Annotated in this window: 780 protein-coding genes, 19 tRNA genes, 1 other RNA gene, 3 pseudogenes and 1 riboswitch (1 of these 804 running past the window's edge); of the genes and pseudogenes, 405 read left to right on the top strand and 398 right to left on the bottom strand. The window is 67.0% G+C overall.

From position 1 onward, the window contains the following. The 4 genes in view from IRG63_RS02415 to IRG63_RS14000 are tightly spaced (at most 34 nt apart) and all read left to right on the top strand, a layout consistent with a single transcriptional unit that may run on beyond the window. Nucleotides 1-170 carry the final stretch of a VWA domain-containing protein gene (locus IRG63_RS02415; RefSeq protein WP_193509113.1) on the top strand. 2,596 nt of this gene lie to the left of the window's left edge, so the window shows 170 of its 2,766 coding nt (coding positions 2,597-2,766); its start codon lies off the left edge, out of view; it ends in the stop codon at nt 168-170. 30 nt (nt 171-200) lie between these two features. Further along, nucleotides 201-3,527, top strand: coding sequence for a tubulin-like doman-containing protein (locus IRG63_RS02420; protein ID WP_193509114.1), 3,327 nt, complete (start codon nt 201-203; stop codon nt 3,525-3,527). A gap of 11 nt (nt 3,528-3,538) precedes the next feature. After that, nucleotides 3,539-6,373: a hypothetical protein gene (locus tag IRG63_RS02425; RefSeq protein WP_193509115.1), complete on the top strand. Its 2,835-nt coding sequence runs from the start codon at nt 3,539-3,541 to the stop codon at nt 6,371-6,373. A 34-nt stretch (nt 6,374-6,407) separates the two neighbouring features. Continuing rightward, complete coding sequence (locus IRG63_RS14000; protein WP_370566157.1) at nt 6,408-7,346, top strand: HNH endonuclease family protein; 939 nt, start codon at nt 6,408-6,410, stop codon at nt 7,344-7,346. A gap of 41 nt (nt 7,347-7,387) precedes the next feature. On the opposite strand, the gene IRG63_RS14005 is transcribed toward IRG63_RS14000, so the two are convergent. Continuing rightward, nucleotides 7,388-8,182, bottom strand: a complete 795-nt coding sequence (locus IRG63_RS14005) for an HNH endonuclease signature motif containing protein (RefSeq protein WP_193509549.1) — start codon at nt 8,180-8,182, stop codon at nt 7,388-7,390. Between the two features lie 256 nt (nt 8,183-8,438). Continuing rightward, nucleotides 8,439-8,846 carry a very short patch repair endonuclease gene (locus IRG63_RS02440; RefSeq protein ID WP_193509117.1) on the bottom strand — a complete coding sequence of 136 codons (408 nt, stop codon included), beginning with the start codon at nt 8,844-8,846 and terminating at the stop codon, nt 8,439-8,441. A gap of 100 nt (nt 8,847-8,946) precedes the next feature. Between IRG63_RS02440 and IRG63_RS02445 the strand changes: the two genes are divergently transcribed. From IRG63_RS02445 to IRG63_RS02460, 4 genes are all read left to right on the top strand, one after another. After that, nucleotides 8,947-10,344, top strand: coding sequence for a DNA cytosine methyltransferase (locus IRG63_RS02445; protein ID WP_193509118.1), 1,398 nt, complete (start codon nt 8,947-8,949; stop codon nt 10,342-10,344). Nucleotides 10,345-10,745: 401 nt separating this feature from the next. Beyond that, nucleotides 10,746-12,794: a hypothetical protein gene (locus IRG63_RS02450; RefSeq protein ID WP_193509119.1), complete on the top strand. Its 2,049-nt coding sequence runs from the start codon at nt 10,746-10,748 to the stop codon at nt 12,792-12,794. 167 nt (nt 12,795-12,961) lie between these two features. After that, nucleotides 12,962-14,203, top strand: coding sequence for a hypothetical protein (locus IRG63_RS02455; protein ID WP_193509120.1), 1,242 nt, complete (start codon nt 12,962-12,964; stop codon nt 14,201-14,203). Nucleotides 14,204-14,637: 434 nt separating this feature from the next. Next, the gene (locus tag IRG63_RS02460) at nt 14,638-19,713 is read left to right on the top strand and encodes a hypothetical protein (RefSeq protein ID WP_193509121.1); all 5,076 of its coding nucleotides are present in this window, start codon (nt 14,638-14,640) and stop codon (nt 19,711-19,713) included. Between the two features lie 164 nt (nt 19,714-19,877). On the opposite strand, the gene IRG63_RS02465 is transcribed toward IRG63_RS02460, so the two are convergent. Continuing rightward, entirely contained in the window at nt 19,878-20,675 is a 798-nt protein-coding gene (locus IRG63_RS02465) for a nuclease-related domain-containing protein (protein WP_193509122.1), read from the bottom strand. A 191-nt stretch (nt 20,676-20,866) separates the two neighbouring features. Between IRG63_RS02465 and IRG63_RS02470 the strand changes: the two genes are divergently transcribed. Beyond that, on the top strand, nt 20,867-21,445 hold the full coding sequence (locus IRG63_RS02470; RefSeq protein WP_193509123.1) for a vWA domain-containing protein: 579 nt from the start codon (nt 20,867-20,869) through the stop codon (nt 21,443-21,445). A gap of 140 nt (nt 21,446-21,585) precedes the next feature. Here IRG63_RS02470 and IRG63_RS02475 read toward each other — a convergent pair whose 3' ends face one another. Together IRG63_RS02475 and IRG63_RS02480 are read right to left on the bottom strand one after the other, a co-directional pair. Next, nucleotides 21,586-23,082, bottom strand: coding sequence for a multicopper oxidase family protein (locus IRG63_RS02475; RefSeq protein ID WP_193509124.1), 1,497 nt, complete (start codon nt 23,080-23,082; stop codon nt 21,586-21,588). Then, nucleotides 23,066-23,545: a hypothetical protein gene (locus IRG63_RS02480; protein WP_193509125.1), complete on the bottom strand. Its 480-nt coding sequence runs from the start codon at nt 23,543-23,545 to the stop codon at nt 23,066-23,068. The genes IRG63_RS02475 and IRG63_RS02480 overlap by 17 nt, the downstream gene beginning before the upstream one ends. A gap of 202 nt (nt 23,546-23,747) precedes the next feature. Between IRG63_RS02480 and IRG63_RS14010 the strand changes: the two genes are divergently transcribed. From IRG63_RS14010 to IRG63_RS02510, 6 genes are all read left to right on the top strand, one after another. Beyond that, on the top strand, nt 23,748-25,820 hold the full coding sequence (locus IRG63_RS14010) for an ATP-binding protein (protein ID WP_193509126.1): 2,073 nt from the start codon (nt 23,748-23,750) through the stop codon (nt 25,818-25,820). Beyond that, nucleotides 25,813-26,490, top strand: a complete 678-nt coding sequence (locus IRG63_RS02490; protein WP_227411700.1) for a response regulator transcription factor — start codon at nt 25,813-25,815, stop codon at nt 26,488-26,490. The genes IRG63_RS14010 and IRG63_RS02490 overlap by 8 nt, the downstream gene beginning before the upstream one ends. 199 nt (nt 26,491-26,689) lie before the next feature. After that, nucleotides 26,690-27,241 (top strand): carboxymuconolactone decarboxylase family protein, encoded by a 552-nt coding sequence (locus tag IRG63_RS02495; protein ID WP_193509128.1) that lies wholly within the window; start codon nt 26,690-26,692, stop codon nt 27,239-27,241. Continuing rightward, nucleotides 27,220-28,125, top strand: coding sequence for an RNA polymerase sigma factor SigJ (gene sigJ / locus IRG63_RS02500; RefSeq protein ID WP_210422568.1), 906 nt, complete (start codon nt 27,220-27,222; stop codon nt 28,123-28,125). Before IRG63_RS02495 ends, sigJ begins: the two co-directional genes overlap by 22 nt. Before the next feature lie 23 nt (nt 28,126-28,148). Beyond that, nucleotides 28,149-29,930, top strand: coding sequence for a gamma-glutamyltransferase (locus IRG63_RS02505; RefSeq protein WP_193509129.1), 1,782 nt, complete (start codon nt 28,149-28,151; stop codon nt 29,928-29,930). Between the two features lie 85 nt (nt 29,931-30,015). After that, nucleotides 30,016-30,342: a hypothetical protein gene (locus tag IRG63_RS02510; protein ID WP_193509131.1), complete on the top strand. Its 327-nt coding sequence runs from the start codon at nt 30,016-30,018 to the stop codon at nt 30,340-30,342. Nucleotides 30,343-30,403: 61 nt separating this feature from the next. Here IRG63_RS02510 and IRG63_RS02515 read toward each other — a convergent pair whose 3' ends face one another. Continuing rightward, a complete protein-coding gene (locus IRG63_RS02515) occupies nt 30,404-30,715 on the bottom strand; it encodes an SHOCT domain-containing protein (protein ID WP_193509132.1) in 312 nt (103 codons plus the stop codon). 238 nt (nt 30,716-30,953) lie between these two features. On the opposite strand from IRG63_RS02515, the gene IRG63_RS02520 reads away from it, so the two are divergent. After that, entirely contained in the window at nt 30,954-32,333 is a 1,380-nt protein-coding gene (locus tag IRG63_RS02520) for an HNH endonuclease signature motif containing protein (protein ID WP_193509133.1), read from the top strand. Between the two features lie 118 nt (nt 32,334-32,451). Here IRG63_RS02520 and IRG63_RS02525 read toward each other — a convergent pair whose 3' ends face one another. Then, complete coding sequence (locus tag IRG63_RS02525; protein ID WP_193509134.1) at nt 32,452-32,925, bottom strand: hypothetical protein; 474 nt, start codon at nt 32,923-32,925, stop codon at nt 32,452-32,454. Nucleotides 32,926-33,047: 122 nt separating this feature from the next. Next, the gene (locus IRG63_RS02530; protein WP_193509135.1) at nt 33,048-33,650 is read right to left on the bottom strand and encodes a TetR/AcrR family transcriptional regulator C-terminal domain-containing protein; all 603 of its coding nucleotides are present in this window, start codon (nt 33,648-33,650) and stop codon (nt 33,048-33,050) included. Nucleotides 33,651-33,753: 103 nt separating this feature from the next. Here IRG63_RS02530 and IRG63_RS02535 point away from each other — a divergent pair, with 103 nt between their 5' ends. Together IRG63_RS02535 and IRG63_RS02540 are read left to right on the top strand one after the other, a co-directional pair. Then, nucleotides 33,754-35,418, top strand: a complete 1,665-nt coding sequence (locus IRG63_RS02535) for an amidohydrolase (RefSeq protein WP_193509136.1) — start codon at nt 33,754-33,756, stop codon at nt 35,416-35,418. A gap of 11 nt (nt 35,419-35,429) precedes the next feature. Next, the gene (locus tag IRG63_RS02540) at nt 35,430-36,785 is read left to right on the top strand and encodes an APC family permease (protein WP_370566158.1); all 1,356 of its coding nucleotides are present in this window, start codon (nt 35,430-35,432) and stop codon (nt 36,783-36,785) included. Nucleotides 36,786-36,935: 150 nt separating this feature from the next. On the opposite strand, the gene IRG63_RS02545 is transcribed toward IRG63_RS02540, so the two are convergent. Beyond that, complete coding sequence (locus tag IRG63_RS02545) at nt 36,936-37,286, bottom strand: MmcQ/YjbR family DNA-binding protein (protein ID WP_193509137.1); 351 nt, start codon at nt 37,284-37,286, stop codon at nt 36,936-36,938. A 104-nt stretch (nt 37,287-37,390) separates the two neighbouring features. After that, entirely contained in the window at nt 37,391-38,053 is a 663-nt protein-coding gene (locus IRG63_RS02550; protein WP_193509138.1) for a TetR/AcrR family transcriptional regulator, read from the bottom strand. A 73-nt stretch (nt 38,054-38,126) separates the two neighbouring features. Between IRG63_RS02550 and IRG63_RS02555 the strand changes: the two genes are divergently transcribed. After that, nucleotides 38,127-38,975: an alpha/beta fold hydrolase gene (locus IRG63_RS02555; protein WP_193509139.1), complete on the top strand. Its 849-nt coding sequence runs from the start codon at nt 38,127-38,129 to the stop codon at nt 38,973-38,975. Between the two features lies 1 nt (nt 38,976). Here IRG63_RS02555 and IRG63_RS02560 read toward each other — a convergent pair whose 3' ends face one another. Then, nucleotides 38,977-39,399: a hypothetical protein gene (locus IRG63_RS02560; RefSeq protein ID WP_193509140.1), complete on the bottom strand. Its 423-nt coding sequence runs from the start codon at nt 39,397-39,399 to the stop codon at nt 38,977-38,979. Nucleotides 39,400-39,446: 47 nt separating this feature from the next. Between IRG63_RS02560 and IRG63_RS02565 the strand changes: the two genes are divergently transcribed. The 5 genes from IRG63_RS02565 to IRG63_RS02585 all read left to right on the top strand — a co-directional run bounded on the left by IRG63_RS02565 (nt 39,447) and on the right by IRG63_RS02585 (nt 45,126). After that, nucleotides 39,447-39,647 (top strand): hypothetical protein, encoded by a 201-nt coding sequence (locus tag IRG63_RS02565; RefSeq protein WP_168625685.1) that lies wholly within the window; start codon nt 39,447-39,449, stop codon nt 39,645-39,647. Beyond that, entirely contained in the window at nt 39,644-40,150 is a 507-nt protein-coding gene (locus IRG63_RS02570; RefSeq protein ID WP_168625686.1) for a DUF1697 domain-containing protein, read from the top strand. The genes IRG63_RS02565 and IRG63_RS02570 overlap by 4 nt, the downstream gene beginning before the upstream one ends. Before the next feature lie 154 nt (nt 40,151-40,304). Continuing rightward, nucleotides 40,305-41,060, top strand: a complete 756-nt coding sequence (aqpZ, locus tag IRG63_RS02575; RefSeq protein ID WP_168625687.1) for an aquaporin Z — start codon at nt 40,305-40,307, stop codon at nt 41,058-41,060. A gap of 163 nt (nt 41,061-41,223) precedes the next feature. Further along, nucleotides 41,224-41,577: a hypothetical protein gene (locus IRG63_RS02580; protein WP_193509142.1), complete on the top strand. Its 354-nt coding sequence runs from the start codon at nt 41,224-41,226 to the stop codon at nt 41,575-41,577. A gap of 69 nt (nt 41,578-41,646) precedes the next feature. Continuing rightward, entirely contained in the window at nt 41,647-45,126 is a 3,480-nt protein-coding gene (locus IRG63_RS02585) for a bifunctional RecB family nuclease/DEAD/DEAH box helicase (RefSeq protein ID WP_193509144.1), read from the top strand. 45 nt (nt 45,127-45,171) lie between these two features. Here the strand turns inward: IRG63_RS02585 and IRG63_RS02590 are convergent, their stop codons facing one another. Together IRG63_RS02590 and IRG63_RS02595 are read right to left on the bottom strand one after the other, a co-directional pair. Next, nucleotides 45,172-45,774, bottom strand: a complete 603-nt coding sequence (locus tag IRG63_RS02590) for an isochorismatase family protein (RefSeq protein ID WP_168625690.1) — start codon at nt 45,772-45,774, stop codon at nt 45,172-45,174. A gap of 14 nt (nt 45,775-45,788) precedes the next feature. Continuing rightward, entirely contained in the window at nt 45,789-47,393 is a 1,605-nt protein-coding gene (locus IRG63_RS02595) for a D-alanyl-D-alanine carboxypeptidase (protein WP_168625691.1), read from the bottom strand. 86 nt (nt 47,394-47,479) lie between these two features. On the opposite strand from IRG63_RS02595, the gene IRG63_RS02600 reads away from it, so the two are divergent. Next, on the top strand, nt 47,480-47,758 hold the full coding sequence (locus IRG63_RS02600) for a DUF2277 domain-containing protein (protein ID WP_168625692.1): 279 nt from the start codon (nt 47,480-47,482) through the stop codon (nt 47,756-47,758). Nucleotides 47,759-47,765: 7 nt separating this feature from the next. On the opposite strand, the gene IRG63_RS02605 is transcribed toward IRG63_RS02600, so the two are convergent. Together IRG63_RS02605 and IRG63_RS02610 are read right to left on the bottom strand one after the other, a co-directional pair. After that, the gene (locus IRG63_RS02605) at nt 47,766-48,158 is read right to left on the bottom strand and encodes a VOC family protein (protein WP_168625693.1); all 393 of its coding nucleotides are present in this window, start codon (nt 48,156-48,158) and stop codon (nt 47,766-47,768) included. 9 nt (nt 48,159-48,167) lie between these two features. Continuing rightward, nucleotides 48,168-48,437 carry a metalloregulator ArsR/SmtB family transcription factor gene (locus IRG63_RS02610; RefSeq protein ID WP_193509145.1) on the bottom strand — a complete coding sequence of 90 codons (270 nt, stop codon included), beginning with the start codon at nt 48,435-48,437 and terminating at the stop codon, nt 48,168-48,170. Between the two features lie 112 nt (nt 48,438-48,549). On the opposite strand from IRG63_RS02610, the gene IRG63_RS02615 reads away from it, so the two are divergent. Further along, nucleotides 48,550-48,622, top strand: a tRNA-Thr gene (locus IRG63_RS02615). A gap of 29 nt (nt 48,623-48,651) precedes the next feature. On the opposite strand, the gene IRG63_RS02620 is transcribed toward IRG63_RS02615, so the two are convergent. From IRG63_RS02620 to IRG63_RS02665, 10 genes are all read right to left on the bottom strand, one after another. Beyond that, nucleotides 48,652-50,544, bottom strand: a complete 1,893-nt coding sequence (locus IRG63_RS02620; protein ID WP_193509146.1) for a heavy metal translocating P-type ATPase — start codon at nt 50,542-50,544, stop codon at nt 48,652-48,654. 40 nt (nt 50,545-50,584) lie between these two features. Then, nucleotides 50,585-52,126 (bottom strand): alpha/beta hydrolase, encoded by a 1,542-nt coding sequence (locus IRG63_RS02625; protein WP_193509147.1) that lies wholly within the window; start codon nt 52,124-52,126, stop codon nt 50,585-50,587. After that, nucleotides 52,123-53,274 (bottom strand): DNA polymerase III subunit delta', encoded by a 1,152-nt coding sequence (locus IRG63_RS02630; protein ID WP_193509148.1) that lies wholly within the window; start codon nt 53,272-53,274, stop codon nt 52,123-52,125. The genes IRG63_RS02625 and IRG63_RS02630 overlap by 4 nt, the downstream gene beginning before the upstream one ends. A gap of 125 nt (nt 53,275-53,399) precedes the next feature. Continuing rightward, complete coding sequence (tmk, locus tag IRG63_RS02635; RefSeq protein WP_193509149.1) at nt 53,400-54,026, bottom strand: dTMP kinase; 627 nt, start codon at nt 54,024-54,026, stop codon at nt 53,400-53,402. A gap of 1 nt (nt 54,027) precedes the next feature. Then, the gene (topA, locus tag IRG63_RS02640; protein WP_193509150.1) at nt 54,028-56,790 is read right to left on the bottom strand and encodes a type I DNA topoisomerase; all 2,763 of its coding nucleotides are present in this window, start codon (nt 56,788-56,790) and stop codon (nt 54,028-54,030) included. A gap of 61 nt (nt 56,791-56,851) precedes the next feature. Next, nucleotides 56,852-57,196 (bottom strand): Rv3654c family TadE-like protein, encoded by a 345-nt coding sequence (locus tag IRG63_RS02645; protein WP_168625700.1) that lies wholly within the window; start codon nt 57,194-57,196, stop codon nt 56,852-56,854. After that, nucleotides 57,196-57,489 (bottom strand): TadE family type IV pilus minor pilin, encoded by a 294-nt coding sequence (locus IRG63_RS02650; protein WP_370566159.1) that lies wholly within the window; start codon nt 57,487-57,489, stop codon nt 57,196-57,198. The genes IRG63_RS02645 and IRG63_RS02650 overlap by 1 nt, the downstream gene beginning before the upstream one ends. Before the next feature lie 16 nt (nt 57,490-57,505). Further along, complete coding sequence (locus IRG63_RS02655) at nt 57,506-57,685, bottom strand: DUF4244 domain-containing protein (RefSeq protein ID WP_193509151.1); 180 nt, start codon at nt 57,683-57,685, stop codon at nt 57,506-57,508. Nucleotides 57,686-57,767: 82 nt separating this feature from the next. Further along, nucleotides 57,768-58,661, bottom strand: coding sequence for a type II secretion system F family protein (locus IRG63_RS02660; RefSeq protein WP_370566160.1), 894 nt, complete (start codon nt 58,659-58,661; stop codon nt 57,768-57,770). An 8-nt stretch (nt 58,662-58,669) separates the two neighbouring features. Further along, nucleotides 58,670-59,668, bottom strand: a complete 999-nt coding sequence (locus IRG63_RS02665) for a TadA family conjugal transfer-associated ATPase (protein ID WP_193509153.1) — start codon at nt 59,666-59,668, stop codon at nt 58,670-58,672. 427 nt (nt 59,669-60,095) lie between these two features. Between IRG63_RS02665 and acs the strand changes: the two genes are divergently transcribed. Beyond that, the gene (acs, locus tag IRG63_RS02670; protein WP_193509154.1) at nt 60,096-62,063 is read left to right on the top strand and encodes an acetate--CoA ligase; all 1,968 of its coding nucleotides are present in this window, start codon (nt 60,096-60,098) and stop codon (nt 62,061-62,063) included. An 11-nt stretch (nt 62,064-62,074) separates the two neighbouring features. Here the strand turns inward: acs and IRG63_RS02675 are convergent, their stop codons facing one another. Together IRG63_RS02675 and IRG63_RS02680 are read right to left on the bottom strand one after the other, a co-directional pair. Beyond that, complete coding sequence (locus tag IRG63_RS02675) at nt 62,075-62,542, bottom strand: RidA family protein (protein ID WP_193509155.1); 468 nt, start codon at nt 62,540-62,542, stop codon at nt 62,075-62,077. 14 nt (nt 62,543-62,556) lie between these two features. Continuing rightward, nucleotides 62,557-62,697, bottom strand: a pseudogene (locus IRG63_RS02680) (DUF4177 domain-containing protein); the annotation flags it as partial. 51 nt (nt 62,698-62,748) lie between these two features. Here IRG63_RS02680 and IRG63_RS02685 point away from each other — a divergent pair. From IRG63_RS02685 to IRG63_RS02695, 3 genes are all read left to right on the top strand, one after another. Then, nucleotides 62,749-65,298 (top strand): transglycosylase domain-containing protein, encoded by a 2,550-nt coding sequence (locus tag IRG63_RS02685; RefSeq protein ID WP_193509157.1) that lies wholly within the window; start codon nt 62,749-62,751, stop codon nt 65,296-65,298. Then, nucleotides 65,298-66,263 carry a metallophosphoesterase gene (locus IRG63_RS02690; RefSeq protein ID WP_193509158.1) on the top strand — a complete coding sequence of 322 codons (966 nt, stop codon included), beginning with the start codon at nt 65,298-65,300 and terminating at the stop codon, nt 66,261-66,263. Before IRG63_RS02685 ends, IRG63_RS02690 begins: the two co-directional genes overlap by 1 nt. Nucleotides 66,264-66,271: 8 nt before the next feature. Next, a tRNA-Pro gene (locus tag IRG63_RS02695) sits at nt 66,272-66,345 on the top strand. Nucleotides 66,346-66,404: 59 nt separating this feature from the next. Here the strand turns inward: IRG63_RS02695 and IRG63_RS02700 are convergent. The 8 genes from IRG63_RS02700 to IRG63_RS02730 form a co-directional block, all read right to left on the bottom strand. Then, the gene (locus tag IRG63_RS02700) at nt 66,405-67,076 is read right to left on the bottom strand and encodes a thymidine kinase (RefSeq protein ID WP_193509159.1); all 672 of its coding nucleotides are present in this window, start codon (nt 67,074-67,076) and stop codon (nt 66,405-66,407) included. Further along, complete coding sequence (locus IRG63_RS02705; RefSeq protein ID WP_193509160.1) at nt 67,076-67,762, bottom strand: response regulator; 687 nt, start codon at nt 67,760-67,762, stop codon at nt 67,076-67,078. The genes IRG63_RS02700 and IRG63_RS02705 overlap by 1 nt, the downstream gene beginning before the upstream one ends. Next, nucleotides 67,749-68,888: a hypothetical protein gene (locus IRG63_RS02710; protein WP_193509161.1), complete on the bottom strand. Its 1,140-nt coding sequence runs from the start codon at nt 68,886-68,888 to the stop codon at nt 67,749-67,751. The genes IRG63_RS02705 and IRG63_RS02710 overlap by 14 nt, the downstream gene beginning before the upstream one ends. Then, nucleotides 68,885-70,096 carry a sensor histidine kinase gene (locus IRG63_RS02715; protein WP_193509162.1) on the bottom strand — a complete coding sequence of 404 codons (1,212 nt, stop codon included), beginning with the start codon at nt 70,094-70,096 and terminating at the stop codon, nt 68,885-68,887. Before IRG63_RS02715 ends, IRG63_RS02710 begins: the two co-directional genes overlap by 4 nt. 143 nt (nt 70,097-70,239) lie before the next feature. Then, nucleotides 70,240-71,664 (bottom strand): ATP-binding cassette domain-containing protein, encoded by a 1,425-nt coding sequence (locus IRG63_RS02720; protein WP_370566161.1) that lies wholly within the window; start codon nt 71,662-71,664, stop codon nt 70,240-70,242. A gap of 3 nt (nt 71,665-71,667) precedes the next feature. Further along, nucleotides 71,668-71,907 (bottom strand): ATP-binding cassette domain-containing protein, encoded by a 240-nt coding sequence (locus IRG63_RS13690; RefSeq protein ID WP_227411703.1) that lies wholly within the window; start codon nt 71,905-71,907, stop codon nt 71,668-71,670. A 127-nt stretch (nt 71,908-72,034) separates the two neighbouring features. Then, nucleotides 72,035-73,513 (bottom strand): malate:quinone oxidoreductase, encoded by a 1,479-nt coding sequence (locus IRG63_RS02725; RefSeq protein WP_193509163.1) that lies wholly within the window; start codon nt 73,511-73,513, stop codon nt 72,035-72,037. A gap of 163 nt (nt 73,514-73,676) precedes the next feature. Continuing rightward, nucleotides 73,677-74,099, bottom strand: coding sequence for a hypothetical protein (locus IRG63_RS02730; RefSeq protein ID WP_193509164.1), 423 nt, complete (start codon nt 74,097-74,099; stop codon nt 73,677-73,679). 44 nt (nt 74,100-74,143) lie between these two features. Between IRG63_RS02730 and IRG63_RS02735 the strand changes: the two genes are divergently transcribed. Continuing rightward, entirely contained in the window at nt 74,144-74,758 is a 615-nt protein-coding gene (locus tag IRG63_RS02735) for a MerR family transcriptional regulator (protein ID WP_168625717.1), read from the top strand. An 81-nt stretch (nt 74,759-74,839) separates the two neighbouring features. On the opposite strand, the gene IRG63_RS02740 is transcribed toward IRG63_RS02735, so the two are convergent. Further along, nucleotides 74,840-75,892: an aspartate-semialdehyde dehydrogenase gene (locus IRG63_RS02740; RefSeq protein WP_193509165.1), complete on the bottom strand. Its 1,053-nt coding sequence runs from the start codon at nt 75,890-75,892 to the stop codon at nt 74,840-74,842. A 1-nt stretch (nt 75,893) separates the two neighbouring features. Further along, the gene (locus IRG63_RS02745; protein WP_168625719.1) at nt 75,894-77,159 is read right to left on the bottom strand and encodes an aspartate kinase; all 1,266 of its coding nucleotides are present in this window, start codon (nt 77,157-77,159) and stop codon (nt 75,894-75,896) included. Nucleotides 77,160-77,408: 249 nt separating this feature from the next. Here IRG63_RS02745 and IRG63_RS02750 point away from each other — a divergent pair, with 249 nt between their 5' ends. Beyond that, the gene (locus IRG63_RS02750; RefSeq protein WP_193509167.1) at nt 77,409-78,176 is read left to right on the top strand and encodes a PRC and DUF2382 domain-containing protein; all 768 of its coding nucleotides are present in this window, start codon (nt 77,409-77,411) and stop codon (nt 78,174-78,176) included. A gap of 96 nt (nt 78,177-78,272) precedes the next feature. Here IRG63_RS02750 and recR read toward each other — a convergent pair whose 3' ends face one another. The 9 genes from recR to pdhA (IRG63_RS02795) form a co-directional block, all read right to left on the bottom strand. Further along, on the bottom strand, nt 78,273-78,872 hold the full coding sequence (recR, locus tag IRG63_RS02755) for a recombination mediator RecR (RefSeq protein WP_168625721.1): 600 nt from the start codon (nt 78,870-78,872) through the stop codon (nt 78,273-78,275). After that, on the bottom strand, nt 78,873-80,831 hold the full coding sequence (locus IRG63_RS02760) for a DNA polymerase III subunit gamma and tau (protein ID WP_193509168.1): 1,959 nt from the start codon (nt 80,829-80,831) through the stop codon (nt 78,873-78,875). An 82-nt stretch (nt 80,832-80,913) separates the two neighbouring features. After that, the gene (locus tag IRG63_RS02765) at nt 80,914-82,053 is read right to left on the bottom strand and encodes an acetate/propionate family kinase (protein ID WP_193509169.1); all 1,140 of its coding nucleotides are present in this window, start codon (nt 82,051-82,053) and stop codon (nt 80,914-80,916) included. Next, the gene (gene pta, locus IRG63_RS02770) at nt 82,050-84,179 is read right to left on the bottom strand and encodes a phosphate acetyltransferase (protein WP_370566162.1); all 2,130 of its coding nucleotides are present in this window, start codon (nt 84,177-84,179) and stop codon (nt 82,050-82,052) included. The genes IRG63_RS02765 and pta overlap by 4 nt, the downstream gene beginning before the upstream one ends. A 38-nt stretch (nt 84,180-84,217) precedes the next feature. Then, complete coding sequence (locus IRG63_RS02775) at nt 84,218-86,653, bottom strand: phosphoketolase (protein ID WP_193509170.1); 2,436 nt, start codon at nt 86,651-86,653, stop codon at nt 84,218-84,220. Nucleotides 86,654-86,817: 164 nt separating this feature from the next. After that, nucleotides 86,818-86,914, bottom strand: an RNA gene (ffs, locus tag IRG63_RS02780) — signal recognition particle sRNA small type. A 40-nt stretch (nt 86,915-86,954) separates the two neighbouring features. Further along, entirely contained in the window at nt 86,955-88,295 is a 1,341-nt protein-coding gene (locus IRG63_RS02785; RefSeq protein ID WP_193509171.1) for a dihydrolipoamide acetyltransferase family protein, read from the bottom strand. Between the two features lie 9 nt (nt 88,296-88,304). Beyond that, nucleotides 88,305-89,306, bottom strand: coding sequence for an alpha-ketoacid dehydrogenase subunit beta (locus IRG63_RS02790; RefSeq protein WP_193509173.1), 1,002 nt, complete (start codon nt 89,304-89,306; stop codon nt 88,305-88,307). Continuing rightward, a complete protein-coding gene (gene pdhA, locus IRG63_RS02795; protein ID WP_193509174.1) occupies nt 89,303-90,421 on the bottom strand; it encodes a pyruvate dehydrogenase (acetyl-transferring) E1 component subunit alpha in 1,119 nt (372 codons plus the stop codon). The genes IRG63_RS02790 and pdhA (IRG63_RS02795) overlap by 4 nt, the downstream gene beginning before the upstream one ends. A gap of 167 nt (nt 90,422-90,588) precedes the next feature. Between pdhA (IRG63_RS02795) and IRG63_RS02800 the strand changes: the two genes are divergently transcribed. Further along, a tRNA-Ser gene (locus tag IRG63_RS02800) sits at nt 90,589-90,673 on the top strand. A 92-nt stretch (nt 90,674-90,765) separates the two neighbouring features. On the opposite strand, the gene IRG63_RS02805 is transcribed toward IRG63_RS02800, so the two are convergent. Then, nucleotides 90,766-91,830: a 2,3-butanediol dehydrogenase gene (locus IRG63_RS02805; protein ID WP_193509175.1), complete on the bottom strand. Its 1,065-nt coding sequence runs from the start codon at nt 91,828-91,830 to the stop codon at nt 90,766-90,768. Between the two features lie 347 nt (nt 91,831-92,177). On the opposite strand from IRG63_RS02805, the gene IRG63_RS02810 reads away from it, so the two are divergent. Further along, nucleotides 92,178-93,053 (top strand): trypsin-like serine protease, encoded by an 876-nt coding sequence (locus tag IRG63_RS02810; protein ID WP_193509176.1) that lies wholly within the window; start codon nt 92,178-92,180, stop codon nt 93,051-93,053. A gap of 193 nt (nt 93,054-93,246) precedes the next feature. On the opposite strand, the gene IRG63_RS02815 is transcribed toward IRG63_RS02810, so the two are convergent. The 6 genes from IRG63_RS02815 to IRG63_RS02840 form a co-directional block, all read right to left on the bottom strand. Beyond that, nucleotides 93,247-93,588 (bottom strand): hypothetical protein, encoded by a 342-nt coding sequence (locus IRG63_RS02815; RefSeq protein WP_168625730.1) that lies wholly within the window; start codon nt 93,586-93,588, stop codon nt 93,247-93,249. 37 nt (nt 93,589-93,625) lie between these two features. Next, nucleotides 93,626-95,329, bottom strand: a complete 1,704-nt coding sequence (locus tag IRG63_RS02820; protein ID WP_193509177.1) for a helicase HerA-like domain-containing protein — start codon at nt 95,327-95,329, stop codon at nt 93,626-93,628. A gap of 55 nt (nt 95,330-95,384) precedes the next feature. Continuing rightward, on the bottom strand, nt 95,385-97,442 hold the full coding sequence (locus IRG63_RS02825; RefSeq protein WP_193509178.1) for an amylo-alpha-1,6-glucosidase: 2,058 nt from the start codon (nt 97,440-97,442) through the stop codon (nt 95,385-95,387). Continuing rightward, the gene (locus IRG63_RS02830) at nt 97,439-97,834 is read right to left on the bottom strand and encodes an SCP2 sterol-binding domain-containing protein (protein ID WP_168625733.1); all 396 of its coding nucleotides are present in this window, start codon (nt 97,832-97,834) and stop codon (nt 97,439-97,441) included. Before IRG63_RS02830 ends, IRG63_RS02825 begins: the two co-directional genes overlap by 4 nt. 80 nt (nt 97,835-97,914) lie before the next feature. Next, nucleotides 97,915-99,183, bottom strand: coding sequence for a saccharopine dehydrogenase family protein (locus tag IRG63_RS02835; RefSeq protein WP_193509179.1), 1,269 nt, complete (start codon nt 99,181-99,183; stop codon nt 97,915-97,917). Nucleotides 99,184-99,204: 21 nt separating this feature from the next. Next, nucleotides 99,205-99,885, bottom strand: a complete 681-nt coding sequence (locus tag IRG63_RS02840; protein WP_193509180.1) for a phosphatase PAP2 family protein — start codon at nt 99,883-99,885, stop codon at nt 99,205-99,207. Between the two features lie 93 nt (nt 99,886-99,978). On the opposite strand from IRG63_RS02840, the gene xylB reads away from it, so the two are divergent. Next, nucleotides 99,979-101,439, top strand: a complete 1,461-nt coding sequence (xylB, locus tag IRG63_RS02845; protein ID WP_193509181.1) for a xylulokinase — start codon at nt 99,979-99,981, stop codon at nt 101,437-101,439. Here the strand turns inward: xylB and IRG63_RS02850 are convergent. Next, complete coding sequence (locus IRG63_RS02850) at nt 101,390-102,697, bottom strand: APC family permease (RefSeq protein WP_193509182.1); 1,308 nt, start codon at nt 102,695-102,697, stop codon at nt 101,390-101,392. The two genes, xylB and IRG63_RS02850, sit on opposite strands and share 50 nt — an antisense overlap. A gap of 140 nt (nt 102,698-102,837) precedes the next feature. Here IRG63_RS02850 and IRG63_RS02855 point away from each other — a divergent pair, with 140 nt between their 5' ends. Next, nucleotides 102,838-103,722, top strand: coding sequence for a DMT family transporter (locus IRG63_RS02855; protein ID WP_370566163.1), 885 nt, complete (start codon nt 102,838-102,840; stop codon nt 103,720-103,722). On the opposite strand, the gene IRG63_RS02860 is transcribed toward IRG63_RS02855, so the two are convergent. Together IRG63_RS02860 and IRG63_RS02865 are read right to left on the bottom strand one after the other, a co-directional pair. Continuing rightward, on the bottom strand, nt 103,719-104,369 hold the full coding sequence (locus IRG63_RS02860) for a response regulator transcription factor (RefSeq protein ID WP_168625738.1): 651 nt from the start codon (nt 104,367-104,369) through the stop codon (nt 103,719-103,721). The two genes, IRG63_RS02855 and IRG63_RS02860, sit on opposite strands and share 4 nt — an antisense overlap. Beyond that, nucleotides 104,362-106,392 (bottom strand): ATP-binding protein, encoded by a 2,031-nt coding sequence (locus IRG63_RS02865; RefSeq protein ID WP_193509183.1) that lies wholly within the window; start codon nt 106,390-106,392, stop codon nt 104,362-104,364. The genes IRG63_RS02860 and IRG63_RS02865 overlap by 8 nt, the downstream gene beginning before the upstream one ends. A gap of 174 nt (nt 106,393-106,566) precedes the next feature. Here IRG63_RS02865 and IRG63_RS02870 point away from each other — a divergent pair, with 174 nt between their 5' ends. Next, nucleotides 106,567-107,199: a hypothetical protein gene (locus IRG63_RS02870; RefSeq protein ID WP_193509184.1), complete on the top strand. Its 633-nt coding sequence runs from the start codon at nt 106,567-106,569 to the stop codon at nt 107,197-107,199. Here IRG63_RS02870 and IRG63_RS02875 read toward each other — a convergent pair. Together IRG63_RS02875 and IRG63_RS02880 are read right to left on the bottom strand one after the other, a co-directional pair. After that, nucleotides 107,196-108,344, bottom strand: coding sequence for a cystathionine gamma-synthase (locus IRG63_RS02875; RefSeq protein ID WP_193509185.1), 1,149 nt, complete (start codon nt 108,342-108,344; stop codon nt 107,196-107,198). The genes IRG63_RS02870 and IRG63_RS02875 overlap by 4 nt on opposite strands. An 8-nt stretch (nt 108,345-108,352) precedes the next feature. Next, nucleotides 108,353-109,717: a cystathionine beta-synthase gene (locus IRG63_RS02880; protein ID WP_193509186.1), complete on the bottom strand. Its 1,365-nt coding sequence runs from the start codon at nt 109,715-109,717 to the stop codon at nt 108,353-108,355. Nucleotides 109,718-109,877: 160 nt separating this feature from the next. Here IRG63_RS02880 and IRG63_RS14015 point away from each other — a divergent pair, with 160 nt between their 5' ends. Both IRG63_RS14015 and IRG63_RS02890 read left to right on the top strand, forming a co-directional pair. Next, entirely contained in the window at nt 109,878-110,582 is a 705-nt protein-coding gene (locus IRG63_RS14015) for a DUF3105 domain-containing protein (RefSeq protein WP_168625743.1), read from the top strand. Then, nucleotides 110,575-111,252: a DUF305 domain-containing protein gene (locus IRG63_RS02890; RefSeq protein WP_227411705.1), complete on the top strand. Its 678-nt coding sequence runs from the start codon at nt 110,575-110,577 to the stop codon at nt 111,250-111,252. The genes IRG63_RS14015 and IRG63_RS02890 overlap by 8 nt, the downstream gene beginning before the upstream one ends. Before the next feature lie 81 nt (nt 111,253-111,333). On the opposite strand, the gene IRG63_RS02895 is transcribed toward IRG63_RS02890, so the two are convergent. The 4 genes from IRG63_RS02895 to IRG63_RS02910 form a co-directional block, all read right to left on the bottom strand. After that, entirely contained in the window at nt 111,334-113,184 is a 1,851-nt protein-coding gene (locus IRG63_RS02895) for an ABC transporter ATP-binding protein (RefSeq protein WP_193509187.1), read from the bottom strand. A 48-nt stretch (nt 113,185-113,232) separates the two neighbouring features. After that, entirely contained in the window at nt 113,233-114,117 is an 885-nt protein-coding gene (locus IRG63_RS02900) for a carbohydrate ABC transporter permease (RefSeq protein ID WP_349236091.1), read from the bottom strand. Then, the gene (locus IRG63_RS02905) at nt 114,114-115,391 is read right to left on the bottom strand and encodes an ABC transporter permease subunit (protein ID WP_227411706.1); all 1,278 of its coding nucleotides are present in this window, start codon (nt 115,389-115,391) and stop codon (nt 114,114-114,116) included. The genes IRG63_RS02900 and IRG63_RS02905 overlap by 4 nt, the downstream gene beginning before the upstream one ends. A 122-nt stretch (nt 115,392-115,513) precedes the next feature. Further along, entirely contained in the window at nt 115,514-116,821 is a 1,308-nt protein-coding gene (locus IRG63_RS02910; RefSeq protein ID WP_193509188.1) for an ABC transporter substrate-binding protein, read from the bottom strand. A gap of 253 nt (nt 116,822-117,074) precedes the next feature. Between IRG63_RS02910 and IRG63_RS02915 the strand changes: the two genes are divergently transcribed. Continuing rightward, complete coding sequence (locus IRG63_RS02915; RefSeq protein WP_168625747.1) at nt 117,075-118,100, top strand: LacI family DNA-binding transcriptional regulator; 1,026 nt, start codon at nt 117,075-117,077, stop codon at nt 118,098-118,100. 131 nt (nt 118,101-118,231) lie between these two features. Beyond that, complete coding sequence (locus IRG63_RS02920; protein WP_168625748.1) at nt 118,232-119,866, top strand: LuxR family transcriptional regulator; 1,635 nt, start codon at nt 118,232-118,234, stop codon at nt 119,864-119,866. A gap of 400 nt (nt 119,867-120,266) precedes the next feature. Here the strand turns inward: IRG63_RS02920 and rplL are convergent, their stop codons facing one another. The 9 genes from rplL to IRG63_RS02965 form a co-directional block, all read right to left on the bottom strand. Continuing rightward, on the bottom strand, nt 120,267-120,656 hold the full coding sequence (gene rplL, locus IRG63_RS02925; protein WP_168625749.1) for a 50S ribosomal protein L7/L12: 390 nt from the start codon (nt 120,654-120,656) through the stop codon (nt 120,267-120,269). A 54-nt stretch (nt 120,657-120,710) separates the two neighbouring features. Further along, entirely contained in the window at nt 120,711-121,226 is a 516-nt protein-coding gene (rplJ, locus tag IRG63_RS02930) for a 50S ribosomal protein L10 (RefSeq protein WP_168625750.1), read from the bottom strand. Between the two features lie 231 nt (nt 121,227-121,457). After that, nucleotides 121,458-122,465: a sugar phosphate isomerase/epimerase gene (locus IRG63_RS02935; protein WP_168625751.1), complete on the bottom strand. Its 1,008-nt coding sequence runs from the start codon at nt 122,463-122,465 to the stop codon at nt 121,458-121,460. Further along, nucleotides 122,462-123,331, bottom strand: coding sequence for a sugar phosphate isomerase/epimerase (locus IRG63_RS02940; RefSeq protein WP_168625752.1), 870 nt, complete (start codon nt 123,329-123,331; stop codon nt 122,462-122,464). Before IRG63_RS02940 ends, IRG63_RS02935 begins: the two co-directional genes overlap by 4 nt. A gap of 69 nt (nt 123,332-123,400) precedes the next feature. Further along, a complete protein-coding gene (locus IRG63_RS02945; RefSeq protein ID WP_168625753.1) occupies nt 123,401-124,600 on the bottom strand; it encodes a substrate-binding domain-containing protein in 1,200 nt (399 codons plus the stop codon). Further along, nucleotides 124,590-125,729, bottom strand: a complete 1,140-nt coding sequence (locus tag IRG63_RS02950) for an ABC transporter permease (protein ID WP_168625754.1) — start codon at nt 125,727-125,729, stop codon at nt 124,590-124,592. Before IRG63_RS02950 ends, IRG63_RS02945 begins: the two co-directional genes overlap by 11 nt. Then, nucleotides 125,726-126,766, bottom strand: coding sequence for an ABC transporter permease (locus IRG63_RS02955; RefSeq protein WP_168625755.1), 1,041 nt, complete (start codon nt 126,764-126,766; stop codon nt 125,726-125,728). Before IRG63_RS02955 ends, IRG63_RS02950 begins: the two co-directional genes overlap by 4 nt. Continuing rightward, entirely contained in the window at nt 126,763-128,256 is a 1,494-nt protein-coding gene (locus IRG63_RS02960; protein WP_168625756.1) for a sugar ABC transporter ATP-binding protein, read from the bottom strand. The genes IRG63_RS02955 and IRG63_RS02960 overlap by 4 nt, the downstream gene beginning before the upstream one ends. Next, nucleotides 128,253-129,389, bottom strand: coding sequence for a Gfo/Idh/MocA family protein (locus IRG63_RS02965; RefSeq protein WP_227411707.1), 1,137 nt, complete (start codon nt 129,387-129,389; stop codon nt 128,253-128,255). Before IRG63_RS02965 ends, IRG63_RS02960 begins: the two co-directional genes overlap by 4 nt. A gap of 117 nt (nt 129,390-129,506) precedes the next feature. Here IRG63_RS02965 and IRG63_RS02970 point away from each other — a divergent pair, with 117 nt between their 5' ends. Both IRG63_RS02970 and IRG63_RS02975 read left to right on the top strand, forming a co-directional pair. Further along, nucleotides 129,507-130,688 carry an ROK family transcriptional regulator gene (locus IRG63_RS02970; protein ID WP_168625757.1) on the top strand — a complete coding sequence of 394 codons (1,182 nt, stop codon included), beginning with the start codon at nt 129,507-129,509 and terminating at the stop codon, nt 130,686-130,688. 55 nt (nt 130,689-130,743) lie between these two features. Beyond that, nucleotides 130,744-131,349, top strand: coding sequence for a YqaJ viral recombinase family protein (locus IRG63_RS02975; RefSeq protein ID WP_168625758.1), 606 nt, complete (start codon nt 130,744-130,746; stop codon nt 131,347-131,349). A gap of 78 nt (nt 131,350-131,427) precedes the next feature. On the opposite strand, the pseudogene IRG63_RS13700 reads toward IRG63_RS02975, so the two are convergent. Then, nucleotides 131,428-131,976 (bottom strand): annotated as a pseudogene (locus tag IRG63_RS13700) (DUF998 domain-containing protein); the annotation flags it as partial. A 35-nt stretch (nt 131,977-132,011) separates the two neighbouring features. Between IRG63_RS13700 and IRG63_RS02980 the strand changes: the two are divergent. Beyond that, entirely contained in the window at nt 132,012-132,968 is a 957-nt protein-coding gene (locus IRG63_RS02980) for an NADP-dependent oxidoreductase (protein WP_227411708.1), read from the top strand. 71 nt (nt 132,969-133,039) lie between these two features. Here the strand turns inward: IRG63_RS02980 and IRG63_RS02985 are convergent, their stop codons facing one another. The 8 genes from IRG63_RS02985 to IRG63_RS03020 form a co-directional block, all read right to left on the bottom strand. After that, the gene (locus tag IRG63_RS02985; RefSeq protein WP_349236092.1) at nt 133,040-133,558 is read right to left on the bottom strand and encodes a GNAT family N-acetyltransferase; all 519 of its coding nucleotides are present in this window, start codon (nt 133,556-133,558) and stop codon (nt 133,040-133,042) included. Nucleotides 133,559-133,646: 88 nt separating this feature from the next. Further along, nucleotides 133,647-133,997, bottom strand: coding sequence for a hypothetical protein (locus tag IRG63_RS02990; protein ID WP_168625760.1), 351 nt, complete (start codon nt 133,995-133,997; stop codon nt 133,647-133,649). Nucleotides 133,998-134,077: 80 nt separating this feature from the next. Continuing rightward, nucleotides 134,078-135,727, bottom strand: a complete 1,650-nt coding sequence (locus IRG63_RS02995) for a response regulator transcription factor (protein WP_168625761.1) — start codon at nt 135,725-135,727, stop codon at nt 134,078-134,080. A gap of 199 nt (nt 135,728-135,926) precedes the next feature. Continuing rightward, a complete protein-coding gene (gene rplA / locus IRG63_RS03000) occupies nt 135,927-136,616 on the bottom strand; it encodes a 50S ribosomal protein L1 (protein WP_168625762.1) in 690 nt (229 codons plus the stop codon). Between the two features lie 102 nt (nt 136,617-136,718). Continuing rightward, nucleotides 136,719-137,150, bottom strand: coding sequence for a 50S ribosomal protein L11 (gene rplK, locus IRG63_RS03005; protein WP_168625763.1), 432 nt, complete (start codon nt 137,148-137,150; stop codon nt 136,719-136,721). Between the two features lie 100 nt (nt 137,151-137,250). Beyond that, nucleotides 137,251-138,183, bottom strand: a complete 933-nt coding sequence (gene nusG / locus IRG63_RS03010; RefSeq protein ID WP_168625764.1) for a transcription termination/antitermination protein NusG — start codon at nt 138,181-138,183, stop codon at nt 137,251-137,253. A gap of 63 nt (nt 138,184-138,246) precedes the next feature. Then, the gene (secE, locus tag IRG63_RS03015; protein WP_168625765.1) at nt 138,247-138,525 is read right to left on the bottom strand and encodes a preprotein translocase subunit SecE; all 279 of its coding nucleotides are present in this window, start codon (nt 138,523-138,525) and stop codon (nt 138,247-138,249) included. Nucleotides 138,526-138,603: 78 nt separating this feature from the next. Then, nucleotides 138,604-138,676, bottom strand: a tRNA-Trp gene (locus IRG63_RS03020). A gap of 284 nt (nt 138,677-138,960) precedes the next feature. Here IRG63_RS03020 and IRG63_RS03025 point away from each other — a divergent pair. The 3 genes from IRG63_RS03025 to IRG63_RS03035 all read left to right on the top strand — a co-directional run bounded on the left by IRG63_RS03025 (nt 138,961) and on the right by IRG63_RS03035 (nt 143,740). Further along, nucleotides 138,961-140,925 carry a choice-of-anchor G family protein gene (locus tag IRG63_RS03025; protein WP_370566164.1) on the top strand — a complete coding sequence of 655 codons (1,965 nt, stop codon included), beginning with the start codon at nt 138,961-138,963 and terminating at the stop codon, nt 140,923-140,925. A gap of 162 nt (nt 140,926-141,087) precedes the next feature. After that, nucleotides 141,088-142,302 (top strand): pyridoxal phosphate-dependent aminotransferase, encoded by a 1,215-nt coding sequence (locus IRG63_RS03030; RefSeq protein ID WP_168625767.1) that lies wholly within the window; start codon nt 141,088-141,090, stop codon nt 142,300-142,302. A 67-nt stretch (nt 142,303-142,369) separates the two neighbouring features. Next, entirely contained in the window at nt 142,370-143,740 is a 1,371-nt protein-coding gene (locus tag IRG63_RS03035) for an MFS transporter (protein WP_168625768.1), read from the top strand. A gap of 83 nt (nt 143,741-143,823) precedes the next feature. Here IRG63_RS03035 and IRG63_RS03040 read toward each other — a convergent pair whose 3' ends face one another. After that, a complete protein-coding gene (locus IRG63_RS03040; RefSeq protein WP_193509191.1) occupies nt 143,824-144,282 on the bottom strand; it encodes an NUDIX domain-containing protein in 459 nt (152 codons plus the stop codon). A gap of 216 nt (nt 144,283-144,498) precedes the next feature. Here IRG63_RS03040 and IRG63_RS03045 point away from each other — a divergent pair, with 216 nt between their 5' ends. After that, nucleotides 144,499-145,356 (top strand): DUF559 domain-containing protein, encoded by an 858-nt coding sequence (locus IRG63_RS03045; protein ID WP_193509192.1) that lies wholly within the window; start codon nt 144,499-144,501, stop codon nt 145,354-145,356. Between the two features lie 116 nt (nt 145,357-145,472). On the opposite strand, the gene IRG63_RS03050 is transcribed toward IRG63_RS03045, so the two are convergent. After that, the gene (locus tag IRG63_RS03050) at nt 145,473-146,120 is read right to left on the bottom strand and encodes a response regulator transcription factor (RefSeq protein WP_227411710.1); all 648 of its coding nucleotides are present in this window, start codon (nt 146,118-146,120) and stop codon (nt 145,473-145,475) included. Further along, nucleotides 146,113-147,264 carry a PspC domain-containing protein gene (locus tag IRG63_RS03055; RefSeq protein ID WP_349236093.1) on the bottom strand — a complete coding sequence of 384 codons (1,152 nt, stop codon included), beginning with the start codon at nt 147,262-147,264 and terminating at the stop codon, nt 146,113-146,115. Before IRG63_RS03055 ends, IRG63_RS03050 begins: the two co-directional genes overlap by 8 nt. Nucleotides 147,265-147,378: 114 nt before the next feature. On the opposite strand from IRG63_RS03055, the gene IRG63_RS03060 reads away from it, so the two are divergent. From IRG63_RS03060 to IRG63_RS03085, 6 genes are all read left to right on the top strand, one after another. Continuing rightward, the gene (locus tag IRG63_RS03060; protein WP_193509194.1) at nt 147,379-148,770 is read left to right on the top strand and encodes a PspC domain-containing protein; all 1,392 of its coding nucleotides are present in this window, start codon (nt 147,379-147,381) and stop codon (nt 148,768-148,770) included. A gap of 11 nt (nt 148,771-148,781) precedes the next feature. Continuing rightward, nucleotides 148,782-149,018: a hypothetical protein gene (locus tag IRG63_RS03065; RefSeq protein ID WP_193509195.1), complete on the top strand. Its 237-nt coding sequence runs from the start codon at nt 148,782-148,784 to the stop codon at nt 149,016-149,018. An 87-nt stretch (nt 149,019-149,105) separates the two neighbouring features. After that, on the top strand, nt 149,106-149,990 hold the full coding sequence (locus tag IRG63_RS03070; protein ID WP_193509196.1) for an ABC transporter ATP-binding protein: 885 nt from the start codon (nt 149,106-149,108) through the stop codon (nt 149,988-149,990). Then, complete coding sequence (locus tag IRG63_RS03075; protein ID WP_193509197.1) at nt 149,987-150,820, top strand: ABC transporter permease; 834 nt, start codon at nt 149,987-149,989, stop codon at nt 150,818-150,820. The genes IRG63_RS03070 and IRG63_RS03075 overlap by 4 nt, the downstream gene beginning before the upstream one ends. 27 nt (nt 150,821-150,847) lie before the next feature. Next, nucleotides 150,848-151,993, top strand: coding sequence for a sensor histidine kinase (locus IRG63_RS03080; protein ID WP_193509198.1), 1,146 nt, complete (start codon nt 150,848-150,850; stop codon nt 151,991-151,993). Beyond that, a complete protein-coding gene (locus IRG63_RS03085) occupies nt 151,990-152,607 on the top strand; it encodes a response regulator transcription factor (RefSeq protein ID WP_168625777.1) in 618 nt (205 codons plus the stop codon). The genes IRG63_RS03080 and IRG63_RS03085 overlap by 4 nt, the downstream gene beginning before the upstream one ends. Here the strand turns inward: IRG63_RS03085 and IRG63_RS03090 are convergent. From IRG63_RS03090 to IRG63_RS03110, 5 genes are all read right to left on the bottom strand, one after another. Further along, on the bottom strand, nt 152,604-153,701 hold the full coding sequence (locus tag IRG63_RS03090; RefSeq protein WP_193509199.1) for a UDP-N-acetylmuramate dehydrogenase: 1,098 nt from the start codon (nt 153,699-153,701) through the stop codon (nt 152,604-152,606). The two genes, IRG63_RS03085 and IRG63_RS03090, sit on opposite strands and share 4 nt — an antisense overlap. Continuing rightward, nucleotides 153,701-154,114, bottom strand: coding sequence for a MaoC/PaaZ C-terminal domain-containing protein (locus IRG63_RS03095; protein ID WP_168625779.1), 414 nt, complete (start codon nt 154,112-154,114; stop codon nt 153,701-153,703). The genes IRG63_RS03090 and IRG63_RS03095 overlap by 1 nt, the downstream gene beginning before the upstream one ends. Further along, nucleotides 154,111-154,557 (bottom strand): MaoC family dehydratase N-terminal domain-containing protein, encoded by a 447-nt coding sequence (locus tag IRG63_RS03100; RefSeq protein ID WP_193509200.1) that lies wholly within the window; start codon nt 154,555-154,557, stop codon nt 154,111-154,113. The genes IRG63_RS03095 and IRG63_RS03100 overlap by 4 nt, the downstream gene beginning before the upstream one ends. A 415-nt stretch (nt 154,558-154,972) precedes the next feature. Then, nucleotides 154,973-158,404: a bifunctional proline dehydrogenase/L-glutamate gamma-semialdehyde dehydrogenase gene (locus tag IRG63_RS03105; RefSeq protein ID WP_193509201.1), complete on the bottom strand. Its 3,432-nt coding sequence runs from the start codon at nt 158,402-158,404 to the stop codon at nt 154,973-154,975. A gap of 40 nt (nt 158,405-158,444) precedes the next feature. Then, the gene (locus IRG63_RS03110; protein WP_168625782.1) at nt 158,445-159,107 is read right to left on the bottom strand and encodes a TetR/AcrR family transcriptional regulator; all 663 of its coding nucleotides are present in this window, start codon (nt 159,105-159,107) and stop codon (nt 158,445-158,447) included. A gap of 134 nt (nt 159,108-159,241) precedes the next feature. On the opposite strand from IRG63_RS03110, the gene IRG63_RS03115 reads away from it, so the two are divergent. Further along, nucleotides 159,242-159,736, top strand: coding sequence for a bifunctional nuclease family protein (locus tag IRG63_RS03115; RefSeq protein ID WP_168625783.1), 495 nt, complete (start codon nt 159,242-159,244; stop codon nt 159,734-159,736). 6 nt (nt 159,737-159,742) lie between these two features. On the opposite strand, the gene IRG63_RS03120 is transcribed toward IRG63_RS03115, so the two are convergent. Beyond that, nucleotides 159,743-160,120 (bottom strand): DUF2255 family protein, encoded by a 378-nt coding sequence (locus IRG63_RS03120; protein WP_193509203.1) that lies wholly within the window; start codon nt 160,118-160,120, stop codon nt 159,743-159,745. A gap of 50 nt (nt 160,121-160,170) precedes the next feature. Between IRG63_RS03120 and IRG63_RS03125 the strand changes: the two genes are divergently transcribed. After that, nucleotides 160,171-160,560 (top strand): MmcQ/YjbR family DNA-binding protein, encoded by a 390-nt coding sequence (locus IRG63_RS03125; RefSeq protein WP_193509204.1) that lies wholly within the window; start codon nt 160,171-160,173, stop codon nt 160,558-160,560. On the opposite strand, the gene IRG63_RS03130 is transcribed toward IRG63_RS03125, so the two are convergent. The 5 genes from IRG63_RS03130 to IRG63_RS03150 form a co-directional block, all read right to left on the bottom strand. Then, nucleotides 160,551-161,180, bottom strand: a complete 630-nt coding sequence (locus tag IRG63_RS03130; protein WP_168625786.1) for a hypothetical protein — start codon at nt 161,178-161,180, stop codon at nt 160,551-160,553. The genes IRG63_RS03125 and IRG63_RS03130 overlap by 10 nt on opposite strands. A gap of 52 nt (nt 161,181-161,232) precedes the next feature. Further along, the gene (locus tag IRG63_RS14020) at nt 161,233-162,042 is read right to left on the bottom strand and encodes a GNAT family N-acetyltransferase (RefSeq protein ID WP_193509205.1); all 810 of its coding nucleotides are present in this window, start codon (nt 162,040-162,042) and stop codon (nt 161,233-161,235) included. A gap of 89 nt (nt 162,043-162,131) precedes the next feature. Next, nucleotides 162,132-163,388 (bottom strand): glycosyltransferase, encoded by a 1,257-nt coding sequence (locus tag IRG63_RS03140; protein WP_168625788.1) that lies wholly within the window; start codon nt 163,386-163,388, stop codon nt 162,132-162,134. 90 nt (nt 163,389-163,478) lie between these two features. Beyond that, entirely contained in the window at nt 163,479-165,629 is a 2,151-nt protein-coding gene (locus IRG63_RS03145; protein WP_193509206.1) for a glycogen debranching N-terminal domain-containing protein, read from the bottom strand. Beyond that, nucleotides 165,626-166,627, bottom strand: coding sequence for an SDR family oxidoreductase (locus IRG63_RS03150; RefSeq protein WP_168625790.1), 1,002 nt, complete (start codon nt 166,625-166,627; stop codon nt 165,626-165,628). Before IRG63_RS03150 ends, IRG63_RS03145 begins: the two co-directional genes overlap by 4 nt. An 87-nt stretch (nt 166,628-166,714) precedes the next feature. Between IRG63_RS03150 and IRG63_RS03155 the strand changes: the two genes are divergently transcribed. Further along, entirely contained in the window at nt 166,715-167,056 is a 342-nt protein-coding gene (locus IRG63_RS03155; RefSeq protein ID WP_168625791.1) for a helix-turn-helix transcriptional regulator, read from the top strand. A gap of 206 nt (nt 167,057-167,262) precedes the next feature. On the opposite strand, the gene IRG63_RS03160 is transcribed toward IRG63_RS03155, so the two are convergent. The 10 genes from IRG63_RS03160 to IRG63_RS03205 form a co-directional block, all read right to left on the bottom strand. After that, on the bottom strand, nt 167,263-168,159 hold the full coding sequence (locus IRG63_RS03160; protein ID WP_168625792.1) for a DNA-3-methyladenine glycosylase: 897 nt from the start codon (nt 168,157-168,159) through the stop codon (nt 167,263-167,265). 118 nt (nt 168,160-168,277) lie between these two features. Further along, entirely contained in the window at nt 168,278-169,240 is a 963-nt protein-coding gene (trxB, locus tag IRG63_RS03165; RefSeq protein ID WP_168625793.1) for a thioredoxin-disulfide reductase, read from the bottom strand. After that, complete coding sequence (locus IRG63_RS03170; protein ID WP_168625794.1) at nt 169,237-169,659, bottom strand: arsenate reductase ArsC; 423 nt, start codon at nt 169,657-169,659, stop codon at nt 169,237-169,239. Before IRG63_RS03170 ends, trxB (IRG63_RS03165) begins: the two co-directional genes overlap by 4 nt. Nucleotides 169,660-169,747: 88 nt before the next feature. Then, nucleotides 169,748-170,644 (bottom strand): metalloregulator ArsR/SmtB family transcription factor, encoded by an 897-nt coding sequence (locus IRG63_RS03175; protein WP_193509207.1) that lies wholly within the window; start codon nt 170,642-170,644, stop codon nt 169,748-169,750. A gap of 87 nt (nt 170,645-170,731) precedes the next feature. Further along, nucleotides 170,732-171,358, bottom strand: a complete 627-nt coding sequence (locus tag IRG63_RS03180; protein ID WP_193509208.1) for a hypothetical protein — start codon at nt 171,356-171,358, stop codon at nt 170,732-170,734. Nucleotides 171,359-171,515: 157 nt separating this feature from the next. Next, a tRNA-Met gene (locus IRG63_RS03185) sits at nt 171,516-171,592 on the bottom strand. 25 nt (nt 171,593-171,617) lie between these two features. Next, a tRNA-Thr gene (locus tag IRG63_RS03190) sits at nt 171,618-171,689 on the bottom strand. A 55-nt stretch (nt 171,690-171,744) separates the two neighbouring features. Beyond that, the gene (locus IRG63_RS03195) at nt 171,745-172,698 is read right to left on the bottom strand and encodes a M23 family metallopeptidase (RefSeq protein WP_193509209.1); all 954 of its coding nucleotides are present in this window, start codon (nt 172,696-172,698) and stop codon (nt 171,745-171,747) included. 224 nt (nt 172,699-172,922) lie between these two features. Then, nucleotides 172,923-173,726 (bottom strand): inositol monophosphatase family protein, encoded by an 804-nt coding sequence (locus IRG63_RS03200; protein WP_193509210.1) that lies wholly within the window; start codon nt 173,724-173,726, stop codon nt 172,923-172,925. Between the two features lie 61 nt (nt 173,727-173,787). Then, nucleotides 173,788-173,869, bottom strand: a tRNA-Tyr gene (locus IRG63_RS03205). 130 nt (nt 173,870-173,999) lie between these two features. On the opposite strand from IRG63_RS03205, the gene IRG63_RS03210 reads away from it, so the two are divergent. Next, the gene (locus IRG63_RS03210) at nt 174,000-175,016 is read left to right on the top strand and encodes a LacI family DNA-binding transcriptional regulator (protein WP_168625798.1); all 1,017 of its coding nucleotides are present in this window, start codon (nt 174,000-174,002) and stop codon (nt 175,014-175,016) included. Here IRG63_RS03210 and IRG63_RS03215 read toward each other — a convergent pair. After that, nucleotides 175,013-175,768 carry a lytic transglycosylase domain-containing protein gene (locus IRG63_RS03215; RefSeq protein ID WP_227411817.1) on the bottom strand — a complete coding sequence of 252 codons (756 nt, stop codon included), beginning with the start codon at nt 175,766-175,768 and terminating at the stop codon, nt 175,013-175,015. The genes IRG63_RS03210 and IRG63_RS03215 overlap by 4 nt on opposite strands. A gap of 65 nt (nt 175,769-175,833) precedes the next feature. Between IRG63_RS03215 and IRG63_RS03220 the strand changes: the two genes are divergently transcribed. Both IRG63_RS03220 and cls read left to right on the top strand, forming a co-directional pair. Beyond that, nucleotides 175,834-176,322 (top strand): YajQ family cyclic di-GMP-binding protein, encoded by a 489-nt coding sequence (locus tag IRG63_RS03220; RefSeq protein WP_168625800.1) that lies wholly within the window; start codon nt 175,834-175,836, stop codon nt 176,320-176,322. Between the two features lie 21 nt (nt 176,323-176,343). Further along, complete coding sequence (cls, locus tag IRG63_RS03225) at nt 176,344-177,810, top strand: cardiolipin synthase (RefSeq protein WP_168625801.1); 1,467 nt, start codon at nt 176,344-176,346, stop codon at nt 177,808-177,810. A gap of 41 nt (nt 177,811-177,851) precedes the next feature. On the opposite strand, the gene IRG63_RS03230 is transcribed toward cls, so the two are convergent. Genes IRG63_RS03230 through ubiE form a run of 3 tightly spaced genes read right to left on the bottom strand, consistent with a single transcriptional unit; the run spans nt 177,852 to nt 181,043 of the window. Further along, the gene (locus IRG63_RS03230; RefSeq protein ID WP_168625802.1) at nt 177,852-179,210 is read right to left on the bottom strand and encodes an FAD-dependent oxidoreductase; all 1,359 of its coding nucleotides are present in this window, start codon (nt 179,208-179,210) and stop codon (nt 177,852-177,854) included. A 25-nt stretch (nt 179,211-179,235) separates the two neighbouring features. Then, nucleotides 179,236-180,297: a polyprenyl synthetase family protein gene (locus IRG63_RS03235; RefSeq protein WP_168626831.1), complete on the bottom strand. Its 1,062-nt coding sequence runs from the start codon at nt 180,295-180,297 to the stop codon at nt 179,236-179,238. A 2-nt stretch (nt 180,298-180,299) separates the two neighbouring features. Beyond that, complete coding sequence (gene ubiE / locus IRG63_RS03240) at nt 180,300-181,043, bottom strand: bifunctional demethylmenaquinone methyltransferase/2-methoxy-6-polyprenyl-1,4-benzoquinol methylase UbiE (protein ID WP_193509213.1); 744 nt, start codon at nt 181,041-181,043, stop codon at nt 180,300-180,302. Nucleotides 181,044-181,129: 86 nt separating this feature from the next. Here ubiE and IRG63_RS03245 point away from each other — a divergent pair, with 86 nt between their 5' ends. Continuing rightward, a complete protein-coding gene (locus tag IRG63_RS03245; RefSeq protein WP_349236094.1) occupies nt 181,130-182,350 on the top strand; it encodes an isochorismate synthase in 1,221 nt (406 codons plus the stop codon). Here IRG63_RS03245 and IRG63_RS03250 read toward each other — a convergent pair. From IRG63_RS03250 to IRG63_RS03260, 3 genes are all read right to left on the bottom strand, one after another. Continuing rightward, nucleotides 182,343-183,203 (bottom strand): polyphosphate kinase 2 family protein, encoded by an 861-nt coding sequence (locus IRG63_RS03250; protein ID WP_193509214.1) that lies wholly within the window; start codon nt 183,201-183,203, stop codon nt 182,343-182,345. The two genes, IRG63_RS03245 and IRG63_RS03250, sit on opposite strands and share 8 nt — an antisense overlap. Nucleotides 183,204-183,313: 110 nt before the next feature. Then, on the bottom strand, nt 183,314-184,987 hold the full coding sequence (gene menD / locus IRG63_RS03255; RefSeq protein ID WP_193509215.1) for a 2-succinyl-5-enolpyruvyl-6-hydroxy-3-cyclohexene-1-carboxylic-acid synthase: 1,674 nt from the start codon (nt 184,985-184,987) through the stop codon (nt 183,314-183,316). After that, nucleotides 184,984-185,319 carry a PLD nuclease N-terminal domain-containing protein gene (locus IRG63_RS03260; RefSeq protein WP_168625806.1) on the bottom strand — a complete coding sequence of 112 codons (336 nt, stop codon included), beginning with the start codon at nt 185,317-185,319 and terminating at the stop codon, nt 184,984-184,986. The genes menD and IRG63_RS03260 overlap by 4 nt, the downstream gene beginning before the upstream one ends. 81 nt (nt 185,320-185,400) lie before the next feature. Here IRG63_RS03260 and IRG63_RS03265 point away from each other — a divergent pair, with 81 nt between their 5' ends. Next, nucleotides 185,401-185,667 carry a DUF4229 domain-containing protein gene (locus IRG63_RS03265; protein ID WP_193509216.1) on the top strand — a complete coding sequence of 89 codons (267 nt, stop codon included), beginning with the start codon at nt 185,401-185,403 and terminating at the stop codon, nt 185,665-185,667. A 10-nt stretch (nt 185,668-185,677) separates the two neighbouring features. Here IRG63_RS03265 and IRG63_RS03270 read toward each other — a convergent pair whose 3' ends face one another. The 3 genes from IRG63_RS03270 to IRG63_RS03280 are packed head-to-tail and all read right to left on the bottom strand — an operon-like array spanning nt 185,678 to nt 186,322. Further along, entirely contained in the window at nt 185,678-185,845 is a 168-nt protein-coding gene (locus tag IRG63_RS03270; protein ID WP_168625808.1) for a hypothetical protein, read from the bottom strand. A gap of 13 nt (nt 185,846-185,858) precedes the next feature. Continuing rightward, entirely contained in the window at nt 185,859-186,143 is a 285-nt protein-coding gene (locus IRG63_RS03275) for a hypothetical protein (protein WP_168625809.1), read from the bottom strand. A gap of 11 nt (nt 186,144-186,154) precedes the next feature. Further along, entirely contained in the window at nt 186,155-186,322 is a 168-nt protein-coding gene (locus IRG63_RS03280; protein WP_168625810.1) for a DUF4175 domain-containing protein, read from the bottom strand. A 285-nt stretch (nt 186,323-186,607) separates the two neighbouring features. Here IRG63_RS03280 and IRG63_RS03285 point away from each other — a divergent pair, with 285 nt between their 5' ends. Further along, the gene (locus tag IRG63_RS03285; RefSeq protein ID WP_168625811.1) at nt 186,608-187,210 is read left to right on the top strand and encodes a TetR/AcrR family transcriptional regulator; all 603 of its coding nucleotides are present in this window, start codon (nt 186,608-186,610) and stop codon (nt 187,208-187,210) included. 15 nt (nt 187,211-187,225) lie between these two features. On the opposite strand, the gene IRG63_RS03290 is transcribed toward IRG63_RS03285, so the two are convergent. The 4 genes from IRG63_RS03290 to IRG63_RS03305 all read right to left on the bottom strand — a co-directional run bounded on the left by IRG63_RS03290 (nt 187,226) and on the right by IRG63_RS03305 (nt 190,767). Further along, a complete protein-coding gene (locus IRG63_RS03290) occupies nt 187,226-188,209 on the bottom strand; it encodes a 1,4-dihydroxy-2-naphthoate polyprenyltransferase (RefSeq protein WP_168625812.1) in 984 nt (327 codons plus the stop codon). Between the two features lie 10 nt (nt 188,210-188,219). Then, entirely contained in the window at nt 188,220-189,335 is a 1,116-nt protein-coding gene (locus IRG63_RS03295) for an AMP-binding protein (protein WP_168625813.1), read from the bottom strand. An 8-nt stretch (nt 189,336-189,343) separates the two neighbouring features. Continuing rightward, nucleotides 189,344-190,267, bottom strand: coding sequence for a 1,4-dihydroxy-2-naphthoyl-CoA synthase (locus IRG63_RS03300; protein ID WP_193509217.1), 924 nt, complete (start codon nt 190,265-190,267; stop codon nt 189,344-189,346). A 113-nt stretch (nt 190,268-190,380) separates the two neighbouring features. Next, complete coding sequence (locus tag IRG63_RS03305; protein WP_168625815.1) at nt 190,381-190,767, bottom strand: hypothetical protein; 387 nt, start codon at nt 190,765-190,767, stop codon at nt 190,381-190,383. Nucleotides 190,768-190,803: 36 nt separating this feature from the next. On the opposite strand from IRG63_RS03305, the gene IRG63_RS03310 reads away from it, so the two are divergent. Beyond that, on the top strand, nt 190,804-191,793 hold the full coding sequence (locus IRG63_RS03310; protein ID WP_168625816.1) for an o-succinylbenzoate synthase: 990 nt from the start codon (nt 190,804-190,806) through the stop codon (nt 191,791-191,793). Here IRG63_RS03310 and IRG63_RS03315 read toward each other — a convergent pair. The 6 genes from IRG63_RS03315 to IRG63_RS03340 all read right to left on the bottom strand — a co-directional run bounded on the left by IRG63_RS03315 (nt 191,790) and on the right by IRG63_RS03340 (nt 196,989). Beyond that, a complete protein-coding gene (locus tag IRG63_RS03315) occupies nt 191,790-192,353 on the bottom strand; it encodes a GNAT family N-acetyltransferase (protein WP_168625817.1) in 564 nt (187 codons plus the stop codon). The genes IRG63_RS03310 and IRG63_RS03315 overlap by 4 nt on opposite strands. A gap of 74 nt (nt 192,354-192,427) precedes the next feature. Next, complete coding sequence (gene ccsB / locus IRG63_RS03320) at nt 192,428-193,336, bottom strand: c-type cytochrome biogenesis protein CcsB (protein WP_193509554.1); 909 nt, start codon at nt 193,334-193,336, stop codon at nt 192,428-192,430. Nucleotides 193,337-193,395: 59 nt separating this feature from the next. Continuing rightward, complete coding sequence (locus IRG63_RS03325) at nt 193,396-195,036, bottom strand: cytochrome c biogenesis protein ResB (protein WP_193509218.1); 1,641 nt, start codon at nt 195,034-195,036, stop codon at nt 193,396-193,398. Beyond that, nucleotides 195,020-195,760, bottom strand: coding sequence for a cytochrome c biogenesis CcdA family protein (locus tag IRG63_RS03330; RefSeq protein WP_370566165.1), 741 nt, complete (start codon nt 195,758-195,760; stop codon nt 195,020-195,022). The genes IRG63_RS03325 and IRG63_RS03330 overlap by 17 nt, the downstream gene beginning before the upstream one ends. Beyond that, nucleotides 195,761-196,342, bottom strand: a complete 582-nt coding sequence (locus tag IRG63_RS03335) for a TlpA disulfide reductase family protein (protein ID WP_168625819.1) — start codon at nt 196,340-196,342, stop codon at nt 195,761-195,763. Nucleotides 196,343-196,350: 8 nt separating this feature from the next. Continuing rightward, a complete protein-coding gene (locus IRG63_RS03340; protein WP_193509219.1) occupies nt 196,351-196,989 on the bottom strand; it encodes a histidine phosphatase family protein in 639 nt (212 codons plus the stop codon). Between the two features lie 45 nt (nt 196,990-197,034). Between IRG63_RS03340 and aspS the strand changes: the two genes are divergently transcribed. Next, the gene (aspS, locus tag IRG63_RS03345; RefSeq protein WP_193509220.1) at nt 197,035-198,345 is read left to right on the top strand and encodes an aspartate--tRNA(Asn) ligase; all 1,311 of its coding nucleotides are present in this window, start codon (nt 197,035-197,037) and stop codon (nt 198,343-198,345) included. Between the two features lie 86 nt (nt 198,346-198,431). Here aspS and IRG63_RS03350 read toward each other — a convergent pair whose 3' ends face one another. Then, nucleotides 198,432-198,695 (bottom strand): glutaredoxin family protein, encoded by a 264-nt coding sequence (locus tag IRG63_RS03350; RefSeq protein ID WP_193509221.1) that lies wholly within the window; start codon nt 198,693-198,695, stop codon nt 198,432-198,434. 43 nt (nt 198,696-198,738) lie between these two features. Between IRG63_RS03350 and IRG63_RS03355 the strand changes: the two genes are divergently transcribed. Next, nucleotides 198,739-199,485, top strand: coding sequence for an HAD family phosphatase (locus IRG63_RS03355; RefSeq protein WP_227411711.1), 747 nt, complete (start codon nt 198,739-198,741; stop codon nt 199,483-199,485). Between the two features lie 51 nt (nt 199,486-199,536). On the opposite strand, the gene IRG63_RS03360 is transcribed toward IRG63_RS03355, so the two are convergent. From IRG63_RS03360 to IRG63_RS03370, 3 genes are all read right to left on the bottom strand, one after another. After that, the gene (locus IRG63_RS03360; protein ID WP_003792170.1) at nt 199,537-199,635 is read right to left on the bottom strand and encodes a 30S ribosomal protein bS22; all 99 of its coding nucleotides are present in this window, start codon (nt 199,633-199,635) and stop codon (nt 199,537-199,539) included. 114 nt (nt 199,636-199,749) lie between these two features. Further along, the gene (locus IRG63_RS03365) at nt 199,750-199,956 is read right to left on the bottom strand and encodes a helix-turn-helix domain-containing protein (RefSeq protein WP_168626836.1); all 207 of its coding nucleotides are present in this window, start codon (nt 199,954-199,956) and stop codon (nt 199,750-199,752) included. A 129-nt stretch (nt 199,957-200,085) separates the two neighbouring features. After that, nucleotides 200,086-200,622, bottom strand: a complete 537-nt coding sequence (locus IRG63_RS03370; RefSeq protein WP_168625823.1) for a metalloregulator ArsR/SmtB family transcription factor — start codon at nt 200,620-200,622, stop codon at nt 200,086-200,088. An 83-nt stretch (nt 200,623-200,705) separates the two neighbouring features. Here IRG63_RS03370 and IRG63_RS03375 point away from each other — a divergent pair, with 83 nt between their 5' ends. Continuing rightward, on the top strand, nt 200,706-202,130 hold the full coding sequence (locus IRG63_RS03375; protein ID WP_193509222.1) for a TrkH family potassium uptake protein: 1,425 nt from the start codon (nt 200,706-200,708) through the stop codon (nt 202,128-202,130). Next, a complete protein-coding gene (locus tag IRG63_RS03380; protein ID WP_168625825.1) occupies nt 202,123-202,794 on the top strand; it encodes a TrkA family potassium uptake protein in 672 nt (223 codons plus the stop codon). Before IRG63_RS03375 ends, IRG63_RS03380 begins: the two co-directional genes overlap by 8 nt. Before the next feature lie 6 nt (nt 202,795-202,800). Here the strand turns inward: IRG63_RS03380 and proC are convergent, their stop codons facing one another. After that, on the bottom strand, nt 202,801-203,637 hold the full coding sequence (gene proC / locus IRG63_RS03385; RefSeq protein WP_193509223.1) for a pyrroline-5-carboxylate reductase: 837 nt from the start codon (nt 203,635-203,637) through the stop codon (nt 202,801-202,803). A 46-nt stretch (nt 203,638-203,683) separates the two neighbouring features. On the opposite strand from proC, the gene IRG63_RS03390 reads away from it, so the two are divergent. Next, entirely contained in the window at nt 203,684-204,646 is a 963-nt protein-coding gene (locus IRG63_RS03390) for a cation diffusion facilitator family transporter (RefSeq protein ID WP_168625827.1), read from the top strand. Further along, on the top strand, nt 204,643-205,362 hold the full coding sequence (locus IRG63_RS03395) for a gamma-glutamyl-gamma-aminobutyrate hydrolase family protein (protein ID WP_168625828.1): 720 nt from the start codon (nt 204,643-204,645) through the stop codon (nt 205,360-205,362). The genes IRG63_RS03390 and IRG63_RS03395 overlap by 4 nt, the downstream gene beginning before the upstream one ends. On the opposite strand, the gene IRG63_RS03400 is transcribed toward IRG63_RS03395, so the two are convergent. Then, nucleotides 205,334-205,765, bottom strand: a complete 432-nt coding sequence (locus IRG63_RS03400) for a nucleoside deaminase (RefSeq protein ID WP_193509557.1) — start codon at nt 205,763-205,765, stop codon at nt 205,334-205,336. The genes IRG63_RS03395 and IRG63_RS03400 overlap by 29 nt on opposite strands. Before the next feature lie 87 nt (nt 205,766-205,852). Here IRG63_RS03400 and upp point away from each other — a divergent pair, with 87 nt between their 5' ends. The 3 genes from upp to IRG63_RS03415 all read left to right on the top strand — a co-directional run bounded on the left by upp (nt 205,853) and on the right by IRG63_RS03415 (nt 208,237). Continuing rightward, nucleotides 205,853-206,488, top strand: a complete 636-nt coding sequence (upp, locus tag IRG63_RS03405) for a uracil phosphoribosyltransferase (protein ID WP_168625830.1) — start codon at nt 205,853-205,855, stop codon at nt 206,486-206,488. A 312-nt stretch (nt 206,489-206,800) separates the two neighbouring features. Next, entirely contained in the window at nt 206,801-207,505 is a 705-nt protein-coding gene (locus tag IRG63_RS03410) for a winged helix-turn-helix domain-containing protein (protein WP_193509224.1), read from the top strand. A 267-nt stretch (nt 207,506-207,772) separates the two neighbouring features. After that, nucleotides 207,773-208,237, top strand: coding sequence for a MarR family winged helix-turn-helix transcriptional regulator (locus tag IRG63_RS03415; protein ID WP_168625832.1), 465 nt, complete (start codon nt 207,773-207,775; stop codon nt 208,235-208,237). Here IRG63_RS03415 and IRG63_RS03420 read toward each other — a convergent pair. Together IRG63_RS03420 and IRG63_RS03425 are read right to left on the bottom strand one after the other, a co-directional pair. Next, nucleotides 208,234-209,118 (bottom strand): PfkB family carbohydrate kinase, encoded by an 885-nt coding sequence (locus IRG63_RS03420; protein ID WP_168625833.1) that lies wholly within the window; start codon nt 209,116-209,118, stop codon nt 208,234-208,236. The genes IRG63_RS03415 and IRG63_RS03420 overlap by 4 nt on opposite strands. Before the next feature lie 5 nt (nt 209,119-209,123). Beyond that, complete coding sequence (locus IRG63_RS03425; protein WP_193509225.1) at nt 209,124-210,041, bottom strand: pseudouridine-5'-phosphate glycosidase; 918 nt, start codon at nt 210,039-210,041, stop codon at nt 209,124-209,126. Between the two features lie 97 nt (nt 210,042-210,138). On the opposite strand from IRG63_RS03425, the gene IRG63_RS03430 reads away from it, so the two are divergent. From IRG63_RS03430 to IRG63_RS03440, 3 genes are all read left to right on the top strand, one after another. Beyond that, nucleotides 210,139-210,459 (top strand): hypothetical protein, encoded by a 321-nt coding sequence (locus tag IRG63_RS03430; protein WP_193509226.1) that lies wholly within the window; start codon nt 210,139-210,141, stop codon nt 210,457-210,459. A gap of 180 nt (nt 210,460-210,639) precedes the next feature. Further along, nucleotides 210,640-211,938 carry a DUF1524 domain-containing protein gene (locus IRG63_RS03435; RefSeq protein WP_227411712.1) on the top strand — a complete coding sequence of 433 codons (1,299 nt, stop codon included), beginning with the start codon at nt 210,640-210,642 and terminating at the stop codon, nt 211,936-211,938. A gap of 192 nt (nt 211,939-212,130) precedes the next feature. Beyond that, the gene (locus IRG63_RS03440; RefSeq protein ID WP_193509227.1) at nt 212,131-213,507 is read left to right on the top strand and encodes an NAD(P)/FAD-dependent oxidoreductase; all 1,377 of its coding nucleotides are present in this window, start codon (nt 212,131-212,133) and stop codon (nt 213,505-213,507) included. A 154-nt stretch (nt 213,508-213,661) separates the two neighbouring features. On the opposite strand, the gene IRG63_RS03445 is transcribed toward IRG63_RS03440, so the two are convergent. Further along, a tRNA-Arg gene (locus IRG63_RS03445) sits at nt 213,662-213,734 on the bottom strand. A 135-nt stretch (nt 213,735-213,869) separates the two neighbouring features. Here IRG63_RS03445 and IRG63_RS03450 point away from each other — a divergent pair. Next, on the top strand, nt 213,870-214,529 hold the full coding sequence (locus tag IRG63_RS03450) for an O-methyltransferase (RefSeq protein WP_193509228.1): 660 nt from the start codon (nt 213,870-213,872) through the stop codon (nt 214,527-214,529). Nucleotides 214,530-214,535: 6 nt separating this feature from the next. Here IRG63_RS03450 and IRG63_RS03455 read toward each other — a convergent pair whose 3' ends face one another. Beyond that, nucleotides 214,536-214,883, bottom strand: coding sequence for a metalloregulator ArsR/SmtB family transcription factor (locus tag IRG63_RS03455; RefSeq protein ID WP_193509229.1), 348 nt, complete (start codon nt 214,881-214,883; stop codon nt 214,536-214,538). A gap of 252 nt (nt 214,884-215,135) precedes the next feature. On the opposite strand from IRG63_RS03455, the gene IRG63_RS03460 reads away from it, so the two are divergent. Next, on the top strand, nt 215,136-215,591 hold the full coding sequence (locus IRG63_RS03460) for a VOC family protein (protein WP_168626839.1): 456 nt from the start codon (nt 215,136-215,138) through the stop codon (nt 215,589-215,591). A gap of 179 nt (nt 215,592-215,770) precedes the next feature. After that, on the top strand, nt 215,771-216,250 hold the full coding sequence (locus IRG63_RS03465) for a hypothetical protein (protein WP_168625838.1): 480 nt from the start codon (nt 215,771-215,773) through the stop codon (nt 216,248-216,250). Nucleotides 216,251-216,267: 17 nt separating this feature from the next. Here IRG63_RS03465 and IRG63_RS03470 read toward each other — a convergent pair whose 3' ends face one another. Genes IRG63_RS03470 through IRG63_RS03485 form a run of 4 tightly spaced genes read right to left on the bottom strand, consistent with a single transcriptional unit; the run spans nt 216,268 to nt 217,796 of the window. Further along, the gene (locus IRG63_RS03470) at nt 216,268-216,618 is read right to left on the bottom strand and encodes an SHOCT domain-containing protein (protein ID WP_193509231.1); all 351 of its coding nucleotides are present in this window, start codon (nt 216,616-216,618) and stop codon (nt 216,268-216,270) included. 13 nt (nt 216,619-216,631) lie between these two features. Further along, the gene (locus IRG63_RS03475) at nt 216,632-217,051 is read right to left on the bottom strand and encodes a DUF6325 family protein (protein WP_168625840.1); all 420 of its coding nucleotides are present in this window, start codon (nt 217,049-217,051) and stop codon (nt 216,632-216,634) included. A gap of 27 nt (nt 217,052-217,078) precedes the next feature. Beyond that, a complete protein-coding gene (locus IRG63_RS03480; protein WP_168625841.1) occupies nt 217,079-217,489 on the bottom strand; it encodes an SHOCT domain-containing protein in 411 nt (136 codons plus the stop codon). 49 nt (nt 217,490-217,538) lie between these two features. Continuing rightward, nucleotides 217,539-217,796, bottom strand: a complete 258-nt coding sequence (locus IRG63_RS03485) for a hypothetical protein (protein WP_168625842.1) — start codon at nt 217,794-217,796, stop codon at nt 217,539-217,541. A 125-nt stretch (nt 217,797-217,921) separates the two neighbouring features. Between IRG63_RS03485 and IRG63_RS03490 the strand changes: the two genes are divergently transcribed. Continuing rightward, nucleotides 217,922-220,507, top strand: a complete 2,586-nt coding sequence (locus IRG63_RS03490) for a LuxR C-terminal-related transcriptional regulator (RefSeq protein ID WP_168625843.1) — start codon at nt 217,922-217,924, stop codon at nt 220,505-220,507. 127 nt (nt 220,508-220,634) lie between these two features. Next, on the top strand, nt 220,635-221,063 hold the full coding sequence (locus IRG63_RS03495; RefSeq protein ID WP_227411713.1) for a hypothetical protein: 429 nt from the start codon (nt 220,635-220,637) through the stop codon (nt 221,061-221,063). Nucleotides 221,064-221,079: 16 nt separating this feature from the next. Here IRG63_RS03495 and IRG63_RS03500 read toward each other — a convergent pair whose 3' ends face one another. The 4 genes from IRG63_RS03500 to IRG63_RS03515 all read right to left on the bottom strand — a co-directional run bounded on the left by IRG63_RS03500 (nt 221,080) and on the right by IRG63_RS03515 (nt 224,305). Continuing rightward, nucleotides 221,080-222,636, bottom strand: a complete 1,557-nt coding sequence (locus tag IRG63_RS03500; RefSeq protein WP_349236096.1) for an FAD-binding dehydrogenase — start codon at nt 222,634-222,636, stop codon at nt 221,080-221,082. 163 nt (nt 222,637-222,799) lie between these two features. Further along, nucleotides 222,800-222,891, bottom strand: a tRNA-Ser gene (locus tag IRG63_RS03505). Nucleotides 222,892-222,941: 50 nt separating this feature from the next. Continuing rightward, nucleotides 222,942-224,195 (bottom strand): LCP family protein, encoded by a 1,254-nt coding sequence (locus IRG63_RS03510; RefSeq protein WP_168625845.1) that lies wholly within the window; start codon nt 224,193-224,195, stop codon nt 222,942-222,944. A 25-nt stretch (nt 224,196-224,220) separates the two neighbouring features. Further along, nucleotides 224,221-224,305, bottom strand: a tRNA-Ser gene (locus IRG63_RS03515). A gap of 179 nt (nt 224,306-224,484) precedes the next feature. Between IRG63_RS03515 and IRG63_RS03520 the strand changes: the two genes are divergently transcribed. Then, on the top strand, nt 224,485-225,573 hold the full coding sequence (locus tag IRG63_RS03520; RefSeq protein ID WP_193509232.1) for an HNH endonuclease signature motif containing protein: 1,089 nt from the start codon (nt 224,485-224,487) through the stop codon (nt 225,571-225,573). 14 nt (nt 225,574-225,587) lie between these two features. On the opposite strand, the gene IRG63_RS03525 is transcribed toward IRG63_RS03520, so the two are convergent. Together IRG63_RS03525 and serS are read right to left on the bottom strand one after the other, a co-directional pair. Beyond that, nucleotides 225,588-226,400: an HAD hydrolase family protein gene (locus tag IRG63_RS03525; protein ID WP_168625847.1), complete on the bottom strand. Its 813-nt coding sequence runs from the start codon at nt 226,398-226,400 to the stop codon at nt 225,588-225,590. A 3-nt stretch (nt 226,401-226,403) separates the two neighbouring features. Further along, the gene (gene serS, locus IRG63_RS03530) at nt 226,404-227,666 is read right to left on the bottom strand and encodes a serine--tRNA ligase (protein ID WP_193509233.1); all 1,263 of its coding nucleotides are present in this window, start codon (nt 227,664-227,666) and stop codon (nt 226,404-226,406) included. 42 nt (nt 227,667-227,708) lie between these two features. On the opposite strand from serS, the gene IRG63_RS03535 reads away from it, so the two are divergent. Next, nucleotides 227,709-228,695 carry a diacylglycerol kinase family protein gene (locus IRG63_RS03535; protein ID WP_168625849.1) on the top strand — a complete coding sequence of 329 codons (987 nt, stop codon included), beginning with the start codon at nt 227,709-227,711 and terminating at the stop codon, nt 228,693-228,695. A gap of 8 nt (nt 228,696-228,703) precedes the next feature. Here the strand turns inward: IRG63_RS03535 and pheA are convergent, their stop codons facing one another. Then, entirely contained in the window at nt 228,704-229,651 is a 948-nt protein-coding gene (pheA, locus tag IRG63_RS03540) for a prephenate dehydratase (protein WP_193509234.1), read from the bottom strand. Between the two features lie 100 nt (nt 229,652-229,751). On the opposite strand from pheA, the gene IRG63_RS03545 reads away from it, so the two are divergent. From IRG63_RS03545 to IRG63_RS03570, 6 genes are all read left to right on the top strand, one after another. Then, on the top strand, nt 229,752-230,159 hold the full coding sequence (locus tag IRG63_RS03545) for a RidA family protein (protein ID WP_193509235.1): 408 nt from the start codon (nt 229,752-229,754) through the stop codon (nt 230,157-230,159). Between the two features lie 436 nt (nt 230,160-230,595). Next, entirely contained in the window at nt 230,596-232,155 is a 1,560-nt protein-coding gene (locus IRG63_RS03550; RefSeq protein ID WP_193509236.1) for an adenine deaminase C-terminal domain-containing protein, read from the top strand. Then, nucleotides 232,152-233,708: an ABC transporter ATP-binding protein gene (locus IRG63_RS03555; RefSeq protein WP_193509237.1), complete on the top strand. Its 1,557-nt coding sequence runs from the start codon at nt 232,152-232,154 to the stop codon at nt 233,706-233,708. Before IRG63_RS03550 ends, IRG63_RS03555 begins: the two co-directional genes overlap by 4 nt. After that, complete coding sequence (locus IRG63_RS03560) at nt 233,705-234,739, top strand: ABC transporter permease (RefSeq protein WP_193509238.1); 1,035 nt, start codon at nt 233,705-233,707, stop codon at nt 234,737-234,739. Before IRG63_RS03555 ends, IRG63_RS03560 begins: the two co-directional genes overlap by 4 nt. A 2-nt stretch (nt 234,740-234,741) precedes the next feature. Beyond that, the gene (locus IRG63_RS03565) at nt 234,742-235,662 is read left to right on the top strand and encodes an ABC transporter permease (RefSeq protein WP_193509239.1); all 921 of its coding nucleotides are present in this window, start codon (nt 234,742-234,744) and stop codon (nt 235,660-235,662) included. A 52-nt stretch (nt 235,663-235,714) separates the two neighbouring features. Continuing rightward, entirely contained in the window at nt 235,715-236,788 is a 1,074-nt protein-coding gene (locus IRG63_RS03570) for a BMP family protein (RefSeq protein WP_193509240.1), read from the top strand. A gap of 36 nt (nt 236,789-236,824) precedes the next feature. On the opposite strand, the gene IRG63_RS03575 is transcribed toward IRG63_RS03570, so the two are convergent. Beyond that, complete coding sequence (locus IRG63_RS03575; RefSeq protein ID WP_193509241.1) at nt 236,825-237,676, bottom strand: site-specific DNA-methyltransferase; 852 nt, start codon at nt 237,674-237,676, stop codon at nt 236,825-236,827. 55 nt (nt 237,677-237,731) lie between these two features. Here IRG63_RS03575 and IRG63_RS03580 point away from each other — a divergent pair, with 55 nt between their 5' ends. Continuing rightward, on the top strand, nt 237,732-238,016 hold the full coding sequence (locus IRG63_RS03580; RefSeq protein WP_168625852.1) for a GNAT family N-acetyltransferase: 285 nt from the start codon (nt 237,732-237,734) through the stop codon (nt 238,014-238,016). On the opposite strand, the gene IRG63_RS03585 is transcribed toward IRG63_RS03580, so the two are convergent. The 6 genes from IRG63_RS03585 to IRG63_RS03610 are packed head-to-tail and all read right to left on the bottom strand — an operon-like array spanning nt 238,017 to nt 242,412. Further along, a complete protein-coding gene (locus IRG63_RS03585) occupies nt 238,017-238,202 on the bottom strand; it encodes a hypothetical protein (RefSeq protein WP_168625853.1) in 186 nt (61 codons plus the stop codon). It lies immediately after the preceding gene. Between the two features lie 10 nt (nt 238,203-238,212). Beyond that, nucleotides 238,213-239,007 (bottom strand): heme ABC transporter ATP-binding protein, encoded by a 795-nt coding sequence (locus IRG63_RS03590; protein ID WP_168625854.1) that lies wholly within the window; start codon nt 239,005-239,007, stop codon nt 238,213-238,215. After that, the gene (locus IRG63_RS03595) at nt 239,004-240,050 is read right to left on the bottom strand and encodes an iron ABC transporter permease (RefSeq protein WP_168625855.1); all 1,047 of its coding nucleotides are present in this window, start codon (nt 240,048-240,050) and stop codon (nt 239,004-239,006) included. Before IRG63_RS03595 ends, IRG63_RS03590 begins: the two co-directional genes overlap by 4 nt. Continuing rightward, nucleotides 240,029-241,078: a lipoate--protein ligase family protein gene (locus tag IRG63_RS03600; protein WP_168625856.1), complete on the bottom strand. Its 1,050-nt coding sequence runs from the start codon at nt 241,076-241,078 to the stop codon at nt 240,029-240,031. The genes IRG63_RS03595 and IRG63_RS03600 overlap by 22 nt, the downstream gene beginning before the upstream one ends. A gap of 36 nt (nt 241,079-241,114) precedes the next feature. Then, nucleotides 241,115-241,546, bottom strand: a complete 432-nt coding sequence (locus tag IRG63_RS03605; protein WP_193509242.1) for an HIT family protein — start codon at nt 241,544-241,546, stop codon at nt 241,115-241,117. Then, entirely contained in the window at nt 241,543-242,412 is an 870-nt protein-coding gene (locus tag IRG63_RS03610) for an alpha/beta hydrolase (RefSeq protein ID WP_168625858.1), read from the bottom strand. The genes IRG63_RS03605 and IRG63_RS03610 overlap by 4 nt, the downstream gene beginning before the upstream one ends. Nucleotides 242,413-242,508: 96 nt before the next feature. Here IRG63_RS03610 and IRG63_RS03615 point away from each other — a divergent pair, with 96 nt between their 5' ends. Both IRG63_RS03615 and IRG63_RS03620 read left to right on the top strand, forming a co-directional pair. Then, entirely contained in the window at nt 242,509-242,925 is a 417-nt protein-coding gene (locus IRG63_RS03615) for a MarR family winged helix-turn-helix transcriptional regulator (protein WP_168625859.1), read from the top strand. Between the two features lie 5 nt (nt 242,926-242,930). After that, nucleotides 242,931-244,244, top strand: a complete 1,314-nt coding sequence (locus IRG63_RS03620) for an MFS transporter (protein WP_227411714.1) — start codon at nt 242,931-242,933, stop codon at nt 244,242-244,244. 10 nt (nt 244,245-244,254) lie between these two features. Here IRG63_RS03620 and IRG63_RS03625 read toward each other — a convergent pair whose 3' ends face one another. Together IRG63_RS03625 and IRG63_RS03630 are read right to left on the bottom strand one after the other, a co-directional pair. Beyond that, nucleotides 244,255-244,842, bottom strand: a complete 588-nt coding sequence (locus IRG63_RS03625; protein ID WP_227411715.1) for an NADPH-dependent FMN reductase — start codon at nt 244,840-244,842, stop codon at nt 244,255-244,257. 118 nt (nt 244,843-244,960) lie between these two features. After that, a complete protein-coding gene (locus IRG63_RS03630; RefSeq protein WP_193509243.1) occupies nt 244,961-246,256 on the bottom strand; it encodes an MFS transporter in 1,296 nt (431 codons plus the stop codon). Between the two features lie 98 nt (nt 246,257-246,354). On the opposite strand from IRG63_RS03630, the gene IRG63_RS03635 reads away from it, so the two are divergent. Continuing rightward, nucleotides 246,355-247,167, top strand: a complete 813-nt coding sequence (locus tag IRG63_RS03635; protein WP_193509244.1) for an MBL fold metallo-hydrolase — start codon at nt 246,355-246,357, stop codon at nt 247,165-247,167. Here IRG63_RS03635 and IRG63_RS03640 read toward each other — a convergent pair. The 3 genes from IRG63_RS03640 to ddaH (IRG63_RS03650) are packed head-to-tail and all read right to left on the bottom strand — an operon-like array spanning nt 247,151 to nt 250,845. Then, nucleotides 247,151-248,755: an acyl-CoA dehydrogenase family protein gene (locus tag IRG63_RS03640; RefSeq protein WP_193509245.1), complete on the bottom strand. Its 1,605-nt coding sequence runs from the start codon at nt 248,753-248,755 to the stop codon at nt 247,151-247,153. The genes IRG63_RS03635 and IRG63_RS03640 overlap by 17 nt on opposite strands. Before the next feature lie 21 nt (nt 248,756-248,776). Further along, nucleotides 248,777-250,012, bottom strand: coding sequence for an ornithine--oxo-acid transaminase (gene rocD / locus IRG63_RS03645; protein ID WP_349236097.1), 1,236 nt, complete (start codon nt 250,010-250,012; stop codon nt 248,777-248,779). Further along, a complete protein-coding gene (gene ddaH / locus IRG63_RS03650) occupies nt 249,985-250,845 on the bottom strand; it encodes a dimethylargininase (RefSeq protein ID WP_168625864.1) in 861 nt (286 codons plus the stop codon). Before ddaH (IRG63_RS03650) ends, rocD begins: the two co-directional genes overlap by 28 nt. A gap of 214 nt (nt 250,846-251,059) precedes the next feature. On the opposite strand from ddaH (IRG63_RS03650), the gene IRG63_RS03655 reads away from it, so the two are divergent. Both IRG63_RS03655 and IRG63_RS03660 read left to right on the top strand, forming a co-directional pair. Next, nucleotides 251,060-251,500 carry an Lrp/AsnC family transcriptional regulator gene (locus tag IRG63_RS03655; RefSeq protein ID WP_168625865.1) on the top strand — a complete coding sequence of 147 codons (441 nt, stop codon included), beginning with the start codon at nt 251,060-251,062 and terminating at the stop codon, nt 251,498-251,500. A 48-nt stretch (nt 251,501-251,548) separates the two neighbouring features. Then, on the top strand, nt 251,549-252,208 hold the full coding sequence (locus tag IRG63_RS03660) for a GTP pyrophosphokinase family protein (RefSeq protein WP_370566166.1): 660 nt from the start codon (nt 251,549-251,551) through the stop codon (nt 252,206-252,208). Nucleotides 252,209-252,284: 76 nt separating this feature from the next. Here the strand turns inward: IRG63_RS03660 and IRG63_RS03665 are convergent, their stop codons facing one another. Next, nucleotides 252,285-252,863 carry an NAD(P)H-dependent oxidoreductase gene (locus IRG63_RS03665; protein WP_168625866.1) on the bottom strand — a complete coding sequence of 193 codons (579 nt, stop codon included), beginning with the start codon at nt 252,861-252,863 and terminating at the stop codon, nt 252,285-252,287. Nucleotides 252,864-252,971: 108 nt separating this feature from the next. Between IRG63_RS03665 and IRG63_RS03670 the strand changes: the two genes are divergently transcribed. Continuing rightward, entirely contained in the window at nt 252,972-253,469 is a 498-nt protein-coding gene (locus tag IRG63_RS03670) for a MarR family winged helix-turn-helix transcriptional regulator (RefSeq protein ID WP_193509246.1), read from the top strand. Nucleotides 253,470-253,489: 20 nt separating this feature from the next. Here the strand turns inward: IRG63_RS03670 and IRG63_RS03675 are convergent, their stop codons facing one another. The 3 genes from IRG63_RS03675 to aceA all read right to left on the bottom strand — a co-directional run bounded on the left by IRG63_RS03675 (nt 253,490) and on the right by aceA (nt 257,127). Then, nucleotides 253,490-254,038, bottom strand: a complete 549-nt coding sequence (locus tag IRG63_RS03675; protein WP_193509247.1) for an acyl-CoA thioesterase — start codon at nt 254,036-254,038, stop codon at nt 253,490-253,492. Nucleotides 254,039-254,180: 142 nt separating this feature from the next. Further along, entirely contained in the window at nt 254,181-255,803 is a 1,623-nt protein-coding gene (gene aceB, locus IRG63_RS03680; RefSeq protein ID WP_168625869.1) for a malate synthase A, read from the bottom strand. 31 nt (nt 255,804-255,834) lie between these two features. After that, nucleotides 255,835-257,127 (bottom strand): isocitrate lyase, encoded by a 1,293-nt coding sequence (gene aceA, locus IRG63_RS03685; RefSeq protein ID WP_193509248.1) that lies wholly within the window; start codon nt 257,125-257,127, stop codon nt 255,835-255,837. A 298-nt stretch (nt 257,128-257,425) separates the two neighbouring features. Here aceA and IRG63_RS03690 point away from each other — a divergent pair, with 298 nt between their 5' ends. The 8 genes from IRG63_RS03690 (at nt 257,426) to IRG63_RS03725 (ending at nt 266,792) form a co-directional block, all read left to right on the top strand. Continuing rightward, the gene (locus IRG63_RS03690) at nt 257,426-258,655 is read left to right on the top strand and encodes an ABC transporter ATP-binding protein (protein WP_193509249.1); all 1,230 of its coding nucleotides are present in this window, start codon (nt 257,426-257,428) and stop codon (nt 258,653-258,655) included. Continuing rightward, entirely contained in the window at nt 258,655-259,833 is a 1,179-nt protein-coding gene (locus tag IRG63_RS03695) for a spermidine/putrescine ABC transporter substrate-binding protein (protein ID WP_168625872.1), read from the top strand. The genes IRG63_RS03690 and IRG63_RS03695 overlap by 1 nt, the downstream gene beginning before the upstream one ends. Nucleotides 259,834-259,851: 18 nt before the next feature. Beyond that, nucleotides 259,852-260,808, top strand: a complete 957-nt coding sequence (locus tag IRG63_RS03700) for an ABC transporter permease (RefSeq protein ID WP_168625873.1) — start codon at nt 259,852-259,854, stop codon at nt 260,806-260,808. Beyond that, nucleotides 260,805-261,650 (top strand): ABC transporter permease, encoded by an 846-nt coding sequence (locus tag IRG63_RS03705; RefSeq protein WP_168625874.1) that lies wholly within the window; start codon nt 260,805-260,807, stop codon nt 261,648-261,650. Before IRG63_RS03700 ends, IRG63_RS03705 begins: the two co-directional genes overlap by 4 nt. Before the next feature lie 42 nt (nt 261,651-261,692). Beyond that, nucleotides 261,693-263,345 (top strand): amidohydrolase, encoded by a 1,653-nt coding sequence (locus IRG63_RS03710; protein ID WP_193509250.1) that lies wholly within the window; start codon nt 261,693-261,695, stop codon nt 263,343-263,345. 28 nt (nt 263,346-263,373) lie between these two features. Further along, entirely contained in the window at nt 263,374-264,804 is a 1,431-nt protein-coding gene (locus IRG63_RS03715; protein WP_193509251.1) for an FAD-dependent oxidoreductase, read from the top strand. A 98-nt stretch (nt 264,805-264,902) separates the two neighbouring features. Next, nucleotides 264,903-266,366, top strand: coding sequence for an XRE family transcriptional regulator (locus tag IRG63_RS03720; protein ID WP_168625877.1), 1,464 nt, complete (start codon nt 264,903-264,905; stop codon nt 266,364-266,366). A 33-nt stretch (nt 266,367-266,399) separates the two neighbouring features. Further along, a complete protein-coding gene (locus IRG63_RS03725) occupies nt 266,400-266,792 on the top strand; it encodes a GntR family transcriptional regulator (RefSeq protein ID WP_227411716.1) in 393 nt (130 codons plus the stop codon). Nucleotides 266,793-266,796: 4 nt separating this feature from the next. Here IRG63_RS03725 and IRG63_RS14025 read toward each other — a convergent pair whose 3' ends face one another. Both IRG63_RS14025 and pyrE read right to left on the bottom strand, forming a co-directional pair. Beyond that, nucleotides 266,797-267,732, bottom strand: coding sequence for a septum formation family protein (locus IRG63_RS14025; protein WP_193509252.1), 936 nt, complete (start codon nt 267,730-267,732; stop codon nt 266,797-266,799). Continuing rightward, nucleotides 267,729-268,295 (bottom strand): orotate phosphoribosyltransferase, encoded by a 567-nt coding sequence (gene pyrE, locus IRG63_RS03735; RefSeq protein WP_370566167.1) that lies wholly within the window; start codon nt 268,293-268,295, stop codon nt 267,729-267,731. Before pyrE ends, IRG63_RS14025 begins: the two co-directional genes overlap by 4 nt. Nucleotides 268,296-268,320: 25 nt before the next feature. Between pyrE and IRG63_RS03740 the strand changes: the two genes are divergently transcribed. The 10 genes from IRG63_RS03740 (at nt 268,321) to IRG63_RS03785 (ending at nt 278,161) form a co-directional block, all read left to right on the top strand. After that, nucleotides 268,321-268,941 carry a hypothetical protein gene (locus tag IRG63_RS03740; protein WP_193509254.1) on the top strand — a complete coding sequence of 207 codons (621 nt, stop codon included), beginning with the start codon at nt 268,321-268,323 and terminating at the stop codon, nt 268,939-268,941. Nucleotides 268,942-268,950: 9 nt separating this feature from the next. Beyond that, a complete protein-coding gene (locus tag IRG63_RS03745) occupies nt 268,951-269,793 on the top strand; it encodes an exodeoxyribonuclease III (RefSeq protein ID WP_193509255.1) in 843 nt (280 codons plus the stop codon). Nucleotides 269,794-269,895: 102 nt separating this feature from the next. Beyond that, a complete protein-coding gene (locus IRG63_RS03750) occupies nt 269,896-270,567 on the top strand; it encodes a GntR family transcriptional regulator (RefSeq protein ID WP_193509256.1) in 672 nt (223 codons plus the stop codon). A 53-nt stretch (nt 270,568-270,620) separates the two neighbouring features. Beyond that, entirely contained in the window at nt 270,621-271,436 is an 816-nt protein-coding gene (locus IRG63_RS03755; RefSeq protein WP_168625884.1) for an alpha/beta fold hydrolase, read from the top strand. A 138-nt stretch (nt 271,437-271,574) separates the two neighbouring features. Next, nucleotides 271,575-272,972 carry a DUF6421 family protein gene (locus tag IRG63_RS03760; protein ID WP_193509257.1) on the top strand — a complete coding sequence of 466 codons (1,398 nt, stop codon included), beginning with the start codon at nt 271,575-271,577 and terminating at the stop codon, nt 272,970-272,972. Between the two features lie 74 nt (nt 272,973-273,046). Continuing rightward, a complete protein-coding gene (locus tag IRG63_RS03765) occupies nt 273,047-274,336 on the top strand; it encodes a sensor histidine kinase (RefSeq protein ID WP_193509258.1) in 1,290 nt (429 codons plus the stop codon). Further along, nucleotides 274,333-274,992 (top strand): response regulator transcription factor, encoded by a 660-nt coding sequence (locus IRG63_RS03770; RefSeq protein WP_193509259.1) that lies wholly within the window; start codon nt 274,333-274,335, stop codon nt 274,990-274,992. Before IRG63_RS03765 ends, IRG63_RS03770 begins: the two co-directional genes overlap by 4 nt. 83 nt (nt 274,993-275,075) lie before the next feature. Beyond that, on the top strand, nt 275,076-275,960 hold the full coding sequence (locus tag IRG63_RS03775; RefSeq protein ID WP_193509260.1) for an ABC transporter ATP-binding protein: 885 nt from the start codon (nt 275,076-275,078) through the stop codon (nt 275,958-275,960). Between the two features lie 62 nt (nt 275,961-276,022). After that, the gene (locus tag IRG63_RS03780; protein ID WP_193509560.1) at nt 276,023-277,048 is read left to right on the top strand and encodes an ABC transporter permease; all 1,026 of its coding nucleotides are present in this window, start codon (nt 276,023-276,025) and stop codon (nt 277,046-277,048) included. A gap of 39 nt (nt 277,049-277,087) precedes the next feature. Beyond that, nucleotides 277,088-278,161: a low specificity L-threonine aldolase gene (locus IRG63_RS03785; protein ID WP_193509261.1), complete on the top strand. Its 1,074-nt coding sequence runs from the start codon at nt 277,088-277,090 to the stop codon at nt 278,159-278,161. Nucleotides 278,162-278,203: 42 nt separating this feature from the next. Here IRG63_RS03785 and IRG63_RS03790 read toward each other — a convergent pair whose 3' ends face one another. From IRG63_RS03790 to dnaK, 8 genes are all read right to left on the bottom strand, one after another. Further along, nucleotides 278,204-279,586 (bottom strand): HNH endonuclease signature motif containing protein, encoded by a 1,383-nt coding sequence (locus IRG63_RS03790; protein ID WP_193509262.1) that lies wholly within the window; start codon nt 279,584-279,586, stop codon nt 278,204-278,206. 106 nt (nt 279,587-279,692) lie between these two features. Next, the gene (locus IRG63_RS03795; protein WP_193509263.1) at nt 279,693-281,753 is read right to left on the bottom strand and encodes an acyltransferase family protein; all 2,061 of its coding nucleotides are present in this window, start codon (nt 281,751-281,753) and stop codon (nt 279,693-279,695) included. A 16-nt stretch (nt 281,754-281,769) separates the two neighbouring features. Further along, nucleotides 281,770-283,932, bottom strand: a complete 2,163-nt coding sequence (locus IRG63_RS03800; protein ID WP_193509264.1) for an ATP-dependent Clp protease ATP-binding subunit — start codon at nt 283,930-283,932, stop codon at nt 281,770-281,772. Nucleotides 283,933-283,959: 27 nt separating this feature from the next. Then, nucleotides 283,960-284,697: a hypothetical protein gene (locus tag IRG63_RS03805; RefSeq protein ID WP_168625520.1), complete on the bottom strand. Its 738-nt coding sequence runs from the start codon at nt 284,695-284,697 to the stop codon at nt 283,960-283,962. Nucleotides 284,698-284,729: 32 nt separating this feature from the next. Next, on the bottom strand, nt 284,730-285,143 hold the full coding sequence (locus IRG63_RS03810) for a heat shock protein transcriptional repressor HspR (RefSeq protein ID WP_168625893.1): 414 nt from the start codon (nt 285,141-285,143) through the stop codon (nt 284,730-284,732). An 8-nt stretch (nt 285,144-285,151) separates the two neighbouring features. Continuing rightward, nucleotides 285,152-286,129: a DnaJ C-terminal domain-containing protein gene (locus tag IRG63_RS03815; RefSeq protein ID WP_193509265.1), complete on the bottom strand. Its 978-nt coding sequence runs from the start codon at nt 286,127-286,129 to the stop codon at nt 285,152-285,154. Nucleotide 286,130: 1 nt separating this feature from the next. Continuing rightward, nucleotides 286,131-286,751, bottom strand: coding sequence for a nucleotide exchange factor GrpE (locus tag IRG63_RS03820; protein ID WP_193509266.1), 621 nt, complete (start codon nt 286,749-286,751; stop codon nt 286,131-286,133). Nucleotides 286,752-286,753: 2 nt separating this feature from the next. Further along, nucleotides 286,754-288,622: a molecular chaperone DnaK gene (dnaK, locus tag IRG63_RS03825; RefSeq protein WP_168625896.1), complete on the bottom strand. Its 1,869-nt coding sequence runs from the start codon at nt 288,620-288,622 to the stop codon at nt 286,754-286,756. Nucleotides 288,623-288,773: 151 nt separating this feature from the next. Between dnaK and IRG63_RS03830 the strand changes: the two genes are divergently transcribed. Genes IRG63_RS03830 through idi form a run of 3 tightly spaced genes read left to right on the top strand, consistent with a single transcriptional unit; the run spans nt 288,774 to nt 291,244 of the window. After that, complete coding sequence (locus IRG63_RS03830) at nt 288,774-290,213, top strand: MFS transporter (RefSeq protein WP_193509267.1); 1,440 nt, start codon at nt 288,774-288,776, stop codon at nt 290,211-290,213. A gap of 49 nt (nt 290,214-290,262) precedes the next feature. After that, nucleotides 290,263-290,682, top strand: coding sequence for a MarR family winged helix-turn-helix transcriptional regulator (locus tag IRG63_RS03835; protein WP_168625898.1), 420 nt, complete (start codon nt 290,263-290,265; stop codon nt 290,680-290,682). A 40-nt stretch (nt 290,683-290,722) separates the two neighbouring features. After that, complete coding sequence (gene idi / locus IRG63_RS03840) at nt 290,723-291,244, top strand: isopentenyl-diphosphate Delta-isomerase (protein ID WP_193509268.1); 522 nt, start codon at nt 290,723-290,725, stop codon at nt 291,242-291,244. A 3-nt stretch (nt 291,245-291,247) separates the two neighbouring features. Here idi and dcd read toward each other — a convergent pair whose 3' ends face one another. After that, nucleotides 291,248-291,853, bottom strand: a complete 606-nt coding sequence (gene dcd / locus IRG63_RS03845) for a dCTP deaminase (RefSeq protein WP_193509269.1) — start codon at nt 291,851-291,853, stop codon at nt 291,248-291,250. 90 nt (nt 291,854-291,943) lie between these two features. Between dcd and IRG63_RS03850 the strand changes: the two genes are divergently transcribed. Together IRG63_RS03850 and IRG63_RS03855 are read left to right on the top strand one after the other, a co-directional pair. Next, nucleotides 291,944-292,017 (top strand) — tRNA-Gly (locus tag IRG63_RS03850). A gap of 1,674 nt (nt 292,018-293,691) precedes the next feature. Then, nucleotides 293,692-294,924, top strand: a complete 1,233-nt coding sequence (locus IRG63_RS03855; protein ID WP_193509270.1) for a serine hydrolase — start codon at nt 293,692-293,694, stop codon at nt 294,922-294,924. Between the two features lie 164 nt (nt 294,925-295,088). On the opposite strand, the gene IRG63_RS03860 is transcribed toward IRG63_RS03855, so the two are convergent. Then, nucleotides 295,089-295,856 (bottom strand): class I SAM-dependent methyltransferase, encoded by a 768-nt coding sequence (locus IRG63_RS03860; RefSeq protein WP_193509271.1) that lies wholly within the window; start codon nt 295,854-295,856, stop codon nt 295,089-295,091. A 59-nt stretch (nt 295,857-295,915) separates the two neighbouring features. On the opposite strand from IRG63_RS03860, the gene IRG63_RS03865 reads away from it, so the two are divergent. After that, complete coding sequence (locus tag IRG63_RS03865) at nt 295,916-296,872, top strand: isopenicillin N synthase family oxygenase (protein ID WP_168625903.1); 957 nt, start codon at nt 295,916-295,918, stop codon at nt 296,870-296,872. Nucleotides 296,873-296,951: 79 nt separating this feature from the next. After that, on the top strand, nt 296,952-297,185 hold the full coding sequence (locus IRG63_RS03870; protein ID WP_168625904.1) for a hypothetical protein: 234 nt from the start codon (nt 296,952-296,954) through the stop codon (nt 297,183-297,185). On the opposite strand, the gene IRG63_RS03875 is transcribed toward IRG63_RS03870, so the two are convergent. From IRG63_RS03875 to IRG63_RS04025, 31 genes are all read right to left on the bottom strand, one after another. Continuing rightward, nucleotides 297,175-297,534: a VOC family protein gene (locus IRG63_RS03875; RefSeq protein ID WP_193509272.1), complete on the bottom strand. Its 360-nt coding sequence runs from the start codon at nt 297,532-297,534 to the stop codon at nt 297,175-297,177. The two genes, IRG63_RS03870 and IRG63_RS03875, sit on opposite strands and share 11 nt — an antisense overlap. A 125-nt stretch (nt 297,535-297,659) precedes the next feature. Next, on the bottom strand, nt 297,660-298,907 hold the full coding sequence (locus IRG63_RS03880) for an MFS transporter (protein WP_370566168.1): 1,248 nt from the start codon (nt 298,905-298,907) through the stop codon (nt 297,660-297,662). Between the two features lie 60 nt (nt 298,908-298,967). Further along, nucleotides 298,968-299,213, bottom strand: coding sequence for a carbon storage regulator (locus IRG63_RS03885; protein WP_168625907.1), 246 nt, complete (start codon nt 299,211-299,213; stop codon nt 298,968-298,970). A gap of 4 nt (nt 299,214-299,217) precedes the next feature. Then, complete coding sequence (locus IRG63_RS03890; RefSeq protein WP_193509274.1) at nt 299,218-300,069, bottom strand: hypothetical protein; 852 nt, start codon at nt 300,067-300,069, stop codon at nt 299,218-299,220. Further along, entirely contained in the window at nt 300,059-302,083 is a 2,025-nt protein-coding gene (locus IRG63_RS03895) for a flagellar biosynthesis protein FlhA (RefSeq protein ID WP_193509561.1), read from the bottom strand. The genes IRG63_RS03890 and IRG63_RS03895 overlap by 11 nt, the downstream gene beginning before the upstream one ends. Before the next feature lie 34 nt (nt 302,084-302,117). Next, nucleotides 302,118-303,206, bottom strand: coding sequence for a flagellar biosynthesis protein FlhB (locus tag IRG63_RS03900; RefSeq protein WP_193509275.1), 1,089 nt, complete (start codon nt 303,204-303,206; stop codon nt 302,118-302,120). Then, the gene (locus IRG63_RS03905; protein WP_193509276.1) at nt 303,207-303,965 is read right to left on the bottom strand and encodes a flagellar biosynthetic protein FliR; all 759 of its coding nucleotides are present in this window, start codon (nt 303,963-303,965) and stop codon (nt 303,207-303,209) included. It abuts the gene before it with no gap. A 1-nt stretch (nt 303,966) separates the two neighbouring features. Continuing rightward, on the bottom strand, nt 303,967-304,242 hold the full coding sequence (gene fliQ / locus IRG63_RS03910; protein WP_168625911.1) for a flagellar biosynthesis protein FliQ: 276 nt from the start codon (nt 304,240-304,242) through the stop codon (nt 303,967-303,969). Next, nucleotides 304,242-305,084, bottom strand: coding sequence for a flagellar type III secretion system pore protein FliP (gene fliP, locus IRG63_RS03915; protein WP_370566169.1), 843 nt, complete (start codon nt 305,082-305,084; stop codon nt 304,242-304,244). Before fliP ends, fliQ begins: the two co-directional genes overlap by 1 nt. Then, complete coding sequence (locus IRG63_RS03920; protein WP_193509277.1) at nt 305,081-305,536, bottom strand: flagellar biosynthetic protein FliO; 456 nt, start codon at nt 305,534-305,536, stop codon at nt 305,081-305,083. The genes fliP and IRG63_RS03920 overlap by 4 nt, the downstream gene beginning before the upstream one ends. Continuing rightward, on the bottom strand, nt 305,537-306,247 hold the full coding sequence (gene fliN / locus IRG63_RS03925; protein ID WP_193509278.1) for a flagellar motor switch protein FliN: 711 nt from the start codon (nt 306,245-306,247) through the stop codon (nt 305,537-305,539). 47 nt (nt 306,248-306,294) lie between these two features. Then, nucleotides 306,295-307,194: a flagellar motor switch protein FliM gene (locus IRG63_RS03930; protein ID WP_349236103.1), complete on the bottom strand. Its 900-nt coding sequence runs from the start codon at nt 307,192-307,194 to the stop codon at nt 306,295-306,297. Between the two features lie 32 nt (nt 307,195-307,226). Beyond that, nucleotides 307,227-308,069 (bottom strand): flagellar motor protein MotB, encoded by an 843-nt coding sequence (locus IRG63_RS03935; RefSeq protein WP_349236104.1) that lies wholly within the window; start codon nt 308,067-308,069, stop codon nt 307,227-307,229. After that, entirely contained in the window at nt 308,066-308,833 is a 768-nt protein-coding gene (locus tag IRG63_RS03940; RefSeq protein WP_168625915.1) for a motility protein A, read from the bottom strand. Before IRG63_RS03940 ends, IRG63_RS03935 begins: the two co-directional genes overlap by 4 nt. Continuing rightward, entirely contained in the window at nt 308,833-309,123 is a 291-nt protein-coding gene (locus tag IRG63_RS03945) for a flagellar FlbD family protein (protein ID WP_168625916.1), read from the bottom strand. The genes IRG63_RS03940 and IRG63_RS03945 overlap by 1 nt, the downstream gene beginning before the upstream one ends. 181 nt (nt 309,124-309,304) lie before the next feature. Further along, entirely contained in the window at nt 309,305-310,477 is a 1,173-nt protein-coding gene (locus tag IRG63_RS03950; RefSeq protein WP_168625917.1) for a flagellar hook protein FlgE, read from the bottom strand. Between the two features lie 2 nt (nt 310,478-310,479). Then, complete coding sequence (locus tag IRG63_RS03955) at nt 310,480-310,932, bottom strand: flagellar hook assembly protein FlgD (RefSeq protein ID WP_370566170.1); 453 nt, start codon at nt 310,930-310,932, stop codon at nt 310,480-310,482. A gap of 15 nt (nt 310,933-310,947) precedes the next feature. Continuing rightward, nucleotides 310,948-312,105: a flagellar hook-length control protein FliK gene (locus IRG63_RS03960; protein ID WP_193509279.1), complete on the bottom strand. Its 1,158-nt coding sequence runs from the start codon at nt 312,103-312,105 to the stop codon at nt 310,948-310,950. Then, nucleotides 312,102-312,518, bottom strand: coding sequence for a flagellar FliJ family protein (locus IRG63_RS03965; RefSeq protein WP_168625920.1), 417 nt, complete (start codon nt 312,516-312,518; stop codon nt 312,102-312,104). The genes IRG63_RS03960 and IRG63_RS03965 overlap by 4 nt, the downstream gene beginning before the upstream one ends. Beyond that, nucleotides 312,518-313,837 (bottom strand): FliI/YscN family ATPase, encoded by a 1,320-nt coding sequence (locus IRG63_RS03970; RefSeq protein WP_193509563.1) that lies wholly within the window; start codon nt 313,835-313,837, stop codon nt 312,518-312,520. The genes IRG63_RS03965 and IRG63_RS03970 overlap by 1 nt, the downstream gene beginning before the upstream one ends. Before the next feature lie 2 nt (nt 313,838-313,839). After that, entirely contained in the window at nt 313,840-314,442 is a 603-nt protein-coding gene (locus tag IRG63_RS03975) for a FliH/SctL family protein (protein WP_193509280.1), read from the bottom strand. After that, nucleotides 314,432-315,457 carry a flagellar motor switch protein FliG gene (gene fliG / locus IRG63_RS03980; protein ID WP_193509281.1) on the bottom strand — a complete coding sequence of 342 codons (1,026 nt, stop codon included), beginning with the start codon at nt 315,455-315,457 and terminating at the stop codon, nt 314,432-314,434. The genes IRG63_RS03975 and fliG overlap by 11 nt, the downstream gene beginning before the upstream one ends. Further along, nucleotides 315,454-317,034, bottom strand: a complete 1,581-nt coding sequence (fliF, locus tag IRG63_RS03985) for a flagellar basal-body MS-ring/collar protein FliF (RefSeq protein ID WP_193509282.1) — start codon at nt 317,032-317,034, stop codon at nt 315,454-315,456. The genes fliG and fliF overlap by 4 nt, the downstream gene beginning before the upstream one ends. After that, the gene (fliE, locus tag IRG63_RS03990; protein WP_193509283.1) at nt 317,034-317,339 is read right to left on the bottom strand and encodes a flagellar hook-basal body complex protein FliE; all 306 of its coding nucleotides are present in this window, start codon (nt 317,337-317,339) and stop codon (nt 317,034-317,036) included. Before fliE ends, fliF begins: the two co-directional genes overlap by 1 nt. Beyond that, complete coding sequence (locus tag IRG63_RS03995) at nt 317,336-317,728, bottom strand: flagellar basal body rod protein FlgC (RefSeq protein ID WP_168625927.1); 393 nt, start codon at nt 317,726-317,728, stop codon at nt 317,336-317,338. The genes fliE and IRG63_RS03995 overlap by 4 nt, the downstream gene beginning before the upstream one ends. Beyond that, a complete protein-coding gene (locus tag IRG63_RS04000; RefSeq protein ID WP_168625928.1) occupies nt 317,725-318,069 on the bottom strand; it encodes a flagellar basal body protein in 345 nt (114 codons plus the stop codon). The genes IRG63_RS03995 and IRG63_RS04000 overlap by 4 nt, the downstream gene beginning before the upstream one ends. Nucleotides 318,070-318,178: 109 nt before the next feature. Beyond that, nucleotides 318,179-318,466, bottom strand: coding sequence for a hypothetical protein (locus IRG63_RS04005; RefSeq protein WP_168625929.1), 288 nt, complete (start codon nt 318,464-318,466; stop codon nt 318,179-318,181). Further along, nucleotides 318,459-318,890, bottom strand: a complete 432-nt coding sequence (gene fliS, locus IRG63_RS04010; RefSeq protein WP_193509284.1) for a flagellar export chaperone FliS — start codon at nt 318,888-318,890, stop codon at nt 318,459-318,461. The genes IRG63_RS04005 and fliS overlap by 8 nt, the downstream gene beginning before the upstream one ends. Next, entirely contained in the window at nt 318,887-320,227 is a 1,341-nt protein-coding gene (gene fliD / locus IRG63_RS04015) for a flagellar filament capping protein FliD (RefSeq protein ID WP_193509285.1), read from the bottom strand. Before fliD ends, fliS begins: the two co-directional genes overlap by 4 nt. 98 nt (nt 320,228-320,325) lie before the next feature. Further along, nucleotides 320,326-321,168, bottom strand: coding sequence for a flagellin (locus tag IRG63_RS04020; RefSeq protein ID WP_193509286.1), 843 nt, complete (start codon nt 321,166-321,168; stop codon nt 320,326-320,328). Between the two features lie 162 nt (nt 321,169-321,330). Next, nucleotides 321,331-322,149 (bottom strand): sigma-70 family RNA polymerase sigma factor, encoded by an 819-nt coding sequence (locus tag IRG63_RS04025; RefSeq protein ID WP_193509564.1) that lies wholly within the window; start codon nt 322,147-322,149, stop codon nt 321,331-321,333. A gap of 434 nt (nt 322,150-322,583) precedes the next feature. Here IRG63_RS04025 and IRG63_RS04030 point away from each other — a divergent pair, with 434 nt between their 5' ends. From IRG63_RS04030 to nhaA, 6 genes are all read left to right on the top strand, one after another. Next, nucleotides 322,584-323,069, top strand: coding sequence for a flagellar protein FlgN (locus IRG63_RS04030; RefSeq protein ID WP_193509287.1), 486 nt, complete (start codon nt 322,584-322,586; stop codon nt 323,067-323,069). A 10-nt stretch (nt 323,070-323,079) separates the two neighbouring features. Further along, nucleotides 323,080-324,504, top strand: a complete 1,425-nt coding sequence (gene flgK, locus IRG63_RS04035) for a flagellar hook-associated protein FlgK (protein ID WP_193509288.1) — start codon at nt 323,080-323,082, stop codon at nt 324,502-324,504. Nucleotides 324,505-324,507: 3 nt separating this feature from the next. Then, nucleotides 324,508-325,392, top strand: coding sequence for a flagellar hook-associated protein FlgL (gene flgL, locus IRG63_RS04040; RefSeq protein WP_193509289.1), 885 nt, complete (start codon nt 324,508-324,510; stop codon nt 325,390-325,392). Further along, complete coding sequence (locus IRG63_RS04045; protein ID WP_168625935.1) at nt 325,389-325,766, top strand: flagellar assembly protein FliW; 378 nt, start codon at nt 325,389-325,391, stop codon at nt 325,764-325,766. The genes flgL and IRG63_RS04045 overlap by 4 nt, the downstream gene beginning before the upstream one ends. 24 nt (nt 325,767-325,790) lie before the next feature. Further along, nucleotides 325,791-326,297: an ASCH domain-containing protein gene (locus tag IRG63_RS04050; protein ID WP_193509290.1), complete on the top strand. Its 507-nt coding sequence runs from the start codon at nt 325,791-325,793 to the stop codon at nt 326,295-326,297. Between the two features lie 206 nt (nt 326,298-326,503). Then, on the top strand, nt 326,504-327,814 hold the full coding sequence (gene nhaA, locus IRG63_RS04055; protein ID WP_370566171.1) for a Na+/H+ antiporter NhaA: 1,311 nt from the start codon (nt 326,504-326,506) through the stop codon (nt 327,812-327,814). Here the strand turns inward: nhaA and IRG63_RS04060 are convergent. After that, complete coding sequence (locus tag IRG63_RS04060) at nt 327,787-328,335, bottom strand: DinB family protein (protein WP_193509291.1); 549 nt, start codon at nt 328,333-328,335, stop codon at nt 327,787-327,789. The genes nhaA and IRG63_RS04060 overlap by 28 nt on opposite strands. Nucleotides 328,336-328,378: 43 nt before the next feature. Here IRG63_RS04060 and IRG63_RS04065 point away from each other — a divergent pair, with 43 nt between their 5' ends. Both IRG63_RS04065 and IRG63_RS04070 read left to right on the top strand, forming a co-directional pair. Beyond that, nucleotides 328,379-328,675, top strand: a complete 297-nt coding sequence (locus IRG63_RS04065; RefSeq protein ID WP_168625938.1) for a DUF2470 domain-containing protein — start codon at nt 328,379-328,381, stop codon at nt 328,673-328,675. A 166-nt stretch (nt 328,676-328,841) separates the two neighbouring features. After that, complete coding sequence (locus tag IRG63_RS04070) at nt 328,842-329,486, top strand: heme oxygenase (biliverdin-producing) (protein ID WP_168625939.1); 645 nt, start codon at nt 328,842-328,844, stop codon at nt 329,484-329,486. A 1-nt stretch (nt 329,487) separates the two neighbouring features. Here the strand turns inward: IRG63_RS04070 and IRG63_RS04075 are convergent, their stop codons facing one another. Further along, nucleotides 329,488-330,786, bottom strand: a complete 1,299-nt coding sequence (locus IRG63_RS04075; protein ID WP_193509292.1) for an ATP-dependent RecD-like DNA helicase — start codon at nt 330,784-330,786, stop codon at nt 329,488-329,490. Between the two features lie 109 nt (nt 330,787-330,895). Here IRG63_RS04075 and IRG63_RS04080 point away from each other — a divergent pair, with 109 nt between their 5' ends. Then, complete coding sequence (locus IRG63_RS04080) at nt 330,896-331,882, top strand: hypothetical protein (RefSeq protein WP_193509293.1); 987 nt, start codon at nt 330,896-330,898, stop codon at nt 331,880-331,882. On the opposite strand, the gene IRG63_RS04085 is transcribed toward IRG63_RS04080, so the two are convergent. From IRG63_RS04085 to IRG63_RS04145, 13 genes are all read right to left on the bottom strand, one after another. After that, on the bottom strand, nt 331,879-333,834 hold the full coding sequence (locus tag IRG63_RS04085) for a cytochrome c oxidase assembly protein (protein WP_370566172.1): 1,956 nt from the start codon (nt 333,832-333,834) through the stop codon (nt 331,879-331,881). The two genes, IRG63_RS04080 and IRG63_RS04085, sit on opposite strands and share 4 nt — an antisense overlap. 98 nt (nt 333,835-333,932) lie before the next feature. Then, on the bottom strand, nt 333,933-334,220 hold the full coding sequence (locus tag IRG63_RS04090) for an HU family DNA-binding protein (protein WP_168625942.1): 288 nt from the start codon (nt 334,218-334,220) through the stop codon (nt 333,933-333,935). 42 nt (nt 334,221-334,262) lie between these two features. After that, nucleotides 334,263-334,568: a 30S ribosomal protein S14 gene (rpsN, locus tag IRG63_RS04095; protein ID WP_168625943.1), complete on the bottom strand. Its 306-nt coding sequence runs from the start codon at nt 334,566-334,568 to the stop codon at nt 334,263-334,265. A 2-nt stretch (nt 334,569-334,570) separates the two neighbouring features. Next, a complete protein-coding gene (rpmG, locus tag IRG63_RS04100) occupies nt 334,571-334,738 on the bottom strand; it encodes a 50S ribosomal protein L33 (protein ID WP_168625944.1) in 168 nt (55 codons plus the stop codon). After that, nucleotides 334,738-334,974, bottom strand: a complete 237-nt coding sequence (gene rpmB / locus IRG63_RS04105) for a 50S ribosomal protein L28 (RefSeq protein ID WP_168625945.1) — start codon at nt 334,972-334,974, stop codon at nt 334,738-334,740. Before rpmB ends, rpmG begins: the two co-directional genes overlap by 1 nt. A gap of 174 nt (nt 334,975-335,148) precedes the next feature. Beyond that, a complete protein-coding gene (locus IRG63_RS04110; protein ID WP_168625946.1) occupies nt 335,149-335,532 on the bottom strand; it encodes a Fur family transcriptional regulator in 384 nt (127 codons plus the stop codon). Then, nucleotides 335,529-336,410, bottom strand: a complete 882-nt coding sequence (locus tag IRG63_RS04115; RefSeq protein ID WP_193509294.1) for a metal ABC transporter permease — start codon at nt 336,408-336,410, stop codon at nt 335,529-335,531. Before IRG63_RS04115 ends, IRG63_RS04110 begins: the two co-directional genes overlap by 4 nt. Continuing rightward, on the bottom strand, nt 336,410-337,237 hold the full coding sequence (locus tag IRG63_RS04120) for an ATP-binding cassette domain-containing protein (protein WP_168625948.1): 828 nt from the start codon (nt 337,235-337,237) through the stop codon (nt 336,410-336,412). The genes IRG63_RS04115 and IRG63_RS04120 overlap by 1 nt, the downstream gene beginning before the upstream one ends. Beyond that, nucleotides 337,234-338,157, bottom strand: coding sequence for a metal ABC transporter solute-binding protein, Zn/Mn family (locus tag IRG63_RS04125; RefSeq protein ID WP_193509296.1), 924 nt, complete (start codon nt 338,155-338,157; stop codon nt 337,234-337,236). The genes IRG63_RS04120 and IRG63_RS04125 overlap by 4 nt, the downstream gene beginning before the upstream one ends. Nucleotides 338,158-338,283: 126 nt before the next feature. Next, nucleotides 338,284-339,594 carry a dihydrolipoamide acetyltransferase family protein gene (locus IRG63_RS04130; protein ID WP_193509297.1) on the bottom strand — a complete coding sequence of 437 codons (1,311 nt, stop codon included), beginning with the start codon at nt 339,592-339,594 and terminating at the stop codon, nt 338,284-338,286. Between the two features lie 10 nt (nt 339,595-339,604). Further along, nucleotides 339,605-340,564, bottom strand: coding sequence for an alpha-ketoacid dehydrogenase subunit beta (locus tag IRG63_RS04135; RefSeq protein ID WP_227411841.1), 960 nt, complete (start codon nt 340,562-340,564; stop codon nt 339,605-339,607). 83 nt (nt 340,565-340,647) lie between these two features. Next, entirely contained in the window at nt 340,648-341,760 is a 1,113-nt protein-coding gene (pdhA, locus tag IRG63_RS04140; RefSeq protein WP_168625952.1) for a pyruvate dehydrogenase (acetyl-transferring) E1 component subunit alpha, read from the bottom strand. A 48-nt stretch (nt 341,761-341,808) separates the two neighbouring features. Beyond that, nucleotides 341,809-342,909 carry a histidinol-phosphate transaminase gene (locus tag IRG63_RS04145; protein ID WP_193509299.1) on the bottom strand — a complete coding sequence of 367 codons (1,101 nt, stop codon included), beginning with the start codon at nt 342,907-342,909 and terminating at the stop codon, nt 341,809-341,811. 58 nt (nt 342,910-342,967) lie between these two features. Between IRG63_RS04145 and IRG63_RS04150 the strand changes: the two genes are divergently transcribed. Beyond that, a complete protein-coding gene (locus tag IRG63_RS04150; protein ID WP_349236160.1) occupies nt 342,968-343,366 on the top strand; it encodes a phage holin family protein in 399 nt (132 codons plus the stop codon). Here the strand turns inward: IRG63_RS04150 and IRG63_RS04155 are convergent. Together IRG63_RS04155 and IRG63_RS04160 are read right to left on the bottom strand one after the other, a co-directional pair. Beyond that, complete coding sequence (locus tag IRG63_RS04155; protein ID WP_193509300.1) at nt 343,363-344,754, bottom strand: hypothetical protein; 1,392 nt, start codon at nt 344,752-344,754, stop codon at nt 343,363-343,365. The two genes, IRG63_RS04150 and IRG63_RS04155, sit on opposite strands and share 4 nt — an antisense overlap. Beyond that, entirely contained in the window at nt 344,744-345,016 is a 273-nt protein-coding gene (locus IRG63_RS04160; protein WP_193509302.1) for a hypothetical protein, read from the bottom strand. Before IRG63_RS04160 ends, IRG63_RS04155 begins: the two co-directional genes overlap by 11 nt. 147 nt (nt 345,017-345,163) lie before the next feature. Between IRG63_RS04160 and IRG63_RS04165 the strand changes: the two genes are divergently transcribed. Together IRG63_RS04165 and purB are read left to right on the top strand one after the other, a co-directional pair. Continuing rightward, on the top strand, nt 345,164-345,688 hold the full coding sequence (locus IRG63_RS04165; protein WP_193509303.1) for a low molecular weight protein-tyrosine-phosphatase: 525 nt from the start codon (nt 345,164-345,166) through the stop codon (nt 345,686-345,688). Beyond that, nucleotides 345,685-347,064 carry an adenylosuccinate lyase gene (purB, locus tag IRG63_RS04170; RefSeq protein WP_193509304.1) on the top strand — a complete coding sequence of 460 codons (1,380 nt, stop codon included), beginning with the start codon at nt 345,685-345,687 and terminating at the stop codon, nt 347,062-347,064. Before IRG63_RS04165 ends, purB begins: the two co-directional genes overlap by 4 nt. A gap of 89 nt (nt 347,065-347,153) precedes the next feature. Here purB and IRG63_RS04175 read toward each other — a convergent pair whose 3' ends face one another. From IRG63_RS04175 to rpsF, 7 genes are all read right to left on the bottom strand, one after another. Further along, complete coding sequence (locus tag IRG63_RS04175) at nt 347,154-347,402, bottom strand: hypothetical protein (protein ID WP_349236107.1); 249 nt, start codon at nt 347,400-347,402, stop codon at nt 347,154-347,156. 3 nt (nt 347,403-347,405) lie between these two features. Beyond that, the gene (locus tag IRG63_RS04180) at nt 347,406-347,924 is read right to left on the bottom strand and encodes a DUF308 domain-containing protein (protein ID WP_193509305.1); all 519 of its coding nucleotides are present in this window, start codon (nt 347,922-347,924) and stop codon (nt 347,406-347,408) included. A gap of 88 nt (nt 347,925-348,012) precedes the next feature. Further along, nucleotides 348,013-349,383 carry a replicative DNA helicase gene (gene dnaB / locus IRG63_RS04185; RefSeq protein ID WP_168625960.1) on the bottom strand — a complete coding sequence of 457 codons (1,371 nt, stop codon included), beginning with the start codon at nt 349,381-349,383 and terminating at the stop codon, nt 348,013-348,015. A gap of 443 nt (nt 349,384-349,826) precedes the next feature. Beyond that, the gene (rplI, locus tag IRG63_RS04190) at nt 349,827-350,279 is read right to left on the bottom strand and encodes a 50S ribosomal protein L9 (RefSeq protein ID WP_168625961.1); all 453 of its coding nucleotides are present in this window, start codon (nt 350,277-350,279) and stop codon (nt 349,827-349,829) included. A 13-nt stretch (nt 350,280-350,292) separates the two neighbouring features. Further along, entirely contained in the window at nt 350,293-350,556 is a 264-nt protein-coding gene (gene rpsR, locus IRG63_RS04195; RefSeq protein WP_168625962.1) for a 30S ribosomal protein S18, read from the bottom strand. A 33-nt stretch (nt 350,557-350,589) separates the two neighbouring features. Next, a complete protein-coding gene (locus IRG63_RS04200) occupies nt 350,590-351,075 on the bottom strand; it encodes a single-stranded DNA-binding protein (protein WP_168625963.1) in 486 nt (161 codons plus the stop codon). A 3-nt stretch (nt 351,076-351,078) separates the two neighbouring features. Next, nucleotides 351,079-351,441, bottom strand: coding sequence for a 30S ribosomal protein S6 (gene rpsF / locus IRG63_RS04205; RefSeq protein WP_168625964.1), 363 nt, complete (start codon nt 351,439-351,441; stop codon nt 351,079-351,081). A gap of 149 nt (nt 351,442-351,590) precedes the next feature. Between rpsF and IRG63_RS04210 the strand changes: the two genes are divergently transcribed. Then, complete coding sequence (locus IRG63_RS04210; RefSeq protein ID WP_193509306.1) at nt 351,591-352,673, top strand: inositol-3-phosphate synthase; 1,083 nt, start codon at nt 351,591-351,593, stop codon at nt 352,671-352,673. A gap of 83 nt (nt 352,674-352,756) precedes the next feature. On the opposite strand, the gene IRG63_RS04215 is transcribed toward IRG63_RS04210, so the two are convergent. Continuing rightward, complete coding sequence (locus IRG63_RS04215; RefSeq protein ID WP_193509307.1) at nt 352,757-354,190, bottom strand: CCA tRNA nucleotidyltransferase; 1,434 nt, start codon at nt 354,188-354,190, stop codon at nt 352,757-352,759. Between the two features lie 80 nt (nt 354,191-354,270). On the opposite strand from IRG63_RS04215, the gene IRG63_RS04220 reads away from it, so the two are divergent. The 5 genes from IRG63_RS04220 (at nt 354,271) to IRG63_RS04240 (ending at nt 360,626) form a co-directional block, all read left to right on the top strand. Then, nucleotides 354,271-356,265, top strand: coding sequence for a DUF6049 family protein (locus IRG63_RS04220; RefSeq protein WP_193509308.1), 1,995 nt, complete (start codon nt 354,271-354,273; stop codon nt 356,263-356,265). Beyond that, entirely contained in the window at nt 356,262-357,908 is a 1,647-nt protein-coding gene (gene murJ, locus IRG63_RS04225) for a murein biosynthesis integral membrane protein MurJ (RefSeq protein WP_370566173.1), read from the top strand. Before IRG63_RS04220 ends, murJ begins: the two co-directional genes overlap by 4 nt. A 66-nt stretch (nt 357,909-357,974) precedes the next feature. Then, on the top strand, nt 357,975-358,922 hold the full coding sequence (gene trxB / locus IRG63_RS04230; RefSeq protein WP_168625968.1) for a thioredoxin-disulfide reductase: 948 nt from the start codon (nt 357,975-357,977) through the stop codon (nt 358,920-358,922). A gap of 31 nt (nt 358,923-358,953) precedes the next feature. Further along, complete coding sequence (gene trxA, locus IRG63_RS04235) at nt 358,954-359,274, top strand: thioredoxin (protein WP_168625969.1); 321 nt, start codon at nt 358,954-358,956, stop codon at nt 359,272-359,274. Nucleotides 359,275-359,363: 89 nt separating this feature from the next. Continuing rightward, entirely contained in the window at nt 359,364-360,626 is a 1,263-nt protein-coding gene (locus tag IRG63_RS04240; RefSeq protein ID WP_193509309.1) for a PLP-dependent aminotransferase family protein, read from the top strand. Between the two features lie 153 nt (nt 360,627-360,779). Here IRG63_RS04240 and IRG63_RS04245 read toward each other — a convergent pair whose 3' ends face one another. The 8 genes from IRG63_RS04245 to rpmH all read right to left on the bottom strand — a co-directional run bounded on the left by IRG63_RS04245 (nt 360,780) and on the right by rpmH (nt 366,038). After that, on the bottom strand, nt 360,780-361,739 hold the full coding sequence (locus tag IRG63_RS04245; RefSeq protein ID WP_168626856.1) for a ParB/RepB/Spo0J family partition protein: 960 nt from the start codon (nt 361,737-361,739) through the stop codon (nt 360,780-360,782). Then, nucleotides 361,736-362,659 (bottom strand): ParA family protein, encoded by a 924-nt coding sequence (locus tag IRG63_RS04250; RefSeq protein WP_168626857.1) that lies wholly within the window; start codon nt 362,657-362,659, stop codon nt 361,736-361,738. Before IRG63_RS04250 ends, IRG63_RS04245 begins: the two co-directional genes overlap by 4 nt. A 457-nt stretch (nt 362,660-363,116) precedes the next feature. After that, a complete protein-coding gene (gene rsmG, locus IRG63_RS04255) occupies nt 363,117-363,743 on the bottom strand; it encodes a 16S rRNA (guanine(527)-N(7))-methyltransferase RsmG (protein ID WP_193509311.1) in 627 nt (208 codons plus the stop codon). 22 nt (nt 363,744-363,765) lie between these two features. Further along, the gene (locus tag IRG63_RS04260; RefSeq protein ID WP_168625972.1) at nt 363,766-364,287 is read right to left on the bottom strand and encodes a R3H domain-containing nucleic acid-binding protein; all 522 of its coding nucleotides are present in this window, start codon (nt 364,285-364,287) and stop codon (nt 363,766-363,768) included. 5 nt (nt 364,288-364,292) lie between these two features. Beyond that, complete coding sequence (gene yidC / locus IRG63_RS04265) at nt 364,293-365,240, bottom strand: membrane protein insertase YidC (protein ID WP_168625973.1); 948 nt, start codon at nt 365,238-365,240, stop codon at nt 364,293-364,295. 7 nt (nt 365,241-365,247) lie between these two features. Further along, entirely contained in the window at nt 365,248-365,529 is a 282-nt protein-coding gene (yidD, locus tag IRG63_RS04270) for a membrane protein insertion efficiency factor YidD (RefSeq protein WP_370566191.1), read from the bottom strand. Between the two features lie 23 nt (nt 365,530-365,552). Further along, nucleotides 365,553-365,891, bottom strand: a complete 339-nt coding sequence (gene rnpA, locus IRG63_RS04275; RefSeq protein WP_193509312.1) for a ribonuclease P protein component — start codon at nt 365,889-365,891, stop codon at nt 365,553-365,555. Nucleotides 365,892-365,900: 9 nt separating this feature from the next. Continuing rightward, nucleotides 365,901-366,038 carry a 50S ribosomal protein L34 gene (rpmH, locus tag IRG63_RS04280; RefSeq protein WP_022895130.1) on the bottom strand — a complete coding sequence of 46 codons (138 nt, stop codon included), beginning with the start codon at nt 366,036-366,038 and terminating at the stop codon, nt 365,901-365,903. 266 nt (nt 366,039-366,304) lie between these two features. Here rpmH and dnaA point away from each other — a divergent pair, with 266 nt between their 5' ends. The 8 genes from dnaA to IRG63_RS04320 all read left to right on the top strand — a co-directional run bounded on the left by dnaA (nt 366,305) and on the right by IRG63_RS04320 (nt 376,930). After that, nucleotides 366,305-367,708: a chromosomal replication initiator protein DnaA gene (gene dnaA, locus IRG63_RS04285; protein ID WP_168625976.1), complete on the top strand. Its 1,404-nt coding sequence runs from the start codon at nt 366,305-366,307 to the stop codon at nt 367,706-367,708. A 341-nt stretch (nt 367,709-368,049) separates the two neighbouring features. Next, the gene (gene dnaN, locus IRG63_RS04290; RefSeq protein ID WP_168625977.1) at nt 368,050-369,198 is read left to right on the top strand and encodes a DNA polymerase III subunit beta; all 1,149 of its coding nucleotides are present in this window, start codon (nt 368,050-368,052) and stop codon (nt 369,196-369,198) included. Between the two features lie 26 nt (nt 369,199-369,224). Beyond that, nucleotides 369,225-370,139 (top strand): phosphogluconate dehydrogenase (NAD(+)-dependent, decarboxylating), encoded by a 915-nt coding sequence (gene gnd / locus IRG63_RS04295; RefSeq protein ID WP_193509313.1) that lies wholly within the window; start codon nt 369,225-369,227, stop codon nt 370,137-370,139. Nucleotides 370,140-370,157: 18 nt separating this feature from the next. Then, nucleotides 370,158-371,324, top strand: a complete 1,167-nt coding sequence (gene recF / locus IRG63_RS04300) for a DNA replication/repair protein RecF (RefSeq protein ID WP_193509314.1) — start codon at nt 370,158-370,160, stop codon at nt 371,322-371,324. Further along, the gene (locus tag IRG63_RS04305; protein ID WP_168625980.1) at nt 371,321-371,821 is read left to right on the top strand and encodes a DciA family protein; all 501 of its coding nucleotides are present in this window, start codon (nt 371,321-371,323) and stop codon (nt 371,819-371,821) included. The genes recF and IRG63_RS04305 overlap by 4 nt, the downstream gene beginning before the upstream one ends. 158 nt (nt 371,822-371,979) lie before the next feature. Beyond that, nucleotides 371,980-373,935 carry a DNA topoisomerase (ATP-hydrolyzing) subunit B gene (gene gyrB, locus IRG63_RS04310; RefSeq protein ID WP_168625981.1) on the top strand — a complete coding sequence of 652 codons (1,956 nt, stop codon included), beginning with the start codon at nt 371,980-371,982 and terminating at the stop codon, nt 373,933-373,935. A gap of 38 nt (nt 373,936-373,973) precedes the next feature. Continuing rightward, nucleotides 373,974-376,523: a DNA gyrase subunit A gene (gyrA, locus tag IRG63_RS04315; RefSeq protein WP_193509315.1), complete on the top strand. Its 2,550-nt coding sequence runs from the start codon at nt 373,974-373,976 to the stop codon at nt 376,521-376,523. Next, a complete protein-coding gene (locus IRG63_RS04320) occupies nt 376,523-376,930 on the top strand; it encodes a DUF3566 domain-containing protein (RefSeq protein ID WP_168625983.1) in 408 nt (135 codons plus the stop codon). Before gyrA ends, IRG63_RS04320 begins: the two co-directional genes overlap by 1 nt. Here the strand turns inward: IRG63_RS04320 and IRG63_RS04325 are convergent. Beyond that, nucleotides 376,927-377,346 carry an NUDIX hydrolase gene (locus IRG63_RS04325; protein WP_193509316.1) on the bottom strand — a complete coding sequence of 140 codons (420 nt, stop codon included), beginning with the start codon at nt 377,344-377,346 and terminating at the stop codon, nt 376,927-376,929. The genes IRG63_RS04320 and IRG63_RS04325 overlap by 4 nt on opposite strands. Before the next feature lie 107 nt (nt 377,347-377,453). On the opposite strand from IRG63_RS04325, the gene IRG63_RS04330 reads away from it, so the two are divergent. Further along, on the top strand, nt 377,454-378,338 hold the full coding sequence (locus IRG63_RS04330) for a phosphotransferase enzyme family protein (RefSeq protein ID WP_193509317.1): 885 nt from the start codon (nt 377,454-377,456) through the stop codon (nt 378,336-378,338). Here IRG63_RS04330 and IRG63_RS04335 read toward each other — a convergent pair. The 3 genes from IRG63_RS04335 to IRG63_RS04345 form a co-directional block, all read right to left on the bottom strand. Continuing rightward, a tRNA-Ala gene (locus tag IRG63_RS04335) sits at nt 378,312-378,384 on the bottom strand. The genes IRG63_RS04330 and IRG63_RS04335 overlap by 27 nt on opposite strands. A gap of 27 nt (nt 378,385-378,411) precedes the next feature. Next, nucleotides 378,412-378,485: transfer RNA gene (locus IRG63_RS04340), tRNA-Ile, on the bottom strand. Nucleotides 378,486-378,534: 49 nt separating this feature from the next. Continuing rightward, nucleotides 378,535-379,050 (bottom strand): hypothetical protein, encoded by a 516-nt coding sequence (locus tag IRG63_RS04345; protein WP_168625985.1) that lies wholly within the window; start codon nt 379,048-379,050, stop codon nt 378,535-378,537. A gap of 124 nt (nt 379,051-379,174) precedes the next feature. On the opposite strand from IRG63_RS04345, the gene IRG63_RS04350 reads away from it, so the two are divergent. Both IRG63_RS04350 and IRG63_RS04355 read left to right on the top strand, forming a co-directional pair. After that, entirely contained in the window at nt 379,175-379,714 is a 540-nt protein-coding gene (locus tag IRG63_RS04350) for a peptidylprolyl isomerase (protein ID WP_168625986.1), read from the top strand. Nucleotides 379,715-379,726: 12 nt separating this feature from the next. Next, nucleotides 379,727-380,572 (top strand): rhomboid family intramembrane serine protease, encoded by an 846-nt coding sequence (locus tag IRG63_RS04355; RefSeq protein ID WP_193509318.1) that lies wholly within the window; start codon nt 379,727-379,729, stop codon nt 380,570-380,572. Between the two features lie 65 nt (nt 380,573-380,637). On the opposite strand, the gene IRG63_RS04360 is transcribed toward IRG63_RS04355, so the two are convergent. Next, nucleotides 380,638-380,877, bottom strand: coding sequence for a cell division protein CrgA (locus IRG63_RS04360; RefSeq protein WP_168625988.1), 240 nt, complete (start codon nt 380,875-380,877; stop codon nt 380,638-380,640). Nucleotides 380,878-380,943: 66 nt separating this feature from the next. On the opposite strand from IRG63_RS04360, the gene IRG63_RS04365 reads away from it, so the two are divergent. From IRG63_RS04365 to IRG63_RS04375, 3 genes are read left to right on the top strand one after another with little or no spacing between them, the layout of a single operon-like run. Next, on the top strand, nt 380,944-381,720 hold the full coding sequence (locus IRG63_RS04365) for a class E sortase (protein WP_168625989.1): 777 nt from the start codon (nt 380,944-380,946) through the stop codon (nt 381,718-381,720). Further along, a complete protein-coding gene (locus IRG63_RS04370; protein WP_168625990.1) occupies nt 381,720-381,881 on the top strand; it encodes a hypothetical protein in 162 nt (53 codons plus the stop codon). The genes IRG63_RS04365 and IRG63_RS04370 overlap by 1 nt, the downstream gene beginning before the upstream one ends. Next, nucleotides 381,878-382,516: an aminodeoxychorismate/anthranilate synthase component II gene (locus IRG63_RS04375; RefSeq protein WP_193509319.1), complete on the top strand. Its 639-nt coding sequence runs from the start codon at nt 381,878-381,880 to the stop codon at nt 382,514-382,516. Before IRG63_RS04370 ends, IRG63_RS04375 begins: the two co-directional genes overlap by 4 nt. Before the next feature lie 24 nt (nt 382,517-382,540). Here the strand turns inward: IRG63_RS04375 and pknB are convergent, their stop codons facing one another. Genes pknB through IRG63_RS04410 form a run of 7 tightly spaced genes read right to left on the bottom strand, consistent with a single transcriptional unit; the run spans nt 382,541 to nt 391,268 of the window. Next, nucleotides 382,541-384,238, bottom strand: a complete 1,698-nt coding sequence (gene pknB / locus IRG63_RS04380; RefSeq protein WP_370566174.1) for a Stk1 family PASTA domain-containing Ser/Thr kinase — start codon at nt 384,236-384,238, stop codon at nt 382,541-382,543. Between the two features lie 56 nt (nt 384,239-384,294). Beyond that, nucleotides 384,295-385,944 carry a protein kinase gene (locus tag IRG63_RS04385; RefSeq protein WP_193509320.1) on the bottom strand — a complete coding sequence of 550 codons (1,650 nt, stop codon included), beginning with the start codon at nt 385,942-385,944 and terminating at the stop codon, nt 384,295-384,297. Beyond that, entirely contained in the window at nt 385,941-387,383 is a 1,443-nt protein-coding gene (locus IRG63_RS04390; protein ID WP_193509322.1) for a penicillin-binding protein 2, read from the bottom strand. Before IRG63_RS04390 ends, IRG63_RS04385 begins: the two co-directional genes overlap by 4 nt. Then, nucleotides 387,380-388,798, bottom strand: a complete 1,419-nt coding sequence (locus IRG63_RS04395) for an FtsW/RodA/SpoVE family cell cycle protein (RefSeq protein ID WP_168625994.1) — start codon at nt 388,796-388,798, stop codon at nt 387,380-387,382. Before IRG63_RS04395 ends, IRG63_RS04390 begins: the two co-directional genes overlap by 4 nt. Further along, nucleotides 388,791-390,035: a Stp1/IreP family PP2C-type Ser/Thr phosphatase gene (locus tag IRG63_RS04400; RefSeq protein ID WP_168625995.1), complete on the bottom strand. Its 1,245-nt coding sequence runs from the start codon at nt 390,033-390,035 to the stop codon at nt 388,791-388,793. The genes IRG63_RS04395 and IRG63_RS04400 overlap by 8 nt, the downstream gene beginning before the upstream one ends. A 4-nt stretch (nt 390,036-390,039) precedes the next feature. After that, complete coding sequence (locus IRG63_RS04405; protein WP_193509323.1) at nt 390,040-390,558, bottom strand: FHA domain-containing protein; 519 nt, start codon at nt 390,556-390,558, stop codon at nt 390,040-390,042. Continuing rightward, entirely contained in the window at nt 390,555-391,268 is a 714-nt protein-coding gene (locus tag IRG63_RS04410; RefSeq protein WP_193509324.1) for a DUF3662 and FHA domain-containing protein, read from the bottom strand. Before IRG63_RS04410 ends, IRG63_RS04405 begins: the two co-directional genes overlap by 4 nt. Nucleotides 391,269-391,378: 110 nt before the next feature. Here IRG63_RS04410 and IRG63_RS04415 point away from each other — a divergent pair. Together IRG63_RS04415 and IRG63_RS04420 are read left to right on the top strand one after the other, a co-directional pair. Continuing rightward, nucleotides 391,379-391,465 (top strand) — tRNA-Leu (locus IRG63_RS04415). Between the two features lie 386 nt (nt 391,466-391,851). Further along, complete coding sequence (locus IRG63_RS04420) at nt 391,852-392,157, top strand: hypothetical protein (RefSeq protein ID WP_193509325.1); 306 nt, start codon at nt 391,852-391,854, stop codon at nt 392,155-392,157. A 25-nt stretch (nt 392,158-392,182) separates the two neighbouring features. On the opposite strand, the gene IRG63_RS04425 is transcribed toward IRG63_RS04420, so the two are convergent. Together IRG63_RS04425 and IRG63_RS04430 are read right to left on the bottom strand one after the other, a co-directional pair. Next, entirely contained in the window at nt 392,183-392,800 is a 618-nt protein-coding gene (locus IRG63_RS04425; protein WP_193509326.1) for a hypothetical protein, read from the bottom strand. Nucleotides 392,801-392,943: 143 nt separating this feature from the next. Then, nucleotides 392,944-393,699 carry a class I SAM-dependent methyltransferase gene (locus tag IRG63_RS04430; protein ID WP_370566175.1) on the bottom strand — a complete coding sequence of 252 codons (756 nt, stop codon included), beginning with the start codon at nt 393,697-393,699 and terminating at the stop codon, nt 392,944-392,946. 85 nt (nt 393,700-393,784) lie between these two features. Here IRG63_RS04430 and IRG63_RS04435 point away from each other — a divergent pair, with 85 nt between their 5' ends. Next, nucleotides 393,785-395,383, top strand: coding sequence for an FAD-dependent monooxygenase (locus IRG63_RS04435; protein ID WP_193509328.1), 1,599 nt, complete (start codon nt 393,785-393,787; stop codon nt 395,381-395,383). 12 nt (nt 395,384-395,395) lie between these two features. Here IRG63_RS04435 and IRG63_RS04440 read toward each other — a convergent pair whose 3' ends face one another. Continuing rightward, on the bottom strand, nt 395,396-396,079 hold the full coding sequence (locus IRG63_RS04440; RefSeq protein WP_193509329.1) for a hypothetical protein: 684 nt from the start codon (nt 396,077-396,079) through the stop codon (nt 395,396-395,398). Next, a complete protein-coding gene (locus IRG63_RS04445) occupies nt 396,076-396,777 on the bottom strand; it encodes a helix-turn-helix domain-containing protein (protein ID WP_370566176.1) in 702 nt (233 codons plus the stop codon). The genes IRG63_RS04440 and IRG63_RS04445 overlap by 4 nt, the downstream gene beginning before the upstream one ends. On the opposite strand from IRG63_RS04445, the gene IRG63_RS04450 reads away from it, so the two are divergent. Together IRG63_RS04450 and IRG63_RS04455 are read left to right on the top strand one after the other, a co-directional pair. Further along, nucleotides 396,703-397,143, top strand: coding sequence for a MarR family winged helix-turn-helix transcriptional regulator (locus IRG63_RS04450; RefSeq protein ID WP_193509330.1), 441 nt, complete (start codon nt 396,703-396,705; stop codon nt 397,141-397,143). The genes IRG63_RS04445 and IRG63_RS04450 overlap by 75 nt on opposite strands. Beyond that, the gene (locus IRG63_RS04455) at nt 397,140-397,943 is read left to right on the top strand and encodes an alpha/beta fold hydrolase (RefSeq protein WP_193509331.1); all 804 of its coding nucleotides are present in this window, start codon (nt 397,140-397,142) and stop codon (nt 397,941-397,943) included. The genes IRG63_RS04450 and IRG63_RS04455 overlap by 4 nt, the downstream gene beginning before the upstream one ends. Here IRG63_RS04455 and IRG63_RS04460 read toward each other — a convergent pair. Beyond that, nucleotides 397,855-400,002 carry a heavy metal translocating P-type ATPase gene (locus tag IRG63_RS04460; RefSeq protein ID WP_193509332.1) on the bottom strand — a complete coding sequence of 716 codons (2,148 nt, stop codon included), beginning with the start codon at nt 400,000-400,002 and terminating at the stop codon, nt 397,855-397,857. The two genes, IRG63_RS04455 and IRG63_RS04460, sit on opposite strands and share 89 nt — an antisense overlap. Nucleotides 400,003-400,055: 53 nt before the next feature. On the opposite strand from IRG63_RS04460, the gene IRG63_RS04465 reads away from it, so the two are divergent. Genes IRG63_RS04465 through IRG63_RS04475 form a run of 3 tightly spaced genes read left to right on the top strand, consistent with a single transcriptional unit; the run spans nt 400,056 to nt 402,955 of the window. After that, entirely contained in the window at nt 400,056-400,340 is a 285-nt protein-coding gene (locus IRG63_RS04465) for a metal-sensitive transcriptional regulator (protein ID WP_168626005.1), read from the top strand. A 33-nt stretch (nt 400,341-400,373) separates the two neighbouring features. Continuing rightward, entirely contained in the window at nt 400,374-400,748 is a 375-nt protein-coding gene (locus IRG63_RS04470; RefSeq protein ID WP_193509333.1) for a heavy-metal-associated domain-containing protein, read from the top strand. Further along, a complete protein-coding gene (locus IRG63_RS04475) occupies nt 400,748-402,955 on the top strand; it encodes a cation-translocating P-type ATPase (protein WP_193509334.1) in 2,208 nt (735 codons plus the stop codon). Before IRG63_RS04470 ends, IRG63_RS04475 begins: the two co-directional genes overlap by 1 nt. Here the strand turns inward: IRG63_RS04475 and IRG63_RS04480 are convergent. Next, nucleotides 402,952-403,320: an RNA-binding S4 domain-containing protein gene (locus IRG63_RS04480; protein WP_193509335.1), complete on the bottom strand. Its 369-nt coding sequence runs from the start codon at nt 403,318-403,320 to the stop codon at nt 402,952-402,954. The genes IRG63_RS04475 and IRG63_RS04480 overlap by 4 nt on opposite strands. A 187-nt stretch (nt 403,321-403,507) precedes the next feature. Between IRG63_RS04480 and IRG63_RS04485 the strand changes: the two genes are divergently transcribed. The 7 genes from IRG63_RS04485 (at nt 403,508) to IRG63_RS04515 (ending at nt 412,021) form a co-directional block, all read left to right on the top strand. After that, a complete protein-coding gene (locus tag IRG63_RS04485) occupies nt 403,508-405,865 on the top strand; it encodes a hypothetical protein (RefSeq protein WP_193509336.1) in 2,358 nt (785 codons plus the stop codon). Nucleotides 405,866-405,964: 99 nt separating this feature from the next. Then, a complete protein-coding gene (locus tag IRG63_RS04490; protein ID WP_168626010.1) occupies nt 405,965-406,438 on the top strand; it encodes an SRPBCC family protein in 474 nt (157 codons plus the stop codon). Nucleotides 406,439-406,496: 58 nt separating this feature from the next. Beyond that, the gene (locus IRG63_RS04495; protein ID WP_168626011.1) at nt 406,497-407,924 is read left to right on the top strand and encodes an NAD(P)/FAD-dependent oxidoreductase; all 1,428 of its coding nucleotides are present in this window, start codon (nt 406,497-406,499) and stop codon (nt 407,922-407,924) included. A 23-nt stretch (nt 407,925-407,947) separates the two neighbouring features. After that, nucleotides 407,948-409,384: a lipase maturation factor family protein gene (locus tag IRG63_RS04500; RefSeq protein ID WP_370566177.1), complete on the top strand. Its 1,437-nt coding sequence runs from the start codon at nt 407,948-407,950 to the stop codon at nt 409,382-409,384. A gap of 56 nt (nt 409,385-409,440) precedes the next feature. Then, nucleotides 409,441-410,490 (top strand): type III polyketide synthase, encoded by a 1,050-nt coding sequence (locus IRG63_RS04505; protein WP_193509337.1) that lies wholly within the window; start codon nt 409,441-409,443, stop codon nt 410,488-410,490. Then, complete coding sequence (locus tag IRG63_RS04510) at nt 410,481-411,002, top strand: isoprenylcysteine carboxyl methyltransferase family protein (protein WP_193509338.1); 522 nt, start codon at nt 410,481-410,483, stop codon at nt 411,000-411,002. The genes IRG63_RS04505 and IRG63_RS04510 overlap by 10 nt, the downstream gene beginning before the upstream one ends. After that, entirely contained in the window at nt 410,999-412,021 is a 1,023-nt protein-coding gene (locus IRG63_RS04515; RefSeq protein ID WP_193509339.1) for an NAD(P)/FAD-dependent oxidoreductase, read from the top strand. Before IRG63_RS04510 ends, IRG63_RS04515 begins: the two co-directional genes overlap by 4 nt. A gap of 3 nt (nt 412,022-412,024) precedes the next feature. On the opposite strand, the gene IRG63_RS04520 is transcribed toward IRG63_RS04515, so the two are convergent. After that, nucleotides 412,025-413,221 carry a glutamyl-tRNA reductase gene (locus IRG63_RS04520; protein WP_168626015.1) on the bottom strand — a complete coding sequence of 399 codons (1,197 nt, stop codon included), beginning with the start codon at nt 413,219-413,221 and terminating at the stop codon, nt 412,025-412,027. Between the two features lie 44 nt (nt 413,222-413,265). On the opposite strand from IRG63_RS04520, the gene hemE reads away from it, so the two are divergent. From hemE to IRG63_RS14030, 11 genes are all read left to right on the top strand, one after another. Further along, nucleotides 413,266-414,324 carry a uroporphyrinogen decarboxylase gene (gene hemE / locus IRG63_RS04525; RefSeq protein WP_168626016.1) on the top strand — a complete coding sequence of 353 codons (1,059 nt, stop codon included), beginning with the start codon at nt 413,266-413,268 and terminating at the stop codon, nt 414,322-414,324. Further along, nucleotides 414,324-415,631: an NAD(P)/FAD-dependent oxidoreductase gene (locus IRG63_RS04530; RefSeq protein ID WP_193509340.1), complete on the top strand. Its 1,308-nt coding sequence runs from the start codon at nt 414,324-414,326 to the stop codon at nt 415,629-415,631. The genes hemE and IRG63_RS04530 overlap by 1 nt, the downstream gene beginning before the upstream one ends. Next, nucleotides 415,621-416,289 (top strand): hydrogen peroxide-dependent heme synthase, encoded by a 669-nt coding sequence (gene hemQ, locus IRG63_RS04535; RefSeq protein ID WP_193509341.1) that lies wholly within the window; start codon nt 415,621-415,623, stop codon nt 416,287-416,289. The genes IRG63_RS04530 and hemQ overlap by 11 nt, the downstream gene beginning before the upstream one ends. Next, nucleotides 416,286-417,380, top strand: a complete 1,095-nt coding sequence (locus IRG63_RS04540) for a ferrochelatase (RefSeq protein WP_168626019.1) — start codon at nt 416,286-416,288, stop codon at nt 417,378-417,380. The genes hemQ and IRG63_RS04540 overlap by 4 nt, the downstream gene beginning before the upstream one ends. Continuing rightward, nucleotides 417,377-418,294 (top strand): hydroxymethylbilane synthase, encoded by a 918-nt coding sequence (gene hemC / locus IRG63_RS04545; RefSeq protein WP_168626020.1) that lies wholly within the window; start codon nt 417,377-417,379, stop codon nt 418,292-418,294. The genes IRG63_RS04540 and hemC overlap by 4 nt, the downstream gene beginning before the upstream one ends. Beyond that, on the top strand, nt 418,291-419,034 hold the full coding sequence (locus IRG63_RS04550) for a uroporphyrinogen-III synthase (RefSeq protein WP_193509342.1): 744 nt from the start codon (nt 418,291-418,293) through the stop codon (nt 419,032-419,034). Before hemC ends, IRG63_RS04550 begins: the two co-directional genes overlap by 4 nt. Continuing rightward, nucleotides 419,031-420,005 carry a porphobilinogen synthase gene (gene hemB / locus IRG63_RS04555; protein ID WP_193509343.1) on the top strand — a complete coding sequence of 325 codons (975 nt, stop codon included), beginning with the start codon at nt 419,031-419,033 and terminating at the stop codon, nt 420,003-420,005. The genes IRG63_RS04550 and hemB overlap by 4 nt, the downstream gene beginning before the upstream one ends. Further along, a complete protein-coding gene (hemL, locus tag IRG63_RS04560; protein WP_168626023.1) occupies nt 420,002-421,306 on the top strand; it encodes a glutamate-1-semialdehyde 2,1-aminomutase in 1,305 nt (434 codons plus the stop codon). The genes hemB and hemL overlap by 4 nt, the downstream gene beginning before the upstream one ends. An 80-nt stretch (nt 421,307-421,386) precedes the next feature. Beyond that, nucleotides 421,387-422,436, top strand: coding sequence for an iron ABC transporter substrate-binding protein (locus IRG63_RS04565; RefSeq protein ID WP_227411719.1), 1,050 nt, complete (start codon nt 421,387-421,389; stop codon nt 422,434-422,436). A gap of 5 nt (nt 422,437-422,441) precedes the next feature. Continuing rightward, entirely contained in the window at nt 422,442-424,004 is a 1,563-nt protein-coding gene (locus IRG63_RS04570; protein ID WP_193509344.1) for an iron ABC transporter permease, read from the top strand. Beyond that, the gene (locus IRG63_RS14030; protein WP_168626025.1) at nt 424,001-425,023 is read left to right on the top strand and encodes an ABC transporter ATP-binding protein; all 1,023 of its coding nucleotides are present in this window, start codon (nt 424,001-424,003) and stop codon (nt 425,021-425,023) included. Before IRG63_RS04570 ends, IRG63_RS14030 begins: the two co-directional genes overlap by 4 nt. A 13-nt stretch (nt 425,024-425,036) precedes the next feature. On the opposite strand, the gene IRG63_RS04580 is transcribed toward IRG63_RS14030, so the two are convergent. Together IRG63_RS04580 and IRG63_RS04585 are read right to left on the bottom strand one after the other, a co-directional pair. Continuing rightward, nucleotides 425,037-425,912: a bile acid:sodium symporter family protein gene (locus IRG63_RS04580; RefSeq protein ID WP_193509345.1), complete on the bottom strand. Its 876-nt coding sequence runs from the start codon at nt 425,910-425,912 to the stop codon at nt 425,037-425,039. A 39-nt stretch (nt 425,913-425,951) separates the two neighbouring features. Continuing rightward, on the bottom strand, nt 425,952-426,401 hold the full coding sequence (locus IRG63_RS04585) for a MarR family transcriptional regulator (RefSeq protein ID WP_168626027.1): 450 nt from the start codon (nt 426,399-426,401) through the stop codon (nt 425,952-425,954). Nucleotides 426,402-426,454: 53 nt separating this feature from the next. On the opposite strand from IRG63_RS04585, the gene IRG63_RS04590 reads away from it, so the two are divergent. Continuing rightward, a complete protein-coding gene (locus IRG63_RS04590; RefSeq protein ID WP_168626028.1) occupies nt 426,455-426,664 on the top strand; it encodes a hypothetical protein in 210 nt (69 codons plus the stop codon). 81 nt (nt 426,665-426,745) lie between these two features. On the opposite strand, the gene IRG63_RS04595 is transcribed toward IRG63_RS04590, so the two are convergent. The 3 genes from IRG63_RS04595 to nucS are packed head-to-tail and all read right to left on the bottom strand — an operon-like array spanning nt 426,746 to nt 428,583. Continuing rightward, complete coding sequence (locus IRG63_RS04595; RefSeq protein ID WP_168626029.1) at nt 426,746-427,183, bottom strand: hypothetical protein; 438 nt, start codon at nt 427,181-427,183, stop codon at nt 426,746-426,748. A 10-nt stretch (nt 427,184-427,193) separates the two neighbouring features. Further along, complete coding sequence (locus tag IRG63_RS04600) at nt 427,194-427,856, bottom strand: HAD hydrolase-like protein (protein ID WP_349236113.1); 663 nt, start codon at nt 427,854-427,856, stop codon at nt 427,194-427,196. Nucleotides 427,857-427,887: 31 nt separating this feature from the next. Further along, nucleotides 427,888-428,583, bottom strand: coding sequence for an endonuclease NucS (gene nucS, locus IRG63_RS04605; protein WP_168626030.1), 696 nt, complete (start codon nt 428,581-428,583; stop codon nt 427,888-427,890). Between the two features lie 86 nt (nt 428,584-428,669). Between nucS and IRG63_RS04610 the strand changes: the two genes are divergently transcribed. After that, nucleotides 428,670-428,876 carry a dodecin family protein gene (locus IRG63_RS04610; RefSeq protein WP_168626031.1) on the top strand — a complete coding sequence of 69 codons (207 nt, stop codon included), beginning with the start codon at nt 428,670-428,672 and terminating at the stop codon, nt 428,874-428,876. 8 nt (nt 428,877-428,884) lie between these two features. Here IRG63_RS04610 and IRG63_RS04615 read toward each other — a convergent pair whose 3' ends face one another. After that, nucleotides 428,885-430,168: an MATE family efflux transporter gene (locus tag IRG63_RS04615; protein ID WP_168626032.1), complete on the bottom strand. Its 1,284-nt coding sequence runs from the start codon at nt 430,166-430,168 to the stop codon at nt 428,885-428,887. Between the two features lie 198 nt (nt 430,169-430,366). Here IRG63_RS04615 and IRG63_RS04620 point away from each other — a divergent pair, with 198 nt between their 5' ends. The 6 genes from IRG63_RS04620 to IRG63_RS04645 all read left to right on the top strand — a co-directional run bounded on the left by IRG63_RS04620 (nt 430,367) and on the right by IRG63_RS04645 (nt 435,233). Continuing rightward, on the top strand, nt 430,367-432,319 hold the full coding sequence (locus IRG63_RS04620) for a M13 family metallopeptidase (RefSeq protein WP_168626033.1): 1,953 nt from the start codon (nt 430,367-430,369) through the stop codon (nt 432,317-432,319). Between the two features lie 14 nt (nt 432,320-432,333). Beyond that, on the top strand, nt 432,334-433,245 hold the full coding sequence (locus IRG63_RS04625) for a serine hydrolase (protein WP_227411720.1): 912 nt from the start codon (nt 432,334-432,336) through the stop codon (nt 433,243-433,245). A 129-nt stretch (nt 433,246-433,374) separates the two neighbouring features. Then, the gene (locus IRG63_RS04630) at nt 433,375-433,746 is read left to right on the top strand and encodes a YtxH domain-containing protein (RefSeq protein WP_193509346.1); all 372 of its coding nucleotides are present in this window, start codon (nt 433,375-433,377) and stop codon (nt 433,744-433,746) included. Between the two features lie 3 nt (nt 433,747-433,749). Beyond that, nucleotides 433,750-434,148 carry a phage holin family protein gene (locus IRG63_RS04635; RefSeq protein ID WP_168626036.1) on the top strand — a complete coding sequence of 133 codons (399 nt, stop codon included), beginning with the start codon at nt 433,750-433,752 and terminating at the stop codon, nt 434,146-434,148. Between the two features lie 12 nt (nt 434,149-434,160). After that, on the top strand, nt 434,161-434,388 hold the full coding sequence (locus IRG63_RS04640; protein ID WP_227411721.1) for a DUF3618 domain-containing protein: 228 nt from the start codon (nt 434,161-434,163) through the stop codon (nt 434,386-434,388). Between the two features lie 74 nt (nt 434,389-434,462). Next, complete coding sequence (locus IRG63_RS04645; RefSeq protein ID WP_168626037.1) at nt 434,463-435,233, top strand: uroporphyrinogen-III synthase; 771 nt, start codon at nt 434,463-434,465, stop codon at nt 435,231-435,233. Between the two features lie 6 nt (nt 435,234-435,239). Here IRG63_RS04645 and IRG63_RS04650 read toward each other — a convergent pair whose 3' ends face one another. The 3 genes from IRG63_RS04650 to IRG63_RS04660 all read right to left on the bottom strand — a co-directional run bounded on the left by IRG63_RS04650 (nt 435,240) and on the right by IRG63_RS04660 (nt 438,107). Continuing rightward, a complete protein-coding gene (locus IRG63_RS04650) occupies nt 435,240-436,262 on the bottom strand; it encodes a 6-phosphofructokinase (protein ID WP_168626038.1) in 1,023 nt (340 codons plus the stop codon). Nucleotides 436,263-436,276: 14 nt separating this feature from the next. Next, a complete protein-coding gene (locus IRG63_RS04655; RefSeq protein ID WP_168626039.1) occupies nt 436,277-436,492 on the bottom strand; it encodes a hypothetical protein in 216 nt (71 codons plus the stop codon). 67 nt (nt 436,493-436,559) lie between these two features. Beyond that, the gene (locus tag IRG63_RS04660) at nt 436,560-438,107 is read right to left on the bottom strand and encodes an NAD(P)/FAD-dependent oxidoreductase (RefSeq protein ID WP_168626040.1); all 1,548 of its coding nucleotides are present in this window, start codon (nt 438,105-438,107) and stop codon (nt 436,560-436,562) included. Nucleotides 438,108-438,322: 215 nt separating this feature from the next. On the opposite strand from IRG63_RS04660, the gene IRG63_RS04665 reads away from it, so the two are divergent. The 8 genes from IRG63_RS04665 to IRG63_RS04700 all read left to right on the top strand — a co-directional run bounded on the left by IRG63_RS04665 (nt 438,323) and on the right by IRG63_RS04700 (nt 449,605). Next, nucleotides 438,323-439,945 carry a DNA-3-methyladenine glycosylase 2 family protein gene (locus IRG63_RS04665; RefSeq protein WP_193509347.1) on the top strand — a complete coding sequence of 541 codons (1,623 nt, stop codon included), beginning with the start codon at nt 438,323-438,325 and terminating at the stop codon, nt 439,943-439,945. Then, nucleotides 439,942-440,514, top strand: a complete 573-nt coding sequence (locus IRG63_RS04670) for a methylated-DNA--[protein]-cysteine S-methyltransferase (protein ID WP_370566178.1) — start codon at nt 439,942-439,944, stop codon at nt 440,512-440,514. The genes IRG63_RS04665 and IRG63_RS04670 overlap by 4 nt, the downstream gene beginning before the upstream one ends. A gap of 10 nt (nt 440,515-440,524) precedes the next feature. Further along, entirely contained in the window at nt 440,525-443,902 is a 3,378-nt protein-coding gene (locus IRG63_RS04675) for a proline dehydrogenase family protein (protein WP_168626043.1), read from the top strand. Between the two features lie 2 nt (nt 443,903-443,904). Then, complete coding sequence (locus IRG63_RS04680; RefSeq protein WP_168626044.1) at nt 443,905-444,549, top strand: RNA methyltransferase; 645 nt, start codon at nt 443,905-443,907, stop codon at nt 444,547-444,549. A gap of 74 nt (nt 444,550-444,623) precedes the next feature. Continuing rightward, a complete protein-coding gene (locus IRG63_RS04685; RefSeq protein ID WP_193509348.1) occupies nt 444,624-446,948 on the top strand; it encodes a hypothetical protein in 2,325 nt (774 codons plus the stop codon). A gap of 42 nt (nt 446,949-446,990) precedes the next feature. After that, nucleotides 446,991-448,277 (top strand): adenylosuccinate synthase, encoded by a 1,287-nt coding sequence (locus IRG63_RS04690; RefSeq protein WP_193509349.1) that lies wholly within the window; start codon nt 446,991-446,993, stop codon nt 448,275-448,277. A gap of 97 nt (nt 448,278-448,374) precedes the next feature. Further along, on the top strand, nt 448,375-449,295 hold the full coding sequence (locus IRG63_RS04695; RefSeq protein ID WP_370566179.1) for a DMT family transporter: 921 nt from the start codon (nt 448,375-448,377) through the stop codon (nt 449,293-449,295). A gap of 10 nt (nt 449,296-449,305) precedes the next feature. Then, a complete protein-coding gene (locus IRG63_RS04700; protein ID WP_168626047.1) occupies nt 449,306-449,605 on the top strand; it encodes a chorismate mutase in 300 nt (99 codons plus the stop codon). A gap of 102 nt (nt 449,606-449,707) precedes the next feature. Here the strand turns inward: IRG63_RS04700 and purL are convergent, their stop codons facing one another. The 5 genes from purL to IRG63_RS04725 all read right to left on the bottom strand — a co-directional run bounded on the left by purL (nt 449,708) and on the right by IRG63_RS04725 (nt 455,030). Next, nucleotides 449,708-451,969 (bottom strand): phosphoribosylformylglycinamidine synthase subunit PurL, encoded by a 2,262-nt coding sequence (purL, locus tag IRG63_RS04705; protein ID WP_193509350.1) that lies wholly within the window; start codon nt 451,967-451,969, stop codon nt 449,708-449,710. A gap of 39 nt (nt 451,970-452,008) precedes the next feature. Then, the gene (purQ, locus tag IRG63_RS04710) at nt 452,009-452,707 is read right to left on the bottom strand and encodes a phosphoribosylformylglycinamidine synthase subunit PurQ (RefSeq protein WP_168626049.1); all 699 of its coding nucleotides are present in this window, start codon (nt 452,705-452,707) and stop codon (nt 452,009-452,011) included. After that, a complete protein-coding gene (purS, locus tag IRG63_RS04715; RefSeq protein ID WP_168626050.1) occupies nt 452,707-453,000 on the bottom strand; it encodes a phosphoribosylformylglycinamidine synthase subunit PurS in 294 nt (97 codons plus the stop codon). Before purS ends, purQ begins: the two co-directional genes overlap by 1 nt. Before the next feature lie 78 nt (nt 453,001-453,078). Further along, nucleotides 453,079-454,002, bottom strand: a complete 924-nt coding sequence (gene ctlX, locus IRG63_RS04720) for a citrulline utilization hydrolase CtlX (RefSeq protein WP_168626051.1) — start codon at nt 454,000-454,002, stop codon at nt 453,079-453,081. Further along, nucleotides 453,999-455,030 carry an ornithine cyclodeaminase gene (locus IRG63_RS04725; RefSeq protein WP_193509351.1) on the bottom strand — a complete coding sequence of 344 codons (1,032 nt, stop codon included), beginning with the start codon at nt 455,028-455,030 and terminating at the stop codon, nt 453,999-454,001. Before IRG63_RS04725 ends, ctlX begins: the two co-directional genes overlap by 4 nt. 132 nt (nt 455,031-455,162) lie before the next feature. Here IRG63_RS04725 and IRG63_RS04730 point away from each other — a divergent pair, with 132 nt between their 5' ends. Together IRG63_RS04730 and IRG63_RS04735 are read left to right on the top strand one after the other, a co-directional pair. Next, nucleotides 455,163-455,594 (top strand): Lrp/AsnC family transcriptional regulator, encoded by a 432-nt coding sequence (locus IRG63_RS04730; protein WP_168626053.1) that lies wholly within the window; start codon nt 455,163-455,165, stop codon nt 455,592-455,594. Nucleotides 455,595-455,651: 57 nt separating this feature from the next. After that, nucleotides 455,652-457,121, top strand: coding sequence for a DHA2 family efflux MFS transporter permease subunit (locus tag IRG63_RS04735; RefSeq protein WP_193509352.1), 1,470 nt, complete (start codon nt 455,652-455,654; stop codon nt 457,119-457,121). Nucleotides 457,122-457,124: 3 nt separating this feature from the next. On the opposite strand, the gene IRG63_RS04740 is transcribed toward IRG63_RS04735, so the two are convergent. After that, entirely contained in the window at nt 457,125-458,000 is an 876-nt protein-coding gene (locus IRG63_RS04740; protein WP_168626055.1) for a VOC family protein, read from the bottom strand. A 215-nt stretch (nt 458,001-458,215) separates the two neighbouring features. Beyond that, nucleotides 458,216-459,070, bottom strand: a complete 855-nt coding sequence (locus IRG63_RS04745; RefSeq protein WP_370566180.1) for a phosphoribosylaminoimidazolesuccinocarboxamide synthase — start codon at nt 459,068-459,070, stop codon at nt 458,216-458,218. 74 nt (nt 459,071-459,144) lie between these two features. On the opposite strand from IRG63_RS04745, the gene IRG63_RS04750 reads away from it, so the two are divergent. Both IRG63_RS04750 and IRG63_RS04755 read left to right on the top strand, forming a co-directional pair. After that, nucleotides 459,145-460,302, top strand: a complete 1,158-nt coding sequence (locus IRG63_RS04750) for a CoA transferase (protein WP_193509354.1) — start codon at nt 459,145-459,147, stop codon at nt 460,300-460,302. A 20-nt stretch (nt 460,303-460,322) separates the two neighbouring features. Next, the gene (locus IRG63_RS04755) at nt 460,323-461,489 is read left to right on the top strand and encodes an acyl-CoA dehydrogenase family protein (RefSeq protein ID WP_227411722.1); all 1,167 of its coding nucleotides are present in this window, start codon (nt 460,323-460,325) and stop codon (nt 461,487-461,489) included. Between the two features lie 135 nt (nt 461,490-461,624). Here IRG63_RS04755 and purD read toward each other — a convergent pair whose 3' ends face one another. After that, a complete protein-coding gene (gene purD, locus IRG63_RS04760; RefSeq protein WP_193509356.1) occupies nt 461,625-462,878 on the bottom strand; it encodes a phosphoribosylamine--glycine ligase in 1,254 nt (417 codons plus the stop codon). Between the two features lie 59 nt (nt 462,879-462,937). Between purD and IRG63_RS04765 the strand changes: the two genes are divergently transcribed. From IRG63_RS04765 to purM, 4 genes are all read left to right on the top strand, one after another. Next, entirely contained in the window at nt 462,938-463,321 is a 384-nt protein-coding gene (locus IRG63_RS04765; protein ID WP_168626060.1) for a sterol carrier family protein, read from the top strand. Nucleotides 463,322-463,414: 93 nt separating this feature from the next. Beyond that, a complete protein-coding gene (locus IRG63_RS04770) occupies nt 463,415-463,798 on the top strand; it encodes a hypothetical protein (RefSeq protein ID WP_193509357.1) in 384 nt (127 codons plus the stop codon). A gap of 48 nt (nt 463,799-463,846) precedes the next feature. Beyond that, entirely contained in the window at nt 463,847-465,382 is a 1,536-nt protein-coding gene (purF, locus tag IRG63_RS04775) for an amidophosphoribosyltransferase (protein ID WP_168626865.1), read from the top strand. After that, nucleotides 465,379-466,473, top strand: a complete 1,095-nt coding sequence (purM, locus tag IRG63_RS04780; protein ID WP_193509358.1) for a phosphoribosylformylglycinamidine cyclo-ligase — start codon at nt 465,379-465,381, stop codon at nt 466,471-466,473. The genes purF and purM overlap by 4 nt, the downstream gene beginning before the upstream one ends. 22 nt (nt 466,474-466,495) lie before the next feature. On the opposite strand, the gene IRG63_RS04785 is transcribed toward purM, so the two are convergent. After that, nucleotides 466,496-466,678, bottom strand: a complete 183-nt coding sequence (locus IRG63_RS04785) for a DUF3073 domain-containing protein (protein WP_168626063.1) — start codon at nt 466,676-466,678, stop codon at nt 466,496-466,498. Nucleotides 466,679-466,807: 129 nt separating this feature from the next. On the opposite strand from IRG63_RS04785, the gene IRG63_RS04790 reads away from it, so the two are divergent. Next, the gene (locus IRG63_RS04790; protein ID WP_168626064.1) at nt 466,808-467,902 is read left to right on the top strand and encodes an NAD(P)-binding domain-containing protein; all 1,095 of its coding nucleotides are present in this window, start codon (nt 466,808-466,810) and stop codon (nt 467,900-467,902) included. A 136-nt stretch (nt 467,903-468,038) separates the two neighbouring features. On the opposite strand, the gene IRG63_RS04795 is transcribed toward IRG63_RS04790, so the two are convergent. The 4 genes from IRG63_RS04795 to IRG63_RS04810 all read right to left on the bottom strand — a co-directional run bounded on the left by IRG63_RS04795 (nt 468,039) and on the right by IRG63_RS04810 (nt 470,762). Further along, nucleotides 468,039-469,247 (bottom strand): cysteine desulfurase-like protein, encoded by a 1,209-nt coding sequence (locus IRG63_RS04795; protein ID WP_193509359.1) that lies wholly within the window; start codon nt 469,245-469,247, stop codon nt 468,039-468,041. A gap of 203 nt (nt 469,248-469,450) precedes the next feature. Beyond that, nucleotides 469,451-469,795: a fluoride efflux transporter CrcB gene (gene crcB / locus IRG63_RS04800; RefSeq protein WP_168626066.1), complete on the bottom strand. Its 345-nt coding sequence runs from the start codon at nt 469,793-469,795 to the stop codon at nt 469,451-469,453. Beyond that, complete coding sequence (locus IRG63_RS04805; RefSeq protein ID WP_168626067.1) at nt 469,792-470,172, bottom strand: CrcB family protein; 381 nt, start codon at nt 470,170-470,172, stop codon at nt 469,792-469,794. The genes crcB and IRG63_RS04805 overlap by 4 nt, the downstream gene beginning before the upstream one ends. Before the next feature lie 32 nt (nt 470,173-470,204). After that, a complete protein-coding gene (locus IRG63_RS04810; protein WP_168626068.1) occupies nt 470,205-470,762 on the bottom strand; it encodes a hypothetical protein in 558 nt (185 codons plus the stop codon). A gap of 80 nt (nt 470,763-470,842) precedes the next feature. Here IRG63_RS04810 and IRG63_RS04815 point away from each other — a divergent pair, with 80 nt between their 5' ends. Further along, nucleotides 470,843-471,475 carry a hypothetical protein gene (locus tag IRG63_RS04815; protein ID WP_168626069.1) on the top strand — a complete coding sequence of 211 codons (633 nt, stop codon included), beginning with the start codon at nt 470,843-470,845 and terminating at the stop codon, nt 471,473-471,475. A 102-nt stretch (nt 471,476-471,577) separates the two neighbouring features. Here IRG63_RS04815 and IRG63_RS04820 read toward each other — a convergent pair whose 3' ends face one another. Continuing rightward, nucleotides 471,578-472,186 (bottom strand): PadR family transcriptional regulator, encoded by a 609-nt coding sequence (locus IRG63_RS04820; protein ID WP_193509360.1) that lies wholly within the window; start codon nt 472,184-472,186, stop codon nt 471,578-471,580. Continuing rightward, on the bottom strand, nt 472,186-472,995 hold the full coding sequence (locus IRG63_RS04825) for a DUF4097 family beta strand repeat-containing protein (protein ID WP_168626071.1): 810 nt from the start codon (nt 472,993-472,995) through the stop codon (nt 472,186-472,188). The genes IRG63_RS04820 and IRG63_RS04825 overlap by 1 nt, the downstream gene beginning before the upstream one ends. 160 nt (nt 472,996-473,155) lie before the next feature. On the opposite strand from IRG63_RS04825, the gene IRG63_RS04830 reads away from it, so the two are divergent. Next, nucleotides 473,156-473,929, top strand: coding sequence for a MerR family transcriptional regulator (locus IRG63_RS04830; RefSeq protein WP_193509361.1), 774 nt, complete (start codon nt 473,156-473,158; stop codon nt 473,927-473,929). A gap of 3 nt (nt 473,930-473,932) precedes the next feature. On the opposite strand, the gene IRG63_RS04835 is transcribed toward IRG63_RS04830, so the two are convergent. Continuing rightward, entirely contained in the window at nt 473,933-474,571 is a 639-nt protein-coding gene (locus IRG63_RS04835; RefSeq protein WP_193509362.1) for a YitT family protein, read from the bottom strand. Between the two features lie 108 nt (nt 474,572-474,679). On the opposite strand from IRG63_RS04835, the gene IRG63_RS04840 reads away from it, so the two are divergent. Together IRG63_RS04840 and IRG63_RS04845 are read left to right on the top strand one after the other, a co-directional pair. Continuing rightward, entirely contained in the window at nt 474,680-477,745 is a 3,066-nt protein-coding gene (locus IRG63_RS04840) for an efflux RND transporter permease subunit (RefSeq protein WP_193509363.1), read from the top strand. Nucleotides 477,746-477,784: 39 nt separating this feature from the next. Beyond that, nucleotides 477,785-478,492: a hypothetical protein gene (locus tag IRG63_RS04845; RefSeq protein ID WP_193509364.1), complete on the top strand. Its 708-nt coding sequence runs from the start codon at nt 477,785-477,787 to the stop codon at nt 478,490-478,492. On the opposite strand, the gene IRG63_RS04850 is transcribed toward IRG63_RS04845, so the two are convergent. Both IRG63_RS04850 and rarD (IRG63_RS04855) read right to left on the bottom strand, forming a co-directional pair. Continuing rightward, a complete protein-coding gene (locus IRG63_RS04850; RefSeq protein WP_168626074.1) occupies nt 478,493-479,233 on the bottom strand; it encodes a DUF2510 domain-containing protein in 741 nt (246 codons plus the stop codon). Nucleotides 479,234-479,309: 76 nt separating this feature from the next. Then, complete coding sequence (rarD, locus tag IRG63_RS04855) at nt 479,310-480,221, bottom strand: EamA family transporter RarD (protein WP_168626075.1); 912 nt, start codon at nt 480,219-480,221, stop codon at nt 479,310-479,312. 298 nt (nt 480,222-480,519) lie between these two features. Between rarD (IRG63_RS04855) and IRG63_RS04860 the strand changes: the two genes are divergently transcribed. From IRG63_RS04860 to IRG63_RS04870, 3 genes are all read left to right on the top strand, one after another. After that, complete coding sequence (locus tag IRG63_RS04860; RefSeq protein ID WP_193509365.1) at nt 480,520-482,493, top strand: DEAD/DEAH box helicase; 1,974 nt, start codon at nt 480,520-480,522, stop codon at nt 482,491-482,493. 300 nt (nt 482,494-482,793) lie between these two features. After that, a complete protein-coding gene (locus IRG63_RS04865; protein ID WP_193509573.1) occupies nt 482,794-483,717 on the top strand; it encodes a 5'-3' exonuclease in 924 nt (307 codons plus the stop codon). 260 nt (nt 483,718-483,977) lie between these two features. Beyond that, entirely contained in the window at nt 483,978-488,051 is a 4,074-nt protein-coding gene (locus tag IRG63_RS04870; protein ID WP_227411725.1) for an ExeM/NucH family extracellular endonuclease, read from the top strand. A 44-nt stretch (nt 488,052-488,095) separates the two neighbouring features. Here IRG63_RS04870 and IRG63_RS04875 read toward each other — a convergent pair whose 3' ends face one another. Continuing rightward, entirely contained in the window at nt 488,096-489,022 is a 927-nt protein-coding gene (locus IRG63_RS04875) for a Ppx/GppA phosphatase family protein (protein ID WP_193509366.1), read from the bottom strand. Between the two features lie 125 nt (nt 489,023-489,147). Here IRG63_RS04875 and IRG63_RS04880 point away from each other — a divergent pair, with 125 nt between their 5' ends. Then, a complete protein-coding gene (locus IRG63_RS04880) occupies nt 489,148-489,630 on the top strand; it encodes an SRPBCC domain-containing protein (protein WP_168626079.1) in 483 nt (160 codons plus the stop codon). Nucleotides 489,631-489,721: 91 nt separating this feature from the next. Here IRG63_RS04880 and IRG63_RS04885 read toward each other — a convergent pair whose 3' ends face one another. After that, nucleotides 489,722-490,921 carry a serine hydrolase gene (locus tag IRG63_RS04885; RefSeq protein ID WP_193509367.1) on the bottom strand — a complete coding sequence of 400 codons (1,200 nt, stop codon included), beginning with the start codon at nt 490,919-490,921 and terminating at the stop codon, nt 489,722-489,724. Nucleotides 490,922-491,080: 159 nt separating this feature from the next. Between IRG63_RS04885 and kynA the strand changes: the two genes are divergently transcribed. The 4 genes from kynA to IRG63_RS04905 are packed head-to-tail and all read left to right on the top strand — an operon-like array spanning nt 491,081 to nt 495,027. Next, complete coding sequence (gene kynA / locus IRG63_RS04890) at nt 491,081-491,947, top strand: tryptophan 2,3-dioxygenase (RefSeq protein WP_168626081.1); 867 nt, start codon at nt 491,081-491,083, stop codon at nt 491,945-491,947. After that, nucleotides 491,940-493,016 (top strand): amidohydrolase family protein, encoded by a 1,077-nt coding sequence (locus IRG63_RS04895; RefSeq protein WP_193509368.1) that lies wholly within the window; start codon nt 491,940-491,942, stop codon nt 493,014-493,016. The genes kynA and IRG63_RS04895 overlap by 8 nt, the downstream gene beginning before the upstream one ends. Then, the gene (locus IRG63_RS04900) at nt 493,013-494,218 is read left to right on the top strand and encodes a kynureninase (RefSeq protein ID WP_193509369.1); all 1,206 of its coding nucleotides are present in this window, start codon (nt 493,013-493,015) and stop codon (nt 494,216-494,218) included. The genes IRG63_RS04895 and IRG63_RS04900 overlap by 4 nt, the downstream gene beginning before the upstream one ends. Beyond that, complete coding sequence (locus tag IRG63_RS04905) at nt 494,215-495,027, top strand: PaaX family transcriptional regulator C-terminal domain-containing protein (protein WP_193509371.1); 813 nt, start codon at nt 494,215-494,217, stop codon at nt 495,025-495,027. Before IRG63_RS04900 ends, IRG63_RS04905 begins: the two co-directional genes overlap by 4 nt. 74 nt (nt 495,028-495,101) lie before the next feature. Here IRG63_RS04905 and IRG63_RS04910 read toward each other — a convergent pair whose 3' ends face one another. From IRG63_RS04910 to IRG63_RS04925, 4 genes are read right to left on the bottom strand one after another with little or no spacing between them, the layout of a single operon-like run. Beyond that, nucleotides 495,102-496,424 (bottom strand): MFS transporter, encoded by a 1,323-nt coding sequence (locus tag IRG63_RS04910; RefSeq protein ID WP_193509372.1) that lies wholly within the window; start codon nt 496,422-496,424, stop codon nt 495,102-495,104. A 26-nt stretch (nt 496,425-496,450) separates the two neighbouring features. Beyond that, entirely contained in the window at nt 496,451-497,197 is a 747-nt protein-coding gene (locus IRG63_RS04915; RefSeq protein ID WP_227411727.1) for an HpcH/HpaI aldolase/citrate lyase family protein, read from the bottom strand. Nucleotides 497,198-497,235: 38 nt separating this feature from the next. Continuing rightward, a complete protein-coding gene (dmpG, locus tag IRG63_RS04920) occupies nt 497,236-498,264 on the bottom strand; it encodes a 4-hydroxy-2-oxovalerate aldolase (RefSeq protein WP_193509373.1) in 1,029 nt (342 codons plus the stop codon). A gap of 2 nt (nt 498,265-498,266) precedes the next feature. After that, nucleotides 498,267-499,208, bottom strand: coding sequence for an acetaldehyde dehydrogenase (acetylating) (locus IRG63_RS04925; RefSeq protein WP_193509374.1), 942 nt, complete (start codon nt 499,206-499,208; stop codon nt 498,267-498,269). 145 nt (nt 499,209-499,353) lie between these two features. Between IRG63_RS04925 and IRG63_RS04930 the strand changes: the two genes are divergently transcribed. Beyond that, nucleotides 499,354-500,130, top strand: a complete 777-nt coding sequence (locus IRG63_RS04930) for an IclR family transcriptional regulator (protein ID WP_168626089.1) — start codon at nt 499,354-499,356, stop codon at nt 500,128-500,130. Here the strand turns inward: IRG63_RS04930 and IRG63_RS04935 are convergent. Further along, nucleotides 500,127-501,008 carry a DMT family transporter gene (locus IRG63_RS04935; RefSeq protein ID WP_193509375.1) on the bottom strand — a complete coding sequence of 294 codons (882 nt, stop codon included), beginning with the start codon at nt 501,006-501,008 and terminating at the stop codon, nt 500,127-500,129. The genes IRG63_RS04930 and IRG63_RS04935 overlap by 4 nt on opposite strands. A 243-nt stretch (nt 501,009-501,251) precedes the next feature. Between IRG63_RS04935 and IRG63_RS04940 the strand changes: the two genes are divergently transcribed. From IRG63_RS04940 to IRG63_RS04995, 12 genes are all read left to right on the top strand, one after another. Beyond that, a complete protein-coding gene (locus tag IRG63_RS04940; RefSeq protein WP_193509376.1) occupies nt 501,252-503,363 on the top strand; it encodes an acyl-CoA dehydrogenase in 2,112 nt (703 codons plus the stop codon). Between the two features lie 56 nt (nt 503,364-503,419). After that, nucleotides 503,420-505,327, top strand: a complete 1,908-nt coding sequence (locus IRG63_RS04945; protein WP_193509377.1) for a prolyl oligopeptidase family serine peptidase — start codon at nt 503,420-503,422, stop codon at nt 505,325-505,327. A 127-nt stretch (nt 505,328-505,454) separates the two neighbouring features. Further along, entirely contained in the window at nt 505,455-506,957 is a 1,503-nt protein-coding gene (locus tag IRG63_RS04950) for an Ig domain-containing protein (RefSeq protein ID WP_193509378.1), read from the top strand. Between the two features lie 621 nt (nt 506,958-507,578). After that, nucleotides 507,579-509,384, top strand: a complete 1,806-nt coding sequence (recQ, locus tag IRG63_RS04955; protein ID WP_168626094.1) for a DNA helicase RecQ — start codon at nt 507,579-507,581, stop codon at nt 509,382-509,384. Nucleotides 509,385-509,434: 50 nt separating this feature from the next. Next, nucleotides 509,435-510,013: a hypothetical protein gene (locus tag IRG63_RS04960; RefSeq protein WP_193509379.1), complete on the top strand. Its 579-nt coding sequence runs from the start codon at nt 509,435-509,437 to the stop codon at nt 510,011-510,013. A 189-nt stretch (nt 510,014-510,202) separates the two neighbouring features. Beyond that, a complete protein-coding gene (locus tag IRG63_RS04965) occupies nt 510,203-511,339 on the top strand; it encodes a hypothetical protein (RefSeq protein WP_193509380.1) in 1,137 nt (378 codons plus the stop codon). Beyond that, nucleotides 511,336-512,139, top strand: a complete 804-nt coding sequence (locus IRG63_RS04970) for a WecB/TagA/CpsF family glycosyltransferase (protein ID WP_227411728.1) — start codon at nt 511,336-511,338, stop codon at nt 512,137-512,139. Before IRG63_RS04965 ends, IRG63_RS04970 begins: the two co-directional genes overlap by 4 nt. 1 nt (nt 512,140) lies before the next feature. Continuing rightward, nucleotides 512,141-513,397 carry a UDP-N-acetyl-D-mannosamine dehydrogenase gene (gene wecC / locus IRG63_RS04975; RefSeq protein ID WP_168626097.1) on the top strand — a complete coding sequence of 419 codons (1,257 nt, stop codon included), beginning with the start codon at nt 512,141-512,143 and terminating at the stop codon, nt 513,395-513,397. A gap of 8 nt (nt 513,398-513,405) precedes the next feature. Then, nucleotides 513,406-514,620 carry a non-hydrolyzing UDP-N-acetylglucosamine 2-epimerase gene (wecB, locus tag IRG63_RS04980; protein ID WP_168626098.1) on the top strand — a complete coding sequence of 405 codons (1,215 nt, stop codon included), beginning with the start codon at nt 513,406-513,408 and terminating at the stop codon, nt 514,618-514,620. Beyond that, the gene (locus IRG63_RS04985; RefSeq protein WP_193509381.1) at nt 514,621-515,625 is read left to right on the top strand and encodes a right-handed parallel beta-helix repeat-containing protein; all 1,005 of its coding nucleotides are present in this window, start codon (nt 514,621-514,623) and stop codon (nt 515,623-515,625) included. Nucleotides 515,626-515,666: 41 nt separating this feature from the next. Further along, nucleotides 515,667-516,809 (top strand): GNAT family N-acetyltransferase, encoded by a 1,143-nt coding sequence (locus IRG63_RS14035; RefSeq protein WP_193509382.1) that lies wholly within the window; start codon nt 515,667-515,669, stop codon nt 516,807-516,809. Further along, a complete protein-coding gene (locus IRG63_RS04995) occupies nt 516,770-517,897 on the top strand; it encodes a glycosyltransferase family 4 protein (protein WP_193509383.1) in 1,128 nt (375 codons plus the stop codon). Before IRG63_RS14035 ends, IRG63_RS04995 begins: the two co-directional genes overlap by 40 nt. Here IRG63_RS04995 and IRG63_RS05000 read toward each other — a convergent pair. Further along, the gene (locus IRG63_RS05000; protein ID WP_193509384.1) at nt 517,856-518,761 is read right to left on the bottom strand and encodes a glycosyltransferase family 2 protein; all 906 of its coding nucleotides are present in this window, start codon (nt 518,759-518,761) and stop codon (nt 517,856-517,858) included. The genes IRG63_RS04995 and IRG63_RS05000 overlap by 42 nt on opposite strands. A gap of 68 nt (nt 518,762-518,829) precedes the next feature. On the opposite strand from IRG63_RS05000, the gene IRG63_RS05005 reads away from it, so the two are divergent. Together IRG63_RS05005 and IRG63_RS05010 are read left to right on the top strand one after the other, a co-directional pair. Further along, nucleotides 518,830-519,669, top strand: coding sequence for a glycosyltransferase family 2 protein (locus IRG63_RS05005; RefSeq protein WP_168626103.1), 840 nt, complete (start codon nt 518,830-518,832; stop codon nt 519,667-519,669). Then, a complete protein-coding gene (locus IRG63_RS05010; protein ID WP_168626104.1) occupies nt 519,666-520,835 on the top strand; it encodes a glycosyltransferase in 1,170 nt (389 codons plus the stop codon). Before IRG63_RS05005 ends, IRG63_RS05010 begins: the two co-directional genes overlap by 4 nt. 3 nt (nt 520,836-520,838) lie before the next feature. On the opposite strand, the gene IRG63_RS05015 is transcribed toward IRG63_RS05010, so the two are convergent. Then, nucleotides 520,839-521,480 carry a hypothetical protein gene (locus IRG63_RS05015; RefSeq protein ID WP_168626105.1) on the bottom strand — a complete coding sequence of 214 codons (642 nt, stop codon included), beginning with the start codon at nt 521,478-521,480 and terminating at the stop codon, nt 520,839-520,841. 96 nt (nt 521,481-521,576) lie between these two features. Between IRG63_RS05015 and IRG63_RS05020 the strand changes: the two genes are divergently transcribed. Both IRG63_RS05020 and IRG63_RS14040 read left to right on the top strand, forming a co-directional pair. Then, nucleotides 521,577-522,371, top strand: a complete 795-nt coding sequence (locus IRG63_RS05020) for a hypothetical protein (RefSeq protein ID WP_193509385.1) — start codon at nt 521,577-521,579, stop codon at nt 522,369-522,371. Between the two features lie 101 nt (nt 522,372-522,472). Continuing rightward, nucleotides 522,473-523,759, top strand: a complete 1,287-nt coding sequence (locus IRG63_RS14040; protein WP_168626107.1) for an O-antigen ligase family protein — start codon at nt 522,473-522,475, stop codon at nt 523,757-523,759. Here the strand turns inward: IRG63_RS14040 and IRG63_RS05030 are convergent. From IRG63_RS05030 to IRG63_RS05070, 9 genes are read right to left on the bottom strand one after another with little or no spacing between them, the layout of a single operon-like run. Continuing rightward, nucleotides 523,725-525,224 (bottom strand): lipopolysaccharide biosynthesis protein, encoded by a 1,500-nt coding sequence (locus IRG63_RS05030; RefSeq protein WP_168626108.1) that lies wholly within the window; start codon nt 525,222-525,224, stop codon nt 523,725-523,727. The genes IRG63_RS14040 and IRG63_RS05030 overlap by 35 nt on opposite strands. Nucleotide 525,225: 1 nt before the next feature. Continuing rightward, nucleotides 525,226-526,335, bottom strand: a complete 1,110-nt coding sequence (locus IRG63_RS05035; protein WP_193509386.1) for a DegT/DnrJ/EryC1/StrS family aminotransferase — start codon at nt 526,333-526,335, stop codon at nt 525,226-525,228. Continuing rightward, on the bottom strand, nt 526,332-527,576 hold the full coding sequence (locus IRG63_RS05040) for a glycosyltransferase family 4 protein (RefSeq protein ID WP_193509387.1): 1,245 nt from the start codon (nt 527,574-527,576) through the stop codon (nt 526,332-526,334). Before IRG63_RS05040 ends, IRG63_RS05035 begins: the two co-directional genes overlap by 4 nt. After that, complete coding sequence (locus tag IRG63_RS05045) at nt 527,573-528,256, bottom strand: NeuD/PglB/VioB family sugar acetyltransferase (RefSeq protein WP_168626111.1); 684 nt, start codon at nt 528,254-528,256, stop codon at nt 527,573-527,575. The genes IRG63_RS05040 and IRG63_RS05045 overlap by 4 nt, the downstream gene beginning before the upstream one ends. Next, nucleotides 528,249-529,400 (bottom strand): DegT/DnrJ/EryC1/StrS aminotransferase family protein, encoded by a 1,152-nt coding sequence (locus IRG63_RS05050; protein ID WP_193509388.1) that lies wholly within the window; start codon nt 529,398-529,400, stop codon nt 528,249-528,251. The genes IRG63_RS05045 and IRG63_RS05050 overlap by 8 nt, the downstream gene beginning before the upstream one ends. Beyond that, nucleotides 529,397-530,419, bottom strand: a complete 1,023-nt coding sequence (locus IRG63_RS05055) for a dTDP-glucose 4,6-dehydratase (protein ID WP_193509389.1) — start codon at nt 530,417-530,419, stop codon at nt 529,397-529,399. The genes IRG63_RS05050 and IRG63_RS05055 overlap by 4 nt, the downstream gene beginning before the upstream one ends. Continuing rightward, a complete protein-coding gene (locus tag IRG63_RS05060; protein WP_193509390.1) occupies nt 530,416-531,480 on the bottom strand; it encodes a Gfo/Idh/MocA family protein in 1,065 nt (354 codons plus the stop codon). The genes IRG63_RS05055 and IRG63_RS05060 overlap by 4 nt, the downstream gene beginning before the upstream one ends. Nucleotides 531,481-531,506: 26 nt before the next feature. Further along, complete coding sequence (locus IRG63_RS05065) at nt 531,507-537,371, bottom strand: DUF4082 domain-containing protein (protein WP_193509391.1); 5,865 nt, start codon at nt 537,369-537,371, stop codon at nt 531,507-531,509. A gap of 13 nt (nt 537,372-537,384) precedes the next feature. Further along, the gene (locus IRG63_RS05070) at nt 537,385-538,908 is read right to left on the bottom strand and encodes a sugar transferase (RefSeq protein WP_193509392.1); all 1,524 of its coding nucleotides are present in this window, start codon (nt 538,906-538,908) and stop codon (nt 537,385-537,387) included. Between the two features lie 334 nt (nt 538,909-539,242). Between IRG63_RS05070 and IRG63_RS05075 the strand changes: the two genes are divergently transcribed. Continuing rightward, nucleotides 539,243-540,112 (top strand): neutral zinc metallopeptidase, encoded by an 870-nt coding sequence (locus IRG63_RS05075; protein WP_168626117.1) that lies wholly within the window; start codon nt 539,243-539,245, stop codon nt 540,110-540,112. Here the strand turns inward: IRG63_RS05075 and IRG63_RS05080 are convergent. Beyond that, nucleotides 540,109-540,678, bottom strand: a complete 570-nt coding sequence (locus IRG63_RS05080; protein WP_193509393.1) for an HhH-GPD-type base excision DNA repair protein — start codon at nt 540,676-540,678, stop codon at nt 540,109-540,111. The two genes, IRG63_RS05075 and IRG63_RS05080, sit on opposite strands and share 4 nt — an antisense overlap. Before the next feature lie 118 nt (nt 540,679-540,796). On the opposite strand from IRG63_RS05080, the gene IRG63_RS05085 reads away from it, so the two are divergent. Genes IRG63_RS05085 through IRG63_RS05100 form a run of 4 tightly spaced genes read left to right on the top strand, consistent with a single transcriptional unit; the run spans nt 540,797 to nt 544,447 of the window. Continuing rightward, a complete protein-coding gene (locus tag IRG63_RS05085; RefSeq protein ID WP_193509394.1) occupies nt 540,797-541,729 on the top strand; it encodes an ABC transporter ATP-binding protein in 933 nt (310 codons plus the stop codon). Beyond that, nucleotides 541,726-542,544 carry a hypothetical protein gene (locus tag IRG63_RS05090; RefSeq protein ID WP_193509395.1) on the top strand — a complete coding sequence of 273 codons (819 nt, stop codon included), beginning with the start codon at nt 541,726-541,728 and terminating at the stop codon, nt 542,542-542,544. Before IRG63_RS05085 ends, IRG63_RS05090 begins: the two co-directional genes overlap by 4 nt. A gap of 2 nt (nt 542,545-542,546) precedes the next feature. Beyond that, the gene (locus IRG63_RS05095) at nt 542,547-543,800 is read left to right on the top strand and encodes a sensor histidine kinase (protein ID WP_193509396.1); all 1,254 of its coding nucleotides are present in this window, start codon (nt 542,547-542,549) and stop codon (nt 543,798-543,800) included. An 11-nt stretch (nt 543,801-543,811) separates the two neighbouring features. Further along, nucleotides 543,812-544,447, top strand: coding sequence for a response regulator transcription factor (locus IRG63_RS05100; RefSeq protein ID WP_193509575.1), 636 nt, complete (start codon nt 543,812-543,814; stop codon nt 544,445-544,447). Nucleotide 544,448: 1 nt separating this feature from the next. Here IRG63_RS05100 and IRG63_RS05105 read toward each other — a convergent pair whose 3' ends face one another. Then, nucleotides 544,449-544,838, bottom strand: coding sequence for a co-chaperone YbbN (locus tag IRG63_RS05105; protein ID WP_193509397.1), 390 nt, complete (start codon nt 544,836-544,838; stop codon nt 544,449-544,451). Nucleotides 544,839-544,977: 139 nt separating this feature from the next. Between IRG63_RS05105 and IRG63_RS05110 the strand changes: the two genes are divergently transcribed. Beyond that, complete coding sequence (locus tag IRG63_RS05110; protein ID WP_193509398.1) at nt 544,978-545,484, top strand: GNAT family N-acetyltransferase; 507 nt, start codon at nt 544,978-544,980, stop codon at nt 545,482-545,484. Between the two features lie 303 nt (nt 545,485-545,787). Next, nucleotides 545,788-547,122, top strand: coding sequence for an NAD(P)-binding domain-containing protein (locus IRG63_RS05115; RefSeq protein WP_370566181.1), 1,335 nt, complete (start codon nt 545,788-545,790; stop codon nt 547,120-547,122). Between the two features lie 103 nt (nt 547,123-547,225). Here IRG63_RS05115 and IRG63_RS05120 read toward each other — a convergent pair whose 3' ends face one another. From IRG63_RS05120 to IRG63_RS05130, 3 genes are all read right to left on the bottom strand, one after another. Then, entirely contained in the window at nt 547,226-547,909 is a 684-nt protein-coding gene (locus IRG63_RS05120; RefSeq protein ID WP_193509400.1) for a VOC family protein, read from the bottom strand. A 104-nt stretch (nt 547,910-548,013) separates the two neighbouring features. Continuing rightward, nucleotides 548,014-549,282, bottom strand: coding sequence for an MFS transporter (locus IRG63_RS05125; protein ID WP_349236116.1), 1,269 nt, complete (start codon nt 549,280-549,282; stop codon nt 548,014-548,016). 101 nt (nt 549,283-549,383) lie between these two features. Continuing rightward, nucleotides 549,384-550,721 carry an MFS transporter gene (locus IRG63_RS05130; RefSeq protein ID WP_168626127.1) on the bottom strand — a complete coding sequence of 446 codons (1,338 nt, stop codon included), beginning with the start codon at nt 550,719-550,721 and terminating at the stop codon, nt 549,384-549,386. A gap of 96 nt (nt 550,722-550,817) precedes the next feature. Here IRG63_RS05130 and IRG63_RS05135 point away from each other — a divergent pair, with 96 nt between their 5' ends. Both IRG63_RS05135 and IRG63_RS05140 read left to right on the top strand, forming a co-directional pair. Further along, the gene (locus IRG63_RS05135; protein WP_168626128.1) at nt 550,818-551,393 is read left to right on the top strand and encodes a nitroreductase; all 576 of its coding nucleotides are present in this window, start codon (nt 550,818-550,820) and stop codon (nt 551,391-551,393) included. A 100-nt stretch (nt 551,394-551,493) separates the two neighbouring features. Further along, nucleotides 551,494-551,874, top strand: a complete 381-nt coding sequence (locus tag IRG63_RS05140) for a nuclear transport factor 2 family protein (protein ID WP_168626129.1) — start codon at nt 551,494-551,496, stop codon at nt 551,872-551,874. 59 nt (nt 551,875-551,933) lie between these two features. Here IRG63_RS05140 and IRG63_RS05145 read toward each other — a convergent pair whose 3' ends face one another. Together IRG63_RS05145 and IRG63_RS05150 are read right to left on the bottom strand one after the other, a co-directional pair. Further along, nucleotides 551,934-552,476, bottom strand: a complete 543-nt coding sequence (locus IRG63_RS05145; protein ID WP_168626130.1) for an RNA polymerase sigma factor — start codon at nt 552,474-552,476, stop codon at nt 551,934-551,936. 44 nt (nt 552,477-552,520) lie between these two features. Beyond that, nucleotides 552,521-553,672, bottom strand: a complete 1,152-nt coding sequence (locus IRG63_RS05150; protein WP_168626131.1) for a PLP-dependent aspartate aminotransferase family protein — start codon at nt 553,670-553,672, stop codon at nt 552,521-552,523. Nucleotides 553,673-553,726: 54 nt separating this feature from the next. On the opposite strand from IRG63_RS05150, the gene IRG63_RS05155 reads away from it, so the two are divergent. Both IRG63_RS05155 and IRG63_RS05160 read left to right on the top strand, forming a co-directional pair. Continuing rightward, the gene (locus tag IRG63_RS05155) at nt 553,727-554,629 is read left to right on the top strand and encodes a dihydrodipicolinate synthase family protein (RefSeq protein ID WP_168626132.1); all 903 of its coding nucleotides are present in this window, start codon (nt 553,727-553,729) and stop codon (nt 554,627-554,629) included. Between the two features lie 525 nt (nt 554,630-555,154). Next, on the top strand, nt 555,155-555,616 hold the full coding sequence (locus IRG63_RS05160; protein ID WP_193509402.1) for a hypothetical protein: 462 nt from the start codon (nt 555,155-555,157) through the stop codon (nt 555,614-555,616). A 216-nt stretch (nt 555,617-555,832) separates the two neighbouring features. Here IRG63_RS05160 and IRG63_RS05165 read toward each other — a convergent pair. From IRG63_RS05165 to IRG63_RS05175, 3 genes are all read right to left on the bottom strand, one after another. Beyond that, nucleotides 555,833-555,908: transfer RNA gene (locus IRG63_RS05165), tRNA-Phe, on the bottom strand. 37 nt (nt 555,909-555,945) lie between these two features. Further along, nucleotides 555,946-556,019: transfer RNA gene (locus tag IRG63_RS05170), tRNA-Asp, on the bottom strand. Nucleotides 556,020-556,042: 23 nt separating this feature from the next. Continuing rightward, nucleotides 556,043-556,118, bottom strand: a tRNA-Glu gene (locus IRG63_RS05175). 257 nt (nt 556,119-556,375) lie between these two features. Here IRG63_RS05175 and IRG63_RS05180 point away from each other — a divergent pair. After that, nucleotides 556,376-557,641: a M23 family metallopeptidase gene (locus IRG63_RS05180; protein WP_227411729.1), complete on the top strand. Its 1,266-nt coding sequence runs from the start codon at nt 556,376-556,378 to the stop codon at nt 557,639-557,641. A 68-nt stretch (nt 557,642-557,709) separates the two neighbouring features. On the opposite strand, the gene ppa is transcribed toward IRG63_RS05180, so the two are convergent. After that, nucleotides 557,710-558,201 carry an inorganic diphosphatase gene (gene ppa, locus IRG63_RS05185; protein ID WP_168626134.1) on the bottom strand — a complete coding sequence of 164 codons (492 nt, stop codon included), beginning with the start codon at nt 558,199-558,201 and terminating at the stop codon, nt 557,710-557,712. Nucleotides 558,202-558,249: 48 nt separating this feature from the next. Between ppa and tilS the strand changes: the two genes are divergently transcribed. Both tilS and hpt read left to right on the top strand, forming a co-directional pair. Then, nucleotides 558,250-559,263 carry a tRNA lysidine(34) synthetase TilS gene (tilS, locus tag IRG63_RS05190; protein ID WP_168626135.1) on the top strand — a complete coding sequence of 338 codons (1,014 nt, stop codon included), beginning with the start codon at nt 558,250-558,252 and terminating at the stop codon, nt 559,261-559,263. Between the two features lie 39 nt (nt 559,264-559,302). Next, nucleotides 559,303-559,854, top strand: coding sequence for a hypoxanthine phosphoribosyltransferase (gene hpt / locus IRG63_RS05195; RefSeq protein ID WP_168626136.1), 552 nt, complete (start codon nt 559,303-559,305; stop codon nt 559,852-559,854). Between the two features lie 227 nt (nt 559,855-560,081). On the opposite strand, the gene IRG63_RS05200 is transcribed toward hpt, so the two are convergent. Continuing rightward, complete coding sequence (locus IRG63_RS05200; RefSeq protein WP_168626137.1) at nt 560,082-561,086, bottom strand: hypothetical protein; 1,005 nt, start codon at nt 561,084-561,086, stop codon at nt 560,082-560,084. Nucleotides 561,087-561,321: 235 nt separating this feature from the next. Here IRG63_RS05200 and ftsH point away from each other — a divergent pair, with 235 nt between their 5' ends. From ftsH to IRG63_RS05265, 13 genes are all read left to right on the top strand, one after another. Further along, nucleotides 561,322-563,316, top strand: coding sequence for an ATP-dependent zinc metalloprotease FtsH (gene ftsH / locus IRG63_RS05205; protein WP_168626138.1), 1,995 nt, complete (start codon nt 561,322-561,324; stop codon nt 563,314-563,316). A gap of 7 nt (nt 563,317-563,323) precedes the next feature. Next, nucleotides 563,324-563,935: a GTP cyclohydrolase I FolE gene (folE, locus tag IRG63_RS05210; protein ID WP_349236117.1), complete on the top strand. Its 612-nt coding sequence runs from the start codon at nt 563,324-563,326 to the stop codon at nt 563,933-563,935. A gap of 86 nt (nt 563,936-564,021) precedes the next feature. Continuing rightward, nucleotides 564,022-564,828 (top strand): dihydropteroate synthase, encoded by an 807-nt coding sequence (folP, locus tag IRG63_RS05215; protein WP_168626140.1) that lies wholly within the window; start codon nt 564,022-564,024, stop codon nt 564,826-564,828. Beyond that, entirely contained in the window at nt 564,825-565,187 is a 363-nt protein-coding gene (folB, locus tag IRG63_RS05220; protein WP_168626141.1) for a dihydroneopterin aldolase, read from the top strand. Before folP ends, folB begins: the two co-directional genes overlap by 4 nt. Continuing rightward, complete coding sequence (gene folK / locus IRG63_RS05225; RefSeq protein WP_168626142.1) at nt 565,187-565,720, top strand: 2-amino-4-hydroxy-6-hydroxymethyldihydropteridine diphosphokinase; 534 nt, start codon at nt 565,187-565,189, stop codon at nt 565,718-565,720. Before folB ends, folK begins: the two co-directional genes overlap by 1 nt. Then, entirely contained in the window at nt 565,717-566,205 is a 489-nt protein-coding gene (locus IRG63_RS05230) for a DUF3180 domain-containing protein (RefSeq protein WP_168626143.1), read from the top strand. Before folK ends, IRG63_RS05230 begins: the two co-directional genes overlap by 4 nt. A gap of 19 nt (nt 566,206-566,224) precedes the next feature. Continuing rightward, complete coding sequence (locus IRG63_RS05235) at nt 566,225-566,728, top strand: PH domain-containing protein (RefSeq protein WP_168626144.1); 504 nt, start codon at nt 566,225-566,227, stop codon at nt 566,726-566,728. Next, the gene (locus tag IRG63_RS05240; protein ID WP_193509403.1) at nt 566,725-568,287 is read left to right on the top strand and encodes a PH domain-containing protein; all 1,563 of its coding nucleotides are present in this window, start codon (nt 566,725-566,727) and stop codon (nt 568,285-568,287) included. The genes IRG63_RS05235 and IRG63_RS05240 overlap by 4 nt, the downstream gene beginning before the upstream one ends. Then, a complete protein-coding gene (locus IRG63_RS05245; protein ID WP_168626146.1) occupies nt 568,284-568,994 on the top strand; it encodes a Rossmann-like and DUF2520 domain-containing protein in 711 nt (236 codons plus the stop codon). Before IRG63_RS05240 ends, IRG63_RS05245 begins: the two co-directional genes overlap by 4 nt. Continuing rightward, the gene (gene panC / locus IRG63_RS05250; protein ID WP_193509405.1) at nt 568,995-569,810 is read left to right on the top strand and encodes a pantoate--beta-alanine ligase; all 816 of its coding nucleotides are present in this window, start codon (nt 568,995-568,997) and stop codon (nt 569,808-569,810) included. It begins immediately after the preceding gene. Nucleotides 569,811-569,871: 61 nt separating this feature from the next. After that, complete coding sequence (gene lysS, locus IRG63_RS05255; protein WP_193509406.1) at nt 569,872-571,374, top strand: lysine--tRNA ligase; 1,503 nt, start codon at nt 569,872-569,874, stop codon at nt 571,372-571,374. Nucleotides 571,375-571,443: 69 nt separating this feature from the next. Further along, nucleotides 571,444-572,367, top strand: coding sequence for a CHAD domain-containing protein (locus IRG63_RS05260; protein WP_193509407.1), 924 nt, complete (start codon nt 571,444-571,446; stop codon nt 572,365-572,367). Between the two features lie 122 nt (nt 572,368-572,489). Next, complete coding sequence (locus tag IRG63_RS05265; protein WP_210422792.1) at nt 572,490-572,672, top strand: hypothetical protein; 183 nt, start codon at nt 572,490-572,492, stop codon at nt 572,670-572,672. Here IRG63_RS05265 and IRG63_RS05270 read toward each other — a convergent pair. The 6 genes from IRG63_RS05270 to IRG63_RS05295 form a co-directional block, all read right to left on the bottom strand. Then, nucleotides 572,669-573,646, bottom strand: coding sequence for a pirin family protein (locus tag IRG63_RS05270; RefSeq protein WP_193509408.1), 978 nt, complete (start codon nt 573,644-573,646; stop codon nt 572,669-572,671). The genes IRG63_RS05265 and IRG63_RS05270 overlap by 4 nt on opposite strands. Nucleotides 573,647-573,699: 53 nt before the next feature. Further along, nucleotides 573,700-574,392, bottom strand: coding sequence for a hypothetical protein (locus IRG63_RS05275; protein WP_193509409.1), 693 nt, complete (start codon nt 574,390-574,392; stop codon nt 573,700-573,702). Nucleotides 574,393-574,462: 70 nt separating this feature from the next. Next, on the bottom strand, nt 574,463-574,684 hold the full coding sequence (locus tag IRG63_RS05280) for a helix-turn-helix transcriptional regulator (protein ID WP_193509410.1): 222 nt from the start codon (nt 574,682-574,684) through the stop codon (nt 574,463-574,465). After that, nucleotides 574,684-575,331: a hypothetical protein gene (locus IRG63_RS05285; RefSeq protein WP_193509411.1), complete on the bottom strand. Its 648-nt coding sequence runs from the start codon at nt 575,329-575,331 to the stop codon at nt 574,684-574,686. The genes IRG63_RS05280 and IRG63_RS05285 overlap by 1 nt, the downstream gene beginning before the upstream one ends. Beyond that, on the bottom strand, nt 575,331-575,930 hold the full coding sequence (locus tag IRG63_RS05290; protein WP_193509412.1) for a hypothetical protein: 600 nt from the start codon (nt 575,928-575,930) through the stop codon (nt 575,331-575,333). Before IRG63_RS05290 ends, IRG63_RS05285 begins: the two co-directional genes overlap by 1 nt. A 37-nt stretch (nt 575,931-575,967) precedes the next feature. Further along, entirely contained in the window at nt 575,968-576,744 is a 777-nt protein-coding gene (locus tag IRG63_RS05295; RefSeq protein ID WP_193509587.1) for a hypothetical protein, read from the bottom strand. Between the two features lie 210 nt (nt 576,745-576,954). Between IRG63_RS05295 and IRG63_RS05300 the strand changes: the two genes are divergently transcribed. The 3 genes from IRG63_RS05300 to IRG63_RS05310 all read left to right on the top strand — a co-directional run bounded on the left by IRG63_RS05300 (nt 576,955) and on the right by IRG63_RS05310 (nt 580,799). Next, complete coding sequence (locus IRG63_RS05300; RefSeq protein ID WP_193509413.1) at nt 576,955-579,471, top strand: ATP-dependent Clp protease ATP-binding subunit; 2,517 nt, start codon at nt 576,955-576,957, stop codon at nt 579,469-579,471. Between the two features lie 148 nt (nt 579,472-579,619). Beyond that, entirely contained in the window at nt 579,620-580,120 is a 501-nt protein-coding gene (locus tag IRG63_RS05305; protein ID WP_168626156.1) for an amino-acid N-acetyltransferase, read from the top strand. A 70-nt stretch (nt 580,121-580,190) separates the two neighbouring features. After that, nucleotides 580,191-580,799: a hypothetical protein gene (locus IRG63_RS05310; RefSeq protein ID WP_193509414.1), complete on the top strand. Its 609-nt coding sequence runs from the start codon at nt 580,191-580,193 to the stop codon at nt 580,797-580,799. Between the two features lie 43 nt (nt 580,800-580,842). Here IRG63_RS05310 and radA read toward each other — a convergent pair whose 3' ends face one another. Next, entirely contained in the window at nt 580,843-582,180 is a 1,338-nt protein-coding gene (radA, locus tag IRG63_RS05315) for a DNA repair protein RadA (RefSeq protein WP_193509416.1), read from the bottom strand. 10 nt (nt 582,181-582,190) lie between these two features. Beyond that, nucleotides 582,191-582,991 carry an SGNH/GDSL hydrolase family protein gene (locus IRG63_RS05320; RefSeq protein ID WP_193509417.1) on the bottom strand — a complete coding sequence of 267 codons (801 nt, stop codon included), beginning with the start codon at nt 582,989-582,991 and terminating at the stop codon, nt 582,191-582,193. Nucleotides 582,992-583,096: 105 nt separating this feature from the next. Between IRG63_RS05320 and IRG63_RS05325 the strand changes: the two genes are divergently transcribed. From IRG63_RS05325 to IRG63_RS05335, 3 genes are all read left to right on the top strand, one after another. Continuing rightward, complete coding sequence (locus IRG63_RS05325) at nt 583,097-584,302, top strand: NAD(P)/FAD-dependent oxidoreductase (protein WP_193509418.1); 1,206 nt, start codon at nt 583,097-583,099, stop codon at nt 584,300-584,302. Nucleotides 584,303-584,373: 71 nt separating this feature from the next. Then, a tRNA-Ser gene (locus IRG63_RS05330) sits at nt 584,374-584,463 on the top strand. A 150-nt stretch (nt 584,464-584,613) separates the two neighbouring features. After that, nucleotides 584,614-585,030, top strand: a complete 417-nt coding sequence (locus IRG63_RS05335) for a DUF6855 family protein (protein WP_193509419.1) — start codon at nt 584,614-584,616, stop codon at nt 585,028-585,030. A gap of 41 nt (nt 585,031-585,071) precedes the next feature. Here IRG63_RS05335 and IRG63_RS05340 read toward each other — a convergent pair whose 3' ends face one another. The 8 genes from IRG63_RS05340 to IRG63_RS05375 all read right to left on the bottom strand — a co-directional run bounded on the left by IRG63_RS05340 (nt 585,072) and on the right by IRG63_RS05375 (nt 594,121). Further along, entirely contained in the window at nt 585,072-585,839 is a 768-nt protein-coding gene (locus IRG63_RS05340; RefSeq protein WP_193509420.1) for a glycoside hydrolase family 16 protein, read from the bottom strand. 20 nt (nt 585,840-585,859) lie between these two features. After that, the gene (locus tag IRG63_RS05345) at nt 585,860-586,162 is read right to left on the bottom strand and encodes a zf-TFIIB domain-containing protein (protein ID WP_193509421.1); all 303 of its coding nucleotides are present in this window, start codon (nt 586,160-586,162) and stop codon (nt 585,860-585,862) included. Between the two features lie 151 nt (nt 586,163-586,313). Continuing rightward, on the bottom strand, nt 586,314-586,505 hold the full coding sequence (locus IRG63_RS05350) for a DUF1918 domain-containing protein (protein ID WP_193509422.1): 192 nt from the start codon (nt 586,503-586,505) through the stop codon (nt 586,314-586,316). A gap of 57 nt (nt 586,506-586,562) precedes the next feature. Further along, a complete protein-coding gene (locus IRG63_RS05355) occupies nt 586,563-587,336 on the bottom strand; it encodes an Fpg/Nei family DNA glycosylase (RefSeq protein WP_193509423.1) in 774 nt (257 codons plus the stop codon). A 2-nt stretch (nt 587,337-587,338) separates the two neighbouring features. After that, nucleotides 587,339-591,853, bottom strand: coding sequence for an ATP-dependent helicase (locus IRG63_RS05360; RefSeq protein WP_193509424.1), 4,515 nt, complete (start codon nt 591,851-591,853; stop codon nt 587,339-587,341). Between the two features lie 159 nt (nt 591,854-592,012). Then, nucleotides 592,013-592,402 carry an MmcQ/YjbR family DNA-binding protein gene (locus IRG63_RS05365; protein ID WP_193509425.1) on the bottom strand — a complete coding sequence of 130 codons (390 nt, stop codon included), beginning with the start codon at nt 592,400-592,402 and terminating at the stop codon, nt 592,013-592,015. Between the two features lie 152 nt (nt 592,403-592,554). Next, nucleotides 592,555-593,340, bottom strand: a complete 786-nt coding sequence (locus tag IRG63_RS05370; RefSeq protein WP_193509426.1) for a glucosamine-6-phosphate deaminase — start codon at nt 593,338-593,340, stop codon at nt 592,555-592,557. A gap of 4 nt (nt 593,341-593,344) precedes the next feature. Continuing rightward, nucleotides 593,345-594,121: a hypothetical protein gene (locus IRG63_RS05375; protein WP_193509427.1), complete on the bottom strand. Its 777-nt coding sequence runs from the start codon at nt 594,119-594,121 to the stop codon at nt 593,345-593,347. Between the two features lie 224 nt (nt 594,122-594,345). Here IRG63_RS05375 and IRG63_RS05380 point away from each other — a divergent pair, with 224 nt between their 5' ends. After that, entirely contained in the window at nt 594,346-594,849 is a 504-nt protein-coding gene (locus IRG63_RS05380) for a hypothetical protein (RefSeq protein ID WP_168626170.1), read from the top strand. Between the two features lie 3 nt (nt 594,850-594,852). Here the strand turns inward: IRG63_RS05380 and IRG63_RS05385 are convergent, their stop codons facing one another. Beyond that, nucleotides 594,853-595,482 (bottom strand): alpha/beta hydrolase, encoded by a 630-nt coding sequence (locus IRG63_RS05385; RefSeq protein WP_193509428.1) that lies wholly within the window; start codon nt 595,480-595,482, stop codon nt 594,853-594,855. Between the two features lie 100 nt (nt 595,483-595,582). On the opposite strand from IRG63_RS05385, the gene IRG63_RS05390 reads away from it, so the two are divergent. Continuing rightward, complete coding sequence (locus IRG63_RS05390; RefSeq protein ID WP_168626172.1) at nt 595,583-596,122, top strand: NUDIX hydrolase family protein; 540 nt, start codon at nt 595,583-595,585, stop codon at nt 596,120-596,122. 144 nt (nt 596,123-596,266) lie between these two features. Here IRG63_RS05390 and IRG63_RS05395 read toward each other — a convergent pair whose 3' ends face one another. From IRG63_RS05395 to IRG63_RS05405, 3 genes are all read right to left on the bottom strand, one after another. Beyond that, nucleotides 596,267-596,767 (bottom strand): GNAT family N-acetyltransferase, encoded by a 501-nt coding sequence (locus tag IRG63_RS05395; protein ID WP_193509429.1) that lies wholly within the window; start codon nt 596,765-596,767, stop codon nt 596,267-596,269. Between the two features lie 198 nt (nt 596,768-596,965). After that, nucleotides 596,966-598,453, bottom strand: a complete 1,488-nt coding sequence (locus IRG63_RS05400; protein WP_193509430.1) for a DEAD/DEAH box helicase — start codon at nt 598,451-598,453, stop codon at nt 596,966-596,968. Between the two features lie 208 nt (nt 598,454-598,661). After that, the gene (locus IRG63_RS05405) at nt 598,662-599,582 is read right to left on the bottom strand and encodes an ornithine cyclodeaminase family protein (RefSeq protein ID WP_193509431.1); all 921 of its coding nucleotides are present in this window, start codon (nt 599,580-599,582) and stop codon (nt 598,662-598,664) included. A gap of 59 nt (nt 599,583-599,641) precedes the next feature. Between IRG63_RS05405 and IRG63_RS05410 the strand changes: the two genes are divergently transcribed. Continuing rightward, nucleotides 599,642-600,385: a 2-phosphosulfolactate phosphatase gene (locus tag IRG63_RS05410; RefSeq protein WP_193509432.1), complete on the top strand. Its 744-nt coding sequence runs from the start codon at nt 599,642-599,644 to the stop codon at nt 600,383-600,385. A 119-nt stretch (nt 600,386-600,504) separates the two neighbouring features. Here the strand turns inward: IRG63_RS05410 and IRG63_RS05415 are convergent, their stop codons facing one another. The 7 genes from IRG63_RS05415 to IRG63_RS05445 all read right to left on the bottom strand — a co-directional run bounded on the left by IRG63_RS05415 (nt 600,505) and on the right by IRG63_RS05445 (nt 605,956). Further along, a complete protein-coding gene (locus tag IRG63_RS05415) occupies nt 600,505-600,996 on the bottom strand; it encodes a SprT-like domain-containing protein (RefSeq protein ID WP_168626177.1) in 492 nt (163 codons plus the stop codon). Between the two features lie 101 nt (nt 600,997-601,097). Next, the gene (locus IRG63_RS05420) at nt 601,098-601,604 is read right to left on the bottom strand and encodes a hypothetical protein (RefSeq protein WP_193509433.1); all 507 of its coding nucleotides are present in this window, start codon (nt 601,602-601,604) and stop codon (nt 601,098-601,100) included. Nucleotides 601,605-601,631: 27 nt separating this feature from the next. Next, nucleotides 601,632-602,753: a sorbosone dehydrogenase family protein gene (locus tag IRG63_RS05425; protein WP_227411730.1), complete on the bottom strand. Its 1,122-nt coding sequence runs from the start codon at nt 602,751-602,753 to the stop codon at nt 601,632-601,634. Nucleotides 602,754-602,867: 114 nt separating this feature from the next. Beyond that, nucleotides 602,868-603,716 carry a spermidine synthase gene (locus IRG63_RS05430; protein ID WP_168626180.1) on the bottom strand — a complete coding sequence of 283 codons (849 nt, stop codon included), beginning with the start codon at nt 603,714-603,716 and terminating at the stop codon, nt 602,868-602,870. Nucleotides 603,717-603,781: 65 nt separating this feature from the next. Beyond that, nucleotides 603,782-603,982: a CDGSH iron-sulfur domain-containing protein gene (locus IRG63_RS05435; RefSeq protein ID WP_193509434.1), complete on the bottom strand. Its 201-nt coding sequence runs from the start codon at nt 603,980-603,982 to the stop codon at nt 603,782-603,784. Further along, the gene (locus IRG63_RS05440; protein WP_193509435.1) at nt 603,975-604,940 is read right to left on the bottom strand and encodes a glycosyltransferase family 2 protein; all 966 of its coding nucleotides are present in this window, start codon (nt 604,938-604,940) and stop codon (nt 603,975-603,977) included. The genes IRG63_RS05435 and IRG63_RS05440 overlap by 8 nt, the downstream gene beginning before the upstream one ends. Beyond that, entirely contained in the window at nt 604,940-605,956 is a 1,017-nt protein-coding gene (locus IRG63_RS05445; protein ID WP_193509436.1) for an iron-containing redox enzyme family protein, read from the bottom strand. The genes IRG63_RS05440 and IRG63_RS05445 overlap by 1 nt, the downstream gene beginning before the upstream one ends. A gap of 543 nt (nt 605,957-606,499) precedes the next feature. Between IRG63_RS05445 and rpoB the strand changes: the two genes are divergently transcribed. The 3 genes from rpoB to IRG63_RS05460 all read left to right on the top strand — a co-directional run bounded on the left by rpoB (nt 606,500) and on the right by IRG63_RS05460 (nt 615,821). After that, the gene (rpoB, locus tag IRG63_RS05450) at nt 606,500-609,994 is read left to right on the top strand and encodes a DNA-directed RNA polymerase subunit beta (RefSeq protein ID WP_193509437.1); all 3,495 of its coding nucleotides are present in this window, start codon (nt 606,500-606,502) and stop codon (nt 609,992-609,994) included. Nucleotides 609,995-610,041: 47 nt separating this feature from the next. Next, entirely contained in the window at nt 610,042-613,926 is a 3,885-nt protein-coding gene (locus IRG63_RS05455; RefSeq protein ID WP_168626185.1) for a DNA-directed RNA polymerase subunit beta', read from the top strand. 257 nt (nt 613,927-614,183) lie between these two features. Beyond that, nucleotides 614,184-615,821: a GspE/PulE family protein gene (locus tag IRG63_RS05460; protein ID WP_193509438.1), complete on the top strand. Its 1,638-nt coding sequence runs from the start codon at nt 614,184-614,186 to the stop codon at nt 615,819-615,821. Nucleotides 615,822-615,950: 129 nt separating this feature from the next. Here IRG63_RS05460 and IRG63_RS05465 read toward each other — a convergent pair whose 3' ends face one another. Further along, nucleotides 615,951-616,112 (bottom strand): hypothetical protein, encoded by a 162-nt coding sequence (locus IRG63_RS05465; RefSeq protein WP_193509439.1) that lies wholly within the window; start codon nt 616,110-616,112, stop codon nt 615,951-615,953. Nucleotides 616,113-616,383: 271 nt separating this feature from the next. On the opposite strand from IRG63_RS05465, the gene IRG63_RS05470 reads away from it, so the two are divergent. The 49 genes and pseudogenes from IRG63_RS05470 to IRG63_RS05705 all read left to right on the top strand — a co-directional run bounded on the left by IRG63_RS05470 (nt 616,384) and on the right by IRG63_RS05705 (nt 651,042). Beyond that, nucleotides 616,384-617,658 (top strand): type IV pilus twitching motility protein PilT, encoded by a 1,275-nt coding sequence (locus IRG63_RS05470; RefSeq protein WP_193509440.1) that lies wholly within the window; start codon nt 616,384-616,386, stop codon nt 617,656-617,658. Beyond that, nucleotides 617,658-618,884: a type II secretion system F family protein gene (locus IRG63_RS05475; protein WP_193509441.1), complete on the top strand. Its 1,227-nt coding sequence runs from the start codon at nt 617,658-617,660 to the stop codon at nt 618,882-618,884. Before IRG63_RS05470 ends, IRG63_RS05475 begins: the two co-directional genes overlap by 1 nt. A 155-nt stretch (nt 618,885-619,039) precedes the next feature. Continuing rightward, nucleotides 619,040-619,492, top strand: coding sequence for a type IV pilin protein (locus IRG63_RS13970; RefSeq protein WP_304505263.1), 453 nt, complete (start codon nt 619,040-619,042; stop codon nt 619,490-619,492). A gap of 90 nt (nt 619,493-619,582) precedes the next feature. Beyond that, nucleotides 619,583-620,020, top strand: coding sequence for a prepilin-type N-terminal cleavage/methylation domain-containing protein (locus IRG63_RS05485; RefSeq protein ID WP_193509442.1), 438 nt, complete (start codon nt 619,583-619,585; stop codon nt 620,018-620,020). Further along, the gene (locus tag IRG63_RS05490; RefSeq protein ID WP_168626189.1) at nt 620,017-620,577 is read left to right on the top strand and encodes a type II secretion system protein J; all 561 of its coding nucleotides are present in this window, start codon (nt 620,017-620,019) and stop codon (nt 620,575-620,577) included. Before IRG63_RS05485 ends, IRG63_RS05490 begins: the two co-directional genes overlap by 4 nt. Continuing rightward, complete coding sequence (locus IRG63_RS05495; protein WP_168626190.1) at nt 620,568-621,986, top strand: hypothetical protein; 1,419 nt, start codon at nt 620,568-620,570, stop codon at nt 621,984-621,986. Before IRG63_RS05490 ends, IRG63_RS05495 begins: the two co-directional genes overlap by 10 nt. Before the next feature lie 70 nt (nt 621,987-622,056). Next, nucleotides 622,057-622,191: pseudogene (locus IRG63_RS14045) on the top strand (prepilin peptidase); the annotation flags it as partial. 21 nt (nt 622,192-622,212) lie between these two features. Further along, nucleotides 622,213-622,803: an A24 family peptidase gene (locus IRG63_RS05500; RefSeq protein WP_370566192.1), complete on the top strand. Its 591-nt coding sequence runs from the start codon at nt 622,213-622,215 to the stop codon at nt 622,801-622,803. Between the two features lie 9 nt (nt 622,804-622,812). Next, nucleotides 622,813-623,853: a type IV pilus assembly protein PilM gene (gene pilM, locus IRG63_RS05505; protein WP_168626192.1), complete on the top strand. Its 1,041-nt coding sequence runs from the start codon at nt 622,813-622,815 to the stop codon at nt 623,851-623,853. Next, nucleotides 623,850-624,545 carry a hypothetical protein gene (locus IRG63_RS05510; protein WP_168626193.1) on the top strand — a complete coding sequence of 232 codons (696 nt, stop codon included), beginning with the start codon at nt 623,850-623,852 and terminating at the stop codon, nt 624,543-624,545. The genes pilM and IRG63_RS05510 overlap by 4 nt, the downstream gene beginning before the upstream one ends. 14 nt (nt 624,546-624,559) lie before the next feature. After that, nucleotides 624,560-625,192: a type 4a pilus biogenesis protein PilO gene (locus IRG63_RS05515; RefSeq protein WP_193509444.1), complete on the top strand. Its 633-nt coding sequence runs from the start codon at nt 624,560-624,562 to the stop codon at nt 625,190-625,192. 66 nt (nt 625,193-625,258) lie between these two features. After that, on the top strand, nt 625,259-626,248 hold the full coding sequence (locus IRG63_RS05520; protein ID WP_193509445.1) for a hypothetical protein: 990 nt from the start codon (nt 625,259-625,261) through the stop codon (nt 626,246-626,248). Next, complete coding sequence (locus IRG63_RS05525; protein ID WP_168626196.1) at nt 626,226-626,693, top strand: DUF6121 family protein; 468 nt, start codon at nt 626,226-626,228, stop codon at nt 626,691-626,693. The genes IRG63_RS05520 and IRG63_RS05525 overlap by 23 nt, the downstream gene beginning before the upstream one ends. Before the next feature lie 277 nt (nt 626,694-626,970). Next, nucleotides 626,971-627,345, top strand: a complete 375-nt coding sequence (rpsL, locus tag IRG63_RS05530) for a 30S ribosomal protein S12 (RefSeq protein ID WP_168626197.1) — start codon at nt 626,971-626,973, stop codon at nt 627,343-627,345. After that, complete coding sequence (gene rpsG, locus IRG63_RS05535; RefSeq protein ID WP_168626198.1) at nt 627,345-627,815, top strand: 30S ribosomal protein S7; 471 nt, start codon at nt 627,345-627,347, stop codon at nt 627,813-627,815. Before rpsL ends, rpsG begins: the two co-directional genes overlap by 1 nt. Nucleotides 627,816-627,946: 131 nt before the next feature. After that, complete coding sequence (gene fusA / locus IRG63_RS05540; protein WP_168626199.1) at nt 627,947-630,061, top strand: elongation factor G; 2,115 nt, start codon at nt 627,947-627,949, stop codon at nt 630,059-630,061. Between the two features lie 137 nt (nt 630,062-630,198). Then, complete coding sequence (gene tuf / locus IRG63_RS05545; RefSeq protein WP_168626200.1) at nt 630,199-631,392, top strand: elongation factor Tu; 1,194 nt, start codon at nt 630,199-630,201, stop codon at nt 631,390-631,392. A gap of 246 nt (nt 631,393-631,638) precedes the next feature. Beyond that, nucleotides 631,639-632,586 (top strand): type IV toxin-antitoxin system AbiEi family antitoxin domain-containing protein, encoded by a 948-nt coding sequence (locus IRG63_RS05550; protein WP_193509446.1) that lies wholly within the window; start codon nt 631,639-631,641, stop codon nt 632,584-632,586. A 39-nt stretch (nt 632,587-632,625) separates the two neighbouring features. Continuing rightward, a complete protein-coding gene (locus IRG63_RS05555) occupies nt 632,626-633,441 on the top strand; it encodes an aspartate dehydrogenase domain-containing protein (protein ID WP_193509447.1) in 816 nt (271 codons plus the stop codon). A 578-nt stretch (nt 633,442-634,019) separates the two neighbouring features. Next, the gene (rpsJ, locus tag IRG63_RS05560) at nt 634,020-634,328 is read left to right on the top strand and encodes a 30S ribosomal protein S10 (RefSeq protein WP_168626203.1); all 309 of its coding nucleotides are present in this window, start codon (nt 634,020-634,022) and stop codon (nt 634,326-634,328) included. Nucleotides 634,329-634,351: 23 nt separating this feature from the next. Continuing rightward, entirely contained in the window at nt 634,352-635,008 is a 657-nt protein-coding gene (gene rplC, locus IRG63_RS05565) for a 50S ribosomal protein L3 (protein ID WP_193509448.1), read from the top strand. A 2-nt stretch (nt 635,009-635,010) separates the two neighbouring features. Next, the gene (gene rplD, locus IRG63_RS05570; protein ID WP_168626205.1) at nt 635,011-635,673 is read left to right on the top strand and encodes a 50S ribosomal protein L4; all 663 of its coding nucleotides are present in this window, start codon (nt 635,011-635,013) and stop codon (nt 635,671-635,673) included. Beyond that, nucleotides 635,670-635,969, top strand: a complete 300-nt coding sequence (gene rplW / locus IRG63_RS05575) for a 50S ribosomal protein L23 (protein ID WP_168626206.1) — start codon at nt 635,670-635,672, stop codon at nt 635,967-635,969. Before rplD ends, rplW begins: the two co-directional genes overlap by 4 nt. Nucleotides 635,970-635,987: 18 nt before the next feature. Further along, complete coding sequence (gene rplB / locus IRG63_RS05580) at nt 635,988-636,827, top strand: 50S ribosomal protein L2 (RefSeq protein WP_168626207.1); 840 nt, start codon at nt 635,988-635,990, stop codon at nt 636,825-636,827. 12 nt (nt 636,828-636,839) lie between these two features. Then, nucleotides 636,840-637,121 (top strand): 30S ribosomal protein S19, encoded by a 282-nt coding sequence (gene rpsS, locus IRG63_RS05585; protein WP_168626208.1) that lies wholly within the window; start codon nt 636,840-636,842, stop codon nt 637,119-637,121. Between the two features lie 26 nt (nt 637,122-637,147). Then, nucleotides 637,148-637,543: a 50S ribosomal protein L22 gene (rplV, locus tag IRG63_RS05590; protein ID WP_168626209.1), complete on the top strand. Its 396-nt coding sequence runs from the start codon at nt 637,148-637,150 to the stop codon at nt 637,541-637,543. Then, nucleotides 637,543-638,304, top strand: coding sequence for a 30S ribosomal protein S3 (rpsC, locus tag IRG63_RS05595; protein ID WP_168626210.1), 762 nt, complete (start codon nt 637,543-637,545; stop codon nt 638,302-638,304). The genes rplV and rpsC overlap by 1 nt, the downstream gene beginning before the upstream one ends. Before the next feature lie 4 nt (nt 638,305-638,308). Further along, nucleotides 638,309-638,728 carry a 50S ribosomal protein L16 gene (gene rplP / locus IRG63_RS05600; RefSeq protein ID WP_168626211.1) on the top strand — a complete coding sequence of 140 codons (420 nt, stop codon included), beginning with the start codon at nt 638,309-638,311 and terminating at the stop codon, nt 638,726-638,728. After that, entirely contained in the window at nt 638,728-639,054 is a 327-nt protein-coding gene (gene rpmC / locus IRG63_RS05605) for a 50S ribosomal protein L29 (RefSeq protein WP_227411731.1), read from the top strand. Before rplP ends, rpmC begins: the two co-directional genes overlap by 1 nt. Beyond that, nucleotides 639,054-639,350, top strand: a complete 297-nt coding sequence (gene rpsQ / locus IRG63_RS05610; RefSeq protein WP_193509449.1) for a 30S ribosomal protein S17 — start codon at nt 639,054-639,056, stop codon at nt 639,348-639,350. The genes rpmC and rpsQ overlap by 1 nt, the downstream gene beginning before the upstream one ends. 39 nt (nt 639,351-639,389) lie before the next feature. Continuing rightward, complete coding sequence (gene rplN / locus IRG63_RS05615; RefSeq protein WP_168626214.1) at nt 639,390-639,758, top strand: 50S ribosomal protein L14; 369 nt, start codon at nt 639,390-639,392, stop codon at nt 639,756-639,758. Between the two features lie 2 nt (nt 639,759-639,760). Continuing rightward, entirely contained in the window at nt 639,761-640,111 is a 351-nt protein-coding gene (rplX, locus tag IRG63_RS05620; protein ID WP_193509450.1) for a 50S ribosomal protein L24, read from the top strand. After that, complete coding sequence (gene rplE, locus IRG63_RS05625) at nt 640,111-640,704, top strand: 50S ribosomal protein L5 (protein ID WP_168626216.1); 594 nt, start codon at nt 640,111-640,113, stop codon at nt 640,702-640,704. Before rplX ends, rplE begins: the two co-directional genes overlap by 1 nt. Before the next feature lie 75 nt (nt 640,705-640,779). Next, a complete protein-coding gene (gene rpsH, locus IRG63_RS05630; protein ID WP_168626217.1) occupies nt 640,780-641,178 on the top strand; it encodes a 30S ribosomal protein S8 in 399 nt (132 codons plus the stop codon). A gap of 6 nt (nt 641,179-641,184) precedes the next feature. Then, complete coding sequence (gene rplF / locus IRG63_RS05635) at nt 641,185-641,721, top strand: 50S ribosomal protein L6 (RefSeq protein WP_193509452.1); 537 nt, start codon at nt 641,185-641,187, stop codon at nt 641,719-641,721. Between the two features lie 2 nt (nt 641,722-641,723). Continuing rightward, nucleotides 641,724-642,095, top strand: coding sequence for a 50S ribosomal protein L18 (rplR, locus tag IRG63_RS05640; RefSeq protein ID WP_168626219.1), 372 nt, complete (start codon nt 641,724-641,726; stop codon nt 642,093-642,095). A gap of 32 nt (nt 642,096-642,127) precedes the next feature. Next, the gene (gene rpsE, locus IRG63_RS05645) at nt 642,128-642,829 is read left to right on the top strand and encodes a 30S ribosomal protein S5 (RefSeq protein WP_168626220.1); all 702 of its coding nucleotides are present in this window, start codon (nt 642,128-642,130) and stop codon (nt 642,827-642,829) included. After that, entirely contained in the window at nt 642,829-643,011 is a 183-nt protein-coding gene (gene rpmD / locus IRG63_RS05650; protein WP_193509453.1) for a 50S ribosomal protein L30, read from the top strand. The genes rpsE and rpmD overlap by 1 nt, the downstream gene beginning before the upstream one ends. After that, nucleotides 643,011-643,760, top strand: a complete 750-nt coding sequence (gene rplO, locus IRG63_RS05655; protein ID WP_193509454.1) for a 50S ribosomal protein L15 — start codon at nt 643,011-643,013, stop codon at nt 643,758-643,760. Before rpmD ends, rplO begins: the two co-directional genes overlap by 1 nt. 106 nt (nt 643,761-643,866) lie before the next feature. Further along, entirely contained in the window at nt 643,867-645,192 is a 1,326-nt protein-coding gene (gene secY, locus IRG63_RS05660) for a preprotein translocase subunit SecY (RefSeq protein ID WP_168626222.1), read from the top strand. Beyond that, nucleotides 645,189-645,812, top strand: a complete 624-nt coding sequence (locus tag IRG63_RS05665; RefSeq protein ID WP_227411732.1) for an adenylate kinase — start codon at nt 645,189-645,191, stop codon at nt 645,810-645,812. The genes secY and IRG63_RS05665 overlap by 4 nt, the downstream gene beginning before the upstream one ends. Nucleotides 645,813-645,815: 3 nt before the next feature. Then, complete coding sequence (gene map, locus IRG63_RS05670) at nt 645,816-646,640, top strand: type I methionyl aminopeptidase (protein ID WP_370566182.1); 825 nt, start codon at nt 645,816-645,818, stop codon at nt 646,638-646,640. A 153-nt stretch (nt 646,641-646,793) separates the two neighbouring features. Beyond that, complete coding sequence (gene infA, locus IRG63_RS05675; RefSeq protein ID WP_021759551.1) at nt 646,794-647,015, top strand: translation initiation factor IF-1; 222 nt, start codon at nt 646,794-646,796, stop codon at nt 647,013-647,015. A gap of 61 nt (nt 647,016-647,076) precedes the next feature. After that, entirely contained in the window at nt 647,077-647,190 is a 114-nt protein-coding gene (rpmJ, locus tag IRG63_RS05680) for a 50S ribosomal protein L36 (RefSeq protein WP_168626223.1), read from the top strand. 161 nt (nt 647,191-647,351) lie between these two features. Further along, complete coding sequence (gene rpsM / locus IRG63_RS05685) at nt 647,352-647,726, top strand: 30S ribosomal protein S13 (protein ID WP_168626224.1); 375 nt, start codon at nt 647,352-647,354, stop codon at nt 647,724-647,726. A gap of 45 nt (nt 647,727-647,771) precedes the next feature. Continuing rightward, nucleotides 647,772-648,170: a 30S ribosomal protein S11 gene (gene rpsK, locus IRG63_RS05690; protein ID WP_168626225.1), complete on the top strand. Its 399-nt coding sequence runs from the start codon at nt 647,772-647,774 to the stop codon at nt 648,168-648,170. Between the two features lie 200 nt (nt 648,171-648,370). Beyond that, nucleotides 648,371-649,360, top strand: coding sequence for a DNA-directed RNA polymerase subunit alpha (locus IRG63_RS05695; protein ID WP_168626226.1), 990 nt, complete (start codon nt 648,371-648,373; stop codon nt 649,358-649,360). A 40-nt stretch (nt 649,361-649,400) separates the two neighbouring features. Beyond that, nucleotides 649,401-649,958 (top strand): 50S ribosomal protein L17, encoded by a 558-nt coding sequence (rplQ, locus tag IRG63_RS05700; protein ID WP_168626227.1) that lies wholly within the window; start codon nt 649,401-649,403, stop codon nt 649,956-649,958. 58 nt (nt 649,959-650,016) lie between these two features. Then, nucleotides 650,017-651,042 carry a GNAT family N-acetyltransferase gene (locus IRG63_RS05705; RefSeq protein ID WP_168626228.1) on the top strand — a complete coding sequence of 342 codons (1,026 nt, stop codon included), beginning with the start codon at nt 650,017-650,019 and terminating at the stop codon, nt 651,040-651,042. Nucleotides 651,043-651,048: 6 nt separating this feature from the next. On the opposite strand, the gene IRG63_RS05710 is transcribed toward IRG63_RS05705, so the two are convergent. Beyond that, nucleotides 651,049-652,914 carry an acyltransferase family protein gene (locus tag IRG63_RS05710; protein ID WP_168626229.1) on the bottom strand — a complete coding sequence of 622 codons (1,866 nt, stop codon included), beginning with the start codon at nt 652,912-652,914 and terminating at the stop codon, nt 651,049-651,051. Between the two features lie 91 nt (nt 652,915-653,005). On the opposite strand from IRG63_RS05710, the gene IRG63_RS05715 reads away from it, so the two are divergent. From IRG63_RS05715 to glmM, 4 genes are all read left to right on the top strand, one after another. Then, a complete protein-coding gene (locus IRG63_RS05715; RefSeq protein ID WP_168626875.1) occupies nt 653,006-653,935 on the top strand; it encodes a tRNA pseudouridine(38-40) synthase TruA in 930 nt (309 codons plus the stop codon). Between the two features lie 133 nt (nt 653,936-654,068). Beyond that, complete coding sequence (gene rplM / locus IRG63_RS05720) at nt 654,069-654,515, top strand: 50S ribosomal protein L13 (RefSeq protein WP_168626230.1); 447 nt, start codon at nt 654,069-654,071, stop codon at nt 654,513-654,515. A gap of 28 nt (nt 654,516-654,543) precedes the next feature. Then, nucleotides 654,544-655,041, top strand: coding sequence for a 30S ribosomal protein S9 (gene rpsI, locus IRG63_RS05725; protein ID WP_168626231.1), 498 nt, complete (start codon nt 654,544-654,546; stop codon nt 655,039-655,041). A gap of 17 nt (nt 655,042-655,058) precedes the next feature. Further along, the gene (gene glmM, locus IRG63_RS05730) at nt 655,059-656,420 is read left to right on the top strand and encodes a phosphoglucosamine mutase (RefSeq protein WP_168626232.1); all 1,362 of its coding nucleotides are present in this window, start codon (nt 655,059-655,061) and stop codon (nt 656,418-656,420) included. On the opposite strand, the gene IRG63_RS05735 is transcribed toward glmM, so the two are convergent. Further along, on the bottom strand, nt 656,409-656,894 hold the full coding sequence (locus tag IRG63_RS05735) for a DUF4383 domain-containing protein (protein ID WP_193509455.1): 486 nt from the start codon (nt 656,892-656,894) through the stop codon (nt 656,409-656,411). The two genes, glmM and IRG63_RS05735, sit on opposite strands and share 12 nt — an antisense overlap. Before the next feature lie 163 nt (nt 656,895-657,057). On the opposite strand from IRG63_RS05735, the gene IRG63_RS05740 reads away from it, so the two are divergent. After that, the gene (locus tag IRG63_RS05740) at nt 657,058-658,320 is read left to right on the top strand and encodes a cytochrome P450 (RefSeq protein ID WP_193509456.1); all 1,263 of its coding nucleotides are present in this window, start codon (nt 657,058-657,060) and stop codon (nt 658,318-658,320) included. Nucleotides 658,321-658,483: 163 nt separating this feature from the next. Here the strand turns inward: IRG63_RS05740 and coaA are convergent, their stop codons facing one another. Next, nucleotides 658,484-659,431: a type I pantothenate kinase gene (coaA, locus tag IRG63_RS05745; protein WP_168626234.1), complete on the bottom strand. Its 948-nt coding sequence runs from the start codon at nt 659,429-659,431 to the stop codon at nt 658,484-658,486. 68 nt (nt 659,432-659,499) lie between these two features. On the opposite strand from coaA, the gene glmS reads away from it, so the two are divergent. From glmS to IRG63_RS05790, 9 genes are all read left to right on the top strand, one after another. Continuing rightward, nucleotides 659,500-661,353 carry a glutamine--fructose-6-phosphate transaminase (isomerizing) gene (glmS, locus tag IRG63_RS05750; RefSeq protein ID WP_193509457.1) on the top strand — a complete coding sequence of 618 codons (1,854 nt, stop codon included), beginning with the start codon at nt 659,500-659,502 and terminating at the stop codon, nt 661,351-661,353. 3 nt (nt 661,354-661,356) lie between these two features. Then, a complete protein-coding gene (locus IRG63_RS05755) occupies nt 661,357-661,737 on the top strand; it encodes a holo-ACP synthase (RefSeq protein ID WP_193509458.1) in 381 nt (126 codons plus the stop codon). Beyond that, on the top strand, nt 661,734-662,858 hold the full coding sequence (alr, locus tag IRG63_RS05760; RefSeq protein WP_193509459.1) for an alanine racemase: 1,125 nt from the start codon (nt 661,734-661,736) through the stop codon (nt 662,856-662,858). Before IRG63_RS05755 ends, alr begins: the two co-directional genes overlap by 4 nt. A 29-nt stretch (nt 662,859-662,887) precedes the next feature. Continuing rightward, nucleotides 662,888-663,328 carry a tRNA (adenosine(37)-N6)-threonylcarbamoyltransferase complex ATPase subunit type 1 TsaE gene (gene tsaE, locus IRG63_RS05765; protein ID WP_193509579.1) on the top strand — a complete coding sequence of 147 codons (441 nt, stop codon included), beginning with the start codon at nt 662,888-662,890 and terminating at the stop codon, nt 663,326-663,328. A 29-nt stretch (nt 663,329-663,357) separates the two neighbouring features. Then, nucleotides 663,358-663,975 (top strand): tRNA (adenosine(37)-N6)-threonylcarbamoyltransferase complex dimerization subunit type 1 TsaB, encoded by a 618-nt coding sequence (gene tsaB / locus IRG63_RS05770; RefSeq protein WP_193509461.1) that lies wholly within the window; start codon nt 663,358-663,360, stop codon nt 663,973-663,975. Beyond that, the gene (rimI, locus tag IRG63_RS05775; protein WP_193509462.1) at nt 663,972-664,466 is read left to right on the top strand and encodes a ribosomal protein S18-alanine N-acetyltransferase; all 495 of its coding nucleotides are present in this window, start codon (nt 663,972-663,974) and stop codon (nt 664,464-664,466) included. The genes tsaB and rimI overlap by 4 nt, the downstream gene beginning before the upstream one ends. After that, nucleotides 664,463-665,506: a tRNA (adenosine(37)-N6)-threonylcarbamoyltransferase complex transferase subunit TsaD gene (gene tsaD, locus IRG63_RS05780; RefSeq protein WP_193509463.1), complete on the top strand. Its 1,044-nt coding sequence runs from the start codon at nt 664,463-664,465 to the stop codon at nt 665,504-665,506. The genes rimI and tsaD overlap by 4 nt, the downstream gene beginning before the upstream one ends. Nucleotides 665,507-665,641: 135 nt before the next feature. Then, entirely contained in the window at nt 665,642-665,947 is a 306-nt protein-coding gene (locus tag IRG63_RS05785; protein ID WP_168626241.1) for a DUF4190 domain-containing protein, read from the top strand. Nucleotides 665,948-666,016: 69 nt separating this feature from the next. Then, complete coding sequence (locus tag IRG63_RS05790; RefSeq protein ID WP_168626242.1) at nt 666,017-666,478, top strand: DUF4190 domain-containing protein; 462 nt, start codon at nt 666,017-666,019, stop codon at nt 666,476-666,478. Here IRG63_RS05790 and IRG63_RS05795 read toward each other — a convergent pair. Beyond that, nucleotides 666,475-667,650: a class I SAM-dependent methyltransferase gene (locus IRG63_RS05795; RefSeq protein ID WP_168626243.1), complete on the bottom strand. Its 1,176-nt coding sequence runs from the start codon at nt 667,648-667,650 to the stop codon at nt 666,475-666,477. The genes IRG63_RS05790 and IRG63_RS05795 overlap by 4 nt on opposite strands. 150 nt (nt 667,651-667,800) lie before the next feature. Between IRG63_RS05795 and groES the strand changes: the two genes are divergently transcribed. From groES to IRG63_RS05815, 4 genes are all read left to right on the top strand, one after another. Continuing rightward, the gene (gene groES, locus IRG63_RS05800) at nt 667,801-668,097 is read left to right on the top strand and encodes a co-chaperone GroES (protein ID WP_168626244.1); all 297 of its coding nucleotides are present in this window, start codon (nt 667,801-667,803) and stop codon (nt 668,095-668,097) included. An 82-nt stretch (nt 668,098-668,179) separates the two neighbouring features. Then, nucleotides 668,180-669,097 carry an EamA family transporter RarD gene (rarD, locus tag IRG63_RS05805; RefSeq protein ID WP_193509464.1) on the top strand — a complete coding sequence of 306 codons (918 nt, stop codon included), beginning with the start codon at nt 668,180-668,182 and terminating at the stop codon, nt 669,095-669,097. A gap of 46 nt (nt 669,098-669,143) precedes the next feature. Continuing rightward, entirely contained in the window at nt 669,144-670,379 is a 1,236-nt protein-coding gene (locus tag IRG63_RS05810) for an ABC transporter substrate-binding protein (protein ID WP_193509465.1), read from the top strand. Between the two features lie 182 nt (nt 670,380-670,561). Then, nucleotides 670,562-671,842 carry an ABC transporter substrate-binding protein gene (locus tag IRG63_RS05815; protein ID WP_193509466.1) on the top strand — a complete coding sequence of 427 codons (1,281 nt, stop codon included), beginning with the start codon at nt 670,562-670,564 and terminating at the stop codon, nt 671,840-671,842. A gap of 170 nt (nt 671,843-672,012) precedes the next feature. On the opposite strand, the gene IRG63_RS05820 is transcribed toward IRG63_RS05815, so the two are convergent. The 4 genes from IRG63_RS05820 to IRG63_RS05835 are packed head-to-tail and all read right to left on the bottom strand — an operon-like array spanning nt 672,013 to nt 675,973. Further along, nucleotides 672,013-672,750, bottom strand: coding sequence for an ABC transporter ATP-binding protein (locus IRG63_RS05820; protein WP_168626248.1), 738 nt, complete (start codon nt 672,748-672,750; stop codon nt 672,013-672,015). Next, nucleotides 672,747-673,727: an ABC transporter ATP-binding protein gene (locus IRG63_RS05825; protein WP_193509467.1), complete on the bottom strand. Its 981-nt coding sequence runs from the start codon at nt 673,725-673,727 to the stop codon at nt 672,747-672,749. Before IRG63_RS05825 ends, IRG63_RS05820 begins: the two co-directional genes overlap by 4 nt. Beyond that, on the bottom strand, nt 673,717-674,703 hold the full coding sequence (locus tag IRG63_RS05830) for a branched-chain amino acid ABC transporter permease (protein ID WP_193509468.1): 987 nt from the start codon (nt 674,701-674,703) through the stop codon (nt 673,717-673,719). Before IRG63_RS05830 ends, IRG63_RS05825 begins: the two co-directional genes overlap by 11 nt. A gap of 4 nt (nt 674,704-674,707) precedes the next feature. Beyond that, a complete protein-coding gene (locus IRG63_RS05835; protein WP_370566193.1) occupies nt 674,708-675,973 on the bottom strand; it encodes a branched-chain amino acid ABC transporter permease in 1,266 nt (421 codons plus the stop codon). Between the two features lie 283 nt (nt 675,974-676,256). Between IRG63_RS05835 and guaB the strand changes: the two genes are divergently transcribed. Genes guaB through IRG63_RS05850 form a run of 3 tightly spaced genes read left to right on the top strand, consistent with a single transcriptional unit; the run spans nt 676,257 to nt 680,616 of the window. Then, nucleotides 676,257-677,759, top strand: coding sequence for an IMP dehydrogenase (gene guaB / locus IRG63_RS05840; protein WP_168626252.1), 1,503 nt, complete (start codon nt 676,257-676,259; stop codon nt 677,757-677,759). Nucleotides 677,760-677,792: 33 nt separating this feature from the next. After that, nucleotides 677,793-678,911 carry a GuaB3 family IMP dehydrogenase-related protein gene (locus IRG63_RS05845; RefSeq protein WP_168626253.1) on the top strand — a complete coding sequence of 373 codons (1,119 nt, stop codon included), beginning with the start codon at nt 677,793-677,795 and terminating at the stop codon, nt 678,909-678,911. A 1-nt stretch (nt 678,912) separates the two neighbouring features. Further along, entirely contained in the window at nt 678,913-680,616 is a 1,704-nt protein-coding gene (locus IRG63_RS05850; RefSeq protein ID WP_193509469.1) for a glycerol-3-phosphate dehydrogenase/oxidase, read from the top strand. Nucleotides 680,617-680,621: 5 nt separating this feature from the next. On the opposite strand, the gene IRG63_RS05855 is transcribed toward IRG63_RS05850, so the two are convergent. Next, on the bottom strand, nt 680,622-680,933 hold the full coding sequence (locus tag IRG63_RS05855) for a rhodanese-like domain-containing protein (protein WP_193509470.1): 312 nt from the start codon (nt 680,931-680,933) through the stop codon (nt 680,622-680,624). A gap of 141 nt (nt 680,934-681,074) precedes the next feature. Here IRG63_RS05855 and IRG63_RS05860 point away from each other — a divergent pair, with 141 nt between their 5' ends. The 4 genes from IRG63_RS05860 to guaA all read left to right on the top strand — a co-directional run bounded on the left by IRG63_RS05860 (nt 681,075) and on the right by guaA (nt 685,281). After that, nucleotides 681,075-682,412, top strand: coding sequence for an LPXTG cell wall anchor domain-containing protein (locus tag IRG63_RS05860; protein WP_168626255.1), 1,338 nt, complete (start codon nt 681,075-681,077; stop codon nt 682,410-682,412). A gap of 101 nt (nt 682,413-682,513) precedes the next feature. Continuing rightward, nucleotides 682,514-683,272: an SURF1 family protein gene (locus tag IRG63_RS05865; protein WP_193509580.1), complete on the top strand. Its 759-nt coding sequence runs from the start codon at nt 682,514-682,516 to the stop codon at nt 683,270-683,272. Nucleotides 683,273-683,281: 9 nt separating this feature from the next. Further along, nucleotides 683,282-683,701 (top strand): DUF3817 domain-containing protein, encoded by a 420-nt coding sequence (locus tag IRG63_RS05870; RefSeq protein ID WP_168626256.1) that lies wholly within the window; start codon nt 683,282-683,284, stop codon nt 683,699-683,701. Next, a complete protein-coding gene (gene guaA, locus IRG63_RS05875) occupies nt 683,698-685,281 on the top strand; it encodes a glutamine-hydrolyzing GMP synthase (protein WP_193509471.1) in 1,584 nt (527 codons plus the stop codon). The genes IRG63_RS05870 and guaA overlap by 4 nt, the downstream gene beginning before the upstream one ends. 103 nt (nt 685,282-685,384) lie before the next feature. On the opposite strand, the gene IRG63_RS05880 is transcribed toward guaA, so the two are convergent. From IRG63_RS05880 to IRG63_RS05890, 3 genes are all read right to left on the bottom strand, one after another. Then, entirely contained in the window at nt 685,385-685,633 is a 249-nt protein-coding gene (locus tag IRG63_RS05880) for an SCO4226 family nickel-binding protein (protein WP_168626258.1), read from the bottom strand. A gap of 179 nt (nt 685,634-685,812) precedes the next feature. After that, nucleotides 685,813-686,613, bottom strand: a complete 801-nt coding sequence (locus IRG63_RS05885) for a Bax inhibitor-1/YccA family protein (protein WP_168626259.1) — start codon at nt 686,611-686,613, stop codon at nt 685,813-685,815. A gap of 40 nt (nt 686,614-686,653) precedes the next feature. Further along, a complete protein-coding gene (locus IRG63_RS05890) occupies nt 686,654-687,271 on the bottom strand; it encodes a zinc ribbon domain-containing protein (protein ID WP_193509472.1) in 618 nt (205 codons plus the stop codon). Between the two features lie 43 nt (nt 687,272-687,314). Between IRG63_RS05890 and IRG63_RS05895 the strand changes: the two genes are divergently transcribed. The 9 genes from IRG63_RS05895 to ddaH (IRG63_RS14050) all read left to right on the top strand — a co-directional run bounded on the left by IRG63_RS05895 (nt 687,315) and on the right by ddaH (IRG63_RS14050) (nt 699,848). Continuing rightward, on the top strand, nt 687,315-688,283 hold the full coding sequence (locus IRG63_RS05895; RefSeq protein ID WP_193509473.1) for a glycerophosphodiester phosphodiesterase family protein: 969 nt from the start codon (nt 687,315-687,317) through the stop codon (nt 688,281-688,283). 137 nt (nt 688,284-688,420) lie between these two features. Further along, nucleotides 688,421-690,058: an LPXTG cell wall anchor domain-containing protein gene (locus IRG63_RS05900; RefSeq protein ID WP_193509474.1), complete on the top strand. Its 1,638-nt coding sequence runs from the start codon at nt 688,421-688,423 to the stop codon at nt 690,056-690,058. A 160-nt stretch (nt 690,059-690,218) separates the two neighbouring features. After that, a complete protein-coding gene (locus tag IRG63_RS05905) occupies nt 690,219-692,642 on the top strand; it encodes an ATP-dependent helicase (protein ID WP_193509475.1) in 2,424 nt (807 codons plus the stop codon). Between the two features lie 282 nt (nt 692,643-692,924). Beyond that, nucleotides 692,925-694,088, top strand: coding sequence for an ADP-forming succinate--CoA ligase subunit beta (sucC, locus tag IRG63_RS05910; RefSeq protein WP_168626264.1), 1,164 nt, complete (start codon nt 692,925-692,927; stop codon nt 694,086-694,088). 32 nt (nt 694,089-694,120) lie between these two features. Further along, nucleotides 694,121-695,008, top strand: a complete 888-nt coding sequence (sucD, locus tag IRG63_RS05915; RefSeq protein WP_168626265.1) for a succinate--CoA ligase subunit alpha — start codon at nt 694,121-694,123, stop codon at nt 695,006-695,008. 194 nt (nt 695,009-695,202) lie between these two features. Next, nucleotides 695,203-696,441 carry a DUF6350 family protein gene (locus tag IRG63_RS05920; protein WP_193509476.1) on the top strand — a complete coding sequence of 413 codons (1,239 nt, stop codon included), beginning with the start codon at nt 695,203-695,205 and terminating at the stop codon, nt 696,439-696,441. 9 nt (nt 696,442-696,450) lie between these two features. After that, nucleotides 696,451-697,038 (top strand): phosphoribosylglycinamide formyltransferase, encoded by a 588-nt coding sequence (gene purN / locus IRG63_RS05925; protein WP_193509477.1) that lies wholly within the window; start codon nt 696,451-696,453, stop codon nt 697,036-697,038. Next, nucleotides 697,035-698,600: a bifunctional phosphoribosylaminoimidazolecarboxamide formyltransferase/IMP cyclohydrolase gene (gene purH / locus IRG63_RS05930; protein WP_193509479.1), complete on the top strand. Its 1,566-nt coding sequence runs from the start codon at nt 697,035-697,037 to the stop codon at nt 698,598-698,600. The genes purN and purH overlap by 4 nt, the downstream gene beginning before the upstream one ends. A gap of 21 nt (nt 698,601-698,621) precedes the next feature. Then, nucleotides 698,622-699,848 (top strand): dimethylargininase, encoded by a 1,227-nt coding sequence (gene ddaH / locus IRG63_RS14050; RefSeq protein WP_193509480.1) that lies wholly within the window; start codon nt 698,622-698,624, stop codon nt 699,846-699,848. Nucleotides 699,849-699,956: 108 nt separating this feature from the next. Here the strand turns inward: ddaH (IRG63_RS14050) and IRG63_RS05940 are convergent, their stop codons facing one another. Genes IRG63_RS05940 through IRG63_RS05955 form a run of 4 tightly spaced genes read right to left on the bottom strand, consistent with a single transcriptional unit; the run spans nt 699,957 to nt 707,413 of the window. Further along, nucleotides 699,957-700,682, bottom strand: a complete 726-nt coding sequence (locus tag IRG63_RS05940) for an ABC transporter ATP-binding protein (RefSeq protein ID WP_193509481.1) — start codon at nt 700,680-700,682, stop codon at nt 699,957-699,959. Then, the gene (locus tag IRG63_RS05945) at nt 700,679-701,638 is read right to left on the bottom strand and encodes an ABC transporter ATP-binding protein (RefSeq protein WP_193509482.1); all 960 of its coding nucleotides are present in this window, start codon (nt 701,636-701,638) and stop codon (nt 700,679-700,681) included. The genes IRG63_RS05940 and IRG63_RS05945 overlap by 4 nt, the downstream gene beginning before the upstream one ends. A 4-nt stretch (nt 701,639-701,642) precedes the next feature. Then, complete coding sequence (locus tag IRG63_RS05950; protein ID WP_193509483.1) at nt 701,643-704,423, bottom strand: FtsX-like permease family protein; 2,781 nt, start codon at nt 704,421-704,423, stop codon at nt 701,643-701,645. Next, complete coding sequence (locus IRG63_RS05955; protein WP_193509484.1) at nt 704,420-707,413, bottom strand: hypothetical protein; 2,994 nt, start codon at nt 707,411-707,413, stop codon at nt 704,420-704,422. The genes IRG63_RS05950 and IRG63_RS05955 overlap by 4 nt, the downstream gene beginning before the upstream one ends. Nucleotides 707,414-707,800: 387 nt before the next feature. Here IRG63_RS05955 and IRG63_RS05960 point away from each other — a divergent pair, with 387 nt between their 5' ends. Both IRG63_RS05960 and IRG63_RS05965 read left to right on the top strand, forming a co-directional pair. After that, the gene (locus IRG63_RS05960; RefSeq protein ID WP_168626880.1) at nt 707,801-709,621 is read left to right on the top strand and encodes an ABC transporter ATP-binding protein; all 1,821 of its coding nucleotides are present in this window, start codon (nt 707,801-707,803) and stop codon (nt 709,619-709,621) included. Further along, on the top strand, nt 709,618-711,423 hold the full coding sequence (locus IRG63_RS05965) for an ABC transporter ATP-binding protein (RefSeq protein WP_193509485.1): 1,806 nt from the start codon (nt 709,618-709,620) through the stop codon (nt 711,421-711,423). The genes IRG63_RS05960 and IRG63_RS05965 overlap by 4 nt, the downstream gene beginning before the upstream one ends. A gap of 136 nt (nt 711,424-711,559) precedes the next feature. Here the strand turns inward: IRG63_RS05965 and IRG63_RS05970 are convergent, their stop codons facing one another. The 3 genes from IRG63_RS05970 to IRG63_RS05980 form a co-directional block, all read right to left on the bottom strand. Continuing rightward, a complete protein-coding gene (locus IRG63_RS05970) occupies nt 711,560-712,993 on the bottom strand; it encodes an alpha-amylase family protein (protein ID WP_193509486.1) in 1,434 nt (477 codons plus the stop codon). Between the two features lie 104 nt (nt 712,994-713,097). Then, nucleotides 713,098-713,430 carry an MGMT family protein gene (locus IRG63_RS05975; RefSeq protein ID WP_370566183.1) on the bottom strand — a complete coding sequence of 111 codons (333 nt, stop codon included), beginning with the start codon at nt 713,428-713,430 and terminating at the stop codon, nt 713,098-713,100. After that, nucleotides 713,427-713,879 (bottom strand): GNAT family N-acetyltransferase, encoded by a 453-nt coding sequence (locus tag IRG63_RS05980; RefSeq protein WP_168626275.1) that lies wholly within the window; start codon nt 713,877-713,879, stop codon nt 713,427-713,429. The genes IRG63_RS05975 and IRG63_RS05980 overlap by 4 nt, the downstream gene beginning before the upstream one ends. 144 nt (nt 713,880-714,023) lie before the next feature. On the opposite strand from IRG63_RS05980, the gene IRG63_RS05985 reads away from it, so the two are divergent. Beyond that, nucleotides 714,024-715,238, top strand: a complete 1,215-nt coding sequence (locus tag IRG63_RS05985) for an NADP-dependent isocitrate dehydrogenase (RefSeq protein WP_370566184.1) — start codon at nt 714,024-714,026, stop codon at nt 715,236-715,238. Between the two features lie 66 nt (nt 715,239-715,304). Here the strand turns inward: IRG63_RS05985 and IRG63_RS05990 are convergent, their stop codons facing one another. After that, on the bottom strand, nt 715,305-715,748 hold the full coding sequence (locus IRG63_RS05990) for an Hsp20/alpha crystallin family protein (protein ID WP_168626276.1): 444 nt from the start codon (nt 715,746-715,748) through the stop codon (nt 715,305-715,307). Between the two features lie 303 nt (nt 715,749-716,051). Here IRG63_RS05990 and IRG63_RS05995 point away from each other — a divergent pair, with 303 nt between their 5' ends. Beyond that, nucleotides 716,052-719,315, top strand: a complete 3,264-nt coding sequence (locus IRG63_RS05995) for a S8 family serine peptidase (protein ID WP_370566185.1) — start codon at nt 716,052-716,054, stop codon at nt 719,313-719,315. Nucleotides 719,316-719,365: 50 nt separating this feature from the next. On the opposite strand, the gene nagA is transcribed toward IRG63_RS05995, so the two are convergent. The 3 genes from nagA to purU are packed head-to-tail and all read right to left on the bottom strand — an operon-like array spanning nt 719,366 to nt 721,801. Then, entirely contained in the window at nt 719,366-720,514 is a 1,149-nt protein-coding gene (gene nagA / locus IRG63_RS06000) for an N-acetylglucosamine-6-phosphate deacetylase (protein WP_193509487.1), read from the bottom strand. Beyond that, on the bottom strand, nt 720,511-720,879 hold the full coding sequence (locus IRG63_RS06005) for a YrdB family protein (RefSeq protein ID WP_193509489.1): 369 nt from the start codon (nt 720,877-720,879) through the stop codon (nt 720,511-720,513). Before IRG63_RS06005 ends, nagA begins: the two co-directional genes overlap by 4 nt. Before the next feature lie 25 nt (nt 720,880-720,904). Then, nucleotides 720,905-721,801 (bottom strand): formyltetrahydrofolate deformylase, encoded by an 897-nt coding sequence (gene purU / locus IRG63_RS06010; RefSeq protein WP_193509583.1) that lies wholly within the window; start codon nt 721,799-721,801, stop codon nt 720,905-720,907. Between the two features lie 116 nt (nt 721,802-721,917). Here purU and IRG63_RS06015 point away from each other — a divergent pair, with 116 nt between their 5' ends. The 3 genes from IRG63_RS06015 to IRG63_RS06025 all read left to right on the top strand — a co-directional run bounded on the left by IRG63_RS06015 (nt 721,918) and on the right by IRG63_RS06025 (nt 725,674). Further along, complete coding sequence (locus tag IRG63_RS06015; RefSeq protein ID WP_193509490.1) at nt 721,918-723,324, top strand: HNH endonuclease signature motif containing protein; 1,407 nt, start codon at nt 721,918-721,920, stop codon at nt 723,322-723,324. A 21-nt stretch (nt 723,325-723,345) separates the two neighbouring features. Further along, nucleotides 723,346-723,429: riboswitch (ZMP/ZTP riboswitch) on the top strand. 45 nt (nt 723,430-723,474) lie between these two features. Continuing rightward, nucleotides 723,475-724,758 carry a serine hydroxymethyltransferase gene (gene glyA, locus IRG63_RS06020; protein ID WP_370566186.1) on the top strand — a complete coding sequence of 428 codons (1,284 nt, stop codon included), beginning with the start codon at nt 723,475-723,477 and terminating at the stop codon, nt 724,756-724,758. 25 nt (nt 724,759-724,783) lie between these two features. Further along, a complete protein-coding gene (locus IRG63_RS06025) occupies nt 724,784-725,674 on the top strand; it encodes a bifunctional methylenetetrahydrofolate dehydrogenase/methenyltetrahydrofolate cyclohydrolase (RefSeq protein WP_193509492.1) in 891 nt (296 codons plus the stop codon). Here IRG63_RS06025 and IRG63_RS06030 read toward each other — a convergent pair. From IRG63_RS06030 to galT, 3 genes are read right to left on the bottom strand one after another with little or no spacing between them, the layout of a single operon-like run. Then, nucleotides 725,659-726,420: a hypothetical protein gene (locus tag IRG63_RS06030; RefSeq protein ID WP_193509493.1), complete on the bottom strand. Its 762-nt coding sequence runs from the start codon at nt 726,418-726,420 to the stop codon at nt 725,659-725,661. The two genes, IRG63_RS06025 and IRG63_RS06030, sit on opposite strands and share 16 nt — an antisense overlap. Nucleotides 726,421-726,467: 47 nt before the next feature. Beyond that, nucleotides 726,468-727,628: a galactokinase gene (gene galK, locus IRG63_RS06035; RefSeq protein ID WP_193509494.1), complete on the bottom strand. Its 1,161-nt coding sequence runs from the start codon at nt 727,626-727,628 to the stop codon at nt 726,468-726,470. Then, nucleotides 727,625-728,728 carry a galactose-1-phosphate uridylyltransferase gene (galT, locus tag IRG63_RS06040; RefSeq protein ID WP_193509495.1) on the bottom strand — a complete coding sequence of 368 codons (1,104 nt, stop codon included), beginning with the start codon at nt 728,726-728,728 and terminating at the stop codon, nt 727,625-727,627. Before galT ends, galK begins: the two co-directional genes overlap by 4 nt. Nucleotides 728,729-728,755: 27 nt before the next feature. Between galT and IRG63_RS06045 the strand changes: the two genes are divergently transcribed. Together IRG63_RS06045 and IRG63_RS06050 are read left to right on the top strand one after the other, a co-directional pair. Continuing rightward, entirely contained in the window at nt 728,756-729,685 is a 930-nt protein-coding gene (locus IRG63_RS06045; RefSeq protein WP_193509496.1) for an aldose 1-epimerase family protein, read from the top strand. Then, complete coding sequence (locus IRG63_RS06050; RefSeq protein WP_349236125.1) at nt 729,682-730,740, top strand: VIT1/CCC1 transporter family protein; 1,059 nt, start codon at nt 729,682-729,684, stop codon at nt 730,738-730,740. Before IRG63_RS06045 ends, IRG63_RS06050 begins: the two co-directional genes overlap by 4 nt. Before the next feature lie 147 nt (nt 730,741-730,887). On the opposite strand, the gene IRG63_RS06055 is transcribed toward IRG63_RS06050, so the two are convergent. Together IRG63_RS06055 and IRG63_RS06060 are read right to left on the bottom strand one after the other, a co-directional pair. Further along, entirely contained in the window at nt 730,888-731,862 is a 975-nt protein-coding gene (locus IRG63_RS06055; protein WP_193509497.1) for a calcium/sodium antiporter, read from the bottom strand. Between the two features lie 40 nt (nt 731,863-731,902). Next, nucleotides 731,903-731,975: transfer RNA gene (locus tag IRG63_RS06060), tRNA-Lys, on the bottom strand. A 78-nt stretch (nt 731,976-732,053) separates the two neighbouring features. Between IRG63_RS06060 and IRG63_RS06065 the strand changes: the two genes are divergently transcribed. Next, nucleotides 732,054-732,680, top strand: a complete 627-nt coding sequence (locus IRG63_RS06065) for a DNA-directed RNA polymerase subunit beta (protein ID WP_168626287.1) — start codon at nt 732,054-732,056, stop codon at nt 732,678-732,680. A gap of 447 nt (nt 732,681-733,127) precedes the next feature. On the opposite strand, the gene pstB is transcribed toward IRG63_RS06065, so the two are convergent. The 9 genes from pstB to IRG63_RS06110 all read right to left on the bottom strand — a co-directional run bounded on the left by pstB (nt 733,128) and on the right by IRG63_RS06110 (nt 743,077). Then, nucleotides 733,128-733,907: a phosphate ABC transporter ATP-binding protein PstB gene (gene pstB / locus IRG63_RS06070; RefSeq protein WP_168626288.1), complete on the bottom strand. Its 780-nt coding sequence runs from the start codon at nt 733,905-733,907 to the stop codon at nt 733,128-733,130. Between the two features lie 14 nt (nt 733,908-733,921). Beyond that, complete coding sequence (gene pstA / locus IRG63_RS06075; RefSeq protein ID WP_193509498.1) at nt 733,922-735,001, bottom strand: phosphate ABC transporter permease PstA; 1,080 nt, start codon at nt 734,999-735,001, stop codon at nt 733,922-733,924. Further along, nucleotides 735,001-735,951: a phosphate ABC transporter permease subunit PstC gene (pstC, locus tag IRG63_RS06080; protein ID WP_193509499.1), complete on the bottom strand. Its 951-nt coding sequence runs from the start codon at nt 735,949-735,951 to the stop codon at nt 735,001-735,003. Before pstC ends, pstA begins: the two co-directional genes overlap by 1 nt. 138 nt (nt 735,952-736,089) lie before the next feature. Further along, nucleotides 736,090-737,181 carry a phosphate ABC transporter substrate-binding protein PstS gene (locus tag IRG63_RS06085; RefSeq protein WP_193509500.1) on the bottom strand — a complete coding sequence of 364 codons (1,092 nt, stop codon included), beginning with the start codon at nt 737,179-737,181 and terminating at the stop codon, nt 736,090-736,092. Nucleotides 737,182-737,335: 154 nt separating this feature from the next. Further along, nucleotides 737,336-738,418: a phosphate ABC transporter substrate-binding protein PstS gene (locus IRG63_RS06090; RefSeq protein ID WP_370566187.1), complete on the bottom strand. Its 1,083-nt coding sequence runs from the start codon at nt 738,416-738,418 to the stop codon at nt 737,336-737,338. 35 nt (nt 738,419-738,453) lie between these two features. After that, nucleotides 738,454-739,392: an NUDIX domain-containing protein gene (locus IRG63_RS06095; protein ID WP_193509501.1), complete on the bottom strand. Its 939-nt coding sequence runs from the start codon at nt 739,390-739,392 to the stop codon at nt 738,454-738,456. Then, entirely contained in the window at nt 739,389-741,560 is a 2,172-nt protein-coding gene (locus IRG63_RS06100; RefSeq protein ID WP_168626294.1) for an RNA degradosome polyphosphate kinase, read from the bottom strand. The genes IRG63_RS06095 and IRG63_RS06100 overlap by 4 nt, the downstream gene beginning before the upstream one ends. Nucleotides 741,561-741,602: 42 nt before the next feature. Continuing rightward, nucleotides 741,603-742,403: a mycothiol synthase gene (mshD, locus tag IRG63_RS06105; RefSeq protein ID WP_193509502.1), complete on the bottom strand. Its 801-nt coding sequence runs from the start codon at nt 742,401-742,403 to the stop codon at nt 741,603-741,605. Next, nucleotides 742,403-743,077, bottom strand: coding sequence for a response regulator transcription factor (locus IRG63_RS06110; RefSeq protein WP_349236126.1), 675 nt, complete (start codon nt 743,075-743,077; stop codon nt 742,403-742,405). Before IRG63_RS06110 ends, mshD begins: the two co-directional genes overlap by 1 nt. An 81-nt stretch (nt 743,078-743,158) precedes the next feature. Between IRG63_RS06110 and IRG63_RS06115 the strand changes: the two genes are divergently transcribed. From IRG63_RS06115 to IRG63_RS06130, 4 genes are all read left to right on the top strand, one after another. Beyond that, nucleotides 743,159-743,446 carry a hypothetical protein gene (locus tag IRG63_RS06115; protein ID WP_168626296.1) on the top strand — a complete coding sequence of 96 codons (288 nt, stop codon included), beginning with the start codon at nt 743,159-743,161 and terminating at the stop codon, nt 743,444-743,446. Between the two features lie 150 nt (nt 743,447-743,596). Beyond that, nucleotides 743,597-744,196 (top strand): FABP family protein, encoded by a 600-nt coding sequence (locus IRG63_RS06120; RefSeq protein WP_168626297.1) that lies wholly within the window; start codon nt 743,597-743,599, stop codon nt 744,194-744,196. Next, nucleotides 744,189-745,274, top strand: a complete 1,086-nt coding sequence (locus IRG63_RS06125; RefSeq protein WP_227411733.1) for a folate-binding protein YgfZ — start codon at nt 744,189-744,191, stop codon at nt 745,272-745,274. The genes IRG63_RS06120 and IRG63_RS06125 overlap by 8 nt, the downstream gene beginning before the upstream one ends. Nucleotides 745,275-745,321: 47 nt before the next feature. Beyond that, nucleotides 745,322-746,065: a phosphoglyceromutase gene (locus IRG63_RS06130; RefSeq protein WP_193509503.1), complete on the top strand. Its 744-nt coding sequence runs from the start codon at nt 745,322-745,324 to the stop codon at nt 746,063-746,065. A 97-nt stretch (nt 746,066-746,162) separates the two neighbouring features. Here the strand turns inward: IRG63_RS06130 and phoU are convergent, their stop codons facing one another. Further along, the gene (gene phoU / locus IRG63_RS06135; RefSeq protein ID WP_168626299.1) at nt 746,163-746,816 is read right to left on the bottom strand and encodes a phosphate signaling complex protein PhoU; all 654 of its coding nucleotides are present in this window, start codon (nt 746,814-746,816) and stop codon (nt 746,163-746,165) included. A 153-nt stretch (nt 746,817-746,969) separates the two neighbouring features. On the opposite strand from phoU, the gene IRG63_RS06140 reads away from it, so the two are divergent. Continuing rightward, nucleotides 746,970-748,124 (top strand): cell wall metabolism sensor histidine kinase WalK, encoded by a 1,155-nt coding sequence (locus IRG63_RS06140; RefSeq protein WP_168626300.1) that lies wholly within the window; start codon nt 746,970-746,972, stop codon nt 748,122-748,124. Further along, nucleotides 748,121-748,801, top strand: coding sequence for a response regulator transcription factor (locus IRG63_RS06145; RefSeq protein ID WP_168626301.1), 681 nt, complete (start codon nt 748,121-748,123; stop codon nt 748,799-748,801). The genes IRG63_RS06140 and IRG63_RS06145 overlap by 4 nt, the downstream gene beginning before the upstream one ends. Nucleotides 748,802-748,804: 3 nt before the next feature. On the opposite strand, the gene IRG63_RS06150 is transcribed toward IRG63_RS06145, so the two are convergent. Then, nucleotides 748,805-749,287, bottom strand: a complete 483-nt coding sequence (locus IRG63_RS06150; protein ID WP_193509504.1) for a hypothetical protein — start codon at nt 749,285-749,287, stop codon at nt 748,805-748,807. A 149-nt stretch (nt 749,288-749,436) separates the two neighbouring features. On the opposite strand from IRG63_RS06150, the gene IRG63_RS06155 reads away from it, so the two are divergent. The 5 genes from IRG63_RS06155 to rlmB all read left to right on the top strand — a co-directional run bounded on the left by IRG63_RS06155 (nt 749,437) and on the right by rlmB (nt 754,100). Then, nucleotides 749,437-749,919 carry a CarD family transcriptional regulator gene (locus IRG63_RS06155; RefSeq protein ID WP_168626303.1) on the top strand — a complete coding sequence of 161 codons (483 nt, stop codon included), beginning with the start codon at nt 749,437-749,439 and terminating at the stop codon, nt 749,917-749,919. Nucleotides 749,920-749,923: 4 nt separating this feature from the next. Further along, nucleotides 749,924-751,054, top strand: a complete 1,131-nt coding sequence (ispD, locus tag IRG63_RS06160) for a 2-C-methyl-D-erythritol 4-phosphate cytidylyltransferase (RefSeq protein WP_193509505.1) — start codon at nt 749,924-749,926, stop codon at nt 751,052-751,054. A gap of 183 nt (nt 751,055-751,237) precedes the next feature. Continuing rightward, nucleotides 751,238-751,642: a cupin domain-containing protein gene (locus IRG63_RS06165; protein WP_168626305.1), complete on the top strand. Its 405-nt coding sequence runs from the start codon at nt 751,238-751,240 to the stop codon at nt 751,640-751,642. 41 nt (nt 751,643-751,683) lie between these two features. Continuing rightward, nucleotides 751,684-753,096, top strand: coding sequence for a cysteine--tRNA ligase (gene cysS / locus IRG63_RS06170; RefSeq protein WP_193509506.1), 1,413 nt, complete (start codon nt 751,684-751,686; stop codon nt 753,094-753,096). Then, nucleotides 753,093-754,100: a 23S rRNA (guanosine(2251)-2'-O)-methyltransferase RlmB gene (rlmB, locus tag IRG63_RS06175; protein ID WP_168626307.1), complete on the top strand. Its 1,008-nt coding sequence runs from the start codon at nt 753,093-753,095 to the stop codon at nt 754,098-754,100. The genes cysS and rlmB overlap by 4 nt, the downstream gene beginning before the upstream one ends. On the opposite strand, the gene IRG63_RS06180 is transcribed toward rlmB, so the two are convergent. Then, a complete protein-coding gene (locus IRG63_RS06180; protein ID WP_193509507.1) occupies nt 754,097-755,122 on the bottom strand; it encodes a ketopantoate reductase family protein in 1,026 nt (341 codons plus the stop codon). The genes rlmB and IRG63_RS06180 overlap by 4 nt on opposite strands. An 81-nt stretch (nt 755,123-755,203) precedes the next feature. Between IRG63_RS06180 and IRG63_RS06185 the strand changes: the two genes are divergently transcribed. Next, complete coding sequence (locus IRG63_RS06185) at nt 755,204-755,503, top strand: Dabb family protein (protein ID WP_168626309.1); 300 nt, start codon at nt 755,204-755,206, stop codon at nt 755,501-755,503. Here the strand turns inward: IRG63_RS06185 and IRG63_RS06190 are convergent, their stop codons facing one another. Further along, a complete protein-coding gene (locus IRG63_RS06190) occupies nt 755,504-756,541 on the bottom strand; it encodes a ketopantoate reductase family protein (protein ID WP_193509508.1) in 1,038 nt (345 codons plus the stop codon). Between the two features lie 155 nt (nt 756,542-756,696). On the opposite strand from IRG63_RS06190, the gene IRG63_RS06195 reads away from it, so the two are divergent. Continuing rightward, nucleotides 756,697-757,716 carry a ketopantoate reductase family protein gene (locus IRG63_RS06195; RefSeq protein WP_193509509.1) on the top strand — a complete coding sequence of 340 codons (1,020 nt, stop codon included), beginning with the start codon at nt 756,697-756,699 and terminating at the stop codon, nt 757,714-757,716. 48 nt (nt 757,717-757,764) lie between these two features. On the opposite strand, the gene IRG63_RS06200 is transcribed toward IRG63_RS06195, so the two are convergent. The 5 genes from IRG63_RS06200 to IRG63_RS06220 all read right to left on the bottom strand — a co-directional run bounded on the left by IRG63_RS06200 (nt 757,765) and on the right by IRG63_RS06220 (nt 761,398). Then, complete coding sequence (locus IRG63_RS06200) at nt 757,765-758,610, bottom strand: fumarylacetoacetate hydrolase family protein (protein ID WP_168626312.1); 846 nt, start codon at nt 758,608-758,610, stop codon at nt 757,765-757,767. A gap of 34 nt (nt 758,611-758,644) precedes the next feature. Then, nucleotides 758,645-759,508: an NAD(P)-dependent oxidoreductase gene (locus IRG63_RS06205; RefSeq protein ID WP_168626313.1), complete on the bottom strand. Its 864-nt coding sequence runs from the start codon at nt 759,506-759,508 to the stop codon at nt 758,645-758,647. 20 nt (nt 759,509-759,528) lie between these two features. After that, nucleotides 759,529-759,987, bottom strand: coding sequence for a cupin domain-containing protein (locus tag IRG63_RS06210; RefSeq protein WP_168626314.1), 459 nt, complete (start codon nt 759,985-759,987; stop codon nt 759,529-759,531). Nucleotides 759,988-760,010: 23 nt separating this feature from the next. Continuing rightward, nucleotides 760,011-760,619 (bottom strand): VOC family protein, encoded by a 609-nt coding sequence (locus IRG63_RS06215; RefSeq protein ID WP_168626315.1) that lies wholly within the window; start codon nt 760,617-760,619, stop codon nt 760,011-760,013. Nucleotides 760,620-760,717: 98 nt separating this feature from the next. Then, nucleotides 760,718-761,398 (bottom strand): GntR family transcriptional regulator, encoded by a 681-nt coding sequence (locus IRG63_RS06220; protein ID WP_168626316.1) that lies wholly within the window; start codon nt 761,396-761,398, stop codon nt 760,718-760,720. 368 nt (nt 761,399-761,766) lie between these two features. On the opposite strand from IRG63_RS06220, the gene IRG63_RS06225 reads away from it, so the two are divergent. The 6 genes from IRG63_RS06225 to IRG63_RS06250 are packed head-to-tail and all read left to right on the top strand — an operon-like array spanning nt 761,767 to nt 767,583. Next, nucleotides 761,767-763,017, top strand: coding sequence for an amino acid ABC transporter substrate-binding protein (locus IRG63_RS06225; protein WP_168626317.1), 1,251 nt, complete (start codon nt 761,767-761,769; stop codon nt 763,015-763,017). A gap of 32 nt (nt 763,018-763,049) precedes the next feature. Further along, nucleotides 763,050-763,790 carry an ABC transporter ATP-binding protein gene (locus IRG63_RS06230; RefSeq protein ID WP_168626318.1) on the top strand — a complete coding sequence of 247 codons (741 nt, stop codon included), beginning with the start codon at nt 763,050-763,052 and terminating at the stop codon, nt 763,788-763,790. Next, nucleotides 763,787-764,539, top strand: coding sequence for an ABC transporter ATP-binding protein (locus IRG63_RS06235; protein WP_193509510.1), 753 nt, complete (start codon nt 763,787-763,789; stop codon nt 764,537-764,539). Before IRG63_RS06230 ends, IRG63_RS06235 begins: the two co-directional genes overlap by 4 nt. A 13-nt stretch (nt 764,540-764,552) precedes the next feature. Then, a complete protein-coding gene (locus tag IRG63_RS06240) occupies nt 764,553-765,425 on the top strand; it encodes a branched-chain amino acid ABC transporter permease (protein ID WP_168626320.1) in 873 nt (290 codons plus the stop codon). Continuing rightward, nucleotides 765,425-766,489, top strand: a complete 1,065-nt coding sequence (locus IRG63_RS06245; RefSeq protein WP_168626321.1) for a branched-chain amino acid ABC transporter permease — start codon at nt 765,425-765,427, stop codon at nt 766,487-766,489. The genes IRG63_RS06240 and IRG63_RS06245 overlap by 1 nt, the downstream gene beginning before the upstream one ends. Before the next feature lie 11 nt (nt 766,490-766,500). Next, complete coding sequence (locus tag IRG63_RS06250) at nt 766,501-767,583, top strand: LacI family DNA-binding transcriptional regulator (protein WP_193509511.1); 1,083 nt, start codon at nt 766,501-766,503, stop codon at nt 767,581-767,583. Nucleotides 767,584-767,590: 7 nt separating this feature from the next. On the opposite strand, the gene IRG63_RS06255 is transcribed toward IRG63_RS06250, so the two are convergent. Beyond that, on the bottom strand, nt 767,591-768,649 hold the full coding sequence (locus tag IRG63_RS06255) for a zinc-binding dehydrogenase (protein WP_227411734.1): 1,059 nt from the start codon (nt 768,647-768,649) through the stop codon (nt 767,591-767,593). Between the two features lie 70 nt (nt 768,650-768,719). Next, nucleotides 768,720-770,165: an amidohydrolase family protein gene (locus IRG63_RS06260; RefSeq protein WP_168626323.1), complete on the bottom strand. Its 1,446-nt coding sequence runs from the start codon at nt 770,163-770,165 to the stop codon at nt 768,720-768,722. A 132-nt stretch (nt 770,166-770,297) separates the two neighbouring features. Here IRG63_RS06260 and IRG63_RS06265 point away from each other — a divergent pair, with 132 nt between their 5' ends. From IRG63_RS06265 to IRG63_RS06335, 15 genes are all read left to right on the top strand, one after another. After that, complete coding sequence (locus tag IRG63_RS06265; protein WP_168626324.1) at nt 770,298-771,317, top strand: LacI family DNA-binding transcriptional regulator; 1,020 nt, start codon at nt 770,298-770,300, stop codon at nt 771,315-771,317. 127 nt (nt 771,318-771,444) lie between these two features. Beyond that, nucleotides 771,445-772,338: a cupin domain-containing protein gene (locus tag IRG63_RS06270; protein WP_193509512.1), complete on the top strand. Its 894-nt coding sequence runs from the start codon at nt 771,445-771,447 to the stop codon at nt 772,336-772,338. Continuing rightward, nucleotides 772,335-773,039, top strand: a complete 705-nt coding sequence (locus IRG63_RS06275) for an SDR family NAD(P)-dependent oxidoreductase (RefSeq protein WP_168626326.1) — start codon at nt 772,335-772,337, stop codon at nt 773,037-773,039. The genes IRG63_RS06270 and IRG63_RS06275 overlap by 4 nt, the downstream gene beginning before the upstream one ends. A gap of 57 nt (nt 773,040-773,096) precedes the next feature. Further along, nucleotides 773,097-774,485 carry a Xaa-Pro peptidase family protein gene (locus IRG63_RS06280; protein WP_168626327.1) on the top strand — a complete coding sequence of 463 codons (1,389 nt, stop codon included), beginning with the start codon at nt 773,097-773,099 and terminating at the stop codon, nt 774,483-774,485. Between the two features lie 12 nt (nt 774,486-774,497). After that, nucleotides 774,498-775,664 (top strand): MFS transporter, encoded by a 1,167-nt coding sequence (locus IRG63_RS06285; protein ID WP_193509513.1) that lies wholly within the window; start codon nt 774,498-774,500, stop codon nt 775,662-775,664. A 136-nt stretch (nt 775,665-775,800) separates the two neighbouring features. Then, the gene (locus IRG63_RS06290) at nt 775,801-776,667 is read left to right on the top strand and encodes a branched-chain amino acid ABC transporter permease (protein WP_168626329.1); all 867 of its coding nucleotides are present in this window, start codon (nt 775,801-775,803) and stop codon (nt 776,665-776,667) included. After that, the gene (locus tag IRG63_RS06295; protein ID WP_168626330.1) at nt 776,664-777,683 is read left to right on the top strand and encodes a branched-chain amino acid ABC transporter permease; all 1,020 of its coding nucleotides are present in this window, start codon (nt 776,664-776,666) and stop codon (nt 777,681-777,683) included. The genes IRG63_RS06290 and IRG63_RS06295 overlap by 4 nt, the downstream gene beginning before the upstream one ends. A gap of 13 nt (nt 777,684-777,696) precedes the next feature. Next, nucleotides 777,697-778,980: an ABC transporter substrate-binding protein gene (locus IRG63_RS06300; RefSeq protein ID WP_227411736.1), complete on the top strand. Its 1,284-nt coding sequence runs from the start codon at nt 777,697-777,699 to the stop codon at nt 778,978-778,980. Between the two features lie 14 nt (nt 778,981-778,994). Continuing rightward, nucleotides 778,995-779,786, top strand: a complete 792-nt coding sequence (locus tag IRG63_RS06305) for an ABC transporter ATP-binding protein (RefSeq protein ID WP_193509514.1) — start codon at nt 778,995-778,997, stop codon at nt 779,784-779,786. An 8-nt stretch (nt 779,787-779,794) separates the two neighbouring features. Further along, complete coding sequence (locus tag IRG63_RS06310; protein WP_349236162.1) at nt 779,795-780,499, top strand: ABC transporter ATP-binding protein; 705 nt, start codon at nt 779,795-779,797, stop codon at nt 780,497-780,499. A gap of 20 nt (nt 780,500-780,519) precedes the next feature. Continuing rightward, entirely contained in the window at nt 780,520-782,169 is a 1,650-nt protein-coding gene (locus tag IRG63_RS06315; protein ID WP_193509515.1) for an amidohydrolase, read from the top strand. Nucleotides 782,170-782,192: 23 nt separating this feature from the next. Then, nucleotides 782,193-782,657: a RidA family protein gene (locus tag IRG63_RS06320; protein WP_168626335.1), complete on the top strand. Its 465-nt coding sequence runs from the start codon at nt 782,193-782,195 to the stop codon at nt 782,655-782,657. A 99-nt stretch (nt 782,658-782,756) separates the two neighbouring features. Then, complete coding sequence (locus IRG63_RS06325; RefSeq protein WP_168626336.1) at nt 782,757-783,692, top strand: NAD(P)-dependent oxidoreductase; 936 nt, start codon at nt 782,757-782,759, stop codon at nt 783,690-783,692. Then, nucleotides 783,692-784,999, top strand: a complete 1,308-nt coding sequence (locus tag IRG63_RS06330) for a Xaa-Pro peptidase family protein (protein ID WP_168626337.1) — start codon at nt 783,692-783,694, stop codon at nt 784,997-784,999. The genes IRG63_RS06325 and IRG63_RS06330 overlap by 1 nt, the downstream gene beginning before the upstream one ends. Nucleotides 785,000-785,004: 5 nt before the next feature. Beyond that, on the top strand, nt 785,005-785,811 hold the full coding sequence (locus IRG63_RS06335) for an alpha/beta fold hydrolase (protein WP_168626338.1): 807 nt from the start codon (nt 785,005-785,007) through the stop codon (nt 785,809-785,811). A gap of 13 nt (nt 785,812-785,824) precedes the next feature. On the opposite strand, the gene IRG63_RS06340 is transcribed toward IRG63_RS06335, so the two are convergent. After that, the gene (locus IRG63_RS06340) at nt 785,825-786,127 is read right to left on the bottom strand and encodes a Dabb family protein (protein WP_193509516.1); all 303 of its coding nucleotides are present in this window, start codon (nt 786,125-786,127) and stop codon (nt 785,825-785,827) included. A gap of 98 nt (nt 786,128-786,225) precedes the next feature. Between IRG63_RS06340 and IRG63_RS06345 the strand changes: the two genes are divergently transcribed. Together IRG63_RS06345 and IRG63_RS06350 are read left to right on the top strand one after the other, a co-directional pair. Then, nucleotides 786,226-786,891, top strand: a complete 666-nt coding sequence (locus IRG63_RS06345; protein WP_168626340.1) for a cupin domain-containing protein — start codon at nt 786,226-786,228, stop codon at nt 786,889-786,891. Next, complete coding sequence (locus IRG63_RS06350) at nt 786,888-787,508, top strand: cupin domain-containing protein (RefSeq protein WP_193509517.1); 621 nt, start codon at nt 786,888-786,890, stop codon at nt 787,506-787,508. Before IRG63_RS06345 ends, IRG63_RS06350 begins: the two co-directional genes overlap by 4 nt. Nucleotides 787,509-787,510: 2 nt before the next feature. On the opposite strand, the gene IRG63_RS06355 is transcribed toward IRG63_RS06350, so the two are convergent. Genes IRG63_RS06355 through IRG63_RS06365 form a run of 3 tightly spaced genes read right to left on the bottom strand, consistent with a single transcriptional unit; the run spans nt 787,511 to nt 790,150 of the window. Then, nucleotides 787,511-788,887, bottom strand: a complete 1,377-nt coding sequence (locus tag IRG63_RS06355) for an NADP-dependent succinic semialdehyde dehydrogenase (protein ID WP_193509518.1) — start codon at nt 788,885-788,887, stop codon at nt 787,511-787,513. 28 nt (nt 788,888-788,915) lie between these two features. Then, nucleotides 788,916-789,596 (bottom strand): GntR family transcriptional regulator, encoded by a 681-nt coding sequence (locus IRG63_RS06360; protein WP_168626343.1) that lies wholly within the window; start codon nt 789,594-789,596, stop codon nt 788,916-788,918. A gap of 14 nt (nt 789,597-789,610) precedes the next feature. Further along, nucleotides 789,611-790,150, bottom strand: coding sequence for a VOC family protein (locus IRG63_RS06365; protein ID WP_193509519.1), 540 nt, complete (start codon nt 790,148-790,150; stop codon nt 789,611-789,613). Nucleotides 790,151-790,288: 138 nt separating this feature from the next. Here IRG63_RS06365 and IRG63_RS06370 point away from each other — a divergent pair, with 138 nt between their 5' ends. Both IRG63_RS06370 and IRG63_RS06375 read left to right on the top strand, forming a co-directional pair. Further along, nucleotides 790,289-792,478, top strand: coding sequence for a thiamine pyrophosphate-dependent enzyme (locus IRG63_RS06370; protein ID WP_193509520.1), 2,190 nt, complete (start codon nt 790,289-790,291; stop codon nt 792,476-792,478). Then, nucleotides 792,478-793,761: a pyruvate dehydrogenase complex dihydrolipoamide acetyltransferase gene (locus IRG63_RS06375; protein WP_193509586.1), complete on the top strand. Its 1,284-nt coding sequence runs from the start codon at nt 792,478-792,480 to the stop codon at nt 793,759-793,761. The genes IRG63_RS06370 and IRG63_RS06375 overlap by 1 nt, the downstream gene beginning before the upstream one ends. Before the next feature lie 138 nt (nt 793,762-793,899). Here the strand turns inward: IRG63_RS06375 and IRG63_RS06380 are convergent, their stop codons facing one another. Further along, a complete protein-coding gene (locus IRG63_RS06380; RefSeq protein WP_193509521.1) occupies nt 793,900-796,029 on the bottom strand; it encodes an MMPL family transporter in 2,130 nt (709 codons plus the stop codon). Nucleotides 796,030-796,119: 90 nt separating this feature from the next. Beyond that, the gene (locus IRG63_RS06385) at nt 796,120-797,331 is read right to left on the bottom strand and encodes a PLP-dependent aspartate aminotransferase family protein (protein WP_168626347.1); all 1,212 of its coding nucleotides are present in this window, start codon (nt 797,329-797,331) and stop codon (nt 796,120-796,122) included. A gap of 132 nt (nt 797,332-797,463) precedes the next feature. Here IRG63_RS06385 and IRG63_RS06390 point away from each other — a divergent pair, with 132 nt between their 5' ends. Next, nucleotides 797,464-797,919, top strand: a complete 456-nt coding sequence (locus IRG63_RS06390) for an Lrp/AsnC family transcriptional regulator (protein ID WP_168626348.1) — start codon at nt 797,464-797,466, stop codon at nt 797,917-797,919. A gap of 18 nt (nt 797,920-797,937) precedes the next feature. On the opposite strand, the gene IRG63_RS06395 is transcribed toward IRG63_RS06390, so the two are convergent. Beyond that, entirely contained in the window at nt 797,938-799,203 is a 1,266-nt protein-coding gene (locus tag IRG63_RS06395) for a DUF4032 domain-containing protein (RefSeq protein ID WP_193509522.1), read from the bottom strand. A 17-nt stretch (nt 799,204-799,220) separates the two neighbouring features. Further along, nucleotides 799,221-800,315 (bottom strand): ABC transporter ATP-binding protein, encoded by a 1,095-nt coding sequence (locus tag IRG63_RS06400; protein WP_168626350.1) that lies wholly within the window; start codon nt 800,313-800,315, stop codon nt 799,221-799,223. A gap of 167 nt (nt 800,316-800,482) precedes the next feature. Between IRG63_RS06400 and IRG63_RS06405 the strand changes: the two genes are divergently transcribed. Then, entirely contained in the window at nt 800,483-801,409 is a 927-nt protein-coding gene (locus tag IRG63_RS06405; RefSeq protein WP_168626351.1) for a thioredoxin domain-containing protein, read from the top strand. Here the strand turns inward: IRG63_RS06405 and IRG63_RS06410 are convergent. Continuing rightward, the gene (locus tag IRG63_RS06410) at nt 801,406-801,873 is read right to left on the bottom strand and encodes an isoprenylcysteine carboxylmethyltransferase family protein (RefSeq protein WP_193509523.1); all 468 of its coding nucleotides are present in this window, start codon (nt 801,871-801,873) and stop codon (nt 801,406-801,408) included. The two genes, IRG63_RS06405 and IRG63_RS06410, sit on opposite strands and share 4 nt — an antisense overlap. Between the last annotated feature and the right edge of the window lie 806 nt (nt 801,874-802,679).

Below are 802,679 nucleotides of genomic sequence, written 5' to 3' on the forward strand. Positions count from 1 at the left end.
GGGACGATTCCGCAACTGCCCCGACCTCATTCGCCGGGTCCCAATCACATTCGCCAACGCGGGAGAAGAGTGGTGCCGACAAGCCACCTCTCGCCACTCGCACCGAGCCTTCGACCAATCAAGGAACCGACGCGCCACCGCCGTCGCCCACAAAGTTCTGGGATGACTAGTCCCAATCATTAACAAGCAAAGGAACAATCATGCTTCGTCCCTTCCTCCTCGTCGGCGTCGGCGGGTCTGGCGGCAAGACATTGCGCGTGATCCGAGAGGACCTGCTCCGTCGACTTCAGCAGGCCGGCTGGGAGGGCGGGATGCCCAAGGCATGGCAGTTCGTGCACATCGATGTGCCGACGGTCGCTGATGGCAATGACCCTGACCTGCCTGGCCAGCTACCGGAGAACGAGTATCAAGGGATGGTCGGGACGGGCATCGACTTCCGGACGATTGACTCGGCGCTGGTCCGGTCAGGTGGTACGCACATTCGGGACGCTGTCGCCGGCTGGCGACCCGATCCAAATCGCGTGAATATCCCAGCATCGAGGGGCGCCGGCCAGTTCCGAGCTCTGGGTCGCGTGATCACCCTCGCCAGCCTCAATCGCGTGCATGATGCGCTGCAGCGTGCCAGACGGCAGTTGACTGGGGCCGAAGTCATCGGCGAACTCCAGGCGATAACACGCCAGCTCGGAAGCACGCCAAACACGGTCCCGGACGAGCCTGTGGTGATTGTGATCTCTTCCATTGCCGGTGGAACTGGTTCGGGCGCAGTCATCGATGTCTGCGACGCCATTCGAGCACTCGGCGACAAATGGGCGAACGAGATAGTTGGCCTCCTTTACGCACCTGATGTGTTCGATTACCTCCCTGCGGAAGCCCGGAGAGGCGTTCGACCGAACTCGCTGGCAGCGATCACCGAGATTCTCAGCGGGTATTGGAACGAGGAAGGCGCAACTGAGGGGACCGAGCAGCTCTTCTCGAAGTACGGGGTACAACTCGCCTCCGCGCGGCGGCTTGGCCCGCGATACCCATTCTTGGTAGGCGCACGCAATGAGAACGTCACCTATCAAACGCAGAACGACATATATCTCGCCATGGGTCGCTCGGTAGCGTCGTGGGTGTCCAGCCGGAAGCTTCAGGACGGAATGTCGGCGTATACCCAAGCTCAATGGGCGAGCACCGCCGTGACGGTGCCTGATCGGTTGCCATTGCACATTAAGGGTAGCGAGACGCCATTCGTCGCGCTTGGGTCAGCTCGAGTCGGGCTCGGCAGGGATCGTTTCCGCGACTATGCGTCGGAGCATCTCGCCCGGTCGGTCATGGAGCGTTTCCTACGCCGACACGAGGAGCTTCGGCCCAGAGGCGACGACCGAACGGAACGCCAGCTTGTGCAGGACACAGCTGAAGCGGTGTTTCCTGGCTTCCTCGTGGCGTCAGGTCTTGATGAGCGCGGTGAAGACCGCAACCAGATCGTCGAAGCTCTTCGGCCAGAGGGCCTACAGAACGACCTCAAGACCGTCTTCAATGAAACGCTCCAAAAGATCAGCGAGACGATCCCGGAAAAGGGACTAAAGGCGGCAGATGTTCGACGTAGCATCCGCAACCTGGTTACTGACCGACGTTCGAGCTTTCAATCAGTCCAGCTTGCTTCCCGTGTTGACACAGCGCGAAAGTGGGTCGGTGATATCCAGGACCGGTTGACCACACTTACCGCGCAGTCCGTCTCACGAAACGGTGCCCCTGTCACAATCGAGCTCCTGCGTAAACTCGGCACTGAGATCAAACAAGTCCGCGAAGAGCTTGTATCGGAAGCTGCAACTCACCGGCGCTGGGCATCGGACATCGACCACATGGTGCGCATCGAACTCGACGACGCCGACACCGCGGTGATCCTTCGCACGACTGACAGGCTGAAGGCGGCGGTCCGGCGTGCGGTTGAAACCCTCTCGCAGGAGCAGGAAGCGGAGATCCGCGACATGGCGACTGACCTGATTCCTGACCTCGCCGCAAATGTTCTCGATCCGCTGATTGATGCGCTCCAACATGGATACGAGTCACTTGCAAGTGACTCAGCCGGAGGCAACAACGCCAACCGATCGAAAACGGCCGCATGGCCGGTGGGCGAAGACATCCCGGCGCGACTCCGCCCCGCACCTAATGAATTTCTGCTTGAAGCTTCAGACGACTACCCACGCATCCTGAAAGATCTCGTACAGCGAACCGTAGGTGTGGAGGGCCCAAGAGACGCCAGGATTCAGGCAGAACTCCAAATCATGCTCGGAACCGACGACGTCGAACGAACCCCTCAATCGTTGATCACGAGAGAGTCCAGTTGGGTTCCTCGAAATCACAACCTCCACCCCGCCGTCACCTCGGCGCCCACCAGGGCTCTGTTCCGGGTAGCTGCGGACCCGGATGATCTGCTGGAAAGGTCAAGTGACTGGTTGCTTCACGAGGGAACCGCGGTTGGGAAGTATCTGGCCGAAGGGCTCCGCGAGTTCCTCGACCCTGAAACAGTCGGGCCGGCTGATCTCGGCAAACGCCTGCAAGTCTTTGAGGGGCAACTGATCGCAGCGCTCAACGCCGGCGCGCCTCTGGTTCGCATCAACCCGGCGGTGCTCGTCCAAGTACACGATCGACACGAGGTTCGGCACACCGTCTCCTTCAGCGAGGTTCCATTACCCGACAAGTCTCAGGGGCGTGAAGCGTTCAAGAAGGTTCTCAGTGCGCGCGGCCAGTGGAGCGATGGCGTTGCGAAGGCGTTCAGCGACAACAATGGCGGATTCATCGACATCTTCACTGTTCTCAGTGAGCCGTACGAACCCGTTGTGTTCGACAGTCTGATGGGCCCGATCGCCAGCGAATGGGGCGCACTCAGCAAGACAAGCGATCAGCGCTCCGAGTTCTGGCGGTGGCGGCGCGGGCGACCTCTTACCGAAGCGCTGCCTTTCTCACCGTCCATCTTGAACGCCATGGTGCGGGGCTGGTTCACCGCCGGACTCTTGGATCAGCTCCAAGTTGACGACACGTCCGGAGCGAGCGTCTTCGTGCCGGCCGAGGTCGGTCAGGGTGGCGACTTCCTGGCATTCCCATGGCCGACCTTGACGACGGTAAAAGCGATGGGACCGGACATGCTACCTGCGGTCCTTGAGTCAATCAGCCTGGCAATGCTCGATGTGAACTCATCCGAGAGCTTGGCTCCGATGCGTCCCTACCAGCGGCTCCTCGCCCTTGGCGCGGGTGGCACAGATGAGCTTCCAGTTGAGCTCGAGCGGTGGATCCTCGAGGGTTCGAGCGTGGCAGGAACGGGCTCGCAGGTCGACTGGGAAGTGCGAAAGGCTGCCGCGGAACAACGTCTGGAAGAACTCCAACAGCGCTTCGAGGGCTATTTTCAACAGGCCGAGAAGCAGACAGACCTTCTCGACCTCCCCGGTTCGTACGAGTTGCGCGGTGTAATTCGCGCTGCTCTGGGCGATCTGCTGCGTGCCGTCCGATCTTCGCAGCCGGCCTCGGCCGTGGGCGGGTTCTTCTAGTCATGTCCACGTTGACCGCATTCATCGTCGGAAACGGGGAGACCGCTGCCGATGTGAAGGCGCTCGTTGAGTCGTGGACTCGCGCCGGCATCCTGAAGCCATCACTGTGGGTAACGCCACAACTCGTCGTAGAGAACCCGTTGGGTCCTCCAAGCGTCGGCGCGCTATTTGTTCACGAGCATGGATCAGACTCTGTCGACCTGTTCGAGCACATCGGGCGGTTCAGGCTTGACTTGGTACGGCTAGTTGCCGCGCACCTTGTCCTCCTCAACAGCGAGCCCGACCTCGAACTGGCCAACGCGGCCAACGTAGTTTCCTCTGCGATAGAGGCCGCGCTCCCCCGACGAGTGGATGCCGCAACAGCAGAGGGCAGCAGGCTGCATCGTTCACTCGTGGTCTTGCCCGTGAGTGGAGCGAACAGCGCGAGCGCGGACATCCTCAAACCCCGGTGGGAGGTCAACGCAGTGATTTCCCCCGAGGATCGTCCAGACCTCGACCGAGCAAGCATTTTCGTGAGAGAGCCGGGCAATTTCGCCGGCCATGCAGCGTCCGCCCTAGCCGCGATAGGCGGCGTCTTTCGTGGGGTGGATGTCGGCGTTCTTGATGAGCTTGGAACGGACTCCACAACAGGCGATCGGGACGTTGTGGTGGCGCGAGTATCGATCCGATCTATCGTCGGTGAGGACCTGCTCGACAAGGTCGCCGCGGACGTCTTAGCTACTGGTTCACTCGACGCGCCGGAGCCCTCCGAGTACCTGTCGTGGGCGCGACCGGCGACGGAGTCCGAGCTGCTGGTCTCATCGGCGGCAGACGCAATCCTCCACACAGATGACTGGGTCGCCTCCGTCCCGCCCGCTTCTTCATCCATTCGCACACGTCATCAGAGCTTCGGCGCCGCCCTGCGAACGGCGGCTCTATTCAACCTGCGGACGGTTGGCGCAGTCGTGTCCTGGGTGCTCACCAAGGGTCGTGCCCGCGTAGAGAAGAGGGCGACGGATGTAATTGTGGGCGCCAATGCCGGAACCCTAGTGACGTTGGGGCCACGGCCGATATCGGAGATCGCGCGCGTCTCGGCCGACCTGTTGGAACGAGAGCGAAACCGAATCGACGACGAGATGCGGCTGCAGTCAAGCCGCGTGCGTGCACCACAGCCGTCAACCTGGCAGTCGTTGCGCAAGCTGTGTTTCGGATTGGCTGACGGCGGTGAACTGGGCGATTTTCCGGAGCCGCGGCAGGCAGGCAAGCGGGAACTGCTCTCGCCGACGATGATCGTCCCCAAGCCAGGCGAGACTTGGTCGGATGCGGAAGGCCGCAAGGTTTCAGCTGAAGACTCCCGCGCCATGCATGCCCATCGAAGGCTGCTGGCCGCGGAGCTCAGCGAAGCCAAACACGGTTGGGACGCCGCCGCGACCGAACTCCGGAAGGCACAGGAGGAGCGCGAGCAGAATCCTCCACCGAAGGAGACGAAGGCTGCCTACTGGCCCAGCGACAAAGACCTCAAGAATCTCAAAGCTGCTGCCCTTAAGGCCGAGTCCGCGTACAAGCAGACGAAGAGCCACGTGGACGCGTACAACGCTTGGTTTGAACTTCAAGCGCGAACAATTCTTTGGAAGGTCGGCGACAACGTCGCGCGACGCATAGATGAGCTCCAGTCCACTCTGGACGAAATCTCCAAACGAAAGAGTGACCAAGTACCGCCTGCCCAACGCCTTCACACCGCGCAACGGGCCCTGTTGGCCTGGTGGGGATGGACCCTCGGGCTAGCGTTATTGGCAGTTGGAGTCTTTGCATACCTGACATGGGGCGCCTTGCCCGATGAGTGGGAAGACCTCCTCCGGATCACGGGCGAGACATTCCTTTATGCGGTGGCCTCAATCGGCGTGATCACGGTTGTGGTTATCGCACTCGCGAACCACGGCTTCTACAAGGAAGTACGACGTTACGAGTGGCAGGTAGAAATCCTGCTTGACCAAATGGCGAAAGACAAGACGCGATTCGTGCACGCCGGCCAAGAAAAGGCGAGGCTCGAACTTCTTTACGAAGTCCTGATGGAGTGGGCCCGGATCATTGGTCACACGCTGTACGAGCCCTGGGCGCGGTTTAAGCACGACTACGAGCCGTTGCCCGACAACGTCATTCAGGCTTTGCCGGCGGCCGCTGGGCTTGCACAGCAGCCAGGTGGGACCGATTCAGTCGACCAAGCTGTTCGCACGAGCGCATACAACGTCGTCTACCAACGCGGTTGGTCGAGCCGCAACTTCGAGGCGGCGTATGAAGCGTGGAGTGGCACCTCCAGCAGGTCTGCGAGCGAAGGCTACCGTGCCACGGATCTCGACACCCACGCCGGCGCGGTCAGCCCGCGCAAACTCCTGCTGCGGTATTGGGAGTCAGATGCTCCCCGGGAGCACCTCTCACGTCTAGCTCGCGCCAATCTCGAGAATGCCTTCCGAGACGGGACACTGGAGTTGCCATCCCGGGTCGTCTCCCGGGTTGGCAAGTACGGAGACGGAAAGGTCTTCCCCGAGCGTGACTTCTTCGAGGCGATGGCCACAGAGAGCACAACGTTCGGGATCGAGCTGTTCACCGCAACCGGCCGTCAGGCAAGGAACCACTATGTCGATCGCTCGATCGCTTGGCTCCCCGAGATGGCGAGAGGTAGCGCACGCAATGATGCCGTCACGGTGAGGACATGCTCGGGATCCACCGCCATCCGGGTCGATATCTCGAGAAGGATCCATGCCGGCGAGCTGACGACTTTCACCCGCCACGACCTCAGCGATCCGTCGACAACGCAGGCTGACGATGTCGTCCCGAACGACGAAGTGGCCTCCGAGTCCTGGTTCTAGAAGCAATGTGTATCGGCAGGGCGAGAGAACTGGCGTGAGCGAAGACTCCCGTAGGGGCTCGTCCCTCCACTGGTCGGATGGCCTCCCGGAGGAGGGTGAACGATTACGCCATGACCAGCCGTCCCCACCGGAATCGTGGTGGGCATCGGATGACGCACCAGCCGATTCGGGCGGTCGCCGACTGGGTATCGGTTCGCGCTGGTTGCGTCCCGCGCTTATCGGCACCGTCTCGGTCGCCGTCCTTATCGCCGTGACGTCATGGGCGTTGGCCGCTACGTCAGCGAACAGGTTCGAGTCACCCCCGCTGCAGCTTCTTTGGCCGACGCAGGATGCCGTTACCCCACAGTCACCGCCGGAAGCGACAACACCCTCTGAACCACCTGAGCCCGAAGAGCCAGACTTCATTTCGGCGCGGGAACTGCTCGAGACGCTGGACGTGAAGGGTCGCGCTCCGCGAACGGGCTATGACAGGGTGGCGTTGTTCGGGCAATCGTGGCTTGACCTTGACGGCGACGGATGCAGCACGCGTGAGGAAATGCTCAAGCGCGACCTAGTGGACGTCGTGATGCGAGACTCTTGCATCGTTCAGTCGGGGACGCTGCTTGATCCGTTCACCGGTCAAACCATCGAATTCGTTCGCGGCCCCGATACATCCTTCCTGGTGCAAATCGATCACGTGGTCGCGCTTTCAAACGCGTGGCAAACCGGTGCCCAGCAGTTGTCAGCGGAACAGCGGGTGCAGTTCGCTAACGACCCACTCAACTTGCTGGCCGTTGACGGCGAAGTCAATCAGCAGAAGAGCGACAGCGATGCTGCCACGTGGCTTCCTCCCGCGAAGTCGTTCCGCTGCGAATATGTAGCGCGCCAGGTATCAGTGAAGGCGAAGTATGGGCTGTGGGTGACCCCTCCCGAGCACGAGGCGATGGCGCGAATACTCGACGGCTGCTTGGGCGAACCGGCACTTCCTGACTGACCGAAACCCTTGAACGCGGCCGCGCCCGGGTTTGAAGGAGGCTATGCCAAAGCGTTGATGCCTCGATGCTGAAACCAGTGCCGAGTAAGCCACTGACTGTGACCGGCCGTCACCGGAACGCAAAGACGCCGACCGTGCAACCGCCCGTACTCCGCATAGCGTCGTAGTTCCGGATGGATGTCAATCGAGCTCGAATCTGGGTGAACACAAATGTAGCCAAGGTCGAACAGGCGGTGTAGATCGCGCCGAATCAACAGGCCCGAGTCGGGATGGTGTTTTCCCTCGGCGGCATAACTGTATAAATGGGCCGCCTCTAACGCGGAATCAGGCGCCTCACCGGTGAAGGCACATACGTTCCCAAATCGCTCGAGAAGTGCCGCACGAAAGGCGGGTTGTCCGAGACGGACGCGCACAGTCGCAAGCGCATGTCCATGTGCAAGGTCGTGACTTATGACTCGAAGCACCGCCCAATCCTGAGACGGCGCAAGCCGTGCAAAGCGTGTGTTAACAGCTGCCATGTCCAATTCGCGAATGCTTAACTGAGATTTCGGAGACTGGCAGAGCATCCGAAGATCGCGACCGCTGAGGATCCCCTTGAGATCGATCCACCCTGCGCCATAGCGGGCCCTATACGAAACCACTTCCTTAGTGTCTGATTTCGGGCTGTCGAACTCGTGTTTACACTTGTGACATCGGTACCTCGGACGGAGCGACTTGCGCGGCTTGAACGACGAGTGTTCGCATGCGGGGCAAACATAAACTGTCTTGGAAACGTGCTTGGTATCGATCCTCTGAATGACCGAGATCCCAAGTAACTGCCTCTTGTCCCAAAGCATGATGAAGTCGCCCGTCGCCACATGCGCGTGATTTGCAACGGTGCTGTCCCAGCTGTAATGAGCGCCAGATACGTCGTCATAGCCGTCGTTGCCGCCGTGAGCACGAGCAGACCCCGCTGCCAGCACTAACCACCCTCGCGACTTTGGAACGACCCAATCGCCGATCGTGAAATGACGGTCCACTCGACCATCAGTACCGCGTGTTCCGTCCACCCGGTGGCCCCAGTGCTAGGGCCACTCCTCGACTGGAGCGCAGTTAGTCGGTACGAACGACTACCGAGATAGCGTCCGCAACTGTCGCTGGCATCTCATGCGCCCAAAACCGCATGACCATCCATCCCTCAGCTTCTAGAGCCGCGGTCGTTGACGCGTCACGCAATCGGTTCTGATTTATCTTGGTTCGCCAGTATGAATCGTTCACGCGCGGCTCACGATAGTGGGCCGGACACCCGTGCCAGAAGCAGCCGTCGATGAAGACGGCGACCCTCTGCCGCGTAAAGACAATGTCAGCGGTGCGTCGTAAGTTTGGCTGCGGTCGCAAGTTCACCCGATAGCGCAACCCGCGCGCGTGCAGCAAACGGCGAACTGCGAGCTCGGGGGTTGTGTCTCGACTCTTGACACTCTGCATGATCCGACGCCGGCCCGGCGATGATGCCCAGGACATGGCATGACGATAGCAACCTGTTCTGTCAGGCTCGGTCGCGCGAACCGTGACTGGTATGCCGCGAATATACTCAGACCGCTAGTACCACTTGGGAGGCTTCTTGTTCCGCTATGTTGACTTGTTTTCCGGGTGCGGCGGACTCTCCCTTGGACTCGAGCGTGCCGGTGGGACAGGCGTGTTTGCGGTAGAAAAATCCGAGATGGCTGCGCAAACGTATTTCGCGAACTTCATTAGTCCCGGACATAGCGAAATTGAGTGGAACAGCCACCTTGCATTGCCGCTGGAGGAGCAGGCTCTGCGCGGTCTGGCAGTGGGCGAACTTCGTCAGGTTCTTGAGAATGAAGACCTAGTCCTTCACGATGATTTGGCGGACGTCGTAGTCGGGGGGCCACCATGTCAAGGATTCTCGCTCGCCGGCAGGCGCGACCCAGATGATACGAGAAACACCTTGCCCTGGGAGTTTTTGGATTTTGTTGGGAGAACGAGCCCAAGGGCAGTAGTAATCGAAAACGTAGTGGGCATGTCCCACCGGTTCGAGAAAGACGAGCATTCTCCATTCCGGCAACTTCAGCTCGCGCTCGAGGCGACGGGCGAAGGGTACGAAGTTCAGGGCGTCGCGGTCAACGCCAAGCATTACGGCGCGCCCCAACACCGCCCCCGACTCATGATCATCGGACTGCGCAGCGACGTCGCGAAGAGTCACGGGATTCGCTCAACCGGGACGCTGTGGCGCTCCAAATACGTTGACGAACTTGATAGCGATCCTCCTGCGCTGGCGCCAAGGCCGACACTAACCCGGGGAGAGGAGAGGACCGTCGAACACGCGATTGCGGATCTCCTTCTGGGCACAACACGCACAGCAATCCGGAGCGCATACGCCCAAGAATTGGGAAGCGCCGCTGACTGGAACCTTCCCGCCCGCGTCACGGAAGGGCTGAATAACCATGTGCGTCGGCGCCACAGTGATCGAGTCATCGAGCGATTCAAGCTGTATCAGTGGTTGGCCTCTGAGGGTCTGTCTCACCGAATAATCAGGGATCTGAACTTCGGCGACGTCCAACGAAGGTCCAAGGCTGCGGCCGAATTACGCAGCGTTGAGTTTCCAGCAAGGGCCCCGGATGAAACCGTGCTCGCGCAGACCTTTACCGAAATGCTCCGGCTAATTGAGTCGCTTGCAACGCGCAAGCACTCTCAAAAGGCCCTGCGATGGGACGAGCCCGCCCGCACTGTTGTCACTCTTCCCGACGACTATGTTCACCCGTCCGAACCTCGCATCTTTACGGTCAGGGAACTCGCTCGATTCCAAGGATTTCCAGACGACTTCGTGTTCAAGGCACGCGAGACAACCGGCGCGCATCGGCGCCGCGTGGACGTTCCGCAATACTCTCAAGTGGGCAATGCCGTGTCGCCACTTCTGGGACTGGCAGTGGGAGAGATGCTCGATAGTCTGCTAAGTGCGAGTCCGTCGCTTGAGCAGTTAGAGCAAGCGATTGCCTAATTGGTCTAGGAGCGTTGTCGGTGTCGGATGAGTCTGTCGAAGGTCGCCAGAGACCGGAAGGTCCTTCTGAAACGGGCGCGGTGCTTCGGCCGACCGACACCGGACTTCGAAAATGCATCATCGATGCCAATCGCGACTTCCGCGCTTTCTTACGCGCTCAAGGGATTCACGATTACGACTCGCAAGGGCGCGGACGCGAGCACCGGGTTACCCTCCCGGCCGTCCTCATCTTTCCGGATGGCTCCACCATCGAGTCCGTCGCTAGCCTCTCCCGGCCACAAAGTGGGAATGGGGATCCCCGAATTTGGTTCAAGCACTTGCCAATACTTTGTGAGGCCGGCGACGAGATCTCAATCTCATGGTCCGGCGCGTTTGAAGTACGGAATATCTCGGAGTCTCACATGAACCAACCTGCCTCTTCGCCTTCAATCGAAACCAGCGGCGGTGACATTTGGAAGGAGATGTCGCGACTATGGGAGCGAGCAACCGGTGGCGGTGAAGTTGCGGCGCGACCCACTGACGACGTTTCCAGCTGGCCCGCGGCGCCAACGACTGCGGGTGTTCAGGAAGCCGTTGATTGGCTCAAGAGCGACTCGCCCGTTCCGCGCCTGCTCTTCCTCGTAGGTGGCCCGGGCGCAGGCAAGTCCTATGCCGCTGCAATGGCAGCCCGGGGACTCGATCCGCTTGACGAACCAGACCCGACGCTCGCGGAGCGCAAGTACCGCTTCGGATTCGGCGACCGCGAGCTTGTGATCATCAATGACGCGACCATTACGAGCGAAGATGAGACGCCGACCGCTCTCGCCCGAGACATTGATGACGCGATTTCCGCGGGTTCGCTGCTTCTTGCGTGCGTCAACCGCGGCGTATTAGTCGAGGAGCGCAGTGCAAGTAGAGACGACGGTTTGGGCGGGTTCGGATCACAAGTCGTGAATTGGCTCCATGACTCCCATGCCTACTTCAGAGGTATTGACGTCGACTCTGATGACGGTCCCGTCCTAACCGACGGAGTCGACGAGGCCTACCTTCGCACGGCGACGCTTATGGACGGAGATGTTACTCACGCCGAAGCTGCGGCAGTCTTCGTCGATGCGTGCTCGTTATTAGAGGCCCGTCCGCAGGTCAATGTGGTTGAGGGACGCTTGACCCCACTTCAATACCGCGTAAGAGAGCTGACGAAGCGTGATGCGCTCCTGGATGCCGTCATGTCGTCCAGTGATCTGTTCACCAAGGTAATTGATCGAATTGCACAGCATGCTTGGCCGACGAATGAAGGGGCCGCGTTCCTCGACCCCTTTGCAGCGAACCTCGCCTCGCTGAGTCAGCACGAGGTACGACGCGGCGTTCTAACAACGTTACGAGCCTCCGAGATTGTGGCCGGGACGCGCTTAACCTTCCGAGACTTGTGGGGCGCAATTGCACGTTCCGTCGTGGGTGACGCTCCCGAACGATTTGCTTCTACCAATCCCCTCACGATTCTTCTCGAAATGCAGCCGACGTCAACCGAGCCAGTGGCCCGACTTCGTGAACTCCAGCGGCTGGCCGCCTACCGCTTCTCACAAAGCGTGTTCGGAGTCGGTGCCGACGACCTGAGTCTCCCCGACGATGCGCTGTCCAATCCAGTTACTCGATTTACAAGCGCAATCGACCCAGTGCGGGACGCTTTGCCCGGCACCCTAAAACCCAACTCGGCGGAATCTGGGTGGGCAACTCCTATCGTCGAGGCATTCTCGGGGTCGTCGTCCTCCGATTCCCCACTTGATACGCTTCGCCGTTCGCTTGATGATTCAGATCCCTTTTTCAGCGCGGTAACCGAATTCGACGACGCTATCGACGACGCATTTGTCAGCGCCATGCGGGTTGAGCGGCTCGTGGACCGTGATCGGATGTCGTTAATCGCCTGGTACGGCCGTTACCTCACACGTCTCTATGCCATAAGCAACGGAATCCCTGCCTTTAGATCTGAGATCCAGGCGTGGACGAGCGCGTGGCGAATGTCCCCGTCCTTGCCTGATGGCCTAGAAAGCAAATTGCGAACACTCCTTAGACCAAGCAACATTCCTGGGTCGCTAACTGGTAATTCGTTGATTCCCGTGCTGGACAGCCGGACGTCGCCGTTGATCGGCGAGGCGCCGGTCGCGAAGTTGGCACTCGAGTCGACTACCTACTCGCTGTCGACGTCTAGAAACGGTGACCAACTGTTCCTTGAAGTGATGGAGCAAGGCATGGCGTCACCCAAGATCCTCCTCGACTTCGCGCTCATACGACAGGCAATGAGCTGTGGCGCCGGCTGGATAGGAATTACAGAGGTTTCCGACGACACATCCCCGAGACTTGAGCGCTTTCGGTCTGCCCGGCTTTTGCCAGGTGCTCTCGGCAACAGCCCAACGTATGTCGTCGCGCAGGGAAGCACTCAACAGCGCGTTCAGGTAGGCGGGCCGGGTAAATGACGTCCGCTATGGCCCTCGGGTTGGCACTTCCCCGGCCGCAATATGTCCCCCTACCCGAGGCTTTCATATCGGCCATGGCATGGCGCGTTTACGAGACGTCCGTCTCGGACTCGAGCGGAAAAGCTGTGGGCCTTCGGTATAGAACCCCTGAAGGAGAAAAGGCGACCATGCTGCAACGTGCGACGGCGCCAACTGGGGAAAAGCTCGTAGCGTTCGGAGCGGCACTTGAGAATGCGGGTGTTGTCGGCGAGGCCGTGCCCGCGCAACTGGCTGAAGCCGTCAGTAACAGCATCGAGGGTGTGAGGGCGAAGAAGAGCGACACTCAAGCGGTGAGTCCGCTCACACCCTCAGTTGCGCTGTTGCAAAACTTACGTGGCATGCAAGGTGTCAAGAATCCACCAGATCTAGGCGAAATACTTGAGAGACTGTTCGCGCTCGGAAAGATCCACCCGAATGACCTGACAGCTTGTGGACTCTGGTCAGAAGCGGCCGAACAGCGGCTGTATATTGACCCCCTCTTGGCTGCGATCGATGCGGCCGCCGACAAGACATTGCTTGAGACGCCGCGTACGAAGCGTGATGGCGGTTTGGCGCCCCGGCAACTAACTCAGTTCCCAACAGATGCCGCCACTCCATTCGCGTGGTTCCACGATTCATGGACAACCCTGACGCGAAAGGAGTGGGTAGAGGCCTTACCGGGACGGGTATGGGTCGACTGGGCTACAACCGTGCTCCGACTTGGATTCGGGCTCGGCTATCTCTGGGAGTCCCTCTGGTACGAGACGCTCGCACGAAAACTCCTCTCACAAGGCACTGTGGATGTCGCTTGGGACGCAGTAAGAGCGGATATGTCGGATGTCATTCCGTGGAGATCCGCCCGAAGCGGTGTGCAGGCACGGGATGTCGCGCCCTTGCTTGGCCGCAGAAGCTACAGAGCGGATCAAGTTCGACACGTAATAGATGACTGGGCGGACGGCAAGACTCTTTCCGATATGACGTTCATCGATGCATGCAAATCGATCAGAAGTGATCCGAATTGCATTGCTCGATTAGAGAGTGCCCTCCGTTCCACAGCGCGCACGCAATCGGGAAAGAACCTCTGGGAAGCATCTCAGTACGCGTTGCTTACGCGAACGGTTAGCGGACCATCCGCCGACTACTACGGCTTGCTGCGACGCAATGGTCGATTTCTAACGGTGGAACCTGGCACAGAATGGATTGCGGTGGTCGCAAGCCTTGCCGCGGGGAGACCAGGGGAGTCCACGACCGTGGCTGCCGTATTGGCCTCACTGGATCGCATGGGAATCCGGCCCGAACTGTCGGATCTCATTGTCCTTCTCGAGAGAGCTGGGCTAGCAAGAGGCAGCGCCGATGCAGATCAAGCGGTATGGGTTCAAGCGGCTTTCTAACACGGACAGAAGAGACAATCGACATGAGTTCCAACATCCTGACGACCGCGTTGGCGCGGCTCCTGACGCGAAGGGAAGGACTCACCGCGGCGTACCTCCCTGAAGGTGTCGACGTTGAGTGGGCCGTCCAACTCGTAACCAACGCCAACGAGATTAGGCCGAGCACCCCGCCTCACGCCCTACTCGTGTCCGCCGTGGGTCAGAACCCTCACGAGTCCGTACTCGTTGTGTCACCACAATCGCTCCTGAAATACCGGCTGGGAAGCAGACTTGCTGTAGTGGTGGGACGTCACCCGGAGCTGGCGTCAGTTACGTCAGCATTCAGCGAGGCTCTAGGAAAGTCTTTCCCTGAGGAAAGTGGCAGTGACCGGCTAATCGACGCACTTCCCGCAGAGTTGCTTGAGGTTTTGTTGGAGCCATTCGAGAATGCGGCAATGCGTCAGGACCCCAACTTGGGCGAGTGGCGGCATGAGGCCGCGAAGCGCCTCTCGAACTGCCTGCATCAGTTGCGAGCCGTACACCTCGCAGCGGACCAGACAATTAGGCCGTGGAACGCCAATTGGATAATTCATGTTGGAAAGAGCCTCGACCGCCTGCAGTCTATTCTCGACGAAGAACGCGCCCTCCGACCTGATGCCTCGATCTCGGGGCTATTGCACGAATTTACATACCCGGCTTTCGGTTTACCCACACCGACAGATGGGTTGCGCCTACGGGGCGGAAGGGCATCCGTTGGGCGCGATGTGGTTGACGCGCTCTCCGAATGGTGGGGTAGCGAGGAACAAGTCACAAAGTCGATAGCGCTTATTCAGAAGTCCAGCGGTCGGCAGCGCATTCCCCTTCGTGACCTCAATTGGCAGCGATTCAACCAGCGCCTTGCTGCCACCAGCAGCACCCTTCAAGCCTGGCGAGAGACCGTTGCGGGTTCGGATGACGCGGTTCGCGCGCTTGCACGGCTTAGTGAAACCGAGTTTTTTTCGCCAGTTCCCGCCAGCGCAGACGCTGTAGGCTACATCGCTCTTGTCGACGATGAAGGCAATTCGCTCAGTACCGACCCGAGGCAGCCCGGGGGGACCTACAACATCGTTCGCTTGTCTGGCGAAGGACAAACACGGTCCGAACCAATCGTGGCGCATATCCCCACCGTCGGGAGCCTGTCGCCACAGGACGTAGAGACGACGACCGCTCGCCTGGTGGTGTCTGGAACCGCCTTCGAGTGGAGCGGGGAACTTCGCTTGGAGGAGGGCCGGTTGGTCGCCTCGGGGGCCATTCAGTCAGTCATTTCTTTGCCGAAAGAGCCTCAGATAATCGAACTCGCGGTCGAGGTGCTTCCGGGCGATTCGCTGTTCGGAAACATCCCAGGCGCGCGCCCCGCCAGAATAGTGATTTGTCCGTCAGGGACAGCGGGTGTTGTTGCTTTTGAGCTACAGCGGAACGGGAGCGCCAAGAGATACGTCATTGAGTATGTCGAAGAAGAACGCGAAGATTTCGGCTCCATCTCGTTGGATCTCGACAACGCCATCGCAAGATATCGAGTGGTCGCTTGGAGCCTGAACGACGGAACGGCGACTCACGATGGAAGGCGGATGCAGGAGCTCCACGGGCGTAACGGATTCTTTGTCGAAGAGTTCATTCCTCAAGGCAGTGACCTAATTTCCGTTTCCGATGCATCATTTGAGCTGCGCGCATCAGAGAATGCTGCTCCTCAATTCTCACCCCTCGCGTCCGCAATCATTGGTCAGCATCCGACTACTGATGTGTTGCCGATTTCGGAGGCACAGTCTCTCCGCGGCTCCTACGAGAACGAGGCGACCGCAAGGCGCAATACGCCTGAGTGGCTCACGACTCTTGGTCACGCGGCACTGCCTAGTTCCGACGCGGGCAGCATGAAGGACTTGGTTGACCATGCGGGGGTCCTGATGCCGTCGGGCTTGGAGTCCGCCTGGGACGAGCAAGTAGGACTGACCCTTCCCCAATCGCTAGTTGAATCAGCAGAAGCGGAGGAATTTCGTCAAGCGTTCGACGCTCTGGATGCTTTTGGACAGCAAAACGATCCTGAGGTCCCAGAACATGCCAGGTGGCCCTCACGCCTACCGCGTCGGCGACTGGCAGGCTCCGCTGAACTGGCGCGATATCTCGACTCCTATTCCGATCTGGTGAGTGCGGCCCGAGCCTCTGGGAACCCGTTTGGACTGTTCTGGGCGAGTTACCCATTTTCGATCAGCGCGTGGTCGTTTGGCCCGGATGACAGCGGCTGCAAGTCCGTGCTACTCAGCCCCCTTCACCCAATTAGATTGGCGTGGTCTGCCGCCGCGGAAGCGACTCTCTGGGAGGCAACCAATGCCGCAGAGCTTGCGGGAACGGTCCATGGTTTTGGATTCCCCATCGCCGGCCCGAGTGAACACAGCGACAACGGAATGCTTGCGGTGCCCGCCGACTCTGGTGTTCATCAGATCTTCCTTGGATGGTCGCAGTTGGTCGAGGCGTCAGTAGGGGGCTTCAAGTCCCTAAGCGCACCGGCAAGGATCGGAGCAACGTCGGCCCCCGGTTCCTCAGTCAGCGGCCTTAACGCCAATGCAGTGACCGCGGCTCTGAAAAACTACAGGCGAATGAACCCCCACGTGACGTCGCTAACAATCGATCTCGCTTCGCAGTCACAGTCGCCACGGCTAACGGAGATCGACGAAGCCGTTGTGTCCGCTCTACAGAGGTGGGAAAAGACTCGCGAGGAGCGGTTGCCTGGAGGCGCCCGGATCCTAGATTCCACGAACCGTCTGGGCATGATGCCCGTAGAACAGGCCACCACCTTGACTCGAACAAATGACGGTGTGCCGTTCTCTTGGTCTCGGTATTCGCCCAGCCCGGGCGAGACTGCAACGTGCAACGTCCGACTGTTACAGGATGCGGGCGTCAGGGTGCGCGTCAAGGATTCCAACGGCGACCCGACTAGCGTAATTGCAGACATCCCGCTCCGACGGTTCGAAGCGAGCCTTTCCAGTTCGGAGGCGGTCAAAACCGTGATCAGCCGACCAGGGGTTGAGGCCGCGGGCAACTCGTTTTCACAAGCGCTGAGGGTGATTGAGGGACAGCCTCAGATTGAGTCCCAGCTCTTTGGGGCCCTCCTCGTCGACGAGAGCGCCGACTGGACGGTCGCCGGCGAAACCATGTTGAGTCCAGGGGCGGTCTCATCGATGATCGACAGCGAGCAAATCAACAAAATGCTCTGGGAGTGGAGGCCGCCAATCTTCGAGAGCTCGGGCGGGACATCCTGGCTGGACCGGAAGCCTTACGTTTCCGTGGCACGAATCCCCATGAGTTTTAGTCGTCAGATCGGCGAGATGTTGTCCAAAGCTCGGGGTCAGCAAACCTCGGAGGCGGATGCACAGGCACTATTCTCCACACTTGGATCTCGGGGTGTCGGGCTCTCATCGCTCTTAGCGATGGGGGGAACTCATGCCTCCGGAGCTTTGGGCTTCTATCTGGGCTTTGCACTTCTGGACAGGGTTGTCGGGGATTCTCTACGATTCGTGCTTCCCATCGATGCTTGCGATTCATTCCTTATGGCTCTGGCCGGTGAAAGCTCACACGGGCCAGCGAGGCAGCGAGCGGACCTTCTTTTAATCGAGTTGGGTGAAGAAGGTGTCACCATGGCGCCGATCGAGATTAAGTTCTACGGTCTAGGGGCAGAGACGCCCTCGCACTCACTGCCCCTTCCCTCAAGCGCAGCATTTGGAGAACCACTCGGGCAGCTCGCTAACACCGTGAAGCTCCTGCGAGGGGTCGTAGACAGGGAAGAAAGCCTCCGTGCTGAGGACGATGCGGCCGGGTTACGGCTCTGGGCAAACGGCCTCGCCTCTCTCATAGAGGCTGCCTCGCGGATGACCCCAAGTAATCCGGCGAACGAGCAAGCCCTTCGTGAACGACTGAACCGAGTGGTGAATGGCAACACCGCAATCAACATTGGTCAGCCCATGGTCTTGTACTTCAACCATGACGCATCGTTCGAAAATGGAGACCACTATCGCACCTTCATCCATGAGACGGACGAGCCTCTCAACTCATTCGGCGCCTTAGTTTCGGACTCGGCGGCCGCTTTCGATGCGACCCATTCCGACGACGGTGCCTTGGTCGAAGATTGGAGATCAGTAGTCGAGTGGGCGCTGGCTCATCCCGCGATCTCACCCACCGCTGGTGCCCGAGTTTCCAGCGAAGCGCAGGAAGTAGTCGCCGTACCTAGCACCACGACAGCTCGGAGTAGCGATCGAGACAGCGAGCCGGAATCGGTTCCATCGACCGCGACACGGCCAACAGCCATTGCGCCTTCCGACACCGCTCGAATCGATCGAGGGGTGCACTTTCCAGTCGGTCGAGTCTTAGGTTCGATTGGCGATGGCTTCGCATTTCATTGGCCAAGTAACACTGAACTTAACCAGATGAATATTGGCGTGGTCGGCGATCTAGGCACAGGCAAGACTCAGCTCCTGAAGGCGCTGGTTTACCAGCTTAGGGATGGAGCGGCTGCCACGCAGGACAACCCGGTGTCCCTTTTTGTTCTGGATTACAAGCGTGATTTCCAGGATGACGCGTTCCTGGAGGCCGTCGGCGGTTCAGTTCTCCGTCCCCACCGTATCCCCCTCAACTTCTTTGCTCTGGACGGGTCGTTCACTCCGCAGAAGGCAGTGCAACGCGCCACGATGTTCTCAGACGTCATCGCCAAGATTTATGGCGGCGTGGGACCGGTTCAGCGCACGAACCTCGTAAAGGCAATCGTTGGCGGCTACAGCGGTCCGAATCACACGCCGCCGACGATCGCGGCAGTTCTTGCGCAGTACGAGGCGTTATCTTCGAAGCCTGACTCCGTGAGCTCCATCCTCACGAATTGGGTGATGGGGGAGATTTTCAGCGACAATCCCGATGAACTGTTGTCGTTCGAAGAACTCATCACGGACAAGGTACTCATCCTCGCGCTTAGCGACCTCGGCGTTGATCAGGAAGGAAAGAACGCACTCGTTGCGCTCTTCTTGAACATCTACTACGACTACATGTTGCGCTCCACCAAGTGGCCGTTCGTTGGAACCAAGCCCCAGCTAAGGCGCCTGAACTCGTATCTGCTCATCGATGAAGCAACCAACATCATGAGCTATGAGTTTCCGGTCTTGATGCAGCTGATGCTGCAAGGTCGCGAGTTTGGATTCGGAACAATTCTGGCGTCTCAGTACTTGTCCCATTTCCGCACAGCAAAGGTCAACTACGGAGAGCCTCTCCTTACGTGGTTTATTCACAAGGTTCCGAATGTGTCAAGCAAGGAGTTGTCGATGCTCGGGATCAAAGGCGTCCCAGAACAGAGAGCCTCTCAAATCGGCAGCTTGGCAGTCCATCAAGCCCTCTACTCGTCGCTCGAGTACGAGGGCGTGCTCATTGCCGGAACGCCCTTCTACAAATTGGTTGATGAACTGCCGGAAATGGAGGATGAGACCGTCCAGTTCCTCCCTCTTGACGAGCCGAAGTAGAGCATTACGACAAGATCCTGAAGCACCAAGGAAGCAACAGCGTGCAGGTCCTGCACGCAGTGCCGCGAACGCGTCCTGCTCGACGTGCTGCCTAACGAGGTCGACGCGGTACCGACCGGGCACGGCTCCAAGCCAGGCCACAGAGGGCGTCACGCTTGATCCGATTAGGTGATGGCGTCCAATAGCGGACCCACCATCGACATCGCGAGCGCTATCCCGGCGATCAGGGCAAGGCCAATCCACATCCGTCGCCGCCGATACGCCTGCGTGACCTCAGCGTTGAGGAGGTCGAACTCCTCAACCGTGTGCGTGTCAGTGTCTGCTGAGCGATGCCAGGTGCCGCGAAGATCGGCCACATCCAACAGCGAGTCCAATTCGACCGCCGAAAGGCGCGGCTTCTGACGCTTCAACCACCGAACGAGCTCTCGGTCGGTGAGCACCACCACATCAGCGGGCCTCTGCTTCACAGTGATCTGCGATGTGCCGACGAGCGCCAGAATCGCTCTCGCATCCACCGGGAAGCCAAGTCCCTGGGAGAGCAGCTTCGACGCTCGCTTCGCCTCGTACCGCGAGTTCCTGAGGTGATCGGTCTTCTGGCCGTTCACCATGAGCATCCGTGATCCGAGCCAAATGCGGCCCCGCTGGTGATGCTTCGTATTTATGGTGAAGACGCCGGGCGGTCCGATCAACACATGGTCGATGTCTGAGTCCCCGGTCCCGACCGGTACCGCGTGCAGCACCATCCATTCCGGACCGAGCTTGCCGAGTTCGCGACCGACCGCCATCTCACCGAGTGCGCCCCAGTACCAGCTGACCGAATCCGAATGCAGCGGACTAAGTCCGAAGAAGCGCGCCAGCCCCGACCGCGGCGGAACAGTCTCCTGCCGGCGCAGCACCTCCCCCATCACGGCGTAGCCGGGCGCGCGGCCGACAAGGCTCAACTCGGATGCATCTCCGGACATGGCCCTCCCTCGCTCCCGCCGAGGCTAGTGGTGGTGCCAGCAGACCGACAGCCCTCAGATGGGTGGCGTTGTCCGATGAGCACCGCGCGAACCCAATGTCAGTGGCCCACCCTCACACTGATCTCGCCCGCTTACCCAGGCATCAACATCCGCTCGACCCGACCAGAACTGCCCGACCCGAAGGAGACCACATGGCCGACGAAAACTACACCACGACACTGCTGGTGATCGACCGCAGCGGATCCATGGCCACCATCCGCGACGAGATGGTCGGCGCGCTTACAACGCTGCTGGAAAAGCAGGCGGCCGAGGAGGGCATGCTGACCGTCGACATGGTCACCTTCGACAACGTAATCGAGCGGCAAGATCACTTCGCCGACCCGCAGGATGTCGTCATCCGGCTCGAGCCGCGTGGAGGCACTGCGCTGTACGACGCGCTCGGTATCTCGATCGGCGAGTTCGGACGCGAGTTGGCTGCGTTGCCGGCGCACGCGCGCCCGGGAACCGTGCAGGTCGTCGTGGTCACCGACGGCGAAGAGAACTCCAGCCAGGAATACAGCCTCGACGCCGTGCGCGCCCTGATCACCGAGCAGAAGGAGAAGTACAGCTGGGACTTCGTATTCCTCGGCGCCAACCAGGACGCAGTGCTCACCGGTGCCAGCCTGGGCATCGACGCGGACAGCTCACTCACGTATGCCGCTGATGCGGATGGCGTGGCGGGGGCGTCGGAGACCCTGCACCGGTACATGACCAGTGTGCGGAAGAAGTAGAAGGTCGGCTTCCTGGACGAGGAGCGGGAGCGCGCGGAGGGCAGGGGTACGAGCGCCTAGATCCAGGATGGGCTTGGCCGCGCCGCTCTAGGGGTCTCGACGGGCTCGACCACCGTGGAGGGACCACCGGAGGGCGTCACTCACTCCGGCCGGTTGCCCGCCTTGCCGTTGATGGTGAACGGGGTCGTCACCCCGTCGTACATCACGTGCGCGACCAGGCCGTCGACCGCGTGCGGCAGCGTGTGGCAGTGGTCGCTCCAAATACCCGGGTTGTCGGCCACGAACGCGATGTCGTAGGACTCGCCAGGGCGCAGGTCGAGCGAGTCGACCCACCACGGGCTGCCGGACGCCGCGACCCCGTCCCGCGCCAGCACCACCACGTGATGGCCGTGCAGGTGCATCGGATGCACATCGCCCGAGTCGTTGCGGATGTGCATCGCGACGACCTCCCCTTCCCGCACATGGAACATCGGCACGTCCGGGAACATGCGCCCGTTGATGGTCCAGAAGTTCCCGGGCCGACCATCGATCACCCCGAAGCGGCGCGCGATCACGTAGTCGAACGAGCGGTCCGGCGCGGTCTGGTCAAAGGCCAGCGGCTCGGCCGTGCCATAGGAAAGCAGGTCGAGGGTGTCGTGCGGCTGCCGGGCAGGTGGGGCGGACGCCTCCGGATGCGCCGAGTCGGCGATGATCACGCTGCGCGCTCCACCGACATGCAGTCGCGCGGCGCCGCCATCGCTGGGAACCCGCACCACGACATCCGCTCGCCCGCCTGCCGGGATCAGCAACCGCTGCCCATTCACGTCGGTCGGCGCGTTCACGTCGTGCCCATCGGTCGCGAGCACGCGGAACGGCGCTGCCGACCACACCGCGGCGGTGCCCTGGTCGGTGTTGATCACGCGCACCCGCACGGTCTCGCCGGCCGACGCCTCGGTGCGTTCGTCGGCAACGCGGCCGTTCAGCGTGTGCTCGCCGCCGTAGACGTGCAGCAGCGTGGTCACGTCGACATCGGCCGCGAGGTCCGACGACCCCCTCCCGGCCGGGTCGATCACGACCGCGCCGAGCAGCCCGCCCAGCACCTGCTCGTGCGACAACTGGTGCGAGTGGTACCAGTACGTGCCGGCATCCGTCGCCACGAACCGGTAGATGTGACGCCCGCCGACCGGCACGGCGTCCTGCGTGATCCCGGCCACACCGTCGGCCGCATTCGGCACGTCGATGCCGTGCCAGTGCAGCGTCGCGCCACCCGACACCGACTCGTTGACGAGCTCGACCTCGACGAGGTCGCCCTGCGTCGCGCGGATCTCCGGGCCTGGCGACGAGCCGTTCACGGTGAACCCGTCGACGCGGCGGCCGCCCGGCACGTCGATCGGCTCCTGCCGCACGACGAGCTTCACTCGCACGTCGGCGGGCCGGTCGGGGTCGGCCGTCAGCGAGGTCACGCTCACGCCACCCCCGGCCGCCGAAGCACCGGCGTCATGCCCGGCATGGCCGACGTGCCCGCCGCTCGCCCCCATGTCCATCACCGAGTACTCGCCGAGCAGCGTGCCGCTCCACGCGAGCGCGCCGACGCCGAGCGCGATGGTCACCGCGCTGCCGACGGCGGCGTACCGCAGGATGTCACGACGTGACGGCATCGGATGTCGCCTGCTTCCGGTCCAGCATCGCGGCCGACCGAGACGAACGCCGCACCCGCACCGCGGCGACGACCGCCGCGGCCACAATGGCCAGCGCGTTCGCGCCGTGGATCAGCCCCAGGTACGGAGAACCGATGATAGAGAACCCGAGCGTCACCTGCAACGCGACAAGCGCGAAGACAATCGCCGCCAACAGCTTCGCCCCGCGAACGCGCACGAAGAACGAGACCACGAGGAGCACGACCGCGAGCAGCGGGATCAGTCCCCCACCGACGATGGCGTGCATCACGAACCCGAGTTCGCCGACGCCGCCAGCCTGTCGGCTTTCGAGCAGCGCCTTGTCGACGACGCCGCCGTTCGCGACGCTGTTGAGCAGCCCGCCGAACGCGAACGCGATGGCGGCGGCCTGCACCACCACACCGCCCGCGATGCTCCAGGCCAAGCCTGAGTAGACCTTGTACATGATGTGACTCCCTAGTTCCTGCGGGTGCGCTGTTCACGGCATCCGCTCGCCCACGAGACTCCCGGATGCGCATGGCGCACCAGAACGCGGGAGACCGGATGCCGCGGTGAGGCTCCCCGCACGGCCGATGGGGGCCAGCCGCCATGCGAGTGGTGCGGATGCCCCTCTCCCGCGAACGGCCCGACAGGAGGACGATTGAACCGTGAACCGCAGGTGGGTGTGCCTGGCGACGCTCGGCCCGATCGGGGTCGCGGCATTGGTCTACATCGTCGTCGTGCGCGGGTTCATCGAGGCCGACGCCGACCACGGCCTCGCCTGGCCGATGCTCGGTGTGCTGCCGCTGTTCGTGTTCGGGATGTGGCTGCTCACCGTGTCGTCGTCGCGCACCGCCCTGTTCATCGCGCTGGCCGCAACCGCGATGCTCGTCGGCTCTGCGTACGAGACATTCATGCAGCGGAACCTGGGGCTCATGACCGAGCCGTGGTTCCCGCTCGTCAACCTGATCGGACTGACGGCGGATGCGACGGCCACCGCGGCCTTCCTCGTCGTGTTCGCGACATTCCCCGACGGTCGGCTCGAGTCCCGCTGGCAGCGCATCGCGGTCGCCGTCCTCTGGACGCCGCTGCTCGTGGGGCCGCTGACCCTGATCACCACGCCGCACGTGGTGATGTCGCAGTACATCGGCATCAGCGGCGACGCCATCCCGAACCCGTACGCGGTGCCGTGGCTCGAATGGGCGGCACCCGCGGTGCAGTTCCTCATCGCCCAACCGTGGCCCGCGGTCATCCTAGGTCTCGTACTACTCGCATCCCGAGCGCTCTTCGGTGAACCGGAGGTGCGGGCACGAACCCGGGTGATGGCGATCACCGTGGGCGCGAGCGTCCTAGCGTTCGGTTTGTGGACCTTCGTCCCGGGCTTCTGGGGCATCGAGGTGCTCGTCTACGCGGCGCTGATCGCGATGCCGATCGCCGCGATCCACGGCATCTTCCGCTACGGCGCGTTCGACATCGCCCCCGGTGATCGCGGGCGGAACGTCGCACGATCATCGAACCTGCTCATCACGGTGATCTACGCCATCGCCGTCGCGATGCCGGCGATCCTGCTCGCGGGCCGGCTCCGGGTCGTGCCCGCGATCCTCATCACCACCCTCCTCGCCGTCTGCCTCCTCCCGGTGCGCACGTGGATGCAACGGGCGATCCACCGGGCCGTCTTCGGGGACCGCGACCGCCAACTCATGATGCTGAGCGAGCTCGGCACGGAGTTGGAGCGGGCCGGCGAGCCCCGCGAGCTGCTCTCGCGACTTGCCGAGGCGGTGCGCGACGGGCTCGGCGCGTCGTGGGTGCAGATCCGGCTGGCGTCGACGGATGGGGCGCTCGCGGCGTCGCCCGTCGGAGTCGCCGGCATCGTGTCCGGTGACCCGATACTGTCGGCCGATCTCGTGCGCGGCGACGAGACGCTCGGGCGCATCGAGGTCGGACCGCGGTACCGCGGCGAGTACAGCGACGCCGAGCGGATGCTGCTGCACACCGTCGCGGGGCAGGCGGCGGCATCCGTTGCCAACGTGCGGCTGACGGCGCAGCTCGCCGAGCAACTGGACGAACTGACCGCCTCCCGCGAACGACTCGTGGCCGCGCAGGACGACGAGCGCCGCCGCCTCGAACGGGACCTGCACGACGGGATCCAGCAGAACGTGGTGGCGCAGATCGCCGCGCTGCGCCTCGCGCGCAACCGTCTGGAGCGCGGCGAGCTGACGGCCGCCGAGCTGGCCGCGCTGCAGGATCAGACCCGCGAGACGCTCACCGACCTGCGCGAGCTGGCTCAGGGCATCCACCCGCCGGTGCTGACCGACAATGGCCTCGTGGCTGCGATCGAGTCGGGGGCCGCGCGGTATCCGATTCCGCTGGCCGTCACCGCGGACGCCGCGGTGCGCGCCGAGCGCTACCCGGACGACATCGAGACGACGGCGTACTACGTGTTGCGCGAGGCGCTGGCGAACACCGCGAAGCATGCGAACGCGTCGCACGCGGCGGTCGGACTTGCCCGGTCGAACGGCCACCTGCGGATCTCGATCACCGACGACGGATGCGGCATCGGGGAGGCGTCGCCGATGTCGGCCACGACTGGCGGGCTGGCGAACATCCGCGACCGGGTGGCGGCGCTGCGCGGCACGGTCAGCGTGTCGGCGGCCGAGCCGTCGGGCACGACGGTGCTCGTCGACCTGCCCGTTGATCGCGATGTGCCCGTGGAACGTGAGGCGGCGGGCCGTCTTGGATGACTCGGGCGCGCTGCGAGTCGTGATCGCCGAGGACAACTACCTCGTGCGCGAGGGGCTGCGCCGCCTGCTCGAGGACTCCGGCGAGATCGAGGTTGTGGCCTCGACTGGCAACGCGACAGAGCTGCTGGACGCGGTGCGCCGGCTCTCCCCGGACGCCGTGCTCACCGACATCCGGATGCCGCCGGGCCACCACATGGAGGGGATCGAGGCGGCGCACGCGATTCGGGCCTCGTCGCCGTCGACAGGCGTGGTGGTGCTGTCGCAGCATGCGGACGAGAGCTACGCGCTTGCCCTCTTCGACGACGGGTCGGCTGGGCTCGGCTACCTGTTGAAGGACCGCATCGGCGACCTCGAAGACTTGGTGCATGCGCTGCGCGAGGTGCGCGCCGGCGGCTCGGTGATCGACCCGCAGATCGTCGACGCACTGGTGCGGCGGCGTGGTGCTGAGGAGTCGAGCCCGTTGGCCGCGCTGTCGCCGCGCGAGCTGGAGGTGCTGCACGAGATGGCGCAGGGCAAGACGAATGCGGGGATCGAGCAGTCGCTGTTCCTGTCGACTTCCACCGTCGAGAAGCACGTCAACGCGATCTTCACCAAGCTGCGGCTGCCCGAGAGCGGTGTGCACCGACGGGTAGCGGCGGTGCTCGCGTTCCTGCAGAACGACGGCGGCTAGCTGCGGCCGCCAGGTGTCGGCCTCCGTCCCATCGAGTCGGGACTTGTTGCCCTTATGACTGGCTTGATAACGGCAACAAGTCCCGACTCAAGGGTTGGCTCGCGACGGCCATTTTCGGCTCACTTTCACGCGGGGTGTCACACTTTCCGCGCGCGCGGTGTCTACCCCGGTGAGACCACTCAGAAAGAAGGAGACCACCATGGCCCGCATTCCGCTCGATCACCCCCGCACGCTGAAGGTCCGCTTCATGGAGGCGTACAGCAAGCGCAAGTACGGCGGGGTGCTCGACCCCGGCCTGGTCGCGTACCACAACCCGAAAGTGCTGAGCACGATGATCCGGCACGAGTCGAGCGTCGCCAAGTGGGATGCGCTGGACCCGACACTGAAGGCCCTGGCGACGATGGCCAGCGCCTCCGAGATCGGCTGCAGCTGGTGCATGGACTTCGGCTTCTGGGAAGCGAACAACCAGGGCGTCGACCAGGCCAAGCTCCGGGCGGTGCCGAACTGGCAGGCCAGTGACGTGTACACGCCCCTGGAGCGTCGAGTGATGGAATACTCGGTCGCGATGACTCAGACCCCGCCGACAGTGACCGACGAGATGGTCGACGCCCTGCGCTCCGACCTGTCAGACCCCGAGCTCGTCGAGCTCACGGCAATCATCGCCCTGGAGAACCAGCGCTCGCGCACCAACGCGGCCATGGGGCTGACCAGCCAGGGATTCAAGGACCAGTGCGAGTTGAGGCCGATGTGACCGAGAACGCCACCGTCTTCGCCGAACACCGCCCGGCCATGATCGGCGCCGCGTACCGCGTGCTCGGCAAGATGGCCGACGCCGAGGACGCCGTCCAGGAAACCTGGCTGCGATTCGCCGACGTCGATCTTGCCCGGGTGGAACACCCGCGCGCGTACCTGCTGCAGGCGGTGACCCGCCAATCGCTCAACGCCGTGCGGCACCAGCTGCGCCAGCGGGAGAGTTACATCGGACCCTGGCTGCCGGAGCCGATCGCCGACGTGACCGAGGCGGGGGCGGATGCCGCGGCCGAACTCTCCGACTCGGTGTCGCTCGCGATGCTGGTGGTGCTGGAGTCCCTGTCTCCGACCGAACGGGCAACGTTCGTCCTGCACGACGTGTTCGGGCTCGGCTTCGACGAGATCGCCGACACTCTGGGCAAGACACCCGCCGCCGTCCGGCAGGTGGCCAGCCGGGCACGGGGACGCGTGCGCGAGCGCGCGCCGCGGCATCCGGTCGACAAGCGCACCCATCGGGAGGTCACCGAGCGGTTCCTCGCCGCCGCGGTGGGCGGATCGCTCGAGGACCTCGTCTCTATGCTCGCGCCGGACGTGGTCATGTACACCGACGGCGGCGGCTTCAAGAAAGCGGCCCTGCAGCCGATCCGCACCCCCGAGAAGGTGCTGCGGTTCGTGTTGGGCGTGCTGAGCAAACCGGATGCCCCGATCCGGCTCCAGCTCGCCGAACTGAACGGCGAAGCGGCGATCCTCGGTCTCGACGCGACCGGCGTCGACAGCGCGATCTCGTTCGTGCTCGACGGCGACAAGGTCACCGAGATCTACGTGGTGCGCAACCCCGAGAAACTCGGACGAGTGAGCGCTGCTTCGGCCGACTCAATGGATTGAGGTGAAGCGGTAGCGTCAGTTCCGTGACGTACACCCCGCCGCGCGCCTTCACCACCCGCCCTACCCTGACCGGCTCGTTCGGGATGGCGGCGTCCACGCACTGGATCGCCACCGCATCCGCCCAGGCCGTGCTCGAGCGCGGCGGCAACGCGTTCGACGCCGCCGTCGCCTGCGGCTTCGTGCTGCACGTCGTCGAACCGCACCTGAACGGACCCGGCGGCGACCTCGTCGGCATCTTCGCCACCGCCGAGCAGCCCGGCATCCCGGTTGTGCTGATGGGGCAGGGACCGGCACCGGCCGGCGCGACCATCGAGCACTACCGCGCGGAAGGGCTCCAGCTGGTGCCCGGATCCGGCGCCCTCGCCGCCGCCATCCCCGGCGCGGTCGACGCCTGGCTCCTGCTGCTGCGTGACCACGGCACCTGGGAGCTCGCCGACGTGCTCGCCTTCGCCATCGGCTACGCCCGGGACGGGCATCCGCTGCTCGAACGCGTCTCAGCCACCATCGGTCGGGTGGCCGAGCTGTTCACCGAGCATTGGCCGAGCTCGGCCGAGCAGTGGATGCCGGATGGCGCTGTCCCGGCGCCCGGCGCGCTTGTCCGCAACGAGGCGCTCGCCCGCACCTACGAGCGGCTCGCTTCCAGCGCCGGCGACACCCGGGAGGCGCGCATCGACGCCGCCCGTGCTCAGTGGCGGGAGGGCTTCGTGGCCGATGCCATCGACGCGTTCGTGCGCACACCGCACCGGCACTCCACCGGCGCGGATCACGCCGGGGTGATTCGCGCATCCGACCTCGCCGGCTGGCAGGCCTCCTACGAGCCGGCGGTGACGCTCGACTTCCGCGGGCACACCATCGCCAAGGCGGGGCCGTGGTCGCAGGGGCCGGCGCTGCTGCAGTCGCTGGCGATCCTCGACGGGTTCGGCGACGAGCGGCTGGACCCGTCCACCGGGCTCGGCGCGCACACCATCCTGGAGGCGCAGAAGCTGGCCCTCGCCGACCGGGAGGCCTACTACGGCGACACCGGCGACGTGGCGCTCGAGCGGCTGCTGTCGCCGGAGAACGCGGCCGAGCGGCGGGCGCTGATCACGGATGCCGCGTCGCACGAGCTGCGGCCGGGTCGGGTGGCGGGGCGGTCGCCGTTCGTCCCCGAGCTGCGCACGGCCGGCGCATCCGCTGCCGGGGCGGGCGAGCCGACGGTGTCCCGCACCGGCGAGACCAAGGGCGACACCTGCCACATCGACGTGATCGACCGGTGGGGGAACATTGTGGCGGTGACGCCGTCCGGCGGCTGGCTGCAGTCGAATCCAACCATCCCGGAGCTCGGCTTCTGCCTCGGCTCGCGGCTGCAGATGACCTGGCTGATCCCGGATGCTCCGTCATCGCTGGTGCCGGGGCGGCGGCCGCGGACCACGCTCACGCCGACACTGATCCTGCGCGACGGTCGTGCGGTTGGAGCGCTCGGCTCCCCCGGCGGCGACCAGCAAGATCAGTGGCAGCTGCCGTACCTGCTGCGCACCATCGTCGGCGGGTACGAGCCGCAGCAGGCGATCGACGCGGCGACCTTGCACACCACGTCGTTCCCGGACTCGTTCTGGCCGCGCACCTGGGTGCCCGGCGGCGCGGTGGTCGAGGACCGGCTGGGTGATGAGGTGATCGGTGAGCTCGAGGCGCGCGGGCACGTGGTGACGCGGGCGGGCGACTGGACGCTGGGCCGGTTGTCGACGGCCGGGCTGGATCCGGAGACCGGGCTGCTCTACGCGGCGGCGAACCCGCGCGGGAATCAGGGGTACGCGGCCGGGCGGTGAGTTCTCGCCCATTCGATGATCGAGCCTGTCGAGATCCTTCGATGCCTTTGCAACCGCCCAACCACCCCCAATAGGAGCCCACACCATGCGCGACGAGACAGAGAACACGACCGACGCCTTCGAGCCTGGCTCGCGGTGGGACGCCCAACCCATGAGCGGCTCGCACTCTGCCTACAGCGCAAGCCGCTGCGCACTCGCCCACCTCGGCGAGTCGGAGCCAGGGGCCCGCCTCGTCGGCGTCGCCTACTTCGATACAGACGGGTACTGGTTTCCAATCGCCCCCGGGCCGCGCGGCGTCTACGTCCCCCGCTCATTCAGCGACGGAACCGCTGCGATCCTGGACGGCGCAGCGGTCGCCGAGCGAGTCCCTGCGATGCGGAGCGTCCCTATCGCGGTCGAACTCCTCGGCTAGCTCCCCCGCGTGCTGGTTTCAAGACGATCGCTTCGCGATCCCGGGGCCGGCGAGTCCGTGGTCAGTCGCCGGAGAGCACTCGCAACCGGGCTTGGCCGTGCTCGTCAGTCGAGATCACGCCACGCTTCAGCAGGTCATCCAGTTCAGCCAAGCGCGCCTCGATGCTCTTTTCCGGCGCCAGCAATGCGCTGTTCAGCGCACGGACAGAGAGATCGGCATTGAGGGTGAGCGGGTTGTGCCCTACACGCTTGACCTTGCGAACATTCAGCACAATCAGGACGACCACCGCTGCTGTACCGGCCAGGATCAGGATGCCGACAATCGCGAACAATGCGGTGAACGTTGGGACGACAGATTCCATCTCGGGGAACATCTGCGGCGCCTCTCGGTGCGGGTGCGGTGTGTGGTCTCACACTAGTGAGGGGAGGAGTCAGCGGGGCCTCGACAGGCTCGACCACCGATAGGTGCAGCGGTTTCGAGACGACTGCGCTTCCCGGCATGCCTCAACATCGGAGGGCGAAGAGTCCTCCACAGACCGAGGCGTTTACGACTTGTCCCCGGCTGGCTCGAATGTAGATTCGAATGTCGGGTGGTGGTGTCACCATCGTTACATGACCAACTTCGACCCGTTCGCACCCGGCGCGGTACTCAGTATCCGGCACCTGGGTGACAACGAATTGGTCGACGCCGCCCGCACCATTGAAGAAGAGTACGGGCGGCAGCTCGACGCCGCCCGACTCGCAATCGCGGCGGAGGTAGAGCACCGCTCCTGGCGGATGTTGGGCAGCGATTCACTGGCTGCCAAGCGCGGATGCCGCAGCGGCACCGAACTGCTGGAGCGCACCACCGGTGCGGCGGTGAACACCATCCGCAAGCGGATCAGACTGGGGGAAAAGCTCAGGGACCGCAGCAACCTGGTCGGCGAGGCGTGGCCGGCGGAGTTTTCGGTGGTCGCCGCCGCAATGGCGGAAGGGAAACTGTCGCAGGACTTCGCGGCGGCGATCGTCGACGAACTCGCGCCGGCCGCTCACCGAGCGAACCCCGACCACCTGCGAGCGGCGGAGACCGCGCTGGTGGAGTCCGCGGCCACACCGACAATGACCGCCGGGGAGCTACGGATCCAGGCTGTGGTGTGGCGTGCGTACATCGACCCCGACGGTGTTGCCCCGGACGAGGAGGAGGCCCTCGCCAAGCGCGGCATCCGCCTCGGACGGGTCAACGGCGGTCTGGTGCCGATCTCCGGCAACCTCACCCCGCTGGTGGCCGGGCAGCTGGAGCGACTGTTCAACGCCTACCTGACCCCACGCCGGGAACCCGCCTTCCGACCCGACGGCGACGCGCCTGCGGAAGCTGAACCGGACGAGCTGGTGATCCGCGTCGACCGCACACCCGACCAGAAACGACACGATGTACTCGGCGGCATTCTGTCGGCCGCGGCCCGCGACCCGGAGACCCCGAAGCTGAACGGGGCGGCACCCACGGTGCTGGTCACCGTCAGCGCCGAGGATCTGCAGAACGTCACCGGCGCCGGCTGGATCGACGGGATCGACGCCCCGCTCTCCATCAAGACCGTGCGGCAGCTGGCCTGCACCGCCGACACCCAGACCGTCATCCTCGACCAGAACGGTGCGGTGATCGCTCTCGGTAGCCCCACCCGCGGGTTCACTCCCCAGCAGCGCAAAGCGATCGCCGCCCGCGATGGCTACTACTGCGCAGCACCCGGCTGCGGCGCGCCCGGCGACTGGTGCGAAATCCACCACGTCATGCCCCACGCCGAAGGCGGACCCACCGAAATCGACAACGGGGTGCTGCTGTGCTGGCACCACCACCGCACCCTCGGTCGCTCAGGCTGGGAGATCCGCATCAACGAGGGCGTCCCAGAATTCCGACCACCATCCTGGATGGACCCCAGACGGGAGTGGATCCGCGTCAGCAAATCCAAACCGCGCATCCTCGCCCAGCTCAAACGCGCCCTCAGAGACACCGGCTGATCCGCGGGGGTTGGTCCAGCTTGTCGAGACCGATCTCGACAGGCTCGATCACCGAGAAGGCTGGTTTCGAGACGATCGCTTCGCGATCCCTCAACCAGCGAGAGTCTCGATCACCGACTCAGGGGCGGACGATGATCCAATCGGAGAGAGCAATCCAGCCCTCGGGCACCTCTGCGGTACCGTGCGGAACGTACTGCACGTTCATCTTTCCGTCGGTGCCAGTTGCCAGGCCGAAGACCGTATTGCCCAAGGAGCCGCCTGCTGCCCAGCCATCAGGGACATCCGGGAGCAGGGTGATAATCCTGACCGTCGCCGTATCCACCACCCCGAGATAGATGCTCGTGTCATCCCACTCGCCCTGATAGCGGATGGACGCGCCATCAATGGTGCTGTACGGAATCTCGTCGCCAATCATGTCGACTTCCGTCTGCGGGTCATTGACGAAACCCGGGGTGGATGCCGGATCCACATCGCTGGTCACCAGCCGATCGACCTCCAGCTCTTCGAGAGTGACCGCGGCTTGCGTTAGCGCCGCACAGCCCGCAAGCATCAGGCCAACGGCCACGATGACAACTCCCCCAAGAATCCTCATGTGCCGGATGCTAGCCGCGAAGGTCATTGTTCGGCACTCCACCTTCGGGGGCGGCGCGTGTTAGTGGTGCAGCGGCGCGAGAGTCTCGACGGGCTCGACCACCGAGTAGCTCGACCACCAAGTTACGCGGGCAGGCGGGAGCGCAAGCCGTTGACCAACGCCTCGATGCCCAGCTCGAATGCGGCGTGCGCGTTCCAGCGGTCCGAGTACTTCGGGTCCAGCGAGCGCAGCAACGTCGGCAGCTCGCTCGGCACAGCATCCGGTGACAGCAGGTTGTCCGGGGCGATGATGTCCAGCGCCGAACCCAGCACGTGCGCCTCGACCGTGCGCATCACGGCGACCGCGTCGCCATCCGGCCACCCCGCGCGGGTCAGCGCACCGACCACCACCTCATACATCCGCAGTGTGCTCGGATCGGTGATCGGCGTGGTCGCGAGCAGCCGAATGCAGCTCGGATGCGCCGCAAACGCCGCCAGATAGCTCTTGCCCCAGGCGATCAGCGCCCGGTCCCACGGCTCCGACTCGAACGGCGAATTGTCGATCGACTCGACCACGATCGCGCGCATCCGCTCGATCAAATCATCGCGCCCGTCGATGTGGTTGTACAGCGACGACGGCCGCCGGTTCAGCTTCTGCGCCAGCGTCTTCATCGTCAGGTGCTCGATGCCATCGGCCTCGGCGATCTGGAACGCCGCCAGCGCGATTTTCCTTGCGGTCAACGTCATCGCGACCCTCGCAATCTGCCTCTATGCATTTTGCCCGACACTCAGTACGGTATCCGATACGAACGACGTTCGTTCGCACGAGTTCCAATGGAGGAGTTCGACGATGAACGACCCCCGACCGCGACTCTTCACGGGCGGCACGATCTGGACCGGCCACGGCCGACCGGATGCCTCTGCCGTGCTCGTCGTCGATGGCCGGATCCACGCGATCGGCCCCGAAGCCCACGACTCGGCCCCGGACGGCACCGAAACCGTCCACCTGGCCGGCGGATTCCTGATGCCCTCCTTCGGCGACGGCCACGCCCACCCGATCTTCGGCGGCCTCGAGGAGGCCGGCCCGCGGGTCCGCGGCTGCACCAGCATCGCCGAGATCGTCGAGGAGGTGCGCCGCTACGCCGACGCCCACCCCGACCGCGAGTGGATCATCGGCGCCTCCTACGACGGCAGCCTCTCGCCCGGCGGCCTGTTCGACGCGCGCTGGCTCGACGAGGCGGTGCCCGACCGCCCGGTGATCCTGCGCGCCTGGGACTACCACACCGTCTGGGTCAATTCCCGCGCGCTCGAGCTCGCCGGCATCGACGCGAACACGCCGGAGCCCGTGCTCGGCGAGATCCCGCGCCGCCCCGACGGCAGCCCGCTCGGCACCCTGCGCGAGTGGGGCGCTGTCGAGCTGGTGACCCGCGCATCCGGCGGCTTCAGCCTCGACGAGCGGGTCGATGCGCTCGCCCGCGCCACCCGCCAGTTCGCCTCCCTCGGCGTGACCTGGGTGCAGGATGCCTGGGTCGAGCCCGACGACGTCGACGTCTACCTCGAGGCAGCCCGCCGCGGGGTGCTCGCCACCCGGGTCAACCTCGCGCTGCTCGCCGACCCGCGGGTGTTCCCGGACGCGCTGCCGTCGCTGGTCGAGATCCGTCGCCGCATCGAGGCGGCCGGCTCGCCGCTGCTCACCGCGCACAGCGTCAAGTTCTTCGCCGACGGGGTGGTCGAGAACGAGACCGGCGCGCTGCTTGAGCCTTACTGCAGCGGCATGCACGACCACGGCATGCTGGTCTGGGAGCCGGAGCACCTGGCCCGGTCGGTCGCCGCGGTCGACGCCGCCGGACTCCAGCCGCACATCCACGCCATCGGCGACCGCGCGGTGCGGGTCGCCCTCGACGCGATCGAGTACGCGGCATCCGTCAACGGGCCGTCCGCCAACCGCCCGGTGATCGCCCACGCCCAGCTCGTCAGCGAGGCCGACCGGGCCCGCTTCGCCCGGCTCCGCGTCATCGCGAACATGCAGCCGCTGTGGGCGCAGCTGGACGCCCTGATGACACTGCTCACCGTCCCGCGGCTCGGCGAGGACCGCGCCGACCGGCAGTACGCGATGCGCTCCCTGCTCGACGACGGCGGCGCGCTGTCGTTCGGCTCCGACTGGCCGTGCTCGAGTGCCGCACCGCTCGACGGGATCGCCGTCGCGACCAGCCGCACAACCGCATCCGGAGACCCGGCCGGCGGCTGGACTCCGCACGAACGACTCGACATCGCGACCGCGCTGGCCGCCTACACCAGCGGCGTGGCCACCCAGGCCCTCGCCGACCGCACGGATGCGCCCTGGGGCCGGATCGAGGTTGGCGCGAGCGCCGATCTGGTCTGGCTCGAGCGCGACCCGCGCACCACCGACCGCACCACAATGCCGGACATCGCCGTACGAGCCACCTACCTCGCGGGCGAACCAGTTGTACTCAGCACCACCCCCACTGCTGCGGCAGCGTTGCCGCACCCCTGAAAGGAACTGGATTGACCACAGAGATCGCCGCTGAGAAGCCGCCGACCACCGAAGGTCTGCGCCGTGTGCTCGGCACCCCGTCGCTCGTCATGTTCGGGCTCGTCTACATGGTGCCGCTCACCGTCTTCACGACCTACGGCATCGTCGCCCAGATGACCGGCGGACGCGTTCCGCTCGCCTACATCGTCACCCTGATCGCCATGGTGTTCACCGCCCGCTCCTACGGGCTGCTGTCGAAGGCGTTCCCGTACGCCGGCTCTGCGTACACCTACACGCAGCGCAGCTTCGGCCCCGGCGTCGGCTTCCTGGCCGGCTGGGCGCTCATGCTGGACTACCTGTTCCTGCCGATGATCAACTACCTCGTCATCGGCATCTACCTGAACGCGGCGTTCCCGGCGATCGCGAACTGGGTGTTCATCCTCGCGGCGATCGCACTGGTGACGGTGCTCAACGTCATCGGCATCGTGTCGGTGGCGCGCACCAACTTCGTCATCATCGCGGTGCAGGCGATCTTCATCGCGGTGTTCGTGGCGCTCTCGGTCGGGTCGATCTCGCAGGGCACAACAGTCGACCTGATGGCCCCGTTCACCGGGACCGGTGCTCCGGATGGCTTCGGTGTCGTCGCGGCCGGCGCTGCGGTGCTGTGCCTGTCATTCCTCGGCTTCGACTCGGTGTCGACGCTGGCAGAGGAGACCAAGGATCCGACCGTGAAGGTGCCGCGGGCGATCATGCTCACGACGCTTGTCGCCGGCGCGCTGTTCATCGGCATCTCCTACGTCGGACACCTGGTGCTGCCGACGCATGCGTTCACGGATGTCGACAGCGCGGCCCTCGATGTGATGGGCGTCGCCGGTGGACAGTTCCTCGCCGCGTTCTTCACCGCCGCCTACGTTGCCGGTGCCACCGGGTCGGCGCTGGCGTCACAGGCATCCGTGTCCCGGATCCTGTTCGCGATGGGACGCGACGGCGTGCTGCCGCGCGGCTTCTTCGGACGCATCAACAAGCGCTTCGGCACCCCGGTGCTGGCGATCCTCGCGGTGTCGGTGGTGTCGCTGGTCGCGATTTGGATCGACCTCGGGCTGCTCGCCGAGATGATCAGCTTCGGCGCGCTCATCGCGTTCTCTGCCGTCAACCTGTCGGTCGTGAAGCACTACTTCATGGGCGAGAAGCAGCGCGAGGGAGTTGCGGTGCTGCACTACCTGGTGCTGCCGCTGATCGGCTTCGCGCTGACCATCTGGCTGTGGACGAGCCTGTCGCCGCGCACCCTGATCGTCGGCCTGATCTGGCTCGCGATCGGCGTGGTGTACCAGCTGGTGATCACGCGCGGCTGGCGTCGTCCGACGCCGATGATCGACCTGAAGGAGTAGCGGACGGTCGAGACCCAGACGAGGGCGCCTTCATCTTCGGGTGGTGAAGGCGCCCTTCTGCGTCCCCAGTGGTTGAGGGATCGCGAAGCGATCGTCTCGAAACCACCCTCCCCAAGCTGGTTTCGAGACGATTGCGCTGCGCGGAATCCCTCAACGAGCGGGCTTGGCTCGCGGTGTCTTGGGCTTCACCAGCGCGTGACTGCCGCGGATCAGCTGCTCGACGAGCGCATCCGGCACCCCGCCGTCGAGTTCGATGGTGATCCAGTGCTTCTTGTTCAGGTGATAGCCGGGGGTGATCTGCTCGAACTCCTGCCGGAGGGCGATCGAATCCTCCGGATCAACCTTGAGCGAGATTTTCAACGGATGCGCCGCCAAGTCGCCGAGGGCGAAGATCTTGTTGTTGCCGCTCGTCTTGAACACGCTCGTGTCGAGGTCGAACGGGAACGTCTCGATCGCCTGCGGGAGGGAGAGGCACAGCTCGCGCAACGAGTCAGCGTTCATGGGTTGAGGCTACGCGGTTACGGCGGTTGAGGGATCGCGCAGCGATCGTCTCGAAACCACCGTCCGAGAGCTGGTTTCGAGACGATTGCGCTTCGCGGAATCCCTCAACCCGCGGGAGCCGGGACCAGACCGCTCGCTTCGAGTACCGTCGGATCCGCGCCGAGCGACAGCAGCCTGTCCGTGGTCGCTCGGCGGGCACGCCGGTACGGCTCATCTCCTCCACCGCGCAGCAGCGACCGGGAGTTCGCTTGTTCCTCGAGCGCCCGCAGCTCGAACGCGAGCTGTTCGGCGTCGTCCAGCAGCGGCAGCTCGCCCTGCCGCATCGCATACCCGATCGTCGCAACCAGGTAGCCGTCCCACTCGTCCAACTGCTCGGCGATCGCGTCGCGGATGACGCCCGGCTTGGAGTCGAACTCCGTGGCCGCGGCAAGGAAGAAACAGCCACCGGTGAACACCCGGTTCTTTGAGTACGCCAGCCAGCGCATCACGAGCGCGGCAAGCCGCGGCAAGCCGCGCGGCTGTGACCGCGCCGGTTCGATCACCGTCTCCAGAAACACCTCGCGCGCCGCCTGGACAACCGCGACCTGCAGCCGCTCCTTCGATCCGAACAGTGCGGCGACGCCGCTTTTGCTCGCGCCGACGTCGGCCGCGAGGGTCCCCAGCGACAGTCCGCCCAGTCCGTGAACCGACGCGACATCCATGGCGCGCTCCAGCACGGTGCGACGAGACTCGTCCCCGCGCAGCCGGCGTCCGTCGATTACATCCATGCCACTAGTGTAAACGCACGATCGTTCGTATAGTTAGTTGCACGACCGTTCGTATTCTTTTCAGGAGCACTTCATGAACCCCATCGGCACCGCGCTCAACGCGGTCGGACGCCTCTCCCCAACACTCGCGGCAAGGATCGCGTTCCCACTCTTCATGCGGGTCGGACCTCGGCTCCCGGTCCGCGCCGATGCCGCCGCGACGCACGAGGCCGCCGTCCGCGACACCATCACGGTCAACGGCAAACGCGTGACCACCTACCAGTGGGGCCAGGGCACCGAGACGGTGCTGCTGGTACACGGTTGGCGCGGGCGCGCCGCGCAGTTCGCCCGCCTGGTGCGCGAGCTGCGCGCATCCGGATTCACGGTCGTCAGCTTCGACGCTCCCGCCAACGGCGCGTCCGGCGGGCGGCGCACCAGCATCCTCGACTACCTGGACGCGATCGAGCAGCTGCAGCGCAAGCACGGCTCCTTCCACACCGTGGTCGGCCACTCGATGGGCACACTTGCCACCCTCGTCGCCATCCACCGCGGGCTCACGGTCGGTCGCCTGGTCGGGATCTCCGGTGTCGCCGAGGCCGACAACCTCTACGACGGCTTCCGGCGCGCGCTGCGGCTGCGCCCGGAAATTGCGGCCGCGCTGCCCGAGCTGTTCCGCAGCCGGGTAGTGCGCGACGACTCCGGGGTGGAGCTCTTCTCGAGCGTTCGCGCGCCGTTGACGGCGGACATCCGGATGCTCCTCATCCACGACCGCGGCGACCGGATGGTGCCGGTCGAGCAGTCCGAGCGGCTGGCCGCCGCCCACCCGCGCGCGCAGCTCATCGTCACCGAGGGACTCGGCCACGGCCGGATCCTCGTGGCAGACGAGACCCTCGACGCAGTGATGGAGTTCGTCACCTCCGGCGAGCGGGTCGCGTCCAGCTAGCTCAGACGTTCGCCGGCAGGAATCGGGGCACGTTCTCGGTGAGCGCCAGCCCGCCCGGGTTCAGGTGCACGATCACGTTGCCGCCTACCTCTATATAGAAGACGAGCACCTGCACCGCCATGACGAGCGTCACGGCTCCGGCGAGCGCCATCCCGACCCAGACGACGGTGCGGCCGGCACGGGAGCCGCGCAGCCCGGCAAGCGCGAACAGGCCGATGATGATCGCGATCATGCCGACCCAGGACAGCGTGTAGGTGCGTGCGCCGGCGGCGTCAACCTGGCCCTGGAACTGCAGCAGCCACAGCGTCACCAGGGCGGCGCCGACGGTGAGGATCGCGCCGACCCAGCCGTAGGTCGGCCCCATCTCGACACGCGTCTCGGGTGAGCCGTAGACCCAGTTGCCGTCGTCCGATTGCCCCTGCATGCACTATTTCTACCGGATGTCGGCTGCTGGCGGCATACTGTTCGATCATGGCGAGACTGGTGGTCTGCCCAGAGTGCGGGCAGCGCGGCGGCGTGCGAATCGTCTGGGGCATGCCGGCTGGCGAGGACTTCGAGCGTGCTGAACGCGGCGAGATCATCCTTGGCGGATGCCTGCTGACCGGCAACGACCCGGACTGGTCCTGCCGCGAGTGCGGCCACCTCTGGGTCAAGGCGGCGAGGGCGGCATGACCGCCTACGTCGGGTTGTTGCGCGGCGTGAACGTGGGCGGCGTGAAGCTGCCGATGGGCCAGCTGCGCGACCTGTGCGAGAGCCTCGGCTTCGACAATGTGCGCACCTACATCGCGAGCGGCAACGTGCTGTTCGATGTCCGCGCATCCGAGTCCGACGTCAAGGCGAAGCTGGAGAAGGCGCTCGCCGAGCACATGGGACGCCCGATCGGCGTCATGGTTCGCACGGCCGCCGAGCTAGCCGGAGTGGTCGCGGACAACCCGTTCCCGGACCGCCCCGCGAGCAAGACTGTCGCGATCTTCCTCGACAAGCCGCCACCGGATGCCGCCCTCGAGCAGGTCAGGAACCGCACCAACGAGGAGGTCGCGGTGGGCACGCGCGAGCTGTACGTGTTCTACCCCGACGGTCAGGGCCGCTCGAAGCTCAGCATCGACGCCGCGGGGAACGGCACCGCACGGAACATGAACACCGTCGCGAAGCTGGCGGAGCTGGCCGCGGGCTGATCCCGACCCGCAGGCCACCAAGGCCTTTTTCTGCCCCTCGCGACCTCTACGCCCACCCGTGAGAACTGAGTGAAACCCTGCCGCGCAGCAGCAATCAGGCTTACCCTCAACACAGGTATCGCCAGCAGCATTTCACCTCAACGGGGAGGCACTCATGGCAACCAACGATTCAACCTTGGCCGCTCGGCTCGCCGCGGAGGCCTTCGGCACCTTCCTGTTGGTCCTCGGCGGTGTCGGCACCGCGGTCTTCGCAGCCAACTTCCCAGACGCCGAAGCGAACTCACTCGGCGTCGGCTACCTCGGCGTCGCACTCGCGTTCGGTCTGACCGTCCTGGTCGGCATCTACACGGTCGGGCACATCTCGGGCGGCCACTTCAACCCAGCCGTCTCATTCGGCGCCGCCTTCGCCGGGCGGCTGCCATGGCGTGACGTCGCCCCGTACTGGGCAGCCCAGCTGGTGGGCGGCATCCTCGGGTCGACTGTCGTCCTGGCTATCGCCGCCGGCGGGATCGAGGGCTTCCTGCCCAACGCCTTCGACACCGGCTTCGCGTCTAATGGTTACGACGACCGTTCCCCCGGTGAGTTCAACCTGCTGTCGGTGATCATCGCCGAGGTCGTGCTCACCGCCGTTTTCCTGTACGTGATCCTGGGCTCCACATCCGAACGGTCGAATCTGGGATTCGCAGGTCTCACTATCGGCCTCTCACTGACGTTGATCCACTTGATCAGCATCCCGATCAGCAACACCTCGGTGAACCCGGCGCGGTCGATCGCTGCGGCGATCTACGCCGGACCGGCGGCGCTCGCCCAGGTGTGGGTGTTCATCCTCGCCCCACTGCTGGGCGCCCTGATCGCCGGCGCGACCTACCGGCTGATGTTCGAGCGTCGGCTGGCCCCTCCCGGCACGTAAATCTGGGGTGCCCTAGACCCGTGCCGACGCGCCGCGCGTCAGGTCCCGCGCACCGCTGCGCGCCCGGATACTCGGGGCAAACCCTTTGGGACCCCTTCGGTGATCGAGCTTGTCGAGATCCCGCAGTGGGTCTCGACAAGCTCGACCACCGGAAAGAGGTTCCATGAACATCCGTACCCGCATCGGCCAGATCATCTTGGTGCTCCTGTTCACCATGTGCGGCGTCATCTCGGTCAGTACCGCCTTCGCCGACGACCCATTCCCGTTCGAGGCGATCGTGCTCATCGCGACCTTCGGGGTGACGCTCGCGGTGATCGGCGTGGTCGCAACGCTCACCGCGCTGGACAAGCCCGCCATCCGCCTCGCCCTGTGGGTACTGCCGCTGTTCTTCGTCTCGCACGTCGCGCTGCTCGGGACGTGGACCCCGGATGCGATCCTCGCCGTGGTTTCCGCCCTCGCTCTGGTGCTGGTGTCGCTGCCGTCGAAGGCGCCGGCCCGCGCGGAGGCCGCCGCCTAGGTCGGGCACCTCCCCCAGAACGGATGTCGCGGGTCGCCGGTACTGTCGAGGCAGGCGAAAGGAGCCCGCGTGTTCGTACTCGATGACCGTGTCGTCACCAGCCCGAGTGACCTCACCGTCGCGTCGAAGTGCGAGTTCGCGTTCCTGCGCAAGATCGACGCGAAGCTCGGCAGGGTCGAGCCGGTGGAAGACCCGGAAGACGCGATGCTCGAGCGCGCCGCGCGGCTCGGCGACCAGCACGAGGCCCGCGTGCTCGAACGCTACCGTGAGCGATTCGGCTCCGGCGTCGTCGAGATCGCCCGCCCCGACGAGCTGACCGCCGAGACGCTCGCCGCCGCCACCGCGGCCACCCACGATGCGTTTGAGAACGGCGCCGACGTGGTCTTCCAGGCCACCTTCTTCGACGGCGACCTCATCGGCTTCGCCGACTTCATCGTGCGGCAACCCGACGGCTCCTACCTGGTGCAAGACACCAAGCTGGCGCGCCGCGCCCGCGTCACCGCGCTCCTGCAGCTCGCCGCCTACGTCGAGCAGCTCGAGAAGACCGGCATCCGGGCGGCGCCGACCGTCGAACTGCTGCTCGGCGACGGCACCGTCAGCGTGCACCAGGTCGCGGACATCATGCCGGTCTACCGGCGACGCCGCGAACGACTGGTGCAACTCGTCGCCGACCGGATGCGCGCATCCGACCCTGTGGCGTGGGGCGACCCGCGCTTCACCGTCGACGGGCGCTGCCCCACTTGCGACGCCGAGGTCACCGCGCACCGCGACGTGCTGCTCGTCGCGGGCATGAGGGTGCTGCAGCGCGAGCGCCTCGCGAACGCCGGCATCACCACCATCGACCAGCTCGCAGGTGCAGACACCGTGCCAGAGACCATCGCCGCCAGCACGTTCGAGTCGCTGCGCGCGCAGGCACGGTTGCAGCTGCAGGCGACGGATGACGCGCCACCGCCGTTCGAGCTGGCCGACGGCCGCACGATCGGGTTCATCCCCGAACCGAACCCGGGCGACGTGTTCTTCGACTTCGAGGGCGACCCGCTGTACACCGAGGGCGCGGGCGAGAGCTGGGGCATCGACTACCTCTGGGGGCTGGTGGAGGCCGACGGCACCTTCCGCGCCTGGTGGGCGCACAACTTCGCTGAGGAGCGCGCCGCGCTCGAGGACTTCATGGCCTACATCGCCGACCGGCGCAAGCGCTATCCGGGGATGCACATCTACCACTACGCGAGCTACGAGCGCACCCACCTGCTGTCCATCGCGGCCAGGCACGGGGTGTGCGAGAACGCCGTCGACGGGCTGTTGCGCGACCACATGCTCGTCGACCTGTACCCGATCGTGCGCAAGGGCGTGCGCGTCGGCAGCCGCTCCTACTCGATCAAGAAGCTCGAACCGCTGTACATGCCCGACACCCGCGACGGGCAGGCGGTCACCACCGGCGCCGACTCGATCACCGAGTACGTGAGCGCACGCGAGCTGATCGACTCCGGCGACCCGCTGGCCGGCCAGCGGATGCTCGACGCCATCGCCGAGTACAACGAGTACGACTGCCAGTCGACGCTCGCCCTGCGGGACTGGCTGCTGGCCGTGGGCGCGGAGCACGGCATCCGGCCGGGGTCGCGTCCGATCGAGGAGCAGGAGGGACCGGATGTCCCCGCGTCGCCTCTCGCGGAGGCTTTGCTCGAGCGGGCCGGCGATCCACTGCACGAGCGCACCATCGACCAGACCGCTGCGGCGCTCGCGTCGGCCGCCATCGACTACCACCGGCGGGAGCAGAAGAGCTTCTGGTGGGGCCACTACGCCCGCCTGGTCGCGCCGATCGAGGAGTGGGAAGCCACCCGCGATGTGCTTCGGGCGCAAGCCGTGCGCGTCGTTGACGACTGGCACCGCGGCGACAACCACCGTGTGGACCGGCGCACCCTGCTGCTGCGCGGCGAGTGGGCGCCCGGCAGCACGGTGAAGCCGACCGAGCAGGCCGGTCCGTTCCTGGTCTACGAATCGCCCGGGCCGTTCATCATCCCCAACGCCGAGGCCGGCGCCCGCCCCGCCCGCAGCGTGCGGCTGGTCGAGGTGTACGACGACGGCGCACTTGTGGAGGAGACGCTGCCGGAGGGCATCGAGCCGTACAGGCACCTTCCGGTCGCGTTGACGCCGGCTGCACCTCCCGGTGCTGGCGCGCAACGTCCGGCGATCGAGGAGTGGGCGCAGCGGATCATCGACACCCCGCCCGACGGCGCATCCGGCGGCTGGCCGAAGGATCCGATGGTGGACATCCTGCGCCGCACCCCGCCGCGCACCCGCAGCGGAAACCTCTCGCCGGTCGTCGACGAGTCCTACCGCACGGCCGTGGTGGCGAGCCTGCTCGACCTCGACGACTCCTATCTCGCCGTGCAGGGGCCACCCGGCACCGGCAAGACCTGGCTCGCCTCGCACGTGATCGCCGACCTGGTGCGCGAGCACCACTGGAAGATCGGCGTCGTCGCGCAATCGCACGCGGTGGTGGAGCACGTGCTCGACAGGCTCGTCGGCGATGCCGGGCTCGACCCGTCGCTCGTCGCAAAGGCACCCAAGGACCGACTCAACCCGGGCGACCACGACTACACGGTCCTGGCGAAGAAGGACGACGCGTTCCGCTTCGCGTTCGAGCACGCCGACACCGGGTTCGTGTTCGGCGGCACCGCGTGGGACTTCGCCAACGTCGGCCGGGTCCCCCGTCGCTCACTCGACCTGATCGTCGTGGACGAGGCCGGGCAGTTCGCGCTGGCCTCAACCATCGCCGCGAGCGTCGCCGCGAAGAACGTGATGCTGCTCGGCGACCCGCAGCAACTTCCGCAGGTGAGCCAGGGCACGCATCCGGAACCCGTCGACACGTCCGCGCTCGGCTGGGTCGCCGACGGGCACGACGTGCTGCCGCCCGAGTACGGGTACTTCCTCGCGGAGAGCAGGCGGATGCATCCGGCCGTCGCTGCCCCGGTGTCGCGGCTGTCGTACGAGGGCGCGCTGCACTCGCACGAGTGCGCGTCGCAGCGCTCGCTCGATGGGATTGCGGCTGGACTGCATCCGGTGCCGGTGATGCACGTGGGCAACTCGACCCAGTCGCCGGAGGAGGCCGAGGTCGTGGTCGAGCTGGTGCGGGCAGCGCTCGGTCGATCGTGGGTGCCGGAGCCGGATGCCGCGGCGAGGCCGCTCACGCAGGCGGAACTGATCGTGGTGACGCCGTACAACGCGCAGCTCACACTTGTGCGGGCGCACCTCGATGCCGCAGGGTTCACCGAGGTGCCGGTCGGCACGGTGGACAAGTTCCAGGGGCAGGAGGCTGCCGTGGCGATCGTGACGCTCGCAGCGTCGTCGGCGTCGGATGTGCCGCGCGGCATGGAATTCCTCATCATGAAGAACCGCCTGAACGTGGCGATCTCGCGCGCGCAGTGGGCCGCCTACCTGATCTACTCGCCGGAGCTGACCGAGTACCTGCCGCATACCCCCGACGGTGTGACGGAACTGGCGGCGTTCATCCGCCTGGTGGAGAACCCGGCGGCGCTGCCCGTCGCTTGACTCGCCGGTGGCCGACCCCACCGGTGGTCGAGCCTGTCGAGACCCTCAACCCGCGGGGGTTGGCTCCCCCTCCGGGCTCACCAGCTCCGCCCCGGCGTGCCCCATCTCCTCCAGGGCGGCCGCTGTCGCATCCGGCGCAACCCCGGCGACCAGTCCGGTCAGCACGCGCACCCGCCGCCCGTGCTCGAGCGCGTCGAGCACCGACGCGCGTACGCAGTGGTCCGTGGCGATGCCGACGACGTCGATCTCGAGCACACCCAACTCGTCCAGCTTCTCGGACACGGTCGCACCGTCATCCGTCTTCCCCTCGAAGATCGAGTAGGCCGGCACACCCTGCCCCTTGCGCACGTGGATCGTGACCGCATCCGTGTTCAGGTCCGGGTGGTACTCGGCGCCGGGCGTTCCGGCGACGCAGTGCGCGGGCCAGGTGTCCACGAAGTTCGGTTCGGCGCCGACGGCGAAGTGCCCGCCATTGTCATTGTCGGCGTCGTGCCAGTCGCGGGACGCGAAGACGTGCTCATACCGATCCGGATGCTTCGCCAACAGCGCCGTGACCCCGGCGGCCACCGCCGCGCCACCCTGGACGCCGAGCGCACCGCCCTCGGTGAAGTCGTTCTGCACATCGATGACGAACAAAGCCCGGCTCATGGTCTTCCCCTTGCTCAAACGTTGGAAAGGTTGTTCCCACAATTGAACACTGCCGCGGTGAGAGTATCGAGGGCGGCATCCGTTGCCTCCCCGCCTGCGCCGACGGCGTGGAACGAGAACCCGAGCGCGGTGCCATCCGCGGCGATGATCAGGCCAGCGAGCGTCTGAGCCCCGTCGATCGCGCCCGGCATGGCGCGGACGTTGCCGTGCACCACCGCATTGTCGCCGCCGAACCGGCCCTCCAGCCCGCCCTTGTTGCCGGCGACCGGCAGCGAGTCGTTCATGATCGCGAGGGTCTGGTCACCGCTCGCGACCTTCGCCATCAGCCCGGCGATCGCCTGCGGCGGGACTGCGTTCGCGGCGCTGACACCGCTCGCGTCACTGAGGGCGAGTCCGCTCACGTCGATGCCGTGCTGTGCAAGGGCACCGCCGATCACGTCGGTGAGGGACGCGGCCGCACCGCCCCTGTCCACCTCGACTGAGACGACGCGCGCGAGCTGCTCGGCGAGCGTGTTGTCACCCGTGCGGAGCATGTGCCCCACCAGCTGCTTGACCGGCTGCGACTTGACCTCGCCGAGCAGCGGCCGGCTGGTCAGGGCCGATCCGTTGCTCACCTGCACCTTCGCCGGGTCGAGACCCAGCGCGCGGATGAAGGCGGTCACCGCCCGCCCGGTCGGATCGGTGCTGCGCGGGCTGACTGCCTTTTTCGGGTCGGCGCGATCGCCGTCGACCATCAGCGGGACGACCTCGGCCATGGTGCCGGTGGTCTGCTCACCGCGGGCCCAGCCCTGGTTCCAACGGTCGGCGCTGCTCCACAGGCCCACGTCGACGATCACCTTGGTGATCTGCTGCTGGGTGGTGGTGGGACGTTGGGTGGGCGCCGGGTCCGGTTCGGTCTCGTCCCCTTCCTCGTCCTCGTTCTCCTCACGCGGCGGGTCGGGAACGACGACGACCGGCGGGTTGAGGAGCTTCCACTGTGCGTTGACCTGCTCGGCGAGATCGGCAAGCTTAGGCGCATTGGGGTAGTAGCTGTCGGTGGCCGCGCTCAGGGTCGGGTCACCGCCGCCGACGAGCACGATGCTGCCCGGCTCGGTTCCCTGATACACCCGGGTGCTGAGCTGGTAGTCCGCCCCGAGCACCGACAACGCGGCGGCCGCGGTGAGCGCCTTCACGGCACTGGCTCCAGGGGCGGCGTCGGATGCACTCCGGTCGAACAGCAATTCGCCCGTGGCGGCGTTGACTACCGCGCCGGCGAAGCTGCCGAGCGCGGGATCGACCGCGGAGACCATGCACGTGCGGACGGCTTGCGCGCCGGCCAGCTGCGGCGGAACGTCTCGCGGCCCCCGCGCCGTCTCGGTTGGCAACACCACAGGCGTGGCCGCGTTCGCGGCGACCGCGGCGCCGGCGAACACGGCGCCAGTGCCGAGCATCAGGAAGGCGGCGCTCAGCGCGCCGGCCAGCCAGGCGGTTGGATGCTTGGCGATCAGCGCCCGGATGCCGGTGCCGGCGTTCCCGCTCGAGGAGGCCGGCGCATCCGGTGCCTGCTTCTTCGGCTTGATCGGCTTGCCCGTCGCCTCGCGCGCGGCGCGGCGACTCAGCGGCTCCCCCTGGTCAGTCACTCGCCTATAGTACTGGCGCGCTGAACGTAGCCTGTGCCGCGCCCGGCGGGGGTTGCCCTGACAGTGCCCCCGAGTAGCCTCGAATTATGTGCCGGAACATTCACACTCTCCACAATTTCGAGCCCGAGGCGACGAACGAAGAGGTTCACGCGGCGGCGCTGCAGTACGTGCGCAAGGTGAGCGGTTCGACGAAGCCGTCCAAGGCGAACGAGGAAGCTTTCAACCGCGCGGTCGCGGAGATCGCACACATCACCGGGCACCTGCTGCAGGACCTGGTGACAACCGCCCCGCCGAAGAACCGCGAGGTCGAGGCGGCCAAGGCGCGCGCCCGAGCGGCGGAGCGGTACGCGCGCGTGCCCGCGTAGGCGCCGCCTACGCCGGGCTCGCGATCATGATCAGGTTTCCGCAGGTGTCGTCGAGCACCGCGGTGACCACCGGTCCCATCGGTGTCGGCGGCTGGGTGAACCTGACCCCTTGCGCCTCGAGCTCTCGGTGCGCGGCGACCACGTCATCCACCGCGAACGACGTGGCCGGGATGCCGTCCTCGACTAGCGCCCTCATGTAAGCCTTCGCGGCCGGATGCTCGTCAGGTTCGAGGAGCAGCTCCACTCCATCCGGAGCATCCGCGCCGACGACGGTGAGCCACCGGTGCTCACCGACCGGAACATCCGTTTTCGGGAGGAACCCGAGCTTCTCCGTGTAGAACGCGAGCGCCTTCGCCTGGTCGTCGACGAAGACACTCGTCACGTTGATGCGTGCCTGCATGGTGCACTCCTAATCGGTTAGGGGCCAGCGCTCGGTGATCGAGCGCAGTGGCTCGGTGTTCAGGTGATGGATCTTGGTGCGGCCGGATCGGTGAGACTCGACCAGGCCCGCCTCTTCGAGAACGGCGAGGTGCTGCGAGATCGCCTGCCGGGTTGAGGTGTTGCCGTGGGCGATCAGCCGCGAGCAGATCTCGAAGAGCGTCTGCCCGTCCCGCAGCGTGAGCTCGTCGAGGATGAGCCGCCGTGTCGGATCGGCCAGCGCCCGGAAGACATCTCCCACACGACCCACAATAGGCAAGTGACTACTTGCATGTCAACGGATGCGGGGTTGTTTGAGCTTGTCAGTGATCGGCTAAGATTGCTTTTCGTGCCAGCGGCTCGCCGCGCGGTGCGCCGCCTTAGCTCAGTCGGCAGAGCGTCTCACTCGTAATGAGAAGGTCGTGGGTTCGATTCCCACAGGCGGCTCAGTTCTACTCTCGAACCGGAGATGCCTGTCACCCGGCGCCTTCCACCGTTTGCGGCGCACGCAGCCCGTACTTCGCTCCATGCGGAAGCGGCGCAGCACCCGCCCGCACCGCGCGGAGCGCGCCGAGGATCGCGATCAGGTCAACGACCTCCTGCAGGGTCGCCCCTACGATCGCGGGCAGGTAACCGAACGCGGCCACGAACATCAGCCCGACGCTGATGATGATGCCGAGCCAGATGCTCTGTAACGCGATCGCCACAGTCCGATGACCGATGGACACCGCACGCGCGACGCGGGACAGGTCATCCAGCAGGATCACCACATCAGCCGATTCGCTCGCCGCAGTGGACCCCCGCGCGCCCATAGCGATCCCGACGTCGGCGGCGGCGAGCACCGGCGCGTCGTTGACGCCGTCGCCGACCATCACCACCGGGCGCGGCGTCGCAGCACGCACGACTTCGACTTTGTCGGCCGGGAGGCACTCGGCGTGGACCTCCTCGATGCCGAGCTCATCCGCGACGGCTTGCGCGGTCTGCCGCACGTCCCCGGTCAGCATGATCGTCTTGCGCACGCCCAGTCCGGACAGCGCGTCCAGCGTCGCCGGCGCTTCCTCGCGCATCCGGTCACGCAAGGTGATCGTCCCGGCGAACCGGCCGTCGACGGCCACGTAGACGGCCGCTTCCCCGGATTCCAAAGTTAGTCGCTGGACACCGGATGCGTGGTCGGCGACCCAGCCTGGCTTGCCTGCCATGACCACGTGCCCGTCCAGTTCCGCGCGCACACCGTTGGTCGCGACCTCCCGAGCGTCGTCCGCGTCGATCAACTCGAGCCCGCGGTCACTGGTAGCGGCGATGAGCGACTGCGCCAGCACGTGTGACGAGTATCGTTCGGCCGAGCCGACCAATTGCAACAGACGATCAGAGCTGAGGGAGTCGGCGGGCTGCACCCCGACAACCTCCGGCCTGCCGTGCGTCAGCGTCCCGGTCTTGTCGAAAGCGACAGTGCGCGCGCGGGACAGCTTCTCAAGAGTCCCGGCATCCTTGATCACGATCCCGAGCTTCGCGGCGCTGGACATGCCCGCCATGAACGCAACGGGAGCCGCGATCAGCAGCGGACACGGGGTCGCGACCACGAGCACCTCGGCGAACCGGACCGGATCGCCGCTCATCCACCAGGCTGCCCCGGCGATGGCCAGCGACACGATGGTGAACGGCAGCGCGTAGCGATCAGCGAGGCGCACCAGCGGCGCCTTGCTCTGCGAGGCCTCCCGCACCAGCTCGACAATCCGCTGGTATTGGCTGTCGGATGCGACAGCGGTCGCCCGGACCTCGACTGCGGTTGCGCCGTTGATCGAGCCGCTCAGCACCTGCTCCCCGGTCGACTTTTCTACCGGCATGCTCTCCCCTGTCAGCGATGACTCGTCGAAATCGCCGGCCGGACTCAACAGTTCAGCATCGACGGGGACCAGTTCGGCGGGGCGCAGCAGCAGACGGTCGCCCACTGCGACCTCGTCGGCGCTGATGTCCTCGATCTCACCGTCGTCCGCAATCCGGTGCGCCACCTGGGGCACCCGTGTGAGCAGCGCGTTGAGTTCGCGCTGCGCCCGCACCGACGCGAGGTCCTCGAGCGCCTCACCACCCGAGAGCATGAGGACGATCACGAGGCTCGCCCAGTACTCCCCCACCGCCACGGTCGCGACAATCGCCGTGATAGCCAGCACGTCGAGCCCGACGTGGCCGCCGACGAGGCTGCGGATCATGCTCCAGCCCTCGCGAGCGGCAACGGCGAGCGCGAACAGCGACACGAACCAGGCGGTGACGGTGTCGAACCCGAGCAACGTCAGAACGAGCGCCACCGCGCCCACAGCGAAGGTCGCCACGACGAGCGGATAGCGTCGTGCGGCAGCCCGGAAGCGGTCCATTACTCCTCGCTACCCCCTCTGTGGCTCCCGTAGGGCAGCCTCAGCACATGGGGTCGGCCGACGGCACCGTCCCGTTGATCAGAAAGTCGTCGACCGCGCGGTTCACGCACGAGTTGGACTTGTTGTAGGCGGTGTGCCCCTCACCCTGATAGGTGACCAGGTGGCCCTCGTCGAGCTGGTCGGCCAGGTTCACCGACCACTGGTACGGGGTCGCCGGGTCGTTCGTCGTCCCCACCACGAGAATCGGCGCCGAACCGGATGCGTGGATCTCTTGCCGGTCCCGCTCGGCCGGGAACGGCCATCCGTCACACGACGTGCCGTACGACATCAGCGGGCCGAACACCGGCGCCACCTTCGCCAGCTCGGCAGCCTGCGCGCGCAGCGTCTCCACCGACGAGTCGATCGGGTAGTCCAGGCAGTTGATCGCGGTGAACGCCTCCGTCGAATTGTCGCGGTAGGTGCCATCCGGATTCCGCCCGTTGTAGCTGTCGGCCAGCGCGAACGCGAAGTCCGCCTCCCCGCTCATCACCCGGGCGAACAGGTCGTTCAGGTACGGCCAGTTCTCCTGGCTGTACAGGGGCAGGATGATGGCCGTGAACATGGTCGATGCCCCAAGCATCCGACCGTCGGAGGCGCGCAACGGGCTGGCCTGCAGGCTCTGCAGCAGCGCGTTCACGGTCTGCATCGCCTGCTCGGGGGCGCCGCGGAACGGGCACTCCCGGCCGGTGCTGCAGTCCTCGAGGTAGGCCATCATGGCGCTCTCGAACCCGACCGCCTGGGTCGCGGTGACGTCGAACTCGCTCGTGGCCGGGTCAATCGCGCCGTCGAGCACGAGGCGCCCGGTCTTCTCCGGGAACAGCTCGGCGTAGGTCGCCCCGAGCAGGGTGCCGTAGGAGTAGCCGAGGTAATTCAGCTTCTTGTCGCCGAGGATCGCGCGCAGCAGGTCCAGGTCGCGTGCGGCGCTGTTCGTGTCGACGAAGCCGAGCAGGTCGCCGGTGTGATCGAGGCAGGCCTGACCGAATTCAGCCGAGGATGCCTTGTTCTCGGCGATCCAGGCATCCGACGCGAACTCGTTACCCGGCAGCTCGTACAGCCAGCGGTCCATCTGGGCGGGGTCGTCGTAGCAGGAGACCGCCGACGACCGGCCGACGCCGCGGGGGTCGAAGCCGACGATGTCGAACCGGTCGATCAGGTTGCCGGACACCGCATAGTCGAGGCTGTCGTGGATGAAGTCATAGCCGGAACCACCCGGCCCGCCGGGGTTCACCAGCAGCGACCCGATCCGGTCGCTGCTCTTCGCCACCGACCGGATGAGCGCCAGTTCGATCGACTCCCGCTCGGGCTCGTTCCAGTCGAGCGGCGCTGTCGCGGTCGCACACTGGAAGCCGTCACCGCAGTTCTCCCACTGCAGCACCTGCTTGTAGAACGCCTCGAGCTCGGGCGCGACCGACTCGTCGGTGGGAACGGATGTCTTGCTCGGCTCCTCGGGGACGAAGAACGACACACATCCGCTCAGTCCGACCACCGCCGCCGCGGCCACCGCGACCGCGCTGAGGGTTCGTCGGGTGCGTCGCTCTCTCATCTGGGCTGCCTCCTGGCGGTGATCAACATGGCTTCAAGGGCGAGGGCGGGCGCAACGTTGGCGTCAATACGCTGCCGCGCGGTGGTGATGGCGTCGAGGGTCTCGAGGGTCTGCGCCGGGGTCGACTCCTCGGCGGCGCGCTGCAGCTGGTCGCTGATCTCGAGGTTGATGGGTTCGCTTGCGACGCCCAGTTGCAGCAGCAGCACATCCCGGTAGAGCGACATCAGGTCGACCATGATGCGGTCCAGTCCGTCGCGCAGGCTGCGGGTGGCGCGGCGCTTCTGGTCCTCCTCGAGCGACTTCAGCTGCGAGCGCAGGGCGGGCGGAATGGTGCCGCCTGGCTCGATGCCGAGCGAGCGCATCGCGCTCTCACGCTCCTCGGCGTCACGTTCCTCGGTGATCGCCTTGGCATCTGCGGTCGCGACCTCCAGCAGGGTGGCGGCAGCGCTGACCGCTCCGGAGACGCTCCGGATGCCGAGGGCCGCCTGCAGGGTCTGCTCGCGACGCGCGCGCGCGTCGGCGTTGGTGGCAAGCCGGTGCGCCATGCCGATGTGGCTCTGCGCCTCGCGGGCGGCGCGGATCGCAAGTTCAGCGTCGACGCCGTCGCGGCGGGTGATCAGCTCGGCGACATCCTCCACGGAGGGAACCCGCAACCGCACGCTGCGCACCCGCGACCGGACGGTGGGTATCAGGTCAGCCTCGCTCGGCGCGCATAGGATCCACACCGTGCGCGGAGGCGGCTCCTCGAGCGCCTTCAGCAGCACGTTGGAGGTGCGCTCGGTCATCCGGTCGGCGTCCTCGATGATCATGACCCGGTAGCGGCTGACGGAGGGCGAGAACTGCGAGCTCGCGACCAGCGACCGCACCTCTTCGATCGAGATGATGACGCGGTCGGTGCTGAGCACGCCGAGATCCGGATGCGTGCGCGCCGCCACCTGGCGGCGGGTCGCCTCATCGCCGTCGGGGTTGCCGGGGCTGAGCAGCGCGGTCGCGAACGCGTAGGCGAGGTTGGAGCGCCCCGACCCGGGCGGACCGGTGATGAGCCACGAGTGGGTCATCCCGTCGCGCCCAGCGGCGGCGGCCTCCGCGGCCGATCGGAACACGTCGATCGCCTCAGACTGGCCGGTCAGCTCGTCCCACACCTGCATGCGTAAAGCCTAGGGTGCACCGCTGTCGGTGGTTCCCAGTTTCCCCCGGCCCGGCGCATCCGGCCCCGCCCGGCCCGCCCGACGCATCCGCATCGATAACAATCGGGAGCAGCGCTGCGGGGCGGTCAGCGGCGCGCGAGGAGGGCTTCGACGCGAGCGCGGATCGCCGCGGCGAGCGAGGCGACGTCCCCGGATGCGTCGAGCACCAGGAACCGCGCCGGCTCGGCCGCCGCAAGTTCGAGATAAGCGGAGCGGACCGTCGCGTGGAAGGTCTGCTCCTCCGCCTCGAGCCGGTCGTAGCGGGTGCGCGCCTCGTCGAGGCGACCGCGGCCGACGGACTCGTCCAGGTCAAGCAGGATCGTCAGGTCGGGGAGCAGGTCCTCGACCGCCCACAGCGAGATCCGACGAACATCGTCTGCGCCGAGACCGCGGCCGACACCCTGGTAGGCCACCGAGGAGTCGAAGTACCGGTCCTGGATCACCACCTCGCCGCGGTCAATCGCCGGCCGCACCTTGGTCGCGATGTGATGTGCACGGTCCGCCGCGTAGATGAGCGCCTCGGCGCGCGGCGCGATGTCGCCTCGCCGATGCAGCACAATCTCCCGCAGCTCATCACCAAGGTCGGTGCCGCCCGGCTCGCGAGTGCGCACGACGGTGTGTCCGGCATCCGTCAGCCAGCTCGTGAGCAGCTCCGCCTGGGTCGACTTGCCCGAGCCGTCGCCGCCCTCGAACGTGATGAAAAGCCCGGTCACGTCACTTCTTCTTCGCGGGAGCCTTGCGGGTGGTCTTGGCCTTCGCCTTCGCCTTCGGCTTGGCCGGACCCTTCGCCCGCTTGTCGGCGAGCATCTGCACCGCCCGCTCGAAGTCGATCTCCTCCGGCACCTCACCGCGCGGGACCGTCACGTTGGTTACACCGTCGGTGACATACGGCCCGAACCGGCCGTCCTTGATCTTGATCGCCTTGCCGCTCTCGGGGTCCAGGTTCTCGAACTCCTTCAGAGCACTGGACGCACGCGTGGCACCGTACTTCGGCTGCGCGAACAGTTCCAGCGCACCGGCGAGGTCGATCTCGAGGATCTGGTCCTCGCTCGTGAGCGACCTGGTGTCGGTGCCCTTCTTCAGGTAGGGGCCGTACCGGCCGTTCTGCGCGGTGATCTCCGCCTCGGACTCCGGATCGACGCCGACGACGCGCGGCAGGTTGAGCAGGGTCAGCGCCGTGTCGAGGTCGATGGTCGCAAGGTCCATCGACTTGAACAGCGACGCGGTGCGCGGCTTGGCGGCGGCCGCCTTCTTGGTGGCCGGCTTGCGCTTCTTCGGGGTCTCGACAGGCTCGACCACCGTCGCCGTCACCTCGCCGGTCGCGGCGTCCACGGTCTCGACAGGCTCGACCGCCGAGGTCTCGGCCTCCTCGGGATCCAGCTCGGTCACGTACGGGCCGAACCGGCCGTCCTTCGCGACGATCTGCTTGCCGTTCTCCGGGTTGATGCCGATAACCCGGTCGGTCAACACGGGCGCCTCGATGAGCTCGCGGGCCTTCTCGACCGTGAGCTCGTCGGGGGCGAGGTCCTGCGGGATGTTCACGCGGCGCGGCGTGCCGTCCGCGGCATCCGGATCCTCGACCTCAAGGTACGGGCCGTACTTGCCGATGCGCAGCGTGATGTCGTCATCGATCCGGGTCGAGTTGACGCTGCGCGCGTCGATCTCGCCCAGGTTGTCGATGACGTTGCGCAGGCCGCGGTGCCGCTGGCCGCCGAAGTAGAAGCTGGTGAGCCAGCCGACCCGGTCCTCCTCGCCGTCGGCGATGCGGTCGAGGTCGTTCTCCATGTCGGCGGTGAAGTCGTACTGCACCAGCTCGCCGAAGTAGTCCTCCAGCAGACGCACCACAGAGAACGCCACCCAGTTGGGCACCAGCGCGGTGCCGCGCGGGGTCACATACCCGCGGTCGATGATCGTCGAGATGATCGACGTGAAGGTGGACGGTCGCCCGATCCCGAGCTCCTCGAGCGTCTTGATCAGGCTTGCCTCGGTGTACCGCGGCGGCGGGCTGGTCTCGTGCCCCTTGGCCTCGACCGACGCCAGCGTGAGGCTCTGCCCCTCGGTCAGCGCCGGCAGCTTCGCCTCGGTCGGCTCTGCGGTCTCGTTCTGCTCCTCGTCACGTCCCTCTTCATAGGCGGCCAGGAAGCCGCGGAAGGTGATCACGGTGCCGCTTGCAACGAATTCGGCGCGGTCTCCGGATGCCGTGGCCGCGGTGATCGTGACCGTGGCGGTCGACCCCTTGGCATCCGCCATCTGGCTGGCGACGGTGCGCTTCCAGATCAGGTCGTACAGCTTCCAGTCGTTGCCGCGCAGCGTGCCCTGCAACTCGGACGGGGTGCGGAAGGTGTCACCGGATGGGCGGATCGCCTCGTGCGCTTCCTGCGCGTTCTTCGACTTGCCGCTGTAGACGCGCGGCTTCTCGGGAACGCTGTCGGCTCCGTACAGCGCCTTCGCCTGCGTGCGGGCCGCGTTGGTGGCCTGCTGCGACAGCGACGGCGAGTCGGTTCGCATATAGGTGATGAAACCGTTCTCGTACAGGCTCTGCGCGACGCTCATCGTCTGCCGGGCGGAGAAGCGCAGCTTGCGGGCGGCCTCCTGCTGCATCGTCGACGTCGTGAACGGCGCGGCCGGCCGACGCGTGTACGGCTTCGACTCGACCGAGGTCACCGTGACAGAGGTCGACGCCTCTCGCAGTGCCGTCGCGAGCGCCTCGGCTGCCGCCTCGTCGAGGGCGACAGCATCCGTCTTCAATGCTCCACGGTCATCGAAGTCGCGGCCGGTGGCGACTCGCGAGCCGTTCAGGCGGGCGAGACGCGCGTCGAACAGGTCCTTCTGCTCGGCCGGGGTGAGACTCGCGGACAGGTCCCAGTAAGTCGCCGCGATGAAAGCCAGTCGTTCGCGCTCACGCTCGACCACCAGTCGGGTAGCGGCGGACTGCACGCGGCCGGCCGACAGCCCGGGGCCAACCTTGCGCCACAGCACCGGCGACACCTCGTAGCCGTACAGGCGGTCCAGGATGCGGCGGGTCTCCTGCGCGTCAACGAGTGCGGTGTCGATCTCGCGGGTGTTGTCGCGGGCGTGCTCGATGGCGTCCTTGGTGATCTCGTGGAACACCATGCGCCGCACGGGAACCTTGGGGTTCAGCACTTGCAGCAGGTGCCACGCGATGGCCTCGCCTTCGCGGTCCTCATCAGTTGCGAGGTAGAGCTCGTCGGCGTTCTTGAGCGCCTTCTTCAGCTCGGAGACCGTCTTGCGCTTCTGGTCGGACACGACGTAGTACGGCTCGAAGCCGTTCTCGACATCCACGGAGAACTTGCCGAGCGAGCCCTTCTTCAGCTCCGGCGGCAGGTTTTTCGGCTCGATGAGGTCACGAATGTGGCCGACGGAGGCCTGCACTTCGTAATCGTCACCGAGGTACTGCGCGATGGTCTTCGCCTTTGCAGGTGACTCGACGATGACCAGTTTCTTCGTGCCGGGCACGGAACTCCTTGAATGTCTGAATAGAACAGGGGACACCATACACACGAAAACACCGCGCGCTCTATTGGCGCGGCGGAGCGGGTCCGGCGGTGGCGAGAGCCGCCACGGGCAGTCCAAGCACGATCGTGCTGGCCCTGACGGTCACGATAGCGCCATCCTGACGGCATCCGCTGAGCGCCGCCCCGTTCGCTTCGGCGACGACGGATGCTTGCTCGCAGGGCACCCCGGGGACGATGCCGATCGCGACGTCCGCTGCGGCGAGTGCTGCGGCATCCGCTGCCCCTGCGACCCGCTGCTTCGCGACCAGCACTATATAGAGAGGTACGAACAGCATGGTCAGCGCGAGAGTGCCGGTGATGAGCGCGACCGCGAGTAGCGAGCCGGACCCGCGCTCGTCGGCGCGCATCAGCCTCCTCCGGCGAGTGCGCAGCTGCGCGCTGTCAGGGTGATGGCGCCGAATAGCCCCGGCCCGTGCACCGTCGCCGTGACGCACACGAGCTCACTGCCGCTCTCGATTGCTCCGGATGCGCCGGGCACGAGCCGGCCGACATCCACCGGGTCGCCCCTCGCCGTGGCGCGGGCAGCGACCGCGGCGGCATCCTGCAACCGCACCTGCTGGCTGGCGAGCTGCACCGAGCCGAGGCAGCACGCGAGCACGAGCATCACGGCGGGCACGGCAACCGCGAATTCTGCGGCCACCGTGCCCGCTTCGGCGTCAGCCGGCGAACGTGAGCGCACGCTGCACCAGGTCGGTGAGCATGCCGCGCACCTCATCGGAGCGCATGATCACCACCAGCAGCCCCGCGAAGCCGACCGCCGCCATCGTCGCGATGGCGTACTCGGCGGTGGCCGCGCCGGTCTCGCCTGCGAGGCGACGCCTGAGTCTGAATCTCATCTGTTCCTCCTTCTAATCGAGGACAGTGTCGAGCGGACCACTGGCAGTCCCGGGCATCCGGGCTCGCCGCCGTGTGCGAACCTCACAGCCCGGAGACCGTTGAGGAGACGACCGCGATCATCAGCGGCGCAACCCCCAGCAGCATGAACGCGGGCAGCACGCACACGCCGAGCGGGATCATCAGTGTCACCGCGAGCTTCGCCGCCCTGCGCTGCCCTTCGCTGCGCGCGTCGAGCCGCTGCTGTTCGGCTTCGCTGCGCAGCAGGGCCGCCGCGGGCACCCCGGCCCGCACGGACAGCGCGAGCACCGCATCGACCTCGGCTGCGTCGCTCGGCAGACCGCAGCTGCGGCTCGCCTCGGCAACCGCCTCGCGTGCCCGGTCAACGGATGCCCCGCCAGACAGCGCGATCGCCAGCAGCTCGAGCTGCAGGCCCGGCGTTGGGTCGGTCGGGGTTGCCGCCCGTAGCAGGCGGCGGTTCCACATCCGGGCGGCGAGCATGAGCCCTGCCCCGAGAACGAGACAGGCGAAGCCGGCCGGGGTGCCGAAGAGGATGCCCAGGGTGTCGAATCCGAGTGCCGCGCCGAACAGCAGCCCCACCAGCGGGAGCGCCAGCACCATCCGTGCGGTCGCCGCGGGCGCCGCGAGGGCGACCGAGACGTCGCGCTGGGTCTGGGCGAGATCGCGGAGGGTTTGCGCGAGCGACCTCAGTGTCGGCGCGAGCGGAGCCCCTGCATCGGTCGCAATCCGCCAGGCCGCGGCGAGGCTTCGCCAGACCGGATCGCCCTGACTGCTGGCCAGAATCGCGTCGGCGATCGGCGCATCCGTCGCAGCGATCTGCCGCACGCGCGGGTCGGCGCTCTGCTCGGCGAGGTAGCCCCAGGCGGAGCCGGGCGTGACGCCCGCGGCCAGCAGCACGGCAAGCCGTTGCACCGTCTGGGCGGCCGGGCCGACCGGGTCAGCCGCGTGCTTCGGCACCGCCCGCTTCATGGGCTCACGGGGGGCGCCTCGACGGTCGTGAGCCGGTCCCGATCATCGAGCTCGAAGGAACCGAGCTGGGCGAGCCGGCGCACGCCGCCGCGCCGCTCGAGGTGAAGCACCGCGCCAATGGCGCTCACCGTCTGGCGGGCGATCGCGGTTGGACCGAGACCGGCGAGCGCGCCGAGCGCCTCCATCCGTGCCGGGACGTCTCCGAGTGAGTTGGCGTGCAGGGTGCCTGCGCCGCCGTCGTGGCCGGTGTTGAGCGCCGCGAGCAGTTCGCGCACCTCCGCGCCGCGGCACTCCCCCACCACCAGCCGGTCGGGGCGCATCCGCAGCGCTTCGCGTACCAGTCGCTCCATGCCGACGCCGCCTGCGCCCTCCAGGTTCGCCTGCCTCGCTTCGAGTGACACGAAGTGCTGGTGCTCGACGTGGAGTTCGGCGACATCCTCGATCGCGACGATCCGGTCGCTCGGGTCGGCGCTCGCGAGCATCGCCGAAAGCAGGGTGGTCTTGCCGCTGCCGGCCGCCCCGGTGATCAGCACGTTCGCGCGCCGTTCGACCAAATGGACAACGGATGCGGCGGGCACGTCGGCGAAGAACCCCGCCCGCTCGAGGTCGTCGAGCGAGAGCCGCCTGAAGCGCGGCAGCCGGATCGAGATGAGCGTGCCGCCGGTGGAGATCGGCGGCAGCACCGCGTGCACCCGGATGCCGTCGTGCAGTCGCACGTCGACGCACGGTGTCGCCTCGTCGATGTGCCGTCCGCCGAGTGCGATCAGGCGGACGGCGAGTTCGCGGAGTCGACCCTCGTCCAGTTCAAGGGAGGGCTGGCGCAGCAGACCTGCGCCGCGGTCGACCCACAGCCCGTCCACCCCGTTGACGAAGACATCCGTCACATCCGGGTCGGCGACGAGCGCCGCCAGCTCACCGAATTCGGGCAGGTTGCGGCGGGTCGGTGTGTCCTGGCTCGCACCGGGTGGGCTGGCGACGAAACGCGGCTCGAGCATGCGGCGACGCTACGCGCCAGCCGCCGACGATCCGGTTCTGACTCGGGCCAGCAGTGCGCTCCGGCTCACCGGCCGCTATCGGGAGGAGCACCCGTCGCCCGCCCAACCTCCGGCTTCTAACCCATCTCAAGGAAAAAGCGCCGCTTCGAGACGGATGACGGGCATCCGGGGCGGAACGCGGCCGGATCTCCTTGAAACGGGTTAAAAAAGAGGGGCGGCGCCTGTTGGGGGGAACCGGCGCCGCCACGGCAGTCAGCTGATTGGGGGGAATCGTTGCGGACTGCCAGTCATCCATGACGGATTGACCACATCAGTCTAGTGCAGGGCGAGACCTTTTCAATGGGGAAACACTGTGAGGCGGGTAGTCTCGATTCTGGTGCGCCGAAACAGCCGCACCGAGACCGCAAAGAAGCGTTTCAGGAGTGTAATGAGCGAACAGATCGACAGCCTGCTGCACGAGGAACGGCGCTTCCCGCCGAGTCCCGAGTTCGCCGCTCAGGCGGTTGCGACGAGCGACTTGTATGAGCGCGCCGCCGCCGACCCGGTCGGTTTCTGGGCGGATCAGGCCCGCGAGTTGCTGCACTGGGAAACCCCGTTCACGCAGACCCTCGACTGGAACAACCCACCGTTCGCGCGCTGGTTCGCCGACGGACGCCTGAACGTCGCCTACAACTGCCTCGACCGGCACGTAGAGGCCGGAAACGGCGACCGGGTCGCGATCTACTGGGAAGGCGAGCCCGGCGACAGCCGCACCATCACCTACGCCGAGCTCACCGCCGAGGTGAAGAAGGCGGCGAACCTGCTCACCGAGCTCGGCATCCGCCAGGGCGACCGGGTCGCCATCTACCTGCCGATGATTCCGGAGGCCGTCGTCGCGATGCTCGCGGTCGCCCGTATCGGCGCGGTGCACTCGCTGGTCTTCGGCGGCTTCAGCGCCGACAGCCTCAGGTCGCGGATCGAGGATGCGACCGCCAAGCTGGTCATCACCGCCGACGGCGGATACCGCAAGGGCAAGGTCTTCCCGCTCAAGCCGACCGTCGACACCGCGCTCACCGGCGAGACCAGCGTCGAGAACGTGCTCGTCATCAAGCGCGGTGGCAACGAGGTCGACTGGACCGAGGGTCGCGACCTGTGGTGGCACGAGGAGCTCGAGAAGGTCGACGCCGAGCACGAGGCGAAGGCATTCGAGGCCGAGAACCCGCTGTTCATCCTGTACACATCCGGCACGACCGGGAAGCCCAAGGGCATCCTGCACACCTCCGCCGGGTACCTGATGCAGAACGCCTTCACGCAGCGCATCGTCTTCGACCTGAAGCCGGAGACGGATGTCTACTGGTGCACCGCCGACGTCGGCTGGGTCACCGGACACAGCTACGTCGTCTACGGCCCGCTCGCCAACGGCACCTCGGTGGTGATGTACGAGGGCACGCCGGACACCCCGCATCCGGGTCGCTGGTGGGAGATCGTCGAGAAGTACAAGGTGACGATCCTGTACACCGCGCCCACCGCCATCCGCTCGTTCATGAAGGTCGGCAGGGAGCACCCGCAGCGCTTCGACCTCAGCTCGCTGCGCGTGCTCGGCTCGGTCGGCGAACCGATCAACCCGGAAGCCTGGGTCTGGTACCGCGAGATCATCGGAGGCGGCACAACCCCGGTCGTCGACACCTGGTGGCAGACCGAGACGGGCGCGATCATGATCTCCGCGCTGCCCGGCGTCACCACCGCCAAGCCGGGTTCGGCGCAGGTGCCGATCCCCGGAATCTCGGTGGATGTGCTCGACGAGCAGGGCAATCGCGTCGGCAACGGCAACGGCGGCTACCTCGTGGTCACCGACCCGTGGCCCTCAATGCTGCGCGGCATCTGGGGCGACCCGGAGCGCTTCATCGAGACCTACTGGGAGAAGTTCGACTTCCCCGGTGCGAACAAGCGCCGCATGTACTTCGCGGGCGACGGCGCGCGGCTGGACGAAGACGGCGACATCTGGCTGCTTGGCCGGGTCGACGATGTGATGAACGTGTCCGGTCACCGTCTCTCGACGATGGAGATCGAGTCGGCGCTCGTGTCGCATCCGATCGTTGCCGAGGCGGCCGTCGTCGGGGCCTCCGATGACACCACCGGGCAAGCGGTTGTCGCGTTCGTGATCTTGCGTGCCAAGCAGGCCGAGGCGCAGACGGCCGAGGAGGCGAGCGCGATCCTGCGGGCCCACGTCGCCGAGCAGATCGGCGCGATCGCCCGGCCGCGTCAGGTATTCGTCGTCACCGAGCTGCCGAAGACCCGCTCGGGCAAGATCATGCGGCGACTGCTTCAGGATGTCGCGGAGGGGCGCCAGATCGGCGACACCACCACTCTTGCCGACACCTCAGTGATGCAGGTGATCACCGAGAAGCTGCAGTAGCGCGGAGTCGCTTACGCGAACTCGACGATGAACTCGACCTCGACGGGCGAGTCCAGCGGCAACGCCGCGACGCCAACCGCGCTGCGTGCGTGCATGCCCGCGTCGCCGAACACCTCGAAGAGGAGGTCTGACGCGCCGTTGATGACACCGGGCTGGCCGGTGAATGCGGGATCGGATGCGACGAAACCGACGACCTTGACGACTCTGGTCACGCGATCCAGCGAACCGATCACCGACTTGATGGCCGCGAGACCGTTCAACGCTGACTCGCGGGCGTAACCCTTCGCATCCGCCGGTGACACCAGAGAGTCGCCCTCGCCCACCTTGCCGGTCGCCGGAAGCTTCCCGCCAACGAACGGCAGCTGGCCGGCCGTGAAGACGTGATTGCCGCTGACGACCGCGGGCACGTAGGACCCGGCGGGAGCGGCAAGCTCGGGAAGGGCGATACCAAGTTCGGCGAGACGAGCGTCGATGCTCATGCGGATTCTTTCTCCCTCTTGAAGTAGGCCACGAGCCCACCCTCTGGGCCCTGCACGACCTGCACCAGTTCCCAGCCCTGCTCGCCCCAATTGTTGAGGATGGCCTGAGTGTTGTGGATGATCAGCGGGGTAGTGAGGTACTCCCAACGTTTCATTTCGGTTTCCGTTCAGCTTTCCCGAGTAGGCCATCCCGTACGCTGTATCCTATGCCTTCTGAAAACTCGAAGCTTCCGGGCGCCCTGAAGGGCTTCCTCGGCATGGTCGGTCTCAGTGGTCTCGCGGGTGTCCTCATCACAGCCCTCGTGACTCCCGCGCTCGCCGTCACCAGCATGACCGCGAACTCCTCGATCGGCATCTTCGAGGCGCTGCCCGATTACATCGAGATCGGTGACCAGTCGGTGAAGAACACCCTCTATGGAGTGTCGGGCGGCGAGTACGTCCCCTTCGCGACGATGTATAAGCAGAACCGTGAAGAATTGGGCTGGGACCAGGTGTCCGAGTTCATCAAGCAGGCGGTCGTCGCCGGCGAGGACCGTCGGTTCTGGGAGCACGGCGGTGTCGACATGCAGTCAATCGCCCGAGCGGCAGTCGGCAACGCCGTGTCCGGTGACATCGACAGCGGTGCGTCGACGCTGACCATGCAGTTGGTCAAGAACATCAACATGCAGGAAGCGGTGCGCATCACCGACCCCGAGGAGCGCAAGGCGGCGCTCCAGAAGGCGCAGGAGCAGAGCCTCGAGCGCAAGCTGCGAGAGGCGAAGCTCGCGATCGGACTGGAGAAGACCTACTCCAAGGAAGACATCATGCTCGCGTACCTCAACATCGCGGGCTTCGGCAACAACACCTACGGCATCGAGGCCGCGTCGAAGCAGTACTTCAGCAAGCCTGCTGCGGATGTCACGCTCGCCGAGGCGGCCAGCCTGATCGCGATCGTCCAGTATCCGAACGCGCGCAATCTCGACAGCCCTGAGAAGTACCAGGCCAACAAGAACCGTCGTGACGACATCCTCAAGATCATGCTCGAGCTCGACATGATCACCAAGGCGCAGCACGACGAGGCTGTGGCCACGCCCATCGAGTCCTACGTCAACATCAGCGCTCCCGCGAGCGGATGCATGTACGCGTCGTACTCCGCACAGAACTTCTGCGACTACGTCTCGTTCGTCGTCCCCGAGTTGGAGAGCCTCGGAGCGGACCCCAAGGAGCGTCAGGCGAACTGGGACCGCGGCGGATACGACGTCTACACGACCATCAACCTGGACCAGCAGGTCGCGGCCAAGGCGATCACCGACGAGCAAGCCCCCGCTTCTGAATCGCGCTTCTCGCTCGGCGCAGCGGTGAGTGCAGTCGAGCCCGGCACCGGCAAGATCCGCGTGATGGCGCAGAACAAGCACTTCGACAACTCCCAGGAGGGCGGCGGCCCGGAGACGACTGCGGTCAACTTCAACACCGACCGGCCCTACGGCGGTTCGTCCGGGTTCCAGGTCGGATCGACCTACAAGATCATCACGCTGGCCGCATGGCTGAAGGCGGGACACGGCCTGCAGGAGGTCGTCGACGGCACGAACGCCAAGGTATTCAAGCGGTTCCCGTCCTGTGAGGGCGACTGGGTCGGCAACCAGAAGTTCCACAACTTCGCCAACCAGAGCTTCGGCCGGATCACCGTGCAGCAGGCGACCAACTCGTCGGTCAACACGGCCTACCTCTCGATGGCCCAGCAGCTCAACCTGTGCGACATCCGGGACACCGGACTCGACATGGGCGTTCACCGCGCCGACGAGGCGAAGCTGCAGGCGAACCCGTCGGCCGTTATCGGCACCAACGAGATCGCGCCAATCAGCATCGCGACCATGATCGCCACCATCGCCGCCGGCGGAAAGTCCTGCGACCCGATCGCAGTCGAGAAGATCGTCGACCGTGATGGCGCCGAGCTTGCCGGCCAGGCACCGAAGTGCCGGCAGGCCCTGTCGCCGGAGGTCGCGGCGGGAGCCGCGCACGCGCTGCAGCAGGTGATGTCTCGCGGTACCGGTGCTGTCGCCAACCCGTTCGTCGGCATCCCGCTGGTCGGCAAGACCGGCACGAGCGACAACGCCGAGCACACCTGGATGGTTGCGGCGAGCACGAACATCGCGCTGACGGTCTGGGTGGGCAACATCATGGACCACGCCGACCTGAGCCGCATCGCCTTCGGCGGCGGAAACGGTGCCAGCGCACGTCACCGCATCTTCAAGCCGGTGATGGCGAATCTACTCGGCCTATACGGCGGCAACGGGTTCCCCGACGCGCCCGGCAACCTGATCACGGGCACCACCACCGTGCTGCCGGACTTCTCCGGCCAGTCGGTCGCCACCGTCAAGTCGGCGCTCGAAGGGCTCGGGTTCGAGTACACGGATGGCGGCACCGTGGCATCCGCCCTCCCCGCCGGCGTGGTCGCTTCGACCGACCCGCCCGCTGGCAGCCGGCTGTCGCCTGGCTTCAGCGTCACCGTGTACGTGAGCGACGGGTCGCTCGCGGGGACCGTTCCGAACGTCGTAGGGATGACCGAAGGCGAGGCCAGGGCAGCGCTCGCGGCCGAAGGACTCACCAAGGTGAAGGTGGACAAGGTCGATACGACAGATCCCTCCCAGGTGGACAGGGTCATCTCGACCAGCCCGGGTGCAGGTACTGGCGTATCCAAGTCCGACACCGTCACCATCACGGTCGGCAGGGCGCCGCGAGGCGGTCCGACTCCCGGGCCCGACCCCGACGACGACTGATGGGAGCCGCTAACCGGGTAATCGGCGGCGCGCTCGCGACGGTCGGCGCCGCAGCCCTCGGGGCGCTCGCCTGGGGCACCGTCGTGGAGCGGAATCGCTTCACGGTGCGGCGGGAGGTCGTGCAACTGCTCGACCCGAGCGCTCGACCGATCACAGTGCTGCACCTCGCCGACCTGCACCTCGCACCGTGGCAGCGCACCAAGATCGACTGGGTGCGCGAGCTCGCGGTTTTCGAACCGGACTTCATCGTGAACACCGGCGACACGCTCGGACATACGGATGCCTTGGACGCGGTCGCGTACGCACTGGAGCCGTTCCGCGGCATCCCGGGTGTCTTCGTGCACGGTTCGAACGACTACATCGGCCCCGAGGCGAAGAACCCGTTCGCCTATCTGGCCGGTGAAAGTCGCCCGGGGCGAGACGGGGGGAACCGTCTCGACACCGCCGGGTTGGAGGAGCTCTATCGCGACCTCGGCTGGTACGACCTGAACAATGCGGCACGCGCGATCGAGTTCCGGGGCTCCCGGCTCGAGCTCGTCGGAACCGGTGACGCCCACCGCGGGTGGGACCGTCTGGACCTGCTTCCCGGCATCGTCGACGACCTGCGCGAGAACGTGGGCTGGGAGGACGACCGGGTCGGGCCGGCCCCGGTGACGATCGGGGTGACACACGCTCCGTATCAGCGGGTGCTCAACTCGCTCGTGAATCACGGTGCCGACATGATCTTCGCTGGGCACACCCACGGCGGTCAGGTGCGCGTGCCCGGTTACGGTGCGCTGGTCGCCAATTGCGACATCCCGTTGGACCAGGCCAGCGGCCTGAGCACCTGGCATCACGCCGGCCGGATGGCTCATCTGAACGTGTCGGCGGGGCTCGGCACGTCGATTTATGCGCCGGTTCGCTTCGCTTGCCCTCCGGAAGCCGTTCTCGTGACACTCACTGCCGATGATTTCGGCTATTCTTGATTAGTCGACGGGGTGTGGCGCAGTTTGGTAGCGCGCTTCGTTCGGGACGAAGAGGTCGTGGGTTCAAATCCCGCTACCCCGACACAAATGAGAAGGGCCACCGAGAGGTGGCCCTTTTTGTTGCCCTAAAGGCTTAAGCGGTCAGGCGAAGTCGGGGTCCGGCGCGGAGTTGTACGCGGTGTCCATCGGCGACAGCACCCGGTTGCCTCGGTTCAGGCGCCCACCGCTCTCGTCCAGGTAGCAGGACCCGCACAGCGACTCGTAGACGACCTCACCGACCTCGATCGCGACCTGGTCCCCATCGAAGATGAACCGGTCGCCGATCTTGCGCGCGTTGAACACCGCCTTGCGGCCACAACGACAGATGGTCTTCAGCTCCTCAAGCGAGTGCGAGATCTCCAGCAGCCGCCTGCTGCCCGGGAACGCCACGGTCTGGAAGTCGGTGCGGAGACCGTAAGCCAGCACCGGCACGTCCTCCAGGATCGCGATGCGCAGCAGGTCGTCGATCTGCCCCTCTGTGAGGAACTGTGCCTCATCCACCAGCAGGCAACTCACGTCCCGGCCGGTCTCCTCCTTCACTTCCTGCCGCGCCTGCGCGAACAGCTCGAGCACGTCATCCGTCGCCGCGATCATGAAGTCCACCGGCCGGGTGACGCCCAGTCGCGAGACGATGAGGGATGCGCCCTTGGTGTCGACTTGCGGCTTGGCGAGCAGCACCTGCTGGCCGCGCTCCTCGTAGTTGTAGGCGGCCTGGAGCAGCGCGGTGCTCTTGCCGCTGTTCATCGCGCCATAGCGAAAATAAAGCTTTGCCACTACTGCAGGTATCCGTCCTCGGCGGCACGGCGGATCAGTTCCGCCTTCTTTCCCGCCGGCCTGTTGGCCTTGGCGTACTTCTCGCGCACTCGGCGCAAGTACGTTTTGGCCGTCTCATACTTCACGTTCATCCGTCGGGCCACCTCTACCGTGGTGAGCCCAGACACATAAAGCCTAAGCGCTTCCTCTTCGCCGCCGCTGAGCTTGGGACGGGTCGTCGCGGTGGCACCGACCGGCAGCGGCCGCCAGTTGCGGGTGCTGGGGCCGACCTCGACTCCCATGACCCGACGCGCAACGTCCATCACCTCGTGCATCGGCAACGACTTGGACAGGAACGCGGATGCGCCGGCATCCATAGCGCGCTCCCTCGCGTCACGTGTGTCCAGACTGCTGATCACGATCACCTTCGCGCCGGCAGCGCGGCAGGTGCGCACGCGCGCCTCGATGGAGATGGACTCCTGCAGCTGGAAGTCGAGGAAGACCAGCTCCGTCGGGAAGTTCGCGCTGTGCACGAGCTCGAGCCAGGTCTGCGCCGCGAGCACGAGGTCGAAGTCGAGCGCGTTGGCGGCGATCCAGCTGGCCAGGCTGTCGAGCAGCAACTCATGGTCGTCAAGAACTGCCAGGCGAACCGGCGCACGCTCCCCGACGGCCTCGGGAGCGACAAGCTGTGGATCATCGGTGCCCATAAGAGAACCTTATTATCAACGCGGAGCGGGACGGTTTCACCCGGAAGTCGGGGAAGACGATGCGCATCACCGCGAAGTAGGGCCGAAGCGCGGCTCTGGCCGCTTGCTCGGTGAGCGTCACCCTCATGGCGACCGAATTGACGCGCGTATCGGCGTCGCTGCCGATCCGCAGTTCGCCGCTGACGAGGTGCTCTTCGTCGTGCAACGCGACGAGGAGGGCGCGCAGCGCGGTGCGCTGGTTCGACTCCATCGCCGATGCGAGTCCCCGCGAGTCGTCGAGGGTGATCGTACGCGTCCTGCCGAACGTTCCCATCAGCTCATCGAGCCAGCTCCGGTCCGCTTCGGCGACCATGACGGTTCGGATCGCGGTCGAGATCGCCGCGGCCCGCGCCCGGTCCGCCTCGGTGACGTCCGCACGTTCCAGCAGGTCGTGGAAGAACGGCAGGACCTCTCCTTCCAGGATGCTGACCCGGTCGCGGTGCACCGCACGCGAGATGCCACCGGCGACCGCGTCGATGCGCAGGTCTGAGGTGTTCACGTTCCAGTTCCGCCACCGCTCGAGTGCGCGCAGCATCCACCCGTTGTAGGCGGCGGATGCGTAGGTCAGGGCGAGCAGACCGAGCATGCTGGCGAGCAGGTAGGTGATCGGGGGCAGCGCATCCGACAACTCGGGCAGGCGGGTCACGGTCAGGAAGCCGATGAGGATCGCGGATGTCGTGCCCAGAGCGGCGAGTTCGTCAACCGGTCGGTACGGGCCGAGCGCGAAGAGCAGGATGCCGAGCGAGATCGCGGCCCAGTCGTCCTGAATGAAGTCGTTCGACCCGGCCTGGCTCGCGTGGGACAGCCCCGCGGCGGTCAGCGCGAGCAGGTGCACACTCAGGTGCGCCCCGGAGGTGAATGGCGCACGTTGCGGGCTGGTTTCGATGAGCGCGATCGCGCACGCGAACGCGAGGGCGGAGATCGCCAGCGCGGCGAGCAGCGGGTTGGCGATGTGGTCGAGCGAGCGCACGGTGGTGAACAGTGCGTACCCGAGCGCGAGGACCGAGAAGCCGATGATCAGCGGGCGGCCATCCAGGGTGCCGACCGGGTCGAGCTGCTGGCGGGTGAGTTCGGGTTGAGCGCTCACGACGAGCCCCCGCCCCGGGCGTCCTGGCCGCTGGTCGGGACGCGGAGCATGATCGAGGTTCCCCGGCCGAGCGTCGACCACACCTGGGCCTGCCCGCCCACGGCTTCGATGCGCTGGTGCACCGAGGTGCGCAGCCCCATCCGGTCGCGTGGGGCGGATGCCTCATCGAAACCCTTCCCGGAGTCGATCACCATCACGCACACCTCGTCGCCGGCGGCGTAGACGGCGACCTCGGCGAGCATCGTGCCCGAGTGCTTGCTCACGTTCACCAGGCACTGCTTCACTGCCTGCCCCAGGGCGATGGAGGTCTGCCGATCGAGTCGACCGACCGCGCCCAGGTCGCCGGTCGTCTGCACCTCGAGCCCGAGCATCCGGCCCTCCTGGATCGCGGCGAACAGGCCGCTGTGCTGCCAGTCGGCGCGCAGCTCCCCGGCGACGCCGGGCGTCTCGTCGGAGAGCCAGTCCTCGCCGAGGAGAAGCTGCAGGTCACGCTCGATCTGGGTTCGCATCCGCGGGTCGAGCCCGCCATCCGGTGCCGAGGCGATCGCGCCAAGGTGCCCGAGCACGGTGTCGTGCATCAGCGCGGCCGCCTTCACTTCGATGCGGTGCCGCAGCGCTGACAGCTCCTCCTCGCGCGCCGCGCGGTACAGCCGCGGTTGCGCGTCCCTGAGTCCCCCGCCGGTGGCGGAGACCAGCGGGCGGAGGGCGACGCTCGCGACGGCGATCGCCAGCGTCGTCGTGTCGAAGGCCAGGAACCTGCCGGACAGAACGGATGCCGTCAGGACGGCGCCTTCGGCAACGACGTAGCCGGCGATGGTCCAGCTCACGCTCGGCCAGGCGCCGACCCTGGAGGTGCCGGCCATGACCAGCGCGGTCTTCGCGGCGACCAGGGAGTACCCGTAATCGGTGATGCCCGCATCCGGCCCCGACAGGAACGCGTGGGCGAACAGGAACAGTGCAGTCGCGCCGACCAGCAGGTAGAGGACGGTCATCGCGTCGCTGTCGGTCTGCCGCCGGATGGCGAGCACGACGATGGCGACCGCGAGAGTCAGTGCGGACAGCCATATGGTCGGTCCCAGCCGGGCACCGAGAGCCAGCGCGATGAGGAGCATGCCGCCCAGGAGCGTGAACGCGAGTGCGTGCTGACCCCGCGTGTAGGCGCGGCTGAGGACCTGCGTTGCGCGGTGCGCCGGAAGTCCGATAGCCACGGGTGCCAGGCCTCATCAGTTCGGGTAGTGGGGCACCTGAGTATCGCACCGATTGTGGCCGAGTTGTACCCCAGTTCCCGCGAACTGGGGGCGAAAATTTGCCGATCAGGACCGTTTTGTGCCCCATCGTGGCGCCATGCGCGTCAACTCGATGGGACACCGGCGACGAGGTGGAGCAGGCGTCCGGACCAGCGGCGTCGCAGCCACCTGTCGTGACTCGCCACGACAACAGCCCCCGGGTAGGCGCCCAACGCGTCCTCCAGGTCGCTCGCGAGTTGCAGCGACAGGTGGTTGGTGGGCTCGTCCAGAAGGAACACGTGCGGGGGCCGGCCGATGATGAGCGCGAGTGCCAGCCGTCGCTGCTGCCCGACCGAAAGCGATCCGACCGGGTGGTCGAGGTCACGCGGTGCGATCAGCCCAAGCGACACAAGCGGGGTCGCCTCGGCGCGGCGCTCCCCTAGCCGGCTTTCGTAGATGGAGCGTGGGGTGTCAGACGGATCGGCGAACCGTACGTCCTGCTCGAGCAGCGCCACCCGAAGCCCGCGTGCGCGCATCACCGTGCCGCGCGCTGGCTCGATGGTGCCGGCCAGCATCCCGAGGAGCGTCGACTTTCCCGCGCCATTCGCCCCGGTCACCAGCAGCCGCTCGGTCGCGGTCAGCTGCAATTGCGCCATCCGGATGCGGCCGTCAACCGTTGCTTCGCGCACGAGAATGACGGTGTCCGGGTTGTCTGGCCCCAGCACGCGCCTGCCGGCTTCGCGGGCTGGGAGCCCGGTGAACTGCAGCGGCGCCGGCGGCTTCCGCACCGCGTGCTTGCTCAGTTCGTCCAGCCGAGCCCGCGCATTGCGCACCCGGCGACTCACCTGAGCCTGCACTCGTGCACCGTGTCGGTCATACCCCATCTTGTTGTTGTCTCGGATGGCGCGATCCGGCGCGACAGCACGCGCGGTCACCGCGACGGAGTGCTCGAGCTGCTTCAGCTCGTCCTGCTCTCGTTCGAACTGCTCCTCCCAGCGGGCGCGCTCGGCCGCCTTCTCGGCGAGGTAGCCGGTGTACGCGCCGCCGGATGCCGCGCCGTACCGGGTAGTCCCGCCACGGCTCGGGTCGAGGTCGAGCAGATCGGTGGCCGTCTCATCGAGGAACGCGCGGTCGTGGCTGGCGAACACGACCGGTCCGCGCCAGCCGGTGAGTTCGCGGTGCAGGTATTCTGCCGCCTCGTCATCGAGATGGTTGGTCGGCTCGTCAAGCAGCACGAAATCGGGTCGCTCCAGCAGGAGAGCGGCGAGCGCGAGCCGCGACCGTTGGCCGCCGGACACCTCTGCGAGGGTTCGCTCGCCCGGGAGGCTGCCGACCCCGAGGCCGTCGAGGACCTCGTCCCGGCGGGCGTCGATCGACCAGAGGCCCACCCGCTCGGCCTCGGCGAGGACACGGTCGTAGCGGTCCGCAGCATCCGGTGTCCCCGACGCCAGGCCGGCGGCGGCATCCTCCAACTCCGCGCCGACGGCGCGGACCGGCGCGAGGGCATGTTCGATGAGCGCGCCGATCGCCGTGGTGGGCGCAAAAGGCACCTCCTACTGCAGCAGGCCGGCGCGCTTCGGCGCCACGACGCTGCCGGAATCGGGCTCGTCAACGCCTGCGAGAATGCGGAGCAGCGTCGACTTGCCGACGCCGTTCTCGCCGATCAGACCCAGTCGGTCGCTGGGCGCGACGACAAGGCTGAGATCGGTGAGCACCCTGCGGTCGCCGTAGCTCTTCGAGATGCTGTCCGCGCGGACATGGCCGATTGCGAGTGAATTGCTGGCTGTGCGCATCGCATGCGCCCCTTCGTACGAAGACGACTCCCGCCGGGCACAGCCTCGGACGCGGGACGAAGGGAAGTCACAGCCACATAGCGGGTACGACCCTAGCAACCGGTGCGCAGGGTCGTCAACGGCCGGATCAGACCAGTTCGAGCGCCTTTGCGGTGGTCTCGAGGGTCTTCACGGCGAGCTTCGGGTCATCCGAGAGCTTCAGCCCATAACTGGGCACCATCTGCTGGATGGTGCCCTCCCACTTGGGCAGCTGATTCGGGAAGCACCGTGAGAGCAGGTCGAGCATGATCGGCACCGCCGTCGACGCTCCCGGTGAGGCACCGAGCAGGCCGGCGATCGTGCCGTCGGCGCCGGTGACGACCTCGGTGCCGAACTGCAGGATGCCGCCCTTCTTGGTGTCCTTCTTGATCACCTGCACGCGCTGGCCCGCCGTGATCTGCCGCCACTTGCCCGGGCGCGCATCCGGCATGAACTCGCGCAGCGCCATGAATTTGGTGTGCTTGCTCGCGAGCACCTGCGTGATCAGGTACCAGGTGAGGTCGAGGTTGTCCTTGAACACCGCGAGCATCGGGATGATGTTGCCCGGGCGGATCGAGAACGGCAGGTCGAACCAGGAGCCGTACTTCAGGAACTTCGGCGTGAAGCCCGCGTACGGACCGAACATCAGGCTCGGCTTGCCGTCGACGACTCGCGTGTCGAGGTGCGGCACCGACATCGGCGGCGCGCCAACCGCGGCCTTGCCGTACACCTTGGCGAGGTGACTCGCGACGATCTCCGGGTCGTCGGTGCGCAGGAACTGGCCGCTGACCGGGAAGCCGCCGAAGCCGCGCGCTTCGGGGATTCCGGATGACTGCAGCAGCGACAGTGCGCCGCCGCCCGCGCCGACGAAGACGAAGCGCGCGTATTCGGTGGTCGGGGTGCCGCCGACGATGTGGCGGGTGTTCAGGCGCCAGACGCCGTTCTTCTGCCGCTTGAGGCCGGTGACTTTGCGCTCGGTGTGCAGCTCGGCGCCACCGGCGACCAGATTGTCGATCAGGTTACGGGTGAGGGCGCCGAAGTCGATGTCGGTGCCCTCGATCGAACGCGTCGCCGCGATCGGCTGGTCCTTCTTACGGCCGGGCAGCAGCGCGGGTGCCCACTCGTAGATGACGGCTGGGTCCTCGCTGTACTCCATGCCGTCGAACAGCGGGTGATCCTTCATCGCCTCGTAGCGGCGGCGGAGGAACTTCACGTTCTCCTCGCCCCACACGAAGCTCATGTGCGGGACCGGGTTGATGAACGCCTCCGGGTCGGGGAGAAGCCCCTTGCCCACGAGGTGCGCCCAGAACTGCCGGGAGACCTGGAACTGCTCGTTGATCTTGACGGCCTGCGAGATGTCGACGGTGCCGTCGGGCAGCTCCTTGGTGTAGTTCAGCTCGCACAGGGCAGAGTGGCCGGTGCCGGCGTTGTTCCACGCGTTCGAGCTCTCCTGCGCGACGTCCGGGAGCCGCTCGAAGATGCGGATTGTCCAGTCGGGCTCGAGTTGCTGGATGATTGCGCCGAGGGTGGCACTCATGATGCCGCCACCGATGAGCGCGACGTCGATGGGGGCGGATGCTGAACTCACGCCCTCCAGTTTAGCCGCGCCCGACGGGCCGCTTCGCCCGTCGAGGGTCGCTCAGAATCGAGCTTCTTCCCGCCTTCTGAAAATGCAGGAGATTGTGCTCGAAAACGGCGTTCCCTTGCCAGAACGCTCCAAATGGGCCGGATCTCCTTCATTTTCCGGACGGCTAGAGGGCGGCGACCGCGCCTGCGATGAGGCCGGCGCCCGCGATGATCAGGCCGGCGGTGAGGCTCGCGACACCAAGCCAGAGCAGTGCGATCAGCCGGTTGGGGCGCTGCGGCTCGCGGCCGATCACCGAAAGGAAGAAGCCGGCAGGCATCAGGATCGCCGCAATCGGCACCAGCGATCGGCCCGCCCACAGCCAGCCACCTTCGAGGGCGCTCAGGTCGATGATGGCGAGGATCGCGACGCTGAGCACGAGCAGCACCGCGGCATGTGCGTGGCCAGCGCGGAAGAACGACTTCTGCAGTCCGTTGGCCGCTACCTTGCCTCCCATCACACGCGTGAGGAAGTAGCCGCCGGACTCGACCGTGACCAGGGCGAGCAGCAGGATGCCTGCAAGCAGCAGCGATTGTGGTTGGATAGTCATGGTATCCAGTATTGGATAGCGTCACTATCTTGTCAAGGAGCATCGTGCGCATTTCCGAGCTCGTCGACCGCACCGGCGTTCCGCTCGCGACCGTGAAGTACTACCTGCGCGAGGGTCTCCTCATGCCCGGGCAGGCAACCGGCGCGACCCAGGCGGACTACGACGACGCGCACGTGGAGCGGCTGGGGCTCATCCGGGCGCTGATCGACGTGGCCGGGTTGAGCGTGAAGCGGGCCAAGGCCGTGATCGACGTGATCGAGCATCCGGAATCGGACCTGGTCCGCACCATCGGCCGGGCGCTCGAAGAGCTGCCTCCGTATGGCGGGTCGGATGCGGCGGAGTACCCGCGAGCGAAGCGGGCCATCGAGGCCCTGGGCCAGGTGTACGACCCGGACTACGCGGCGGTGGCTCAGCTTGAGCGAGCGCTCGCCGCGGCCGAGGCGGCGGGCGTGCCGATGACCGACGATCGGCTGCGGGCGTACGGCGGGGCGATCATGGAGCTGGCCGAGTTCGATATCGGCAACATGAGCACCACCGACCCGGCGGATGCGGTCAAGTACGCGGTGCTCGGCACCGCCCTGTACGAGCCGGTCATCGCGGCGATGCGCCGGCTCGCGCATCAGGACGCGGTGTACCGCGCCCTCGGCGGCTCCTCTTAACCCATCTCAAGGAGATCCGACGGCGGATGCCCGTACTCGCCCGTACGGGAGTCCCGAACGGCAGATACTCCTTGAAACGGGTCAGGCGCGGGCGGCGAGCTGGGAGGCCACCAGTTCGGCGATCTGCACCGCGTTCAGGGCAGCACCCTTGCGCAGGTTGTCGTTGCTGATGAACAGGGCGAGGCCACGACCATTCGGCACACCCTCGTCCTGCCGGATGCGACCGACGTAGCTCGGGTCATTCCCTGCCGCTTCGAGCGGGGTGGGGACATCCGAGAGCGCGACGCCCGGCGCATCCGCGAGCAACTCCTGCGCGCGTTCGGGCGTGATCGACTTCGAGAACTCGGCGTTGATCGACAGGGAGTGCCCGGTGAACACCGGCACCCGCACGCACGTGCCGCTGACCAGCAGGTCGGGCAGCTCGAGGATCTTGCGGCTTTCGTTGCGGAGCTTCTTCTCCTCGTCGGTCTCGCCCAGCCCGTCGTCGACGATCGAACCGGCCAGCGGGATGACGTCGAACGCGATCGGCTTCGGGAACTTGGCCGGCGCAGGGAAGTTCACCGAGCTGCCGTCGTTCACGAGGCCGATCAGGTCCTGGTCGACGGCCGCGCGGATCTGCTCGAGCAGTTCCTCACCGCCGGCGAGACCGGCGCCCGACACCGCTTGGTAGGTGCTCACGATGAGCCGCTCGAGCCCGGCTTCCTCGTGCAGCACCTTCAGCACCGGCATCGCGGCCATGGTCGTGCAGTTCGGGTTCGCGATGATGCCCTTGCGCGCCTCGCCGATCGCGTGCGGGTTGACCTCGCTCACCACGAGCGGGACATCCGGGTCCATCCGGAAGCCGGACGAGTTGTCGATGACCGTCACGCCCGCCGCCGCGAACCGCGGCCCCTGGGCCTTCGAGGTCGTCGCGCCGGCCGAGAAGATCGCCATGTCGAGCCCGGTCGGGTCGGCCGTCGCCGCATCCTCGACCACGATCTGCTCGCCCTTGAAAGGCAGCGTCGTGCCTGCGGAGCGAGCGGATGCGAAGAACCGGATGTTTGCGACGGGGAAGTCGCGCTCCTCCAGCAGGCGGCGCACCACCGCGCCGACCTGACCGGTAGCGCCGACCACTCCGATGTTCACGCTCGTCATGTCAGCGCCCCGTTCCCGCGTGGACGACGGCGGGTTCCTCGCCGTCGAGTTCGAATGCGGAGTGAACCGCGCGCACCGCGTCATTGATGGTGTCGGCGCGCGTGACGACCGAGATCCGGATCTCGCTGGTGGAGATCATCTCGATGTTGATGCCGGCGTCGAACAGGGCGGTGAACAGCTTGGCGGAGACACCGGAGTTGGTGCGCATGCCAGCGCCGACCAGCGCGAGCTTGCCGATCTGGTCGTCGTACTGCAGGGACTCGTAGTTGATGTCATCCTGCGCCGCGGTCAGGGCCTGCATGACCTTGACTCCCTCCGACATGGGCAGTGTGAAGGAGATGTCGGTCAGGCCGGTGTCGGCGGCCGACACGTTCTGCACGATCATGTCGATGTTCGCCTCGGTGCTGGCGACCAGGTTGAAGATCTGCGCGGCCTTGCCCGGGACATCCGGAACTCCGACGACCGTGATCTTTGCTTCGCCCAGGTCGACGGCCAGTCCGGCGATCATTGGCTCTTCCACGGTTTCTCCGTTCTCGGGGTGAAGGACGAGGGTGCCCTCGTTGTTGTTGAACGACGAGCGCACGTGAATCGTTACCCCGTGCCTCCGCGCATATTCCACTGCGCGTATATATAGGACCTTGGCGCCGGCCGCGGCGAGCTCGAGCATCTCCTCGCTCGTCAGCCGGTCGATCTTGCGGGCGCTCGGCACGACCCGCGGGTCGGCGGTGTAGATGCCGTCGACGTCGGTGTAGATTTCGCAGACCTCGGCGCCGAGCGCTGCAGCCAGGGCGACGGCGGTCGTGTCCGAGCCACCCCGCCCGAGCGTCGTGATGTCGCCCGTGCCACGGTTGAAGCCCTGGAAGCCGGCGACGATCGCAACGGCGCCGGCGTCGATGGCTGCACGGATGCGGGTCGGGTTCACCTCGACGATACGGGCGCTGCCGTGCCGGGCATCCGTCGCCATCCCGGCCTGACTGCCGGTGTAGGAGCGGGCCTCGACGCCCATCGCCTTGATCGCCATCGCCAGCAGCGACATCGAGATGCGCTCGCCCGCGGTGAGCAGCATGTCGAGTTCGCGACCGGATGGCATCGGTGCGACCTCGCTGGCCAGGTCGACCAACTCGTCGGTGGTGTCGCCCATTGCCGAGACGACGACGACAACCTCGTTGCCGGCCTTGCGGGTCTCAACGATCCGCTTCGCAACACGCTTGATGCTCTCAGCGTCGGCGACGGATGACCCGCCGTACTTCTGCACGATGAGGCTCACGCGTTCTCCGGAATTGGTCAAGGGGGTCGAAGACAAGAATTCTACCGGCATGACCTTGACGCCTCGCTCAGCGTTACGCGCCCCGCAATGCGCTGGCGTAACTGCTCGGCAAATTGCTCAACATGGGTGGCCGCACAACGTGCGCTAGACACTTCCCTTAAGTTCGTCGCGACCCCTATCGGTAACCCCCCTCACTCGGACGTTAATGGGAACCAATCCAAAAGAACGAACAACAGACTGGAGCGAGCAATGATCGCCACCGAAAAGCTGCAAACCATAGTGCGCGACCACGGAGAGGTAGTCGACACGAGCGGAAACAAGATAGGCAAGGTGGGCCAGCTTTACCTTGACGACCAGACCGGCGACCCGGAATGGGTCACCGTCATGACGGGACTCTTCGGCATGTCCGAGAGCTTCGTTCCTATCCGCGATGCCACTCTCGAGGGCGACCACGTGAGGGTGCCGTACGACAAAGACATGGTGAAGGATGCGCCACGAATCGACGCGGACGCGCACCTCGACGAACGCCAGGAGGACGAGCTCTACAACTATTACCACCTGGAAGGAACGACGGGCGATCGCACGGACATGCGCTCCGACATGCAGGAACGGTCCGACGTGCGGGGCAAGACTGACGACGCGATGACCCGATCCGAGGAGGAGTTGCGAGTCGGCAAGGAACGCCACGCCACTGGTCACGCCCACCTGCGCAAGTACGTGGTGACCGAGAACGTGCAGACGACTGTGCCGGTCAGCCACGAGGAGGTGCGGGTGGTTCGCGAGCCGATCACCGACGAGAACATCGACGAAGCGCTCAGCGGCCCGGACATCACGGAGAGCGAGCACGAAGTGACCCTGCACGCCGAGACTCCGGTGGTCGAGAAGACCACCAAGCCGGTTGAGCGGGTGAGGCTCGAGAAGGACGAGGTCACCGAGCAGGAGCAGGTGAACGAGACCGTTCGCAAGGAGAAGATCGAGTCGGACGTCGACGACACTCGCCGAGACCGGGGCATGTAACGCGCCGCCTGCGGACATCCGCGGCAGGCGCACCTGGCGCGGATGTCCGCAACGGTCGCGGTTCAGTGGAACGAGCGCGGCTGTCCGGAACGGCGCTTAGTGCTGAACGCTCCGTCGGCCCTCAAACGCGCGACCCAGCGTGACCTCGTCGGCGTACTCGAGGTCGCCGCCGACCGGGAGACCGGATGCGAGGCGCGTCACGCGCAGGTCGGGCTGGATCAGCAGGCGACTGAGGTAGCTTGCGGTGGCCTCACCCTCGAGGTTCGGGTTCGTGGCGATGATGACCTCGGTGACGGTGCCGTCGGCGAGTCGCTGCATCAGCTGCCGGATCCGGAGGTCGTCGGGGCCGACGCCGTCGATCGGGCTGATGGCACCGCCGAGCACGTGGTAGAGACCCTTGAACTCCCGGGTGCGTTCGATCGCGGCGACATCCTTCGCCTCCTCAACAACGCAGATGAGGCTCGCGTTGCGGCGCGGGTCGCGGCAGATCGGGCAACGCTCCTGCTCGGTGACGTTGCCGCACACCTCGCAGAACCGCACCTTGTCGCGCACCTCGATGAGCACCTCGGCGAGACGCGAGACATCGAACGACTCGGTCTGCAGGATGTGGAACGCGATGCGCTGCGCCGACTTCGGCCCGATGCCGGGGAGGCGGCCGAGCTCGTCGATCAGTTCCTGGACGATGCCCTCGTACAACTAGCCCTCCATCGGCGTCACGCGCTGCTCGATCGGCTGTTCCTCGATGAAGCTCGCGTTCAGCAATTCACGCACGACTGACTCACCGTAACGCTGCCGGGGCGGCGGGACGTTGGACGGCCGGGCACCGGATGCGCCCGGCGCCGCGGCAGGTCGGTTCGGCTTCGTCGGTGCCGGCGTGGCGGCAGCCGTCGGCGGCGCGGCAGCCGTCGGCGCAGCGGCCGGTGCCGGTGCTCGGCGCTCGGCCGGCGGCTCCGAGTCCGGGATCTGTGCGACCGCCCAGCCGCCGTGTTCCTCCGGTGCCGGCTCGGGCTCCTCGGCGGGTGGCGGGACGTCGTCGTGCGGCGGCTCAGTGCGCTGCGGTTTCGCGGCCGCATCGACCCGAGCGATGAACTTCACCCGGATGCCCAGCACGTCGACGATCGCCTGGCGCAGGATCTCGCTCACACTCTCGCCGGCCGCCTGCGGCTGACGGAAGCCCGCGACGTCGTTCTCACTGGGGAACGCAAGCGCGAGCACGTCGTCTTTCAGGCCCATCGGCTTCGCGGTGAAGACGACGGCCCACGCGGTGCGCTTGCGCTCACCGACTGCTTCCACGATCTGGGACCAGGCATCCTTGAGCTGGTCGAAGGTGACGTCGGTGGGGGATGCTGCGGGGGCGGGGGCCGCTGCGGGGGCTGGTTTCGAGACGACCGGCTTCGCCGATTCTGGGGCGGGCGGGGTTGCCGCGACCGGCTTCGAGACCGCCGGCTTTGCGGCTTCTTCCTCAGCCACCGGGCCGGGCGCGGCATCCCCTGCAACACCGATTCGGCGCTCGAGACGCTCCACGCGAGCCAGCGTCCCGCGCTCGGACTCGTCGGCCGCGGGCACAAGCACTCGCGCCACCATGAGCTCCAGGTGCAACCGCGGCGACGTGGCGCCGGTCATCTCGGTGAGCGCGGCGTTCACGACATCCGCAGCCCGGCTGAGCTCGGCGCCGCCGAACCGCGCTGCCTGAGCCGTCATGGACTCGAGCTCGTCCTCTGGGATTCCGCGCAGCACCGCAGCGGCCCCTGAGCCGGTTGCTGCGACGATGATGAGGTCGCGCAGACGTTCGAGCAGGTCCTCGACGAACCGGCGCGGATCCTGACCGGTCTGGATGACCCGGTCGACCGCGGCGAACGCTGCAGCGGCATCCCGAGCGCCGATCGCATCGATGACCTCGCCGAGCAGCGCCGAGTGCGTGTAGCCGAGCAATGCGACCGCGCGCTCGTAGTCGATCGAGGTGCCGTCGGAGCCAGCGATGAGCTGGTCGAGCAGCGAGAGGGTGTCGCGCACCGAACCGCCGCCGGCACGCACGACAAGCGGCAGCACGCCGGGCTCGGCGGTGACCTTCTCCTCGTCGATGAGCTGCTGCACGTACTCGAGCAGTTGTGCGGGTGGCACCAGCCGGAACGGGTAGTGGTGCGTGCGGGACCGGATGGTGCCGATCACCTTGTCGGGCTCGGTGGTCGCGAAGATGAACTTCACGTGCTCCGGCGGCTCCTCGACGATCTTCAGCAGGGCGTTGAAGCCCTGCGGCGTGACCATGTGCGCCTCGTCGAGGATGAAGATCTTGTACCGGTCGCGCGCGGGAGCGAACACCGCGCGCTCGCGCAGGTCACGAGCGTCGTCGACACCGTTGTGGCTGGCGGCGTCGATCTCGACCACGTCGAGAGAACCGCCACCGTCGCGGGACAGCTCGATGCAGCTCGGGCACTTCCCGCACGGAGTGTCGGTCGGACCCTCCACGCAGTTCAGGCAGCGGGCCAGGATGCGCGCGGACGTGGTCTTGCCGCATCCGCGTGGTCCACTGAACAGGTAGGCGTGGTTGACCCGGTTGGTACGCAGCGCCGTCTGCAGCGGCTCGGTCACCTGGGACTGGCCGATCAGCTCGGCGAACGTCTCAGGCCGGTAGCGGCGATACAGGGCGGTGACCACGTACCAAGGATAGTGGCCACCCCCGACCTGGGCGGCCGTTGGTGTGGATGACTGGTTTCGAGACGATCGCTAGCGCGATCCCTCAACCAGCGGGGAGGGCGGCGATCGCCGCGACGGTTTGGCGCGCGATCTCCAGCTCCTCGTTGGTTGGAACTACGAGCACCGCCACCGGCGCATCCTCCGGCGAGATGTACCGAGCCGACTTGGAGGCCAGCTCGTTGCGATCCTGATCGACCTCGATCCCCAAGAACTCCAGCCCGGCGAGCGCCCGCCGCCGCAGCAGTCCGTTGTTCTCGCCGATGCCCGCGGTGAAAACCAGGGCGTCCAGACCGCCGAGCTCCGCAATGTACGCGCCGATGTAGTGCCGGATGCGGTGCCGCCACACGGCGAGCGCCAACTCGGCCGCCTCATCGCCGCGTGAGCCGGCCTCTTGCACATCGCGCATGTCACCGGTGCCGGTGAGACCCAGCAGCCCGCTCCGCTTGTTGAGCAGGTCGTCGAGCTCATCGACGTTCATCCCTGCCTGCCGGCGCAGGTGGAACACGACGCCGGGGTCGATATCGCCCGACCGGGTTCCCATCACGAGACCCTCGAGCGGGGTAAGCCCCATCGACGTGTCGATCGACTTGCCGCCGCGAACCGCGGTCGCCGATGCTCCGTTGCCGAGGTGCAGCACGATGATCCGCAGCTCCTCGACCGGCCGCCCGAGGAAGCGCGCCGCCTCACCCGCGACATACTGGTGCGACGTGCCGTGGAACCCGTAGCGCCGCACCTTATAGCGCTCAGCGATCTCCCGGTCGATGGCGTAGGTGTACGCCTCCGGCGGCAGCGACTGGTGGAACGCGGTGTCGAACACCGCGACGTGCGGCACGTCCGGAAGGGCAGCACGGGCGGCACGGATGCCGAGCAGGTTCGCCGGATTGTGCAGCGGCGCGAGCGACGACACCTCCTCGATGAGCCGCTCGACCTCATCCGTGATCACCGTCGCCTCGGAGAAGTGCGGGCCACCGTGCACCACCCGATGCCCCACTCCCACGATGTCGCGGTCGGTGCCGATCGTCTCGACGAGCACGCGCTTCATGCCTGCCTCGTGGTCGGGCACCTCGCCCGGCTCACCGATGCGCTCGATGATCCCATCGACCACGGGCTTGTCAGTGTCGAGGTCGATCAGCTGGTACTTGATCGAGGAGGACCCCGAGTTGACGATGAAAACCTGGCTCATCGCTTCGCGCTCTGGGCTTGGATGGCGGTGATGGCAATGGTGTTGACGATGTCCTTCACCGTCGCGCCGCGGGACAGGTCGTTGACCGGCAGCCGCAGCCCCTGCAGCACCGGCCCGATGGCCACCGCACCGGCGCTGCGCTGCACCGCCTTGTACGTGTTGTTGCCGGTGTTGAGGTCGGGGAAGATGAACACCGTTGCCCGCCCGGCGACCTCCGACTCGGGCAGCTTCGCCTTCGCCACCGCAGCGTCCGCCGCCGCGTCGTACTGGATGGGCCCGTCGACCGGCAGGTCGGGTCGTCGCTCACGCACGATCGCCGTCGCGGCGCGCACCTTGTCGACGTCGGTGCCGGTTCCGGATGCGCCGGTCGAGTAGGACAGCATCGCGATCCGTGGATCGATACCGAACTGCACGGCCGTCTCGGCTGCGGACACCGCGATGTCGGCGAGCTGTTCGACAGATGGGTCGGGGATGACCGCGCAATCGCCGTAGACCAGAACCCGGTCGGCGAGTGCCATGAGGAACACGCTCGAGACGACCGAGACATCCGGTTTGGTCTTGATGATCTCGAATGCCGGGCGGATGGTGTGCGCTGTGGTGTGTGCGGCGCCGGAGACCATCCCGTCGGCGAGTCCCCTGTGCACCATGAGGGTGCCGAAGTAGCTGGGGTCGGTGACGGTGTCGCGCGCGCTCTCCAGGCTGACGCCCTTGTGGGCGCGCAGCTGCTGGTACTCGGCAGCGAACTTCTCCCGGAGCACGTCGTCGAACGAGCTGATCACCTGCGCCTGGCGGATGTCGAGGCCGAGCCCGATCGCGCGGGCCCGCACCTCGATCTCCTCGCCGAGGATGGTCAGGTCGGCGATGCCGCGCGAGAGCACGGTGGCGGCGGCACGCAGGATGCGGTCGTCCTCACCCTCGGGCAGCACGATGTGCTTGCGGTTGGCCCGTGCGCGCTCCACCAGCCCGTACTCGAACATCAGGGGTGTGACGACGTCGGTGCTCTCCACCTCGAGCAGTTCGAGCAGTTGCGCCGAATCGACGTGCTGCTCGAACAGCGCCCGCGCACTGTCGAGCTTGCGCTGCGAGTCGGCGGCGAGGCGCGGCCGGATGTTGGTGATCGTCACCGCGGTGTCGTAGCTGCCCAGCGGGGAGGCGATGATCGGCAGCGTCGGCCGCACGCCGTCGATGAGCTGGATGATCTGGTCGGGCACTTCGAACCCGCCGTTGAGCACGATCCCGGCCAGGGAGGGGAAGGTCGCCGACTCGTTCGCCATGATGACAGCGAGCAGCACCTCGGTGCGGTCGGCCGGGACCACGACGACGGAGCCCTCGATCAGGCGCAGCAGCACGTTGTTCATGCTCATGCCGGCGACAACAACGCCCATGGCTTCGCGGTCCAACAGCTCGTCGTCGCCGCGCACCAGCGTGCCGTCCGTCGCTTCCATGATCGAGCGCATCGTCGGGGCGACCAGCACCGGGTCCTCTGGTACCGACCACACCGGCGTGCTGGTCTGGGTGCCGACGGCGGCGGTGATCTCGTCCAGCCGTTTGGGATCGCCGCGGTTGACGATGACGGCGGCCAGATGGGCGTGCTCATGGCGCAGCTCGTCGATGGCGATCTCGGCAGCCTGGCCGACCGCCTCCGGGGTGCGCGCGAGCCCGGTGGTCTTGCTGCGTCCGCCGACCACCAACAGCACCGGCATTCCGAGGTTCGCGGCGATGCGCGCGTTGTAGCCGAACTCGGTCGGCGCGCCGACTCCTGTGTAGTCCGAGCCGAGCACGACGACCGCGTCGCATTTGGCCTCGACGGCCTTGTACCGTTCCACGATGCGGGCGAGCGCGGCATCCGGGTCATCGTGCACGTCCTCGTAGCCGACGCCGATGCACTCGTCGTAGTCGAGGTCGACACCGTCATGCTCAAGCAGCAGCGAGAGCACGTAGTCGCGCTCGGTCGAGGACCGGGAGATCGGACGGAACACTCCCACCCGATTCACCGACCGGGAGAGCGTCGCCAGCACTCCGAGAGCGATGGTCGACTTGCCGGTGTTGCCTTCCGCCGAGGTGATGTAGACGCTGCGTGTCGAGTTCAGTTTCGAGACTTCCCTTCGCCGCCGGTGGCGCGGCACCAACAATCCTACGGAACCCTCTGCGGCCGCCGGAGCGGTCAGTCGGCGCCGGTGCGAGGTCCGGCGTGCGCCCCCTGGAACACCCAGTCCGCAACCTCGGGGATGTCCTCGCCGTGATCCCGCGTGTACTGACGCGCGCGAATCCGGGCATCCTGCATCCGTTGCCGCAGCGTCGCCTGCGTCTCGGCGAGGTGCGGCACGCGGTCGATCACGTCAATGACCAGCTTGTACCGGTCGAGGTCATTGAGCATGAGCATGTCGAACGGGGTCGTGGTCGTGCCGTTCTCCTTGTAGCCGCGCACGTGCAGGTTGTCGTAACCGGCCCGACGGTAGGTGAGGCGGTGGATGAGCGTCGGGTAGCCGTGGTAGGCGAAGATGACCGGCTTGTCGACGGTGAACAGGGCGTCGAAGTCGGCGTCTGACATGCCATGCGGATGTTCGCGCTGATCCTGCAGGCGCATCAGGTCGATGACGTTCACCACCCGAACCTTCAACTGCGGCAGGTGCTCCCGGAGAATGGATGCCGCGGCGATGGTTTCCATGGTCGGCACGTCGCCTGCGCAGCCGAGCACGACATCCGGTTCCTCCCCCGCCACTTCGGTGCCGGCCCAGTCCCAGATGCCGGCGCCCTGCGTGCAGTGGGCGACGGCCTGCTCCATGGTCAGCCACTGGGGCTGCGGCTGCTTGCCCGCCACGACGACGTTGACGTAGTCGGTCGTGCGCAGGACGTGGTCGTAGGTGCTCAGCAGCGTGTTGGCGTCGACCGGGAGATAGACCCGCACGACCTCGGCCTTCTTGTTGATCACGTGGTCGATGAAGCCGGGGTCCTGGTGGCTGAATCCGTTGTGGTCCTGCCGCCAGACATGGCTGGAGAGCAGATAATTGAGGCTCGAGATGGGGCGGCGCCACGGCAGTTCCCGCGCTACCTTGAGCCACTTGGCGTGCTGGTTGAACATCGAGTCGACGATGTGGATGAACGCCTCGTACGAGTTGAAGAGGCCGTGCCGCCCGGTCAGCAGGTAGCCCTCGAGCCAACCCTCGCACAGGTGCTCGCTGAGAACCTCCATGACGCGTCCGGTGCGCGCGAGATTCTGGTCGACAGGCAGGATGTCGGCCGCCCATTGTTTGGCAGTGTGCGAGTAGACGGCGGGAGCGAGCCGGTTGGATGCTGTCTCGTCGGGGCCGAAGATGCGGAAGTTATCGGGGTTGTCGCGAATGACGTCGGCGAGCCAGGTGCCGAGCACCCGTGTCGCCTCGCCGTCAACCGCGCCCGGTCTCGGAACCTCGACCCCGTAGTCGCGGAAGTCCGGCAACTTGAGTTCGCGGCGCAGCAGCCCGCCGTTTGCGTGCGGTGTTGCGCTCATCCGCAAGTCCCCATAGGGCACGGATGCCTTCACGAGCGGGGTCGGTGCGCCGTCGGCGTCGAAGAGCTCCTCCGGTCGGTAGGAGCGCATCCACTCCTCGAGAATGACGGTGTGCTCTGCCGAGCCGCGCACATTCGAGAGCGGCACCTGGTGGGAGCGCCAGGTGTTCTCGACCGGTTCGTCGTCGATGACGGGCGGGCAGGTCCAGCCCTTCGGTGTGCGCAGGATGATCATCGGCCAGCGCGGGCGGGACGTGTCGCCGTCGGCTGCGCGTTGCCGAATCGCGGCGATCTCGTCCATCACCTCGTCCAGGGTGCGCGCCATCCGCTCGTGCACGAGCATCGGGTCTTCGCCGTCGAAACCGCCCTCGACGACGTACGGCCGGTGGCCGTGCCCGCGCATCAGGTCGAGCAGCTCGTCGTCGTCGATTCGGGCGAGCACAGTCGGATTGGCGATCTTGTAGCCGTTGAGATGCAGGATGGGCAGCACGACGCCGTCCTGCACCGGGTCTATGAACTTGTTCGACTGCCAGCTGCCGGCGAGCGGGCCGGTCTCCGCCTCGCCGTCCCCGATCACGGCGGCGACAAGCAGGTCCGGGTTGTCAAACGCGGCGCCGTAGGCGTGGCTCAGCGAGTACCCCAGTTCACCGCCCTCGTGGATGGACCCGGGCGTCTCCGGGGCGACGTGGCTGGGGATGCCGCCGGGGAAGGAGAACTGGCGGAACAGTGCGCGCATCCCGTCGGTCGTTTGCGAGATGGCCGGGTACACCTCGCAGTACGTCCCGTCCAGCCACGCGCCCGCGACCAGGCCGGGACCGCCGTGACCGGGACCCGTGATGTAGAGCGTCTTCTGGTTCCGTTCCCGGATGATGCGGTTCAGGTGGGCGTAGAGGAAGTTGAGTCCAGGGGTGGTTCCCCAGTGTCCGAGCAGCCGGGGCTTGATGTGCTCGGCGGCGAGCGGATCGGACAGCAGTGGGTTGTCGAGAAGGTAGATCTGCCCGACGCTGAGGTAGTTGGCCGCCCGCCAATACGCGTCGACCGCGGCGAGAGTGCCGGCATCCGGTTCGCCAGGAGCGGCGGTCTCGGCTCGCTCGATGGTCTTGTCCGACATTCGGTTCTCCCGCTCGGTCGCCCTCGCTTCATCCTAGGGAGCGGGTATTACCGCACACTCAGGTGCCGTTGAGGCCCGCCGCCCGCGAGACTGCGCAAACGTACTGAAACGCCCTCCCAAGCGCACTTTCCTGCAGTTTCGGCCGGTGCGTTCGCGGTGAGAAAAGAAAGGACCCCTCGCGCACCCGCCAGAGCCGGGTTGCCCTTGCTACGTTTCCGTCCTGGGGGAGTTGGCCTGGATGGCGCCACGCGAGGAGCCGCCGCTAGTCTACCGGTTCGGCACTTTCGGTCCACTCCACAGCTCAGAGCAGAATCCCGAGCGGCTTCTCGAGCACCGCGACCAGGTCGGCCAGGAACGCGGCCCCGGTCGCGCCGTCCATCACCCGGTGGTCGACGGTGAGCGTGAGCTTCAGCTTCGACACCTCGGCGAGCGCCCCGTCGCGCATGACCGGCTCCTTGGTGGCCGCGCCGACCGCGAGAATCCCCGCCTCTGGCGGGTTGAGCATGGCCGTGAACTGGTCGATGCCGAACATGCCGAGGTTGCTGACACTGAAGGTGCCGCCGCTCATCTCGTCCAGGGCGAGCTTGCCGGCGCGGGCCTTCTCCGCGAGCGCGCGCGTGCGCTGGGCCACCTCGCTGAGCGAGATCCGGTCGGCGTCCTTGATGACCGGCACAAGCAGCCCGTTGTCAGTCGCGACCGCCACCCCGATGTTGACGCGGTTGTGACTGAGCACTGCGTCCCCGTCCCAGGATGCGTTCGCTTCCGGATGCCTGCGCAGCGTCACCGCGGCGGCGCGCACGATGAGGTCGTTGACGCTCACCTTCACGCCTTGGCTCTCGAGGGTCGCGTTGATGCTTGCGCGGAACTCGAGGAAGGCGTCGAGCTCGGCGACCGCCGTGAGGAAGAAGTGCGGCACCTGCTGACTCTCGGTGAGCCGCTTCGCCGCCACCATCCGGATGCGATTGGCCGGCACCCGCTCGGACTCCTTGGCATCTGCTGCGCCGGTAGGTGTCGCTTGCTTCAGCTGCGGTGCTTCAGGGGCAGGTTCTTGCGGCTGCTGCGCTGGTGCGCCTTCGGATTCCGAAGCGGCGATCGCCGCCTCGACGTCGGCGCGGATGATCCGCCCCTGCGGCCCTGTGCCCTCGATCGTGGCGGGGTCGATGCCGTGGTCGCGGGCCAGCTTGCGTGCGAGCGGCGACATGCGCGAGACACCGCCGGTGGTGAGACCCGCAGCAGCCTTCCCGCTCGGTGCGGCCGTGGGCTCCGGGCTGGCCGGTTCGCCCGGCTCCTCTGCCTCCGGCTCCGGCGTCGCCTCCGGCTCCTCTTCCGAGGGCTCGCCAGTCTCCTTGCCGCCGGCCGCCTCCTGCTCAGCTGGCTGCGGTGCGGCATCCGGTGTCTTGGCGCTGGAACCGTCACCGATGACCGCGACCGCCTGGCCGATCGGCACGATTGTGCCTTCTGGCACGAGTTGCTGCTCGAGAACGCCGTCCTCGAACGATTCGAGCTCCATGGTCGCCTTGTCGGTCTCGATCTCGGCGATCGCGTCGCCCTTCGCGACCGGGTCGCCGACATTCTTGAGCCACTTGGCGAGTTCACCCTCCTCCATCGTGTCGGAGAGACGCGGCATGGTCACTTCGGACATCAGTGCCTCCTACTTCCTGAACCCGCTGGCGTCGAGGGTCTCCCGGATGACACGGGTGAGGTCATCGGCATCCGGCAACGCGGCCAGCTCGAGGGGTTTCGCATACGGCAGCGGCACCTCGGCGGCGGCGACCCGCCTTACCGGCGCATCCAGGTAGTCGAATACGCCCTCGCCGATCGTCGCGGCGATCTCGGCGCCGACGCCGTAACTCAGCATGTCGTCCTCGAAGATCACCGCGCGACTCGTCTTGCGCACCGAGTCGCAGAAGGTCTCCCGGTCGAGCGGTCGCAGGCTGCGCAGGTCGACGACCTCGATCGAGATGCCTTCCTCGTCGAATGCGTTGGCCACCTCGAGCGCCGTCACCATGCCGCGCGAGTAGCTGACGAGGGTGAGGTCGGTGCCCGTCTTGACGACCGCAGCGCGGCCGATCTCGGCGACCAGCTCGCCATCCGGAACCTCGCCCTTGCGGTTGTACAGGGCCAGGTTCTCGAGGAACAGCACCGGGTCGTCGTCGCGGATGGCCGCGGTGAGGAGCGCCTTGGCGTCGGCTGGGGTCGACGGCGCGACCACCTTCATCCCTGGGATGTGCGCGTACCAGACCTCGAGGTTCTGCGAGTGTGTGGCCGCGAGCTGCTGCCCGCCGCCGCCAGGGGTGCGGATGACCATGGGCACGCTGGATTGGCCGCCGAACATCCCGTAGATCTTCGCCGCGTGGTTCACGATCTGGTCGATCGCGATCAGGCTGAAGTTGAGCGTCATGATCTCGACGATCGGTCGGAGGCCGAGCATCGCCGCGCCGACCGCCGCGCCGACGAAGCCCTCCTCCGAGATCGGGGTGTCGACGATGCGCTTCGGGCCGAAGTCCTTCAGCAGGCCGGCGGTGATCTTGTACGACCCCTCGAAGACACCGATCTCCTCGCCCATGACGAAGACGTTCTCGTCGCGCTCGAGTTCGGCGCGGATGGTCTCCTGCAGCGCCTGCCGGTAGGTGATCACCCTCGGCTCGCTCATCTGGCCATCACCGGCTCTCCCGGGTATGCGTTCGGCATGTTGGCGACCTCGGTGGCGTAGCTGAACTCGAACAGCTCCTCCTCGCTGGGCAGCGGGCTGGCGTCGGCGAAGTCGACCGCCTCGGCGACGGTCTGCTCGACGTCTTTGTGCAACTGTTCTTCGGCCGCGTCGTCGAGCACTCCCTGCTCGGCGAGCCGGGCGCGGAACGCGGGGACCGGGTCGTTCTGCTTCGCCTCCTCGACGTCGTCCGGATGGCGGTACTTCGCCGGGTCGACGACCGAGTGGCCGCGCAGCCGGTAGCTCAACGTCTCCAGAATCATCGGCTGCCGTTCGACGCGCGCCCGTTCGAGTGCGGCGAGCGCCGCGCCGCGCACCACAATCGGGTCGTCGCCGTCGACGCGCTCACCGGGGATCCGGTACGCCGCACCCCTCTTATACAGATCGGGTTCAGCGGATGCCCGGTCGACGCTCGTGCCCATCCCGAGCTGATTGTTGACGATCACGTAGACGATCGGCAGCTTCCACAGGCCGGCGAGATTCAGTGACTCATGGAACGCGCCGATGTTGGTGGCGCCGTCGCCGAGGATGCACATGACCGCCTCGGCGTCCGGCGCCGGCTCGCTGCGGTAGGCGATCGCGAGTGCTGCGCCGGTCGCCGGCGGCAGCTGGCCGCCGACGATGCCGTAGCCGCCAAGCATTCGGAGCTCGCTGTCGAACATGTGCATGGAGCCGCCGCGACCGCCGACGACACCGTCGGTGCGGCCGAACAGCTCGGCCATTACACGGCGGGGTTCCATGCCGCGGACGATCGCGTAACCGTGGTCGCGGTAGGAGGTGAAGAGGTAGTCCTGCGGTTGCAGCGCGGCCATCAGCCCGACGACGGTCGCCTCCTCGCCGAGGTTGAGGTGGCAGTAGCCGCCGATCTTGGCGCGCGCATACATCTCGGCCGCCTTGAGCTCGAACTCGCGCACGAGCACCATCTGCTCGTAGTAGCCGCGCAGGGTGTCGGGGCTGTCTTCGGGTGCTTGATTGGCTCCGGATGCTGGTTTGGTCCGGGATCGTGGCTGGGCTCCGGTTTGCGGGTTTGCCTTCTCGCGCCGCTTGGGTTCCGCCATGACCGGCCTCACTCCTTCGAATGACCCTGTCTCATCACAGTAGGCACGCTTCGAGTGGTGGTGGCCGACTTGCACCGATCGCACAGGGAGCGGAGGTCTGGGGCGGCGCGCGGCATCCAGCCGATCGCGTAGGATGTGGGAGGTCATCCGGCACCGCCGGAACACCAGGAGGATTCGCCTAGTGGCCTATGGCGCACGCTTGGAAAGCGTGTTGGGTGCAAGCCCTCGGGGGTTCGAATCCCCCATCCTCCGCAGCGCGATGAGTCGGGACATAGGTATCACCTGAGTCGCGACAGCTGTCACGTAGGAAGTCCCCGGCCATCGGCCGGGGACTTCGCTGAGGCTTAGCGCATCGACACCAGGATCTTCACTTCGTTGTCCTTATTCGTGATGAGACGCTCGAAGCCCTGCTCGACAAGGTCGTCGACAATGATCTTCGACGTGATGAACGGCGCGAGGTTCACCTTGCCGCTTCGTACGAGTTCGATCGCCTCGGGGTGGTCGTTCGCGTAGCCGATCGAACTGCCGAGCACATGATCGCCGAACGTCAGCTCTGCTGCGATGTTGATCTCGACCGGTTTCGTGTGGATCGCGACGACCTCGAGACGGCCGCCAGCACCCAGCACCTCGAGAAGCTGGTGCACCACCACGCCGACGCCGGCCGCGTCGAACGCGAGATCAGCTCCCGCACCCCCGCTGTGCTCGGCCACCACGCTCCCCAGGTCTTCGGTCGAAGGGTCGACCACGGCATCCGCGACCCCCGACGAATCAGCCTTGGCGCGGCGGGCCGTAGAAACTTCACTGACGATCGTCTTCACGCCCTTTGCCCTGAGCACTGCTGCCACAAGCAGACCGATGGGACCGGCGCCGCCCACAACGGCGAGCTGACCCTCGGTTGCGCCGGCATGCTTCACTGCGTGGAGCGCCACCGCGAGCGGTTCGATCATCGCGGCCTGGTCAAGTGGGATATCGCCCACAGGGTGCACCCAGCGCTTCTCGACGACGATGTGCTCGCTGAGGCCACCACCGAGTCCTGAGATGCCGATGAATCCCATCTGCTCGCACAGGTTGTACTTGCCCGCCTTGCAGGCGGGACAGGTGCCGTCGACCATGAGCGGTTCGACGACCACGGAATCACCGACCTTAAGTCCTTCAACGCCTTCGCCAGTCTCCTCGACAACGCCGGAGAACTCGTGACCGAGCACGACGGGCAGTGTCTCGCCCGAAAGCGGGTGCGCGGCATCGGACGTCGGCGCAGGAGGCATTGGTCCGTCGTGGAACAGGTGCAAGTCGCTACCGCAGATGCCGTTGAAAGCCGGGGCGATCTTGACGGTGCCCGCTCTCAGCTGAGGCTCCTCCACCTCTTCGACTCGTATGTCTTCCTTGCCGTAGTATCGGGCGGTCTTCATGGCTCACACTCCTTCGTCGTGTCCATCCACCAGGGTTACTCGCCGGACGTGGGGGCCCCGTCGTATGACGGATGCCAGCGGTTGCCGAGACACTAACCAAGGCATCTGGACACGCACTGTGGCGTGCGACCTGGCCGCGACTCCAGCGGTCATCCGCAAGCCCTGCGGTCATCCGCGACAGGTGCGCCGGGCGCGGCTGTCCGGAGCGGGCGCATTCCGGGGCGCCGCGAAGCCTGAGTGCCAGCCGTGTGCCCGGCCGGGTGCTCTGCGGTTAACGTGACACGACCGGGACTCAACGCCCGTCAGATCAGACGCGTTCACAAGACGCCTGCTTCAAGGAGGAAGCGATGCGAAAACTACTACTCGTGCTCGTCGCGGCGTTCGCGATGATCCTCGGCTACGCGGCACCAGCATCCGCGATCACCGGGGACTTCGTGGAAGACAACGAGCACCCGTTCGTCGGCCTTGTCGTCTTCTACGACGATGCAGGCGAGTTCACTCACAGGTGTTCCGGCGCTCTCCTCACCCCGACGGTGTTCCTGACCGCAGGTCACTGCACGCAGGGCGCGTCAACCGCGCGGGTCTACTTCCAGCAGGATGCCGGCGCGAACCTCGACCCCGTCACGGGCGTCGACCCTGTGACCGGCTACCCGGAGACCTGCGCCGCCGGGACCCTCGGCGTGCTGTGCGCGACCTCGGATGAGCTCTACGACTTCGGGTTCACGAACACGCTGCCGAACACAATGGACGCCGGCATCGTCGTGCTCGATCAGCCGATCATGCTCGCCGAGTACGGTTCGCTGGCCGTGGCCGGGTCGCTGGATCAGTTCGCGACGGCGCGCGGTCAGAAGAACCTGACCGTCACCGCCAGCGGGTATGGCCTGACCGAGGTGAACCCGGTCCGGTTCACCTCCTTCCGCGAGCGGCTGATGGCTGAAGCGAAGATCACCAACCTGCGCAGCGCGCTCACCGACGGGTTCAACCTGCAGACCAACGGCAACGGTCTCGGCAAGGGCGGGACCTGCTCGGGTGACTCGGGTGGACCGGTGTTCTACGGCGGGTTCGAGTCGAACACGATTGTCGCCGTCACGTCGTTCGGCTTGAACCAATGGTGCCGCGGCGTCGACTTCGCGTACCGCACCGACCAGGCCGCGGTACTCGAGTGGATCGAGTCGGTCATCGGGCCGGAGGAGTTCGCGCAGATCGACTTCGTGACGATCTAGTACATCGACGGATGCCGGTCGCGACGGTGCGGCCGGCATCCGCCTTGCCTGCGCCTGTCCGCGCCCGTTCCGGACATACGCGCTCCGGCCGCCAACCCGCGCGGTTCCGGACATTCGCACCCGTCCGCCCAACTGCGCCCGTTGCGGACAGCCGCGACGGGTGCACGGGGCGCAGATGTCCGGAGCAGGCGCGTCAGGCGATTGCGGCCCACTGCTCCGCGTTGATGATGATGACGCACACCAGCGAGGTCAGCAGGATCAGCCCGAACAGGATCGCGAGGGTGATGAGCCGCACGCGCTGGCGCTCCACCAGCAGCCGCACGCCGATCATGGCCAGGTACAACGCCAGGACGATGGCGAACCCGGTCCAGGCGACTGCAGGGTCGAGGACCGACAGCCAGGCAAGCATGCCTGCGCAGATCGCCGCCAGGATGCCGCCGACGACAAGCCAGATGGCCCCGGATGACGTCCGCAGCGCAGGCTGGTTTCCGACCTTGGTTGGGTCGTAGTCACCCGACATGCTGCTCACCTCCACCTGAGAGCGAGGCTAGGAGCGTCACCTGTGAGCCGTGTCAGCGCCGCTTCAACGTGCCGAAGATGCCCTTGATGACGTTGTTCACGATCGACTTGCCCTGTCTGGAGGAGAGGAAATCGGTCACTGGGTCGCGCTCCTTGGCCGGCTTGCTGGTGCTGCGAGGCGCCTTGGGCGTCTTCGGCAGCGACTTCTCCCACTCGCGCTGCATCCGCTCGTACTCCGCCTGGGCATCCGGCGTCTTCTCCTTCGCCGCCTCGGCCGCCGTCTCGAGCTTCCGGGCGAGGATCTCGCGAGCCGACTCGGGGTCGAGCGCGGTTCCGTACTTCGCCTGGAGCGGTGACGCGGCGACCAGTGCACCCATCGCATCCGGCGAAGACGGGTCCATCTGCCCTTGCGGGGCACGCAACCTGGTCCACGCGACCGGTGTCGGCGCCCCCTTCTCGCTCATCACGGTCACGATGGCCTCGCCGGTCCCGAGCTGGGTGAGCACTTCCTCGAGGTCGTACCCGGAGGTCGGATAAGTCGACACGGTCGCGCGAAGCGCCTTCGCCGCATCCGGCGTGTGCGCCCTCAACTGGTGCTGGATGCGGGAACCGAGCTGCGCAAGCACGTCATCCGGCACATCCTTCGGCGTCTGCGTCACGAACACGATGCCGACACCCTTGGAGCGGATAAGTCGCACGGTCTGCACGATCTGGGCCAGAAAGGACTTGGACGCGTCCTTGAACAGCAGGTGCGCCTCGTCGAAGAAGAACACGAGCTTCGGCTTGTCGGTGTCGCCTACCTCGGGCAGGTCGTTGAAGAGGTCGGCGAGCAGCCACATGAGGAAGGTGGAGAACAGGGCAGGCTTGTCCTGCACACCCGGCACTTCGAGCAGGCTGATCACACCGCGACCGTCGGATGCGGTGCGCAGCAACTCGGCCGTGTCCATCTCCGGCTCGCCGAAGAACGCGTCGGCGCCCTGGTCGGCGAAGGTGATGAGCTCGCGCAGGATCACCCCGGCGGTCGCCTTGGAGAGGCCGCCGAGGTCCTTCAGGTCGTCCTTGCCGTCGCCGACGAGCCAGTTCAGGACCGCACGCAGGTCGGCCAGGTCGACCAACGGGAGGCCGGCCTTCTCGGCGTAATGGAACACCAGGCCGAGCGACGACTCCTGGGTGTCGTTCAAGCCGAGGACCTTGGACAGCAGCAGCGGCCCGAACCCGGAGATCGTCGCCCGCACCGGCACGCCGACGCCGGTGCCGCCGAGGCTGAACAGTTCCACTGGGAACGCTGCGGGTGCCCAGTCCTGGCCGATAGCGGTGGTGCGCTCGAGCAGCTTCTCGCTCGGCTGCCCTGGGGTTGCCACGCCGGTGAGATCACCCTTGATGTCGGCGGCGAACACCGGTACGCCGGCGGTGGACAGCTGCTCGGCGAGCACCTGCAGGGTTCGGGTCTTGCCGGTACCTGTGGCACCGGCCACCAGCGCGTGCCGGTTCAGCATGCCGACCGGGATGCGCACCTGCACGTCCGGGAGCGCGTCGCCGTTGACGAGCGCGCCGAGTTCGAGCACCGAGCCGTCAAAGGCGTAGCCGGAGCGGATGCTGTCGACGTCGTCCCTGCTCAGCGGAGCCTGGGGAGCCGGCTGCGCGTCGCTGCTGACCCGTCCGGATGTCTCGGCATCCGCCTCGGCCTTCGCCAGGGCCGCCTGTGCCTCGGCCAGGGCGCGCTTAGCTGCTTCGACCTGCTCCGTCGCATCCGTCATGCGGCAAGCCTAAGTACCTTCGTTTCGCCGCAACAGTCCTGCACAACAGGGGGCGCTAGGCGTCGGTCACGCGCGACGTGTCAACGCGGCCACGGCCGAAGGCGTCGATCCGGCCCCACCGGCCGGGGATGTCGAGCAGCTCGAGCCGGCCGATGTTCGCCGGAAGCGCCGGATCCACGATCAGGTGACCGTCCATCGGCTCCAGGCCGAGCATCGTGCGCAGCAGCAGCAGCGGCGCACCGGTCGACCACGCCTGCGGGCTGCACGCGGTGGGGTACTGCACAGGGAACTTGGTCATCGACTTCGGATAGCCGCCGAACGCTTCCGGCAACCGGCCGTCGAAGAAGCGAGACGCCTCCAGGATGCCTGCCGCCACCAGCGCAGCCTCGTCCTTGTAGCCGTAGCGCCGCAGCCCCCACGCGACGAACGAGCTGTCGAACGGCCAGATGGTGCCGTTGTGGTAGCCGATCGGGTTGTACCGGGCCTCCCCTACGGCGAGGGTGCGGATGCCCCAGCCGGAGAACAACCGGTCGCTCATCAGGTGGTCGACGACGGCTTGGGCCTTCGAGTCGTCGACGATGCCGCTCCACAGCAGGTGGCCGATGTTCGAGGTGAGCGCATCCACCTGCCGCCCGTCCGGATCGAGGGCTAGGGCGAAGTACTCGCCGTCGGCGACCCAGAAGTCCTGGTTGAAGCGTCGCTTCAGGTCCGCGGCCTGCTTCTCCAGGTCGGTCGCGAATTCCGGATCGTCCCACACCTCGCGCGCGAGCCGGGCGGCGCGCATCTTGGCGTCGTAGGCGTACCCCTGCAGCTCGCAGGTTGCCCGGGGGAACCCGGGCAGCTTGCCGTCGTGGAATGAGATCGAGTCCCACGAGTCCTTCCAGCACTGGTTCTCCAGGCCGGTATCGGCGTTGCGGCGCTCATACGACACGTAACCGTTGCCCTGCAGGTCCGCGTAGCTGTCGATCCAGTGCAACGCGGCGCGTGCCTCGAACTCGAACTCCTTCACGAGTTCGGTGTCGCCCGTCCACCGTTCGTACTCGTCGAGCAGGATCACGTACAGCTGGGTGGCGTCGGCCGAGCCGTAGTAGGGAGAGTGCGGGCGCTCCTCGAACGCGGTCATCTCACCGAAACGCACCTCGTGCAGGATGCGGCCGGGGTCCTCGTCCCGGAAGTCGTCGACCCTGGTTCCCTGTCGCAACCCCAGTTGCCGCAGCGTCGTGGCTGCCAATTCGGAACTGAACGGCAGCACCTGCAGGCTGGTGAAGATGCTGTCTCGGCCGAACATCGTCATGAACCAGGGCAGCCCGGCCGCCGGCAGGCTGTTTCGTCCGGCAGTCAGCGGCGAGAACCGCAGTGCCGCAAGGTCGACGAGACTGCGCTGGTAGGTCCTGGTCAGGGTCTCCCAGTCACAACCGAGGCGCGGTGTCTCCTCCAGCCAGCGGCTGAGACCAAGCGCCATGTCCGGGATCGGCCGCCTCGCCTGCTCCGCGAGCGAGCGCCCCTGTCCCTCGACGTGCTGTGCGCTCACTCCGATAGCGACATCCAGCTCGGTCTTCCAGGTCTCGTGTGGGCCGATCGTGATCGTGAACGTCAACCCGTTCTCGTCCACTGTGCACTCCTGGGACGACGAGATGGCCGTCGTTCGGTGGTAGGTGTCGCGTTCGTAGGCCAGGTGGAGCCCATCGCCCTCCACCCGCTTGGAATACGACCCCTTCTTCTTCAGCGCGTCTTTCACCTCGAAGAGGTCGGCAAAATCGGCATCCGCGTCGATCTGCACCGTGAGCTCGACTGCCTCGTCATCGTGGTTCAGGATCGACAGCACCTCGGTGAAGCCGTTGCCAACCGAGCGCTGCCGGATGACCGACATGGTCGCGTTCACATAGACACTGCCGACCCCAGGCACGAGGAAGAACCGGGCCTCGAAATATTGCAGGTTATCGGTCGACAGCGAGGTGAGCCGCTCCCCGCCCACGGTGAGTACCCACTTGGACAGGAACCGGGTGTCGAAGGAGAACAGCCCCGTCGGGTCAGTTGGCGACGCCTCGACGTCGCCGACCTCATCGCTGACCACGAAGGTGTTGCCGTTCAGGATGCTGATCAGCTCGCTCATGAGCCGCCCCTCGTTTCTGCTGTCGGATCCCATCCGGGAGGCGGGCTGGGGAAAATGCGTTGAATGGTCACGAGCAGCTCGACGTCGCCGCGCGCGGCGAGCGCGCCACGCAGCACCGCCGCGTTGGCGTTGGTACGGCCGGCGACCAGGTCTTCGAAGGTCGATCGATCGCCGCGGATTGTGCAATCGGCTGATCCGGACTGCCGGGTGACCGTCAGCTGGCCGTGATCAACGACCACCATCCACGAGTCCGCGTTGTCACCATCGACAATCTCGAACCGGATGCTGCCGGCAACCTTGCGCAACAACGGCTCGTTCCCGCGTGCCCCGAGTTCTTCGAAGAATCGGGCGGGATCGTCGGAGGTTACTGGAGACGATGACGAATTGTTCACCCGGTCAGGATGCGCGCCGGTGAGCCCTCAATCGTCACCCGGTGCGGATGACTTGCGACAACCGCCGCTCCTGTCTGCGGTCAGAGTCGCTCCTCGAGCCCCCAGGCCTGGCCGTAGCCGCCTTCAGCGACGGTGCGCGCCATCAGGTCGAGGAACGGCTTGGCGTCGAACGCCTCGGGACCGAGCACCCCGACCCCGGACCAGCTGCCGCGCGCCAGCAGTTCGAGTGCGATCACCGGGTTCATGGCGGTCTGCCAGACGACGCACTGGGACTCGTACTCGGCCATCGTCCACTCGTTGTCGGCGACGTGATACAGGTAGACCTCGCGCGGATTGCCGTCCTTGCCCTTGCCGGTGACCCACACTCCCGCGCAGGTCTTGCCCGTCATCTGCGGCCCGATGGTGGCAGGGTCGGGCAGGGCGGCGGCGACGACGTCGCGCGGGGCGACCATCACCGGGCCGTCGGCCGAGCGCACCCGGACCGGCAGGGTCGAGTCGAGGTGCAGCTGGTGCAGCGTCTTCAGGATGCCGATGAACTCGGCGCCGAGCCCGTACTTGAAGGTGACGCGCTTGGCATCTAGCCAGCGCGGCATCAGCAGCACCTCTTCGTGCTCGACGTTGACACACTCAACCGGGCCGATGCCATCCGGGAAATGGAACACCTCCGGCTCGCTGAACGGCTCGGTGGTGTACCAGCCGCGGTCCTTCTCCCACACCACCGGCGGGTTGAGGCACTCCTCGATGGTGGTCCAGATGCTGAAGCTGGGCGCGAAGATCTCGTTGCCCGCCTCGTCGCGCACCACCAGGTTGGCGCCATCGCGGGTCCCCAGCTCGTCTACCTCGCTGAACAGGTGATCGACCGCGTACCGGGCGAAGACGTCGCTCAGCCCGGGCTCGACGCCGATGCCGACCACCGCGAGCCGCCCGGCTCGCTCCCAGTCCGCTGCCTGCGCGAACTGGTCGTCGCCCAGCTTGATGTTGGTCTCCTCGTGCGGGTTGACCGGATGCGGCTCGGACAGGCTCATCGCCATGTCCAGGTAGTTTGCGTCGGCGGCGAGCGCGCCCGCGAAGATGGTCGGCACGAACTTCGGCTCGACGGCATTCATCACGTGAGTGGCGTTATTCTCCCGCGCGACGGATGCGACGTCGTCCGGGTTCGAGGCGTCGATCCGGGCGGCCACGAACCGTCCGTTCTGCGGTCCGTGCCGCTCCTCGATCCAGGCGACGGTCGACTCTGCCCGCGCCAGGTCGTAGTCGGAGACGATCATCGCCTCGAAGAAGTCGCGCCGGGCAGCGATCTTCGCGATCGCGTTTCCGACGCCGCCGGCACCAACCAAGAGAATCCTCATAGGAGGCAACCTACCCACAACTCACCCGGGGGTCGACACGGAATCAGTTGCGAATCGGGCTTCTCGCTCGTGATTCAGTCGTATGGCGAACGGTGCCCACACGATTACCGCAATTCCGGCGCCGATCAGTGCGCCGCCGATGGTGTCGCTGAGCCAGTGCACACCGAGGTAGGTGCGACTCCAGGCCATGGCGGCGACATAGGCCGCGCCGAGAACCCACACCCAGGTTCGGGCGAAGATGATCGCGAGCGCCACCGCGAGCGTGGCGGCGTTGGCCACATGTCCGCTCGGGAACGATCCGAAGTCGCTCGGCACCAGCATCTCCTCCGGTCGTGGCCTGCCGAACACGGCCTTCAGCCCCTGAACGACCGCGACGCTGCTGAGCAGCGCGATCGCGAAATAGAGCGCCGCCCGCGGCATCCGGAGCGCGAGGAGCACGGCGACCATGCCGAGCGGCACGAGGGTGTGGGCCACCCAGCCCCCGCCGATGAAGTTGAGGAACAGCGCGGGGACCTCCAGGTACGGCACCCGGTCCTCGAGGATCTCCTTCATCCACTCGGTGTCGAGCAGCAGCGGCTGGTTGTGGCGCACGAAGACGAGCACGCCGAGCAACACCGCGAGTACCACCGCGACCAGACCGCTGACCAGCGGCCAGTGGCGGGTGATCCAGCTCGCCTTGCGCGTCGACTCCCGTCCCTGCATCCCTTCAGGCTAGGTCCGGTGGCGCTATCGACGCGGGTGGTCGGGCAAACAATCAGGCACAGGCTCCGGCAGTCGGTCGGCCACACTTGTTTCATGCCCTCAACACTGGTCGCCGGAATCGACTCATCCACCCAGAGCTGCAAGGTCGTCATCCGCGACCTCGACACGGGGACGATCGTGCGGACCGGTCGAGCGCCGCATCCGGTCGGCACCGAGGTGCACCCGGATGCCTGGTGGACGGCCCTTCTGTCGGCTGTCGCCGACGCGGGCGGCCTCGCCGATGTCGCCGCCGTCTCGATCGCCGGTCAGCAGCACGGCCTGGTGGCGCTGGATGCCGCCGGCCAGGTCGTCCGCCCGGCGCTGCTATGGAACGACACCAGGTCTGCCGGGGCAGCCGCGGACCTGGTCTCCGAGGTGGGGCATGCGGAGTTCGTGCGGCGGACCGGGTCAGTGCCGGTCGCGTCGTTCACGATCACCAAGCTGCGCTGGCTCGCCGACGCCGAGCAGGAGAACGCTGCCCGTATCGCCGCGGTTGCGCTGCCGCACGACTGGCTGAGCTGGCGGCTGCGCGGTTTTGGGCCGCGCGCCGAGAGCGCGCTCGGTCCGCGCCTCGACGAGCTCTTCACCGACCGCTCCGACGCGAGCGGCACCGGGTACTTCGACGCCGCATCCGGCCGCTACGACCGCGACCTCCTCGCGCTCGCCCTCCGCCGCACTGAAAATGCAGGAGTTCTGCTGCCGGAGGTGCTCTCCGCGCACGGATCGCGGCGTGTCGCGGGCGGGTCTCCTTCGTTTTCAGGCGGGCTGCCGGACGGGGCGGTGGTCGCGGCCGGGGCCGGCGACAACGCCGCCGCCGCGCTCGGCCTCGGCGCCCGCACCGGTGATCTGGTCGTCTCGATCGGCACCAGCGGCACCGTGTTCGCTGTCACCGAGCATCCGGTGCGCGATGAAACCGGCACCATCGCCGGGTTCGCGGATGCCGCGGGCGGCTTCCTCCCGATCGTCGTCACCCTGAACGCCGCGCGCGTGCTGGATGCGATCGCGGGCCTGCTTGACGTCGGCCACGACGGCCTCGCCCGGCTCGCGCTGCAGGCGGAACCCGGGTCGGCCGGACTGGTGCTGACGCCGTACTTTGAGGGCGAGCGCACTCCCAACCTGCCGGATGCGACGGCGCGACTCACCGGGATGACTCTCGCGTCCACGACTAGGCCGGCCCTCGCCCGTGCGGCGATCGAGGGAATGCTGTGTGGCCTCGCCGATGGGGTCGACGCCATCCTGAACGCCGGAGTGGGCGCGAACAGGATCCTCCTGATCGGCGGCGCCGCGCAGAATCCGGCGGTCCAGCTGGTGGCCAGCCAGGTCTTCGACCTGCCCGTAGCCGTTCCGACACCCGGCGAGTATGTCGCGTCCGGCGCGGCCGTGCAGGCGGCGTGGGCACTCACCGGGGAGCGGCCCGACTGGCCGGTGGAACTGGCCGCGGCACCGGCCAGCGACTACCGGAGTGTCATCCGGCAGCGATATCGGGCGGCGTCAGCGCCCGCGAGCGGCGCTTGACGACGGTGACGATGACGGCCGCTGTCGCGAGCCCGACCGGCCACACCAGGTTGAAACCGGCGAGCGCGAGCAGGCCCAGCACGAGCACGCAGGAGATCACCGCGAGCCACCAGCCCACCGAGTACCGGTCCAGCAGCCGAACCGCCGCGGCCATGCCCACCCCGTAGATCGCCACCATGCAGCTGGTGTGAATCAGGATGAACGAGGTCAGGTTCAGGTCGGCCAGCACGAGCGCGACCATGTAGACAACGCCCACCCCGGCGACGACGAGCAGCGCGCGGCGCGGCACTCCCCCGGTCTCAGCGCCCGCCGCCATCCAGCGCGGCAGGTCGCCATCGCGACCCAGCGACGCGCCCAGCTTGGCGAACGCTCCGACATAGAGGTTCAGCACGCCGACAGCGACGACCCCGGCGATGAAGGCGACGAAGATGGGGCCGATGCCCGGTGCGGTGGTGGCAACCAGGTCGAGCAGCGGCACGTCACTCTTGGAGGCATCCACGCCCATCACCGCGATCGTGACCACCTGCAGACCGAGGTACGCGGCGCCGACCGCCAGGATCGCGATCGCGGTGGCGAACGGGATGGTGCGGCGCGGATTGCGGAACTCCCCGGCGATGTGGGTCACCGCCTCCCAGCCTGCGGTCGCCCAGACGAAGAGGTTGATGGCGGCGCCCACGCCGGCCCAACCGTGCGGCAGGAACGGCTGGAAGTTGTCGGCGTCCGCAGCGGGAACGGTCACCAGGATGACCCCGACGACGATCACGACCAGCAGGCCGGAGAGCACGAGCTGCACGCGGCCGGAGACCCGCACCCCGAACAGGTTCGACAGGAACGGCGGGACCAGCAGCACCACCGCGACGAGCACGACCGCCCAGCGCGGTCCGCCGACCACGCCGACGATGTAGGCGGCACCGAGGACGGCCACGACCGGCATCCCAACCCCGACGCCGAAGAAGAACCAGTAGCCGGCCGCGCGGGCGGCGGTGTTGCCGAGGGCGCGCCGGACGAAGGTGGCGACGCCACCGGCATCCGGGTACCGGGCGGCGAGTGCGGCGAAGGTGCCTGCGAGGGGGATGGACAGCACGAGCACCGCGGTGATCGCGATGATCGAAGCCGGCCCGGCGACGGATGCGGCGAGTGCGGGCAGCACCAGGATTCCGGTGCCGAGCACGGAAGCGATGTAGAGCGCGGAGCCTTGCCAGAGGCCGACGGTGCCGGTAGCGGTGTGGGTTGGCGCGGCGTCCATAGTGCGGGTCATGATTCGATTCTCGGATGGCAGGAATGCGCGGACGAGCGGATTTCTGCCACATCGGTGACTGATGGTGCCAAGCTCGGCGCAACGTCCATCGTAGGGCGGCCCGCAGCCGGTGGGCCAACGAAGCCGTACGCTGATTGCTCGTGACCTCCCAACGCGACCGAGCCGTCGGCGCCGGCATGCAGCTCGGTTCGCAGCTGAGCGTCAACTTCGGCTCGTCCATCGCCGGGCTCATCATCCCGGTCGTCGGCAGCGCCGCGGTGGTCGCCGGGCGACAGCTGGTCACCATGATCGTGTTGCTGCCGGTCACCCGACCCCGGATGCGCGGACGCTCACTCACCGAGCTCTGGCCAGCACTCGCGCTCGGGGTCGCGCTCGCCGGGATGAACCTGGCGTTCTACGAGGCGGTCGGCCGAATCGGCGTCGGCCCGGCCGTCACCATCGAGTTTCTCGGCCCGCTGGCCATCGCGCTCGCGACATCCCGTCGCTTCCTCGACGTGCTGTGTGCGATCGGCGCCGGCATCGGCGTCTACCTGCTGGTCGGCCCTGAGGGCGACTTCGACCCGTTCGGCGTCGTCATGGGACTGGCCGCCGGCGTGGGCTGGGCCGCATACATCCTGCTGACGAGGCGAGTGGCGCAGCAATACCGCGGCCTCGAGGGACTGGCGATCGCGAGCGTCGTCGCGCTCGTGCTGACCCTGCCGATCGGGACGTTGACCATCGACTACGGGACGCTCGACTGGGGAGTGATCTGGCTGCTGGTGGTGGTCGGCGTGCTGTGCTCCGCCATCCCGTACAGCCTGGACAATCTTGTCCTGCGCAGGATCACTCCGCGTTTGTACTCGATCATCACCGCGCTCGCTCCGGTGCTCGCCACCTTCGCCGGCTGGATCGTGCTGGGGCAGTCGCTCAGCGCGCTCCAGCTGCTCGCGATCGGCATCGTCTGCGTCTCAGCGGGCACCGCGATCGCGACTCAGCGCGAACAGCCGTCCTCGCCGCTGGAAGAGGCAGCAAGCGACATCCCCTAGCGGCCGAGGCCAGCCTCTCGCGCGGCGATCACCGCTTCAGCGCGACCCGCGACCTGCAGCTTCGCGAAGATGTTCGACACGTTGTTCCGGATCGTCTTCGGCGACAGGAACAGCGTCTGCGCGATCTGGCCGTTGGTGCGCCCCGCCGCGATCAGGTCGAGGATCTCGCGCTCCCGGGCGGTGAGCTGCGGGAACGCCTCATTCGCCAGCCCGCCCTTGTCGACCCGAGCGAAGTACTCGCCGATGCGCACCGCGATGCCCGGCCCGAACACCGCGTCGCCGCCCGCGACCGAACGGATGGCGCGCGAGATGTCGTCCTGGCCTGCACCCTTGAGCAGGTAACCCCGCGCCCCCGCGCGCATCGCCTCGAACACCGTCTCGTCATCCTCCGACATCGTCAGCACGACGATCCCGAGCTCCGGTTGGCGTTGCAGGATGCGACGGGTCGCCTCGATGCCGTCCATCACCGGCATCTGCACGTCCATCACCACGACGTCGGGCTTCTGGGAGGCGACCGTCTCGATCGCCTCCGCACCGTCGCTCGCTGTGGCGACGACCGTCAGGCCGTCGATCGAGCCCAGCAGCGCGCCGAGGCCATCCCGGTAGACGGGGTGGTCATCGACGAGCACGATCCTGATGTCAGGCATCTACCTTCTCCTCTGCAGCTGCGAGCGGCAATTCCGCGCGAACTACGGTCCCGCCGCCCTCGCGGTTGGTGACGGTGAACGAGCCGCCGATCTCCTCTGCGCGTTCGCGCATCGATCGCAGTCCGACCCCCGCCGCGGCGTCACCCGGGATTCCGATTCCGTTGTCGCTGACCTCGACCACGAGCGAGCGCGGCAACCGCTCCAGGCGCACCGCGAGCCGGTTTCCGCCGGAGTGCCGGTGCGCGTTGGTCAGCGCTTCGGCCACGACCCGGTAGGCGGCGACCTCGATTGCCGGGGGGAGGGCGTCCGGCACCTTGATCACGTCAAAGCTCGCGCCGAACCGATCACACAGCTGCTCGGTTGCCCGAATCAGGCCCAGATCGTCGATCGCCGGCGGGCGGAGATCGTGCGCAACCCGGCGGACGTCGGTGATGGCGGAGGAGACTTCCTGCGCGGCGGCGTCGAGCAGGATGCCGGCTGCACCGGGGCCCTGCTCCAGCACGTTCTTCGCGGTCTCGATGCGCAGCTTCGCGGCGGCGAGCGCCGGGCCCAACCCGTCATGCAGGTCGCGGCGCAGCCGGTGCCGTTCCGCCTCGCGCGTGAGCACGAGCTGTTCGCGGATCGACTGCAACTCCGCGCTCAACGCGGTCGCCCGCACGGCAGCGGCGGCCTGGCGCACCAGGTCCGCGAGCAGCTGCTCGTCACGTTGGGTCATCCGGCGCCGCCCAGGCGCGAGCTCCAGCCTGCCGATGGTCTTGCCCCGATAGGTGAGCGGCATGGCCTGCGCGGTCGCGGTCGGTTCTCCATGGACCGCAACCAGTCGGCTGCCATCGCCGCCGGCGATCGAGACGGAGACGTAGGGCGACGCGAAGGTGTCGGCTACGGTGCGGGCGATGTGCATGAGTTGGTCGTCCGGATCCTCTGCGCCCTCCAGCCGTCGCGACAGCGAGGAGATGACACCGTACGGGTCGCCGCGACGTCCGTTGACCAGCCGGCCGACCGTCCACAACAACCGCTCGCGAAGCGGCGCGTAGGCGACGAACACGACCAGCACGGACACCATGGCGATGAACTGGTTGGTCACCAGTCCGCCGACGAGGGCGACCAGGGTGAGGTCGACAGCGACGACGCTCACCACAAGGATCGCGTAGACCAGCGTCCAACTGATCACGTTGTCGATGCTGTACAGCCGGTAGCGCGTGACGGCGACGAGGATCGCCACACACACGACGGTCGCGGCCAGCGTGATCAGGATCTGTCCGACGATGTAGGGCAGCCAGAGAAAGGCGCTGACCAGCGAAAGGCAATAGATCACGCCGGACCACGAGATCCACCGCAATTGCTGTCGGCCCTGGCTGTCCGCGCCGAGGTGGCGGCCGATCAGCGAGATCGCCGCGCATGCGATGCCGACGAACATGAGCGCCGACACCCAGGAGAAGACGAACGCCCAGACACCATCCGGCAGCTGGATGCCCCAGTCGCTGTCCCATCTGCGCACGCGCAGATCCGGCCTGCCAAACGTCTCCCACGATTCTCTGGCCGGCGCCGCCGCGTAGATCAGGGCAGCGGCGACGAGTGCGACCGACCCAGCGGCGGCGACGAACCGCCAGGGCTGCGCCGCGGGAAGGGTGCCATTGGGGAACAGCAGGAGGGCGAACGGGATGGCAAGAATCGCCCAGGCCGAGAAGTTCTGCGTGACGACCATGGCCACCGGGGCAAACGGCGCCTCCCACCACCCGGACACCGCGTAGTTGATCCAGGCCGCGCAGAAGCCGAACAAGCTCTGCCCGACTCCGGCGAAGAGGAGGACGGTGGCAATCGGATGCCACGGGATGCGCCACATGAGCACCGAACCGGTGACCGCCAGCGCGAACCCGGGCAGCGCCCCCGCCCAGCCCGGCGTGACCGCACCCTCCTGGCCGAGTTGGACGATCATGACCTCGAGCGCGATTGCCAGCACGCAGAGAGACAGCGACAGTGAAAAGCCGACCATCGCGACGACGCGTGCCGACTTCTCCTTCATAGCGACCATCGTGACAGGTCGTGCACCCGCCTGTCAGGAGGCTTTTGTCCCGGATGCTCGGGACATTCCGCGGGTGAACCCGGTGAGTTCTGGCCCTGTGCGCACGGGACGGTCAGGCTCAAGAGTTGTGGCACCGGCGATGGACGCCGCGACCTACGAACATTGAGGACGCCCATGAACACTGTCAAACTCCCGGCCCCCGCTTTGACCCAGGCCGTCGACCCCATCCGGCCACCTTCCCCCACCCTGTCTCTGGCGCTGGTCCGACTAGGCGGTGCGATCATCGTCGCGCTGGTGGCGGCGTTCGCCGTGGTGATCAACCTGCCATGGCCGGCCGGTGTCGGCACGCCGCTGCCGGGCGACATCGCATCGGTCGGCTTCCAGGCCAGCACCCTCGTGCTGCTGCTCATCATGTGGCGCACCGGCGCGGTCGGCGACAGCGTCGCCTGGCGGTCGATCGCGGCGGCGGCCACGGCGATCGTGATCGCAGCCATGGCGGCGCAGTTCATCCCGGTGTCCGGTGAGGCCGTACAGCTCGCAGAGCTCACCTGGTTCATCGCGATGATCGGCATCTTCGTGGTGAGCGTCGGCGTCGTCGCAGCCGGTCGGTGGCGCGGTCCCGCCCGCTACCTTCCGCTTGCCTCCCAGTCGTGGCCGCTGGTCGTGTTCCCGGTGATGATGCTCACCGACAACGCCGAGAACCCGTCCTGGTTCGCGATGATCACGACCGTCGTCGTGACGCAGCTGCTCGTCGGCTTGACCCTCGCCATCCGGCCACAGCTGACCGGTCCGCGTGCCGAGAGCTAGGCGAGCGCGGTCAGGACGTCGTCGACCAGGTCGGCGGCGTCCTCAATGCCGACCGACAGCCGGATGACGCCCGCCGGCACCTCGAGCTCGGTGCCGCGAACGGATGCGTGGGTCATCTCGGCCGGGTAGTTGACCAGGCTCTCGACCCCACCAAGCGACTCGGCGAGTTGGAACAGTACGGTCGCCTCGGCGAACCGGCGTGCGGCATCCGCACCGCCGGCCAGCGCGATCGACAGCATGCCGCCGAATCCGCGCATCTGGCGCGCGGCGATGTCGTGGCCGGGGTGGTCGGCGAGGCCCGGGTAGTAGACGCGCTCGAGCTTCGGATGCCCGACGAGCGCTTCCGCGATCGCCTGCGCGTTCTGCGAGTGGCGATCCATCCGCAGCGACAGGGTCTTGATGCCGCGCGTGGTCAGCCAGGCGTCGAGCGGACCGGACACCGCGCCCGCGGCGAACTGCATGAAGCCGACCTTCTCGGCGAGCTCATCGTCGTTCAGCACGACCGCGCCGCCGAGCACGTCGGAGTGGCCGCCCAGGTACTTGGTGGTGGAGTGCACGACAACATCGGCGCCCAGTGCGAGGGGCTGCTGCAGGTACGGGGTCGCGAAGGTGTTGTCGACCACCACGAGCGCTCCGGCGGCGTGGCCGAGCTCGGCGAGCGCGGCGATGTCGGAGATGCGCATGAGCGGGTTGCTCGGCGTCTCCAGCCAGAGCACGCTGGTCTCCGGCCGCAGCGCCTGCCGCACCGCGTCGATGTCCGACGCGTCGACGGTGCTCAGCGTCACGCCCCACGGCACGTGGATGCGGCTCACGAGCCGGTGGGTGCCGCCGTAGACGTCGTTGCCCATGAGCACGTGGTCGCCGGGTTTCAGCACCGACCGCAGCAGCGCATCCTCAGCCGCAAGGCCGGATGCGAAGCTCAGCCCGTGCCGGCCACCCTCGAGGCTCGCGAGCTGCACCTGCAGCGCGTCGCGGGTGGGGTTGGTGCCGCGGGTGTACTCGTAGCCGTTCCGCAGGTCGCCGATCGCCTTCTGCACGAAGGTGGTGGTCAGGTAGACCGGCGGGATCACCGCGCCGGTGGTGGGGTCGAATGCTTGCCCGTCGTGGATGGCGCGCGTGGAGAAGCCGTGGCTGTCGTTCGTCATGAGTCAAGTCATTTCGTGAGGTGGTCGAGGAGGTCGTGGCGGGTGAGCACGCCGATCGGCTTGCCTTCCTGCATGACGAGGAGGGCATCCGTCGTCTCGAGTGCTGTCCGAGCCGCGTCGATCGGCTCGCCCGCGCCGATCAGGTCCAGCGGCGCGCCGACCGCCCCGCCGACCGGCTGGTCGGCGCTGAGCTCACCCGAGGCGAGCCCGGCGAGCAGTTCGCGCTCGTCGATGGCGCCGGCGACCTCGCCGAGGACGACCGGGAGGTCGGCCGCGAGCACCGGAAGCCGGGACACTCCGCTGCTGGTGATGGCACGGATGGCGTCAGCGACAGTGTCGTCGACCCGCACGTGCGCGAACTCCGGCCTGCGGGCCGCGACGCCGGCCAGCACGGAGGCCACGCTGCCGCTCTCGGCTGCTGCCGTGAAGCCGTGGTTGGCCATCCAGCGATCGTTGAAGACCTTGCCCAGGTAGCCGCGCCCGCCATCCGGGAGCAGGATGACCATGATGGCGTCCTCGGGAAGGTCGCGCGCGACCTTCAGCGCGGAGGCGACGGCCATGCCGCTCGAGCCGCCGACGAGCAGGCCCTCCTCGCGCGCCAGCCTGCGCGTCAGTTCGAAGGACTCGGCGTCGCTGGAGGCGACGATCTGGTCGACAACGCTGGGGTCGTAGGCTGTGGGCCAGAAGTCCTCGCCGACGCCCTCGACCAGGTACGGGCGGCCGGTGCCGCCGGAGTAGACCGAGCCCTCTGGGTCGGCGCCGATGACCTGCACCGCGCCGTTCGAGACCTCTTTCAGGTAACGGCCGGTGCCGCTGATGGTGCCGCCGGTGCCGACGCCGGCGACGAAGTGGGTGATCGTTCCGTCGGTGTCGCGCCAGATCTCCGGACCGGTGGTCTCATAGTGGCTGGCCGGGCCGTTCTGGTTGGAGTACTGGTCGGGCTTGAACGCGCCAGGGATTTCACGCGCGAGCCGGTCGGAGACGCTGTAGTACGACTGCGGGTCATCCGGAGCCACCGCGGTCGGGCACACCACAACCTCGGCGCCGTAGGCCTCGAGCACGCTGCGCTTGTCGACACCGACCTTGTCCGGCACGACGAAAACGCAGCGGTAGCCGCGCTGCTGAGCGACCAGTGCGAGACCGACGCCGGTGTTGCCGCTGGTCGGCTCGACGATCGTGCCGCCGGGCTTCAGCAGTCCGGCCTCCTCCGCAGCGTCGATGATCTTCACCGCGATGCGGTCCTTGGAGGAGCCTCCGGGGTTCAGATACTCGACCTTCACGAGCACCGTTGCACGGATTCCGTCGGTCACGCTATTCAGTCGCACGAGGGGGGTGTCACCGATCAGGTCGAGCACCGAGTTGGCGTATCTCATCGCGGCTCAATCTATCAGCGGGCCCTCCCGCGTTACCTCGCGCCGCATAATGAGGAAGCGCGTTCGGGAATAACTGATGCGTACGTACGCGTTCCCTTCAGTTGCGACCCGCTAACGTGGTGGGTTGTTCCCTTGTCTCTACCACCCCGACAGGACTTCTGTGGCACGCACCTCCAACTCCGGCAATCCGGCCAACTCCGGCACAAGCTCGAAGCTCACCGTCAAGCAGGAGCGCGAGCAGCGCCGTCTCGCCAAGCTGGAGACTTTCAAGCGCGAACAGGCCAAGGAGAAGCGGAATCGGCTCATCGCGATCGTGCTGAGCTCGGTGGCTGCCCTCGCCGTCGTCGGCTTGATCGTCACGATCGTCGTCACAGGCGGATCGACCAGGGCAAACCCGGATGCGATCGAGATCTCGGAGGTGCAGACCTGGCCCGATATCGATTACACGCACACCAACGGTCCCGTCGACTACGAGGGGCAGTACGAGATGAACCCGCCCGCCGGCGGCAGCCACAACCCCGCCTGGCTGAACTGCGGCGTGTACGAGGAGCCCCAGCAGAACGAAAACGCGGTGCATGCCCTCGAGCACGGAGCACTCTGGTTCACCTACAACCCAGACGAGCTCAGTGAGGCGGATGTCGCCGAGCTCCGCAGCCAGCTGCCCGACACCTACATCATCGTCTCCCCGTACCCGGGTCTTGACGCCCCCGTCGTCGCATCCGGATGGGGTGTGCAGCTGAAGCTCACAGGCGTGGACGACGAGCGCATCAGCGACTTCATCACCAAGTACTGGCAGGCCAAGAACGTGCCTGAGCCGGGCGCCCGCTGCGACGGCGCCATCAACGGTCCAGGGAAGGTTGCCTGACATCACTGAGCAGACAACTGGAACGACCAACCGGCTGAGCACCCGCGCGCTTGTCGGCATCATCCTGGGCGCGGCGATCCTGGTCGCTCTCGCCTTCGCCGCGGGGCGGTTCACCGTCGCGGTGCCGGCGATGCCGTCGAACACCAGCGCCGAGGCGGGCTTCTCGCGTGACATGCAAACCCACCATCTTCAGGCGGTGCGGATGTCGATGATCATCCGCGACAACACGGACGACGAAGAGATCCGCCTGCTCGCCTACGACATCGCGACCGCGCAGAGCCAGCAGGCCGGGCAGATGTTCGCCTGGCTGGAGCTGTGGGGTCTGCCGCAAGCCGCGCCCGAGCCGTCGATGACGTGGATGAACCGGCCGGCCCTGGACGGCTCCGCCCACAACCACGGCAGCGGTGATCAGGCGCACGAGCCGGGCGCGCCGATGCCGGGGCTCGCGACCGCCGAGCAGCTTTCCGAGCTGGAGTCGCTGCGCGGCGTCGAAGCCGAGCGCCTGTTCCTCGAGCTGATGATCGCGCACCACATCGGCGGGGTCGAGATGGCGGAAGCGGTCCTCGACCGCAGCACCCATCCAGAGGTGCGGCAGCTTGCGGGCGGCATGGTCATCGTGCAGGAGAAGGAAATCACTTACATGGAAGACCTGCTTGCCGAGCGCTCCTAAGACCACCTTTTCATCGAGTCGGGAGTATTTGCCCAAATCGCGCATGCCATAAGGGCGAATACTCCCGACTCGATGGGTTTTTCAGCGGGTCTGCTGCTGGGCGTACAGGCGCGAGTAGGTGCCGGATGCCGACACCAGCTCGTCGTGCGTTCCCCGCTCCACGATCCGGCCGGCCTCAACGACGTAGATGGTGTCTGCGCCCGCGACGGTTGACAGCCGGTGCGCGATCGCGATGGTGGTGCGCCCGCGCGACGCCTCGTCGAGCGCCCGCTGCACCACGCGCTCCGAGATCGAATCGAGCGCGCTGGTCGCCTCGTCCAGGATGAGCACCGGCGGGTCCTTCAGCAGCACGCGCGCGATGGCGATGCGCTGCTTCTCGCCGCCGCTCAGCCGGTAGCCGCGCTCGCCCACGACCGTCTCGTAGCCATCCGGGAACGAGCGAACAGTCGCGTGGATGTTCGCGGCGCGCGCCGCCGCCTCCAGCTCGGCGTCGGTGGCCTCCGGCTTGGCATAGCGGAGGTTCTCGGCGATGGTCGCGTGAAACAGGTAGGTCTCCTGGCTGACGATGCCGATCTGCGAGTGCAGCGACTCCTGCAGCAGCTCGCGCACGTCGTCGCCGGCGAACAGCACGCTGCCGGATGTGGCCTCGAAGAACCGCGGGATCAGGTAGGAGATGGTGGTCTTGCCCGCGCCCGATGGGCCGACAAAGGCCGCGAACTCGCCCGGCTCGATGCGGAACGACACGTCCTTCAGGGTCGGCGCCGCCAGCCCGTCCCGGTCCGGGTAGGAGAAGCTGACGTTCTCGAACTCGACCCGCCCGATGCGGGATGGGTCCGCGGAGGTGGGGCGGGCATCCGAATGGTCGGTGATGGCCGGCCTCAGGTCGAGGTACTCGAAGATGCGCGCGAACAGCGCCGCCGAGGTCTGCAGGTCGAGCGCCACCCGCATGAGGCCGATGAGGGGGAACATCAGCCGCGCCTGCACGGTCGTGAACGCGACGATGGTGCCGGCGCTGACCGGCACGTCGCCGAGGATGAGCCACGCGGCGACCACGTAGATGATCGCCGGAATGATCGCCATGAAAAGCGACACGAGCCCGAAGAACCACTGCCCGCTCATCATCTGGCGCACCTGCAGCCGTACCTGGTTGTCGTTCTCGTCGCGGTAGCGAGCGATCTCCGCGCGCTGCTGCGTGAAGCTCTTGGCGAGCAGGATGCCGGAGACCGACAGTGTCTCCTGGGTGATCGCGGTCAGCTCGCTCAGCGACTCCTGCGTCTGGGTGGCGATGCGCGCGCGCACCTGCCCGACCCGGCGCTGTGCGATTACGAGGAACGGCATCAGGATGAGGGCGACCACCGTGAGCTGCCAGGACAGCAGCAGCATTGCGATGAAGGCCGCGATCACCGTGACGGTGTTGCCGAGCACGCTCGAGACGGTGTTCGTCAGCACGCCCGCGACCCCGCCCACGTCGTTCTGCAGGCGAGACTGGATGACCCCGGTCTTGGTGCGCGTGAAGAACGCGAGTTCCATCCGCTGCAGGTGCTCGAACATGCGCACCCGCAGCGCGCCCGTGACCTTGTTGCCGACCGTGGAGGTCAGCCAGGTCTGCCACACGCCGAGGGCGGTGGTGATGAGGAAGATGAGCAGCATCAGCCCGACGATCTGCAGCAGCACGGGCAGGTTCGGTGTCCCAGCTGGCGGGAACAGCCCGCGGTCGAATGCCTGCTGCGTGAGCAGCGGCGGCAGCACGGACAGTCCGGCTGCGACGATGACGAGCGCCGCGGTAAGGATGAGTGCGCGTCGGTGTGGGGCGAATAGCGCTGCGGTGCGAGTGAGCAGGTTGGGGATCTTCGGCGCAGCAGCGTTGGCCGCCCGCTGTGCTTCCTCGTCGAGTCGGCCCCGGTGACCGCCGCCGCCTCGCATTCCGCTCATCCGTCAACCCTACGCACGCCCACCCCCAAGCGAGATGGATGAGCAGGGTCAGCGTTGCGAGCCGGCCAGCAGCGCTTGCACGAAGTAGCGCTGGAACGCGAAGAACACGATTAGGGGGATGATCATCGAGATGAACGCACCGGTCGACAGCACGTCGATGTTCGCTCCGAACTGCCGCAACTGACTCTGGATGGCGACGGTCAGCGGCTGCGACTGCGAGTTGCTGAAGATCAGGGCCACCAGCATGTCGTTCCAGGTCCACAGGAACTGGAAGATCGCGAGCGACGCAATCGCCGGCACTCCGAGCGGCACGATCACCGTCAGGAAGATGCGGAGGTCGCTCGCACCATCCAGCCGCGCCGCCTCGAGCAGCTCCGATGGGATCTGGGTGAAGAAGTTGCGCATCAGGAAGATCGCGAACGGCAGGCCGAAGGCGATGTGGAACAGCACAACACCGAGAATCGACCCGAAGATGCCGAGAGCCCCGAACATGCGGGCGATCGGGATGAGGCCGACCTGAATGGGAACCGCCAGCAGGATGATCACCGCAATGAGCAGCCAGTCGCGGCCCGGGAACTCCATCCACGCAAACGCGTAGCCCGCCAAAGAGCCGAACAACACGACGAAGAAGGTCGTCGGCACGGCGATGAGGATGGTGTTCCAGAAGGACCCGGTGATGGTGTCGTTCGAGAGCAGCGCGGCGTAGTTCTCGAGTGTCAGCTGGGTTGGCTCGGTGAACACTGTCCACCATCCGGATGACGCGCTGTCGCCCACCGTACGCAGGGACGACAGGAGGAGTCCGACCGATGGGACGAGCCAGAACAGCGCGACCAGGACGAAGACGACGTTGACGATGGAGTTGTTGAAGACGCCGAGGATGCGCTGTCCGACGGTCTTCTTGCCGCGGACGATGGTCAGGTCAGCTCCGGTCACCGCGACCGCTCCTCTCGGAAGCGCCTCACGTTGATGATCATCGACGGGAGCACGAGAATCAGCAGCAGCAGGGCGAGCGCAGAGCCGAGACCCTGGTTGTTGCCACCGCCGAAGGACACCGTCCACATCTCGACCGCGATCACGTTAGCCGCGGGTTTCGATGAGCCGGGCGGTATGACGTAGACCAGGTCGAAGATCTTGAGCACGTTGATGATGAGCGTCACGAAGACGACGATGATCACCGGCGACAGCAGCGGAGCGGTGATCTTGGTGAACACCTTCCACTCGCTCGCGCCGTCCATGCGCGCGGCTTCCTGCAGCGACCGGTCGATCGCGGAGAGCCCGGATGCGATCATGATCATCGCGAAGCCCGCCCAGATCCACACGTAGCTGAGGATGATCACCGCCGTGATCAGGGTCTCACCGAGCCAGTTGACGCCCTGGTAGCCCTGGGTGAAGTTGGAGGCGGGCAGCGCGATCGTGTAGCTGCCGTCGGCGAGCCCCGTGATCTGGTACTGGCCCTCGGCATCCGTCTCCGCGCTGGCGGCGATCGAGCCGTCGTCGGCAACCGCGTCGACACGGATGCCGGGCAGTCCGGACTTGCCGTCCTCGATCTCGCCGTTTTCGCCGCCGCCGCCGCGGATGACGTCAAGCCACACCGTGCCGGTGATCTCGTCGGAGCCGGCGGAGCCCGGCTCCTCAGCCTGGGCGGCTTCCTCCGGGATGGAGTCGGCCCGGATGCCGACAAGGGGGAAGTTCTGTTCAGTGCCCGGTTCAACGGCGCCGTCGCTGGCGATCGTGCCGCCCTGCACGATGAGTCCGGAGTCCGCCCGCACGTTAGCACCCGGATACGCTGACTCATCCGTGAACCAACTGTTGATACCGACTAGTGCCGCGTTGACGACACCGAGGTTCGGGTTCTCCTGGAACATCATCCGGAAGATGACACCGGCGGCGAGCATCGAGATCGCCATCGGCATGAAGATGATGAGCTTGAACGCGGTAGCCCAGCGGATCCTGTCGAGCAGCACCGCGAAGATCAGGCCGAGGATCGTGCAGGTGACCGGCGCAACGATGACCCAGATGATGTTGTTCCGGATGGCGGTGAACGTCGAGTCACGCGTGAACATCTCGACATAGTTGTCGAATCCGACGAACTGGCCGCCGCTCGCATCGAAGAACGATCGCACGACCGTGTAGACGATGGGGTAGGCGACCAGCGCGCCGAGCAGCAGCAGCGCGGGAGCCAGGAAGATCAACGCAATGAGGAACATGCGCCGACGGGACGATGCCCGGGAGGAACGGCCAGGGCCGCCCCTCCCGGTGCTTGTCTCCGCCGGAGCAACCGCTGACTGTGTCATCGCCTGACTCCGCACCGAGGGTTATCGACTATCTATCAGTATGCCGCCACTGCAGCGTCTTCCAGCGCCTGCTGGGTGCCCGGGATGTCACTCGGGTCCTGCAGGAACGAGATCATGATCTGCCAGAAGCCCTGCCCGGGGGTACCGCCAAACGCGCTCGGCGTCAGGTCGGACATGTCGAAGCGGAAGGTCTCGGCGCCGGTGAGCGCTTCAGCGATCTGCCGTGAGATGTCGTCCGGGTACAGCGACGTGTCGACGTTTGAGTTCGGTGAGGTCAGGCCGCCGTTCGGCACCCAGATCTCAGCCGCCTCGGGCGTCGCGAGGAACTGCATGAGCGCGTCAGTTACCTCGTCATCGACGAGCGCAACGGCGACGTCACCGCCGCCCACGACTGCCGGCTCTGAATCGTTCACCGCGGGGAAGTCGTAGAACAGCGCGTTCTCGCCGACGACGGAGTTGCCGTCATCCGCGATGTTGCCTGCAACGAAGTCACCCTCGTAGACGGTCGCCGCCTGCGGGTCAGCGCCGAACACCTGCGTCACCGAGTCGTCGAAGGTGCGCTGCACCGCGCCCTCCTGGTACAGCGCCTGGTTGCCGAACAGCTCGGCCAGCACCTCGAGCGCCTCGGCGACCGACGGGTCGGTCCACGGGATCTCGTGGTTGGTCAGTTGGTCGTACATGTCACCACCGGCTGTGCGCAGGTAGACGTTCTCGAACCAGTCGGTCAACGGCCATCCGACGTCCGCACCGATCGAAATCCCGGCAAAGCCGCTGTCACTGATGACCTGCAGCTGCTCCAGGAAGCTGTCCCAGTTATCCGGAACCTCAGCGCCCGCCTGGTCGTACAGGTCGGCGTTGTACCAGACAGTCGACTTGTTGGAACCCTTGAACCAGACGCCGTACAGCTCACCGTCGACCGTGCCCAGATCGATCCAGCTCTCCGAGTAGTTGTCTTCGACTGCCGCTCGCGCGTCGTCAGATAGCGGAATAAGGTTCCCGTCCCGCGCGAGGCTCTGCAAGAGCGCGGGCTGCGCGAGAAGCGCGACGTTCGGCGGGCTGCCGCCCTCGATCTGCGTGCCAAGGGTCGTGGCCGCCTGGTCACCGAAGCTCGTGTAGTTCACTGTCGCGCCGGTGTCCTCCTCAAACTGGGCGAGGACCGCCTCAAAGTTCTCCTGCTCCGCGCCCGACCATGCGCCGGAAACCTCGAGCGTCTCGCCCGAGAAGTCTCCGAGGTCGTTCCCGGTGTCCGTGCCGCCACCACCGGTGCAACCGGTGAGAACGAGACCAACCACACCGAGAGAGGCGACGGGAAGGAGAAGTCTGTGCTGCAGGGACTTTCTCATGTGCTTCCTCCTCTTAGGTGACCCGTCAGGGAGGTAATGTCGCCGCCCCGCGGGTCCATCATGCTTGGAGCCGGTCCCGTTCGGGAACCGGTTCCATAGACACGCTACGTTACTGCCGTTCGGCAGTTCAAGGACATACCGCAATCGCTAAGCAATCGTTGCCGTCGGCGGCCGGAGTCATTTGTGGAACCGGTTCCACAAACGGCCGGATGTTGACTATGCTGACGCTCAGAACGGCAAGGACGGAGTGAACGTGAGCGCCATCGACGACGTCGCGCGCCGAGCCGGTGTATCCAAGTCGACCGCTTCCCGGGCGCTCAGCGGGCGGGGCTACGTCTCGGCAGAGACCCGCGAGCGGGTCGTGCGGGCTGCCGCGGAGATCGGCTACGTCGCATCCTCGAACGCCGCGAGCCTGGTCACCGGACGCACCCGGAACGTCGGGGTCGTCACGCCGAGCATCAGCCGCTGGTTCTTCGCTGAGGTGCTGGAGGGCATTGAGGCCGCGCTGATCGAGGCCGACTACGACCTGACCCTGTACCGGCTGAGCGACGACCCGGCGAGACGGCGGCGGGTGTTCGACTACTTCCTGGTGCGCAAGCGGGTCGACGCGGTGATCGCCGTCGGCATCTCGCTCACCAAGCAGGAAGTCGAGCTGCTGCACTCGCTCGGCAAACCGGTCGTCGGCATCGGCGGCGAGATCGACGGCATCGCAACGCTCAGCATCGACGACCTGGCCGCGGCGCGCTTCATGACCGAGCACCTGATCAGCCTCGGCCACACGCGCATCATGCACCTGGGCGATGACACCGACGAACAACAGGGTTTCCACGTTCATGACCGGCGACTCGCCGGCGTGCGGCAGGCGCTCGACGCCGCGGGGCTCAGCCACGATGGGGACTTCCGCAAGGTCCCCTACTCGGTTCCCGGCGGCTACGACGGTGGACTGACGGTCCTTGCCGACCCGACCTCGAGGCCGACGGCGATCATCGCCGGATGCGACGAGATCGCGATCGGGGTGATCATTGCTGCTCGACAGCTGGGCATCCTGATCCCCTCCCAGCTGTCCGTTGTCGGAGTCGACGGCCACGCGCTCGCAGGCATGTTCGGACTGACGACGCTCGAGCAGCATCCCGCCGCCCAAGGCAAGGCCGCGGTGGAGGCCGTGCTCGATCGCCTGAGCGGCGACACCCCCACCGGGGAGGCGGCCCGCATGGTGATGCCGGTCAACCTCGTGGTGCGCACGAGCACGACGGCGCCTCCGAGCGACGACAACGTGTGAGATCGTCTCGGAGTCTGGACACGTGATCATCGGGGCAAGTAAGGTCACTCACACGGACCGACTTCGCCTGCACTACCCGAGTCAACCGCAGGTGCCCCTCATAGCCGCGCCCGTACCCTTTGAATCGCGCGATGGCGCGCGAACCGGCATGGCGCAGGGAAACCGTGGAGACAATCGGAAGATTCGACGACCTGCACGAAGGCGTCGCACATCGCCTCGCATCCGGCGAGCCATCGGCCGCCGCCGCCTTGCTGTCCGAGAAGTGGCCCCGCTTCGTGACGCGGCACGGTCACGGCATCCGGGAACTCATCGACTCCCTCCCGCACGAGCTGTGGGCGGATGACCCGTGGCTGCTTGCGGCGATCGGGTCGAGCTACCGCTCGGTTGACTCCGCCGGAGTTGTCGCCGGTCTTCCCTACTTCCGGGCCGCTGAAGCGACGCTCGCGGCAACACCGGATGCGTCCCCCTGGCACACGTCGGACGTGCTCAGTCACCACTCGGCGGCGCTGCGGTCGCTCGGGCTGATCGCCGAGGCCGAGGCGAAGGCGGCCGAGGCAGGCGCCCTGCTGCGCTCGGCGCGATCCCGCGGAACGAAGCAGCGCGTCCGCGCTGAGGGCATCAACGCCCTGCACCGCGGCCTGGTCGCCATCCATCTCGGTGACTTCGAGCGGGCGGAGGGGCTGCTCCAGTTGGCGGATGGCCTCGCCGACCGCACGCTGGGCATCGCCGAGCAGGTGGAGTGCCTCGGCGGGCTCGCCTACCTCCGCTACGCAAACGGGGATTTCGACCAAGCGCTCGCGTTGGTGCGCAAAGCAGAGGCTCTCGATTCGGCGACGCTGAACAGCCGGATCGGTGTGCTCGCGCTCACCGTCGACCTTCTTGTCGCTGTGGAGCGCAACCGGCCGGACGATGTGACTCGTGCAGAGGGCATTGTGAGCGCTGTCGCCGCCGGCTCGGAGTGGGAGCCACTCAGCCTGTTCGCACGCTCGGCGATCTCGGTCATCAGCGGTCGGCACATCGAGGGCCTGGACCACGTGCGTCGGGGCCGCCAGGCAATGCGCGACTGGACCGGTGATCCGGTGGCGCGTGAGCTGTGCGAGGGGATGCGCGGCGTGCTCCACCTTCATCTGGGACAACGGGACGAGGCGCTCGCCATCTTCGAGGTGCTCACCCCGACCGAGAACCACGCGAACTGCCCCGCGCGCTTCATCGCGGGTGTCCGCTTCCTCCACGACGACTACGCGGGAACCCTGGACGCGCTGGCGGACTGCGAGCAGTTGGGCGATGACCACTCGACACGCACCATCATCGACGTGCTGCTGCTCAAGGCGGCAGCGCACTACGAGCTGGGCAACCCCGACATCGCGGACATCGCCTTCGACCAGGCGCTCCTCGTCGCCAGCCACACCGGACTGAAGACGCCGTTCACCCTCATCCCCGGCGACACCATGCAGCGCATGCTCAGCCGCGCCTCTGATCGTCCCCAGCCGGCGCCGGTGCATCGCATCCTCGACACCATGCGGGCCGGGCTGTCGAACCCGTTGCATTCCGCTCTCGAACCGCTCAGCGAACGCGAACTCGACATCGCGCAGCGCCTGTCGCATGACAAGACGCTGGGACAGATCGCCTCCGACCTGTTCATCTCGACGAACACGCTGAAGACCCACCTGCGCAGTATCTACCGCAAACTGAACGCGACCAGCAGGCGCGAGGCCGTGCACCGCGTGCAGGAGCTCGGATTGAGCCGGGAAATCACCCGCTACTAATCCCCGATCACCCCGCGGACCACCCGCACCTGATGGCACTATCGTTCCAAGACTTTCCATCCAAGACTTTCCACAAACGCAGGGCGGATTCGCCGTCGAGACGCCCTGAGGTACAGCCCGGCACACTCGTCCCTGATCCCGAGTCTTCCGGCTGAGACGGCTCAGCGCGGGGCACGTCCAGTGGTTCGGATGTGCCCCGCGCCCCCTTATCTTTATGCGCCCTTCCAGACATCCGCGCACTTCCGGACATCCGCGCCCCTTCCGCCGAACGGCGCCGGCTCCGGACATCCGCGCCAGTTGCGCCGGGCGCGGATGTCCGCAGCGGGCGCGTGCGCCGGGCAGACAGCAAAGGGCGCCGCACCGAAACCGGTGCGACGCCCTCGCGTGAAGTGGAGCTGCTTTACTTGAGCTCGACCGTTGCGCCAGCCTCTTCGAGCTGAGCCTTGGCCTTCTCGGCGGTCTCCTTGTTCGCGCCCTCGAGCACGGTTCCGGGGACGCCGTCAACGAGAGCCTTCGCCTCACCGAGGCCGAGGCTGGTGAGGGTACGCACCTCCTTGATGACCTGGATCTTCTTGTCACCGGCTGCGGTGATGACGACGTCGAAGGAATCCTTCTCCTCGACCTCTTCAGCAGCGGCGCCTGCGCCACCGGCGGCGGGTGCTGCGGCGGCAACCGGGGCGGCCGCGGTGACCTCGAAGGTCTCCTCGAACTTCTTCACGAAGTCGCTGAGCTCGATGAGGGTGAGCTCCTTGAATGCGTCGAGCAGCTCGTCAGTGCTGAGCTTTGCCATTGTGTCTCCTTAGATTTTTCGCGGCGGGATGCCACGAAGTTGTTCACGCTTGAGTTACTGCTGCGCTTCCTGCTTCTCACGCAGCGCGTCGACCGTGCGAACGGCCTTCGACAGCGGTGCGTTGAAGAGGTAGGCCGCACCGAACAGCGACTGCTTGAAGGCGCCGGCCAGCTTCGCCAGCAGCACCTCCCGGCTCTCGAGCTCGGCAAGCTGGTTGACCTCGGCTGCGGAGAGCGGGTTACCGTCGAAGTAACCGCCCTTGATCACGAGCAGAGGGTTTGCCTTGGCGAAGTCACGAAGACCCTTCGCGACAGCGACGGGGTCGCCGTGCACGAAGGCGATCGCGGACGGGCCGGTCAGTTCGTCGTCAAACGAGCTGATTCCGGCAGCGTTCGCCGCGATCTTGGTCAGTGTGTTCTTCACCACGGCGTATGTGGCGTGCTCACCGATACTGCGGCGCAGCTGCTTGAGCTGTGCGACGGTGAGACCGCGATACTCGGTGAGCAGTACGGCGTTCGAGTCACGGAACTGGCCCGTGAGCTCGGCGACCGATGCTTCCTTGTTCGCCATGGCACTCCTTATGTTTCGATGGATGTCGAGCAAAGGAGTGAAACAAGAAAAGCTCCGACGCAAGCGCACGGAGCTGTCGATTCCCTTTCGGGAGGATAACTTCACACACCTGCGCGGGACGATGCTTGACGCATTCCTTCGTTCGACGGCCCACTTTCGTGGACACGCCGAAGACCAGCGGTCTTTGGCTCCGTACAGCCTAAGTGATTCGCCGGGATGCGCGCAAACCGGCTACTGGTTGCTGAATGCGGCGTCGAACGACTGGGCGGGCGGCTCCCAGAGCAGCGAGCGGATGTACTGCACAGCCCGAGCTGCACCGTGCAGTCGTTCCATGCCGGCGTCCTCCCACTCGATCGAGATCGGCCCGGTGTAGCCGATCGACCGCAGGGCCCGGAAGGAGTCCTCCCATGGCACGTCGCCGTGCCCGGTCGAGACGAAGTCCCAGCCGCGTCGGGGGTCTCCCCACTGCAGGTGCGAGCCGAGCACTCCCGCGCGACCGTTGTGCGCACGCATCCGCGTGTCCTTGCAGTCGACGTGGTAGATGCGGTCCTTGAAGTCGACGATGAAGCCGACCGGGTCGATGTTCTGCCACATCATGTGGCTCGGGTCCCAGTTGAAGCCGAACGCCTCGCGGTGACCGATCGCCTCGAGAGCCCTGACGCTGGACCAGTAGTCGTAGGCGATCTCGCTCGGGTGCACCTCGTGCGCGAACCGCACGCCCTCCGAGTCGAAGACGTCGAGGATCGGGTTCCAGCGGTCGGCGAAGTCCTGGTAGCCGTCGTCGATGACCGAAGCCGGCACCGGCGGGAACATCGCAACGTACGGCCAAATGCGGGAGCCGGTGAAGCCGACCACGGTGTCGACCCCCAGCTTGCGGGCGACCCGAGCCGCGCGCTTCATGTCCTCCGCCGCCCGCTGGCGGACTCCCTCCGGGTCACCGTCGCCCCACGTGTAGTCACGAACAATCGCCTGGTGCCGGAAGTCGATCGGATCGTCGCACACCGCCTGGCCGGTGAGATGGTTGGAGATCGCGAACACCCGAAGGCCATGCCGCCCCAGAATCTCGATGCGCTCGTCGAGGTATCCGGGTTCTTCCTCGGCGAGCCTCAGGTCGAGGTGGTCGCCTGAGCACGCGATCTCGAGCCCGTCATAGCCCCACTGCGCTGCCAGCCGCGCGACCTCCTCGAAAGGCAGGTCCGCCCACTGGCCAGTGAATAGGGTGACCGGGTTCGTCGTCATTGTCTGGTCCTCTCATCCTGCAGTTGCCTGAGGTAGCGCAACGATCGCTCGGCAAGCTCGTCCTGACTGCGCGCGAGTGGCCGCCAGATCGAGGCGGCCGTCGCGATGGTCTCATTGTCGCCGGTGAAGCTCTCCAGGTTGAGCGGTCCGGCATAGCCCGCATCGTCGAGCGCGTCGAGGAACGACGGCCAGTCGATGTGGTCGTCGCCTACCGCTCCCCGATCGTTGCCGCTCACCTGCACGTGGGCGATGTGCCCGGATGCCGCCCGGACGGCATCCGTGATCCGCTTCTCTTCGATGTTGAGGTGGTAGCTGTCGAGCGCGAGTCCGAGGTGGTCGCCGAGCAAGGGGTCAAGCGCGTCGAGGCCCTGTTCGACGGTGTTGATCAGGCTCGTCTCGTACCGGTTCAGCGGTTCGATTCCGATCACAACGCCATGAGTCGCCGCGTGGTCGACGACCGGGCGAAGCGACTCGCGCAGCCGGTCGATCGTGCGCGCCCGCTCCGCGGGAGTCATCCGCCAGGTGCGGCCGGTTCGCGCGTAGAACGGGCCGGCGACGACACCGGCGCCGACGGCCGCCGCGATATCGATGCACTGCCGCAGATAGTCCTGCGTGTTCTCGATCACGCCGGGCGACTCGTCAACCAGATCGCGACCGCTGCCCATGGCCCCGACGACGAATGGCTCGAGACGGAGTCCGCCGAGCAGGTCGCGAGCGCGGCCCGGATCCCAGTCGCCGACCGATTCGACCGGCAGCTCGATGGCGTCGAAACCGAGCGAGGCTGCCACGGTTGCAATCCGCTCAAGCCGTTCGTCGTCGAGGGGCGAGACCCACACCCAGGTGTTGACGCCGAGAGACCGACGCATGTCGCCTCCGTTCACAGTCGGGCGGGCGGACCGGTGAACCAGCCACCGGCCCGCCCGCGCTTCAATCGATTACGGGATGATCCGCTCCTGCCACACGGTCGGGTAGCCAGGCAGGTCCTCCCCGCCGAACTTGGCGTAGTGCCCGTCCGGCATTCCCTCGTTCGCCTCGAGGAACTCGGCCCGATCGTCCTCAGTGATCGGGACCTGCGGCAGCACCCACTCCTTCGGGACTTCCTCACCCGCGAAGATCATCTGCACCGCGAGTAGTGGCGTACGCCACTGGAAGTTCGAGTAGACGGGCGCCAGACCGTTCAGGCCGGTCTCTTCCCACTTGCGCATGTAGCTCAGCTCGTCCTCCCCGGTCATCACCGGATAGTCGACTCCAGCGTCCTCGAACGCCTCGATCGCTGCGACAGCACCATCGCCGGCGTCCATCCAGACTCCTGCAACGTCACCGCGTGCGAGCTCATCCGAGACGATCTGCTTGATCTTCACCGGGTCAGCACCGGTGAAGTAGTCGACAGCCTCGATTCCGGCTTCATCGAACAGCTTCTCGGCGGCGGCCCAGCGCTGCTCTAGAACGTCGACTCCGGGGAGGATGCGCAAGGCGATCACCTTGTCGCCCTCCTCGAGGTTGTCGATGAGGAACTCAGCGGTGTCGATGCCCCACGCGAAGCCACCGATCGGGTGGATGAACGTCACGGCGCAATCGGTTTGCACGCCACGGTCGAAGACGACCACTGGCTTGCCTGTCTCGCACGCGCGCTCCACCGCCGGCGTCATCGCCGCTGTGCTGTTCGGTGAGATGACGAACGCGTCACAGTTGCCTTCCTCGATGAAGTAGTCGATGTCGGCGATCTGCGTGTCGTCGCTGTCCTGCGCATCACGCGTTTCCATCTCGCTTATCGCGCCGGACTCCTGCAGCACCTTGAGCTGTTCGTTCATGGTGATCCAGCCGGTCTGGCGCCACGGGTTGGAGATGGACGCGTTCGCGAAGCACACCTTCTTGGCGCCTTCACTCGCGTACTGGCTCGTGTCAACCATCTCGGCGTTGATGTGCTGCAGCCACGGCTCGCCCTCTGGACCCTCCGGGGTGACGGAGCGTTCGGCATCCTGCTTGTCGAACAGCGCCTGGTCGAACCATTCGACCGATTCCTCCGGCGCCTCACTGCCCTCGGGCGCCTCGACATTCGGGTCCGTTGTGCAGCCGGCCAGGGCGATGAGCGCCCCAGCTCCCACGGCGACGAGCGTTAGATTCTTACGTCGCATCACTACCTCCATTGGTTGTCCTCGCGCCGTTCGGCGTTCGGGTCTGCGGTGCAAGTGCCGCACGATCTTCACCGAGATCGGACGGCTCCCCCGGTTGCGGGGAAGTCTCTGGTGTGCGACCGCTGCGTATCGCACGGAACGTCACTGCCGAGTAGGCCACAGCCGCGATGATGATCACGCCCTGCACTGCGTCGCGCATTGTGGCCGGTACCTCCGCGAAGTTGAGCAGTATGAACAGCGCCTCCAACGCGAACGCGCCGGCAACGGCAGCGACCACCCAGCCGCGACCACCGCCAAGTGCCACACCGCCGAGCACCACCGCTGTGATTGCGGTGAACTCGTAGCCGTTTCCAACTGACGGGTGCACTCCCGCATAGCCGACGAGCAGCACGCCAGCGACCGTCGCGCTCAGGCTGGACAGGATGAACGCGCTCGTCTTCACCCACCACACCCGAGCACCCGAGTAGCGCGCGGTCGTCACGTTGTCCCCGACCGCGATCACCATGCGGCCGAATGGCCGACGGGCGAACCAGACCGCGGCCAGCGTCAGCACGATCAGGATCAGCACTGACCACGGGATGATCCCGACCACCGGCACATCCCGGATGCCGCCGCGCCCGACCTCCCGGAAACTGTCGGCCGGGTTGCCGGTCGCCGCGCCGCCGGTCCAGTAGAACACCGCGCCGAGCAGGGCAAGCATCATCCCGAGCGTCACGATGAACGACGGCACCCGGAGCAGCGTGGTGACGAGCCCGTTGACTAGACCGACCGCCGCCCCAAACGCCAGCATGAACAGCAGCACGGGAATGCTTCGCGAGTCATCCTGCCCGATCAGGTTGCCTGCGATGACGACCTGGGCGGTCACTACTGAACCCATCGATAGATCGAATTCGCCGGAGACGATCACGAAGTACTGGCCGATCGCCACTATCGCGACAGGCGCCACCCTTTGGATGAAGCGGATGAGCTGGCCGGGATCGCCGAATTTCGGGTTGAGCACCATGATCGCGATGAGCAGCAGCGCGAGCAGCAGGAAGACGGCGCCACGCGGGCTGATCAGAGTGAACCCGAGCCGCGCAAGGCGACGGCCGAAAGCCGGCCGCGTCGCAGTAGCATCCGTTGTGCTCATCGCGCGCTCCCCTCCATCGAGGTGTCGCGTGCGAGCGCCTCCTGGGTTGCCGCCCTCCCCGGGCTGAACCTCGCCTTGCGGCGCTCAGTCGCCCTGCCCGTGTAGAGAGCGACAGCTGCGACGATGACGATGCCACGCACGACGTCCTTCATGAATGGATTGACCTGCAGCACGCTCATCACGTTGTCAACGACGGCGAAGATTGCGACTCCTCCGAGAGTTCCCCAGACGGAGCCGCGTCCGCCGAGCAGCAGAGTGCCGCCGAGAACGACAGCGGCGATCGACAGGAGGTCGTAGCCGCCCTGGGAACCGACGGTTGGGCTGCCGACGCCGAGTCTGCTCGCCAGCAGCAATCCGGCGAGCGCGGCGGTCATCGAGCACAGCACATGGGCGATGACGAGCGGCTGCCAGACCCGAAGCCCGGACAGTCGCGCCACCGACTGGCTGCCGCCCACCGCGTACATGTGGTGGCCGGTTCGCGTCTTGCGCAGAAACGCAGCGGTCAGTGCGACGAGCGCAACCATGATGATGGTGGAGATCGGCACCGGTCCGACACCGGTCGCGCCGATGAATTGGAACTCCCGCGGCACGCTGCCGGCGGTTCCCTGGTATGTCGTCGCGAGGTAGCCGGAGACGATCAACCCCACGCCGAGGGTCGCGATGAATCCGTTGACCTTGAGTCCTGTGACGATCACGCCGTTCGCGAGTCCGATGAGGCCAGCGACCACGAGGGCAAGCAGCACACCCTGGGCGATCTTGCCTGGATCCCCCGCCATCGTCTCAGCGGCGATCAGACTGGCGAGGCTGACCACGTACGGCACCGAGAGGTCGAGCGAACCGCACAGGATGACCAGGGTCTGCCCGATCGCGACGAAACCGAGCACGCTCATCCCGGTCAGGATGTCCCGGATGTTGCCTGGGCTGAGGAAGTTGCGGCCAGCCATCGACACCAGGATGAAACCGACCACCATCACCGCAATGAGCACGAGCAGCACGATCACCGTGTTGTCGAGTCGTCGCCCACGCAGGAGTTTCATGCCGACACCTCGTGACCGGTGGCCGCGAGCAGTATGGCTTCCTCAGAGGAACCGGCTGGCAGTTCAGCCGCCATCCGGCCGTCGTGCATGGTCAGGATGCGATCCGACATGCCGATGATCTCCGGCAGCTCGGAGGAGATCATGAGGATCGCCATGCCCGCAGCCGCACACTCCCGCATTAGCTGGTAGACCGCCACCTTGGCACCGACGTCGATCCCGCGAGTCGGTTCGTCGAAGATGACGACGCGCGGCTCGGTGACCAGCCATTTGCTGAGCACGACCTTCTGCTGGTTGCCGCCGGAGAGGAACTCCACCTGCTGGTCGAGTCCGCGAGCGCTGACCTCAAGAGACGAGAGCACGCCCGGGATGCGTTTCCGGGCTTCACCGGTTCGGCCGGCGAAGACGCCGCGGATGACCAGCAGCGCGTTGTCGAGCAGCGACTGGTTCAAGGCGAGACCGTGCGCCTTCCGGTCTTCGGTGACCAGTGCGAGTCCAGCTCGGACGCCGGCCCGCGGGCTCGTGATGGTCACCGGCCGTCCGTCCAGCTCCACCGATCCGCGCGTGAACGGAACCGCGCCGAACAGGGCCTCTGCCAACTCGGTGCGACCGCTTCCCTGCAGACCGGCGAGGCCCACGATCTCGCCCGCGCGAATGTCGAACGAGATGCCCTCGAGGTAGTCGTTGCCCGCATTGCGCACGGCAACCCGCACGTCGCCAGCCACGGTGCCCGGCACAGGATCCGGGAAGTAACTCGCGATCGAGCGTCCAACCATCCGGCGCACAAGCTCGCCCGGCGTGAGCTCGGCGGCCGGTCCAGTCGAAACGAGCGCACCATCCTTCAGTACGGTGATCGTCTCGCACAGTTCGAATACCTCGGCCAGCCGGTGGGAGACGTACAGCACGGCGACGCCGCGTGCGGCGAGCTTGCGGATGATGCCGTAGAGCAGCACCACCTCGTTGTCCGACAGCGCCGCGGTCGGCTCATCCATCGAAATCACGCGCGCGTCGAACGACAGCGCCTTGACGATCTCGACGATCTGCTGCTCCGCGACGCTCAGAGTACCGACGCGCGAGCCGGGGTCAATGAAGTCGATACCCAGCTCATCGAGCAGCTGGGACGTGCGGGCAGCCATCTCCTTGTTGTTCACGAACCCGCGCGTCCGCGGCTCCCGGCCGAGGAACACGTTCTCGGCGACACTGCGCTCGGCGAGAAGGTTGAACTCCTGGAACACCGTCGCGACGCCTGCGTGCATCGCCTGCAGCGGGTGGGTGAAGTCGACCGGTGCGCCGTCAAGGCGCAGTTCGCCGTCGTCCTTCGTATACACCCCGGCGATGATCTTCATGAGGGTCGACTTGCCCGCACCGTTCTCGCCCACGAGCCCATGGATGCGACCGGGGTAGAGCTCCAAGTCGATGCCGTGCAGCACGCGCACGCCGAAGAAGCTCTTGGTGATGCCCCTCGTGGTGAGGATGGGCTCAACCCCGTTCATCGACTCACCGCCTCAGCTGGAGTTCCGACGGAGGGCACTTCCACCCAATCGCCGGATGCAGCGGAAGCGAGCACAGCGTCAGTGATCCTGACCGCGCGAAGGCCGTCCGCGAACGTGGGAAGACCGTCGGCGACGTTGCCGCCGATCGCGTTATAGCTGTCCGCGATGAAGGCGTTGAACGCGTCCTGGTAGCCGAGCGGGTGTCCGGCCGGGAGGACGCTAAGCCGCGCGGCATCCGGGGACAGGTCGACCGCATCCCGAGCAAGCAGCTGGGAGCCGACCCGACGGCCGAGCCACAGTTCATCCGGATGCTCCTGGTCGAACCGCACCGATTCTGCTTCGCCGGCAAACTCGATCACCAAGTGGTTCTTGCGTCCCGGGGCAACCTGGGAGATCAGAAGTGTCCCGATCCCGCCGGTCACCGTTTCGAACACCACCGCCACGGCATCTTCGGTGGCGATGTCGCGGTTGGTCGACCGCTCGGAGAACACGGTGCGCTTGACGGCATTGAGCCTGCCGATGCGCTCGCTCGTGACGAACTCGACGAGGTCGACGAGATGGGACCCGATGTCAGCGAACGCTCGCGATGGACCGCCCAGGTCGGAGTTGACTCGCCAGTCATCGTCATCCGGGCGCACAAGCCAGTCCTGCAGGTAGGTGCCCTGCACGCTGAGGAGGGTGCCGGTGGCGCCGCTGCTCACGCGGGCTCGCGCTTCGCGTGCCATTGGGTGGAATCGATAGACGAAGGGAACGGTTGCGGTGACGCCTGCGTCGTCGGCCAGGCGGACCAGCTCCGCGGCCTCCCCGGCGCTCGTGGCGAGTGGCTTCTCACAGATGACGTGCTTTCCGGCAGCAAGCGCGGAACGGACGATGTGCGCGTGAGTCGTATTCGGAGTGCACACGTGCACAACGTCGATGGCGCCATCGGCGAGCAACTCGTCGACGCTGCCATAGCCGCGCTCGTATCCGAGTTCGTGTGCCGCTGAATTGGCGCGCTCGGCTGAGGACGATACGAGACCGACGAGCCGTGCGCCCGCGACGCGCGCTGCACGGCTGTGCACCGTGGCCATAAAGCCGCCTCCGACCATGCCGATACCAAGCTCGGACGGCCGCTGCGAGGACCTCGTCGTCATGCCCGCGATTCTGCCAGAGATTACGCATCTTTTGTCAAGCGGTCGGCAGAACTGACAGGAAGCCGTTACAACTTCTGTAGCGCAGACCTGCATAACGGTCTGTGCTTTACTTTCCACATGATCGACATCGCCCGAGACTCGGCGTTGGGGACATCCGGTGCGAGTGCCCTATTCCAGCTCCTCCGAGACGGACAGCCGCGGACTCGGGCGGAGCTCGCGACGCTCACCGGCCTGGCCCGCTCCACCATCGCGCTTCGTGTCGATTCGCTCATGCAGCTGGGGCTCATCCGGCCGGTCGGCGAAGCGATCTCGACGGGCGGCAGGCCATCGTCCCGGTTCGCTCTCAATCCCGGTGCTCGTGTGGTGCTCGGCGTCGACGTCGGAGCGTCGCACGCGAAGCTCGCCATCGCGGATCTCGCGGGAACGATCCTCGCCCAGCACGGAGAGCCCCTTCCCGTTGCCGATGGCCCGGAAGCGGTGCTGAGCTGGGTGGTGGATGCCGGACACGACCTGCTTGCCGGGCTCGGTCGGGACACCGCCGACTTGATCAGCATCGGCATAGGTCTGCCCGGCCCGGTCGAGTTCAAGACCGGACGCCCGATAAACCCACCGATCATGCCCGGCTGGGACAGATTCGACGTGCCCGGATGGGTGCAGCAGCACTGGCCCGTGCCGGTGCTCGTCGACAATGACGTGAACATCTCCGCGATCGGCGAACTAGCAACGGCGTGGCCGGATGTCGAGCACCTGATGTTCGTCAAGGTCGCCACCGGTATCGGTGCGGGTGTCGTCTCCGGGGGGCGGCTGCAGCGTGGCGCGCAGGGCATCGCTGGGGACATCGGGCACGTCCAGATCGCACGCGGCGCAGGGGTGCCGTGTCACTGCGGCAACCGTGGTTGCCTCGAGGCCATGGCATCCGGCCCAGCGATCGCACGGGGCCTGCGCGACGCGGGTATCGACGTGCAGACCGGTCGCGATGTCGTCGAGCTCGTGAAGCACGGCAACATCGACGCGGTCCAGGCGGTCCGGCAGGCGGGACGCGACATCGGGGAGGTGTTGACCGCGTGTGTCAGCCTGATCAACCCGTCGATCATCGCCATCGGCGGCGCCATGGCGCAGGCGGGCGAGCACCTGATCGCCGGTGTCCGCGAGGTGGTGTACGCGCGCTCGATGCCCTTGGCGACCGAGCATCTTGGCATTGTGCAATCACGCGCGGGCGAGGATGCCGCGGTGCTCGGGGCGAGCATGCTCGCGATTCACCATGCGCTGTCGCCCGCGAGCATCGACGCCATGGCCTGACACCACGCCGTGCCGCCGGCGCGGACCGACGGCCGCAAGGCGGCAGAATGGCTAGGTGAGTCTCCAGCCCGTCCTCAGCCTCTTCGAGGAGCCTCGGGCGGACCACACGTCCCGCATCCTGGCCAGCTCGACGGACAGGGTCGCCTGGCTTCGGGCGCGCAGCGTCGGGGTGACCGGAACGGATGTCGCCAAGCTGTCGAGTACGCGCGCCGTCGCATCAGTCGCCCGCGACAAACTGCTCGGCTCACGGTTCACAGGCAACGCGTTCACCGACCACGGCCGCGCGCGCGAGCCGGAGATCGCACGCTGGGTGCGCTCGGTGTACGGCATCGACCCGAGCGCGAACCTGTTCCACGCCGACGGGAACCGCCGGCACCTGGCGACGCCGGACGGCATCCGGGTGCGCGATGGACGTGTGGAGCTCTCCGAGATCAAGACGACCGCGCGAGCCTGGCGGAGCATCCCGCGCAGCTACCTGCGGCAGGTCTTCTGGCAGCAGTACGTCCTAGGTGCCGAGCGCACGCTGGTTGTCTGGGAGCAGCACCGGGACTTCGTGCCCATCGACGCCGAGCCTCGCTGCCAATGGGTCGACCGGGACGACAACGAGATCCACGTGCTCGTCGGGCTCGCCGACCGGTTGCTGGAGCTGATGCGCGGCTAGCGTCGTGCGCGCGACCATGGCGCCGAAGGTCGCAAGCCAGAGGATCGCGATCGTGGTGGCGACCAGCTCGAGGACGCTGCCGACATCGGTGCCGAAGCGCAGCAGCGACAGGATGCCGCCGGTTGCGGCGATGACGGCCACCGCGATGCCGCTGACGAGCGAGAACCGCGCGATGGCCTTCTGGCCGACCGCGAAGCTCGCCTGCAGCATCGCCCAGCAGGCCGCCGCGAAAGCGAGCACGGCGGCGAGCGTGTGGGTGAAGTCCTGCACCGTGAAGGTCGGGCCGACTGGCAGCGGGCACCCGCTCGTGCAGGTGACCTGCGACGCGACCAGGAAGAATCCGCACGCAATCAGCAGGGAGATGGTGGGCGTCCAGGCGCGCAGGATCCGCGGCGACGACCGGATGCGGCGGGCCGCCCAGGCTATGACCGTACCGCCGGCGACGAGCAGCAGGAGGGCGGCTTCGAACCAGCCGGCGGTGGGCTCGCCCTCCGCGCCGAGCCCGCTCACGTAGACGACCCGGTCGACGGTGAGACGCGCCGCCCAGATGATGACGAGGGCCGTAACCACCGCGATGCAGGCGACTCCGACCAGCACGGTCGCGATCAACGGTCGGGTCGGCTGCACCGCACCATCGTAACGACGGCGGGTACCGTGGAGAAATGACCGAGATGCGCGCGATGGTGATCGAACAGACCGGCGGGCCGGAGGCGCTGCGTGTTGCAGCGATCCCGCGCCCGAAGCAGGCGATCGGCGAGCTGATCGTGAAGGTGACCGCCGCCGGGGTGAACCCGATCGATGCAAAGACCAGGGCTGGCCGCGGAGCGGCCGGGCTGATCGAGGCGTGGCCCGTGGTGCTGGGTGTTGACGTCGCCGGGGTCGTGGAGACGCCCGCGTACGACACGCATCCGCTGCAGCCCGGCGACGAGGTGTTCGGAATCATCACCGTGCCGCGGGCCAGCGGGTCCTACGCCGAGTATGTCGCGGTGCCGTCGACCGCGGTCGCTCGGAAGCCGCAGACTCTCAGCCTGACGCACGCCGCCGCGCTGCCGTGTGCGGCGCTGACCGCGTGGGGCGCTGTCGTCGACGTCGGCAAGGTGAAGCGCGGCGACAGGGTGCTCATCCACGCTGGCGCCGGAGGGGTCGGGCATCTGGCCGTGCAGCTCGCGCATCACGCCGGCGCACACGTTATCACCACGGCTTCGCAGCGGAATGCCGATTGGTTGATGGAGCTGGGGGCCGACCAGGTCATCGATTACGCGAGCACCCGCTTCGAGGAGGAGACGCACGGCATCGACGTCGTGATCGACCTCATCGGCAATGTGAAGGACGACACCGGTTCGCGTTCACTGTCAGTTCTGCGGCCGGGCGGGCTGATCATCAACGTGCCAACCGCGAGCTGGCCGACCTACCGGGACGAGGCTGAAGCGCTCGGGATGCGCGCGTCGAACCTGCGCGCCATCCCGGATGGGTCGACGCTGGACGCGATCGCCGCGATGATCGACGCCGGTGACCTGCGGGTGCACATCGACCGGGAGTTCCCGCTCGAGGAGGCGGCCGACGCGCACCGCGCGATCGAGTCGGGGCACACGCGCGGCAAGATCGTGCTGACCGTCTGACCTCCCCCGAAGCAGCGCTTTGTGCCAAAGGCAAGGGAACGTTCGCTTGCTTGTGGCACAAACCTCTGCGGTCAGAGGGTGAGGGCGCGCACGAAGTCGTGCTCGACCGCGTCGCCGACGCGGAACCGCTTGGTGCCGACGACCACGAAGCCGCTCTTGTCGTAGAACCGGTTCGCGCGCGCGTTCTGCTGGTTCACGCCGAGCCAGACCGTGCGCGCCCCGCGCGCCCGAGCGGCATCAACGGAGGCGGCCATCAGGGTCGGCGCCGTCCCTGTACCGTGCGCCGAAGGCAGCGTGTAGCACTTGCTCAGTTCGACCGTCGGCCGCTCGGTGACTGCCGAGGCGACATCCGGATCCTGCGGCTCACCGGCGACGAGCATGGTGTAGCCGGCCGGCTGCCCGCCCACCTCCGCGATGAGCAGGTCGCGCTGTGGGTCGGCGAGGTACTCGCGGAACCGCGCGGCGGAGAGGTGTTCGGCAATGAACACGTCGATGTTCGCCTGCGTCATGCCGGGAGGGCAGGCGAGAGCGAACGTTGCCGCGGCGAGCTCGTGCAGCACCTGCGCGTCGGCGTCCGTGGCCCGGCGCACCCGTGCTCCGGAAAATGCAGGAGATTCGGCCCGATTCATGGTGTTTTCAAGCATATGGGCGCCACACGGCACCCCATCTCCTGCATTTTCAGACGGGCACGAGCGTTGGAACCGTCTCGTCGGGCGCGCGGTCAGCGGTTGTCACTGCGACGCGGTCAGGTGTTGATGCCGGTGCGGGCGCGGATGCCCGGAAGCGCACGAACCAGGCCAGCATGAGTACGGATGCGGTCACGTAGAAGCCGTGGAGGAGCCAGATCGGCCCGAGCGGGAGGCTGAACACGTACACCGAGTGCACCAGGTTGGCGACGTTCGTCATCGCGAGGTACGAGAAGCTGTAAGAGCTGAGGTCCTTGGTGCGCACCGCCTTGACGAGCATCGGCAGCATGCTCGTCGCAAAGAGCAGTGTCGAGACGCTGCCGGCGATCAGTGGAAGGTTCATGCGCTCAACGCTAGGAACCTACCGGCCGCGCACCAATCGGCCCTTTGACCCATTTCGCCTGAGCCGACGAATGGGTCATTTTATGCAGGCGGCCGGTCGGCTCCGACGAGCTGGTGTTCATACGCGTACGCCGTCGCGGCGGAGCGAGTCGACAGCCCCAGTTTGGCGAAGATATTGCTGAGGTGACGCGCCACGGTCTTCTCGCTCAGGTACAGCTGTGCGGCGATCGCCTTGTTCGTCATCCCCTCCGAGACGAGCCGGAGCACGTCGACCTCGCGCGCCGTGAGCGAGCCGTCCGCTCCGTGCGTTGGCTGGTCCGCCGCCTTCAGATCCGCCAGCGCCTGCACCGCCCCGAGCTCGGCCAGGATGTCCCGCGCGGCCTCGAGGTGCATGGCCGCGGTGTCTTCGTCACCGACCGCCCGGAATGCCCGCGCCACCAGCATCCGGCAGCGTGCCTCGTCGTACGGTGCGTCGAGGTCCAACCAGAGCCGCAAAGCCGCCCTCAGCCGTGCCAACGACTGTGGGCCTTCGCCCTCGGCCAGCAGCACCGCCCCGTCAACGGTGTGTGCGGTCGCCACCAGAAACGGAAGCGGATGCGCCTCGGCCACGCCCACCAGTTCATCCGCGGCGAGCCGCGCTCCGGCGAGGTCACCCACGGCCAGCGCGATCTCGGCTATCGCCGGCAGCAGGCCGCGGCGGATGCCCGGGTCCGCCAGGTCGGCGCACCGCCCGATCAGCTCGCGCGCGTTGGCCGCCCTGCCCTGGGCTAGGCGCAACAGGGCAAGACCCGGCTGCGGGTCGGTGCCGAACCGCGCCGCGCGCACGAACGACTCCTCAGCGTCGATCAGTTCGCCGCGCAACCGCAGGATCTCACCGCACTCGTAGTAGGCGTCGAATCCCGCCATCCGGTCACCGCGCAAGTAGAGGTCCTCGGCCAGGTGGGCGGCGGCAAGGGCCTCATCCCAGGCTCCGTGCAAACGGAACAACGTCGCCCGGTGCGCGTGGCACTCCCCACTGAACACCACCGCATCCGGCTGGCTGGAACACCAGTGATCGAGGGCGGCGGTCCAGGTCCGCGCCCGCTGCACGTCGAACGCCAAATGGCAGGTGTAGACGACCGCGCAGTAGACGAGGCCGGATGCGATCGGAGACACCTCACCGGTCGTCACCGCGACAAGCGCCTCATCAAGCATGGTGAGGCCTCGCCCGGTGTCACCGGTCGCGACGAGAGCCTGACCCTGACCGAGCCGACCGAGCGCGGAGAGGTCCGTATCGCCGTAGTCGTCGCCGAGTTGCGCAGCCAGCGCGAACGGCCGGGCGGCATCCTCGACGCGCCCGCCGTACAGCCCGCCGAGACCCTCCGCCAGGTGCGAGAACCCGCGCAGTTCGGGTTGGTCGGGGTGCTGCTCGGCGATTCGGTCGCCTCGCGCGAGCCAGCCGGCCGCCCGCGCGAGTTCGCCGGTGGCCATCAGCTGCAGGCCGATCCAGCCTGCAGTGCGTACCGCCTTGCGCACGTCACCGTCGGCGGCGAACCGTTGGTGGGCGACGGTGAGCAGGTCCATGCCGTCCTCGAACTCGCCGACCATCAGCACCGAGGTCGCGAGGCGGACGAAATCCTCCGGCTCGAGGTCACCGGCCTCGCGGGCCCCCTCGTACGCGGATCGCGCGTCAGCCCACCGGCGCTGCGCATACGCGGCTCGGCCATTCACCAGGTCGGTCGACGGTGTCATGGGCGTGGGGCGGGACTGTCCCGTCGTTATGCGTCAGGCTACGCCCGCCCGGCTGAAAATGCAGGAGAAGCAGCACGAATACGGGCATCCTGACGCAGAACCGCGCGAAAACGGCCCGATCTCCTTCACTTGTCGAGAGCGGGCGGATACGCGAAAGGCCCGCTCCACGAGGGAACGGGCCTTTCGATGCTGATGGCGTCTAGATGGACGCGGTGTCCAGCGGGATGCCGGGGCCGAAGGTGGTGGCCACGGTGCCCTTGAGCACGTAGCGTCCCTTCGAGGAAGCCGGCTTCGCGCGCATGATCTCGTCCAGCGCAGCCTTCGCGTTCTCCGCGAGCTGGTCCGCGCCGAAGGACGCCTTGCCGACCACGAAGTGCACGTTGGCGTGCTTGTCGACGCGGAACTCGATCTTTCCGCCCTTGATGTCCGAAACGGCCTTCGCCGGGTCGGGGGTCACGGTTCCGGTCTTCGGGTTCGGCATGAGGCCACGGGGACCGAGCACCTTACCGAGGCGTCCGACCTGCCCCATGAGCTCTGGGGTGGAGACGGCCGCGTCGAAATCGGTGTAGCCGCCGGCAACCTTCTCGATGAGCTCGGCGCCGCCGACCTCGTCAGCGCCCGCCTCGCGAGCAGCCTCCGCCGCCGGGCCGGTCGCGAATACGATGACGCGCGCGGTCTTACCGGTGCCGTGCGGCAGGATGACGGTGCCGCGCACCATCTGGTCGGCCTTCCGCGGGTCGACGCCGAGCTTCAGCGCGACCTCGACGGTCGAGTCGAACTTGCCCGAACCGGTCTCCTTCGCAAGGGCGACAGCCTCCGCGGGGGTGTAGTACTTGCCCGGCTCGATCTTCTCGACCGCGGCGCGGTACGCCTTGGACTTCTGTGCCATTTCAGTTCTCCTGTGATGAGTTCGCGGTGTCGTGAGCCTGGCTGGCTCTCCCGCTTCGGTGACGGTGAGTCACCGGATGAATGTGGGAAGGATGCCTGGAATTCAGGCGTCGACAGTGATGCCCATGCTGCGGGCGGTGCCGGCGATAATCTTCTCTGCGGCCTCGACGTCGTTGGCGTTGAGGTCGGCCAGCTTCGTCTCGGCGATCTGGCGCAGCGCGTCCTTCGACAGCTTGCCCACCTTGGCGGTGTGCGGGGTCGCGGAGCCCTTGCCGACGCCCGCGGCCTTCTTGATGAGCTCACTGGCCGGCGGGGTCTTGAGGATGAACGTGAACGAACGGTCCTCGTAGACGGTGATCTCCACCGGGATGACGTTGCCGCGCTGCGACTCGGTCGCGGCGTTGTACGCCTTGCAGAACTCCATGATGTTGACGCCGTGCTGACCCAGCGCCGGACCGATCGGCGGTGCGGGGTTGGCGGCGCCGGCCTGGATCTGAAGCTTGATCAGACCCGTAACCTTCTTCTTCGGTGCCATTTCCTTTTCCTTCTTTCGTGCATCCGGTCACGGACGCGCTTCCACGAACCAGGCAACTCCTGGCAGTGGTCGTTGGGGGAACCTGTAGATCTTACAGGAACTAGAGCTTGGTGACCTGGTCGAAGCTGAGCTCGACCGGGGTCTCGCGCTCGAACAGCGAGACGAGAACCGTGAGCTTGCCGCTCTCCGGCTTGATCTCGCTGATCGAACCGGGAAGACCCGCGAACGAGCCCTCCTTGATGGTGATGGTCTCGCCGATCTCGAAGTCGACTTCCTGCGCGATCGCCCGCGCGGCGACCTTCGCGCCCTTGCCCCCGCCGGTCTTGACCGGTGCCTCGGCGACCTGCACGAGGCTCTGCAGCATCGAGAAGGCCTCTTCGAAGCGCAGCGGGGTCGGGTTGTGCGAGTTGCCGACGAAGCCGGTGACGCCGGGCGTGTGCCGCACGACGGACCAGCTGTCCTCGTTCAGTTCCATGCGGACAAGCACGTAGCCTGGGATGCGCACCCGGTTCACGAGCTTGCGCTGGCCGTTCTTAATCTCGACGACGTTCTCCATCGGAACCTGGACTTCGTAGACGTAGTCCTCCATGGCCATGGAGATGCGGCGGTTCTCAATGTTCTGCTTGACGCGCTTCTCGAATCCCGCGTAGCTGTGGATGACGTACCAGCGGCCGGGCTTCGACTTCAGCTCGTCGCGGAAGGCCGCGTACGGGTCCTCTTCCTCGGGCTCCTGCTCCTCGGCCTCGTCCTCGACCGCCTCGGCGGCGGCGTCTGCCTCCGGCGCGGAGTCGACGTCGAGCGCGTCGTCGACAACCTCGTCGGCGGCAGGGTCGGTCGCGGTCTCGACCGCGTCGAGCGCCTCGTTCAGGTCAGTCGACTCATCGACAACGTGCACCGCATCGGTCAGGGCCGCCTCGCTGGACTCCTCGACTTCCTCGATGATGTCGAAGTCGCCCTCCTGCACCTCCTGAACTTCGGAGGACTGCTCCACAGCAGGCGTCAGGTCGACGTCTTCGAACTCTCTGTCAGCCACTTACTTCTCATTCCATTTCGTAGAGCCGGCGCATGGCCGATCAAGCTTGCTTGGGCGGTGGGTCTAGTTGACCGGCCCATTGCCGAACACGTATGCGACGCCCAGACCGAACACGAAGTCCAGACCCGCGACGAGCGCCATCACGATCACGACGAACACGAGCACGACGCCCGTGTAGGTGAACAGCTCCTTGCGAGTCGGCGTGACGACCTTGCTGAGCTCGTTCATCACCTGGCGCAGGAACAGTGCGATGCGCGCGAACGGACCGCGCCGCCTGGCGCGCTCGCTCTTGGCGTTGGCGACGAGGTCCTCGCTGGGGACGTCGACATCTTTCTTCGCCACTGTCACTACCTTCCGGGCTTTATCCGGATGCCATGCATCCGTTCATTTCCCCGACCCGCGCACGCACGGGACGGATTGCAGGGCGGACAGGACTCGAACCTGCAACCTGCGGTTTTGGAGACCGCTGCTCTACCAATTGAGCCACCGCCCTTTAGCAGTGCGAAACGCCATAGCTTCGCACCGTCACACATAGGAGAGTCGGCCAGAAATTGGCATGCGAAATCATGGCAGATAACAACTACCGCGAGTCAGTCTAGGTGACGCCGCGCCGCACTGTAAAGCCGGACGCCGCCCGCGGGCACGCACCATCATGCTCCACCGTTCGAGGGTTTTCCTCCGAGTTCGCTGTGCGCGGCGTCATATTCCCGGGGTCACCGACTCTCCCCTTGTAACGGGCCACGGTCCGCGTACGACAACTCGATGGGGAGGCCAGAAGTGCTGCGCAAACAGAAACGGCACCGAGAGGGCACAGCGGAGCCGATCAGGCGACCGGCCGCGATAGTCGCGGTGGTGTCGCTCGTCGGAGCGTTCGCGCTAGCTGGACCCAGCGCTGCGAGCGGCGGCGCTGGCTACTCGACCTACGCGAGCGGGCAGTTCCTGTCCGGCTCGATGGCCGGCATGGATCTCGCCGGCATCGTTGAACTGGAACCGGCCGAGGCGCGCAACGACGGCTCGGTGCCAACGTCGGAGAAGGTCGACCCGCTCGCGGTCGGCGTGCTCGGGGGAGAGCCGGTCGACGCATCCGGTGTCGGTGACGCCGTTCCGGATGAGGCGCTCGGCGCCTCTATCGACGGCGGCGCGATCGGACAGTACGCCCGCGCCGAGAGCACCGGAGCAGCGCTCGGCGCCAGCGGAACCATCAGCGACGGCGGCGCGATCGGCCCGGACGCCTCCCCCGGTTACAACCCGCTCTCGATCTCGTTCGACACCCTGCTGGACCAAGAGGTGGCCGACGTCGTGGTGGGACTGCGGCTCGAGTTGGCGGCGATCGCGGCGCAGGCCTCGGGCGCTCCGGATGCGGTATCCGGCGACTACTACATCGACGGATTGACTCTCAGGTTCACGAGTCCGGCGCTCGCGGGCGTGGCCACCGCTGTCGGCGAAGCGATTGACCAGGTCGAGTTGCGGGTCGACGCGCTGGCGGGGCCGGATGGTGCGCTTGCCCCGGCCGTGCGCGACTCGCTGCTCGGGATAGATCCCGCACTCGGTGCGCTCGGGACCGGCGCGAACGTGTCGATCGCCCTCGCGGTCGACCTCGACGCGGCAATCGCCGACCTGCTCGGCGCCAGCTACGGCGGCGACGGCGTGAGCTTCGACCTCAGCACGGGCGAGGTCGCCATCGATCTCGAGGCCCTCGCCGGCGGTGACCTCAACAACCGCCCGGTCGGCTACCAGGTGTTGCAGGCCGCAACAGTGAACAGCATCGTCGGCACGATCATGGGCAACGTGGAGACGCTCGCCGACCAGTTGCTGGAGCGCGTCGAACTGGCGCTGCACCACGCACGCCTGGACATCGAAGCGGACGTGTCGGTGCTCACACCGCAGGCGCCGATCTCCGGTGAGGTGTGCCGTCTCGTGCGGGTGCCCGACGCCCCGGACGGTCTGGTCGGCGGCATCCTGAACGGTCTCGGGCTCGGCCATGGCGCCGCCGCGAGCGGGCTGGCCGACCAGCCGGTCTGCTCCGATCGCATCCGGGCACTCCCGTCGCTCGAGACCGCGGCATCGGTGGACTTCCACGGCACGCTCGGCCAGTTGCTGACCGGGGAAGCGCCGCTCACCGTGCGCGCGCTCGTGCTCGGGGTGCCGGTGAACGTGAGCACCGGCGCGTTGCTCGACCGACTGATCGCGGGCACCAACGACTGGCTATTCGACACTGATGGGGCGCTCGACCTGCTCGACGGGCTGCTGCAGAGCAACGTCGTCTCGCCGGTGCACGAGGGGATGCTGGGCACGACCGGCGTGCGGACCGTGCTGAATGAGCTGCTGTCGATCCGCATCAACCTGCAGGAGACGCGCGTCGGCGGTGGCGCTCTCGCGGTACCCGGGGACACGCTGTTCACGCAGACCGCGATGCGGGTCGGGGTTGCCAGCGACGTTGCCGATGGGGGGCTGACGACGCTCAACCTGGCCGCGGCATCCGTCGCACCGAGCGTGACCCCGGGCGCACCTGGTGGTCCGGGCGCCCCAGGTGCTCCGGGTGACCCCGGCGGGCCGGGCAGCGATGCCGACTCCGGTGTTGCTGCGGATGGCACCGGAGGGCTGCTCGACGGACGCTTCGGCCCGCTGGCCGCGACCGGGGTGAGCATCGGCGCGCTGTTGCTGCTGCTCGGCGCGCTCGTCACCGCGGGTGTGTGGCTGGTCCGCCGCGGTCGCGGACAGTCGGGAGCGCCCATGGCCTAGTCGTGCGGGTGCGGGCCGAATCTCGGGGATTGGGCCGCACCCGCCTCCCGAGACGCGCGTGAGTACGCGGTCCGCAACCGGGCGTCTCGACGGGGTGGAGTGGTGTCTCGGGGGCACCGCTCCACCCTCTTTTTCGCCTGGGCCAGCGGATAGGCTGGTGCGGTGGCCGTAGACACCTCTCGAATCTCCCAGCGCATCGGTTCCATCGCCGAATCGGCGACCCTCAAGGTCGACGCGAAGGCCAAAGCGCTGCAGGCGCAGGGGCGACCGGTGATCTCCTACGCTGCGGGGGAGCCGGACTTTCCGACTCCGGCGAACGTGGTCGAGGCGGCGTCCGCTGCGGTACTCGACCCGCGCAATTACCGCTACACGCCCGCTGCCGGGCTGCCGGAGCTGCGCGAGGCGATCGCCGAGAAGACCGCGCGGGACAGCGGGCTGACCGTCTCGCCGTCGCGGGTGATCGTGACCAACGGCGGCAAGCAGGCGGTCTACCAGTCGTTCGCCACGCTGCTCGACCCGGGCGACGAGGTGATCATGCCGACGCCGTTCTGGACCACCTACCCCGAGGTGATCAAGCTCGCGGGCGGTGTGCCGGTCGAGGTTTTCGCCGGCGCCGACCAGGACTACCTGGTCACCGTCGAGCAGCTCGAAGCCGCCCGGACGCCGCGATCGAAGGTGCTGCTGTTCGTGTCGCCGTCGAACCCGACCGGCGCGGTGTACTCCGCCGAGCAGACCAGGGCCATCGGCGAGTGGGCGCTTGCGAACGGGCTGTGGGTGATCAGCGATGAGATCTACCAGAACCTGGTCTACCCGTCTGACGGCTCGAAGCCGACCGCGCTCTCGATCGTGGATGCGGTGCCCGAGCTCGCCGACCGCACCATTCTGGTGAACGGTGTCGCCAAGTCGTACGCGATGACCGGATGGCGGCTGGGCTGGATGGTCGGCCCGGATGACGCCATCAAGGCGGCCGCCAACCTGCAGTCGCACCTCTCCAGCAACGTCTCCAACATCTCGCAGCGCGCGGCCATCGCGGCGCTGACCGGCCCGCAGGACACGGTGGAGCAGATGCGGCTGGCGTTCCAGCGCCGGCGCGACACCATCATCCGGGAACTGAACCTGATCGAGGGCCTGCACGCGCCGATGCCGGAGGGCGCCTTCTACGCGTACGCCGACGTCAGCGGGCTGCTCGGCCGGGACTGGGGCGGTGTGACCCCGACGACGTCGCTTGAGCTGGCCGATCTCATCCTCGAGCGGGCCGAGGTCGCGGCGGTGCCGGGCGAGGCGTTCGGGCCGAGCGGCTACCTGCGGTTCTCGTACGCGCTCGGCGACGAGCCGCTGCTGACGGGCATCAAGCGCCTGCAGCAGCTGTTCTCTTAGCAACCAGTCGCCCCTTGTGGGGCCGTTGTGAACCAGTCGCCCCGGTGGGGCCGTTAGCGTGAGGCAGATGTCCGCGGAGCAGGAAGTCACGGCTCGCACGAGCCTGTTCTCGCCGCGCTACTTCTGGACCACCATCGGCGCGAACGCGCTGGTCTTCCTCGGCGCGTTCGAGGCGCTCGCGGTCACCACCGTGATGCCGACCATCAGCCGGGAGCTGAACGGGCAGGCGCTGTACTCGGTGGCCTTCTCGGGGGCGCTCGCCGCCTCGGTGATCGGCATGGTCGCATCCGGGCAGTGGGCGGACCGGCGCGGCCCGTCGGTGCCGCTGATTGCCGCGACCATCGTGTTCATCGCCGGGCTCCTGGTGTCTGGGTTGGCGACCGACATGGGAGTGTTCCTGGTCGGCCGGCTGCTGCAGGGATTCGGTGCCGGGGCGATCAACGTCGCGCTGTACGTGATCGTGGCGCGACTGTACCCGGCTGTGCTGCATCCGCGGATCTTCGGCATGTTCGCGGCGGCGTGGGTGCTGCCGTCGATGATCGGTCCCCCGATCGCGGGCCTGATCGCCGACACCTTCAGCTGGCACTGGGTGTTCCTCGGCGTCGGCGGGCTGGTGGTGCTCGCCGGGGGTGCGGTTGTGCCCACGCTGTTCCAGCTGCGCTCGCTGCCGAATGGCGCGGGGGATCCGGATGCCGTGGGCCGGCGCGGCTGGGTCGCGATCGTGCTGTCGGTGGTGGTTGCCGCCGCGGTGCTCGCGATCAGCCTGGGCGGTGAGGCGGGCGGGGCGTACTCGTGGGTGATCGCCGCTGCTGCGCTCGCCATCGTGGTGGTGGCGGTGCGGCCGCTGCTGCCGCGGGGTGCACTGCTCGTGCGGCGGGGTCTGCCGGCGACCGTGATGCTGAAGGGCGTCGCGGCGGCGACGTTCTTCGCGACCGAGGTGTACCTGCCCTACCTGCTCACCGAGCGGTACGGGCTGGCGAGCTGGCTGGCCGGTCTCATCCTGACGGTCGGCGCGGTGTCGTGGGCGCTCGGGTCGGCGCTGCAGAGCCGCATCGGCGAGCGAATGGAGCACGCGGCGGTCCTGCGACTCGGCTCGGTGGTGCTCGTGGTCGGGGTTGCGGTGCAGTTCCTGACGGCGTGGCTGGAGCTCTCGCCCGTCGTCGCTGCGGCCGGATGGTTCGTGGCCGGTGGCGGGATGGGCCTGATCTACCCGCGCATGGGCACGCTCGTGCTCGGCCACTCGACCGAACGGGACCAGGGCTTTAACAGCGCGGCGCTGTCGATCGCCGACTCGGTGGGTGGCGCGACGGCGATCGCGTTCGCGGGGCTGATGTTCGCGGTTGGGCTGGGACTCGGCGTGAACCCGTTCGCCAGCGCGCTCGCGCTCACCGCGGTGATTGCGGTGCTTGCGGTGCCGGTGGCGTTCCGGGCGCGCTGACCGCGTCTCTCAAGGAAATCCGCCCCCTCGAGGACGGATGGCGGGCATCCGGGCACCCTCCGGTGAGAGTTTCTTGAAACGGGTTAAGCGAGGCGGCGCTCGAGTTGGTCGAGCAGCGGGCGCTGGCTTTTCACCAACTTGGCCCTGGCGCCATCGAGAGTGAACCAGCGAGCGTCGTCGATCTCCGGGAACTCTTGCATCCGTCCCGAGTGCGGCGGCCACTCGAGCGCAAAGGTGTTGCTTTCGATCCGGTCGACCTCGAAGTCGGCTTCCGCGGTGAACACGGTGATGATCTTCCCGGATGCCATCCGCACCTGCCCGAGGTGTTGATAGTCGGCATCCGGAGCGGGTGTACCGATCTCCTCCTCAAACTCGCGCATGGCGGCGGCGAGCGGCGCCTCGCCGTCGTCGTACAGGCCTTTCGGCACCGACCAGGAGGCGTCATCCTTCTTCGCCCAGAATGGTCCGCCCATGTGCGCGATGAACACCTCGATGGCGGGCGTGCGGCGGTACAGCAACAGGCCCGCGCTGGTCTCAGCCACGCGCCCACCCTACGACCGCGAACCCCGCCACACCTGAAGCCCCCGAGTTGCCCACTTCGGCCCCTGTTTCGGTCCTATTTCGGGGCCAAAGTGGGCAACTCGGTCGTGGGGCGAGAATGCTGTGGACAGTTGGACGCGGCGAAGGCGGGGGCGCGTCATCCTCGTGGCATGCCTTCACAATTGCCGGAGCCGCTTACGGACGGACCCTTCCGAGTCATGGATGGCGAGTACCACGGCGTGACGCCGAAGCGGTTACGCGGGCGCGACATGGATCGGTCGGTGTGGGGCGTCCGCGGCAGGGCGAATGAGGAGTCGATCCGCACCAGATGCGAACTTCTTGCGGTTCGGATGCCTACGGACGCGTTCTTCAGTCACACGACGGCAGCCCTTCTCCTCGGTATCCCGTTACCGCCGAGCCTTGCCGAGGAACGGGCCATCCACGTATCGGTGCCGCGACCGCAGCGCGCACCGCACGCATCCGGTCTCAAGGGCCACAGTCTGACCATCGATGGCGATGCCGAACTCGTCTACGGTTCGACGTTTGTCCACACGAGTGCCGCACGCACCTGGTGCGACCTCAGCGGCATCCTGAAGCTCACCGACCTGGTAGCGGCCGGCGACTTTCTGCTCCACTGGGAAAATCCATTGAACACAAGGGAGGAGTTGGGGAGCGTCGCTGGCCGAATGTCTCGACGTCGTGGAAGCCGAAACCGGGCCGCAGCGTTTCCACTCCTGAACGACCGGGCTGAGTCTCGACCGGAGTCCATCCTGCGGGTTCTCATTCACCTTGCGGGTCTGCCCACGCCGAGGATCAACCACGAACTGCGCTTGACCGCGGCGGGTACTCGAGTACGAACCGATCTTGCTTTCCACGAGTTCAAGGTCGTGTTGGAGTACCAAGGTGATTACCACCGTACGGCCAAGGGACAATGGCGAAAGGACATGACCCGTCGCTCTCGGCTTGAAGCCGAAGGGTGGTATGTCATGGAGCTGAATGCGGACGACTTGAGGAATCCCGAGGAATTGATCGCTCGCATCCGGCGCGTGCTTCTGAAGCGCGGATGGCGCCCCTAGACCCCCACTTGCCCACTTTGGCCCCTGTTTCGGGCCGATTTAGGGGCGGAAGTGGGCAACTCGGCATTTGGGTGTGCACACGCGCGGGGCAGGGCGCGGGGCGCGGCAGGCAGGGGCTAGAGCAGCTTGCGCTCCAGCGCCCACGCGGTGAGCTCGTGGCGCGACGACAGCTGCAGCTTCCGCAGCACCGCCGACACGTGCGTCTCTACGGTCTTGATCGAGATGAACAGCTCGGAAGCGACCTCCTTGTACGCATATCCGCGCGCGATCAGCCGCATCACCTCACGCTCCCGCGCCGACAGCCGGTCCAGCTCGTCATCGTGCACCGCCTGCTCACCGCTGACCGCGCCGAACGCGTCCAGCACGAACCCGGCCAGTCGGGGCGAGAACACCGCATCACCGCTCGCCACCGTCGCCACCGCGGCGCTCACCTCAGCCCCGGAACTGCCCTTCGTGATGTAACCGCGCGCACCGGCCCGGATCACCCCGACGACATCCTCGGCGGAGTCAGACACGCTCAGCGCCAGGAACTTCACCCGCTCGAACAGGTCCGCCGAGCGCTTCAGCACCTCCGCGCCACCACCACCGGCTCCGCCCGGCAGGTGCACGTCCAGCAACACCACCTCGGGCTCCAGCTCGGCGATGAGCCGCACCGCGGAGTCGACATCCTCCGCCTCGCCAACCACCTCGATCGCATCGTCCAGATCGGCGCGCAGCCCCGACCGGAAGATCGAGTGGTCGTCGACGATCAGCACCCTAGTCATCACTGGCCTCCACATGCAGGTGAACCTGCGTTCCCACGCCGCCGACCCCCGCGCTCACGGTAGCCTGCCCGCCTGCGCGCGCCATCCGTCCGATGATCGATTCCCGGATGCCGAGCCGGTCGGCGGGCAGCTTCGTCAGGTCGACGCCTGGTCCGCGGTCCCGCACGAACACGTCGATCGCCGACCGCGTCGTCTCGATGTACACCGACACATCCCCGCCTGCGTGCCGGGCGGCATTCAGCATCGCCTCGCGGGTTGCCGCGACGACGGCCGCCGCGGGCGCCTGGCTCTCCTCGCCGGTCGCCACCACCTCGATCCGCACCGGGAAGTCGATCTCGATCGCCCCGGCCAGGTCCCGGATGTCGGTGGCCAGGTCCGCCCCGGTCGGCGCGGTCCCGCCGAACAGCCAGTCCCGCAGCTCGCGTTCCTGGGCGCGGGCGAGTCGCGCCACCTCGGTTCCGGTGCCGGCCCGGTTCTGGATCACCGCGAGCGTCTGCAGCACCGAGTCGTGCAGGTGCGCGGCGATCTCCGCGCGTTGCTCCTCCCGCACCCGCCCGGCGCGCTCGGCCATCAGGTCGGTCCACAGCCGCACCACGCTTGGGGCGGCAACCGCCGCAGCGCCGAGCACGATCATGAACACCGCGAGCACCGCGGTCAACGCATCCGGTCGAGCACCGCGCGACAGCAGCAGCAGTACGCCGGTGAGCACCAGCAGCCCAGCACTGAACGACCTGACCAGCAGCCGGTAGCGCGGGCCCTTGCTCGGATCTTCCCGGTCGAGCCCGATGCTCCAGGCAACGGCCGCACCGGTGAGCAGGATGGTCAGCAGCACCAGGAAGTAGGGAGAGGTCTCCGAATTCGCGGTCGCGATGGCGACCATGGCCGCAACCGCCCCCGCGCCGAGCAGCCACGCGCTGGTTGCGAACGACCGCGTCACTGGCGTGCGCTCGGTCGCATCCAGCGGGATGAAGACCCACATCCAGAGGTACAGCAGCACGCCCGCACCGCCGAACAGCGACAGTCCCACGAACGACCAGCGCACGCGCGTCACCGACCAGCCCAGATGGGCGGCGAGCGCTTCGGACACGCCGGCCACCAGCATCCGGCGCGGCCGGATGAGCGGGGGTCGGGTCGTTGTCTGCACGGGTCAATCCAAGCAGACGCACCCACCCGGGGGACCCGCTCGGGGCCGGAATCAGGGGGCGATCAGGGCAGACCCTGATGGCGAGCCGACTTCACCGAGCGCCACGATTGAGGCATGCCAACAGAAACTCCCAACACCACCGAGACCGGCGGCGCAAACCGGTTCTTCGACTGGATCCGCGGACTCGATGTCCGCCGCGAGCCCGGCTGGATCGGCGGCGTCGCCGCCGGTGTCGCCGCGCGCCTCGGCATCGACCCGCTCATCGTCCGCGGGATCATCGTCGTCGTCGCGATCCTGGGCGGTCCGGCGCTGCTGCTGTACGCGGCGGCCTGGCTCCTGCTGCCGGACACCAACGACCGCATCCACCTCGAACGCCTCTTCAAGGGCGAGTTCGACGGGGCCATCGCCGGCATCGGCGTGCTGTTCCTGCTCGCGCTGCTCCCGTTCTCGCAGGGCTTCTGGTTCGCCGGGCCGTGGGCGTGGGATGAACCGTTCTGGGGGTTCAGCGTCGGCCGGATCATCTGGACCCTCGCCATCATCGGCTCGATCGTCTGGCTCATCATCTGGCTGGCGACTCGCAACTCCACCACCACCCCCGGAAGGACCTACCTCATGACCTCCGCAACGGATGCCTCATCCGACGCCATCCAGAACGAGGAGGCTCCGACGCCTCCGCCGGCCGCTCCCCCGACCGACCCCGACGAGCTGGCCGCGTGGAAGGAGCAGCAGGCCGAGTGGAAGCGCGAGCACGCCGCCTGGAAGGAGCGCCAGAACGCCTACCAGCGTGAGCGCCTCGCAGAGGAGAGCCGCATCCGGGCAGCGCAAGCGGCCGAGCAGCGCCGCCAGTGGGCTGAGGAGCACCAGCGCACCGCCGCCAACCCGGTGGTCACCCTGATCGCGATCGGTGTCGCACTCATCGCCGGCGCGGCCACCGCGCTGATCCTCGCCGATGGCGCCTGGTCGCTCAGCGCGACCATCACCGGCATGGCCGTCACCCTCGGCATCCTCGGGCTCGCGGTCGTGATCAACGGCTTCAGCGGCCGCCGCAGCGGCGGTGCGGGTGGCCTCGGCGTTTTCGTCGCCATCGCCCTGGTGTTCACCTCCGCGTTCGGATTCGTCGGCGGCCCGGTCATCATCGACAACGCGCTCCAGTGGCAACCCAGCTACGCCGAGGGCGACTCGCAGCGCCGCACGGTCATCAGCGGCGACTCGTCGATCGACCTCAGCGACTACTTCGACAACGCCCGGGATGACGACGGCTACGTCGCCCTCACCGTGATCGCCGGGAACGCGGATGTCACGGTGCCGGCCGACGAGCACAGCGAGGTCCACACGCGCATCGTCGCGGGGAACGTGAACTTCCAGGGCGAGCGCAGCCGCGGCGGCGCGGTCATCAACACCGTCGAGGAATTCGAGCCGCGTGACGGTTCGGACCCGGACCGCACCCTCGTCATCGACGTGTGGGTCATCGCCGGCAACATCGACGTCAACCAGGCACAGAACTAGGAGCGCACACCATGTCAGAGCAGCAGACCAGCCCGGTGCGGCAGTACGACAACGGACCGCGCCGGGTGCGCGTGGGAACGGTGGTGTGGGGGTTCATCCTCATCGCCGTCGCCGCGCTGTACTTCAGCGGAGCGCAACTCGACCTCAGCAACGTCGGCCCCGGTGTCATCCTCGCCTGGGCGGTGATCGTGATCGGCGCGATCGCGCTGACCGGTGCGGTCGTCGCGGCCACCACCCGGAGACGCTGAGACACGCAGCATCAACCGATCGGTTGATGCACAATCCCATCGATCGGGGGCTGCCCTTCTGGGCGGCCCCCGAGCAGCATTTAAGGCATGACAAGAACCGACCCGGTCGTGAGCGTTCGCGACCTCAACAAGCGTTACGGCGACTTCGCCGCGGTGGACGGCATCTCGTTCGACATCGAACGCGGCGAGACGTTCGCGCTGCTCGGGCCGAACGGTGCAGGCAAGTCCACCACCATCGAGATCCTCGAGGGCTACCGCGACCGCACCGACGGCCAGGTCTCGGTCCTCGGCACTGACCCCCGCCACGGCGGGCTCGACTGGAAGGCACGCCTGGGCATCGTGCTTCAGAGCACCGGCGAGAGCGGCAACGTGACCGTGCGGGAGCAGCTTCGGCATTTCGCCGGCTTCTACCCGCACCCGCGAGACGTCGAGGAAACCATCGCCGCGGTCGGCCTCGAGGAGAAGGCGACGACGATGATCCGCAAGCTCTCCGGCGGCCAACGTCGGCGCGTGGATGTCGCACTAGGCATCATCGGACGTCCAGAGCTGCTGTTCCTGGACGAGCCGACGACCGGCTTCGACCCGGAGGCCCGCCGCCAATTCTGGGACCTGGTCCGCAACCTCAAGGCGGAGGGCACCACCATCCTCCTCACCACTCACTACCTCGACGAGGCCGCCCAACTCGGCGACCGCGCGGGCATCATCGTCGGCGGTCGGCTGGTTGACATCGGCGCCATCGGTGAGATCGGCGGGGCGGATGCGCGGGTGCCGCTCGTGCGCTGGCGCGAGGACGGCGAACTGCGCGAGGAGCGCACAGAGAACCCCGCGACGTTGGTCGCGCGGCTGGTCGCCGCATCCGGAACCGAACCCCACGAGGTCGAGATCGTGCGTCCCAGCCTCGAGGACGTCTACCTGCAACTGGTCCGCTCGGCCGGAGTCGAGCCCATCGCCGAGGAGGCCCTCGCATCATGACTACCCTGAACCCCACTCTCCCGGCCGGTCACACCGTTCGGCTCGGCGTCTCGCGGATCGGCTACGAGCTGAAGTCGTACTTCCGGCTCGGGGACACCGTGTTCTTCACGTTCCTGTTCCCGGTGCTGATGCTGTCGATCTTCGCCGTCGCGTTCTCCGACCTGCCGTTCGGCACCGCAGACGGCACCGAGATCAGCGCCGCCGCCTACTACCTGCCGGGAATGCTGGCCGCCGGCCTGCTTCTCAGCGGGGTGCAGAACCTCGCGGTCGACATCGCAATCGAGCGCGGAGACGGCACCCTGAAGCGCCTCGCGGGCACGCCGCTGCCAGTGTTCAGCTACTTCATCGGCAAGATCGGCCAGGTCCTCGTCACCGGCACGCTGCAAGCCGCGCTGCTGCTGACCCTCGCCCGGTTCGCGTTCGGCGTTGAGCTGCCCACCGACCCGCAGAGCTGGCTCACGTTCGCGTGGGTGTTCGTGCTCGGCATCATCACCTCCGCCGTGCTCGGCATCGCCCTCAGCGGCGTGCCGCGCAGCGGAAAGAGCGCAACGGCGGTGGTCATTCCGATCGCGCTGGTGCTGCAGTTCATCTCGGGCGTGTACCTGCCGTTCACGCAGCTGCCCGAGTGGCTGCAGAATTTCGCGAGCCTGTTCCCGCTGAAGTGGATGGCCGAGGGGATGCGCTCGGTGTTCCTGCCGGAGAGTTTCGCGGCGATAGAGGTCGGTGAGGCGTGGAATCTGCCCGGCGTTGCGATCGCCCTCGGCATCTGGCTCGTCGCCGGCCTCGTGCTCTGCCGGTTCGCGTTCCGCTGGATCCGCAAGGACAGCTGATCGTGCGAGGCGTGCGAAGGTAGGGACATGCAGTCTCTGAAGTGGTGGCACGTCGCCTTCATCGGCGTGCCACTGCTGCTCATCCCGGCCACCTGGCTGTCTGCTCAGCTCGATGTCACCGACTGGCTGATCTCCTGCGCGGCGCTCGTGCTGGTGAGCATCAGCTGGCTGGCATTCGGATGGCGGTCGTTCACGTCGCGCAGGGTGGCGATCGCGTTCCAGCTGCTGCTGCTGGTGCTGCTCGCGGTCTCCGTGGCCCATTCACCCAATGCCGCGACCCTGCAGGCGGTGCTGTTCCCGCTGGTGTGGACGCTGGCACCGTCCCTGCCGCGCGCGATCTGGGCGAACATCGCCGTCGCGCTGGCCACCGCGACGGGCTTCTACTTCGCGTACGACCAGAACCCTGACTCTTTCTTCGTCATCCTGATGATCGCGGTGCTGTCGTTCGGCATGAGCATGGCCATCGGGTTCTGGATCGGCAGCATCACCGACCGCGCCGACGAAGTGAGCAGACTGCTCGCCGAGCTCACCGAAGCGCAGGAGGAGATCGCCGCGATGAACCGCGATGCCGGTGTGTCGAGCGAGCGTGAGCGGATGGCCCGCGAGCTGCACGACACCATCGCGCAGAGCCTGACCGCGATCGTCATGGTGACGCAACGCGCGAAGGTGGACGCCGCATCCGGGGACACCGCCGGCCTGCTCGAGCGCCTCGACATCCTCGAGGACAGCGCCCGCCACGCGCTGGTGGAGACCCGCACCCTTGTCGCGGCGGGAGCACCCATCGAGGTGCACGGTGGGATCGTGCCGGCGCTGGGTCGGCTCGCCGAGCGCTTCGAGCGCGAGTCTGGCGTCCGGGTTCAGGTGCGGGCAGACGCGCTTCCCCCACTCAGTCGGGATCGGGAGGTGGTGCTGTTGCGATGCGCGCAGGAGTCCCTGGCCAACGTGCGGAAGCATGCCGAGGCTCGCACGGTGCGGATGCTCGTCGAGGATAAGGCGGGCGACGTGTGGCTGACCGTCGTGGACGATGGGCACGGTTTCGTCGAGCGTGCCGCCGGTGGCTTCGGGATCGACGGTATGCGTGACAGGCTCTCGCTCGTGAACGGCTCGCTCGACGTCAGCAGCAGCTCCGACGGCACCCGCATCGTGGCTCGCATCCCGGCGGGCGCCCAATGATCCGGGTGCTGGTCGCCGACGACCACCCGGTGGTGCGCGGCGGGATCGTGGCGCTGCTCGGCGCCGAGGACGACATCGAGATCGTCGGCGAGGCGACCACCGGACCGGAAGCTGTCGAGACCGCGATCCAGCTGAAGCCGGATGTCGTGCTCATGGACCTGCGGATGCCAGGCATCGACGGTGATGTCGCGACCGAGCGCATCCTCGCCGCCGAACCCGGCATCCGGGTGCTGGTGCTGACGACGTACGAGTCGGACGACACCATCCTGCGGGCGATCGAGGCGGGCGCGAGCGGGTACCTGCTGAAGGCGGCACCGACCGAGGAGCTGCTCGCTGGCATCCGCTCGGTGGCGCGCGGCGAGGTCGCGTTGGCGCCCACCATCGCGGCAAAGCTGGTGGCTCGGGTGCAGCGGCCTGCAACGCCGACCCTCAGCCCGCGCGAGCTCGAGGTGCTGGGCCTGGTGGCGCAAGGCCAGAGCAATCCGCGGATTGCGGCGGAGCTGTTCCTGTCGGAGGCGACCGTGAAGACGCACCTGCTGCACGTGTTCGAGAAGCTCGAGGTAAGCGACCGCACGCGCGCGGTGACGAAGGCGATGGAGCTGGGGCTGCTCTAGAGCTCCAGGCCGATCAGGGTCGGCTCCGGCTGCAGGTGCACACCGAACTGGTTGACCACCCGCACCTGGATGTAGCGCGCCAGTTCGGCGATCTGCTCTGCGGTGGCGCCGCCGGTGTTGACGATCGCGAGTGTGTGCTTGCCGCTGACTGCCGCACGGGAGCCGGGCAGCGAGAAGCCCCGCTGGATGCCGGAGTGTTCGATCAGCCAGGCCGCGCTGAGCTTCGCGAGCGGTTCATGCTCGGCGACGACCGGTGGGGGCGCGACGATTGCTGCGTCACCGGGCACGGCGTCCGGAAGCGGAAGCACGCGCGCTTCCGGCAGCGGATCGATGAGCCAGCGCGGCGGTTCACCGGGCAGCCCACGGGCGAAGTTCTCGCTGACGATCGGGTTGGTGAAGAAGGAACCGGCGCTCACCGAGTCCGGGTCGTCGGGCGAGAGCACCATGCCCTTGGATGACCGCAGCGCGAGCACCGCTTCGCGCACCCGCGCGAGCGGCATCCGGTCGCCCACCTCGACGCCGAGCGCTGACGCGAGCTGGGCGTAGCCGACCGGGCTGCCGTCGGCGCCATCGATCAGGTGGAGTTCGATGGCCGTGACCACGCCGCGGCGACCCTGCTTGAGCGACGACGTGCGGTAGCCGAGTTCGAGCTCGGCTGCGGGGATCCGGATGACGCTGCCCTCGTCGTAGTCGAGGAAGTCGATCGCGACCAGGGTGTCGGAGAGCTCCTGGCCGTACGCGCCGATGTTCTGCACGGGCGCCGCACCGGTCGAGCCGGGGATGCCGGAGAGCGCCTCGATGCCTCCGAGCCCGCCCGCGACCGCGAAGGCGACGACGTCGTCCCACGGCTCGCCCGCCTGCACCCGGAGGGTGGTGCCGTCGCGTTCGATGCCGCGGCTGAGCACACGCACGACCCGGCCGTCGAAGCCGGCGTCGGAGATGACCAGGTTGGAGCCGCCGCCGAGCACGAGGAGCCGCTCGCCGGAAGCCCAGGCGTCCATGACCGCGGTGGTCAGCGCATCCGTCGTCTCGGCATCTATCAGCTCGCGCGCCTCGCCGCCTACCCGCAGGGTGGTGAGTTCGGCCAGCCGCATCAGGCGGTCCTGACCTTGGCTTGCGCCTTGCCGAGCACGGTACTGCCGTCGAAGCTGACGGTCAGGTCGATGCGTGCCCGGCCCTCTTCGATCGCGCCGACCTTCGCGACGACGGTGATGGTCGCGCCGTCGGCCGGGTCGACGACGACCGGACGGGTGAAGCGCACCTGGTAGTCGGTGACGCGGGCCGGGTCGCCGGCCCAGTCGACCACCGGCTGCACCGCGACGCCCATGGTCAGCATGCCGTGGGCGAGGACGCCGGGCAGGCCGACCGCGGCGGCCACGTCGTCACGGTAGTGGATCGAGTTGAAGTCGCCGGATGCGCCGGCATAGCGCACGAGGGAGTCACGCGTGAAGTGGTACTCGCGTTCGGCGACGACGTCGCCGACGGTGAGGGCGGAGGTGTCGGTCATTCGGCGCTCCTCACGACGAGGGTGGAGGTGGAGGTGACGACGTGCTCGCCTGCCAGGTCGGTGATGACAGTTTCCGCGGTGACCATCGAATTGCCGCCGAGGCTCTTGACGCTCGTGACCGTCAGCGAGGCGGTGAGCTCGTCGCCGGCGACGATCGGCCGGGTGTAGCTGAAGCTCTGGTCGCCGTGCACCGTGAGGGTGAGGTCGATGCCCGCGCCCGGCTCGGCGAGGAGCTGCGCGAGCGTGTGCTCCTGGATGACGATCGGGAAGGTCGGCGGTGCGACAACGTCGGCGTAGCCGGCTTCGCGTGCGGCATCCGGGTCGAGGTTGAGCGGGCTGGTGGCGGAGACCGCACGGGAGAACTCGCGAATCTTCTCGCGGCCGACGAGGTACGGCGGGATCGGTGGGAACTGACGGCCAACGAGTTCAGGATTCACTGCCACCCGGTCATCCTAGCCAGAGCCGTCTGACCAACTCCCGCTCACAGCGGGCACGTTAACGACCGAACCCCGGTCACCTACACGGTGGCCGGGGTCCAGGAATCTAAAGGTGCGAGCGCCTTACTGGCAGCTGTCGCACTGCAGAAGATCCATCGGGTCGACGGGAACGGCGTAGCCGCCGACGGTGTCGGTGTCGTTCTCCATGGTGCCTCCTCAGGTCTTCTAGTTTTTGTACTGGCTTGGTGGGTACCCACTATATAACGGGAATCACACTATTGTCATTCCCCTACATGTTGTGTTTTCGGCGTGTCGCCAGACTACTCCCCACCACCGACATTTCACCCTGAAAAGCGCCTCGAATTGCCCACTTCCGCCCCGATTCGGTGCCCGAAATAGGGCCGAAGTGGCAACTCGGCGGTCAGGCGTCGGTGCGCAGCACTGTCTCCGACCAGTGGTCGGGGTTTCCGAAGCGGTGGGCGGTGATCGCGATCGCCTGCTCGCGCAGGAACGGCAGCAGCTCGATCCGGCCGGACTCGGTCACCTCGTCCGAGTAGATCGCGAGATCCGGGGTTCCGCCGAGCGCCGCCGCGAGTTCGCTGTGGCCGCCGCCGATAAGCCGAACCCTCGTCGTGACGAGTCCCCCGCCGGCGACCCGCTTCAGCCATGCGGCGTCACTCTCGACCGTCACGTACGCCTTGTAGCCGTACAGCTCAACCAACAGATCGCGGGAGAGCGGCACGGCGCTGCTCACCGCCATCCGAGCGCCCGCCCGGATGCCGGCGGCAAGCACACGGACCAGGTCCCCCACGGCCCCGCCCTCGTTCAACCGCACCGTCACGTCGATCGGACGGTAGCGGAACACGTCGCGTTCGACACCGAGCGCCGACACGTCCTTCGCCCGGCCGAACTCGCGTTCCCAGGCCAGCTGGTCGCTCGCGGCGGAGCGCTGCAGGAACTCATCGCCGCCCGCGGCCTTCACCAGGCCGGCGACCGCTCCGCGGGGCTCGCTGCCTTCACGAGCCTCGGCCCGCTTCCAGCCGCCTAGGTGCACCAGGTAATTCGGTCCGCCGGCTTTCGCCCCGGCGCCGACCGACGAGCGCTTCCAGCCGCCGAACGGCTGACGGCGCACAATCGCGCCGGTGATCCCCCGGTTCACGTAGAGGTTGCCCGCCTGCACCGCGTCGAGCCAGGTCGCGAGCTCCGACGGCTCGAGCGAGTGCAGCCCAGCGGTGAGCCCGTAGTCGACGGCGTTCTGCAGCCGAATCGCCTCGGCCAAGCTGGAGGCGCGCATGATTCCCAGCACCGGACCGAAGAACTCGGTCAGGTGGAAGTCGCTGCCCTCGGTCACCCCGGTGCGGATGCCCGGCGACCACAGCCGTCCGGAGTCATCGAGCCGCTCCGGCTTGAGCAGCCAGCGCTCCCCGGCTCCGAGCTGGGTCAGCCCGCGCTCGAGCTTGCTGCCGGCGACGTCCTCGATGACCGGACCCATCTGCGTGGTCGGGTCGGTCGGGTAGCCGACGCGCAAAGTGGTCGTTGCGTCGACGAGCTGGCGCTCGAACCGCTCCGACCGCGCCACCGAGCCGACCAGAATCACCAGGCTCGCGGCCGAGCACTTCTGCCCGGCGTGCCCGAACGCGCTCTTGACCACATCCGACACCGCGAGGTCGAGGTCGGCCGACGGCGTGACGATGATCGCGTTCTTGCCGCTGGTCTCGGCCAGCAGCCGCAGGTCCGGGCGCCAGCCGCGGAACATCTCCGCGGTCTCGTAGGAGCCGGTCAGGATCACCCGGTCGACACCTGGATGCGAGACCATCCGCTGGCCAAGCTCGCGGTCCTTCAGGTCGACGAGGTGCAGCACCTCGCGGGGCACTCCGGCACGCCAGAGCGCATCGACCATCAGCGCGCCGACCCTCTGCGCCTGCTTTGCCGGCTTGACGACGACGCTGCTCCCGGATGCGAGGGCAGCCAGCACAGACCCGGCCGGGATGGCGAGGGGGAAATTCCACGGCGGGGTGACGACGGTCAGCTTGGACGGGGCGAACTCGGCGCCATCCACCCGGTCTAGTTCCTCAGCGAGGGTTGCGTAGTAGCGGGCGAAGTCGATCGCCTCGCTGACCTCCGGGTCGCCCTCGGCGATGGTCTTGCCGGTCTCGTTGGCCATCACCGACAGCAGCCGGCCGCGGCTTGCCGCCAGTTCGTCCGCGGCGCGGCGAAGCACCTGCGCTCGGCCGGCGCCGCCGAGAGCCGCCCAGTCCCCGGCTGCGTCCAGTGCGCGCTGCATGATCGCGTCGAGCGTTGCGCCATCGGTGACCGCGGCCTCGGTCACGATCTCCTGCCCGATGCTGTCGTCCGCGGCATCCGCGATCACTAGAGCGCCCCACTCCCGGTTGGCCGGAAGGGCCGGGTCGGTGTCCGCTTCGTTCGCGAACTCAGGGCCGGCGGGTGCCGGCGAATCGAGCCGCGACTGCAGGCGGTTGCGCGATGGCACCGTGTCGTCGACGTCACGCAGCGACGCGAGGAAGCGGTCCCGTTCACGGTTCCACAGCCGCTCGTTCTCGACCAGTTCGAATACAGCAGACATGAAGTTCTCCTGGCTCGCGTTCTCTTCGAGCCTGCGGATCAGGTAGCCGATCGCCACGTCGAACTCCTTGGGCTGCACGACCGGTGTGTAGAGCAGCAGCCCGCCGACCGACTCGCGCACGGCATCCGCCTGTCCTTCGGCCATGCCGAGCAGCATCTCGAACTCGACGCCGCGGGTGATGCCGCGGCGCGTCGCGAGCAGGTGTGCGAAGGCGATGTCGAATAGGTTGTGGCCGGCGACGCCGAGCCGCACCGCGGCGATGTTCTCCGGGGTGAGTGCTTCGTTCAGGATGCGCTTGTAGTGGGTGTCTGTGGCCTGCTTGCTGTGCCAGGTGGCCAGCTCCCAGCCGTGCACCGTCGCCTCGACAGTCTCCATCGCGAGGTTCGCGCCCTTCACGAGCCGCACCTTGATCGGCGCGCCGCCGTTCGCGACCCGCTCCTTCGCCCAGTCGAGCAGCCTGCGGTAGGCGGCGTGCGCATCCGGGAGGTACGCCTGCAGCACGATCCCCGCCTCGAGCTTCTGCAGCTGCGGCTGGTCCAGCAGCGCCATGAAGATCGAGATGGTCAGGTCGAGGTCGCGGTACTCCTCCATGTCCATGTTGATGAACTTGCGCGTCCTCGACGTCGCCGCGAGCTCGTACAGCGGCGTGAGCCGCTTGGTGACGCGCTCGACCGTCTCGTCGTACGACCACATGTTCAGCTGGCTCTCGATCGACGAGACCTTGATCGAGACGTAGTCGACATCGTCGCGCTCGAGAAGCGCCCGAGTGCCCGCGAGCCGCCGGTCCGCCTCGGCCTTGCCGAGCACGATCTCACCGAGCAGGTTGATGTTGAGCCGGATGCCCGGACGCTTCAGCTTCGCGATCGCGGGGCCGAGCTTCTCCGGGCGCGCGTCGACGATGAGGTGCGCGACCATCTGCCGCAGCACCGCGCGTGCGATGGGCACGACCGGCCAGGGCAGGATCGGCGCGGCGAACCCGCCGAGCTGGATCGCGAACCGCATGTACCAGGGCAGGAACGCCGGCACCCGGTGCGCGAGCTGCGCAAGGTTGACCGCGGCGACCCGGAGGTCCTCCGGTCGCACGACCCGGTCCACGAACCCGATGGTGAAGTCGAGGCCGTTCTTGTCTTTGAGCACCTGCGCGAGCAGGTGTGCGGAACGGCTGGAGCCGGCTCGTGCCCCGGTCCCGGCCCAATCCCTGGCCTGCGCGACTGCGGCGTCGGCGAGGTCCGCGGGGATCGTCTGGTGGGCGGTTGTCGTCGTTGGCATGGAGCAAATATAACCCCAAATTCTTGCCAGTTGGCAAGGTTTATGACGTGGTGTTTTCTACCGACTTCTTGACCGGCTCTTCGCCGGGGTCGGCCGGCGTTTCCTCGAGCTCTTCGAGCGGCACCGTGATCAGTGCGGCGACCAGCATTCGCATGATCTGGGCGACTTTCACATCGTTGCGGTCGTACAGCCACTGCAGCTGCAGCCCATCCTGCGCGCCGAGCACAGCACGCGCGGCGAGTTCGGGCGTCCAGCCCTCCTTGAGCACGCCGCGGTCGGCGGCACGTTGCAGGAACCGGCCCGTCGACTCGACGATCCGCTCATAGAACTCGCGGTAGTAGGCGTGCGCCGGATGCCCCTCCGTCGTCGCCTCGGCGGATGCCATGTTGTACAGCTCGATGACGCCGGGCATCCTTCGGTTGTCCTCGGCGAGCGAGATCAGTTCGCGTAGCGACATGCCGCTCGGGTCGTCGAAATGGCGGCGGAGTCGCTCGTCACGGCGGCGGAGCACCGCCATCAGCAGCTCGTTCTTGGTCGGGAAGTAGTGCATGAGGGACTGGTGGCTGACCCCGACGCGCTTCGCGATCTCGCGCAGCGATGCGCCGTGCAAGCCGACCTCGCCGAACACTTCGAGTGCGGCGTCGAGGATCGCCTCTCGCTTGGCGACGCCCTTGGCGTAGCGACCGTTGACCGGCTGCGGCATCCGCTCTCCTTCCGCTGGGAACCCAGCCTAAGCGGATGCCGCAGCACGCCGGGTGTTCGCTCCCAACCCGTGACGCACTCACCCGGCTGGCATAGCATGTCCGAACATCCGGTCGCCTATCCGGGAGTCGCACCATGGTTCAGGTCCGCATTGCAGGGATTGCCCTCGATTCGCGCGCGCAGCCGATCATCCTGCTGAAGCCGCTGTTCGAGGAGCCGGGCACGGGTCGGATCCTGCCGATCTGGATCGGCAGCCAGGAGGCGACGTCAATCTTCATCGCGATCGAGGGCGCCGAGGCGCCGCGGCCGCTGTCGCACGACCTGATGAAGACCCTGCTGGAGACGGTAGGGGCTCAGGTGGAGCGCGTAGAGGTGACGCGCATCGAAGAGGGGACCTTCTACGCGGAGATCACGCTGCTGACCAGCGCCGGCAGGCTCGTGCTCGATTCGCGGCCGTCGGATGCGATCGCGCTCGCCTCACGGATGGATGCCCCGATCTGGGTGGAGGACGAAGTGCTGGACGAGGCCGGCATCGTCGATCAGACCGAGCACCTGCTCGACGAGGACGAGAAGCTCGAGGAGTTCAAGAAGTTCCTCGATGACGTCGACCCCGAGGACTTTCAGGGCTGAGCGGTGTCAGTCGCGCGGCACCAGCCGGATGGTCAATTCGGCCACGGCGTCGCCGACCACGGTGCCGACGATCCTTGCGCCGTGGCGGTCGTACTTGGCGTGGTAGGCGGCATCTATCGCGGGGTGCACCCCTGGTGCCGCTTCGTCAAAGGTGACGTCACGCTCGACGCCCCCCGCTCGGATGCGTCCGGATCCGCTGGCTTTTGCCCTCCGGTACCAGCCGCTGTCCGGACCGTAGGCGGACCGGACGTAGAGGTCTTCGCCGACGCGCACCACCCACATTGTGACGAACGGCCGGAGCGAGCCATCCTGTCGCAACGATGACAGCTGCAACTCCTCGGCGGCGCCGACTTTCTCGAGCTCGTCGCTTGTCCAGGTGGTCATGGTCTCCTGAAAGTTCACGGTCGTCGGTGGCGCGGGGCAGACTGTTCGGCATGCCGACCTTGGATGACGTGAGCCGCGTCGCGGCCGACCTGCCGGGTAGCGAGGAACGGGCGACGACCGGCGGTGCGGCCTGGTTCGTCCGCAACAAACTGTACGCCTGGGAGTCGTACCCGTGGCCGAGCGAGAGCCCGGCGCTACGTGAGCTGATCGCATCCGAGCCGGTGATGGGCGCCAAGGTCGCCGACACCGACGAGCAGCGGGCGCTGCTCTACGGCTGGCCGGAGGTGTTCCGGATGTCGGAAGTGCGCTGGGGACAGCCGAAGGTGCTGATCCGGCTGACCCTCGTCGACCCGCAGCTTCTGGCCGAGGTCGTCACCGAGGCGTGGCGAAGCCAGGCGCCGAAGTACCTCCGCCGGGAATTCGACGGCGATCAGCCATAGAGGTCATCCGGGATCTGCGGACACAGAGCGTTGATCCGCCCCCATTCGCCAGGTGGCAACTTTGCCCCCGCGACCTCGCCATAGACAATCCAGCCGCCACCCTCGTTGTACGTCTCGAGAAACCGCTGCAAGCTCGGCGCGGGTGGCACGTCGTATCCCTCGGCTTCCAGACACGGCTTCAGGGTGTTCAGGAAGTAGTTATAGAGATGCGCCAATTGTGCTTCGCTCAATGGGCGAAGGTAGTCGGGGTGTAGCGGGTACGTGGCTTCGCACGTGTAGTAGGCCACTTGGAACGCCTCGCCCCCGCCTGTGCTGCTGATCGAACCCTGCGAGTCGACGACGACGTCATATCCCTGCTCGGCGAGGCAGTCCGCAATGGCCGTCGGTTGGTCGCTCTGCTCCACGAGCCGAACTCGTTCGACCTCCGGGCGCACTGCGTCCGCATACAGCAAGACGACCATCCTCCATGAGCCGTCGAGGCTCTCTTGAACCAGTTGCTCTTCAGCGGCGCTCAGCTTCGGCCCGGATGGCGTGGGCGGTTCCGACGTCGAGTCGCAACCACTCAGCAGCAGCACCGCCACCAAACCTGCGAGTGTGTTTCGCACGGCGAGCCGCGGCATTCCAGACTCCCTCGATCAGTGCGGCCGGCGTACATGGAGTAAGCGAGGATCCCTAGTTCTCCGCTGGTCGACGTCTCCCGGCCAGAAGTTGACGCGGGCTGCGGGAGTGCCAGGCATACGCGGTGCGGTAGCCCAACCCGGTGTAGACCGCGCGAGCGGGCGCATTGTCGGAGTACATGCCGAGCGTGCACACCCCGTACTCGGCGACCGCGTGCCGAGTCAGACCGGCGGTGACGGCGCGACCCAGCCCCTGTCCGCGATAGTCGGCGTGGGTGACGATCCCGGCGAGGTGCGGCGCACCGGACTCCCAGAGCTGCATCGCCCCGGCCGCGGTGAGCTCGCCCCGGGTGTTGCGCAGTCCGAGCCACAGCTGGGTGCGGCCGGTGCCCGGGTCGCCCTCGCCGGTGGGGCTGTGCGTGCTCGCGAGAGCCGTGAGTTCCTCTGCGTCGGCGGTGTCGTCGAGCTGGATCAGGCGGTCCTCGAGCGACACCTGCGGCGGTGCCTCGGCGGTCCACATCCAGTCCCAGTCGCCGCTCGGTCCGCTCCCGAAGGTCTCATCGAGCAGACCCTGGTATCCCTGCGGCACAGAGATCCCGGTGATCGCGAGGTCACGAACCGGTCCGGCGGCGAGCTGCTCGAGCAGGTCACGGATGTCGTCCATGCCGCCGCCGCTTGCGACGGGGAACACCCACATGCCGCGACCGCGACGCCCGAACCGCTCGATCGCGACCGCCCCATCGTTCGCCAGCGCGGCACCGCTGAGCGGATCCGGAATCCCCCACCGAACGAACGGATCACCGCCGGTCAGCTTGAGTAAGTCGGCATGCGTACCGATCTCACGCAGCCCCGAGCGGTTCGTCACGACGAAAATGCTACGGGCATCCGGCGACCGAGCGCGCGACGACCGGTTTGGCGTGGTTCGTTCGACGGCGACGCGGAATGGGTGTTGGATCACCATGAAACGCGCCCGGGCACTCGACCGTCGGTACCGCGCAGCACCGACTCGACGACATCCGCCGCCGCTTTCGCCCCGCCGGCGGCGCGGAAGCCGTCGGCCACCCGCCGCGCCCCATCAGTCATCCCGGAGGCCTCGCGCACGGCTCCCCTGAGCGAATCTGCGGTGAGCCGTTTGCGGGGCACACGGACGCCGGATCCGGAGTAGACCACTCGGGCGGCAACTTCGAGTTGGTCGCGTCCGAATGGCACGACGACCGTCGGCACACCGGCTGCGAGAGCTTTCTGCGTCGCACCCATCCCGCCGTGCGTGACGGCGACCGAGGCGCGAGCCAGGATGGAGCCGTGCGGCAGGAACTCTTGCAACCGCACATTGGGAGGTAGAGGACCGAGGTCGGCCACTCCTGCCGGCATCGTGATCACGACGCGATACGGCTCACCACCGAGGCCGTTCGCAGCAGCACGAGCGAGTTCCTCGTCGCCTTGATACTCTGACGATGTCGTCACAAGCACGTACGGCTCTCCCGGTTCGCTCACCCAGTCCGCTGTCGTAGACGCGGGCTCCCACGGCAGCGCGCCGACCATTCGAACATCCGGCGCCCATTCCGGGTGGGGGTACTCGAACGGTTCCGACGTGGCAACGATCATGGCAGGGGCCGTCCGATAGAAGCCGTCCGCGTCGCGCACCCGAGGCAGCCCCCAGCCTTCGCGGAGGCGATTCACATTAGGCAGAGTGGACCGCTCGATCGTGCCGAAGATGAACGGCCGCAGGATCGCGTCGCGTGTTGCTCCGATGATCCCCGTGCGAGGCGCGAGCCCCGGCCCGAACGGCGGCGTGCCACGCGATCGGAGCGGCGGAGTGTATGGGCAGAACGTCACCCACGGGCCACCCCACGCTTCCGCGGCCATTCGCGCACCCCAGGCGTTGACGTCGACGACGGCCACGTCCGCGGCGGTCTCGCTGAGGGCACGCTGCAGGTCACCGCCGTCGAAGATCGCGCGCTCCGTGAAGGTCCGCACCGCACGGCGTAGCGCGTCGACAGTCGATCTCGCGTACATGTCCGACGGCGCGATGGCAGGCACCCGGGCGTCGATCGAGTCCGCCTCGAGATCCAGGCTCCGCAGCATGTCGACCTGATCCCGCAGCGTACGCACATGCACCCGGTGCCCGCGCGTTGCGAGCTCCAGCAGCACCGGTGTCATGGGGAAGAGGTGTCCGATTGCGGGCGACGTGTAGGCGAGGATTGTGGACATCATTGCCTCCGGAGGAGGAGTCGAGTCGCTTTCGTGAAGCGAGGGTGTATTGCTGCGGCTGAGTAGCTCAATCTTTTGTCGCCGTACCGCCTAACGAGACGACAGGTTCGAGCGCTGAGCCTGCATGGTCGGCTGCTGCACGATATTCACGCGGTCGCCCCTGACCTTGACGGCAGCGCCGCCGCCGCGAGTGCGGCGCACGATCAGATCGAAGGTGGCATCACCGAGCCGCACGCCCTCCAGGGTGAGGTCCGGCAGCCACGGCGGCAGGTGCGGATCCACCAGGATGGTGCGCAGGGCAGCGACCGGCCGCAGGATCAGCAGCGACTGGACGATAGCGATGATCGCACTCGACGACCAGGCCTGTGGTGAGCAGGACTGCGGGTAGATTCCGGGGTACGGATGCGCGCGATCCCGCGGTAAGCCCGAGAGCACCTCCGGCAGTCGGTGTCCCTCGAACATCGATGCCGCAGAGAACGTGGCTTCGGCCACCCGGTGGAGTTCCTTCCAGCATCCGTAGCGCGCCAGCCCGATCGCCAGGGTTCCGGCCTCGACGGGCCACACGCTGCCGCGGTGATAGCTGAAAGGGTCATACGCCGGATGCTTTGCCGACAGCGTGCGCATGCCCCAGCCGCTGAACATGTCGGGTGCAAGCATCCGCCGTGCGACGGTGGGAGCGTAACGACTGGGCACGATGCCGGTGGCAAGCAGTTGCCCATCGTTGGAGTTGACCGACTGCACCTGCCGCTTGTCCGGGCCGAGCGCGAGCGCGTAGGAGCCATGCTCGGGCATCCAGAACTCGCGATGAAAACGCCTTCGCAATCGGGCCGCGCGGGCGACCAGGTCGGCGGCGTACACCCGGTCGCCGAGAGCCGCAAAGACCAGCGCGGCGTAGCGCAGCGCGGCGTAGTGGTACCCCTGCAACTCGCTGGACGCGATGGGGTTCTCCACCAGCACCCCGTTGTGGTCGACGACCGCGGTATCGGAGTCCTTCCAGCCCTGGTTCTTCACCCCCTTTCGGGATCGCGTCTCGTACTCGATGAAGCCGTCGCCGTCCAGGTCGGCGTAGCGCTCCAGCCACTGCAATGCCTGCCGCGCCGCTGGCAGCAGCGTGCGCACCGTCGGCACGTCGTTGGTCCAGGCCAGATACTGACCGAGGAAGATCAGGAAATCCGGGCTCGTGGACCAGTCGCCGTAGTATCCGAGAAACGGGTCGATCTCCAGCCGCGACAGTGGTCCGTGACGTGCCTGGTGCACCATCTTCCCGGGCTCCTCGTCCCGCCAGTCGTCGATGGTCCGGCCGACGTGTTCAGCGTTGAGGAGCAGAGCGTCACGCAGCATGCTCGGTCCGGCGAGCATGGCCTGCCAGCCGGTGGTGAGCGTGTCACGGCCGAAGATCTGCTGGTAGATCGGCAGCCCAGCCACCGGAGCTGCTGGACCCGGCAGCTCCCCAAGGGCGAGGTCGGCCAAGTCCCGCACGGCGGCGTGCCACGCGCTCGCGACATCGAGGTTGCTGGAGCTCAATGTGGCCAGTTCGTCGCGTAATCGGGCCCGGGCGCGCGCGGCAGTGTCGTCCGGTTCAGCGAACCCGGCGGCAGGCGCGGCCATGGTCACACCGTCGATGATCGGCTGGGTCACCAGCTCGACCGTGGCCGTCTGACCGGGGGCCACCACGAGCTCGATGGTCAGGGTTCGCCCCTCGCACCGGACCTCCAGTTCAGTCTCGACCGTGATCGCCACGGCCAAGTCGAGTTGCGGATGCCCGTAGTCGAACTGGAGTCGCCTCGCGTCGGCATCCCACGAATCGGTGACCTCGGCCACCTGCTGTCGTTCACCGCGTTCGGCCTCCTCGGTGTCGGCGAAGTCCGCGTTCAGTTCGATGCCGAGCGTGAAACGGTGTTCGACGTCGGCGTAGCTCTGCACCTGCAGCCGGGTGCGCAGCCCCTCCCCGAGGAAGCGTTCCATTCTCAGGTAGGCACCGCGGCGAGGAAGCGTCTCGCCGTCCACCAGCTTCGCAAAGCACACCTGGGCGTGCGCGCCCACCTTGGCCGAGCTGAACCACTGCGGCTCCTGCCCATCCACGGTGATGCGCTCAAGATCGAGAACGCGGGTGTTCCGGGCAAAGAAACCCTGCGGCCCTACACCGGCGATGCGGCCATTCACGTCCGTGATCAGCACGTTCCAGCCGCTCGAGACGTACAGCACGTCCGGTCGGACCCGCACGCCCCGCACTCGGGTCATCGCCGACTGCCGACTCGCCGAACCATCAGCGCCACCAGGGCGACAACGCTTGCGGCCACCAACCGACCCGCGACCGGATGCGGTGCGAGCACCCTGGTGTAGACGCTGGTCGATTTCGATCCCTCGCCGAAATCTCCCGTGGTGGTGCCCGGCCCGGTGCTTGCGGTGAACAGGTTGTCGACGCCATCGTCCGGAGTCTCGGTGCGCTGACCGGCGATGGCGTCACCCGGCTTGCTCAAATACCAGTCCATGAGACGTGGGCTGATTCGCTGCCCCACGTCAAGCATCCGGCCACTGAATCCGGCGAAGACGCGGCGCACCGGTCGGCGTGCCGCCTCCACGATGGCGGCGGCGACCACCGCCGGCTCATACACCCGCCCGACCGGCTTGGGCTTGACGCCCAGCTTGGAGCGGGCGTGGGTGAACAGTGGCGTGTTGATGGACGATGGCAGCACATCCACCACGTGGATCGGCGACCCCTCGGCTCGCAGTTCCAGCCGGAGCGCCTCGCCGAAGGCGATGATACCGTGCTTGGCGGCACTGTAGGCGGCCTGCAGCGGGACCGATCGCTCACCCAAGGCGGAGGACACGTTGATGATCGTGCCGCCGGTGACGCGGAGGTGAGGCAGGGCGGCCTTCATGCCGTAGATCTGCCCCATCAGATTGACCTCGACGACTCGGTGGAGTTCGTCGGGATCCATCTGCTCGACCGTGCCGTACGTGGACACCGCGGCGTTGTTCACCCAGACGTCTATCCGACCGAACCGTTCGATCGCGCGCGAAGCCAGGGCGTCCACCTGGGAGTAGTCACTGACATCCGTGACGACTGGCTCTGCTTCACCACCTAGTCGTTCGATCGCTTTGGTGACCGTCTCGAGGGCCTCTTCGTTGCGGGCCGCGACGACGACCCGCGCCTTCCGGACGCCGAATTCGATGGCGGTCTCCCTGCCGATGCCGGAGGATGCGCCGGTGATCACAACAACTTGAGAGTCGGTCATGGGGCGCACCTTAGCCCCGAACCCTCAACGCCACCCGAGGGTTCCTTGACGGCACCGATTGGTCAGCCATTGCTGTATAGTCATCGCATGCTGACCATTGCCACACAACTCGACGTGATGAACCGGCTCGGCCGCGCGATGGCAGACCCGTCCCGCTCTCGCATCCTGATCTCGCTTTTGAGCGGGCACAGCTATCCGGCGGCGCTAGCGAGAGACCTCGGCTTGACGCGCTCCAACGTCTCGAATCACCTGGCGTGTCTGCGGGACTGCGGCATTGTGGTGGCCGAACCGGAAGGCAGGCAGACCCGCTACGAAATCGCCGACGCTCACTTGACCAAGGCGCTCACCGCATTGGTCAATGTCACGCTCGCTGTGGACCAAAACGCTCCGTGCGCTGACCCGTCTTGCACCGTTCCCGGGTGCTGCTAGTGGCACCGTCGGCCCCCGGCTTGGTAACCGTTCGAGCTCACGGTTAGGTGAAGAGGAGGTGAAGACAAATGCCTGAATGCTGTGACCCCGCAGTATGCACCCCAGAAGCATGCGACCCGAGTTGCACCTGCTGCTGACCTGAGACCGAAGCCCTCATTCGCACCGACTGGGAAACGCGATTGAGGGCTTCGTTCTTGAGTCGCCGCCTATTGCCGGCGGTGGTCCTGGATGGTCATCCGCGGACCGAATGACGGCTTCCGGATGCCACTGGCCAGCAGTAACCGCACAACCCGCTGCCGCTGCCCGCGCCAGGGTTCGAGGAGTTCCAGCATGCCGTCATCGTCGACCGGCGCGCCGACCATTGCCCAGCCGACGAACGCGGCCAGGTGGTAGTCGCCGACGCTGACCGCGTCGGGGTCGGCGTGCGTGCGCTGGGTCACCTCGGCGGCCGTCCAGATGCCGACGCCGGGGATGCTGCGCAGGCGCGTGCCCGCGTCATCCTTGTCCGCCAGCCGGTCGATCGAAGCGGCGACCGCTGCAACGCGCATCACTGTCGCGGATCGCTGCGGCCCGACGCCCGCTTTGTGCCACTCCCAGGACGGGATCTTCTTGAACTCATCGCCAGTGGGGATCACACGCATGCCGAGCGGCGCTGGCCCCGGCGGTTCGTCGCCGTACTTGGTGACCAGTTGGCGCCACGCGCGGAGCGCCTCGATCGCGGTGACCTTCTGCTCGAGGATGGCCGGCACCAGGGCGGCGAAGACTCGGCCCGTGCGGGGGAGCCTGAGTCCAGGCATCCGTCGCCAGGTCTCGGCGAGCAGCGCGTTGCCGCTCACGTCGAGTGCGGACCAGTCGTCTCCCGCTCCGCAGAGCGCCGGCACCGACTCGAGCGCGCGTTCGGCGCCCGGGCCCCAGGCGGTGGCGGCAATCTCAGCGCCGGCGCGCAGGTGCAGGGTTGCCGGCCCGTCGGCGGTGCGCAGGGTAAGCCACGCGTTCTGGCCTTCCCAGCGGAAGGTCGGATCGTAGGTGCCGCGCCCGACAGGGGCGAGCGTGGCCCTGAGGTCGACCGGCTCACGCGGCGCGTAAGTCGACTCGAGGGGCATGCAGCAAGGCTACGCTCGCCCGGTGACTCTCGAGGTCGTGGTGGCCAGCACAATGGCCGCGCGTCGTCTCAGGCACCTCGCCATTCGCCCAGCCCAGCTGTGCGCACGGTCGTTGCGGTCACGCAGTCACCGCGACCGGCTCGCTCTGCATGGACGCCCGGTCGGCGAGGTAGCGCTCGGCATCCAGCGCGGCTGCGCAGCCGGTTCCGGCGGCGGTGATCGCCTGCCGGTATCGGCGGTCGACGAGGTCGCCGCAGGCGAACACGCCGGGCAGGTTCGTCGCCGTGGTGGGATGGTTGACGAGGACGAACCTGTCCGCGTCCAGGTCGACCTGACCGGCGACAAGATCGCTGCGCGGGTCATGCCCGACGGCGACGAAGAGGCCGGACACGTCGAGTTCGCTCTCCTGGCCGGTCACGGTGTCGCGGACGGTGGCGGCCTCGATCCGGTCGTCGCCCAGCACACCCGTGACTTGAGTGTTCCAGCGGACCTGGATCTTCGGATGCTGCAGCGCGCGCTCCTGCATGATGTGCGAGGCGCGCAGCTGGTCGCGGCGATGCACCAGGGTGACCGTGTTTGCGAACCGGGTCAGGAAGAGCGCTTCCTCCAGAGCCGAGTCGCCGCCACCGACGACGGCGATATCCTTGCCCTTGAAGAAGAACCCGTCGCAGGTGGCGCACCAGGACACGCCGTGGCCGGACAGGCGGTCCTCGCCGTCGACGCCAAGCTTGCGGTACGCCGAGCCCATAGCCAGGACCACCGCGTGTGCGCGGTATACATCCCCGGTGCCGGTGCGGATCGTCTTTATCTCGTCCCGCAATTCGACCTCCACCGCGTCGTCGGTGACCAGGCGAGCCCCGAACCGTTCGGCCTGCTGACGCAGGTTCTCCATCAGCTCCGGACCCATGATTCCGTCGATGAAGCCGGGGAAGTTCTCGACCTCGGTCGTGTTCATCAGCGCGCCACCGGTCTCGACCGCGCTGGTCAGCACTACCGGTGCGAGGCCGGCACGGGCGAGGTAGATCGCGGCGGTGTAGCCGGCCGGCCCGGAGCCGATGACGACGACGTTCTCGACGCTCATGCGCCAGATTCCGCGGGGATTGGCAGCAGTTCGGCCAGCAGCGCCTCCACGCGGCTTCGGATGTCGTCGCGGATCGGGCGAACCGCTTCGATGCCCTGGCCGGCTGGGTCGTCGAGTTCCCAGTCCTCGTAGCGCTTGCCGGGGAAGATCGGGCAGGCGTCGCCGCATCCCATTGTGATCACGACATCGGAATCGCGCACCGCCTCTGTGGTGAGCACCTTCGGGATGTTGTTCGCAATGTCGATGCCCTCCTCGGCCATCGCCTCCACCGCGACTGGGTTGATCTGATCCTTCGGCTCGGAACCGGCCGAAAGCACCTCCACACGGTCGCCGCCAAGCTCGCGCAGGTAGCCCGCGGCCATCTGGGAACGGCCGGCGTTGTGCACGCAGACGAATAGGACGGTGGGCTTTTCAGACATCGGTAGACCTCTCTAGCGGTTCGAAACAGTTAAAGCATAGATCACGATCTATGCTTTTTCCCTTCTGCCGGTGGAGTTCAGCGAAAGTTCACGCGGCAGGTTCGGCGAGGCTGGTGAGGAGCTCGCGGACACGTCGATCGATGTCGTCCCGGATTTCGCGGACACGCTCGACGCGCTGGCCGACTGGGTCGTCGAGCTCCCAGTCCAGGTAGCGCTTGCCCGGATACACCGGACAGGCGTCCCCGCACCCCATCGTGATCACGACATCCGCTGCACGGACGACATCGTCGGTGAGGGGCTTGGGGAACTCGCCACCGAGCGGCACGCCGATTTCCTCGAGGGCGCGCTGAATGGACGGCGCAACCTTCGATGTTGGTGCTGACCCTGCGGTGCGCACATGTACGCGATCGCCCGCCAGGTGCCGCAGGATCGCGGCGGCCATCTGCGAGCGGCCGGCGTTTTGAACGCAGACGAACAACACCTCGGCCAGGTCGCCCGGCCTGCTTTGCTCGGACGCAACGGCGGTCAGCCGTTCCGCGGCGAACTCTGCCGTTCGGGACGCGTGCCATGTCGTCGCGCCCGTGTGGGCAAGCAACCGCTCGCTCTCGTGCACGTAGCGCTCGACGGTCTCTCGGCTGAACACGCCTGCGAACCGGAGCGCCAAGTCGTCCACGATCCGCTTGAAAACCGCCGCGTCGGGCGCGCTCTCCACCTCGCCGCCGAGGACCTCGAGAACCCGATCGAGCTGGTCGGACGCGACTGAATACAGGACCTGCCGACCCTCGGGCCGGCGGTCGAGCACCCCGGCCTCGGTGAGTATTTTCGCGTGATAGGTGACCGTAGGTTGCCGCAGGCCGAGAGTCTGGGCGAGCCAGGTGACAGTCGAGCGACCATCCGGCCGCTCCAGGATGAGCTGGAGCATGCGGGAGCGCGTCGGGTCGGAGATCATCGCTGACGTGCTTGCGGCAGCAGCCTCAAAACTCATAGACAACAGTCTATGAGACAGCTGGTGCCGTTCCCAGTGGGAGTGGAGGCGGCGCCAAGGCCCGCCACACTGGTCGTCCGTGTCGGCCTAATCCGAAGCTCCAAGTCGGTCGACCGACAAAACCTTTGCGACCTCGTCGAGCGAGAATGAGGAGGGAATGTTTGCGATGTCAATGTCGGCTTTTGGGTCCACCCAGATGGTGAATCCTGCAGCGCTCGTTTCGCCCCAGGCTCCTGGACCGACTACGTAGTAGCCTTCCCGTCCCTGCGTGTCTGTCACATCGGTCGGACGGAGGAAGAGAACGTATCGTTGGCCGTCATTGAAGTAGGCGGGACTATCGAACTGAAATTGCATGCCCGGTTCCCCGACCATGTAGACGGCGATTTCATCGTCGGCCTCACCCGCAAGCTTCGACTCGACCTCGATCGTGTAGCGGGCGAACAGGAGATCGGCGATGGTTGCCTCCTCCACTCCTGTCACTATCCCGACGACGAGAAGAGATGCGTCCTCAGCAAGCTCCTTTGCGTTGTGGTATTTCTTCACCATCGAGCCATGCGCGATGCTCGTATTGTCCGCTCCAACTGCACTCGACGCCGGACCGCGATAAACCGGAGGTCCCGATGTGGCGGCACAGCTTGCCACGAAGGCTGCAGCAGCAAGAACCGTTGTCGCATAGAGGAAGCGCGACTTGCGGAGTTTCGGTGTCTTGCTCATGTTGGAGAGTATGACATCGCTTTCTTGCGACCATCCGCGCTCGTTCCGGTCGGCCGCGCCAGGCGCACTGGGTGCGGCTGTCCGGTAGAGGCGCGGATCGCGCCGCCGCGGTAAAAACCGCTGCGGGAGGAAGGGGTTTCCGGAGTAGTCACTCGGGTGGTAGCTGGGGCGGGATTCGAACCCGCGACCTCACGATTATGAGTCGTGCGCTCTCACCAACTGAGCTACCCAGCCACGACATCCGCAAACCGGATGTTCGAGCCCCCTGTGGGAATCGGACCCACTACCTCTTCCTTACCAAGGAAGTGCTCTACCAATGAGCTAAGGGGGCGCTTTGGCGACCTAAGTCGCCGAGGCACCGTAAGAGACTAGCACTTCACGGCACGCTAGTTTGCGTTCGCCTGCAGCCACTCGTAGGGGTCGACCGGGACGCCCTCGACGTGGATCTCGAGGTGCAGGTGCGCACCCGTCGACGCGCCGGTGCTGCCCACCGTGCCGATGATGGTTCCCACGCCGATCTGCTGCCCCAAGGCCACCGCGACCGAGCCGTACGACATGTGTGCGTACATGCTCTTGACGGACTGACCGTTGACCAGGTGCTCGACGATGACCATGACGCCGTAAGCCGAACCACCGTTGCTGATGTCGACGACCGTGCCATCCGCAATGGAGTGGATGGGGGTGCCGGCCCCCGGGGTGAAGTCGAGGCCGTTGTGGTAGGTCGAGCAGTAGCCGCAGCCACCGCGCGGGCCGAAGCCACTGGTGATCGGTGCCGCGTACGGGAACGGCCACTGGATGGTGCCGGCCGGGTTGACTGCGTACGCGTAGTTGCGGGCGGCGCTGCCGTACTTCGCGCGGATCTGGTCGGCCAGCGAGCTCGCGGTGTACGCGTCGCGCTCGACGGCGACAGTCTTGGTCTCAGTTCCGACGGTCAAGGCCTGGATCTCAACGGCCTGTGCCGTCGGCGCGGTGTTGAGCGGTTCCTGGTAGAACGCGTTCGCCGGGATGGTGGTGGAGACGAGCATCAAGCCGGCGGCAACCGCTGCGGACAGGCTCATCGCCTTCGACGCGATGCGCCGCTTGAGGCTCTTCTTCGGTCCCGCCGGGGGCCGACTCGCCGCGCTCTGGCGCTCTGCTCGCGCCTTGGCTTGCGCCTTGAGGGACTCCTTGTGTTCCTTCGACTTCAGCTTTGCGCCGCGGAACGCATCCCCCGATGGTGGTGCTTTTGGAATTCCCGTCAGACGACGGGAGGGCTGCTTGCGAGCCGCTTCTTCGCGGTTCCGGAGCTCACGCCGGGTGAGCGGCGCCCCTGCTTCGAACTCTGAATCAAGACCCGTCACGAACTAATACCCCACCTGAATCGCCGAATTTCCGTTATGAATCGCATCGACTTGCGCACGGCACTCAGGGCTACTCGGGTTCGCCATTCGGGTGCTCCTCGTAAGTCGATCAGCCCAGCGAAGTGCCGGACTGATCTGATTCTCGCCACCATCGAACTTCGGGTTCTCAGGTAACGGATTTATAAACAGTAACCCAGGCTCACCACCTGCGCCAGCCCGAATCCTCAGTTCGTAACCTCTCGAAGAACGGATTCCAGTGTTTTGGCCACCTCAGGGTGCGCAGAAATGATGAGATCGCTGGATGCCGGGCGGCCATCACCGCCGGTTACGAGCGCACCGGCCTCGGCCGCGACAAGGCCGCCGGCCGCGTGATCCCACGGCGCGAGTCCGCTCTCGTAGTAGGCATTCAGGCGACCGGATGCGACGGAGCAGAGATCCAAGGACGCGGTGCCGAAGCGGCGAATATCCCGGATGCGCCCAATGAGCCGCTGCACGACTGCGGCCTGCCGTTCGCGCTTCGCCGCCTGGTAGCCAAAGCCGGTGCCGACCAGCGCCTGCGACAGGTCGACGGGCGGCGCGACGGTCAACCGGCGGCCGGCCAGGTGGGCTCCCCCGCCCCGAGTGGCCGTGAACAGCTCCCCCGACGCCGGGTTGAAGACGACTCCGGCGAGCGCGGTCCAGGTCGCCGGGTCGGGTTCGCCTTCGACCACCGCGATGCTCACCGCATAGTGCGGGATGCCGTACAGGTAGTTGACGGTGCCGTCGATCGGGTCGACCACCCACGTGAGGCCGGAGCGGCCGGAACCTGTGCCGCTCTCCTCACCGAGGAACCCGTCGTCGGGGCGCGCATCCGCCAGCCGGGATCGGATCAGCGCCTCGGTCTCCCGGTCGGCGAAGGTGACGACGTCCTCCAGCGAGGATTTGCTCGCGGCGACCTCGACGCCGACTTCTCGGCGCGCGGCGGCGAGGCGTCCGGCATCCGTGGCGATGGCGACCGCCAATTCGAGAAGCTCTTCGTTGCCGGTCATCGTTGTGTTCCTCCGGTGCGATACCACGAAGGCCCGACCAAATAGTCGGGCCCCCGGTGGGTGGCAAGTGAGGGATTCGAACCCCCGAAGGCTGAGCCGTCTGATTTACAGTCAGATCCCTTTGGCCGCTTGGGTAACTTGCCAAGTCCTCCGGCCACATGTACTCATCTGGCCGGAGTCAGAAGACAACAATACAGTGCGCGCGACCCGTCAAGAAACACACCCGATCGGCGGGGATAGCGCCGCGGCTAGTATCACTGGCGGGAGGTGACGATGCCGGGAATCAACGAAGTTGCAGAGCTCGCGGGCGTCTCAACCGCCACGGTGTCGCGCGCACTCAGCGGCAACGGCGCCGTCTCGGCGACCACCAAAGACAAGGTCGTCCGCGCCGCCGCGGAACTCGGCTACGTGGTCAGCTCGAACGCGTCCAGTCTCGCCACCGGCCGTACCCGCAACATCGGTGTCGTCATCCCATCGCTGAACCACTGGTTCTACAGTTCGGTGCTGCAGGGCGCCGAGAGCTCGCTGCTCGCCAACGGCTACGATCTCACCCTCTACAACCTGGCCGGCACCGGCGAGGAGCGCGACAGCGTGTTCGAGCACTTCCTGCTGCGCAAACGGGTGGATGCGGTGATCGCCATTTCGCTCGAACTCACGCCGCAGGAGACCAGTCGACTGCTCGCCCTGAACAAGCCCACCGTCGGCGTCGGCGGACCACTCCCCGGCGTGCGCACGCTCAGCATCGATGACGTCGAGGTCGCGCGGCTCGCCACCGAGCACCTGATCGCCCTCGGCCACACCATGGTCGCCCACATCGGCGGCACCGAGGACTTTGAGCGCGACTTCCATCTGCCCACCAACCGTCGCATCGGCTACGAGGCGGCCATGGAGGCGGCCGGCATCCCGGTCGACCCCGACCTGTTCCAGCCGGCCGACTTCACCCTGCCCGGCGGCTACCGGGCGGCCAAGCAGCTTTTCGGCAACCCACGTAAGCGGCCATCCGCCGTCTTCGCCGCCTCCGACGAAATGGCTATCGGCACCATCCTCGCCGCCCGTGACATGGGAATGAACGTCCCCGGCGACGTCTCGGTGATCGGCATCGACGACCATGACCTGGCCGAGTTCTTTGGCCTCAGCACCGTCGCTCAATACCCCGATCTGCAGGGGCGGCTGGCCGTCGAACTGCTCATGGAGCAGCTGCATCCGGAAAGCCGCGAGGTTGGTGGAATCAACACCGCGCTGCCGTACGACCTGATCGTCCGCGCCAGCACCGCCCGGCGACGCGGCTAGGGGGCGGCTTCGGCGTACGCGTTGGCGGCATTCGCCACCGATTGCACGTACACCGGCGAATGGTTGTACGCGCCCACCCCGGCGCGCCAGCCATCCGGAGCCGCCATGTCGCCGCTCGCCCGGCACAGATAGTTCGCGGCCGCCATGACCGCGTCGTGGATGTTCTGCGGATCCTCGACGCCGTCGGCGCCGGCATCCACATGCCAATTGCGCCACGCCTGCGGAATGAACTGCATCGGGCCGACCGCGCGGTCGAACTCGGCGTCGCCGTCTATCGCGCCGTCGTCGGTGTCGGGGATGTGCGCGGTCGCGTCACCGGACAGCGAAACCCCGAAGATCGGCGGGGAGACTGTGCCGTCGGCCCCGATCGACGAACCGCCGTGCCTGCCGTGATCGCTCTCGATCGCGCCGATGCCGGCCAGGGTGGTCCAGCCCAACCCGCAGGACGGCATCTCGCCGGCCTTCCACAGGGCGACTCCGCCGTACGCGGCGAGCGCCCGCTCCGGGATCCCGGTCTCTCGGGCGACGGATGCGACCCACTCCGGGTCGGTGAGATGTTGGGTCCCGGCGCCCGCGGGAGTGGCGGCGGCCAGCGGGGGTGCGACCGGGAGCGCGTAGCCCGGGGGCTCCCGCTGCGGCTCGACCGTCTCGGGCAGCGAGTGCGGGGTCAGAATGAGCACCGTCCCGAGCGCGGCGATCAGGAGCACAGCGGCCGTGACGACGATCAGGGACAGGCGGGTGCGTCGGTCCATGGTCACTGCGTTATCCCACCACACATAGCCGGACTTAGTTGACGCTCCCGACTACCATGATGGGCATGGCAGACTCAACGTTCGACATCGTCAGCAAGGTCGACCGCATGGAGCTCGACAACGCCCTGCACCAGGCGCAGAAGGAGATCGCGCAGCGCTACGACTTCAAGGATGTCGGCGCCGAGATCGACTGGAGCGGCGAGACCCTGCTGCTGAAGGCCAACTCCGAGGAGCGCGTCAAGGCGGTGCTCGATGTGTTCGAGTCCAAGCTGATCAAGCGGGGCATCTCGCTGCGCAGCATCGACGCCGGCGACCCGTTCGCATCCGGCAAGGAGTACCGGATGGTCGTGAAGATCAAGCAGGGCATCGACCAGGACGACGCGAAGAAGATCTCCAAGCTGATCCGCGACGAGGCGCCGAAGAGCGTCAAGGCGCAGATCCAGGGCGACGAGCTGCGGGTCAGCTCGAAGAGCCGGGACGACCTGCAGACCACCATCGCGATGCTGAAGAGCGCCGACGTCGATGTCGCGCTCCAATTCGTCAACTTCCGATAGCTCGCCGGCCGACGAGCGTACGTGGACCTCTCGACCTTCCTGCCGTGGTTGTTTGGCGCGCTGTTCGTCGTCGACCTCGTCATCCGGATCGTGCTGGTCATCTTCATCCCGCAGAACCGGCGGCCGCAGACCGCGATGGCCTGGCTGCTCGCCATCCTGTTCCTGCCGTTCATCGGCACGATCCTCTACTTCATGCTCGGCAGCCGTTACCTGCCGAAGCGCCGGCGTGAGAAGCAGAAGGAGGTCAACCGCTTCATCCTGGGGATGACGGCTGGCATCCAGGAGCAGGTCCGCGAGCCCGACCGACCGGAGTGGCTCGACCCGATCATCGCGCTCAACCGCAGGCTCGGGGCGATGCCCCTGGTCGGTGAGAACGCCGCTGAACTGCTGCCCCGCTACGAGGAATCGCTTGGCGCCATGACCGATGCGATCAATCAGGCGAAGCGCTTCGTGCACTGCGAGTTCTACATCATGATCCTCGACGACACGACCGCGGCGTTCTTCGATGCGCTGGAGGCGGCGCACAAGCGGGGCGTGACCGTTCGGGTGCTGCTCGACCACCTGGCGACGACACGGTATCCCGGCTATCGCCGTACTCTTCGTCGGCTTGATGCCATGGGAATCGAATGGCACCTGATGCTGCCGTTCCAGCCGCTGAAGGGGCGCATCCGTCGCCCGGACCTGCGCAACCACCGCAAACTGCTCGTCCTCGACGGCGAGGTCGCGTTCACCGGGTCGCAGAACATCATCGACTCCAGCTACAACAAGAAGTCGAACCTCAGGCGCGGCCTGCACTGGCGCGACCTGATGGTGCGCTTCGAGGGTCCGGTAGTCGCGGGAATCAACGCGCTCTTCCTCACCGACTGGTACAGCGAAACGGATGAGCAGCTGCTGCTCGACGAGACCGTGCGTGCGGAGCCGGCCGAGACCAAGCATCCGGTCGACGCACAGGTGGTGCCCAGCGGGCCGGCGTTCGAAGGCGAGAACAACCTGAGGATGTTCAACTCGCTGCTCTATGCAGCGCAGGAGCGGATCATCATCTGCAGCCCCTACTTCGTGCCGGATGAGTCGATGCTCTACGCGATCACGACCGCCTCGCAGAAGGGTCTGGACGTGCAGCTGTTCGTTTCCGAGATCGGCGACCAGCCCGTCGTCTACCACGCGCAGCGGAGCTACTACGAGGAACTGCTGAAGGCCGGCGTGAGGATCTGGCTGTACCGGGAGCCGACCGTGCTGCATCCGAAACACTTCACGATCGACGACCAGGTGGCGGTGATCGGGTCCAGCAACATGGATATGCGCTCGTTCAGCCTCAACCTCGAGATCTCGGTCATGGTCAACGGGGAGTCGTTCGTGCAGGGGCTGCGGGAGGTCGAGGAGGAGTACCGCGCGAACAGCAGGGAACTGAAGCTCGACGAGTGGCTAGCGCGGTCGTTCGGGTCGCAGGTGCTGGACAACTTCGCACGGCTGACCGCGACGGTGCAGTAGGTCTGGCGGGTCTCGACAGGCTCGCCCACCGCGACGGGCGCTCAGGACGCGGCTTCGCCCACCGAGATGTCCACCATCTCGTCGCGCGGCACGACCTTGATGCGCTCCCGACCGCGGCCCGTGCCGAGCGAGCGCTCGTGCTCGTCCAGCCGGTGCCAGCCGTGGATGTCCGTGTACCGCACCCCGCGCGACGCCAGCAGCTCGCGGATCGCATCCGGCTCCGGCTCGGCCGGCGTCCACCATCCGGCCTGCCCGTTGAGCAGGTTCTGCACCGTCTCCATCGCGTCGCTCTTGGTCGCGCCGATCAGCCCGACCGGCCCGCGCTTGATCCACCCGGTCGCGTATACGCCGGCAACCTCGTTGTCGTTGTCGTCGATCGCCCGCCCACCGCGGTTGGGGATGACCCCCCGACGCTCATCGAACGGAACACCGGGAAGGGGCGAACCGAAGTAACCGATCGCCCGGTAGAGCGCCTGCACCGGCAGCTCGCGGATCTCACCCGTCCCGACCACGCCGCCCTGGCCATCCGGCTTCGTGCGCTCGTACCGGAAGCCCTCAACCTTGCCGTCGCCGAGGACCTCAAGCGGCTTCGCGTAGAAGTGCAGGTGCAGCCGCCGACTCGCCGCGCCGGTCTCGCGCTCGCGCCAGCTGTTCAGGATGCGACTGATGACCAGCAACTGCTTGTTGGTCTTCGCGAGCTCCTCGGCAGCAGGGTCGACCCCGAAGTCCTCGTCGTACAGGATCATGTCGACATCGCGCAGCTCGCCGAGCTCACGCAGTTCCAGCGGCGTGAACTTCACTCGTGCGGGCCCGCGGCGACCGAACACGTGCACGTCGGTGATCGGGCTGGCTTCCAGCACGCGATACACGTTGTCCGGCACCTCGGTCGGCAACAGGTCCTCCGGATGCTTCGCAAGCATCCGCGCGATGTCGAGCGCGACGTTTCCGTTGCCGATCACCGCCACCTCGCGGTGCTCGAGCGGCCAGTCGCGGGGGACATCCGGGTGCCCGTCGTACCAGCTGACGAAGTCGGCAGCACCGTAGCTGCCGGGCAACTCGACGCCCGGGATTGTCAGATCCGCGTCGCGCACAGCACCGGTCGCGAAGATGACCGCGTGGTAGTGGCGCTGCAGGTCCTCGAGCGTGATGTCCTCACCGAATCGCACGTTGGCGAAGAGCCGGATGTCACCGCCGTCGAGCACCTCGCGCAGCGCGTTCACGATGCCCTTGATGCGCGGGTGATCGGGCGCGACGCCGTACCGCACCAGGCCATACGGCGCGGGCAGCTGCTCGAACAGGTCGATCGACACGGCGAACTTCCGCTCGGCCTTCAGCAGCAGGTCGGCGGCATAGATGCCAGCCGGTCCGGCTCCGACGATGGCCACTCGCAGCACACTCACTTAGGTTTTCTCCTCCTGCTTCTTCTCAGTTGGATCGTTCGACGAGGCTCTGCGCGAAGCGAGTCAGCGCGGTGCGCACCGGTCCGTCCGGCAGAACCGCGAGCGCATCGATCGCTTCTTGCGCCCAGCGGTGCGCCTCATCGAGGGTCCGCTGGGTCACCGGGTGCTCACGCAGCTCGGCGACCGCCTTCGCGAACTCCGCGTCGTCGGACCGCTTCGCGGCGTTGTCGATCCGGGCGAGCAGCGCCGCCGCATCCGGATCAGTCTGTGCCTCACGCCGCAGGTACAGCAGCGGCAAGGTCGCCACGCCCGCCCGGATGTCTGTGCCCGGCTCCTTGCCGGTGTCGTCCGCTCCCGCGGCCAGGTCGATGACATCGTCGATGAGTTGGAAGGCCACCCCGATCTTCTCCCCGAAGACCACCATCGGCTGCTCGTACTCCTCGGGCGCCTCGGAGAAGACGATCCCTGCCTGCGCGGCCGCCGCGATGAGCGACCCCGTCTTGTCGGCCAGCACCTGGAGGTAGTGATCGATCGGATCGTCCCCCTGCTGCGGCCCGAGCGTCTCGTGCAGTTGACCGAGGCACAGTCGCTCGAACGTGACCGCCTGCAGTCGGGTGGCCTTCTGTCCGAGACTCGCGATCAGCTTCGCAGCGCGCGCGAACAGCAGGTCGCCGGTGAGGATCGCGACGGAGTTGCCCCACACCGTCTGCACGCTGGGCACGCCACGGCGCAGCTCCGCGTCGTCCATGACGTCATCGTGGTAGAGCGAGGCGAGGTGGGTGATCTCGATGGTCTGCGCCGCGACGATCACCTCCTGCGTGTTGCCGTCTCCGAGTTGCGCGGTCAGCAGTGCGAGGGCCGGCCTGACGCGCTTGCCGCCTGCCTCAAGCAGGTAGCGCCCGGCGGCATCCGCGATCGGGTCGCCGAAGCGCAGTTCCTTCAACAACCCTTCTTCAACCGCGACGAGACCTTCCTCGAGCGCGTGGGCGAAGCGGCGCTCATCAGCGGATGCGAAGAGCCGCTCCGCGAGGCCGAGGCTGGAAGTGATTGTTGCTCTGCGACGGGCGATGTTCGCCCGCGGGTCCATGGTCACGGTTGGGCCGATCCGGCTGGTGCCTTCGAAGTCTGACTGGGCTTGCGAACAGGCTTGCGTCCGCGGTGAAGGGCGACGACGCCCGACGTGAGGTTGCGGTAGGCGACCCTGGTGAAGCCGGCCCCGCGCAACCACTGACTGAGAGTCGCCTGGTCCGGCCACTCGTTGATCGACTCCGCGAGGTAGGTGTAGGCCTCGGGGTTCGAGCTCGTGACGTCGACGACGGTCGGCATCACATACTTCAGGTACACGCCGTAGCCGGCGCGGATCAGCGCGCGCGGCGGCGTCGAGAATTCGCAGATAACGATCCTGCCGCCGGGCTTCAGCACCCGGAGCATCTCCCCCAGCGCCTTCTTGGGCTTGTCGACGTTGCGCAGCCCGAACGAGATGGTGACCGCGTCGAAGGAGTTGTCAGGGAACGGCAGCGCTGTCGCGTCGCCCTGCACAAAGTCGACATCCGGATGCCGGGTGCGGCCGATCTCGATCATGCCCGCCGAGAAGTCAAGTGCAACCGCTTCGGCGCCAGACTTTGCGAGAGCCGCTGACGAGGTGCCCGTGCCGGCGGCGACATCGAGGATGCGCTCACCGTCTTGCGGCGCGATAGCGCGCACGGTGTGCCACCGCCACAGCCAGGCGTTGCCGACGGAGAGCACGCTGTTCGTGCGGTCGTACTTTTTCGCGACCTCATCGAACATCGCCGCAACCTCAGCAGGCTGCTTGGAGCTATCCGCTCGAACCATGATGACAAGTCTATTCGCCACGAACATGGGCACTCACCGGGTACCCCGAGCGGCAGACGCCGGCAACGCGTCGGTAGGGTTAAGTTGTGGATTCACCGGTGCCGGCGCTGAACGTCGTGACTCACCCGATCGACGATCCCGGTTCACTCATCGGGTTGCTCGATCGCGAGCGCCAGCTGCTCTGGCAGCGGCGCGGGCACGGCATTGTCGGCATCGGCGAGGCGTTGCGGCTCGAGTTCACCGGCGCGTCCCGGTTCACGGATGCGGCACGCACCTGGCGGCAGCTCGCCGCAGCGGCCGCGGTGTCCGACCCGCTGGCGGTCCCTGGGACCGGTCTGGTCGCGTTCGCGACGTTTGCCTTCTCCGACCGGTCGCGCGCGACCAGCGTGCTGATCGTGCCCTCGATGATCATCGGGCGCCGGGACGGTCACTCCTGGGTCACCCGGATCAACTCCGAAGCCGCGCTGCCCGCTCCCGACCAGCTCGACGGCTCCTGCCGGGCAACCCTGCATCCAGGCAGCCTCACACCCGACGGCTACGTTCAAGCGGTCGAGGCTGCCATCGACGGCATCCGGAACAACGGGTTGAGCAAGGTGGTGGTGGCGCGCGATCTGGTCGGCACGCTGCAGCCGGGTGCCGACCCGAGGGTCGCGATCGCCTCACTCGCCCACGGCTACCCGGACACCTGGACGTTCGCGGTCGACGGCTTCATCGGCTCCAGCCCGGAGACTCTCGTGAGCGTGCACAGCGGCACCGTCTCTGCCCGCGTGCTCGCCGGCAGCGCGGCGCGCGGCACCGATGCGGCGTCGGATGTGGCGGCATCCGTCGCCCTCGCCACCTCGCAGAAGGACCAGGACGAGCACGAGTTCGCGGTGCAGAGCGTTATGGCCGCGCTCCGCCCGCACTCCGCGTCGGTGCGCTCGAGCGAGGTGCCCTTCACGCTCAAGCTGCCGAATCTGTGGCACCTGGCGAGCGACGTCGAGGGCGCCCTCGACGACACCTCCAGCTCGCTCGACCTGATCGGTGCGCTGCATCCCACCGCGGCGGTGGCTGGCACTCCGACCGCGGACGCGATCGCCGAGCTTGAGCGTCTCGAGCCCTTCGACCGGCAGCGCTACGCCGGTCCGGTCGGCTGGGTGGGCGCCGACGGCGATGGCGAGTGGGCGATTGCCTTGCGCTGCGCCCAGCTCAACGGCGACCGGCTTACGGCGTGGGCGGGCGCGGGCATCGTCGTCGACTCGGTGCCAGCGCACGAGCTCGCGGAGACGAGCATGAAGTTCCGTCCGATCGTGGACGCCTTCAGCTGATCGTGTCGGCGGCCAGCCGCCTCTTCTCCGCCTTCACGTCGAAGTCTGCCTTGGGCCATTGCGGGTCCAGGTTTCGAAGCGCGTCAAGCAGCAGCCGCTGCACCGCGAGCCGTGCGTACCACTTGTGGTCGGCCGGCACCACGAACCAGGGTGCATCGGCGGTGGCGGTACGGTCGAACATCAGCTGATACGCGTGCTGGTATTGCGGCCACAGTTGCCGCTCGTCGAGGTCCGCCGGGTTGTACTTCCAGTGCTTGTCGGGCCGCTCGAGCCTTTTTGTGAGTCGCTTCTTCTGCTCGGCGGCGCTGACGTGCAGCATGACCTTGATCAGCACGGTGTCGTCAGCCACGATTTCATCCTCGAACGCGCGGATCAGGCCGTAGCGCTCCTCGATAGTGTCCTCCGGCGCCAACTGGCGCACGCGTTGGATGAGGACGTCCTCGTAGTGCGACCGATCGAAGACGCCGATCATGCCGGGGCCGGGAAGCTGCCGGCGCACCCGCCAGAGGAAGTCGTGTTTCAGTTCCTCCTCGGTCGGCGCCTTGAAGCCGTGCACCTTGACGCCCTGTGGGTCGACCGCACCGACCACGTGGCGGATGATGCCGCCCTTCCCACCTGTGTCCATCGCCTGCAGCACCAGCAGCATCCGCTTCGTCCCGCCGGAGCGGCTCTCGGCGAACAGCCGCTCTTGCAGTTCGGACAGTTCGTCGGCCGACTTCGCGAACACGGCCTCCGCTTCCGCCTTGCCTCCCGCGAATCCGGGGGTCGACCCGGTGTCGACGTCGGCGAGCCGGAAGCCCTCGCGGACGCGCAGCAGGTCGGCGGGGTCGTCGGTCCACGCCTTCGCAGTCATGAGCGAATGGTACGTCCCGAAGTTGCTCGTTGCGGCGAGCGCCGACCAATTTTCCGAGTGCGCGTGCAATATCGCGAGCGCTCGCACATTCCGGCGGCGCTCGGGCGGCGTTAGGCGCGCGGCAGCGGAACCTCGATGATGCGCGGGTGGGCGGATGCGGTGAGCGCCTCATCGAGTTCGCCGCGGTTGGGTGCGTGCACGTACTCCCAGCCGTACGCGCGCGCGAGCGATTCGATGTCCACGCGCTGCGGCGTGTACAGCACCCGGTCGATGTCGGGGGCCGGTGCCGTCTGGGCGACCTCGAGCGCGTCGAAGATCGTTCCGCCACCGTCGTTGCCGACGATCAGCTGAATGCGCGGCCGGTCCTCGCCGAAGCCGAACAGCAAGCCGCCGACATCATGCAGGAACGCCAGATCCCCGAGCACAACGCGCGTGACACCGCCGGCGTCGGCGCCGCCCTGGCTCGCGATGGCCACCCCGACCGCGGTCGAGATCGTCCCATCGATGCCCGACAAACCGCGGTTGGACAGCACCCGGATCTTTTTGCCTGTCACTCGCCGGTCGGCCTCCCGGATGAGCCGGGACGCTCCGAACACGAGCCGGTCGTGTGGCCAGGTCGCCTTCCAGACCGCGTCGACAAGCATCCGCCGGTCCACCGGCTGACGGAACACGGCCAACTGCGCGCGGCCGAACTCGGCCACCGCCGCAGGGTCGTCGGTGCGCGCATTCACCGGTTCGGATGCGACGCCGTCGTCGAGCAGAGCGCGACTCGCGGCGACCCAGCTGCCTGCCCACGACCGATCCGGGGGTGTTCCGTCGCCCACCCGGATGGCGTCGACGATGTGCCGCGCACGGTGCGCCGGATTGTAGTCCTCGCCCGAGGTGCCGCGCACGACGATGGTTTCGACATCCTCGCGAGCGCTGAGCGCTGGCACCTGGCGGCTGAGCGTGGGATGGCCGAAAACGACAACACGCGACACCTGTCCGCCGAACGCCTCGTCGTCGAGCAGTTCGCGGTAGGCGACGACCAGGTTGGGCCCGAACCGGGCACCGCTGGCGACCTCGGCGAGGAGGGGAGCGCCCAGTGCGCGAGCGACCTCTTCTGCCTGCTCCCCCGCGCCCGCTCCGGCAACGACGACGGTGCCGTAACGCGGCTCGATGACAAAAGGAACCGCCGCCCCGACGGTGGGCAGCGGATGCGGCTCGAGCACCGGGAGGTCCCCGACGGCCCCCGACAACGGTTCGCGGAAGCCGACGTTCAGCTGCGCAGGACCGGGAGCGGACGAGTGGCCGGCTGCCGCCGAGTACGCCTCCCGCGCCAGTTCGCGCACCTCTCCCGCGTCGAACTTGCCGACAGCGGGCGCCTGCACGTCACGCAGCACGCGCACTGCGTCGGCGAAGATGCCGAGCTGGTTGGTGGTCTGGTTGGTGCCTATGCCGCGCAGCTCTGCGGGGCGGTCAGCGGTGAGCAGGATCAGCGGCACGCCCGCGTGATGCGCCTCAAGGACCGCCGGGTGCAGGTTGGCTACGGCGGTGCCCGATGTGGTGATGATCGCTACCGGCCTGCCGGTCTCCATGGCCAGGCCAAGCGCGAGAAAACCGGCATCCCGCTCATCGATCCGGACACTCAACCGGATGGCGCCGGCTCGTTCATACTCCGCCGCGGCGAGCGCGAGCGCCTGCGACCGGGACCCGGGGGCGAGCACGACATCGCCGACCCCGAGCTGGATCAGTTCACCAAGCAGTGCAACCGAGAAGTCACTGGCCCCGCTGGCCAGACTCATGTGTCTTTGGGATCGTCATCCAGGTCGGCGAGCTCCTGCTCGAGCCGACGGATCCGCTCCTCACGCTCTTGGTCGGTTCCCAGCCTGCGCAAGAAGGTCGGGTCGTCATCCGGAGGCGTCTGCAAACGGCTCCCGCCCCTGCCCTCACTGCGGTCCTTGCCGATGGTGAGCCACAGGATGCCGCCGATCACCGGGAGAAGGAGAATCACGATGACCCACACTGGCTTGGAGATCCCGCGCGCCCGGTTGGAGTCCGTCATCGCACAGTCGACAACGGCGAAGATGGTGAAGAACACCGCCGCAACAGCGAGGATGATCAAGAGCCGTGCCATGTATGAATTGTAGGCCGAAGCCCTGAGAGCGCACTGGCCGATACCGAATCGTGGCAACGGCAACCGGCCTACACTTGATGAGTGACCCGCCAGCTCGTCCTCTACTCGGTCCTTCGGATCGGCATCTTCCTAGTCGCCCTCGCGCTGCTCATGCTCATCGGCTTGGATTGGCTCTTGTCGGCCATCATCGCCGCGATCATCGGAGTCTGCGTCTCTTACCTGGCGCTGTCGAAGCAGCGTGAAGCAATTGCTCACGAGCTTCAGGCCAGGAACACCCGCACAAAGACTTCGACCGACTCGTCGGACGAGTCGGTCGAAGACGGTGCGGCCGATTCACCCGACCGCTAGGTCACTCATTTCAGTGACGACGTGTTCCTGATCCCACGCCGAAGCCGCTGAGCCATCCCTTGATGACGCTCGACTGCGCGTCGGCCAGCCTCTCCTCGATGGGCGCTCTCAGTGCCGGAATTGGTTCCGGTGTGTGCTCGGCGAAGCCATCGTTGGGCTGTACTGCTGTGTCATACATGTCCAACCTCATTTCATGCGTTCGTCAACATCCAGGACAGGACGTGCTCTTCCGGAGTCGGTGCGTCGGAGGAGTCGGCGGCCAGGTGGGCGGCCGCCTCCTCCAACGTGCCGAATCTCGACCAGGAGAAACGGCGACCCAGACTCATCGCCTCGAACTCCTCGCCCTTCAGCTCGACGAAGCCGAGCAGCCGGCGGGGATCGTTCTCGCTGAAGCGAAGGTCGCTGACTCTCCAGATATCAGTAGAGAGCGGTTCAATCGAGTGCGTCCCGTTAGGCGTCCCCCGATGCGCGCTCATGGTCGGTTCCTCTAGACCTTCGTGCTACGGCCGCCGATGTAGCGAACGAGCCACATGATGGCGGCGATGATCAGGAGGATGACTCCGATCCACAGCAGCCACTGGACCGCCTGGACGAAGCCGCCTACGAAGAGAAGCACGATGGCGACAAGCGCCAGGATTATCAGCAGTGAAGACATTGGTTCCTACCTTTCCTTCCACTGTCTCGAGTCGCAGCTCCCCGATGGGAAGAACGATCTCTCTTGTGTCGGTTGGTGCTCTTGAACAGCAATCCTGCACAATCCCCGAGTTGGGGAAGAACGATCACTCTCCGTGGGGAGAACGATCACTCTTGTTGAATGTAAGCATACTTTGCCACACGCGAACAAGGGGTTGATTCATTTCTTCGTTACTGATAGAAGCTCTTAAAGGAGAGAGCGATCACTCTACCGATGCAAGTCCTAAGGGCGTATGGTTTTACGGTCATGTTCGAAACAGATCAGCAGAGTCCCCCACCGTCCGGTGCCCGCGAGAGAATCCTGGCGACCGCGTACGAGCTCTTCACCCATCGAGCCATCAGAGATGTCGGCGTCGACGAGCTGATCCAGACGGCTGGGGTCGCCAATGCGACCTTCTACCGGCACTTCCACTCCAAGGACGAACTGGTGCTCGCCGTGCTCGAACGCCGCGAGCAGCTCTTCACGCTGGGAACGGTCGAGCAGGAGGCCCGCCGGCGCGGCGAGTCACCTCGCGAGCGTCTGCTTGCGATCTTCGACATCTACGACGACTGGTTCCACCGCGACGACTACGAAGCGTGCTCGTTCGTGCACGTGCTCCTGGAGATGGGCCCGACCCACCCGCTGGGCCAGGCATCCGTCGAACATCTCGCGCGCATCCGATCGATCGTGAAGCAGTTCGCGATCGAGGCCGGCCTGTACGCGGTCGAGGAATTCACGCGCGCGTGGCACATCCTGATGAAGGGCTCGATCGTGCTCGCGGCTGAGGGCGACAAGAACGCCGCCAGGGTGGCGCGCGACATGGCCGGCATGCTCATCGACCGGCACAGTTCACCGCTGCCGGGGCATTAGCTCCAGCCGCACACCCTAGAACGCGATTGCGGCGGCGAGTCCGATGCCGAAGACGAGCGCCGACAGGCTGGTGAGCCCCAGTGCGAGCAGGAACTCCTTCGCGGTCTTGGCAGTCAGCACAATCAGCACGGCCGGCACGGTGAGGAACAGCACGAAGTAGACGTATGGCGCCCAGGCGTACAGGGTCGCGAAGTAGATCAGCACGACATACGGCGCCAGCGCCAGCACGGCGAACAGGATGCGCGAGGGCAGGTCGCCGATCAGCACGGTGAGCGTCCGCTTGCCTGCTGCACGATCCTGCTCGAGGTCGCGCAGGTTGTTGGACACGAGCACTGCGCACGCGAACAGGCCGGTGGCAACGCCAGCGAGCCAGCTGTCCAGGGTGACCATGCCGGCCTGCACGAACGTCGTGCCCGCGGTGGCGACCAGGCCGAAGAAGACGAAGACGAACACCTCGCCGAGGCCGTAGTAGCCGTACGGCCGCCTGCCGCCGGTGTAGAACCAGCCGGCGATCATGCACGCGACGCCGACCGCGATCAGCCAGTAGTAGCCGGTGAGGATGACAATCGCCAGCCCGGCCGCCCCGGCCAGCGCGAAGAAGACCAGCGCGACCGCGAGCACCGTTCTGGGCTTGGCTGCTCCGGACCCGGTGAGCCGAGACGGTCCCACCCGGTAGGAGTCGGTGCCACGGATGCCGTCGGAGTAGTCGTTGGCGTAGTTGACGCCGATTTGCAGGAAGACCGCGACGGCCAGGCAGAGCAGCGCGAGGGTGAGGTCGAAGGTTTCGAAGCCGTTCGCTGCGTAGGCGGTCGCGGTACCGAGCGCGACCGGCGCGATGCCGAGCGGCAAGGTGCGGATGCGCGCGCCGGCGATCCAGTCGCCGACGCCTGCCTTCTTGACGACGGGTACCGGCGAACCGACCTTCCGACCGGGGTGCCCGGAGCGACGCACGGTCCTCGGGTCGATGCGCTGCTGCTTGGGTCTGGTGTTCTTCGCCACGAAAGAGAATCTAGACCGTTTCCGGCACGAGGCGCGCAAGCGCCACCCTGTCGGGCTTGCCACTGGCCAGCAGCGGGATCCGGCCGACGTGGTAGAGCGCTGCGGGCGCGGCCGCTTGCCCGAGTTGCGCGCTGACCGCCTGCCTCACGTCATCGAGCGCGGGTCTGCGCGTGCTGACGACAATCGGCACGTCCCCCCAGCGCGCGCTGCGGGCGGACAGCACCACAGCATCCGCCAAACCCGGAAGGCCCCGGACGACCCGCTCGACCGCGCCGAGTGACACGTTGACGCCCCCCGAGACGATCTGGTCGTCGCGTCGCCCGGTCACCGTCAGCACGCCGTCGGCTAGTTCGCCGAGGTCGCCGGTGCGGTACCAGCGCTCACCGGCGTCGTCGTAGAAGGCAGCGGCGGTGCGTTCCGGGTCGTCGAGGTAGCCGTCCGCGAGCATCGGCCCGGCGAGTTCGATCTGCCCGTCGGTCACGCGCGCACGTGCGCCGCTGATCGGGATGCCGTCGTAGACGCATCCGCCCGCGGTCTCGCTCGATCCGTAGGTGCGGGTCACGTTCAGGCCGAGTTCGAGCGCTTGCGCGAGGAGGGCATCCGGTGTCGACTGCCCGCCGACCAGGATGCGGTCGAAGCGGCGCAGTTCGGTGAGCACCTCCGATTCGTCCATCAGACGCGCGAGTTGGACGGGGACCAGGGATGTGAAGCGCACCGGATGCTCCATGCGCGACGCCGCGTCACCGAACACAATGGGGTCGAACGACCCGGGCGGGAGGACGACCGGGACGGTGTCGGCGGCGATGGATCGGGTGAGCACGTTGATGCCCGCGATGTAGTGAGCCGGGAGGGCGAGCAGCCACTGGCCGGGCTCGCCGAGCGCCGACTCGGTCGCCGCGGTGCCGGCGAGCAAGGCATCCGCGCTCAACGCCACGCGCTTGGGCCGCCCGGTCGAGCCGCTGGTCTGCACCACGAGCGCGATGCGCTGCGGCACACGGGCCGGCACACCATCGGTGTGCATGTCGGGAGCGAGCGGCAGGATCGCCGGGCCGTCACCGCTGAGCGCAGCCCTGAGCGCGGGGAACACCGTGGCGGCGTCACCAGCGATGGGCTGCAGGTCGCGCATCTTGTCGCTCAGTACTGCCAGGGGTACGGCGACCAGTCGGGGTCGCGCTTGCCGAGGAAGGCGTCGCGGCCCTCGACCGCTTCGTCGGTGCCATAGGCGAGACGGGTGGCCTCACCGGCGAACACCTGCTGACCGACGAGTCCGTCGTCGACCGCGTTGAAGGCGAACTTGAGCATCCGGATGGCGGTCGGCGACTTGGTGAGGATGGTGCGCGCCCACTCGAGCGCGGTCGACTCGAGGTCTGCGTGCGGGACCACCGCGTTGATGGCGCCCATGTCGTAGGCACGCTGCGCGGAGTACTCCTCGGCGAGGAAGAACACCTCACGCGCGAACTTCTGCCCCACCTGGCGCGCGAAGTAGGCGCTGCCGTAGCCGGCGTCGAACGAGCCGACGTCGGCATCCGTCTGCTTGAACCTGCCGTGCTCTGCGGAGGCGATGGTCAGGTCGCATACGACGTGGAGGGAGTGGCCGCCGCCGGCCGCCCAGCCGGGCACCACCGCGATGACGACCTTGGGCATGAAGCGGATGAGGCGCTGCACCTCGAGAATGTGCAGGCGGCCGAGGCGCGCGGCGCCGCCGCTTTCGGTGGTCGGGGCTGTCGAGACCCCGTCGCCCTCGTACTCGTACCCCGCCCGCCCTCGGATCCGCTGGTCGCCGCCGGAGCAGAACGCCCAGCCTCCGTCCTTCGGGCTGGGCCCGTTGCCGGTGAGCAGCACCACGCCGATGCGCGGGTTCTGCCTGGCGTCATCGAGTACCGCGTAGAGCTCGTCGACGGTGTGCGGGCGGAAGGCGTTGCGCACCTCCGGCCGGTTGAACGCGACCCGCGCGACGCGTCCGTCACGGTCGTGGTGATAGGTGATGTCGGTGAGTGAGTCGAATCCGGCGACGCCGGACCACTCCCGCGCATCGAAAAGCTCCGAGACTTCCACCATGCGCTCAGCCTAATCGTCGCCGACTAACCCACCCGGCGAACGTTGCGGCCGCTTGTTATCGATGCGGGTGCTGTGGACGCCGCATCGATAACAAACGGCAGCAGCGTCGGACGTCAGCGGCCGCCGAAGAAGCCGAGCACCGTGTTCAGCACGAGCGGGTTGGTCAGCACCGCGAGCACGATCGCGATCGCGCCGGTCAGTCGGCCGCGGTTCAGGATGACACCGACGATCCCGAGCACGAACGGCACGAACGTCAGCACGATGATCGCCTGGCCGATGAACGTCGCGGCTGCGTATGCACCGCTGACCGCGAGCAGCACACCGGTCACCTCGAGCGCGATGAGCACGAGCACGCTCACGAGCGCCACGAGCCCGAATGGGAACGGGCGGCGCCGCTTGGGCTCGGCATCCGGCCACTCGGCATCCGGTGACTGGGCATCCGGGGAGGGGCCATCCGGCGGCTGGGCCGACTCGTACAGGGCGGTTTCTCCGGTCGACATTTGCTCCAAGGATAGGCCACCGTCGACACTGGTCGGATGACAGTTCCTCCGCCGCTCGACGAACTGCTCGCCGACGCACACGTCGTCGCGCTGCCGCTGGCGCAGCGCTTCCGCGGCGTCGACTCGCGCGAGGCGATGCTGCTGCGCGGCCCGCACGGCTGGACAGAGTTTTCACCATTCGTGGAGTACCCGGATGCCGAAGCGGCTGCGTGGCTGCGTGCCGCTATCGAGTTCGGCTGGTCGGCGGCGCCGTCCCGCCTGCGCGACAGCATCCCGGTGAACGCGACCCTGCCTGCGGTCGGCCCGGATCAGGTTGCCCGCGTGCTTGAGCGTTTCGGCCACTGTCGGACGGTCAAGGTCAAGGTGGCCGAGCGTGGCCAGGAACTCGCCGAGGATGTGGCCCGCGTGCGGGCCGCCCGGGCATTCCTCGGCGCGGAAGGCCGCGTCCGGATCGACGCCAACGGGGCCTGGAACGTGGACGAGGCCGAGCGGGCGATCCACGCGCTGGCCGAGTTCGACCTCGAGTACGTCGAGCAGCCGTGCGGGAGCGTCGAGGAGCTCGCCGAGATCCGCTCGCGCGTGAAGCACATGGGTGTGCCGATTGCGGCCGATGAAAGTGTGCGCAAGGCGGAGGACCCGCTCGCCGTCGCCCGCGCCGGCGCCGCCGACCTGCTGGTGATCAAGGCGCAACCGCTCGGAGGCATCCGGGCGGCCTTGGACATCGTCGCCGAGGCCGGGCTGCCGGTCGTTGTCTCGAGCGCGCTCGACACGTCCGTCGGCATCAGCATGGGCGCCCACCTTGCCGCATCAATTGCAGAGCTCGAGTACGACTGTGGGCTCGGTACCGCTGCGCTGCTCTCAGCCGATGTGACGGACGAACCGCTCGTTCCGACCGCCGGCGCGATTCCCGTTCACCGAGTCGAGGTCAGCCGATCCTTGCTGGAGCGGCACGCGGCCAACCCCGGTCGTGACCAGTGGTGGCGCGACCGCCTCACCCGCTGTTACGAGCTGCTTGCCTCTGCCTAGCTTGCCCGGTACTCGCGCGCGAGCATCGCGTAGCTGCCGGTGTCGGCCCACTCGCCCTTGAACCAGAGGTCCTCGACGAAGTGCGCCTCGCGGCGCATCCCGAGCCGAAGGCACAGGTTCACGGATGCGTCATTGCGTGGGTCGAGTTCGGCGATCACCCGGTGAAACTCCACTGTGTCGAATGCGAGCGCCAGCAGCGCCTTCGCACTCTCGGTCGCGTAGCCCTGCCCGTGGTGGTCGGGGTGAAAGGTCCAGCCCAGCTCGGCCGTGTCGTTCTCGACGCTCTTGACGGTGATGTACAGGTCGCCGATCATCTGGCCGTCGTCCTTGCGCTCAACCGCGAGCTGCAGGTAGTCGCCATCGCTCTCGAGCCGAGTGTGCCGGATGTGCTCGGCCACCTTCGCGGCGACCGTGTCGCGATCGCGCGGGTCGAAGAGAAGGTAGCGGCAGACATCCTCGCGCGACTGGTACGAGTGCACGATGTCGATGTCGGCCTCGGTCATCAGCCTCAGGCGCAGGCGCTCGGTCTCGATCGGCTCGGTGAGCTCAAAGGGAATCACGTTGCTGATCGTAAGGGGTCTCGACTAGCTCGACCACCGAAAAGGCCACGGGTCTCGACCACCGAGCGGCAGGACTACAGGCCCGAGTAGGCGTGCAGGCCCTTCATGAACAGGTTCACGACCGTGTAGTTGAAGATCACCGCTCCGAAGCCGATGAGCGACAGCACCGCCGAGCGGGTCCCGCGCCAACCGCGAGTCGCGCGCGCGTGGATGTAGCCGGCGTAGATCGTCCAGATGATGAAGGTCCAGACTTCCTTGGTGTCCCAGCCCCAGTAGCGTCCCCACGCGCGCTCGGCCCAAATGGCGCCGGCGATGAGGGTGAATGTCCAGAATACGAAGCCGATCACGATGACGCGGTACGCGAGCGTCTCCAGCTTGTCGGCATCCGGAACCGTGGAGAGGAAGCCGCCGGTCTTCCCGCTCGCCTCGCGACGAGACTGCAGCAGCTGCAGCAGCGACAGCCCAGCGCCGAGCGCGAAGAACGACGTGCCGAGTATTGCGACGAACACGTGGATGACCAGCCACACCGACTGCAGGGGAACGGCGAGCGGAGTGACGTCGACGTAGAAGTTGGTCGTGCCGATTCCGAGCACGATCAGCGCGGCACCGGTGATGTACGCGCCCAGGTAGCCGAGGTCGAGCCAGAACTGGATGACCAGGAACACCAGCACGACGATGAGCGACATCATGAGCGAGAACTCGAACATGTTCGACCAGGGCACGTAGCCGTTGGCGAGTCCACGCAGCACGGCACCGCCGAGGTGCAGCAGCCAGGCGATCACGGTCAACGCGAAGCCCGCGCGCTCGAAGCGTCCGCGCTTGCGGGTGGTCACCGTCTCGGTGCGCTCGAGCGTCGTCGTGCCCCCGCGGGCAGCGGTCAGCTGGCCGGTCGCAGCGGTTGCGGCGACCGGCTCAGGGGCCAGCGACGCGCGCTTCGCCAGGTCGACGGTGAAGAACACGAAGGCGAGTGCGTACACCGCCATCGCTGAGTAAATGGCGACGAGCGAATAGGTCGCAAGCGTTTCGGTCACGGCACACCAGCCTACGTCGTCAACTTGCGAGCGTGCCGCTCGGCGATGTCCGCGACAGCGTCTTCGAGGGTCGGGTCCTCACCACGGGCGAGACCCGCGTATTCGATCCGGATGCCGCCATCGGGCAACTCGACCGCCTTCACCCACATGCGTCGGCGCGGCACGAACAGCGACGCGAGCAATCCGCCGAGGACGAGGATCGCGAACACCAGCACCCATCCCTGACTCGGCACATGGTGGATGTCGAACGATGCGAAGCGGGGAACGGAGTCGGCCCAGTTGTTCGGTCCCGCATCCGGGTCCTTCGACTCGAAAGTCACAGTGCCCAGGCCGTTCGGCAGTTCGGCGCTCTCCCCCGGCCGCAGTTCGATCGTGTCGACGCCGCTGTCGCCGCCGACCACCTCCGTGAGCGTGTCGGTTTCGAGCGAGTACACCGATTTCGGCGCGCCAGAGTCCAGCCCGAGGTCACCTGTGTACACGCGCAGCGTCAGCACCGGGTTGACCAGGTCGGGGTGCACGGAGGTCAGCGCACCGCTGTGCAGTTCGCCCGCAGCCGGATAGAAGAAGCCGATCATCCCCAGCTGCTCCGGCAGCGCATCCGGGACCTTGATCACGCCGAGCGAGGTGAGGTTCTGGTCCTGCGGAAGGAACGGAACGCTCGAGTCGAACGCGATGTTGCCCTCACCGTCGCGCACCGTGATGGTGGGTGCATAGCCGTTGCCGAGCAGGTACACGTTGGTGCCGGCGACCGCCAGCGGGTGGTTCACCTTGACCTCGCCGGGCTGCCCCTCCTCCCCGGGGAGGTAGGTGGTGACAGATGCGGTGAAGTCGGTCGGCGTTCCGTAGGCCCTGAGGTTCTCCTCCTCGTAGACGACGCTGAAGTCGTCGAGCGTCATCCGGAATGGCTCCAGCGAATGCTCACCGGCGAAGCGGCCGGGGTTGAACGAGTCGTAGCCCGCGAGCACGTTGACGAAGGGCTGACCTTCGATGACGACCTTCTGGCCGCTGAACGAGAAGCCGCCGCCGATTCCGACAGCGACGAGGATGCCGACGAGCGCGGAGTGAAACACCAGGTTGCCGGTCTCACGCAGGTAGCCACGTTCGGCGGAGGCGGAGAGGTCCTTGCCGTTGAACAGCTGCACTCGGTAGCCGCTGCTCCGCAGCAGGTCACGCGCGGAGTCGATGGCGGTCGCGGCGTCGAGGTTCGGCTCGATGCGGCTGGTGAAGCCGGGCAAGCGCTCTAGCCGTGCCGGCGTCTTCGGCGGGCTGGCGCGCAGCGCCTTGAGGTGGTGCGTCGTGCGCGGGATGACGCAGCCGATGAGCGAGACGAACAGCAGCAGGTAGATGGCCGAGAACCACACCGACGTGTAGACGTCGAACAGCTGGAACGAATCCAGCACCGGCGCGAGATCCGGGTTGTCGGCAAAGAACTGGATGACTCCATTCGGGTCGCTCGAGCGTTGCGGCCACATCGAGCCCGGCACCGCGGCGATCGCGAGCAGCAGCAGGAGTACCAGCGCGGTGCGCATGCTCGTGAGCTGGCGCCAGAAGAAGCGCAGGTAACCGAGCGGCCCCAGGCCCGGTTGGGTGATCTCGGGGCGGCGCGCGGTGTCCGGGGTTGCGGCGTCGACGTAATCAGAGGGGCGTGACATAGCTCTCGATCACCGCCCCGAAGGCCGACATCATGGCCTGCCAGAGGCCCGTGACCATGAGCACGCCGATGAGCACGAGCAACAGGCCGCCGACGACGTTGATGACCCGGATGTGGCTCTTGAGCCAGGAGACCGCACCAGTGACCCAGTTGAGACCGAGTGCGACGAGCAGGAACGGGACCCCGAGTCCGATGCAGTAAGCAAGCCCGATGATCGCTGCGCGCCACGGGGAGCCGCTATCGAGGCTGAGTGAGAACACCGCGATGAGCGTCGGCCCCATGCAGGGGGTCCAGCCCAGAGCGAAGACGACACCGAGCAGCGGCGCGCCGCCGAGACCGGTCGCGACGCGCCAGCGCGGCTTGAACGTGCGCTGCATGAAGCTGAATTGGCCGATGAAGACGAGACCCATGAGGATTACGACGACACCGGCGATCCGGATGATCAGGTCGAGCCATGGCTTGAGCGCGAATCCGAGTGTGGCGAGCAGGATGTTGAGCGTGATGAAGACGACGCTGAATCCGGCGATGAACAACACGACCCCAAGCAGCAGCCGGCGCCGTTGGCCGCGGTCCGGTTCGCCCGCGAACCCGCCGATGTAGGCGAGGTACCCGGGGAGCAGCGGCAGTATGCATGGCGACGCGAACGAGATCAGCCCGGCGAGCAGCGCGATCGGCAGGGCGAGTAACAGGTTGCCGCTGAGGACGATCTCGCCGATCGGGTTCACTTAGGTTTCCTCTGCGGCGACGGTCTTGATCAGCGCGTCAAGGATCGACGCCGCCTGCACCTGACCCAGGATGCGCGCTGCGACTCGGCCCTCGCGGTCGAGCACGAGCGTCGTCGGCAGCGCACTCGGCGGGACCTTGCCGGCGAACGCGAGCTGCGCTTCGCCGGACTTCGCATCGAGCACCGAAGGGTAGCTGACGCCATACTTGCGCGAGAACGCGAGCGCCTGCTCGGCGCCGTCGTACGTGTTGATGCCGATGAACGAGGCGCCCTTCCCGGCCCAGTCCTGCGACACCTTCTCCAGGTCCGGCGCTTCAACCCGGCACGGGCCGCAGTAGCTCGCCCAGAAGTTCACGACGAGGACCTCACCGAGGTAGTCCTCGCTCGACACCGTCTCACCGAGTTCTGTCGTGCCCTCAAAGGTGATCGGAGCGTCCCGGTTCTCCGGGGTGACCTCCATAACGCTGCCGTCGCCGGCGATGTAGTTCTTGTCGCTGCCGTCCCGGTACTGCTGGGCGAGTGGGTCGTTCGCTGCGCAGCCGGTCAGTACGAGGGCGGCTGCGGCGAGCGCCGCTGCCGTCATCCGGAATTTCACACTGCTCCCTGGTCGATCGATTCGGCAAGCAGCGCAGCGGCAGGTTCGGTGTAGCCGACCTGCACGAAACGGGTGCCGTCGTAGGTCAAAGTCGTGATGCTGGACAGGCTGCAGCGGCGCTTGCGCGGGTCATGGAACGGCTTCAGTCCAGCGACATGACGCTGCACCATGACTATGGGCATCTGGTGGCTCACCATCACCACCTCGCCGCCGTCTGCCGAGTGCCAAGCCGCCTCGATCGCGGCCATCATCCGCTTGATGACGCTCTGGTAGGGCTCGCCCCAGCTGGGCAGCCACGGGTTCACGACCCACGGCCAGCTCTTCGGCTTGAGCAGCACCTGCGGGCCGAACTCGAAGCGTCCACCCTCGAAGCGGTTCGTCGGCTCGATAAGCCGCTCGTCGGTGATGATCTCGAGATCGAACTTCTCCGCCCACGGTTCTGCTGACTCCTGCGCGCGCTGCAGTGGCGACGCGAAGACCCGCTCGATGGTGCGCCCGTCCATGGATTCCGCTGCGGATTGCGCCATCTTGAGGCCTAATCCGGACAGGTGGTACCCGGGCAGGCGACCATAGAGAATGCCTTCGGGATTGTGGACTTCTCCGTGGCGCACGAGGTGGAGGAGGGCGGCGGACACGGCATCCAGTCTACGTAGCCGTTTAGCCGTCGCTAAACTCGCAGGGTGACTGAACGCACCCTGATCAACGCCCTCGCCGCCATGACTGACGGCCCAGTGACTGTGTCCGGATGGGTGGACACGGTGCGCGACCAGAAGAAGGTGCAGTTCGTGGTGCTGCGCGACGAGTCGGGTGCGCTGCAGCTGGTGCATCCTCGCTCGGCTGAAGAAGATCCGCTGGCCGACACCATCTCTGCTCTCACCCACGGCAGCTTCATCACTGTGACCGGGCAGCTCAAGCATGACGAGCGAGTGAAGCTGGGCGGCATCGAGGTGCTCATCGAGACGCTCGATGTCGTGACTGAGTCGATCGCGGAGACGCCGATTGCGGACGACAGCAGCATCGACAAGCGCCTCGACTGGCGCTTCCTCGACCTGCGCCAGCCGGAGCACCAGCTGATCTTCCGCGTGCAGACGACGCTCGAGCATGCGTGGCGCACCTGGTGGGTCGAGCGTGACTTCATCGAACTGCACACCCCGAAGCTGATGGCCAGCGCGTCGGAGTCGCGTGCGGAGCTGTTCGAGGTCGGCTACTTCGAGGGCACCGCCTACCTCGCGCAGAGCCCGCAGTTCTTCAAGCAGATGGCGCAGCCGGCCGGGTTCGGTCGGGTGTTCGAGATTGGCCCTGCGTTCCGCGCCGACCCGAGCTTCACGAGCCGCCACGCCACAGAGTTCACGAGCATCGACGCCGAAATCAGCTGGATCACCAGCCACGAGGATGTCATGGCGATGCACGAGCAGCTCATGGTCGCCGGCATCACAGCTGTGAAGGAGAAGCATGGCGACGCGCTGCGCGAGGCGTTCGGCATCGAGCTGAAGATCCCGTCGACACCGTTCCCGCGCATCCCGCTGGCCGAGGCCAAGCGCATCGTCGCGGAGCGCGGCTACGAAATCCCGCGCGCGGATGAGGACATGGACCCCGAGGGCGAGCGTCGGATCTCCGCGTACGCGAAGGAGGAGCTCGGGCACGACTTCGTGTTCGTCACCGACTATGCCTCAAGCATCCGGCCGTTCTACCACATGCGTCACGAGGGCGACCCGACACTCACCAACAGCTACGACCTGATCTACAACGGCGTCGAGATCTCCACCGGCGCTCAGCGCGAGCACCGCATCGATGTGCTGGTCGAGCAGGCGAAGGAGAAGGGACTCGACCCGGAGGAGCTGGACTTCTACCTCGACTTCTTCCGCTACGGCGTGCCGCCGCACGGCGGGTTCGGCATGGGTCTCGCCCGAGTGCTGATGCTCATGCTGGGGCTGTCGACGCTGCGGGAGACGACCTACCTGTTCCGCGGACCGAACCGGCTGCTGCCGTAGGCGCGCCGGCGCCGCTCAAATGTGCGAGAGCGCGCGCAATATCCCGTGCGTTCGCACATTTGGGCGGCGCTCGGCGATGGAAGGGGTCAGGCGTCGAGGATCGCCGCGCGCAGCTTCTCGGGCTTGACCCGCCACTGCGCGTGCTTCGTGTCGTTCACGAGCACGACCGGGATCTGCTCCCAATACTGCTCGTACAGCGCGTCGTCGTCGAGGATCGACTTGTGCTCGACGGTCACCTCCGGCGCAGCCGGCTCGGTCGCGAGCTCGCCGATCACGTCCTGGATCACGTCCTTGGCGACGTCGCAGAGGTGACACGCGGGCTTGCCGATGATGGTGAGACGAACAGACACACGTCGAGCTTAACGGCCGCACCGGGTGGCTAGCATGGAGCGGATGCCCGAAGCGCCAACAGCCAGTGCCATCGTCGCCTACTTCGACGTAGACAACACGCTCCTCCGCGGCGCAAGCATCTACCATCTCGGTCGCGGCGCGTTCCGGCGCCGGATGCTGGGGTTTCGCGATCTGGCCAGGTTCGGCTGGCAGCAGCTGAGGTTCATCGCGGTCGGCGAGAACCGCGAGCACATGGCAAGCGCCCGCGAGCGCGCGCTCGAGCTGGCCGGCGGACGCTCCGAGGCTGAGCTCACGGAACTCGCCGAGGAGGTCTACGACCGTTACATCGAACCCAAGCTGTGGCCGGAGACCGTGGACCTCGCCCGGGAGCACCTCGCCAAGGGCCACGAGGTGTGGCTGGTCACCGCCACTCCGGTGCACATCGCGCGCGTGATCGCCACCAGGCTGGGGCTGACCGGGGCGCTCGGCACCGAGATCGAAGCCGTCGACGGGGTGCTGACCGGCCGCCTCAACGGCCAGGTCCTGCACGGCGAGCTCAAGGCATCCGCCGCCCGCGACCTGGCGGCGCGGCTCGGCGCCGACCTTGCCGACTGCTGGGCGTACTCGGATTCCCGCAACGACATCCCGCTGCTGAACCTGGTCGGCAACCGGGTGGTGGTGAACCCGGATGCCGCGCTCGAACGCTACGCCGATGCCCGAGGTTGGGCGACTCTGCGGCTCCGACCGGCGAGCATCCGTGAAGCGCAGCGGCGCGTGCGACGCGAGGCTCGAGCCGCTCGGCGACGCTAGCGCAAACAAAAACGCCAGACCTTTCGGCCTGGCGTTCAGGTTGTTCGCGCGCTACTTCTTGTTGCGACGCTGGTGACGAGTCTTGCGAAGCAGCTTGCGGTGCTTCTTCTTCGCCATGCGCTTGCGGCGCTTCTTGATGACAGAACCCATAGGGACCTCACTGATCTGATTACGGACACCGGGTCCGTTCAGAACCGCGGAAAAAATGCCTCGGGTAAGTGTAGCGGATCGGCCACTGTGCGCCGTCCGTGAGTCCGTGCGGGGCTAGCCGGCCTGTGTGCCGCGATCGGCGACAGTGGTGTCGATCGCTGCCTGCACCGCCGACTCCGGCACCCGGAACGAACGGCCGAAGCGGATCGCCGGCAGATCGCCCGCGTGCACCATCCGGTAGACGGTCATCTTGGAGACGCGCATCATGTCGGCAACCTCGGCCACCGTCAGGAACCTCACGTCAGACAGTTCCTTCGCCATCGCGAACTCCTCGGGAAGAGGCGTCACCCCCGACGCCTGAAGCCAATGTTAACGGAGTGTCGCTTTGTAACTGCTGTGACTGGTGATACTCCGCGTGGAGTCACTTTAGGGCTAACCCTGACGATCTGTCTACTCCGCTGGGGAGGCGTCCTTGCGCCCGAGGCGCTCGCGGAGCGGCTCGATCACACGCTTCTCCACGGTGGCGGATGCGCCCTCGAACGCGGTGCGCACCTGGTGTGATGCGTCGGCGACACTGCGTCCCACCGCGGCACCGGCATCCGCCGAATGCTCGATCGAGTCCGCGACCCTGCGGATCGGCCCCGGCAGCTCGGAACCGGACCACGCCGCGAACACCGTCTGGCTCGCGTCATCATCCTCGAAGTCGGCGCTGAGGAACGGGATGATCCAGTCCTCGAGCTCCTCGAGCGGCGCGGCGTTGAGCCTGTAGTAACGGTGCTGGCCGACCTCACGCACGGTGACCAGCTCGGCATCCCGCAGCACCTTGAGCTGCTTCGACACGGTCGGCTGGCTCAGCCCGAGAGTATTCACGATCTCACCGACGCTCACGTCGCCCGACTCGGAAGCCGACGAAACGTACCGGTCGAGCAGAAGCTGCAACAGATCCCTTCGCGTCGGGTCGGCCACTACGTCGAAGATGTCTGCCATGGCAACAGGCTACTTGGCCTCGGTACGGAGTACCATGACGACTCGTCGCTGTTTGGGCCGCCGGTCTGACACGAGGGAGCAGGATGCGCACACAGGCTGAAGTCAGCCGTCCCGTGCTCCGTCGCATCCGGACTTTCGTCGACACCGCGGTGGTCGCCTCTCCGGCCCGCTTCGCGACCGTCATCTTCACGTCGCTGGTGCTGGTGCTCACCGCGGTGCTCGCGCTACCCATCGCCACCGTCGAACGCTCGGCAACGCCGCTCGCCGACGCGCTGTTCACCGCGGTCTCCACGATTTGCGTCACCGGGTTGTCTGTCGTCGACATGGCGACGCACTGGTCGACCTTCGGAACTGTCGCGATCCTGATCGGCCTGCAGGTCGGCGGGATCGGCGTGCTGACACTCGCGAGCATGCTCGGTCTCATCGTCTCCCGCCGGCTGGGGCTGCGCGCCAAGCTGATGGCGGCAAGTGACACGAACCTGCAGCGCATCCATGCCGGCCCGGTCTCTGAAAGCCAGACAGTCAAGCTCGGCGACATCGGCGGGCTGCTCTCAACGGTCGCGATCAGCGTGCTCGCCATCGAGTTGGCGGTGACGGTGTTGATCACACCGCGGCTCATGCTCGCCGGGTTCGACCCGTGGGCGGCGACCTGGCAGGGCTTCTACTACGCTTCATCCGCCTTCACGAACACCGGTTTCATGCCGAACCCTGAAGGGCTCGAGCCGTTCGAGACAGACCCGTGGATGCTCGGGTCGATCAGCATCGCCGTGATCCTGGGCAGTCTCGGTTTTCCGGTGATCTTCGCGCTCGCGCGGCTCAGCCGGGGCGAGGGGCGCCTGAGTGTTCACGTGAAGCTCACGCTGGTGACGACCACCATCCTGTTCGTGCTCGGCGCGATCGCGATCTACGCGCTCGAGTGGGCGAACCCGGCGACGATCGGAGCGCAGGATCCGGCGGCCCGGCCGATGACGGCTGGCTTCTTGTCGATCATGACCAGGTCCGGCGGCTTCTCGAACGTCGACATCAACGAGATGCACGGCTCGACGCTTCTGATCATGGACATGCTCATGTTCGTCGGTGGCGGGTCGGCATCGACCGCGGGCGGCATCAAGGTGACAACGCTTGCGGTGCTGTTCCTGGCGGCGCTTGCCGAGGCGCGCGGTGATGAGAATATGCAGGCGTTCAACCGGCGCCTGCCTTCGGATGTGCTCCGCCTGTCGGTGAGCGTCGTGCTGTGGGGCGCGACCATCGTGGCGGTCGCCACCATCGCGCTGCTGGTGGTGACCGATGAGCCGATGGACCGTGTGCTGTTCGATGTGATCTCCGCGTTCGCGACCTGCGGCCTGTCCACCGGCGTCACCGCCGAGGTGCCGGATGCCGGAAAGTACATCCTCGCCGCGACGATGTGGGCGGGGCGCGTTGGTACAGTGACTCTGGCCGCCGCGCTGGCGGCGAGCCAGCGCAGGCAGCTCTACACTCTCCCGGAAGAGAGGCCAATCGTTGGTTGAGAGAATCCCCCACAACGCCCCAGTGCTCGTGATCGGGCTGGGACGGTTCGGAGCAGGCGCCGCAGGCCAGCTCGATCGGCTCGGCCGCGAGGTGCTGGCTGTGGACGAAAGCGCTGCCCTCGTGCAGAAGTGGGCCGACCGGGTCACGCACACGGTGCAAGCGGATGCACGGTCGATCGAATCGCTGCGCCAGATCGGCGCGCAGGACTTCTCCGTCGCGATCGTCGCGGTCGGGTCATCGATCGAGGCGAGCGTGCTCATCACAGCGAACCTGGTGGACCTGAGGGTGCCGCAGATCTGGGCGAAGGCGATCAGCCAGAGTCACGGCAAGATCCTGGCGCGCATCGGCGCCAACCACGTGATCTATCCGGAGGCGGAAGCCGGCGAGCGCGTCGCGCACCTGGTGTCCGGTCGGATGCTCGACTTCATCGAGTTCGACGACGACTTCGCGATGGTCAAGATGTACCCGCCCAAGCCTGTCCGCGGCATGCCGCTGTCCGAGTCGAATATCCGGAAGAAGTACGGGATCACCATCGTCGGCGTGAAGTCGCCCGGACAAGACTTCACCTACGCGACCGCCGAGACGGTGATCACCAACCGGGACCTGATCATCGTCAGCGGCAAGTCCCAGAAGATCGAGGAGTTCGCGAGCCTGCAGGCCTGAGTGCGCCTAGCGGGCGGAAGCGGCCAGTTCGGCGGCACGCGCCATCGCGGCGGCCGCGGCACGATCGAAGAGTCCCTTGAGGTCTGCGGCTTCCAGCTCCGCGATCGCACGCTCTGTTGTGCCACCCGGGCTGGTCACCTGGCGGCGCAGTTCCGCCGGCTCGGTCCCGGATGCGCTCAGCAGTTCGGCCGCACCGGCGAATGTTCCCCCGACCATCTGCGCAGCTTCATCCGGGGTGAAGCCCAGCTCGACGGCCGCCGCGGTGAGCTGCTCGACCAGATAGAAGACGTAGGCGGGGCCGGATCCGGAGATCGCGCTGAGCGCGTCGAGCTTCTCCTCTGGCACCACGATCACGGTCCCAACGGTCGCGAACAGCTGCTCGGCGAGCGCCAGCTGCTCCGGCCCGACGCGCGACCCCTCGCTCAGTCCGGTCACCCCGCGACCGACAAGCGACGGCGTGTTCGGCATCGCTCGGATCACCGCCACCTCGTCCGGCACCAGCGCCTCCATTGCGGCTGTGGTCACACCGACCGCGACACTGATGAGCACCGAGCCCGGCTCCAGCGAGGGCCCGATCTCGCGCAGCAGGTCTGGCACCATCGGCGGCTTGACCGCGACGATCACCACCCGCGCTCCGGTGACCGCGGCGAGGTTGGCGTTCGGGTCGGTGTCGGTCGAGTAGCTCGTCACCGAGTCTCGGCGCAACACAGCCGCCTTCCGCTCGGTCCGGTTGGTGACCCGGATCCCGCCGCTCACCGTCACATCCGGATTCAGCAGCCCGCCGAGTATCGCTCCCCCCATGGAACCGGTTCCGAGAATCGCCACGGCGGGAAGGGTGATCATCCGACCATCCTAGGATTGTTGCCACCGAAGCCAGAGGGAGATTCTTGTGAGCGCAAGCGGCGGCACCAAAGCAGTGGTGGCGGCACTTCTCGCCAACACCGGCATCGCCATCACGAAGTTCATCGCGTGGGCGTTCTCCGGTTCCAGTTCGATGCTGGCGGAGGCGGTGCACTCGGTGGCGGATGCCGGCAACCAGCTCCTGCTGCTGCGCGGCGGCCAGGTCGCCAAGAAACAGGCGGACGCCGAGCACCCCTTCGGTTACGGCCGCGAGCGCTTCGTGTACGCGTTCGTTGTCTCGATCATCCTGTTCAGCGTCGGCGGGCTGTTCTCCATCTACGAGGGCATCGACAAGCTGCGGCACCCGCACGAGCTCGACATACTGTGGCTGCCGATCGTCGTGCTGCTGATCGCGATCGTCCTCGAGTCGTTCTCGCTGCGCACCGCCGTGCGGGAATCGAACCACGTTCGCGGCACGCAGTCCTGGGTGCAGTTCGTTCGCCACTCCAAGTCGCCCGAGCTCCCAGTTGTGTTGCTCGAGGATATCGCCGCGCTGGTCGGGCTGATCTTCGCGTTCCTCGGTGTGAGCCTCACCATCATCACCGGCAACCCGGTGTGGGACGCGATCGGCACCCTGTTCATCGGCGCCCTGCTCGTGCTCGTCGCGATCGTCCTCGGCATCGAGACGAAGAGCCTGCTGGTCGGCGAGGGCGCGTCGGCCATCGATACCGAACGCATCCGCGACGCCATCAACGCCGACCCCGATGTCGAAGCGCTCATCCACATGAAGACGCTGTACGTCGGGCCGGAGGAGCTGCTCGTCGGCGCCAAGGTCGCCTTCAACAGCCGCAGGACGCTCGGCGACGTCGCCGCCCTGATCGACGAGCTCGAGGTTCGGGTGCGCGAGGCGGTACCGGTAGCGCGGATCATCTACATCGAACCGGATGTCTATGTGCGGCCGGGCGCGGAGAACCCGCCGACAGACAAGATCGTGATCAAGGGGTCGGATTGAGCGCGCCGGAGCGGAAGGCGGTCGTCTTCCAGCACCACCCCAACATCTCGCTCGGCAATCTCGCTCCCGTCCTCGACACGTTCGGGTACGACGTGCGCGTTGTCGACCCGACGGCCGGGCAGGTCGAGGGGCTGGATCCGCAGGACGCCGACCTGGTCATCGTGCTCGGCGGCCATGAGGCGGCCTACCGCCTCGACAAGTGGCCGTACCTGGAGGACGAGCGCCGCTTCATCCGGGCCCGCATCGACGCCGAGAAGCCGCTGCTCGGCATCTGCCTGGGCGCGCAGCTCATGGCCGGCGCGCTCGGCGCGCGCAACTACCGCGGCGACAAGCCCGACATCAGCTATCGCGACCTGGAGCTGACGGATGCCGGGATCGAGTCCGCGCTCGGCCTTGCGCGCGGCGTCCCGATGCTCGAATGGCACGGCGACCACTTCGAGCTGCCGGCCGAGGCAACCCTTCTCGCGAGCTCCGCTGCGTACCCGAACGAGGCGTTCTCGATCGGGGATTTCGCGCTCGCGGTGCAGTTCCACCCGGAAGTGACCGACGAGATGCACGAGGCGTGGATCGGCGACACGCGCGACCAACTCGAGCGGGAGGGCGTCGACCTCGACTGGTGGCGCGCCGAGCGGGAGAAGAACAACGGGCACATGCAGGTGGCAAGTCGCCTGATGTTCACCGCGTGGCTCAGCGACGTCCTGCGAAGAACTCCCTGAGCAGTTCGCTGCTCGGCTCGGCGTCGACGCCGCCGTACACCTCGACCCGGTGCGGGAGCCTGCGGTCGCGCAGCAGGTCGTAGACGCTGCCGGCTGCCCCCGCCTTGTCGTCCCACGCGCCGAAGACGACCGTCGGCACGCGGGCTGCGAGGATCGCGCCCGCGCACATCGGGCACGGCTCAAGGGTGACCACGAGCGTCGCATCCGTCAGCTGCCAGTCGCCGGTCGTCGTAGCGGCCGCACGCAGAGCTAGCACCTCGGCGTGTGCGGTGGGGTCCTGGCGCAGCTCGCGCTCGTTGCGGCCCCGGCCGATCACTCGGCCATCCGCGTCGACCACGATCGCGCCCACGGGCACATCGCCGTGAGCGAGGCACTGCTCCGCGAGTGTCAGGGCTGACCGCATCCAGTCGGAGAAGCGTGCGGGCGGTTTGGTCACGCCTCGCCTCCTCTCCGCTCGCCGGGTTGGCCGGTGCACAAGTAGATTGAGCCTATGCGAGTCCACGTTGCCGACCATCCGCTCATCACCCACAAGCTCACGGTGCTGAGGGACAAGAACACACCGTCGCCAACGTTTCGGGCTCTCACCGAGGAGCTGGTCACGCTGCTCGCCTATGAGGCGACCCGTCAGGTGCGTGTCGAGCCGGTGCAGATCGAAACGCCCGTCTCTGCGACGACCGGACTCGCAATCGCCAACCCGCGGCCGCTCGTCGTGCCGATCCTGCGCGCCGGGCTCGGGATGCTCGAGGGCATGGTCAAGCTCGTCCCCACCGCCGAGGTCGGCTTCCTCGGCATGGTGCGAGACGAGGAGACGCTGCAGCCGGCGATCTACGCAGAGCGCCTGCCTGAGGACCTCTCCAACCGCCAGTGCTTCGTGCTCGACCCCATGCTCGCCACCGGCGGATCGCTGCTGGCCGCCATCGAGTACCTGTTCGAGCGCGGTGCGGTGGACGTCACCGCGATCTGCCTGATCGCCGCACCAGAGGGACTCGAGGCGGTCGAGAAGGCCACGGAGGGCCGCGAGGTCACCATCGTGCTGGGCGCGCTCGACGAACGCCTCAACGAGCACGCCTACATCGTGCCCGGCCTCGGCGACGCGGGCGACCGCCTGTACGGCACGGTCGGCTGATTTGACAGCCGTCGCGCCCCGCCGCGTATGATTCCGGTATGACTCTGAACGCGCACACCCTGACCTCCCGCGAGGCCTCTTGGGTTGCCGGCACCATGATGCCGGTCAGCGCGGTCATGTGTTGTCGAATGTGTGCCTAACGGCTTCCTTCGCCGAACTGCACTCCTGAAACAGTGAGTTTGCAGTTCCCGGATGCCGGCCCTCATCCCGGTCGTTCATCCGTCACACGCGCAACACGAAGGCATTAACTCCTCATTAGAGGCCTTCACCACATGGCCCTTTCGGGCACTCGCTACACAAGGACTTCCTTCAATGTCTCTCGCAACCCTTGACCGACCCATCTCCCCTGTACGTCCCGTCGAACCCGCACCGGCTCGGCCGGCAGCACCGCACGTCCGGCCGGTGCCGGAAGGCACTGAGGCGCGCGGCTTCGTGCTGTACGTCGGGCTCGACGAGGCCGGCGCAGCAGCATCCGGAATCGAGCTGAGCCAGCTCGTCACCGCGCTCAAGAACCTCACCGCGGAACTCGCTCCCCGCGCGCAGACGCACGCGGCCGTCGCACTGGCACCGCGCGGTGCCGGCGGCCGCGACGTCGACGTCGTGCGGCTCGCGCTGCAGGACCCGTCTGCACTTGCGAAGTTCCGCCACCAGGACACCGTCGAGGAGGACGAGAAGCCGATCGACGAGGGCGTTATCGTCGACCTGTCGCGTAAGCGGGTGACGATCGACGGTGAGGTCGCGCCGCTCACGTTCAAGGAGTACGAGCTGCTGCAGTTCCTGGTGCTGCGCGTCGGCAAGACCGTCGCCCGCTCCGAGCTGATCGCGGGTCTGTGGCGCGCCGGCGACGATGACGCACCGAACGAGCGCACGATCGACGTCCACGTGCGTCGGCTGCGCGCCAAGCTCGGCGGCTACGAGGACATCGTGCGGACCGTGCGCGGCGTCGGCTACCGGTTCGACCGGCACGCGGATGTCTCGCTGCGCCACGCCACGACACGCTCGCCCGACGCCTTCTGAGGCCACTCGAAACCCGTCTGATCAGGGCTTTTGGCGTTCACGGCAAACTCGCATGAAAAATAACGAAAAGGTAACTAGCGTTCGTTACCGGTCCGTTATATAGTCGGTCTCAGCAGGAATTGTTTGCTGTGGCAGTTCTTGCGGAATGTGATTGCAGGACACTCTTGGTGCAAGGGAAGAGGGCCCGTCGCTAGCCTCTGCGACGGGCCCTCAATCCGTTAACACCCTCTTCTTGTTTGTAAGGTGGATCGCACGAAGGGGGTCGACATGAGCGACGCGGCCTTGGCGGTCGACGCGTGGGAGTCACTGTTCCGCACGCAGGTCGTCGTGATGCGCCAACTGACGGCCGAGTTCCCCTCCGGTGAAGTCACGATGGGCGACTACGACGCGCTGTTCACGCTGTCGCGGGCCGAGAACCGGCGGCTGAGGATCAAGAACCTCGCTGAGAACATGCTCCTCACCCAGCCAAGCGTGAGCAGGCTGATCGAGCGGCTCGCCTCCCGCGGCCTGGTCAACAAGCTGCCTGACCCTGAGGACGGCCGCGGCGTGATCGTCGAACTGACCCCGCACGGCTACGACGTGTTCCGGCGCGCTGCGGTGCGTCACATGGAGGGCATCGTGTCGAGGCTCACCTCGGCGCTGAGCGCTGACGAGTTGCGCCAGCTGACCGAGCTGACCACCAAGCTGCGCGCATCCGTTTCCGGGCATACGAGCCCGGATGCCGCGGACTAGACGGGAGGCCGCGCCCCGACGTTGGTGACCGCCCGGGCGGCGGCGCGAACTCCGCTTTCCGCGGCAGAGAGCGGGTCGCCGTTTTCGACCCAGGCGGCGAGAAAGCCGGCAGAGAACGCATCGCCCGCGCCGGTCGGGTCGACCAGGCGAGCCGGGACGGCCTCCAGGGCGATCGGCTCGAATCCAGCGTGGGCGAGCACGACACCCTCGTGCCCTTGGGTGAGCGCGACGATCGGGAATCGCTTGCCGAGCTCGCTGGCCATCTGCAGCGGATCGTCGCGGCCGGTCAGCACCCGGCCCTCGTCGAGGTTCGGGAACAGGATCGTCGCGCCCTCGATCGCTGACAGGAACTTCTCGGCGCCGAAATCCTCGATGAAGCCGGCGGAGGCCGGGTCGACCGAGACGGCAACCCCGCGTTCGTTGGCTCGCGCGATCAGTCGACGGTTGGCATCCTGACTCGGCGCCTGCAGCACGCTGTAGCCGGTGAAATGCACCACCGCAGCGGCGTCGAGGAGCTCGTCGGTCACGTCGTCAGCGGTCAGGTTGGCGTTGGCGCCGCGGTCGGTGTACATCGTGCGGCGGTCGCCATCGACGATGACCACGATGGTTCCGGTCGGCAGCTCGGCGTCGACCGTCAGCCGCGGGGTGACCTTTGCGTCGATGAGGTGCTGGGCGTGCTTGAGTTCGTCGCCGGCTCCGACCCGACCGACGAAGTCGACCTGAGCGCCGAGGTGCCCGAGCCAGGCCGCCGCGTTGGCCGCCGAACCACCGGCGCGATGCCGGATCTGACTCGGTGTGTCGGTGTCGGGGCGCACCGGGATGGACGGCACAGCGACGATGTCATCGATCACGTCACCGAAGACGACGATCCGTTTGGCCACCGTGGCTACCGGGTGCTCAGCGAGGACCAGGCAGTTGCGATCTCCGCGGCGAGCTTGACGTTGTTGCGGGCGAGATCCAGATTCACCTCGAGGCTGCGCCCATCCGATGCCTCGACGATGTAGCTCAGCAGGAACGGGGTGACGGCCTTGCCGTGCACGCCCGCCTCGGTCGCCGCGGTGAACGCGCGTGCGAGCACCCGATCGTGTTCGGTAGGGTCCCACTGCTGCTCCCGCGGGATCGGGTTCGCGACGATGATGCCCTGGCCGTGGCCGAGCTCGTCTTGCGACTTCATGATGCGCGCGACCTCGTCGGCGGACTCGACCGACCAGTCGAGGTCGAAGTCGGACTCGGTGAGCCAGAAGCTCGGGAACACTCGGGTGCCGAAGCCGACGACCGGCACGCTGAGGGTCTCCAGCCGCTCGAGGGTCGCCGCGATGTCGAGCACCGACTTCACGCCAGCGCTGACAACGGTGATCGGGGTGACCGCGAGAGTCGTGAGGTCCGCCGACTCGTCGAAGGTGTCGCTCGCGCCGCGGTGCACGCCGCCGAGACCGCCGGTGGCGAAGACGCGCACACCGGCGAGGGCCGCGATGTGTGCGGTTGCGGCGACCGTGGTGGCACCGGATGCGCCGGCCGCAGCCAGGATCGGAAGGTCGCGGACGCTGGCCTTCGCCATCTCCTCGTCGGCGATCCGGCGGACGCCCTCCGCGTCGAGGCCGACCTGCGGTACCCCGTCAAGCACGGCGATGGTCGCGGGCGTGACGCCGCGGTCGAGGAGCAGCTGCTCGAACTCCTGGGCGGCCTCGAAGTTACGGGGCCGCGGCAGTCCGTGCGAGATGATCGTGGACTCGAGGGCGACGACCGGGCGGCCCTCGTTGAGAGCCGCGGCGACGGGTTCTGAGACGTGGAATGGCTGAGACATAAGACCCTCAGACTACCGGGGTTGGTTGTCCCCGACGCCGTCTAGAATCGTTCTCGCAGGGCCGGCTGCTCGATCTTGGAGCACCACCGAAATGGCCATGTCACACCGTGTTCAGGACGGCATCGACGCCGCCGCCCGTGCGCGCCGCGGCAACACCGGACCGTGGCATCCGATTCTGGCTGCGGTCGAGGACGAGCCAGGGGTGTGGCGGATGGTCAGCCCGCTCGGTGAGTGCTACGGCGTCATCCGGATGCTGGAGATCGGCGGCGAGCGCGGCTACCGGGCGGTGACCTGGGCGGCTCGCTCGGCGGACCGGGAGCTGATCGGGTACTACCGCACGCTGCGCACCGCGGCGCGGGAGACGCACCTGCATCACGTGCGGTCGCACTCGCGCGCCGGCTCGGCGAACGGGCGGTAGGCGGGCTGTTTCGCGGTTGGAGCTGCCGAGCTCGTTTGCGGCCATCCGCGGCGCTTCCGGACCGCCGCAGGTTATCCGGACATCCGCCGTTCCGCCTGTAGCGGATGTCCGGAACAGGTGCGTGACCCTCGGTGTGGGGCGGACGACCGACCCGGGTTCGCCGCTAGGTTCGCAGGTGCCATGGAGAACAACGACACGCCCTCGCCCCGCACGATGCCCGCCAAGAGCTGGATCACTGCATCAGCAATTGCCTTAATCCTCTTTATCGCGGGGGTCTCGACCGGCTTCGGCGGCTTCCTGATCATGGCAGGCCTTATCGCGCTGATCACAGGTGCTTATGCCGGCGTGACGGGCCGCCGCACCTGGGCGCGGATCCCGTCGCGCAAGGCTGCCGCTATCGTCACCGGCGCCGCCTTGACGGCCACATTGGTCGGCGGCGGCGTCTACGGCGCGCAGAACCCAAAGCCGGATGCGCCGGCGAGCGTTGCCGCGGAACCGACGGACCGGCCCGAGCCGACGCATCCGAAGCCGTCCACTCCCGCCACCGTCGATGCGGCCGAACCCGAGGACATCGCCCCGCTCGACCCGGAAACGCCCGAAAGGCCGAGCACCAAGCCAGCTGTTGCGATCAAGGACAGCTCGGTCACCCAGACCACAGCTCTCGCCCTGCTGGGCGATCTGGAGGTGAAGGGGCGGGCACCAAAGACCGGGTACGACCGCACGGCCAAGTTCGGCACCGCCTGGCTGGATGTCGACCGCAACGGGTGCGACACCCGCAACGACATCCTGGACCGCGACCTGGTCGACGAGACCAAGTCGGGTGCCTGCAAGGTGCTCACGGGCATCCTGAACGACCCCTACACCGGCACCACGATCAACTTCGTGCGCGGCAACACGACCTCAACGCTCGTGCAGATCGACCACGTTGTGCCACTGCTCGACGCCTGGCAGAAGGGTGCACAGCAGCTCACCCAGGCGCAGCGGATCGCGTTCGCGAACGACCCGATGAACCTGATCGCCACCGACGGGCCGACCAACTCGAAGAAGGGCGCTGGCGATGCGGCGACCTGGCTGCCGCCGCAGAAGTCGTTTCGTTGCGAGTACGTCGCACGCCAGGTGTCGGTGAAGGCGACCTACGGCTTGTGGGTCACCGCGGCGGAGAAGGAGCGGATCGTGGCGGTCCTCGCCGACTGCCCGGACCAGCCGGCGTTCACGTCAGCTTTCGCTCCGGCTCCGGTCGTTGCCAAGCCGACACCGGAGCCCGAAGAACCGCCGGTCGCTGCCGCACCGGCACCGGCACCTGCACCCGCCCCGGCGCCGGCGCCAGCTCCCGCGCCCGCTCCGGCACCAGCTCCGCCCACCGTCTATTACGCCAACTGCACTGAGGTCCGCGCAGCCGGTGCCGCTCCCATCTACCGCGGGCAGCCCGGTTGGCAGGAAAAGTTCGACCGCGACAAGGACGGCGTCGGCTGCGAGTAGGCGATCCGCCTGCCTCGAGGCCCCAGCGAGCGCATGTTCCGGACACCCGCGCTAGTTCCGGACATCCGCGCCCGTTGCGCCGGTAGCGGATGTCCGGAGTGGCCGCGGGTGGCGGGCGCTCCGGCCCGGTAGGCGCCCGCCTGCGAAGGTTCGCGTGTGATGCTGAGGGCGGACGGAAGGCGGGACCACCTCATGGAGCGAATCGACGTCGACACTCTCGTTATCGGCTGGGGCAAGGGTGGCAAGACGCTCGCCGGCGCACTCGGCAGGCACGGTCGCACGGTCGCGGTCGTCGAGCGGTCGAGCGAGATGTACGGCGGAAGCTGCATCAACATCAACTGCGTCCCGACGAAGGATCTCGTGCACAGCGCCGAGACACGGCGCGACGGCGACGATCCGCAGTCCTGGTTCACCGAAGCGGTCGCCGGGCGCGACGCTCTGATCGACAAGCTTCGAGCCCGGAACCACGCAATGCTCGCTGACGTCGACACCGTGACCCTCATCGACGGCGAAGCCCGCTTCACCGGGCCGAACCAGATCGAGGTGACGGCAGGCGACGATCGGCTATCGGTCACTGCCAAGTCGATCATCATCAACACCGGGACCATCCCGGCGCGCCCCGACATCTCCGGTGCTGATGGACCGCGGGTGCACGATTCCACCACCATTCAGCACGTCCAGCCGCTGCCCGAGCGGCTCATCATCGTCGGCGGCGGGTACGTCGGCCTGGAATTCTCGGGCATGTTCGCGAACTTCGGGTCACGCGTGACGCTGGTCGACCGCGGCGACCGCCTGATCCGGCGCGAGGATCCGGATGTCGCGGCGGCGGTCCACGCGCTCCTGGAGGAGTCTGGGGTCGAGTTCGTCTTCGGCGCAGAGACCGAGCGCATCGAAGATGCGGCGGATGCGGCATCCGTCACCGTGAGAATCGGCGACAGGACCAGGACGCTCGAGGCGGATGGGGTGCTGCTCGCGACCGGGCGCCGTGCGACGACGGATGCCCTCGGACTCGATGCTGCGGGGGTCGCGGTGGATGAGCGCGGCTTCGTTGTCGTCGACGAGTTCCTGCGCGCATCCGTGCCCGGGGTGTTTGCGGTGGGCGACATCAATGGCGGGCCGCAGTTCACGTATGTGTCGCTGGACGACTACCGCATTGTGCTGGGCCAACTGAATGGTGGCGGCTCGCGAAGCACCGCCGATCGGGTCGCGGTGCCGAGCACCATCTTCTTGAGCCCGCCGCTGGCCAGGGTGGGGTGGAACGAGACGCGGGCGCGCGAGAGCGGTCGGTCTGTGCTCGTCGCGAAGAAGGCGATCGCGGATATTGCTGCGATGCCGCGGCCGAAGATCGTCGGCGAGACCCACGGGCTGATCAAGATGATCGTGGACGCGGAAACCGATCTGGTGCTCGGGGCGACGATCTTCTCGATCGACGCGCAAGAAGTGGTCAACATACTTGCGCTCGCGATGCGGGCCGGCGTGACAGCGAGCGAGCTGCGAGATGGGATCTGGACGCATCCGTCCAGCACCGAAGCGCTCAACGAGGTGCTGACCGACCTGCGGCCGCTCTGACGACCGCCGAGACTGCACAAACCGGCAGCTACGCGCCTCTAAGGGCACTTCTCTGCAGTTTCGCGGGCTGGTGGGTCAGCCACCCGAGCTGCATCACCCCGGAAACGCAGGAAGCCCCGGCGTTCGACCAGCGAACTACGGGGCTTCCACAACGCGCGCCCGGAGGGACTCGAACCCCCAACCTTCTGATCCGTAGTCAGATGCTCTATCCATTGAGCTACGGGCGCATGTCGGCAGAACCAACCCAATGACTATACCAGCGACTCGACTGGGGGAATGCCGTCCCCGGTCGCCGGCCACCCGCATCCGGAACCGCAAGCAACTCTCACCCTGCTCTCGCCTAGCCGGGACACAATGGGGCCATGTCCACTTGGCACGAAGTCGACCGTTACATCAACCGCGAACTCGTGAAGCAGGATGCGGCGCTTGCCGGCGTCCTCCAGGCGAATGAATCCGCCGACCTGCCGATGATCGACGTGTCACCGGCGCACGGAAAGTTTCTGATGCTGCTCGCGCAGATCTGCCGTGCACGCCGAGTGCTCGAAATCGGAACGCTCGGCGGCTACAGCTCGATCTGGCTCGCCAAGGGGCTGCAGCCGGGGGGCCGGGTGATCTCGCTCGAGGCGATGCCGAAGCATGCGGAGGTTGCGCGTGCGAACATCCGCCGCGCCGGATTCGCCGACCGCATCGAGGTGCGACTGGCGCCGGCGGTCGAGACGCTTGCGATGATGGTCAACGAAGGCGCCGAGCGTTTCGACATGGTCTTCATCGACGCCGACAAGGCGAACAACGCGAAGTACGTCGAGTGGGCGCTCATGCTCACCCGCTCGGGCTCGATCATCGTGATCGACAACGTCGTGCGCGGCGGCGCTGTGCTGTCCGAGGATGGCGGCGACCCATCCGTTGTCGGCACGCGCGCCGCGATCGAACTTATCTCCAGCGACCCTCGCCTCGACGGCACCGCCATCCAGACCGTCGGTATCAAGGGCTGGGACGGCTTCGCCATCGCCCGCGTCGTGTAAGTCCGCTCAGGTGAGCAGGAACTTCGATACCGAGTCAAGCGCCCCGGGCACGAGCGAGTAGTAAGCCCAGGTTCCGCGCTGCGAGCGCGTGAGAAAACCGGCGTCGGACAGCACTTTCAGGTGGTGCGACACAGTTGGCTGGCTGAGACCGAGCGGCTCGGTCAGGTCACACACGCACGCTTCCTGGTTCTCGGATGCGGCCACGATCGAGATGAGACGCAGGCGGGCAGGGTCGGCAAGGGCCTTAAGTCCCCGCGCCAGCTCGACAGCCGACTCCGCGCTCAGCGTCTCGCGCGTCAGCGGCTCGCAGCTCGAGCAAGCATCCACGACGGTGAGCGTGCGCGTATCGGTCATGAAAAGAATCCTAGTCCAATTCATTGACAAACATCGATGGATGTCAGAAACTGCTTCCATTGATCATTGTCGATGAAGGGAAACGAAGATGTTGGCAGGACTGAACCCCAACGGGTTCCTTCGACTTCACGCCGTGGAGCGCGGAGTGCTGATGGAAAGAACACCCCGCGGACGCCGCCCGAGTTCGGTGACATCCACTCCGTGTCCGGCCGCGCTGGTCGCCGCACCGGCCGCATCCATGGCGTGCTGCTGATGGCTGAGCAACGACCCGTCCTCCAGTTGCGGGTGGTCATGGAGGTCGACGACTTCGAGGCTGCACTCGCCTTCTACCGAGACACACTCGGGCTGGACGAGCAGCTCGCTTTCGAGGGCGAGGGCGACGCTCGGGTCGCGATCCTCGACGCCGGCAGGGCAACTCTCGAGCTCGCCAACCACGCCCAGAAGGACCTGATCGACACCATCGAGACCGGTGAGCGACAGGGCCGTGGCATCCGTCTCGCGTTCGAGGTGACGGATGGGCGCGGAACCACGCGGCGCCTCGAAGCGGCCGGCGCGACGATCATCGGGGAGCCACGAGAGACCCCGTGGCGCTCGCTCAATTCCCGGCTGGAGAGCCCCACCGGCCAGCAGATCACCGTGTTCGAGGAGCTCGAGGACTCCGAGGAGCGCCGCCAACGCGAGGGCTTCGGCACGAGCGACGAGCGCTGACAAGCGCCGCGAAGCTCCCTGGTGAGCGCTTGCGCTCTCGAGGACCGAACCGGAGGATGGTGAGCGTGGCGTCCCCCGCCCCCTGAGCCCACGATGACTACGACACCTCGATGACCACACCCACAGAAGCTTCTCCCGGGCCGAACGGTGGCTCCGGCCCTACGGGCAGGCGCTCGAGGATGGCCGCCGTCGGCGATTATCTCGCAACGGAGCAGGGCGTGTACGGCGTCATCCTCGTCGCCGGCCTGGTGGTCGTGAGCGGGTCGGAGCCCGCGCTGACGGCGTTCGTCACGGTCGTCACCACCGTCGTCGTTTTCTGGGCGGCTCACGTCTACGCCGGAACGGTCGCTAACCACCGAAAGGTGGGCGGTCGGATGATCGGCCTGAGCGAGTCCTTCGTCGCGGCGCTGCGGCCATCCTGGGGGTTGCTGGTCTCCGCGCTGATTCCCGCAGCGATCCTGCTGCTAGGAGTCACGAAGGCCGTTCCAGATGATGCGGCCCAGTGGGCCGCGCTATGGGTGTGCGTCGGCGTGCTGGCGATACTCGGCTTCGTCGCATTCCGGCGCCGCGGCTCACGACTCGCCGTCTGCCTCCTCGGCGCCGTCGGGACCGCCGCTTTCGGCCTCATCATGGTCGCCCTCAAGGTGCTCCTGCACTGAGACCGGGGCACCCGTGCTCAGCCGAGCAGTTTTGCCTTGGCCGCAGCGAACTCAGCGTCCGAGAGGATGCCCTGCGCGTGCATGGCACCCAGTTGGTTCAGTTGGCCCATGAGGTCGCCGCCGCCCGCTGCGGCCGGAGCCGCCGGTGCGGGCGCGGCAGCCTGCGCGTTTGCAACGGCCTGTGCCGCGGCGGCGTCCATCGCATCCTGCTGCTGTTGCGCCTGCCACGCCTGCTCCTGGGCGGCGTCCTGCGCCTTCCCCTCCTGGCGTGCGGCGACCCGACCGGAGACCGCGGTTGCGGTTCCGGCGACAACAGCGGTGCGCGCCGCCATGCCGACGAGTCCCGGGCGTCCACCTCTACGAAGCATGGTCTTCTCCTTCTCACCCTGCGTGCTCGGCCAAGTACGCGTTGACCAGCGGCGCGGGTACACCCTGCCGCGCCACCACGAACCCTCCGGCATCGAATAGCGCAGCCGAGAACGCCTTGGCCCAGAGCAGTTCGACTGTGAGAATGGCCGCGGATGCCCCGGGCGGAACATTCGCGGCGAGATCCGCGATGTCCTCTTCCCCCGCGAGCCCTGCCAGATCAAGTTTCGGCACGTTGGGGTCATCAATCGTGTCCGACAGTTCCATGGTGGTGAGCTCGCCATCCTCAGAGCGCCGAACAAAGACGAGGTCGAGAACGTTCACCGTGCCCGAAGCGACAAGGTCATGCAGTGCCTTGAGGACACCGGGACCGGGCCGATCACCGTCGAAGCCGATTGCGTAGAACTCGATGGGACCGTAGTCGAACGTGGTCATGGGATACCTCCTCTAGCCGGGGACCGGCTAGCTCATCGCTGACGCTGGCCGCGAGCCCTGCGACCGCAGCGCCTCAGCCTTGAGCGCTTCGTACTCCGCCTGAGTGATCGCCCCGGAGTCCAGCAGTGACTTCGCGGTAGCGATGTCGCTCACCGAGCTGGTGGAGCCGGCGGTCTGCCGGATGTACTCATCCTGTGCCGCCTGCATCGAGCGAGCCTGGGACATGGAGCGACGAGTCATACCGTCGCCGCGCGCGATGAGGTAGACCAGCGCGGTCAGGAACGGGACGAAGACCAACAGCAGAATCCACAGCGCCTTCATCCATCCGTTCAGCTCGTGATCGCGGAAGATGTCGGCGAGGATGGAAAAGAGCACCATCAGGTAGGCGATGAAGACAAAGCTCCAGAAGAACCAGGAGATCCAACTCCACAGGTCCATGTCGACCCCAATCGTCGGGGGCGGGCCACACGCTCGCCACTGAGCCAAGCTACGAGTCGGACGTGTCTTGCGCGTCACCCGCGTCGGGTGAGAAGCCCTCCGGGTCGACCGGGTTCATCGACACGACCTCGATATGAAGTTCGTCGAACATGTCGAGGAGACCGAACAGGCGGGCCTGATCCGCCACGTGCCCGACGATGTGCGTGAGCCCGTGCTCGTCGGTAGCGACCTCGAAGCCGTCCAAGGCGGCTATCAACTCATGTCCGAGACGGCCACGGACGACCAGTTCTACGACGTGAGGGCTCATGTCAGGCCCTTCTCCCCGGCCGACGCTGGGGCACCGCGCCGCACCTCTCCAACAGGGTGCGGCACGACCCTTTCGCCGCCGTCACCCCCGTGGGATGATTGCGTTAATCACGGAAGGCAGTTGCCTTGGCCCAGACGCGGAGAATTCCGCCGCACGCCGTTGATAGACCCGAACTGCGACATCAGCTCGACACCGGGCTGGCCGCCCCGCTCACTCTGCTCGTCGCACCCGCAGGCGCGGGCAAGACGGTGTTGCTCTCGCAATGGGTGCCGACGCGACCCGAACTTGCCGTCGCATGGCTGGATGTCACATCCGCCGATGACGACTCAGTGCACTTCGCACGGCGCATCGTTCACGCGCTTGGCGCGCTTGATTCCCGGCTCAGTGAAATCGTTCCACTAGGTGAGCCGGGGGGCGGCCTTGGCGCCGCCATGGTCGAAGCGCTCGGCACTGCGCTCGGGCATGTCAGTCGTGAAGTGGTCGTCATCCTCGACGATCTGCACAACTTGACGAATCGTTCCACTGTCGAAGACCTGTGGGCCCTCGCCGACCGCCTGCCACCTAACGCGCACCTCGTCTTCTCCTCGCGCGCCGACCTCCGGCTCGCATGGAGCCGACACCGGCTGCAGCACGGTCTCGTCGAGCTTCGGCAGGCTCAACTGGCATTCGACGAACGCGACACGGGGGCCGTCCTGACGAAGATCACCGGGCGTCCGGTCGATGAGATCACCGCGGTCTCTGTCATGCGTCACACGGAGGGGTGGGCCGCGGGCATCCAGCTAGCCGGACTCACGCTTCGCTTCCACGCTGACCCCGAAGTGCTCGTCGACACGCTCGCTGAAACCGATCGACTCATCGTCGACTTCCTGAGCCAGGAGGTGTTAGACGCCCAGACGCCGAGTCGACGACGCGCGCTTCTGGCGTTGTCCGTGCTGGACGAGATGAGCGCGGGGCTCGTACAGGCTCTCACCGACGTCACCGATGGTGCAGCGCTGTTGCGGGACCTCGAGCAAGAGTCCATGTTCGTCGTGCCCTTGCCGGGACGCAGGGACTGGTACAGGTTCCACCACCTGTTCCGCGATCTGCTCCGCTACCGTCTGCGTGCGACCGATGCCCAAGCCGAGACCCGGCTTCGGCAGGCTGCCGCGGATTGGTATCTCGCTGCGGATGATCCCGCCTCTGCGATCGAGTGCTTCCTGCGGGGGCGAATGTGGCCCGTCGCCCTCGACCTCATCTTCCAACACGGGCGGGCCGTCTGGGAACGCGGCGGCTTCGCGACGATCGCCCGCTGGCTGTCGATCGTGCCGCGCGAAGTGCGCCTCGCGCGCCCAGGTGCCGAAGCGCTCTACGGGATCCTGGCCAGTATGACTGGGCGGGCGGCCGAGGGCGAAGACATCTTCCGAGCGCTCTTGTCGGATTCACGAACTGGCGACGGCTACCGCCTTGTGGTCTCCACCTATGTCGCAGGGGTCGTCCAGTTCCGTCCGCATCCCGAGATCTACCTCGCGGACGCACTGAGCACCATAGAGCTCCTTGACGCGCAGCCGGACACTCCAATTCCCGACCTCCTCCAACTGACCGACCGGGATCAGTTGGCTGCCTTGGCCGCGGTCTCAGCAGGTCGCGCGTATCTGTTCATGAATCAGCTCGAGCAGTCGCGAGAGTGGCTGGAGAGAGGTCTCGCGTCGATGGGCGGGCGTTACGGACTTCACCGTGTGCATGGGCTGGGAAGCCTGGCGCTCGCAGAAGCGTGGAGCGGATGCCTTCGCGCCGCGACCGAACACGCCGATGAGGCACTGGATCTCGCGCGCGAGCTATCCCTTCTCAGCCAACCGGCACCAGGGGACGCATACTTGGCTCGCGCATTCGTGGCGATCCAGAAGGGAGAGCCGCAGTCCGGGGCGATCGCGCTCCACGAGGGGAGCCTGCGAGCCGCGGCGGACCAGCGCAACCCGCTCCTCTGGTTGGCACACCTAGGCTCCAAGCTGACCGACCCTCTCGGCACGGACCCATCAGCTATTCAACCGACGGGCACGCCGCCGCCGATAGTCAGGCAGTCCCTTCTCGCGCTGAGCCACCGGCTGGCGCGCTTTGACGGCGAGGCGCGGCCGATCGAGCCGCAAGGTGAATGGTCGGGGCTCGCGTTCGAGGAAATCGCAGCCGCGTTGGAAGGCGGCGATGTTAGGGCCGCACGGCAGCGACTCGCGGACATCCCCTTCCACCCTGATCCACGTGCTCCCGTGCCCGCAACCGAGCACAGGATCCTCGAGGGTTGGCTTCATTCCCTTGAGGGGCGCGGCGGACGGGCCCGAGAGGACCTCTCCGTGGCGCTCGACGTTGCCGAGCCGGAGTGGCTCGTGCATCCGTTCCTTCGAGCCGGCCCAGTGGTCTCGCATATCATCGATGCGATCCCCGGGTTGCCGAACCGGTTCCGCCGCACCATTGTGCAGTCATCCGAAAACGTGGGGCGTCGACGCTCTGGCGACCTGATCGAACCCCTCACGTCAAGGGAACTGGAGATACTCGACTACCTTCCGACGCGGCTCACGAACGCCGAAGTCGCCGCTCGCTGCTACGTGTCGGTCAACACCATCAAGACACACATGGCGCACATCTATCGAAAGCTCGAAGTCCCGGACCGCAGCGCAGCGATCACCCGTGCTGTGGAACTGGGGCTCATAGAGACCTCGGATCCATACTCCCTGTATTGACCTGCCGCCTAGCCGCGCGACCCGGTTGAGCCAGAATCACCCCTGCCGGGTGAGGACGACCGGTGATTCTGCTCCGTAACCTCGCACACGCGATCCAGCGAGGTCGATGAGAGAACGAGGAGTCGCCATGACGGAAATGCGTGAAACGACTGTTACCGGCTGGACAGGTTGGGCGGTCTTCGCCTCGATCATGATGCTCATCGCCGGGGTCTTCGACGTAGTCTTCGGCCTGTTCGCGATCATCGGACCGGACAGCGCATACTTCGTGTCCACGGAGGGGAGTCTCTTCCTCCTCGACGTCTCCGGATGGGGATGGTGGCACGTGATCTCCGGCATCACCCTGCTCGTGGTCGCATTGGCGCTGATGCAGGGTGCAACGTGGGCGCGTGTCGTCGCGATCATCCTCGTTGCCCTGAACGCGCTCACCCAGATCACCCTGCTGCCGGTGCAGCCGTGGTGGTCGCTGATCCTGCTGGCCCTCGATGTGTTCGTGATTTACGCACTCACCGTGCACGGCCGCGAACTCAAGGCGGCGCAGGGGATGTCAGGGATGTGACCGACCGCGGTGTCGCTCAGGTCGTACCGATCAGGGCGCGAGCGGCCGTGAGGCCGGTGAAGATGCAGCCACCCAGGAATCCACCCTCCAGCGCGCGGTGTCCGTGCATCCCGCCGCCCCCGAATCCGGCAGCCTCTCCAACGGCATACAGTCCAGGGATGGGCTGCCCCGACGCATCCAGTACCCGGGAGCGCAGGTCGGTGACGATGCCGCCAAGGCTCTTCCGGGTCAGCGTTTGGAGACGGATGGCAACAAGTGGGGCGGCGGACGGGTCGAGGAGGTCCGGAGTGGGGTTGCCCTCGACAGGTTGAGCGCTCCACTGTCTGACCGCCGCACGGACGCGCAAACCCTCGACCGCTGGGGCGATCGTCTGCATCTTGGTGATCAACTCGTCGACGTTGTCGGCGATGAGTACGTCCCCACCGCCAGTCAGCAAGGCAGTGACGGCCGGATTGACGGCCGGGCGAGCGGCGAACGCGTCCACGCTCGCGAATTGCGGATTCTGGTCCTGGCCTGCGATGACGACCGAGGTCTCGGCGATCCGCTGGGTTATCACCAGCCAGCTGTGGTCCAGGCCGGTGGCGCGGACAGCGGCGAGGCCCGCCTGGGAATCCCGACCGGATACGAGATTGTCACCAAGCCGGTCGCCGCGCCCGTCCAGCCAGAGACCGTGCGGTCCGGCGATGAGACGAACGCCATGATCGCTCCAGAGCGGAGTGTGGTGAGACACTCCCTCCGCGTAGGGCCACAGGCGATCGAGATTGGCGACAGCCGCTCCGGCGTCACTTGCGATGGTGAGCATCCGGCCGTCGACGTGTTCCGGCGCACCCCGCAGCAGGCTCCGGGGCACGGCGCCCAGCCGTTCAGTGGGCCAAACCTCGCGCGTCAGCTCGAGGTTGCCGCCGAATCCCCCGGATGCGATGACGACATCGCCCGCGCGGTGCTCGAACTCCCCCACGATCGTGCGGTTGCTTGCCCTCCCGCGGGGAACGTCATCCGGAGCGAGCACGCTGCCGCGCACTCCGCGAACTCGGCCGTCCTCCACAATTAGAGAATCAACTCGGTGACGGAATCGCACGTCGACCGGCTCGTCGCTCGAGGCCGCGCGCAGTCTCTCGGTGAACGGCCTGAGCAGGCCGGGACCCATTCCCCAGGCGACGTGGAATCGCGGAACGGAACTGCCCACCCCTCCCCCAGGGGGTGCCGCCTCGGGGTGAGTCACCGTGGGAACGAACTGCACACCGTGTTCACGTAGCCAGTCGCCAAGCTCCCCTGCCGCGAACGAGATGTACCTCTCGGCCCATTGGCGCGGTAGGTCGTCATTCTGGTTGAAGTCCGCCGTGACGAGCCAGTCGCGCAAGGCGAGTTCATGACTGTCCTCGATGCCCAGCGCCTCCTGCTCCGGAGTGCCGACCATAAGCACGCCGCCGAAGGACCAGTGCGCCTGCCCGCCGAGCGAGTTCTCGGGCTCTTGGTCAAGCAGGAGTACCCGCTTGCCGGCCCGGGTTAATTCTGAGGCGGTCACCAGACCGGCCAGCCCAACGCCCACGACGATCACTTCCGGACTCTTCATCGACATCCCCCGGTGGCTCTCCGCTGCGACTATGCGGACTCTGAATGACCACGCTAGCTTGATCCCCAGAATTGCATGCAATATCGCGGTTTCCATGATGCTACCGCAGCAGCTCGGGCATGAATGCATACAAAAAACCCGCCTGAAAAGGCGGGTTTTTCATTGGCGGAGACGGAGGGATTTGAACCCTCGGTCCCCATAAGGGGACTCCACCTTAGCAGGGTGGTGCACTAGGCCTGACTATGCGACGTCTCCAGTTGCTCGTCAGCCATCATAGCGGCACGCGGGTGCGCGTTCCGAACGGGTCAGGTCCCGTACGCCTTCGAGCAGGTCTGATCGGCGGCACTCTGGCCCTGGACACCATGCAGCACCTCTACCTCCGGCGCCGGCTCGGCTGACGCCGACGGACCAGCGGATGCGTCGGACGACGGCTCAACCGGAGTGACCGGTGGGGCATCCGCATTGACCTCAGAGCCTCGGCCGGTGTTGTCTGCCTTCAGCGCGAACGGCTCGTCGGCGCGGATCTTCGCGAACAGCGCCTCCGCGGCGGACTTCACCGGAGCAACCTTGCCGCTGTAGACGCCATCCTGCCCGGTCACGCCGGGATACTGCACGAACATCACCCGCTCGAGCGGCAGGTTCTTCAGCACCTGCGCCATCGACACCATCGTGTTGACGTTCTTCAGGCTGTTGGAGAGCGTCATCGTCTGGCTCGCAACCGTGGCGATGTTGAACAGCTTGCCGAAATCGTTCAGCACGCCATCCGCCTTCAGCGTGCGGACAAGCGACGACATGTACACCTGCTGGCTGCTGATGCGACCCAGGTCGCTGCCGTCGCCAACGCCGTGGCGGCTGCGCAGGAACGCGAGCGCATCCCAACCCTCAAGCTTGTGCACGCCAGCCTCCGGAAGGTAGAGGCCACTGTACTTGTCGATGATCGGGGAGTTGATGCACACGTCAACGCCGCCCACCGCGCTTGCGAGCTGTGCCACCCCGGAGAACGTCACCATGCCGGCGAACTGGATGTCCAGCCCGGTGAGCTTCTCAACCGTCAGCACGGTGCACGGCAGACCGCCGTACGACAGCGTCACGTTGATCGGCTGCGCCGACATGGCGTGGTAGCTGCCGCCGTCCTCAGCAGGGCACGACGGGATTGGAACGACCAAGTCACGTGGAAAGCTGACGGCAACCGCGTTGCTCTGATCCTGAGCGACGTGCAGCAGGATCGTCACGTCGTTGAGCACCCCCGAGCGGTCCTTGCAGCCGTTCGGGTCCTCGCACTCGTCGCTGCCGACGATCAGGATGTTGAAGCCACCCTCAAACGAGCCAAGCGCGGGCGGCGGCCCGTTGGTCTCGCCGACGAGCGTCACGGTCTTGATGCTCCGGTCGAGCTGCCACACCCAGATACCGGCAACCGATACGCCGCTTACCAGCACAACCGACAGGGTGGCCGCAAGGATCTTCGCCATCACGAGCCACGCGTTGCCTCGCTTCAGCCGCCCGTGCCGCGCGATCGAGCCATGCTTCTGGCGCAGTGTACGCCGCGAGATGTCACTCATTCACTGCCCCCAAAGTGTCAGTACGCGGAGGGCGTGGGATTCGAACCCACGAGACATTTCTGCCCACCAGTTTTCAAGACTGGCTCCATCGGCCGCTCGGACAGCCCTCCCGGATTGTGCACGCCGCCTGCGATTGTAGCCGAATCGGGCCGAATCGCAGGGTTGTCAAGGTCTCCAAGGTCGCTCGTTCTTTGGGGTCGAGCCCATCGAGATCATCTCCCGGAAGAGTTATCCACACCCCTGCGGCCATAGCGTTCGCAATGTCGGTGGTTGGTTGTTCAGTGGAAATATGAAGATCACGACCGCCTATCCGGAGCCTACGGAGCGTGATGCTCGGGCTTACGAGGACTGGGAGGGGTGGCTGGGTCGGGATCGCACCGCGGATATCGAAGAGGCGTATCTGGCGGTGTGTGGTCCCTTCGAGGACCCCTACATTCTTGCTGCGGAGTCGGACCGATTCGCGCCCGGCACGGAGGGTGAGGAGCGGCATCGCCGGTCGCTGATGGATGACGTCATGCGGTTCCAATACGAGCAGGATCGGGCGCTGGCCAAGCAGCAGCGGGCGCTGGCGGAGCTGGCGGCACTGGCCGAGGCCGATGGTGGTCCGACCTATGCGAGTCGGGATTTGGCGTTGCGGGGGATGGTGAGCGAGTTGGCGGTCATGCTGCGGCTGGCCGACCGCACCGTGGACGCCCGGGTGGGCACCGCCTATTCGCTGGTGCACCAGTTCCCGGCCACCCTGGATGCGTTGCAGTGCGGCGCGATCGGCTTCGGGCACGCCCGGGTGATCCTGGACCGCGGCCTGAACCTCGGCACCCCGGAGGCCCGCGCCGACCTGTTCAGCGAGCTGCTGCTCACCGGACAACCCGACGGCGATCCGGATGCCCCGCACCGGGCCGGGGTCGGCATCCGCGCCGAGGTCGCCATTGTGATCCCGGCGCTGGCGCTGGCCGGCGACGAGAGCGCCGGGCCGGCGTCGATGGCCGGGCGCGGTCCGATCGATATGGACACCGCCAGACGGCTGGCGGGGGATGCGGACCAGCTGGTGCGGTTGATCACCCACCCGGTGTCCGGGATGACGGTGGCGGTGGACAGTTACCGGCCGTCGGCGAAGATGCGACGCTACCTGCGCTGGCGAGACGGCCGCTGCCGATTCCCCAGTTGCAACGCGTCGCCGTGGCGCGCCGACCTCGACCACACCGAAGAGTGGCAGCACGACGGGAAGACCGAGATCGACAACCTGGCCAACCTGTGCCGCGGCCATCACACCCTGAAGTCGATCGGCGCCTGGAAGGTCAAGCAGGTCACCCCCGGGGTGCTGGAGTGGACCAGCCCCAACGGGGTCACCGCCACCGACCACCCCGCCCGCTGGAACTGAGCGGCACCGCTCAGTCAGCCGGATGCGATCAGCGAGTCGAGCACCGGCACCAGGCCGTCCGACCACACGTCCAAGGTGACCTCCGTGGCCACCTCCTTGACCTCATCCGGCGCCTGCCCCATCGCCGCAGCGCGGCCCTCGACGCTCGCCCACTCGAACATCTCGATGTCGTTGCGACCATCGCCGGCGACGAGCACGCGATCGCGTGGGATGTCAATGATCCCGCGCACGCGCTCCAGCGCGGTGCCCTTGTTCACGCCCTCCGGTGCGATGTCGAGCCAAGCCGTCCAGCCGATCGCGTAGCTCACCTGGTGCAGCCCGAGCGAATCGATGAGCTCGACGAAGGCATCCGGTTCATGATCGGGCGAGACGACGACCAGCCGAGTCACCGGCGTGTGCGACAGCTCCTCGAACTCCACCTGCCGCGCGTTGTCGAGGTTCCAGTCCTGCATGCCTTTGGTGTACAGCCGGAAGCCGGTCGGGTCCTCCACCAGGAACCTGCCCTCCGGCAGCCCGAACCGAATCTGCTCGAGCACCGGCCCGGGGTCGAAGGTCTCCACCAGCTCGCGCCGGTACCCATCCGGTGCGTGCTCGTCGCGCATCATGGTGATCGCACCGTTGGCGCACACGACGTACTCCGGGTTCAGCTCCAGCCTGCGCAGGAACGGCAGCGTCATCTCCCACGACCGACCGGTCGCCAAGGTCACCCAGTGGCCCGCGTCCCGCACCCGGCCGACGGCATCGTGCACCGCCGGCGTCAGCGTCTCATCCTCGTGGATGATCGTGCCATCGATGTCGAGGGCGACAAGCCACTGCTGGAAAGACACGAGCTATCTCACCGGCTCCATGACTTCGAGCCCGCCGAGATACGGGCGCAGCGCCTCCGGCACCCGCACCGAACCGTCCGCCTGCTGGTGCGTCTCGAGGATGGCGACGATCCAGCGGGTCGTGGCGAGCGTGCCGTTCAGGGTCGCGACCGGTGCGGTCTTGCCGCTGTCGGTGCGGTACCGGATGTCGAGCCGCCGGGCCTGGAACGTCGTGCAGTTGCTCGTGCTCGTCAGTTCGCGGTAGCGGCCCTGCGTCGGCACCCACGCCTCGATGTCGAACTTGCGGGCCGCGCTGGTGCCGAGATCGCCGGCGGCGACGTCGATCACGCGGTAGCTGAGCTCGCACGCTTGCAGCATCCGCTCCTGCAGCGCCAGCAGCCGCTCGTGCTCCGCCTCCGCGTTCTCCGGCAGCACGTAGCTGAACATCTCCAGCTTGTTGAACTGGTGCACGCGCAGGATGCCGCGGTTGTCCTTGCCTGCTGAGCCTGCCTCCCGGCGGTAGCAGGTCGACCAGCCGGCGTAACGCGTCCCTTCGGCCGGGTCGATGATCTCGTCGGCGTGGAACCCGGCGAGCGCGACCTCGCTCGTGCCGGTGAGATACAGGTCGTCGGCCGGCAGGTAATACACCTCGTCGGAGTGCTCGCCGAGGAAACCGGTGCCGGCCATGACCTCCGGCCGCACGAGGGTCGGGGTGATGAGCGGTGTGAAGCCCTCGTCTAGCGCGGTGTTCAGCGCCATGTTCATGAGCGCGATCTCGAGCCGCGCGCCGATGCCGGTCAGGAAGTAGAAGCGGCTGCCGGACACCTTGGTGCCGCGGGTGATGTCGATGGCCCCCAGCAGCTCGCCGAGCTCGACGTGATCGCGCGCCTCGAAGTTGAAGGCGGCCGGCTCGCCGACCGTCTTCAGGGTGAGGAAGTCGTCCTCGCCGCCGGCCGGAACCCCGTCGATGATCGGATTTGAGATCGAACCGACGACCCGACTGAACTCCGCCTCGGCGTCGGATGCGCGCTGGTTGGCCTCCTTGACACGGGCGGCAAGCTCCTGAGCCTTGGCCACCAGCTCGCGCTTCTCATCCTTCGGCGCTGCCGCGACGGTCTTGCTGAACTGGTTCTGCTCGGCGCGCAGGGCCTCGAACTCGGTGATCGCGGAGCGACGCTCGGAATCCGCCTGCAGTGCGGCGTCAACCAGCTCGACCGAATCACCCCTCGCCCGCTGGGAGCGCCTGACGGCATCCGGATTCTCGCGCAGCAGTTGGGGGTCAATCACACGCTCCAGTCTATTCGTCGGTTCGTGTCGTACCGTTGGATCATGGCGTCGACGTCTCGCACCGGAATGGCTGCCGTCGTGTACAACCCGATCAAGGTTGAGCTGGACAAACTGCGCGAAGCGGTGGAGGCCGGCGAGAAGGACGCGGGATTCCAGCCGACGACCTGGTTCGCGTCCGCGGAGGAAGACTTCGGCCGCGAGGCGACCCGGGCGGCGATCGCGGCCGGCGCAGCGGTCGTGCTCGCCGCGGGCGGCGACGGAACCGTGCGCGCGGTGGCAGAGACGCTACGAGGCAGCGGCATCCCGATGGCGGTGCTGCCATCCGGGACCGGCAACCTGCTCGCGCGCAACCTCGACCTCGACCTGCAGCTCGAGGAGTCGATCCGGATCGCGTTCACCGGCGTCGTGCGCAAGATCGACCTCGGCATCGCCGAGATCGTCCGCGAGAACGGCGACACCGAGGAGCACGCCTTCCTCGTCATGGCTGGCATCGGCCTCGACGCGAAGATGATCGCCAAGACGAGTTCGAAGCTCAAAAAGCATGTCGGGTGGCTTGCCTACATCGACGGCACCATGCGGGCGCTGCCGGAGGTCGGCCCCCTAAAACTGCGCTACCGCATCAACGGCGGCCCGACCCGGCCGCTCACCGCGCACACCATGATCATCGGGAACTGCGGCGCGCTGCCCGGCGGCATCCTGCTCATGCCGGAAGCAGAACCGGATGACGGCATCCTCGACATCGCCGCACTGCGCCCGCGCGGACCGTTCGGCTGGCTGCGCGTATGGCAGAAGATCGGCTGGGAGAACGGCGTGCTGCGCAAGAGCGCGGCCGGGCGGAAGATCATCGGCCTCACCAAGGACGTGCGGGACGTCGCCTACTTTCAAGCCCGGAAGCTGGAGCTGGAGCTGGATGCGGCGCAAGAGTTCCAGCTCGACGGGGACGAGTTCGGCAAGGTGGCGTCGGTGGTCTGCGCGGCCGACCCCGGCGCACTCGGTGTGATGGTCGCCTCGCTCGAAGACAAGACGTAAGTAACCAGTCAGTCGGAGGGTTCGCCCGCTACCAGCCCGCGCAGCCAGTCGCGCGCGTCGACGAATGCCTCATCGCCGTAGCGATCGTGCACCTCGGTGGTCTTCACCCGATCGGCCCGCGGGTACGAACCGAGGAAGATCACCCGCGGGCTGAACCGCTTGAGACCGAGCAACGCGTCAGCGACCCGCTCGTCCTCAACGTGCCCGTCGATGTCGATCACGAACCGGTACCGGCCGAGGGTGTCGCCGATCGGCCGAGACTGGATCAGGCTCAGGTTCACCCCGCGGGTCGCGAACTGCTCGAGCATCTCCAGCAGCGCACCCGGCGCATCCGTCGGCAATTCGGCGATGATGCTCGTCTTGTCCGCGCCGGTGCGCTCCGGCAGCGCCTTCGGGCGGCTGACCAGCACGAACCGAGTGACCGCGTTCCGGCTGTCGCCGATCTCCTCGGCGAGCACCGCGAGGTCATGCCTGCGGTCGATCCCGGGGGGCGCGACTGCGGCATCCGCTTCGCTGCCCTCGAGCAGGGACGCGGCGGCCGCCACATTCGACGACGCGGGAATGTGCAGGTGGCCGGGGATGGTCTGCTCCAGCCACTGGTGCGTCTGTGCGTAGGCGACCGGATGCGCGTTCACGGTGCGCACGTCGGCCAGCGTCGTGCCGGGGCGGGCCACCAGCACGAAGTCGATCGGCACCAGGTACTCGCCGCTGATCCGCAGGCCGGGGATGTTGGCGAGCGCATCCTGCGTGGCCGTCACGCCGCCCTCGACCGAGTTCTCGATCGCGATCATCGCGGCGACGCTGCGGCCACTCACCACGTCGGTGAACGCTTCGCCGACGTTGTTGACCGGCCGCCACTGCTTACCCGCGGCCTCCGGAACCTGCGCGAGAGCCATCTCGGTGAACGTGCCCGGCGGCCCCAGATAGCTGTAAACGGGGGCGGCAGACTCAGGCATGTAGCGAGTCTATTTTGTGGCGAGTGCGCCCACGAACCGGTGTGCTCCGGCCGCAGTAACCTGAGCAGCATCATCGCCAGCCACAAGGGAGTGCACTGACATGACGGACACGACGACCCGGAACTTCATCAATCCATCGACGATCGCCGCGCCATCCGGGTACACGCACGTCGTCGAGACCTCGGGCGGTCGAACAATCTACCTCTCGGGCCAGGTGGGATTCTCGCCAGACGGCCACGTAGTCGGCCATGGGGACACACGCAGCCAGGCCGAGCAGGCGTTCGCCAACCTCGCCGCCGGGCTCGAAGCCGTCGGTGGATCCTTCCGAGACGTGGTGAAGCTGACCATCTTCGTGATCGACATGGCCGAGTTCGGCGCCGTCCGCGAGGTGCGCGACACCTTCGTCGATACGTCGCAGCCCCCCGCCAGCTCGGCCGTGCAGGTGAGCGGCTTCGTCTTCGACTGGATTCGAGTGGAGATCGAGGCCGTGGCGGTCATCGCCGGGTGAGTTTCGGTGCCCGAATCAACCGCAGGAGCACCTACCTAACCTGATTTTGACCGCTTCACAGTTTTGCGATACCTTGTGGCCGTTATCGCAATCGATTGCAGGCCTCAAGGGAGATGTCGATGAAATCGAGACGCACGGACGGACGTACCCTCAACCGTCACTACCTCAGCGACGGCAGGCCTAATCCGCCACCCGTACGCGCGTAATCATCATGCCGAACCATGAGCGAGCCGAGCTCGCCGCAGTTGCGCTCGGCCTTGAGCCTGCAGAACTCGTCATCCGCCGCGGTCGCCTGGTCGACGTCTACTCCGGTCAGATCCGGGACGCGGATGTCGCAATCTCACACGGAAGGATCGCTGCGGTCGGCGATGTCTCCGCCAGCATCGGTCAGCACACGAAGGAATACGACGCCCAAGGTTCGTACCTGGTGCCCGGGTTGATCGACACCCACCTCCACCTCGTTGGCTGCCAGCTCAATTTGCCCGAGCTGTCTCGACTCTTGGTTTCGCGGGGAACGGCAGCAGTCAGCGCCTGCTTCTACGAGGCCGGCATGATCGGCGGCAGGGCCGCCATCGACTGGATGCTGGGCCAAGCCGCAGATTGCGACCTACGCGTCTTCCTCTCACCCTTCATCGCCTGCCAGCGGGGCCTCGGACCGTTTGGCAACCTCGAGCGCATCAGCTCTGAGGAGTTCTTGGGCCTTATCGACCACCCCGCGTGCGTTGAGATTCGGGAGTGGAATGTACACCTCGAGCGTCTGGGTGACCCCACCGCTACGGCAATGATCGAGCGGGCACGGCGTGAGAACAAGGTCATCGCCGGGCACCTCGAGGGCATGACCGGTGCGGAACTCCAGGCGTCAGTCACCGTGGGGGTGAGCTCAGACCACGAAGCCGTGTCCGCCGAGGAAGCCCTCGAACGCGTGGCTCTCGGGGTGAAGGTGCAGATCCGGGAAGGGTCAGGGGCACGCGACTTCGACCGAGTGATCGAAGCGATCACGGTCCACGGGGCAGATCCCCGCTTCTTCATGTTCTGCACGGATGGCCAGGAAGTGCAGCACACTGCGCGCGGCCACATCGACTCCATGGTCCGCCGTGCCATCGAGGCTGGCGTGAGTCCGATCGACGCGATCCGGATCGCGAGTTTGAACGCCGCAGAATACCTGCGTGTCGATGGCGACCTTGGAAGCATCACGCCCGGGCGGACAGCACACATCAACATCGTCGATGACCTGAACGATTTCCGGGTCAGCGACGTATTCGTCGGAGCCGTGCAGGTGGTCACCGCCGGGCGTCCCGCCAAACGCCATGACTCGCTCCCCGCACCCGAGGCGTTCACTCAAACCATCCACATCCACCGCCCTCTGAGCGCGGGTGACTTCAAGGTCACGGCACCACAGGCTGGGAGCCACGCCGATCTCAGGGTGATCGACGTTCAGCCGGGCGTGTTGGTCACCCGGGAGAGTGTGGTCACGATGGCGACTGCCGGTGGCGACGTGTCTGCCGACCCGCAGCGCGACATTGCCAAGATGGCCGTCATCGACCGGCATCAGGCTTCCGGTCGAATCGGCCTCGGTTTCGCGCGCGGTTTCGGCATTCGCCGTGGGGCCATCGCGTCCACCAACAGCCCAGCGCTGATGAATCTGATGACACTCGGGGTGAACGACTACGACATGGCGATCGCGGCCAACCGCGCAGCTGAACTGGGAGGCGGCCTGGTCGCCGTGCTCGACGGCCTCGTGCTCGCGGAAGTGGGGTTGCCGCTCTTCGGTGTGTTGACCGAACGCCCGGCAGAAGAAGTCGTCGACGCGATGGCACGATTCGAGCGGATCGTACGCGATGAGCTCGGTTCCGACTGCGAAGGGATCGTCACTTTGTCTGGATTCGTGATGATGCCTGTCAGCATCCCGGGGCTGAAACTCTGCGATCGCGGGCTGGTGAGGGTGGAGCGGGAACACGTTGAAGCTGTACCTCTTTTTGTGGAATCCGCGCGATGAGCACCTTCACCGCCCGGCCCGAGGTGTTCACCGAATCGCTCGCGCGCGTCATCGAGATGCGCGGCATTACGCGGTCATTCGGGTCACTCGTGGCCAACGACAGCGTGGACTTCGAACTGAGGCCGGGAGAAATCCACGCGCTCCTCGGCGAGAACGGCGCCGGAAAGACGACATTGCTCCGGATGCTGTCCGGTTACCTTCAGCCGGACTCCGGCACCATCAGCATCGACGGCAAGCCGGTCGGCATCCTAGATCCGGCGACGGCGCTCGGGCTAGGCATCGGCATGGTGCACCAGCATTCGGTGCTGGTGCCGGAGCTGACGGTGGCCGAGAACATCGTGCTCGGCAGGCAGCCTGGCTGGTTCTCGCGATACTCGCGCAAGGAGACCGCCCAGCGGGTCGCGGCGGTGTGTGAGGAGTACGGGGTACAGCTCGACCCCAACGCGCGGCTGGACAACCTGTCCGCAGATCGAGTGCAGCAGGTCGAGATTGTGCGCCTGCTCCACCGTCGCATCGGAACAGTGATCCTGGACGAACCAACCGCGATCCTCGGCCGCGCCTACGTTGATCGACTGTTCGAGACACTGTCAGAATTGAGGGAGCGCGGACACTCGGTGGCGATCATCACGCACAAGCTCCGCGAGGTGATGGCGATCGCCGACCGCGTCACGGTGATGCGGGCGGGCAAAGTGACCGCGAGCCTCAGTCGTGACGAATTCGACGAAGAGCGGCTCACGCACGCCCTGGTCGGAAGTCCGCTGCCGGCCGTGAAGCGAGCCTTCAAGACGAGCTTCGGCCCAGTCGTCCTCGGCGTACGGCAACTGGAGGTGGCGGGAGACCGCGGCGAGAAGTCAGTGGATCGGCTTGACCTGGCCGTCCGCGAAGGAGAAATCCTGGGGATCGCCGGGGTGGAAGGCAACGGGCAGCGCGAACTGGTGGAAGCACTGTCAGGGGTCAGGCCGCTGGAGTCAGGCACCGTCGAGATCGCGGGCAAGGCCCGCACCCGGCTCACGCCGGCCGGGCTGGACCGCTCCGGGGTCGCCGTCATCAGTGAAGACCGGCTGAGATGGGACGTGATCGGCGACCTGTCACTTGCCGAGAACCTCATGCTGACCCGCGTCGCAGAAGGGGATCCCAGCGTGACGCGGATGGGCTTCCTCCGTCGGCGGGAAATGTTGCGCCTGGCCAAGGAGCAACTGACGGCGTACGACGTGCGCCCGGGCGACCCAGGCATGCGAGCCGGCAACCTCTCCGGCGGTAACCAGCAGAAGCTCGTACTGGCAAGAGAGACCGACCGTGTCCCGAGAGTGGTCATCGCCGCGCACCCGTCGCGCGGCCTCGACATTGCGGCAACAGGGTTCGTACACAAGAAGTTGCTTGCCCTGCGGGACGCCGGTGCCGCAGTCCTGCTAGTTTCGGCCGACCTCGACGAGTTGCTGGCCGTCTCCGACCGCGTTGGCGTCATCTACCGGGGACGCATCGCTTACGAGTGCGACACGGATGGCGCCGATACGGTCCTCATCGGCCGCGCGATGATCGGGGCGCTGGAATGAAACGACTCAGCCCGGGCACAGTGCGCAAGAAGTCACTGGTCGTCGCATTGGCGCTGGCGCTCACGGCAGCGATCACCTCCGCAGTGTTCTGGCTCGCCGGGGCCAGCCCCATTGACGCCTACGGCGCGCTGTACAAGGGATCGTTCGGAAGCCGGTTCGGCTTCGAGGAGACCCTGATGCTCACGGGGGTGCTAATTCTGGTCGCGCTCGCCGCCGCAGTCCCAGCGCGAGCGCAGCTGTGGAACATCGGCGGCGAAGGGCAGATGTTCGTCGGCGCCTTGGCGGCTGTGCTCGTGGGGCTCAACCTACAAGCACCCCCACCAGTCGTGGTGGTCGCGGCATTGGTTAGCGGGGCCCTAGCTGGCGCGACCTGGGGTGCGATCGCCGGAGCCCTGAAATCGGTGCTCTCCGCGAACGAAGTTCTCACGACCCTGATGCTCAACTTTGTCGCCATCCTGCTCGTGGACCTCGCCATCACGCGCGTATTCGCCGACAGTGGAGTGCCGAGCGCGAGTCCACACCTGCCTGAAGGCGTTGAGCTCCCGGACGTGTGGCCGGGTGCAGGCGTCAACCTCACCATCATCGTCGCCATCCTGGCAGCCGTGGCGGCGCACATCCTGCTGATGTGGACGAGCCTCGGCCTACGCATCCGCGCCGTCGGGTTGGGGCTGGATGCTGCCCGCAATGCCGGCCTGCCAGTTGCCCGGCTGCAGGCTCTCTCGCTTGCCCTGGGCGGAGCGTTCGCCGGTCTCGCCGGAAGCGTGATCGTGATCGGCATTCAGGGACTCCTAGTGCGCGGATTCTCGCCCGGGTTCGGGTTCGTAGGTATCGCGATCGCCATGCTCGCCCGTGCGAAGCCTGCCTGGGTGGTGCCGAGCGCCATCCTGTTCGCGGCGCTGACGGTGGGTGGCAGCTACTTGGAACCGATCGTCGGGCTGTCCGCCTCCGCGGCGATCCTGGTTCAGGCGGTGCTGGTCATCTCGCTCCTCGCGTTCTGGGTCTTCCCTCCCGGCCGTATCGGAGGCAAGTAGCTATGGAATCGATTCTCGTCGTGCTCCTCGGCAGCACCGTGCTGCTGATGACCCCGATCATGCTGGCCGCCCTGGGCGAGATCATCGCCGAGCGAGCAGGAGTGCTCAACATCTCCATCGAGGGAGTGATGCTGTGCGGCTGCTTCGCCGCTGCAGCCGCTCTGCAACTCGGTTTGGGGCTGGTCGCCGCAGTTCTGGTGTCGATTCCGGCGGGGGTGCTCCTCGGTGCGGCACTGTCCTGGCTGTACATCACCCGCCGGGTGAACCAGATCGTGGGCGGCATCCTCTTCAACCTGCTGGCCCTCGGTCTGACCACCATGCTGTACGTCAGCCACTTCACCGCGAATACGGCCGGGGCGATATTCCAATCGACGCCCATTCCGCTGCTGTCTGACCTGCCGGTCGTCGGGCCGTCATTGTTCAGTCAGCCACTGTTCGTGTACCTCGTGGTGTTGCTTGTTCCGCTAACTCACCATCTGCTGTTCTCCACCTGGTTCGGACTGCACACGCGGGCGGCGGGAGAGCGTCCAGAGGCCGTCGACTCAGCCGGGGTGAGCGTCAACGCGATTCGCGGCCTCGCCCTGACAATCGGATGCGCACTGATCGCCGTGGGAGGCGCAGCGCTGGTGGTTCTGCAGTCCGGGGCATTCACCGCAGGCATGACAGCAGGAAAGGGTTTCATCGCCCTCGCAATCGCGATGGTCGCTCGATGGCGTCCACTCATGACCATCCCCGCCGCCGCCCTGTTCGGGTTCGCAGAGAGTTTCCAATATCAGGCCCAGACTCTCGGGCTGGAGGTCGTGCCATCGCAGCTGTGGTCGATGCTGCCCTATGTCGTGACCATCGTCGCGGTGGTCATCGGCAGGGCGGCGCGGTATCCGGCGGCCATCGGCGTCTCCTACCGACGGGCAGGAGTCGATTGAACGTGCGGGTGCATGGTGCCCGCCGATGCCCCATCAATGGAGAGGACAAACAATGAAGTTGAAACGCAACGCCATAGCCGGCGTCGCCCTCATGGCCATGTGCGCGCTTGTGCTTGCCGGATGCAGTTCGGACAGCGCTGCAGGCGACGACAGCACAAAGATCAGCATGCTCAACAGCGGCAGCATGACCGACTCATCGTGGACCCAGAACTGGTACGAGGGTTCACTGCAGGCCCAGGAGGTTCTCGGCGACAACTACAGCATCAGCTACACCGACCAGCTGAACTCGGCGGACTCCCTCGAGCGTGCTGGCGGTGCAGCCTTGAGCGAAGGAGCGACTGCGGTCATCTACGGCACCAGCGAGGTTCCGCAGGCCCTGGACCGGCTGGCGAAGAAGTTCCCCAACGCGTTCGTGTGCGGCGCGGAAGGTCCACGCAAGGAGTACCTCCCGAACGTGTGCACCATGTACCCGCACTGGGAAGAAGGCGCATTCCTGTCGGGAGTGCTTGCAGGGTTGACGACGAAGACCAAGCACGTCGGTGCGATCGGGGCATTCGACTCCCCGACGCTGACCAGCCAGATGGAGGCCTTCGCGCTTGGCGTGCGTTACGTGGACCCGACCATCAAGGTGGACAAGGTCTACACCATGTCGCTGAGCGACACCGCGGCGGCTCGCGCTGCGGCTGACGCTCAGTACGCGGCAGGCGCTGACATCATCCTGGTTGCCCTGAACGACGCCATCCGTGGCGTGTTCGCCGCCGCTGAGAAGCACGGCGGTCTGGTCATCGGGCAATACGTCGACTGGTACGACGAAGCTCCGGATGCCGTGCTCGGCTCGGTGCTTTACCACCTCGACGAGGTCAGCAAGCGCATGATCGAACTCGCTGCGGCAGGAAAGCTGGAAGCGAAGTCGTATGAGTTCTCACTGGCCAATGGGCCGTTCGGCGAGCTCGCGGAGTTCCGCGGCTCGACCGGCGAGCTTGTCACCGACGAGACCCGTGCTGAGCTCGAGCGACTCGCCAACGCGATTCGCGACGGCAAGCTCGTTCTTCCGGGTATCCACGAAATCGGCATGCAGGGAGCATCCGACAAGGTCGACCTGAAATCGCTGAAGATCGCAGGATAGGCCCGATGTGGTCCCGCCCGGTGGGGCGGGACCACATCACTCGAAGGCGACGCCTGCCTTCTCCAGACGGCGCCGGATAATCGCGATCGCCTCGTCCCTCTCATCCACGAGCACGAACCGGCGACCAAGCGCCGCCGCCACCGCACCGGTCGTGCCGCTGCCGGCGAAGAAGTCGAGTACCCAGTCCCCCGGCCGACTCGACGCCTGGATCATCCGCCGCAGGATTCCCTCCGGCTTCTGGGTCGGGTAGCCGGTCTTCTCCTTACCGGTCGGCGACACGATGGTGTGCCACCAGACATCCGTCGGCAGCTTCCCCCGCTCGGCCTTCTCCGGCGTCACCAGTCCCGGCGCCATGTACGGCTCCCGGTCGACCGCCTCGGAGTCGAAGAAGTAGCGGTCCGGGTTCTTCACGTAGACGAGGATCGTGTCGTGCTTTGACGGCCAGCGCCGCTTCGACTTGCCGCCGTAGTCGTAGGCCCAGATGATCTCGTTCAAGAAGCACTCCCGGCCGAACAACGCGTCGAGCAGCACCTTCGCATAGTGAACCTCGCGGTAATCGAGGTGCAGGTACAGGGTGCCGTCGTCGGCGAGCAGCCGCCACGCCTCGGTCAGCCGCGGCTCGAGGAACATCCAGTAGTCCTCGAACGAGTCGTCGTAGCTCACGAGGTCGCCCTTGATGCGCTCGTAGCGCTGCCCCTGGAAGCCGATCACGGTCCCGGATGCGCTGCGCACGTTGGTCGTGGTTTGCCTGGCCTGGCTGCGCCCGGTGTTGAACGGGGGGTCGAGGTAGATGACCGTGAACGCGGCATCCGGCAACTGGGCGATGGCCGCAAGGTTGTCGCCGTGGAGGACCAGGTTCTCACCCTCGGCACTCCACTCGATCGGCATGCGCCAATTCTGGCAGTTCGAGCAACCTCCCAGAATCCGTCCCTAGCCTGACCGCATGTCGACCGAACTCAAGTGGCTGCCCGGCCAGGACCGCGTTCTGTATCTGCGTGATGGCGAGGAGGTTGCCCTGGTCGACTTCCAACGGACACCGAACGAGTTGCGCCTGGTGCACACCGAGGTGAGGCCGCAGCTGCGTGGCCAGGGTGTCGACGACATGATGCTGCAGGAACTCTTCGACTCGCTGCACGACACCACGCAGGCGCGCGTGGTCGCCGTCTGCCCGCACGCGGCCCGCTGGGTCGACCGGCATCCGGAGTATCTGGAACTCGCCGGGCGCTAGCTAGCGCTTCTTCGGGTAGTTGGCCTTCTCGAGGTCGATCACGATCTTGCCGCCGTAGACCCCGTGATCTCCGTCCCCGGGGATGGGTGCTGGCGCAGGCAGCACGCTTTGCCGCGAGAGTTCCTGCTCCGCCTCGTGCTTGGTCGGGTAGAACACCTCATCGAGGGCACCCATGAAGCCGGCCATGCGGATGATCCTAACCCGAGTGCGGTGCGCGCTTCGGAAGTACGATCGGCCGCCCCGTCGACTCCTGGGTGAGGATCTCCACGTCGAGCCCGTACACCTCGCTGATCAGGTCGGCGGTCAGCACGGTCGCCGGGTCGCCCAGCCTTGCGAGCCGCCCGGCGGAGATCAGCGCGATGCGGTCGGCGTAGGCGCCGGCGAGGGAGAGTTCGTGCAGCACCACGACCACCGCCGCCCCCCCGGCCGCCAGCTCGCCCGCGGTGCGCAGCACCTCCTCCTGGTGGCGCAGGTCCAGGGCCGCCGTCGGCTCGTCGAGGAACAGGATGCCGGCGCGCTGCGCGAGCACGCGCGCGAGCGACACCCGGGCCTTCTCGCCGCCGGACAGCCGGGTGTAGCGGCGATCGGCCAGGTGACTGACGTCGGTCTTGGCGAGCGCCGCGGCGATGGCGGCCTGGTCATCCTCGAACTGCGGCGTCCGCGCCCATGGGCTTCGGCCCATCTCGACGACCTCGCGCACCCGGAACGGGAACGTCACCGCATTCTCCTGAGTCAGGACAGCGCGGCGCCGGGCGAGCTCGATCGGCCGATAGGAGTCGAGCTCGCGACCGTCGAGCAGCACACGCCCTTCCGTGGGCGGCATGTCACCGGAGAGCACGCCAAGCAGCGACGACTTGCCCGCACCGTTCGGGCCGACAAGCGCGAGGATCTCACCACGCCGGATGTCGATGCTCACCGCGTCGAGGATGCGATTCTCGTCGAGAACCAGGCCGACCTGCTCGGCCCGTATTGCGACCTCCGGTGCGCTCATGCCCAGCCTCCACTGCGCTGGCGCGCCCGGAACAGCAGCCAGAAGAAGAACGGGCCGCCGATGAGCGAGGTGAGCATGCCGATCGGCAGGTCGGCGCCGGGGATGAGCGTGCGAGCGGCGAGGTCGGCGAACAGCATGAGCGCGCCGCCGCCGAAGGCGCTGCCGATGATGACACCGCGGTGCGACGGGCCGATGATCATGCGGATGATGTGCGGCACAACCAGGCCGACGAATGCGATGATGCCGCAGAACGCGACGGCTGCGCCGGTCAGCAGCGCGACCAGCACGATCGACCAGATCCGCAGGCGTTCGACGTTCAGCCCCAGGTGGCGCGCGTTCCGCTCGCCGAGCGAGAGCAGGTCCAGTCTGCGTGCAATGCTGACCGCCACGACGCTGCCGATCGCCGCGACGACGAAGACGATGATGGCCTCCTGCCAGCGCGACCCGTTCAGGGAGCCGAGCTGCCAGAAGATGATCTGCTCCCGGCTCGCCGAGTCGCCGAGGAACAGCAGCAGCGCCAGCCCCGCGCCGCCGAACGCGTTGACCGCGATGCCGGTGAGCAGCAACGTGACGACCTCGGTGCGCCCATTGGCTCGCGACATGAAGTAGACGAGCAGGGTCGCCACGAGACCGCCGAGGAAGGCGAGCGCGGCGACGCTCCAGCCGCCGAGCGCGGTGAGCCCGAACACGATCCCGATCGCGGCACCGAGCGCGGCACCGGATGACACGCCGACCACCCCCGGCTCGGCGAGCGGGTTGCCGAAGATCGCCTGCATGACCGCGCCCGCTACGGCGAGCGCCGCACCAACCGCGAGCGCCATCAGGATGCGGGGAAAGCGGACCACCAGCAGGGCTGCCTCGGTCACCGGGTCATCCGGTGCCCACTCGTTCTGGATGCCGATCGCGCGCAGCAGCGAGCCGATGACCTCGCTGGGCGCCACCGCCAGCTGTCCGGCCATGGCCGACAGCACCACGCCGAGGACGAGCGTGATGGTGAGGCCGACGACGAGTGCCGTGCGCCTCACGGAACCCGGTACAGCCATTCCTCGGTAGAGAACTTCTCGTCGACCAGACGTTGCGCCTTCTCCAGTTCGTCCTGGGTGATCTCACCGTCCGTGGCGCCGTAAAGCTCCCGGAAGGTCTGCTTGAGGCTGCCGATGATCTCCTCGCGCGGCAGTCCGGTCTGGCTGCGCAGCGGGTCGACGCGCTTGGCGGCGCTCTTGGTGCCCTTGTCGCTCATCTTCTCGCGGCCGATGCGCAGGATCTGCACCATCTTGTCGCCGTCCATGTCGTAGCTCATGGTGACGTGGTGCAGCACAGCGCCGGCGCCGATGCGTTTCTGGGCTGCGCCGCCGATCTTGCCCTTGCTGCTGGCGATGTCGTTGAGCGGCTGGTAGTAGGCATCGATGCCGAGCTTCTTCAGCCCGGTGATCACCCACTCGTCGAGGAATGCGTACGAGTCCGCGAACGACATCCCGTGCACGAGCTCGGAGGGCGCGTAGATCGAGTAGGTGATGATCGTGCCGGCGTCCATGAGCATGGCGCCGCCGCCGCTGATCCGGCGCACCACCTGGAAACCGTACTTCTCGGCGTTCTCCAGGTCGACCTCGTTCTTCACCGACTGGAAGCTGCCGATGACGACCGCCGGCTCGTTCCACTCCCACATGCGCAGCGTCGGCTTGCGTCGTCCGGCGCCGACCTCCTCGGTCAGCACCTGGTCGAGTGCGAGCTGCAGCGTGGGCGGGTACGCGTCCCCGTGCACGAGCTGCCAGTCGTAGTCGGTCCAGGTGCTGGCTTGCGAGAGTGCACGTCGAACCGTCGTCGCGACCGCCTCCGGCGAGAAGCCAAGCATCTGCACGCCCTCCGGGAGCGCGTGGCGGACCACGGATGCGATGGTTGCGGCATCCGAATCGGCCGGCAGCCCGTTGACCGCGGCGTTGATCTCCTCGAGCGCAGAGTCCGGTTCGAGGAAGAAGTCGCCGGCGAGGCGGAAGCCGGTGATCTTGCCACCCTCGACCTCGAGGTCGACAACGACGAGCTTGCCGCCTGGCACCTTGTACTCGCCGTGCATGATCCTCCGTTCACCGCGACTCAGCAGATATCCAGCCTAATCCTCGGCAGGTACGTGGTCCTCGTGGCCGTGGGTTCGCAGCCGGGCGCGCAGCCGCACCGCGGCATCGTCGAGGTCGGCCGGTTTCGCCGATCGATCGATGCCACCAGGGTGGAATTCCCACGGCGACCAGCTCGGCCAGACGTGGATGTGCAGGTGCGGCACCATGTAGCCCTCGATCATCAGGCCGGCGCGATCGGACTGCCACTCATCGCGCTGCGCCAGCCCGATCTTGTGCGCGACCACCATCAAGTGGGCGATGAGGGTGTCAGGCACATCGAGCCAACGGTCCACCTCTTCGCGCGGCACGACCAGCGTGTGGCCGGGCTGCCGCGGCTCGATCGTGAGGAACGCCACGCACTTCTCGTCCTTCCAGATGAACCTGGCGGGTGCCTCACCGCGGATGATCTTGGAGAAGATCGACGTCATCTCAGGCGCGATCCCAGCCAGCGCAGCGTGTCGGCGACCACCTCGTCGCGGTTGGTCTCGTTGAAGACTTCGTGCCGGGCATCCGTGTACACGATCAACTCGACATCGCTGAGCCGGGACCGCTTCAGGTAGGCGGCGGCGAGGAGCTCGGCGCTGCGCGGACCGCCCAGCGAGTCGTCGCTGCCGATCTGAATCAGCACCGGGATGTCGGAGGCGAGTTGCTTCGCAGGGGTGCCGAGCAGCCCGAGGCTGTCCCGGATGCCGAAGAGTTTCAGGGTCTTCGCGTCGAAGGTCAGCGGGTCGGCCTTGAACGCGTCGCCGACCGCGGCGTCCCGGCTGAGCCACTCGTAGCCGGTCGTGCCGAGGTGCCTGTGCCTGGCAGCCAGGTCTCCCGAGTTCATGTGCCGCAGCGTCCGGTACGCGGTGCCGCTGAGGATGAGCGCGTCATAGTCACCCGGATGCCTGTTGATGATCAGCTGGGCGATGATCGATCCCCAGCTGTGGCCGAGCAGCACGAGCGGCAGCGACGTGTTCTCCTCCCGGATGATGCGGGTGAACTGGCGCACGGCCTCGACGGTCGCCCGATGCCCGCCCGGGCCGAGCCGGCCCAGCCGCGTCAGATCGCCCGCGTACTGCTCGCGGCCGGTCTCGCCGTGCCCACGGTGGTCGTCGGCGTAGACGGAGTACCCGGAGGCGACGAGCTTCTGGGCGAGCCACTCGTAGCGCTTGGCGTGCTCGCCGAGACCGTGGACGATTTGCACCACCGCGGTGGCGGCGGGAGCAACCCAGCGGTAGTGGTGGATCGTCACGCCGTCTGTGTCGACGAAGGTGCGCTCCTCGCGCGTGACCGTTTCGCTATCGGACACTGGGCCTCCTTGCTCAGGGCCAGTGTATTGCGCGGCCCAGCCAACTGCGCGCTTCCAGTTTCGTTAGCCAAACTAATTTGATAGACTAATCGATCTATGAAACCCGTTGCCGCTCAGGAGCTCCGCTTCGCCGTACAGAGACTGAGCCGTCGCATCCGGATCATGCAGGCCGACGGTGACGTCACAGAGGGTCAGCGCTCGGTGCTTGCGACCATCCACAACAATGGTCCGCAGACGCTGCGTTCGCTCGCCGAACTCGAGGGCGTCACGCCGCCGAGCATGAACCGCACCGTCAACGCGCTCGTCGCGGCCGGGTTGCTCGAACGTGAGGTCGACGAGCAGGACGCCCGCCGGGTCATCCTGAGCATCTCGGATGCCGGTGCCGACTTCATCAAGGAAACCCGCAAGCGGCGGGATGCCTGGTTCACCAAACAGCTCGCCGGACTCAGCCAGGACGAGCGCGACGCGCTCAGCGCCGCCACCCCCGTGCTGAAAAAGCTGGCCGAGCAATGAGGGCGATGTTCCGCTCGCTGGGCATCTTCAACTACCGGCTGTGGTTCATCGGGGCGCTCGTCTCCAACATCGGCGCGTGGATGCAGCGCACCGCCCAGGAATGGCTGGTGCTCACCGAGCTGACCGATCACGACGCGGCAGCCGTCGGCGTCACGATTGCGCTCCAATTCGGCCCGCAGCTGCTGCTCATGCCGGTCGCCGGCTGGGTCGCCGACCGGTTCGACCGGCGCACGGTGCTGATCTGGACCCAGGTGACCATGGCGCTGCTCGGTGTCTCACTCGGCGCCATTGTGATCTTCGGCGTGGTCGAGCTGTGGCACGTCTTCGCCTTCGCCACGGCGCTCGGTGTTGCGGCCGCTGTCGACTCGCCCGCGCGCCAGGCGTTCGTCTCCGATCTCGTGAGTGAGAAGAACCTGCCGAACGCGGTTGCGCTGAACTCCGCGTCGTTCCACGCCGCACGCCTCTTCGGCCCGGCGGCGGCCGGAGTGCTCGTGGCCATCGTCGGGCCGGGCTGGGTATTCGTGCTGAACGGACTGACCTTCGCCGCCGTGCTCATCGCCCTGTGGATGATGCGTGTTGACCAGTTGCACCCAGCCGTGCGACCGCCTAGGGCGAAGGGTCAGATTCGCGCCGGGCTGCGCTATGTCGGCTCACGCAGCGACATCGTGCTGATCCTCGTGATGATCTTCCTAATGGGCACGTTCGCGATGAACTTTGCCGTGTTCAACTCCACTATGGCCACCGTCGAATTCGGGGTGGGTGCAGGCGAGTACGGGCTGATGTCCTCGATCATGGCGATCGGTGCCCTCACTGGCGCACTGCTCGCCGCCCGTCGCGACCGGCCGCGCCTTCGACTCGTGATCGGCGCATCCGCCGCGTTCGGCGCCGCGATCCTGCTGGCCGCGTTCATGCCCACCTATTGGACCTACGTGGCTGCGCTCGTGCTCATCGGAGCTAGCTCGATCACCATGATGACCGCGGCGAACGCCTACGTGCAGACGTCGACGGCGCCGATGATGCGGGGCCGCGTGATGGCCGTCTACATGGCGATCTTCACCGGCGGCACCCCCATCGGCGCTCCGCTGATCGGCTGGGTCGCGAACGAGTTCGGCCCGCGCTGGGCACTCGGAGTGGGCGCAGCGGGCACATTCCTCGCGGTGATCATCGCGGTAATCTGGATGGTCAGATACAAGGACCTGCGCGTGCGTTACTCCCGCCCGGCGCGACGGTTCGTCATCCGGTATCGCGGAGACCAGCGCGACCGCGAACTCGCGACCCAGGAGATTTCGATCATCGAGGGCACGATCAAGCGCGGTTGAGGGGCGCGGCTCAGCCGTGCTGGTGCAGCGCGGTGTAGACGCGTTCGATGAAGTCCCGGAACTCGGTCATGAACCCGCGGAGGAAGTCGGCCGTCGAATCGTCGGTGACCTCGCCGTGCTCCGTGAACAGCCCCGGCTTCGCTTGGATGTAACCCTCAGGGGTGTTCATCTGCGGCGAGTTGCAGAAGCTCATGACACTTCGCAGGTTCTGCTGAGCCACCGCGGTGCCGATCGACCCCGGCGACGTGCCGATCATCGCTGACGGCTTGCGCGCGAAGGAGTTCTGTCCCCACGGCCGGCTTGCCCAGTCGATCGCATTCTTCAGCCCGCCGGGAATCGCGCGGTTGTACTCGGGCGTCACGAACAGCACCGCGTCGGCGTCGGAGATCGCCTTCTTCAAGTCGAGCGCAACCTGCGGATAGTCGTCGTCGTAGTCGTAACTGTAAAGGGGCAGATCCTTGATCGGGATTTCGGTGAACTGCAGTTCGGACGGCGCCAGTTTGATGAGCACCTTGGAGAGCGTCCGGTTGATGGATGCCGTTGCCAGGCTGCCGACGAAGTAGCCGACCTGGTACGGCGGTTCCGGCATGTGTGCCATGAGAAACCTCCCGTGTTTCGCCTCCAGCCTGAACCGGGCGAACAGTGCCCACCCGAGACCGGACGATGTTCCCAGTCGGTTCACACGCCCGGCTCAGGGCTTCGGCGGGAGTGGTTGGTCAGGGTGTCGGCGACAGGGCGTCGTAGCTGCGGAACGACGGCTGGAACCTCAGCAGCAGCGCGACCAGGGACACGATCAGGATGCCCCCGAGCACCGGTGGGAACCACAGCGCTCCCACGGCCGCCGCGATGCCGATGTAGATATCGCCGACGCGGGGACCCCCGGCCACGACGACCATGAACACTCCCTGCAGTCGGCCGCGCATGGCATCTGGGACCGCGACCTGCAGCATCGTGGTGCGGAAGATCATCGATACGTTGTCCGCGGCGCCGGCACAGACCAGAGTGAGCGCGGCCGCGACGATCGCCACCCAGTGCGGCGCGCCATCCGTCGCCGGGTCGAACCCGGCCAGGACGAGCACGGTGCCGAACGCGAGGATGCTGCAGCCGTACGCGATCACACCCCAGCCGATCGCGAGGCCGTGACGTCGGACGGTGCCGACCCGGCCGGAGAACACGCTGCTGACGAGTGTGCCGACCGCGACCGCGGCGGTGAGCACGCCGACGGTGACTGCTCCGCCGCCGAGCAGCAGCGCGCCGACCGCGGGGAACAGCGCGTGGGGGCGCCCGAATGTCATCGCGATGATGTCGGCGACGAACGACGAGCGGATGTTCGGGGCGCGACGCAGGAACGCGAGCCCGGAGACCAGCGACTTCAGGCCGGGCCGCTCGCGATCGCCCTCTGGCAGGATGCGAGGAAGCGCGATGATGCCCATGAACGCGGCGGTGAAGAGCAGGACGTCCATCGTGTAGGTCCAGGCGAAGCCCGCTACGGCAACGAGCACGCCCGCGAGCGCCGGCCCGACGGTCACCGCGAGTCCGAAGCCCATTCCCTGGAGGGCGGATGCGGCCGGCAGCAGGTTCGGCGGCAGCAGACGCGGGAGGATTGCCTGGCGGGATGTGCCGATCACGGTGGAGGCGACGGCGTTGAGCGCGGTCAGCAGGTACAACAACACGAGTTGGTCGAAGCCCAGCCACGTCATGGCTGCGATGGATGCGATCGAGACCCACGCGAGGATCGCCGAGACCAGCGCGACGAGCCGTCGGTCGAAAGAGTCGGCGAGCACGCCGCCGAACAGTCCGGCGAGGATCATCGGCACAAGCGCGACTCCACCGACCATCGCCACCGCGGTGGTCGAGGCGGTGAGGTCGTACACGTGCAGCCCGACCGCGACGATGGTCATCTGGTTGCCGATGCCCGCGATCGAACTGCCGAGCCAGAGCTTTGCGAACGCGGGGCTGGAGCGCAGCGGCGACAAGTCGATGAAATGCTTGCGGCGGCCGGCGGGAGTCACCGAAGAAGCCTAGACCGGCCGTAGGGCTTGCGGGCTGCGTCCCGACGAAATACCGTCGCCACCAAGCCGGGTGCACACTACTTGTCGGAAGGCAGCTCATGCTGAAGCGGGTCGCTGAAGGCGTTCTCGTTCACGAGAGCGAATTCATCCAGAGCAACGCCGTTGTCGTGCAGGGGTCCGGGGACGGGGTCTTGCTCATCGACCCCGGCATAACGAGCGCCGAACTGGTCGACATCGCGAAGGATCTTCGCGAGTCGGGCCAGAGCGTCGTGGCAGGCTTTTCGACGCATCCGGATTGGGACCACGTGCTCTGGCACGCGGACTTGGGTGACGCGCCCCGGTACGGCACAGCCCGCTGCGCGGCCTCCATGCGCGAGCTGCTGGCGCACGCGGACTGGGAGGCCCGCGTCGCCGGGGGGCTGCCGCCGGAGTACGCCGAGGACATCCCGATGGAGCTGCTCGGGCTCATCACCGGCCTGCCCGCCGAAGCCGAGCGGATTGAATGGGATGGTCCCACAGTGCGGATCATCGAGCACCGGGCCCACGCCCCAGGTCATGCGGCGCTGCTGATCGAGGAGCGTGGGGTTCTCGTCGCCGGCGACATGCTTTCGGACATCCTGATGCCGTTCCTGGATCTGGATGCCGCCGATCCGATCGAGGACTACCTTGCTGCGCTGCGGCTGTTCGAGAGCGTGGCCGACGACGTTGTTGTCGTCGTCCCCGGTCACGGTTCGGTCGGCGGAGCGCAACAGCTGCGAGAGCGGATCAAACAGGATCGCGCGTACGCGGAGGCCCTGCGGGACGGCGGTGTCATCGACGACGTGCGGGTCGGTCCTTCGGCGCCGTTGGATTGGCTGCCGGAAGTGCATCAATGGCAGCTTGAGCGGCTCGGGATCAGTGGCGCCGAATGATGCCCTCAAGGTCGGCGCGCGCGGGCAGCACCCCGTAGAGGCTGCCGCGGTCGTCGCCCAGCCGTGCCGCGACGAACGTGTGTGACACGGCCGCGGGGGCGTGCTGGAGCAGCAGTGACGCCTGCAGGGCGAGCGCCAGCTGCTCAACCAGCTGGCGTGCCTGGCGCTGCGCGTCATCCGGTGCCCGCAGCATCCGCTTGGTCGCCTCGACGTGCGCATCGAACACCGGATGCGCGCCGCGCGCGAGGTCCACCTCGTCGAAGAACGCGTCAACGCTCTGCGGCTCGCGCTCGATCGCACGCAGGACGTCGAGCGCGATGACGTTGCCGCTGCCCTCCCAGATCGCCATCACCGGCTGCTCGCGGTAGCGGCGGCCGAGCGGGAAGCCCTCGGTGTAACCGTTGCCGCCGAGGCACTCCATGGCCTCGTAGGCATGCCCGGGTCCGCGCTTGCAGATCCAGTACTTCGACACCGCGGTGGCGAGCCGGCGGAAGGCGTGCTCGGCGTCATCCGCATCGTCGTCGTGCGCTCGCGCGAGCCGCAGCGCGGTCGCGGTGGCCGCCTCCGACTCGAGGGCGAGGTCGGCGAGCACAGCGGTCATCGCCGGCTGGTCGACGAGCTTCGCGCCGAAGGCGCTGCGGTGTCGTGCATGCCACAGCGCCTCGGCCACCGACTGCCGCATGCCGGCCGCCGTGCCGAACACGCAGTCCAGGCGGGTGCGCGCGACCATCTCGATGATGGTGCGGACCCCGCGACCCTCCTCGCCGAGCAAGTGGCCGACAGTGCCGTCGAACTCGACCTCGCTCGACGCGTTGGAGCGGTTGCCGACCTTGTCCTTGAGCCGCTGGATGCGGAACGTATTCCGGCTGCCGTCGTCGAGCATCCGGGGCAGCAGGAAGCAGCTCAGTCCGGCCGTCGATTGCGCGAGCAGCAGGAATGCGTCCGACATCGGCGCGCTGCAGAACCACTTGTGGCCGGTGAGGCGCCAGCTGCCGTCGCCCGCGTCGATCGCGCGGGTGGTGTTGGCGCGCACGTCCGAGCCGCCCTGCTTCTCCGTCATCGCCATCCCGAACAGGGCGGATGCCTTCGGCTGGCCGAGCGCGCCGTCGTAGTCGCGGCTCAACAGCCTCGGCAGCCACTTCGTTTCGAGCTCCGGGGAGGCGGCGAGCGCCGGCACCGCCGAGTGGGTCATCGAGATCGGGCACGCGTGGCCGGGCTCGACCTGGGCGAACAGCATGAAGGTGGCGGCGCGCGCGACGTTCGCGCCGGGACGGGGCTCTGCCCACGCGCTCGTGTGCGCGCCGGATGCCGCGGCCGCCGCGATCACCCGGTGATACGACTCGTCGTACTCCACCTCATCGACGCGATTGCCCCACCGGTCGTGGGTGTGCAGCACCGGCGCGTGGGTGTTCGCGCGCTCCGCGTCCGCCTGGAATGACGCGCTGCCGACCAGTCGTCCGACCTCGTGCAGGTCGTCTTGCGCCCAAGCGGCGTCGTAGCGTGCGACCCCCTCGACGAGGGGACCGTTGAGCCCGAACTCGTCGACGTCGACGCGCGGCGGCGGCTGGTTGAGGGTCTCATGCGTCATGGAATGACCGTAAACCCGAGCTCAGCCGACGGGACGCAGTTCAGCCAGCACCGCGGCGAGCTGGTCCACCGCGAAGTCGAGGTCGCCCCCAGAGATCACCAGCGGCGGCGCGATTCGCACCGTGGTCTGGTGGGTGTCCTTCATGAGCACTCCGCGCTCCAGCATGCGGGCGCAGACATCGCGTCCCGACCCGTACGCAGGGTCGATGTCGACGCCCGCCCAGAGTCCGGCTCCGCGCACCGCGGTGACGCCAGCGCCCACCAGTCCCGCGAGGCGCGCGTGCAGGTGTTCGCCGAGCGTGCGCGACCGCTCCTGGTACTCGCCCGTGCGCAGCATCCGGATCACCGCGCGACCGACGGCAGCCGCGAACGGGTTGCCCCCGAAGGTCGACCCGTGTTCCCCAGGGTTCAGCACGCCGAGCACGTCCCGGTTGCCGACCACCGCAGACAGCGGCACGATGCCGCCACCAAGTGCCTTGCCGAGCAGGTACAGGTCGGGCACGACGCCCTCGTTGTCGCACTGGAAGGTCGCGCCGGTGCGGCCCAGCCCGGTCTGAATCTCGTCGGCGATGAACAGCACGTTCCTGCGGGTGGTCAGCTCGCGCACCGCCCCAAGGTAGCCGGCCGGCGGCACTATGACCCCGGCCTCGCCTTGGATCGGCTCGAGCAGCACGGCGACGGTCTCATCGTCGATCGACGCCTCAAGCGCCGTGAGGTCGCCGAACGGCACCGACCGGAAGCCGGGCGTGAACGGTCCGAAGTCCCTCCGGGCGACCGGGTCAGTGGAGAAACTGACAATGGAGATCGTGCGGCCGTGGAAGTTGCCGTCCGCCACGACGATGTTGGCGTTGCCCTCAGGCACGCCCTTCACCCGGTATCCCCACGCGCGAGCCACCTTGATCGCGGACTCGACCGCTTCCGCCCCGGTGTTCATCGGCAGCACCAGGTCCTTGCCTGCGAGCTCAGCGAGTTCGGCGACGAACGGTCCGAGCTGGTCGTTGTGGAACGCCCGACTGGTCAGCGTGATCCGCTCCAGTTGCGCGCGGGCGGCGTCCAGCAGCATCCGGTTGCCATGCCCGAAGTTCACGGCCGAGTAGGCGGCCAAGCAGTCGAGGTAGCGGTTGCCCTCGATGTCGGTCACCCACGCACCGTCACCGGAGGCGACCACCACCGGCAGCGGATGGTAGTTCTGGGCGATGTGCTCTTGTTCGGCGGCGATCGCCGCCGCGGTCAGCGCCGAAGTTCCAGCGTGCAGCACTTGACGCCGCCTCCTCCGAGCAGGAGCTCGGACAGGTCGACGCCGATCGGGTTGTACCCGCGCTCGCGCAACTGCCGCTCGAAGTCCTTCGCGCGCGACGCGATCACGATGTTGTACCCGTCCGAGTACGAGTTGAGTCCGAGGACGGATGCGTCCTCCTCGTTCACTTCGATGGCATCCGGGAACCGCTCGCGCAGCACCGCGAGCCCCTCCTCGTTGAACGCCGATGGCAGGTAGGCGATGTTCTGCGCTCCGCCCTCGATCGGCTCGGGATCGAGCACCGCGATCGCGGTGTCGAGGTGGTAGAAGTTCGGGTTCACGAGTTCGAGGCTGACCACCTCGCGCCCGAAGATCCGCTCGACCTCGCGGTGGCTGGCCGTGTCGCTGCGGAAGCCGGTGCCGGCCAGGATCACATCGCCGACGAGCAGGAAGTCGCCCTCGCCCTCGTTGGTGTGCTCTGGCTCGCGCACGTCGAAACCGTTGTCGCGGAACCAGTCCATGTAGGCGGGACCCTCCGGGCCACGCTGCTCGTACCGGAACTTGGCACCGTAGGCGATGCCGTCGATCACGAAGCCGCCGTTCGCGGCGTAGACCATGTCGGGCAGAGAGTCGATCGGGTCGATCAGGCGAACGTCGAAACCGAGCTCGAGGTAGGTGTTGTACAGCACCTCCCACTGCCGCACCGCCAGCGATGTGTCGGTGGGCTGCTCGGGGTGCATCCACGGGTTGATGCGGTAGTTCACGGTGAAGAAGTCCGGGCGGCACATCAGGATGGTGCGCTCGGTGGCCTTGCGGGCTGCCGGGTTGGCAAGGTTCGCGGTCTGGGTCGTCATCTCTTGTCCTCGGGCTCAGTGATTGGGCGGACTAGGTCGCTCGTTCGAGCCCCGCGGCTCGGGACGCCTTAACCAGTCTCCCACGCTCTTTATCCACGTTTCCTGTCGAGTCGAGCAGGATTCACGCGTTGTGGGGCAGCCGGGTGCAAGAATCACCCGATTTGCGGCATCCGGATGACTGGCCGCCACCTCCGCGCGGCCATACCCTTGGGTCATGGACAGTCTCGACTACGGCATCATCGACCTGCTCCGCCAGAACGCACGAGCGGGCTATGGCGACATCGGGGAGCGGATCGGGCTCTCGGCGTCCGCGGTGAAGCGGCGCGTGGACCGGCTGGTCGCGGACAAGGTGATCCGCGGTTTCACCATTCAGGTCGACCCAGCCGTCGATGGGATGGGCACGGAGGCGTACGTCGAACTGTTCTGCCGGGGCACCGTCGCGCCGGAGGAGCTCAGACGGATCCTCGCCGGGGTGCCGGAGGTCGTCGACGCGGGGACCGTCACCGGCAGCGCCGACGCGATCGTGCACATGCGCTCGCGGGACATCTCGAGCCTCGAGGTCGCCCTCGAGCGCGTGCGTATCGCCCCCAACGTTGATCACACCCGCAGCGCGATCGTGCTGTCGAAGCTGATCCACCGGCCGTACGAACCCTGACCGCCGCCGATCGGGAACCGCCAAGCGGCCTCGTGAAAGGATTGCCGGGTGCAGTTCGAATCAACAGCCGACCTTGACGAGCTTCGCGACCTGAGGGATCAACTCACCCGGTTCCTGCTCGCCTACAAGTTCGGCATCGACGAACTGATGACGAAGATCAACATCCTCAAAGAGGAGTTCGCTGTCAGTCAGGACTACTCGCCGATCGAGCACGTGAACTCGCGGCTGAAGACGGTCGACAGCATTGTCGACAAGATACGCCGCAAGGGCTTCGAGTTGTCGCTGGAGTCGGTTCGGGACAACGTCACCGACATTGCGGGCATCCGGATCACCTGCGCGTTCATCGGCGACACCTACCGGGTGGCGGAGATGCTCACCGCGCAGAGCGACATCACGGTGCGCCTGGTGAAGGACTACATCGCCGAGCCCAAGCCGAACGGCTACCGCAGCCTGCACCTGCTGCTGGAGATCCCGGTCTTCCTTTCCGACCGGGTCGAGATCGTGCCGGTCGAGGTGCAGCTGCGCACGATCGCGATGGACTTCTGGGCGAGTCTCGAGCACCGGATCTACTACAAGTACGACCGCCACGTGCCAGAGTCGATCCTCGCGGACCTCAGTCGGGCGGCGGAGTCGGCGAGCGACCTGGACGCGAAGATGGAGCGACTCCACCTCGACGTGCAGCACCTTCCCGAGCAGCCGGCCGCCTGAGCAGACATGCGAAAGGCCCGGCAAACGGATGCCGGGCCCTTCTGCCGCTTTCGGGTGAGCGGCGGGTGAGCGCGAGTTACGCGGCGAGCGCCTCGTCGACGCGCAGGCTGCGCAGGGCACCGGCCCATGCGACGACCTGGTCGACCTGCGTCTGCAGCTCGGGGAGGTGCATCTCGGCGGGCTTCACGGTGGTGAAGTTCTCCACGTCGGTGAACAGCGAGAGGAGCACGTTCTGGCGCACGTCGGCGATGGCGAGCTCGGCCAGGACCTGGCGCAGGTGCTCGTTGGCGCGCACGCCGCCCATGCTGCCGTAGCTGACGATGCCGGCGGCCTTGTTGTGCCACTCGGTGCCGACGAACGAGATGGCGTTGGTGAGCGCGCCCGGGATCGAGTGGTTGTACTCGCCGGTCACGAAGATGTAGCCGTCGAACTCGCCGATCTTCGACGCGAACTTCTTGGTGTGCTCGTGCTGGTACTGGCCGGCGGCGGCGGGGATCGCCTCGTCGAGCAGCGGGAGGTTGTAGTCGGCGATGTCGACGAGCTCGAACTCGACGCCGTCGGCCTTCGCGTTGTCCTTGACCCAGTTGCCAACCTGGATGCCGAGGCGTCCGGGGCGGGTGCTTCCGACGATGATTCCGATCTTGAGATCTGACACGTGTTGCCTTCCTGAAAAGTTCTTGGTGACACGTCACCCAAAATTGGTGACGCGTCAACGATACGCGCCACTGGTTGACATGTCAACAATGAGCTATGATGGTGTTCTATGGCCGCTTCACCCCACATCTCCGAGCAGGAGTGGGCCGTCTGGCGCCGGTTCTATGCCATGCGACGGCAGCTTGACCGCGCCTTGGAACAGCAGCTGCAGGGCGACTCCGGCATCTCCGGCCCCGACTATGAGATCCTCGTTGCCCTGTTCGACGCCCCGGACCGCAAACTTCGCGCGCGTGAGCTCGCGGAGATCATCGGATGGGAGAAGAGCCGCATCTCGCACCAGGTCAGCCGCATGGAGACTCGCGGCCTCGTCGAGCGCACCGAGTGCGAAACCGACCTCCGCGGGACCTGGATCGGCATGACCAACGAAGGCAAGCGCACAATCTTCCGCGCCATGCGCAACCACCATGACGCCATCCGCAGGTTCTTCTTCGACGTGCTCACCGATGAGGAGAAGGAGCTCGTCTCGGCCGCCTCGGGCAAAGTGCTGGATGCGATCAACCCAGCAGCGTGCGAAGTGGCGGAATCAATCGAGGCTCGGCGCGCCTAGCCTCGGCTTGTGCCCAGTGGCTATTCCCACTCGCTGGGCGCAGGCACCTTGGTCGACGGCAGTGCGACCTTCTGTCCCCAGCGCAGGATCCACTCGGGCACCTCGAGTTCGTGCGGCGCCACGCCGATGAGCTCGATCAGGTCGTCCATCGGCACCAGCCCGCCGCTCTTCTTCAGGAAGCGGCCCCGGATGAACATCCGAGCGTAGATCTCGCCGTCGACCACGAACCGCTGCTCGAGGTACACCGCGCGGTCGTCGTAGCCGAGGAATCGGCTCTCGACGTTGAACTTCTGCCACAGGTCGAGTGACTTCCGGTAGGAGATCGTCGTCGCGACCACCACCGGGTACCAGCCGCGCGCGGTCATCGCCTTGTACAGGCCGGCGCGGCGCAGCAGATCGAAGCGGCCGAGGTCGGCGATAGACAGATAGCGGCCGTTGTTGAGGTGCCGGTACATATCGATGTCGGTGGGCAGCACCCGGAATTCGGTCGATGACACATCGAACGGTCCCTGCGTCGCGCCGCGCGGCTTGATCAGCAGGTGCCAGAGGGTGCGCCAGATCAGGTTCACGAAGCGAAATCTAGCGGTGGACTCAAGCGCGGCGACATCCGGCTGGCGGAAACCTACAAGGACAGCGCGATGACGGCATCGCCAGCGCCACGCAAACGACGAGCGCGGACCGTTCGGGTCGCGGTCCGCGCTCGTCGCTGATCTATGCGGCAGCTGCCGCCATCGGCTCCTCGACGAGGTAGCGCGAGTAGGCGCACAGCGTCAGGAACGTCGGGTAGTCATCCTGCAGCGCGACGGTGCGGAACACCTCTGCGGCATCATCCAACCGGTCGCCGTCGGTGCGCGGCAGCGTCTCGAGCAGCCCGGTCAGCAGCCCGTCGACGAGCTCGCGGGTGATCTGCACACCGTCCTCGGTGACGACATCCTGGTGGATCCACTGCCACACCTGCGATCGGCTGATCTCGGCTGTCGCAGCGTCCTCCATGAGATTGTCGATCGCGGCCGCCCCGACGCCGCGCAGCCACGAGTCGATGTAGCGGATCGCGATCGACACGTTGTCGCGCACGCCCTCGAGCGTGATCGACCCGTTCGTGGAGCGGATGTCGAGCAGCTGCGCGGCGGTGACCTCCACGTCGTCGCGCTGGCGATCGAGCTGGTTCGGGCGGTCGCCGAGCACCGCGTCGAACTCGGCGCGCGCGGTGTCGACGAGGTCCGGGTGCGCGACCCAGGTGCCGTCGAAGCCGTCGGCCGCCTCGCGGCGCTTGTCCGCGCTGACCTTCTCCATCGCCATCGCGGTCACCTCGGGGTCGCGACGGTTCGGGATGAACGCGCTCATGCCGCCAATCGCGTGCGCGCCACGCTTGTGCGCCGTCTTCACCAGCAGCTCGGTGTAGGCACGCATGAACGGAACGGTCATCGTGATCTGGTTGCGGTCCGGCAGCACGAAGCGCTGCCCGCGACCGCGGTAGTTCTTGATGATGCTGAAGATGTAGTCCCAGCGACCCGCGTTCAGTCCCGCCATGTGGTCGCGCAGCTCGAACAGGATCTCCTCCATCTCGAACGCTGCCGGGAACGTCTCGATCAGCACCGTCGCGCGGATGGTGCCGTGCGGGATGCCGAGACGGTCCTCGGCGTAGCTGAACACGTCGTCCCACAGCTTGGCCTCGTGGTGGCTCTCGAGCTTCGGCAGGTAGAAGTACGGGCCGCGACCGGAGTCGATGAGCGCCTTCGCGTTGTGGAAGAAGTACAGGCCGAAGTCGACCAGCGACCCGGATGCCGGCATCCGGCGCCCCGCACGGTCGATGTGGCTCAGGTGCTTCTCGACCAGGTGCCAGCCGCGCGGGCGCAACACGATCGTGGGCATCTCACCCTTGACCTCGTAGCGCTTGCCCTCGGGGCTCGTGTAGTCGATCTGCCCACGGATGGCGTCGAAGAGCGAGAGCTGCCCCTCGATGACGTTCGCCCAGGTCGGGCTGGTCGCGTCCTCCTGGTCGGCGAGCCACACGTTGGCCCCGGAGTTGAGGGCGTTGATCGTCATCTTGCGGTCGGTGGGGCCGGTGATCTCCACGCGCCGGTTCTCGAGGCCCGGCCCGGCGCCGGCGACACGCCACTCGGTGTCTTCGCGGATGTGCGCGGTCTCCGGCAGGAAGCCGAGGTTGCGGCCGTTGCCCAGGTCGTAGCGCACCCGCATCCGGGCGGCCAGCTGATCGTGTCGGCGACCCGCGAACCGGTCGTGCAGCTCGGTGAGGAACTGCAGCGCATCCGGAGTGAGGATCTCGTTGTACCGCTCGCGCAGTTCTCCGGTGATCTCGATGCTCGTGTTCATTGCTTCATTCCTTTGCTGATCCTGCTGCGATTTAGTGGAACTGCGCGGTCTCGGTGGAGCCGACGAGCGCCAGGGTCTCGCTGTCCGGGTTCAGGGCAGTCGCGATGCGGTCGAAGTAGCCGGTGCCAACCTCACGCTGGTGGCGGGTTGCGGTGTAACCGTCCGCCTCGGAGGCGAACTCGGCCTCCTGCAGTTCGACGTAGGCGCTCATCTGCCGCTCCTTGTAATCGGCCGCGAGCGTGTACATCGAATGGTTGAGGGCGTGGAACCCGGCCAGGGTGATGAACTGGAACGCGTACCCCATCGCCGCGAGCTCCTTCTGGAAGCGCGCGATCTGGTCGTCGTCGAGGTGCCGCTTCCAGTTGAACGACGGGGAGCAGTTGTAGGCCAGCTTCTTGCCCGGGAACTGCGCGTGGATCGCTTCCGCGAAAGTGCGGGCGAGCTCGATGTCGGGCTCGGCGCTCTCCACCCAGAGCAGGTCGGCGTAGGGCGCGTAGGCCAAGCCGCGCGCGATGACCGTGTCGAGGCCGGGGGTCGTGCGGTAGAAGCCCTCCGAGGTGCGCTCGCCGGTGAGGAACTGCTTGTCGCGGTCGTCGATGTCGCTCGTGATGAGGTCGGCGGCAAGCGAGTCGGTGCGCGCGATGATGATGGTCGGCACGCCGGCGACGTCGGCGGCGAGGCGCGCGGCGTTCAGGGTGCGGATGTGCTGCTGGGTCGGGATGAGCACCTTGCCGCCCATGTGGCCGCACTTCTTCTCGCTCGCGAGCTGGTCCTCCCAGTGCACGCCGGCTGCTCCCGCCTCGATCATCGAGCTCATGAGCTCGTACGCGTTGAGCGGCCCGCCGAAGCCCGCCTCGGCGTCGGCGACGATCGGCTGCAGCCAGTCGCGCGTCTCCGCGCCTTCGGCGAACTCGATCTGGTCGGCGCGCAGCAGCGCGTTGTTGATGCGGCGCACGACCGCGGGAACCGAGTTCGCCGGGTAGAGGCTCTGGTCAGGGTAGGTCTGGCCGGACAGGTTGGCGTCGGCGGCGACCTGCCAGCCGGAAAGGTAGATGGCTTTGAGTCCCGCGCGCACCTGCTGCACCGCCTGGTTTCCGGTCAGCGCGCCGAGCGCGTTCACGAACGGCTCCTCGTGGATGTAACGCCACAGGTTCTCGGCGCCGCGGCGAGCCAGAGTGCGGTCCTCGCGAACGCTGCCGCGCAACGCGATGACGTCCTCGGCGCTGTAGTCGCGCTCGACACCCGCCCAACGGGCATCCGTCTTCCACTCGGCTGCAAGCTGGTCAGCGGTCTGGGTCTGGTCTCCTGCGCGGGCGGTGCTCATCGGTGCCTCCGGTAGATCGTCCATGGCCCGTGACTCGGGCCCGTGACACCACTCTCGGGGCAAGAGAGCCGGTTCTGCGCGCTCTCGACGATAGAAATTCGCCTGTTTTTCCGCAGTTCGGAAATGTGTCGTGACAACGGTCAAACGGAGGATTTGAGCGCATCAGCCCGCCATTCGCTTCGGATTCCGTAGCCGCGAGACAAAATGACAATCAATCCCGTTGCGGTTCTACCGGAACTCCGCTTGACTACAGACAACCCGCGTCCCATCGTTGTGAGCCCGGAGGCCTGAAGCCGAAGTGACTGTTTCGACCAATCTCACGAGCGAGGCTTCCCCCGGATCCAGCGAGCATTCACACCCCGGGCGCGCGGAAGCGCCCGGTGCGGTGGTGCTCGAGTCGGTAACCAAGACGTTCGGTGCCAGCACCGCGGTCGACAGCATCGACCTTCGCGTCGAGCCGGGCGAGTTCCTCTCCCTTCTCGGCCCATCCGGATGCGGCAAGACCACGACGCTGCGCATGCTGGCCGGCTTCGAGCGGCCCGACGCCGGTCGCATCCGCATCTCCGGCCAGGATGTGCTCGGGGTTCCACCGCACAAGCGCAACGTCAACACCGTCTTTCAGGCGTACGCACTGTTCCCGCACATGAGCGTCGCCGAGAACGTCGCCTACGGCCTGCGGCAGAAGCGGGTCCCCAAGGCGGAAGCCCGCCAGCGGGTGACCGAGGCGCTCGAGATGGTGAAGATGCGGTCCTTCGCCGACCGGCGGCCGAACATGCTCTCGGGCGGCCAGCAGCAGCGCATCGCCCTCGCGCGTGCCCTCATCAACCGGCCAGCCGTGCTGCTGCTCGACGAACCGCTTGGCGCACTCGACCGGCAACTGCGCGAGGAGATGCAGGTCGAGCTGAAGCTGCTGCAGTCGCGCCTCGGCATCACCTTCATCTTTGTCACCCACGACCAGGGCGAGGCGCTGTCGATGAGCGACCGGATCGCCATCATGCGCGACGGGCGCATTGAGCAGCTGGCGGATGCCGACACCATCTACGACTCCCCCGCCAGCGCCTACGTCGCCGGGTTCATCGGGCAGCAGAACTTCATCCCCGGCACCATCGGGCGTCAGAGCGACCTGCTGGACACCGCTTACGGCACCCTGCGCACCAGTCGACCCACCGACCTGGCGTCGGGAACGGATGCCCAGGCTGCGGTCCGCCCGGAGCAGGTCACCGTTTCTGAAGGCCAGCCCGCCTCCCAGCAGAACTCTCTGCCGGGAGAGCTCATCGGCATTTCGCATCTCGGCGAGACCCTGCAGTTCCTCGTCTCGGTCGGGGACGGACTGACCATCCAGGCCAGGGCGCCCCGCCCGACCGCACCCCGCATCCCGGTGGGCGCCACAGTCTGGTGCTCCTGGGACGCGGACAGCGTCAACTACTTCCCCGGGGAGCAGGCGGTGCAGGCTCAGGCCGAGATCGAACGCGCCCTGACCAACCCCGCAGCATCCACCAATTCGATCTCAGTGAAGGAGCGACCCTGATGTCCCACGAGCAGCCTGTTCGGATTCTCGCCTCAAGTGCGGCCAGCCGCATGATCGCGGCACAGTACAACCGGCGTCGCTTCCTCAGCTTCGCCGCGGCCGCGGCGGGCGCCGGGTTGCTGGCCGCGTGCAGTTCCCCCGATGGCTCAACCGCCCCCCGGGCGACCGGGGCCGCGCTCGAGGACAAGCTGACCATCTACACCTGGGGCGACTACGACGACCCAGACGTGCTCGCGCAGTTCACCGCGGACCTCGGCCCAGCGGTCACTCTCGACTCGTTCAACTCCAACGAGGAGATGATCTCCAAGCTCGTCGCGGCGAAGGGCACCAGCGGCTACGACATCGTCGTCCCGACCGGCCAGTTCATCCCGCAGATGGTCGAGAACGGGCTGCTCGCCAAGTTCAACCATGACCTCATCCCCAACCTCAAGAACGTCGACCCGGTGTTCCTCGGCCGGGACTGGGACCCGAACAACGACTACTCGGTCGTCAAGGCCTGGGGCACCACCGGCTTCGTCTACGACAAGACCAAGATCACTCGCGAGCTGAAGACCTGGAAGGACTTCATCGACGCGGCCATGAACGAGGCAAGTGGCGACGTTTCGCTGCTCGACGACCCTGCGGAACTCACCGGCCTCTACTTCTGGGCGAACGGCATCGACTGGACGACGACTGATGCCGCCCACCTCGATGCGGCCGAGGACTTCCTGGTGAACACCCTCGCGTCGCACGTCGCCGCCTTCGACTCCTACCCCGGCGGCGTCGCCATCCCGCAGTCGCAGCACGCGCTGATGCAGGCCTGGAACGGCGACGCGCGCATCGGCATCCTCGAGAGCGCCGACCCGGACCGCTGGCAGTGGGTGCTGGGCAACCCCGCCACCGAACTGTGGGCAGACAACTGGGCCATTGCCGAGGGCGCGCCCCACCCGGAGGCCGCTCACGCGTTCATCAACCACGTGCTCGACCCCGAGGTGTCGCTGGCTGAACTCGACTACATCGGCTACCACACCGGTGTCGCCGGGATCGAGGATGCCGCGCGCGAGGCCGGTCTGGAGATGCTGGACCTCGTGTTCTTCACGCCAGAACAGCTCGACATGATGCACACCGGTGAGGTCAACGATGCTCAGCAGCGCGCGGTTGAGATCTGGGACAAGATGAAGGCCGCCGCCGGCGCTTAGCGCGCGAACTGCAACGCCATGACGACACACTCGACCAACGCTCCGGTGACGATGCTGGACACGCCGCCGGCACGCCGCCGCCCGGACTGGCTCAAGGGACCGCGCGCTGCGCTTGCCCTTCCCGCCTGGGCCTGGCTGACGGCGTTCTTCGTCGCGCCGGTCGGCATGGTGTTGTGGTTCAGCTTCGGCTACAAGCCGGGCATCTTCGGGACGCACGCGAACGACCGGCTGTCGTTCGACCGGTACGCAGAAGCGCTGTCTCCGACCTTCTTCCAGACATTCCAGAACACCCTGTGGGTCGGCGTCACCGGCACCCTGATCTGCCTCGCCATCTCAATCCCGTTCGCCTACTGGCTCGCGGTCAAGGCGGCTAACCGGCACCGCGGCATCCTGCTCGCCATGGTCATGATCCCGTTCTGGACCAACTTCCTGATCCGTACCATCGGCTGGCAGATCATCCTCGCGCCCGAGGGCTGGTTCTCGGGGCTGCTGCAGGCAACCGGCGCGCTGGATGAACCACTCGACGTGATGTTCACAAGGACGGCGGTGCTCATCGGGGTGGTCTACAACTACCTGCCGCTCATGGTGCTGCCGTTGTTCGTGGCATTCGACCGGGTGATCCTGCCGCTGCGCGAGGCGAGCAAGGACCTAGGCGCCGGTCGCTGGAGCACGTTCATCAACATCACCCTTCCGCTCGCCAAGCCGGGCATCATCGTCGGCATCCTGCTCGTGTACATCCCGCTGATGGGCGACTACATCACCGCCACCGTCCTCGGCGGGGCGAAGGGCAACATGGCCGGGCAGATGGTGGCCAACCAGTTCCAGACCGCCCAGAACTGGGCGCTCGGCTCGGCGATGGCGGTAGTGCTCATCCTCACCATCCTGATCTCGGCCGCGATCGCATTCCTCGTCGCCTGGCTCGCCAGCTGGCCGCTCCGCGCTCGTGGGCGCCTCGTGTTGGGATCACCCAAATGAAGCAACGCACCTCGCTGATCGACCTGTCGATGCGCGCCTGGGCGGTCATCGTCTTTGCGTTCCTGTTCGCGCCGATCATCATCATCCTGATCTACTCGTTCAACAACGGCCGGCTGCTCGTGGCCTGGGGCGGATTCGGATTCGACTCCTTCGCGTCCATCGTGACCAAGCCGGCGATTCGCGACGCGGTCTGGGTGTCGCTGCAAGCCGGCGTCATCTCCGCGCTGATCGCCACGGTGCTCGGCACTCTCGCCGGGGTCGCCCTTGCGCGGCGGGCAGGCAAGTGGGTGCCCTGGTTCCTCGTCCTGCTGGTGCTGGTCACGGTCACCCCGGAGATCGTGGATGCTGTCGCGCTGCTGCCGTGGATGGTCTTCCTCGGCCAGGATGTCGGCCTCGGACTGTTCGACAACGGCATCGTCCGCCTTGTGGTCGGGCATTCGCTGTTCTCGACTGCGGTCGTCGCGTACATCGTCCGCTCCCGCCTGATCGGGTTGGACGAGTCGCTGGAGGAGGCAGCCTCCGACCTGTACGCGCCGCCGCTGCGCCGCTTCACCCAGATCACCCTGCCGCTCGTCACCCCGGCCGTGCTCGCCGGAGCGCTGCTGTCGTTCACTCTCAGCCTCGACAACACGATCGTCGCCGCATTCGTGCAGGTGTCCGGGTCCACCCCATGGCCGGTGTACGTGCTGAGCGCGGTGCGCACAGGGCTGCGGCCGGAGATCGCCGCGGTGTCCACCATCATGCTGCTGCTCACCCTCGGCGCGCTCGCGCTGGTCGCGGTGGTGCTGCGCCGCGCCGGCGACTCGGCCACAGACATCGCCAAGACCGTCGGCGGCGGCTGAGCCGTCCTCCCCACCTGCCGAGATCGCATCCAAAGGAGTCTTATGCCCACCGCAGACCTCGTCTTCACCGGCGGACCGGTTTTCACTGCCGACGCCGTCCGGCGTCGGGCAACCGGCGTCGCAGTCAAGGACGGCCGCATCGTGGCGGTCGGCCATGACGAGGTGAAGGAGTTCATCGGCTCCGCCACCGAGGTTGTCGACCTGAATGGCCGGATGCTTGTGCCCGGCTTCCAGGACGCCCACGTGCACGCGGTGTGGGGCGGCCTCGACCTGATCCGCTGCGACCTGTCCGAGGAATCGACGAAGGCCGGCTACCTCGCACGGCTGGCGGAGTACTCAGCGGCGAATCCGGACAAGGAGTGGATCCTCGGCGGCGGGTGGGGGATGTCGGCGTTCCCGGGCGGAACGCCGCGGGCCGAGGACCTGGACACCGTCATCCCGGATCGACCGGCCTTCCTGCCCAACCGCGACGGCCACGGCGCCTGGGTGAACAGTCGTGCCCTCGAGCTCGCCGGTATCACCGCCGACACACCGGACCCCGCCGATGGCCGAATCGAACGCGACCCGGACGGCACCCCGACCGGCACGCTGCACGAGGGTGCGATGACCCTGGTGAACCGTCTGCTGCCCGCCACCTCGCCGGAGGACTACCTGCGCGCGCTGCTCATCGGCCAGGAGTACCTGCACTCGATGGGGGTCACCGCCTGGCAGGATGCCATCCTCGGCGACTACGGCGACGCCGGGGACGCAACACCCGCGTACCTGGCGGCGGCGCAAAGCGGCCAGCTCACCGCGCGCGTCGTCGGTGCGCTCTGGTGGGACCGTACGCGCGGCCTGGAGCAGGTGCCGGAACTGGTCGCCCGGCGGGAGCAGTCCCGAGCCGGCCGGTTTGCGGCCACGAGCGTCAAGGTCATGCAGGACGGTGTCGCCGAGAACTTCACCGCGGCGATGATCGAGCCGTACCTCGACGGCTGCGGGCATCACACCGGCAACTCCGGCATCTCCTTCGTCGACCCTGCAGTGCTCCGCGACGCGGTAGTCGAGCTGGACCAGCTCGACTTCCAGGTGCACTTCCACGCGATCGGCGACCGTGCTGTGCGCGAGTGCCTCGACTCGGTTGCTGCGGCGATTGCGGCAAACGGACGCGGCGACAACCGGCACCACATCGCACACCTGCAGGTGGTGCATCCGGATGACGTCTCCCGGTTCAGGGAACTCGGCGTCGCGGCGAACATGCAATCGCTGTGGGCTGCGCTCGAGCCGCAGATGGTCGACCTCACCCTCCCGTTCCTGGGCGAGCCACGCAGTTCCTGGCAGTACCCGTTCGGTGACCTGCTGCGCAGTGGCGCGGTGCTCGCATCCGGCAGCGACTGGTCAGTGAGCACACCCGACCCATTCGCCGCCATCCACGTCGCCGTGAATCGGCTCTCCGCGCCGAGCCAGAAGGAGGGCGACTTCGACGTGTTCCTCCCCGAGCAGCGCATCGACCTGGCGAGCGCGCTCACCGCCTACACGGCCGGTTCGGCCTGGGTGAACCACCTCGACGACACCGGCACCATACGACCCGGCAACCTCGCCGACCTCGTCGTGCTTGATCGCGATCCGTTCGCCGGATCCCCCGAAGAGATCGGCAACACCCGCACGCTGCAGACGTTCGTGAACGGCGAGCGGGTCTACGCCGCCGACAACGCCTGACCTGAGAAGCAAGAGAGGAACGTCCTTCGTGGGCACCACCGTTTTTGAGAGGAACCGGCCGGCGGCCTCCCTTGTCAGCCAATCGCTGAGCGACAGCAAGCACGCCGTGTTCTGGCTGGACGATCTGGGAGAACGGGTCTTGCACCCGAGCTTGTCCGGTGCGATCCGGTGCGACCTGGCGGTGGTTGGCGGTGGCTTCCTGGGCCTCTGGACGGCGGTGCTCGCCAAGCGACGCAACCCGGATGCCCATGTCGTGCTGCTGGAAGGCCGCACGCTCGGGTGGGCGGCATCCGGTCGCAATGGCGGCTTCTGCGAGGCGAGCCTGACCCACGGCGAACAGAACGGCCGAAACCGCTGGCCTAAGGAGATCGAAGCGCTCAACCGGCTGGGGCTCGAGAACCTCGATGAGATCGAACGCGCGGTGATCGAGTTGGGCATCGACTGCGAATTCGAGCGCACCGGCTCGATCGACCTCGCCATCGAGGACCACCAGGTCGAGTGGCTGCTGGAGGAGCCGACCGACGCCGACAACGTCTTCCTGGACGCTGGAGCCGTTCGTGCCGAAGTGGACTCCCCCACCTACCTCGCCGGGCTCTGGCACAAGCGCAGCACCGCGCTGATCCACCCCGGCAAGCTCGTCGCGGGACTGGAACGGGTTGCCGCTGAACTGGGCGTGGAGATCTTCGAGAACTCGCCCGTGAAACGTATCGACGCCGACGACGCAACCGGGCAGCCGGTGTCGCGGCTGGTGACCGCGCACGGTGAGGTGACGGCCACCAAGACGGCGCTGGCGACCAACGCGTTCCCGTCGCTGCTGAAGCGCAACGCGCTGGCCACCGTTCCGGTCTACGACTATGTGTTGATGACCGAGCCGCTGGACTCGGCGCAACTTGCGTCGATCGGCTGGCAGAACCGGCAGGGACTGGCCGACATGGCGAACCAGTTCCACTACTACCGGATGAGCGCCGACAACCGGATCCTGTTCGGCGGCTACGACGCGATCTACCACTACGGGCGCAGGCTTCGCAGTTCGTACGAGGAACGGCCGCAGTCATTTGAGCGACTCGCGAGCCACTTCTTCACCACCTTCCCGCAACTGGAGGGCATCCGCTTCACGCACCGCTGGGCCGGAGCCATCGACAGCTCGACCCGGTTCTGCGCGTTCTTCGGAACCGCTCGCGGCGGTCGCGTCGCCTACTCAGCCGGTTTTACAGGGCTCGGTGTCGGAGCGGTGCACTTCGCGGCGAACGTGATGCTCGACCAGCTCGAAGGCCTGACGACCGAGAGGACGGAACTCGAGATGGTGCGCAAGCGCCCGCTGCCGTTCCCGCCGGAGCCGATCGCATCGATGGGCATCCAGGCCACCCGGTGGTCGATGGACCGAGCCGACCACAATCGCGGGCGCAGGAATCTCATCCTGAAGACGCTCGACGCGCTCGGCTTGGGCTTCGATTCCTGATCGTCTCCAGAACTTCGTCGATTGCGCGCGCAGCATTTATGCCGAAGAACCGCTGGTTTTCTGTTCCGCCGAACCGGCAGACCTGACATTGTGGGTGGATGACGACGGTAATGCCCCTGCCCGCTGACGACACAAGCCTGGATGCGCTCACCATCGGCAAGCGCATCCGGCAACTGCGGCAGAGCCGCGGCATGACGCTGGAGGACCTCGGTACCGCGATCGGGCGAGCCGCCTCCCAAGTGAGCGTGCTGGAGAACGGCAAGCGGGAACCGAGGCTCAGCGATCTGCAGACCGTCGCTCGCGCTCTTGGCGCGACCCTCGACGACCTGCTCAGCGCCGAGCCGCCGTCGCGGCGAGCCCAACTGGAGATCGCGCTCGAGCGGATCCAGCGCGGGCCGCTCTACAGCTCGCTCGGTCTCCCACCCCTGCCGGTGCGCAAGTCGCTCAGCGACGAGGCGATCGAGACGGTGCTCGGGCTGCATGCGGAGCTCGAACGGCTGCACCGCGAGCGCGCGGCGACCCCGGAGGAGGCGCGTCGGGCCAACACGGAACTGCGCGACCAGATGCGCCGGCAGAACAACTACTTCCCGGAACTCGAGAGCACCGCTCGCGGCCTGCTCGCCGCGGTCGGGCACACCGGCGGTCCGCTCTCGCAGCGACTCGCATCCGAACTCGCCGCCCACCTCGGGTTCACGCTGCACTACGTCACCGACCTGCCGGCGTCGACCCGCTCGGTGAGCGACCTGCGGCACAAGCGCATCTACCTCCCGGTGGACAAGAAGGGCGCCGACCCGCGCGGGTCGCTGCTGCGGGCGCTGGCCGGGCATGTTCTGGGCGCCGAGGAGCCCAATGACTACCGCGAGTTCCTGCTGCAGCGGGTCGAGACTAACTACCTCGCGGCGGCGCTGATGGTGCCGGAAGCTGGCGCGGTCGAGTTTCTGGCCGAGGCGAAGGCGAACCGGGAGTTGTCGGTCGAGGACCTGCGGGATGCGTTCGCCGTCACCTACGAGACCGCCGCGCACCGCTTCACCAACCTGGCGACCCATCACCTGGGCATCCCCCTGCATTTCCTGAAGGTGCACCAGTCGGGCACCATCTCCAAGGCGTATGAGAACGACGACGCCAAGTTCCCGCACGACGTGCTCGGAGCTGTCGAGGGGCAGGTGGTGTGCCGGTTCTGGAGCGCGCGGCAGGTGTTCGACATCGCCGACCGGTTCAGCCCGTACCACCAGTACACCGACAAACCGAACGGCACCTACTGGTGCACCTCGAGCATCCAGTCGACCACCCAGGGCGACTTCTCGGTGAGCGTCGGCACGCCGTTCGCTCACGTGAAGTGGTTCCGCGGGCGGGACACGGCGAACCGGAAGAATTCCGGATGCCCGGACCCAGCGTGCTGCCGTCAGCCACCCGCGCCGCTGGCCTCGAAGTGGAGCGAGCAATCGTTCCCCAGCCCGCGCCTGCAGTCGTCGCTGCTGGCCGCGGTGCCGGTGGACACGTTCACCGGGGTGGACCACACCGAGGTGTACGAGTTCCTGGAAACCCACGCCCCGGCATCCTGACGCCTGCGCCGACCCGGTTGATACGTTGGGCGCATGATGGAGGCAGCGTGGGACGCAAGCAGGGTTGTCGTTGACCCGCAGTCGTCGGTGCCGCCGTTCGAGCAGCTCCGGACGCACCTGCTCGAGCAGGTGAGCAGCGGCACGCTGGCACCGGGCACGCGCCTGCCGACCGTGCGTCGGCTCGCCGACGATCTCGGCATCGCCCCCGGGACCGTCGCGCGTGCCTACCGCGAGCTCGAACTGGACCAGATCATCGAGACCCGCGGCCGGAACGGCACATTCGTGTCCACCCATGGGGATGCCGCCGAGCGGAAGGCGCAAGAGGCGGCCGCCGAATACGCGGCACGCATCCGGCAGCTCGGAATCGACGCCGAAGAGGGTGTGCGCCTGGTCGCCGCCGCGCTGGGGTCAGCGCCCAGCTCGTAGCGGTCTAATCTTCTGCGTCGGGCTGCGCGGCGAGGCTTCCGCTGATCGGCTCGCCGGATGCCCGGCTGACGAAGCAGTGGAAGTCGCGACGACCCTCGTTCCAGGCCTGCTCGGTCGCCGGGAAGCTGGTTTCGACCTGGATGTCGCTGTACGCGCCCGCGGCCTCGTAGTCCAGCACGGTCGCGGCCGCGCACAGCGGTTGCAATTGTGCGTCGAGCGCGGCAACACCCGGGAACGAGTCGGCGCCGGTCTCCGGCAGCGGCACGATGCCGCGGTGCACGAGTTGCGCACTGTGGTCAGTGCCGCAATCGACGACCGGGAAAGTGTCGCTCCACGCCCCGGAGTAGCTGTCGAGGCACTCGCCGCCCCGCAGCAGGTCCCACGAGTACTGCCCGGGTGGAAGCGGCCCGACCGTGTCGGCCGTGTCCTCGGCGCCGATCCCGGATGCCTGCGGCGAGCCGACGAGACCCGGCATCTTGGTGCCGACCATGAACAGCGCGACCAGCGCGAGCACCGCGACGACCGCACCCGCCGCCCACATGAGCTTCTTCTGCGTCGAGCTGACGCCGCCCTCCGCCCCTTGGGCGGTCGCCTCCGTCGTGCGGCGCGCGGCGAACGGGTTCTCGCTGGCGATCGGCTCTGCTTCATAGTCGCGGAACTGCTGCTCGCCGAAGAGGTCATCAAGCGCGCCGCCGGCGGGAGCGGCGAATACCTCGGTCGGCAGGTCCGGAGGCGCGGTGCTCGACTCGGACACCAGCGGATCGGCAAGTGCCACCGTCGGCGCTTCGGCAGCGACGGTGGGTGTGAAGGACTCCCCGAGTGCGACCGTCGGCGGGCCGAAGGTCGGCTCCGGCGGCTCGACAAGAGGCGGTGGCTCTTCCTTCGCGCCGAAGCTCTCGGCCAGCCAGTCCTCGAGACTCGCCTCGCCTGGTTTGGTCACTGCGCCCAACCTCCGGATGCCAGCCCGAGGTCCTCGAGCCCGATCGCCGCCAGATACGGATAGCCGGCCGCTTCGATGCGCTCGCGTGCGCCGGTGTCACGGTCGACGACCACGGCGACTGCCACGATTTCGGCCCCGACCTTGACGAGCGCTTCGATCGCCTGAAGCGGGGAACCACCCGTGGTGGATGTGTCTTCAACCACGATCACGCGCTTGCCCGCGACATCCGGTCCCTCGACCTGACGACCCCGGCCGTGATCCTTCGGCTCCTTGCGCACGACGAAGGCGTCGTAAGCGAGTCCGCGCGCTGCCCCCTGGTGCAGGATCGACGCGGCTATCGGGTCGGCGCCCATGGTCATGCCGCCGACCGCTGCGACATCCGGGATCGGGGCGATGAGGTCGAGCATCACCTGACCGATGAGCGGTGCGACGCGGTGGTGGAGGCTGACGCTCCGCAGGTCGACATAGAAGTTGGCGCGCGCGCCGCTCGTGAGGGTGAAGTCTCCGTGGAATACTGCATTCCGCGAGATGTGCTCAATGAGCTGCTGGCGCGCGTCCGTCACCCGACCAACTCTAGTGAGAACTCCCATGCCATCTCGCATCAATCCCCGCGTCGTCGCCGCTGTGTTAGCCGTGCTCGCTTCGCTGTGGTCGCTGTTCCTGCTCCCCGCCCAGCACGTGGCGTGGGAGTCGCTCCCCGACTATCCGGCGCCCGGCTGGGCGCACGCAATCGAGCCGCTGCCGATCTACGACGGCTACCGCGCGCTGTTCGCCCCGCTGGGGTGGACCGAGGACTATCTGCTGTTTGGCGCATCCGCGTCCGTCTCGTTCGTGCTGCTCGCGTTCGCGATGCGTCCCATCACGACAACGCTCGGCGTGACAGGGGCGATCACCTTCTGGGTCACTCTCGCGAGCGGTCCGATGGTGATCGTCAGCTATCTCGCGCGGGACTGGCCGCATCCGCTCCGCGCGCTCTGGGGCATCGAACCGTTTCTGCTGATCGCGATCGGCCTGCTGGCGATCGTGTGCGCCATCGCGGCGTTCCGCCGAGGCATCCGGCCCCGCTGGCCGATCGTGCGGTTCGGCGCGCTCCTCGCATTCTTCATCGGCGGCGCCGTGCTGTTCGCCTATTACCCGCACGGCTCGATGGTGATCGGCGGGCTCGCCGTCGCCGCGTCCGTCGGCTGGTGGGACACCCGCTCCCGATAGCGTTGGGACATGCGCATCGCGACCTGGAACGTCAACTCCATCCGCACACGCTACGGGCGGGTCGTCGACTGGCTGGTCCGTGAGGACATCGACGTGCTCGGCATGCAAGAGATCAAGTGCAAGCCAGAGCAGTTCCCCATCGAGGCGTTCGAAGCGGCCGGCTACGAGGTCGTCGCCCACGGACTCAACCAGTGGAACGGAGTGGCCTTCGCCAGCCGCCTGCCGATGACGAATGTCGAGACGAGCTTCCCCGACCAGCCCGGCTTCGAGAAGGGCAAGGAGGGCGTCGGCCTGCCGCTCGAGGCGCGGGCGCTCGGCGTGACGGTCGAGGACATCCGGCTGTGGAGCCTGTATGTGCCGAACGGCCGCGCGCTCGAGGACCCGCACTACTACTACAAGCTCGACTGGCTCACCCGGCTGCGGGTGTACGCGCAGAACTGGCTGCAGGAGCATCCGGATGCCCCACTCGCGCTCATGGGCGACTGGAACGTCGCGCCGACCGACGCCGACAACGGCGACCCGGCGGTGGTGCCGGGGTTCTCGACACACGTGTCGGAGCCCGAGCGCGCCGCGTTCAACGCCTTCGCGGAGGCCGGCATCATCGACGTCGTGCGCCCGCACGTGCCGGCGGGCCTGTTCACCTACTGGGACTACAAGCAGCTGCGGTTCCCGCGCAACGAGGGCATGCGCATCGACTTCATCCTCGGCTCGCCGGCGTTCGCCGACCGGGTGACCGACGGCGCGATCCACCGGAATGAGCGCAAGGGCGACGCCCCGAGCGACCACGTGCCGGTCACGGTCGACCTCGCGGACGACGAAAGTGACGACGACGATCGCCCGATGATCTTCTGAGCCTCGCTACGCCTGCGTGTTCGGTCAGGTTTCTTGCCCGCGGGAGGTAGACACATCGGTCGCGCCCCCGCACGGGGGCATCCGAATGACTATTCTGGGAGCGTGATCGAGACGACCGCCACGGTGCCGCGAACAACTATTTCCGGTGACGAGGGAATTGCCACCAGCAAGGTGGTGACGACGGTCTTCGAGGCGATCCTCGCCGACATCAACGAGGGCAGGCTCCTGCCGGGCCACAAGATCAGCGACACCAACCTCGCAGAGTCCTTCGGCGTCTCCAGGACACCGGTTCGTGAGGCGATTCAGCGACTCCGCGAGATCGGCCTGGTCGAGGCTTCGGCCAACCGTTTCACTCGCGTCGCTGTGGTGAGCCCGCAGCAGACCGCGAACGCCATGACAGTGTGGATCGCTCTCTATGCGGCCCTCATCGAAGAGGTCGTTCCGGTCGCGACCGACGAACTGGTCGAACAGCTGTCCGCCGACCATGCCGCGTTCGAAGATGCGGTCGCGAAGCTTGATGTGCAATCGATCGCGACGACCAACTTCCAATTCTTCAACCGGATGGCGGTCGTATCGCACAACCCGGAGTTGCGACGCGCCATCCGCTCGGTCGTGCACATGGTGCGGCTCGGCAGCCTCCACCTTCCCGAGTTCATCGACCTGGAGGCGCTGACCCAGGCGCAGACCGAGTTGCTTGCGGCGACCCGGAAGCGCGACCTCGAGAAGGCGCGCGACGCGCTCGGCGTCATCCGCGGCATCCGTATCCCGCAGTAGCGCACGGCGTCGACCTCTGGCGTGCAGTGCGGGCGCTGGAATAGCGTTGCCTCATGCCCACCATCGACGTCGACGGCGCCCGGCTTTACTACGAGACCGCGGGCAGCTCCGACTCCCCCGCCCTGCTGCTGATTCACGCCGGAGTAGCGACGCTTCGGATGTGGGACCCCCAGGTGGACGCGCTGGCAAAGGACCACTACGTCATCCGCTACGACACGCGAGGCTTCGGGGAGACAGAGACCGAGAATGTCGAGTTCTCCAACCGAGCGGACGCCCGCGCGGTGCTGGATCACCTGGGCGTCGACAAGGCGACCGTCATCGGCTGCTCGCGCGGCGGCATGATCGCGATCGACCTCACCGTCGAGTCGCCCGAGCGGGTTGTGGGCCTGGTCACCATCGGAAGCGGCCCAGGCGGGTTTCCGGTCATCGAGTTGACGGAGCGCGAGGATGCCCTGTTCGACGAGCTGGACGCTCTCGTCGAAGAGGAGAACTGGGAGCAGATCGCCCGCAAGGAGGTCGAGCTGTGGTCGTTCGGAGCAGAGCGTTCCGCCGAAGAGCTCGACCCCGCATTTGTTGAGACGGCGTACGCGCTCAATGCCGCCAACGTGCGGCACGCCGATGAGGAGCCGTCGCCGATCCCGCTCGAACCACCCGCGTACGACCGGGTCGTCGACATCACCGTGCCGACCTTGGTGATGGTCGGCGACCACGACGTGTCCGAGACCCTCGCCCAGTACGAGTACCTGGTGACCACGATTCCGAACGCCGACGGATGCCGGTTCCACGACTCCGCGCACCTGCCGAACGTCGAACAGCCGGACGTGTTCGAGCGCGTTCTGGGGGATTGGCTGCGTGAACACGGGCTGTAAGCAGTTTCCCTGCGCCATTCCCACCCGAAACGCACCATAACCACCGAAGTCACAAAGAATTCCGGCACCGCGCCCCCGTAGGCTGGAGGGGTGTGACTGCACAGTGCGGTCCCGAGTCGACGATGCGGAGGTTGAACCATGTCCCAGCAGGCAGCGCAGCACGCGACGCAGGCGATCATTGGCGAACCCGAGGTCGTTGAGGACGGTGCCACCGCGCAGTCCCCGGCTTGGTTGGCCCTCAAGAGCGCCGTGAGCGCCATTCGTGAGCTGCAGATCAAGGACGGCAGCATCCCGGATGCCGGAGACCACTTGCGCGCGGCCGAGCTCGTCGCCGAGATCACCGCGCGCATCCTGGAGCTGGCCCCGCTGTTCCCGCACGACGACGAGTACCTGCGGGCATCCGTCGCCGACTTCGAGCGGTGGGCAGCGGACGGCTTCGGCATGCCGGACTTCCTGGACTCGCTCGTCGCGTTCCACCCGGAGCAGCACCGTGAGGACGGCATCCGCCACCTCGTGGTGTTCCCGATGTACACGCAGAACGGCAGCAGCGACCGGCTGGTCGAGGCGGTGCTGATCGAAGTGATCTGGCCGGAGTTCGTCTCTGAGCTGGAGGCCGGTGACTACTCGAACAAGCTGTTCATCCCGGTGCGTTTCCTCGACTTCACGGCCGGTTACGACACCAACGCGGCTGTGCTGTTCCCGGAGACGGTCGCGACGCGTGAGATCCCGGTGTTCACCTGGGGCGCCATCTTCGCCGACCGTGAGGCCGCTCGCTTCCGCCGCGTCGTGCGTGCGGCATCCGAGATCACCGGTCTCGACCTGCCCGCGGATGCGCGCGAGCTGCTCGAGGATCAGGAGCTCACCGAGAAGACGTTCGTGATGTGGGACCTGATCCACGACCGCACCCATATGCGCGGCGACCTGCCGTTCGATCCGTTCATGATCAAGCAGCGGATGCCGTACTTCCTCTACTCCCTCGAGGAACTGCGCTGCGACCTGACCGCGTTCCGCGAGTCGGTGCGGCTGGTGCGCGCAGAGGACACCGACCCGGTGACCCGCAAGCACGCGCAGCTGGTGCAGTACACGGTCATCTTCGACCGCATCTTCCGGTTCGCGCTCACCGGCAGCCGGGTGCGCAACTACGACGGTCTCGGTGGCCAGCTGCTGTTCGCGTGGATGCACCAGAAGGGCGTGCTGCACTGGACCGACACGACGCTCAGCATCGACTGGGATGAGGTTCCGGATGTCGTGAACGCGCTCGGCGAGGCGATCCACGACCTCTACTGGCGCTCCATCGACCGGCCGAAAGTCGCGCACTGGCTCGCCGCATACGAGCTGGTCTCGGGGACGCTCGCCCCGCATCCGGCATCGAAGTGGGCCCGCGGGCTGGACGACGAGACGCTCGCCGGACCGGCCAAGGGGTACACCGACCAGGTTATGGACGACGAGTTCCCGCTGTCGATGTTCTACGAGGCGCTGCAGAAGAAGATGGCCACCGTGATCGAGTCGACGTCCGGGATCACCGGCGCCGACTAGCCACTGGCTTCAGCCCCTGAGGGCTCCGTCGCGCGACGGATGTGACTCCCCCGGCTCGTCGGTAGCGTTAACGGATGGCTACCGACGAGTGGGTGCGTGAGCGGCCGGGCCCAGATGGCTACCGGCGCGACGCGCTGGCGGCGTTCGTGCTGATGATCGGCACTGCGCTCTCCTCGATGCTCTATAACCGGATCGGCTGGTACAACGACCCCGCGCCGCTGTGGATGAGCGCGCTCGCGGTTGTCGGTCTGACCGCGCCGCTCGCCTTCCGCCGCCGTTGGCCAGAGGCTGTCGCGTTCTTCATCGCCATCGCCTTCTACGTCAGCCAGCAGTTCATGGTGCCGGAGCTGCTCTTCAGCAACATTGCGCTGTTCATGGCCATCTACACGGTCGGCGCGTGGGGCAGGAACCGTCGGCGAGCCAATGTCGTGCGTGGCATCATCATCGCGGCGATGCTCGTGTGGGTCATGGTGAACCTGATCGTGACCGTGTCCGATCCGGATGCCGTCCCGGACTTCTCCCGCTCGGGAATCTTCTCGCAGCTCGCTTCCCTCGCCATCATCCAGGTGGTCACCAACCTGCTGTACTTCGGCGGCGCGTTCTTCTTCGGCAACACCGCGTGGCGTGCGGCGCGAGAGAAGGCGCTGCTGAGCGCGCGCACCGCCGAGCTATCCGAGGAGCGCGAGCGCCGCGCGGTGCAGGCGGTCGCGCTTGACCGGTTGCGCATCGCGCGCGAACTGCACGACGTCGTGGCCCACCACGTCTCGGTCATGGGCATTCAGGCCGGGGCAGCTCGGCGAGTGCTGCAGACCGACCCTGCCCAGGCATCCGCTTCACTCGAGCTGATCGAAACCAGCGCCCGAACCGCGGTCGACGAACTGCACCGCCTGCTCACGACCCTGCGTGAGAACGAGACCGACACCGCGAGCGAGAGTGCGTCAACGCGCGGTGTCGAACAGCTCGAGGAGCTCGCGGAGCAGACCCGCCACGCCGGAACGCCAGTGAGCGTGCAGGTGATCGGCGACCCGGTGCCGCTCAGCCCGCTCGTGAGCTTCACCCTGTTCCGGGTCGCGCAGGAGGCCCTCACCAACACCCGCAAGCACGCGGGCACCGGCGCCACCGCTGACGTCCGGTTGCGCTACGAACCGGATGCGGTCGAGCTGGAGGTCGCGGACACCGGACTGGGAAGAGCCGCAGCGGCGCGCGGAAGCGGCCTCGGCCAGGTGGGAATGCGAGAGCGCGTTGTCGCCGTCGGCGGTGAGCTCGAGGTCGGGCCACGGAGTCGCGGCGGCTACCTGGTGCGCGCGCGCATCCCGCTCACGTCGAGCCGCACGCTCGCCGCACGGTCGGCGGAGCACGCGTGATCCGCGTCGTCCTCGCCGATGACCAGGAGCTCGTGCGCGCCGGGTTCCGAATCATCCTTCAGACGGAGCCCGGCATCGACGTGGTCGGTGAAGCCGGGTCGGGTGCCGACGCGATCGAGGTGGTGACGCGCACCAACCCGGATGTCGTGCTCATGGACATCCAGATGCCCGGCATGGATGGCCTGACGGCCAGCCGGCACATCATCGGCAACCCTTCACTGCGCTCGCGCGTGCTGATCCTGACCACCTTCGACCGCGACGATTACCTGTTTGATGCGCTGGGTGCGGGCGCGAGCGGCTTCCTGCTGAAGACCGCCAGCCCGGAGAAGCTCATTGAGGCCGTGCGCGTCGTCGCGGACGGCGACGCGATGCTCGCGCCCGAGGTGACCAGTCGCGTCATCGCCCGCTTCGGCGGTGCGGCCGCACCCCGCTCCGAGGTGGCAACGGATGTCGGACTCACCGAGCGGGAAAGGGAAGTGCTCGTGCTGGTCGCGCAGGGGCTGTCCAACGCCGAGATCGCCGCGCGGCTGTTCCTCGGGGAAGCCACCGTGAAGACGCACGTGTCGAACGTGCTCGCCAAGCTCGGCGTGCGTGACAGGGTACAAGCGGTGGTCTACGCGTACGAGAGCGGCCTGGTCACCCCCAACGGCTCCTGACTCCGGCTCCACCGCGAGGGGGAGCACACAAACCCGCCGTGCGACGGATGTGCCCGGCTTGGCGCATCCGTAGCGTGGAGCTCATGCTGGAACTCCACTCAATCAACAGGTCGTTCGGGGACCGCCGGGTGCTCACGGATGTCGCGTTCAGCGTCACCGGCGGACGCATGACCGGCTTCGTCGGCGGTAATGGCGCGGGTAAGACCACGACCATGCGGATCATCCTCGGTGTGCTTGCGCCCGACTCGGGTGCGGTGACCCTCGACGGGTCGCCACTCACCGCCGAAGCGCGCACCCGGTTCGGCTACATGCCGGAGGAGCGCGGGCTGTACCCCAAGATGAAGGTCGCCGAGCAGGTGACCTACATCGGGCGACTGCACGGCATGCCGACCGAGGATGCCAAACGCAACACCATGGAGTTGCTCGAGCGGCTCGGACTGGGCGAGCGTGCCAACGACACAGTCGAGAGCCTGTCGCTGGGTAACCAGCAACGCGCGCAGATCGCAGCCGCCCTGGTGCACGAACCGGAGGTGCTCGTGCTGGACGAGCCGTTCTCGGGGCTCGACCCCATGGCGGTCGAGGTCGTGCAGGGCGTGCTGAAGGACTTCGCCGCGAAGGGCGCGCCCGTGCTGTTCTCCTCGCACCAGCTCGACATCGTCGAGCGGCTGTGTGACGACCTGATCGTCATCGCCGACGGGCAGATTCGCGCCGCCGGCTCGCGGGAGACGCTGCGCGAGGCGCACGCTCCTGGTCTCTACGAGCTCACCGTCGCCGGCGACACCGGATGGCTGCGCTCGGAGCCCGGCGTGCGGGTCGTCGACTTCGACGGCGGGCACGCGGTGTTCGAGACCGACTCGACCGAGACCGCTCAGCGCGTGCTGAAGCGTGCCGCGGCATCCGGCGACGTGCAGCGCTTCGCGCCGCGCCAACCGTCACTCGCCCAGATCTTCAAGGAGGTAATCCAGTGAGCCGCTTCACAAGCCCCGGACTCGCTCAGGCCACGTGGCTAATTGCCGAGCGAGAGATCCGGATGCGCCTGCGCAGCAAGGCGTTCCTGATCTCCACCGGCATCCTGCTGCTGATGGTGCTCGCAAGCGTTCTCTTCGGCGGGTTCGCGAGCCAGAACGTTGACCTGCCCAAGGTCGCAGGGGTTGGTTCGGCGGTCGCCGTCGCGGAGGACACCGGTGCGCTCGAGGTCACCGAGGCCGCCACCGTGGACGAGGCGGAGGAGCTGGTTCGATCCGAGGAGGTCGAGGCGGCGCTCGTGCCGGATCCGGATGCGCCGCTCGAGCTGACCGTGATCGGCCTGGACGAGGCGCCCACGTCGGTGCTCGCCGTGCTGAGCGTCACGCCGGGGATCGAGTTGCTTGAACCGAGTGGACAGAACCCGTTCCTGATCTACCTGGTCGCGCTCGGGTTCGGACTAGTGTTCTTCGTCTCCGCCCTCACGTTCGGCTCGATCATCGCGCAGAGCGTTGTGGAGGAGAAGCAGACGCGGATCGTGGAGATCCTGATGGCGACGGTGCCGGTGCGCGCACTGATGGCGGGCAAGGTGCTCGGCAACAGCATCCTCGCGTTCGGTCAGATCGCGCTCATCGCGGTGCTCGCCGGAGTCGGGATGCTCGCATCCGGTCAGGACCTGCTGCTGGCCGATATCGGGCCGTCGCTGGTCTGGTTCGTTGTGTTCTTCCTGTTCGGGTTCGTGCTGCTCGCCGCGCTGTTCGCGGCCACCGCGGCACTGGTGTCCCGGGTCGAGGATGTCGGCTCGGTCACCTCCCCGGTGACGATGCTCGTGATGATCCCCTACTTCCTGGTGATCTTCTTCAACGACAACCCGGTCGTGCTGGGCGTGATGTCGTACGTACCGTTCTCGGCGCCGGTGGGCATGCCGATGCGGGTGTTCCTCGGTACCGCCGAGTGGTGGGAGCCGCTGCTGTCGCTCGGCATCCTTGTGGCGACTACCGCGCTCGTGGTGTGGATCGGCGAGCGGATGTACCGCAACTCGCTGCTGCGCACCGGCGCCCGGGTGACCCTGAAGGAGGCCCTGGTCGGCTAGACCGTCAGCGTGGTTGTCGGATGCGGGCAGAATGGTGGGGTGAGCACACTCCACGACCAGAATCGCCGCGGCTTCGCATCCGACAACTACGCGGGAGCGCACCCCGAGATCATCCAGGCCATCGCGGACGCGAACGGCGGGCACCAGGTCTCCTACGGCGAGGACGTGTACACCGAGCGCCTGCAGGAGGTCATGCGGAAGCACTTCGGTGAGCAGGCAGAGACCTATCCGGTGTTCAACGGCACCGGAGCGAACGTCACCGCGCTCACCGCCATGGTCCCGAGGTGGGGTGCGGTGATCTCCGCACAGACTGCACACATCAACACGGATGAGGGCGGCGCGCCGGAGCGGGTCAGCGGGCTGAAGCTGCTCACTATTGAGACCCGCGATGGCAAGCTCACTCCTGAGCTCATCGACCGGGAGGCGTGGGGCTGGGGCGACGAGCACCGGGCCCAGCCGCTTGCGGTCAGCATCACCCAGACCACGGAGCTCGGGACGCTGTACACGGTGGAGGAGCTCCGCTCGATCAGCGAGCACGCCCACGCGAAGGGCATGGTCGTGCACATGGACGGCGCTCGCATCGCCAACGCCGCGGCCGCGCTGGGCGAGCCGCTGCGTGAGTTCACCACCGACGCGGGCATCGACGTTCTCAGCTTCGGTGGGACCAAGAACGGCCTTCTCTTCGGTGAGGCGATCGTCGCGTTGAATCCGGATGCCGCGCCCGGCTTGGTCTACCTGCGCAAGTTGAACATGCAGCTCGCATCGAAGATGCGCTTCGTGTCCGCACAGCTGGTGGCGCTGCTCGAGGGTGGCCTGTGGTTGAGGTCGGCGACCCACGCGAACCGGATGGCGCTGCGTTTGCGGGAAGCGCTCGCGCGGGAGGTCGCAGCAGGAAACCTTCACGGGATCTCGTTCACTCAGGCGACGGAGTCGAATGCGGTGTTCGCGGTGCTGCCGCCGGGTATCGCCGATCGGCTGCGGGAGCGATTCCGGTTCTACGACTGGAACCCGGCGACCGGTGAGGTGCGCTGGATGTGCTCGTTCGACACCACCGAGGACGACATCGACTCGTTCGTGACCGCGATCCGTGAGGAACTCGCCACGACTGGTTGATCTCGACAGGCTCGATCACCTGGAAGGCAAAGTACGTCTCAGCTAAGTGTCCTTGAGGGCGCGTTTGAGTGCTGCGGTGAGGCGGGGTTTGGCCTTGGTGGTGCGGATCCAGGTTCCGTCTGGGTTGATCCAGGGTGGGGGTTTGAACTCGAGGACTCCGTCGTTGATGCGGATCTCCCAGCCGGAAGTACCCAAGGTCCGGTGGTGGTACCAGCAGAGCAGCACTCCGTTGTCGACGCTGGTGGGTGCGCCCTCTGCGTGGGGTGTGACGTGGTGGATCTCGCACCAGTCGCCGGGGGTGCCGCAGCCCGGGGCGGCGCAGTGGTAGCCGTCGCGGGCTCCGATCGCCTTGCGCTGCTGGGCGGTGAACCCGCGGGTCGGGCTGGTCAGTTGAATGACCGCGCCGGTGGCGTCCAGAGTGACGGTTTGGGTGTCGCCGGTGCAGGCCAGCTGCCGCACCGAGCGCAGTGAGATCGGGGCGTTGATGCCGTCGATCCAGCCGGCACCGGTGCCGTTCTGCAGGTCCTCGGCGGTGACGGTGACCAGCACCGTCGGGGCGGCCCCGTTCACCTTCGGGGTTTCCGGGTCGCCGGCCGCGGCAGAAAGGATGCCGCCGAGCACGTCGTGGCGTTGCTGGTCCGGCGTGCGGTCATCCTCCATCACCGGACCCTCCGCACCGGACGACTCGTCGCCGTCGTCGGGACGGAAGGCGGGTGCGGTGCGTGGGGTGAGATAGGCGTTGAACAGCCGCTGCAACTGGCCGGCAACCAGCGGGGTGAGGTTCCCGGAGATCGGCACCAACCCGCCGACGGCCTTGCCGAGCCCGATGCCGCGCCGCGCCAGCGCTTCCTCCTCCTCGGGCTCTACACCGTCGGGGTCGATGGTGATCCGCCACACGGTGGCCTGGATCTTCAGCTCCTCGGCGGTGGTGGTCGGCTCGCTGGCGGACTCCACCAGGGCGGCCTCGGCCGCTCGCAGGTGGTCGGGGTTCACCCGGTCGATCGCCGGCGCCAGCTCGTCCACGATCGCCGCGGCCATGTCCTGCGACAGCTGACCTTCGGACAGCGCCGCGGCGAGCACCGGGAACTGGGCCGGGAACAGCTCCCCGGTCAGGCCGAACCGGCTGCGGAGCTTCTCGCCCAGCCGGACGCGCCTGCGGATGGTGGCCACCGTGGCGCCGGTGGTGCGCTCCAACAGCTCGGTGCCGCTGCGACACCCCAGCTTGCCGGCCAGCCCGTCACCGCCCAGGGTGCGGCGGGAGCGGTGCTCCACCTCGGCGGCGATCGCCAATCGGGACGCATCCACCAGCCGGCTGAAGTCCTCCTCCAGTGTGCGGGCGGCCACCACCAACGCGTCATCGCCCAGGTCGCGAATGCCGGCGACAGCGCCGGGAGCGAGAGGGTCGAAGCGGGTCGTTGTGGTCATATTTCGATGGTGACACCGCCACCCGACATTCGTAGCTACATTCGAGCCAACCGGGGACAAGTCATCGTCGGCGCTGCCTGGGGAGGACGGCGCAGCGCCGGTCGCGCTACTCCCCCGGCGAGACCACGTGCGCAATGGTGGCGCCGATGACCGGCACCATGCTCAGGGCGAAGGTGTTGGTGAGGTGGTCCTTGTCCCGGTAGACATTCGCGCCGCCGACGACGCTGCGGCAGCGCTCCTCGTCGCAGTACTTGTCGGTGAAGTCGATGAGCGTGGCGCTGGCACGTACCGCTGCCTCCTTCAGCGCATCCGTGTGAACCATCGCGCTGTCGCGCGACTGGGTGCACTCCGACGACGGATTGATGCGGAGGCAGCGGTTGGGGTCGTCCTCGAAGGTCGGGTTGTCAGCGATGGCGATGATGGAAGCGCCTCGCGCCTGTGCCCACGCGTCGACGAACCCCTGGATCGCAACCTCGTCCTTTTCGGCCGCCGACACCCGATACGGGGTGCCCGCGTGCGCGGCCGTGAAGATCGCGTCGAACGCCTCACCCTCGGCCAGCTCGGCAGCGAGAGCGCCGCGCCACGACGAGCACGAGTCCACGTCGCCGGGGGTGAGCGCGCCGACGGGGGCATCGGTCCACGGGCACGCATCCTTCAGGTGGGTGGTGAGCGACCAGCCGCGTTCCTCGGCAACCCTGATCAGGGCCTCGATGTACTGGTAGGCATGGCTGTCGCCGATGAGCGCGATCCGCGGGGCACCGGCATCCGTCGACCCGAACTGGCAACTGCGCGCCTCGATCTCGTTCGGCTGCACGAGGCACTCAATGTGCCCCGGCCGGTCAACATTGCCCAACCCTGGGTCGGGGATGATGGCATCCGCCAACGCCGGATTCACGCAGTCGTCGCTGGTCTCCACGCCGAAGCACTCCGGTGGGGTCTCGCCGACCGCCTCACGCTGAGCGGCCGCCGCGTCATACTTCGGGCTCGTGACCGCCCACGCGGTGCCGACGACCAGGCTCGAGACCGCCATGAGCGCGACGACGCCGGCGAAGGTGTAGCGCGGCTGGTTCTTGGTGAAGAACCTCCAGGTGCGGGCCGGGTCCTCGATGTACTTCTTGGTGAGCCAGGCGAGCACGATGCAGATGGCGATGAGCAGCACCCGGCCCCGGTCGCCCGTCCCCCAGCCAGGCGCGAACGGCAGCACGATGATGAGCGGCCAGTGCCACAGGTAGATCGAATAGGAGAGCCCGCCGATGAAGCGCTGAGGCGGCCCGCCGAGCGCGCTGCCGATGTCCCACCAGCGCTTCGCCCGGTCACTGATGATCACGAGCGCGGTACCGACGACCGGCAGCAGCGCCGTGTAGCCCGGGAAGGGTGTCTCGGTGTCGAAGAACCACGCCGCCGCGAGGATCATCGCGAGACCGGTGTAGCCGACGAGATTTTCGGCGAGCGCACCGTGCGGGCGGAACCGCGGAAGCAGCGCGAGTGCAGCGCCGGCGCCGAACTCCCAGATGCGGGTGACGGTGACGAAGTAGGCCTCCGTCGGGTTGGTCATGGTGAAGATGACGGATGCGCCAAGCGACAGCACGCTGACGGCCCCGATCACTACGATCAGCGATGTCCAGTTGCGGTGGGCCGCATATCTCGCGCCGAGCCAGGTCGCCGCGAGCAGCAGCAGCGGCCAGAGGATCGAGAACTGCCCGGCGAGCGAAAGCGCCCAGAAGTGCTGCGCGGTAGTCGGATCCTGATCGGCTGAGCCGAAGGCGAGTGCCCAATTCTCGACATAGAAGGTGCTGGCGAGAATCTCGCGAACTTCGCCGGGAAGCGCACTGATCGGAAGGATGAATAGCACAGCGAGCCCGCAGAACACGAGCACCGTGATCGACGCAGGCAGCAGCCGTCGCGCGCGTTTCGCCCAGAACGCCGGCAGGTCGAGTCGTCCACTCTGCTCAAGCTCGAGGGCGAGCTGCCCGGTGATAAGGAACCCGGAGATGACGAAGAACACGTCGACACCGACGTATCCGCCAGTAAGCCGATCCGGCCACACATGATGAAGCACCACCAGCAGCACGGCGACCGCTCGCAGTCCCTGAAGGTGTGGCTGGAAGCGAGCCGGCGTCGGCGGGTGCTCCGCTCGAGTGTGTACCGACTGGCGCTGATCAGTCATCGCCAGTCAGGGTATCTCACGCCGGTTCGTGCTCCGCGCTCCGGATGCTGAGCTCATCGGCATCCGGATTCAACTCGACCAGCACGGTGTTGCCGTCCCGGATCTCACCGGCCAGGATGGCGCTCGCGAGCCGGTCGTCGATCTCGTGCTGCATGAGCCGGCGCAGTGGCCGGGCGCCATAGATCGCGTCGAAGCCCCGCTCGGCAAGCCAGGTCCGCGCATCCGGCACCACCGCGAGGTCGAGGCGACGCTCGGTCAGCCTGCGCTGCAGCCGATCGATGTACAGCTCCACGATCTGGCCCAGATCGTCGGTGGACAGCGGCGAGAAGATGACGATGTCGTCGAGCCGGTTGATGAACTCCGGCTTGAACGCCTGCCGCACCGCGACCTGGACCGCTTCCTCCTTCTGCTCCCAGGACAGGTCGGTGTCGACCAGGAACTGGCTGCCGAGGTTGGAAGTCAGGATCAGGATGACGTTGCGGAAGTCGACAGTGCGGCCCTGACCGTCGGTCAGGCGACCGTCGTCGAGCACCTGCAGCAGCACGTCGAAAACGTCGCCGTGTGCCTTCTCGACCTCGTCGAGCAGCACCACGGAGTACGGGCGCCGGCGCACCGCCTCGGTGAGCTGACCGCCCTGCTCGAAGCCGATGTACCCGGGTGGGGCGCCGATGAGCCGCGCGACCGAGTGCCGCTCGGCGTACTCGCTCATGTCGATCCGGATCATCGCCTTCTCGTCGTCGAAGAGGAACTCGGCGAGCGCCTTGGCCAGCTCGGTCTTGCCCACCCCGGTGGGGCCGAGGAACAGGAAAGAACCGGTCGGCCGGTCGGGGTCGGCGATGCCGGCGCGGCTGCGACGAACCGCCTCCGCAACGGCGCGCACCGCCTGCTTCTGCCCCACCACCCGGCGGGCGAGCTCACCCTCGAGATTCAGCAGCTTCTCGGTCTCGCCTTGCATGAGGCGACCCACCGGGATGCCGGTCCACGCGGCGACCACTGCGGCGATGTCCTCATCGGTGACCTGCTCGTTGACCATCCGCTCGCCCGAGCTCTCGGCCTTCTCTGCCGCGGTGAGGTCATCCTCGATCTTCTTGATGACCTCGTAGTTCAGTCGGGCGGCGTCCTCATAGCGGCCCTCCCGGATGGCTCGGTCGAGGTCGATGCGGGCATCGTTGAGCTTCATTTTCAGCTCGCCGATGTCCTGCAGTTCCGCCTTCTCCGAGCGCCAGCGCTCCTCGAGCTCGTCCAGGGAGGCCTGCTTCTCGCTCATCTCCTCGCGCAGCTTCTTCAACCGCTGCTTGGAGGCCTCATCCTTTTCCTTCTTGAGGGCGAGCTCCTCGATCTTCATCCGATCGACCTGCCGCTTGAGCTGGTCGATCTCCACCGGGGAGGAGTCGATCTCCATCTTCAGCCGGGACGCCGCCTCATCGACGAGGTCGATCGCCTTGTCCGGCAGCTGCCGGCCGGAGATGTAGCGGTTGCTGAGGGTCGCTGCTGCCACGAGGGCGGTGTCGGCGATCGCGACCTTGTGGTGCGCCTCGTAGCGCTCCTTCAACCCGCGCAGGATGGCGATGGTGTCCTCGACGCTCGGCTCGCCGACGAAGACCTGCTGGAACCGCCGCTCGAGGGCGGCATCCTTCTCGATGTACTCGCGGTACTCGTCCAGCGTCGTCGCACCGATGAGACGCAGCTCGCCGCGGGCCAGCATCGGCTTCAGCATGTTGGATGCGGCGACCGAGCCTTCTCCACCACCCGCGCCCATCAGCGTGTGCAGTTCGTCGACGAAGGTGATGATCTGACCGTCGGCGTCGTTGATCTCCTTCAGCACCGCCTTGAGTCGCTCTTCGAACTCACCGCGGTACTTGGCGCCAGCGACCAGCGCAGCAAGGTCAAGGGATACGAGTCGCTTGTCCTTGAGCGAGTCGGCAACGTCGCCGGCGACGATGCGCTGCGCGAGCCCCTCGACGACCGCGGTCTTGCCGACGCCGGGCTCTCCGATGAGCACCGGGTTGTTCTTGGTGCGTCGGGTGAGCACCTGACTGACCCGCCGGATCTCAGCGTCGCGGCCGATCACCGGATCGAGTTTGCCCGTGCGGGCGATCGCCGTGAGGTCGACCCCGTACTGTTCGAGCGCGGTCTTCTGTTCCTCATCGGTCGCCGGAGCGCCCTGCATGTTCGCCATAGCTTTCGCGTTTCTTTCTCTTGGTTCTTAGGGAATTACTGTTGTCCTCGGCTCGGATGTCGCAGTCTCAAGGCCGGAGCGCATCACGTGCGCCATCCACCACCAGCTCAGCCAGCCGATGACCGAGTTGACGATGAACCCGAGCAGGAAGCCGACGACGCCGAGCACGGCGGCGATGGCTCCACCGTCGAGGCCGCCTGCCGACAGTGCACCGCCTCCCAGCTGGAGGCCGAAGCTCGTGAACGACTGGACGACCCAGAACGCCGCGACGGCGACACCCGCCCCGGCCCAGGTCACCGGCCACGGCCGATTGACGTCGTGCCGGGCGAGGATGACCTTGCTCAGGTAGAGGCCGAGCCACATGATGCCGAGGCCGACGATCGAGATGATGATGAGCGGGATGACCCACGCACTGAGGTTGACGTTCTCGACGAACTCCTCGAGTCCTGCGTACTGGCCGTAGTCGGTGCTGACGCGGGCGATCCAGGCGAAAAGCCCCGCGAACAGGCCGAGGATGATCGGCACGATGAACAGCCCGAAGCCGATCGTCAGGAGGTTGAAGCCGACGATGCCTGCCCACGCGGCGCCGATCTTCTGCCGACTGCCCAGTGGGGGGCGGGGTGGGGTTGCCGGCGCGTACTGCGGGGCATACGGCTGCCCGGGTGCGGGCTGCTGCCCGTAGGGCTGCGTGGGCTGCTCTCCGTAGGGCTGCCCGGGCGTGGGCTGCTGACCGTAGGGCTGCTGGTTCGGGTCTTCGGTGGTCATGGTCTCCTACTCCTTTGTCGAGCTCTCATGAGTCATCGGGTGAAGGGTTTCCACAGCACGACCTGTGTGTTGCGTTGCGTTCTCGTTCCGGCGCGCAACGGGATGACGTCGCCAGCCTCGTCCGCGGCGAACACCCGCCGGCCGGGGCGGTTCAGCAGTTCGTCGGCGAGTGCGGTTTCCAGTTCCCGCACGCGTTGCGCGAGCTCGTTGACCTGGTTCTCCAGGTCGAGCACCCTGCGGATGCCTTCGAGGCTTACCCCTTCGGAGCTGAGCCGGGCGATCTCCCGCAGCTGGGCGACATCCCGCATCGAGTAGCGGCGCGACTTGCCCGCGGTGCGCTTCGGGCTCACCAGCCCGAGTCGGTCATACTGCCGCAGCGTCTGCGGGTGCATCTCTGACAACTCGGCCGCGATGGCGATCGCGAACAGCGGCGAGTTCTCGTCCATGTCCATCATCATCCGGCCCTCGCCATCAGCTCATCCCGGGGGTTCTCCTTGGGCATCGCCTTCTCGAACGCTTCCAGGTGCTTCTTCGCGTCGGCCGGCACGTGACGCGGCACGACGACGTGGACGGTTGCGAGCAGGTCGCCGGTGCCCTTCTTGGTCGTGACCCCGCGGCCCTTGACGCGCATCACGCGTCCGCTGGGTGTCGCGGCCGGCACCTTGAGCTTGACCAGCGGCCCGTCCAGGGTGGGCACCTCGATGGTCGCGCCGAGGGTGGCCTCGGCAAAGGTGACGGGCACGTCGACGCGCAGGTTCAGCCCGTCCCGCTCGAACACCGGATGCTTGCGCACGGTGACCGTGATCACCAGGTCCCCGGCTTCACCGCCATCCGGGCTGGGCTCTCCCTTGCCCTTCAGTCGGATCTTCTGCCCGTCGGCGACTCCGGCTGGGATGCGGACGCTGATGGGCTTCCCGCCGGCCGGTTGCAGCCGGATGGTGTCGCCGTTGATGGCCGTCACGAAGTCGAGAGTCGTGGTGGCGCTCAGGTCGCGGCCCCTGGTTGGGCCGCCGAACCCGCGGAAGCCGCCGGTCGACTGCCCGAACCCGCCGCCGCCGAACATGCTGCCGAAGATGTCCTCGAAGTCGCTGCTGCTGTAGCTCTGGCGGCCACCGGAGCCGCTCTGGCCGAACATGCCGCCGAAGACGTCCTCGAAGCCACCGCCGCGACCGCCGGTCGCAAAGCGCGGCGCACCGGCGCCGAGCGCGCGCATCTGGTCGTACTCCGCCCGCTGCTCGGCGTCGGAAAGCACGGCGTACGCCTCGCTGATCTCCTTGAACTTCGCTTCGGCCGCAGTATCACCCGGGTTGGAATCCGGGTGATACTTGCGCGCCAGCTTGCGGTAGGTCTTCTTCAGGTCGGCCTCGGAGACGTCCTTCGACACGCCAAGGGCCTTGTAGAAGTCCTTCTCGAACCAATCCTGACTTGCCACGTCAGCCTGCCGGAACTGTGACCGCTACCTTGGCGGGCCGAAGCAGACGCTCGCCGATGCGATAGCCGGGCAGCACGACATCCGCCACCGTCTCCACCGTCGCATCCGCGGACGGCAGCTGCGCTATCGCCTCGTGGATGTTCGGGTCGAACGGCTCGCCGACCTCCCCGACGCGCTCCAGCCCGTACTTCTCAAACGCCACCTTGAGCTTCTGCGCGATGAGCTCGAGCGGACTGCCCTCGAGGTCGCCGTGCTTGTCGGCAAGATCGAGATCGTCCAACAGCGGCAGGATGCCGCTGATGACGTCGGCGATCGCTCGCTCGCGGGCCACCGCCCGGTCGCGCTCGACGCGCTTGCGGTAGTTGGCGTACTCGGCCTGCACCCGTTTGAGGTCGTTCAGCAGGTCGGACTCGGGCTCGCGCTCTGCCACTGGTTCCTCCAGCAGCCGAGCGAGGTCCTCGTCCGTCAACTTCTCACCCTCGGACAGTTCCGCGGATGCCTGCTCGTCCGCCTTCGCCTCCGGCTCGCGCAGGTCACCGGTCTCGGGGTCGACCCGCCGCTTGTCGCGGATGACCGGCTCGTCCTTCGGCTCTTTGTCCTTGTCCTTGCCCTTGTCAGCCATTGTTACTTCCGGCCGCCTTCTGGCTCGTCGTCGACAACCTCAGCGTCGACGATGTCCTCGTCGTCGGTTCCGCTCGTCGGCTCAGACGGTGCGCCCTCATCGGTCGGGTTCGCGTTCGCGGTCTCCGACTGCTGGTACAGCGCCTCGCCGATCTTGCTCTGGCTCGCGTTGAGCTTGTCGAACGCGGCACGCACCGCGTCGTCGTCCTCGCCCGCGAGCGCCGAGTTGAGCGCGTCGACATCCGCCTGGATCTCGGTCTTCACGTCTTCCGGCAGCTTGTCGGCGTTGTCCTTGAGCAGCTTGTCGGTCGAGAACGCCAGCTGCTCGGAGCTGTTGCGCATCTCTGCCGTCTCACGACGGGCCTTGTCCTCTGCCGCGTGCTCCTCGGCCTCGCGGACCATCCGGTCGATGTCTTCGCGCGGCAGCGACGAGCCGCCGGTGATGGTCATCGACTGCTCCTTGCCGGTGCCCTTGTCCTTGGCGGACACGTGCACGATGCCGTTCGCGTCGAGGTCGAAGGTGACCTCGATCTGCGGGACGCCGCGCGGGGCGGGGGCGATACCGGTCAGCTCGAACGTGCCGAGCGGCTTGTTGTCGCGAGTGAACTCGCGCTCGCCCTGGAAGACCTGGATGGCGACGGATGGCTGGTTGTCGTCCGCCGTGGTGAAGGTCTCGCTGCGCTTGGTCGGAATCGCGGTGTTGCGCTCGATGAGCTTGGTCATGATTCCGCCCTTGGTCTCGATACCGAGGCTCAGCGGGGTGACGTCGATGAGCAGGACGTCCTTGCGCTCACCCATCAGCACACCGGCCTGGATGGCGGCGCCAACGGCGACGACCTCATCCGGGTTCACGCCCTTATTGGGCTCCTGCCCGGTCTCCTTCTTCACGAGGTCGCTGACCGACGGCATGCGGGTCGAACCACCGACCAGCACGACGTGCGCGATGTCGGACACCTTGATGCCGGCTTCGCGGATGACGTCCTCGAACGGCTTCTTGGTGCGGTCGAGCAGGTCGGACGTCATGTTCTCGAACTGCGCGCGGGTCAGGGTCTCATCGAGGTTGGCCGGGCCGTTCTCGGTGAGAGACAGGTACGGCAGCTGGATGCTGGTGCTCGTCGAGGAGCTGAGCTCCTTCTTCGCCTGCTCCGCGGCCTCCTTGAGGCGCTGGCGGGCGATCTTGTCACCCGTCACGTCGACGCCGGTGGTCTCCTTGAAGCGCTTGATCAGGTGTTCGACGATGCGCTGGTCCCAGTCGTCGCCACCGAGCCGGTTGTCACCGGCGGTCGCGCGCACCTGGATGGTGGAGAAGTCATCGTCCTTGCCAACCTCCAGCAGGGACACGTCGAACGTTCCACCACCGAGGTCGAAGACCAGGATGAGCTCGTCTTCCTTGCCGCGGTCGAGGCCGTAGGCCAGCGCGGCCGCGGTCGGCTCGTTGATGATGCGAAGCACGTTGAGGCCGGCGATCTCGCCCGCCTCCTTGGTTGCCTGGCGCTCGGCGTCGTTGAAGTACGCGGGAACGGTGATGACGGCATCCGTCACGGTCTCGCCCAGGTACTGCTCGGCGTCGCGCTTCAGCTTCTGCAGGATGCGCGCCGAGATCTCTTGCGGCGTGTACCGCTTGGCGTCGATGTCGTGGTTCCAGTCGGTGCCCATGTGGCGCTTGACGGATGCGATGGTGCGGTCGACGTTGGTCACGGCCTGCCGCTTGGCGGTCTCCCCAACGAGCACCTCTCCGTCCTTCGTGAATGCCACAACCGACGGGGTGGTGCGGAAACCCTCCGCATTGGCGATCACCGTCGGCTCGCCACCCTCGAGAACCGAAACAACCGAGTTCGTCGTTCCGAGGTCAATTCCTACTGCTCGAGCCATGTGCTCTGTTCTCCTCACGGTGTAAATCTCTTTGAGACTTGAGTCTGTCGAACTCAAGTTTCGTCCTTGATAGTAACGCTGTCAAGTTCGGGTCCATTCCCCCCGATCGTGGAATACCGATTGTTTACCGGTCGCCACTAGCCTGAGTCGCATGAGCGAGAAGGTTCCCGACAACGACGTCACCAACACCCCCTCGACCGCCAGGAAGGTTCCCGTGGTGGCCAACACCGGGGCCGTCGCGGTCGCCGGACTGGACTTGCAGGAAGGCACGGTCGTTCCGCGCAAGCAGGTCTTCTCCTGGGCGCTGTGGGACTGGGCGACCCAGCCGTTCAACTCGGTGATCCTCACCTTCGTCTTCGTGGCGCTGTACCTGGTCGGCGATGACTTCATGGATCCGGCGATCCGCGCGCTCGGGCCGCAGCATCCCGATTACGTCGCCGCAGCAGCACAGCTCGACAGCCAATTCGGATTCGCCCTGTTCATCGGCGGCCTGCTGATCATGCTGATCGCGCCCATCATGGGACAGCGCGGTGACGCCTCCGGCAGTCGGAAGAAGTGGCTCCTGGTCAACACTGCCATCCTCATCATCTGCATGGCGCTGCTGTTCTTCATCGAGGCCTCGCCGGCGTACTTCCTGTTCGGCATCTCGCTCATCTCCGCCGCGAGCGTCTTCAGCGAGATCGCGGGAGTTAACTACAACGCGATGCTGTCCCAGGTGTCGACGCGCAAGACGGTCGGCAGGGTCAGCGGCCTCGGCTGGGGCTTCGGCTACCTGGGTGGCATCGTCGCGCTCGTGATCGTGGTCGTGATCACCCAGCTCAACTGGTTCGGCATGGACACCAGCAACGGCATGGCGTACCGGATGATCGCGCTGGGCAGCGCCGTCTGGGCGATCCTGTTCACCATCCCGCTGCTGCTCAACGTGCCCGAGGTCGCTCCGACGCCTGGCCGCCCGCAGGTCGGCTTCTTCCGCAGCTACGTCGTGCTCTGGCACGACATCGTCCGGTTGTTCCGGATGAGCCGATCGACGTTCTGGTTCCTGATCGCCGCCGCGATCTACCGGGACGGCCTCGCCGGCGTGTTCGCGTTCGGTGCGATCATCGCCGCAAAGGTGTTCGGGTTCTCCAACAACGAGGTCATGATCTTCGGCATCGTCGCAAACCTGGTTGCCGGGGTCTCGACCATCATCTCCGGCCGCTTCGACGATCGCTTCGGCGCTCGCGCGGTCATCCTGTTCGCGCTCGGCGGCCTGCTCGTCACCGGTCTGGCGGTGTTCTTCCTGCACGATGCAGGCAGCACCGTGTTCTGGGTCGCCGGTCTCATCCTGTGCCTCTTCGTCGGGCCGGCGCAGGCGTCGAGCCGCGCGCTCCTGGCGCGCCTGTCGCCCCCTGGGCACGAGGGCGAGATCTTCGGTCTCTACGCCACCACGGGCCGAGCGGCAAGCTTCATGGCGCCCGGCCTGTGGGCGCTGTTCACCGGCGTGTTCGCCGCGACGCACTGGGGCATCCTCGGAATCATGATCGTGGTCGCGGTCGGGTTCGTGCTCATGCTGTTCGTGAAAGTGGGTAAGGATCCGGTTCCGGCCAGCTGATGCGCGTCGCATGATTGCCAGCGGCTCGAAGCGCGCTTAGGGTCGAGCCATGGCGGATCAGCGGCCGATCGGATTCTGGTTGAAGCTCGTCGACCGGCTCATCGACGAGCAGTTCGCGACGACGCTCGAGGAGCACGGAATCACGCGGCGACAGTGGCAACTACTGAATGCGCTCTCGCACAACCCTGCGACGGCCACCCAGCTGGACGCTGCCCTCGAGCCGTTCCTCGACACCGCCGGCGGCGAGTCATCCGCCGACCATCTCGGCGAACTGATCGAGAGTGAGTGGGTCGTGCTCAACGACGACCGCTACGACCTGACCGAGCGTGGCATGACGGCATTCGCTCGGCTGTCCGAGGTCGTGAACGACAACCGGGCGGCGGTGACCAAGGACGTGTCCGAGGAGGAGTACTCGGCGACCATCGACGTGCTCGAGCGGCTCGCCCGGAACCTGGGCTGGAGCGAATGAGTCACGGCTCGTTCACCGGGTCATGCGTTTTCATGAACGGATGACCGTGGTCGCTGAAGAGGTTGTACTGCTCGCCGAGGACGGCACCCCGGTCGGTACCGCGCCGAAGGCGACCGTGCACACGCGGGACACCGCGCTGCACCTGGCCTTCTCGTGCCACCTGTTCGACCCGACTGGGCTGGTGCTGGTGACGCGACGTGCCCTGTCCAAGGCGACCTGGCCGGGAGTGTGGACGAACGCGTTCTGCGGGCATCCGCTGCCCGACGAGCCGCTGGAGGATGCCGTGCGCGGCCGTGCCGTGCACGAACTGGGCGTCAATGTTGGCGAACTTCAACCACTGCTGCCGGACTTCCGCTACCGGGCGACCGACGCATCCGGGATCGTCGAGAACGAGGTGTGCCCGGTGTTCCGGGCCGTCGTCACCGACACGCTTGAGCCGAACCCGGACGAGGTGGCGGAGTGGCGCTGGGTGGAGCCGGATGCGCTGCGCCGCGCGGTCGACGCCGCACCGTTCGCGTTCAGCCCGTGGCTGGTGCTGCAGTTGCAGCAGTTGGAGCCCTGAGGGTCAGCCGCCGGTGCTGCCAGCACTCGTCACCGAGACGTCGGTGCGGTGGAAGTTCTTGTGCGAGCGGGAGGCGGTGGGGCCGCGCTGGCCCAGGTAGCGGGAACCGTACTTCTCGGAACCGTACGGGTGCTCGGCGGGCGAGCTCAGGCGGAAGAAGCACAGCTGGCCGATCTTCATGCCCGGCCACAGCTTGATCGGCAGCGTCGCGACGTTGCTCAGTTCTAGGGTGACGTGCCCGCTGAAGCCGGGGTCGATGAAGCCAGCGGTGGAGTGCGTGAGCAGGCCGAGGCGGCCGAGCGAGCTCTTGCCTTCGAGGCGCGCCGCGATGTCATCGGGGAGGGTGACGGCCTCGAAGGTGGAGGCGAGCACGAACTCGCCGGGGTGAAGGATGAACGGCCGGGTGGCGTCGACCTCGAGGAGGCGGGTGAGCTCGGGCTGGTCTTCGGCGGGGTCGATGTAGGGGTACTTGTGGTTGTCGAACAGGCGGAAGTAGCGGTCGATGCGCACGTCGACGCTCGAGGGCTGAACCATGGCCCGTTCAAACGGGTCGAGGCGCACGCGCCCGGCGTCGAGTTCGGCCCGGATGTCGCGGTCGCTCAGCAGCATGGTCGACAGCCTACCGAGGCGCGCATCCGGATGTAGACGCGGAGGCGGGGCGCGCTAACATGGGTGAACCGACGCCGAATGGCCCGGTGCGCGGATGTAGTTCAATGGCAGAACTTCAGCTTCCCAAGCTGATAGCGCGGGTTCGATTCCCGTCATCCGCTCCAAATGTCAATTCTTGGTGCAGTTGACACTTTTCTGTCGGACGCAAAGTTACTTTTCGCGCGCCAAGGTTAGTTTTCGTGAACGCAAGAATGTTTTCGCGGTCGCGCCGAGTGAGTGATCGAAGAATCGTCGATCGCACTCCAGGTAACGCCCGGTCGTGAGATACTCCGCCGAGAGCACCCCATTGCTAGGTTGCTCATATAAATGGATGACATGAAAAAGGACGGACACGCATCGAGTAGACAACGCTGCGCGGTCCCGTCACCGTCTTGCTGCTGCGCTTTGGGTGCTCGGCAGCGGGCTCCTCGCATTCCTATTCGGCTGGTCGGCCATTTCGCTCACACGAGACCAGTTGCACATCAGATGCAGCATGGGTCCACCTGGTTCTGAGGGTGCGGATAGCTGGCATTGCAGCGACGGCATCGGATATGTCGGTGTAGCCGTCGTTCTCGGAGTGATGTGGTTCCTTGTGGTTCTGGCTGGCTCCCTCGTCGCGCTGCTCGTCGAGCGGAATCGAACGGCGCGCGTGCTTCTTGTTCTACTTGCCGCGATTTCGACCGCGTGGATTCTCGGATGGGCCTGGTACGGATCCAGCGAGCTTGTTCAGGATGAGTACGCTCCGATGACAGGAACAGAGTATTGGGCACACGCGGTCGGGCCGGCTGCCGCCGTCAGCACCCTCAGCGTTGCAGCTGGGCTGGTCACTCTCGTGCTGACCAGGCGGCTCTCATGGATCATAGGGATCGGCGCCGCCCTCGGTCTCGCCGTTGCGACCATTCTCCAGCCGGGACTGAGCCTAAATACCTTGCCGGCGGTGGGGTTACTCGCCTCCGCAGCCGTCCGAGGTGTCCACGACGGTCGCCCTCATCGTCCCGCCGCTTCCCCTCGGCCGTAAGAGGCGAAGTGTGGCACGAGACGGGGAATCTGCGACCAGCGGCGTTAGTAAGCTCGAGCACTCCTGTCGCCTCGCTCGGAAACGGACAGCAGTTCCGTGTTCGGAGAGGGTCAGGGAGTCGCAACGCGGACCATGAGCTCCTCACTACGGGGCTTCAGGGGGCGCTGCTGCTTACGAAAACTTTTCTGCGCTCACGAAAACTAAACGTGATTCCTACAGTTGGTGGGCCTCGCCGCATGCGTGACCACGCCTCCAGCGGCAAGGCTACCTACCTTGCCTCAGCCCCTAGCGCACAAGAAATCCCCACGGGCTGGATCCCTCTGAATGAAAATCTGATCATTCATCCGGCCCACTAACCCCGGGGATCCTTGATCGCGCGTATGTCTCAACCTGTCTGAGAACCCGGCTAAGTCCCTGAAGCCGAGACGGCCGAGCCCTCGCCCGAATCCGAGGGTTAACCCCCGGTTGTCAGGGGGTTAGCCAGATGGTTGCCGCTTGCCCCACCGCCATAGCTTGATAATTACGCAGTTTCATATCGAGAATGGATAGAACACAAGTGACCAGCCCGCATCCTGCCGCCGAGCACATGCTGCATCCCACCAATACCGACGATCCTTTTCCGTCGGATCGCACGCTGGACCACGAGCTCACGTTCGAGGGTGCGGAGGACCCTCAGGGATCGAAGCCAGGTGCGACGCCCCAACAGCCTGCGCCGGAAAGCAAAACCCGGAGATCCAGGGTCCGCGCGGCGTTGCGTCGCCGGCCACTGAGCCTCGTGTGGATGCGGGACACCGAATCCTTCGCACGCCGGTGGCCCGGGAAAATGCTGGTCGCACTCGTCATTCTCGTGCTTCCGATCGCCGTGCTCCAGTTTTCGCTCAGCTCAGGCGGGTACGCCGACATCTGGCCCGCACCGTTAATGGCCGTCGCACTCGCCGGCGTGTACCTCATCTCGCGTCGGCTCATCGTGACGGTCGTGGTCTCCACGCTGATCGTCGGCGTCTCCTCCGCACTACTCGCCCCAACCCTGTCCACATCAGGCACCGGCGACCCGGTGCTCCTCGACCAGCTCAAGGCCGAGCAACTGGTGGGCGCCTTGAATGGCTTCGAGAACATCGCGGTCGCCCAGATCGATTTGGACGAGCCACAACCAGTGCGTTTGGCAGGCTTTGGAGCTGTCGAGACAACGCGCATGGAGGCCGGGTCGCTGACCAAGGCGATGACCGGCCTCGTCATCGCCGATGCCGTGGCCCGTGGAGAGGTCCAGCTGGATGCGCCTGTTTCCCGCTACCTTCCGGAGCTCATCGGATCGCCCGCCGGCGAAGTCACCCTCGCCGAGCTCGTAACTCATACCGCCGGATATGCCGACTTCGGATCGTCGACCGAGCACCGAGCCGCTTGGAGCGCCCCGCTGGGCCTCAACTTCCTCACCACCACCGCTGAGGAAATGACAGAGGAGATCCGAGAGCAAAACTTGTTCGGCCGCGGCTCATGGGCATACTCGAACCTGGGCGCGGCGACCGCGGGGCAGGCCGTCGCCGCAGCGACCGGCATGAGCTACTCCGAGCTCATGCGCACGCGACTGTTCGAGCCCCTCAAAATGAATGACACCGCTATCCAAGACGACGAGGCGCTCGTCCCGGGTGGAAGATCGCAGTCGGGGCTCATCGTGCACCCGTGGGTGATCAACGCGTACGCACCATCCGGTGCCATTGTCTCCACCACCGAAGACCTGGCCCGACTGGCCACAGCTCTCCTGGACGGAACAGCACCGGGCATGGCGGCCCTTGACCCAACCATCACCATCGGGACCGACATGGACATGGGTGTCTTCTGGTTGATCTCACCGTCGACGGACGACCAAACGATCACCTGGCACACGGGTGAGACGGGCGGGTACAGCTCCTATTTCGCCCTGGACCGCACCAATAACAAGGCGGTGATAGTGCTCTCGGACGTCGTCACCCCCGCGACCGCGACTCTCGGCACGCGCCTCCTGACCGCCAACGGCTGACCGACCTCGATTAGCCTCAACCGGGGCAGCCTTCCTGCCCCGGTTGAGGCCGGTCCGCAGCACAGCGCAGCTTGCTCCGGCGCCCTTGGCCGAGTGCGCCCGAAATGTTCGAGCGCGTGCGCACTATCCCGTGCGCTCGCACAATCGGGCGGCGCTCGCGAGCACTAGGCGGGCACAGTGCCGCGCGCGGCCCACGCCACCGCGGTCACCGTGAACGGACCATCCGGCAGTTCGGCGCGACAGCGCTCGCGGATGTGATCCCGACGATCAGCATCAGCCCGCGCAAGGTACTCCCCCGCCGGCCCGACCCCGGCCGTGTACGGCTGCCACCACTCGTCGAAGCCGGCGTGCTCCATGCTGACCTCGAGCGCCGAGCCGACAATGTCAGCGAAGCCTGCCGCGCCGAAGAGTCTCTCCAGATCGCCTTCGCTGGTCCCGGCGCGTTCAGACTCATCGAACAGTCCCGGATCCGTCTCGCCCGCGACCCGCCAGAACAGGCTCAGCGGTGAGCGACCGCCAGTGAAATCCCACACACACGCCGCGACCACGCCTCCCTGACGCGTCACGCGACGCATCTCCGACAGCCCGACCACCGGATTCCGCATGAAATGCACCACGAGCTGGGCGAGCGCTACGTCGAATGCGTCGTCACCGAACGGCAAGTCCTCAGCTCTCGCCTGGACAACCTTGGCACCCGGATGCCGCTGCTGAGTTGCCTCAACGAACCGGGGGGCCGGATCGATCGCTGCAACCGCATCCTCGCCGAGGCGGGCGGACAACTCAGCCGTCAGCGCACCGGTGCCGCATCCGACATCCAGCGCACGCTGGCCAGCTGCCACTCCGGCGAAGTCGGCGAGCTGCGGGGAGAGCAGCCGCGAGTAGCGGCCCATGAAACGGTCGTAGGCGTCTGCGGCCACGGTGTCGAAGCTCACGCGCGCAGTCTACGTTCGCACCCCGCATCCGCACCCCACGGCTCGGCTAGATTGGCGATATGAGCCACCCCATCGAGATCCCCACAATCAGCATCGACCGCGACCCGGCCGTCGTCGGCCACGAAATCGACCAGACGCTGCGTGAGGTCGGTTTCTTCCAGATCGTCGATCACGGCGTGCCGGATGCTGTCACCGACCGTTGCTGGGAGATCACGCGCACCTTCTTCGACCTGCCCCTCGATCGCAAGCTCGAGGTGGAGCGACCGGCTGGCGGGCTCTATGGGTACTTCCCGATGCTGTCGGAGTCGCTCGCCAATTCGCTCGACGCGATGGCCCCCGGCGACCTGAAGGAGAGCTTCAACATGGGCCCGGGTGCCACCAGCCGCACCCTCGCCGACGAGACCGAGGCCAGCCTGTTCTCGCCCAACGTGTGGCCTACCGCGCTGCCGGAGATGCGCGAGGCCTGGGATGCCTACTTCGCCGCGATGACGGACCTGTCGAACCGCCTGATGTCGATCTTCGCGCTCGGCCTCGACCTGCCGGCCGACTTCTTCGCGGACAAGATCGACGCCAGCCCGAGCGCACTGCGCGCCATCAACTACCCCGAGCAGACCACTCCTCCAGAGGAGGGCCAGCAGCGCGCCGGCGCCCACACCGACTACGGCACGCTGACCATCCTGCGCCAAGAGCTCGGCAAGGGGGGCCTACAGGTGCGCGACGACAAGTCGGATGCCTGGGTGGACGTTCCGCCGACCGCGGGCGCCTACGTCATCAACATCGGCGACCTGATGGCCCGGTGGACCAACGACCGCTGGACCTCCACCCTGCACCGCGTGGTGAACCCGGATGCCGGCTCCTCGAAGTCTCAACGTCGCCAGAGCATGCCCTTCTTCCACAACGCCAACTACTCGACCATCGTGGAGTGCATCGCCACGGGCGAAGAGCCGAAGTACGAGCCGGTGATGGCCGGCCCGCACCTGGCCGGAAAGTCGCACAAGAGCATCGTCGGCTCCTAGGCCGGCGCTGAAGCTGGTTTAGACGATCGCTTCGCGATCCCTCAACCAGCGGTGGGCGGTAACGCGATAGTGTCTCGACATGAGCGAGACACGCGTGCCCTCCCGTGCCGCCACGATCGCGCTCTACGTGGTCGCCGTGCCCTTCCTGGCGCTTGGTCTGTTCATGATCGTCGGCTCGCTGTGGGGTTCAACCGGTTCGCCGATCCCGCTGTGGATGCTGCTCGGCGTGTCGTTCGTGCCGCTGGTCATCGGCGTTGTGGTTGTCAGTTTCGCGATCCGCAACCAACGCCGCATCCGTGGTTTCAGCGGGTGACGTCGACCACGCAGAACCGGTTGCCCTCCGGGTCGGCCATGATCTCGTAGTCGGCGTCATCCGGGCGTTTGTCCCAGTGCACGCGCGTGCCGCCCAGCGACTCGAGCCGCGCGATCTCCTCGGCCTGATGCTCGGTGTACAGGTCCAGGTGGATGCGCGGTGGAATCGGCAACCCCGTCGGATGGGCGTCGAGTGACACGTTCGGTCCGACACCATCCCGCGGCCGCAGCACGATGAAATCGTCGTCCCGCGTCGGCTCGCGCGGCTCATAGTCGAGCGCGGCGGTCCAGAACGCCTCCTGACGCGGCAGGTCCGTGACCCGCACCACAATCGAGCCGACCCTCAGCATCCCTCCACGCTAGTTCGCGTGATCTCCGACGACAATCACCCCGCGAGACTGCGCAAATGGGCGTTCTGGAGGCTGAGAGCGCAGGTTTCTGCAGTCTCGGCGGGGCGGGGCGGGGCTCGCGCCGCCTACGGCACCGCGTCCTGCTCCGCGGCATCCATCGCGCGGTCGGTCAGGATGTACATGAACGCCAGCAGCGACAACGACAGCACCGCCGAGAGCCCGAACACCCAGGTCAGGCCGAGCCATTCGCCGACCAGCCCGCCGAGCGCCGCACCGAGCGGCATCGTGCCCCACGCGATCAGCCTGTAGCCGCTGTTGACTCGGCCGAGCAGACGGTCCGGCGTGATGCGCTGCCGCAGCGACACGACGACGACATTCCACAGCACGACCGTGACCCCGCCGAGGAAGAACCCGATGCCGATAAGCCAGACGTCGGTGGTGAACGCCGGGACACCGAGCATGATTGCGCCACCGACAGTCCCGATCATGAGCGAGCGCGACCTGCCGACCCAGTCCTCGATCCGCTCGGCGACCAACGAGCCGAGCAGGCTGCCGATCGCACTCGCGGTCAGCAAGACACCGAAGGCCGGCTCGTTCAGACCCATCGCCGATTCGGGTCCAACCGCGTACAGCACGAACACCGCGAACGAGGCGCTGGAGGCCAGGTTGAAGATGCCGGTCATGATCGCGAGCGTGCGCAGGATGCGGTGCCCGAGCAGGAAGCGCAAACCCTCGGCGATGTCCGCGCGAATGGTGGTCTTCTCGCCCTCGCGCTGCACCTTGAAGCTGCCCCGGATGAGCAGCAGCACCCCGACCGCAGCAAGCCACATTCCCGCGGGCACGGTGAACGCGATCGCCGCGCCGGCTGCGACCAGGAACCCGCCGAGCGGCGGCCCGACGAACTGGTTGGCGGTCAGCTCGACCGCGTACAGGCGACCGTTCGCCCGGGACAGCTGATCGCGGCCGACGATCTGCGGCATGATCGACTGCGCTGACGTGTCGTAGATCGTCTCCGCGAATCCGATGGCCAGTCCGACGACGTAGATCAGCCAGATCGACCCGAGACCCATCAACGCGGCGACAGCGAGCGTGACCAGCGCAAGCGCGCGCGTGGTGTTGGCGACGACCATGAGGGTCCGCCGGTCCATTCGGTCGGCGAGCGCGCCGGCCTGGAGCGCGAAGATCAACCACGGCAGCCGCAGCGCGAGCGACACGCCCGCGATCAGAATCGGTGATTGCGTGTAGGTGATCGCGACAAGCGGCAGGGCGACGCTGAACACGCCGTCAGCCAGGTTGGAGAGCCCGGAGGAGCTCCACAGCTTCCAGTACGAGGCACCGAGCGGTCGCCGCGCGACCGGATCACGTTTCGTCACCACGGAACAGTGACACATTCGACCACCGAGCACCACTACCACGCGGCTCGGAACAGCGAATCAGCTGGTCGGCGCCTCCGGCAGGCCGAGCGCGGCACGGATGCGATCCTCGGCATCCGGTGCGCCCTGCGCTGCTTCGACGTTCGCCTCGGTCACGGCGCGAACAATCTCCTCGCGCTGGATGCGAACCCCGCGCGGGGCGTCGATGCCGATCCGGACGCCATCCGACCTGGTCTCGAGGATGGTGATGACGATGTCATCGCCGACGAGCAGTCGCTCGCCCGTTCTCCTCGTCAACACCAGCACGTTGTCAGCCTATCCAAGCGTCGAACGCCCAACTCACCGGCAGGTTCAGCGACTCCACCGTTTCCGGGGTGTCGGTCGAACGGCGACGCATCGCCGCGATCGCGTCAACCCGCACCACGGCGTCGAGTTCACGCACCCAGGCCGCGGTGTCGGCGGGCTTCCTACCGGCGTCGACGACCGCCCACACCTGATCGGCGCGCAACGCTTCGAGCATGCCCGCATGCTCACGCACCGATGCCGCGCCGTGCCCCAGCCCGACCGCTATGAAAACCGGTCGGCCCGCCCGCACACCGGTCGCCCTCGCGGCGATCGCGGCCTGCCTGTCCTCGACCCGTTTGGCATCCGGGATCACCAGCCCACCGGCTACCGAGATGGCTGCGCTCCTCCCCATCATCCGGGTAACAGGGAGGGCGTCGCCGTCGAGGCCGGCCACGATGACCAGGTCCCCCGCGTTCCCGAGCGGCAGGGGCGTGCTCGGCACCGCGGCGGCGGGGGCGGCGGCCGGGATATCCGTCACCGAGGCCAGTTCGCCGAGGATGTCGGCGAACTCGCGCGACGACGTCGACAGGCTCGCCCGCGACTCCGCCCCGTTCACGTGCACCTCGGCCGCATCCGCATCGTCCAGCAGCGCCGCAATGCCGACCCGCGCGGGCAGGTCCAGCTCGTGCGAGTCGATCGGCCGGGTGTCAAGCGGCGGGTCCGGCACCTCAACGGTCGCCACGAACCGCCGGGTGGCGAAGAACCCGCCGATGCCGCCGACGGTGACCTCGTCGACGGCGACGATGGTGGCCCGCGGGCCGTAGCTGGCCATGACGCGCGAATTCAGCTCGCCGAGGCTGGGGCTTTCAAGCTGCAATCGCCGAGGCACTGCGGATCACCCCCACCGTCTCGATCTCAGCGTTCACCGCGGTGACCTCCTGATACGAGAGCACAGGCAGCCCGCCGTGCTGCGGCGACACCAGGCGCCGGATGGCGGGACGCAGGGCGGGCGCACACACCAGGATCGCGCCGTTGCCCCTCGCCTGAACAGCCTCGAGCGACTCCCGCACCGAGCCGAGCACCGCTTCGATCGTCTTCGCGTCGAGCACGATCTGGCTTCCGTTCTCGCTGGGGCGCAGCTGCTCCAGCATCGTCTGCTCGAGCAGCGGGTCGATCATGATGACACGCAACAGCCCACCATCGAGATGGCGGGCGGCGATGGTCGGCCCAAGCGCCATCCGCGCCGTCTCGATCAGCCCCTCCGGGTCACCGGAGACCTTGGCGCGCAATGCGAGGGCCTCGTAGATGCGCGGCAGGTCGTTGATCGGAACCTGCTCGACCAGCAGCCCCTGCAGGACACGCTGCACCTCCGCCAGGGTCAGCAATGACGGCACCAGTTCGTCCACCGCCGACGGGTTCACCTGCTTCACGCCCTCGGTGAGCACGCGCACGTCCTCCCTGGTGAGCAGCCGGGCGGCGTTCTGGGTGATCAACGACGACAAGTGGGTGACGAGCACCGACACCCGGTCGATCACCGTGGCGCCGCTGAGCTCGGCACTGTGCCGCAGCTCGCTGGAGACCCACTTTCCGTTCAGTCCGAACACCGGCTCGGTGGTGGACGGTCCGGGCAGGCTGGAGAGCTCGTCGCCGAGCGCGAGAACCTTGCCCCGCGGGGCAGAGCCGCGGCCCGCCTCGACCCCGGCGATCCGGATGGCGTACGTCCCGGACGGCAGGTCGATGCTGTCCCGCGTGCGCACGGGCGGCACGACAATGCCCAGCTCGAAGGCGATCTTGCGGCGCAGCGCGCGCACACGGGCGAGCAGGTCGTCGGATGCCCCCGTGACCAGGTCGATGAGATCCGGTGCCAGCTGGATCTCCAGCGCGTGCACCCGCATCTGCTCGATCAGGTCTTCGGTGGTCTCCGCCTCCGGAGTGACCGCCTCGACCTCGGCGGCCTTCGCCTGCTCCCTGGCGGCCGACGCCTTGAGGCGCTGCGACACCAGGATCAGCGCGGCGCCGATGATGACGAACGGGATCATCGGCATGCCGGGGATCAGCGCCATCACGATGGACGCGCATCCGGTGATCATCAACGCCATCCGCGACTGGGTCAGCTGCGACGTCGCGGTGGACCCCATGTCGGCCTCGACGTTGGACCGGGTCACGATCATGCCGGTGGACACCGCCATCAACAGCGCGGGAATCTGCGTGACCAGGCCGTCGCCGATGGTCAACAGCGTGTAGGTGTTCAGCGCGTCGCCGAATTCCATGCCCCGCTGCACCAGGCCGATCGCGACGCCGCCGATCGAGTTGATGATGATGATCACCAGACCGGCGATGGCGTCGCCCTTCACGAACTTGGAGGCGCCATCCATCGCGCCGTAGAAGTCGGCCTCAGCGGCCACCGCGGCGCGGCGCTCCCTGGCCTCGGCGTCGGTGATCAGCCCGGCGTTCAGGTCGGCGTCGATCGCCATCTGCTTGCCCGGCATCGCGTCGAGCGTGAACCGCGCACCGACCTCGGCAACCCGCTCCGCACCCTTGGTGACGACCACGAACTGGATGACCACCAGGATGAGGAACACCACGGCACCGATGATCAGCGACCCGCCGACGGCAACGTGGCCGAACGCCTCGATGACCTGGCCCGCGTAGGCGTCACCGAGCACAAGCCGGGTGGATGCGACGTTGATGCCGAGCCGGAACAGCGTCGCGACCAGCAGCAGCGACGGGAACACCGAGAAGTCCAGCGGCTTCTTGACGAACATGCTCGTGAGCAGGATGACGAGCGCGAACAGGATGTTCACGATGATCAGCACGTCAAGCAGGAACGCAGGCACCGGCACCACCAGCAGCAGGATGATGCCGACGACGCCCACCGGCACGCCGAGCATCGCAAAGGCGCTTTTCACCAGATACCTCCAGAACTCATGCCGACAACACCGGCTGGGGAAGGATGTGCACGCCCCGCGTGCCACGAGAATTCAGTGCCATCACGAATGCGAGCACCCGCGCGACCGCGTCGTAGAGCTCGACCGGGATCTCCTGGCCGAGCTCGCACGACGCGTGCAGTGCTCGCGCAAGGGGAATGTCCTTGACCATCGGCACGCGCTTGCTCTCGGCTTCCTCGCGGATGCGGGCGGCGATCGCCCCCGCCCCCTTGGCGACGACGCGGGGAGCCGACTTTCCGGGTTCGTAGCGCAACGCGACGGCGAAGTGCACGGGGTTGACCACGACGACGTCGGCGTCGGCGATGGCGGCCATCATCCGGTTGCGGCTGAGCAACAGCTGCCGTGAGCGTCGCTGGGCCTTGATGAGCGGGTCGCCGTCCTGCGACTTGTTCTCGTCGCGTACCTCTTTCTTGGTCATCCGGGTGCGCTTCCGGTTTCTCCGGATGACGACCCAGACATCCGCGACGGCGAGCGCCAAGCCGGCGATGACCGCGAACTGCACGAGCGTCGCCGCGCCCTGCCCGGCGGCATCCAGCAGTGCACTGACCGACTGCGAACCGGCGCCCATGAGCACAGGCATCAAAGACTGCACGACGAGGTACAGCACCAGGCCGACGACCGCGGTCTTCAGCACCGCCTTGGCACCATTCCACAGTGCCTGCATGCCGAAGGTGCGCTTGAGTCCGCTGACGAGGTTGAACTGCTCGAACTTGCCCTTGAACTTCCGGAAGTGGATGCCGCCCTGCAACGCGGCACCGATGAGCACCGCGATGGCGACCACCGCGAGCAGCGGGCCGATCGTGGACAGCACCGATGACATCCCGTGCCACAGCGACTGAACCGCGACCGACGGCTCCGGCGACGCGGCGACCGCGCCGAGCCGGAACAGCTGGTCGGTGCCGGCCGACGCGCCGTTTGCGAGCGCCATCGGCAGCAGCACCGCGGCGGCGCCGATGCCGAGCCATGCGGTGAGGTCCTGCGACTTGGAGAGCTGGCCCTTGGACCGCACCTCCTTCATCCGCTTGTCGGTGGCTTGCTCTGTGCGCTCTTCCGAGGTATCCGACATCTAGTTCACCCCTGTCAGCAGCTTCAGCGCGTCGCCGGTCAGCGACTCGATGATCTGCGGCAGCGCCACGAACACGGTCACGGCGAAGGTCAGTGTGAGCAGGATCTTGAGCGGGAAGCCGAGCGCGAACGCGTTAAGGGCTGGCGCGACACGCGTGAGCAGGCCAAGCCCGACGTCGGCGAGGAACAGGATGACGATGAGCGGCCCGGCAATCTGCACCGATGACAGGAACAGCTCGGTGATCCCGGTCGTCATCGCCTCGACCGGACGGCCGAGATCGATCGCACCCCCGATCGGCAGGGCACTGAAGCTCCGGGTCAGCCCGCCGATGATCAGCTGGTACGCCCCGGTGCTGAAGATGAGCACCACCGCGGCCATGTTGAACAGCCGCGCGAACTGCGCGCCGTTGACCATCGACTGCGGGTCGAAGCCCTGAGCGAGCTGGAACCCGCCGAACAGGTCGATCAGGCTGCCGGCCGACTGCACGGCCGAGAAGACGATCATCACGAGGAATCCGAGCAGCGCGCCCATGAGCAGTTCGAGCGCCAGCGCGGCCAGGAAGCCGGCGGTGTCCAGCGAGGTGTAGCCGGCGGTGACCGCAGGCGACACCGCGAGGGCGAGCCCGATCGCCAGCATCGCCTTGATGCGGGCCGGGAACGCGCGGGACGAGAACGGTGGGGCGATGACGAGGAAGGTGGTCATCCGCACCGCGGCCAGCATGACCGCTTCCATCCAGGCGGGGTTGATCGCGAGCTGCATGTCAACCGCTCCCGATGAGCGACGGGATCGAGTCGAACAGGCCGTTCGTGAAGGCCACCATCTCCGAGATCATCCAGTGCCCGCTGATCAGCAACGCCAGGCCGACGGCGACCACTTTGGGCACGAACGACAGCGTAACCTCCTGCACCTGGGTGATCGACTGCAGCAGCGAGATGGCGAAGCCGACGACGAGCGCGGTGACCAGCAGCGGCGCGCCCAGCTTGGCCGCGACCAGCAGCCCCTGCACCCCGATGTCGAGAACGGCATTGGAATCCATCAGCCACCGCCGTTGTAGCTGCTGATCAGCGACGTGATAATGAGGCCCCACCCGTCGACGAGCACGAACAGCAGGATCTTGAACGGCAGCGAGATCATCACCGGCGGGAGCATCATCATGCCCATCGCCATGAGCGCCGAGGCTACGACGAGGTCGATCACCAGGAAGGGCACGAACACGACGAATCCGATGATGAACGCCGCGCGCAGCTCAGAGATCAGGAACGCCGGGATGAGGGTGAGCATCGGCACCGACGCCGGATCATCCGGGTTCGGCAGCTCGGCCGCGCGGGTCATCAGGGCAAGGTCCTCTTCGCGTGTGAACGACAGCATGAACGAGCGCAGTGGCCCGGATGCCGCGTCAACGGCCTCCGCGAACGTCATGGTCCCAGCCAGGTAGGGCTGAACCCCGACGTCGTTCATTTCTGTGAGCACCGGGCTCATGATGAACAGCGACAGGAACAGGGCGAGCCCTGCGATGACCTGGTTCGGTGGGATGGACGGCAGCGACAGCGCGTTCCTCGCCATCGCGAGCACCACGAAGATCTTCGTGAATGAGGTCATCATCAGCAGCAACGCGGGCGCGACCGAGAGCAGGGTGATGCCGATGAGGGTGAGGATCGAGGCCGACGGCGCACCGTTGGGGCCGTTGATGTCGATGGTGATGCCGCCGAACCCATCGGTCGGCGGTGTCGGATCGGTCGGCGGCACCGGGTCGACGGTCACCGCGCCGGCCGCGACCGGATCGAGGAGCACGAGACCGGCGAGCACGACGGCAGCCGCGACCGCTGGCGCAAGACGCCGCCGCGTGCCGCGTGGTGCCGCTGCCGACGAGGTGGTCACCGGACCGGCCGCAGCGCCTCGACCGTCTGCCGCCAGGTCGTCGGCGACAGGATGGAGCCGGCCAGCACGGTCGGCTGCTTGTGCCTGCCGCCGAGCTGACGGCGGGAGACGGCACGCAATGCGGGGACGGGCGCGGCATCCGGCGACCACACCGCGTTCTCGAGCGCGTGCTCGAAGCTGTCGTCCGCTGCGGGAGCGGCAACCGGTTCGTCGGCGTGCAGCACATTGACCGACTGCTCGGTGACGCCAAGCAGCAGTCGTCGCCCCTCGAGTTCGATCACGACGACGGATGCCTTGGGAGTGATGGTCTGCCGGCTGACGACGGTCACTGCGTCAGGGGTGGTGCGCGCCGTGCGCATCTTGCCGCCGATTCGGCGCTGCAAGTACCAGAGCAGGGCGAGCACGACCGCGAGCGAGACGAGCACCCGCCCCGCGACGAGAAGGGTGTCCACTCAGCTCAACCCGTCATTCACGTCGATGATCTCGGTGATGCGAACCGCATAGTCCTGATCGACGACGACGATCTCACCGTGCGCGATGAGCCGACCGTTGAGCAGGATGTCGGCGGGCGCGCCGGCCGAGCGATCCAGTTCGACGACGCCACCCGGCTCGAGGTTGAGCACGTCGCGCACGGACATCCGGGTGCGCCCGATCTCGACGGTCATTGCCATTTCGACGTTGCTGATGCGGCCAAGCTTGTCCGCGACGGACCCCTCGGTCGCGATGGTCGGCTGGCTCGGGCCTGGCTCGCGAACGCGGATGCCGAACCAGCCGGCCGGAGTGCCGGTGTCGGTCGCCAACTGGAAGAGCGCGCTGGCCGGGTCGTCGAACACGCCTAGGTCACCGTCCGCGCTCACTCCGCCGAGCACCCCCGCGCCGAAGACTGCGGTAGCTGCCTCGAGGGCCGGCCGGAGCACATCCGCAACGGACACCATGGCGGAATCGGTCCCGGCCGCCTCCGCGATCAGCTCGGAATCGCCCAGCATCAGGGCGACATCGGCTGACACGGCGCCGACGAAGGATGCGGCGATCGCGCCCGATCGGTCCCGGTCCACCGTTGCGCCCGACGGAAGCCGGGTGGCGCTGAGGACACGCGCGGTCGGCAGCTGGAGCACCAGTGCGGCCGCCGCTTCGGTGACGTTGGCAGTCGCCGTGTTGGTCATTGTCTATCTCCTCGAGTGGGTGGTGTGTGTGCCCGGTGGCCGTGGTTCTAGAAATCCGCGTCGACGACGACGCACGCCAGCCGGGAGGCGTTGGAGCCGGCTGCGGCGCGGGCGATCGGCATGCCCTGCACCGCGAGCTCGAGAGGTCGATGCTGTGGGTGTGGGACCCGCAGGATGTCACCGACGGCGAGGTTCAGGATGCGTGCGGGCCGCACCATGACCGGCGTGAGGCGCAGGCTGACATCGACGGGCGCCATCGCGACGTGCGCGTGCAGGTGGTCTGCGGCATCCTCCGCGGTGCGGATGGGGTTGGCGTCGCCGAGCTGCGAGAGCACCAGCGCGGCCGGAATGGCGACGGTCGCGGTCGTGGTGGTCTCTCCGACCCGGATGTCGAAGGTCGCGACGATCATCAGGTCGGTGGTCGCGGCGGCTTGCGCGAACTGCGAGTTGTACTGGAAGGCGTCGAAGACGATCGGCCGCGCAAGGACCGGACCGAGCGAGTAGCGCAGGTCTTCCAGCGCGTCGTCGATGAGCCGCTTGACGAGCGCCTGTTCGATGAGCGTGAACTTGCGTTCCTCGGCCACCGGCCTGCCGTGACCGCCGAGCATCGAGTTCACCCAGGCCAGCGCAGCAGTGGTCGGGAACTGGATGACCGCCTTGGCCGCGCTGTCCTCCATGGCACACAGCACCATGGCGGTCGCCGACGGGAGGCTCGCAGCGTACTCGTCGTACGGCTGCATCAGCACCTGCTCGCAGGTCACCTGAGACATGGCGCGCACGGTGGCGGTCAGCTGGGTGCCCCACTGCCGGGCAAACGTCTCGAATGCGAGCTCAAGCACCCGCGCGTGCTCACGCGCAAGCGTCGACGGTCGCCGGAAGTCGTACAGCTCCGCCGTTCTGCCCGCTCGTGCGGGCACGTCGACACGCTGTTGTTCCTGGACCGTCACACCGAGCACTATCGGCAGACGTCCCGCCGCCGTTAGCCGCCGCCTGCCGCCCCGTCCAGCGTGGCGGGAATCAGCTCGCGCACTGCTTCCGGCTCATCGGAGAGCACCATGATGTCCACGCGCCGGTTCAGAGCCAGGCTCTCGTCGGACGAGCCGGATGCGAGCGGACGAGCCGAGCCGAATCCGACGGATGCGATCCGCTCCGGCGGCATCCCTCCGTGCTCGACCAGGTGCCGAAGCACCCCGGTCGCGCGGCCGGACGACAGTTCCCAGTTCGTCGGGAACGGGTGCACCGACTGCCGGTAGTCGGCGTGCCCCTCTACCGAGACCGTGTAGTCGCTCGCGGCCAGGATGGGGCCGATGCTGTCCAGAACGCGCACCGCGACTCCGCTCAGCGCGGTCCGGTTGGATTCGAAGAAGGTCTCGGAGCCGACAAGCCGCACCGTCAGTCCCCGCTCGTCGAGTTCGAAGTCGACGGTGTGCTCGAGCCCGGATGCGACGAGTGCTGCCCGCAGCTGCTCGCGCAGCGCGACGAGGCGATCGGATTCGAGGACCGCGAGTTCGAGTGCGCGCTTCTCCCGGTCGCTGTTGGCCACGACGGTGAAGCCCTCACCGTCCTCGTGAACCTTCTCCGGCGGGACGATGACGCCGTCAGAGTCGTCTACGAGCTCCGAGGGGACCGAGCCGAACCCGGTGGCGAGCGAGGTGCGCAGCTGCTCGAACTTCTCCTGGTCGACCACCGACATCGCGAACAGCACGATGAACATGCACATGAGCACGGTGACCATGTCCATGTAGGAGGCCATCCAGCGCTCGTCGTTGGCGGGTTCCTCCTCGGACTCCCCGCCGCGGCGACGCCTCGAGCGCGTGCTCACGCCGCATCCGCAGGCAGCTCGTTCGCTGGCACCATGGCACGCAGCCGCTCACCGAGAAGTCGGGGCTGGCTGCCCGACTGGACGGCGAGGACGCCTTCCATCAGCAGGGTCATCCGCTCGACCTCGAGGTCGCTGAGCCTGCGCAGCCGGGCACCGAGCGGCAACCACATGAAGTTGGCCGACAGCAGTCCCCAGAGGGTCGCAACGAACGCGGTGGCGATCATCGGGCCGAGCGTGTCTGGGGAGGACAGGTTCTCGAGCACGTGGGTCAGCGAGACCACGGTGCCGATGATGCCGACGGTCGGCGCGTACCCGCCGAGGCTCGAATAGAACTTCGCGGCGGTGCGGCCCGCCTTCGCGCGGGTCTCGATCTCGTCCTCGAGGAGGATCCGGAGCTCGTCGCCGTCGGTGCCGTCCGCGATGTTCTGCAGCGCACCGCGTAGGAATGGGTCCTCGACGGTGTCGGCCTCTTTCTCCAGCGAGAGCAGCCCCTCGCGCCGCGCGGTCTCGGCGAGCGCGACCAGGTTGTCGATCAGTTCGTGAGCTCGGGCGACCTTGCCGCGGAACGCGTGCGGTATCGCCTTCACCGCGGTGATGAAGTCCCGGAGTGTGCCGCCCGCGACGCCGACCGCGATCGTACCGACCAGCACGAGGATCATCGGCGCCGGCAGGAGGATCGCCGTGACGTGCGCGCCCTCCATGGTGATCATCGCGAACAGGGCGCCGAACGCGACGAGGATGCCGATCAGGGTTGCCGGATCCATCAGATCCTCCGCGGGCGACGCAGCTCGGCCGCGCCCTCGTCTGGCGGTTCGACGATGCCAAGCTGCCGGCCGGCATCCAGAGTCCGCCCGCTCGACATGGAGTTCGCCAGCGACACGACACGAGCGCGGTAGGCCGCGATCCGGTCGACGACCTCGGCGATGGACTCGGTGACGATGTATTTGGCGCCGTCGACCATGACCAGGGTGGTGTCCGGGTGGGCGTGGATGCGCTCGATCAGGTCAGGATTGATCGCGAATTGACTGTCGTTCAGTCGTGTGACAACGATCATCTGATCCATCCCTGGGTTATGCGCCAGGCTCATCCTGAGCCATCACGTGCAACTGTCGGCCGCTGAACGCGATGCGTTAGGCGCGAGCGCTCACCCGATCCGCCCGGTAACGCCCAATTGCCCACTTCGGCCCCTGAATCGCACGGAAACAGGGGCCAAAGTGGCAACTCGAGGGTTGTGGCTAGCGCTTCAGGTTGGTGAGCTCCTGGAGCACCTCATCGGAGGTGGTGATGATGCGCGCGTTGGCCTGGAAGCCGCGCTGCGCGACGATGAGGTTGGTGAACTCCTGCGAGAGGTCGACGTTCGACATCTCGAGCGCCCCTCCCGTGAGGCTGCCGAATCCAGCAGCGCCCGGGGTGCCGAGCTCGGCTGCACCGGAGTTGAACGTGCCCCGGTAGGCGGAGGCTCCCGCCTTCTCCAGGCCGGCCGGGTTGGTGAAGGTCGCGAGCGCGATGCGTCCGATCGCCTCGGATGCTCCGTTGCTGAACGACCCGATGATCGTGCCGTCCTTGGCCAGCGTGAACGAGTCGAGGCTGCCGGCGGTGCGCCCGTCCTGTCCGGTCACCGACACGGTGGTCATGCCGGCGTACCCGGTGGCGCTGGTGAGGTCGACCGCGATGCCGCCGACGGTGAGCGAGCCGCCCGCCGTCAGGACACCGTCGACGAAGGTCAGCGCGTCGGTGCCGGTCGCCACCCCGTCGTCGGCGGCGACATCCCAGGTTCCAGCACCGGTGTTGGTGAAGGTGAGGGTCAGGGTGCGTGCAGCGCCGGTGGCGTCGAAGACGTCGACGTCCCTGACGAGGACATCGCCCACGGCGGCCTCCCCCGGCAGGTTGCCGCCGACCGTGGCGGCCGACGTTGCGATAGCGGGAGCGACCGCCTGCAGCGGGAGGCTGATGTCACCGACCGCGCCACCGGTGTTGATGACCCCACCGACCGCGGTCCAGCCCTGCACGATGGCGCCGCCCGGTCCGACCAGGCGTCCCTGCGCGTCGAAGTCGAACGAGCCTGAGCGCGTGTAGAGAGTCTCGCCACCGAGGTTCGTCACGAAGAAGCCGTCGCCGGAGATCATGATGTCGGTCGCGCGGCCCGTCGCCTGCGCCGAGCCCTGGGCGAAGTTCGTGGTGATGCCCGCGACCTGCACGCCGAGCCCGATCTGCGCGGGGTTGGTGCCGCCGACCTGCGCCTGCGGTGCGCCGGCGCCCTGCGTCATCTGCGAGAGGGTGTCCTGGAACTGGGTTGCGGACGCCTTGAACGCGGTGGTGTTGACGTTGGCGATGTTGTTGCCGGTGACGTCGAGCATGGTCTGGTGGGAGCGGAGACCGGAGATTCCGGAGTAGAGCGAACGGAGCATTTCTATGCCTTTCGTTGGTGGTCGAGTCCGGATGCGGCGCGGTTGACGCCGGAAATCAGGTCGAGATTCACTGCAGCACCGTCGATGGTGACGGTGGGGATCTGGTTCGCGAACGACACCGCCGAGGCGATGCCGGAGCGGATCTGGCCGTTCTCGCCGGCGTAGCTGACTTCCTGGCCGATGAGGGCCGCCGCGGCCATGCGCATCTGCAGCGAGAAGTTCTCCTCGCCCAGCGTCGACAACCGGGTGAGTTGTTCCATCGAAGCCAGCTGGGTGGTCTGGGTGATCATCTGGTTGCTGTCCATCGGCGAGCTGGGGTCCTGATTGCGCAGCTGGGTGACCAGCAGCGACAGGAACACTTCGCTGTCCATCGTCTGCTTGGGCGTGCGCGTCGGCTGGGTCGTGTAGATCCCGGTGGCCTTTGCCGGTTCGTTGGTCAGTGCTTCGACAGTCACAGTTGCTCCTTCTTCTCAGGCGATGACGTCGAGGATCGAGGTCAGCTGGGCCGGGTGCGGCTCGGATCGCAGCGGGGTGTCAGCTGTGGCGGGCTTATCGGCGAGCCGGCCGGGAAGGTTGCCTCCGGGTTCCTCCCGCTGCCGGTCACGGGCATCCGGTTCCGACTGCGCAGACACGTCGAGCTGCGCCTGCAGCCCGGTGGCGGCGAGATCCCGACGAAGGTCCGGAAGGATGGCCCGCAACGCGTCCCTTCCCACATCGAGTGGCGCGAACAGTTCCACCCGAACGCCGTCGGGTCCGACGTGGGCTCGCACCGTGACAGGACCGAGGTTCTCCGGCGTGACCGTGACCGTGACGACGTGGTCACCGTGCGGTGCGCGGGCCAGGGTGACGATCGGGGTGAGCACCTGGCCGGCGAACGGCACCGGCCGCTGGGCGGGGACGGCGGATGCGACGGCGACCGTCGGTGGTGAGACCGGCTGGGTGACGGGGGTGATGGGGGCCGCCGGCGGCGGCTCGACGGTCTCGGCCGGCGGTGCCGCAGCGGGTTGTGCGGGAGCGCTCTGTCCCGATGCGTTCGTGGTCCCAGAGGCTGAGATCGGCGTCGGGGCGGCTTCGCCGTGTACTGGAGCGACGGATGCCGGTGTTGGCGCTGCGACGCGAGTCGCCGTCGGTTCGCCTGCCGGCTCGTCGGCGGTGGTGAGCGGCGGCGCGGACGGGGTGCCATCGTCGTTCACCGCGGCCCTGCGCAGAACCGGCGGCGCTGCGGTCGGTGCGGCTGGCTCGTCGGCCCGCGGCCGCGTGCCCAACGGGGTGGAATCGGGTGCCGTCGCATCCAACTCGGTCCACGCCTCGGCCCCGGTTGCCGGGATCGGTGTGGGCCGGTCCCCGCTCGAGGCTTCCGGAACCAATGCAACCTGGGTCGACTGAGGCAATCCGACCGGGTTCGTCGCGGGCTGCGTCGACGCAGCGGATTCCGGGGTCTCCTCAGGCTCTGACGGCAGTTCGGCGTCGCCTCCCGGCGCCGCGGTGGTCACTTCGGCGAGCACTGCGATGGCCGAGCTCATGATCGCGGCGAAGGCGTCGATCGACTTCTCATCGCCTGCCGGCGCTGCTGCAGTCGGTCGAGTCGACGCGACCGGCGTCGCCACGGGTAGGTTCAGGATCGTCATCGCGCGGCCCCCCTGCCGGCGCTCGCGAACTCGTCAAGCAGGTGCTGCTCGGCGCGTAGTTCCTCGTCGTCGAGAGCGCTGCGGTGCCGGGCCTCGAGCTTCTCGAGTCCGAGCGCGTCGGCACGCGACCGGTTCAGTCTGACGCCTGCCTCGTCCGCTTCCGCACGGTGCACCGCCGCGAGGTCGGCCAGGTCGGCGAGCGCCGCTTGTGTCGCGGAACGCGCCGCGGCGATCGCAACCAGGGAAGCGGTGCTCACCGCATCCGGAGCAATGCCGGAAAGCACGGTGCGCTCGCCAGCGGCGCGATCCGCGGTGGCGGCGAGCCTGGCGTTGGCGAGCGCAAGGTCACCGGCAGCGACATCCTTCTCCAGCTGCCGCAGGCGCAGCAGACCGGACAGCGGGAACCTGGCCATCACATCACCCCTAACTGCCCGACGAGGGCACGCAACCGACCCCACGACTCCCCAGTCCCGGCGGCTTCGTCGACTCCCTGCCGAAGGAAGTCGTTGATCGCATCCTCGTGAGCGATCGCGGCATCGACCCACCGGTTGCTGCCCTGCTTGTAGGCGCCGACGTCGATGAGGTCCTGCGCCGACTTGCGCGCGGCGAGCACCGTGCGCAGTGCCGTCGCGGTGAGCGCATCCTCTGGGCTGACGAGCTTGCCCGCGACCCGGGAGACGGATGCGAGCGAGTCGACAGCGGGGAAATGCCCGGTCACCGCGAGCTTGCGGTCGAGCACGACGTGGCCATCGAGGATCGAGCGCGCGGCATCCGCGATCGGCTCGTTGTGATCGTCGCCGTCGACCAGCACGGTGTAGATCCCGGTGACGGATCCGGTCTCAGCTGTGCCGGCCCGCTCGAGCAGTCGGGCGAGCAGCGAGAACGTCGACGGCGGGTAGCCGCGAGTCGCAGGGGGCTCACCGACGGAGAGCCCGATCTCGCGCTGTGCCATCGCGACGCGCGTGAGCGAGTCCATCATGAGCAGCACGTCAGCGCCGGTATCCCTGAACGATTCGGCGATGCGAGTAGCGACGAACGCGGCCCGCTGCCGCATCAGCGCCGGCTCATCCGACGTCGAGACCACCACGATGGAACGCGCGAGTCCGGCCGGGCCGAGGTCGTCCTCGAGGAACTCGCGCACCTCGCGACCCCTCTCGCCGACGAGCGCGATCACCGACACCGTCGCATCCGTGCCTCTGGCGATCATCGACAGCAGCGAAGACTTGCCTACCCCCGACCCAGCGAACAGGCCGAGTCGCTGCCCGCGGCCGACGGTCGTGAGCGTGTCGAGCACGCGAACCCCGAGCGGCAGTTCGGTGTCGATGCGCGCACGGCGCATCGCCGACGGTGTGTCGTTGTCGATCGGCACCAGAGTGTCGTGCGCGAGGGGTCCCTTGTCGTCGATCGGACGGCCGAGGCCGTCGATGACCCGGCCGAGCAGACCGCGACCGGTCGGCACGAGCTGCGGCCGCAGGCTCGCGCGCGCCGCGGCGCCGGCGCTGACACCGTTCATCCGGGTGAGCGGCATGCACCGGATGCCGGCGCGCGTGGTCGCGATCACCTCGGCGTCGATGAACGGGCCGTCGCCGATGGTGATCAACTCGCCAATCGCGCAGTCCAGCCCGACCACCTCGATCCCGAGGCCGACCACCGATGTGACGGTGCCGACCTTCTGCGGCCGGGCAGCGAGAGCCGCCTCGGCGAACTGAGCCCGAATGGTGGTGTCTGTCAGCGTCACGATCCCTCCCCGAGCAGCACGCCGCGAGCGCGCTCGATGGCGCTGGTGATCCCGGCGTCCAGGAAGCCATCCGGAAGCTCTGCGATCGCATCGCCGCGCCGCAGTGACGGGTCGGCGCGATACTCGAGGCCGGCCGTCTCGGCGGGATCGAGCGCCGCAAGATCGGAGGGGTTCAGGCGCACCGACACCACGACCGCGGTGTCGGTGTGCGCGAGCACGCGGTGTACTACGGCGCGCGCAGAAGCGGTGTCGTCGCGCAATTCGTGTCCGACGACGGCCTCCGCCAGGTCGATGGCACCGGCCGCGATCAGGTCCTGCGCGTCTGCCAGCACCGGGGTGGTGCAGTCACGCACCGCGCGCGCCGCAGCCTCGAGAACCGCGCGGGCCCCCCGGCGCTCGGCGTCGTGTTGCGCGATCCTCGCCGCATACTCCGCTTCCTTGCGGGCCAGCCACTCCTCCTGCTCGCGAGCTGCGGCGCGCAGCCCAGCGGCGAACCCTGCGGCGTGCCCCCGGATTCGTTCGCCCGCGTCACGTGTGGACGGCACCCCGACCCGCACGGCGGGGAAGGCCGCGGGCAAGAACTCGGCATCAGTAGACATACTCGTCCTCGTCGACACGTTGCACCGTGATCGCACCCTGCGACTCCATGTCACGGATCGCGCGCACGACCTCTGCGCGGGCCTCCTCGACCTGGGACAGGCGCACAGGGCCGAGAGCCGCGGCCTCGCCGTCGAGCAGTTCCCGGTTGCGTTCGGACAGGTTGCTGCGGATGACCTCGATGACCGCCTCGTTCGTGCCCTTCATCGCGGTCGCCAGCACTGTCGGGTCGATGCCGCGCAGCACCTGCTGTACGTCGCGGCGCTCGAATTTCACGATGTCCGAGAAGGTCAGCATCCGGGATCGCACCTCTTCGGCGAGTTCCGGGTCGCGTTCCTCGAGTGCCTCGAGCAGCGCCCGCTCCGTCGCGACATCTGCCCGGTTGATGATGTCCACCAGCGGTTGGATGCCGCCGACCACCTGGTTGGCTTCGCGCGAGGAGACGACGGCTCCGGCGCGCTGCTTGAGCGTGTCGGTGACGATGCGCACAGCCTCTGGCGGCGCCGGGTTCATGGTCGCGATGCACTCGGCGACATCGGTGCGCAACACTTCCTCCAGTCCCGACATCACCTGGGAGGCGAGCTCCGGTCGCAGGTGGGCGAGGACGAGCGCGATGGTCTGGGGCAGCTCGCCCTCGAGCATGCCCTGCACCTGCGCCGGTTCGGCGGCATCCAGGAACTCGAACGCCTTGCCCGCCATCGACGACGTCACACGGCTCATGAGCCCAGCCGCCCGCTCGGCACCGAAGGAGGCCTCGAGCAGGCCGGTCGCGACATCCTTGCCGCCGCGCGCTGCGGTGGTGCCGCGCATCGCCAACTGGTGGAACTCAGCGAGCGCCGCTTGCGCGACCTGGGGATCCACGCGCCGCAGGCGCACGATCTCGGCGACGATCTCTTCCGCCTCGGCCTCGCTGAAGCGCTTCAGAACCTCGGCCGCACTCTGGGGGTCGAGGTTCATCAGCACGACGGCAACCTTTTGCGTGCCGTTCAGAGCGGTTGGTGTTGTGACTTCGCTCATGCGGGCTGCCGATCGTCCATGAGACTGCGCAGGAACTCGGCGGTGCGCTGCGGGTCGCGCTCGGCAAGCGCTTCGATCTCTGCGCGGGCGCGCGCGGAGTCACTTCCGGCATCCGGGGCTGGCGGAGCTGCCGGCAGCTCGGCCGGCGGTGGGGTGGCTCCGAGCAGCGGCACCGTCTGGGCCGGTCCGTAGAGCATGTCCTTCAGCTCGCCGATCTCGACCGCGTCACGCTCTCGCTGCGACCGTCGCGACAGCAGGACGATGGCGACGACGATGAGCACCGCGAGTCCGAGCACGATGGCGACGGTGGTGATCAGGGTGGTGAGCCGTTCCGCGGCCGCTTCCGCCTCCGCTGCGGCCAGCGCCTCGGCTGCCGCCGCAGCGCCGGCGGCGTTGAACGGCACGACCTCGACGGTGACCTCGTCGCCCCGGTCGGTGTTGATGCCCGCCGCCGCGGCGACCAGTGCGGAGATGTTGGTGATGTTCAGGTCGGATGCCGCGGCTTCGTTGAGCGCCACCGAGACGGTCTGCCTGGTGATCGCGCCAGCCGGGATGGTGCGGGTTTCAGTGACCTTGTTGACGGCGTTGTTCCGGGTGACCGACTCCGACGTGTAGACGCCGTCCTGCTCGCCGCCGGGAACCGCGATGTTGTCGGGACCGAGCACGCCGGTCGCGGCACGGCCGCCGTCATGCGTCTCGGTGTGGGTGGACTCGTTGAGTGCCGGTGCGTCATCCGGGACCGTGAACTGCTCCTCGAGACGCTGAGCGGACTCGTAGCTCATGTCTGCGGAGACGACGACGGTCGCGTTGCCGACACCGGCGACACGGTCGAGCATGGCCTGCACCGCCTGGCGGACGCGTTCCTCATAATCCGACCCGCGTTGGTCGGCGGTGCCCGTCGCACCGACTCCGACGGCCGAGAGCACCGTTCCGTCGGCGTCGACCACCGCGACGTTGGCTGCCTTCATGCCATCGATCGACGCCGACGTGAGCTGCACGATCGCCTGAACCTGCTCGGCGCTGAGGTCGACTCCGCGCTCGGTCTCCACGAAGACCGACGCGGTCGGTTCCTGACGTTCCGACACGAAGACGCTGTCTTCTGGGATGGCAAGGCGAACCGATGCCATCTTGACGTCCTTCATCGCGCCGATCGTCGCGGCAAGCTCCCCTTCGAGCGCCCGCTTGTAGGTGACCGACTGCTGGAAGTCCGACGACGTGACGCCCATGTCATCGAGCAGCGAGTAGCCGCCGTTGCTGGACGACGGGAGCCCGGCAGCGGCGGCCTTCAGGCGCTGGTCGTAGACGTACTGCTCGGGCACGAGGATGCTCCCCCCGCCGCCGGTGAGCTCGTATGGCACGCTCTCGGCGCGCAGCTGCTCGACGATCGCGCTCGCATCCTTGGGCGCCAACCCTGAGAACAGGGGCGTGTAGGTGGGGCGGCTCAGCCAGATGCCCAGCGTTGCCACGCCGAGCACAAGCACCGCGAGCCCGATGATCGCGAGGGTGCGCTGGGCGATGGTGAACTCACGGACGCCCGAAACGAACCGCCTGAGCGCGGTGGAGACTTGGGTCGGCATCAGGCCTGCATCCTCATGATCTCGTTGAAGGCGTCGACACCCTTGTTCCGCACCGCGGCGATCAGCTCGAGGGTGACCTGCGCGCGGGTCGCGGCGATGGTGGCCTGGTGGATGTCGGCGAGGTCACCGGTGACCGCCTTGATCGCGAGCCGGTCGGCGTCGGCCTGCAGCCCGGCAAGGCCGTCGATCGCGGTCGAGAGCGATCCGGCGAAGGCGCCGTCGCCTGCGGCACCCGCGGACCGCGACGGGTCGACATAGCCGGTCGGGGCGACGCCCGTGACGGAGCTGACGGCGGGGATCATCATGCGCGTCCGATCTGCAGTGCGGCCTGGTAGGACTCCTTGGCCCGGTCGACGACCGCGGCATTCGCCTGGTAGCCGCGCTGGGCGAGGATGAGCTGGCTCATCTGTGACGCCAGGTCGATGTCGGGGTAGCGCACGTATCCCGCTTCGTCCGCGAGCGGGTGGTCCGGCTCGTAGACGACACGGCCCTCGCCGTCCCCGAACGCGGCTCCGGCGACATAGACGCCTGAAGTGCCGCGGCCCTCCTCCGCGATGACATAACGGGCGCGGAACGCCTCACCGTCTGTGCTCGCCGCGGTGTTGATGTTCGCGAGGTTGTCGGATACGGCATCCAGCCACTTCCGGTGCACGTTGAGGCCGGTGCCGGCGATGCCGATCGCGTCGAAGGTCATGAGTTGGTCCTCATCGCTGCGCGCAGCTTGGCTGTTTCGCCATCGATCGCGCGCGCGGCGAACTGGAAGCGGAGCACCGTGTCGATGTTGGACAGCGTCTCGGTGTCGAGGTTGACGTTGTTGCCGTCGAGCCGGGTCGGTTCGAGTGAGCGGGCCACTGTCGCCTCGGCGCTTCCGTCACCGCGGCTCACGGACTGGGCGAGGGCATCCTCGAACAGCACCCGCTTGGCCTGGTAGCCGGGCGTGTTGACGTTGGCGATGTTGTTCGCGATCGTGCGCTGCCGCAACGCGAGGCCATCGAGGGCGCTGGTCAGCGCGAGCGAGGTGACCGAATTGAACACGCAGATCCCGTTTCGTAAGGTGCAACGTCGGCCGGTCCCTGGCCATCACGAGAACGATCCCTGTCCTCGTCTCTTGCTATCGGCCGCTATTGGCCGGGCGTTAGGAGAGTCACCCTGTGACATCCAGGTAGACGGATGCTGCATCCGGTCGCAGCGCGGGCACAGCCCGGATCGCGGCGAGGTGGCCGGCGGTCTCGACCTGCAGGTCGCTGAGCTTGCGGATGGCTCGCTCCTGCACCTCGAGGACCCGGCTGGCCCGCTCGTGCAGGTCGTCAGGCAATGCGCCGAGGTCGCCGGGCGGGTTCCAGCTCGTCGGGACGCCGTATGGCGCCGACTTCGCAGCCAGCTCGAGAGCGGCGAGGGCGCGCTCCCACGCCTCGAAATCCTTCTCAGGCAATGATGATCGTTCCCGTGGGGCGTGCGGAGGCGGTGCTTTCCGCGAGTCGATCGGCCGCCTCATGCCAAGTGAGGCGCAGCGGCTCGAGGAGTTCTGCGCAGGTCCGGGTCGCGATGGCGTCGCGATGGGTGTTGGCGTGCACGAGAGAGCTGGAGACGTAGTTGTACAGTCCGAGCAGCCCCTGCGCGCCGTCCCACACGTCGAGCCGGAGCGACGAGGTCAGCTCGGCGACGATGGCCTGCGCGTGCAGCAGGTTCTCGGATGCTGTGGACCAGTCCTCCGCCAGCTGCGCCGTTTCCGCGCGGTGCAGGTCGAGCAGCAGCCGGTCGTAGAGCATGGTCAGCAGTCGCGCCGGGCTGGCCGAGAGGATCGCCTCCCGGTTGTAGCGTGAGCGCAGCTGCTCGCCTGCGACGTTCACGCTCATGACGCGCTCTGCATCTTCGGCAGGCTGTTCACCTGGGAGGCGAGCCACGCCGATTGGGCGTTCATGGTGCTCAGCTGCACCTCGAGGGCGGCATAGGTGCGCTCGAGCGTCGCTCGGCGGGTCGCGAGCCTGGTGTCCCAGTTGTCGATCTGGTTGCTCAATTGGCCTACGAGGGATTCTTGCCCGGTGATCTTGGTGGTGAGCAGGCCGTCGAAGCGGTCGGATGCCTGGTCCGCGGCACCGGCGACCCGTGCGGCGAGCTGCTGAACGATGTTCGTGGTGCGAGCCGGGTCCTTCTCGAGCGCCGCGGCGAATCGTTCCTCGTCGAATTCGAGTACGCCGTCCTTGGTGAGGCTGATTCCGATCGTCGACGGCGACACGCCGTCCACTGGGAGCGTGGCGGTGCTCACGAGCCACTGGTTCACCGCGCGAATGCCGCTGTCGCCCGTGAACGGTCCGCTGCCGACTACGGGCTTGCCGTTGCTGCCGGTCCTGGACGTGACTGCGGACTTCGCGGCGATCTCGGCGAGCGCACCGGCGATGGAGTCGACGAACTTCTTCGCCGCCTCACCGATCGCGGTGTCGTCGCGTTGCACGGTGATGGTGACCGGTGCGGCGGATGCCTCTCCGACGGTCACGTCGACGCCCGGCAGGAGCCCGGTGAAGGTGTTGCTCGGGGAGGTGATCACCTGCTCGGCCGCGGTGCCCGCCCACAGCCGGAGCTGCGCATCCTGGGCACTCACGATGTCGGTCACGGTGGCGGCGGTGCCGCCGATGCTGAACGCGCCAGCCGTTCCGCTGTCGGTTGCAGTGAACTGCACGCGGAACAGCGGATCGCCGGTCACCGCGTCGGTGCCGGCTGCCACCTTCATTGCGCTGACGCCTGCGTTGGCCTTGTTGACCGCGGTGACGATGTCATCGAGCGAGTCGGATGCCGCCGTGACCGTCACCGGGTCGGCCGAGCCGACGGTGATGGTCAGCGCGGTGTCCGGCCAGGCGCTGATCCGCTCTGACAGCGAGATCTGCCGCGCGCTGAGCTGGTCGACGACGATGCTCGTCTCGCCCGCGGCTGCGGAACGGCCGGCGGTGGCGGTCACTTTGTCGGAACTCGACGTGGTGCGCAGCAGGTCGAGGGCGGCGGGCTTGGCCGTGTCTTTCGCGAGCGTGCCGAGTTCGGCGATCTTGGTGTTCAGGCCCTTGAGCGCGGCGATCATGCCGTTGGTAGCGCTGACCTTGCGCTTCAGGAGGGTCTGCGGGGCAGCCTCGAGCTGCATGAGGGAGTTGATGAGCGACGTGGTGTCGAGCCCGCTGGCGAGGCCGTCTATCGAAAGTGCCATGCTCGTCCGTCCCTACTCGTGTGTGAGATTCGAAACGCCCGGGACGACCGAAGCGAGAGGTCCAGTTCCCCTTCGGCCATCCCGGGCGTGGTCAGTGCTTAGCCCAGGAGCTGCAGCACGCCCTGGTTCGACGCGTTTGCCTGAGCGAGCATCGCGGTGCCCGCCTGCGACAGGATGTTCGAACGGGTGTAGTTGACCATCTCCTGCGCCATGTCCGTGTCGCGGATGCGCGACTCGGCTGCCGAGAGGTTCTCCTTCGACACGTTGAGGCTGTTGATGGTCGACTCGAAGCGGTTCTGCACCGCACCGAGCTCGGCGCGAGCGGTGGACACTGACTTGATGTGCCCGTCGATGGCCGCGATGGTTGTGAGTGCGTTCACCGCGTCGTCGAATCCGGTACCCGTGGCCAGGCCAGTGATAGCCGTGCCAATAGTCGCGACGTTCGCGCCCGCAAGGTCGACGCCGATCTGGTCTTCCGCAGCAACGCCACCCGCACCAACCTGGAAGGTGAGGTTTGCGCTGCCGTTGAGCAGCTTGATGCCGTTGAAGTTGGTCGAAGCACCGATTCTCGAGAGTTCCGCTCCGAGCGCCTCGACCTCAGTGGCGATCGCCGCACGAGAGTCAGCGTTGTTCGAGTCGTTGCCGGCCTGAACAGCGAGGTCACGCACGCGCTGCAGGATCGAGTGAACCTCGGTCAGGGCGCCTTCCGCGGTCTGGATGACCGAGATGCCGTCCTGGGCGTTGCGGGCAGCAACGTTGAGGCCGCCGATCTGCGAACGGAGGCCCTCGGAGATCGCGAGGCCCGCTGCGTCATCCGCTGCGCGGTTGATGCGGAGACCACTGGACAGCTTCTCCAGCGACTTCGAGAGATCGTTCTGCGTGTTGGACAGGTTGCGGTACGCGTTGAGCGCCGCAACGTTGGTGTTGATCTGCATACCCATTGTGGTTTCCTCCGTGATCTGGGTGTTGTGCTGCACAGCCCGTCCATGGGCTGTCGCGAGAAGCTATCGGCTGCGCCGCGGCATCCGTTAGGAGAATCGAGTCGGGAGTTTTTCGCGGTATCGCCTCGCTCAAAGTGGGCAAACGTCCCGACTCGATTAGGATCAGGACGCTGCGGTGGTGCCGGCGATCAGCGGACTTTTCGCCATCCGGCTCATGCCCGCTGCCGCGCGGTCGGCGAGCCGGCCGAGGTACGCGCTGCGGCTCGACACCGCGATGCGGGACTCCAGCTCGACCTCACCTGGCCCATCGGCGTAATGCGTGCGCAGTCCGTCGCGGAGCAGCCGGATGGCCTCCGTGCGCTGCTGCGAAACCGCGGAGTGAGTGATCCCGAGTTCCGCCGCAACGTCCCCGACCGAGCGGTCCTCGAAGTACACCTCCCGGACGATGTGGCGCATCTTCGGAGGGAGCGCCTCGATTGCGGCATGAAGGTACGCGATTCGCTCGTCGTGCAGGAGCGAATCCTCCGGCAACACGGTTTCGGCTTCCAGGAACTCGGCGGTCAGGTCGTCCAGCGGCGAGACGGTCCGCGATGCGTCGGCAACGGCCTCAGAGGCGCTCTTGCGATCGACGCCCATGGCCGCAGCCAGCTCGTCCACGCTCGGAGAGCGGCCCAGCGCTGCAGTGAGCGACTCCTGAACGGCGAGGGTCTCTTTGATCCGCTTCCGGGCGGAACGTGTGGCCCAATCGCTGGACCGCAGCTCGTCGGCGAAGGCGCCGAGCACACGCTGCCGAGCGTACGCGCCAAACGGAACACCGAGCTCCGGGTTGAAGGAGTCGGCGGCGGAGATCAGCCCCAGTGCGCCAGCGGAGGCGAGGTCATCGCGGGAGAGATGAGTGGCTTTCGCCACCAATTCGGAGACGAGATAGCCCACCAATGGCAGGTTCTCGACCACCAGCTTGTTGCGCTCGGTGCGATTCAACGACAAGACCCCCGTCTGAGACGAATTCGGAAACTGATTCGAAGGCGGGTAAGCGCGTGGTTGTTGAGTTGATCATTTGCGAGCGGTCGATCGGTTGGACCTGGGGTGGCATGTTTCGGGTGCCGGGTGCGTCGGGAGTGATGCGGCGCGGTCGTGGTGCAACCTTCGTCACTCCTGTCGGGCGGACTGGTCTGTTCACTCCGCCTGTCAGTGACACTTTCACTGTTTTTGAGCGCAAAACAAAGCACCGTTCTCCCCCAGTTCGGGGGAACGTATCCCTCTTTTTGGGGGAGACAGGAGGGTCCTTCGAGTGGGATCGAGCGATCGCTAACCGTTGTACGCGTCCGGCCGACAGTTGCCATTGGAAGCGAGTCGACCCCAGCCGCAAGGCATCCGGCGATACGCTGACACGACCCGGCTGACTGGAGGCATTCGTGAGCGCAAACGACGTTTCGGCGCTGCTGTGGCGCGAACGCGAACTGCTCGAGATGCTGCTGTTCAAGCTTGAGGAGGAGCAGCTGCTCCTCACCGCAGGCAAGACCCGGTGGCTGCAACACGCGACCCGCGAGGTGGAGCAGGTTCTCGACCGGCTGCGCGCCGCCGGCCTGACCCGCACGATCGAAGTCTCCGCGCTCGCTCAGGAGTGGGGCGCGCGCGAGGATGCGACCCTGCGCGACCTGCTCGCCGCCGCGCCGGAGGGAACCTGGACGGATATCTTCCAGGGCCACCTGAGTGCGATGACCGAGCTCGCGGCGCAGATCAAGGAGGTCAGGGACGGCAACGAGCGGCACCTGCGGGCCGCGGTGCGGTCGACCCAGGAGACGATCGCCGACCTCAACCCCGACGCAGGCATCTACACCGCCGACGGGGCAAGCTCAGCGTCCACCGGCAGCGCGAACCTGGTCGACACGAGTCTGTGAGGAGCACCCCGTGAGTACGTTCAGTGGCCTGTCGACGGCATATTCCGGCCTGTCCGCGGCACGCGCGGGACTGGATGTCGTCGCGCAGAACATCGTCAACGCCAACACCGACGGCTACACGCGCCAGCGCATCTCCACCTCAGCGGTGGGTCCGGTCGCCGAAACCGGGCTGCTGACCACGGTCGGCCGGGCCGGGCAGGGCGTCTCGGTCGACGGGATCACCCGCATCGGCAACATCTTCCTCGACGCGCGAGTGCGTGGCACGTCCGCGGCATCCGGTTACTGGAGCGTTCGCGACACCGCCATGTCGAAGCTCGAGGCCGCCCTGCAGGAGCCGGGGCCGCACGGCCTCTCCGCGCAACTGGGCGAGTTCTGGGCGGCGTGGCAGGACCTCGGCAACCGGGCCGGAGAGCCGGCCTCAGCTGGGGTTCTCCTCGAGCACACCGGTGTGCTGACGTCCGGCATCGCTCGCGCCTACCGCAACGTCGAGGGCCAGTGGGCCCAGCTTCGAACGGAAGCCGACGGCATGGTCGCCGACCTGAACGAGGCGGGCGCGCGTGTCGCCGACCTGAACGCGCGCATCCGGGCAGGACTCGCCACCGGCGCGAACGTCAACGAACTGCTCGACCAGCGCAGTGCGCTGACCACGTCGATCGCCGAACTCGCGGGCGGAACCGTGCGCGAGACCGGCGACGGCACCGTCGAGGTCCTGATCGGCGGCAACGCCCTCGTCTCGGGCGACCGCTTCCGCGCCGTGCAGGTTGCCGGCGGCTACCGGATGGAGGACGCCCCGAGCTCACCGGTGCGACTGGAGTGGGCACACCGGCCCGGTGAAGCCGTCTCCCTCGACGCCGGCCGGATCGGCGGCGCGGTCGCGATGCTTGCACCCGCCGATGGATCAGGCACCGGCGGACCACTCGCCGAGGCGGCAGCCTCGTACAACGTGTTCGCGACCCAACTCGCTGACGCCGTCAATCAGGTGCACCGCACCGGCGAGACCGTCTCCGGCGCCACCGGTCTCGACTTCTTCGAGTTCGACGCCGCACTGCCCGCGGCGCTCGGGATGCGTGTCGTGCCCACCGATGTGAACGGCATCGCCGCCGCATTGCCAGGATCGGGTGCGCTTGGCGGCGGCATCGCCGACGCGATCGGACAATTGGGCGTCGGGCCCGGTTCACCCGACTCGCTGTGGTCGACGATCGTCACCGGAATCGGCGTGGCCAGCCGCAGCGCCGCCACCCAGTCGGCGCTGGCCGACGTGGCGAGCAACGCCGCGTGGACCGCCCAACAGTCCCAGGCCGGGGTCGACCTGGACGAGGAGAACGTCAACCTCCTCACCTTCCAGGTCGCGTATCAGGGTGCTGCTCGCGTCATCACCGCTGTCGATGAACTGCTCGACACGCTGATCAACCGCACCGGCATCGTCGGGAGGTAACGGATGATCTCCCGGACAACCAGCCAGAGCATGGTGCGCACCGCCCAGCACAACCTGCAGGCGAGCATGTCCGCGCTCGCGAAGCTGCAGGACCAGGCATCCAGCCGGAAGGCCATCACGCGACCATCAGATGACCCGACCGCCACCGCTCAGGCGCTGCAGGTGCGTGCTGAACAGCGGGCAACCAGCCAGTACAGCCGCAACATCGCTGACGGCACGGGCTGGCTGACGACGGTCGACTCCGCTCTCAGCGCGACCACGGGCATCCTGAACCGCGTGCGCGACCTCACCGTGCGCGGCGCGAACGAGGGCGCGATGTCGCCGACCGCGCTCGAGGCGATCGCCGTCGAACTCGACAGTATGCGCGCGGAGCTGCTCAAGCAGGCGAACACGACGTACCTCGGCCGAAGCGTCTTCGCGGGGAACTCGGATGCCTCGGTCGCGTTCAACCCCGACTACAGCTACACCGGTGCGGCAGGGAGCACCGTCGAGCGTCGCATCGACGCCAACAACACGGTCCGGGTGGACGGCGATGGAGCGGCCGTCTTCGGTGTCGGCGCTGGCTCCGTCTTCGCGCTCGTCGACGCCATCGCGGCTGACTTGCGTTCCGGTGTCAACGTCGGCCCCCGCCTGCAGGAGATCGATGACAGGCTTACGGCGATGCTGGGCGAGCAGGCCGCGGCAGGAACACGTCACGCCCAGATGCAGTCCGCTGAGGAGTCGAACATGGAACAGTCGGTCGCGCTCGAAGCGCAGAGGTCGGGCGTTGAGGACGTCGACCTCGCGGGGATCATCCTCGACCTGAAACTGCAGGAAGTGGCGTACCAGTCCGCCCTCGCGGTCACAGCGCGCGCCTTGCAGCCCTCCCTGATGGACTTCCTGCGATGACCGCATCCCTGACTTTCATCGAGTCGCCGCCCGGGTTCGACGCCCTGGTCGACTTCACCCTCGAGGATGTCGCTGGGGCGCCTGGGCTGTTCGTGCTTCGGCCAGACTCCGAGCGCGGCATCCGGATGTTCGTGATCGATGCCTCCCTCTACCTTCCGGACTATGCGCCGGTCCTCTCGGACACTCAAGCGGCCGCGCTCGAGCTGACGCGGGCAGAGGATGCGCTGCTGCTCGTCGTGGCGAATCCCGGCGATGACGGCACGACGGTCAACCTGATGGCACCGATCGTGGTGAACTCGACCACCGGACGCTGCGCCCAGGTGATTCTGGACGATGCGGTGTGGCCGCTGCGCGCACCGCTGCGCGCTGCCTGAATTGCTGGCTGGGAGAATCGGTTCATGACCGATACCCGCACGCCGGCCGCTGAGCCGGACCTGGCCGCAGCGGCCGCGATGTGGGCGGCGTACGCGCACGCGCATCCGGATGCCGTGCGCGGCCAGGGCTACACGGTCGACCGGTTCGGCGACTCGGCCGAGCTAGCGGACCTACTGTTGCGTCAGGTCACCCACGGCCCGAAGCGCGCCACGTCAACGCTTGTCGCCGACTTTGCCGCCGAAGGCGAGGAGCCGCCTCGCATCGGGTCCCACTGGGTCGCGTGTGATGGCGCCGGAGCGCCTCGTGCGATTCTCCGGACCCTCGAGCTGCGTATCGGCGACTTCGGCAGCGCCGACGAGTCGTTCGCGTTCGATGAGGGCGAAGACGACCGCTCGCTGGAGAGCTGGCGGGCGGAGCACCGCCGGTACTGGCAGCGCACGAGCGCTGCGCGCGGGGCGACCTGGTCGGAGGCCGACGAGATCGTGTTCGAGCGTTTCGCGGTGGTCTGGCCCCCCGAACTCGCCGACTGACCGCTGGGCAGTCCCCTCCCCCGACAAGCGCTCGCGCGGGTGTTTCTTGCTCGCGCGGGTGCTGCAACAACCGCGCGAGCACAATTCACCGCGCGGTGGCGCGGTGGGCGACAACGGGCCGCGCGGCGAAGGCGCCGACTACACTTGCCGAAGGTGCGCCGGGAAGTCTGGTCGGCAATGAGACCGCCGACCCCGGAAGGCACCTTGTGACCCAGCAACGCTTCCCCGCTCGCGGCAGCTGGCCAGAGGCCAGGCGCATCGCCGAGGTGCTCCGCAAGGAGACAGTCGGCGGCATTCTCTTGGTGGTCGCCGCGGCCATCGCGCTTGTCGTGGCCAACTCCCCGCTCGCAGACGGCTACTTCGCCGCGCGCGACTTCAGAGTGGGACCCGCCGAGTGGAGCCTCGACCTGACCATCGGCCAGTGGGCCTCCGATGGACTGCTCGCGATTTTCTTCTTCCTGATCGGGCTCGAGCTGAAACGCGAGTTCGTCGCCGGTGACCTGCGCCACCCGCGCACCGCGGTCGTGCCCGTGGTCGCGGCTGCCGGCGGTGTGCTCGTGCCAGCCGTCATCTTCGTGGCCGTCACCTGGGGCGATGCGCTCGCGTTCCGCGGGTGGGCGGTGCCCACCGCGACCGACATCGCGTTCGCCGTCGCGGTGCTCGCCATCATCGGGTCGCACCTGCCGAGTGCGTTGCGCATCTTCCTGCTCACCCTCGCGGTGGTCGACGACCTCATCGCGATCACCATCATCGCGGTCTTCTACACCGAGGCCGTCATGCCGCTGTACCTCCTGCTGGCGCTCATCCCGATCGGCGCGCACCTGCTGCTCGCCCGGCGGTTCTCTTCGACCCTCGCTCGACACCGCCTCGCGGCGTGGGGAATGCTCGTGCCTCTCGGACTGATCGCCTGGCTGCTCGTGCACGCATCGGGAGTGCACGCGACGGTCGCCGGCGTGCTGCTCGCGTTCACCATCCCGGTGCTGCGACCCGGCGGCGCGGCCGGGCCGGGCCTGGCGGAGGTTTTCGAGCATCGTCTGCGACCCCTCTCCGCTGGCTTCGTGCTGCCGGTGTTCGCGTTCTTCGCGGCGGGGGTGGCCATCGGTGGCGCCGACGGCTTCTTCACCGCGCTCGCGCATCCGGTCACCCTCGGCATCATGGCGGCGCTGGTTCTCGGCAAGCCGATCGGGATTGCCGGAAGCACGTGGCTGGTCACGCGGTTCACGACCGCAGAACTCGAGCGGTCGTACGGCTGGATCGACCTGGTCGGCATCGCGACCCTCGCCGGGATCGGGTTCACCGTGTCATTGCTGATCGGAGAACTGGCATTCGGCCACGACGACTACGGAGACCTCGCGAAGGTCGGCGTGCTCACGGCGTCAGTGGCCGCAGCCGTGCTCGCGGCGCTCATCCTCACCGCACGCAATGGGCGCTACCGGCGGATCGAGCGCGCGGAGAGCGCGGACGACGACCGGAACGGCATCCCGGATGTCTATGAGACCGGCGGGACCGCTTCCTGACGCGGCTTGGTGACGTCCCAGAGGTGATGCTCGGGGTCGTGAATCAGGTACTTCGCGAGCGTCGCAACGCTGAACTGGGCTCCGTCGCCGCGCGTGCCGGGGCGAGACCAGGCGGCATTCGGGACCGCGTCGAGCGCGTCGGCCAGCTCCTGCCCGGCGACCAGCAGCTCATCGGCGACCACGGCCGGGTCCTGCTCGTTGTACCGTTCGGCGGCCGCGGTCTCGTCCTGGTCCCAGCTGGGGAACGTCGGGTTGTCCTCGGTCAGCATGAGGTCCAGTCGCACCCGGAAGATCCGGAACACGTCCCGCACGTGCGCTGCGTACTCGAGCGGCGACCAAGTTTGCTCATCCGGTCGCACCCGCACGTCGGGGCGATCCAGCACGCCCGGCCAGAGGTCCGCGACACCCCGCACCAGGTTCGCGACATCGTGCTCGCTCGTCGTGGACGCGTCGAACGAGCACTCGGGACACGGGCGCTCGAGCACCCAGGTCCAATCCTTGGTGTCCGCAGGGATCCTCATCCATCAATCGTGCACCAGTTGGCTCCGAGGTACCGTAGATTTCATGCCAACCTTCTCCCCCGACGTCATCAGCGCTGTGCTCGCTCACATGAACGGCGACCACTCGGATGACAACCTGCTGATCGCGCGGGCGTTCGGGAGCCCGGATGCCGACACCGCGACCATGACAGGGCTGGACGACGTCAGCGGTCACTGGGAGTACGCGATCGGCGACGACGAGCACGAGTTGAGCGTGCCGTGGTCGGTCACGATCAGCGAGCGACCGGAGATCCGGCGGGAGATCGTAGCCCTGTACGACGCCGCGTGCGCAAAGCTCGGCATCGAACCGCGGCCGCACTGACTCGCACCTCGCCGGCATTTGACCCATCCCAAGGAAATCCGGCCACGAAGGTGTCGACACCAGGCATCCGGACCCGACTGAACCCGAATCTCCTTGAAACGGGTTCAGGGCTTTCTTCAGGTTGGACGCCTGGGTAAGCTTAGGGTTACCTAACCTAAGGAACTCGATGAGCGTCATCCCCTTCTCGCAAGCGCTGCGCGAACGCACCTGGACCGATCACGGCAGCACCGAGAGCGAGACGTTCATGTCCGACCTCATGCGCGGCAAGGGGACCCGCGACGACTACATTGCCCTCGTCGAGCAGCACTACTTCATCTACGCGGCGCTCGAATCGGCGGCTGAGCGGATGGCGGACGATCCTGTCGCCGCGCCGTTCATCTCGCCGCAACTGACCCGGATGCCCGCGCTGGAAGCGGACCTCGAGTTCCTGATCGGTCCCGATTGGGCGGCGCGCATCCGGCCGTTGCCCAGCACGCAACGCTATGTCGATCGCATCACGGAGGTCGGCAGCAGTTGGCCGGGCGGATTCATCGCGCACCACTACACGCGCTACCTGGGCGACCTGTCGGGCGGTCAGGTAATCCGCCGCCTCATGCAGCGCCAGTTCGGGTTCGAGACCAACGGCGTGGGCTTCTACCTGTTCGACCAGATCGCCGACCCGAAGCAGTTCAAGAACACCTACCGCGAACAGCTCGACTCCGTCGACTGGGACGCGGATGAATGCGCTCGCGTGATCGACGAAGTGGTGCTCGCCTACCGGTTCAACGCCGACCTGTTCGTCGACCTCTCCGCAGCCAAGGCCGCCGCCTGACTCAGGTCGCCGCGGCCGCCTCGATGCCGGGGATGCGCTGCACGCCCGACATGAACCGCCGCACGTTCTCGTCGACGATGATGTCGGATGGCCGCAGCGGCCTGGTCAGGTAGAGCCCGTCGAGGTCGGTGATGCGGCTGAGCGCGACGTAGGTCTGCCCTGGCGCGAACGACCGTTGGCCCAGGTCGACGATTGCGCGCTCGTAGGTCTTGCCCTGCGATTTGTGGATCGTCACCGCCCACGCGAGCCGCAACGGGAACTGGGTGAACTCGGCGACGATGTCCCGCCGCAGCTGCTTCGTCGCCGGCGAGTAGGAGTACTTGTACTTCTCCCACACCGCCGGCTGCACCTCATGCACCTCACCGTCGATGTCGACCCAGACGGTGTCGGCGATCTTCTCCACGGTCCCGACGGTGCCGTTGACCCAGCGCTGGTCGCTGTCGTTGCGCAGGAACATCACTCGCGCACCGACCTTGAGTTCGAGCCGGTCGTCAGCCGGGAAGGCCCGTCCACCGAAGTCGCCGTTGATCTCCGCGTTGGCGGTCAGTGCCCGCCCTGGCAGTCGGCCGAGTTCGGATGCGTTGATCCGGTTGACCGTGTCGTTGCGGGTCGCCAGCGTGATCGCGTCATCCGTCGGCGCCGGCCGCGCGCCCACCGCGTTCAGCCGCCCCGCTATCTCCGCCGTGACCATGCCGTGCCGCACCGCGTTCAGGAGGTACTTGAACTCCTCCTCATGCTGACGGTGGATCGTGGTGAGCTCGACGATCTTCAGCTCGGCTTCGGCCCAGACCCGGGCGTCAAAGAACCACATCGACCGGTATTGGTCGGCGAAGTAGGCCCGCTCGTCGCCGTCACCCGGCACAGGAGCGAGCTGGTACGGGTCGCCGAACAGCACAATCTGCACGCCGCCGAACGGTTCATGCCTCCGCGCCCTGGCTTGCCGGAGGCTGCGGTCGATCGCATCGAGCAGGTCGGCGTTGACCATCGACACCTCGTCGATGACGAGGGTGTCGATGGTGTTCAGCAGTTTGCGCAGCTCGGCGCTCTGCTCCAGCTCGTGGTCGGCGATGACCCCGATGGGGAGCCGGAACAGCGAGTGGATGGTCTGCCCGCCGACGTTCAGCGCCGCCACCCCGGTCGGGGCTGCGATCACGAGCTGCTTTGACGTGTGCCAAGACAGGTGGTTCAGCAGCGTCGACTTACCGGTGCCCGCACGCCCGGTCACGAAGACATGGTCGCGCGTGCCCTCGATCATCTCGAAAACCGCCGCTTGCTCGGCGGAGAGCTGTGGCTGGCTCAATCAACTACTCCCGCCTGGTTCCGACTACCCAATCTACTGCGCGCCACCGGCACGCCCGCGCCGACCCCGCCCGTCTGTGGGTTTCGCGCCCGACCGTAGGATTGAGTGCATGGCGAACGCATCCGGCACCCCCGAGCGGGGCCGGGTCATCGCCGGATGGCTCATCCTCCTCGGCCTGATCATCGCCGGGTTCATCGCCACGGTCGTGACCCTCAACCAGACGGTCTTCAGCGCGCAGGGTTTCGTCACCCACTACCTCGAGGCCCTCGAGCGACGCGACGTGCCGGCGGCGCTCGCGACCGAAGGCGTCACCGCGGTGGAGGGCGCGAGCGACAGCCTGCTCGCCCCGGATGCGCTCGGCGAGCTGTCCGACATCGACATCGTCGCCGAGGAGGTCTTCCCCGATGTCCGCGTGGTGACCGTCGCCTACACGCTGGACGGGGTGGCAGGCGAGACCGAGTTCTTCGTTGAGCCCTCCGGCAACCGGTTCGGGCTGTTCTACGGCTGGTCCTTTGCCCGGAGCCCGATCAGCGTGCTCGAGGTGACACCGCTGCACGCCGCCGAGTTCACCGTCAACGGCATCCGGCTCTCGTCAGCCGGTGCCAACCAGCCGAGCGCTTGGCAGGTGCTGACCCCCAGCCGGTACGTGCTGAGCCACGACTCCAGGTACCTGACCGCGACTGACGTGCCGGTGCGGGTGACGACGCCGAACAGCATCGTCCCGGCCGAGGTGGACGTGCAGGCCAGCGCCGAGTTCGTCTCCCAACTGCAGGACGAGGTCGACTCGTTCCTTCAGGACTGCGCCGCACAGCAGGTGCTGTTCCCCAGCGGATGCCCGTTCGGGCTTCCCATCGACGACCGTGTCGAGAGCGCTCCACAGTGGTCGATAGCCGAGCATCCGGTGATCAGCCTCGTGCCCGGTGACACGTCCGACGTCTGGGTGGCGCCGGAGACCGCGGGCGTAGCGCACCTGAGCGTCGAGGTGCGGTCGCTGTTCGACGGCTCGCTGTCGCGAGTCGAAGAGGACGTGCCGTTCACGATCAGCTGGGCTGTGACGCTGCGCGAGGATGGCGGCGTCTCGATCGACGTGCTCTAACCGCGCTTCTCGAGCTTCTGCAGCATGTCGTTGTAGGCGCTGAGCTCGGCGCCGCCGTCCCGGTCGTCCCTGCGGTCGAGGCGCTTCGCCTCCTTCTCGTCGCTGCGTGCCCACATGACGGCAACCGCGATCGCCAGGGCGATGGTGGGGATCTCGCCGACGCTCCAGGCGATCCCACCGCCGATCTGCTGATCCTCGAGCGCGCTGGGGCCCCAATCGCGACCCATCGCGCCGTACCAGTCGGCCAGCAGCAACCCGGTGCCGGTCATCAGGCCCAACCCGAAGAAGGCGTGGAACGCCATGGTGGCCAGCAGCACGATGAGCCGCATCGGGTAGGGCGCGCGGTACGGCAGCGGATCCACCCCGATGAGCGCCTGCACCAGCAGGTAACCGGTCAGCAGGAAGTGGACGATCATGAAGGTGTGGCCGATGTGGTCCTCTGCCGCCCACCGGAACAGCGGCGAGTAGTAGAAGATCCACAGCGATGACGCGAAGAACGCGCCGGCGACGATCGGGTTGGAGAAAAAGCCGGCCCACCGGGACTGCACGGTGAGCAGGATCCACTCGCGCGCGCCACGACTGCCATCCGACCGCTTCTGGATCGCCCGCATGGCGAGCGTGACCGGCGCGGCGGGGGCGAGGAAGAGCGGCACAGCCATGCCGATGAGCATGTGCGCGAGCATGTGCGAACTGAACAGGAACTGCTCGTAGACGTTCATTCCGCCGTTGGTGACGTAGAACAGCAGCGCGAGGCCGACCAGCCACAGGATCGTGCGGTACACCGGCCAGCGGTCGCCGCGGCGGCGGAGTCGCCACACGCCCGCCAGGTAGAAGAAGGCCAGGAACGCGGTGATGAGCACCCAGAGGATGTCGAAGTCCCACTCGGTGAAGTACCGCTCGAAGGTGAGCGGCGGCGGCAGGGGCTCACCGGTGAGGAGGGCGGCCGGCGACGAGTCGAACGGTTCCTGCGCCACCGGGGTCGGGGTGGCGGCGAGTCCGGCTGCGACACCCGATGCGACGCCCATAACGACCACCTCGGCGACGACCAGCCACCAGAAGCCGACTCGCTCCGGCAATCTGTCGTTGACCATCCGGCCGATCACGAAGCGGCGCTGGAAGGCGCCGAACCCGCCAAGCGTCACGAGCGCGAGCACCTTCACGATCACGAGCACGCCATAGGGCGACAGGATGCTCTCGACCGAGCCGATGCGGATGGCGGCGTTGACGGTGCCGGAAGTCGCCACGACGATGAAGCTGACCAGGGCGAGGGTCGAGTAGCGCGACAGCACCGTCACCAGCCGCCTGGGGCCGAGCGTGCCGCGGATGAGCACCAGCGTGACCAGGCCACCGAGCCAGACGCTCACGAACACCAGGTGCAGTCCGAGGCTGCTCACGGCGGCGTCGTGGCTGGCTGCCCCGGCGGCGTGGCCCATGAGCGCCAGTGGAACCAGGCCGACAACGCCGAGTGCCGCGACCAAGGCCACCGCGGTGCGGTTGCGCACCGCGAAGCAGAGCACCGTGACGACAGCGGGCACGACCGTGGTGGTCAGCCATAACCGGCCGATCTCGAAGTTCACGAGGTAGTTGCCGAACTGCTGCCCGAAGGTCGGGTCAAGGCTCGGCTGCAGACCGGAGACGCTCAGGTAGGTGAAGAAGGTTGCCGCACCCGCTGCGATGGTCCAGGCTGCTGCCGTCGCGGATGCGACATCCATCGCGCGGTCGAACGCGGCCTCCTTGCCGAGCGCGAAGCATGCGAGCACGAGCGCGCCGATCGTCGTCGCCGCGGTCAGGTCGAGTGCGAGCCGGGAGATGGGCACGCCGTAGCGCACGATCGCGCCGGGATCGAACCGCGGCGCTTCGGCGCCGCCGCCGAACTGGAGCGCGGCGACCAGCGACACCAGCGCGGCCAGCAGCAGGGCTGCGGGCGCCAGCAATCGGATGGTTCTCGGCACCACCCCAGCCTACGTACTTAGCGGAGCACGCACCGAACGCCCAAGAAACACGAAAGGGCGCGAGACCAGAAGTCTCGCGCCCTCACACGTGGTGTACGTTACTTGGCGGCAGCCTTCAGCTTGCTGCCAGCGCTGACCTTCACGCCGTACCCGGCAGCGATCTGGATCGCCTCGCCGGTGGAAGGGTTGCGTCCCGCACGAGCGGCACGGTGGGTGCGCTCAACCGAGATCCAGCCCGGGATGGTCACCTTGACGTCGTTGCCGACGGACTTGGCGAGCGTGGTGAACAGAGCGTCGAGCACACCGTTGACCGCGCTCTGGCTCTGACCGGTGTCCGCGGCAATGGCCGCGACGAGCTCGGTACGGTTTAGTGACTTGTCAGCCATCGATTGTCCTCCTCGGACGAATGAATGTGGTGAAAACTGAACTTACCAGCTTGACTTCGTGATTCCGGGCAATTCGCCGCGGTGCGCCATTTCACGGAAACGCACACGGGAGATGCCGAATTCACTCAGGAACCCACGGGGACGGCCGTCGATCGCGTCGCGACCGCGAACACGGACCGGCGAAGCGTCGCGCGGAAGCTTCTGCAGGCCGAGGCGTGCGGCCTCGCGCTGCTCGTCGGTGGAGGTCGGGTCGACGAGTGCCTTCTTCAGCTCGGCACGACGCGCGGCGTAACGCTCGACGATGACCTTCCGCTGCTCGTTCTTGGCGATCTTGCTCTTCTTGGCCATGCTTAGCGCTCCTCGCGGAATTCGACGTGCTTGCGCACAATCGGGTCGTACTTCTTCAGCACGAGTCGGTCAGGGTTGTTGCGGCGGTTCTTGCGGGTCACGTAGGTGTACCCGGTACCGGCGGTCGACCGCAGCTTGATGATCGGGCGGATGTCCTGTTGCTTTGCCACTAGATCTTCTCCCCACGTGCGAGCAGGTCCTTGACGACAGCCTCAATGCCACGGGCGTCGATCACCTTGATTCCCTTGGCGCTGAGCGTCAGCGTCACGTTCCGACGAAGCGACGGCACGAAGTACGTCTTCTTCTGAACGTTCGGGTCGAAGCGCCGCTTGGTGCGACGGTGCGAGTGCGAAATGCTGTGTCCGAAGCCGGGAGTGGCGCCGGTCACCTGGCAGACAGCTGCCATGGTGGTACTCCTGTTCTGATCTACCGTGGGACGATCGCCCCACCCAAGGTCACTTGTCGGCATGCCAGATCCGAGATTCTTTCCGCTCGGATGGCACACAAAGAAAGGCGGGAATCCGCCTGACCTAAAGAGAATAGTCGACGCGGCGGATGCGCGCAATGTGGCTCGGTCGGACTACTTGGCGCAGTCCGGGCAGAGGCCGAAGATGTCGATGACGTGGTACTCGTGCGTGAACGAGTTGTCGGAGGCCACCTTGCGTGCCCACTTCTCCACCGCGGCGGCCTCGATCTCGACCGTCCTGCCGCATTGCCGGCAGATCAGGTGGTGGTGGTGACTGTCCGTGCGACAGGCGCGGTACAGCGTCTCGCCGTCATCCGACTGGAGGCTGTCGGCGTCGCCGTCGCTGGCGAGGTCCGCCAGCGCACGGTAGACGGTGGCGAGCCCGATCGCGGTGCCCTGCGTGACGAGTGTGGCGTGCAGACCCTGCGCGCTCACGAACCCGCTCTGCTGCTCGAGTTCGTCCCGCACCGCGTCACGCTGCCAGGTCTTGCGCCTCATGCCGACACCCTAACCCTCTCGATGCGCCGCCCGGGCTGGCCCTTCTTTGCCCGCGCCCACCCGATCAGGCGGCACACGCAATAGATGAAGAACGAGATCGTGGTCACATACGGACTGATCGGCAGGCCACCGCCGAGCGCGAGCAGGATGCCGCCGACGACCGAGATCACCGCGAACGCGACGCTGAGCAGGGGCGTGTACAGCGGCGACGTCGTCACGCGCATCGCCGCAGCCGCCGGGGTGACGAGCAGCGCGAGCACGAGCAGCGCGCCGACGATCTGGATGGACACGGCCGTCGCGAGCCCCAGCAGCACCATGAAGACGATGCCGATCCGGTCGACCGGCAGCCCACGTGCCCTGGCGACATCCTCGTCAACGCTCGCGAAGGTCAGCGGCCGCCAGATCAGGAACAGGCCGATCAGCACGACGATCGAGATGCCGATCAGCAGTGTCAGCTGGGGGTCGTCCACCGACACGATCTGGCCGGTGAGCAGGCCGAACTTGTTGGCGGCGCGACCCTCGTACAGGGAGAGGCACAGGATGCCCAGGCCGAGCCCGAACGGCATGAGCACCGCGGTGATCGAATTGCGGTCCCTGGCCTTCGTACCGAGCAGGCCGAGCAGGATCGCGGCGAGCAGCGACCCGAGCAGCGAGCCGGCAACCACATTCACGCCAAACAGCAGGGCCGCGGCGGCACCCGCGAACGACAGCTCGCTGATGCCGTGCACCGCGAACGCGAGGTCGCGCATCATCACGAACGTGCCGATGAGCCCGCCGACCAGCCCCAGCATCGCGCCCGCGATGATCGAGTTCTTCACGAGGGCAAGAAGCTGGCCGTAGTCGTCGAAATTGAACAGCTGGGAGAGGAGCTCGTCCATCAGGCGCCCCCTCCCGTCCGGTGGTGCTCGAGGTGGTCGTGCACGCCGTAACCCTCCGGCGCGCCGAGCACGGCGACTCGTCCGCGCGAGTGGATGACCTCGATCGGCGTGTTGTACATGTAGGAGAGGACCTCGGAGCGCAGCACCTCATCCGGAGTCCCGATCCGGAACCGACCGCCGGCCAGGTACAGCACCCGGTCGACGAACGGCAGCACCGGGTTCACGTCGTGCGTGACGAAGATCACCGCGGTGTCGAGCAGCCTGCGCTGCTCGTTGATCAGCTCGCTGATCGTGCGCTGGTGATGCAGGTCGAGCGACGATAGCGGCTCGTCGCAGAGCAGCAGCCTCGGTTTCGCCGCGATCGCCTGCGCGACACGGACCCGCTGCTGCTCGCCGCCGGAGAGAGTCGCGACTGGCATGTCCGCGTAGGCGGTTGCCCCGACCTGGCCGAGCACTTCCTTCACTCGTGCCCTGGTGGCGTGCATCGTCATCGGCGGGCCCCAGCGCTCGCCCTCGATCCCCAGCGCGACCAGGTCGCGCGCGCGCAACGGCGTGCCGTCCTGGAACAGCCGTTGCTGCGGGATGTAGCCGATGTCGCGGCTGCCGGTCCGGGCGGGCGCACCGAGCAGCTCGATGGTGCCGGCGGTGAGCTTCTGCTGCCCGATGACCGCACGCAGCAGGCTCGACTTGCCGGTGCCGTTGGGTCCGAGCACGGCGATGAACTCGCCGGGGGCGACGTCAAGGTTCAGGTTGTGCCACAGCTGCCGGTCACCGAAGTCGAGGGTCGCAGCCCGGATGCTGAGCACGGGAGCGCTGTCCCCGGTCACCTGTCTGCTCCCATCGCCGCGAGCACTGCCGTGACATTGGAGTCCATCCAGCCGACGTAGTCGGCGCCGTCAGGAAGCGTCTCGGTCATGGCAACCACGGGGATCCCCGCGTCGCGTGCGGCCTCGACGACGCGTTGGATCTCGGAGCCGGAGGTCTGCTCGTTGTGCACGACGAGCGAGACGCTGCCGGACTCGAGCGCCCGCAGCGCGTCGAGCAGCACCGCCGGAGCGACGTCGATGCCTCCCTCGACGGCCGCAACGAACGGCGCAGGGGTCTCGTCGATGAAGCCGAGTTCGGCCAGCAGATACCCGGGCACCGGCTCGGTGGCGAGTGATCCGTCACCTGCGAACCGATCGCTCACCGAGTCGACCCGGTCGATGAGCCCCTCGAGTCGACCCGCGAAACCGGCGAGGTTCGCGCGATAGTCCACGGCACCGGCCGGGTCAACCTCGGCGAGTTGTGCCGCGAGCGCAGCGCTGAACGCATCGATCACATGCAGGTCGTACCAGACGTGCTCGTTGAACTCCCCGCTGTGCGAGTGGCCGTCTTCGCCGTGCGCGCTCTTCTCCGGCGCATCCTCGGCGAACTCGGAGACCGTGAGCACCGTCGCGTCGGATGCCTCCAGCAGGTCGTCCATGAACACGTCATAGCCGCCGCCGTTCTCGATCACGACGTCAGCGCGCGCGACCGCGAGCTGGTCGCGCGCGGTGGCCTCATAGCTATGCGGATCCTGCGCGACACCGGTGATTATGCTCGTCACGTCGGCGCGGTCCCCCGCGATCGTGCGCGCGATGTCGCCGTAGACGTCGGTGGAGGCGACAATTCGGATGCCGTCGGGCGCGTTGTCCGCGCCCGGCGCCGCGCATCCGGTGAGCGCGACCGCGAGCACACCGACCAGCGCGAGGGGAGTGGTCTTCATCAAAGGGACCTGTTCTAAGGGCGGGGTTGGAGACGCCCAGACGAAGATTACGTGCTAATGATAATCGTTGTCAAAAGTAAAGTTGCTGTCAAAAGACTCAGCAGCCAAGCCAGTCCAGGCGCACGGTCAGTCGAGGAGAAGGGCGGGTTCCTCGATGATGCTCGCGACGTCGGCGAGGAAGCGGCTCGCGACGTCCCCATCGACCACGCGGTGGTCGAAGCTCGCGCCGAGCGTGGTCACGAAGCGCGGACGCACCTCACCATCGACGACCCACGGCTTCTGCTTGATCGTGCCCAGCGCGACGATAGCCACCTCGCCCGGGTTGAGGATCGGCGTACCGGTGTCCATGCCGAAGACGCCGATGTTGGTGACCGTGATGGTGCCGTTCGCCATGTCGGCCGGCTGCAGCCTGCCCTCCCTGGCGACGTTCGTCATGTGCTCGAGCGCCTGGGCCAGCTCTCGCAGCGACAACTCCTGCGCGTCCTTGACATTCGGCACGACCAGCCCGCGGGGGGTCGCAGCCGCGAAGCCGAAGTTGACGTAGTTGTGCACGATGATCTGCTCGTCGGTCCACGTCGAGTTGACCGTGGGGTTGCGGCGGACCGCCCAGATCATCGCCTTGGCCATGATGAGCATGGGGGAGACCTTGATGCCCGCGAAGTCCGCCGATGCCTTCAGCCGCGCGACGAACTCCATCGTGCGGGTCGCGTCGACGTCGACGAACACGCCGACGTGCGGTGCCGAGAACGCGCTGCGCACCATACCGGTCGCGATCGCCTTGCGAACGCCCTTAACCGGGATGTACTCCTCCCGGTCGGCTCCCCACTCCGGAGTCTCGATATTGCGGAACACGCTCGCCTGCTGCGCATGCCGGATGACGTCGTCGCGGGTGATCTCGCCGACCAGTCCGCTGCCGGCCACCTCGGTCAGGTCGACCCCGAGATCCTTGGCGAGCTTCCGGATGGGCGGCTTGGCGATGACGGACGTGGCGGATGCCGCCGGCACGGCGGTGAGCCGGCGGGTGCGCCGCTGGTTCCGTCGGGTTTGCGCAGCACCGGCCTTGACCCCGTAGCCCACGAGCACGGCGCCGGGCTTGTCCTCCGGCTCGGTGGTCACGCTGCCCGCAGCGTCGGCGAGCTCGTCGCGCACGGTCTCATCGACCGGCGCGGGGGCATCCGCTTGCCCGCCGTCGCCCTCGGTGATGACGCGGATGATCGGCGAGCCGACGTCGACCGTGTCGCCTTCGGCGACCAGCAGCTCGCGCACAACACCCTCGAACGGGCTGGGCAGTTCGACCAGCGACTTGGCGGTCTCGATCTCGACCAGCACCTGGTTGATCGACACGGTGTCGCCGGGCTTCACGCGCCAGGAGACGATCTCGGCCTCGGTGAGACCCTCACCCGGATCGGGCAGGAGGAACTCTGACGTTGTGCTCATTTCATGACTCCTAGTAGGCCAGCGCCCTGTCGACCGCTTCGAGCACCCGGTCGGCGTCCGGGAGGTATTGGGTCTCGAGCTTGGCCGGCGGGAACGGGGCGTCGAACCCGGTCACGCGCAGCACTGGCGCCTCGAGCGAGTAGAACGCCTTCTCGGCCACCGTTGCCGCGATCTCGGAGGGGATGCTCGCGAAGCCGGGGGCTTCGGAGGCAATCACCAGCCGCCCTGTCTTCTGCACCGATTCGAGGATCGGGCGGTAGTCGATGGGGGAGAGGGAGCGCAGGTCGACGACCTCGAGGCTCGCACCCTCCGCCTCGGCGATCTCGGCCGCCTGCAGCAGCACGCTGACCATCGCGCCGTGCCCGAGCACGGTGACGTCGGTGCCTGTGCGCACGACGCGGCTGGAGTGCAGCTGCGCGACGCTCGCCCGGAAGTCGACTGTGCCCTTCGGCCAGTAGCGGCTCTTCGGTTCGAAGAACATCACAGGGTCGTTGGAGCGGATCGCCTCCTGAATCATCCAGTAGGCGTCGTTCGGGGTGCTCGGGCTCACCAGTCGAAGGCCCGGGGTGTGGGCGAAGTACGCCTCCGGGCTCTCCTGGTGGTGCTCGACCGCGCCGATGTGCCCGCCGTACGGCACCCGGATGACCACCGGGAACGCCTGCGTCCCCTCGTGCCGGTTGGTGAGCTTCGCGAGCTGAGTGGTGATCTGGTCGAAGCCGGGGAAGATGAAGCCGTCGAACTGGATCTCAACCACCGGACGGTAGCCGCGCATCGCGAGTCCGATCGCGGTGCCGATGATGCCGGACTCCGCGAGCGGGGTGTCGATGACGCGCTTCGGCCCGAACTCGGCCTGCAGCCCCTCGGTGATGCGGAACACGCCGCCGAGCGGGCCGATGTCCTCGCCCATCAGCAGCACCTTGGGGTCGTCCGCCAGAGCCTTGCGCAGGCCGGCGTTCAGCGCCTTTGCCATGCGCAGCTCGGCGGTGGCCGGCGCCTCCGGTGTCTGCTCTGGATGTGCTGTGCGGACCTGGTCCTGCCCGGTCACGATGTCGCTCATGCGTCACCCCCGTACGACTGCTCGTAGTCGGCGAGCCACGCCTTCTGCTCCTCGGTCACCGGATGCGGCTCCGAGTAGACATGGTCGAACATGAGCGCAGGGTCGGGCGTCGGAAGCTCGAGGGTGCGGCGGCGGATGTCGGCGGCGAAGTCCTCGGCCTCCGTCTTCACGTTCTCAAAGAAGTTGTCGGTGGCACCCAGCGAGCGCAGCCAGGTCTCGTACCGGCTGATCGGGTCGCGCTCGGCCCAACTGGCCACCTCGGCGTCGCTGCGGTACTTGGTCGGGTCGTCCGATGAGGTGTGGGCGCCCATCCGGTAGGTGAGCGCTTCGATCAGGCGGGGGCCGGTGCCGCCGCGGGCCTCGTCCAGATTGCGCTTGGTGACCGCGAAGCTGGCGAGCACGTCGTTGCCGTCGATCTGCACGCTCGGTATTCCGAAGCCCTCGGAGCGCTGGTACAGCGGGGTGCGCGACTGCACGCTCACCGGAACCGAGATGGCCCAGTGGTTGTTCTGCAGGAAGAACACCTGCGGTGTGCGGTAGCTGGCCGCGAACACGAACGCTTCGCTCACGTCGCCCTGGCTGGTGGCGCCGTCGCCGAAGTAGACGATGGTGGCCTCGTCCTTGTCCGGGTCGCCGGTCGGGTCGCCGTCGAGCGCGATGCCCATCGCGAACCCGGTCGCGTGCAGCGCGTGCGAGCCGATCACGAGCGTGTACAGGTGGAAGTTGCCTCGCTGCTTGGGGTCCCATCCGCCGTGGGTGAGGCCGCGCAGCATCCGGATGATGTCGATCAGATCGACCCCGCGGATCATCGCGATCGCGTGCTCGCGGTAGGCGGGGAAGATGTGGTCCTGCGCCCGGGTGGCGTAGGCCGAACCGACCTGCGCCGCCTCCTGGCCCATGCTCGGCACCCACAGGCCCATCTCGCCCTGCCGCTGCAGGTTCGCGGCCTCGACATCGAAGCGGCGCACCACGACCATGTCGCGGTAGAACTGGCGCAACTGGTCGTCGTCGAGCGCGTCGATGTAGGGAAGATATTCGGCCGCGGCGCCGTCGGTGTTCAATCGTCCCTCTGGGGTGAGCAGCTGGACTGCCGATCGGGGTTCCGCCACGCGCGCCTCGTTCTTTCGGTTCTTGTGCGCCCCTGACGACGCAAGCTACTAATCTAACGCGGTGTTGCTGAGTGCCCTTGGTAGCTTCTCGACAACCTCCGCGGCGGCGGATACGAGTTTGTCGACAGACTCGGCCTCTCCGACGGACACCCGGATGCCGTCGCCGAGCATCCTGCCGACGATGCCGTGGTCGAGAAAGACGTCGTAGACGGCCTCGGTTTCTTCACCCGTGGCGAACCAGATGAAGTTGCCCTGCGGCTGCGGGGCACTCCAGCCCAGCGAGCGCAGCCGCTCCCACAGGTCGTCGCGGCGATCGACAAGTTCGGCGACGCGTTCGAGCAGCGTCGCCTCGTTGTCGAGTGCGGCCATCGCGCCGCGCTGGGCCGGCTCGGTGACGGACAATGGGATGGAGGTCGCGCGCACGGCGTCCAGGATGTACTCCGGTCCGATCGCGTAGCCGATGCGCAGGCCGGCCAGCCCGTACGCCTTCGAGAAGGTGCGCAGCACAACCAGGTTGGGGTAGCGGCCGATCAGCGTGGTGCCGTCCACGGCATCCGGGTCGGTGACGAACTCCGCGTAGGCCTCGTCCAGCAGCACCAGCACGGTCGGCGGCACGGCCGCCATGAATTTCTCGAACTCGTCGGCGGTGACGATCGTGCTGGTCGGGTTGTTCGGGGTGCACACGATGACCACGCGCGTGCGGTCGGTGACCGCTGCGGCCATCGCCTCGAGATCGTGGCTGTGGTCAGGCCGGTTCGGGACCATCACGCCGGTCGCACCGGCCACGGTGACCAGCCCGGGGTACGCCTCGAACGACCGCCAGGCGAACACCACCTCGTCACCGGGCGCAGCCGCGGCCTGGATCAGCGCCGCGAGGATGGACACCGATCCGGAGCCGACGTGGATCTCCCCGGTCGCGACCCCGAAGCGAGAGGCGAGCCGCTCACTCAACACCCGCGCCGCGGCATCCGGATACCGGTTGATCGATGCGCCCGCGATGGCCGCCAGCACCTCAGGGATAGGCGAGAACGGATTCTCGTTGCTCGAGAGCTTGAACGCGTCGGCCGGCGCCGGCTTGCCTTGCCGGTACGGCGCGGTGCTGAGAATCTCGGGCCGCAGCACGACTCGCGGCGAATCGGGGGACGTCATGACCTCAGCATATTCGGGCGTTTGCGGGCGAGCGGACGAGACCGGCATAGTTGGCGTCGTGAAGAGATTCCTCGTGCGGCTCATCGTCAACTCTGTCGCCCTGTGGCTGACAACCCTCATCGTTCCCGGCTTCACGGTCGAGTCCTACGAGTCCGGCAACACGGTGGCGACGGTGCTCACCTACCTGCTGGTCGGGCTGATCTTCGGCGTCGTCAACGGCGTAATCGGAAACTTCATCCGCATCGTCGCGTTCCCGATCTACATCCTGACCCTCGGCATCATCGCGATCGTCGTGAACGCGCTGCTGCTGCTGCTGGTGAGCTGGATCTCCGGGCTGCTCGGCTTCGGGCTGCAGGTGGAGAGCTTCTTCTGGGCCGGCGTCTTCGGCGCCATCGTGCTGGGCCTGCTCAGCTGGCTGATCAGCATCCTGCTGCGGCCGATCGTCGGCAAGCACTAGTCGCGCACTGCGCGGAAGACCGTTGAGGTGACCGTGCCTGCCGATCCGGCGTCGATGCTGGCAAGCACGCCCGCGATGCGGGCGTCGTCGGATGCGTCGACCAGGCCGGCGGTGTCCCGGTAGTTCGTGAGTTGGTGGGCGGGCAGCAGCTCACCGGCTGTCGGTGCCTGCCCGTCGTACAGCTGCCGGCGGACGAGCACCGGCTGGGAGGACTCGAAGCTGCCGCTGAGCGCGGGAACCAGGTCATTGGTGTGCTCGATCGCCAGGTACGGGATGGTGTAGGGAACCGCGATTTGCCCGGCGGGAGCGCCGACCGTGACGAGCCCCTCGGTGCTGAACTGGCCGGATGCTGCCAGCCCAGCGGCGATCATCCCGCCCTGCGAGTAGCCGGTGAAGACAACCGCGGAACCCGGCTCGACGCCGGCCTGCCGCATGGCGTCCAGCACCGCACGGTACGAACCGGAGTCGGCGCCGGCGAGCGCGCGCACGTTGCTGGTCATGTCCCAGGGCTGGCCGGCGGCTCCGGATGTGCCGGCGATGTAGACCTCGAACCGCGGCGCCTGGCCGGGGGTCTGGTAGCGGTCGATGCGCACCTGGTGCGGCTCGTCGGGGATCCGCTCGATGCGGTCCAGAGCACCGCGGGCGGGTGCGGCATCCGGCGCCGAGCGCTTGTGCACTCTCACCGCGGACTCGGTGAGCACGCCGGCTGCCGCGCCCGCCGCGCCGAAGAATGCCGCCGACGTGTCGACACCGGTGACCCCGAACCCCTCGTCGCCGAGCAGCCGGGCGAGCATCAGCGGAACGCCTGCCCGGCCGGCGCCGACATCGTCCGCGCTGAGGACGCCCAGCCGCACGAACTCGACGAACGCCGGGTCGGAGAGCACCCACGCCTTGGTGCCCAACCACTCCCGGGCGTTCTCGAACGCCCGCGCACGCGCTTCCTCGGGCAGCAGCAGACTGCCGGCCGCGGCCGCGGCGCCGAAGAAGATGGCGCCGTTCAGGGCGAGCACCGAGAGGATCGGGAGGAAGAAGCCGACACCGTAACCCAGCAGGGCGGCCAGTTCCTGGTTGCTGCGGGCAAGCATCCGCTCCTGTAACTCGAACTCGCTCGCAACGTTCGTCAGGCCACGAGAGAGTACGTCGGCGTTCTCCCGCGCCCGCGCGAGCGCCACGGTCGCGTCATCGATCGCCCGCTCCGCCAGCATCGCGCTGTAGGGGGCATCGGCGGCGACGAGCCCGGGCACGCCGATGAGGCGGTCGGCGGCGGCGAGGTGGGCAAGGCAGCCGGTGAGTTCAGTGCTGAGGACGCGGTAGCGCTGTGCTGCCCTGACCAGCTCTGAGGTGTCCGCGCGGGTTCCGTGCGGGCCGATGACGAGATCATCCGACACGGTTCGCCAGGGTCTCGGCTGCGCGGCGGCTGGCTTCGATGGCTCGGTACAGCGCGTCGGTGGCTAGTGCGACTTCACGGGCCAGGGCGTCGAGTTCGATGTCGAAGGCTCTTCGCGACGGTCCGCTCCAGGCGGATGCGGCGATCGGCTCGTTGCCTCGCTCGCAGGCGTCCCGCACCCTGCGGTGCACGAAAGCGACCTGCAGCGCCTGCCGTTCGAGCCTGACGGCCAGCGCCACCCCGGTCGCGAGAGCCGAATCCACCGCAACCCCTTTCCACCGGCCCCAGTCTCCTGCTTCACTGGGTTCAGTCGCGATCGGCCCCAGCATCAACCCGAGAGATGTCGCGACAGGCACCGTGTGCGGGAGGAGTCGTCGCGTGCTTGCTACGAACCGGGGGAGAATAAGGCAATGAGCTTCGATCGCGCGTTCGACGAGTCGGCGCTCTTCAGGATCTGCTTCGTGTGCACGGGCAACATCTGCCGGTCTCCGATCGCGGAAGTCGTGTTCCGGGAGCTGGTGCGAAAAGCGGGTTACGCCGGATCGGTCGCGGTGACCTCCGCCGGCACCGGCGACTGGCATGTGGGCGAACCATCCGACGCGCGCACCCTTGCCGTGCTCGATCGCAATGGCTACGGGGGAGAGGGACACCGGGCTCGCCAGTTCGACGCCAGCTGGTTCGACCAACTGGACCTGGTCGTGGTGTTCGACCGCAGTCAGGAACGCATCCTGAAGTCCTGGGCGAGCAACGAACAGGATGTCGGCAAGGTGCAGTTGCTGCTCAGCTTCGACCACGAACAGGCTGCAATGCTCGATGTGCCGGACCCGTACTATTCGGATGCGGCCATGTTCGACTCGGTATTGAGCATGATCGAGCGCGCGTGCGCCGCGCTGTTCAGGCAGCTCGAACCAGGAATCAGACGGAGAGTTTCATGACCCCATTGCCACCTCAGCCGATCAGCCCGCTCGATGGGCGCTACCGGCAGGCGGTTGTGGAACTCGGCGAGCACCTGTCGGAGGCCGCGCTCAATCGCGCTCGGGTGCAGGTCGAGGTCGAGTGGCTGGTGTTCCTCACCGACCGGTCGCTGTTCGGCTCCAGCGCGCTGACCGACGAGCAGAAGACGGCGCTGCGCGCCACGGTGGATGACTTCGGGCAGAGCGACATCGACGAGCTTGCGGCGCTCGAGGCCGAGACCCGTCACGATGTCAAGGCGGTCGAGTACTACCTGCGGCGGCGCGTCGACGAGCTCGGCCTGCAGGAGGTCGCGGAACTCGTGCACTTCGCGTGCACGAGTGAGGACATCAACAACCTCGCTTACGCCCTCACCATCAAGGCGGCCATCGATGAGGTGTGGCTTCCGCGCTTCAGCGAGGTCATCGCCGCTCTCGAGGAGTTCGCACGTGCCCAGCGGGATCAGCCGATGCTCGCCCACACCCACGGTCAGCCGGCAACGCCGACGACGTTCGGCAAGGAATTCGCGGTCTTCGCGTACCGGCTGCGGCGCATCGAGGCCCAGCTGGCGCAGGTCGAGGTGCTCGGCAAGTTCAGCGGCGCGACCGGCACCTTCGCCGCGCACCTGGCCGCCGACCCCGACCAGGACTGGGCAGCGCTGTCGAAGGAGTTCGTCGAAGGTCTCGGGCTGACCTGGAACCCGCTGACCACCCAGATCGAGTCGCACGACTGGCAGGCCGAGCTGTACCAGCGCGTCAGTCACGCTGGTCGCGTGCTGCACAACCTGTGCACCGATGTGTGGACCTACATCTCTATGGGCTACTTCACCCAGATCCCGCAGGCGGGCGCGACGGGATCGTCGACCATGCCGCACAAGATCAACCCCATCCGGTTCGAGAACGCCGAAGCAAACCTCGAACTCGCAAGCGCCTTGCTCGATTCGCTCGCGGCGACACTGGTCACCTCGCGCCTGCAGCGAGACCTGACGGACTCGACCACCCAGCGGAACGTCGGCGTCGCGCTCGGGCATTCGCTGCTCGCTCTCGACAACATCCTGCGCGGGCTGCGCGAGGTCGCGGTGAATCCGGATGCCCTCGCCGCCGATCTTGACGCGAACTGGGAGGTGCTCGGGGAGGCGATCCAAACGGTGATCCGCGCGGAGGTGACCGCCGGGCGCAGCTCGATCAGCGACCCGTACGCCCTGCTCAAGGAGCTCACCCGCGGCAAGCGGATCACGTCCGACGACTTGGCCGCGTTCATCCGGACGCTCGACATCGGCGAGGCAGCCAGGCAGCGTCTGCTCGCCCTGACGCCGGCCGACTACGTTGGCCTGGCCTCGTCCCTAGTCGACCGCCTCTAGGCGTCTCCGCCCCGCCGGGACAACCGCGCGCTGGTTTGTTGACCGCGCGCCACCTTAAACCCGCGCTCGGTCAACGAAGGCGTCGTTTGTTACTCGTGAGGCGGCTGGTCGTCGTCGTCGCGCAGAACCTGGTCTTTGGAGGAGTTCGGCTTCTCGGAGAGCGCGAGCAGCGCGATGACGAGAATCGCGGCGATGAACGCGACCCCGAGGCCGATCAAGGCGATGGTCCAGTTGCGGGTGGAGAACAGGATCACGATCCCGGTGAACAGGGCGATGGCCCCCGAGAAGCCGAGAAGTTCGAGCGGACGCAGTCGGTCACGCATGCTGGGGGTAGCCACGGTTCATCCCTTGCTTTCTGCCGCCGGAGCGGCCCACTTCAGTGAAAGGCCGGCGATCGCGAGGAAGATCCCGACCATGATCGCGTAAGCGCCGAACAGCCCGACCGCCTGCACCGAATCCAGCGGCGCCAGCAGGAACACGAGCGCGGCGATCGCAGTGAAGCCGCCGACGGCGAGGAGGTCGCGATACGCCGGATTCCTGCCCTTCGCGCGCAGGCCGGCATAGAGCTCGAGGAACCCAGTCACTGCCGCGAACACGCTGAAGAGGAACAGGAAGAAACCGATCCCGCCACCGTTCACAATGAGCGCGACGATGCCGACCACGATCGACACGACACCCTGGATGAGCGAGATGGTGCGCAGCACGCGATCGTCCTGCCTGAACGCTCCCCACACCAGCACCGCGCCGGTCAGCACCGCGAAGGCACCCAGCATGAGCAGCCCGATCCGCGCACTGTGATCGGCAAGGAAGGTGATGGCAAGACCGACCGCGACGGCGGGCACTGCGCGAACAACCGGCACCTGCCAAGCGGAAGCAGTCTGCGCTGCGGACACTGAACCTCGATTACTAGAACGGACCAGCCAAGCCTAACGCCGCAGGCTTCGAGGCTTAGATCGGCGCCATGTCCAGGAAGCGCGAGAAGTGCCCCTGGAATGCCACCGTGACGGTGCGCGTCGGGCCGTTGCGGTGCTTGGCGACGATGAAGTCCGCCTCGCCGGCGCGCGGGTTGTCCTTCTCGTAGGCGCTCTCGCGGTGCAGCAGGATGACCATGTCGGCGTCCTGCTCGAGTGACCCGGATTCGCGCAGGTCGCTGAGCGCGGGCATCTTGTCGGCGCGCTGCTCCGGACCACGGTTCAGCTGCGACAGCGCGATGACCGGAACCTGCAGTTCCTTCGCCATCAGCTTCAGGGCGCGGGAGAATTCGCTGACCTCCTGCTGACGCGACTCGACCTTCTTGCCGCTCGTCATGAGCTGCAGGTAGTCGATGACGACCATCTTGAGGCCGACCTTCTGCTTGAGCCGGCGGCACTTGGCCCGGATCTCGACGAGGGTGAGGTTCGGGCTGTCGTCGATGTACAGCGGGGCGTCGTTGATGCGACCGCGTGTGCTTGCGATGGTGGTCCAGTCGCGGCTGTCGACGGTTCCCTTGCGCATGCTCTGCAGTGGCACCGCCGCCTCCGCGGAGAGCAGGCGCATCGCGATCTCACTGCGCCCCATCTCGAGCGAGAAGATGATCGTCGGCATGTCGTGCTTGATAGCCGCCGCGCGAGCGAAATCGAGCGCGAGTGTCGACTTACCCAGCGCCGGGCGCGCGGCGACGATGATGAGCTGTCCAGGGTGCAGGCCGTTCGTCAATTCGTCGAGTTCAGCGAAGCCGGTCGGAACCCCCGTCATGGATCCGTCGCTGCCCTTGGCCGCCTCGATCTCATCGATTGCGACGGTGACAGCCTCGGTTAGCGGCACGTAGTCCTCGGCCTGGACGCCGCCGGTGACCCCATAGATCTCGGCCTGAGCGTTGTTGACCAGGTCGACGACCTCGCCCTCGCTCGCGTACCCCATCTGCACGATGCGGGTGCCCGCCTCGACGAGGCGGCGCAACACGGCCTTCTCGGCGACGATGCTCGCGTAGAAGCCGGCGTTCGCCGCCGTCGGCACCAGAGCGGTCAGGGTGTGCAGGTATTCGGCGCCCCCGGCGCGACTCAGTTCCCCGGACTTGGTGAGTTCGTCGGTCACCGCGATGACGTCGGTCGGCTCGCCGTGCGAGTAGAGCGACAGCACCGCCTCGAAGATCCGCTCGTGCTTGGGGATGTAGAAGTCTGTCGACCGCACCGTCTCGATGACATCAGCGACTGCGTCCTTGCTGAGCAGCATCCCGCCGATCGCGCTCTGCTCCGCGAGCAGGTCGTGCGGGGGCGTACGTTCACCCTGGCGGGTGTCAGAGGGGCGTTCGCCAGCCAAGCCGAGATGGGCTATCGACATTCACACCTCCACGCTCACAGGGGACCGATCGGGCAGCCACTGCGTCGAGCCGCTGCCGTGCTTCAAGTTGTATCCCCCGCCCACGACATTCGTGGGTTGCGCCCGCGTTGGCGAGCGCTGCTAAACCTTAGGAATCCGGATGCCCGGGCCACAACTACACCTGTGGACGGGCCTGTGGATAATTTGCGAGAAACGCCGACAACCTGTGTGGGGAAGCTGTGGAGAGATCTGTGGACGGATTGCGGCTTTCCTTAGCAAAAGCGCCTTTGATCAGCCTTTTTCTTATCCACGGCATGTGTGTAGAAACTTGTTTACAGTTGCGGTTGAGGGTTTGGGGCGTTCTTCCAGATTTTGTCCACAGGTGTCCCCCATTCGCGCCGCAAATGGGTGACGGCGGACCCCAAGGATGGGATCCGCCGTCGGCGTGTGATGCTACGCGCGCCCTACTTGGCTGCGACCACCTGAAGGGTGATCGTCGCCACGAGCTCGTCGCGCAGGCGAACGGTGGCCTCGTGGTCACCGGTCGACTTGATGGGGGAGATGATCTCCACCTTGCGCTTGTCGATCTCGCCGATGCCGGCCGCGGAGACCGCGTCCGCGACATCCGACGTCTTGACCGAACCGAACAGGCGACCGCCCGCGCCGGCCTTCACGGTCAGCTTGACCGGGTTGGCCTCGAGGCGCGCCTTGAGGTCCTGGGCTTCCTCGATCGTGGCGTGCTCGCGCGCGGCGCGGGCAGCCTTGATCGACTCGATCTGCTTCTCGCCACCGCGGGTCCACGCCACAGCGAAGCCCTGAGGGATCAGGTAGTTCCGGGCGTACCCGTTCTTGACATCTACGACGTCGCCGGGTGCGCCGAGGCCGGTGACCTCGTGCGTCAGAATCAGTTTGGACATTTCTCCGCGCCTCCTAACGGCCCGAGCCCGCGTACGGCAGCAGGGCCATCTCACGCGCGTTCTTGATGGCGCGGGCGATGAGGCGCTGCTCCTGCACGGAGACACCGGTGATGCGGCGAGCGCGGATCTTTCCCCGCTCGGAGATGAACTTGCGAAGGGTAGCGACATCCTTGTAGTCGATGACGCCGACCCGGATGGACTTCGCCGGGGCGGCGTTCTTGCCGCCCTTGGCACCACGGAGTGGCTTGCGGCGGTCGCCGCTTGACTTTCCTGCCATTGGTCTTCCTTAGTTAGATCGTGATCGAGGCCGTTAGAACGGCGTCTCGTCGTTGTAGTTGCCGGGCGTGTTCCACACGTCACCGGATGACGAGTCGACCGGTGCGGCTGCCGCCCACGGCTCGTCGGCGCCGGTGGAGCGTGCCCCGCCGCCGCCAGAAGTGCGCGTGAGCTGCGCGGTCGCGTAGCGAAGGCTGGGGCCGATCTCATCGACCTCGAGCTCCAGGCTCGTGCGCTTCTCGCCTTCCTTCGTCTCGTAGCTGCGCTGCTTCAGGCGGCCCTGTGCGATGACACGGCTGCCCTTGGTCAGCGAACCTGCGACGTGCTCGGCGAACTCGCGCCACACGCTGCCCCGGATGAACAGCGTCTCGCCGTCCTTCCAGTCGTTCGACTGACGGTCGAACGTACGCGGCGTGGATGCGATGGTGAAGTTCGCCACCGCGAGCCCGTTCTGCGTGTAGCGCAGTTCCGGGTCGGCGGTCAGGTTGCCGACAACGGTGATGACGGTTTCGCCTGCCATGGCTTACTCCGCGGCCTTGGCGCTCTTGCGAGCGGCCTTCTCAGCGGAGGCCTTCTCTGCGGCTGCGACCTGGGCGATCGCCTCTTCCGCGCGAAGGACCTTGGTGCGCATGACTGCCTCGGAGAGACGCAGCTGGCGGTCGAGTTCCTTGGTGGCAACACCATCCGAGGTCAACTGAACGACGGCATAGATGCCCTCGCTCTTCTTGTTGATCTCGTATGCGAGTCGGCGCTTGCCCCAGATGTCGACCTTGTCGACGGTGCCACCCGCGTTGCGGATGACGCCCAGGAACTTGTCCAGGCTGGGTGCCACGGTGCGCTCATCGATCTCCGGATCGAGAATTACCATGAGTTCGTACTGATGCATAACTAACCCACCTCCTTTGGACTAGAACGGCCACAGACGGTCTGTGACAGGAGGGTTTTGGCATCATCACGCGACGTCAACGACGTACGCGCAACCTGCCTAGTGTAGTCAGATCCCCCTTTCTCGAGCAAGGAGAGTGCTTTCACCCAATGAGTCTTCGTGTTGCCATCGCCGGTGTCGGTAACTGCGCGAACGCGCTGGTGCAGGGGGTGGAGTTCTATCGCGATGCTGCAGCGGATGCGGTGATCCCGGGACTCATGCACAACCGCCTCGGGGGGTGGTCCGTCGGTGACCTCGAGTTCGTCGCCGCGTTCGACGTCGACGCGACCAAGGTCGGCGTCGACATCGCGGACGCCATCTGGGCGGGCAACAACGACACCATGCGCTTCGCCGAGGTCTCGGCGACCGGTGTGCTGGTGCAGCGCGGTCCGACCCTCGACGGTCTCGGCGAGTACTACCGCGACAGCGTGCAGGAGTCGGCGGCGGCAGCAGTGGACGTGACCGAGACGTTGCGCGCATCCGGAGCGGACGTCCTGGTGTGCTTCCTGCCGGTGGGCTCCGAGCAGGCGGCGAAGCACTACGCGCAAGCGGCGCTCGACGCCGGTGTCGCGTTCATCAACGCCATCCCGGTGTTCATCGCCAGCGACCCCGAGTGGGCGGCGCGGTTCGAGCGGGCCGGCGTTCCCATCATCGGCGACGACGTGAAGAGCCAACTCGGGGCGACCATCACGCACCGCGTCCTCGCGCGGCTGTTCGAGGAGCGGGGCCTCGTGCTCGACCGCACCTACCAGCTGAACGTCGGCGGCAACATGGACTTCAAGAACATGCTCGAACGGTCCCGGCTGGAGTCGAAGAAGGTCAGCAAGACCCAGGCGGTCACCAGCAACATCAGTGCCCAACTCGACCCGCAGGATGTCCACGTCGGCCCGAGCGACCACGTGCCGTGGCTGAGGGACCGCAAGTTCGCGTACGTACGGCTCGAGGGCCACGGCTTCGGCAACGCGCCGACCAGCCTGGAGTACAAGCTTGAGGTGTGGGACTCGCCCAACTCCGCTGGGGTGGTGATCGACGCCATCCGGCTCGCGAAGCTGGCGCTCGACGCTGGGCTGGGCGGGCCGCTCGAGGCGGCATCCGCCTACCTGATGAAGTCACCGGCGACGCAGCACCCCGACCCCGAGGCGCGTGCGCTGCTCGAGGAGTTCATCACCGACCACCCCCGCGCCGCGGCCTGAAGCGCCCGCCGAGTTGCCCACTTCGGCCCCTGAACACACCGAAAAGTGGGGCCGAAGTGGGCAACTCGACGGCTACGTGACGATCAGGCGGGGGAGCCGGATGCGCGCCACTCGCGCAGGCGACGGGTCGCCTCTTCCGCCCCGAGCGGCCCCTCGTTGAGACGCAGCTCCAGCAGGAACCGGTACGCCCTACCGACCTCCGGGCCGGGGCGCAGCCCGAGCACCTTCATGATCTCCTCGCCGTCGAGGTCTGGCCGGATGGCGTCCAACTCCTCCTGCTCGGCGATCGTCGCGATGCGCTCTTCGAGATCGTCGTACGCGCTGGCGAGCCGGTTCGCCTTGCGGCGGTTGCGGGTCGTGACGTCGGCACGGGTGAGGATGTGCAGCCGCTCGAGCAGCCCGCCAGCGTCGCGCACGTATCGTCGCACCGCGGAATCGGTCCAGGCGCCCTCCGTGTAGCCAAAGAACCGCAAGTGCAGCTCGATGAGCCGCGCAACCTCGGTGATCGTCTCCTTGTCGAAGCGCAGCTCGCGCAACCGCTTCGCCGCGAGCTTCGACCCGACGACGTCGTGGTGGTGGAAGGTCACCAACCCGCCAGGTTCGATGCGCTTGGTCGCGGGCTTGCCGATGTCATGCAGCAGCGCGGCGAGACGCAGGGTGAGGTCGGGTGCGGCACCCGCATGCCGCTGTTCCTCGAGCGCGATGGCTTGGTCGAGCACGGTAAGGCTGTGCTCGTAGACGTCCTTGTGGTGATGATGCTCGTCAACCTGCAGCCGCAACGCCGGCAACTCTGGCAAGACATGCTGGGCCAGGCCGCTCGCGACCAGCAGTTCCAGGCCGGGGCGGGGGCGGGCGGTCAGCAGCAGCTTGCTCAGCTCATCCCGGATGCGCTCGGCCGAGACGATGCTGATGCGCTCGGCCAGATCGCGCATCGCGACGGCAGTCGGCTCGGCCACGGTGAAGCCCAACTGCGACGTGAACCGTGCGGCACGCATCATCCGGAGCGGGTCGTCGCCGAACGAGACCTCGGGCTTGCCGGGCGTCGTGAGGCGACGGGACATCAGGTCCTCGATGCCGCCGGACGGGTCGATGAGCTTCATCTCCGGAAGACGCAGCGCCATCGCGTTCACGGTGAAATCGCGGCGTAGGAGGTCGCCCTCGAGCGTGTCGCCGAATTCCACGACCGGTTTGCGGGTCGCTCCGTCGTACGCGTCCGAGCGGTAGGTGGTGATCTCGACCGTGTGACCGTCGATCAGCGCACCGATCGTGCCGAAGGCCCGCCCGATATCCCACTGGGTCGAAGAGATCGGCCGCACAAGCGCCAGGATGCGGTCCGGTCGCGCATTCGTCGCGAAATCGAGGTCATTGATGGCCGTTCCGACGAAGGCGTCGCGTACCGGGCCGCCAACTAGGGCTAACTCTTCGCCCGCATCAGCGAAGGCGCGGGCCAGAGCGCTGACGTGAGGGGATGCGGCAAGTTCGCCAAGGCGCGCGATTGCGGTGGCGACGCTTTCCATGCGCCCAAGACTATCGAGGGCGCACGCGAATAGACTCGCTGGAGGTCGGCCACGGAATCCCGGGACCTTCCCTCGCGCCTATGAGAATATTTCCGCTACTCCTCGCCCTCGGCCTTGCCGTGACCGGCGCGGTGGCCCCGCTCGCCCCGGCGGCCGCCGTCGACGGCGTCTCGCTGACCATCACCCCCGCCGGCAACGGCGTCATCGGACCGGAAGCCGACCTGGTTGTGAACGGAACCGTCGTGAACGACGGCGCGGCAACCGATGCGGCGGCGGTCACCCTGCACGTCGCACGCACGCCGGTGACCGACCGAGCGGAGCTCCTGAAATGGCTGACCGCAGAAGAGCCGCCAGCCCTCGAGGTGGGGGCCGCCGTTGCGACCGCCAGCGTCCCGGCGATCGGCGCCGCGCAGTCTCGCGGGTTCAGTCTCAGCGTTGCCGCCGATGCTCTGGGGCTCGCCGAGTTCGGCAGCTACCCGATTCAGGTCCGGTACTCACCGCCGGGCGGCGAGCCGACGGTGGAGGAGGGCGCCATCGTGTGGAACCCCGGATCCACACCATCGTTCTCGCTGTCCGCCGCCGCCGCGCTCACCGTGCCGCCACCGGCATCCGGCCTTCTCGACGCCACACAACTAGGGGACTACACCGCCCCAACCGGTCAGCTCAGCCGGATGCTGGACGAGTACGTGACGAGCGGTGTCGCCATCGGCGTTGACCCGATGATCATCGCGTCGATCAGGCTGCTCGGCACCAACGCTCCGCCGTCGGCAACGGCATGGCTCGCGCGCCTGGCGGCGGTCCCCAACGAGACCTTCGCGCTCAGCTATGCCGACTCCGACCTCGGACTGCTGTCGCAATCAGGCGCGGGAGTCCTGACCCCCGTGGCATTCCGAATGGATCCGGCTGCCGTCCCGGCGCAGGAAGGCGCAACGGCGACCCCGGCACCGGTTGACCCGGCGGCACCGCCCGTCGATGAGGTCCTCGCGTGGCCGTACACGATCGATGGAATCGCCTGGCCACGGCCAGACACCGTCACGACGCCCGACCTGGCCACCTTCACCGCCGCGGGCTACACGACAACGCTGCTCAGCTCATCCGGGATCGACCGGGACAGCTTCACCTCCGCGGTCTCCATCGACGGCACCGCCGGTATCGTCTCGGACGACATCGTCGCGAATCTGATCTCCGAGGCGGTCGTGGCGCCGTCGCTGTCGGCCTGGCAGACGACGATGGCACAGCTTGCAGCCTCGACGGCTGAGCTGGCCAAGACGCATCCCGGCTCGCCCGTGTTCGCCGCGCTCAACCGGGCGGCTGACGCGCCGCGCTTCGCCGAGACCTTCCAGGCACTCCAGTCCTTCCCCTGGGTGAATGAAGCAGTCCTGACCGAGACCATGGCCGCCGGTGCCAGCGCTGCAACGGTCTCTCAAGAGCTTGCCGACGACCCGCGAATGGCGACGGTGAACTCGCTCCTGCAGACCGAGGCGGCCGTCGCCAACTTCGCGACGGTGCTCGCCGACCCCACCCAGCTCACCGGCCCGAGGCGACTCGCCCTGCTGGCCACGGTGTCCAACCAGTGGGCGCTTGATGTTGCCGGCGGCGCAGCGCTGGTTGAGCAGTTCCGCACGGACGGGTTCGACATCCTGAATGCGATCAGCATCCCCAGCGGCAGCACCGTCAACCTGCTCTCCGACAACGGGCCCCTGCCGATCACCGTGAGCAACGCTCTCGCCTATCCCGCGACCGTGCACGTTTCGGTGAAGCCAGCGCGCGCCATCCTGAACGTCACGGAGGACCCGATCGTGCTCACGATCGAGGCGAACTCGCAGGCGAAGGCGTTCGTGCCGGTGCAAACGGTGGCCAACGGCCAGGTGCGCACGGTGGTCACGTTGTCGAGCCCCGCTGCCGTGCCGATCTCGCAGCCGGTGACGGTGTCGCTGAATGTCCAAGCGGGGTGGGAAACCGCGGCAACCTGGGTGCTCGCCGCTATCGTCGTGGTGATGTTCATCGCCGGTGTGATTCGGACCATTCGCAAACGACGGCGTGCCGTGCAGGAACCGGCACAGGAGGCCGCGTGAGCGAGACCGACGACGCCGCCGGCGTGCCGGACTCGAAGATCGGCCGCGCCAGCGCCGTGATGGCGACCGGCACGATCGTCTCCCGCATCCTCGGCTTCGTCAAGGCTGCGGTCCTCGCTGCGACGATCGGCCAGGTCGGCAGCGCGGCCGCCGACGCCTTCACGATCGCCAACGGTCTGCCGAACAACATCTATGCCCTCATTGCCGGCGGCATGCTGAGCGCCGTGCTGGTTCCGCAGATCGTGCGGTCGGCGCTGCACGCGGATGGCGGGCAGCGTTTCATCAACAAACTCGTGACGCTCGGGATCACAGTGTTCGTGATCCTCACAATCATCGCGACTCTGTGCGCACCACTGCTGATCGATCTGTACACCAATGATCCCGACCCCGAGGTCTTCGCCCTCGCGACGGCGTTCGCCTATTGGTGTCTTCCGCAGATCCTGTTCTATGCGCTGTACACCCTGCTGGGTGAGGTGCTCAATGCGCGCGGCGTCTTCGGGCCGTTCATGTGGGCTCCGATCCTCAACAACGTCGTCGCCATCGCGGGGCTGGTCGCCTTCCAGGTGCTGTTCGGGTCGGGGACCCAATTCCATAGTCCGGATGTCTGGACCCCCGGCATGGTCGGACTGCTCGGAGCGAGCGCGACGCTTGGCGTCGCGGCGCAAGCGCTCATCCTCGGTGTGTTCTGGAAGCGCGCTCGCCTGGGCTTCCGACCGGACTTCAAGTGGCGTGGTGTCGGCCTATCGCGCACCGGACGCACGGCATCGTGGGCGTTCGCGATGATCCTCGTCACTCAGATCGCCGGAATCGTCCAGACGCAGGTGGTCTTCCAGGCAGCTGGTGCCGGCGCATCCGCAACAACGCTCCAGAACGCATTCCTGATCTTCATGCTCCCGCACTCGGTGGTGACGGTATCGCTGGTCACCGCCTACTTCACTCGCATGAGCGGCCACGCGAGTGCCGGGAATCTCGCTGGCGTGCGCAGTGATGTGTCCTCGTCGCTGCGCTCGATCGGGCTCGTGATGGTGTTCGCGACCATCGCGCTCATGGTCGTCGCCTACCCGGTGAGTGTCTTCTTCGAGAGCGACGTCGACAAGATCCGGGCGATGGGAAACGTCATCATCGCCCTGCTGTTGAGTCTCGTTCCGTTCAGCGCTGTTTTCGTCATGCAGCGCGTGTTCTATGCCCTCGAGGACACGAGAACCGTGTTTCTGATCGAGGTCGCCAAGCAATCGGTGTTCGTCGCCGGCGCGCTTGTGGCGGGCACCCTGCCGTTGGAGTGGATCGGCGTCGGTGTCGCGGTCGCCACCTCGATCGCCGTGACAGCACAATTGGTCATCACGTTCGCGGTGCTGCGGCGCAAGCTTGGTTCTATCGACGGGCGCCGCATCGCCGTTCGCTACCTCGAGTACCTCGGCGCCGCTCTCGCGGCCGGAGCCGTCGGCTTCGGATTGCTGTGGCTGCTCGGCGGCCTCTGGCCTGCCGGCTTCGCACTATCCGGGATGGGGGCAGCTGCCCTGACCATCGTCGGTCTCGGCACGCTCATGTCGCTCATCTACGTCGGCTTGCTCGCGCTGTTCAAGAATTCGGAGCTCGCCCCCGTGCTGCGTTCCCTAACCGACCGTTTCAGCCGTTCCCGCTGAGTCATCCAGAGGCGGAATAGTGCGTCCGTAGGATGTGTTATACCCGGCAGCGACAAGGAGATATACGTGCGCCAACTCATCATCATCGGCTCTGGGCCCGCTGGCTACACCGCAGCGATCTACGCTGCCCGCGCCAAACTCGCCCCACTGCTGATCGCCAGCTCCGTGCAGGCGGGCGGTGAGCTGATGAACACGACCGACGTCGAGAACTACCCCGGATTCCCGGACGGGATCATGGGTCCCGACCTGATGGAGAAGTTCCGTGCGCAGGCTGAGAAGTTCGGCACCGAGATCGTCCTGGATGACGTCGTCGACCTTGACGTGAGCGGGCCGGTCAAGAAGGTGACCCTCGGTTCCGGTCGAGTCGAAGAGGCTCTCGCGGTGATCTACGCCACCGGTTCCGCCTACCGCAAACTCGGGGTCGAGGGCGAAGACCGCTTGAGCGGCTACGGCGTCTCCTGGTGCGCGACCTGCGACGGGTTCTTCTTCCGCGAGAAGAAGGTGGCAGTCGTCGGCGGCGGCGACTCGGCCATGGAGGAAGCGACCTTCCTCACCAAGTTCGCCGACAAGGTGTACATCATCCACCGCAGTGAGACGCTCCGCGCATCCGAAATCATGCAGGAACGCGCATTCGACAACCCGAAGATCGAGTTCCTGTACAACAAGACCGTCGAGAAGATCGAGGGCGGCGCGTCAGTCGCATCCGTCACCCTTCGCGACACCGTTGACGGCATTCAGACCACGCTCGACCTGGACGGCCTGTTCGTGGCTATCGGCAGCGACCCGCGCACGCACCTGGTGCACGGCAAGCTTGAACTCACCCAGGATGGCACGGTGTGGGTCGATGGGCGCAGCTCGCGCACGAGCGTGCCCGGCGTGTTCGCCGCCGGTGACGTGCTCGACCCCATCTACCGCCAGGCGGTCACCGCGGCCGGCTCTGGAACCGTAGCCGCGCTTGACGCCGAGCACTACCTGGCCGCTCTCCCCAAGAATCTGACCACCGTCCCGGCGTAGTCCGGACCACCGAAGTAAGGAAGAACAAACCGTGAGCAAGAACGTCACCGACGCAACCTTCGCAGACGAGGTACTCAACTCCGACAAGACCGTTCTGGTCGACTTCTGGGCCGAATGGTGTGGCCCCTGCCGCGCCGTCTCCCCGATTCTCGACCAGATCGGCATCGAGCACGCCGACAAGATCGAGGTCGTCAAGCTCAACGTCGACGACAACCCGCAGATGGCGGCGAAGTACCAGATCACGTCGATCCCGGCGATGAAGGTCTACCGAGGTGGCGAGGTCGTGAAGACCGTGATCGGCGCCAAGCCGAAGCCCGCGCTCGAGGCGGACCTGGCCGAGTTCCTGGCGTAAGAATCGCCGGGCGGGGCTGCTCCTCAGCGGATTTCAGCCCCAGCCGGGGCGCGTACCCTTGTTTACACACCAAGAAGGGACGCGCAGCAATGACATCTGGCCGCCTCGGCAGCGACACCACCAACCTTGACCCGTGGCATGACAGCTACGCGGCAAGGACTGCCGGACTGAGCGCATCCGAGGTCAGAGCCCTTTTCGCCGTCGCATCACGACCGGAAGTTGCCTCGCTGGCTGGTGGTATGCCGTTCGTGTCGGCGCTGCCGCCCGAGTTGGTCTCCGGCGCGATCGACCGGGTCATGCGCGAGCAGGGGCCGGTCGCGCTGCAGTACGGCTCGGGGCAGGGTGTCCCCAAATTGCGCGAGCAGATCCTCGACGTCATGGCGCTCGAGGGCATCAGGGCCAACGCCGACGACGTCGTCGTCACGACAGGGTCGCAACACGCGCTCGAGTTGATCGCGAAGCTCTTCCTTGACCCGGGCGATGTGGTATTGGCCGAGGGACCGAGCTATGTCACGGCCCTCGTCGTCTTCAAGTCTTTCCAGGCCGCGATCGACCATGTTCCGATGGATGAGCACGGGCTGATCCCCTCTGCGCTGAGAGAGCACATCGCCCGGTTGCGCGCCGCCGGCCGTCGGATGAAGTTCCTGTACACCGTGCCCACGTTCAACAACCCGGCAGGCTTGACTCTCAGTGCGCAGCGACGCGTCGAGGTGCTGGAAATCGCTCGCGAGAACGGCATTCTGGTCATCGAGGACAACCCCTACGGGTTGTTGTACTTCGAGGATCAGCCGCCGCAGGCGATGCGCTCGCTCGATTCAGATGGTGTCATCTATCTGGGCACGTTCTCGAAGACGCTCGCGCCGGGATTCAGGGTCGGTTGGGTGCTCGCACCGACCGCGATCAAGGACAAGCTGGTGCTCGCAAACGAGGCCGCGGTCCTGTCTCCGAGCAACTTCTCCCAGCTGGTCATTTCCGAGTACCTTGCCAGCGCAGACTGGCGAGGCCAGATCGACACGTTCCGGGGTCTGTATCGAGAACGCCGTGACGCCATGCTGTCGGCGCTCGAGGAGTACCTGCCCGGGTGCGAGTGGACCGTACCCGCCGGCGGATTCTACGTGTGGCTCACCCTGCCCGAGGGTCTCGATTCGCGCGCGATGCTGCCGCGTGCCATTGAGCAGCTTGTCGCCTACACACCCGGGACCGCGTTCTACTCAGACGGGGACGGCGCCGCCAACATGCGACTGTCGTTCTGCTATCCGACTCCCGAGTTCATCCGGGAAGGCGTCCGCAGGCTCTCCATCGTGGTTGACGCGGAACTCGCGCTGCGAGATGCGCACGCGAACCTGGCCTGAGGTAGCGAAGGAAAACCCCTGATCAGGGTTGGTTTTTGGGAGCGTTTCGACAGGCTCAACCACACTCGAGCGCACACGCCTTCCCGAGGGGTCGCAAACGGTCCTTCCCAGTGCCAGGAAGGCCGCTTTCTGACCCTCGCAAGGCTGCTTGGATCAGTTGAAGCCGGGCTCTCCCAGTTCACCGAGGATGCGGTTCAGGTCGCCGACCGTCGCGAAATCGATCACGATGGTGCCCTTCTTCGCACCTAACGTAACTTTCACTCGCGTATCGAGTCGGTCACCTAACCGGTCGGCGATCTCGTTCAGCTGACCCTGGCGTCCGCCAGCCGTCGGCTTGACCTTCTTGGCCGGCTTGACCGAGACCTGGCCGGCCGCGGCCTCGGCGGCACGCACCGTGAGGTCCTCGTTGATGATCTTGTCCGCTAGTCGCTCCATGGCCTGCGAATCCTCGCCGACAGACAGCACAGCGCGCGCATGGCCTGCACTCAGCACCCCGGCAGCGACCTTCTTCTGCACCGAGTCGGGCAGGCGAAGCAAGCGGATTGTGTTGGTGATCTGCGGGCGCGACCGACCGATGCGTGTTGCGAGCTCGTCCTGCGTGATGTTGAAGTCGGCGAGCAGCTGCTGGTAGGCGGACGCCTCCTCCAGCGGGTTGAGGTCCGCCCGGTGCAGGTTCTCGAGAAGAGCGTCGCGCAGCATCGCATCGTCGTTCGTGTTCTTGATGACGGCGGGGATCGTGTCCAGGCCGAGCGCCTTGGTCGCTCGCAAGCGGCGCTCGCCCATGATCAGCTCGTACTTGGGGGCTCCGTCCGCGGCATCCGAGATCGGACGCACGACCACCGGCTGGAGCACGCCGACCTCCCGGATCGACGCGATCAGCTCATCGAGCTTCTCCTGGTCGAACTCCGTGCGCGGCTGGACGGCGTTGGGAACGATCTCCTCTGGGCGCAGATTGGCCAGTCGAGCACCGGGAACAGCGATCAGTCCCTCGACCTCCGGCTCGGCGCGGGCTGCGGGAGACGGGAAGAAGACGTCGACGGGACGCGCGGATCCCGTATCGGTGGGGATGAGTGCGCCGATGCCTCGGCCGAGTCCGGTTCGCTTTGCCATCAGTTTGGTGCTCCTCTGCGGGCGATCTCCGCCGCTGCCTCAAGGTAAGAAAGGGATCCAGGCGAGTTCGTGTCGTAGCTGATGACGCTCTGCCCGTAGCTGGGCGCCTCGGAGATCCGCACGGAACGGGGGATCAGCGTCTGAAGAACCTCGTTCGGGAAGTGCTCGCGAACATCCTGCACGACCTGGTTGGCGAGGTTGGTGCGTGCGTCGTACATCGTGAGAAGGATGGTCGACACATTCAGCGTCGGGTTCAGGTGACGCTCGATGAGTTGGATGTTGTTGAGCAGCTGGCTCAGGCCCTCGAGGGCGTAGTACTCGCACTGAATCGGGATGAGCACCTCGTTCGCGGCCACGAACGCATTGATTGTGAGCAGCCCGAGCGAAGGGGGGCAATCGATGAAGACGTAGTGGAACGCGTCATCGGACTCCTCGAGGAAGGTTTCGAGAGCGCTCCGCAGCCGTTGCTCGCGCGCAACGAGCGAGACCAGCTCGATCTCGGCGCCCGCAAGGTGGATGGTGGCCGGAATGCAGTACAGCGCCTCAAACTCGGGGCTCTTCTGCACGACGCTCGCCATCGGAAGATCGTTGATGATCACTTCGTAGACGCTGGGCGTCTCTGACCGGTGTTCGACGCCGAGCGCGGTGGAGGCGTTACCCTGCGGGTCGAGGTCGATCACGAGCACACGCGCTCCGGTGCGGGCGAGCGCTGCCGCCAGGTTCACGGTGGTGGTGGTCTTGCCGACCCCGCCCTTCTGGTTGGCGACCGTGAAGATCCGTGTCTTCGTAGGCAGGGGCAGATCTTGGGACGAGAGCAGCTGCCGACGGCGTGTGATTTCGGCGAGTTCGCGGGCGAGGGGGGTGGATTCATCGAAACCGGATGCGGGGCGTTCGGATGCGGGAGTGGCGGTCGTTCGCTCCAGGGGAGGCTCCACCACGGGCTCCGCCGATTCCGTCAACTCCTCCGCGGGGTCCGCGGGCGCAGCGGGCTTTTCGAACTCGTCGGCGACTTCCGGCTCGGACACATCGGCGTCAATTTTGTCTTCGATGGGCTCGGCGTCGGCGATGTCACCGACGGGCGCGGGAGTGTCCGCGGTCAGCACGGTTGTCGTGCCGGTTGAATCGACGGCGATTGCCGTCGATTCATCGCCTGTCCAGACCGGCGCCCCGACCTCGCCGCGAACGAACCCGTGCTGTTCGGCATGGTCCGCAAGCGGTGCGTCCGCGACGGCAGCGTGCTCCGTCTCCGCGCTCGATGCCTGGTCGGCGGCCGTGGCGGCCGCCTTGTCCTGATGTTTCACGTGAAACCTTCTTAGTCCGAGGATCAATTTCTCACGACCTCTGCCCTGTAGCCCTGCTGAGCGAGGCGAGCCCTCGCCGTCAATCCACTGTAGATCGGAAGACGCGCGTTACCTCGGCGACCTGCCCAGCACCGAGCGTAATGATCTCGATATCGCTCAGCCGCGCCTTCCGGATGGCCTTGGCGGCCGCGTCGACTTCCTTCTCCACGCTCGCGCCCTTGAAGAGCAGCAGCTCGCCGCCGCTGCGCACCAGTCGGGCGGTGATCGGGATCAGCTTGGAGAGCGCGCCAACGGCGCGAGCCGTGACCTGGTCAAGCCAGGGGGAGAACTCCACCTCTTCGGCGCGTGCGCGAACGACCTCGACATTGTTCAACCCCAGGGACGAGCTCTCGTGCTCGAGCCATTCGACGCGGCGTTCCATCGGCTCGATGAGCACGAGTTCGACATCCGGGCGGGCGATGGCAAGCACGAGCCCGGGGAGGCCAGCGCCACTTCCGACATCGCCCACGCGACCCGGCCGAAGCAACGGGGCGAGCAGGACCGAGTTGAGGATGTGCCGAGTCCAGAGCCTGGGGAGTTCGAGCGGTCCGATCAAACCGAGTTCGTCACCGCGGCGGGCGAGGTCCGCCGTAAAGGCTCGCGCCAGCTCGATCCGGTCGCCGAAGAGTTCCGCCGCGACGGCCGGCTCTGGCTCAACCAAGCTCATGATGTTTCACGTGAAACATGCGTCACTTGGCGGTAATGACGGTGTGCCGGTCGCGGCCCTCGCCCTCGGAGACCGAGACAAAGCCCTCGCCTGCGACAATGTCGTGCACGACCTTGCGCTCGTACGACGACATCGGGGGGAGGGATGCGGATGCCGCACCGTCCTCGATGCGCTGGATCGCTCGCTCGACGAGGGCGACCAGCTCCGCCTGACGAGCCTCGCGCGAGCCGCCGATGTCAAGGATGAGCCGCGAGAAGGCGCCCGTGCGCGTGTGTACCGCGATGCGGGCCAGCTCCTGCAGGGCGCTCACGGTGTCCGGCTTCGACAGCAGTCGGAGGTTACTGTCGCTGGTTGACGTGACGGAGACGTAGGCACGTCCGTCACGAACGTCGATGTCGATGTCGCCATCCAAATCGGCCACGTCGAGGAGTTCCTCGATGTAGTCCGCTGCGGCGTCGCCTTCTTCTTCAAGCTGGCTGACCGTGGGGCGGATGTCGTCGGCGCCGGGCTCGATGCCGTCGGTCTCGGGGGAGAGCTGCGTCACGGTCGCTACCTCTTCTTCTTCTTGCGGTTCTTGGGGTTGACGGGTTGCTGTCGCTGTGTGGGCTTGGGCGCCTCCGGCGTTGCCGGATCGTCGGTCTCGACGATCGTGATGCCCTTGCGCTGGCGCTTCTTGGCAAGCCGCGCCTCACGAGCGAGCGCCGCCTCACTACCGGGGGTCGGCAGGTTCCGGATGACGATGAACTGCTGACCCATGGTCCAGAAGTTCGAGACCAACCAGTAGGTCATGACGCCGAGCGGGAAGGTGAAGCCCGAGAACAGGAAGACGAGCGGAAGGATGTACAGCAGGATGCGCTGCTGCTTGTACATCGGGCTCGCCTTCATCTCCGGCGACTGGTTCTTCGACATGATCTGCAGCTGGGTGATGAACTGCGAACCGGTCATCAGGATGACCATGATGATGGCGATGATGATCACCGACATGTTGCCGTCTGCGGTGGAGATCGACAGGCGCAGGGGAGCGCCGAGGAATTCGGAGCGCGCGAACGACTCCGACAGCTCCTGGTTGAGCATCCCGACACCGACGCCCTCGTTCTGGGCGTTCTGAAGTACCGAGAAGAGCCCGAAGAAGATCGGCATCTGCAGAAGCAGTGGCAGGCAGGACGCGAGCGGGTTGGTCCCGGCCTTCCGGTAGGCCTCCATGGTCTCGCGTGACATCGCCTCGCGGGAGAACTGGTCGCGCTTGCCCTTGTACTTATCCTGGATCTTCTTCAGCGCAGGCGCGACCTCAAGCATCCGGCGCTGGCTGCGGATCTGCCGCACCGTGATCGGGATGAGCGCGGCGCGAACCACGATGACCAGGCCGACTATCGACAGCACCCAGGTCAGGCCGGCATCCGGGTCGAGTCCGATATTGGTCCACAGCCAGTGGAACGCGACGAGGATCGCCTCGATGACCCACTTGATGGGCCAGAGGATGGTGCCGATGAAGTCCATGTAGGAGTCAGGCCTTTCCGTGGTTCAGGGTTACGAAGCCGAAAGAGGTGAGCCGGTAGCGACCGGAGGTGTTAGCGGGCACGTCATCGACGCCGCCCGCGGCCCAGGGGTGGCAGCGGAGGATGCGTCTGGCCCCAAGCCAGATTCCCTTCACGACGCCATGCTGCTGGATCGCCTGCAGGGTGTAGTGGGAGCAGCTCGGGTAGTAGCGGCAGACATCCCCATATAAAGGAGAGATCAGCAGGCGGTAGGCGCGCAAGATGAGCACGCAGATGTTGCGTGGCAACAACCAGAGGGTAAGTAGAATTTTACTCAATTGGGGAGGCTCCTCGACAGCGCGTCGACGACGTCCTTATGGAGCGTAGCCGAGGGCACCTGCTCGGATCCGGGGAGGGCACGCACGACCACATCGGTGCCCGGCGCGACGGCTGGCAGCAGCCGATAGCAGACAGCACGCAAGCGACGGCGCACAAGATTGCGCTTCACCGCGTTGCCCACCTTCCGAGTGATGATGAAGCCGAACCGGGGTGGTCGGCTCTCACCGGTGCTCGCGACGTGCACAACCGTGGTGGAACCGGTGAACCGACGGCCACGACGCAGCGTGGACTTGAAATCGTCGGCGGTCACCAGCCGGTTGCGGCCCGCGAGCACGGGAGACGACTAAGCCGAGAGTTCGGTGCGACCCTTGCGACGCCGGGCGCTCAGGATGGCGCGGCCCGCGCGAGTGCGCATCCGGAGGCGGAAGCCGTGCACCTTGGCGCGGCGGCGGTTGTTCGGCTGGAAGGTTCGCTTGCTCATGATTCTCTCTCCACAGGTGAATCCGTAAGGGCCAACAAGAGAACTGAGCCCTGGGAAGTCAGGTTGCCGTTTACCGGCAGAAGTCAACTGATTAAAGGTACGGGGTTAACCGCGCCCGGTCAAACGGGGCAACCGGAGTACCTACTAACACTATCCCCAGTTTTGGAGATGCCTTTAGCCTGTCCCACCGACACAAACTATGGTGGTGGGACTGCACAGACGGTGGATAACCCTGTGAGTAACTTTTATTGACCGTGAGGGGAACGATGTCCGACGGAGCTGACCCGACCAGCGGTCTGTGGCAATCCGTGCTGCAGGCGCTGCGATCGGACGAACGGATCACTCCGCAACTCGAAGGCTTCCTGTCTCTCGTCGAACCCAAAGGCGTGATGGCCGGCACCTTCTACCTTGAAGTGCCGAACGACCTGACCCGCGGGATGCTCGAGCAACGCATCCGGATTCCTCTGCTGAACGCGATGAGCCTGGTTAGCGGCGATCACAATTCGATCGAGAACTTTGCGGTGGTGGTGAACCCGGAGATCGGGCAGGACCTGCTGGAGTCGACCTCAGAACCGCACGAACAGCCGTACATCGAGCCGACGCCAGAGGTGCGGGACACCGGTCGCCGCGGCGACTCACGGTTGAACCCGAAGTACAGCTTCGACAACTTCGTCATCGGCGGGTCAAACCGGTTCGCTCACGCCGCCGCGGTTGCGGTGGCCGAAGCGCCGGCGAAGGCATACAACCCGCTCTTCATCTACGGCGAGTCAGGCCTCGGCAAGACCCACCTGCTGCACGCGATCGGTCATTACGCCGAGAGCATGTACCCGGGCATCCGCACCCGTTATGTCAGCTCGGAAGAGTTCACGAACGACTTCATCAACTCGATCGCCAACAACCGGTCGTCACTGTTCCAGTCGCGCTACCGCGACATCGACATCCTGCTGATTGACGACATCCAGTTCCTGCAGGGCAAGGACTCAACGCAGGAAGCCTTCTTCCACACCTTCAACACGCTGCACGATCACAACAAGCAGGTGGTGATCACCAGCGACCTGCCGCCCAAGCACCTGACCGGCTTCGAAGACCGGATGCGATCGCGCTTCGAATGGGGACTGATCACGGATGTCCAGGCACCAGACCTGGAGACCCGAATCGCCATCCTGCGCAAGAAGGCGCAGAGCGAACGGCTGCAGGTGCCCGACGACATCCTCGAGTACATGGCATCCAAGGTGTCGTCGAACATCCGGGAGCTCGAGGGCACACTCATCCGGGTCACCGCGTTCTCAAGCCTCAACCGCACACCTGTCGATATGGCCCTCGTGCAGACGGTGCTCAAGGACTTGATCACCCTCGATGAGGACAACGTCATCGCGCCGGTCGACATCATCAATCACACCGCCGAGTACTTCAAGCTGACTGTCGACGACCTGTACGGGTCGAGCCGCTCACAGGCTGTCGCCACCGCACGCCAGATCGCGATGTATCTGTGCCGCGAACTCACCAACCTGTCGCTGCCCAAGATCGGGCAGCTGTTCGGCAATCGCGACCACACGACCGTGATGTACGCGAACAAGAAGATCAGCGAGCTCATGAAGGAGCGCCGCTCCATTTACAACCAGGTGACAGAGCTCACGAGCCGCATCAAGCAGAACCACCGCTACAAATAGGTCTGCCGGGTTTAATCCCCAAGGTGGATAACCTGTGGATAACTGTCGAGCTTCTTGTGAATTACACGCTCCGGCATGTGTAAACCGGTTGCTTGTGGTTCGGGCGAGATTTCGTCATCCGCAGCCGGTTCGACAGAGCTTCCACATCTCACACGCGTGTAGTTCCCGCATGATGACGAGGATGCACAGGGTTATCCACAGTTTCCACAGCGGTTAATACGATTGTCCTTTAAAGAATTAATCAATCCTCCGCCAACGAATGCGGTGCGGCGTACGGGCTCGTGCGGCCTGTGCCAGTATTAAGCCCCAGTCGTACCGCCCACAGCAGACACGAGGTGAACATGAAGTTCCAGGTCAATCGCGACGTCTTCAGCGAAGCCGTGTCCTTCGCGGTGAAGCTTCTGCCCCAGCGCACCACCCTGCCTATTCTGAGCGGGGTGCTCATCGAGACGACCGATACCGGACTGACCCTCTCCTCGTTCGATTACGAAGTGTCGACGCAGACGTCGATCGCAGCTGACATCGAAGAGCCCGGCCGCATCCTGGTCTCCGGGCGGCTGCTGGCCGACATCGCGAGCCGGCTTCCGAGCGCACCCGTGCAGTTCTCGACCGACGGCAGCCGGGTCAGCGTTGTCTGCGGCTCCGCCAAGTTCAACCTGCTCAGCATGCCGGTCGAGGAATACCCGACGCTGCCGCAGATTTCCGCGTCATCGGGTCTGCTGCCCGCCGAGGACTTCGCCGAGGCCGTCGCCCAGGTCGCGGTCGCCGCATCCCGCGACGATGTGACGCCCGTCATCACCGGTGTCCAGCTCGAGGTTTCCGAGAACAGCCTCAGCCTGGTCGCGACCGACCGATACCGGGTAGCCATCCGCGAGATCCCGTGGGATTCCGGCGACTCCGGAGCTCCGGAGGGTGTCACCGCACTGGTTCCGTCGCGCACCCTGACCGAGATCGGCAAGACCTTCGGGCACAGCGGAAACGTGTCGGTCGCCGTGACGAACAACGACGAGCGTGAACTCATCGCCTTCTCTGCAGACAACAAGACCGTCACTTCGCTGCTCATCAAGGGCAACTTCCCGCCGGTTCGCCGGCTGTTCCCCGAGTCGGTGGACAACTACGCGGTCATGAACACCGGCGAGCTCATCGAGGCGGTCCGTCGCGTTTCGCTGGTGCTGGAGCGCGAGGCGGCCCTGCGGTTCACCTTCTCGATGGATTCTGTGACGCTCGAGGCGATCGGTTCCGAGCAGGCACAGGCATCCGAGACCATTGACGCGCACCTCAGCGGTGAAGACACGGTCGTTTCGCTCAAGCCGCAGTTCCTGCTGGATGGCCTCGGCGCCGTGCATTCGGAGTTCGTTCGCATCTCCTTCACCAAGACTGACAACCCGAACAAGCCCGGTCCGGTGCTGATCACCAGCCAGACCTCACGGGATCAGCCGGGCGCAGACAACTACAAGTACCTGCTGCAGCCGAATCTCCTGCTTCGCTGAGCGGGTTCAGCAGAGCGGAGCGGACAATGTCGATCCAGGATGCGGCCGGTATCGCGCAAATCGGCCTGGTCGGCCTCGGTCGCATGGGCGGCGCGATGCGTGGGCGGCTGGAATCCCGGGGAATCGACGTTGTCGGTTTCGACGCGAATCCCGAACTCACCGAGGTGGAAAGCCTTGCCGGCCTCGTCGGTGCGCTGAGCGCGCCCCGGCTCATCTGGGTCATGGTGCCCGCGGGCGAGATCACCCGCTCGGTGGTCAGCGAGCTGGTCTCTCTGATGGATGCAGGTGACCTGCTGATCGACGGAGGGAACTCCCGCTACACCGAGGACGCCGTTCACGCCGAACTGGCCGCGGAGAAGGGCATCGGCTACCTGGATGCCGGGGTCTCCGGCGGAATCTGGGGCCGCGACAACGGCTACGGCCTCATGGTCGGCGGCAGCCAGGAGGACGTGGCGCGGGCGATGCCGGCATTCGACGCGCTGCGGCCGGAGGGTCCGCGCGAGGAAGGCTTCGTGCACGTCGGCCCGGTCGGCGCCGGACACTACGCCAAGATGGTGCACAACGGCATCGAGTATGCGCTCATGCAGGCCTACGCCGAGGGGTACGAGCTGCTTGAGAAACGCGACGACCTGATCACAGACCTGACCGGCACGTTCAAGGCCTGGCAGCGCGGCACCGTCGTAAGGTCCTGGCTGCTGGAGTTGCTCGTTCGCGCTCTCGACCAGGATCCGGAGTTCGAGGAGATCGTCGGCTACGTCGAGGACTCCGGTGAGGGCCGGTGGACCATCGAGGAGGCGATCGAGAACGCGGTTCCCGTGCCGGCGATCTCGGCGTCGATTTTTGCGCGCTTCGTCTCCCGCCAGGAGGAATCGCCCGCGATGAAAGCGGTTGCGGCGCTGCGTCACCAATTCGGCGGGCACGCGGTCAAGAAGGCTGATTGACATGGCCGGAAAAGCACCGTGAGGGTCACGCGACTCGCTCTCACCGATTTCCGCAACTATCACTCGGCCGACGTCGCCCTCGAGCCGGGGCCGAATCTGTTCGTCGGAAGCAATGGCCAGGGCAAGACCAACCTGGTGGAGTCTCTCGTTTACCTGAGCAGCCTCGGCTCGCACCGCGTGTCGAGCGAGCAGGCACTCATCCGCCAGGGAGCGGATGCCGCGATCATCCGTGCTCGCCTGCAGCACGCCGACCGTGAGCTCCTGGTCGAGGTGCAGCTGAACCGCTCGTCACCCAACCGAGCACAGGTCAACCGGGCACAGATCAAGCCGCGGGAGCTGCCCCGGTACAGCTCGACAGTGCTGTTCGCGCCCGAAGATCTCGCGCTCGTGCGCGGTGAGCCTTCCGGGCGCCGGCGTTTCATGGATGAGTTGCTGATCCTTCGTTCCCCTCGCTTCGCCGGCATCATCGCCGACTACGATCGGGTGCTTCGCCAACGCAATACGCTGCTGAAATCGGCCAGGGCGACCGGTGCGAAGGCGGCGTCGCTGACCACACTCGACGTGTGGGACGACAAACTGGTCGCCCTCGGCTCCGAACTGATCGAGGCACGCGCAACCCTGGTTTCAGAACTGCAGCCAGAGGTTGCCGCCGCCTATTACTCGGTCGCCGGCGACGACCACCACGCGCGACTCGCCAGTCAGCTGAGTGTGCTGGCGTCCGATCCGGATGCCGATCCGACCGAGGCGGGAACCGAAGCGCTCACAGCAGATCGGGTTGAGCAGGAATTCCGCAATTCGCTCGAGCGGCTGCGCCGCAACGAATTGGAGCGCGGCGTCACCCTGGTGGGTCCGCACCGGGACGACCTGCTGCTCGAATTGAACGGTATGCCCGCCCGCGGGTTCGCGAGCCACGGCGAATCGTGGTCGTTCGCGCTGTCTCTCAAGCTCGCCTCGGCCGCCGTGCTGCGGCGGGAGTCGGCCACCGGCGACCCGGTGCTCGTCCTCGACGACGTGTTCGCCGAACTCGACGAGAGCCGACGCGCACGGCTCGCGGCGGCGGTAGCCGACTTCGAACAGGTGCTCATCACCGCGGCGGTGTTCGATGATGTACCGGATGCGCTTGCCGGGCATACCGTCAGGATCGAGCGCGGCACCATTGTGGAAACGAGTGGAGGGGCACAGTGACTGACGGTGACGCACCGCTCGAAGAGCACGTTGCGGTCTATCTCCGATTCCGCTCGGTGTTCGGAGACGGGTCGAAGCGCACCCGTGACGCCCGGCGGCGCGCCAAGCGCGAACCGGGTTCGAGCGTGCCGTTCGGTGATGGCCGCGATCCGCACGGGCTCGGTGACGTCGTCGATGCCTTGACCGCTCGGATGGGCTGGTCTTCACCGCTCGCACAGTCCGAACTTCTCTCCTCCTGGCCGGTCGTTGTCGGGCAGGAGCTCGCCGAGCATTCGACGCCGGTGAGCATCGACGACGGGCAGTTGCGCGTGCAATGCGACTCGACAGCATGGGCGACCCAATTGCGCATCATGCGCACCCAGATCGTGACGAGCATCGCCGAGCGGTACCCGGATGCGGGCATCGAGTCCATCCGTTTCGATGGGCCGGGCGTTCCCTCCTGGAAAAAGGGTCCCAGATCAATTCCAGGGCGCGGCCCGCGCGATACTTACGGCTGACTAGGCAAAATCTTTGCCCGGCGCGAACAAAACCCGTCAGGCGGCCGTTTACAGCCCGCCCGACCAGCGATTTTGATAGAATCGTAAGGTCGTCGCGGCAGCTACTGGGATCAGGAGCCGAGCCCGAAGAGAGCAACAGGCAGGAGCCTAACTTCCCCATGGCAGCGAACCCGAAACCAGCAGAGCCTGAATACGGCGCAGATCAGATCCAGGTACTCGAAGGTCTCGAAGCGGTTCGCAAGCGACCGGGTATGTATATCGGCTCGACGGGGCCCCGCGGACTCCACCACCTCGTCTACGAGGTCGTCGACAACTCCGTCGACGAGGCTCTCGCGGGCTACTGCGATCTGATCAGCGTGACCATGCTTGCCGACGGCGGCATCCGGGTCGTCGACAACGGTCGTGGCATCCCCGTCGATCTCAACAAGAGCGAGAACAAGTCGACCGTCGAGGTCGTGATGACCATCCTGCACGCGGGCGGCAAGTTCGGCGGCGGCGGGTATGCGGTCTCCGGAGGTCTGCACGGCGTCGGCATCTCCGTCGTGAACGCGCTATCGGGCAAGCTTCAGGTCGAGGTGCGCCGGCAGGGCCATGTCTGGCGGCAGGAGTTCCGCGACGGGGCTCCGCAGGCTCCGCTCGAAAAGGGCGAGACCACCGACATAACCGGAACGACCATCACGTTCTGGCCCAGCACTGAGACCTTCGAGACGGTCGAATTCGACTACGAGACGCTACGCGCTCGCTTCCAGCAGATGGCGTTCCTGAACAAGGGACTGACGATCACGCTCACCGACGAGCGCGAACCGGAGCCGGTCGAGGTCGAGTACCTCTACGAGAACGGCCTCATCGACTACGTGCACTACCTGAACTCTGGCAAGAAGGTCGACGTCGTCAACGACGAGATCATCGCCTTCGAGCAGGAGGACACGGAGCGGAAGATCTCGATCGAGGTCGCGATGCAGTGGACGACCTCGTACCAGGAGAGCGTGCACACCTATGCGAACACGATCAACACGCACGAGGGCGGCACCCACGAAGAGGGCTTCCGCGCTGCGCTCACGACGCTCGTCAACAAGTACGCCCGCGAGAAGGGGCTGCTCAAGGAGAAGGACGAGAACCTGACCGGCGACGACGTGCGAGAGGGCCTGACCGCTGTCATCTCGGTCAAGCTCGCCGAACCGCAATTCGAGGGGCAGACGAAGACCAAGCTCGGGAACACCGAGGCGAAGAGCTTTGTCCAGCGGATCACCGGCGATCAACTCGGCGACTGGTTCGATCGCAACCCGAACCCGGCGAAGGAGATCATCCGCAAGGCCATCCAGGCGGCGGCGGCACGCATGGCAGCGCGCAAGGCGCGCGAGCAGACCCGGCGCAAGGGCCTGCTCGAGTCCGGCGGCATGCCGGGTAAGCTCCGCGACTGCTCGAGCAAGGATCCTGCGGTCTCCGAAATCTTCATCGTCGAGGGTGACTCCGCAGGCGGTTCGGCCGTGCAGGGTCGCAACCCGGAGACTCAGGCGATCCTGCCGCTGCGGGGCAAGATCCTGAATGTCGAGAAGGCGCGACTCGACAGGGCCCTGGCCAACGCCGAAGTGCAGTCGATGATCACTGCGTTCGGCGCCGGCATCGGGGAGGACTTCGACCCCGAGAAGGCCAGGTATCACAAGATCGTGCTGATGGCGGATGCCGACGTCGACGGTCAGCACATCACCACGCTGCTGCTCACGCTGCTGTTCCGGTACATGAAGCCGCTGATCGAGCTCGGCTACGTGTACCTCGCCCAACCGCCGCTGTACCGACTCAAGTGGAGCAACGCCCCGCACGAGTACGTCTACAGCGACCGCGAACGCGACGCGCTGCTCGAGGCCGGCATGGCCGAGGGCAAGCGCATCCCGAAGGAGAACGGCATCCAGCGCTACAAGGGGCTGGGTGAAATGGACTACAAGGAGCTGTGGGAAACCACCATGGATCCGGACACCCGCACCCTGCTGCAGGTCACGCTCGATGACGCGGTCGCCGCCGATGAGATCTTCACCACCCTGATGGGCGAGGACGTCGAGTCACGGCGCGCCTTCATCCAGCGCAACGCGAAGGATGTCCGCTTCCTGGATATCTAGGGCAGCGGCACAGTTTTCCAGACGAGAGAAATCAGGCAATGACAGACGAGAACACCGGCACCGACGAGGTCTCGGGCACCGACAGGATCGAACAGGTCGACCTGCAGCTCGAGATGCAGCGCAGCTACCTCGACTACGCGATGAGCGTCATCGTTGGGCGCGCGCTGCCCGAGGTTCGTGACGGCTTGAAGCCGGTGCACCGCCGCGTGATCTACGCGATGTTCGACGGCGGCTACCGGCCTGACAAGGCGTTCTCGAAGAGCGCGCGCGTCGTCGGCGAGGTCATGGGCCAGTTCCACCCGCACGGTGACAGCGCCATCTACGACGCGCTGGTCCGCCTGGTGCAGCCGTGGAGCATGCGTTACCCACTCGCGCTCGGCCAGGGCAACTTCGGCTCGGCCGGAAACGACGGGGCGGCCGCACCGCGGTACACCGAGACGAAGATGGCGCCGCTCGCGCTCGAGTTGGTCAGGGATATCGACGAAGACACCGTCGATTTCGGCGACAACTATGACGGCCGCACGCAAGAGCCGCTCGTGCTGCCCGCGCGATTCCCCAACCTGCTTGTCAACGGTTCGGTCGGCATCGCGGTCGGCATGGCCACCAACATCCCTCCGCACAACCTGCGCGAGGTGTCTGCGGGTGCGCTCTGGCACCTGGCGAACCCGGATGCGACGAAGGAAGAGCTCGTCGAGGCGCTCCTTTCCCGTATCAAGGGACCCGACTTCCCGACCGGCGCCCAGATTCTCGGCGTCAAGGGCATCAACGACGCGTACCGCACGGGGCGGGGCTCGATCACAATGCGCGCGGTGGTCAACGTCGAGGAACTGCAGGGACGCACGTGCCTCGTCGTCACAGAGCTCCCGTACCAGGTCAACCCCGACAACCTGGCGCTGAAGATCGCCGAGCTCGTCAAAGACGGACGCATCTCCGGCATCGCCGACATCCGGGACGAGACCTCCGGCCGCACCGGACAGCGCCTGGTTATCGTGCTCAAGCGCGACGCTGTCGCGAAGGTCGTGCTGAACAACCTGTACAAGCACACGCAGCTGCAGGAGAACTTCGGCGCGAACATGCTCGCGATTGTGGACGGCATCCCGCGCACGCTGCCGCTCGACGCATTCATCACCCTGTGGGTGGAACACCAGATCGAGGTGATCGTCCGGCGGACCCAGTTCCGGCTGAAGAAGGCCGAAGCAGAGGCGCACATCCAGCGTGGTTACCTCAAGGCCCTCGACGCGCTCGACGAGGTGATCGCGTTGATCCGCCGCTCGGCCGACGTCGACGCCGCACGTGACGGGCTCAAGGACCTGCTCGACATCGACGACCTGCAGGCGAACGCGATTCTCGCCCTGCAGCTTCGCCGGCTCGCAGCGCTCGAGCGCCAGAAGATCATCGACTACGCCGCGCAGCTCGAACGGGAGATCGCCGAGTACAAGGCGATCCTCGCCGACGAGACCCGCCAGCGGCAGATCGTGAGCGACGAGCTCACCGAGGTCGTCGACAAGTTCGGCGACGACCGCCGCACCGAGATCATGTTCGGCTACGACGGCGACATGAACGTCGAGGACCTGATCCCCGAGGAGGAGATGGTCGTCACGGTCACGCGCGGCGGCTACATCAAGCGCACGCGCAGCGACAACTACCGCAGCCAGCACCGCGGCGGCAAGGGAGTCAAGGGCGCGCAGCTTCGCGGCGAGGACGTCGTCGAGCACATGTTCGTCACGACGACGCACCACTGGCTGCTGTTCTTCACCAACAAGGGCCGTGTCTACCGCGCGAAGGCGTACGAGGTGCAGGAGGCCGGCCGTGACGCGAAGGGCCAGCACGTCGCAAACCTGCTCGCGCTGCAGCCCGATGAGGAGATCGCGCAGGTGCTCGCCATCCGCGACTACGCCGCGGCCAGCTATCTGGTGCTCGCGACGCGAGGCGGCCTGCTGAAGAAGACGCTGCTCACCGAGTACGACACGAACCGCTCGGGCGGCATCATCGCGATCAACCTGCGCGAGGGCGACGAGGTCGTCTCCGCGATGCTGGCGGACGATGACTCGGAGCTGCTGCTCGTGTCCCACAAGGGAATGTCGCTTCGGTTCAGGGCGACCGATGAGGCCCTACGGCCGATGGGACGGTCGACATCCGGTGTCATTGGAATGCACTTCCGCGACGGTGACGAGCTGCTGAGCGCCAACGTCGTCAGCGATGACGGATTCGTGTTCGTCGTCACCGAGGGCGGCTTCGCCAAGCGCACTTCCATCGACCAGTACCGCGTGCAGAACCGTGGTGGTCTCGGTATCAAGGTCGCCAAACTTCAGGACGCTAGAGGCGATCTGGCGGGTGCTCTGATCGTCGACGAAGAGGACGAGGTCTTGGTGGTCCTTGCCAGCGGCAAGGTGGTACGCTCTGCCGTGGCCGAGGTTCCAGCGAAGGGTCGCGACACGATGGGGGTCGTCTTTGCACGCTTTGCAGAGGATGACCGGATCATCGCCATCGCGAAGAACAGCGAGCGAAACCTGGAAGAGCCGGCCACCGAAAGCCACACGGATGAGGACGGACCCGACGTGCCGCCCACCGGGAAAGACGAGGACTGATGAGTAGCATCGCGGAGAAGCTGCAGCGCAAGTCGCAGCGCGCAATGTCGACCAAGCAGGTCCGGCTGAAGCTGGTCTACATCGACTTCTGGTCGGCAGTGAAGCTGTCATTCCTGGTCGCAGTGTGCGGGGCGATCGTGTTCGTGGTCGTCGCGGTGCTGGTGTGGCTCGTTCTCAACACGACCGGCCTATTCACGCAGCTCAGCGGCCTCTTCGGCGACATCCTCGGTGATCCCAACTTCAACCTGCTCACCAGCTTCTCGCTCATGAATGTGCTGTTGTTCTCACTCATCGTCGGCGCGCTGAACATTGTCGTCGGCACCGTGCTCGGTGCGATCGGCGCGACGCTCTACAACCTGAGCGTGCGTCTCACCGGCGGCCTGCTGGTGGGCTTCACCAACAACTAGACGGCCAGGTATCTCAGGGCAACATCGACCAGGTGCACTCGATCGAGGGTTGTCACCGCGTCGAGCGGAAACCATGCAGCCTCATCGGTGCTTCCGCCGATCTCGTTGGTGAGTTCACCGCCTGTGACGTGGGCGCGGTAGACGATCCGGATGGCGTGCAGTGGTCTAGTCGTCGGGTGGCTGCGCTCCTCGGCCGGGATGACGAAAGAGTCGATGCCCAGCACGCCATCGAGTTCCGCGGTGTAGCCGGTCTCCTCGAGGATTTCCCTGCGCGCGCCGTCCGCCGGGTCCTCGCCGGGTTCCAGTCCACCGCCGGGTAGCGTCCACCCGCTGCGGCCGTGCTCGTTCCAGTGAGCGAGCAGCATCCGCTCGTCACGATCGATGATGACGCCGTAGCAGGCAATGCGAGTATCCACCAGCACACAGTACCGGTATGGAATCTGAGTCAATTCCTTTTTCGCTTCGTCGCGTGCCGGTAGATTCGCGAGATGCGTGCAACGGATTCTGCCTCAGGAGATCCCGAATGAACAGCCGGAAGGAGCCGGCCGGCGCGGAAGAGTCGCTGGAGGTTGCACTCGTCGGTGGTGGAACCACCGGCGTGACGAGAGTGGGAGACACCGTCCGTCGGCCAGCCGGCAGTTGGACGCCGGCGGTACACAAACTGCTGGCGCACCTTGCTTCCGCCGGCTTTACGGGCGCCCCGCTCGCTCACGGCCTCGATGAGCTGGGCAGGGAGATCTTGGATTTCGTTCCCGGCGAGGTCGGGCACTACCCGATCCCCGAGTCTTTGCGGGGCGAAAAGGCTCTAGTGTCGGCCGGTGCGCTACTGCGGAACTATCACGACGCCACCGTAGGCTTGGTCGCCGACGGCGCCCATGATCTTGCCGACCTCCAGCTGGAGCCGCAGCCTCCGATCGAGGTTGTATGTCACGGAGACTTCGCTCCGTACAACGTGGTGTTTCGCGATGGGGCAGCGGTCGCGATCATCGACTTCGACTTTGCGCGACTGGGCCCGCGAGCATGGGATCTGGCGTATGCGCTGTATCGATTCGCGCCGCTGTCTAGTTCTCTGGACCCGTCGGATCCGTTGTCCAGTGTCGAGGTTCAGGCGGTGAGGGCGCGCGTATTCCTCGATGCCTACGGGTGCACTCCGAACCAGAGGAGCAGCACGATCGCCACGCTCGTGTCCCGCCTGGAGGCCCTCATCGCCTTGATGCGCACGCGGGCGGGAGCCGGCGATGAGAACTTCGCGCGCCACATCGCGGATGGTCATCTCGCGCTTTATCTGCGCGACATCGACTACATCCGGAGTAACGAGCAGCATTGGCGGGTTGTCGTCGACGAACCGCCGAGCAGATCTGCTGAAGAGGACGGAAAATTGTGGAGCCTAGGGGAATCGAACCCCTGACCTCCTGCTTGCAAAGCAGGCGCTCTACCAATTGAGCTAAGGCCCCGAGTGTGCGTGAAAACGCACGAATGCGTGGGGCTACCAGGACTTGAACCTGGGACCTCTTCGTTATCAGCGAAGCGCTCTAACCGCCTGAGCTATAGCCCCCGAAATGCAGATACGAGACTATCGCACCGGGCGGAACTTTGCGTAATCGCTACAGATCGTCAAGACTCTCGTCTTCGACCTCGTCCGCGACCCACATCTCGTCATCCGCGCGCAGCGTCTGCCACGCCGCATAGGCGATGCCGGCGACGGCGACGACGCCGACCGCGATGAGGATGTACCTCCCCGGTCCGCTCGACTGCTTGTCCACCGAGTTCGCCCGCATCGCAGAAGCGCGCGCCTTCGCCATAGCCTTCTGCACGCGCGGGTCCTTGGACGCCTCGAGGGTTGCCATCATCGCGCCGATGGACCCCGTTACACCGGGCATGAAGTCACGGGCCTTTGCGCCGACCGTCTGACCCATCTGCCGGGCTGTCGCGCGTCCGCTCGCATAGGCGGTGCGTACCCGCGGCGCGAACTCCTCACGACCGAGGTAGCGCGCTTGCTTGCCTGCTTCCAGAGCAACCTTCGACGCGTGATCGAGCACTTCCTTCTGCTCTTCCCACAGCTCGGCGGACTGGCGCTTCAGCCGACGAAGCTCACGTTCGCGCTTCCGTGACATTTCCATCGGGATTCCTCCAAAGGTGGCGACCGGGGATAACGTGACTATCTTTGCACGAGGCTCATGTGCACTAAACCGACGCTGGCTGAACGAACGCTGAGTCACAGGTCCACTGTGGAACAATTGGCAGATGCCTGCACACACTCACGTAGCCACCATGCACACCTCACTCGGCGACATCCGGATCAACCTGCTCGCCAATCACGCGCCGAAGACGGTCCGCAACTTTGTCGGGCTCTCCACCGGCACCATTGAGTGGACCGACCCGGCGACCGGTGACAAGACCAACCGCCCGCTGTACGAGGGTGTCGTCTTCCACCGCATCATCGACGACTTCATGATCCAGGGCGGCGACCCGCTCGGCCAGGGCACCGGCGGACCGGGCTATCAGTTCGACGACGAGATCCACCCGGAGCTGAACTTCAACGAGCCGTACGTCCTCGCGATGGCCAACGCCGGCATCCAGATGGGCCGCGGCACCAACGGATCGCAGTTCTTCATCACCACCGTTCCGACCCCGTGGCTCCAGGGAAAGCACACCATCTTCGGCGTGGTCGCGGATGACGAGTCCAAGGAGACCGTGAAGAAGATCGAGTCGGTCAAGAAGGACGGACGCGACCGCCCGATCGAGCCGGTCGTGCTCAATAGCGTCACCATTGACGAGCTCTAGCGAGCACACGGAGTGACCGACGCCTCCCAGACCGAGGGCAGCTACTGCTACCGGCACCCCGACCGGCAGAGCTTTGTGCTGTGCCAGCGCTGCGGTCGCACGATCTGCGGTGAATGCCAGACTCCGGCTGCGGTCGGCTTCCACTGCCCGGAGTGCATGAAAGAGGCGCGTGCCAGCATGCCCCGCGTGAAGCCTCGAGTGGTGACGGCATTCAGTCGCAGCAGCAACGCGCCCGTCGTCACCTACTCGATCATCGCGTTGTGCGCTCTGGTCTGGGTTGCTCAACTGCTGAGCGGCGGTGCGGTGACCCAGGCGCTGCTGTACTTCCCGCCGTGGACGGCGACCGAGCCGTGGCGGCTCATCACGTCCGCCTTCGTGCACTCGACCTCGCCGTTCCACATCCTGTTCAACATGTGGGCGCTGTGGCTGTTCGGATCGATGCTGGAAAGGATGCTCGGCCGCTGGCGTTTTCTCGCTCTGTACCTGCTGAGCGCGCTGGGCGGATCGGTCGCCGTGCTGTGGCTCTCTCCGCTGACGCCGGTCGTCGGCGCATCCGGAGCGGTGTTCGGCCTGTTCGGCGCTTTCTTCATGATCCAGCGCCGGCTCGGGGGCAACTCGATTCAGCTGATCATCGTGATCGGATTGAACCTGGCGATCGGGTTCATCGTGCCTAACATCTCCTGGCAGGGCCACGTCGGCGGGCTGCTGGTCGGGATCGCGGTGGCTTGGGTGTTTGTGCTGACCCGGTCGCCGAGGAAGCGCAACGCTCAGCTGCTCGGGCTGGGCGCCATCCTGGCGGTGCTCGTCGCTCTCGCCGTGCTCGGCGACATCACCCTGATCAGCCGCGTCCTCGGATAGTTATCCACAGGCTTTCCACACTGGGGATAATTACACCTGTGTAATTGCCCCCGGTTCGGGGGCGGTCAGCGCCAGCGAGTGGTCATGAGGAATCCGACGAAGAGGATTCCGAAACCGACCATGATGTTCCAGTTGCCGAGATCGGCGACCGGCAACACGCCCTGGCTCACGTAGTAGACGATGATCCACGCCAGGCCGATGAGCATCAGGCCGAACATGATCGGCTTGAACCACACCGGGTTCGGGACATCGTCGCCGGAACGGGACTCTTCGGGGCGTGAGGGCTTCGTAGACGTTCTGGCCATGCAGGGAGTCTAGCGGGTCTGTTCTGGCGAACCGCCCGGGCGTAGGGCTGACCCTAGAATTGATCAATGACCGACAGCCGGCCACAGACGCGGCGCCGCGTGCGCGCGCAGCGTAAGAGGCTCAACATTGTCGGAGTGCTGGGTGAGCTGCTCATCACCGCGGGTGTGTTGGTCTTCCTCTTCCTCGGGTGGCAGCTCTGGCTCAATGACTTTGTCGTCGGCGAGCAGCATCGCGACGAAGCGGTCAAGCTGACCGAGTCCTGGGACAACGGTGACGGGTCGGTACCCACACGCGACCGGCCCGAGGTGCCGGAGGACTACGGCGACCCGATCGTGCCTGCCGTCGCCAAGGAGGCCGAGCAGTTCGCCGTCATGTACATTCCGCGCTTCGGCGACGACTGGGTGCGCACCGTCTCGGAAGGCATCAGCCTGAGCAAGGTCCTCAACCGGAACGGTATAGGACGCTACCCGGACACCCAGCTGCCTGGTGAGGTCGGCAACTTCGCGGTGGCCGCGCACCGCACGACCTACGGTGCGCCGTTCAAGCAGATCGCCGAGCTGCAGGTCGGCGACAAGATCTACGTGCGCACCCCGGATGCGTATTACACGTACGTCTACCGCAACACCGAGTACGTCTGGCCGACCGGCGTCGACGTGAAGAACCCACTGCCGCAGCAACCACCGGAGACCCCGACCACCGACCGCATCCTCACGATGACCGCCTGCCATCCGATGTTCTCCGCGGCCGAGCGGATCATCGCCTACGCGGTGCTCGAGTCCTGGCAGCCGGCCGACGCCGGCCCGCCCGCCGAGTTGGAGCCCATACTGAAGGCGGGCGGCTGATGTACGGTGCGCTCTGGCGTGTGCTGCCCGGACCCGTGTGGCTGCGGATCCTCATCCTGATCCTCCTCGTCGCGGCGGTGCTCTACAGTCTCGTCACCTGGGTGTTCCCGTGGGTGAACTCGCTTCTCCCGGTGGAAGAATCGACCGTTGGAGGACCATGACCCACATACTCGTCATCGACAACTACGACAGCTTCGTCTACACGCTGAACGGCTACCTGCAGGAGCTCGGCGCTGAAACGACCGTGTTGCGGAACGACGCGTTCGCTCCGGAGACCGCGGCCGCGCGCATCCGGGACTATGACGGCGTGCTGCTCTCCCCGGGACCTGGTACTCCAGCCGCCGCGGGAGTCTCCATCCCGATCGTGCACGCTGCCCTCGACTCTGGGATGCCGTTGCTTGGCGTCTGCTTGGGACATCAGGCGATCGCTGAGGCGCTCGGTGCCACCGTGACCCACGCCGACGAGCTGATGCACGGCAAGACCTCGCAGGTCACGCACGACGGCAGCGACTTCTACCGAGATGTGCCGCAGCCGTTCACGGCCACGCGGTACCACTCCCTCGCGGTCGTGAATTCGACCGTCCCGGATGACTTGATTGTCACCTCGCGCACCGACGGCGGAGTGATCATGGGCCTACGGCACCGCGCCGCGCCGATGTACGGGGTGCAATTCCACCCCGAGTCGGTGCTCACCGAAGGCGGCTATCAGATGCTCGGCAACTGGCTCGCGGTTGCCGGACTGCCGTCGGCGCGTGAGGCTGCGCGGGGTCGCTCGCCGCTCGTCAACCTCGGCTGAGCCGAAGGTTGTCTAGCTAGCGGATCAGCTGCTGCAGTAGGTGACCGTGATCGCGGAACGCTGCGGGTGAACACCCGGGCTCAACGACTGACCGGTCACCGAGCTGCCTGCACAGGTGCTGTCGGGTCGCGGATCCGGGCTGAGTCCGAGATTGCGCAACTGAGTCAGTGCCTCACCAATCGGCAGACCGACGATGCGCGGCACCTCGATCAGACCATCGGAGACGATCAGGTTCACCGCGGAACCCCTCGGCGCCGCCTCGCCACTCGCGGGACTGCTCCCGATCACCACGCCAGCAACCACCGACGGCGAGTGCTGCTGCGACGTGTTGCCCCACTCCAGACCGACGCTTTGGAGCGCTGCCTTCGCATCCGCCTCGTTCATGTTGACGAGCGACGGGACGGTGGCCATGCTCACGCCCGTCGACACGAAGACCCGAACGACCTGCTCCTTGCCGACCTTCGAGCCGGACTCCGGCGAGATCCGGATGATGAAGCCCTCTTGGACGGTGTCACTTGACTCCCCGTGCCGCTCCGGAACGAGACCCAGCTCGGTCAGGTCGGCCGCACCGCTCTCGTAGCTGGCGCCGACAATGTCGGGCACCTCCACCGAGATGTTGTGTGCGATCTGCGTCGGCTGCAGGTTCGTGACCCAGAACAGCACACCCACCAGAACGACCGCGATCGTGGCGATGCCCGCCCAGATCCAGGCGACCGGCGGGCGCGACTGGGTGCGCACCACTCGGTCGTCGCCGGAATTGGCGAGCTGCCGGATGGTGGCATCCGTACCGGCGGACTGTCGCGGGTTCACACCGAACAGCGCCGCGTTGAAGTCCGTCTGTGGGAGCTTGCGGGCCGGGATCTCACCAGCAGCTGCCGCCTCCAGATCCTCGCGGAACTCGGCGGCGGTCTGGAACCGCTCGAACTTGTCCTTGGCGAGCGAGTGCAACACGATCGCGTCGAGCGCCGGCGACACCTTGGGGTTGAAGCTGCTCGGCTTCGGTGGGGTCTCGCTGATGTGCTGGTAGGCGACGGCGGCCGGCCGATCGCCGTGGAACGGCGGACGTCCGGTGAGCAACTCGAACAACACCACGCCGGTCGAATACAGGTCGGTGCGGGCATCGACGGTCTCGCCACGCGCCTGCTCCGGCGAGAAGTACTGTGCCGTGCCGAGCACCGCGCTCGTGTCGGCCACGGTCGTCGCGCTGTCCGACACCGCACGGGCGATGCCGAAGTCCATGACCTTCACCTGGCCGTTCGGTGTCACCATGATGTTGCCCGGTTTGATGTCGCGGTGCACCAGCAGCGCGCGGTGGCTGTACTCGAGAGCGGTGAGCACACCCGAGATGATGCGCACTGCCTCCCTCGGCTCCAGCGGACCATCGGCGATGATGTCCTTCAGCAGCCGGCCGTCGACATACTCCATGACGATGAACGGCAACTGCGTTTCATGGCCACGCTCGTCTTGCACCGTCTCTTCACCGGCGTCGAACACGCGAACGATCGTGGGATGCGCCATCCGGGCGGCTTTCTGCGCCTCCTCCCGGAACAGCATCCGGAACCGAGGGTCGGTGGCAAGGGATGCTTTGAGCAGCTTGATCGCGACCTGGCGTCCCAGTCGGGTGTCCGTGCCGAGGTGAACCTCGGACATGCCGCCGCGGCCGAGGAGTGCACCAACGTTGTACCTGCCAGCAAGCAGGCGCGTGCCATCAGTCACAGTCACGTGCAGTTCTCCCGGGTGCGAGGGTAATCGGGCCCAAGTCTAACTGCTCGCCGACGTTACTCCGCTTCTGCCACCGTGATAGTCAACGAGTCGGATGACGGGGACGGCACTCCGCCGCAGCGCGCGATATACGAGATGGTCACCGTGCCGGGCGAGTTCGGCATAGTTACGCTCGTGCTCTGCGTGCCCGCGGGGGCCGGCGGGATGCTGGGCCCACCTTGCACCGAGAACTCGTACGCCGTGAGCGAGGTGTTCGGCGGGCAGCCCGTATACACCGGCCAGTTGATCTGTACCGTGTCGCCCGGCTCGGCTGCGCTCGGACCGCTCAGCGGGTTCGGCTTCGTCGGTTCCGGAATGGGCGAGTAGATGCTCACCGTGACCGTGGTGCCCTTGGCAATGGTGCCCGTCGGGTCGACCGCATAGACGAGGCCTACCTGTGACGGATCGGGCGCGGTCGCGCCCTCGTTGACAGACACGCCGAGCCCGAGGTCCCCGAGGATCTGCCGGGCTTCCGCCTCGGTCTTGCCGCGGACCAGGTCGAGGTTGACGTTCACCGAATCCGAGGTCGGCGATGCGCTCGGAGAAGCGGAGGTCGGTGTGGAGACTGAGCGTGACGGACTGGCGGAGGTTGGCGGCGGCTCCTCGCTCGGCTGCCCGAGGAGGGCGATGATCGTGCCGATGAGCACGACGAGCAGGATGCCGATGAGTGCGATCAGCGGCCACGTCCACGGGTTGCGCTTCTTGGTCGCCGCCTGCACCGGCCCGGTCTGGGTCGCACCAGAGGGCGTGACCGGCAGCATCCGGGTCGCGTCTTCGTTGCCGATCGCGGAGGTCGCCAGTTCGCTCGCGCCGAGCACGGCGGGGACGGCCGCTGCGGCACCAGCGACATCACCGCGGCGCAACGCCTGGGCGGCGCGCGCGAGGTGCGCGGCGGTCGCCGGGCGCTCCTCGGGCTTCTTGGCGATGCACGCGCTGACGAGGTTGCGCACCGGCTCGGCCACTGTTCCCGGCAGCGCGGGAGGGGCCTCGTTGATCTGAGCCATGGCGATGGCGACCTGCGACTCGCCGGTGAACGGCCGTCGTCCTGCGAGTGCCTCGTAGGCGACGATGCCGAGGGAGTAGATGTCGGTGGACGGGGATGCCGGATGTCCGCTCGCCTGTTCTGGCGAGAGGTACTGCACCGTTCCCATCACCTGTCCGGTGGCCGTCAGCGGGACCTGGTCGGCGATTCGGGCGATGCCGAAGTCTGTGATCTTGACCCGACCATCCGGAGTGATCAGCAGGTTGCCCGGCTTGATGTCGCGGTGCACCAACCCGGCGGCGTGGGCGGCTTGAAGGGCGGAGGCCGTCTGCGCGACGAAGTCGAGCACGCGGTCGGTCGGCAGTACGCGTTCGCGCTCGAGGATCGTGGACAGCGCCTCGCCGGGCACCAACTCCATCACGAGGTAGGCGCTGCCGTCCTCCTCGCCATAGTCGAACACGTTCGCGATTCCCTCGTGGTTCACGAGCGCAGCGTGACGCGCTTCGGCGCGGAACCGCTCAAGGAAGCCGGGGTCACCGAGGTATTCGTCCTTCAGGATCTTGATCGCCACCGTGCGTCCGATGACGAGGTCCGTCGCTTGCCAGACCTCCCCCATGCCGCCAATGGCGATACGACTCGCGAGCTGGTACCTACCCCCGAAAGTGAGGCCGCTTGTGGGTCTCATCTGCTCAGCACCGCTTCCATGACCCTCCTGGCGATCGGCGCGGCTTCGGCGTTGCCCGAGCTTCGACCACCGTCCTCGATGACAACTGCGACGGCAACCTGGGGGTCTTCGGCGGGTGCGAAGCCCGTGAACCACAGGGTGTACGGTTCACCCTCGCCGTTCTCAGAAGTGCCAGTTTTCCCACCCACGTTGACTCCACTTATTCTTGCATTGCTGGCCGCGCCATTCGCGACGTTGTTGACCATAAGTTGCACAAGCGTTGCACTCGTCTCCGGGCTGATCGGGTTGCTGTAGACCTCCGGCTGGAAACCTTCGATTTCGGAGAGATCCGAGGCGATGATGCTTTCCACCAGTTCCGGCTTCAGGAGTACGCCGCCGTTCGCGACCGCAGCCGACACCATTGCCATCTGCAGTGGGGTCGCTCGCACATCCGACTGGCCGAAGGCGGAGAGCATTGTCTGGGCAGCATCAGGATTGTCCGGATAGTGACTCGGGGTGACTCGCATCGGAACGGAAAGCGGGCGGCCGAATCCGAACGCCTCGGCGTACTGACGCATCAGGTCGTCGCCGAGCGCGCCGCCGATCTCGGCGAATGGAATGTTGCAGCTGAGGCGCAGAGCGTCCGCAAGCGTGACCTGTTCGCCCGGCCCGCAGGTGCCTCCGCCGGCGTTGTGGACGACAGAGTTGCTCTGCGGCAGCTGAAGCTGCGCGGGGTTCGGCACAGCGGTATCCGGGGTCATCGCTCCACTGTCCAGTGCCGCGGCTGACGCGATGACCTTGAAGGTAGAGCCCGGGTGGTAGAGGTCGCCCGTGATCGCGCGGTTGATCAGCGGATCGCTGGGGTCGGCGAGGAGCGAGTCGTACGCGTTCATGACCTCAGAGGTGCTGTGCGAAGCGAGCAGGTTGGGATCGTAGCTGGGCTTCGACACCATGGCGAGAACAGCGCCGGTCTGTGGGTCGAGAGCGACCACCGCTCCGTGGTGGCCTCCGAGGGCATCCCACGCCGCCTGCTGCACGACGGGGTCGATGGTGAGCTCGACGGCCGCGCCCTTGGCTTCCTGGCCGGTGAAGATGGCGTTCAGCTGCGCGAAGAACTGGTCATTGGAGGTGCCGCTGAGGTAGTCGTTGAGGGCACCCTCGATCCCGGTGTTGCCCTGGTTGAGTGTGAAGTAGCCGGTGATGTTGGCGTACAACTCGGGCTGGGTGTAGGTGCGCAGGTAGCGGTACTCGGAATCGACCGGGGTCGAGTACGCGATCGCCTCACCGTCGACCAGGATCGGGCCGCGCTGGGTCGAGTAGCTGTCGTACAAGGTTCTGACGTTGCGGCCATCGGCGCGCAGGTTGTCGGCCTGCAGCGCCGTGATGACGGTGCTCGATGCGCACAGCGCGAAGAACATGACGAGCAGGGCGACGCTGACGCGCCTTATTTCGCGATTCATGGTCCCACCACCAAATGCGGTCCGGTTCGGACCGTGTCAGAGAGCCGTAACAGCAGCGCGACGATGATCCAGTTGGCCACCAGTGACGAGCCGCCGGCGGCGAGGAACGGTGTCGTGAGTCCTGTCAGAGGGATCAGTCGCGTCACGCCGCCGACGACGATGAACACCTGCAGCGCAATCACGAACGAGAGGCCGACGGCGAGCAGCCGGCCGAAGTCATCCTGTCCAGCGAACCCGATGCGCATGCCGCGCGCGACGAACAGCAGGTACAGCCCGAAGATCACGAACAGGCCGGCGAGGCCGAGTTCCTCGCCGAGGCTCGCGATGATGTAGTCGCTGTCCGCGAGCGGCGTCAGATACGGGCGGCCCTGGCCGAGACCGGTGCCGATCAGCTCGCCGTGAGCGAGGCCGAACATGCCCTGCACCAGCTGGTAGCTGCCGCCGATCGCGTCGTAATGGGCCGGATTGAAAGGGTCGAGCCAGGCGTTGAAGCGGCCCTGCACGTAACCGAGGGTCTGGCTCGCGACGAGTGCTCCGCCGACGAACAGGCCGAGTCCGAGAATCACCCAGCTCGCCCGTCCTGTTGCGACGTAGATCATTACCAGGAAGAGGCCGAAGTACAGCAGTGAGGTTCCGAGGTCGCGCTGGAAGATCAGGACGGCCATCGCAGCGGCCCAGATGACGAGGATCGGGCCGAGGTCGCGGGCTCGCGGAAACCGCATCCCCAAGAATTTCTTGCCGACCATTGACAGGCTGTCGCGCGCCTCGACCAGATAGCCGGCGAAGAAGATCGCCAGCGCGATCTTGGCGAGCTCACCGGGCTGGAACGAGAACCCGAAGATGTTGATCCACAGCCGTGCGCCGTTGATGGTCTGGCCGATCCCCGGCAGCATGGGCAGCAGCAGGAGGACGATTCCCGTGAACATCGCGATGTAGCGGTAGCGCTGCAGCACACGATGGTTCCGGATCAGCACGATCACGGCGAGTGCGATCACAATCGCCAGGGCCGTCCAGGCCATCTGCCGCACCCCGGCCGACGCCCATCCGGTAGCGCCATCGTTGAGGTGGATGCGGTAGATCATCGCGATGCCGAGACCGTTGAGCACGGATGCGATGGGCAGTAGGAAGGGATCGGCATCCGGGGCGACAATCCGGAGCGCGACGTGCACGACGAGCACGAGTGCGCAGAGCAGGCCCGTGTAGGTGATCGCGTCACTGTGCGTCTCGCCGCCTAGCGCGCCGAACTGCACCAGGATTATCGACCCGAGGTTGATCGCGAACGCGACTAGCAGCAGCCCGAGTTCGAGATTGCGCTGCCGGGCGGGGGTGCGCAGCCTCAGCTTGATCGTCCCGGTGAAGGTGTTGCGGGGTTCTGCGGCGGCTGGCTTTCCCGCGATGGGAGCGGTCTCAGTCATTGCTCAACTCGCTCAGTCTCTCGATGATCTTGCGGGCATCCGCGAGGCTGTCCGCACTGATCGTTTCCTCGACCGTTGACCGCGTGTAGGGCGGCAACCCCTCCATGGTGATACTCGTCTGCTGGTAAACGCTGGAGAGCGAGATCGGGCCGACGGTCTGCTGTACGCCCTTGTAGATGGCGACGGTGTCGCCGTTGGCGCCGACGTAGTAGTGCGTTTGGGTCCACTGGTAGCCGAGCACCAGGCCGACCACGATTGCGGCGATGGCCAGGGTGATGGCGACAAGCCAGGTGATCCGGCGGCGGAGGGCCCGCCGCTTGTCCTCGAGGATGAGCTCGTCGAGGTACTCCTCGGATTCCGGTTCGAAGTGGGAGTCCTCGTGCTGGGTCGACTTGAGCGGATGCAGCAGCAGGGTCGGCAAGCGCAGCGCGCGCCGGGCGATTTCCGCCTCGTAGGTGAGGGGCAGGGCGGCCGAGCCGACGATCTGCGGCGGCATGCCCGCGTACTCGTCGTCTTCGCCGACGTCGATGAGCACCACCGTGACGTTGTCCGGCGCACCGTGGTCGAGGCTTTCCTTGATGAGCCTGTTCGCGGCGTCCCGCGTCGTGCCGAAGTTCGCAAGGATCGTTTCGAGTTTGTCGTCCGTGACATAGCTGCTGAGCCCGTCGGAGCAGATCAGCCAGCGGTCGCCCGGCCGGGTGTCGAGCACGGTCGTGTCGATCTCCGGTGACGAATCGATGTCGCCAAGCACCCGCATGAGCACGTTGCGGCGGGGATGGACTGCCGCCTCCTCCTGCGTGATGCGCCCGCTCTCGACGAGTCGCTGAACGAAGGTGTGGTCGGCGGTGATCTGGTCCAACTCACCGTCGCGGAACCGGTAGATGCGCGAATCGCCGATGTGGGCGATGGCGATTCTGTCGCCGACTCGGGCGAGCGCGCTGACTGTCGTGCCCATGCCGGTGAGTTCGGCGTGGTCGAAGACCGTCTCGGCGAGCATGGTGTTCGCGGCGAGCAGTGCGGTCTGCAACGCGAACGCGGCGTCCTCCGCGGAGGCGTATTCGCGGTCAGCCTCGGCGATGCGCTTGATGGCAATCGCGGATGCGACATCGCCGCCAGCGTGCCCGCCCATGCCGTCGGCGACGACGAAGAGGTGTCTGCCGGCGTATCCGGAGTCCTGGTTGTTCGATCTCAGCTTTCCGACGTGCGAAACGGCAACACTCTTGCCAATGGTGGCCATCCAGTTACCGCCGCAGTTCGAAGCTGGTGGTGCCGATCTTCACCGGAGTGTTGAGCGGGACCGGCGTCGGCACGGTGACGCGCTGGCCGGCCAGGTAGGTGCCGTTGGTGGAGTCGAGGTCCTGGATGACCCAGTCGTCTCCCCACAGCATGAGCCGGGCGTGGTGGGTCGAGGTGTAGTCGTCCCGGATGACCAGCCCGCTCTCGCTCGAGCGGCCGATGGTGAGCGGCTGGTCGGAGAGGGCGATTTCGAGTCCCTCCTTGGCGCCTGAGGTGATCACCAGCCGCTTCGCCGAATTGGATCCGGCTTGGGCTGCTGGTGCCGGTGCCGGTGTGGGCTGGGGCGCGGATGCTACCGGTGCTGCGGCCGGGAACGGTGACGCGGCGGGCTGGGACTCCGCGGGCATCCGGCGCACCTTCTGCCCGAACAGGTCGGTGCGCAGAGCGTAGACGATGGCGAAGACGAACACCCACAGGAGCAGGAGGAACCCGATCCGTAAGACCAGCAGCGTCAGGTCACTCAACGGCTGCCCCCCGGGCGATCGCCACGATCGAACGGGTCGGCTGTCGCGGATTGGGCAAGCACCCGGAAAACGATACGGGTTCTGCCGATCGAAATCACGGAGTCCGGGGGCAGCGGCGAGGCGGTGACCGGCGATCCGTTGAGTTGAGTGCCGTTCGTGGAGCCCAGGTCACGGACTTCGCCACGCGATCCGTCCCACAGGATCTCGACGTGCTTGCGGGAGATTCCGGTGTCATTGACGGTGATGTCCGCTTCGCTGCCGCGGCCGATGATCGTGCGGGACTGGGTGATCGCGTGGCGCTTGCCGTTGATGTCGAGCACCGGGGTCCACACGACCTCGCCCTGCACGTTCTGCGAGTCGACCTGGATCATGCCTTCGCTCAGGCTGGAGTCTTCGACCAGGTCGATCATGATGCCGCCGGCGAACTGGTAGTGCTGCGCGGTGGCGTGCGTCTGCACGAGCCCAGTCAGCTCGTCGGTGAGCGCGGGGCCGAGCCCGGTCATCCGGGAGTGGTCGGCCGGTGAGAGTCGCACCTGGAATTTGTTCGGTACCAGGATGCGGTCACGTGCAACGACTGCAGCCTTCGTGTCGAGTTCGCGGCGGAGTGCCGCAGTGATCTCGATCGGCTGCAGACCGCTCTTGAAGGTCTTCGCGAACGCGCCGCCGACGACGCGCTCAAGACCTTTCTCAAAGTTGTCCAGTAGCCCCAACGGTCTTCCTCTCGACCTCGCGTACCTGTGACGATGTTAGTCGCTGAGCGTTGACGGCCGCCCGACGGCCGCGTTTTCGAGGCCTCGGCTATGGTAATCTCGCTTAGTCTGCGCGAGTGGCGAAATTGGCAGACGCGCACGGTTCAGGTCCGTGTGCCCGTGAGGGCATGGGGGTTCAAGTCCCCCCTCGCGCACCATCCAGGTAAAAGGTCATCGGGTTTCCGGTGGCCTTTTCCGTTTCCGCGGTTCGGGCCCCGCGCCCGCTGCGGACACCCGCAGCGTTTCCGGACATCCGCGCCCGGCGCACCTGCCGCGGTTGTCCGGAAGGACCCCTCTGCGGAACTGCGCCATGAGTGCACTTCAGTAAATGGTGGAAAGACTTGTCTGCGAGCGATACGGTCCCCCAATGAGGATTCGACAATCGTTCAAACCCAGCCTGGTCGGTGTGTGTCTCGTGATTGCGCTTGCTGGATGCGCGCCGCAGGAGGTTGCGGTGTTGCCAGACCCGTCCGCGTCCGCATCGCCCGCCGGAGACTCGCCAGATCCGGCGGTTGCCGCAACGTGCACTGCAGTTGGAGGCGCTATGACCGTTCTCCACAATGCCCGCGGCCGCCTGCATGACGGGACGTTCAACGAGGCGGAGTACTCGGCGGCGGCAGCCATGGCCGGTCTCATCTTCGAGCTCCAAGGCACGTTTCCCGTTACGGAACGCGGTCTTCGCACGGAGACCGAAAGCATGGTCACAGCGTTGGCGTTGGCGGCGGAGTCCTCGGCTGGGTTGCCCGGGCTTGAAGACTCTCTGGAATTCAGGCAGGCGCGCACCTCGCTTTCGAAGGCCTGCGACCTGAACCAGACCGCGATCCGTGTGCTTTCAGAAACGGGCGGATAGCCAAGCGTGGATTCCCCGGCCACGCTCAGAAAACACAATGTGGGATTTGAACTGCGGCCATCACGGCGAGGTAAGCGACAACAGTGCCGCTCCACGCGGCCAACGGCCAGAGCACCGCAAGGTTCCGACTCTTTGCCTGTGGCGACCAGAAGTACGCGGCCAGGAGCGAAAGCGCGGCGGCGAGTTGGGGCAGAGCAATGGAACCGGTTAGGACATACCCGCGAAGCAGATCGGAGTCATCGGCGGATTCAGACCACCAGCCGAATATGAACGCCGAAATGGGCCACACAACAAGGAGGCCCATTAGTACCAAGAACGCGATCGGCACTTCAAGGGCGCGATGCTTCAAGGCAAACCGGGCACTGACGTTGACGATCGCGCCGCCAAATCCCGCGAGAATAAGCGCCCCGACGGAACACAGAGCCAGCGTGATGCGTGCTGACGTAGGGGTTCGTGTCAGGTCCGCACAGTCGAGCATGTCGACAACGAATAGGCCCATTCCCCACGATTGTGCGGCGCAGAGGGCAAGCCAGCACATGGTGATGCCCGCAGTGACAAGCACTGTGATGGCGGTGGTTGCCCGAGTGGGCTCTGGAAGAGCGCGCAAAGTCCCGCCTTCACCGAGCATTGCCTTCTCGTGCACCGGCCCAGTCTCTCAGGTCACTGTGCGCCAATGCGAGATTAATTCCGCCAGCGGCGGTTGCGGACATCCGCAGGGTTTGCGGTCACAAGCGACCGGCGCACGGGGCGCGGTTGTCCGGAACGGGCGCGCTTTCCCCGGAACGACTAGGACGCCGTACGGGCGACCGCGTAACGGAACGCGTTCACCAACCGGTAGCCGCCATCCGGTGTGCGGAACTGCTCCGCCGCAGCCAGCACCGTATGGGCGTACTCGGCAATGGTGTCCTGATCCTCGCCGAGCAGCACGCCCCGGATGAGAGCGGACTCGTCGGCGACCTCCCACGGCGTCTCCACCAGGGACGAGGCGGTCACCTCGAGGCCTGCCTCCGACAGCAGGGCTTCCAGCCCGCCGGCTCGCCGGTAGTCACCGTCCGGCTGCACCTCCTCGCCCGCGGCTTCGGCCACCGCCGACTCGAGCGCATTCAGTGCGTTGAGTGCGCCATCCGCCCAGTTGGCGATCGCGATGAAACCGCCCGGCACACAGACTCGAGCCGCCTGCGCGAGCGCATCGTGCGCGTCGTCGGCGAACTGCAGCGCGTTGATCGCCGTCACCACATCGAACGACGCATCCGACCACGGCAGGTGCTCGAACCCCCCGATCACCACCTCGCCAGTGGGCGCCGCTGCGCGAGCCAGCCGCACCATCTCGTGGGCCGGATCGATGCCGGTCACGCGAGCCCCCAACGACTCCAGCTTGGCCAGGAACTCGCCGCTGCCGCATCCGACATCCAGCACCCGCGTGCCGGCAACCACACCCGTCTGCTCGATGATCGCCGAGGTCACCGGATCGGCGAGGGCGCCCCACAGTTCCGACCACTCCTGTGCGACCGCAGACCAGCCGCCATCTTCAGCACCGTTCACTTTCGTCATCTTTCCAGCGCCCGGTGGGAAGTGCCCACAACATGTCACCCTGTTACCTCCAACGGCGTTGACTTAGAGTGACCGAATGGCGATCCGGTCGAACGGATACGACGTCGATGTCCTGATTGTGGGCGCCGGCCCGACGGGCCTTGCCCTCGCCACAGAACTCACGCGCTGGGGAGTCTCCTACCGGATCATCGACAAGGAACTCGCCGGCGTTCGGGAGTCGCGCGCTCTGGCGATCCAGCCCCGCACGCTGGAGGTCCTGAGACCAAGCGGCGTCACCGACGGCTTGATCGCGAACGGCTATTCAGCCACGAGCGTCACGATGCACTCTGGCCGCCGCGAGGCAGAAGTGAACCTGTTCGGCGACGCCAGCACCGACACCGAGTACCCCTTCATCCTCTTCCTGTCGCAGGCGAGGACCGAGGAGCTGCTCACCGAACGGATCGCCGCCGAAGGCGTGAGGGTTGAACGCTCGACCGAACTCATCGCGCTCGGCCAGAACAAGGGTGCCGTGCGCGCGATCCTCCGCTCCGAGAGCGGCACGGAAACGGTTCACGCGCGATTCCTCGTCGGCTGCGACGGTGCCCACAGTGCGACGCGGCGACTGGCAGGGCTCCGCTTTGAGGGCGAGTCCTTTCCCGAGACGTTCGCGCTCGCCGACGTGGAAGCCGACGGCGTCGATTCGTCCCGCATCCACGCCTTCCTATCCGATCGCGGCGTGATGTTCTTCTTTCCGCTCCAGGCGCCCGCTACCTGGCGGATCATCCTGCGGCTGCCGGATGACGAAAGCGAGCTCTCGCTCGACTCGCTGCAGCGGGCGGTGCGCGAGCACACTCCGCTGCCGATCACCGTCCGCGACCCGGTGTGGCTGTCCCGGTTCGTCGTCAACAGCCGTTACGCCGCCCGATTCCAGCAGCGCCGCGTGTTCGTCGCCGGTGACGCAGCCCACATCCACAGCCCGGCCGGTGGACAGGGCATGAACATCGGCGTTCAGGACGCGATCAACCTCGGATGGAAGCTTGCCCTCGTCTGCTCGGATCGCGCCCGGTCCGGGCTGCTCACGAGCTACGACCGGGAGCGGCGGCCCGTGGCCCGCCAGGTGATTCAGCTGACCAACCGGGCGTTCCGGGCCGCCATGAGCGCGCGGGGACTGGTCAAATTCGTCCGCAGCAACATCGCGCCGCGGGTCGCGCCCAAGATCTTCCGGTTGAAGATCGTGCGCTCGTTCGCGTTCCAGACGATCGGCGAGTTGCGCACCGCCTATTCGAAGAGCCCGCTGTCGGTGAGCGGCCTGAACGCCCACGGTCCGCGTGCGGGTGAGCGGCTCCCGGATGCCGCGGTGACGGTTGACGGGACAGTCATCAGTCTGCATCGGGCGCTGGCGGAGCCTGTCCTCACGGTACTGCTGTGCGGGCCGGCCGAGGTGTGGGACAACAGTTTGGCCCACGAATCGAGTCATTGGGGCGGCGCGGTGCGCTTCCGCATTCTCACCGAGGCCGGTAAGCAGGGCTCCCTCATCGGCACCGACGAGACCTTCAAACGGCTTCGCCTCGACCCGAACAAGCCTGCGCAGCTGCTCGTGCGCCCCGACCTGCATGTCGGATACCGGGCCGCCGGGGACGACCTCGACGGACTGCGCGACTACTTGGCCGAGGCGCTGCGGCTCCGCCAGATCTGAGCATCCGACGGTTCAGAAGTTCAGCACGATCCCGATCAGCAGGATGGCGGCGCTGACGGCGGTGAAGCCCAGCTCGGCGAGGGCCAGCTTCGTCTTCGCGAAGCGCACCATCATCATGTTCGTGACCGAGTGCAGCGGCAGCGTCACGAGCACGAGCCACGGGTTCGCAAAGAGCATCAGGGTCAGGCCGATGTGCATTGCGATCGCGGCCAGGCGCTCGAGCAGACCCCAGCCGGGGCTTTCCGGGACGATCATGCCCTGCTCGGACAGCAGCTGGCGTGCCTCGCGGGACTTGGCGTCGTCCTTCTTCAACAGGCTCGAAATGGCCAGCGCGTTGATCGCGACGATGACGACCTCGATCGTTGCCCAGCCGAATCCGGCCCACAGGGCGTCGGTGGCTGTGCGCAGGAACAGGAGCACGAGGGCGAGTCGCACGAGTTCTTCGGCCGGCCCGGAGAACCAGCCGACGATGGTCGCGGCACGCTTCTGCGTTGTTGTCGCGTTCGCGATCAGGGCGACCGGTTGCCGCAGGATGAGGGCGAGCATCCAGCCCGCTGCACCCAGTCCGAGCGGCACCCATAGCGGTGCGCCCACGGTCAGCAGCAGTAGGCCCACCGCGATGAACGGGGCCGGCAGCAGCGCGAGCGCATTGTTGCGCGCGCGGATCGCGACAGCGGGGTCAAGGTCGGTGGTCATTCGTTGTCTCCTGTGGTTCGGTGCAGCGGGATGCTCGCGGTCGCGATGAGCCGCGGCTTGCGGTTTGTGGTGGGCTGGTTGTCGATTCGTGCAGCGATGAGCCCGCGGACGTCGGCGAGCAGCTCGCGCAGCTCGGCATCCGTCAGGTTGAGGACGTGTTCCCGATAGCCGACGCCGTCGGCGACGAGATCGATCGCCGGCTGCTCCAGGTACCGTGCGTACTCGCCCAGCAGGCCGCCGACGAACGTGCCGAAGTACCGGAAGTGGTCGTCTCGGCTGGCGGTTGCAAGGTCCTCCGCGCTCAGGATGGCGCTGTCGGCGAGGGCGTAGGTGCGCTCGGTGACGCCGCGCACCGGCTGCTCTGCATCGATGCGGAGCACGCCCGCGTCGAGCAGGACCGGCAGGTGGCGGTACAGCGTGGCCTGCGGGATGTCGGGCAGGACCTCGCCGAGCTGCTTTGTCGTCTTCGGCCCAGTCGCGAGGGCGCGGAGGATGGCCATGCGTTGTGGGTGCAGCACCGCGTCGGCTCTAGATGTTCTCACGATCAAGAACATTATCACATCTGAGAACAGGTGAACTTCCACTTGCCCTCGGTCGGGGGATATGGTTAAGTACTTAACAATATGACGGACATTACCGACAGCACGGTCTTCAAGTTGCACCGCGCCACCGCCCTGCTCGACCGCATCGCTGACCATTACCTGCAGCGCGAGCACGGTATCCGCTACTCGCAGTTCCTGCCGCTGCTCATCGTGCGCGTGATCGGCGAGCCCACCCAGACCCGCATCGCCGACAACCTGGGCGTCTCGCGCGCGTCGGTCACCCAGCGGATCGCCCCGTTGGTCGCCGACGGGTTGCTCGCGGTGCGCCAGCACCCCGCAGATGCGCGCGCCAAACTGGTCACCCTCACCGAACGCGGCACGGCTCTGGTCGACGCCGCCTGGGTCGGCCTGACCGCCCACCAGGACGGCGTCGAGGACGGCGTCGATGAGGCCGTGCTGGCGGCACAACTCGATCGGCTCATAGCGAATGCGCTGCCGGTCGCTATCGGAGGAAACTCATGAGCAAGGATCTTCTCGCCACTCGCGAGTTCAACCCAGATGCGGCCGAGACCATCGTGTTCCTGCACTCCTCGAACACCGCCGGGTGGATGTGGGGCGAGCAGGTGCCCGCGTTCGACGACCACCACCTGCTGGTGCCGGACCTGCCCGGCTATGGCGACAACAACGACCGCGAGTGGCTCAGCCTCGCCGACAGCGCCGACCACGTGGCCAGGCTGATCGAGCGCCGCGCGGCAGGCGGCACGGCGCACATCGTCGGGCTGTCGCTCGGCTCGAGTGTGGCGCTGGAGCTGGCCAGGCGGCATCCGGAGCGGGTGACCACCCTGTTTCTGGCCAGCGCCAACATCGCCAAACCGGGGCGTGCCCTCGTCTGGGGCGGCCGCGCGCTGCTCACCCTCTGGAACAGCCCTGGCTACTGGAATGCCACCGGCCGCAGCTACGGATTGGCCGGCGAGGATCTCGACCTGTTCGTGAAGACCGGTGCCGGCATCCGCAAGCAGACGGCACAGCGCGTGCTCGCCGAAGTGACCCGCGGCGTGTCACCGGATGCGCTCACCGCGGTCTCCGCGCCGCTGGTCGCCATCGCGGGCGGGAAGGATGCGGCGTTCATCAGCCGCGACTCGCTGCGGTTGCTCGCCGAGATCCTGCCGAACGCCCGAACGGCGATCGCGCCCGGCCTGCACCATCAGTGGAACATCGAGGATGTGCCGTTGTTCAACGCTGCGGTACGGGAGTGGCTGACTTCTCGTTCACTGGCAGGCGGTCTGGAGCCAGGTCCAGTCGGCGCAGCAACTGGGCGTTGAGCGCGACCACCACGGTTGAGGCCGACATCAGGATCGCCCCGACCGACATCGGCAGCACGAAGCCGATCGGCGCCAGCACGCCGGCCGCGAGCGGCACGGAGATCAGGTTGTAGCCGGCCGCCCACCAAAGGTTCTGCTTCATCTTGCGATAGCTCGCGCGCGACAGCGTGATCACCGAGAGGACCGAGCGCGGGTCGTCGCTGGCCAGGATGACCCCAGCCGACGCGATCGCGACATCCGTTCCCGCGCCGATGGCGATGCCGACGTCGGCTTGGGCGAGCGCGGGAGCGTCGTTGACGCCATCACCGACCATCGCGACCTTGCGCCCTTCGGCCTGCAGCTCGCTGACCTTGGCGGCCTTATGCTCTGGCCGTACGCCGGCGAAGACCCGATCGATGCCGAGTTCTGCGGCAACCGCGTGGGCGACCTCGGCGGCGTCTCCGGTGATCATCACCACTTGGGCGCCGAGCTTGTGCAGTGCGTCGACCGCCTGGCGGGATTCCGCGCGCACCTCGTCGGCAAGGGCGAGCACGCCGATGATCTCGCCGTCCTCGACAACGTGCAGCACGGTGGCGCCGCGGTCGCTCCACTCCTCACCCGTGCCGTGCGCGTCGAGGTTCAGTGTGCTCAGCATGTGCGGGCCGCCCACGCTGACGCGTCGTCCGTCGACGACACCGACCACGCCCTCGGCGGGCGCGGACTGGAAGCCGGTTGCGCGCGGCACCGCCAGGCCACGCTCGGCGGCGGCATTCACTATCGCGCGGGCGAGCGGATGCTCACTGGCTGCCTCGACCGCTGCGGCCAGCGCGATGACCTCGTCGTCCGACCTGCCGGCCGTCGCCGCGATATCCGTCACCGCGGGTTCGCCCTTGGTGAGTGTGCCGGTCTTGTCGAACAGCACGGTGTCGACCATGCGCATGCTCTCGAGCGCGAGCCGGTCCTTGATGAGCACGCCGCCCTTCGCCGCGCGCTCGGTCGCGATCGACACCACGAGCGGGATGGCCAGGCCGAGTGCGTGCGGGCAGGCGATGACGAGCACGGTGATGGTGCGGACGACCGCCTCATCCGGCAGGCCGAGCATCGTCCACACGATCGCGGTGATGATGCCGGCTCCGAGCGCGAACCAGAACAGCAGCGCGGCCGCCTTGTCGGCGATGCGCTGCGCGCGCGAGGTGGAGTTCTGCGCGTCCGCGACCAGCCGCTGGATGCCGGCGAGTGCGGTGTCGTCGCCGATCGCGGAGACCCGGATGCGCAGGGCCGTGTCGGTGGAAACCGTGCCGGCCACGACGTGGTCGCCGGGGCCTCGACTGACCGCGCGGGATTCGCCGGTGATCATCGATTCGTCCATGTCGGCGGTGCCGTCGACGACCTGCCCGTCGGCGGGAACCCGCCCACCTGGCCGCACCATCACGAGGTCGCCGACGCGCAGGTCCGAGGGCGTGACGACGGTGACCTCGTCGCCGTCGAGGCGCTCGGCCTCATCCGGCAGCAGCGCGGCCAGGCTCTCGAGAGCCGAGGAGGTCTGCGCGAGCGAACGCATCTCGATCCAGTGCCCGAGCAGCATGATGACGATGAGGAGGGCCAGCTCCCACCAGAAGTCGAGTTCGTGATCGAGCAGGCCAAGAGTCGCGCCCCACGACGCGATGAACGCGACGGTGATGGCGAGCCCGATGAGCAGCATCATGCCCGGCCGGCGGGACCTGAGTTCACTGACCGCGCCGGTCAGGAACGGCCGGCCACCCCACAGGTACATGACGGTGCCGAGAATGGGGGAGATCCAGGCGAAGACCGGGGAGTCCGGCAGGGCGTAGCCAAGGATGGACGCGAACATCGGACTGAACGCCACCACCGGGATCGCGATGACGAGCATGATCCAGAACAGCCGGCGGAACTGCCCGACGTGGTCGCCGTGGTCGCCGTGGCCAGCGTGGGGGTCGTGTCCTGCGTGGGCGTCGTGACCTTCGTGTCCGGCATGCGCTGCGTGATCGCCCAGGTGCTCGTGCGCTACCTGCCCATGTCCTGCGCTCTCGTGTCCCGCATGCTCGTGCTCGTGGCTCATGTTGACAACGCTATACCCCAGGGGGGTATCATTCAACCGAACGGAGGGACGCAATGGCACACGGCTACGTCGACGACAAGGATGCACTGCTCAAGCGATTGCGTCGCGCCGAGGGCCAGGTCCGCGGCGTGCAGCGCATGGTCGAGAACGACGAGTACTGCATCGACATCCTGACCCAGATCTCAGCGGCGACCAAGGCGCTGGAGACCGTCGCGCTCGAACTCCTGGACGATCACCTGAGCCACTGCGTCGCGGAGGCGACCCGCGAAGGCGGCCCGGTCGCCGAGCAGAAGCTCACCGAGGCATCCGCGGCTATCGCGCGGCTCGTGCGTTCCTGACCCACCCAACCCACCTCTATATAAGGAGAATCCATGACCGAGCACGGCCTAGACCTCGGACTGACCGACAAGCACGCCAGAGCGAGCGCCGGATGCGGCTGCGGCGGCGGCATGTGTGCCTGCGGCGGCCACGGCGAGGGCGGTCACGGGCACGGCCACTCGCACCAGAGCGCCGCTCCGGTCGCGAACGTCGTCACCACCGACCTCGCGGTCACCGGAATGACCTGCGGTCACTGCGTGTCGAGCGTCACCGAGGAGCTCAGCGAGGTGGCCGGCGTCGAGTCGGTCTCGGTGTCGCTGAACGCTGGGGGCGTGTCCAGGGTCACCGTCGCCAGCCAGTCGCCGCTCGACGCCGAGGCCCTGCGTGCCGCCGTGACCGAAGCGGGATACTCGCTCGCGGACGCCTGATGCCGGCAATCGACGTCGAGCTCGACATCGGCGGCATGACCTGTGCGTCGTGCGCCAACCGGATCGAGCGCAAGCTCAACAAGCTGCCCGGTGTCGAGGCGACGGTGAACTACGCGACCGAGAAGGCGCGGGTGCTCGCCCCGGACGGCGTCGACCCCGAGCAGCTCATCGCGACCGTCGAGGCGGCGGGGTACACGGCTGCGGTCCCCGCGCCGCCGATCCCGGATGCGGTACCAACGGCATCCGATGACCTGGCACCGCTTCGGCAGCGCCTGATCATCTCAGCGGTGCTGACCATTCCGGTCGTGCTGCTGTCGATGATCCCCGCCCTGCAGTTCACCAACTGGCAGTGGCTCACCCTCACGCTCGCGGCGCCGGTCGCGGTGTGGGGCGCGTGGCCGTTCCACCGTGCGGCCTTCGTGAACGCCAGGCACGGCGCCGCGACCATGGACACGTTGATCAGCGTCGGCGTGCTCGCGGCGTTCGCCTGGTCCCTGTACGCGCTGTTCTTCGGAACGGCCGGCATGCCCGGCATGACCATGACCTTCAGCCTGTTCGCCGAACCGGGATCCGGCGCGAGCGAGCTCTACCTCGAGGTGGCCGCGGCCGTCACCGTGTTCATCCTCGCCGGCCGTTACATCGAGGCGCGCACCAAGAAGCAGTCCGGCGCCGCGCTGCGCGCACTGCTCGAGCTCGGCGCGAAGGACGCCAACGTGCTGCGGGACGGTGTTGAGGCCCGCGTGCCGGTGAGCACGCTCGTCCCCGGCGACCGTTTTGTCGTGCGTCCGGGGGAGAAGATCGCCACCGACGGGCTCGTGGTCGACGGGGCATCCGCGGTCGACCTCAGCATGCTCACCGGCGAATCGGTGCCGGTCGAGGTCACTGTCGACTCGCGTGTCGTCGGCTCGACCCTCAACGTCGGCGGGCGCCTCGTGGTCGAGGCCACTCGAGTGGGCGCCGACACCGAACTCGCCCGCATGGCGCGTCTGGTCGAAGAAGCGCAGACCGGCAAGGCCGAGGTCCAGCGCCTCGCCGACCGGGTCTCCGGGATCTTCGTCCCGGTCGTCATCGGACTCTCGCTGCTGACCCTGATCGGCTGGCTGCTGGTCGGCGGATCGGTTGAGGCCGCCTTCACCGCAGCCGTCGCGACCCTGATCATCGCCTGCCCGTGCGCGCTCGGCCTTGCAACGCCGACCGCGCTCCTGGTGGGCACCGGCCGCGGCTCGCAGTTGGGCATCCTGATCAGGGGACCCCAGGTGCTCGAGTCGACCAAGAAGGTGGACACCATCGTCCTCGACAAGACCGGCACGGTCACGAGCGGTCGGATGACGCTGCGAGAAGTCCTGCTCGCCGACGGCGAAGACCGTGGTGAGGTGCTTCGGCTGGCTGCCGCAGCCGAACACGGTTCAGAGCATCCGATCGCGCGAGCCATTGTGGCTGCGGCGGAGGGCGAGAAGGCTGTCGCCGAGTCGTTCGAATCCGAGCGCGGCCTCGGCGTCACCGCGACGGTTGACGCGCACGCCGTGGTCGTCGGTCGGGCCAGCTGGCTCCGCGAAGACTGGGCACTGGTGATCCCGGATGCGCTGGCCGCGGCGATCGAGACGGCGGAGAGCGCCGGGAGCACGGCCGTCGTGATCGCCTGGGACGGCGCCGTCCGCGGTGCCCTTGTCGTGGGCGACACCGTGAAGGAGACGAGCAGGCAGGCCATCGACACCTTCCGCGGTCTCGGACTCACCCCGGTGCTCTTGACCGGTGATAATGCCGGCGCGGCCCGCGCCGTCGCATCCGAGGTCGGAATCGCCGACGTGCGGGCGGGCGTCACTCCCGCCGGCAAGCTGGACGCCATCCGGTCGCTGCAGGCGGACGGCAAGGTCGTCGCAATGGTCGGCGACGGTGTCAACGACGCCGCGGCGCTCGCCGCAGCTGACCTGGGCATCGCGATGGGTGCGGGCACGGATGCCGCGATCGCCGCCAGCGACCTGACGGTGATGAGCGGCGACCTGCTGGTCGTCGCGGACGCCATCAGGCTGTCGCGGCGCACCCTGGGCACAATCAAGGGCAACCTGTTCTGGGCGTTCGCCTACAACACGGCCGCCATCCCGGTGGCGATCCTGGGCTTGCTCAATCCGTTGCTCGCGGGGCTTGCGATGGCGCTGTCGTCGGTGTTCGTGGTCACCAACAGCTTGCGCTTGCGTCGGTTCCGCTAGTCGCGGCCGCGCAGGCGGTCGAGGGCGCGCCGGTCCCGCTTGGTCGGCCGGCCCGTCCCCGCGTCGCGCTGTGGCACGAACGGTCGCTCCTCGCGCGGCGGTGGTGGCGGAGTGAGGTCGACGATGCACTCCGCGGCGACAGCTGCAGAAACGCGCTTCACGATGATCCGCTGCACCTTCACGATGCGCTCGAAACCGACACCACGCACGCGCACTTCGTCGCCGACGCGCACCGGCTGCGCCGCCTTGGCACGCTCACCGTTGATACGAACGTGCCCGGCCCGGCAGGCGGCGGTCGCCGCCGACCGAGTCTTCGCCAGACGCACCGCCCAGACCCAGGCATCCACGCGTGCTGAATCCGACATGGAAAGAGCCTATGTGCCGCGCGACTACGACCTGGGGGTACCCAGGCTGTCACCCCAGTGCTACCGAATCGATGCCAAAAGTTGATTGTGGGCTGCCCCGCCACCCAATAGCGTTCCGGAGGCGCTGTATCGGATTGCAGCCGGAGTGGGGTGTGCTGTGGGGGGAAGAAGGCCTTTCGTCAGGCTAGTGGCGGTCGCGATTGCTGCGACCCTGGCGTTGACCGGCTGTGTCTTCGGGAGCGGGGATCGGGATGAGGCGGCTGCCGAGCTCGGTCTCTATCGCGGCCCGATTCCCGACCCGCTCGCGTTGCCGACCGCGCCACAGTTGCCCGAGATTCCGGCCGTCCCCACGGACCCGAGCGATAACGCAGCGTGGGACGCCTTCAACGTGGAGATGATCGCCTACCAGACGGCCTTCGCCGTGACACAGGATGCGATCATGGCGCACGGGACCGCCGTGCAGGATGCGGCGAACCTGACAAAGGCCGGAGGAGCGCAGGCGGTCGCGGCCTGGCAGTCGCTGCTCGTGCTTGCGGGTGTCGCCGTGGCGGGACCGGACGGGCATCCGCTCGAATTGGACGGGCAGACCGGATTCGGTTGGCCCATGTCCGACGGGGAACTGCGCATCCAGTCCTATCTCGGAGCCGTCCAGGGCGGGATGCGACTGGGCGACCTTGCCTACGCGCTCGAGGGCGCGCCCCAGTTCGAGGGTGTCGACACCACGACATGGCTCTACGAATCCTTGAAGGCCGCCGCAGGCAATGCGAACGACCACTTCGGTTCAGTCATGGCGGCGTTGAGTTCCGACCACGGCTACCTCCACGAGCCGGTGACCTTCACGGAGCGGGCCGCCGCGGAGGTCGAACTCACCTGGGGACAGGTCGGCTTGCTGCTGAGGAGACTCGGCGCCGAGTTCGCTGTGTCAGGAGCGCAAACCGCCGCGGCCGATGACGGGGCCAGCTCGACGCTTCCAGGGTTGACCATCGAGCCGGCTTCCTTCGTCCAGGCAGCGGCCGCTGCCCCGTGCGACCTGCAAGGGGATCCGTGGGCGGAAGGCATGATCCCCCAAGTCTTCAAGGGGAGTGCGTTCGGCGTCGATAAGACGCTGGAGGCACAATGGCACCAGCCTGAAGGCGGCGGCCCGCACGCCGGAGAGAGGGCGAAGACCAAGCTCGGCATCGCGCGCTTGCTGTTGGCGCTCGCATCCCTGATTGCCAGGGCCACCGCGCTCGAGGCCAGCTTCTCGCTCGCGGGCGCCCCGCTGGTTCGCACGAAAACCACCCAACCCGGCGAACTCCGCGAACTCACCATTTCCTACGCCTACGATCCCGAGAAGTGGGAGGATCTGCGTCGCTGCATCAACCTCTTCATGGGGCCTCTGGGGCTTGAGCTTCCGCACATCGAGTCTGGTGCGGCGGCGGGCATCGAAGTCGACCTGTCAAGCGAGGACCCCAGCATTCTCCGGATCGGTGACGGTCGCGGCGGCTCCAAGGTGGTCACCAACGGTGCCACGGGTGACGACGGCAAGGTGGCGTTCACACTGTCCGGAGCGCCACAGGAGGACTTGATTCCTGAAGCCGCGGAAGCGGTCGACATTGAGGTCGGACTGCGTGCTGTCTCCAATCTTGGCCAGAACGACCTCGGCAAGGATCTCCAGTCGCTGCCGTGGGACGCCCTCGATGCAGCGGGGAGCGGTGGGCTCACTGCGATCCCGCAGATCCTGAGCCGGATGAAGCTGCTGACGCATTACGGCGTCGCGGACGTGCGTGACTGGGCGCTGGCGGCCGAGTTCGAAGTAACGGCGGTCGGGACCATGGCGACGCGGTCCGCCCACAACAGCTATGGCGCCGGCGGCGGGTGCGCAGCGAGTTGGGCGAACAATTCGTCGACTCAGGCAACGATGTCGTTCGCCTCCGCTGCCGTTTCCGTGACCGCGACACTGTTCAGCAACCCACAGGGCAATCTCGGCGACCAGGCTGTCGTGTTCTACGAGACGGATGGTCCGGGCTTCTTCCCTGTCGGTGGACCGCCGGATGGCGTCCGGTTCTTCACGCTTCCGATCGACTACCGCACCGACAAATCGCACTCCGAGCCGGGTGTCGGCACTATGCCGGATCCCTACGAGGTTCCGCCCAGCAACAACTGCGGGGATGGTGGCGGTGGCGGTGGCCAGCCGACGCCACCAGACTGCGGTGTGCGCGAGTACGCGGGCACACTTGCGGTCACGGTGCCGACGCCGCGCACACTCTACGTGAGCAACGCGGGCTTCATGCACAGTGGGGACCTGTGGCAGGAGTGCGGCAGCTCCGTGCTCCCGAGCGATCCGCCCGGCGTGCCGTCGCTCGAACAGTGCCCGAATCCGAAGCGATCGGGCGGCAAGACGCCCTCGATTAACGACATCTTCGACACAGAGAAGCGGAAGATCGAAGTCAACGGGTCGCTCACCTGCGCTCGAGAGGGCAATGGAACGCTCTCCGAGGTCGAGTTTGAGTGGACGCTCGTGTTCTGCCGCGTCGTCGAGGACGAGGCCTCCTGTCGCGACTGAGATAGACGGAATTCGGGGCGAGTTGCCAGTACTCGCTCCGACATCGTTCGGGATGCTCACCTACCGTCGGAACCCAACCGACAAGTGAGGTGAAGACGTATGGGCACCATCGAAAGCGAGATCGACGTCGACGTTCCAATTAGCGTCGCCTACAACCAGTGGACCCAGTTCGAGGAGTTCCCGCGGTTCATGGACGGCGTCGAATCGATACGCCAGATCGACGAGACGCACACGCACTGGAAGGTCAAGGTCGCTGGTGTCGAGCGCGAGTTCGACGCGACCATCACCGAGCAGATCCCCGACACCCGCATCGCCTGGAAGAGCGTCGACGAACCGCGTCACGCCGGCGTTGTGGACTTCCACCGACTGAATGATGCCGAGACGCACGTGAGCGTCAAGATGGACTGGGAGCCGGAGGGCTTCGTGGAGAAGGTCGGGCAAATCCTGCAGATGGACGACATTCAGGTCGGTCGTGACCTGAAGAAGTTCAAGGAACTGATCGAGTCGCAGGGGTTCGAAACCGGCGCGTGGCGTGGCGAGGTCGACCGCGACCCCGACGCGACCGGGCGCTAGAGGCATCCGAACCGCCCAGATGCGGTGACCGGCTGAGCGCCGGTGACAGACTGGGCGCATGAGCGAGACGTTCGACGTCACCGTCGTCGGCAGCGGCCCGAACGGGCTGGCTGCGGCGGTGACGTCGGCGCGCGCGGGCCTGCGGGTTCGCCTGCTGGAGGCGGCAGCGACCATCGGCGGCGGCGTGCGCACTGCGGAGTTGACGCTGCCCGGCTTTCGGCACGATGTCTGTTCTGCGGTGCACCCGGCGGCGCTCGCGTCGCCGTTCTTCCGCGAGTTCGGGTTGCCGGATCGCGTGAACTGGGTCATCCCGGATGTGTCGTATGCGCATCCGTTGGACGGCGGCCGCGCAGCGCTGGCCTGGCGTGACTTGGATCGCACAGCCGACCAGCTCGGTCGCGATGGCGGGGCGTGGAAGCGGATGTTCGAACCGCTGCTGCGACGGCTGGACGGCGTGGTGGACTTCACCGGGTCGCAGTTGCTGCGCTGGCCGGACGATCCGATCGCGGCCTTTCAATACGGTGCGCGCAGCCTCGGGCTGGGAAGCCGGCTCCTGTGGAACACGAGGTTGAAGACCGAGGAGGCCCGCGCGCTGTTCTCGGGGGTCGCAGCACATGCGGCGGGCCAGACTCCGTCGCTGTCGTCATCCGGCGCCGGACTGTTGCTGGCAACCCACGCGCACGCCGGCGGTTGGGGCTTTCCGATCGGCGGATCACAGGCGATCGCCGATGTGCTGCTGCAGGACTTCCTCACGCATGGCGGGGTGGTCGAGACCGGGCAGACCATCAGGACGCTTCGCGAATTGCCGGCGTCGAAGGTCACGCTGCTCGACACGTCGGTGAAGCTGCTGCTCACGGGGAATCTGCCGGCAGGGTACGCGCGAGCGTTGCGGCGCTACCGCTACGGGTCGGGCGTCGCGAAGGTCGACTTCGCGCTCGCCGGGCCGGTGCCCTGGGCGAATCCGGATGTCGCGCATGCGCCGACCGTGCACCTCGGCGGCACGCGAGACGAGATCGCGGCAGCCGAGAATCTGGTGCACCGCGGCGGTGTGCCCGAACGGCCGTACGTGCTCGTCACCCAGCCGAGCGTGCTCGACCCGACCCGTGCGCCGAAGGGCCGGCACGTGCTGTGGGCGTACACGCACGTTCCGGCAGGCTCCAGCCTGGACGCCACCGAACTGATCACCGCACAGGTGGAGCGCTATGCGCCGGGCTTCCGTGACCTGGTGCTGGCGACCGCGAGCAGCAGCGCCAGGCAGCAGGCCGCGTACAACCGCAGCAACGTCGGCGGCGATATCTACGGCGGTGCGGTGAGCCTGTGGCAGCTGGTGAAGCGCCCGGTGGTGTCCACGAAACCCTGGCGCACCCCGCTGAAGGGCATCTACCTGTGCTCCGCAGCCACCCCGCCCGGGCCGGCGGTGCACGGCATGAACGGCTGGTTCGCCGCGCGGCTCGCGCTGAAGGAGCACTTCGGTATCGAAGTGTGAGCCGCCCGGCGTACCCTGTGCGCGTGGACTGGTTCTGGGCTCCGGACTACGAACTCGCACGCCAGATCCTGCAACGCGGGGTGGCCGCCATCTACCTCATCGCGTTCCTGTCCAGCGCGAACCAGTTCCGCGTGCTGCTCGGCGAGCACGGCCTGCTGCCGGTCCCCGAACTGCTGAAGCACAAGCGGTTCGTGCGCGGCCCGACGCTGTTCCGCTGGCGCTACTCGGACCGCCTGCTGGTCACGGTGTGCGTGCTCGGGATGCTGCTCGCCGCATCCGTCGTCGTGGGCCTCCCGCAATTCGGACCACCGTGGCTCCCGATGCTCGTGTTCCTGGGGCTGTGGCTGCTCTACATGTCGATCGTCAACGTCGGGCAGACCTTCTACGGCTTCGGCTGGGAGATGCTGCTGCTCGAGGCGGGCTTTCTGGCGGCGTTCCTCGGTTCCGACCAGGTGCCGCCCCCGCTGCCGATCATCCTGCTGACCGCGTGGCTGATCTTCCGGCTCGAATTCGGCGCAGGAATGATCAAGCTGCGCGGCGACCGTGCCTGGCGGGACCTCACCGCGCTGTACTACCACCACGAGACCCAGCCGATGCCGAACCCGTTCAGCAGGCAGGCGCACCTGCTGCCGAAGCCGGTGCACCGGATGGAAGTGCTCGGCAACCACTTCGCCCAGCTGGTCGTGCCGTTCCTGCTCTTTCTGCCGCAGCCGGTGGCGAGCATCGGCGCAGCCATCGTCATTCTCACCCAGGGCTGGCTCGTCATCACCGGCAACTTCGCCTGGCTCAACTGGATCACCATCGTGCTCGCCTTCGGGCTGATCAGCGACTCTGTCTGGCACGCCCTGATCCCGGGCATCCCGCTCGACTGGCAGGCGGGCGAGGTCGGCCCCACCTGGTGGCTGGTCGTCGTCGCCCTGGTCACCGTGCTGCTGCTCGTGCTCAGCTTCTGGCCCATTCGCAACCTGCTGTCGCGGAACCAGCTGATGAACGCGAGCTTCAACCGGCTCCAGCTGGTGAACGCCTACGGCGCGTTTGGCAGCGTCACCAAGCGTCGCATCGAGGTCATCGTCGAGGGCACTCTCGTCGAACAGCCTGACGAGGCCGACTGGCGCGAGTACGAGTTCAAGGGCAAGCCGGGCGACACCGCGCGGCTGTCCAGGCAGTTCGCGCCGTACCACCTGCGGCTCGACTGGCTGATGTGGTTCCTCCCGCTCGGCAGCGTGCACACCGAGTGGTTCTACGCGTTCCTCGGCAAACTGCTGGAAGCAGACCGGCCCACGCTCCGGATGCTTCGCCACGACCCGTTCGACGGCACCCCACCGCGCTGGGTGAGAGTGCTCACCTACCACTACCGGTTCTCGACCCGCCAGGAGTTCCGCCGCACGCGGCTGCGCTGGATCCGCGAGCAGCGCCGGGAAGTCATCCCTCCCGTCTCCCTGGACCACGAGCTTCCTTAGACCACGAGCAACCTGAACGCGTCACTTCCCCCAGCAACGCGTGTTACTTTCTGCCCATGACGCGCATCGCGGCGGTCTCACCGGTCCTGCCGGAGTATGCGTACCCGCAGGAGCAGATCACGCGCGAACTGACCGCGCTCATCCCGTCTCCACGCCGCTCGACCATGGAACGGATGCATGCCGCAAGCGGAATAGGAACCCGGCACACCGCCTTGCCCCTCGAGAGCTACCGTGATTTGGGCTCGTTCAGCGAGACCAACGACCTCTACATCGAGGTCGCGACAGACCTCGCGGAGCGCGCGGTGCGGGACGCCCTCGCGCAGGCGGCACTCGCGCCGACCGATGTCGACTTCATCCTGTTCACCACCGTCACCGGTCTCGCCGCACCGTCGATCGACGCGTTGTTGGTGCCGCGACTCGGATTCCGGCCGGACGTCAAGCGGCTCCCGTCGTTCGGGCTCGGCTGCGTCGCCGGGGCGTCCGGGCTGGCGCGCGTGCATGACTACCTGATTGGGCATCCGGCCGACGTCGCACTGCTGATCAGCGTGGAACTATGCTCGCTGACCCTTCAGCGCTCGGACGAATCGATGGCCAACTTCGTTGCCACCGGGCTGTTCGGCGACGGTGCCGCCGCGGTTGTCCTGACCGGCGACGAGCTCGCAATCGGGTCTCCAGCGGCAGCGCGGATTGTCGCAACGCGCAGCGATTTCTACCCCGACTCGCTGGACGTCATCGGCTGGAACATCCGAAACAGCGGGTTCGAGATCGTGCTCACCGCCGGCGTCGCCGACGTCATCGCGACGCACTTCCGCGCCGGGGTCGACACATTCCTTTCCGAGCATAAACTGACGGTTTCGGACATCGGCTGCTGGATCGCCCACCCGGGCGGACCGCGCGTGCTCGAAGCCTTCGCGAGCGCGCTCGAGTTGCCGCGCGACCGTCTCGCGCTCAGCTGGGACTCGCTCGAGCGCGTAGGCAACCTGTCATCCTCCTCCGTGCTGCACGTGCTTGCCGACGCCGGCGCACAGCCTGCCGGGACGAAGGGCCTGTTGTTCGCGCTCGGCCCAGGGGTGGGTGCCGAGCTCGTGCTGCTGGAGTGGCCGTGATTTGGTACATCGCACTGGTTGTCGCGACCGGTGTCGAGCGGCTCGTCGAACTGGTCATCTCGAAGCGCAATGCCGAACGAGCGTTCGCGGCCGGCGGTATCGAGTACGGGCAGAAGCACTTTCCCTGGATGGTGGCGCTGCACACCGGGCTGCTCGCCGCATGCATCGCCGAAGCCGTGCTGCTCGACCGCCCGTTCATCCCCGCACTCGGCTGGCCGATGCTCGTGCTCGTCGTCCTCAGCCAGGCGCTGCGCTACTGGTGCATTGCTGCGCTCGGACGGCAGTGGAACACGCGTGTAATCGTCGTTCCCGGCCTGCACCTGGTCGCGACCGGTCCCTACAAGTGGCTCAGGCATCCGAACTATCTCGCGGTCGTCGTGGAGGGCTTCGCGCTGCCGCTCGTGCACACCGCGTGGCTGACTGCTCTCACCTTCACGGTGCTCAACGCTGTGCTGCTGCTGGGCTTCCGCATCCCCACCGAAGAGCGCGCGTTGGGTGCGCTGGCGAGATGACCCAGCTGCTCGTCGCCGGTGGAGGCCCGATCGGGTTGGCCGCCGCGATCGAGGCGCGCCTCGCCGGGCTCGACGTCGCGGTCATCGAACAGCGTCACGGCACGATCGACAAGGCCTGCGGGGAGGGGCTGATGCCGGGTGCGCTGCGTGCCCTGAACCGGCTGGGCGTCGACCCGGTGGGACGAGACATCCGCGGGATCAGCTACCGGCGTGACGGTCACCGTGCCGACCACCCGTTCGCGCACGGCACCGCACGCGGTGTCCGCCGCCCGGTGCTGCATGACGCGCTCAGCCGACGCGCCGACGAGCTGGGGGTGGAACGGATCGAGGGCAAGGTCGGATTGCTCAGCCAGGATGACGAATCCGTCACGGTGGTGCTGCGAGACGAGGCGGTACGCGCGAACTGGCTCATCGGGTGCGACGGACTGCACTCGACCGTGCGGGACCTGGTCGGGCTTGCGAGCCCTCCGCGCGGTCGCCGCCGGTTCGGTCTCCGGCGGCACTTCGCGATCGAACCGTGGAGCGACTTCGTCGAAGTGCACTGGACCAAGGATGCCGAGGTCTACGTCACCCCGGTGGGAGACCACAACGTCGGGATCGCCGTGCTCGGCGCGCCCGGCACCGACTACGACCGCACGGTCAGCACCGCTCTCGCAGACCGCATCGACGGCGCCCCGCACTCGAGCGACCTGCGCGGCGCCGGCCCGCTCCGCCAGCGGACACGCGCACGCACGGCCGGCCGCGTGCTGCTCGCCGGCGACGCATCCGGCTACGTCGATGCGCTGACCGGCGAAGGCATCCGGGTCGGGCTGGCACAGGTGGCAGCAGCGGTGCGCTGCATCGTCGCCGGTGACCCGCAGGCGTACGAACGAGAGTGGCGCACCGCGACGCGCGATTTCCGGATGCTCACCTCGGGTCTCGTCGCGCTCGGCGCCTCACCGGCGCGGCGCGCTATCGTCCCGCTGGCCGACTCCCTGCCCAGGACCTACGGAGCGATCGTCGAGCGCCTGGCGCGTTGAGGGTCACGCGCTCTCGGCAGCCGGACGCTCATGCCCAGCTCTCGCGCCGAACACCGCCTCGATGCCCGCGACGAACTCGTGACCGCGGCCGTCCTCCGCCAGCTCCCGGGCGCGCACCGACGGCCCGTGCAGCAGCACGCCGGCGAAGTGGCGGAGCGCTCGCTCGATCTCGGGGTTGGCGCTGTGCTGCTCGAGCTCGGTGGAGAGCAGGTCGAGCACGTGCTCACGCATGGCCACGACGGCCGGCGCGACGGTGCTGTCTGCGGTGAACTGCGCCGCGGCCGTGGTGACCAGCTCCCGGGCATCCGCCGTCGCGGTCAGCGCCTCGAGCGGCGCGTGCAGGCTGATGGTCTCGAGGTCGAGCAGCTCGACGTGCGGCACTGCGGTGATCCCGGAGCTGATGTTGCGCGGCATCCCGAGGTCGACGAACAAGCGGCGATTTCCCTCGCTCACGTGCTGCTCGGTGATCACCGGATGCTCGTAGGACGTGCAGGTGATGACGAGCTGTGCGTCGGCGATGGCCGCTTCCAGGTCGGTGACCGGGTCGAGCGAGTACTTGGACGCGAACGTCGCCGCGCGCCCGCTCGGGGAGAACACCGACAGGTCGGATGCGCCTCGCTCGCGCAGGGCGGCGACGGTGGTCGCGGCGTATCGTCCGGTGCCGACGATCAGGATGCGCAAGCTCCGCCAGTCGGCGAACCGGCTGGAGGCGAGCTCGAGCGCAAGCCGCACGAGCGAGCGCCCGGAACTGCCGAGCGCCGTGCGGGTCTTCACCCCGCGGCTGGTCTTCGCCGCGGCCTGGAACAGCTTCTCGAGCCGAGACGACGTCGTCCCGGCCTCTCGCGCCGCCGTCAGCGCCCGGCTGACCTGGCCGGAGATCTCGTCCTCGCCGACGACGACCGACTCGAGGCCGGCCGCGACCGAGAACAGGTGCCGTGCCGCGCCCTCGCCGGCGGCCGTGGTGGCGTGCTTCGCGAGCTCATCCGCGTCCACACCTGTGGCGTCGGCAACCGCGGCAATCGCATCCGGATGCTCGGAGTCGACGTAGACCTCGAACCGGTTGCAGGTGGAGAGCACCACGGCACCGTCGATCTCGGCGAGCCCGCCGAGCGTGCCCAGTGCGCTGTCGGCCTTGGTCGTCAACGACTCGAGAAAATCGAAATCGGACGTGCGGTGGCTGACGGAGACGCAATGGATCACGGTGAGCCAGTGTAAGCGCAGCTACCCGAGCCTATGCTGTTCGCGTGCTTCTGACTGAGACCCATCCCCTTATCGATGGTAGGACGACCACCTCACCGCTCATCCGTGCCTACCGGGGGGATCGCCCCGAGATTCCGCCGATTTGGTTCATGCGGCAGGCCGGTCGATCCCTGCCCGAGTACCGGGCGCTGCGTGAGACGGGGTCGATGCTCGATGCGTGCCTGAACCCGGAGCTCGCGAGCGAGATCACCCTGCAGCCGGTGCGTCGGCACGGCGTCGACGCTGCCATCTTCTTCAGCGACATCGTGGTGCCGGTCAAGCTCGGCGGGGTGGATGTCGAGATCGTGCCTGGGCGTGGTCCGGTGCTCGAGCGTCCGATCCGCACCGCCTCGGATGTCGCCGCGCTCCGCCCGCTCGACCCTGAAGTGTTCGCGCCCATCCGGGAAGCGGTCGCGCTCACGGTCGCCGAGTTGGGAAGCACGCCGCTCATCGGCTTCGCGGGCGCCCCATTTACGCTCGCCGCGTACCTGGTCGAGGGCGGCCCGTCGAAGGACCACCTGCGCGCGCGAACCCTCATGCACTCCGACCCGCACACCTGGGCGGCGCTGATGAATTGGGCCGCTGACGCTTCGGGCGCGTTCCTGCGCGCTCAGGTCGAGGCCGGGGCTTCCGCCGTGCAGCTGTTCGATTCGTGGGTGGGGTCGCTGAGCGTCGTCGACTATGTGCGGCGGGTGGCACCGCACTCGGCCCGCGCACTTGATCACCTGCGCGGCACCGACGTGCCCAAGGTGCACTTCGGCGTCGGCTCCGGCGAGCTGCTCGGCGCGATGCGTGCGGTCGGTGCGGATGTGATCGGCGTCGACTGGAGGCTCCCGCTCGACGAGGCGAACCGTCGCCTGGGCGGGGAGACACCGCTGCAGGGCAACATCGATCCTGCCCTCCTGGCTGCACCCTGGCCGGCGCTCGAGAACCATGTCCGCGCGGTCGTCGACGCCGGCCGGGCGGCTCCGGCGCATGTGGTCAACCTGGGCCACGGCGTCCCGCCGGAGACCGACCCCGACGTGCTCAGCCGCATCGTCGAGCTCGTGCACTCGCTCCGCTGATGCCGCTCGGTTCGACCGCGCTGCCCTTCATCGTCATCGGTGGCGGGGTCGCCGGCCTGGTGGTGGCGCGCGACCTCGCCATCGCGGGGGAGCGGGTCGTGCTCGTCGAGGCGACCGACCGGCTGGGTGGACAGGTGCGGCGGCATCGACTCGCTGGGCTGGACCTCGACGCGGGCGCCGAGGCTTACGCAGCGCGCAACCCGTCGGTCCCCGAGTTGGCGAGAGAGCTCGGTCTCGCCGGTGAGCTGGTGAGCCCGAACCCGGCCGGCTCGTGGCTGTTCACCGCCGAATCGGACGCCTATCCCCTGCCCGCAACGAGCCTTCTCGGCATCCCGGCGGTGATCGACGAGCAGCTCGAACGCGTGCTCGGCGCACAGGCGACCGCTCGCGTAGCCGCCGACGCCGAGCTCCCGGCCGAGCTCGGTGCGGACGCGGTGACCCTGGGCGAGCTCGTGCGGGTCCGGATGGGCGAGGCGGTGGTCGACCGCCTGGTGGCGCCGGTCACCACGGGCGTGCACAGCGCGCATCCGGATGCCTTGCCGCTCGACCGGGTCGCACCCGGGCTGCTGGCGGCACTCGCTCGCGAGGGTTCGCTCGCCGCGGCGGTGCGCACGCTCCGGGACCAGGCGCCGGCCGGCTCGGCCGTCGGCGGGATCCGGGGCGGGATGGCCCGGCTGGTCGACGAACTGGAACGCGAGCTGGCGCGGTTGAGCGTCGACGTGCGAGTCGGTGCACCAGCAGAGGACGTGACGCCGACGAGCATCAGGGTCGGCGCAGAGCGGCTGCTCGGCACGGTCGTCGTCGCTGCACCCGGGGTGCTCGCTCCGGCCAGCATCCGGCCGGCCACCGTTGTGACGCTGATCGTCGAGCGGCCCGAGCTGGCCGCGGCACCGCGCGGCTCCGGCGTGCTCGTGGCGCCGGGTGCGCCGGTGACCGCGCGAGCGCTCACCCACCAGAGCGCAAAATGGGACTGGCTCGCGCACGCCGCGGCCGGCCTCGACGTGCTCCGGCTCTCCTACGAGCATCCGGTGCCGACCGACACCGCACGCGGCGACGCGACGACCCTGCTCGGAGTGACGATCCGACCCCGCGACATCGTGGAGTCGGCGGTCGTCGAATGGCAGCGCTCAGCGATCGAAGCCAGCGCCGCGCATCCGCAGGTCGGCGAGGCCGCCTCAGGCACCGGCCTGGCCTCGGTTGTGCAGCACGCGCGCGCGACCGCTAGGCGGCTGCTGGCTGTGGGCGGCACTCGGGAAGACGACGTACGGTTGAAGCGCGAAAAAGGGAGCACCACGAATGACGATTGACACACCGGAACTCGGCTACACGTTCTGGGCGGTTCTGCGCCGCAACCCCGAGGTCGCCGCGACGGGAGACGTCGACGGCCTCGCCGAGCGGGTCGCCGCGGTAGAAGCATCCGGTGTGACATTGCGCGGGATCTATGACGTCTCCGGCATCCGCGCCGACGGCGATCTGATGGTGTGGATGCACGGCGCCCCTCCCGAGAAGCTGCAGTGGGCGCTGCGCGAGCTGCGGCGCTCGTCGCTGCTGCAGCCGCTGCTTCCGACTTGGAACGTGCTTGGCGTGCACCGCGACGCGGAGTTCAGCGCCAACCACCTGCCCGCCTACCTGCGCGACACCCAGCCCAAACAGTGGCTGACGGTGTACCCGTTCGTGCGCTCCTACGAGTGGTACCTGCTGCCGGAGGAGGAGCGCAAGCAGATGCTCGGCGATCACGGTCGCATGGGCCGCGAGTTCCCGCAGGTGCAGTCGAACACCGTCGCGAGCTTCGCGCTGGGCGACTACGAGTGGCTGCTCGGCTTGGAAGCCGACGAGCTGGTCGACCTGGTCGACCTCATGCGCCACCTGCGGCACACCGAAGCTCGGATGCATGTGCGCGAAGAGGTGCCGTTCTACACCGGCCGCCGAATCACCCTCGATGAAGTCGCCGAGGTGCTTGCGTGACCGAAGCGGTTCGCTACGACGCCATCCTCCTGGCCGGCTTCGGCGGCCCGGAGGGCCAAGACGACGTGATCCCGTTCCTGCGCAACGTCACGCGGGGTCGCGGCATCCCCGAGGAGCGCCTCGAAGAGGTCGCCACCCACTACCGCCACTTCGGCGGGGTCAGCCCGATCAACGAGCACAACCGCCAGCTGAAGGCGGCACTCGAGGCCGAACTGGCCGAACGAGGCATCGACCTGCCGGTGCTGTGGGGCAACCGCAACTGGGCGCCCTACCTGGCCGAAGCGGTGACGGATGCGCATGAGCGCGGGTACACCCGCCTGCTCGGCGTCGCGACCAGCGCGTACAGCTCGTACTCCAGTTGCCGGCAGTACCGCGAGGACTTCGCCCGGGCGCTCGACGACACCGGACTCACCGGCGTCATCCAGATCGACAAGGTGCGCCAGTTCTTCGACCACCCTGGTTTCGTGCAAGGCTTCATCGACGGAGTCCGCGATGCGCTCGCCGAACTGGACGGCGTCCCGGACGAACGCATCCGGGTGCTGTTCTCCACCCACAGCATCCCCACCGACGACGCCGTTCGGAGCGGTCCGCGCGACCGCGACTTCGGCCCCGGTGGTGCGTACCAGGCGCAGCACGAGGCTGTCGCCCACGTGGTGATGGCCGCGCAGGATTCAGCGCCGCAGTGGCAGCTGGTGTTCCAGTCGCGCTCGGGGCCGCCCAGTATGCCGTGGCTGGAGCCGGACATCATCGACGTCATCGACGCACTCGATGCCGACCAGGTCGACGCGGTCGTCATTGTGCCGCTGGGGTTCGTCAGCGACCACATGGAGGTCATGTGGGACCTCGACACCGAGGCGCTGCAGGCGGCACACGAGCGCGGCTTCACGGCCGTACGCACCCCGACACCCGGCGTGAATCCCGACTTCGTCAAGGGGCTCATCGACCTCGCCCTCGAACGCATCAACGGGACGCCGGACGACGAGCGGCCAGCGCTCACCCCGCTCGGCCCGTGGTTCGACGTCTGCCGGCCGGCCTGCTGCGAGAACGTGCGGGCCGGGTTCAAGCCGGCGGTAGCGGGAGTGGCGCCATGACACTTCGGATCGGAACCCGAGCGAGTGCGCTGGCGATGGCGCAGACCGGCCAGATCGCCGCGCAACTGGAACGGAAGACCGGCGCCGAGATCGAACTCGTGCCGATCACCTCAGAGGGTGACCGCACCACGGCGTCACTCGCCTCGCTCGGCGGAACCGGCGTCTTCGCGGCCGCGTTGCGCGAAGCGCTGCTCGCGGGCGAATGCGATGTCGTGGTCCACTCGCTCAAGGACCTGCCGACTGGCGCGCTCGCCGGCCTGAGCATCGGTGCGACCCCGAAACGCGTCGACGCCCGCGATGCGCTGTGCGCGCGCGACTCACTGACCCTCGAGACGCTGCCATCCGGCGCCAGACTCGGCACCGGGTCGCCGCGCCGACGCGCGCAGGCTCTCGCGAAGCGCCCCGACCTGGAGGTCGTCGACATCCGCGGCAACGTCGACACCCGGCTGGGCAAGGTGAGCTCGGGTGAGCTCGACGCTGTCGTGCTCGCCGCTGCCGGACTCGAGCGGCTGGGCAGGCTCGACGAGGTCACACAGCTGCTCGAACTCTCCACCTGGCCGACGGCGCCGGGGCAGGGAGCGCTCGCTCTCGAGGTTCGCACGGGTGACGAAAACCTGGTCTCGACGCTGAACCACGCGCCGACCCGCATCATGGTGGAGACCGAACGGGCTGTCCTGGCGCGGCTCGAGGCCGGATGTGCCGCCCCGGTGGGCGTCACCGCGGCGATCGACGCCGGGCTGCTCTTCGTCTCCGCACGGGTGTACGCACTGGACGGCACGGCGCAGCTCACGAGCTCGCACGCGCTGTACCCGGCCGACGCGAAGAACCCGGCTGACGAACTCGCCGACCGCGTCGTCGACGAGCTCCTCGCGGCCGGCGCAGCAGACCTCGCACCCCTCGGCGGCAGCCGGTGAGCGGAGCCCTCGACGGTGCTCTCGTGCTCGTCCCGCGGGGCGGCGCGTGGGGCGAATCCGTCGCGGCACGATTGCGCGAGCACGGCGCAAGCCCGGTGATCGCGCCGCTCATCGAGTTCGCTCCCGCGCCTGATCCGGATGCGCTCGACGCGGCACTCTCGGAACTCGAGAACGAGGAATTCGACTGGGTGGTGTTCACGAGCGCGACGACGATCGAGGCCATCGGCGGCACCCGCATCCCGGAGGCGACCAACGTGGCCGCGGTCGGCGACGCCACGGCACACACCCTCACGACTGCTGGCGTGCGTGTCGACTTCCAGCCGGAAGCCGACGCATCCGCACGCGCGATGGTCGCCGAGTGGCCGGTCGACGGCGTGCGGGTGCTCATCCCGCACTCGGAGCTTGCGGCTCCGACGCTGGCCGACGGGTTGCGCGCGCGAGGAAATGACGTCGTAGCGGTGACCGCGTACCGCAACCTTCCGGTCCCCGTCGCAGCCCAGGTGGCTGAGGCCGTCAGGGGCGGCGACTTCCGTGCACTGTTCGTGACCTCGGGCAGCGTCGCGCGCCAGGTCGCCGAGCAGCTCGCGCCTGTGCCATCAGGGACCATCGTCGTCTGCATCGGCCCGCGCACCGCCGAGGAGGCGACCGCAGCGGGACTACGAGTCGACCTCGTCGCCGACCGCCGCAGCATCGACTCGATGATCGACTCCCTCATCCGATCCAGCCAGGAGACCCCATGAGCCTGCCCGACCGCCCGCGCAGACTGCGCATGACCCCCGCGATGCGCCGGCTGGTCGCAGAGACCCGGCTGCACCGGGCCGAGCTGATCCTGCCCATGTTCGTGCGGGAGGGGCTGGCCGAGCCGGCGCCGGTCGGCTCGATGCCCGGGGTGATGCAGCACAGCATGGACTCCTTCCGCGCCGCGCTGAACGAGGCCGCTGCGGCAGGCATCGGCGGCGTGATGCTGTTCGGCGTCCCGGAGAAGAAGGATGCGATCGGCTCCGGAGCAACGGACGAGGACGGCATCCTGAACCAGGCGACGCGGGTCGCGGTCTCCGAGGTGGGGGATGCGCTGGTCGTGCAGACCGACCTGTGCCTGGACGAGTTCACCGACCACGGCCACTGCGGCGTGCTGGATGCGACCGGCAGGGTCGACAACGATGCGAGCCTGGAGCGCTACCGCGACATGGCGCTCGCGCAAGCCGCGGCAGGGTCGGCGCTGCTCGGCCTGTCCGGCATGATGGACGGCCAGGTCGCCGCGGTGCGCGACGCACTGGACACCACCGGTTTCACCGACACCGCGCTGCTCGGCTATGCCGCCAAGTACGCGTCAGCCTTCTACGGGCCGTTCCGCGAAGCGGTCGACTCGTCGCTGACGGGCGACCGCAAGTCGTACCAGCAGGACCCGGCCAACCGCCGCGAGGGCTTGCGCGAGGCGAGCATCGACCTCGACGAGGGCGCCGACGTGATCATGGTCAAGCCCGCGATGGCCTACCTCGACGTGCTCGCCGATGTCGCCGCGATCAGCACGGTGCCGGTGTGGGCGTACCAGGTCAGCGGCGAGTACGCGATGATCGAGGCCGCCGCCGCGAACGGCTGGATCGATCGTGAGCGGGCGATCATGGAAAGCCTCATCGGCATCCGGCGGGCGGGAGCGGATGCGGTACTGACCTACTGGGCGATCGAGGCGGCAGGAGCGATCTCACGATGACGACCAACGAGCAGGAATTCGAGCACGCGCGCGCGGTCATCCCCGGCGGCACCAACTCGCCCGTGCGCGCGTACGGCTCGGTCGGCGGCACGCCCCGGTTCTTCCAGAGCGCGCGCGGCCCCTACGTCACGGACGTGGAGGGCAACGAGTACGTCGACCTGGTCGCTTCCTGGGGTCCGGCCCTGCTCGGGCACGCGCATCCGACGGTCGTGCAAGCGGTGCAGGATGCCGCGGCCCGCGGACTCTCCTTCGGGGCCCCGACCGCGGCCGAGACCGAACTGGTCGAACTCGTACGCGATCGCGTGCCCGCGGTCGAGAAGCTGCGCCTGGTGTCGACCGGCACCGAGGCGACGATGACGGCCATTCGGCTCGCGCGCGGGTTCACCGGTCGTGACCTGCTGGTGAAGTTCGCCGGTCACTACCACGGCCACTCCGATTCGCTCCTGGCCGAGGCCGGATCCGGGCTCGCGACGCTCTCGCTGCCTGGCTCGGCGGGCGTGCCGGCCGCTGTCGCGGCCGAGACGCTGGTGCTCCCCTACAACGACCTTGACGCGGTGCGCGCTGCGTTCGAGACGCACGAGGGCCGCATCGCCGCGGTCATCACCGAAGCGGCCGCCGCGAATATGGGGGTCGTCCCGCCGGATGCCGGGTTCAACCGGGCGCTGTCAGAACTGACGCGAGAGCACGGTGCGCTGCTCATCCTCGACGAGGTGCTCACCGGCTTCCGCACCGGCCCGAGCGGCTGGTGGGGGATCGAGCGCGACGGTGACGCGCCGTTCACGCCCGACCTGTTCACGTTCGGCAAGGTCATCGGCGGCGGGATGCCGCTCGCGGCGATCGGCGGTCGTGCTGACGTGATGGACCGGCTCGCGCCGGAGGGCCCGGTGTACCAGGCCGGCACGCTCAGCGGGAACCCGGTCGCGGTCGCCGCGGGCATTGCGACGCTCAGGGCAGCCGACGACTCGGTGTACGACCGGCTGGGCACGGTGGCCGACACGATCGCCGACGCCGTTTCTGCCGCGTTCTCAGCTGAGGGGGTCGGGCACTCGGTGCAGCGCGCCGGCACGCTGTTCTCGTTCGCGTTCAGCGCCGAGCCGCCGCGCGACTACGACGCGGTGCGGCGCCAGCAGGCGTTCCGCTACCCGCCGTTCTTCCACGCCATGCTCGACGCCGGCGTCAGCCTGCCGCCGTCGGTCTTCGAGGCGTGGTTCGTCACTGCAGCGCACGACGACGCGGCGTTGGACCGCGTGCTGACCGCGCTTCCGGCTGCCTCGCGCGCCGCGGCATCCGCTCGACCCTGAGCCGGCCCGGAGGTTGGCGCTCGAGGGTAAGTTAGCCTAACCTAACTACGGTCCCTTTTCCCCAACCGTCGGAGTCCTTCTTGAATCGCGCCCGCACCACGTCCCTGGTCGCCCTTGCCGCATCCGCTGCTGTCGTCCTCGCCGGATGCACCGCTACCGCCCCAGAGGCACCGGATGCCTCCACCGAGCCGGTGAGCGACGGAGAGTTCACGCTTTACTCCGGTCGTGACGAGGCACTCATCCAGCCGCTCATCGACCTGTTCGAGGAGCAGAGCGGCATCAGCGTGGACGTGCGCTACGGCAACACCGCCGAGCTGGGCGCGTTGCTGCTCGAGGAGGGCGACCGCACCCCTGCCCAGGTCTTCCTGTCGCAGGATGCCGGCGCCCTCGGTGCCCTCGCGAACGCCGACCTCTTCGCCGAGCTGCCCGCGGACATCACCGAGCGCGTGCCGCAGGGCTTCACCTCGACCGACGGCAGCTGGGTCGGCGTCACCGGCCGCGCGCGGGTCATCGTGTACGACAGCGAGAAGCTCACCGAGGACGAGGTGCCGTCGAGCGTGGACGCGTTCGCCGAGCCGGAGTGGAAGGGTCGCTTCGGTATCGCCCCGACGAACGCGAGCTTCCAGGCGTTCGTGACTGCCTACCGCGTGCTGAAGGGCGAGGAGGCCGCCGACAAGTGGGTAGCCGCCATCGCCGAGAACCAGCCGCAGATCTTCGAGAACAACCGCGCGGTGCTCGCTGCCGTCGACGACGGCGTGATCGAGGCCGGTCTGATCAACCACTACTACTGGTTCCAACAGGCGGCAGAGGCAGGGGCGGACAACATGCGCGCCCAGCTGTCCTACCCGGAGGCCGGCGACCCGGGCTCGATCGTGAACGTGACCGGCGCCGGGCTGCTCGCCTCCGGTGCTGACGACGCGGACGCGCTCGAGTTCATCGACTTCCTGGTCTCATCGGAGGCGCAGCAGCACTTCGTCGACGAGACGTACGAGTACCCGCTGATCGAGGGCGTCGAGGCGCCCGAGGGACTGCCAGCGCTCGACAGTCTCCTCAACCCCGAGCTCGACCTCGCCGACCTGGAGAGCCTCGAGGTCACGCAAGACCTCCTCGCCAAGTACGGCCTGATCTGACGCCAATGAGCGTCATCGGAGTCAGGCGCGCCCGCCGTTCGCGGTCGCGGCTGGCTTCGGCACCGCTCGCTCTCGTGCTGCTCGCGGCGGTGTGCGCGCTTGCCGCGGCCATCCCGCTGGTCTACCTGGTGGTGCGCACCGCCGACGCCGGCCTGGCCGTGCTCGTCGACACCCTGCTCCGGGAGCGCGTGCTGCGCCTGGCCGCCAACTCCGTGCTGCTCGCCATCGCGGTAACCGCCAGCTGCCTGGTGCTGGGCATCGCCGTAGCCTGGGTGCTCAGCCGTGTCCGGATGCCGGCGGGCAGGCTCGGCCTGCTGCTGACCGCGCTGCCGCTCGCGGTTCCCTCCTACCTTGCCGCCTACGGCTGGCTGGTCGTGTTCCCGACCCTGAACGGGTTCTTCCCGAGTTGGTTCGTGATGACCGCCGTCTGCACGCCGTATGTCGCATTGCCCGTCGCGGCCGCACTGCGTGGCGCATCCGGCGACCTGGAGGCGGTCGCGCGAACCCTCGGCCGGAACCCGTTCCAGGGTTTCGTTGCGGCCACACTGCCTAGGGTGCGGCCGGCCGCCACCGCCGGGGCGCTGCTGGTGTGCCTGTACACGCTGTCCGACTTCGGCGCCGTATCCATGCTGCGGTTCCAGACGTTGACTTGGGGTATCAACTCCGCGTATGGCGCCAGCTTCGACCGCAACCAGGCCGCCATCCTCGCGCTGTTGCTGGTCGTGCTCGCGCTCATCGTCGTCGCGGGCGAGCGGCGCACACGCGGTCACGTCGTCGCGCCCGCAGCGCGCCCGGTGCCGTTGATCGCACCGCGTCGAGGGTTGCTGCCGGTGTTCGCAGCAATCGTCCTCGCGGCACCGGTCGTCGGAGTGGTGGTGCCCGTCGCCGGTTTGCTGAGTCGGCTGCTCGAGGCCGAGACCATCCGCACGATCGATGTCGGCAGACTGGCCGAGGCGATCGGCACGACCCTGCTGCTGGCCCTGGCCGGTGCTGTTGTCGCGGTCGCGCTGGCGCTGCCGATCGCAGCGCTCGCCGCCCGCTTCCGCGGCCGGCTGGTCAACGCGATCGAGTCGGTCGGCTACCTCGGCCATGCCCTGCCTGGGATCGTCGTCGGCCTCTCGCTCGTCTTCTTCTCGCTCGCGGTGGTGCCAGCGCTCTACCAGACGGTCGTCGTGCTGGTCTTCGCCTACGCGGTGCTGTTCATGCCGAAGGCGATCGGCTCGGCGCGGAGCGGGATCGAGGCGGTGCCGAACGGCCTCATCGCGGTGTCCCGCTCGCTTGGCCTGACCGCGTCGCAGACCTGGTGGCGGGTGACCGCGCGCATGGCCGCGCCCTCCATCGGGGTCGGCGCGCTGCTCGTGGCGATCGCGGTCATGAAAGAATTGCCCGCGACGCTCTTGTTGCGGCCGACCGGAATCTCGACACTCTCGGTGGAGCTCTGGAACCGCACTGAGATCTTCGAGTTCGGGGCAGCTGCACCGTACGCTGCCGCGCTCGTGCTGCTCGCGGCGGTTCCCGCGTTCGTGCTGTCCGGTGTGCGCGGTGTCGCTAAGGAGGAGGAGCTGTGAGCTGGGTCTCGGTCGACGCTCTTCGCGTCGGCTACGGCTCGCAAGTGGTGCTCGATGGTGTCGACCTGACCGTCGAGAAGGGAAGCGTCGTCGCGGTGCTCGGCCCAAGCGGATGCGGCAAGACAACACTGCTGCGCTCAATCGCCGGCCTGCTTCCCGTGACAAGCGGCAGCATCCGGGTCGGGGACCGCGAACTCTCCTCTGCCAGCGTGCGTGTGCCCCCGGAGAAGCGCGGCATCGGCTGGGTCCCCCAGGATGCATCGCTGTTCCCGCACTTGAGCGTTGGCGAGAACATCGGCTTCGGCATCCCGCGCGGCAAGCAGCGAGCAGCGCGCATCGCCGAACTGGCGACCCTGGTCGGGCTCGGCGACTACATCGACCGGTCGCCCGCCCAGCTCTCCGGCGGTCAGGCGCAGCGCGTGTCGCTTGCCAGGGCCCTCGCGCCGCGCCCTGACGTCGTGCTGCTCGACGAGCCGTTCGCCGCGCTCGACCCGATGCTGCGCACCGCGCTGCGTGCCGAGGTCGCCGAACTGCTGCGCGGGCAGGGCTCCACAGCCGTGCTCGTCACCCACGATCAGGAGGAAGCGCTGTCGCTCGCCGACAAGGTCGCGGTCATGATGGGCGGCCGCATCCTGCAGTGGGGCAGCCCGGTCGACGTGTACGAGCAGCCGACCACGCCGTGGGTCGCTAGGTTCGTCGGAGACACCGTCGAATTCGCCGGGGTCTGGCGCGACGGGTTCGCCGAATGCGCGCTCGGCACGATCGAGGCACTCGCGATGGACGGCCTCGCCGCGGGCGAGAGCATCCGTGTCGTGCTGCGCCCGGAGTGGGTGACGCTGGCCCCGGATGGCGCGGACGCGCACGTGGTCGCCGTGTCCTACGCGGGGCACGATGCGCTTGTCACCCTCGAACTGGCATCCGGAGACCGCATGCGCTCCCGCATCGCCGCGCCCGACCTGCCGGCGCCAGGCGACCGGGTCGGCGTGAAGCTGCGCCGCCGCGCGCTGGCTTACCGCTGAGGCTGGCCTACCGCTAGGCCGCGACCGACTCCCGCTCGCTCGAGCGCGCTCGGATGATGAACCCGAAGCCCGCCGCGACGAAGAACATCAGCACGCCATAGACGGCCGCCGGCAGCGACAGCTCTTCGCTGCCGAGGACCGTCTGGGCGATCACAATCGACAACGTCGCATTGTGGATGCCGATCTCGAAGCCGCTCGCGATGGCCTCAGAGCGCCGCACGCCCAGCCATCGCGGCACGAAGTAGCCGACCGTGAGGCTGATGACGCAGAACAGCACCGTGATCATCGCGAGCGAGCCGATGTGCGTGGCAAGCAATTCGAGGTTCGAGTACACCGCGCCCGCGATGACGACGACCAGGATGACCACGGATGCGATGCGCACCGGCTTGTTCATCGCATCCGCGAACTTCGGTCGCCACCAGCGCACGAGCATGCCGAGCGCGACCGGAAGCAGCACGATGGCGAACACCTCGAGCGCTTTCGAGAACTGCAGGCCGAGCTGGTCGCCGCCGGGCATGAAGAATGCGATCGCGAGATTGGTGATGATGGGCAGCGTCACGACAGCGATGACCGAGTTGACCGCGGTCAAGCTGATGTTCAGCGCGACGTCGCCGCCGAACAGGTGGCTGTACAGGTTCGCGGTGGTGCCGCCAGGGCTTGCCGCGAGCAGCAGCATGCCGACAGCGAGGACCGGTGGCAGCTGGAACGCGAGCACAAGGCCGAAGCAGATGGCTGGCAGCAGCAGGAGCTGGCAGACCAGCGCGATGATGACGGCTTTCGGATGCTTGCCGACCCTGGCGAAGTCACCGAGGGTGAGGGTGAGGCCGAGCCCGAACATGATGATGCCGAGCGCAACGGGCAGTCCTATGGTGGTCAACGTTGATCCCATGGGCACACCCTATTGGGCGGCATGCGCGAAAGGCGAGAGTCAGTCGTTCGCGGCGGCGATGAGGCGATCGAGGACGATCTTGGCCTGCTCCAGCTGCTCGACGGGCAGGCCGAGCCGTTCCACGATCCTGCCCGGCACTTCGAGCGCTCTGTCGCGCAGCGCAAGGCCATCCGGGGTCAGCGTGACCTCGAGTGCCCGCTCGTCGTGGGCGCTGCGCTGGCGGTGCACGAGCCCGGCCTGCTCGAGGCGTTTGAGCAGCGGCGAGAGGGTTGCCGATTCGAGCGACAGCGCGTCGGCGAGTTCGCTGACCGAGCGCGGGCTCTTCTCCCACAGGGCGAGCATGACGAGGTACTGCGGATGCGTGAGGCCGAGCGGTTCGAGCACCGGGCGGTAGAGACCGATTACGCTGCGCGACGCCACCGCGAGCGCGAAGCACACCTGCCGCTCGAGCGAGAGCGGGTTGGAGTCGAGCGTTGTCGCCTCTGTCACGGAAACTCCTAAATGGCTAGTACACTAATGAATCGTACGCTAAGGATCAGGTGATGGAAGAGCGCAGGTCGTTCCGGTGGGCTAAGCGCCTCAACAGGACCTTTTTTCCGGTATTCGGGCCCGCCCAGCTCAGCCCGTATGGCGAGCCCGACAAGGTGCCGGTCGCGGACCGCAACTGTCCGATGTGCGGCCATGTCATGTCCGCGCACGTGATCGAGCCCGGCGACGTCTACCGGTCGACGAAGCTGCACTGCCCTAGCTAGCCGCGGCTTGCGCGGGTGCATTTGCCACGCGCGGGTCGAATTCGACCAGCGCAAGGAAGGTCGACCCGCGCGAGCGAATTCCTACGGCAGCAGCAGCCAGGTTTCCAGGGAGGCTGGGCACCCCTCGGGGTAGCTGACTGTCAGTCCTTCCCAGAGCTCGCGGGAGGGGCGAACAAACCCGCCATTGGCGAACTCAATGTGGTCGCCGACCGAGAAGGTGAGTGGCCCACCCGTTTCGCCTTCCGGCACGGTGATCTTTCCGTCTGCGTCGATGGAACTGCCGCTCGGAACGGCGAGAATCGTCACTCGATCCTCAAGGTCGAGGTCGACACCGACGCATCCTTCCCCCACGTCGACCACGCGACCGAGCCCGAGGATGTCGTGGCCGCTTTGCTCTGCCTTCTCGTAGGCCGCCACGTGCCAACCGCCGGCGCTCAACACGTCCACCGGCCCAGCCGTCGCGCATCCGGTCACAGCGAGCAACGCCATCGAGGTCACGACAATGGACAGCGCGCGCATGAACCAGAAGCTACCCCATCAGGAGCGGCAGCAGCTCCGCAGGCGTGTCGACCGCTGTCAGCGCACCCTCTTCCTCGTGCGAGTTGCCGTAACCCCAGCGCACGAAGATCGTTGGCAGGCCGTGCGCGGCGGCACCCTCGACGTCGTAATCACGGTCTCCGACCATGACCGGGTTGCTCAGGTCGGCCTCGATCATCCGGAACCTGGTCAGCGCCTCGGCGATGACGTCCTTCTTCGCGCTGCGGATCTCGTCGATCGACGAGCCGGAGATCACTCGAAAATACTGGGTGAGGTTGGCGTGGTCGAGGATCACGGATGCCGGGAACTCCGGCTTTGAGGTCGCGAGTGCGATCGGGACTCCACGCTCGTGCAGTGTGCGCAGGATCTCCGGCATCCCCGTGAAGATCGGGCTCGTCTGGGCGCCGCGCTCGAGGTAATGGTCGCGGTAAATGGCGAGCGCCTGCGCCGACTCGACGTCGCTCATGCCCGCGCGGTCGCGGAAGGAGTCGAGGATCGGCGGGCCGACCCACTCCAGCAGCTCCTGCTGCGACGGCACCGGGCGCCCGAGCTTCTCGAACATGAAGCCGAGCGAGGCGGTGATTCCCGGCGCGGAATCCGCGATCGTCCCATCGAGGTCGAACAGCACGCAACTCCAGTGATTGTCCATAGCCATCCGAGCCTACTTCCCGCCCGGAGTGAGCGGTTCAGAACAGTCGCGAATGGGAGGTGTCGAGGCCGCGCATCGCGTCGTAGTCGAGCACGAGGCAGCGGATGCCGCGGTCCTCGGCCAGGGTGCGCGCCTGCGGCTTGATCTCCTGGGCGGCGAAGACGCCGGCGACCGGCGACAGCAGCGGGTCGCGGTTCATGAGCTCGAGGTAGCGGGTCAGCTGCTCGACACCGTCGATGTCCCCGCGACGCTTGATCTCGACCGCGACCGACTTGCCCGTCGCATCCGTCGCCAGGATGTCGACAGGGCCGATAGCGGTCATGTACTCGCGACGGACCAGGCGGTGGCCGTCTCCGAGCAGGTCGATCTGCTCGGCCAGCAGCCGCTGCAGGTCGGCCTCGACGCCGTCCTTCTGCAGGCCGGGGTCGATGCCCAGGTCGTGAGATGAGTCGTGCAGTATCTCGTGGATCGAGATCACGAGCATGTCGGAGGTCTTCGCGTTGCGGACCTTCCACACCTCGCGGATGCCGGCCTCCTCATGCTCCGGCTCGGGGTCGAGCACCGAGAAGGTGCACGGCGGGCTCATCCAGTTGAGCGGCTTGTACGACAGCGAGTCGGAGTGAACCAGTACGCTGCCGTCGCTCTTCAGCATGAGCAGGCGGGTCGCGAGCGGGAGGTGTGCGCTGAGACGGCCGGCATAGTCAACTGAGCAACGGGCAACGACGAGACGCACGCGTTAGAGCGTAGCCGACAAGAAAACCCTGCCCGTTCCAAGGTGTGCGGCGTAGTTTCCCTCGAAACCATCAACGAGGAGGAACCATGTCATCCGTCGCACGCGTCACCACCATCACCGCACGCTCCGACTCCAGCTTCGAGGACGCCGTACGCATTGGCGTCGATCGCTCCCACAAGACCCTGCGCAACGTCTCGGGCGCCTGGGTGAAGGAGCAGAAGGTCGAGTGCAACGACGGGCAGATCGTCGCCTGGAGCGTCGTGCTCGAAGTCACCTTCGTGCTCGACGACTAGGAAACCCGTCAGCGGCCGGCGCCGGTGACGATCCAGCGCTCGCCGCGGGAGCGCAGGCCGAGCGTCAGCGCGCGAGCGCCCATGTACCCGAAGCCGAGCGCAGCCCACAGCCAGGGCAGCGTCGCATCCGCCAGCGCGACCCACACCAGCAGCGGCGCGAACATCGCGACGTTCACCAGACCGGTGATGGCCAGGTAGCGCGCGTCGCCGGCGCCGATCAGCACGCCGTCGAGCACGAAGACGTAGCCGGCGAGCGGGATGCCCGCGGCCATCACGAACATGGTGACCATCAGCAGCTGGTGCACCTCACTGTCGCTGGTGAACACCGGTCCGATGATCGGGGCGAGCGCCGCGACGATCAGCCCGAGCGCGGCGCCGTTGACGAAGCCGTGCCAGATCAGGCGCCTGGTGATCGCCTTCACACGCGGCACATCGGATGCGCCGAGGCCGTGCCCGATGAGCGCCTGGCCGGCGATCGCAAGCGCGTCGAGGATGAACGCCAGCGTCGCGAATATCGTCATCGCGATCTGCATGGTCGCGAGCTCGGTCACTCCGAGGCCGGTTGCGACGAACACGGTGGCGAGCATCGCCGCGCGCAGCGCCGCGGTGCGCACGAACAGCCACACCCCGGCACCGGCAGCGCTGCCGATGCCGTCGAGGCCAGGCCGGAGCAGCGCGCCCGACGCGCGCGCCGCGCGGACCGCCATCACGATGTACACCAGCGCCATCGCCCACTGCGCGACGACCGTGCCCGCGGCAGAGCCGGCGACGCCCCAGCCGAAGCCGTAGATGAACAGCGCGTTGAGCACCGCATTGACCGCGAAGCCGGCCGTCGCGACGATGAGCGGCGTCTTGGTGTCCTGCAGTCCGCGCAGCAGTCCGTTGGCGGCGATCACGAGCAGCATGCCCGGGATGCCCCACAACGAGACAGAGAAGTAGGTCTCGGCCGCCACCGACACCTCTTCGCTCGCCCCGAACAGCCGCACCAGCCATCCGGCTGTCGGCAGGCCCACCACGACCAGGGCGACGCCGATGCCGAGGGCGAGCCACATGCCGTCGATGCCGGCGCGGATCGCACCGGCCCGGTCGCCGGAGCCCAGCCGCCGGGCGACCGCCGGCGTCGTCGCGTACGCGAGGAAGATCAGCAGGCCGACCATGGTCTGCAGCACGGCGCTGCCGATCGACAGCCCGGCGAGGGGAACCTCGCCGAGGTGGCCGACCAGGGCGGTGTCGGTGAGCAGGAAGAGCGGTTCGGCCACGAGCGCGCCGAGGGCGGGTACAGCCAACCGCATGATCTCGCGATCGAGGAGGCGGTTTGTGGTGCTGATGGGTCGAGTCTATGGACTCCGCCGACCCTCCACGAAGTCAGGCCGAGCATCCGGAGCCTCACCTGGGGCCTCGACGACTACGTCGCGGCGCTCGCCGAGGCCGCCACCGTCGCACGCCGGCTGACCATTCCGGCAGCGTCCGCTCGCCAATAGGCTGTGAGGATGACCGACGCAGCCCTCACCTCCGGAATCGCACACGACGAACTCGACCCCCAGGTGCGGCCGCAAGACGACCTGTACCGCCACGTGAACGGCAAGTGGATCGAGCGCACCGAGATCCCGTCTGACAAGGCGCGCTACGGCTCCTTCTACCTGCTCGCCGAGGGCGCGGAGCAGGCGGTGCGCGAGATCATCCTGGAAGCGCAGAGTGCCGAGCCCGGCACTGAGGAGCGCAAATTCGGCGACCTGTTCGCGAGCTTCATGAACGAGGGTCGCATCGAGGAGCTCGGCGCCGCCCCGCTTGGCTCGCTGCTCGAGCAAGTGGACGCGGTCGACTCGCTCGAGACTCTGCTGGCGACACTCGGCGTGCTGGAGCGTCAGGGCATGAGCGGCTTCGTGCAGCTCTTCGTCGACAACGACCCCGGCAACCCGGAGCGCTACCTGGTGTTCGTGGAACAGTCGGGGCTCGGGCTGCCCGACGAGTCCTACTACCGCGAAGAGAAGTTCGCGGATGTTCGCCACAAGTACCTCGAGTTCGTCGAGACCATGCTGCGCTTGGCGGGGGTGCAGGATGCGGCTTCGGCGGCGAAGCGCGTCTTCGCCCTGGAAACCGACCTCGCGGTGCACCACTGGGACAACGTGACATCGCGGGACAGCGAGCGGACCTACAACCTGCGCAGCTGGCAAGACCTCGAGGGTCCGAACCTGGACGGCTGGCTCACCGCGCTCGACGCCCCGGAGGGTTCCTTCGACGAGGTCGTCGTGCGCCAGCCGAGCTTCCTGACCGGATTCGGCCGGCTCCTCACCGATGACCGCTTGCAGGCGTGGTCCGACTGGTTGCGCTGGCAGGTCATCCGCTCGAACGCCCCGTACCTGTCCAGCGACTTCGTGCAGGCCAACTTCGATTTCTACGGCAAGACCCTTACCGGAACGCCGGAACTGCGGGACCGCTGGAAGCGCGGCGTCTCGCTCGTCGAAGGCATCATGGGCGAAGCGGTCGGCAGGATCTACGTCGAGCGGCACTTCCCGCCGTCGGCCAAGCACGCCATGGATGAACTTGTCGCGAACCTCATCGAGGCGTACCGCCAGTCGATCCGCGGCCTGTCCTGGATGACCGAGGCAACGCGCATCCGGGCGCTGGAGAAGCTGGAGAAGTTCACGCCGAAGATCGGCTACCCGGTGAAGTGGCGCGACTACTCGAGCCTGCCCATCGATGCCAACGACCTCATCGGGAACGTCCGCGCGGGCAGCGAGTTCGAGTTCCAGCGCGAGCTCGGCAAGATCGGCAAGCCGCTCGACCGTGACGAGTGGTTCATGACCCCGCAGACGGTCAACGCCTACTACAACCCGGGCTTCAACGAGATCGTGTTCCCCGCATCCATCCTGCAGTTCCCGTTCTTCGACGAGACCCGGGATGCGGCGGCGAACTACGGCGGCATCGGCGCGGTGATCGGGCACGAGATCGGGCACGGCTTCGACGACCAGGGCTCCAAGTACGACGGCGACGGACGCCTCACCGACTGGTGGACCGAGGAGGACCGCGCCGCGTTCGAGAAGCTTGCCAGCGCGCTCATCGAGCAGTACAACGACCTCGCCCCGGCGCAGGTGCCGGAGCACAAGGTCAACGGCGCGCTCACCATCGGCGAGAACATCGGTGACCTCGGCGGCCTCGGCATCGCCTGGAAGGCCTACCTCCTATCGCTCGGCGGTGGGGAGCCGCCGGTGATCGACGGGCTCACCGGCGCCGAGCGCTTCTTTCTGTCCTGGGCGCAGATCTGGCAGCTCAAGGCCCGGGACGAGGAGGTCATCCGGCTGCTGGCCATCGACCCGCACTCGCCCAACGAGTTCCGCTGCAACCAGATCATCCGCAACGTCGACGCCTTCTATGAGACATTCTCTGTCACCGAGAGCGATAGGCTGTGGCTCGACCCGAGCGAACGCGTGAGTATTTGGTAGCCACCCGAGATCAGTTGCGCCGCGACAGGATCCGCACGCCGCGGACGCCTCGCCATCGCGGGGCTGGAGGAACGGAAAACTTCTCCAGCAGCTTCACGGCGCTCGGAAATCTGGCCTACGACGGCGCCAAGACCTCGGCGTGCGTCATCGACCTCCGCTCGGGCACGAAACTGTTCTCCGTCGACGACCGGATCGTCCTGCCGACAGCCAGCATCGGCAAGGTGCTCCTGCTCATCGAGGTGTCGGCCCGGCTGACCGCGCGCGATTTCTCCGGCTACGGCATCCTCGACAAGACCCCGCTCGACTCCATCGGCGACTCGGGGGTGTGGCAGCACCTGCAGGCGCCGTCGCTGCCGGTCGCCGACCTCGGAACGCTCATCGGGGCGACAAGCGACAACCTGGCCACCAATGTGCTGCTGCGTCAGGTGGGCCTTGACGCCGTGCGCGCCCGCGCCGAGTCGCTGGGCCTCGCCCGCACGGCGCTGCTGGACATCGTGCGCGACACCCGGGGTCCGGATGACGCGCCGCAGCTCTCCGTGGGGTCGACCGCCGAGCTCGCCTGGCTCTTCGCCGCGCTCGCGCGGGGCCAGATCGTCGACCAGCAGACCAGCCAGCGGGTGATGGGCTGGCTGTCGCTCAACACCGACCTGTCCCTCGTCGCCAGCGCCTTCGGCCTCGACCCGCTGGCGCATCGGGGCGGCACCCACGGCATCCAGCTCGTCAACAAGACCGGCACGGATGTCGGCGTGCGCAGCGACGTCGGCGTGCTGTACGGACCCAGGACGGCCGTCTCCTACGCGGTGACGGTGCAGTTCAAGGACACGTCGCTCGAGGCGCGCCTGCGCACCATCGAGGCCATGCGCGCTGTGGGGACCGACCTGCTCGAGTACGCGTCGGCCAACGTCACACGCAGCCTCTCCAGCTGAGGTGACGATCGGATCGCCGGATCGTCTGAAGTGATTCTGAGAACTCGCCATGTCTGAACGTCTGCTGGTAGCGAGTTGTACGGCCGCCAGTACGCTGGAACCTGCACGCCAACCTGAATGGAGCTAAACATGCGCAGCAAGATCGCACTGCTTGTCGGACTCGGCGTTGGCTACGTGCTCGGCGCCAAGGCCGGACGCGAACGCTACGAGCAGATCAAGGACAAGGCCGAGTCTCTCTGGAATGATCCCCGAGTCCAGAAGCAGGTCAGCAATGTCAGCGATTTCGCCAAGGAGAAGGCGCCAGAGGTCGTCGACTTCGTGAGCGACAACGTGAAGAAGGTTGCACACCGCAAGGGCTCAGAGAGCAAGTCGGGCACCGGAACGACGGGCACGACGGGCACGACGAGCACGACGGGTACGACCGGCACGACGGGTACGACCGGAACGATGGGAACGGGCACCGGCGCGCCCAGTACGCCTGGCACTTCGAAGAGCAAGTAGCGCATGTCGCACACGCTCCCCGAGCCGCCGCGCCGCTCCCTGTTCTCGCTGATCGGGAGCCTCCCGGGGCTTGTCAGCGAACTCATCAAGGCAGAGATCGAACAGGCTAAGGCCGAACTCTCGATCAAGCTGAAGCAGCTCGGCGTCGGCGCGGGTTTCCTCGCGGTCGCCGCCGCCTTCGGGTTCTTCGCCCTCGGCGTGCTTGTTGCCGCCGCCATCCTGGGCCTCGCTGTAGTGCTGCCAGGGTGGGCCGCCGCCCTCATCGTCGCCGGGGTGCTGCTGATCATCATGGCGATCCTCGGGCTGGTGGGCGTGCGGAAGCTGCAACAGGGCAGCCCGCCGACACCGACAGAGACGATGCAAAGCGTGCGACGAGACGTCGACGCCATCAAGGGAGAGTAGGAGCACGCACACATGAGCATGACACCGGCGCACAATCGAGTGACCACAACCCGAGCTGAGCTGACCGAGACGCTCGACGCGATCGAGGACAAGCTGAACATCCCGAAGCAGGCGCGAATGGCGACGGAGCGCGCGAGGGCGTCCTACGAGCGCAACCCGGTGCCGTGGATCATCGGCGCGTCGGCAGCACTCATGGTGGTCGCCGGTCTCGTCGCGTGGGCGATCTTCAGCGACGACTGACACGGCCGAATTTGCTCTAGGGGCGGACCGGGGCAATATGGGAGTGTACGACCGCCCCAAGACCCGAGAGCTGAATGAGCCCCCATCGCAGTAAGAAGCCGCTGAATTCGTGGCGCGTTCTCGTGCCGCGCGGCGGCGAGTGGGGCAACACCCTCGCGGCGAATCTGCGATCGCACGGGGCCAGCCCACTGATCGCGCCGATGGTCAACTTCGCCAGCGCGGAAGACACCGACGCGCTGAATGACGCGATCGCACGCCTGCAGGCGGGAGCCTTCGATTGGCTGATCGTCTCCAGCCCGACGACCGTCGACGTGCTGCACAGTCAGGGCGTCAGCATTCCCGCGAACACCCGGGTGGCCGCGATGGGCGAGACCACCGCATTCGCGTTGCGCCAGGCGGCGTTCCGGGTCGATTTCGTGCCGGAGTATGACCGCTCACCGCGCGGCTTCGTGAAGGAATGGCCCGAGATGGGGTCGGATGCGACGGCGCTCGTCTTCCGATCGGACATCGAGGAGCCGTCGCTCGAGAAGGCGGTCGGCCAGTTGGGGCTGCGCTCCGAGCTGGTGATCGCCTACCGCACCATCGGTGTGCAGGTCGAACCGGATGTCGCGGCGGAGGTCGCGAACGGGGGAGTCAGCGCCATCCTGATCACCTCTGGCAGCGTTGCGCGGCAGGTGAAGGCGCAGCTTGCGCCACTCCCGGAGGGCACGATCGTTGCCGCGATCGGCCCGCGCACGGCGTGGGACTCCCGCACGCTCGGCATCGAGGTGGACCTCATCGCAGAGACCCGCACGCCGGAGGGACTCATCGAGGCGCTGATCGAGCGCGCTCGCGGCCTCGCCTAAGCCAACTCAGCCGAAGAGCGCCATGACCTTCTCGAAACGGTCCTGCGGCACGGTCTTCAACTCGCCAAGAGCCTCCTCGAACGGCACGTCGACGATGTCGATGCCGCGGAGGGCGACCATCCGCCCCCACTTCTTGGCCAGCACCGCGTCGAGGGCAGCCTGACCGAACCTCGTCGCGAGCACGCGATCGTAAGCGCTGGGCGTTCCGCCACGCTGGATGTGGCCGAGCGTCGTCGCGCGCGTCTCGATTCCGGTGCGCTCTTCGATCATCGGCGCAAGCATTTCGCCGATTCCGCCCAGGCGGGGCCGTCCGAACGCGTCAAGTCCGCGTTCCGAGTGCACGTCCGTCATGGTGTCGAGCGCGAAACCCTCGGCGACGGCGACCAAGGGTGCCCTGCCGCGGTCGTGGGCCTTGGTGACCCACTCGCAGATCTGCTCGATCGAGGTCGCCTGCTCGGGGATCAGGATGACGTGCGCGCCGGCCGCGATGCCGGAGTGCAGCGCGATCCAGCCGACGTGCCGTCCCATCACCTCGGCCACCATGCAGCGGCCGTGCGCTTCCCCTGTCGTGCGCAGGCGATCCATCGAGTCGGTTGCGATCTGCACGGCGGTGTCGAAGCCGAATGTGTAGTCGGTGCCACCAAGGTCGTTGTCCACCGTCTTGGGCACACCCACGATCGGCAGACCTTCATCCGACAGCCGCTTGGCGGCCGCCAGGGTGCCTTCTCCGCCGATGACGATGAGCGCGTCGACGCCGGCCTCGGCCATGACCTCGCGGACACGGTCGCCGCCGCCGTACTCGAACGGGTTGGTGCGCGACGTGCCGATGATGGTACCGCCCATTTTGCTGATGCCCATGATCTGGTGGCGGGTCAGCGGGTCATAGTTCTCCTCGACGACGCCCTTCCAGCCATCCCGGAAGCCCACGAAGTCGAGGCCGTGGAGTTGGATGCCCTTGAACACGATTCCGCGGATGACCGCGTTCAGTCCGGGCGCGTCGCCGCCGCTGGTCAGGATGCCGATTGCCATAGAACCATTGTGGTCTACGGTTTTTCGTGAGTCTCGGTGACACCGGTCTCGAACAGGCCCTCATCGGACCCGGCGGTGTCGATCTCGATCTCGCCGCTATCCGGCGGGAGCCCTTCGGTGTCTTCCACCTGGGCGAGGAGCTCGTCGGCGACTTCCTTGGAGTGATCAGGATGCTCGGGGTCCCACGCCGCCGGACCACCCTGATTTGCGAACGGATCAAAACCAGCCATGGCCTTGCTCCTTCCGTTCGCGATCAGGCCATGTTAACCACCTCGCCTGAGGGTGTAAAGCGCGGGATCAGCCGAGCGTCTCGAGCACCGCCATCGCGGCGTTGTGCCCGCCGATGCCGCTGACGGCCCCGCCGCGTTGAGCGCCCGAGCCGCACAGCAGGATGCGTTCGTGGTCCGTCGCCACGCCCCACCGCTGGCCGGGGCTGCCCAGTTCGGCGTCGTCTTCCGCGAACGGCCAGGCGAGCGGGCCGTGGAAGATGTTGCCGCCGGGCATCCCGAGGGCCGCCTCCAGGTCGAGAGTGGTCTTGGTCTCCACGCACGGCCAGCCGTCGGAGTTGGTGAGGAGCACCGACTCGATCGGCTCGGCGAGGACAGAGTCCAGGGACTTCAGCACCGCGTCCTGCAGCTTCACCCGCAACTCGTCGTTGTTCTCAGGGGTCAACAGTCGATCCGGCGTGTGGAGCGCGAACACCGTGAGCGTCTGCGCCCCGCTGGCCTGCAGTTCCGGCGAGAGGATGCTGGGGTCGGTGAGCGAGTGGCAGTAGATCTCGGCGGGCATCGGATCAGGGACGCTGCCCGTGTTGGCGGTGTCGAAGGCGGTCTGCAGCTGGCTGTACAGCTCATTGATGTGGAAGGTGCCGCCGAACGCCGCGCGCGGGTCGATGCTCTCGTCTCGCAGCCGCGGGAGGCGCGACAGCATGAGGTTGACCTTGACCTGCGCGCCCTCGGGGCGATCAACGCTGTTCTCGCCAAGCATCCGGGACAGCACGTACGGTGCGACGTTTGCGAGCACGCGGTCGCCGTGCAGCACGTGCTCGTCGTCGTCGGACCGGTAGCGCACCTCGCCATCCGGCGTGATGGAGATGACCTCGGCGCCGGTGATGATCGTGGCGCCGGCAAGCCGCGCGGCGCGCGCGAGTTCGCCGGTGACCGAGCCCATGCCGCCGACCGGCACATCCCAGTCGCCGGTCTCGTTGCCGATCACGTGGTACAGGAAGCAACGGTTGGCGGCGAGCGTGTCGTCATGCGCCGGCGCGAACGTGCCGATGAGCGCGTCGGTGAGGGCGACGCCGCGCACCAGGTCGCTGTCGAACGACTGCTCGACGACCTCACCGATCGGACGCTCGATGAACGATGACCAGATGCCGTCGTCTCCGACCGCGGCTCGCGCTTCCGAGCGGGTCAACAACGGGTCGCACACCGTCGGGAAGAGCGCACGGGCCAGGCGTCCGGTGCCGCCGTAGAAGTCGTGCCAGCGTTCGATGTCGGATGCCGCCCCGATCGCTGCGAATGAGTCGGCGGTCGCCGTTCTGTCTTCGTTGTCGACGAGCAGCCCGATGTTCTCGCCGGGCACGGGAGTGTACGAGGAGTAGCGTCGCCGCGCGAGCCGGATGTCGAGCCCGAGTTCACGGATGATCCGCTGCGGCAGCAGGCTGACGAGGTACGAGTAGCGGGACAGTCGCGCGTCTACGCCCTCGAACGCGAGCGCCGACACGGCGGCACCACCAGGCTGGCTGAGTCGTTCGAGCACCGTGACGTCGAGTCCGGCCTGGGCGAGGTATGCCGCCGCGGTGAGGCCGTTGTGGCCGCCGCCGACGATGATGATGCGCTGCATGGCTCACGAGCCTAGACGAGACCGCTCCGGTGGATACGGCCGCCCCTAGACAGTCGGCAAGCGTCGCGCGCGGGTCGAACTTCCACGCGCTGGTCAAATTCGACCCGCGGTTGGAAGTTTGACCCGCGCAGGGTAATTGGGCTCGATCGGCAGAGGCAAGGGTGATGTCCGAAAACCGCTAGACACACTGGCCGCGAGCCGCTGTACTGAGTCTCATGAACCCAATCGGCGCGACGGACGACCCGCTGTTCGCGGAACGCTACCGGGCGATCGATGCCCGCGACATCCGGTTCGACGGACAGTTCTTCACCGCTGTGTCTTCGACGGGCATCTACTGCCGGCCGTCGTGCCCTGCGCGCACGCCGAAGCCGCACAACGTCACCTTCTACCTGACGTCCGCGGCGGCGCACGAGGCCGGGTTCCGCGCCTGCAAGCGCTGCCTGCCGGAAGCCACCCCCGGCACGCCGGAGTGGGACATCCGCCGCGACCTGGCCGGCAGGGCCATGCGCCTGATCGCGGACGGTGTCGTCGACAGAGAAGGCGTCGACGGCTTGGCCGCACGGTTGGGCTACACCAGTCGCCACCTCCATCGACTGCTTGTGGCTGAGCTTGGTGCCGGTCCCCTCGCGCTCGCACGAGCGCGGCGGGCGCAGTCGGCCCGAACACTGCTCGTCGGCACAGACCTGCCGGTCGCGCAGGTCGCATTCGCTGCCGGCTTCGGCTCCGTTCGGCAGTTCAACGACACCATCCAGGTGGTCTTTGCCTTCCGGCCCGGCGAGCTGCGGCTCAAGGCTCGAGCGCACCACGCGAGCACTCCGGATGCCGACCAGCCCGTCGATGCGGACGGGACCGTCGCGCCGGTGCGACTTGATGTCGACCTCCCCGTCCGTCAGCCGTTCGACGCCGCGGGGGTATTCCGGTTCCTCGCCGAGCGCGCAGTGGATCAGGTGGAGGTGGCCGACCTCTCCAAGGCAGGCGAGCGCGTGCGCTACGCCCGGACGCTCACGCTTCCCCAAGGCCCGGCCGCCGTCGACATCGTCGCGACCCGCATCGGTCACACCGGATGGCGGGTTCGGGTCGGTCTCGAGCTTGCATCCCTCGCTGACGTCGCCCCCGCCGTGGCTCGAGTCCGCCGCTTGCTGGACCTCGACGCCGACCCGGTCGCCATCGACGCCTCCCTGGGTGCCGACCCTGCGCTCGCTTCGCTTGTCGCCCGTACACCGGGGATCCGCGTGCCGGGTGCTGTTGACCCGCACGAGCTTGTCGTGCGGGCGCTCATCGGACAGCAGATCTCCGTGGGCGCGGCACGCACCCACCTGGGCCGTCTCGCGGCGCACGCCGGCTCGCCGTACGAGTCAGCCATCGCCGGCCTGAGCCGGCTGTTCCCCACCCCGTCGCAGATCGCTGCGGCCGTGCCGCTCCCGGTTGCGGGCGAGAGCCTCGACCCTGATCGGCCTCTGCGCCTGCCCGGCCAGGCCATCCGCGCGGTCGTCGCCACGGCTCAGGCGCTGGCCAGTGGCGAGCTGGACGTCCACGTCGCCGCAGACGCAGACACCCTCCGCAGCCAGCTTGTCGCCCGGCCGCGGATCGGAGCGTGGACCGCGGCCTACATCGCGATGCGCGTGCTCGGCGACCCCGACGCCTGGCTCATCGGCGATGTCGCGCTGGTGGCAGGGGCGAAAGCGATCGGCCTGCTCGACGGAACCGCTCCGACGGCCGCCAGCCACCGGGCACTGGCCCACCGCGCCGAGGCCTGGGCGCCGTGGCGCTCGTACGCTGCGATGCACTTGTGGCGTGCCGCAACCGACGCAGCCGCGGCGAGAAGGAGCGGGCGATGAGGGCACTGACCACCACCGTGAGGACGCCAGATGGCAGCTTCAGCCTGCTGCTGGCCGACGGGAGCATCCTCGCATCCGGCTGGACCGACGATGTCGCCGCTCTCGCCGCACTTGTGCACCCCACCCTCCGACCGGATGAGATCGTGGAGGTGGGTCCGGCCACACGCGAGCCGCACGTCACTCGCGCGGTCGAAGCGCTCACCGGCTACTACGACGGCGACCTCGCTGCGCCCGGCACCGTCCCGGTTCGCCAACACTCCGGCGGTTTCCGGATGCGCGCCTGGGACGCACTGCGGCAGGTCGCCCCTGGTGAGCGCATCACCTACACCGAGTACGCCCAGCGAGCCGGTCAGCCGGCGGCGGTGCGTGCGGCCGCGGCGGCATGCGCCATGAACGCCGCCGCCCTGTTCGTCCCCTGCCACCGGATCCTGCGCTCCGATGGCGGGCTCGGCAGCTTTCGTTACGGGTGGCCGTCAAGCAACGCCTGCTGGAACGGGAGACCGACTCGGAACCGGCGCCGACGCTCTTCTAGCCCCACGACCCGGAGCCTCTCAGCTTCTCGGAAGTAGTCTCATTCTCATGCTTTCGAGCGACCACGACGACTCGCTGGCCGGTGAAGCCATCGCGACAGCGCGCCGTTGGCTCACCACGGCAGCAGAGGCACCGGATGCCGCGGCGCGACTCTCCGCACTGCTGGCCGACAATGCGGGCTCGCCCTTCGTCGCCGCCCTCATTGATGGCGTCCTGAGGCCGGATTCCCAGCGCGTTGCCGCGCACACGCTCGGCCACTTGTCACACCGCATCCCTTCGCGGCTTCCGATGGCGCTGCGCCTCGGTTTCGTTGAGGTCTGCGGGTTCGCCCCGTTAAGCCCGCGCGCGTTCGTCCCGCTCGCCAAGTCTCTGGTCATGCGCGTCGTGGGCCACCTCGTGCTGCCCGTCGAGGCCGAACGCAAGCCGGACTGGCTGGACGCGGTTCGCGGCACCGGCGGCATCCGGCCGGTCATCGCGCCAATCCACAGCGACGCGCTCGGCGCTCGGCACGCCGATCGGCAGCTGGCCGAAGTGGGGTCGTTCGTCGACGAGGGCGGGACCGTCTCCTTCCGCCTCGCGGCGGTGCTGCGCTGGTCCGACTGGGACTTCGACCTCGACCGCGCGGTCGACCGCCTGGCGCCGCTGTTCGAACGAGCGGCCGGGCGCGGCACCCGGCTGATCCTCGAGGTGGACCGGTTCCGCGAGCTCGAGCCAACGCTCACGCTGTTCCGCACCCTGCTGGACCGCCCCGCGCTGCAGAGCCTGGACGCGGGAATCACCCTGCCGACGTCGCTGCCCGACTCCTCTCCCGCGCTGCAGCGGCTCACCCAGTGGGCGGCGGCCCGGCGGGCGCGCGGCGGCTCCACGATCACGGTGCGGCTGAGCATCGGAGACCGTGTCGAGGACGAACTGGACGAAGCAATCGTGCACGGCTGGCCCGTTGCGACGTTCGCCAGCCGGGCGGACGCCGAGGCGCACCTGCTGCGCATGCTCGACTGGTCGTGCACCCCGGAGCGCACCGACGCGGTCCGGCTGGTCGTCGCCAGCGACAACCTGTTCGGGCACGCGTTCGCCTGGCGCCTGGCCAGGACGCGAGGCGTGCTGCGCCGGGTCGAGCACGAATTCCGGCTCGGTGTGATGCCCGAACTGGCGGACGCGGTGAAGCGGGACGTCGGAGGCATCCGGCTGTACACGCCCACCGTCCCAGAGGAGAACCCGGGTGTTGCGGCAGGCTACCTGCTGCGGCGCATCCGGGACTTCACCGACCCCGACGCATTCCTGTCCGCCTCGCGTGATGCGGCGCGCCGGGAGCGGCTGTTCGACCGCGAAGTGGACCGCTTCACCGCGGCGTGCGCCTCGATCGGCGATCCAGTCGCCGAGACCTACCGCACTCAGTCCCGGCCGTGGACGACCGACACCGACCCGACCATTCCGGAATCCCGGGACTGGGCACGTGCGGTACTCGAGGAGCCCGTCCCTGCCCCGCCGGTTACGGTCGTCAACGATCCGGATGCCGCGATCGAGGCCGCGCTGCGCGCCGCGGGCGAGTGGGCGGAACGCCGCGGCTCCACCCGGGCCGCGGTGCTCGCGAGCGTCGCCGAAGTCATCTCGGAGGCGCGCGGCGAGCTCATCGCGGTGGCCGTCAGGCACAGCGGCCTGACCTTCGCGGATGCCGACCACGAGGTCTCCCAGGCCGTCGACCTCGCGAACAGGCTCGCGACGCTCGCCGGCGCTCTCACCGACTTCGACAATGCGACGCTCGTGCCGTCCAAGGTCATCGTCGCGGTGACGCCACGACACTCGCCAATCAGCGAACCGGCGAGCCAGCTGCTCTCCGCTCTCGCCGCCGGCGCGGCCGTCATTGTGAAACCCGCACCGGAGACGAGCGCGAGCGTCGCGGCGCTGACCCGGATCATCCTCGACGGCGGCGTCCCGGCAGCGCTCATCACGCTCACCCCGCCGGGGGAGGACGACGACACCCGTCGACTGGTCACCCACCACGCGGTCGACCGCGTGCTGCACCACGGCAGCAGGCACATCGCCAAGCTGTTCCGGTCCTGGCGGCCGGAGCTCCCGCTGGTCGCCGTCACCGGCGGGCGCAATTCGATCATCGTCACCGGCAGCGCCGACATCGAGGCGGCGGTCGCGGATGTCGTCGCGAGCGCATTCCATCACGCCGGACAGTCGCAGGAGGCGGTGGGAACCGTCATCCTCGCCGGTGACGGGCTGGACCGGTTCCGTGACGCGCTGACGGATGCCGTCGCGTCACTGAGCGTCGGCGCGCCGAATGAACTCGCCACCGAGGTCGGTCCGCTGTCGCGGCCGGCACGCGCATCCGTCTACGACCAACTCACGGCGCTCGCCGACGGGGAAAACTGGCTGGTGCGCCCCCGGCAACTCGATGCCGACGGGCTCCGCTGGTCGCCCGGCCTGCGCGACGGCGTGCAGCCCGGCACGGAGTTCCACACGCACGAGCATCGCGCGCCGGTACTCGGGATCGTGTCCGTCGACAATCTCGATGACGCCATCACGGCGCAGAACCTGCCCGGCTTCGGTCTGGTCTTCGGCCTTCAGTCCGGCGACCCGGTCGAGGTGGCCGAGTGGCTGGACCGGGCGGAAGCCGGGGTCCTCGCCGTGAACCGGCCGACGGTGCGCACCGTGCCATCGAAGCAGCCGGCGGCCGGATGGAACCGGTCGGCGATCGGCCCGGTGTGCGCCGAAGGCGGACCCAACCACCTGATTCCGCTCAGCGGATGGCAGGCGGTACCGCAGGAGCCGGGCAGCAGCGTCATCCTGTCCGGCATCAGCGACGACGTGCAGGCACTCATCACGGCGAGCCAGCCGGCGATGACCTTCGACGAGTTCGACTGGGTGCGCGCGGCCGCCCGCAGTGACGAGACGGCGTGGGCGGAGGAGTTCGCGCCGGTCCGCGAGTACTCGGATGCGGTGGACCGGTTCGCGTTCCGTTATCGACCGGTCCCGGTGACCGTCCGCCTGGCCGAGGGCGCGCCCATCGCGCTGCTGGTGCGGGCGCTCGCCGCCGCCACCCGCGCGCACGCCCCGGTCATCGTCAGTTCGCCCGTGCCGCTGCCGAACACACTCATCGCGCACTTCGGGACGGCCGCCTCCATGGTCGTCGAGGCGGTGGTCGAATCGGATGCCCGCTGGCATGCTCGCGTGCAGTCCGGCGGCATCGCGACCGGCCGCATCCGACTCGTCGGCGGCGACGGCCAGGTGCTGCAGCGCGTGCTCGACGGCGCCATCGAGGTGAGTGTGCATGCCCAGCCGGTCACCCCATCCGGGCGCATTGAACTGCTGAGCTTCGTCCGCGAGCAATCGGTGCGGATCGCCAGCCGGCGCTTCGGCTCCGCCTCCGACGTGGCCGCAGTTGCGCTCGGTTCTGCGGAGGCAGCGCCTACCCTGTAGTCGTGCCAACATCCGACCCGAGCCCGCGGGCCACCCACGAATTCTCGACCGCCGGTGTCGGTCCCTGGGTCGGCGAGTGGCCGGTCGACGAGCGCTACGATCCGGAGCTGCTCCAGGGTGGCGATACCCGCAACGTCATCGACCGGTACCGGTATTGGCGGATGGAGGCGATCATCGCCGACCTCGACGAGCGTCGGCATCCGTTCCATGTCGCGATCGAGAACTGGCAGCACGACCTCAACATCGGCTCGATCGTGAGGACCGCGAACGCGTTTGCCGCCGACACCGTGCACATCATCGGCCGCCGACGCTGGAACAAGCGCGGTGCGATGGTGACCGACCGCTACCAGCACGTGATGCACCACCCGGACCTGGCCGCGTTCGGCCAGTGGGCGCGGACGGCTGGCATCCCGATCGTCGCGATCGACAACGTGCCCGGCAGCGTGCCGATCGAGACCTACCGGATCCCGGAACGCTGCGTGCTGCTGTTCGGGCAGGAGGGTCCGGGGCTTTCGGCCGAGGCGCTGAAGGTTGCGCACGTGACGCTGGAAATCACCCAGTTCGGCTCGACCCGGTCGATCAACGCGTCGGCCGCCGCCGCGATCGCCATGCATAGCTGGGTCATGCAGCACGTCCCGTTCGGCTGACGACCCGCGGCATCCTGAGCAATAGCCGAACACCATGAACTGAGCACTCGTCGCCGGATTAGTGTGTTCGCACCATGGCGTTACTGTTCGGCGCGCCGCGACTTCCCAGCCGCTTCGTGACGCGAGACCGGATCAACGGGCTGCTCGCGGGGAGCGCCGCACTGATCGTCGTCAGAGCGCCGGCGGGCAGCGGCAAGACGGTCGCGGTCGCCGACTGGCTGCGAACGGTGGAGGACGTCGACCGGCTCTGGCTGGAGGCAACCGATCAGCACACCTTCTGGATGTCGTTCGCGGAGCAGCTCGAGGCATCCGGCGTCCTGAACGCGAAGGCACCGGGCACCCAGGAGCGAGCCAGGCGCCTGGTCGGGCGCGCACTGGCGCACCTGAAGTCGGAGCTGCTGGTTGTCATCGACCGGGCGGAGCGCATCGACGCGACGGATGCTGTGCCATACCTGCTCCGCGCCCTGGCCGGCAGCCGCCGACTGCGCGTGGTCGCGCTTACGAGGCGCCGGGCCAGCAGCGAGGTCCACGCGCTCCAGGCCGCGGTCGACCATGAGGTGATCACCGGAGAGGACCTGGCGTTCACCCGATCGGAGACAGAGGCGCTCGCCGCCGCGCACGGTGTGGTCGCGTCGCCCGAAAGCGTGGCGACGCTGCATCGTGTGGCCGGCGGGGCGGTCGGGCTGATCGTGCGGCTGCTGCCGGAGCTCGCATCCGGTGAGCCGGAGATCGCCGACCGCCTCGAGCGTGCGGCTGGGGAGGTGCTCCTGCAGGACGTCCCGGATGCGTTGAGCCACCCGCTCGCCAGCGCGAACATCGCCGACGTGCTGAGCGTCGAGCTGGTCCGGCAGCTCACGGGCCGCTCCGACGCCCGCGAACTGCTCATCGAGGCGGAGGAGCGTGGACTCGGGGCGTGGCGCGGCGAGGACGGGCCGACGGATGCGTTCACGCTCGTCCCGCCGGTCAGCCGCGAGCTGTGGCGGCGACGGCCGGACACGCATCCGGAGCGGGGCGCGCAGGTCGCGGACGCGGTCGCCTGGCTCGCCGCCAACGGGCAGGGGGCCGCCGCGGTGCGGACGGCACTCCGAAACGGCGACCTCGCGCTCGCGAACGAGGTGTTGTGGCCGGACTGGCCGTGGCTCGTCGACACGCCGCCGGATCACGCGCAGCTCGTCGCGCTCACCAGAAGGTTCCCGCCGGGCGAGCTGCGCCGGTACCCGCTGCTCGGGATGCTGACCGCCCTCGGCCTGGCGGCGGGCCATGGCGGTCGGGTGCGAGCCGCCGAGCTGTTCGCACTGGCCGACTTGACCTCGCGCGTCGGGCGACGGCAGCACCAGGCCGCCGAAGACTTCGCCATCCGAGCGCTGGAGAGCGCAGCGGCCCGTCTTGCCCATCGGACGTCGTTGTCGGTCACTCTCGCCGAGCGAGCACTCGAGGCCAGCCGTGCCGTCCCGCCGGTGGAACGCCCCGCGAGCTCGGCCGCCTACCCGTTCCTGCTCGCCCAGGTCGGCACGTCGCTCCTGAAGGCCGGACGCCCAGGCGACGCGCTCGTGGTGTTCCAGGAGGCGAACCGTCACGACGGCCCGATCGGAGCACGGTTCCACTCCGGCGCACTCGAGGCGGGGACGCTGGCGATCGTCGGCGAGATGCCGCAGGTCGATCCCGCGCTCGACCGCCTTCGCGCGCTCGGCGCGCCGGAGCTCTTCGCCGACCTCGAGTTCGCGACCTTCGCCCAGCTGGCTCGCGGCTACCAAGCGCTCGAAGAGCTGGATGCGGATGCCGGCGGCCTGGCGCTCGACCCCCTCGAGCAGCACCTGGCCGACTCGGAACACTGGGCGGAGGTGATGACTCTCCGGGCTCTCCTTGCGTTCGCGGCGCACCAGACCCGGGCGGCCGAAGGCGTGCTCGAGCGCGCCGCCAGCGTCCGGCATCCAGCGGTCTCGGCGCACGACTCTGGCGCTGTGGCGGCTGCGCGGGGGTTGTTGGCTCTTGCGAACGGCCACTCCACCGTCGCCGAGAAGACCCTGGCGGCCGCCCCGGATACCGCCGCCGTGTGGCTGGCGCGCATCCGGCTGGAGCTGACGCGGGGCGATCCGGGGGAGGCGAACCGAATCACCGGTCGGGTTCACCCGGCGGACCTTGGGGCGCGGCAGCGTGCGTGGGCGCTCGTGCTCGGCGCGGAGGTCGCGAGGCGAGTGGGCCAGTTTTCCCTCGCGAGCTCCCGGTTCGAGCATGCGGTGCTGCTGGCTGCGGATCGCCGGTTGCGCTCGCCGTTCCTGCTGATGCCGCGCGCAGAGCTGCTCGCGCTGTGCGAGCTGGTGCCGCCCGCGAGCGTCCGCGGGGGTGCCGAATTGTTGGCGCCGGTCGTCAGCGGCCGGCGGACACTGGCTGGCCGGTAGACTGAATAGTCGTTCCCCCTAGTCGAGTGAAGGGATCCTCGCATGCCCGCAATCGTCCTGATCGGAGCTCAGTGGGGTGATGAGGGCAAAGGAAAGGCGACCGACCTGCTCGGCAGCCGCATCGACTACGTCGTCAAGTTCAACGGAGGCAACAACGCCGGCCACACCGTAGTGATCGGCGACCAGAAGTACGCCCTGCACCTGCTGCCATCGGGCATCCTGACCGACGGCGTTGTGCCGGTGATCTCGAATGGCGTCGTGATCGACCTTGCGGTGCTGTTCGATGAGCTCGACACCCTAAGTTCGCGGGGTGTCGACGTCTCGCGGCTGCGGGTGAGCGCCAACGCGCACGTCATCACCAGCTACCACCGCACCCTCGACAAGGTCACCGAGCGCTTCCTCGGCAAGCGCCAGATCGGCACCACCGGGCGCGGCATCGGCCCGACCTACGCTGACAAGATCAACCGGCTCGGCATCCGGATCCAGGACCTCTTCGACGAGAACATCCTGCGCCAGAAGGTCGAGGGTGCGCTGTTCCAGAAGAACCAGCTGCTGACCAAGGTGTACAACCGCCGCGCCGTTGGGATCGACGAGATCGTCGACGACCTGTTGAGCTACGTCGATCGGCTGCGGCCGATGGTCGGCGACACCGCGCTCGAGCTGAACCGGGCGCTCGACGACGGCAAGACGGTGCTGTTCGAGGGTGGTCAGGCGACCATGCTCGACGTGGACCACGGCACCTACCCGTTCGTCACATCGTCGAACGCGACGTCGGGTGGTGCTGCGACCGGATCCGGCATCGCGCCGAACCGGATGGAGCGGGTCATCGGAGTGGTGAAGGCGTACACGACGCGCGTTGGCGCGGGACCGTTCCCCACCGAGCTGTTCGACGAGTGGGGCGACTTCCTGGTCGACAACGGGGCAGAGTTCGGCACGACCACCGGCCGCCGCCGCCGCGCGGGCTGGTTCGACGCGCCGATCGCGCGCTACTCGCAGCGCATCAACGGGGTTACCGACTTCGTGCTGACCAAGCTGGACGTGCTCACCGGGCTGGAGAAGATCCCGGTGTGCGTCGCGTACGAGGTCGACGGCGTGCGCGTGGACGAGATGCCGGTCTCGCAGAGCGACTTCCACCACGCCAAGCCGATCTACGAGGACCTGCCCGGCTGGAGCGAGGACATCACCGGTATCCGGGACTTCGACGACCTGCCGAAGAACGCGCAGGACTACGTGCTGCGGATCGAGGAGCTGAGCGGCGAGCGTATCTCTGCGATCGGGGTCGGCCCCGGCCGCGAGGCGATCGTAGTGCGGCACGACCTGCTCGGCTGAGCGCCGCTCGCTGCGCCCCACCTCCGTTGAGTCGGGAGTAGTTGCCCTTTTGGGCACCCGCACCCGGATGTCGGTCGTGGGTACTACAGTTCCGGAAGTGAAACAGAAGCTCTCCGACTCCGTCGTGCTCATCCAGTTCCTCGCGGCGGCGCTCGTCTGGGGCTCAAGCTTCCTGTTCATGAAGGTCGCCCTCGACGGCGTGAGCTTCGGCCAGATCGCATGGTCACGCGAGATCCTCGGCGCGCTCACGCTCGGCCTGATCATGCTCATCGGCCGGCACACTCTGCCGCGCGATCCGGTGATCTACCTCCACTTCGTCGTCATCGCGACGACCAACTGCGTCATCCCGCACCTGCTGTTCGCGTGGGCTGAGCAGCACATCTCATCCGGACTCGCCGCCATCTACAACTCGCTCACCCCGATCGCCACGGCGGTCCTCGCCGCGCTGGTCTTCAAGGTGGAGAAGCTCGGGCGGGCGCAGATCGCGGGCGTGCTGCTGGGCATCGTCGGTGTTGTCGTGATCATCGCACCATGGACCTTCACCGACATCAGCGCCGACTTCTGGGGGCAGTTGGCGTGCATCGGCGCCGCCGTCTCATATGGGGTCGCTATCGGCTACCTGCGCAAGTTCATCACCCACCGGCCGATCTCCGGCACGACGGTCGCGTTCATGAACATCGGCACGGCCGCCGTCATCATGCTGCTGCTCACCCCGTTCCTCGCCCTCGGCCCGGTCGAGCTGAGCTTCCCCGTCGTCGGGAGCCTGATCGCGCTGGGCGCGCTCGGCACCGGCCTCGCCTACATCTGGAACCTGTCGGTGCTGCGCGCGTGGGGCCCGACGCCGTCATCGACGGTCACCTACCTCATCCCAGTCGTGGCGGTGGTGCTCGGGGTGCTCGTGCTGCAGGAGACCCTGCACTGGCACGAACCGGTCGGCGCGGTGCTGGTGCTCATCGGCATCCTGGTCACCCAGAACCGGATAGTGTTCCGTGGGCGTACACGGATCGACCGGCACTAACCTGAAATGTATGGCTGACGAGAACCCCGCGGAAGAACTGGCTGCCCTCAGGCAGAGCATCGACAACATCGACGCGGCGCTCGTGCACCTGCTCGCCGAGCGGTTCAAGGCCACCCAGCAGGTCGGCCGACTGAAGGCGACCCACGGGCTGCCGCCGTCCGACCCCGAGCGGGAGCGCGTGCAGATCGCACGCTTGCGCAGCCTCGCCGTCGACGCGCGCCTGGACCCCGCATTCGCCGAGAAGTGGTTCAACTTCGTGGTGGCGGAGGTCATCCACCACCACGAGCAACTCGCGAGCGGCTCCGAGTAGCGGTTAACCCGTTTCAAGGAGATTCGGGTGCAGATGGCTCCGGATGCTTGCAGACAGCAGGCAAGAGGGGCGGATCTCCTTGAGACGGGTTAAGGAACGGGGTTAGAGGGCCAGCGACCGGTGGGTGGCGCGCAGGTCCTCGACCGGCACCGTGAACAGGTCCTGCAGCTCGAGCGTGCCGGATGTCGCATCCGTCACTCCGATGCGCGCGACGGTGTAGCCGCGTCCTTCGCACAGCCCGCGGAATCGCACGTCGTCCTCGCGCGGCACGCTCACCAGCACCCGACCGGTCGACTCGCTGAACAGCGCGGTCGCGACGTCGATGCCGTCGCGGTCGAGCAGTTCGTCGAGCACCACACGCGCGCCGACACCGAAGCGCAGCACGCACTCGGCGATGGCCTGCGCCAGTCCGCCGTCGGACAGGTCGTGGGCCGCCGAGATGAGCGACTCCTGGGCACCGGCGGCGAGCAGTCCCGCAAGACGCTGCTCGGCCTCCAGGTCGACCTTCGGCGGACGACCGCCGAGGTGGTCGTGAATGGTGCCGGCCCACGCTGAGCCGTCCAGCTCGAGCGATGTGGTGCCGAGCAGGTAGATGTTCTCGCCGTCGTCCTGCCAGCCCGACGGGACGCGCCTCGCGACGTCATCGATGACGCCGAGCACCGCGACGACCGGGGTCGGGTGGATCGGCGAGTCGCCGGTCTGGTTGTAGAACGACACGTTGCCGCCGGTGACCGGGATCTCGAGCTCCAGGCAGCCGTCGGCCAGCCCCTCCACCGCGCGGGAGAACTGCCACATCACCTCGGGGTTCTCCGGGCTGCCGAAGTTCAGACAGTCGGAGACCGCTGCCGGCACCGCGCCGGTGACCGCAACGTTCCGGTACGCCTCGGCGAGGGCCAGGCGGGCGCCCTCGTAGGGGTCGAGCTGCGCGTACCGGCCGTTCGCATCCGCCGCGATCGCGAAGCCGAGACCGCTCGACTCGTCGACGCGGACCATGCCGCCGTCATCCGGCACCGCGAGGGCGGTGTTGCCGCCGACGTACCGGTCGTACTGGTCGGTGATCCAGTGCTTCGAAGCCAGGTTGGGGCTGCCGAGGAGGGTCAAGAACTGTTCACGCAACTGGTCAGGGTCGCTGGTCCGGGGGAGCGCGGATGCGCTGTCCGCCTGGAGCGCGTCGATCCAGCTCGGGTAGGCGACCGGGCGCTCGTAGACCGGGGAGTCGACGGCGACGGTGCGCGGGTCGACGTTGACGATCTCCTCGCCGTGCCAGTCGATGACGAGCCGGCCGGTGTCGGTGACCTCGCCGAGCACGCTGGTCTCGACATCCCACTTCGCGGTGACCGCGAGGAACTGCTCGAGCTTGTCGGGCTGCACGATCGCCATCATGCGCTCCTGGCTCTCCGACATGAGGATCTCCTCAGGCGTGAGCGTGGGGTCGCGCAGCAGCACCCGGTCGAGCTCGATGTACATGCCACCGTCGCCGTTGGCCGCGAGCTCGGAGGTCGCGCAGCTGATGCCGGCGGCGCCGAGGTCCTGGATGCCCTGGACCAGGTCGCCCGCGAACAGCTCGAGGCAGCACTCGATGAGCACCTTCTCGGCAAAGGGGTCACCCACCTGCACGGCCGGACGTTTCGTCGGCCCGCCCTCGCTGAAGGTGTCGGATGCCAGGATCGACGCGCCGCCGATGCCATCACCGCCGGTGCGTGCGCCGAACAGCACGACCTTGTTGCCCGCGCCGCGCGCGTTCGCGAGGTGCAGGTCCTCGTGCCGGAGCACGCCGACCGCGAGCGCGTTGACGAGGGGGTTGTCCTGGTAGACCGAGTCGAAGTAGGTCTCGCCGCCGATGTTGGGCAGGCCGAGGGAGTTGCCGTACGAGCTGATGCCACGCACGACGCCATGCACGACACGCGCGGTGTCGGGGTGGTCGATCGCACCGAACCGCAACTGGTCCATGACAGCGACCGGCCGGGCTCCCATCGAGATGATGTCGCGCACGATGCCGCCGACACCGGTCGCGGCGCCCTGGAACGGTTCGATGAACGACGGGTGGTTGTGGCTCTCCACCTTGAAGGTGACGGCCCAGCCTTCGCCGATGTCGATCACTCCGGCGTTCTCACCCATCCCGACGAGCAGGTTCTGCTTCATCTTCGGCGTGACCTTCTGGCCGAACTGGCGCAGGTAGATCTTGGAGCTCTTGTACGAGCAGTGCTCGCTCCACATCACCGAGTACATGGCCAGCTCACCGCTCGTCGGGCGGCGGCCGAGCAGGTCGCGGATGCGCTGGTACTCGTCGGGCTTGAGCCCGAGAGCGTCGTACGGTTGGTCGTGTTCGGGGGTGGAAATCGCGTTGGCGACTGTATCGGTCACACAGGCTCCAGGTTCGTAGGCGGGGTGAGCCCCGTCGGCTCAGGCGGAGAGCAGGGAGCGCTCGATGACGCTCGCGAAGAAGGTGAGGCCGTCGGTGCCGTTGCGCATGGCGAGCGCGGTGTCAGGGCCGAAGCCCTCCTCTACCGCGTGCTCCGGATGCGGCATCAAACCGACGACATTGCCGCGTTCATTGCTGACGCCCGCGATGTCGTTCATGGATCCGTTCGGGTTCACCTCGAGGTAGCGGAACACGACACGGCCTTCGCCCTCAAGCTCGTCCAGGGTCCCGCGCGAGGCGATGAAGCCACCCTCGCCGTTCTTCAGCGGGATGGTGATCTCGTCACCGGCGGCAAAGCCGTTGGTCCAGTCGGTCGACGCGTTCTCGACGCGCAGCTTCTGGTCGCGGCAGACGAAGTTGCCGCCCTCGTTGCGCACCAGTCCACCCGGAAGCAGCTTGGCCTCGGTGAGCATCTGGAAGCCGTTGCAGATGCCCAGCACCGGCATGCCCTTGTTCGCCGCGTCGATCACTTCGCTCATGATCGGCGAGAAGCTCGCGATCGCGCCGCAGCGCAGGTAGTCCCCGTAGCTGAAGCCGCCGGGCAGCACGAGTGCGTCGACGCCGTGCAGGTCGTGCTCCCCGTGCCAGAGGGCGACCGGTTCCGCGCCTGCGATTCGGATGGCGCGCTGGGCGTCACGGTCGTCGAGCGAGCCGGGGAACGTGATGACACCGATGCGCATCAGTGGGTCTCCCCCGCGACGCCGGCGGAACTGCTGGTGATCTCCACGTCGTGGAAGCGCACGCCCACGACATCCTCGATCACCGAGTTCGACAGCATGGTCTCCGCGAGCTCCCGTGCCTCGTCGAGGGCGGCCTCGTCGGCCGGTCCGTCGATGGTGAGCTCGAAACGCTTGCCGATGCGCACGCCGGTGAAGCGGCTCTTGCCGAGTCGCGCGAGGGCGCCGGCCACGGCTTTGCCTTGTGGGTCGAGCAGTTCAGCCTTGGGCATGACGTCGACGACGATGATGGGCACGAATGACTCCTGGGCCTTGGTGTTCCACCATTCTACCCGCGCCCCCATCCGCGGGCTCTCAGTAAGCGAGCCGGTCAGTTAGCGGCGCGGCAGGTGCACGCCCGCGATCATGCAGCGCACGGAACCGCCCGCGAGTTCGGCGGTCGGCACGGGCACGGCGACGATATCGCTGCTCGCTTCGATGATGCCGAGCTGCTCGGGCGTGAGGCTGTCGCGCGCGCGCGTCGACAGCGCGAGCACTCGGCCAGCGCTCCCGGTCAGCTCGATCGCATTGCCCGCGAACTCGTGCAGTTGGGTGCGTGTGAGCTCGATGACGGGGTGTCCGGATGCGGCGAGCCGGTCGAGCAGCTCGCCCCGGCGCCCGGCATCCGGAATCACGTCCGGCACGACCAGCGCGTACTCGGTGGCGATCGTCATCATCACGTTGGTGTGGTAAATGGGCGTGCCGGTGGCGTCCACGGCGTCGAAGATGAACGGCTCGTAGCCGAAGTCGGCGCAGAACCGCAGCACGGCGCTGTCGTCAGCGCGCGGGGACCGCGCGACGTACGCGACCCGCTCTGCGTGGTCGAGCACGAGCGAGCCGGTGCCCTCGAGGAACACGTTCTCGCGCTCAAGTTCGCTGTAGTCGACGAGGCCGGTGACCCGGTACTGCTCCTGCAGTTCCTGGATGATGTCGGCACGGCGCTCGCCGCGGCGCTGCGGCGACCGCATCGGATACACGGCGATCCGGCCGTCTTCGTGAGTCGACAACCAGTTGTTCGGGAAGATTGCATCCGGCCGGTCCTCGCGCACGTCGTCGAAGAGATGCACGGTCACGCCCCGCGCGCGCAGTGCATCGGCGAGGGCGGTCGTCTCCGCGTACGCGCTTTCCGCGATCGCGGCCGGATCGTGCGCGTGGTCGGACTGGAACGCGTTGTCGAGCGCGGTGTCCTGGTTGACGAAGAAGTGGTGCGGGCGCACCATGACCACCGCAGCCGGGGCGGATGCGCCGGGCTCCGTCATGCCTGCTGCAGGCGCCTCGCCGAGACCTCGCCGAAGAGGTTCTTCGGGTCGGCCGGCTCGGCGACCAGGTCGATCTCGGTGAAGTAGTCGGTGCCCGCCAGCTGGTCGGACAGGAAGCGCAGCGCGGAGAAGTCCTCGATCGCGAAGCCGACCGAGTCGAACACCGTCACCTGTGCCGGGGCGACGCGACCCGGCTGGACCCCGGTCAGCACCTCCCACAGTTCGGTGACCCGGAAGTCGGCCGCGTGGTGCTGGATCTCGCCCTCGATGCGGCTCTGCTCGGTGTACTCGACGAAGACCTCGGCGCGATCCAGGATGGCCGGGTCGAGTTCGGTCTTGCCTGGGCAGTCGCCGCCGATCGCATTGATATGCATGCCCGGCGTCACGAGGTCGTCGGTGAGGATGATCGCGTTGCGCTTGTCCGCGGTGCACGTTGTCACGATGTCGGCACCGCTCACGGCCTCGGCCACGCTGGACGCGACGGTCACGGTGAAGCCGAGCCCGTCGATGTTCTCCACGAACTTCGCCGTCGCTTGGCGGTCGGTGTCGAAGACGCGCAGCTCCCGGATGCCCAGCGCGTCGCGGAAGGCGATCGCCTGGAACTCGGCCTGGGCGCCGGTTCCGATCATCGCCATGACCCGCGACTCGGGGCGTGCCAGCACCTTGGCGGCCATCGCCGAGGTGGCGGCGGTGCGGATCGCGGTGAGGATGGTCATCTCGGACAGGAGCACCGGATAGCCGGTGTGGACATCCGCGAGCAGGCCGAAGGCCGTGACGGTCTGCAGGCCCGCTCGCGGATTGCCCGGGTGGCCATTTACGTATTTGAAGGCGTAGGTCTCGCCGTCGCTGGTGGGCATGAGCTCGATGACGCCCACCGGCGAATGGGAGGCGACTCGCGGTGCGAGCTCGAAGCTGGGCCAGCGCCGGAAGTCGTGCTCGAGGTACTCGGTCAGGCCGGAGATCGCGGCCTCGACACCGGTCTCCGCAAGCCAGCGCGCCATGTTCTCGACGCCCACGAAGCGGACCATTTCGTACCTCCAGTTAGTTCGACTCAACAATATTGTTGGCGATCTGCAACAGCAATGAGCAAGCAGCCAGCAAACCGCACACTGAAGAATCACTCTGGTAAGCGTGAATAGGCATCCTGTAACCTCGGGTGCATGGCACAACTCGACGATCTCGACCGGCAGCTGATTTCCGCGCTCCGCGCCGACGGTCGGGAACCGGTGACGACCCTCGCCAAGCGGCTGGGAGTCAGCCGGGCGACGGTGACCAGCCGCATCGACCGGCTCGTCGATTCCGGTGTCGTCCTCGGCTTCACGGTGCGGGTTCGCGAGGAGGCGGAGGTCGACCAGCTCCGCGCCATCTCGCTCATCTCGGTCGAGGGCCGGTCGACGAACGCGGTCATCCATGAGCTGCGCGGCCTGCCTGAAGTGCACGCACTGTACTCCACAAACGGAGGCTGGGACCTGGTCGCGGAGCTGCGCGTCAGCAGCCTGCAGGACTTCGATCACCTGCTCGGCGACATCCGTTCTGTTGAAGGGGTGCTCAACAGCGAGACGAGCATCCTGCTCAGTTCGATGCTGCGCTGAGCCGTTCGATCGAGCGGTTTGGCGATCGCAGGATCACAACGTAGATTCGCGGAAGCGATGGACAGTTCACTCCGTCCGTGGCCGGCCCTGTGGGCGCTGGTCATCGGATTCTTCATGATTCTGGTCGACACCACGATCGTGTCGGTCGCGAACCCGAGCATCATGACGAGCCTCGGCACCGACATCAACTCGGTGATCTGGGTGACGAGCGCGTACCTCCTCGCGTACGCGGTGCCGCTGCTCATCACCGGCAGGCTCGGCGACCGATTCGGCCCGAAGCGTCTCTACCTGGCCGGGCTGGTGGTGTTCACGCTGGCCTCGGTGTGGTGCGGGCTGTCCGGTTCGATCGGGATGCTCATCGCCGCGCGTGTGTTCCAGGGCCTGGGGGCGGCGCTGATGACGCCGCAGACCATGGCGATCATCACCCGGATCTTCCCGCCCGATCGGCGCGGGGTCGCGATGGGCCTGTGGGGCGCTGTCGCTGGCATCGCCACGCTCGTCGGACCGATGCTCGGCGGCATCCTGGTCGACAGCCTCGGCTGGGAGTGGATCTTCTTCATCAACGTGCCGGTCGGCATCGTGGCGTTCCTGCTCGCGATCCGGTTCGTCCCGCGATTGCCCACCCACCAGCACCGGTTCGACATCATCGGCGTCGTGCTCAGCGCGCTCGGGATGTTCCTGCTGGTCTTCGGGCTGCAGGAGGGTGCGACCTACGACTGGGGCACGATCGTCGGCCCGATCACGGTGTGGGGTCTGATCGTCTCGGGAATCGTCGTGCTCGCGATCTTCGTGGTGTGGCAAGCGGTCAACAAGGGCGAGCCGCTGCTGCCGCTCAGCCTGTTCCGCGACCGCAACTTCTCGCTGGCGAGCGTCGCCATCTCGGTGACAGGGCTCTCGGTGACGACCATGTCGCTGCCGCTGATCTTCTACTTCCAGCTCGTGCTCGGCTACACCCCGACCCAGTCCGCGCTCATGATCGTGCCGATGGCGGTGATCTCCGGCGCGCTCGCTCCCATCGGCGGACGCCTCGCCGACCGGGTGAACCCCCGCAACCTGGCGTTCTTCGGCGCGACCTTGATGGGGCTGGCGCTGGTCGCCTATTCACTGCTGATGCGCCCGGATGCCGAAGTGCTGCCCCTGCTGCTGCCCAGCGCGCTGCTCGGCGTCGCGAACGCGTTCATCTGGTCGCCGCTGTCGACGACCGCCACCCGCAACCTCCCGCAGCACCGCGCTGGCGCAGGATCCGGGGTCTATAACACCATGCGCCAGGTCGGAGCGGTGCTCGGCAGCGCGTCGATCGCAGCCATCATCAGCTATCGGTTGTCGGTAGAGCTGCCCGGCGCATCCGTCGACCTGGCGGCCGGCGAAGCGTTACCGGCCGCCCTCCACGCCGGATTCAGCGCGGCCATGTCGCAGGCGATTCTCCTGCCAGCGTTCGCGTCGTTCGTCGGCGCGATCGTCGTGTTGTTCTTCGCGAAACCCGTGCAGACCATCGCTTGGGACGAGGGGTTGAACGTCCGGCGCTGAGCGTCAGGCGTCGGCCGTGACGCGCACCAGGTTCGCCCACGGGTCGTCGAAGCGCACCTCGTTGCCGTCGTCCTTGAACTGCACGCCGCGCGCGCCGAGACGGTCGCTGAGGGCGCCGAGGTCATCCTTCGTGGGGACCGAGATGGACACCTCGCCGAGGCCGAGCGCGGGGGTGCGTGTGCCAGCACCAGAGGAGTGCCAGGTGTTCATGCCGAGGTGGTGGTGATAGCCGCCCGCGCTGACGAACAGGGCCTGCGTGCCGTACTCGATGGTGATTTCGAAGCCGACCGTGTCGACATAGAACTGCTTGGCTGTGGGGATGTCGCCGACCTTCAGGTGCACGTGGCCGACGTACGCGTCACCCTCGCTGGTCGCCTGAGCGATGCCCTGCTCGGTGAGGTTCTCCTGCAGGAAGCGGTTCGGGTCGAGGAAGACGGTCCCCATGTGGATGGAGCCGTTGTTCCACTGCCAGGTCGACGGGTCGGTGTCCCAGTACAGCTCGACGCCGTTGCCCTCGGGGTCGTCGAAGTAGAAGGCGTTGCTCACGAAGTGGTCGGATGACCCGGTGAAGGTCTGCGGGTACCTGCGGGCCACCGAGTACACGGATGCCGCGAGGTCGCTCTTGTTGTCGAACACGAAGGCCGTGTGGAAGAGGCCGGCAGCGGTCTCGGACGCGTGCTTGAGCTCGGGCGCGTACTGCAGCACGAGCGACGGCCGGCCGGGCCGACCGAGCACGGCGCTGTCGCCGTCCTGAGCCAGGAGGTCGAGGCCGACACCGAGTTGGTAGTAGGCGATCATGCGGTCGAGGTTCGCAACCTTGAGGGTCACCGCACCCATAGCGGTGCCCGCGGAGAGGATGTCCGGTGCTGTTGTAGTCATGGGCTCACTTCCTTGAACGTTCAACTATCGTACGGGACAACGCACGCGATGGCCAGAGCATTCCCGGGTCTCGACAGGCTCGACCGCCGGGAACGGATAACGCGCCCGTTGCGGACATCCGCGCCCGGCGCACCTGGCGCGTGTGTCCGGACACCCGCGGTCCGCCGAAACAGCGCGCTGATGACTCCTCCGCCACACACCCGCAGAGCGGCCTGTTACGCGGTCAAGCGCGTGATCAGCTCGCGGTACCGGTCCGCGGTCAGCCGCACGACGTCATCCGGCAGCCGCGGCGGCTCACCGTGCTGATCCCAGTTCGCCTTGAGCCAATCCCGCACGACCTGCTTGTCGAAGCTCACGCCGCGCTCGCCGCGCTGCCAGGCCGCAAGGTCCCAGTACCGGCTGCTGTCGGAGGTCAGCACCTCATCGGCGAGCGTCACCGTGCCGTTGTCGTCGCCGAACTCGAACTTGGTGTCGGCGAGAATCAGCCCGCGATCCGCGGCGATCCCGGAGCTGAAAGCAAACGTCGAAAGGGACAGGTCGCGCAGCCGGGAGGCCACCTTCTCGCCGACCAGCTCGACAGTGCGCTCGTAGGTGATGTTCTCGTCATGCAGGCCGAGTGGAGCCTTCCAGGCCGGGGTGTAGATCGGCTCCGGCAGGCGATCACCGTCGTTCAACCCCGCCGGCAATGGGACACCGCACACGCTCTGGCTGCGTGAGTACTCTACCCAGCCGCTGCCGGACAGGTACCCGCGCACTACACACTCGATCGGGTACATCTCGAGACGCTTCACGACCATGGCGCGACCCGCCACGGCATCCGGAACCTGCCCGCCCGCGCTGACGGCGGTCGAAGAGATGACGTGGTTCGGCAGGTCGAGCCGTTCGAACCACCACAGGCTGAGCGTCGTCAGCAAGGAGCCCTTGTCGGGAATGCCCGGCTCGAGCACGTGATCGAACGCGCTCACACGGTCACTGGCAACCATCAGCAGGCCGGATGCGTCGGGCGACTCGTACAAGTCGCGCACCTTGCCCGAGTAGGCGAGCGTCCAGCCGTCCAGTTCCTGAGCCACCACCTCATTATTCACGCAGGCGGTGAGACATGACGCCGCAAACCGGGCATCCGGCGTACTGAAATGATGGAGGGGTGACAGGAGTTGAGGGGCCGCTGGCCGGTGTGCGGGTGGCCGACTTCTCGCGCGTGCTGGCCGGGCCGTACGCGACCATGATGCTCGCCGACCTGGGGGCGGACGTCATCAAGATCGAATCGCCGGCGGGCGATGACACCCGCCACTGGGTGCCGCCGGTCGACGGGTCGGGCACCGGCACCTATTTCGCGAGCGTGAACCGCAACAAGCGGTCGGTCGTCTGCGACCTGCGCAGCGACGACGGGCGGCAGCGCGCGCTCGAGCTCGCGGTGGGCGCCGACATCGTGGTGGAGAACTTCCGGCCGGGCACCATGGAGTCGTTCGGCCTCGGCTACGACACCCTGCGCGCCCAAAACCCGCGACTTGTCTACGCGTCGATCACCGGCTTCGGTGCCGGTGCCGGCGCTGAGCTGCCCGGCTACGACCTGCTGGTGCAGGCGGTCGGCGGCCTAATGAGCATCACCGGAGAAGCGGATGGCGAGCCGACCAAGGCCGGAGTCGCACTCGTCGACGTGCTCACCGGGCTGAACGCGAGTGCCGGGATACTCGCGGCGCTGCGTCACGCAGAGCGCACCGGCGGGGGCCAGCGGGTCGAGGTGAACCTGCTGTCATCGCTGCTGGCCGGGCTCGTGAACCAGGCGAGCAGCACCATCGCGACCGGCGTCTCGCCGCAGCGGATGGGCAACGCCCACCCGAGCATCGCACCGTACGAGACGCTGCACACCGCAGACGTCCCCATTGCGGTCGCCGTCGGCAACGACCGGCAATTCCGTGACCTCGTCACCGTGCTGGGCAGCCCGGCGCTCGCCGACGACCCGCGGTTCGCCGACAACGCGTCACGCGTCGCCAATCGCGGCCCGCTGCGCGAACAGCTCGAGCGTGGGCTGGCCGGCCGGCCCGCAGACGACTGGGTGTCACTGCTCACCGCCGCCCGCGTCCCGGCCGGTCGCGTCAACACCATCGCGGAGGCGTTCGCGCTCGCCGGCGAGCTGGGCCTCGGCAACGTGATCGAGCTGACCGACGAAACCACCGGCGCCACCGTTCGACAGGTCGCCAACCCTCTGACGTTCTCCGTCACGCCGACGGGCTACCACCGTCCGCCGCCGACTCTTGGCGGGCATCCGGATGCCGACTGGCGCGCCGACCTCCCGAAATGACAACAATGATTGGGGCCGATATGGCTGACCTGACCACCGACCACCTCCTCGGTCTCGAGCTCATGCTGAACGAGGAGGAGCTGGCCTGGCAGCAGAGGGCGCGCACGTTCGCGCGCGAGCGCATCGAGCCGGTTATCGATGCCGACTTCGAGGATCGCCTCTTCCGCAAGGAATTGGTGGCGGAGCTCGGTGCGGCTGGCTTCCTGGGGATGCACCTGACCGGTTACGGCGCGGCTGGCGCCAGCGCCGTCAGCTACGGCCTGGTCTGCCTGGAGCTCGAGGCGGCGGACAGCGCTTGGCGCACCCTCGTCTCGGTGCAGGGATCGCTCGCGATGTCGGCGATCTCGAAGTTCGGCTCCGACGAGCAGAAGCAGCAGTGGCTGCCGGGCATGGCCGCGGGCACCCTGATCGGATGCTTCGCGCTGACCGAACCGGCATCCGGCAGCGATCCAGCGTCGATGCAGACCCATGCGCGGCGCGACGGCGACGACTGGGTGCTCACCGGCGCCAAGCGCTGGATCGGACTCGCGAGCGAAGCTGATGTCGCGATCGTCTGGGCGGCGACCGACGACGGCGTGCGCGGCTTCGTCGTGCCGACCGACACCCCCGGCTTCCGGGCGGAGCCGATCGGCGGCAAGCTCTCGATGCGCGCCTCGGTGCAGTGCGACGTGTTCTTCGATGAGGTGCGGCTGCCGTCGACGGCGATGCTGCCGGATGCGCGTGGCCTGTCCGGTCCGTTCGGATGCCTGAACGAGGCGCGGTACGGCATCGCGTGGGGAGTCATGGGGGCAGCGCGCAGCTGCCTGGAGGCGGCGATCGACCGCTCGACGGTGCGTGAGGCGTTCGGAAAGCCGATCGGTGGGACCCAGTTGGTGCAGAAGAAGCTCGCCGACATGTTCCTCGAGTACGAGAAGGGTCTGCTGCTCGCGCTGCAGCTCGGCCGCCGCAAGGATGCGGGCACCCTCTCGATCGAGCAGATCAGCGTTGGCAAGCTCAACAACGTTCGCGAGGCCCAGAAGATTGCGCGCACGGCCCGCTCCATCCTCGGCGGGGACGGCATCACCGACGAGTTCCCGGTCATGCGCCACATGGCGAACCTCGAGGCGGTCGCGACCTACGAGGGCACCGACGAGATCCACACGCTCGTGATCGGCCGAGCCCTCACCGGCATCGCGTCCTACCGCTAGTTCCGGAGGGGTCGGTAACGGCCCTTCCCGGGCGCCAGGAGGGCCTCTTTTCGACCCCTCGCGCCGCGAGTTGCCCACTTTCGCCCCATTTCCGGCCCGAAAGTGGGGCCGAAGTGGGCAACTGGGCGCCAGCTGCTATTCGTCGGCGACGCGGGATGCGATGTCGGTGCGGTACTGGCCGCCCTCCAGTTCGATCGCGTCGAGTGCCAGATACGCGCGCGAGCGAGCCTCGGTGAAGTCGCTGCCGAGGGCGACAACGTTCAACACGCGCCCGCCGATGGCGATGAGCGTGTCATCAACGAGGGAGGTCGCGGCGTGCAGCACGTGCACGCCGTGGATCGCCTCTGCCGTCTCGATGCCGGTGATCGCGCGTCCGGTCGGGGCGCCCTCCGGATACCCCTCGCTGGCGAGCACAACGCTCACCGCGACGTCGTCCGAGAACTCGGGCAGCGGCATAGAACCCAGCCTTCCGGTCGCTGCCGCGAACAACAGTTCGCTGAGCGGCGTGACCAGGCGGGGCAGCACCACCTGGGTCTCCGGATCGCCGAAGCGCGCATTGAACTCGATTACGCGCACGCCCGCATCGGTCACGATGAGGCCGCAGTAGAGCAGTCCGATGAACGGTGTCTGCTCCTCGGCGAGCTGACGCACCGTCGGCAGCGCGACCGTCTCCACGATCTCGTCGACGAAACCATCCGGCAGCCACGGCAACGGCGAGTACGCGCCCATGCCGCCGGTGTTCGGCCCGCGGTCGTCGTCGAGCAGGCGCTTGTAGTCCTGCGCGGGTGCGAGCGGCAGCACGTTGTGTCCGTCGGACAGCACGAACAGCGAGACCTCCTGGCCGGCGAGGAACTCTTCCACCAGCACTGGTCCGTGCCCGAGCCAGTACTCGGCATGTGCGACAGCGGCCTCGCGGTCCTCGGTGACCAGCACACCCTTGCCCGCCGCGAGCCCGTCGGCCTTCACGACGTAGGGTGCGCCGAACTCGTCGAGCGCGGCAACCGCCTCCTCGAGGGTTCCGGATCTCGCCGCACGTCCGGTCGGCACCCCCGCGGCATCCATGATGCGCTTGGCGAACGCCTTGCTGCCCTCCAGCTCGGCCGCCGCCTTGCCCGGCCCGAACACGGCGATGCCGCGCTGACGGATGGCGTCGGCAACGCCAGCGACCAGCGGAGCCTCCGGACCGATCACCACTAACTCGATGTCATTGTCGAAGGCGAAGTCGGCGACGACCGCCGCATTCGTCGTGTCGAGCGCGATCACGGGCACCACCGCGGCGATGCCGGCGTTGCCGGGGGCCGCGATGAGCTCGTGGTCCGCTTCCTCGCTGACGAGGGAGGTGATGATGGCATGCTCGCGCGCGCCGGAGCCGATGACGAGGATTCGCACCCTGACAGGTTACCCGGCACGCTCTGGCGACTGTCGGGGCGCGCGTCTAGCGTTGAGGGATGACGAAAGGCAGAATCGTCGCGATCGTCGGCGAGGCGTCGATCCGCAAGGTACGCGAAGAAGGCGCGGGCGGCGACCGCGACGCGACGGCGATGGCGGTGCGCTACCTGCTGCAGCTGCTCGCCGACCGCGCACCGGGGAACTCGGTTGAAGTGCGCGTGCCACCGTACGGCGCAATCCAGTGCATCGAGGGCCCCGGCCACACGCGCGGCACCCCGCCGAACGTCGTCGAGACCGACCCGTCCACCTGGATCGCGCTCGCGACCGGTTCGCTGGCGTGGGACTCCGCGCTCGCGGAGGGCGCGGTATCGGCATCCGGTTCCCGCGCATCCACCGTCGCCGAGCAGCTGCCGCTGGACTGGGACACCAACCCGGTCACCTGAGGGGTCGTAAGCGGCCCCTCCCCGGCACAGGCAAGGCCCTTTCCTGACCCCTCGCGGGGATACGCACGACCGACCATGGGGGAGAATGGGGACGTGAGCGACGACAAGCATGAGCAGGAGACGCCGACGCCGGTGACCATCCGCCGGGCGCCCAAGGTCCCCGTGTTCCTCGTCGCCGGCGGCGCCCTCGGCCTCATCGTGACCCTGCTCCTGGTGTCGCTGTTCCCCGCGGACAAGGAGATCGGCTACACCGCGACCGTCGGATTCTTCAGCCTCTACGGCATTCCGATCGGCGTCGCTGTCGGTGCGATTGTCGCGCTCATCCTCGATCGGCGCGCCTCCAAGCGCGCGGGCACGGCCACGGCACGACACCTCGAGGTTCGTCCGGAAGCCGTCGCCGACGAACCGCAGGCCGCCCCGGCCAACGAAAACCCAAGTCCGGAGGCGGACGGGAGCGGCACAAGCTCCGCCCGATAAACTTGTGCTGCGCACGCACTCAAGCACCAAACGAAAGTGGGACCCGCATTGGCCGGTGGCGATGGCCGACTGAGTCACGACCTTCTCCCCGGGGAGAAGGGCCCACAGGATGCCTGCGGTGTCTTCGGAGTGTGGGCGCCCGGTGAGGAAGTCGCCAAGCTCAGCTACTTCGGCCTCTACGCGCTGCAGCATCGCGGCCAGGAGTCGGCCGGCATCGCCTCGAGCGATGGCACCAAAATCCTCGTCTACAAGGACATGGGCCTGGTCTCTCAGGTGTTCAACGAGAGCTCGCTCAACACGCTGACCGGGCATCTCGCGATCGGCCACACCCGCTACTCAACGACCGGATCCTCGAGCTGGCGAAACGCCCAGCCGACCCTCGGCCGCACCGTCAGCGGAACCGTCGCGCTCGGCCACAACGGCAATCTCACCAACACCGCCGAGCTGTTGCAGCTCGTGCACGAGCGGCATCCGGAGATCGACGGAGAACTGGCGCGCGGCAACACCACCGACACCGCGGTGGTCACGGCGCTGCTCGCCGGCGACCTCGACCACACGCTCGAGGCCACCGCGCTCGAGGTGCTGCCGCGACTGCGCGGCGCGTACTGCCTGGTTTTCATGGACGAGACCACCCTGTACGCCGCACGCGACCCTCAGGGCGTCCGCCCGCTCGTGCTCGGCCGGCTCGAACGCGGCTGGGTGGTCGCAAGCGAGACCGCGGCGCTCGACATCGTCGGCGCGAGCTTCGTTCGCGAGGTCGAACCGGGTGAGCTGATCGTGATCGACGAGAACGGGCTGCGCTCGAAACGGTTCGCCGAGACCCAGCGCGCCGGATGCGTGTTCGAGTACGTCTACCTGGCCCGTCCAGACACCACCATCGCCGGGCGCGGTGTCTACGAGTCCCGCGTCGAGATGGGCCGTCAGCTCGCGCGCGAGCACCCGGTGGAAGCGGACCTCGTCATCCCCACCCCGGAATCCGGCACGCCGGCCGCGATCGGGTACGCGGAAGGCTCAGGCATCCCCTACGGGCAGGGTCTTGTGAAGAACGCGTACGTCGGACGCACTTTCATCCAGCCATCCCAGACCATCAGACAGCGCGGCATCAAGCTCAAGCTGAACCCTCTCAAGGAAGTCATCAAGGGCAAGCGCCTGATCGTCGTGGACGACTCGATCGTGCGCGGGAACACTCAGCGTGCGCTCGTGGCGATGCTGCGCGAGGCCGGCGCGGCGGAGGTGCATGTGCGCATCTCGAGTCCGCCGATCACCTGGCCGTGCTTCTACGGCATCGACTTCGCGACCAGGGCCGAACTGCTCGCGACCGGGCTCGGCGTGGACGAGGTGCGGCAGGCCATCGGCGCCGACAGCCTTGGCTACCTGTCGGAGGACGGGATGATCGGAGCGACCCAGCAGCCGCGTGAGAGCCTCTGCACCGCGTGCTTCACCGGCAAGTATCCGATCCCGATCCCGGACTCCAACCTGCTTGGAAAGAACATGCTCGACCACTCCAACGGACTCGACCCCAGTCCCGACGCCGACCTCTCCGGACTGGTCTACGGCGACCCCGGCCGTCAGGAGGGCCCGTGAGCGACGCCTACGCCGAGGCCGGCGTCGACACGCATGCTGGCGACCTCGCGGTCGAATTGATGAAGGCATCCATCGCCCGCACCCACGGGCCGCAGGTGCTCGGCGGTGTCGGCGGGTTCGCCGGGCTGTTCGACGTCTCCGCGCTGCGCTCGTTCCGGCATCCGCTGCTCGCCACTTCGACCGACGGTGTCGGTACCAAGGTCGCGATCGCCCAGGCCCTCGACAAGCACGACACCATCGGCCAGGACTTGGTAGGCATGGTCGTCGATGACATCATCGTGGTCGGCGCGAAGCCGCTGTTCATGACCGACTACATCGCGTGCGGCAAGGTCGTCCCCACCCGGATCGCGCAGATCGTCGCCGGGATCGCGGATGCCTGCGCCGCCACCGGCACCGCGCTGGTCGGCGGGGAGACCGCGGAGCACCCTGGCCTGCTCGGCCCCGACGACTACGACGTCGCCGGCGCGGCTGTCGGCGCGGTGGAAGCGGATGCCGTGCTCGGCGCGGAACGGGTGCGCGACGGCGACGTCGTGATCGCGCTCGAGTCCTCCGGGCTGCATTCGAACGGCTACTCGCTCGTGCGGCACATCCTGAAGCAGCGCGGTATCGGCTACTCGGACACGTCCGACGACCTCGGCGGTGTCGTCGGCGAGGTGCTCCTCGAGCCCACGCGCCTGTACACCGGAGCGCTCTCTCGGCTGCTGGATGGCACCGCAGGCGGGTCGGTGCACGCGCTCAGTCACGTCACGGGCGGCGGCATCGCCGCCAACCTCGCGCGCGTGCTGCCGGTCGGTTCCTGGGTGGAGGTCGACCGCTCGACCTGGACGCCGCATCCGGTGTTCCAGGTGCTGTCGGATTGGGCAGGTTCCACGCTTGCGAGCGCCGAGGGAACCTGGAACCTCGGCATCGGAATGTTCGCGATCGCGAGCCCGGATGCCGTCGATCAGGTCATCGCCGAACTCGACGGCCAGGGCATCCCCGGCTGGGTGGTCGGCGAAGTGTCGACGAGTGCGCGCGACCTCACGGGCTTCGAGCAGGGCGCCAAGGGTGTCGACGGGGGAGCCGTGCGGCTGGTCGGCAGCTACAGCTGAGAACGTGATCAGGGGTTAGGCGTCAGGCGCCCTTGTTCTGCTCCGACGTGTACTCGTCTTCGGTGGCGTAATCGGCCCACTTGTCGGCCTCGCCGCTCTGCCCTGCGAGTTCGCGCTCGAGCGCGTCGTAGTTCGTCTCGGGGCTGAAGTACTTCAGCTCACGCGCCACTTTGGTGTGCTTGGCCTTCTGGCGACCACGTCCCATTGGGTGACCCCCTCATGATTACAGGCTGAGCACGCTGAAGCTCAGAAAGTCTCTCCAAAACTAACTTCCAACTTTAGCATGCGGCCATTAGGGAAATCCCCGTCGGTCACGGACGGGTAACGTAATGTTATGCCCCCAATTCCGGCCAGGACATCCGTTGTCGTGATCGGTGCTGGGCAGGCAGGACTGTCCGTCTCCTACTACCTGAAACGGCTCGGTCTTGGGCCCGGCGTGGAGTTCGTCGTGCTCGATCGCGGGCCGGGAACCGGCGGGGCATGGCAGCACCGCTGGGAGGCGTTGCGCATCGGCTCGGCGCACCGCATCAACGACCTGCCCGGCATGGATGCGCTCGGCCTGTCCTTCGAGACGGCCGACCGCCAGCAGCCGGCGAAGTCGGTCGTCGCCGACTACTACCGGCAGTACGAGGACTATTACGAGCTCGCCGTGGTGCGCCCGGCATCCGTCAACGCGGTCTTCAATCGCGGCACCGAGCTGGTCGTCGCGTACGACGCCGGCGGGCAGCTCGGCGAGGTGGTGACGGATGTCGTGGTCAACGCGACCGGGACGTGGGGGTCGCCCTTCATCCCGTGGTACCCGGGGCTCGACAAGTTCGAGGGTCGCCTGGTGCACACGACCGACTACGAGTCCGCCGAGAACTTCCGGGGTCAGAGCGTCGCGGTCGTCGGTGGCGGCACCTCGGCGATCGGCTTCCTGATCGAACTGGAGAACGTGGCCGGTGAGCTGACCTGGGTGACCCGCCGACCGGTGGAGTTCCTCGACGAGGTGGAGCTCAGTCTCGAAGCCGGGGCATCGGCGGTTGCGCAACAGGACGAGGCGGCCCGGTCCGGGCGCGCGCTGCCCAGCATCGTGAGTGGCACCGGTGTTCCGCGGACCAGACGCATCCAGTCGGCGATCACCCGCGGTCTGCTCAAGGAGCGGCCGATGTTCACCGCGATCGAACCGGAGGGCGTGCGGTTCGAGGACGGCAGCTTCCAGAAGGTGGATGCGATCCTGTGGGCGACCGGGTTCCGTCCCGAGCTGCGGCACCTGTCGCCGCTGAAGCTGCGCGAGAAGGCCGGTGGGGTCACCGTTGGCGGGGGATCCTCCTGGAAGGATCCGCGGATCTTCTTCGCCGGCTACGGCCCCCAGGCGAGCACGATCGGGGCCAACCGGGCCGGACGGCAGATCGCCCGCCAGGTCGTGGCGCTGCTGTCCAACCTCTGACCTGCCTCCCGTTGTGCAGGACATTCCCTGTTGTGCAGGAGATTCTGCTCCGGATGGGCCCGGATGCCTATGCAGAGGCGCCGGCAGGTCGGAAAGTCCTGCATAACAGGGGGTTGTGAGCCGGGGCCGGCCCGGGTCAGGCCGTCATGAACTCCCGCAGCCCGTCGAGCAGGCGCTCGATGTCCGACTCGTCCGTGTACGGTGCAAGTCCGGCGCGCAGACCCCCGGCGTCGCCCAGACCCAACCGCCGCGACGCCTCCAGCGCGTAGAAGTTCGACGCGGGAGCATCCACGCCGCGCTGGGCGAGGAAGCGGTAGGCGTCCGCGGCATCCCGTCCGTCGAACGTCATCAGCAGGGTCGGCGTGCGGTCGGCTGCGCGGGAGTGCACCGTGACGCCTGGCAGTTCCGCGATGCCGCGCTCGAGAGTGCCGAGCAGCTCCTGCTCGTGTGCGTCCAGGCGGTGGAATGAGTCGACCAGGCGGTCCCGCCGGGCTCCCGGCCGCGGTCCGGCCACGCCGAGGTCGGCGAGGTAGTCGACCGCCGCCGCGACGGCAGCCAACAGCTCGTACGGGAGCGTGCCGAATTCGAACCGCGCAGGCACCTCGTTGGTGGCCGGCAGCAGCTTGTCCGGCATGAGCGTGTCGAGCAGCTCGGGGGATGCGGTGAGCGCACCGAGGTGCGGTCCGAGGAACTTGTACGGTGAGCACGCGTAAAAGTCGGCGCCGAGCGCTGCCATGTCGACCGACTCGTGCGCCGTGTAGTGAACGCCGTCGACGTAGACGAGAGCGCCGACAGCATGGGCAGCGCGGGCGATGGCGGCGACCGGCGGCTTGGTGCCGATGAGGTTGGATGCCGCGGTGACCGCCACCAGCCGGGTGCGGTCGGAGAGCACCGTGCCGATGTCGTCGAGCTCCGAGGTGGCGGGGTCGAAGTCGAGCCAGCGCACGGTCGCACCGACCTGCTCGGCCGCCTGCACCCACGGGCGCACGTTCGAGTCGTGGTCGAGGCGCGTGACGATGACCTCGTCGCCCGCTGACCAGGTGCGGGACAGCATCCGGGAGAAGTCGTACGCCAGCTGGGTTGCGCTGCGTCCGAAGACGACGCCGCCAGGGTCGCCGCCGACGAGGTCCGCGATCGCCTGCCGGCCGGATGCGACCGCCGCTGCGGCGTTGCGTTCGCCCTGCGTTGTGTCCCCTTCGTTGGAGAGCGGAGCGCCGAGGGTTGCCGCCATCGCGTCGATCACCTGCCTGGGGGTCTGGGTGCCGCCGGGGCCGTCGAAGTGGGCCGAACCGGATGCGAGAGCGGGGAAGTCGGAGCGCACGGAGGCGACGTCGTACTGGGTCACACGATCAACCTAGCGATCTCGCTGTCAGCGCCGCCGCCGCGTCGCCGGGGGGAGCGGTTTCCGGATGACCGAGCGCAACCGTCACATCGTGCACGAGCACGAGCACGAGCACGAGCTTGTGCCGCAGCCGCGATCGCGTAATCCAGCGCCTTCAGGATGGTGCTCCGGCCGCGCCGGGAGTCAATGGCCAATCCGACCCGGTCTCAGCGCACGACCAGATACCCGAGTGCGGCCGCGCCGATCCCAAGCACGACGTTGGCAGCGACGCTGAGGACCGCGGGTCGTACGCGGCCAGCGAGCAGCAGTTGCACGGTCTCGACACTGAACGTGCTGTAGGTTGTCAGCGCCGCGCAGAAACCGGTGAGCAGGATCTGCTCGGCATCCGGATGCAGGCCGAGCACGACGCCGGCTACGGCTGAGCCGACGACGTTGACGGCGAGAACCGCCCAGGGGAAGCTATTCGCTTGCGACCTCCTCGCCATGAGCGCCGAGACGAGATACCGGAGCACCGCGCCGACGCCGCCGGCCAGCAGCACCAGGGCGATCATTCGTCGCGCCAGTCGATCGGGGTCGGCCGCCCACCGATGCGCAGGCCGAGCCAGGCAGCGGCGAGGCCCAGCAGCAGGTTGGCGGCGAGATAAAGAACGGCGGTCGCCGGATCCCCGGCGTCGGCGAAGCGGATGCCGGCCAGCGCGACGGTGGAGTACGTCGTGAACGAGCCGAGCACGCCGACCCCGAGCCCGGCGCGCAGCCAGTGCGGCGCTCGCCGCCAGAGGGACGACACCAGCACCCCGAGCGCGAAGGACCCGACCCCGTTGACCACAAGCGTCGCGATCCCCGTGCCAGGGATGAGCCAGTCTGCCGCCATCCGCGCCCCAGTGCCGACGACCCCGCCGAGGAACACGGCGAGCAGGGTCAGGGGCACGCGCCAATGCTATGCGCGCCGCGGTTGATGTCTCAGCCGACGACGATGCGGGCGATCTCCTCCGCGTAGCCCTGCAGGGCGTCGCGCTGGTCAGCCGGTGCCTCGATCTTGACTCCGACCATCGCCAGGTCGGAGCACACGAACAGCTCGCCCTCGGCATCATCGTCGTCATCGTGCACCCACCACGCCTCGTTCCCGAGGCCCTCCACCGGGGTCACTTCGCCGCCGATGCCGAGCGGCTCGACGCACTGCACCGTGTCGTCGTCGAAGTGCTCCGCATACGAGAGGTCGAGGTCGATCTCCCAGTCGTCGTCCTCCCAATCGCATCCGGTGGTGGAGTAGGTGAGGTCGTTGACCGTGACGGTGCCGGAGTCCGGTTCGCCCTCGCCCAGATCGTGGCCGACGATCGACTCGATGTCAGCCCCGGTGATGCCGCCGCACTCGTCGTCGACGGGGCGGGTGCCCTGATCGTCGTCCGCGGGAACGGATGCCGCGGGCGGGAGGTCGGGACCATCACCGGTTTCAGTGCAGGCGGCGAGCCCCACGGTGAGCAAGGCGGCAGCGGTGACGAGACCTAGAGTGCGCATCATGTCCTCGGTTTCCTCAGGTCCGCTCGACGGTAGCCGTTCGCAGGCCCGTCGGACAAGGGCCTGGAGCCTAGACTTTGGGCGTGGCAGAGAAGAAGCGACGACGCGTCTGGGTGTGGGTCGTCGCCGGTATCGCCGCCCTGATCCTGGTGCTCGCCGCGGTCGTTGTCGTGCCGATTGTCACCCATCAGCCGCAAGGTTCGAGCGGTCAGGTTACCCCGCAGGACGGCGAATGGCCGACCGCGGTAGAAGCGACGGGGGATGACGGCCGCAAGCGAACGCTGAGCGTCGAAGCGGAAAGCGGCGAGGTCGACACGGCCGCCATTGCGCCTGGGGACCGCCTCGTCGTCACCGGCAGCGGATTCGACGCGCGCCAGGGCATCTACGTCGCGATCTGCAAGATCCCAGAACCGGATGAGAAGCCAGGACCGTGCCTCGGCGGCATCCCGGATCAGGAGCAGCAGGACGTCGCAGAGGGCACCGTGCAGTGGGCGCCCTCGAACTGGATCAACGACGACTGGGCGTGGAAGCTGTTCGGTGCCCGCAGCTACGACAACGCGGCCGATGGTGCCTTCACCGCCTACCTCGAGGTCGGCGACCCCGTCGGCGAGGGTGTCGACTGCCGCGAGGATGCGTGTGGCATCTTCACGCGCAATGACCACACCGCGCTGAACGACCGGGTGCAGGACCTCTACCTGCCGGTGGGGTTCCGATAGCCCCTTCGCTGGTCGAGCCTGCCGAGACCCTCGCGCGGGTCTTCCATCCGTGCGCGGGTGTTGCAACACCCGCGCACGGCGGAAACACCCGCGCACGGCGAACTAGAACAGGTCCGCGCGGATCTGATCCAGCCGCGCTTTGAGGTCGCGCACCAGGTCGTCGCCGAGCTCCCCGCGCACCGCACGCTGCCGCAGGTCCGTGCGCACGTTGTGCCGGAACTCGTTCAACGCGAGCTCCGCATCCCGCAGCGCGCCGCGCGCGCCCAGCTGGGTCTCCTTGATGCGCGCATCCGTCGTCTTCCCGGATGCGCGTGCCTCGGTGCGCGCTTCCCGAGCGGCCGCGGCGAGGTCCGCGCGCAGGCTCTTCATCGCCTCGTTCACGCTGGAGCGCACCTCATCGGCGAGCCGGCGAACGGAGTCGGTGACCTCGCTCTCGATGTCGTCGAGCTCGTGCCGTCGTGACTCGAGCTCGGCGCGCCCCGCATCCGTGATCGAATAGTCGGTCTTCCGGCCATCCGGAACCTTGGAGACGAGGCCCTCCTCCTCGAGCTTGGCCAGCCGCGGGTAGATCGTGCCGGCGCTCGGCGTGTAGGTGCCGCCGAAGCGGTCCTCGATCGCCTGGATGATCTCGTAGCCGTGCATCGGACCAGATTCGAGCAGGCTCAGGATGTACAGGCGCAGAGCGCCGTGGGCAAAGACTGGGGGAGTCATCACTGGCCTCCGGCTTCGTTCGAGTGGATGACCGCGACATCGCCGCTGACCGTCGATGCGCTGAACTCGAGCCAGCGACCGTCGAGCGTGCCGTACTTGCCGGTGTAGGTGCCGCGGATGCCGGCGATCTCCGAGTCGTCGAGCTGCAGTTTCCCGGAAATGGTGTTGATCTTGTACTGCGCGGGCACACCCGCCTCCAGGCGGAGGGTGACGTTGCCCGACACGCTCTTCGCGCGCACGGAGTCCGGGACGCCGCTGACATCGAGGAAGACGTCCCCTGACACGCCGTTCGACGAGAGCTTCATGATCTCGCCACTTGCCGTCAGGTCGCCGCTGACCGACTTTGCGCTGATGTTGCCGTAGTGGCCGCGCACCGAGATCTCGCCGCTGACGGAGTTCAGTTCCAGGTCGCCGTAGACGTTGTCGACGACTACCTCGCCGCTCACGGTGCTGATGCGCGCGTCCTCGGTGAGGCCGCTGATGAGCGCTCCCGCCGACACGACGCCGAAGTTCAGGGCGATGTCGCGCGGGACCATGATGCTCACATGCACGCTTGAGTTGCCGCGGAACGCCTTGAACACACTGACGAAGTCGTCCCAGTTGCGCTGCGCGTGGTCCACTTCGAGGGTATCGCCGACAATCTCGACGCGCAGTGGTTTGCCGTGCACCGAGTGCACTTCGACGCGAGCGCTCGGCTCGTCGTGGCCGACGATGTCGATCTGGCCGCCGATGAGGCCCACCTTCAGCTTGCGGACGCTCTCGAAGTCGATGACCTTCTCGCCTTCGATCAGCCACTTCTCTGTTGCCATCGTTGTCGCCTTCCTTCGCATCCGATTGCCGGAGCCTCGAGTTATATCGCGTTGTGTGGAAGTCACGCTATATCGCGTCTCGTACGCTGTCAAGCTATATCGCGTTTGAAGTTCCTGAACCCCTTGACCTTGACGCAGCGTCAACGTTTAGCGTGAAGACATGGACGTGAAGGTACTCGACTGGTCCATCCAGGACATCGCCCGGCTGGCCGGCACCACCAGTCGGACGCTGCGGCACTACGACGACATCGGCCTGCTGCGACCGACCCGGATCGGCGGGAACGGCTACCGCTACTACGACGCGGATGCGCTCACGAGACTGCAGCGCATCCTGCTCCTCCGTGAACTCGGGCTGGGTCTGCCAGAAATCGCCCGCGTGCTGGATGGGCGCAGCGACAACGTGGAGGCCCTCGTCACCCACCTCGAGTGGTTGCGCAGGGAGCAAGAACGGCTCAACCGCCAGATCGGCGCGGTTGAGACGACCATCGAGAAACTGAAAGGAGGTGGACAACTGATGGCAGAGGAGATGTTCGACGGCTTCGACCACACCCAGTACAAGGACGAGGTCGTCCGGAAGTGGGGCAAGGATGCCTACGCGAAGAGCGACGCATGGTGGCGCTCGCAGACCGATCACGAGAAGCGTGACTGGAAACGGCGCGCCGAGGAGCTCGGCGCGGCATGGATCGCGACCTGGAAGTCCGGCGTGACGCCGGACAGCGACGAGGCCCAGGCGGTCGCGCAGCGGCACTTCGACTGGTTGCGCGGCATCCCGGGAACCCCGGGCGGCGGCGGTGCCGGACCGACGAAGGAGTACTTCGCCGGGCTCGGCGAGATGTACGTGGCTGATGAGCGCTTCGGGGCGAACTACGGCGGCCCGGAGGGTGCAGCGTTCGTGCGCGACACCATGCGCGTCTACGCCGACCGCAACCTGTAACCCCTACTGCACGGCGCCGGTTGCTGTGTCGGCGGATGCGCGTGGCGTAGCCGCCGGCACGAGCAGCAGCGGCATGAAGAAGCCCGCGAGCGGCCCGATCAGCAGCGCGAACGCCAGCGTGCCGACGCCGACGTTGCCGCCAAGGAGCCAGCCGACGATCAGCACCACCACTTCGATGCCGGTGCGCACGACCCAGATCGGCCATCCGGTCACTCGGTGCAGACCCGTCATGAGGCCATCGCGCGGGCCGGGGCCGAAGCGCGCTCCTATATACATGCCGGTGGCCAGGCCTATGGTCACGAGACCCGCCGCCAGCATCACGATGCTCCAGAACAGGTCCGGTGCCGGCGCGAACCAGGCGAGCCCGACATCCGCCCACACGCCGACGAGCACCGCATTGGCGATCGTGCCGATGCCCGGCTTCTGCCGCAGCGGGATCCACAGCAGCAGCACCACGACGCTCGTCGCGATGACGATCACGCCGAACGGGATCCCGGTGTGCAACTGGATGCCCTGGGTGAGCACATCCCACGGTGCGATGCCGATCTGCGCGCGCACCATGAGCGCGATGCCGATCCCGTAAAGGAACAGCCCCACGGCGAGTTGCGCGATGCGGCGGGTCATGGTGAGGCCGGGGGACATGGGGTAATCCAACTCCTGCGAATGGGGGATCGCCAAAACGGCGACGTAACTTCGAGTTCAACCGCGGATGGAATACTGGAATTCCCTTGCTTCGCTCTTTGGAGTCCCGTGCATCTACTCGCCGTGTTCAGCCTGCGCAACCGTGCGCTCATCGCACTCGTGACTGTTGTTGCGGCAGTCTTCGGCGGCCTCGCAATGACTTCGCTCAAGCAAGAGTTGATCCCCTCGGTTTCGCTGCCGCGGATGGTCATCATCACGACCTATCCGGGAGCGGCGCCCGAAGTGGTCAACGAGGATGTCAGCTCGCCGATCGAGGCTGCCATCCAGGGCGTCGAGGGGCTTGAGGGCACCATCGCGACCTCGACAACGAACGCGTCGACCGTCACCGCGTCATTCGCTTACGGAACCGACATCCCGTCCGCGGAGCAGAAGGTGCAGTTGGCGATCAACCGCATCAAGTCGACCCTGCCCGAGGACGTCGACCCGCGCATCGTCACCGGCAGCCTCGATGACTTCCCGGTCATCCAGCTCGCCGTGACGAGCGACCTCGACGAGGCAGAACTCGCGAGCCTCATCGAGACCTCGACCCTCGCCGAGCTGCAGAAGATCGACGGCGTGCGCGAGGCAAGCCTGCTCGGCGCGCGCGGTCAGCGCGTCGTCATCGAACCGGATGCTGCAGCGCTCGCCGCAGCGGGACTGAGCCCGCAAGCCATCCGCGACGCACTCGACGCCAACGGCGTGCTGCTGCCGGCCGGTTCCATCACTGAGGGCGACAGCACCCTCACGGTGCAGGCAGGCGCGCGCATCCAAACGGCCGCGGACCTCTCCTCCCTCCCCATCGTCGGTGCGCCGACCACGCTCACCATCGCCGACGTCTCGACGGTCAGCGTGGTCGACAACCCGGTCACTGGCATCTCGCGCGTGAACGGCGAACCCGCGGTGACCATCGGCGTCACCAAGACACCGGACGGCAACACCGTTGCGGTGTCGCACGCGGTGAACGACCAGCTAGATCAGCTCGCCGCCGACCTCGGCTCCGGCACGACCTTCACGGTCGTGTTCGACCAGGCGCCGTACATCGAGGACTCGATCGAGTCGCTCGCCACCGAGGGAGTGCTCGGGCTCATCTTCGCGGTCATCGTCATCCTGGTCTTCCTCCTGTCGATCCGTTCGACGCTAGTGACCGCGATCTCAATCCCCGTTTCGGTGCTGATCGCCTTCATCGGCATGCAGGCATCCGGCTACACGCTCAACATCATCACGCTGGGCGCGCTGACCATCGCGATCGGTCGTGTGGTCGACGACTCGATCGTGGTGATCGAGAACATCAAGCGGCACCTTGGACTGGGCGAGCCCAAGCTGCAGGCCATCCTCACCGCGGTGAAGGAGGTCGCCGCCGCCATCACCGCGTCGACCGTGACCACCGTCGCGGTGTTCCTGCCGCTGGCGCTGGTCGGCGACATCACCGGCGAACTGTTCCGCCCGTTCGCGTTCACCGTCACGCTCGCGCTGGGTGCGTCGCTGTTCGTTGCCCTGACGATCGTGCCGGTGCTCGCCTACTGGTTCCTGCCGCGGAAGCCGCGCGCCGAGGTGAAGCTGTCGGATGAGGACGAGCTGGCCCGGCCCACCCTGCTGCAGCGGATGTACCTGCCGGTCATCCGGTGGACACTCCGGATGCCCGCCGTCACGCTCATCGGCGCCCTGGTCGTGCTCGCCGGCACCATCGCACTGATTCCGACCATGAAGACCAACTTCATCGGCAACAGCGGGCAGAACACCATCACCGTGCTGCAGTCGCTGCCCCGCGGAACGAGCCTCGAGGCTCAGGATGCTGCGGCTGGCGAGGTCGAGGACACGCTGCTGGCGATCGAAGGGGTCGACACCGTGCAGCTCTCGATCTCCGGTGGCGGCTCCCTCGCAGCGGCATTCGGTGGCGGCAACGACATCACCTTCTCCATCACCACCGACCCGGACGCCGACCAGGACGCGCTGCGCGAGACCGTGCGCGATGAATTGGAGAGCCTCCGCGATGTCGGGGACGTGACCCTCGGGTCGGAAGGGTCGGCTTTCGCGTCATCCGACATCGACATCGACATCACCGCCAACAACCAGACCGACCTGCGCAGCGCGGCCGACGATGTGCTCGCTGCCGTCGAGGGCCTCGACGTCACTGCCGAGGCGTTCAGCAACCTCTCCGAGACGCAGCCCTACATCGCCGTGGTGGTCGACCGCGCCAAGGCCGCGTCGGTCGGTCTCACCGAGTTCGCGGTCGGCGCGATGGTCTCCGGTGCGATGCAGCCGGTGCCCGCAGGCAGCGCGGTCATCGACGAGAAGACGATGTCGATCTACATCACGACCGGCAACGCGCCGGCGACGCTGGATCAGCTGCGGGCGTTCGCGGTCCCGACCGCTGCCGGTCCGCTGCCGCTGTCCGAACTGGCCAGCGTCGAGCAGGCGGACGGCCCAGCGTCGATCACCACCATCCGGGGCCTTCGCGCAGCGACCGTCACCGTGACTCCGGGGCTGGACGATGTCGGCACTGCGTCATCCGTCATCCAGGAGGCAGTGGACGGCCTCGACCTGCCCGCGGGAACGAGCGTCGAACTCGGCGGCGTCACCGCGCAGCAGACGGATGCCTTCCAACAGCTGGGCATCGCGCTGCTGGTGGCGATCCTGATCGTCTACGTCGTCATGGTGGCGATGTTCAAGAGCCTGCGGCAGCCGCTGCTGCTGCTCATCTCGGTGCCGTTCGCGGCGACCGGCGGTGTGCTGTTGCAGGTCGCCTCCGGCGTGCCGCTCGGTGTGCCGTCCCTCATCGGTGTGCTCATGCTCATCGGCATCGTGGTGACGAACGCGATCGTGCTCGTCGACCTGGTCAACCAGTACCGGGAGCGGGGCATGCGCGTCGGCGACGCGATCGTGCACGGCGCGGCTCGACGCCTGCGGCCGATTCTGATGACGGCGCTGGCCACGATCTTCGCGCTGCTGCCGATGGCGATCGGGCTCACCGGCGAGGGCGGTTTCATCTCGCAGCCGCTCGCGATCGTGGTGATCGGCGGTCTCGTGTCGTCGACGCTGCTCACCCTCGTGGTGCTGCCGGTGCTGTACTACCTCGTCGAGGGGGCAAAGGAGCGCCGGCTGGAGCGCCGCCAGGCGAAGGTGGCCGCAGCCTAGACACAGCGCATTTTCAGACGCGGCGCGTACGTTCCCGCGGTGCCCTTTCGTCGACCCGAGGCATCCGCGCCCACGACCTCACGCGAGCCCGAAGCGCGCCGACCGCGCGTCCCCCGCCTGCCCCGCCACGCGTCGGCGGTGCTCGCGATAGGCTCAGCGGCCATCGCGCTGTCTTTGGTCGCGCTGTACGCGGCGACGCCATCCGACAACCACGCCGTCTATGGCGCCGCGACTGCGGAGGAACTGCAACCACCGCAGACGTTGACGGTTCCTGATGACCTGGTCCCGGTGAGCGTCGTCCGTGATGGCTATTCGGTGACGCCCGGGCACGCCACCTACGTCGCCGGTGGCACCAACCACGACTGGGCGAAGTTGGTGCTGAACATCGGCGGGTGGCCGGTGACCGAGAACAACGTCACTGTCATCACCCGCTGGATGCGGCAGGAGAACTACATCGACAGCTGGTGGAACCGCAACAATCCGTTGAATAACGGATGGGGCTCAGGGGGCGGCTCCGGGCTCGGCAGCTACCCGAATCTGCAGGTCACCGCCGAGAACGCGGTCGAGGCCCTCAACTCGCTGCCCGGCTACCGGCCCATCGTCGAGGCGTTCGCGGCATCCGCACCCACCGACGTGACCGAACGGGCCATCTGGGCCTCACCGTGGGCGAGTGGCCACTACAACAATGGGGCGCACTGGCATTACACGCCCGTGCCGGTGATCAAGGCGCCGCCGGGCGCCTGGTAATCAGCGCGACTGCCAGAGCGCCTCGCCGTTCTCCCGCACTTCGACGTCGAAGACCAGCGTCTCGCCGAGGTGCTCGGCCGTGCACTGGAACGTTGAGCCGGGTTCGGTCGGCGGCAGCTCCGGGCAGACGACGTCACCGTCGATGCCGTGGCTGACCATCTCGGTGAGGATGGAGACTTTCAGATTGTTGGAGAGTTCCCGCGCAGCCTGCTCGCTCGCGCGAGCATTGACGTTGGCGAACAAGGCCACCAGCAACACGACCGAGAGGATTCCAAGCACCGTCCCGACAGCCCCGAGCACGATCGCCCAGATCGATCGACCTCTGCCGACCGGAGGTCTCGCCGAGCCGGAACGGCGCAGCCCGACGAAGCCGAGGATGAGCGCCGCGAGGCTCAGCAGCCCCGCCGGGTTGATGACGACACCCACGAGGGCAAGGATGAAGCCGACATCCGCCGGCGTGTTCTTCACCGCGACCGGGACGATGGGCGTGCGCACGGCGGGACCGCGCTGCCAGCGCTGCGGCTCGGGCTCGATCGTCGGCTTGGCCTCGGGAATGGTGAATGACACCGGCTCCTCCGGCGGCACATAGCTGTCGTCCGCCCACAGGGGCCGCGGCGCGCTCACTGGCGGCGCCTGCAGCTGATCGGTCCAGCCGCTCCCATCCCACCAGCGCTTGCGGTCGCCGCCCTCAGGGTCCGGGTACCAGCCGGCGGGCGGTAGTGCGGTCGTCGACTCGGTCATGCCCATCCTTCGGGTGCTGGTTCGCCTCGCCGACTCTATTGGCGTGGTCGCCCCGGATGCTCACCCCAATAGTGGGTTAGCTAGGCGGCGCCTCGGCTCGCGGGGGATGCGGACGCCGGATGCCCTCGAGCGCCAACAGAACGAGCGCAACCCCGATGGCGATGTAGGTGGGCCATTCGGCCGGTGCGAACGGTTCGCGCAGCACGAGTGCCGCCGCCAGGGCGATGAGCACCGGCTCGAGGTAGCTGAGCAGGCCGAACACGACCATCGGCAGCAGCTGGCTCGCCGCGATGTAGAACAGCAGTGCGAGAGACGCGAAGATGCCGAACAGGGTCGCCTCGAGCAGCGATTGCGGATCGCGCAGCGTCGAGGCGGTCGGGTCGTCGAAGGCGAGCAGGATCGTCGACGCGGGCAGGATCAGCACCATCTCGGCGGTGAGCCCGGCGCTTCCGGTGATGCCGGCGAGCCGGCGCACCGCGAAGTAGATCGGGTAGGTGCCGGCGACGAGCAGAGTCTCCCAGGACAGCCCGCCGACCAGCCACAGCTGGTAGGTCACCGCCGCACCGGCGACGATGACCGCGGCAGTGCGCCACGGGCCGAGCCGCTCCCGGAAGACGATGCGCCCGACCAGCGCGAGCACGATCGGCAGGATGAAGTACCCGAGCGCCACCGGAAGCCCGCGACCTTGGCCGGGTGCCCAGGTGAACAGCCACTGCTGGGCGCCCAGGATCGCGGCCGTCACCAGCAGGGCCAGCCCGATGACCGGACGATCCCGGATGCGGCGGAGCAGCACCGCGACTCCGCGCCAGCGCCGCGCGAAGGTCAGGAAGCCGACGAGCAGCAGCGCGCTGAAGGCGATTCGCCAGCCGAAGAGTTCGTTGCCGGTGAAGTCGAGGAACGCCGACGTCACGAACACGACGACGAACATCAGTGAGGACGCGATGGACGCGACCACTCCGAGACGCCGCCGCGAGCCACTCGCGAGCACGCGCATCCTCTCCCCGAGCCCAAGAGATTCAGTGAGCCCAGCACCCCAAACTTTACCTAAGCCGCGAGGCGCCTTCGGTTCACCGCCAGAGAGACTTCACTATCTTTCCCGGCGACGGGCGTGTAGCGTAGATAAGTCGGCTTTGAGGCAGCGCGAGGGTTCGCGTACGAAGTAACTGTCAGTCTCGAGGGCCGGTTTCGCGCATTGATCTGTGCGTGAACAATCACCGATGTGAAACGGCCCCGGCCAAAGGCTGCCCGGGTATCTCTTCATTCATCTGAATCACCCGGAAAGAACTATGCCTGGATATAAGAAGTCCACCGCGCCCGCGCGCGGAACTGCCGCCCGCAAGGCCGGCAGCAAGAGCCCGAAGCACCGCGGCTACCGCCCGGAGGCGGAAGCGCCTCGCGGCGGCAAGCCCGCAAAGGGTGCGACGGCGGCGAAGAAGTCCCGCTGGACGCCGGAGCAGCGCGCCGATCGCGGGCACGCACCCGCGCGGCCTCGCGGTGAGCGCACAGAGCAGCGTGCCGAGCGCACGGATCGCCGTCCCGACTGGACGCCCCGCTCGGAGCAGCGCGGCGACCGTCGCCCGGACTGGACGCCGCGCAGCGAGCAGCGCTCCGAGCGCGGTGATCGCCGTCCCGATTGGACGCCCCGCGGTGAGCAGCGCACTGAGCGCAGTGACCGTCGCCCGGACTGGACGCCCCGCGGTGAACGTCCCGCTCGTGAGCAGGGCGGCCGAGTCCGCGATGACCGGCCCCGCTACGAGCGGAGCGATCGTCCGCAGAGCGGCCGTCGCTTCGAGGATGACCGCCCGCGTCGTGACGAGCGTCCGCGTTACGAGGACCGCCCGAACCGCGACGAGCGTCCGCGCTACGAAGACCGTCCCGGCCGGGATGAGCGTCCCCGTTATGAGGACCGCCCGCGTCGTGACGAGCGTCCCCGCTATGAGGACCGCCCGCGTCGTGACGAGCGCCCGCGTTACGAGGACCGGCCGCGCCGCGACTCCAACTTCTACCCGGACAAGACCGCCGAGCGCTTCACCGCGCACGAGGATGTCGTGCTTGAGAAGCTTGAAGCCGACGCGATCCAGGCAACCGACGTCGAGGGTGTGACCTTCGCAGCGCTCGGCCTCGGCGGCAACATCACCCGTGCGCTCGACGAGCTCGGCGCCACTTCACCGTTCCCGATCCAGGCTGCGACGATTCCGTTCGTGCTCCAGGGTCGCGACGTGCTCGGCCGCGGCAAGACCGGCTCGGGCAAGACCATCGCGTTCGGCGCCCCGCTGGTCGAGCGGCTGATGGAGAATGGCGGCGGCAAGAAGCGCCAGCAGGGCCGCAAGCCCCGCGCGCTCATCCTCGCCCCGACCCGCGAGCTCGCGCTGCAGATCGACCGCACCGTGCAGCCGATCGCCCGCAGCGTCGGCCTGTTCACCACCCAGATCTATGGCGGCGTGCCGCAGCATCGCCAGGTCACTGCGCTGCAGCGCGGCGTCGACATCATCATCGGCACGCCCGGCCGCATCGAGGACCTCATCGACCAGGGTCGTCTCGACCTCAGCGAGATCACCATCACGGTGCTCGACGAGGCCGACCACATGTGCGACCTCGGCTTCCTCGAGCCCGTGCAGCGCATCATCCGGCAGACCGCCGACGGTGGCCAGAAGCTGCTGTACTCAGCGACCCTCGACACCGGTGTTGCCGCGCTCGTTGACGAGTTCCTCGTCGACCCGAGCGTGCACGAGGTCGCTGGTGAGGACCAGGCGTCCTCGACCATCGACCACCGGGTGCTCCTGATCGACCAGCGCGAGAAGCGCGACATCATCGAGCAGCTCGCATCCGGTGCAGGCAAGACGCTCATCTTCGCGCGCACTCGTGCGTTTGCCGAGCAGCTCGCCGACGACCTCGACGACGCGGGCATCCCCGCGGTCAGCCTGCACGGCGACTTGAACCAGGCGCGCCGCACGCGCAACCTGGAGAAGCTCACCAACGGGCGCGTCAAGGTGCTCGTGGCGACGGATGTCGCGGCGCGAGGAATCCACGTCGACGACATTTCGCTGGTGATCCAGGCCGACCCGCCGGACGAGTACAAGAGCTACCTGCACCGTGCCGGCCGCACGGGCCGCGCGGGCAAGCCGGGCACAGTCGTGACGCTCGTGAACGCGCGTCGCCGTCGCAAGATGGACGACCTGCTGAAGCGTGCGGAGATCTCGCCCAGCTTCGACCACGTCGCCCCCGGCGATGTGCTGCTCGGAGACCTCGCCGCGCTGTAACCACCTCGGTGGTCGAGCTCGTCGAGACCCCGAGTTGCGCGCGCGGGTGGAACTTCCACGCGCGGGTCAAATTCGACCCGCGCGTGGGCGATTCACCCGCGCGATGCGCGATGGACAACTCAGCTACCTCGAACTGGCGCCGCTGACCGATGCGCCAGTGTCGGACTTCCCGGAGCCGAAAAACATTTCGCTGGGCGCCTAGAGCCAACGCCCTGTCGCGCAAGAGCTGGTGTGTTCTCCTCGATTTCCCCGCGCGACCTACCCGCTCGGTAGGGTCGGCGTATGACGCCCGCCCGCCTCATGCTCCTCGACACCGCGTCGCTGTACTTCCGCGCGTTCTACGGCGTGCCCGACACCGTCAAGGCGCCGGACGGCACGCCGGTCAACGCCGTGCGCGGCCTGCTCGACATGATCGCCAACCTCGTCACCGAATACCGGCCCGCCGAGCTGGTCGCCTGCTGGGACGACGACTGGCGTCCGCATTGGCGCGTCGACCTGATCCCCAGCTACAAGGCGCAACGCGTTGCGCAGCTGATACCGGATGGCGTCGACGTCGAGGAGACGCCGGAGGCGCTGGTCGCGCAGATCCCCAACATCCGGCGTGTGCTCGACGCGTTCGGCATCACCGTGATCGGCGCCGCGCAGCACGAGGCGGATGACATCATCGGCAGTCTCGCGACCCAGGCATCCGGTCCGGTCGACATCGTCACGGGCGACCGCGACCTGTTCCAGCTCGTCGACGACGCACGCGACATCCGAGTCATCTACACCGCAGCGGGCATGAGTCGGCTCGAGGTGGTCACCGACGATGTCATCCGGGCGAAGTACGGGATCGGCGCAGCCCAGTACGCCGACTTCGCGACGATGCGCGGCGATTCCTCCGACGGACTGCCGGGCGTCCGCGGAGTCGGCGAGAAGACCGCCGCCGGCCTGCTGCAGCGCTTCGGCGACCTGCAGGGGATCATCGCCGCTGCCGACGACCGGGCCGCCGAGATGGCTGCCGGAGTCAGGGCGAAGTTGACGGATGCCGCCGACTACCTGGCCGTCGCCCCGAAGGTCGTCGAGGTGGTGCGCGACCTTGAGCTCGGCCCCATCGACGCCGGCATCCGACCGTTCGACGACGCCCGCCGGGCGCGCATCGAGGAACTGGCGACAGAACTCGGTCTCGGCAGCTCCGCGAAGCGCGCCGCGGACGCGCTCGAGGCTGCCGCCAACCCGAGCTGACGGCCGCCAGATCCGCCCACGTTCCCGCCCTCCGCGCCGGTTCCGGACAACCGCGCCAGGTGCACCGGTCGCGGATGTCCGCAACGGGCGCGGGATGGCGCAGCCTCCCCCAGCCGCGCGACCAAACGGTGACCAAACCATGAATTTTTGCGAGAGATCTTCCCCTCGAACGGGGGACAGGGTAACTTCTGCTCAATGACCCCTATCCGGGGGCCTCTGTTTGCGTCGCGCGAGCGGCGCATTGCTTACGGGGAGACACCTTGCAGGAATCAGCCGACTCCACCCTCAACACGAAAAGGAGGGGACGGGGCCGGTTGGGTCTCGTCGCCTCGGTTGGAACGATCGCCCTCGCCTTCACCGGGCTCACAGCGACTGCGGCGAACGCCGCAGAAGTAACCCACACGATCGCCCAAGTGCAGGGCGCAGCGGCCACAACGCCCCTGACCGGCCAGACCGTCACGGTCGAGGGCATCGTCACCGCCGACTACCGCGGCGTCAGCAACTTCCGCGGCATCGTCATCCAGACGGAGGGCTCCGGCGGTGCGACAGACGCGACGCCCGGCGCATCCGACGGCATCTTCGTCTACCTGAACAACGCGAACCCGGCGGTCGCCATCGGCGACAAGGTGCGCGTCACAGGTACCGCGGGCGAGAACTTCGACCAAACCCAGATCAGCGCGACCACGGCCGCGCAGACCGAGCTCGTCGAGGCCAGCGTCGGTGTTCCCGAGGCCACGCCGCTTCCCGCAACGCTCGTCGGCGCCGACCGTGAGGTACTGGAGAGCCAGCTCGTCACCCCGACCGGCGATTACTACCTGGGCTCGAGCCACAACCTGTTCAGCTTCGGCGAGCTGTGGCTGAGCGCTCAAGCGCCGGCAGTGAAGAGCACCGAGACCACGGATGCCGGTGCCGACGCCAACGCGATCGCGGCCGCCAACGCGGCGAAGCGCCTGCTGCTCGACGATGGCTACAGCATCCGGGTGGACAACAGCAACCACGTCGGCGATCAGCCATACCTCACCGAAGACGTCGTCGTCCGCAACGGCGACAAGGCGGTCTTCCCGGCGACGCCGTACGTGCTGGCGTGGGGCTTCAACGAGTGGCGACTGCAGCCGACCGTGCCGATCACCGACGCGAACGGGGCCCCGTTCAAGCCGACCTTCGAGCCGACCAACCCGCGCCCGGCATCCGCCCCGCAGGTGGGCGGTGACTTCTCGATCGCCAGCTTCAACGTGTTCAACTACTTCACGACGCTGACCAGCCAGAACTCGCAGGCGCGCGGCGCCGACACCGCAGCCGACTTCGCGATCCAGCAGGCCAAGATCGTCACGGCGATCAACGAGCTGGGAGCGGATGTCGTCGCGCTGCAGGAGATCGAGAACTCGGTCAAGCTGGGCGAGCCGGTCGATGAGGCGCTGCAGGCGCTCGTCGCCGCGCTCAACGCGGCTGCCGGTGCCGGCACGTGGGACTACGTCCCCACCCCGGCCGGGCTGAACGACGCGGCGATCACCGACTTCATCACCAACGCGATCATCTTCAAGCCCGCGGCGGTGACCACGGTCGGCGACAGCTTCACTCAGGTCGACGAGACCGTGTGGGACATCGCGCGTGAGCCCATCGGGCAGACCTTCGAGGCGAACGAGACCGGCAAGGTCTTCACGGTCATCGCCAACCACTTCAAGTCGAAGAGCGGCACCGGTGCAGATCCGGCCGACGGTCAGGGACACTTCAACGCCGAGCGGGTCGAGCAGGCGAACAGCCTCCTCGCGCTCGTGGAGCAAGTGAGCACCGACCCTGCCAAGAGCGAGGACGTCTTCCTGATCGGTGACTTCAACGCCTACCCGGAGGAGGACCCGGTCCAGGTCTTCACCGACGCCGGCTGGGTCGACCTGCTCACCGAGCTGACCGACGGCCAGTACACCTACACCTTCAACGGCGAGTGGGGTTCACTCGACCACATCATCGCGAGCCCCTCGGCCGCGGCATCCGTCACCGGAGCCGGTTCGTGGGCGATCAACGCGCCCGAGTGGGGCGACCGGGGCTACGAATTCGATGCCACAGACCCCGACAGCGTGTTCCGCTCGAGCGACCACGACCCGATCAAGGTCGGCGTCTCGGCCGAAATCGCACCGGTGGAGATCGAGATCCTGACGATCAACGACTTCCATGGGCGCATCGAAGCCGCCTCGGACGCCGCGGGTGCCGCGCAGTTGGGCGGCATGGTCGACTACTGGGAGGCCCAAAACCCGAACACCACGTTCGTGGCCGCGGGTGACCTGATCGGCGCATCGACGTTCACGTCGTTCATCCAGCAGGACCAGCCGACCATCGACGCGCTCAACGCGATCGGGCTCGACACCAGCTCGTTCGGCAACCACGAGTTCGACCAGGGCCGTGACGATGTCGACAACCGCATCCTGCAGGAAGCCGACTGGCCGTACCTCGCAGCGAACCTGTACGACCGCGCGACCGGCGAGCCGGCCTACCAGGAGTACTTCCTGCAGGAGTTCGACGGCGTGACCGTCGGCTTCATCGGGGCGGTCACCGAGGAGCTGTCCAGTCTGGTCAGCCCCGCGGGAATCGCAACGCTCGAGGTGCGCGACATCGTGGTGGAGGTGAACCGCGTGGCTGGCGAACTCTCCGACGGTGACCTGGCCAATGGCGAGGCCGACGTGCTGGTGCTGCTCGTCCACGAGGGCGCGGCGACACCGGATGTGGCGTCATCGACAGATGACTCTGCATTCGGCCAGATCGTGATGGGCGTCGACCCGACGGTTGATGCGATCGTCTCCGGCCACACCCACCTGGCCTACGACCACGAGATCGAGATCCCCGGCATGGACCTTCCGCGCCTCGTGGTCTCCGCCGGTCAGTACGGCCAGAACTACGCGCACCTCGACCTGAGCGTCGATGCCGAGACGCAGGAGATCATCAGCTTCACCGCCGAGATCCTGCCGATCACGGGATTCACCCCGGATGCCGAGGTTGCCGCAATCGTCGCCGAGGCGACCAAGGCAGCGGATGTCCTCGGCTCCGTGAAGGTGGGTGAGATCACCGAGTCCTTCTACCGCGGCATGCAGAACCTGGTTCCGCCCACTCCGGCCAACCCGACTGGAATTGTGGAGAACCGCGGTGCGGAGTCGTCGCTGGGCAACTTCGTCGCCGACGTGCAGTTGTGGGCGACCGCCGCACTCGGCACCGAAATCGCGTTCATGAACCCCGGTGGCCTGCGTGCCGACCTGGTGTACGCGTCCACGGGGCCGAACGACCCGGATGGCAACGTCACCTACCGTGAAGCCGCCCAGGTGCAGCCGTTCGCGAACACTCTCGTGACGATGACCCTGACCGGCGAGCAGATCCGGCAGATCCTGGAGCAGCAGTGGCAGCCAGCAGGCACGTCGCGTCCATTCCTGAAGCTCGGCGTTTCTGAAGGGTTCGAGTACGTCTACGACCCGTCAGCGGCCGTCGGCGAACGGATCACCGCGATGTACCTGAACGGTGAGCTGATCGACCCGGCCGGCCAGTACCGGGTCGTCGCGAACTCGTTCCTCGCATCCGGTGGCGACAACTTCGTCACCTTCCGCGATGGTACGCAGCGTGCCGACAGCGGGCGGGTCGACCTGCAGGCGATGGTCGACTACTTCGTGGCCAACCCGGTCGCATCGCCCGACTACGCCGAGCGCTCGGTCGGCGTGAACCCGTCCGACGCGGATGCCGACGGCTACAGCGCCGGCGACCAGGTCACCCTCGACCTGTCGTCGCTGGTGTTCACGCGCGGTGGGCCGACCACGGGCACCGTCGAGGTGCTCGCCGGCGACACCGTGCTCGGCTCGGCCACGATCGACGGCACCATCGTCGACACGACCGATGAGCAGGGTCGGGCGACGGTGACGATCACGATCCCGGATGACGCGGCGGAGGGAACCCTGCTGCTCACCATCCGGGTAGTCGAGAACGGCACCGAGATCGCCTACCCGCTGGCAATCACCTCGAACCTTGAGGCGATTGCCAACGTCAAGGAGCCGAAGATCACCGGCGCGGCTAAGGTCGGCCACACGGTCAAGATGAATGCGGGCAACTGGAGCGTCAAGAAGCCCGAGTTCAGCTACCAGTGGCTGCGCGACGGCGAGCCGATCGATGGCGCGACGGGTGCCAGCTACCGGATCACCGATGCTGACCTGGGTACCCAGTTGAGCGTCGTGGTGACGGCCAGCGCCGATGGCTACGCTGACGGGTCAGCGACGAGCGACGCCCAGCGGGTGCAGCCGGCGCGCGGCGGTCTGCCCGGCCTGCTCGACTGGCTGACCAACCAGCTCGACTGGCTAACCCCGTAACACGATTGTCGGCCGGGTAGCCCCCCGGGTTGCCCGGCCGGCGTTCAGTCGGCGAGCGAGAGTGCTGTGCCGTCGAGGATGTCGTGCTCGCTTGTGACCACGGTGTCGATTCCGGATGCGTCGCGCACGCGTCCGACGATGACCGACCAGACCAGGGCGCCGGATGCGATCACATCGACACGACCCGGGTGCATATAGGGGAGCGCTGCTCGCTGCTCACGCGGCATCGACGCGAGGTCGGCGCAGGCCTCGAGCACCCTCTCGACCGACAGCCGAGTCCCGTTGATGACCTCCGGCTGATACCTCGGCAGCTGGAGGGCGTGCGCAGTGACCGTCGTCACCGTGCCGGCAACCCCGACGAGTTCGCTCGCGCGGCTGAGGTCGACGACCGCTGCTGCCTCGTCGAGCGCCGCGTTCACGTCTGCCCGTACGGCCGCACGCTGCGCCTGGGTGGGCGGGTCGAAGTGCAGGTGTCGCTCAGTGAGTCGCACGCAGCCGACGTCCATCGAGAAGGACGACATCGGCGTCCCATCGCCGAGCACGAGCTCGGTCGAGCCACCGCCAAGATCGACGACTAGGCGCTCGGTCTCAGCATCGGAACCAAGAACGCTCACGGCGCCGCGGAACGACAGCGCCGCCTCCTCCCCGCCGCTGATCACCTCGGGCGTGACGCCCAGGATGTCGCGCACGCCGTTCAGGAACTCGTCCCGGTTGGCGGCGTCGCGCGTTGCGGAGGTGGCGACGAACCGCATCCTCTCGACACCGTGTTCACGGCACAGGTCGGCGTAGCGCTGGGTGGTCTCTAGCGTGCGGGCCAGTGCGTCGTCGGCGAAGCGCCCGGTGCGGTCCACTCCCTGACCGAGACGCACCAATTCGAGGGTGCGCACGACGTCGGTCAGGGCACCGTCCTGTGCGTCCGCGATCAGCAGGCGCAGCGAGTTGGTTCCGCAATCGAACGCGGCGACGCGCATCTTCGCTCCTTTCGGCAAGGAGCCAGCCTACGCCTGCGAAATGTCTGTCAGGTTCCGCGCGGACCTTGAACCACCACCGAACAGTTGTAGGTTGGCGACGAGCAGACCAACTCGAAGGACTGAACATGCCTGTCACCGATGTCAAGCAAGACCTGGACGCCCGTACCCTCACCATCACCGCCGAGTTCGCCGCACCAGTCGAGCGGGTCTGGCAGGTCTACGCAGATCCGCGCCAGCTCGAGAAGGTCTGGGGACCGCCGACTTTCCCGGCGACGGTCGTCGAACACGATCTGACTCCCGGCGGTCGCGTCACCTACTTCATGACCGGGCCGGAGGGGGAGAAGTTCGGCGGGTACTGGAAGGTCACAGCGGTGGACGAGCCGCGTTCCTTCGCGTTCGAGGACGGCTTCGCCGACGAGGACCTCAACCCCGATCCCGAGCAGCCGGTCGCGACGAGCGTCTACACATTCACCGAGCGCGACGGTCGAACGCACGCCACCTATGTGTCTACCTACGAAACGGTGGAGGGACTGCAGACCGTGCTCGACATGGGAGTGGTCGAGGGTTCAACCGACGCCATCAACCAAATCGACGAGTTCGTGGCCTGATCGGCACCCGCTGATTGAGGGACTCGCGAAGCGAATCGTCTCGAAACCAGCCGGTTGTGGTGGTTTCGAGACGATCGGCTGCGCCGATCCCTCAACCACCGGAGCCGAACAGCTGGCGTTCGATCCGATCGACGGTCCACGGGACCGCGTCCGGCTCGACCTGTGCGGCGATGAGCGCCCCGACCAGCTCGATGAACCAGCCGGACGCATCCGAATTGTTGAGCATGACGACGATGGTCGTGTCGGTCTCCGGGTTGTGCAGCATCTGCGTCACAAAGCCGGGCATGTCCCCGCCGTGCCCGCGGTACGGGCCGTATTCCTGCACGCCGAGTCCATATGCGGTCTCATAGGACTTGCCCACTCCCGTCGCACGCGTGTCCCATTGCGCTGCGAATGACTCGTCGCTGAGCAGTTCGCCGGTGGCGACCGCTTCGACCCAGGTGCCGAGATCCTCGATCGTCGACACGACCCCGCCGGACTCGTAGGCGATGCTCGCGGAGAGCTCGGTCACGTCGTCGGCGCTGTTCGGTATCGGCTTGAGGGAGTCGTCGAACGCCGCCATGTAGCCGTGCGAGAAAGGCTCCGGCAGCCGAGTTTCGGATGCGGCAGGGTAGCTCGTGCCGGTAAGGCCGAGCGGTCGGTTGATGCCCTCTTCGTACAACTCTGCCCACGGAGTGTCCGTGATCGCCTCAATCGCGAGACCAAGCAGCACGTACCCGCCGTTGGTATAGGAGAAGCGCTGGCCGGGCTCGCCGACGCGCGGTGCCGACAGTGTCGCCTCGATGAGTTCCGAGCGCTCCAGCGGAGCGCTCATGTCGCCCAAGATGGTCGAGAAAAGCGCCTCACGGTAGTCGCCGACCCCGGAGGTGTGCTGGCACAGGTTGCGGAAGGTGATGCCGCTCAGGTCGTACCGTTCATCGAACGAGCGCAACTCCTCGCTGCGATCGACGTACTCGATGAGCTCGTCGTCGAGCTCGATAACCCCTGCATCCACCTGCTGCAGCATGACGGTGCAGGTCATCGACTTCGTGTTCGAGGCGATCCTGAAATGCATGTCGGTGGTGAGTTCTGTCCCGTCGAGGTCGGCGTCGCCCGCTGCGAGGGTGAACTCTTCATCACCATGACGCACGAGCACCAGCCCACCGGGTGCCCCGGATTCCTCGACGACCCGCAGCAGGGTGTCGAGCACTGTGGCTTCGAGCGGCGAAGTCGCCGGTGCGGCATGGGCCACACAGCCGGTGGCCGCAAGGGATGCGGCCAAGGCGGCGGCGGCGAGCGGGAAACGTCTCATGGTGGCTCCTCATAGGTTCGCCCCCACGGTATGCGGCCGGCCCGTCCCGCCGTCACGGGCACCGGTCACTCGTGCAGGGCGCCTGTCCCGACCGGGGCAGGACAGAGAGCAGTCTCACAATCATGGCGGTCGTCACGAAAGCGCAATATGCTGTGCGGCATGACGGATGCGCGAGGCGGCGAACGTGAGATCGAGCAGGAGATCGTCACCGATTTCCGCGATCGGATGAGCTACGGCTCCTACCTGCAGCTCGATCGGCTGCTGTCGGCGCAGGTGCCGGTGAGCAGCCCGGAGCACCACGACGAGCTGCTGTTCATCATCCAGCACCAGACGACGGAGCTCTGGCTGAAGCTCGTGCTGCACGAGCTGATCACCGCCCGCGACTCCATCGCCCGCGACGACCTGCAACCGGCGCTGAAGAACGTCGCGCGCGTCAAGCACATCCAACGCACCCTCACCGAGCAGTGGTCGGTGCTGGCCACCCTCACACCGACCGAGTACGCGCAGTTCCGCGGAGTGCTCGGCAACGCATCCGGATTCCAGTCTTACCAGTACCGTGCGGTCGAGTTTCTGCTCGGCAACAAGAACGCAGGCATGCTGCGCGTCTTCGAGTCGCACCCGGAGGCGCACGCGCTGCTGTCCGAACTGCTGGCGAGCCCCAGCGTCTACGACGAGTTCCTGCGCTACCTCGCGCGTCGAGGCTTCGAGGTGCCGAGCAGCGTGCTCGAGCGTGATGTCACGCAGGGGTACTCATTCACGCCGGAGTTGGTCGCCACCTTCCGCACCATCTATGAGAACCCGGATGAGCACTGGCTCGAGTACGAGACCTGCGAAGAGTTCGTCGATCTGGAGGACAACTTCCAGCAGTGGCGGTTCCGGCACCTGAAGACCGTGCTGAGGATCATCGGCACCAAGCGCGGCACCGGCGGATCAAGCGGTGTCGGCTTCCTGGAGAAGGCACTCGACCTGACGTTCTTCCCCGAGCTGTTTGCGGTTCGGACGGAGATCGGGGCAACCGGTGGTTGAGGGATCAGCCGAAGGCCGATCGTCTCGAAACCACATCGCGGAGGCTGGTTTCGAGACGATCGCTTCGCAATCCCGGGGCCAGCGGCAGCGGGTTGTATTCCGGGTCGACGAATGCTGGGCGGGCGAGTGGCTCGGACCGACCGTGCTCGAGGTTGATGACCGCGGCATCCGCCGCTCGGCAGCCACGCCGACCGCTCACCTGCCGGGCACCGTGCTCCCCGGCCTGCGCGACGCGCACGTGCACCTCGGTCTCATCGACCCGACCGCCCTCCTCGCAGCCGGGATCGGCGCGGTCGACGATTGCGGTTGGGATCCGGATGCCGCGCGCACCTGGGCAGCGGACCAACACCTCCCCGAGGTCCGGTTCGCGGGCGCATTCCTCACCGCGCCCGGCGGCTACCCATCCGACCGTGACTGGGCGCCAACGGCATCCGTGCTCGAGGTGGCAGGCACCGACGACGCCGGCGCTGCGGTGCAGCGGCAGCTCGACGCCGGCGCGAGCTTCATCAAGGTCACGCTCAACGCGGCGGCCGGTCCGGTGCTGGATGACGCCAAGCTCTGCGCGATCGTCGGAGAAGCCCACTCCCGCGGCCTCGGCGTGACCGCGCATGTCGAGGGGGCTGGGCAGGCCGAGCGGGCCTTCAGGGCGGGCGTCGACCGATTCGCGCACGCGCCGTTCACCGAGCGCCTGAGTGACGACCTGCTGTCGGCGATGGCCGACAACGTGAGCTGGGTGAGCACACTCGACATCCACGGCTGGGGCGAGCCGACCACCGCCTTCGACATCGCGAGCGACAACGTCCGCCACTTCCGGGACCTCGGCGGCCGGGTCGTCTACGGCACGGATCTCGGCAACGGACCGCTGCCGGTCGGCATCAACCACCGCGAGCTGAGCGCGCTGACCGAAGCCGGGTTCGGCGGCGACCAACTCGTGGCCGCCATCGCGCCCGCGCGCTTCGGCCGCATCCTGTCCCACCTCGCCGACGACCGGCATGCGGACACCGCGGCCTGGCTCGCCGGCGCATCCGCCATCACCCCCGACCAACTCCTGGAGCGACTCGCGCAATGACCACCGCAGCACAACTCGACAGCACCGACCCGCTCGCCGGCTACCGCGAGAGGTTCGTCACCGACGGCGAGGTGATCGCCTATCTGGACGGCAACTCGCTCGGGCGGCCGACCCGGGCAAGCGTGCAGCGACTCACCGAGTTCGCCGAGAAGCACTGGGGCGGACGGCTGATCCGCGGCTGGGATGAGCAGTGGTACGACCTGCCGCTGACCATCGGCGACCGCATCGGCAAGGTCGTGCTCGGCGCGGCGCCCGGTCAGGTGTTCGTCGGCGACTCCACCACGGTGATCCTCTACAAGCTCATCCGCGCCGCGCTGGCCGCGCGACCAGGCCGTGACGAGATCGTCGTCGATACCGACAACTTCCCGACCGACCGCTTCGTGGCTTCCGGAATCGCCGCCGAGTGCGGTGCGACGCTGCGTTGGGTGTCGTCGGCGCCGGATGGCGGGGTGACGCCCGACCAGGTCGCCGCGCTCGTCGGCGACCGCACCGCCCTCGTCGTCCTCTCCCACATCGCCTACCGCTCTGGCTATCTCGCCGATGCCCGGGAGATCACCCGCATCGCCCACGACGCCGGCGCGCTCGTGCTGTGGGACCTGTGCCACTCGGTCGGAGTCGTGCCCACCGAGCTCGACGCATGGGGAGTGGACCTCGCCGCAGGATGCACCTACAAGTACCTGAACGGCGGACCCGGCTCGCCCGCGTTCGGCTACGTGCGCGCCGAGCACCAGGACAGCATGCGGCAGCCGATCCAGGGTTGGATGGGCAGCGCCAACCCGTTCGAGATGGGACCGGATTACGCGCCGCACGCGGGCATCCGGCGCTTCATCAGCGGCACACCGTCGGTGGTCGGCATGCTTGCGATGCAGGACATGCTCGACCTCATCGACGCCGCCGGCATGGATGCCATCCGGGCGAAGTCCGTGTCGCTCACGGAGTTCGCGATCGACCTTGCCGACGAGCTGCTGGTCCCGCGCGGTGCCGCGCTGTCGTCGCCGCGCGACCCGGAGCGTCGGGGCAGCCACGTGACCGTCGACCACCCGGCGTTCAGCGACGTCGTCGGGCGGCTGTGGGAGCGCGGCGTGATCCCGGACTTCCGTCGTCCGCACGGGTTGCGGCTGGGCCTCTCGCCGCTGACGACGAGTTTCGCCGAGGTGCAGGTAGGTGTGGAAGCCATCGCCGAGGAGCTCGACGCGGCGTGATTCTGGACGACTTCGATTCGCGCGCCGGCAGTGCGACGTCGCTGCTGCGCACCATCGTCGGCGCGTTCCTGCGCGAGTTGGGCGGCAGCATCCGGGCGTCCGACCTGGTGCGCTTGCTTGACGCCGCCGGTGTCGCCGGCCCTGCCGCGCGCACCGCGATCTCGAGGGTCAAGGAGAAGGGTCTGCTGCTGGCCGATGGCGGCGCGGCGCCCGGCTACCGGTTGAATCCGGATGCCGTCCCGATGCTCGAACGCGGCGACCGCCGCATCTTCAACTACCGCCAGCAGGGCGAACGCGACCCCTGGTGCCTGGTGTCCTACAGCGTGCCCGAGTCGCGTCGGGCCGCCCGGCATCAACTGCGGCGACGTCTCGGCTGGATCGGCTGCGGCACCGTCGCCGACGGGTTGTGGATCGCGCCGGGATTCCTTGCCGACGAGGTGCGTTTGATCCTCACAGATCTCGACCTGCAGGACGCGGCCACCCTGTTCACGGCCGAGCGACCGGACGGGCTCGGACGTCACGCGCTTGGGTGGTGGGATCTCGACCGCCTCGCCGGGTTACACCGCGTCTTCCTCGACGCGACAGCTCACGACGGCTCGGCCGCCGACGAACGCGAGGCATTCGCGCGCTGGACGCACGCGCTCGACCGCTGGCGCATCATCCCGTACCTCGACCCTGGGCTGCCGGCGAGCGTGCTGCCAGTCGATTGGCCCGGGCATCAGTCGGTCGAGCGGTTCCGCGAACTCTCAGCCGCGCTCGCACCGAAGGCGCACGCGTTCGCCCGCCGCCCCGCATCGAGTCGGGAGTAGTTGCCCAAATGGCTCACACCAAAAGGGCAACTACTCCCGACTCAATGGGGTTTGGGGTGCTCGAGCGGGTGGGGTCAGTCGAGTTCCTGACCGCTGCGGTCCTTGGCGAACAGCACGGCCACGATCGAGATGATCGCGCACACACCGATAAGGATGCCGATGCCGCCGTAGTTGTTCGCGCCGGCCACGATCGCGGTCGCGATGAGCGGCACCGGCCCGCCCGCGATCGCGGCGCCGACCTGGTAGCCGAGGGAGGCGCCGGTGTAGCGCACGTCGGCCGGGAACGCCTCGGCGAAGAAGGTGCCGAGGATGGAGCCGTAGCTCGCCCAAATGATTGAGAAGCCGATCACGAGCGCAGCCAACAGAGCGCCGAAGCTCATCTGGTTCATCATCCACAGGAACGGGACGGTGTACAGCGCTACCGCGATAGCGCCGCCGATGAAGACCTTCTTGCGCCCGATCTTGTCGGAGATCGCGCCCCAGCCGAGCATCGCCGGGATGGCGAGCACCGCGGCGATGAGCACCGCGTTGAGCGCCTCGGTCTGCGTGTAGCCGAGGGTGACCGCGTAGCCGACCGAGAACGTTGCGAACAGGAAGAACGTTGCCGTCTCGATGAACTTCGCGAGGATCACCATGATGACCTGGCGCCAGTTGCGCTTCAAAGTCAGCAGCAGCGGGACCTTAGCAGTGGCGTTCGCGGCAACGACCTTCTTGAACGACGGTGTCTCGTCGACCGTGTGACGAATCCACAGCCCGACGGCGACCAGGACGATCGAGATGATGAACGGGATGCGCCACCCGATGGACATGAATGCGTCCTCGGGGAAGATCGCAAGGCTCGCGGTCGCCGCGAGGTTTCCGAGCGCGAGACCCAGCAGTGCACCGGTCTGCGGAACGGCGCCCCACAGGCCGCGCCGCTTCCGGGGGGAATACTCGACGGCCATCAGCAGCCCGCCGCCCCATTCGCCGCCGAGCGCGAGACCCTGCACGAGACGCAGGAAGGTCAGCAGGATGGGCGCCCAGACACCGATCGTGTCGTAGGTCGGCAGCAGACCGATGAGCACGGTCGCAACACCCATCATCGTGAGGGTGATGACCAGGGTCTTCTTGCGCCCGATCCGGTCGCCAAGGTGGCTGAAGACGATGCCGCCGATCGGCCGGATGAGGAACGACAGCGCGAACGCGGCGAGCGCGAGCATGGTGCTCAGCGTCGCGTCGTCGGTGCGGAAGAACAGCGGCCCGAAGACGAGTGTCGACATGGTTCCGTAGAGGAAGAAGTCGTACCACTCGACCGCGCTTCCGACGGCGCTTCCCGCGAGGGCGCGGCGGCGCTCGGAGGGGCTTACCAGCGTGGACTTGTCCACCGCCTTGTGGTCCTGTTCTTCGATGGTCGTCATTCTGATGCCTTTCTTTGGTGACTGCCTCAGCGCAGCTGCGTTGGGAAGTGGGGTGACGCCGCCGACGCCAGGAAGGCGACGTCGGTTGCGATGAGCAGGAAGTCGACACCGAGCTCGTGGTAGCGGCGGGCGTCGTCGACGGATGCGCAGTGGATACCCACCGTGCGACCGGCTGCCAGGGCGGCGCTCATGACGCGCTCGACAGCGGCGCTGTGTTCCGGGCCGCCGGCGTCGACGCCGAGGCTCGAGGCGAGGTCGGCAGGGCCGACCATGATGACGTCGATGCCGTCGACCGCGACGATCTCATCAACCGCCTGCAGTCCGGCGCGCGTCTCCACCATCGCAACGACGAGCAGCGCATCGTTCGCCGTCGACCGGTGGGTCGCGAGGTCAAGCGCGTAGGCGGTGGCCCGTCCGGCGCCGAGCCCACGCTCGCCCACCGGAGGGAAGCGGGTGTAGCGCACGATCTGGGCGGCATCCGCTGCACTCTCCACGCGCGGGACGATGACTCCGGATGCCCCGGTGTCGAGTGCTCGGGACAGGCCGACGTCCGCGCGGGGGAGGCGCAGCACGACGTGGGCGCCAGCGGCCTGACCTGCCCGCACCAGGTGCTCGAGGTCGGCCAGGTCGAGGGCGGCATGCTCGGCATCCGGGACGATGACCTGCACACCGACCCGAGCGAGAACCTCGGTGACGCTCGGGTGACCGATCACCTGGAAGGTGCCGAGCACCGGTCCCGCCTGCAGGAGGGCGCGGAGCGATGCTGTGGCCATCGACGGTGCCGCGGGCTGTGAGCCGTAGGCCGTCATGGTCAGGCGGCGTCCTTGCCTGCGAGGTCGAGAGCGACGTCGACAATGAGGTCCTCCTGGCCGCCGACCAGGCGGCGGCGTCCGACCTCCAGCAGGATCTGGTGGGCTGGCACCCCGTACTTGGCTGCCGCGCGCTCGGCGTGCAGCAGGAAGGACGAGTACACGCCTGCGTAGCCGAGGGTCAGGGTCTCCCGATCCACCTGCACGGGGCGCTCCTGCAGCGGCCGAACGATGTCGTCGGCCGCATCCATCAGAGCGAACAGGTCGGTGCCGTGGTTCCAGCCCATGTTGTCGGCGACGGCGATGAAGACCTCGAGCGGGGCGTTGCCCGCTCCGGCTCCCATCCCGGTGAGGCTCGCGTCGACGCGGTTCGCGCCGGCCTTCACCGCGGCGACGGAGTTGGCGACGCCCAGCGACAGGTTGTGGTGCGCGTGGATGCCGATCTCGGTCTCCGGCTCCAGCACGTCCCGCAACGCGGTCACCCGGTCGGTGACATCGTCCATGGTCTGCGCCCCGGAGGAGTCGACGACGTAGACGCACTGCGCGCCGTAGCCCTCCATGAGCTTCGCCTGCACGGCGAGCTTCGCCGGCGTCGTCATGGCGCTCATCATCAGGAAGCCGGTGGTGTTGAGCCCGAGCTCGCGCGCCGTCGCGATGTGCTGCGCGGAGACATCCGCCTCGGTGGAGTGGGTTGCCACCCGCACATAGCTGACACCCGCGGATGCCGCGCGCTTCAGGTCATCGATGGTGCCGACGCCCGGCAGCAGCAGGGTGGCAATAGAGATGTTGTCCGCCACCTCGGCCGCTGCCTCGATCAGCTCGGTGTCGGAGTGGCGCGCGAAGCCGTAGTTCACGCTCGAGCCGTTCAGGCCGTCGCCGTGTGCGACCTCGACGCTGTCGACGCCGGCGGCATCCAGGGCGGAGACGATGGCCCGCACGTCGTTGACGCGGTACTGGTGGCGCACGGCGTGGCTTCCGTCACGCAGGGTGACGTCGGAGATGTACAGCTTGTCGGTCGTCGGGTCGAACATGCTCAGACCTCCTGCAATTCGAGTGAGCGGGTCGCAATCGTCTCGGCGGTGCGCAGGGCGGCCGAGGTCATGATGTCGAGGTTTCCGGCATACGGCGGAAGGTAGTGGGCGGCTCCCTCGACCTCGAGGAATACGGTCGTCTTAAGGCCGGTGAAGACACCGACGCCCGGCACGTTCTCCGGCGTTGTGATGTCGTCGAACTGCACGCGCTGCTTGAGCCGGTAGCCAGGCACGTACTCCTGAACCTGCGCGACGATCTCGGCGACGGATGTTTCAATCGCCTCCCGGTCGCCGCCGTCGGTGAGCGCGAAGACGGTGTCGCGCATCATGACGGGCGGATCCGCCGGGTTGAGGATGATGATCGCCTTGCTCGACTCCGCCCCGCCGACGCTGCGCAGCGCGGCGGCCGTGGTCTCGGTGAACTCGTCGATGTTGGCGCGGGTGCCCGGTCCGGCCGACTTGCTCGAGATGGACGCGACGATTTCGGCGTAGCGCACCGGCGCGATCCGGGAGATCGCGGCGACCACGGGGATCGTGGCCTGGCCGCCGCACGTGACCATGTTGACGTTCTGCGCTTCGATGTTCTCGCTGAGGTTGACCACAGGGACGCAGTACGGCCCGATGGCCGCGGGCGTCAGGTCGATCAGGCGGATGCCGGGCTTCGCGGCGGTGAGTCGCTCGGCGTTGTACTTGTGTGCACCCGCCGAGGTCGCGTCGAAGACGATGTCGATGTCGGCGAAGACCTCGTGCTCGATCAGACCGTCGACTCCAGTGGGGATCGAGGTGACGCTGAGCCGTGCGGCGCGCGCGAGTCCGTCCGATGCTGGGTCGATGCCGACCATCGCCGTGATCTTCAGGATCCCTGACCCTCGAAGGATCTTGATCATGAGGTCGGTGCCGATGTTTCCTGAACCGATGATTGCCGCATTCACACTGCGTGCCATTAGAGCGTCTCCTCACTCCGGTGTGTCGAGGCGCCGGACATTGTTCGAACCTTCGCACCGCGTTCGATATATAGAACGCGCCTGTTTTCGAGTTGTCAAATTGAAACCATTTGCGTAGGGCGAAAAAGGAGGCTATTTATAGGGCATGCCCAGACTCACGCCCGCGGTGATGCGGACGCTCGACATCCTGGAACTATTCCTCGAAGCCGCAGCCCCATTGACCGCACCCGAAGTCGCACGGCGCACCGGCATCCCGCGCACAACGGTTCACGAGCTGCTCACGACGCTCGTCGCCCGTGAGTACCTCGTGCGCGACGAGCCGGGAACCAGTTACCGGCTGGGTGTGCGCTTCCTGCATCTGGGCAATGCGTACGCGTCCCGCTTCGACCTGCTCTCCGCTGCCAACAGCGTCGCCCGCGAGTTCGCCGAGCAGTCCGGCGAGACCGTCAATGTCGCGGTTCGCGAGGGCGCCAATGTCTTCTACCTGGCGAAGGTGGAGGGGCGCGACAATCTGCGGTTGCCTTCGAGCATCGGACAACGCGTGCCGGCGAACGTGACCGCCCTCGGCAAGGCGCTGCTCTCCGAGCTGGCCGATGACACGCTCGACGCCCTGTTCCCCGACGCACAGCGGCTGCCTGCCCTCACCGAGCGCAGCATCACGACGCTGACCGCCCTGAAGTCGGAGCTGCGAGCGGTCCGCGAGCGCGGCGTCGCCTTCGAGGACCGCGAGTCCGCGCCCGACACGCGCTGTGCAGCCGCGCCGGTCAGGGACTCGGCCGGGGAGATCATCGCCGCGATCAGCGTGTCGGTGCCGGTCGCCCGCTGGGACCAGCAGCCGGAGAGGCACTGGGCTCAGGTGGTCCAGCGCGGTGCCATCCAGCTGTCCGAGCAGCTGGGGTACGTCGTCCGGCCCAGCGCCTAGGCGAGCGCGAGCAGCGCCGCGGCGGCCAGCGCGAGCACCAGCCCGGCGACTTGACCTGCGGTCACCCTCTCCCGAAGCACGATCGCGGCCAGGATGATCGTGCCCGCCGGGTACAGCGCGACCAGCACCGACATGACGCTGAGGTCGCCGGTGCGCAGGCCGAGCAGCATAAGAGCGTTCGCCACCGCGTCGATCAGGCCGGCCCCTGCAGCGATCCACACCCCGCCCCGCCAGCCGCGCTTCAGCATTCCGGTCGGCTCGCTGACGGAGTTGCGACTTCGCACGGCAACCACGGCCAGCACGCCGACGACAGCGAACATGATGGACGCGTTGACCGCCCGGTTCGCGACGAGAGGAACCAGACCAGAGTCATCCGGGGTCAGGTCGATGACGACCAGAAAGACTCCGATCATCAGGCCGGAGCCGAGGGCCATCAGCAGCCCCTTGAGGTTGGGGCGCGCCGCGTTTTCCTCCCGGACGAACCCGACAAGCACCACCGCGACCAGCGCCAGGCCGATGCCGACGTAGCCGAAGAACGGGAGCTGCTCGCCCCGAAGCAGGCCGACGGTGAGCGGAACGAACGCGGACACCAGAGCCGTCAGCGGGGACAGGATGCTCATCGGCCCGATCGCCAGGCAACCGTAGAGGAGCACGATCGCGAGGGCGCCGGCGACGCCGGAGAGCCCACCGAGGAGCACCGCCGACCAGGACCATTCGCCAGGGATGATCAGCAGCCCGACGAGCAGCACCACAAATCCGGCGACGGCCGAAACCGCGGTGACCCGGATGGGGCTGATGCGTTTGGACGCCAGCCCGCCGAAGAAGTCGGCGGCGCCGAAGATGAGGGCGCTGGAGAGACCGAAGACAGCGGTGAGCATTGGATCCTTACGGGAGACGTAGGGCATAAAACTATCGCGTGCCGGAGCGACCCACGCTGTCGTGCGACATCCTACGAAGGCATCAGCATGCTTTTGTAGCTTCCCCCAATCGACGGTGAGTGGCCGGGCTCTGTCAGTTGTAGCCCGAACACTGAACATTTTCGCTGGCGAGCCGGCCGGTCCTAGCGTGACCTCTAGAGACTTGGCTCGCCTCACTGGCGTGCTCAGAACAGGGGTACATCAATGGTTGACACGGTCACGCGTCCCGCAACGCGCACTCCCGCCGGCACCGAGATCGAGGTCGAGGTCGACGGTCACCTCGATCGGGCAGCCGGCACCGAGGCATCCGTCGACGTCGCGAAGTTGAACACGGTGCTGCTCGGCAAGTGGGCAGACGTCCGCAGGCAGGCGCGCGAGGCGATGAAGAACCCGGAGCTGCACCGCATCAACGGGCTCAGCGTCGACGAGCACCGCGAGCGGGTGTTCCAGCAGTTGCGGATCCTGGTCGAGACCGGGCAGGCCAAGCGGGCCTTCCCGAAGTCGGTCGGAGGGCTGGAGGACCACGGCGGCAACCTGGCGGCGTTCGAGGAGACCATCACCGCCGACCCGTCGCTGTCGATCAAGGGCGGCGTGCAATGGGGCCTGTTCGGTGCGGCGATCATGCACCTGGGCACCGAGCAGCACCACGCGAAGTGGCTTCCGGACGTCATCTCGCTGGCCATCCCCGGAGCGTTCGCCATGACCGAGATCGGGCACGGGTCGGATGTCGCGAGCCTGGCCACCACCGCCACCTACGACAAGGAAGCGCGCGAGTTCGTCATCCACACGCCGTTCCGCGCAGCGACGAAGGAATTCCTGGGCAACGCCGCGGTGCACGCGCGCGCTGCCGTGGTCTTTGCGCAGCTGATCACGGAGGGGGTCAGCCGCGGCGTGCACGCCTTCTACGTCCCGGTGCGCGATGAGGCGGGCAACATGCTGCCCGGCGTCACGAGCGAGGACGACGGTGTCAAGGGCGGCCTCAACGGCGTCGACAACGGGCGGTTGGCGTTCGACAACGTGCGCGTCCCGCGCACCCACCTGCTCAACCGGTACGGCGACGTCGCCGAGGACGGCAGCTACAGCTCGCCGATCGAGAGTCCGGGCCGGCGGTTCTTCACCATGCTTGGCACGCTCGTGCAGGGCCGCGTGTCGCTCGCCGGCTCGGCAACGATCGCCGCGCAGCTCGGCCTGACCATCGCGATCACCTACGGCAACCAGCGCCGCCAGTTCAACGCGGGCAGCGACACCGACGAGGAGGTGCTGCTCGACTATCAGCGGCACCAGCGTCGCCTTATCCCGAAGCTGGCCACCGCGTACGCGAACACCTTCGCGCACGAGGAACTGCTTGTGAAGTTCCATGAGGTGTTCAGCGGCTCCGACAGCGACGACGACCGTCAGGATCTGGAGACGCTCGCCGCCGCGATCAAGCCGCTCGCCACCTGGCAGGCGCTGGAGGCGCTTCAGGAGTCACGCGAGGCGTGCGGTGGTGCCGGCTTCATGGCCGAGAACCGCATCGTCGGGCTGCGCAGCGACCTTGACATCTGGGTCACCTTCGAGGGCGACAACAACGTGCTGCTGCAGCTCGTCGCCAAACGGCTGCTCACCGACTTCAGCTCGAAGTTCCGCAAGGCGGGCACCGGTGCGCTCGCCCGCTACGTCGTCGGCCAGGCAGCCGACCGCGCCTACCACGGCAGCGGACTCCGCCGGCTGACCCAGAACATCCGCGACCTCGGCTCGACCGCGCGCAGCGTGCAGGAGCTGCGCGAGACCGAGACCCAGCGGCAGCTGCTCACCGACCGGGTCGAGACCATGGTGGAGGAGCTCGCCGGCCGGCTGCGCGGCGCCTCGAAGCTGTCGAAGGTCGAGGCCGCTGACCTGTTCAACTCGCAGCAGAACGAACTGATCGAGGCGGCGCGTGCGCACGCCGAGCTGCTGCAGTGGGAGGCGTTCACGCTCGGCCTGGAGCAGGTCGAGGACGCAGGCACCAAGCAGGTGCTGTCCTGGCTGCACGACGTGTTCGGTTTGGGCTTGATCGAGCAGCACCTCGACTGGTACCTGATCAATGGGCGGCTGTCCCCGCAGCGGGCGCTCGCGATCACCGCCTATATGAACCGCCTGATCGCGCGGCTGCGTCCGCACGCGCAGGACCTGGTGGACGCGTTCGGATTCGAGCCGGAGCACCTTCGTGCGCCCATCGCATCCGGAGCCGAGGCCAGGCGTCAGGAGGAAGCGCGGGAGTACTACCGCGCCCGGCGGGAGGCAGGCACCGCACCCGTCGAGGAGAAGACGCTCCGGGCGGCCAAGAAGTCCGCCTGACCGCTCCTCCACAACGCGGGGAGAGGCGCATCGGGTTGCCCGTCTAGGGTGGGCGCATGACCACCGCTCCGTTTGGCTCCTGGACCTCTCCGATCACCGCCGCGAGCCTGGTAGCGAGCGGCCATCCGGTGTCCGGCGGGCGCTACGTGGGCGACGACATCTGGTGGCTGGAGGCTCGACCGACGGAGAGCGGCCGGCTGGCGGTGCGCAGGCGCGACGCATCCGGCGATGTCGTCGACGTGCTGCCCGCACCCTGGAACGCCCGCACGCGCGTGCACGAGTACGGGGGCGGCGCGTGGGCGGTGACGGATGCCGGTGCGCTGGTGTTCGCGGAATTCTCGGACCAGCGCCTCTACCGTCTCGACCCGCAGACCGCAGAGCCGGTGCCCCTCACCCCAGCCGGTCAGGGCATGCGCTTCGCCGAGTTGAGCATTCGCGGCGACGAGGTCATTGCGGTGCGGGAGACCCACGCGGACGGCGACCTCGAGCGGGACATCGTCGCGGTGGCGCTGGACGGCAGCGGCATCCGCTCGCTCGTCGGCGGTTCGCGCTTCCTCGCCTACCCGCGTATCTCGCCCGACGGCAAGTGGATCGCGTGGATCGCCTGGGACCACCCGAACATGCCGTGGGAGAGGACCGAGCTGCGGGTCGGGCCGATCGTCGACGGCGTGGTGACGGGGTGGAAGGCGCTCATGGGTGCCGGCGGCGACGAGTCGGTGCTGCAGCCGGAGTGGGCCGACTCGGCAACCGTCCACGCGATCAGCGACCGCAGCGGGTGGTGGAACCTGTACCGCATCACGCGCGACGGTGCCATCGAACGGCTGGACGCCAGCGACGCCGACACCGGTGGCGCGCTGTGGGCGCTCGGCACCAGGTGGCACCTGGCGCTCGGCGACGGCCGGCTCCTCTACACCCGCACGGTCGGCACCGACAGCGTGCGCGTGCTCGAACCGCGCTCCGGCGACACGCGCGACCTCGTGCTGCCGCTCACGACGATCGGCCTGTGTGACGTCAACGGCGACCGCGTCCTGCTCACCGGCGGCAGCGCGACCATCGCCGGCGGGCTCCGCGAGCTGAATGTCAGCACCGGCGAGCTCACCAACATCCGGTTCAGCACCGACGAGCTGCCGGATGCCGCCTACCTGCCTGAGGCGGAGGCGATGACCTTCACCGGTGAGCGAGAGGTGCACGCGATCGTGTACCGACCGCGGAATCCGGACTTCCAGGCGCCGCCGGGTGAGCTGCCGCCGTTTGTGGCTGTCGTGCACGGCGGTCCGACCGGGCACAGCGCCCCGCAGCTCAGCCTCACCTACGCGTTCTTCGCCTCGCGCGGCATCGGCGTGATCGACATCAACTACGGCGGCTCGACCGGATACGGCCGCGAGTACCGGGAACGCCTGAACGGGCAGTGGGGTGTCGTCGACGTCGAGGACACCATCGTCGCCATCACCGGACTGGCGGATGCCGGTATCGCCGACCCGAATCGACTCGCTATCCGGGGTGGCTCGGCGGGCGGCTGGACCGTGCTCGCCGCGCTCGTCCAGTCGGACGTGTTCGCGTGTGGAGTCTCCTATTACGGTGTCGCCGACCTGACGGCGCTCGCAGAAGACACCCACGATTTCGAGGCGCGTTACCTCGACGGTCTCGTCGGAGGGTTGCCGGAGGCCGCCGACGTGTACCGCGCCCGCGCTCCGATCAATCATGTCGACCAGCTGGACTGCCCGGTGTTGTTGCTGCAGGGACTCGACGACCCGGTCGTGCCGCCGAGCCAGTCCGAGGCGTTCCGGGATGCGCTGGTGGGCAAGGGCATCCCGCACGCCTACGTCGGCTACGAGGGGGAATCGCACGGATTCCGCAAGGCGGAGACGATCATCCACTCCACGCAGGCCGAGTTGTCGTTCTACGGACAGGTGATGGGCTTCGAGACGCCGGATGTGCCGCAGCTCGAGCTGTGGCGGCCGTAAGACCGCCCCGTCCACCACCCGCATTGGGGCAATGGCACACGCATTCTGGCGGATGAGATTGCCCGATATACCACTAGTGTGAACTCCGGCGCCCGTACCCGACGAGCGTCATGCCCGGAGGTCCCGCGTGTCCCGAAGCCTTGCCCTACTTCTTTCCGTTTTCATCGCGGTGCCGCTGGCGCTCGGCTCGCCACTGGCGGCGACCGCCGAGGTGCCGGATGCCGGTTCCCCAGTCGCTGATGCGAGTGCAGAGATCCCGGATGCCGACCAAGTCGCAGATGCACCCGAGATCGTGGAGCCACCGACGGGGGATCAGGAGTCCCCCCTCGACGTTCCGGATGCCCGAGCCGAGGGTTCTGATTCGCCTACCCCGGCGCCATCCGCAGCGGTCATGGCAGCAGCCACCCAGTCGTCAACGTTCACCGCAGATGTAGCGGGAAGCTTCACACCCGTTTTCTCTGGCGTTGCGTCGTATGTCGCAGTCGCTGCAGGCTCGTCGCTGCCGCCCGGACTGTCGCTCGATAACAACACCGGCGTTATCTCGGGAACCCCATCGCGCGCTGGTGCTGGCATCACCTCGGTAGTGCTGAACGTGGACGACGCGGACGGCCGCACGTCCACGAACATCGTTGTCGACATCGAGGTTCTCGCCGCGCCCTTCTTCCGCTTCCCCGAGCCGCTGACTCTTCGAGAAGGCGTCCGCTCCGACTTTCTGGTCGTCGTTGAGGCTGGCTGGCCATATGTTGCCGTAATCAGTCTCGATGTCCTTGTGCCCGGCGTGAGCATCGCGTTCGTCAACGGGACGCCAACAGCCATCGAGGTCGGGTTCAGCGGAACGCCAGAGGCGGGTGCAGCAGGCGATTACGTGATGTCCTGGTCAGCCAGCAACAACGCCGACCTCCACGCAAATGCGCAAATGGTCGTGAACGTTCTGCCCCCATTTGTCGCCCCGCAACTGACCGGCGACAGCGCCATCGACCTCCTCGAGGGAGAGCCCGCTGCATACGTGCCCTCCCTGACCCAGGGCGACCCGAACGATGCAACAGTGTCGATCGCCTCCGGCACCCTTCCGGCGGGCCTCTCGCTCGACCCCGCAACCGGGGCAATCTCCGGAACGCCCGAGATGGGTTCCGCCGGAACCTATGACGTCACGCTCGTCGCGCGTGGTTCTGACGGGCCACCGTCGCTGCCGCTCCCCGTGCGGATCACCGTCACCGCGCAAGCCCCGTTCGTGCTGGAGTCGTCCTCCGGCACCCTGACCGGCGGCGAGTTCGTCGTGTCCGGCGGCGGCCTCATACCGGGCAGCACCGTCGCCATCGAACTGCACTCGACACCCGTGCTGCTCGGCACCGTGACAGCGGATGCCTCGGGCACGTTCTCGCTGCGAGTGCCGGCCCTTCCGGCGGGCATCGCCTTTGGAGCTCACCGGATAGTTGCAACTGCAACGTCCCCCGGAGGCGTCGTGCGCGTCGCCGAACTCGCTGTCACAGTGCCCCGCCCCGTGACCGCGGTGCAGCCGACCGCTCTTCCCGCCACCGGCGCCGATTCGGCCGGGCCGCTCGCCGCCGCGACCCTCTTGCTTGTGACAGGTGGAGTGATGATGATGCACCGTCGCCGTTCCGCCGCCTAGGCGGCGGTGTGGCGGCCGCAAGAACGCCCGGTCCACCACCCACATTGGGGAATTTCGCACGGCCATGTCGGCTGATTAGCCTGTGAGCAACCCGCTTACCCTTCCCATCCGCCTGCCCGAAAGGCGCTCCTCCGTGCAGCCACGCCTGCGTCGCTTTGCCCCAACCGCCGCGCTTCTTGCGACGGCATCACTCGCCCACATCGCGACGCTCGCCCGCGCGTCCGAGGTCGCTCGCGATCCCCATCCCTCGACGATGCTGCCGCTTGTTATCGGTGCGGGCGCTACGGCGGGCGCATCGATAACAAACCGGGGCAGCGTCGGTCGGCCGAGACACGAGGAAGCCGTCTTGCACCCCCGACTGGGGATATAGACGGCGCAGCCAGTCGCACTAGGGTTGGCGCCAGTCGCGGGGAACGAATCGGTGGCCCCATCCCCCTTGGAGGTCGCAGATGTTCCCGCTGACTCAAACCCGTGGCCATCGCCGCTCGCTCATCGCAAATAGCTGACTCTCATCTCCCCCAGCGGGCAACCGCACCGGGAGTCGACGACTTCGCGTGCTGCGCGGCGATGGCCACGGGCCCTGAACGGATGCGCATCAGCGGTCCGGTCTAGCCTTGAAGCATGACCCCGGCGCTCTCTGTCCTCGAGAAGACGTTCGGCTATGACGCCTTCCGGGGGCAGCAGGCGGACATCATCAGCCACGTCGTCGGCGGCGGCGACGCGGTCGTGCTCATGCCCACCGGCGGCGGCAAGTCGCTGTGCTATCAGATCCCGTCGCTCGTGCGTGATGGCACCGGTGTGGTCATCTCGCCGCTGATCGCGCTCATGCAGGACCAGGTCGACGCGCTCGAGGCGGTCGGAGTGCGTGCGGCGTTCCTCAACTCGACGCAGGGTCCGGATGAGCGCGCCCGCGTCGAGGCGGCTTTCGTCGCGGGTGAGCTCGACTTGCTCTACCTCGCCCCTGAGCGCCTCACCATGGGCCCCACCCAGAACCTGCTCGACCGCGGCCGCATCGCGCTGTTCGCGATCGACGAGGCGCACTGTGTCTCGCAGTGGGGCCACGACTTCCGTCCCGACTACCTCTCCCTGTCGATGCTGCACGAGCGCTGGCCGTCGGTGCCGCGCATCGCACTCACCGCGACCGCGACGCGCGCGACGCACGAGGACATCACCAAGCGTCTGCAGCTGCAGTCTGCCCGGCACTTCGTCGCGAGCTTCGACCGCCCCAACATCCAGTACCGGATCGTGCAGAAGGAGCAGCCGCAGAAGCAGCTGCTCGAGTTCCTCCGCACAGAGCACGACGGCGACGCGGGCATCGTCTACTGCCTGTCGCGGGCATCCGTCGAGAAGACAGCGCAGTTCCTCACTGAACAGGGCATCCCCGCGCTGCCGTACCACGCGGGCCTCGACTCGCGCATCCGGTCGGCGAATCAGGCCCGCTTCCTGCGTGAGGACGGCATCGTGATGGTCGCCACCATCGCTTTCGGGATGGGCATCGACAAGCCCGACGTGCGCTTCGTCGCCCACCTCGACCTGCCGAAGAGCGTCGAGGGTTACTACCAGGAGACCGGCCGCGCCGGCCGTGACGGCCTGCCCTCCACCGCTTGGCTCACCTACGGACTGCAGGATGTCATGCAGCAGCGGCGCATGATCGACACGTCAGAGGGCGACGCGGCGCACAAGCGGCGGATGTCACAGCACCTCGACGCGATGCTCGCCCTGTGCGAGACCGTCGAGTGCCGGCGGGTGCAACTGCTCGCCTACTTCGGGCAGGAGTCGACCCGGTGCGGCAACTGCGACACCTGCATCGAGCCGCCAGAGTCCTGGGACGGCACCGTCCCGGCCCAGAAGCTCCTGTCGACGGTGGTGCGCCTGCAGCGCGAGCGCAACCAGCGGTTCGGCGCCGGGCACATCATCGACATCCTGCTCGGCAAGCAGACCCCCAGGGTCGACGCTCAGGGCCACGACTCGCTCAGCACCTTCGGGATCGGCGGCGAGCTGAGCGAACAGGAGTGGCGCGGCGTCGTCCGGCAGCTGCTGGCGCAGGGGCTGCTCGCGGTTCAGGGCAGCGACAATTACCCGACGCTCGGGATCACGGATTCCAGTGGTGCGGTGCTCTCCGGCTCGCGTCCCGTTCGGTTGCGTCGCGAACTGCCGCGAGCGAAGACCCGCAGCAGTCGACGAGTTGCCCCCGGCGCCGCCCTGCCCGAGGGTGCCCAGCCGCTGTTCGAGTTGTTGCGCGGCTGGCGGGCCGAGCAGGCCAAGGAACAGGGCGTCCCCGCCTACGTCATCTTCCACGATGCGACGCTGCGTGAAATTGCGACAGTGCGCCCGGCATCCCTCAGCCAACTCGGCACCATCACCGGCGTCGGCGCCGCCAAGCTCGAGCGGTACGGCGAGCAGCTGCTCCAGGTGCTCGCCGACTAGGCCTGCACTCGGGGCTAGAGAACGGCGGCGGTCGGGCCTACTGTTTGTCCATGGCACGCAGGCGCAGGCTGGTGATCGTGATCGGTGCCGTGCTTGCCATGCTCGTTGTCGGCGCGGTCGTCGCCTTCACCATCGCGGGCGGGGGACCGGCCGGCAACTCGGATGCGGCCGATGAGACACCGACGTCGATCCCAGGTCAAGAGGTGGACAACACCAACCCACCCGGCGACGCTCCGACCAGCCTGCCTCTTCCGCCCACCGACGATGACCCCCTCGTCACCCGCCCGCTCCCGAAATCCGGGGCGGCCGAGGGTGAACTCGTCCCCGGCTTCCCCTCCGACTTGCTACCCACTCCCGCCGGCGCGACGGTGATCAGCAGCTCCGTCGCCACCGAGGGTGATCACATGCAGGCCGGCGTGGCCGCGACCTCCACGCTGACCCCCGGCGAGGTGGTCGCGTTCTATCGGGCCGCCTACGCATCGCTCGGCCTCACCGATCGCCCGACGAACGCCATTCCCGGGTCCAGCGCGTACGCGTTCTCCCGCGGCGACAACACGATCACGCTCACCGTCACGCCCGCGGAATCCGGCAGCGCCTTCTCCCTGTTCGGCGCGTTCCGCGCAGGCTGACCCGTTCCACCCATTTGCCACCCGTTCGGGGGTCAGTGACTCGCGAATCGACGCGCTACCCTCCTACATACGTAACGCAAACGAGGGGCATCGCCGACAGTGACGTTGGCATAAGCCATCGTCGTGGAGCGCTCATCAGGGAGACGACGCTCCGCTCATCCGAGTACCTGTAGACCCGAAATGCAGGCTATGTTCAGTGACCCGATTTACTCCGGTCTACCCGACTGGACGCCCACCGCGGAGCGCGCCAGCGCGCTGATTCCGCTGGCCACTACCGGCCTGGCGGCCGCCTACCTGGCTGCAACCGCAGAATTCGCTCAGACCCTGCGGCTGCGACTCCCGGACGGACCGGTACAGCGCGAGGGGACCAACCTCCGCTACGCGGCGATCGCGGCGCTTGGCCTTTCCCGCGCCGGGGCCGCGCGCAGCGACCTCGTGCTCCGCGGCAAGCCCCTCGACAGCTTCACCCGCACCATCGTCGACCGCGCCGGGAACGGCGCCGAGTCCGGCGCGGTCGCACTGGCGGCGTGGGCGGTGGCGGAGGTGCTCGGCGAGCCGAGCCGCTCCCTCCTCGACCGGATGCGTGAGCTGCTGACGGCCGACCGGCCCATCCCCGTTGTTGACACAGCCTGGATGCTCACCGCCGCCGTCGCCTCGGACGACTCGGAACTCGCCGCGCTTGCGCGCGACGCGCTGCTGGGGGCACAGGGCGGCGACGGCATCTTCCCGCACGCCATCCCGGCGGCCTCACTGGGCCGATGGCGTGCCCATGTCGGCTGCTTCGCCGACCAGATCTATCCCATTCAGGCGTTGGCCCGCTTCGCGGCGCAATTCAACGACGCCGAGGCGCTGGCGGCGGCGAACCGCACCGCCGCCAGGATCTGCGAGGTGCAGGGATCCGCCGGTCAGTGGTGGTGGCATTACGACGCGCGCGATGGATCCGTCGTGGAGCAGTATCCGGTGTACAGCGTCCACCAGCACGGGATGGCGCCGATGGCGCTGTTCGATCTCGCCGCGGCTGGGGGAGTCGACCACCTGGACGCGATCGACCTTGGCTTCCGCTGGCTGACCACTCGCCCGGAGACGACCGAGCCGCTGATCTCCGGACGCCATTCGCTCATCTGGCGGAAGGTCGGCCGGAGGGAACCACCGAAGTTCGTCCGCAAGGCGTCGGCCGTCACCACCTCTGTGCGCCCCGGGTGGCGACTTCCGGCCAGAGACACGCTGTTCCCACCGGGACCCATCGATCACGAGTGCCGACCGTACGAACTGGGTTGGCTGCTCTACGCGTGGGCGTCGCAGCCAATCGCGAAGGAGACACCATGACCGACGCCAGCTACCAGCTCGGCATCCGCCAGCCGCTCTATGGGTTGCTGGTGAATGCCATGACCATGGAGCAGGTGCTTGAGGAGGCCGCCCAGCACGCCGCGGACCGGAGCCGATTCCTGATCGGCGTGGTCAACGCAGCCAAGATCGTCAAGCTGCGCAAGGACGCGCTGCTGCGTGAATCGCTGCTGGTTCCGGACGTCGTCCTGGCCGACGGTCAGGCCGTGGTGTGGGCAAGTCGACTGCTGGGCCACCCGCTGCCGGAGCGGGTCGCGGGCATCGACCTGTTCGAGCGGTTGCTGGCTCTCGCCGACGATGAACGTCGCTCGGTGTACTTCCTCGGCGCGCGGCAGGAAGTACTGGAGGCCATGGTCGAACGCGTGCGATCCAGGTACCCGAAGCTGGTCATCGCCGGCTACCGAGACGGCTACTTCCCAAGCGATGAATCCGCTGCTGTCGCCGCCGCGATCGAAGCTACAGGAGCCGACATGCTGTTCCTCGGCATGACGACGCCGAAGAAGGAGATCTTCCTCGCCGAGCATGGCGAATCGCTCGGCGTGCCGATCCAGCACGGCGTTGGGGGCTCCTTCGACATCCTCGCCGGGATCACCAAACGGGCCCCGGAGCGCTGGCAGCGGATGGGCCTCGAGTGGGCCTACCGCCTGCTACAGGAACCGCGCCGATTGTTCGCGCGCTACGCATCCACCAACGCCGCCTTCATCGCGCTGACGGTGCGGGAACGCTTCCGCCCCACCGCGCCCTACCGGCTCACCGGCGCGTCAGCGGAACAGGAGGACTGAGATGGACGAGCCGTTCTCCGGTCGCGTCGCGATTCTCGGGCTGGGCTACATCGGCCTGCCGACCGCGGTCGCCCTTGCCACCCGCGGCATCGAGGTCATCGGCGTCGACATCAACGAGGAGACGGTCAAGGCGGTGTCCGAAGGGCACGTGCCCTTCGTCGAGCCGGATCTGGCGATCGGCGTGAGTGGCGCCGTGAGCGTCGGACGTCTCACCGCCACCACGACCGTGCCGGAGGCGGATGCCTTCATCATCGCGGTGCCGACCCCGTTCCTGGGCGACAAGACCGCCGACCTGTCGGCCATTCAGGCGGCGGCCACCCAGGTCGCGCCGAAGCTGAAGCCAGGCGATCTGGTCGTGCTCGAGTCCACCTCGCCGCCCGGCACGACCGAACAGGTCAGCCGGTGGATCGGCGAACTGCGGCCCGACCTGAAGATGCCGCACGACACCGAGGGAGTGCCGGACATCTGTGTCGCCCACTGCCCGGAGCGGGTCCTTCCCGGTCGCATCATGATCGAGATCGTCACCAACGACCGAGTCATCGGCGGCGTCACCCGGCGCTGCGCGGAACGCGCGGCCAGTCTCTACCGGGTGTTCACGCACGGCGACATCCTGACGACGGATGCCGCGAGTGCCGAAATGGCGAAGCTGGTGGAGAACTCCTATCGTGACGTCAACATCGCGTTCGCCAACGAGCTCTCCCTGATCAGCGATCGGCTGAAGCTCGACGTCTGGGAGATCATCCGGCTCGCCAACCACCACCCGCGCGTCAACATCCTCACGCCCGGCCCGGGTGTCGGTGGGCACTGCATCGCCGTCGATCCGTGGTTCATCGTCGGTGTCGCGCCCGATCTTGCGAGGCTCGTGCGGGTCGCGCGTGAGGTGAACGACTCCAAGCCGCACCATGTTGCGCGGCAGGTGCTCGAACGCGCCTCCAGGTTCCGGGACCCGACGATCGCGTGCCTCGGCCTCACGTTCAAGGCCAATGTCGACGACATGCGGGAGAGTCCGGCCGTCGACGTCGTGACCGCGATCGCCGACGCGGACCCGGATGTCGACATCCGGGTCGTCGAACCGTTCAGCAACTCCCTGCCACCCGCGCTCGAAGGACGCGCCCGGGTGCGCATGCAGCCGACGGGCGAGGCTATCGATGACGCCGACATTGTCGTGCTCCTGGTCGATCACGACCAGTTCAAGGCGATCCCGCGGTCGCGGCTCGAGGGACGCGTGGTGTTCGACACCCGCGGGGCATGGCGCTGAGGGATGCCATGCGCAAGGTCCTCGTGGTTTACGGAACGCGTCCTGAGGCGATCAAGCTCGCGCCGGTAGTGCACGCGCTCGCCGCGTCCGACCACCTGAGCCCGGTGGTCGCGGTCACCGGCCAGCACCGCTCGATGCTCGACCAGGTGAACTCCCTGTTCGGGATCGAACCGCACTACGACCTCGACCTCATCCGGGATCGCCCGAATCTGGCTGGCATCACCTCCGGCGTGCTGACCGGCCTGGAACCGATCATCGCCAAGGAGCACCCGGACCTGGTGATCGTGCAGGGGGACACCACGACGGTGTTCGCCGCCGCGCTCGCGGCCTTCTACGCCCAGGTTCCGGTCGCACACGTCGAGGCCGGGCTGCGCACCGGGGAACGCTACAACCCCTATCCGGAGGAGATCAACAGGCACCTCACCACCTCTCTGGCGTCCCTGCACTTCGCTCCAACCCGCACCTCGCGCGCGAACCTGCTGGCAGAGGGCGTGCGGGACTTCGACATCCACGTCACCGGCAACACGGTGATCGACGCACTGCTGGATATCGCTGCGCGCGGCCTGCCGAGCACGGATGCGTCCCTTGCGCGTCTGAATGGGGCCAGCCGGGTCATCTCGGTGACCAGCCATCGTCGCGAGAACTGGGGCGAGCCGATGGCGCGCACCGGGCGGGCGCTCGCCAGGCTGGCACGGCAGTACCCGGACACCCTGGTGGTGCTGCCAGCGCACATGAACCCGATCGTGCGCGAGTCGTTGCTGCCGCCGCTGAAGGGTCTCGACAACGTGCTGGTGACCGAGCCGCTGGACTACGTGGACATGGTGAACACTCTCGCCGCGTCGCACATCGTCATCACCGACAGCGGCGGCATCCAGGAGGAGGCGCCCAGCCTGGGCAAGCCCGTGCTCGTCCTCCGCGACACGACGGAGAGACCCGAAGCCGTCGATGCCGGCACGGTGCGGCTGATCGGAACCGATGAGGACCGCATCGTCAGCGAGGTCGGCCGACTGATGAGTGACCCGGATGCCCACCTCCAGATGGCGCGCGCCGTCAACCCGTACGGCGATGGGCACGCATCCGCCCGCATTGTCGCCGCGATCGAGCACTTCTTCGGGCAGGGCGCCCGCCCGGAGCCGTTTGTGGCGGCGCCGGCCGCCCGCGGACCAGCGCACGCGCGTGTGGCAACAGCCGAGTACGAGGCGATAGAGACCCGGGTGTTCTGAATGAGTCGACACGCTGGAGGGCAGGATGCTGCTGCCACGCGCAAGACGGTGAAGCTCGCGGCGACAGTCGGCGCCGCGAGCGCGGTGGTGGCCGGCCTGGTGGCGTTGCCGATGCTGACCGGAGGGCGCACCGGCGGGGACCGCGCGCCCAATCCCAACCCCACCCCTGAACCATCCGCATCACGTGAGGTGACCATGCCAGCCAGCCCGTTCGCAGGCGCGGCGAACACCGGCCCGCTGGCCGCCGGCTTCAATCCGACCCAGCCCTACACCGGCCCGATGACCATCACCCAATCGGGCACCGTCATCCGGGACAAGGTGATTCCGGCCGGCCTGCGCGTGGAAGCGGACAATGTCACCATCCAGGGCAACCTCATCACCGGGCCGACGGATCCGGACTGGGACCAGGCGGCACTGCACGTCGAGGGTCGAAACGTGGAGATCATCGACAATGAGATCCGCGGCGAATCGGCAACCGACTGGCGGATGACGCCGGTGAACGGGGTGAAGCTCGTCGGCGACGGCGTCGACTTCAGTCGCAACAACGTGCACCAGATCGCAGGAGACGGCGTAAGCCTTTATGGGGCAGGAGCGAATGTCGTAGGGAACTGGGTGCACGACTTCGTGCTGCGCGACGGTGGAGTGCACTATGACGGCCTGCACTACCCGCTGGACTCCCTGGCAGGGGCAGGACTGATCAAGGACAACACCGTCGAGCTGTGGATCACCGACTCCGCCGACAGCGGCATGACGGCGGCGATCGCGATTCCCGACTCATCGCCGGGCCTGGTGGTCGAGCACAACCTCATCGCGGGAGGCAATTACGCCCTGATGGGCGGGGGAGCCGGCGCCGTGTTTCAAGGCAACGCGTTCTGGACCAAGTTCTCCTCCAAAGTCGGCTACTTCGGTGCCGTGGCGTATGTGGGTGATCACGGAACTGTGGAGTGGACGGGAAACGCCTACAGCGACGATGGCGCCACAACTAAGGGCTCGGTGCGCCCGTGACTGTCGAGCCGGCTCACAAGCCGCTGGAGACGATTGTGTCCGTGGCGAAGTCCCGTGACGAGGTGGAAGCGCTTCGCCCGCTGTGGGAGAGCCTGCCCATTCGGAATCTTGACGCAGACATTGACTACTTCCTCACCGTCGTGTCGCATCACCCGTGGGTGATCAGCCCCTATGTCGTGCGCGTACAACCGCCCGCTCGCGACCCGATGCTGGTCGTTGCGCGCCTCGAGCGTCACGAGTTCCCGGTAGCCGTCGGGTATCGAACCCTGGTGCGGCCACGCCTGCGCACTGCTGTCATCTCGTTCGACGGATTCCTCGGGGCCGCGACGCCCGAGGATTTGGCCCTATGCGTCGACGCCCTCCAGCAGTCCCTTCGGCGACGCGATGCGGACGCGATCATGTTCCAGAAACTGGAAAGCGGCACGGACGCGCAGCGAGCGGTGCTCGATCGAGCGGGGGCCATCACCCGGGTGCGTGGAATCCAGCCGATGACGCGTTGGCTTGTCGACGTGCCGGACACAATGGATGCTTTCATGTCGCGACGTTCGTCCTCATCACGGCAGCGGATCCGCACCGACAACCGCCGCCTGCTCAGGAAATACGCAGAGGTTCGCGTCGAGCGTCTTCATGAGCGCGACGTTGAATTCATGCTCGAGGAGTTGGAGAGGGTCTCGAGCAAGGCCTACCAACGCGCTCTGGGTGTTGGCGGGACCAACACCGCGCTCGGCCGGGAGCTGATCGCGACCTGCCACCGGAAGGGCTGGCTGCGCGCGTGGATGCTCTACCTGGATGGCGCGCCAGTCGCTTTCTGGCTGGGCAGCCTGCAGGGCGGAATCTTCTCAATCGACTCGCCGGCGTTCGACCCGGACTACACCAAGGACAGCGTCGGGATGTACGCCATGTACGCGATGGTCGAGGACCTGTGCGCTGACCCGCTGGTCACGGTGCTCGATTTCGGGCACGGCGATGCTGAGTACAAGCGCCGCTGGGCGAACCGCACAACCACCCTGCGTGACGAAACGTTCGTCGCAGCCAGGCCGCTGCCCGTGCTCACCGCGCTCCTGCTCAGCGGGCTTTACTCGGCTCGCGCGTTTGCCTACCGCACAGCGCGGGACACCCGGTTCGGCGCGGGATTGCGGCGTGCATGGCGTTCGCGACTGACGACGAAGAGCTCGGGAACCTGAGCATGCCGACCGAATCGCGTCGCCGGGTGAACGTGTTGTTCCGGTCCGAGATCGACATTGACGACTGGCGCGCCGCGAACGCACGGGGTGAGCGGCCGGATGCCACCCCGTACGGCCTCCACCGAATCGCCGAACACGGTTTCGATGTGGCATGGGACCCGGCGTTTCCGGTCTCCACGCTGCACAAGCTCGCCGTGCTCGCACCCCAGCCGGCTCGCTCGGGCGGTGACGCGCTGTCGCTTGCCTGGGATGAGCACACTGCGCTCCGGATGCAGGCTGCCAACCGGCCGGGACCGCAAGCGTGTGGCGTGATCTGGGCGACCGACGGTCTGGGGGATCCGAGCATCCGTGGACGCCTGCAGCTTGCTGTCATGCGCCGGGTGCTGCGCCGGATGACGTTGCTGTGGTGCCTGAGCCGGGCCCAGCTGGCACCGCTGGCCGATTGGCTCGAGGTTGACCCGGCCGGCATCCGGTTCATCCGGTTCGGGATTGACACCGATTTCTTCACCCCGGGGTCGCCGCCGGCGACGCCGATGATCCTCAGCCTCGGCAATGACCAGGATCGCGACCCGCAAACGCTGTTGCGGGCATTCTCGCTCGTTCGCGCGCGCTTGCCCGACGTTCAGCTTCGACTGCAGTCCAAGGCAGATTTCGCTCTTCCCGAGGGTGCGACGCGCGTGCCTCACCTGCCGCATGCGGCGCTACGCGATGAGTATGCCCGCGCCAGTGTTGTCGCGGTTGCCACCAGGCCGAACCTGCACGTCTCTGGGATGACCACCGTGCTCGAGGGCATGGCCTCGGCACGTCCGGTCGTCCTCAGCGACACGCCAGGCGCCGCCGACTACGTCGCTGATGACCACTGGGGATATCGCGCGGCGCCCGGCGACCCCCAGAGCCTTGCGGAGGCGATGATCAAGGCACTCGATCCCGAGACCGGCGCCCGCCTTGGCGCGGCGGGACGGCGCGCGGCCGAGGAAGGCTTTTCGTCGCGGCACATGGTCGCGGCTTTGGCAGCGGCGCTGCACGAGACCATCGATCGATCCCCGTCAGTCGCCCGGCTGCGCCACGACACCGCGCCTACCGAGTAGTGCCCACAACGCCGCGCGGTGCACCCGACTGCGGCAGCGCAACAACTCTCCCGCTGTCACAGCGAGCCAGAACATCGCACTTCGCAGCGCACCGTGCCTGGAGCGGTACAGCTTCACGCGGTTGCGCGTCAGCAGGGCGAAGAGCGCGGGCGCTTCGTGCGACTCGCCTTCCAGGTGAACGACCTGCGCCGCCGGTGTGTATCGGATGACGAAGCCGGCGTCCCGGGCGCGCAGCGCGTAGTCGGTCTCCTCCGAGTACAGGAAGTAGGTCTCGTCCCATTCGCCCACCGCTGATGCGCACTCGCGTGAGATGAGCATCGCGGCCCCTGTGGCCCAGTCCACGGTCCGCTCAATTCGGTAGGCGTCCTCGTGTCGCTCCACCTCGCCAAGGTGATGGAACCTGCCTGCTCGGTTACCGCCGAGCAGTGCCTCCCCCCACGCGCGCAGCACTGTGGGGTCGCGGCGAATCGAGTACCGCACCCCACCGGTGCGGTCGACGAGGCGGGGGACGACGATGCCGGATCCGCCGGAGGCGAGCGTGTCGGCCATGATCTGCACCGCATCAGGGTCGAGCCGGAGGTCGGGGTTGAGAACAAGGTAGGCGTCGCAATCTTCCGCCCGCCTGATGCCCGCGTTCACGCCCGCGGCATAGCCGGCGTTCCGTCCAGTCGAGACCAGCACCGCGCTCGGCATCACCCGATGCACCACCTCGAGTGTTGCATCCGCCGATTCGTTGTCGACCACGATGACCTGGAGCTCACCGTTGAAGCGAGACGCCTGAACGGAGGTGAGGAACTCGGCGATGACCGACGCGCTGTTCCAGGTGACAGTGATCACCGCGATTCGCTGTGCGGTGTGCGTCAACGCCGCCCCCTCGCCCCAGGTGAGCAAACGTCCTGGTTCGAGCAGGAGCCTATCGCTATGCTTCGAGCATGTCACCGGGAGGACGGTACGCAACTGTCGTCATCCCCGCGCACAATGAGGAGCGCGGCCTGCGGCGCCTGCTGCCGTCGCTGACGAGCGGGGCGGTTCACACACCGCGAGTTCTGGTGATCTGCAACGGTTGCACGGATGGCAGCGCGACAGAGGCCACTCGTCATGGCCCGGCCGTCGAGCTGGTGGAACTCGTCGAGGCGTCGAAGGCCGCAGCCCTCAAGGCCGGAGGTGAGCGGGTAACCGACTTCCCCGTGGCGTTCGTCGATGCCGACGTTGACATCGATGCTGCGAGTGTTGCCGCGCTTGCCGCGGCCCTGGACGAGCCTGGGGTGCTCGCGGTCGGCCCGGCGCGCCTGCTCGACCGTGTTGGTGTCTCGCTCCCCGCACGCTGGTACTACGACGTGTGGGAGCGCCTGCCTGCGGTGCGATCCGGACTGTTCGGGCGTGGTGTGATCATGCTGTCCGAGGAGGGCTACCGGCGTGTGGCCGCCCTTCCGGAATTCATCTCGGATGATCTCGCGTATTCGGAAGCGTTCCACCCTTCCGAACGCCAGATTGTCGATGCCGCAGTGGTCAGGATCTGGCCGGCGCGTACGTGGCGGGCCCTCTTGCTGCGCCGGGTGCGCGTTGTCCAGGGCAACAGGCAGCTGAGCGATGCGGGTGCGCGCTCTGATGCTGCAGTGACGAGCCCTCGTGACCTGATGGCCATTGCGGGACGCGAGCCGCGGCTCCTGCTGCCGGTGGCGCTTTTCGCGGTAACCGCGCTGATCGCACGGCAGCGAGCGCGGCGCCACAAGGTCGAATGGACGCGGGACGAGACGAGTCGCGCCGGATGACCAGGGAACCCAGGGAGATGGGCGGCCAAGCCGAGTCGCCCGAGCTGGTTGTCATCGCGTCGGGCACATCGTGGGACGACAATTGGCTCTCGGAGAAACACCTCGCCCTTCACCTCTCCAAGCATGTGCCGGTCCTGTTCGTCGACCCGGCAGTGTCCATCCTCACGCCTCTGAAGAAGCCCGCTTTGCGAGCGTCGACCCGCGGCCCTCGGCTTCGTCGCATCGGCGAAGGGCTGTACCGACTCACTCCGCTGACGGTCCCCGGGATCGGTCGCCCTGGACTGCGCGAAGTCGGCGAGTGGGTGACCCGACGCGCGATCGCCCGAGCAGTCAAGCGACTGGGCGGTGCCCGAGCGCTCATCGTCGGGTCGCTGGACCGCGTGTTCGACTCGGGTGCCGCTGGCCTCAAGGTGCTCTACGGCACTGACGACTGGACCACCGGCGGCGGCCTGATGAACATCTCAACGACCTGGTTGCGTCGCCGGGAGCAGGAACAGCTTGACGCCGCCGACGTTGTGGTGGCGGTCTCGGACCAGCTCGCCGAGCGCTGGGCGGCACCCGGTCGTCGGATTGTCGTCATCCCGAATGGCTGCGACACCGAGATGTTCGCGAATGTCGACTCCGCCCCCCTCCCAGACGAGGTGACCTTGCCGGATCCGATCGCGGGGTTCATCGGCCACCTGTCGGAGCGCATCGATCTTGACATGCTCGAGAAGGTCGCGGATGCCGGTGTGTCCCTCCTTCTTGTCGGCCCGCGCCAGCTGACGTTCGATGTCGCCCGGGTGTCCGACCTCCTGTCACGGCCGAACGTGCAGTGGATCGGCGCTCAGCCGTTCGAGAGGCTGCCGTCGTTCATGCGCCGCATCTCTGTCGGACTCACTCCCTACACGGATAGCGAGTTCAACCGCAGCAGCGATCCACTCAAGACGCTCGAGTATCTCGCCGCGGGTCGGCCAGCCGTGGTCAGCGACCTGCCGAGCGTACGTCGCATCCCGAGCGGTCTGGTCACGGTCGCAACGGATGCCGCAGACTTCGCCGCCAAGACACTGGAGGTTATCGGGTCGCGGCCAGATCCGGTTGTCGTGCTCGATAGGCAGCGCTTCGCGCGCGAGCAGAGCTGGGCCGCGCGAGCGGAGGCATTCCTTGCCTTGATCGGCTCGGATTGAGGGTCAGCGGGAGCGGCCAGGCTTACGTCGGGGCCGCCCCAGCGTCCCGAGCACTGCAAGGGTGGCAAGAAGTCCGGCGAGCGCGGTCAGACCAACCCCTCGCACCGTGTTTCCGCCGACTTCGCTGAGCTGTGGTTCCGAAGGGACCAATTGAGTGCGCACCCGAGAAGCAACGTCCAGCTGCTGCTCGTCTTGGAACTCGTCAATCGTGTCCTGCACGGTGTCGAGGGCGTGTTCCATCTGCGCACGCGCCCCATCCGGAGTATTTGCGACGGCCTGCACTTCGAGCACGGGGTCTTCGAAGCGGTACTCCCACTGGCTGCCTACGCTGGGTTGTCGAACCAGGTAGCCCTCACGGTACCCCTCGCCGACGATGGTCACCCTGTCGCTGACGTCACTGGCGTCGCCGCCGGAGCCCTGAACCGACGCGGCGACGGCTCCCGCGAGATCGATCAGGGACCGAGGAGCATCCGAGTACGCGTTCTGCACAGCGGATTCGGGGGGCAACAGGACGACGCTCGCTTGCGCGAAATAGACCGGCGGCGCCTGCATTACCCAGACGATTGCAACGCCGGTCAAGGCCAGGCCGGCAAGCGTGACGTACCACCTGCGAACCGCAATAGTGAGCAGATCCCATAACGTCATCAGCCGGCACCTCTCGTGACCGCGCTCTTTGTAGACCGTAGCGTAGAGTATGGCCAGTCCTCACGCCAAGTGACCGAGGGGCACAACGTGGACCTAGTGGAAATCTTCCGCGCAGTTGGACGACGTTGGTATGTGCTTTTCGCGGGCCTGGTTCTGACGGCTGGCGCCTGCGTTCTCATTTTCCGCGTCGTCCCTGTCACCTACGACATCACCTCTTCCGTGTTGCTGCTGCCGCCGTCGGTGCAGGAGGACGCGCAGGGCGAGCGGCAGATCGTCAACCCGTTCCTGAACCTCGGCGGCCTCGATGTTGCGGCCGGGGTGCTGGTGAAGGCGCTGACCGATTCGGCATCGGAGGAGCAGATAGTCCCGGAGGATTCGACGACCGAATACACGGTGGAGAAGGATGCCGGCGTTTCGGGTTCAGTCCTTCAGATCACGGTCAGCGCCGAATCGCCAGAGGTGGCCGTGGAGACGCTGAATCAGGTTCTCGACCTGGCTGAGGTCAGACTCGAGGAGTTGCAGGATCAGATCAACGCCGCGGAGAGATCCCAGGTCCGCCTCATGGTCGTTACTGACAACTCTGTGGCCGAGCCCAACTACTCGACGCTGATTCGCACGCTTATTGTCGTTGCGGGTGGCGGTCTGGCGGTCACGCTGCTCCTGGCGGTCGCTATCGACACGGCCGTTCGACGGAGACGGACGCGTGCTGAGGTGCCGGCGACACAGCCTGTGACCGTTTCACCCGCGGCGGCAGCGACAAAAGACGCGTCACCGCGGCCGCCGATGCCTGGGCGCCCGTCACCTCCGTTGGTTGATCAGTTCCTGGATGGCCGCGCTGGCAACGGTGGCCCCAGCAGCAAGCAGACCCGACCCGAGCGAAAGCCTGGGTAGCCGTGACCGGAGTGCTGCCGCGGAGGACCGGTGAGTCGCGGTGGGCGGCATGGCAGCGTCGGTGGTCATCCCAGAAGGTGTTCGCCCCGCATGGTCGAGGCGTGGACGCTGCCGGCGTTCTCTCGATCTATGTCGCGGTGCTCATGTTCATCCCGGCGAATCTCACCATCCCCGCTCTTGGCTCAGTGGGCACGCCCGCCCTGATCCTGGGCCTGGGCGCGTTGTTCTTGTGGATTGGCACACAACTGAGTCGATCGACTTCCACCCTCTCGTTCGGCCAACCTGTGCGGCGGGCAATGACGTTCTTCGCTATTGCGGTGCTGCTGAGCTACGCCGCGGCCATGTCGCGTCCGCTAGAGCTGACTGAGTTGGCAGCATCCGACCGCGGCCTGTTCCTACTGGGCTCGATCCTCGGTGTCGTGCTCCTCACGGCTGACGGGGTGACCGGGATTGACCGCCTCGAGCGCCCGATGCGGGTTCTCGTGTTCGCGGCGGCAGTCGTGGCCACGCTGGGCATTGCGCAGTTCGTGACGGGACTGCCGATCATCAACGTCATTGAGATTCCGGGCCTCGCCCCGAATTCCGACCTGACCAGCATCTATAACCGTGACGGTTTCGTCCGGGCAGCGGGAACATCGACGCACCCCATCGAGTTCGGCGTGGTCCTCGCCATGAGCCTCCCGATCGCGTTGCACTTCGCATTCAACGACACGCACAAGCACGCTCTTGTGCGCTGGTACCCGATTCTCGTCATAGCCCTCGCCATTCCCATCACAATCTCGCGGTCGGCAATCGTCGCGGTCGCCATCGTGCTGCTCTTCCTGATGCCGACCTGGCCGCGCGCAAGGCAGTGGACCGCGGGGGTGCTGATCGTGGGGCTGATGGCGGCCGTCTACGTCGCGATCCCGGGAATGCTCGGCACGATCATCCGGCTGTTCTCCGGAATCGGTGAGGACGGCAGCGCCCTCTCGCGCACGGACAGTTACGCCATCGCGTTCGACTTCTTCCTACGCAATCCCGTGTTCGGTCGCGGATTCTCGACCTTCCTGCCGCAGTACCGGATCCTCGACAACCAGTACCTGGGGTTGCTCATCGAAATCGGGATAGTGGGGACCATCGCCCTCGTCGTGCTGTTCTTCGTTGCCATCGCGACAGCGCTCTCGCGCCGTCACCGCACGACGGACGAACGCGCGCGAAGCCTCGCCCTGTCGCTCGCGGCGATGGCTGCGGCGGGTGCCTGCAGCTTCGCCACCTTTGATGCCCTCGGTTTCCCACAGGTCGCCGGACTCATGTTCCTGTCCATCGGACTCATCGGCGGGCTTTCGAACACGATTGCGCGAAGGGCGCACGTGCTCACTCCGCAGGATCGCGTCCGCTTCCGGGAGTGACATCGGCCAGCATCAGCTCTCGGACAACGCGCGTGAATCGCGGTGCGACGGCCAGTGCGTAGACGGCGAGTCCGATCAGCCCGCCCGTTGCCAGCAGCCAAAAGCCCTCCGGCAACCACTGTTTGACGAGCAAGCCCGACAGAGCGACTGCGACGCAGCCGACAGCTGGCAACGCCAGGTCGCGCACCAGCGGCCAGATTCTGACGTCTTCACGATGCAACAGGAGTGCGGCGCCCGGAAGAACCACCACGATTACGACGAGCGCGTGAGCGAGGGCCACCCCCTGAATGCCCAGCCACTGCGCCCCGACAATGAGCACCGGAATCAGCACGATCAGCCAGATGGCGTGCAACCAGGCATTTCCGACCGACTTCCCGACGGCGGCCAGGTAGTCGTACGCCAGCTCGACGATGAGCCGGCCCAGGCTCAGGACCACCAGCGCGGGCACCGCGACCGCCGACGGCTCCCACCGGTCGCCGTAAAGGAATGTCACCAGTTCCGTCGCGTACACGGCCAGCAGCACGCACATCAGGCCGGCAAGCCCGAGCACCAGGTACTGCGCGCTGCGGTAACCGGCCGGGCCGTCGCCGCTCTGATGCAGTCGTGCGAACGCCGGTGTTGTCACACGTCGGACCACCGACGACACCAGCATCATCGGCCACGCGCTGAGGTTGAATGCCAGCAGGTAGAACCCGAGCTGCTCGGTACCGAGTAGGCGACCGACAACGATGAAGTCGACGTTGACGAGCGCCAAGAGCAGCAGGCTCGCACCGGCGAGCGGAAGCCCGAACCGGAGCACCTCGCCGGCAGCCTGCCGGTTGAAGCCTGGCCACACCTTCTGGGGTGCGAACAGAATCGAGAGGATGCCTGTCACCAGGTTTCCGATGACTGCGCCCCAGGCAAGGCTCCACGCGCCGTAGCCAGCGATCGCGAGCACAATAGTGATCGGAGTGCTGATCACGAAGGCCGCCGCGTCGATTTGCATCCGTCGTGCCTGCATGAACGCTCGCGTGAGCAGTGCGACGGGCACCGATGTCGCGCCGTCGATGAGCACCGCAACGCTCATTAGCTGCACAACTCCTGCGGCCTCCGGCACCCCCATCGCGGCCGCGAACGGTCCCGCGGCGATCAGGCTCAGTGCGAACAGTGCGGCACTGGACACGATCGACAGGGTCGCAACGGTGGGTGCGATCCGTTCGATTGGCCCCTCGTGGCGCACGAGTGCGACGCTGACTCCAAGTTCATTGGCGCTCAGCAGCAGATTCAGGGCGACGAGCGCGACCGCGTACACCCCGAAGTCCTCCGGGGCGACAATGCGCGCGATGACGATCCCGGCCAGGAACGAGCCCAGCCGCGCCACGAGCGTGTTGACGAAACTCCAGAGGAGCCCGCTGCGAATCTGTGTCTTCAGCGCCGGGGCGCTGGATTCCGGCGTCGGCACGGGGTCACCGAATGGAGCAGACACGTCACACCAGCGAACGCAGGGCCTCGGCCACCTTGACCTGCTGCTGCTCGGTGAGCTGCGGGAACATCGGCAGCGACAGCAGCTCGCCGGCGGCGCGCTCGGCGACGGGGAAGTCACCTGGCGCGTAGCCGAGCGACCGGAAGGCGCCGGTCAGGTGAACGGGTGTCGGGTAGTGCAGGCTGGCGCCGATGCCCGCATCCCGCAGGCCAGCGAGAATCCGGTCCCGGTCCTGGACGCGGATGGCGTAGATGTGCCAAACGGGGAGGTTGCCCTCGAGCACGGTGGGTGTCCGAACACCGGGCAGGTCGGACAGCAGTTCGTCGTAGCGCTTAGCCGCTTCACGCCGTGCTTCGTTCCAGCCCTCCAGGCGGGCGAGCTTCGCGCGCAGCACGATCGCCTGGATCGCATCCAGCCGGGAGTTGAATCCGACCTCGTCATGCACGTACTTGACGCTGCTGCCGTGGTCGGCGATGCGGCGGACGCGACGGGCGAGTCCGTCATCGTCGGTGAGCACAGCGCCGGCATCCCCCGCTGCGCCCAGGTTCTTGCCCGGATAGAAGCTGGTCGCCGCGATGGTGCCCAGCGAGCCCGCCGCGCGGCCGTGCCGCCGGGCACCCTGCGACTGGGCGGCGTCCTCGATGATGGTCGGCGCCGTGTCAGAGAATTGTTCGACGGGTGCAGTCTGGCCGTAGAGATGCACCGGAATGATCGCGGCCGTTCGCGGCGTCACCGCCCCGGCCGCTGCGCCCGGGTCGAGCAGCAGGGTGTCATCGTCGACATCGGCGAGCCGGACGGTCGCGCCGGCGCGCGCGACGGCCTCGGCCGTCGCAATGAAGGTGTTGGCCGGCACGACGACCTCGTGGTCCTTGCCGATGTCGAGCGCGCGCAGAGCCAACTCGATGGCATCGGTGCCGTTGCCCACGCCAACGCAATTGCGGACCTCGCAGTAGACGGCGTACTCCGCTTCGAAGGCGGCGACCTGCGGGCCACCGATGAACTCGGCCCGGGAGATGGCGTCGAGGAGCGGCTCGCGGATGTCGTCGATGACCTCGGCGTGCTGCAGCTGCAGATCCAGGAACGGTACGGCGGTGGCGGCGGTGACGGTACTCACGATGCGCGGCTTCCCCTCAGAGTTGGTTGCATTCGGCTGATGGTGTTGAAATCGTCTGACGGCACCCCGCCGAGGCGGCGCCGCACCTTGCGGGCGAGGTCGTAGCCGAGGACCGAAAGGTACGCCGGAACCAGCGTCACCTTCCTGCCCAAGCGGGTCTGCTCGCCCTCGATCGCCGAGCGATACAGCTCCAGAACTCGATCGGTCGCGGCCTCGAGCCCGTAGTTCGAGACAACGAGGTCTCGCGAGAACTCGCCAAGGTCGGCACGACGCCCTGGGTTCGCAAGCAGCTCGCGGAGGGCTCGCTCGAGGGTCACCGCTCCGTCGCCGCCATTGCCGATGCCGTACCAGCCGTCCCGCTCGAACTGGGAGGCGCTCGCCGGCTCGAGAAGTTTCCAGAAGCCGCGCTCCCCCTGCACGATGAGCGGCTTGCCGAACGCCATCGACCGCAGGGCGGAGCCACCCATGCCGAGCGCGATGTCGGCCGCGTCGTAGAGGCCACTCGGATCGGCGAGGTTGCCGGTCAGTTGCACGGCCGTCGTCCCGGCTACCGCATTCACGCGTGCGGCGGCGGCCTCCAGCTCATCGCGCGCCGGTCCGTCCCCGGCGATCACCAGCCGGATGGGGAACTCCGCGACCAGCTCCCCGACCGCGCGGATCGCCGCATGCACGCCCTCGAGCTTCAGCTCGGGCACCAGCCGGCAGACCATGGAGACCACGAGGGTGTCCGGCTCGATACCCAACTGCTCCTTGGAACGCTGCGGGTCTCGCGGGCGGTCCCGCTCTGTATCGACCGGCGGGACAAGCAGGCTCACGTTCGGTCCGCGGTGGCGCTCGGCGGCCAGGATGCTTCGAGTGCCGACCGTCACCGGCAGCGAAGCCGGGATGAACGGCGCGACCGCCATCGACATGACCGTGCCGACCACCGGAACGCTGCGAAAGGCGAGCGGGCCGAACGCCGCCTCGACGGCCGGGGGCCATTCGAACGCGTGGACGACATCCGCCCTGAACGTGCTCACCAGGCGGGTCAGCCGCCGCATGACGGCGAAGGACGGGCGGATGCGGGCCAGCGGCGCGGGTTCATAGCGCACCCCGCTCGCGGTGAGGGTGTCGACGAGTCGGCCGGGCGGGCCGAAGACGAGCACGTCATGTCCGCGATTCTGCAGAGCCGCGGCGATATCGATCGCGTTGCCCTGGCTTCCGCCCTGCTCCATCGAGTGCGGGTAGACGATGATCCTCACCGCGCGACTTCCTCGCTGGGGGCTTCCTCGCCGTAACCCTCCTTGCTCGAGCCCCTGAGGAGGGTCGCGGGAACGCCGACCCAGGTCTCGTGGGCGGGAAGGGAGCGGGTCAGCACCGCACCCATCCCCAGCACGGAATAGGCGCCGACGCGGGTCTCCTCGCGAACCGAGGCGTTCATGCCGACGTAAGCGCCTTCGCCGATCCACGCGTGACCGCCGAGTGAGACACCGGCGCAGAGGGTGGCGAATGATTCGATGATGCCGTCGTGGGTCAGCGTGACGTTCGGCATCACGACAACGTGCCGGCCGATAGAGACGTTGGTCGTCAGCTCGACGCCGCCGAGAATGATCGACCCGACGCCGACCACACACGTCGGCGGCACATGCACTCGCGGGTCGACGACGGTGATGTAGTCGCCATCCGTGCGCCCCTGTTCTTCGAGCCGCGCGGCCATGCTGGCCCGCGCGGCACCCTTCCCAGCGCAGAGCAGCAGCCGCGCGCTCGGGTACCGGCTGGCGTCCACGATGGACCCAAGCACGACGAGCCCGTCAAAGTGCAGCCCGGTGCGCGTCGCATCATCGTCGAGACATCCGATCACGGTGTGCTCGCCGACCCGACGCAGGATCTCCAGCGCCTCGCGCGCCAGCCCGCTCGCCGCGACCAGGATGACGTCAGCCACTGTGCACCGCCGTAACGGGGGCCATCACCGCGTCGATCACGATGTCCTGCTCGCTTTCGGTGAGTTGGTGATAGAGCGGGAGAATGAGCGTCCTGTCGGTCAGACGCTCTGTCGCCGGCAGCGGAACGCGCACCGAAGCGCTGTGGGCGTACGGCGGTTGGCGGTGTGCCGCCATGATGCCTCGCCGAGCGGAGACTTCGGCGTCGGCGAGATTCTCGAGCAACCGCTCGCGATCGAGCGGGTACTCGTCGCCGATCTCGATCCACAGCGACTGGAAATTGCCGGCGCCATGCGCAGGGTCCTCGACTACTCGGATGCCGGGAACCTCACCGAGCGCCTCCCGATACCGGGCCGCGAGCTCGCGGCGCCGGAACACGAGCTCCTGCAGCTTGCCGAGCTGCACGATGCCGACGGCGGCCTGCAGGTCCGTCATCCGATAGTTGAAGCCGATCTCGTCGTAAACCTCAACGGGGGACACCAGCGCCGTGTGTCGCTCGGCGGCCGAGACGCTCATCGAGTGCTCACGAAGGCGGCGAGCACGCTCCGCCAAGTCCGCCCGCGATGTCGTGAGCATTCCACCCTCACCGGTGGTCAGGACCTTACGGGGATGGAATGACCAGGCCGTGAGTTCCGCTCCCGCGCCGACAGGGCGACCACGGTAACGCGATCCAGCCCCGCACGCGGCATCCTCAATGACGGTGATGCCGCGGGGGTCGCAGATGGCCCGAATCGGGTCGAGGTCCACCGGGACACCACCTTGATCCACAGCGATCACAGCGCGTGTGCGTTCGGTGATCAGCGGTGCGATGGTGTCGGCCGTGACGTTGCCTGTGGCCGGCTCGACGTCTGCGAAGACGGCCAGCGCTCCCACGTAGCTTGGTGCGTTGGCAGTCGCAATGAACGAAAACGACGGCACGACGACTTCGTCGCCGGCAGTCACACCGGCCACGACGAGTGCGAGGTGCAGTGCCGTCGTGCAGTTCGAGGTGGCGACCGCGTGCGGAGCCTGCATCGCCTCCGCGAAGAGGTGCTCGAAGCGGGCGACCTGCGGGCCCTGAGCCACCCAGCCACTCTCGATGACAGCCGCGACAGCCTCAATCTCCTCGTGCCCCAGCCAAGGCTTCATCACATTGATTCGGCTCATGGGACCGACACCTCGTTCCTGACCCAGTTGACCTCGGCGACCTGGGCGATCATCTCTTCCACCGGGCGGGTGCGGAACCAGTCGACGAGTTCCCGTACGCCATCGCCGAACGCCACCGAGGCCTCGAAGCCGACGAGGTGTCGCACGTGCCCAGCGTCTCCGATGAGGCGCCGCACGTCGCCCGGACGCGGGTCGCGATAGTGGGGGACAAGGTCGGGGCGCCCCGCCGCTTGGGCGACCGTGTGGCACAGCTCGGTGATGCTGATTTCTCGCCCCGAGCCCAGATTGATCGTCTGCCCTGTCGTGGAACTCGACTCACCGATCATCGCGAGCGCCCGAGCGGTATCGGAGACGTGCATGAAGTCGCGAGTCTGCTCCCCATCACCGAAGATGATCGGATTCTGGCCGGCCAGCACGCGCACGATGGTGCGCGGCAACACCTCCCCGCTGTCGCCTTCGAAATGACTGCGGGGACCGTAGGTGTTGAACGGCCGCACGACAACGGTGTCCATCCCGTAGGTTCGGAAGAAGGCGCGGGTGTTTGCCTCACCGGCGAGCTTGCCTGCGCCGTACACGGTCTCCGGCCATGTTGGGTGCCGTTCGTTCATGGGCGCGTACTGGGCGGTACCGAATACTTCGCTGGTGCTTGCGTAGACGAAGCGTCGCACGCCGGCTCGTTGGGCGTGAAGCAGCATCTGCAACGTCCCGGTGGCGTTGACATCGTGGTTCTCAACGGGATCGATCAGGCTGTGACGAACACCGAGACACGCGAGGTGGAAAACGATGTCAACCTCGGCGAGGCTACGGGCGCGGGCCGAATCATCACGGATGTCGCCGACGACCAGAGCGAATCGGGTATCCGCCTCCAGGTGTGCGAGGTTGGATCGCTTGCCGTTCTCGAGGTTGTCGAGAACGGTGACATGCTCGGCTCCACGGGCGAGCACGGTGTCCACCAGGTGGCTGCCTATGAACCCTGCCCCCCCGGTGACGAGCACGCGGGATCCGGCGAGTGCGGTCATGCGATGGCCTCCAGTTCGGGCGTGGTGAGAGTCAACGGAACAGCTGCCCCGGCGGCGCGGAGACTGACGGCGGCTGCATCGAGTACCGACAGCACGCGCATGCCGGAGTATCCGTCCGTCAGTGGTGGCCTGCCCTCTCGGATCGCGCCGGCGAACTCCGCGGCCATCAGGGAGAGCGCCTCCCCCTCCGGCAGCGCTGGCGACCAGGTGTCGCCGAGGCGGTACGACACCGTTGCCGCGGTGCGCTCCGCTGTGCCGGCTGATTGACGCTCGATGTCCACTCCGCGGTCGTAGATGCTCAGTCGCTGCTGAGGGTTGAGGTCGTCCCAGACCAGCGTGCGCTTGGTGCCGCCGATGACCATGTTGCGGATCTTGGTCGGGCTCAGCCAGTTAACGTGCACGTGCGCGATAGCGCCCTTGCCGAACGGAATGGTGAGGTAGCCGACGCAGGCCTTGCCTGCCCCGAGCGGGTCGGCGCCCTGCGCCGAAACGGAGTGCGGCCGCAGCCCGCCGGGGATGATGAAGTCGAGGATGGACAGGTCGTGCGGTGCGAGGTCCCAGAACACGTCGACGTCCGGCTGGATCAGGCCCAGGTTGATGCGCACCGAGTCGATGAACAGGATGTCGCCGAGCGCGCCGTCCGCCACGAGTTCGCGGATCTTCTGCACCGCCGGCGTGTAGCAATAGGTGTGGTCGGCCATCAGCACGAGTCCCCGCTCGGTGGCTTCCTTCACCATCAGGCCGCCCCGCTCGCGGTCGTCGGCGAGCGGCTTCTCGACAAGGACGTGCTTGCTCGCACCGAGGGCGGCGACGACCAAGGCATGGTGGGTGCGAGCGGGAGTGGCGATGGCAACCGCGTCGATCGAGGCATCCGCCCAGAGGTCCGCTACGTCCGTGAGCACCGGCACGCCACCTACCTGGTCGGCCACTCGCTGCGCGCGTGCGGCGTCGATGTCGCAGATCGCCGCAAGCTCCCACTGGTCGCTCGCCCGGAAGTTCCGGGCGAGGTTCGGTCCCCAGTAGCCCGCGCCGATCACGGCAATGCGGAGCTGCGCAGTCATAGCTTTCCTCGGATTCTCGTTGGTGTTCATGGGGTGGTGAAGATCAGGTCGACCCAGAAGTTGTGGTCGGTCACCTGGGACGGGTAGTCGGTGCCGTAGACGAACGTGCCGCCATCCGCCGGAGTGGACAACGGTCCGCTCGTGGTCGGGAAGCGGAGGCCCTTCAGGTCGACCGCGTAGCGACCGGTGGTGCTGTGCACGGTGACGCGGTACTCGACGCCCGGCTCGAGCCTCACCGGCGTCGTGAGCTGCGCCACCTGCCATCCGCTCGGCGTCTCGTCGGTGAACTCGAGCTGCGCCAGCCGCTCGCCGTTCGCGTTCCACAGCGAGCCGGTGTGAACACCGGTGTTGCCCTCACCCTTGTAGAACCGGATGTCGGTGACCTCACCGGCCTCGCTCGTGAAGAACCTGGTGCCGAACTGGATGGCGAGCGGGTCGTTCCACTCAGGGTTCTGCGGCACGGCGTCGCTGGCGAAGAGCGAGTAGACGTCCACTGTCGGAGGGGCGGCGGCGGTCGTGAACGACCAGGTCCCGCCGGCAAGCGCCGTCCCGGCCGCGGCGACGGATACCTGGTAGGAGGTCGACCAGGCCAACGGCTCGGTCGGCGTGAAGGTAAGCGTCAAGGTCGCCGCATCCCAGTTCGTCGTCCCGGGCACGGCACCGGCCGGGCCGGTCAGCGACAAGACGGGCGCTTCGGCCGGCGCGGCGGACACGGTCGCAGTCACGGCAACTGTCGGTGCGATGTCGACCGCGTTCGCGCCCGGGTTGGTCGAGGTCACGGTGACCGGGTCGGCGGGCGGGTCGACCGGCGGCTCTGCGGCGGTGGTGAATGACCACGTTCCGCCGCCGAGCGCGGTACCGGCCGCGGTCACCGTGGCTTGGTAGTTCGTAGAGAAGGCAAGCGCCTCGGTCGGCGTGAAGGTGATTGTCCTGGTGGTCGCTTCCCACGTGGTGGTCCCGGCGACAGCGCCAGCCGGTCCGGTCACCGACAGCTCTGGCGCCTGGGCGGGAGCCGCCGAAAGCACCGCACTGATCGAGGCGGACGGGGTCACGCCCGTCGCGTCGGCACCGGGGCTCGTCGAGGTGACCGTCACCGGGTCAGCTGGCGGGTCCACCGGCGGATCGGTGGGGACCTGGTCGGCGGTCGTGAACACGACATCCACGAAGTAGCTCGACGCGTTCCAGCTCCCGGTGGGGAAGCCGCCGGCAGAGCCGTAGAGGAATCGGCCGTTGCCGAGCGTCTCGGCGACGATGGGCCCGTTGCTGCGAGGAGTGCCGAAGTAGCCCTGCGCGTTGGCGTAACCGCCGTTTGGCGCCAGGTACGACACGACGTAGCGGTCGCCAGGCGTCAGCGTGACCGGCGAGCCGAGCGTCGCCCGCTGCCACCCGGTCGCGGTCTCGTTGGTGAACGTGACCTGAGCGAGGCGGACCCCGGAATCGCTCCACAGTGATCCGACGTGGGTGCCCGTGTTGCCTTCGCCCTTGTAGAAGCGGATCGCGGTCACCGCCCCGGGCTGGGACACCGAGAACACCATTCCCAGTTCGACGGATGTGGTGTCGTTCGCCGAGGGGGTCGCTGGGACCTCGTCACCGTGCAGGGTGAAGTTGCCGCTGGGCAGCGGTCCTCGTTCGGTCGTGAACGACCAGCTGCCGTTCTCGACCAGCGCTCCCGCGATGGTGACCTCGGCCGCGAAGCTGGTGTTCCAGGCGAGCGGGGCCTCGGGTGTGAACGTGACCGTCTTCGTCGTCGCGTCGTACGCGGATGCCCCAGCGACAGGGCCGTCCGCTCCGGTCAGCCCCAGCGTCGGGGTCGCCGAGTCGCTGTGAGCGGAGAGTTCCGCGCTCACGGTGGTGGCCGGCGAGACCTCCGTCGCATTCGCCGCCGGGTTGGTCGTCAGCACAGTGGGCGGTGCGACCGGGGTCGCGTTTCCGGTGTCGAACACGATGTCGACGAAGTAGTTTGTGGCGTTCCAGCTCTGGTCAGGGAAGCCGCCCGGCGAGCCATAGCGGTAACGACCGTTCAGGCTGGTGTCCGCGGTCAGCGGACCGTTGCTGCGCAACGCCTGGAAGTAGCCGTTCGTGTAGGAGTAGTGCCCGTTCGGTGCGAAGTATGACACGACGTAGCGTTCACCCGGCACCAGCGGGACCGGTGAGGACAGCACCGCGGTCTGCCATCCGCTCGCCGTCTCGTTTCCGAAGGTCACGGTTGCGAGCCGCTGGCCCGCGGCGTTCCACAGCGATCCGCGGTGGACACCGGTGTTGCCGGGTCCCTTGTAGAAGCGGATGCCGGTGGCGACGCCCGGCTGGGACACCGCGAAGCCCATGCCGAGCTCGACGGGGTCGTCGTCGGGCGACGCGATCACCGCCGGAGTCTCGCCGCCGATCAGGCTGTACTGGCCCTCGAACGGCACGGCCGCCGTGGTCGTGAACGACCAGTGACCGCCGGACAGCACGACCCCGCCCACACTCACCGTCACGGTGTAGGTGCTCTCGGTGCCGAGCGGCGCGGCCGGCGTGAAGGTGACGGTGCGGGCGTCCGGGTTCCACGACGTATTGCCGGCGATGGCTCCGGCCGAACCCGACACCGCGACCACGGGCGTCTCGGAGGGACTGCCGGACAGGGTCGCCGTCACCGTCGTGGAGGTCGGTACATCACTCTGCCCGGCGCCCGGGCTGCTCGACAGCAGCGACAGCGGCAGCGGCGCGTTCGCGTCGGTGACGAACACGACGTCGACGAAGTAGTTCGTCGAGGAGCTGGTACCGGGGAATCCGGCCTGGTAGGTGAACATGCCGGCCTCCGTCCCTACGCGCAAAGGCCCGCGGGTGAAGCCGTCGCCGGAGAAGTCGAACAGCGTGCCGGAGTACGCACCGACCTCGGTGCGGTAGGCGGCAACGTATTCAGTGCCCGCCTGAACCGGGACGCTCTGGCCGAGGAACAGGGTTTGCCAACCGGATGCCGACTCGTTCACGAACGTCGCACTCGCAAGTGGGGTGCCGGATGCGGTCCACAGCGAACCGACGTGGGTTCCTGTGTTGCCGGTCCCCTTGTAGTACTTGATGCCGGCGATCGCCCCTGACACTGTCGGCGTGAAGCGAACGCCGAGCGTCACCGCGTTGCTGTCGGCGATCTCGAGGATGTCGGGGATCGTCCCGTCAGCGAACAGGCTGCACGGGCACTCGACGCTCTCCTCACCCGCTGTGGTGAAGGACCAGGTGCCGCCCGAAGTCAGTTGCGCACCGGTCGTGCCGGTTGCGGTGAGCGAAGCGGTGTAGGTGGTGCGTTCGCTGAGCGGTGCGGACGGGACGAAGGTCACCGTGCGGGTGGTTGCGTCATAGCTGGTCGCGCCGGCGACCGAGGCGCCCGTCGAAGCGGTGAGCGTGACGCCGACCGACCCCGGCTGCACGGCGGTGGTGAACCGCGCGCTCACCTGCGTGTCGATCGGGACCGCCTGGTCCCCGGCCTGCGGCCAGTGGCTCGTCGCAACCAGGGGGACGCCGGCGGTGGTCTGGAACAAGGCATCAACCCAGTAGTTGCCTGACTGGTGGGTTTCGGTGGGGAAGCTGCCCGCGTCGTTGTACAGGCCGGCGACCGCTCCGAAGCCGCTGTCGACCGTGAGCGGCGGTGTCGGCGGAGTCCAGGCGGCGAAGTAGTTAGTGCCGAGCGCATAGTGGCCCCGCGGTGCGGTGTACGACACGATGTACGACTGCCCGGCGCTGACCGGCACGGAGGTGCTGAAGACCGCGGCCTGCCACCCAGCAGCGCTCTCGCCCTGGAAGGTGACGCTTGCCAGTCGGTTGCCGCTGGCGTCCCACAGCGAGCCGACGTGGGTTCCGGTGTTGGCGGTGCTCTTGTAGAACCGCACGCCCGTGACGAATCCGTTCACCTCGGGCGTGAACCGCAACCCGAGTTCCATGGCGTCGCCATCGCCAGAGTCGACCAGGGTGGGAAGCTGCTCGCCGAAGACGCTGTACGGGCCGCTCACATTGAGGGTGAGCGAGCTGGGGGTGGCCGGGTAGTTCGCGCTGTCGTCGATCGCGCGGACCAGCACGGTCTGCGCGCCCGCCCCGCGCTGGTGGTAGCTGTAGCTCCACGTTGTCCTGCCGGTCGCGGCATGCCAGGTCGCGCCACCGTCGGTGGAGACCTCGACTCCGGCGACCACGCCGCCGACATCGGATGCCGTGCCGGTGAGCGTGACGAGGCTGCCGTTGCTCACGTTCGTCCCGGCGGCGGGCGAGGTGATCGCGGCCGTCGGCGGAGTGCTGTCGGATGACGCAGTCGCGGCGACGAGACCGGTCATCAAGGTTGCCGGCTGAGCCCCCATGTCGGCGAGCAGGTTGACCTGCGCCTGCTGCATCCGCTGATCGGGCACCGCGCCGTCCCCGTCATGCCCGTCGGCGAGACCCCAGGACCATTGGATGCTGCCGGCGGAGAACACCAGGGCGCCGCTGCCAGCGCGATACATGGTGACGTGGTGGGTTGTCGTCCCGGGCACGACGGTGTTGCCGAAGTCGGTGAGGTACTGCGGCACCGGCCCGACGGTGGTCGACAGGTGGATGAGCCCGTCCGGCCGGAATCCGTTGTCGAGGTCCTCGTTGGACTCGTAGCCGACGGTGTGCGGGGCCAGCCGGGCCACGGTGCCGGGTGCGAGCGTCGCGACGGACGTGTTCCGCCAGAGCCGGGACTTGCCCTCCTCCGCTGAGACGGTCACCCGCTGGTCGACGTCGTTGACGACGTACGCGGTGCCGGTGAGGGCGTTCTCCGGCAGACCCGCGCCGGCATCGGGGGGCGCAAACCGAGGATCGCGCCAGGTACCCGTCCACTCGGCCGATGGGTCGATCTTCGCCGCGGCCTTGGTCTCCTTGTAACAGACCAGGGTGCGGTACGCGGTGGTGTCGGCTGACGCCGCCGGCTCGTACCGGATGCGCCAGTAACCCTCGTTGCCGCTGAGGAATTGCAGGTTCACTCCGGCGTCCCGCGCCGCTTCGATGTTCGCGCGCTGCGCGCCGGACCAGTACTCGTCGTGGCCGACCGAGAGGAACACGTCGTGATTGAGCAGCTGCGAGCCGCGACGGTCGGTGTCGACGTCGCTCGTGTAGCTGACGTCGTAGCCGTTGCGCTCGAGGAAGCGCACCATCGCGTATTCGCTCGCGAAGTAGAAGTCGCGCGCTGTGGTGCCGTCCCGGGTCGCGAACGGCCGGTTGTAGCTGATCTTGTAGGCACGGCCGTTCTCGCCACCCGCATACAGGCTGGCTCCGCCGTGCCGGTTGTAGGCCTGCCATGTGGTGTCCGACGTCTGGAACAGGATGTCGGACTGGCTCGCGTCGTCACGGACGATGAAGATGATGTGGCTCTTGCCGCCTGTGTCGGAGCGCTTCAGCAGCGCCACGTACACGCCGGAGACCGCGTCGGCCGGGACGGTCCAGGATGCCGAGACCCCCCAGTTGCCGCAGTCGTACAGCGCCGTCTCGACGTCGGTGATGCACGCCGGCTGATTCTGCGGCAGCGACGCTGAGGGGGAGGCGCTGCCGATCAGGCGGGCGCCGAGACCCTGGTACCAGCCGGTGCGGAAGATGTCGATCGTGTAGGCGGAAGCATCCGTGTCGATCTTGAAGTCGATTGTGCCGCCGACGTTGACGCTGATGTCCGTCCCGAAGCCCTGGATGGTGTCGTCGCCGTCACCGCTGATGTCCCAGACTGCGGGGTCGGTTCCCGGCTTGCTGTTCTCGCAGCTGACCTTGTTGCCGCCGGGGCCGCACGGTTCGGCGGCGGAAGCGGAGGGCGCAGGGGCGACAGTGATGAGCGTGGCCGCCACCAGGGCGGCCGCGCCGACCATGCTGAGTGCGCTGCGGAAGCGTTGCCGTGCGGGACGCTGCTCATGCCTGATCACCATGGTCTGCCCGCCCCTAGTACGCACCGACGGGATGGATGAGTACTCGCAAGGTGCGCCACATGATGACCAGATCGCCGATCAACGACCAGTTCTCGACGTAATACAGGTCGAGCCGCACGCTCTCTTCCCAGTTGAGGTCGGAGCGGCCGTTAACCTGCCACATGCCGGTCAGCCCCGGCCGAATGAACAAGCGGCGGTGCACAGAGCCTTCATAGGAGAGCACCTCCCGCGGCAGGGGCGGGCGCGGCCCGACGAGGCTCATGTCTCCGGCGAGCACATTCAGGAGCTGCGGGAACTCGTCGAGTGAGTGCTTTCGCAGCACCCTGCCGACGGCTGTGACCCGCGGGTCGTCCTTCATCTTGAACAGCAGCCCAGCGCCCTCGTTCTGCGCGAGCAGGCTGTCAAGCCGCTCGGATGCACTGTCGTGCATCGAACGGAACTTGAGCATCTGGAACGTCTTGCCGTTGCGGCCGACGCGCTCCTGTCGGAACAGCACACGGCCTTCGCTGTCCAGCTTGATGGCGATCGCGATGGCGGCGAACAGCGGCAGGAGCGCCACCAGCGCGATCGATGACACGGTGATGTCGAATGCGCGCTTGAGCAGGTGCTTGCCGCCGTCGAACTGCGGGATCTCGACGTGGATGAGCGGCAGCCCCTCGACCGGCCGGAAGTGGATGCGCGGCCCAGCAACGTCGGTGAGCCGCGCGGCCAAGATGAGCTCGGCGGCGGTGCCTTCGAGCTTCCAAGCGAGGGAACGGATGAAGTCACCGCCGCGAGCGGCATTGCCGGCAACGATAACCGCGTCGACTTGAAGCCGGCCTGCGATGTCGGTGACCGCGTCGAGCCCGTAGTAGCGGGGGAACGGCAAGAACTGATCCTGCTGCTTCTTGGGCTTCTGGCCGTCGATGACCACACCGACTACCGAGTATGCGCCGCGGCAATTCGCCTCGATGCGGCCGACGACGTAGTCGACGTCGCTCCGTCCGCCGACGACGATCACCCGGTACAGGAAGTGGCCGAACCGGCGCTGGTGCCAGAGCCAATGACGCCACACCCACCGGCTTGCAGTGAGCGCAACCGCGCCAACCGGCAGCACCAGGGCGAAGTATCGGTTGGGCGCCGGCAATTGGAGCATTGTCGACGCGATCGCAAGAACGCCGAGGGTGGTGACGCAGGCGGTCACCACCCTCTTGTATTCGGCGGAACCGACACTTACCGCGCGCAGATCGCGCGTCCGGAAGGTTGACATGAATGTCATCCACACCGCGCTGATGACGCCGGCGATCATGACCGTCTCGGTTCGGAACTCGGTAAGCAGAGCTCCGACGACGGTGGCGACAATAATCAGGGTGTCGCTCAGCAGCAGCCTGTCTCGATAGACGCGGCCCCACGATTGCGCGGAGGTTTGGGGCCCATGCTCGCCTCCGACAAGGCGAAGCTGCGGGCGTGCCTGCTTTGCTGATCGTGACGCATGGGTCCGGGGCGTCACAGCCTCGCGCATGCGGTCGGGGACGTGTCGGGGTGCACGCTCGCTCATCTGAGCCTACGATTCGGGTTCGTATTCGGGTGTGGCTACTCGGGGATGGTGCGGGGTCGCTCGTCCGGGGTAAGCGGATGAACGATCGCGTCCAGGCGGGTGACTGGAGCGACGATGTTGCGTACTTAACGGCCCGAAAGTTTCGGGAGACTGCTGATCCTGCCCCACGAATGGGGGTGTAGCGAGAAAGCTACCTTCGCCGCTCGCGACCGCCCACCCCCAGTATGGGGCACATCTCGGCGTGTCGGTTTGTAAAGTCGGGTCTCAACCCACTAAAGGATGATTCTCACCTAACGCTCAGATTCCGTGCCGGGGTGCCCCCTACGGTGAACCAATGACCTTCAACCCCGATGCCAAGATCGACAGCGGCAAGGTGAGTCACCGCGGACGCAACACCGGATTGGCAGTGGGTGGCGGTGGGATCGGTGTCATCGCGATCTTCCTGATCTCCCAGTTGTTCGGCGTCGACCTGAGCGGGCTCACCGGGGCGGGAACAGGCGGTGGACAGGCGAGCGACGAGCCGGTCACCGGTTGCGAGACCGGAGCGGACGCGAACGAGAACATCGACTGCCGGATGGCCGGCGCCGCCAGCTCGCTGGACGTCTACTGGGCCGACCAGTTTCAGACCGAAGGACTCCAATACGCCACGCCCGGTTTCTTCTTGTTCGAGGATGCGACGAACACGGCGTGCGGTGGTGCGACAAGCGCCGTCGGGCCGTTCTACTGCCCGCCAGACCAGGCGATCTACCTCGACACCGGGTTCTTCGACGAGCTGCGCGGCCGGTTCGGCGCGTCCGGCGGCCCCCTGGCGGAGATGTATGTCGTCGCACACGAGTGGGGCCACCACGTGCAGAACCTGGTCGGCACGATGGACCAGCTGAACCGGCAGGAGACGGGACCGCAGTCGGATGCCGTGCGGCTCGAGTTGCAGGCCGACTGCTACGCGGGCGCGTGGGCAGGAGCGGCGTCGACGGTGCCGGATGAGACTGGCACGCCGTTCCTGCAGCCGATCACCCGGCAGCAGATCGCCGACGCGCTCAACGCGGCCGCGGCGATCGGCGACGACCGCATCCAGGAGCAGGCGACCGGGCAGGTCAATCCGGAGGGCTGGACCCACGGCTCGAGTGAGCAGCGGCAGACCTGGTTCGAGCGCGGCTTCGAATCCGGGCTCGGAAGCTGCAACACCTTCGAGGGGACGATCTAGCCGTTCTTGGCTGCCGCCTTGGCCGTCCGCTTGGTCTCGCGCACCTTGGTGAGGGATTCGGCGTCGACGATGTCTGCGACCGACTTGTGCGAGCCTGACTCGCCATACGCGCCGCTCGCCTCGCGCCATCCGGGAGCCTCAAGACCGCACTGCTTGCCCAGCAGCGCCAGGAAGATCCGGGCTTTCTGGTCGCCGAAACCGGGCAGCTTCTTCAGGCGCTTCAGGATTTCGGCGCCATCCGGGTCGCCCTGGGTCCAGATCGCTGCAGCTTCGCCACCCCAGTCGTCGACGACCACTTGGGCGAGGGACTGCACGCGCTCGGCCATCGAACCCGGGAACCGGTGCACCGCGGGGGTCTGCTTGAACGCTTCGGTGAATGCATCCGGGTCATAACCGGCGACCGTTCCTGGGTCGATCGCGCCGATGCGCTGCCTGATCTTCTCCGGCCCGGCGAAGGCGGTCTCCATCGCAACCTGTTGGTCGAGCAGCATCCCCACCAACAGTGCGAACGGGTCCTCGGTGAGCAGCTTGTCGGCGGCGGGATCGCCGGTGATGTTCAGGGCCATGCGGTCATTGTCCCACGCCGGTACGAGCCGTCGGTGGTACCAAAGTACGACCCGGATGCGGAAATCGGGGACCGCAGGCCGATGCCTCGAACCCGGGGTGATTCGTACCGTAGCGGTCATGATCGAATCACATTCACTCAGCAAGCGTTACGGCGCCAAGACCGCCGTCGACGACGTCAGCTTCACTGTGCAGCCGGGCATCGTAACCGGATTCCTCGGGCCGAACGGCGCCGGGAAGTCGACCACCATGCGCATGATCGTCGGACTCGACCGACCGAGCGCCGGCACCGTCACCGTCAACGGCAAGCGCTACGCGGAGCACCGCTCCCCGCTGCGCGAGGTCGGCGTGCTGCTCGACGCCAAGGCGGTGCACAGCGGCCGCTCGGCGTACAACCACCTGCTCGCGATGGCCGCGACCCACGGCATCCCGAAGACCCGTGTCAAGGAAGTTATCGGCATGACCGGCCTGGACGCCGTTGCCGGGAAGCGGGTTGGCGGGTTTTCCCTTGGAATGGGTCAGCGCCTCGGAATCGCCGCGGCGATGCTCGGCGACCCGCACACCCTCATCCTCGACGAGCCGGTCAACGGCCTCGACCCCGAGGGCGTCCTGTGGGTGCGTTCGTTCCTGCGCCACCTGGCCGCCGAGGGCCGCACGGTGCTGCTGTCCAGCCACCTGATGAGCGAGATGGCGCTCACCGCCGACCACCTCATCGTGCTTGGCCGCGGTCGAGTGGTCGCGGATGCGTCGGTGTCGGACGTCGTCGCGGGCGCGAGCAAGCAGACGGTGCGGGTGCGCAGCCCGCACGCCGACCGTCTTGCTGCCGCCCTGTCCGGGGACGACACCACCGTGCGTCGCGTCGACGCCGGCTTCCTCGAGGTCGTCGGCGCATCCGCCGGTCAGATCGGCGACCTCGCCGCCGAGCTGGGTGTGGCCGTGCACGAACTGACCCCGGTCACGGCGTCGCTTGAGGACGCCTACCTGCAACTCACCGAAACCCATGTCGAGTACCGCACGGCGGCCGACGTTCACGAACTGGAGCTCTCCCGATGACAACGCTCGCCCCGTCCCGCCCGTCCTTCGCAGCCTCGAGGCTCAGCTTCGCCGGTCTGCTCCGCTCCGAGTGGATCAAGTTCCGCTCGCTTCGGTCCACCTTCTGGTCGCTCGTCATGATCGTCGGCTTCGCGGCCCTGATCTCGTTCCTCATCGTCAGCGAGGCGATGCCGGTCAGTGACGTCGCGCTTCCGCTGGCCATGCAGCAGGATGCCCTGGCTCAGGGCATCACGCAGGGCGTGACGTTCAGTCAGCTGATCGCCGGTGTGCTCGGCGTGCTGATCGTCACCGGCGAGTACTCGACCGGGATGATCCGCTCCACCATGGCCGCCGCCCCGAGGCGCTTGGGCGCCTACGCCGCCAAGATCCTGGTCGTCGCCGTCTCGATCTTCGTGGTCGGCGTCATCGCGAGCCTGGTCTCCTACCTCGCGGTGCTCCCGCTGCTCGCTGACCGCGGCATCCACGTCACGCCGCTTGACGCGGTCGTGATACTCGGTGTGCTGCGCGCATCCGCCTACCTCGCCCTGGTCAGCGTGTTCGCTGTCGGAGTCGGGATGCTGTTGCGCAGCACCGCCGGCGGGCTGGCGACCGTGTCCGGCCTGCTGCTCGTGCTGCCGATCGTGCTGATGATGATCCCCGCAGAGTGGGCGGTCAACGTCGAGGCGAACATGCTCACGTCGCTCGGTGCGGACGTGCTCGGCCTATCATCGACTGTCGAAGCCGGTGAGGTTCTCGAGCTGTTCGCGAAGATCGCAGCCTGGCCCGCAGCCGCCGTCGCACTCGGCGGAGTGGTGCTCGCGCGGAGGGATGTCTGACAATGACGACCGAGAGCTCCCCGACGCCCGCAATCGGCGACGGGGAGCTCCGTCTTCCCCCGCCGCCTGGGGCGATTCGCCGATTCTGGGCGGCGCATCCGCGCACCGTGGATGTGCTCGTCATGCTCGTGTACGCCGTGCCTGCTGCGGCGGACCTCATCCTCGGCGCCCTCGCCAATCTCATGGGCGCCGCGCCGGACACCCCAACGCTGGTCGCGCGCGTCATCACCGATATCGCGGTCGCGACGGCGCTGATGTTCCGGCGGAGCCACCCGCTGACTGTCACCGCGGTGGCATTCGTCGCCAGCGTTGTGATGCTGCCGCTTGGGTCGGATGCCGATTGGTCGCTCGTCGGCTTGATGATGGGGCTGTACGCCACCGCCGTTTACAGGGGCGCCCGCGAGGCGTGGATCGCTTTCGGTGTAGCCGGCGGCACCTGGGCGCTGCTGAAGCTGCTGGCCGACCCGCCGACAGCGATTTTCGACGCGATCTCCGGGCTGGCGTTCGTGCTGCTTGCGACCCTCATCGGCACAAACGTCGGCAACCGGCGTCGCTACGTCGCTGCCCTCGTCGATCGGGCAGCCCAGCTCGCTCGGGAGCGCGACCAGCAGACGCTGCTGGCAGCCGCATCCGAACGATCGCGGATCGCTCGTGAGTTGCACGACATCGTCGCGCACAGCCTGTCGGTCATGGTGCGGCTGTCGGATGGCGCGCAGGCCGTCGCCGAGACCGACCCGTCTGCAGCAAAGGTGGCGATGGAGCACGTTGGGACCGTCGGCAGGCGCTCCCTTGCGGAGATGCGCAGGCTGCTCGGCGTGCTCCGCGAGGACGGGACGGCCGTCGAAGCTGCTCCTCAACCGAAACTGACCGACCTGGCCGAACTCATCGACGGGTACCGGGCGGCCGGGCTGCCGGTGGTCCTGCAGCTGTCGGGCACGCCTCCGACGGCCGATGGTGTGCAGGTGGCGATCTTCCGTACCGTGCAGGAGTGCCTGACCAACGCGCTGCGCTACGCCCGCTCGCCCAGCCGAGTGCTGGTCGACATCCGGTACAGCACGGCGGAGGGCGTGGTGATCGAGGTGACCGATGACGGCGCATCCGGCCCTGCGCAGGAATCGGTCGGCACGGAACGCGGCCTGATCGGGATCGCGGAGCGCGCGGCGCTCTACGGTGGCAGTGTCGACAGTGGAGAGAAGCCGGATGGTGGGTGGCGCGTGCGCGTCACGCTGCCGCAGGCGCGGGAGGACGAGCAGTGACGATCCGGGTGATGCTGGTCGACGACCAGGATCTGCTGCGCATGGGGCTCGCGATGGTGTTGCAGAACGAGGAGGACATCACCGTCGCGGGGGAGGCGGCCGACGGGTTCACCGCGGTCGAGCGTGCGCTCGAGCTGCGCCCGGACGTCATCCTGATGGACGTGCGGATGCCCGGCCTCGACGGCATCGAGGCCACCCGGCGGATCATCGCCGAAATGCCCGATGCGCGGGTCATCGTGCTCACGACCTTCGACCTGGACGAGTACGCGTTCGGCGGGCTGAATGCCGGTGCGAGCGGATTCCTGCTGAAGGATGCGCCCGCTGCGGAACTGGTCGCGGCGATCCGCGCTGTGTACAGCGGTGAGGCGATCGTGTCACCGCGCATCACACGCCGGATGCTGGACCTTTACTCGGGAAAGCTTCCCGAGACGGGCGGGCAGGCATCCGGAAAACTGGATCTGCTGACGGATCGTGAACGGGAGGTGCTCATCGCCATCGGTCGTGGGCTGTCGAACCCTGAGATCGCGAGCGAGCTGTTCCTCAGCGAGTCGACGGTGAAGACTCACGTCGGGCGCATTCTGCAGAAGCTGGAGTTGCGCGACCGGGTTCAGGCGGTCATCCTCGCGTTCCGCGAGGGACTGGTCTGAGTTAGGCGGTTTCTTCGGCCTGCTCGCCCTGTGTGGCCTGCTCGGCGATCTGCGCGTGCACCTTGTCCATGTCGAGCTCGCGAACCGCGGTGAGCACCTGGTCGAGCGCCGGTGCGGGGAGTGCGCCCGGCTGGGCGAAGACGAGCACGCCGTCACGGAATGCCATGAGGGTGGGGATCGCGGTGATGCCAGCGGCGCCGGCGAGGGCCTGCTCGGCCTCGGTGTCGACCTTGGCGAACGTCACGTCGGAGTTGGCGTCGCTCGCGGCCTCGTAGATCGGGCTGAACTGCTTGCACGGTCCGCACCAGTCGGCCCAGAAGTCCACAAGCGTGATTCCGGGTGCGGTGACGGTCTTCTCGAAGTCCTGTGCGGTCAGGTCGATGGTCGGCATGTGGCCTGCTTTCTTTTTCGGACAATCCAGCCTAGGCAAGTTCTCCTGTGTAATCACGGGTCGATGCCTGCGCCTCGCTGATCGAGCTTGCCGAGATCCCCCAGCCAGCCGACATTCGCGCCCGCATTAGTGTTCTTGGGTGACGAACACCACTCTCGGCCCTGAAACCGTCCTGCGCCGCGCAGTGATCGGGGACTGCCCGCAGCTCCTTCGCCTCATTCACGAGCTTGCGATCTATGAGAAGGAGCCGGATGCCGTGCGCACCACGGTCGAGGACCTCGAGCGCCACCTCTTCGGCGAGTCCCCGGCGGTGTTCGCGCACGTTGTCGAGGAGCGCGGTGAGCTCGTCGGGTGTGCGATCTGGTTCCTGACATTCTCGACGTGGGAGGGGACTCACGGCATCCACCTCGAGGACCTGTTCGTGCAGCCGACGCACCGCGGTTCTGGCTTCGGCAAGGCGCTGCTCGCGGCGCTCGCGCGCGAGTGTGCTGAGCGCGGTTACAAGCGGTTGGAGTGGGCTGTGCTGGACTGGAACCAGCCATCGATCGAGTTCTACAAGGCCCTCGGCGCCATGCCGATGGATGAGTGGACAACCTTTCGCCTCGACGGCGCCGCGCTGCGCAATCTCGGCGCCACAACAGTCTGACGGGTCAGATATCGCCCTTGCGGATGCCCCGCAGGGACCGTTAGCGACCCTCGGCAAGGGCGCTCCCGGCTGCCTCAGATCCCCCTCCTGTTAGGTTGGGATGGTGCCGGTGTGAATAACGCGGCATTCCTCTCCAGCAATAGTGCCGCGAACTTTTTCTGCGACTGGCTGGAGAAGATTTCGACCCCGCCACCGGACCGGCGATCGATCGCCGAGGTCATGGACGGATGATTTCAGGCTGCAAAGCCGGAGAGGTACGTATTGCGTAAGCGCGTCGCAATCATCGGAGCTGGACCCAGTGGAATGGCCCAACTTCGGGCATTCGAATCGGCACGGAAGGCCGGCCATGAGATCCCCGACATCGTCTGCTTTGAGAAGCAGGATGATTGGGGCGGTCAGTGGAATTACACCTGGCGAACGGGCATGGACCAGTACGGCGAACCGGTTCACTCGAGCATGTACCGCAACCTGTGGTCGAACGGGCCGAAGGAAGCGCTGGAGTTCGCAGAGTACACATTCGATGACCACTTCGGCCGCCCGATCTCGTCGTATCCTCCTCGCGCCGTGCTCTGGGACTACATCGATGGCCGCGCCCGCAAGAGCGACGTGAAGAAGTTAGTGCGCTTCGCCACCGCAGCGCGCTGGGTCGAGTTCCACGAGGACACCCAGACCTTCACCGTGACCGTCGAGGACCTTGCGAACAAGACCACCTACTCCGAGGAGTTCGACTACGTCGTTGTTGGCTCGGGCCACTTCAGTGTTCCCAATGTGCCGACCTTCCCCGGAATCGAGACCTTCCCCGGCAGCCTGCGCCACGCGCACGACTTCAGGGGTGCAGAACCGCTTGCCGGCAGGGACGTTCTCCTTATCGGCGCCAGCTACTCGGCCGAGGACATCGGCGTGCAGGCGCACAAGATGGGCGCCCGCTCAATCACCATCAGCTACCGCACGCGACCGATGGGATTGGACTGGCCCGAGAACATGTCCGAGGTGCCGCTAGTGGACCACTTCGACGGTTCGGTCGCGCACTTCATCGACGGAACCAGCAAACGTTTCGACGCGGTGGTGCTCTGCACTGGTTACCTCCACCATTACCCGTTCCTCCCATCCGATCTGGCGCTGGACTCCCGCAACACCCTGTACCCCGACACGCTGTATCGCGGCGTTGTCCGCGAGGGCAACGACAGGCTGTTCTACCTGGGCGCCCAGGACCAGTGGTTCACCTTCAACATGTTCGATGCGCAGGCGTGGTACGTCCGCGACCTGATCCTCGGAGCAGCAGTGGTTCCGGATGCTGCTGAGCAGCGCCGCAGCATGGACGAGTGGCTGGCGCGGCTGGCGTCGCTCGACGGTGCCGCGGACGAGGTGCGGTTCCAGGCTGACTACATCAAGGACTTGATCTCCGCAACGGACTACCCGATGTTCGACCTCGAGGAAGTCGGGCGGATCTTCCTGGCCTGGAAACAGGACAAGAAACGCAACGTGCTCACCTACCGTGACGCGGTGTATCGGTCGGTAATGACCGGCACTATGGCAGCCGTGCACCACACGCCGTGGCTCGAGGAACTCGACGACAGTGCCGGGCGCTACCTCTCGCGGCCGGTGCGTGCTGCCGAAAAGGTGAAAGTCGCAGCCTGACCGTCGCCCAGCGGCCATGAACGCAAGAACCCCCGAGCGATCGGGGGTTCTTGCGTGAGCACGACGATGTCAAGCAGCTGGAGGGCGGTGCTGGACTGGCCGCCTAGTCTTCTTCGTCGAAGTCCTCGAAGTCCGGCCACGCCGCGATGTCGATGCCATGGTTCTCGGGCGACGCGATCGTCCACCAGTGGGGAGAGTTCGAGTTGACCAGCCGACCGCCGGCTGCGAGCGCCGCGGCGACCCTTGCCTCTGCCTGGTCGGCGGGCAGTGACAAGTCGATGTGGGTGCGTCCGCGACCCGGCTTCGGCGGATCCAGTTCGTGCACCCACACGTGCGGGCCGCGGCGTTGCGGATCGATCGCATCCTCGTCGCCGAGCAGGTCGTAGCCCATGATCGTCGCCCAGAACGGGCGCACGTCGGCGTCGCGGTCCTGCGCGACGGCGATTCCGGTCACCTGCAGCTTCGACGGATCGGAGCGGTAGCCCGCCTCTCGGGCCGCTTCCTGGATGCGTCGGGCCAATTCCGCGTCGAGCGGACCGAGCCCGCCATCACGCCGGGTGGACGTGCGGATCGTCACCCCGTGCGGCCGCACGTCGAGGTCGGGGAAGTGTCCCACATCGTCGGCGATTCGCCCGACCGCGCCCGCCAGTTCTACCGCGTGTGAGAGGGAATCGCACACGTAGTGCACATAGGCGCCCCAGAACAGCACGCGCCAGTCCTCGACGCCCGGCTGCTTGTGAAACGTCTTCGCGCTCATCCGCGGTGCCGCATCCGTTGCCTCGCTCATCGTTCCTCCAGCTCCGTGGCTCGTCGAGACTCTTGCGAGAACGATAGAACGCTCCGCCGACAGCCGCCGGAACGCAGCGGCCCAATCGGCGGCGACCCAGTGCGTCAGCTGATGGGCGCGTCTTCGTCGTCGCGTGCCGTCCGCAGTGGTGAGGCGATTGCGACTATGAAGGCGGCCGCGAAGAGGCAAACGATGATCATGAGCGCAGGTCGCTCCCCGAGCAGTGTCGCGGCGGTTCCTCCCGCCAGCGCGCCAAGAGCGCCCATCGTGCGGTTGGCGGATCGCATGGTGCCATTCACCCGGCCGAGCAGCGCGTCGGGTGTCAGCCCTTGGCGGAAGCTCATCTCATTCGCATTCTCCAACCCGCCGGCGAACCCCTGAAGCGCAAACGCCGAAAAGACGAGAGCAAGGGCGACAGCATCCGCCTGCGGTGCTTCCCCGGCCGGCGCGAGTAAGACCAGGATCCAGGCCACGGGATAGATGGCTCGGCCGGCGGTGATCGTGGCGCCCGATCCGAACCGTGCACCGGCGCGTGGCGCGAGAGTTGCGCCGATCAGGGTTGCGATGCCTCCCACCGCGAACATCAGACCGTAGACGAATGCGTCGAAATCCAGAGTGCGCAGGGTGAACACGGCCAGCACCGTGAGCGCAGCGGCATTCGCGAAGAACCATAGATGGGTTGACCAAGCGAGCGGCCCGAGAACGCGATGTCGATATGTCCAGCGCAGCCCTTCGGCCACCTCGCGTCGCACGGAGCGCCGACCTGATTCTCGCTTCACAGTCTCCATCACGCGGATGCCAGCGATCAGCACGGCCTCGACGACGTACGTCACGGCATCCACGGCGATCGCGAGCGGCGCGCCGATGACACTGACCAAGAAGCCGCCGAAAGTAGGACCGACAGTCTGCGCGCTCGCCTCTGCCTGATCAAGTCGCGCGTTCGATGCTCGCAGCGCGCGCCGTTCCACGATCTGCGGCAACAGCGACTGCGCGGCGGCGAATCCGAACACGGAGAAAGCACCGAACAGGAGAAGCAGCACAACGAGCACCCAAAGGTGCAACATCCCGACGAACCAGAACGCGGGGATGAGCGCGAGGCAGATGGCGCGACCCAAGCTCGCCAACACAAGCACGCGCTGTCGTCGCCAACGGTCGACATACACGCCCGCGAGAAGCCCGAGCAGCGCATAAGGAATGAACTGCGCCGAGTTCACGATCCCGACCTCGAGCGCGCTGGCCCCGAGCACATCGACCACCAGCACGGGCATCGCCACCGCTGTCAGTGCCGTACCAAACGCACCGACCGCTACCGCCGAGAAGTAGCGTGCGAACGCGCGATTGCGAAACGAACCGGTTCGCGTGTCAGCTGTCACCTGGCGCACCCACCCCCGCTTCAAGAACAGAACGACGCGCGGCCGATCCGTACGATGAAGAACCATCCTCGCATCAAGGCCGAAAGACCGTCGGCGTCCCGCTACCGGCGGGACACGTCGGGAAGTCGCGCCCCTGCGACAACCCCGACCAGCCCAAGCGACGCGAGAAACACGAGAGCCCACACGACGCCGACAACCGCCAACAGCGAGCTGATGCCGCCCACGATCAGCAAGATCACCCCGAGCGCAGAGTTCGACACGGCGACGTAGGCGGTGCGCTGGTCGCCCTCGGCCATGTCGACAATGTAGGTCTTGCGTCCGACCCGCACGCCCGTGTGCACTAGAGTGAGCGCGAAATACGCGGCGATGAAGAACAGGTTGATCCAGCCCGCGCCACCGACTCCGGGCAGCGTCACGATCAGCACGGTCGCGAGAACGAGCGCCGACGCCACACCCGCCCCGGCGCTCATGAGGCGCTTGCTCGATCTGTCGGCGAGTCGCCCGAAGATCCGCCCGCCGATGAGCGCCGAGAGGCCAGAGGCGATGATGAAACCGCCCAGCCCGCCGAGACTGTCGGCGCCGACCTCGATTGACAGCGCCACCACGAACGGCGGGCTCAACGCCGAGACGAGCAACAGGCTTCGCACAGTCACGAACTGCCGGAACGGCTTGTCGTCTCGCAGCAGGGTCAGCATCTGCACGAACCAGTTGGCGTCGCGCGGCCCGCGTTCGCTTCCGGATGCACCCTCGATGGCAGTCGGTTCGCCCGCGGGTTCGCGTATCCCGACGTAGGTGACTGCCACGAGCACCCACAGCGCAGCACCCGCTGCGAGCAACCACGCGAGCTGCGAAGCCGCAAGACTCTCGCCGCCGAACACCCGGAGCGCGAGCCCGAGTGTGAGCGCGACGAGGCCGGCAGCCGTGGTCGCGAGACCGTTGATCTGCCCTCGTTCGCCCTTAGGAATAGTGCGACCCTGCACGTCCTTCGACGCGATGGAGCACAGGCACCGGCCGAGCGAGAACACCGTGAGCGCACCAACGATGGCGAGACCTGCCGCGAGACCCTGGCCGAGCGCGGCGGTCCCGGCCATCACTGCGACTGCCGCGGCCTGCACGAGCGCGCCGGCGATGAAGATCCATTTGCGATGCCGGATGCGCAGGATCAGCGGTGTGAGAAACGCTTGCGGGAGCATCGATCCCGATTCGCGGATCGGGACCAGTAGGCCAATGAGGGCCGTCGGCGCTCCGAGTGCCACGAGCAGCCAGGGCAGCACCGTGGATGCGTTGACGGTCTGATCTCCAGACGACTGCAGCGCGTTGGCGAGCACCAGCCGCAGCCCGTTTGGTGCGATGTCCGTTCGCACCTCGGTTGGCATCGCCTCCTCAGCCTGCGGATTCCGCCTGATGAGCATTGAGTAGAGCTTCTGGGCCGCACTCACGGGTGCAAGGCTAACGACGCGTGCCACGAGCTACATGCATGAGTTTCCGCTGGAGATCATCGCTGCACATCGGAGGGCCGGGGGGACAATGGGCGCATGAAGTACTTCTCAGACCCTGTCCTCGACTCGATGGCGGCGCGACGCTCGGTGTCGAAGGTCGGGCCCGAGACCCCCAGCGACGACGAACTGGCCGACTTGCTCGCGGCGGTGACACCGGTCGCCGACCACAAAGCGTTGCGCCCGTGGCGGCTCATCATCCTGCGTGGTGATGACCGGATGCGCCTCGCTGAGGCCCTCGACGCCGCGGCCGGCGAGGTGCGTGGGCCGGGGGAGTACAACACGAAGCCGTTCCGAGCCGAGCTCTTGATCGCCGTGGTGGCGAGCCCGAAGCCTCACCCGAAAGTGCCGGAGTGGGAACAGCGAGCAACCGCGGCCGGTGCCGGTCACCTGCTCGAGCTTGCGCTGTGGCAAGCCGGCTGGGGTGTCATGTGGCGCACCGGGCTGCTCGCGAACACGCCGCAGGTGCGCGCCGCGCACGGCCTGACCGAGCAGGAGCATCTCATGGGATGGCTGTACGTCGGCAGCGTTGACGAGGGCTTCCGCGCCCGGATGCGCGAGTCGAACCGCCCCCCGTTGAATCCACAGCAGTTCCTGGGGCACATGCCGCGCTAGCCCCGCTGATACGAAGCGGATGTCACACATCGCGAGCTGGAGCGTCTTTCTTAGTAGAGGTCAGCAGACGGCTGGCTTCACAGTGAAAGGACACACAACAATGGCTACCCCCGTTGCCGCACTCAACCAGCTCAATCTCGCGTTCGCAGATCGGTTCAACGCTCGCGACCTTGATGGCCTGATGGCGCTCAATGTCGACAATGTCGTGTTCGTTCCGGCCCCCGGGCAAGCGGTGCAGGGCGAGGCTGCCGTGCGTGGCGCGCTCGAGCAATTCCTGGGCTTGAACCTGCCGATCACCATGACCGTTCGCCACGTCTTCCAGAACGGCAACACCGGTCTCGCGGTCGCTGACTGGACGATCAACGGCACTGGTCCAGATGGCTCCGAGATGGCGCTCGCTGGTACGACCGCCGACGTGGCCGTCTATGACGAGCAGCACGGATGGCGTTACGTCATCGACAACCCGTTTGGCACCGCCTAGCCCACATGCGGATGGCCGGCCGCCGCGATCCTGCGGGGGGCCGGCCTAACGCTTGTTGTTCACGGTGATTCGGACATGCCTGAGGCTCGGCAGGCGGCAAGCGCCTTCCGAGCCCGGGCGATCCGCTGGCGCGCGGTCGCCGGGGTAATCCGAAGCCGTTCGGCGATCTCCGGGGCGGAGAGATCATCGGCCACGCTCATGAGCAGCGGTTCCCGCAAGGTCGCGGGAAGATTGTGGATTGCCTGAAGCGCCCCGTCGAGAATTACGCGCATCTCGACCTCCTGCGTCACGCTCCGCGTGTCGGATACATCTTCATCCAGTTCATCGATAGGACGACGTGACTGCTGTCGTGAAAGATCAGTTACCGCGTTCCTGGCAATGGTGTCCAACCACGAGCACATCTGCCCCGGCTCCGGGGTTTGCAGGTGCTCAACAGACCTCCATGCTCGGAGCAGCACCGTCTGCGCGACATCGTCCGCATCATTGGGGGAGACACCAAGCGAGATGCTGCGCCGGCGCAGTCGTCCCGGGTCATCCGTAATCATCGTGACGAGCGAGGACCGACGGTGGTCTTCCTGCGTGCCGAGATCGTCAGTCATCATGCTTTCAACACTGCCAGACTTCCCCGAGGCCTTCGGGCCGGGTCCTAGGAGTGCGCGGTTGCGAGGGCCCGCTCGAGATCCGAGATCAGGTCGTCGGTGTGCTCGATGCCGACGGACAGCCTGAGCAGGTCATCCGGTGCCGGCGACCCGGCACCTTCAGCGCTCGCGCGGTGCTCGATGAGGCTTTCGACGCCACCGAGCGACGTCGCTCGCTTCCAGAGGCGCGTGTTCGCCGCAACCGCGATGGCCGCGCGCTCGCCGCCCACAGCGCGGATCGACAGCATTCCGCCGAAACCATCGTGCATCTGCCGTTTCGCGATGTCGTGACCGTGGCTCGACGGAAGACCCGGATAGAGCACCTGGGCCACGTGCGGATGTCCTTCGAAGTGTTCCGCGATGCGCAGGGCTGACGCGCTCGCAGCGCGCACGCGGAGAAACAGCGTCCGCATGCCGCGCAGAAGCAGCCACGACTCGAACGAGCCGAGGGTTCCGCCGATCTGGGCGCGCACGCTGCGCACGCGTTGCCAGTGCTCGTTGTCGGCGCGGGTGGTGACCGTTCCCGCGGTCAGGTCGGAGTGCCCGTTCAGGTACTTGGTTGCCGAGTGCATCACCAGGTCCGCGCCCAGTTCGAGCGGCCGGGTGTGCACGGGCGTTGCCGGAGTCGAGTCGACGGCGAGCAGGGCGCCGGCCGCGTGGGCAAGTTCGGCGGTGGCTGCGATGTCGGTGACCGTCCAGAGCGGATTCGCCGGGGTCTCCGCCCACACCAACCTGGTGACGCCGGGCCGGATGGCGGCCTGGACGGCCGACGCATCCGTCATGTCGATGAGCTCCACGTCCAGCCCCCACGAGGTGGCGAAACCGGTCAACCAATTGCGCAGGCTCCAGTACATGACTTTCGGGGCCAGAACGTGATCGCCCGGGTGGAGCGCCTGGAAAACGGATGTCGCCGCGGCCATCCCGCTCGCGAACAGCATGGTCTCGTGTCCGCCCTCCAACGTGGTGACCAGCGCCTCCGCCTGGTCGAACGACGGGTTGTTGTCGCGCATGTAGATACGACCGGACCGGTACTGATTGTCGGCATCGCGCAGATACGTGCTGGACACGTGGATCGGCGGTGAGATCGCCCGAGTCTGCTCGTCCACCCAGCCCAGCGCCTGCGCGGTGAGGCTCTCCGGGGAAAATGCTTCGTCGTCCATGAAACGATGCTACGGCGCGCTTGTCTAAGTGCCGTGCTACCTAAAAGGACACACATGTTCACCGACCTCAGTGCGTTCCCGCTCACCCCACTTCACGACGACAGCATCGATGAACATGCCTATGCCGGACTCATTGAGCGGCTCGCGGCGGCCGGTGTCGACTCAATCACCGCGCTCGGCTCTACGGGCTCCTACGCCTACCTGAACCACGACGAGCGCCGACGGGTGGCCCGGATTGCGCTCCGACACGCTGGAGGAGTTCCGGTGTTCGTGGGTGTCGGGGCGTTGCGCACTTCGCAGGTGCTGGAACTGGCCCGGGACGCCGAACAGGCGGGCGCTGCGGGGTTCTTGGTAGCCCCTATGTCCTACCAGCCGCTCACCGACGACGACGTGTTCGGGCTCTACGAGGAACTGGCGGAGGCGACCACGCTGCCAGTGATTGTCTACGACAACCCGGGAACCACCCACTTCGAGTTCAGCGACGCCCTCTACTCACGCGTAGCGCAGCTGCCCAACATCGCGTCAATCAAGATTCCGGGGCTCCCCGCCGACACGGATGCTGCGCGAGAGCGCGTAGAGAAAATCCGGTCTGCCTTGCCCGATCGGGTTACCGTCGGCATCTCCGGCGACGCGTCCGCGGCAACCGGCTTGAACGCCGGGTGCGACGCATGGTACTCAGTCATCGCGGGCACCGTGCCGGAGCCTGCCCTAACTATCACGCGTGCCGCGCGCAGCGGTGACTCGGCGACAGCTATCGCCGAGTCAGAACGGCTGCAACCGCTGTGGAATCTGTTCGCTGAGCTCGGGGGCAGCTTCAGGGTGACCGCCGCGATCGCCGAGTTGGCCGGACTGGTGAAGCCCAACAGCATTCCCCGGCCACTGCGCGGACTTCAAGGCGATGCACGCGAGCGAGTGGCGGGGGTGATTCGGGAACTCGACCTCATCGCCCTGTCCTGATGACCAGCCGAGGTAGGGCAGAGGCTTCACGGCCCAGTGCGAAGGAATGCCTCGCCCTAGTGGGCGGGGCATTCCTGTCTCCTGCTAAACCTTCTCGAGAGTGCGGTCCTTAGTCGCCTCTTCGGTCGCGCGGTCGCGCCGACCAACAGTCCAGAATGTCAGCCGCTCTGACCGGACCGGTTCCTCCGGGCGCCGTTCAGGCACCGTCTTCCGGGGATCTTCCTGAGCAACATTGGCCCGTTCGCTCTTCTCGAAGTCCTCATTCCATGAGTAGCACATCACCAGCCTCCTTACGGTGGATGTCCCTTAATCGTCCTCCCATTGCGCCGGTTGATCGACAATTGTCAGCCCATTTTCGAGAACCGGGCGCACGGCCAGGTTGATGAAAAGTTGTCCTCCCTGGTCTCGGCCATGAGAACCTGTCTTCTTGCGGTGCAAGCCGGACGTTGAGCGGGCGCCAAGTCTTCGACTATCTCGGGATCCTGAAAGCCACCCGCCGGCCCCGATCACCCGCTATGGATGATGATGCCGAAACGCAGCGGCAGTACCGTGGCTGCCATGATGAAACGGGCTACTGCCCCTATCGTGGCCGCGGGCTTACTCCTGATGGCAACGATCACTGCGGGATGCGCCCAGGACGAACCACCCGCCCAGGATGAACCAGCCGCGATTTGCTCGGCGGTCGACTCGCTAAAGGCGTCGGTCGAGGACGTGACGAACGTGGACCTCGACCAGGGCGCTATGGCGGACTTGCGAGACAACCTCAATCAGGTGCAGTCCGATCTGGGCAAAGTCAAGGACGACGCCAAGGACGAGTACGCCACCGAGATCGACGCTGTCGAGCAGGCCGCCGCCTCCGTCGGCTCCAGCGTCGAAGCGGCCACTACCTCGCCCTCGGCGCAGGCGATCACCGACGTCGGAACAGCCGTCCAGGCGCTGGGTGCGTCTCTGAGGGCGCTGGACGACGCCGTCGAGAGCACCTGCTGAGCAGTGCCCAAGCCGTGTCCCCACCAACGACTACGGCATCCCCTAAATACTTGAACCGTGGCTTGGGGCCTTCAAGCAAAGAAATGCCGATTGGGAGTCGTTGCGCAGTCATGCTCCTCGCCGCTCCCACCACGCCTGCTGATTGAGCAGCAGGATTACGACGGCAAGTGTCAGGCCAGCGGCTTAGTGCAGTGACCGTAAGGCCGAGGTTCAAGATGGTGGCTCCGACCGGCGTCGATCCGGTGACCTTTCGATTTTCAGTCGAACGCTCTACCAACTGAGCTACAGAGCCATAAGGCACAGCCACTGGCGAGAGTGACCGTGCCTTGCGACCCTGACCGGACTTGAACCGGCGACCTCCGCCGTGACAGGGCGGCGCGCTAACCAACTGCGCTACAGGGCCAAGCTATTAAGTTCTTTGCGGTTTGGTGACCCCAACGGGATTCGAACCCGTGCTGCCGCCGTGAAAGGGCGGTGTCCTAGGCCACTAAACGATGGGGCCGCGAAGCGTGAACCTCTTAGCTACCGACAGCCAAGCATACGGGTGAGTCCGCGACTTCGCAAACGCACGAGGATCACTCCCGATCTGCACCACACCGGGCGAAATGTCCGGCATCCGGATGCTACCGGCTAGGTTCAACCACGGGTCGAAAGTTGTAGAGGGTGGGCGAAAAACCCGAACTTTGCTACTGTGACGGATGTTAACAGTGTTACTGGCGTGACTTTCGGGGGAACGCCGTGCCAGGAGAGTCGGAGCGAATGAGCCTTCAGGGTACCGCGCGGGGGGTCCGGGAATCCGGATGGCGTCGCAGCCGTCTCGTCGCCGCGCTTGCAATCACCGGCATGCTCCTCACCGGTACTATCGCCACCGGATCAGCTGAGCCGGCCTACGCCGCAGGATACCCCAGCTGGGAAGACGTCAAGAAGGCCAAGGCGAACGTCGCAGCCAAGGCGGCCGAGAAGCAGCGCATCGAGACGCTCATCGCCCAGCTGCAGGCCGACGTTGAGCGCACTCAGCAGGAGGCCATCGAGAAGGGCAAGAAGTTCTACGAAGCTGAGCTGGCCCACGACACGGCCGCATTCAAGGCCGAGCAGCTTCAAAAGCAGGCCGACGATGCCAAGGTCCGCGCCGAGGAGTCCATGCGGCAGGCGGGCCAGATGGCAGCACGCCAGTCGCGCACCGGGGGCGGAGACCTCTCCTCCCGGCTGTTCTTCAACGGCGACGACGCACGCGACCTGCTGTCGCAACTCGGAATGGCGGCGAAGATCGCCGAACAGTCCAACGGGCTGTACGCGAAGGCGCAGCAGGACCAGAACAACGCGCAGGCGCTCACCGACCAGGCGAACGTCGCCAAGGACGCACTGAAGGTGCTGGCCGAAGCCGCTGAGCAGGCGTTCGCCGAGGCGCAGGAGGCAGCGATAGCCGCTGAGGCGGCCCTGGCCGCCCAGGAAGCGCACGTTCAGACGCTGCAGGCACAGCTCGCTGCGCTCGAGGACACCGCCAACCGCACGGTCGAGCAGTACCAAGAGGGCGAGGCCATCCGCAAGGCGGAGGAGGAGCGTCGCCGCAGGGCAGCGGAGGAAGCCGCAGCTGGCAGCGGCGGTCAGGTCGGCTCAGGCGGCTGGGCCCGCCCATCCGGAGGCGGGATCTCGAGCCACTACGGCATGCGCACCAATCCCGTCACCGGCGTTTACACACTGCATGCGGGCACCGACCTCGGCGCCGGCTGTGCCACGGGCATCTTCGCCGCCAGCGGGGGCACCGTCACGTACGCCGGTTGGAACTACGGGTACGGCTACTTCGTTCGTGTTGACCACGGCGGAGGCGTGACGACGTCGTACGCGCACATCATGGAGGGCGGAATTGGGGTCAGCCATGGTCAGCGAGTTTCGGCCGGGCAGTTCATCGCCAGGGTCGGCAGCACCGGCAACTCCACCGGCTGCCACCTGCACTTCGAGACGCGCGTGAGCGGGAACCCGTACAACCCGGTCTATTTCATGGCCGACCGAGGCGTGACCCTCTAGCTTCCGAACTCTCGAACTCGTAAGTCAGCGCGCCGGAGTCGCCCTCGGGCGCGTCGTACGCGCCGGAGTCAGTGCCCTTCGGATGCGAGCTTCTCGATGCCCGCCTGAATGATCGACTCGGCTTCCGCGGCGTCGCCCCAGCCCTCGGTCTTGACCCACTTGCCCGGCTCGAGGTCCTTGTAGTGCTCGAAGAAGTGCTCGATCTCCTTGCGCGTGAACTCCGGGATGTCGTTCACGTCCTGGATGTGGTTCCAGCGCGGGTCGCCATCCGGAACCGCGATGACCTTCGCGTCGGAGCCACCGTCATCCGTCATGTTGAAGACGCCCACCGGCCGGGCCTTCAGGCCGACGCCGGGGAAGAGCGGATACTCGGTCAGCACGAGCACGTCGACCGGGTCGCCGTCGAGACCGAGAGTGTTCTCGAAGTAGCCGTAATCGGTCGGGTAGACGAAGCTCGTGTACAGCACGCGGTCGAGGAAGACTCGTCCGGTTTCGTGGTCGACCTCGTACTTGTTACGGCTGCCCCGCGGGATCTCGATGACAGCGTCGTAACCAGGCATGCGGGGTTCCTCTCGAAGACGGTGAGTTGCAGGGAATAACGTTACTGGATGAACTTCCGCCCTCGCCTCACGCCCGAGGTCGCCGACGTGCGCCGCGCGGTGCGGGTGTCGCTCGCGCGGCTGGCCCCGATCGGCTCCGCTGAGCAGGGGGCTGACGTGCTGGTCGGGCTGAGCGGTGGGGCCGACTCGCTCGCACTCGCGGCCGCGACGGCGTTCGAGGCGCCGAGGGCGGGCCTGCGCGCCGGCGCGATCATCGTCGACCACGGCCTGCAGGCCGGGTCAGCGGATGTCGCGGCCAGGGCCGCGCGACAGGCGGCCGACCTCGGGCTCGCTCCGGTGATCGTCCGCGCCGTGCACGTCGGGACGGCGGGCGGGCCGGAAGCCGCAGCACGCACCGCCCGCTACGCGGCGTTCGCCGAGGCTGTCGCCGAGACAGGCGCGCGTGCGGTGCTGCTCGGTCACACGCTCGATGACCAGGCCGAGACTGTTCTGCTCGGGCTGGCCCGCGGCAGCGGGGCCACGAGCCTGCAGGGGATGGCCGACGACAGTCACGGCCAGGTGAGGGTGTTGCGGCCGTTGCTGGGCATCCGCCGCGCCCAGACCGTTCAATTCTGCGTCGACGCCGGCCTCGACCCGTGGGACGATCCACAGAACAGCGATCCCTCTTTCTTGCGCGTACGTGCGCGCGACCTCGTCATGCCGGTGCTCGAGGCAGAGCTGGGACCGGGAGTCGCCGAGGCGCTCGCCCGCACGGCGGAGCAGTTGCGGGAGGATGCCGAGGCGCTCGACTCCTTCGCCGAGGAGCAGGTCGAGGATCTCGCCGAGCACGCCGAGGCCGGCCTGTCGCTGTCGGTTGCGGGCCTGGCGGCTAATCCTGCAGCGCTGCGGCAGCGCATCATCCGGCACGCGGTGCTCGCCGAGTTCGGGGTTGCGCTTTCCCGAACGCAGACCATCGCGGTTGCCCGGCTGGTCACCGACTGGCATGGTCAGGGGGACGTGCACCTCCCGGGCGTTAGAGTGAATCGTCAGGGCGGCCGTCTCGTCTTCACCGCGAGCCACTGACCGCCGATCGGTCACCGAGCAAAGGGAACACGCGCCGAGATGGAACTGAGCGACGTCGAGGGCGACCTCACCGAGATCCTCCTCACCCAGGACGAGCTGCACGCCAAGATCGCCGAACTCGCACGCCGGATCGAGGCCGACTATGCCGACGAGCCGCCACTGCTCGTGGGGGTGCTGAAAGGCGCCGTCATGGTCATGGCCGACCTGGCCCGTGAACTCAAGCTGCCCGTCGCGATGGACTGGATGGCGGTGTCGTCCTACGGCTCCGGCACACAGTCATCCGGTGTCGTCCGCATCCTGAAGGACCTCGACACCGACATCATCGACAAGCGCGTGCTGATCGTCGAGGACATCATCGACTCCGGCCTGACGCTGTCCTGGCTGCTTGCGAACCTGCAGAGCCGTGGTGCGAAGTCGGTGGAGGTGCTCGCCCTGCTCCGCAAGCCGGAAGCCGCCAAGGTGCCCGTCGACGTGCGCTATGTGGGCTTCGACATCCCGAACGAGTTCGTCGTCGGCTACGGCCTCGACTACGCGGAGCGTTACCGCAACCTGCGCGGTGTCGGCGTGCTCGCCCCCCGCGTCTACCAGTAGGCCCCTCCAGTCGAATACGCGGCTCGGGCCAGAGGGTCAGAGCCCCTGTTGTGCAGGAGATTCCTTGTTCTGCAGGACATTCGGCCCAACCGAGCGATGTTAGGCATCCAGGCCCGAGATCCGGGAAATGTCCTGCACAACAGGGGGCGGATGGCCGCCGGCGAGACCGGATCCGGGTCAGCCGGTGCTCGAGCGTGTCGAGACCCTGGCCCTTCGACGGAGTGCGCCTAGCACTGGACATCTAGGATGTAGCCGTAGTCGTATCCTTGGGCCAGTCTTGCCCCAACTACGACTGAAGTGTCCTCCGATGAGTCCAGCTTCACGTCTCGTTCGAATGTGTGCTCGATCTCGGACGTGGGAGAGGTGGAGAAACCGAGAGTCACGGTCGCGAGGCAGTCTGCTGGTGACACGATTCGCCACGCCCAGCATCCGTCCTCGTCCGAACAACGCGACAAGGCCGGGTCGTCGTCAGCTACGTAATACCAGTCGAACTCGGCGGCGTTCAGCCGTGGTTGGGACTCATCGGAGTCGGCGTTCGTTCCGATAGAGACCGCTGTTGCCACGACCGCCGCAGTCAGCCCGATTCCCACGACAGCAACAGACAACCACAATAGAAGTTTGGCGCGAGGCTTCTTGGCGTTGGATGCCGGAGCCTGCAGCGGCAGCCACTGCCCGGAACTGTGGGCGACGGAGTGACTACTCGATGCTTCGCTCCACGACATCGCTTCGCGCATTGAGACGAAGTCGTCAAGGCTCATCGGCGGTACCTGAACCGAGGAGACGTGCTGCTGGTAGGCGATGCGGTCGAGCTCTTCCTTGTTGCTCGCGGACACCGTCCGCACCTGGTCCATGACTCGAGTGTCGGTTCGGCCCAAACCAATCCCGGCGCGAATCATCTGGATCGCGCCCCACAGCACCGCGCCCCAGAAGACAAAGAAGGGGCCACCGGTCGACGCGCCGACCAACGTGATGACGATCCCGCCGACGAACAGAGCAGCGCCGATCCAGAACGACTTCCAAGCGGCTGCCCGAACAGCTTCGGCAAGCGGCGACCACGCAGTTTCATTCTTGGTCCAGAACGCCCAGCCGGGTGGGGCTGCGATGAGTCCCTGTCGGGGAATCCAGCCAACCGGTGGTTCCCATCCCAGGTGACCAACGAGCCATTCTTCCGACGGGGTCGGCCAGCCGAGTGGCGGGTTGAAGCGAAGCGGCAACGCATTCTCGGAATTCATGGTTCGCCCCACATCCGGAGATCGTGAACCTGACGATAGTGCAGAAGTGAACATCTTTCGCCCCTTTGCGAGGGAGAGTCCGCGCCTTTCATCGGATGGGGGTCTCGACTGGCTTGACCACCGAGATGCGGAGCACCGCAGCCGTTACGCCTCCAGCAAACACGCGGATGCCGCTCAGCGGCCCTCCGCTACCCTCATATGAAGAAAGGTGCCGGGTGACGTGCCCGGATCACTCATGGATTTCAAGCGCTTCTTTCGCGGCCCCTTCGTCTACATCCTGGTAGCGATCGTGGCCGTCTCCTTCGGCTTCATGCTCCTTGGCGGCTCCGGCTTCAAGGAGATCACGACCCAGCAGGGCCTTGAACTGCTCTCGAGCGACAAGGTCGAGAGCGCGAAGATCGTCGACGCCGAACAGCGCGTCGACCTGGTGCTCAAGGAAGCCGGCGACCAGGGCGAGCAGGTGCAGTTCTACTACGCGGCACCGCGTGGCGCCGAGGTCGTCGATGCCGTCAGCACCTCGAGCCTGAAGAGCTTCGACGACGAAGTCGACAAGGGCAGCTGGTGGATGTCGCTGCTCGGGCTCATCCTGCCGTTCCTCATCATCGGCCTGATCTTCTGGTTCCTGATCTCCAGCATGCAGGGCGGCGGCAGCCGGGTCATGCAGTTCGGCAAGTCGAAGGCGAAGCTGGTCTCGAAGGAGAGCCCCAAGGTCACGTTCGCGGATGTCGCTGGCGCCGAAGAGGCTGTCGAAGAGCTTCACGAGATCAAAGACTTTTTGAAGGATCCGTCGAGGTTCCAGGCCGTGGGCGCGCGCATCCCGAAGGGTGTGCTGCTGTACGGCCCTCCGGGAACCGGCAAGACGCTGCTCGCGCGCGCCGTCGCCGGTGAGGCGGGCGTGCCGTTCTACTCGATCTCCGGTTCCGACTTCGTCGAGATGTTCGTCGGTGTCGGCGCGAGCCGAGTGCGCGACCTGTTCCAGCAGGCGAAGGAGAACGCCCCGGCCATCATCTTCGTCGACGAGATCGACGCCGTCGGCCGTCACCGCGGCGCCGGCATGGGCGGCGGGCACGACGAACGCGAGCAGACCCTCAACCAGCTGCTCGTCGAGATGGACGGCTTCGACGTCAAGACCAACGTCATCATGATCGCGGCGACGAACCGTCCCGACATCCTCGACCCTGCGCTGTTGCGCCCCGGGCGCTTCGACCGGCAGATCGGCGTCGACGCACCCGACCTGCAGGGTCGCAAGCAGATCCTCCAGGTGCACGCGCAGGGCAAGCCGATGGCCGCCGGCGTCGACCTGGAGGTGCTCGCACGCAAGACGCCCGGCTTCACGGGCGCCGACCTCGCGAACGTCCTCAACGAGGCCGCGCTTCTCACCGCACGCTCTAACGCTCAGCTCATCGACAACCGCGCCCTCGACGAGGCGGTCGACCGGGTCATGGCAGGCCCACAGCGCCGCACACGTGTGATGAAGGACAAGGAGAAGCTCATCACCGCGTACCACGAGGGCGGCCACGCGCTCGCTGCCGCGGCGATGCGCCACACCGACCCCGTGACGAAGGTCACCATCCTGCCGCGCGGTCGCGCCCTGGGCTACACCATGGTGCTCCCGCTCGAGGACAAGTACTCGGTCACCCGCAACGAACTGCTCGACCAGCTGACCTACGCGATGGGTGGCCGCGTCGCCGAGGAGATCGTTTTCCACGACCCGACTACCGGCGCCTCCAACGACATCGAGAAGGCCACCTCGATCGCCCGCAAGATGGTGACCGAGTACGGCATGAGCTCAAACGTCGGAGCCGTCAAGCTGGGCCAGTCCAGCGGCGAGGTCTTCCTCGGCCGCGACATGGGCCACCAGCGCGACTACTCGGAGACCATCGCCGAACGCGTCGACGCCGAAGTGCGTGCGCTCATCGAGCAGGCACACGACGAGGCATGGCAGGTGCTCAACGAGAACCGCGACGTGCTCGACCGGCTCGCGACCGAACTGCTCGAGAAAGAGACACTCGACCACCTGCAGCTCGCCGAGATCTTCGCCGACGTGACATTGCTGCCCGAGCGCCCGCAGTGGCTCTCGAGCACCGACCGTCCGGTGTCGAGCCGCCCGCCGGTGATGGTGCCGAAGGCCCCGATCGACGCGGAGGCCGTTGATGGTGGTGTCGAGTCCGAGCCGAGCAAGCCGAAGCAGAAGACCCGGCGCACCCAGCCCGGCATCGCGACCGCGTAGTCAAGCGGTGACCGTGGTGGGCGGCGAGACGGTGGGTGGCGCGTTCGACGCATCGCGCATCGAGGCCGCGGTATCCGAACTCCTGGCGGCGATCGGCGAGGACGTCAACCGTCCGGGTCTGCAGCAGACCCCGGCGCGGGTCGCCGAGGCGTGGAGTGACTTCTTCTCCGGCGTCGGCGCCGACCCGCTGGTGCACCTGTCTGCGACCTCCGACCTGGTCGACGCCGGTGCGCTCTCCGGGGAGCTCGTGCTGTTGCGGGGCATCAAGTTCCGGTCCATGTGCGAACACCACCTGCTGCCGTTCCTCGGCACCGCGCATGTCGGCTATGTGCCGCGCGATCGGGTGGTCGGCCTCGGCAAGCTGCCCCGCGTTGTTGACACGCTCGCCTCGCGCCCGCAGTTGCAGGAGCGGTTGACCGAGCAGATCGCAGATGCCCTCGACAGCGGCCTCGACCCGCTCGGCGTCATCGTGGTCCTGGAGGCGAGCCACGGATGCGTTACAGCCCGCGGGGTGCAGCAAACCGAGAGCACCACGGTCACCCTGGCGACCCGCGGCTCGCTCAGCGAGCCGGCGGCGCGTGCCGAGGCCATTGCGCTTATTGGCAGTGACCACGGGTAGGAATGTCACGGAACACACGGACGAGAGGGGATGCTTCAGTGAAGGCGAAGAGGGCGAGGGCCAGCGAGGCTAGGCGTCCAGCGATCATGGGCATCCTCAACATCACCCCCGATTCCTTCAGCGACGGCGGCCGGTACAGCAGACTCGACGACGCCATCACCCACGCGACCGCGATGGTGGAGGCCGGCGCGAACATCATCGACGTCGGTGGCGAGTCGACACGGCCGGGCTCGGAGCGCCTCACCGTCGACGAGGAGCTGCGCCGGATCATGCCGGTGATCAAGGAACTGGTCGCGCGTGACATCGCGGTGAGCGTCGACACGATGAACTCCGCGACTGCGGCCGCCGCCGCCGACGCGGGCGTCGCGATGATCAACGATGTCTCCGGTGGCCTCGCCGACCGGGAGATGGGCCGGATCGTCGCGCAGACCGGACTGGACTACATCATTTCGCACTGGCGCGGACCCAGCGATACGAAGGCCGTGTACCGCGACGTCGTGCGGGACGTGCGCGAAGAGCTCAAGCACCGCGTCGCGGAGATGATCGTGTGGGGCGTCAAGCCGCGACGCATCATCCTCGACCCTGGCCTCGGCTTCGCCAAGGACGCCGAGCACAACTGGCAGCTCCTCGGTCGCCTCTCCGAACTGACGAGTGTCGGTCAGCGCGTGCTGGTCGGCGCCTCCCGCAAACGCTTCCTGGCGCCGTTGGTCCCGGATGACGCACCGACGGCCGAGCGGGACGCGCCCACCGCGGTGATCAGCGCCCTCGCAGCCGAATCCGGCGCGTGGGGTGTGCGCGTGCACGACGTCGCCGCCACCCGTGCGGCGCTCGACGTGTGGTCAGCCTGGAACGATGGCCGCCGGACCGGCGCCGCACCGAAGGCCGGCGCATGAGCGCCGACAGGCTGTCGATCACCGGGTTGCGTGCCACCGGCAACCACGGGGTATACGAACACGAGCGGCGCGACGGGCAGGAGTTCGTCATCGACGTCACCGTGTGGGCCGACCTGAGCGCGGCATCGCGCAGCGACGACCTCGACGAGACCCTGCACTACGGGGTGCTGGCCGAACGGGTCGTTGCCGCGGTTGAGCGTGACCCGGTCGACCTGATCGAGACACTCGCGGCGAGGATCGTCGACGTCGTATTCGAGTTCCCGACCGCGCAGACTGTCGAGGTGACTGTGCACAAGCCGCAGGCGCCCATCTCGGTGCCATTCGAGGATGTCGCGGTGACGCTCACGCGGAGCCGGTGATGCGCAAACGAGTCGAGCTTCCGGCTGTCGTCGCCCTCGGCAGCAACCTGGGCGATCGCGAGCAGACGTTGCGTGACGCCGTGCGCGAGTTAGCGGCAGTCTCCGGCGTGGTCGTTCTTGCGGCATCCGGGATCGTCGAGACTCCCGCGCTCAAGCCCGACGGCATCGACGAGTCCGCCCCCAGCTACCTCAACGCGGTGGTCCTGGTGCGCTCCGCGCTCTCGCCGGAGCGGCTGCTCGAGCAGTTGCAGCGCATCGAGCACGAGCTCGGACGGGTGCGCGCCGAACGGTGGGGGGACCGCACCATCGACCTCGATCTCATCGACTTCGCCGGCCTGAGCCGCGACACTGCCGAGCTCAGCCTCCCGCATCCACGCGCGTGGCAGCGTGCGTTCGTGCTCGCGCCGTGGTCGCAGGTGCAACCGGATGCCGTGCTGCACGGGCATGGACGGGTGGCCGACCTGCTGAGGGCGGCAACTGATCCGGTCACCGAGTATCCGGCCCGTCCGCTCGCCGAGGAGGTGTCGGCGTGAAGCGCACCGGGGCACTCACGATCGTGCTGTTGATCGTGCTCGGCGCGATCGTCGGCGCCTTCGTCGAGACGGCGCTGGCGACGACCGGGCGACCAATCCTGATCCCGCCGATCACGCTCGCTGTCGCGCTGGCCCTGATCGGGGTGCTCATCGTCGTACTGGCGCTGCCGATTCGGCGCACGGTGCGCAAGAAGACCGCGACCCCGATCGACCCGTTCTACGCGACGCGCATCCTCATGCTGGCGAAGGCGTCCGCCCTGTCTGGAGCGCTCATCGCGGGCTTTGCCGGTGGCGCGATCGCGTACCTCCTGACCCGCTCGGTGATCGGGGTAGGCTCGGTGGCGGCCGTGTCAGCGACGATCGTCGGAGCCGGGCTCCTGCTGGCTGGGGGACTGGTCGCCGAAGAACTGTGCCGGGTGCCCCCCGGCAGCGACGACGACGATGACGAGGACACCGGCGCACCACCAGTCACGGTTTCGCACTAGCCCGGAGGGCGCATCGCACATGACGCAGCACCTGGAACTCGCGGACGTCGAATGGCGCAGGGTGTCGCCCAAGCTGATCGTTGCGCAGCTGATCGGCGACGGCATCGGCGCTGTAGTGATGCTCGGGTTGACCGGCCTGCTGCACGTGTTTTTTCCTGAATGGCGCATCCTCGGCATTCCGGTCGCCTGGACGGTGACGATCATCGTCGCGCTCGCGACGCTCATCCCGCTCGCTCTCACCCCGCGGCGGGTGCGCGCCATCGGCTATCAACTGCGGGACGACGACCTGCTGTTCCGCCGCGGCATCCTGTTCCAGCGCTTTGTCGCCGTTCCGTACGGGCGGATGCAGCTGGTCGACATCAACCGCGGCCCGCTGTCCCGCGCGCTCGGGTTGAGCGAGCTGAAGTTCGTGACCGCCGCTGCGGCGACCGGTGTCACCATTCCCGGCCTGCCGGAAGCGGAGGCCGACCGACTTCGTGACGAGCTCGTCGAGCTCGCCGAATCCCGCAGGGCGGGGCTGTGACGGACCACCAGGAACGGCCGGGCGAGCCGCTGGATGCCGCGCCGCCGTCGCCGGAGCTGCTTCCCGCGCCAGCGACCGACCTGACCGACGGCAACTGGCATCGGCTGCATCCGGCTTCACCGTTGCTCCGGGGCGGCATAGCGCTGCTCGCCATCCTCGGCGTTGTCCTCGCGAACCTCCGTGAGCGCCTCATCGAGATCTTCTTCCCGACGGGATTCGAGTCCGACGACCCGTTCGACCTGCTGCTGGAGACCGGGGCCCTGCCGTGGCTCCTCGCCGGGGTGGCCGCGGTGCTCCTGGTGCTGATCCTCGGCTTCTACATCTCGTGGCGGATGCACAGCTTCCGAGTGACAGAGGAAGTCGTCGAGGTGCGCAGCGGCATCGTGTTCCGCACCAATCGCAAGGCACGGCTGGATCGCATCCAGGGGATCAACATCAGCCGACCGTTCATCGCGCGGCTGTTCGGCGCCGCGAAGCTTGAGATCAACCAGGCCGGCAACGACGCGAACGTCGAACTGACCTACCTCGGCAGCGCGCATGCCGACGACCTGCGACGTGACATCCTGCTGCTTGCGTCCGGAACCCGCCGCGCCGAGCGCGCCGCGGAGACGCCCGCGGCTGGCGGCACCATCGAGCAGCGGGTCAGCGAGTTCCTCGCCCCGGAGCTGGACCCAAACGCAGCCCCGCCGGAGTCGGTCGTGAAGCTCAACCCCGGCCGGCTCCTCGGCTCGATCGTGCTCAGCGAGGGCACCATCTTCCTGCTGCTGCTGATCATCGGCGCAATCGTTGGGGTCTTCACCACCGGGGAGATTTACCCGCTGTTCGCCATCGTGCCGGCGATCCTCGGTCTGGGTGGTTATCTGGTGTCCAAATTCCTGCGCTCGCTGCGCTACTCGATCGCGGCCACCCCGGATGGCGTGCGAGTCGGCTTCGGACTGCTGTCGACAACGAATTCGACGCTCCCGCCGGGGCGCATTCACTCGGTGCAGCTGAGCCAGTCGTTGCTGTGGCGGCCGTTCGGCTGGTGGCAGCTGAAGGTCAACCGCGCATCGCGTTCGAGTGCGCGGGGCGCCGCCGGAGAGCAGAACACGACCATCCTGCCGGTCGGCGACGCGGGTGACGTTGCTCGTGTGCTCGACCTGTTGCTTCCGGATGTCGCGGATCGAGAGGTTATCGCTCTAGCACTGTCGTCAAAGGGTGCGGTCGACGGCTTCACCATTTCGCCGGCACGGGCCAGGGTGGTGCGCTGGTTCAGCCGCCTCCGCAACGGATTTGCCAAGGTTCCGGGGGGCATTGTGCTGCGTCGCGGGGCCATCTGGCGGGATGTCATCGTGGTTCCGGACCCGCGTTTGCAGTCGGTCGCCCTGGAGCAAGGCCCGCTTGCCCGCTCGCTGAGAATCGCCGCCGTTCGGCTGCACACTGTCGACGGACCGATCTTCGCGCGCATCGGTGCGATCGACCAGGACGACGCGGTCCGCTTCTTCGGCGATGTCGCCACCGTGGTCGTCGACGCGGGCAGGGCCGACCGATCGCACCGCTGGCGGGAGCATCCGGCATGACCGCAGCGGCCAGGCTCGGGATCGGCATCATCGGAGCCGGTCGGGTCGGCCCGGTGCTCGGCGCGGCGTTGGCCGGCGCCGGTCATGCGATCGTCGGCATCTCCACGGTTTCGGAGGCCAGTCGGGAGCGCGCGGAAGCGCTGCTGCCTGGCGTGCCGATCCTTGAGATCCCGGATGTCATTGAGCGCGCCGAACTCGTGATCCTCGCAATCCCGGCCTCGGAGCTGGATTCACTCGTCTCGGGCCTCGCGGCTGCCGGGGTGTGGCATCCGGGCCAGCTGGTGCTGCACACCGCGCCCGGACTGGGCGTCTCGGTGCTCGCGCCTGCGGTTGCGGCGGGGGCAATCCCGATCGCGCTGCATCCGGCGATCGCGTTCACCGGCACAAGCATGGACCTGGTGCGGTTGCGTGAGGCGTACTGCGCGGTCACCGCTCCCGGCCCGGTGCAGCCGATCGGGCAGGCGCTCGCGGTCGAGCTCGGCGCGGAGCCGGTGCTCATCGACGAGGCCGACCGGGCGGCATACGGCGAGGCGATCTCGACGGCGACCGAGTTCTCCGCGTCGATCGTCGGCCAGGCGGTCGACCTGCTCGCGGGGATCGGCGTAGAGTCGCCCGGCGCTGTGCTCTCACCGCTCGTGCGCGCCGCCGTGGACAACGCGCTCGCCCGGGCGATCAGCACACCACCCCTGCCGCCGGAGGATGACTAGGTGACCGAACTGATCAGGACCATCGCCGACCTGCGGGCCCGGCTCGCGGGGGAGACGAGCGTCGGCTTCGTCCCGACCATGGGCGCCCTGCACGACGGCCACCTGGCGCTAGTGCGGCGCGCGGCGGAGCTTGAGCGCACCGTCGTGGTGTCGATCTTCGTCAACCCGCTGCAGTTCGGCGAGGGCGAGGACTACGAGCGCTACCCGCGCGACCTGGACGGTGACCTCGCGAAGCTCCCGGATGACGTAATCGTGTTCGCGCCGGACGTCACCGAGCTCTACCCGGATGGCCGCGCCGAGACGCGCGTAACGGCGGGGAACGTCGGGACGCTGTTCGAGGGCGCGAGCCGCCCCGGACACTTCGACGGAATGCTGACGGTCGTCGCCAAGCTGCTGGGCATCGTCCAGCCGCAGACCGTGGTGTTCGGCCGCAAGGACGCCCAGCAGGTCTTTCTGGTGAGCCGGATGGTGCGCGACCTGAACCTGCCGGTCATGGTTGAGGCGATCGAGACGGTCCGCGAGCCGGACGGGCTCGCGATCTCCAGCCGGAACCGCTACCTGAGCGACGAGGAGCACCAGAACGCGCTTGCGCTGTCGCGCGCGTTGGCCGCGGCCGCGGCATCCGGTTCCCGCGATACCGGGTTCGAGGTGCTGCGGGCCCAGCGCGGCCTGGACGTGGACTACTTCGAGTTCGTCGACCCCGAGACGTTCCTTGCTGTCGGGGACGGCTACCGGGGAGAGGCGCTCGCGATCGTGGCGGCGCGGGTTGGCTCGACGCGACTGATCGACAACCGGCCGGTCACTCTCGCTGGTTGAGGGATCGGCGAAGCCGATCGTCTCGAAACCCCGCCCAGCAGCACCCGGATAAACTCGACACATGACCGAGACTGCCCTGCCCGAGCCCGAACTGACCGAACAAGAGGTCAACGAGCAGATGCAGGTCCGGCTCGCCAAGCGCGACCGGCTGATCGAATCCGGTGCCGAGGCGTACCCGGTCGCGGTCCCGGTGACCGACAGCATCCGATCGGTGCGTGAGCGTTTCGGCGACCTGGAACCGGATGCGTCCACCGGCGTCACCGTTGGCGTCGCCGGGCGCATCGTGCACCTCCGCAACACCGGCAAGCTGTGCTTCGCCGCGCTGCAGGCCGGCGACGGATCCCGGATCCAGGCGATGGTGTCGCTCGCGGAAGTCGGCGAGGAATCACTCGAACGGTGGAAGGAACTCGTCGACCTCGGCGACCATCTGTTCGTCTCGGGCGAGGTCATCTCGTCCCGCCGCGGCGAGCTGTCGATCATGGCCAAGGAATGGTCGATCGCATCGAAAGCGATCCGTCCGCTGCCGAACCTGCACTCCGAGCTGGGCGACGAGACGCGGGTCCGCCAGCGTTACCTCGACCTGATCGCTCGAGAGCAGGCGCGCATCACCGTGCAGGCCAGAGCGCAGGCGGTCGCGTCGCTGCGGTCGACCTTCGCTGAGCACGGGTATCTCGAGGTCGAGACGCCGATGCTGCAGACCATCCACGGCGGCGCATCCGCTCGCCCGTTCGTCACCCACTCCAACGCGTTCGACACCGAGCTGTTCCTGCGCATCGCGCCGGAGCTCTTCCTCAAGCGTGCCGTCGTCGGCGGGCTGGAGCGGGTGTTCGAGATCAACCGCAACTTCCGCAACGAGGGCGCCGACTCCACCCACAGCCCCGAGTTCGCGATGCTCGAGGCCTATCAGGCGTACGGCGACTACAACCAGATGGCCGAACTGACGCAGGAGCTGGTGCAGAACGCCGCGCTCGCGGCATCCGGATCGCACGTGGTGACCTGGGCGGACGGGCGCAAGTACGACCTCGGCGGCGAGTGGGGGTGGCTGCCGATGTACGAGTCGCTCAGCGAGGCATCCGGCGTGCACATCACCCCGGACACGCCGTACGAGAGCCTGCGCGAACTGACCGACAAGTTCGGCATCGAGGTTCAGCACCCGACCCACGGCAAGCTCGTCGAGGAGCTGTGGGAGCACTTCGTGAAACCGTCGCTCGAACGTCCGACGTTCGTCGCCGATTTCCCTGTCGACACGTCGCCGCTCGTGCGCGCGCACCGGTCGAAGCCGGGTGTCGTGGAGAAGTGGGACCTGTACATCGACGGGTTCGAACTCGCGACCGGATACTCCGAGCTGGTCGACCCGGTCGTGCAGCGCGAGCGTTTCGTCGCGCAGGCGGCGCTCGCCGCGAAGGGTGATGCGGATGCGATGCGGCTGGACGAGGAGTTCCTACGCGCACTCGAGCACGGGATGCCGCCCACCGGCGGCATGGGCATGGGCATCGACCGCATGCTCATGGCGTTGACCGGGCTGGGCATTCGCGAAACGATCCTGTTCCCGCTGGTCAAGTAGGGGCAGGACTCAGCGCTGCCTCCCAGTGCGCATCCCGCTCGCTAGGGTGAGTGACGGGAGATGAGCAGCATGGACAGCGACGCCCGGTACCGCAGGGGTCATCGTCGCGGTACGGCCGGCGAGCTCGTCATGGCCTATGTGACCGAGCAGTTTGCGGAACTCCGAACTGCTGACGCCGGGGTGCGCCGTGACGCCGATGGCGCGCTGCACGACATGCGCGTGGCCTCAAGGCGGCTTGGCTCGGCGTTGAAGATCTTCCGACCAGTCCTTGACGGTAAACGCACGGACGCACTCCGCGGCGAGCTGAGGTGGATCGGACATTCGCTGGGCGGCGCCCGCGACAGCGAGGTCTTGCACGCACGGTTGCGCGAGGCGCTGTCCGAAGATGGCCGGGACACAGCGCGCGACGCCGCTGCCGAACGCGTCAACACGCAGTTCGGCGTACGCTCCGAACGCGCGAAGCGCGTGCTGCGTGGCGATCTCGACAGCCAGCGCTACTTCATGCTGCTCGACGCGCTCGACGAGTTGGTCCACAGCCCGCCGCTGACCGAGGCGGCAGCAAGCCGGGCGGACCGCATCTTGCCGCAGCGCGTCGGCAAGGCATACCGCCAGATGCGCCGTCTCCACGACCGTGCGGGGGCGGCGGGCACGGGCGAGGAGCGCGAGGCTCTCCTGCATGAGGTCCGTAAGGCTGCCAAGCGGGCGCGCTACGCCAGTGAGGCACTCGTCCCGGCCGTTGGCAAGGACGCCAAGAGGTTCGCAGCCGCCATGGAGGGGGTGCAGGAGGTGATCGGCGAATACCGGGATAGCGTGATCGCCGGCGAGACCCTGATCGGCCTGGCGGTTCAGGCTCAGGAAGCAGGCGAAGACACATTCGAGATCGGTCGCCTGGCCGGTCTCGAAGAAGCCCGCTCCGCCGCAGCGGCCGCCGCGTACGACACGGCGTGGCGCGCGGCGTCGAAGAAGAAGCTGCGCCGCTGGATGCGCGGCTGATGAGTGTCTTGGGGTGGTGATTTCGAGACGATCGCTTCGCGATCCCTCAATCAGCGGGGCGGTCTCGACAACCTCGACCACCGAAAGCAGCCCACCCAGCGAAGACGCGTATCCTTGTAGCCGTGATCGAAGACTTCTGGCTGAACGCGCTCTACTCCCTCGCGCCTACCGCGCTCGTCGGGTTGCTGTTCTGGTTCATCCTGCGCTCGATCATCCGCGCCGACCGCAACGAACGCGCCGTGTACGCCGACATCGAAGCCGAAGAGCGCGCCAAGCTCGACCAGAGGTCGCCGGAGCGCAACTAGCCTCTCGGCTTCAGCCGCACCGTCGGCAGGGTCGGCGCAGGCAGCGGGCCGCCCTCGTACCCGGCGACTTCGCCGAACCAGCCGTCCGGAATCCGCTCCTCGATCACCTCGATCTGCCAGCGGCGCCGATACTCGACCACCTCGTCGTGGCTGCGGCCGATGAAGTTCCACCACATGACGATCTGCTCCCCGAATGGCACGCCGCCGATGAGCACGATCCTGGCGCCGTCCGAACCGCTCCGGATGCTGATCGTCTCTGACCCCGCCGCGCGGTAGCCGATCTCCGAACGGGTAACGGTGACGCCGTCAACCTCCGCGCTGCCAGAGTCGACCAGCACACCGTGCTCGAACGTGGAGTCCACCGGCACCGTGATGCGGGTGTTCGGCGGGACGATGACTTCGGCCCCGACGAGTGGGGTGAAGGCCGTCGCCGGCGAAGTGACCCCGAGCAGCTTGCCCAGGAACACCCGGATGGTCGCACCCTGGAAGTCGAATGCCGCTGGCACGAAGCGTTCGAAGAACGGGGCGCCGTGCCGGGACCGGTCCGGCATGACCGTCCACAGTTGCACCCCGTGCAGCACGCTGGTTTCCGAGGTGGAGACCTCCGAGTGCTGCACGCCGCGTCCGGCGGTCATCAGATTCAGCTCGCCCGGGCGCACCATCGCGTGCGCGCCGGTGGAGTCGCGGTGCTCGATCTCACCGGTGAAGAGCCAGGTGACGGTCTGCAATCCGGTGTGAGGATGCGGCGGGACGGTCATCCCACCGGTGACGGCGACGTCGTCGGGCCCGTAGTGGTCGACGAAGCACCACGCGCCGATCAGCGACCGGCCGCGTTGGGGGAGCGAGCGGCGGACCGTCATCGCCCGGGGGCCGCCGAGCGGCACATCACGCCAGCCGAGCACCTGAACGGCGCTGCTCAACCCGGGTTCGTCCTCGATCGTCAGCTCATGCGGGTCGAGGTCGAGGTTGCTCATACGGCATGTTAACGCGGTCCGCCTGCGAGTCGCCGGGATGCGCCTACCCCGCTTTATGGTGCCGGTGTTGAGGGCTCGGGTGGGGTCGTCCCGGGTGGTGGCGTGCTCGGCGAGGGCGCAGCCGGTGTGGATGGTGCGGGCGGCTCGGTCGGTTCGGGCTCATCCGGGGCCGGTGGTGGCGGCGGAGCCTGAGTCGGCTCCGGGACGGGCTCGCCAGGCGGCTGGGTGGGCTCGATCGGCCCGAAGGTCACCGAGGGAACGCTGACGGATGGCGCGGGCGTCTCGGTCGGGGAGGTTGCCGGCTCTTCACCGCGCTGGAAGCCGACCGCGAACAGCGAGGCGATGCCAGCCACCAGCAGCAATGCAATGCCGCCGAGGATCCACGGGAGGACCGATCGACGCCCACCGGACGGCTCGGTTGGACCGCCCGGCCCGCCTCCCTCAGACGGAAGACCCGCCCCCATCGAAGCGCCGCCACCGGCCGCCGCACCCGCTACCGGAACGTGAGACGCGAAGACATCCTCGCCAGCAGGGGGCGCCGCACCCTCCTCCCGCACTGGCGGAAGCGGTTGTGTCGGTTCGTCGCTCAGGTCGCCTTGGTTGAGCGGAGCACCCGCGGCAGCATCCGGTTGCTGAGCAGCATCCGGGGCGGCATTTTCGATCGATTCCCCCGCGGGAAGACGGTCGGTGGGCGCATCGTTCGGGTCTGGGGCGCCAGGGTGCGGTGTATCGCCATTCGATTGCATGTGACCTCCGGCCCCCGAAGCTAGCGGTCGTGCCTTACCTCTCCCTGAGGGTTTCCCACAAACCTTCCGGTCAGTCGGCGAGGGTGAGCAGGTCGCCGACCTCGCAGTCGAGGGCGTCGCAGATCGCGCGGAGCGTGGAGAAGCGGATGGCGCGGGCCCGGTCGTTCTTCAGCACCGACAGGTTCACGATGCTGACGCCGACGAGCTCGCTCAGGCGCGTGAGGGTCATGCCGCGTTCCTCCAGCAGCTCGTCGAGCCGGCAGCGGATCCCCGTCAGCTCGACCTCGCCCATCAGACAAGTCCTTCCGTGTCGCGCTGCAGCCGTTCGCCGTAGCGGAACGCGATCGCAACCAGGGCTATCGCAAAGCCGACAGTGATCACGGTGGGATCTGCGACGAGGTCCCGCGAGAAGGCCAGCGACGACCTCTCGTGGAGCACCAACAGCCGAGCCCACCACTCGACGAACTGAGCCGCAATTCCGAGCGCGAGAATGGCCAACGCCGCGAACACGGCGTTTCGTGACGTGGCGCGTGTGAATGGCTTTCCCGCGAGCAGAGCACGACCCAACCCAAAAGCGCCCAGAGCGAGGACAACCAGTGTCAAGACGCCGAGCACATCTGCAGCCATCTTGACCACCATGGTTCCTGCAGAAAGGTCCGGAACAGTCACCATTGTGGCCGTCCACTGGCCGATTATGGCGTCGTTCCTCTCCCCGCTCTCGCTGAAGGAGACGAATCCGCCAACGCCCCCCTCCTCGATCGGCGCCGGATGCATCGTCATGTAGACCGTGTGGCTGGTGAGCTGCTTGACGATCTCGAGCGTGCCGATTGTGGCTGTCCATAAGGCGAAGAACAGGGCGCCGGCTGCCAGCAGGAGAACGAGCACTCGGGGCGCGAGAGGAAGGCGCTCGACTTCCGGCGCTTCCCGCGTCCCCGCCATCAGACGAGTCCCTCGGTGTCGCGCTGCAGCCGCTCGCCGAACTCGAAGACGACCACAACGAGCGCGAGGACAAGACCGATGATCGCGGCGGTGAAGTCGAATTCTGCGACCATCGGGAAGCCTGGCGCATCAAGCGCAGCCGCGACTTCCATATTGGCGAAGCCGAGAAGTCCGGCGCTTCCGAGCCCGCCGACAACGAGTGCCAGCGAGACACCCATCAGCACGCGGCGCAGGCTCGGCACAAACGGACGGCCACGCAGCAGCGCGACACTCAGGGCGATCAGCCCGGCGACGATGGCCAGCTGCGTGATGGTGTCGAGCACCATGCTCGAGGTGAGCAGCGTCCGGATGACCGGGCTCGCCCCGCTGATCTCGATGTCGGCGGACCGGAAGGCCCCCTCGAGTAGTTGCAGCGACGCATCCGGCCCCTGCGTGACCGCGATGGGCGCATCAACCGGCTGTGGGAGGCGGATGCTCTCCGCCGCCAGCATGTTGATAGTGCCCAGTACCGCGATCACCAAAACGGCGATTCCGTACAGTCCTGCGACGACGGCCGTGCCAACGAGCGCGATCGCGTTGGCAACCCCCAGTTGCTTCATTCCCCCACCTAACGATTATCGATAACAACGATAATCGTTAAGGTAGCAGATCTCCGATCCAGCCGCGACGGGTTTCCTCGGGCTCCGGTTCCGGCGTTGGCGTCGCGGTCGGCTCCTCGGTGGGAGTTGGCGTCGGCGTGGGTGTAGGCGCTGGCGAGGTGGGCGCCGGTGCCGGCTGCTTGGGAGCCGGCGCGGGAGCCGGCCCAGGGTCTGGGGCGGGGGCTGGCGCCGGCGCGGGAGCCTCCGTGGTCGGCTGATCCCGCTCGGGAGTCGGCTCGACATTCGCCTCGACGTCGGACTCCGCCTCGGTCTCCTCTGGCGCCTGGGTCGGTTCCTCGGTTGGGGTGCGCGAAGTCGACGGGCGGTCGCGATCGGCAGTGCGCTCAGCCTCTGCCTCCGCGGACATTGGCTGCGCCACCGACAGCACGATGAGGCCGCCGACCATCACGGTGAGCACGGCAGTCACACCGGCGCCCCACTGCATGAAGCGGGTGCGGCGCCGCTCGTCGCCTGACGAATCGGACGCGCTCTGGCGGTTCAGTGCCTCACGCACCTCGCGCCGGGTCGGGAACGGATTCTCCGGCTCGCCATCGGCGGCCCGTGCCGCGCGGCGGGAGCCGGGCACGGCGCCAGCCGCGCCGGCGGGCAGGATCGTTGTCAGCTCGGATGTCGCATCCGATGCCGACTTGGGACTCCCAAACCAGTCGAGGCTCCCGGATTGGAGGCTCGCTGAGTCGAGCGGGACCGTGATCGGGTTCGTCGGCGGGTTGTCGGTATTCGGGTCGAAGTTCGGGGTGAGGTGGTTCGGGTGCATGTCGGGAGGCACCCTAGTCGACGCACCTTGAGCCCACCTGAACCGGTCTGCAGCCTCCACGAGGGCGCTCGCCAAGGCATCCGGATGCGCCCGAAGCCGACCATAGGAAGCGCGTCACGCCCATGGCGAACAGAGGCAGTTTTGCCAGCATCGCGTCGTTAGTCTCTTTGTATCGGCGCCATACCTGCAGGCGCCCAGGGAGATTCAAGAATGTTCGAGAGATTCACCGACAGAGCACGTCGAGTCGTCGTCCTGGCCCAAGAAGAGGCCAAGATGCTCAACCACAATTACATCGGCACCGAGCACATTCTGCTCGGACTGATCCACGAGGGTGAGGGCGTCGCCGCCAAGGCGCTCGAGTCGCTGAGCATTTCGCTGGATGCCGTGCGCGAACAGGTGCAGGACATCATCGGCCAGGGTCAGCAGCAGCCGACCGGGCACATCCCCTTCACGCCGCGTGCGAAGAAGGTTCTGGAGCTGTCACTGCGCGAGGCGCTGCAGCTCGGCCACAACTACATCGGCACCGAGCACATTCTGCTCGGACTCATCCGGGAAGGTGAGGGTGTCGCCGCCCAGGTTCTTGTGAAGCTCGGCGCCGACCTCAACCGGGTTCGCCAGCAGGTGATCCAGCTCCTTTCCGGCTACCAGGGCAAGGAGCAGGTACAAGTGGGCGCCAACGAGGGCCAGCCCGGACCGCAGGCTGGAAGTCAGATCCTCGACCAGTTCGGCCGCAACCTCACGCAGGCCGCGCGCGACGGAAAACTCGACCCGGTGATCGGGCGCGAGAAGGAGATGGAGCGGGTCATGCAGATCCTCTCCCGCCGTTCCAAGAACAACCCGGTGCTGATCGGTGAGCCGGGCGTCGGCAAGACAGCCGTCGTCGAGGGTCTCGCCCAGGCGATCGTGCGCGGCGACGTGCCCGAGACGCTAAAGGACAAGCAGCTGTACACGCTTGACCTCGGCAGCCTCATCGCCGGCAGCCGCTACCGCGGTGACTTCGAGGAGCGCCTCAAGAAGGTGACCAAGGAGATCCGCACGCGCGGCGACATCATCACCTTCATCGACGAGATTCACACCCTGGTCGGCGCAGGTGCGGCCGAGGGTGCGATCGACGCTGCGAGCATCCTGAAGCCGCTGCTCGCCCGTGGTGAGCTCCAGACCATCGGCGCGACCACGCTCGACGAATACCGCAAGCACTTCGAGAAGGATGCAGCGCTCGAGCGTCGCTTCCAGCCGGTGCAGGTGCAGGAGCCGTCGCTGCCGCACACAATCAACATCCTCAAGGGGCTGCGCGACAAGTACGAGTCGTTCCACAAGGTGTCGATCACGGATGGCGCGCTCGTGTCGGCGGCGAACCTCGCCGACCGCTACGTGCAAGACCGCTTCCTGCCCGACAAGGCGATCGACCTGATCGACGAGGCCGGCGCGCGCTTGCGTCTGTCGATCCTGTCCGCGCCGCCGGAGCTGCGCGAGTTCGATGACCGCATCGCCGAGGTGCGCGGCCGCAAGGAAGGCGCCATCGAGGCGCAGGACTTCGAGAAGGCCGCGTCGCTTCGTGACGAGGAGAAGAACCTCCTCGGCGAGCGTCTGCGCCTGGAGAAGCAGTGGAAGAGCGGCGAAGCCGGCCACACCGGCATCGTCGACGAAGGCGTCATCGCCGAGGTTCTCGCTGCCGCGACCGGCATCCCGGTGTTCAAGCTCACCGAGGAAGAGACCGCCCGCCTCATGTTCATGGAGGACTCGCTGCACCAGCGCGTCATCGGCCAGGAAGAGGCCGTCGCTGTACTGGCCAAGACCATCCGCCGCACCCGCGCCGGACTCAAGGACCCGAAGCGGCCATCCGGTTCGTTCATCTTCGCCGGCCCGACGGGTGTCGGAAAGACCGAGCTGGCCAAGGCGCTCGCCGAGTTCCTGTTCGACGACGAGGGTGCGCTGATCTCGCTCGACATGAGTGAGTACGGCGAGAAGCACACCGTGTCGCGGCTGTTCGGTGCCCCTCCAGGGTTCGTCGGCTTCGAAGAGGGCGGCCAGCTCACCGAGAAGGTGCGCCGCAAGCCGTTCTCCGTGGTGCTGTTCGATGAGATCGAGAAGGCGCACCCGGACATCTTCAACTCGCTGCTCCAGATTCTGGAAGAGGGCCGGTTGACGGATGGCCAGGGCCGCGTTGTCGACTTCAAGAACACCGTGATCATCATGACCACGAACCTCGGCACCAAGGACATCACCGGTGGCCCGGTGGGCTTCCAGGTCGAGGGCGACACCGCGACGTCGTACGACCGGATGCGCGCGAAGGTCGTCGAGGAGCTGAAGAAGCACTTCAAGCCTGAGTTCCTGAACCGCGTCGACGAGACGATCGTGTTCCCGCAGCTCACGAAGGAAGAGCTCGTGAAGATCGTGGACCTGTTCACGAAGCGCCTCGCCGAGCGGATGCTCGACCGCGACCTCACGGTGGATGTCACCGTGTCCGCCAAGGAGCACCTCATCGAGATCGGCTTCGACCCGGCACTCGGTGCACGACCGCTGCGTCGTGCAATGCAGCGCGAAGTCGAGGACCGGCTCAGCGAGCGCATCCTGAAGGGCGAGCTGAACGCGGGCGACCACGTGCACATCGACTTCGTCGACGGCGAGTTCGTGTTTACGACCAGCCCTCAGCCGGGCCGCGAGCCCGCACTGACAGCGACGCCCGCGAACGAGGCGCTGCCGCCGGCATCCGACGCATCCGCCTGATCGGCTAGACAACACCCAGTTGCCCACTTCCGCCCCAAATCTCGAGGATTTCGGGGCCGAAGTGGGCAACTCGGTTAACGCGCCCGGGAAGCGCTCGGGCCAGAGGGGCGCGCCGTCACACAGGCGAGCAGCGGCATATGATCGAGCGATGAGTTTTTCGGTCAGGCCCGCGCGCACCAGTGATGTGCGCGACATCCGGCAACTCGTCGAGCCGCTGGTGCAGCGACGGATTCTGCTCGGCAAAGACCCCGTGGTGTTCTTCGAAAGCATTCAGGAGTTCGTGGTCGCCGAAGCCGAAAACGGCGAGATCATCGGATGCGGCGCGCTGCACGTGATGTGGGAGGACCTCGGTGAGGTGCGCACCTTGGCGGTCGCCCAGCCCTGGCTGCGGCACGGGGTTGGGCACGCCATCCTTGACCGGCTCGAGGCCGATGCTCGCGAACTGGGACTCAGCCGGCTGTTCTGCCTGACGTTCGAGGTGGACTTCTTCACCCGGCACGGCTTCGAGCCGATGGGCGAGGAGGAGATCGACCGCGAGGTGTACTTCGAGCTGTTGCGCTCGCAGGATGAGGGTGTCGCCGAGTTCCTCGACCTCGCTCGGGTGAAGCCGAATACGCTCGGAAACACCCGCATGATCAAGCGGTTCTAGGCGAAGCGAGTTCGCGGCCACGCCGGGGCGTCGCTCCGTGCGAGCGGCGTGTCGCGTCTACCCTTGGGGCATGTCGACGTTCCGCAATCCCGTCGGCCCCCAGCCGCCTTCGGTGTACTGGCGCCGCCGCATCGTGGTCGGGTTGGGCGTGCTTGCGGTCATCGTCATCATCGCCATGATCATCTTCAGCCCTCGCGGTCAGGCGGACGAGAACAAGTCGCCGACCGACGAGCCGAATACCACCGAGACAGCTGCTGCCCCCGAGCAGGAGGAGGGCGCGCCGTGCGAGCCCTCGGTGATCAAGGTCGTGCCGGTCACCGACAAGGAAACGTATGGCGCGGGTCAACTGCCCCAGGTCGGCTTCACGATCACTAACACCAGCTCGGTCGCGTGCATGATGCCCGTCGGTGCGGATGTGCAGGAGTTCGTGATCACGAGCGGCGCGGAGCAGTACTGGACGTCGAAGGACTGCCAGGCACCGGCCGATCCGGCCACCACGGTGCTCAAGCCGAACACCCCGCTGTCGAGCCAGCTGATTCCGTGGGACCGCACCCGCTCGTCGGCCGGAACCTGCGAGGGTGAGCGCCCCGGCGTTCCCGCGGGCGGCGCGAGCTACCACCTGAAGGTCACCGTCGGTGGCGTGACCAGCGAGGGCACCAAGCAGATCATCCTGAACTGACGCTCGCGCCGGGTGCCGAACCTGCCGGTGGTCGAGCTTGTGATCAGAACCGAGCGGGTTCGCCCTCGAACACGCGTGCAATCGCGGTCGTCAGCAACTCGGAGCTTGAGTCGATGACCGTGCTGAATCCAAGTCTGCGGATCTCCGCGGTGCGTTGCTTGGCGTTGGAGACGGCACGGATCTCGCCAGCCAGGCTGATCTCCCCGACCGCAGCCAAGGTCGACGGCAGCGGCTCGTCCCGAGCGGCGCTGCACAGCGCGAGCGCAATGGCGAGGTCGGCGCCCGGCTCGGTGACCCGGATGCCGCCGACCGTCGAGACGTAGACATCCTTCTCGGCTACTCGCTCACCCACTCGCTGGCCGAGCACCGCGAGCAGCATGGCCACGCGTGACGAGTCGACACCGTTGACGACGCGGCGCGGCTGCGGCGCCGTCGTGGGCACGATGAGCGCCTGGATCTCCACCGGGAGCGGGCGCCGCCCCTCCATCGCGACAGTCACGCAGGTGCCGCTCACCGGCTGCCGGGTGTGGCTGAGGAACAGCCCGCTGGGGTCGGCGACCTCAGCGATACCGTCGCCGGTCATCTCGAAGCAGCCGACCTCATCCGTAGGGCCGAACCGGTTCTTGTGCGCCCGGATGAAGCGCAACGACGTGTGCCTGTCGCCCTCGAACTGGCACACCACGTCGACCAAGTGTTCGAGCAGGCGCGGGCCGGCGATCGAGCCGTCTTTGGTGACGTGGCCGACCAGTAGCACCGGCAGGTTGCGTTCCTTGGATACGCGGATGAGCGTCGCGGCGACTTCCCGCACCTGCGACGGCCCGCCCGCGAGCCCTTCGCTCAGCGAGCTCGACACCGTCTGCACCGAGTCGACGATGAGCAGTTGCGGCTTGACCTGGTCGATCTGGCCGAGCACCGTCGCGAGGTCGGTTTCTGCGGCGAGGTACAGGTTGTCGCGCAGCGCCCCGGTGCGGCCGGCGCGCAGCCGCACCTGACTGGCCGACTCCTCGGCGGTGACATAGAGCACGCGCTGACCGGATGCTGCCGCTCGCGAGGCGACGGCCAGGAGCAGCGTCGACTTGCCCACCCCTGGCTCGCCGCTGAGCAACACGGTTGCCCCGGGCACGATGCCGCCGCCGAGCACCCGGTCGAACTCGGCAATGCCGGTGGGCCAGTGCGCAACCTCGGCGGCATCGACCGCGGTGATCGGCTTGGCCACCCGATCGTCGCCGATGCGCACCGCGTTCACCGTGCGCAGGATGCCGGTGGCTGCACCGGTCTCCACGACCGTGCCCCACGATTGGCACTCGCCGCAACGGCCCACCCACTTGACGGTCGTCCAACCACATTCGGAACAGCGGTAGTCGGTGGTGGGGCGAGCCATGGCAAGAAGCCTAGGCGGTGGCACCGTCACTGACTGCCTCGGCGACCGGTGTCGCCTCGCCCGTTGTGGATTGCCGATGCTTTGGCCCGAGGAGTGAGGAGAGGCGCTTGTCGACCAACGGCAGGAAAGCATCCGCCCACACTCTGTGCCCGCGGTCGTTTGGGTGGAAGTAGTCCGGCGACGCGTGGTAGAACGCGGTGCGGGCGACGCCCTGCCTGCGGGTGCTCTCGTAGACGGGCGCGACCCTGAATCCGAGTTCGTCCGCCAGTTCATGCACGATGTCGTTGGCCATGCGGGCGTTCTTGTTCGGCTGGCCGAAGAAGAAGCAGGGCACCTCTCCGATGATCGCGTGCTTGGGCACAGAGTCCAGCACAGTGCGCAGCTCCCGCTCGAACCGCTTGGGGTCGAAGTCGGCCATGTCGTTGGCGCCGACCGCGACGGTCATGATGTCTGGCGTCAGCTTGACGATCTGCGGCAACTGCACCGCGAGGGCTTCGCGCAGGCGCGCTCCGGAGACGCTCAGGTTGACCGCGCGCACCGACTTCCCGGACTCGTTGCGGATGTGTTTCGCGATCGCCCCCACGTAGCCGCGGTGCGGCTTGCTCGCGCCGACGCCCTGCGCCGCCGAGTCGCCGATGGCGACGTACAGCAGGTCGCCCTCCTGCTTGCCGCGCTCGCGCCACCACTTCGCATTCAGATGCAGCGTGGTCGCGATGCGGTGTGCGCCCCTGCTCTTCCGGGTGCGGATATAGGTCCACCATGCGGCCAAGCCGATCCCAAGCGCGAGGGTCGCGACGAGTGCTCGTTTCACGAGTCAGAATCCTAGGAACGGTGCTTCCGGATGCGCTGTGTGCTGCCCGGTCGCTGCGTGCAAACGTGCAGGGTGTTTCGACCCGGGCGGACTTAGGCTGTCGCCATGTTCACGGATGTGAACGTTCTCGTCATCGGGGCAGGGCAGGCCGGACTTGCGGCCAGCCATGAACTGACGGATGCGTCGATTGAACATGTGCTTCTGGAGCGCGACCGGGTCGGCTCAGCCTGGGCGCACCGCTGGGACTCGTTCTGTCTGGTGACCCCTAATCACACGACTCTGCTGCCCGGCGGCGCGTACCAGGGAGACGAACCGGACGGTTTCTTCAGCCGCGAGCAGATCGTCGCGTTCTTGGGCGACTATGCTGCCTCGTTTGGGGCCCCTGTCGAGGAAGGTGTGGAGGTCGAATCTCTGACCGCATCCGACGGCGGCTTCACTGCGACCACCAGCAGTGGAGTGCTGCGCGCTCGACGCGTCGTGGTCTGCACCGGTGCGTACCAGCGTGAGTTGCTGCCCCCGTTCACCTCGGAGTTGCAGCGGACTTTGCCGGTCGTCGGATCGACCCGGTACCGGTCGCCGGAGGCTGTGCCGGGAAACCGGGTGCTCGTCGTCGGCGGAGGACAGACCGCCTGCCAGATCGCTGACGAGTTGCAACGGGCGGGACGCGAGGTGACGCTTGCTGCGGGCAGGGCTCCTGCGATGCCGCGGCGGATCGGGGAGCGGGACATCTTCGACTGGCTCTGGGATGCGGGGTTCTTCGAGCAGACGCTTGCGGACATGCCGGGTCCGATGGTGCGCTTCGCGGCGAACCCGACCGTCACGGGAGCGCACGGCGGACGCGACCTCAGCCTGCGCACCCTGCAGGCGGACGGAGTGCAACTCATGGGACGTCTACAGGGTGTCGAGGACGGTCAGCTGGTTGTCGCCGATGACCTCTCGGAAACCGTGGCTGGAGCAGACGACATGTTCCGGCAGATCAGCGGGCTTGCGACGCGTGTGGCCGAGGAACGGGGATGGTCGGCGCCAGACCTGCCGACCTTGTCGTCCGAGCCGCTGACCGCGGCTCCGGCACCGAGCTTGAGTGAGCTGGATGCTGTGATCGTCGCGTGTGGGTTCCGTCCGGACTACGGCTGGATCGACGTGTCGCACCTGGTGGACGTCATGGGTTTCCCGATGCACCGGGACGGGGTGAGTGTGCGAGTGGACGGCCTGTACTTCCTCGGGATGCCGTGGATGAGAACACGCAAGTCGCCGCTGCTGATGGGTGTCGGAGTGGACGCAGAGCACCTGGTCCGCCAGCTCGCGGCCTAGTAGAGGCATCCGCCCGGCTGGTCAGAACCACGTGTTTCAGCGCCGCGAGAGCGTGTACTAAACTCTTCCCCGGTACCGTGTCCGAGCGGCCGAAGGTGCAACTCTCGAAAAGTTGTGTGGGTTTACGCCCACCGTGGGTTCAAATCCCACCGGTACCGCCACTTGAGAGCCCCCTGCATCCCTTGTGCATGAGAGAAGCAGGGGGTTTTGTGACGCAGCACGCACATTCGTGCACAACACTTTCGGCCCCAACCAGCCCGAGTGACAAGTCGAGTGGTGCCATCCGGCCGTCCCCGCGGTAGAAATAAGCCATGGTGAACGGAACTGGCACGAAAGATGATCCCTGGCAACTGACCACGGCACCCGGCACATCGCAATACTCGATGTACCGCGACGAGCAGTCCGACCCGCCGGCGCTGGTCTGCCAGGTAGGCTCGACCACCCTGAAGTATCACCTCAGCGCGATCGACGATCTCGCTGCCTGGCTGCGCGAACAGAGCGACTGGGTGCCGCTGGGCGCCGCCGACGAGCAGAAGACCGCCGCAGCCGGCAGCGTCGAGGCGTGGGGACGCTCTGAGAACAACCCGGTCGGCGGCTGGTACGGCTTGCGCAAGGGCTACCGTGGCCGATTCGGGATGTACCTTCCGCCGCTGCTCGAAGCCCTCGGCCTCGTCGAACTCACCCACGACGCGCGCAACAACAGCGTGCGGGCGCTGCCGCAAGGCTGAGCTGTTCGCTTGCTCTTGGCACAAACCGTTGCCGGCAGGCGCTACGGGAGGGGTCGGTACCCGCGCACCCAATCGACCGCGAACTCCTTCGGGTAGGCGCCACCGGGTTGGAACTCGTACACGTTGAGCATGAGCTGCATCGGGTAATCGGGTGACTGGTCGACGGATGCGACGTGCTCGTCGTCGATGAAGAAGATGACGCCGTCGGGCATCCACTCGAGCGAGTAGGTGTGGAAGTCGCGTAGGTCCTTTTCGATGCGAACCTTGCGGAAGTCATCCTTCAGCTCCGGGTCGGCGAACGGATGCACGCCCATCCCGACGATGCCGGCATTCCGGGTGAGCTCAGACCCGAAGATCTCGAACAGGCACAGTTCGCCGGAACGCTCCGGCCGGTCCTCGAAACCGATCATCCAGAGGGCGACCATGCAGTTCGGGTCGTCGATGGCACTCACGCGCGCCTCGATGAGCCCGAAGTGCGGCGTGTACCGGCGTTGCTCTGGCTGCTCCTCACGCACCGTGAGTCCAGGCCTGAACTGGTGTTGCCCGATGGGAGAGCCGACCGGCCCGGAGAACACGCCGGTCTGCAGATTCGACACCCGGAGGTTCCCGTCGAGGTCGGGCGCCCACGGCGGCTGGTCTTCCTCGATCGCGAGATTCAGAACGCCATCCGCGATCCGATAGCTCGCCCTGGATGCCTCGCGGCCGCTCCAGTGTGGCAGGTAGTGCGGGATCCACTTCGTGCGGTCGAGCTCTAGGTGGTCGAAGCCATCCTCGAACTCGAGGACGTACCGGCTGCGGTCAAGGCCCACGGCCCAAGCGTAGGGCAGAGTCAGTCGAAGAGGTCTTCCAGCCAGTTGCGCTTGCGCCGGCGACCCTGGTCCGGGCCACCGAAACCGGGCACGCCCGGGCGTCCGTATCCGCCGCGGTAGTCGTCGGCATCGTCGCGGAAGGGGTCACGATCGCCGCCCCGTGGGTCGCCTGCCGCAGGCGGTGCCATCGTCACCGAGCGTTCGATGATCTTGTCGAGTTCACCACGATCGAGCCACACGCCACGGCAGGTGGGGCAGTAGTCGATCTCGATGCCGGAGCGCTCCGACATGACGAGGGGAGTGGTGTCGATGGGGCAGTTCACGGGTCTCCTTCGGTTCTGGTGCTGACGCGCCACAGCACGATAGCAATCACACGATCCCGAAAAGCTGGATGCCCTCCCATTCACGCGAGGGGTCGCAAACCGGCGTTCCGCGTCAGGATGAAGGGCGGCTTCTGACCCCTTAGGGCGAGCCTTAGACCTGCTCGCTGTGCTCCACGATGAAGTCGCCTCCGGGGAACACCACACTCTCATGACCGTCATCGAACCTCACCACGTACGGTCCGGCGCCGTCCTCACCACGCACTTCCGCAATGGTGCCGTGTCGATCCGGCGCCTCGACGGTCCTGCCGCGGATGACGACCCTGTTCCCCACTTCCGCTCGCATCGCACACCTCCTGAGTCCACGGTAGGCATTCCCGACGCGCGCGCAATCGGCTCGAACTCAGGTCTGGTCGTGGGGGCACCAGTAGGCGACGCGCAGCTGCAGCTCGTCGTCGCCGAGTTCGCCGCTCCGGATACTCGTGCCGCAGCGTAGGCACGGCTGACCCCCTCGGCCGTACACCCACAGCGGCTGGCGGAAGTTCCCGGTCGTCACCCGATTCGGCCGGTCCTTGTTGGCCACCAGCATCCGGTGCGCCGTGTCGACCAGCCTCGGCAGGTTGTGCACTTCGCCGACCGCCCGCGTCGGCAGCACACCCCGCACGAAGCACAGTTCGACGCGGTACACGTTGCCGAGGCCGGCCATCACCCGCTGGTCCAGCACGGCAAGTCCGATCGGTCGCTCAGGAGAGGCGCGCAGACGGCGGAGCGCCTCGTCGGAATCCCAGTCCGGGCTGAGCAGGTCGGGGCCGAGGTAGCCGACCACCCGCTCCTCGTCGCGCGTCGGCAGCACCTCCAGCACGCCGAGGTCGAACCCCACCGCGACCCAATCGGCCGTCTCGAGCACCGCACGGGCCTGATAGGCCGGCCTCTTCCAGGAGGTGCCGTGCCGGTAGACGTGCCACGACCCCTCCATCTTCAGGTGGGAGTGGATGCTGAACTCGCCGACCCTCATCAGCAGGTGCTTGCCGCGGCTGACGACGTCGTGCACGCGCTCGCCGCTGAGGTCGACGGTCGCGAACGTCGGAACCCGGATGTCGCAGCGCGTCAGCACCGCGTCGGCTAGCACCTCGTTCAGCGTGCGCGCCTCCTGGTAGACGGTGTCACCCTCCGGCATGGCTAGCCGATCAGCCTGAGCCCCTGCGGCGTCACCCCGAACCCCGCATCGGCAAGCGCGTGGCCAAGGGGGGTGCCGATCACGAACTCGCCGTCGACCTTGTCCACCCGCAGTCGCCGCAGTGAGCGGTGCACCGTGGCGGCGAGCGAGCTGGCGGCGGCGGCGAGCGCTTCCTCGTCGTCGTCGAAGGTGAGCACCGACTTGCCGCCGCGCTCGACATAGACGGTGAGTCGCCCGTCGACGAGCACGACCAGGGCGCCAGCCTTCCGGCCCGGCCGGTGTCCACGCTCCCCGGCCGGCCACTTCAGCGCGGCACCGTACGGATTCGCCGGGTCGGTGGCGGCGAGCGTCACCGCGTTGTAGGGCCGCGCGGCATCCGGATCGGCCGAGAAGGAGCGCAGCCGATCCACGATCGCGCCGGTCGCGAACTGGGCGGCACCGAGTCCCTCGACGAAGTAGCCGCGGCGCACCCGGCCGGTGTCCTCGAGCGAGCTCAGCACCTTGTACATCGTCGCGAACCCGCCGCGGACGCCCTCATTGGCGACGGCGCCGCGGGTGACGACCCCGTGCCGCTCCAGCAGCTGCTCCGCGGCGGCGTGGGCGCGCACCGTGACATCCGGTTCCGGCAGCGGAAGCAGCGACCAGCGTCCGGCGACCGTCGGCGGACCCGCTTGCTTCGGTGGTGCCAGGTGCCGGATGCCGCGCCGACTGACCGTGCGCGCTCGGGTCGGCCCGCCCAGGTAGGCGCGCACCGGGGTGAGCGTGTCGTTGGTGACCAGGCCCGCCCAGGCCAGCTCCCACAGCGCCTCGACCAGCTCCTTGTCGTCCATGCTGCTCACCGCGGTCGACAGTTGGCGGAAGAAGAACCCGCCCCCGCCGGCGAGCGTGTCGAGCAGTGCGCCCTGCAGCTCGGTGGTCTCGAGGCCCTCCGGCTCCGGCAGGGTCAACGCCAGGGTGTCGGCGAGGTGCAGCGCCATCCAGCCGTCGCTGCCGGGGAGGGTGCCGCGTCCGGACCAGATGACCTCACCGGATGCGGTGAGCTCGTCAAGCATGGCGGGCGAGTAGTCCCTCACCCGGCTGGGCAGAATCAGGCTCTCCCACGCTGACGCAGGCAGGGCGACGCCGGCGAGCTGCTCGATCACCTGCACGACGCCGTCGATGCCGCGCACCTGGTCGGTGACGTGCTGCCAGGCCGGAACGAAGCGGGCGAGGGTGTCCGGGGTGACCGGTTCGACTTCGTGTCGCAGCGCGGCCAGCGAGCGGGCGCGCAGGCGACGCAGCACGTCGGTATCGCACCACTCCGCGCCGGTGCTGTCGGGCCGGAACTCGCCCTCGGCCACCCTCCGCTGTGACTCCAGCCGGCGTAGCACCTCGGTGGCGACGGCGATGCCGATGCCGAAGCGCTGCGCGACATCGACCGCGGTGAACGGACCGTGGGTGCGCGCGTGCCTGGCGACCAGGTCGCCGAGCGGGTCGGGGACCGGGTCGAGGAAGGCCACCGGAACGCCGAGCGGCACCGGGATGCCGAGGCCGTCACGCAGCCGCGCGGTGTCCTCGACGATGTGCCAGCGCTCGCCGCCCGCGATCGTCGCGGCGAGCACCCGACGGTCGGCTTGAAGCTCTTCAAGCAGCCCGCGAACCAGCCCTTGTGGGTCGGTTGCCACCCCGCCACCGGTTCGGCGCGCGTACTCCTCCACATCGAAGCGGTCGCCGACCTCATCCACCGACAGTGGGCCGAGCATCCGGAGCAGGTCGACGATGCCCTCGGCGTCGCGCGCCCGCCGGTCCGGTGCGAGCCGTTGCAGTTCGAACTCGGTCTGGGCGATGACCTCGGCGTCGAGCAGCTCGCGCAGCTCGGCGCGGCCGAGCAGTTCTGTGAGGAGTTGCGGGTCGAGGCTGAGGGCTGCCGCTCGGCGCTCCGCGAGTGGCGAGTCGCCCTCGTACATGAACGCCGCGACGTAGCCGAACAGCAGCGACCGCGCGAACGGGCTCGCCTGCTCGGTCTCGGTCTCGACAATCCGGATGCGACGGGCTGCGAGGTCGGCGAGCACGCCGGTGAGACCGGGCAGGTCGTAGACATCCTGCAGCACCTCACGCACCGTTTCGAGCACGATCGGGAAGCTCGGGTAGCGGCTGGCCACGGACAACAGCTGGCTGGACCGCTGCCGCTGCTGCCAGAGCGGGGACCGGCGGGACGGATTGTAGTTGGGGAGGAGCAGGGCGCGGGCCGCGTTCTCCCGGAACCGGGACGCGAACAGCGCGGAACCACCCACCTCCTCGGTCACCAGGTCGCCGATCTCCTCAGGCTCGAAGAAGAACAGGTCGGCGCCGGGCGGGTCGGCATCCGTATCCGGGATTCGCAGGATCACGCCGTCGTCGCTGGCGACGGCGGCACCGTCGATGCCGAACCGTTCACGCAGCCGCGCACCCACTGCGAGTGCCCACGGGGAATGCACCGGCAGCCCGAGCGGCGAGTGCAGCACCACCCGCCAGTCGCCCAGTTCGTCCCTGAATCGTTCGACGACGAAGGTCTTGTCGGTGGGAACGTGCCCGGTGGCTTCCTTCTGCTCGGCGACAAAGGCGACCAGGTTGGCGACCGCGTAGTCGTCCAGCCCGGCCGCGGTCGCCTGGGCGCGGGCGTCGGCCTCGGACGCGGTCGACAGTTCGTGCGTGAAGGCACCGATCGCGCGGCCCAGCTCCGCCGGGCGGCCCAGGCTGTCACCCTTCCAGAACGGGACCCGCCCCGGCCGGCCGTAGGCGGGGGACACAAGCACGCGATCGTGCGTGATCTGCTCGATCTGCCAGCTGGTGGCTCCGAGCGAGAACACGTCGCCGACGCGGGATTCGTAGACCATCTCCTCGTCCAGCTCACCGACCCGGCCGCCGCCGCCGACCATGAAGACGCCGAACATGCCGCGGTCGGGGATGGTGCCGCCGGAGATCACCGCGAGCCGCTGCGCGCCGGGTCGGCCCTTGATCGTGCCGTCGACCCGGTTCCAGATGATGCGCGGGCGCAGTTCGGCGAACTCGTCGGACGGGTACAGGCCGCTCAGCAAGTCGAGGGTCGCCTCGAACAGGCTGCGCGGGAGGGTCGCGAACGGTGCGCTGCGGCGGACGGTGTCGAACCAGTCGTCGACACTCAGCTCCTCCAGCGCAACGGCCGCGACGGTCTGCTGGGCGAGGATGTCGAGCGGGTTCTGCGGCACGACCAGTTCCTCGATGAGGCCCGCCGACATCCGCCCGCTCGTCACTGCGGAATGCAGCAGGTCGGCGCGGTGCTTCGGGTACAGCACACCCTTGGAGATCTCGCCGACCTGGTGCCCGGCGCGACCGACACGCTGCAGCCCGCTGGCGACGGATGGCGGCGCCTCCACCTGGATGACCAGGTCGACCGCGCCCATGTCGATGCCCAACTCGAGCGAACTGGTGGCGACGACGCAGCGCAGCCGGCCGGACTTCAGGTCGTCTTCGATGAGGGAGCGCTGATCCTTGGAGACCGAACCGTGGTGGGCGCGCGCCAGGATCGGCTCGATCCCGGCGGTGCGCCCGCTCTGCGCGATCAGGTCGGCTGGGACCTCCTCTGGCGGGAACTCGATGCCCAGCCGCTCGGCGTAGAGCTCGTTGAGGCGCGCGGTGAGCCGCTCGGCGAGGCGGCGGGAGTTGGAGAACACGATCGTCGACCGGTGCTCCAGGATCTGGTCGACGATGCGCTCCTCGACGTGCGGCCAGATCGAGCCCTGCGCGCGAGCGCCGGACGTCGCGCCCTCGGTCACGGCGGTCGTGCCCAGTTCGGTCATGTCCTCGATCGGCACGACGACACGCAGGTCGAACCGCTTCGCCGACTCGGGGGCGACGACCTGCACCGGCGCGCTGCCAGCCAAGAACCGTGCGACCTCCTCCGGCGGGCGCACGGTCGCCGACAGCCCGATCCGCTGGGCGGGCTTCTCGAGCAGCAGGTCGAGTCGTTCGAGCGACACCGCGAGGTGCGAGCCCCGCTTCGTCGCCGCTACCGCGTGCACCTCGTCGACGATGACCGTCTCCACGTTGCGCAGGGTCTCGCGCGCTTGCGATGTGAGCATCAGGTACAGCGACTCGGGCGTGGTGATCAGGATGTCGGGCGGATTCCGCAGCATCCGGGCTCGCTCGCCGGCTGGCGTGTCGCCCGAGCGGACCGCCACCGAGACATCCGGGGGCACGGCGCCCAATAGTTTGGCGGCCTGGGTGATGCCGACGAGCGGCGCCCGCAGGTTGCGTTCGACGTCGACCGCCAGCGCCTTGAGCGGCGAGACGTAGAGGACGCGGGTCGTGCGCGGCTCGATCGGGTCGTGCGCAAGCCGGTCGATCGACCACAGGAACGCCGCCAGCGTCTTGCCGGAGCCGGTCGGGGCGATGACGAGCGCGTTGGAGCCCTGCGAGATGGCGTCCCACGCGCCGCTTTGAGCCGGCGTCGGCTCGGGGAACGCCTGGCCGAACCACGCCTGCGTCGCCGGGGAGAAACGCTCGAGCGGGTTCATCATTCGCCCATTCTGCCGCCATCCACTGTCAGGACTCGGTGCTCGCGGCCGAAGTGGCCGGCTTGTCCCGTCGCGCGGGTGTTTAATGCTCGCGCTGGTGTTGCAACACCCGCGCGAGAAGAAAGCACCCGCGCGAGCGCTGCTGCGGCCGGGATGCGCAGCTCACAGACCGTTGGCGAGAAACTCCTCCACCAGTTTCTTGGGTGCACGCGCCAGCCACGACTCGACAATCACCTCGCGCAATCGGTCTTCCCCGATGGCATCCAGCCGAACCAGCACGATCGGCCAGCCGTCGAGATGTGGAGTCGCGAAGAACAGCGGCATGCCCTCGTCGAGCAGAGCCTGCTTCTCGCCCTCGTCGGACACGTACACGCCAAGGTTGGGTCCCTCCGGCGCCTCATCGCCCAGCGCCGCCAGATCGCTCTTACGCAGGGGGCGCTCCCAGGCGAACGATTTCTTTCCCACTTGCCAGGCAAGCCCGTCGTGCGACGGTTTTTCGGCGGCACCCGGCAGACCCAAAGCGATTCGCCTCACGTCAGCCACGGTCGCCATGCCGCCACGGTACGCCTGACCGACGGCGTACGGAATTGCATCTGACCAATCTGCTGCGCGCGGGTGTTGCGTGCTCGCGCTGGTGTTGCAACACCCGCACGAGAAAGAAGCACCCGCGCGAGCGGTCAGCCGCCCGGCGAGCTCAGGAGCGGCTAGATGCTCTGCCAGCTCGGCTTGTTGGCCCACGCATAGCGGTAGTACTCGGTGTGCGCGAGCCGGCTGGCGGCATCCTCGTCGACGATGACCGTCGCGCGTTGGTGCAGCTGGATGACGGATGCGGGCAGCGCGGCGCTGACCGGTCCCTCGACCGCGCCCGCGATCGCGCCGGCCTTGCCCTCGCCGAACGCCATCAGCACGAGGTGGCGGGAGCGCAGGATGGTGCCCAGCCCCTGCGTGATCGCCTGCGTGGGAACCTCGTCCAGCGACCCGAAGAACCGGGCGTTGTCCCGTCGGGTCTGCATCGTCAGCGTCTTGACCCGGGTGAGCGACGACAGCGACGAGCCGGGCTCGTTGAAGCCGATGTGCCCGACCGTTCCGATGCCGAGCAACTGCAGGTCGATGCCACCGGCATCCGTGATCGCCTGCTCGAAGTCATCGCCCGCGGTCTGGATCGTCTCCGGGTCTCCGGATGGCACGTGCACGAGTGATGGGGTAAGGCTGAGCGGCACGGTGACCTCGGTCCTGATCACCGACTTGTAGCTCTGCGGGTGACCCTCTGGCAGCCCGACATACTCGTCGAGCGCGAAGCCGCGCACCCGGCTGAGGTCGAGGCCATCGGCCGCGGCGCGAGAGGCGAGCGTGCGATAGGCCGGCAGCGGGGTCGAGCCGGTGGCGAGACCGAGCACTGCATCGCTCTTGCGCCCCAGCAGGTCGAGGATGGCGCCGGCGACCAGGTTGCCCGCCGTTTCCTGGTCGGGGACGATGATCACTTCTGGCATCGGGTCAGTCCTCACGCCCGTTTGAACCGCGGCGTGCCTTTGCCTTCTCGGCAACAATCGCGGCGCGTTCGGCGAGGCGGCGCTGGAGGGTCGCCTGCGCATCCTCGATGAACTGCTCGTCGAGCGGCGGGCTGGTGTGCTCGGTTGTGCCGTGGTGCGTGGCGATGAAGGCGTCGAGTTCGGGGCCGGACTCCCACGACGTGATCAGGCAGTAGCGCGGGGCGCTGCCCCGATGCCACACCGCGTGCCAGAAGCGCTGCGTGTCGACGATGACCTGGCTTCCGGCTGACAGCGGGATGCGAACCTCGGTCGACGGGTCCCAGCGGTCCTCGCGCAGGATCAGGTAGGAGTCGGGGTCGTCGGAAAGGTTGAAGAATCCGCGGACGATCCAGCCGGTCTCATCCGGATTGAGCCGGTTGTTGTCGTCCTGGTGCAGGTTGTATAGGGCGTCGACGTACTCGTTCGGTTGCAGCTCGATCACGCGGCAGCGGCCGACGTTGGCGCCCGGCTCCTGCGCTCGGCGCGTGAGATTCGGGGCTTTCTGCACCTGCGACTCGATCCAGACGCCATCCTTGTCGGTGCGCGGCGGCTCGTGGTGCCAGAACCCGTTGACCTCGATCTCGCCCTTGGCGCTGGCCAGCGGCGCGAAGCGAGTGTCGCCGGATGACTTCCAGTCGACATACTCGAGGTCGAGCCATTCCTTCGGGTCGGCTTCCTGGTCGTACCTGTCGAGAACGACAAAGCCGCGCTCGCCGAGCGCGGCCGAGGTGATGTAGCTCATGTGGCGCGGGGTGCCCTTTCGAGATGTGAGGGCGAGCGCGTTTTAACTCGCCCAACAAGGCGAGCGTAACACTGTCGATTCGGGCGTTCCCGGCGGCATCCGCCCCTCCGGCAGAGGTTTGTGCCATGGGCAAGCGAACGTTCCGTTGCATTTGGCACAAAGCTCTGCGCCCGCGTGCGGGCGCCGCCACTGGCTAGACTTTCGCCCAGAAGAGCGGGGGCGGCATGAGCGATCGCGACACCAGTGCAGGGCCGAGGTTCGATCCGCGGTTCCCGCCGGCGTTTCAGCCGGGCTACGACGAGCGGGTGCACCGCGAGGAGCCGCCCCGCGTCCCGCTGCGCGAGGCGCCACGCACCGATCTGGATGACTTGATCGCGGCGGCCGCGGCCGACGCGCACGAGGAGCGGATCGCATCCGACCCGGCATTCGACCATGGCGACGAGACTCCGGATGCTGCCGAGCCGGCTCCCGCAGGACCGTGGTGGAAGCGGATCAACCCGTACCTGGTGGCACTCGGGTTGATCGGCGTCGCGCTGCTGGTCGCCGCGTGGAACCTCGCCGCGTACTCAGCTCGGGGAGCCTTCTTCGGGCAGCCCAGTTCCCAGTTCGACCCCGTGCAGATGTTCTTCCTGCAGTCGGCGATCTTCACCGTTCCGTTGTTCGGGACTCTGGGGCTGGCGACCCTGATCTCAATTGTCGTGATCCTCGCGACGCGGTGGCGCCGCTAGCTGCTAGTACTGGTCGCGGAGGAAGGCAACGATGTCGCCGAGTTCCTCCTGCGAAACGCCGTGCCCCATGCCCGGGTAGACCTTCTGGGTCAGCGTTGAATGCTCGGGAAGCCAGCTCTTGGTGAACTCGAGGCGATCCTCGGTGAAGATCGGGTCGGCCGTGCCGCGACCCCAGAAGACCGGCGGCTTCACCTCGGCCAGTCGTTGGTCGCCGTCGCGTTCCTCTGCGATGGCGAAGCCGCTCAAGGCGACGGCGAACGCGAACCGCTCGGGCCGGGAGCGCAGCAACTCGAGTGACATCGCGGCGCCCTGCGAGAAGCCGAGCAGGCCCACCGTGGTCGACTGTGTGCCGTCGAGCCAGTCGAGGATCGCTTGGGTCGAAGCTGCGGCGGACTGCCAGCGCGCAGCATCCGGTGCCTGCTCCGGCATCGGGAACCAGCCGTGCCCCGGCCCGTACGGCAGGGGAGCGCGCAGCGACGCGATGACCGGTTCGAGCGGGAGGTAGCTCGCCATGGAGAACAGGTCGCCCTCGTGCGACCCGACCCCGTGCAGCAGTACGAGCAACGGGCGGCTCGCACGCTCACTCTCCGGGGCTGACCACAGCACGGCATCCGAATCGATCGTCACGCTCATGCCCCAATCCTTGCCCATCGAGTCGGGAGAAGAGTGCGCTTTGCGCGTCGGATTGCGGGCAAACCTCCCGACTTGATCGGCTCGTGGGTGAAAATGGGGCATGGCCTCAGTGGGAACCCCCGACCCGAACTCCGCCTGGCTCTCCGACGACGAGCTGGAATCCGTCCGCCGCCGGCTGCCGCTGATCTACGTCGAGGCGGTGCCGGTCCGAGTGGATGGCCTCGGCCAGGTCATCGAGGTCGGCGTGCTGTTGCGCGCGTCGGCGGGCGAGATGAGCCGGACCATCGTGTCCGGTCGCGTGATGTACGGGGAGACCCTCCGGGAGGCGCTGTTCCGCCACCTGGAGAAGGACCTCGGGCCGATGGCGTTCCCGCAGCTGCCGGCGAGCCCAATCCCGTTCCAGGTCGCCGAATACTTCCCGTTGCCGGGCATCAGCGCGTTCACCGACTCGAGGCAGCACGCGGTCTCGCTTGCCTACGTGGTTCCGGTGACCGGGACCACCGAGCCACGGCAGGACGCGCTCGAGCTGACCTGGCTGACCCCGGAAGCGGCCTGCAGTGACGAGATCAGCCGGGAGATGGAGGGCGGCAGGGGAGCCCTGCTGAAGGCTGCGCTGGCGTCGGTGGGTCGGTTGGGGTAGTCGGCGCGCCGTCCCTATCGCTCAAAGCTGTCGAGACCGCGCCCGTTCCGGCGATCCGCTCGGGTTCCGGTCATCCGCGCCCGGTGTGCGGGGTGCGGATGTCCGGAGGCGGAGCGTAACGGTGGTCGAGCTCATCGAGACCCGCTATGCGGTCGCGCCCCGCACCATCCGGATCTCGTGGATCGACCCGTCGCCAACTGGGAGCTCGTCGGTCGTGCCATCGCGCACGAAGCCGTTTCGCTCATAGAAGGCGATCGCGCGCGGGTTGTCCTCGGCAACCCAGACCAGGGCGGGTTCGGTCCCGATCGCCGCGTCGAGCAGCCCCTGCCCCGCGCCGCTCCCGTGGTGTGCCGCCAGCAGGTAGATCACGTACAACTGCAGCGGCACCGGTGGGTCTTCGTCGAGGGGCGTTCCGGCGCCGGCCAGTCCGACAACCACCCCGTCAACTTCGGCAACGACGGGCCCGCCGACGCCGCCCCGTCGCTCAATCGCCCGCCGCCACATGTCGGCTCGTTCGGCCGGGTCGAGTGACGCGAGCGTTTCCGCTGGCAGCAGGTGCGCGTAGGTCTCGTGCCAGGACTGCACGATCACGACGCCCATCCGGTCGGCGTCCTCGACGCGGGCGGGGCGAATGGTGAACGACATGCGGCGACCCTAATGCCGTGCAATCACCGCCCACAACGCCGAATTGCCCACTTTCGCCCTTGTTTCGGTCGGAAACTGGGGCGAAAGTGGGCAACTGGGTGCAGCGATAGCGGGTGAGGGGTCAGAAACGGGCCTTCCGGAGCCTGCGAAGGGCGTTATTGGACCCCTCACGGGGCGCGGATGTCCGGATGCGGCGCGTCAGCCCTGCGCGCGGCGACCGGTGCGGCGCTCGCCACCGGATGCCACAGGCGTGGACGTGCTGTACGTGCGCGCCGACGAGCGGGTGCGCGGGGCGTGAGCGTTGGAGCGCTCGCCCTGAGCCGACTGCCCAGTGCGCTTGCGCTGTCCCGAGCGAGCCTGATCCGGGCTGCGCAGGCCGCGCGACTGTTCGCCACGCGAAACCGGACCACCCTGACCAACCTGGCCGCCGCGGGTCGCGCGCTTCCGGCGCGCGTTGGCGCCCTGCGACGTGCCGCCGCCGCGCTGCTGCTGCACCACGCGCGGCGCGGGCTTCACGAACGCGGCGACCTCGCCGACGAGCGCGGTCACGGCGCCCGAATCGGCGGTCACCTGCTGCGGTCGCGCGGTGATCGCAGCCTTGCGCAGCAGCGACGCGACATCCGACCGCTGGGCCGGCAGCACGATGGTGACAACGTCACCGTCGCTCCCGGCACGCGCGGTGCGGCCGCTGCGGTGCAGGTACGCCTTGTGCTCTGCCGGCGGGTCGACGTGCACCACGAGCTCGACGTCATCGACGTGCACTCCGCGCGCCGCGACATCCGTCGCCACGAGAACCTTCGCCTCACCGGAGGCGAACGCGGCCAGGTTGCGGTCACGCTGCGGCTGCGAGAGGTTGCCGTGCAGGTCGACCGACGGGATCCCCGACTCGGTCAGCTGCTTGGCCAGCTTCTTGGCGTGGTGCTTGGTGCGCATGAACAGGATGCGACGTCCGGTGCCGGACGCGAGCGTGTTGATCAGGTGCTTCTTCGCGTCGACGTCGGTGACCTCGAACACGTGGTGGGTCATCGCGTCGACGTGGCTCGTCGCTTCGTCGACCGAGTGCAGGATCTCGTCGTGCAGGTAACGCTTGACGAGCTTGTCGACGCCGTTGTCCAGGGTGGCGGAGAACAGCATCCGCTGGCCGCCATCCGGGGTCTTGTTCAGGATGCGCGTGACCACGGGCAGGAAGCCCAGGTCGGCCATGTGGTCGGCCTCGTCGAGCACGGTGATCTCGATGGCGTCGAGGGTGAGGTGACCCTGTTGCATCAGATCCTCGAGGCGCCCAGGGCAGGCGACAACGATGTCGACGCCGGCCTTGAGCGCGGCGACCTGGCGCTGCTGCGAGACGCCGCCGAAGATCGTGGTGAGCTTCAGGTCGTACGAGGCGGCCAGGGGCTCCATCGCCGCGGAGATCTGGGTGGCAAGCTCACGGGTCGGTGCGAGCACGAGGGCATGCGGACGACCGGACTGCCGGCGCCCGCCGTTCGACAGGCGCGCGACGAGCGGGATGGAGAACGCGAGCGTCTTGCCGCTGCCGGTCTTGCCGCGTCCAAGCACGTCGCGGCCGCGGAGCGTGTCGGGCAGGGTGTCCTGCTGGATCGGGAAGGGGCTCGTGATGCCGCTCTTTTCGAGAGCGGCGACGAGCGGTGCGGGCACGCCGAGCGCGCCGAAGCTGGTTTCAGACATAGAGGTGTTTCAGTGCTTTCGCATTGGGCGTCAGGGCGTGCGGTCGCACGCGAATAATGGGCCTGACGGAAGATGGCGAAGATGGCGGATGCCACATTCAATTCGCCGCATGAAATCAATCGCGCCCAACAGGGCGGAGAAGCGTTCTACGACGCAGGGAGCACCATTCGGCGCTCGCAAGATGACACCAGCGTAGCAGGGGCCGGGGTCAGCCCCTGCGATAGAGCTCGGAAGCGATCGACAGGTCCTCCCAGGACATGCCGGTGCTCTTGAAGATCCGCGGGCGCGACCAGTCAACCGGCACCGCCCCGGTGACCAGGTCGCGCATGCCAGTCAAGGCATCCGGGCTCAGCCGCCCCTCGGCCACCGGGATCATGACGTCGCCGGCCTCGCGCAGCGCAACCGGCACCGATTCGACCACCACCTGTGACCGCGCGACGAGGGCGCTGTCGACTTCACGCGCGTCGGCCGCGTGCGCGCCGACGGCCAGAACGCACGCGGTATCGGGCACCAGCGCGCTGTCGAACAGCGGCTCTGTCGCGGTGGTCGCGCACACGATCACGTCGGCGTCGCGGATCGCCTCTACGGTGCCCACGTCGGCGACGATCCCGGATGCGCGCACCGCCGCGGCCGCGCTCGCCGCCCGCTCCTGGTTGCGCGCCACGATGGTCACGTGCTCCAGCCGCCGGATGCTGCGCATCGCCTCGACGTGCCCGAGCGCCTGCGGACCTGATCCGAACACGACCAGCCGTGGCACGTCATCCGGAACCAGCAGGTCGGCCGCCGCGGCAGACACCGCCGGGGTGCGCAAGGTGGTCAGCGCAGCGCCGTCAAGCAGGGCCACTGGGCTGAGGGTTGCCGCATCCGTGAGCACGTAGACGCCCTGGATGAGAGGCAGCCCGCGAGCCGGGTTCTCGGCCGCCACGGTGAGCACCTTCACCCCGGCGAACTCCGACGACTCGCTCGGCATGAGCAGGAATTTCCCCTGGGCCAGGTCGACGGAACCGCGCTCGAAGTCGGCATCCGGGTCGAGTCCGCTGCGCAGGTCGCGCTGGAGGGTGCGCACCGCGTCGAGGTAGTTCATGCGCTCGAAGATGTCGTCTGCCGTGAGGAAGGGGAGGGTGGTCATGTTGCGTGATGCTACCCGGCCGCCAGGAGCGCGCCGCCCGGTCGATTAGCATTTCGTAGGTGTCATCGCCGCTTTCGCAGAGCCAGTACCAGGTGCGATTCGACTGGGGGATCGAGGGCGCCCGCACCGTGGCGGCGGATGTCGATGTGATCGTGGTCGTCGATGTGCTGTCGTTCACAACCATGGTGGGGATCGCGCTCGAGTACGGCATCGAGGTGCTGCCGTTCGATGGCACGGATGCGGCACGCTACGCGAGCGAGCACGCCGCGGTCGTCGCGGGGAAACGCGGTTCGCCGCTGAGCCTCTCGCCGGCGAGCGTCGGACCAGAGCACGCCGGCACACGGGTTGTCGTGCAGTCTCCGAATGGCTCACGGATCAGCGCGGCGCTGCGCGGTGATGTCCCGGTCGTCGCCGGATCGCTGCGCAACCGGAGTGCAGTCGCGGAATGGGTGCTCGCGAGGCAGGCCGAGAAGGCGAATCGGTTATCGGTGGCGGTGATCGCATCTGGTGAGGCGCGCGGCGATGGCACCTCGCGCTTCGCGGTCGAGGACATGTTCGGCGCCGGCGCGATCATCGACGCGCTCGCCGAGGTTGGCATCGACTTCTGCTCGCCGGAGGCAGCTGCCGCGTCTGCCGCATTCACCGGATTGCGCAACGCGATCGGCCATCTGGTGAGCGCATCTGCCAGCGGCAAAGAACTCGAGGAGTGGGGCTTCCCGCAGGATGTCGAACTGGCGAGCCAGGTCGACTCGTCCACGGTCGTGCCCGTGCTGCGCGGTGACGCGTTCAGCATCACTCGGTGATCGAGCCCGCCGAGATCCGTTGACAGGACGCGGCGACCACACCAGCGAGCGCCGGCGAAATGTGCGAGTGCACGCGGTCTATCGCACGCGCTCGCACATTCGAGCGGCGCTGGCCGGGGTCAGCTCGCGGATGCCGCCCGGCGGCGTGTCGCGGCCGAGACGGTCCGCTTCGTCCAGCTGATCAGGTTCGAGCGGTCGAACCGGCGCGAGCACTTGCCGCACGACATCGCCCGGGTCGGCTTCCGGTAGCGGAAGAACTGGTGACCGGCGGGACACGCCCCGACCCACGGAGCGAGCTCATCGGCGACTTCGCCGTGATGCAACCGGCCGCCCTCGTACCCGATCTCGCGCGCGAGCTTCTTCCAGCGCGGCCCGTGCCCCGAGCCTTGCCCGGCCATCGCATGCGCGACCTCGTGCAGCAGCACCTGATGAATCTCGTCATCCTCGTAGCGCGCGGCCAGGTAGCGCGAGACGGTGATGCGTTTACGGGTGTAGTTGCACAGGCCGGCCCGGGTCTTCGCGGTGTCGAAGCCGAAACTCCACTCGGTGGGGTCGAGATGCAGCGCTATCAGGGCCTCCGCCCACCGCCGCACTCGAACCAGATCCGCCACGAATCGAGGCTAACCGCTGCCCGCAACGCTCCCCGACCCGACGCTCCCGACGGGGCAGTCCTCCGCGGCAAGCCGACTTGTGAACGAGCAGACGACGCGGGTCAGAGCCGCGACTCGACGACCTGCGCGGCGAAAAGCGAGCTCTGCACCTGATCATCCGGTGCGCCGATCCGCTCCCGCATCGCGGCCGCGGTGCGGAAATCCTGCAGCGCACCGGCGAAGTCCCCGTGGTCGAACAGCACCTTCCCGCGGTGCTGCAGCGCGAACGCTTCCGTCGCCGCCCAGTCGTGAGTGCGCGCCTCATCGATGCACGCGGTGAGCTCGCGCCGGGCGTCGTCGAGCTTGCCCTGTTCCTGCTGCACCTGCGCTCGCCGGATGCGAGCCCGGCAGATGGACTCCCGATCCCCGGTCATGCGCGCGTTCCGCAGGGCCGCGTTGGCGGCATCCCACGCGTCGTCGATGCGCCCGACCATCCGCAGCAGGGCGACCTTCTCGTTGATGGACTCGGTGTCGCGGCGGTTCTCGAGCTCCGCGAGCCGATCACCGGCCGCCTGGAGGTCGACCTGTTCACGAAGTGTTGTCGGGTCGTAACCGAGAATGATGTCCACTGGCCCTCCCGAGGTGTCGAACCAACGCTAACCCTCGCGAAGCGGCTCCAGCCGTACCTGCATCAGCTTGTCGTCACCTTCGCGCGGGTTTCCACGACCGTCGGTGTTGTTGGTGAGCACCCAGAGGCTCCCATCCGGACCCGGGACCGCGTCGCGCAGCCTGCCGAATTCACCCTCGAACCACGCCACCGCATCCACCCCGCTTGCGGCGAACGGGTAGATCGCCCACAGTCGCTCGCCGCGCAGTGCGGCCATGAACAGCGTCTGGTCGATGTAGGCGAGACCGCTCGGGCTGGCATCGGATGTCGGCCACTGGTAGACCGGGTCGATCAGGCCGGCGACCTGGCCGACGCCCTCGACGATCGGCCAGCCGTAGTTGCCGCCAGCGGTGATGCGGTTCAGCTCGTCCCAGGTGTTCTGCCCGAATTCGGATGCCCATAGCTGGCCGTCCTCGTCCCACGCGAGCCCCTGCGGGTTGCGGTGCCCGAACGAGTACACCGGCGAGCCGCTGGTCGGGTTGTCGACCGGCACCGAGCCATCCGGTTCGAGTCGGAGGATTTTGCCGTTCAGCGTGTTCGGGTCCTGCGCGAGGGAGGCGTCGCCTGCGTCCCCGGCGGTCACGAACAGGTTGCCGTCCGGTCCGAACGCGATGCGCCCGCCATTGTGGTTGCTCGCCTTCCGGATGCCCGTGATGATCGGTTCGGCGTCGCCCAGAGAGTACGCGCCGGGTCGACCGTTCAGCAGCATCCGGATCACCCGATTGTCGGATTCACCGGTGAAGTAGGCGTACAGCCAGATGGTGTCACCGAGTTCGAGGGTGGCGATGCCGAGCAGACCGCCCTCACCGGCGGGCACGACCCCGTCGATGGTGCCCACCTCGCGAACCTCGCCGTCGGTGAGCTCCTTGATGAGGGCGGTGTCGCGTTCGCTGATCAGTGCAGAGCCGTTGGTGAGACGGGCAACCGACCACGGCGAGGTCAGGCCGGTGGCGAGCACCTCGGGTGTGCCGGCCGGTTGAACCGGGGTGGTCTGCGGCGAACTGGCCGGTGGCGTGAATGTGCTTCCGCTGGGTGTCGGCCCGGGTGACGACGTGCAACCGACCAGCAGGCCGAGCGCTACCGCTGCCACCAGCATCCGGCTACTCACCATGCCCCAATCCTCCCCGCGCGCCTACTGAAAATGCAGGAGATCCGGCCCGATTCGTGCCGTTCCGTTACCGATCCGGCAAGTCGGCGGCCGAATCTCCTGCATTTTCCGGCGCGATCAGCGCTCGCGGAAAATGCTCGAGTTGGGAGCGGGGGATGGCATCGCGGTGGCGTCGGTGATGATCGGCGCTCCGGCGATCCAGTCGACAAGCTCCTTGCCGGTGATGACCTTCGCCGGATGCGGCCCGCCGGCCAGCAGGCGCGGCATCCACTCCATCGGCAATTCGCGCGCCGAACCTGCCAGTACCACGTTGCCGAACCGCCGCCCCTTGAGGATGCTCGGCTCGGCGAGCGCTGCGACGTTGCCGACCACCTCGCGCAGCGTCGCGGTCTGACCTCGGGCGAAGGCGAGGCCGGGGCCATCCGCGACGTTCACCAGGATCACGCCGGCGGGGGCCAGCAGCGCCGCCGCGCTCCGATAGAACTCGACACTCGTCACGTGCGCGGGCGTGCGCGAACCGCTGAAGACATCGACGATCAGCAGGTCGACGGCCCCGGTCAGCCCGGGCGGCAGCCGCTCCAGCACGTCGCGCGCGTCACCGTAACGCACCCGGATCGACGCCTGACGCGACCACGGCAGGTGCTCGCGCACCAGGTCCACCAGGTCGCTCTCCAGCTCGATCACCTGCTGCCGCGACCCGGGCCGGGTGGCCTCGATGTACCGCGGCAGGGTGAGAGCGCCCGCGCCCAGGTGCACCGCAGTGATCGGGCCATCCGGCAACTGGTCGATCACGTGTCCCATCCGCTGGACATACTCGAAGAACAGCTGCGACGGGTCGTCGAGGTTGACGTGCGACTGCGGCGTCCCGTCGACGACGAGAGTGAAGGATCCGGGCACCCACCGGTCCGGTTCGATGACCGCGCGGTGGCCGCTGAGCTTCAACACTCGGGAGGGGAACTGCTGCATCCTTAAGATCATTCCGCACCCGGCTGGGTTCACCGCTCACTCGGATGGTCCCGGATGCTGCAGCGTCACTCCTCGGTGCGGAATCCGGATGCCTTGTGCGTACCGTCGCAGAACGGCTTGATCGAGGAGAGTCCGCACCGGCACATCGCGACAGTCTTCCGGCGCGCGTCGATGGGCTCGCCGTCCGCGCCCAGGATTTCGAAGTCACCGCGCAGCAGGAGTGGCCCATCCGGGCACAGTTCGATCGATCCCTGTCGCTCAAGCACGGCTTCGCACCCTCGGTCGTCCTGCCAAGCCGCGCGCGCTGGCGGCGCGTTTGATCCTGGTGCCCGAATAGCGCACCCCGCCCGTGGCGCGTTGCGCCAGCGCGACCCATGACGTGACAGCTCGCTCGGCAACCCAGAGCGGCGCCCACAATGCCGAGGTCGCCGGGAATACGGTTTTCCCCGCGCGGCGGCGGCGGCCGACCTCGGCGACCGCCACCGCGGTGAGCGCGCCGACCAGCAATGGCAATGGCCTGCCCCTGGTGGCGATGGCTGCGGGCAGCAGCGCCAACTCGACGGCGAGGCGAGCGGGTTGCGCGAGCGAGTCATAGGCCTGCCGCACGCGCTGATCAGCGAACTGCTCGGGCGTCGGCGGCAGCCGGCGCACATAGAGGTCGAGCGCGTTGGTCTCCCGCCCGCCGGCCGAGGTGATGGTGCGGATGAGCTCGAGGTTCTCGAACAGCACATCGCCGTCGTAGCCGCCCGTGTTCATCAGGGCGCTGCGTCGGAAGCCGAGGGTGCCCGGGTAGTCGGCGCCGAAGGCGCGATTGATCAGCATCCGGGCGGTGTCCCAGCGGGCCTGCCAGGGAAGCGGATCGTAGTAGTTCTGCGGCCGCACCAGGTCGGCGCGCTCGAGCTGCTCGACAAGGGCGCGGAACGTCACCGGCCCGTACCGCACGTCGTCGTCCGCGACCACGACGAGTTCGTGCCGCGCGTGCCGCACTCCGGTCATGACGCCGGCGACCTTCCCGTTGCCGCCTGGCCAGAACTCCGGCCGCATGTGACGAACGTCGCTGGGCAGTACCTGCGCGTGCTCCTCGAACAACTCGGCCGGCGAGCCGTCGACGACGGTCACGTCGGCGCCGTTCTTCAGGTGGTGGAGGTAGCGCACCAGCTCGGGCAGTCTCGAATCGTCCTGCCATTTGAGCGGAAGCACGTACTCGACCGGGAATCTCGGCATCAGGCGGTCACCTGCTGGCGAAGGGACGATTGGCCGGTTGTCCACGCGGCGAGGATGCGCTCGCCGACGATGCCGTCGATGGTCAGGCAAGCGGATGCGCCAAAAAGCACGTCATCGAGCAGTTCCGGTTCCGCCTCGATCAGGCCGCCGGCGAGGTTGCGCGCCGCGATCTGCTCGTGGACGGCATCCGCTTCGACGTGTTCGTCGAAGTACCAGGTGACGTCCTCGCCGAACCCGTTGCGTCGGAAGCCGTTGCCATAGAGCTTGTTCGGGATCGACGAGGTCATCTCGAATGCGGCAAGATGACCGACGATGGCGCCGCGCAGGCGCCGGTGCAGCCCGAACAGCGACATCATGTTGGCAGATGCGAGGGTGATTGCCGGTACCTGATCGACGTAGGCGCCGTAGCTGTCGTCGAGTCCGAGACCGCGCATGGTCTGGGCGAAGATAGCCGCGTGCATCCGTGCGGGGTCGCCGCCGCCGTACTCGTCGGCTTCGATCTCGACCAGGGCGGCCTTGGCCACGCCCTCGAGCCGCGGGATGGCCCACGCGTGCGGGTCGGCTTCCTTCAGTTGGTAGATCGAGCGTTGGACGAGGAATTCGCGCAGCTGCGACTCGTCGGCCTGGCGTGCAACGAAGCGGGAGAGGCTCGGACCGCCGGTGTCCGCGGTCAGCTCGAACAGCGCGTCGGCCACCGCGCGTCTGGTTGACTCCGGTCGAGATGGGCGCGGTACGACCTCCCGCAGCCTGGCCTCGAAGGCGGCCTCGATGAGCGCGCGGATAGCAAGGAGCTCCGGATGCCACTCCCACGCGTCCGCGACTCCGTCAATGCCCCGGTAGTGGAGCTCGTACAGCACGAACAGCGCCACCTGCAGATCGTCGTCGGTGAGCACGTCCTCCGCGCCTGCCACCGCCTGGGCGATCGCACCGCTCGAACCTCGTGCGTGCCGCTCCGACCGCGACAGGAGTGTGAACAGTGCATCGCTTGCAACGCCTCGCGCCTCGGGTAACCGCATCGTTCCTCCCGCCTCGGGACTGCGAGCGTAGCCACTCAATGGCGGCGATCACTGGGCGTGTTCTGGATGGTTGCTGGACAGCGCCCGTAAGCCGTGGTTGCGCGGCAGCATGGATCGCCGGAGTCCAAGCAGGTGGGCGAGGCACACGAGGCCACCGGCGTCACCGGCTGACGGCTACCCCTGTTATGCAGGACATTCGGTCTCGTTCAGGCCCGGATCCCAATAAAGCCGCCCCCAGAAGGCACTATCTCCTGCACAACAAGGGATGTCCTGCACAACAGGACGGGGATGGACGGTCGGCCGGGTTACGTATACCTGAAAACGCGATCTCGGTCAAGAATTCGGCTGGACACGGCGTGCCGCCTCGCCTATGATGGTTCTTTGCGCTCCCAGATAATCTGTGCCTTCATATTGCGGTCGGCTGCGCGTGCCCGGATGACTCATCCATCGGCATAACCCTATGAGGTTCTGGCGAGCGATCACCCCACACAACACCACCTACAGTAAAGGGCCTTTAGAGCTGGCCCACCGGAGGTTATTTCCTTGGCTGCTGCGCGCAACGCATCCACCAGCAAGACTCTCAAGAACGGCCGCTCAGCTTCGCGGCTTTCGTTCGCCAAAATCACTGACACGCTAACAGTTCCCGATCTGCTCGCACTGCAGACCGAGAGCTTCGATTGGCTCGTCGGAAACGACAACTGGATTCAGCGCGCCGCTGCCGCCAAGGCCGCCGGTCGCCAGGACCTCCCGTCGCTCACCGGCCTCGAGGAGATCTTCGAGGAGATCTCCCCGATCGAGGACATCGGCGAGACGATGCAGCTGTCGTTCACCAACCCCTTCCTGGAGGAGAAGAAGTACTCGATCGACGAGTGCAAGGAGAAGGGCAAGACCTACGCTGCCCCGCTCTACGTCGAAGCCGAGTTCATGAACCACCTCACCGGTGAGATCAAGACCCAGACGGTCTTCATGGGTGACTTCCCGCTCATGACCCCCAAGGGCACGTTCATCATCAACGGCACCGAGCGTGTCGTCGTCTCCCAGCTCGTCCGTTCGCCCGGTGTCTACTTCGACCGCACCCCGGAGAAGACCAGCGACAAGGACATCTACTCGGCCCGCATCATCCCGAGCCGGGGCGCATGGCTCGAGTTCGAGATCGACAAGCGCGACCAGGTCGGCGTTCGCATCGACCGCAAGCGCAAGCAGTCCGTCACGGTGTTCCTCAAGGCGCTCGGCATGACGAGCGAGGAGATCCTCGACGAGTTCAAGGGCTACGCGTCCATCGAGGCGACCCTGGAGAAGGACACCGTCCTCACCAAGGAAGAGGCGCTCAAGGACATCTACCGCAAGCTCCGCCCGGGCGAGCAGGTGGCTGCCGAGGCCGCGCGTGCGCTCCTCGACAACTTCTACTTCAACCCGAAGCGCTACGACCTCGCCAAGGTCGGCCGGTACAAGATCAACCGCAAGCTCGGAATCGACGCACCGCTGTCCGACTCCGTGCTCACGCAGGCCGACATCATCGCGACGATCAAGTACCTCGTCGCGCTGCACGAGGAGCAGACGACCATCCAGGGCGTCCGTGACGGCAAGAAGGTCGACATCCGCCTCGACGTGGACGACATCGACCACTTCGGCAACCGTCGCATCCGCGCGGTGGGCGAGCTCATCCAGAACCAGGTCCGCACCGGTCTGTCCCGCATGGAGCGCGTCGTCCGCGAGCGCATGACCACGCAGGACATCGAGGCCATCACGCCGCAGACGCTCATCAACGTGCGTCCGGTCGTCGCCGCGATCAAGGAGTTCTTCGGAACGAGCCAGCTGTCGCAGTTCATGGACCAGAACAACCCGCTCGCGGGTCTGACCCACAAGCGTCGCCTGTCGGCGCTCGGCCCCGGTGGTCTGTCGCGTGAGCGTGCAGGCGTCGAGGTCCGTGACGTGCACCCGTCGCACTACGGACGCATGTGCCCGATCGAGACCCCTGAAGGCCCGAACATCGGCCTCATCGGCTCGCTCGCGACCTTCGCGCGGATCAACTCGTTCGGCTTCATCGAGACCCCGTACCGCCGTGTCGTCAAGGGCAAGGTCACCGAGAACATCGACTACCTCACCGCAAGCGAGGAAGACGAGTTCGTCGTCGCACAGGCCAACGCGCCGCTGACCGCCGACTCCCGCTTCGCTGAGGAGCGCGTGCTCGCGCGGTCCAAGGGCGGCGAGGTCGACCTGTTCACGCACGACGAGATCGGCTACATGGATGTCTCGCCGCGCCAGATGGTGTCGGTCGCGACGTCGCTCATCCCGTTCCTCGAGCACGACGACGCGAACCGCGCCCTCATGGGTGCGAACATGCAGCGTCAGGCCGTCCCGCTGCTGCGCAGCGAGAGCCCGCTGGTCGGGACCGGTATGGAGGGCTACGCAGCCATCGACGCCGGTGACGTCGTCACCGCTACCAAGGCCGGTGTCGTCTCCGAGGTGTCGGCGGATGTCGTCACCATTCAGCTCGACGAGGGCGGCACGCAGGACTACTACCTGCGCAAGTTCGACCGCTCCAACCAGGGCACGAGCTACAACCACCGCGTCATCGTCGGCGCGGGTGACCGCGTCGAGGCCGGCGAGGTCATCGCGGATGGCCCCGCCACCGAGAACGGTGAGCTCGCGCTGGGCAAGAACCTGCTTGTCGCGTTCATGCCGTGGGAAGGCCACAACTTCGAAGACGCGATCATCCTCAGCCAGAACCTGGTCAAGGACGACGTGCTCTCCTCGATCCACATCGAGGAGTACGAGGTCGACGCTCGCGACACCAAGCTGGGCAAGGAGGAGATCACCCGTGACCTCCCCAACGTCAGCCCCGAGCTGCTCGCCGACCTGGACGAGCGCGGCATCATCCGCATCGGCGCCGAGGTCCGCCCCGGTGACATCCTCGTCGGCAAGGTGACCCCGAAGGGTGAGACCGAGCTGTCGGCCGAGGAGCGCCTGCTGCGCGCGATCTTCAACGAGAAGAGCCGCGAGGTCCGTGACACGAGCCTCAAGGTGCCCCACGGTGAAGAGGGAACCGTCATCGGCGTGAAGGTGTTCGACGCGCAGGACGGCGACGACGAGCTCGGCTCGGGCGTCAACCAGCGCGTTGTCGTGTTCATCGCCCAGAAGCGCAAGATCACCGAGGGTGACAAGCTCGCTGGCCGTCACGGCAACAAGGGCGTCATCGCGAAGATCCTGCCGGTCGAGGACATGCCGTTCCTCGCCGACGGAACTCCGGTCGACATCATCCTGAACCCGCTCGGCGTGCCCGGTCGCATGAACTTCGGCCAGGTGCTGGAGATCCACCTCGGCTGGGCTGCGAAGCAGGGCTGGGACGTGGACCGCAAGCAGAAGTGGGCCGGCGGCCTGCCCGAGGCTGCGCACACCGCCGAGCCCGGCACCCGCGTCGCCACCCCGGTGTTCGACGGTGCGTCGGAGGAGGAGATCGCTGGTCTGCTCGACTCGACCCGCCCGAACCGTGACGGCGAGCGTCTGATCGGCTCCACCGGCAAGACCGTGCTCTTCGACGGTCGCAGCGGCGAGCCGTTCCCGGACCCGATCTCGGTCGGCTACATGTACATCCTGAAGCTGCACCACCTGGTCGACGACAAGATCCACGCGCGTTCGACCGGACCGTACTCGATGATCACCCAGCAGCCGCTCGGTGGTAAGGCGCAGTTCGGTGGCCAGCGCTTCGGTGAGATGGAGGTGTGGGCGCTCGAGGCATACGGTGCCGCGTACGCCCTGCAGGAGCTGCTCACGATCAAGTCCGACGACATCCTCGGCCGCGTCAAGGTCTACGAGGCGATCGTCAAGGGCGAGAACATCCAGGAGCCCGGCATTCCGGAGTCGTTCAAGGTGCTCATCAAGGAAATGCAGTCGCTGTGCCTGAACGTCGAGGTGCTCTCGGCGGATGGCCAGGCGGTCAGCCTCAAGGACACGGATGACGAGGTCTTCCGTGCCGCTGAAGAGCTCGGCATCAACATTTCCGCGCGGTTCGAGAACTCGTCCATCGACGAGATCTGACCTGCAGCCAACGACGAATTTCCAAGATTTCTACAACAGGAGACAAATTGCTCGACGTTACAACGTTTGATGAGCTGCGCATCGGCCTCGCAACGGCTGATGACATCCGTCGCTGGTCGCACGGTGAGGTCAAGAAGCCCGAGACAATCAACTACCGCACGCTGAAGCCCGAGAAAGACGGCCTCTTCGGAGAGCAGATCTTCGGCCCCAGCCGTGACTGGGAGTGTGCCTGCGGCAAGTACAAGCGCGTGCGCTTCAAGGGCATCGTCTGTGAGCGCTGCGGTGTCGAGGTCACCAAGTCCTCGGTCCGTCGCGAGCGCATGGGCCACATCGAGCTCGCCGCGCCGGTCACCCACATCTGGTACTTCAAGGGTGTCCCCAGCCGTCTCGGCTACCTGCTCGACATGGCGCCGAAGGACCTCGAGAAGGTCATCTACTTCGCCGCGTACATGATCATCTCGGTCGACGAGGATGCTCGTCACGCCGACATGCCTGGCCTTGAGAACGAGCTTCGCCTCGAGATCAAGGAGCTGGAGAACCAGCGCGACGCCCGCGTCGCCGAGCGCCTGCAGAAGCTCGAAGAGGACCTCGCGGCCCTCGAGGCTGAGGGTGCGAAGGCCGACCAGAAGCGTCGCACCAAGGACGGCGGCGAGAAGGAGATGTCGCAGATCCGCAAGTCGTACGACGAGCAGATCAGCCACCTCGAGCGCGTGTGGGACGACTTCCGCAATCTCAAGGTCGGCGACCTCAAGCCCGAGGACGCCGTGTTCCACGAGCTGCAGGATCGCTTCGGCATCTACTTCGAGGGCTACATGGGCGCCGAGGCGATCAAGCGTCGCCTCGAGAGCTTCGACCTCCAGGCATCCTCTGACGAGCTGCACGACCAGATCGCCAACGGCAAGGGTCAGAAGAAGATCCGCGCGATCAAGCGACTCCGTGTCGTGAACTCGTTCCTGCAGACCGGCAACTCGCCGGCGGCGATGGTTCTCGACGTGGTCCCGGTGATCCCGCCGGAGCTGCGCCCGATGGTTCAGCTGGACGGTGGCCGCTTCGCGACCTCCGACCTGAACGACCTGTACCGTCGCGTGATCAACCGCAACAACCGTCTGCGTCGTCTGCTCGACCTCGGGGCTCCCGAGATCATCGTGAATAACGAGAAGCGGATGCTGCAGGAGGCCGTCGACGCGCTGTTCGACAACGGCCGCCGCGGTCGTCCCGTCACCGGTACCGGCAACCGCGCCCTGAAGTCCCTCAGCGACATGCTGAAGGGAAAGCAGGGTCGTTTCCGGCAGAACCTGCTGGGCAAGCGCGTCGACTACTCCGGCCGTTCGGTCATCGTGGTCGGCCCGCAGCTCAAGCTGCACCAATGCGGCCTGCCGAAGCAGATGGCGCTCGAGCTGTTCAAGCCGTTCGTCATCAAGCGCCTCATCGACCTCAGCCACGCTCAGAACATCAAGAGCGCCAAGCGCATGGTCGAGCGCAGCCGTCCGCAGGTCTGGGACGTGCTCGAGGAGATCATCCGCGAGCGCCCGGTGCTGCTGAACCGTGCACCAACACTGCACCGCCTCGGCATCCAGGCGTTCGAGCCGCAGCTCGTCGAAGGTAAGGCGATCCAGCTGCACCCGCTCGTGTGTGCCGCGTTCAACGCCGACTTCGACGGCGACCAGATGGCAGTCCACCTGCCGCTGTCGGTCGAGGCTCAGGCCGAGGCGCGCGTGCTCATGCTCGCGTCGAACAACATCCTGAAGCCGTCGGATGGCCGCCCGGTGACGCTGCCCACGCAGGACATGATCATCGGCCTGCACCACCTGACCACGGTCAAGGAGGGCGCGACCGGTGAGGGCCGTGCGTTCTCATCCGTCGCCGAGGCGATCCTCGCGAAGGACCAGGCAACGCTCGACCTGAACGCCAAGGTGCGCATCCGGCTCGAGAACATCGTGCCGGGTGACGTCGAGGCGCCGGAAGGCTGGGAAGCCGGTCAGCCGCTCATGCTGGAGACGACCCTCGGTCGCGCGCTCTTCAACGAAACGCTGCCGGAGGACTACCCGTGGGTTGAGGCTGTTGCCGACAAGGGCAAGCTGTCCGCGATCGTCAACGACCTCGCCGAGCGCTACCCGAAGGTGGAGGTCGCAGCGACGCTCGACCGCATCAAGGACGCCGGCTTCTACTGGGCGACCCGCTCCGGTGTGACCGTTGCTCTCTCCGACGTGCTGACCCCGCCGAACAAGCGCGAGATCATCGGCAACTACGAGAAGCAGGCCGCCAAGGTGCAGTCGCAGTTCGAGAAGGGCCTCACGACCGACGCCGAGCGTCGTCAGGAGCTCATCGAGATCTGGAACAAGGCCACCACCGAGGTTGCCCGCGCGATGGAGGACAACCTCCCCGCCGACAACAACATCAACCGCATGGTCACCTCTGGTGCTCGTGGTAACTGGATGCAGGTTCGTCAGATCGCCGGTATGCGTGGTCTGGTGTCGAACCCGAAGGGTGAGATCATCCCGCGTCCGATCATCTCGAGCTACCGCGAGGGCCTCTCGGTCGCGGAGTACTTCATCGCGACGCACGGTGCCCGTAAGGGTCTTGCTGACACGGCGCTCCGCACCGCGGACTCCGGCTACCTGACCCGTCGTCTCGTGGACGTCTCGCAGGATGTCATCATCCGCGAGGACGACTGCGGCACCTCGAAGGGCCTCGAGCTGGCCGTCGCCGCGCCGAACTCGGAGGGCGTGCTCGTTCGCGACCCGAACATCGAGAACTCGCTCTACGGCCGCAGCCTGTCTTCGGATGCTGTGGACGACAAGGGCCAGGTCGTCGCCCCCGCTGGCGAGGACATCGGCGATGTGATGATCGACAAGCTCATCACGGCGGGCATCACGCGCGTCAAGGTGCGCTCGGTGCTGACCTGTGAGTCGGCCGTCGGTGTCTGCGCGGCCTGCTACGGCCGTTCGCTCGCCACCGGCAAGCTCGTCGACATCGGTGAGGCCGTCGGCATCATCGCGGCGCAGTCGATCGGTGAGCCGGGAACGCAGCTGACGATGCGTACCTTCCACACCGGTGGTGTGGCATCCGCCGATGACATCACCCAGGGTCTGCCCCGTGTGACCGAGCTGTTCGAGGCGCGTACCCCGAAGGGTGCGAGCCCGATCGCGGAGGCCGCAGGCAAGATCACCATCGAGGACACCGACCGCAACCGCAAGCTGATCCTCACCCCCGACAACGGCGAGGAGCCGATCACCTACACGGTGCTCAAGCGCTCGACGCTGCTAATCGAGGACGGTCAGCATGTCGAATTGGGTCAGCAGCTGCACGTCGGCGCCGTCGACCCGAAGGAAGTCCTTCGCGTTCGCGGTGTCCGCGCGGTGCAGGAGCACCTGGTTGACGGTGTGCAGGGCGTGTACCGCTCGCAGGGTGTGCCGATCCACGACAAGCACATCGAGGTCATCGTCCGGCAGATGCTCCGCAAGGTGACCGTGGTCGACCACGGTGACACCGAGCTGCTGCCCGGTGAGCTCGTCGACCGCTCGCGGTACAACACGCTCAACCGTGCCGCGATCGTCGAGGGCAAGAAGCCGGCGACCGCCCGCGAGGAGGTCATGGGTATCACCAAGGCGTCGCTCGCGACCGAGTCGTGGCTGTCGGCCGCGTCGTTCCAGGAGACCACCCGGGTGCTCACCCAGGCGGCGATGGAAGGCAAGTCCGACCCGCTGATGGGCCTGAAGGAGAACGTGATCATCGGAAAGCTCATCCCGGCCGGTACCGGCCTGGCGAGCTACCGCAACGTCACGGTCGAGGCGACGGAAGAGGCGAAGGCCGAGCGCTACCCGAACCGCATCTTCGCGGACGAGGGTTCGTTCACCGAGTCCGACCTGTCATTCGTCGACTTCGACACCTTCAGCTCGGATGACATGAGCTCGGGCGGCAACTACAGCTAGTCCCGTTCAATCACACGAAAGGGCCCGTCACTGCAGGTGGCGGGCCCTTTTGTGCGCTCGTTTCGTCACATCCGTCACTCCTGCCACACGCCCCCCATCTGCGGGTATAGCGAAACACCCTCGATTGCCGGTAGTTTTGGCATTCGATGTAGTATCGCCGTCGGTCATACCCGACTGGTCAATGGCGGATAGTACGCAGGGGGCTTGGGGGAGTACCAGTGGCATCTCTAACGGAGATTCTCATTTTGCGTGGCGTCATGCCCATCGAGAGCCTCGACTCGGTTCCGAATGGCTGGGGCGAGGAAGAGCAGTCCGTCCGGATGCTCGTCGAGAAGGGCGTGCTCACCGAGGCGCAGGTCGCGTCGGCGCGTGCCGCCCAGGCCGGCCTTCCGTTCGTCGAGCTCATCGAGTACCCCGTCGACCGCACCGCGGTCTCGATGGTCCCCGCGGCGCTGTGCCGCAGGCACGAGGTCATCCCGATCGCGCTGGCCGAGGACATCCTGACGCTCGCCATGGTCGACCCGGGCAACGTCTTCGCGGTCGACGATGTGCGCACGGCGACTCGGATGCGCGTGAGCGTGGTGGTTGCCGAGAAGAGCGATCTGCTCGCGGCGATCGACCGCTACCACCGTGCCGATGGGGAACTCGACGAACTCCGCTCCGCTCTGGAGGAGGAGAACGAGACCGCAGGGACGGACGTCGCGCTCGCGGGCCCGCAGGAGCCGTCGCAGGATGACGCGCCGATCGTTCGCTTCGTCAACCTGCTGATCAGCCAGGCCATCCAGGACCGCGCATCCGATATCCACATCGAGCCGGCCGAGCGGGAGCTGATCGTCCGCTACCGCATCGACGGCGTTATGCACGAGATGCAGCGCGCACCGCGCACGATCACCAACGGCGTCATTTCCCGCCTGAAGATCATGAGCGACATCGACATCGCCGAGCGTCGCAAGCCGCAGGACGGCCGCATGTCGGTCAGCCACGGCGGCCGCAAGATCGACCTTCGTGTCGCGACGCTGCCCACGGTGTGGGGCGAGAAGGTCGTCATGCGTATCCTCGACACCTCCGGTGCGCAGCGGTCGCTGGCCGACCTGACGATGCTCGATCGCAACATGAGCGCCTACCAGTCGTCGTTCACCAAGCCGTACGGCATGATCCTGGTCACCGGTCCGACGGGTTCCGGTAAGTCGACGACGCTGTACACCACGCTGCACGCGGTCGCGAAGCCGGAGATCAACGTCATCACGGTTGAGGACCCGGTCGAGTACCGGATGCCGGGCATTAACCAGGTGCAGGTGAACGTGAAGGCGGGCCTCACGTTCGCGAGTGCGCTTCGGTCGATCCTGCGTTCCGACCCGGATGTCGTGCTGATCGGTGAGATCCGTGACCAGGAGACGGCTCAGATCGCGATCGAAGCCGCGCTCACCGGCCACCTCGTGCTCTCGACGCTGCACACCAACGACGCCCCAAGCGCGGTGACGCGTCTGACCGAGATGGACATCGAGCCGTTCCTGGTCGGTTCCGCGCTGGATGCTGTCGTCGCGCAACGTCTGGCCCGTCGCCTGTGCGACCGTTGCCGAGTGCCGTACCAGCCTGACCCGGTCGAACTGTCGGCCATGCGCTTCGTGATGGACCCGACCCAGCAGATCCCGACGCTGTTCCACCCGGGCGGATGCCAGTACTGCTCCGGCACCGGCTACCGCGGCCGTGTTGCGATTCACGAGGTCATGCTCGTCACCGAGGAGATCGAACGGCACGCCGTCGACCGGTCGTCCGCTGCCGAGATCGCCCGCACCGCACGTGAGCAGGGGATGCTGACGCTGCGGGAGGACGGTTGGGAAAAGGCGAAGCTGGGCCTGACGTCCGTCGAAGAAATCTTGAGGGTGGTCGCCTGATCGGGCGAACACACACGTAGTAACAGGGGGAACCACCATGGACAAGCCGGTACACGAGATTCCGATCGTGGACGAACCGAGCGACTTGCGTCGCCGCGGAAACGCCATGGGTGGTGGAATCGCGTCGCCCTACGAGACCGCTCCTCCGCCCATGCTTGGGCCGGATGGCACGCCCATTCCGCCTGCGCCGCCTGCTGGCGCTATGCCGCCTCCTCCGTCGACTGCCGCTCCTTTGCCTCCGATGGCGCCGCCGGTGATCCCGCCGGGCAGCACCCCTGCGGTCGGGTACATGCCGCCGCCTCCGCCGCCGGTTTCCACCTCGCCGCTCGCGGCACCGACCTTCTCGACGACGGCTCCTCCGCAGCCGGCACCCCCGCAGCCGGCCGCGACCTACACTCCGCCTGCGTTCCCGCCGCCCGCACCGGCCGCGCCCACGCAACCCTCACCGGCGTACAGCGCGCCATCCGTGCCCGTGCCCGTTGCCGAGCCATCAGCCGCTCCGGCGAGCCCGAGCCCGGTGTACGACCTTCCTGACTATGGTTCGGGAATGGGGGAACCGAGCATGGCCGATACGAAGGTCCATGACCTCGCGGCCAACACCGCTGACACGAGGGTCCATGACCTCGCGGCTGACGCCGGCGACTCGACCGACGACTTCCTCCAGAAGGAAGCCGACTTCACGCCGCTCGACCCGTCGATCCCCTCGCCCGACCAGGCCGACCCGGACCTGATCGCAGCGCTTCGGCTGGTGCTCTCGAGCGGTGCATCCGACCTCCACGTGAGCTCGAACGCGCCGCCGATGATCCGCATCGATGGTGCGCTGCGTCCGGTCGAGGGTGCAGAAGTGTGGAGCGCCGAGCGTGTCTCGCGCGCCCTGCGCAGCATCGTCTCGCCACACCAGAGCAAGGCGTTCGACGAGAACCTCGAACTCGACTTCGCGTATACGGTGTCGGAGCAGGCTCGTTTCCGTGTGAACTTCTACCAGCAGCGCGCCGCGATCGGCGGGGCGTTCCGTATCATTCCGACCGAGATCAAGCGTCTCGAACAGCTGGGCGTTCCGGACACCGTCGCGCGTTTCGCCGAGCTGCCGCGTGGCTTGGTGCTTGTCACCGGACCGACCGGTTCCGGCAAGTCGACGACGCTCGCCGCGCTCATCGACCTGGTGAACCGCACCCGCACCGACCACATCGTGACGGTCGAGGACCCGATCGAGTTCATGCACCAGAACAAGAAGGCGCTGGTCAACCAGCGTGAGGTCGGCAGCGACACCCACAGCTTCGCCAACGCGCTGAAGCACGTGTTGCGTCAGGACCCGGATGTGATCCTGATCGGTGAGCTTCGTGACCTGGAGACCATCTCGGTCGCCCTGACGGCGGCGGAAACCGGTCACCTGGTCTTCGCGACGCTGCACACCCAGGATGCGCCGCAGACCATCGACCGTGTCATCGACGTCTTCCCGCCGCACCAGCAGGGACAGGTGCGTGCACAGCTGGCGGCGACCATCCAGGGTGTCGTCTGCCAGACCCTCGTGAAGTCGGCCAACGGCAAGGGTCGTGTGGTGGCGACCGAGGTCATGGTGGCTACCCCCGCGGTTGCGAACCTTATCCGCGAGGGCAAGACATACCAGATCCACTCGACTATGCAGGCCGGCCGTGAGCTCGGCATGTTCACGATGGATCAGCACCTGGCCGACCTCGCGAACGAGGGCAAGATCACCATCAAGGCCGCCTACGACAAGTGCCACGACCCTGAGACACTCAAGCGGCTCATCCGTCGCGATGACGCCGGCCCCGGCCAGTTCGGGTTCGGCGACAGCTTCGCGGGCGGTGGGCTGTAGTGGCCGCGGTAGTAACCACCTACCTATACAAGGGACGCGACGCAGCAGGCAAGCCGGTCAAGGGCAAGCTCGACGGAACGAGTGAGGCCGCGGTCAACTCGCGCCTGCGCGGCATGGGCATCACGCCGACCGAGGTCAAGGAAGGCGGCACGGGTCTCAACCAGGAGATCTCTTTCGGCTCGCTTTTCGAGAAGAAGGTTGATCTCAAGGACCTCGCGGTCATGTCGCGTCAGATGGCGACGATGATCTCGGCTGGACTGTCGCTCATGCGGACACTCACGATCCTCACCGAGCAAAGTGAGAACCCGAAACTTGCCGCAACCTTGGACAGGATTCGCATCGACGTAGAGGCGGGTGCGTCGTTGTCCGAGGCGATGGCCCGCCACTCGATAGTGTTCCCACCGCTCATGATCAACATGGTGCGCGCCGGTGAGACAGGCGGCTTCCTAGAGGGATCGCTGCTCTCACTCGCGGAAAACTACGAGTCGGAAGTGAAACTTCGGGGCACCATCAAGTCCGCCATGACGTATCCCGTCGTGGTGTTGATCATGGCTCTTCTCGCCGTCGTCGCGATGCTCATCTTCATCGTTCCTGTCTTCGAGGCGATGTTCGAGGGCCTCGGGGGAACGCTTCCCCTCCCGACGATGTTCCTCGTGTGGATGTCGGACATCATGGTCTGGCTCGGGCCAGTGCTGCTCGTTGCCATTGTCGTGTTCTCGGTTTGGTGGGGCAAGAACAAGAACACGGAGAGGGTACGGAAGGTGGTCGACCCCTGGAAGCTCAAGCTTCCGGTGTTCGGCCCGCTGATGACAAAGATCGCCATCGCACGATTCACCCGAAACTTCTCCACCATGATGAAGTCCGGTGTGCCGATCATGCAGTCGCTCACCATCGTCGGTGCAACTTCCGGCAACTGGGTCATCGAGGAGTCCCTCAAGCAGGTCCGAGACTCCGTGCGTCAGGGAAAGACCATCGCAGCACCGCTGGCCGAACAGCCGGTATTCCCGTCCATGGTCGTGCAGATGATGGCTGTTGGTGAGGATTCCGGCTCACTCGAGACGATGCTTGCCAAGATCTCTGACTTCTACGACCAGGAGGTCGAGTCGACGACAGAACAGCTAACCGCCCTGATCGAGCCGCTCATGATCGCGTTCATGGGCGTAGTGCTGGGTGGAATGATTGTTGCCCTGTACCTGCCGGTCTTCAACATCTTCGAACTTGTATGACGGAAGCTCTGTCCCGCTAATTGGGGGTAGGTCGCGCACCGTAAACCCCATTCGCGGGCTAGTAAAGGGTTCACAGCATCTGTCAAGGTTTACGTGGGGGCTAATCCTTTGGGGGCCACCTGTCCACAGAAGTCACTGAACAGGATTGGAAAATCATGCTGACTGCAATCAATCGCTCGCTTGAGAAGAAGCGCGAACGACTCGAGAACAACGAAAAGGGCTTCACCCTGATCGAGCTCCTCGTGGTCGTCATCATCATCGGCGTCCTCGCCGCGATCGCCATCCCGGTGTTCCTCGGCCAGCAGGAAGGCGCGCGCGACAGCGCCGTCGTCTCCGCTCTGAACAACGCCAAGACCGAGCTCGTCGCTGAGATGGTGAAGCAGGATGGCTGGCCTACCGCCGCGGGTGCAACCGCAACGGACATTGTCAACAAGTTCAGCAGCGACGGCGTCAAGCTGACCCTGAACCCAGGCAGTGGTGCGAACGGCTTCTGCATCACCGGCAAGCACGACTCCAACGGCACGACCTTCGCTGTCGATGACAAGGGTGGCGTGAAGGGCAAGACCGGCACTACGGCAGGCTGCTCTGCTGGTCAGGTCGCTGGCTAGGTAGCAAGCAAGTGTGAATTCCACTGGGGCGTGCCCGCGGGTGCGCCCCAGTGGACGCATTATCCGCATTCGTTCGGAAGGGGGATCCGAGTGAACAGTAACGAGACGCACGATCCCACTTCGTCGGAAGCTGGTTTCGGCCTCATCGAGATCATGGTCTCGATGTTTCTTCTCGCGTTGCTGGCGGTGTTCTTTCTGCCGACGCTGATCAAATCCATGCAGATCACTGTCACGAACACGACGACCGCAACCGCAAGCCAGCTTGTCGCAGCGCAGCTCGACCAGGTGCGAGCTCTGACGCCGGACTGCGACACAGTGGCGGCGTTCGACGACGTGACACCACCCGCGACGACCGACGCCAGAGGCACGATCTATCAACCGCACGTGACCGTAGGCGCCTGCCCGGCCACCTTCCCCGGCGTCGTGCAGGTCGATGTGTGGGTAACCGAGCAGGGCAAGCCCCTTGACCGTCTCGCCGAAGCGGTCACACTCGTGTACGTCGGCACTCAGGCGGTCGTGACCCCATGAGAGACGAACGCGGCATAACTCTGGTCGAGCTGATCATCTACGCCATGTTGAGCGTCCTAATCCTCTCCATCGTCGGCGGGATGCTCGTGAATTCCTTGACCGCGGAGCGCATCGTCCGCGATTCGTCCCAGGCCAGCAATACCGGGCAGCTTGTCGCGCAGTCGGTCACACGGGGTGTCCGGATGGCGAGCAAACTCGAGGTCTCGACGCCGACGCCCGACAGCGTGGTGATGCGAGCGTTGATAGTCGATGACGCTCTGGCATCGCCCGCGACGGCTCATTGCGAGGCGTGGTACTTCGGCAACGGCGAGCTTCGTACAACCAGATCCCCGAGCGCCATCCCGATTCCAGGAAGCCATGCGGACGCCGAGGGCTGGACGCTGCTAGCAACGGGCGTCGCCGAGGTCGGCGCGAGGCCAGCCTTCAGCGTCACTGGACTTTCCGCGAACCTAGCGCTCGAACTTGATACCGGCGACAGTTCGCCGCTACTGATTGAGACCAGTGCAGTAAGTCGACAGCAGGCACCGCCAACGGAGGTTGCAACACTATGTTTCTGAACTCGCTCCTCAAGCGCAGCACGGATGAACGCGGCGCAGCCATGGTTGCCGTGCTTGGCATGACGGCGGTTACGGCGATCATCGGAATAACGGTGACCGGCTCGACAATCAACGCCCTGGCCACGACGAGCTCGGCGCGAGCCAGTGTGCAGTCTCTCGCGGCCGCCGAGTCCGGGCTCGACGTCGCCATCGCCGGCATGCAAGCGACCAACGGATGTTCGCTTGCCGGTGGTACCTGGGCCGCTGCGGCCACGCCGAGCTACTCCGCGCTGGTCGCCCACACCCGTGATGGCGGTGGCTCGTGGACCGACGGATGCCCAACCGACGACGCGACGCACATCCGCATCACGTCCACCGGCTTCGCTCAAGATCCAGGTGTAGCCGGGAGCACGAGCGGTGACAGTGTCAGCGTCGAGGCGATCTACAAGTGGGAACCCATCATCGCCTACGTTCCGATTGCTGGCGCAGCCGTGTACGCGCACGACATCAAGGGTGTGTTCAAGAAGTTCCAGCTGGACACAGTCGACGCCAGTGTCGCCACGTCCGTGATGATCAAGCACGGCGACCTCACCTGCACCAACGGCGCACGTATTGGTGGCGACCTCATCATGGGTGACGGTAACGCCCACTTGGACATGTGCGACGTCAGAGGATCAATGCACGTCAACGGCAACGTGTCGATCAACAAGAGCACAATCGGCGGCTCGATTCGCGCGACCGGTTCGCTGAACATCACCAACAGTTCTTACAACGCCGCGCTCGCAACCTCAGGCGGCAGCGTGCCCGCACCGAACATCCCCGATTGGACGGACATCGGCTGGGACCCCGCCTTCTGGACAGCTCAGGGCTTCAACATTGTTAACTGGACAGGCTCCTGCTCGATCGCGAAGAACAACTCGCCCTGGGAAAGCATCAGCGGATACACCACTCCCACGGTGATCAATTTCCTGGACAAATGTCCGACGACTGCGGTCACGACGGCCAACAGCATGAACTCCGTGCAGCTCAATGCAGACATTGTCTTTGTCGCTCACGAGTTCAAGTTCGACAAGCTCTACTTCACCTCGACAGGTACTCGGAACCTCACTTTCCTGGTGCCCGACTTCGCGCCCGACGGCCTGCCGACCTGCAACCCCCCCGGATCACTCACGGGCAACATCACCCTCACGAACGAGGCTAACTTCTCCACAAACATGGCCGCGATGCTCTATACGCCGTGCAAGGTCTACAGCGAACGCGACGGCTTCCGCGGGCAGATGTACGGGGGCGAAGTAGAGTTCAGGCAACAGGCCTCACTCGTCTATGTGCCGGTTGGGGTGACCGGTATCGACCTGTCGAACGGACTCACTAATCCGGTCCAGACCGGGGCGGAGCTGGGCGACTTCGTCAGCATGAGGGAGATCGGATAGCGTGATCGCCGCGCTGACGGGGTTGCTGGGGGCGGCCGTTGGATCTTTTCTCAACGTCGTCATCTTCCGCGTGCCCCAACGGCGGTCGGTGATCGCGCCCCGAAGCGCGTGTGGCTCGTGCGGATCCGCTATCCGGCCTTGGGATAACGTCCCGATCGTCTCCTGGCTCGTGCTGAGGGGGCGTTGCCGAGATTGTTCAGCAGCCATATCGCTCCGCTATCCGCTTGTGGAACTTGGAACCGCTGTCTTCTTCAGTGGAGTTGCAATCTGGGCGCTGGCGAACTTTGAGCCGGCAACCCTGCACGACTGGCTAGCGACCATTACGGTGCTCGCGGCGTTCCTTTACCTTGCCGCGGTCAGCATCGCACTGACCGCCATCGACCTCGAGACGAGCCTTCTTCCGAACGTGATCGTGCTGCCGTCGTACGTGGTCGCCGCGGTCCTATTGACGGCCGCAGCGCTCATCGTCGGCGACCCGGTCAGGCTGCTCACCGCTGCAGCCGGCGGTGCGATTCTGTTCGTTGCCTACCTCCTCATGGCGTTGCTGTACCCCGGCGGGATGGGGCTGGGCGACGTCAAACTAGCGGGAGTGCTCGGGATCTATCTCGGTTGGCTTGGCTGGGAAGAACTCGCCGTGGGTTCGTTCGCTGCCTTCCTTCTCGGCGGGCTGTTCAGTGTCATACTCGTCGTTGTGCGGAGGGCGGGCCGCCGGACCGCCATACCCTTCGGCCCGTGGATGCTCGTTGGGGCGTGGGTAGGTATTTTCGCGGGAGCGCCGGTGTTCTCTGGCTATCTCGCGCTGTTCGGACTGCAATAAGGGGGATCAATGCCGAAACGAATCGTTGGCCTGGACATAGGCCAGACCATGCTGAGGGCGGTGGAGCTCGAGGACCCGGACAAGGCACGGCCGAAAGTGGTTCGCTACCGCGAGGTGGCGATTCCCGAAGGCGTGGTTGACGCCGGTGAAGTGATCGAGACGAACACCGTGGCGACTCTGCTACGTCGACTCTGGATCGACGCCGGGTTCAAGACCAAAGAGGTGGCTATCGGCATCGGCAATCAAAAGGTGCTTGCTCGCGACCTGACGATTCCCCGCCAGTCTCGCGCTCTCATCCGGGAGTCTCTGCCGATGCACGTGCAGGACCTTCTTCCAGTTGCGGTGGATGACGCGCTGATGGACTTCTACCCGATTTCAGAAGGGCAAGGGGAGCACGGGCCGGTACTGACCGGACTCCTGGTTGCGGCCGTCAAGTCGGGCATCGAAGCGAATATCGCGGCGCTCAAGGAAGCCGGACTTTCGCCCGTTGACGTCGACCTGATCCCGTTCGCGATGCAGCGCGCTGTCGGAACGACAACACCCGAGACCAGCGCACTGATCGACATCGGGGCGGTGACGACCAACATCGTGCTTGTCACGGGTGGCGTTCCTCAATTCGTGCGTATCATCCCGATCGGAGGTGACGCAATCACTCGCGGACTCGCGGCGCAACTCGAAGTCGATGTGACCGAAGCCGAGAGCCTGAAGCGGACCATCGGGATGGATCCTGCCGGCATCACCGCAGAGCAGCAGCAAATCGCCAGAGCGGTATTCGAACTCTCAGGTGAGTTGCTCTACAGCATCCGCAACACCCTGAACTATTTTGCGAACTCTCGACCCAACGTGCAGATCGGCCGAATCACTCTCACAGGAGGCGGAGCGCGCCTCCGCGGGATCATCGCAGTGTTGGCTGAGATGACGCGAACTCCCGTCGACTTTGGCAATCCGTTCCAGAAGGTGGGAACTGCCAGGGGTTATCAGGCACCTGAACCGGCCGTCGCGGCGACGATGGCAGTGTCCGTCGGGCTGGCGTTGGGGAGCGGCTCATGAGCAAGCAGAAGAAGGAACAAGAACTCGTCATAGGCGGAGTCCCACGCGCGGATCTGCTTCCGCGCGAGGTTCGGCAAGCGGTGCGCGACAGACGCCGCAACCGCTATCTGGTGTACGGCGTGATTGCCGCTATCGGCGTTGCCGCGGTCGGTTCGGTGTACGCATTCGGGCAATCCCTCGCGAGCCAAACAGCGCTGGTGATCGAGCAGGCACGAACCGACGAACTAGTCAGCGAACAGGCCAAGTACAGTCTCGCTCGCGAGACTGCGGGCCAGATCGATGACATTGTGAAGGCACAAAGGCAGGGCGCTGCGACAGAGATCGACTGGAAGGCATACTTCGCAGAGATCGAGACGACTCTGCCCGAAGGAGTCACCGTCGTGTCCGTGGTGATCGACTCGATCTCCCCCGTTGAGGAACTGCCGGTGCAGGACATTCCGCTTCAACAAGGCTGGGTCGCATCGGTGACCATCGGTGTCGTCGGCGAAACCGTGCCCGACATCGAGGCCTGGCTCAACCGTCTGGCCGGAGTGACGGCGTATGCCGGGGTTGCACCTCCCGTGGAAGTATCAGAGAACGGTGGTGGCTACGCGGTCAGCGTCAAGCTGCTTGTGAACTCCGACGCCTATGCCCTTCGATTCGAAGACGCGAAAGCTCCGGAAAAGTCAAAGGATGCGGAGGTCGAGGAATGAATCGGTCACGGATTATGACGGTCGCCGCGGTCCTCGTGATCGGTGCGGTGCTCGCATTGGGATGGTTCCTCGGAGTCGACCCGCAATTGGCACAGGCGCGAACCGCTGATGCGGATCGCGCGGGTGTGGAGGAAGTGAACCGCGCCTACGAAGCCAAGCTTGTGGAGCTCAAGGAATTGGACAAGCGCCTTCCCGAACTCGAGACCGAGCTGGCGGCATTGTCACGAAGCATCCCGAGCGACGCCGATATCTCCACGTTGCTTGGCGAGCTCAACGCCATTGCCACGAGCAGTGGGGTGCAGATCACGTCAATTCGAGCGGATATCCCCGCCGCGTTTGCTGGCAAGGGAGACGTGATCCCCGCAACCGATCCGGCTGATCCGGATGCTCCGGTAACTGAGACGACAACCGCCGCAGAAACGACCACGGTAGGCAGTACCGGGATGGTCTCCATTCCCATCTCCGTCTCCGTGCGAGGCGAACGTGACGCGACTCTGCTGTTCACCCAAATGGTGCAATCGGGCAACAGGCTCTACTTGGTGACCGACTTGGATGTTGTCATCGCCGGCGAGCAGACGACGACAACTCTCGAAGGGCTCGTCTACGTGCTGCCCGACCGCAGGGCCGCCTTGGAAATCAATGAATGATCGATTTCCATCGCTCGTTGACCCCTATTGTTGGGGGTAGGACAACGCGTCGAGAGGGGCTGCCGGATGGCTGGCGAGAAAAACGATCCGCTGCACGACAATGACCAGGCGACGGGCGGGGTCGAGGACACCGACACCGCCTACGTCGACGAGGACACCGGAACCGGGTCGCACGTCTACGTGGTCGACGAAGGAGGAGTGGCGTCGGACGACCAAGCTGCCGACGACAGACACTCCGACGATGCCTACGCTGACGATGCCAACGCCGAGGCGGTCCACGCGGACCACCGCGAGCCGGAACAGCTCGTCGAGCCAGCCGACTACCGCGACGACAAGGTCAGCACCAGCGCCGACGCGGTCTACGCCGACGACCTGAGCGCAAGCGACGGCTCAGGCACGAGACAGTACGACACCGACACGGTCGCCTACGAGCCGGCGGCCGCGCCCGTCCCACCGCCGATCACACCACCGGTCGCGCCGGCGGTGCGCACGGTGTACGTGCAGGCTCCGGTTCCGCCGCGCGCCCAGGGCAATCGCGGCTTCGGCGTCCTGATCGCCGCACTCGCCACCATCGCGTTCGCGCTGCTCTACGCGGCCCTATCGGCCCTGACCATCCTCATCGTCAGCGCCGGCGACTTCACCAACCTCTACCGAGACTTCCTGGTGTCGCCGCTGTTCTACATCCCGGTGCTCGTCTTCCTAGTCGCGATGATCCTCTACGCGCTCATCGCGAACCGCGCCGCCTGGTGGAGCTGGGTGATCGGCTCGTTCCTCGTGGCTGCGGTCGTCTACCTGGGCTCCATCGGCATCCGGATGCTGCTGGACGGCGCTCTGACCCAGTCCGCCGGCGAGGCGGCGACGGCATTCGCCAGCTCCGCCTCCAGCGCTTTCCTGATCATCGCGGCGATCCTCGCCCGCGAGGTGGCGATCTGGTCGGGCGCGATCATCAGCTCGCGCGGGCGCAAGGTAAAGGACCGCAACGTGCAAGCGCGCGAAGACTTTGAGCGCGAATCGGCCGAACGGCAGGCCGAGCTTGAACGACTCAACGCGGCCTGATCCGCAGCCGTTCTCGCGGGGGCTGTCCGTCGCGGTCATGACGACCGTGCTGTACGGGGCGGTGCTCGTCGCCGCCTACGGCATCATCAGCGTGCTCACCGACCGCGATGTCGTGTCCGAACCGGATGCCGGTCCGCTCGTCGGGATTGCGATGACCGGCACGGCGCTGGTCATCATGTTCTTCGCGATGCTGGGCGGACTGCGTCCCGACCGGGCCCGCGGCCTCCCCGTCGCGCGGGCCCTGGTAACCGGGCTCGGGGTTTACCTGCTCAGCACGCTCGCGGGCGCCGTGATGTACGCGATCGTGACCGGGAGGCTGCCCGCGTTCATCGTGTTCCTCGGCAATTACCTGCTCAGCCCGTTCGTGATCAGCTCCGGCGTCATCGCGACACTGTTCATCCTGCTGCTGCCCGTGTTCAGGCTGGTGAATTCTCGCGCGCGCTAGCACATGCGGTCATTTGACCGGCGTAGGCCGACCGGGTATTCTTTTCTGGCGTGCGTTTCGTCGTGCGCGAAACTTCTGTGCTGATTCGAGCACACACTGCGAAGCCGGTTTGAGAGTCGCGCCCAGCGTGCGATGCAAACCCCACAGCATTCCCAACCAGCGGTACTAAGAGTTTCTTGCGTGCAGCCGGTGGGTCGGGTCTCCAGCAAAGAGAAGCGAATAACGAAGACCCAAACCAAACGAATATCGCGAGAATCTATACCCAAGGAGTCAGTTAGTGCCAACCATTCAGCAGTTGGTCCGCAAGGGCAGGAACCCCAAGGTCGTCACGACCAAGGCGCCGGCCCTGAAGGCCAACCCCCAGCAGCGCGGCGTGTGCACCCGCGTCTACACGACGACCCCCAAGAAGCCGAACTCGGCGCTGCGCAAGGTCGCCCGTGTCAAGCTGAGCAACGGCACCGAGGTCACCGCGTACATCCCCGGTGAAGGCCACAACCTGCAGGAGCACTCGATGGTGCTCGTGCGCGGCGGTCGTGTGAAGGACCTCCCGGGTGTTCGCTACAAGATCGTTCGCGGCGCACTGGACACCCAGGCCGTCAAGAACCGCAAGCAGGCTCGCAGCCGTTACGGCGCGAAGATGGAGAAGAAGTAATGCCTCGCAAGGGACCGGCCCCCAAGCGCCCCGTGGTCAGCGACCCGGTATACGGCGCCCCCATCGTCAGCCAGCTCGTCAACAAGATCCTGCTCGACGGCAAGAAGGCCCTCGCTGAGCGCATCGTCTACGACGCGCTCGAAGGCGTCTCCACCAAGACCGGTGCGGATGCTGTCGTCACGCTGAAGAAGGCGCTCGACAACGTGCGCCCCACCATCGAGGTCAAGAGCCGCCGTGTCGGTGGCTCCACCTACCAGGTGCCCGTCGAGGTCAAGCCGCACCGCGCGAACACGCTCGCGCTGCGTTGGCTCACCACCTACGCCAAGGCCCGCCGCGAGAAGACCATGACCGAGCGTCTCACCAACGAGATCCTCGACGCCTCGAACGGTCTCGGCGCAGCAGTCAAGCGCCGTGAGGACACTCACAAGATGGCCGAGTCGAACAAGGCATTCGCGCACTACCGCTGGTAACAGCGCGCTGGAGCTGAGCGGGAGGCCATTTCGTGGCCTCCCCGCCGGCCAGCATGGAGCCCGTCTCGGGCTCCGGCAGCGCCCGGCCCCAGCATCCGAAGACCCAACCTCAACAGTAAGGAAACCCCCCTGTGGCACAGGACGTGCTCACCGACCTGAACAAGGTCCGCAACATCGGCATCATGGCGCACATCGACGCCGGTAAGACCACGACGACCGAGCGCATCCTGTTCTACACGGGAGTCAACCGCAAGCTCGGCGAAACCCACGACGGTGGCGCGACCACCGACTGGATGGAGCAGGAGCAAGAGCGCGGCATCACCATCACGTCCGCCGCCGTCACCTGCTTCTGGGACAACACCCAGATCAACATCATCGACACCCCCGGCCACGTCGACTTCACCGTCGAGGTGGAGCGCAGCCTCCGCGTGCTCGATGGCGCGGTCGCGGTGTTCGACGGCAAGGAGGGCGTCGAGCCCCAGTCCGAGACCGTCTGGCGTCAGGCCGACAAGTACGAGGTCCCCCGCATCTGCTTCGTCAACAAGATGGACAAGATCGGCGCCGACTTCTACTTCACCGTCGACACCATCGTGAAGCGCCTCGGCGCAAAGCCGCTCGTGCTGCAGCTGCCGATCGGCGCGGAGAGCGGCTTCGTCGGCGTTGTCGACCTCGTCGAGATGCGTGCGCTCGTGTGGGAGAGCGACTCCAAGGGTGACGTCACCATGGGCGCCAAGTACGAGGTGCAGGAGATCCCGGCCGACCTGAAGGACAAGGCCGAGGAGTACCGTCAGAAGCTGCTCGAGACGGTCGCCGAGACCGACGAGGCACTGCTCGAGAAGTTCTTCTCCGGCGAAGAGTTCAGCGTCAAGGAGATCAAGGCGGCGATCCGCAAGCTGACCATCAACAGCGAGATCTACCCGGTACTGTGTGGCTCGGCGTTCAAGAACCGCGGTGTGCAGCCGATGCTGGACGCGGTCGTCGACTACCTCCCCAACCCGCTGGACGTTCCCGCGATCAAGGGCATGGACCCGCGCGACGAGGACAAGGCCATCGAGCGGCACCCGGTTTCGACCGATCCGTTCGCGGCCCTCGCCTTCAAGATCGCCGTTCACCCGTTCTTCGGTCGCCTCACCTACGTTCGCGTGTACTCCGGTCACGTCGACTCGGGCGCTCAGGTCACCAACTCGACCAAGGGCAAGAAGGAGCGCATCGGGAAGATCTTCCAGATGCACGCCAACAAGGAGAACCCGGTCGACGCGATGAGCGCCGGGCACATCTACGCGGTGATCGGCCTCAAGGACACCACCACCGGTGACACCCTGAGCGACCCGAACAGCCAGGTCGTGCTCGAGTCGATGACCTTCCCTGAGCCCGTCATCGAGGTCGCGATCGAGCCGAAGACCAAGGCCGACCAGGAGAAGCTGGGCACCGCCATCCAGAAGCTGGCGGAAGAGGACCCGACGTTCCGCGTCGAGCAGGACGCCGAGACCGGCCAGACCCTGATCAAGGGCATGGGCGAGCTCCACCTCGACATCCTCGTTGACCGGATGAAGCGTGAATTCCACGTCGAGGCGAACGTCGGCAAGCCGCAGGTCGCCTACCGCGAGACCATCCGTCGCGTCGTCGACAAGCACGACTACACCCACAAGAAGCAGACCGGTGGCTCCGGTCAGTTCGCGAAGGTGCAGATCTCGCTCGAGCCGCTCGAGGTCAGTGGAGACACGATCTACGAGTTCGACAACAAGGTCACCGGTGGTCGCGTGCCGCGGGAATACATCCCGTCGGTGGATGCGGGCATCCGGGATGCCATGCAGGTGGGCGTGCTCGCCGGCTACCCCATGGTCGGTATCAAGGCCACACTGCTGGACGGTGCGGCCCACGACGTCGACTCCTCGGAGATGGCGTTCAAGATCGCCGGATCGATGGCCTTCAAGGAGGCTGCTCGCAAGGCGAACCCCGTTCTGCTCGAGCCGCTCATGGCAGTCGAGGTGCGTACCCCAGAGGAATACATGGGTGACGTCATCGGCGACCTGAACTCGCGTCGTGGCCAAATCCAGTCGATGGAGGATGCGACGGGCGTAAAGGTGGTCACTGCGCTGGTTCCGCTGTCCGAGATGTTCGGCTACGTGGGCGACCTGAGGTCGAAGACCTCCGGCCGTGCGGTGTACTCCATGCAGTTCGACAGCTACTCTGAGGTGCCGCGCGCGGTCGCCGACGAGATCGTCCAGAAGAACAAGGGCGAGTAGCACCTGATTCTTCGCTAAGCTCGGACGGTTAATTACCGCGGGGCGCTATCCCGTAACATAAATACACATCCCAGTAGAGTCGCCGGGCACAAACCCGTGTCCGGAGCTTTTACGCGAGAGTCCTGAGGAGGACCACAGTGGCTAAGGCCAAGTTCGAGCGGACTAAGCCGCACGTCAACATCGGAACGATTGGTCACGTTGACCATGGCAAGACGACGCTCACCGCAGCAATCTCGAAGGTGCTCGCGGACAAGTACCCGTCAAATGTCAACGTTCCGCGTGACTTCGCGACGATCGACTCTGCTCCTGAGGAGCGCCAGCGCGGCATCACGATCAACATCTCGCACGTCGAGTACGAGACCCCGAAGCGTCACTACGCACACGTTGACGCCCCTGGTCACGCCGACTACATCAAGAACATGATCACCGGTGCAGCCCAGATGGATGGCGCGATCCTCGTTGTCGCCGCCACCGACGGCCCGATGGCCCAGACTCGCGAGCACGTTCTGCTCGCGAAGCAGGTCGGCGTTCCGTACCTCATGGTCGCACTCAACAAGTCGGACATGGTTGACGACGAGGAGATCCTGGAGCTCGTCGAGCTCGAGGTTCGCGAGCTGCTGTCCAGCCAGGACTTCGACGGTGACAACGCACCGGTCATCCGCGTCTCGGGCCTCAAGGCTCTCGAGGGTGACGAGAAGTGGGTCCAGAGCGTGCTCGACCTGATCCAGGCCGCGGATGACAACATCCCGGACCCGGTTCGTGACCGCGACAAGCCGTTCCTCATGCCGATCGAGGATGTCTTCACGATCACCGGTCGTGGAACCGTCGTCACCGGCCGTGCCGAGCGTGGCACCCTGGCGATCAACTCGGACGTCGAGATCGTCGGCATCCGCCCGACCCAGAAGACGACCGTCACCGGTATCGAGATGTTCCACAAGCAGCTCGACGAGGCCTGGGCCGGCGAGAACTGTGGTCTGCTCCTCCGTGGCACCAAGCGCGAGGACGTCGAGCGCGGCCAGGTCGTCGTGAAGCCGGGTTCGGTCACGCCGCACACCGTCTTCGAGGGCACCGCGTACATCCTGTCCAAGGACGAGGGTGGCCGTCACAACCCGTTCTACGGCAACTACCGTCCGCAGTTCTACTTCCGCACCACGGACGTCACCGGCGTCATCACGCTGCCCGAGGGCACCGAGATGGTCATGCCCGGTGACACCACCGAGATGACGGTCGAGCTCATTCAGCCGATCGCCATGGAAGAGGGCCTCGGCTTCGCGATCCGTGAGGGTGGCCGCACCGTCGGCGCCGGCAAGGTCACGAAGATCGTCAAGTAGTTCTTTCGAACAACGTCGAGAAGGGTCGCACCTGAGGGTGCGGCCCTTCTTGCGTTTCCGGATGCTGGGTGCCGCGCCGTTCCGGACATCCGCTACCCGCGCACCGGGCGCGTCCGTCCGCAGGTGGCGCGTACCGCCGGAATTGCGCGCCGCCCTCCTCTCCTCCACACCCCGCGTCTTCCTCGCCCCAAGCACGGATGCCGGCCGTCTGACGCCGATGCGCCGCACCGCCCCGACACTGGGCGGATGGAACTCGACATTCCGCCGGGACTGATCTTCGTCCGGGACCTGGCCAGCCACGGGATCGACGACCGCGGCCTGCGACGCGCGGCGGAGCGCGGCACCGCGGTGCGCTTGCGCCGTGGCGTGTACTTCAACGGCCCATGGAAGTCGCTGACGGCCGAGGAGCGCTACCGGCTACGCTGCGAGGCGGTCGCACGTGCCACGGAAGAGCTGCCCTTGTTGTCGCACCATTCGGCCGCGGCCATCCTCGGACTCCCGTCGCTCGACTCGTGGATGAGCGATGTGCACATCACGATCGAGCCCGCCGCGGGTGGCCGGTCACGCAACGGCGTCCGTCGGCACGCGGGTGTCGTGCCAGCGGCGTCGCGCATCGAGGTCGACGGGATGCTCGTGACCAACGTGCCGCGCACAGTGATTGATCTCGCTACCACCGCCTCGTTCAGAAGCGCCGTAGCCGCTGCGGATTTCGCGATCCGGGCGCGGGCGCCCCTGACGAGCCGTGACGAGCTGTGGGCGGAGTTCACGGGGATGCTGCCCTTCAGCAACATGCGACGCGCACAACGGGTGCTCGAGTTCGCCACGGAGCTCTCTGACTCGCCGGGGGAGTCGCTGAGTCGCGTCGTCATGCATGAGCTCGGATTTCCGGAGCCGGAGCTTCAAGCGCATTTCACCAACCGCTCCGGCGGCGATATCTACACGGACTTCTACTGGCCCGAGCATTCGGTCGTTGGGGAGTTCGACGGGCGAGCTAAATACGAGCGCGAGCAGTACCTCGGCGGCTTCACGCCCGAGGAGAAGCTGTGGAACGAAAAGCTTCGCGAGGATGATGTGCGCCGCCATGTCCGCCGCTTCGTGCGCTGGGGCTGGAAGGAGGCGATGAACCCGGTGGAGCTGCGCGAGCTGCTGGACGATGCGGGACTACCGCGGCTCCGCATCCGACTCCTGCCCTGACCCCATCGCCTCTCTCGACCGGCAGGGTAGCTTGGCGGGGTGACGAAACCAGGCGGGTGGACAAGCGGCAGCACGTTGAACGTGGCGGTTCTCGGATACGGCGCGATCGGTGCCAGCGTCTCGAACTCGCTTGCGGCGGGTGCTGTGGAGGGAGCTCGGCTGGCGGGCGTGATCACACGGACGAGCGCCGGCACGCACCCTCACCAGAGCCTGTCCTTGGACGACGCGCTGACCGTCAGCGACATCGTCGTCGAGTGCGCGGGCACCGCCGCGGTGACTGAGCACGGTCCGCGCATCATCGCATCCGGTACAGACTTGTTCGTCGCATCGATCGGAGCGCTTGCGGATGCTGACGTCCGCGCCAGGCTGCTACAGGGCCCGGGGGCCCTGTACTTGACCACGGGGGCGATTGGCGGGCTCGACATTCTGAGCGCGGCCGCTTTCGGCGGTGGGTTGGACTCGATCGAACTCACGACCACGAAGAAGGCCCGAACGCTGGTGCAGCCCTGGATGGACGCGGCACAGGCGGAAGCGCTTAGGGGGAGCGATGAACCGACTACGGTCTTCAGCGGAGGGGTCGAGGACGCGATTCGCCTGTTCCCGAAGTCATTGAATGTGGCGGTAGCGCTCGCGGTCGCCACCGGGGAGTGGGAACGGACAAGGGTGACCATGATCGCTGACCCGAATGCGGAGCTGACCACACACGAGATCGCCGCACGGGGGAGCGCCGGCAGTTATCGGTTCGCGGTATCCAACCTGCCGCACGAATCGAACCCGGCGACGAGCAAGGTCGTGCCGGCAGCAATTCTGCGAGGGTTGGCGAAGCTCGCACGCCCCTCAGGCACGTTCTTGTAATGCGGTGTGGAGGAGGGGTCGGCGGCGCGCAGTTGCGGCGGACCGCGGCAGCTCCGGACAGGGGCGACAGGTGCGCCGGGCGCGGATGTCCGGAACGGGCGCGCTGCGGAGCAGGGAGGCGGCCGTCCGGGCGGGGCGCGGATGTCCGGAACGGGCGTGAATGGGCACAGTGGGGGCGGAAGTCCGGACCTGGCATGCAGGCGCGAGGGGTACAGTGAGTGAAGCGGAGTCGGCGACACGCCCGGGTTGCAGCAAATGCCGGGTTGTGGCAAACTCTTCTAGTTCAACATTTCGTTTCACCGCGCAGGTGGGCGAATCACTATCCAGGCAGTGCATAGGACACGTTTCCTAGGCCGCGGGTAGCAGAACAACAAAACCGACACTCGAAGATCCGTGGTGACACGTGTGTCCAGCGAGGGCGACACGCCCGAGCGCGGGGGTCGGTGAAATGACGTTGCGTCCGGTGGAATCGCCGGGCGTGTGACAGAAAAACAGTGGTGCGAAAGCAGAAGTGCTTTCAGCTGCACAGGTTCATCCGGTTCCCGGATGCGCCCGTACAACAGAGAGAGAGTCAGGCTATGGCGGGACAGAAGATCCGCATCCGACTGAAGTCGTATGACCACGAGGTCATCGACAGCTCGGCGCGCAAGATCGTCGACACGGTCACCCGTGCGGGTGCGACGGTTGTCGGCCCAGTGCCGCTTCCGACCGAGAAGAACGTGGTCACTGTGATCCGTTCCCCTCACAAGTACAAGGACAGCCGAGAGCACTTCGAGAAGCGCACCCACAAGCGCCTGATCGACATCATCGACCCGACTCCGAAGGCCGTCGACTCGCTCATGCGTCTCGACCTGCCCGCTGACGTCAACATCGAGATCAAGCTCTGAGCTGGATAGGGACTGTAGAGAACATGGCTACCGCCACTAACAAGACCATCAAGGGTCTGCTCGGCACCAAGCTCGGCATGACCCAGGTGTGGGATTCCAACAACAAGCTCATCCCGGTCACGGTCATCGAGGTCGCCCCGAACGTCGTGACGCAGCTGCGTACCGAGGATATCGACGGCTACGCGGCCGTGCAGATCGCCTACGGCCAGATCGACCCGCGCAAGGTCAACAAGCCCAGCGCAGGCCACTTCGCCAAGGCGGGCGTGACCCCGCGCCGCTACCTCACCGAGATTCGCACCGCTGACGCCGCCGAGTACAGCCTCGGCCAGGAGCTCACGGTCGACACCTTCGAGGCCGGCACCAAGGTCGACGTCGTCGGCACCAGCAAGGGCAAGGGCTTCGCCGGTGCCATGAAGCGCCACAACTTCCAGGGTGTCAGCGCATCGCACGGTGCTCACCGCAACCACCGCAAGCCCGGCTCGATCGGCGCTTCTGCCACTCCGGGCCGCGTGTTCAAGGGCAAGAAGATGGCCGGCCGCATGGGTGGCGAGCGCGTTGCGGTGCAGGGCCTCGCGGTTCACGCCGTCGACGCCGAGAAGAACCTCCTGCTGGTCAAGGGTGCCGTTCCCGGCGCTCGCGGCCGCATCGTATTCGTTCGCACTTCAGTGAAGGGGGCGTAACCATGGCCGCAGCTCACACGCTCGACGTCGTCGACGCCAAGGGCAAGAAGGCCGGCACGGTCGACCTTCCGGCCGAGGTCTTCGACGTCCAGACCAACGTTCCGCTGATCCACCAGGTCGTCGTCGCCCAGCGCGCCGCCGCCCGCCAGGGCACCCACTCCACGCTCCGCCGTGGCGAGGTCTCCGGCTCCGGTGTTAAGCCGTTCAAGCAGAAGGGCACCGGTCGTGCCCGTCAGGGCTCCGTCCGCATGCCGCAGCACCGCGGCGGTGGCATCGTCCACGGACCGAAGCCCCGCGACTACGACCAGCGCACCCCCAAGAAGATGATCGCCGCAGCACTGCTCGGAGCACTCTCCGACCGTGCCCGTGGCGAGCGCATCCACGTCATCGAGTCCCTCGTGGTCGGCGACACCCCGTCGACGAAGGTCGTCTCGGAGCTGCTCGACACCGTCACCTCGAGCCGCAACGTGCTCATCGTGATCGAGCGAGACGACGAGCTCGGCTACAAGAGCGTGCGCAACATGCCCACCGTTCACGTCCTGCCCGTTGACCAGCTCAACGCGTACGACGTGCTCGTGAGCGACGACATCGTCTTCACCAAGGCAGCGTTCGAGTCGTTCGTCGCCGCGAAGACCGCGAACAAGACTGAGGAGGCCAGCGCATGAGCGCCACCTATAAGGACCCGCGCGACGTCATCCTCGCGCCCGTCGTCTCGGAGAAGAGCTACAGCCTGATCGATGCGGGCAAGTACACCTTCGAGGTGGACCCCCGCTCGAACAAGACCGAGATCAAGCTCGCGATCGAGAAGATCTTCGGCGTCAAGGTCGAGTCGATCAACACGCTCAACAAGAAGGGCAAGACGCGCCGCACCCGCTTCGGGATCGGCAAGCGCAAGGACACCAAGCGCGCGATCGTCACCCTCAAGTCCGGTTCAATCGACATCTTCACGGCTGTCGGCTAGGGCTGAAGGAAGAGAAACATGGCTATTCGCAAGTACAAGCCCACGACGCCAGGTCGTCGCGGCTCCTCGGTGGCAGACTTCGCCGAGATCACCCGCTCGACCCCGGAGAAGTCGCTGCTGCGTCCGCTCCCGAAGACGGGTGGCCGCAACAGCTCCGGCCGCATCACCACGCGTCACATCGGTGGCGGCCACAAGCGCCAGTACCGCGTCATCGACTTCAAGCGCAATGACAAGGATGGCGTCAACGCCAAGGTCGCTCACATCGAGTACGACCCGAACCGCACCGCACGCATCGCGCTGCTGCACTTCGTCGACGGCACCAAGCGGTACATCATCGCGCCGGAGAAGCTGAAGCAGGGCGACATCGTCGAGTCGGGTCCGTCGGCTGACATCAAGCCGGGCAACAACCTGCCGCTGAAGAACATCCCGGTCGGTACCGTCGTGCACGCGATCGAGCTCAAGCCGGGCGGTGGCGCCAAGCTCGCCCGTTCTGCCGGCTCGTCGGTTCGCCTCGTCGCCAAGGATGGCCCGTACGCGCAGCTCCGTCTCCCCTCCGGCGAGATCCGCAACGTCGACGCGCGCTGCCGCGCCACCGTCGGCGAGGTCGGCAACGCCGAGCAGTCGAACATCAACTGGGGCAAGGCTGGCCGGATGCGGTGGAAGGGCGTTCGCCCGACCGTCCGCGGTGTCGCAATGAACCCGGTCGACCACCCGCACGGTGGTGGTGAGGGTAAGACCTCCGGTGGTCGCCACCCGGTCACCCCGTGGGGTCAGGCCGAGGGCCGTACCCGCAAGCCAAACCTCGAGAGCGACAAGCTCATCGTCCGTCGTCGCACCGTCGGCAAGAAGCGCAAGTAGGAGTTGTAGAGGATGCCACGCAGTCTCAAGAAGGGCCCCTTCGTTGACGATCACCTGCTTCGCAAGGTCGTTACTCAGAACGAGGCCAAGAGCAAGAACGTAATCAAGACCTGGTCACGCCGCTCCATGATCGTCCCGGCCATGCTTGGCCACACGATCGCGGTGCACGACGGTCGCAAGCACATCCCGGTGTTCGTCACCGAGACCATGGTGGGTCACAAGCTCGGAGAGTTCGCCCCCACCCGCACCTTCCGTGGACACGTGAAGGACGACAAGAAGGGTCGCCGCCGCTAACCGCGGTGGCGCAAGGAGGTAGAGAAATGGTGGAGTCGATCGCACGAGTGCGACACATCCGCGTGACCCCCATGAAGGCTCGCCGCGTCGTCGACATGATCCGCGGTAAGCAGGCAACAGAGGCACTCGCGATTCTGAAGTTCGCACCGCAGGCAGCGAGCGAGCCCGTGTACAAGCTGGTCGCATCCGCGGTCGCCAACGCACGGGTCAAGGCAGACAACGAGAACACGTACCTGAACGAGGACGACCTGTTCATCGCCAGCGCGTACGTTGACGAGGGCACGACGCTCAAGCGGTTCCAGCCGCGTGCACAGGGCCGCGCGTTCAAGATCCTCAAGCGCACCAGCCACATCACCGTTGTGCTGGCGACGCCAAGCGAGGCCGACGTGGCACAGGCTGCCAGGAAGGCAGGAAAGAAGTAATGGGACAGAAAGTCAATCCGTACGGCTTCCGCCTCGGAATCACCACCGACCACGTGTCGCGCTGGTACTCCGACAGCACCAAGCCCGGACAGCGTTACAGCGACTTTGTCGCCGAGGACGTCAGGATCCGTCGCCTGCTGAGCACCTCGCTCGACCGTGCCGGCGTCGCTCGCATCGAGATCGAGCGCACGCGTGACCGCGTCCGCGTCGACATCCACACCGCGCGCCCCGGCATCGTGATCGGCCGCCGTGGAGCCGAGGCCGAGCGCATCCGCACCGACCTCGAGAAGCTCACCGGCAAGCAGATCCAGCTGAACATCCTCGAGGTGAAGAACCCCGAGGCCGAGGCCCAGCTCGTCGCGCAGGGCATCGCCGAGCAGCTCTCCGCACGTGTGGCGTTCCGCCGCGCGATGCGCAAGGGCCTGCAGGGCGCCCAGCGCGCCGGCGCCAAGGGTGTCCGGATTCAGGTCTCCGGCCGCCTCGGTGGCGCTGAGATGAGCCGCTCCGAGTTCTACCGCGAGGGTCGCGTTCCGCTGCACACGCTGCGTGCGAACATCGACTTCGGCTTCTATGAGGCCCGCACCACCTTCGGCCGCATCGGCGTGAAGGTGTGGATCTACAAGGGCGACATCACCAACAAGGAACTCGCGCGCGAGCAGGCGAACCAGAAGTCGTCGCGTCCCGACCGCCGTGACAGCGACCGCCCGCGTCGTGGCGCACGCGCAGAGGCCGCCCCGGCGGCAGTAGGAGCGGAGGGCTAAAGAAATGCTGATCCCACGCAGAGTCAAGCACCGCAAGCAGCACCACCCGGGCCGCAGCGGTCAGGCCACCGGCGGCACGAAGGTCACCTTCGGCGAGTTCGGCATCCAGGCCCTCACCCCCGCATACGTGACCAACCGCCAGATTGAGGCGGCACGTATCGCAATGACCCGTCACATCAAGCGTGGTGGAAAGGTGTGGATCAACATCTACCCGGACCGCCCGATCACCAAGAAGCCGGCCGAAACCCGCATGGGTTCCGGTAAGGGTTCGCCCGAGTGGTGGGTCGCCAACGTCAAGCCGGGTCGCGTGCTCTTCGAGCTCAGCGGCGTCAACGAGACCGTCGCCCGCGAAGCACTCACCCGTGCGATTCACAAGCTGCCCCTCAAGGCACGCATCATCAAGCGCGAGGAGGGCGACGCATAATGGCGATCGGTTCCAAGGAGCTCCGCCCCAGCGAGCTCGACACATTCGAAGACGAGAGACTCGTCGAAGAACTCAAGAAGGCCAAGGAAGAGCTGTTCAACCTGCGCTTCCAGTCGGCCACCGGCCAGCTCGAGAGCCACGGACGCCTGCGCGCCGTGAAGCGCGATATCGCCCGCATCTACACGGTCATCCGTGAGCGTGAGCTCGGCATCCGGGCCACCCCGGCCCCGGTCGAGGTTGCGGCGAAGCCGGCCAAGAAGAGCAAGAAGTCGGACGAGGCGGCCGAGGCCAAGGCTGAGACCGACGCGAACGAGGACGGTAACTAATGGCAGAGAAGAAGGCCCAGGCCGAGGTCGGGACCGAGAAGCTCGAGCGCCCGTACCGCAAGATCCGTCGCGGCTACGTCAGCAGCGACAAGATGGACAAGACGATCGTCGTCGAGGTCGAAGACCGCGTGAAGCACCCGCTGTACGGCAAGGTCCTGCGCCGCACCTCCAAGGTGAAGGTGCACGACGAGACCAACTCAGCCGGCATCGGCGACCTCGTCGTGATCAGCGAGACGCGGCCGTTGAGCGCCACCAAGCGCTGGCGCCTTGTCGAGATTCTTGAGAAGGCCAAGTAAGCGCGAGCTTGCTTCCTAAGGAACTAGAGGAATAGGACAATGCTTCAGCAGGAATCCAGGCTCAAGGTCGCCGACAACACCGGCGCCAAGGAGCTGCTCACGATTCGCGTGCTCGGGGGCTCCGGTCGGCGCTACGCCGGACTCGGCGACACCATCGTCGCCACGGTCAAGGACGCCATCCCCGGCGGCAACGTGAAGAAGGGCGAGATCGTCAAGGCGGTCATCGTCCGCACCAAGAAGGAGACCCGTCGTCCCGACGGCTCCTACATCAAGTTCGACGAGAACGCGGCAGTCATCCTGAAGAACGATGGCGACCCCCGCGGCACTCGTATCTTCGGACCGGTCGGTCGCGAACTCCGCGACAAGAAGTTCATGAAGATCATCTCGCTGGCACCGGAGGTTATTTAGTCATGGCGAAGATCAAGAAGGGCGACCTCGTGCAGGTCATCTCGGGTCGCAGCCAGGACCGTGGCGGCGACCGTGGCAAGCAGGGCCGTGTGCTCGAGGTGCTCGTCGAGAAGAACCGTGTCGTGGTTGAAGGCGTGAACTTCGTCACCAAGCACGTTCGCGTCGGACAGACCCAGCGCGGCACCAAGACCGGTGGCATCGAGACCCACGAGGCGCCCATCCACATCTCCAACGTGGCTGTGGTCGACCCCAAGTCGAAGAAGCCCACCCGCGTCGGCTACCGCGTCGAGAAGAACGCTGAGGGCAGGACCGTCCGCGTTCGTTACGCAAAGAACTCAGGTGAGGACCTGTAATGACTGACACCGCAACTGCTGCTGCGGCGCCGCGCATCGCGCCGCGTCTGAAGCAGAAGTACAAGACTGAGATCATCGAGCAGCTGAAGAAGGACTTCGGCTTCACGAACGTGCACCAGGTCCCCGGCCTTGTGAAGATCGTCGTGAACACCGGTGTCGGTGACGCTGCCCGCGATGGCAAGCTCATCGACGGCGCGGTCCGCGACCTCACGCTCATCACTGGCCAGAAGCCGCAGGTCACCGCCGCCCGCAAGTCGATCGCGCAGTTCAAGCTGCGTGAGGGAATGCCCATCGGCGCCCACGTCACGCTGCGTGGCGACCGCGCCTGGGAGTTCCTGGACCGCCTCCTCACGCTCGCGCTGCCCCGCATCCGGGACTTCCGCGGACTGAGCGACCGGCAGTTCGACGGCAACGGCAACTACACGTTCGGCCTCAACGAGCAGTCCATGTTCCACGAGATCGATCAGGACAAGATCGACCGCGTGCGTGGCTTCGACATCACCGTCGTGACCACCGCCAAGAACGACGACGAGGGTCGCGCGCTGCTCAAGGCGCTCGGCTTCCCGTTCAGAACCGCAGAGAACTCCAACTAAGGCACCACCGATCGACCAGGTCGGCTCCCGTGTAACGGGTGACCGAAACCAGACGAGAACAGGAAAACAAACGCAATGACAATGACAGATCCGGTCGCAGACTTGCTGACCCGGCTGCGCAACGCCAACTCGGCGTACCACGACTCGGTCTCGCTGCCCAGCAGCAAGCTGAAGACCCACATCGCGGACATCCTCAAGAGCGAGGGCTACATCGCCGACTGGCGCGTCGAGGACGCACGGGTCGGTTCGACGCTCACGATCGACCTCAAGTACGGTCCCAACCGTGAGCGCACGATCGCTGGCATCAAGCGCGTCTCGAAGCCCGGTCTGCGCGTTTACGCACGCAGCACCGAGATCCCCCGCGTGTTCGGCGGCCTCGGCGTCGCGATCCTGTCCACCTCGTCGGGCCTCCTCACGGACCGCCAGGCGACCGAGAAGGGTGTGGGTGGGGAAGTCCTCGCCTACGTTTGGTAACGCACAATGTCTCGAATCGGAAGACTTCCCATCGCGATCCCGTCCGGGGTCGACGTCAAGATCGACGGCTCGGCCGTCACGGTCAAGGGCCCGAAGGGTGAGCTGAGCCTCGCCGTCGCCAGCCCGATCTCCGTCAGCATCGAGGACGGCCAGGTCCTCGTGACGCGTCCGGATGACGAGCGCGAGTCGCGCTCGCTGCACGGCCTCACCCGCACGCTCATCGCGAACCAGATCGTCGGTGTCACCGAGGGCTACTCCAAGGCGCTCGAGATCGTCGGCACCGGTTACCGCGTTGCGCAGAAGGGCAACGCGCTCGAGTTCGCACTCGGCTACTCGCACCCGATCACGTTCGAAGCGCCGCAGGGCATCACGTTCGCGGTCGAGGGCAACACCAAGCTGTCGGTGCACGGCATCGACAAGCAGCAGGTGGGCGAGGTCGCGGCCAACATTCGTAAGCTGCGCAAGCCGGAACCCTACAAGGGCAAGGGTGTCCGGTACGCCGGCGAGGTAGTCCGCCGCAAGGCCGGAAAGGCTGGTAAGTAACTATGGCTCTCGGAACAAGAGGGAAGAGCAAGTCTGCCGCCAAGGCGCGCAGGCACACACGCCTCCGCAAGAAGATCGTCGGCAGCGAGCTGCGTCCGCGCCTCGTTGTCACCCGGTCTGCCCGCCACGTCTTCGTGCAGGTCGTCGACGACAGCAAGGGTCACACCCTGGCGTCCGCGTCCACCATGGAGTCGGAGCTGCGCGGCATGGACGGCGACAAGACCGCCAAGGCACGCAAGGTCGGCGAGCTCGTCGCTGAGCGTGCGAAGCAGGCAGGCATCGAAGCAGTGGTGTTCGACCGCGGTGGAAGCCGGTACGCCGGCCGCGTTGCGGCGATCGCCGAGGGAGCTCGAGAGGGTGGTTTGAGCCTGTGAGCACCGAATCGAAGAATGAGAAGGAGCAGGACGTGACTGCAGAGGCGACCGAGGGCGCGACCGCGGCAGAGGCTGCGGTCGAGACCGCCGCCGGCACCGCTAGCGCGACCGAGCCCCGCGAGCGCGAGGGCCGCCGCGGCGGCCGCGAGCGGAACCCCAACCAGCAGCGCGGAAGCCGTGACTCGGACAAGAGCCAGTTCCTGGAGCGTGTCGTCACCATCAACCGCGTTTCGAAGGTCGTCAAGGGCGGTCGTCGCTTCAGCTTCACCGCTCTCGTGGTGGTCGGCGACGGCAACGGACTCGTCGGTGTCGGCTACGGCAAGGCACGCGAGGTTCCCACCGCGATCTCCAAGGGAGTCGAAGAGGCCAAGAAGAACTTCTTCCGCGTTCCGCGCGTCGGCAACAGCATCCCGCACCCGGTGACCGGCGAAGCCGCTGCCGGCGTGGTGCTGCTGCGCCCCGCCGCCGCGGGTACCGGTGTTATCGCCGGTGGCCCGGTGCGTGCGGTGCTCGAGTGCGCCGGAATCCACGATGTGCTGAGCAAGTCGCTCGGCTCGTCCAACACCATCAACATCGTCCACGCGACCGTCGATGCCCTCAAGCAGCTTGAGGAGCCGACCGCGGTAGCCGCTCGTCGCGGCCTGGACGTCGACCGCGTTGTGCCGGAGCAGATTCTGCGCATCCAGGCCGAGGCCGCCAAGGCGAAGGCCACGGCAGAGAAGGCAGGTGTCTGATGGCTCGCCTGAAGGTGACCCAGATCAAGTCCAAGATCAGTGAGAAGCAGAACCAGCGCGACACGCTGCGCAGCCTCGGGCTCAAGCGCATCGGCGACGTGGTGGTTCGTGAAGACAACCCGCAGAACCGCGGATACGTCAACACGGTCGCTCACCTGGTGAAAGTCGAGGAGATTGACTAATGGCTGACGAGAAGAAGCCAGCTGAAGAGAAGCCGAAGGCCACGGCCGCGGCGAAGAAGCCTGCTGCGACCAAGGCTGCTGCCGATAAGAAGCCGGCCGCCAAGGCGAGCACGACCAAGGCTGCCGCCGACAAGCCGGCTGCCAAGGCGAGCACCGCCAAGGCGAGCACCGCGAAGACTGCTGACAAGCCCGCCGCCAAGGCGAGCACCAGCAAGACGGCCGCCGCCAAGTCGGACACCGCCGCCAAGTCGGAGGCGAAGCCTGCTGCGAAGAAGGCAGCGCCGAAGGCCAAGTCCAGCGACGTCGCTCGCCCGCAGGTGCTGAAGATGCACCACCTGCGTCCCGCGCCCGGCGCCAAGACCGAGCGCACGCGCGTCGGTCGCGGTGAAGCCTCCAAGGGCAAGACCGCCGGTCGCGGCACCAAGGGCACGAAGGCTCGTTACCAGGTTCGCGCAGGCCTTGAGGGCGGCAACCTGAACTCGATCATGCGTGCCCCGAAGCTGCGTGGGTTCAAGAACCCGTTCCGCGTCGAGTACCAGGTGGTGAACCTCGAGCGCCTTGCCGAGCTCTACCCCAAGGGTGGCGACGTCACGGTGACCGACCTGGTAGCAAAGGGTGTCGTTCGCAAGAACGAGAAGGTCAAGGTTCTCGGGACCGGTGACATTGACGTTAAGCTGAATGTCGCGGTCGACAAGGTCTCCGTCTCTGCCGAGCAGAAGATCGTCGCCGCGGGCGGCTCCGTCAAGTGAGTCCAAGCGGATGAGAAGTCATCCGCTTGGAGCACAACTAGTTCGTAGCCGTCGGTGTGGCCCGCAAGGGCCACGCCGCCTGCTCAATCACTAACCAGGAGGCCTCGTGTTCAGCGCAATCGCGCGGATCTTCCGCACGCCTGACCTGCGGCGCAAGATCGGCTTCACGCTGGGCATCATTGCCCTGTTCCGGCTCGGATCGTTCATCCCTGCGCCGTTCATCGACTACCAGAACGTGCAGACCTGTCTCGCATCCGTCTCCGGAACGCAGAGCCTTTACGACCTGGTCAACCTGTTCAGCGGTGGCGCACTGCTGCAGCTGTCGGTCTTCGCGCTCGGCATCATGCCGTACATCACCGCGTCGATCATCGTGCAGCTGCTGCGCGTCGTCATCCCTCACTTCGAGGCGTTGCACAAAGAGGGCCAGGCCGGCCAGAGCAAGCTGACGCAGTACACGCGTTACCTCACCATCGGCCTCGGCGTGCTGCAGTCGACCACGCTGATCACCGTCGCTCGCACCGGCGCGCTGTTCCCGACGACTGCGGGCGTGCCGGAGTGCACCCAGCTGATCTCGAACGACGCCTGGTACGCGATCCTGCTCATGGTCATCACCATGACCGCGGGCACCGGCCTCATCATGTGGTTCGGTGAGCTCATCACCGAGCGTGGCGTCGGCAACGGCATGTCGCTGCTGATCTTCATCTCGATCGCCGCAACCTTCCCGGCCGCGCTGTGGGGCATCGCCGTCGCGCGCAACTTCGAGACCTTCCTGCTTGTGCTCGCCATCGGCTTGCTGATCATGCTCGCCGTCGTGTTCGTCGAGCAATCGCAACGACGCATCCCCGTGCAGTACGCGAAGCGGATGGTCGGACGCCGCACCTACGGCGGCAACAACACGTACATCCCGATCAAGGTCAACATGGCCGGTGTCATCCCGGTCATCTTCGCCTCGAGCCTGCTGTACCTTCCCTCGCTCATCGCCCAGTTCAACCTGCCGCGCGACGGCAGCCTGCCTGCGCCGTGGGTGGAGTGGATCAACAACAACCTGAGCTCGGGTGACAACCCGCTCTACATGGCGGTCTACTTCCTGCTCGTCATCGGCTTCACCTACTTCTACGTCGCCATCACCTTCAACCCGGAGGAAGTGGCCGACAACATGAAGAAGTACGGCGGCTTCATCCCCGGCATCCGCGCCGGCCGACCGACCGCCGAGTACCTCGACTACGTGCTCACGCGCATCACCCTTCCCGGATCGCTGTACCTCGGCATCGTCGCGCTCATCCCGCTCATCGCCCTGGCCACCGTCGGCGCCAACCAGAACTTCCCGTTCGGCGGCGCGAGCATCCTGATCATCGTCGGTGTCGGACTCGAGACCGTGAAGCAGATCGACGCGCAGCTGCAGCAGCGGCACTACGAGGGTCTGCTGCGATGACCGGCCGGCACGTGAACGAGACCCGTCCGCGCATGCTGATCGTGGGACCCCCCGGCGCAGGCAAGGGCACGCAGGCTGCGCGGCTGGCCGAGATGCTGGGCATCCCGACCATCTCCACCGGCGACATCTTTCGCGACAACATCAAGAACCAGACCCCGCTCGGGGTGCAGGTCAAGGCCATCGTCGACGCCGGCGACTACGTCCCGGATTCACTCACCAACGCGCTCGTCACTGACCGCCTCAGCGAGGCGGATGCTGCGGGCGGCTTCCTGCTGGACGGCTACCCGCGCACGAGCGACCAGGTGCGTTACCTCGACGACCTGCTGTCCTCCCGTGGTCACGAGCTGAACGGCGTGATCCGTCTCGTCGCCGACGAGGACGAGATCGTCGGCCGGCTGCGTCGCCGGGCGATCGAGCAGGGACGCGTCGATGACTCCGAGGAGGCCATCCGGCACCGCCAGGAGGTCTACGCGCGTGAGACCGAGCCGCTGATCGCCGCCTTCCGCGACCGGGGAATCCTGGTCGAGGTTGACGGGCTCGGCGCCGTCGACGACGTGACCGGGCGCATCATGGATGCGCTCGTCTCCCGCGGCATCGTGCCGGAGGGCGCGAACGGCTGAGAAGTGGCCCGCAATATCTACAAGAGCCCGGCTGAACTTCGGCTCATGGTCGAACCGGGTCTGGTCACGGCCGCATCCCTCGACGCGGTCCGCGCAGCCATCCGGCCCGGGATCACCACAGCGGAGCTCGACGCGATCGCCGAGAAGGTGATTCGGGATGCCGGGGGAGAACCCAACTTCGCGCTGGTACCCGGCTACCATCACACCGTCTGCGCGTCGGTGAATGACGACGTCGTGCATGGCATCCCCGGCTCACGCGTGCTGAAGGCCGGCGACATCGTCTCGATCGACAGCGGAGCCCAGGTGAAGGGCTACAACGGCGACTCCGCGATGACGATAGTTCTCGATGACACGGCGCGGCCGGAGGTCGTTGCTGCGCGCCGCGAACTGTCGGAGGTCACCAGGAAGTCGCTGTGGGTCGGCATCGCCGCGCTCGCGTCGGCTCGCTACCTCGGCGAGGTCGGCGGGGCGATCGAGGACTACGTGCGATCCAAGGGTGACTACGGCATCCTGGAGGACTACGTCGGCCACGGCATCGGACGTTCCATGCACGAAGAGCCGACCGTGTTCAACTACCGCACGCGTGAGCGCGGCGCCAAGGTCAAGCCGGGCCTGTGCGTCGCCATCGAGCCGATGATCACCGCCGACGGCCTCGACACGTTCGTGCGGGAGGACGACTGGACGGTGGCCACCAGCAACGGCGCCGACGCTGCGCACTGGGAGCACTCGGTCGCCGTGCACCAGGACGGGATCTGGGTGCTCACCGCACCCGACGGTGGCGCATCCGAGCTCGCCGCCCACGGCGTCGTGCCGGTTCCCATCCCCTGAACGCGCCGTGCATCATAGCCATGACTTGCAGGTTCGGCGGTATTGCACATAAGATTGCTCTTTGGGTCTGTGGCTGGTACAGCCATGCCTGCAGGACCACAATCCACAATTCCGCACGACCGGCGTTCGGTATTTTTTAGCGACAGTGAGGCTATGGCCAAAAAAGACGGTGTCATCGAGATCGAAGGCTCGGTGGTTGAGGCTCTTCCCAACGCGATGTTCCGCGTTGAGTTGACGAACGGCCACAAGGTGCTTGCTCACATTTCGGGCAAGATGCGTCAGCACTACATCCGCATCCTCCCTGAGGACCGCGTGATCGTCGAGCTGAGCCCCTACGATCTGACCCGCGGCCGTATCGTCTATCGCTATAAGTAACCGCACCGCACGGATAAGTAACGGCCTGCCGTGTGCAGGTACGAGGACAGCGAGAGAAACAATGAAGGTCAACCCCAGCGTCAAGCGCATCTGCGACAAGTGCAAGGTCATTCGCCGGCACGGTCGCGTCATGGTCATCTGCGACAACCCCCGCCACAAGCAGCGTCAGGGTTGATCGACGCGGACGCGCAAGCGTCCGTGGAATCGCCTCACAGCAATAACTGAATACGAAGAAGGCAGCGCCGGAACCTCTCGCTACGAGGGGGGACACCTCGGGTTGGAGGCCCGAGCACAGGCTCTGCTGCAGACCTCCACTCACCAACAGGAGAAGCCACAATGGCTCGTCTAGCAGGCGTCGACATTCCCCGCGATAAGCGCGTGGAAGTCGCATTGACTTACATCTACGGTGTCGGCCGCACCCGGTCTCTGAAGACCCTCGCCGAAACCGGAATCGACGGGAATGTCCGCGTCAAGGACCTCACCGACGATCAGCTCATCGCCCTCCGCGACTACATCGAAGGCAACTTCAAGGTCGAGGGTGATCTCCGCCGTGAGGTCGCAGCGGACATCCGCCGCAAGGTCGAAATCGGCAGCTACGAGGGCATCCGTCACCGCAAGGGACTGCCCGTGCACGGACAGCGCACCAAGACGAACGCTCGCACCCGCAAGGGCCCGAAGCGCACCGTCGCAGGCAAGAAGAAGGCCCGCTAGTAGCGGCCGACACCTCACAGACTTTCGACAGGAGACAGAACTCACATGGCTACACCCAAGTCGGCCGCTCGCAAGCCGCGCCGCAAGGAAAAGAAGAACATCGCTCTGGGCCAGGCCCACATCAAGAGCACGTTCAACAACACGATCGTCTCGATCACCGACCAGAGCGGTGCCGTGATCAGCTGGGCATCGTCCGGCGTCGTCGGCTACAAGGGTTCGCGCAAGTCGACCCCGTTCGCCGCGCAGCTCGCCGCCGAGAACGCTGCCCGTCAGGCGCAGGAGCACGGCATGAAGAAGGTCGACGTTTTCGTCAAGGGACCGGGCTCCGGTCGTGAGACCGCGATCCGCTCGCTGCAGGCAGCAGGTCTCGAGGTGGGTTCGATCAACGACGTGACGCCGCAGGCGCACAACGGATGCCGCCCGCCGAAGCGTCGTCGGGTCTGACGCCGAGCGTTCAGCCTCGCCCGGTCGAATAGCCGCGCCCGGGACACCGGCCTCTCGTGTGCCTGCGGGTTTCGACTCGCTCCACCGCCGGTACGCACCACCGGAACACAAGAACTACCACAACTCAATACACGACGGGCCAGCCACCCGGTCGCTACCCAAGTGTCATATAGCGGACACTTCGCCGAAAGGAATCAATAGTGCTCATTGCACAGCGTCCAACCCTCACCGAAGAGAACATCTCCGAGTTCCGTTCGCGGTTCGTCATCGAGCCGCTGGAGCCGGGCTTCGGTTACACCCTCGGTAACTCGCTTCGCCGCACGCTGCTCTCCTCGATTCCGGGAGCTGCGGTAACGAGCATCCGAATCGACGGTGTGCTGCACGAGTTCAGCACCATCCCCGGTGTGAAGGAAGACGTCACCGAGATCATCCTGAACATCAAGGGCCTCGTCGTATCGAGCGAGCACGACGAGCCGATCACCGCGTACCTGCGCAAGCAAGGTGCCGGCCAGGTCACCGCGGCGGACATCTCCGCTCCGGCCGGTGTTGAGATCCACAACCCGGAGCTCGTGATCGCGACCCTCAATGACAAGGCGCGCTTCGAGCTCGAACTGACCATCGAGCGCGGCCGCGGCTACGTGTCGGCGACCCAGAACCGCAGCGAGTTCAGCGAGGCCGGCCAGATCCCGGTCGACTCGATCTACTCGCCCGTGCTGAAGGTCACCTACCGCGTCGAGGCGACTCGTGCCGGTGAGCGCACCGACTTCGACCGCCTGGTCGTGGACGTCGAGACCAAGAGCGCGATCACCCCGCGTGACGCGATCGCCTCGGCCGGCAAGACCCTGGTCGAGCTGTTCGGACTCGCCCGCGAGCTGAACGCCGAGGCCGAGGGCATCGAGATCGGCCCCGCGCCGGTCGACGCCGTGCTCTCCAGCGAGCTGAGCATGCCGATCGAGGACCTCGACCTGTCTGTGCGCAGCTACAACTGCCTCAAGCGCGAGGGAATCAACTCGGTGAGCGAGCTCGTCGCCCTCTCGGAGACGCAGCTCATGAACATCCGCAACTTCGGCCAAAAGTCGGTGGACGAGGTCAAGGACAAGCTGGTCGAGCTGGGCCTGTCCCTCAAGGACACCGTGCCTGGCTTCGATGGCGCGCACTTCTACAGCGGCAACGACGACGACTACAGCTGAACCGCTGAACGACACATTTCGATCCTGGAGATAACAAACAATGCCTAAGCCATCCAAGGGCCCGCGCCTCGGTGGAGGACCCGCTCACGAACGCCTGCTGCTCGCGAACCTCGCCGCAGCGCTGTTCACGCACAAGAGCATCAAGACGACCGAGACCAAGGCCAAGCGCCTTCGCCCGGTCGCTGAGCGGCTCATCACATTCGCGAAGCGCGGAGACCTGCACGCTCGTCGTCGCGTGCTCTCCGTGATCGGCGACAAGGGCGTCGTGCACGAGCTGTTCACGCAGATCGCCCCGCTCGTCGCCGAGCGCGACGGCGGCTACACCCGCATCACCAAGCTCGGCTACCGCAAGGGCGACAACGCCCCGATGGTGCAGATCGAGCTCGTGCTCGAGCCGGTGAAGCCGAAGTCCAAGCCCGCGAAGGCGACGGCAGCCAAGGACGAGGCTCCGGTCGAGGAAGCCCCGGTCGAGGAGACCCCGGCTGACGAGACCGCAGCCGAGGAGACCGTCGAGGAGGCTCCCGTCGAGGAGGCCGCGGCGGAGGAGACTGCAGAGGCATCGACCGACGAGGCACCCGCCGAGGACGAGCAGAAGTAGCGAATCGTTATCGAGTACGGCTCCACCCATCACGGGTGGGGCCGTACTCTCGTTAACCGTGACCGAAACCATCCCCCTCAACCAGCGAATCCAGGCTCCGGATGCGCCGATTCCGGCATCCGGCAACGGCATCACCTGGCGACCGGCCAGCATCGACGACATCGACGCGATCATGGTGTGCGAGCGTGCGATGAACGCCGTCGACCACCCGCACTACGTCACGAACCGCGAAGAGCTGGAAGAAGACTTCACGAGCTCGTGGGTCGACATGGCCGCAGACTCAGTGCTCGCGCTCGAGGACTCCGGTGAGGTCGTCGCCTGGGGGTTCGTGACGGTCAGCCAGGGCCAGGAGACCGCGGTGCGTGTCATCCTGCTGGGCGGCGTCCGGCCGGATCGGCGCGGTGAGGGCCTGGGTCGTGCGCTCCTCGACTGGCAGGAGGCGCGATCGCGTCAGCTGCTCGCGGCGTCCGACAAGCCCCTCCCCGGTGTGCTTGTGCTCTGGGCCGACGAGCGCGCCGAGTCGACCATCCGACTCAGTCGGCGCTTCGGCTTCGACATCGCCCGCTACTACCTCGAGTTGCGCCGTGATCTCGCGGAGCCGATCGCCGCCGCCCGCCCGCTCGAGGGATACCAGCTGGTGCAGTTCGATGCCTCCCGGTCCGAGGACGCGCGGCTGGCACGCAACGATGCCTTCCGTGACCACTGGGGCAGCCAGCCGGTCGTCGAGGAGGCGTGGGCCAGCTTCCTCGGACGCTCGATCTTCCGCCCCGACCTGTCGTTCCTCGCGGTCTCGCCTGACGGTGAGGTGGCGGGCTTCGTGCTCAGCGAGGTTGACGAGGAGGACTTCGAGCCGCAGGGATTCTCGTCCGCGTACATCGATCTCGTCGGCGTGCGGCGGGACCATCGCGGCAAGGGGATAGCGGCGGCGCTGCTCACGCGGGCGCTCGAGGCGATCAGGGACGCCGGGCTTCAGAAGGCGGTCCTCGACGTCGACTCGGAGTCCCTCACCGGCGCGACCAGGCTCTACGAGAACGTCGGGTTCACGCACGGCAACCGCAGCGTCGACCTGCGCAAGTCCTTCTAGCCACACCTAGAGCGGGGTGGGCGCGAGCCCGAACTCGTTCGGGTCGAGCAGCGGCGGCAGCTCGGCGAGCCGCTGCAGCGCGTCTCGCACAGCCGCCGCGTAGACCTCGCCGCCACGCTGTCCCGGATGCACTTGGTCGCCGGCGAGCAGGTTCAGCTGGCTTGAAATCGCGCCGTGCCAGTTGGCGAGCTCGACGTCGCGGTAGCGCTGCGCGTACAGCGCGAGAGTGCTGTTCACGCCGGGGATCCACCCGCGCGGCGCGTGCGCTGTGACGAGCACGAGCTGATGGTCGGCACCGAGCAGGTCGAGCACGGTGTCCAGTACCTCGTCGTCGACGGGGCCGTTGGTCCCGAGGCCGAGGAGCACCACTGGCCGGAGCTGGCCAGCATCCTTCAGCCCGCTGATGATCGCCGGCGCCGCCGAGAGGTGCCGAGACACCGCGGCATCGATGTGGATGCCGGGGAACGCGTTCTGCAGTTCGGGGGCCGACGCGAGCATGACCGAGTCGCCGATGGCCGTGATCTGCTCTCCGCCGGGCAGCTCAGCGGGCGCGGCGAACACCTGCGGTTCGGTCGGGGCAACTGGCCGCGGCTTCGGCGTGACCGCTTGGATGCCCGCCTCGATGCGCGCTTGAGCGTCGCTTCGGCCGGGGTCGGCGGCAATGGCCGCAACTGATGCCGCGCTGCCGGTGAGGACGAGTGCGCCGGCCGCAACGATGGCGACCGGACGCCATCCGGGGATCCGCACCGCATGCCCCCAGCCGCGCACCACCGCGCGGAACCCGCGCGCTCGGATCGGCTGCTCGATGAAGCGATGCGACAGCGCCGCCGCGGCGACCGTGATCGCCAGCGCGATGCCGCCGAGCGCCCAGCCGCCTGCGCCGAACCGCGGCCAGGACGGGTATGCGGCGAGCAGCAGGATGAACACCGGCCAGTGCCACAGGTACAGGCCGTACGAGCGCTCGCCGATCCACTTGAGCGGCTGCACGTCGAGCCAACGGCCGAGCAGAGAGCCTGGGGTGATGCCGCCCGCGATGGCCACCGCACTCAGCACCGACACCACGACCAAGCCGCCCTGGTAAGCGAACGGGTCGTCGGATGGCATGAGTGCGGCCAGCACAACGAGCGCGCCGATCGCGCCCAGCCCAAGGATCGGCAGCGCGATCCGGACCGGGCGCCGCAGCGCATCCGGTGACGGCAGCGCTTGCCAGGCGAGCGCGAGCATCGCGCCGATGGTGAGCCCGAAGCTGTGCGTGTCGGTGCCGAAGTACACACGCGTCGCGTCATCGCCCGGGGTGAAGAGCGCGCTCATCCCGATGGCGGACGCGACCGTCAGGATCGCGACGGCAGCCAGGCGCACCCAGCGGTTCGGTACCAGCAGGAGGCCCAGCACCATTAGTGGCCAGATCAGGTAGAACTGCTCCTCCACCGCCAGCGACCACAGGTTCCGGAAGAGTTCGGGGGAGGTCTCGTCGAAGTAGCTGCTTCCGCCGGCGATCGCGAGCCAGTTGCTGCTGAATGTCGCGGCGCCGAGCACCTGCCTGCCCAGGTCGACGAGCACGTCGCCACCGATCAGCAGTGCGACGCTGCAGCACGCGAGCACCAGCACCCCGATCGCGGGCAGCAGGCGTCTTGCCCGCCTGACCCAGAACTTGCCGAGCGCGATCCGGCCATTCGCCGCGTGCTCACGCAACAGCAGCGCGGTGATCAGGAACCCGCTGATGACGAAGAAGATGTCCACGCCGAGGTACCCACCGACGCCGTACCCAGGGCTCAGGTGGTACAGGATGACGGCGAGCACGGCGAACGCGCGCAGGCCGTCGAGTCCGGCAAAGCGCGAGGGGGGAGGGGTGGAAGAAGGGCTCGTAGTCATCAGGTTCCTATTCGATGTTCCCTTCTCAAGGCGGGCTGGTCAAACTGGGCGGCGGCGATTCGAGTCACCTGAATAGACTCTGGGCGTGAGCATGCCAGAGCCCGAAACCGCCAGCGGCGATCTGACGCGGGTGCGGCTCGATCTCGCCTATGACGGCACTGATTTCCGGGGCTGGTCTCGCCAGCCGGGCTTGCGCACCGTGCAAGGAGTGCTCGAGGGAGCGCTGGCGACCGTGTTCTCCCGGCACCCACCAGCGCCGCTGCTCACGGTAGCGGGGAGAACGGATGCCGGGGTGCACGCTCTCGGCCAGGTCGCGCACCTGGATCTGACGCCGGACCAGCTCGGCAGCCTCAGTCGTCCGGCGCGCGGGCGCACCGCCGACCGCCGGCAGCACGGCCCCCAGATACTCGCGCGACGATTGAACGGCATCCTGGGTCCGGCCTCTGACGTCGTGCTGCATCGCTCAAGTGTCGCGCCGCCCGGATTCGACGCTCGCTTTTCCGCGGTGTGGCGACGCTACGAATACCGGATCGACGATGCGCATGGCGCGCGCAGCCCGCTTCAGCGCGCGTTCACGCTCTGGCATCCCGCGCCCCTTGACGAGCACCGGATGGACGCTGCCGCACGCTCCCTCACCGGCCTGCACGACTGGGCCGCCTACTGCAAGCCGCGCGAGGCAGCGACGACCATCCGGACGCTGCAGGACTTCCGTTGGCGGCGCGACCCGGACGGCGTGCTCGTCGCCAGCCTCGAGGCAGACGCGTTCTGCCACAGCATGGTGCGCGCGCTGGTCGGCGCGTGCATCGCGGTCGGTGCCGGAACGCTGGATCCCGAACGGCTCGCAGGGATCCGGGACGAGCGGATGCGCACCAGCGAATTCATCGTCGCCGCGGCACGCGGGCTCACCCTGCTTGAGGTCGGCTACCCCGACGACGTCGAACTCGAGGCGCGTGCGGTGCAGACCCGCGCTCGCCGCGAGCCGATCGCGTTTGACCGGCCCGGTTCCGTCGACTATTCTTGACCCTTGGTGTTCGCACGACTGCTGCACCCGAAGTTGAGCCCTCCACCGGAAGTGTTCTGCGCGTCTCTCGCACGGAACAGCCACGGAGTGGGATTCACGAACGACTCCCTTCGATTAGAAAGCGGTATTCGCTGTGACGCGTACCTATTCGCCCAAGCCGGCTGACATCCAGCGCGACTGGCTCGTTGTCGACGCGACCGACGTCGTACTCGGCCGTCTCGCCAGCCACGTCGCAACCCTCCTGCGCGGCAAGCACAAGGCATCCTTCGCTCCTCACATGGACATGGGTGACTTCGTGATCGTCGTGAACGCGGACAAGGTCGCGCTCACCGGCTCCAAGCTCGAGAAGAAGAAGGCCTACCGCCACTCGGGTTACCCCGGCGGCCTCACCGCCACCAGCTACTCGGAGCTGCTCGAGAAGAACCCGGCTCGCGCCGTCGAGAAGGCGGTGCGCGGGATGCTTCCTAAGAACTCGATCGGCCGTGCCCAGTTCGGCAAGCTCAAGGTGTACGCAGGCCCGGAGCACCCGCACGCTGCTCAGCAGCCCAAGCCGTACACCCTCACCCAGGTCGCGCAGTAACGCCGACGAGCAAATAAGGACTTTGACAATGGCGAAGATCGCAGATTCCATCGAGACCACACCGGAAGAGGCTGTCAGCAGCTTCTCCACCGAGACCCCGGCCGAGGCTGCCCCGGCAACCCCGCGCGCGGTGCTGAACGTTTCCGGCGCGGCAGTCGGCCGCCGCAAGCAGGCCATCGCCCGCGTGCGGCTCGTTCCCGGCAGCGGCACGTTCACCGTGAACGGCCGTCCGCTTGAGGACTACTTCCCGAACAAGCTGCACCAGCAGCTCATCAACGACCCGTTCAAGGTGCTCGATCTTCTCGGCAGCTACGACGTGGTCGCGCGCATCACCGGCGGTGGCCCCTCCGGCCAGGCCGGCGCACTGCGCCTCGGCATCGCTCGCGCGCTCAACGAGATCGACCGCGAGAACAACCGCCCAACCCTCAAGAAGGCCGGCTTCCTCAGCCGCGACGCGCGCGTCATCGAGCGCAAGAAGGCCGGTCTGAAGAAGGCGCGCAAGGCTCCTCAGTTCTCGAAGCGCTAGAGCTGCCGGCAGCGCACATGCCACGGCTTTTCGGCACAGACGGGGTCCGGGGTCTCGCCAACGAGACCCTGACCGTCGAGCTTTCGCTCGGCCTCGCGCAGGCTGCTGCGGTCGTGCTCGGCCAGGGACGACACGCTGACGGTCGACGCGCATCCGGGCGCCGCCCGGTTGCGGTGCTCGCGCGCGACCCGCGCGTCTCCGGCGAGTTCATCTCGTCGGCGATCGCCGCTGGTCTGGCGAGCTCCGGCGTCGACGTGCTCGACGCGGGCGTCATCCCGACCCCGGGTGCCGCGTTCCTGGTGGCGGACAGCAACGCCGACTTCGGTGTCATGGTCTCGGCGTCGCACAACCCGGCACCCGACAACGGCATCAAGTTCTTCGCGGCCGGCGGCCGCAAGCTGCCCGACGAGGTCGAGGACCGGATCGAGGCGGCACTCGCCTCATCGCCGCTTGCCCCGCGCGGATCAGAGGTCGGTCGCATCCGTCGCTTCGCCGACGCCGAGGACAGGTACCTCGTGCACCTGCTCGGAACCCTGCCGAACCGGCTGGACGGGATCCACGTCGTGCTGGACTGCGCCAATGGCGCCGCGGCCGGCGTGTCCCCGGATGCCTTCACCAACGCCGGCGCGAAGGTCACCGTGATCGGTGCAGACCCCGACGGCGTCAACATCAACGACGGTGTCGGCTCCACCCACCTCGACCAGTTGGCCAAGGCGGTCGTCGAGCATGGCGCCGACGTCGGCATCGCTCACGACGGTGACGCCGACCGCTGCCTCGCGATCGACCACGCCGGCAATGTCGTCGACGGCGACCAGATCATGGCGATCCTGGCCCTGTCGATGAAGCAGCACGGCCTGCTCGTCGACGACACGCTCGTCGCGACCGTGATGAGCAACCTCGGCCTCCGCATCGCGATGGAGGAGCACGGCGTCCACCTGATCGAGACCAAGGTCGGCGATCGCTACGTGCTCGAGGCCCTCAACGAGAAGCACCTGAGCCTCGGCGGCGAACAGTCCGGCCACGTCATCATGACCAAGTACGCCACGACCGGTGACGGCATCCTGACCGGCCTCCAGTTGCTGGCCGTGATGGCCGCGACCAACAAGCCGCTGGCGGAACTCGCCTCGGTGATGACGGTGTACCCGCAGGTCATGGTCAACGTCAAGGACGTGCGCCACCACGACCTGCACGCGGACGATCACATCGCGTCGGAGGTCCAGAAGGCGCAACAGGCTCTCGGTGACACCGGTCGCATCCTGTTGCGCCCCTCCGGCACCGAGCCGCTCGTTCGTGTCATGGTCGAAGCGGCCGAGCAGGTCATCGCTCAGCGCATCGCCGACGAGATCGCGGCCGTTGTGCGCGAGCGTCTAGCTAACTGACCCCTCCGCGGTCCTGGTCGGCATGCGCCGGCTGAGGAGCACGCCGAGAAGGATCATCGCGATCCCAAGGATGAGGTGCAGCCAGTCGTCTGCATCGTTGAATGGCACGAAATTGGCGGCCGACGCCTCGTCCACGATGAGGCCGTACAGCCACAGCACCAGGTAGATGACACCGCCGATGATCAGGTACCAGCGCGACCACGACCACCGAGCAGCGAGCCAGACACCGAGGATGCCGAACAGCAGGTGCACGAGGTTGTGGAAGATTGACACCTGGAAGATGCCGAGCAGCAGCGCCTCGGATTCGTGGCCGGCGAACATCATGGTGTCGATATTCGTGGTCACGCCGGGAATGAATCCCAAGATTCCTACCAGCAGGAAGACGATCCCAAAGATGAGCGCTGCCTTCTGGAGGGGGGTCTCTGCGTAGCGCTCCGTGTAATTGTTCGCGCCGCGTGCCGACTCTGTAGCCATGTTTCTCTCCGTTTCATCATTGAAATGTGTGACATGAACTTGCTTGTCGGTCCTTCTTGCGCTCACGCTTGCACCGCCGAATTATGGTCATCTGTGTGGTGGCTGAGCACTGACTGTGGGGGCCCAGCGAGACCCGCGCACTCCCAGTGCCGGTGGAGGCGCGATGGCAACACTGGGGCTCATGGCGTTGGACGGTGCGGCGCGACAGAACGGGATACCGGCGTTGCCCACGCCCGATTCGTCGCTCGGTTTCCTGCGCGACGGCTACCTTTTCGGGGCCCGGAGGTTCGAGCGTGTCGGCGGGGACGCATTCCGCACGCGACTCCTCGGACGACCCGTCACCGTCATGCGGGGGGCGGATGCGGCGCGCACTTTCTACGAGGGGGGCCGGTTCGGGCGTGAGCGTGCCATGCCGGCATCCGTGCTCCATCTGCTGCAGGACGAGGAGAGCGTGCAAAGCCTGGATGGCGCCGCGCACCTCGAGCGGAAGAGGATGTTCCTCGAGCAGGTGAACGCGCCGGAGAGCCTCGAGCGCGCACGACGCCTGCTGGTGGAGGAGTGGCGGGGTATCGCCGGCGACCAGGTGGTGCTCTACGAGCGCATCAACACGGTGCTCACCGGGGTGGCGCTGCGCTGGGTGGGAATCAACCCCAGCCGAGTGGGCCTGCCTGCGCTGACGACGCAACTGACCGCGATGATCGAGAACGCCGGCCGGTTCGGCCCGCAGAACTGGGCCGCGCGCGCCATGCGGCGCAGCACCGAGGCGTGGGCGAAGCGTGTCGTCGCTGCCGAACGCACCGCGCTGACCGGTCACGACACCATCCTCGGCAGCATCAGCTCGTACACCGAGGACGGCGAGGTGCTGACGCCGGAGGTCGCCGCCGTCGAACTGCTGAACGTGCTGAGGCCAACGGTCGCGATCGGGCGGTACATCGTGTTCGCGGCGCTCGCCCTGCACCGGCGACCCGGCTGGAGACGCGCGTTCGCAGGCGGTGACCTTGACCGCATCCGTGGTTTCGTCGATGAGGTCAGGCGGTTCTACCCGTTCTTCCCGGTGATCGGCGGCCGTGCGTTGAAGGGGTTCAGCTGGCATGGCCATGACCTCCGGAGGGGCGACTGGGTGCTGCTCGACCTGTACGGCACCAACCACGATGAACTGCTGTGGCCGGATGCCGGCAAGTTCCAGCCGAAACGGTTCGACTCGTTCGACGGCGACCGCAACGCGCTCATCCCACAGGGCGGAGGCGAGCAGGAGACCGGGCATCGCTGCCCAGGGGAACAGGCGACCATCGACCTCATGGAGCAGGCGGTGGTGCTGCTTGCCACCACCCACTACCGGGTGCCGGAGCAGGACCTCAGGGTGAGCCTGCGGCGCTTCCCGGCGCTGCCGGAGAGCGGCTTCATCATGGAAGGAGTGCGGGCGTGACCGCTCGCGGCGTGGCGGACGGCCACCCCCCGTTATGCAGGACTTTCACCTCGTTTTCGGGCCGTTTATTGACCACTGAGCCCGTTCGCCGCCGAATGTCCTGCACAACAAGGAATGGTCCTGCACAACAGGGGCGGCGTGCTGGAGTGGGCGCCGGGCGCCTCTAGATCTTCCGCAGCAGGATCGTGTTGACGGTGTGCTGCGAGTCCTTGCGCAGCACGAGCTTGGCGCGTGAGCGCGTGGGCAGCACGTTCTGCAGCAGGTTCGGCTCGTTGATGCGGTGCCAGATGTCCCTCGCCATCGCGCGCGCTTCCGCCTCACTGAGCCCGGCGAACCGGTGGAAGTACGAGGACGGGTTGGCAAAGGCGCCTTGCTGCAGCTTCATGAAGCGGTCCTCGTACCAGCGCGCGATGTCCGACGTGCGCGCGTCGACGTAGACCGAGAAGTCGAACAGGTCGCTCAGGGCGAGCTCGTGCCCCGCCGCCGGAGGCTGCAGCACGTTCAAGCCTTCGACAATCAGGATGTCCGGACGGCGAACGACCACCTCGGCGTCGCCGACGATGTCGTAGCGCAGATGCGAATAGAAGGGAGCCCGCACCTCGGAGGCACCGGACTTCACCTGGGTCACGAACCGGAGCAGCGCACGTCGGTCGTACGACTCGGGGAAACCCTTCCGCTCCATCAGGCCACGCCGCTCCAGCTCCCGGTTGGGGAACAGGAAACCGTCGGTGGTGACCAGCTCGACGCGGGGCGTCTCATCCCAACGGGCAAGCAGCTCGCGCAGCACCCGCGCGATCGTCGACTTGCCGACTGCAACAGAGCCGGCGACGCCGATCACGAACGGCGTGCTCTGACTGCGCTGCCGCAGGAAGCTGCTCGTCGCGGCGTGCAGCCGCTTCGCGCCGACCGCATACAGGCTGATCAGCCTGCTGAGCGGCAGATAGACATCCGACACCTCCCGCAGGTCGAGCACGTCGCCGAGACCGCGCAACTCGACGAGTTCCTTGGCGGTCAGTGGTTGTTCGGTGGTCGGCGCCAGCTCTGCCCAGGTCGCTCTCGCGATCTCCTGGTACGGGGTCAGGTGGCCGGCCCCGTTGGAGGGCTCAGGCATTGACAAAAAGCCTACTAGTGACACGGGACGCCTTCACGTCCAGACTTGGTGGCATAAAATCGTTCACCATGTGCGGAATCGTGGGTTACGTCGGGAGCGACCAGAGCATCGAGGTGCTGCTCGGCGGACTCAAGCGCCTGGAATACCGGGGCTACGACTCCGCGGGAATCGCTGTCCTCGACGGGACTGGCCGGCTCGAGACGCGCAAGCGCGCCGGCAAGCTGCAGATGCTCGTCGACGAGATCGAGCGCTCGCCGATCCCCAACGGCTCCACCGGAATCGGGCACACCCGCTGGGCGACCCACGGCGGCCCAACCGACGACAACGCGCATCCGCACCTCAGCAACGACGGCAAGCTGGCGCTCATCCACAACGGCATCATCGAAAACTTCGCGCCGCTGCGCGACGAGCTTGTCGCAGCGCATCCGGAGACCGTGTTCACGAGCGAGACCGACAGTGAGGTCGCCGCAAAGCTGGTCGGATACGAGTACGAGAAGACCGGCGACCTGACCGAGGCGCTGCGGCGGGTCGTTGCCCGGCTTGATGGCGCATTCACGCTGCTGGTCATGCACCAGGACCACCCGGGCGTCGTCGTCGGCGCTCGCCGCAACTCGCCGCTCGTGATCGGCCTCGGCGAGGGCGAGAACTTCCTCGGCTCGGACGTCGCGGCGTTCGTCGAGCACACCAGCCGCGCCGTCGCGCTGGGTCAGGACCAGCTCGTGACGATAACACCGAGCACATTCACCGTCGTCGACTTCGACGGGAACCCGGTCGAGACCCAGGAGTTCGAGGTGTCGTGGGATGCGTCGGCGGCCGACAAGGGCGGCTGGTCCAGCTTCATGGCCAAGGAGATCGCCGAGGAGCCAGACGCGATCGCAAACACCCTGCTCGGCCGCGCGGTCGACGGGCTTGTCGAGATCCCGGAGCTCGAGGAATTCGCCAACGAGCTCGGCCAGGTCAACCGCATCGTCATCGTCGGCGCAGGCACCGCCGCGTACGCTGGAATGCTCGGTCAATACGCCATTGAGAAGTGGGCGCGCGTGCCCGTCGACGTGCAACTGGCGCACGAATTCCGCTACCGCGACCCGGTCATCGACGATCGCACCCTTGTCGTGTCGATCAGCCAGTCCGGCGAGACCATGGACACCCTGCTCGCGGTGCAGTTCGCCAAGAGCCAGGGCGCACGCACCCTGTCGATCTGCAACACCCAGGGCGCCTCGATTGCGCGGGAGTCGGATGCCGTGGTCTACACCCACGCCGGCCCTGAGGTCGCCGTCGCGTCGACCAAGGCGTTCGTCGCCCAGGTGACCGCGCTGTACCTCTTCGGGATGCACCTCGCCCGCCTGCGCGGCACCCTCGACGAGCCGGAACTGCGCCGGTTGTTCGACGAGCTGCACGCCATCCCGGAGAAGCTTGGCGTTGTGCTCGAGCAGCACGACAAGATCCGCGAGCTCGCGCACTGGATGAGCGACACGCGATCCGTGCTGTTCCTCGGACGCCACGTCGGCTACCCGATCGCCCTCGAGGGCGCGCTGAAGCTGAAGGAGCTCGCCTACATCCACGCCGAGGGCTTCGCGGCCGGTGAGCTGAAGCACGGCCCGATCGCGCTGATCGAGCCCGGCCAGCCGGTCTTCGTGCTGGTGCCGAGCCCGCGCGCGAAGGACTCTCTGCACGGCAAGGTGATCAGCAACATCCAGGAGATCCGCGCTCGGGGCGCACGCGTGCTGGCCATCGCGGAACAGGGAGATGCCGCAGTGCTGCCGCACGCGGATGTCGTCTTCCACATCCCGCTGGCATCCACGATGTTCGAGCCGCTGCTGTCGGTCGCCCCGTTGCAGATCTTCGCGATGGAACTGTCTGCGGCGAAGGGGCTTGACGTCGACCAGCCCCGGAACCTCGCCAAGTCAGTCACCGTGGAGTAGGCGGTGATCGTCGGCATCGGCGTTGACGTGGTCGATTTGGCCCGTTTCGAGCGCGCCGCCCGGCGAACTCCTGCGCTTCTCCCACGTTTGTTCGCTGACCGCGAACGAACGCAGGGCGGACGTGAGCTATCCCTTCATTCGCTGGCCGCCCGATTCGCCGCCAAGGAAGCGCTCATCAAGGCGATCGGACACTCCGATGGCGTGTCCTGGCACGACATGGCGGTCTCCGCCGATGACCGCGGCAACCCGCACTTCGAGGTCTCAGGGGGCGCGGCCGAGCTTCTGGTCGAGCTGCGAATCGACCGCCTGCACCTCTCGATGTCACATGACGCGGGGATCGCGATAGCGTACGTCATGGCCGAATCCGCGAGAACTTCGAAGTGAGCGGGCTGCACCGCGAAGCAGTAGTCGACCTCGACGCCATCGCAAGCAACGTTGAGACACTGCGCGCCACCATCGGCACCAAGCACCTGATGGCCGTCGTCAAGGCGAACGGCTACGGTCACGGCGCGCTCCCGGTCGCCCGCGCCGCCCTCGACGGCGGCGCCGACTGGCTTGGCCTCGTCGACATCGCCGAGGCGCTCGAGCTGAGGGGTGCCGGCATCTCGGCGCCGCTGCTGGCGTGGTTGCACGGTCACGACGAGGACTTCCGGATGGCGGTCGAGTCAGGGGTGGACGTTGGGATCAGCTCGCTCGAGCAGCTGGAACTGGCGGCATCCGCGGCATCCCGTGACGGTATCGCGCACGTGCACCTGAAGCTCGACACCGGACTGCACCGCAACGGAGTTCCGGCAGAGCAGTGGGAGCCGGTCGTGCAGCGCGCGGCCGAGCTTGAGCGCGCAGGCAGTATCCGCGTACGCGGCCTGTTCAGCCACCTCGCGAACGCGAGCCCGGACGACGATGCCCACCAGGTGGCGGCCTTCGTCCGGGGTCTGGAGGCGGCTGAGGCTGCTGGACTCTCGCCGCAGCTACGGCACCTGGCGTCTACCTCGGCGGCTCTTGCGCTGCCGGGCACGCGCTTCGACATGGTTCGGACCGGCATCGGCATCTACGGGCTGTCACCGTTCGAGGATCGACCGTCCGCCGAGCTCGGACTGGTCCCGGCGCTGGAACTCGCCTCGACGGTCGTCGCAGTGAAGCGGGTCCCGGCCGGCGGCGGCGTCTCCTACGGCTACCGCTTTCGGGCGGAGACCGACACCACTGTCGCGCTCGTCCCCCTCGGCTACGGCGATGGCATTCCGCGGTCGGCCTCCGGTCGCGGGCCGGTCGGCATCAACGGGCAGGTGCACACCATCGCCGGCACGATCGCGATGGACCAGGTGCTCGTCGACATTGGCGACGCGGATGTGCGCGTCGGCGATCGCGCGGTGTTCTTCGGCGACCCGGCGACCGGGGTGCCGTCGGTCGATGACTGGGCGCACGCATCCGACAGCATCAACTACGAGATCGTCACGCGGCTCGGCAATCGGATTACTCGCACCTACCGGGGAGGGAGCGCCGGGTGATCGAACTGCGGATCAGCACTCCGGAGGAGATGGAGGCGCTCGGCGCCCGCATCGCGAGCAGGCTGGAGGCGGGCGACCTGGTCGTGCTCAGCGGCGAGCTGGGCGCCGGCAAGACCACGCTGACCCGCGGGCTCGGTGAAGCGCTCGGCGTGCGCGGCACCGTGACGAGCCCGACCTTCGTGCTCGCGCGCACGCATCCGCGCGGCGACCCTCTCCCCCCGCTCGTGCACGTCGACGCCTACCGACTGGGCAGCGCGGCAGAACTGGACGACCTGGACATCGACTACCCGGGCTCGATTGTCGTGGTCGAGTGGGGCGCGGGGATGCTCGATGGTGTCGCCGAGTCCTGGCTCGAGGTGGACATCGAACGGCCGACCGGCGCAAGTGCGGCCACGGATGACTCGTATGCCGAGCCCCGTTCGGTGGCCATCACCGGGCATGGTCCCCGCTGGGCGGACCTTCGCCTCTAGCCGCACACGCGGGAAGTTAGGCTTGACGGATGCTGCTCGCCATCGACACCTCGGCCGGGAGCAGTGTCGCCATCGTCGACCGGGACGCCGGAGTGCTCGCCCACCGGAGCGTCGAAGACACCCGCAAACACGCGGAAGTCATCGGTGACCTGATCCGCGAATGCCTCGCGGAGTCCGGCATCGCCACGAGCGCTCTTTCCGGAGTCGCGGTCGGCATGGGACCCGGCCCATTCACCGGCCTGCGCGTCGGGATCGCCGCCGCTGAGACCTTCGCATTCGCCGCGGGCAAGCCAGTCGTGCGCGTCGTCAGCCACGACGCCGTCGCCTTCGGCTGGTACGCCGACGGCAACACCGGAGCGCTGCTCGTCACCACGGATGCGCGCCGTCGCGAGGTGTACTGGTCCGAGTTCAGCGGCGCGGACGACGTCGGTCTCCCGGTCCGCGCAGCCGGCCCCGCAATCGCGAAGCCAGATGAGCTGACGACCGGAGCCCACCGTCTGGACACGCACTGGGTGTCCGCGGCATCCGTCGGCCTGCTGGCCGAGCGCATCTACCAGCACGGGCGGGACTTCGCTGCGCCAGAGCCGGTATACCTGCGCTCGCCCGACGTCACCCTCTCCGCCGGCCCGAAGCGGGTGACCACATGACCTGGCAGCTGCGCGCCGCAACCCCCGCCGACCTCGACGGCATCATGCAGCTGGAGGACTCGATCTTCGAAGCCGACGCGTGGTCGAGGGACAGCATGCTGGATGAGCTGGCGAGCGAGCATACCCGCTACCTGGTCGCCCACCGGCCGGAAGCCGACATGCTCGACGCCTACGCCGGCATGCTCATGCCGCGCGGCTCGACCGAGGCGGACATCCAGACCATCGCCGTCGCGCCCGCCGCCCGCCGGTCCGGTCTCGGCCGCACGCTCATGCTCCAGCTCATCCACGACGCGCGGCAGGCCGGCGTGCGCGAGCTCTTCCTCGAGGTGCGCGCCGACAACCCGCCCGCCCAGGCGCTGTACGAGTCGCTGGGCTTCGAGCGGATCGGCGTGCGCACCGGCTACTACCAGCCCGACAATGTCGACGCGATCGTGATGCGGCTGACGATCCCGGATGCGCGGACCGTCCCGACGATCGGCGGCGGAGCGTGAACGCCCCACTCGTGCTCGGCATCGAGACAAGCTGCGACGAGACCGGGGTGGGGATCGTGCGCGGCACCGAGCTGCTCGCCAACGTCATCGCGTCGTCGATGGACGAGCACTCACGCTACGGCGGCGTCGTCCCGGAGATCGCCGCGCGCGCCCACCTCGAGGCCATGATGCCGACGCTGAAGGCAGCGCTCGCCGAAGCCGATGTCACCCTCGACGACCTCGACGCGATCGCCGTCACCAGCGGCCCCGGACTCGCCGGCGCCCTGATGGTGGGCATCGGCGCCGCCAAGGGGCTCGCCCTCGCCACCGGCAAGCCGCTGTACGCCGTGAACCACCTCGTCGGGCATGTCGGAGCGGACGTGCTGAGCGGCGAACCGCTCGAGCAGCCGACCGTCGCGCTGCTGGTCTCCGGCGGCCATACCTCTCTATTACTGGTGCGCGATCTGGTCTCCGATGTCGAACTCCTCGGCGAGACCATCGACGACGCGGCGGGGGAGGCCTTCGACAAGGTCGCCCGGCTGCTGTCGCTGCCGTATCCGGGCGGCCCGCACATCGACCGCGCGGCCGCCGCCGGTGACCCGGGCGCAATCCAATTCCCGCGCGGCCTCAGCCGGCCGAAGGACCTCGAACGGCACCGCTACGACTTCTCGTTCTCCGGGCTGAAGACGGCCGTCGCCCGCTGGGTTGAGCAGCGACGCGACGCCGGGGAGGGCGTGCCGATCCCGGATGTCGCGGCGAGCTTCCGCGAAGCCGTCGCGGACGTGCTCATCACGAAGGCCGTGGCCGCCTGCAACGACCTCGGCGTGCCGAGGCTGCTGCTCGGCGGTGGCGTCGTGGCCAATGCGCGCGTGCGCGAACTGGCCGAGCAGCGATGCGCAGAGCACGGAATCACCCTGCGCATCCCACCGCTGTCGCTGTGCACCGACAACGGCGCGATGATCGCCGAAGTGGGGGCGCAACTCGTGATGGCCGGACATGAGCCATCAAGCCTCGACTTCGGGGCCGACTCGACCCTCCCGGTCACGCAGATTCAGGCTTGAACGCACCGCTCTAGCCTCGCGACACACCGTCGCTACGCGATTGACAGCGTTCGCGCGGGACTGCCACTATGACTTGTGCCATCTCCGGCACCTGCCGAAATCCCGGCACACCCACCAATCACAGGAGCTTCCAGCATGACCGAAACCACGCCTGCGCCGCAGCCGACTCCGTACACCACGGCTGCTCCCGCCGAGCAGAAGACCAACGTCCTCGCGATCGTCTCACTCGTCTCCGCGTTCTTCGTCTCCCTCGTCGCGATCATCACCGGCCACATCGCCCTCAAGCAGATCGCTCAGACCGGTGAGAACGGCAAGGGCCTGGCGATCGCCGGCCTCATCATCGGCTACGTCGGCCTTGTTGTCGGCCTGATCTTCGTCATCCTGTGGTTCGCTGTCTTCGCCACGTTTGCGACCGCCGGCGTCAGCGTCTCGACCTTCTAGTTCACCAGAGCCGGGCCGCAGTCCCCCCGCGGGGACTGCGGCCTTTGCTTTTGCCCTAGTCTGTCGTGCATGACCAACGAGAACGACGCGCCCGCTCAGCCCTCCGCCGTGCAGCCTCCTGAGGCGCCGCCCGTGATCGCTCAGCCAGCGCCGCCGTCGCCATACGCTCAGGCGCAGGTCACTCAGCAGCCCGTGAACAACCCGTACGCGCAGAACCCGTATGCCACACAGCCGTACAACGCGAATTACGGCGCTCCGCAGGACGCCAAGGGGCTCAGCATCGCGTCCATGGTCATCGGCATCGTGAGCCTTGTGCTGATGTTCTTCTACATCGGCTGGCTCACCGGCATCGCGGCGGTGATCTTCGGACACATCGCGATGAAGAAAGAGCCCGCGGGCAAGGGCATGGCGCTGGCCGGCCTGATCACCGGCTACGTGGCCATCGGGTTGAGCCTGATCTTCCTCATCTTCGCCGTGCTGTTCTTCGGCTTCTTCATGTTTGCGCTCACCGGCGCCGCGACGTCCGTCTAGTCGCGCTCGGCGAGCACAGCGCGGTGTCGCCCGGCGATCCGGGTGATTATGAGCGTCGCCGAATGCTCGCCCTTCGGCGCGAGCTTCTTGCGCAGCTCGGCCGGGTCGATATCGGCTCCGCGTTTCTTGATCTCGAGCGTCCCGATCCGGCGGGCTGCCAGCTCGCGCTTCAGGGTCTTGACGTCGAACGGGAACTCCTCGACAACGCGGAAGCGTGAGGCGAACGGCGAATCGACTGCCGCATCCGACGTAAGCCAGGCGATCCGCTCGCTCACCATCCGAGCGCCGATCCTTCTGGCCAGGTCGCCGATCAGGCGTGCCCGGATGACTGCGCCATCCGGCTCGTACAGGTACTCGCCCAGCTGGCCGAGTTCAGCGTCCGCGCTGTCCTCGGCTGCGGTCAGCTCGGCCGCGCCATGCGGACCGATCACCAGGGCGCTGCGCCGGATGCCTGACCTCGCCACCGCGCCAAACCACAGCCCGAGCTCGACCACCTCCCCGGCGTCCGAGATCCATTGCGCCTCTGCGTCCACTGGAATCAGGTCACGATCGATCGCGGGGGAAAGCTTGATGCCCGTCGGCTTCTGCCGGGCAACCTCGAAGGCGAAGTCGAGGGAGGGAGTCCAATCGGCCGGGTCGACCAGCCGCCGCGCCCCGGAACGACGGGCAGGGTCGAGGTAGAGGGCGTCGAACTCGGCGATGCCGATGTCCTCGGCGTCGGTGTTGATCACCGTCGAATCCGGCCAGGGCGCGAGGTTGTACGCGGCAATGGCAGCCGTCACCTCGTCCCGCTCGATTGCGGTGACCTTGAGGTCGATGCCCGCCATCGCCATGGCGTCGACGCCGATGCCGCAGCCGAGGTCGGCCACATGCGGCAGCCCGGCCGCGCGGAAGCGCTGCGCGTGCAACGCGGCGATCGGCAGCCTGGTCGCCTGCTCCAGCCCGGGCTCGGTGAACAGCATCCGGTCGGCGAACGGACCGAGCTTGTGCCTGGCCCGTCGTCGCAGCTTCGACTGGGTCAGGACCGCGGCGACCAGCTCGGGTGAGCGTCCCTCCTTGCGGAGGCGGTCGACCGTGCGCACGACGTCGTCGGTGCTCTCGTATTCGGGAAGCGAATCCAGCAGCCGCAAGCCCTCGGCCGACAGCAGCACGATGAGCTCGCTCTTGTCCATCCGGCTATTCTTCCAGCGGCAGGTCACGTTCTGTCGTTGGCACTCGGATTGACCGAGTGCCAGTCCGCGCCGTACAGTAGTTTTTGGCACACTCGCAGTGAGAGTGCTAACCCACGAATTTCGCACGTTCTGAGAAAGAAGAGGTCAACCGTGTCGGTGTCCATCAAGCCGCTCGAAGATCGAATCGTCATCAAGCAGGTCGAGGCCGAGCAGACCACTGCATCCGGTCTGGTCATCCCTGACACCGCGAAGGAGAAGCCCCAGGAGGGCGAAGTCGTCGCGGTGGGCCCCGGCCGCATCGATGACAACGGCAACCGCGTTCCGCTCGACGTCGCAGTCGGCGACCGAGTGATCTACTCCCGCTACGGCGGTACAGAGGTCAAGTACGGCGGCGAGGACCTGCTCGTGCTGTCCGCGCGCGACGTTCTCGCGGTCGTGGAGCGCTGACACCAGCCTTTCGATAAGGGGCTCGTCCTTCGGGACGGGCCCCTTTCGCGTTTAGGACCCGCATGGGCGGTAGCCTCGGGGAATGCAACAGACGGCGACTTCCGGGCGCGCGGGAGCGCTGTATGCGGTGGGCGCCTACGGGCTCTGGGGTGTCCTCCCCATCTACTTCGTGCTGCTGCTGCCAACAGGCCCGATCGAGGTCGTCGGCTGGCGGATCATCTTCTCGCTGGTGTTCTGCGCCGTGCTGCTCACGGTCACCCGAGCGTGGCGTGCGCTCATTGCGATCGTGAGGCAGCCACGACTGTTCTTCACCCTCGGCCTCGCCGGACTGCTGATCGTCATCAACTGGCAGGTGTACGTCTACGCCACCCTGAACGGCCAGGTCATCGAGACGTCGCTCGGCTACTTCATCAACCCCATCGTCACCGTCCTCCTCGGGGTGCTGCTGCTTCGCGAGCGGCTCCGCGCCGCACAGTGGGTCGCCGTCGGCATCAGCGGGATTGCGGTGCTGGTGATCGCGATCGGGTACGGCGTCTTCCCGTGGGTCTCGCTGGCCCTCGCGTTCTCGTTCGGGCTTTACGGCTTCGTGAAGAAGCGCGTCGGCCCGCGCGTGGATGCGGTGAGCGGCCTCACGCTCGAGACAGCGTGGCTCATCCCTGTCGCCATCGGTCAATTGTGGTTCGTCTCCGCGACATCCGGCCTCGTCTTCGGCAACGCGGGCGCCGCCAACGTCGTGCTGCTGCTCGCATCCGGTGTCATCACGGCGGTTCCGCTGCTTCTGTTCGCGGCAGCGGCCAGGCGCCTTCCCTTGGTCTACATGGGCCTGTTCCAGTACCTCGCCCCGGTGCTGCAGTTCATCGTGGGCGCGTTCATCCTGCACGAAGCCATGCCCCTTGAGCGGTGGATCGGCTTCGCCCTCGTCTGGGTCGCACTCATCGTGCTGACCACCGACATGCTCGCGAGCGGTAGGGCACGCCGCGCCTCACCGCTGCCCGGTTGATGCTTCGGTAGTGTCCTCTCGAAACCCCACAACGAGAGGACCGGTATTGTCGCGCGCAATCGCCCTGGTGACCGTCGCGGTGCTGAGCATCGGCCTGGTCGCCTGCACCTCCGAACCGGCGCCAGTCCCAGAGCCGACAGCGACCCCCACGCCCGTGCCACCCTCCGGTGACGGGGTCCTGCGCTTCGGCACCCTGTTCCCAGTGACCGGCGAGTTCGCGTTCATGGGCTCCGCCCAACTGGCGGGGGTCGAGCTGGCGGTGCGCGAGCTGAACGAGTTCGGCGGGGTGAACGGCAAGCCGGTCGAGGTGTTCCACCGGGACTCTGCGGATGCCTCGAGCGAGACGGCCGAGGCGTCCTTCGGCGAGTTGGCGGGCAAGGGCGTTGACGTCGTGATCGGCCCGTCCGTGTCGGTACTCGCCGAGCGGGTGCTGCCGCTCGCCGTCGAGGCCGGCATCCCGCTGATCTCCCCGGCCGCGACCGACCCGCGGCTCAGCGCGCACGCCGAGACCGGGATGTTCTTCCGCACCATCCCGTCAGCTGCCCTGCAGGGCGCGGCGATCGCCGGCCTGATCGGCGGCACCGTCGCCGTCATCTACTTCGACGACGAACCGAGCCTCGCGGTGCGCAATTCGCTCGTGAACGCCAGGCCTGCGGACACGGTCGTCGCGGACGTGAAGATGACCGCATCCGCGTCGCCGGCGAAGATCGTCTCCGAAGTGAAGGCTGCGAAGCCGGATGTGGTGGTGCTGGCCAGCCCGTTCAGCCAGGCCGAGCAGAACCAGGCCGTGATCGCGGCGCTGACGGCCGCGCGACTCGGCGGCGAGAGGCTGTGGTTGACGAGCCAGAGCCTCGCCGACTACTCCCAAACGCTGCCAGCGGGAGTCCTCGCGTCGGTGGGCAGCCTGCGCGAGGGTGCGGAACCGGATGACGCCTTCGTCGCCCGCGTTCGGGCATCCGACCCGCGCGTCACGGACTTCCGCTACGCCGCGGAGGCCTACGACGCGACGATCCTCGCGGCGCTCGCTGCGGTGCTGGCGGATGACGATGGTGGACCGAGCATCGCGGCATCGCTGCGGGATGCCTCAGCGGGCGGCATCACCTGCACAAGCTACGGCGAATGCCTCGACGTGCTGACCACCGAGGATGACATCGACTACGACGGCGTCTCCGGACCGCTCGAGCTCGACGCATCCGGAGATCCGATGATGGCTCACTACAGCCTGTTTCGGTACGGCCCCGACAACAAATACGCCCGCTACGACGGCGTGTTTGCGGGCTGACTACAACGATCAAGCCCCCATCGGGGGGCAGAATGAGCGCATTTGATCGCGTAACGGTAACGATTGTGCGCTGTTATGGCGCTGTAACCCGGATGTGTTGTGCCCACGCCGGAATGACAATACCTTTACGTCAACGGCAGTGGCTGCTGCCGTGTTAGCACACTCGAAACGCAAGGAGCAACATGAGCGTATTTGCGAAGGCCAAGGCCTCCCGCTCAAAGTCCCTGAAGTCCGTTCTCGGTGGGATCGCAATGGTCGGAGTCGGAGCATTGGTGCTCGCAGGCTGCACGCCGACTGAGAACCCCGACGGCCCGTCGGGCCCGACCGAGCAGCTCACCCTGAAGATCGGCACACTTCTGCCGCAGACGGGATCACTCTCCTTCCTCGGCCCGCCCGAGGAAGCTGGTGTCGCGCTGGCCGCCAAGGAGATCAACGAGGCGAACCTTGGCATCACGGTGGAGATCACCTACGGTGACTCGGGCGACCCGGACAACAAGGCATACGCAACGGCCGTCCCAACCCTGCTGAGCGCGGGCGTGTCTGCGATCATCGGTGCTGCGGCATCCGGTGTCTCGAAGCTCGTGATCGACCAGATCACCGGTGCCGGCGTGATTCAGATCTCACCCGCGAACACGTCCCCGGACTTCACGACGTGGGATGACGACGGCCTCTACTGGCGCACTGCGCCGTCCGACCTGCTGCAGGGTGAGGTTCTCGGCAACCTTGTCGCAGAGGAGGGTGCAAGCAGCCTCGGGATGATCGTCATCAACGACGCCTACGGAACCGGACTGGAGAAGGTCACGGCCGAGACGTTCGAGAACGCGGGCGGCACGGTTGTGGCCACCGAGTACTTCAACGACGGTGACACCAACTTCAGCGCGCAGATCTCGACCGTGCTGGCCCAGGACCCCGACGCGATCGCCCTGATCACGTTCGACCAGGCCTACACGATCCTGCCGGCGCTGAAGGACCAGGGCTACGACATGTCGAAGGTCTACCTCGTTGACGGCAACACCAAGCAGTTCGGCGCCGACCTGCCCGCCGGCACCGTCGAGGGCGCCACGGGCATGGCCCCCGGACCGTCGCTTGCCGACGACTTCCAGGACCGCCTGAACGACGCCTGGCAGACCGAGCTCGATGGCGCTGAGCCGCTGTCGGACTTCCTGTACGCGGCTGAGTCGTACGACGCTGTCATGCTCCTCGCGCTGGCTGCGCTGGCCGCCGGTTCGACCGACGGTGCCGACATCGCTGCCAAGCTGCAGGAGGTCTCCGGTGGTGGAGACGACCCGGGTGAGAAGGCTACCGACTTCGCGTCGGCAGCTCAGATCATCCTCGACGGCGGCAAGGTCGACTACGACGGCTACTCGGGCGGTATCAAGTTCGACGACGCCGGAGACCCGACCGACGCCACGATCGGTATCTTCAAGTACGGGGCCGACAACATGCACACCCGCACCAACTAGTTGATGCGCAAAGAAGGGCCCCGCCACAAGGCGGGGCCCTTCTCCTGTTGTCAGGCAGCCGCAGCGGCTAGTAGGCAGCCGCAGCAGACGCCACGCTGCGCGCCTGGCGCTCCAGCAACGGTGAGGGGCCCCGCCATCCGGCGGGGCCCCTCACCGTTCACGTGCTCCGCTTAGGCGACTTCCTCGCCCAGGGTGCCGAGGTACAGGCTGATGACCTTGGGGTCGTGCAGCAGTTCCCGACCGCTGCCCGTGTAGGCGTCCCGGCCTTGATCGAGCACGTACGCACGGTCTGCGATCTGCAGGCACCGGCGCGCGTTCTGCTCGACCATGATGGTCGTCACGCCGGCCTTGTTGATCTCCGAGACCCGGATGAATGCCTCATCCTGGCGCACAGGCGAGAGGCCCGCGGAGGGCTCGTCGAGCAGCAGGACCTCGGGGTCCATCATGAGCGCGCGCGACATGGCCACCATCTGGCGTTCACCGCCGGAGAGGGAGCCTGCACGTTGCTTGAGTCGGGACTTCAGCTCGGTGAACAGGGACGTAACGAACTCGAGGCGCTCGTTGTAGATCTTCGGGTTCTGGAAGAGCCCCATCTGCAGGTTCTCTTCGATCGTGAGTGTCGGGAAGACGTTGTTGTTCTGGGGCACCATCCCGACACCCCTCGCGACAAGCTTGTCCGCGGGCAGGTCGGTGATGTCCTCCCCGTTCAGGGTCATCGAGCCGCCGCGGACGTGCACCTGACCGAAGATGGCCTTGAGCAGCGTTGACTTGCCGGCGCCGTTGGGTCCGATGATGCCGATGAGCTCGCCCTTGTGCGCGGTGAGCGAGCACCCGGTGAGGATGTTCACGCCGGGCAGGTAGCCCGCGACGAGGTCCGTTACCTCGACAACCAGTTCGCTGTTGGTCACGGCTGCACCTTCTCTTCCTGGATGTCGTCACCCGGTCGGGTGGTCGACCCGGCCTCCGTCTGGAGCGCCTCCTCGACGATGTCGTCGACAAGGTGGTCTTCATGGATGACGTCGATTCGGCCGGTGACAACGCCCAGATCGGTGTCGAGGTGACTGCCCAGGTAAGCGTCGATGACGGCGAGGTCCTTCATCACTTCATCCGGTGGTCCCTCGGCGACGATGCGGCCCTCAGCCATGACGACCACCCAGTCGGCGATGTGACGGACCATGGCCATGTCGTGTTCGACGAAGAGGACGGTCATGCCCGAGTCCTTGAGACCAAGGATGTGGTCGAGGAGTGACTGGGTGAGCGCCGGGTTGACGCCTGCCATCGGCTCGTCGAGCATCACCAGAGTCGGGTCGCTCATGAGAGCGCGCGCCATCTCGAGGAGCTTCCGCTGGCCGCCGGACAGGCTCGCGGCGTAGTCGTCCTTCTTAGTGTCGAGCTTGAAGCGCTCGAGGAGGGCCAGCGCCTTCTCCTCGATCTCCTCCTCCTGCTTCCTCCACAGCGCCGGGATGAGCCCGTTCCAGAACTTCTCGCCCGCTTGGTTCTTCGCGCCCAGCTTCATGTTCTCGAGCACCGTCAGGAGCGCGAGGGACTTGGTCAGCTGGAAGGTGCGGACCTGGCCAAGTTGCGACACCTTGAACGCTGGAATCCCGGCGAGGTTCTTGCCGTCGAACTCCCACGTGCCCGTGTCCGGCTTGTCGAAGCCGGTCAGCAGGTTGAACAGGGTTGTCTTGCCGGCACCGTTCGGCCCGATGAGCGCGGTGATAGCGCCGCGCGGGATCTCGAGGTGCTCGACGTCGACCGCCTTGAGGCCACCGAACGAGCGCGTGATGTTGTCGGCGACGATGATCGGGTCGACCTTCGGCACGCCGGGGCGGATCTCGCCGACGTGCAGTCCGGTCGACTTGATACGTGGTTGGTTAGCGGGCATTGAAGGTCATCTCCTTCTTGTTGCCGAGAATGCCTTGCGGACGGAATGCGACGATGAGAATCAGCGCGACTCCGACCAGGATGTAACGCAAGTTCCCCGCCTGAGATGGGTTGTTGAGGCCGGGGATCATGCCCGTGGATGCCAACGCGGGGAGCACGTTCGCGAGGAACGCCATGATCAGCCAGTAGAGCAGCGAGCCGAGCACCGGACCGAAGATCGTTGCCGCGCCACCAAGGAGCAGGATCGTCCACAGGAAGAACGTCAACGACGGCAGGTAGTACGCCGGGACCACCGCCGACGGCAGTGCGACGACGAATCCGCCCAGCGCGCCGAGGACACCACCGAGCACGAGGACCTGCATCTTGTACGCGAACACGTTCTTGCCGAGTGCGCGCACCGCATCCTCGTCCTCTCGGATGCCGCGAACTACGCGACCCCACGGGCTGCGCATGACCAGCCAGACGACGAGAAGTGCGATGCCGAGCAGGATCAGGCCGAACACGCGCACCCAGAGGTCCGTCGCCGACCAGGTCCACGGCCCGAAGCCGTACGTGCCGGGCGGGAACGGGTTGGCGGAGCGGAAGCTCTCGTGGTACCCGCCTAGGCCGTCGGCGGAGTTTGTGTAGTCATCGAAAATCGTCGACTGGAACAGCAGCCGCACGACTTCCGCCGCAGCGATCGTCGCGATTGCGAGGTAGTCGGCGCGGAGGCGCAACGTCGGCAAGCCGAGGATGAGCGCGAACACGACCGCGGCTGCCACGCCGACCAGCAGTCCGCCCCACCAGGGGAAGCCAAACGTGAGCACCGAGATCGCGTAGCCGTACGCGCCGAGCGCCATGAAGCCGGCCTGGCCGAAGTTCAGCAGGCCGCCGTAGCCGAAGTGCACCGCGAGGCCGAGGGTGGCGATCGCGTACGCGATCGTCTCCGGCATGAATACCCACGCGAGCGTGTTGTTGAGAATCAATCCCCAGTCCATGGTGCTAGCCGATCCTCTCTCGACGACCCAGGATGCCCTGAGGTCGGAACAACAGCACGACGATCAGGACCGTCAGCGCGCTCACATATTTGATGTCGGATGGCAGCCACAGGGTTGACACTTCGACCATGAGGCCGACGATGATCGATCCCAGGAGTGCGCCGAACGCGGTCCCGAGACCGCCGAGCACGACTGCGGCGAAGATCAGCAACAGGATCTGCCAGCCCATGTCCCACCTGATCCCAGGGCGGAAGTATGCCCACAGCACGCCGGAGAGGCCAGCAAGCGCGGACCCGAGGATCCAGATGATCCGCACCACGCGATCGACGTTGATGCCGGAGGCGGCGGCCAGCGACGCGTTGTCGGAGATGGCCCGAGTCGCCTTGCCGGTGCGGGTGTTGATCAGCCAGTATGCGACGCCGATCAGCACAGCGAGCGAGACGCCCATGCTGATCATGTCCGTGATCGAAAGCTTGATCGGCCCCAGGAGCTGGATCTTGGTCGAGCCCGGGTTCGGCAGCTGGAAGACGCCCCCGCCATAGAAGAAGAGATAGACGTAGCGAAGCCCCAGGGAGAGACCAATGCTGATGATCATCAGCTGCACGACGCTCAATCCGCGTTTTCGCATCGGTTTCCAGAGCCCGATGTCCTGCGCGAGCCCGAACAGTCCGGCGAGGATCACGGCGATGGGGATCGCTATCCACATCGGGAACGCGAGGTGCACGCCGAAGGTCAAAGCCATCAACGCCCCGAAGGTGACCATTTCGGCGTGCGCGAAGTTCGAGATGCCGGTTGTGCCGAAGATCAGAGATAGGCCGATCGACGCGAGCGCGAGCATGAGGCCGAAGTTGAGGCCGTTCATGATGCGGCCGGCGAGCTGTTCGCTGAACGGCGTGACCTGCCGCACACCCTCGCCGAGGAAGAAGTTCACTGTCGCGTTGTTCGTCAGGCCGAACTCGGCTTCCTTCGTGGCGCTTCCCTCAGCGACGATGACGCCTTTGGGGAGGGTCTCTTCGTCCAGGGTGATCGTGTACGTCTCGTCCTTATCGGGAACGCCTACACGCCAGCGCCCGTCCTCCCCGGTGACCACCTCGGCGTCGTACCCGCCGCCCTCCACTGTGATCCGGACGTCGGCAAGTGGCTTGTCCTCGAACTTCACGTTGCCGCTGAAGATGAAGTCGTATTCGTCGGTTCCGACCTCATCGGCGAGAGCCGGGGACGCGACGAACGTTGACAGGGTAATCGCCGCGAAGACGGCAGCAAACAGCAGACTTAAGCGTCTGACTGGTCGTTGGCGTACTCGGGCTCGGGGTCGACCAGGAACGTGCACAAGACCTCCAAGACGTCGCCAGCGAGCAGGCCGAGTCGGCATGGTTCTGGCTTCGTCATCGTTGACGATACGTGCCGATTATGGCGTAACTGTCACGCCCGTGCCACACCGCTGGGCCAATGTGCTACCGCGGGAACAGAATCGACAGTCGAACCGTTAACATTGACTACCGGTATTCACTGTGGCATCCGGTCCTTCCCTCCCGTCCCACTCCAGGAGAATCATGGATCAGCCAGACCCCTTCGGCTTCATCGGGCTCACCTACGACGACGTCATGCTGCTGCCAGGGCACACCGACGTCATCCCGAGCGAAGCGGACACGTCCAGTCGGCTCACCCGGCGCATCCGGGTCAGCACACCACTGATCTCGGCCGCCATGGACACCGTGACCGAGGGGCGCATGGCCATCTCGATGGCCAGGCAGGGTGGCTTGGGCGTGCTGCATCGCAACCTGTCGATCGAGGACCAGGCCGGGTTCGTCGACAAGGTGAAGCGCAGCGAGTCGGGCATGATCACCAATCCGGTCACGACGACGCCGGATGCGACGGTCGCCGAGGTTGACGCGGTGTGCGGCCAGTTCCGCGTATCGGGTCTGCCGGTGATTGAGGGTGACGGCACGCTCGTTGGAATCATCACCAACCGTGACATGCGTTTTGTCTCCCAGTTCGAGAAGTCGACGACCCTCGTGCGGGACGTCATGACGAAGATGCCGCTTATCACCGCACCCGCCGGCATCGACCCCGACGGGGCGATCGCCATCTTCGCCGAGCACAAGATCGAGAAGCTGCCGCTCGTCGACGAGCGAGGACGCCTGACTGGTCTCATCACGGTGAAGGACTTCGACAAGACCGAGCAGTACCCGAACGCCACCAAGGACGATGAGGGCCGGCTGCGCGTTGGCGCCGCGATCGGCTTCTTCGGCGACGCGTGGGAGCGCGCCGGTGCGCTCGCCGACGCCGGTGTCGACGTCATCGTCGTGGACACCGCCAACGGCGACTCCGCCGGTGAGATCAGCATCATCCGTCGACTCAAGGCCGACCCCGCGTTCGCGAACATCGACATCATCGGCGGCAACGTCGCGACGCGTTCCGGTGCGCAGGCGCTGATCGATGCAGGCGCGGATGCGATCAAGGTCGGCGTCGGGCCGGGTTCCATCTGCACGACGCGCGTGGTCGCGGGTGTCGGCGTGCCGCAGGTGACCGCGGTGTACGAGGCATCGCTGGCCGCCCGTGAGGCGGGCGTCCCAGTGATCGCCGACGGCGGTTTGCAGTACTCGGGCGACATCGCCAAGGCGCTCGTTGCCGGCGCGGAGACCGTGATGCTCGGGTCGCTGCTGGCCGGGACCGACGAGAGCCCCGGCGAGCTCATCTACGTCAACGGCAAGCAGTTCAAGACCTACCGCGGTATGGGGTCCCTCGGTGCGATGCAGACGCGCGGCACGAAGACCTCCTACTCGCGCGACCGGTACTTCCAGGCCGATGTGCCGAGCGACGAGCAGCTGATCGCGGAGGGCATCGAGGGCAAGGTTGCGTATCGCGGCCCGGTCTCATCGGTCGTCTACCAGCTGGTCGGTGGCCTGCGCCAGTCGATGTTCTACGTCGGCGCGCGCACCATGGACGAGCTGCGCGCGAAGGGCAAGTTCGTGCGGATCACAGCGGCCGGGCTGAAGGAATCGCACCCGCACGACATCCAGATGGTCGCGGAGGCGCCCAACTACCGTCGCTGAGCCTCGTCGGCGGTGCGCGCCTAGACTGAGGGCGTGACTGAAGTGGAGATCGGCCGCGCCAAGCGCGCTCGCCGCGCATACTCGTTCGACGACATCGCGGTGGTGCCCAACCGGCGCACGCGCGACCCTCAGGATGTCTCGGTGTCGTGGACGATTGACGCGTACAAGTTCGAGATCCCCTTCTTGGCCGCGCCCATGGACTCGGTCGTCTCCCCGGAGATCGCCATCCGGATCGGCCAGCTCGGCGGCCTCGGCGTGCTCGACCTCGAGGGCCTGTGGACCCGGTACGAGGACCCGCAGCCATACCTGGACGAGATTCGCGGGTTGCCTGATGCCGAAGCCACCAGCCGCATGCAGAGGATCTACGCCGAGCCGGTGAAGCCGGAACTCGTCACCAGCAGGCTGGCCGAGATCCGCGAGGCCGGAGTCACCGTCGCCGGCGCGCTCTCCCCGCAGCGCACCCAGCAGCTGTACAAGACGGTCATCGAGGCGGGTGTCGATCTGTTCGTGATCCGCGGCACGACCGTCAGCGCCGAGCATGTCTCCCAGAACCAGGAGCCGCTCAACCTCAAGAAGTTCATCTACGAACTCGACGTCCCGGTGATCGTGGGCGGCGCATCCGGATACACGCCCGCGCTGCACCTCATGCGCACCGGAGCCGCAGGCATTCTCGTCGGCTTCGGGGGTGGCGCAGCGTCAACGACGCGCGCCGCGCTCGGCATCCACGCGCCCATGGCGAGCGCCATCGCGGATGCCGCCGGTGCCCGACGCGACTACCTTGACGAGTCGGGCGGCCGCTACGTGCACATCATCGCCGACGGCGGACTCGGCACCTCGGGCGACATCGTCAAGGCGGTGGCGATGGGTGCGGATGCCGTGATGCTCGGCAGCACGCTGGCACGCGCCACCGACGTGCCCGGCGGCGGCTTCCACTGGGGAGCCGAGGCCCACCACGCCGAGCTGCCCCGCGGCAACCGGGTGCGTGTTGGCCAGGTGGCGCCGCTCGAGCAGATCCTGTTCGGGCCGTCAACGGTCGCAGACGGCACGGTGAACCTGGTCGGCGCGCTTCGCCGGTCGATGGCGACGACTGGGTACTCGGACCTCAAGGAATTCCAGCGCGTCGACGTGGTCGTCTCGCCTTACCACGACTGACATGGTGACCGACCGCTCCCGACTCGGTGCCCCGGAGCGCGCTGCCGCCATCGCCAGGATGCGGGACGGCGAACTGGACGTCCTGGTCGTCGGTGGTGGGGTGGTCGGCGCCGGTGCAGCCCTGGATGCCGCGACGCGCGGCCTGCGAGTGGGGCTGGTCGAGGCCCGGGACTGGGCCTCTGGCACGTCGAGTCGTTCCTCGAAGCTGGTGCACGGCGGCATCCGGTATCTGGAGCAACTCGACTTCTCGCTCGTGCGGGAGGCGCTCGTCGAGCGCGGCCTGCTGCTGGAGAAGCTCGCGCCCCACCTGGTGCGGCCGGTGCGGTTCCTGTACCCGCTGACAGTGCCGCTTGTGGAACGCGGCTACATCGGGGCCGGCATGGCGCTGTATGACGTGATGAGCTACACCGGTGGCCGCTCGCCGGGGGTGCCCCACCACCGGCACCTGAGTCGGCGGCAGGTGCAGCTGGCGATGCCTGGGCTGCGCACCGACGACATCCGCGGCGGGATCAGCTATTTCGACGCGCAGGTGGATGACGCGCGGTTCGTGGTGACGCTCGTGCGCACCGCGGCGCAGTACGGTGCGCAGGTTGCGAACCGGCTGAGAGTGGAGGGCTTCCTCAAGGAAGGTGACCGCATCGTCGGCGCTCGAGTGCGCGACTACCACGCTGGCGGGCAGTTCGAGATCCGGGCGAAGCGAGTCGTCAACGCGACCGGGGTGTGGACCGACGACACCGAGGCGCTGACCGGAGATCGGAGCCGGATGCGCGTGCGCGCGTCCAAGGGCGTGCACTTGGTGGTGCCGAAGGATCGATTCCACTCCACCATGGGTGTGCTGCTGCGCACCGAGAAGAGCGTGCTGTTCGTCATCCCGTGGGGCCGGCACTGGATCATCGGCACGACCGACACCGACTGGAACCTGGACAAGGCGCATCCGGCCGCCACCGCCGCGGACATCGACTACCTGCTCCAGCGTGTCAACCGGGTGCTTGCCGAGCCGCTCAGCCGGGAGGATGTCGTCGGCGTCTATGCCGGGTTGCGGCCGCTGCTGGCGGGGGAGAGCGACGACACCTCTAAGCTGTCTCGCGAGCACGTCGTGGAGAGCACGGTGCCGGGAATGGTGTTCGTCGCCGGGGGCAAGTTCACCACCTACCGAGTGATGGCGATGGATGCGATCGATGCGACCGGCGTGACGGCTGTGCCGAGCGTGACGGCGGACATTCCGCTGGCCGGCGCCGAAGGGTTCGCCGCCGCCTGGAATGTGCGGGCTGCGCTGGCCGCCGAATTCGGCATCCGGGAGCGGAGGGTCCGGCACCTGCTGCACCGCTACGGGGCGCTCGCCTCTGAGGTGCTCGAGTTGATTCGCGGCGACGCATCGCTGGGGGAGTTGCTGCCGGGCACGCGCGACTACCTGCGCGCGGAAGTCGTCTATTCGGCGAGGAGCGAGGGGGCACTGCACCTGGACGACGTGCTGACCCGGCGCACCCGCATCTCGATCGAGGCGGCGGATCGCGGAGTAGCCGCTGCGCCGGTGGTCGCGCGGCTCATGGGCGGCGTGCTCGGCTGGGATGAGCAGCGCATCGAGCGCGAGGTCGAGTTGTACCTCGAGCGCGTGTTCGCCGAGCGGGGGAGTCAGGAGCAGCCGGATGACGCATCCGCCGACCGGGTGCGGTTGAGCGCGCGCGACAGCATGGGCCTGCTGTGAGTGCCCTAGGCGGAGTCGGCAGCGGTGACGATCGGGTTCCCGGCGGTGATCCACGCCTGGATGCCGCCGGCGATGTTGACCGCGTCGTGGCCGTTCTGGCGTAGGTAGTCGGCCACCCTCCCGCTGCGCGCGCCGGAGCGGCACAGCACGTACACCGTGCCATCCGGAACCTCGTCGAGGCGATTCAGGAAGTCGGACATCGGGATCAGCGGCACTCCGTCGATGTGACCCTCGTCGTACTCGCTCTGCTCGCGTACGTCGATGATGCTGGGCGACTCGAGGCGCGTGAGCTCGTCGATGGTGATTTCGTGTTGCACGCGTTCAGCCTAAACGGCGCTCTCGATCACCACCCCTGTTCGGGGGTTGCCCGTCCGGCTGATATACCGATAGTGTCTCGGGAAATTGCTCTTCCGCACTCTCGGATGCAGCAGGTCCAGTACTACCCGAAAGGCTTCCACATGAAGCGTCCGTCCTTTGCCCTGCCCGCTGCCGCAGCTGCGACAGCCCTGATCATGACGGCGGCGATGGCGCTTCCGGCGTCCGCTGCGTCATCAACCGACTACGTGGTCGCTGGCGACATCGCGCCCGGTCCCGAGACCGATGCGACCTACCTCGGCTGGCACGAGGGCGGATCCGGTACGGATGTCCGTCATGACGTCCGCTGGGACGGTCTGCACATCGCGACCAGCGGCACACCCTCGCAGATCATCAACGGGCTGGTGGCCGGAGGAACGCTCGGCCTACCGACCGACGGAGCTGAGCTTCTCGGACTCATCACAAGCTCCTCGGTCACCGTCTCGCAGGGCAGTGTCACCCTTCAGGTGGCGTTCACCGCCGACGACTCCATCACCGGTTACTGGGGAACCCTCCGACCGGCCGCTGCCTACGGAGTTGGAACCAGCACGCCCAGCGCAACTGACAGCTGGGTCTCCAGCAAGACCATCACCGGGACGTCGATCGTCCAGGATGTCCCACAGTCGCTCCAGGACATCGTGACCGAACTGGCGGCCGCAGGCGACCAGCTCCGCTACTCCGCATTCGGCGTATGGGCGGGCACCCATTCGGTGGTCGAGCAGATCACTTGGGCTGACGTCGAGTACCGCTTCACCGCGCAGCCGCTCGCCGCTCCGGCGGCGACCGACCGGTGGGTGCTCGAGTCCGAGATTCGCCCGAACGCAACGCCGTACGCCGGCTGGCATGAGGGGTACCCCAATGCCACCCCGGCATATGACGTGATCAGCACCGGGCTCAGCTTCGGCAACGGCGCGAACTCGCAGATCATCAACGGTCTCGCGACGCCGCTGACGACGCTCGAGCTCGAGCGCCTCATCACCACCGCGAGCGTGACCGTCGTCTCGGGCGAGGCGTTCTTCCAGGTGCCGCTGTTCGTCGGCCCGACCGACGAGTTCACCACGCTGCGGCCCGCGAACGCGGCAACCCCCAGCGCCAACAGCACGTTCTCGCTGTTCAGCCAGTGGGTCCTCAGCCGTCCGGTTGCCGGGCTCCCGGCCAACACCCCGATGCGCCTCGGTGACATCATCGACGCGCTCGAGGCGGCGGGAGAGGTCGACGTGCTCGCGTTCGGTGTGCTCGCCCAGGCCACCGCACCGGCCGTGGTCGCGAACCTCGAGTGGGACGGCGTGCGCTACAACTTCACCGCACAGCCGGCCGCTGCCACACCCCCGGCGCTGGCTGCCACGGGAACAGACGGCATCGTTCCGTTGAGCATCGCCGGCCTGCTCCTCCTCGCGGGCGTTGCGCTGGTGACTGTGCGCATCCGCCGCTCCAAGGCGTAGCAGTCTGAACCGCTGATCGCCCGGTCGCTGATTCGTTCAGCGGCCGGGCGATAGGCTTTTGGGGGAGCATTGGTGGAACAGCGGATGGGTGACGAGTGAGCATGTGGGTCGTCGCTCGCCGTCCCAAATGGATCGCCGCGCTTCTGTTGGCTCTCGGAGTCGCCGCCGCATTCGCGGCACTCGGCCAGTGGCAGCTCGAGCGCAGCATCGACACCGGCACCGTGATCGAGCGGGACACCGAGACCGTGATGCCGCTGACGAGCGTCGCCCAGCCGCAGGCATCCGTCTCCGGGGCGGCGGACGGGCAACTCGTCGCTGTCGCCGGGCGGTTCCTTGACGACGAGTACCTCACGATCGCCGGCCGCATGAACGGCGGCGAGAGCGGCTATTGGGTCGTCGGACACCTGCAGACGCCGGATGCGGCCGGCTTGGCAGTCGCGCTCGGCTGGACCGCCGACCGTGACACCGCCGAGGAGGTCGCCGCGGGCCTCGGCGCCGAGGAAGTGCAGCTCACCGGTCGCTACGTTGCTGGTGAGGGCCCGCAGGAGTCCGACTTCGAAAGCGGCGAGCTCGCCACCGTGTCGCCTGGCGCGCTGATCAACCTATGGCCGACGATCGATTCCGGCGGCGTGTACGGCGGCTACGTTGTCGCCGACGACCCGGTCGGCGGGCTCGAGGCGATCGACTCGCCGGCACCGTCGACCGAGGTGCAGGTCAACTGGCTCAACGTCTTCTACGCGGCCGAATGGGTCATCTTCGCCGGGTTCGCGGTGTTCCTGTGGTGGCGGGTTGTCAGGGACGAATGGGAACGCGAAGAGGCCGCGCTGGCCGCCGACGAGCGCCCAGAACGGGCCGAATAGACTAGGTTCATGCCGCTTGCCCCACGCGTTTCTGATGCCCCGCGCATCCGTCGCACCCTCTCTGTCTTCAAAGTCTCCGCCGCCATCACGGGCGTCTTCCTGCTGCTGCTCGTGCTCATGATGGTGTTCCGCTACGGGTTCGGCGCAGACATCGAGATGAACGGGCCGGACGGGTTCCTTGCCCTCACGCCGCAGGACGCGATCACCGGCATCAACCTGTCCACGGTCATCCTGATCGTGCACGGTTGGCTGTACGTGCTGTACCTCGGTTGCGACTTTATGCTGTGGCGGCTGCTGCGCTGGCCGTTCAAGAGCTTCCTCTTCATCGCGCTCGGCGGCATCGTCCCCGGACTCTCCTTCTTCTTCGAGGTGTCGGTGCCCAAGCGAGTGAACGCCGAACTGGCCGAACTTGAGAAGGAGCTCGTGTGAGTACCCCGGAGCGCGACACCGAGCAGCGACCCGTTCTCGTCGTCGACTTCGGCGCGCAGTACGCCCAACTCATTGCCCGCCGCGTGCGGGAGGCGAGCGTGTACTCGCAGATCGTTCCGCACACCATCACCGCCGCGGAGGTCAAGGAGCTCGACCCGGCCGGCATCGTCCTGAGCGGTGGGCCGTCGAGTGTGTACGAGCCCGGGTCCCCGAGCCTCGACCCGGGCATCCTCGAGCTCGGCGTGCCGGTGCTGGGCATCTGCTACGGCTTCCAGGTCATGGCCAAGCAACTCGGCGGCGAGGTCGCCAACACCGGGTTGCGCGAGTACGGCGCGACGCAGGTGTCCGTCGTCGACCGCGGCACGCTGCTGGATGGTCAACCGGATGCGCAGACAACCTGGATGAGCCACGGTGACTCGGTGGCGAAGGCGCCGGAGGGATTCCGCGTGCTCGCCTCGACCCAGTCAACCCCGGTGGCAGCCTTCGAGAACCCGGAGCGGGGTCTCTACGGTGTGCAGTGGCATCCGGAGGTGAAGCACTCCGAGTTCGGGCAGAACGTGCTCGAGAACTTCCTCCACCGCGCGGCAGGCATCGCCGCCGACTGGAACGCCGGCAACGTCATCGCGGAGCAGGTCCAGCGCATCCGCGAGCAGATCGGTGATGCGCGCGTCATCTGCGGACTGTCCGGCGGGGTCGACTCGGCCGTCGCCGCAGCGCTCGTGCACGAGGCGGTCGGCGACCAGCTCACCTGCATCTTCGTCGACCACGGACTGCTGCGCCAGGATGAGCGCCGTCAGGTCGAGGAGGACTACGTCGCCTCCACCGGCGTGCGGCTCGTCACGGTCGACGCTGAGGAGCAGTTCCTCGACGCGCTCACTGGCGTCACCGACCCGGAGACGAAGCGCAAGATCATCGGGCGCGAGTTCATCCGCTCGTTCGAGAACGCCGCGGAAGCGCTCGTGCTCGAGGCGCAGGCCGGCGGTGAGCCGATCCGCTTCCTCGTGCAGGGAACCCTGTACCCGGATGTCGTCGAGAGCGGTGGCGGCAGCGGTACCGCCAACATCAAGAGTCACCACAACGTCGGCGGCCTGCCGGAGGATCTGCAGTTCGAGCTCGTAGAACCGCTGCGCGCCCTGTTCAAGGACGAGGTGCGAGCCATCGGCCGCGAGCTTGGCCTGCCGGAAGCGATCGTGAACCGGCAGCCGTTCCCCGGACCCGGCCTCGGCATCCGGATCGTCGGCGAAGTTACCCACGAACGGCTCGAACTGCTGCGGAAAGCGGATGCCATCGCGCGCGGCGAGCTGACCGCCGCCGGACTCGACGACGAGATCTGGCAGTGCCCGGTCGTGCTGCTCGCGGACGTGCGCTCGGTCGGCGTGCAGGGCGACGGTCGCACCTACGGGCACCCAATCGTGCTGCGCCCGGTGTCGAGCGAGGATGCGATGACCGCCGACTGGACGCGCCTGCCGTACGACGTGCTCGCGCGCATCTCCAGCCGGATCACCAACGAGGTGCCCGGAGTGAACCGGGTGGTGCTCGACGTCACGTCGAAGCCGCCGGGCACCATCGAGTGGGAGTAGTTGGGCTCTGGGCCGCTTGCGCGGGTCGAACTCCCGCGCGCTGGTCGAATTGGACGCGCGCGCGGAAGGTTGACCCGCGCGCGCGATCTCTGCGCCTGCGCGACTAAACGGCTAGTGGCACCGCGTGGATCTCGTCAGCCGGGTGTCCGGTGCGCTCGTGAATGCGCCGAACCGCGTCGGCTGATGGGGATTCGGACAGGCAATAGACCAGTCCATCCTCCGGATTCGCCCACGCCTGCTTGAAGATCACACCCTCTTCGCCCTGGATGGCGAGGTCGGCTTCGTGCGCGGCCTTCAACTCATCCGCCGTGATGCCGACCATGTTGCGGTGTACGTCCATGAACTCTGGCATGGCGCTACCTCATCTCTTTCGAGCGGTATTTCTGCGCACAGTACGCTCGGGCAGGTGCGCCGTCAACAGGTTGTCGACACAGTCGCCATTCACGTTGCGGGAGAACAGGAACGAGCGCCGCTTAACGACGCGAGCGCCGCTGAAATATCAGCGGCGCTCGCGCAATCCGGCGGCGGAAACTATTCGCGGAAGATCGCGATGAGGCGCAGGATCTCCAGGTACAGCCAGACGACCGTGACCATGATGCCGAACGCTGCGGTCCAGCCGTAGATGCGCGGCGCGCCACGCTCGACACCGGTCTTGATGTCCTCGAAGTCCATGACGAGCGAGTACGCGGCGAGCAGGATGACCAGCACACCGAGGATCAGGCCGATCGGAATGCCGAAGATCTCCTGGCTGCGCAGCCCGAACATGCCGCTGGTCACGCCGGTCCACATGAGCACGATGTTGACGACGGAGAAGGCCAGGTAGCCGAGCATCGCGATCATGAAGATCTTGGTGGCCTTCTTGGTCGCACGCACCTTGCCGCTCGCGAACAGCGCGAGGGTGATGCCGACGACCGCGAGGGTTCCGAACACGGCCTGCGGCACGATGCCGTCGAACAGGCTCGAGAACATCACCGAGATGCCACCGACGAACACGCCCTCAACCGCGGCGTAGCTCAGCACGAGGGCGGGGGATGGCTTCTTCTTGAAGATGTTGACCAGCGCAAGTACGAAGCCGACCAGCGCCGCGGGCAGCGCGAGAACGGGTACGAACCAGCCGACTGCTGCACCGGCGACCAGGATGGCGAAGCTCACAACCGTCTTGACGATCGTGTCCTCGTAGGTCATCCGGTCGGTGTCGACCGGGGTCGCCGCCGGGCGGCCGTACATTTCGTCGAGCTGTTCTGCCGAGAAGTCCGGTGCTGCCGGTCGCGCGAGGGCCTTTGCCGCATTCGCGGTGAATGCCGGAGAGTTGCTGAATGCAGGGTTGGACATTATTCCTCTTGCCGTGAAGTGGATGTGGTCAAAGACCAATCTACCGTGCCCGCATCCGGTTTCTACCGTTGATCACTGTCAGAGAACGGCCAAGCCAGGCGGATGCCGCCACAACGGCGCCCGCGATCGCGACCACGAGCGCGTTGTTTCCGTACTGCGGGAACGCGCCGGCGAGAACGGCGGCCGCGCCGATCAGCAGCAGCAGGCTGAGGTAGCTCGGCCACGGGCGCTGCCGCACAAGGAACCATGCGGCCAGTGGGATCGCGAGGAAATACGCGGAGCTGGCCCCGTTCAGCACCAGAACCGTCGCCAGACCGCTGGGCACGATCACGAGCGCGCGGCGCCAACCGGCCCCGGGAAGGATGCCCCAGCCGGCGGCGTGCAGTGCGAAGCCGATGCCGAGGAACGGGAGCGAATACGCGGAGGTCGCCTGCACGAGCAGCCCGCCCGCAAAGAGCATCAGCAGCGCACCGACGTACCGCGCGCGGTAGCTGCCCCAGCGCAGCGGGAGGGTCGCGGTCGGCTCTCGGCTCCCGGCATCCGGTGGCGCCGACGGCCTGATCGCGCCGGGAATGGCCGCCTTCGTCGGAGCGCCGCAGTGCACGCAGTACTTCCAGCTGTCGTCCAGTTCCCGCCCGCAGCTGTTGCACCTCCCCATACGTTGCAGGGTACCAATTGCCCCGATCGCGTACCGTTGCCCTGTGCGAAGCGACCGGCTGCCCCTCGTCATCGCCCATCGCGGCGCGAGCGGCTACCGACCCGAGCACACGCGGGACGCGTACCTGCTTGCCATTGAGATGGGGGCGGATGCGGTGGAGCCGGACATCGTGGCGACGCGCGACGGCGTGCTCGTCATCCGGCATGAGAACGAGATCTCCGGGACGACGGATGTCGCCGCGCACCCCGAGTTCGCTGACCGCAGGACCACCAAGGTCATCGACGGGCAGCGGGTGACCGGCTGGTTCACCGAGGACTTCACTTGGGCGGAGCTCGCCACGCTGCGCTCACTCGAGCGGCTGCCGCGCATCCGGAAAGCGAATGCCGCCTTCGACGGTCAGCAGGGCGTGCTGCGCCTGAGCGACCTGCTTGCGGTGCTCGATGAGGCGCAACGGCCGGTCGGGTTGGTTGCCGAGGTCAAGCACGCGACCCACTTTGATTCGGTCGGCTTGCCGCTCGATGAGCTTCTGACCGCCGAGCTCGGCGGGTGGGCCCGCGACGACCGGCTGATCGTCGAGTCGTTCGAGACGACAGTGCTCGGGAAGCTGCGTGGGCGCGGTGTGAGCGCGCCGGTCGTCTTCCTGGTCGAGGCGACCGGATCGCCCGCGGACGAGGTCGCCCTGCTCGGAAACGCCGCACCGACCTACGCCGATCACCTCACCGACGCCGGCCTCGACGGGTTGGCCGGCAAGGTTGACGGAATCAGCGTCGCCAAGAGCATCCTGTTGGAGTCGGCTGAACTGGTCGAGCGTGCCCACGCGCGATCCTTGCGCGTCTTCACCTGGACGCTGCGCGCCGAGAATCGCTTCCTCGACCCACGCTTCCGGCTGGGCGGCTCCGGCTTTGGCGACTGGATGTCCGAGTTCCAGCTGATCATGCACAGCGGCGTCGACGGCGTGTTCGCCGACCAGCCTGACCTGGCGATCACCGCGCGCAGCAGCCTCGTCGACTAGCGGCCCGACAGATAGGGGACTCATGTCCCGACCCCGCGGGACAGCGCGCTCTGGAGCAAGGGACTGCGCCTTCGCGAGTGTTGTCGAGCGATCGGATGATCGCCGCGGTATTTGCCGTGCTCTCGACAAGGACAAACGTGCATCCCACATCACACCCCCACCCGAAACTCAGGCGTACGCTCCACCTCGGTGGCGCAGTCGCCCTCGCGCTCTCGCTGAGCGTCCCGCTCGCTGTCGGCTCGACCGCGCTCGAACTTGCCCCTGCCGCGTACGCCGCGGTCGAGACTCTCGACTTCCAGGCCTCTGCATCCGTCGGCCAGCCCACCCTTCGCGTGCAAGCCGACGTCATTGTGAACGGCACAGTTCGCGGAGACCTTTACCCGCACGCCGAGATATTCGGACCCGACGGTGCCTACTCACAGGGCCAGCTCGTCTTGGCTGGGCCGGGCAGCACCATCAAGGTGGCCGAGTTCGCGGACCTGCCGGACGGCCTCTACAGGATCCGGCTGACCGTCGACATTGATGGGGAACCGTATTACGACGAGTTCTACGCAAGCATCGCAGCCCGCGAAAGCGACGCACCCGTCGTCTCTGCAGCGCTCACCCCCGGACCGAACGCTTCGGGCTGGAGCAACACGAGCACGACGCTGAACATCGACGCCGTCGACAGTGCAGCCGGTGTGCGCTACATCTACTACAGCATCGACAAGGGGCCCAGCATCCGGTCGGGAGTCAGCGTCGGCAACAGGCACAACGCCCGCGCCGCGCACGTGTTCAGCTCGAACGGCACCCGGCTCGTCGACTTCTGGGCGGAGGACTGGCAGGGCAACTTCAGCGAGCCGCAGAGCACGACCGTGCGGATCGACACGACGGGGCCGACCATCGACATCGCATCGCCCGCCGAAGACTTCACCGTCTTCGTCGGCGATGAGCTGAACGCCAACTTCTCGTGCGAGGACGCCGCATCCGGTGTCGCCTCGTGCGAAGGGTCGGTCCCGTTGGGTGAGAGCCTGCCGACCGACGTGGCCGGCGACTTCGACTTCACCGTCACGGCCACCGACCTTGCCGGCAACACGTCCACGCGGATCGTGACCTACACCGTCCGTGACATCGACGGCCCGCAGGTCACGATGGAGCCGGTCGGTGTGAACTCGAGCGGCTGGCTGAACCGCGGCAGCTCGGTGCGCGTGTCTGCCGACGATGCGAGCCGTGTCGTCCACATGTACTGGGGTTACCTGACGCCGAGCGAGGAACTCGTCAGCGGCGAGACCTTCGGCGACGAGGCGATGATCCAGTTCACCGAGAGCGGCGAGTACTCCGTCTGGGCAGGCGCCACTGACGAGCACGAAAACGGTGAGGAGCCGGTGAACGCGCGGTTCAACGTCGACGTGGACGACCCGGTGATCTCGGTCTCGGTGCCGCAGCCGGTCGGCCTGCTGCCGGGCGAGTACATGCAGGGACAGCGTCTCGTCGCTGACTTCGAGTGCACCGATGCGCTCTCCGGTATCGCCGACTGCGAAGCGTCAGTTCCCAATGGCGAGCAGCTGCCGACCGATGAGGTCGGTGAGTTCGAGTTCACCGTGACCGCGACGGATGTTGCCGGCAACGAGGTCACGCGCGTCGTGTCCTACCGCGTCGTCGCGTCCACGGCACCGTCCATCCCGACGGTGCTCGCTCAGACCGGTGCGAACGCGCTGCCTGGCCTGCTCGCCGCCGGCGCGACCCTCCTGATCGGCGGCGTGCTGATGGGCATCCGCCGACTCGCCCGGCGCTAGCGTCCAGTTGCCCACTTCGGCCCCTGTTTGTGCACGATTCAGGGGCCGAAGTGGGCAACTTGCGTTCTGGTGCAAGGAGCCGGCGGTCCCGACAGGCTCGAGTACCGAGAGACGCGCGCGGCCGGAGCGAGTCAGTCGCCCAGCCTAGAATTGGGTGGCAATGACCAACCTGCGCGAACTAGCCGACCACATCTCGCCCTTGCTGGAGGGACTCAACCCGCAGCAGCGCGAGGCCGTCGAGCATCGCGGACCGGCGCTGCTGATCCTCGCCGGGGCAGGCTCCGGCAAGACCAGCGTGCTCACCCGCCGCATCGCCCACCTCATCGCGTCACGGGATGCCTGGCCGAGCCAGATCCTCGCCATCACGTTCACGAACAAGGCGGCCGGCGAGATGCGCGAGCGCGTGCAATCGCTCGTCGGCGGAGCCGCCGACGGGATGTGGATTTCCACCTTCCACTCGGCGTGCGTGCGCATCCTGCGTCGTGAGGCGGAGAGCTTCGGCTACACCAAGAGCTTCACCATCTACGACTCGGCCGACTCACGCGCCCTGATCAAGCGCATCATCAAGGACCTCGACGCCGACACCTTCGGCTTCACCGTCAGCCAGGTCGCCGGGCGCATCTCCAAGCTCAAGAACGAACTGCAGGACATCGAGAGCTACGCGCGCGGCGCCAATTTCAGCGACCCGGCCGAGGCCGTCTTCGTGGAGATGTTCCGCCGCTACACCGCGGAACTCACGCGCGCCAACGCGTTCGACTTCGACGACCTCATTGCGCAGACGGTGTACCTGTTCCGCGCCTTCCCGCGGGTGGCCGCGCTCTACCAGCGGCGGTTCCGACATATTCTCGTTGACGAATACCAGGACACTAACCACGCCCAGTACTCGCTCATCCGGGAGCTGACTCGCCCGCCCGCCCCGGAGGATCTGGCTGGCGCCGTCGGTTTCGACGGTATGCCGCTTCAGGAATATGACCGGCCGCTGCCGCCGGCATCACTTACCGTCGTCGGTGACTCCGACCAGTCGATCTACGCGTTCCGCGGGGCAGACATCCGGAACATCGTCGAATTCGAACGCGACTTCCCGCAGACGAAGGTGATCCTGCTCGAGCAGAACTACCGGTCGACGCAGAACATCCTCAGTGCGGCCAACTCGGTGATCGCGAACAATTTCGATCGCAAGGACAAGAAGCTGTTCACCACCATCGGCGACGGCGAGAAGCTGATCGGATTCACCGGCTACAGCCAGCACGACGAAGCGCAGTTCATCGCCGACGAGATCACGACGTTGCGAGAAGCGGGAACCGACTACAAGGACATCGCCGTCTTCTACCGCACCAACGCGCAGACCCGTGCGCTGGAGGAGATCTTCATCCGCTCGGCGATCCCGTACCGGGTGCTGGGTGGCACCAAGTTCTATGAGCGCGCCGAGATCAAGGATGTGCTCGGCTACCTGATCGCGGTCGCCAACCCGGCCGACCCCATCGCGCTGCGGCGCATCCTGAACACTCCGAAGCGGGGAATCGGTCCGGCGACCGAGGCGGCGCTGCAGAGCCACGCTGATAAGACGGGGATCACGCTGCGCGAGGCGTTGCGGTTTGCCGGCGACCTGGGCCTCGGGCCGAAGGTGACCTCAGCGATCATGGGTCTGTCCGCGATCCTTGACGAGGCGACCCACCTGGCCGACCCTGAGGGGTCACGGTCACGCCCGGCGCCCGTGCCGGATGTGCTGGCGCTGCTGCTCGAGCGGACCGGGTACCTCGATGTGTTGCACAACAGCCGCGACCCGCAGGATGAGGCCCGCGCGGAGAACGTCGAAGAGTTGATGTCCGTCACGCGGGAGTTCCAGCGGAACAACCCGGATGGCACGCTCATCGACTTCCTCACCGAGGTCTCGCTCGTCGCCGCCGCGGACGAATTGGACGACTCCAGCGGCACCGTCTCGCTCATGACGCTGCACACCGCCAAGGGGCTGGAGTATGAGGTGGTATTCCTCGCCGGCGTCGAGGAGGGTCTGCTGCCGCACCAGATGTCGGCGGGTGAACCGGGCGGCCCTGCCGAGGAGCGCCGCTTGTTCTACGTCGGACTCACGCGTGCCAGGCGGCTGCTGTACCTGACATTGGCGATGACTAGGGCTCAATTCGGCGACGTCGCTGTGGCGATGCCGTCGCGGTATCTCCAGGAGATCCCGCCGGAGCTCATCGATTGGCGACAGTCGCCGGGGATGGCGACCTCACGCGGCGGAACGCAGCCGCGAGCGCTCAACGCGCGGCGTGGAGCGTTCGGGGCCGAGGGCATCGGCGGCTACGCGCTCGAATCATCCGGGCCCGGCGCAACGGCACGGGCACGGATGGCAGCGCGCGCCGAGAAGCCGAAGACGGAGTGGGCGAATCGGGTCACGGGCACGGTGCGCGACAACGGCGACCTGACCCTCGCGGTCGGTGATCGCATCCGGCACACCGACTTCGGCGACGGCAAGGTGACGGCTGTCACCGGCAACGGACCGAAGTCGGTCGCCGAGGTGCAGTTCGACACCGCGGGCCGCAAGCGCCTGCTGATCAAGATCGCGCCGATCGAGAAGCTCTGACGCGCTGTGCCCGAGGGGTCGGTAGCCGGCCTTCCTGGTGATTGAAAAAGCCCTTTTGTGACCCCCGGGCAGTTCGGCCTCAGAGCACGGTCGCGCCGAAGCGACCACGGCGCATCTATGGAAACATCGTCCGTTCTTAACCGGGCCTCCATGACCGGCTCGGGGAAACCGTGCATTTCCACGGGGTAGGCTCTTCGATGGCCCGATTGTCTCGACGTCAAACAATGTGCGCGCTGGCAGTGGCCGATTCTGCTCCTCGACTTCACGCATTGGACTAAGACTGTGGATCTTTTCGAGTACCAGGCCCGTGACCTCTTTGAGGCCTACGGCGTGCCTGTGCTGGCTGGCCTTGTGGCCGACACCCCTGAAGAAGCGAAGGCGGCGGCCGAGAAACTCGGTGGCACCGTTGTCGTGAAGGCCCAGGTGAAGACAGGCGGCCGCGGCAAGGCGGGCGGCGTGAAGGTCGTCCACAACCCGGATGAGGCGTTCGCGGCGGCGCAGCAGATCCTCGGCCTCGACATCAAGGGCCACATCGTCAAGCGCGTGATGATCGCCGCCGGTGCGGCTATCGACCGCGAGTTCTACTTCTCGGTGCTGCTCGACCGGGCCAACCGCTCCTACCTCTCTCTCACGAGCGTCGAGGGCGGCATGGAGATCGAGCAGCTCGCGGTCGAGAAGCCCGAGGCGCTCGCACGCATCGAGGTCAACCCGCTCGAGGGCATCAGCGAGGCCAAGGCGAAGGAGATCGCATCGGCCGCCGGCTTCCCCGACGAGCTGACTGACAAGGTCGCCGACGTTTTCGTGAAGCTGTTCGAGGTGTACAAGAACGAAGACGCGACCCTCGTCGAGGTCAACCCGCTGGTGCTCACCAAGGACGGCGAGATCATCGCCCTCGACGGCAAGGTGACCCTGGACGACAACGCGTCGTTCCGCCACCCCAAGCACGAGCTGCTCGAGGACAAGTCATCGGCCGACCCGCTCGAGGCGAAGGCCAAGGAGAACGACCTCAACTACGTGAAGCTCGACGGTGAGGTCGGTGTCATCGGAAACGGTGCCGGGCTCGTCATGTCGACCCTCGATGTCGTCGCCTACGCGGGGGAGAAGCACGGCGGCGTGAAGCCGGCCAACTTCCTCGACATCGGCGGTGGCGCATCCGCTGAGGTGATGGCAGCCGGCCTCGACGTCATCCTCGGCGACCCGCAGGTAAAGAGCGTTTTCGTCAACGTCTTCGGCGGCATCACCGCATGCGACGCCGTCGCCAAGGGCATCGTCGGCGCACTCGCCGAGCTCGGCGCATCCGCGAACAAGCCGCTCGTTGTCCGCCTCGACGGCAACAAGGTCGAAGAAGGCCGCGCCATCCTGCGGGATGCGAACCACCCGCTGGTCACCCTCGCCGCGAACATGGACGAAGGCGCCGACAAGGCCGCCGAGCTGGCCAACGCCTGAACACGAGACTGAAGAGCTAGGAAAAATAGAGAATGTCGATCTTTCTGAACAAGGACTCCAAGGTCATCGTGCAGGGCATCACCGGCAGCGAGGGCACCAAGCACACCGCGCTCATGCTGAAGGCCGGCACCAAGGTGGTCGGCGGCGTGAACGCGCGCAAGGCCGGCACGACCGTGTTGCACGGCGATGTCGAGCTGCCGGTGTTCGGCACCGTTGCTGAGGCGATCGAGAAGACGGGCGCGGATGTCTCCATCGCCTTCGTCCCGCCGGCGTTCACCAAGGACGCGATGATCGAGGCCATCGACGCCGAGATCCCGCTGCTCGTGGTGATCACCGAGGGCGTTCCGGTGGGCGACACCGCTGAGGCGTGGGCGTACGCGACCAGCAAGGGCAACACGACCCGGATCATCGGGCCGAACTGCCCGGGCATCATCACCCCGGACGAGGCTCTCGTCGGGATCACTCCGGCGAACATCACCGGCAAGGGACCGATCGGACTCGTCTCGAAGTCGGGAACGCTGACCTACCAGATGATGTACGAGCTGCGCGACCTGGGCTTCTCCACCGCCATCGGCATCGGCGGCGACCCGGTCATCGGAACGACCCACATCGACGCGCTCGCCGCGTTCGAGGCCGACCCGGAGACCAAGGCGATCGTGATGATCGGTGAGATCGGCGGCGACGCCGAGGAGCGCGCAGCCGACTTCATCAAGGCGAACGTCACCAAGCCGGTCGTCGGCTACGTCGCGGGCTTCACCGCTCCGGAGGGCAAGACCATGGGCCACGCCGGCGCGATTGTGTCCGGCTCCGCCGGTACCGCGCAGGCCAAGAAGGAAGCACTCGAGGCCGCGGGCGTGAAGGTCGGCAAGACCCCGTCCGAGACCGCGACGCTCATGCGCGAGGTGCTCGCCTCCCTGTAGGGGTTGGTTTCATGAAGGGCCCGTCTTCGGACGGGCCCTTCGTCATTCGGCTACTGAAAATGCAGGAGATCCGGGGCGAAACACGCCCGCGAGGTAACGCACGACGGCGCGTCGCGGCGGATCTCCTGCATTTTCAGTGGGGAACGGCGGGGGCGTCGGGGCGGATGCGGGGGCGCCGGTAGCCTCGACACGACATGAACCGCCCGCTCACCGCCCTGTTCGCCGCACTCGAGGCGCTGCTCGTCGCCGGCATCGGCATCGGCCTGCCGCTCGTGCCGCTGACCCTGCTCTGGGCGTACCAGTACGGGCTCCAGGTCGATTGGGTCGTCTTTTGGCGGGGCTCGGTGGACGCGTGGCTGCTCGGGCACGGCGCGGATGTGCGCTTCATGCTCGACCCGCTCGTTGCGGCATCCGTCGGATTCGAGGGGGCCGGTGAGTCGTTCCCGATCACCATTGCCGCGCTCGGCTTCGGGCTGCTGACGATGCTGCTCGCGCAGCGTGCCGGTCGCCGGATCGCCGAGACCCCGCACCGGCTGGTCGGCATCGGCACCGCACTCATCGTCTTCTTCGGCATCTCGCTCGGCGTCACGCTCAGCGCACTGCACCCGCTCGCGCGACCCTCGATCTGGCAGGGCGCGCTGCTGCCGACGCTGGTGTTCGCGCTCGGACTCTGCATCGGCTCGGAGATCGCTCGTGCGCGGCTGCGCGGCCAGCGCACCCAGGAGAAGGAGAGCATCGTCACGCGCCTGATCGACCGCGTGCCGGCCGACATCCGGCTCGTCGCGGGCCAGATCCTGCGCGGAGGCACCGTAGCGGTCGCCCTGGTGACGGCCGCGGCCGCCGTCGCGACGACCGTGCTAATCGCCACCAGTTATGGCAGCATCATCGCGCTCTACGAGGGCATCCACGCCGGGGTGCTGGGGGGCGTCACCCTCACTCTCGGCCAACTGGCTTTCATCCCCAACCTGGTCGTCTGGGCGGCAAGTTGGCTCGTCGGTCCCGGGTTCGCCGTCGGCACCGGCTCGTCGGTGAGCCCGCTCGGCACGAGCCTCGGGCCGGTTCCGGCCGTCCCGGTGTTCGGCGCCTTCCCGGCGGGTGATCTGGCGTTCGGATTCCTCGGCCTCCTCGTTCCGGTGCTCGCCGGCCTGCTCGCCGGGCTCATGGTCCGCTCCCGGCTCGGTGACCGCTCGACGCTCGAACTGGTCGGCATCGGCGCCGGCATCGGCGTGCTCGGTGGCGCCCTCCTCGCCGCGCTCGCCGCCGCATCCGCCGGGGCACTCGGGCCCGGTCGGCTGGTTGACGTCGGCCCCAACCCGTGGCTCGTCGCTGCGTTCGCAGCGCTCGAGTTCGGGATTCCGGCGATCCTCGGCCTGGTCTCCGCCCGAGCTCGCGAGTTCGTCACGACGGCGCGAGAGGCCAGCGCAGAGCAATAGGCTCAATGAGTGCTGAAAGTGGTCGTGCTGATCTCCGGCGCGGGATCCAACCTGCGCGCGCTGATCGACGCGACAACAACACCCGGATTTCCGGCGCGCATCGTCGCGGTGGGCGCCGACCGGCCGGCGAGCGGCCTGACGCACGCAGCTGAGGCCGGCATCGCCACGTTCCAGGTGCCTTGGTCAGAGCACCCGGACCGCGAGTCCTGGGGCCAGGCGCTGGCCGCCCAACTCCGCACGATTGACGCCGACCTAATCGTGCTCAGCGGGCTCATGCGCCTTCTGCCCGCGACCGTGGTCGACGAGTTCAGCCCGCGCATCCTGAACACGCATCCGGCTTTCCTGCCCGAGTTTCCGGGCGCGCACGCGGTTCGGGATGCGATCGCGGCCGGCGTGCGCGAGACCGGGGCATCCATCATCGTCGTCGACAGCGGCGTCGACAGCGGGCCCATCCTCGCCCGGCGGCGCATCCCGGTGCTCGCCGACGACAGCGAGGACACCCTCCACGAACGCATCAAGATCGTCGAACGGGAGCTCCTCGTGAGCACCGTCCGCGACATCGCAACCGGCACCATCACCCTCGAGGAGTACGCATGAACACCACCGAGCACGACCGGGACGTCGTCCCGATCAAGCGCGCGCTCATTTCGGTGAGCGACAAGTCGGGCCTGCTCGAGCTCGCTTCAGCGCTCGCCGCGGCCGGGGTCGAGCTCGTGTCCACCGGGTCGACCGCGAAGATGATCGCGGATGCCGGGCATGCGGTCATCGAGGTCAGCCAGGTCACCGGCTTCCCCGAGTCCCTCGACGGTCGCGTGAAGACCCTGCATCCGTCGATCCACGCCGGCATCCTCGCCGACCTGCGCCTGGACGCCCACCAGCAGGAGCTCGACGGCCTCGACATCGCCCCGTTCGAGCTCGTCGTCGTCAACCTGTACCCGTTCGTCGAGACGGTCGCCAGCGGTGCCGCTCCGGATGCGGTGATCGAGCAGATCGACATCGGCGGTCCGGCGATGGTGCGGTCAGCGGCGAAGAACCACGCCAACGTCGCGGTCGTCGTCTCGCCGGCGAACTACCCGTCGATCATCAAATCGGTGATGGTGGGCGGCACAACGCTCGCGCAGCGCCAGCGTCTCGCCGGTGAGGCGTTCGCGCACACCGCCGCCTACGACACCGCAGTTGCGCGCTGGTTCGCCGACACCCTCGGGGTGCGGGCGACGAACCCTCACCAGGACGATCTCGAGCTGCACTACGTGCAGCCGCGCGCGCTGCGGTATGGGGAGAACGCGCACCAGCCAGCGACGCTCTACGTGTCACCGGATGGCCGCGGCATCGCGCAGGCTCAGCAGCTGCACGGCAAAGAGATGTCGTACAACAACTACGTCGACGCCGACGCCGCGCTGCGTGCCGCGTTCGACTTCGACGAGCCGGCCGTGGCCATCATCAAGCACGCCAACCCGTGCGGGATCGCGATCGCCGACACGATTGCGGCGGCGCACGAGCGGGCGCACGCGTGCGACCCGGTCTCCGCGTTCGGCGGTGTGATCGCCGCCAACGGTGCCGTGGACGCCGCGGCCGCGGAGTCGATCCGCGACATCTTCACCGAGGTGATCGTCGCGCCTGACTTCACCCCAGAAGCCATCGAGCTGCTGACCGCGAAGAAGAACCTGCGCCTGCTCAAGCTCCCGGTCGGCTACCGTCGCGACGAGCTCGAGCTCCGCCAGCTCTCCGGCGGACTGCTCACCCAGACCCCTGACACCCGGTTCGCGCCCATCTCGGAGTGGACCCTGGTCTCCGGCGACGCGGTCGACGACGCCACCGCGGCCGATCTGGAGTTCGCCTGGCGGGCGGTGCGCGCGGTGAAGTCGAACGCGATCCTGCTGGCTCGCGGCGGCGCATCCGTCGGCGTCGGCATGGGCCAGGTCAACCGGGTGGACTCGTGCCGGCTCGCCGTCGACCGGGCGGGGGACCGGGCATCAGGCAGCGTTGCCGCGTCGGATGCGTTCTTCCCCTTCGCGGACGGGTTGCAGATCCTGCTGGACGCGGGCGTGACAGCGGTCGTCCAGCCGGGCGGCTCGATCCGCGACGAGGAGGTCATCGAGGCGGCGCGAGCCGCGGGCGTGACCATGTACTTCACCGGCGAACGCCACTTCGCGCACTAGATGCGCCAGACAAGGAGCACCATGGATTCACCTGCAACGCCCGCACTCGTGCGTCGAATCGCCGCGGGAGTCGCCGCTGGATTCACCTCGGCCGCGGTCACCCATTTCATCTGCTTGTTCGTGTTCTTCCTGGCGTCCGCCGCGAACCCGGAGGCGTTCCGGCAGCTGAACGACTACTTCCTGCCTTCCAGCCTGCTGCTCTTCGTGTTACTGTCGCTGATCGCCGTGTTCGACGGATTGCGGCGCTGGTACATCGCGATTCCGGCGGCGCTCGTCGCTGCCGTGCTCGCGGCGTTCGCCGGCACAACCATCGCACTCGGCGCGACCGGTGTGGTGCTTGACGCGGTCGCCCTCGAGTTCGTGGCGCGGTCCCTCGCCGGCCCCAACCTGGCGTTCATCATCTTCGCGACTCTGGTGACCGCGACGCTGGGTCGCCGCGTGTGGTCGCTGATCGCGGGCGGCAAGCTGGATTCGCCGCGCATCCGGGACCGCCGCGTCGCCCTTGTCAGGCTGCCCGCGGGCAACCTGGCCGACGGCATCGTGACGCACCAGGCGCGGGTCGGTATCGACACCGACCTCGCCGACCGGCAGTGGGACGAGTACGTCAGTGCGCTCGACGAGAACGGCTGGGACACCGTCGAGGTGCCGGTGGCGCCGGATGCCGCCGACTCGGTGTTCATTGAGGACACCGTTGTCATGTTCGGCGACCTCGCGGTCGTCACCAGCCCGGGCGCGGAGTCGCGGCGGGGCGAGACCGCGGCGGTCGAGGAGACCGTGCGCGAGCTGGGGTTGCGCGTCGAACGGATCGAGCTGCCCGGCACCCTCGAGGGCGGCGATGTCCTCAAGGTCGGCAAGACCGTGTACGTCGGGCGAAGCGGGCGAACCAACGCCGAAGGCATCCGGCAGCTGCGCGCCCTGGTGAGCCGCCTCGGCTACACGGTGGTCGCCGTGCCGGTGTCGAAGGTGCTGCACCTGAAGACCGCGGTCACCGCCCTGCCGGATGGGACAGTCATCGGCTACGCGCCGAACGTGGATGACCCGAACGCGTTCGGACGGTTCCTCGCGGTGCCGGAGGAGACGGGATCGGCCGTGATCGTGCTGAATGAGAGCACCGTGCTCATGGCGGCGTCGGCGCCCCATAGTGCTGCGCTGATCCGCGACCTGGGGTACAACGTCGTGGCGGTCGACATCTCCGAGTTCGAGAAGCTCGAGGGCTGCGTCACCTGCCTGAGCGTGCGGGTGCGCTGACCGGTTCGGTGGTCGAGCTTGTCGAGACCAGCGGGTCGTCCTTCCACGCGCGGGTCGAATTGGACCCGCGCGTGGAAAGTGGACCCGCGCACGCTTGTTTGGGGCAGGTCAGCCCGCCGGCACCTCGGCCGCGTGACGACCGCGCCGGCGGCCGGCATCCGTCAGTCGACCGTCGTGCAGCTCGACCACGGTATCCGCGCGCTGCACGAGCAGCGGGTCGTGCGTCGACACGATCGCGGCGAGCCCCTGCTTGTGCACGAGCTCGCTGATCAGGTCCATGATCGTTGCGGCGGTGCGGCTGTCGAGCTGCCCGGTCGGCTCATCCGCCAGCAGGATGCGCGGCCGCGACACGATCGCGCGCGCGATACCGACCCGCTGCTGCTGCCCCCCGGAGAGCTCGTACGGCCGTTGCGCCGCCTGCCCGCTTAAGCCGACCAGCTCCAGCGCTTCCGCCACCCGCTCGTCGCGCTCACTCGCATCCACCCGGGCGATCCGTAGCGGCACCTCGACGTTCTCGGCCGCCGACAGCACCGGAATCAGCCCGAACGACTGGAACACGTACCCGAGCTTCTCCCGCCGCACCGCGATGCGGGCATCCTCTGGCATCGCGGTCAGCTCGTCGTCGCCGACCCACACGCTCCCGGCGGTCGGCGCGTCGAGGCCACCGAGCAGGTTCAGCAGGGTCGTCTTGCCCGCTCCGGATGGCCCGCGCACGACCAACAGTTCACCCCCGTGCAGTCTCAGGTCGATGTCGGCGCACGCATGCACGTCGCCCGCCTCGGTCGAGAAGGTGCGGGTCAGACGCTCCGCGCGCAGCGCGATCTGCACGGTCATGACTGCTCCTCCTCGTCGACTTCGGATGCCTCGTCCGGCTTGGTCTGCCCCGGCCAGACACCGACGTGGTCCGGCTCGAGCGCGAGTCGCACGCGGTCCCGCAGGTCGAGTGCGGCCATGAACTCGTCCGGAAGCTGAAGCCGCCCGACCCTGTCGAGCACGGCGAACTCCTCCGCGACCGCGTGCTCGCGGCCCTCTTCATCGAGCCGCGTGCTGCGCAGCACCTCGGTCGAGGTGCGCCCGTCGCGGATCTGCACGGTTCGGGCGACGTGCTCGGAGACGGTGGGGTCATGCGTCACGATGAGCGTCGTCACCCCGAGCTCACGGTTCACACCGCGCATCGCCTCGAGCACGGCGGCCGACGTGGCGTCGTCGAGCTCGCCGGTGGGCTCGTCGGCTAGCAGCACGCGCGGCTCTGCGACTATCGCCACCGCGATCGCCACCCGCTGCTGCTCGCCGCCCGACATCTCGCTCGGCTTGCGGTCGGCGACGTGCGAGACCTCGAGCAGGTCGAGCACCTCCGCGATGCGGCGCGCGCGCTCGTCGCCGCGGAGCTTGCCGGAGATGGCCAGTGTCGCGGCGACGTTCTCGGCGGCCGTCAGGTACGGGAGCAGGTTCCGCGAGGTCTGCTGCCAGACGAATCCGACGCTCGAGCGGCGGAAGGCGACCCGCTCGGCTCTGCCCATCGCGAGCAGGTCGTGGCCGGCGACCCGCGCTACGCCGGCCGTCGGCAGGTCCAGCCCGGACAGGATCGACAGCAGCGTCGACTTGCCGGACCCGGATGCGCCGATCACGGCAACCAGTTCGCCCGGCTCGATCCGCAGGTTGAGTCCCTGCAGGGCCTGCACCTCGATGCCTTTCGCGGTGAAGATTCGCACGAGGTCGGAGCAGAGGATGTCCGGTTCGCCTGCGACGCGCGGTCGCGTGCTTTGGCGGTTCGGGGCGGTCACTGTCATGGGTTCATCCTTCCTCGACAGTACGCAGAACGGTGGCGGCGCGGGCACGCCGGGTGACCATGAGCGACACAGCGGTCAGGGCGGCGGTCGCCAACAGGAAGCCCAGGAGGGCGCCCACGAGCACGAGGGGGTCGACCGCGTAAGCGGGCTGCAGCGTTCCTCCGGTGAAGCCGCGCAGGTCGACACCGGCGAGGACAACGAACGGCAGACCGACACCGAGCAGCGACCCGACGACGAGCGCGGTCACCGCGATCGGTCCGAGTTCCCAGCCGATGAGCCCGCGGCCCACCCTTCTGCTGGCGCCGAGTGTCGACAGCAGCGCGAGCAGCCGCTCCCGCGACGCCGTGCCGAGCACGAGTGTCATCACAACCGCGATGGTGCTGAGCAGCGCGGTGATGGCGATGGCGAGCAGCAGCGCCGCTTGCAGCCCGGATACCGCGGGCGAGCGGTCGAACGCCGCGCTGACGGATGCGGGCGAGTCGATGCGAACTGCGTCACCAAGCAGCGCCCGGATGCTCGAAACGACCTGCTCAGTGCTCGCCGAATCGCTGAGGCCGATCAGGAAAGTCTGGTTGCTGGAGGTCCCGTCGAACATGAGGTCGAACGCGGCGCGATCAATGACAATCCAATTCGCCCGGGCGCCGATCGGTGTTATTCCGCCGACGGAGTCCGCAACCTCGACCGGGACACTGTTCAGCCTCAATTCCGTTCTGCCGTCGATGTCATCTGCCACCGAAGACGACACCAGGATCGGCACAGGCTGCCCCTCCTGAACGGCAAGGTCGACACCAGGCGGCAGCAGCCCCGGTTGGTCGCCCTGTGCCTGCCTGACGGCTCCACCGTCGATGACGAACACCGTCGCGTTTCCGCGCTCGCCGGCGACGTCGAGCGTTGCGGGTTCAGCGCCGGAGATACCCGCGACGACGTCGACACCGTCGACCTGTGTGAGCTGCTCGTGCTGGTCGATCGTGAAGCTCGACCCGCTGACCTGCAGGTCTCCACCGACCTGCATGCGTGCGGCGGTGTCGACACCCGTGCGCAGGGTGGAGAGCAAGATCACCGAGGAGATCGCGACTGACACGCCGACGACGAGGGCGAGCACCGGAACCAGACCGGCCGACGGGTCACGCAGCGCGCGAGCGGTGCCGAGGAAGCTCCCCAGAGGGTTGCCGCGTCTTGCCCGTTCGTGCAGGGCGGTAAGCGGCAGCGGGTAGAGACGCAGCGCCAGCACACAGCCGAGCAGCGACAACAGCAGGGGAGTCGCGGCCAGTAGCGGGTCGATCCCCACCGTCGACGCCGAGGTGGTCAGGCCGCGCTGCAGCAGCACGATCACTGCGGCTACGGCGAGCAGCGCGAGGACCAGTTCGGCGATCTTCCGGAAGCGTCCGCTGCCGGCGGTATCGACGTCCGTTCGATGGATGGATTCGATGACGCTTCCGCTCAGGGCGACCAGCACTACAGCGGGCGCGATGGCGACGATGAGAGGCAGCACGAGTTGCAACGGGCTGAACGCACCGCCGACGAGCAACACCCCGAGTGCGACTCCGATGATGCCGGCGGGCACGCCGACGACCAGGCCCTCGATTGCGCTGAGCCTGCGCAGCTGCCTCCCGGATGCGCCGCGCGCCGACAGCAGCCGCAACGCCGACCCGCGACCGGTGGCGATCATCCGGCATCCGAGGAACAGCACAGCGGCTCCGACGCCGAGCGGACCCGCCGCGGTCATGGCGAGCACCGCGTTGGTCGCGGCGTTGCGCTCCAATGCGAGTTCGAGTGGTGGGATCACGTCGGCGGTGAAAAACACGGATCGGATGCCGTAATCGAGTCGGCCGGTCGAGATGGTGTGCCCGACACTCGTGTACTTGCGGACCTCCGCGAGGATGGCGTTCGCGTTGTCGACTGTGATGGCGTCAGTAGCCAGCGGGAACCACACCTTGGTGCCGGCGCCCTGCCCGTGCACCCCGAGACCATAGATCGTGCCTGGGTGCACGAAGCCGGTTCCGGTCACGGTGGGGGGCAGGTTGCCATCGTCGAAGACGAATGGATCGAGGATCGAGGTCGCGTGATCCCAGAACTCGTCATCGGGGTCGATCGCGGTGAAGGTCCCGCTGAGCACGACGTGCCGCTCCGCCGGCACGGGCACATTTGACATGTACATGATCGTGCGCGCCTCGCCGACGGCCCACCCCATGCGCGCGGCGGCTTCCGCCGACAGCGCGACCTCCATTGGAGGGATCTCGAATTGTGCAGGATCGAAGTTGGCCCAGTCATCGCCGGTCAATGGCATCGGCAACGGCGGAATCGGCCGCGGGGTCGTGCCTTCGATGAACTGCACACGCGACTCGTAGAGCGGGTCGGCAGCGAACCCGATCTCAAGCTCACGGGGAGCTTCAACGAGCGGAACGGCACCCGATCGCAAGATGTACTTGCCGGTTCCGAGCGCCGATCGCAACGAGTCGCCGGCCTCGTGCCGCACCCGCTCGAGCGCTTCGGCGAACCCACCCAAGGCGGCCTCGACATCCGGTGCATACCCCGTCTCGCCGCTTTCCGATGGACCGTTGGCAGGCCACTGGGGATCTTCGTCCACCAGATCGCGCTCTGGGGCGCTCAGGCGCCCGAGTTCGTAGCCGAGCGCCGCATCGTTGAGCACGGCGACCGCACGCGGCCCTGCCGTCGCGAGCGCGGCGAGCAGCAGCACGAGCACCGCGACGGTGATGCCGGCGGCCGGGCGTGCGCTCAGGTGCCGCCACAGGAGAGACCCGGTTCCGGTTCGCGAACCGCTCATCGAACCTCCTCGCGACTCTCGGTGTCCTCCGCCTGGCGCCGGACGCCACGCGCGTAGACAGCGACGACCGCGGCGAACGCGACGAGCAGCAGTCCGACCGCTGCCAGCCACGGAACGGCATCGAATGCGCTCACCGTGCCGAGAACGCTGGACACGCCCGGAACGGCGGCTCGCGACAGTTCACCGGCCAGCAGCGCCGAGACGCCCACGCCGACCACGGTGCCGATCAAGACCGAGAGGAGAAGCGCTCCGACAAGTTCCAGCGAGCGCGTTCTGGCCTGCTCGCGAGACGAGAGCCCGAGCGCGCGCAGCACGATGACTTCGCCTGACCGCGCTCGCCGGAGGGCAAGCGCGATCGCCGACACTGCGAGCACGGTCAGCGCGAGCACGCCGGCCACGCCGATCCACCACGCTGTCACAGATGAGGCTGCCACGGTGGCGCCCCCGCCTGGTGTCGCGGTCGTCACGTCGCCGGTGATCGAACGCTCGAGCGCCGCCAGGTCGGTGCCGGCATCCGGGGTCACCCACAGCTCGTTCGGGGCCAGCGCGGTCTCGCTGGTTCGCAGCTGGCTGTCGCCGAGCGCAGGCAGCGGCACGAGCAGCGCGAGAGCGCCGGATGCGCCAGGCAGCAGCGGAGCCGTTCCGGCGATCTCTGCGGTGCCGGTGCGCCCGGTGCCGGTGAAGCGGAAGTCCACCGTGTCGCCCACTTCGAGGCCGAGACGGTCAGCCAGCGCCTGAGAGACCACGGCCGGGACGATCTCGGTGCCCTCGCTGGAGTGCACACGCGCGAGGCGATCGTCGGATGAGACGCTGAGATCCTTCTCGCCGTCGAACGCGACATCGACTGCTCCGCCTGGCGTCGTGGCCCGTACGCCGACGAGCTCAAGCTCGACCGCCACGCGCTGAGTGATGCCGAGCCCCGCGTCGACCGCGAGCACGTGCGCACGGGCGAGGCCATCCGGCAGCGTGCCCTCCGCGACCAGCTGGCCCGGCTCGACGGACGCGACCGGAGTCAGCCGCACACGAGTCGTCGCTCCGGAGTCGTCCATCAGCCAGACGGCGAGGCTGACGCTTGACAGCACCTGCTCCGCGGCGCCGGTGGCATCGACCGTCACCTCGAGGCCGGTTGCATTGGTGAGCTCGACGCCCGGCATCGCCGAATCGAGTGCCCGGCCGATCGCATCCGGATCAACCGCGCCCCGCACCGTCAGCATCACCGACGGCAGGTCAGCGGGCGCCAGAGCGAGGAGAGTCGCCGAGTCCTTGCCGAGCTGGATGCCAGTGTTGACGGCCGGCGCGACAGACGCGACACCGTCGACAGCGCGGAGTTCGGCGGCATCCGACGGAGTGACCTTGCCCGCCGCGACCCGCATGGCGGCGCCGGCCTCCAGCTCGGCCGATGACACGGTGAGTGCGCGCCAGCTGGCGGAGTAGAACGCGGCGAGAGTCGTCGTGCCGACTGCGAGCGTGACCAGCAGCACCGCGACCGAGTACACCGACAGCCGCCGCGCCACCTGCCGAGCGGGCAACACCGGCGTCAGCGCTCGACCCACCGCGGCCAGGCGCTCGCCGAGCGCGACAGTCGGCGCGAACACCGCGAGGCCCACGACCGCGCCCGCGGCCAGCGCGAGTGCAGGCGCCAGCATGGCGATCGGGTCGACGCGCGTGGTGCCGTCAGCGGCGGTGATCAGCGGAGACCCGTACAGCCGCAGTTGCCAGACGCTGAGGGCGGCGGTGACCATGACGATGATGATGGCGCCGATCGTCGCGGCTTTCGTGGCGCGTCCGGATGCTGCGGCAGCAGACAGCCCCGCCCGTGCGGCGCGCCAAGCGGTGACACAGAACACGACGACGGATGCCGCGGCGACGGCGACCGCGGTCGGCCAGTTGCCGAGGACGGTAGTGGCAGCCCCGGGCCCGGACACCGCCGCCGTGATGGCGAGCGCGATCCCCAGACCGAGCGCGCTTCCGACGATCCCGATGGCACCCGCCTCGAGTGCGGTCAGCAGCGTGAACTGGGAGAGTGCAGTTCCGCGGGCGCGGAGCAGGGTGGTTTCCACCGACCGGGCGATGGTCAGCAGGCGGGCGAGCTGCACGAGGGCGATCCAGCCCAGCGTGAGCACCAGGATGACCGGGATCGGTGCGACGGCGTTCACCGCGGCGATACCTTGGTCGAGGTCGGCGAGGGTCGGGGCGAGCGCGCCCGAGTACAGAACGCCGCCGGTGTCGATCCCGTCGGTGTCGTCGATCGCGGCGTCGAGGCCCGCGATCGCTGACTGCAGCCGGGCGAGGTCCTCCGGGTTCAGCTGCGACGCATCCGGGGTGATGGTCCACTGCGCGAGCGGACGCGCCGGGACACCCGCGAGGCTCTCCGCGGTCAGCAGAAGCGGGCCGAATGCGCCGTTGATCTCGCCGCCCGCGGCGGTCGGGTCGCCGAACCAGTGGACATCCCCCGGATCGATCGGACGCCAGGTGCCGACAAATTTCACCGTTACCGATTCGTCCTTGGTTGCGAAGTGCACGGTGTCGCCGACCGCCAGTCCAGCGGCATCCGCCGCATCGGCGTGGAGTGCGGCCGGGATCGCGTCGCCAGCGGCATCCGAGGGCCACTCGCCACTGACCAGCTCGGCGAGCGGCTCGGCGCCCGGGTCCGCAAGGAAGATGAAGGAGCGCCCCTCGGAGTCCTCAATCGGGTCGGTGCGCAGCGTTCGCCACGAGTCGACGCCCGCGCCGAACTGGTCGGCGATGAGCTGGTCGGCCGCGGAGGCCTGAGCCGAGGCATCCGAGTCGACACGTGTCTCGAAGCGGATGGCGGACTCGAGAGGAGAAGCGGATGCCACCCCGTCCCGCACGCTGAAGGCCGCCGCCGAGTCGAGCCAGCCGTTCAGGCCGGTGAGCGTCGCCACGACCAGGGCGACGGCGGCGAGGGCGCTCGCGATCAGCCCCGACTGCGCGAGGGAGCGGCGCAAAGCGAGTCGTGCTGGGCTCACGGCCGTCCTCTCTCAGCTCTTAGCCGTCGGGTCCAGCCGCCGGCGGTGGCAATTCGGTCAGAATACTGGGTTCCCGCTTGGTCGAGTGTCCCGTTTTTGTCCCGATTGCTCGACCGCTGCGCGGGTGCATTAGCCACGCGCGGGTCGAATTCGACCAGCGCGTGGGAGTTCGACCCGCACGAGACCGTTGCGCGAGCATCCTTCGAGGCAATAGTCTGGAAGGCTCCGCCGGCGGACAGGGAGCGAGCGGCGCGCTCCTTCCGCTGGCACGTGTCGTTCGACCATGGCGGTCGTGAGCGCTCATGAGGCGCGCCATCAATCTGCAAGGAAACTTTCGTGTCTACAGACGCATCGGGCAAGAAGAGGCTCGGAACCGTACGTTCGATCATGCGGGTGTACCCGTACGCGAAGCCGGCGATGCCGCGCATCTACCTCGGCATGGTCGCGGCCATGATCGCTGCCTTGGTCGCGCTCGCGATCCCGCAGGTGCTGCAGGCCCTGGTCGATGGGCCGCTGCAGGACGGCGAATCCGACGAGATCTGGCTCCCCGTCATCATCGTTCTCGCGCTCGGCGTGATTGAGGCGGTCATGATCTGGTTCCGCCGCTGGTTCGTGCTGCAGCCCGGCACGCGTATCGAGGCGCGGATGCGCAACTCGCTGTACACGCAGCTCCAGGACCTGCCTGTCGCCTTCCACGACCGCTGGCCCAGCGGCCAGCTGCTGTCGCGCGCCATGAGCGACCTCAACCTGATCCGCCGCTGGTTCTCGTTCGGGCTCGTGTTGCTGGTGGTCAACATCCTGACGATCCTCGTCGGCATTGTCGTGCTCGTCACGATCAACTGGATGCTCGGCCTCCTGTTCTTCGTCCTGTCGATCCCGCTCTGGATCTACGGCTTCGTGTTCGAGAACAAGTACTCGTCGATCGCCAGGCAGAGCCAGGACCAAGGCGGCGACCTGGCGACCACTGTCGAGGAGTCGGTGCACGGCATCCGGGTGCTCAAGGCGTTCGGTCGCGGCAAGCACGCGCTGCAGAAGTTCGCCAAGCAGGCAGAACACCTGCGCGAGACCGAGCTCAAGAAGGCCAAGGCGATCGCCGGCATCTGGCTGTGGCTGCTGCTCGTGCCGGACGTCACCTTCGCCATCTGCCTGCTCGCGGGGGTCTGGTTCGCCGCGAATGGCGAGATCTCGGTCGGTGAGCTGGTCGCGTTCTTCGCCACCGCGACGGTGCTGCGCTGGCCCGTGGAGTCGATCGGCTTCCTGCTGTCGATGACGTTCGACACGCGCACAGCATCCGACCGGTTCTTCGAGGTCATGTACTCCCAGAACACCATCACCGACCCGGAGAACCCGAAGACGATCGAGAACCCCGAGGGCCGGCTGGTGTTCGAGGACGTGCACTTCCGCTATCAGGACACGCCGGAGCACACCGGCGACCTGCTCGACGGCATCGACCTCGAGCTGGAGCCGGGCGAGACCATGGCGCTCGTCGGACTGACCGGCAGCGGCAAGAGCACGCTCACCGCACTCACCACGCGGCTCTACGACGTCACCGGCGGCCGCATCCTGCTGGACGGGGTCGACATCCGGGATCTCACTCGCACCGAACTGCGCAGCCACATCGCGATGGCATTCGAGGACGCGACGCTGTTCTCCGCGTCGGTGCGCGAGAACGTGCTGCTCGGACGGCCAGAGGCCACCGAGGACGACCTCGCCGAGGCCCTCCAGATCGCGCAGGCCGACTTCGTCTACGAGCTTCCGGATGGGCTGGACACCAAGGTCGGCGAGGAGGGCATGAGCCTGTCCGGCGGGCAGCGGCAGCGGCTCGCGCTTGCCCGCGCGGTGGCCGCGAAGCCATCTGTGCTCGTGCTCGACGACCCGCTGTCGGCGCTCGATGTCGACACAGAGGCGCTCGTCGAGGCTGCGCTGCGGCAGGTGTTGGCGTCCACAACGGCGCTGATCGTCGCGCACCGCCCGTCGACGGTCATGCTGGCCGATCGTGTCGCGCTGCTCGAGGACGGCCGCGTGACGGCGGTGGGCACCCACGGGCACCTGCTCGCCACCAGCGAGCACTACCGGTTCGTGATCTCCAGCCTCGAAGTCGAGGAGGCCGCTGAGGCGGCCCGCCAGGAGCCGGCACCGCAAACGATGTCGGTGCCCATCATCAACCCCGGCAGCGCAGGCCGGACCGGATCGGAGGTCGGACCGTGAGTGTCGTCGGCGTCGCGGGGGAAGACCGCAAGGACTACACGAAGGCAGAGCACCGGCAGATCCGGGCGCGTTCCTTCGCGCTGCTGAAGTCGCTGCTGCAGCCGATGTGGGGCAAGGTCGCGCTCACGGGGATCGTCATCATCGTCAGCACGGGCGCTCAGGTGCTCGGTCCGATCCTCATCGGTCTCGGCATCAACGAGGGCCTGCCGGCGCTGCTCGACCAGGACTGGCTGCCGCTGGCCGGCATCATCATCGTGTACCTGCTTTCCGGGCTCACCGGCGCGCTGCTCATCGCCTGGTACACCGTGTTGGTCGCGCGCATCAGCCAGGAGATCCTGCTCGAGCTGCGCAAGCGCGTGTTCCTGCACACCCAGCGGCTGAGCCTCGAGTTCCACGAGAACTACACGTCCGGCCGCATCATCGCGCGCCAGACAAGCGACCTGGACTCGCTGCGCGAACTGCTCGACTCTGGGGTGGGCCAGCTCATTCAGGGCGGCCTGTACATGCTGTTCATCGTCATCGCGATGTTCGTGGCCGACCCGGTCTCGGGGCTCGTCCTGCTCGCATCGCTGGTGCCGCTCGGCATCCTGTCGCGCTGGTTCCAGGTGCGCTCCTCGAAGGTGTTCCGTGAGACCCGCACCACCTCGGCGCGCGTCATCGTGCACTTCGTCGAGTCGATGACGGGCATCCGCGCTGTGAAGGCGTTCCGCAAGGAGAAGCGCAACGAGAAGGAGTTCGCCGGGCTCGTCGAGGACTACCGGGACGCGAACGTGCGCGCGATCAACCTGTTCGGCACGTACGACCCGGCACTGGTGCTGATCGGCAACGTTACGCTCGCGGCGGTGCTGCTGGTCGGCGGCCTGCGTGTTGCGGAGGGCGACCTGGCAATCGGCTGGCTGCTCACGGCCCTCCTGTTCACGCGCTCCTTCTTCGCGCCGGCGGAAGAGCTCGCGATGTTCTACAACTCCTACCAGTCGGCGTCGGCGGCGCTGGAGAAGATCTCCGGCGTGCTCGAGGAGAAGCCGAGCGTTCCGGATCCCACCGGCCCGATCGACCTCTGGGAGGCGAAGGGTCGGGTGGCTTTCGAAGGCGTGGAGTTCGCCTACAAGACGGACCGCGTTGTGCTGCCGACCTTCGACCTCGAGATCCCCGCGGGGCAGACCATCGCCCTCGTCGGCTCGACCGGAGCGGGCAAGTCGACCCTCGCGAAGCTCATCTCGAGGTTCTACGACCCGACCGCGGGAGCAGTGTCGCTGGACGGCGTTGACCTTCGCCAGCTGCATCCGAAGGACCTGCGGCGCGCGATCGTAATGGTGACGCAGGAGGCATACCTGTTCTCCGGCACCGTGGCGGACAACATCGCGCTCGGCAAGCCGGAGGCGACGCGCGAGGAGATCGTCGCGGCGGCCAAGGCGGTGGGCGCGCACACGTTCATCGCGGGACTGCCGGATGGCTACGACACCGACGTGAACAAGCGCGGCGGGCGCGTATCTGCCGGCCAGCGCCAGCTGATCTCGTTCGCCCGGGCATTCATCGCCGACCCGGTGGTGCTGATCCTGGACGAGGCGACCGCGTCGCTCGACATCCCGAGCGAGCGACTCGTGCAGGAGGGCCTGCAGACCCTGCTCGCGGACCGCACCGCGGTGATCATCGCGCACCGGCTGTCGACCGTCGCGATCGCCGACCGGGTGCTCGTGATGGAGCACGGCCGCATCGTCGAGGACGGGGCGCCGGCCGAGCTGATCGCCGGCACCGGGAAGTTCTCGAAGATGCACGCGGCCTGGCGCGACTCCCTCGTCTGACCGTCGCTGTCCTGGCCCGACCTCTCGCCGAGTTGCCCACTTCGGCCCTATTTCGGCCGAAAAGTGGGGCCGAAGTGGGCAACTCGGTGCACGCGCAAGGCGGGGCTCGGTAGCTCGACCACCGAGACGGGTTAAGTCAGGGGTTGCGGCCCGCGGTGGACATCCAGGTGGAGACGTCGATGGCCAGCGCCGACAGCGGCGCGACACTGACGTTCACGGTGCCATCCGGGTGCACCATCGCCTCGAGTCCGGTGATCGCGTCGACGTAGCGCCCGGGAACGAGCGAGGTGGGCAGTTCCGCCTCGTACGGCTCGGTGTTCGAGTTCAGCACAACGAAGCCGAGCTCGCCGCGGTAGAACGCCCACACGCCGTCCTCCTTCACGACGTCCTGCACGGCGGCGTCGCCCACCGCGCTGCGCCAGGCCAGCATCCGCTCGATCGGCGCCCAACGCTGCAGGCACTCCCACTGTCCACTGTCGCAGTCGACATCCTGGACGCGACCGTCGGCATCCTGCGGCGGACCCTGATTGCGGTCCTCGAACGGATACCCGGAGTACAGCACGGGCGTGCCATACGGCTGGGCGAGCATCGCGATGTTCGCCAGCAGGTAGGCGTCCCCGTCGCGGTACGAGAGCGTCTCGCCGTTGCGTTCGGTGTCGTGGTTGGTGACGAAGACGATGGCGTCCTCTGACGCGAGCTGTGCGTACTGCGGCCCGACCCTGTCCGCGGTTTCGATGAACGCCGAATCGAGCATCGACTTCAGGTCGCGGGCGAACGTGAACTCGAACACCTGACCGTTCCCGACATACTGCTCTGGCGTGATCGGCTCAAGAGAAGCCCGAATGACCTCCTGCATGATCCGGGTTCCGTCAGGCAGCGCGTCGACGACCGCCTTGACGTCTTCCGCGGGCATGTGCTTGGCCGCGTCGATGCGGAAGCCGGCGACACCGAGGTCGAGCAGGTCGAGCAGGTAGGCCGTCAGCGTCTCGCGCACGTGGTCGGTCTCGGTCGCGAGGTCGGCGAGGTTCAGCAGTTCGCAGTTCTGCACCTGATCGGCGTCGTTGTAGTCCAGGATGTCCCCGGATGCGGTGTTGGTGCAGTGGTGGAAGTCGGCTTCGCCGTAGATGCCGGGGTAGTCGTAGTGTTCGAACGCGCTGCCCGCCCATCCGGTGCCCGGCGCATCCTGCCCGGTCATGTGGTTGATCACCGCGTCGGCGATGATCTCGACGCCGGCATCCGCACACGTCTCGGTCATCGCCGCGAACTCCTCGCGCGTGCCGAGCCGCGACTCGACCTGGTAGCTCACCGGCTGGTAGCTGGTCCACCATTCCGGGCCCGTGATGTGCTCTTGTGGGGGACTGGTCAGCACCCAGGAGATGCCGGCCGGGCCGAGCACGTCGGTGCATTCGGTGGCGATCGAGTTCCAGTTCCATTGGAACAGCTGGATGCCGACATCTCGCGTGCCCGCGGGGCTTGGCACCGTCGGGTCTCCCGGCGTGCAGGCCACAAGCGACAGTGTCACCACCGCCGCCAGTGCAGCGGCGACCAGCCTGGTGCTCCTTCGTCGCATCCGGACACCCTTCGTGTTGTGCCGGACCGACCGGCCAGAAAACGCTTGCACGACTGTATCGCAGCGACCGGGCCGGGCAGCGTCGACGCTGACTCGCACCGTGCTCAGCCCGGGTAGCGCGCCTGTCGGAGGTTGATCCGGTAGTCGCCGTCATCCCGCCAGAGCAGCGGAGTGTGCTCATCCCGGTAGTGCTCGAGCGCGCGCTGCTCATGGCACAGCGGTGGCTCGCCGCTTGACCGGATGACGCGCCACCACGGCAGGTCGTGTCCATAGCGCGCCATCACCTGGCCGACGGCGCGCGCCGCGCGGCTCCCGACTGCGGCGGCCACATCGCCGTAGCTCATCACCATGCCGGCCGGGATGGAGTCGACGACGCCGATCACGCGGGAGACGAAGTCTGCACCTGGGCCCGCTGCCGAGTCGCGCTGCTCGGTCACAACTTCAGGGCGCCGAACTTCTCGCCGTACTGCGTCTCGCCGATGACCTCGAAGCCGATGTTCGTGAAGAACGCCTCCGGGCCCTCCTCGCCGGGCTCCCACAGTGCGGTGAGCCGGTCGAACCCGCGCTGGCGGGCCTCGTCGGCCAGTGCGAGCACCGCGAAGGTGCCGATGCCGTGCCCCTGCTGCTCGGCCGCGACGTGCACGCGCCAGACGGCGCTACGGAATTCCTCCTGCGCGGCATCCGGGTCGAAATTGCCCCGGATGAAGCCGACGACGGTGTCCCCGTCGAGCACGACGCGCGGCCAGGTGGTGGTCGGATCGATGTAGTTGTCGGCGATCGCGTAGGTGGGCGGGACGACAAACGCCTCTTGTCCCGGTCGCAAAGTCAGGTTGTTCGCGGCCACAATGTTCGTCGCTGACAGTTCTTCCAGTCGGAATTCGCCCATAGGCAAGAGGCTAGCGTTTCGCACTGACCAGACCAAAGGAATATCTCGATGTCGAGATATATGGGCCGGGGGGCTAAACTTGTCGGCGGTGTGCGCAGCGAATACGCCGCACGCCCAGGACGTCTTACGAAGGGCAACACTCAAGTGAAGATCACGGTTACTGGCACGGTCGTCGAGCTCGACGGCGACGAGATGACGCGCATCATCTGGCAGAAGATCAAGGACACCCTGATCCACCCCTATCTCGACTTGAACATCGAGTACTACGACCTCGGCATCGAGAAGCGCGACGAGACCAACGACCAGATCACCATCGATGCGGCCCACGCCATCCAGAAGCACGGCGTCGGCGTGAAGTGCGCCACCATCACGCCCGACGAGGCTCGCGTCGAAGAGTTCGGCCTGAAGCAGATGTGGAAGAGCCCGAACGGCACCATCCGCAACATCCTCGGCGGCGTGATCTTCCGCGAGCCGATCATCATCTCCAACATTCCGCGGCTCGTCCCCGGATGGAACAAGCCGATCATCATCGGCCGTCACGCCTTCGGCGACCAGTACCGCGCCACCGACTTCCGGTTCGCCGGCGAGGGCACCCTCACCGTCGAGTTCACCCCGAAGGACGGATCGGAGCCGCAGAAGTTCGAGGTCTTCCAGGCGCCCGGCGACGGCATCGCGCAGGTGCAGTACAACCTCGACGCCAGCATCCGTGACTTCGCGCGCGCTTCGCTGAACTACGGTCTAGCCCGCAACTACCCGGTATACCTGTCGACGAAGAACACCATCCTGAAGGCCTACGACGGCCGGTTCAAGGACATCTTCCAGGAAATCTTCGACAACGAGTTCAAGGACCAGTTCGACGCCGCTGGCCTCACCTACGAGCACCGCCTGATCGACGACATGGTCGCAGCCTCGCTCAAGTGGGAGGGCGGCTACGTCTGGGCGTGCAAGAACTACGACGGCGACGTGCAGTCGGACACCGTCGCTCAGGGCTTCGGCTCGCTCGGCCTGATGACCTCGGTGCTGACCACGCCGGATGGCAAGATCGTCGAAGCGGAGGCCGCCCACGGCACCGTCACCCGTCACTACCGCCAGCACCAGGCCGGCAAGCCGACCTCCACCAACCCGATCGCCTCGATCTTCGCCTGGACGCGCGGACTCGCGCACCGCGGCAAGCTCGACGACAACCAGGCGCTCATCGACTTCGCCAGCACACTCGAGGACGTCGTCATCACGACGGTCGAGTCGGGCAAGATGACCAAGGACCTCGCGATGCTGGTCGGCCCGGAGCAGGAGTACCAGACCACCGAGGAGTTCCTCGCGACCCTGGACGCGAACCTGAAGGCGCGGATGGCTGCGTAGCCTGCTGTCTTGAACGCAAGAGGACCGGCGCCGAAAGGCGCCGGTCCTCTGCTTTGCCGCTAAGCGTCAGGATGTCGACACGTTCGGGCTGATCTGCTGCTGCGTGCCCTCGCGCTCACCGCGCTGGACCTCGATCTTGCGAGGCTTGGCCTTCTCGTGGATCGGGATGACGACACTCAGCACACCATTGTTGTAGCTGGCGCTGATGCTCTCGGTGTCGATCCCATCACCCAGGTTGAGCTGGCGCAGGAACGAGCCCGAAACGCGCTCCTTGGCGATCCACTTCACGTCACCGCTGCGCCCGGTCTTCTCCGCCCGGATGGTCAGCAGCTGACCATCGACGTCGATGTCGATCGAGCCCGGGTCCACGCCCGGCAGGTCGACGGCGAGGATGTAGTGGTCGCCCTCGCGGTGCAGATCGATGGGCATCATCCGCGGGCCCTGACGCGGGTCCATCAGCTCGGTTGCCATTCGATCCAGTTCGCGGAACGGGTCGAAGTAGAGTGCCATTTCTTCATCAACTCCCTGTATGCGTTTCGGATATGACATTCCAATGTTGAGTCGATACCGCTCAACTTGGCATCCATGTTAGCACTCGGCATAGGAGAGTGCCAGATTTCTCACCCGCATTCCAGCAAGCACGGGGCCTCGAGGGTGCGCCGACACCGCTGCCGAAAAGAAAAATGTCGAGGATCCCCCCAAAGGGGGTAGACAGCCTCTAGTGTGTGACTCACTCGCAGTGCCCCCGACTGCGGCGCAACACCGTCCTTGTTCAGCTACACCGACCCTGTTCACCGCAGAAGGGATACATCTGTGACCATTCGCAGCGCAATCGCCGCGTGCGCGTCGGCCGCCCTGATCGCATCCGGCATCGTTGCCGGAACCGCGTTCACGGCCGCCGCCGCCCCGACCGAGATAGGGGGCCACGGTCAGCTATCGTTCGAGCCGGGCCGCTACATCGTCACGCTCGTCGAACCATCCGCCGCCACCTACGAGGGCGGTGTCGATGGGTTCGCACCGACTCAGCCGAAGAAGGGCGAGCAGCTCAAGCCGGGCCGTGGGGCGGTCCAGAAGTACACCGCACACCTGAAGAAGAAACAGAAAGAGGTAGCGGACGCCGTCGGAGCCGACGTCGACTACTCGTACACCCTCTCCCTCAACGGATTCGCGGCCGACCTGACCGCGGCGCAGGCAGCGAAGCTGGCCGCTGACAAGAACGTCGCGTCGCTCGCCCTCGATGAGCTCCAGCACATCACCGCGGTGCCGTCGACCGAGTTCCTCGGACTCGAGGGCCCCGGCGGCGTCTGGGAGTCCGTCGGTGGCGTCGACAACGCGGGTGCCGGCGTGGTCGTCGGCGTGCTCGACACCGGCATCGCGCCGGAGAACCCCGCCTTCGCGGGCGACACGCTCGGCACCGCCCCGGGATCCGACCCGTACCTCGATGGCAGTTCCATCGTCTTCGCGAAGAGCGACGGCGGCACCTTCATCGGCGAGTGCGTCGCGGGCGTGCAGTTCGGGGCCGACGACTGCTCCACCAAGCTGGTCGGCGCACGGTACTTCGTCGCCGGCTTCGGCGCGGGCAACATCGGGAACACCTCGCTCGGCGAGTACCTCTCCCCCCGCGACGGCGACAGCCACGGCTCGCACACCGCGAGCACCGCGGCGGGCAACGCGAACACCGCGGTCTCCGTCGCCGGCACCGACTACGGCACCTTCACCGGCGTCGCGCCGGCCGCGAAAATCGCAGCCTACAAGGTGTGCTGGACCGGCCAGGACCCGGCAAGCACCAACGATGACGGATGCGCCACCTCCGACCTGCTGGCCGGTATCGACCAGGCGGTCGCCGACGGCGTCGACGTGATCAACTTCTCCATCGGCGGCGGCGCTGCCGACAGCACCGTCTCGCTCACCGACCAGGCCTTCCTCGGAGCGGCGGCTGCCGGCGTCTTCGTGGCCGCCTCGGCCGGCAACTCCGGGCCGGGGGCATCCACCCTCGACCACGGCTCGCCATGGATCACCACGGTCGCCGCGACGACCATCCCGAGCTACCAGGCGACCGTCACCCTCGGCGACGGCAGCGCGATGGCCGGAGCCTCGATCACCGTCAGCGAGCCGGTGGCCGGGGACCTCGTGCTCGCGGCATCCGTCGCGCTGCCCGGTGCGGTGAAGCCGAACCTGTGCCTCGCGGGCACGCTCGACCCGGTGCTCGCCGACGGCAAGATCGTGGTCTGTGAGCGCGGCGAGAACGCCCGCGTCGACAAGTCGGCCGAAGTGGCCAGAGCCGGCGGTATCGGCATGGTGCAGGTGAATGTCGTCCCGGGTTCGATCGACCTCGACCAGCACTCGGTTCCGTCGGTGCACCTCGACGCGCAGTTCCACGACGCGGTCATGGCGTACGCGGCGACCGCGGGTGCGACCGCGACGCTCACGCCCGAGAACACTACCGGGATCGAGCCGCCGACGCCCGTCGTCGCAGGCTTCTCCTCGCGCGGTCCGGTGCTGGCTGACGGCAGCGACATCCTGAAACCGGATATTGCGGCACCCGGTGTCGCGATCGTCGCCTCGGCAGCGAACGCCGAGGGTGGCGAGCCGACTTTCACATTCATGTCGGGCACGTCGATGGCGGCCCCGCACGTGGCTGGACTCGCGGCGCTGTATCTCGGCAAGTCGCCGAACGCGACGCCCGCTGAGATCAAGTCCGCGATGATGACCACCGCGTACAACACGGTCGACGCCGGCGGCAACGCCGCCACCGACCCGTTCGCGCAGGGCGCCGGTCACGCCGACCCGACGAAGTACTTCGAGCCGGGTCTGCTCTACCTGAACGGCACGTCCGACTGGCTGGCATACATCCAGGGCATCGGCTACGACATCGGTGTCGACGCGATCGACCCGAGCAACCTCAACATCGCCTCGATCGCGATCGGGTCGCTCACCGCCGCCGAGACGATCACCCGCACGGTGACGGCCACCCAGGCCGGAACGTTCGAGGCATCCGTCTCGGTCCCAGGCATCAACGCGGTTGTCTCGCCGTCGACGCTCACCTTCGGGGCAGCGGGTGAGACTGCGAGCTACACCGTGACATTCGACCGAACGGATGCTCCGCTCGACACGTTCGCGACCGGCGCGCTTGCCTGGACGAGCGGCGACACCGTCGTCCGCTCGCCCATCGCGGTGCGACCGGTGACGATTGTGGCGCCGAGCGAGGTCACCGGTACCGGTGTCCGCGGTTCGCTCGACGTGTCGGTGACTCCGGGCGGAACCGGCGACATCGCGCTCGGCACCACCGGTCTCACCCTCGGAGAGCTGCAGGTGTTGAAGGGCAAGAAGACCGGACACTCCGGTGTCGGTGCGACCGGTGACTTCTTCGAGTACTACGTGGATGTCGCGGCAGGCACGCAGTTCGCGCGCTTCGACCTCGACTCGCTCGACGACACGGCCGACCTCGACCTCATCGTCTACCAGCTCGACGCATCCGGAACCCCGATCGCCGGCTGGCAGTCGGCGACTGGCTCGGCGGATGAGCGAGTCGACCTGGCTAGCCCGGATGCCGGTACGTACTACGTGCTCGTCGATCTCTACTCGGCCGCGGCGAACACCGCATTCGACCTGAGGACGTTCGAGGTCGCGCCGGGCGGGGCACCGCTCGCTCTTGCCCCGTCGGTGCTCGCCGGTGAGCAGGGTGTGCCGGTCACCTACACGGCCTCGTGGAGCGGGCTGAAGGAGCGCTCGAGCTACCTCGGGCTGATCAGCTACGGCGACACTGGCGCATTCACGGCGATCACCGTGACGACCGGTGACGCCATGGCGCCGGTGAACACCGTGCCGCCGACGATCAGCGGCACACCGGACGTCGGCAAGACGCTCACCGCCTCACCGGGCGAGTGGGACGTGGCCGGGCTGAAGTTCACCTACCAGTGGCAAGCGAGCGGGGTCGACATCAAGGGCGCCAATTCCGCAAGCTACAAGGTGAAGTCGAAGGACCGGGGTAAGGAACTCACGGTCGTCGTCACAGCGAAGGCCGCGGGCAAGGCACCTGCGGGCACGGCGGTGTCCGCGCCGGTGACCATCAAGTAGCCGGGCGAACCGGGGCCGGGTCCATTGGGTCCGGCCCCTGGTTCGTTTCTTCAGGCGGCAAACGGCAGGAGCGGCGCGCCCGCCGCCCACACGCCGCGCACGTTGAAGCCGTTGTCGAGGATGACGGCATCCGCGGTGAACCCGGCCCTCAGGTACCCGAACGCGTGCTCGAGACCAAGCGTCCGGGCCGGGGTGAGAGTCAGCGCGGTGATCGCGGCGATCGGATGCACGCCGGCCTGCTCGACCGCGCAGCGCAGCGCCGCATCCTGGGTGAGGGTCGAGCCGGCGATTGTGTTGGTGCCGCTCAGCACAGCCAATCCGTCCCGCACGGTCACGTTGAGCGACCCCAGCTGGTAATCCCCGTCGACCGACCCGGCGGCGGCCATCGAGTCGGTGATCAGGGCGATGCGGCCAGGGGCAGAGCGGAAGGTCATGCCAGCGACATCCGGATGCACGTGCAGCCCGTCGAGGATCAGTTCGATCGTCACGCGCTCGTCCTCGAACGCAGCGACGACCGGACCGGGCGCGCGGTGGTGGATGCCCGGCATCGCATTGAAGGCGTGCGAGAGGATGCGCGCCCCCCGGTCGAAGGCCTCGCGGGCCTGGTCGAAGTCGGCCTCGGTGTGCCCGACCGAGACGGCGATGCCGGCCTCGACGAGCACGTCGATGGTCTCCAGCGCGCCGGGCAGTTCGGGCGCGATGGTCACCTGGCGCAACGTGTCGCGTGCCGCGCCGATCAGCTCCTCGACCTCGAGCGGTTGCGGCTCGAGCAGGTAGGCGGGGTTGTGGGCGCCGCGGCGAGGCTGCGACAGGAACGGCCCCTCCAGGTGGGAGCCGAGGATGAGCGGGTCTGTATCGGCGAGGTCGGCGATGGTCGCGAGGCTCTCCAGGAGCCGCGGCAGCGGGTTCGCCACGAGACTCACCACCGAACGCGTGGTGCCGTGCGCGCGGTGGGTCGCCAGCCCTGCGGCGATCTCCTCGGCCGCGTCGTCGTAGGAGTGTCCTCCGCCGCCGTGGCCGTGCAGGTCGATGAAGCCGGGCACCAGCCAGTGGCCGCCGACGTCCACCGTCTCGTCGGCATCCGGGGGCATGCCGTCGCCTCCGGATGCGAGGATCGTGTCGCCATCGACGAGCATCCAGAAGTCGTCGACCTGCCCCGCGGCGTCGAGCTTCCGGGCGTGCTCGAAGAGAATGGTCATCCGGCCTGCCTCGCAAGTTCGGCGCGCGCGTTGATGATGCCGCTGACGAGCGCAACGCCGGCGAACAGGGCGCCGACGACCGGCTGATCCATCGCGAACCAGGCCGCCGCGGCAGAACCCATGACGGCGACCTCCACCACTACTCGGCCTACGATGCCGAGCGGGAAGCGCGCCTTGGGTGAGCGGAAAAGCCCCCAGAGAACCGCGGCCGCCAGCGGCATCCCGATGCCGAAGCCGATGCCCGGCCAGGGGAGGGGCCAGGCGCTGAACCCCCAAAGTCCGACCGAGAAGAGTGCGAACAGTTCCAGCAGGAACCTCAGCGCGTCGTTCGGCGTCAGTCGGAAATCCTCGGGAGGGCTCGCCACAAGGCAAGCCTACGTCCGGGCTATGTCACTTGAAGATGATGGTGCGCTGCCCGTCGAGCAGCACGCGGTTCTCGGCGAACCACTTGACGGCCTGGGTGAGAGTGCGGCTTTCCTCGTCCTGGCCGATCGCGACGAGCTGCTGCGGCGACTGGCTATGGTCGACCCGCACCACGTTCTGCTCGATGATGGGGCCCTCGTCGAGGTCACTGGTCACGAAGTGCGCTGTGGCGCCGATGAGCTTGACGCCGCGCGCGTGAGCCTGTCGGTACGGGTTCGCGCCCTTGAACCCGGGGAGGAAGGAGTGGTGGATGTTGATGGCCCGTCCGGCGAGTCGATCGCACAGCTCGGGGGAGAGGATCTGCATGTACCGGGCCAGCACCACCAGCTCGATGTCGTACTGCTCGACCGCGGCCAGGATGCGCTCCTCGAACTCGAGCTTCTGCCCGGGGGAGAGCACGGGGTGCGACTCGAACGGGACCCCGTAGAAGTCGGCGAGGCCGCCGAGCTGCGGGTGGTTGCTGAGCACCAGCGGGACCTCGATCGGCAGGTGGCCGGCCCGCTGGCGGTACAGCAGGTCGTTCAGGCAGTGCCCCTCCTTGGAGACCAGCACCAGGGTGCGCATGTGGCGCGCGACGACGTCGAGGGTGAGGTGCATGCCGAACCGGTCGACGACCGGGGCGAGAGCGCGCTCGAACACCTCGCGACTGGATGCGGACTCCACCTGCACGCGCATGAAGAACCGGCCGGTGTCGAGGCTCGCGAACTGCTGCGACTCGGTGATGTTGCCTCCGGCCTCGACGATCGCGCCGCTGACGGCGTGCACGATCCCGGGCCGGTCGCTGCAGACCAGGGTCAGGACCCAGTGGGTGAGACCGTCCGCGTCAAGAAGTGCCACCGATCCAGCGTATTGGATCCCGCGCATCCGCCTGTCGCTGCCATCCCGGACCGACTCGTCCTCCACAGGGAGTCCAGAAGATTCTTATCCCGATGTGATTGAACATGCTTCACATATAGCTTCGACAGTGAGAAAATTGAAGCATGCAAACCAGCGCAGCTACATTCGAGCAGGAGCTCGACGATGTTGCGGACATGCTGCGGCGGATTCTCAACCGGTCCGACATCGCCGGTCTAGCCGATGACCCGCTGCTCTCCACGGTGCGAGCGACCGAGGCAGTCGGTCGGCACCTTGACGCGCTCCGCGCCCTGCTGGCCGGAGAAGTGGCGCAACGCTCTCGAAGCGAACTGCGCGCGGATGGATTGGCCGCCAAGAAGGGCTGTGGCTCAGCGAACGAACTGTTGCGGCGTCTCACGCTCGCATCCGGTGAGAGCGTGCACCGTCGCATCCTCGTCGGCAGCGAGACGCGCTCGCGATTCTCGCTGCAGGGGGAGGAGCTGCCCGCCGCCTTCCCCCGGGTGGCTAGCGCACTGGAGTCAGGCGAACTCGGCGTCGACTCTGCGCACACGATCATCCGCGGTTTGTCCTCAGTGCGTGATCGAGTGTCAAGCGATGGCATCCGCGCAGCCGAACTCGAGCTCACCGCCGCCGCAACCGGCAGCGGACCCGACTCTGCCTTGCCCGCCTCAGCAGACGAGATTCGCATCCAAACCGAGCTCTGGAAGCTGCATTTGGACCAAGACGGCACCCTCCGAAATGAGGAGCGTGCCATGCGCATGCGCGGCGTTCGACTCGGCCGCGAACGCGACGGCCTCATCCCCATTTACGGCGGGCTCATGCCCGATGTCGCGGGCAAGCTGCTCGCGGTCTTCAATGCGTGCCTCTCCCCGCGTACCGCGCCTGCCTTCCTCCGCGAAGAAGAACTCGCAGCGGCCCGGCTCGAGGCCGATCCCCGCACTCGCGACCAGCAGCGCCACGACGTGCTGGCTGGCATCATCGACATCGCCTCTCGCAGCGCCGACGTGCCGACAATGGGTGGAGCAGCGCCGACCGTGATGGTCACCGTGCGCGCATCCGACCTCAACTCCGGCAAGGGTGTCGGTTTCATCGATGGGATTGATACCGCGATCTCACTGACCGCGATCAACCAACTCGCATGTGCGGGAGGCACCCAGCGCATCGTGATCACCGAACAGGGCTGCATCATGGAACTCGGTTCGCCCGAGCGGCTGTTCACCAACCGGCAACGCCGAGCCATCACCGCCCGCGACGGCGGATGCGCAATCCCCGGATGTCACGTGCCGGCTTCGTGGTGTGAGATCCACCACGTGATCCCCGCCGTAGAGGGCGGCGAAACCCATGTCCACAATGGCGTGCTGCTGTGCTGGTTCCACCACCGCACGATCGAGACCTCCGGGTGGCTAATCCGGATCATCGAAGGCGTCGTGCAAGTCAAGGCTCCCCGCTGGCTCGACCCGACCGGCGAGTGGCGTCCAGCGAACAGCTCCCGGGTCAGGCAGCTGAATCAACTTGACCCGCAGTTGGAGTAGCCGCCCGCGCCGCGAGTAGACTGGCGCGGTCGCAACTGGCGTTCGGGTGGAGCACCACCGGGGAGTGACAAGCAAGCGAATCGGCCGTACGCCTGGGCCGAAACGGATACCGTTGTAAGACATCCGAGAATGCTTGTGAGGAGCCCACACGTGTCCCGTCTACCCTCCACCTTCACCGATCCGCTCGAGAGCGTTGATCCGGAAATCGCGGCCGTCCTCCAGCAGGAACTCGGTCGGCAGCGCGACTACCTCGAGATGATCGCGAGCGAGAATTTCGTGCCGCGCGCGGTGCTCGAGTCGGCCGGTTCGGTGCTCACCAACAAGTACGCGGAGGGGTACCCGGGCCGCCGCTATTACGGCGGATGCGAGTACGTCGACGTCGCAGAGCAGCTCGCCATCGACCGGGCCAAGTCGCTGTTCGGTGCCGAGTATGCCAACGTCCAGCCGCACTCGGGTGCCACGGCCAACGCTGCGGTCCTCTCGGCCATCGCCGACCCGGGCGACACCATCCTCGGCCTCGAGCTCGCCCACGGCGGTCACCTGACCCACGGCATGAAGCTCAACTTCTCCGGCAAGCTGTACAACGTCGCCAGCTACGGCGTCGACCCGGAGACCTTCCGCATCGACATGGACGTCGTGCGCGACAAGGCGCTCGAGAGCCGCCCGAAGGTCATCATCGCCGGTTGGTCGGCGTACCCGCGCCAGCTCGACTTCGAGGCGTTCCGCGCCATCGCCGACGAGGTGGGTGCGAAGCTGTGGGTCGACATGGCGCACTTCGCCGGACTGGTCGCCGCCGGGCTGCACCCGAACCCGGTGCCCTACGCCGACGTTGTCTCCAGCACCGTGCACAAGACCCTCGCCGGGCCGCGCTCCGGCTTCATCCTCAGCCGCGACACCGAGCTGGCCAAGAAGCTCAACTCGAACGTGTTCCCCGGCCAACAGGGCGGCCCGCTCATGCACATCATCGCGGCCAAGGCGACCGCCTTCCTGCTCGCCGCCAGTGACGAGTTCCGTGACCGCCAGGAGCGCACCGTCCGGGGCGCCAAGCTGCTCGCCGCGAGTCTCACCACGGACGACTCCCGTGCGGCCGGCGTCGACGTGCTCACCGGCGGCACCGATGTGCACCTGGTGCTCGCCGACCTGCGCGAATCCCCCATTGACGGCAAGCAGGCGGAGGATGTGCTGCACTCAGTTGGCATCACCGTCAACCGCAACTCGGTGCCGTTCGACCCTCGCCCGCCGATGGTCACCTCCGGTGTGCGCATCGGCACCCCGGCGCTCGCGACCCGCGGCTTCGACGACCCCGAGTTCACCGAGGTGGCCGACGTCATCGCCGCGGCGCTGCGCCCGGATCCGGATGTCGCTGGTCTCCGCGCCCGCGTGAAGACCCTCACCGATGCGTTCCCGCTCTACCCCGGCCTCGAGCAGTGGTGAGAAGGCAGCACGAGAGAGTAAGCCAATGACCGCACGCATCCTCGACGGCAAAGCCACAGCGGCGGCGATCAAGAACGAGCTCCGCGAGCGGGTCGCGGTGCTGCACGCCAACGGTGTGCGGCCCGGCCTCGGCACGGTGCTCGTCGGCGACGATCCCGGCTCCAAGTGGTACGTCGCCGGCAAGCACCGCGACTGCGCCGAGGTGGGCATCGAGTCGGTCCGCCGCGACCTCCCGGCTGACACGACTGCGGCCCAACTCGATGACGTCATCGACGAGCTGAACGCCGACCCGGCGACAACCGGGTACATCGTGCAGCTTCCGTTGCCGCCGCAGCTCGACACCCACGCAGTGCTCGAGCGGATCGACCCCAGCAAGGACGCCGACGGCCTGCATCCGACCAACCTCGGCCGGTTGGTGCTGAACGTGGGCGAACCGCTGAACTCGCCGCTGCCGTGCACGCCGCTGGGCATCATCCAGCTCGTCGAGCGGCACGGCATCAGCTGGTCGGGCAAGAACGTCGTTGTCGTCGGCCGCGGCGTCACCGTCGGCCGCGCGATCGGCCCATTGCTGACCCGTCGCGAATACAACGCCACCGTCACGCTGACCCACACCGGCACCGTCGACCTGGTCGAGCATCTGCGCCACGCTGACGTCGTGATCGCGGCCGCCGGCGTGCCCGGCCTGATCACGCCCGCGCACATCCGTCCCGGTGCTGTGGTGCTCGACGTCGGCGTCAGCCGGGTCGAGGACGGCGAGGGCGGCAGTCGGGTCGCCGGAGATGTGGCCGACGGCGTGGCGGATCACGCGGGCTGGATCTCACCCAACCCGGGCGGTGTCGGCCCGATGACCAGGGCGATGCTGCTCAGCAACGTCGTGGAGATCGCGGAGCGCTCGCTCGGCTACTCGCCCGCGTAACCGATCCCGCAGAACACGCCGGTGCCGGCGCGGCTGGGGTCCCAGCCGTCAACGTCCTCGAGACCGGATGCCATCCCCAGCTCGGTGATGGTCGCGGTGCAGGACTCGATGGTCGCATTCGTTTCCGGCAGCACCGAGAAGCCGTAGTTGCCCAGCTGCCACAGCGTGTCATCCGGAACCCCGCTCGGGGACTCGAAGCTCGCGATGCCGTAGGCGTTGTCGGAGATCGCCCACGCGTACCCGGCGAAGCAGTTGTCGATGTCCGGGGGCTGGATGACCGCGCCGCCGATCGCAGCGCGAGCCATGTACGGGTTGCCGAACCAGAGTTCGATGGGAGACGCGAACTCGAGGCCCGGGGTGTCGCTGATGAAGTCGACGCGCATGAGGGTCGCGCCATAGCGCTGCAGGTAGGCCTCGTCGATCGGGGTGCGTCCGGTCCCCTCGGCGCAGGCCGTGACGTACTGGTCGGTCAGCTCGGCGACTTCCGGGTTGTCGAAGACGACGGGCTGGTGGCCTTCCATCCGGATGCCGATGGTGCGTCCGTCGATCGAGCGCACCTTCGCATCGAGGGTGAACAGCACGTCACTTGCGACGAGCTCCGGTTCGGCGCTGGCCGATGGCTCGGTGACCGGTGCGGCGGGGGTCGTCTCTGCTGGCAGCGGATCCGTTGCCGCAGCCGCGCAACCCACCAGAGTTGACGCAACAAGCAACGCCGCGATCCCCGCCCAAACGCGCGATGATGCCACGCGCCCCCTCCTTGTCTTCGACATGAAGAATATCGCGTCGCAGGCGCTCAGAAATCCCGTTGCGCTCCACCAGACGCGGTAACGACGAACGTATCAGGCTGCCCGAGGCCGTGCTCCGCGAATGCGCCATCGATAGCAACCCGTAACAGTGACAGCGCGTCGTTCGGGACCAGGGCGATCACGGAGCCGCCGAAACCGGCTCCGGTCATGCGAGCGCCTAGGGCGCCGTTCGCGTTCGCGGTCTCAACCGCGAGGTCCAATTCCGGCGTCGATACCTCGAAGTCGTTCCGCAGCGACAGGTGGGAGGCGTCAAGGAACGGCCCGATCGCCGCCGGTCCCCGCTCGCGCAGGGTGCGCACAGTGTCGAGCACGCGCTGGTTCTCGGTGACCACGTGCCGGACGCGCCGGAAGGTGACGTCGTCGAGCACCCGCCGCGCCTCATCGAGCCGGTCCGCACGCAGCTCGCGCAGCGACGGCACGCCCAGTTCGCGCGCGCCGCGCTCGCACGCCTCCCGCCGCTCGGCGTACTCGCCGTCCGCGGTGGAGTGCTGCACCCCGGTGTCGATCACCGCTATCGCAAGGCCGGCCTCGGCGAAGCCCAGCGGGATCGGTTCGGCGTCCATCCCGCGGCAGTCGAGGAACACCGCGGAATCCTTCCTGCCGAACAGTGCTGCGTACTGGTCCATGATCCCGGTCGGCGCTCCGACGGCGGCGTTCTCGGCGCGCTGACACACCTGAGCGAGCGTCTGCCGGTCGAGGCCCAGCTGCCACACGTCGTTCAGGGCGATCGCCACCGCGCACTCCACCGCAGCGGACGAGGACAGGCCGGCGCCAACCGGCACATCCGAGTCGATGAAGATGTCGACGCCCGGGACGCCGCCCAGGTCGACGCCGAACTCGCCGAGCGCCCACGCGACGCCGAGCGGGTACGCCGACCACTCACCCAATTGTCCGGGTCGCAGCTCGACCATGCTGAGCGCGGCGACCTCGTCGGCGTAGGTGCTCGCCACGCGCATCCGGCGGTCATCGCGGACGCCGACCGCTACGACGGTGCGCCGGTCGATCGCGAACGGCAGCACGAAGCCTTCGTTGTAGTCGGTGTGCTCGCCGATCAGGTTGACGCGCCCTGGTGCCGACCAGACGCCGGCCGGTTCGCTCTTGAACGCGTTGCGGAAGCCGTCCCTGACGTCGTCGCGGAGATCACTCATGACCGTTCGATCCCTTCTCGTAGCTGCTGTGCAGCGGCCTCTGGCGGGACATCGGCGATCCAGGCGCCCATCGTCGCCTCGGAGGCGGCGAGGTACTTGAGCTTGTCGGCCGCGCGGCGCGGGCTGACCAGCTGCAGCATGAGCCGGATCTCGCCGCGGCGGCTGATCACTGGCGCCTGGTGCCAGGCCGCGATGTACGGCGTCGGGGTGTCATAGAGGGCGTCGAGGCCGCGCAGGATGCGTCGGTACATGCCGGCGAGCTCGTCGCGTTCCTCGTCGCTGGTTTCGGCGAGATCCGGCACATGCCTGTGGGGCAGCAGGTGCACCTCGAGCGGCCACCGTGCGGCGAAGGGGACGAACGCGCTCCAGTGCCTGCCTGCGAGCACAACGCGGTCCGACGCGAGCTCCGACACCAGGAGGTCCTCGAACAGGTCCGGGCCGTACTGCTCGACAGACTGGATCAGCCGGGTGGTCCTCGGTGTCACGAACGGGTAGGCGTAGATCTGGCCGTGCGGATGCTGCAGGGTAACGCCGATCTGCTCGCCGCGGTTCTCGAACGGGAAGACTTGCTGCACGCCGGGCAGTTCGGACAGCGCGGCGGTGCGGTCCGCGAGCGCCTCGATCACGGTGCGCACCCGCGACTCGCTCAGCTCGGCGAGGGAGCCGCTCGTGCCGGGCGCGAAGCACACCACCTCACAGCGGCCGATGGCCGCTCGCTCACGACCCAAACCGAGCCCGGTGACCTCGGCCAGCGCATCCGGAGCCGACTGATCCCCCAGGGCCGGGCCGAAGGCGGGCGACCGGTTCTCGAACACCGCGACGTCGTAGTTGTCGGGGATCTCGGATGCGTTGCCCGGACTCTGCGGGGCGAGCGGGTCCCGGTCGGGTGGCGGGAGCACGACCCGGTCCTGGCGCGCGTCGGCGATCGAAACCCATTCGCCGGTGAAGACGTCCTGGCGCATCCTCGGTGTGGCCGGGCGCGGGTCGAGCTTCCGCTCGTCGATCGAACGATGGCCGTCAAGCGTCGTGTCGGCGTCGTCGAAGTAGAACAGCTCGCGCCCGTCGGCGAGCACGTGGGCGGTCTTGGCGATACCGGACACGAACCCTCCCGCGTTTAGGCTGACGGTATGCGTGCAACCGGGGAACAGTTCGAACTGTCTCGATCGCAGGATGGCGGACAATCGAGGGCAATCATAACCGAGCTGGCTGCAGCGCTCCGGGTGCTGGAGGTGGATGGCGAGGCTCTCACCGAGACGTACCCGGACACGACCCTGCCGCCGTTCGGCAACGGGATCGTGCTGTCGCCCTGGCCCAATCGCATCCGGGACGGACGCTGGATGCTGGACGGTTCCCCGCAGCAGCTGGCGCTGACCGAACCCGACCGCGGGAACGCCATCCACGGGCTGCTGCGGTCGACGCCGTACCGCGTGACAGAGCGGGAGCGGCACGCGATCACCCTGGCGGCGACGATCTACCCGCAGAAGGGCTACCCGTTCGTGGTCGACACGTCGGTGCGCTACGAGCTCGTGGGCGACGGGATCACGGTGACGCATCGGTTCTTGAACCGCTCGGACGCTGCCGCGCCGGTCGCGGTCGGCGCGCATCCGTTCCTCCGGGTCGGCGATGCGCCGATCGAAGAGCTCACCCTCACCGTCGACGCATCGACGCTGTTCGAGGTCGATGAGCGGATGAACCCGATACGCGAGGTGCCGGTCGATGACACCGATTATGACCTGCGCGCCGGCCGCCGGGTCGGAGAGCTGCAACTGGATGTCGCGTTCGGCGCCGTGAGCACCGATGACGACGCCATCGCGCATCACCGGTTGACCGCGCCCGACGGCCGGTACACCGAGCTGTGGCAGGGGCCGGAGTTCGGCTGGGTGCAGGCGTTCACCGCCCGCGACTACCCGCGGCCGGATGGTGCTGGATTGGCGGTCGCGATTGAGCCGATGACGGCGCCGCCGGACGCGTTCAACTCCGGCGACGGGGTGCGCTGGCTCGAGCCGGATGAATCCTGGGAGGCAGCGTGGGGCATTCGCAGGGGGGTGCGGGGGTGACTTCGGAACCGACGGTCGCCGACATCCGGCGCTGGAAGCGGTATCTGGCAGCCGAGCGCGCGGAGGGCGCCGTGTACCGCGACCTCGCCGCGCGGCGGGAGGGCGAGGAGCGGGAGATCCTGCTCGCGCTCGCCGAAGCGGAGAAGCGGCACGAGGCGCACTGGGTGGCCCTGCTGGGCGACGAGGCCAGCACCGTGTCGACGCGAGGGGATCTGCGCACCCGGATGCTCGGCTGGTTTGCCCGCCGTTTCGGCTCGGTGTTCGTGCTGGCGCTCGCGCAGCGCGCAGAGTCGCGCTCGCCGTACGAGTCGGAGCGGGATGCGACGCCGAGCATGGCGGCGGACGAGCGCATCCACGGCGAGGTGGTGCGGGCGCTGGCCGAGCGGGGGCGCAACCGGATCTCGGGCACCTTCCGTGCCGCCGTGTTCGGCGCTAACGACGGGCTGGTGAGCAATCTCGCGCTCGTGCTGGGCGTCGGCGCGACGGGCGTGTCGGCCCAATTCGTGTTGGTCACCGGCATCGCCGGTCTTCTCGCGGGTGCGCTGTCGATGGGCGCGGGGGAGTACGTCTCGGTGAGCTCGCAGCGGGAGTTGCTGGACGCATCAGAGCCCGACCCTGCCTCACGCGGCGCCATTCCCCAGCTCGACGTGAACGCGAACGAGCTCGCGCTGGTCTACCGGGCGCGCGGAATGGGAGCCGACGAGGCGCAGGAGCTGGCGAACTCCGTCCTGGGCGGTGCGGACATGGGTTCCGCACGGGAACGCTCCAGCGACGTCGTCGGAACCGGGATGCGCGCGGCGATCTCGTCCTTCTTCTTCTTCGCCGGCGGGGCGATCATCCCGGTCATCCCGTACCTGTTCGGCGCCGGCGGATTCGCGGCGATCATCACCTCTGCGGTGTTGGTGGGCATCGCGCTGCTGGCGACCGGTGCGGTCGTCGGGGTGCTGTCGGGAGCGTCGCCGCTGAAGCGTGCGCTGCGGCAGCTGGCGATTGGGTACGCGGCCGCCGCCGTGACGTACGGGCTGGGGCTGCTGGTCGGGCCGCTGCTGGGCTAGCCCGCCCTCACTGGTCGAGCTCCCCGGTGGTCGAGCTTGTCGAGACCAGTCACGCGCGGGTGCATTTGCCCCGCGCGGGTCGAATTCGACCCGCGCGTGGCGGTTTGACCCGCGCGAGCGCTCGGTGGTCGAGCCTGTCGAGACCCGTCAGATTCGCGTGATCAGCAGGTACACCAGGTACACGAAGTACGCCGCGATCATCACCGAGCCCTCGATCCGGTTGATGCCCCGCCTCGTGAGGAACAGCGGCACACAAGCGACCACCACCGCAACCATCACCGGGATGTCGATGTACGCGAGCGACGGGCTGACCGGGATACCGCCGCTCGGCACCAGCGCTGTGATGCCGAGAATGAGCAGGATGTTGTACGTGCTGCTGCCGATCAGGTTGCCGATCGCGATGTTGCGCTCGCCGCGCACGGTGGCGACGATCGCGGTGACCAACTCGGGCGCCGAGGTACCGATGGCCACAACGGTGAGTCCGATGAACGCATCCGAAGCGCCAATCAGGCGTGCCAACTCGACGGCGCCGTCGACCAGCCAGTCGGCGCCGACAACGATGATGATGATGCCGCCGAGCAGGGCCGTCAGATTCGTCCAGAATTCCGTGCGGCCGGCGCGCGGCCGCGGCGGGACGGCGAACTCCTGCGAGAACTCGCGCCGGACGGCGACGCTTTGCACTCGCGCGCTCTTCACGACGAGCGCCGTGTAACCGATCGCGAGCAGCACCATGATGATGCCCTCGGCCCGGCTGAGTTGGAGGTCGAAGCCCATGAACAGCAGGGTGAGTGCGGCGATGACCATGGATGGCAGGTCGAGACGGAGGGTTGTGAGTTCGAACTTCAACGGACGCAGCACGGCGACCAGACCGAGGATCAGCAGCAGGTTGACGATGTTGGTTCCGGCGATATTGCCGACCGCGATGGCGCCGTTGCCCTGGATGGCCGCCTCGATGCCGACCGCGAGCTCCGGAAAGCTGGTGCCGATGGAGACGACGGTGAGGCCGACGACGATGGGGGAGATGCCGAGCATCGCGGCGATGCGAGAGCCGCCCCGCACGAGCAGTTCCGAGCCGACGATGAGCACGGCGAGCCCGAGCAGGAAGAGCCCGAGCGCCAACATGGCCCGATTGTAGGGGTGCTCTCAGGGAGGAAGTGGTCGGTGGGCCCCGTGGGGCTCGAACCCACGACCCGCGGATTAAAAGTCCGCTGCTCTGCCAACTGAGCTAGAGGCCCGTACGCCTCAAATCTACAGCGTCGTATCCGCTCGGCCACACCGATCCGTGCTCAGGCTGCCGAAGTAGGCTGTCGGCGATGAGCCAGTTCCACAAGCCGACCAAGTTCCCGGGCGAGGTGTTCGAGTACCTGCAGGGCGGGGACGACCCTGCCCACATCAGCCGCGTCGCGCACGAGACGGCGGAGGCGCTGCTCTCGCGCGTGCGTGAACATCCGGATGCCGCGGTCGTCGACCGTCTTGTCGCATTCACCGACGAGCACGGCATCGACGCTATCGCCGAGCTGTGGTCGCGCTCGAGCGCGCGCAGCCTGCCCGGCGCGCTGTGGAGGATCTACCTGATGCGCGCGCTCATACGGCAGGACCCGCAGGGCTCGAGCCTGCTGTACCAGCGCGGCGTCGACGAGGATGCCGGGATCGACGAGGTTGTCGCCGGTGCGACCGCGCCGACCGGGCCGGAGCAGATCATCGAGCTGGCCGACCGCATCCTGCGCGGGCTGTTCGAGGGAGACTTCGCGGTCGCACTGGAGCGCGCCGCCGCGTTCTGCAGGATCAGTTCTGCGGGGGCTGCGAGCATCGCCGACGACCTAGAGAACACCGAGCCGGAGCGCGCGAGCGCACTCACCACGAAGGCACTGCGCTTCTCGCAGACCGCCCAGGAACTCACCGGATGCGCCCGCCTCTGGCGCTCCGGCTCCCTCGACTGACCCATCGGGGGGAGATTCCGGGCGTTGTGGCTCCGGATGCCTGTGCCGGCCCACCGGAGCGCCCGGATCTCCTTGAAACGGGTTAACCGACGCGGTTCTGGGAAAGACGTTGGAAAACGGGCTCTCGGAATACTCGGACCGAGGCGGCCGTTAGACTCTTCTGTGGCCGGGCCGCAGTAACCCCGGGCTCCACAATTCGCCGCTTCGAGCGGCCTCGCGCCGAGAGGCGTTCTGCGGCCCGCCAACTTCTTCCTCGGGCATCTAACGCCATCCCGCGCGCACGGTGAGTGTCTGCAAGGCTTTGTGCCAAAAGCAAGCGAACGTTCCCTTGCCTATGGCACAAACCCTTCCGGTAGGCGCACCTCCGCCCAGTCGCGACGAGCTTTGTGCCATCCGACGCCGGATGTTGGCCGTCGCGTGGCACAAACGTCGTCGGAAGGCGGCGGATCAGCCGAACTTGCCGGAGACGTAGTCCTCAGTGGCCTGAACACTCGGGTTCGAGAAGATGGTCGCGGTGTCGTCGTACTCGATGAGCTTGCCCGGCTTGCCCGTGCCGGCGATGTTGAAGAACGCGGTGCGGTCGGAGACGCGGGATGCCTGCTGCATGTTGTGCGTGACGATGACGATCGTGTACTCGGTCTTCAGTTCCTCGATCAGGTCCTCGATCGCGAGGGTCGAGATCGGGTCGAGCGCCGAGCAGGGCTCGTCCATCAGCAGCACGTCGGGGGAGACCGCGATCGCCCGCGCGATGCACAGACGCTGCTGCTGTCCGCCGGAGAGGCCGGAGCCGGGACGGTCAAGGCGGTCCTTGACCTCGTTCCACAGGTTGGCGCCGCGCAGCGACTGCTCGACCAGGTCGTCGGAGTCCGACTTCGCCATCTTCCGGTTGTTCAGCCGCACGCCGGCCAGCACGTTCTCGCGGATCGACATCGTCGGGAACGGGTTGGGCCGCTGGAACACCATGCCCACCTGCCGACGTACGAGCACCGGGTCGACGCCCGCCTGGTACAGGTTCGCGCCGTCGATGAGCACCTCGCCGTCCACGTAGGCGCCGGGGATGACCTCATGCATCCGGTTCAGAGTCCGGATGAATGTCGACTTGCCGCAACCGGACGGACCGATGAACGCGGTCACACTGCGCGGCTCGATGTTCAGGGTCACGCCTTCCACGGCCTTGAACTTGCCGTAGTAGACGTCGAGGTCGCGTACTTCAATGCGCTTGGACAAGTGAATTTCCTTACCTATCGGCCCGTCTTGGGGGCGAAGACTTTGGCGATGATGCGCGCGGCGAGGTTGAGCACCATCACGATGAGGATGAGGGTGAGAGCGCCAGCCCACGCGCGGTCGAGGTACGCCTGCGGGTCGGTTCCCTGGCTGACGTACTGGTTGTAGACCATGACCGGCAGGCTCTGCATCCGTCCCTCGACCATGTTGTAGTTGAGGTTGTTGGTGAAGCCGGCAGCGATCAGCAGCGGCGCGGTCTCTCCGATGACGCGCGCGATGGCGAGCATCACGCCGGTCATGATGCCGGCGATGGATGTCGGCAGCACCACCTTCACGACGGTGAGCCACTTCGGCACGCCGAGCGCGTACGCCGCCTCGCGCAGCTCGTTCGGCACGAGCTTCAGCATGTCCTCGGAGGAGCGCACCACGACCGGGATCATCAGCACCGACAACGCGATGGCGCCGGCGATGCCGAGCTTGATGCCGGGTCCGAAGAAGATCGCGAACACCGAGTAGGCGAACAGGCCGGCGACGATCGACGGGATGCCGGTCATCACGTCGACGAAGAAGGTGATGGCGCGAGCGAGCGGGCCGCGACCGTACTCCACCAGGTAGATCGAGGTCATCAGGCCGATCGGCACAGAGATGACCGCGGCGGTGAGCGTCATCAGCACGGTGCCGACGATCGCGTGCACGGCGCCACCACCGGCGCCGACGACGTTGCGCATCGAGTGGGTGAAGAACTCGATGTCGAAGCGGTTCGAACCGTTCGTCACCACCGTGAACACGAGCGAGACCAGCGGCAGCAGGGCGAGCAGGAACGCGCCGCCGACAAGAGCCGTGACGAGCCGGTCCGTGGCCTTACGCGGGCCCTCGATCAGGTACGAGACGACGTAGATGACGACCGTGTACAACAGCGCGCCGACCAGGAGCGCGCCGACGATGTTGAAGCCGCCGCCTTCGGCGTTCGACAGCAGCCAGAACGCGACCAGCGCGACCAGCACCGATCCGGCCAGAATCACCCACGGTGTGCGCTTGGCGAGCAGGCCGGCGGAGTACGGGTTGTCGACCCGGATGTCGGCGGTGAGCTGCGTCATCAGTTCGCTCCCGAGAATTCTTTGCGGCGGTTGATGATGGCACGGGCGATCATGTTGACGACGAGCGTGATCGCGAACAGGATGAGGCCGGTCGCAATCAGCAGGTTCGTGTTGAGTCCGAACGCCTCAGGGAAGCGCAGCGCGATGTTCGCGGCAATCGTGCCCGGGTTCGACGGGGTCAGCACCGCGAGGGTGATGCCGCCGGATGCCGAGAGCACCATGGCAACGGCCATGGTCTCGCCGAGCGCGCGGCCGAGACCGAGCATCGAGGCCGAGATGATGCCGGGGCGAGCGAACGGGAGCACAGCGGTGCGGATCATCTCCCAGCGGGTGGCGCCGAGCGCGAGCGCGGCTTCCTCGTGCAGCACCGGGGTCTGCAGGAAGACCTCGCGCGAGAGCGCGGTGATGATCGGCAGCACCATCACGGCGAGCACGATCGCGGCGGTGAGGATGGTGCGGCCGGTCCCGGATGCCGGCGGCGCGAACAGCGGGAACCAGCCCAGGTTCTGGGTCAGCCAGGTGTAGAGCGGCTGCACAGCGGGGGCGAGGACGTTGCCGCCCCAGAGTCCGAAGACTACCGAGGGAACTGCGGCAAGGAGGTCGACGATGTAGCCGAGCCCCTGCGCGATGCGGCGCGGTGCGAAGTGCGAGATGAAGAGCGCGATCCCGATGGAGACCGGGATGGCCATGGCGAGTGCGAGCGCCGATGCCCACAGGGTGCCGAAGACGAGAGGGGCGACGTAGGACCAGAACGGCTGGCCGTTCAGGATGTCGATTTCCTCGGGGTCCGTGGTCAGAGCGGGAACGCTCTCGAGGACGAGGAAGCCGGCCACCGCGGCGAGGATCGCGAGGATCAGCGTGCCAGCGGTCAGCGCACTGTTGGAGAAGATCCGATCTCCGAGGCGCTGCTTGGTTCGCGGGGCGCGGGCGGATGTTGCCGGCGAAGTCATCTGCTCGATTTCCCCTGAGGTGCTGTTGTGGATGGAGATTGCTGGTGGGCAGTGATCTTCGTCACTGCCCCAGTCTGCCCGGTGCTGTGATCTCGCACAACACGAGTGAGCACCGGGCAGACCGTTGGGTGGAGCTAGTTACTTGATGCTGTCGACAGCGGCCTTGGCCTTCTCGTACAGGTCAGCGGAGATCGGCGCGATGCCGGCGGCCTTGGCCGCGGTGGCCTGGCCCTCGTCGCTGATGACGTAGTCGAAGTATGCCTTGACGAGCTCGCCGGTTGCGGCGTCCTCGTACTCGGAGCAGGCGATGAGGTAGCTGATCAGCACGATCGGGTAGACACCGGCAGCCTCAGAGGTGCGGTCGAGCTCGATCGCGAGGTCAACGGAGTCGCGGCCCTCGACGAGCGGGCTCGCGTCGACGATCTTGGCGGCGGCGTCAGCCGAGTACTCGACGTACTCGGTGCCGACCTGGACCGCGACGGTGCCGAGGTCACCAGCGCGCGAGGCGTCGGCGTAGCCGAAGGTTCCGTTGCCGTTCTTGACAGCGTCAACGACACCGGAGGTGCCCTGAGCGGCTTCGCCACCCTCGTAAGGCCAGTCACCGCTGACCTCGGCGTCCCAGACCTGCGGCGCGGCTGCGCTCAGGTAGTCGGCGAGGTTCTCAGTGGTGCCCGACTCGTCGGAGCGGTGAACCGGCGTGATCGCCAGGTCGGGAAGCTCGACGCCCTTGTTCTGGGATGCGATCGCCTCGTCGTTCCAGTTGGTGATGTCACCCTTCAGGATGCCGGCGATGGTCGCAGCGTCCAGGTTGAGCGAGTCGACGCCGTCGAGGTTGAAGATCACGGCGATGGGCGAGATGTAAGCGGGGATCTCGACGATCGGGGTTCCGGGGACGCAGCCAGCGAAGTTGTCCTTGGCGAGTTCCTCGTCCTTGAACGCACGGTCGGAGCCGGTGAAGGCGTTGCCGCCCGCGATGAAGTTGTCGCGGCCGGTGCCGGAGCCGGTGGGGTCGTACTCGACGGTGACGCCGGTGTGCTCGGTCTGGAACGCGGCAACCCACGCTTCCTGCGCCGTGCCCTGCGACGACGCGCCGCCACCAACCAGGGTGCCGGACAGCGTGCTCTCGTTGCCCTCGGTGTTCGCGGCAGGCTCGTTGGCTGCACACGAGGAGAGCACGATTGTGCCCGCAACTGCGATGGCAGCGATGCTGCCGAAACGCTTGATGTTCACAAGGTTCCTTTCAGGAGGATGTGATTTCAGTTCAGGGCCGGTGCTGACCCCGCTTACGTGACTCTAGGAAGGACGGTTAACGGCGTTCCGGGGTAATGGTGAACGCGAGGTGAACGAGTCGGGAACAAGCACCCAACCGCGCGCTGAAGCGCGTTCAGCCGATCAGAGCAGCCGCCGCGGCCGCCCGCTCGCGCGTTTGCGCCGACAGGGGAGCTGATCCGGCGTTCTGCGATGCAGCTTGCTGCCCGGCGTCGCTGATCACGTACTCGAAGTAGGCGCGCACGACCTCCGCGTCGATGCCCGCCGCGTACTGCTCGCATCCGATCAGGTAGCTGATGAGCACGATCGGGTAAACACCGGCCTCTTCAGTGGTGCGGTCGAGCTCGATCGCGAGATCGCCTTCACCCCGGCCGGGTTCGATCGAGCTGGCGTCGACGATGGCGGCAGCCGCCTCGGCGGAGTAGCCGACGTAGTCCTCGCCCACCTTGACCGCGACCTGGCCGAGCCCGCCCGCTCGGGATGCATCGACGTAGCCGATAGTGCCCGTGCCGTTGCGCACGGAGTCGACGACGCCGGATGTCCCCTGGGACGCTTCCCCGCCCTCAAACGGCCAGGTGCCGTTCGGCTCGTACGGCCAGGCGTCGCCGGCAGCGGCCGCGAGGTAATCGGTGAAATTCTCGGTGGTTCCGGATTCGTCCGAGCGGTGCACGGGGGTGATCCGCGCGTCCGGCAGGTCGACGCCGGGGTTCTGGGTGGCGATGGCCTCGTCGTCCCAGCGGTCGATATCGCCCGCGAAGATGCCCGCGATCGTCTTGGGATCGAGGTTCAGCGCGTCGACGCCGGCCAGATTGAACACGACGACGATGGGCGCGACATACGCGGGAAGTTCGACGATGCCGCTGCCGGGTACGCACGCTCCGAACTCGCCGGCCTCCAGTTCCTCCGGGGTGAATGCGCGGTCGGAGCCGGCAAAGGCGGCGCCGCCTGCCAGGAACATATCCCGTCCGGCGCCGGAGCCGGCCGGGTCGTATTCGACGGTGGTGTTCGGGTTGTCCGACTGGAAGGAGGCGATCCAGATCTCTTCTGCGGCCTGCTGCGATGACGCGCCGCCGCCGACGATGGTGCCGGTCAGGTCAGACCCGGTCGGAAGCCCCATCTCGTTCACCGCGCAGGACGACAGCAGGAGCGCCGAGGCTGAAGCGATTGAGAGGACTGCACTGATCCGCCGGATACCCACAACGTCAGGATAGTCGGCGCGAACCGACGGCCAGGTCAGTGCGTCTCAACCCCGACGATGCCGGCACTCGGGTTCTCGGTCGACAGGTGCAGCACCGCGAACTGCCCGGTCGACAGCATCGCGGCGGATCGCAGACGGGAGTCGACGCGCGTGCCAGTCTGGGCGGCGATCTCGGCGATCAGTTCCGGGATCACCGGACCGTGACTGCACAGCACAACGGTCTTGCGCTTCTCGATTCGTTTCGCGACGACATCTTCGACGCGCGCGACACCGCGTTCGTGCGCGTCCTGGCTGATCGCGGTCGTCTGCTTGATCTCCAGCCCGGTCACCTTGGCGAGCGGCTCCACCGTGGCAACGCACCGGGCCGCTGTACTGCTGATGATCTTCCTCGGCCCGAACGCGGCGACGCCTGCCGCCGCGCCGACCGACTGTTCGAGCCCGCGGTGCAGGAGCGGCCGCGTGGCATCCGGGCCATCCCAGTCGCCCGGCGGAACCGCCTTGGCGTGGCGCAGGATGATCAGCCCGAACGTGCTCTCTGCGCCCTTGCGGCGCAAGTCTTCGAACCGGTTCAGGATGTCCAGGTCGTGCGGGTAGGTCAGGCGCTCCTTGGCCTGTGCGATGCTGAGCCAGTCGAGGTCGCTGATCTCGTCGTTCGACTCGAAGCGCGAGTTGGCGTGCGCCTCGTCGTCGACGTGCGCTGCCCAGTAGTGCACGATCTTCGGACGACCGCCGTTGCGCCCGTTCTGCACGAGGTACTCGGTCGTGCCGAGTGGCGCGCCGAGGGAGATGTCGACGCCCGTCTCTTCTTCGATCTCCCGCACGGCGGTCTGCGGCAGCGATTCGCCCGGGTCCACCTTGCCCTTGGGCAGCGAGATGTCGTTGCGTCGCTGACGGTGCACGACCAGGATGCGTGCCTTCCCGTTCTCGATGCGCCAGCAGAGCGCTCCGGCAGCGAGAACCGGGACCTCCGTCATCGCACCACTCGCTTCCGGCTGGCGATCTCGCGCATGCGCACGTCTTGCAGGTCGGAGTGCGGTGCCCCGTCCGCGGTGCGCAAGTGGCGGGTCCAGCGCCCATCCGAATCGAGCCACCAGGTCGAGGTGTCCTCTGCCATCGCCAGGTCGAACAGCGAGTCGATCTCCGCGACCTGGTCCGGCGCGGTCAGCCGCACGAGCGCTTCCACCCGTCGATCCAGATTGCGGTGCATCATGTCGGCGCTGCCGATGAAGACATGGGGATCGCCGTTGTTGTGGAACGTGAAGACGCGCGAGTGCTCGAGGTATCGGCCGAGGATCGACCGCACCCGGATGGTCTCGCTCAGCCCCTCGACCCCAGGCCGCACCGAGCAGATGCCGCGCACCCACAGATCGATCGGCACGCCGGCCTGGCTTGCCCGGTACAGTCCGTCGATGATCGCCTCATCCACGATCGAGTTGACCTTGATCCGGATGCCGCTGGGCTTGCCCGCGAGCGCGTTGTCGGTCTCGGTCTGGATGCGCTTGAGCAGTCCCTTGCGCATGTGCAGCGGCGCGACCAGCAGCCGCTTGAACTTCTTCTCGATCGCGTAGCCGGACAGCTCGTTGAACAGCCGGGTCAGGTCGCGGCCGACCTGCGCGTCGGCGGTGAACAGCCCGAGGTCCTCGTAGATGCGGCTCGTCTTGGGGTTGTAGTTGCCGGTGCCGACGTGGCTGTAGTTGCGCAGCTCGCCGTTCTCCTGCCGCACCACGAGCGCGAGCTTGCAGTGGGTCTTCAGGCCGACGATGCCGTAGACGACGTGCACGCCGGCCTTCTCGAGCTGCCGCGCCCAGTTGATGTTGGCGGACTCGTCGAAGCGCGCTTTGATCTCCACCAGCGCGAGCACCGCCTTGCCGGACTCGGCCGCGGCGATGAGCGCTTCAATGATCGGGCTGTCGCCGCTCGTGCGGTACAGCGTCTGTTTGATCGCGAGCACCTGCGGGTCGCGGGATGCCTGCTCGATGAACGCCTGCACGCTGGTCGCGAACGACTCGTAGGGGTGGTGCACCAGGATGTCGCCGCGGCGGATGGAGCGGAAGATGTCCGGCACAGCGGTTGGCTCAGAGGGCAGCAGCGCGACACTCGTGGTCGGCACGTGCTTGCGGTAGTGCAGCGCCGGCCGGTTGATCTTGGTGATCTCGAACAGGCCACCCAGGTCGAGCGGCGCGGGCAGGCGGTACACCTCCTGCTCGGAGATGCCGAGCTCGCGGATAAGCAGGTTGAGCGTCCGCTCGTCCATGTCCTCGGTGATCTCGAGGCGGATCGGCGGCCCGAAGCGACGCCGCAGCAGCTCACGCTCCAGGGTCTGGATCAGGTTCTCCGACTCGTCCTCGTCAAGCTCGACGTCCTCATTGCGGGTGACGCGGAACTCGTGGTGGTCGAGGATCTCCATGCCGGGGAACAGTTCCTCCAGGTGATTGGAGATGAGGTCCTCGAGCGGGATGAAGCGCAACTGGCCGCTGCCGTCATCCGGAAGCCGCACGAAGCGCGGCAGCACGGTCGGCACCTTAAGGCGCGCGAACTGCTCCTTGTTGGTCTTCGGGTTGCGCACGAGCACCGACAGGTTGAGTGAGAGGCCGGAGATGTACGGGAACGGATGCGCCGGGTCGACTGCGAGCGGCATCAGCACCGGGAAGATCTGGTTGGAGAACAGCTCGTCGACACGCGCCCGGTCCTTCGGGTTCAGGTCGGCGAGGGTCTCGATGTGGATCCCTGCGTCGTCGAGCGCGGGCTTGAGCTCGTCGCGGAAGAGTTCGGCGTGCCGTGTCTGGAGTTCGTGCGCTCGCTCGCTGATGGACAGCAGCACATCCATCGGCGCGCGGCCGATGTTGGTGGGGACCGCCAGACCGGTGACGATGCGGCGCTTCAGCCCTGCGACGCGAACCATGAAGAACTCGTCGAGGTTGCTGGCGAAGATCGCGGCGAAGTTGACGCGCTCCAGCAGCGGAACATTACGGTCCTCGGCGAGTTCGAGCACGCGCTCGTTGAACGCGAGCCAGCTCAGTTCGCGGTCGAGGAAGCGCTCGGCCGGCAGGGTGCCGTCATCAACCCAACTGGTCGATTCGTAGTCGTCATCGAGACTGTCGGTCGCCAGACCGGTGGTGTCGAGCACGCCGTCGCTGTTCATCGCTAAATCATGTCATTCGGCGGTTAACGAATCACCAACAGCTCAGAGCACTCGCTCGTACTGCACATCGATGGTGTGCTGGCCGAAACCGTACCGGCCGTACAGCTTCAGCGCCGGGGAGTTGTCGCCCTCCACGTACAGCGACGCGGTGCGGATGCCGCGAGCCGACAGCCGCGCGAACCCGGCGTCCATGAGTCGTGCGCCGATGCCCTGACCCTGTAGCGCCGGGTCGACCCCGACCGCGTAGAACTCGCCGACCTCTGCGCCGGGCGGCACCTTCAGCCACGCGAAACCGGTCAGCTCGGCGCCGTCCCACAGCAGCAGGAAGTCGTCCGCATCGAACCAGGGTTCGGCCTTGCGCGCATCCAGATCATCCTGGGTCAGCTTCCCCTGCTCCGGATGCTCAGCGAACGCCTTCGCGTTGAGTGCGAGCCAAGCCTCGTCGTCGGTTCCGGGGCGGAACGCCCGCACGTCGTCGTCGACACCCGCGCGCTCGCCGACTCCGGCACGCAGCTGCAGCAATGTGCGGACCGCGTCGAAGCCGAACTGCTGCGCGAGGGCGTGCGAAGCCGGGTGATCCCCGTGCGCCCACGCGCGGCGCGGCTTCTCGGTCTCGGCCAGAACCTGCTCTGTGAGCCGCTTCCCGTGGCCGCGGCGCCTGGCATCCGGATCGACGACCAGCTCGAACTCGTGATCGGAGTGGATGGCGACGGCGATGTCGTCGACGGCGATGAGCTGGCGATCGCCGGCATCCAGGTCGATGAGGGCTTGATCGGAGAACGGCGGCTGCCCGTCGGCCTCCGTCGCACGCCGCACCAGCGAGTCGAACCAGTCAGGTCGCATCAGGAACTCCGTTCATCCTCATCGTGCACGGTAAAGCGGTAGCCGACGTTGCGCACGGTGCCGATGAGCGAGTCGTAGTCGCCCAGCTTGGCGCGCAGCCGGCGCACGTGGACGTCCACCGTGCGGGTCCCGCCGAAGTAGTCGTAGCCCCAGACATCGCTCAGCAGCTGGTCGCGCGTGAAGACGCGACCCGGGTGTGCGGTGAGGAAGCGCAGCAGCTCGAACTCCTTGAAGGTGAGGTCGAGGGTACGCCCGTGCACTTTCGCCGAATAGCTGGACTCGTCGATCGTGACGCCGGACGCGGAGATCCGCCCGTCGTCGTGCACGCTCGGGCGGCGGCCGAGCAGCAGTCGGATGCGCGCATCCGTCTCAGCCGGTCCGGCGCTCGTGAGGACCACGTCGTCCACGCCCCAATCGGCGTTGACGGCGGCAAAGCCACCCTCGCTGACGGCCAGCAGCACCGGAACATCGAGCCCGGAGGAGCTGATGATGCGGCACAGCGACTTCGCGCCGGCGAGATCGGTGCTCGCGTCGATGACGAGCAGCTCAGCACCGGATGCGGCAACCAGCGCTTCGGTGCGCGCAGGCACGATGCGGAGGCGGTGTTCGAGCAGGCTCAGAGAGCACGGCGGATCGTGATCGACCGTGTTGGTCATGAGCAGCACTTGCGCCACCGCGCTCTCCCGTCCGACAGGCAAACAGTCTATTAGCGGCGGTCCGTGCGCGATTTGCGGGCGGTAGGGCAGGATTGAGGGGTGACTGAGACCGTTCCCGCCGAGGCGTCGCCCGGACGTTGGGCCACCGTGCTCCCGGTCTGGGTGGTCGCGATCATCGGCGCGGTGCTGGTCGGGATGTTCGCGGCGAAGGGCGAGTACCTGACCTGGTTGCCGATCGTGCTCGCAACCGCCACCATCCTCACCTTCTGCCTGCAGATCGGGCGCGGGACGAAAGACGGACTGACCGAGCGGATGACCGTATCCGTCGGCGGCTCGGTGGTCATCCTCGGCATCGCGACCGGCGTGCTCGCCCTGATGGGTGGCTAGACTGGGCTCATGCTTCTCGCGCTTGAGCTGTTCTTCGTCGGCCTCCTGGGCCTCGCGACGCTGTCGATCGGTTTCATCTCCGTCGTTGTGCTCTACAACCTCTTCCGGGGCCAGCGCTAACAAGGGGCCAGCGCTAACAAGGAGTGGTCAGTGATCGAGCTCGATGCCAATCTTCCGGCCGAGCTGGTGCCGCTCTCGTGGCTTCTCGGGGTGTGGGAGGGCAGCGGTGTCGTCAACTTCACGACCGACGACGGCATCGTCAACCACGAGTTCGGGCAGCGCATCAGCTTCAGCCATGACGGCTTCCCGCACCTGAACTACAGCTCGTACGCGTGGCTGCTGGAGTCTGACCCGCAGCAGCCGCTCGCCACCGAGACCGGCTATTGGCGGTTGAGCCGGCCGGCGACCTCCGCCGACCCGGGTCCGGGCATGCTCGCCGGTGTCGGCGAGCCGAGCTACGGCAACGCCGACGCGGTGGAGACGTTGCGCAACGACGACGGCGGATTCGATCTCGAGGTGTCGCTCCTGCATCCGGGCGGGGTGAGCGAGCTGTATCTCGGGCAGGTGAAGGGCCCGCGCATCGACCTGGCGACGGATGCCGTGATGCGCTCCGGCACCGCGAAAGACCACTCCGCGTCCACGCGCCTCTACGGCCTGGTCGAGGGGCACCTGCTGTGGGCGTGGGACCTTGCCGCGCTCGGACGCGAACTGCAGAGCCACGCCTCTGCGAGATTGGCCAAAGTTGAGTGAGTTCCTGTCTCGTCCCGGTGCCGTAGAGGCGGCGGAACCGGATGCCGGGGTCGCCGCCCACTACGGCAACCCGCTCGCCGAGCAGCGGGCGCTGGCGCGGGGTGAAGCGGTCGTCGACCTTTCCCATCGCGGTGTGCTTACGATCACCGGGCCGGACCGGCTCAGCTGGCTTCACTCACTGACAAGCCAGAACCTGAGCGGCCTGAAGCCGGGAGACTCAGCCGAGACGCTGCTGCTCGCGCAGACCGGTCGGATCGAGCACGCCATCCGGGTCGTCGACGACGGCACCAGCGCGTGGCTGCTGGTCGAGGGTCCCGAGACGCAGTCGCTTCGCGAATGGCTCGACTCGATGCGATTCATGCTGCGGGTCGAGATCGCCGACCGCAGCGACGAGTTCGCGGTGATCGGGTCGCTGGGGGAGCTGCCGGTGGCTGCTGCCGCGCCGGGCGGGGTGCCGCTGGTCTGGGTGGACCCGTGGCACGAGGTCGTTCAGGGCGGCTACCAGTACGCGGGCGAGCACGAGCATCCGGCAGCGCAGTGGACGTGGCGCGAGTCCCTCATCGAGCGGTCGCGCCTGGGCGAGTTCGCCGACGTGCCCGCCGCCGGTGTGCTCGCGATGGAGGCGCTGCGCATTGCATCGTGGCGGCCGCGGCGCTCCAGCGAAGTGGACGACAAGACCATCCCGCACGAGCTCGACTGGATGCGCAGCGCGGTGCACCTGAGCAAGGGCTGCTACCGCGGCCAGGAGACGGTCGCCAAGGTGCACAACCTCGGGCATCCGCCGCGCCGGCTCGTGATGCTGCACCTCGACGGCTCCGACTCGGTGCTGCCGGAAGCCGGATCCCCGGTTGTCAGCGGCGACAAGCAGGTCGGGCGGGTGACCTCGAGCGCCATGCACTGGGAGCTGGGACCGATCGCGCTCGCCGTGCTGAAGCGGACCACGGATCCGGATGCCACACTCACCGTGCTGGCAGGGGAGACCGAGGTCGCCGCGACGCAAGAGGTCATCGTGCCGGTCGACGCCGGCTCGGTCGCGCCGCCGCCGCGGCTGCCGCGGCTCGGCCTGTCCGCGCGCTGACCCGCCGGGCTCGGGAACGGCTCCGCGACCGTCGATACACTGGCGGCATGACCCATACGCTGATCCTGCTGCGCCACGGCCAGAGCGACTGGAACGAGAAGAACCTGTTCACCGGGTGGGTGGATGTGCCGCTCACCGAACTCGGTCGCGCCGAGGCCAGACGGGCGGGGGAGCTGCTGCTGGAGTCGGAGCTGCTGCCGGACATCCAGTTCACGTCGGTGCTGAAGCGGGCCATCCATACGGCGAACGAGACCCTCGCGACCGCCGACCGGGACTGGATCGACGTCAAGCGCAGCTGGCGGCTCAACGAGCGTCACTACGGTGCGCTGCAGGGCAAGAACAAGGCCGAGACCCTCGAGCAGTACGGCGAGGAGCAGTTCATGCAGTGGCGTCGCTCGTTCGACGTGCCGCCGCCGCCCATCGCCGACGACGACCCGTACTCGCAAGCGCACGACCCGCGTTACACCGGGCTTGACGAGGAGATGCCGCGCACCGAGTGCCTGAAGGACGTCATCGAGCGGATGCTGCCGTACTGGCACTCGGACATCACCCGCGAACTCGCCGCCGGGAAGACCGTGCTGGTCACCGCACACGGCAACTCGCTTCGGGCCCTGGTGAAGCACCTGGACGGGATCTCGGACGAGGACATCGCCGGGCTGAACATCCCGACCGGCATCCCGCTCGTCTACGAGCTGGATGACACGTTCATGCCGAGCACGCCCGGCCGCTACCTTGACCCGGAGGCCGCCGCGGCCGGTGCCGCTGCGGTCGCCTCGCAGGGCAAGCACTGACGCCACCATCGAGTCGGGAGTTGTTGCCCAAATAGGTCGCGCCAAATGGGCAACTACTCCCGACTCAACGGAGGTGGGGATGGTGGCGGTCGCCGGGCTAGCTGCCTGTAGCCGCCCAGTCGCCCGTGGCCAGATAGGTGACCTTCTTCGCGATCGACACCGCGTGGTCTGCGAAGCGCTCGTGGTAGCGCGAAGCGAGGGTCGCGTCGACGGTGTCCTCGGCGCCACCCTTCCAGGTCTCGCCGAGCACCTTGTCGAACACGCTCAGGTGCAGCTCGTCGATCAGGTCGTCGTCGTTGCGGATCTCCTCGGCGATCGCGACATCCTGGGTCTCCAGCAGCTTCACCAGCTTGCCGGCGATGAGCACGTCGAGGCGCCCCATTTCTGAGAACGTGCCGCGGAGCGACTTGGGAACAACCTTCTCCGGGAACCGGTAGCGCGCCAGCTGCGCGATGTGCTCGGCCATGTCGCCCATCCGCTCGAGCGACGAGGAGATGCGCAGCGCGCTGACGACGATGCGCAGGTCTCGTGCGACGGGCTGCTGCCGCGCCAGGATGTCGATGGCCAGTTCGTCGAGGTCGCGGGTGAGTTCGTCGATGCGGTCGTCATCCTTGATGACCGTTTCGGCGACCGACACGTTCGACTCGTTGAAGGCGAGGGTAGCGCTGGCGATCGCCTGTTCGACGAGTCTCGCGAGCTCGACCAGGCGCTCCTGCACCTCGAGAAGTTCTTGCTGGAACACTGCGCGCATTGAATGTCGCCCCTTTCGCGAAACGATGCCCGGGCAATCCTTCACACCGACGGTGAACATCCGGTAAGCGCCGGGTGAACAACGCTTGACCTACCAGCTTCTGGGACCTCTCGGTGGGCAGCCCTGCCGTTTTCTATAACTAATCTAGTCGTTATGGACCCCGGCATGCTGGTGGCCGCTGCACTCGTCTTCGGGGTGGCGGTCGGAGCTGGCGTCGCGTGGCTCCTCGTCTACGCGGCGCGCCACGGCGACCGTGCGGCCAAGGTGGTCAACTCGGTGGTGCCGGATGGCGTCGACCAGGTGCTCGATGCGCTCGAGTCCGCCGGCATCGTCCTCGACCCGTCCAACAACGTCATCAAGGCCAGCCCCGGCGCGCTCGCTCTCGGGCTGGTCACCGGCGACGTGCTCGCGCACCGCGAACTCGTCGACCTTGTCGACCGGGTGCGCAGGGATGGCGAGACGATAACGACCGAACTGACCCTGCCGCGCGGGCCGTTCGGTGATGCGAACGTGGTGCTGTTCATTCGCGTTGCCAGGCTGGGCACCCGCTATGTGCTGCTGCTCGCGGAAGACCGCACCGAGGCGCACCGGCTGAACGCGGTGCGGCGCGACTTCGTTGAGAACATCAGCCACGAGCTGAAGACGCCGATCGGTGCGGTCAGCCTGCTGGCCGAGGCGCTCCAGTCGGCGGCGCGGGACCCCGACCAGGTGAAGCGGTTCGCGAAGCGCCTCACCAAGGAGTCCGAGAGGCTCGCCCGGATCACCCGCGAGATCATCCAGCTGTCGCGGCTGCAATCCGCTGACGCGCTGGCCAAGCCGGAACTGATCGAGATCGACCATGTCGTCGCATCCGCCATCGACCAGAACCGTGTGCCCGCGGATGCGCGTGGCGTCACCATCGTCAGCGGTGGACACGCCGGAGCGCAGGTGTACGGCGACGAAGCGCTGCTGGCGACGGCGCTGCACAACCTCATCTCGAACGCCATCGTCTACTCGGCCAAGGGTGCGCGAGTCGGCATCGGCGTGAGCCACCACGACGGCGTGGTGGAGATCGCTGTGACGGACCAGGGCATCGGGATCGCGCAAGAAGAGCAGGACCGGATCTTCGAGCGCTTCTACCGCATCGACCCCGCCCGGTCGCGACACACCGGGGGCACCGGCCTCGGCCTCAGCATTGTCAAGCACGTGGCGGAGAACCACGGCGGCGACGTGCGCGTCTGGTCGCAACCCGGCCGCGGCTCGACTTTCACCATTCGCCTTCCGGAGGCAACCCGCGCCTCCGGTGAACACCAGGGAGTAACAGCATGACCCGCATCCTGATCGTCGAAGACGAGCGTTCGCTCAGCGAGCCGCTCGCGTTCCTGCTCGGCAAGGAGGGCTACGAAACCTCGATCGCCGAAGACGGAAACGACGCGATTGAGGAGTTCCGGCGGAACGGCGCCGACCTGGTGCTGCTCGACCTCATGCTGCCCGGGATCCCCGGCACCGAGGTGTGCCGCCAGCTGCGCCTCGAGTCGCAGGTGCCGATCATCATGCTCACCGCCAAGGACAGCGAGGTGGACATCGTCGTCGGGCTGGAGCTTGGCGCGGACGATTACGTGACGAAGCCGTACTCGACGCGCGAGCTGCTCGCGCGCATCCGGGCGGTGCTTCGCCGCAGGATCGAGGTCGAGGGTGAGGATGAGGCGCTGCTCGAGGCGGGCGACGTGCGGATGGACCTCGACCGGCACACGGTCGAGGTGCGCGGGGAAGAGATCTCCATACCGCTGAAGGAGTTCGAGCTGCTCGAGCTGCTCATGCGCAACGCCGGGCGGGTGCTCACCCGTGGCCAGCTGATCGACCGCGTCTGGGGCAGCGACTACTTCGGTGACACCAAGACGCTCGACGTGCACGTCAAGCGGATCCGGTCACGCATCGAACGGAACCCGTCCGAGCCGGTGATGCTGGTGACCGTGCGCGGGCTCGGCTACCGCTTCGAGCCCTAGCGGCTACTCGGCCTCGGGTGCCTCGGGCAGGAGTCCCTGGTACTCGGGGAGCGTGCCGTCGAGCACAGGAACGTTGAGCTGCTTGCCGGTCTCGCTGCCGTACTGGATGAAGACCGGGAACAGCGCGCCCGGCTGGGTGTCGATGTCCGTGAGGACGACCTGCTGGTCCTCGCCGAGGTTTTTGATCGAGTCGGCGTTGAGGTGCACCCGCTGGTCGACCTTGTCGCCGTCGGCGTTCTCCCACTGCAGCTTGACGTCCATGCTGCGGTCGGTGCCGTTGGCCAGCACGACCACCAGGTTGCCGGTCTGGCCATCCTCGCTCACGATGAGCGCATTGCGCACCTCGAGGTTGCCGATCGTCGCCCCGAATCCGTCGCTCGGGTCATAGGGCTCGAGGGTGGCTTGGGGGGTCAGGAAAGTGCACGCGGTGGTGCCCGCCAGCACGAGGGATGCCAATGCGACGGATGCCGCCGAACGTGCTCTCACGAATTTCCTCCTGGACGTGGCCGCTGTGTGCGCAGCGCGGAACTGCTGCGAGTTTAGCCTAACGGGGCAGCCCGCCTCGGGGCAGGTAAGGGCAGCCTAACTGAGAAAAAGCTGTGGTAAACTAGTGGCCGCAGAACGGAGCCAAATCCATGCTTTTCGAGGTCGGCGAGACTGTCGTGTACCCGCATCACGGGGCCGCAACCATCACAGAAGTCAAGAAGCGTGTCATCAAGGGCGAAGAGAAGCTTTATCTCAAGCTCAATGTCACGCAGGGCGATCTCACCATCGAGGTCCCCGCTGAGAATGTCGACCTGGTCGGTGTTCGCGATGTGATCGGCAAGGAGGGCCTCGAGAAGGTCTTCGAAGTGCTTCGCGCACCGTTCACCGAGGAACCGACCAACTGGTCGCGCCGCTACAAGGCGAACCTCGAGAAGCTCGCATCCGGTGACGTCATCAAGGTGTCCGAGGTCGTTCGCGACCTGTGGCGCCGCGACCAGGACCGTGGCCTGTCCGCGGGGGAGAAGCGGATGCTCGCCAAGGCACGCCAGATCCTGATCTCCGAGCTCGCACTCGCCGAGAAGACCGACGAAGAGAAGGCCTCGAGCGTTCTCGACGAGGTCCTGGCCTCCTAACCCGTTGACTACCGCGGTTGTCGTCGTCGCCGCGGGCAGCGGGACTCGCCTCGGTCGAGGTGAACCGAAAGCGTTCGTCGCGGTCGGCGGCCGAAGCATTCTCGCGCGAGCATTGGATGCTGTCGCCGGCATGTCCCCGACCCCGCAGATCATCGTTGTCGCCCCGGAAGGTCGCCTTGACGACGCCCGGCAGCTGTGCGGCGATATAGAGGTAACGGTCGTCGCTGGCGGTGCGACCAGGCAGCAGTCGGTCGCGGCCGGCCTCGCCGTGCTCGCCGCCGACGTCAATGTCGTGCTGGTACACGATTGCGCGCGCGCGTTCACGCCGACCCGCCAGCTGGAGTCGGTTGAGGCGGAGGTTCGGCGCACCGGTCACGGCGTGATCCCCGGCCTGCCGGTCGTGAACACCATCAAGCAGACGGATGCCGCCGGGCGGGTCATTCGGAACGTCGACCGTTCCGACCTGGTCGCGGTGCAGACGCCGCAGGGCTTCCCGCGCGACCCGCTCGTCGCGGCCTACGCTTCCGCGACCGAGGATTTCACCGATGATGCCGCACTGTTCGCGGCCGCGGGCAACGAGGTGATGGTCATCGAAGGCGACCCTCTCGGCTTCAAGATCACCAGGCCATCCGATCTCCGCCGCGCGGAGTACGAGACCGGCTTGCCGACATCCGTCACCGGCCTCGGGGTCGACGTGCACGCCTACGACGAAAGCAGACCGCTATGGCTGGGCGGGCTGCACTGGCCCGATGAGCCCGGCCTCGCCGGGCACAGCGACGGCGACGCGATCAGCCACGCGGTCTGCGACGCGCTGCTGTCGGCGGCAGGCCTCGGCGACCTCGGCAGCTGCTTCGGCACGAGCGACCCGCGGTTCGCGGATGCCCACGGCGAGGTGTTCATCGCCGAGACCGTCGCGCTCGTCACGGCGGCCGGCTACACCGTCAGCAACGTCGCGGTGCAGCTGATCGGCAATCGGCCCAAGGTGGGTGCGCGTCGAATCGAGCTGGAGGGCAGGCTGAGCGCACTGGTGGGCGCACCGGTGCGGGTCGGGGCGACGACCTCCGACGGGCTCGGCTTCACCGGCCGGGGCGAGGGCGTGTCGGCGATCGCGACCGCGCTGCTGCATCGAGCGTGATTCGAGGACTAACTGCGCTCGCGCTCCTCTTTCATCCTTGAAACCGCGTCGGCAGATACGTATCTCCTCGAATCCGGTCGGTCTCGCGGAGGCCCATCTAGCCGGTATGGGCGATCCCCAAGGTGCGCTTTCTAGGGTGGCGCCACTGCGCCCGACCGAGGCGCCACGACGGAGGGACACCACGTGGGCAACCTTGTGCACTTCACGATCGCAACCACCGCTGAAGAGAGCGCCGACTTTCGGCGCGTGCTGTGGACCGGAGAACACACCCAGCTGGTCATCATGACCATCCCGGTCGACGGGGAGATCGGCGAGGAGACGCATCCGGACACCGACCAGATCCTGACCATCGTGAGCGGCACCGGTGAGGCGCGCGTGTCGGGGCAGAACCGCGTGATCGCGCAGGGCGATCTCGTCGTGGTGCCGGCCGGTCTGAAGCACAATTTCGTCAACACCGGCCCGAACCCGCTCGTGCTGTACACCGTCTATGGTCCGCCGGAGCACGCGGACGGTGCGGTGCACGCCACGAAGGAAGAGGCGGATGCCCTGGAGGAGGCCGGCAAGGACGAGCCGCCCACCAGCGGGTAACCGAGCCGGAGCCGCAGGAGGCTGCCGGTACGCTTGACCCCGTGACTGTCCGTCTCTACGATTCCCGCTCGCAGGCCGTCCGCGACCTGGTGCCCATCACCCCGGGCCAGATCGGCATGTACGTCTGCGGGCCGACCGTGCAATCGAGCCCGCACATCGGTCACCTCCGCAGCGCCCTGGTCTACGACCTGTGGCGGCGCTGGCTGACCTACCGCGGCTACCGCGTCACCCTCGTGCGCAACGTCACCGACATTGACGACAAGATCCTCGCGAACGCCTTTGGCGATGAGGAATGGTGGGCGCTGGCGTACCGCTATGAGTTGGAGTTCACGGCCGGTTACACCGCGCTCGGCATCCAGGCGCCGACCTACGAGCCGCGCGCGACCGCGAGTGTCGCCCAGATGCAGGAAATCGTCCAGGAGCTCATCGAGCGCGGGCACGCGTACCCGGCGCCGGATGGCTCTGGGGATGTCTACTTCGACGTGAAGTCGTGGCCGACCTACGGCGAGCTCACCCGGCAGCGGCTGGACGACATGGCACCGGCGGAGGACGCCGATCCGCGCGGCAAGCGCGACCCGCGCGACTTCGCGCTGTGGAAGGGGCACAAGAGCGACGAGCCGGAGTCGGCGTCGTGGAGCTCGCCGTGGGGACCCGGCCGCCCAGGCTGGCACATCGAGTGCTCGGCGATGTCGAGCCGCTACCTCGGCACCGAGTTCGATATTCACGGCGGCGGACTCGACCTGCGCTTCCCGCACCACGAGAACGAGCTCGCCCAGTCGGCCGCGGCCGGGCACGGCTTCGCGCGGCACTGGGTGCACAACGGCCTGGTGAACGTCAACGGGCAGAAGATGTCCAAGTCGCTCGGCAACTCGATCTACGCCGCCGAGTTCCTCGAGATGGCACCGCCGATCGTCGTCCGCTACTACCTCGGGCAGGCGCACTACCGCTCCACGATCGACTACCACGACGGTGCGCTGGAGGAGGCCGAGGCAGCCCTCGACCGCATCCGGGTGTTCCTGGAGCGGGCCGACCGCCGGTTCTCCGGAACCCGGTTCGCCGGCGAGGGGCTCCAGGTCGTGCCGGATGCGTTCGGCGAGGCCATGGACGACGACCTCGCCGTGCCGCAAGCGCTCGCCGTGCTGCACGACCGCGTGCGCGTGGGCAACGCCGCGCTCGACGCTGAAGACCTCGGCACCGCCGCCGACATCCGCGGCGAGGTCATCGCGATGACCGAGGTGCTCGGCATCAACCCGCTGGCCGAGCCATGGAAGTCGGATGCCGACGATGAGGTCGCCGCGGCGCTGGATGCGCTAGTCGGCAGGCTCATCGAGACGCGCGAAGCTGCGCGCGGGGCTCGCGACTTCGCCACCGCGGACCGGATCAGAGACCAACTCGCCGAATCGGGCATCCAACTCGAGGACGGCGTCAACGGATCGCATTGGAGCCTCGCGTGAAGGGCAAGAGCCAGAAGCGCCCCGGCGCAGTTCGCAAGACCAGCAAGGGACCGCAGGTCGGTTCCGGTGGGCAGGGCAGGCAGGCGCTAGAGGGCCGGAAGCCGACCCCGAAGGCCGAGGACCGGCCGTACCACCCTGCCGGGAAGCGCAAGGCCGCACAGGACCGCTTCGAGGCGGCCGGAGGCCGGCGCAACACGCAGCGGCAGCCGGAGGAAGCTCAGCAGCAGAAGCGGCGCGCCCCGAAGTCGGATGCGAGCGTTGAGCTGGTGACCGGCCGCAACTCGGTGCTGGAGGGGCTACGGGCGAAGATCCCGGCGACGACGCTCTATATCGCGTCGCGGATCGAGTACGACGACCGGGTCAAGGAGATCATGGGAATCGCCACCAAGCGCGGCCTGCCCGTGCTCGAGGTGATGCGTCCGGAACTCGACCGGCTCGCCGGCCCGGACTCCGTGCACCAGGGTGTCGCGCTCAAGGTCCCGCCGTACGAGTACGCGCACCCGCTCGAGCTGCTCGACACCGTGATCTCGCGCGGCCAGAAGCCGCTGTTCGTCGCGCTCGATTCAGTGACAGACCCGCGCAACCTGGGTGCGATCATCCGGTCGACAGCGGCGTTCGGCGGGCACGGCGTCATCGTGCCGCAGCGCCGGTCGGTGGGCATGACCGCGGCCGCTTGGAAGACCTCCGCTGGAGCGGCAGCGCGCACGCCGGTCGCGATGGCGAGCAACCTGACCCAGACCCTCAAGGCGCTCAAGGAGCGCGGCGTCTTCGTGCTCGGCCTCGCCGGTGACGGCGACGTGATGCTGCCGGAGCTTGAACTCGCGAACGAACCCATCGTGATCGTCGTCGGGAGCGAGGGCAAGGGTCTGTCCCGTCTGGTGACCGAGACTGCGGATGCGATCGTGTCGATCCCGATCTCTGCCGCGACCGAGTCGCTCAACGCCGGGATCGCGGCGAGCGTCGCCCTGTACGAGGTGTCGCGGAGGCGCGCCCAGCGCGGCTAGCGCCGCGCGGCCAGCTCCAGCAGCGCCGAGAGGTTCTCTGGCGACGGCGAAAGCTCGCCCGCCTCGATGCGGTGCGCGAGTTCGACCACCGCTGAGTTCACCGGTGAGCTGAGCCCGTGCTCGGCTCGGACTCTGACGACGCGCCCGTTGATGTCGTCAACCTCGCTGCGGCGCCCCTTCACCCAGTCCTGCAGGATCGTCGTCTTCGTGCCGGTCAGCACAAACCCGTCGAGAAGGGTGTCGAGCAGGAGCTCAACCACCCCATCGGGTCGATCAACCTCTGCCGAAGTCAGCCCGAAGATGGGAAGCACCGGGAACCCCTGCAGCTTGCCCGCCTCGAGTGCCTCTTCCCCGGAACGGATCATCAGGTCTCGCATGCCGGGGAGCGCGACGGCTTCGAGCATCGGCAGCCCGAGGATGGCTGTGGTGACCAGGGTCGTCGCATTGCTGACGAGCTTCATCCACTTCGCCGCGCGGATGTCGCGCACCACCTCGACGGTTCCGGCGTGACGCAGCAGGGCGGCGATCTCCTCCTCGCGGCCTGCCGTGCTGGGGTCGGTGCTGCCAACGGCGAACCAGGATCGTCCCGGCCCCGAGTGCCGCTCGATGACGCCCGGCTCGAACATCATCGAGGAGATTTCGATGACGCACCCCATAGTGCGGTGCGCCCCGACGACATCCGTGATCGCGTCGACCGTCATGCCGTTCTGAACGCCGACGATCAGTCCATCGGGCGCCAGCAGCGGTTCGATCAGCTGTGCCGCCCACCGCGAGTCGTACGCCTTCACGAGGAGAAGCACAACGTCGAACGGCTCGCGCAGGGTGGCGACTTCGCACAGGTGGAGAACTCGCACCGGCTGTTCGAGGGTGCGATCGGGCATCCGAATGATCGCGCCAAGCTCCCGCATCGCTTCGACGTGGGCCGGCCACTGTTCGATCAGCGTGACGTCCAGCCCCGCGGCGGTGAGGTCGGCCCCGATGGACGCGCCATTGGCGCCCGCTCCGACAATGGCGATCCGCATCGGGAACTCCCTCGTTCCAAGTACTCAGAGTGAACAGCGTTAAGATGTACTGAACAGCTTATCGCCCAGCCTAGGAGAGCCATGATCGTGCACAACATCGCCTTCAAGTTGAAGGAGACCGACCCCAAGCTCAAGGCGGATCAGGCGGCAGAGTTCAAGCGGCGCATCGAGTCGCTCGAGGGCAAGATCCCTGGCCTGCAGTCGCTCAAGGTCGCCCTCGATGTGGGGAAGATCGACGACCACTTCGACCTCGTACTTATTTCAACCCACGAGAGCCTCGAGGATCTCGAGTCCTACCAGGCCGACCCGCTGCACGCCGCAGTCATCGAGTACGGCAAGACAATCGTCTCCGCACGAGCCTGCGTCGACTACGAAGCCTGATCAGAGACGAGCTGCAAGTGTGCTGAAGAGCTCGAGGTTCTCGATACCGGGGGAGAGCTCGCCCCGCTCAATCCGGTGAGCCACCTCGGTTGCCGCCGCGTTCACGGGCGCCCGTGAGCCGGCCTTCTCCAGTACGTCGACGACGAGCCCATTGATCTGGTCGACCTCGCTGCGGCGGCCCTTGATCCAGTCGTGGAGCACGGTGGCTTTCGTCGTGGGGAGCGCGAACTCGGTGAGCAGCAGGTCGAACAGCGTCGACACGAACAGCTCTGGCCGGTCCGGGTCAACGGCGTCCATGCCGAAGATCGGCACGATCCGCAGGCCCTGAGCGAGTACGGCGCGAACCGCCTCGTTGCCGGCTTCCAGCATCAGCTCGCGCATCCCGGGTTGCTTCGAGGCCTCCACGATCGAGAGGTCGAGAATCGCCGACGGCACCAGCTCGGCCGCGTTGAGGACGAGCTTCATCCACTTCGCGCTCCGGATGTCGTCGACGACCTCTACGGTGCCGGCTGCGCGCAGCAGTTCTGCCGCGCGATCGGCCTTTTGATGTGCCACTGGGTTGTCGCTGCCGAGTGCGAACCACGTGTTGGCGTTCAGGTTGTGACGTTCCACCTCGCCAGGCTCGAACATGTTCGACCCGAGTTCGATCACGCCGCCGAGCGCACGCTCCTCGCCCATGATGGAGACGACGTCGTCGATCGACATGCCGTTCTGCAGGCCCACGACGACGCCGTCGTCCTTCACGAGCGGCTTGATGAGCTCCACGCCCCACCGCGTGTCGTACGCCTTGAGCACCACATAGACGATGTCGAACTGCTCGCGCAGGGTCGCCACTTCGCACAGGTGCTTGACGTTGACCCGCGTGACCTCGGAGAGTCCATCTGCGGGCGTCGTGATTCGGATGCCGTTCTCGCGCATGGCCTCGACGTGCGCGGGCCACTGCTCGATGAAGGTGACGTCGTGTCCGGCCCTGGTCATGTCGGCGCCGATGGAGGCTCCGTTGCCGCCTGTTCCGACAATTGCGACTCGTGTTGTCATGCACGTTCCTTCCAAGGAGCGGACCCCGGATCGGAGTCCCGAAAACTGTTCAGTCTAAGTAAACATTCATAGTAGCCTGACTGAACGCGACGATCGCGAGCGATTCCGTCGCGCCGTGGACTGAAGCGCCAACGACGACCGAGGGAGCAAATCGGATGAGCGGGAAGAAAATCGCGGTGCTCGGCACCGGAGCGAACGGCGCCGGGATCGGGGCCGATCTCACGCGCGCAGGACTCGACGTCACGTTCATTGAACAGTGGCCGGCACACGTCGAGGCGATGCGCGCGAACGGCCTGCGAGTCGAAATGCCCGATGAGTCGACCCACACAGAGGTCAACGCCCTGCACCTGTGTGAAGTGGCGACCCTGCGCGACAAGTTCGACATCGTCTTCGTCGTCGTGAAGGCGTACGACACCCGGTGGGTGTGCGAGCTGATCAAGCCGTTGCTGCACGAGCGCAGCCTCGTCGTCGGCCTCCAGAACGGCATGTCGATCGACGACATGATGGATGTCGTGGGCCCAGAGCGCACCATCGGCGCCGTGATCGAGGTCGCGTCCAATATGTTCAACCCGGGCACCGTGGTCCGGCAGACCCCGCCGGCCGGATCCTGGTTCGCGGTCGGCAGCCTCTACCCGTCGACTAGGGGTCGTGAGCACGAGGTCGTCGAAATCCTCCAGCACGCGGGCACCGTGGAGGTCTCCGATGACATCCGTTCCTCGAAGTGGATGAAGCTGGTCGCCAACGCGGGGGAGCTCGTGCCGACCGCCATCCTCAACCTGCCCATGGCCGACGCCGCCGCGCTGCCGGGCATGCGCGAGTTCATGGACCGGAACTGCCAGGAGGCGCTCCGGGTCTCGCTCGCCATCGGCAACCGGGCGACACCGATTTTCGGCCTCGCCGAGATCACGACACCGGACCCGGATGCCTACGCGATCGAACTGCTCGATCTCGTGCACTCCAAGTGGACGCTTCCGGACACCCTCACGACAGTTCTGCAGGACTGGCGCAAGGGCAGGCGCGGCGAGGTGAACGAGGTCAACGGCCTCGTCGTCCGTGAGGGCGCTCGCGTCGGCGTCCCCACGCCCGCGAACCAACGCACTCTCGAGCTGGCTGCTCGAATCGAAGCCGGTGAACTCGAGGCGCGTCCGGAGAACCTGGAACTGCTGCTCGCCTGAACGCAAGGGACGCCCTGCCGGCCGGTAGGGCGTCCCATGCATTTCGAGTCAGGCCACGAACGACTGGCGCAGTTCGCCGATGCCTTCCACCCAGGTGACCAGCTCGTCGCCCGGTGCGAGCCAGACCTGCGGGTCCCGCCCAAGGCCGACCCCCGCGGGCGTGCCAGTGAAGATCAGGTCGCCAGGGTGCAATGTCACGATCGATGACAGGTGAGCGATCAGGCTCGGAATGCTGAAGATCAGCTGGCTCGTTCGACCGTTCTGCATCTCGCTGCCATTGATGGTGCAGCCGAGGGCGATGTCGTCGGGGTTCGCAAACTCATCCGGGGTGACGATCCACGGTCCGGTCGGCGCGAAGCCGGGGAACGACTTGCCGAGGTTGAACTGTGGCGCCGGACCCTGCCGCTGGGTGATGCGCTCGGAGAGGTCTTGGCCGATGGTGAGGCCGGCGACGTAGTCCCACGCGGCGTCCTCAGAGACCGCTTTCCCCTCTTTGCCGATGACCACGACGAGTTCGGTCTCCCAATCGGTCTGACCGTTCGGCGGGAGCGTCACGGTCGTGACGGGTCCGGTCAGGGCGCTGCGGTACTTGGTGAAGACCACGGGAGAGGTCGGGATGTCAAACCCGGACTCGTCGGCGTGCGCGTGGTAATTGAGGCCGATCGCGAAGACCTGAGCCGGGGCGGGCGACGGCGCTCCGAGGCGCGTGGGCGTGAGGTCGGTGTCTGGGGCGGTGCCGTTCAAGCCGGCCGACCATTCGACGAACTCCGACCAGCGGTCGAAGATGTCGGCGGGGTCGGCTGTGAAGCGGCCGTTGCTGGCTTTCTCGACGTCGATCCCTCGCTCACTGGACGTGGCAAGGACGAGTCGTCCGTCGACATTGGCAATTCGCACGGTGGTTCTCTTTCTTTCGTTGTGGTTCGTGATCTCAGGAACGTTCCAGCGCCGCGGCGAGGTCGGACATGTCCGACGCCGCGAAGCCGAGAGCGATGGCGCGGTCGAGGACAGCGGCATTGGCACGAGTCCCTGGCAGGTCGATGCCGAGGGATGCCGCGAGCTCCTCGGCCAGGTGCAGATCCTTGTGGATGATCGTCACGGGCGCGTCGACACCGGTTGTGCCCGGGTTCAGGAACGCCTCGCGTTTGTACTCGACGAAGTTCCCGCCGCCCGCCCCGGCGCGCAGCACCTCGTAGAACAACTCTCGATCGACCCCCGCCCTGGTCGCCATGAGCAATGCCTCGTTGACCGACTCGTTGACCGCGCCGACGACGACGTTGACCGCGAGCTTGACGATGTTCCCCGCGCCGAGCTCACCGACGTGGAATTGCGCTTTGGTGAACTCCGCAAGGACCGGTTGGATCGCCGCGAACAGCTCATCGGATGCGCCGACCATCGTCGTGATGGTCTTAGCCCTCGCGGCGGAGACAGTCCCGGACACCGGCGCATCCGCAAGCAGGACACCGTAGTGCTCCGCCTCCCTCCTCAGCTCGGCCACCGCGGCCCGGCCCATCGTCCCCATGAGAACGTGGCGGTGTCCCGAGCCGGCGTGGGCGAAGAGCCCCTTGTTGCCGCCGAGCAGTTCGCGAGCGGATGCCGGGTCAGGCAGCATGCTGATCGTCAGGGGCGTGCCGCAGATGCCCTCCCGTGTCGCGGCGAGCTCTATCCCGGCGAGCTCCAGTTCGTCATCCAGGGTGACGTACGGGTCATAGGCAATGACGCGATGGCCGGCCGCGGCAAGGTGCAGTGCGAACTGCCTGCCCATCCGGCCGATTCCGGCAAATCCGATGTCCATAGGTGGATCTCCTATTTGGTTCACAGCTTCACTGCGTGACGTTCGCCGAGGTCGGCGATCCACGCATCGACCGCTGAGACGCCGAACTCTGACTGCAATCGCTCACGTCCGCGCTTGTCGTCCGGAGCGGTCGCGGCCAAACGGTGGAAGTAGTCCTCGAAATTGCCCGGCGAGCTGATTTCGAGGAAACGGGCTGGTTCGGACCCCGCGTTCCACACCGTGTGTGGCACGAACCTCGGGCGCACAGCCACTTCTCCTGCCGTGGCCGTCCACTCCCGGTCGCCGACCCGCACGCCCAGTTCACCTGACAGGACGATGGCGACCTGATCATGGTCGGTGTGCACGTGCGGCCAGACCAGGGTGCCCGGTTGCACAACCTGCTCCACGATGCTGTACGCGCCGCCGACCGTGGCGGCGAGGACTCGGAACGTCGTCGGCAATGCGCCAACGACTACCTGTTGGCCCGCCTGGGGTCCCACTCTTGGCTCGTTCACGGCCGGGCTCAGTAGACCTCAGGCAGGTAGATCTCCGGAATGACCTCGGGAACGTACTCGCCGAGGCGTGCACGGCGGTGGATCTCCTGGAAGCCGAGTCCAGCCTCGCGGGCGTCGGCCAGCTTGTCCGGGTCGAAGTGCGCCCCGATGGGGTTGTTGGCGAACTCCGCAGAGAAGTACATCCATGACCGCGACTTCTCCCAGTCGCCGAAGGTGTCCACCTGGATCTCGACGCCATTGCCGTCGGGGTCTTGGTAGTACATCGACATGGTCATTCCGTGGTCGAGATTGAGGAACGGGCGGATGCCCTCCCCGCGCAGCCGCACGAAGTTGTCGAGCCACTGGTCGAATGTCGCGTACTCGAAGGCGGTGTGGTGCAGCCCAGTGGTGTGTCCCTTGTCGACCGGGTGCTTGAGTCCGGGAGGGGACAGCAACGCGATCCGGTGGTTCGCCGCATCGTTGGTCAGCCAGGCGCCGTGATCACCGTGGAACACGGGGGTCAGGCCAGCGACCTTCTCGTACCACGCAACCATCTCGTCAAGGCGAAGCGTCGTGAAGGTGGTGTGGTGGAAGGTGGGGGCCACAATCGGGTGGCTGGGCGCGCGGTTCACAGACATCGTCGTCCTCTAGGGTCAAATGGCTAGCCGATCCAAGCCGATCGGTGAGTTGATACTAGGAACGAAATTCGATCAACGCAAATAATTTCGAAATTAGTTTAGTCGTTCTCGATGAAGTCGGCCTCGAGCAGCAGCTCGGTCGTCAGGGCGATGTGACGTTCCAGGGCACGGGTCGCGGCCTCCGCATCGCGCGCGAGCGCTGCATTGGTAATGGCCCGGTGCTCGCCAACGATGTCCCGGGTGGACCCGTGTCCGCCGAGAGGAACCGACCACCGTCGGTACAGTTCGGCGGCGTCGCGCAGTTGACTGGCGATCTCGACAAGGAACGGGTTGCCGCAGCCGGAGAGCAGGATGCGGTGGAACTCCGCGTGCAGCCGGGCCCACTCCTCGCTCAGTCGCTGTGGATCGTCGGGATCGACGAGCGGACACGAGGCCAGTCTGTGGTGGGCGGCGAGCAGCTCGGCCTCCCAGTCCACGTCTCCTTCGGCCACGGCGTGGCCCAGGGTGAGCGACTCGATTTCAACGCGCGCGCTCGTGAGGTGGATCAGGCGGGTTCGCGAGATCGGCGTGACGATGAAGCCCTGCTGGGGCGCCGAGTGCACCAGGTCCTGCTCGAGCAGGCGACTGAGCGCCTCGCGGACGACGCCGACGCTCGAGCCGTATCGCTCGCAAAGTTCGACGAATCTCAACTTGGAGCCAGGCAACAGCCGACCCGCGAGGATGTCGCTGCGCAACTTGGCGTAGACCTCTTCTTGGCGCGTCTTGAAGGCTTCTGACAACGGTGTCTCCGATCAACAAGGACCAACTTGGATTCTGCCACGAAATAATGCAAGATATTCGAAACTTGCGGCCTGAGCCACCCATTCGGCCGGGAGGGGCCGCTGTGAAGGCGTCCACGGCAGTGACACTGAACACGAGGAACCCTGCTGTTCAGTCTCACTTGACACATTCATCAGCTACATGAAACGATGCCTGCAATCGAATGCACGGCCGGATGCCCATTAGGGCCTTGGGACGCGCATCCGGTCGGGATGAGAACGTTCTCAACCTGCTAGGCAACCGCGTGCTCGAGATCTCGGACGCGCCGGTGGCCTGCGATCACCCATGAACACATCGCGCACCGCGCGATGAACAAAGGAGTTCACAGATGAATTCGAAGTCCCTTTTCGGCAAGGGGAGGAAGAGTCGGGTGTTCGCGCCCGTTGCTGCTGCCGCAGCGCTCATCCTCGGCCTCGCCGGCTGTGCCACGGATGGCGGCGAGTCGGCCGAGAACACCGACGAGCCGATCGTCATCGGCGGCACGCTCGGGCTGACCGGTATCTACTCCGGTCCGTCGGCCGCGTACGAGGTCACCTACAAGTACTGGGCAGACGAGGTCAACGCCGCGGGCGGAATCCTCGGACGCCAGGTGGAGCTGAAGATCTACGACGACGAGTCGAACCCCACCACCGCCCAGCAGCTCTACCAGCAGCTCATCAACGAGGACGAGGTCGACATCCTCCTCGCCCCGTACACCACCGCTGTGGGCGGTGCGATCGTTCCCATCGCTGAGCGCGCGGGCAAGCTCGTCGTCAACGCCGGTTTCGTCGCGAAGGAACTCCACGGCAAGGCTGACCTGATGGTGAGCACCTGGCCGTACCAGGAGAGCGAGTACCCCCGTCCGCTGTTCGAGTGGATCGACACGCTCCCCGAGGACCAGAAGCCGAAGTCGCTCGCGGTCGTCAGTGCCCAGAACCCGTTCACTCTCGTCGCGCGCTCTGGCGTTAACGGCGAAGGCGGCGTGCTGAACTACGCGAAGGACCGTGGCATCGAGGTCGTGGTCGACGAAGAGTACGACCAGACCGCTACCGACCTGAGCAGCCTCATCTCGCGCGTCAAGCAGTCCAACGCGGACATGTTCATCGCGCTGAGCCTGCCCAACGACGCGGCGCTCATCGCAAACACGGTGCTTCAGGCCGACTACCGCCCGGACATCTACTGCCAGTGCGGTTCGCAGGTCACCACGCTGCCCAACTGGCCGGACACCGGCGAGGCCGGCGTCAACGTGTTCGCAACGACCACGTCGTGGCCGACCCTTCCCTACAACGGTCTGAAGGAATTCTCCGACTACATCCTCAGCGAGCTGTCCGTGCCCGTCCTGCCGGCGTACGCTTCAGCAGGCTACGCCGCCGGGCAGGTCATCCAGCAGGCCGTGGAGGCCACCGGGTCGCTCGACTCGGAGGTGCTGCGCGAGTACATCGGCAAGAACACCTTCGACACCGCGGTCGGCAAGATCAGCTACAACGAAGACGGCACCGTCGCCTTCAGCGCGCTGCTGCTCCAGTACCAGAAGGGTGGCAACGCCCTGGTGTGGCCGGAGAACGTGTCCACCGGCGACGCGGTAATGCCGCTTCGCTGAGTAATCGATAGCTAGAGAGGAGGTTGGGCGAAGTGACGAATGTGATCGAGACGGAAACGCTCACCAAGAGTTTCGGTGGCATGACCGCAGTAAGCGGCACGTCGTTCAGCGTGGAGCCCGGGACAATCGTCGGCCTGATCGGGCCGAACGGATCGGGAAAGACCACGACGCTCAACCTCCTCAATGGCGCTATCGCCCCTGACCAGGGAACGATTCGCGTTCAGGGCGAGAACCTCGCGGGCAAGTCGAGCACCGCCTTCGTGAAGGCCGGTGTCACTCGCACCTTCCAGAACCCGCGGGTGTTCTCTACCGTGACCGCGATGGAGAACCTGCTTGTGCCGGTGCTGCACACCCGAGGCGGGAAGGCCGGCTTCACCAAGAAGGCGGAGGAACTCCTGGAAACGGTCGGACTGCTTGGCCACCGGGATACGCCGGCGAGCGAGCTGTCCGGTGGACAGCAGAAGCTGCTCGAGTTCGTGCGCGCGCTCATGACGGACCCGCACATCGTCCTGATGGACGAACCATTCGCCGGCGTTCACCCGAGTGTCAAGGAAGTCATGCGCGAAGCGATTGTCGAGCGCAACAAGGCCGGCACCGCCTTCATGATCGTCAGTCATGAGATCCCGGACCTGACACGACTGTGCTCCCGGATCATCTGCATGTCGGACGGCCAGGTCATCGCCGAAGGCACCCCAGGCGAGGTCACATCGCACCCCCTGGTCATCGAGGCCTATCTGGGCCAAGGTCCGGCAAGTCGAGGAGAGCGCGGATGAACACAGAAGCCACGGCGGTCTCGGTGACCGCTCCCGAGCTGGCCCTCAACGACATCACGGCTGGCTACTTCGCGAACGACATCGTGCTCGAGAGCGTCAGCATGACGGTTCGCCCCGGTAACGTCACGGTCGTCCTGGGGCCGAACGGATCCGGCAAGTCCACATCACTGCGGGCGATGTCCGGCTTCCTCCGCCCACGCACCGGCACGGTGACGCTGGACGGGCAGGACATCTCCACCACTTCGCCGGCCGATCGGCTGCGGCTCGGCATCGCGACCCTGCCGCAGGGCCGCTCGGTATTCCCCGACCTCTCGGTCGATGAGAACCTGCGACTCGGTGCATGGCAGCTGCGCAACGACAAGGGCCGCCTGAACGACGCGGTCGACGCCATGCTCGAGCGGTACCCCAAGCTGAAGCCGCTCAGGACCCGACTCGCGGGCAGCCTGAGCGGTGGTCAGGCGCGCCTCCTCGAGTTCGCGCGCACGCTCATCCTCGAACCATCGGTGCTGCTCATCGACGAGCCGTCGGTTGGACTCGCGCCGGTGCTGGTCGATGACGTCTACAACGAGCTCGAGCGCCTGAAGGGCGAGGGACGGACCATCCTGCTCGTTGACCAGAACGTGCAGGCAGCGATCGGCCTCGCCGACCAGGTCTACACGCTCGCGTACGGCAAGAACCACCTCCAGGGCGCTCGAGACAGCTTCGAGGGCCAACTCGACGACCTCATCAAGCAATGGCTCAACCTCTGAAACGGATGCCCACATGAACGAAATCGTGCAGTCCCTGATCAACGGGGCTCTGCTGGGCGGCGTGTATGGCGGACTGGCCATGGGGCTGAGCCTCCTGCTCGGCGTCTTGCGGATCGTCAACCTCGCCCACAGTGCCGTCCTCATCTTCGGTGCGCTGCTTTACTGGCAGTTCGTCAACGGCTTCGGGCTCGACCCGCTGCTGATGATCGCGCCGGTCGTGCTCATCGCCTACCTGTTCGGGCTCGGCGTGCACCGCGGGGTCACCCAATACTTGACCCGGGAGAGCGACTCCACGGTCATGCTGGCGTTCTTCGGCCTCATGATCATCCTCGAATCGATCGCCATCATGATCTGGACGACCGACACCAAGACGGTCGCGCTCGGCTACCTGTCCGGCGTCATCCGGATCGGCGACCTCAACATTCCGGTGTCGCGGGTCGTTGCGGCCGCGATCACCCTGGTCGTGCTCGTCGCGCTGCACTTCTTCCTCACGCGTACTCTCACCGGCTCAGCGATCCGCGGCATGGCGCAGAACCGGGACGTCGCAGCCATGGTCGGCATCAACGTCGAGAAGCTGTCCCGACGAGTGTTCGGAGCAGGCATCGCACTCGCTGCCTTCGGTGGCACGGTGCTCTCGCTGGTCTCATCGTTCAGCCCGCAGGAGCACACCAGGTGGCTCGCCTGGGCGTTCCTCGTCGTCATCCTCGGCGGACTCGGTTCCGCGATGCGCACGCTCGTCGCCGGCATCGCGGTCGGGATCTTCGAGACCGTCGTCGGGTTGCTGATCCCGTTCCAGTACACGTATCTCGCACTGTATGCACTCCTCGCCGTTGCTCTCCTCATCCGCAATGAGGGACTCGGCGGCATCAAGCAAAGGACCATCTGATGGCCGAAACCACTGACCTCGACAAGGACGCGAAGCGCAATTCAGACGTGGCGCTCGCGCAGGCCAAGGCGGCAAGTGCCGGGGTCCGAAAGGCGCCCTGGTGGGTCACCCCGCTGGTGGCCGTGGCGATCTTCGCGATCATCGCGCCGATGGGCGGCATCCTCGGACTCGGTGCGGTGACGACCCTCACCACGGTCCTCTACTACACCGTGATCGCGCAGGGCTGGAACCTGCTCGGCGGCTACGGCGGCTACCTCAACTTCGGTGCCGCGGTCTTCGCCGGAACCGGTGCGTACACCGCCGCGTGGCTCAACTCCGAGTTCGAGTGGACCCTGTGGCAGACGCTCATTCCGGCAGCGTTCGCCGCGGCGTTCGTCTCCCTCATTGTCGGCTTCGCAACACTGCGGCTGCGCAGCCACTACTTCGCGATCTTCACCCTGGTGCTGACCTTCCTCGCGCTCGTCGTGGTGAAGAACTGGCCGGCTCTCGGTGGCGCCATCGGGCTCTTCACCGACGTCGAGGGCGACTTCAGCTCACGCGGGCTCGCCATCCTGTTCTTCTACGTGCTGTTCGGACTGGCGATCCTCGCCACCGTCATCGCCTACTTCGTCGAGCACTCCAACTTCGGCTACGCGCTGCGAGCGATCAGCGAGGACGAGCCGGCGGCCCAGGTCCTCGGCGTGAAGACGACGTCGGTGAAGCTGCGCGCGCTGCTCATCGGTGCGGCGCTCGGTGGCCTCGCCGGCGCGGTCTACGCGTTCTTCACCGGCTACATCGAACCGGCCGGCACGTTCAGCCTGGACCTGGCTCTCGACATCGTCCTGGTCTGTGTCATCGGCGGCATGCGGTCGTGGTTGGGACCGCTGATCGGCTCGATCATCGTTGTCTTGCTCGAACAGATCCTGCGCGTCGTCGTGCCCAACCTGCACCTGTTCGGCCTGGACATCCCGGCCGAGACCAACCGTCTCGTCCTCGGTGTGCTGCTGCTGATCTTCGCACTGTTCATCCGACGCGGTGTGGTCGGACTGTTCGTGCAACGTCGCGGCCGCGTCGTGAGCGTTTAGCAAGTTGGTGAATGATGGTCGACGTGGGGGCGTCGCCGGGGCACACTAACGGCAACGGCTCGTCCCAGGCGGCGGTCACGGCAAAGGACGTCGCCCGTCTTGCGGGCGTGCACCCGTCCACCGTCAGTCGCAGTCTGGACCCGGTGCAGCTGTCCCGGATCAGTTCGGCAACGCGCGCACGCGTCGTGGCTGCGGCAGAGACGCTTGGCTACCTTCCGCACTTCGCCGCGAGCAGCCTGCGCAGACAGCGGAGCATGTCGATCGGCGTCATCACACCCAGTTACGGCAACCCCATTTACGGTGAGCTGCTCCACGGGATCAGCGTCGAACTGGAACAGCAAGGCTACGTCGGCCTCATCGTCGAGAGCCCCGACGAGTCCAGAGCCCTGCCAACCGTGCTGGCGCGGCTTCGTGCGCGTCAGGTAGACGGGATCATCTGCGCTTCGGGGAGGAGGGCCGACGCGTCCGCGCTCAGGGAACTCAGAACCGCCGGCGTGCCACTAGTTCAGGTGCTTCGCTGGGTTGACGAAATAGGCGCGCCGGTGGTCGAGTGTGACGACGAGTTGGGCGCGGCTCTGGCTGCGCGGCACCTCCAGGAGACCGGTCACCAGATGGTCCTCGAACTGCCTGGGCCGCCCGACAATATCAACTTCCGCCGCCGCTCGCAGGGCTTCGCCGCAACCCTCGCTGGGTCGCGCAGGACTCACCTTCGAAAACACGATGTCGTGGCGGAGGCGCCAAGCACCGAAGAGGGCAAGCGGATGATGCGCTCGTTGATCGACGCGGGAGCGCTCGAGGGGGTCAGTGCGGTGTTCGCACACAATGACCTCTTGGCCATCGGCGCGATCGACGCCATCGAAGAAGCTGGCCTGCACTGTCCGCGGGACGTGTCTGTGATCGGCTACAACGACAACCCGCTGACTGATCACTTGAGTCCGGCACTGACGACCATCCGGCTGCCGAGCGCCGAGATGGGTCGGCTGGCTGCCCGTCGGATGCTGCAGGAGATCAGCGGCGATTCAGACCTGCCGAGCGAGATCTCCCTGCCGCCTGAGCTGGTGGTCCGCGCCTCTACTCGGGCGCGTCCCTCATAGCGGCGCTCTACCGTCTGGGATCGATCAGGATTTTCCCCTGGACCGTTCCCGCCGCGAGCTCATCGAGCGCACTCGGCACCGCATCCAGTGACCGCACCGAGTCCAGCATTTCGCTGGCCACGTTTCCGGATGCGAGGATCTCGAGCGCATCCGGGATGTCAACCGGAGTCACCAGCGCGTTCGTCGTTTCAAGTGTGATCTCGCGCAGCACGATGGCATGCGGGTCGAACTCGAGCGGCTTTGCCGACATCCCGACGGCCAGTACGCGACCGCCGGTTCGGCAGTAGCCGAAGCAGGCGATGAGCAAGCCGGGTGCGCCACTGGCCTCGATGACAACGTCGAATCCTTCCGCTTCCGGTTCACCGCCGGTGCGAGTGTTGAGCACCTCGTCCGCGCCAAGACGCCGAGCTCGTTCGAGCTTCACGTCGTCGATGTCCGAGACCGTGATGTGCAGGTCGGGGATGATGTGACGGAGCCCCGCGACCACGAAACTGCCGATCGCCCCTGCCCCGGTCACGAGCACGCGGTCGCCCGCAACGGCTCCCGCGCGGCGTGCGGCATGCAACCCGACCGCGAGAGGCTGGGCCAGCCCTGCGGCGTCGACAGCGAGGCCATCCGGGACCGGAACCAGGTTCGCGACCGGGGAGACGACGAACTCGGCGTGACCACCGTCCACCTGCAGTCCGAGCGTGTAGAGGCGCTCGCAGACGTTGATTCGCCCCTGGCGGCAATTGCGGCACTCATGGCAGAAGATCTGCGCGCCGCTTGCCACGACCATTCCGGGCTCCAGGCCGCTGCCATCGGGAGCAGTGACAACCTCGGCCACGATCTCATGCCCGGGAATCATCGGGCCCTTGTGGTGTGAGTGCGGGTGCTCGTGCTCGAGCGGAATCATGATCGGACCGCTCGTCCACTCGGAGACGTCGGTCCCGCACAGGCCGGAGCGGAGGACGCGCAGCAGTGCCTGGTCGTCTGCGGGCGTCGGCACCGGCACGTCCTCAATCCGGATGTCCCGCTGCCCGTAGAAGACAGCCGCACGCATCGTGCTCCCGGCGGAGTTCACCATTGATTTCGCCTTTCTGACCCACGCCAATGTTCACTGACACTGTACACGGGTCGGAACTGCGGAGCGGGGGCTAGCCGCCGGTGGCGCCTCCCTCACCCTTTCGGTACTGGTAGGGGTTGCTTAGGATCTCTGCCTCTGGGATCTCCGGATGCATGCCCGCCTGCCACGCTTCGTCACCGAGTTCTCGGTGCAGATACTCGACAGTGTTCTCCAGCTTCGATCGCACCCCAGGCAGGTCACCTGCGATGAGCCTTCCGTCGAACTTCACGACCTCACCGCCGACCAACACGGTGTGCACGTCGCCGCGTCCGGCTTGGTAGACGAGGTGACCGTACGGGTTCACGATCGGGGTCATGGTGGGCGAGTAATCGTTCTTGATCAGCACGACGTCAGCGAGCTTGCCGCGTTCCAGACTGCCGACCTCGTCCAGCTTGCCGATCGCGCGCGCGCCGCCGCGCGTCGCCCAGTCGACCACTTCTTCGACCCGGATGGTGGCGTGAGTGACGGTCTCGCCGGTCTGGTGTGCGATGTAGTGCTCGAGCGCCCGGTCCGCGCCGACCGTCGTGCGCATCGCCGAGAACATGTCCGAGCTGAACCACACGCTGGTGTCGATCGACAGCGACGCGGGGATGCCGTGCTTCCGCAGCGCCGCCGCGGGCGGGTAGCCCTGCCCGCACGTCTGCTCGCTCTCGGTCGCGAGCGACACCGTGCCACCGGTGGCAGCGATCTTCTGGTACGACTCGTCGCTCAGGGTTGCCGCGTGAACGTATACGTAGCCGGGTTGCATCGCGCCGTTGTCGTACATGCGCTCGATGCCGGTGTCGTTGGTTGCGCCCCACACACCGGCGTGGGTCGTCACGGCTACCCCCAGTTCCCGTGCGGTCTGGAAGGCCGGCGCCTCGGGGAAGCCAGGGTCGCCGGGGACGTCGAACGCGATCTGCGCTCCGAACATCCTGGAGTCGTCGCGCGCCTTCTCGATGATTCGACGGACGGCGGCATCCTGAGTCCACTCCCAGGGCGCGACCGCGAGATTGCCGTACGCGAGCACAAAGCGGCCAGGCGAGCTCGCAAGCGAGTCGAAGGCAGCCTCACCGTGTTCCGGCGTGCGCAGACCATGCGACCAATCCACGCTCGTCGTGACCCCGGACTCGAGTGCGTCGAGTGCCGACACCAGATTGCCTGCAGCGACATCCTCGGGGCGGAACTTCATGCCGTGCTCGAGGTAGTACCAGACGAAGTACTGGGTCAGAGTCCAGTCGGCGCCGTACCCACGCATGGCGGTCTGCCACATGTGCCGATGGGTGTCGATCATGCCGGGCATCAGGATGCCGCCGGCCGCGTCGATCTCGTAGGCGCCGTCGGGTGCAGGCAGACCGGGGCCGACTTCGGCGATTCGGCCGTCGACGACGAGTACGTCACCGTTCGGGATGATGGTGTGTGAGGCATCCATGGTGAGGACGATGCCGTTGCGGAAGATAATGGGTTGACCCGCTTGAGGCCTAGGGCGGTCGGACATGTGCGGCTCTCCTTATAGATAGCTCGCGTGCGCTTGAGTTGCGCAAGCGATCCGCGAGCGCGCCGTCGGCGGCTCGGCCGATGTAGCACTAGCATGGCTCAACTGGGCAGGAATGGGAACGGATCCACCGCAATGACGCGACGCACCACGATCGACGATGTCGCCAGGCTCGCCGACGTGCACAAGGCGACGGTGTCGCGGGCGCTCAACCCCCGAACCGAGCATCAGATCGGTCGTGAAACGGTTGAGCGTGTGCGCGCGGCCGCCGACAAGCTGGGCTACATACCGAACGCGATGGCGCGTGGCTTGCGCACGGCGAACTCGATGACCATCGGCGTCATCCTGCCCGATCTGACCAACCCGTTGTTCCCTCCCATGGTTCGCGGCATCGAGGACTACCTCGAGCCGCGTGGTTACACCGCGCTGCTGGCAAACACTGACGACAATGAGGCCGCGGAGACCGCGGCGATCGGCTCATTGCTCGCCCGCCGTGTTGACGGGCTCATCGTCGCGTCGGGACACAGCGACTTTGCTGCATTGGCCGAGGCGCGCGACGCCGGGGTGCATGCCGTATTGCTGAACCGCGACGCCGGAGGAGTGCGCTTTCCGCTCGTGGGTGGTGACGACGCGAACGGAATCCGCGAGGCTATGGCGCACCTCACCGACCTCGGCCACCGCGAAATCGTGCACATCGCTGGACCCGAACGGCTGTCGACCAGCGTCACGCGGCGGGAAGCGTTCGAGGCAGCGTGCGCCGCGAGGCCCGATGTCATCGGCCGCATAGTCGAGGTCCCGTCGCTCACTATCGCATCCGGTTTCGAAGCGATGACCGCAATTCTGGGGGCAGGCGGAAAGCGACCGACAGCCATCGTTGCGGGCAATGACCTCATCGCGCTCGGCGTGCTGCGATCGCTCCGCGCGCACGGATTGTCCTGCCCGGACGACGCGTCAGTGGTGGGCTTCAACGACATGTTGTTCGCCGAGGACTTCACCCCGCCGCTCACAACCGTTAGGGTCCCGACACTGCAGATGGGCAGGGAGGCGGCGAGGCTGCTGCTTGACATCATCCAGAGCGGCGAGCAGCCAACCGCCGATGTGAGGCTTCCCGTTTCGCTCGTGGTGCGGGGATCGACGGCACCCGTCAGACCTTGACATTCCCGTGCAGAGACACTTTACTTTTGTAAAGTAGCACTGAACACTCGACCGGACGGAGCCGTCCGAGACCCGACCCAGTGCGAAGCCGCATGCGCATGATGCGGCGGCCAGGAAGGGGACGCGCATGGCGAGGTTTGTTGTCCGTCGCGCTGACGAAGCGCAGTACCTGTCGCCCGGCCCGCTCGCGCCGGAGGCGGTCGGGATGACCCGCTGGCGCGCTGTCGGGGAGCAGGACGGAGCCGCACACACCGACTTCGGTCTCACCCGACTGGAGCCAGGCGGGTCCACCGCTACCCACATGCACTCCTTCGAGGAGAGCTTCCACCTGATCGAGGGCGAGGTGATCCTCGCCACGCCCGAAGCGACCGTTCACCTGGTCGCGGGCGACTACGGCATCATCCCGATCGGCGTTCCCCATGCGTGGCGCGCGATCGGCGACACCGTCGCGGTCTGGTCCGACCTGTTCACCCCGCCCGCGCGAGAGCGCTACGGCTCGGACACCTACCGGGTGCCTGAGCTGCCCGTCATCGACCCGGTGCGGGTTGATGCGCGTGATCCGCGGACGCGCTCGTTTGGCAACATCACCACAGAGCACATGAACCCGGGCAAGCAGTCGCAGGAGCTCCTCGCGGTCTCCGGCAGCATGCGCACGGCACTGCTCATCTACACCGGCATCTCGCTCAAGATGATGGTCGACTCCGACCTGGGCGCGACCCTCGGCACGCTGTTCATGGTGCAGTACGAACCAGAAGGCAGGGCCGGTCCGCACGACCACCCGCTCGAGGAGGCGTATCTGATCCTCGACGGAGAGGTCGCCTCGACCTTCGACGGCGAGGAATTCCTGCTCCGGCCAGGTGACATCGCCTGGGCAGGCGTCGGCTGCGTCCACTCCTTCGCCGCGACAGGTGCCCAGGTGCGCTGGCTCGAGACGCAGGCGCCGCAGATGCCGGCCCGTCATGCCTACCGCTTCGTGCGGGATTGGGACTACCTGAAGGATCAACTGGAGGAAGAGCTGTGACCGACCGCACCATTCTCATCGTTGGGGGTTCAGCCGGAATCGGCCTCGAACTCGCGAAGGACCTGATCGCCGGCGGCGACCGGGTGATCGTCACGAGCCGAAGCCAGGACACCGCGGATGCCGTGGCATCCGAGCTAGGGGACCGCGCTACCGGCGTCACCGTCGACCTGTCTGAGCCCGAGCAGATCGCCGCGCGGCTCGCCAGCGTCGGCAAGCTCGACGGAGTGGTGCTGACCGCGATCGAGCGCGACGCCAACACCGTTCGTGACTACGACATCGACCGTGCTCGTCGGCTCATCACCCTCAAGCTCATCGGTTACACCGAAACCATTCACACGTTGCTCGACCGGCTCGAGCCGACCGTCGACACCGGCATCGTGCTGTTCGGAGGACGCGCGAAGGATGCCCCGTATCCAGGTTCGACGACCGTGTCGACCATCAACGGCGGGGTCGACGGGCTCATGAACACCCTCGCGCTCGAGCTCGCGCCCATCCGCGTCAACTCGCTCCACCCGGGCATCATCGGCGACAGCCCGTTTTGGGCAGCCAAGCCCGAGGCGGTCGCCGGCTACGAGAAGCGCACACCCGGTGGGCAGCTCGCAACGATGGCGGACATCGTCGACGCGGCCAAGTTCCTGCTGTTCAACCGCGGCGTCTCTGCGCACAGCCTCAACGTCGACCGCGGCTGGCGCATCACCTAATTGACCCGACTCAACCCAGCGTCCTCCCGGGCGCGCATCACAGGCAAGGAGAATGCGATGAGTATCGCGACACGAGGCAATATGGGCGTCGACTGGGAAGCCCGCGTCGACTTCAACCGGCTGCGCGAGGAGCGGCTCGCGAGCCTGCGCGCTGAGCTCGAGCGTTCGTCGCTCGGTGCCCTCCTGGCGTTCGATTTCGGCAACATCCGGTACGCCTCCGCCACCCACATCGGCACGTGGGCGATGGACAAACTCATCCGGTTCTGCCTGGTGACCCGCAACTCGGACCCGATCGTCTGGGACTTCGGGTCGGCCGCGAAGCACCACGACCTGTTCAACCCGTGGCTGCACGAGACGCACCTCGAGGCGGATGCCGACCCGCACGCACCGCACCACGGTGCCACCCGGCCGCGCCTGGAGTCGGGTGCGCGCGCCGGGATCTCCACGCTGCGCGGTGCTTTCCCGCCCGGGGCCGGCATAGCGGAGGAGGTCGCCCGCAAGGTCAAGCGCGAGCTCGAGAAGTTCGGTCTGCTGAACGAGCCGCTCGGCGTCGACATTGTCGAGCTGCCGATCCTGTTCGCGCTGCAGGCCGAAGGCATCCAGGTCGTCGACGGGCAGCAGGTGTTCCTCGAGGCGCGTCGCATCAAGACCGAGGACGAGATCACCCTGCTCACCACCGCGGCCTCGATGGTGGACGCCGCTTACGACCAGCTGTACGAGTTCCTACGCCCCGGCGTGCGGGAGAACGAGTGCGTCGGGCTCGTCGCCAAGGCGCTGTATGACCAGGGCTCCGAATACGTCGAGGGCGTCAACGCCATCTCGGGCGAGCGCTGCGCGCCGCACCCGCACGTGTATTCGGATCGCGCTGTGCGCCCGGGCGACCCCGCGTTCTTCGACATCCTGCACTCGTTCAACGGCTACCGGACGTGCTACTACCGCACCTTCGCGGTGGGGTCGGCGAGTCGAGCGCAGGTCGACGCGTACAAGCGCGCTCGCGAGTACATGGACGTCGCCATCGCAGCGGTCCGCCCCGGTGCGACAACCGCCGACATCGTGAGCCTGTGGCCGAAGGCCCAGGAGTTCGGGTTCCCGGATGAAGAGGCGGCGTTCGCGCTCCAATACGGCCACGGCGTCGGGCTGTCGATCTGGGAGAAGCCGATCTTCTCCCGGTTGACGTCGCTCGATCACCCGGAGCCGCTCGAAGAGGGCATGGTGTTCGCGCTCGAGACCTACTGGCCAGCAGCCGATGGCTGGGGCGCCGCACGCATCGAGGAGGAGGTCGTCGTGACCGCCGACGGATGCGAGGTCATCACCAAGTTCCCCGCCGAGGACCTGCTCGTCGCCGGTGGCGGGCGCTACTTCACGGTGAACGGGCCGCTGCCCGGTGTGCGCGACTCGCAGTCGCACCTGAACACGCCCGAGGGTCGCGGCGAGACCACCAGCTGATAAGGAACTTCAATGGGCAGGATGCTGCCGGCGGGCATCATCCTGCCCTTCGCCGTCTTCTGGCAGACCTTCGATCGCTCACTCGTGCTGCCGCTCGTCCCGGTGGTGGCGCGAGAGTTCGGGACCTCGATCGCGGCAGCCGGTTCGGCGATCACGCTGCACGCGCTCGCCTATGCGATCCTGCCGCTGCTGTGGGGTCCGCTCTCGACCCGGTGGGGTCGCGTCCGGGTACTGACGGTGTCGACCGCGATCGGTGCGATTGCGAGTTTGGCGAGTGCCGTGGCACCGGACATCGTGACGTTCGTCATCGCGCGTGCGCTGGCGGGCATCGCATTCGCGGCGACGTTCCCCGCGGTGCTGGTGTACTTCGGCGACACCGTGCCGCTCGGCCGACGCTCGGCCGCGATGTCCAACCTCGCGACAGCCGCCGCCTTGGGTATCGCCTCGGGGGTCCTCGGCGCCGGGGCGATGGCGGAATGGACCTCCTGGCGGTTCATCTTCGGCGGCTTCGCGGTTGTCGCTGCCCTGCTGGTCCCCGCGCTCGCGACACTGCCTCCGGCCGGTGACCACCGGGGAGAGCGGGTGCGCTTGCAGCTGGCGAGTCTGGTGCGCAACCGGTGGGCGCTGTGGCTGTACACGCTCACCGCGCTGGAGGGGTTCCTGCTCATCGGCGTCTTCAACCTGCTGCCGGTGGTGCTGCAGCAGACCGGCGAGGGCGTGTTCGTGTCGGGGCTCGTAACCGCGTCGTTCGGTGTCGCGGTCGTCGTTGTCAGCCAACTCATGAAGCTCGTCGTCGGACGAACCCCGGCGTGGCTGCTCATGCTTGCGGCCGGTGTGACGGCGGTCGCGGCGTTCGCGGTGATGGTGGCCGGGGTGTCGCTGCTTGCGGTGCTCATCGGCGCGACATTCATCGGCGTCGCGTGGGCGCTCGGTCACACGACCCTGCAGACCTGGATGACCGATGCTGCGGCCGACGCGCGTGCGCTGGGCATGACATTCTTCGCGATCTCGCTCATGGCGGGCGCATCGCTTGGTGCCGCGGCCGGGACCATGGCCGCGGACCAGCATGCATTCGGATCTCTTTTCGCCATCTCGCTCGCCGGTGCCGTGGTATTCGGCGTCGCCGGCACACTGTCGAGGGCCCGCTACCGCCCCGCGGCAGAGCGCATCCCATGGTGAGTAGACAGGGTTGTGTACAGTGACAGTTCATGTCAATGTGCAGTCCGACTTGACACTTGCGCAATCGGTTGCTTGACTCTCCGAAACAAGTAATTCCCTGGCCCGACCCCGACGATGTGGAAGGTTTGAGAACCCGGTGTTCACACCCGTATTCCTGGCCGAGCAGACGCTCAACGGACTGAGCTTCGGCGCGCTGCTCTTCTTGCTGGCCAGCGGCCTCACGCTCGTATTCGGCCTCATGCGTATCGTCAACCTGGCGCATGGGGCGTTCTACATGATCGGCGGGTATCTCGGCGTCGTCGTCGCAGGCCTGACCGGCAACCTCCTGCTCGCGGTGCTCACCGGCGTGGTCGTCGTCGCGGTGACGGCCTTCATCGTCGAGGTCGTGCTCCTGCGCTTCGTCCGTGGCCAGGAACTGCCAGAGGTGCTGCTCACAGTCGGCGTCTCATTCGTCATCGCTGACCTGTGCCTGGCGATCTTCGGCGGCGACCCGCACTCGTTGCCGTCGTCGGCCGGAATCCAGGGATCCATGACCGTTGGCGACCTGACCTACCCGTGGTACCGCATCTTCGTCATCGGCATCGCAATCGCTATCGGGATCGCGCTCATCGTGATCCAGAACCGCACACGCATCGGCGCGGTCGTGCGTGCGGGTGTCGACGACCGCGAGATCATCTCGGCGATGGGCGTGAACATCGGCTGGGTCTTCACCGGCATGTTCGTCGTCGGTGCCGCCCTCGCGGCGATCGGCGGCACCATCGGCGCCGGTGTCCGCAGCATCGCTCCGGGCATCCAGGATGAGGTGCTCTTGTATGCGCTCGTCGTCGTCATCATCGGCGGCCTCGGCAGCGTGACCGGAGCAGCCGTCGGCAGCGTGCTCATCGGCCTGATCGACGCGTTCGCCAAGGCCTGGATCCCTGAGCTGTCGTACTTCACCATCTTCGCGCCGATGGCGCTCGTGCTCGTGCTCCGGCCGACCGGACTGTTCGGGAGGACAACATGACCCGCACCCGCGCCATCAGCGGCGGCGCGATCGTCGCGCTGCTCGCCGTCGCCGTCGCCCTCCCGTACATCGGAGCCACGTCGTACGTCATCTCTCTCGTCTCGACGATCCTCATCGCCGGAATGCTCGCCTCGAGCCTCAACTTCCTCATCGGCGACGCAGGGATGGCGTCACTCGGGCACGGCGCGATTGCCGCGGCCTCCGCCTATGGCGCTGGGTGGGCGTCGAAGCAGGGCCTGGATCCTGGAACGCAGGTGCTCATCGCGCTCGGCATCACCCTCGTCGTGTCGTTCATGTACGGCATCCTGTCGATGCGCACGAGCGGAATCTACTTCCTCATGGTCACGCTCGCGCTCGGCATGGTCGTCTACGGTTTGGCCTTCCGCTGGTCGCAGGTGACGGGCGGAGAGAACGGGATTTCCGGCATCAAGCGCCCGGAGTTCATCGGCGAGTGGTGGACCTTCTACTACTTCCTGGTGGGCGCGTTCGTCCTCACGACTGCGCTGCTCGCGGTTGTCAGCCGCTCGCCGTTCGGCGCGAGCCTGCGCGGCATCCGTGACAGCGAGACGCGCATGCGCAGCCTCGGCTACTCTGTGCCCGCCTACCGCCTCGGCGCGTTCATGATCTCGGGTACGGTAGCGGGCTTCGCCGGACTGCTTTCGGTCTGGCTCACCCACTTCGTGAGCCCGTCGACGGCTGGCGTGCACAAGTCGGTGCTGCTCATCGTCATGGTCATCCTCGGTGGCGTCGGCACGGTGTTCGGGCCGCTGATCGGCGCTGCGGTCGTCGTTCTGGTCGAGAACGTGCTCTCCAACGAGGTTGAGCGCTGGCCAACCGTGCTCGGCCTGATCTTCATCCTCGTGATCCTGTTCGCACGTGCGGGCATTGTCGGCAGCTTCAACAAGCTCATTGGGCGCTTGAAGCGGCGGGCAACCAGCACCCCAAGTCCGCCAGCTGAAGCAGAGCTGGTCACACCGTCCGGCGCACCCGTGTCCGAACGCAATCACACCGCATAAGAAAGGAAACCCGATGATGTCAAAGAAGATGTCGCCTCGAGGGCGCTGGTCCGCGATCGTCGGCCTCGGTGCCGCAGCGGCGCTCGCTCTCACAGCATGCGCGCCCCCTGGGGCAAGCCCGTCCGGGGACGACGCGAACGAGGACACCAGCACCCTGAAGGTCGGTTACATCTCGCCGATCACGGGCAACTTCGCCATCGCCGGTCAGGAGATGGTGGATGGCTGGAACCTCTACTGGGAGGTCAACGGCGACGAAGTCAACGGCGTGACCGTCGAGACGGTCGTCGAAGACGACGCGGGCAACCCCGAGGTCTCGCTCACCAAGGCGAAGAAGCTCGTCGAGCTCGACGAGGTCGACGTCGTAGTCGGTCCGCTGCTGGCCAACACTGCGCTGGCGGTCGCGGCCTACACCTCCAGCGTCGGCGTTCCGAACCTGCACCCGGTCGCCGCAGCAGACGACCTGACCCAGCGGTCCGCGAACGACTTCACGGTGCGCACCGGATCGATGTCCGCATCGCAGATGCACTTCCCGGGCGGCGTCTGGGCCGGCGATGAGGGCTACAAGACGGCCGTCACCCTGTGCCCCGACTACGCGTTCGGCTGGGAATCCTGCGCAGGCTTCAAGCAGGGCTTCGAGCAGAACGGCGGTGAGGTCACCGCGCAGTACTGGTACCCGAACGGCACGTCCGACTTCTCCACCTACGTGTCCCAGATCCGCGCAGCGGGAGCGGACATCGCGTTCGTGACCACTGCAGGTGGCGCGCCCGGCCCGGACTTCCTGAAGAGCTTCATGGGTCTCGGCCTTGGTGACACGCAGGACCTGCTGATGAACTGCTGCTCGCTCGACCAGGCGACCCTGCGTGCGCTCGGTGACGACGTCCTGGGCTTCCACTCGGTCAGCAACTGGGCCGAGGGTCGCGACAGCGACGTTGTGCGCGAGTTCAACGATGCCTACGGCGCCAAGTTCGACGGAAAGATCCCGTCGCTGAACGTGGCCGGCGGCTACATGACCGCGAGCCTGGTTGCCAAGGTGCTGGAACAGCACGGCTACGTGAGCGGCGACGACCTGGTTGCGGCGATCTCGTCCCTCACCGTCGAGGACAGCATCCTCGGCGCGGTGTCGTTCGACAAGTACCACAACCCCATCGCTCCGGTCTACATCCGCGAGGTGCAGGAGATCGACGGCAAGCTGTACAACGTGCCGATCAAGACCTTCGACGCGGTGGACCAGTGGCTGGGCAAGACCCCTGAAGAGGTTCTCGCCCACGAGTCCTACTCGCAGAGCTTCCAGGGCTAATGAGTAACGCGACGATGTCGGCGACGGTCCCGGGCCCGCAAGGGTCCGGGGCCGGCGCCCCCGCGCTCGTCATCTCCGGGCTCGGGAAGCGTTACGGCGGCGTACAGGCCGTCGATGGGATTTCGCTCGAGCTGGGACCGAACGAGCGCATCGGGGTGATCGGACCGAACGGTGCTGGCAAGACCACGCTGTTCAAGATGATCGCCGGCGACGTCGCTCCCACCACAGGAACGGTCGAGCTGTTCGGAAACGACGTGACGCGCACCGGCACGGCACGTCGTGCCCGGATGGGCGTCGGCCGCACGTTCCAGGTATCCAACCTGTTCCGTGACATGTCGGTGATCGACAACGTGCGTGTTGCCGCCCGCGGTGGCAGCAGCAAGGCGCGCATCTTCTGGTGGCCGCAACTGCCGACCGACGATGTGTCGCAGCGCGCGGGGGAGGCGCTGGAGTCCGTCGGTCTCATCGACCGCCGCGACGACCAGGTGTCGGATCTGTCGCACGGCGAGCAGAGGCAGCTGGAGATCGCAATGGCCCTCGCCAGCGAGCCGAAACTGCTGCTCCTCGACGAACCGGCGGCGGGACTCTCAGCCGCGGAGCGGACGACGCTGAGGCAGCTGATCGAAGAGCTGCCGCGGACGTTGCCCATCCTCCTCATCGAGCACGATATGACCCTCGCCCTCGGGCTCACCGACCGGGTCATGTGCATGGAGAACGGCCGTCACGTCGTGACCGGTACCCCTGACGAGGTCCGCGAGCACGAGACGGTCAAGGAGATCTACCTCGGAAGGCGTGACAAGAAGTGACTTTGGACGTGACGGGCCTGCACGTCGGCTACGCGACGGCGAAGGTGCTCCACGGCGTCGACCTCACGGTCGGCCGTGGGGAGAGCATCGCCCTGCTCGGGCGCAACGGCATGGGCAAGACCACCCTGGTCCGAGCGATCTGCGGGCTGCGTCCTCCGACGATCACGGCGGGCTCGATCAAGTACGACGGCGTCGACATCTCCCGGAAGACCAGCTTCCAGGTGTCGAGGGCGGGTATCGCCCTGGTTCCGCAGGGTCGGCGGGTGTTCGGCTCGCTCACCACTTACGAGAACCTCACGGTCGTGCCGCGGCGCCGCGCTGCGTCCAAGGATGACCCATGGACGGTTGAGCGGGTTTTCGACTTCTTCCCACGGCTCGCCGAGCGGTCGAAGTCCATGGCCCGGTCGCTGTCCGGGGGCGAGCAGCAGATGCTCGCAATCGGCCGTGCGCTGATGACCAACCCGAGCCTGCTCATCATGGATGAGCCGAGTGAGGGGCTCGCGCCCAGCGTGCTGGATGTCATCCAGGACCGGCTGGCCGGTTTGAGCGCGTCGGGACTCTCCATCCTGATCGCGGAGCAGAACGTCGACCTCGCGCTCGACATCGCCAGCAGGGTCGTCGTGATCGACGACTCGGGCACGATCGCCTGGAACGGCAGCTCGGACGCGCTTCGCTCTGACAGTGCCGCGCTCGAACAGCACCTGAGTATCTGACAGGAGCGAGAGGGATGTCGATGCCAGCGCCGACCGGAAGCATTCCGGTGGTGGATCTCGTGCTCCGCGGGGGACGGATCTCCACCTTCGCCGACCCAGAACAGGGTGCGCGCGAGGTGGAGGCGATCGCCATCGCCGGTGGCCGCGTGGTCGCGGTTGGCAGCGACGCCGAGCTGGCTGCACACGCGGAACTGACTGAACGGGTCATCGAACTCGACGGTCGTCGCGTCATCCCCGGCCTCAACGACTCCCACATCCACGCGGTCCGCGGTGGGGTGTCCTGGACGCGTACCGTCCATTGGGAGGACGTGCGGTCGATCGGCGACGGGTTGGAGCTCATCCGTAAGGACGCGGCCCGCCGCGGCCCGGGCGAGTGGGTCAGCGTCGTCGGCGGCTGGCACTCCTCGCAACTCGCCGAGGGTCGCGCCCCGACCAGGGCAGAGCTTGATGCCGTCGCACCAGACAACCCGGTGTACGTCCAGGAGCTCTACGACCTCGGTGTGCTGAACAGCGCGGGCCTTGCGGTCTGCGGCTGGACCGACTCCTCCGACGACCCGGCGCGCGGTCGGCTCGACCGCGACGATGACGGCCGACTCACCGGCCGAATCCACGGTGTCGGGGCGTTCTCGGTTCCGCTCGCGGTCGCGCTCGACGCCGACGCGGCCGAGTCGGAAGACGGCGTGCGCGCGATGTTCGCGGCGTTCGCCCGGCACGGCCTGACCGGTGTTGTGGACGGCGGCGGGCTGCTGGTGACCCCACGCGACTACGACCCGATCTACGCGGTGTGGCGTCGCGGCGAACTCGACGTCCGCGCTCGGATCTTCCTGTCCGCCTGGACCCGCGGCGGTGAGGTCGCCGACATCGAGCAGCTCACGGCTCTCCTGCAGCCGGAGAGCGGTGACGGCATGCTCCGTATCGCAGGCATCGGCGAGATCCCGCATCTCGGTTGCCACGACATGGAGGGCCTCGACCCGTTCACCCTGACCGACCAGTCCCATGCGGAGCTGGTGGAGATCGTGCGGCTGTGTGCCGAGCGGGGCTGGCGCATGAGCATCCACGCTGTCCTCGACTACACCCTCGGCCGGATCCTCGACGCGTGGGAGCGGGTCGAGGAGGAGACCGGCCTGGTCGCGGGCCGTGGGTTCTCGATCGTGCACGCCGACGAGGCCTCCCGAGACAACCTTGGGCGGCTCGCGCGGCTGGGGGCGGGAGTGCTCGTGCAGAGCCGCCTCGTTCTCAAGGGCTCCGACTACGTCGCCGTGTGGGGTGAGGAAGCCACCACGGCAGCGCCGCCCATCGGCGACCTGCGGGAGCTGGGCATCCCCGTCGGCGGCGGAACGGATGCGACCCGCGCCAACTGGTTCTCGCCGTGGTCGGCGATCTGGTGGCTCGTCACGGGCGGCACGCTGGACGGTGTCGGCATCCGCGGTGAGCGGCACCGGATGTCCCGCGAGCAGGCGATCGCCGCGTACACGCGGGATGCTGCCTGGTTCACCGGTGAGACCGGCCATCGCGGCCGGCTGCTGCCCGGCTACGACGCGGACCTGTGCGTGCCAACTCTCGATCCTTTCGCATGCTCGGATGACGAGCTCCGCGACATCCTCAGCGACCTCACCGTCATGGACGGTCGCATCACCCACGACTCCGGCGCACTCGCCGCGAATCGATAGAACCACCGAAGCTGGAGGCAGACATGACTGAAATCCCCGCGCCGCGCCGAGTCGGCAACGCTGACATCATCCACCACGAGGGCTATGACGACTCGATCGTCAGCCCATTCGTGCCCGCGATCCGCACCGTCTCCAACGCTCGGCTCGTGTTCATCAGCGGTGTGACCGGCGCGCCGGTCTACCATGACCACCCGCACGTCGCCGAGGTATTCGATGCGATGCCGATGGACGCGCAGGGACAGGTCACCAACGCCTTCGACCACCTCGACCAGGCGCTCAAGGCTGCAGGATGCGAGCGGCACGATGTCGTCAACATGATCAGGTTCTTCTCGAACATCGACGAGGACCAGGACGTGGTCAACAAGCACCAGAAGGAGTGGTTCGGCGGTCACATCCCGACGAGCACGACCGTCGAGGTGGTGCGCTTTGCGACCGACCCGCGCTTGCGCTTCGAGTTCCACGTCGTCGCTGCCGCTCCGGCTTCCTGAGCCCGCCGAATTCGTACTACAGTTCCAAACACGCTTATATCCGCAATCGATTGCACCGCCACTCCGGCGGGACGCACCACACCTGAAGGAGTACTTGAAATGACTGAGACCAAACCCACCGTCGGATGGATCGGTGCCGGCCGTATGGGTTACCAGCTGGCCAAGCGCCTGCTGGACGCCGGCTACGACGTTGCCGTCTACAACCGCACGCGGGCCAAGGCTGAGCCGCTCACCGAATTCGGCGCCACGATCGTGGACCACCCCGTCGAGCTGGCCGGTCGCGACATCGTCTTCAGCATGGTGTCAGCGCCGAAGGACCTCGAGCAGGTCATGCTCGGCGAGAACGGCCTGCTCACCGACACCGAGCGTGCCCCGAAGATCATCGGAGACGCGTCCACGGTGTCCGTCGAGGTGAGCGAGAAGGTCCGCGCCGTCGCCGAGTCCCGCGGCACCGGGTTCCTGGCCACGCCGGTCTCCGGCAACCCGAAGGTGATCGCGGTGGGCAAGCTCACGGTCGCCGCCTCCGGCCCGCGCGAGGTCTTCGACGTCGCCGAGCCGCTGCTTGCGACCTGGGGCCGCGGCGTCACCTATGTCGGTGAGGGCGAGGTCGCACGCATCGTCAAGATCGCGCACAACGTGTTCCTCGGCGTCGTCATCCAGTCGATGGCGGAGATCACCGTGCTGGCTGAGAAGGCGGGCGTGAAGCGTGAGGACTTCCTCTCGTTCCTCAACGACTCGGTCATGGGTTCGGTGTTCTCGCAGTACAAGACGCCGGCGCTCGTGAACCTGGACTTCACCCCGACGTTCACCAACGTGCTGCTGCAGAAGGACTTCGACCTCGGCCTCGAGGCCGCACACGAGCTGGGTGTCGTCATGCCGGTTGCGAGTGTCACCCGCAACCTCGTCGCCCAGGAGGTCGGCAACGGCAATGTCGATCAGGACTTCGCGTCGCTCATCCTGACCGTTGCCGGCGGCTCTGGCCTCGACATCAAGTCCGAGAACGCTCAGGTGAGCGACGGCCTCGAGGTCGAGTGATGGGAGCGCACCACGGTCACGGCGGCAGCCGGGCGTTCGAGCGCCCGGTCTCCCGCCCGGCCGGGGTGCGCCCACTCGGCGCCCCCGGTCAGAATGCGGTCGACTACGAGCACCGCGTCGACTTCGATCGACTCCGGGACTACCGGCTCTCGCGTGCGAAGGCGGCACTGGAGGCGAGCGAGTGCGGGGCGTTCCTGCTGTTCGACTTCTACAACATCCGGTACACGACGCAAACCTGGATCGGCGGAGCGCTCGGCGACAAGATGATCCGCTACGCGCTGCTCATGCGTGGCCATGAGCCGATCCTCTGGGACTTCGGGTCGGCGGTGAAGCACCACAAGCTCTACTCCGACTGGGTGCCCGACGAGAACTACCGGGCCGGCTTCCTCGGCTTCAAGGGTGCTGTCGCGCCCGAGGGCGGCGCGGGACTCATGGTCGACGCGGTGGCGGAGATCAAGTCGCTGCTCACCGAGGCCGGGTTGGCGGATGCGCCGCTCGGCATCGACATCGTCGAGCCGCCGTTCCTGTTCGAACTGGAGAGGCAGGGCATCCGGATCGCGGATGCGCAGCAGCCGATGCTCGATGCGCGCGTGATAAAGAACCAGGACGAGATCATGCTGCTCAACCAGGCAGCAGCGATGGTCGACGGCGTCTATCAGGACATCGTCGACGCGCTCAAGCCCGGCGTGCGGGAGAACGAGATCGTTGCGCTCGCCAACAAGCGGCTGTACGAGTACGGCAGCGACCAGGTGGAGGCTATCAACGCGATCTCGGGGGAGCGGTGCAACCCGCACCCCCACAACTTCACCGATCGCATCATCCGCCCCGGAGACCAGGCGTTCTTCGACATCATCCACTCGTTCAACGGCTACCGCACGTGCTACTACCGCACGTTCGGTGTCGGTTGGGCGACCGAGAGTCAGCGCGACGCATACAAGCAGGCGCGCGAGTGGATGGATGCCGCGCTCGACGCGCTGCGACCGGGTGTCGGGACCGACCAGGTGGCGCAGGTGCTGCCGAAGGCAGAGGAGTTCGGGTTCGAGAATGAGCTCGCGGCGTTCGGACTGCAGTTCGCGCACGGCCTCGGACTCGGCCTGCACGAGAGGCCGATCATCTCGCGGCTCAACTCGATGAAGGATCCGGTGGAGTTGAAGGCGGGCATGGTCTTCGCGATGGAGACCTACTGCCCGGCCTCGGACGGCTCTTCGGCGGCGCGGATCGAGGAGGAGGTCGTGGTGACCGATTACGGCATCGAGGTCCTCACCAAGTTCCCCGCGCAGGAACTGTTCGTCGCCAACCCGTACTGATCCCGATGATCACCGTGGAGCGGCTGCACACGAGCCGAATAAGCCTGAACGCCCGGGTCGCCGGGAAGGGCGAGCTCGTGCTGCTGCTCCACGGGATCACCGCCGGTGCGGTCGTCTGGGATCCGGTGATCGCCGAACTTGCGCGTGATCACCGCGTTGTCGCGATCGACCAGCGGGGGCACGGCAGCTCGGAGCATCCGGACACCGGGTACACGGCCGACGACTATGTCGCCGACGTCGCGGCGGTGCTCGACGAGCTCGGACCGGCCCGCGCGGTCGTTGGCCATTCGCTGGGCGGGCGCAACGCGATCTTGGCGGGCGCGGCGATGCCGGAGCGCATCCGGGCGGTCGTCTCCGTCGATTACGCAGCCACGATCGAGAAGGGAGTCTTCGACTCCCTGCGAACCGCGCGGGGCGCGGGTGAGGGTGCGCTCCCGGATGCCGACAGTGTGCGCAGCGCCATCCGCGCGCGCTCGGCGCTGCTCCCGGATGACGCGGTCGAGCGTCGCGCCGAGCACCTGTTCGCCGCGGCTGATGGCGGCTACCGGCCACTGGCGTCCGCGGCGGCGATCACTCAAACGCTCGAGACCATGGATGTCGATTTGGCACCGGCGCTTGGTGGCAGCACGGTCCCGATGCTGCTGATCCGCGGAAGCCGGAGCCCGTTCCTGAGCGAGGCGGCCTTCATTCGGAGCCTGTGGCTGCGTCACGACCTCTTCGGCGCAGTGGTGGCCGGCGCCGACCACTTCGTCCCTGAAGAGCGGCCGGCGGAGGTCACCCGGCTGATCCGTCAGTTCATCGCGAGAAACTGAACCGCGGGCCGTGTCAGAGCTCGTAGTCCACGACAGCCTTGTCGCGGCTCACGCGCGGGATCACGTTCTGCAGCACCCGGACATGCTCCGGATGCGCCTGGTACGCCGCAAGCGCCTCCCACGAGTCGTGCTCGCTCACAAGTGCCGCGTGCCAGTGGAAGTCGATTCCGCTGCCATCGGCCACGATCCGCAGCGATCGCACGCCGGGGATCACCTCGGCGAGCGGTTCGAGCGCGCCCGCGAGTTCGGCCACGCCATCCGCTCGGGCGGCCTCGTCGTCGCCGGCAATCTTGAATAGGACAATGTGACGGATCATCTGCGCTCCACGGCTGGTTTCGGTGAACACTGTTCAGTGGCACGATACATTGAGTACGCACGGCTTGCGATGGGGAGGCCGGTGGGAGAGGACACGCGATGAATGCGGAACTAGGGCGACGGATACGGGAAGCCCGGCTCGCTCAAGGACTTAGCCTTCGCGCGACCGCGGCGCACGCCTCCGTCTCGCCGAGTCTGCTCTCCCAGGTCGAGACCGGCAAGGTCCAGCCGTCGGTGAGCACCCTCTACGCGATCGTCACCTTCCTCGGTCTGTCGGTTGACGACCTGCTCGACAACAAGCCGACGCCCGGAAGTCGTGGGAAGCCTCAGGGCGGCAAGCCCGTGCAGCACGGTGCTGACGCTCCCGTAATCGTGATGGAGAACGGCGTGACCTGGCAGCGCCTGGCCGTCATGGAGGCCGCCGGCGGCGTTGCTGGGGTGCTCGCCACCTACCAGCCGGGCGGCGCGAGTTCCGTGGACGAGTCGCACATGCGCCACGAGGGCGTCGAGTATGGCTACCTGATCGAAGGCGAGCTCACTCTCAAGCTCGACTTCGAGACGTACGTTCTGCGCGCGGGAGATTCCCTCTGCTTCGATTCGCGTCGGCCTCACTTCTACATCAACCGCACCGATTCGGTCGCCAGGGGCGTCTGGTACGTCGTCGGCGGAGTCGGCGCTGCACACGACCCGGGCGAGGTGCGAACGGCGGTCGACGTTCTCGATGCCATGAGCCGGATGCCGGTCGGTGGGGCAAGCGAGCGGTGAACGACTTGCAGTGGGATGTGATCGGCAACCGGGTGCGATCAGCTCGCGTCGCGGCTGGGATTTCAGCGCGCGAACTCGCACGCCGCATCGGCGTTTCTCCCAGCCACGTATCGCAAGTCGAGCGAGGCATCGGCGCGTTCAGCGTCCCAGCCCTGTACGCGGCCGCACGCGAGATCGACATCTCGCTGCACGACCTGTTCGACCCGCCGCAGGAGGCTCTGCCGGCGCCCGCGCCGGCAACGCTGCAAGACCTCGACGCCGACGGCGTGGTCCAGCGCGCCGGGCAGCACCCGACGATCCAGTTGAGCGACGGCCCCCGGTGGAGCCGGCTCAACGTGGCAGCGGAAGCGGATGCCGAATTCCTCGAGGTCATCTACCAGCCAGGGACCAGAGTCCTGCCCGACTACATCCGGCACGAGGGTCGGGAGTACGGGATCGTCATCTCGGGCGCCCTGGACGTCGAGGTCGACGGCGTGCGAACGACCCTGAACGCGGGCGACTCGATCGTGTTCGACTCGCAGCGCCCGCACCGGTTCTGGAACGAGTCAGAGGCAGAGGTGCGCGCCATCTGGTTCGTTCGCGACAGCGAACCAGGTGACGCGGCACCTCACGCCTGAGCTCAGCCCTTCCAGATGCTCTTCAGGTTGGTGAACTCGCGCAGCCCCTCCGCGGACAGTTCCCGACCGACACCGGAGTCCTTGACTCCGCCGAACGGCAGCTCCGGGTAGGAGATCGACATGCCGTTGACGAACACGGCGCCCGCGTCGAGGCCGCGGACGAAGAACGCCTCGTCGTCCTCATCCTGCGTCCAGACCGCCGAACTCAAGCCGAAGGTCGTGTCGTTGGCGACGCGCAGCGCGTCCTCAGCGTCACTCGCACGGTACACCGCGGCCACCGGCCCGAATGCCTCCTCGGCGTACAGGCGCATGTCCTCGGTGATGCCGGTGATCACGGTGGGCGGGTAGAACCAGCCCGGACCGTCCAACGGCGCGCCACCGGTGGTGACCGTCGCCCCCTTGGCGGCGGCGTCCTCAACGAGTTCGGCGAGCTCTTCGCGACCGGATGCGGTCGCGAGCGGACCGACATCCGTGCCGTCGTCGAACGGGTCGCCGACAGTGAGCGCGGCCATCGCGGCGGTGAACTTCTGCACGAACGCGTCGTAGACATCCGTGTGCACGATGAAGCGCTTCGCGTTGATGCACGCCTGGCCGTTGTTGGCCGTGCGGGAGGCCACTGCGGTCGCGACCGCCTTATCCAGGTCGGCGCTCGGCATCACGATGAAGGGGTCGGAACCGCCCAGCTCGAGCACGACGTGCTTCACCTCGGAGCCGGCGATGGACGCCAGCGATCGCCCGGCTGGCTCGGAGCCGGTGAGCGTCGTCGCGACCACCCGGCGGTCGCGCAGCACACCCTCGACCCGCGATGCCGGAATCAGCAGCGACCGGAACGCACCCTCGGGGAACCCGGCCCGCTCGAACAGCGTGTCAAGGTACAGCGCGGCCTGCGGGACGTTGGAGGCGTGCTTGAGCAGCGCGGTGTTGCCGGCCATGAGCGCGGGCGCCGCGAACCGGATCACCTGCCAGATCGGGTAGTTCCACGGCATCACCGCGAGCACGACGCCGATCGGCTCGTGCCGGGTGTATGCGACCGAGGCGCCGACGACGCTCGGGTCCTCAAGTGACCGGCCGGTGAGGAATTCCTCGGCGTGCGCGGCGTAGAACCGCATGGTGTTGGCCGACTTGCGCACCTCGCCGCGCGCCTGCACGATCGTTTTGCCCATCTCGGTGGTGAGCATCCGGGCCGCGCTCTCGACTTCGGCTTCCAGCAGGTCGGCTGCCGCCCGCATCCAGTCGGCGCGCGATGCGATGGTGGTCGACTTCAGGGCACGGAAGGCCGAGTGCGCTTGCTCGATCCTGGCATCCACCTCCGCTTCGCTGTGCGCGTCGAACTCCTGCTCGACGACCCCTGTCGTCGGGTTGATGGTCGCGATGGCCATGTGGCTGCCTTTCGTTGTTGTCTGCGCGTCAGCGCGCGGTGATGGATTCGAACAGTTCCGGATGCCGGGAGAGCTGGCGCCTGGTGCGGCGGATGTGCCCGGCGAGCACCCGACCGGCGTCCTCGATGTCGCCGTCGGCCAGCGAGGAGACTATGAGGTGGTGCTCGTCGTGCACGATCCTCCTGGCATCGCCGCCGATCGAGCGGGTGTAGGCGCGGCGATACGGCTGGGTGGTGTTCCACAGCTTGACCACCAGCTCGCCGAGCTGTGACGTCTGGGCTCCCGCGTAGGAGCCGAGATGGAACTCGCGGTCGAGTTCGAGGAAGCGGTCGACGTCGTCGGTTGCCGCCATCTCGGTCGCCAGCGCGCCGAGGCGCTCGATGTCGGCCGCCTCGAGGGCCGGCGCGGAATAGCTCAACAGCAGGGGTTCGAGCGCCTCGCGCATCCGGTAGATCTCGTCGCACTCGGCGAGCGTGAGGGTTGAGACCCACGCGCCCGTGTTGGCGACCAGCCGCACCAGGCCGTCGTGCTCGAGGATGCGCAGCGCCTCCCTGGCCGGCACTCGACTGGCCCCGAACTGCTCGGCGACATCGACCTGGCGAATGCGCGTGCCGGGCGGGTAGTGCCCGCGCAGGATCTGCTCCCGGATCCGCTCTGCGATCCGCGCGCCGGCGTCGCCGTCCCTGGTGGCGCGCTCTGTAGTCGACATGCTTCGCGCGCCGCTCACTCTGCCGGCCGTGCCGGGTGCCACAGCAGCCGGTTGGCCGTGGCCTCGTACGCCTTGCCGTGCGGGAAGCTGACCAACTCGAACTGCATGCCCCATGGGCTGCGGAAGTAGACCCAGCGCTGACCCTCGGATGCACCGGCGCTCCGCACCGGTTCACCCATCACCTCAACGCCGTGCGAGCGCAGGAAGTCGACCGCAGCATCCATGTCATCGACGTAGATGGCCAGATGGTGCCCGCCGATGTCACTGTTGCTCGGGGGAACGGATGCCTGATCGTCGGCCGCGTCGTACTGGAACAGTTCGATGTTGCTGCCGTTGCCGAGGCGCAGGAAGCGGATCTCGCGGATGACGGTGCGCGGGTGCACACCCAGCTGCACCTGCATCCAGTCGTCGTCGTCCGAGCGCTTCGCGCCGAGCGTGTAGACAGGTTCTGCTCCGAGGATCTCGACGAAGAACTCTTCCGCCTCGTCGAGGTCCGGCACGGTGAAGCCGATGTGATCGGTGCCGCGCATTCCGGGTAGGCCGTGATTCGACATCGGTCCCCTCCTTCATTGGATTGCATCCATCATGCGGCATTTTTTGCCTGAGTGGGAGCATATCTGCGGTTTTCGTGGTGTAATTGCATCCAATCAACGTTCTTTGTTGGGTGAACCAGATGTGAGGAGCAGGCGACGATGCCGAAGACCAGACGCCAAGAGACCGGCGTTGACTGGATTGAACTGAGCACGACCCCAGCGGACTGGAAGGCAGCCGATCCTGCCTTGCTCGGCAGCATGCTCACGCAACTGCACCTCATCCGCGCATTCGAGGAGACCGTGCTCGAACTCGCCGGTGAGGGACTCGTACACGGCCCCGCCCACTCGAGCATCGGGCAGGAGGGCGGCGCGGTCGGTTCGATCATCAGCATGCGCTCGACCGACGCGGTCAACGGCTCCCACCGCGGACACCACCAGTTCCTCGCCAAGGCGCTCACCCACGTGAGCGACGGAACCCTCGACCCCGAGAACCCGGTCACGCCGGCGGTGCAGGAAGTGCTGCAGCGCACGCTGGCCGAGATCCTCGGCCTCGCGCAGGGCTACTGCCGCGGCCGCGGAGGCTCGATGCACTTGCAGTGGTTCGAGGCCGGAGCGCTCGGCACCAACGCCATCGTCGGTGGTGGCGCCCCGATGGCGACCGGCAACGCCTGGGCGCAGAAGCACTCGGGCACCAGCGACATCACCGTCAACTACTTCGGCGACGGCGCCAGCCAGATCGGCTCGGTGCTCGAGTCGATGAACCTGGCGGCGGCGTGGAAGCTGCCGGTGTGCTTCTTCATCGAGAACAACCTGTACGCCGTGTCGACCCATGCATCCGAAGCCACGGCCGACCCACGGTTCTCGGTGCGCGGCCAGGGCTTCGGCATCCCGTCCTGGCGCGTCGACGGCATGGACCCGCTCGCGGTGCACCTCGCCATGAAGCAGGCGGAGGAGCGGATGCGCGCCGGCGATGGCCCGGCGATCATCGAGGCCGAGGTCTACCGCTTCTTCCACCAGAACGGCCCATACCCGGGCAGCGCGTTCGGCTACCGCACCAAGGAAGAGGAAGCCCATTGGCGCGCACGCGACCCGCTCGAGCGCGTCGCCACGGAGATGACCGCTCGCAACCTCATCGACGCGGACCGCGTCGCCGCGTTGCGTGCTGCGGTGCAGGACGCGATGCGCGCGGCCACGGCAGAACTCCTCGAGGACGACCCGGAGAACGCGGGCAAGCGTCGCATTCGCCCCGAACTGTGGCCAGACCCCGGCTTCGTCAACGTCGGCGTCCGCGGGGATGCCAGCGAGCTGGAGACGCTTCAGGTCGCCGAGCCGACCGACCGCAGCGACGGCTGGCGCGAGGTCAAGTTCGTCGATGCGGTCGCCGAGGTGATGGACCGCCGGATGGAGCAGGACGAGCGCATCATCGTGATGGGCGAGGACGTGCACCGACTGAACGGTGGCACCAACGGTGCCACCAAGGGGCTCGCCAAGAAGTACGGCGGTGACCGGATCATCGGCACCCCGATCAGCGAGAACGGCTTCTTCGGGCTTGCAGGCGGCCTCGCGCTCGACGGGCGGTTCCGTCCCGTCGTCGAGTTCATGTACCCGGACTTCATGTGGGTCGCCGCCGACCAGGTCTTCAACCAGGTCGGAAAGGCCCGCCACATGTTCGGCGGTGACAACCCGGTGCCGCTCGTGCTGCGCACCAAGGTCGCGATGGGCTCCGGCTACGGCTCGCAGCACCTGATGGACCCGGCCGGCATCTTCGCCACCAACCCTGGATGGCGCATCGTCGCCCCGTCGTCGGCCGCCGACTACGTCGGCCTGATGAACGCGGCGCTCGCGCTGCAGGACCCGGTCCTGGTCATCGAGCACGTCGACCTGTACGGCACCGCAGACAAGGTGCCGGATGACGGCCTCGACTATGTGATCCCGCCCGGCACCGCGGCCATCCGCCGGTCCGGCAACGACGTCACGGTGATCAGCTACCTGTCCATGGTGGCGCACAGCCTCGAGGCGATCGAGCAGACCGGCATCGACGCGGAACTGATCGACCTGCGCTGGCTCGACCGGGCCTCCATCGACTGGGACACCATCGGCGATTCCATCAAGAAGACCAACAACGTGCTGATCGTCGAACAGGGCGCACAGGGGACGTCGTACGGCGCCTGGCTGGCCGACGAACTGCAACGCCGCTACTTCGACTGGCTCGACCAGCCGATCGAGCGGGTCACCGGCGGCGAGGCCAGCCCGAGCATCTCCAAGGTGCTCGAGCGCGCCGCGATCGCCCGCACGGAAGAGGTCGTCGCAGGACTGGAGAAGGTTCGCCGCGGATGGGGTGGTGAGTGATGGCCATCGTCATCCGGATGCCGGAGGTACTGACCGGCGCGACCGAGGCAGCCCTGCAAAGCTGGCTCGTGAAGCCGGGCGACACCATCGCCGTCGGCCAGACCATCGCCGAGGTGGAGACCGAGAAGGCCACCGTCGAGTACCAGGCAGAGGAGGCCGGCACGCTGGCCGGGGTCCTCATCGAGACCGGTGTTCAGGTTGATGTCGGCACGCCGATCGCGGTGCTGGCCGAAGCGGGGGAGTCGGCGGATGCCGCGCTCGCCGCGGCAGGCAAGCTCGGAACCGCCGTTCCGACGGAGAACTCCGAGGACAGCGCGGCAGCGGTCGACCCGGCGGCCGCGGTGAAGGCGGATGCACCAGCCAACGCCGCAGCAACCGCTCCGGTGGACGGGGCCGCCGCTGGTGCGGCCACCGCGACCGATCAGAGCCGGCGCTTCGCGAGCCCGCTCGTGCGCAGGCTCGCGCGCGAACGTGGACTGGACCTGAGCGCAGTGACAGGCAGCGGCCCGAGCGGCCGTATCGTGCGCCGCGACCTTGACGGGCTGGCCGCGGCACCGATCGCACCGGCAGCACAGGCCTCGGCTGCGCCGGCTGTGCCAACCGGCGGCTTCACCGACGTTCCGCACACCGGGATGCGCCGCGCGATCGCACGGCGGCTCACCGAGAGCAAGAGCACCATCCCGCACTACTACCTGAGTGCAGATTGTCGCGTGGATGCTCTGCTCGACCTGCGGAAGACGGTCAACGAGTTCGGCACCGACAAGGTGTCGGTGAACGACTTCGTGGTGAAGGCGGTCGCGGGCGCGTTCCGCGACGTGCCGGAGGCGAACGCGATCTGGACCGACACGGCCATCCGGCGCTTCGACGACGTCGACATCGCCATTGCCGTGGCGATCGAGGGCGGCCTGATCACGCCCGTCGTGCGCGCCGTGGACAAGCGGTCGCTGAGCGAGGTGAGCGCGGACATCCGGCAGCTCGCCGAGCGCGGTCGCACCGGCGGGCTCAAGCAGCACGAGCTCGAGGGCGGGTCGTTCTCGGTCTCGAACCTGGGGATGTACGGAACCACCGAGTTCTCGGCGATCATCAACCCGCCGCACTCGGGCATCCTCGCGGTCGGCGCGGCGACGCAGCGTCCGGTGGTCGTCGACGGTGAGCTGAGTGTGGCGACGGTCATGACCGTGACACTGTCGGCGGACCACCGGGTGCTCGACGGCGCGCTCGCCGCCCAGTGGCTCGCGGCGTTCGTGAAGCGCATAGAGAATCCCGTCAGCATTCTGGTGTGACGGGGGGAGAGGCGGTCGGCGCTTTCGGGTAGCGCCGGCCGCCTCGTACACCCTTGGGGTCGGTCACACCGACCTTGAGTTGCCCACTTCCGCCCCACTTTTCGCGTGAAACAGGGGCCGAAGTGGGCAACTCGGCGTTCAGCTCTCGCGCAAGCCCCAGCGCGCGTGCAGCCGCTTCATCCACCGCGGCGCCCACCACATGATGCGCTGTTGCCAGGTCATGAACGCCGGGACCAGCAGGCAGCGCACGACCGTCGCATCCAGCGTCACCGCGACCGCGAGGGCGACGCCGAGTTGCTTGATCACCATGAGGTCGCCGGTCGCGAAGCCCGCGAACACGACGACGATGATGAGCGCGGCGGATGAGATGATCCGGCCGGAGCGCTGCAGTCCGGTGGCGATGGCCTCGCGCGCGTCGACCCCGGCGTCCACCTGCTCCTTAATACGGGACAGGATGAACATCTCGTAGTCCATGGCCAGGCCGAAGCCGAACACCAGGGTGAGCAGCAGCACGAGCACATCGACGCCGTGCACGACATCGGGGTCGAAGTTCAGCGGCCCGGCGAAGTTGCCCTGCTCGAAGCCCCACACCAGCACGCCGATGGATGCGCCGAGGGAGAGCGCGCTGGCCACGAGCGCCTTGAGCGGCACGATGAGCGAACCGGTCATGAGGAATAGCAGCAGGATCGTGCCGAGGGCGATCACCAGCACCGCCCAGCCCGCGCTGCCGATCAGCGACTCGGAGAAGTCGACGGTGCGGGCGTCGGTTCCCGTGACCCAGTTCGGAAAGTCGGGGCGGTCAGAGCGGATGTCGTGGACGACCTCGATGCCGTCCGCCGGGTCCACCTGGACGTTCACGCGCCAACCGTCGCCCGACTGAGCCGGTGCCGTCACCGACTGAACCCCGGCGAGCGACTCGATGCCGGCTGCCCACGCTTCGGCGTCCGATTCGGTCTCGGTGACCAGTGCGACGCGCGGGGCGCGTGCATCCGGGAACTCGTCGGCGAGCGTTGTGATGAAGTCGTGCTGCGTCGAGGAGGCAGGGATCGCGTCGACGCTGGTGTTGGCGAGCTGCAGGTTCAGCAGCGGGCTGCCGACCGCGATGAGCGCAGCGGCGCACGCGAGTGTCACGAGAGCAGGTTGCCGTTGCACCTGCCGCGTCAGCCTCGAGAAGAAGCCGTCGTCCGGTGCGACATCGCCGAAGCGGGCGATCGGCTTGCCGATGAGCGGAATCCGGGTGAGCGATCCCGGCTTCGCCAGCCTGTCCCCGGCCAGCGACAGCAGCGCGGGGATCAGGGTCAGCGCCGAGAGGATGGCGATGACCGTGACAGCCAGGGCACCGACTCCGATGGCCCGCACGATGTTCGGCTCGAACACGAGCAGACCGAGGGAGGCGATACCGAACGTGGTGCCGGAGTAGAAGACCGTGCGGCCGGCGGTGTCCGCTGTCCTCGTGATGGCGTCGAGCCGGTGATCTCGGCCGAGCGGGCCGTGCGCGCGGTACTCCTCCCGAAACCGGCTGACCATGAGCAAGCCGTAGTCGATCGAGAGTCCCAAGCCGACGGCCGTGACGACGTTGACGATCGTGGTGTCGATGTCCATGACATAAGTGAAGGCGAACAGCGCGCCCAGAGCGCCGACGATCGCGGCGATCGCTCCGGCGAGCGGCATTCCCGCCGCGATGAACCCGCCGAACACCACGAGCATCACCACGAGCGCGATCGGCAGGGCGACCATCTCGCCGCGAGCGAGATCGTTCTCTGAGACCTTGACGATCGAATCGATGAGCAGGCTTCCGCCGCCGACCTCCACCGTGGCATCCGGGAACTCGGCGCGCAGGTCGTCTGCGGTGGCGAGCAACTCGGCGGCGACCTCGTCGACGAGCTTCGCGTCCGGATCCTCGCCGTCGACTCCCTCGATGGTGGCGGTGAACAGCACACCCTGGTCGTCGGCGGAGAACACCGGGGCGAGCTCTGGCAGCCGAGAACCGTCGGGGAGGGTTGGGACGATGAGCGGGTTCACGAAGTCGACGTGATCGAGCTTCGCCAGGCTGTCGCCCAGGGCGCTCGCCGCGCTCGCCAACTCGGGATCGCCGAGTTCGACGCCGTGCACCAGCAGCGTGAGAGATTCGGTCTCTTCGCCGTTGGCGCTCAGCAGCTCGTCGGCCTCGGCCGCTTCACCGTCCGCGCCGGGCGCCGCGCTGACCAGGCGTTCGAACAGGGAGTCGCCGGTTGCGCCGACCAGGGCCGTGGAGACGGCGATGGCCAAGACGACGATCCACCCGCACAGGGTGAGCCAAGGATGTGCTGCTGAGGCCCGACCGATTCGTGCCAGCGGCCCCACGCGCATGCGCCAAGACTATCGGTGCAGCAGCGTTGCCTTTGACTCAATCGAGGCCGCTGCCTCCAGCGCGTACCGCAGGTCCGCCCACAGGTCGTCGACGTGCTCGAGGCCGATCGAGATCCGCACGATTCCGCCGCCCGGCTTGGCTGCCGCGGCGACCGGGCGGTGGGTCAGGCTGGCCGGGTGCTGCGCGAGCGAGTCGACGCCGCCGAGCGACACCGCGTGCGTGATCAGCTTCAGCGACTCGGTGAACCGCGCCGCCGCGTCGTATCCGCCCGCCAGCTCGATCGAGATCATCGAGCCGGGGCCGGACTGCTGCCGCCCGATGAGACCCAGCGGGTCGCATCCGGGAAGCGACGGATGCATCACCCGATTCAGCGCCGGATGCTCGGCCAGCCGCCGCGCGAGTTCGGTCGCGGTCTCCTGCTGCGCGCGAACCCGGATCGGCAGGGTGCGCAGCCCACGGTGCAGCAGGTACGCCGAGAGGGGGTGGAGCACCCCGCCGGTGAGCGCGCGCACGTGCCGAAGCTTCTTCGCCCACTCCTCGTTCGTCGCCACGACACCGGCGACGACATCGCCGTGGCCGCCGAGGTACTTGGTCGCGCTGTGCAGCACGAGGGTGACGCCCAGTTCGATCGGGCGCTGCAGCACCGGGGTGGCGAAGGTGTTGTCGATGAGCACGGGCACGGCGCCAGCGGCGGCGACGACCGCGGCGATGTCGATGAGCTCGAGGGTCGGGTTGGCGGGGGACTCGATCACGACGAGGCCGGTGTCCGGCCGGATGGCGTCGGCGATCGCGTCGGCGTCGGCCCACGTCACGGTCGTGCCGACCAGCCCGGTGTCGAGCACATGGTCGGTGCCGCCATAGAGGGGGCGCACCGCGACGACGTGCGGCTTGCCGTCGGAGACGGTGGCGAGCAGGCACGCGGTGAGGGCTGCCATGCCGCTGGAGTAGGCGACAGCCGTCTCTGAGCCCTCAAGGGACGCGAGCGCCGTCTCGAAGCGGGCGACGCCCGGCTGCCAGAGGCGCTGGTAGACCGCGGACTGGCCGGGCAGCAGCGGCCCGCCGGTGGCGAGCTGTTCGTAGGCGTCGCCGCCGTGCTCGACGTCGGGCAGCGGGTTGGTGGACGACAGGTCGATCACCGGAACGTGTGAACCGCTCTCGGTGACGCCCTCCATTCCGGCGTGGACGGCGCGGGTCTCGAAGTGCTGCTGCTCAGTCGTCATGCTCAGACCGAAGCAGATTCCGCACGCGCGCGCAAGCATCCGTGCACGATCGTGAGACTATGGGCATGTTTGGCGAAGAATCTGCGCCAAGCGGCCTTCCTAGGCATCCGGCGTTGAAGAAGGGCGAAGCGCATGGACGACATCGACCGGGCGCTGCTGCGCGTGCTGTCCTCAAACGCGCGGATGTCGGGCTCTGCCCTGGCGAACGCCGTCGGAGTGGCCGAGTCGACGGTGTCGCTGCGGCTCAGGCGGCTGCGCAGCGATGGGTACCTGCGCGGCTACCGTGCCGACATCGACCTGGCGGCGCTGGGGATGACTGTGCAGGCGCTCATCTCGATTCGGCTGGTGTCGATCGAGCGAGACGACATCGAAGGATTCCGGGTGGAGGCGCCGTCCTGGCCGGGCGTGCTTGGTCTGTTCCACATGGCGGGGGCGGATGACTTTCTGCTGCACGTTGCGGCTCGCAACTCGAGCGAGCTGCGCGACTTCGTCCTCGAGCATTTGGCGGCGCATCCTGCGGTGCAGCACACCGAGACGAACCTGATCTTCGACCACGTGACCGGCTCTGGAGTCGAGTCGCTGCTCTGACCGCCGTGTTGTGCAGGACTAGACCAGGTCGCGCCAGTCGACGTGGATCGGGAGGGTGATGGCGTCGGTCGCCGGGTTGAAGACCGTCGCCTCGTCCCGGCGGTGCCGCAGCACCGTGTCGATGTACGAGGTCAGCGCCTCGGCGAGCGGGACATCCCGTTGCTCGCTTTCGGAAAGGAACCACCGGTGGTCGAGCAGCTGGTGGAAGATCTCCGCCGGTTCCAGTTTGCCCTGCAGGTCGCGGGGGATCGCACGCGTGATCGGCTCGAACACGGAGGCCAGCCACTCGTGCGCGACCATCTCCTCGTCCTCCTCGCCCGGGTGGAAGGTGGCCGCGTAGGAGTCGAGGTCGTTCAGCAGGCGCCTGGCCTGATTCTCTTGGACATCCAGCCCGGTCAGGCGCAGCAGTCGGCGCTGGTGGTGGCCGGCGTCGACGACCTTCGGCTGGATGACGACGCGAGTGCCGTCCTCGTCGGTCTTGATGGCGAGTTCCTCGATGTCGAACCCGAGCTCGTTGAGCCGCCGCACCCGTTCGGCGATGCGCCAGCGTTCGGATGACTCGAACGTCTCGGTGCCGGTGAGCTCGGTCCACAGGGTCCGGTACGCGGCGACGATGCCGTTGCTGACCTCGACCGGGTCGGTCTCCTCATCCAGCTTCCCGCCCGCGGCAAGGTCGAGCAGTTCGCCGGCGATGTTCACGCGCGCGATCTCAAGGTCGTTCTCCCGCTGGCCGTCGGAGAGCCGCGCGTGCAGGTCACCGGTCTCCGCGTCGACGAGGTAGGCGGCGAATGCGCCGGCATCTCGCCGGAACAGCGTGTTGGACAGCGACACGTCGCCCCAGAAGAACCCGATGATGTGCAGTCGCACGAGCAGCACCGCGAGGGCGTCGATGAGCCGGGTCGCGGTGTCCGGGCGCAACCGCTGCGAGTACAGCGCCCGGTAGGGGAGCGAGAACTTCAGGTGGCGGGTGACCAGCGCGGCGTCGAGCGGGTTGCCTTCGTCATCCGTTCGGTTGGTGACGTAGGCAACCGGCTCGACGCACGGCACGTCCATCCGCTGCAGCGTCCGCAGCAGGTCGTACTCGCGGCGGGCGAGTTCAGCGGAGGTCTCCTTGATGGCGACGACGTAGCCGCTCAGGTACGCGAAGCGAACCAGGTGCCGCGAGATCCCCTTCGGCAGCGCGGCAATGCTCTCCGCTGGCCACACTTCGAGCGGCAGGTCCCAGGGCAGGTCGAGCAGCCCAGTATCGGCGGTCGCCGACGTGATGTTCAGGGAAGCAGACATGTTCCCTTTCGCGCTGCTCAGTCCTTGACCGCGGGGTTCAGGCGCTGGCCGGTCTCCGTGTCGAACAGGTGGATGTGGCGCTCCTCGGGCAGGATCAGCACCTTGTCGCCCTCCACGGGGTGGTTGCGGCCGTCGACGCGCGCGACGATGTCGACCCGGCTGCCATCGACCTCGGTGTGCCCGTACAGGTAGGCGTCCGCGCCCAACTCTTCGACAAGGTCGACGTCGATCGGAAGACCGTCACCGTCGGTGGCGACCCGGACATCCTCAGGACGGATGCCGATGGTCGCCTTGTTGCCGTGCGCGCCCGCGAGGATGTCCCGCGCGACCGGGGCGACGTGGCTGCCGAACTGCACTCCGCCGTCGGCGAAGTCGACGGGGAACAGGTTCATGGCCGGGGACCCGATGAAGCCGGCGACGAACACGTTGACAGGGCTCTCGTACAGGTCGCGGGGTGTTCCCACCTGCTGCAGCACGCCGTCCTTGAGCACAGCGATGCGGTCGCCCATGGTCAATGCCTCGACCTGGTCGTGGGTGACGTAGACGGTGGTGACGCCGAGGCGGCGCTGCAGCGACGCGATCTGGGTGCGGGTCTGCACGCGCAGCTTCGCGTCGAGGTTCGACAGCGGCTCGTCCATCAGGAAGACGTGGGGCTGACGCACGATCGCGCGGCCCATCGCGACGCGCTGACGCTGACCGCCCGAGAGCGCCTTCGGCTTGCGTGCCAGGTAGGGCTCAAGGTCGAGAAGCTTCGCGGCCTCGAGGACGCGCGCTGCGCGCTCCTCCTTGGCCACGCCGGCGATCTTCAACGCGAAACCCATGTTCTCGGCGACAGTCATGTGCGGGTAGAGCGCGTAGTTCTGGAAGACCATGGCGATGTCGCGGTCTTTCGGGGGCATGTCGGTGACGTCACGCTCGCCGATCAGGATCCTGCCCTCGTTCACCTCTTCGAGGCCCGCAAGCATCCGCAGCGCGGTCGACTTGCCGCTTCCGGATGGGCCGACCATGACGAGGAATTCCCCATCGCCGACCTCGAGATTCAGGTCGCTGACCGCGGGGACGGTGGATCCGGGATAGATGCGGGTCGCGTCATCGAACGTGACTGTTGCCATTTTTTCGTTTTCTCCTTCACCGGCAGGTACGTGCCGGACGATCCGTAGTGATGGATTCGCGACGGCGCACCATCGCTTGAGGGCCATTATGGCACCGTCCGTGCTGTGAGGTCGCCCGCGCGCAAAGGCTAGGCTGGTTGGTGGAAATTCATAAAAAGCGAGGTTCCATGAGTGCCGGTTCCGGTGATTCCCATCTCTCGAAGGCAGAGCGGCGCAGCGCCGCGCGTGAGAAAGCGCGACAGCTTCGTGAGGAGCAGAAGAAGAAGGAACGGCGCAATCGCTTCCTGATCCAGGGCGGCATCATCGTCGCCATCCTTGCCGTCATCGCGGTCGTCGCGCTGGTCATCGTGAACGCTGTGCGTCCGCCCGCGTCTGGGCCGCAGAACATGCTGAGCGACGGCATCAAGATCGGCGAAAACTTCGAAGCGGTGCGCACCCCCGGACTGCGCCCGGGGGCCGAGCCCGTGCCGGCACAGACCAACGAACCCGACGTGCTCGACATCAAGATCTGGGTCGACTACATGTGCCCATTCTGCGGAGGCTTCGAGCGCGCGAACGCCGAGCAGCTGAGCCAGCTCGTGGGAAGCGGGTCGGCGACCCTCGAGGTCCACCCCATCTCGTTCCTTGACCGGGCATCCGCCGGCACCCAGTACTCGACCCGCGCGGCGAACGCCGCAGCGTGCGTCGCGAACTACTCACCCGACAAGTTCTTCGCGTTCAACCAGCTGCTGTTCGCCAACCAGCCCGAGGAGGGCACGGCCGGCCTCAGCAATGACGAGCTCATCGAGCTCACCCAGCAGGTCGGCGTTTCGCGTGCCAACGACATCGTCCAGTGCGTCGAGAGCCAGAAGTTCAAGTCCTGGGTGAAGGGCGCCACCGACCGTGCGCTGAACGGTCCGGTCGCCGGCACCGAGCTGGAGAAGATCCAAGGCACCCCGACCGTTCTGGTGAACGGGCAGCAGTACCAGTACACGGTCGACCCGCAGACGGGTGAGTTCGATCCGGATGAGTTCGCGCGGTTCCTGACGCAGGTGCTTGGTTCGCAGTTCATCGAAGAGCCGACCCCGACCCCGACGCCGCCCGCGGGAGGCTAGCGACCGCGCAGCCGGCCGATTCGCGGAAGGAAGCGTCCGACCCTGCGTGCGTATGCGGGGTAGTCCGGATGCGTTGCTGCGAGCATCCGCTCCTCCCAGCGCGCCTTGACCGCCAGCAGCACCAAGAGGGCGACGAGAGCTCCGATGTGCCATGTGGATGCGCCGAAGAGGGTCATGCCGGCGCCGACGAGGATGATCCCGGTGTAGATGGGGTTGCGCATCAGCCCGTAGACGCCGGTCGTGGCCAGTGGAGTGTGCTGCTTCGGGATCGGGCTGGGCGTGAGGGCGTCCCCGAGGCGGATGGCGGCGAGGGTGGCCAGGACGATCCCGGCTGCGCCGAGCAGCAGGGCGACCGCGACGATTGCCGGGTGCAGCGGCCACAATGACCCGTGCGGCATGAGGGCGAGCGCCGCCAGCAGGACGACTTGCGCGGCGACGATGCTCCAAGCGAGTTCACGCCTCATTTCTCGAGGGTACGCCCGGGTGAAGTGTGAGACACGCCGACTGGAACTTACTCCGCCGCGCCGACCATGAGCCAGACACCAGCCGTTTGGGAACCGCGACGGAACTGGATATGCCAGCAGCCTGGACGATCGAGAACTAGGCCCGATCCGTATTCATCGCCAGGGCGGTCGTAATTGCTTCCCTGGTGGTACTCCGGTCCCCATGCGAGCTCCGATTGAACGCCGTCTGGGCCCGCCAGCGTTACCGTCGGCTCCCCTGAACCGGTTACCCGCCAAACGACCTTCTTCACAGCGTCGGACGCGACAAGGAAATCGCCCGCTTGGATTTGACCGAACAGCTTCAGTCCGTCTTCCGACGAACCTACGATTTCTGGAGCGAAGGGCCCATCCTCAAGAACCTGTGTGGGTGAAGCACAGCCACTTAGCACGGGAACTGGGCCCTCCGATTCCCTCGATGGTCCCTGGTGAGTGCAGCCCGTAACCACAAGGGCGGCCGCGATGACGAGTGCCAGTCGACAGGAGCCAGACCCTTGGCGACTAGGCAACCGACGCAACGTCATGCGGTCCACCATCCCATGACAGGAGAGTATTGCTCCATTGCCCGGGAAATGGGCACGCTGGGCATATGCAGTGCCATTGACACCCGCGACGCCGAGAGCGCTGTGGTGCTGTGTCCTCTGAGCCCCCTGTCGGATTCGAACCGACGACCTTCGCTTTACAAGAGCAACGGTGATACAATTATTGGGTGCACACGAAAACTGTAAACCCCGCAAAAACCCCGGAAACACGGGGCAAAACAGGGCATA

The organism is Cryobacterium sp. BB736, from assembly GCF_014980265.1.
Taxonomy (GTDB): Bacteria; Actinomycetota; Actinomycetes; order Actinomycetales; family Microbacteriaceae; genus Terrimesophilobacter.

What these genes read in the sequence shown, in the direction of transcription:
- IRG63_RS02420 (WP_193509114.1), top strand. Translation starts at nt 201, where the DNA reads ATGCTTCGTCCCTTCCTCCTCGTCGGCGTCGGCGGGTCTGGCGGCAAG.
- IRG63_RS14005 (WP_193509549.1), bottom strand. Translation starts at nt 8,182, where the DNA reads ATGCTTTGGGACAAGAGGCAGTTACTTGGGATCTCGGTCATTCAGAGG.
- IRG63_RS02440 (WP_193509117.1), bottom strand. Translation starts at nt 8,846, where the DNA reads ATGTCCTGGGCATCATCGCCGGGCCGGCGTCGGATCATGCAGAGTGTC.
- IRG63_RS02450 (WP_193509119.1), top strand. Translation starts at nt 10,746, where the DNA reads ATGAACCAACCTGCCTCTTCGCCTTCAATCGAAACCAGCGGCGGTGAC.
- IRG63_RS02455 (WP_193509120.1), top strand. Translation starts at nt 12,962, where the DNA reads ATGCTGCAACGTGCGACGGCGCCAACTGGGGAAAAGCTCGTAGCGTTC.
- IRG63_RS02460 (WP_193509121.1), top strand. Translation starts at nt 14,638, where the DNA reads ATGCGTCAGGACCCCAACTTGGGCGAGTGGCGGCATGAGGCCGCGAAG.
- IRG63_RS02465 (WP_193509122.1), bottom strand. Translation starts at nt 20,675, where the DNA reads ATGTCCGGAGATGCATCCGAGTTGAGCCTTGTCGGCCGCGCGCCCGGC.
- IRG63_RS02470 (WP_193509123.1), top strand. Translation starts at nt 20,867, where the DNA reads ATGGCCGACGAAAACTACACCACGACACTGCTGGTGATCGACCGCAGC.
- IRG63_RS02475 (WP_193509124.1), bottom strand. Translation starts at nt 23,082, where the DNA reads ATGCCGTCACGTCGTGACATCCTGCGGTACGCCGCCGTCGGCAGCGCG.
- IRG63_RS02480 (WP_193509125.1), bottom strand. Translation starts at nt 23,545, where the DNA reads ATGTACAAGGTCTACTCAGGCTTGGCCTGGAGCATCGCGGGCGGTGTG.
- IRG63_RS02495 (WP_193509128.1), top strand. Translation starts at nt 26,690, where the DNA reads ATGGCCCGCATTCCGCTCGATCACCCCCGCACGCTGAAGGTCCGCTTC.
- IRG63_RS02510 (WP_193509131.1), top strand. Translation starts at nt 30,016, where the DNA reads ATGCGCGACGAGACAGAGAACACGACCGACGCCTTCGAGCCTGGCTCG.
- IRG63_RS02515 (WP_193509132.1), bottom strand. Translation starts at nt 30,715, where the DNA reads ATGTTCCCCGAGATGGAATCTGTCGTCCCAACGTTCACCGCATTGTTC.
- IRG63_RS02520 (WP_193509133.1), top strand. Translation starts at nt 30,954, where the DNA reads ATGACCAACTTCGACCCGTTCGCACCCGGCGCGGTACTCAGTATCCGG.
- IRG63_RS02525 (WP_193509134.1), bottom strand. Translation starts at nt 32,925, where the DNA reads ATGAGGATTCTTGGGGGAGTTGTCATCGTGGCCGTTGGCCTGATGCTT.
- IRG63_RS02530 (WP_193509135.1), bottom strand. Translation starts at nt 33,650, where the DNA reads ATGACGTTGACCGCAAGGAAAATCGCGCTGGCGGCGTTCCAGATCGCC.
- IRG63_RS02535 (WP_193509136.1), top strand. Translation starts at nt 33,754, where the DNA reads ATGAACGACCCCCGACCGCGACTCTTCACGGGCGGCACGATCTGGACC.
- IRG63_RS02545 (WP_193509137.1), bottom strand. Translation starts at nt 37,286, where the DNA reads ATGAACGCTGACTCGTTGCGCGAGCTGTGCCTCTCCCTCCCGCAGGCG.
- IRG63_RS02550 (WP_193509138.1), bottom strand. Translation starts at nt 38,053, where the DNA reads ATGGATGTAATCGACGGACGCCGGCTGCGCGGGGACGAGTCTCGTCGC.
- IRG63_RS02555 (WP_193509139.1), top strand. Translation starts at nt 38,127, where the DNA reads ATGAACCCCATCGGCACCGCGCTCAACGCGGTCGGACGCCTCTCCCCA.
- IRG63_RS02560 (WP_193509140.1), bottom strand. Translation starts at nt 39,399, where the DNA reads ATGCAGGGGCAATCGGACGACGGCAACTGGGTCTACGGCTCACCCGAG.
- IRG63_RS02565 (WP_168625685.1), top strand. Translation starts at nt 39,447, where the DNA reads ATGGCGAGACTGGTGGTCTGCCCAGAGTGCGGGCAGCGCGGCGGCGTG.
- IRG63_RS02570 (WP_168625686.1), top strand. Translation starts at nt 39,644, where the DNA reads ATGACCGCCTACGTCGGGTTGTTGCGCGGCGTGAACGTGGGCGGCGTG.
- aqpZ (WP_168625687.1), top strand. Translation starts at nt 40,305, where the DNA reads ATGGCAACCAACGATTCAACCTTGGCCGCTCGGCTCGCCGCGGAGGCC.
- IRG63_RS02580 (WP_193509142.1), top strand. Translation starts at nt 41,224, where the DNA reads ATGAACATCCGTACCCGCATCGGCCAGATCATCTTGGTGCTCCTGTTC.
- IRG63_RS02590 (WP_168625690.1), bottom strand. Translation starts at nt 45,774, where the DNA reads ATGAGCCGGGCTTTGTTCGTCATCGATGTGCAGAACGACTTCACCGAG.
- IRG63_RS02600 (WP_168625692.1), top strand. Translation starts at nt 47,480, where the DNA reads ATGTGCCGGAACATTCACACTCTCCACAATTTCGAGCCCGAGGCGACG.
- IRG63_RS02605 (WP_168625693.1), bottom strand. Translation starts at nt 48,158, where the DNA reads ATGCAGGCACGCATCAACGTGACGAGTGTCTTCGTCGACGACCAGGCG.
- IRG63_RS02620 (WP_193509146.1), bottom strand. Translation starts at nt 50,544, where the DNA reads ATGGACCGCTTCCGGGCTGCCGCACGACGCTATCCGCTCGTCGTGGCG.
- IRG63_RS02625 (WP_193509147.1), bottom strand. Translation starts at nt 52,126, where the DNA reads ATGAGAGAGCGACGCACCCGACGAACCCTCAGCGCGGTCGCGGTGGCC.
- IRG63_RS02630 (WP_193509148.1), bottom strand. Translation starts at nt 53,274, where the DNA reads ATGCAGGTGTGGGACGAGCTGACCGGCCAGTCTGAGGCGATCGACGTG.
- IRG63_RS02645 (WP_168625700.1), bottom strand. Translation starts at nt 57,196, where the DNA reads ATGCGCGCCGACGAGCGCGGGTCCGGCTCGCTACTCGCGGTCGCGCTC.
- IRG63_RS02655 (WP_193509151.1), bottom strand. Translation starts at nt 57,685, where the DNA reads ATGAGATTCAGACTCAGGCGTCGCCTCGCAGGCGAGACCGGCGCGGCC.
- IRG63_RS02665 (WP_193509153.1), bottom strand. Translation starts at nt 59,668, where the DNA reads ATGCTCGAGCCGCGTTTCGTCGCCAGCCCACCCGGTGCGAGCCAGGAC.
- acs (WP_193509154.1), top strand. Translation starts at nt 60,096, where the DNA reads ATGAGCGAACAGATCGACAGCCTGCTGCACGAGGAACGGCGCTTCCCG.
- IRG63_RS02675 (WP_193509155.1), bottom strand. Translation starts at nt 62,542, where the DNA reads ATGAGCATCGACGCTCGTCTCGCCGAACTTGGTATCGCCCTTCCCGAG.
- IRG63_RS02685 (WP_193509157.1), top strand. Translation starts at nt 62,749, where the DNA reads ATGCCTTCTGAAAACTCGAAGCTTCCGGGCGCCCTGAAGGGCTTCCTC.
- IRG63_RS02690 (WP_193509158.1), top strand. Translation starts at nt 65,298, where the DNA reads ATGGGAGCCGCTAACCGGGTAATCGGCGGCGCGCTCGCGACGGTCGGC.
- IRG63_RS02705 (WP_193509160.1), bottom strand. Translation starts at nt 67,762, where the DNA reads ATGGGCACCGATGATCCACAGCTTGTCGCTCCCGAGGCCGTCGGGGAG.
- IRG63_RS13690 (WP_227411703.1), bottom strand. Translation starts at nt 71,907, where the DNA reads ATGCGCACAGCCAGCAATTCACTCGCAATCGGCCATGTCCGCGCGGAC.
- IRG63_RS02730 (WP_193509164.1), bottom strand. Translation starts at nt 74,099, where the DNA reads ATGACTATCCAACCACAATCGCTGCTGCTTGCAGGCATCCTGCTGCTC.
- IRG63_RS02740 (WP_193509165.1), bottom strand. Translation starts at nt 75,892, where the DNA reads ATGACGAGCGTGAACATCGGAGTGGTCGGCGCTACCGGTCAGGTCGGC.
- IRG63_RS02750 (WP_193509167.1), top strand. Translation starts at nt 77,409, where the DNA reads ATGATCGCCACCGAAAAGCTGCAAACCATAGTGCGCGACCACGGAGAG.
- IRG63_RS02765 (WP_193509169.1), bottom strand. Translation starts at nt 82,053, where the DNA reads ATGAGCCAGGTTTTCATCGTCAACTCGGGGTCCTCCTCGATCAAGTAC.
- IRG63_RS02775 (WP_193509170.1), bottom strand. Translation starts at nt 86,653, where the DNA reads ATGTCGGACAAGACCATCGAGCGAGCCGAGACCGCCGCTCCTGGCGAA.
- IRG63_RS02785 (WP_193509171.1), bottom strand. Translation starts at nt 88,295, where the DNA reads ATGTCCGAAGTGACCATGCCGCGTCTCTCCGACACGATGGAGGAGGGT.
- IRG63_RS02790 (WP_193509173.1), bottom strand. Translation starts at nt 89,306, where the DNA reads ATGAGCGAGCCGAGGGTGATCACCTACCGGCAGGCGCTGCAGGAGACC.
- pdhA (WP_193509174.1), bottom strand. Translation starts at nt 90,421, where the DNA reads ATGGCGGAACCCAAGCGGCGCGAGAAGGCAAACCCGCAAACCGGAGCC.
- IRG63_RS02805 (WP_193509175.1), bottom strand. Translation starts at nt 91,830, where the DNA reads ATGAAGACCGCCCGATACTACGGCAAGGAAGACATACGAGTCGAAGAG.
- IRG63_RS02810 (WP_193509176.1), top strand. Translation starts at nt 92,178, where the DNA reads ATGCGAAAACTACTACTCGTGCTCGTCGCGGCGTTCGCGATGATCCTC.
- IRG63_RS02820 (WP_193509177.1), bottom strand. Translation starts at nt 95,329, where the DNA reads ATGACGGATGCGACGGAGCAGGTCGAAGCAGCTAAGCGCGCCCTGGCC.
- IRG63_RS02825 (WP_193509178.1), bottom strand. Translation starts at nt 97,442, where the DNA reads ATGAGCGAGCTGATCAGCATCCTGAACGGCAACACCTTCGTGGTCAGC.
- IRG63_RS02835 (WP_193509179.1), bottom strand. Translation starts at nt 99,183, where the DNA reads ATGAGGATTCTCTTGGTTGGTGCCGGCGGCGTCGGAAACGCGATCGCG.
- IRG63_RS02840 (WP_193509180.1), bottom strand. Translation starts at nt 99,885, where the DNA reads ATGCAGGGACGGGAGTCGACGCGCAAGGCGAGCTGGATCACCCGCCAC.
- xylB (WP_193509181.1), top strand. Translation starts at nt 99,979, where the DNA reads ATGCCCTCAACACTGGTCGCCGGAATCGACTCATCCACCCAGAGCTGC.
- IRG63_RS02850 (WP_193509182.1), bottom strand. Translation starts at nt 102,697, where the DNA reads ATGACCCGCACTATGGACGCCGCGCCAACCCACACCGCTACCGGCACC.
- IRG63_RS02860 (WP_168625738.1), bottom strand. Translation starts at nt 104,369, where the DNA reads ATGCCTGACATCAGGATCGTGCTCGTCGATGACCACCCCGTCTACCGG.
- IRG63_RS02865 (WP_193509183.1), bottom strand. Translation starts at nt 106,392, where the DNA reads ATGAAGGAGAAGTCGGCACGCGTCGTCGCGATGGTCGGCTTTTCACTG.
- IRG63_RS02870 (WP_193509184.1), top strand. Translation starts at nt 106,567, where the DNA reads ATGAACACTGTCAAACTCCCGGCCCCCGCTTTGACCCAGGCCGTCGAC.
- IRG63_RS02875 (WP_193509185.1), bottom strand. Translation starts at nt 108,344, where the DNA reads ATGACGAACGACAGCCACGGCTTCTCCACGCGCGCCATCCACGACGGG.
- IRG63_RS02880 (WP_193509186.1), bottom strand. Translation starts at nt 109,717, where the DNA reads ATGAGATACGCCAACTCGGTGCTCGACCTGATCGGTGACACCCCCCTC.
- IRG63_RS02895 (WP_193509187.1), bottom strand. Translation starts at nt 113,184, where the DNA reads ATGAGCGGAATGCGAGGCGGCGGCGGTCACCGGGGCCGACTCGACGAG.
- IRG63_RS02905 (WP_227411706.1), bottom strand. Translation starts at nt 115,391, where the DNA reads ATGTTCCTCATTGCGTTGATCTTCCTGGCTCCCGCGCTGCTGCTGCTC.
- IRG63_RS02910 (WP_193509188.1), bottom strand. Translation starts at nt 116,821, where the DNA reads ATGAGAAAGTCCCTGCAGCACAGACTTCTCCTTCCCGTCGCCTCTCTC.
- IRG63_RS02920 (WP_168625748.1), top strand. Translation starts at nt 118,232, where the DNA reads ATGGCGCGCGAACCGGCATGGCGCAGGGAAACCGTGGAGACAATCGGA.
- rplL (WP_168625749.1), bottom strand. Translation starts at nt 120,656, where the DNA reads ATGGCAAAGCTCAGCACTGACGAGCTGCTCGACGCATTCAAGGAGCTC.
- rplJ (WP_168625750.1), bottom strand. Translation starts at nt 121,226, where the DNA reads ATGGCGAACAAGGAAGCATCGGTCGCCGAGCTCACGGGCCAGTTCCGT.
- IRG63_RS02935 (WP_168625751.1), bottom strand. Translation starts at nt 122,465, where the DNA reads ATGACGACGAACCCGGTCACCCTATTCACTGGCCAGTGGGCGGACCTG.
- IRG63_RS02940 (WP_168625752.1), bottom strand. Translation starts at nt 123,331, where the DNA reads ATGCGTCGGTCTCTCGGCGTCAACACCTGGGTGTGGGTCTCGCCCCTC.
- IRG63_RS02945 (WP_168625753.1), bottom strand. Translation starts at nt 124,600, where the DNA reads ATGCGACGTAAGAATCTAACGCTCGTCGCCGTGGGAGCTGGGGCGCTC.
- IRG63_RS02950 (WP_168625754.1), bottom strand. Translation starts at nt 125,729, where the DNA reads ATGAGCACAACGGATGCTACTGCGACGCGGCCGGCTTTCGGCCGTCGC.
- IRG63_RS02955 (WP_168625755.1), bottom strand. Translation starts at nt 126,766, where the DNA reads ATGAAACTCCTGCGTGGGCGACGACTCGACAACACGGTGATCGTGCTG.
- IRG63_RS02960 (WP_168625756.1), bottom strand. Translation starts at nt 128,256, where the DNA reads ATGAACGGGGTTGAGCCCATCCTCACCACGAGGGGCATCACCAAGAGC.
- IRG63_RS02965 (WP_227411707.1), bottom strand. Translation starts at nt 129,389, where the DNA reads ATGACGACGAGGTCCTCGCAGCGGCCGTCCGAGCTTGGTATCGGCATG.
- IRG63_RS02970 (WP_168625757.1), top strand. Translation starts at nt 129,507, where the DNA reads ATGATCGACATCGCCCGAGACTCGGCGTTGGGGACATCCGGTGCGAGT.
- IRG63_RS02980 (WP_227411708.1), top strand. Translation starts at nt 132,012, where the DNA reads ATGACCGAGATGCGCGCGATGGTGATCGAACAGACCGGCGGGCCGGAG.
- IRG63_RS02990 (WP_168625760.1), bottom strand. Translation starts at nt 133,997, where the DNA reads ATGAACCTTCCACTGATCGCCGGCAGCGTCTCGACACTGCTCTTTGCG.
- IRG63_RS02995 (WP_168625761.1), bottom strand. Translation starts at nt 135,727, where the DNA reads ATGACACCGTCGACCGACCTGGTGAATGGCCGAGCCGCGTATGCGCAG.
- rplA (WP_168625762.1), bottom strand. Translation starts at nt 136,616, where the DNA reads ATGGCACAGAAGTCCAAGGCGTACCGCGCCGCGGTCGAGAAGATCGAG.
- rplK (WP_168625763.1), bottom strand. Translation starts at nt 137,150, where the DNA reads ATGGCACCGAAGAAGAAGGTTACGGGTCTGATCAAGCTTCAGATCCAG.
- IRG63_RS03035 (WP_168625768.1), top strand. Translation starts at nt 142,370, where the DNA reads ATGTCCGCGGAGCAGGAAGTCACGGCTCGCACGAGCCTGTTCTCGCCG.
- IRG63_RS03045 (WP_193509192.1), top strand. Translation starts at nt 144,499, where the DNA reads ATGGATGGCGAGTACCACGGCGTGACGCCGAAGCGGTTACGCGGGCGC.
- IRG63_RS03050 (WP_227411710.1), bottom strand. Translation starts at nt 146,120, where the DNA reads ATGACTAGGGTGCTGATCGTCGACGACCACTCGATCTTCCGGTCGGGG.
- IRG63_RS03060 (WP_193509194.1), top strand. Translation starts at nt 147,379, where the DNA reads ATGCCAACAGAAACTCCCAACACCACCGAGACCGGCGGCGCAAACCGG.
- IRG63_RS03065 (WP_193509195.1), top strand. Translation starts at nt 148,782, where the DNA reads ATGTCAGAGCAGCAGACCAGCCCGGTGCGGCAGTACGACAACGGACCG.
- IRG63_RS03070 (WP_193509196.1), top strand. Translation starts at nt 149,106, where the DNA reads ATGACAAGAACCGACCCGGTCGTGAGCGTTCGCGACCTCAACAAGCGT.
- IRG63_RS03075 (WP_193509197.1), top strand. Translation starts at nt 149,987, where the DNA reads ATGACTACCCTGAACCCCACTCTCCCGGCCGGTCACACCGTTCGGCTC.
- IRG63_RS03080 (WP_193509198.1), top strand. Translation starts at nt 150,848, where the DNA reads ATGCAGTCTCTGAAGTGGTGGCACGTCGCCTTCATCGGCGTGCCACTG.
- IRG63_RS03085 (WP_168625777.1), top strand. Translation starts at nt 151,990, where the DNA reads ATGATCCGGGTGCTGGTCGCCGACGACCACCCGGTGGTGCGCGGCGGG.
- IRG63_RS03090 (WP_193509199.1), bottom strand. Translation starts at nt 153,701, where the DNA reads ATGCGGCTGGCCGAACTCACCACCCTGCGGGTAGGCGGCGAGGCGCGC.
- IRG63_RS03095 (WP_168625779.1), bottom strand. Translation starts at nt 154,114, where the DNA reads ATGACCGACACCTCCGCCCTCACCGTCGGCGACGTCGTCGCCGAACGC.
- IRG63_RS03105 (WP_193509201.1), bottom strand. Translation starts at nt 158,404, where the DNA reads ATGCCAACGACGACAACCGCCCACCAGACGATCCCCGCGGACCTCGCC.
- IRG63_RS03110 (WP_168625782.1), bottom strand. Translation starts at nt 159,107, where the DNA reads ATGCCGCAGCCGGTCAACGGTCGCTACGCCAAGGGCGTCGCCAAGCGA.
- IRG63_RS03115 (WP_168625783.1), top strand. Translation starts at nt 159,242, where the DNA reads ATGGTTCAGGTCCGCATTGCAGGGATTGCCCTCGATTCGCGCGCGCAG.
- IRG63_RS03120 (WP_193509203.1), bottom strand. Translation starts at nt 160,120, where the DNA reads ATGACCACCTGGACAAGCGACGAGCTCGAGAAAGTCGGCGCCGCCGAG.
- IRG63_RS03125 (WP_193509204.1), top strand. Translation starts at nt 160,171, where the DNA reads ATGCCGACCTTGGATGACGTGAGCCGCGTCGCGGCCGACCTGCCGGGT.
- IRG63_RS03130 (WP_168625786.1), bottom strand. Translation starts at nt 161,180, where the DNA reads ATGCCGCGGCTCGCCGTGCGAAACACACTCGCAGGTTTGGTGGCGGTG.
- IRG63_RS03140 (WP_168625788.1), bottom strand. Translation starts at nt 163,388, where the DNA reads ATGTCCACAATCCTCGCCTACACGTCGCCCGCAATCGGACACCTCTTC.
- IRG63_RS03145 (WP_193509206.1), bottom strand. Translation starts at nt 165,629, where the DNA reads ATGACCCGAGTGCGGGGCGTGCGGGTCCGACCGGACGTGCTGTACGTC.
- IRG63_RS03150 (WP_168625790.1), bottom strand. Translation starts at nt 166,627, where the DNA reads ATGACCGACTCTCAAGTTGTTGTGATCACCGGCGCATCCTCCGGCATC.
- IRG63_RS03155 (WP_168625791.1), top strand. Translation starts at nt 166,715, where the DNA reads ATGCTGACCATTGCCACACAACTCGACGTGATGAACCGGCTCGGCCGC.
- IRG63_RS03160 (WP_168625792.1), bottom strand. Translation starts at nt 168,159, where the DNA reads ATGCCCCTCGAGTCGACTTACGCGCCGCGTGAGCCGGTCGACCTCAGG.
- trxB (WP_168625793.1), bottom strand. Translation starts at nt 169,240, where the DNA reads ATGAGCGTCGAGAACGTCGTCGTCATCGGCTCCGGGCCGGCCGGCTAC.
- IRG63_RS03170 (WP_168625794.1), bottom strand. Translation starts at nt 169,659, where the DNA reads ATGTCTGAAAAGCCCACCGTCCTATTCGTCTGCGTGCACAACGCCGGC.
- IRG63_RS03175 (WP_193509207.1), bottom strand. Translation starts at nt 170,644, where the DNA reads ATGAGTTTTGAGGCTGCTGCCGCAAGCACGTCAGCGATGATCTCCGAC.
- IRG63_RS03180 (WP_193509208.1), bottom strand. Translation starts at nt 171,358, where the DNA reads ATGAGCAAGACACCGAAACTCCGCAAGTCGCGCTTCCTCTATGCGACA.
- IRG63_RS03200 (WP_193509210.1), bottom strand. Translation starts at nt 173,726, where the DNA reads ATGACCGGCAACGAAGAGCTTCTCGAATTGGCGGTCGCCATCGCCACG.
- IRG63_RS03210 (WP_168625798.1), top strand. Translation starts at nt 174,000, where the DNA reads ATGCCGGGAATCAACGAAGTTGCAGAGCTCGCGGGCGTCTCAACCGCC.
- IRG63_RS03215 (WP_227411817.1), bottom strand. Translation starts at nt 175,768, where the DNA reads ATGGACCGACGCACCCGCCTGTCCCTGATCGTCGTCACGGCCGCTGTG.
- IRG63_RS03220 (WP_168625800.1), top strand. Translation starts at nt 175,834, where the DNA reads ATGGCAGACTCAACGTTCGACATCGTCAGCAAGGTCGACCGCATGGAG.
- IRG63_RS03235 (WP_168626831.1), bottom strand. Translation starts at nt 180,297, where the DNA reads ATGGACCCGCGGGCGAACATCGCCCGTCGCAGAGCAACAATCACTTCC.
- ubiE (WP_193509213.1), bottom strand. Translation starts at nt 181,043, where the DNA reads ATGGTTCGAGCGGATAGCTCCAAGCAGCCTGCTGAGGTTGCGGCGATG.
- IRG63_RS03250 (WP_193509214.1), bottom strand. Translation starts at nt 183,203, where the DNA reads ATGACTGCGAAGGCGTGGACCGACGACCCCGCCGACCTGCTGCGCGTC.
- menD (WP_193509215.1), bottom strand. Translation starts at nt 184,987, where the DNA reads ATGAGTCTGGCCAGCGGGGCCAGTGACTTCTCGGTTGCACTGCTTGGT.
- IRG63_RS03260 (WP_168625806.1), bottom strand. Translation starts at nt 185,319, where the DNA reads ATGGCACGGCTCTTGATCATCCTCGCTGTTGCGGCGGTGTTCTTCACC.
- IRG63_RS03270 (WP_168625808.1), bottom strand. Translation starts at nt 185,845, where the DNA reads ATGTATGACACAGCAGTACAGCCCAACGATGGCTTCGCCGAGCACACA.
- IRG63_RS03275 (WP_168625809.1), bottom strand. Translation starts at nt 186,143, where the DNA reads ATGAGCGCGCATCGGGGGACGCCTAACGGGACGCACTCGATTGAACCG.
- IRG63_RS03280 (WP_168625810.1), bottom strand. Translation starts at nt 186,322, where the DNA reads ATGTCTTCACTGCTGATAATCCTGGCGCTTGTCGCCATCGTGCTTCTC.
- IRG63_RS03285 (WP_168625811.1), top strand. Translation starts at nt 186,608, where the DNA reads ATGTTCGAAACAGATCAGCAGAGTCCCCCACCGTCCGGTGCCCGCGAG.
- IRG63_RS03295 (WP_168625813.1), bottom strand. Translation starts at nt 189,335, where the DNA reads ATGCGCGACCTGCAGCCCATCGCTGGTGACGCCGCCACGGTGTTCCCC.
- IRG63_RS03300 (WP_193509217.1), bottom strand. Translation starts at nt 190,267, where the DNA reads ATGGTGGAAGTCTCGGAGCTTTTCGATGCGCGGGAGTGGTCCGGCGTC.
- IRG63_RS03305 (WP_168625815.1), bottom strand. Translation starts at nt 190,767, where the DNA reads ATGTCGACCGGAGAAACCGCCCTGTACGAGTCGGCCCAGCCGCCGGAT.
- IRG63_RS03310 (WP_168625816.1), top strand. Translation starts at nt 190,804, where the DNA reads ATGACAGTTCCTCCGCCGCTCGACGAACTGCTCGCCGACGCACACGTC.
- ccsB (WP_193509554.1), bottom strand. Translation starts at nt 193,336, where the DNA reads ATGGCGGTGTACGCACTCGCCTTCGTGTTCTTCACCGTCGACCTGGCG.
- IRG63_RS03325 (WP_193509218.1), bottom strand. Translation starts at nt 195,036, where the DNA reads ATGTCACGCCCCTCTGATTACGTCGACGCCGCAACCCCGGACACCGCG.
- IRG63_RS03335 (WP_168625819.1), bottom strand. Translation starts at nt 196,342, where the DNA reads ATGACGGCAGCGGCGCTCGCCGCAGCCGCCCTCGTACTGACCGGCTGC.
- IRG63_RS03355 (WP_227411711.1), top strand. Translation starts at nt 198,739, where the DNA reads ATGCCCGAAGCGCCAACAGCCAGTGCCATCGTCGCCTACTTCGACGTA.
- IRG63_RS03360 (WP_003792170.1), bottom strand. Translation starts at nt 199,635, where the DNA reads ATGGGTTCTGTCATCAAGAAGCGCCGCAAGCGCATGGCGAAGAAGAAG.
- IRG63_RS03365 (WP_168626836.1), bottom strand. Translation starts at nt 199,956, where the DNA reads ATGGCGAAGGAACTGTCTGACGTGAGGTTCCTGACGGTGGCCGAGGTT.
- IRG63_RS03370 (WP_168625823.1), bottom strand. Translation starts at nt 200,622, where the DNA reads ATGGCAGACATCTTCGACGTAGTGGCCGACCCGACGCGAAGGGATCTG.
- IRG63_RS03375 (WP_193509222.1), top strand. Translation starts at nt 200,706, where the DNA reads ATGCGCACACAGGCTGAAGTCAGCCGTCCCGTGCTCCGTCGCATCCGG.
- proC (WP_193509223.1), bottom strand. Translation starts at nt 203,637, where the DNA reads ATGATCACCCTTCCCGCCGTGGCGATTCTCGGAACCGGTTCCATGGGG.
- IRG63_RS03400 (WP_193509557.1), bottom strand. Translation starts at nt 205,765, where the DNA reads ATGCGGTCAGCCCTGACACTCGCGGAGCAGTGCCTCGCTCACGGCGAT.
- upp (WP_168625830.1), top strand. Translation starts at nt 205,853, where the DNA reads ATGCGAGTCCACGTTGCCGACCATCCGCTCATCACCCACAAGCTCACG.
- IRG63_RS03410 (WP_193509224.1), top strand. Translation starts at nt 206,801, where the DNA reads ATGTCTCTCGCAACCCTTGACCGACCCATCTCCCCTGTACGTCCCGTC.
- IRG63_RS03415 (WP_168625832.1), top strand. Translation starts at nt 207,773, where the DNA reads ATGAGCGACGCGGCCTTGGCGGTCGACGCGTGGGAGTCACTGTTCCGC.
- IRG63_RS03425 (WP_193509225.1), bottom strand. Translation starts at nt 210,041, where the DNA reads ATGTCTCAGCCATTCCACGTCTCAGAACCCGTCGCCGCGGCTCTCAAC.
- IRG63_RS03430 (WP_193509226.1), top strand. Translation starts at nt 210,139, where the DNA reads ATGTCACACCGTGTTCAGGACGGCATCGACGCCGCCGCCCGTGCGCGC.
- IRG63_RS03435 (WP_227411712.1), top strand. Translation starts at nt 210,640, where the DNA reads ATGGAGAACAACGACACGCCCTCGCCCCGCACGATGCCCGCCAAGAGC.
- IRG63_RS03440 (WP_193509227.1), top strand. Translation starts at nt 212,131, where the DNA reads ATGGAGCGAATCGACGTCGACACTCTCGTTATCGGCTGGGGCAAGGGT.
- IRG63_RS03450 (WP_193509228.1), top strand. Translation starts at nt 213,870, where the DNA reads ATGTCCACTTGGCACGAAGTCGACCGTTACATCAACCGCGAACTCGTG.
- IRG63_RS03455 (WP_193509229.1), bottom strand. Translation starts at nt 214,883, where the DNA reads ATGACCGATACGCGCACGCTCACCGTCGTGGATGCTTGCTCGAGCTGC.
- IRG63_RS03460 (WP_168626839.1), top strand. Translation starts at nt 215,136, where the DNA reads ATGGCTGAGCAACGACCCGTCCTCCAGTTGCGGGTGGTCATGGAGGTC.
- IRG63_RS03465 (WP_168625838.1), top strand. Translation starts at nt 215,771, where the DNA reads ATGGCCGCCGTCGGCGATTATCTCGCAACGGAGCAGGGCGTGTACGGC.
- IRG63_RS03470 (WP_193509231.1), bottom strand. Translation starts at nt 216,618, where the DNA reads ATGCTTCGTAGAGGTGGACGCCCGGGACTCGTCGGCATGGCGGCGCGC.
- IRG63_RS03475 (WP_168625840.1), bottom strand. Translation starts at nt 217,051, where the DNA reads ATGACCACGTTCGACTACGGTCCCATCGAGTTCTACGCAATCGGCTTC.
- IRG63_RS03480 (WP_168625841.1), bottom strand. Translation starts at nt 217,489, where the DNA reads ATGGACCTGTGGAGTTGGATCTCCTGGTTCTTCTGGAGCTTTGTCTTC.
- IRG63_RS03485 (WP_168625842.1), bottom strand. Translation starts at nt 217,796, where the DNA reads ATGAGCCCTCACGTCGTAGAACTGGTCGTCCGTGGCCGTCTCGGACAT.
- IRG63_RS03495 (WP_227411713.1), top strand. Translation starts at nt 220,635, where the DNA reads ATGACGGAAATGCGTGAAACGACTGTTACCGGCTGGACAGGTTGGGCG.
- IRG63_RS03500 (WP_349236096.1), bottom strand. Translation starts at nt 222,636, where the DNA reads ATGAAGAGTCCGGAAGTGATCGTCGTGGGCGTTGGGCTGGCCGGTCTG.
- IRG63_RS03510 (WP_168625845.1), bottom strand. Translation starts at nt 224,195, where the DNA reads ATGAGTGACATCTCGCGGCGTACACTGCGCCAGAAGCATGGCTCGATC.
- IRG63_RS03520 (WP_193509232.1), top strand. Translation starts at nt 224,485, where the DNA reads ATGAAGATCACGACCGCCTATCCGGAGCCTACGGAGCGTGATGCTCGG.
- IRG63_RS03535 (WP_168625849.1), top strand. Translation starts at nt 227,709, where the DNA reads ATGGCGTCGACGTCTCGCACCGGAATGGCTGCCGTCGTGTACAACCCG.
- pheA (WP_193509234.1), bottom strand. Translation starts at nt 229,651, where the DNA reads ATGCCTGAGTCTGCCGCCCCCGTTTACAGCTATCTGGGGCCGCCGGGC.
- IRG63_RS03545 (WP_193509235.1), top strand. Translation starts at nt 229,752, where the DNA reads ATGACGGACACGACGACCCGGAACTTCATCAATCCATCGACGATCGCC.
- IRG63_RS03555 (WP_193509237.1), top strand. Translation starts at nt 232,152, where the DNA reads ATGAGCACCTTCACCGCCCGGCCCGAGGTGTTCACCGAATCGCTCGCG.
- IRG63_RS03560 (WP_193509238.1), top strand. Translation starts at nt 233,705, where the DNA reads ATGAAACGACTCAGCCCGGGCACAGTGCGCAAGAAGTCACTGGTCGTC.
- IRG63_RS03565 (WP_193509239.1), top strand. Translation starts at nt 234,742, where the DNA reads ATGGAATCGATTCTCGTCGTGCTCCTCGGCAGCACCGTGCTGCTGATG.
- IRG63_RS03570 (WP_193509240.1), top strand. Translation starts at nt 235,715, where the DNA reads ATGAAGTTGAAACGCAACGCCATAGCCGGCGTCGCCCTCATGGCCATG.
- IRG63_RS03575 (WP_193509241.1), bottom strand. Translation starts at nt 237,676, where the DNA reads ATGCCGATCGAGTGGAGTGCCGAGGGTGAGAACCTGGTCCTCCACGGC.
- IRG63_RS03580 (WP_168625852.1), top strand. Translation starts at nt 237,732, where the DNA reads ATGTCGACCGAACTCAAGTGGCTGCCCGGCCAGGACCGCGTTCTGTAT.
- IRG63_RS03585 (WP_168625853.1), bottom strand. Translation starts at nt 238,202, where the DNA reads ATGGCCGGCTTCATGGGTGCCCTCGATGAGGTGTTCTACCCGACCAAG.
- IRG63_RS03590 (WP_168625854.1), bottom strand. Translation starts at nt 239,007, where the DNA reads ATGAGCGCACCGGAGGTCGCAATACGGGCCGAGCAGGTCGGCCTGGTT.
- IRG63_RS03595 (WP_168625855.1), bottom strand. Translation starts at nt 240,050, where the DNA reads ATGGCTGTACCGGGTTCCGTGAGGCGCACGGCACTCGTCGTCGGCCTC.
- IRG63_RS03600 (WP_168625856.1), bottom strand. Translation starts at nt 241,078, where the DNA reads ATGCACGGCGAGTACAAGGTGCCAGGCGGCAAGCTCGTCGTTGTCGAC.
- IRG63_RS03605 (WP_193509242.1), bottom strand. Translation starts at nt 241,546, where the DNA reads ATGACGTCGATCTTCTCCAAGATCATCCGCGGTGAGGCACCCGCCAGG.
- IRG63_RS03615 (WP_168625859.1), top strand. Translation starts at nt 242,509, where the DNA reads ATGAAACCCGTTGCCGCTCAGGAGCTCCGCTTCGCCGTACAGAGACTG.
- IRG63_RS03620 (WP_227411714.1), top strand. Translation starts at nt 242,931, where the DNA reads ATGTTCCGCTCGCTGGGCATCTTCAACTACCGGCTGTGGTTCATCGGG.
- IRG63_RS03625 (WP_227411715.1), bottom strand. Translation starts at nt 244,842, where the DNA reads ATGGCACACATGCCGGAACCGCCGTACCAGGTCGGCTACTTCGTCGGC.
- IRG63_RS03635 (WP_193509244.1), top strand. Translation starts at nt 246,355, where the DNA reads ATGCTGAAGCGGGTCGCTGAAGGCGTTCTCGTTCACGAGAGCGAATTC.
- IRG63_RS03640 (WP_193509245.1), bottom strand. Translation starts at nt 248,755, where the DNA reads ATGACGCATGAGACCCTCAACCAGCCGCCGCCGCGCGTCGACGTCGAC.
- ddaH (WP_168625864.1), bottom strand. Translation starts at nt 250,845, where the DNA reads ATGACGACCCAGACCGCGAACCTTGCCAACCCGGCAGCCCGCAAGGCC.
- IRG63_RS03655 (WP_168625865.1), top strand. Translation starts at nt 251,060, where the DNA reads ATGGACAGTCTCGACTACGGCATCATCGACCTGCTCCGCCAGAACGCA.
- IRG63_RS03670 (WP_193509246.1), top strand. Translation starts at nt 252,972, where the DNA reads ATGGCCGCTTCACCCCACATCTCCGAGCAGGAGTGGGCCGTCTGGCGC.
- aceB (WP_168625869.1), bottom strand. Translation starts at nt 255,803, where the DNA reads ATGAACACGAGCATCGAGATCACCGGAGAACTGCGCGAGCGGTACAAC.
- aceA (WP_193509248.1), bottom strand. Translation starts at nt 257,127, where the DNA reads ATGAGCACCGCCCGCGCAGGAGACCAGACCCAGACCGCTGACCAGCTT.
- IRG63_RS03695 (WP_168625872.1), top strand. Translation starts at nt 258,655, where the DNA reads ATGTCCCACGAGCAGCCTGTTCGGATTCTCGCCTCAAGTGCGGCCAGC.
- IRG63_RS03700 (WP_168625873.1), top strand. Translation starts at nt 259,852, where the DNA reads ATGACGACACACTCGACCAACGCTCCGGTGACGATGCTGGACACGCCG.
- IRG63_RS03705 (WP_168625874.1), top strand. Translation starts at nt 260,805, where the DNA reads ATGAAGCAACGCACCTCGCTGATCGACCTGTCGATGCGCGCCTGGGCG.
- IRG63_RS03710 (WP_193509250.1), top strand. Translation starts at nt 261,693, where the DNA reads ATGCCCACCGCAGACCTCGTCTTCACCGGCGGACCGGTTTTCACTGCC.
- IRG63_RS03720 (WP_168625877.1), top strand. Translation starts at nt 264,903, where the DNA reads ATGACGACGGTAATGCCCCTGCCCGCTGACGACACAAGCCTGGATGCG.
- IRG63_RS03725 (WP_227411716.1), top strand. Translation starts at nt 266,400, where the DNA reads ATGATGGAGGCAGCGTGGGACGCAAGCAGGGTTGTCGTTGACCCGCAG.
- IRG63_RS03740 (WP_193509254.1), top strand. Translation starts at nt 268,321, where the DNA reads ATGCCATCTCGCATCAATCCCCGCGTCGTCGCCGCTGTGTTAGCCGTG.
- IRG63_RS03745 (WP_193509255.1), top strand. Translation starts at nt 268,951, where the DNA reads ATGCGCATCGCGACCTGGAACGTCAACTCCATCCGCACACGCTACGGG.
- IRG63_RS03755 (WP_168625884.1), top strand. Translation starts at nt 270,621, where the DNA reads ATGCCCACCATCGACGTCGACGGCGCCCGGCTTTACTACGAGACCGCG.
- IRG63_RS03760 (WP_193509257.1), top strand. Translation starts at nt 271,575, where the DNA reads ATGTCCCAGCAGGCAGCGCAGCACGCGACGCAGGCGATCATTGGCGAA.
- IRG63_RS03765 (WP_193509258.1), top strand. Translation starts at nt 273,047, where the DNA reads ATGGCTACCGACGAGTGGGTGCGTGAGCGGCCGGGCCCAGATGGCTAC.
- IRG63_RS03775 (WP_193509260.1), top strand. Translation starts at nt 275,076, where the DNA reads ATGCTGGAACTCCACTCAATCAACAGGTCGTTCGGGGACCGCCGGGTG.
- IRG63_RS03780 (WP_193509560.1), top strand. Translation starts at nt 276,023, where the DNA reads ATGCGCCTGCGCAGCAAGGCGTTCCTGATCTCCACCGGCATCCTGCTG.
- IRG63_RS03790 (WP_193509262.1), bottom strand. Translation starts at nt 279,586, where the DNA reads ATGACCACAACGACCCGCTTCGACCCTCTCGCTCCCGGCGCTGTCGCC.
- IRG63_RS03795 (WP_193509263.1), bottom strand. Translation starts at nt 281,753, where the DNA reads ATGACTGATCAGCGCCAGTCGGTACACACTCGAGCGGAGCACCCGCCG.
- IRG63_RS03800 (WP_193509264.1), bottom strand. Translation starts at nt 283,932, where the DNA reads ATGGCGAACATGCAGGGCGCTCCGGCGACCGATGAGGAACAGAAGACC.
- IRG63_RS03805 (WP_168625520.1), bottom strand. Translation starts at nt 284,697, where the DNA reads ATGACCACCGAAGACCCGAACCAGCAGCCCTACGGTCAGCAGCCCACG.
- IRG63_RS03810 (WP_168625893.1), bottom strand. Translation starts at nt 285,143, where the DNA reads ATGGACGAGAACTCGCCGCTGTTCGCGATCGCCATCGCGGCCGAGTTG.
- IRG63_RS03820 (WP_193509266.1), bottom strand. Translation starts at nt 286,751, where the DNA reads ATGGCTGACAAGGGCAAGGACAAGGACAAAGAGCCGAAGGACGAGCCG.
- dnaK (WP_168625896.1), bottom strand. Translation starts at nt 288,622, where the DNA reads ATGGCTCGAGCAGTAGGAATTGACCTCGGAACGACGAACTCGGTTGTT.
- IRG63_RS03830 (WP_193509267.1), top strand. Translation starts at nt 288,774, where the DNA reads ATGAGCGAGAAGGTTCCCGACAACGACGTCACCAACACCCCCTCGACC.
- IRG63_RS03835 (WP_168625898.1), top strand. Translation starts at nt 290,263, where the DNA reads ATGGCGGATCAGCGGCCGATCGGATTCTGGTTGAAGCTCGTCGACCGG.
- idi (WP_193509268.1), top strand. Translation starts at nt 290,723, where the DNA reads ATGACCGTGGTCGCTGAAGAGGTTGTACTGCTCGCCGAGGACGGCACC.
- dcd (WP_193509269.1), bottom strand. Translation starts at nt 291,853, where the DNA reads ATGCTGCTGAGCGACCGCGACATCCGGGCCGAACTCGACGCCGGGCGC.
- IRG63_RS03855 (WP_193509270.1), top strand. Translation starts at nt 293,692, where the DNA reads ATGCGGGACACCGAATCCTTCGCACGCCGGTGGCCCGGGAAAATGCTG.
- IRG63_RS03865 (WP_168625903.1), top strand. Translation starts at nt 295,916, where the DNA reads ATGAGCCACCCCATCGAGATCCCCACAATCAGCATCGACCGCGACCCG.
- IRG63_RS03870 (WP_168625904.1), top strand. Translation starts at nt 296,952, where the DNA reads ATGAGCGAGACACGCGTGCCCTCCCGTGCCGCCACGATCGCGCTCTAC.
- IRG63_RS03875 (WP_193509272.1), bottom strand. Translation starts at nt 297,534, where the DNA reads ATGCTGAGGGTCGGCTCGATTGTGGTGCGGGTCACGGACCTGCCGCGT.
- IRG63_RS03895 (WP_193509561.1), bottom strand. Translation starts at nt 302,083, where the DNA reads ATGCTCGGCGTGCCGGTGGGCGTCGTCGGCATCATCCTGCTGCTGGTG.
- IRG63_RS03900 (WP_193509275.1), bottom strand. Translation starts at nt 303,206, where the DNA reads ATGTCGGATACCTCGGAAGAGCGCACAGAGCAAGCCACCGACAAGCGG.
- IRG63_RS03905 (WP_193509276.1), bottom strand. Translation starts at nt 303,965, where the DNA reads ATGCAGCTCGCGATCAACCCCGCCTGGATGGAAGCGGTCATGCTGGCC.
- fliQ (WP_168625911.1), bottom strand. Translation starts at nt 304,242, where the DNA reads ATGGATTCCAATGCCGTTCTCGACATCGGGGTGCAGGGGCTGCTGGTC.
- fliN (WP_193509278.1), bottom strand. Translation starts at nt 306,247, where the DNA reads ATGACCAACACGGCGACTGCCAACGTCACCGAAGCGGCGGCCGCACTG.
- IRG63_RS03940 (WP_168625915.1), bottom strand. Translation starts at nt 308,833, where the DNA reads ATGGATCCGGCAACCCTGATCGGCATCCTCGTCGCGTTCGGCGCCCTG.
- IRG63_RS03945 (WP_168625916.1), bottom strand. Translation starts at nt 309,123, where the DNA reads ATGATCGTTGTCACACGACTGAACGACAGTCAATTCGCGATCAATCCT.
- IRG63_RS03950 (WP_168625917.1), bottom strand. Translation starts at nt 310,477, where the DNA reads ATGCTCCGTTCGCTCTACTCCGGAATCTCCGGTCTCCGCTCCCACCAG.
- IRG63_RS03960 (WP_193509279.1), bottom strand. Translation starts at nt 312,105, where the DNA reads ATGACGATCCTGAACCTACCCGTGGCGACGCCGGTCGCGTCGACTCGA.
- IRG63_RS03965 (WP_168625920.1), bottom strand. Translation starts at nt 312,518, where the DNA reads ATGGCCAGGTTCCCGCTGTCCGGTCTGCTGCGCCTGCGGCAGCTGGAG.
- IRG63_RS03975 (WP_193509280.1), bottom strand. Translation starts at nt 314,442, where the DNA reads ATGTCTACTGATGCCGAGTTCTTGCCCGCGGCCTTCCCCGCCGTGCGG.
- fliG (WP_193509281.1), bottom strand. Translation starts at nt 315,457, where the DNA reads ATGAGCGAAGTCACAACACCAACCGCTCTGAACGGCACGCAAAAGGTT.
- fliF (WP_193509282.1), bottom strand. Translation starts at nt 317,034, where the DNA reads ATGCCGACCCAAGTCTCCACCGCGCTCAGGCGGTTCGTTTCGGGCGTC.
- fliE (WP_193509283.1), bottom strand. Translation starts at nt 317,339, where the DNA reads ATGATGATCCCCGCCGTCAGCTCCGTCACGGGCGTCGCCCCGACCGGC.
- IRG63_RS03995 (WP_168625927.1), bottom strand. Translation starts at nt 317,728, where the DNA reads ATGACCTTCGACGCGATCGGCATCGCCGGCACCGGCCTCAACGTGCAC.
- fliS (WP_193509284.1), bottom strand. Translation starts at nt 318,890, where the DNA reads ATGAGCGTGAACGTCGCAGGCGAGCAGCTGCGCTCACGCTACAACCGG.
- fliD (WP_193509285.1), bottom strand. Translation starts at nt 320,227, where the DNA reads ATGGCACTTTCGATAGACGGCCTCGCCAGCGGGCTCGACACCACGTCG.
- IRG63_RS04020 (WP_193509286.1), bottom strand. Translation starts at nt 321,168, where the DNA reads ATGGGTATGCAGATCAACACCAACGTTGCGGCGCTCAACGCGTACCGC.
- flgL (WP_193509289.1), top strand. Translation starts at nt 324,508, where the DNA reads ATGATCTCCCGGACAACCAGCCAGAGCATGGTGCGCACCGCCCAGCAC.
- IRG63_RS04045 (WP_168625935.1), top strand. Translation starts at nt 325,389, where the DNA reads ATGACCGCATCCCTGACTTTCATCGAGTCGCCGCCCGGGTTCGACGCC.
- IRG63_RS04050 (WP_193509290.1), top strand. Translation starts at nt 325,791, where the DNA reads ATGACCGATACCCGCACGCCGGCCGCTGAGCCGGACCTGGCCGCAGCG.
- IRG63_RS04060 (WP_193509291.1), bottom strand. Translation starts at nt 328,335, where the DNA reads ATGAGGATCCCTGCGGACACCAAGGATTGGACCTGGGTGCTCGAGCGC.
- IRG63_RS04065 (WP_168625938.1), top strand. Translation starts at nt 328,379, where the DNA reads ATGCCAACCTTCTCCCCCGACGTCATCAGCGCTGTGCTCGCTCACATG.
- IRG63_RS04070 (WP_168625939.1), top strand. Translation starts at nt 328,842, where the DNA reads ATGAGCGTCATCCCCTTCTCGCAAGCGCTGCGCGAACGCACCTGGACC.
- IRG63_RS04080 (WP_193509293.1), top strand. Translation starts at nt 330,896, where the DNA reads ATGGCGAACGCATCCGGCACCCCCGAGCGGGGCCGGGTCATCGCCGGA.
- IRG63_RS04090 (WP_168625942.1), bottom strand. Translation starts at nt 334,220, where the DNA reads ATGGCTGACAAGTCACTAAACCGTACCGAGCTCGTCGCGGCCATTGCC.
- rpsN (WP_168625943.1), bottom strand. Translation starts at nt 334,568, where the DNA reads ATGGCCAAGAAGAGCAAGATCGCCAAGAACGAGCAGCGGAAGGTCATC.
- rpmB (WP_168625945.1), bottom strand. Translation starts at nt 334,974, where the DNA reads ATGGCAGCTGTCTGCCAGGTGACCGGCGCCACTCCCGGCTTCGGACAC.
- IRG63_RS04110 (WP_168625946.1), bottom strand. Translation starts at nt 335,532, where the DNA reads ATGAGGCGCAAGACCTGGCAGCGTGACGCGGTGCGGGACGAACTCGAG.
- IRG63_RS04115 (WP_193509294.1), bottom strand. Translation starts at nt 336,410, where the DNA reads ATGGACGAGCTCCTCTCCCAGCTGTTCAATTTCGACGACTACGGCCAG.
- IRG63_RS04125 (WP_193509296.1), bottom strand. Translation starts at nt 338,157, where the DNA reads ATGAAGACCACTCCCCTCGCGCTGGTCGGTGTGCTCGCGGTCGCGCTC.
- IRG63_RS04130 (WP_193509297.1), bottom strand. Translation starts at nt 339,594, where the DNA reads ATGAGCACAACGTCAGAGTTCCTCCTGCCCGATCCGGGTGAGGGTCTC.
- IRG63_RS04135 (WP_227411841.1), bottom strand. Translation starts at nt 340,564, where the DNA reads ATGGCAAAGGCGCTGAACGCCGGCCTGCGCAAGGCTCTGGCGGACGAC.
- IRG63_RS04145 (WP_193509299.1), bottom strand. Translation starts at nt 342,909, where the DNA reads ATGACGTCCCCCGATTCGCCGCGAGTCGTGCTGCGGCCCGAGATTCTC.
- IRG63_RS04165 (WP_193509303.1), top strand. Translation starts at nt 345,164, where the DNA reads ATGAGCTTCGATCGCGCGTTCGACGAGTCGGCGCTCTTCAGGATCTGC.
- purB (WP_193509304.1), top strand. Translation starts at nt 345,685, where the DNA reads ATGACCCCATTGCCACCTCAGCCGATCAGCCCGCTCGATGGGCGCTAC.
- dnaB (WP_168625960.1), bottom strand. Translation starts at nt 349,383, where the DNA reads ATGTCGATAGCCCATCTCGGCTTGGCTGGCGAACGCCCCTCTGACACC.
- rplI (WP_168625961.1), bottom strand. Translation starts at nt 350,279, where the DNA reads ATGTCCAAACTGATTCTGACGCACGAGGTCACCGGCCTCGGCGCACCC.
- rpsR (WP_168625962.1), bottom strand. Translation starts at nt 350,556, where the DNA reads ATGGCAGGAAAGTCAAGCGGCGACCGCCGCAAGCCACTCCGTGGTGCC.
- IRG63_RS04200 (WP_168625963.1), bottom strand. Translation starts at nt 351,075, where the DNA reads ATGGCAGGCGAAACCGTCATCACCGTTGTCGGCAACCTGACCGCCGAC.
- rpsF (WP_168625964.1), bottom strand. Translation starts at nt 351,441, where the DNA reads ATGCATCAGTACGAACTCATGGTAATTCTCGATCCGGAGATCGATGAG.
- IRG63_RS04210 (WP_193509306.1), top strand. Translation starts at nt 351,591, where the DNA reads ATGAGTCTTCGTGTTGCCATCGCCGGTGTCGGTAACTGCGCGAACGCG.
- IRG63_RS04215 (WP_193509307.1), bottom strand. Translation starts at nt 354,190, where the DNA reads ATGGAAAGCGTCGCCACCGCAATCGCGCGCCTTGGCGAACTTGCCGCA.
- IRG63_RS04220 (WP_193509308.1), top strand. Translation starts at nt 354,271, where the DNA reads ATGAGAATATTTCCGCTACTCCTCGCCCTCGGCCTTGCCGTGACCGGC.
- IRG63_RS04240 (WP_193509309.1), top strand. Translation starts at nt 359,364, where the DNA reads ATGACATCTGGCCGCCTCGGCAGCGACACCACCAACCTTGACCCGTGG.
- rsmG (WP_193509311.1), bottom strand. Translation starts at nt 363,743, where the DNA reads ATGAGCTTGGTTGAGCCAGAGCCGGCCGTCGCGGCGGAACTCTTCGGC.
- yidC (WP_168625973.1), bottom strand. Translation starts at nt 365,240, where the DNA reads ATGGACTTCATCGGCACCATCCTCTGGCCCATCAAGTGGGTCATCGAG.
- rpmH (WP_022895130.1), bottom strand. Translation starts at nt 366,038, where the DNA reads ATGAGCAAGCGAACCTTCCAGCCGAACAACCGCCGCCGCGCCAAGGTG.
- dnaA (WP_168625976.1), top strand. Translation starts at nt 366,305, where the DNA reads ATGTCCGACGGAGCTGACCCGACCAGCGGTCTGTGGCAATCCGTGCTG.
- dnaN (WP_168625977.1), top strand. Translation starts at nt 368,050, where the DNA reads ATGAAGTTCCAGGTCAATCGCGACGTCTTCAGCGAAGCCGTGTCCTTC.
- gnd (WP_193509313.1), top strand. Translation starts at nt 369,225, where the DNA reads ATGTCGATCCAGGATGCGGCCGGTATCGCGCAAATCGGCCTGGTCGGC.
- gyrB (WP_168625981.1), top strand. Translation starts at nt 371,980, where the DNA reads ATGGCAGCGAACCCGAAACCAGCAGAGCCTGAATACGGCGCAGATCAG.
- gyrA (WP_193509315.1), top strand. Translation starts at nt 373,974, where the DNA reads ATGACAGACGAGAACACCGGCACCGACGAGGTCTCGGGCACCGACAGG.
- IRG63_RS04320 (WP_168625983.1), top strand. Translation starts at nt 376,523, where the DNA reads ATGAGTAGCATCGCGGAGAAGCTGCAGCGCAAGTCGCAGCGCGCAATG.
- IRG63_RS04330 (WP_193509317.1), top strand. Translation starts at nt 377,454, where the DNA reads ATGAACAGCCGGAAGGAGCCGGCCGGCGCGGAAGAGTCGCTGGAGGTT.
- IRG63_RS04345 (WP_168625985.1), bottom strand. Translation starts at nt 379,050, where the DNA reads ATGGAAATGTCACGGAAGCGCGAACGTGAGCTTCGTCGGCTGAAGCGC.
- IRG63_RS04350 (WP_168625986.1), top strand. Translation starts at nt 379,175, where the DNA reads ATGCCTGCACACACTCACGTAGCCACCATGCACACCTCACTCGGCGAC.
- IRG63_RS04360 (WP_168625988.1), bottom strand. Translation starts at nt 380,877, where the DNA reads ATGGCCAGAACGTCTACGAAGCCCTCACGCCCCGAAGAGTCCCGTTCC.
- IRG63_RS04365 (WP_168625989.1), top strand. Translation starts at nt 380,944, where the DNA reads ATGACCGACAGCCGGCCACAGACGCGGCGCCGCGTGCGCGCGCAGCGT.
- IRG63_RS04370 (WP_168625990.1), top strand. Translation starts at nt 381,720, where the DNA reads ATGTACGGTGCGCTCTGGCGTGTGCTGCCCGGACCCGTGTGGCTGCGG.
- IRG63_RS04375 (WP_193509319.1), top strand. Translation starts at nt 381,878, where the DNA reads ATGACCCACATACTCGTCATCGACAACTACGACAGCTTCGTCTACACG.
- IRG63_RS04385 (WP_193509320.1), bottom strand. Translation starts at nt 385,944, where the DNA reads ATGAGACCCACAAGCGGCCTCACTTTCGGGGGTAGGTACCAGCTCGCG.
- IRG63_RS04390 (WP_193509322.1), bottom strand. Translation starts at nt 387,383, where the DNA reads ATGAATCGCGAAATAAGGCGCGTCAGCGTCGCCCTGCTCGTCATGTTC.
- IRG63_RS04395 (WP_168625994.1), bottom strand. Translation starts at nt 388,798, where the DNA reads ATGACTGAGACCGCTCCCATCGCGGGAAAGCCAGCCGCCGCAGAACCC.
- IRG63_RS04400 (WP_168625995.1), bottom strand. Translation starts at nt 390,035, where the DNA reads ATGGCCACCATTGGCAAGAGTGTTGCCGTTTCGCACGTCGGAAAGCTG.
- IRG63_RS04420 (WP_193509325.1), top strand. Translation starts at nt 391,852, where the DNA reads ATGACCGTTCTCCACAATGCCCGCGGCCGCCTGCATGACGGGACGTTC.
- IRG63_RS04435 (WP_193509328.1), top strand. Translation starts at nt 393,785, where the DNA reads ATGGCGATCCGGTCGAACGGATACGACGTCGATGTCCTGATTGTGGGC.
- IRG63_RS04440 (WP_193509329.1), bottom strand. Translation starts at nt 396,079, where the DNA reads ATGACCACCGACCTTGACCCCGCTGTCGCGATCCGCGCGCGCAACAAT.
- IRG63_RS04450 (WP_193509330.1), top strand. Translation starts at nt 396,703, where the DNA reads ATGACGGACATTACCGACAGCACGGTCTTCAAGTTGCACCGCGCCACC.
- IRG63_RS04445 (WP_370566176.1), bottom strand. Translation starts at nt 396,777, where the DNA reads ATGGTCAGCGATGCGGTCGAGCAGGGCGGTGGCGCGGTGCAACTTGAA.
- IRG63_RS04455 (WP_193509331.1), top strand. Translation starts at nt 397,140, where the DNA reads ATGAGCAAGGATCTTCTCGCCACTCGCGAGTTCAACCCAGATGCGGCC.
- IRG63_RS04460 (WP_193509332.1), bottom strand. Translation starts at nt 400,002, where the DNA reads ATGAGCCACGAGCACGAGCATGCGGGACACGAGAGCGCAGGACATGGG.
- IRG63_RS04465 (WP_168626005.1), top strand. Translation starts at nt 400,056, where the DNA reads ATGGCACACGGCTACGTCGACGACAAGGATGCACTGCTCAAGCGATTG.
- IRG63_RS04470 (WP_193509333.1), top strand. Translation starts at nt 400,374, where the DNA reads ATGACCGAGCACGGCCTAGACCTCGGACTGACCGACAAGCACGCCAGA.
- IRG63_RS04475 (WP_193509334.1), top strand. Translation starts at nt 400,748, where the DNA reads ATGCCGGCAATCGACGTCGAGCTCGACATCGGCGGCATGACCTGTGCG.
- IRG63_RS04480 (WP_193509335.1), bottom strand. Translation starts at nt 403,320, where the DNA reads ATGTCGGATTCAGCACGCGTGGATGCCTGGGTCTGGGCGGTGCGTCTG.
- IRG63_RS04490 (WP_168626010.1), top strand. Translation starts at nt 405,965, where the DNA reads ATGGGCACCATCGAAAGCGAGATCGACGTCGACGTTCCAATTAGCGTC.
- IRG63_RS04495 (WP_168626011.1), top strand. Translation starts at nt 406,497, where the DNA reads ATGAGCGAGACGTTCGACGTCACCGTCGTCGGCAGCGGCCCGAACGGG.
- IRG63_RS04505 (WP_193509337.1), top strand. Translation starts at nt 409,441, where the DNA reads ATGACGCGCATCGCGGCGGTCTCACCGGTCCTGCCGGAGTATGCGTAC.
- IRG63_RS04515 (WP_193509339.1), top strand. Translation starts at nt 410,999, where the DNA reads ATGACCCAGCTGCTCGTCGCCGGTGGAGGCCCGATCGGGTTGGCCGCC.
- IRG63_RS04530 (WP_193509340.1), top strand. Translation starts at nt 414,324, where the DNA reads ATGCCGCTCGGTTCGACCGCGCTGCCCTTCATCGTCATCGGTGGCGGG.
- hemQ (WP_193509341.1), top strand. Translation starts at nt 415,621, where the DNA reads ATGACGATTGACACACCGGAACTCGGCTACACGTTCTGGGCGGTTCTG.
- hemC (WP_168626020.1), top strand. Translation starts at nt 417,377, where the DNA reads ATGACACTTCGGATCGGAACCCGAGCGAGTGCGCTGGCGATGGCGCAG.
- hemB (WP_193509343.1), top strand. Translation starts at nt 419,031, where the DNA reads ATGAGCCTGCCCGACCGCCCGCGCAGACTGCGCATGACCCCCGCGATG.
- hemL (WP_168626023.1), top strand. Translation starts at nt 420,002, where the DNA reads ATGACGACCAACGAGCAGGAATTCGAGCACGCGCGCGCGGTCATCCCC.
- IRG63_RS04570 (WP_193509344.1), top strand. Translation starts at nt 422,442, where the DNA reads ATGAGCGTCATCGGAGTCAGGCGCGCCCGCCGTTCGCGGTCGCGGCTG.
- IRG63_RS04580 (WP_193509345.1), bottom strand. Translation starts at nt 425,912, where the DNA reads ATGGGATCAACGTTGACCACCATAGGACTGCCCGTTGCGCTCGGCATC.
- IRG63_RS04590 (WP_168626028.1), top strand. Translation starts at nt 426,455, where the DNA reads ATGGAAGAGCGCAGGTCGTTCCGGTGGGCTAAGCGCCTCAACAGGACC.
- IRG63_RS04595 (WP_168626029.1), bottom strand. Translation starts at nt 427,183, where the DNA reads ATGCGCGCGCTGTCCATTGTCGTGACCTCGATGGCGTTGCTCGCTGTG.
- IRG63_RS04600 (WP_349236113.1), bottom strand. Translation starts at nt 427,856, where the DNA reads ATGGCTATGGACAATCACTGGAGTTGCGTGCTGTTCGACCTCGATGGG.
- IRG63_RS04610 (WP_168626031.1), top strand. Translation starts at nt 428,670, where the DNA reads ATGTCATCCGTCGCACGCGTCACCACCATCACCGCACGCTCCGACTCC.
- IRG63_RS04615 (WP_168626032.1), bottom strand. Translation starts at nt 430,168, where the DNA reads ATGCGGTTGGCTGTACCCGCCCTCGGCGCGCTCGTGGCCGAACCGCTC.
- IRG63_RS04620 (WP_168626033.1), top strand. Translation starts at nt 430,367, where the DNA reads ATGACCGACGCAGCCCTCACCTCCGGAATCGCACACGACGAACTCGAC.
- IRG63_RS04630 (WP_193509346.1), top strand. Translation starts at nt 433,375, where the DNA reads ATGCGCAGCAAGATCGCACTGCTTGTCGGACTCGGCGTTGGCTACGTG.
- IRG63_RS04635 (WP_168626036.1), top strand. Translation starts at nt 433,750, where the DNA reads ATGTCGCACACGCTCCCCGAGCCGCCGCGCCGCTCCCTGTTCTCGCTG.
- IRG63_RS04640 (WP_227411721.1), top strand. Translation starts at nt 434,161, where the DNA reads ATGAGCATGACACCGGCGCACAATCGAGTGACCACAACCCGAGCTGAG.
- IRG63_RS04645 (WP_168626037.1), top strand. Translation starts at nt 434,463, where the DNA reads ATGAGCCCCCATCGCAGTAAGAAGCCGCTGAATTCGTGGCGCGTTCTC.
- IRG63_RS04650 (WP_168626038.1), bottom strand. Translation starts at nt 436,262, where the DNA reads ATGGCAATCGGCATCCTGACCAGCGGCGGCGACGCGCCCGGACTGAAC.
- IRG63_RS04655 (WP_168626039.1), bottom strand. Translation starts at nt 436,492, where the DNA reads ATGGCTGGTTTTGATCCGTTCGCAAATCAGGGTGGTCCGGCGGCGTGG.
- IRG63_RS04660 (WP_168626040.1), bottom strand. Translation starts at nt 438,107, where the DNA reads ATGCAGCGCATCATCATCGTCGGCGGCGGCCACAACGGCCTCACCGCG.
- IRG63_RS04665 (WP_193509347.1), top strand. Translation starts at nt 438,323, where the DNA reads ATGAACCCAATCGGCGCGACGGACGACCCGCTGTTCGCGGAACGCTAC.
- IRG63_RS04670 (WP_370566178.1), top strand. Translation starts at nt 439,942, where the DNA reads ATGAGGGCACTGACCACCACCGTGAGGACGCCAGATGGCAGCTTCAGC.
- IRG63_RS04675 (WP_168626043.1), top strand. Translation starts at nt 440,525, where the DNA reads ATGCTTTCGAGCGACCACGACGACTCGCTGGCCGGTGAAGCCATCGCG.
- IRG63_RS04685 (WP_193509348.1), top strand. Translation starts at nt 444,624, where the DNA reads ATGGCGTTACTGTTCGGCGCGCCGCGACTTCCCAGCCGCTTCGTGACG.
- IRG63_RS04690 (WP_193509349.1), top strand. Translation starts at nt 446,991, where the DNA reads ATGCCCGCAATCGTCCTGATCGGAGCTCAGTGGGGTGATGAGGGCAAA.
- IRG63_RS04700 (WP_168626047.1), top strand. Translation starts at nt 449,306, where the DNA reads ATGGCTGACGAGAACCCCGCGGAAGAACTGGCTGCCCTCAGGCAGAGC.
- purQ (WP_168626049.1), bottom strand. Translation starts at nt 452,707, where the DNA reads ATGCGCATCGGTGTCATCACGTTCCCCGGCTCGCTCGACGACCGTGAC.
- ctlX (WP_168626051.1), bottom strand. Translation starts at nt 454,002, where the DNA reads ATGACGGAGCCCGGCGCATCCGCCCCGGCTGCGGTGGTCATGGTGCGC.
- IRG63_RS04725 (WP_193509351.1), bottom strand. Translation starts at nt 455,030, where the DNA reads ATGGTCCGCTTCGTGGGCGTCGAGAACATGGCGCGCTGGCTTGCGGAG.
- IRG63_RS04730 (WP_168626053.1), top strand. Translation starts at nt 455,163, where the DNA reads ATGGCACAACTCGACGATCTCGACCGGCAGCTGATTTCCGCGCTCCGC.
- IRG63_RS04735 (WP_193509352.1), top strand. Translation starts at nt 455,652, where the DNA reads ATGGACAGTTCACTCCGTCCGTGGCCGGCCCTGTGGGCGCTGGTCATC.
- IRG63_RS04740 (WP_168626055.1), bottom strand. Translation starts at nt 458,000, where the DNA reads ATGACTACAACAGCACCGGACATCCTCTCCGCGGGCACCGCTATGGGT.
- IRG63_RS04755 (WP_227411722.1), top strand. Translation starts at nt 460,323, where the DNA reads ATGGCTGACCTGACCACCGACCACCTCCTCGGTCTCGAGCTCATGCTG.
- IRG63_RS04765 (WP_168626060.1), top strand. Translation starts at nt 462,938, where the DNA reads ATGACGAAAGGCAGAATCGTCGCGATCGTCGGCGAGGCGTCGATCCGC.
- IRG63_RS04785 (WP_168626063.1), bottom strand. Translation starts at nt 466,678, where the DNA reads ATGGGACGTGGTCGCCAGAAGGCCAAGCACACCAAAGTGGCGCGTGAG.
- IRG63_RS04790 (WP_168626064.1), top strand. Translation starts at nt 466,808, where the DNA reads ATGCCCCCAATTCCGGCCAGGACATCCGTTGTCGTGATCGGTGCTGGG.
- crcB (WP_168626066.1), bottom strand. Translation starts at nt 469,795, where the DNA reads ATGATCGCCCTGGTGCTGCTGGCCGGCGGCGTCGGCGCGGTGCTCCGG.
- IRG63_RS04810 (WP_168626068.1), bottom strand. Translation starts at nt 470,762, where the DNA reads ATGATGCGCACTCTAGGTCTCGTCACCGCTGCCGCCTTGCTCACCGTG.
- IRG63_RS04820 (WP_193509360.1), bottom strand. Translation starts at nt 472,186, where the DNA reads ATGACTCCCCCAGTCTTTGCCCACGGCGCTCTGCGCCTGTACATCCTG.
- IRG63_RS04825 (WP_168626071.1), bottom strand. Translation starts at nt 472,995, where the DNA reads ATGGCAACAGAGAAGTGGCTGATCGAAGGCGAGAAGGTCATCGACTTC.
- IRG63_RS04830 (WP_193509361.1), top strand. Translation starts at nt 473,156, where the DNA reads ATGGACGTGAAGGTACTCGACTGGTCCATCCAGGACATCGCCCGGCTG.
- IRG63_RS04835 (WP_193509362.1), bottom strand. Translation starts at nt 474,571, where the DNA reads ATGTCCCCCGGCCTCACCATGACCCGCCGCATCGCGCAACTCGCCGTG.
- IRG63_RS04850 (WP_168626074.1), bottom strand. Translation starts at nt 479,233, where the DNA reads ATGACCGAGTCGACGACCGCACTACCGCCCGCCGGCTGGTACCCGGAC.
- IRG63_RS04860 (WP_193509365.1), top strand. Translation starts at nt 480,520, where the DNA reads ATGCCTGGATATAAGAAGTCCACCGCGCCCGCGCGCGGAACTGCCGCC.
- IRG63_RS04865 (WP_193509573.1), top strand. Translation starts at nt 482,794, where the DNA reads ATGCTCCTCGACACCGCGTCGCTGTACTTCCGCGCGTTCTACGGCGTG.
- IRG63_RS04875 (WP_193509366.1), bottom strand. Translation starts at nt 489,022, where the DNA reads ATGCGCGTCGCCGCGTTCGATTGCGGAACCAACTCGCTGCGCCTGCTG.
- IRG63_RS04880 (WP_168626079.1), top strand. Translation starts at nt 489,148, where the DNA reads ATGCCTGTCACCGATGTCAAGCAAGACCTGGACGCCCGTACCCTCACC.
- IRG63_RS04885 (WP_193509367.1), bottom strand. Translation starts at nt 490,921, where the DNA reads ATGAGACGTTTCCCGCTCGCCGCCGCCGCCTTGGCCGCATCCCTTGCG.
- kynA (WP_168626081.1), top strand. Translation starts at nt 491,081, where the DNA reads ATGACGGATGCGCGAGGCGGCGAACGTGAGATCGAGCAGGAGATCGTC.
- IRG63_RS04900 (WP_193509369.1), top strand. Translation starts at nt 493,013, where the DNA reads ATGACCACCGCAGCACAACTCGACAGCACCGACCCGCTCGCCGGCTAC.
- IRG63_RS04910 (WP_193509372.1), bottom strand. Translation starts at nt 496,424, where the DNA reads ATGACGACCATCGAAGAACAGGACCACAAGGCGGTGGACAAGTCCACG.
- IRG63_RS04915 (WP_227411727.1), bottom strand. Translation starts at nt 497,197, where the DNA reads ATGGCCACAGCATCGCTCCGCGCCCTCCTGCAGGCGGGACCGGTGCTC.
- dmpG (WP_193509373.1), bottom strand. Translation starts at nt 498,264, where the DNA reads ATGTTCGACCCGACGACCGACAAGCTGTACATCTCCGACGTCACCCTG.
- IRG63_RS04925 (WP_193509374.1), bottom strand. Translation starts at nt 499,208, where the DNA reads ATGGCACGCAGTGTGAATGCGGCAATCATCGGTTCAGGAAACATCGGC.
- IRG63_RS04930 (WP_168626089.1), top strand. Translation starts at nt 499,354, where the DNA reads ATGCCCAGACTCACGCCCGCGGTGATGCGGACGCTCGACATCCTGGAA.
- IRG63_RS04935 (WP_193509375.1), bottom strand. Translation starts at nt 501,008, where the DNA reads ATGCTCACCGCTGTCTTCGGTCTCTCCAGCGCCCTCATCTTCGGCGCC.
- IRG63_RS04940 (WP_193509376.1), top strand. Translation starts at nt 501,252, where the DNA reads ATGGTTGACACGGTCACGCGTCCCGCAACGCGCACTCCCGCCGGCACC.
- IRG63_RS04945 (WP_193509377.1), top strand. Translation starts at nt 503,420, where the DNA reads ATGACCACCGCTCCGTTTGGCTCCTGGACCTCTCCGATCACCGCCGCG.
- recQ (WP_168626094.1), top strand. Translation starts at nt 507,579, where the DNA reads ATGACCCCGGCGCTCTCTGTCCTCGAGAAGACGTTCGGCTATGACGCC.
- IRG63_RS04960 (WP_193509379.1), top strand. Translation starts at nt 509,435, where the DNA reads ATGGCACGCAGGCGCAGGCTGGTGATCGTGATCGGTGCCGTGCTTGCC.
- IRG63_RS04965 (WP_193509380.1), top strand. Translation starts at nt 510,203, where the DNA reads ATGTTCAGTGACCCGATTTACTCCGGTCTACCCGACTGGACGCCCACC.
- IRG63_RS04970 (WP_227411728.1), top strand. Translation starts at nt 511,336, where the DNA reads ATGACCGACGCCAGCTACCAGCTCGGCATCCGCCAGCCGCTCTATGGG.
- wecC (WP_168626097.1), top strand. Translation starts at nt 512,141, where the DNA reads ATGGACGAGCCGTTCTCCGGTCGCGTCGCGATTCTCGGGCTGGGCTAC.
- wecB (WP_168626098.1), top strand. Translation starts at nt 513,406, where the DNA reads ATGCGCAAGGTCCTCGTGGTTTACGGAACGCGTCCTGAGGCGATCAAG.
- IRG63_RS04985 (WP_193509381.1), top strand. Translation starts at nt 514,621, where the DNA reads ATGAGTCGACACGCTGGAGGGCAGGATGCTGCTGCCACGCGCAAGACG.
- IRG63_RS04995 (WP_193509383.1), top strand. Translation starts at nt 516,770, where the DNA reads ATGGCGTTCGCGACTGACGACGAAGAGCTCGGGAACCTGAGCATGCCG.
- IRG63_RS05005 (WP_168626103.1), top strand. Translation starts at nt 518,830, where the DNA reads ATGTCACCGGGAGGACGGTACGCAACTGTCGTCATCCCCGCGCACAAT.
- IRG63_RS05010 (WP_168626104.1), top strand. Translation starts at nt 519,666, where the DNA reads ATGACCAGGGAACCCAGGGAGATGGGCGGCCAAGCCGAGTCGCCCGAG.
- IRG63_RS05015 (WP_168626105.1), bottom strand. Translation starts at nt 521,480, where the DNA reads ATGACGTTATGGGATCTGCTCACTATTGCGGTTCGCAGGTGGTACGTC.
- IRG63_RS05050 (WP_193509388.1), bottom strand. Translation starts at nt 529,400, where the DNA reads ATGAGCCGAATCAATGTGATGAAGCCTTGGCTGGGGCACGAGGAGATT.
- IRG63_RS05055 (WP_193509389.1), bottom strand. Translation starts at nt 530,419, where the DNA reads ATGACCGCACTCGCCGGATCCCGCGTGCTCGTCACCGGGGGGGCAGGG.
- IRG63_RS05060 (WP_193509390.1), bottom strand. Translation starts at nt 531,480, where the DNA reads ATGACTGCGCAGCTCCGCATTGCCGTGATCGGCGCGGGCTACTGGGGA.
- IRG63_RS05065 (WP_193509391.1), bottom strand. Translation starts at nt 537,371, where the DNA reads ATGGTGATCAGGCATGAGCAGCGTCCCGCACGGCAACGCTTCCGCAGC.
- IRG63_RS05070 (WP_193509392.1), bottom strand. Translation starts at nt 538,908, where the DNA reads ATGAGCGAGCGTGCACCCCGACACGTCCCCGACCGCATGCGCGAGGCT.
- IRG63_RS05075 (WP_168626117.1), top strand. Translation starts at nt 539,243, where the DNA reads ATGACCTTCAACCCCGATGCCAAGATCGACAGCGGCAAGGTGAGTCAC.
- IRG63_RS05080 (WP_193509393.1), bottom strand. Translation starts at nt 540,678, where the DNA reads ATGGCCCTGAACATCACCGGCGATCCCGCCGCCGACAAGCTGCTCACC.
- IRG63_RS05085 (WP_193509394.1), top strand. Translation starts at nt 540,797, where the DNA reads ATGATCGAATCACATTCACTCAGCAAGCGTTACGGCGCCAAGACCGCC.
- IRG63_RS05090 (WP_193509395.1), top strand. Translation starts at nt 541,726, where the DNA reads ATGACAACGCTCGCCCCGTCCCGCCCGTCCTTCGCAGCCTCGAGGCTC.
- IRG63_RS05095 (WP_193509396.1), top strand. Translation starts at nt 542,547, where the DNA reads ATGACGACCGAGAGCTCCCCGACGCCCGCAATCGGCGACGGGGAGCTC.
- IRG63_RS05100 (WP_193509575.1), top strand. Translation starts at nt 543,812, where the DNA reads ATGCTGGTCGACGACCAGGATCTGCTGCGCATGGGGCTCGCGATGGTG.
- IRG63_RS05105 (WP_193509397.1), bottom strand. Translation starts at nt 544,838, where the DNA reads ATGCCGACCATCGACCTGACCGCACAGGACTTCGAGAAGACCGTCACC.
- IRG63_RS05115 (WP_370566181.1), top strand. Translation starts at nt 545,788, where the DNA reads ATGGCCCAACTTCGGGCATTCGAATCGGCACGGAAGGCCGGCCATGAG.
- IRG63_RS05120 (WP_193509400.1), bottom strand. Translation starts at nt 547,909, where the DNA reads ATGAGCGAGGCAACGGATGCGGCACCGCGGATGAGCGCGAAGACGTTT.
- IRG63_RS05135 (WP_168626128.1), top strand. Translation starts at nt 550,818, where the DNA reads ATGAAGTACTTCTCAGACCCTGTCCTCGACTCGATGGCGGCGCGACGC.
- IRG63_RS05140 (WP_168626129.1), top strand. Translation starts at nt 551,494, where the DNA reads ATGGCTACCCCCGTTGCCGCACTCAACCAGCTCAATCTCGCGTTCGCA.
- IRG63_RS05145 (WP_168626130.1), bottom strand. Translation starts at nt 552,476, where the DNA reads ATGATGACTGACGATCTCGGCACGCAGGAAGACCACCGTCGGTCCTCG.
- IRG63_RS05150 (WP_168626131.1), bottom strand. Translation starts at nt 553,672, where the DNA reads ATGGACGACGAAGCATTTTCCCCGGAGAGCCTCACCGCGCAGGCGCTG.
- IRG63_RS05155 (WP_168626132.1), top strand. Translation starts at nt 553,727, where the DNA reads ATGTTCACCGACCTCAGTGCGTTCCCGCTCACCCCACTTCACGACGAC.
- IRG63_RS05160 (WP_193509402.1), top strand. Translation starts at nt 555,155, where the DNA reads ATGCCGAAACGCAGCGGCAGTACCGTGGCTGCCATGATGAAACGGGCT.
- IRG63_RS05180 (WP_227411729.1), top strand. Translation starts at nt 556,376, where the DNA reads ATGAGCCTTCAGGGTACCGCGCGGGGGGTCCGGGAATCCGGATGGCGT.
- ppa (WP_168626134.1), bottom strand. Translation starts at nt 558,201, where the DNA reads ATGCCTGGTTACGACGCTGTCATCGAGATCCCGCGGGGCAGCCGTAAC.
- tilS (WP_168626135.1), top strand. Translation starts at nt 558,250, where the DNA reads ATGAACTTCCGCCCTCGCCTCACGCCCGAGGTCGCCGACGTGCGCCGC.
- hpt (WP_168626136.1), top strand. Translation starts at nt 559,303, where the DNA reads ATGGAACTGAGCGACGTCGAGGGCGACCTCACCGAGATCCTCCTCACC.
- IRG63_RS05200 (WP_168626137.1), bottom strand. Translation starts at nt 561,086, where the DNA reads ATGAATTCCGAGAATGCGTTGCCGCTTCGCTTCAACCCGCCACTCGGC.
- ftsH (WP_168626138.1), top strand. Translation starts at nt 561,322, where the DNA reads ATGGATTTCAAGCGCTTCTTTCGCGGCCCCTTCGTCTACATCCTGGTA.
- folP (WP_168626140.1), top strand. Translation starts at nt 564,022, where the DNA reads ATGGGCATCCTCAACATCACCCCCGATTCCTTCAGCGACGGCGGCCGG.
- folB (WP_168626141.1), top strand. Translation starts at nt 564,825, where the DNA reads ATGAGCGCCGACAGGCTGTCGATCACCGGGTTGCGTGCCACCGGCAAC.
- folK (WP_168626142.1), top strand. Translation starts at nt 565,187, where the DNA reads ATGCGCAAACGAGTCGAGCTTCCGGCTGTCGTCGCCCTCGGCAGCAAC.
- IRG63_RS05235 (WP_168626144.1), top strand. Translation starts at nt 566,225, where the DNA reads ATGACGCAGCACCTGGAACTCGCGGACGTCGAATGGCGCAGGGTGTCG.
- IRG63_RS05245 (WP_168626146.1), top strand. Translation starts at nt 568,284, where the DNA reads ATGACCGCAGCGGCCAGGCTCGGGATCGGCATCATCGGAGCCGGTCGG.
- lysS (WP_193509406.1), top strand. Translation starts at nt 569,872, where the DNA reads ATGACCGAGACTGCCCTGCCCGAGCCCGAACTGACCGAACAAGAGGTC.
- IRG63_RS05260 (WP_193509407.1), top strand. Translation starts at nt 571,444, where the DNA reads ATGGACAGCGACGCCCGGTACCGCAGGGGTCATCGTCGCGGTACGGCC.
- IRG63_RS05270 (WP_193509408.1), bottom strand. Translation starts at nt 573,646, where the DNA reads ATGAGCAACCTCGACCTCGACCCGCATGAGCTGACGATCGAGGACGAA.
- IRG63_RS05275 (WP_193509409.1), bottom strand. Translation starts at nt 574,392, where the DNA reads ATGCAATCGAATGGCGATACACCGCACCCTGGCGCCCCAGACCCGAAC.
- IRG63_RS05280 (WP_193509410.1), bottom strand. Translation starts at nt 574,684, where the DNA reads ATGGGCGAGGTCGAGCTGACGGGGATCCGCTGCCGGCTCGACGAGCTG.
- IRG63_RS05285 (WP_193509411.1), bottom strand. Translation starts at nt 575,331, where the DNA reads ATGGCGGGGACGCGGGAAGCGCCGGAAGTCGAGCGCCTTCCTCTCGCG.
- IRG63_RS05290 (WP_193509412.1), bottom strand. Translation starts at nt 575,930, where the DNA reads ATGAAGCAACTGGGGGTTGCCAACGCGATCGCGCTCGTTGGCACGGCC.
- IRG63_RS05295 (WP_193509587.1), bottom strand. Translation starts at nt 576,744, where the DNA reads ATGCACCCGAACCACCTCACCCCGAACTTCGACCCGAATACCGACAAC.
- IRG63_RS05300 (WP_193509413.1), top strand. Translation starts at nt 576,955, where the DNA reads ATGTTCGAGAGATTCACCGACAGAGCACGTCGAGTCGTCGTCCTGGCC.
- IRG63_RS05305 (WP_168626156.1), top strand. Translation starts at nt 579,620, where the DNA reads ATGAGTTTTTCGGTCAGGCCCGCGCGCACCAGTGATGTGCGCGACATC.
- IRG63_RS05310 (WP_193509414.1), top strand. Translation starts at nt 580,191, where the DNA reads ATGTCGACGTTCCGCAATCCCGTCGGCCCCCAGCCGCCTTCGGTGTAC.
- radA (WP_193509416.1), bottom strand. Translation starts at nt 582,180, where the DNA reads ATGGCTCGCCCCACCACCGACTACCGCTGTTCCGAATGTGGTTGGACG.
- IRG63_RS05325 (WP_193509418.1), top strand. Translation starts at nt 583,097, where the DNA reads ATGTTCACGGATGTGAACGTTCTCGTCATCGGGGCAGGGCAGGCCGGA.
- IRG63_RS05335 (WP_193509419.1), top strand. Translation starts at nt 584,614, where the DNA reads ATGGTGAACGGAACTGGCACGAAAGATGATCCCTGGCAACTGACCACG.
- IRG63_RS05350 (WP_193509422.1), bottom strand. Translation starts at nt 586,505, where the DNA reads ATGCGAGCGGAAGTGGGGAACAGGGTCGTCATCCGCGGCAGGACCGTC.
- IRG63_RS05355 (WP_193509423.1), bottom strand. Translation starts at nt 587,336, where the DNA reads ATGCCGGAGGGTGACACCGTCTACCAGGAGGCGCGCACGCTGAACGAG.
- IRG63_RS05360 (WP_193509424.1), bottom strand. Translation starts at nt 591,853, where the DNA reads ATGATGAACCCGCTCGAGCGTTTCTCCCCGGCGACGCAGGCGTGGTTC.
- IRG63_RS05365 (WP_193509425.1), bottom strand. Translation starts at nt 592,402, where the DNA reads ATGGCGACCGTGGCTGACGTGAGGCGAATCGCTTTGGGTCTGCCGGGT.
- IRG63_RS05370 (WP_193509426.1), bottom strand. Translation starts at nt 593,340, where the DNA reads ATGCCAGAAGTGATCATCGTCCCCGACCAGGAAACGGCGGGCAACCTG.
- IRG63_RS05375 (WP_193509427.1), bottom strand. Translation starts at nt 594,121, where the DNA reads ATGAGCTACATCACCTCGGCCGCGCTCGGCGAGCGCGGCTTTGTCGTT.
- IRG63_RS05380 (WP_168626170.1), top strand. Translation starts at nt 594,346, where the DNA reads ATGAGCGATCGCGACACCAGTGCAGGGCCGAGGTTCGATCCGCGGTTC.
- IRG63_RS05385 (WP_193509428.1), bottom strand. Translation starts at nt 595,482, where the DNA reads ATGAGCGTGACGATCGATTCGGATGCCGTGCTGTGGTCAGCCCCGGAG.
- IRG63_RS05390 (WP_168626172.1), top strand. Translation starts at nt 595,583, where the DNA reads ATGGCCTCAGTGGGAACCCCCGACCCGAACTCCGCCTGGCTCTCCGAC.
- IRG63_RS05395 (WP_193509429.1), bottom strand. Translation starts at nt 596,767, where the DNA reads ATGTCGTTCACCATTCGCCCCGCCCGCGTCGAGGACGCCGACCGGATG.
- IRG63_RS05400 (WP_193509430.1), bottom strand. Translation starts at nt 598,453, where the DNA reads ATGTCTGAAACCAGCTTCGGCGCGCTCGGCGTGCCCGCACCGCTCGTC.
- IRG63_RS05405 (WP_193509431.1), bottom strand. Translation starts at nt 599,582, where the DNA reads ATGACCACCCTCCCCTTCCTCACGGCAGACGACATCTTCGAGCGCATG.
- IRG63_RS05425 (WP_227411730.1), bottom strand. Translation starts at nt 602,753, where the DNA reads ATGGTGAGTAGCCGGATGCTGGTGGCAGCGGTAGCGCTCGGCCTGCTG.
- IRG63_RS05430 (WP_168626180.1), bottom strand. Translation starts at nt 603,716, where the DNA reads ATGCAGCAGTTCCCCTCCCGAGTGTTGAAGCTCAGCGGCCACCGCGCG.
- IRG63_RS05440 (WP_193509435.1), bottom strand. Translation starts at nt 604,940, where the DNA reads ATGCCGAGATTCCCGGTCGAGTACGTGCTTCCGCTCAAATGGCAGGAC.
- IRG63_RS05445 (WP_193509436.1), bottom strand. Translation starts at nt 605,956, where the DNA reads ATGCGGTTACCCGAGGCGCGAGGCGTTGCAAGCGATGCACTGTTCACA.
- IRG63_RS05460 (WP_193509438.1), top strand. Translation starts at nt 614,184, where the DNA reads ATGCCCATCGAGAGCCTCGACTCGGTTCCGAATGGCTGGGGCGAGGAA.
- IRG63_RS05465 (WP_193509439.1), bottom strand. Translation starts at nt 616,112, where the DNA reads ATGTACCCGACCGCAGGGGTGCTGCCCGGCGGGATCACCGGCGGCGCC.
- IRG63_RS05470 (WP_193509440.1), top strand. Translation starts at nt 616,384, where the DNA reads ATGGCCGATACGAAGGTCCATGACCTCGCGGCCAACACCGCTGACACG.
- IRG63_RS13970 (WP_304505263.1), top strand. Translation starts at nt 619,040, where the DNA reads ATGCTGACTGCAATCAATCGCTCGCTTGAGAAGAAGCGCGAACGACTC.
- IRG63_RS05490 (WP_168626189.1), top strand. Translation starts at nt 620,017, where the DNA reads ATGAGAGACGAACGCGGCATAACTCTGGTCGAGCTGATCATCTACGCC.
- IRG63_RS05495 (WP_168626190.1), top strand. Translation starts at nt 620,568, where the DNA reads ATGTTTCTGAACTCGCTCCTCAAGCGCAGCACGGATGAACGCGGCGCA.
- pilM (WP_168626192.1), top strand. Translation starts at nt 622,813, where the DNA reads ATGCCGAAACGAATCGTTGGCCTGGACATAGGCCAGACCATGCTGAGG.
- IRG63_RS05510 (WP_168626193.1), top strand. Translation starts at nt 623,850, where the DNA reads ATGAGCAAGCAGAAGAAGGAACAAGAACTCGTCATAGGCGGAGTCCCA.
- IRG63_RS05515 (WP_193509444.1), top strand. Translation starts at nt 624,560, where the DNA reads ATGACGGTCGCCGCGGTCCTCGTGATCGGTGCGGTGCTCGCATTGGGA.
- IRG63_RS05520 (WP_193509445.1), top strand. Translation starts at nt 625,259, where the DNA reads ATGGCTGGCGAGAAAAACGATCCGCTGCACGACAATGACCAGGCGACG.
- rpsG (WP_168626198.1), top strand. Translation starts at nt 627,345, where the DNA reads ATGCCTCGCAAGGGACCGGCCCCCAAGCGCCCCGTGGTCAGCGACCCG.
- IRG63_RS05550 (WP_193509446.1), top strand. Translation starts at nt 631,639, where the DNA reads ATGGAACTCGACATTCCGCCGGGACTGATCTTCGTCCGGGACCTGGCC.
- rpsJ (WP_168626203.1), top strand. Translation starts at nt 634,020, where the DNA reads ATGGCGGGACAGAAGATCCGCATCCGACTGAAGTCGTATGACCACGAG.
- rplC (WP_193509448.1), top strand. Translation starts at nt 634,352, where the DNA reads ATGGCTACCGCCACTAACAAGACCATCAAGGGTCTGCTCGGCACCAAG.
- rplD (WP_168626205.1), top strand. Translation starts at nt 635,011, where the DNA reads ATGGCCGCAGCTCACACGCTCGACGTCGTCGACGCCAAGGGCAAGAAG.
- rplW (WP_168626206.1), top strand. Translation starts at nt 635,670, where the DNA reads ATGAGCGCCACCTATAAGGACCCGCGCGACGTCATCCTCGCGCCCGTC.
- rplB (WP_168626207.1), top strand. Translation starts at nt 635,988, where the DNA reads ATGGCTATTCGCAAGTACAAGCCCACGACGCCAGGTCGTCGCGGCTCC.
- rpsS (WP_168626208.1), top strand. Translation starts at nt 636,840, where the DNA reads ATGCCACGCAGTCTCAAGAAGGGCCCCTTCGTTGACGATCACCTGCTT.
- rplV (WP_168626209.1), top strand. Translation starts at nt 637,148, where the DNA reads ATGGTGGAGTCGATCGCACGAGTGCGACACATCCGCGTGACCCCCATG.
- rpsC (WP_168626210.1), top strand. Translation starts at nt 637,543, where the DNA reads ATGGGACAGAAAGTCAATCCGTACGGCTTCCGCCTCGGAATCACCACC.
- rplP (WP_168626211.1), top strand. Translation starts at nt 638,309, where the DNA reads ATGCTGATCCCACGCAGAGTCAAGCACCGCAAGCAGCACCACCCGGGC.
- rpmC (WP_227411731.1), top strand. Translation starts at nt 638,728, where the DNA reads ATGGCGATCGGTTCCAAGGAGCTCCGCCCCAGCGAGCTCGACACATTC.
- rpsQ (WP_193509449.1), top strand. Translation starts at nt 639,054, where the DNA reads ATGGCAGAGAAGAAGGCCCAGGCCGAGGTCGGGACCGAGAAGCTCGAG.
- rplN (WP_168626214.1), top strand. Translation starts at nt 639,390, where the DNA reads ATGCTTCAGCAGGAATCCAGGCTCAAGGTCGCCGACAACACCGGCGCC.
- rplX (WP_193509450.1), top strand. Translation starts at nt 639,761, where the DNA reads ATGGCGAAGATCAAGAAGGGCGACCTCGTGCAGGTCATCTCGGGTCGC.
- rplE (WP_168626216.1), top strand. Translation starts at nt 640,111, where the DNA reads ATGACTGACACCGCAACTGCTGCTGCGGCGCCGCGCATCGCGCCGCGT.
- rpsH (WP_168626217.1), top strand. Translation starts at nt 640,780, where the DNA reads ATGACAATGACAGATCCGGTCGCAGACTTGCTGACCCGGCTGCGCAAC.
- rplF (WP_193509452.1), top strand. Translation starts at nt 641,185, where the DNA reads ATGTCTCGAATCGGAAGACTTCCCATCGCGATCCCGTCCGGGGTCGAC.
- rplR (WP_168626219.1), top strand. Translation starts at nt 641,724, where the DNA reads ATGGCTCTCGGAACAAGAGGGAAGAGCAAGTCTGCCGCCAAGGCGCGC.
- rpmD (WP_193509453.1), top strand. Translation starts at nt 642,829, where the DNA reads ATGGCTCGCCTGAAGGTGACCCAGATCAAGTCCAAGATCAGTGAGAAG.
- rplO (WP_193509454.1), top strand. Translation starts at nt 643,011, where the DNA reads ATGGCTGACGAGAAGAAGCCAGCTGAAGAGAAGCCGAAGGCCACGGCC.
- IRG63_RS05665 (WP_227411732.1), top strand. Translation starts at nt 645,189, where the DNA reads ATGACCGGCCGGCACGTGAACGAGACCCGTCCGCGCATGCTGATCGTG.
- infA (WP_021759551.1), top strand. Translation starts at nt 646,794, where the DNA reads ATGGCCAAAAAAGACGGTGTCATCGAGATCGAAGGCTCGGTGGTTGAG.
- rpmJ (WP_168626223.1), top strand. Translation starts at nt 647,077, where the DNA reads ATGAAGGTCAACCCCAGCGTCAAGCGCATCTGCGACAAGTGCAAGGTC.
- rpsM (WP_168626224.1), top strand. Translation starts at nt 647,352, where the DNA reads ATGGCTCGTCTAGCAGGCGTCGACATTCCCCGCGATAAGCGCGTGGAA.
- rpsK (WP_168626225.1), top strand. Translation starts at nt 647,772, where the DNA reads ATGGCTACACCCAAGTCGGCCGCTCGCAAGCCGCGCCGCAAGGAAAAG.
- rplQ (WP_168626227.1), top strand. Translation starts at nt 649,401, where the DNA reads ATGCCTAAGCCATCCAAGGGCCCGCGCCTCGGTGGAGGACCCGCTCAC.
- IRG63_RS05710 (WP_168626229.1), bottom strand. Translation starts at nt 652,914, where the DNA reads ATGACTACGAGCCCTTCTTCCACCCCTCCCCCCTCGCGCTTTGCCGGA.
- IRG63_RS05715 (WP_168626875.1), top strand. Translation starts at nt 653,006, where the DNA reads ATGCCAGAGCCCGAAACCGCCAGCGGCGATCTGACGCGGGTGCGGCTC.
- rpsI (WP_168626231.1), top strand. Translation starts at nt 654,544, where the DNA reads ATGGCGAAGATCGCAGATTCCATCGAGACCACACCGGAAGAGGCTGTC.
- glmM (WP_168626232.1), top strand. Translation starts at nt 655,059, where the DNA reads ATGCCACGGCTTTTCGGCACAGACGGGGTCCGGGGTCTCGCCAACGAG.
- IRG63_RS05735 (WP_193509455.1), bottom strand. Translation starts at nt 656,894, where the DNA reads ATGGCTACAGAGTCGGCACGCGGCGCGAACAATTACACGGAGCGCTAC.
- IRG63_RS05740 (WP_193509456.1), top strand. Translation starts at nt 657,058, where the DNA reads ATGGCAACACTGGGGCTCATGGCGTTGGACGGTGCGGCGCGACAGAAC.
- coaA (WP_168626234.1), bottom strand. Translation starts at nt 659,431, where the DNA reads ATGCCTGAGCCCTCCAACGGGGCCGGCCACCTGACCCCGTACCAGGAG.
- glmS (WP_193509457.1), top strand. Translation starts at nt 659,500, where the DNA reads ATGTGCGGAATCGTGGGTTACGTCGGGAGCGACCAGAGCATCGAGGTG.
- tsaE (WP_193509579.1), top strand. Translation starts at nt 662,888, where the DNA reads ATGGAGGCGCTCGGCGCCCGCATCGCGAGCAGGCTGGAGGCGGGCGAC.
- tsaB (WP_193509461.1), top strand. Translation starts at nt 663,358, where the DNA reads ATGCTGCTCGCCATCGACACCTCGGCCGGGAGCAGTGTCGCCATCGTC.
- rimI (WP_193509462.1), top strand. Translation starts at nt 663,972, where the DNA reads ATGACCTGGCAGCTGCGCGCCGCAACCCCCGCCGACCTCGACGGCATC.
- IRG63_RS05785 (WP_168626241.1), top strand. Translation starts at nt 665,642, where the DNA reads ATGACCGAAACCACGCCTGCGCCGCAGCCGACTCCGTACACCACGGCT.
- IRG63_RS05790 (WP_168626242.1), top strand. Translation starts at nt 666,017, where the DNA reads ATGACCAACGAGAACGACGCGCCCGCTCAGCCCTCCGCCGTGCAGCCT.
- IRG63_RS05795 (WP_168626243.1), bottom strand. Translation starts at nt 667,650, where the DNA reads ATGGACAAGAGCGAGCTCATCGTGCTGCTGTCGGCCGAGGGCTTGCGG.
- rarD (WP_193509464.1), top strand. Translation starts at nt 668,180, where the DNA reads ATGCAACAGACGGCGACTTCCGGGCGCGCGGGAGCGCTGTATGCGGTG.
- IRG63_RS05815 (WP_193509466.1), top strand. Translation starts at nt 670,562, where the DNA reads ATGAGCGTATTTGCGAAGGCCAAGGCCTCCCGCTCAAAGTCCCTGAAG.
- IRG63_RS05825 (WP_193509467.1), bottom strand. Translation starts at nt 673,727, where the DNA reads ATGCCCGCTAACCAACCACGTATCAAGTCGACCGGACTGCACGTCGGC.
- IRG63_RS05830 (WP_193509468.1), bottom strand. Translation starts at nt 674,703, where the DNA reads ATGGACTGGGGATTGATTCTCAACAACACGCTCGCGTGGGTATTCATG.
- guaB (WP_168626252.1), top strand. Translation starts at nt 676,257, where the DNA reads ATGGATCAGCCAGACCCCTTCGGCTTCATCGGGCTCACCTACGACGAC.
- IRG63_RS05850 (WP_193509469.1), top strand. Translation starts at nt 678,913, where the DNA reads ATGGTGACCGACCGCTCCCGACTCGGTGCCCCGGAGCGCGCTGCCGCC.
- IRG63_RS05860 (WP_168626255.1), top strand. Translation starts at nt 681,075, where the DNA reads ATGAAGCGTCCGTCCTTTGCCCTGCCCGCTGCCGCAGCTGCGACAGCC.
- IRG63_RS05865 (WP_193509580.1), top strand. Translation starts at nt 682,514, where the DNA reads ATGTGGGTCGTCGCTCGCCGTCCCAAATGGATCGCCGCGCTTCTGTTG.
- IRG63_RS05870 (WP_168626256.1), top strand. Translation starts at nt 683,282, where the DNA reads ATGCCGCTTGCCCCACGCGTTTCTGATGCCCCGCGCATCCGTCGCACC.
- IRG63_RS05880 (WP_168626258.1), bottom strand. Translation starts at nt 685,633, where the DNA reads ATGCCAGAGTTCATGGACGTACACCGCAACATGGTCGGCATCACGGCG.
- IRG63_RS05885 (WP_168626259.1), bottom strand. Translation starts at nt 686,613, where the DNA reads ATGTCCAACCCTGCATTCAGCAACTCTCCGGCATTCACCGCGAATGCG.
- IRG63_RS05890 (WP_193509472.1), bottom strand. Translation starts at nt 687,271, where the DNA reads ATGGGGAGGTGCAACAGCTGCGGGCGGGAACTGGACGACAGCTGGAAG.
- IRG63_RS05905 (WP_193509475.1), top strand. Translation starts at nt 690,219, where the DNA reads ATGACCAACCTGCGCGAACTAGCCGACCACATCTCGCCCTTGCTGGAG.
- sucD (WP_168626265.1), top strand. Translation starts at nt 694,121, where the DNA reads ATGTCGATCTTTCTGAACAAGGACTCCAAGGTCATCGTGCAGGGCATC.
- IRG63_RS05920 (WP_193509476.1), top strand. Translation starts at nt 695,203, where the DNA reads ATGAACCGCCCGCTCACCGCCCTGTTCGCCGCACTCGAGGCGCTGCTC.
- purH (WP_193509479.1), top strand. Translation starts at nt 697,035, where the DNA reads ATGAACACCACCGAGCACGACCGGGACGTCGTCCCGATCAAGCGCGCG.
- ddaH (WP_193509480.1), top strand. Translation starts at nt 698,622, where the DNA reads ATGGATTCACCTGCAACGCCCGCACTCGTGCGTCGAATCGCCGCGGGA.
- IRG63_RS05940 (WP_193509481.1), bottom strand. Translation starts at nt 700,682, where the DNA reads ATGACCGTGCAGATCGCGCTGCGCGCGGAGCGTCTGACCCGCACCTTC.
- IRG63_RS05945 (WP_193509482.1), bottom strand. Translation starts at nt 701,638, where the DNA reads ATGACAGTGACCGCCCCGAACCGCCAAAGCACGCGACCGCGCGTCGCA.
- IRG63_RS05950 (WP_193509483.1), bottom strand. Translation starts at nt 704,423, where the DNA reads ATGAGCGGTTCGCGAACCGGAACCGGGTCTCTCCTGTGGCGGCACCTG.
- IRG63_RS05960 (WP_168626880.1), top strand. Translation starts at nt 707,801, where the DNA reads ATGCGGGTGTACCCGTACGCGAAGCCGGCGATGCCGCGCATCTACCTC.
- IRG63_RS05970 (WP_193509486.1), bottom strand. Translation starts at nt 712,993, where the DNA reads ATGCGACGAAGGAGCACCAGGCTGGTCGCCGCTGCACTGGCGGCGGTG.
- IRG63_RS05980 (WP_168626275.1), bottom strand. Translation starts at nt 713,879, where the DNA reads ATGGGCGAATTCCGACTGGAAGAACTGTCAGCGACGAACATTGTGGCC.
- IRG63_RS05990 (WP_168626276.1), bottom strand. Translation starts at nt 715,748, where the DNA reads ATGGCACTCTACTTCGACCCGTTCCGCGAACTGGATCGAATGGCAACC.
- nagA (WP_193509487.1), bottom strand. Translation starts at nt 720,514, where the DNA reads ATGACCATTCTCTTCGAGCACGCCCGGAAGCTCGACGCCGCGGGGCAG.
- purU (WP_193509583.1), bottom strand. Translation starts at nt 721,801, where the DNA reads ATGCGCGGGATCCAATACGCTGGATCGGTGGCACTTCTTGACGCGGAC.
- IRG63_RS06015 (WP_193509490.1), top strand. Translation starts at nt 721,918, where the DNA reads ATGCAAACCAGCGCAGCTACATTCGAGCAGGAGCTCGACGATGTTGCG.
- IRG63_RS06025 (WP_193509492.1), top strand. Translation starts at nt 724,784, where the DNA reads ATGACCGCACGCATCCTCGACGGCAAAGCCACAGCGGCGGCGATCAAG.
- galK (WP_193509494.1), bottom strand. Translation starts at nt 727,628, where the DNA reads ATGAGTGATCTCCGCGACGACGTCAGGGACGGCTTCCGCAACGCGTTC.
- IRG63_RS06045 (WP_193509496.1), top strand. Translation starts at nt 728,756, where the DNA reads ATGCGTGCAACCGGGGAACAGTTCGAACTGTCTCGATCGCAGGATGGC.
- IRG63_RS06055 (WP_193509497.1), bottom strand. Translation starts at nt 731,862, where the DNA reads ATGTTGGCGCTCGGGCTCTTCCTGCTCGGGCTCGCCGTGCTCATCGTC.
- IRG63_RS06065 (WP_168626287.1), top strand. Translation starts at nt 732,054, where the DNA reads ATGAGCCAGTTCCACAAGCCGACCAAGTTCCCGGGCGAGGTGTTCGAG.
- pstA (WP_193509498.1), bottom strand. Translation starts at nt 735,001, where the DNA reads ATGACGCAGCTCACCGCCGACATCCGGGTCGACAACCCGTACTCCGCC.
- pstC (WP_193509499.1), bottom strand. Translation starts at nt 735,951, where the DNA reads ATGACTTCGCCGGCAACATCCGCCCGCGCCCCGCGAACCAAGCAGCGC.
- IRG63_RS06095 (WP_193509501.1), bottom strand. Translation starts at nt 739,392, where the DNA reads ATGACGGAGGTCCCGGTTCTCGCTGCCGGAGCGCTCTGCTGGCGCATC.
- IRG63_RS06100 (WP_168626294.1), bottom strand. Translation starts at nt 741,560, where the DNA reads ATGAACAGCGACGGCGTGCTCGACACCACCGGTCTGGCGACCGACAGT.
- mshD (WP_193509502.1), bottom strand. Translation starts at nt 742,403, where the DNA reads ATGCGACCTGACTGGTTCGACTCGCTGGTGCGGCGTGCGACGGAGGCC.
- IRG63_RS06130 (WP_193509503.1), top strand. Translation starts at nt 745,322, where the DNA reads ATGACCCATACGCTGATCCTGCTGCGCCACGGCCAGAGCGACTGGAAC.
- phoU (WP_168626299.1), bottom strand. Translation starts at nt 746,816, where the DNA reads ATGCGCGCAGTGTTCCAGCAAGAACTTCTCGAGGTGCAGGAGCGCCTG.
- IRG63_RS06140 (WP_168626300.1), top strand. Translation starts at nt 746,970, where the DNA reads ATGGACCCCGGCATGCTGGTGGCCGCTGCACTCGTCTTCGGGGTGGCG.
- IRG63_RS06145 (WP_168626301.1), top strand. Translation starts at nt 748,121, where the DNA reads ATGACCCGCATCCTGATCGTCGAAGACGAGCGTTCGCTCAGCGAGCCG.
- IRG63_RS06155 (WP_168626303.1), top strand. Translation starts at nt 749,437, where the DNA reads ATGCTTTTCGAGGTCGGCGAGACTGTCGTGTACCCGCATCACGGGGCC.
- IRG63_RS06180 (WP_193509507.1), bottom strand. Translation starts at nt 755,122, where the DNA reads ATGCGGATCGCCATTGTCGGAGCGGGCGCCAATGGCGCGTCCATCGGG.
- IRG63_RS06185 (WP_168626309.1), top strand. Translation starts at nt 755,204, where the DNA reads ATGATCGTGCACAACATCGCCTTCAAGTTGAAGGAGACCGACCCCAAG.
- IRG63_RS06190 (WP_193509508.1), bottom strand. Translation starts at nt 756,541, where the DNA reads ATGACAACACGAGTCGCAATTGTCGGAACAGGCGGCAACGGAGCCTCC.
- IRG63_RS06195 (WP_193509509.1), top strand. Translation starts at nt 756,697, where the DNA reads ATGAGCGGGAAGAAAATCGCGGTGCTCGGCACCGGAGCGAACGGCGCC.
- IRG63_RS06205 (WP_168626313.1), bottom strand. Translation starts at nt 759,508, where the DNA reads ATGGACATCGGATTTGCCGGAATCGGCCGGATGGGCAGGCAGTTCGCA.
- IRG63_RS06215 (WP_168626315.1), bottom strand. Translation starts at nt 760,619, where the DNA reads ATGTCTGTGAACCGCGCGCCCAGCCACCCGATTGTGGCCCCCACCTTC.
- IRG63_RS06225 (WP_168626317.1), top strand. Translation starts at nt 761,767, where the DNA reads ATGAATTCGAAGTCCCTTTTCGGCAAGGGGAGGAAGAGTCGGGTGTTC.
- IRG63_RS06235 (WP_193509510.1), top strand. Translation starts at nt 763,787, where the DNA reads ATGAACACAGAAGCCACGGCGGTCTCGGTGACCGCTCCCGAGCTGGCC.
- IRG63_RS06240 (WP_168626320.1), top strand. Translation starts at nt 764,553, where the DNA reads ATGAACGAAATCGTGCAGTCCCTGATCAACGGGGCTCTGCTGGGCGGC.
- IRG63_RS06245 (WP_168626321.1), top strand. Translation starts at nt 765,425, where the DNA reads ATGGCCGAAACCACTGACCTCGACAAGGACGCGAAGCGCAATTCAGAC.
- IRG63_RS06250 (WP_193509511.1), top strand. Translation starts at nt 766,501, where the DNA reads ATGATGGTCGACGTGGGGGCGTCGCCGGGGCACACTAACGGCAACGGC.
- IRG63_RS06255 (WP_227411734.1), bottom strand. Translation starts at nt 768,649, where the DNA reads ATGGTGAACTCCGCCGGGAGCACGATGCGTGCGGCTGTCTTCTACGGG.
- IRG63_RS06260 (WP_168626323.1), bottom strand. Translation starts at nt 770,165, where the DNA reads ATGTCCGACCGCCCTAGGCCTCAAGCGGGTCAACCCATTATCTTCCGC.
- IRG63_RS06265 (WP_168626324.1), top strand. Translation starts at nt 770,298, where the DNA reads ATGACGCGACGCACCACGATCGACGATGTCGCCAGGCTCGCCGACGTG.
- IRG63_RS06270 (WP_193509512.1), top strand. Translation starts at nt 771,445, where the DNA reads ATGGCGAGGTTTGTTGTCCGTCGCGCTGACGAAGCGCAGTACCTGTCG.
- IRG63_RS06280 (WP_168626327.1), top strand. Translation starts at nt 773,097, where the DNA reads ATGAGTATCGCGACACGAGGCAATATGGGCGTCGACTGGGAAGCCCGC.
- IRG63_RS06285 (WP_193509513.1), top strand. Translation starts at nt 774,498, where the DNA reads ATGGGCAGGATGCTGCCGGCGGGCATCATCCTGCCCTTCGCCGTCTTC.
- IRG63_RS06295 (WP_168626330.1), top strand. Translation starts at nt 776,664, where the DNA reads ATGACCCGCACCCGCGCCATCAGCGGCGGCGCGATCGTCGCGCTGCTC.
- IRG63_RS06300 (WP_227411736.1), top strand. Translation starts at nt 777,697, where the DNA reads ATGATGTCAAAGAAGATGTCGCCTCGAGGGCGCTGGTCCGCGATCGTC.
- IRG63_RS06305 (WP_193509514.1), top strand. Translation starts at nt 778,995, where the DNA reads ATGTCGGCGACGGTCCCGGGCCCGCAAGGGTCCGGGGCCGGCGCCCCC.
- IRG63_RS06315 (WP_193509515.1), top strand. Translation starts at nt 780,520, where the DNA reads ATGCCAGCGCCGACCGGAAGCATTCCGGTGGTGGATCTCGTGCTCCGC.
- IRG63_RS06320 (WP_168626335.1), top strand. Translation starts at nt 782,193, where the DNA reads ATGACTGAAATCCCCGCGCCGCGCCGAGTCGGCAACGCTGACATCATC.
- IRG63_RS06325 (WP_168626336.1), top strand. Translation starts at nt 782,757, where the DNA reads ATGACTGAGACCAAACCCACCGTCGGATGGATCGGTGCCGGCCGTATG.
- IRG63_RS06330 (WP_168626337.1), top strand. Translation starts at nt 783,692, where the DNA reads ATGGGAGCGCACCACGGTCACGGCGGCAGCCGGGCGTTCGAGCGCCCG.
- IRG63_RS06335 (WP_168626338.1), top strand. Translation starts at nt 785,005, where the DNA reads ATGATCACCGTGGAGCGGCTGCACACGAGCCGAATAAGCCTGAACGCC.
- IRG63_RS06340 (WP_193509516.1), bottom strand. Translation starts at nt 786,127, where the DNA reads ATGATCCGTCACATTGTCCTATTCAAGATTGCCGGCGACGACGAGGCC.
- IRG63_RS06345 (WP_168626340.1), top strand. Translation starts at nt 786,226, where the DNA reads ATGAATGCGGAACTAGGGCGACGGATACGGGAAGCCCGGCTCGCTCAA.
- IRG63_RS06355 (WP_193509518.1), bottom strand. Translation starts at nt 788,887, where the DNA reads ATGGCCATCGCGACCATCAACCCGACGACAGGGGTCGTCGAGCAGGAG.
- IRG63_RS06360 (WP_168626343.1), bottom strand. Translation starts at nt 789,596, where the DNA reads ATGTCGACTACAGAGCGCGCCACCAGGGACGGCGACGCCGGCGCGCGG.
- IRG63_RS06365 (WP_193509519.1), bottom strand. Translation starts at nt 790,150, where the DNA reads ATGTCGAATCACGGCCTACCCGGAATGCGCGGCACCGATCACATCGGC.
- IRG63_RS06370 (WP_193509520.1), top strand. Translation starts at nt 790,289, where the DNA reads ATGCCGAAGACCAGACGCCAAGAGACCGGCGTTGACTGGATTGAACTG.
- IRG63_RS06375 (WP_193509586.1), top strand. Translation starts at nt 792,478, where the DNA reads ATGGCCATCGTCATCCGGATGCCGGAGGTACTGACCGGCGCGACCGAG.
- IRG63_RS06385 (WP_168626347.1), bottom strand. Translation starts at nt 797,331, where the DNA reads ATGACGACTGAGCAGCAGCACTTCGAGACCCGCGCCGTCCACGCCGGA.
- IRG63_RS06390 (WP_168626348.1), top strand. Translation starts at nt 797,464, where the DNA reads ATGGACGACATCGACCGGGCGCTGCTGCGCGTGCTGTCCTCAAACGCG.
- IRG63_RS06395 (WP_193509522.1), bottom strand. Translation starts at nt 799,203, where the DNA reads ATGTCTGCTTCCCTGAACATCACGTCGGCGACCGCCGATACTGGGCTG.
- IRG63_RS06400 (WP_168626350.1), bottom strand. Translation starts at nt 800,315, where the DNA reads ATGGCAACAGTCACGTTCGATGACGCGACCCGCATCTATCCCGGATCC.
- IRG63_RS06405 (WP_168626351.1), top strand. Translation starts at nt 800,483, where the DNA reads ATGAGTGCCGGTTCCGGTGATTCCCATCTCTCGAAGGCAGAGCGGCGC.
- IRG63_RS06410 (WP_193509523.1), bottom strand. Translation starts at nt 801,873, where the DNA reads ATGAGGCGTGAACTCGCTTGGAGCATCGTCGCCGCGCAAGTCGTCCTG.